This window comes from Phytobacter sp., from assembly GCF_059074235.1.
In genome coordinates, this window is sequence record NZ_JCACPZ010000008.1 from 692,055 (window position 1) to 1,385,506 (window position 693,452).

The 693,452-nt window shown below is 52.9% G+C and carries 656 protein-coding genes, 8 tRNA genes, 2 other RNA genes, 2 pseudogenes and 2 riboswitches (1 of these 670 only partly in view); of the genes and pseudogenes, 319 read left to right on the forward strand and 349 right to left on the reverse strand.

Annotated features, from left to right (window positions below):
- Positions 1-183 carry the 3' portion of a SymE family type I addiction module toxin gene (locus tag AC5JPW_RS21130; RefSeq protein WP_494243038.1) on the forward strand. 57 nt of this gene lie to the left of the window's left edge, so the window shows 183 of its 240 coding nt (coding positions 58-240); its start codon lies off the left edge, out of view; the stop codon is at positions 181-183.
- Between the two features lie 53 nt (positions 184-236).
- Here the strand turns inward: AC5JPW_RS21130 and hycI are convergent, their stop codons facing one another.
- On the reverse strand, positions 237-692 hold the full coding sequence (gene hycI, locus AC5JPW_RS21135; RefSeq protein WP_494243039.1) for a hydrogenase maturation peptidase HycI: 456 nt from the start codon (positions 690-692) through the stop codon (positions 237-239).
- A 221-nt stretch (positions 693-913) separates the two neighbouring features.
- Between hycI and hypA (AC5JPW_RS21140) the strand changes: the two genes are divergently transcribed.
- The 6 genes from hypA (AC5JPW_RS21140) (at position 914) to AC5JPW_RS21165 (ending at position 5,095) form a co-directional block, all read left to right on the forward strand.
- Positions 914-1,261 carry a hydrogenase maturation nickel metallochaperone HypA gene (gene hypA, locus AC5JPW_RS21140; RefSeq protein WP_494243040.1) on the forward strand — a complete coding sequence of 116 codons (348 nt, stop codon included), beginning with the start codon at positions 914-916 and terminating at the stop codon, positions 1,259-1,261.
- Between the two features lie 3 nt (positions 1,262-1,264).
- Complete coding sequence (gene hypB, locus AC5JPW_RS21145) at positions 1,265-2,137, forward strand: hydrogenase nickel incorporation protein HypB (protein ID WP_494243041.1); 873 nt, start codon at positions 1,265-1,267, stop codon at positions 2,135-2,137.
- Positions 2,128-2,400 (forward strand): HypC/HybG/HupF family hydrogenase formation chaperone, encoded by a 273-nt coding sequence (locus AC5JPW_RS21150; RefSeq protein WP_494243042.1) that lies wholly within the window; start codon positions 2,128-2,130, stop codon positions 2,398-2,400. Before hypB ends, AC5JPW_RS21150 begins: the two co-directional genes overlap by 10 nt.
- On the forward strand, positions 2,400-3,521 hold the full coding sequence (gene hypD, locus AC5JPW_RS21155; RefSeq protein ID WP_494243043.1) for a hydrogenase formation protein HypD: 1,122 nt from the start codon (positions 2,400-2,402) through the stop codon (positions 3,519-3,521). Before AC5JPW_RS21150 ends, hypD begins: the two co-directional genes overlap by 1 nt.
- Positions 3,518-4,528, forward strand: coding sequence for a hydrogenase expression/formation protein HypE (gene hypE, locus AC5JPW_RS21160; protein WP_494243044.1), 1,011 nt, complete (start codon positions 3,518-3,520; stop codon positions 4,526-4,528). The genes hypD and hypE overlap by 4 nt, the downstream gene beginning before the upstream one ends.
- Positions 4,529-4,666: 138 nt before the next feature.
- Positions 4,667-5,095: a TOBE domain-containing protein gene (locus AC5JPW_RS21165; RefSeq protein ID WP_494243045.1), complete on the forward strand. Its 429-nt coding sequence runs from the start codon at positions 4,667-4,669 to the stop codon at positions 5,093-5,095.
- A 31-nt stretch (positions 5,096-5,126) separates the two neighbouring features.
- On the opposite strand, the gene AC5JPW_RS21170 is transcribed toward AC5JPW_RS21165, so the two are convergent.
- Positions 5,127-5,471 (reverse strand): nitrous oxide-stimulated promoter family protein, encoded by a 345-nt coding sequence (locus AC5JPW_RS21170; protein ID WP_494243046.1) that lies wholly within the window; start codon positions 5,469-5,471, stop codon positions 5,127-5,129.
- Between the two features lie 281 nt (positions 5,472-5,752).
- Between AC5JPW_RS21170 and AC5JPW_RS21175 the strand changes: the two genes are divergently transcribed.
- From AC5JPW_RS21175 to AC5JPW_RS21205, 7 genes are all read left to right on the forward strand, one after another.
- Positions 5,753-7,186, forward strand: a complete 1,434-nt coding sequence (locus AC5JPW_RS21175; protein WP_494243047.1) for a circularly permuted type 2 ATP-grasp protein — start codon at positions 5,753-5,755, stop codon at positions 7,184-7,186.
- Positions 7,186-8,115, forward strand: coding sequence for an alpha-E domain-containing protein (locus AC5JPW_RS21180; protein ID WP_494243048.1), 930 nt, complete (start codon positions 7,186-7,188; stop codon positions 8,113-8,115). The genes AC5JPW_RS21175 and AC5JPW_RS21180 overlap by 1 nt, the downstream gene beginning before the upstream one ends.
- Positions 8,112-8,939 (forward strand): transglutaminase family protein, encoded by an 828-nt coding sequence (locus AC5JPW_RS21185; protein WP_494243049.1) that lies wholly within the window; start codon positions 8,112-8,114, stop codon positions 8,937-8,939. Before AC5JPW_RS21180 ends, AC5JPW_RS21185 begins: the two co-directional genes overlap by 4 nt.
- Before the next feature lie 24 nt (positions 8,940-8,963).
- On the forward strand, positions 8,964-9,695 hold the full coding sequence (locus AC5JPW_RS21190) for a proteasome-type protease (protein ID WP_494243050.1): 732 nt from the start codon (positions 8,964-8,966) through the stop codon (positions 9,693-9,695).
- 36 nt (positions 9,696-9,731) lie between these two features.
- Positions 9,732-10,148, forward strand: a complete 417-nt coding sequence (locus AC5JPW_RS21195; RefSeq protein ID WP_494243051.1) for a hypothetical protein — start codon at positions 9,732-9,734, stop codon at positions 10,146-10,148.
- A gap of 395 nt (positions 10,149-10,543) precedes the next feature.
- Positions 10,544-11,209, forward strand: a complete 666-nt coding sequence (locus tag AC5JPW_RS21200) for an RraA family protein (RefSeq protein WP_494243052.1) — start codon at positions 10,544-10,546, stop codon at positions 11,207-11,209.
- A 94-nt stretch (positions 11,210-11,303) separates the two neighbouring features.
- Positions 11,304-12,659: an MFS transporter gene (locus AC5JPW_RS21205; RefSeq protein WP_494243053.1), complete on the forward strand. Its 1,356-nt coding sequence runs from the start codon at positions 11,304-11,306 to the stop codon at positions 12,657-12,659.
- A 34-nt stretch (positions 12,660-12,693) separates the two neighbouring features.
- Here the strand turns inward: AC5JPW_RS21205 and AC5JPW_RS21210 are convergent, their stop codons facing one another.
- Both AC5JPW_RS21210 and AC5JPW_RS21215 read right to left on the reverse strand, forming a co-directional pair.
- Positions 12,694-13,590, reverse strand: a complete 897-nt coding sequence (locus tag AC5JPW_RS21210) for a LysR family transcriptional regulator (RefSeq protein ID WP_494243054.1) — start codon at positions 13,588-13,590, stop codon at positions 12,694-12,696.
- 97 nt (positions 13,591-13,687) lie between these two features.
- Complete coding sequence (locus tag AC5JPW_RS21215; protein WP_494243055.1) at positions 13,688-14,575, reverse strand: LysR family transcriptional regulator; 888 nt, start codon at positions 14,573-14,575, stop codon at positions 13,688-13,690.
- Between the two features lie 106 nt (positions 14,576-14,681).
- Here AC5JPW_RS21215 and AC5JPW_RS21220 point away from each other — a divergent pair, with 106 nt between their 5' ends.
- Together AC5JPW_RS21220 and AC5JPW_RS21225 are read left to right on the forward strand one after the other, a co-directional pair.
- Entirely contained in the window at positions 14,682-16,097 is a 1,416-nt protein-coding gene (locus AC5JPW_RS21220; RefSeq protein ID WP_494243056.1) for a coniferyl aldehyde dehydrogenase, read from the forward strand.
- 28 nt (positions 16,098-16,125) lie between these two features.
- Positions 16,126-16,803, forward strand: coding sequence for a type 1 glutamine amidotransferase domain-containing protein (locus AC5JPW_RS21225; RefSeq protein WP_494243057.1), 678 nt, complete (start codon positions 16,126-16,128; stop codon positions 16,801-16,803).
- A 65-nt stretch (positions 16,804-16,868) separates the two neighbouring features.
- On the opposite strand, the gene AC5JPW_RS21230 is transcribed toward AC5JPW_RS21225, so the two are convergent.
- The gene (locus AC5JPW_RS21230) at positions 16,869-17,195 is read right to left on the reverse strand and encodes an EthD family reductase (protein WP_494243058.1); all 327 of its coding nucleotides are present in this window, start codon (positions 17,193-17,195) and stop codon (positions 16,869-16,871) included.
- Positions 17,196-17,354: 159 nt separating this feature from the next.
- Between AC5JPW_RS21230 and AC5JPW_RS21235 the strand changes: the two genes are divergently transcribed.
- Positions 17,355-18,266, forward strand: coding sequence for a LysR family transcriptional regulator (locus tag AC5JPW_RS21235; RefSeq protein WP_494243059.1), 912 nt, complete (start codon positions 17,355-17,357; stop codon positions 18,264-18,266).
- Here the strand turns inward: AC5JPW_RS21235 and AC5JPW_RS21240 are convergent, their stop codons facing one another.
- Positions 18,267-19,367: an alkene reductase gene (locus AC5JPW_RS21240; RefSeq protein ID WP_494243060.1), complete on the reverse strand. Its 1,101-nt coding sequence runs from the start codon at positions 19,365-19,367 to the stop codon at positions 18,267-18,269. It abuts the gene before it with no gap.
- A 100-nt stretch (positions 19,368-19,467) separates the two neighbouring features.
- Positions 19,468-19,947, reverse strand: coding sequence for a tetratricopeptide repeat protein (locus AC5JPW_RS21245; RefSeq protein WP_494243061.1), 480 nt, complete (start codon positions 19,945-19,947; stop codon positions 19,468-19,470).
- Between the two features lie 92 nt (positions 19,948-20,039).
- Between AC5JPW_RS21245 and dsbG the strand changes: the two genes are divergently transcribed.
- From dsbG to AC5JPW_RS21265, 4 genes are all read left to right on the forward strand, one after another.
- Entirely contained in the window at positions 20,040-20,792 is a 753-nt protein-coding gene (gene dsbG, locus AC5JPW_RS21250; protein ID WP_494243062.1) for a thiol:disulfide interchange protein DsbG, read from the forward strand.
- Between the two features lie 182 nt (positions 20,793-20,974).
- The gene (locus AC5JPW_RS21255; protein WP_494243911.1) at positions 20,975-21,475 is read left to right on the forward strand and encodes a tetratricopeptide repeat protein; all 501 of its coding nucleotides are present in this window, start codon (positions 20,975-20,977) and stop codon (positions 21,473-21,475) included.
- The gene (locus tag AC5JPW_RS21260; protein ID WP_494243913.1) at positions 21,462-22,013 is read left to right on the forward strand and encodes a sigma-70 family RNA polymerase sigma factor; all 552 of its coding nucleotides are present in this window, start codon (positions 21,462-21,464) and stop codon (positions 22,011-22,013) included. Before AC5JPW_RS21255 ends, AC5JPW_RS21260 begins: the two co-directional genes overlap by 14 nt.
- Positions 22,010-22,804 carry an anti-sigma factor family protein gene (locus AC5JPW_RS21265; RefSeq protein ID WP_494243063.1) on the forward strand — a complete coding sequence of 265 codons (795 nt, stop codon included), beginning with the start codon at positions 22,010-22,012 and terminating at the stop codon, positions 22,802-22,804. The genes AC5JPW_RS21260 and AC5JPW_RS21265 overlap by 4 nt, the downstream gene beginning before the upstream one ends.
- Positions 22,805-22,815: 11 nt before the next feature.
- Here AC5JPW_RS21265 and AC5JPW_RS21270 read toward each other — a convergent pair whose 3' ends face one another.
- Positions 22,816-23,385: a YceI family protein gene (locus AC5JPW_RS21270; protein WP_494243064.1), complete on the reverse strand. Its 570-nt coding sequence runs from the start codon at positions 23,383-23,385 to the stop codon at positions 22,816-22,818.
- 373 nt (positions 23,386-23,758) lie between these two features.
- Between AC5JPW_RS21270 and AC5JPW_RS21275 the strand changes: the two genes are divergently transcribed.
- Complete coding sequence (locus AC5JPW_RS21275) at positions 23,759-24,289, forward strand: response regulator transcription factor (protein WP_494243065.1); 531 nt, start codon at positions 23,759-23,761, stop codon at positions 24,287-24,289.
- A 154-nt stretch (positions 24,290-24,443) separates the two neighbouring features.
- On the opposite strand, the gene AC5JPW_RS21280 is transcribed toward AC5JPW_RS21275, so the two are convergent.
- Positions 24,444-25,067 (reverse strand): helix-turn-helix domain-containing protein, encoded by a 624-nt coding sequence (locus AC5JPW_RS21280; RefSeq protein ID WP_494243066.1) that lies wholly within the window; start codon positions 25,065-25,067, stop codon positions 24,444-24,446.
- A 798-nt stretch (positions 25,068-25,865) separates the two neighbouring features.
- On the opposite strand from AC5JPW_RS21280, the gene AC5JPW_RS21285 reads away from it, so the two are divergent.
- Positions 25,866-26,783: a bestrophin family protein gene (locus AC5JPW_RS21285; protein ID WP_494243067.1), complete on the forward strand. Its 918-nt coding sequence runs from the start codon at positions 25,866-25,868 to the stop codon at positions 26,781-26,783.
- 50 nt (positions 26,784-26,833) lie between these two features.
- On the opposite strand, the gene AC5JPW_RS21290 is transcribed toward AC5JPW_RS21285, so the two are convergent.
- Positions 26,834-27,886 carry an alpha/beta hydrolase gene (locus tag AC5JPW_RS21290; RefSeq protein ID WP_494243068.1) on the reverse strand — a complete coding sequence of 351 codons (1,053 nt, stop codon included), beginning with the start codon at positions 27,884-27,886 and terminating at the stop codon, positions 26,834-26,836.
- A gap of 469 nt (positions 27,887-28,355) precedes the next feature.
- Here AC5JPW_RS21290 and AC5JPW_RS21295 point away from each other — a divergent pair, with 469 nt between their 5' ends.
- The 5 genes from AC5JPW_RS21295 (at position 28,356) to AC5JPW_RS21315 (ending at position 32,493) form a co-directional block, all read left to right on the forward strand.
- A complete protein-coding gene (locus AC5JPW_RS21295) occupies positions 28,356-29,033 on the forward strand; it encodes a heavy metal response regulator transcription factor (RefSeq protein WP_494243069.1) in 678 nt (225 codons plus the stop codon).
- A gap of 123 nt (positions 29,034-29,156) precedes the next feature.
- Entirely contained in the window at positions 29,157-29,636 is a 480-nt protein-coding gene (locus tag AC5JPW_RS21300) for a (R)-mandelonitrile lyase (RefSeq protein WP_494243070.1), read from the forward strand.
- Complete coding sequence (locus tag AC5JPW_RS21305; RefSeq protein ID WP_494243071.1) at positions 29,614-30,378, forward strand: carboxymuconolactone decarboxylase family protein; 765 nt, start codon at positions 29,614-29,616, stop codon at positions 30,376-30,378. Before AC5JPW_RS21300 ends, AC5JPW_RS21305 begins: the two co-directional genes overlap by 23 nt.
- A 71-nt stretch (positions 30,379-30,449) precedes the next feature.
- The gene (locus AC5JPW_RS21310; RefSeq protein WP_494243072.1) at positions 30,450-31,514 is read left to right on the forward strand and encodes an alpha/beta hydrolase; all 1,065 of its coding nucleotides are present in this window, start codon (positions 30,450-30,452) and stop codon (positions 31,512-31,514) included.
- 127 nt (positions 31,515-31,641) lie between these two features.
- On the forward strand, positions 31,642-32,493 hold the full coding sequence (locus tag AC5JPW_RS21315) for an aldo/keto reductase (RefSeq protein ID WP_494243073.1): 852 nt from the start codon (positions 31,642-31,644) through the stop codon (positions 32,491-32,493).
- A 57-nt stretch (positions 32,494-32,550) separates the two neighbouring features.
- Here the strand turns inward: AC5JPW_RS21315 and AC5JPW_RS21320 are convergent, their stop codons facing one another.
- Both AC5JPW_RS21320 and AC5JPW_RS21325 read right to left on the reverse strand, forming a co-directional pair.
- Entirely contained in the window at positions 32,551-33,444 is an 894-nt protein-coding gene (locus AC5JPW_RS21320) for a LysR family transcriptional regulator (RefSeq protein WP_494243074.1), read from the reverse strand.
- Positions 33,445-33,723: 279 nt separating this feature from the next.
- The gene (locus AC5JPW_RS21325) at positions 33,724-34,437 is read right to left on the reverse strand and encodes a DUF6933 domain-containing protein (RefSeq protein WP_494243075.1); all 714 of its coding nucleotides are present in this window, start codon (positions 34,435-34,437) and stop codon (positions 33,724-33,726) included.
- Positions 34,438-34,951: 514 nt separating this feature from the next.
- Between AC5JPW_RS21325 and AC5JPW_RS21330 the strand changes: the two genes are divergently transcribed.
- From AC5JPW_RS21330 to AC5JPW_RS21385, 12 genes are all read left to right on the forward strand, one after another.
- Positions 34,952-35,692, forward strand: a complete 741-nt coding sequence (locus AC5JPW_RS21330; RefSeq protein ID WP_494243076.1) for a YMGG-like glycine zipper-containing protein — start codon at positions 34,952-34,954, stop codon at positions 35,690-35,692.
- An 89-nt stretch (positions 35,693-35,781) separates the two neighbouring features.
- Positions 35,782-36,264 (forward strand): hypothetical protein, encoded by a 483-nt coding sequence (locus AC5JPW_RS21335; protein ID WP_494243077.1) that lies wholly within the window; start codon positions 35,782-35,784, stop codon positions 36,262-36,264.
- A gap of 152 nt (positions 36,265-36,416) precedes the next feature.
- Positions 36,417-37,571, forward strand: a complete 1,155-nt coding sequence (locus AC5JPW_RS21340; protein ID WP_494243078.1) for a tellurite resistance domain protein — start codon at positions 36,417-36,419, stop codon at positions 37,569-37,571.
- A gap of 49 nt (positions 37,572-37,620) precedes the next feature.
- The gene (locus tag AC5JPW_RS21345) at positions 37,621-39,129 is read left to right on the forward strand and encodes an SrfA family protein (RefSeq protein ID WP_494243079.1); all 1,509 of its coding nucleotides are present in this window, start codon (positions 37,621-37,623) and stop codon (positions 39,127-39,129) included.
- Between the two features lie 18 nt (positions 39,130-39,147).
- Positions 39,148-42,216, forward strand: coding sequence for a virulence factor SrfB (locus AC5JPW_RS21350; protein ID WP_494243080.1), 3,069 nt, complete (start codon positions 39,148-39,150; stop codon positions 42,214-42,216).
- Positions 42,216-44,909 (forward strand): putative virulence factor, encoded by a 2,694-nt coding sequence (locus AC5JPW_RS21355; RefSeq protein WP_494243081.1) that lies wholly within the window; start codon positions 42,216-42,218, stop codon positions 44,907-44,909. Before AC5JPW_RS21350 ends, AC5JPW_RS21355 begins: the two co-directional genes overlap by 1 nt.
- The gene (locus tag AC5JPW_RS21360; protein WP_494243082.1) at positions 44,903-45,976 is read left to right on the forward strand and encodes a hypothetical protein; all 1,074 of its coding nucleotides are present in this window, start codon (positions 44,903-44,905) and stop codon (positions 45,974-45,976) included. The genes AC5JPW_RS21355 and AC5JPW_RS21360 overlap by 7 nt, the downstream gene beginning before the upstream one ends.
- Positions 45,973-47,934, forward strand: a complete 1,962-nt coding sequence (locus AC5JPW_RS21365; RefSeq protein WP_494243083.1) for a vWA domain-containing protein — start codon at positions 45,973-45,975, stop codon at positions 47,932-47,934. Before AC5JPW_RS21360 ends, AC5JPW_RS21365 begins: the two co-directional genes overlap by 4 nt.
- Positions 47,934-48,665, forward strand: coding sequence for an ABC transporter ATP-binding protein (locus AC5JPW_RS21370; RefSeq protein ID WP_494243084.1), 732 nt, complete (start codon positions 47,934-47,936; stop codon positions 48,663-48,665). The genes AC5JPW_RS21365 and AC5JPW_RS21370 overlap by 1 nt, the downstream gene beginning before the upstream one ends.
- On the forward strand, positions 48,655-49,869 hold the full coding sequence (locus AC5JPW_RS21375) for an ABC transporter permease (protein ID WP_494243085.1): 1,215 nt from the start codon (positions 48,655-48,657) through the stop codon (positions 49,867-49,869). Before AC5JPW_RS21370 ends, AC5JPW_RS21375 begins: the two co-directional genes overlap by 11 nt.
- 47 nt (positions 49,870-49,916) lie before the next feature.
- Complete coding sequence (locus AC5JPW_RS21380) at positions 49,917-51,485, forward strand: formylglycine-generating enzyme family protein (RefSeq protein WP_494243086.1); 1,569 nt, start codon at positions 49,917-49,919, stop codon at positions 51,483-51,485.
- Positions 51,486-51,608: 123 nt separating this feature from the next.
- On the forward strand, positions 51,609-51,965 hold the full coding sequence (locus tag AC5JPW_RS21385) for an IrmA family protein (protein WP_494243087.1): 357 nt from the start codon (positions 51,609-51,611) through the stop codon (positions 51,963-51,965).
- A 41-nt stretch (positions 51,966-52,006) separates the two neighbouring features.
- On the opposite strand, the gene AC5JPW_RS21390 is transcribed toward AC5JPW_RS21385, so the two are convergent.
- The 3 genes from AC5JPW_RS21390 to AC5JPW_RS21400 form a co-directional block, all read right to left on the reverse strand.
- Entirely contained in the window at positions 52,007-53,350 is a 1,344-nt protein-coding gene (locus tag AC5JPW_RS21390; protein ID WP_494243088.1) for an enolase C-terminal domain-like protein, read from the reverse strand.
- A 32-nt stretch (positions 53,351-53,382) separates the two neighbouring features.
- A complete protein-coding gene (locus tag AC5JPW_RS21395) occupies positions 53,383-54,333 on the reverse strand; it encodes a 2-hydroxyacid dehydrogenase (RefSeq protein WP_494243089.1) in 951 nt (316 codons plus the stop codon).
- 95 nt (positions 54,334-54,428) lie between these two features.
- Positions 54,429-55,805: an MFS transporter gene (locus AC5JPW_RS21400; protein ID WP_494243090.1), complete on the reverse strand. Its 1,377-nt coding sequence runs from the start codon at positions 55,803-55,805 to the stop codon at positions 54,429-54,431.
- Between the two features lie 308 nt (positions 55,806-56,113).
- Here AC5JPW_RS21400 and AC5JPW_RS21405 point away from each other — a divergent pair, with 308 nt between their 5' ends.
- The 3 genes and pseudogenes from AC5JPW_RS21405 (at position 56,114) to AC5JPW_RS21415 (ending at position 60,133) form a co-directional block, all read left to right on the forward strand.
- A complete protein-coding gene (locus tag AC5JPW_RS21405; protein WP_494243091.1) occupies positions 56,114-56,995 on the forward strand; it encodes a LysR family transcriptional regulator in 882 nt (293 codons plus the stop codon).
- Positions 56,996-57,374: 379 nt separating this feature from the next.
- Positions 57,375-58,451: an alpha/beta fold hydrolase gene (locus AC5JPW_RS21410; protein ID WP_494243092.1), complete on the forward strand. Its 1,077-nt coding sequence runs from the start codon at positions 57,375-57,377 to the stop codon at positions 58,449-58,451.
- Between the two features lie 106 nt (positions 58,452-58,557).
- Positions 58,558-60,133: pseudogene (locus tag AC5JPW_RS21415) on the forward strand (methyl-accepting chemotaxis protein).
- A gap of 92 nt (positions 60,134-60,225) precedes the next feature.
- Here the strand turns inward: AC5JPW_RS21415 and AC5JPW_RS21420 are convergent.
- From AC5JPW_RS21420 to AC5JPW_RS21440, 5 genes are read right to left on the reverse strand one after another with little or no spacing between them, the layout of a single operon-like run.
- On the reverse strand, positions 60,226-61,740 hold the full coding sequence (locus AC5JPW_RS21420) for an ABC transporter substrate-binding protein (RefSeq protein ID WP_494243093.1): 1,515 nt from the start codon (positions 61,738-61,740) through the stop codon (positions 60,226-60,228).
- Complete coding sequence (locus AC5JPW_RS21425; RefSeq protein WP_494243094.1) at positions 61,721-62,758, reverse strand: ABC transporter ATP-binding protein; 1,038 nt, start codon at positions 62,756-62,758, stop codon at positions 61,721-61,723. Before AC5JPW_RS21425 ends, AC5JPW_RS21420 begins: the two co-directional genes overlap by 20 nt.
- Entirely contained in the window at positions 62,755-63,738 is a 984-nt protein-coding gene (locus AC5JPW_RS21430) for an ABC transporter ATP-binding protein (RefSeq protein ID WP_494243095.1), read from the reverse strand. The genes AC5JPW_RS21425 and AC5JPW_RS21430 overlap by 4 nt, the downstream gene beginning before the upstream one ends.
- Positions 63,735-64,580 carry an ABC transporter permease gene (locus AC5JPW_RS21435; protein WP_494243096.1) on the reverse strand — a complete coding sequence of 282 codons (846 nt, stop codon included), beginning with the start codon at positions 64,578-64,580 and terminating at the stop codon, positions 63,735-63,737. Before AC5JPW_RS21435 ends, AC5JPW_RS21430 begins: the two co-directional genes overlap by 4 nt.
- Positions 64,577-65,515 (reverse strand): ABC transporter permease, encoded by a 939-nt coding sequence (locus tag AC5JPW_RS21440; protein ID WP_494243097.1) that lies wholly within the window; start codon positions 65,513-65,515, stop codon positions 64,577-64,579. Before AC5JPW_RS21440 ends, AC5JPW_RS21435 begins: the two co-directional genes overlap by 4 nt.
- Positions 65,516-65,783: 268 nt before the next feature.
- Here AC5JPW_RS21440 and AC5JPW_RS21445 point away from each other — a divergent pair, with 268 nt between their 5' ends.
- From AC5JPW_RS21445 to AC5JPW_RS21485, 9 genes are all read left to right on the forward strand, one after another.
- The gene (locus tag AC5JPW_RS21445; RefSeq protein WP_494243098.1) at positions 65,784-66,536 is read left to right on the forward strand and encodes a helix-turn-helix transcriptional regulator; all 753 of its coding nucleotides are present in this window, start codon (positions 65,784-65,786) and stop codon (positions 66,534-66,536) included.
- A gap of 84 nt (positions 66,537-66,620) precedes the next feature.
- Positions 66,621-67,514, forward strand: coding sequence for a proline iminopeptidase-family hydrolase (locus AC5JPW_RS21450; protein WP_494243099.1), 894 nt, complete (start codon positions 66,621-66,623; stop codon positions 67,512-67,514).
- A gap of 405 nt (positions 67,515-67,919) precedes the next feature.
- The gene (locus tag AC5JPW_RS21455) at positions 67,920-69,578 is read left to right on the forward strand and encodes an ABC transporter substrate-binding protein (RefSeq protein WP_494243100.1); all 1,659 of its coding nucleotides are present in this window, start codon (positions 67,920-67,922) and stop codon (positions 69,576-69,578) included.
- Positions 69,579-69,594: 16 nt separating this feature from the next.
- Positions 69,595-70,548, forward strand: a complete 954-nt coding sequence (locus AC5JPW_RS21460) for an ABC transporter permease (protein ID WP_494243101.1) — start codon at positions 69,595-69,597, stop codon at positions 70,546-70,548.
- Between the two features lie 2 nt (positions 70,549-70,550).
- Positions 70,551-71,444 carry an ABC transporter permease gene (locus AC5JPW_RS21465; protein ID WP_494243102.1) on the forward strand — a complete coding sequence of 298 codons (894 nt, stop codon included), beginning with the start codon at positions 70,551-70,553 and terminating at the stop codon, positions 71,442-71,444.
- Between the two features lie 4 nt (positions 71,445-71,448).
- Entirely contained in the window at positions 71,449-72,492 is a 1,044-nt protein-coding gene (locus tag AC5JPW_RS21470; RefSeq protein WP_494243103.1) for an ABC transporter ATP-binding protein, read from the forward strand.
- Positions 72,482-73,492: an ABC transporter ATP-binding protein gene (locus tag AC5JPW_RS21475; protein ID WP_494243104.1), complete on the forward strand. Its 1,011-nt coding sequence runs from the start codon at positions 72,482-72,484 to the stop codon at positions 73,490-73,492. Before AC5JPW_RS21470 ends, AC5JPW_RS21475 begins: the two co-directional genes overlap by 11 nt.
- Before the next feature lie 15 nt (positions 73,493-73,507).
- Entirely contained in the window at positions 73,508-74,680 is a 1,173-nt protein-coding gene (locus AC5JPW_RS21480) for an amidase (RefSeq protein WP_494243105.1), read from the forward strand.
- Position 74,681: 1 nt separating this feature from the next.
- Positions 74,682-75,950: a Zn-dependent hydrolase gene (locus AC5JPW_RS21485; protein WP_494243106.1), complete on the forward strand. Its 1,269-nt coding sequence runs from the start codon at positions 74,682-74,684 to the stop codon at positions 75,948-75,950.
- A gap of 311 nt (positions 75,951-76,261) precedes the next feature.
- Here the strand turns inward: AC5JPW_RS21485 and chrA are convergent, their stop codons facing one another.
- A complete protein-coding gene (gene chrA, locus AC5JPW_RS21490) occupies positions 76,262-77,455 on the reverse strand; it encodes a chromate efflux transporter (RefSeq protein ID WP_494243107.1) in 1,194 nt (397 codons plus the stop codon).
- 112 nt (positions 77,456-77,567) lie between these two features.
- On the opposite strand from chrA, the gene AC5JPW_RS21495 reads away from it, so the two are divergent.
- Positions 77,568-78,155 carry a cytochrome b/b6 domain-containing protein gene (locus tag AC5JPW_RS21495; RefSeq protein WP_494243915.1) on the forward strand — a complete coding sequence of 196 codons (588 nt, stop codon included), beginning with the start codon at positions 77,568-77,570 and terminating at the stop codon, positions 78,153-78,155.
- Positions 78,156-78,279: 124 nt separating this feature from the next.
- On the opposite strand, the gene AC5JPW_RS21500 is transcribed toward AC5JPW_RS21495, so the two are convergent.
- Positions 78,280-79,206, reverse strand: a complete 927-nt coding sequence (locus AC5JPW_RS21500) for a cation diffusion facilitator family transporter (protein WP_494243108.1) — start codon at positions 79,204-79,206, stop codon at positions 78,280-78,282.
- A gap of 155 nt (positions 79,207-79,361) precedes the next feature.
- On the opposite strand from AC5JPW_RS21500, the gene AC5JPW_RS21505 reads away from it, so the two are divergent.
- The 4 genes from AC5JPW_RS21505 to AC5JPW_RS21520 all read left to right on the forward strand — a co-directional run bounded on the left by AC5JPW_RS21505 (position 79,362) and on the right by AC5JPW_RS21520 (position 82,184).
- The gene (locus AC5JPW_RS21505) at positions 79,362-80,051 is read left to right on the forward strand and encodes a VIT1/CCC1 transporter family protein (RefSeq protein ID WP_494243109.1); all 690 of its coding nucleotides are present in this window, start codon (positions 79,362-79,364) and stop codon (positions 80,049-80,051) included.
- Positions 80,052-80,275: 224 nt separating this feature from the next.
- On the forward strand, positions 80,276-80,476 hold the full coding sequence (locus AC5JPW_RS21510) for a hypothetical protein (RefSeq protein ID WP_494243110.1): 201 nt from the start codon (positions 80,276-80,278) through the stop codon (positions 80,474-80,476).
- A 4-nt stretch (positions 80,477-80,480) separates the two neighbouring features.
- Positions 80,481-81,242, forward strand: coding sequence for an SDR family oxidoreductase (locus AC5JPW_RS21515; protein ID WP_494243111.1), 762 nt, complete (start codon positions 80,481-80,483; stop codon positions 81,240-81,242).
- A 60-nt stretch (positions 81,243-81,302) separates the two neighbouring features.
- Positions 81,303-82,184, forward strand: coding sequence for an AraC family transcriptional regulator (locus AC5JPW_RS21520; protein ID WP_494243917.1), 882 nt, complete (start codon positions 81,303-81,305; stop codon positions 82,182-82,184).
- An 18-nt stretch (positions 82,185-82,202) separates the two neighbouring features.
- Here the strand turns inward: AC5JPW_RS21520 and AC5JPW_RS21525 are convergent, their stop codons facing one another.
- Positions 82,203-83,111 carry a cupin domain-containing protein gene (locus tag AC5JPW_RS21525; protein WP_494243112.1) on the reverse strand — a complete coding sequence of 303 codons (909 nt, stop codon included), beginning with the start codon at positions 83,109-83,111 and terminating at the stop codon, positions 82,203-82,205.
- A 121-nt stretch (positions 83,112-83,232) separates the two neighbouring features.
- Between AC5JPW_RS21525 and AC5JPW_RS21530 the strand changes: the two genes are divergently transcribed.
- Positions 83,233-83,766 carry a carboxymuconolactone decarboxylase family protein gene (locus tag AC5JPW_RS21530; protein ID WP_494243113.1) on the forward strand — a complete coding sequence of 178 codons (534 nt, stop codon included), beginning with the start codon at positions 83,233-83,235 and terminating at the stop codon, positions 83,764-83,766.
- A gap of 156 nt (positions 83,767-83,922) precedes the next feature.
- On the opposite strand, the pseudogene AC5JPW_RS21535 reads toward AC5JPW_RS21530, so the two are convergent.
- Positions 83,923-84,155, reverse strand: a pseudogene (locus AC5JPW_RS21535) (integrase); the annotation flags it as partial.
- Between the two features lie 165 nt (positions 84,156-84,320).
- Here AC5JPW_RS21535 and mutS point away from each other — a divergent pair.
- A complete protein-coding gene (mutS, locus tag AC5JPW_RS21540; protein WP_494243114.1) occupies positions 84,321-86,888 on the forward strand; it encodes a DNA mismatch repair protein MutS in 2,568 nt (855 codons plus the stop codon).
- A 139-nt stretch (positions 86,889-87,027) separates the two neighbouring features.
- Positions 87,028-87,456 carry an OsmC family protein gene (locus AC5JPW_RS21545; protein ID WP_494243115.1) on the forward strand — a complete coding sequence of 143 codons (429 nt, stop codon included), beginning with the start codon at positions 87,028-87,030 and terminating at the stop codon, positions 87,454-87,456.
- Positions 87,457-87,517: 61 nt separating this feature from the next.
- Here the strand turns inward: AC5JPW_RS21545 and AC5JPW_RS21550 are convergent, their stop codons facing one another.
- Positions 87,518-87,922 (reverse strand): MarR family winged helix-turn-helix transcriptional regulator, encoded by a 405-nt coding sequence (locus tag AC5JPW_RS21550; protein WP_494243116.1) that lies wholly within the window; start codon positions 87,920-87,922, stop codon positions 87,518-87,520.
- 173 nt (positions 87,923-88,095) lie between these two features.
- On the opposite strand from AC5JPW_RS21550, the gene AC5JPW_RS21555 reads away from it, so the two are divergent.
- Genes AC5JPW_RS21555 through AC5JPW_RS21565 form a run of 3 tightly spaced genes read left to right on the forward strand, consistent with a single transcriptional unit; the run spans position 88,096 to position 90,362 of the window.
- Positions 88,096-88,698: a non-oxidative hydroxyarylic acid decarboxylases subunit B gene (locus AC5JPW_RS21555; protein WP_494243117.1), complete on the forward strand. Its 603-nt coding sequence runs from the start codon at positions 88,096-88,098 to the stop codon at positions 88,696-88,698.
- Positions 88,688-90,115 carry a non-oxidative hydroxyarylic acid decarboxylases subunit C gene (locus tag AC5JPW_RS21560; protein WP_494243118.1) on the forward strand — a complete coding sequence of 476 codons (1,428 nt, stop codon included), beginning with the start codon at positions 88,688-88,690 and terminating at the stop codon, positions 90,113-90,115. The genes AC5JPW_RS21555 and AC5JPW_RS21560 overlap by 11 nt, the downstream gene beginning before the upstream one ends.
- Before the next feature lie 10 nt (positions 90,116-90,125).
- The gene (locus AC5JPW_RS21565; protein ID WP_494243119.1) at positions 90,126-90,362 is read left to right on the forward strand and encodes a non-oxidative hydroxyarylic acid decarboxylases subunit D; all 237 of its coding nucleotides are present in this window, start codon (positions 90,126-90,128) and stop codon (positions 90,360-90,362) included.
- Positions 90,363-90,424: 62 nt separating this feature from the next.
- Here the strand turns inward: AC5JPW_RS21565 and rpoS are convergent, their stop codons facing one another.
- The 13 genes from rpoS to cysG all read right to left on the reverse strand — a co-directional run bounded on the left by rpoS (position 90,425) and on the right by cysG (position 101,654).
- Positions 90,425-91,417 carry an RNA polymerase sigma factor RpoS gene (rpoS, locus tag AC5JPW_RS21570; protein WP_437432584.1) on the reverse strand — a complete coding sequence of 331 codons (993 nt, stop codon included), beginning with the start codon at positions 91,415-91,417 and terminating at the stop codon, positions 90,425-90,427.
- 123 nt (positions 91,418-91,540) lie between these two features.
- On the reverse strand, positions 91,541-92,656 hold the full coding sequence (gene nlpD / locus AC5JPW_RS21575) for a murein hydrolase activator NlpD (RefSeq protein WP_494243120.1): 1,116 nt from the start codon (positions 92,654-92,656) through the stop codon (positions 91,541-91,543).
- Positions 92,657-92,769: 113 nt separating this feature from the next.
- The gene (locus AC5JPW_RS21580) at positions 92,770-93,396 is read right to left on the reverse strand and encodes a protein-L-isoaspartate(D-aspartate) O-methyltransferase (RefSeq protein ID WP_494243121.1); all 627 of its coding nucleotides are present in this window, start codon (positions 93,394-93,396) and stop codon (positions 92,770-92,772) included.
- Positions 93,390-94,151, reverse strand: coding sequence for a 5'/3'-nucleotidase SurE (gene surE / locus AC5JPW_RS21585; protein WP_494243122.1), 762 nt, complete (start codon positions 94,149-94,151; stop codon positions 93,390-93,392). The genes AC5JPW_RS21580 and surE overlap by 7 nt, the downstream gene beginning before the upstream one ends.
- The gene (gene truD, locus AC5JPW_RS21590; protein ID WP_494243123.1) at positions 94,132-95,181 is read right to left on the reverse strand and encodes a tRNA pseudouridine(13) synthase TruD; all 1,050 of its coding nucleotides are present in this window, start codon (positions 95,179-95,181) and stop codon (positions 94,132-94,134) included. Before truD ends, surE begins: the two co-directional genes overlap by 20 nt.
- Positions 95,178-95,657 carry a 2-C-methyl-D-erythritol 2,4-cyclodiphosphate synthase gene (gene ispF / locus AC5JPW_RS21595; RefSeq protein ID WP_494243124.1) on the reverse strand — a complete coding sequence of 160 codons (480 nt, stop codon included), beginning with the start codon at positions 95,655-95,657 and terminating at the stop codon, positions 95,178-95,180. Before ispF ends, truD begins: the two co-directional genes overlap by 4 nt.
- The gene (gene ispD / locus AC5JPW_RS21600) at positions 95,657-96,367 is read right to left on the reverse strand and encodes a 2-C-methyl-D-erythritol 4-phosphate cytidylyltransferase (RefSeq protein ID WP_494243125.1); all 711 of its coding nucleotides are present in this window, start codon (positions 96,365-96,367) and stop codon (positions 95,657-95,659) included. Before ispD ends, ispF begins: the two co-directional genes overlap by 1 nt.
- A 19-nt stretch (positions 96,368-96,386) precedes the next feature.
- Entirely contained in the window at positions 96,387-96,716 is a 330-nt protein-coding gene (gene ftsB / locus AC5JPW_RS21605) for a cell division protein FtsB (protein ID WP_494243126.1), read from the reverse strand.
- 176 nt (positions 96,717-96,892) lie between these two features.
- On the reverse strand, positions 96,893-97,216 hold the full coding sequence (locus AC5JPW_RS21610) for a DUF3561 family protein (RefSeq protein WP_494243127.1): 324 nt from the start codon (positions 97,214-97,216) through the stop codon (positions 96,893-96,895).
- Between the two features lie 71 nt (positions 97,217-97,287).
- Positions 97,288-97,893, reverse strand: coding sequence for an adenylyl-sulfate kinase (gene cysC / locus AC5JPW_RS21615; protein ID WP_494243128.1), 606 nt, complete (start codon positions 97,891-97,893; stop codon positions 97,288-97,290).
- Positions 97,893-99,320 (reverse strand): sulfate adenylyltransferase subunit CysN, encoded by a 1,428-nt coding sequence (cysN, locus tag AC5JPW_RS21620; protein WP_494243129.1) that lies wholly within the window; start codon positions 99,318-99,320, stop codon positions 97,893-97,895. The genes cysC and cysN overlap by 1 nt, the downstream gene beginning before the upstream one ends.
- A gap of 9 nt (positions 99,321-99,329) precedes the next feature.
- Positions 99,330-100,238, reverse strand: coding sequence for a sulfate adenylyltransferase subunit CysD (gene cysD / locus AC5JPW_RS21625; protein ID WP_494243130.1), 909 nt, complete (start codon positions 100,236-100,238; stop codon positions 99,330-99,332).
- 9 nt (positions 100,239-100,247) lie between these two features.
- A complete protein-coding gene (gene cysG, locus AC5JPW_RS21630) occupies positions 100,248-101,654 on the reverse strand; it encodes a siroheme synthase CysG (protein ID WP_494243919.1) in 1,407 nt (468 codons plus the stop codon).
- A gap of 245 nt (positions 101,655-101,899) precedes the next feature.
- On the opposite strand from cysG, the gene AC5JPW_RS21635 reads away from it, so the two are divergent.
- Positions 101,900-102,943 (forward strand): aminopeptidase, encoded by a 1,044-nt coding sequence (locus AC5JPW_RS21635; protein WP_494243131.1) that lies wholly within the window; start codon positions 101,900-101,902, stop codon positions 102,941-102,943.
- 49 nt (positions 102,944-102,992) lie between these two features.
- On the opposite strand, the gene AC5JPW_RS21640 is transcribed toward AC5JPW_RS21635, so the two are convergent.
- A complete protein-coding gene (locus AC5JPW_RS21640; protein ID WP_494243132.1) occupies positions 102,993-103,268 on the reverse strand; it encodes a DUF5339 domain-containing protein in 276 nt (91 codons plus the stop codon).
- A gap of 493 nt (positions 103,269-103,761) precedes the next feature.
- Between AC5JPW_RS21640 and AC5JPW_RS21645 the strand changes: the two genes are divergently transcribed.
- Positions 103,762-104,910, forward strand: a complete 1,149-nt coding sequence (locus AC5JPW_RS21645; protein ID WP_494243133.1) for a serine hydrolase domain-containing protein — start codon at positions 103,762-103,764, stop codon at positions 104,908-104,910.
- Positions 104,911-105,023: 113 nt separating this feature from the next.
- Here the strand turns inward: AC5JPW_RS21645 and cysH are convergent, their stop codons facing one another.
- From cysH to cysJ, 3 genes are all read right to left on the reverse strand, one after another.
- Positions 105,024-105,758, reverse strand: coding sequence for a phosphoadenosine phosphosulfate reductase (cysH, locus tag AC5JPW_RS21650; protein WP_494243134.1), 735 nt, complete (start codon positions 105,756-105,758; stop codon positions 105,024-105,026).
- Between the two features lie 70 nt (positions 105,759-105,828).
- Positions 105,829-107,541 carry an assimilatory sulfite reductase (NADPH) hemoprotein subunit gene (gene cysI / locus AC5JPW_RS21655; RefSeq protein ID WP_494243135.1) on the reverse strand — a complete coding sequence of 571 codons (1,713 nt, stop codon included), beginning with the start codon at positions 107,539-107,541 and terminating at the stop codon, positions 105,829-105,831.
- Positions 107,541-109,352, reverse strand: coding sequence for an NADPH-dependent assimilatory sulfite reductase flavoprotein subunit (gene cysJ / locus AC5JPW_RS21660; RefSeq protein ID WP_494243136.1), 1,812 nt, complete (start codon positions 109,350-109,352; stop codon positions 107,541-107,543). Before cysJ ends, cysI begins: the two co-directional genes overlap by 1 nt.
- A gap of 317 nt (positions 109,353-109,669) precedes the next feature.
- On the opposite strand from cysJ, the gene queD reads away from it, so the two are divergent.
- Complete coding sequence (queD, locus tag AC5JPW_RS21665) at positions 109,670-110,029, forward strand: 6-carboxytetrahydropterin synthase QueD (RefSeq protein WP_494243137.1); 360 nt, start codon at positions 109,670-109,672, stop codon at positions 110,027-110,029.
- Between the two features lie 55 nt (positions 110,030-110,084).
- Here the strand turns inward: queD and queE are convergent, their stop codons facing one another.
- Positions 110,085-110,756 carry a 7-carboxy-7-deazaguanine synthase QueE gene (queE, locus tag AC5JPW_RS21670; protein ID WP_494243921.1) on the reverse strand — a complete coding sequence of 224 codons (672 nt, stop codon included), beginning with the start codon at positions 110,754-110,756 and terminating at the stop codon, positions 110,085-110,087.
- A 418-nt stretch (positions 110,757-111,174) separates the two neighbouring features.
- On the opposite strand from queE, the gene AC5JPW_RS21675 reads away from it, so the two are divergent.
- Positions 111,175-112,284, forward strand: a complete 1,110-nt coding sequence (locus tag AC5JPW_RS21675; RefSeq protein ID WP_494243138.1) for an SDR family oxidoreductase — start codon at positions 111,175-111,177, stop codon at positions 112,282-112,284.
- A gap of 66 nt (positions 112,285-112,350) precedes the next feature.
- On the opposite strand, the gene eno is transcribed toward AC5JPW_RS21675, so the two are convergent.
- The 7 genes from eno to rlmD all read right to left on the reverse strand — a co-directional run bounded on the left by eno (position 112,351) and on the right by rlmD (position 121,341).
- A complete protein-coding gene (eno, locus tag AC5JPW_RS21680; protein WP_494243139.1) occupies positions 112,351-113,649 on the reverse strand; it encodes a phosphopyruvate hydratase in 1,299 nt (432 codons plus the stop codon).
- 78 nt (positions 113,650-113,727) lie between these two features.
- Complete coding sequence (pyrG, locus tag AC5JPW_RS21685; RefSeq protein ID WP_494243140.1) at positions 113,728-115,365, reverse strand: glutamine hydrolyzing CTP synthase; 1,638 nt, start codon at positions 115,363-115,365, stop codon at positions 113,728-113,730.
- A gap of 223 nt (positions 115,366-115,588) precedes the next feature.
- Positions 115,589-116,398: a nucleoside triphosphate pyrophosphohydrolase gene (gene mazG, locus AC5JPW_RS21690; protein WP_494243141.1), complete on the reverse strand. Its 810-nt coding sequence runs from the start codon at positions 116,396-116,398 to the stop codon at positions 115,589-115,591.
- A 397-nt stretch (positions 116,399-116,795) separates the two neighbouring features.
- On the reverse strand, positions 116,796-117,401 hold the full coding sequence (locus AC5JPW_RS21695) for a DUF4225 domain-containing protein (protein ID WP_494243142.1): 606 nt from the start codon (positions 117,399-117,401) through the stop codon (positions 116,796-116,798).
- Positions 117,391-117,579: a hypothetical protein gene (locus AC5JPW_RS21700; protein WP_494243143.1), complete on the reverse strand. Its 189-nt coding sequence runs from the start codon at positions 117,577-117,579 to the stop codon at positions 117,391-117,393. Before AC5JPW_RS21700 ends, AC5JPW_RS21695 begins: the two co-directional genes overlap by 11 nt.
- Before the next feature lie 176 nt (positions 117,580-117,755).
- Entirely contained in the window at positions 117,756-119,990 is a 2,235-nt protein-coding gene (relA, locus tag AC5JPW_RS21705; protein ID WP_494243144.1) for a GTP diphosphokinase, read from the reverse strand.
- A gap of 52 nt (positions 119,991-120,042) precedes the next feature.
- The gene (gene rlmD, locus AC5JPW_RS21710; protein WP_494243145.1) at positions 120,043-121,341 is read right to left on the reverse strand and encodes a 23S rRNA (uracil(1939)-C(5))-methyltransferase RlmD; all 1,299 of its coding nucleotides are present in this window, start codon (positions 121,339-121,341) and stop codon (positions 120,043-120,045) included.
- A 56-nt stretch (positions 121,342-121,397) separates the two neighbouring features.
- On the opposite strand from rlmD, the gene barA reads away from it, so the two are divergent.
- Positions 121,398-124,157 (forward strand): two-component sensor histidine kinase BarA, encoded by a 2,760-nt coding sequence (barA, locus tag AC5JPW_RS21715; RefSeq protein WP_494243146.1) that lies wholly within the window; start codon positions 121,398-121,400, stop codon positions 124,155-124,157.
- A gap of 47 nt (positions 124,158-124,204) precedes the next feature.
- Here barA and AC5JPW_RS21720 read toward each other — a convergent pair whose 3' ends face one another.
- The 8 genes from AC5JPW_RS21720 to syd all read right to left on the reverse strand — a co-directional run bounded on the left by AC5JPW_RS21720 (position 124,205) and on the right by syd (position 132,746).
- Entirely contained in the window at positions 124,205-125,344 is a 1,140-nt protein-coding gene (locus AC5JPW_RS21720) for a glycerate kinase (protein WP_494243147.1), read from the reverse strand.
- An 87-nt stretch (positions 125,345-125,431) separates the two neighbouring features.
- On the reverse strand, positions 125,432-126,772 hold the full coding sequence (gene gudD / locus AC5JPW_RS21725) for a glucarate dehydratase (RefSeq protein WP_494243148.1): 1,341 nt from the start codon (positions 126,770-126,772) through the stop codon (positions 125,432-125,434).
- Between the two features lie 18 nt (positions 126,773-126,790).
- Positions 126,791-128,131, reverse strand: coding sequence for an enolase C-terminal domain-like protein (locus tag AC5JPW_RS21730; protein ID WP_494243149.1), 1,341 nt, complete (start codon positions 128,129-128,131; stop codon positions 126,791-126,793).
- Between the two features lie 2 nt (positions 128,132-128,133).
- A complete protein-coding gene (locus AC5JPW_RS21735; RefSeq protein ID WP_494243150.1) occupies positions 128,134-129,486 on the reverse strand; it encodes an MFS transporter in 1,353 nt (450 codons plus the stop codon).
- Positions 129,487-129,981: 495 nt separating this feature from the next.
- A complete protein-coding gene (locus AC5JPW_RS21740) occupies positions 129,982-130,431 on the reverse strand; it encodes a flavodoxin (RefSeq protein WP_494243151.1) in 450 nt (149 codons plus the stop codon).
- A gap of 17 nt (positions 130,432-130,448) precedes the next feature.
- On the reverse strand, positions 130,449-131,231 hold the full coding sequence (gene truC, locus AC5JPW_RS21745; protein ID WP_494243152.1) for a tRNA pseudouridine(65) synthase TruC: 783 nt from the start codon (positions 131,229-131,231) through the stop codon (positions 130,449-130,451).
- Entirely contained in the window at positions 131,231-131,560 is a 330-nt protein-coding gene (locus tag AC5JPW_RS21750; protein ID WP_494243153.1) for a YqcC family protein, read from the reverse strand. The genes truC and AC5JPW_RS21750 overlap by 1 nt, the downstream gene beginning before the upstream one ends.
- A gap of 640 nt (positions 131,561-132,200) precedes the next feature.
- Positions 132,201-132,746: a SecY-interacting protein gene (syd, locus tag AC5JPW_RS21755; RefSeq protein ID WP_494243154.1), complete on the reverse strand. Its 546-nt coding sequence runs from the start codon at positions 132,744-132,746 to the stop codon at positions 132,201-132,203.
- Between the two features lie 69 nt (positions 132,747-132,815).
- On the opposite strand from syd, the gene queF reads away from it, so the two are divergent.
- The 5 genes from queF to xni all read left to right on the forward strand — a co-directional run bounded on the left by queF (position 132,816) and on the right by xni (position 139,185).
- Complete coding sequence (gene queF, locus AC5JPW_RS21760; protein WP_494243155.1) at positions 132,816-133,661, forward strand: NADPH-dependent 7-cyano-7-deazaguanine reductase QueF; 846 nt, start codon at positions 132,816-132,818, stop codon at positions 133,659-133,661.
- Between the two features lie 118 nt (positions 133,662-133,779).
- Positions 133,780-135,144 (forward strand): nucleotide 5'-monophosphate nucleosidase PpnN, encoded by a 1,365-nt coding sequence (ppnN, locus tag AC5JPW_RS21765; RefSeq protein ID WP_494243156.1) that lies wholly within the window; start codon positions 133,780-133,782, stop codon positions 135,142-135,144.
- 455 nt (positions 135,145-135,599) lie between these two features.
- Positions 135,600-136,889 carry an HAAAP family serine/threonine permease gene (locus AC5JPW_RS21770; RefSeq protein WP_494243157.1) on the forward strand — a complete coding sequence of 430 codons (1,290 nt, stop codon included), beginning with the start codon at positions 135,600-135,602 and terminating at the stop codon, positions 136,887-136,889.
- Positions 136,890-136,951: 62 nt separating this feature from the next.
- Positions 136,952-138,319: an L-serine ammonia-lyase gene (locus AC5JPW_RS21775; protein WP_494243158.1), complete on the forward strand. Its 1,368-nt coding sequence runs from the start codon at positions 136,952-136,954 to the stop codon at positions 138,317-138,319.
- Between the two features lie 107 nt (positions 138,320-138,426).
- Positions 138,427-139,185: a flap endonuclease Xni gene (gene xni / locus AC5JPW_RS21780; RefSeq protein WP_494243159.1), complete on the forward strand. Its 759-nt coding sequence runs from the start codon at positions 138,427-138,429 to the stop codon at positions 139,183-139,185.
- Between the two features lie 49 nt (positions 139,186-139,234).
- Here xni and rlmM read toward each other — a convergent pair whose 3' ends face one another.
- The 4 genes from rlmM to AC5JPW_RS21800 form a co-directional block, all read right to left on the reverse strand.
- On the reverse strand, positions 139,235-140,335 hold the full coding sequence (rlmM, locus tag AC5JPW_RS21785) for a 23S rRNA (cytidine(2498)-2'-O)-methyltransferase RlmM (protein ID WP_494243160.1): 1,101 nt from the start codon (positions 140,333-140,335) through the stop codon (positions 139,235-139,237).
- A complete protein-coding gene (locus AC5JPW_RS21790) occupies positions 140,328-140,723 on the reverse strand; it encodes a DUF423 domain-containing protein (RefSeq protein WP_494243161.1) in 396 nt (131 codons plus the stop codon). The genes rlmM and AC5JPW_RS21790 overlap by 8 nt, the downstream gene beginning before the upstream one ends.
- 37 nt (positions 140,724-140,760) lie before the next feature.
- A complete protein-coding gene (gene gcvA, locus AC5JPW_RS21795) occupies positions 140,761-141,675 on the reverse strand; it encodes a glycine cleavage system transcriptional regulator GcvA (RefSeq protein ID WP_458045943.1) in 915 nt (304 codons plus the stop codon).
- Positions 141,676-142,025: 350 nt separating this feature from the next.
- Entirely contained in the window at positions 142,026-142,256 is a 231-nt protein-coding gene (locus AC5JPW_RS21800) for a YgdI/YgdR family lipoprotein (RefSeq protein ID WP_494243162.1), read from the reverse strand.
- Positions 142,257-142,448: 192 nt separating this feature from the next.
- On the opposite strand from AC5JPW_RS21800, the gene csdA reads away from it, so the two are divergent.
- Complete coding sequence (gene csdA / locus AC5JPW_RS21805) at positions 142,449-143,654, forward strand: cysteine desulfurase CsdA (RefSeq protein WP_494243163.1); 1,206 nt, start codon at positions 142,449-142,451, stop codon at positions 143,652-143,654.
- A complete protein-coding gene (gene csdE, locus AC5JPW_RS21810; RefSeq protein WP_494243164.1) occupies positions 143,654-144,103 on the forward strand; it encodes a cysteine desulfurase sulfur acceptor subunit CsdE in 450 nt (149 codons plus the stop codon). Before csdA ends, csdE begins: the two co-directional genes overlap by 1 nt.
- Here the strand turns inward: csdE and tcdA are convergent.
- Together tcdA and mltA are read right to left on the reverse strand one after the other, a co-directional pair.
- Positions 144,094-144,900, reverse strand: a complete 807-nt coding sequence (gene tcdA / locus AC5JPW_RS21815; protein ID WP_494243165.1) for a tRNA cyclic N6-threonylcarbamoyladenosine(37) synthase TcdA — start codon at positions 144,898-144,900, stop codon at positions 144,094-144,096. The two genes, csdE and tcdA, sit on opposite strands and share 10 nt — an antisense overlap.
- Positions 144,901-144,980: 80 nt before the next feature.
- On the reverse strand, positions 144,981-146,078 hold the full coding sequence (gene mltA, locus AC5JPW_RS21820) for a murein transglycosylase A (RefSeq protein WP_494243166.1): 1,098 nt from the start codon (positions 146,076-146,078) through the stop codon (positions 144,981-144,983).
- A 205-nt stretch (positions 146,079-146,283) separates the two neighbouring features.
- Between mltA and AC5JPW_RS21825 the strand changes: the two genes are divergently transcribed.
- From AC5JPW_RS21825 to AC5JPW_RS21835, 3 genes are all read left to right on the forward strand, one after another.
- Positions 146,284-146,360: transfer RNA gene (locus AC5JPW_RS21825), tRNA-Met, on the forward strand.
- A 46-nt stretch (positions 146,361-146,406) separates the two neighbouring features.
- A tRNA-Met gene (locus AC5JPW_RS21830) sits at positions 146,407-146,483 on the forward strand.
- Positions 146,484-146,527: 44 nt separating this feature from the next.
- Positions 146,528-146,604 (forward strand) — tRNA-Met (locus AC5JPW_RS21835).
- A 74-nt stretch (positions 146,605-146,678) separates the two neighbouring features.
- Here AC5JPW_RS21835 and amiC read toward each other — a convergent pair.
- A complete protein-coding gene (gene amiC / locus AC5JPW_RS21840) occupies positions 146,679-147,932 on the reverse strand; it encodes an N-acetylmuramoyl-L-alanine amidase AmiC (protein WP_494243167.1) in 1,254 nt (417 codons plus the stop codon).
- 231 nt (positions 147,933-148,163) lie between these two features.
- Between amiC and argA the strand changes: the two genes are divergently transcribed.
- Positions 148,164-149,495, forward strand: coding sequence for an amino-acid N-acetyltransferase (argA, locus tag AC5JPW_RS21845; protein WP_494243168.1), 1,332 nt, complete (start codon positions 148,164-148,166; stop codon positions 149,493-149,495).
- Between the two features lie 33 nt (positions 149,496-149,528).
- Here argA and recD read toward each other — a convergent pair whose 3' ends face one another.
- The 12 genes from recD to rppH form a co-directional block, all read right to left on the reverse strand.
- On the reverse strand, positions 149,529-151,364 hold the full coding sequence (recD, locus tag AC5JPW_RS21850; RefSeq protein WP_494243169.1) for an exodeoxyribonuclease V subunit alpha: 1,836 nt from the start codon (positions 151,362-151,364) through the stop codon (positions 149,529-149,531).
- Entirely contained in the window at positions 151,361-154,906 is a 3,546-nt protein-coding gene (gene recB / locus AC5JPW_RS21855; RefSeq protein WP_494243170.1) for an exodeoxyribonuclease V subunit beta, read from the reverse strand. The genes recD and recB overlap by 4 nt, the downstream gene beginning before the upstream one ends.
- The gene (gene ptrA / locus AC5JPW_RS21860) at positions 154,903-157,794 is read right to left on the reverse strand and encodes a pitrilysin (RefSeq protein WP_494243171.1); all 2,892 of its coding nucleotides are present in this window, start codon (positions 157,792-157,794) and stop codon (positions 154,903-154,905) included. The genes recB and ptrA overlap by 4 nt, the downstream gene beginning before the upstream one ends.
- Positions 157,795-157,951: 157 nt before the next feature.
- A complete protein-coding gene (gene recC / locus AC5JPW_RS21865) occupies positions 157,952-161,323 on the reverse strand; it encodes an exodeoxyribonuclease V subunit gamma (RefSeq protein WP_494243172.1) in 3,372 nt (1,123 codons plus the stop codon).
- Positions 161,324-161,335: 12 nt separating this feature from the next.
- Complete coding sequence (locus AC5JPW_RS21870) at positions 161,336-161,656, reverse strand: prepilin-type N-terminal cleavage/methylation domain-containing protein (protein WP_494243173.1); 321 nt, start codon at positions 161,654-161,656, stop codon at positions 161,336-161,338.
- Positions 161,641-162,048 carry a DUF2509 family protein gene (locus AC5JPW_RS21875; protein ID WP_494243174.1) on the reverse strand — a complete coding sequence of 136 codons (408 nt, stop codon included), beginning with the start codon at positions 162,046-162,048 and terminating at the stop codon, positions 161,641-161,643. The genes AC5JPW_RS21870 and AC5JPW_RS21875 overlap by 16 nt, the downstream gene beginning before the upstream one ends.
- A complete protein-coding gene (locus tag AC5JPW_RS21880; RefSeq protein WP_494243175.1) occupies positions 162,045-162,608 on the reverse strand; it encodes a prepilin peptidase-dependent protein in 564 nt (187 codons plus the stop codon). The genes AC5JPW_RS21875 and AC5JPW_RS21880 overlap by 4 nt, the downstream gene beginning before the upstream one ends.
- Positions 162,602-163,063, reverse strand: coding sequence for a prepilin peptidase-dependent protein (locus tag AC5JPW_RS21885; protein ID WP_494243176.1), 462 nt, complete (start codon positions 163,061-163,063; stop codon positions 162,602-162,604). The genes AC5JPW_RS21880 and AC5JPW_RS21885 overlap by 7 nt, the downstream gene beginning before the upstream one ends.
- A 183-nt stretch (positions 163,064-163,246) precedes the next feature.
- A complete protein-coding gene (gene thyA, locus AC5JPW_RS21890; protein ID WP_494243177.1) occupies positions 163,247-164,041 on the reverse strand; it encodes a thymidylate synthase in 795 nt (264 codons plus the stop codon).
- A gap of 6 nt (positions 164,042-164,047) precedes the next feature.
- Positions 164,048-164,923: a prolipoprotein diacylglyceryl transferase gene (gene lgt, locus AC5JPW_RS21895; protein ID WP_494243178.1), complete on the reverse strand. Its 876-nt coding sequence runs from the start codon at positions 164,921-164,923 to the stop codon at positions 164,048-164,050.
- A gap of 212 nt (positions 164,924-165,135) precedes the next feature.
- Positions 165,136-167,382, reverse strand: coding sequence for a phosphoenolpyruvate--protein phosphotransferase (gene ptsP / locus AC5JPW_RS21900; RefSeq protein ID WP_494243179.1), 2,247 nt, complete (start codon positions 167,380-167,382; stop codon positions 165,136-165,138).
- A 12-nt stretch (positions 167,383-167,394) separates the two neighbouring features.
- The gene (rppH, locus tag AC5JPW_RS21905; RefSeq protein ID WP_494243180.1) at positions 167,395-167,928 is read right to left on the reverse strand and encodes an RNA pyrophosphohydrolase; all 534 of its coding nucleotides are present in this window, start codon (positions 167,926-167,928) and stop codon (positions 167,395-167,397) included.
- 678 nt (positions 167,929-168,606) lie between these two features.
- On the opposite strand from rppH, the gene mutH reads away from it, so the two are divergent.
- From mutH to AC5JPW_RS21925, 4 genes are all read left to right on the forward strand, one after another.
- Positions 168,607-169,302, forward strand: coding sequence for a DNA mismatch repair endonuclease MutH (gene mutH / locus AC5JPW_RS21910; RefSeq protein ID WP_494243181.1), 696 nt, complete (start codon positions 168,607-168,609; stop codon positions 169,300-169,302).
- Between the two features lie 64 nt (positions 169,303-169,366).
- Entirely contained in the window at positions 169,367-170,080 is a 714-nt protein-coding gene (locus AC5JPW_RS21915) for a TerC family protein (protein WP_494243182.1), read from the forward strand.
- Positions 170,081-170,216: 136 nt separating this feature from the next.
- Positions 170,217-170,435, forward strand: coding sequence for a YgdI/YgdR family lipoprotein (locus AC5JPW_RS21920; protein ID WP_494243183.1), 219 nt, complete (start codon positions 170,217-170,219; stop codon positions 170,433-170,435).
- A gap of 131 nt (positions 170,436-170,566) precedes the next feature.
- A complete protein-coding gene (locus AC5JPW_RS21925; protein WP_494243184.1) occupies positions 170,567-171,607 on the forward strand; it encodes an NADP(H)-dependent aldo-keto reductase in 1,041 nt (346 codons plus the stop codon).
- Between the two features lie 37 nt (positions 171,608-171,644).
- On the opposite strand, the gene lplT is transcribed toward AC5JPW_RS21925, so the two are convergent.
- The 3 genes from lplT to tnpA (AC5JPW_RS21940) form a co-directional block, all read right to left on the reverse strand.
- A complete protein-coding gene (gene lplT / locus AC5JPW_RS21930; RefSeq protein WP_494243185.1) occupies positions 171,645-172,838 on the reverse strand; it encodes a lysophospholipid transporter LplT in 1,194 nt (397 codons plus the stop codon).
- Positions 172,831-174,990, reverse strand: a complete 2,160-nt coding sequence (gene aas, locus AC5JPW_RS21935) for a bifunctional acyl-ACP--phospholipid O-acyltransferase/long-chain-fatty-acid--ACP ligase (RefSeq protein ID WP_494243186.1) — start codon at positions 174,988-174,990, stop codon at positions 172,831-172,833. Before aas ends, lplT begins: the two co-directional genes overlap by 8 nt.
- Positions 174,991-175,185: 195 nt before the next feature.
- Complete coding sequence (tnpA, locus tag AC5JPW_RS21940; protein WP_494238354.1) at positions 175,186-175,644, reverse strand: IS200/IS605 family transposase; 459 nt, start codon at positions 175,642-175,644, stop codon at positions 175,186-175,188.
- A gap of 674 nt (positions 175,645-176,318) precedes the next feature.
- Between tnpA (AC5JPW_RS21940) and galR the strand changes: the two genes are divergently transcribed.
- Complete coding sequence (gene galR / locus AC5JPW_RS21945) at positions 176,319-177,326, forward strand: HTH-type transcriptional regulator GalR (protein WP_494243187.1); 1,008 nt, start codon at positions 176,319-176,321, stop codon at positions 177,324-177,326.
- Here the strand turns inward: galR and AC5JPW_RS21950 are convergent.
- The 5 genes from AC5JPW_RS21950 to AC5JPW_RS21970 all read right to left on the reverse strand — a co-directional run bounded on the left by AC5JPW_RS21950 (position 177,323) and on the right by AC5JPW_RS21970 (position 181,707).
- The gene (locus tag AC5JPW_RS21950; RefSeq protein ID WP_494243188.1) at positions 177,323-177,772 is read right to left on the reverse strand and encodes a GNAT family N-acetyltransferase; all 450 of its coding nucleotides are present in this window, start codon (positions 177,770-177,772) and stop codon (positions 177,323-177,325) included. The genes galR and AC5JPW_RS21950 overlap by 4 nt on opposite strands.
- The gene (locus AC5JPW_RS21955; RefSeq protein ID WP_437433698.1) at positions 177,769-178,542 is read right to left on the reverse strand and encodes a GntR family transcriptional regulator; all 774 of its coding nucleotides are present in this window, start codon (positions 178,540-178,542) and stop codon (positions 177,769-177,771) included. The genes AC5JPW_RS21950 and AC5JPW_RS21955 overlap by 4 nt, the downstream gene beginning before the upstream one ends.
- A 61-nt stretch (positions 178,543-178,603) precedes the next feature.
- Positions 178,604-178,921 carry a PTS sugar transporter subunit IIB gene (locus tag AC5JPW_RS21960; protein ID WP_494243189.1) on the reverse strand — a complete coding sequence of 106 codons (318 nt, stop codon included), beginning with the start codon at positions 178,919-178,921 and terminating at the stop codon, positions 178,604-178,606.
- A 9-nt stretch (positions 178,922-178,930) separates the two neighbouring features.
- Positions 178,931-180,358, reverse strand: coding sequence for a glycoside hydrolase family 1 protein (locus tag AC5JPW_RS21965; protein WP_494243190.1), 1,428 nt, complete (start codon positions 180,356-180,358; stop codon positions 178,931-178,933).
- 11 nt (positions 180,359-180,369) lie between these two features.
- Positions 180,370-181,707, reverse strand: a complete 1,338-nt coding sequence (locus AC5JPW_RS21970; RefSeq protein WP_494243191.1) for a PTS sugar transporter subunit IIC — start codon at positions 181,705-181,707, stop codon at positions 180,370-180,372.
- Positions 181,708-181,996: 289 nt separating this feature from the next.
- On the opposite strand from AC5JPW_RS21970, the gene AC5JPW_RS21975 reads away from it, so the two are divergent.
- Positions 181,997-183,010, forward strand: coding sequence for a LacI family DNA-binding transcriptional regulator (locus tag AC5JPW_RS21975; protein WP_494243192.1), 1,014 nt, complete (start codon positions 181,997-181,999; stop codon positions 183,008-183,010).
- Positions 183,011-183,128: 118 nt separating this feature from the next.
- Here AC5JPW_RS21975 and lysA read toward each other — a convergent pair whose 3' ends face one another.
- Positions 183,129-184,391 (reverse strand): diaminopimelate decarboxylase, encoded by a 1,263-nt coding sequence (gene lysA, locus AC5JPW_RS21980; RefSeq protein WP_494243193.1) that lies wholly within the window; start codon positions 184,389-184,391, stop codon positions 183,129-183,131.
- Between the two features lie 117 nt (positions 184,392-184,508).
- Between lysA and AC5JPW_RS21985 the strand changes: the two genes are divergently transcribed.
- Positions 184,509-185,435, forward strand: a complete 927-nt coding sequence (locus tag AC5JPW_RS21985; protein WP_494243194.1) for a LysR family transcriptional regulator — start codon at positions 184,509-184,511, stop codon at positions 185,433-185,435.
- On the opposite strand, the gene AC5JPW_RS21990 is transcribed toward AC5JPW_RS21985, so the two are convergent.
- From AC5JPW_RS21990 to AC5JPW_RS22020, 7 genes are all read right to left on the reverse strand, one after another.
- The gene (locus AC5JPW_RS21990) at positions 185,432-186,124 is read right to left on the reverse strand and encodes an aspartate/glutamate racemase (protein WP_494243195.1); all 693 of its coding nucleotides are present in this window, start codon (positions 186,122-186,124) and stop codon (positions 185,432-185,434) included. The genes AC5JPW_RS21985 and AC5JPW_RS21990 overlap by 4 nt on opposite strands.
- A 115-nt stretch (positions 186,125-186,239) precedes the next feature.
- Complete coding sequence (gene kduD / locus AC5JPW_RS21995; RefSeq protein ID WP_494243196.1) at positions 186,240-187,001, reverse strand: 2-dehydro-3-deoxy-D-gluconate 5-dehydrogenase KduD; 762 nt, start codon at positions 186,999-187,001, stop codon at positions 186,240-186,242.
- A gap of 63 nt (positions 187,002-187,064) precedes the next feature.
- On the reverse strand, positions 187,065-187,901 hold the full coding sequence (kduI, locus tag AC5JPW_RS22000) for a 5-dehydro-4-deoxy-D-glucuronate isomerase (protein WP_494243197.1): 837 nt from the start codon (positions 187,899-187,901) through the stop codon (positions 187,065-187,067).
- Positions 187,902-188,502: 601 nt separating this feature from the next.
- Positions 188,503-189,684 carry an acetyl-CoA C-acetyltransferase gene (locus AC5JPW_RS22005; RefSeq protein ID WP_494243198.1) on the reverse strand — a complete coding sequence of 394 codons (1,182 nt, stop codon included), beginning with the start codon at positions 189,682-189,684 and terminating at the stop codon, positions 188,503-188,505.
- Positions 189,685-189,838: 154 nt separating this feature from the next.
- Positions 189,839-190,651: a MetQ/NlpA family ABC transporter substrate-binding protein gene (locus AC5JPW_RS22010; protein WP_485888458.1), complete on the reverse strand. Its 813-nt coding sequence runs from the start codon at positions 190,649-190,651 to the stop codon at positions 189,839-189,841.
- Positions 190,652-190,800: 149 nt separating this feature from the next.
- Complete coding sequence (locus AC5JPW_RS22015; RefSeq protein WP_494243199.1) at positions 190,801-191,469, reverse strand: methionine ABC transporter permease; 669 nt, start codon at positions 191,467-191,469, stop codon at positions 190,801-190,803.
- Complete coding sequence (locus tag AC5JPW_RS22020) at positions 191,462-192,481, reverse strand: methionine ABC transporter ATP-binding protein (protein WP_494243200.1); 1,020 nt, start codon at positions 192,479-192,481, stop codon at positions 191,462-191,464. The genes AC5JPW_RS22015 and AC5JPW_RS22020 overlap by 8 nt, the downstream gene beginning before the upstream one ends.
- A gap of 397 nt (positions 192,482-192,878) precedes the next feature.
- Between AC5JPW_RS22020 and AC5JPW_RS22025 the strand changes: the two genes are divergently transcribed.
- Together AC5JPW_RS22025 and AC5JPW_RS22030 are read left to right on the forward strand one after the other, a co-directional pair.
- Positions 192,879-194,249 (forward strand): pyridoxal-phosphate dependent enzyme, encoded by a 1,371-nt coding sequence (locus tag AC5JPW_RS22025; protein WP_494243201.1) that lies wholly within the window; start codon positions 192,879-192,881, stop codon positions 194,247-194,249.
- 9 nt (positions 194,250-194,258) lie between these two features.
- Positions 194,259-195,401 (forward strand): trans-sulfuration enzyme family protein, encoded by a 1,143-nt coding sequence (locus AC5JPW_RS22030; RefSeq protein ID WP_494243202.1) that lies wholly within the window; start codon positions 194,259-194,261, stop codon positions 195,399-195,401.
- A gap of 354 nt (positions 195,402-195,755) precedes the next feature.
- Here AC5JPW_RS22030 and AC5JPW_RS22035 read toward each other — a convergent pair whose 3' ends face one another.
- A complete protein-coding gene (locus AC5JPW_RS22035; protein ID WP_494243203.1) occupies positions 195,756-196,616 on the reverse strand; it encodes an aldo/keto reductase family oxidoreductase in 861 nt (286 codons plus the stop codon).
- Positions 196,617-196,803: 187 nt separating this feature from the next.
- Between AC5JPW_RS22035 and AC5JPW_RS22040 the strand changes: the two genes are divergently transcribed.
- Positions 196,804-197,805, forward strand: a complete 1,002-nt coding sequence (locus AC5JPW_RS22040) for a sensor domain-containing diguanylate cyclase (protein ID WP_494243204.1) — start codon at positions 196,804-196,806, stop codon at positions 197,803-197,805.
- Positions 197,806-198,085: 280 nt separating this feature from the next.
- On the forward strand, positions 198,086-198,211 hold the full coding sequence (locus tag AC5JPW_RS22045) for a hypothetical protein (protein WP_494243205.1): 126 nt from the start codon (positions 198,086-198,088) through the stop codon (positions 198,209-198,211).
- A 73-nt stretch (positions 198,212-198,284) separates the two neighbouring features.
- Here the strand turns inward: AC5JPW_RS22045 and AC5JPW_RS22050 are convergent, their stop codons facing one another.
- On the reverse strand, positions 198,285-199,928 hold the full coding sequence (locus AC5JPW_RS22050) for a putative bifunctional diguanylate cyclase/phosphodiesterase (protein WP_494243206.1): 1,644 nt from the start codon (positions 199,926-199,928) through the stop codon (positions 198,285-198,287).
- A 587-nt stretch (positions 199,929-200,515) separates the two neighbouring features.
- On the opposite strand from AC5JPW_RS22050, the gene AC5JPW_RS22055 reads away from it, so the two are divergent.
- From AC5JPW_RS22055 to oxyR, 9 genes are all read left to right on the forward strand, one after another.
- Positions 200,516-200,896 (forward strand): hypothetical protein, encoded by a 381-nt coding sequence (locus AC5JPW_RS22055; RefSeq protein WP_494243207.1) that lies wholly within the window; start codon positions 200,516-200,518, stop codon positions 200,894-200,896.
- A 193-nt stretch (positions 200,897-201,089) separates the two neighbouring features.
- Positions 201,090-203,207, forward strand: a complete 2,118-nt coding sequence (gene bcsA, locus AC5JPW_RS22060) for a UDP-forming cellulose synthase catalytic subunit (protein ID WP_494243208.1) — start codon at positions 201,090-201,092, stop codon at positions 203,205-203,207.
- Entirely contained in the window at positions 203,197-205,521 is a 2,325-nt protein-coding gene (locus AC5JPW_RS22065; protein ID WP_494243209.1) for a cellulose biosynthesis cyclic di-GMP-binding regulatory protein BcsB, read from the forward strand. The genes bcsA and AC5JPW_RS22065 overlap by 11 nt, the downstream gene beginning before the upstream one ends.
- Positions 205,514-209,230, forward strand: coding sequence for a cellulose biosynthesis protein BcsC (locus AC5JPW_RS22070; RefSeq protein WP_494243210.1), 3,717 nt, complete (start codon positions 205,514-205,516; stop codon positions 209,228-209,230). The genes AC5JPW_RS22065 and AC5JPW_RS22070 overlap by 8 nt, the downstream gene beginning before the upstream one ends.
- Positions 209,231-209,366: 136 nt before the next feature.
- The gene (gene bcsD, locus AC5JPW_RS22075; RefSeq protein WP_494243211.1) at positions 209,367-209,825 is read left to right on the forward strand and encodes a cellulose biosynthesis protein BcsD; all 459 of its coding nucleotides are present in this window, start codon (positions 209,367-209,369) and stop codon (positions 209,823-209,825) included.
- Positions 209,826-209,874: 49 nt separating this feature from the next.
- Positions 209,875-210,834, forward strand: coding sequence for a sensor domain-containing diguanylate cyclase (locus AC5JPW_RS22080; RefSeq protein ID WP_494243212.1), 960 nt, complete (start codon positions 209,875-209,877; stop codon positions 210,832-210,834).
- Positions 210,835-210,874: 40 nt separating this feature from the next.
- On the forward strand, positions 210,875-211,789 hold the full coding sequence (galU, locus tag AC5JPW_RS22085) for a UTP--glucose-1-phosphate uridylyltransferase GalU (protein ID WP_494243213.1): 915 nt from the start codon (positions 210,875-210,877) through the stop codon (positions 211,787-211,789).
- A gap of 64 nt (positions 211,790-211,853) precedes the next feature.
- Positions 211,854-212,864: a family 8 glycosyl hydrolase gene (locus tag AC5JPW_RS22090; protein ID WP_494243214.1), complete on the forward strand. Its 1,011-nt coding sequence runs from the start codon at positions 211,854-211,856 to the stop codon at positions 212,862-212,864.
- A gap of 234 nt (positions 212,865-213,098) precedes the next feature.
- A complete protein-coding gene (oxyR, locus tag AC5JPW_RS22095; protein WP_494243215.1) occupies positions 213,099-214,013 on the forward strand; it encodes a DNA-binding transcriptional regulator OxyR in 915 nt (304 codons plus the stop codon).
- 11 nt (positions 214,014-214,024) lie between these two features.
- Here oxyR and AC5JPW_RS22100 read toward each other — a convergent pair whose 3' ends face one another.
- Both AC5JPW_RS22100 and AC5JPW_RS22105 read right to left on the reverse strand, forming a co-directional pair.
- A complete protein-coding gene (locus tag AC5JPW_RS22100) occupies positions 214,025-214,453 on the reverse strand; it encodes a hypothetical protein (RefSeq protein WP_494243216.1) in 429 nt (142 codons plus the stop codon).
- A gap of 457 nt (positions 214,454-214,910) precedes the next feature.
- On the reverse strand, positions 214,911-216,164 hold the full coding sequence (locus tag AC5JPW_RS22105) for an enolase C-terminal domain-like protein (protein WP_494243217.1): 1,254 nt from the start codon (positions 216,162-216,164) through the stop codon (positions 214,911-214,913).
- A gap of 337 nt (positions 216,165-216,501) precedes the next feature.
- Between AC5JPW_RS22105 and AC5JPW_RS22110 the strand changes: the two genes are divergently transcribed.
- From AC5JPW_RS22110 to AC5JPW_RS22125, 4 genes are all read left to right on the forward strand, one after another.
- Positions 216,502-217,269, forward strand: coding sequence for an SDR family oxidoreductase (locus AC5JPW_RS22110; RefSeq protein WP_494243218.1), 768 nt, complete (start codon positions 216,502-216,504; stop codon positions 217,267-217,269).
- Between the two features lie 88 nt (positions 217,270-217,357).
- A complete protein-coding gene (locus AC5JPW_RS22115) occupies positions 217,358-218,719 on the forward strand; it encodes an MFS transporter (RefSeq protein ID WP_494243219.1) in 1,362 nt (453 codons plus the stop codon).
- 14 nt (positions 218,720-218,733) lie between these two features.
- Positions 218,734-219,783, forward strand: a complete 1,050-nt coding sequence (gene idnD / locus AC5JPW_RS22120; RefSeq protein WP_494243220.1) for an L-idonate 5-dehydrogenase — start codon at positions 218,734-218,736, stop codon at positions 219,781-219,783.
- An 89-nt stretch (positions 219,784-219,872) separates the two neighbouring features.
- The gene (locus AC5JPW_RS22125; RefSeq protein ID WP_494243221.1) at positions 219,873-220,589 is read left to right on the forward strand and encodes a FadR/GntR family transcriptional regulator; all 717 of its coding nucleotides are present in this window, start codon (positions 219,873-219,875) and stop codon (positions 220,587-220,589) included.
- Positions 220,590-220,628: 39 nt separating this feature from the next.
- Here the strand turns inward: AC5JPW_RS22125 and AC5JPW_RS22130 are convergent, their stop codons facing one another.
- Genes AC5JPW_RS22130 through AC5JPW_RS22140 form a run of 3 tightly spaced genes read right to left on the reverse strand, consistent with a single transcriptional unit; the run spans position 220,629 to position 222,839 of the window.
- Positions 220,629-221,360 carry an amino acid ABC transporter ATP-binding protein gene (locus tag AC5JPW_RS22130; protein ID WP_494243222.1) on the reverse strand — a complete coding sequence of 244 codons (732 nt, stop codon included), beginning with the start codon at positions 221,358-221,360 and terminating at the stop codon, positions 220,629-220,631.
- Positions 221,361-221,372: 12 nt separating this feature from the next.
- Positions 221,373-222,041 (reverse strand): amino acid ABC transporter permease, encoded by a 669-nt coding sequence (locus tag AC5JPW_RS22135; protein ID WP_494243223.1) that lies wholly within the window; start codon positions 222,039-222,041, stop codon positions 221,373-221,375.
- A gap of 6 nt (positions 222,042-222,047) precedes the next feature.
- Positions 222,048-222,839: a transporter substrate-binding domain-containing protein gene (locus AC5JPW_RS22140; RefSeq protein ID WP_494243224.1), complete on the reverse strand. Its 792-nt coding sequence runs from the start codon at positions 222,837-222,839 to the stop codon at positions 222,048-222,050.
- Positions 222,840-223,038: 199 nt separating this feature from the next.
- On the opposite strand from AC5JPW_RS22140, the gene AC5JPW_RS22145 reads away from it, so the two are divergent.
- Complete coding sequence (locus AC5JPW_RS22145) at positions 223,039-224,361, forward strand: CapA family protein (RefSeq protein WP_494243225.1); 1,323 nt, start codon at positions 223,039-223,041, stop codon at positions 224,359-224,361.
- Positions 224,362-225,105: 744 nt separating this feature from the next.
- Entirely contained in the window at positions 225,106-226,446 is a 1,341-nt protein-coding gene (gudD, locus tag AC5JPW_RS22150) for a glucarate dehydratase (protein ID WP_494243226.1), read from the forward strand.
- Between the two features lie 51 nt (positions 226,447-226,497).
- On the opposite strand, the gene crcB is transcribed toward gudD (AC5JPW_RS22150), so the two are convergent.
- Positions 226,498-226,872, reverse strand: coding sequence for a fluoride efflux transporter CrcB (gene crcB / locus AC5JPW_RS22155; RefSeq protein WP_494243227.1), 375 nt, complete (start codon positions 226,870-226,872; stop codon positions 226,498-226,500).
- An 84-nt stretch (positions 226,873-226,956) separates the two neighbouring features.
- Positions 226,957-227,026: riboswitch (Fluoride riboswitch) on the reverse strand.
- A 294-nt stretch (positions 227,027-227,320) separates the two neighbouring features.
- On the opposite strand from crcB, the gene mntP reads away from it, so the two are divergent.
- Positions 227,321-227,893 carry a manganese efflux pump MntP gene (mntP, locus tag AC5JPW_RS22160; RefSeq protein ID WP_494243228.1) on the forward strand — a complete coding sequence of 191 codons (573 nt, stop codon included), beginning with the start codon at positions 227,321-227,323 and terminating at the stop codon, positions 227,891-227,893.
- On the opposite strand, the gene AC5JPW_RS22165 is transcribed toward mntP, so the two are convergent.
- Positions 227,890-228,723: an AraC family ligand binding domain-containing protein gene (locus AC5JPW_RS22165; RefSeq protein WP_494243229.1), complete on the reverse strand. Its 834-nt coding sequence runs from the start codon at positions 228,721-228,723 to the stop codon at positions 227,890-227,892. The two genes, mntP and AC5JPW_RS22165, sit on opposite strands and share 4 nt — an antisense overlap.
- Positions 228,724-228,825: 102 nt before the next feature.
- Here AC5JPW_RS22165 and AC5JPW_RS22170 point away from each other — a divergent pair, with 102 nt between their 5' ends.
- From AC5JPW_RS22170 to AC5JPW_RS22275, 22 genes are all read left to right on the forward strand, one after another.
- Positions 228,826-229,566, forward strand: a complete 741-nt coding sequence (locus tag AC5JPW_RS22170) for an AzlC family ABC transporter permease (protein ID WP_494243230.1) — start codon at positions 228,826-228,828, stop codon at positions 229,564-229,566.
- 1 nt (position 229,567) lies between these two features.
- Positions 229,568-229,891, forward strand: a complete 324-nt coding sequence (locus AC5JPW_RS22175) for an AzlD domain-containing protein (protein ID WP_494243231.1) — start codon at positions 229,568-229,570, stop codon at positions 229,889-229,891.
- A gap of 371 nt (positions 229,892-230,262) precedes the next feature.
- The gene (locus AC5JPW_RS22180; protein ID WP_494243232.1) at positions 230,263-230,655 is read left to right on the forward strand and encodes a hypothetical protein; all 393 of its coding nucleotides are present in this window, start codon (positions 230,263-230,265) and stop codon (positions 230,653-230,655) included.
- 74 nt (positions 230,656-230,729) lie between these two features.
- A complete protein-coding gene (locus AC5JPW_RS22185) occupies positions 230,730-231,788 on the forward strand; it encodes a methyltransferase (RefSeq protein ID WP_494243233.1) in 1,059 nt (352 codons plus the stop codon).
- A gap of 64 nt (positions 231,789-231,852) precedes the next feature.
- Positions 231,853-232,575 carry a beta-ketoacyl synthase chain length factor gene (locus AC5JPW_RS22190; protein WP_494243234.1) on the forward strand — a complete coding sequence of 241 codons (723 nt, stop codon included), beginning with the start codon at positions 231,853-231,855 and terminating at the stop codon, positions 232,573-232,575.
- Complete coding sequence (locus tag AC5JPW_RS22195) at positions 232,572-233,387, forward strand: lysophospholipid acyltransferase family protein (protein ID WP_494243235.1); 816 nt, start codon at positions 232,572-232,574, stop codon at positions 233,385-233,387. The genes AC5JPW_RS22190 and AC5JPW_RS22195 overlap by 4 nt, the downstream gene beginning before the upstream one ends.
- Positions 233,368-233,625 carry a phosphopantetheine-binding protein gene (locus AC5JPW_RS22200; protein ID WP_494243923.1) on the forward strand — a complete coding sequence of 86 codons (258 nt, stop codon included), beginning with the start codon at positions 233,368-233,370 and terminating at the stop codon, positions 233,623-233,625. Before AC5JPW_RS22195 ends, AC5JPW_RS22200 begins: the two co-directional genes overlap by 20 nt.
- A 13-nt stretch (positions 233,626-233,638) precedes the next feature.
- On the forward strand, positions 233,639-233,890 hold the full coding sequence (locus AC5JPW_RS22205) for an acyl carrier protein (RefSeq protein WP_494243236.1): 252 nt from the start codon (positions 233,639-233,641) through the stop codon (positions 233,888-233,890).
- A 6-nt stretch (positions 233,891-233,896) separates the two neighbouring features.
- Positions 233,897-234,478 (forward strand): COG4648 family protein, encoded by a 582-nt coding sequence (locus AC5JPW_RS22210; protein ID WP_494243237.1) that lies wholly within the window; start codon positions 233,897-233,899, stop codon positions 234,476-234,478.
- Positions 234,475-235,836: an AMP-binding protein gene (locus tag AC5JPW_RS22215; protein WP_494243238.1), complete on the forward strand. Its 1,362-nt coding sequence runs from the start codon at positions 234,475-234,477 to the stop codon at positions 235,834-235,836. Before AC5JPW_RS22210 ends, AC5JPW_RS22215 begins: the two co-directional genes overlap by 4 nt.
- The gene (locus AC5JPW_RS22220) at positions 235,823-236,176 is read left to right on the forward strand and encodes an ApeI family dehydratase (RefSeq protein WP_494243239.1); all 354 of its coding nucleotides are present in this window, start codon (positions 235,823-235,825) and stop codon (positions 236,174-236,176) included. Before AC5JPW_RS22215 ends, AC5JPW_RS22220 begins: the two co-directional genes overlap by 14 nt.
- Positions 236,167-237,858, forward strand: coding sequence for a glycosyltransferase family 2 protein (locus AC5JPW_RS22225; RefSeq protein ID WP_494243240.1), 1,692 nt, complete (start codon positions 236,167-236,169; stop codon positions 237,856-237,858). Before AC5JPW_RS22220 ends, AC5JPW_RS22225 begins: the two co-directional genes overlap by 10 nt.
- 2 nt (positions 237,859-237,860) lie before the next feature.
- The gene (locus AC5JPW_RS22230; RefSeq protein ID WP_494243241.1) at positions 237,861-238,283 is read left to right on the forward strand and encodes an acyl-CoA thioesterase; all 423 of its coding nucleotides are present in this window, start codon (positions 237,861-237,863) and stop codon (positions 238,281-238,283) included.
- The gene (locus AC5JPW_RS22235) at positions 238,280-238,885 is read left to right on the forward strand and encodes an outer membrane lipoprotein carrier protein LolA (protein ID WP_494243242.1); all 606 of its coding nucleotides are present in this window, start codon (positions 238,280-238,282) and stop codon (positions 238,883-238,885) included. Before AC5JPW_RS22230 ends, AC5JPW_RS22235 begins: the two co-directional genes overlap by 4 nt.
- Positions 238,854-241,175, forward strand: a complete 2,322-nt coding sequence (locus tag AC5JPW_RS22240) for an MMPL family transporter (protein WP_494243243.1) — start codon at positions 238,854-238,856, stop codon at positions 241,173-241,175. Before AC5JPW_RS22235 ends, AC5JPW_RS22240 begins: the two co-directional genes overlap by 32 nt.
- A complete protein-coding gene (locus AC5JPW_RS22245; protein ID WP_494243244.1) occupies positions 241,172-241,759 on the forward strand; it encodes a DUF3261 domain-containing protein in 588 nt (195 codons plus the stop codon). The genes AC5JPW_RS22240 and AC5JPW_RS22245 overlap by 4 nt, the downstream gene beginning before the upstream one ends.
- 1 nt (position 241,760) lies before the next feature.
- Positions 241,761-242,930 (forward strand): beta-ketoacyl-[acyl-carrier-protein] synthase family protein, encoded by a 1,170-nt coding sequence (locus tag AC5JPW_RS22250; protein ID WP_494243245.1) that lies wholly within the window; start codon positions 241,761-241,763, stop codon positions 242,928-242,930.
- Positions 242,927-243,403 (forward strand): hotdog family protein, encoded by a 477-nt coding sequence (locus AC5JPW_RS22255; protein WP_494243246.1) that lies wholly within the window; start codon positions 242,927-242,929, stop codon positions 243,401-243,403. The genes AC5JPW_RS22250 and AC5JPW_RS22255 overlap by 4 nt, the downstream gene beginning before the upstream one ends.
- A complete protein-coding gene (locus AC5JPW_RS22260) occupies positions 243,400-244,131 on the forward strand; it encodes a 3-ketoacyl-ACP reductase FabG2 (protein ID WP_494243247.1) in 732 nt (243 codons plus the stop codon). The genes AC5JPW_RS22255 and AC5JPW_RS22260 overlap by 4 nt, the downstream gene beginning before the upstream one ends.
- Positions 244,128-245,357: a beta-ketoacyl-ACP synthase gene (locus tag AC5JPW_RS22265; RefSeq protein ID WP_494243248.1), complete on the forward strand. Its 1,230-nt coding sequence runs from the start codon at positions 244,128-244,130 to the stop codon at positions 245,355-245,357. Before AC5JPW_RS22260 ends, AC5JPW_RS22265 begins: the two co-directional genes overlap by 4 nt.
- A 2-nt stretch (positions 245,358-245,359) precedes the next feature.
- On the forward strand, positions 245,360-245,986 hold the full coding sequence (gene acpT / locus AC5JPW_RS22270; RefSeq protein WP_494243249.1) for a 4'-phosphopantetheinyl transferase AcpT: 627 nt from the start codon (positions 245,360-245,362) through the stop codon (positions 245,984-245,986).
- 222 nt (positions 245,987-246,208) lie between these two features.
- Complete coding sequence (locus AC5JPW_RS22275) at positions 246,209-246,745, forward strand: cysteine hydrolase family protein (protein WP_494243250.1); 537 nt, start codon at positions 246,209-246,211, stop codon at positions 246,743-246,745.
- A 58-nt stretch (positions 246,746-246,803) separates the two neighbouring features.
- Here the strand turns inward: AC5JPW_RS22275 and AC5JPW_RS22280 are convergent, their stop codons facing one another.
- The gene (locus AC5JPW_RS22280) at positions 246,804-248,348 is read right to left on the reverse strand and encodes a methyl-accepting chemotaxis protein (RefSeq protein WP_494243251.1); all 1,545 of its coding nucleotides are present in this window, start codon (positions 248,346-248,348) and stop codon (positions 246,804-246,806) included.
- Positions 248,349-248,778: 430 nt separating this feature from the next.
- On the opposite strand from AC5JPW_RS22280, the gene AC5JPW_RS22285 reads away from it, so the two are divergent.
- From AC5JPW_RS22285 to AC5JPW_RS22330, 10 genes are all read left to right on the forward strand, one after another.
- Positions 248,779-249,507, forward strand: coding sequence for a MerR family transcriptional regulator (locus AC5JPW_RS22285; protein ID WP_494243252.1), 729 nt, complete (start codon positions 248,779-248,781; stop codon positions 249,505-249,507).
- Positions 249,508-249,909: 402 nt separating this feature from the next.
- Positions 249,910-250,344: a nuclear transport factor 2 family protein gene (locus AC5JPW_RS22290; protein ID WP_494243253.1), complete on the forward strand. Its 435-nt coding sequence runs from the start codon at positions 249,910-249,912 to the stop codon at positions 250,342-250,344.
- Positions 250,341-251,060, forward strand: a complete 720-nt coding sequence (locus tag AC5JPW_RS22295) for an SDR family NAD(P)-dependent oxidoreductase (RefSeq protein ID WP_494243254.1) — start codon at positions 250,341-250,343, stop codon at positions 251,058-251,060. Before AC5JPW_RS22290 ends, AC5JPW_RS22295 begins: the two co-directional genes overlap by 4 nt.
- A complete protein-coding gene (locus tag AC5JPW_RS22300; protein ID WP_494243255.1) occupies positions 251,057-252,325 on the forward strand; it encodes an NAD(P)/FAD-dependent oxidoreductase in 1,269 nt (422 codons plus the stop codon). The genes AC5JPW_RS22295 and AC5JPW_RS22300 overlap by 4 nt, the downstream gene beginning before the upstream one ends.
- On the forward strand, positions 252,318-253,040 hold the full coding sequence (locus AC5JPW_RS22305) for a DUF1365 domain-containing protein (protein WP_494243256.1): 723 nt from the start codon (positions 252,318-252,320) through the stop codon (positions 253,038-253,040). Before AC5JPW_RS22300 ends, AC5JPW_RS22305 begins: the two co-directional genes overlap by 8 nt.
- Positions 253,037-254,257 carry a class I SAM-dependent methyltransferase gene (locus tag AC5JPW_RS22310; protein WP_494243257.1) on the forward strand — a complete coding sequence of 407 codons (1,221 nt, stop codon included), beginning with the start codon at positions 253,037-253,039 and terminating at the stop codon, positions 254,255-254,257. Before AC5JPW_RS22305 ends, AC5JPW_RS22310 begins: the two co-directional genes overlap by 4 nt.
- Positions 254,254-254,739: a DUF2878 domain-containing protein gene (locus tag AC5JPW_RS22315; protein ID WP_494243258.1), complete on the forward strand. Its 486-nt coding sequence runs from the start codon at positions 254,254-254,256 to the stop codon at positions 254,737-254,739. Before AC5JPW_RS22310 ends, AC5JPW_RS22315 begins: the two co-directional genes overlap by 4 nt.
- On the forward strand, positions 254,736-255,257 hold the full coding sequence (locus AC5JPW_RS22320) for a hypothetical protein (RefSeq protein ID WP_494243259.1): 522 nt from the start codon (positions 254,736-254,738) through the stop codon (positions 255,255-255,257). The genes AC5JPW_RS22315 and AC5JPW_RS22320 overlap by 4 nt, the downstream gene beginning before the upstream one ends.
- Entirely contained in the window at positions 255,254-255,784 is a 531-nt protein-coding gene (locus AC5JPW_RS22325; protein WP_494243260.1) for a DUF3833 domain-containing protein, read from the forward strand. The genes AC5JPW_RS22320 and AC5JPW_RS22325 overlap by 4 nt, the downstream gene beginning before the upstream one ends.
- 13 nt (positions 255,785-255,797) lie before the next feature.
- The gene (locus AC5JPW_RS22330; RefSeq protein WP_494243261.1) at positions 255,798-256,754 is read left to right on the forward strand and encodes a YbgA family protein; all 957 of its coding nucleotides are present in this window, start codon (positions 255,798-255,800) and stop codon (positions 256,752-256,754) included.
- On the opposite strand, the gene AC5JPW_RS22335 is transcribed toward AC5JPW_RS22330, so the two are convergent.
- From AC5JPW_RS22335 to AC5JPW_RS22345, 3 genes are read right to left on the reverse strand one after another with little or no spacing between them, the layout of a single operon-like run.
- On the reverse strand, positions 256,747-257,166 hold the full coding sequence (locus tag AC5JPW_RS22335; RefSeq protein ID WP_494243262.1) for a DUF6691 family protein: 420 nt from the start codon (positions 257,164-257,166) through the stop codon (positions 256,747-256,749). The two genes, AC5JPW_RS22330 and AC5JPW_RS22335, sit on opposite strands and share 8 nt — an antisense overlap.
- 21 nt (positions 257,167-257,187) lie before the next feature.
- Positions 257,188-257,616: a YeeE/YedE family protein gene (locus AC5JPW_RS22340; RefSeq protein ID WP_494243263.1), complete on the reverse strand. Its 429-nt coding sequence runs from the start codon at positions 257,614-257,616 to the stop codon at positions 257,188-257,190.
- Positions 257,606-257,941, reverse strand: a complete 336-nt coding sequence (locus tag AC5JPW_RS22345; RefSeq protein WP_494243264.1) for a metalloregulator ArsR/SmtB family transcription factor — start codon at positions 257,939-257,941, stop codon at positions 257,606-257,608. Before AC5JPW_RS22345 ends, AC5JPW_RS22340 begins: the two co-directional genes overlap by 11 nt.
- A 508-nt stretch (positions 257,942-258,449) precedes the next feature.
- Between AC5JPW_RS22345 and AC5JPW_RS22350 the strand changes: the two genes are divergently transcribed.
- Together AC5JPW_RS22350 and AC5JPW_RS22355 are read left to right on the forward strand one after the other, a co-directional pair.
- Positions 258,450-261,326: a two-component regulator propeller domain-containing protein gene (locus AC5JPW_RS22350; RefSeq protein WP_494243265.1), complete on the forward strand. Its 2,877-nt coding sequence runs from the start codon at positions 258,450-258,452 to the stop codon at positions 261,324-261,326.
- 64 nt (positions 261,327-261,390) lie between these two features.
- Positions 261,391-262,023, forward strand: coding sequence for an ECs1377 family protein (locus AC5JPW_RS22355; RefSeq protein ID WP_494243266.1), 633 nt, complete (start codon positions 261,391-261,393; stop codon positions 262,021-262,023).
- 18 nt (positions 262,024-262,041) lie between these two features.
- Here AC5JPW_RS22355 and AC5JPW_RS22360 read toward each other — a convergent pair whose 3' ends face one another.
- Entirely contained in the window at positions 262,042-262,341 is a 300-nt protein-coding gene (locus AC5JPW_RS22360) for a cupin domain-containing protein (protein WP_494243267.1), read from the reverse strand.
- Positions 262,342-262,510: 169 nt separating this feature from the next.
- Here AC5JPW_RS22360 and AC5JPW_RS22365 point away from each other — a divergent pair, with 169 nt between their 5' ends.
- The 3 genes from AC5JPW_RS22365 to AC5JPW_RS22375 all read left to right on the forward strand — a co-directional run bounded on the left by AC5JPW_RS22365 (position 262,511) and on the right by AC5JPW_RS22375 (position 266,568).
- Positions 262,511-263,041 carry a GNAT family N-acetyltransferase gene (locus AC5JPW_RS22365; RefSeq protein ID WP_494243268.1) on the forward strand — a complete coding sequence of 177 codons (531 nt, stop codon included), beginning with the start codon at positions 262,511-262,513 and terminating at the stop codon, positions 263,039-263,041.
- A gap of 352 nt (positions 263,042-263,393) precedes the next feature.
- Entirely contained in the window at positions 263,394-264,833 is a 1,440-nt protein-coding gene (locus AC5JPW_RS22370; RefSeq protein ID WP_494243925.1) for an MFS transporter, read from the forward strand.
- 55 nt (positions 264,834-264,888) lie between these two features.
- Positions 264,889-266,568 carry a glycoside hydrolase family 43 protein gene (locus AC5JPW_RS22375; RefSeq protein ID WP_494243269.1) on the forward strand — a complete coding sequence of 560 codons (1,680 nt, stop codon included), beginning with the start codon at positions 264,889-264,891 and terminating at the stop codon, positions 266,566-266,568.
- Between the two features lie 93 nt (positions 266,569-266,661).
- Here AC5JPW_RS22375 and AC5JPW_RS22380 read toward each other — a convergent pair.
- The 3 genes from AC5JPW_RS22380 to AC5JPW_RS22390 all read right to left on the reverse strand — a co-directional run bounded on the left by AC5JPW_RS22380 (position 266,662) and on the right by AC5JPW_RS22390 (position 268,512).
- Positions 266,662-266,735 (reverse strand) — tRNA-Gly (locus AC5JPW_RS22380).
- A gap of 93 nt (positions 266,736-266,828) precedes the next feature.
- On the reverse strand, positions 266,829-267,530 hold the full coding sequence (gene actS / locus AC5JPW_RS22385) for an amidase activator ActS (RefSeq protein WP_494243270.1): 702 nt from the start codon (positions 267,528-267,530) through the stop codon (positions 266,829-266,831).
- Between the two features lie 82 nt (positions 267,531-267,612).
- Positions 267,613-268,512, reverse strand: a complete 900-nt coding sequence (locus AC5JPW_RS22390) for a LysR family transcriptional regulator (protein WP_494243271.1) — start codon at positions 268,510-268,512, stop codon at positions 267,613-267,615.
- Positions 268,513-268,731: 219 nt separating this feature from the next.
- Here AC5JPW_RS22390 and AC5JPW_RS22395 point away from each other — a divergent pair, with 219 nt between their 5' ends.
- The 4 genes from AC5JPW_RS22395 to idi all read left to right on the forward strand — a co-directional run bounded on the left by AC5JPW_RS22395 (position 268,732) and on the right by idi (position 272,182).
- Complete coding sequence (locus AC5JPW_RS22395) at positions 268,732-270,225, forward strand: UbiD family decarboxylase (protein ID WP_494243272.1); 1,494 nt, start codon at positions 268,732-268,734, stop codon at positions 270,223-270,225.
- 10 nt (positions 270,226-270,235) lie between these two features.
- On the forward strand, positions 270,236-270,823 hold the full coding sequence (locus tag AC5JPW_RS22400; protein ID WP_494243273.1) for a UbiX family flavin prenyltransferase: 588 nt from the start codon (positions 270,236-270,238) through the stop codon (positions 270,821-270,823).
- Positions 270,824-270,838: 15 nt separating this feature from the next.
- The gene (locus AC5JPW_RS22405) at positions 270,839-271,555 is read left to right on the forward strand and encodes a DUF554 domain-containing protein (RefSeq protein ID WP_494243274.1); all 717 of its coding nucleotides are present in this window, start codon (positions 270,839-270,841) and stop codon (positions 271,553-271,555) included.
- Positions 271,556-271,630: 75 nt separating this feature from the next.
- Positions 271,631-272,182: an isopentenyl-diphosphate Delta-isomerase gene (gene idi / locus AC5JPW_RS22410; protein WP_494243275.1), complete on the forward strand. Its 552-nt coding sequence runs from the start codon at positions 271,631-271,633 to the stop codon at positions 272,180-272,182.
- A 107-nt stretch (positions 272,183-272,289) separates the two neighbouring features.
- Here the strand turns inward: idi and tnpA (AC5JPW_RS22415) are convergent, their stop codons facing one another.
- The 6 genes from tnpA (AC5JPW_RS22415) to xerD all read right to left on the reverse strand — a co-directional run bounded on the left by tnpA (AC5JPW_RS22415) (position 272,290) and on the right by xerD (position 279,030).
- Positions 272,290-272,748, reverse strand: a complete 459-nt coding sequence (gene tnpA / locus AC5JPW_RS22415; protein WP_494238354.1) for an IS200/IS605 family transposase — start codon at positions 272,746-272,748, stop codon at positions 272,290-272,292.
- 192 nt (positions 272,749-272,940) lie between these two features.
- A complete protein-coding gene (gene lysS, locus AC5JPW_RS22420) occupies positions 272,941-274,458 on the reverse strand; it encodes a lysine--tRNA ligase (protein ID WP_494243276.1) in 1,518 nt (505 codons plus the stop codon).
- A 9-nt stretch (positions 274,459-274,467) separates the two neighbouring features.
- A protein-coding gene (gene prfB / locus AC5JPW_RS22425; protein WP_494243277.1) for a peptide chain release factor 2 occupies positions 274,468-275,566 on the reverse strand; the annotation gives its coding sequence in 2 pieces (ribosomal slippage) (positions 274,468-275,490 and positions 275,492-275,566; 1,098 coding nt in all).
- A 91-nt stretch (positions 275,567-275,657) separates the two neighbouring features.
- Complete coding sequence (gene recJ / locus AC5JPW_RS22430; RefSeq protein ID WP_494243278.1) at positions 275,658-277,391, reverse strand: single-stranded-DNA-specific exonuclease RecJ; 1,734 nt, start codon at positions 277,389-277,391, stop codon at positions 275,658-275,660.
- A 5-nt stretch (positions 277,392-277,396) separates the two neighbouring features.
- Positions 277,397-278,110 (reverse strand): bifunctional protein-disulfide isomerase/oxidoreductase DsbC, encoded by a 714-nt coding sequence (gene dsbC / locus AC5JPW_RS22435; protein WP_494243279.1) that lies wholly within the window; start codon positions 278,108-278,110, stop codon positions 277,397-277,399.
- Between the two features lie 23 nt (positions 278,111-278,133).
- Positions 278,134-279,030 (reverse strand): site-specific tyrosine recombinase XerD, encoded by an 897-nt coding sequence (gene xerD, locus AC5JPW_RS22440; RefSeq protein ID WP_494243280.1) that lies wholly within the window; start codon positions 279,028-279,030, stop codon positions 278,134-278,136.
- A 101-nt stretch (positions 279,031-279,131) separates the two neighbouring features.
- On the opposite strand from xerD, the gene fldB reads away from it, so the two are divergent.
- Entirely contained in the window at positions 279,132-279,653 is a 522-nt protein-coding gene (fldB, locus tag AC5JPW_RS22445; RefSeq protein ID WP_494243281.1) for a flavodoxin FldB, read from the forward strand.
- 12 nt (positions 279,654-279,665) lie between these two features.
- Here the strand turns inward: fldB and AC5JPW_RS22450 are convergent, their stop codons facing one another.
- Positions 279,666-280,082 carry a protein YgfX gene (locus tag AC5JPW_RS22450; protein ID WP_494243282.1) on the reverse strand — a complete coding sequence of 139 codons (417 nt, stop codon included), beginning with the start codon at positions 280,080-280,082 and terminating at the stop codon, positions 279,666-279,668.
- On the reverse strand, positions 280,063-280,329 hold the full coding sequence (gene sdhE, locus AC5JPW_RS22455) for an FAD assembly factor SdhE (RefSeq protein WP_494243283.1): 267 nt from the start codon (positions 280,327-280,329) through the stop codon (positions 280,063-280,065). Before sdhE ends, AC5JPW_RS22450 begins: the two co-directional genes overlap by 20 nt.
- Positions 280,330-280,578: 249 nt before the next feature.
- Between sdhE and ygfZ the strand changes: the two genes are divergently transcribed.
- On the forward strand, positions 280,579-281,559 hold the full coding sequence (gene ygfZ / locus AC5JPW_RS22460; protein ID WP_494243284.1) for a tRNA-modifying protein YgfZ: 981 nt from the start codon (positions 280,579-280,581) through the stop codon (positions 281,557-281,559).
- Positions 281,560-281,604: 45 nt separating this feature from the next.
- Here ygfZ and trhA read toward each other — a convergent pair whose 3' ends face one another.
- Positions 281,605-282,264, reverse strand: coding sequence for a PAQR family membrane homeostasis protein TrhA (gene trhA / locus AC5JPW_RS22465; protein ID WP_494243285.1), 660 nt, complete (start codon positions 282,262-282,264; stop codon positions 281,605-281,607).
- A gap of 159 nt (positions 282,265-282,423) precedes the next feature.
- Positions 282,424-282,738, reverse strand: a complete 315-nt coding sequence (gene yqfB / locus AC5JPW_RS22470) for a N(4)-acetylcytidine aminohydrolase (protein ID WP_494243286.1) — start codon at positions 282,736-282,738, stop codon at positions 282,424-282,426.
- A gap of 52 nt (positions 282,739-282,790) precedes the next feature.
- Between yqfB and AC5JPW_RS22475 the strand changes: the two genes are divergently transcribed.
- Together AC5JPW_RS22475 and AC5JPW_RS22480 are read left to right on the forward strand one after the other, a co-directional pair.
- Positions 282,791-283,519: a MurR/RpiR family transcriptional regulator gene (locus tag AC5JPW_RS22475; RefSeq protein ID WP_458047258.1), complete on the forward strand. Its 729-nt coding sequence runs from the start codon at positions 282,791-282,793 to the stop codon at positions 283,517-283,519.
- Between the two features lie 119 nt (positions 283,520-283,638).
- The gene (locus AC5JPW_RS22480) at positions 283,639-285,072 is read left to right on the forward strand and encodes a 6-phospho-beta-glucosidase (RefSeq protein WP_494243287.1); all 1,434 of its coding nucleotides are present in this window, start codon (positions 283,639-283,641) and stop codon (positions 285,070-285,072) included.
- Positions 285,073-285,203: 131 nt separating this feature from the next.
- Here AC5JPW_RS22480 and AC5JPW_RS22485 read toward each other — a convergent pair whose 3' ends face one another.
- From AC5JPW_RS22485 to AC5JPW_RS22520, 8 genes are all read right to left on the reverse strand, one after another.
- Positions 285,204-285,947, reverse strand: coding sequence for an SDR family oxidoreductase (locus tag AC5JPW_RS22485; RefSeq protein ID WP_494243288.1), 744 nt, complete (start codon positions 285,945-285,947; stop codon positions 285,204-285,206).
- A 70-nt stretch (positions 285,948-286,017) separates the two neighbouring features.
- On the reverse strand, positions 286,018-288,891 hold the full coding sequence (gcvP, locus tag AC5JPW_RS22490) for an aminomethyl-transferring glycine dehydrogenase (RefSeq protein WP_494243289.1): 2,874 nt from the start codon (positions 288,889-288,891) through the stop codon (positions 286,018-286,020).
- A gap of 125 nt (positions 288,892-289,016) precedes the next feature.
- Positions 289,017-289,406: a glycine cleavage system protein GcvH gene (gene gcvH / locus AC5JPW_RS22495; protein ID WP_494243290.1), complete on the reverse strand. Its 390-nt coding sequence runs from the start codon at positions 289,404-289,406 to the stop codon at positions 289,017-289,019.
- Positions 289,407-289,431: 25 nt separating this feature from the next.
- Positions 289,432-290,526: a glycine cleavage system aminomethyltransferase GcvT gene (gene gcvT, locus AC5JPW_RS22500; RefSeq protein ID WP_494243291.1), complete on the reverse strand. Its 1,095-nt coding sequence runs from the start codon at positions 290,524-290,526 to the stop codon at positions 289,432-289,434.
- A gap of 421 nt (positions 290,527-290,947) precedes the next feature.
- Complete coding sequence (ubiI, locus tag AC5JPW_RS22505; RefSeq protein ID WP_494243292.1) at positions 290,948-292,150, reverse strand: FAD-dependent 2-octaprenylphenol hydroxylase; 1,203 nt, start codon at positions 292,148-292,150, stop codon at positions 290,948-290,950.
- 28 nt (positions 292,151-292,178) lie between these two features.
- Positions 292,179-293,357, reverse strand: a complete 1,179-nt coding sequence (ubiH, locus tag AC5JPW_RS22510) for a 2-octaprenyl-6-methoxyphenyl hydroxylase (RefSeq protein WP_494243293.1) — start codon at positions 293,355-293,357, stop codon at positions 292,179-292,181.
- On the reverse strand, positions 293,354-294,670 hold the full coding sequence (gene pepP, locus AC5JPW_RS22515; RefSeq protein ID WP_494243294.1) for a Xaa-Pro aminopeptidase: 1,317 nt from the start codon (positions 294,668-294,670) through the stop codon (positions 293,354-293,356). Before pepP ends, ubiH begins: the two co-directional genes overlap by 4 nt.
- 24 nt (positions 294,671-294,694) lie before the next feature.
- Complete coding sequence (locus tag AC5JPW_RS22520) at positions 294,695-295,273, reverse strand: YecA/YgfB family protein (RefSeq protein WP_494243295.1); 579 nt, start codon at positions 295,271-295,273, stop codon at positions 294,695-294,697.
- A 214-nt stretch (positions 295,274-295,487) separates the two neighbouring features.
- Here AC5JPW_RS22520 and zapA point away from each other — a divergent pair, with 214 nt between their 5' ends.
- The 3 genes from zapA to AC5JPW_RS22535 all read left to right on the forward strand — a co-directional run bounded on the left by zapA (position 295,488) and on the right by AC5JPW_RS22535 (position 296,671).
- Positions 295,488-295,817 carry a cell division protein ZapA gene (zapA, locus tag AC5JPW_RS22525; RefSeq protein ID WP_437433959.1) on the forward strand — a complete coding sequence of 110 codons (330 nt, stop codon included), beginning with the start codon at positions 295,488-295,490 and terminating at the stop codon, positions 295,815-295,817.
- A 41-nt stretch (positions 295,818-295,858) separates the two neighbouring features.
- A non-coding RNA gene (gene ssrS, locus AC5JPW_RS22530) (6S RNA) lies at positions 295,859-296,042 on the forward strand.
- Positions 296,043-296,065: 23 nt separating this feature from the next.
- Entirely contained in the window at positions 296,066-296,671 is a 606-nt protein-coding gene (locus tag AC5JPW_RS22535) for a 5-formyltetrahydrofolate cyclo-ligase (protein ID WP_494243296.1), read from the forward strand.
- 14 nt (positions 296,672-296,685) lie between these two features.
- Here AC5JPW_RS22535 and AC5JPW_RS22540 read toward each other — a convergent pair whose 3' ends face one another.
- The 3 genes from AC5JPW_RS22540 to rpiA form a co-directional block, all read right to left on the reverse strand.
- Entirely contained in the window at positions 296,686-297,297 is a 612-nt protein-coding gene (locus tag AC5JPW_RS22540; protein ID WP_494243297.1) for a DUF2238 domain-containing protein, read from the reverse strand.
- A gap of 75 nt (positions 297,298-297,372) precedes the next feature.
- Positions 297,373-298,605 (reverse strand): phosphoglycerate dehydrogenase, encoded by a 1,233-nt coding sequence (gene serA, locus AC5JPW_RS22545; RefSeq protein ID WP_494243298.1) that lies wholly within the window; start codon positions 298,603-298,605, stop codon positions 297,373-297,375.
- Positions 298,606-298,871: 266 nt separating this feature from the next.
- A complete protein-coding gene (gene rpiA, locus AC5JPW_RS22550; RefSeq protein ID WP_494243299.1) occupies positions 298,872-299,531 on the reverse strand; it encodes a ribose-5-phosphate isomerase RpiA in 660 nt (219 codons plus the stop codon).
- Positions 299,532-299,695: 164 nt separating this feature from the next.
- On the opposite strand from rpiA, the gene argP reads away from it, so the two are divergent.
- Positions 299,696-300,595, forward strand: coding sequence for a DNA-binding transcriptional regulator ArgP (gene argP / locus AC5JPW_RS22555; RefSeq protein WP_494243300.1), 900 nt, complete (start codon positions 299,696-299,698; stop codon positions 300,593-300,595).
- Between the two features lie 35 nt (positions 300,596-300,630).
- Here argP and AC5JPW_RS22560 read toward each other — a convergent pair whose 3' ends face one another.
- Complete coding sequence (locus AC5JPW_RS22560; protein ID WP_494243301.1) at positions 300,631-301,371, reverse strand: oxidative stress defense protein; 741 nt, start codon at positions 301,369-301,371, stop codon at positions 300,631-300,633.
- An 89-nt stretch (positions 301,372-301,460) separates the two neighbouring features.
- The gene (gene argO, locus AC5JPW_RS22565; protein ID WP_494243302.1) at positions 301,461-302,102 is read right to left on the reverse strand and encodes an arginine exporter ArgO; all 642 of its coding nucleotides are present in this window, start codon (positions 302,100-302,102) and stop codon (positions 301,461-301,463) included.
- A gap of 207 nt (positions 302,103-302,309) precedes the next feature.
- Here argO and dctP point away from each other — a divergent pair, with 207 nt between their 5' ends.
- A complete protein-coding gene (gene dctP, locus AC5JPW_RS22570; RefSeq protein ID WP_494243303.1) occupies positions 302,310-303,359 on the forward strand; it encodes a TRAP transporter substrate-binding protein DctP in 1,050 nt (349 codons plus the stop codon).
- A 45-nt stretch (positions 303,360-303,404) separates the two neighbouring features.
- Here dctP and mscS read toward each other — a convergent pair whose 3' ends face one another.
- The 5 genes from mscS to tkt (AC5JPW_RS22595) form a co-directional block, all read right to left on the reverse strand.
- Complete coding sequence (gene mscS, locus AC5JPW_RS22575) at positions 303,405-304,280, reverse strand: small-conductance mechanosensitive channel MscS (RefSeq protein WP_494243304.1); 876 nt, start codon at positions 304,278-304,280, stop codon at positions 303,405-303,407.
- Between the two features lie 188 nt (positions 304,281-304,468).
- Entirely contained in the window at positions 304,469-305,548 is a 1,080-nt protein-coding gene (gene fbaA, locus AC5JPW_RS22580; RefSeq protein WP_494243305.1) for a class II fructose-bisphosphate aldolase, read from the reverse strand.
- A gap of 97 nt (positions 305,549-305,645) precedes the next feature.
- On the reverse strand, positions 305,646-306,809 hold the full coding sequence (gene pgk / locus AC5JPW_RS22585) for a phosphoglycerate kinase (RefSeq protein ID WP_494243306.1): 1,164 nt from the start codon (positions 306,807-306,809) through the stop codon (positions 305,646-305,648).
- A 49-nt stretch (positions 306,810-306,858) separates the two neighbouring features.
- The gene (gene epd, locus AC5JPW_RS22590; RefSeq protein WP_494243307.1) at positions 306,859-307,878 is read right to left on the reverse strand and encodes an erythrose-4-phosphate dehydrogenase; all 1,020 of its coding nucleotides are present in this window, start codon (positions 307,876-307,878) and stop codon (positions 306,859-306,861) included.
- 316 nt (positions 307,879-308,194) lie between these two features.
- Complete coding sequence (tkt, locus tag AC5JPW_RS22595) at positions 308,195-310,186, reverse strand: transketolase (RefSeq protein ID WP_494243308.1); 1,992 nt, start codon at positions 310,184-310,186, stop codon at positions 308,195-308,197.
- Positions 310,187-310,467: 281 nt separating this feature from the next.
- On the opposite strand from tkt (AC5JPW_RS22595), the gene loiP reads away from it, so the two are divergent.
- Entirely contained in the window at positions 310,468-311,226 is a 759-nt protein-coding gene (gene loiP, locus AC5JPW_RS22600; protein ID WP_494243309.1) for a metalloprotease LoiP, read from the forward strand.
- A 46-nt stretch (positions 311,227-311,272) separates the two neighbouring features.
- Here the strand turns inward: loiP and speA are convergent, their stop codons facing one another.
- The 3 genes from speA to yqgG all read right to left on the reverse strand — a co-directional run bounded on the left by speA (position 311,273) and on the right by yqgG (position 313,623).
- Positions 311,273-313,249 (reverse strand): biosynthetic arginine decarboxylase, encoded by a 1,977-nt coding sequence (gene speA / locus AC5JPW_RS22605; RefSeq protein ID WP_494243310.1) that lies wholly within the window; start codon positions 313,247-313,249, stop codon positions 311,273-311,275.
- Positions 313,242-313,391 (reverse strand): acid stress response protein YqgB, encoded by a 150-nt coding sequence (gene yqgB / locus AC5JPW_RS22610; RefSeq protein WP_494243311.1) that lies wholly within the window; start codon positions 313,389-313,391, stop codon positions 313,242-313,244. The genes speA and yqgB overlap by 8 nt, the downstream gene beginning before the upstream one ends.
- An 88-nt stretch (positions 313,392-313,479) precedes the next feature.
- Positions 313,480-313,623, reverse strand: a complete 144-nt coding sequence (yqgG, locus tag AC5JPW_RS22615; RefSeq protein ID WP_494243312.1) for a small protein YqgG — start codon at positions 313,621-313,623, stop codon at positions 313,480-313,482.
- Positions 313,624-314,032: 409 nt separating this feature from the next.
- Between yqgG and metK the strand changes: the two genes are divergently transcribed.
- The 3 genes from metK to AC5JPW_RS22630 all read left to right on the forward strand — a co-directional run bounded on the left by metK (position 314,033) and on the right by AC5JPW_RS22630 (position 317,834).
- Positions 314,033-315,187 (forward strand): methionine adenosyltransferase, encoded by a 1,155-nt coding sequence (gene metK / locus AC5JPW_RS22620; RefSeq protein WP_494243313.1) that lies wholly within the window; start codon positions 314,033-314,035, stop codon positions 315,185-315,187.
- Between the two features lie 409 nt (positions 315,188-315,596).
- Positions 315,597-316,991: a sugar porter family MFS transporter gene (locus AC5JPW_RS22625; protein WP_494243314.1), complete on the forward strand. Its 1,395-nt coding sequence runs from the start codon at positions 315,597-315,599 to the stop codon at positions 316,989-316,991.
- Between the two features lie 222 nt (positions 316,992-317,213).
- Positions 317,214-317,834: a response regulator transcription factor gene (locus tag AC5JPW_RS22630; RefSeq protein WP_494243315.1), complete on the forward strand. Its 621-nt coding sequence runs from the start codon at positions 317,214-317,216 to the stop codon at positions 317,832-317,834.
- A gap of 3 nt (positions 317,835-317,837) precedes the next feature.
- Here the strand turns inward: AC5JPW_RS22630 and AC5JPW_RS22635 are convergent, their stop codons facing one another.
- From AC5JPW_RS22635 to AC5JPW_RS22655, 5 genes are all read right to left on the reverse strand, one after another.
- Positions 317,838-323,426, reverse strand: a complete 5,589-nt coding sequence (locus AC5JPW_RS22635) for an ATP-binding sensor histidine kinase (RefSeq protein ID WP_494243316.1) — start codon at positions 323,424-323,426, stop codon at positions 317,838-317,840.
- Positions 323,423-323,809, reverse strand: a complete 387-nt coding sequence (locus AC5JPW_RS22640; protein ID WP_494243317.1) for a response regulator — start codon at positions 323,807-323,809, stop codon at positions 323,423-323,425. The genes AC5JPW_RS22635 and AC5JPW_RS22640 overlap by 4 nt, the downstream gene beginning before the upstream one ends.
- Positions 323,810-323,831: 22 nt before the next feature.
- Entirely contained in the window at positions 323,832-324,086 is a 255-nt protein-coding gene (locus tag AC5JPW_RS22645; protein WP_494243318.1) for a XapX domain-containing protein, read from the reverse strand.
- Positions 324,087-324,088: 2 nt separating this feature from the next.
- Positions 324,089-324,337, reverse strand: a complete 249-nt coding sequence (locus tag AC5JPW_RS22650) for a DUF1427 family protein (RefSeq protein WP_494243319.1) — start codon at positions 324,335-324,337, stop codon at positions 324,089-324,091.
- Positions 324,338-324,400: 63 nt separating this feature from the next.
- Positions 324,401-325,090, reverse strand: a complete 690-nt coding sequence (locus AC5JPW_RS22655) for a hydrolase (protein ID WP_494243320.1) — start codon at positions 325,088-325,090, stop codon at positions 324,401-324,403.
- Positions 325,091-325,442: 352 nt separating this feature from the next.
- Between AC5JPW_RS22655 and AC5JPW_RS22660 the strand changes: the two genes are divergently transcribed.
- The 10 genes from AC5JPW_RS22660 to ruvX all read left to right on the forward strand — a co-directional run bounded on the left by AC5JPW_RS22660 (position 325,443) and on the right by ruvX (position 334,454).
- Positions 325,443-327,317 (forward strand): amidohydrolase, encoded by a 1,875-nt coding sequence (locus AC5JPW_RS22660; protein ID WP_494243321.1) that lies wholly within the window; start codon positions 325,443-325,445, stop codon positions 327,315-327,317.
- Between the two features lie 5 nt (positions 327,318-327,322).
- On the forward strand, positions 327,323-327,748 hold the full coding sequence (locus tag AC5JPW_RS22665; protein WP_494243322.1) for a DoxX family protein: 426 nt from the start codon (positions 327,323-327,325) through the stop codon (positions 327,746-327,748).
- A complete protein-coding gene (locus AC5JPW_RS22670; RefSeq protein WP_494243323.1) occupies positions 327,732-329,372 on the forward strand; it encodes an MFS transporter in 1,641 nt (546 codons plus the stop codon). Before AC5JPW_RS22665 ends, AC5JPW_RS22670 begins: the two co-directional genes overlap by 17 nt.
- A gap of 46 nt (positions 329,373-329,418) precedes the next feature.
- Positions 329,419-330,240 (forward strand): alpha/beta fold hydrolase, encoded by an 822-nt coding sequence (locus AC5JPW_RS22675; RefSeq protein WP_494243324.1) that lies wholly within the window; start codon positions 329,419-329,421, stop codon positions 330,238-330,240.
- A gap of 73 nt (positions 330,241-330,313) precedes the next feature.
- Complete coding sequence (locus tag AC5JPW_RS22680) at positions 330,314-330,814, forward strand: SprT family zinc-dependent metalloprotease (RefSeq protein ID WP_494243325.1); 501 nt, start codon at positions 330,314-330,316, stop codon at positions 330,812-330,814.
- Positions 330,815-330,909: 95 nt separating this feature from the next.
- Positions 330,910-331,608 (forward strand): deoxyribonuclease I, encoded by a 699-nt coding sequence (endA, locus tag AC5JPW_RS22685; RefSeq protein ID WP_494243326.1) that lies wholly within the window; start codon positions 330,910-330,912, stop codon positions 331,606-331,608.
- A 51-nt stretch (positions 331,609-331,659) separates the two neighbouring features.
- Positions 331,660-332,391, forward strand: a complete 732-nt coding sequence (rsmE, locus tag AC5JPW_RS22690) for a 16S rRNA (uracil(1498)-N(3))-methyltransferase (RefSeq protein ID WP_494243327.1) — start codon at positions 331,660-331,662, stop codon at positions 332,389-332,391.
- Between the two features lie 13 nt (positions 332,392-332,404).
- Positions 332,405-333,352: a glutathione synthase gene (gene gshB / locus AC5JPW_RS22695; protein WP_494243328.1), complete on the forward strand. Its 948-nt coding sequence runs from the start codon at positions 332,405-332,407 to the stop codon at positions 333,350-333,352.
- A gap of 122 nt (positions 333,353-333,474) precedes the next feature.
- Positions 333,475-334,038 carry a YqgE/AlgH family protein gene (locus tag AC5JPW_RS22700; RefSeq protein WP_494243329.1) on the forward strand — a complete coding sequence of 188 codons (564 nt, stop codon included), beginning with the start codon at positions 333,475-333,477 and terminating at the stop codon, positions 334,036-334,038.
- Positions 334,038-334,454, forward strand: a complete 417-nt coding sequence (gene ruvX / locus AC5JPW_RS22705; RefSeq protein ID WP_494243330.1) for a Holliday junction resolvase RuvX — start codon at positions 334,038-334,040, stop codon at positions 334,452-334,454. Before AC5JPW_RS22700 ends, ruvX begins: the two co-directional genes overlap by 1 nt.
- Positions 334,455-334,591: 137 nt before the next feature.
- Here ruvX and AC5JPW_RS22710 read toward each other — a convergent pair whose 3' ends face one another.
- Entirely contained in the window at positions 334,592-335,284 is a 693-nt protein-coding gene (locus AC5JPW_RS22710) for an IclR family transcriptional regulator domain-containing protein (protein WP_494243331.1), read from the reverse strand.
- 64 nt (positions 335,285-335,348) lie between these two features.
- Here AC5JPW_RS22710 and AC5JPW_RS22715 point away from each other — a divergent pair, with 64 nt between their 5' ends.
- Positions 335,349-337,607, forward strand: a complete 2,259-nt coding sequence (locus AC5JPW_RS22715) for an FAD-dependent oxidoreductase (protein ID WP_494243332.1) — start codon at positions 335,349-335,351, stop codon at positions 337,605-337,607.
- On the opposite strand, the gene AC5JPW_RS22720 is transcribed toward AC5JPW_RS22715, so the two are convergent.
- Positions 337,604-338,584 carry a type IV pilus twitching motility protein PilT gene (locus AC5JPW_RS22720; RefSeq protein ID WP_494243333.1) on the reverse strand — a complete coding sequence of 327 codons (981 nt, stop codon included), beginning with the start codon at positions 338,582-338,584 and terminating at the stop codon, positions 337,604-337,606. The genes AC5JPW_RS22715 and AC5JPW_RS22720 overlap by 4 nt on opposite strands.
- 17 nt (positions 338,585-338,601) lie before the next feature.
- Between AC5JPW_RS22720 and AC5JPW_RS22725 the strand changes: the two genes are divergently transcribed.
- From AC5JPW_RS22725 to hemW, 5 genes are read left to right on the forward strand one after another with little or no spacing between them, the layout of a single operon-like run.
- A complete protein-coding gene (locus AC5JPW_RS22725) occupies positions 338,602-339,306 on the forward strand; it encodes a YggS family pyridoxal phosphate-dependent enzyme (protein ID WP_494243334.1) in 705 nt (234 codons plus the stop codon).
- Positions 339,307-339,324: 18 nt separating this feature from the next.
- Positions 339,325-339,888 (forward strand): YggT family protein, encoded by a 564-nt coding sequence (locus AC5JPW_RS22730; RefSeq protein ID WP_494243335.1) that lies wholly within the window; start codon positions 339,325-339,327, stop codon positions 339,886-339,888.
- Entirely contained in the window at positions 339,885-340,181 is a 297-nt protein-coding gene (gene yggU, locus AC5JPW_RS22735) for a DUF167 family protein YggU (protein WP_494243336.1), read from the forward strand. Before AC5JPW_RS22730 ends, yggU begins: the two co-directional genes overlap by 4 nt.
- A gap of 2 nt (positions 340,182-340,183) precedes the next feature.
- The gene (locus AC5JPW_RS22740) at positions 340,184-340,777 is read left to right on the forward strand and encodes an XTP/dITP diphosphatase (RefSeq protein WP_494243337.1); all 594 of its coding nucleotides are present in this window, start codon (positions 340,184-340,186) and stop codon (positions 340,775-340,777) included.
- Positions 340,770-341,912: a radical SAM family heme chaperone HemW gene (hemW, locus tag AC5JPW_RS22745; RefSeq protein WP_494243338.1), complete on the forward strand. Its 1,143-nt coding sequence runs from the start codon at positions 340,770-340,772 to the stop codon at positions 341,910-341,912. Before AC5JPW_RS22740 ends, hemW begins: the two co-directional genes overlap by 8 nt.
- 229 nt (positions 341,913-342,141) lie before the next feature.
- On the opposite strand, the gene AC5JPW_RS22750 is transcribed toward hemW, so the two are convergent.
- The 3 genes from AC5JPW_RS22750 to trmB are packed head-to-tail and all read right to left on the reverse strand — an operon-like array spanning position 342,142 to position 343,959.
- Positions 342,142-342,861 (reverse strand): YggN family protein, encoded by a 720-nt coding sequence (locus AC5JPW_RS22750; protein WP_494243339.1) that lies wholly within the window; start codon positions 342,859-342,861, stop codon positions 342,142-342,144.
- A gap of 52 nt (positions 342,862-342,913) precedes the next feature.
- A complete protein-coding gene (locus AC5JPW_RS22755; RefSeq protein ID WP_494243340.1) occupies positions 342,914-343,240 on the reverse strand; it encodes a YggL family protein in 327 nt (108 codons plus the stop codon).
- A complete protein-coding gene (trmB, locus tag AC5JPW_RS22760; protein WP_494243341.1) occupies positions 343,240-343,959 on the reverse strand; it encodes a tRNA (guanosine(46)-N7)-methyltransferase TrmB in 720 nt (239 codons plus the stop codon). The genes AC5JPW_RS22755 and trmB overlap by 1 nt, the downstream gene beginning before the upstream one ends.
- Before the next feature lie 144 nt (positions 343,960-344,103).
- On the opposite strand from trmB, the gene mutY reads away from it, so the two are divergent.
- The 5 genes from mutY (at position 344,104) to AC5JPW_RS22785 (ending at position 349,172) form a co-directional block, all read left to right on the forward strand.
- Positions 344,104-345,162: an A/G-specific adenine glycosylase gene (gene mutY, locus AC5JPW_RS22765; protein ID WP_494243342.1), complete on the forward strand. Its 1,059-nt coding sequence runs from the start codon at positions 344,104-344,106 to the stop codon at positions 345,160-345,162.
- A gap of 27 nt (positions 345,163-345,189) precedes the next feature.
- Positions 345,190-345,465: an oxidative damage protection protein gene (locus AC5JPW_RS22770; RefSeq protein ID WP_494243343.1), complete on the forward strand. Its 276-nt coding sequence runs from the start codon at positions 345,190-345,192 to the stop codon at positions 345,463-345,465.
- Between the two features lie 88 nt (positions 345,466-345,553).
- Positions 345,554-346,636, forward strand: coding sequence for a membrane-bound lytic murein transglycosylase MltC (mltC, locus tag AC5JPW_RS22775; protein WP_494243927.1), 1,083 nt, complete (start codon positions 345,554-345,556; stop codon positions 346,634-346,636).
- 439 nt (positions 346,637-347,075) lie between these two features.
- On the forward strand, positions 347,076-348,335 hold the full coding sequence (locus AC5JPW_RS22780) for a nucleoside permease (protein ID WP_494243344.1): 1,260 nt from the start codon (positions 347,076-347,078) through the stop codon (positions 348,333-348,335).
- 162 nt (positions 348,336-348,497) lie between these two features.
- Positions 348,498-349,172 carry a class I SAM-dependent methyltransferase gene (locus AC5JPW_RS22785; RefSeq protein WP_494243345.1) on the forward strand — a complete coding sequence of 225 codons (675 nt, stop codon included), beginning with the start codon at positions 348,498-348,500 and terminating at the stop codon, positions 349,170-349,172.
- A 44-nt stretch (positions 349,173-349,216) separates the two neighbouring features.
- On the opposite strand, the gene citG is transcribed toward AC5JPW_RS22785, so the two are convergent.
- The 8 genes from citG to AC5JPW_RS22825 are packed head-to-tail and all read right to left on the reverse strand — an operon-like array spanning position 349,217 to position 356,569.
- On the reverse strand, positions 349,217-350,047 hold the full coding sequence (gene citG / locus AC5JPW_RS22790) for a triphosphoribosyl-dephospho-CoA synthase CitG (RefSeq protein WP_494243346.1): 831 nt from the start codon (positions 350,045-350,047) through the stop codon (positions 349,217-349,219).
- Entirely contained in the window at positions 350,025-350,564 is a 540-nt protein-coding gene (citX, locus tag AC5JPW_RS22795; RefSeq protein WP_494243347.1) for a citrate lyase holo-[acyl-carrier protein] synthase, read from the reverse strand. Before citX ends, citG begins: the two co-directional genes overlap by 23 nt.
- A complete protein-coding gene (gene citF / locus AC5JPW_RS22800) occupies positions 350,561-352,087 on the reverse strand; it encodes a citrate lyase subunit alpha (protein ID WP_494243348.1) in 1,527 nt (508 codons plus the stop codon). The genes citX and citF overlap by 4 nt, the downstream gene beginning before the upstream one ends.
- Positions 352,088-352,097: 10 nt before the next feature.
- Entirely contained in the window at positions 352,098-352,973 is an 876-nt protein-coding gene (gene citE / locus AC5JPW_RS22805; protein ID WP_494243349.1) for a citrate (pro-3S)-lyase subunit beta, read from the reverse strand.
- Positions 352,970-353,263, reverse strand: coding sequence for a citrate lyase acyl carrier protein (gene citD, locus AC5JPW_RS22810; protein ID WP_494243350.1), 294 nt, complete (start codon positions 353,261-353,263; stop codon positions 352,970-352,972). Before citD ends, citE begins: the two co-directional genes overlap by 4 nt.
- Positions 353,264-353,282: 19 nt before the next feature.
- Positions 353,283-354,302, reverse strand: a complete 1,020-nt coding sequence (gene citC / locus AC5JPW_RS22815) for a [citrate (pro-3S)-lyase] ligase (RefSeq protein WP_494243351.1) — start codon at positions 354,300-354,302, stop codon at positions 353,283-353,285.
- 16 nt (positions 354,303-354,318) lie between these two features.
- A complete protein-coding gene (locus AC5JPW_RS22820) occupies positions 354,319-355,182 on the reverse strand; it encodes a fumarylacetoacetate hydrolase family protein (protein WP_494243352.1) in 864 nt (287 codons plus the stop codon).
- A gap of 22 nt (positions 355,183-355,204) precedes the next feature.
- Entirely contained in the window at positions 355,205-356,569 is a 1,365-nt protein-coding gene (locus AC5JPW_RS22825; RefSeq protein ID WP_494243353.1) for a 2-hydroxycarboxylate transporter family protein, read from the reverse strand.
- A gap of 330 nt (positions 356,570-356,899) precedes the next feature.
- Between AC5JPW_RS22825 and AC5JPW_RS22830 the strand changes: the two genes are divergently transcribed.
- Both AC5JPW_RS22830 and AC5JPW_RS22835 read left to right on the forward strand, forming a co-directional pair.
- Entirely contained in the window at positions 356,900-358,543 is a 1,644-nt protein-coding gene (locus AC5JPW_RS22830) for an ATP-binding protein (protein WP_494243354.1), read from the forward strand.
- Positions 358,533-359,231, forward strand: coding sequence for a response regulator (locus AC5JPW_RS22835; protein WP_494243355.1), 699 nt, complete (start codon positions 358,533-358,535; stop codon positions 359,229-359,231). Before AC5JPW_RS22830 ends, AC5JPW_RS22835 begins: the two co-directional genes overlap by 11 nt.
- 89 nt (positions 359,232-359,320) lie before the next feature.
- On the opposite strand, the gene AC5JPW_RS22840 is transcribed toward AC5JPW_RS22835, so the two are convergent.
- Entirely contained in the window at positions 359,321-361,471 is a 2,151-nt protein-coding gene (locus tag AC5JPW_RS22840) for an ornithine decarboxylase (RefSeq protein WP_494243356.1), read from the reverse strand.
- Between the two features lie 493 nt (positions 361,472-361,964).
- Between AC5JPW_RS22840 and AC5JPW_RS22845 the strand changes: the two genes are divergently transcribed.
- Together AC5JPW_RS22845 and AC5JPW_RS22850 are read left to right on the forward strand one after the other, a co-directional pair.
- Positions 361,965-362,684 (forward strand): DUF554 domain-containing protein, encoded by a 720-nt coding sequence (locus AC5JPW_RS22845; protein ID WP_494243357.1) that lies wholly within the window; start codon positions 361,965-361,967, stop codon positions 362,682-362,684.
- A gap of 105 nt (positions 362,685-362,789) precedes the next feature.
- A tRNA-Phe gene (locus AC5JPW_RS22850) sits at positions 362,790-362,865 on the forward strand.
- 100 nt (positions 362,866-362,965) lie between these two features.
- On the opposite strand, the gene AC5JPW_RS22855 is transcribed toward AC5JPW_RS22850, so the two are convergent.
- The gene (locus tag AC5JPW_RS22855) at positions 362,966-364,474 is read right to left on the reverse strand and encodes a phosphoethanolamine transferase (RefSeq protein ID WP_494243358.1); all 1,509 of its coding nucleotides are present in this window, start codon (positions 364,472-364,474) and stop codon (positions 362,966-362,968) included.
- 369 nt (positions 364,475-364,843) lie between these two features.
- Between AC5JPW_RS22855 and AC5JPW_RS22860 the strand changes: the two genes are divergently transcribed.
- Positions 364,844-367,033 carry a TonB-dependent siderophore receptor gene (locus AC5JPW_RS22860; RefSeq protein WP_494243359.1) on the forward strand — a complete coding sequence of 730 codons (2,190 nt, stop codon included), beginning with the start codon at positions 364,844-364,846 and terminating at the stop codon, positions 367,031-367,033.
- A gap of 94 nt (positions 367,034-367,127) precedes the next feature.
- Here AC5JPW_RS22860 and AC5JPW_RS22865 read toward each other — a convergent pair whose 3' ends face one another.
- Positions 367,128-367,712 carry an NAD(P)H-dependent oxidoreductase gene (locus AC5JPW_RS22865; protein ID WP_494243360.1) on the reverse strand — a complete coding sequence of 195 codons (585 nt, stop codon included), beginning with the start codon at positions 367,710-367,712 and terminating at the stop codon, positions 367,128-367,130.
- Positions 367,713-367,826: 114 nt separating this feature from the next.
- Here AC5JPW_RS22865 and AC5JPW_RS22870 point away from each other — a divergent pair, with 114 nt between their 5' ends.
- Positions 367,827-368,420: a TetR/AcrR family transcriptional regulator gene (locus AC5JPW_RS22870; RefSeq protein ID WP_494243361.1), complete on the forward strand. Its 594-nt coding sequence runs from the start codon at positions 367,827-367,829 to the stop codon at positions 368,418-368,420.
- 32 nt (positions 368,421-368,452) lie between these two features.
- Here AC5JPW_RS22870 and AC5JPW_RS22875 read toward each other — a convergent pair whose 3' ends face one another.
- The 6 genes from AC5JPW_RS22875 to cscK all read right to left on the reverse strand — a co-directional run bounded on the left by AC5JPW_RS22875 (position 368,453) and on the right by cscK (position 376,040).
- On the reverse strand, positions 368,453-369,340 hold the full coding sequence (locus tag AC5JPW_RS22875; RefSeq protein ID WP_494243362.1) for an alpha/beta fold hydrolase: 888 nt from the start codon (positions 369,338-369,340) through the stop codon (positions 368,453-368,455).
- Positions 369,341-369,525: 185 nt separating this feature from the next.
- A complete protein-coding gene (locus AC5JPW_RS22880; RefSeq protein ID WP_494243363.1) occupies positions 369,526-370,566 on the reverse strand; it encodes a substrate-binding domain-containing protein in 1,041 nt (346 codons plus the stop codon).
- 29 nt (positions 370,567-370,595) lie between these two features.
- Entirely contained in the window at positions 370,596-372,005 is a 1,410-nt protein-coding gene (locus AC5JPW_RS22885) for a sucrose-6-phosphate hydrolase (protein WP_494243364.1), read from the reverse strand.
- Positions 372,005-373,375, reverse strand: a complete 1,371-nt coding sequence (locus AC5JPW_RS22890; protein ID WP_494243365.1) for a sucrose-specific PTS transporter subunit IIBC — start codon at positions 373,373-373,375, stop codon at positions 372,005-372,007. Before AC5JPW_RS22890 ends, AC5JPW_RS22885 begins: the two co-directional genes overlap by 1 nt.
- Before the next feature lie 68 nt (positions 373,376-373,443).
- The gene (locus AC5JPW_RS22895; RefSeq protein ID WP_494243366.1) at positions 373,444-374,961 is read right to left on the reverse strand and encodes a carbohydrate porin; all 1,518 of its coding nucleotides are present in this window, start codon (positions 374,959-374,961) and stop codon (positions 373,444-373,446) included.
- Positions 374,962-375,113: 152 nt separating this feature from the next.
- A complete protein-coding gene (gene cscK / locus AC5JPW_RS22900) occupies positions 375,114-376,040 on the reverse strand; it encodes a fructokinase (RefSeq protein ID WP_494243367.1) in 927 nt (308 codons plus the stop codon).
- Positions 376,041-376,313: 273 nt separating this feature from the next.
- Here cscK and AC5JPW_RS22905 point away from each other — a divergent pair, with 273 nt between their 5' ends.
- From AC5JPW_RS22905 to fucR, 4 genes are all read left to right on the forward strand, one after another.
- Positions 376,314-376,868 carry a DsbA family protein gene (locus tag AC5JPW_RS22905; RefSeq protein ID WP_494243368.1) on the forward strand — a complete coding sequence of 185 codons (555 nt, stop codon included), beginning with the start codon at positions 376,314-376,316 and terminating at the stop codon, positions 376,866-376,868.
- A gap of 91 nt (positions 376,869-376,959) precedes the next feature.
- Positions 376,960-377,826 (forward strand): glutathione-dependent disulfide-bond oxidoreductase, encoded by an 867-nt coding sequence (gene yghU, locus AC5JPW_RS22910; RefSeq protein ID WP_494243369.1) that lies wholly within the window; start codon positions 376,960-376,962, stop codon positions 377,824-377,826.
- 133 nt (positions 377,827-377,959) lie between these two features.
- On the forward strand, positions 377,960-378,946 hold the full coding sequence (locus AC5JPW_RS22915; RefSeq protein WP_494243370.1) for a diguanylate cyclase domain-containing protein: 987 nt from the start codon (positions 377,960-377,962) through the stop codon (positions 378,944-378,946).
- Positions 378,943-379,665, forward strand: a complete 723-nt coding sequence (gene fucR / locus AC5JPW_RS22920) for an L-fucose operon activator (RefSeq protein ID WP_494243371.1) — start codon at positions 378,943-378,945, stop codon at positions 379,663-379,665. Before AC5JPW_RS22915 ends, fucR begins: the two co-directional genes overlap by 4 nt.
- Here the strand turns inward: fucR and hybG are convergent.
- The 11 genes from hybG to yghX all read right to left on the reverse strand — a co-directional run bounded on the left by hybG (position 379,656) and on the right by yghX (position 390,340).
- A complete protein-coding gene (gene hybG, locus AC5JPW_RS22925; RefSeq protein ID WP_494243372.1) occupies positions 379,656-379,910 on the reverse strand; it encodes a hydrogenase maturation factor HybG in 255 nt (84 codons plus the stop codon). The genes fucR and hybG overlap by 10 nt on opposite strands.
- A gap of 2 nt (positions 379,911-379,912) precedes the next feature.
- Positions 379,913-380,257, reverse strand: coding sequence for a hydrogenase maturation nickel metallochaperone HypA (hypA, locus tag AC5JPW_RS22930; protein WP_494243373.1), 345 nt, complete (start codon positions 380,255-380,257; stop codon positions 379,913-379,915).
- The gene (hybE, locus tag AC5JPW_RS22935) at positions 380,250-380,726 is read right to left on the reverse strand and encodes a hydrogenase-2 assembly chaperone (RefSeq protein WP_494243374.1); all 477 of its coding nucleotides are present in this window, start codon (positions 380,724-380,726) and stop codon (positions 380,250-380,252) included. Before hybE ends, hypA (AC5JPW_RS22930) begins: the two co-directional genes overlap by 8 nt.
- Positions 380,719-381,213: a HyaD/HybD family hydrogenase maturation endopeptidase gene (locus tag AC5JPW_RS22940; protein ID WP_494243375.1), complete on the reverse strand. Its 495-nt coding sequence runs from the start codon at positions 381,211-381,213 to the stop codon at positions 380,719-380,721. The genes hybE and AC5JPW_RS22940 overlap by 8 nt, the downstream gene beginning before the upstream one ends.
- The gene (hybC, locus tag AC5JPW_RS22945) at positions 381,213-382,916 is read right to left on the reverse strand and encodes a hydrogenase 2 large subunit (protein WP_494243376.1); all 1,704 of its coding nucleotides are present in this window, start codon (positions 382,914-382,916) and stop codon (positions 381,213-381,215) included. Before hybC ends, AC5JPW_RS22940 begins: the two co-directional genes overlap by 1 nt.
- Positions 382,913-384,085, reverse strand: coding sequence for a Ni/Fe-hydrogenase cytochrome b subunit (gene hybB, locus AC5JPW_RS22950; RefSeq protein ID WP_494243929.1), 1,173 nt, complete (start codon positions 384,083-384,085; stop codon positions 382,913-382,915). The genes hybC and hybB overlap by 4 nt, the downstream gene beginning before the upstream one ends.
- Positions 384,075-385,058 carry a hydrogenase 2 operon protein HybA gene (gene hybA, locus AC5JPW_RS22955; RefSeq protein WP_494243377.1) on the reverse strand — a complete coding sequence of 328 codons (984 nt, stop codon included), beginning with the start codon at positions 385,056-385,058 and terminating at the stop codon, positions 384,075-384,077. The genes hybB and hybA overlap by 11 nt, the downstream gene beginning before the upstream one ends.
- Before the next feature lie 2 nt (positions 385,059-385,060).
- Positions 385,061-386,179, reverse strand: coding sequence for a hydrogenase 2 small subunit (hybO, locus tag AC5JPW_RS22960; protein ID WP_494243378.1), 1,119 nt, complete (start codon positions 386,177-386,179; stop codon positions 385,061-385,063).
- A 269-nt stretch (positions 386,180-386,448) separates the two neighbouring features.
- The gene (locus AC5JPW_RS22965) at positions 386,449-386,736 is read right to left on the reverse strand and encodes a DUF2623 family protein (RefSeq protein WP_494243379.1); all 288 of its coding nucleotides are present in this window, start codon (positions 386,734-386,736) and stop codon (positions 386,449-386,451) included.
- A 64-nt stretch (positions 386,737-386,800) separates the two neighbouring features.
- Entirely contained in the window at positions 386,801-388,450 is a 1,650-nt protein-coding gene (locus AC5JPW_RS22970; protein WP_494243380.1) for a methyl-accepting chemotaxis protein, read from the reverse strand.
- A 990-nt stretch (positions 388,451-389,440) separates the two neighbouring features.
- Entirely contained in the window at positions 389,441-390,340 is a 900-nt protein-coding gene (gene yghX, locus AC5JPW_RS22975) for a YghX family hydrolase (protein WP_494243381.1), read from the reverse strand.
- A 161-nt stretch (positions 390,341-390,501) separates the two neighbouring features.
- On the opposite strand from yghX, the gene AC5JPW_RS22980 reads away from it, so the two are divergent.
- Positions 390,502-391,545, forward strand: coding sequence for an aldo/keto reductase (locus tag AC5JPW_RS22980; RefSeq protein WP_494243382.1), 1,044 nt, complete (start codon positions 390,502-390,504; stop codon positions 391,543-391,545).
- Positions 391,546-391,593: 48 nt separating this feature from the next.
- On the opposite strand, the gene AC5JPW_RS22985 is transcribed toward AC5JPW_RS22980, so the two are convergent.
- Entirely contained in the window at positions 391,594-392,088 is a 495-nt protein-coding gene (locus AC5JPW_RS22985) for a TIGR00645 family protein (protein ID WP_494243383.1), read from the reverse strand.
- Between the two features lie 103 nt (positions 392,089-392,191).
- On the reverse strand, positions 392,192-392,698 hold the full coding sequence (locus AC5JPW_RS22990; protein WP_494243384.1) for an ESA_00282 family adhesion-associated protein: 507 nt from the start codon (positions 392,696-392,698) through the stop codon (positions 392,192-392,194).
- A 103-nt stretch (positions 392,699-392,801) separates the two neighbouring features.
- On the opposite strand from AC5JPW_RS22990, the gene AC5JPW_RS22995 reads away from it, so the two are divergent.
- On the forward strand, positions 392,802-393,206 hold the full coding sequence (locus AC5JPW_RS22995) for a hypothetical protein (RefSeq protein WP_494243385.1): 405 nt from the start codon (positions 392,802-392,804) through the stop codon (positions 393,204-393,206).
- Between the two features lies 1 nt (position 393,207).
- Positions 393,208-393,666, forward strand: a complete 459-nt coding sequence (locus AC5JPW_RS23000) for a cytoplasmic protein (protein WP_494243386.1) — start codon at positions 393,208-393,210, stop codon at positions 393,664-393,666.
- 184 nt (positions 393,667-393,850) lie between these two features.
- Here AC5JPW_RS23000 and exbD read toward each other — a convergent pair whose 3' ends face one another.
- Positions 393,851-394,276 (reverse strand): TonB system transport protein ExbD, encoded by a 426-nt coding sequence (exbD, locus tag AC5JPW_RS23005; RefSeq protein WP_494243387.1) that lies wholly within the window; start codon positions 394,274-394,276, stop codon positions 393,851-393,853.
- Between the two features lie 6 nt (positions 394,277-394,282).
- Positions 394,283-395,017 carry a tol-pal system-associated acyl-CoA thioesterase gene (gene exbB, locus AC5JPW_RS23010; RefSeq protein ID WP_494243388.1) on the reverse strand — a complete coding sequence of 245 codons (735 nt, stop codon included), beginning with the start codon at positions 395,015-395,017 and terminating at the stop codon, positions 394,283-394,285.
- A gap of 251 nt (positions 395,018-395,268) precedes the next feature.
- Here exbB and metC point away from each other — a divergent pair, with 251 nt between their 5' ends.
- Positions 395,269-396,456, forward strand: a complete 1,188-nt coding sequence (metC, locus tag AC5JPW_RS23015; RefSeq protein ID WP_494243389.1) for a cystathionine beta-lyase — start codon at positions 395,269-395,271, stop codon at positions 396,454-396,456.
- 130 nt (positions 396,457-396,586) lie between these two features.
- Positions 396,587-397,246 (forward strand): DedA family protein, encoded by a 660-nt coding sequence (locus AC5JPW_RS23020; RefSeq protein ID WP_494243390.1) that lies wholly within the window; start codon positions 396,587-396,589, stop codon positions 397,244-397,246.
- 36 nt (positions 397,247-397,282) lie between these two features.
- Here AC5JPW_RS23020 and AC5JPW_RS23025 read toward each other — a convergent pair whose 3' ends face one another.
- Positions 397,283-398,182: an AraC family transcriptional regulator gene (locus AC5JPW_RS23025; protein WP_494243391.1), complete on the reverse strand. Its 900-nt coding sequence runs from the start codon at positions 398,180-398,182 to the stop codon at positions 397,283-397,285.
- Between the two features lie 195 nt (positions 398,183-398,377).
- Here AC5JPW_RS23025 and yqhD point away from each other — a divergent pair, with 195 nt between their 5' ends.
- From yqhD to AC5JPW_RS23040, 3 genes are all read left to right on the forward strand, one after another.
- Entirely contained in the window at positions 398,378-399,541 is a 1,164-nt protein-coding gene (gene yqhD, locus AC5JPW_RS23030; RefSeq protein WP_494243392.1) for an alcohol dehydrogenase, read from the forward strand.
- A gap of 101 nt (positions 399,542-399,642) precedes the next feature.
- Complete coding sequence (gene dkgA / locus AC5JPW_RS23035; RefSeq protein ID WP_494243393.1) at positions 399,643-400,470, forward strand: 2,5-didehydrogluconate reductase DkgA; 828 nt, start codon at positions 399,643-399,645, stop codon at positions 400,468-400,470.
- Between the two features lie 209 nt (positions 400,471-400,679).
- A complete protein-coding gene (locus AC5JPW_RS23040; protein WP_494243394.1) occupies positions 400,680-402,134 on the forward strand; it encodes a DASS family sodium-coupled anion symporter in 1,455 nt (484 codons plus the stop codon).
- Positions 402,135-402,153: 19 nt separating this feature from the next.
- Here the strand turns inward: AC5JPW_RS23040 and AC5JPW_RS23045 are convergent, their stop codons facing one another.
- Positions 402,154-402,492, reverse strand: a complete 339-nt coding sequence (locus AC5JPW_RS23045) for a hypothetical protein (protein WP_494243395.1) — start codon at positions 402,490-402,492, stop codon at positions 402,154-402,156.
- A 245-nt stretch (positions 402,493-402,737) separates the two neighbouring features.
- On the opposite strand from AC5JPW_RS23045, the gene AC5JPW_RS23050 reads away from it, so the two are divergent.
- Positions 402,738-403,265 (forward strand): DUF3828 domain-containing protein, encoded by a 528-nt coding sequence (locus AC5JPW_RS23050; RefSeq protein WP_494243396.1) that lies wholly within the window; start codon positions 402,738-402,740, stop codon positions 403,263-403,265.
- Between the two features lie 93 nt (positions 403,266-403,358).
- Here AC5JPW_RS23050 and AC5JPW_RS23055 read toward each other — a convergent pair whose 3' ends face one another.
- From AC5JPW_RS23055 to AC5JPW_RS23075, 5 genes are all read right to left on the reverse strand, one after another.
- Positions 403,359-405,602 carry a YgiQ family radical SAM protein gene (locus AC5JPW_RS23055; protein WP_494243397.1) on the reverse strand — a complete coding sequence of 748 codons (2,244 nt, stop codon included), beginning with the start codon at positions 405,600-405,602 and terminating at the stop codon, positions 403,359-403,361.
- Between the two features lie 131 nt (positions 405,603-405,733).
- Positions 405,734-407,146, reverse strand: a complete 1,413-nt coding sequence (gene ftsP / locus AC5JPW_RS23060; RefSeq protein WP_494243398.1) for a cell division protein FtsP — start codon at positions 407,144-407,146, stop codon at positions 405,734-405,736.
- A 67-nt stretch (positions 407,147-407,213) separates the two neighbouring features.
- Positions 407,214-407,951: a 1-acylglycerol-3-phosphate O-acyltransferase gene (locus AC5JPW_RS23065; protein WP_494243399.1), complete on the reverse strand. Its 738-nt coding sequence runs from the start codon at positions 407,949-407,951 to the stop codon at positions 407,214-407,216.
- Positions 407,952-408,130: 179 nt separating this feature from the next.
- The gene (parC, locus tag AC5JPW_RS23070; protein ID WP_494243400.1) at positions 408,131-410,389 is read right to left on the reverse strand and encodes a DNA topoisomerase IV subunit A; all 2,259 of its coding nucleotides are present in this window, start codon (positions 410,387-410,389) and stop codon (positions 408,131-408,133) included.
- Positions 410,390-410,508: 119 nt separating this feature from the next.
- Positions 410,509-410,883, reverse strand: coding sequence for a YgiW/YdeI family stress tolerance OB fold protein (locus AC5JPW_RS23075; RefSeq protein WP_494243401.1), 375 nt, complete (start codon positions 410,881-410,883; stop codon positions 410,509-410,511).
- A 149-nt stretch (positions 410,884-411,032) separates the two neighbouring features.
- Here AC5JPW_RS23075 and qseB point away from each other — a divergent pair, with 149 nt between their 5' ends.
- From qseB to AC5JPW_RS23095, 4 genes are all read left to right on the forward strand, one after another.
- A complete protein-coding gene (gene qseB, locus AC5JPW_RS23080; protein WP_494243402.1) occupies positions 411,033-411,692 on the forward strand; it encodes a quorum sensing response regulator transcription factor QseB in 660 nt (219 codons plus the stop codon).
- Positions 411,689-413,041, forward strand: coding sequence for a quorum sensing histidine kinase QseC (qseC, locus tag AC5JPW_RS23085; protein WP_494243403.1), 1,353 nt, complete (start codon positions 411,689-411,691; stop codon positions 413,039-413,041). The genes qseB and qseC overlap by 4 nt, the downstream gene beginning before the upstream one ends.
- Positions 413,042-413,146: 105 nt before the next feature.
- Positions 413,147-413,728, forward strand: a complete 582-nt coding sequence (locus tag AC5JPW_RS23090) for an NAD(P)H-dependent oxidoreductase (RefSeq protein ID WP_494243404.1) — start codon at positions 413,147-413,149, stop codon at positions 413,726-413,728.
- 30 nt (positions 413,729-413,758) lie between these two features.
- Positions 413,759-414,073, forward strand: coding sequence for a putative quinol monooxygenase (locus tag AC5JPW_RS23095; protein ID WP_494243405.1), 315 nt, complete (start codon positions 413,759-413,761; stop codon positions 414,071-414,073).
- A gap of 45 nt (positions 414,074-414,118) precedes the next feature.
- On the opposite strand, the gene AC5JPW_RS23100 is transcribed toward AC5JPW_RS23095, so the two are convergent.
- The 3 genes from AC5JPW_RS23100 to AC5JPW_RS23110 form a co-directional block, all read right to left on the reverse strand.
- Positions 414,119-415,309 carry a glycoside hydrolase family 88 protein gene (locus AC5JPW_RS23100; protein ID WP_494243406.1) on the reverse strand — a complete coding sequence of 397 codons (1,191 nt, stop codon included), beginning with the start codon at positions 415,307-415,309 and terminating at the stop codon, positions 414,119-414,121.
- Between the two features lie 33 nt (positions 415,310-415,342).
- A complete protein-coding gene (locus AC5JPW_RS23105; protein WP_494243407.1) occupies positions 415,343-416,611 on the reverse strand; it encodes an oligosaccharide MFS transporter in 1,269 nt (422 codons plus the stop codon).
- Positions 416,612-416,689: 78 nt separating this feature from the next.
- Entirely contained in the window at positions 416,690-418,528 is a 1,839-nt protein-coding gene (locus tag AC5JPW_RS23110; RefSeq protein WP_494243408.1) for a DUF2264 domain-containing protein, read from the reverse strand.
- Positions 418,529-418,692: 164 nt separating this feature from the next.
- On the opposite strand from AC5JPW_RS23110, the gene AC5JPW_RS23115 reads away from it, so the two are divergent.
- Positions 418,693-419,550, forward strand: a complete 858-nt coding sequence (locus AC5JPW_RS23115; protein ID WP_494243930.1) for a helix-turn-helix transcriptional regulator — start codon at positions 418,693-418,695, stop codon at positions 419,548-419,550.
- Between the two features lie 115 nt (positions 419,551-419,665).
- Here AC5JPW_RS23115 and AC5JPW_RS23120 read toward each other — a convergent pair whose 3' ends face one another.
- Entirely contained in the window at positions 419,666-420,907 is a 1,242-nt protein-coding gene (locus AC5JPW_RS23120) for an oligosaccharide MFS transporter (RefSeq protein WP_494243409.1), read from the reverse strand.
- Positions 420,908-421,026: 119 nt separating this feature from the next.
- Positions 421,027-422,460, reverse strand: coding sequence for a glycoside hydrolase family 32 protein (locus AC5JPW_RS23125; protein WP_494243410.1), 1,434 nt, complete (start codon positions 422,458-422,460; stop codon positions 421,027-421,029).
- Positions 422,461-422,713: 253 nt separating this feature from the next.
- Here AC5JPW_RS23125 and AC5JPW_RS23130 point away from each other — a divergent pair, with 253 nt between their 5' ends.
- Positions 422,714-423,709 carry a LacI family DNA-binding transcriptional regulator gene (locus tag AC5JPW_RS23130; protein WP_494243411.1) on the forward strand — a complete coding sequence of 332 codons (996 nt, stop codon included), beginning with the start codon at positions 422,714-422,716 and terminating at the stop codon, positions 423,707-423,709.
- Positions 423,710-423,770: 61 nt separating this feature from the next.
- Here the strand turns inward: AC5JPW_RS23130 and AC5JPW_RS23135 are convergent, their stop codons facing one another.
- The 8 genes from AC5JPW_RS23135 to nudF all read right to left on the reverse strand — a co-directional run bounded on the left by AC5JPW_RS23135 (position 423,771) and on the right by nudF (position 430,339).
- Positions 423,771-424,109, reverse strand: coding sequence for a DUF1869 domain-containing protein (locus tag AC5JPW_RS23135; RefSeq protein WP_494243412.1), 339 nt, complete (start codon positions 424,107-424,109; stop codon positions 423,771-423,773).
- Between the two features lie 11 nt (positions 424,110-424,120).
- Positions 424,121-424,453, reverse strand: a complete 333-nt coding sequence (locus AC5JPW_RS23140) for a TehB family protein (RefSeq protein ID WP_494243413.1) — start codon at positions 424,451-424,453, stop codon at positions 424,121-424,123.
- 186 nt (positions 424,454-424,639) lie between these two features.
- Positions 424,640-425,704, reverse strand: a complete 1,065-nt coding sequence (gene uxuA, locus AC5JPW_RS23145) for a mannonate dehydratase (protein WP_494243414.1) — start codon at positions 425,702-425,704, stop codon at positions 424,640-424,642.
- 222 nt (positions 425,705-425,926) lie between these two features.
- Complete coding sequence (parE, locus tag AC5JPW_RS23150) at positions 425,927-427,819, reverse strand: DNA topoisomerase IV subunit B (RefSeq protein ID WP_494243415.1); 1,893 nt, start codon at positions 427,817-427,819, stop codon at positions 425,927-425,929.
- 41 nt (positions 427,820-427,860) lie between these two features.
- A complete protein-coding gene (yqiA, locus tag AC5JPW_RS23155; RefSeq protein ID WP_494243416.1) occupies positions 427,861-428,436 on the reverse strand; it encodes an esterase YqiA in 576 nt (191 codons plus the stop codon).
- Complete coding sequence (gene cpdA, locus AC5JPW_RS23160; RefSeq protein WP_494243417.1) at positions 428,436-429,263, reverse strand: 3',5'-cyclic-AMP phosphodiesterase; 828 nt, start codon at positions 429,261-429,263, stop codon at positions 428,436-428,438. The genes yqiA and cpdA overlap by 1 nt, the downstream gene beginning before the upstream one ends.
- Positions 429,264-429,287: 24 nt before the next feature.
- A complete protein-coding gene (locus AC5JPW_RS23165; protein ID WP_458045732.1) occupies positions 429,288-429,710 on the reverse strand; it encodes a DUF1249 family protein in 423 nt (140 codons plus the stop codon).
- Entirely contained in the window at positions 429,707-430,339 is a 633-nt protein-coding gene (gene nudF, locus AC5JPW_RS23170) for an ADP-ribose diphosphatase (RefSeq protein ID WP_494243418.1), read from the reverse strand. Before nudF ends, AC5JPW_RS23165 begins: the two co-directional genes overlap by 4 nt.
- Before the next feature lie 204 nt (positions 430,340-430,543).
- Here nudF and tolC point away from each other — a divergent pair, with 204 nt between their 5' ends.
- From tolC to AC5JPW_RS23185, 3 genes are all read left to right on the forward strand, one after another.
- Positions 430,544-431,989: an outer membrane channel protein TolC gene (gene tolC, locus AC5JPW_RS23175; RefSeq protein ID WP_494243419.1), complete on the forward strand. Its 1,446-nt coding sequence runs from the start codon at positions 430,544-430,546 to the stop codon at positions 431,987-431,989.
- A 153-nt stretch (positions 431,990-432,142) separates the two neighbouring features.
- On the forward strand, positions 432,143-432,823 hold the full coding sequence (locus AC5JPW_RS23180; protein ID WP_494243420.1) for a DUF1190 family protein: 681 nt from the start codon (positions 432,143-432,145) through the stop codon (positions 432,821-432,823).
- A gap of 5 nt (positions 432,824-432,828) precedes the next feature.
- Positions 432,829-433,989, forward strand: coding sequence for a glutathionylspermidine synthase family protein (locus AC5JPW_RS23185; protein WP_494243421.1), 1,161 nt, complete (start codon positions 432,829-432,831; stop codon positions 433,987-433,989).
- An 82-nt stretch (positions 433,990-434,071) separates the two neighbouring features.
- On the opposite strand, the gene ygiD is transcribed toward AC5JPW_RS23185, so the two are convergent.
- From ygiD to ribB, 3 genes are all read right to left on the reverse strand, one after another.
- A complete protein-coding gene (gene ygiD, locus AC5JPW_RS23190) occupies positions 434,072-434,860 on the reverse strand; it encodes a 4,5-DOPA-extradiol-dioxygenase (RefSeq protein ID WP_494243422.1) in 789 nt (262 codons plus the stop codon).
- 287 nt (positions 434,861-435,147) lie between these two features.
- Complete coding sequence (locus AC5JPW_RS23195) at positions 435,148-435,363, reverse strand: hypothetical protein (protein WP_494243945.1); 216 nt, start codon at positions 435,361-435,363, stop codon at positions 435,148-435,150.
- Between the two features lie 200 nt (positions 435,364-435,563).
- Entirely contained in the window at positions 435,564-436,217 is a 654-nt protein-coding gene (gene ribB, locus AC5JPW_RS23200; protein WP_494243423.1) for a 3,4-dihydroxy-2-butanone-4-phosphate synthase, read from the reverse strand.
- 95 nt (positions 436,218-436,312) lie between these two features.
- Positions 436,313-436,462, reverse strand: a riboswitch (FMN riboswitch).
- A gap of 122 nt (positions 436,463-436,584) precedes the next feature.
- Between ribB and ubiK the strand changes: the two genes are divergently transcribed.
- The 3 genes from ubiK to AC5JPW_RS23215 all read left to right on the forward strand — a co-directional run bounded on the left by ubiK (position 436,585) and on the right by AC5JPW_RS23215 (position 439,430).
- Positions 436,585-436,890 carry a ubiquinone biosynthesis accessory factor UbiK gene (gene ubiK / locus AC5JPW_RS23205; protein WP_494243424.1) on the forward strand — a complete coding sequence of 102 codons (306 nt, stop codon included), beginning with the start codon at positions 436,585-436,587 and terminating at the stop codon, positions 436,888-436,890.
- A gap of 167 nt (positions 436,891-437,057) precedes the next feature.
- Entirely contained in the window at positions 437,058-437,687 is a 630-nt protein-coding gene (locus AC5JPW_RS23210) for an OB-fold-containig protein (RefSeq protein WP_494243425.1), read from the forward strand.
- 18 nt (positions 437,688-437,705) lie between these two features.
- A complete protein-coding gene (locus AC5JPW_RS23215) occupies positions 437,706-439,430 on the forward strand; it encodes a flotillin family protein (RefSeq protein ID WP_494243427.1) in 1,725 nt (574 codons plus the stop codon).
- Positions 439,431-439,486: 56 nt separating this feature from the next.
- Here AC5JPW_RS23215 and hldE read toward each other — a convergent pair whose 3' ends face one another.
- Genes hldE through AC5JPW_RS23230 form a run of 3 tightly spaced genes read right to left on the reverse strand, consistent with a single transcriptional unit; the run spans position 439,487 to position 445,144 of the window.
- Positions 439,487-440,920, reverse strand: a complete 1,434-nt coding sequence (gene hldE / locus AC5JPW_RS23220; RefSeq protein WP_494243428.1) for a bifunctional D-glycero-beta-D-manno-heptose-7-phosphate kinase/D-glycero-beta-D-manno-heptose 1-phosphate adenylyltransferase HldE — start codon at positions 440,918-440,920, stop codon at positions 439,487-439,489.
- 46 nt (positions 440,921-440,966) lie between these two features.
- The gene (gene glnE, locus AC5JPW_RS23225; RefSeq protein WP_494243430.1) at positions 440,967-443,822 is read right to left on the reverse strand and encodes a bifunctional [glutamate--ammonia ligase]-adenylyl-L-tyrosine phosphorylase/[glutamate--ammonia-ligase] adenylyltransferase; all 2,856 of its coding nucleotides are present in this window, start codon (positions 443,820-443,822) and stop codon (positions 440,967-440,969) included.
- A 20-nt stretch (positions 443,823-443,842) separates the two neighbouring features.
- Positions 443,843-445,144 (reverse strand): CYTH domain-containing protein, encoded by a 1,302-nt coding sequence (locus AC5JPW_RS23230; protein WP_494243431.1) that lies wholly within the window; start codon positions 445,142-445,144, stop codon positions 443,843-443,845.
- Between the two features lie 238 nt (positions 445,145-445,382).
- Between AC5JPW_RS23230 and AC5JPW_RS23235 the strand changes: the two genes are divergently transcribed.
- Both AC5JPW_RS23235 and AC5JPW_RS23240 read left to right on the forward strand, forming a co-directional pair.
- On the forward strand, positions 445,383-446,003 hold the full coding sequence (locus AC5JPW_RS23235) for a TIGR04211 family SH3 domain-containing protein (RefSeq protein ID WP_494243433.1): 621 nt from the start codon (positions 445,383-445,385) through the stop codon (positions 446,001-446,003).
- Positions 446,004-446,115: 112 nt separating this feature from the next.
- Positions 446,116-447,357: a multifunctional CCA addition/repair protein gene (locus tag AC5JPW_RS23240; RefSeq protein ID WP_494243435.1), complete on the forward strand. Its 1,242-nt coding sequence runs from the start codon at positions 446,116-446,118 to the stop codon at positions 447,355-447,357.
- Between the two features lie 11 nt (positions 447,358-447,368).
- Here the strand turns inward: AC5JPW_RS23240 and bacA are convergent, their stop codons facing one another.
- Both bacA and folB read right to left on the reverse strand, forming a co-directional pair.
- Entirely contained in the window at positions 447,369-448,187 is an 819-nt protein-coding gene (bacA, locus tag AC5JPW_RS23245) for an undecaprenyl-diphosphate phosphatase (RefSeq protein ID WP_494243437.1), read from the reverse strand.
- 101 nt (positions 448,188-448,288) lie between these two features.
- Positions 448,289-448,657, reverse strand: a complete 369-nt coding sequence (folB, locus tag AC5JPW_RS23250) for a bifunctional dihydroneopterin aldolase/7,8-dihydroneopterin epimerase (RefSeq protein WP_494243438.1) — start codon at positions 448,655-448,657, stop codon at positions 448,289-448,291.
- 107 nt (positions 448,658-448,764) lie between these two features.
- On the opposite strand from folB, the gene plsY reads away from it, so the two are divergent.
- Positions 448,765-449,382, forward strand: coding sequence for a glycerol-3-phosphate 1-O-acyltransferase PlsY (gene plsY / locus AC5JPW_RS23255; protein WP_494243440.1), 618 nt, complete (start codon positions 448,765-448,767; stop codon positions 449,380-449,382).
- 46 nt (positions 449,383-449,428) lie between these two features.
- Here plsY and tsaD read toward each other — a convergent pair whose 3' ends face one another.
- On the reverse strand, positions 449,429-450,442 hold the full coding sequence (gene tsaD, locus AC5JPW_RS23260) for a tRNA (adenosine(37)-N6)-threonylcarbamoyltransferase complex transferase subunit TsaD (protein ID WP_494243442.1): 1,014 nt from the start codon (positions 450,440-450,442) through the stop codon (positions 449,429-449,431).
- A 237-nt stretch (positions 450,443-450,679) separates the two neighbouring features.
- On the opposite strand from tsaD, the gene rpsU reads away from it, so the two are divergent.
- The 7 genes from rpsU to AC5JPW_RS23295 all read left to right on the forward strand — a co-directional run bounded on the left by rpsU (position 450,680) and on the right by AC5JPW_RS23295 (position 461,580).
- Entirely contained in the window at positions 450,680-450,895 is a 216-nt protein-coding gene (gene rpsU, locus AC5JPW_RS23265; RefSeq protein WP_001144069.1) for a 30S ribosomal protein S21, read from the forward strand.
- A 114-nt stretch (positions 450,896-451,009) separates the two neighbouring features.
- Positions 451,010-452,755, forward strand: a complete 1,746-nt coding sequence (gene dnaG, locus AC5JPW_RS23270) for a DNA primase (RefSeq protein WP_494243463.1) — start codon at positions 451,010-451,012, stop codon at positions 452,753-452,755.
- Positions 452,756-452,913: 158 nt separating this feature from the next.
- A complete protein-coding gene (gene rpoD, locus AC5JPW_RS23275) occupies positions 452,914-454,752 on the forward strand; it encodes an RNA polymerase sigma factor RpoD (protein ID WP_494243464.1) in 1,839 nt (612 codons plus the stop codon).
- Positions 454,753-455,326: 574 nt separating this feature from the next.
- A complete protein-coding gene (locus tag AC5JPW_RS23280) occupies positions 455,327-456,478 on the forward strand; it encodes a capsule biosynthesis protein (RefSeq protein ID WP_494243466.1) in 1,152 nt (383 codons plus the stop codon).
- 33 nt (positions 456,479-456,511) lie between these two features.
- Positions 456,512-458,188 carry a polysaccharide biosynthesis/export family protein gene (locus tag AC5JPW_RS23285; RefSeq protein ID WP_494243467.1) on the forward strand — a complete coding sequence of 559 codons (1,677 nt, stop codon included), beginning with the start codon at positions 456,512-456,514 and terminating at the stop codon, positions 458,186-458,188.
- Positions 458,189-458,293: 105 nt separating this feature from the next.
- Positions 458,294-460,318, forward strand: a complete 2,025-nt coding sequence (locus tag AC5JPW_RS23290) for a capsule polysaccharide biogenesis protein (protein ID WP_494243932.1) — start codon at positions 458,294-458,296, stop codon at positions 460,316-460,318.
- A 14-nt stretch (positions 460,319-460,332) separates the two neighbouring features.
- Complete coding sequence (locus tag AC5JPW_RS23295) at positions 460,333-461,580, forward strand: capsule polysaccharide biogenesis protein (protein WP_494243934.1); 1,248 nt, start codon at positions 460,333-460,335, stop codon at positions 461,578-461,580.
- Between the two features lie 195 nt (positions 461,581-461,775).
- Here AC5JPW_RS23295 and AC5JPW_RS23300 read toward each other — a convergent pair whose 3' ends face one another.
- From AC5JPW_RS23300 to mug, 4 genes are all read right to left on the reverse strand, one after another.
- The gene (locus AC5JPW_RS23300; protein ID WP_494243469.1) at positions 461,776-464,181 is read right to left on the reverse strand and encodes a capsular polysaccharide export protein, LipB/KpsS family; all 2,406 of its coding nucleotides are present in this window, start codon (positions 464,179-464,181) and stop codon (positions 461,776-461,778) included.
- Between the two features lie 101 nt (positions 464,182-464,282).
- A complete protein-coding gene (locus AC5JPW_RS23305) occupies positions 464,283-464,951 on the reverse strand; it encodes an ABC transporter ATP-binding protein (RefSeq protein ID WP_494243471.1) in 669 nt (222 codons plus the stop codon).
- A complete protein-coding gene (locus AC5JPW_RS23310) occupies positions 464,948-465,724 on the reverse strand; it encodes an ABC transporter permease (RefSeq protein ID WP_494243473.1) in 777 nt (258 codons plus the stop codon). The genes AC5JPW_RS23305 and AC5JPW_RS23310 overlap by 4 nt, the downstream gene beginning before the upstream one ends.
- A 500-nt stretch (positions 465,725-466,224) precedes the next feature.
- Positions 466,225-466,731: a G/U mismatch-specific DNA glycosylase gene (mug, locus tag AC5JPW_RS23315; protein ID WP_494243936.1), complete on the reverse strand. Its 507-nt coding sequence runs from the start codon at positions 466,729-466,731 to the stop codon at positions 466,225-466,227.
- Positions 466,732-466,857: 126 nt separating this feature from the next.
- On the opposite strand from mug, the gene AC5JPW_RS23320 reads away from it, so the two are divergent.
- Positions 466,858-466,933: transfer RNA gene (locus AC5JPW_RS23320), tRNA-Ile, on the forward strand.
- Between the two features lie 146 nt (positions 466,934-467,079).
- On the opposite strand, the gene AC5JPW_RS23325 is transcribed toward AC5JPW_RS23320, so the two are convergent.
- From AC5JPW_RS23325 to AC5JPW_RS23445, 25 genes are all read right to left on the reverse strand, one after another.
- Positions 467,080-467,298: a DNA-binding transcriptional regulator gene (locus AC5JPW_RS23325; RefSeq protein ID WP_494243474.1), complete on the reverse strand. Its 219-nt coding sequence runs from the start codon at positions 467,296-467,298 to the stop codon at positions 467,080-467,082.
- A 64-nt stretch (positions 467,299-467,362) separates the two neighbouring features.
- The gene (locus tag AC5JPW_RS23330) at positions 467,363-468,511 is read right to left on the reverse strand and encodes a phage late control D family protein (RefSeq protein WP_494243475.1); all 1,149 of its coding nucleotides are present in this window, start codon (positions 468,509-468,511) and stop codon (positions 467,363-467,365) included.
- Positions 468,511-468,990 (reverse strand): phage tail protein, encoded by a 480-nt coding sequence (locus AC5JPW_RS23335; protein ID WP_494243477.1) that lies wholly within the window; start codon positions 468,988-468,990, stop codon positions 468,511-468,513. Before AC5JPW_RS23335 ends, AC5JPW_RS23330 begins: the two co-directional genes overlap by 1 nt.
- A 13-nt stretch (positions 468,991-469,003) precedes the next feature.
- Positions 469,004-471,463, reverse strand: coding sequence for a phage tail tape measure protein (locus AC5JPW_RS23340; RefSeq protein WP_494243479.1), 2,460 nt, complete (start codon positions 471,461-471,463; stop codon positions 469,004-469,006).
- On the reverse strand, positions 471,456-471,575 hold the full coding sequence (locus AC5JPW_RS23345; RefSeq protein ID WP_494243481.1) for a GpE family phage tail protein: 120 nt from the start codon (positions 471,573-471,575) through the stop codon (positions 471,456-471,458). The genes AC5JPW_RS23340 and AC5JPW_RS23345 overlap by 8 nt, the downstream gene beginning before the upstream one ends.
- Before the next feature lie 32 nt (positions 471,576-471,607).
- Complete coding sequence (locus AC5JPW_RS23350; RefSeq protein WP_494243482.1) at positions 471,608-471,883, reverse strand: phage tail assembly protein; 276 nt, start codon at positions 471,881-471,883, stop codon at positions 471,608-471,610.
- A gap of 60 nt (positions 471,884-471,943) precedes the next feature.
- Positions 471,944-472,462 (reverse strand): phage major tail tube protein, encoded by a 519-nt coding sequence (locus tag AC5JPW_RS23355; RefSeq protein ID WP_494243484.1) that lies wholly within the window; start codon positions 472,460-472,462, stop codon positions 471,944-471,946.
- 13 nt (positions 472,463-472,475) lie between these two features.
- Positions 472,476-473,666 carry a phage tail sheath protein gene (locus AC5JPW_RS23360; RefSeq protein WP_494243486.1) on the reverse strand — a complete coding sequence of 397 codons (1,191 nt, stop codon included), beginning with the start codon at positions 473,664-473,666 and terminating at the stop codon, positions 472,476-472,478.
- 96 nt (positions 473,667-473,762) lie between these two features.
- Positions 473,763-474,365 (reverse strand): tail fiber assembly protein, encoded by a 603-nt coding sequence (locus AC5JPW_RS23365; RefSeq protein ID WP_494243488.1) that lies wholly within the window; start codon positions 474,363-474,365, stop codon positions 473,763-473,765.
- On the reverse strand, positions 474,365-475,606 hold the full coding sequence (locus AC5JPW_RS23370; RefSeq protein ID WP_494243490.1) for a phage tail protein: 1,242 nt from the start codon (positions 475,604-475,606) through the stop codon (positions 474,365-474,367). The genes AC5JPW_RS23365 and AC5JPW_RS23370 overlap by 1 nt, the downstream gene beginning before the upstream one ends.
- On the reverse strand, positions 475,603-476,214 hold the full coding sequence (locus AC5JPW_RS23375; protein ID WP_494243492.1) for a phage tail protein I: 612 nt from the start codon (positions 476,212-476,214) through the stop codon (positions 475,603-475,605). The genes AC5JPW_RS23370 and AC5JPW_RS23375 overlap by 4 nt, the downstream gene beginning before the upstream one ends.
- Positions 476,207-477,115: a baseplate assembly protein gene (locus AC5JPW_RS23380; RefSeq protein WP_494243494.1), complete on the reverse strand. Its 909-nt coding sequence runs from the start codon at positions 477,113-477,115 to the stop codon at positions 476,207-476,209. The genes AC5JPW_RS23375 and AC5JPW_RS23380 overlap by 8 nt, the downstream gene beginning before the upstream one ends.
- A gap of 4 nt (positions 477,116-477,119) precedes the next feature.
- Positions 477,120-477,467: a GPW/gp25 family protein gene (locus AC5JPW_RS23385; protein WP_494243496.1), complete on the reverse strand. Its 348-nt coding sequence runs from the start codon at positions 477,465-477,467 to the stop codon at positions 477,120-477,122.
- Positions 477,464-478,099, reverse strand: a complete 636-nt coding sequence (locus AC5JPW_RS23390; RefSeq protein ID WP_494243497.1) for a phage baseplate assembly protein V — start codon at positions 478,097-478,099, stop codon at positions 477,464-477,466. The genes AC5JPW_RS23385 and AC5JPW_RS23390 overlap by 4 nt, the downstream gene beginning before the upstream one ends.
- Before the next feature lie 68 nt (positions 478,100-478,167).
- Positions 478,168-478,617: a phage virion morphogenesis protein gene (locus tag AC5JPW_RS23395; RefSeq protein WP_494243498.1), complete on the reverse strand. Its 450-nt coding sequence runs from the start codon at positions 478,615-478,617 to the stop codon at positions 478,168-478,170.
- Positions 478,610-479,077, reverse strand: coding sequence for a phage tail protein (locus AC5JPW_RS23400; RefSeq protein ID WP_494243500.1), 468 nt, complete (start codon positions 479,075-479,077; stop codon positions 478,610-478,612). The genes AC5JPW_RS23395 and AC5JPW_RS23400 overlap by 8 nt, the downstream gene beginning before the upstream one ends.
- Entirely contained in the window at positions 479,040-479,285 is a 246-nt protein-coding gene (lysC, locus tag AC5JPW_RS23405; protein ID WP_494243502.1) for an Rz1-like lysis system protein LysC, read from the reverse strand. Before lysC ends, AC5JPW_RS23400 begins: the two co-directional genes overlap by 38 nt.
- A complete protein-coding gene (gene lysB / locus AC5JPW_RS23410; RefSeq protein ID WP_494243504.1) occupies positions 479,173-479,601 on the reverse strand; it encodes an Rz-like lysis system protein LysB in 429 nt (142 codons plus the stop codon). The genes lysC and lysB overlap by 113 nt, the downstream gene beginning before the upstream one ends.
- Positions 479,601-480,110, reverse strand: coding sequence for a lysozyme (locus AC5JPW_RS23415; protein WP_494243505.1), 510 nt, complete (start codon positions 480,108-480,110; stop codon positions 479,601-479,603). Before AC5JPW_RS23415 ends, lysB begins: the two co-directional genes overlap by 1 nt.
- 2 nt (positions 480,111-480,112) lie before the next feature.
- On the reverse strand, positions 480,113-480,343 hold the full coding sequence (locus tag AC5JPW_RS23420; RefSeq protein WP_494243507.1) for an HP1 family phage holin: 231 nt from the start codon (positions 480,341-480,343) through the stop codon (positions 480,113-480,115).
- Complete coding sequence (locus AC5JPW_RS23425; RefSeq protein WP_494243509.1) at positions 480,334-480,537, reverse strand: tail protein X; 204 nt, start codon at positions 480,535-480,537, stop codon at positions 480,334-480,336. The genes AC5JPW_RS23420 and AC5JPW_RS23425 overlap by 10 nt, the downstream gene beginning before the upstream one ends.
- Positions 480,537-481,037 (reverse strand): head completion/stabilization protein, encoded by a 501-nt coding sequence (locus AC5JPW_RS23430; protein ID WP_494243511.1) that lies wholly within the window; start codon positions 481,035-481,037, stop codon positions 480,537-480,539. The genes AC5JPW_RS23425 and AC5JPW_RS23430 overlap by 1 nt, the downstream gene beginning before the upstream one ends.
- Before the next feature lie 99 nt (positions 481,038-481,136).
- Positions 481,137-481,895: a phage terminase small subunit gene (locus AC5JPW_RS23435; protein WP_494243513.1), complete on the reverse strand. Its 759-nt coding sequence runs from the start codon at positions 481,893-481,895 to the stop codon at positions 481,137-481,139.
- Positions 481,896-481,898: 3 nt separating this feature from the next.
- Positions 481,899-482,993, reverse strand: coding sequence for a phage major capsid protein, P2 family (locus AC5JPW_RS23440; protein WP_494243515.1), 1,095 nt, complete (start codon positions 482,991-482,993; stop codon positions 481,899-481,901).
- 55 nt (positions 482,994-483,048) lie between these two features.
- Positions 483,049-483,903, reverse strand: a complete 855-nt coding sequence (locus tag AC5JPW_RS23445; protein WP_494243517.1) for a GPO family capsid scaffolding protein — start codon at positions 483,901-483,903, stop codon at positions 483,049-483,051.
- A 167-nt stretch (positions 483,904-484,070) separates the two neighbouring features.
- Between AC5JPW_RS23445 and AC5JPW_RS23450 the strand changes: the two genes are divergently transcribed.
- Both AC5JPW_RS23450 and AC5JPW_RS23455 read left to right on the forward strand, forming a co-directional pair.
- A complete protein-coding gene (locus tag AC5JPW_RS23450; RefSeq protein ID WP_494243518.1) occupies positions 484,071-485,840 on the forward strand; it encodes a terminase ATPase subunit family protein in 1,770 nt (589 codons plus the stop codon).
- Position 485,841: 1 nt separating this feature from the next.
- Positions 485,842-486,864, forward strand: coding sequence for a phage portal protein (locus tag AC5JPW_RS23455; protein WP_494243519.1), 1,023 nt, complete (start codon positions 485,842-485,844; stop codon positions 486,862-486,864).
- Between the two features lie 516 nt (positions 486,865-487,380).
- Here AC5JPW_RS23455 and AC5JPW_RS23460 read toward each other — a convergent pair.
- From AC5JPW_RS23460 to AC5JPW_RS23500, 9 genes are all read right to left on the reverse strand, one after another.
- Positions 487,381-488,112, reverse strand: a complete 732-nt coding sequence (locus tag AC5JPW_RS23460; protein WP_494243521.1) for a hypothetical protein — start codon at positions 488,110-488,112, stop codon at positions 487,381-487,383.
- 82 nt (positions 488,113-488,194) lie between these two features.
- On the reverse strand, positions 488,195-488,635 hold the full coding sequence (locus tag AC5JPW_RS23465) for a DinI-like family protein (RefSeq protein ID WP_494243523.1): 441 nt from the start codon (positions 488,633-488,635) through the stop codon (positions 488,195-488,197).
- A 113-nt stretch (positions 488,636-488,748) separates the two neighbouring features.
- Positions 488,749-490,974, reverse strand: coding sequence for a replication endonuclease (locus tag AC5JPW_RS23470; RefSeq protein WP_494243525.1), 2,226 nt, complete (start codon positions 490,972-490,974; stop codon positions 488,749-488,751).
- 36 nt (positions 490,975-491,010) lie between these two features.
- Complete coding sequence (locus AC5JPW_RS23475; RefSeq protein WP_494243527.1) at positions 491,011-491,292, reverse strand: hypothetical protein; 282 nt, start codon at positions 491,290-491,292, stop codon at positions 491,011-491,013.
- The gene (locus tag AC5JPW_RS23480; protein ID WP_494243529.1) at positions 491,293-491,526 is read right to left on the reverse strand and encodes a DUF2732 family protein; all 234 of its coding nucleotides are present in this window, start codon (positions 491,524-491,526) and stop codon (positions 491,293-491,295) included. It abuts the gene before it with no gap.
- Between the two features lie 63 nt (positions 491,527-491,589).
- Positions 491,590-491,877: a hypothetical protein gene (locus AC5JPW_RS23485; RefSeq protein WP_494243937.1), complete on the reverse strand. Its 288-nt coding sequence runs from the start codon at positions 491,875-491,877 to the stop codon at positions 491,590-491,592.
- Positions 491,878-491,960: 83 nt separating this feature from the next.
- The gene (locus AC5JPW_RS23490; RefSeq protein WP_494243531.1) at positions 491,961-492,161 is read right to left on the reverse strand and encodes a phage filamentation protein Fil family protein; all 201 of its coding nucleotides are present in this window, start codon (positions 492,159-492,161) and stop codon (positions 491,961-491,963) included.
- Positions 492,162-492,168: 7 nt separating this feature from the next.
- Positions 492,169-492,678, reverse strand: a complete 510-nt coding sequence (locus tag AC5JPW_RS23495; RefSeq protein WP_494243533.1) for a phage regulatory CII family protein — start codon at positions 492,676-492,678, stop codon at positions 492,169-492,171.
- Between the two features lie 30 nt (positions 492,679-492,708).
- Positions 492,709-492,972, reverse strand: coding sequence for a hypothetical protein (locus AC5JPW_RS23500; RefSeq protein WP_494243535.1), 264 nt, complete (start codon positions 492,970-492,972; stop codon positions 492,709-492,711).
- 124 nt (positions 492,973-493,096) lie between these two features.
- Between AC5JPW_RS23500 and AC5JPW_RS23505 the strand changes: the two genes are divergently transcribed.
- Positions 493,097-493,669, forward strand: a complete 573-nt coding sequence (locus tag AC5JPW_RS23505) for a phage repressor protein CI (RefSeq protein WP_494243536.1) — start codon at positions 493,097-493,099, stop codon at positions 493,667-493,669.
- The gene (locus AC5JPW_RS23510) at positions 493,669-494,685 is read left to right on the forward strand and encodes a phage integrase (RefSeq protein ID WP_494243537.1); all 1,017 of its coding nucleotides are present in this window, start codon (positions 493,669-493,671) and stop codon (positions 494,683-494,685) included. Before AC5JPW_RS23505 ends, AC5JPW_RS23510 begins: the two co-directional genes overlap by 1 nt.
- A 210-nt stretch (positions 494,686-494,895) precedes the next feature.
- On the opposite strand, the gene AC5JPW_RS23515 is transcribed toward AC5JPW_RS23510, so the two are convergent.
- Complete coding sequence (locus tag AC5JPW_RS23515) at positions 494,896-496,146, reverse strand: glycoside hydrolase family 28 protein (RefSeq protein WP_494243539.1); 1,251 nt, start codon at positions 496,144-496,146, stop codon at positions 494,896-494,898.
- Positions 496,147-496,339: 193 nt separating this feature from the next.
- Here AC5JPW_RS23515 and AC5JPW_RS23520 point away from each other — a divergent pair, with 193 nt between their 5' ends.
- Positions 496,340-497,977, forward strand: coding sequence for a phosphoethanolamine transferase family protein (locus tag AC5JPW_RS23520; RefSeq protein WP_494243939.1), 1,638 nt, complete (start codon positions 496,340-496,342; stop codon positions 497,975-497,977).
- A 409-nt stretch (positions 497,978-498,386) separates the two neighbouring features.
- A complete protein-coding gene (locus tag AC5JPW_RS23525) occupies positions 498,387-499,301 on the forward strand; it encodes a helix-turn-helix transcriptional regulator (protein ID WP_494243541.1) in 915 nt (304 codons plus the stop codon).
- Between the two features lie 93 nt (positions 499,302-499,394).
- On the opposite strand, the gene AC5JPW_RS23530 is transcribed toward AC5JPW_RS23525, so the two are convergent.
- Positions 499,395-499,718, reverse strand: a complete 324-nt coding sequence (locus tag AC5JPW_RS23530; RefSeq protein WP_494243543.1) for a DUF1889 family protein — start codon at positions 499,716-499,718, stop codon at positions 499,395-499,397.
- Between the two features lie 596 nt (positions 499,719-500,314).
- On the opposite strand from AC5JPW_RS23530, the gene ssp4 reads away from it, so the two are divergent.
- Both ssp4 and AC5JPW_RS23540 read left to right on the forward strand, forming a co-directional pair.
- Positions 500,315-501,310, forward strand: a complete 996-nt coding sequence (ssp4, locus tag AC5JPW_RS23535; protein WP_494243545.1) for an Ssp4 family T6SS effector — start codon at positions 500,315-500,317, stop codon at positions 501,308-501,310.
- A 62-nt stretch (positions 501,311-501,372) separates the two neighbouring features.
- The gene (locus tag AC5JPW_RS23540; RefSeq protein ID WP_494243547.1) at positions 501,373-501,909 is read left to right on the forward strand and encodes a hypothetical protein; all 537 of its coding nucleotides are present in this window, start codon (positions 501,373-501,375) and stop codon (positions 501,907-501,909) included.
- 51 nt (positions 501,910-501,960) lie between these two features.
- Here the strand turns inward: AC5JPW_RS23540 and AC5JPW_RS23545 are convergent, their stop codons facing one another.
- The 3 genes from AC5JPW_RS23545 to AC5JPW_RS23555 form a co-directional block, all read right to left on the reverse strand.
- Entirely contained in the window at positions 501,961-502,221 is a 261-nt protein-coding gene (locus tag AC5JPW_RS23545) for a SemiSWEET family transporter (protein ID WP_494243548.1), read from the reverse strand.
- Positions 502,222-502,232: 11 nt separating this feature from the next.
- The gene (locus tag AC5JPW_RS23550; protein ID WP_494243550.1) at positions 502,233-503,252 is read right to left on the reverse strand and encodes a LacI family DNA-binding transcriptional regulator; all 1,020 of its coding nucleotides are present in this window, start codon (positions 503,250-503,252) and stop codon (positions 502,233-502,235) included.
- A 153-nt stretch (positions 503,253-503,405) separates the two neighbouring features.
- Positions 503,406-505,292, reverse strand: coding sequence for a beta-glucoside-specific PTS transporter subunit IIABC (locus AC5JPW_RS23555; protein WP_494243552.1), 1,887 nt, complete (start codon positions 505,290-505,292; stop codon positions 503,406-503,408).
- 555 nt (positions 505,293-505,847) lie between these two features.
- Between AC5JPW_RS23555 and AC5JPW_RS23560 the strand changes: the two genes are divergently transcribed.
- Entirely contained in the window at positions 505,848-507,017 is a 1,170-nt protein-coding gene (locus tag AC5JPW_RS23560) for a DNA repair protein (protein ID WP_494243554.1), read from the forward strand.
- 62 nt (positions 507,018-507,079) lie between these two features.
- On the opposite strand, the gene AC5JPW_RS23565 is transcribed toward AC5JPW_RS23560, so the two are convergent.
- Positions 507,080-507,850 (reverse strand): siderophore-interacting protein, encoded by a 771-nt coding sequence (locus AC5JPW_RS23565; protein WP_494243555.1) that lies wholly within the window; start codon positions 507,848-507,850, stop codon positions 507,080-507,082.
- Between the two features lie 239 nt (positions 507,851-508,089).
- Between AC5JPW_RS23565 and AC5JPW_RS23570 the strand changes: the two genes are divergently transcribed.
- Entirely contained in the window at positions 508,090-508,650 is a 561-nt protein-coding gene (locus AC5JPW_RS23570) for a PadR family transcriptional regulator (protein WP_494243557.1), read from the forward strand.
- Here the strand turns inward: AC5JPW_RS23570 and AC5JPW_RS23575 are convergent.
- Both AC5JPW_RS23575 and AC5JPW_RS23580 read right to left on the reverse strand, forming a co-directional pair.
- Complete coding sequence (locus AC5JPW_RS23575; protein WP_494243559.1) at positions 508,647-510,209, reverse strand: methyl-accepting chemotaxis protein; 1,563 nt, start codon at positions 510,207-510,209, stop codon at positions 508,647-508,649. The two genes, AC5JPW_RS23570 and AC5JPW_RS23575, sit on opposite strands and share 4 nt — an antisense overlap.
- Positions 510,210-510,787: 578 nt before the next feature.
- A complete protein-coding gene (locus AC5JPW_RS23580; RefSeq protein ID WP_494243561.1) occupies positions 510,788-512,308 on the reverse strand; it encodes a methyl-accepting chemotaxis protein in 1,521 nt (506 codons plus the stop codon).
- Between the two features lie 430 nt (positions 512,309-512,738).
- On the opposite strand from AC5JPW_RS23580, the gene ygjG reads away from it, so the two are divergent.
- Positions 512,739-514,118 carry a putrescine aminotransferase gene (gene ygjG / locus AC5JPW_RS23585; protein ID WP_494243563.1) on the forward strand — a complete coding sequence of 460 codons (1,380 nt, stop codon included), beginning with the start codon at positions 512,739-512,741 and terminating at the stop codon, positions 514,116-514,118.
- 110 nt (positions 514,119-514,228) lie between these two features.
- Here ygjG and lsrG read toward each other — a convergent pair whose 3' ends face one another.
- From lsrG to lsrA, 6 genes are read right to left on the reverse strand one after another with little or no spacing between them, the layout of a single operon-like run.
- Positions 514,229-514,522 carry a (4S)-4-hydroxy-5-phosphonooxypentane-2,3-dione isomerase gene (gene lsrG / locus AC5JPW_RS23590; protein ID WP_494243564.1) on the reverse strand — a complete coding sequence of 98 codons (294 nt, stop codon included), beginning with the start codon at positions 514,520-514,522 and terminating at the stop codon, positions 514,229-514,231.
- A complete protein-coding gene (lsrF, locus tag AC5JPW_RS23595; RefSeq protein ID WP_494243566.1) occupies positions 514,519-515,406 on the reverse strand; it encodes a 3-hydroxy-5-phosphonooxypentane-2,4-dione thiolase in 888 nt (295 codons plus the stop codon). The genes lsrG and lsrF overlap by 4 nt, the downstream gene beginning before the upstream one ends.
- 11 nt (positions 515,407-515,417) lie before the next feature.
- On the reverse strand, positions 515,418-516,431 hold the full coding sequence (gene lsrB, locus AC5JPW_RS23600; RefSeq protein ID WP_494243568.1) for an autoinducer 2 ABC transporter substrate-binding protein LsrB: 1,014 nt from the start codon (positions 516,429-516,431) through the stop codon (positions 515,418-515,420).
- 1 nt (position 516,432) lies between these two features.
- Positions 516,433-517,425: an autoinducer 2 ABC transporter permease LsrD gene (gene lsrD, locus AC5JPW_RS23605; protein ID WP_494243570.1), complete on the reverse strand. Its 993-nt coding sequence runs from the start codon at positions 517,423-517,425 to the stop codon at positions 516,433-516,435.
- On the reverse strand, positions 517,426-518,460 hold the full coding sequence (lsrC, locus tag AC5JPW_RS23610) for an autoinducer 2 ABC transporter permease LsrC (RefSeq protein ID WP_494243572.1): 1,035 nt from the start codon (positions 518,458-518,460) through the stop codon (positions 517,426-517,428). It abuts the gene before it with no gap.
- A complete protein-coding gene (gene lsrA, locus AC5JPW_RS23615; RefSeq protein WP_494243574.1) occupies positions 518,457-519,947 on the reverse strand; it encodes an autoinducer 2 ABC transporter ATP-binding protein LsrA in 1,491 nt (496 codons plus the stop codon). Before lsrA ends, lsrC begins: the two co-directional genes overlap by 4 nt.
- Positions 519,948-520,163: 216 nt before the next feature.
- On the opposite strand from lsrA, the gene lsrR reads away from it, so the two are divergent.
- The 3 genes from lsrR to AC5JPW_RS23630 all read left to right on the forward strand — a co-directional run bounded on the left by lsrR (position 520,164) and on the right by AC5JPW_RS23630 (position 524,955).
- Positions 520,164-521,135 (forward strand): transcriptional regulator LsrR, encoded by a 972-nt coding sequence (gene lsrR / locus AC5JPW_RS23620; protein ID WP_494243576.1) that lies wholly within the window; start codon positions 520,164-520,166, stop codon positions 521,133-521,135.
- A 43-nt stretch (positions 521,136-521,178) separates the two neighbouring features.
- Positions 521,179-522,765, forward strand: coding sequence for an autoinducer-2 kinase (gene lsrK, locus AC5JPW_RS23625; RefSeq protein WP_494243578.1), 1,587 nt, complete (start codon positions 521,179-521,181; stop codon positions 522,763-522,765).
- Between the two features lie 168 nt (positions 522,766-522,933).
- Positions 522,934-524,955 (forward strand): oxidoreductase, encoded by a 2,022-nt coding sequence (locus tag AC5JPW_RS23630; RefSeq protein WP_494243580.1) that lies wholly within the window; start codon positions 522,934-522,936, stop codon positions 524,953-524,955.
- Positions 524,956-525,038: 83 nt separating this feature from the next.
- On the opposite strand, the gene rlmG is transcribed toward AC5JPW_RS23630, so the two are convergent.
- Positions 525,039-526,169 carry a 23S rRNA (guanine(1835)-N(2))-methyltransferase RlmG gene (gene rlmG, locus AC5JPW_RS23635; protein WP_494243582.1) on the reverse strand — a complete coding sequence of 377 codons (1,131 nt, stop codon included), beginning with the start codon at positions 526,167-526,169 and terminating at the stop codon, positions 525,039-525,041.
- A 68-nt stretch (positions 526,170-526,237) separates the two neighbouring features.
- Here rlmG and AC5JPW_RS23640 point away from each other — a divergent pair, with 68 nt between their 5' ends.
- Complete coding sequence (locus AC5JPW_RS23640) at positions 526,238-526,735, forward strand: M48 metallopeptidase family protein (RefSeq protein WP_494243584.1); 498 nt, start codon at positions 526,238-526,240, stop codon at positions 526,733-526,735.
- Between the two features lie 457 nt (positions 526,736-527,192).
- Here AC5JPW_RS23640 and AC5JPW_RS23645 read toward each other — a convergent pair whose 3' ends face one another.
- Both AC5JPW_RS23645 and AC5JPW_RS23650 read right to left on the reverse strand, forming a co-directional pair.
- A complete protein-coding gene (locus AC5JPW_RS23645; protein ID WP_494243586.1) occupies positions 527,193-528,374 on the reverse strand; it encodes an aminotransferase-like domain-containing protein in 1,182 nt (393 codons plus the stop codon).
- Positions 528,375-528,749: 375 nt separating this feature from the next.
- Entirely contained in the window at positions 528,750-529,091 is a 342-nt protein-coding gene (locus AC5JPW_RS23650) for a hypothetical protein (protein ID WP_494243587.1), read from the reverse strand.
- Positions 529,092-529,232: 141 nt separating this feature from the next.
- Here AC5JPW_RS23650 and AC5JPW_RS23655 point away from each other — a divergent pair, with 141 nt between their 5' ends.
- On the forward strand, positions 529,233-530,000 hold the full coding sequence (locus tag AC5JPW_RS23655; protein WP_494243588.1) for a DeoR/GlpR family DNA-binding transcription regulator: 768 nt from the start codon (positions 529,233-529,235) through the stop codon (positions 529,998-530,000).
- A 106-nt stretch (positions 530,001-530,106) separates the two neighbouring features.
- Here the strand turns inward: AC5JPW_RS23655 and tkt (AC5JPW_RS23660) are convergent, their stop codons facing one another.
- The 7 genes from tkt (AC5JPW_RS23660) to pdxA form a co-directional block, all read right to left on the reverse strand.
- On the reverse strand, positions 530,107-532,110 hold the full coding sequence (gene tkt / locus AC5JPW_RS23660; RefSeq protein ID WP_494243589.1) for a transketolase: 2,004 nt from the start codon (positions 532,108-532,110) through the stop codon (positions 530,107-530,109).
- 20 nt (positions 532,111-532,130) lie between these two features.
- Positions 532,131-533,081, reverse strand: coding sequence for a transaldolase (tal, locus tag AC5JPW_RS23665; RefSeq protein WP_494243591.1), 951 nt, complete (start codon positions 533,079-533,081; stop codon positions 532,131-532,133).
- Between the two features lie 25 nt (positions 533,082-533,106).
- A complete protein-coding gene (rpiB, locus tag AC5JPW_RS23670) occupies positions 533,107-533,565 on the reverse strand; it encodes a ribose 5-phosphate isomerase B (protein ID WP_494243593.1) in 459 nt (152 codons plus the stop codon).
- Between the two features lie 15 nt (positions 533,566-533,580).
- On the reverse strand, positions 533,581-533,949 hold the full coding sequence (locus tag AC5JPW_RS23675; RefSeq protein WP_494243594.1) for a PTS glucitol/sorbitol transporter subunit IIA: 369 nt from the start codon (positions 533,947-533,949) through the stop codon (positions 533,581-533,583).
- Positions 533,950-534,966, reverse strand: a complete 1,017-nt coding sequence (locus tag AC5JPW_RS23680) for a 2-keto-3-deoxygluconate permease (RefSeq protein WP_494243596.1) — start codon at positions 534,964-534,966, stop codon at positions 533,950-533,952.
- Positions 534,967-535,171: 205 nt separating this feature from the next.
- Positions 535,172-536,890: a four-carbon acid sugar kinase family protein gene (locus tag AC5JPW_RS23685; protein WP_494243597.1), complete on the reverse strand. Its 1,719-nt coding sequence runs from the start codon at positions 536,888-536,890 to the stop codon at positions 535,172-535,174.
- A 27-nt stretch (positions 536,891-536,917) separates the two neighbouring features.
- The gene (gene pdxA / locus AC5JPW_RS23690) at positions 536,918-537,925 is read right to left on the reverse strand and encodes a 4-hydroxythreonine-4-phosphate dehydrogenase PdxA (RefSeq protein ID WP_494243599.1); all 1,008 of its coding nucleotides are present in this window, start codon (positions 537,923-537,925) and stop codon (positions 536,918-536,920) included.
- 247 nt (positions 537,926-538,172) lie between these two features.
- On the opposite strand from pdxA, the gene AC5JPW_RS23695 reads away from it, so the two are divergent.
- Together AC5JPW_RS23695 and AC5JPW_RS23700 are read left to right on the forward strand one after the other, a co-directional pair.
- Positions 538,173-538,967: a triose-phosphate isomerase gene (locus AC5JPW_RS23695; protein ID WP_494243600.1), complete on the forward strand. Its 795-nt coding sequence runs from the start codon at positions 538,173-538,175 to the stop codon at positions 538,965-538,967.
- 35 nt (positions 538,968-539,002) lie between these two features.
- Positions 539,003-539,965, forward strand: coding sequence for a sugar-binding transcriptional regulator (locus AC5JPW_RS23700; RefSeq protein WP_494243601.1), 963 nt, complete (start codon positions 539,003-539,005; stop codon positions 539,963-539,965).
- A 29-nt stretch (positions 539,966-539,994) separates the two neighbouring features.
- On the opposite strand, the gene AC5JPW_RS23705 is transcribed toward AC5JPW_RS23700, so the two are convergent.
- Positions 539,995-541,377 (reverse strand): amino acid permease, encoded by a 1,383-nt coding sequence (locus AC5JPW_RS23705; protein WP_494243603.1) that lies wholly within the window; start codon positions 541,375-541,377, stop codon positions 539,995-539,997.
- Positions 541,378-541,708: 331 nt separating this feature from the next.
- Here AC5JPW_RS23705 and AC5JPW_RS23710 point away from each other — a divergent pair, with 331 nt between their 5' ends.
- The 3 genes from AC5JPW_RS23710 (at position 541,709) to AC5JPW_RS23720 (ending at position 544,285) form a co-directional block, all read left to right on the forward strand.
- Positions 541,709-542,188: an Lrp/AsnC family transcriptional regulator gene (locus tag AC5JPW_RS23710; RefSeq protein WP_494243605.1), complete on the forward strand. Its 480-nt coding sequence runs from the start codon at positions 541,709-541,711 to the stop codon at positions 542,186-542,188.
- A 252-nt stretch (positions 542,189-542,440) separates the two neighbouring features.
- Positions 542,441-543,055 (forward strand): YitT family protein, encoded by a 615-nt coding sequence (locus AC5JPW_RS23715; RefSeq protein WP_494243607.1) that lies wholly within the window; start codon positions 542,441-542,443, stop codon positions 543,053-543,055.
- A 36-nt stretch (positions 543,056-543,091) separates the two neighbouring features.
- A complete protein-coding gene (locus AC5JPW_RS23720) occupies positions 543,092-544,285 on the forward strand; it encodes an amino acid aminotransferase (protein ID WP_494243609.1) in 1,194 nt (397 codons plus the stop codon).
- 24 nt (positions 544,286-544,309) lie between these two features.
- Here the strand turns inward: AC5JPW_RS23720 and AC5JPW_RS23725 are convergent, their stop codons facing one another.
- Genes AC5JPW_RS23725 through AC5JPW_RS23750 form a run of 6 tightly spaced genes read right to left on the reverse strand, consistent with a single transcriptional unit; the run spans position 544,310 to position 550,421 of the window.
- Positions 544,310-546,628, reverse strand: a complete 2,319-nt coding sequence (locus AC5JPW_RS23725) for a molybdopterin-dependent oxidoreductase (protein WP_494243611.1) — start codon at positions 546,626-546,628, stop codon at positions 544,310-544,312.
- A 49-nt stretch (positions 546,629-546,677) separates the two neighbouring features.
- Entirely contained in the window at positions 546,678-547,439 is a 762-nt protein-coding gene (locus tag AC5JPW_RS23730) for an SDR family NAD(P)-dependent oxidoreductase (protein WP_494243612.1), read from the reverse strand.
- 2 nt (positions 547,440-547,441) lie between these two features.
- Positions 547,442-547,897, reverse strand: a complete 456-nt coding sequence (locus tag AC5JPW_RS23735) for an S-ribosylhomocysteine lyase (RefSeq protein ID WP_494243614.1) — start codon at positions 547,895-547,897, stop codon at positions 547,442-547,444.
- Positions 547,898-547,931: 34 nt separating this feature from the next.
- Positions 547,932-548,600, reverse strand: coding sequence for a methionine ABC transporter permease (locus tag AC5JPW_RS23740; RefSeq protein ID WP_494243616.1), 669 nt, complete (start codon positions 548,598-548,600; stop codon positions 547,932-547,934).
- Positions 548,593-549,606, reverse strand: a complete 1,014-nt coding sequence (locus AC5JPW_RS23745) for a methionine ABC transporter ATP-binding protein (protein ID WP_494243618.1) — start codon at positions 549,604-549,606, stop codon at positions 548,593-548,595. Before AC5JPW_RS23745 ends, AC5JPW_RS23740 begins: the two co-directional genes overlap by 8 nt.
- 8 nt (positions 549,607-549,614) lie before the next feature.
- Positions 549,615-550,421, reverse strand: a complete 807-nt coding sequence (locus AC5JPW_RS23750) for a MetQ/NlpA family ABC transporter substrate-binding protein (RefSeq protein ID WP_494243619.1) — start codon at positions 550,419-550,421, stop codon at positions 549,615-549,617.
- 237 nt (positions 550,422-550,658) lie between these two features.
- On the opposite strand from AC5JPW_RS23750, the gene AC5JPW_RS23755 reads away from it, so the two are divergent.
- From AC5JPW_RS23755 to sstT, 4 genes are all read left to right on the forward strand, one after another.
- On the forward strand, positions 550,659-551,846 hold the full coding sequence (locus tag AC5JPW_RS23755) for an aminotransferase class I/II-fold pyridoxal phosphate-dependent enzyme (RefSeq protein WP_494243621.1): 1,188 nt from the start codon (positions 550,659-550,661) through the stop codon (positions 551,844-551,846).
- A gap of 98 nt (positions 551,847-551,944) precedes the next feature.
- Positions 551,945-552,943: a Gfo/Idh/MocA family protein gene (locus tag AC5JPW_RS23760; protein ID WP_494243622.1), complete on the forward strand. Its 999-nt coding sequence runs from the start codon at positions 551,945-551,947 to the stop codon at positions 552,941-552,943.
- Positions 552,944-553,251: 308 nt separating this feature from the next.
- Entirely contained in the window at positions 553,252-554,220 is a 969-nt protein-coding gene (locus AC5JPW_RS23765) for a TerC family protein (RefSeq protein ID WP_494243624.1), read from the forward strand.
- A 531-nt stretch (positions 554,221-554,751) separates the two neighbouring features.
- On the forward strand, positions 554,752-555,996 hold the full coding sequence (sstT, locus tag AC5JPW_RS23770; RefSeq protein WP_494243626.1) for a serine/threonine transporter SstT: 1,245 nt from the start codon (positions 554,752-554,754) through the stop codon (positions 555,994-555,996).
- A 10-nt stretch (positions 555,997-556,006) separates the two neighbouring features.
- Here sstT and AC5JPW_RS23775 read toward each other — a convergent pair whose 3' ends face one another.
- The 3 genes from AC5JPW_RS23775 to uxaC all read right to left on the reverse strand — a co-directional run bounded on the left by AC5JPW_RS23775 (position 556,007) and on the right by uxaC (position 559,571).
- Complete coding sequence (locus AC5JPW_RS23775; protein ID WP_494243628.1) at positions 556,007-556,561, reverse strand: YgjV family protein; 555 nt, start codon at positions 556,559-556,561, stop codon at positions 556,007-556,009.
- 93 nt (positions 556,562-556,654) lie between these two features.
- On the reverse strand, positions 556,655-558,142 hold the full coding sequence (locus AC5JPW_RS23780) for a UxaA family hydrolase (protein WP_494243630.1): 1,488 nt from the start codon (positions 558,140-558,142) through the stop codon (positions 556,655-556,657).
- A 16-nt stretch (positions 558,143-558,158) separates the two neighbouring features.
- A complete protein-coding gene (uxaC, locus tag AC5JPW_RS23785; RefSeq protein ID WP_494243632.1) occupies positions 558,159-559,571 on the reverse strand; it encodes a glucuronate isomerase in 1,413 nt (470 codons plus the stop codon).
- Between the two features lie 458 nt (positions 559,572-560,029).
- Between uxaC and AC5JPW_RS23790 the strand changes: the two genes are divergently transcribed.
- From AC5JPW_RS23790 to AC5JPW_RS23840, 11 genes are all read left to right on the forward strand, one after another.
- Complete coding sequence (locus AC5JPW_RS23790) at positions 560,030-561,334, forward strand: MFS transporter (RefSeq protein ID WP_494243634.1); 1,305 nt, start codon at positions 560,030-560,032, stop codon at positions 561,332-561,334.
- A 135-nt stretch (positions 561,335-561,469) separates the two neighbouring features.
- Entirely contained in the window at positions 561,470-562,246 is a 777-nt protein-coding gene (exuR, locus tag AC5JPW_RS23795) for a transcriptional regulator ExuR (protein ID WP_494243636.1), read from the forward strand.
- A 340-nt stretch (positions 562,247-562,586) separates the two neighbouring features.
- Complete coding sequence (yqjA, locus tag AC5JPW_RS23800; protein ID WP_494243638.1) at positions 562,587-563,249, forward strand: DedA family general envelope maintenance protein YqjA; 663 nt, start codon at positions 562,587-562,589, stop codon at positions 563,247-563,249.
- 1 nt (position 563,250) lies between these two features.
- Positions 563,251-563,634 (forward strand): EnvZ/OmpR regulon moderator MzrA, encoded by a 384-nt coding sequence (gene mzrA / locus AC5JPW_RS23805; protein WP_494243640.1) that lies wholly within the window; start codon positions 563,251-563,253, stop codon positions 563,632-563,634.
- A 146-nt stretch (positions 563,635-563,780) separates the two neighbouring features.
- Positions 563,781-564,149 (forward strand): DUF1090 domain-containing protein, encoded by a 369-nt coding sequence (locus tag AC5JPW_RS23810; RefSeq protein WP_494243941.1) that lies wholly within the window; start codon positions 563,781-563,783, stop codon positions 564,147-564,149.
- Positions 564,150-564,187: 38 nt separating this feature from the next.
- The gene (locus AC5JPW_RS23815; RefSeq protein WP_494243642.1) at positions 564,188-564,493 is read left to right on the forward strand and encodes an ElaB/YgaM/YqjD family protein; all 306 of its coding nucleotides are present in this window, start codon (positions 564,188-564,190) and stop codon (positions 564,491-564,493) included.
- 2 nt (positions 564,494-564,495) lie between these two features.
- A complete protein-coding gene (locus AC5JPW_RS23820; protein ID WP_494243644.1) occupies positions 564,496-564,894 on the forward strand; it encodes a phage holin family protein in 399 nt (132 codons plus the stop codon).
- A complete protein-coding gene (locus tag AC5JPW_RS23825) occupies positions 564,891-565,184 on the forward strand; it encodes a YqjK-like family protein (protein WP_494243646.1) in 294 nt (97 codons plus the stop codon). Before AC5JPW_RS23820 ends, AC5JPW_RS23825 begins: the two co-directional genes overlap by 4 nt.
- A 238-nt stretch (positions 565,185-565,422) precedes the next feature.
- Positions 565,423-565,815 (forward strand): DoxX family protein, encoded by a 393-nt coding sequence (locus tag AC5JPW_RS23830; protein ID WP_437888977.1) that lies wholly within the window; start codon positions 565,423-565,425, stop codon positions 565,813-565,815.
- A 76-nt stretch (positions 565,816-565,891) separates the two neighbouring features.
- Positions 565,892-566,878, forward strand: a complete 987-nt coding sequence (locus AC5JPW_RS23835; protein WP_494243648.1) for a glutathione S-transferase family protein — start codon at positions 565,892-565,894, stop codon at positions 566,876-566,878.
- Positions 566,879-566,997: 119 nt separating this feature from the next.
- Positions 566,998-567,354: a DUF805 domain-containing protein gene (locus tag AC5JPW_RS23840; RefSeq protein WP_494243650.1), complete on the forward strand. Its 357-nt coding sequence runs from the start codon at positions 566,998-567,000 to the stop codon at positions 567,352-567,354.
- A gap of 14 nt (positions 567,355-567,368) precedes the next feature.
- Here the strand turns inward: AC5JPW_RS23840 and AC5JPW_RS23845 are convergent, their stop codons facing one another.
- Positions 567,369-568,265, reverse strand: a complete 897-nt coding sequence (locus AC5JPW_RS23845; RefSeq protein ID WP_494243652.1) for a LysR family transcriptional regulator — start codon at positions 568,263-568,265, stop codon at positions 567,369-567,371.
- Positions 568,266-568,372: 107 nt separating this feature from the next.
- Between AC5JPW_RS23845 and AC5JPW_RS23850 the strand changes: the two genes are divergently transcribed.
- Together AC5JPW_RS23850 and AC5JPW_RS23855 are read left to right on the forward strand one after the other, a co-directional pair.
- Positions 568,373-569,074 (forward strand): pirin family protein, encoded by a 702-nt coding sequence (locus AC5JPW_RS23850; protein WP_494243654.1) that lies wholly within the window; start codon positions 568,373-568,375, stop codon positions 569,072-569,074.
- 22 nt (positions 569,075-569,096) lie between these two features.
- Positions 569,097-569,267, forward strand: a complete 171-nt coding sequence (locus AC5JPW_RS23855; protein WP_494243656.1) for a protein YhaL — start codon at positions 569,097-569,099, stop codon at positions 569,265-569,267.
- Between the two features lie 35 nt (positions 569,268-569,302).
- Here the strand turns inward: AC5JPW_RS23855 and AC5JPW_RS23860 are convergent, their stop codons facing one another.
- From AC5JPW_RS23860 to AC5JPW_RS23885, 6 genes are all read right to left on the reverse strand, one after another.
- Entirely contained in the window at positions 569,303-569,701 is a 399-nt protein-coding gene (locus tag AC5JPW_RS23860) for a YybH family protein (protein WP_494243658.1), read from the reverse strand.
- Positions 569,702-570,110: 409 nt separating this feature from the next.
- Positions 570,111-570,492, reverse strand: an RNA gene (gene rnpB / locus AC5JPW_RS23865) — RNase P RNA component class A.
- 32 nt (positions 570,493-570,524) lie between these two features.
- On the reverse strand, positions 570,525-571,670 hold the full coding sequence (gene garK / locus AC5JPW_RS23870; protein ID WP_494243659.1) for a glycerate 2-kinase: 1,146 nt from the start codon (positions 571,668-571,670) through the stop codon (positions 570,525-570,527).
- 121 nt (positions 571,671-571,791) lie between these two features.
- A complete protein-coding gene (garR, locus tag AC5JPW_RS23875; protein WP_494243660.1) occupies positions 571,792-572,682 on the reverse strand; it encodes a 2-hydroxy-3-oxopropionate reductase in 891 nt (296 codons plus the stop codon).
- A gap of 35 nt (positions 572,683-572,717) precedes the next feature.
- Positions 572,718-573,488, reverse strand: coding sequence for a 2-dehydro-3-deoxyglucarate aldolase (garL, locus tag AC5JPW_RS23880; RefSeq protein WP_494243662.1), 771 nt, complete (start codon positions 573,486-573,488; stop codon positions 572,718-572,720).
- A 27-nt stretch (positions 573,489-573,515) separates the two neighbouring features.
- Positions 573,516-574,850, reverse strand: a complete 1,335-nt coding sequence (locus AC5JPW_RS23885; RefSeq protein ID WP_494243663.1) for an MFS transporter — start codon at positions 574,848-574,850, stop codon at positions 573,516-573,518.
- A 423-nt stretch (positions 574,851-575,273) separates the two neighbouring features.
- Here AC5JPW_RS23885 and garD point away from each other — a divergent pair, with 423 nt between their 5' ends.
- The 8 genes from garD to AC5JPW_RS23925 all read left to right on the forward strand — a co-directional run bounded on the left by garD (position 575,274) and on the right by AC5JPW_RS23925 (position 583,399).
- A complete protein-coding gene (gene garD / locus AC5JPW_RS23890; protein WP_494243665.1) occupies positions 575,274-576,845 on the forward strand; it encodes a galactarate dehydratase in 1,572 nt (523 codons plus the stop codon).
- A 232-nt stretch (positions 576,846-577,077) separates the two neighbouring features.
- On the forward strand, positions 577,078-577,932 hold the full coding sequence (locus AC5JPW_RS23895; protein WP_494243666.1) for a tagatose bisphosphate family class II aldolase: 855 nt from the start codon (positions 577,078-577,080) through the stop codon (positions 577,930-577,932).
- Positions 577,933-577,983: 51 nt separating this feature from the next.
- On the forward strand, positions 577,984-579,255 hold the full coding sequence (gene gatZ / locus AC5JPW_RS23900) for a tagatose-bisphosphate aldolase subunit GatZ (RefSeq protein ID WP_494243667.1): 1,272 nt from the start codon (positions 577,984-577,986) through the stop codon (positions 579,253-579,255).
- Between the two features lie 14 nt (positions 579,256-579,269).
- Entirely contained in the window at positions 579,270-579,737 is a 468-nt protein-coding gene (gatA, locus tag AC5JPW_RS23905; protein ID WP_494243669.1) for a PTS galactitol transporter subunit IIA, read from the forward strand.
- A gap of 26 nt (positions 579,738-579,763) precedes the next feature.
- Positions 579,764-580,048, forward strand: coding sequence for a PTS galactitol transporter subunit IIB (gene gatB / locus AC5JPW_RS23910; RefSeq protein ID WP_494243670.1), 285 nt, complete (start codon positions 579,764-579,766; stop codon positions 580,046-580,048).
- A 4-nt stretch (positions 580,049-580,052) separates the two neighbouring features.
- Complete coding sequence (locus tag AC5JPW_RS23915) at positions 580,053-581,426, forward strand: galactitol-specific PTS transporter subunit IIC (protein WP_494243672.1); 1,374 nt, start codon at positions 580,053-580,055, stop codon at positions 581,424-581,426.
- 45 nt (positions 581,427-581,471) lie between these two features.
- Positions 581,472-582,515: a galactitol-1-phosphate 5-dehydrogenase gene (gene gatD / locus AC5JPW_RS23920; RefSeq protein WP_494243674.1), complete on the forward strand. Its 1,044-nt coding sequence runs from the start codon at positions 581,472-581,474 to the stop codon at positions 582,513-582,515.
- Positions 582,516-582,625: 110 nt separating this feature from the next.
- Positions 582,626-583,399 carry a DeoR/GlpR family DNA-binding transcription regulator gene (locus AC5JPW_RS23925; RefSeq protein WP_494243676.1) on the forward strand — a complete coding sequence of 258 codons (774 nt, stop codon included), beginning with the start codon at positions 582,626-582,628 and terminating at the stop codon, positions 583,397-583,399.
- A 68-nt stretch (positions 583,400-583,467) separates the two neighbouring features.
- Here the strand turns inward: AC5JPW_RS23925 and rsmI are convergent, their stop codons facing one another.
- Entirely contained in the window at positions 583,468-584,331 is an 864-nt protein-coding gene (gene rsmI, locus AC5JPW_RS23930) for a 16S rRNA (cytidine(1402)-2'-O)-methyltransferase (protein ID WP_494243678.1), read from the reverse strand.
- A gap of 62 nt (positions 584,332-584,393) precedes the next feature.
- On the opposite strand from rsmI, the gene AC5JPW_RS23935 reads away from it, so the two are divergent.
- From AC5JPW_RS23935 to dolP, 4 genes are read left to right on the forward strand one after another with little or no spacing between them, the layout of a single operon-like run.
- Positions 584,394-586,496 (forward strand): penicillin-binding protein activator, encoded by a 2,103-nt coding sequence (locus AC5JPW_RS23935; protein WP_494243680.1) that lies wholly within the window; start codon positions 584,394-584,396, stop codon positions 586,494-586,496.
- Positions 586,454-586,849: a YraN family protein gene (locus AC5JPW_RS23940; RefSeq protein WP_494243681.1), complete on the forward strand. Its 396-nt coding sequence runs from the start codon at positions 586,454-586,456 to the stop codon at positions 586,847-586,849. The genes AC5JPW_RS23935 and AC5JPW_RS23940 overlap by 43 nt, the downstream gene beginning before the upstream one ends.
- A gap of 22 nt (positions 586,850-586,871) precedes the next feature.
- Positions 586,872-587,462 (forward strand): DnaA initiator-associating protein DiaA, encoded by a 591-nt coding sequence (gene diaA / locus AC5JPW_RS23945; protein WP_437431754.1) that lies wholly within the window; start codon positions 586,872-586,874, stop codon positions 587,460-587,462.
- A gap of 9 nt (positions 587,463-587,471) precedes the next feature.
- On the forward strand, positions 587,472-588,047 hold the full coding sequence (gene dolP / locus AC5JPW_RS23950) for a division/outer membrane stress-associated lipid-binding lipoprotein (RefSeq protein WP_494243683.1): 576 nt from the start codon (positions 587,472-587,474) through the stop codon (positions 588,045-588,047).
- A 43-nt stretch (positions 588,048-588,090) separates the two neighbouring features.
- On the opposite strand, the gene AC5JPW_RS23955 is transcribed toward dolP, so the two are convergent.
- Positions 588,091-589,131 carry a permease gene (locus AC5JPW_RS23955; RefSeq protein WP_494243685.1) on the reverse strand — a complete coding sequence of 347 codons (1,041 nt, stop codon included), beginning with the start codon at positions 589,129-589,131 and terminating at the stop codon, positions 588,091-588,093.
- A 239-nt stretch (positions 589,132-589,370) separates the two neighbouring features.
- Here AC5JPW_RS23955 and AC5JPW_RS23960 point away from each other — a divergent pair, with 239 nt between their 5' ends.
- On the forward strand, positions 589,371-589,889 hold the full coding sequence (locus AC5JPW_RS23960) for a type 1 glutamine amidotransferase domain-containing protein (protein ID WP_494243686.1): 519 nt from the start codon (positions 589,371-589,373) through the stop codon (positions 589,887-589,889).
- On the opposite strand, the gene AC5JPW_RS23965 is transcribed toward AC5JPW_RS23960, so the two are convergent.
- On the reverse strand, positions 589,866-590,312 hold the full coding sequence (locus AC5JPW_RS23965) for a YhbP family protein (RefSeq protein WP_494243687.1): 447 nt from the start codon (positions 590,310-590,312) through the stop codon (positions 589,866-589,868). The two genes, AC5JPW_RS23960 and AC5JPW_RS23965, sit on opposite strands and share 24 nt — an antisense overlap.
- Positions 590,313-590,365: 53 nt before the next feature.
- On the opposite strand from AC5JPW_RS23965, the gene AC5JPW_RS23970 reads away from it, so the two are divergent.
- Positions 590,366-590,668: a GIY-YIG nuclease family protein gene (locus AC5JPW_RS23970; RefSeq protein WP_494243689.1), complete on the forward strand. Its 303-nt coding sequence runs from the start codon at positions 590,366-590,368 to the stop codon at positions 590,666-590,668.
- Here the strand turns inward: AC5JPW_RS23970 and AC5JPW_RS23975 are convergent.
- Positions 590,655-591,158: a GNAT family N-acetyltransferase gene (locus AC5JPW_RS23975; RefSeq protein ID WP_494243691.1), complete on the reverse strand. Its 504-nt coding sequence runs from the start codon at positions 591,156-591,158 to the stop codon at positions 590,655-590,657. The genes AC5JPW_RS23970 and AC5JPW_RS23975 overlap by 14 nt on opposite strands.
- The gene (gene ubiT, locus AC5JPW_RS23980; protein ID WP_494243693.1) at positions 591,152-591,676 is read right to left on the reverse strand and encodes a ubiquinone anaerobic biosynthesis accessory factor UbiT; all 525 of its coding nucleotides are present in this window, start codon (positions 591,674-591,676) and stop codon (positions 591,152-591,154) included. Before ubiT ends, AC5JPW_RS23975 begins: the two co-directional genes overlap by 7 nt.
- Positions 591,677-591,914: 238 nt before the next feature.
- Between ubiT and ubiU the strand changes: the two genes are divergently transcribed.
- From ubiU to AC5JPW_RS23995, 3 genes are all read left to right on the forward strand, one after another.
- A complete protein-coding gene (ubiU, locus tag AC5JPW_RS23985) occupies positions 591,915-592,910 on the forward strand; it encodes a ubiquinone anaerobic biosynthesis protein UbiU (RefSeq protein ID WP_494243695.1) in 996 nt (331 codons plus the stop codon).
- Between the two features lie 8 nt (positions 592,911-592,918).
- Positions 592,919-593,797, forward strand: a complete 879-nt coding sequence (locus AC5JPW_RS23990) for a U32 family peptidase (protein ID WP_494243697.1) — start codon at positions 592,919-592,921, stop codon at positions 593,795-593,797.
- 160 nt (positions 593,798-593,957) lie between these two features.
- Entirely contained in the window at positions 593,958-594,965 is a 1,008-nt protein-coding gene (locus tag AC5JPW_RS23995; protein ID WP_494243699.1) for a luciferase-like monooxygenase, read from the forward strand.
- Between the two features lie 45 nt (positions 594,966-595,010).
- Here the strand turns inward: AC5JPW_RS23995 and mtr are convergent, their stop codons facing one another.
- The 12 genes from mtr to AC5JPW_RS24055 all read right to left on the reverse strand — a co-directional run bounded on the left by mtr (position 595,011) and on the right by AC5JPW_RS24055 (position 608,753).
- On the reverse strand, positions 595,011-596,255 hold the full coding sequence (gene mtr / locus AC5JPW_RS24000) for a tryptophan permease (RefSeq protein WP_494243701.1): 1,245 nt from the start codon (positions 596,253-596,255) through the stop codon (positions 595,011-595,013).
- A 137-nt stretch (positions 596,256-596,392) separates the two neighbouring features.
- Positions 596,393-598,327 carry a DEAD/DEAH family ATP-dependent RNA helicase gene (locus AC5JPW_RS24005; RefSeq protein WP_494243702.1) on the reverse strand — a complete coding sequence of 645 codons (1,935 nt, stop codon included), beginning with the start codon at positions 598,325-598,327 and terminating at the stop codon, positions 596,393-596,395.
- Positions 598,320-598,400: a protein YrbN gene (gene yrbN, locus AC5JPW_RS24010; RefSeq protein WP_494243943.1), complete on the reverse strand. Its 81-nt coding sequence runs from the start codon at positions 598,398-598,400 to the stop codon at positions 598,320-598,322. The genes AC5JPW_RS24005 and yrbN overlap by 8 nt, the downstream gene beginning before the upstream one ends.
- 107 nt (positions 598,401-598,507) lie before the next feature.
- The gene (nlpI, locus tag AC5JPW_RS24015) at positions 598,508-599,392 is read right to left on the reverse strand and encodes a lipoprotein NlpI (protein ID WP_494243704.1); all 885 of its coding nucleotides are present in this window, start codon (positions 599,390-599,392) and stop codon (positions 598,508-598,510) included.
- 107 nt (positions 599,393-599,499) lie between these two features.
- Positions 599,500-601,635 carry a polyribonucleotide nucleotidyltransferase gene (gene pnp / locus AC5JPW_RS24020; RefSeq protein ID WP_494243706.1) on the reverse strand — a complete coding sequence of 712 codons (2,136 nt, stop codon included), beginning with the start codon at positions 601,633-601,635 and terminating at the stop codon, positions 599,500-599,502.
- A 245-nt stretch (positions 601,636-601,880) separates the two neighbouring features.
- On the reverse strand, positions 601,881-602,150 hold the full coding sequence (gene rpsO, locus AC5JPW_RS24025; RefSeq protein ID WP_004385056.1) for a 30S ribosomal protein S15: 270 nt from the start codon (positions 602,148-602,150) through the stop codon (positions 601,881-601,883).
- A 145-nt stretch (positions 602,151-602,295) separates the two neighbouring features.
- On the reverse strand, positions 602,296-603,243 hold the full coding sequence (gene truB, locus AC5JPW_RS24030) for a tRNA pseudouridine(55) synthase TruB (RefSeq protein WP_494243708.1): 948 nt from the start codon (positions 603,241-603,243) through the stop codon (positions 602,296-602,298).
- The gene (gene rbfA / locus AC5JPW_RS24035; protein WP_494243710.1) at positions 603,243-603,653 is read right to left on the reverse strand and encodes a 30S ribosome-binding factor RbfA; all 411 of its coding nucleotides are present in this window, start codon (positions 603,651-603,653) and stop codon (positions 603,243-603,245) included. The genes truB and rbfA overlap by 1 nt, the downstream gene beginning before the upstream one ends.
- A 134-nt stretch (positions 603,654-603,787) precedes the next feature.
- Complete coding sequence (infB, locus tag AC5JPW_RS24040) at positions 603,788-606,475, reverse strand: translation initiation factor IF-2 (RefSeq protein ID WP_494243712.1); 2,688 nt, start codon at positions 606,473-606,475, stop codon at positions 603,788-603,790.
- Positions 606,476-606,499: 24 nt separating this feature from the next.
- Complete coding sequence (gene nusA, locus AC5JPW_RS24045; RefSeq protein ID WP_458045619.1) at positions 606,500-607,987, reverse strand: transcription termination factor NusA; 1,488 nt, start codon at positions 607,985-607,987, stop codon at positions 606,500-606,502.
- A gap of 28 nt (positions 607,988-608,015) precedes the next feature.
- Positions 608,016-608,468, reverse strand: a complete 453-nt coding sequence (gene rimP, locus AC5JPW_RS24050; RefSeq protein WP_437887888.1) for a ribosome maturation factor RimP — start codon at positions 608,466-608,468, stop codon at positions 608,016-608,018.
- A gap of 208 nt (positions 608,469-608,676) precedes the next feature.
- Positions 608,677-608,753: transfer RNA gene (locus tag AC5JPW_RS24055), tRNA-Met, on the reverse strand.
- Between the two features lie 380 nt (positions 608,754-609,133).
- Between AC5JPW_RS24055 and argG the strand changes: the two genes are divergently transcribed.
- Positions 609,134-610,477, forward strand: coding sequence for an argininosuccinate synthase (argG, locus tag AC5JPW_RS24060; RefSeq protein ID WP_494243714.1), 1,344 nt, complete (start codon positions 609,134-609,136; stop codon positions 610,475-610,477).
- Between the two features lie 199 nt (positions 610,478-610,676).
- Here the strand turns inward: argG and AC5JPW_RS24065 are convergent.
- From AC5JPW_RS24065 to rlmE, 6 genes are all read right to left on the reverse strand, one after another.
- A tRNA-Leu gene (locus AC5JPW_RS24065) sits at positions 610,677-610,763 on the reverse strand.
- Between the two features lie 11 nt (positions 610,764-610,774).
- Entirely contained in the window at positions 610,775-611,107 is a 333-nt protein-coding gene (secG, locus tag AC5JPW_RS24070) for a preprotein translocase subunit SecG (RefSeq protein ID WP_494243716.1), read from the reverse strand.
- Between the two features lie 226 nt (positions 611,108-611,333).
- Positions 611,334-612,671, reverse strand: coding sequence for a phosphoglucosamine mutase (gene glmM, locus AC5JPW_RS24075; protein ID WP_494243718.1), 1,338 nt, complete (start codon positions 612,669-612,671; stop codon positions 611,334-611,336).
- Positions 612,664-613,512, reverse strand: coding sequence for a dihydropteroate synthase (gene folP / locus AC5JPW_RS24080; RefSeq protein ID WP_494243720.1), 849 nt, complete (start codon positions 613,510-613,512; stop codon positions 612,664-612,666). Before folP ends, glmM begins: the two co-directional genes overlap by 8 nt.
- A 97-nt stretch (positions 613,513-613,609) precedes the next feature.
- Positions 613,610-615,541 (reverse strand): ATP-dependent zinc metalloprotease FtsH, encoded by a 1,932-nt coding sequence (ftsH, locus tag AC5JPW_RS24085; RefSeq protein WP_458045614.1) that lies wholly within the window; start codon positions 615,539-615,541, stop codon positions 613,610-613,612.
- A gap of 55 nt (positions 615,542-615,596) precedes the next feature.
- A complete protein-coding gene (gene rlmE, locus AC5JPW_RS24090; RefSeq protein ID WP_494243722.1) occupies positions 615,597-616,226 on the reverse strand; it encodes a 23S rRNA (uridine(2552)-2'-O)-methyltransferase RlmE in 630 nt (209 codons plus the stop codon).
- 121 nt (positions 616,227-616,347) lie between these two features.
- On the opposite strand from rlmE, the gene yhbY reads away from it, so the two are divergent.
- A complete protein-coding gene (yhbY, locus tag AC5JPW_RS24095; protein WP_437431727.1) occupies positions 616,348-616,641 on the forward strand; it encodes a ribosome assembly RNA-binding protein YhbY in 294 nt (97 codons plus the stop codon).
- 152 nt (positions 616,642-616,793) lie between these two features.
- Here yhbY and greA read toward each other — a convergent pair whose 3' ends face one another.
- Entirely contained in the window at positions 616,794-617,270 is a 477-nt protein-coding gene (gene greA, locus AC5JPW_RS24100; RefSeq protein WP_437431726.1) for a transcription elongation factor GreA, read from the reverse strand.
- Between the two features lie 247 nt (positions 617,271-617,517).
- On the opposite strand from greA, the gene dacB reads away from it, so the two are divergent.
- Positions 617,518-618,951 (forward strand): serine-type D-Ala-D-Ala carboxypeptidase, encoded by a 1,434-nt coding sequence (gene dacB, locus AC5JPW_RS24105; protein WP_494243724.1) that lies wholly within the window; start codon positions 617,518-617,520, stop codon positions 618,949-618,951.
- Positions 618,952-619,037: 86 nt separating this feature from the next.
- On the opposite strand, the gene cgtA is transcribed toward dacB, so the two are convergent.
- The 4 genes from cgtA to rplU all read right to left on the reverse strand — a co-directional run bounded on the left by cgtA (position 619,038) and on the right by rplU (position 621,868).
- Positions 619,038-620,204: an Obg family GTPase CgtA gene (cgtA, locus tag AC5JPW_RS24110; protein WP_494243726.1), complete on the reverse strand. Its 1,167-nt coding sequence runs from the start codon at positions 620,202-620,204 to the stop codon at positions 619,038-619,040.
- A gap of 15 nt (positions 620,205-620,219) precedes the next feature.
- Entirely contained in the window at positions 620,220-621,185 is a 966-nt protein-coding gene (locus AC5JPW_RS24115) for a DMT family transporter (RefSeq protein ID WP_494243728.1), read from the reverse strand.
- A 95-nt stretch (positions 621,186-621,280) separates the two neighbouring features.
- Positions 621,281-621,538: a 50S ribosomal protein L27 gene (gene rpmA, locus AC5JPW_RS24120; protein ID WP_064541895.1), complete on the reverse strand. Its 258-nt coding sequence runs from the start codon at positions 621,536-621,538 to the stop codon at positions 621,281-621,283.
- Positions 621,539-621,556: 18 nt separating this feature from the next.
- The gene (gene rplU / locus AC5JPW_RS24125; protein ID WP_437431722.1) at positions 621,557-621,868 is read right to left on the reverse strand and encodes a 50S ribosomal protein L21; all 312 of its coding nucleotides are present in this window, start codon (positions 621,866-621,868) and stop codon (positions 621,557-621,559) included.
- Between the two features lie 259 nt (positions 621,869-622,127).
- On the opposite strand from rplU, the gene ispB reads away from it, so the two are divergent.
- Entirely contained in the window at positions 622,128-623,099 is a 972-nt protein-coding gene (ispB, locus tag AC5JPW_RS24130; protein WP_494243730.1) for an octaprenyl diphosphate synthase, read from the forward strand.
- A gap of 213 nt (positions 623,100-623,312) precedes the next feature.
- Positions 623,313-623,585 carry a DNA-binding transcriptional regulator SfsB gene (sfsB, locus tag AC5JPW_RS24135; protein WP_494243732.1) on the forward strand — a complete coding sequence of 91 codons (273 nt, stop codon included), beginning with the start codon at positions 623,313-623,315 and terminating at the stop codon, positions 623,583-623,585.
- A 55-nt stretch (positions 623,586-623,640) separates the two neighbouring features.
- On the opposite strand, the gene murA is transcribed toward sfsB, so the two are convergent.
- The 7 genes from murA to mlaF all read right to left on the reverse strand — a co-directional run bounded on the left by murA (position 623,641) and on the right by mlaF (position 628,437).
- Positions 623,641-624,900, reverse strand: coding sequence for a UDP-N-acetylglucosamine 1-carboxyvinyltransferase (gene murA, locus AC5JPW_RS24140; protein ID WP_494243734.1), 1,260 nt, complete (start codon positions 624,898-624,900; stop codon positions 623,641-623,643).
- 52 nt (positions 624,901-624,952) lie between these two features.
- Positions 624,953-625,207: a BolA family iron metabolism protein IbaG gene (gene ibaG, locus AC5JPW_RS24145; protein WP_458045604.1), complete on the reverse strand. Its 255-nt coding sequence runs from the start codon at positions 625,205-625,207 to the stop codon at positions 624,953-624,955.
- 126 nt (positions 625,208-625,333) lie between these two features.
- Positions 625,334-625,627: a lipid asymmetry maintenance protein MlaB gene (gene mlaB / locus AC5JPW_RS24150; RefSeq protein WP_494243736.1), complete on the reverse strand. Its 294-nt coding sequence runs from the start codon at positions 625,625-625,627 to the stop codon at positions 625,334-625,336.
- A complete protein-coding gene (gene mlaC / locus AC5JPW_RS24155) occupies positions 625,627-626,262 on the reverse strand; it encodes a phospholipid-binding protein MlaC (RefSeq protein ID WP_494243738.1) in 636 nt (211 codons plus the stop codon). The genes mlaB and mlaC overlap by 1 nt, the downstream gene beginning before the upstream one ends.
- A 16-nt stretch (positions 626,263-626,278) precedes the next feature.
- Positions 626,279-626,830, reverse strand: a complete 552-nt coding sequence (gene mlaD, locus AC5JPW_RS24160) for an outer membrane lipid asymmetry maintenance protein MlaD (protein WP_494243740.1) — start codon at positions 626,828-626,830, stop codon at positions 626,279-626,281.
- 4 nt (positions 626,831-626,834) lie between these two features.
- Positions 626,835-627,617 (reverse strand): lipid asymmetry maintenance ABC transporter permease subunit MlaE, encoded by a 783-nt coding sequence (gene mlaE, locus AC5JPW_RS24165; RefSeq protein ID WP_494243742.1) that lies wholly within the window; start codon positions 627,615-627,617, stop codon positions 626,835-626,837.
- A gap of 7 nt (positions 627,618-627,624) precedes the next feature.
- Positions 627,625-628,437: a phospholipid ABC transporter ATP-binding protein MlaF gene (gene mlaF, locus AC5JPW_RS24170; RefSeq protein ID WP_494243743.1), complete on the reverse strand. Its 813-nt coding sequence runs from the start codon at positions 628,435-628,437 to the stop codon at positions 627,625-627,627.
- A 231-nt stretch (positions 628,438-628,668) separates the two neighbouring features.
- Here mlaF and AC5JPW_RS24175 point away from each other — a divergent pair, with 231 nt between their 5' ends.
- From AC5JPW_RS24175 to npr, 11 genes are all read left to right on the forward strand, one after another.
- Positions 628,669-629,646 (forward strand): calcium/sodium antiporter, encoded by a 978-nt coding sequence (locus AC5JPW_RS24175; RefSeq protein WP_494243744.1) that lies wholly within the window; start codon positions 628,669-628,671, stop codon positions 629,644-629,646.
- Between the two features lie 13 nt (positions 629,647-629,659).
- The gene (gene kdsD / locus AC5JPW_RS24180; protein ID WP_494243746.1) at positions 629,660-630,646 is read left to right on the forward strand and encodes an arabinose-5-phosphate isomerase KdsD; all 987 of its coding nucleotides are present in this window, start codon (positions 629,660-629,662) and stop codon (positions 630,644-630,646) included.
- Positions 630,647-630,660: 14 nt separating this feature from the next.
- Positions 630,661-631,227 (forward strand): 3-deoxy-manno-octulosonate-8-phosphatase KdsC, encoded by a 567-nt coding sequence (gene kdsC, locus AC5JPW_RS24185; RefSeq protein ID WP_494243748.1) that lies wholly within the window; start codon positions 630,661-630,663, stop codon positions 631,225-631,227.
- Entirely contained in the window at positions 631,224-631,799 is a 576-nt protein-coding gene (gene lptC / locus AC5JPW_RS24190; protein WP_494243750.1) for an LPS export ABC transporter periplasmic protein LptC, read from the forward strand. The genes kdsC and lptC overlap by 4 nt, the downstream gene beginning before the upstream one ends.
- The gene (lptA, locus tag AC5JPW_RS24195) at positions 631,768-632,328 is read left to right on the forward strand and encodes a lipopolysaccharide ABC transporter substrate-binding protein LptA (RefSeq protein ID WP_494243752.1); all 561 of its coding nucleotides are present in this window, start codon (positions 631,768-631,770) and stop codon (positions 632,326-632,328) included. Before lptC ends, lptA begins: the two co-directional genes overlap by 32 nt.
- Before the next feature lie 6 nt (positions 632,329-632,334).
- Positions 632,335-633,060, forward strand: coding sequence for an LPS export ABC transporter ATP-binding protein (lptB, locus tag AC5JPW_RS24200; RefSeq protein ID WP_494243754.1), 726 nt, complete (start codon positions 632,335-632,337; stop codon positions 633,058-633,060).
- Positions 633,061-633,108: 48 nt separating this feature from the next.
- Positions 633,109-634,542, forward strand: a complete 1,434-nt coding sequence (gene rpoN, locus AC5JPW_RS24205) for an RNA polymerase factor sigma-54 (protein WP_494243755.1) — start codon at positions 633,109-633,111, stop codon at positions 634,540-634,542.
- 22 nt (positions 634,543-634,564) lie between these two features.
- Positions 634,565-634,852: a ribosome hibernation promoting factor gene (hpf, locus tag AC5JPW_RS24210; protein WP_437887861.1), complete on the forward strand. Its 288-nt coding sequence runs from the start codon at positions 634,565-634,567 to the stop codon at positions 634,850-634,852.
- 80 nt (positions 634,853-634,932) lie between these two features.
- The gene (gene ptsN, locus AC5JPW_RS24215; RefSeq protein ID WP_437887860.1) at positions 634,933-635,424 is read left to right on the forward strand and encodes a PTS IIA-like nitrogen regulatory protein PtsN; all 492 of its coding nucleotides are present in this window, start codon (positions 634,933-634,935) and stop codon (positions 635,422-635,424) included.
- Between the two features lie 45 nt (positions 635,425-635,469).
- Entirely contained in the window at positions 635,470-636,324 is an 855-nt protein-coding gene (gene rapZ, locus AC5JPW_RS24220; protein WP_494243758.1) for an RNase adapter RapZ, read from the forward strand.
- Positions 636,321-636,593 (forward strand): PTS phosphocarrier protein NPr, encoded by a 273-nt coding sequence (gene npr, locus AC5JPW_RS24225; protein WP_458045590.1) that lies wholly within the window; start codon positions 636,321-636,323, stop codon positions 636,591-636,593. The genes rapZ and npr overlap by 4 nt, the downstream gene beginning before the upstream one ends.
- Positions 636,594-636,618: 25 nt before the next feature.
- Here npr and mtgA read toward each other — a convergent pair whose 3' ends face one another.
- From mtgA to mnmL, 4 genes are all read right to left on the reverse strand, one after another.
- The gene (mtgA, locus tag AC5JPW_RS24230) at positions 636,619-637,347 is read right to left on the reverse strand and encodes a monofunctional biosynthetic peptidoglycan transglycosylase (protein WP_494243760.1); all 729 of its coding nucleotides are present in this window, start codon (positions 637,345-637,347) and stop codon (positions 636,619-636,621) included.
- Entirely contained in the window at positions 637,344-637,997 is a 654-nt protein-coding gene (gene elbB / locus AC5JPW_RS24235) for an isoprenoid biosynthesis glyoxalase ElbB (protein ID WP_494243761.1), read from the reverse strand. The genes mtgA and elbB overlap by 4 nt, the downstream gene beginning before the upstream one ends.
- Positions 637,998-638,229: 232 nt before the next feature.
- A complete protein-coding gene (gene arcB, locus AC5JPW_RS24240; protein ID WP_494243763.1) occupies positions 638,230-640,563 on the reverse strand; it encodes an aerobic respiration two-component sensor histidine kinase ArcB in 2,334 nt (777 codons plus the stop codon).
- Positions 640,564-640,659: 96 nt separating this feature from the next.
- Complete coding sequence (gene mnmL, locus AC5JPW_RS24245) at positions 640,660-641,604, reverse strand: tRNA modification radical SAM protein MnmL/YtqA (RefSeq protein ID WP_494243765.1); 945 nt, start codon at positions 641,602-641,604, stop codon at positions 640,660-640,662.
- A 670-nt stretch (positions 641,605-642,274) separates the two neighbouring features.
- Here mnmL and gltB point away from each other — a divergent pair.
- Positions 642,275-646,735 (forward strand): glutamate synthase large subunit, encoded by a 4,461-nt coding sequence (gene gltB / locus AC5JPW_RS24250; protein ID WP_494243767.1) that lies wholly within the window; start codon positions 642,275-642,277, stop codon positions 646,733-646,735.
- Between the two features lie 9 nt (positions 646,736-646,744).
- Positions 646,745-648,163 (forward strand): glutamate synthase small subunit, encoded by a 1,419-nt coding sequence (locus AC5JPW_RS24255; protein ID WP_494243769.1) that lies wholly within the window; start codon positions 646,745-646,747, stop codon positions 648,161-648,163.
- 122 nt (positions 648,164-648,285) lie between these two features.
- Here the strand turns inward: AC5JPW_RS24255 and sspB are convergent, their stop codons facing one another.
- From sspB to zapE, 5 genes are all read right to left on the reverse strand, one after another.
- Positions 648,286-648,792, reverse strand: a complete 507-nt coding sequence (gene sspB / locus AC5JPW_RS24260; protein ID WP_494243771.1) for a ClpXP protease specificity-enhancing factor — start codon at positions 648,790-648,792, stop codon at positions 648,286-648,288.
- Between the two features lie 4 nt (positions 648,793-648,796).
- On the reverse strand, positions 648,797-649,435 hold the full coding sequence (gene sspA, locus AC5JPW_RS24265; RefSeq protein ID WP_458045576.1) for a stringent starvation protein SspA: 639 nt from the start codon (positions 649,433-649,435) through the stop codon (positions 648,797-648,799).
- 312 nt (positions 649,436-649,747) lie between these two features.
- Positions 649,748-650,140 (reverse strand): 30S ribosomal protein S9, encoded by a 393-nt coding sequence (rpsI, locus tag AC5JPW_RS24270; RefSeq protein ID WP_003025138.1) that lies wholly within the window; start codon positions 650,138-650,140, stop codon positions 649,748-649,750.
- A 15-nt stretch (positions 650,141-650,155) separates the two neighbouring features.
- On the reverse strand, positions 650,156-650,584 hold the full coding sequence (gene rplM / locus AC5JPW_RS24275; RefSeq protein WP_123756283.1) for a 50S ribosomal protein L13: 429 nt from the start codon (positions 650,582-650,584) through the stop codon (positions 650,156-650,158).
- Between the two features lie 288 nt (positions 650,585-650,872).
- Positions 650,873-651,997 (reverse strand): cell division protein ZapE, encoded by a 1,125-nt coding sequence (gene zapE / locus AC5JPW_RS24280; RefSeq protein WP_494243773.1) that lies wholly within the window; start codon positions 651,995-651,997, stop codon positions 650,873-650,875.
- Positions 651,998-652,186: 189 nt separating this feature from the next.
- Here zapE and zapG point away from each other — a divergent pair, with 189 nt between their 5' ends.
- The 3 genes from zapG to degS all read left to right on the forward strand — a co-directional run bounded on the left by zapG (position 652,187) and on the right by degS (position 655,284).
- On the forward strand, positions 652,187-652,585 hold the full coding sequence (zapG, locus tag AC5JPW_RS24285; RefSeq protein WP_494243775.1) for a Z-ring associated protein ZapG: 399 nt from the start codon (positions 652,187-652,189) through the stop codon (positions 652,583-652,585).
- A gap of 172 nt (positions 652,586-652,757) precedes the next feature.
- Entirely contained in the window at positions 652,758-654,125 is a 1,368-nt protein-coding gene (gene degQ / locus AC5JPW_RS24290; protein WP_494243776.1) for a serine endoprotease DegQ, read from the forward strand.
- A 91-nt stretch (positions 654,126-654,216) separates the two neighbouring features.
- A complete protein-coding gene (gene degS / locus AC5JPW_RS24295; RefSeq protein WP_494243778.1) occupies positions 654,217-655,284 on the forward strand; it encodes an outer membrane-stress sensor serine endopeptidase DegS in 1,068 nt (355 codons plus the stop codon).
- Positions 655,285-655,366: 82 nt separating this feature from the next.
- On the opposite strand, the gene mdh is transcribed toward degS, so the two are convergent.
- On the reverse strand, positions 655,367-656,305 hold the full coding sequence (mdh, locus tag AC5JPW_RS24300; protein WP_494243944.1) for a malate dehydrogenase: 939 nt from the start codon (positions 656,303-656,305) through the stop codon (positions 655,367-655,369).
- 412 nt (positions 656,306-656,717) lie between these two features.
- Here mdh and argR point away from each other — a divergent pair, with 412 nt between their 5' ends.
- The 3 genes from argR (at position 656,718) to yhcN (AC5JPW_RS24315) (ending at position 658,186) form a co-directional block, all read left to right on the forward strand.
- A complete protein-coding gene (gene argR / locus AC5JPW_RS24305) occupies positions 656,718-657,188 on the forward strand; it encodes a transcriptional regulator ArgR (RefSeq protein WP_494243780.1) in 471 nt (156 codons plus the stop codon).
- A gap of 357 nt (positions 657,189-657,545) precedes the next feature.
- Complete coding sequence (gene yhcN, locus AC5JPW_RS24310) at positions 657,546-657,809, forward strand: peroxide/acid stress response protein YhcN (RefSeq protein ID WP_494243782.1); 264 nt, start codon at positions 657,546-657,548, stop codon at positions 657,807-657,809.
- A 113-nt stretch (positions 657,810-657,922) separates the two neighbouring features.
- Complete coding sequence (yhcN, locus tag AC5JPW_RS24315) at positions 657,923-658,186, forward strand: peroxide/acid stress response protein YhcN (RefSeq protein ID WP_494243784.1); 264 nt, start codon at positions 657,923-657,925, stop codon at positions 658,184-658,186.
- A gap of 61 nt (positions 658,187-658,247) precedes the next feature.
- On the opposite strand, the gene AC5JPW_RS24320 is transcribed toward yhcN (AC5JPW_RS24315), so the two are convergent.
- The 5 genes from AC5JPW_RS24320 to aaeX form a co-directional block, all read right to left on the reverse strand.
- Positions 658,248-658,514, reverse strand: coding sequence for a barstar family protein (locus tag AC5JPW_RS24320; RefSeq protein WP_494243785.1), 267 nt, complete (start codon positions 658,512-658,514; stop codon positions 658,248-658,250).
- Positions 658,515-658,561: 47 nt separating this feature from the next.
- Positions 658,562-660,016, reverse strand: a complete 1,455-nt coding sequence (locus AC5JPW_RS24325; RefSeq protein ID WP_494243787.1) for an NAD-dependent succinate-semialdehyde dehydrogenase — start codon at positions 660,014-660,016, stop codon at positions 658,562-658,564.
- 83 nt (positions 660,017-660,099) lie between these two features.
- Positions 660,100-662,067, reverse strand: a complete 1,968-nt coding sequence (gene aaeB, locus AC5JPW_RS24330) for a p-hydroxybenzoic acid efflux pump subunit AaeB (protein WP_494243788.1) — start codon at positions 662,065-662,067, stop codon at positions 660,100-660,102.
- A gap of 5 nt (positions 662,068-662,072) precedes the next feature.
- On the reverse strand, positions 662,073-663,005 hold the full coding sequence (gene aaeA / locus AC5JPW_RS24335; RefSeq protein ID WP_494243790.1) for a p-hydroxybenzoic acid efflux pump subunit AaeA: 933 nt from the start codon (positions 663,003-663,005) through the stop codon (positions 662,073-662,075).
- Positions 663,006-663,012: 7 nt separating this feature from the next.
- Positions 663,013-663,216: a p-hydroxybenzoic acid efflux pump operon protein AaeX gene (aaeX, locus tag AC5JPW_RS24340; protein WP_039077415.1), complete on the reverse strand. Its 204-nt coding sequence runs from the start codon at positions 663,214-663,216 to the stop codon at positions 663,013-663,015.
- 177 nt (positions 663,217-663,393) lie between these two features.
- On the opposite strand from aaeX, the gene aaeR reads away from it, so the two are divergent.
- Positions 663,394-664,317, forward strand: coding sequence for an HTH-type transcriptional activator AaeR (gene aaeR / locus AC5JPW_RS24345; protein WP_494243792.1), 924 nt, complete (start codon positions 663,394-663,396; stop codon positions 664,315-664,317).
- Between the two features lie 38 nt (positions 664,318-664,355).
- On the opposite strand, the gene tldD is transcribed toward aaeR, so the two are convergent.
- The 8 genes from tldD to csrD form a co-directional block, all read right to left on the reverse strand.
- On the reverse strand, positions 664,356-665,801 hold the full coding sequence (tldD, locus tag AC5JPW_RS24350) for a metalloprotease TldD (protein WP_494243794.1): 1,446 nt from the start codon (positions 665,799-665,801) through the stop codon (positions 664,356-664,358).
- An 83-nt stretch (positions 665,802-665,884) separates the two neighbouring features.
- The gene (yhdP, locus tag AC5JPW_RS24355; RefSeq protein ID WP_494243796.1) at positions 665,885-669,694 is read right to left on the reverse strand and encodes an AsmA2 domain-containing protein YhdP; all 3,810 of its coding nucleotides are present in this window, start codon (positions 669,692-669,694) and stop codon (positions 665,885-665,887) included.
- Positions 669,695-669,735: 41 nt separating this feature from the next.
- Positions 669,736-671,205, reverse strand: coding sequence for a ribonuclease G (rng, locus tag AC5JPW_RS24360; protein WP_494243798.1), 1,470 nt, complete (start codon positions 671,203-671,205; stop codon positions 669,736-669,738).
- Positions 671,195-671,788, reverse strand: a complete 594-nt coding sequence (locus tag AC5JPW_RS24365) for a Maf family protein (protein WP_494243800.1) — start codon at positions 671,786-671,788, stop codon at positions 671,195-671,197. Before AC5JPW_RS24365 ends, rng begins: the two co-directional genes overlap by 11 nt.
- A gap of 7 nt (positions 671,789-671,795) precedes the next feature.
- Positions 671,796-672,284: a rod shape-determining protein MreD gene (gene mreD, locus AC5JPW_RS24370; protein ID WP_494243802.1), complete on the reverse strand. Its 489-nt coding sequence runs from the start codon at positions 672,282-672,284 to the stop codon at positions 671,796-671,798.
- Complete coding sequence (gene mreC / locus AC5JPW_RS24375; protein ID WP_494243804.1) at positions 672,284-673,282, reverse strand: rod shape-determining protein MreC; 999 nt, start codon at positions 673,280-673,282, stop codon at positions 672,284-672,286. Before mreC ends, mreD begins: the two co-directional genes overlap by 1 nt.
- 64 nt (positions 673,283-673,346) lie before the next feature.
- The gene (mreB, locus tag AC5JPW_RS24380) at positions 673,347-674,390 is read right to left on the reverse strand and encodes a rod shape-determining protein MreB (RefSeq protein WP_000913396.1); all 1,044 of its coding nucleotides are present in this window, start codon (positions 674,388-674,390) and stop codon (positions 673,347-673,349) included.
- Positions 674,391-674,697: 307 nt separating this feature from the next.
- Entirely contained in the window at positions 674,698-676,638 is a 1,941-nt protein-coding gene (gene csrD, locus AC5JPW_RS24385) for an RNase E specificity factor CsrD (RefSeq protein WP_494243815.1), read from the reverse strand.
- A gap of 282 nt (positions 676,639-676,920) precedes the next feature.
- Here csrD and msrP point away from each other — a divergent pair, with 282 nt between their 5' ends.
- From msrP to AC5JPW_RS24465, 16 genes are all read left to right on the forward strand, one after another.
- On the forward strand, positions 676,921-677,922 hold the full coding sequence (gene msrP / locus AC5JPW_RS24390) for a protein-methionine-sulfoxide reductase catalytic subunit MsrP (RefSeq protein WP_494243816.1): 1,002 nt from the start codon (positions 676,921-676,923) through the stop codon (positions 677,920-677,922).
- The gene (gene msrQ / locus AC5JPW_RS24395; RefSeq protein WP_494243817.1) at positions 677,923-678,522 is read left to right on the forward strand and encodes a protein-methionine-sulfoxide reductase heme-binding subunit MsrQ; all 600 of its coding nucleotides are present in this window, start codon (positions 677,923-677,925) and stop codon (positions 678,520-678,522) included.
- Between the two features lie 560 nt (positions 678,523-679,082).
- Positions 679,083-679,553, forward strand: a complete 471-nt coding sequence (gene accB / locus AC5JPW_RS24400) for an acetyl-CoA carboxylase biotin carboxyl carrier protein (RefSeq protein WP_494243819.1) — start codon at positions 679,083-679,085, stop codon at positions 679,551-679,553.
- Between the two features lie 10 nt (positions 679,554-679,563).
- Positions 679,564-680,913: an acetyl-CoA carboxylase biotin carboxylase subunit gene (gene accC, locus AC5JPW_RS24405; protein ID WP_494243821.1), complete on the forward strand. Its 1,350-nt coding sequence runs from the start codon at positions 679,564-679,566 to the stop codon at positions 680,911-680,913.
- Between the two features lie 108 nt (positions 680,914-681,021).
- Positions 681,022-681,264: a YhdT family protein gene (locus AC5JPW_RS24410; protein WP_494243823.1), complete on the forward strand. Its 243-nt coding sequence runs from the start codon at positions 681,022-681,024 to the stop codon at positions 681,262-681,264.
- Entirely contained in the window at positions 681,254-682,705 is a 1,452-nt protein-coding gene (gene panF, locus AC5JPW_RS24415) for a sodium/pantothenate symporter (RefSeq protein WP_494243825.1), read from the forward strand. Before AC5JPW_RS24410 ends, panF begins: the two co-directional genes overlap by 11 nt.
- Positions 682,706-682,715: 10 nt before the next feature.
- On the forward strand, positions 682,716-683,597 hold the full coding sequence (gene prmA / locus AC5JPW_RS24420) for a 50S ribosomal protein L11 methyltransferase (RefSeq protein WP_494243827.1): 882 nt from the start codon (positions 682,716-682,718) through the stop codon (positions 683,595-683,597).
- A gap of 356 nt (positions 683,598-683,953) precedes the next feature.
- Positions 683,954-684,919, forward strand: coding sequence for a tRNA dihydrouridine synthase DusB (gene dusB, locus AC5JPW_RS24425; RefSeq protein WP_494243828.1), 966 nt, complete (start codon positions 683,954-683,956; stop codon positions 684,917-684,919).
- Positions 684,920-684,943: 24 nt separating this feature from the next.
- Entirely contained in the window at positions 684,944-685,240 is a 297-nt protein-coding gene (gene fis / locus AC5JPW_RS24430) for a DNA-binding transcriptional regulator Fis (RefSeq protein ID WP_000462905.1), read from the forward strand.
- Between the two features lie 466 nt (positions 685,241-685,706).
- Positions 685,707-685,871: a DUF2556 family protein gene (locus AC5JPW_RS24435; RefSeq protein WP_494243843.1), complete on the forward strand. Its 165-nt coding sequence runs from the start codon at positions 685,707-685,709 to the stop codon at positions 685,869-685,871.
- A gap of 146 nt (positions 685,872-686,017) precedes the next feature.
- A complete protein-coding gene (locus AC5JPW_RS24440; RefSeq protein ID WP_494243845.1) occupies positions 686,018-688,096 on the forward strand; it encodes a putative bifunctional diguanylate cyclase/phosphodiesterase in 2,079 nt (692 codons plus the stop codon).
- A 378-nt stretch (positions 688,097-688,474) separates the two neighbouring features.
- Positions 688,475-688,696, forward strand: a complete 222-nt coding sequence (locus AC5JPW_RS24445) for a hypothetical protein (protein ID WP_494243847.1) — start codon at positions 688,475-688,477, stop codon at positions 688,694-688,696.
- Positions 688,697-689,180: 484 nt separating this feature from the next.
- Entirely contained in the window at positions 689,181-690,206 is a 1,026-nt protein-coding gene (locus AC5JPW_RS24450; RefSeq protein WP_494243848.1) for an amino acid ABC transporter substrate-binding protein, read from the forward strand.
- A 72-nt stretch (positions 690,207-690,278) separates the two neighbouring features.
- Positions 690,279-691,460, forward strand: a complete 1,182-nt coding sequence (locus AC5JPW_RS24455) for an amino acid ABC transporter permease (protein WP_494243850.1) — start codon at positions 690,279-690,281, stop codon at positions 691,458-691,460.
- Positions 691,461-691,469: 9 nt separating this feature from the next.
- Entirely contained in the window at positions 691,470-692,573 is a 1,104-nt protein-coding gene (locus tag AC5JPW_RS24460; protein ID WP_494243851.1) for an amino acid ABC transporter permease, read from the forward strand.
- A gap of 7 nt (positions 692,574-692,580) precedes the next feature.
- Positions 692,581-693,339 (forward strand): amino acid ABC transporter ATP-binding protein, encoded by a 759-nt coding sequence (locus AC5JPW_RS24465; RefSeq protein ID WP_437891403.1) that lies wholly within the window; start codon positions 692,581-692,583, stop codon positions 693,337-693,339.
- The last annotated feature ends 113 nt before the right edge of the window (positions 693,340-693,452 follow it).

The window sequence follows — 693,452 nt, forward strand, 5'->3', positions numbered from 1 at the left end:
AAAGTCGGCTATGTCAGAAAGCGGCATGAAGATCCTAAGACACTGCGCGCCACGCATTTTAGTCGTCACGCTTCGCTCAATTTAACCGGGGACTGGCTGCAACAGGCCGGTTTTCCAACCGGGACAGCGGTCAAAGTGTCGATCACTCATGGACAATTAATTATTGAACTGGCGAATCAATAATGGAGAGAATCAATCTGCGTTTTACCCGGCGTTTCTGTTCGCCGGGGAACCGTTCAGAGACGCTCAAATCCACCGTTGTTCTGCCAGTCAGCAAGACGTGCATAGACGGTTTCCACCGCGTCTTTTACTGGCGGCGTCATCGGGTAATAAAACCCAACGATATCGGGCTGAATGCCGAGAAAAATCACGTCCCCTACATCTTCTTTCAACTGGTCGATAAGATAGTTGAGCGGCATATTATGCGTGGTCATAAGGAACATCTCAGCGATGTCATCCGGGTCAACGATGCGGATCTCACCGGGGTTGAGCCCCATGTCCGTAGCATCCACCACCAGCAATCGGTTCGGGTGCATTGCGCGAATCGCCACTACTTCGGTTTCTGGCGCGCTGCCACCGTCAATCACTTGCCAGCGTCCGGGAGGGTTTGCCGCACACATTTCTGCCAGCAACGGGCCTGCGCCGTCATCACCCATCATGCTGTTACCCACACAAAGCAATACGTCAGTCACGTTATCTCCTCGCCTCTTAAGTGGCATTGCACGCGTTGGACGTTAACCCTGTCATTTTTGACGACAGGGGCGTCATTTTCGTCACCGGCCTTAGGCGCAGGACATTCAACGGCGGCCATTTTGCCGGAAAACAATGCGTTAACGCCTTGATCCGCACCGCATTAATGCGAATAAGCCTGGCACTGTTATTGCAACACGCGCCTGATAGATGAGGAGGCAGTATGCATGAAATTACGCTGTGCCAGCGGGCGCTGGAAATCATTGAGCAACAGGCTGCACAACATGCTGCCCGACGAATCACTGAGGTCTGGATCAAAGTTGGCGCATTTTCCTGTGTGGAACCTGCGGCATTAACGTTTTGTTTTGATCTGGTCTGCCGCGGCACCCTCGCCGAGGGATGTACACTGCACATCGAAGAACAACAGGCGGAGTGCTGGTGCGAAACATGCCAGCAATACGTGACATTACTGAGCCAGCAGGTGCGCCGCTGCCCAATATGCAGCAGCGACACCCTGCAGATCGTCGCTGATGACGGCATGCAGATCCAACGGCTGGAAATTGAGGAGTGAGCAATGTGTACAACCTGTGGTTGTCAGGACGGCAATCTCTACATTGAAGGGGATGAGCATAACCCGCATTCCGCGTTTCGCAGCGCACCGTTTTCGCCTGCGAGTCGCCCTGCCATCAATATTACGGGTATCAGGACGGAGACTTTCAAACCGACCTCGCTTGAACAAGGCGATTTACATTATGGGTATGGCGAGGCTGGCACCCATGCCCCCGGCATGAGCCAACGTCGAATGCTTGAGGTGGAAATCAATGTCCTTGATAAAAACAACCAGATAGCCGCCCGCAACCGTACGCGTTTTGCGCAAAAACACCAGTTGGTGCTGAACCTGGTCTCCAGTCCCGGGTCGGGCAAAACCACGCTGTTAACAGAAACCTTAACGCGCCTGAACGCCCTGGTACCCTGTGCAGTGATTGAAGGCGATCAGCAGACCGTCAATGATGCGGCTCGTATCCGTGAGACCGGTACTCCGGCCATTCAGGTCAATACCGGCAAGGGCTGTCATTTAGACGCACAAATGATCGCCGATGCCGCACCGCGTCTGCCACTGGCTGACAACGGCATTCTGTTTATCGAAAACGTTGGCAACCTGGTCTGCCCGGCCAGTTTTGATCTCGGCGAACGCCATAAGGTCGCGGTACTCTCGGTCACTGAAGGAGAAGACAAACCGCTGAAATATCCGCATATGTTCGCTGCGGCCTCTCTCATGTTGCTTAACAAAATTGACCTGCTGCCATACCTCACGTTCGATGTCGACAAATGTCTCGCTTATGCCCGTGAAGTGAACCCGGACATCGAGGTAATTATGATTTCCGCCACCCGCGGAGAAGGTATGGACACCTGGCTTAACTGGCTGGAGACAGAACGATGTGCATAGGCGTTCCGGGGCAAATTAGCGCCATTGACGGTCATCAGGCAAAAGTGGATGTCTGCGGAATTCAACGCGACGTCGATTTAACATTGGTGGGCAGTGTGGATGAATCAGGGCACTCGCGCCTTGGGCAGTGGGTACTGGTGCATGTGGGGTTCGCCATGAGTGTCATTAATGAAGAGGAAGCCAGAGATACGCTGGCCGCCCTGCAGAACATGTACGATGTCGAACCGGACGTTGGCGCCCTGCTTTTTGGTGAGGAGCGATAATGCGTTTTGTTGATGAATATCGTGCCCCTGAGCAGGTAATGCAACTGATTGCCCATCTGAATGAACGGGCCAGGCTCCTGAGCTATAACGCGAAAAAGCCGCTGCGTGTCATGGAAGTCTGCGGAGGCCACACCCACGCTATTTTTAAATTCGGGCTCGATCAACTTCTGCCGGAAAACATTGAGTTTATCCACGGGCCAGGCTGCCCGGTCTGCGTCTTACCTATGGGGCGAATCGATACCTGTGTGGAGATTGCCAGCCACCCGGACGTTATCTTCTGTACCTTCGGAGATGCGATGCGCGTGCCGGGAAAAAATGGCTCGTTATTGCAGGCGAAAGCCCGGGGGGCGGATGTACGTATCGTCTATTCGCCGCTCGATGCCCTCACCCTCGCGCAGCAGAACCCGCAGCGTAAAGTGGTCTTTTTTGGCCTCGGCTTTGAAACCACCATGCCTGCGACTGCTATTACGCTACAACAGGCAAAGCTGCATGATGTGAGTAATTTTTTCTTTTTTTGCCAGCATATTACGCTCATTCCAACTCTGCGCAGCCTGCTGGAAGAGCCAGACAATGGCATTGATGCGCTCCTGGCTCCGGGCCATGTCAGTATGGTCATCGGTACCGATGCCTATGGTTTTATCGCCGACGAGCATCATCGCCCGCTAGTGGTTGCCGGGTTCGAGCCACTGGATCTGTTACAGGGCGTAATTATGCTGGTGGAGCAAAAAATCGCAGCCCGCCATCAGATTGAAAACCAGTACCGCCGCGTGGTGCCGGATGAAGGCAACCGACTGGCGCAGGCGGCTATTGCCGATGTCTTTGAAGTACAGGGCAACAGCGAATGGCGCGGTCTGGGCATGATTGATGATTCGGGTGTGCGCTTAACCGCCCCCTATCAACGATTTGATGCAGAAGCCCATTTCAAGCCCGCACCGCAACAGACCTGTGACGATCCTCGGGCACGCTGCGGTGAAGTGCTCACCGGCAAGTGTAAGCCACACCAGTGCCCCCTTTTTGGCAACACGTGTAACCCACAAACCGCCTTCGGCGCACTGATGGTCTCCTCTGAAGGAGCCTGCGCCGCCTGGTATCAATATCGTGCTCAGGAGTGCGAAGTATGAAAGAAGTACAACTGGCGCACGGTAGTGGCGGTCAGGCGATGCAGCAACTGATCAATCAGCTTTTTATGGAAGCCTTTGCCAACCCATGGCTGAATGAACAGGAAGATCAGGCACGTATTGATCTCGCCACCCTCACCGCCAGCGGTGACCGACTGGCCTTTTCAACGGACAGCTATGTCATCGATCCGCTGTTTTTCCCCGGCGGAGACATTGGCAAACTTTCTGTTTGCGGTACAGCGAATGACATTGCCGTGAGCGGTGCCGTTCCGCGTTATCTCTCCTGCGGATTTATTCTTGAAGAAGGTCTGCCTATGGAGACGCTACAGGCCGTCGTTTCCAGCATGGCGGAGACGGCTCGCCGTGCAAACATTGCCATTGTCACCGGCGACACCAAAGTGGTGCAGCGTGGGGCTGCGGATAAACTCTTCATCAATACTGCCGGACTGGGTGCGATTCCAGCTGACATTCACTGGGGAGCGAGCACGCTTGAACCCGGCGATGTACTGCTGGTGAGCGGCACCCTGGGTGACCACGGTGCAACCATTCTGAACCTGCGTGAACAACTGGGGCTCGACGGTGAACTGGCCAGTGATTGTGCTGTGTTAACCCCTCTCATTCAGACGCTTCGGGATGTGCCCGGCGTAAAAGCATTGCGTGATGCAACTCGTGGAGGTGTTAACGCTGTGGCTCACGAATTTGCGGCTTCCTGCGGGTTTGGCATTGAACTTAGCGAACGGGATCTGCCACTAAAGCAGGCGGTACGTGGCGTCTGCGAATTGTTGGGTCTGGAGGCGCTAAATTTTGCCAATGAGGGAAAACTGGTCATCGCCGTACAACGCCAGTCAGCCGAACGCGTGCTGGCTCAGTTGCGGACACACCCGCTCGGTCAGGATGCCGCAATCATTGGCGAAGTCGTTGAACGCAAAGGGGTACGGCTGGCGGGCTTATACGGTGTAAAACGCATTCTGGATCTCCCTCACGCCGAGCCTCTACCCCGTATTTGTTAATTTCGTGTCTGTGCGTGTGCGCTATAGTGCCAACGCATTTACGCGCAGCAGCAACAATAACCACCATAAGAAAGTGGTTATTGTTAGCATGATGCAAACCTGAGATAACATGCTTATTCTCACTATTCTGGAGGCGACATGGCCGTTTCAGCACGTAATCAACTGGTAGGTAAAGTCAGCGCGACCGCGCACGGCGCAGTCAATGATGAAATCGAATTAACCCTGGACGGCGGCGCGAAGCTGGTGGCGATTGTCACTTCCAGCAGCAAAGAGGCGCTGGGCCTGATTCCTGGAAAAGAAGCTATTGCCCTGATTAAAGCCCCCTGGGTGACGCTGGCAACCGAAGACTGTGGTCTGAAATTCTCCGCACGTAATCAATTTGCCGGTTCAGTGAGTGCGGTAAAAGAAGGTGCGGTGAACGCGACTGTACATGTGAAAACAGATGCCGGTTTTGAAGTCGTTGCGGTGATTACCAACGAAAGCTGCGAAGAACTGCAACTGACGGTAGGCAAACGCGTCACTGCTCTGATTAAAGCCTCCTCAATCCTTATCGCTACCCGCGCATAAGTTTGCCAGACGCCGTGCCCACCACGGCGTTCTATTTTTTTGGTCGGTACTTCTCTGGCAATTCAGGAACAGGACGACGATCATCAATCAGATGACGAATCGTCAGAATAGGGTGCCGCCACAGCATACGCGGTCCAGCCCAGCGCATAATCTGTTTCATTTCTTCCCGCTTTGCGGATTGATAACAATGCACCGGGCACTGCTTACAGGCCGGTTTTTCTTCGCCAAACACACACTTATCAAGCCGCTTATCGGCATAATCATTTAACGCCTGATAATGCGCGTCGTCTTCTACCGCCAGTGGATTTTGTTGCTGGTAGAGCAGAATCATTTTACGAATAGTCAGTTTTTCGCGGCTAATGCGTTTGCCAGTCATTATTCCACCCCTTAAAGATGCATAAATTTTACACCTTTATATAGATCGGGAAAAAGGCTTTATTTTGCCCTCAGCGCTTACTGGTGCAGCTCGCTTTACACTTGCACCCTCACCACACCTTTTCAGCCCATTTCACGCCATGTTGGTGCGTACTTACTGATGCTTTTCCTCAAAATGGTGCGAGTCGGCTGGTTAAATCCTGAAAAGCCAGGCCCCTGGTGCGCTGGCATGGTTTCTGCATTTTGACTCTATCTTCATCAAACGGAATGCAGGGGATGACAATGATAAAAATGACGCTTCCGACCGCGCCTTACTACGATGAGATGCTCACCGTAGATGGCACGCAACGCCAGCACTATGACGCCTGGTGGCACTGGCTGCAAAAAACCGATCAGCACGCTATCCGCCAGAAGAAAGAACAGGCCGAACTGCTTTTTCATAGAGTGGGCATTACGTTTAACGTGTATGGGGAAGAGGGTGGAACGGAGCGCCTAATCCCTTTTGACAGCGTTCCCCGCATTATCCCGGCTCATGAATGGCGCATGCTTGATCTAGGTATCCGCCAGCGAGTCAAAGCCCTTAACGCATTTCTCTATGATATCTATCACCAGCAGCACATCCTCAACGCCGGGATCATCCCACGTGAGCAAGTACTCGCTAATGAGCAATATCAGCCCTGTATGCAGGGGGTTGATCTGCATAACAACATTTACGCGCATATTACGGGCATTGATATGGTGCGGGACAGCGACGGTCGCTACTACGTACTGGAGGACAATCTGCGCACCCCTTCCGGCGTCTCTTACATGCTGGAAAACCGCAAGATGATGATGCGTCTCTACCCTGACCTGTTCGCCAGCTCGCATATTGCCCCGGTCGAGCGATATCCCAGTTATCTGCTGCAAACCCTGCGCGAAAGTACCTGGGTAGACGACCCTTGCGTGGTTGTGCTGACGCCAGGCCGCTTTAACAGTGCCTATTTTGAACATAGCTTCCTTGCCCAACAGATGGGGGTAGAACTGGTTGAAAGCGCCGATCTGTTCGTGAAAGAAGGTGGCGTGTACATGCGCACCACCGAAGGGCCATGTCGGGTGGATGTGATTTACCGCCGCCTTGATGATGCCTTCCTCGATCCGCTGGCATTTCGTGCAGACTCCATGCTGGGCGTACCCGGGCTGCTGTCCGTCTATCGCGCGGGAGGTGTCGTGCTGGCAAACGCTATCGGCACCGGTGTGGCGGATGATAAATCCATCTACCCTTATGTACCGGAAATGATCCGTTTTTATCTCTCAGAAGAACCTATCCTGGGCAATATCCCGACCTGGCAGTGCCGCAAGCCGGAAGATTTACGCTATGTGTTGACTCATCTCAACGAGATGGTGGTGAAAGAGGTTCACGGTGCAGGCGGTTACGGCATGTTGGTAGGTCCTCGTTCAAGCCAGGCGCAAATTGAGGATTTCCGTCAGCGCCTGCTCGCCAACCCAGGTAACTACATTGCGCAAAACACGTTGGCCCTCTCAACTTGCCCGACCTTTGTGGAAGAAGGCCTGGCTCCACGGCATATCGATCTGCGGCCGTTTGCTCTGTTCGGCGAAGAGATAAGACTGGTTCCGGGCGGCCTCACACGCGTTGCTCTGACCGAAGGTTCGCTGGTCGTGAACTCATCACAAGGGGGTGGCACGAAAGACACCTGGGTCATGGAGGAGGATGAATAATGTTAAGTCGCACAGCCAGTGAACTGTACTGGATGGCCCGTTATCTGGAACGGGCCGAGAGTTTTGCCCGTGTCCTCGACGTGACCTATAAATTGTCGATGATGCCGCGCCATAGTCAGCAACAGCATGATTTATCCCTGCCCCTTAATCTGACCTTCGGGCATGCGCTGTTTCAGGAACGCTATGCCCGATTCAGCATGAATAATCTGCTCAATTTCTTTGCACTCGACAGCAACAATCCCAGCAGTATTTTTAGCTGCATTGAGATGGCCTGGAATAATGCCCATGCCGTGCGCGGCAGTCTCTCTTCAGAGGTGTGGGAGTGCATCAACACCACACGCATTGATATTCGCAATCTGCGTCAGACCGGTGTCGATAAAATTGGCATTGATGCCTTTTTTGACTGGGTCAAAGAGCGTGCACATCTGTTTCGCGGAGCCATGTTCGGTACCCTGTTACGTAACGATGCCCAATGTTTTATCCGTATTGGTACGCTGATTGAACGCGCCTTCGCCACCGCCCAGTTGTTGGCGCTCAAAGACCAGCAGTTGAGCAACGATCCCGATCCAGTGCGGGAGTATTACCGCCTCGACACGCTGCTCCGTGCGGTCAGCGCCCGCGAGGCCTACCACAGCATTTATCGTCAGCCGATGAGTCGGGAAACCGTGACCGAGCTGCTGGTGTTTCGTAATGACGTACCACGTTCCCTGCACGCCTGCGTGGAGGATTTAGTACAGCAACTGGAGATGATTGGCAGCGAGCGGGCCCGCGTGCCCTTGCGACTCGCCCATCTGCTGCACGTAGAACTACGTTTCGGCTCCCTCGACAATGTACTGGCCGAAGATGTTCAGGCCTGGTTGAACCGTTTTCTGACTAAAATTAACGAGCTGGCAGATAGCATCCGCCAGACCTATCTGGAGGCGCTATGAAACTGACCATTAATCATCTGACCCACTACCAGTACGATGAAGAAGTGAAATTCAGCACCCAGTATTTGCGTCTCACTCCGCAAACCTCTGCCCGCCAAAAAATAAAAGAGTGGACGCTGGTTCTTCCTGCATCCGCCGTTGCTACGACCGACGCTTACGGCAATCTAATGCACGTCCTGACACTGGACAGCCCACATCAGGAAATTGTGATTCATGCTCAAGGCGTGGTAGAGATCGCCGATAATGTAGAAGAGGAAATTGAAGACGCCTGTGGGCAGTTGTCACCACTGGTCTTTTTGCGTACGACGCCATTAACCGATGCAGATGTGTTAATTCGCGAATTTGCCCAGCGTTATTACCGTGAAGATGATGAAAGTGGCAGCCTTGCAACACTCATGGCCGAATTACGTTTGAAAATGCCCTACACGCCGGGTGCGACCCAGGTGCATGACAGCGCAGCAGCGGCTTTTGCTAAAGGCAAAGGAGTCTGTCAGGATCATACTCACGTGTTTCTTGCCTGCTGCCGTAGTTTAAAAATTCCCGCACGCTATGTCAGCGGATATGTGTATAGTCGGGACACCGAACATGTGGCGATGCATGCCTGGGCAGAGGCCTGGATAAACGATCGCTGGCAAAGTTTCGATATCACTAACAATACCCGCCAGTTAAACCAGCATTTGCGTCTGGCAGTGGGCATGGACTATCTCGACGCCTGTCCGGTGCGGGGGAGCCGCTTTGGCGGGGGTTGTGAAGAGATGTTCTCAGAAGCTGAGGTGAGCCTGTTTGAGCGACAGCATCAGGTACAACAACAGCAGCAACAATGAACTGCAATTAATTAAGGTGTTTTAATGACTTACTGCGTGGCCATGCGTCTCTCTGACGGGCTGGTCTTTGCTTCCGACTCCCGCACTAATGCGGGAGTTGATCACATCGCCACCTTCAAAAAGCTCCACGTCTTTCAGCGCGAAGGGGAACGTGTGCTGGTTATCCAGTCAGCAGGAAATCTGGCTACCACACAAAGTATCATCAGCCTGCTGACCACCCGTATTCAGAGTCAGCACACACCGAATTTGTTGCAGGTAGAAACGCTGTACGATGCCGCCACGCTGGTCGGCGAAACCGTGCGCGAAGTGATTCACCGCGACAGCGCAGCGCAGCAAAACAGCACCAATATTTTTGGTTGCAACTTGTTGATTGGTGGTCAAATCGGCAATGAACCCCCACGTCTGTTCCATATCTATCCGGAAGGTAACTTTATTGAATCCACCCAGGACACCCCCTATTTCCAGATTGGCGAGAGCAAATACGGTAAGCCGATTATCGACAGGGTATTGACGCTTGATACCCCCCTGGAGCAGGCTATGTGCTGCGCGCTTATCTCGATTGATTCCACGCTGCGCAGTAATTTATCGGTGGGGATGCCGCTGGACGTCATGATTTATCGCGCCAATAGCTTTGATTCAGGCGAACAGCGTCGCATTACCGAAAACGATACCTATTTTATGGGCATCCGCAAAGCCTGGTCCGAGGGTCTGCTTAATACCTTCCGCCAGCTACCGCCTTTTCCGCCTGAAGCCTGAGTCAGGCAATACCTGTCAAAACTAAAGAGTCCTGAAATGAGACTGGCCGTCATTACGACAATTTTTATGCTTACCCTATCCAGTACCGCACTGGCCTCCACTTCCAACGAGCAGGCAGTAGCTGCGGCAAAAGTGACACTGGGTGAAGCGTTATACAAGTCAGCACTGCTGACCGGATCAATGCCTGATGACAAGACCGATCCGGTAAAAGCCGGTCAGGAGATGGGCGCAGAAATGAGTCAGCGCCTGGATAACGTGGTGATTGGCGGTCTCAATCAGGGGGCGAACTGCGATGAGATCACCAGCAATATTCAGAAGAGCTTTGAAATTATGCAACGCGATGCGGTAAGCCAGTTCGAATCCTCTTCAACTATCAAGAAAGCGCTGGATAATGTTCCCCTCAGCGCAGCGCAATACGCTTCAGCGCAATGCCAAAATTTAACCACCCAATAATTAGCCTCTTCGTTTTCAGCGGCGAATGCCGCTGAAACGCCCCTTTTCTCTGGTAAGAGCGCTCTCTCAAGCGCAAAAAAGAGATTGTGTTATCACATAATCACACTGCACTTATGTGATAAAAATAAGTTAATAATATAAAAATATTTTTAATGTTATGTTTTTACAGGATTTTTTCTTCGAGAATTTTCAATCACGTCAGAACATCCACGTTGATTAAGTTTTTCTTAAATTGTATTAAATAAACCTCTATTGTCCCGTATTTTTAATTCCCTATTATGAGTGCATAGATAAATAATCATTTAAAGACAACAAGAGCGTTATTCATAAATCATCACACCAACATTTTCTTGGTTATTTTCGCTCGCCTTTAAAAAAACAAAAGAGGTAAAGTCATGACGGAATTAAATACGCCATTCACTCATCAACATATTGCAGCACTGGGGAAATTAGGTACAGCAACGATTCACGAAGCACAAGGGGCCATTGGTGCGATTGATTCCGCCATTAAACCGCTTTCACGTAAAATGAAAATGGCCGGTCCGGCGCTGACATTACAGATGCGTCCCGGTGATAATTTAATGATCCACTACGCCCTGCTCCATGCCATAGCGGGCCAGGTACTGGTGATCAATTGCGATGGTTTTACTGGTGCGGGGATCTGGGGAGATGTGCTGACTGCGCAGGCTCAGGCTATTGGCCTTGCCGGTCTGGTGGTTAACGGGGCCGTTCGCGACAGTGAAGCCATGATTGATGCGGGTTTCTCCGTCTTTGCCAAAGGGCTTTGCATACGCGGCACCGAGAAAAAACAGCCCGGTACGCTCAACGTTCCGCTCTTTATTAATGACTGTATTATCCATCCTGGAGACATTATAGTCGGGGACGCCGATGGTCTTGTGGTTATCGAAAGGGATCATCTGGATGAGGTTATTCGTTTGTCTGAACTGCGTGAAGAAAAAGAGCGAATCTTCAAAGAGAAAATTATGGCAGGCGCGACAACGGCTGAATTAATGGGGCTAAATTCAGTGTTCAGTGAATTAGGATTAAAAAACCCGGAATAATAAAAACGCGTAATAAAAAGCAGCCATTAGCCAACAGAGTATTATGAACACAAAACAAACTATATAAATAACCCCTACATATACGAGCATAATTATGATTAATATAAAAAAGAGCAGCAAGTTTCGTTGGGTGGTGACCACACTCATTTTCCTGGTCTATACGATTGCCGCAGCCGATCGTGCCAATATTGGCGTCGTGTTACCCTTTATTCGCAATGATTTCCATATGTCTAACACCGAAGCGGGCGCACTGGCGAGTTTATTCCTGCTGGCCTATGCGATAGCGCAGATTCCCAGCGGCTTTCTGTACGCAAAGTTTGGTGTGCGCAAAATCTTCTCGTTGTCGATGATTCTGACCTCGATTGCCACTGGCCTGGTAGGCTTTTCCACCTCTATCCTCGGGCTGAAGGTATCCCGCTTTGTGCTCGGTCTGGCGGAAGGCCCTCTGCCGATTGGTATCACTTCGACCATTAACCGCTGGTTCCCGTCCCGGGAAAAAGGCATTGTTACAGCCATTTTTCTGTCGGCGGCAAAATTTGGCCCGGTGCTGGTTCCGCCCATCTGCGCGCTCATTTTGTACTACTACAGCTGGCACTACGTCTTCTATTTCTTCGCCATTCCGGGCATTTTCCTGAGCGTCATCTGGTATTTGCTGGTACCCAATACACCACAGGAGAGTCGGTTTTGCTCAGAGGCGGAAATCGCCTTGATTGAAGAAAAAGAGGCCCCCGTTCTTGAGGCCACAACTAGCACCAGCACCAGCGTTACCGCAGCAGCCCTTACACGCAATTTTAGCGGTCTGGACAAAGTTATCCGCGCCCGTAAAGTCACGCTGATTGACTCCTCAAAGGGCATTTTCCGTTCGTGGAATATTCTCGGCAGTATGCTCGGCTACTTCTTTATGATGGGCATTGTTAACGTGCTGCTGGCGTGGATCCCCACCTATCTGATGAATGAAAAAGGCTTTTCGATTGCGACGATGGGCATGCTGGCATCCGCGCCGTGGATTGGTGCCGTCATCGGTAACATTATTGGCGGGTGGTGTTCAGATCGTATTCTCGACAAGCGCCGCAAACCGCTGATGATGCTCTCAGCCATTGCCACGGTCATCATGATGGTTATCCTGATTAATGCACCGGATAACGCCCTGATCCTCGGCCCATTGTTGTTGCTGACCGGTATCCTGTTTAACCTCGGCTTCTCCGCTTACATGGTCTACCCGATGGCCTTGACGACCAAAGAGGTGTTCCCGGTTGCCGGTGCGCTGATCAATACCGGAGGGCAACTGGGCGGTGCGCTCTGCCCGCTGATCGCCGGTTACCTGCTCGATCACTACACCTGGGGACATGTGTTTGGCTTTATGGCGTTTGGCTCCTTCCTCTGCCTGCTGGTCCTGTTCACCATTACCGAGCCATTAACCGATAAGCAGTTGAACACCAAAACATCCTGATGAAATAGCGTAACAGCGTCACGTCAAAGGGTTGTCATGCGGCAACCCTTTTCATCATTTCAATAAAGTAGTTAATATTTGGGTTGGTGCTTTTCGCATTGTAGACCGCGTAGATATAACTCAGGCAGTTAAAATCCTCGATGGGTAAGAAGATAATATCCTGGCGGTTATTCGGGATGGTTGATTTCCCCACTAAGGTCACGCCTAATCCCGCTCCGACCAACGCAAGTGCGGTGTGAATTTCTACCGCTCGATGCGATACCGCAGGCTGCACACCATATTCATTGAACTGATTTAGAATATGCAAAGAATAGTGACTTTTCGGATCGCTGGGAAAGATAATAAAAGGCGAATTACAAAAGTCACGCAGCGTAATGAAATTTTTCCGACTGAGATAGTGGTTAATAGGAATAGCGGCCACCAGCGGATCAATAAAGATCAGTTCACGCATTAGCCCCTGCTCTGGCGTGCTTTTGTGCAGAGACATTTCTCGAGTAAAACCGATATCAATCGCCCCTTCAGTCAACAGTTCAGGCTGGTATTCTGACAGCACCTCTTTGAGCGTGATGTTGATATGACCGTAGTTTTCAGCGAACAACTTGATAGTTTCGGGTATCAAGTTAAACATCACCGACCGGACAAACCCTAAGTTCAGTTCGGTGGATTTCGCATGGGCATAATGATGGGCATCTTTTTCCAGTTTTTCAAAATTAAAGATAACCTCATGGGCCTTTTTAAACAGGAATTCCCCTAAACGGGTTAATGTCATGGGCCGGGAACCGCGATTAAAGAGTTCACCATTTAACTCTTTTTCCAGCGCGGTTATTTGCAGGCTGATGGCCGCAGGTGCCAGCGAAAATGCTTTCGCCGCCTGACTTATTCCACCGGACTCTACCACCTGGCAAAAATATTTGAGTTGTTTGATGTTCATCTTATCGAGCGCCCTAATATTATCTCAACAACCTGATAAGTATTATTTTACGCTATTGAGTGCATTTTCTCGACGACTCGATTGGCTTATCAGACTGTCAACGAGTGTGAATATGTGATATCAACACGTCCCGGGCATGGGCCACCCGGGGCTGACGCAGCGATGACGGTAGCCAAATCAGGTTATAGCTGATGTCGGTATTGCCCACCGGGGCGGGGATTTCAATCAGTTCCCCACGCCGTAACTGCTCGCGGCACAGATATTCCGGCAGCACCGTCCAGCCAAAGCCTTTACACAGCAGACTTCTGAGCGCACGCAAATCCTGGCCGACCACCGCCGGAAGCGTATCCGGTGCGTCAATGTGGTTTTTTTGCAGCCAGTTATCAATGAGCGACAGCTCCAGGTTATAAGCCAGTAACGGCTCGTCACCCAGCGCCTGCGCAATATCCCGCGCCTGGTTTACCCGTTCGAAAACTGCCGGGCAGCCCACCGCAACAACCTTGTTGCTATAGATGACTTCACTTTTTAAGCGCTCGTCGGTGACCGGGTGCGCAGAAATCCCCAAATCACAATGGCCGTCGAGCAGCATCTGGATGACCATCGGCCCATCCCCGGTGTGCATACGAATACGTACATCGGCCTCCAGCAAGGGCATCAGCCCTTCCGGCAGTTTTTCCGCCATAAAATCGGCATGACCGATTATCTGCAACGTACCGGCAATCCCCAACGAACGCGCTCTCGCCGATGCCAGCGCCGCTTCTGCTGCGTCCAGCTTATTGCCAATATCGGCGGCCAGTTCATCGGCGGCGGAGGTCGGCTCTACGCCGTGGGTTTGTCGTTCGAAAAGCGGTTTGCCAACCGTCGACTCCAGCCCGGCAATGTGTTGCGACACTGCGGGCTGCGTCAGGTTGAGGGTTCTGGCCGCCGCAGTTATCGAGCGCTGGCGATACACTTCCACAAATGTGCGAAGCCGGATAAGTGACATAGCTACCCCATAAAAATATTTATACCCCTGCCAAAATAGCGTTGTTGGCGGCGAGATACCAGCATCCGTTAGGCTTTATTCATCGCAACGAACACGGAATATCGCTATGTCAGAGAACATCAAAACCGCGCTACAGACGCAGTTATCCGCCATGAAACAGGCTCACCTGCAAAACGGACCCGCCAGCGCAGACGTTCGCCAGGATCGCCTGAACAGAGCAGCCCGGCTGATCACCGAAAACTACCCGGCCATTCTTGCCGCGCTGAGCAACGATTTTGGTCATCGCAGCCATTACCAGTCGCTGGTCGCCGATATCGCCACCACAGTGAAAATGTTGCAGCACGCCGCTGAACAGCTCAGCGAGTGGATGCAGCCAGAACACGTCGACGCGCCATTCCCCGGCATGAAGGCGTGGATTGAGCCGCAGTCGCTGGGCGTAGTGGGCATTATCAGCCCGTGGAACTTCCCGATTAATCTGGCTTTTGGTCCGCTGGCCGGCGTTTTTGCCGCCGGGAACAGCGCCATGCTTAAGCCGTCTGAACTGACGCCGCACACTTCGGCCCTGCTGGCAGAACTGGTTGCACGTTACTTTAGCGCCGACGAATTGACCGTGGTGCTGGGTGATGCAGATGTCGGCCAGGCCTTTAGCGGACTGCCGTTCGACCACCTGATCTTCACCGGCAGCACCACCGTCGGAAAACATGTTATGCGGGCGGCGGCGGAAAACCTGGTGCCGGTAACGCTGGAGCTGGGCGGCAAATCCCCGGTGGTTATCGACGTGGATGCAGATGTGGAACAGGCCATCGACAGAACCCTGACCATCAAGACCTTTAATGCCGGGCAGATTTGCCTGTCGCCGGATTATTTAATGCTGCCGGAAGCGCGCATTCCTGTTGCTATCGATGCCGCAAAAGCCTTTGTCGCACGGAGTTTTCCGACTCTGCAGGCTAACCCGGACTACACCGCTATCATTAGCCAGAGACATTTTGCACGTCTGGTCGCGCTGCTGGATGACGCCGCAGCCAAAGGGGCCACAATAATCAGCCTCGCCCCGGCGGGCGAACCGGCCTTTGATGCTGACAGCCGTAAAATTGCGCCGCATCTGGTTCTCGGTGCTGATGACAGCATGCTGATTATGCAGGAAGAGATTTTTGGGCCGCTGCTGCCGGTTAAAACCATCAGCAACAGCCAAGAGGCGATGGCGTACATCAATGCCGGACCGCGTCCGCTGGCAGCCTATTACTTTGGCAACGATGCGCAGCGCCAGGCCGCATTTGTCGCCAGAACCACCTCAGGTGCGCTGGTTATCAACGACGTGATGACGCACGCCTCCATTGACAGTCTGCCGTTTGGTGGCGTGGGGGCATCCGGTATGGGGGCTTATCACGGCATTCATGGTTTCCGTCGCTTCAGTCACTACAAACCGGTGGTCGTACAGAGCGAGGATGGTGCATCCAACCTTCGTCTGCGCGCCCCCTATCAGGACAAGCAGGACGCGATCGAAGCGTTCTTAAAAGGCTAAGCCTTCCCCCTTTTATCTGGAGAGAACAATGAAAGTATTAATGGTACTGACCTCACATAGCGAACTGGGCAATACCGGTAAGAAAACGGGCTTCTGGCTGGAAGAGTTTGCCGCGCCTTACTACGTATTCAAAGATGCAGGGGCGGACATTACCCTCGCCTCACCTGCGGGCGGCCAGCCGCCGCTGGATCCAAAAAGCGATCTACCCGATTTTCAGACCGAACTGACGCATCGATTCAAAGCAGACCCGGCTGCACAGCAGGCGCTGGCGAACACCGTCAAACTGGACAGCGTAAATGCAGGCGATTTTGATACTGTCTTCTACCCTGGCGGCCACGGCCCGTTGTGGGATCTGGCCGAGTCCGCGACCTCTATTGCGCTGATTGAAGCCTTTGAACGTGCCGGTAAGCCGATTGGGTTTGTCTGCCATGCGCCAGGTGTGCTGCGCCACGTGAAAACCGCCGCGGGCGAGCCGCTGGTCAAAGGCCGTAACGTCACCGGCTTTACCAACGGTGAAGAGGCCGACGTGGAACTGACCAACGTGGTGCCTTTCCTGATTGAGGATGAGTTTATTGCTCAGGGCGCGCACTACCAGAAAGGCCCTAACTGGGCGCCCTTCATTCTGGAAGATGGCAAGCTGATTACCGGGCAAAACCCGGCCAGCTCTGAAGGCGTCGCGCAGGCGTTAGTGGCTATGCTGCGCTAAGTCTGAGACAACGTGGTGAAGTGACCTCTTTTGCTTCACCACAGTTTTCTCAGCAGGCGTCAATATCAACGCTTTCTTATTTCGCTGACATAGGTGACCGCCACCGCATCGGCAAACTCAGGCACATCAGCAAATGCCTCCTGACCGACCGGGGAAGCAAACGCCGCCTTCGCCTCCTCTATCGAGTCAAACCACAATTCAGAGAACCCATCAATCGGTGAGTCCGGGTAGAGACGCCGGTCAATAGGATTGAGCACATACCCCTTCAGGCCGGGTAATTCCAGGGCAATCGCGGTGTGGATATCGTGCCAGTGCGTAACAAACTCGTCAAAACTCTGATCTTTCCTCTTTGTCAGCAAACCTACGTGTTTAAAACCTTTATTGTTCGTCATCGTCTTTTCCAAAATATTCAGGGAGGCAATACTATGATTGACGCATTCACGGTGATAAACAGGCTTAAACTCTACTCTTTTAAGACATAAATTCGTCAATGCCGTGCAAGGCAACGCGCTACTGTTGCCTCCTTCACTTTCTGAATGGGCTGATAAACGATGCGTACAATTGATAATCTCGGCGGCATTACGGCCTTCGTTGCCACCGCACAGCACGGCAGTTTCACGGCGGCGGCGGAGCGACTGGGGTTAACCAAATCGGCAATCGGCAAGAGTGTCGGCCGCCTGGAAGAAAGGTTAGGGCTTAAACTGTTTCAACGTTCGACCCGCAGACTCAGTCTGACACCCGATGGCGAGACTTATCTTGTCAGTTGCCAGAATGCACTTGCCGTCCTTGAACAAGCCGAAGCACAGCTGACGTCGCATATCACCCAGCCATCTGGGCGGTTGCGTATTGATGTGCCAGCCGCTTTTGGCCGTCAACGCATTCTGCCCATTGTGCTTAACCTCACCCGTCAGTATCCCGAACTGTCTCTGACCATGACGTTTAGCGATCGGTTTGTTGACCAGATTGAAGAAGGGATTGATTTGGTCATTCGTATTGGCGAACTGGAGGACAGTAGCGGCCTGGTCGCACGCAGGTTGACGACACAGAAACTGATCATTTGTGCCTCTCCGGCGTATCTCCTCTCACAGGGTGAACCCACTCAGCCGCAAGCACTCCTTCAGCACCGGTGTATTGTCGGTTATCGGCGTAATCAACCGCTCAGTTGGTTGTTAAAAGAGAGCGATGGCAGCATCCTGCGTTTTACCCCGCCTGCCACCCATGAATTTTCCGATGGCGATGGCATGCTGGCGGCCACCCTCGCCGGTTGCGGTTTATCTCAGCTACCGTTATGGCTTGTGGGGCGTTATGTGCAAAGCGGGGAGTTAAAAGAGGTACTGACCGGGCACTCCGGAGGAGAAATGCCCATTAGCGCAATGTGGCCGAAAAACCGGCATCTGCTACCCAGAATTCGTTTTGTGGTCGACGAACTCCGGCATGCGGCGCAGGCCGGTTTACTGGATTGATTAAGCGGAGTACACAGGGTAGTCGGTGTAACCGACGCCTGAACCACCATAGAACGTAGCGCGATCGGGCTCAGTGAGCGGCCAGCCATTTGCCATGCGCTCAACCAGATCAGGGTTAGAAATATACGGCCGACCAAAGCCAATCAGATCGGCATAGCCCTCTTGCAGGTATTTTTCTGCCAGCACGTTGTCGAAACCGCCGGCAATGATCAGGACGCCTTGATACGCCTTACGGAATTTTTTCAGGAAACCGTCAGGAATAGCCTGCTGACCCAGCGTTTGCTGATCGCTAAGGTGAACGTAAGCCAGATTGCGCGTAGTCAGGGCACCCGCGAGATGCAGCCAGGTTTGCTCTTCCCCCGCAAACGCCTGCATATCAAACAAACGGCCAAACGGGGCCAGACGAATGCCGGTTTTATCGTGGCCGATGGCTGCGGCAATAGCGTCCGTCACCTCAAGGGTGAAACGCACCCGGCTTTCTGGCGTCTTGGCGCCGTATTCGTCCTGGCGAGTATTCAGCCCGGCATTGATAAATTGTTCCAGCAAGTACCCGTTTGCCGCATGGATTTCGACACCGTCAAACCCGGCAGCGATGGCGTTTTGTGCCGCCGTCACATAGTCACGGGTAATCGATCTGATGCCCTCGACGCTCAGTGCCTCAGGCACTGAGGTCGGCACCTGACCGGGCTGACCCTGTTCATCAATGGCATAGCAGTTACTGTTCTTTGCCTTGACTGCAACACTGCTGACCGGGGCTACCCCATCGCGTTGCAAACTGACATGGGAAATTCGCCCCACGTGCCAGAGTTGCAGGAAGATTTTCCCCCCTTTGTCATGCACGGCCTGTGTGGTCAGTTGCCAGCCCTTGACCTGCTCTGCGCTGTAAATACCAGGGGTAAATAAATATCCTTGTCCCTGGACAGAGATTTGAGAACCTTCGGTGACAATTAGCCCCGCAGAGGCTCGCTGGGCATAATAAAGCGCAGTCTGTTCATCCGCAGTATCACCGCTACGGGCACGCGAGCGTGTCATGGGTGCCATCACCACGCGGTTCGCCAGTTCGATGTTTCCCACATTCAGTGGCGTAAAGAGTGTCTTCATTTGCAATCCCTCATACTCAAGATGAGGTATGGTCACCGTAAGGCGGAGGGAAGTGAATACCGTTATCGTCCGATCAGAGGCGACAAAATGTCGCCCAAAATCACCACTGCTTATCCGGGTGCTGCGCATAGTGGCGTAATGCAGATTCATAAGGGGCGGTGCGTGTATCCGGAGAGTCAGCAATACATTCCAGCAGCAACGCCACCGCCTGTTGGTGCTCACCCAGATTGTGCAGACAGAGCGCATAAAACGGCCTGACTTCGCTCGCCTGCGGCCAGGTTGCCATAATCTCGTTAAATAACGCCTTCGCCTGGGTATATTCCCCAAGGCAGCGCAGGGTCGATGCCAGACCAAATTGCGCATCGAACAGGTCATCCCCCTTAAGCCCCTCATGTAATGCGCAACGGTAAGCCTGTGCAGCCTCCCGCTCTTTGCCCTCGTTATCGAATGACCACGCGGTGTGGAGAAATGCCTTCGCACGCAGTTCTGGTTCATCCAGAAGCAGACGTAATGCTGCCCGGCTTTGTTCATACTCTTCCTGCTTACGCAGCTGAATGGCATTTTGCAGCCTACTGTCCATTTTTCTGTCGCCTTTTGGTTACGGGTGGTTACCATGAATACTCAATCACAATGACAGACTTTATCGGAACTGCCCGCTGAAAGGACATTACCATGTTGCATAAGTACATCGCGCTCTTTGCTGCTCTCCCTTTGATGGTCTGGGCCAGTGAACCGCTTCCCCCTGCCGTTCAACAGGTCGAAAAACAGGGCATCAAAATCATTAAAGAGGTGAAGACGGAAGGCGGATTAAGAACCTGGCTCGGTCAGTATCAGGATATGGGTGTCACCATCTGGTTAACGCCGGATGGCAAACACGCCATTTCGGGCTACCTCTATGATGAAAAAGGGAAAAACCTCAGCGAAGAGGTGTTCAAAAACGAATTGTACATCCCACAGGGGCGCAAGCTGTGGGAAAAACTCACCGCCGCCAAAGGGATTAAAGAAGGTAACCCGGAGGCCAGACACAAAGTGGTAGTGTTTGCCGACCCCTTCTGCCCGTACTGCAAACAGTTCTGGGCCGCTGCCCAGCCGTGGATCACCGCCGGGAAAGTGGAAGTGAGTACACTGATGGTGGCGGTCATTAATCCACAAAGTGGGCGCTATGCATCGGCCATTCTTAGCGCAGAAGACCCCGCGAAAGCCTGGAGCGCCTATGAACTTTCAAATGGCAAAACGCTGCCACCGTTCCCGGAGAAAACCTCAAAAGAGGTGTTCAATGCCGTGCAATATCATCAGCAACTGATGGATGAAACCGGCGCGAATGCCACACCTGCAATCTATTACATGAATGATAAGCAGGAACTTCAGCAGGTGGTGGGCATGCCTGATGAAAAACAGCTGGAAGCCATGTTCGGCCCGAAATAGTTCATCAATGTCGCTCCCGGTGGTTACCGGCCAGGGGCGTTTTTCACCCTTGCGTAAAAAAGTCTGCTTTGGGTCGAATAGACTTGCCGATTGGTGCGTTAACTCTTCACACACCCTGATGGAGTCATCGCATGAACATCTCTTCCTACACTGTACCGCGTGCCATTCGCTACTCATTGCTGATGGCATTCTGTATTTCGCTCTCTATCCCTGGCGCATTTGCCATGGGCGACAATAATACCAACAGTAAAACACCGGATTGTCCTACCGGTCAGGTGTACGACAGCGCCACAAAACAGTGTGTCCCGGAAAAAACCAGTAGCCTTAGCGATCAGGATAAAACCAACTATGCCTATCATCTGGCCAAAAAAGGGGAGTACCAGGCCGCGCTCAACCTATTGGATACGCTGAAAAATGGAAATACCGCTGAGGCGTGGAATTACCGCGGTTACGCCACGCGGAAACTGGGCCGCACCGATGAAGGCATCGGCTATTACCAGCGCTCGCTGGCGCTGGACCCAACCTATGCAAAAGTGCGTGAGTATCTGGGTGAAGCCTGGATGATTAAGGGCCGCCCTGATCTTGCCCGTGAGCAGTTAAAAACCATCGCCAGCTTGTGTGGGACAGGTTGCGAGGAGTATCGCGATTTAAACGCCGCGATTAACGGACATCCAGAATCCTGAGGTTCACCGCGAGGATAAGAAAATCACCACCAGTGAGGTTCGCCTGCAACTTGCAGCCCATCTGACACGACTCTGGCGTTACGGACTTGTTCTGTCGCGCAACCGGGATGTTGCCGAAGAGTTGGTGCAATCCACCTGCGTACGCGCGCTCGAAAAGAGCGCGCAATTTACGCCTGGCACTCGCATAGACAGATGGCTGTTCTCCATCCTCCATTCCATTTGGATCTCTGACCTGCGTGCCCGCCGCGTCCGCATGGGGCAAGGTTTTGTTGACAGTGACGAGCTCATCGCGCCCGATACCCACGCCCACAATGAGCAGCAGCGGCATTACCAGAAAATCATGCAACGCGTGAGCGCCCTTCCAGAGGCTCAACGCAATGCCGTGTTCCTGGTTTACGTTGAAGGTTTCACTTATCAGGAAGCGGCAGAGACTTTATCCGTACCAGCGGGTACGATAATGAGTCGTCTGGCTGCCGCACGAGCAGCCCTGGCGAAATCTGAAGAACAGCCTGTACCGGTGAAGGAGAAGAGAACGTGACGACACTGAATTTTGCTCCACCGTACAACGATGAGGCTATTGTCGCCTGGCTTGACGGTGAGATGAGCAGCGCCGATGCCGAACATTTTGAGCAGAGACTCATTTCTGATGAGCAACTGGCTGCGCGCACCGATGAGTTGATGAAAAGCCATTGTGGGATTGCAGAGGTTTTTGCCCCATTGCTGGATGACGCGCCACAAAGCCGTATGCAGGCCAGACTGGAAACGCTGCTCGCGAAACCGCGGGTACCTTCTGCCACGAGAGGCATCAGCCGTCGTTCACTGATTGCCGCCTCATTGAGTTTTTTGATTATTGGCTCGGGACTGGGTTTTCTGGCCCGTAATCCCCCTAACGACGATGATGACGGTGAAACCATTCGTGCGCTGGAAGCGCAGTACATGTCTTTGTACAGCGCGGAAACGCTGCTCGATATGGACAGCTCATCAGCCATGTTGGCACGGGGGCTGGCACGAACGGCGCAGGATATTGGGCTGACACTCACCGAGGAGCAGCTTGTCGTGTCAGGGGCGGAACTGAAAATGGTGCGTATGCTGCGGTATGACAGCACATCTATTGCCCAAATAGCCTGGATGCATGCGGAATATGGCCCGATGGCGCTCTGCATCTCACCGCAACGCTCAGGCAATCGCAGTGATATCGCCCATGAAAAACGCCATGGAATGCATATTGCCTGGTGGCAACATGGCGGCTACCAGTTTGTCCTGATCGGTCGCAATCCGGTAGCGGACATGGCCGATAGCGCCCGCAGACTCCAGTCAGCACTGTCCTGAAGGGGGAGCATTTATGTACCAGACTGGGCTATTGCCTGAATATCAATCGCAATGGCGACCCGGTCATCAACAACAGCCAACAGTTTATCCATGTTGTAAGCCGAGCGAAAAATCGCCGTGGTGACATGGAGTGCAAGCATTCCGTTGGAGTCGTCCTGTGTATTGAGCACCGCATCCAGAATCACCGGTCTCTGGATATCTTTTACCTTGAGCGAGCCAAACACGCGAAAATGTCCTGCGGTTTGTTGCACCACTCGCGTACTGGTGAAAACAATCATAGGGTAGCGTTCGGCGTCAAAAAACATGCCGCTCTTGAGTTGCCAGGTTAGCAAATGATTCGAGGCCACCAGCGTCTTCACCGGGATGCTCACATTGATGCGATCGTCCAAATCGTTGTCAGTATCGAGCTTAACATCGCCGGTCACGCCTACCAGTGAAGCATGAGATAAAGTGCTACCAAAGGCGTGCCATGACAAGGCGACAACGGTTTTGTCGGTGTTGATGTTGTAATTAAGCGGTACAGCGAAGGATGATGGGGTCATCAATATTCCGACAGTCACCAGGGCAACAATACGCATCATAGCGGTGGTCTCCAGAGAACAGTTATCCTGCAAACGCCTGAGCGTGGAAAACTATTCGGTGTGTTATGTACATTGTGTGGTGGCAAGCATGGATACCCACATTGAGCGTAGTTGTTCTGGCCGAATGAGAGAACGTAATGTGTATTTTTACACACATGCTTATCACAAAATCCATCTGCCTTTGTCTATAAATACCCATAAAGATTTAACTTAAGATTGTATACTGCCATCTCAGTAGTCGTACTGAGTATAAACATAATAAGAAATCCCTTTATGTCAGGGCCAATTTTCACTCACCGCTTTTATTTTGAGTGGATAATTTATTATTAACATCGGAGATTATGGACGAGATATATTAAGGAGGCAGGATAAAATGGCACGTAACATCTCATTTATACGAATCTTTGTTGTCACTGAAAATAGCTTTTTACTTCTTGGCATTCGGGAGCTGATCGAAAGAACGCGATGTTTTCACACTTGTCTGTACACAATAACACAGTCATGCAGCATGCCAGAAACCATTGCTTATCCGAAATCCAGCACCTTTGATATTATCATCTCTGACAATGACTATTACCGTATTACTGCTTTGCAGCAAAAAACAAGAAACACACTGATACTTCCAGCACATTACGATTTACTCACCTATCTGCAGTGCTTTGACTCACTGGAAGACGAAGCGAAAGTCGCTCCGGAACGGGTGATTAAGAAACTATCATTAAAGGAAAACCTTCTTTTTTCATTGTTTTCATCTGGTTTGCATGATGACAATATATCAACTGCACTGCACATTTCAAAAAAAACGGTAAGTGCACACCGGCGCAACATTTTAGGCAAACTGAAATTAAAAAACAGAAATGAACTCTATCTTTTTGCACTGGCGTCACGCGGAGAGGTTAAATGACAGGATGGGCAGTTGCTGTGGTAATAATACTTGTACTTTGTTTCATTATTCCTTTTGTTTTCCTTTTTTTAAACTACAGACAGCATATCAAATATGATATTGGGGCGAGGAAAAAATCCGGTTGGAAACTGTTCTTTATGCCACCTAAATAATGTTAGTACTTTTCAGGTAAGCTTCTAACATTCAATAACTTACCTCTGGAGATGGTGATGTAACCACCGTCATTTAAATCTTTAAGCACTTTACTTAGTGAGCTTCGAGACATATCACTTCGGCTAAGGATATATTTAAAAATGGATATCTTTTTTCTTTCCATAGGTGGGCTTTCCCATAAAACCTCCAGATTGTTTTTGATAACGTCATAGACATTTTTAGAGCTAAATCTCTCATCTCTTTTGAAGTAAGCCTTCATAAGAGATGAGGTTATCGTAAAGACTTCTTTCCACAGATTATGAGTTTCAACCAATTCCCGAAAGTGGCTTTTCTCAATCGCGATTAATTTTGAATTTTTCGTTGTTTTCATATAGTGAAAACAGTCATCGGAGCTCAACAAGCTGAGTCCAAGAATTTTTGGTGCTCTCATCGTTAAAAGTAAAATATCGTCGACTTCCCGGTGCATGTCTACCTCACCTTCAGTAAGGTAATAAACATACTGCTTGTTTTGCATTCTAAATTTTATGCTTTGATTTTGTGACGCATATATGACAAAAGTGCCCCCTACATTGACGAGAAAAGGCGTGATCTTTTCAATTGCTGATGTTGTCAACAGGTTGTTCATGTTCTTGTCTGCGTTAAGATTCGTTAATATTAATTATGTATTCTTCCTCATCATAGTTTTTTCAGCGATAAATTCAAGCACAACGTCATATCTGGTCATGATTAATTACATTGCAAAAATCATATGCTTAGCGAATCATTCTCTATTGTAAGCATTTGGGATCGTTACCCATCAAGGAATAAACGCTTTAATTTGGCTAATGCCCCAATAAATATTGCAAATCTGGCAACAGATATCGAACAATCTTGATAGGCTTTATCTATAAATAGAAATATCCAAAAAAAACAGAATGTACGATCTGATAGTTTTTGGTGTATCAACACTGAATACCCTCTGCATTTTTATTATGTCAATTCACTGACTTTTATTCATGTCTCTGCTCCCCCATGAACCGTTCTGGTGTTCACCAAACAAGCTCCAGCTCGTATTGTTATATTTTAATTGCAACATCCGGAGCGTATATCCTCCCCTGGAATGATGTATGAGGTTCAGGTCTTACTGATTACGTGGTGCTCCACGACTGTCGAGCCACCAGCCTAAAGCGGTTTATCAATCCAGCACCATTGATAGATTCACTCTATAAATAATTTATGACCAATTATTTGTAAAACCTGTTTTTGAAAAACGTAAGCCCATGATGCAACAAACGCATTCGACAACCACTACTGCTCACCAGCGTCCGGACCACATGATGAATGATTCTGGGTGCTTGCGAGAAAATCCATTCAGACTAAAATTCTCGCGCCGGCACTGTACTGGCCACCTGCATATAAAATAAAAGCATGTAAAGGAACTCGTATGATCGTTCGTCCCCCCCAGAGCTGGTTCGTCAGGCTCTTCAACTGGCATGGCTCGGTTTTGTCGATGATTATCTTTCGACTTGGGCTGAACCTGTTTATGTCCATCGTGGCCATCATCGCCTGGCCATACTATGAAAACCTGAATATTCACCTGACCGTGGCCCCTTTCAGCCTGCTGGGCATCGCCATCGCAATTTTTTTGGGCTTTCGTAACAACGCCAGTTACAGCCGCTACACCGAAGCACGAATGATCTGGGGATCGGTCTCTATTACTTCCCGCAGCCTGATGCGCCAGACCATGAGCGCGCTGCCTGACGATCGTGAAACGCAACTGAGGCTCTCACGCTACCTGACCGCGTTCAGTTGGCAATTGAATCACCAGCTTCGCCAGATGGATGCGTCGGCAGATATGCAACGCCTGTTGCCAGAAGACAGAGCGGCTGAAGTGCTCACAAGTACGTCGCCCACCAATCGCATCCTTCTGTTTATGGGCAAGGAGTTCGCCAGCTTGCGCCGGGAAGGCAAGATCAATGACTTTGTGTGGCAAAACATCGATGGGAATTTGAACGAACTGTCACATTGCTTAGGTGCCTGCGAGCGCATCGCCAACACCCCAGTGCCCTTTGCCTATTCACTGATTCTCCAGCGGACGGTGTATCTGTTTTGCACCCTGCTGCCGCTGGCGCTGGTTTCAGATCTGCACCTGATGACACCGTTTGTGTCGATGTTCATCTCTTACGCCTTCCTGTCCTGGGACTCGATTGCCGAAGAGATGGAGCACCCTTTTGGTACGCACCCCAATAACCTCGCACTGAATGCGATCTGTACGTCAATTGAACGCAACCTGATGGACATGACCGGACAGAGCCCGTTGCCACCGCTGCCGGTGCCGGATGCGCGATTTAATCTGATTTGAGGAATGCCCCTCTGTCGCCTGAAGGGAGCAGCGGCAGAGGGGAGAGAGGCTTAGAGGTATTTCGCGTAAAAGGTCGTGGCTTTGTCGACGGCCTGATTCACGTACTCCGGCTTCCAGTAGGTTTGAATATGGGTGGCACCTTTAATCAGGAACAACTCTTTTTGCTGGGTCCCGGTAGCCTTAGAGAAGGCGTCTTGCGTCATATACAACGTATCGGCTTTATCACCCGCCATCATTAGAAGAGGCTGGTTGATAAGCTCCATATTGTGTGTGGCATCGAAATCCACTAAATCCAGAATGCTGCTTAACGGATACAAGAACGTGGAGTTCGGGTGTTTATGTGTCCGATAGTAATACTCATAGCCTTCACGGTATAAATCTGACGGTATTTTGGCAATTTCCTCATCCGTTGGGTTCGCCGCACCGCCATAGATAATCTCACCACCGGCCTGTTCCTGAGCACGCGCCTGGGTCGCTTTTTGCATACGATCCTGTAACGTTGCGACTTCGGTGTTCTGCAAACCGTTTTTACGCACCAGCCCTGAGTTGAACATGCTCAAGGTCGCAACGGCCTTAAACCGTTTATCGGTCTGCGCCGTTTTCAACGAATATCCCCCACCTGCACAGACGCCGAGCAACCCAAGATGGTCAGGATCGACGCCTGCGTAACGGGTGATAAAGTCCGCCATACCCCGAATATCTTCCACACGGTTAGCTGGTTTATCCGTATGACGTGGGTAGCCGCCGCTCCCTCCCTGGTAAGCGGCATCCGCCGTGATGGTAATATAACCTTTCTCCGCCAGACGCTGGGCATACAAACCCGCGACCTGCTCCTTCACCCCACCATTTGGATGGGCAACCACTATTGCTTCATATTTTTTTGCCGGATCGTAATTGGCTGGCGTATAAACGTTGGCCACAATATCGAGGCCATTTAATTTATACGTGACCGGATGAATATTCACTTTTCCTTTAACATTCTCGGTAATCGCACCTTCATAAGTCAGCGTAAAGGGATTCTGTCGATAGTCCGCCGCCGACGCGGCAGAGGATATGCCCGCCGCCGCAGTAATCAGCATCACATTTAATAATGAGTATTTCATATTCACTCCAGTCAATACAACGACCTGATTTCAGGCTCACAATAAATACATTTCGTATTCAGACTAGAAGCGTGTAACTGACAACATAATGACGCCTGAATAACAATATTGTCAGTTTTTGCTCACCACACGGTGTGACTCACTTTCAGCGCAGCCGCTGACATTTACGCCAGGCCACGGGCCGCGCACCTCCGGGTGGTTGCCCGTTCAGGGTCATTTATAGCTGACCGATTAATTCTACTGGATTAATGAGCTCAGCTAATTACCCTTATCTGATATCCGCATAGAATTTATTTATTAAAAATGCGTATACTTCATTTAATTTCATCCTGTAAGAAATAATCAATGAAAACAACAGCAGACATTTCAACCCCTGCTAAATCCCGGTAAAAAAATAGCCGGGAATTTATTATTTCTCGCATTAAAACGCCATTTACACGCTTCAATACATGGCGAGGAATGACACCTAATGCATGTATTATTAATTGAAGATGAAGTAAAAACCTCGGCTTATCTTAGTCGTGCTCTACAAGAATCGGGGTTTATTGTTGCCGTTTCCGCAGATGGCGCGGAAGGTCTGCATTATGCTCTTGAATTTGACTACGATGCGGTGATCCTCGACGTCATGCTGCCAGGCATGGATGGGTACCTGGTGCTGGAAGGACTCCGTGCGCGCAAACAAACACCGGTACTCATGCTCTCAGCCCGTGGCTCGGTCGATGAGCGAGTGAAAGGCCTGCACCTTGGAGCAGATGACTACCTCCCAAAACCGTTCTCACTTATTGAACTGGTTGCCCGTATTCAGGCCCTTGTGCGTCGTCGTAAAACAGATGGCGCAGACATCACGCAGCTGTGCATTGATAACTTACATCTTGATCTTCTTGCCCGCCGGGTCTTTCGGGACAGCACCCGGCTGGAACTCACCGCCAAAGAGTTTTCCCTGCTCAGTCTGTTAGCCCGCCACCGGGGGCAAATCCTTTCCAAAATGATGATTGCTGAACAAATCTGGGACATGAATTTCGACAGTGATACCAATGTTGTGGAAGCCGCAGTAAAGCGCCTGCGGGCGAAAGTGGATACCCCTTTTGCCAGTACATTACTGCATACGGTTCGCGGAATGGGCTATGTCCTTGAAGTAAGACAATAATCCTGGCGAGTACGCGACAGCCCAACTGACAGAATTGTCAGTCATCCGTCAGCCTGACGACCAAAGGGAATCAGTAAAATCATCGCGACGCAGCATCCACACTTAACGAAAAGGACGCTTTGCATGATCGGAAAAATTGGCTTTATTGGACTGTTATTACCTCTCGTCACCTTCGCTTCTGTCGCCCAGGAACCGCCCACGTCAGTGCAAATCTTACCGGCGGGAAGTCAAAAGTCCCTGTCCGGGCCTGCGGCAAATTTCACCGGGAAGGTACGCGTTGAACCGCTGTTTTCTGCGAATCCTGAAATCAACGTTTCTGCTGCGTATGTCACCTTTGAACCCGGTGCACGCTCAGCCTGGCACACTCATCCGGCAGGTCAGCGGCTGATTGTCACGTCCGGCGTGGGTCTCACTCAGGAAGAAGGCAAACCGATTCAGGTCATTCGGGCGGGTGATGTCGTCTCCTGCCCGGCAGGCGTTAAGCACTGGCATGGGGCGGCACCGAACAGTGCGATGACCCATCTGGCCGTGACCGGAAATGTGGAAGGCAAAAATGTTGTATGGATGGAAAAGGTGACAGATGAAGACTATCTCGCGCATTAAAACCCTCGCGGCAGTGCTGATAATCACATTCAGTGCAGCACCGTTAATCCATGCCGCACCCGTCACAAAAGGAGCATCAGAGATGCATCAGCAACCCGCGGTTTCCGACCGCTTGTCCGCACGCCAGCAGGCGATTCCCCCGATCGCTGCGTTTATGGCGAGCAGCAATATGGAGAAGCTCCATCAGGCACTCAACCAGGGGCTGGATGCCGGGCTGACAGTCAGCGAAGTGAAAGAGATTCTGGTTCAATTGTATGCCTACACCGGTTTTCCCCGCAGTCTTAATGCGCTGAACGTATTAATGAAAGTGGTGAATGAGCGTAAGCAGCGTGGCATCCACGATGTGCCGGGAAAAGCGCCTGTCGCTGCCATTCCCACTGGCGATGCACTTCGGCAACTGGGCATCGCAAACCAGACCAAAATATCGGGTGCGCCCGTACAAGGCCCCCTGTTTGAATTTGTCCCCGAGATTAACCAGTTCCTGCAGACACATCTGTTTGGCGATATTTTTGCCCGCGACAACCTTGACTGGCAGAGCCGCGAACTGGCTACCGTCGGCGCTCTGGCCGCGACACCCGGAGTCGAATCTCAGTTGTTATCACATACACGTGCCAGCCTGCGGGTCGGGCTAACCGCCGGGCAATTGCGCCAGCTCGCTCAGGTTCTGCGTGAACAGGGTGAAAGCGATGGCGCAACACGGGCTGAAAATGCACTTCAGCAGGCGTTAGCCAGCGCAAAGTGAACCGACTCGATGGGCATCAGTGCGATGCTCATCGTTTATAAGAACAGCGTTAAATGAGAGAGGAGATACCTTTGAAAAAATCTTTAAATACGCTGGCATTGTGCCTTCTGATGAGCGGTTTTATTGCTCAGGCCGTCGGTGCAGAGCCTTTGGTTATTCAGGCGCAAGGAAGCTTTTCCGCCGGAGGCTCAGTCGTCACGGCCCCAGGGAAATTTGACGCTAAAAAACCGCTGGACTCTGCCGGTCAGACGTATCATGGCGATCACGCCTCGGTGTTTTATCAGATCCCGGAACATCCGCACAAATACCCGATAATTATGCTGCACGGTGCCGGGCAATTTTCCCGCACCTGGGAAAGCACGCCTGATGGTCGTGAAGGATTTCAGAATATTTTCCTGCGCCGCGGCTTCTCGACATACCTGGTTGATCAACCCCGTAGAGGCAATGCAGGTCGTAGTACGGTAGAAGGTACCGTGACGCCAAAACCCGATGAGCAAATGTGGTTCAATCAGTTCCGCATCGGCATCTGGCCTGTTTATTTCAAAGACGTACAGTTCTCCCATAACAAGGAAGCGCTTAATCAGTATTTTCGCCAGATGACCCCGAACACCGGGCCTTTTGACATTAACGTCATCTCCGACGCAATGTCAGCGGTAGTAGATAAAACCGGTCCGGCCATCTTATTCACGCATTCTCAGGGTGGCGGCCCTGGCTGGTACACCGCGATGAAAAACAATAAAGTGAAAGCCATTGTTGCCTTTGAGCCGGGCAGCAGTTTTGTTTTTCCTGAGAATGAATTACCTGCGCCCATGCCCAGTGCGTTCGACACGCTGAAAGGCGAACCGGTTCCTGCCGCTTCGTTTGCCGCATTGACTAAAATTCCTGTTCTTATTATTTACGGCGATAACATTCCGGATAAACCTGTCGCCATGCCTGCGCAGGATAGCTGGCGAGTTCGTCTGGCTATGGCCCGTGAATGGCGCGATGTGGTGAATAAACACGGCGGAGACGTTACGGTCATTCATTTGCCGGAAGCGGGAATTAAAGGCAATACGCACTTCCCCTTCTCAGACCTGAACAATGTCCAGATTGCCGATCTGGTCAGTCAATTTCTTAAAGACAAAAATCTGCAATAACGCGGCTACCTGGCAGAGTGCATTTTATTTATGAACTCTGCTAATTAACCCTAGCGAATTACACCCTCTAATCGAATAAATCGCTTTGCGTTATGCTTTTTACACACAATATTTAAGAGATAACGTCATGCAAACGGTAAAACTGAACAACGGTGTTGAAATGCCCCTGCTGGGATTTGGTGTCTTCCAGATGACCAATGCCGCAGAGTGCGAGAGTGCAGTGATTGATGCTATTGAGACGGGCTATCGCCTAATTGATACCGCCGCGTCTTATCAGAATGAAACGCAGGTCGGGAATGCGCTTAAGCAAAGTGGCATTGCGCGTGACGAACTGTTTGTCACCACCAAATTGTGGTTACAGGACACAAATTACACAGGTGCAAAAGCACAGTTCGAACGTTCGCTAAATCGCCTGCAGATGGATTATGTGGATCTCTATTTGATTCACCAGCCGTATGGCGATGTTCACGGAGCGTGGCGTGCGATGGAAGAACTGCACCAGGCCGGGAAAATTCGTGCCATCGGTGTGAGCAACTTCCAACCGGACCGACTGGCTGACCTGGTCGCGTTTAACAATATTGTTCCCGCCGTAAACCAGGTTGAAGTTAACCCGTTCAATCAGCAACTGCATGCCGCCCCGTGGATGAAAAGTCGCGGGATCGAACCCGAAGCCTGGGCGCCTTTTGCTGAGGGAAAAAACGGTCTCTTCCAGCATCCGGTTCTGACCGCGATTGGCGAAAAATATGGCAAAAGCGTGGGTCAGGTCGTCCTGCGTTGGATTTTCCAGCGCGGCATCGTTTCACTGGCAAAATCGGTTCGCAAGTCGCGGATGGAAGAGAACATTAACATTCTGGACTTCGAACTGACTGCGGACGATATGCTGCGCATCACCGCTCTGGACACCGCGACCAGCGCCTTCTTCTCGCATCGTGATCCGGCGATGGTGGAATGGTTGACCGGACGCAAACTGGATGTCTGATAGCGTCATGTGATTCAGTTACACCGAAAACGACATCCCAGCGGTGTCGTTTTTGCGTTATTCCGAATAGCGGAGTGCGTCAATCAGCAGAGCAAAGGCGGGAGGATGTTGTCTCCGGCTTGGGTAATAGAGGTAATAGCCCGGAAATGTTGGGCACCAGGTTTGCAAAATCTGGATGAGTTCGCCGGACTTCACATACGGCGCAATCACGTCTTCCGGCACACAGGCAATGCCGAACCCGGACAGCACCGCGTCGATGCGCTCTGACAGCAGGTTAAACGTCAGTTGTCCTTCAACCCGCACTCGCAAAGGTTTCCCCTCTTTTTCAAACTCCCAGTGATAGAGATTGCCGACGGTGGGTAAGCGCATATTGATGCAGTTATGGTGCTGTAAATCATGTGGCGTCTGCGGCGTCCCGTTGGCGGCGAAATAGTCGGGCGCCCCAACCACGGCCATGCGCATATCCGGGCCAATTCTAACCGCGACCATGTCTTTATCAACGCTCTCCCCCAGGCGGATACCCGCATCGAAACGCCCTTCAACGATATCGACAAAGCCGTTATCGACGACCAGCTCGACATTAATTTGCGGGTATTGTCGAAGAAAGGGTTTGAGCTTCGGCCAAATGAGGCTTCGTGCGGCATGCTCACCTGCCGAGAGGCGGAGATTTCCGGTTGCTGTTCCATTGAGCTGAAAAAGGGTTTCAAGCTCATGCTCCAGATCAGCAAGGCGTGGTTCCAGGCAGGCAACCAACCGTTCGCCCACCTCAGTCGGTGCAACACTGCGCGTTGTTCGGGTCAAAAGGCGTATGTTGAGACGCTCTTCCAGCGCTTTCATGGCATGGCTTATCGCAGACTGCGAAACCCCAAGTTTAGCCGCTGCTTTGGTGAAACTTCGCTCCCTTGCCACCACCAGAAAGAGCTGCAGTTCATTGAAATTTTCCTTGAGCATGATCCCCCCTCTATTAACACCACTGTCCGGCAGCACATAAACGCTTTTTTGCCACATTGTTCAAAGCATGACAGTAAAGTTACGTTTTGACTTCGCTTTTCGCGGTGCAAATCAGTTATACGGCTTGAGGTTATCCATTTACCAAAGATCCCAGAATCAGGTGCAACGCATGTATAACAATCAGCCCATGCTGAATATGCAGTTCAGGGTGATGGAAGAATAACAGGGTCAACTACATGGAAAGTAACAGTAAAAGCCAAGCACTTTTTGTGAGCGGTCTTAATTATCTGAACGCAAATGCGGCTCAGCCAGATTGCGCTGCCACTTTTCCCTTTCGATTTTTTGTATCAGGGTAAGTGCGTCACTGATTCGCTGCGGGCTGAAATGCATAAAGTTAGTCAGCCACCGCTCGAGCATCTTCACGTTTACCTGTGGCCCAAACTTTTCGCCCTTACATGCACGAAAATCTTGATTCAGTTCCAGATCAAAATGTAAAGCAGTTTCTTCATCATCAGGAAAAAAACCGAGCTCATGCCACTGATCCCTATAGATTACTGCGACCTGATTAATATGTGCCATAACACTTTTGTCAATACGTTGAGAAAAACGTAAGTCACCATACAGTGCGAGAAAGCGGTCGATACCCGTTTTCATTTCTGACGCATCACACAAAGAATAATACTGGCACTGCCACACTATCCCATTGATGAAGCGCTCGAGTAAACGGTGTAAAACGTCTTGCACATCCCCTTTCTTTGCCTGATGGATAACATGGCAATAACGCGTATCAGAATCCATCGCAATGAGACAAGTTGAGCGCCCCAATTTTATAGCATGTACCACCCAGTGAAAGCTCTGACCGTGACCGCGATCGCCAGGGAACTCAGGAAAAGGGAGCGCCCCAGCATCAACAAAAAATCCTTCATCATTGCCTTTTTTGAATCCCTTGTACAAGAACTCAGCCGCTGCAAGAGAGCAATTGATGGTGATCATTTAGATTTCCCGTATGACATGTTTGACATGTGAATATTGAGAACCGCATTTTTTCCAGCCTCAAAATGCTGCTCTCATAATTACAGGGTTACAGGTAATGTCTATTTTACTATAAGAAATGGGAGTTGATTATTCTAAAAAATTAAAATACACCAAATTCACCCCATATTTTTAGAACTAAATATCTCATATGACTTTTGAAACAGAAGAGATAGGGTTAATTGCTAAAATGTTAACATTAAGCCCTAAAGATTTTTATCGCTCCGCCGATGTTTATTAAATCTTTTAAAGCCACGCGCTGTTGTGCCTGTTTACCGTGATTTTGACAGATACGTTCGAATCAATACCCTGCGAGGGTTATTGAGAACACGCTGCTTAAGAGAATATCAATCGGGCAGTTGTCACTCTACTGACAAATAGCTCAGTTTTATAACAACTTTCATACATCAATGGTGTCGATGGACAGCACACTTATACATCAGCGCTGTGCCAGCGATAATTTAAGGATAAAACGATGGCTAATCCGTTCAACCGTAGCGCAACTTGTCTTCTGGTATCTCTGACCCTATTGCTTAGCGGCTGCGCCAATACAGGCAGTTCTCTTTTGTCAGGCCCTAAACCCGATCCCCGTCTGACCAGTACTGAACAAACTAAATTCTTTAGTTCTTCTGCCGCCCAGGGTTGTGGAGTGGGTGCACTGGCAGGGGCCGGGATTGGCGCTCTGGCCGGGGCCCTGGCAGGCGACACCAAAAAAGCTGTCGTCGGTGCCGCCGTTGGCGGAGCAGCGGGTTGTGCTTTAGGTATGACCGCTAACTACTATCTGGATGGTCTTAAAAAAGATTACGCTACAACGGCAGACCGCCTGCAGGCTATGGATAAGGACATTACTAAAGATACCGCTGACGTAGAAAAATCTTCTGCCGCAATGAAACAGGTCATCAGTGAAAACCGTGCCCTGCTGACTAAAATGAGCATCCAGAAAGATAATGCAGGCTTTGATAAAGCCCAGGCTACCAAAGATCTGGCACAGATTGATGCCAACATCAAAACCATGAAAGATACCCTCAAGGGAATGAAAGACAGAGATGCTGGCTTTAAGGTCGCGCTGAAGGATCAAAAAACGGCTAACGCAACTGACAAGGCGAAATTAGACACGCTGAATAAAGAATATAGCAAACTCAATGGTCAAATCACCGCGCTTGAATCCGAAGCGAACGGTTTGTTTAGCCAGCGCCAGGCTATTTCACTGGGTTAATAATTACAGGCCGATATTATTATCGGCCCTCTTTACGGCTCGTTTTGACCGCGCTCTTTTATACTGACTATCACTTCATGGATACCTTCATGAGAAAATATGCCCTACTCGCATCATTATTACTTGCTGGCTGCACAACCTCCCCCCAGGACTGTGATTTACATGCTCAGGATCCAAGTTTTCTAACTAAATTGAGCTGCACGACTTCTGGCGGTTATCGACAGAAAGTTGATGAACAAGAGCGCCAGGTTCTGCAAAGCCAGCGCGATAATAAAATTGCGCACCAGGATTTAGCCGATACGCAAAATAGAGCACTGGCCTCCAGCAAGCAACTTGCAGATGAGCAAGCCAGAGTCACGGCAATGCGTTCTGATTTAGCCCAGACGCTGAAGAAACTCCAGTCAAGCAAAGTTAAAAACAAACAAAACCAGCAAGAAATTAAGAAGCTTAAAGAATTGCAGGTACAAGCCCAACAAACAAATAGCGCGACTGAAATTGCCGTTCTTGAGAAAAAAATTGCTGAAGCCAAAAAAACAGCTGAAGCCCTTGAGCAAGCGAACGCCCTTCGCTAACTGTACGATGAAATGGCGACCTTTAAAGGCTGCCTTTTTGTTAAAAAAAGAACATGAGATACCCGTGTCCTGAAGATGCTGATATCCGCGACTCATAAGCAGCCAGTCGCTCACAAAGTGCCTGAAACGAATAACAACAATGACTCTGGATTATGCAACGACTAACACGATCTGCACCAATTGATGATCCAACGCTGGCAACGTATGAAGAAACGGTCGCCATCATTCACCGTTATCTTCCACCTTCACTGGCGCTACTGTATGCGACCGCACGTCGTAGTGCCGAAGGTCATCTTGAGTGGTGGACAGCGCGCGAGGGGGTTGCTAAACCGTTTTCAGTGTTAAGCGAAGCGGAACAGTTGGTGGTACAGAACAAGCGCCAGCATTATCAGGGCATTGTTGCTGGTTTGGTCGAGCAGCTTGTCGCCAGGGGAGATGACAAACCAGCTCAGGCATTACAAACATTACTCACTCATTCACAGGCGTTAACCTGCTATGGCGTCGGCGGTGAGCCCGTTCTCACCGATTGGGCTAAACCTTCGCAGGTTACACCAGCGCCACTCCCTCCCATCGCGCCGTTGCCGTGGTGGAGGCGCTTTCTCCCTTGGTTATTGTTGCTGCTGTTATTGATTCTGCTGGCACTTGCAGGCTGGTGGTACTTCTGTCACCCCCGGTCTGACACTGCGCTTCCTGTAAAACCAGAACCCCAGGCAGCGGTAGCCGCAACACCTCCGGCCAACACCGAATTAACGCAGGATAACCCAAGCATAAGCCTTGAAAAAAGGAAGGATTTTGGGCGAATAAAGGTCAACCTGACATGGCAACAAGGTGGGCATAAAAAGCCAGTCGACCTGGATATTGCGGCGTTTGTGCGTTTCAAAGATGGCCAGAAAAGTGGTGTTGAAGCCCTCAGCAAATTCCTCGGTAATTATGACAGACCGCCCTTTATGCTGCTGAAAGAGGATCTGCGTGGTGGTGACAATCAGGATGGCGAATGGTTGTTTATCAACGGCAGTCAGTGGCAAGAGATTGATGAAGTATTGATCTACAGCTTTATCTACGGCGGGACAAATAACTGGCAAGGGACCAATGCCACGATCACCCTCTACGTGCCAGACCAGGCCCCGATCAGTTCCACGCTGATTGATGGTGACGAGCGTAATAACGTCGCAGCAATCGCCAGGTTAAAGAACATTGACGGTGACATAAAAGTTGAGCGCCTCAACAGTTTCTTCAGTGATCGGGAATCGTTGGATAAGTACTACGGCTGGGGTTTTGAGTGGACACCAGGTGCAAGCAAAAATTAGTCACATCCATATAATTTGCGTTAATTAACAGCCCTACAAGGTTTAGACAATGCGAAATTCGATCCAGGGACCACTGTTACGTACCGGCAACAACTCCTCGTTTAAAGCACTGGGGGAAACCGGTTATCCCGTATTTAAGATGGCATTTCAGCTGCGTGAAGCCATCTATCGGCTGGATGCAGGACGTGACCTGGCAAGGCACCTTGCGGTCCCACAAAATGACCAGGGCGGCGACAGGACTGACTGGTACAGTAGCTTTCCTGGTGATGTCATTCCCTGGAGTGGCGCAAGTGAAACCGAGCAGGCATCTGCACGTCAGCAATTTGAAGAATTCCAGATTGCTGTACAAGCGTTAAGTGAGCAGATGCTGAATGCCGATCAAAGCGGCGCAGGTGGCGACCGCCGGGTATTTGCTCAGCTCTTAAAATCTGTTGTCCACTTTCCGGATTACGACTTTGTTTATCTGGTTAATGGCGTCCTGGTTATTACCTTCTGGGGTTTTATCCATCCCACTGGCGTGCAGAGTAATCCGCTGCACTGGCTGGAACCCTCTTCGGTTCCCGCAACGCCATCGACGGTTGCAAATGTCGCGCAAACCGAGCCTCCTGCCCGCGGATCCTGGGTGCAAAATGCACCTCCTCCAGTAGAGACAGTAACGTTAACCCGACGCTGGAACTGGCGCTGGCTATTGTGGTTCCTGCTGGCATTGCTGTGTCTGGCGTTATTGCTGGGGTTACTGCGTGGTTGCGTCCCGTCGCTTTCATTACCAGGATTGCCAGGGATTTCGGCCGATAAAAATCACACCCTACCGGTGACTGATGTCGGTGGCGGCAAGGTACCTGAGACCAATGTGCCTGCAAACAGCCATGTGACTATACCGTCGACTACGGTTGAAAACGGGGAAACCTCTCACGTCACATCGACCGGCACCACCGATGTTAACCCTGCACTGGACGCCGCAACGGATCATGCTCCAGTTGATGCACCTGCCACAGATGCCGCGCCGCCTGCCGGAGACGTAGCCGCACCGGTTACACCTGGTGAAACGACAGATACCGTCGTCCCGGTCGAACCCGTTCAGCCTGCGGGTCAGGAACCACAAGTGAGTGAATCGCAAAACGGTGATGCTCAACAGCCCGTCGTTGCTCCTCATACCCAGCCACCGGTGATCCCGGCTCAGGGGGAACCGTTGACGATCCCGCCCTCTGTCAGTGATGGCCCGGCACAGTTTCTCAACGGACAGTGGCGTGTAAACGGCGGTATTCAGGACAAGCAAACCGGCCGACCATTACAGCTGCAATATAACTTTAATCAGGGTAAAGGCACCGTCAGCGTACGTCAGTCCAGCGGCGTAACCTGCACGGGCGCAGCCATGGGGAACGTGGAGAAAGGTGCATTGAACATCATCAATCCCGAGCAGATGAAATGCAGTGACGGTTCAAACTTCATCGGCCCAACCATAGCGTGCAAATCGCCAGACTCTGGCCGCGCCGATTGTGTCGGCAGCAATGATGGGGATAAAACCTTCCCTATTCGTATGCTTCAACCCAATACTTAAACGGGGACGAATTACATTATGTTGCCTGAGATTATTTCTTTCGATCGTCAAATCACTCTGGTCGGCGACTCCGGGATCCAGTTTATGGATTTTGGTTTAACGCTTAAACGTCAGCCTGCGGGTGAATTTGTCAAACTCGCGAACGGCGTACTCACTCGTCTGATTTACAACGAGCAACGCGATTACTTCTTCTACCAGCCGACGCCTGACAATATTGAGAAGGCCAAAAGCCAGTACGATATTTCTGTCGAACAGAGCCTGAAACTGTTGGATAAAGTCTGGCTGCCTCTTCCCCTGTTTCGTTTTAGCCCGCCAAATATTTACCAAGAGGGGCCGCTTAACTGGGCACGTTTTCGTTTAGTGAAGCTTGATGAGCCGGATTTAGATGGTCATACCCACCGCATGACGCTGGCCATCGATACCCGAATTATGGCGAAACAGCAGGCCGCAGCCGATCTCAGCCCGAACCAGGAAGATGTGAATTCGGGGGCGACATTTGCCGTGGCGACCGCCACCTACGCACTTAACTGGTATCTGACCCAAGACTGGGTGAAAGACTGGCTTTTTGAAGTCTATACCGACGCAAGCAAAGGACGGGATATTGACGAACGTGAGGAGGAGCTCATCCAGCAATATCCGTTAGCCCATTACCTTAATCTCCTGTCATTAATGGCCCTTCCGGTTGAAGGCCTGCAAACGCAGACAGAGCCTGCGATTGAACTGCCGCAATTTAGAATGATTGCTAACCGTGAAATCAATGCCATCAAACCCATAGCGGTAGATTTGATTCTTGATGTGGGTAACTCCCGCACCTGCGGCATCCTGATTGAAGACCACGGTCAGTCAGGTTCAGGACTCTCGCACAATTATGTGCTCAAACTGCGTGACCTTAGCTCACCTGAACACGTCTATACTGAGCCCTTCCAAAGCCAGGTCGAATTCTCTCAAGCCTTTTTTGGTAAAGATCATTGCTCAGTACGTAGCGGGCGCCATGACGCTTTCCAGTGGCCAACTATCGCCCGCATCGGCGGAGAAGCCAGCCGTTTGGCGGCCCGTCGTCGTGGCAGTGAAGGATCGACAGGGCTATCCAGCCCTAAGCGTTACCTGTGGGATGAGAAGTTTTATGGTCAGGGCTGGCGTTTTAACGGCAGCTATGTGCAGGACACTAATCCCCTCGCCACTGCCGCCCCTTTTGCCAACTTAATCGACGAGAAAGGCGAAGCGCTGCACACCATTGAAGACGAAATGGATCGTATCCCCGTCTTTACGCCGCGCTATTCCCGCAGTTCACTGATGACCTTTATGTTGTCGGAAGTGTTGACCCAGGCAATCAGCCAGATTAACAGCCCGGAGCAGCGAATTCGCGAGGGTCACGCGGGAATTCCCCGCCAGCTTCGCCACATTATTCTTACCGTTCCGCCAGGTCTGCCCATGGCCGAGCGCTGCATCCTCGATGACAGAATGCGTCAGGCCGTAGGCTTAGTGTGGAAATCTCTGCGCTGGCATACAGGCGAGAATAATCCTTATGATGATGAGCTTGAGTCACACACTCAGAGCAACATCAAGATCCCACTGCCGAAGATTCGGGTGGAGTGGGACGAAGCCTCCTGTGCCCAACTGGTATATCTCTATACCGAGATCAATCAGAACTTCGCTGGTCATCCGGAGGTGTTCTTCAATAATCTGGCGCGACCGGATCGTAAAGATCGCGAAGCCATTACGGTTGCCTCGATCGACATTGGCGGCGGCACCACCGACCTCGTGATCACCGACTATCGACTGGATCGCAACGGCGTCACCAGCGGCGGGGCTAACGTTCACATCATTCCCCACCAGCGTTTTCGTGACAGCTTTAAAATTGCCGGTGATGACATTCTGCTGGATATCATTCAGTCCTATGTGCTTCCAGCCTTCGAGCAGGCGCTGCACCAGGCGGGCGTTCGCACCATCGACACCTTGATGTCTCAGTTGTGTGGTGCTCAAAACATCAGCGCAGCCGAAGCGGTATTACGCCAACAGCTAAGCCTGCAGGTGTTTGTTCCACTGGCACTGCATATTCTGAGTCGTTATGAGCAATTTGATCCACTGGATGAACAGACTCATCTGCTGATTAACCAGCGTGTCAGTGAGTTACTGCCTGCGGGAAGCCTGCGGGAAGAGGTGGAAGGCTTCGTACGCCGGGAAGTTCTCAAGGCGGGTGGACCGCAAGACTTCAAACTGGGTGACATCGTGCTCAATCTTGCGCTTGCCAGAATGCACAGCGATCTGTGCTCAGGCAAGTTCAACATTGATAAAGTCCTCACGGCTCTGTGCGAAGTCGTCTCTTGCTACAACTGCGATCTGTTACTGCTAACCGGGCGTCCGTCACAGCTGCCGGGGATTCAGGCTACTGTTCGGCGTAATCTGCCGTTACCTCCTGGCCGCGTTTTAGCCCTGCACGGCTACCAGACCGGCACGTGGTATCCCTTCCACAAAAACGGCAAAATCGACGATCCGAAGAGCACTGCATCTGTAGGCGCAATGTTGACGCAACTGTGTGCCAACCATAGCATCCCGAACTTCCATTTCCGCACCTCGGCGCTGAAGCCCTATTCGACCATCCGTCATATCGGCATCATCGACATGGATAACCTGATCCACGATGCCGACGTCGTCTATCGCCATATCGAATCGCAAAATGGTCAGATTACCTTGCCCGTTATCACCAGCCCTGAGGGCGAACCCACGACGCAGAGCATCGTCATGCGCGGCGATCTGCGCTTAGGCTATCGCCAGTTGGATGCTGAGCGCTGGTCTGCTGCTCCACTGTATACCCTGCGATTTAGCGAAGAAGGCCGTAGAAAGTTCTCAGCAGCCGCTTCAACTGACAGCGGATCACCTTATCTCAACGTCAGACTCATGATTGATAAAGGAAAAGATGCTCGCCGGTTAGGTCTTATCAGCGATCGTCTGATTATCGCCGACGTGAGCAGTAACACCGATAAATCGTTCAGCAAAAGAGATGTAGAGCTGGAGCTCAATACCATGCCTGATACCGGGCTCATTGACAGCCGACACTGGCTCGATAGCGGGAGTGTTAAAAAATAATGAACAACGAACAAATTAGCCTTCAACAAGGTTGGGCAGCTATTGCTCAGGGCTGTCAGGATGCACTCGGTTGGGTCGATACGGTGCGGACTCGTTCGCGCCGCCTGGATAACGAAGCGGATAAACTTAACCTTAGCTTACTGCGTACCCGTAATCTGGCTAACAGCCTGACTCGCGTATCCACCACCCCCATGACGGTAGGTTTCTTCGGCATCTCACAGGCGGGCAAATCCTATCTTATTTCAGCATTAGCAGCGGGTAGCAATGGTGAACTGGAAGCGCAGTATGGCGGTCGGAAAGTAGATTTTATTAAAGAGGTGAACCCAGTAGGCGGTGGTAAAGAAGCAACGGGTCTGGTGACCCGCTTTACAAAGGAGGCGCCGAATACCCCACCGGGTTTCCCGGTCCCCCTGCGCCTGTTCAGTGAAATTGATCTGGCAAAAATCCTCGCTAATACCTGGTTTAATGACTTTAACCACGAACAGCTTACCTGGCAGTTGGATGAGAACCGCATCGAAGAGCGCCTGCGCCCTTACTTGCAGCGTTCAGGCCAGCAAACAGCGAACACAGGTGTCAGCAGCGAAGATGTCGTGGCGCTATGGGATTACCTTAATGCGTCCTTTAAGAAGTCGGTGGAAAAGCTGGAGCATGCTTACTGGCCGCAGGTGTTGAAAATTGCCCCCACGCTTAGCCCCAATGAACGTGCGGACCTCTTCTCCCTGCTTTGGGGAGAGTTACCCGAGCTGACTGAAACCTACCGTTCGCTCGCCAATGTGCTTGCAAGGCTGAACCACGCTGAGATGGTGTTTGCTCCCCTGGACACACTTATCGATCACAGCCGTGGCAGCATCATGAACGTTGACAGCCTCAACAGTCTTGGCTCTGGCCAGAGTCACACTGTCGAAATACGCTTCTGGAAAGATAATCAGCAGACAGGCAACGCCAGCTTGTCACAAGCCGAACTGGCGGCACTGACGTCGGAACTGATTTTCCCACTGGCAGACGTTACCGACCAAAGCGTTACCAGGCAGGTCGATTTGCTCGACTTCCCCGGCTATCGCGGACGTCTTAAGCTCACCGCTCTGAAAGATGCCGATCCGGTTAATCCGGTCTCACAATTACTGCTTCGCGGCAAGGTCGCCTATCTTTTCGAACGCTATACCGATAACCAGGAGATGAATGCCCTGGTGGTCTGCGCCAGTTCGTTTAAACAAAGTGACGTGGCAGATGTTGGCCCGGTGTTAACCCGCTGGGTGGATAAAACACAGGGCAAAAACGCAGACGAGCGTGGGGCGACTAAACCCGGCTTATTCTGGGCCATCACCATGTGTGATATGCGTATCACTGACAGTCTGAAGAAGACAGAGAGCCAACTCAAAGAGGCCTGTGAAGGCATGTTGCATATCACCCTACTGGAACGTTTTGCCCAGTATGAGTGGCTAAAAGAATGGTCGCCCCGGCAGCCCTTTAACAACTGTTTCCTGGTACGTAAACCGGGAATAGATAACCCGTTCCTGGAGCTTGAAAACATCCCTGACCAGGAAAGCTTAAAAGAAGTCGCTATCGCTGACCGTTACCGTGACGTACTCGTCACCATGGGTACTGTCTTTGCCAGTAGGGAGAAAGTGAATCGCCACGTAGCCGACCCCAAAGCGGCGTGGGATGCCATGTTGACGCTGAATGATGGTGGTATGTACCGCCTCACTGAAGCACTGCGCGGCGTCGCTAATCTCAAGTTCAAGCTGGACCGTTTGCAAACGCAGCTGCTGCATAGCCGTCAGGAGACAGGCGATAAACAGCTGGGGCGCTGGTATGAACAGGACGGCGACGGCCAGTATGCGAAGAAGCAAGCCATTGCCAAAGACCTATGGGAGGGTTTGTCATTCTGCTCGCAAAGCATAGGGGAAATGATGAGTCGCCTGGATCTGCCCCCCAAAGAGCTGCATAACATCTACCTGAGTATTCGCGATCAGGATTATGAACCCCAGGCCACGGGAGAACCGCGTGCGCCGGTGGCATTTGCCTCTAATCCGTTTGGCGGCAACCCCTTTGCTGATAATCCTTTCGCCAGTGCATCCACGAACGATCAACCTGCCGTAGTCAATTCAGTCCCTGCTCAGGAGCGGGTAGGCCGTGACGATGCGTTTGCCAGTCAGGCCTTTAAAGCCTGGGTTTCGCATCTGCGCGATGTACAAATGCAAACCACAAGCTGGCAGCAACTGGGTATGAGTAGCGAAATGATCAACCTGCTTTGTGAGGAACTGATCACTGCGGCCACCCGTCTGGACCTGGAGGGCAAACTGAAACAGGCGCTGTCAGGGCAGGAGCAGGCAGGCACGCTGCGTAGCCAGTTAACGGCTCGCCAGGTTTTACGTGCACAGTTGACTATCCGCGATTTCATCGCCTGGTTTGGTTACCTTTCATTGCCAGAGGACAAGATCCCGAATAGCTATGTGGGCGAGAAAAAGAAAGTCTTTACCCGGCAGGCCCCGCTTGGCCAAGACGAGCTTCCGCAATTACCCTCGCTCGCACCGCAGCCGGGTGTTGCCTATATGGGTGACTGGTTATCAGCGCTAATGACGCTCATTCTGGACAACGCCGGCCACAGCGCCTCTCGCGATATCTCCATTGAGTTTAACCAGCAACTGGGCCGTATCATCGGCCAATTGAAACAAGAGAATCTGTCATGCTAGCTAAAATTTTCGCCTGCCAACCGGCGGTGCCAGGTACTGCGCAATTAATGGTCCGCCTGCGTGGCGAACAGACTGTTCTCGCTAATTTGACCTTTAGTCTTTGCAACAATGAGCAAAACTATCTGCAACCTGACAACAGCTGGAGCCCGGCACCTCATTGGTTCACCATTGATGGTGGCTATCCGTTAAACACGGGTAGTGGTTTCCGTATTGGCCCAACCCTTCTGGATCCACTGCTGGCAAACGCAAGCCAGGTGCAAATTCAGGTCAAATTGGCATCGGGAGAAACCCGCAGCACAACACTGCAACTGGTGCGCGACGAACTGTTTTCTTCCGATGCACGTGGTCAGACAGGTAATTACAGCAGCAGTAGCGTACTGTCTGCGCCGATCACAGAACCTGTTTCTGTACCTGTAGAAGCCCCCGAGAAGGAACCCACACTGCCACCGGTTGCCCCCCTTCCGGAACCAGAGATGCGTACACCAAAGCGCAATACATCTCTGGTGCCGATCATTGTAGGCATCGTGATTGCGCTGCTGATTATAGCCGGAGCGTTGTGGTGGTTTATGGGACGAGATTCCTCTGCGGCAGCGCCTGCCACCGTTGATAAGCAACCTGAGATTGCGACACCCACCACGCCTGCTGCGCCAGAAGCCCCTGCGGCCCCTGCCGCTCCTGCAGCACCAGCCACTCCGGTCGCAGCTGAAGCTAAGCCGAATGCCAGTGCATGTTCCATCGACAATCTGAACAGCCAGAGCGAGCTTGATTTTGTCCAAAATTGTGTGCAGCAAAAGCTCGACAGTACGGCTTTACTGACCATCATTCAGGCGGCCAAAGACGCGAAGAAATGTGGTGTCGCACAGCGCCTGTATGCCAACCGCGCCCAGGGAGGTGATACCCAGGTCGCACTTGCTTACGCCGGGGAATACGATCCGAAAGACCATAAGCCAAGCGAGTGCTTCAAAACGTCAGACCCGGATACTGCGGCTTACTGGTACGACACTGTGCTACAAACTGAGCCGGATAACCAAAAGGCGAAGCAGCGCCTTGAGGAGTTGGGCAAATGATGAAGAGGCATTTTCTTACGCTGGCGCTCCCATTATTCGGACTGCTTCTGGGTAGTCATGCACTTGCAGCCGAAGGGGATAAACCCCTGTTGCAGGAAGGCAAAAAAACATTATATCAAAGGGTGCTGACCACACCAGGCTGCAAATTGGGTACCACAGCGGGTGATGATAAAGGCGTGCTTCAGCCCGCCTTTAGCAGTCTGTATGTGTATCAAAAAGCCGAGGCTAACGGGAAAAACTGGATCCAGGTAGGGCCAGACAGCTACGGCAAAACCATTGGCTGGCTGCCTCAGTCGTGCACCGTCGACTGGAAAATGCAGCTTACGTTGGCCTTTACCAACCCCGCGAACCGCGACCGTTTGATGTTTTTCAAAGAGAGAAAAAGCCTGGACGATATTCTCTCGGCTCCCGACCCGGTCTCGTTGGTGGCACCGCTTCGCGCGCACCTGAAACGTGATGGTAATGCTGAGGGCGTTCTGGCGCAGGAACCGGAATACTTTGTGGATCTGCAAAAGCAGTTTTATTTGTTGCCGATTTTAAGCGGCGAAGAGGTCATGACGGAAAACGGATTCTACACACGCTTACTGAACGTTGCCTCAGTCAGCAAAGCAGATCCTGAAGTAAAACAGGCAGCCGATGTTAACCAGCTAAAAGGCTTTAATGCCACGGTTGTGTTCGTGATCGACTCAACCATTTCGATGGGCCCATACATCGAACGCACCAAAGAAGCGGTCAATAAGATTTACGACAAGATTAAACAAGAGCATCTGCAGGAACAGGTTAAATTTGGTCTGGTTTCATTCCGATCAAATACTAAAGCGGTGCCGGGACTGGAGTACACCACGAAGATCTACGCCGACCCCAATCAGGTGAAAGATGGTGACGATTTTCTGAAGAAAGTCGCAGGACTAAAAGAAGCCAAAGTGTCCAGTTCACTTTACGATGAAGATGCCTATGCAGGCGTCATGTCTGCCATCGACAACGTTGACTGGAGCCCCTTCGGCGCACGCTACATGGTACTAATCACCGATGCGGGAGCAATTGAAGGGAGCAACAAATTGTCAGGAACCGGCATGGATGCCAAACAGCTGAGACTGGAAGCAGGCAACCGCGGTATTGCTATTTATACCCTGCACCTCAAGACCCCTTCCGGTAAAGATGACCATGCAAAAGCCGAAAGCCAGTATCGGGATCTCTCTACCTTCGACAGCACCCAGTCAAACCTGTACCAGGCGGTAGATGCCGGTGACCTGAAAACCTTTGGTAAGCAAGTTGATGCACTGGCAACAGCTATCACTGAGCAGGTCAAGTCTGCGTATATGGGTGACCCGGCCATCGGTAGCGCGCTCTACTCTAAAGAGGAGGGTAAAAAAGCTACCCCAGAGGAGAAGTTGCTCGAGGATACCGCGCTTATTGGTCATGCTATGCAGCTCGCCTACCTGGGTAAGAAAAACGACACTCAGGCGCCTCTGGTCTTCAGGGCCTGGATCAGTGACCGCGATCTGATTAAGCAGAATATCCCGACCACTGATGTGCGTGTCCTGCTCACCAAAGGGCAGTTAAGCGATTTGAGCGATGTCGTCAGCCAAATCCTGCAAGCCGCAAACGAAGGAATGATATCCCCCGATAAAATGTTTGAGCGGCTGCGTACCGTCGCTGCCACCATGGGCGCGGACCCTAACCAACTTAAACAGAAAGAAAATAGCAAGATCAACGAGCTGGGCGTATTGGGCGAATACCTTGCTGATTTGCCTTACCGTAGCGACGTCCTGAATCTCGATGAAGAGACATGGAAAAGCTGGGATGGTTTGTCGCAAGAGAAATTCATCCGCACCCTGTCAGCCAAACTTCGCCACTACCAGAAATATAATGCTGATGTGGACCGCTGGGTGGAACTTGCCAAAGGCAGCGATCCCCGTGAGCGCGTGTATCCTGTTCCGCTGGAAATGATGCCCTGATGCTACACATTGAGGAGTTGTGTGTTATTCGTGGCGAGGGAACCCAGGCGCATCATGTCTATCTGCCGCAGTTAACGCTGCGGCCAGGTCAGGTGGTGGCGGTGACCGGCGAAAGTGGATGCGGGAAAAGTACGCTGCTCGAAGCCATTGGCCTGTTGTTGCGCCCCAGTAAGATCAGCCGTTTTGAGTTAAGTGACAATGAGAAACCACAGGACGTTGCCACACTGCTCAACACTAATCACCAGGCAGGACTGGCAGATATTCGCGCACGCCATCTGGGTTTTGTGCTGCAAAACGGTGGGTTGCTGCCTTTTCTCACCGTGCGCGACAATATCCAGCTGCCGAGTCAGTTACTCGGGATCCCCCCCGATAAAGCCATGCTCGACAGGGTCATTGATACGCTCAAACTGGGCCCGCTGTTGGCCAAATATCCTGCACAACTGTCGTTTGGTGAAAGACAGAGAACCGCGTTTGCGCGTGCGGTCGTGCATCGCCCCAGACTGGTGCTGGCCGATGAACCCACCGCGGCGCTGGATCCCTACAATGCCCAGCAGCTCTTCAGCCTCTTCATTGACCTGGTTCACCAGGAGCAGATGATGGCGCTGGTTGTCTGCCACGATTGGCCACTGGTGCAACGCTTCGACTTACCCTGTTTAGTGGCCCGCCTTGACTCTGATTTGGAGCAATCCTCTGACGCACAAGTCCAAAGGGGAACCCATTTTGTCTTTTAATCGAACGCTTTTGCTGGGACGACTGGCCCTGCAAGATTTATGGCATGACCGCATTATCTCTTTTTGTATTGCATCATCCCTGGTCGCAGTTATCGCCCCGCTGTTGCTTCTGTTTGGCTTGCGTTTTGGGATTGTCAGCCAGTTACAAGAGGATCTGACTCGTGACCCCCGCAATCTTGAAATCCGCATGCTCAGCAGTGGCAGCTACGATCAAAACTGGATAGAGAACTTACGTCAGCGCCCCGATGTGGGCTTTGCCATCGGGCAGACGCGTTCACTGAATACCCTTGCTGATTTGCAGGCTGACAGTACTCATTTTATCGAAAATGCCGAAGTGATTCCGACGGCTGCCGGCGATCCGCTACTCGGAACGCTTCGCATTGACCACGAGAACGAGATCGTTTTGACACAAGAGGCTGCGCGCAAACTCGCGGTTAACGTCGGTGATACGCTCACCTTGCGCGTCAGCCGTCAGCTCGAAGAGCGCCGGGAATGGGGGCGTAAGTCGCTGACCGTCGTGGGCATATTACCGTCGACCTATTTCAACCGCGCTGCCCTGTTCACCCAACCGGCGCTACTGCTGATGCTGGAGCGTTTTCGTGACGGCTACGCCGTGAACGATCTTGGTATCGGCAGCGGGAGCCAGATTAACGACAAACCGCCCCTTTATGCCCGCGCGCGCCTGTATGCCAAAGATATCAATCAGGTTGCCAGCCTTGAACGTGACCTGCGCGCGCAACGCATAGAAACCACCAGTCGCCTGGCTGATATTGAAAACGTAAAGAGCATCAACAGGGTGCTGGGGGTGATTTTCAATATCATTGCTGCAACGGCCCTGGTGGGCTGCATCGCCTCCCTGATCGGCTCGTTTATTGCCAATGTCGATCGCAAGCGTAAACACATTGCCGTTTTGCGCCTGCTCGGCTTTACCGGTCCGGCCGTCGGGCTGTATGTCATCTTGCAAGGTTGCCTGCTCAGCCTGCTGGCCTATATCGGTGGATATGGCATCTATTTGGTTGCCAGCCAGATATTTAACCAGGCGCTGGCGGGAAGCCAGGCGACCGATCAGATGCTGTGCAAAATAACCCTGGAGCATAGTCTCCTGGCAATGTTGATGACGGTTGTCGTGGCACTGTTGGTCGCCACCATTGGTGCCTGGCGCGCTATAAAAATTGAGCCTGCGCAGAGTCTGCGCGAGGTGTGAGGTATTGACCTCACTTTTAATCAACTGATGATTTGCGGAGATTGTTCGTGACTTTAACTCTTTCTTCACTGCGGTACGGGTTAGTGCTCGGCCTGCTCGCCAATATGTCCTCCGCGCTGGCGGAGCCCTGGGCTGAGAATACCTGGAATCCCAAGCCGGATGCTGAAGACATCGTTCTACCCATGCCCTGCGAAGGATCGATGGCGTTTCGCCGTGTTGAGATCCCCGTGTCGGGGCCTCTTGATGATCTCCCCATTACGCTTGGGCAAGATGGCGGAGACTGGGGCGTTGTCGAACATAGTTATCCGACCTTTATTGCCGGTAGCTTTGGTGAAACGAAAAAGAGCAAAGGCCGTTATTACCTGGTCGCTAAATATGAGCTAACCAGTTTGCAATATAAGGCACTGATGGAAGGCACCTGCCCCACTCCATCGCGCATGCTCAGCATGCCTGCCACCGGAATGAGCTGGTTCGATGCCGTTTCGGCCACCGATAAATATAACCAGTGGCTACGCACGAATGCGCTGGATAAGCTTCCGCAAGAGGATGGCAAACCTGGATTTTTGCGACTGCCGACTGAAGTTGAATGGGAGTTCGCCGCGCGTGGAGGGCTGAAGGTCAACACGGCCGAGTTCCGGGATTTGCACTATCCCATGGATGATATGAAAAACTATGAGTGGTTTTCTGGCGCGCAATCCTCCAACGGGAAAGTACAGTTGATTGGACGACTTAATCCCAATCCTCTGGGCTTGTATGACATGCTGGGCAACGTTTCGGAGATGATGTTCACGCCTTTTTATCTCAACAAGTTAAACCGCCTGCATGGCCAGGCCGGTGGCTTTGTCGTGCGCGGTGGGAGCTTCCAGTCCCCTCCTGCCGATATTCGTAGCGCGGCCCGTAAAGAAGTGAATTACTACGACAATGCTACTCCGGCAACCAGTAAAGCGACGGGGCTGCGTCTGGTGCTGGTCGCCCCGGCAATTACCTCAACTGATAAAGTAAAACAGCTCGAAAAAAGCTGGGAGACGCTGGGTGCCGGAAATCAAAACGGCGAGAAGAATAAAGACGAAGCCAAAGACACGGTTAAAGCGTTGGGTAGTCTTGCATCGGGTGTCGACGATGCGGCGCTAAAACAGAAGCTGAAGGATCTCGAAAACCAGCTTCGGGCGAGTAATCAGAAGCAGCAGGAAGAGCGTGCACAGTCGATTCGCGCCAGCCTGAATTTAGGCTCGTTCTTATGCACGAAGCTCCAGGATGATGGCCTTTTCCTCGATTTTCTGAATCACAACTACGAACTTCTGTGCAAAGACAAAGACGCCAGCGATGCCAATTGTGCTAATCGCAAAACCAAATTGGGCGAGCAGTCGGACAGGCTTCAACAGTTGACGGGTTACTACGCCAGTAGCCTGGTTGACTCGGCAACGTTATATGGCAAGGACGGTCTTAAACAGGAAGTGTCGGTGTTCGAACAAATGCTGACGATCAACAAACGGCTGACGGGCCTGAAGCCCTTCCTCGCTGCACACTGGCAGAATCAGCAGAAGTATTTAGAAAACGGCAAGATTGATACTGCTGGCTGGCTGGAAAGTTGCAAGAAGACCACGGGAGGTCATTAGACCTCTCCTTCTTTACACCCAATAAAAAGACATGTGATGAAACGGACAGTAAGCATTTTATTAACAGGTGTGCTTCTGAGCTCAGGCTGGATTTCGGCTGTTGCAGCAGAAGAGCATCGATATATGAGCATTCGTAATACCGACAGCATGTGGATTCAGGGGGTCTGCTCACTCGTATTCAGGCTGGACAATGGAGGGGCCGGAGAGTTCGGTCATCTCTCCGTCACCCTGCAACTCACCGATAAAATGGGCGAAGCGCTGGGCAAAGGAACATTGGATGTTCCGGCATTTGGCGACAGTGATGCCACCCGCTCCGTTGATGCCGCGACGGAGTTCGACTGCGAAGCCGTTGAGAAAGCCAACACCATCACCCTCATTCAGCTCACCGAAAAGCAGAGGGATAATACGCTGGTCACATTGCCGTTATCGACCTTTGATCCGCAATATTACACGCCGCTAAAAATCAACGTTAGCCCCTAATCTGTCGGCCTTAGGGGCTGGTTCGAGTCTAATTTGGATAGTTAACCTCGTCCAAATACCGGACGCTTACGATCAAATTTCCAGCCCGGGATTAGGTACTGCATCGGACCGGCGTCGTTACGCGCACCGCCCGGCAGCCGTTTGTAGGCCTCGTGGGCTTTCTCTATCTGCGCCCAGTCAATCTCCACACCCAGACCCGGTGCATCCGGCACCGCTATCTGACCACCCTTAATTTCCAGCGGCTGTTTCGTCAGACGCGCATCCCCTTCCTGCCAAATCCAGTGCGTGTCAATCGCCGTCGGGTTACCCGGTGCCGCCGCGCCCACATGGGTGAACATCGCCAGTGAGATGTCAAAGTGATTGTTGGAGTGGCAACCCCAGGTCAGACCCCAGTCGTCGCACAGTTGCGCCACACGCACCGCACCCGACAGCGTCCAGAAATGCGGGTCCGCCAGCGGGATGTCCACCGCGTTGAGCATCACCGAGTGGCCCATTTCACGCCAGTTGGTGGCAATCATGTTGGTGGCCACCGGCAGACCGGTCGCCCGACGGAACTCCGCCATCACCTCACGCCCGGAGAACCCCTGCTCTGCCCCGCACGGGTCTTCCGCGTAGGTCAGCACGTCCTGCAGCCCTTTGCAGAGTTCGATGGCTTCATCCAGCAGCCACGCCCCGTTCGGGTCCACCGTGATACGCGCATCCGGGAAGCGTTTTTTCAGCGCACGGGCGGTCTCGATTTCCTTCTCACCCGGCAGCACCCCGCCCTTGAGCTTGAAGTCTTTGAAACCGTAGCGGTCCTGAGACGCTTCCGCCAGGCGCACCACCGCGTCGCTGTTCATAGCTTCCTGATGACGCAGGCGATACCAGTCGTGCTGGCCATCGGTTTTGTCGAGATACGGCAGGTCGGTTTTCGTGCGGTCGCCGATGTAGAACAGGTAACCCAGCACGGTCACCGCATCGCGCTGTTTTCCCGGCCCGAGCAGTTCGCACACCGGCACGTTCAGGGCTTTGCCGAGCAGGTCCAGCAGGGCGGCTTCCAGCGCCGCCACCGCGTTGACGCGCAGTTCAAAGGTCCAGGCACCCTTGCCGAAGTTATCGAAATCGTGCGCCTGATTGCCTTTGTGCACCCGCTGAACCACTTTGTTCAGACGGGCCACTTCCTGCCCCAGCACCATCGGGATGGCGTCCACCAGGGTCTGGTAAATCACTTCGCCACCGGGGGCTTCGCCAACGCCGGTTTTACCGGCGTTGTCCGTGAGCACCACGATATTACGGGTGAAATACGCGTTATGCGCGCCGCCAATATTCATCAACATGCTGTCATGACCGGCAACCGGGATGACCTTCATATCGGTAATAACAGGACTACTTTGTGTGTTTGTCATTTTTGCATCCAACTTCATTACTGAGATCGTTATTATTTGCGTTTGACGGGTGTAAAGACCTGGCCATTCCCGAAGTAGCTTTTAATATTGGCTGCGGCAAGGTTCGCCATTTCCGCCCGGGTTTCATGAGTATTACTGGCCAGGTGAGGCGTCAGGAAAACATTATCGTATTCGAATAATTCCAGTGGGACGTTGGGTTCATCTTCAAAAACATCCAGCCCGGCCCCGAGAATTGTTTTATTGGCTAATGCAGAAATTAACGCATCAGGATCAACAATCGTCCCTCTTGCCACATTCACCAGAATGCCATCCGGCCCAAGCGCGTTAAGAACATCGCTGTTCACAATATGGTGAGTTTGCCTACCGCCAGGTAACGTCAGAACCAGAAAATCCACCGATTCAGCTAACGCCGTTAAGGTATCGAATTGTTTAAAACGATCGTGCTTCGTGAAGGGATCATAATAGTGAATCTCCATGTCAAAGGCCTGAGCGCGTTTTGCCACTTCCTGGCCCACCAGCCCTAAACCGGCGATGCCGCAAACTTTGCCATGCAGGCGGGACGAAGACGGGAATGGCTCTTTCAGCCACTGGCCTTCACGGACATAACGATCGGCCACGTGATAACGGCGAGAAACGTTCAGCATGTGACCAAGAGCTGTGTCGGCGACACAACCGCTCAAAACACCCGGCGTGTGAGTCACAATCACGCCCTGCTCATGTGCGGCTGCAACATCCGTTGCATCCAGCCCCACACCGAAAATCGACACGATTTCTAACGCAGGGAGCGATTTCAGCATGGCAGCGTCAATCCCCAGGTGAGAGCGTGTAACAACCCCTCGGATTTTGGCAGAAACGCGTTTGTGCAGCGCCTCTTTATCCTCTGACAACCACCAGTTATGAATGGTGAACGCGTCTTCTAATTCATTTAAAAGACCTGGTGGAAGTGGTGCTATAACCATTACATCTATTTTTTGTGTACCCATTAACTTCACCTCAATGTTTTCAGACAAGCCATCTCGTTTATTCGTGATAAACGAGATGGCAAAAGCGTTATCAGGCTTTGGTAATCGTTGGCTATTTATGACTGACGTGCCGTCGCCAGCGTATTTTGTTTTGCGTCATGGCCTTCACCGACGCGGACAATTGGCCCCATCACAAACCAGAAGCAAAGTGCAGCAACGATGCAGTGCGCAGCGACAAAGACCAGACCTGTTCCATAGCTATTGGTCATCGCAACGATGTAACCGAAAATAATAGGCGTCACAATCCCGGCAATATTCCCGATACCGTTAAAGACGGCACCCGCAAGCCCCACTGCTTCGCGTGGAGCAGTGTCACTGATAATGGCCCAGGTGCCGGCTCCTGCCGCAACGCCTTTGCCGTAAAAGGCTAAAGACATCAGTGCAATCACCACGAAATTACTGTCGGTTATTGCAGCGAAGACCAGGGTGGAAGCCAGCAGCATGCCGACGATATACGGCGTTTTACGCGCCCAGGAAACCGTCCAGCCAATACGAATTAAGTAATCAGAAATAATTCCGCCTGAAATTCCCCCGGCGAAACCAAATATTGCGGGCGCTATAGTTGCAAAGCCCGCGTGCAAAATATCCATGCCACGTGCTTGTACTAAATAAATGGGGAACCAGGTGATGAAGAAATAACTTAACGCGATAATGCAATACTGCCCGATATAGGCGCACCACAACATGCGGTTACCTAATAACTTCTTCATGGTATTCCATGATACCGGGGGTTTTTCTTTACGCTCCTGAACACTGTCAATATCGATTAACGCGCCACCCTCAACAATATAATCAAGCTCTTTCTTAGAGACCATGGGGTGATGACGTGGCTCATGCATGAATTTGGTCCATGCAAAGAAGGAAATAATCCCCACAATGCCCAGCACGAAGAAGGGCCACGGCCAACCATACTCAGAGACTAACCAGGCTGAAAGAGGTGAAAAAATCCCTACCGCAAAATATTGCGCAGAGGCAAACAGCGATGATGCCCGGCCGCGTTCGGATTTAGGGAACCACATCACCGCAACCCTGGCATTCGCCGGGAAACTTGGTGCTTCAATCAGTCCCAGAACAAAACGCAAGCTAAACATAATAAAGATGACGCCTGCCACATCTGACTCAAACGCACCGACGAATCCCATCGCAAGCGTTGAGAGTGACCAGATAACCAGGGTAACCCCGTAGACTTTTTTGGTCCCGAAGCGATCGAGAAATAACCCGCCGGGTATCTGGCCTATAACATAAGCCCAGCTAAATGCTGAAAGAATAAATCCCAGTTGTACGGTTGATAAATTGAATTCATCCTTAATAGCCGAACCGGCAATAGAAAGTATTGAACGGTCGGCGTAGGCTACCGTAGACAAAAGCAGGATCATTAATAAAATCCATATTCTTATCCGGGAACCTTTTTCATTGGTGTTCTGTGATAACATGGCCTTAAGCTCCAAAATTTACTTAATATCAACACTCCCCTTACAATTAAAGCGCAATAATCCACATTAATAAGTAAAAGAAGAATCTCATAAAAAATGGTCGGAAAATCCTATGCCACTGCTACAGTGGTATAGAATCTGGAAATAGTCACCATGGTTTCGGCTATAGCCATTGTTAATAAATTGCGTGGAATAAGAACACTCCACATTATTAAATTATTCTTTTTTCCAAACTGATATTTATGATGGACATTTCGTGGATGCATGTACAATACTGATGTGACATACATTGATTCATAAATTAAATCATGGACTATCATCAGTTACGTTGCTTTATCACACTGGCGGAAGAGCTTCATTTCGGACGCGGTGCAGCCCGGCTTAACATGACGCAGCCTACGTTTAGCCGTCAGATTCAGCTGCTTGAGAAAGCGCTGGGCGGGGCGCTGTTTGAGCGTGACAACCGTCATGTAAAGCTCACCAGCATGGGCGAACATCTGCTGAAGGGGGCAAGGCAAATACTCCGCCAGACAGAGCAGCTTTCGATGTCTGCTCAATCCTATGTCAAAGGTGAAGATGGCACGTTATCCATTGGTTTTACGGCCGTTTTCTCCTGGGCGTTTATTCCTGAACTGCTCAAAAACCTGGCTATCTCCTCCCCCGGACTCAAGGTGCAGCTCACGGAAAATGTCTCGCACAAGCAAATAGAAGCCATCGAGAACCAGTCAATTGATGTGGGTTTCGTGCGCAACGTCCCATTAAATCCGCGTCTTGATTATATACCGTTGAGAAGCGAGACCATGGTAGGTGCTTTCCATAGCAGCCATCCGCTCGCGAAGAAAAGGAAGATACCGCTGAGTGCGTTTGAGAAGGAGCCATTTTTACAGTATGACCCCGTGGAAGGACGTTACTTTTTTGAACGTATTGCTGACCTTTTTGCCTTTAACAATATACAGCCGGACTACATCCACCAGTTGGGGCAAACACATATTATTCTGGGGTTAGTCAACGCAGGTCTTGGGTGTGCCATTGTGCCCGCATCCGCTAAGACCCTGGGTTTCAAAAATGTCACCTTTATGACGCTTGAGGATGCCAATATACAAGCCAACAATTTTCTGGTGTATTCAAAAACCAACAATAACCCCGCACTGTCGGTATTTTTAAGCGCAATTCGCAACTGGGATTTATAATTACAAATAATATTAAATTCATTAATTTTTCATTTAATTGACTCACACAGTGTCAACGAAATTCGCAGAGCAAGCAAAATGCTTTAGGCTCACGCTTGTCGTCTGTTTACCCGCTCGTCCCCTCCCCCTTTAACGTTAAAAGCACCCTGTTAGAATTCTCACAATAAAAGGAAATTATCGCTCATGAAAGGGCGAGTGATGAGGGTTCAAGCCGCGTATTAGCATAAGTAAAACTGGATTATAAACGTATCGCTAAAACACAAAGAAAAAGTGCATCGTCCTTTATTGCACCTGATGTTATTGATTTTTATTTGGGTTTTTACGAAATAAAACTAACATCGCAGTTCGATAACCTGCACATAACTTAAGAGTTACTTCTATGTTCATTCGTATGGTATCAGGCATGGCATGTGCCATTCTGTTAACTTTGTCACCTTTAGCACAGGCTGAAACGACATTCCCAACCCCCACCGAGGCTGACTGGACGGCTAAAACGTTCACGTTTAACAGCGGTGAAAAACTCGATGACCTGCGCATTCACTACTACACCATTGGTGATAAAAGTAAACCGGCAGTCTTATTGCTGCACGGCACAAACCAACCAGTTAAAGCCTTATTAGCACAGGGTTTTGGCGGTGAATTGTTCGGGCCGGGTCAGGCGCTCGACAGCAGTAAATACTTTATTATTATCCCTGAAAGTATCGGTTCCGGAAAATCATCAAAACCGTCTGATGGTTTGCGCATGGCATTCCCGCGCTACGATTATGACGATATGGTGACAGCACAATATCGTTTACTCAAAGAAGGGTTAGGTATTTCTCATCTACGCCTGGTGATGGGTTATTCGATGGGCGGCATGCAAACCTGGTTATGGGGCGAAAAATATCCGTCAATGATGGATGCATTAGTACCAATGGCGTCCCAGCCTAATGAGCTGTCCGGGCGTAACTGGATGCTGCGTCGCATGCTTATTGAGTCAATCAAAAATGATCCGGCCTGGGCTGAAGGGAATTACAAGCAGCAACCTCCGGCGCTGAAAACAGCCAATATTATGTTCAGCATTGCCACCACCGGCGGCACGCTGGCTTACCAGCATAAAGCCCCGACTCGTGCCGAGGCCGATAAACTGGTCGATGGACGTCTCGCCGCGCCGGTCACCGCGGATGCTAACGACTTCATTTATATCTGGAGTTCGTCTGCAAATTATAACGCGCAACCTGCACTGAACCGGATTACCGCGCCGATGCTGATTATTAACTCAGCAGATGACGAACGTAATCCCGTTGAAACCGGCATTCTTGCAGGTGAATTAAAACAGATTAAACAGGCTGAGTTGTTCCTGATCCCGGCAAGCGCCGAGACCAGCGGCCACGGCACCACAATGTCGGCCAAATTCTACGGCGAAAAACTGAAATCATTTTTAGCCAGTACTAACCAAAAGCACGATAAACATTAATGACATCGCAAACAGGAAGCCATTCAGATGGCTTCCTGTTTTTTCATGACGCTATTTACAACACCGCTCTCCATTTCACGATGATATCGGCAAAAGGGAATACTCCATGTTTCGTAAAATAAAGATCCGCACTGCACTCAGCATAATGATTTTCTCGTTAACGGCCTTACTCCTGTTTGTCGGTATTTTGGGATTGTTTGCCCTACAGTCAGGGAATAAATCCTTTGCCCGTGTGGATACGGAAGTACTGCCAGGCCTGGTTGCCCTGAATGAGAGTTCGGAACTGTTGCTGCGTGGCCGCCTTGATTTGCGTTTGTATGAATCATTGATGGGAAATGGTGAGACAGACAAAGCCCGCGTTGCGCTGGATCGCGCCAGAGGTAAAATCGATAGCGCCAGTGCGAAATGGGAGGATTACCTGAAATATCCCCAGTCCGCTGAAGAGCAGGTCATTGCCGCAGAAATGGCCACCAGTCGTGAAACGCTGATGAAAGAGTTTATCGGCCCGGCATTTGTCGCTCTGGAAGCGGGCAAACTGGACGAATACCGTCAGTTTGCCGGTAAATCGACGGCACTGTATGGCGCATTTGATAAAGCCTCGAAAGCTCTCGTGGCCTACAAACTGAAAAGTATTGATGTCGCCTACGACGACTCGAACAACCGCGTCAGCCGTATGCAGTTCGTGCTCTACTTCTCGATTGCCTGTGCGCTGGTTCTGGCGGGACTGGCCTGGTCCGTCATGACCAATCTGATTGTTAAGCCGCTGAACAATGTGATTTCGGTCTTTGACCGTATTGCCGAGGGTGACCTGCGTGCACGCATTGATGTGACCGGTAAGAATGAAATTGCCAAGCTGTTTGCCGCTGTACAGCGTATGCGCGACGGGCTGGAAAACATGGTGCTGGGTGTGCGTAGCGGGACGGATGCTATCGGCACCGGTGTCGAGCAGATTGCTTCCGGGAACATCGATCTCTCCAGCCGTACCGAACAGCAAGCCGCCTCGCTCGATGAGACAGCCTCCAGCATGGAGCAGATCATGGCGACCGTTAAAAACAATGAAGAAAACACGCAAAAAGCCAACGAACTGTCGTTGAAAGCATCGGGTTCCGCTTCCCGTGGCGCTAACGTGGTGTCCGAAGTCGTTTCTACAATGGACGTCCATTGAGAAGAGCTCGGCCAAAATTGGTGACATCGTCAGCGTGATTGACGGTATCGCCTTCCAGACCAACCTGCTGGCGCTCAACGCTGCCGTGGAAGCTGCACGAGCCGGTGAAGCAGGTCGCGGATTTGCCGTTGTGGCCTCAGAAGTTCGCACTCTGGCCCAGCGAAGCGCCACGGCAGCAAAAGAGATCGGCACCATGATCAACGACTCTCTGGGCCGCATTGAGAAGGGTTCCCGTCTGGTTAAAGAAGCGGGGACGACCATGAATGAGGTGATGGTTGATGTAAAAGAAGTGGTTGAGATCATGAACGACGTGATGATGGCATCCGGCGAGCAGACACGTGGTATCACCCAAATTAATATCGCGATTCACCAGATGGACGGCGTGACTCAACAGAACGCCTCGCTGGTTGCAGAGGTCGCCACCGCCGCCAGTTCCTTGCAGGAACAGGTCGTGCATTTACAGCAGTCGGTTACCCGATTCCAGGTTGATAGCACCACAAAGCGGCACGCCATTTAAATAATGAACCGCAGGAACTGGCATGGGCGAATAGCTAATGTCTCAGGGTGCCGGGGATGAAACCGGCACCCGTTAAGACCACTGTATCAGGCTTATTTCTTCACCGTATCTTCGAGGAAGAAGCGGCCAAGTGGGTTCTGGTAGAAGCCTTCAATATTCTTCCGGGTGACATTGCGGTAAGGGCTGTAATAGAGATCAACCCAGTTCACATCGGCTTTAGCCATTTTTTGCAGCTCGATGTACATCTGTTCACGTTTTTTCGGGTCCATTTCCACGCGAGCGGCTGCCACCAGTGCTTTCACCGTGTCATTCTTATAACGCGTCATGTAGTTCATGTTCGAATCATGTCCCAGCACGAAGGTGGTTTTCTGATCCGGGTCGAGAATATCGTTGGTCCAGTACATCACGGAAATGTCGTATTCCCCCGCCACCAGCATGTCCCAGCTCTGGCTAGGGTCAACTTTTTGCAGGTTCACCTTCACCCCCGCTTTCGCCAGTTGCTGTTGCAGCAAAATAGCGATTTGCTCATCCACTTCATCTCCAGCGTTGACCACATAATTCAGCGTTAAATCGGACGCGCCAGCGGCTTTCAACATCTGTTTGGCTTTTTCCGGGTCGTAAGCGCGGCGCAGGTTATCATTGTAGTGATACACAGCACCTGCCGGGATATAGGAGTTCGCCACCTGTCCGTAGCCAAAGGTCACAGTCTTCACAATCGCGTCTTTATCGATAGCAAAGTCCAGCGCCTGGCGTACTTCCACTTTACCGAGCGCGCCGTGAGAGTGGTTGATAAGCAGATGATCTTCACGGGTTGACGGATCCAACTCCACCTTCAGGTTGCTATCTTTTTGCAGTGAGGCGATGCGTGAGAACGGCACCGTCAGCGCGGCATCCAGCTCACCGGCCTGCACTTTCAGCATGCGAGTGTTGTCATCGGGAATGGTCAGCCAGTCCACTTCGTCGAGGCTGACGTTCTTCGCCTGCCAGAAGTTCGGGTTCTTCACCAGAACGATTTTCTCGCCGCGCACCCACTCTTTCACGCTGAACGCACCCGAACCGACCGGTTTTTCAGCAAACGTCTCCGCCCCTTCTGACTTTAGCGCTTTTTCCGAGATAACCGACGCATTCGGCAAGGCCAGTTGTGACAGGAATGGCGCAGACGGCGATTTCAGCGTGACCACCAGCGTGCGCGCATCCGGCGCTTCGGCTTTGTCGATAATGCTATATGAATCGCGCCACAATGAACCTTCGTCGTCACGAATACGCAGCAGGCTGAACGCGGCATCGTTGGCGCTCACCGGCGTACCGTCGGAGAATTTGGTATCGCGAATTTTAAAGGTATAGACCTTACCATCCGGCGAAACGGTCCAACTTTCCGCCACGCCGGGCTCCAGTTTGGTGCCGGTTTTATCTACCCGCACAAGCGGATCAAAGACATTGGAAAATACCCAGTTGTCAGCGTTTTGCGCCGATTTTATCGGGTCGAACGTGGTGCTGTCTTCGCGACGGCCGATGGTTAAAACACCTGCCGCCTGCGCCATTTCGCTGACCACACTGAGTGCCAGAAAAACGCTGGCCGCCAAAAATTTAACATGCCTGTGCTTCATCAAAAGATCTCCGGGTCAAAGGAAAAACAGTCTCATCGCCTGTATGGGTCAACACACAGGAATATGCGTGATCGGCAATCTGCCGGGTTGGGGGTAACGCGCCAGTGCGACACTGCACCTGCGCATAGGGGCAGCGCGGATGAAAAGCGCAACCTTGTGGAATGGATAACGGGCTGGGTGGTTCGCCACCCAGCGGCTCTGCAGGCAGCGGTTTATCGGGATCGATTTCCGGGATCGCCGCCACCAGGGCTGCGGTATACGGATGCCGCGGCTGCGTGAACACCGCTTCGGAGGGGCCTTCTTCAACAATGCGCCCGAGGTACATCACCGCCACGCGATCGCACAGCCGGCGGACAATCGCCAGATCGTGTGCGATAAACAAAATCGCCAGCCCCATCTTTTCGCGCAGTTCCATCAGCAGGTTAACGATCTGCCCCTGAATGGAGACATCCAGCGCCGCCACACACTCGTCTGCGACAATCAACCGTGGTTCGATCGCCAGCGCACGCGCAATCCCGGCACGCTGACACTGCCCACCACTCAGTTGGCCGGGTCGGGCTTTTGCTTGCTCAGGGCGGAGACCGACCAGCGTCAGGAGTTCGGCCACCCGTGCATTCACCGCGCTACGCGGTACTTTCTGATGCACGCGCAGCACTTCCGCAATGCTGTAGCCAATGGTCTGGCGCGGATTAAGCGAGGCGTAAGGGTCCTGGAAAATCATCGCCGTTTGCAGCCGCAGCCGCGCCACGTCGCTCTTCAGCCCATGCGTAATGCGGTGCCCATCGAAGCGAACCTCGCCCGCTGTCACCCGCTCAAGCTGCAATAATGCCCGCCCCAGTGTGCTTTTACCGCTACCGGATTCACCCACAAGACCGAGGGTTTCCCCGGCGTGAATTTTTAGTGTGACGTCATTAACCGCATGCACCTTCCGTTTGGTGCCCAACAGGCCGCCAGAGACCGGGAAGGAAACGCTGACGTTGTCCGCCTCTAACAATGGCCAGTTTGCTGATGTCGTCATGCGCCCTCCCGCAAGCTAAGTGGTTGTAAGGCGTGATGGCAGGCCGCCGCATGCGCCAGCGTGTCGCGTCCCTGCCGCAACGCAGGCTGCTTCTGACAAGCCGCACTGGCATGCTGGCAACGGGGATGAAAACGGCAACCGGTCGGGAAATTATCCGCCACTGGCGGCTGGCCGCCGATAGTGACCAGACGCCCCTGACCGCCGTCACTGGCGGGCTGGCAGTCAATTAATCCTCGGGTGTAGGGATGCAGCGGCTGTGCGAGCACCTCGCGCTTACCGCCAACCTCACAAAGCCGTCCACCGTACATCACTGCGATGCGATCGCAGGTTTGTGCCACCACGCCGAGATCGTGGGTGATCATGATGACCGCCAGCCCCAGCTGCTGGCGTAAGTCACTGAGTAAACGCAGGATTTGCATCTGTACGGTGACATCCAGCGCCGTGGTAGGCTCATCAGCGATCAGTAGTGAGGGCTCAGGTGCCAGTGCCACGGCGATCATCGCGCGCTGGCGCATACCGCCAGAAAATTCATGCGGATAGTTGTGAATGCGGTTTTGCGGATCGGGAATGCCAACCTGACGCAGCAACTCTTTGGCATCTTCCCGCGCCTGCGCGCGGCTGGCCCCGAAATGACGGTGGCGACTTTCGGCAATCTGCTCACCAATGGTCATTACCGGGTTGAGATGGCTGGCCGGGTTCTGGAAAATCATCCCCATTTCGCGCCCCCGTACCGACGACATTTGCGCTTCGCTTAGCGACAGTAAATCGCGGTCACCCAACCGCACCTCACCGCCGGTAATGGCCAGCCCCTGACCCGGCAACAGGCGCATCAATGCCCGGCAGGTCACGGTTTTCCCGGAGCCGCTCTCACCCACCAGGCCGAGCATCTCTCCGGCATTCAACGTAAACGAAACCTTATCCACCAATGCGATATCCGGCTCGCGGGTAATCGTCAGTTCTGAGACGGTCAGCAGTGTCATACACGCGCTCCCAGTTTATCGCCGAGGCCATCGGCCAGCAGACTAAAGCCCATCGCCAGCAGCACAATCGCCAGCCCCGGAAAAGCGGTTATCCACCACGCGGTCGTGATAAAACTCTGTCCTTCCGCCACCATCACGCCCCACTCCGCCGTAGGTGGCTGCACGCCCAGGCCAAGGTAGCTGACCGCCGCGCCGTTCAGCAGCACCAGCACGCAGTCGGACATGGAGAACACCAGCGCACCGGTGATAGCGTTGGGTAACAGATGACGGAAAAGAATGCGCGCATGCCCGTAGCCGAGGCTGCGCGCCGCAACAATGAAATCCCGCTGTTTTAGCGTCAGCACCTGAGCTCGCACCAGCCGGGCATAAGAGACCCACCCGACCATCGCCATCGCAATGTAGAAACTGCCCAGCCCCGGCCCAAGGATGGCGATGATCGCCAGCATCAGTACCAGAAAGGGAAACGCCAGCACGATGTCGATCAACCGCATAATGGCTGCATCCACCGCACCGCCGAGATAACCGGACAGCGCGCCGAGCGTGGTCCCGAGCACAAACGGGAAGATAACCCCCAGAAAACAGATTTGCAGATCCACCCTTGCCCCCCACAGCACACGCGAGAAAATATCGCGGCCAAAGTTATCGGTACCGAACAGGTGGGCACCGCCGGGGGCAAGCAGGCTAGACGTTTGATCCTGCGCAATGGGATCAAAGGGGGCCAGCCACGGCGCAAACAGGGCGATAAACAGCCAAAGCCCGACAATCACAACCCCTGCACGCAGCGCATGCTGGCGAGGAATAACCCGGTGGCGTAAACCGGACATCGCGCTGAGTGCACTCATAATTTCACCCTCGGATCCAGTGCCACAGTCAGCACATCAGCCAGCAGATTGACGGCGACCGTCGCCAGTGCGAAGACCATGACCACGCCCTGCACCACCATGTAGTCACGGCTAAAAATCGCTTTCACCAGCAACTGACCCAGTCCAGGAATGGCGAACACGCTCTCAATCACCACTGTGCTCCCAATCAGCCAGCCAATATTTACCGCCAGCAGATTCAGCGTCGGCACCAGTGAATTGGGCAGCACATGACGCCAGAAGATACGGTTTTCACGCTGGCCCCGCGCTCTGGCCGCCACCACATAATCGCTGCTCATCTCCATAAGCAAACTGGCCCTCAGGTTGCGAATCAAGACCGCTGACAGCGCCAGTGCGACCGTCAGGCACGGCAGTACCATGTGGTGCAGTTGGTCGGCAAAACCGCTGCCGTAGCCGGAGACCGGGAACCAACCAAGTACAACACTAAAAATGATAATCATCATGATGCCGAGCCAGAACGCCGGAAAACCGAGCCCGGCCGTGGTGAACAGACGGATCAGTTGATCCACCGCCCGCCCCCGCTGCCGCGCCGCCAGTGAGGCCAAAGGAACAGTAAGGGCGACCGCCAATAACATGCTGCCCAGCACCAGCCATAATGTGGGTTCCAGTCGTGAGCCAATCAGCTTGAGGGTATCTACACGGTACACAATCGATTTGCCCAGCTCCCCCTGCAACAAGTTGCGCAGGAAGTAGCCGTACTGCACCCATAACGGTTCATCGAGGCCAAACTGCGCACGGATACGCGCCAGTGCCGCTGGCGTGCTGCGTACGCCAAGCAGAATGCGCGCCGGATCGCCGGGGATCGCCCGCACCATCGCAAAGGTGATGATGCTGATCCCCAGCAGTACAGGCAGCAGTTGCAATGGCCGAAATAACAGAAAACGGTAACGATGCATTCGCGAACTCCCATGGTGCATACGGTGCTGAAGGGTTAAAAAATCGCTCCGCCGTAGTGCAGCCCCGCGTCATAAATTTGCATCCGGAAGGACCTCCCGGGCGTTTTCTTTACGCTAACGACATCGTTAAAGGCTGGGTAGTTAGTAAAAATACTAGTTTTGCCCTTCCCGCAGGGCGGCACCGGAATTGCATGCTCTGGCGAAGCCACGGGTAAATTGCACAAACCGTGCCCGTGGCGTGGCACCGATGACCCGGAGGACGTTCACAATGCGCATTAACATTGAAAGCCCTGGTGCGACCAACACCACCAGACTTGAAGAGGCTTTTGCCGGGCTGTTTGCCCGCACACAGGCGTTGGGTTTTGATGCGGTGATTTACGACTACACGCCGGTTCCGCGCTCGCTGGAGGGGGCACTGATCACACCGTCACTGCTGGAAATGCGCAATGTGCCGGACGACATGCGTCGGTTATGGTGCGAACGCGGTTACTACCAGGTTGATCCGGTACAACACTTTGCGCTGGAGAGCTGTGCGCCGTTTGTCTGGTCTTATCAACGCCCGGATCGCAGCGCGTTGCAGGGGCGGCTGGACGAGAACGCGCAGGAAGTGACGCACTACATGCGTGATAACAACATGCCCTGCGGTGCCACAGTACCGCTGCATCTGCCGCACGGTGGCTTTGTCACGCTGACCGGGATTGTGACCGACCAGCGGGAAGAGCGGGATATCAGCGAAACACTGGCGCAACTGACGTTTCTGGCGCACCGTTTTCAGGAGTCAGCATTTCCGCTGTTTGACGCCTCACTGCTCACCTGCCGCCATGTCAAACTGAGCAACCGGGAGCGCGAATGCCTGGCGTGGTCTGCTGAAGGTCTGACGGCGAAAGAGATTGCCCGCAAGCTGCACCGCTCGGTCGCCACGGTCACGCTGCATCTGAATACGGCGGCGAAAAAGCTCGGCGCGACTAACCGGGTGCAGGCCGTGGTTCGCGCGCTGCACTACCGTTTGCTAGACAGTTAAGAACTAGCATTTTTGCTAGTGTTCAGCGTAAGCAGTGACGTTCTAACCTGAAAGCCAGTTCACTTCACAGGGTAAACGTCACTCATGTACACCATTCGAGAAGGCTATATTCCTTTCCGGGGATATCAGACCTGGTTTCGCATCTGCGGCGATCTGCACAATGGTCTGACACCATTAGTGGTCGCGCACGGTGGCCCCGGCTGCACGCACGATTATGTTGATGCGTTTAAAGATATCGCCGAAACCGGGCGCGCCGTGATCCACTACGATCAGTTGGGTAACGGGCGTTCCACCCATCTGCCAGAGAAAAGCCCGGACTTCTGGCAGCCTTCACTGTTTCTGGACGAACTGCATCATCTGCTCCAGGCGCTGGAAATTGCTGACAATTACGCGCTACTGGGACAATCCTGGGGCGGAATGCTGGCGGCAGAGCATGCGGTCACCCAGCCACAGGGACTGAAAGCGATGATTATCGCCAACTCACCGGCCTCGATGGCGCTGTGGCTGGAAGGTGCGGCGAAACTGCGCGCACAACTTCCCCCGGACGTACAGGCAACCTTGCTGGCACACGAAGCCGCTGGCACGTTGGACAGTGCCGAATACAAAGCAGCAAGTCAGGTATTTTATCAGCGTCATGTCTGCCGTCTCGATCCCTGGCCGCCGGAAGTACAGCGTACCTTTGACGCGATGGACATCGACCCTACGGTCTATCACGCGATGAACGGGCCGACGGAATTTCACGTCATCGGCAGTATGAAAGAGTGGACGATTATTGACCGCCTGCCACAGGTGCGCGTGCCAACGCTGCTGATTTCCGGACGCTATGACGAAGCCACGCCTGAGGTTGTGCAGCCGTTTATGGACAAGATTACCGGAGCCCAGTGGGTGATTTTCGAATCCTCAAGCCATATGCCCCATGTCGAAGAACGGGCATTGTGCATGCAGACAGTCGGTGAGTTTTTGACGAAAACCTGTTGATGTAAGCCCTGACACACCATCTAACACAACGCAGCCCCCCCTCCAGACCTTCTGATATTCCTGTCAGGGGGTCTTTTCGCACCGCCCCCTTCATTGCCACCGCCCTGGCTAACTAATAATTCCTGCATGATCATGAAAAGATTTAATAAAATGTCACGAGACAAAATAATATCGCACAGAAATCAAAATCAGGAAGATTTAATGGTGCATTTTTGCAACATAATTCCCGTTACGAGTGCGAAATAAAGCTGAAATATAAAAAAGGGTTATTTTAAAAGCGCTGTAATCCCATGAGTAATAACCACTTCTGATATTCCCCCTGCCTGAATGACAGAAATTCTTATTTAGCCAACTGGTATGTATCTTGCGTGTTAAATGTCTCATTTATTTAACAGGGACAACGTGATGCTTAATCAACCTTTTTGGCGTAAACACCGTGTGGCGGCAGCCATCGGCACACTGGCGCTGGCTGGCGCATTACAGGTACAGGCCTCAACTTTACGCATAGCCATGACGGCGGCGGATATCCCGTTAACGCTGGGTCAGCCGGATCAGGGCTATGAGGGTAACCGCTTTACCGGTATTCCTTTATATGACGCCCTGGTGGAGTGGGATTTGTCGCAAGGAGAGAAACCGAGCGGCCTGGTGCCGGGTCTGGCAACCGAGTGGCACGTTGACCCACAGAATCAAACCCGCTGGATCTTCACGTTGCGCCCTGGCGTCAAATTCCACGATGGCACCGAAGTGAATGCTGACGCCATTGTCTGGAACGTGGGCAAAGTGCTGGATAAAACCTCCCCGCAATATGCGCCAGGACAAATCGGCAACACCTTATCCCGTATGCCGACGCTGACCGGGGCGGAAAAAATTGATGACCACACCGTGGCGCTGACCACGTCAGAACCGGATGCGCTGCTGCCGTACAACATTACCAACCTGTTTATTGCCTCCCCGACGGCCTGGCAGAAAATCTTCGATGCCGTACCGACCTCGGCGGGCGACACGGCGGCACGCAGTAAGCAGGCCTGGACCACGTTTGCCTCGCAGGCGGTGGGCAGTGGCCCGTTCAAACTGGAAAAACTGGTGCCGCGCCAGCAGCTGATCCTCGCGAAAAACCCTGACTACTGGAATAAAGACCGCATTCCGCGTGTCGACAAAGTGGTGCTGATCCCCCTGCCGGAGGCCAACGCCCGCACTGCCGCGCTGCTGTCAAAACAGGTCGACTGGATAGAAGCGCCCGCACCGGATGCTGTGGATCAGCTTAAAGCCCAGGGCTTTAAAATCTACGCCAACACCCAGCCGCACGTCTGGCCGTGGCAGTTCTCATTCCTTGAAGGTTCACCGTGGCGCGACATTCGCGTGCGTAAAGCGGCCAACCTGTGCCTGAACCGCAGCGAGCTTAAAAGCTACCTTGGCGGTTACATGTCAGAAGCCACTGGCGTGTACGAAGAAGGCAACCCGTGGCGCGGCAAGCCGACCTTCCAGATCAAGTACGACCCGGACACCGCACGGAAACTGATGAGCGAGGCCGGTTACAGCGAGAGCAAACCGCTGCACGTGACGGTTGCGACATCGGCTTCTGGCTCCGGTCAGATGCAGCCGCTGCCCATGAACGAATACATCCAGCAGAGCTTAAAAAGCTGCTTCTTTAACGTCGATATCAAAGTGAATGAGTGGAACACGCTGTTTACCAACTGGCGTCTGGGGGCGAAAGATCCTTCCGCTCAGGGCGTGAATGCCATCAACGTAAGTGCGGCAGTGACCGACCCGTACTTTGGCATGATCCGCTTTGCCACCGAAAAAGCCTTCCCACCGACCGCCACAAACTGGGGTTACTTCACCACGCCAGAAACCGAAAAGCTGGCGACCGCCGTCAAGCATGCCTTCACCCCGGCGGAGATGGATAAAGCCGCAGGCGAACTGCACGCCGCGCTGGTGGATCAGGCTCCGTTCCTGTTTGTCGCCCACGATGTTGGCCCGCGCGCCATTTCTCCGGCGGTCACGGGTGTCGTGCAGCCACAGAGCTGGTTTATCGACTTAAGTCTGGTGAGTAAGAAAGAGTAATCGAAGAGGAGAGGCCATGATCAGCACACTCTTTTACCGCATTTTGCTGGCGATCCCGACCATGTTAGGGGTCGCGGTGATCTGTTTCCTGCTGGTGCAAATTGCACCGGGCGATCCGCTGGTGTCGGTGATGCCACCGGATGCCTCCGAAGCCATGCGCCAGACACTTATGCAGGCCTACGGCTTTGATAAACCCCTGCCGGTGCAGTTTATGCACTGGCTATGGCGGGCGCTGCACGGGGATTTGGGCATGTCAGTGGCGACAGGGCGGCCGGTGATTGGCGAAGTGATGAGCGCAGTCACTTACTCGCTGCGCCTGGCGCTGCTGGCGACGGTGATAGGCTTTGTCCTCGGCAGCCTGTTCGGTTTTGTCGCGGGCTACTTTCGCAACAGTGTGGTTGACCGCCTGGCCTCGCTGCTGTCGGTGTTTGGTGTGAGCGTACCGCACTACTGGCTCGGCATGCTGCTGGTCATTGTCTTCAGTGTGAAGTTTGCGCTGTTGCCCGCCACCGGCGGTGGACCGATTGGCGAAACCGGCTGGCAGTGGGACTGGGCGCATCTGCAATTCATGCTGCTGCCTGCGATTACGCTGTCGGTTATCCCCACGGGCATTATCGCCCGCACCGTGCGCTCGCAGGTTGCCGACATTCTTAGTCAGGAGTTTATTGTCGGCCTGCGCGCCCGTGGCCTCAACGAGTCGCGCATCTTCTGGCACGTGGTGAAAAACGCCGCCCCAACCGCACTGGCCGTCATGGGATTGCAGGTCGGTTACCTGATGGGCGGATCCATTCTGGTGGAGACCGTCTTCTCGTGGCCGGGGACCGGCTTGCTGCTCAACACCGCTATTTTTCAGCGCGATCTGCCGTTATTGCAGGGCACGATTTGGGTACTGGCGCTGTTTTTTGTGCTGCTCAATCTGCTGGTGGATGTGCTGCAAACCTCTCTCGATCCGCGCATTAAGAGGAGCTAAAGATGGTGGATAGCGTAACCCCAAAAATCACCGTTGCAGCACCTGCTGTAGCGGCTTCACAGGGCTACTGGCGCGGCGTGGGTGCACGGCTGATGCGTGACCCCGGCGGCGTGATCGTGGGCGTGATTATTCTCGTGCTGCTGGTACTGGCGCTGTTTGGCCCGTGGTTGATAGTGAAAGACCCTTATCAGACGTCCATGTTTATGCGCCTGAAACCGATTGGCACCGATGGCTTCCCGCTGGGTTCCGATGAGTTGGGGCGCGACATGCTCTCCCGTCTTATCCTCGGAACGCGGTTATCGCTGTTTATGGGCATTGTGCCAGTGGTGTTTGCGTTTTTTATTGGCGGTGCGATTGGCATTGTCGCGGGCTATATGGGGGGCAGAACCAACACCCTGATTATGCGCACCATCGACATTTTCTACGCCTTTCCCTCGGTACTGCTGGCCATTGCCCTTTCCGGCGCGATGGGCGCAGGCATTGGTAATGCCCTGCTCTCGCTGACGCTGGTTTTTGTCCCGCAGGTGGCGCGCATTGCCGAAAGCGTGACCGCGCAGGTGCGCCATATGGATTATATCGATGCCGCCCGCGCCACCGGAGCCAGCGCGTTCACCATCATCCGCGTTCAGGTGCTGGGCAATGTGTTAGGGCCTATTTTCGTCTTTTCTACCGGGCTGATTTCGGTGTGCATGATCCTCGCCTCTGGCCTGTCGTTTCTGGGCCTGGGAGTGCGCCCACCTGAACCCGAGTGGGGGCTGATGCTCAATACCTTACGTACCGCAATCTACACCCAGCCGTGGGTGGCGGCGCTGCCGGGGATGATGATTTTTATCACCTCCATCTCATTCAACGTTCTGGCGGATCGCCTGCGCGCCGCCATGGCGATTAAGGAGTAACAGCATGCAACCTTTTATCAATGTCGATATTGGCGGCCCGGCGCAGCCTCTGTTGCGGGTGAACAATCTGGTGAAGCATTTTCACCTCGGTGCGCGCAAAGGCCGTGAAGTGGTACAGGCCGTGGATAACGTCAGCTTCGAAGTGCACAAAGGAGAAACGCTCGGTGTGGTAGGCGAGTCCGGCTGCGGTAAATCCACCACCGCGCGCGTGTTGATGCAGTTGCTGGCACAGGACAGCGGTGAACTGGTGTTTGACGGTGAAGCCGTTGGTTCGTCGCGCCTGCCCATGAAAGCCTATCGTCGCCAGGTGCAGATGGTATTTCAGGATAGCTACGCGTCGTTAAACCCACGCCTGACGATGGAAGAGAGCATTGCGTTTGGCCAGCAGGTGCACGGCATTAGCCGCAAAGAGGCCAATGAGTATGCCCGATATCTGCTGGCGCACGTCGGGCTGGAACCGGCGCGTTTTGCCCATCGCTACCCGCATGCGTTATCCGGCGGTCAGCGCCAGCGCGTCAACATCGCCCGCGCACTGGCCATGAAGCCGAGAATGGTGATCCTCGATGAAGCCGTTTCCGCGCTCGATAAATCGGTCGAAGCCCAGGTGCTGCAACTGTTGCAGGAGTTGAAACGCACGCTGGATCTCACCTACGTGTTTATCAGCCACGATCTGCATGTGGTGCGCTGGCTCTCGGATCGCATTCTGGTGATGTACCTCGGTGAAGTGGTGGAAATTGGTCCTTCAGAGGCGCTGTTTACCGCCTCTGCTCACCCCTATACCCGTGCGTTGCTGAGCTCCATGCCGTCAATGGACCCAGCAAACCGCACGCTGGTGTCACCGCTGTCGGGCGATCCACCCAGCCCCATCTCGCCGCCAGCGGGCTGCCGTTTTCACACCCGCTGCCCGCATGCCCGATCCGTGTGCTCACAGGTAAAACCGACTCTGCAATATGTTGGTGAAGGACATCAAAGCGCCTGCCTGATGGCGCAGCCGGATTCGGTGTACCACCAGGCCATTGCGGTGCAGGAGGTGAGCCATGTCGCATGAAGCCTATGTCCATATCCGCGATTTGCAGGTGGAGTTTCGCCGCGACGGCCAGACCATCAATGCGGTCAACGGCGTCTCGTTCGACGTGCGCAAAGGGGAAGTGATGGCCCTGATTGGCGAATCCGGCTCCGGCAAAAGCGTCACCTTGCGTGCGTTGATGCGCCTGCACCCGCCGAAAAGCAGCGTACTGCGTGGCACCATAAATGTGGGCGGTGAAGCGGTACTGAACATGAATGCGCAGCAGTTGCGGCGCTATCGCGGGAAAACCTGCGCGATGATTTTTCAGGAACCGTTGCTGGCCTTTGACCCGGTGTACACCGTCGGGCAACAGATTATTGAGGGACTGCGCCGTCATGAAGGGCTGTCGCGAAGTGATGCTAAAGCACGTGCGCTGGACGCCCTGCGCCAGGTGCGCATTCCCAGTCCTGAGCGGCGGCTGGAGGCCTATCCCCATGAGATGTCTGGCGGCATGCGCCAGCGCGCGATGATTGCTCTGGCGCTCTCCTGCAATCCGCAGTTGTTGCTGGCCGACGAACCCACCACGGCACTTGACGCCACGGTACAAATTCAGATTTTGATCCTGCTGCGCGAGCAGCAAAAACTGCGTGACCTGTCGATCATCTTCGTGACACACGATATTGGTGCGGCGGTAGAAATCGCCGATCGCGTGGCAGTCATGTACGCCGGGCGCATCGTTGAAGAAGCTCCCATCGCGGAGATTCTCACCCAACCCCGTCACCCGTATACCCGCGTGTTACTTGGCAGCCGCCCGAAAGAGGGGCTGAAAAAAGGCGATGCGCTGTACTGCATTCCCGGCTCTCCGCCGGATCTCGCCAGCCTGCCACCGGGCTGCGCCTTTGCTGCTCGCTGCCCGCATGCTCAATCCACCTGCACCCAGACGCAACCCGTTACTGAACAGGTCGCCGAACGCCATGTGGTCAGTTGCCACCGCTGGCGCGAACTGGCCGCCGATATCACACCGCAACAGGCTTATGCCTGAATTTGAGGAGGTAAAATGCAGGATCCTGCCCGTGCTTTTATGCCTTATCCCTTTGTGCCCGTCCCGCATGCACAAAGCGGCCCACTCTCCGGGTTAACCTTCGGGGCAAAAGATCTGTTTGATGTGGCGGGCTACCCGACCGGCGGTGGCAACCCGCATGTGCTTGCGGCTTCAGGCATCAAGACCACCACCGCACCGGTGGTTCAGAAGCTGCTGGATGGCGGCGCACGTTTCGTGGGCAAAACCCACACCAGCGAGCTGGCCTATTCGATGAGTGGCCATAACATCCATTACGGTACACCGCGAAATGGTGCCGCACCACTGCGCATTCCCGGCGGCTCCTCTTCCGGCTCGGCCTCTGCCGTCTCTAACGGCCTGTGCGATATTGCGCTCGGCTCCGACACCGGCGGTTCTGTCCGCACTCCCGCCAGCTACTGCGGCCTGTTTGGCCTGCGTCCGACGCACGGTCGCCTCTCACTGGCCGGTTGCCAACCGTTGTGTGCCACCATGGACACCTGCGGTTTCTTTGCCCGCACCCCGCAGGCTTTCAGCGCCGCGGCGACCTGCTTGCTGGGTGAAGACATCTGCGCACCGAGCGCTATCGAACTCGCCTGCCACGAGGCCTTGTTTGCCGACTTACCGGCGCACACCCAACAGGCGCTACTGCCGGTACGGGAACAGCTCGCCCAACGCTTCGGCAGCGTGACAATGCTGGATGCCCCCTTACCTGAGCGTGAAGCCGTCTACCTCGCCTTTCGCCAAATCCAGGGCTATGAAGCCTGGCAGTCGCAGGGTGGCAATATTGAGCGTCTTGGCATGCAGCTGGGGCCGGATGTTGCCGAGCGTTTTGCCTGGGGCAAAGCGATAACCAGTGCACAATTCGACGCAGCTTGCCAGCTACGCGACAGCTTTACAGCCTGGTGGCAGTCGCAGTTGGGCGATTGCATTTTAATCATGCCCACCGTCCCGGATATTGCCCCGTTATTGAGCGCCACCGCGCAAGAGATTGAGGCCACACGTCGGGTGTCCCACGATCTGTTACTGATTTCCGTTCTGACCCGTCGCCCACAGGTGAACATTCCTGTCACCACGCTTGATGGCGCGCCGCTGGGGATTTCGCTTCTCGGCCCATGCGGCAGCGATGCATTACTGGTCTCGATGGCCACCACCTTTATGCAGGGAGAGTAAGATGACAAGCGATGTATTGAACCCGTCAGCCACGGCGCTGGCTGAATGCCGGATTAATGGCGAACGTCTGTGGGATTCACTGATGGAGCTGGCGAAAATTGGCGCCACACCGAAAGGCGGCTGTTGTCGTCTGACGCTGACCGATCTGGACAGGCAAGGGCGTGATTTGGTAATTGGCTGGGGCAAAGCGGCCGGACTGAGTATCACCGTCGATAAAATCGGTAACGTGTTTATGCGCCGGGAAGGACGTAACCCAAATCTGCCACCGGTGGTAGCGGGCAGCCATATTGATACGCAGCCGACAGGCGGCAAGTTTGACGGCAACTTTGGCGTCCTGGCAGCACTGGAGGTGGTGCGCACGTTGAACGATTTGCAGCTCGAAACGGATGCCCCCGTGGAAGTGGTGTTCTGGACCAATGAAGAGGGCTCGCGCTTTGTGCCCGTGATGATGGGCTCAGGCGTCTTTGCCGGAGTCTTCCCGCTGGAGAAAATCTACGCCGCCACCGATGCAGAAGGCAAAACAGTATTGCAGGAACTCGAGAAGATTGGCTACGTCGGTCAACAAACGCCGGGCGATCACCCAATAGGCGCTTACTTTGAAGCGCACATCGAACAGGGGCCAATTCTCGAAGAAGAGGAGAAAGTCATTGGCGTGGTCCAGGGCGTACTGGGGATCCGTTGGTATGACTGCACTGTAACCGGCATGGAGTCTCACGCTGGCCCCACGCCGATGCATCTGCGTCAGGATGCGTTGCAGGTGGCGACCCGCATCATGCAGGAAGTGGTGGCGATTGCCGGGCGCAGTGAGCAGGGACGTGGCACGGTCGGCATGGTGCAGGTGCATCCCAACAGCCGCAATGTGGTGCCGGGCGAAGTGACATTCTCCATCGATATGCGCAACATCAGCGATGCTGCCGTCGATGAGATGGATGCCCAATTGCAGGACTTTATCATTGCGGTGTCGCAGGAAAGTGGTCTTGGCATCACGCTTGAGCAGGTCAGCCACTATCCCGCCGCACCCTTTGATGCCCGCTGCCAGCAGTCAATAGGTCGTGCCGCACAGCAACTCGGTTATCCATCGCGACCAATTATCTCCGGTGCCGGGCACGATGCAGTCTATATGAGTTACCTGGCCCCGACCGGGATGATCTTTATTCCCTGTAAAGACGGCATCAGCCATAACGAAATTGAGTATGCATCACCCGAACATGTCGCCGCCGGGGCGAACGTCTTGCTCCAGGTAATGATGGAGTACGCTGGCATACGCTAACTTCAGGTGCTATTCATCCAGTGACATCAGGCCTGGCACATTTCTGATGTCACTTTTTTCTGGCCTGCAAGAGACTCGTCGTTTTGGATTACCCATTTCGCCAGGCCCTTCAATATTGACAGAGTGATCTGAGTACAGTGCCCGTCGAAGAAAGGACATCTCGCCTTTGACAGGCGTGCAGGAAAACGGGAATAACGTCATCACGAAGCAACGGGATGCGACGTGTGTGCTTTTAGTCATGAGTAGTGGATGGCTTATGCAAATTGCTGTCAGGGTAATAAGATGTATATTCGTGTAGTTGAACTCATCGTCTAAATGATCATCCCCACAACACCACTACACACAACAACAAGCCAGGGCGGAAGTTTCCAGAAGATAAGGGCAACCAGCCCCAACAGCGCTAAACCAAAGTCCTGGGGGCTATGGATGGCGTTTGTCCATATGGGGTTATAAAGTGCCGCCAGCAGTAAACCAACAACAGCTGCATTGATACCGGATAATGCAGCGCGAATCCGTCGGTTTCCTTTCACATGCTCCCAGAACGGAAGAGCGCCGGTAACCAGCAAAAAAGAAGGGGTAAAGATTGCCAGTAGACATAACATGCCGCCTTCCCATCCGGAAGGGAACTGGCCCATCGACGCACCAAGAAACGCAGCAAAGGTAAACAAGGGGCCTGGCATCGCCTGTGCAGCACCATAACCTGCCAGGAAAATGTCATTGCTGACCCACCCGGTCGGGATAACCACAGCCTGGAGTAATGGCAAAACAACGTGACCACCACCAAAAACCAGTGAGCCGGTCCGATAAAATGCATCCACCACTTCCAGCACATGATTCCGATATATAGCAGTCAGCAGCGGTAATCCGAGCAGTAGTATCAAAAAAAGCACCAGCCAGAATACGCCTGTCCGAAGCCGTAAGGAGACATGAGGTGGGTCATGCATTTCGCTCTGAGCGGGTTTGCAGACCAACAGGCCAATGATAGCCGCAGCCCCCATAACGCCTATCTGGCTCAGAGCAGCAGGAAAAAGAAGGAGGAAGCAAGCTGCAAAGGCCATGATGCTTACGCGTACGACATCCGGACAAAGATTACGCGCCATCCCCCATACCGCCTGCGCAACCACGGCAACGGCTACCACCTTTAGGCCGTGCAGAGCACCAGAAGGCATCAATTCTCCGTAGCTGGACATTCCCAGAGCAAAGAGTATGAGCAAAATCGCTGAGGGTATTGTGAATCCAGCCCAGGCTGCCAGAGCCCCGGGATAGCCAGCCCGGTACAATCCCAACGCAATACCAACCTGACTACTTGCCGGGCCGGGAAGAAACTGGCAAAGCGCAACTAAATCTGAATAACCCTGCGCACTTATCCATTTACGTCGGGTCACAAATTCATCGCGAAAATAACCCAAATGGGCAATCGGTCCGCCAAAGGACGTCAGACCAAGCCTGATAAATATCAGGAAAACCCCCACAGAGGTGCGATCAGAGACTACTTCATGCTTCATCTCACTTTATTCCCCTGTTTTGGGTGGGATACTTAAAATGAAGGCGTTAAGGTTTCGTTAATTAATAGTCATGATACTCATAAGGTCAACCACCTAATTAAATGGATAAATGATGAACGAAAAATTACGTAATGCACTCCCTCACAGAGACACTCCCTTTCTGCGGGTACTGCATATTATTGTAGCTGTACTGGTTTTGTTGCAGATCATTAACTCTAATCTTACCGAAAGAGAGGCACTTAGCGATCTATCACTGACCGGCATCGTGACGTGGTTCCATATCATCTCGGGATTCGCGCTGATAATCCTTGGATTAGTCATGCTTGTCTGGATGCTGAAACAACGCGGATTTCGTTACTATTATGCCTGGCTGGCCCTTGATTTTCGTGGTGTGATTGAAGACATCAAAATGCTCATGTCATTCCGTCTTCCCGACGCCCATGCTGGTGGAATGGCGGCATTGATCCAGGGGCTCGGTGTAATGGCGCTGTTGGGTGTGGCATTGTGTGGTGGGTTATGGTTTGTGTTAAATGCAATGTCTGGACCTTCATCTGTGCTGGCACAAAATGTTCTTCATTTTCATAAATTTCTTACTGTATTTATTGAGACCTATTTCTGGGCGCATGGTGCAATGGGTTTGCTTCATATATTTCTTACCTTCCGCAACCAGAGGAAAAGTCCTGCAACTGAAACTGAGTAAAACGCTTGTGCTGATTGTAGATAATAACGCTGTAGTGGCAGGTTAATACGGGCAACTACAGCGTTAGTATCGCGTCCTCAACCGAATCAACCTACCGCGTTGAAACAGGCAGAATAATTTAACATCAGAAACGGCCAGTATGCTGAACACAGCACTCGGTTTCTTTAGCAGAAAATGGATCGATATGAACCATAACATTCAGAACATCATTATTTTGTAATACTCTTTCCCGCGCAGCAATCGCAATATCATGGCCATCTCTGACGGATAAATTTTCAGGAACCTCCAGATGGACGTCGACCAGGATAAGATCTCCTGCCTTGCGCGTTTTAAGATCATGGAGCCCAAAAACACCGGGAGTGGAGAGAAGAATAGCTTTTATTTCATGTTCCTTATCTCTGTCAGCAGAGCGGTCCATCAGATCGTGCATTGCATCATAAGCAAATGAGTAACCCATACGTAATATCAGTATACCGACGACAAAAGCAGCGACAGGATCAAACCAAGGGTATCCAGCCAGAGTTCCTATAATCCCCACTGCCACGACTACCGATGACGCGGCGTCAGAACGGGCATGCCATGCATTTGCCACAAGGAGTGAGGACTGAACACGGATAGCCACACTGAGCATATACCTGAACAAGGTTTCTTTTGTGATGAGTGCTGCCAGTGCCACCCAGAGCGCTACAGCATGAACCTCGGAAAGCCGTTCCGGATGAAGCAATTTCCCGCCTGCAGACCACAACATTCCGGCCCCGACAGCTGCAAGCAGTATTCCCAAAATCATTGACGCACCGTTCTCGTACCGCCAGTGCCCGTAATGATGGTCACTGTCTGACGGTTTACGGCTTTTTTTATTGGCAAACAAAACCACAAAGTCAGCAATTAAATCGGAAAGAGAATGAATCCCATCAGCAATTAACCCCTGAGAACCTGAAAATAAACCAGTCAGAATTTGCATCAATGATAAGAAAAAATTAACCACGACACTGACCAATGTACTTTTATTCGCAGCGAGTGAACGCTCATGATATTTGTTATCATTTCGCATAAAATATCTCAGCTAAATAAAACCCAAATTATGGACTAAACTAATTCAATCTTAATTCAATATTAATAATAAATAAATACAATACCCGGCAATGCCGCTTTATATACCAGCAACACCGAAGTTATAAATATGCTTATTTACAGGAGAACAGAAACATGCATCTTGAGCGACACAGTATTGAAAACATTGGATGGCTAAGGGCCGCTGTACTGGGGGCAAATGACGGTATTGTGTCGACGGCGAGCCTTGTCCTCGGAGTCGCCTCTGCCAATACGGGTCCCTCTGCTGTTTTACTGGCGGGGGTTGCCGGACTGGTTGCAGGTGCGATGTCGATGGCAACAGGAGAATATGTTTCAGTCTCATCTCAGGCGGATACAGAAAACGCAGCTCTTGCGCAAGAACAAAAAGAACTGGAAACAGATTATCAGGGTGAGGTACGGGAGCTTACTTCATTGTATATACAGCGTGGAGTGGAGCCGACAATTGCTCACCAGGTGGCAGAGCAGTTAATGGTGAAAGATGCGCTGGATGCCCATGCCCGGGAAGAACTCGGTCTGACAGGGACGAATTCTGCACAGCCTCTACAGGCTGCCATCTTTTCAGCACTAAGCTTCTCTGCCGGTGCACTGCTGCCTTTAATCGTTGCCTGGCTGAGTCCAGCAAAACTGGTTGTTTCATTTATTATCTTTTCCACTCTTTTTTCACTGGCTGCTCTTGGCTACATATCCTCGATTGTGAGTAAAGCGCCTCCTGTCAGGGCGATCATCAGAATTACGTTCTGGAGCACCATGGCAATGGTTTTGTCGATGGGAGTTGGCCATCTTGCCGGACGGGCGCTGCTTTAGGATAGCGCTACGCCACCCCATTGAACTCACTGCCCATGACTAACCACCTGAAACCGGGGTTATGGGTCGGAATAAACGACAACCCAATCTTTACTTTCACTCCTGAAGGTCATTTGAAGTGAGACATGGAATGTCCCAAATGACCACCATAATCGTCATTTAAGACATCTCTTTTTTACTTATGATTCTCTCACCGAATCAACAGTGACCGAGAGGAGTCTGCAATGCGTCCCGCAACACAACCCGCTAAAAGCGCCGTCGTGTTCACAGGTGCATCCTCCGGTATCGGTGCTATCTACGCCAATCGTCTGGCACCCAAGCTGTTCATTCTGCGTGGATCCCGGATTTGTCGTGCGAAGCGCAGGCACCATCATCAATACCTCGTCGATTGTCATCCTCGCTCCGGCCTTACCCAACAGGAATAACCGTATGAAACTGACAGGCAATACTATTTTTATCACTGGCGGCACGTCTGGTATTGGCCGTGCGATGGCTGAAAAATTTCATCAACTGGGTAATCAGGTGATCATTTCAGGCCGTCGTAAGACTCTTCTGGACATAGTCACTGCGGCCAACCCGGGGATGGATTCCGTGGTTCTGGATGTCACCGATTCATCCAGCATTAAATCGGCGGCGAAAGAGGTGCTCTCCCGCTATCCGGCACTGAATGTGGTGATCAATAACGCTGGAATTATGCCATTCGATAATGCTGCCGCCGAACTGGATGACGACATGGCCACTACCTTACTGGATACCAACCTGTTGGGTACTGTTCGGGTCAGTTCAGCATTTGTTGAACACCTGAAACAGCAACCTGATGCGGTATTGATCAATAACAGTTCGATTCTGGCCTTTTTACCCCTCGTGACCAATGCACTCTACTCAGCAACCAAAGCAGCAATTCACTCTTACACCCTGTCACAGCGTTTTTTACTACGCGATGCCGGTGTGAAGGTCATTGAAATCTCACCGCCCTGGGTCGACACCGACTTGATCTACAAAAGCGGTGATTCCCGCGCGATGCCATTAGCTGATTTCATCGAGCAGACCTTTGACAAACTGTCGACAGACGCCATTGAAGCGATTGTCGATAATGTGCTCCCTGCCCGTTCTAACCCCGGCATCAATGAACACGAGATGGTGAATGCGTTTAATCAGTCAATGGTGGAGAACCCAATACCGGTTGCGTAACCTGCTCTGGGGCAGGTTACTGCCCCATCTCTGGAGTTTATGATGCAAAATCACCTGTCCATGTCTCAAAGGCGTGCACTATGGGCACTTAGCCTGGCCTATTTTATTCAGGCGACCGGTTCGCTTTCTGTTGCTGGCAGTCTGGTCCCGATTTCTCAGGAGTGGGGAATTAGCGATGCGCAAAGTGCCCGTCTGCTCTCTATTTTCGGCCTGACGTTTGCGCCAGGGGTGCCGCTGGCACAGGTTATGTTCGGTAAGATCATGCGCAGAACACAGATATTGGCGGGCATGCTGGTATTTGGGTTGGGGGCCTTTATTTTTTCCATCGCTCCGGACTACAGGGTGCTGGTGGCTTCGCGGATTCTGATGGGCCTGGGCGCCTCTCTGATGGCTGAGCGCCCATTTTACCAGCCTGTGGTCTACTCCGAACACGGAGGAACCGTACCTTCTTCTTCTGGTGTCGGCGTGGATTCAGCGAAATTGAGCGAGGAAACGCGGGTGGATACCTGGCTGGTAGCAGGCGTGCTTTCACCCGTAGAGGACCCCGCCAGCCCTGGGGTAGTTCATTTTCTGCAAACCACTGCCCGCCAGACACAGCATTCTGAAATGCTTGCCCTGGCGCCTCGCTCAGATCGCCTGCAAACTGCGCTGGAATATGCCCGTAATAATCTGCGTAAAACCCTGACAGTGGAAATGCTTGCCGATGCGGTGCACGTCAGCGCCCGCCAGCTCAGCCGCCTGTTTCGTCAGGAGACGGGCAAATCACCGGCAAAAGCGATTGAAGGGCTACGGCTTGAGACTGCACGCTTAATGATTGAACAAAGCCGCCTGTCACTGGATGCCATTGCCCGCGAGTCCGGTTTTCGCGACAGACGGCATATGCGGGAGGTGTTTGTTCGCGGATATGGCATTCCACCTCAGTCGCTTCGCGCAGGGCGTTAATTTACGGCGTGGTTTGCTCTACCCACGTTTACGGTGCCGGGCAGGCGTTATGCCATAGGTTTTTTTGAACGCTTTAGAGAATGACGACAGCGACAAAAAACCACACTGCTCTGCCACTCTCTCCGCTGTCAGGCTTCTCTCTTCTAAAAGCAGTCTCGCCGCCAACACCATACGTAACTGGTTGAGCCATGACTGGGGCGTCTGATGATAGCTATGCGAAAAGTGGCGAGCGAAGGTGGCACGGGACAGAAAACAGCGTTGCGCCATCAACTCCATAGTCCATGGTGATGCCGGATCGGCGATAACGGCCAATACAGCAGGAGCAAGACGTTTGTCGCTTAGCAGCCGTAACACACCGGCGGGAGGCTCGTGCAGCGACAGTAAAATACGCAGGATCAGCGCGAGCAAAGTTTCTGCGAGTCCTTTAACGATACTCGCACTGCCCGGTAAACCGCTCAAACTTTCGCGTACCAGCATAAGAAGCAGCGTTTCCAGCTCAGGAAAATCGTGTCGCTCATCGGTATGAAGATGGATCAGTCTTGTTTCATCAGCGAACATCCAGCGATAGCCCGGACCAAAATGAAACTCACCGCACAAAACCTCTACCGCTGGCCCCGGCCCTTCCGTCCACACTTCAGTTACGGTGCCATTATTGTTGACCTGTGCAGGAACAACCTGCCCCCAGTCCACCAGACTTTGCAATAAATGTGACGATCCGTGCGGAAGCAGAAGGATATCGCCAGCACGCACATCGAACGTCTTCCCTTCTACGACCAGTCGGGTTTCACCATGAAGAATGACATGCCAGGGCACAGTACCGGCAAGCTGCTGTGGGTGATCAGCATTCCAGTGCCCGGTAAAACGGCAGTGAAGATTGACGCTGCATGTTGGCGAAAGTAAGGAAAGCAAGCGACTGAGGTTATCCACCCTGGCTCCTGAGACGATAAGACACATAATCGAGACGATACGGCCAGAATGCCTGTCCGCGGCGCCCTATTATGTGCTCATCGCCGATATGGCGAAACCCTTAAACTGAAAGGAAAAAATGATGAGTCGTTTAACTTTTGTACACCCCAACAATGCCACGGGCAAGACTGCAGACCTCTTTAGCACCATTAAACGGGCGATGGGTAAAGTACCGAATGCCTACCAGGCCATCGGGATAGCTCCTGACATTCTCGGTCAGGCGTTGCAACACAACGCCACGCTGGCTAAAAGCCAGTTGAATAAACAAGAAATTGAAGCCGTTAACCTTGTGGTAAGTGAAGTGTCAGGGTGTGATTACTGCCTGGCGGCACATACGCTCACCGGGAAAATGGCAGGCTATAGCGTTGAGCAAATTCAGGCATTACGCCGGGGAGAGTATCCGGAAGACCCGCATATTGATGCGCTGGTCAAATTTGTGAAAACCCTGGTAACGACCCGCAACACACTACCGGAACAAACCGTCAGCCGCTTTCTGGCAGCGGGTTTTAGCGATCGGCAAGTGGTGGAAGTCATCAGTGCAGTCAGTGCAATTCTGTTTACGAATATGATCAACCGTGTAAATGACACCGTGGTGGATTTCCCAAAAGTTAATTAACCCTGCATGTGGCAGCAAGACATCTCTTTCTGCCACAACAATAATGGTTCGCCTTCCCCCACAATTCAGCATGTCCCCTGAAATCTCCACTTCTAAGCGTTTCATCTTTCTCACTTGTTGATATAAATAATTGTTTATTAAAATCCGGTGACCTGCTCCCCCTGTATTGGGACAGTTTCCAGGAGAAGAGACTATCCGTTGAACAATATAGGTCTTTTAGTGGCACTGATTTTTACACCAAAACCGACTGGTGAATCACGATGGCTGTCAGTGATAAGATATGGCTTTCGATTGGGATTTGGCACCTACGAAATTTTGCCAGTCGAGTCCAGTTCAGGTTTAATATCGATAGATAACTTATTGATAATAATAGACTGAATCAGAATCATCTTCTTATGTGGTATCTCAATGTATATCACGAGTAAAAGTGTGTATTCCCGATACTAACTAGAATACACCTGGTATACAAATCCTTGGGGTTACGTGGGTTTATATGGGTTTTAAATGAGTTCACCTGATCACCACCAAGACTTAAAAAAATGAGTAATTTCAATATGAAAGAGTCAATTGACAAGGATTTCTCAGACCATACCCCAATGATGCAGCAGTACCTGAAGCTGAAAGCTCAGCATCCGGAGATTCTGCTCTTTTATCGGATGGGGGATTTTTACGAACTGTTTTATGACGATGCCAAACGTGCATCCCAGTTGATGGATATCTCGCTAACCAAACGCGGAGCATCAGCGGGAGAGCCAATTCCGATGGCGGGTATCCCGCATCACGCGGTCGAAAACTACCTGGCAAAACTGGTTAACCTCGGCGAATCCGTGGCGATTTGCGAACAAATTGGCGATCCGGCCACCAGCAAAGGGCCGGTAGAGCGCAAAGTGGTGCGTATTGTCACGCCAGGCACTATCAGCGATGAAGCGCTGTTGCAGGAACGTCAGGACAACCTTCTGGCGGCCATCTGGCAGGACAGCAAAGGCTTTGGTTATGCCACGCTGGACATCAGCTCCGGGCGTTTTCGCGTTAGCGAACCGGCTGACCGCGAAACCATGGCGGCAGAGCTGCAACGCACCAATCCGGCAGAGCTTTTGTATGCCGAAGATTTTGCCGAAACGGCGCTGATTGAAGGCCGTCGCGGCCTGCGTCGTCGCCCGCTGTGGGAGTTCGAAATTGATACCGCGCGCCAGCAGTTGAATTTGCAGTTTGGCACGCGTGACCTGGTCGGTTTTGGTGTGGAAAATGCGCCGCGCGGTCTGTGTGCGGCAGGCTGCCTGTTGCAGTACGTCAAAGATACGCAACGTACCTCCCTGCCGCACATTCGTTCCATCACCATGGAGCGCCAGCAGGACAGCATCATTATGGATGCGGCGACTCGCCGTAACCTCGAAATCACTCAGAACCTGGCCGGTGGCATTGAAAACACCGTTGCCTCCGTGCTCGACTGCACCGTCACCGCAATGGGCAGCCGTATGCTAAAACGCTGGCTGCATATGCCAGTGCGTGACAGCAAAACCCTGCTTGAACGCCAGCAGACCATTGGGGCACTGCAGGAGAACACCGGCGAACTGCAACCGGTACTGCGTCAGGTCGGCGATCTGGAACGTATCCTGGCGCGCCTGGCGCTGCGTACCGCGCGTCCGCGTGACCTCGCGCGCATGCGTTATGCCTTCCAGCAACTGCCGGAACTGCGCGCACAACTGGCCACGGTCGACAGTGCTCCCGTGCAGCAGTTACGTGAAAAAATGGGCGAGTTCACTGAACTGCGTGAACTGCTCGAACACGCCATTATTGATGCGCCTCCGGTTCTGGTACGCGACGGCGGTGTGATTGCGCCGGGCTATAACGCCGAACTCGACGAGTGGCGCGGGCTGGCAGATGGTGCGACCGATTACCTCGACAGACTGGAAATCCGCGAACGCGAGAAACTGGGACTGGATACGCTCAAAGTCGGCTACAACGGCGTGCACGGTTACTTTATTCAGATCAGCCGTGGGCAGAGCCACCTCGCGCCGATTCACTATGTGCGCCGTCAGACGCTGAAAAACGCCGAACGCTACATTATTCCTGAGCTGAAAGAGTACGAAGACAAAGTCCTCACCTCGAAAGGCAAAGCGCTGGCGCTGGAAAAACAGCTTTATGACGAACTGTTCGACCTGCTGTTACCGCACCTTGAAGCCCTGCAACAAAGCGCCACCGCGCTGGCAGAACTGGATGTGCTGGTCAACCTCGCCGAACGTGCGGATACGCTGAATTACTGCTGCCCGACCTTTAGTGATAAACCCGGTATTCGCATCGTGGAGGGGCGTCACCCGGTCGTAGAGCAGGTGCTGAAAGAGCCGTTTATTGCCAACCCGCTCAACCTGTCGCCGCAGCGCAGAATGCTGATCATCACCGGTCCAAACATGGGCGGTAAAAGTACCTATATGCGCCAGACCGCACTGATTGTGCTGTTGGCTTATATAGGCAGCTACGTCCCGGCGCAAAAGGTCGACATAGGTCCGATCGACCGTATCTTCACCCGCGTGGGGGCGGCAGACGATCTGGCATCAGGCCGTTCGACCTTTATGGTGGAGATGACCGAAACCGCCAACATTCTGCATAACGCCACCGAGCACAGCCTGGTGCTGATGGATGAGATTGGACGCGGTACGTCAACCTACGACGGCCTGTCGCTGGCGTGGGCGTGTGCGGAGAATCTGGCGAATAAAATCAAAGCACTGACCTTGTTCGCAACCCACTATTTCGAGCTGACCCAACTGCCGGAAAAAATGGAAGGCGTTGCCAACGTGCATCTGGATGCCCTGGAGCACGGCGACACCATCGCCTTCATGCACAGCGTGCAGGATGGCGCGGCGAGCAAAAGCTACGGTCTTGCCGTTGCGGCGCTGGCCGGGGTACCGAAAGAGGTTATCAAACGCGCACGTGGCAAACTTCGTGAGCTGGAAAGCCTCTCTCCGAGCGCAGGGGCGACCCAGATTGATGGCACACAAATGTCGCTGCTGAGTGCACCGGAAGAGACCAATCCGGCCGTCGAAGCGCTGGAAAATCTCGACCCGGATTCCCTGACGCCGCGCCAGGCGCTGGAGTGGATCTATCGTCTGAAAAATCTGCTGTAGTCCCTCTGACCCGCAGCCTCTCTGCGGGTCTTTCCTTTCTGCGAATAAATCTCCGTAATGCCAGGCAAGCCCCTCATCGGCTTCTATACTTTTTACTTCTCTCGATTTATTTCACTCAATAATGAAAAGGAACGATGCGATGGCAATTCACAAGAAAGGACAGGCTCACTGGGCAGGCGATCTTAAACATGGCAAAGGGACTGTTTCAACCGAGAGCGGTGTGCTCAAACAGCAACCGTACGGCTTTAATACGCGTTTTGAAGGTGCTGCGGGGACCAACCCGGAAGAGTTGATTGCTGCTGCGCACGCGGCCTGCTTCTCAATGGCGCTTTCGCTCATTCTGGGCGAAGTCGGCTACACGGCAGACAGTATCGACACAACGGCAACCGTCACGCTGGACCAGGTTGACGGCGGTTTCGCGATCACAAAAATCGCCCTCAAAAGCGCGGTAAAAGTGCCAGGTGCCGATGCGGCCAAGTTTGATGAGGCGATTCAGAAAGCCAAAGCCGGTTGCCCGGTTTCTAAAGTTCTGAACGCGGAAATTTCTCTGGAATACACCCTGAACTGATCCCCGTCTTACCGACAAACCGCCCACTTAGGGCGGTTTGTTTTTTTCCGGCACACGCGTTTCAGCGCATCATCTTGCGGATGAGGGTAGTGAACTGCTCACGCTCTTCAGCACTGAGTCTACCCAGGAATTCGTCATCCACACCGTTGCCAAGAGGAATGCTGATATTCAGTGTCGCTTCCCCCGCCGGTGTCAGAAATAAAAAACGCCGCCGTTTATCAGCCGGGTCCTGTTCGCGCCTGACCAGCCCACGCGCCTCCATACGGCTCAACATTTCCGCAAGCGTAGCTTTGGTACTCACCGCGACTTCCGTCAGCGCAACCTGCTCAATACCGGGATTTTCAGCAATGGAGCGCATCACCGCGTACTGCGGCTTGGTGAGTTCCGGTAAGGCTTGCTGCCAGCGCGCCGTGTGCTGCTGAAACAGCTGGCGCAGCAGGTGGAAGGCTTCGTGTCTTAACTCCATGAGTGCTCCGTTACAAAATCTCCTGCCTATGATAGCGATTAACGCCGCGCTTTTTAATCGCTCAATTTTTAGCAAAAAGTGCGACCGTACACGAACAATATTGTCAGCCGTTTCGAAGAGGCGTAAGTTTTTTCAAAATGTTCGCATACGAACAAAATGTATTGAGGTGATGAATGAGACTGATAATCGGCATGACAGGTGTAACAGGTGCGCCGCTGGGTGTTGCGCTGTTACAAGCCTTGCGTGATATGCCGGAGGTCGAAACGCACCTGGTGATGTCGAAATGGGCAAAAACCACCATTGAACTGGAAACCCCTTACAGTGCCCGTGATGTGGCGTCACTGGCCGATGTCTGCCATAGCCCGGCAGACCAGGCGGCCACTATCTCATCAGGGTCGTTTCGCACCGACGGCATGATCATCATCCCCTGCAGCATGAAAACCCTGGCCGGTATTCGCGCTGGCTACTCAGAAGGATTGGTCGGACGTGCCGCCGATGTGGTGCTCAAAGAGGGCCGCAAGCTGGTGCTCGTCCCAAGGGAAACCCCGCTCAGCACCATTCATCTGGAAAACATGCTGGCGCTGTCACGTCTGGGCGTAGCGATGGTTCCCCCGATGCCCGCGTATTACAACCACCCGCAGACCGTGGATGACATCACCCAACACATTGTGACGCGCGTGCTCGACCAGTTTGGTCTTGAGCACCACAAAGCACGCCGCTGGGAAGGTCTGCGGGCGGCGCAGAATTTTTCACAGGAGAAAGACTATGGCTTTTGATGATTTGCGAAGCTTCCTGCAAGCCCTCGATGACCAGGGGCAATTGCTGAAAATCAGTGAAGAGGTTAACGCCGAGCCAGATTTGGCCGCTGCGGCTAACGCCACCGGACGTATCGGTGAAGGCGCGCCCGCCATCTGGTTTGATAACATTCGCGGCTTTACCGATGCCCGTGTGGTGATGAACACCATTGGCTCCTGGCAGAACCATGCCATCTCGATGGGCCTCCCACCGAATACGCCGGTGAAGAGCCAGATTGATGAGTTCATTCGTCGTTGGGATAAATTCCCTGTGACGCCAGAGCGCCGCGCTAATCCGGCCTGGGCGGAAAACACCGTCGACGGCGATGACATCAACCTGTTCGATATTCTGCCCTTATTCCGCCTGAACGATGGCGACGGTGGCTTCTACCTGGACAAAGCCTGCGTGGTCTCCCGCGATCCGCTCGATCCCGACCACTTCGGTAAACAGAACGTCGGCATTTATCGTATGGAAGTCAAAGGCAAGCGCAAGCTGGGCCTGCAACCGGTTCCGATGCATGACATCGCGCTGCATCTGCATAAAGCGGAAGAGCGCGGTGAAGACTTACCCATTGCCATTACGCTCGGTAACGATCCAATTATTACCCTGATGGGCGGCACACCGCTTAAATACGATCAGTCCGAATACGAAATGGCAGGCGCGCTGCGTGAAAGCCCCTACCCTATCGCCACTGCACCGTTGACCGGCTTCGACGTGCCCTGGGGCTCTGAAGTCATTCTGGAAGGGGTGATTGAAGGGCGTAAGCGCGAAATCGAAGGGCCTTTTGGTGAATTTACCGGTCACTACTCCGGCGGTCGCAACATGACGGTGGTGCGCATTGATAAAGTCTCTTACCGCACCAAACCCATCTTCGAATCACTCTATCTCGGTATGCCGTGGACGGAAATTGACTACCTGATCGGACCGGCAACCTGTGTACCGCTCTACCAGCAACTGAAAGCCGAGTTCCCGGAAGTGCAGGCGGTCAATGCCATGTACACCCACGGCCTTCTGGCGATTATCTCCACCAAAAAACGCTACGGTGGCTTTGCCCGTGCGGTCGGGCTGCGCGCCATGACCACGCCACACGGACTTGGCTACGTGAAAATGGTGATTATGGTCGATGAGGATGTCGATCCATTTAATCTGCCGCAGGTGATGTGGGCATTGTCATCGAAAGTGAACCCGGCGGGCGATCTGGTGCAACTGCCGAACATGTCGGTGCTGGAACTCGACCCGGGCTCAAGCCCTGCCGGGATCACCGATAAGTTGATCATCGACGCCACCACGCCTGTCGCACCAGACAGCCGTGGTCACTATAGCCAGCCGGTACAGGATCTTCCTGAAACCAAAGCCTGGGCTGAAAAACTGACCGCAATGCTGGCCGCACGTCAATAAGGAGGGGAAAATGATTTGTCCACGTTGTGCCGATGAGCACATTGAAGTGATGGCGACGTCGCCAGTGAAAGATGTCTGGATCGTCTATCAGTGCCAGCACTGTTTATATACCTGGCGTAATACTGAGCCGCTGCGCCGTACCAGTCGCGAACATTATCCGCAGGCGTTTCGCATGACGCAGAAAGACATCGACGATGCGCCGCAGGTGCCGACTATCCCGCCGCTACTGGCGGAAGATAAACGCTAGTTTTGGCTGAAAAAAGCACAAAAAAAAGCCGGTCAGGTGACCGGCCTTTTGATATTCAAAACTTATTCGCGGAACAGGGCTTCAATATTCAGTCCCTGGGCTTGCAGGATTTCGCGCAAGCGACGCAGACCTTCAACCTGAATCTGACGAACGCGTTCGCGAGTCAGACCGATTTCACGACCAACATCTTCAAGCGTAGCGGCTTCGTAGCCGAGCAGACCGAAACGACGCGCCAACACTTCACGCTGTTTAGCATTCAGCTCAAACAGCCATTTGACGATACTTTGCTTCATGTCATCGTCTTGTGTGGTGTCTTCCGGGCCGTTATCTTTTTCATCTGCCAGGATGTCCAGCAGCGCTTTTTCGGAATCGCCGCCCAACGGGGTATCAACAGAAGTGATACGTTCGTTGAGACGTAGCATACGACTCACGTCATCGACCGGCTTATCAAGCTGTTCGGCAATCTCTTCCGCGCTCGGTTCGTGGTCCAGCTTATGGGACAACTCACGTGCGGTACGCAGATAGACGTTCAGCTCTTTCACGATATGGATTGGCAGACGAATTGTACGGGTTTGATTCATGATCGCCCGTTCAATGGTTTGACGAATCCACCAGGTCGCATAAGTCGAGAAACGGAACCCACGTTCAGGGTCAAATTTCTCAACAGCGCGGATGAGACCCAAATTCCCCTCTTCGATCAGATCCAGCAGCGCAAGGCCACGGTTGCTGTATCGACGGGCAATTTTCACCACCAAACGCAAGTTACTTTCAATCATGCGACGGCGGGATGCGACGTCGCCGCGTAATGCGCGACGTGCAAAATAAACTTCTTCTTCGGCTGTCAGTAATGGGGAGTAACCAATTTCCCCAAGATAGAGTTGAGTTGCATCCAGCACTCGCTGGGTTGCCCCCTGAGATAACAACTCCTCTTCGGCTACGTCGTTATCACTGGGTTCCTCTTCTACTAAGGCTTTTTCGTCAAAAACCTCTGCTCCGTTTTCATCAAATTCCGCATCTTCATTTAAATCATGAACTTTCAGCGTATTCTGAGTCATAAGGTGGCTCCTACCCGTGATCCCTGGACAAAGCACCTGAAATCTCATCATTTTGCCTGTTGCAGCGGCATCTGCGCGCGCTGCAACGACGAAAATGATGAAAGGTTCAACTACTTTGCCGAATTATCGCTGCGGCAAATAACGCAGCGGGTTTACGGATTTCCCCTTGTAACGAATTTCAAAATGCAAGCGTGTAGAACTGGTTCCGGAGCTACCCATGGTAGCAATTTTCTGCCCCGCCTTGATTTCTTGTTGTTCCCGAACCAGCATCGTATCGTTATGGGCGTAGGCACTCAGGTAATCATCGTTATGTTTGATGATAATAAGATTACCGTAACCGCGTAGTGCATTACCGGCATATACAACGCGCCCATCTGCGGTCGCGACAATAGCCTGTCCTTTACTACCTGCGATATCGACACCTTTGTTGCCACCTTCGGTTGCAGAGAAGGTATCGATAACTTTGCCATCAGTTGGCCAGCGCCAGGTTGAAATTGGTGCACTGGTAGAAGTACTGCTGGCAATCGGTTCGGTCGTGCTGACTGATGGGGCCGTAACAGGCGCTGTGACTGGTGTCGCAGGCTTATTGTTCGGCAACATTTTGTTAGCACTTTGTTCACCTGAATCCTCAGAATACGTAATTGTTGGTTTCGACGCAACAGCTACGGTGGAATTTTGTGCAGGTTTTGTGATGATTCCTTGAGCAGAAGCATCAGCCTGAGTTATGGCATTTCCGCCAGTGATTGGTGTGCCGGACGCATTTCCTACCTGAAGGGTTTGTCCAACATTCAGGCCATATGGGGCTGCAACGTGGTTACGCTGCGCCAAATCACGGAAATCGTTCCCGGTAATCCAGGCAATATAAAACAGCGTATCGCCACGTTTCACAGTATACGTGCTGCCGCCGTTATAGCTGCCTTTCGGAATGTTCCCGTACTGACGGTTATAAACTATACGACCATTAGCGGTCTCAACAGGCTGCTGAGCCACGGGCTGAATTTGCGTGGACTGAATTTGTGGTAGCTTCTGTACCGGCTGAATCTGCGGCTGCGTTTGATTGCCAATTTTTGGCGGCGGCGTGATCAACATTCCGGAATTCGTGCTGGAACTGGTGTTGCCGTCAACGGAACTCACCGGTGCAGGTGCATTGTTGGAGCTTGTACAGCCTGCAAGCCAAAGTGAAACCAGTGACAGAGCCGCCACGCGACGTACGGTGAATTTAGGGCTTCCCGCGCTCATTTATCCCCCAGGAATGTTTTAGTTACCAATGACTTAAAAACCGCAAAACGGCGTCATCAAATTTGCCCACGATACGCTGATGCCGCGTGAATAACCCAGGAAAAATCTGTTTCTCAGGCCAGTTCACCCTTTACCAGCGGGACAAAACGCACGTCTTCTACGGTATCGATGATAAATTCGTCTCCCCGTCGACGAACACGCTTAAGTTGCTGATGTTCATCGCCCACGGGTAAAACGAGAATGCCGCCTTCATCCAGTTGCGACATCAGCGCCGTCGGAATTTCCAGCGGCGCCGCCGTCACAATGATAGCGTCAAACGGGGCGCGTGCCTGCCAACCCTGCCATCCATCACCATGACGTGTTGAAACATTGTGTAAATCAAGTTGTTTGAGACGACGACGTGCCTGCCATTGCAGGCCTTTAATACGCTCGACGGTACAAACATGATGCACCAGATGCGCCAGAATCGCAGTCTGATATCCGGACCCGGTACCAATTTCCAGTACCCTGGATTGCGGCGTCAGTTCCAGCAGCGCGGTCATTCTGGCGACCATATAAGGCTGAGAAATAGTTTGCCCCTGGCCTATTGGCAAGGCGACGTTTTCCCAGGCCTGATGTTCAAACGCTTCATCAATAAATTTTTCGCGTGGCACCAGCGAAATAGCTTCGAGAACATGCTCATCCGCTATGCCGTGCGCACGTAATTGATTAAGGAGCGTTTGTACGCGTTTACTCACCATTGCATGCTGACTCCAGAACGATCCAGCCAGTCCGTGAGCACTTCACGCGAACTGTAGGCAGTGAGATCGACCTGCAATGGGGTGACCGACACATAACCTTCATCAATGGCGGCAAAGTCGGTATCCGGTCCGGCATCGCATTTTTCGCCCGGCGGTCCAATCCAGTAAAGAGTATTACCACGCGGATCCTGCTGCGGGATCACCTGATCGGCAGGATGGCGGCTACCACAACGCGTGACGCGAATTCCTTTTATTTCACTGAGCGGCAGGTCCGGCACATTGATGTTAAGAATGCGCCCGGTACGCAGTGGCTCGCGGGCAAGACCACGCAAGATAGAGCAAGTGATTGCTGCGGCAGTGTCGTAATGTTTGTGGCCGTTTAAGGAGACGGCCAGTGCAGGAAAGCCGAGATGACGACCTTCCATGGCCGCCGCGACCGTGCCGGAATAGATAACATCATCGCCAAGATTCGGCCCGGCATTAATGCCAGACACCACGACATCCGGGCGCGGGCGCATTAACGCGTTCACACCAAGGAAGACGCAATCGGTCGGCGTGCCCATCTGAACGGCAATATCGCCATTATCGAAGGTGAAGGTACGGAGAGAAGATTCGAGCGTCAGCGAATTAGACGCACCACTGCGGTTACGATCGGGGGCAACGACCTGGACCTCAGCAAATTCGCGCAGGGCTTTTGCCAGCGTCTGAATACCCGGGGCGTGGATACCGTCATCGTTACTCAGCAATATTCGCATAATCACCCGATGTATTGATAATTTCCCTTACCACACTGGTCGCAAAGCTTCCCGCAGGAAGCCAAAAACGCAACTCGACGGTCACGTCATCCCACCAGTTCCAGCTCATCTGCTGTGGGAAGAGGCGCATTGCGCGGCGAGCCGCTTCCACCTTTTCGCGCACCAGCAAATGTTGCAATTCAGGCGCATCTGCCACCGCGGCCTGTTCGAAGGCCAACGCTTCACCTTGCGGCCCCCATTCGCCACTGCCCGGCAGTGCAGCCGTGATCATTAATTCTTTTGCGTCAACGCGCGTCTGCAGTTCTGCACGCTCTTCGGCCGTTGCTACAAACCAGCTTCCGCGTCCCGCTAATTGTAGCGCATCGCCGTCAACAACTTGATTAAAGTCTGGTTTTTTCAAACGTGCGTGGACTATCTGATTAAACAACGCACTGCGGGCCGCCGACAACCAAAAACTACGCTTATTGCGATCGCGCACTGGCGCATCGCTTTGTGCCCAGCGCAGCGCCCCCAAAATGTTGCTGCCGCCAAGACCGAAACGCTGGGCACCGAAGTAATTCGGCACGCCCTGCTCGCTAATGGCCTGCAAACGGGCTTCCACATCACCGCGATCGGTAATGCCGCGCAACACCAGCGTAAAGCTATTCCCTTTCAGCGCACCTAAACGAAGCTTACGCTTATGGCGCGCGTACTCCAGCACTTTGCAGCCTTCCAACTGGAACGCACTCAGGTCCGGCATGGCGTTGCCCGGTACGCGGGCGCACAACCACTGCTCAGTGACCGCATGCTTGTCCTTTTGACCCGCAAAGCTCACTTCGCGGGCGTGTATTTTAAGGAATTTTGCCAGCGCGTCGGCAACAAAACGGGTATTGCAGCCGTTTTTCAGAATCCGTACCAGAATATGTTCGCCTTCACCGTCGGGTTCGAAGCCCAAATCTTCGATAACAACGAAATCTTCCGGATTAGCTTTCAGCACACCGTTACCCACCGGTTTGCCATGCAGATAAGTCAGTTGTTCAAAATCGATCATTTCGCCGCCTTCAGCAAAAGCGCGACCGCTTCGCAGGCAATGCCTTCGCCACGTCCGGTAAAACCGAGTTTTTCAGTGGTAGTGGCTTTCACGTTGACGTCATCCATATGACAACCCAGGTCTTCGGCAATGAACACGCGCATCTGCGGAATATGTGGCAGCATTTTTGGCGCCTGCGCAATGATCGTCACATCCACGTTACCTAACGTGTAGCCTTTGGCCTGAATACGACGCCAGGCTTCGCGCAGCAACTCACGGCTGTCAGCACCTTTGAACGCAGGATCGGTATCCGGGAATAATTTACCAATGTCGCCCAGCGCCGCGGCGCCGAGCAAGGCGTCCGTCAGCGCATGCAGCGCAACGTCACCATCAGAATGCGCCAGTAGCCCTTTTTCCCAGGGAATGCGCACGCCGCCAATAATGATGGGGCCTTCGCCGCCGAATGCGTGTACGTCAAAACCGTGTCCAATGCGCATTATGCTGTCTCCTGGTGTTCGGAATGGGTGAGATAAAATTCAGCGAGCCGTAAATCTTCAGGACGAGTGACTTTGATGTTGTCTGCTCGTCCGGCAATCAGCTCAGGGTGGTATCCGCAATATTCGAGTGCCGAGGCTTCGTCTGTAATAGTGGCCCCCTCGTTAAGGGCACGCGTCAGGCAGTCGTGCAGAAGTTCAAGCGGGAAAAATTGTGGGGTGAGTGCGTGCCATAAATCGTTACGATCGACAGTGTGAGCAATGGCCGTTTTGCCCGGCTCAGCGCGCTTCATGGTATCGCGCACGGGGGCGGCAAGAATACCGCCTACGCGGCTCGTTTCACTCAGTTGCAGTAAACGGTTTAAGTCCTCCTTATGCAGGCACGGACGCGCAGCATCATGCACTAATACCCACTGCGCCCCTTGTGCAGCCTTCAGGCCAGCCAGAACGGAATCAGCACGTTCAGAACCACCATCCACGACGGTAATGGCTGGATGATGTGCGAGGGCTGACTGGGCGAAACGAACGTCGCCAGGGCTGACAGCGATAATGACTCTCTTCACACGAGGATGCGCTAACAACGCAGCCACCGAATGTTCGAGAATGGTTTTATCGCCAATAGAAAGATATTGCTTGGGACATTCCGTTTGCATGCGGCGGCCAAATCCTGCGGCCGGCACCACGGCATAAACGTCCGGAATGATTGCTGACATGTCATTAACCCGGGATGGTTTATCGATTATTTTGTGTATTTTGCGTGTTCGGTACTGACCCCTGGGTGCGCTTAGACGCATCCGGCACAAGACGATAAAAGGTTTCGCCCGGTCGGGTCATGGTCAATTCATTGCGAGCACGTTCCTCGATAGCTTCCTGCCCACCATTGAGGTCATCAATTTCGGCAAAAAGTTGATCGTTGCGCGCTTTAAGTTTGGCGTTTGTCGCCTGCTGTACTGCGACATCGTCGTTAACACGGCCATAGTCATGAAGACCATTTTTGCCGAACCACAGTGAATACTGTAGCCAGACCAGCAATGCCAGCAACAGCAGTGTTAATTTACCCATCCTGCCCCCTGAAAAACGGCCTCATCATCCCATAACTTTTTCTCAGACTCCACACCGGGGCCGGGTGATACTGCGTCACCGCGTCAGAATGTAGCATATTTGCCCGTCTTACCGAAGGTTTGTCCCCTTCAGACACATTGTCTTAATGTGAGTTACGGTTTGAAGTATGGATGGGTTTACCCCATCAGCCACATAAACAGTCCACCAAACAGCGTGACGACCATAAAAAGCGTCGAGACAGCACTGTAAAGCAGTTTGCCATCAAGGAGGGAATGCAGGGCGATACCCACGACAACGGCGACAGGCATCAGTGCGAGGAAAAAAGGCCAGGTATACAAAAAGAAGAACAGCGTGTTGGAACCGTAGAGCAGGAACGGGATAGCCAGCGCGAGCAGCCATGCAGCAAAGCCCACGATAGCCCCAGGGAAGGACCAGGTGGTTTCTTCGCTGGTCGGTATGTTCTCCGACCTCGAAATGGTGATGTTCTGACTATTACGCATATCTGACCCCGCTGCCTGACCGACTGGCAAAACCAGGATACCCTCAAACGGTGGGTATCCCCGGTGCTGTCTTAGGATCTGATAATATCGTCCCGTCTCATGAGGTCTAATAATTGGCTCACCAAATTTGTTACCAATTGTTCACCCTCAAGATGGACCTCGGGCGATTCAGGCGCTTCATAAACCGCATCAATGCCGGTGAAATTTCTCAGCTCTCCCGCACGGGCTTTTTTGTAGAGTCCCTTCGGGTCACGCGCTTCGCAAATGGCCAGCGGTGTATCGACAAAGACCTCAATAAAGCGCCCTTCTCCCAGACGTTCACGCACCATCTGGCGCTCCGCCCGGTGTGGCGAGATAAACGCCGTTAGCACCACAAGGCCCGCATCCACCATCAGACGGGCGACTTCACCCACCCGGCGGATATTCTCTTTGCGGTCATCATCGCTGAAACCCAAATCGCTGCACAGACCGTGGCGCACGTTATCGCCATCCAGCAGGTAGGTGCTCACACCAAGCTTATGCAGCGCCTCTTCCAGCGCCCCGGCAACCGTGGATTTACCGGATCCAGACAGCCCGGTAAACCACAACACAATGCCACGATGCCCGTGAAGCTTTTCACGCTGCTCATCCGTCACCGGATGAGCGTGCCAGACGACATTCTCGTCATGCTGCGCCATTACTTGCCTCCGAGCAGATCGCGCGCACCCCAGTGCGGGAAATGCTTGCGTACAAGTTGGTTCAGCTCCAGTTCAAAGGCGCTAAACTGCGACGGCACCGCACTTTCCTGCTGGTGCACTTCGCGCACCATGCCTGCGCCAACGGTAACGTTGCTCAGACGATCGATAAAGATCAGGCCGCCGGTCACCGGGTTTTGCTGATAAGGATCCAGCGTTAACGGCTCGTCAAAGGTCAGATCAACCAGACCAATACCATTCAGCGGCAGGCTCTCAACGTCGCGCTGAGTCAGGTTGTTGATATCCACCTGGTACTGAATCGCATCGACCCGAGCACGGGTTTTCTTGCCGGCAATTTTGATGTCATAGCTCTGACCCGGCGTTAATGGCTGTTCCGCCATCCACACCACGTCCAGCGAGGCGCTTTGCACGGAAGGGACGCTTTCCTGCGCGTCCAGAATCAGGTCGCCACGACTGATGTCGATTTCATCTTTCAGCACCAGCGTAATGGCTTCGCCCGCATGCGCGACCTCAAGATCGCCATCAAAGGTCACAATACGCGCCACTGCGGATTCCACACCGGAAGGCAGCACTTTCACGCGCTGGCCCACGGTCACCACGCCGGATGCCAGCGTACCGGAGAAACCACGGAAATCGAGGTTCGGGCGGTTCACGTATTGCACCGGGAAACGCATCGGTTGCGTCTCAACGGCGCGTTGAATTTCGACGGTTTCCAGCACTTCGAGCAGCGTTGGACCGCTATACCACGGAATGTTCGCACTCTGGGAGGCAACGTTGTCGCCTTCCAGGGCAGACAGCGGTACAAAACGAATATCCAGATTGCCCGGAAGCTGTTCGGCGAAGGTCAGGTACTCCTGACGGATAGACTCAAAGGTCTCTTCGCTAAAACCGACCAGATCCATTTTATTGACCGCTACCACCAGGTGTTTGATGCCCAGCAGCGTGGAGATAAAGCTGTGGCGACGGGTCTGATCCAGCACGCCTTTACGGGCGTCAATCAGCAGGATCGCCAGGTCGCAGGTCGACGCACCGGTGGCCATATTACGGGTGTACTGCTCGTGTCCCGGGGTGTCGGCGATAATAAATTTGCGCTTCTCGGTGGAGAAATAGCGGTACGCCACATCAATGGTAATGCCCTGCTCACGCTCAGCCTGCAGGCCATCCACCAGCAGGGCCAGATCGAGTTTCTCACCCTGAGTACCGTGACGCTTGCTGTCATTGTGCAGCGTGGAAAGCTGGTCTTCATAAATCTGGCGGGTGTCGTGCAGCAGGCGACCAATCAGGGTACTTTTGCCGTCATCGACGCTACCGCAGGTCAGAAAACGCAGCAGGCTTTTGTGCTGCTGGGCATGCAGGTACGCTTCGACGCCGCCTTCATCAGCAATTTGTTGTGCAATAGTGGTGTTCATGGCGGCTCCTTAGAAGTATCCCTGACGTTTTTTAAGCTCCATGGAGCCAGCCTGGTCGCGGTCAATCATGCGGCCCTGACGTTCACTGGTCGTGGACACCAGCATCTCTTCAATAATCTCTGGCAACGTCTGCGCTTCGGACTCCACTGCGCCGGTCAGCGGCCAGCAGCCGAGTGTACGGAAACGCACCATCCGTTTTTCGATCACTTCACCCGGTTGCAGATCAATTCGGTCGTCATCGATCATCATCAGCATGCCGTCACGCTCCAGTACCGGGCGCTCTGCTGCCAGATACAGCGGAACAATGTCGATATTTTCCAGGTAGATATACTGCCAGATATCCAGCTCGGTCCAGTTGGAGAGCGGGAAGACGCGAATGCTTTCGCCTTTGTTAATCTGGCCGTTGTAGTTGTGCCACAGTTCCGGGCGCTGGTTTTTTGGGTCCCAGCGGTGGAAACGGTCACGGAAAGAGTAAATACGCTCTTTGGCGCGGGATTTCTCCTCGTCACGACGCGCGCCACCAAAGGCAGCATCAAAACCGTATTTATTCAGCGCCTGTTTCAGGCCCTCGGTTTTCATGATGTCAGTGTGCTTGGCGCTGCCATGGACAAACGGGCTAATCCCCATCGCCACCCCTTCCGGGTTTTTGTGCACCAGCAGTTCGCAGCCGTAGGCTTTTGCCGTGCGGTCACGGAACTCATACATCTCACGGAATTTCCAGCCGGTATCCACGTGCAGCAGCGGGAACGGCAGCGTGCCCGGATAGAACGCCTTACGTGCCAGATGCAACATCACACTGGAGTCTTTGCCGATGGAGTACATCATCACCGGGTTGGAAAATTCTGCGGCCACCTCGCGGATGATATGGATACTTTCCGCTTCCAGTTGTCGCAGGTGAGTGAGTCGTTTTTGATCCATAACCGTTCCTTAAGCCAGATTCACCACAGAGGCAGCAAAGTCCTCTGAGTCTGTTGCGTGTTGAAACCAGGCGAGTTCATGATGCAATTGTACCACCTCACCCACCACTAGCAGGGCGGGCATTGGCGCATCTTTCGCCAGTTCCTCAAGTTGTTGTAATGTTCCGGTTCTGACCTGTTGATCAGCCCGTGTGCCGCGAGAAATCACCGCGACCGGTGTGTTTGCATTTCGCCCGTGAGCGATAAGTTGTTCGCCGATTTCTGCTGCTTTCATCGTGCCCATATAGATAGCCAACGTCTGGCGACTTTGAGCCAGTTGCGACCAGTCAAACGGCGCGCTGTCGGCCTTGTAATGACCAGTAACAAATGTCGCACTCTGCGCATAATCACGATGGGTCAGCGGAATACCGGCATAAGCCGTTGCACCGGATGCCGCCGTGACGCCAGGCACCACCTGGAAAGGAATGCCTGCCGCCGCAGCCGCCTGAAGCTCTTCGCCACCGCGACCAAAAATAAACGGGTCACCACCTTTGAGACGCACCACGGTTTTTCCTGCCTGCGCCGCCTCAACCAGCATGCGGTTGGTGTCATGCTGGGCGACGAGGTGTGAACCTGCGCGTTTGCCGACGCTTATCAGCTCGGCATCACGTCGCACCAGTTCCAGTACACCTTCAGTCACCAGATGATCGTAAAACACCACGTCGGCCTGCTGGATAACCTGCAAACCACGTAACGTCAAGAGCCCGGCATCACCAGGCCCGGCGCCGACCAGAATAATTTCACCCGTGCTGCTGCCCGGTTTTTCTAATTCATCCGCCAGCACCTGCTCCGCCGCCTGCTCTTTTCCCGCCGCCATCAGGCTGGCGAAACGGCCACGGAAGGCCACTTCCCAGAATCGACGACGTGCATCAGTGGTTTTGCGAAATGGCTTAATACGACTGCGCCAGCGCCCGGCGACCTCAGCCATACGGCCTAAATTCGCTGGCAATAGCGCTTCAATTTTTTCACGCAGCAGTCGCGCGAGTACGGGCGCATTGCCACCGGAAGAGATCGCCACCAGCAGCGGAGAACGGTCCACAATCGACGGGAATATGAATGAGCAAAGCGGCTGATCGTCCACCACATTCACCAGCCGCTGGCATGCGTTTGCAGCATCAAATACACGGCGGTTGAGCGCGGTATCTTCGGTTGCCGCAATCACCAGGAAAATGTTATCGAGCTGGGATTCGTCAAACTTATGCGCAATCCACTCAAGCTGTTGCTGGTCTGCAAGCTGCTGTAAAGGTGATTCCAGTTCTTCTGCCACCACCAAAACCCGTGCACCTGCCCGGCGCAAGAAAGTGATTTTTCGTGCAGCAACCTCTCCGCCACCGACAACCAATACGGGTCGGTCTTTGACAGCAGCAAATAAAGGCAGGTAATCCACAGGGCAACAACTCACTAAAAACCAGTAATAGTGGGACTATAGGGGGAGCCTTAGAGCGAATGAAATTACGAATTGGAATGAGTAGTTCCGCAAAGGAATAACGACCTGAAAATGCTAATGTCAAAAAGTGCTTAACCCCCGAGTTTTCGCCATGTTAAGAAGAAATGAAATTGTGTAATCCGGGTCACAGTTTCATACTAGACGCGGTAAAAATTTCGCATCATAAAGGACTCACTATGTTTTCCGCATTGCGCCACCGTACCGCTGCCCTGGCGCTCGGCGTATGCTTTATCCTTCCTGCTCAGGCACGAGCACCGCACCCCGGCGAATTTGCAAGCACTCAGGCGCGCCATATCGCGACCTATTTCCCTGGCCGAATGACCGGTACGCCTGCAGAGATGCTCTCCGCGGACTACCTGCGCCAGCAGTTCGCCGGGATGGGTTATCAAAGCGATATTCGCAAATTTAACAGCCGCTACACCTGGACTGCGCGAAACAACCAGCAAAACTGGCAGAATGTGACCGGCAGTACGGTGATTGCCGCCCATGAGGGTAAGCGCCCGCAACAAATCATTATTATGGCTCACCTGGATACCTACGCTCCGCGTAGTGATGCCGACACCGATCATAATCTCGGTGGTTTGAGCTTACAGGGCATCGACGATAACGCGCTCGGGTTAGGCGTAATGCTGGAACTCGCAGAGCAACTGAAGTCCGTACCTACGGAATACAGCATCCGCTTTGTGGCGACCAGCGGCGAGGAGGAAGGCAGCCTGGGGGCGGAGAACTTCCTCAAACGCATGAGTGATAAAGAGAAGAAACAGACGCTGCTGGTGATCAATCTCGACAACCTGGTGGTCGGCGATAACCTCTATTTCAACAGCGGTAAGAAAACGCCGTCCTCAGTACGCAAACTGACCCGTGATCGGGCGCTGGCAATTGCGCGTAATCTGGGGATTAGCGCTAGCACCAACCCCGGAAAAAATAAGGACTACCCGCAGGGCACCGGCTGCTGCAATGACGCACAGGTCTTTGATAATGACGGTATTCCGGTGTTATCCGTTGAAGCGACCAACTGGTCGTTGGGCAAAAAAGACGGCTATCAGCAGCGGGCAAAATCAAAAGCCTTCCCCGACGGGGTAAGCTGGCATGATATTAAGCTGGATAATATTCAGTACATTGATCAGGCACTTCCGGGCCGAATCGATCGCCGCAGCCGCGACGTGGTACGCATCATGCTGCCGCTGGTGAGAGAGCTGGCAAAGGCGGGGAAAAAATAAATTTACCAGGAAGTTAAAGTTAAAAAAGGGAGCGTTGGCTCCCTTTTTGTTACTTGATACCCATCGCCGCATTCAATTGCTTCATGGCTTCCAGACCTTGCTTACATCCTACATCCTGTTGCTCAACCGGGTAGCTTTCCATCTGCTTTTTGCTTTCAGTAAGCTGGGTTTTTAGCATATCAACCTGCGCTTTTGCCTCTTCATGTTTAGACGCTTCAGTAATGAAGGTATCCACCACTGCGAAGTATTGTTTGCAGGTTTCCGTTTCCGCAAAAGAAGAGACAGAAATGCCCATCAGCAGTGCTGCCAGCGCGATCTTTTTCATTATGTTATCCCTGAGTAAAGTATTGAAGTGACGCCATCCCGAATGGCGCGGGTACGATAGCAAAATCACCCGGAGGGAACGTGTCCGGAACCGGACATGAACGAACAGAAACTGCATGGGGAGAAATAAGAGCCGGTTAATGGCTTTCACGCTTTTGAAAGTTAATAAAGTGAACGACCGCCAAATGTTAAAGTTATTCACTATCAGCTTAAACGTCATTCGGATATCATCGGGGGAAGTAGAACTTACTCAGTGAAGCTAGGATGCCATTAAACGCTGACAGCCCCCATCTGCTTAGGTGGGATAACTAAAACGCATGACTCTGTTTGCCACCTGGTCTCTTTTATTAATATTTTCAGTACTTTCTTTTAAGCAGATCGATTATGCCTGCTGATGATAGCGATATTTAACTTAAATAATGAAATTAATATTACCTCTCATTTTTTCGTCTCTGCTGGCTCTAACGGGTTGTGGTAACAGTACATTGTCGCAGATGGATAACCCCGAACATGAAATTACGCCTGTCGCGGTCGGGTATTACGGGCGAAACATCGACCCGATGATCCATCAGTACATGCAGAATAAAAAAGTCACCGGCATGGTGGTTGCGATCATTCAACATAATGGCCCTGTAGAATTCCACTGCTATGGTGTGACAGATGACGACAGTCTTCAGGCAATTACACCCGACACTTTATTTGCTTTAGGTTCACTGAGCAAAGGCGTCACCGCCGAGGTCGCAACCATGCTGGTCAATGAAGGGAAGATGAACTGGACCGATAACCTTGAAACGTTACTTCCCCGGAATACCATCCTGAGCGAAGACGCGAAGAAAATTACTCTTCTCCAGTTGGCGACTCACACATCGGGTTTGCCCCGTCAGCCGATGGATTTGCTGACACTGGAAAATCTCGTGAGTTATTTCAGCACAGGCGAAAATTTCTATACTCAACTGGATAATGACACCCTGCTTTCCTATCTCAGTGATTTCACCGCACCGGAATATCGGGTTCCTCAGTATTCAAATATTGGTTATGCCATTCTGAGCAATATTTTGCAGAGAAAAACGGGCGAACCGATTGAAACGCTGGCGCAGAGAATGCTTTTTAAGCCGTTGCAGATGAATAACAGCAGCTTCACCCCCGATTCGCTCAAGGCTTACCCCTATCGCGCGCTCGGACACGCAGGCGACCAGCCTAAATTCATTCGTCGCGGTGCGCTTACCCCAGACTGGGTGTTCCAGAATAATATGATAGGGCCCGCCAGTTTATACAGCAGCGCTCGCGATATGGCAGAGTACGCCCGCGCGCATTTCACCCCCACCCACCAATCCGAAATTGACCGTGCCCTGAAAGACGTCACCCAGACTTTTTATTATCGTAAAAAAGAGGCCGCCAATATTGCCTGGGTCAGCGATGAAACAGCCAGCCAGAAGATAACCTACCAGGTCGGTTATATTGGCGGCTATTCAAGTTATATAGGCTTCGACAAAAAGAATCGTAACTCCGTTATTGTTCTGCAAAACAGCTTTAACTGGAGTAACTATATTGGCCATTCAATATTGACGTTGCTTGAGCAGCCAAATAATCGAATGAGCCAGCAAGAGATGGCGTTAAATCGATATAGGGATGTAGAGAAGTAGAATTTACGGCTAACGCGATATACGTAAGGTAACAAACGACGCCAACGAATACACATAGAAACGCCCGGCAATTAACCAGGCGTTTAAATAATTCACGCTGACAACATCAAATATCAACCTTCGTGCAGGCCGCACTCACGTTTCAGCCCGAAGAAGCGGGTGTCTTCTTCTGCCATACCGGGTTCCCATTTACGTGTGGTATGGGTGTCGCCGACGGAGAGGTAGCCTTCATCCCACAGCGGGTGGTATTTCAGACCGTGTTTTTGCAGGTACTGATAGACGGTGCGGTTATCCCAGTCGATGATCGGCAGCACCTTAAAGACGCCGCGCTGGAGCCCAAGCACAGGCAGATTGGCGCGGCTACCGGACTGCTCACGACGCAGACCCGCAAACCAGGTCTGTGCGTTAAGCTCTTTCAGCGCACGGTTCATCGGCTCAACTTTGTTGATATCGTTGTATTTCTCAATCCCTTCAACACCCTGTTCCCACAATTTGCCGTAACGCGCTTCCTGCCAGGCAGGGCTTTGCGGCGCACGGTAGATTTGCAGGTTCAGCTTGAGCTTGTCCGTCAACTCATCAATAAACTGGTAGGTTTCCGGGAACAGGTAACCCGTATCCGTCAGGATCACCGGAATGTCAGGGCGAATCTGATTCACCAGATGGAGGCTCACCGCCGCCTGAATACCAAAGCTCGACGACAGAACATATTCACCAGGCAGATTTTCCAGCGCCCAGGCCACACGCTCTTCAGCGGTGAGTGCTTCAAGTTGCGCATTGGTGTCTGCCAGCGCGAGCGCACGGTCATCTTTTGATAACGCATTCAGGGCAGATAGCTCGAGTACGGACATAATTACCTCTCGTGTGTTTTCTCCCCTCACCCCATCCCTCTCCCTAAGGAGAGGGGGAAGGCAAGGAAGCTTAATCCCAGAGATCGCGCGCCGGGTCTAGCACCGGACGGATAATTCCCGTACGGATGGTAAAGTCGCCGAAACCTTCACCTGATTCGCGCTCTTTTGACCAGCGCCCTACCAATTCATCCAGTGAAGAGAGGATTTCTGGCTCGGTGATGTTCTCTTTGAACATGCGCGGAATACGGGTTCCCATGCGATTGCCGCCCAGATGCAGGTTGTAACGGCCCGGCGCTTTACCGACCAGGCCGACTTCTGCCAGCATGGCGCGGCCACAACCGTTCGGGCAGCCCGTTACGCGGGTCACAATGTGCTCATCCGCAACACCGTGTTTCGCCATCACCTCTTCAACCTTGTCGATGAAAGATGGCAGGAAGCGCTCAGCTTCAGCCATTGCCAACGGGCAGGTCGGGAAGGAGACACAGGCCATTGAGTTCTCGCGCTGCGGCGTCACCGCATCCATCAAGCCACTCTGACGAGCGATTTTCTCGATTTTGGCTTTCTGGCTGTCCGGCACACCGGCGATGATCAGGTTCTGGTTCGCAGTAATGCGGAATTCACCTTTGTGGATCTTCGCGATCTCAAGCAAACCGGTTTTCAACGGACGGCCCGGGTAATCCAGAATACGTCCGTTTTCGATAAACAGCGTCAGGTGCCATTTATTGTCGATCCCTTTGACCCAACCAATGCGATCGCCGCGACCGGTAAATTCATACGCACGGATAGGCTCAAATTTGATGCCGGCACGACGCTCGACTTCAGCTTTGAATGTCTCAACGCCCACGCGTTCAAGGGTGTACTTGGTCTTCGCGTTTTTACGGTCGGTACGGTTACCCCAGTCGCGCTGGGTGGTGACCACGGCTTCAGCCACGGCCAGCGTGTGCTCAACTGGAATATAACCAAACTCGCTCGCGGTGCGGGCGTAAGTTTTCTTATTCCCATGCTCAATGGAAAGGCCACCGCCCACCAGCAGGTTAAATCCGACCAGCTTGCCGTTTTCCGCGATCGCCACAAAGTTCATGTCGTTCGCGTGCAGATCGATGTCATTCTGCGGCGGAATCACCACTGTCGTTTTGAACTTACGCGGCAGATAGGTCTGGCCGAGGATCGGTTCTTCGTCGGTGGTGGCAACTTTTTCCTGATCCAACCAGATCTCAGCGTATGCACGAGTACGCGGTAACAAATGCTCGGAGATCTTTTTCGCCCACTCGTAGGCTTCCGCATGCAGTTGCGATTCGAACGGGTTGGAAGTACACAACACGTTACGGTTCATGTCGTTAGCGGTTGCCAGCGCGTCCAGACCTACCGAGTGCAGCATCTGGTGCACCGGTTTTACATTCTTCTTCAGAATGCCGTGGAACTGGAAGGTCTGACGGTTGGTCAGACGGATACTGCCGTAAATGGTGTTATCTTCCGCAAATTTATCAATTGCCTGCCACTGTTTGGTGGTAATGACGCCACCCGGCAGTCGGCAACGCAACAGCATTGCATGGCGTGGTTCCAGTTTCTGGGCAGCACGTTCAGCACGAATATCGCGGTCATCCTGCTGGTACATACCGTGGAAACGGATCAACAGGAAGTTATCACCCTTAAAACCACCGGTCAGCCCGTCATTCAAATCTTCAGCAATAGTGCCGCGCAGATAGTTACTCTCAATCTTCATGCGCTCGGCGTCTGCCAGCTTACCTTCGACCACTAAAGGCCCTGGATGTTTTTCGCTCATTAGTAGACATCTCGCTGATAACGGCGCTCTACGCGCAGCTCACTTAAATATTCGTCCGCCGTCTCGGCGTCCATCGCGCCAAATTCGGCAATTACGTCCAGTAAAGCCTGCTCAACGTCTTTCGCCATGCGATTCGCGTCGCCGCAGACATAAATGTGGGCACCGTCATTAATCCAGCGCCACAGTTCCGCACCTTGCTGGCGCAGTTTGTCTTGTACGTATATTTTTTCTTTTTGATCACGGGACCAGGCCAAATCGATACGGCTCAGCACGCCCTCTTTGACGTAGCGCTGCCACTCAACCTGGTAGAGGAAATCTTCGGTGAAGTGCGGGTTGCCAAAGAACAACCAGTTCTTCCCTTCTGCGCCGTCGGCTGCACGCTGCTGCATGAACGAGCGGAACGGCGCAATGCCTGTGCCTGGTCCAATCATAATCACCGGAGTCTCCGGGTTAGCAGGCAGGCGGAAGTTGTCGTTATGCTCGATGAAGACGCGAACCTCACCCTCTTCTTCAACACGGTCCGCGAGGAAGCTGGAGGCACCACCCGCACGCGCACGCCCTTCGACTTCATAACGCACTACGCCCAGCGTCACATGCACTTCGGTCTCCACTTCCGCCTGCGAGGAGGCAATAGAGTAAAGACGTGGCGTCAGCGGACGCAGCAGGCCAAGCAGGGCATCTGCATCAAGCTGGGCCGGAGAGAAACGCACCATGTCGACCAGTGGCGTGGTCGCTGCATAATGTTGTAACTGCGCCTTATCGCCCACCAGAGGCAACAGTGACTCGCTGCGGGTCAGGGTCGCGTAGTTTTCCACGATATTGGCGGTATTGACCGTCAGCTCAAAATGCCACTGCAGCGCTTCTGCCAGCGGCAGCGCTTTGCCGTTAACCGTGACCTGCTCGTCGCCTTTCAGCCACAGCAGTTCAACCAGCTCTTTGACCAGTGCCGGATCGTTCTGATACCACACACCCAGCGCGTCACCCGGCTGGTAGCGCAGACCAGAATCACCCAGATCGATTTCGAGATGACGAACATCTTTTTCTGAGTCGCGACCGGTGATTTTCTGATTCACAGAGAGCGTGGCAGTCAGCGGTTCTTCTTTCGTATAAGGACTGGTGAACACCTCGTTTACGGCACCGGTTGCCGTTACGGCAGCCTGCGCGGACGTTTCTTTCGGCACGCGCGCTTTCAGCACGTCAACAATGCGGGCACGCCACTCGGCCGCAGCGGCCTGGAATTCAACATCAGCGTCAACGCGATCGAGCAAACGTTCAGCACCGAGTTCTGCCAGTTTGCTGTCGAAGTCTTTACCTGCCTGGCAGAAGAATTCGTAGGAGGTATCACCAAGACCGAAGACCGCAAAGGCCGTGCCATTAAGCGCAGGGGCTTTTTTCGAGAACAGGAACTTGTGCAATGCGACGGCTTCTTCCGGCGCTTCACCTTCACCCTGTGTGGAGGCCACAACAACCAGTAATTTTTCGTTGGCGATTTGTTTGAATTTATAGTCGCCCGCGCTTACCAGGTTTACGTTGAGTTTTGCCGCCAGTAAATCATCACGCAGTGCTTCTGCCACGCGGCGGGCGTTGCCCGTCTGGGATGCAGAGAGGAGCGTAATAGTTGGGGTTTCAACTGCCGCAGCAGGTGCAGCAGCAATGGCATTTGCCCCTGGTTGCTGATTCAACACACCCCAGAAATAGCCAGAAACCCAGGCAAGCTGGGTCGGTGTGAGATCGGTGGTGGCCGCCGTCAGGCGTGCCAGTTGCTCCGGGTTCAGCGGAAGCAAAGCGGAAGGTGGGACCTGAGTCGTCATGCGTCGTTATGTTCCAGTAAGCAAAGCTGTTTTCACGCCCTGTCAGCGCGATAAAAACAGAAGAGAAAGTAAGGTTAACGGCGGGGATAATAACAATTAAAGAAAGGTTGGAAATAACAAATAACCAAAAGAACTAACCTCTTTTAGTTATAGTTTTTAACAGTAAAACTGGTTAATTAACCAATTGATAATTATTAGTATTTTAGACTTAAACTGTAAAGACTCGCAGTGTAATCACTTTTAGCGGTTTTAGTTAATGCTAAAAAAGGTCATCCAGGCTACCATGCGGCGGTTTTTTTTCAGCCAGAGAGTAAATTATGTCTACCACCTTATTTAAAGATTTCATGTTCGAAGCCGCCCACCATTTGCCTCATGTTCCTGCCGGGCACAAGTGCGGTCGTCTTCATGGCCACTCCTTTATGGTGCGCCTGGAAATCACTGGCGAGGTGGATCCGCATACCGGCTGGATTATGGACTTCGCTGAACTGAAAGCGGCGTTCAAGCCAACCTACGATCGTCTGGATCACTACTATCTGAATGATATCCCGGGTCTTGAAAACCCAACCAGCGAAGTGCTGGCAAAATGGATCTGGGATCAGGTGAAACCTGTCGTGCCACTGCTGAGCGCGGTGATGATTAAAGAGACCTGTACGGCAGGCTGCGTGTATCGCGGTTGATCATTAATAATCTTCGCAAAAAGCCCGGTAAACATTAGGTTTCCGGGCTTTTTTATCAGGCGATGTTCAGATATTTGTGCGTCTGCATTGAGAGACGCCAGTTGCGGGCAATACAGGTGTCGATACACAGACGGGTCGCATCGTCTTTCCGACTAATGGGCTGGAGGGCAATCACCCGGTGTTTATCGTCCGTCAGTTGCGTTAACAACTCATCTAGCGCTTCAATATCGCGCATACGACCAACCGGATGTTTAATCTCATCAGCCCGTTCCAGCGCCTGCTGAAGGATGTCGTACCCACCACGCATGTTCACTTTCGGTGATACGGTGACCCAGGTGGCATGAGAGGTCCGGATTTCATGGGTGCCGCTGGTTTCAATCTGGCAACTGAACCCATGTTTCTCCAGCAGATGCGTGAGTGGGATAAGGTCGTGAATGCAAGGTTCGCCGCCGGTGATCACCACATGGCGAGCCGTCCAACCCTGACGCTCGATAATCGCCAGCAGATCTTCACTGGTCGCCGCGCCCCACTTATCGTTCTCTTTGGTTTTTGCCAGAATGCTGTAGAGGGAGATTTCCCGATCTTCAAGCTTATCCCAGGTGTGTTTGGTGTCGCACCAGGCGCAACCCACCGGGCATCCCTGTAAACGAATAAAAATGGCGGGGACGCCAGTAAAGTAACCCTCACCTTGCAGGGTCTGGAACATCTCATTAATCGGGTACTGCATCATCTACTCTATCTCGGGAACAAACGATAATTATTGCAGATTTCGTCTCGGAGGGCGAGCTGCGGGGTTGGCAATTGTTGCGTGATTGTCTCCAATATTAAGCCGAAATGCTGACTTTAATTAGATAACTAACCATTATTCATTTGTAATTAATTATTTCTATAACGATAACTAAGTTAAAGTCGTTAGCAAATACGCCCCTTCAAAACAAAAATAAAATTGTTAAAATACAATAAACTATAAATATTTTATTTTTTATTGAATTCCTTACCCATAATATTTGTCGAATAACTCACCTCCTAAACTTGAACCTTAAAATAACCTTAAGAATCCCTTTTTTTACCACGTACCTTATTTAAGCATTGTTTAATTATCGCCAAATACAATCCGCCGAATGCATAACAATGAGTAAGCGATAATGAACACTCTACTGATAACAGGTGTTACCGGGTTTCTCGGTGGCGCAGTGTTTGAAAAAATACTGAATGATGATAGCCAAATCAATTATTTACTTTTAGTCAGGGCCGCAGATAGTCAGGCCGGTGTCGAGCGCGTGAAAGAAAATATGCGCAAATTTAATATCAGCGAAGAGCGACTGGACTCGCTGACGGCTGAGCATATCCTCCTCGGCGATTTAGGCACGCCGGAACACTTCCTCAACGATCCACGACTGGACGGTGTCACCCATGTGCTGAACTGCGCGGCTGTTGCCTCTTTCGGCAGCAACCCACTAATCTGGAAAGTGAACGTGGAAGGCACACTGGCCTTTGCCGGTCGCATGGCGAAAGTGAAAGGGTTGCAGCGTTTTCTGCACGTCGGCACAGCGATGTCCTGCGCGCCGGAAGCGGACTCATTAGTTTTCGAAAGCCGTGAATTCAAAGAAAATGCTGAACATCTGGTGGAATATACCCATTCTAAATCAACGATTGAGCACCTGATGCGTAAAACGTATCCAGAATTGCCATTGGTGATCGCTCGTCCGTCAATTGTCGTGGGTCACACACACTTTGGCTGCCAGCCTTCCAGCAGCATTTTCTGGGTATTCAGCATGGCACTGATGTTGCAAAAATTCATGTGCTCGCTGGATGACCGTATTGATGTGGTGCCAGTGGATTATTGTGCTGATGCGCTAATCATGTTGCTGAAAAGCGACATTCCAGCGGGGGAAGTGATCCATATTTCCGCTGGTGAAGAGAACAGCGTGAAGTTTGCTGACATTGACGCTGCAATGGCTTCTGCACTGGAAACAGCACCGGTTAAAGATGTCTACACGCAGGTAAGTTATGAGACGCTGGTGAAGATGCGTCGTGAGTTGAAAAACATCTTTGGCCCCTGTAATGAACGCCTGATGCTCAAGGCCATGCGCTTATACGGCGCGTTTGCCATGCTGAACGTCCGCTTTAGCAATGACAAACTGATTGAACTGGGGATGCCGAAGCCGCCGCGCTTTACTGACTACATCGCTCAGTGCGTGCAAACTACCCGCGGGCTTTCTATTCCGCAGCAAATGGCCGTCGATTTTAAATAACGGTGACCGCAGGTAAAAAAAATGCCAGCCCGAGGGCTGGCATTTTCATTTCAGAGAAAGACAGGCTTATGCCTGACCTTTGATCTCTTTACGACCGTTGTACGGAGCTTGTTCGCCCAGTGCTTCTTCGATACGAATCAGCTGGTTGTACTTAGCAACGCGGTCAGAACGGCTCATAGAACCTGTTTTGATCTGGCCAGCAGCGGTACCAACAGCCAGGTCAGCGATGGTCGCGTCTTCAGTTTCGCCAGAACGGTGAGAGATGACAGCGGTGTAGCCAGCGTCTTTCGCCATTTTGATCGCAGCCAGAGTTTCGGTCAGAGAACCGATCTGGTTGAATTTGATCAGGATGGAGTTAACGATGCCTTTGTCGATGCCTTCTTTCAGGATCTTGGTGTTGGTTACGAACAGATCGTCACCAACCAGCTGGATTTTGTCGCCCAGAACTTTAGTCTGGTATGCGAAGCCAGCCCAGTCAGACTCGTCCAGACCATCTTCGATGGACACGATCGGGTACTGTTTGGTCAGATCTTCCAGGAAGTGAGTGAATTCTTCGGAGGTGAATGCTTTGTTGCCTTCGCCAGCCAGAACGTATTTACCGTCTTTGTAGAATTCAGATGCTGCACAGTCCATCGCCAGAGTGATGTCGGTGCCCAGCTCGTAACCTGCAGCTTTAACAGCTTCAGCGATTACAGCCAGAGCTTCTGCGTTGGAACCCAGGTTCGGCGCATAGCCACCTTCGTCACCAACTGCAGTGTTCATACCTTTGGATTTCAGAACTTTAGCCAGGTTATGGAACACTTCTGAACCCATACGTACAGCTTCTTTCAGGGATTTCGCGCCAACTGGCTGAATCATGAATTCCTGAATGTCTACGTTGTTGTCAGCATGCTCGCCACCGTTGATGATGTTCATCATCGGAACCGGCATGGAGTATTTGCCCGGGGTGCCGTTCAGTTCAGCGATGTGTGCGTACAGCGGCAGGCCTTTAGAGGCAGCAGCAGCTTTAGCAGCAGCCAGAGATACGGCCAGGATTGCGTTAGCACCGAAGTTAGATTTGTTTTCAGTACCGTCCAGGTCGATCATGATTTTATCAAGACCAGCCTGATCTTTCGCATCTTTACCCAGGATTGCCTGAGCGATCGGGCCGTTAACCGCGCCAACCGCTTTCAGTACGCCTTTACCCAGGAAGCGAGATTTGTCGCCATCGCGCAGTTCCAGCGCTTCGCGGGAACCCGTAGAAGCACCTGACGGAGCAGCAGCCAGACCTACGAAACCACCTTCCAGGTGAACTTCAGCTTCAACAGTCGGGTTACCACGGGAGTCGATGATTTCACGACCGATGACTTTAACGATTTTGGACATTAGGATTTCCTCAGTACAAGTTAAACTAAAACTCCAGACAAACAATGCACCCGGATGGGTGCATTGCCGTTCTAACTCTTACTTCGCCTGACGCTTCTGGAACTCACTGGCGGCTTTCACGAAGCCTGCAAACAGTGGGTGCCCATCACGCGGCGTAGAAGTAAATTCCGGGTGGAATTGACAAGCGACGAACCACGGATGGTTTGGCACTTCGATGATCTCGACCAACTGATCATCGCCGGAACGGCCTGCAACACGCAGACCCGCAGCTTCAATTTGTTTCAACAGCAGGTTGTTCACTTCGTAGCGATGACGATGACGTTCAACAATGGTAGGCGCGTCATACAACTGACGGACCAGGCTGTCGTCGCCAAGCTGACACGCTTGCGCGCCGAGGCGCATGGTGCCACCGAGATCGCTCTTCTCCGAACGTACTTCAATCTGGCCTTCTTCATCTCGCCATTCGGTAATGAGCGCCACAACCGGGTACTTACAGTCTGGCACAAATTCCGTTGAGTTGGCATTCTCCATGCCCGCAACGTTGCGAGCATACTCGATGAGAGCAACCTGCATCCCCAGGCAAATGCCCAGATAAGGAATATTGTTTTCACGCGCATAGCGTGCAGTGGCGATTTTGCCTTCCACACCGCGATAACCGAAACCACCCGGGATCAGGATAGCATCCAGATCTTTGAGAATTTCGACACCACGTGTTTCAACATCTTGCGAATCGATCAGTTTGATGTTGACGGAAACGCGATTTTTCAGACCACCGTGTTTCAGTGCTTCGATAACGGACTTGTAAGCATCCGGCAGTTCAATGTACTTACCGACCATGCCAATGGTCACTTCATTTACCGGGTTAGCCTGCTGGTAAATGACCTGTTCCCATTCTGCCAGATTTGCTTCCGGGCAGTTCAAGCTGAATCGTTTACAAATATAATCGTCCAGCCCCTGTGATTTCAACAGGCCCGGAATTTTATAAATGGAATCGACGTCTTTAAGGGAGATAACAGCCTTTTCAGGAACATTACAGAACAAAGCAATCTTTGCACGCTCGTTGGCCGGAACAGCACGGTCAGAGCGGCAGATCAGAATGTCAGGCTGAATACCGATAGAAAGCAGCTCTTTAACGGAGTGCTGAGTCGGTTTGGTTTTGACTTCACCGGAAGCGGCCATGTACGGAACCAGCGTCAGGTGCATATACAGAGTGCGCTCACGGCCCACTTCAACGGCCATCTGGCGAATCGCTTCAAGGAACGGCAGGGATTCAATATCACCTACGGTACCGCCGATTTCTACCAGCACCACATCGTGGCCTTCGCCACCTTCAATGATGCGTTCTTTGATGGCGTTAGTGATGTGCGGAATTACCTGAACGGTTGCGCCCAGGTAGTCGCCACGACGCTCTTTGCGCAGAACTTCAGAGTAGATACGGCCAGTCGTGAAGTTGTTACGACGCGTCATCTTGGTGCGAATGAAACGCTCATAGTGACCCAGGTCCAGATCGGTTTCAGCGCCGTCTTCAGTAACGAACACTTCCCCGTGTTGGATTGGGCTCATGGTACCTGGATCGACGTTGATATACGGATCCAGTTTCATCATGGTCACATTGAGGCCACGGGCTTCAAGAATGGCTGCGAGGGAGGCTGCGGCAATGCCTTTACCCAGAGAGGATACGACCCCGCCGGTCACAAAAATATAGTTCGTTGTCATGCTGAACCTGAGAAGTTAGGGTGAAACGATGGAATAACCAGGACGGGAAAGTAGTATACCCGAAGAGGACGAGCCTCACAAACTTTCATTCTCGGTCTCCTGTCTCAGCCAAAACTCATATAGGGAGTGAGAAAATAGCCACTTTCGGCTAAATGTTTTTGACGCAAATCAAGCGCTTGTTATTTAAAAAATCACACAAATAGCGCTTGATCGCATAAATCCGTTAGAGATCAGTTTCCTGGCGTTTTACTTCCTGCCAGACTTCTTCCATCGTTTCGAGGTCAACCCCGGTCATTTCCAGGCCACGCGCGGTAACAATTCTTTCCACTTCGCGGAAACGACGCTCAAACTTCAGGTTTGCTTTTTGTAATGCGACTTCGGCTTTTACCCCTAAATGGCGAGAAAGATTAACGGTCGCAAACAGCAAATCGCCCATCTCCTCTTCCACCCTGGCCTGATCCACCACGGCCTGTTTTGCTTCATCCATTACTTCATCAATCTCTTCGTAAACTTTGTCCAGCACCGGGCCAAGAGAAGTCCAGTCGAAACCGACAGTGGAGCAACGTTTTTGAATTTTATGCGCGCGCATTAACGCCGGAAGGCTGTGGGGAATGTCATCCAGTGCCGAGTGCTGGGATTTTTCTGCCCGCTCTGCGGTTTTGATCTCTTCCCAACGCGCCAGCACTTCGGTGCTGTTTTCAGCATGGGCATCCCCGAAAATATGCGGGTGACGGCGCTCCAGCTTGTCGCTGATGGCCGCACAGACATCATCAAAGTTGAACAGTGTCTGCTCCTGCGCCATTTGCGCGTAAAACACCACCTGGAACAGTAAATCGCCAAGCTCGCCGCGCAAATCGTCAAAATCTTCGCGGGCGATAGCGTCCAGCACTTCGTAGGTCTCTTCAAGGGTATAAGGTGCGATGGTGGCGAACGTCTGTTCTTTGTCCCACGGGCAGCCGTTTTCCGGGTCACGCAGTCGTTGCATGATGCCAAGCAGGCGATCAATTTGTGTTTTGTTGATTGTGACAGTCATACAGCCTCTTTTCATTTCAACTTTCACTCATGATAACGTGTTAGCGGGCGGCTTCCACCCCCATACTATATTCGCCGAACCAATAACGCATTTAGGACTGCGAAAAAAATGGCACCGAACTGAATCGAGACGTAACCAGCGATATCGTATGAGCTCAATATCCCATATCCATATCCATATCCGCGATAGCCCACAACATCGTAAAATCCAGTTATGATATGAATTAAACAGAAGATATTTATTACAACAACAAATAAAAAGCGATACAGCGCATTTGAATAAAGACAAACACACCTATGCAGGCGATAACACCCTATAAAAAAAACCACTCCCGCCAAATAATAAAAAACAACCGGAAACCATGACTTCGATAAAAAGATAACATCCTGCTCCATCTTTAGTGCCTCAAGTCGTTTTCATTAAAAGCAGGCATCAATGATAAAATAGTAAATTCATCGCTGATGCTCTCAAGCATGAAGACAGGTTTAGATATTTCGCGAACACCGCGTACATAATCTGTTTGTTTTATCGTAATGCCAAATAGGTTCCATGATTTTTCTCGTGGTGTGGGTATTTTTCTGAACAATCCATATCCGGAAAGAGCAAGATCTATCGTGCCGTAGGCAATGTCCGCCTTTCTTCCATCATAACCGGTCTTGTTCGCCGCATAATGGTATGCATCCCTGAGTGGCCCAGAGACTTCCTCATAGACCACAAGGTAATATCCATTTTCATAAGTATTATTTAGACCCTGCATTATCATTGAAGCACCAGGTATCATTCCACTACTGGCAGTAGACACACAAATCCCCACTCCCGTAGCCACCTGCCCTATACCGGCCAGAAAACCGATTATTTTATTGTATAACTTGTATAATTCTGCAGACCGTTTACTTTTGTATTCTTGCTCTGCCATCCACTTGGAATATATTTTATCATTTAAGATAACAGATTGCTGATAATTAAAAACTGCCGTTTTATATTTTATATATTTACTCGCCACCCGCCCATGAAAGACAGTTTATTTTCATTTCAGTCTCAACCTGTCTGACCACGCTATCAATTCGGCTAAAAAACTCTGACTGCTTGAAATAAAATGGATCTGTCATCCACAAAAAATGTGCAGCATCCAGGAATTCATTTTTTTGTTGTTCAAATTCCTTTTTAGAACCGTAAAACATAAAATCTCCAGTGCATTTAATTAAAATAAAATAACATTATTTAATTTTTAAACGTTAATGCGTGAGATAGTCTAACGCGAAAGTACGCTAAATTAAGTTCGTAGATCAAAATTCAGAAATATGCTCGGTATAGTAGAAACGCCACCGAAACTGATTCGATGGCGTTAATTCTCTGCTCAGCCGCCATGCAGTCGACGGGCGTCGATCACATCCGGTACCTGGTTCAGTTTACTGAGCACGCGGCCCAGCACCTGCAGGTTGTAGATTTCGATATTCATATCGATAGTGGCAAGCTGTTGCTTAGTGTCGCTACGACTGGCAACGCCGAGTACGTTGACCTTCTCGTTGGCAAGAATAGTGGTGATATCACGCAGCAGGCCACTACGGTCATTCGCGGTGACACGTACCACCAGCGAATAGCCCGCAGAGTAACTCTCACCCCAGACAGCATCAACCAGACGCTCCGGCGCGTGGGCGCGAAGCTCATGAAGCTGATCGCAATCCGCCCGGTGGATAGAGATCCCCCTGCCCTGTGTGATAAAGCCAACAATCTCATCGCCCGGAATCGGCTGGCAGCAGCGCGCAATGTGGTGCATCAGATTACCGACGCCCTCTACAACCACGCGACCGTTATCTTTGCTGCGTGTCTGCGGTGCGTAAGTTTTCTGCTGCAACTGCTTGAGTGCGGCAGCATCCTGTTCAGCAGCACTCGGCTTATTGAACTGCGCCTGCAGGAAATTGACCATCTGGTTAAGACGAATATCACCGCCACCAATGGCCGCCAGCAGCTCTTCCAGATCGTTAAAGTTGTAACGTGGGAGCAGCTGTTTCTCTGCCTCTTTCAGGCTGATACCGAGATGAGCCAACTCATCGTCAAGTATCTGACGACCAGCAAGAATGTTTTTATCTCTGTCCTGTTTACGGAACCAGTTGTGGATTTTGGAGCGTCCACGGCTGGTCGTCACGTAACCCAGATTTGGGTTCAGCCAGTCACGGCTTGGATTCGGCTGCTTCTGGGTGATAATTTCAATCTGATCGCCCATCTGCAGCTGGTAGGTAAAGGGAACAATACGCCCGCCAATTTTTGCCCCAATGCAGCGGTGCCCAACATCACTGTGAATGTGGTAAGCGAAGTCAAGCGGCGTGGAGCCTGCGGGTAGGTCAACCACATCCCCTTTCGGGGTAAACACGTAGACCCGGTCATCAAAGACCTGGCTACGTACCTCATCCAGCAATTCGCCGGAGTCCGCCATCTCTTCCTGCCAAGCAATCAGTTTACGCAGCCAGGCAATGCGATCTTCGTGGCTGGAACGCGGGCCAGGCGTCGCGGTACCTTCTTTATATTTCCAGTGCGCAGCCACGCCCAGTTCAGCGTCCTCGTGCATCTGTTTGGTACGAATCTGGATTTCTACGGTTTTACCGCCCGGCCCCAGTACGACAGTATGGATAGACTGGTAGCCGTTCGGTTTCGGGTTAGCCACGTAGTCATCAAACTCATCCGGCAAATGACGGAAATGAGTATGCACAATGCCTAATGCCGCATAGCAGTCCTGTAGACGCTCGGCAACGATACGCACCGCACGCACATCAAACAATTCATCGAACGCCAGATGCTTCTTCTGCATTTTTCGCCAGATGCTGTAGATGTGTTTCGGGCGACCATAAACTTCGGCTTTAACGCCTTCATTTTTGATTTCAGAACGCAAATGGCCGACGAACTCGTCGATGTAGTGTTCACGATCGATACGACGCTCGTGAAGAAGCTTGGCGATACGCTTGTATTCGGCCGGATGCAGGTAACGGAAGCAGTAATCTTCCAGCTCCCATTTCAACTGACCAATCCCGAGACGGTTAGCCAATGGCGCATAGATATTGGTACATTCTTTCGCAGCCAGTACGCGTTCATCTTCCGGTGCGTCTTTGACTTCACGTAGGTGAGCCACGCGCTCAGCCAGTTTGATAACCACGCAGCGGAAATCATCCACCATCGCCAGCAGCATACGACGCACGTTATCCACCTGTTCGGATGAGACCGAATCAGTATGGGTCGCCTTGAGCTGGCGGATAGCTGCCATGTCGCGCACACCGTGGATTAGCTCAACAATGGAATTACCCACACTTTCGCGCAGTACGTCTTCACTGACGACATCCGCATCTGCCAGCGGGAACAGCATTGCCGCCCGCAGAGTGTCGATGTCCATACTGAGCATGGAGAGGATTTCCACCATCTCGACGCCGCGCCAGAGCAGTAATTCAGCGTCGGGGTGTCCCTGCGTTTGTCGCAGACAATATTCCCAGGTTTCGGCTAAGCGTTCACACGACGGCTGACTGGAGATACCCAGACTGGCGATCCATTTTTTAGGATCGAATTCACCCGCTTTATTCAAATGCGCACTTCTTACCGCAACCATTGTCCTCTCCTTTAAGGGACCGGGCCTGCCGAATTCGGCAAGCCGAAATTAATCACTGATGCTCGAATAAAACCATCGATTCCAGATGCCCAGTGTGCGGGAACATATCAAGCATAGCCAGCCGCCGAATCTGGTAACCCGCATTTAATAGCGCTTCGCTGTCTCGGGCAAGAGTCGCCGGGTTACAGGAAACGTACACCACTTTTTGGGGCGCTAATTTTACAATATACTGCATGACACCTGCCGCACCAGCACGGGCTGGGTCCAGCAGAATTTTATCAAATCCCTGACGCGCCCACGGCTGCTTAGTGACATCCTCTTCCAGATTTTCATGAAAAAATGTCACATTGTGCAACTCATTTTGCACCGCGTTTTCGTGCGCTTTTGCCACCAGTTCTGCCACGCCTTCGACACCCACCACACTTGCCGCCTGCATTGCCAGAGGCAGCGTAAAGTTACCCATCCCGCAGAACAGATCCAGCACACGATCTTCAGGCTGCACATCAAGCCAGGCCAGTGCAGCAGCCACCATCTTCTGGTTCATGCCGTCATTAACCTGGATGAAATCTCGTGGACTGAACATTAAGCGTAGCCCCTTCGAGCTATACCAGGGGGCTTCTCCACTAACGCGTTCAAGTATCTCGCTTTCTGGTGCCAGATACAGCATCAGTCCCTCGGAATGCGAAAAGCGTTCCAGTTTTTGCTTATCAGCAGCAACAAGCGGTGCCGTGTGACGAAGAACCATCAGCGGACCGTTATCTGCCAGTACAAGTTCAACGTGACCTAAGTGGTGTGCCCCCTGCAACTGTGTCAAACATTCGCGCAACGGCACCAACAATGCTTCAAGACGGGGCACCAGCACCGGGCAACGCGATATATTAATAATCTCTTTGCCGCTCGCCTTGCGAAAGCCTATATCCAGACGTTGAGACTTCGGCTGCCAACTGAGGCTTAGACGTGCGCGGCGGCGATATCCCCATTCCGTTCCGGAGATGACCTCTTCAACGTCGCGCTTCATTAATCGGGCAAGTGCAGCACTTTTACTACGTTGCTGTAGCGCAACGCTGGCGTGCTGTTGTTGGCATCCACCGCACACGCCAAAGTGCGGACACTGTGGTGCAACGCGGTCCGGGCTGTTGTTGTGGCGACGTTTGACTTCACCCCGCGCAAACTGCCGCTTATCGTCAACAAGAACAACATCTGCTGTCTCTTGCGGTAATAATCCTGGCACAAAGAGCGCTTTTCCATTATGCCGTGCAACCCCCTGTCCAAAGGGATCGAGGTCGTTGACAGTTACGGTTACTTTTTGACTTGTCGTCACACGTCGTTTTGCAGAGTAGAATTGCGCCATTGCCGAGAATTTTCTCAATTACAGATAATGGCCACATTCTCCCATAACGGAACCCCATGACCAACTACAGCCTGCGTGCGCGCATGATGATTCTGATACTCGCCCCCACTGTGTTAATCGGTGTGCTGCTGAGCATCTTCTTCGTCGTTCATCGCTACAATGACTTACAGCGTCAACTGGAAGACGCGGGTGCCAGTATCATTGAACCCCTCGCGGTCTCCAGTGAATACAGCATGACACTACAGGACCGGGAAGCCATTGGTCAGCTCATCAGCGTGCTGCATCGCCGTCATTCCGAAATCGTTCGCGCCATCTCTGTCTATGATGGGCAAAATCACCTCTTTGTAACCTCCAATTTCCAGCTTGATCCCCGAGGGCTTCGTCTCGCTGACGGCGCACCACTACCACGGCGTTTGACCGTCACCCGAGTGGGGGATCAGATGATCCTGCGCACACCCATCGTTTCAGAAGGGTATTCACCGGATGAATCTGCCGCGACGGACGCGAAACCCGCAGGCAACATGCTGGGATATGTGGCGCTGGAACTGGATCTCAAGTCCGTTCGGCTTCAACAGTACAAAGAGATTTTTATCTCCAGCTTGATGATTTTGTTCTGTATTGGTATCGCCCTGATTTTTGGCTGGCGGCTGATGCGCGATGTTACCAGCCCCATTCGCAATATGGTCAACACGGTCGATCGCATCCGTCGCGGTCAGTTGGATAGCCGCGTTGAGGGCTTTATGCTCGGCGAGCTCGATATGTTGAAAAACGGCATTAACTCGATGGCCATGTCGCTGGCGGCCTACCACGAAGAGATGCAGCATAATATCGATCAGTCGACATCGGACCTGCGCGAAACGCTGGAACAGATGGAGATCCAGAACGTTGAACTGGATCTGGCGAAAAAACGTGCCCAGGAGGCGGCGCGTATCAAATCCGAGTTCCTCGCCAACATGTCACATGAACTGCGGACCCCGCTTAATGGCGTCATTGGCTTTACCCGTCTGACGCTGAAATCGGAGCTTAATCCGACACAACGTGACCATATGCTGACCATTGAACGTTCGGCCAATAATTTGCTGGCGATCATCAATGACGTTCTGGACTTCTCTAAACTCGAAGCTGGAAAATTGATCCTCGAAAGCATTCCATTCCCGCTGCGCAGTACCCTGGATGAGGTGGTGACGCTGCTGGCCCACTCGGCTCACGACAAAGGTCTGGAACTGACGCTCAACACCCGTAATGATGTGCCCGATAACGTAATTGGTGATCCGCTGCGCCTACAACAGGTCATTACCAACATCGTGGGTAATGCCATAAAATTCACCGAAAGCGGCAACATCGATATTCTGGTGGAAAGACGCTCCATCAGTAACAACAAAGTGCAGATTGAAGTACAGATCCGTGACACCGGCATCGGCATTCCTGAGCGCGATCAGTCGCGTCTGTTCCAGGCGTTTCGTCAGGCCGACGCCAGCATTTCTCGTCGCCACGGCGGAACAGGACTGGGCCTGGTCATTACCCAACGCCTGGTCAATGAGATGGGCGGCGATATCTCGTTCCATAGCCAGCCTAATCGCGGCTCGACCTTCTGGTTCCATATCAACCTCGATCTGAACCCCAATGCTATTACTGAAGGGCCTGTTACGGGCTGCCTTGAAGGTAAGCGTTTGGCCTATATCGAACCGAATGCAGCGGCTGCACAAAGCACGTTGGATGTGTTGGGTACAACGCCGCTTGAAGTCATTTACAGCCCGTCGTTCTCAGCCCTACCGCCAGATCATTACGATATCCTACTGATGTCAGTACCAGTCACGTTCCGTGAACCTTTGACCATGCAACATGAGCGGCTGGCGAGAGCCAAATCGATGACCGACTATCTGCTTTTGGCGCTGCCATGCCATGCACAAATCAATGCAGAAGAGCTTAAACAGGATGGCGCAGCCGCCTGTCTGCAAAAACCACTGACCGCCACACGTCTGCTACCGGCTTTAACTGAATACTGTCGCTCGGCACGCCACACGCCATTTGTTGATGAAAGCAAACTGCCGATGTCAGTCATGGCCGTGGATGATAACCCCGCCAACCTGAAGCTCATCGGCGTACTGCTGGAAGATCAGGTGCAGCATGTTGAAGTGTGTTCCAGTGGTGCGCAGGCGCTGGAGCGGGCAAAACAAATGCAGTTTGACCTTATCCTTATGGATATCCAGATGCCGGAGATGGATGGCATCCGTGCCTGCGAACTTATCCGCCAGTTACCCCATCAGCAACAAACACCCGTGATTGCGGTCACCGCCCATGCCATGGCCGGGCAAAAAGAGAAACTGCTCAGCGCCGGGATGAACGATTATCTGGCGAAGCCCATCGAAGAAGACAAACTGCATAACCTGTTGCAGCGCTATAAACCCGATCCGGTCACCACCAGCGTCGCTCCTACAGCCGACATAGCCAAAGTGGCAGAACCGGTGGTAAACGAAGACGCGACGCTCGACTGGCAGCTTGCCCTGCGCCAGGCAGCAGGTAAAACCGACCTTGCCCGCGAACTGTTGCAAATGTTGGTCGCCTTTTTACCGGAAATCCGCAATCGAGTTGAGGAACAATTGGTCGGCGAGGAGCCGGATGGTCTGATGGAATCCATCCATAAGCTCCATGGCAGTTGCAGCTACAGTGGCGTTCCACGCCTCAAAAATCTCTGTAAGCTGATAGAGCACCATTTGCGCAGTGGAGTACCAGCAGAGGATTTAGAACCTGAGTTCCTGGAACTGCTTGATGAGATGGATAACGTGACCCGCGAGACGCGTAAATTGATGGGATAATGGTTGATACCCTCTCCCAAAAGGAGAGGGTAAATGACGAAGATGCGTTACTTGCTTTGTCCGATTTTTAATACCGCTGCCACATTGCGGGCGGTCATGCGGACGTTTTCTCCCGCATTCTCCAGCGCATCTTCCAGTGAACAGACCTTATAAATCACGCTGAACACCGCATCAATACCGTGGTCGTGCACCACACCCACGTCAGCCGTCAGGCTTCCGGCGATACCGATAACCGGGACATTATAGCGTTTGGCGACTCTGGCCACCCCAACCGGCACTTTGCCGTTGATGGTCTGGCTATCAATGCGCCCTTCACCGGTGATAACCAGATCAGCATCTGCAACATGGGAATCCAGGGCAAGTGCATCGGTCACAATCTCAATGCCCTGGCGCAATTCCGCGCCGCAGAATGCAAAGAGCCCAGCGCCCATACCGCCAGCTGCACCACCGCCAGCCAGATTCAGGACATCCAGATCCAGATCCCGCGCAATGAGTTTTGCAAAATGGCCCAGCGCCTGATCCAGACGGGCGATCATTTTCGGTGTCGCCCCTTTCTGTGGCCCGAAGATGGCTGATGCCCCTTCTTTTCCGGTCAACGGGTTGGTCACATCACAGGCGACTTCAATGCGGCAGTCAGCCAGACGTTTGTCCAGCTCGCGCACATCAATGTTGGCAAGCATTTCCAGAGCAGCGCCGCCGGGACCAATCTGCTGGCCAGTTTCATCCAGCAATTTCGCACCCAGCGCCTGCACCATACCGGCACCGCCATCATTGGTGGCGCTCCCGCCAATACCGATGATGATATGTTTTACACCCGCGTCCAATGCGTGACGAATCAGTTCACCGGTCCCCCACGACGTGGTGATCAGCGGATCGCGCTGTGCGGGTGGAACCAGTTCAAGACCGCTGGCAGCAGCCATCTCGATAAATGCACATTTTTCATCACCAGACAGACCATAAAAACCGTCAACGTGCTCACCCAGTGGGCCCTTTACCGCAACATTGACAATACGTCCACTGGTTGCGGCAACCATGGCTTCAACTGTCCCTTCGCCACCGTCCGCTACCGGCAATTTTACATATTCCGCCGTTGGAAAAATTTCGCGAAATCCGCTTTCAATGGCGGTCGCAACATCTAATGCACTCAAACTTTCTTTATAAGAGTCAGGTGCGATAACAATCTTCATAAGCCATCCTTACGCATATTCACTGCCGCAAGCATATACCCGGAAGCCTAAGGAAAATGCCAGCCCCCGCAGAGGCTGGCTATTCCATTAACGCACCATGCAAGGACGTTTGTTGTCAAACGTCCAGCCTGGGATCAGGTACTGCATCCCCATGGCATCGTCACGCGCGCCCAGACCGTGTTTCTGATACAGCTCGTGCGCCTTCATCACCTGGTCCATATCCAGCTCCACGCCCAGACCCGGTGTCGTCGGTACCTGCACCATCCCGCCTTTGATTTCAAACGGCTCTTTGGTCAGACGCTGGTTACCTTCCTGCCAGATCCAGTGGGTGTCTATGGCGGTGATTTTGCCCGGTGCAGCCGCCGCCACGTGGGTGAACATGGCCAGTGAAATGTCGAAGTGGTTGTTAGAGTGAGAACCCCATGTCAGGCCAAACTCATGGCACATCTGCGCCACACGTACCGACCCCTGCATGGTCCAGAAGTGCGGATCCGCCAGCGGGATATCCACGGACTGCAGGGACAGGGTGTGACCCATCTGACGCCAGTCGGTGGCAATCATGTTGGTCGCGGTCGGCAGACCGGTAGCGCGACGGAATTCCGCCATCACTTCACGGCCGGAGAAGCCCTGCTCAGCGCCACACGGATCTTCCGCATAGGCCAGCACGCCTTTCAGGTGTTTGCCGATGTTAATCGCTTCGTTCAGGGACCATGCACCGTTCGGGTCGAGGGTGACGCGGGCCTGCGGGAAGCGTTTTGCCAGGGCAACGATAGACTCGGCTTCTTCTTCGCCAGCCAGCACGCCGCCTTTCAGTTTGAAATCATTGAAGCCGTATTTTTCATACGCGGCTTCTGCCAGACGCACCACGCGGTCCGGGGTCATGGCCTCTTCGTGACGCACGCGATACCAGTCGCATTTGTCATCCGGCTGGCTCTGGTACGGCAGCGGGGTGGCTTTGGTGTTCCCGACGAAGAACAGGTAGCCGAGCATTTCCACTTCATTGCGCTGCTGGCCGTCGCCCAGCAGGGAGGCGACGTTAACGCCGAGGTGTTTACCCAGCAGGTCGAGCATGGCAGCTTCAATGGCAGTGACCACGTGGATAGTGGTGCGCAGGTCAAAGGTCTGCAGGCCACGGCCACCGGCATCGCGGTCAGCAAAGGCGTTACGGACTTCATTGAGGACGTTTTTGTAGGCGCCGAGGGTTTTGCCCACAATCAGCGGTGCGGCGTCTTCGATGGTCTGGCGGATTTTTTCGCCGCCCGGGACTTCACCCACGCCGGTGTTGCCGGAGTTATCGGTGATGATAACGATGTTACGGGTGAAGAACGGTGCATGGGCACCGCTCAGGTTCATCAGCATGCTGTCATGACCGGCAACCGGGATGACTTTGACTGAGGTAACAACAGGAGTCGAACTTTGCGTACTCATCGTGATTCCTTTTGTCTGTTACTGACGACCAAATACCGGACGCTTACGATCAAATTTCCAGCCCGGGATCAGGTACTGCATCGGACCGGCGTCGTTACGCGCACCGCCCGGCAGCCGTTTGTAGGCCTCGTGGGCTTTCTCTATCTGCGCCCAGTCAATCTCCACACCCAGACCCGGTGCATCCGGCACCGCTATCTGACCGCCCTTAATTTCCAGCGGCTCTTTGGTCAGACGGGCTTCGCCTTCCTGCCAAATCCAGTGCGTGTCAATCGCCGTCGGGTTACCCGGGGCCGCTGCACCCACGTGGGTGAACATTGCCAGAGAGATATCAAAGTGGTTGTTGGAGTGACAACCCCAGGTCAGGCCCCAGTCGTCGCACAGTTGCGCCACGCGCACCGCACCCGACAGCGTCCAGAAGTGCGGGTCCGCCAGCGGGATGTCCACCGCGTTCAGCATCACCGAGTGACCCATTTCACACCAGTTGGTGGCAATCATGTTGGTGGCCACCGGCAGACCGGTCGCCCGACGGAACTCCGCCATCACCTCACGCCCGGAGAACCCCTGCTCTGCCCCGCACGGGTCTTCCGCGTAGGTCAGCACGTCCTGCAGCCCTTTGCAGAGTTCGATGGCTTCATCCAGCAGCCACGCCCCGTTCGGGTCCACCGTGATACGCGCATCCGGGAAGCGTTTTTTCAGCGCACGGGCGGTCTCGATTTCCTTCTCACCCGGCAGCACCCCGCCCTTGAGCTTGAAGTCTTTGAAACCGTAGCGGTCCTGAGACGCTTCCGCCAGGCGCACCACCGCGTCGCTGTTCATCGCTTCCTGATGACGCAGGCGATACCAGTCGTGCTGACCGTCGGTTTTGTCGAGATACGGCAGGTCGGTTTTCGTGCGGTCGCCGATGTAGAACAGGTAACCCAGCACCGTCACCGCATCGCGCTGTTTTCCCGGCCCGAGCAGTTCGCAGACCGGCACGTTCAGGGCTTTGCCGAGCAGGTCCAGCAGGGCGGCTTCCAGCGCCGCCACCGCGTTGACGCGCAGTTCAAAGGTCCAGGCACCCTTGCCGAAGTTATCGAAGTCGTGCGCCTGATTGCCTTTGTGCACCCGCTGAACCACTTTGTTCAGACGGGCCACTTCCTGCCCCAGCACCATCGGAATGGCGTCCACCAGGGTCTGGTAAATCACTTCGCCACCGGGGGCTTCGCCAACGCCGGTGTTACCGGCGTTGTCCGTGAGCACCACGATGTTACGAGTGAAATACGCGTTATGCGCGCCGCCAATATTCATCAACATGCTGTCATGACCGGCAACCGGGATGACCTTCATATCAGTAATAACGGGGCTAGCTTGCGTGCTCATAGTTATTGTCCTGTAACAGGTTTCAGTTCAATACGTTTGATATTTCCGACCAGCACCAGGTAGGCCAGTACTGCAACCAGAGCATGGATACCAACGTAGATCAGCGCACCATTAAACGAACCGGTGGTACCGACGATGTAGCCGATAGCAATCGGGGTCACGATGCCGGAGATGTTGCCGAACATGTTGAACAGGCCGCCGCTGAGGCCACTGATTTCTTTTGGTGCTGTGTCAGCCATAACCGCCCAGCCCAGCGCACCGATGCCTTTACCGAAGAACGCCATGGACATGAAGCCGATGATCAGCCATTCCGCATCCGTGTAGTTACAGAACACCATCACCATGGAGAGCAGCATGCCCAGTACGATTGGCGTTTTACGTGCGATGTTCAGAGAGCCGGTACGGCGCATCAACCAGTCAGAAATCACCCCACCGAGCACCCCACCTGCAAATCCGCAGATTGCCGGAACAGAGGCAATGAAGCCTGCTTTGAGAATCGACATACCACGCGCCTGAACCAGATAGACCGGGAACCAGGTGATGAAGAAGTAGGTCAGTGCGTTAATGCAGTACTGGCCGAGATAGATACCCATCATCATGCGGGAACCGAGCAACTGCTTGATTTGGCCCCATTTCACGCTAAACGGCACTTTAACCGCGTCTTTCTTCTGATCCATGTTGATCAGCGCGCCGCCTTCAGCAATGTACTCCAGCTCTTTCTTGTTCACTTTCGGGTGTTCGTTTGGCTCGTAAATCACTTTCAGCCAGATGAAGCTGATAACAATACCCAGACCGCCCATAAAGAAGAACACGTGTGACCAGCCCACTTCATGGGTCAACCAACCCATGATCGGTGCGAAGATGACCGTAGCGAAATACTGTGCGGAGTTAAAAATCGAGACCGCCGTCCCCCTTTCCTGTGCCGGGAACCAGGCCGCCACTATTCGACTGTTGCCCGGGAAGGACGGAGCCTCCGCCAGACCCACCAGGAAGCGCAAGGTAAAGAGCGCAATAATGATGCCAAAGCCGCTGAAAATATCGACGAAGCCTTGCAGTAAGGTAAACAGGGACCAGATAAAGATGGACCAGAAATAAACGCGTTTGGAACCGAAGCGGTCAAGCAACCAGCCGCCCGGGATCTGACCTATTACATAGGCCCATGAAAATGCAGAGAAAACATAACCCATACCGATCGGGTCAAGGCCAATGTCTTTGGCCATTTGTGAACCGGCGATCGACAGCGTTGCGCGGTCACCGTAGTTGAAGGATGTGACGATAAACAGCATCACCACTATCCAGTAGCGGGCATTTGTGCGCTTTTCGGCGCTGCTCGCTGCTTGGCTTAATGAACTCATGGTTGTACTCCCGAAGCATAAATGTTCATGTACATTCACCCTGAACAGCACAACCGGTAGGGGTAGTCAGGATGATGTATTTGTGTTTTTTCGCAGCTTTATTGCCGGGTCGCTATTCCCTGCGTACTGCGTTTTATTGACTGGCGAGAAAAGTATAAAAAGGGGTAGATGATCTCTCACCGTGCAACCACACAACATTCCATAGCCTGGTCATTTGGGTTTATTGCATCAGCACAAGGTGATGGGGACTAACTCACGGAAATGAAAAGTTGGGGCGCTAACATTTGGCCAAAAGTCAGGCAGTTTTAATTACTGTGAAACGCGTCGCTTGACGCAGTGAAAGTGCACTTTTCGTGGGGGGTTAAAACGGGGGTTTTACTGGCATTTGCCCGATGCTTACTCGATTCAGTCGGCAGATAATGCCTTTTGTCGCAATTTCTTTGCTAACTGACTAAAAATAGTGGTTAGCCCTCCTGGTAGGGGGAGGGCAAAACCTTATTTCAGCAGTGTTGCCCAGTGTTCAACCCAAGGATTGGAGCGGGTTTCAGGCTCAGGGTCTTCGCTGGCATCAATCAGTAACATATCTCCCACACGCTGCGCATTTTGCTCTTGTAACAGTGCATCGAACTGTTTACCGCCGCCGCAGAAATTCGAGTATGTGCTATCGCCCAAAGCGATGACCCCATAACGCAATTCCGGCTGGTAACCCAGGCTGTCACGAATAAACTGAAACAGCGGTACAATGCTCTCCGGTAAGTCGCCCTGCCCGGTTGTAGAGGTCACAATCAGCGCATATTTATCCTGATAGTGCTTCCAGTCCCCGGCTTCAGGGTCTTCAAACACCGTGGCCTTGTGGCCCTGAGCAGTAAGAATGGCTTCAGCTTCTTCTGCGACCAGCAGCGCGTTGCCATACATTGTGCCCACAAATATTCCGATTTCAGCCATGCCATTCACTCCTTGGGTTAAACACCGTTTCCGTCATCCTGACCGTTGACTGGAGCAAACTCAACCCTTTCATTCTCAGGGAGAAGCCCCAGCCAGCCGAACTGTGACAATGCCTGCATCCACACATCGTCCAGCCCCGCGCGGATGGTCAGCGGTTCGCCGGTAAACGGGTGGGTCAGGCTTAACTGACTTGCGTGGAGCATCAGACGGTCGCAGCCAAAATGGGCAGATGCACTACGATTTTGGCGCAGGTCACCGTGCTTGCTGTCACCGATAATCGGATGACGAAGATGGGAAAGGTGGCGGCGAAGCTGATGTTTACGTCCGGTTTGCGGATTCAACTCAACCAAACCATAGCGCGTGGTGGGAAATTTACCGGTCGCAACGGGCATTTCGGTGGTGGCGAGCCCGCGATAGTGGGTGACAGCTGGCTGCGGGCCTTTATCATCGCGGGCAAATTTGTCTGCGATTTTATCCAGCTCTTCTACCAGTGGGTAATCCAGCACCGCCTCGTCCATTAACCAGCCACGCACAATGGCGTGATAACGTTTTTGCATCTGGTGTTGTTCAAATTGCTGCGATAACAAACGACCTGCTTCGCTGGACAGCCCCATCAGCAGCACGCCGGACGTGGGTCTGTCGAGGCGATGGGCAGTGAAAACGTGCTGACCAATCTGATCCCTTACGGTCTGCATCACCACGACTTTTTCATCGCGATCAAGCCAGCTTCGGTGCACCAGCCAACCGGACGGTTTATTGACCGCGACCAGCCATTCGTCCTGGTAAATTATCTCCAGCATTATGCTTCTTCGTCCGCAAACAGGGCATCCAGGGCTTCAAGCTGTGCCAGAAGAACATCGCGGGCAGGATGAGTTGAATCGAGGGCGATTTCATAATAGGGCGTAACGGCAAATGACCCCGGCAACGGGTGATTACCATCCAGCAAAGCATGCATACGTGGAATCAACACCCATTGCAGCCACTCAAACGGCTCGAGAGTGTCCATACAGAAAGGCTGAGTGCTATCAAATACGCTGGCATCTGGGGCAATAGCGCTCCACTGGTTTTGTTCGCGAAGAAGCGCCTCGATGAGGTGTAATTGTTGGCGCACGCGCTCATGTAACGTCATAAGAACCTCGGAAGAAATCAGAATGGCGCGCAGAATAGCATTAGTGATGGGGAAATAAAAAAAGGGAGCACTGTAAAAACAGTGCTCCCGGTTCGTTTCGCAGCAGTCCAGCTACTCTTTGTGCTCCCTGCTCATCCTTGACAACTTTTCCAGTGGTCTCCTGACCAGTGTTCATCCATAAACGGTGCATCCTGCCCGCATCACCCCGATGCGGAATAGCCTCATCCCTAAAGCGTGTCCTCGATCTCCATGATCCACCAGACATCCTGACCGGCTCTCATTCTCCCTCCTGGAGGTGTCCTTCAATGCAATCCTGCATTTTCCTTTTGCTTCGTCCTGAAGCCTTCCTTGTAGCACCGTCCACGGTGTATTCCTGTCTCGAAACAACATCATCCTGATGTTCGTTTCAGTGTGCGACTCCTTGTCGACGAGGGATAGAATCACTTATTCCGCTTCGTCTTACAAGTGTGCTTAAGGCAAATATTTGCCCTATTTACTATAAATAAACTAAGGTTATTATTTTTAAACCACTGATTATATTTGATTTTATAAATGAAGTACTGATATGTCCTGTAGGACGACGGGCGGATCTCTCACAAGACGTGTAAGAGATCTCTTACAAGAAAAGTAGCATTCGGGATTACAGAGCTGGCTCAATGCGGCTAAGGAAGTCCGCAAGGTTTGGGGCGAGAACGACGCGCTGCTGACGTCCCAGCGTCTCTTTCACCACTTCACCGCTGAGGTTGCAAAGCGAAAGCACCTCGGTATCGCTCTCCAGAGTAGCGATGAACAAGGTCGGTGACAGCTTAAGTCGTTTTTGCGTGACAAGGTGACCAATAAGGTTTTCCTGTACGCGCTGAAAATCGTCCGGACTCCAGGTTTGTAGCAGCGTAAACGTTTCAGACTGAAACCGTGCACGCATATCCCCGGCGAACTGTGTGGTATAGAAAGAATGAAGCGCTGGTTGTACCACAATATCTAATGCGCGTTCAATCGCGTTTACATTTTGTTTGGGTAAAAAAGGCTGCGGCTGCCAGGTCACCAGCGAATCCGTTGAAGAGATAATGCAGGGAGAAGGCACGCCATAAAGCTCTTCACTTTGCGGCCAGGTTTGGTATGTCGTTTGCCAGGCTTCACAATAACGTGCGGTAAAGGCTTCCAGGGCAAGGGCGGTCTCTCTTTCCACGGGTTTCTCTCTTTATCTAAGACAGGATACACTTTGCGTCTAGTGTAACCGTAAAAATGGCGATGAAACATGTCTTCCTATGATAACCACCAGGCGCTGGCTGGCCTGACGCTGGGCAAAACCACAGACTACCGCGACCAGTACGACGCAGGCTTACTGCAGGGTGTTCCTCGAAGCCTTAACCGCGAACCGCTGGGCCTTTACCCGGATAACCTGCCATTTCAGGGCGCAGATATCTGGACGTTATATGAGCTATCCTGGCTCAACGCCAATGGTTTGCCCCAGGTTGCCATTGGTCACGTCTCGCTGGATTACACCAGCGTCAATCTGGTTGAATCAAAGAGTTTCAAGCTCTATCTCAACAGTTTTAACCAGACCCGCTTCGCCTCATGGGATGAGGTGCAGCAAACCCTCAAACGGGATTTAAGCGCCTGTGCGCAAGGCGAGGTCGCTGTCGCGCTTTATCGTCTGGATGAAATTGAAGGTCAGCCTATTGCCCATTTTCACGGTAGCTGCATCGACGATCAGGATATTATCATCGACAACTATAACTTCGACGCGGACCTGCTGACCGATGCGGCCAGCGGCAAAGTGGTAGAAGAAACACTGGTAAGCCATTTACTGAAATCGAACTGCCTGATTACCCATCAGCCAGACTGGGGTTCCGTGCAGATTCAGTATCGCGGAGCGAAAATAGACCGCGAAAAACTGCTGCGTTACCTGGTCTCTTTCCGACATCACAATGAGTTTCACGAGCAGTGTGTCGAACGCATCTTTACCGATATCCAGCGTTTCTGCCAGCCAGAAAGCCTTAGCGTCTACGCCCGTTACACCCGACGTGGTGGCCTGGACATTAACCCGTGGCGCACCAATACACACTTTGCTCCGGCAACGGGACGACTGGTTCGCCAGTAATCGCACTCTTTTTTGTTATCTGCGAGAGAGATTCCACGTAGCAGGTTGTTAAACGTCATAAGCGGAGGCTATTGTAATCAGCAGGGAAGATACAATTTTCATCCCGTAAGGAGTTCACTTGATTACACATATTAGCCCGCTTGGCTCGATGGATATGTTGTCGCAACTGGAAGTCGATATGCTTAAACGCACGGCCAGTAGCGACCTGTATCAACTGTTTCGCAATTGCTCACTCGCAGTGCTTAACTCCGGTAGCCTGACCGATAACAGCAAAGAGCTGCTGTCACGCTACGAAAATTTTGATATCAATGTATTACGCCGTGAACGCGGCGTAAAACTGGAACTGATCAACCCACCAGAAGATGCCTTTGTCGATGGACGTATTATCCGTTCATTGCAGGCCAACCTTTTCGCCGTGCTGCGCGATATTTTGTTCGTTAACGGGCAAATCCATAATGCAGGGCGTTTCCAGCATTTAAATCTGGAAAGCTCAATCCACATCACCAACCTGGTCTTCTCTATTTTACGTAATGCCCGTGCCCTGCATGTGGGGGAAGCGCCAAACATGGTGGTGTGCTGGGGCGGTCACTCGATTAATGAAACAGAGTACCTCTACGCCCGCCGCGTCGGTACGCAGCTGGGTCTGCGCGAGCTGAATATCTGTACCGGTTGTGGCCCAGGCGCAATGGAAGCGCCAATGAAAGGCGCCGCAGTCGGCCACGCCCAGCAGCGTTATAAAGAGGGACGTTTTATCGGGATGACGGAGCCTTCTATCATCGCGGCTGAACCGCCAAACCCGCTGGTGAACGAGCTCATTATCATGCCAGACATTGAAAAACGTCTGGAAGCTTTCGTGCGTATTGCCCACGGTATTATCATCTTCCCGGGTGGTGTCGGCACCGCAGAAGAGCTGCTCTATCTGCTCGGCATACTGATGAATCCGGCGAACAAGGATCAGGTCCTGCCGCTGATCCTGACCGGTCCGAAAGAGAGTGCAGACTATTTCCGCGTGCTGGATGAATTCATCGTGAACACCCTTGGCGAAAGCGCACGTAAACACTACCGCATTGTGATAAACGATCCGGCAGAAGTAGCACGCCTGATGAAAAAAGCGATGCCATTGGTGAAAGAGAATCGTCGAGAAACCGGCGATGCGTATAGCTTCAACTGGTCGATTCGCATTGCACCTGACCTGCAAGTGCCGTTCGAACCCACCCACGAAAATATGGCCAACCTTAAACTTTACCCGGATCAGCCTGTCGAGGTCCTGGCCGCAGACCTGCGTCGTGCCTTCTCTGGCATTGTAACGGGTAACGTGAAAGAGGTAGGGATACAGGCCATTGAAGAATTCGGTCCGTATAAAATCCACGGCGATCGCGAGATGATGCGTCGAATGGACGATCTGCTACAGGGCTTTGTTGCTCAGCACCGTATGAAGCTGCCGGGCTCTGCTTATATTCCTTGCTACGAAATTATCACCTGACGTCCTCTGAACCATAAGGGTGGCCTATGCCACCCTTCTTCGGAGTCACCAGGCAAACGATTGCGGCCCTATTCATCAACAGATTTTCATTCACAAAACCGCCATTGGTTTAGATAAAACGCTAAGTCCTCACGGGTTTACAGCCATTTTATCGTGTTTTACACCTCATTCTTTGAAAGCGAATCCCGCCAATGGTAGCCTTCGCGCCCATAAATTTTACCCAATTCATCGATTGCAGATATTTGACCTGATAATAACCACATAAAAAGTGGATTATTGTATTTGAGATCGCGATCACTGTTCCATCCATAACATATATGTATCTTTCCGCCCGCCAATAGTTACGGGAAGAAATTATAAGAAAACCGTAAATGACCGAATTTCATATTACCGCCGTGGTTTTTGGCATTGGATTTGACCAAATAGCGGCACATTACAGCTCTGGAGATCTTTAGATGGAAACAACACAAACCGGCACCCTGGTATCGGGTGGCGCGCGCAGTGCATGGCGTAAAACGGACACCATGTGGATGCTGGGCCTGTACGGCACCGCTATCGGCGCAGGCGTGCTCTTTTTACCGATCAACGCCGGTGTGGGTGGGATGATCCCACTGATTATTATGGCGCTCATTGCCTTTCCGATGACCTTCTTTGCTCACCGTGGTCTGACGCGCTTTGTGCTTTCCGGTAAAAACCCGGGCGAAGACATTACTGAAGTAGTTGAAGAACACTTTGGTACTGGTGCAGGTAAATTGATCACCCTGCTCTACTTCTTCGCCATCTACCCGATTCTGTTGGTCTACAGCGTTGCTATCACCAACACCGTTGAAAGCTTTATGAGCCACCAACTCGGCATGACCCCGCCCCCACGCGCGATCCTCTCTCTGATTCTGATCGTAGGTATGATGACTATCGTACGTTTCGGTGAGCAGATGATTGTCAAAGCGATGAGCATCCTGGTGTTCCCGTTTGTGGCAGCACTGATGCTGCTGGCCGTGTACCTGATCCCACAGTGGAGCACCACCGCGCTGGACACCCTCTCCTTTAGCAGCACCAGCGCAACCGGCAACGGTCTGTGGATGACCTTATGGCTGGCAATTCCGGTTATGGTTTTCTCCTTTAACCACTCGCCGATTATCTCCTCTTTCGCCGTCGCAAAACGCGAAGAGTACGGTGATGAAGCAGAGCGTAAATGCTCCCGCATCCTGAGCTTTGCTCACATCATGATGGTCCTGACGGTGATGTTCTTCGTCTTCAGCTGCGTGCTGAGCCTGTCTCCGGCAGATCTGGCGGCAGCAAAAGCACAGAACATCTCGATTCTGTCTTACCTGGCAAACCACTTTAATGCACCGGTTATCGCCTGGATGGCACCGATTATCGCAATTATTGCTATTACCAAGTCCTTCCTCGGCCACTACCTGGGCGCGCGTGAAGGCTTTAACGGCATGGTAATCAAATCCCTGCGCGGTAAAGGCAAATCCATTGAAATCAATAAACTGAACAAAATCACCGCGTTCTTTATGCTGGTGACCACCTGGGCAGTTGCGACCCTGAACCCGAGCATCCTCGGGATGATTGAGAACCTGGGTGGCCCGATTATCGCGATTATCCTGTTCCTGATGCCGATGTATGCCATTAACAAAGTCCCGGCTATGCGTAAGTACAGCGGCCACATCAGCAACGCCTTCGTTGTCGTGATGGGTCTGGTTGCTATCTCCGCAATTTTCTTCTCTCTGTTCAGCTAAACCCTTTGCGCCGCCTTTTTGGGCGGCGCACTCCCCCCTCTATTTCTCATGGATACTGCATCATGATCAGCGTATTCGATATTTTTAAAATCGGTATTGGCCCTTCCAGTTCCCACACCGTTGGCCCAATGAAAGCCGGTAAGCAGTTCACGGACGACCTGATCGCACGCGACATGCTGCGCAACGTTACGCGCGTAGTGGTAGATGTTTACGGCTCTTTGTCCCTGACCGGCAAAGGCCACCATACCGATATCGCTATTATTATGGGCCTGGCGGGAAACCTGCCGGACACCGTCGATATCGACGCCATTCCGGCCTTTATTCAGGACGTGAACACCCATAGCCGCCTGATGCTGGCCAACGGCAGCCACGAAGTTGAATTCCCGGTCGATCAGTGCATGAACTTCCATGCCGATAACCTCTCTCTGCACGAAAATGGTATGCGCATTACCGCGCTGGCAGGCGAAAAGGTGCTGCATAGCCAGACTTACTATTCCATTGGCGGCGGCTTTATCGTTGATGAAGACCATTTTGGTCTTGCCGACAGCTCGCCAGTCGCCGTGCCGTGGCCGTACAAAAATGCTGCTGATTTACAACAGCACTGCCGTGACAGTGGTCTGTCGCTCTCCGGCCTGATGATGCAAAACGAGCTGGCATTACACAGCAAAGAGGCGCTGGAACAGCACTTCACCCAGGTTTGGGACGTCATGCGCGGCGGTATTGAGCGCGGCATCACCACCGAAGGCGTATTACCGGGCAAATTGCGAGTACCTCGCCGTGCTGCCGCCCTGCGTCGTCTGTTAGTCAGCAGCGATAAAACCACCAGCGATCCGATGGCGGTTGTCGACTGGATTAACATGTTTGCTCTGGCGGTGAACGAAGAAAATGCAGCTGGTGGTCGCGTGGTCACCGCTCCGACTAACGGAGCCTGCGGAATAGTGCCTGCGGTACTGGCCTACTACGACAAATTTATCCGCGAAGTGAATACTAACTCGCTGGCTCGCTACCTGCTCACCGCCAGCGCGATTGGTTCGCTGTACAAGATGAATGCCTCCATTTCGGGCGCGGAAGTCGGTTGCCAGGGCGAAGTAGGCGTCGCCTGCTCCATGGCGGCAGCGGGTCTGGCTGAACTGCTGGGCGGCAGCCCGGCGCAGGTCTGCATCGCAGCGGAAATTGGCATGGAACATAACCTTGGTTTGACCTGCGACCCAGTCGCGGGACAAGTACAGGTACCATGCATTGAACGTAACGCCATTGCGTCCGTTAAGGCGGTAAACGCAGCACGTATGGCTCTGCGTCGCACCAGCGAACCGCGCGTATGTCTCGATAAGGTCATTGAGACGATGTACGAAACCGGCAAGGACATGAACGCCAAATACCGCGAAACCTCACGTGGTGGCCTGGCGATGAAAATCGTCACCTGCGATTAATGCCCGGACGCCCCGTTTTGCGGGGCGTCTTCCTAATCCCCGCACCATTGATAGTCTCCCGCTCCGGTCGATGTTACCCTTAGCGCGTTTAACACCTGGAGGGAACTGTGGCTATCCACCTGCTCATTGTCGACGCACTTAATCTCATTCGCCGTATTCACGCGGTTCAGGGTTCCCCCTGCGTCACAACCTGCCAGCATGCGCTTGATCTGCTGATCCACCACAGTGAGCCTACACATGCAGTCGCCGTCTTTGATGATGAGGCCCGTAAAAGCGGCTGGCGGCACAAAATCCTGCCCGATTACAAAGCCGGTCGACCACCGATGCCTGAGTCCCTGCACGATGAAATGCCCGCCCTGCGCACAGCCTTTGCTGAACGCGGCGTACAAAGCTGGGTATCACCGGGAAATGAAGCTGACGACCTCGCCGCCACACTGGCGGTGAAAGTCGCGAAAGCGGGTCATCAGGCCACGATTGTCTCCACCGATAAGGGCTATTGCCAGTTGCTAGCCCCTGGTATTCGCATCCGCGATTATTTCCAGAAGCGCTGGCTGGACGCCCCCTTTATTGAAAATGAGTTCGGTGTGGCACCGCAGCAACTGGCTGATTACTGGGGGCTGGCGGGGATAAGCAGTTCGAAAGTGCCAGGTGTGGCAGGTATCGGCCCCAAAAGTGCCACGCAACTGTTAGTGCAGTTTCAAACGCTGGAAGGTGTGTATGCCCATCTGGATGAGGTACCGGAAAAGTGGCGTAAGAAGCTGGAACAGCATAAAGAGATGGCGTTTATGTGCCGGGATATTGCCCGTCTGCAAACGGATATCCAGATCGACGGCAATTTGCAGCAACTGCGTTTAGAGAAACGTTAGAGAAGGCATTACCGGGCAAGCAGAAACGCCGCCCGGTAAGTGTTTGCGATTAGCGTTCGTCGCGACGACCACCGACAGCCGCCCACCAGCGACGCACGTGTACCGTCACTTCTTCACGATCGTGATACAGCTGGCGCGCCTGAATCTCGGCATTAATGCCCTGCTCATTCAGTTTCTCCTGAATGTAGTTCAGGTTATGTTGCACCTCTTCATAGCGTTTTTTCATCGGCAACTTGAGGTTGAAAATGGTTTCACGACACCAGCCGTTCGCCAGCCACTGCGCCATCAATGCCGCGACTTTCGCCGGCTTCTCTACCATGTCGCAAACCATCCAGGTGATGTTATTGCGCGTGGGGCGATAACGGAAACCATCTTCCGCAAGCCAGGTCACCTGACCGGTATCCATCAGGCTCTGCGCCATCGGACCGTTATCCACGGAGACGACCCACATATTGCGTTTCACCAGCTGATAGGTCCAGCCACCAGGGCAGGCACCGAGATCCACCGCATGCATACCGTTCGCCAGGCGCTCATCCCACTCATCGGCAGGGATAAAGACGTGAAACGCCTCTTCCAGTTTGAGCGTGGAACGGCTTGGCGCGTCGGATGGGAACTTGAGGCGCGGGATACCCATATAGAACGGTGAGTTGTTATACGAGTACGAGTAGCCGGTATAGCAGCAGCCTGGTGCGATAAAGAAGACATGCACGACGGGGCGCTTAGTCGAATCGCTGCGTGCCAGCACACCCGCTTCACGTAGCGCACTGCGCAGCGGTACGGTGAACTTACGGCAGAACTTCATCAGCTCTTTACTTTCGTTGGTATCTGCCACTTCAACGCGCAGATCGCCACCTTTCTCCACCACACCCTGCAGCATGCCAACAATCGGCGTGATGCGATCTTCCGGCGGTAAATACTGCAGTAACTCGCCAACCACAAACATCTGACGGGCAAAAATCAACGAGCTGAACGGCAGCTCGCGCGCCAGTTTGTCCGCATCATCGGGCTGGTAACATTCGAAAATCACATACCCGGAATGTTCTTTAACACGCGCAAAGCCGAAGACTTCGCGACGTCCGGCCTTATCGGTAATCTCTGCGGCGCACTCTTTCTCAAAGCCAGGGCGACACAACAAAACCACTTTATTCATGAACAACGCCCTTACGTTTCAGACGAATAGCACCAATAAACATCAACACCCAACCGGCCAGGAAACTGACCCCGCCGACAGGCGTCACAAACGCCCAGAGGCGTAAATGCGATAGCGCCAGGCAATACAGGCTGCCACTAAACAGCACCGTGCCTAACGCGAGAAAAACACTGCTCCAGTAAAACCAGATACTGATGCGGCGCTGCATCGCCACCGCCAGGCCAAAAATGGCAAGCGTATGGAATGCCTGGTAATCAAGGCCGGTTTGGATCCAGCCCATTTCAACAACACCCAAAGACTTACTTAAAACATGTGCGCCAAATGCACCGAGCGCAACATAAACAAAGCCACTCACTGCGGCAAAAATCAGCATGAAACGGCTGGTCATGTGTCTACCTTAAGAAGTTGCGCATAGTGCGCTGCAATTATTGTTCGTAACGGAAACGGAACTTTTCCTGTTCGTTTGCCGCTTTTGCCAGTATCCACTGTCGAAAGGCGGCTATTTTACCCAGTTCTGCCTGACTGTCATGACAAACCAGATAAAATGCATTCTTACTGACCAAAACATCATTAAACGGGCAGACCAGACGACCTGCCTCAATTTCCGACTGCGCCATCACATTGTTGGCGAGTGCGATACCCTGTCCGTGGATTGCCGCCTGCAGCACCATTGAGCTGTGGCTGAAGATCGGTCCTTGCTGGACGTTCAGGTTAAGACCTAATTGTCGCGTATAAGTTTGCCAGTCGCGGCGAGAAGCATCGTGCAATAGGGTGTGATTAGCCAGATCGGCGGGTGTTTTCAATGGCTTATCTCCCGTTAATAATAACGGTGAGCAGACCGGCAACAGATATTCTGCGTATAATTTTTCAACACGCAAGCCTGGCCAGTTACCGCGACCATAAAAAATGGCCACATCGACATCGTCCGCCAGCTTATCTTCCTGGCGGTCTACAGCCTGTATCCGCACGTCGATTCCCGGATAAGCTGAGTTAAAGCTGGAGAGTCTTGGCACCATCCATTGAATGGCAAAACTGGGCAGTAAAGATACCGTCAACGCCCCTTTTGCACTGCGTGCCTGGAGTTTACGCGTCGCCTCGGTCAGCTGAGAGAAGATCTCTTTAATATCCTGAAAGTAGCTCTGCCCTTCTTCCGTCAAAAGTAATGAACGATTGCGCCGACGGAACAGCTTAAGCCCCAGGAAATCCTCGAGAGACTTGATTTGATGGCTTACTGCTGCCTGAGTCACAAAAAGCTCATCGGCGGCGCGAGTGAAACTTAAATGGCGGGCAGCAGCATCAAAAACACGTAATGCATTGAGTGGTGGTAATCGCTTGGACATGGTTATCAGGCTTAGATGTTATGGCGTTTTAACAAACAGGAAACAAGGTTTAACCTATTAGTTTTTTTTATCTGAGCCATTATAAATTGTCCGTTGAGCTTCTACCAGCAAATACCTATAGTGGCGGCACTTCCTGAGCCGGAACGAGAAGCTTTTTTTGGAATGCGTGTTCTGAAGGGCTTTTGGCTTGCGGTTGTGATGTTGTGTTGTTGTGTTTGCAATTGGTCTGCGATTCAGACCCTGGTAGCGAAGCTACCCCTTTTCACTTCCTGTACATTTACCCTGTCTGTCCATAGTGATTAATGTAGCACCGCAAGATTGCGGTGCTTTTTTTTGCCTGAAAAACGGCGCTATTTCTTCTCAAGTGCGACCATCTCTTTGATATCAGTACGGTTAATCTGCTGCTCATGACCGTTGGCATCTTTATAAGAAATCATGCCCGTCTGGTCATCCGTTTTCGGCTTACCTTCTGAGACGATCGTACGACCATCGTTGGTGTGCATCGCATAGTTTGGCCCTGAACAGGCGCTCAGTGTAAAAGTGAGCATACAGGCAGAGATAATTGCAGCGGCCTTTTTCATATTCTTCTCCTCATAGCAATTAATGCTTTATAAAGCTCATTTAATAACGGGCAAAGAATGTTGCCCAACACTATTTAGCATAACCTGCTTTCAGAGTGCCGCCTGGACTAACAGACAATTCCGATGGTTATCAACCTCCTTGCCCCGACGATGAAATTGCGCGACGATCTCAGTATTGAAAAGAGGAATGCTATGAACGCTTTCAGCCCGGCGCAGTTTCGCGCCCAGTTTCCCGCTCTTGCGGATGCCGGTATCTACCTGGACAGCGCCGCCACCGCGTTAAAACCGCAGGCGGTCATTGAAGCCACGCAGCAGTTTTACAGTCTGAGTGCCGGTAACGTGCACCGTAGCCAGTTTGCCGAAGCACAAAAGCTGACGGCCAGGTACGAAGCCGCGCGCGAACAGGTGGCCACGCTAATTAATGCTCCGGCGGGTAGAAATATCGTCTGGACACGCGGCACTACCGAAGCCATCAATATGGTTGCCCAGAGCTGGGCCAGACCACGTCTGCAGCCTGGTGATGAAATCATTGTCAGTGAAGCGGAGCATCACGCAAACCTGGTCCCGTGGCTAATGGTAGCGGAGCAAACCGGTGCGCGTATCGTCAAGCTGCCGTTGGGAGAAGATGCCCTGCCTGACGTGGAAATGCTGGCCACGCTTATCACTCCACGCAGTCGTATTCTTGCATTGGGACAGATGTCCAACGTCACCGGCGGCTGTCCCGATCTTACGCGAGCCATCACTCTTGCTCATGATGCAGGGATGGTGGTGATGGTCGATGGCGCACAAGGTGTGGTGCACTTCCCGGCCGACGTCCAGCGCCTGAATATCGATTTCTACGCCTTTTCCGGCCACAAACTTTATGGTCCGACCGGCATTGGCGTACTGTACGGCAAAAGCGCCCTGTTGGATGAGATGTCCCCGTGGCTGGGCGGCGGAAAGATGATCACCGACGTCAGTTTTGATGGTTTTCAGATGCAACCGGTGCCCTACAAACTGGAAGCAGGTACGCCAAATGTGGCTGGGGTTATTGGACTGAGTGCAGCACTGGAGTGGCTGAACGGCATTGATATTGCTCAGGCAGAAAGCTACAGCCGCGGGCTGGCAACACTGGCAGAAGAGGCGCTTGCCAAACGCCCGGGTTTCCGCTCTTTCCGCGTTCAGGATTCCAGCCTGCTGGCCTTTGACTTTGCAGGTGTCCACCACAGCGATATGGTCACTTTGCTGGCCGGCTACGGTATCGCGCTGCGCGCCGGGCAACACTGTGCCCAGCCTCTGCTTGCAGCCCTGGGCGTAAAAGGCACACTCCGCGCCTCTTTCGCCCCTTATAATACACAGCACGATGTAGACGCGCTGGTTGACGCCGTTGACCGCGCCTTAGACCTTCTGGTGGATTGATGATAAGTCACGTTTATGTCGGACACCCGTTCGGCCATGCCGTCAGCGAAGAGACACTTCGCCAGACATTCCTGCCACTGAAACAGTGGGAGGATAAATATCGCCAGCTGATTCTGCTCGGCAAGCAACTGCCGTCACTTACCGATGATTTAAAAGCCCAGGCGCACGACATCGCCGGATGTGAAAATCGGGTCTGGCTGGGCCATACCCTTAACGAAGATGGCACGCTGCATTTCTTTGGTGATAGTGAAGGTCGTATCGTGCGTGGGATGCTGGCGGTGCTGTTGACCGCCATTGAAGGCAAACGTCCGGAAGCGCTGCTTGCGGACGACCCGCTAGCCTTATTCGATGAGCTGGGCCTGCGCGCCGAACTTAGCGCGTCACGTAATCAGGGGCTGGCAGCGCTGAGCGCCGCCGTACAGGATGCCGCTCGCCAGGCTCACGCCTGACGGGCTGCTTTCGCCATCATTTTTTTTAATGCATGAGAAACTGCCACAAACCCAAAGGTGGCAGTGACCATGGTCGCGGCACCAAAGCCGGAGGCGCAATCCATCCGTTTTGGCCCTTCAGCAGTGCTTTTCATCGCACATACTGAGCCATCCGCCTGCGGGTAAACCAGCGCTTCGGTAGAAAATACGCAGTCCACACCGAGCTTGCCTTTGCTGTTTTTCACTACGCCAAAATCACTTTTCAGGCGCTCACGCAGTTTTGCCGCCAGCGGATCCTGAATCGTCTTCGCCAGATCGGTCACCTGAATTTGCGTCGGATCGATCTGCCCACCCGCACCGCCCGTGGTAACCAACGGAATTTTATAGCGGCGGCAGTAAGCAATCAGCGCAGCCTTCGGCCTTACGCTGTCGATGGCATCAATGACATAGCTGAAGCCCAGGTTCAGCAGAGTGGCCACGTTTTCGCCGGTCAGAAAATCGTCCACAACCGTCACACGGCATTCCGGGTTTATCTGCTGGATGCGCTGAGCCATCACTTCTGCTTTCGCCAGCCCAACGTTGTCACGCAGGGCATGGATCTGGCGGTTGGTGTTGGTGACGCACACATCATCCATATCAATCAATGTAATCGCGCCGATGCCCGTACGAGCCAGTGCTTCTGCCGCCCATGAACCCACACCGCCTATCCCCACGACGCACACATGCGCGTCAGCAAATAACTGCAGGGCATTTTCGCCGTACAAACGTGCCGTACCGCCGAAACGCTGGCGCCAGGCGTCGCTGATGACAACAGACATAAAACCTCAGAATGCGTTTGAATATAAGAAGGGAAAAGACTCTCCCGCCTGAACGGGAGAGAGGATGGAGTGTATCACAATCAGCCGCTGAACACGCCGCCTGTGCCCGGGGCCGTTTTCAGTACCCATACACGACCATAATGGTTGTACCACCCGGCACGGTGTCCGGCGTCAGGGCCAATCCCCTGGTAAATATCAAAGTGCTGGCCTTTAATTGCCCCACCTACATCCAGCGCCACCATCAAACGCAACTCATACTGGCCGGTGAATTTACCGTTCACATCCAACAGAGGCACTTCGGCCAGCAGCGTTGTTCCGGCAGGAATGATGCTGCGATCGGACGCCACGGAAGCACGCCCAATCAGCGGCACGGCGCTCGCCCCTTTCACTGGCGCGTAAGATTGTGGTTTAAAGAAGACGAAAGACGGGTTTTGTTCCAGCAACTCGCGCACCTGCGCTTCGCTGTGGGTTTCCCCCCACTGCCGAATCGCCTGCATCGACATATCTTCTTTCTTCACTTCACCGCGATCGATGAGCACTTTACCGATGCTGCGGTAGGCATGACCATTTTTGCCGGAGTAACTAAAGAAGTTCAGCGGACTACCATCACCAAAATCAATATAACCGCTGCCTTGTACGTCCATGATGAAGTTATCCATCAAAGAGTTACTGTAGGCCAGCACATAGCTATCACTCAGCCCACCAGCATAGATCTCAGCACGGGACGGCAAACGCCCGCGCTTTTGCGGCATACGGTAAATGGGATACTGGAACTCCCCCTGGCGGGTATGACGCGCCTGCACCACCGGCGTGTAGTAACCGGTAAACTGGACGTTGCCGTAGTTATCGGCCCCTTCCATTTGCCAGGCATCAATGCCGAACTGGCGCATATTGCGCGTGTCGCCCCCGGCGCGTAACCAGTCCTGGACTGCACTATAGACAGAACTCTGACCGGAATAGAGTCGCGGGGATGCACTACGAATTTGGCTAACTTGCTCAGAGAAATCGCCCGCGTTGATGGGCGCACCCACCGCTTCAGGCTGGTTTACCAGAGAGAAAGGCTGGTCAAACTTGCCGTCTTTATATTGTTGACCGCGATCGGTCGGTTTCGAAGAACAGGCGGCAAGCAGTGCCATCATTGCGCCTGTGACTAGATATTTTGCCCAACGTCCTTTCATTGTCTCTCATCTTCTGGTTAATCCGGAGCGTGATGAAGATAACAAACCGCCCATCTTAATGAAATGCAATCACTCAACCTGACGCAAATTCGGTATAAAAAACACGCTTATCGTACTGTTTTCATACAAATCACAGGCTATTACGCTATTCCGTTAAAAAAGGGTTGCATCAGAATGTTAGCGGAGTATAGTGCGCATCCACGGACGCGGGGTGGAGCAGCCTGGTAGCTCGTCGGGCTCATAACCCGAAGGTCGTCAGTTCAAATCTGGCCCCCGCAACCAATTAAAATCAGTAGTAAACATTACTCGATGGAAGAGTAATGACGGACGCGGGGTGGAGCAGCCTGGTAGCTCGTCGGGCTCATAACCCGAAGGTCGTCAGTTCAAATCTGGCCCCCGCAACCAATTACAATCTGATGCACATTTACTCGATGAAGAGTAAAGACGGACGCGGGGTGGAGCAGCCTGGTAGCTCGTCGGGCTCATAACCCGAAGGTCGTCGGTTCAAATCCGGCCCCCGCAACCAACACAATAAACACCTTAACGGGTGTTTTTTTGTTTTTATAGTCTGTAAAAATGGCGCCTTTCAGCGCCACCTCGTTATCCTCTTCTCGCCAGCGTAGCGCCGTCGGCAAAGTACGCCTTAATCCCTGCCAGAATGGATTCCGCCACCTCTTGCTGGAACTTCGCCGTTTTGAGCTTACGCTCCTCTTCAACGTTACTGATAAACGCGGTTTCGACAAGAATGGATGGAATATCCGGCGCTTTCAGTACCGCGAACCCGGCCTGCTCAACGCTGTTCTTATGCAGATTATTAATGTTGCCCAACTTGCCCAGTACCGCTTTACCAAACTTCAGGCTGTCGTTGATGGTCAGCGACTGCACCATGTCGAACATCGTATGATCGAGATAGCGATCGCCACTTTTGCTGACGCCACCGATTAAGTCCGCCGCATTCTGCGTCTCGGCCAGGTATTTCGCTGCCGTACTGGTGGCCCCTTTCGTCGACAAGGCAAACACCGAGGAACCGCTCGGCTGACGGCTGCTGAAGGCATCAGCATGAATGGAGACAAAGAGATCGGCGCGCTGCTTCTGCGCTTTCGCCACACGGACTTTCAGCGGAATGAAGACATCTTCATTACGCGTCATGTACGCCTTCATGTTGCCTTCTTTTTCGATCAGAGCACGCAATCGACGGGCTATTTGCAGCACCACGTCTTTCTCACGGGTCCGGTACTTACCAATGGCTCCCGGATCTTCACCACCGTGTCCGGGATCCAGCATGATAACAATCGGACGATCGCGCCCGGCTTTACCCGGCTGCGGCCCGCTTTGTGCAGGCGGTACCTGTTTTTCCAAATCGCCCTGATTGTAGTCTTCGAGCAGTGCCAGTAGCGGATCCTGTACATCTTTAGCATTCGCCGGGTAGAGATCCATCACCAGACGCTCTTTAAAGCCAGCGACCGGCGCAAGAGCAAAGAGCTGCGGTTTAATATCCTGTTTGAGCTCAAACACCATGCGCACAGTCTGCGGATCAAACTGCCCGACACGGGCGGACTTAATGAAAGGATCGTCACTGCGGATCTGCGCCCCCATCCCTTTCAGAACAGAGTTCAGGTTCACGCCTTCAAGATCGACCACCAGCCGGTCAGGGTTGCTCAGAGAAAACTGGCGATATTTGACGACCCGATTAGACTCAACCGTCACACGGGTGTAAGTAGACGCAGGCCAGACGCGCACAGCGACCACCTGGCTAACGGCGGCAAGGCCGACCTGGCTCACGCTTAATAACCACATTGCCCCCGCACCCTGTATTAATCTGCGGCGGCTTAGCGCTTTTTGACTTCCCGACATGCCACTCCCGAGCAAAAGCAAAAATGATGAATTACTGATTAAACGTCAGAATTGACCGAAAACTTTAACGAATGACGCATAAGCTGTCATCTATAAAACGGTAAAGGCCGTGGTTAACGACCTCAGCCCTAATCAATCGAATTAACTGATGATGCAATTTGGGCTTGCACATCAGGCAATAAAAGAATAAAAATACACTTTTTACGAATAATCATGCAGTGAGGGTTAGCCGTGGTAAAGGAACGTAGAACCGAACTGGTGCAGGGATTTCGCCACTCTGTCCCCTATATTAATACCCATAGGGGCAAAACCTTTGTCATTATGCTCGGTGGTGAAGCTATTGAGCACGAAAACTTTTCCAGTATCGTCAATGACATTGGCCTCCTGCACAGTTTAGGCATTCGGCTGGTCGTGGTCTATGGTGCCCGCCCGCAGATTGATGCCAACCTTGCCGCTCATCACCATGAACCGGTTTATCACCAACACATCCGCGTGACCGATGCGAAGACGCTTGAACTGGTAAAACAGGCCGCAGGTCTTCTGCAACTGGACATTACCGCCAGGTTGTCGATGAGTTTGAACAACACCCCGCTTCAGGGGGCGCATATTAACGTCGTCAGCGGCAACTTTATCATCGCTCAGCCGCTGGGCGTTGATGAGGGCGTTGACTACTGCCATAGCGGACGTATTCGTCGTATTGATGAAGAAGCCATTCATCGCCAGTTAGACGGCGGAGCCATTGTGCTGATGGGGCCAGTGGCGGTGTCAGTCACCGGGGAGAGCTTCAACCTGACCTCTGAAGAGATTGCCACTCAGCTTGCAATCAAACTGAAAGCGGAAAAAATGATTGGCTTCTGTTCATCGCAAGGGGTCTATAACGAAGACGGGCAAATTGTCTCCGAATTGTTCCCTAATGAAGCGCAGGCCCGCGTAGAAGCCCTTGAAGAGCAAGGTGATTATCACTCAGGTACCGTGCGTTTCTTGCGTGGTGCAATGAAGGCCTGCCGCAGCGGCGTACGTCGCAGCCACCTGATAAGCTACCAGGAAGACGGTGCACTGCTGCAGGAACTGTTCTCCCGCGACGGTATCGGTACCCAAATAGTGATGGAGAGTGCGGAGCAGATCCGTCGTGCCACCATCAATGATATTGGCGGCATCCTGGAGCTGATTCGCCCGCTGGAACAGCAAGGTATTCTGGTACGCCGCTCACGCGAGCAACTGGAGATGGAAATCGACAAGTTTACCGTCGTCCAGCGCGATAACCTGACGATTGCCTGCGCTGCGCTTTATCCGTTCCCGGAAGAGAAAATCGGTGAAATGGCCTGCGTGGCCGTGCACCCGGATTACCGGAGTTCCTCGCGCGGTGAGGTGTTACTGGACAGAATTGCCGCACAGGCAAAACAGATGGGGCTGAGCAAGCTCTTTGTCCTGACCACCCGCAGCATTCACTGGTTCCAGGAGCGTGGCTTTACGCCGGTGGATATCGATTCGCTGCCGGAGAGCAAAAAAGAGATGTACAACTACCAGCGCCGTTCCAAAGTTCTGATGGCGGACCTGACCTGACCTGTCGCCCCACGTTTTCGCGTGGGGCCACCTTCAGGCTTCAGCCTGAAAAAGAGCATCCAGTCCACTTCGCCGCTCAGTCCGCGTGGTAATAGCCTGTAACAACACACGTTCATCGGCATACAGAGACAAGCGTTTTTTCGCTCGCGTGATGGCGGTGTAGACCAGCTCTCGCGTGACGACCGGCACAAATTGCCCCGGTAAAATCAGCGCGGCGTGCTCAAATTCGGACCCTTGCGACTTATGCACCGTCATCGCCCATGCGGTGTCGTGCTCTGGTAAACGACTCGGTTGAACCGACTTCATGCTGCCATCGGGTAGCGGGAACCAGACGCGGATCCCTTCCCCCTGATCCAGAGCAATGCCAATATCACCATTGAACAGCCCCAGCGATGCATCATTACGGATGATCATCACCGGACGCCCGTGATACCAGCGCCCGTGCGCCGGGCGGAAAATACGCCGCTGTCGAACCAGTGCCTGCTCAACACGTTCATTTAAACCACTCACACCGAATGGCCCTTCGCGAAGCGCACATAGCACCTGATATTCACCAAATGCGGCGATCACCGCCTGGGGCTGCACATCCTGTCGGAGTAGCGATAAATAGTGTTCGTAACCCGCAATCGCATCGTCAATCATCACCTGATAATCTTCGCTGCTCAGCAATGGCTTGCTCTCAATATCGGTAAAACCCTGGCTGAAAACCGAACGGGTTCCCGATTTGTCTCCCCGATTGACAGCCGCTGCCAGTTGCCCGATACCGGAGTCACTGCCAAAGCGGTAGCTCTGCTGCAGCAGGCAAAGGCTGTCGCGCAGCGCGCTTGCCGCCGTACCCGTCCCCGCTGGCACGCTAAACCCGGTAATACGCGACAACTGGGCTGCACGTTCAGCAGTAAAACCAGCGTTAACCCACGCACAAATATCCCCGAGCACCGCCCCCGCTTCCACTGAAGCAAGCTGGTCGCGGTCGCCGAGAAAAATCACACGCGCATGGGCCGGTAGAGCATCAATAAGCCGCGACATCATGGGCAGATCAATCATTGACGCTTCGTCTACAACCAACACATCCAGATGCAGTGGGTTACCGGCGTGATGACGCAGTCGCTGACTTCCAGGAATAGCGCCCAGCAATCGGTGCAGAGTGCTGGCCTCTTCGGGCAACTTCGCTTTTTGCGCCTCGGTAAGAGGAAGCAGGCTTAGTGCTTTACCCAGTGATTCCGTCAGACGCGCCGCTGCTTTACCGGTCGGAGCCGCCAGGCTGATTCGGCAGCGTTCGCCTTCGGCCATTTGCACCAGTGCGGCCAGCAGCTTCGCCACTGTGGTGGTTTTACCTGTTCCCGGACCGCCGGAAATCACCGAAATGCGACGAGTAAGCGCCACAGCTGCCGCCACTTTTTGCCAGTTAATGGCTTCAGTTTCAGGAAAGAGTGCATCCAGAGCCTGCTTGAGGCGGGCTTCATCAACCTGAATGGGTTGATTCACCCTGGCAAAGAAATCAGCGATTCGTTGCTCGTTACACCACATCCGGTTCAGATAGAGCCTGTCTCCTGAAAGGATCATCGGTGTAGCAGTATCGCCCTCGCTCACCGCCATCGATGCCTGTAACCGCTCCCGCCAGTCTTCCGGCCGGCCTGCTTCGTCATAAAGCGCCTGAATCAGTGCAGGGCTTTTTGCAGAAGACATTTCCTGCGTTAACTGAGAAAGCGGTAAACAAACATGCCCTTCTCCCGCATCACGACTCAACAGCGCTGCCGCCAGCATCACAGCGGGATCATCATCACCGGCAACAGTAAAGGCGAACTGCGCATCAAGCGGGCGCAACAGTTTTTGTTCGACTGCGTCCTGCAACAAAGTATGCATTGTCATGGCATCACCTCCTGCGCTTCTCCGGCAAAGAGCATATCCATCTCGTTGATCAGTGCCACATCAGGACGTGTCGTGAAGATGCCCTGTTCTGGATTACCGGGCTCGACACCACGCAGGAAGAGATAAATGACCCCGCCAAAATGGTGTTCATAGTCGTAATCCGCGATGCGATGACGCAGATAACGGTGCAACGCCAGGGTATAGAGCTGATATTGCAGGTCATAGCGGTGCGACTGCATGGCACTGGCCATTGCCTCACGAGTGTAGGCTTCGCTGGATTCCCCCAGCCAGTTGGATTTGTAATCGAGCAGGTAGTAGCGCCCATTGTGGCGAAATACCAAATCGATAAAGCCCTTCAGCATGCCGCGCACATCGCGGAAATCCAGAGGCGGGCATTCCGCCGACAGCGGATCGTAGTGACGAATAAGGGCATCGAGTTTTTCAGCACGCAACGACGCCTCAATAGGCACGTAAAACTCCATCTCAACCTGTTTGTCTTTTGCGGTGAGTTCGCAAAGCGCAACCCCCGTATCAGCAAGTGGCGCCTGCAAAACTGCCTCAATCCAGTCGCTGATCACCGGCTGCCAGTGAGGCTCAAAACCACCCGTCTGAAGTTTTTCGCTAACCCACTCAGCGGAGAGTGGCTGAGTAAAATCGAGATCTTCAAATAAGCCATGTAAAAACGTACCCGGTGATGCACCACGTGGGAACTGGTGGGGGGTCAGCATCGGCTCAGCCAAAACCTCCCGCTCCCCCGCAGCATCGACATCCAGTCGTGGTAGCAAATCCTGAGCCATGCCGTGTGCACGCTGCTGTAACCCCGAGTAGCTGGTTACGCGCCAGTCATCAGCCACCACACGCTGTACCTGCCTCGCACTCAGCACCAGCGTGCCGTTTTGCGGCATCTCCCAACGCGTGTTATCCGATGCGCCTGGCGCGTGGAGCACAATATCGTCGTTACATAACGCCTCAATGGCTGCCTTCAGACCACTGGCATCCATCGGTTCACCGCGCTGAATAAGACGGCCTAATGCGCTGAGATGGAAATCGCTGTCGCCTGCTTTTTCACCGCGACGACGGAAAAGCGGCGCAACGCCCAGGCTGCAGTGCCAGACCGAACGGGTTAAGGCGACGTACAGCAGGCGCAAGTCTTCCGCCAGACGTTCCTTTTCTGCCAGTTCGATGCTTTCCTCGGCACCGCTGAGGTCGAGTACCGAGGCAAAGGTGTCACGATCGTGATAAAAAGCCTGATCCTGAACACGGAAATTGGCGATAAATGGCAGCCATACCAGCGGGTATTCAAGGCCTTTCGACTTATGGATAGTGACAATTTTCACCAGGTGCTTATCGCTTTCGAGACGCAATTGTTCGCTGGAGGCGCTGGTATCCGGTTCAGCGATACGCTGTGTCAGCCAGCGCACCAGCGCATGTTCACTTTCGACCTGAGTCCCTGCTTCCTGCAACAATTCACCCAGATGGAGAATATCCGTGAGCCGCCTTTCGCCACCTTCCGTTGCCAGCAGGTTTTCCGCAATCTGCCGCGCGCTCATAAGGGCGTGCAACATCGGCATCACACCACGCTTTTGCCACTGTTCTCGCCAGCGGGCAAATTCCTCAACGATGGCATCCCATGCTGTTTCATCGTTATTCAGCATTTCGATATCCAGCGCACTCAACCCCAACATGGCGGTCGCCAACGCGCTGCGCAACGTGCTTTCGCGCTCAGGAGCCAGAACGGCCTGCAACAGCCACAACATCTCCTGCGCTTCCGGCGTTTCAAAGACGCTGTCGCGGTTGGAAAGATAGACGGAAGGAATGTTCAGCAGCCTAAGCGCATCACGCATTAATGTCGCTTCATGGCGGCTACGCACCAGCACGGTGATGTCGGACGCGCGCAGCGGTCTGGATTTCTCACCTTCATAAAGCAGTGCGTCACCGGCCTGCCCGGCTATCAGCCAGTCGCGAATTTGCGCCGCAGAATGCCCCGCCATAGATGACTGATAGTCCGAAACCCCAACACCCTCACCTTCCATCAACCACATCGACATCGCGGGCTGATTCTTACCGTTAACAACAAAGCGGAGTGACTGATTTTTGGCGGCAGATTTGACCGGCTGGAAAGGAATTTGCCGGAACATAAAGGCATCATCAATCTGACTAAAAATTCGGTTTACGCTCTCAACCATCCCCGGTGCAGAGCGCCAGTTGGTATCCAGCGTATAGCGCGCCGTGACTTCATCACGCGCCTTCATATAGGTAAAAATATCCGCCCCGCGAAACGCGTAAATCGCCTGTTTAGGGTCACCAATCAGCAGCAGCGCACCGTCCGGCTGATGGTGCCAGATGCGGCGAAAAATACGATATTGTTGAGGGTCGGTATCCTGAAATTCATCGATCATCGCCACCGGAAAACGTGTACGAATAGCGCTGGCCAGCGCATCGCCGCTCGCGCTTTGCAGTGCGCTGTCCAGGCGACTGAGCATATCGTCGAAGCCCAGTTCGCCACGGCGACGCTTCTCCCGTGCAACCGTCTCACGAATTTCACGCATCGCGCGAGTGAGCATCAGATCTTTGAGGGTCAGCGGGGATGCAAGCAGCTTCTCAATGGCGTCAAATACCGGGTGTTCCGGAGCAACCGAACCCGGTTTGGTCCGTTCGTAAAGGAAGGATTGCGCAAATTTTTCCAGCGGCTCGGGCAACTGGTAGCTGGCCGTCTCTTCTTCAGCCCATGCGCTGATTTTTGCAATCCATCGTGCCTGGTTCGCGCGATTGAATTTTTGCCGCATGATGCCAGAGCCTTCAATCAGTGGGTCCAGTTCAGACACCGAAGCCAGCCAGGACTGCTTAACGCTGTTGATTTGCTCGAGGATTTTCTGGTGGCGGCTCTGCAGCGTTTCATCTTCAGGCGGCGCAGATTTAATCTGCGGCTCTTCACCCTGTAAATAGCGGTCGATAGCTTTCAGCAGATCCTGCGGTCCTTTCCAGGATTCATGAACCACCTGGGCAAGGTCGCGCGGCAAAGGGTAACAGTGGCGACGCCAGAAATCGGCACAGGCCTGATAGCGCAGCAGCGACTCATCTTCAATCAACTGCTGCTCGAACAACATGCCGGACTCGAAGGCATTAAGGCTAAGCATCCGCTGGCAGAAACCGTGAATGGTGAAGACAGCAGCTTCGTCCATCTGGCGTTCAGCAAGCATCAGCCACTGGGCCGCCTGCTCTTTATCAACAATCTCATTGAGCAGACGGGTATAAAGAGGGTTTTCGGAAGATCCGCGCAGACAAGCAATTCGCAGTTCATGAATGTTGCTACGAATACGTCCGCGAAGCTCTGCGGTGGCGGCCTCGGTAAAGGTCACCACCAGCAGTTCTTCAACGCTGAGTGGCCTCGGCCAGGCGGACTCACCGCCTAATCCGAGTAGCAACCGCAAGTAAAGTGCGGCAATGGTGAAGGTTTTACCGGTGCCCGCGGAGGCTTCAATCAGACGCTCACCGGTAAGCGGCAAGCGCAAGGGATCTAAGGACTCAGCGGTTTCACTCATTTTTCTCGCTCATCAGGTACCAGGGGTAAGGACTGCTGCAACGCGCTGACGTTTTCCCACACTTTCCAGCCGTCAGGGTGGACATATTCCACTTTCCCGCTCTGGCTTCCGGAAATCTGCGACAAAATCGCCATGCCCTGCGGCTCTACCACGGCCTGATGGAAGAAATCGGCAAGTTTTTGCGGCGTCAGCAGTTTAATCTGAGCCACTACTTTATCACGTGAATCGAAGCGCATATTGCCACGATCAAAATCTTTGCTGAGTTTTGACGCTTCTTCACCCAGGGTCTGGGGGGCCTGTTCCATTTGGGCGATAACCCCTTGTTGAACCTGAGCAAACTCTTCCGGCTTCATTGCCCGTAATTTCGCTTCTGCCGTTGGGAAGAAGGCTTTGTAACGATCCCACAGGTAAGCAGGTTGTTTTTCGTTACTTTGCAGAAGGAAGCCCATGCCCCACTGACGACCAACGCTCATTGGGAATGCAAAGACGGCATAGCCCAGTTGCTCTTCTGTGCGCAACTGGCTGTAGAACCACGGCTGGACAATCTGCCCCAGCATGGCGCCGTAAGCGGAACTGGTGAATTCATCATAGCCCTTCGGCACAAAGACTGCAGCCAGCGCAGAGTCCGTGCTGGTACCGGCTTTTTCAAAAATAACCGACCGTTGTTTATCAATCAGCACGTCTTTGTTACGACACCACTCATTGCCGTTGGCACCGAGGGTCTTCTGAACACCGTGTGCGAGATCTTTCGCCTGCTGCTCCGTCAAATTTCCGACGACCAGGAATTCAGGGCGGGCATTCGTCTTCAGTGCGTTCCGGTAAGTCAGAATGTCATCGAGCGTAATTGAAGGCAGCAACGCACGACGCTCTTCTCGCTGGAAATACGGCACCTGCGAGAGCATCTGCACCGGCATAATCGCCTGATCAAAGGCTTTACCTTTTTCCGCTGAGTCCATCATCTGCGCATACCAGGATTTCGCCTGCTCAAGCTGCTCCGCCGTTGGGGTATAGCTGAAGTACCCGTCAAGCAGTGCCTGGAAGAGTTGCGGCAAACGCTGCGTATAACCGTTGGCATTGAGCATCAAGCCATTGTTGGCATTGGTAGAGAAACTGATCCCACCTACCGAAGCCTGGTTGCTCAACTGGTCCAGGGCAATGCCAGCCAGGTAGTCATTGAGGGCGAACATCACCTGATTTTTCGCACTGTCCATCGCCTGCGGGTTACGCAGCACTACGCTCACGTCGGCCTTAGGCTCACTCGCAAAGTAACGGCTTGGTGTATAGACAACGCGCAAATTCGGCTCGTCGACAATCAATTCCGGGTGGTCATAGGTTTTTTCAGGCTTAATAAGCGTGAAATCATCCGGAATATACGGGTTCAGTTGTGGAGTCTGCAGGGCAATGGTGCTCGCCTGTTTCTGCCAGTCGGCAAAGGTCTGCGGGGAGATTTTATCTACCTGATACGGTGCTTCGACGAAATAGGCTGTCTTGTTATGCGGTTCGTTCGGGCTGATGTACCAGATACGGGCATTCTGCGGCGTCATCTCATCCAGACGCGCCTGCACGGCTTTGGCATCATACTGATCGGCAATGTTGACCGAGTCCAGCGTATGGGCGACCGGCACACGAATCATGGTATCAGCCAGCCATTCAACATAGCCCATATCGCGCGTGATCGAGGGATAACGGAAGTCCAGATCCAGGATATGCGCCAGTTCATCGAAGTAACGCTTGTCGACGCCTTTGTCACGCAACATATTGAGATAGCTGAAAATTGCTGCGACCACGGTGTCACGATTAGCCAGACCTTTGTCTGTCAGGGTAACAGATATCGCCAGCACCCCACTGTTGCCGTTAACAACCGGATCCGAATCGCCTCGAATACCTTCCGCCAGACCCTGTTTTTGCAGCCAGTCGGAGAGTGTACCCGGACTCCGGTTACCCACCAGGTAGGTGATCAGCTCATCCGTTTTGCTGCGGAACTGCGCAGTATTGTTATCGATACGGAACTCGACACGTAAAACTTTACGTGGGACTGCGGGAACATAATGAATGATTACGCCTTTTTGGGCATCCGTCACCACGGGTACGTCAATCACCGGTCGTTCAATGTTCTTGTTGGGGACTCGCCCCCAGGTTTCAGCGGCGATTTTCGCCAGTTCTGGCAGCGGACGATTACTGTAAATCACTGCCTTCATCAGGTTGGCTGAGTAGTATTTATCACGGAAAGCCAGCAGTGCATCGTGCACCGGATTTCCGGGTTTATCGCTGAGGGTTTCCAGGTTGCCGCCGGAGAATTTTGCCGCCGGGTGCGCTGGGTTGATGGTTTCAGCACTGACCTGTGCCATGCGCATCCCATCACGGGTACGGGCCATCGTCAGCTCGGCGTTAACGGCATTACGCTCACGATCGGCGTATTTCTTTTGCAGCAGCGGCTCTGCAATGGCATCAGATAAGCGATCAACCGCCCCTTCGAGGGCATTGTTTTCAACTTCAAGGTAATAGGCCGTGCGATACGGTGCCGTACTGGCGTTATGGCTACCGCCATGAAGTTTCAGGTACTCAGCCAGGCTATCCGGGGAAGGATACTTCTTCGAGCCCATCAGCGTCATATGCTCAAGATAATGCGCAAGGCCCTGGTGAGATTCAGGGTCTTCGAGCGAACCGACCGGCACCACCATCGCACAAAGGGATTTTACGGCCTGAGGATCGGATACCAGCAGCACAACCATGCCGTTATCCAGACGCACCGCCTGATACTGGCGCGTGTCTTTATCACTCTTGCGGATGGTTTCCTTGATCGGTTGCCAACCATTGTCTGCCTGACCGTATGACGCCCAGAGGGCAAAAAACAATACAAACGCTTTTAACCAGGTGCTGCGGGGCATTCACGAACCTCATCATTAACTAGCCCATTGATTCTCATCGACGTGAAAATCGCCGGGTGAAACGAGTGCCAACACTAATGCTGACCTCTTGGTATATCAGTCCGTGACCCGATGCGCATGATATAGGACACTCTTTATCTGCGCAATTTTTATACAGTCAATTCGGCTGATTAAAACGGTATATCGGCAGCAAATAGCGCTGCGAAAGCGCCGTGATTTGGTCAAAGTGCTCAGGTGTCAGGGTACGCCACAATCGCTGGTACCAGACATCATCCCCTTCGCCACGTGCCACCATATTGCCTTCAAAGGCCTGCAAAAACTTACTCTGTGCTTTTTGCAGCGTTGCTTCATCCTTTAACATGGCATCATTTGCCGCGTCATAACAGGCTTTTATCCAGGCGCCACCACTTTCTGGTAGCAACAACAGTGGTTTTGCCATCCCTTCACGGTAGCCGTCAATCATCGCCGCTAAATGTTGCAATGCAAGGTCAGGCGCCATCGTTGGGAAGCGCCATTCCCCCTCTTTACGGACCAAAATACGACTTTCGCCAGTTCCACCGCTGGCACTGTAGACAAGATGTTCCAGCCAAAGTTGCAGCCCCTGGGACACACTTAACATAGATGGCCGCCAGCGTAACAGTCCATCAGGCTGCACGTGAGGTAGCCATCCGGTCACGTGAACGCCTGCACAGTGTAAATCGATTTCCATGCTCGAACCGGGCTCGCGCTGGGCAATCACCCGATCAGCCAGCTCCTGCATTTCATCCTGCTGCGTTTCCCAGATGATTTCGCCAAACGCCCCATAAGGGAGTGCTCCTGCCGCCCGATAACGGCGAAAAAGTTTGCCGGCGTCCTGTCGCTCAACCAGTGCGTTGAGCAGTTCCTGGTTTAGCTGATAGCGGCTGAGTCCATCCAGCATAAACGGCTCAGCATCGGGAATATCACTTTCTTCAGGGCGGAAGTTGACCCGCAGGCGCATCTGGAAGAAAGCACGAACAGGGTGGCTCCAGAACCGGAGCAGTTGGTCAAAATTCAGCGTATCAAACTGGGCTGGGGCGAGTTGTTGAATAAACTCCGGATGTGCCTCCCCCTTCTCACTGGCAGCGGGCAGCCATTCACGGGCATGGCTCTGCCATTCGTCTTTCTCAAAGTTCGCCGCATCAAAAGGCATTCGCGGGTGAAGATGGCAGATGTGCGCTTTAACACGCTTTTCGCTTTCATCGCAGTTAAGTGCTTCATCACCGGGCAAATGATGGCTTTGGCCGATGTAATCCAGCAGTTCCTGTACCAGGACGGAGGGAAAGCGCTCAGCGTTATCCTGAATGGAACGCCCGATGTAGCTGATATAGAGCTTCTGTTGTGCGGAAAGTAATGCCTCAAGGAACAGATATCGGTCATCATCACGACGGCTTCGGTCACCTCGTTGCATCTGATGGCTCATCAGATCGAACCCCAGCGGAGCCAGTGCCCGTGGGTAAATCCCGTCATTCATTCCCAGCAGACAGACGACTTTAAAGGGGATGGAACGCATTGGCATCAGCGTACAAATGTTGACGGGGCCAGCCAGGAAGCGCTGGCTGATACGCTCCTGATCCAGCCGTTGGGCCAGTTCATCCCGCAGCACAGACAAGGGGATATCTTCCCCGTAAGCGGCTTCAACACCCTGGGCAATAATGGCCTGCCATTGTTGCTCAATGAGAGCCAGTGCGGCTTCAGTCTCCTGATCGGGCAGGAAGAAGTCGTTGAGCATGTCACGACAAACGGGCAGCCACTCTTCGAGTGGTCGGGCCTGCGCTAACCCTCGCCGCCAGGTATTAAGCTGCATTAAAAGCGAAGCCAGATGTCCCACCAGCTCAGCTATCAGACCACTGGATTCATCGTAAGGCAGGATTGACTGCCACTCTCCCTGCCGACTCTCCATGGCATAGCCCAGCAGCATACGCGTCAGACCAAACTGCCAGGTGTGCTGACCTGTCGGTGGCAGCTCAAGCTCACGCACATTGTCGTCATCAATGCCCCAGCGGATACCGGATTCATTAACCCACTGGCGCAGGTAACGCAGGCCTTCCTCGTCAATGTTAAAACGAGCAGCCAGGACAGGCACGTCCAGCAATGCCAGTACATCTTCAGAAACAAAGCGGCTGTCGGGCAGGGAGAGCAAATTGATGAAGGCTTCCAGCGCCGGGTGAGCCTGGCGCGCCCGACGGTCAGAAATAGCATACGGAAGATAACGTTCACCTGTCGCACTACCGAAGACGGCCTGGATGTATGGACTATAGCTGTCAATATCCGCGACCATGACGACAATATCCCGCGGCGTCAGAGCAGGATCCTCTTCCAGCATGGCGAGCAGGCGATCGTGTAAAATCTCCACTTCGCGCTGAGGACTGTGGCAAACGTGCACCGTCACGCTACGATCGTCAGGATCTACGCTGCGCTTTTTATCGCTGCGCGCAAACTCTTCGGCATTCACACCCGCCACCGCGCTGTTTTTTAGCTCCAGCATGTCGTATTGCAGGTTTTGCAGAAGCTTTCCGGGCGTGGTCTCAACGAACGCATCAAACTCCTGAAAATCTTCCAGACCCGCCAGCAAATAGACATAGTCACGCCCCAGCTTTCCCCAGGACGCGAGCAGCGGATTCGGGAGATTCTGTTCCCCCTCATTGTTAAACAGACCCGCCGATGCTGCGGCATCACGAAACAGCGGTAAGCTTTTCTGTTCACCCAAACGCTGACGCTGACGGGTCATCAGTTTCGCCAGGAACGCCGGATCTTTGATATCCCCCCAGTACTCACGGCAGGGATTGGTAAAGAGCACATGCACATCCACATGCTTGCCCAGCGCCTGGAGCGCCTGCAAATAGACCGGCGGGAGCGCGGAAATACCACAAATAAAGACGCGTGAAGGAAGCCCTGCGGGGCGTATCTGAGCGCTCTCGAGTTCATTAATAAAACGCTGATATAAGTTCGCACGATGCCAGTGTGGTTGCCCCAGCGCTGCGGTATGTTCGACAAGCGCGCGCCAGAGGGGAGCCTGCCAACGCTGTGCTTCATCCAGCCCGTCGATGAGCTCCCCGGCTTCCCAGCGGGTGAGCCAGTGCGGACGATACACAAGGTACTGATCGTAAAGATCGGCAACCCTGGATGACAACTGAAATAGCTTGCGCTTGTCGGCATCATCGCTGAGGTAATGGCGCAACATCGTGAATTCGTCACGCTCAAGCATACCCGGAAGCAATGACATCAGCTTCCAGCTCATACTCTGCTTATTGAAAGCACTTTCTTTGGGAATCTCAGGCAGGACGCGTACAAACATATCCCAGATAAAACTCGCCGGTAGGGGGAATTCAATGTTCGCAGCAATGCCAAATTTTTTCGCCAGTGTCATTTGCAGCCATTGCGCCATGCCGGTGCTCTGCACCAGCACCACCTCAGGCTCAAAGGGATCGTCTAGTCTGTCGTTTTCGACGATGTATTCCATTAATGCTTCCAGCACATCCAAATGATTGGAGTGATAAACCCTTAGCATGCGTGCTCCTGACTACCGGATGGTTGGGCAATGCAGTCTCGTCATCTGCCCTGTTCTGCCTGACGGCGAAATAATAGTAGCAGTGATGCTGACACATCCTGCGTCACTTGTCTGCAACCTCTGAACCTGCCATCCCGGCAGCAAAACGTGTGCATCCGGCAGAGTCTGTAACCATGCATAACGCCATAATCCACGATACTGGCTCCAGATGGCGAAGTCTGCCGCCAGCGCACGGTGAAACCCGCCAAGTGCAGTGACTACCATTACCAGCAGAACCATAGCCAGAAGTACTTCTGGCAGACTAAACCCCTGCTCTTTCACGGAAGCTCGCATAATGCTGTCTCCTTTAATGGACAGAAATCACTCCAGCCGTGAGGTGAAAAAACCACCTCATTACGTTCGATATGCCCACCTCGCCACAGGCGTTGTTCACCACTCGCAGCGGCCAGTAAAACCCGGTTATCGGCTAATATCCGCAGACAGACCTGCCAGGGTTCTCCCGGATGCGACAGACACTGCAATGCCGGTTCAGAATGCCATTGCTGTACTCGCCCCCATTCCATCGCTGACTGGACACCCGCATACTGCCGGAGGCTTACACTCTCCGTGGTCACCCGGCGGATATGAGCCACACGTTGTTGATTCAGGCCGTTTAGCAATAAACTGCCCAACAGTAAAATCAGCAATACCATTGCCAGAGACGACATCCCTTGCTGCCGGTTCACAAGTTAAACCCCGTCACGCTGAATAGTGCATTAACAACACGCTCCGTTTGACCTTTAACCCTGCCACTTAGGTCTATGGTAAATACCGGATAAAAGCCCGAAACCTGCTGTCTGCTGACGGTAAAACTTTCAACAGTCACCACCGAAGGGTCGGTCATTTTTTCCCAGCCTTTCCCCTCGCAGGAGGTTGCCCCACGCAGCGTTTCGAGCACTCCACTTTGCAAACGAAATCCGGTCTGATCGGCATCACTTGTCGGTGTCGTTTCCCAGCGTCCGTTACTGTTGGCATCCCACTGCACTAACACGCACTCACCGCCTCGCCCAATGTTCAAAGGTTGCCCCTCACAACTGCCCTCACAGTATCCCGCCCGCTGGATATGACGCGCGATGGTGTACAAGCGTTGCCAGAGTTCATCCTCCAGCATCTGCACACGGGTTTGCTGCAAAACACCGAACTGTAACGCAGGGAGAAATCGGGCCGCGGCCAGCAGCAGGACGCTACCGATGACCATCGCCAGAAGTGTTTCCAGTAACGAAAATCCACCTTGTTTGCCTAACATGCTTCATCCGATGATTGCTGACACATCCTGATTCGCCCCCAGCCTGACACCACGACTCGCCACTCTCCGGCACTGTTTTTTACACGGATATGTCCCCCCCATGCGGTATTACGCAGGCCATAAAACCCGAGCGATGACGTCACATCAACCAGCTCAACCTCAGGCCATGCAGGGCGTAAGACAAAGGGTGAGTCGGCCAGGCATCCCACTGATAAGCGGGTATATAGACACCAGACGTCACCGTCTCGCGATGCGAAGATAATCTGTTCGCGTGAATACCAGTTTGCATCATCACGCAGCATCTCCAGAAACTGACGAACCTGTACTGCGGTTTGCCATAACCGTTGCTGCGCCTGCCAGTGACGCCAGCCTGAGAGCCCTGCACCGCTCAGAATAGCGACCAGTGCAACCGCCACCAGGGTTTCTATCAGGGTGAATCCGTTTTCTCTTTTCATGATCAAACTCTGCCGTCTGGCAAAAGACTTTTCTAGAAGGTAATGAAGGTTTTACGAGGCGCTACGTGCGTTATTTCTCACGTTGCAGAATTTTGCAGCAGTGCTGGAAAGAGGCTCGAAGAATGGGATGAGAGGCAAAAAAAACCGGCGCTCAGAGGCACCGGTTATGACATGCTTTTACGGTCAGATAGCGACCGGGGCTTTGATCGCGGGATGCGGATCGTAGCCTTCAATTTCGAAATCATCGAAACGGTAGTCGAACAAAGAGTCGGGCTTACGCTTGATAATCAGCTTCGGCAATGCACGCGGTTCGCGACTCAGCTGCAGATGCGTTTGTTCCATGTGGTTGCTGTACAAGTGGGTATCACCACCGGTCCAGACAAAATCACCCACTTCCAGGTCACACTGCTGCGCCATCATATGCACCAGTAATGCGTAGCTGGCGATATTAAACGGCAGGCCAAGGAAGATGTCGCACGAGCGCTGGTAGAGCTGGCAGGAGAGTTTTCCGTCCGCCACATAGAACTGGAAGAAGGCATGACAAGGGGCCAGTGCCATTTTATCCAGTTCACCGACGTTCCACGCAGAAACAATAATGCGGCGCGAATCCGGGTCGTTTTTAATCTGGTTGATAACCGTGGTTATCTGGTCGATATGGCGACCATCCGGCGTCGGCCAGGCACGCCATTGCTTACCATAAACCGGGCCAAGATTACCCTGTTCATCCGCCCATTCATCCCAGATTGAGACTTTGTTCTCTTTCAGGTAAGCGATATTGGTGTCGCCCTGCAGGAACCATAGCAACTCGTGAATGATAGAGCGCAAATGGCAGCGTTTGGTGGTTACCAGCGGGAAACCATCCTGCAGATTAAAGCGCATCTGATGACCAAAAATAGAGAGCGTGCCTGTCCCTGTACGGTCATTTTTCGGGGTGCCCTCATCGAGCACCTTTTGCATCAGTTCTAAATACTGTTTCATGGTTCCTCAGGAAACGTGTTGCGGCGCACGACGACGATACGCCCAGACCATCATGGCAATACCCGCGACAATCATCGGAATAGAGAGGATCTGCCCCATGCTGATGTACTGCACCCAGGTGCCAGTAAACTGTGCATCCGGCTGGCGGAAGAATTCAACAATGATGCGGAACGCGCCATAACCAATCAGGAACAGGCCGGATACCGCACCCATCGGACGAGGCTTGCGAATGTACAGGTTGAGAATGATAAACAGCACAATCCCTTCCAGCGCCAACTCATAAAGCTGCGACATATGACGCGGCAGCACGCCGTAGGTATCGAAAATTGACTGCCACTGCGGGTGAGAAGGCAACAGCGCCATATCTTCCGCACGGGAGCTTGGGAAAAGCATCGCCAGCGGGAAGTTAGGATCCACGCGGCCCCACAGCTCACCATTGATAAAGTTGCCCAGGCGACCAGCACCCAGACCAAACGGGATCAGCGGCGCAATAAAGTCTGCAACCTGGAAGAAATGGCGCTTGGTGCGTTTGGCAAACACAAGCATCACCACGATCACGCCGATCAAACCGCCGTGGAAGGACATGCCGCCGTCCCAGACACGGAACAGATAGAGTGGATCGCTCAGGAAGATTGGGAAATTGTAGAACAGAACGTAGCCGATACGCCCACCGAGGAAGACGCCAAGGAAACCGGCATATAGCAGATTCTCAACTTCGTTTTTAGTCCAGCCGCTGTCAGGACGACCAGCGCGACGGGTTGCCAGCCACATGGCAAAAATAAACCCGACCAGGTACATCATGCCGTACCAATGCAGGGAGACCGGTCCAACGGAGAAAATCACCGGATCAAAGTCCGGGAAACGCAGATAGCCACTATTCATCTGTCACCACAACTTGTTGTTATTCCGCCGAAAGTGGACAGCGGTATAGATGCGCGCCCGTGATGGCGGGCGCTCCAAAGGCGCGAATAATAGCATAATGAGAGCAGGCAAGATGCGGCGAAGTTGTAAAAGATATGTATACCCGCCTTCCTGCAACACAAATGATTCAGAGTACCCCATCACCTTTGCGCCGCAGGGAAGCTGTCCGAACGTTACAGCCCACCGCGGATCAGACCACCCAGGCTGCGGCGCTCCATAAATGCCGCAATCTGATGGCGAACTTCCGTCGCCAGTTGCGCCTCAAGCGCGCGGTTTGCCAGGGTCTGTGCTTCAGAGAAATCGATTCTGCGCAGCAGATATTTGATACGCGCAACTGAGCGACCATTCATCGACAAATGATTGAAGCCCAGGCCAATCAATATCGCCACACACATTGGATCCCCCGCCATTTCGCCGCAAAGACAAAGCTCGATGCCCAATCGTTCCGTCTCTCTGGCAATCATCGCCAGCGCACGCAGTACCGCAGGGTTGAGGCTGTCGTACATGTTTGCCACGTGGGTATTGTTGCGATCCACCGCCAGGATGTATTGCGTCAGGTCGTTGGTGCCGATGGAGATAAAATCGACCCGGTTGACCAGATGCGAAATCATAAAGACCATCGAGGGCACTTCAAGCATCACGCCGATACGCGGTTTAGGGATCGCATAGCCAATCATCTCTTCCACTTCACGCCCGGCACGTTCAATCAACCGTCGCGCCTCGTCCACCTCGTCAATATTGGTGATCATCGGCAACAGAATACTGAGATTGCCGCTGGCCGCATTGGCACGCAGCATGGCGCGAACCTGAACGAGGAAGATCTCCGGCTGATCGAGGGTGATCCGAATACCGCGCCAGCCAAGGCACGGGTTTTCCTCACTGATGGGCATATAAGGCAGTTGCTTATCGGCACCGATATCCAGCGTACGCAAGGTCACTGGCTTATCATTGAACATCTGCAGCATGCCCTGATATTGCGCAACCTGCTCCTCTTCGGACGGGAAGCCGCTTTGCAACATAAAAGGAATTTCAGTACGGTAAAGCCCGATGCCATCAATGCGGCTACCGAGTTTCTCTTCATGCTCAGGGCTCAGGCCCGCGTTCAGCATAACTTTAATACGTTCGCCGCTTTTCAGATGCGCTTCGAGATTAACGTCATCTTCTGCAAGCCGGGTTAACTCATTCTCTTCAGTGATGAGTCGCTGATACTCCTGCAAGAGCACAGGTTCGGGATCGACAAGTAACTCACCGCGATAACCGTCCACCACCAGAGTCCGGCGATGCAGGACCGAAGGCTGAATATCCGCCCCCATGACCGTTGGAATACCCAGTGCCCGCACCATAATAGCAGCATGGGAGTTCGCCGCACCATCGCGCACGACCACACCGGCGAGCCTGTCATGAGGCAATTCAGCCAGCGTGGTTGCCGATAATTCATCCGCGACCAACACGAAACGTTCAGGCCAGGTATTCGGCCCTTGAATGTTATCGTCGAGATGGAAGAGCAAACGCTGACCCAGCGTACGTAAATCGCCGGAGCGCTCTTTTAAATAGCCATCGCTGAGCGAAGCAAACTGCTCAGCGAATCGCTCAATGACGGTTTTCACCGCCCATTCTGCCACCAGACCTTTATCGACTTCGGCAAACAGCTCACGGCGCAGGCGCGCATCGGAAAGCAGGTGCGAGTAGAGATCGAAAATGGCCGCTGTCTCTTTTTGCGCACCGGCTGAAAAACGCTTGCTGTAACGACGAAACTCACCGGCGGCTTCTTCCAGCGCGCTGGTCAGTCTTTCTCGTTCAAGGGTAGTGTTTAGCGTCGACGCTTCATAAACCTGCTCCATCAGCGGCAGGGTTTCATCCATCCACCCTTCGGCAATGGCCACACCCGATGACGCTGGCAACGCACGGATACGCGTCTGGCGGTACTGACCAAACAGGGCATTTAACTGAGATTGCGAAAGGATTGCCGCCATTTGGGTGGCAAGCGTAACCAGAAAGGACTCTTCGCTTTCATCAAACTGGCGCAGCTCACGCTGCTGCACCACCAGCACGCCAAGCAGTTGGCGGCGCTGAATAATCGGCACCCCCAGAAACGCGCGGAAGCGCTCTTCTTTTACGGCTGGGATATATTTAAAGCTGGGGTGTTTTTGTGCATCGGCCAGGTTGATCGGCTCAGCGAGCCTGCCAACCAGGCCCACAATGCCCTGATCGAATGCCAGGGTGACCGTGCGCCCGCGCGGTTTTTTCAAACCGCGCGTCGCCATCAGGTAGTAACAGCGTCTGTCATGGTCAGCGAGATAGACAGAGCACACCTCGGTGTCCATCGCATGACAAATGTCCGTGACCAGGATTTCCAGCGCCTCATTTAAACGCGGTGCGCTGGCGACTTTCTCAACGATTTCTCGCAGTCGGGTGAGCATAATGTGCGTGGCTTAACCTCTTTTACGTCGCCAGGCAGGAGCAGCATTTTGCGGCTTAGGTGGTGTTTCCTGAAGCGACATCACTGCGCCTGCAAATTCTTTCATCACCCGTCGGTAGACATCGCGTTTAAACGACACTACCTGACGAACAGGATACCAATAGCTTACCCATCGCCAGCCATCAAACTCAGGAGTGCTACTGGTTTGCATATTGACGTCAGCATCACTACTGACCAATTGCAGAAGAAACCACTTTTGTTTCTGGCCGATACAAACCGGCTTTGTGTCCCAACGCACCAAACGTTTCGGTAACTTGTAACGCAACCAGTTACGGGTAGAAGCAAGGATTCGAACATCTTTACGATTTAAGCCCACTTCCTCGAACAGCTCCCGGTACATAGCCTGCTCCGGCGATTCACCTGGGTTTATTCCCCCCTGGGGGAACTGCCATGAGTGCTGTCCGAAGCGTCTGGCCCACATAACCTGGCCCTGTCGATTACAGATTACGATACCCACATTTGGGCGGTAGCCATCGTCATCAATCACCGGACTACCTCAAAATAAACCTGAATCAAACGATTGTTTCACACTCGTGGAAAACGGTAAACCACTCAATTGCACCGGAACAAACGGATAACAATTGAATAACTCACAGTTATCGCCACAGTTATAAACAGACAGCCCTATGTGAGGCGCATTTTATTCACGTTTTCTGTGGATAGAGTTGTGAAGAACCCGAGATTTACCACGGGAAAACCCAGAGTTGTCTGAATGCGTGGATAATTGCGCATAAAAATAAAATCATTTCATTCATTAGGTTAGATTGATTATTACTATTCTTACACCCCATAATGTGACGATCATCACTATAGTGATCTTCCGACTGATGAAAGATCGAACAACGTCGTTTTTATCCACAGATTATGCCAATAAGTTAGGCACATTTTGTGCAGAAATTGGATTTTCGTCGCACGTCAAGGCTGTAAATCGAAACAGTAGTGATACTTTTACCCAGTTATCCCATTTTTCTGTGGATAACATGGTGTAAGATCCTGTTCATTGTCAGTGACCAGATTTGGACAACTCCTTTTTCTGTTGCGCAACGGACAACATATTGACGAAAAATAGCTTATTAATCATGTGTTTTTCTGTGCTTTATGGAAAAACATTCTCTTGATTCATACAGTGCATAAATGAAGGTCGTTTTTTAACCAAGGCTTATAAATGTCCGATCTCTATCCATTAACATCATCACCGGAGTCAGAAACACAGCTTTTTTTGCAGGCGCAGTCTCTGGCGGGCTACTCCCTGGGGGAGCTTGCCACCCGTGTAGGACTCCCGATTCCCCGCGATCTCAAACGTGATAAAGGATGGACGGGGGTGTTATTGGAACGCTGGTTAGGTGCCAGCGCCGGGAGCAAACCCGAGCAGGATTTCGCGCATCTGGGGGTTGAACTGAAGACCATCCCGATAGATAGCGCGGGCCGCCCGCTGGAAACCACCTTCGTCTGCGTTGCCCCATTAACAGGAAATACCGGCGTCATCTGGGAAACAAGTCATGTACGCCATAAATTACATCGCGTGTTGTGGATACCGATTGAGGGCTCCCGCGAGATCCCAGTGGGAGAACGCCGGGTAGGATCGCCACTGCTCTGGAGTCCCAGCGAAGAAGAAGAACATCAGTTGCGTCTGGACTGGGAAGAGCTGATGGATTTGATTGTGCTTGGCCAGGTTGAACGTATCACTGCTCGTCATGGCGAAGTGCTTCAGTTGCGGCCGAAAGCAGCAAACAGCAAAGCCCTCACCGAAGCAATTGGTGCGCGGGGAGAACCTATCCTGACGTTGCCACGCGGCTTCTACCTGAAGAAGAACTTCACCGGCGCACTGCTGGCCCGCCATTTCCTGATTCAGGGGGATTAATTTTTTACCTCAGCCCGCCTCACGCTTATAATCAGCGCTTCTTTATTTGGCAGGACTTTTATAGATGTTATTTGCATGGATTACCGATCCCAACGCATGGCTTGCCCTTGGCACGCTAACGCTGTTGGAAATTGTGCTTGGGATCGACAACATTATTTTCCTCTCTCTGGTTGTCGCCAAACTCCCTACCGCTCAGCGTAACACTGCGCGGCGACTGGGTCTGGCTGCAGCAATGATCATGCGGTTGTTGCTGCTGGCTTCCATTGCCTGGATAACCAAACTCACCACACCGCTGTTTGAGGTTTTCAGCCATTCCGTCTCCGCTCGTGACCTCATTCTCTTCCTTGGCGGCCTTTTCCTCATCTGGAAAGCCAGTAAAGAGATCCATGAAACGATTGAAGGCGAGGAGGAGAGCCTCAAAACCAACGTGAACTCCTTCCTGGGAGCCATCGTTCAAATCATGCTGCTGGATATTATTTTCAGCCTCGACTCGGTGATAACCGCCGTTGGTCTGTCCGATCATCTGTTTATTATGATGGCAGCCGTGGTGATTTCCGTTGGCGTGATGATGTTTGCGGCGCGTCCGATTGGTGATTTCGTTGACCGGCATCCTTCCGTCAAAATGCTGGCCCTTTCCTTCCTGATTCTGGTGGGTTTCACCTTGATCCTGGAAAGCGTGTCGATTCATGTGCCAAAAGGCTATATCTATTTTGCGATGTTTTTCTCCATCGCGGTGGAAAGCCTCAATTTATTGCGCAACAAGAAAAAACCGCTGTAATTCAACGCTTCCCCTGCGGGGGAAGCGCTCTAAATGCTGACTTTTCTCCCACTTTAAGATTTTCCCCCTTTTATGTGCCGGAACATCAGGCTATTACTAGACTAATGTAACAAACAGGTCAGATGAGGGTGACAGGATGAAGAATTGGGCAGTGCTTATCTCCGCAGTCGGTTTAGCTTTTGCAGTATCAGGATGTAGCAGTGATTACGTGATGGCGACCAAAGACGGCAGGATGATCCTGACGGAAGGCAAGCCAAAAGTTGATGATGAAACCGGGCTGGTCAGCTATCACGATCAGCAGGGCAACAAAATGCAGATTAACCGCGATGACGTTTCTCAGATCCTTGAACGCTAAAAAATTATCTTAAAGGTCAGAGACCTGCTGACCTTTTTTCCACTCCCCTCTTTCCCTTTTCTCCCCCCTCTGCCATGTTTATAGTCCTTTGTCAGGCATCTGACGTTGTAAGTATGTAAAGGAAGTTGGCTATGCACTATCACCGTATTCCCCATAGTTCGCTTGAAATAAGCACCCTGGGGCTGGGCACAATGACGTTTGGTGAACAGAATAGCGAAGCCGACGCCCACGCACAGCTGGATTACGCCATCAGTCAGGGCATCAACCTGATTGACGTTGCCGAGATGTACCCTGTCCCACCGCGCCCGGAAACACAGGGGCTGACGGAGACCTATGTCGGCAACTGGCTGGCAAAACGGGGTAACCGCGAGAAAATCGTCCTTGCCTCCAAGGTGAGCGGCCCCTCGCGCAACAACGATAGCGGTATCCGCCCAAACCAGGCGCTGGATCGCAAGAATATCCGCATCGCGCTTGAAGACAGCCTCAAGCGTCTGCAAACCGATCATCTCGATCTCTATCAGGTTCACTGGCCGCAGCGCCCGACCAACTGCTTTGGCACGTTGGGCTATAAATGGACAGAGTCCGCTCCCGTCGTCACCCTGCTGGAAACGCTGGAAGCACTGACTGAATTCCAGCGCGCGGGCAAGATTCGCTACATTGGCGTCTCCAATGAGACGGCCTTTGGTGTCATGCGCTACCTGCAACTGGCGGAAAAGCATGAATTGCCGCGTATCGTCACCATCCAGAACCCGTATAGTCTGTTGAACCGCAGCTATGAAGTGGGACTGGCGGAAGTGACGCAGTATGAAGGGGTTGAACTGTTGGCCTACTCCTGCCTGGCCTTCGGTACTCTCAGCGGTAAGTATCTCAACGGAGCGAAGCCTGCGGGAGCCCGTAACACCTTATTCAGCCGCTTTACGCGTTACAGCGGCGAGCAGGCACAAAAAGCGATCGCCGCTTACGTGGATATCGCTAAACGCCACAATCTGGATCCGTCGCAAATGGCGCTGGCCTTTGTTCGCCGCCAGCCGTTCGTCGCCAGCACATTGCTGGGGGCAACAACGATGGAACAACTGAAAGCCAATGTGGAAAGCCTGCATCTGGAGCTGAGTGAAGAGGTGCTGGCAGAGATTGAAGCGGTGCATCAGGTTTATACCTACCCGGCACCGTAATGGAATGAAGGCCGGGCAGTTAACCCGGCCTCTTTTTTTAACGACGGCGTTGCCAGACCCACAGCACGGTAATCGCCAGCGCAAACAGCACGCCAAACCCGACACCCACCCCCACCACCGGGATGCCCACCTTCACCGCCAGCGAGTACAGCCCCAGCATCAGCAACATTGCAGTATTTTCGCCGAGGTTCTGCACGGCAATCGCATTGCCCGCGCCGACGGTATGCTTACCGCGCTCCTGCAACAAGGCATTAAGCGGCACCACAAAGAAGCCGCCCAACAGACCAATCAGCATCAAAATGCCGTATGCGGGCAGTAATGCATGTTGTAACGAAAAGAAGGCCACCGCCACACCAATTAAAATCCCGGCCGGCATGCAGCGAGCCACTTTTTCCAGCGTCACCAGTTTCGCCGCCAGTCCCGCCCCCACGACAATACCCACCGCCACCATGGCGTTAAGATAGGTCGGCGTCGCGTTATCGGTAATGCCCAGCGCTGTCGGCACCCACAGCACCAGCAGGAAGCGCAGCGTGACGCCAGCCCCCCAGAACAGGCTGGTACCGACCAGTGAGAAACGCGTTTCGCCGTTGCGCCAGAGCACCGAGCAGGCGTTAAAGAAGCTGCGGGTCATCGGTGTAAAACGCCAGGACTGCCCCGGACGGGCAACCGCCAGACGCGGAATCATCAGGTTAGCGGCTACCGCACCGGCATACACCAGTGCACAAACGCCGAGCGCCGCCAGTACGTGCCAGTCCGCCAGAATTCCCCCGGCCATTGAGCCAAGCAAAATGGCCGCAATGGTGGATGACTCCATCAGCCCGTTGGCTTTCACCAGCTTATCGCCGGTGGTCAGTTCACCCAGAATGCCGTACTTGGCTGGGGAATAAGCCGCAGCGCCAACCCCGACCAGCGTATAGCCAATAAACGGATTGATACCAAAACAGATACAGGCCGCACCGAGCAGTTTCATCCCGTTGGCGACCATCATCACGCGCCCTTTCGGGAAGCTGTCTGCCACCTGTCCGACGAAAGGCGCAAAAACGATGTAAGCACCCACAAACACCATCTGCAGGACGGGCTGACTCCAGTCGGGGTAAAACTCGGCCTTCAGAAGCGCCAGGGTCGCAAACAGCAGTGCGTTATCACCGAATGCGGAGAGGAACTGAGCAGCAATGACTGCCTTCATGCCTTTCGACCACAGCGACGTGTTAGTGTGTACTGACTCATGCATTTTGAGTGTCTGCCTCTTCTACCATGCTTTTTAAGGTCACAAAGTCAGGCTTCCCGCTGCCCAGTAACGGCAATTGTTTAAGGAAGCGAATGTCGCGCGGCACAGCCAGCTCCGGCACGCCTTGCGCACGCGCTTGCTGCGAGAGTTTTTCTCGCGTCAGTGTGTCATCGGTAGTAAACAACACTAATGCTTCACCTTTACTGGCGTCGGATTTAATTGCCGTGGCGTGCATCTTCTCAGGCGAAACCGCCAGCGCCAGTTGTTCGACCATCTCCAGCGAAATCATCTCCCCGGCGATTTTGGCAAAGCGTTTAGCGCGCCCCTGGATCTGCACAAAGCCCTGTTCATCAAAACGTACGATATCCCCGGTGTCGTACCAGCCCTGCTCAACCACACCCTCGGCATTCTCGGCCGAGGGCGCTTCCAGCACACCCGGATGCTCAACCCGCAGGTAGCCGTTCATCACGTTCGGCCCTTTCAGTTGCAGACGACCACCGTCTTCAATCCCCGGAACCGCCATTAAACGTGCATCCATGCCCGGCAGAATACGCCCGACCGTGCCCGGCTTCGCCGCCATCGGCACGTTAATGGATACCACCGGCGCACATTCCGTCACGCCATAGCCTTCGAGAATGCGCAGGCCAAACTTGTCCTGCCAGATTTGCCGGGTGCTGTCCTGCAGTTTCTCTGCACCCGCCACCACGTAGCGCAGGCGGAAGAAGTCGTACGGATTAGCGAATCGCGCATAATTGCCGAGGAAGGTCGAAGTACCGAACAGCACGGTGCAGTTACGGTCGTACACCAGCTCCGGCACAATGCGATAGTGCAACGGACTCGGATAGAGGAACACTTCTGCCCCGGTCAGCAACGGCGTAAACAGCCCGACGGTGAGGCCGAAGGAGTGGAACAGTGGAAGAGCCGACATAAAGCGATCGTTGGCGGTAAAGTCGGCAATCGTCCTGATTTGCTCGACGTTCGCCAGGATGCTTTTATGGCTGTGCACCACCCCTTTCGGGTTACCTTCTGAACCGGAGGTGAACAGGATGATCGCCGGATCTTCCGGTTTTTGCGGCAGTTGCGCCAGCTTCGGCATAAAGACGCGGCTGAAAATCCACAGCTTATCTTCCAGCGTCACGCTGCCTTTCAGATCTTCTAAATAGACCCAACGTACCTGCGTTAGCTGTTCCGGCAGATGCCAGAGCTTGCCTTTGTCCATAAAGGTGCGCGAGGTAAACACCGTTTTCAGCTCTGCCGCCGTAATGGCGCTGGTCAGCCCTTTCACCCCGGCGGTGTAGTTCATCATTGCCGGGATACGACCACGGGCAATAGCACCAAAAATCACCGCGGCGCTGATGCCCGCGTTTGGCAGCATCAGGCCGATTTTGTCGCCAGGAGCGGTGTATTTATCCAGAATGCGGGCCACAAACAGCGTCTTAGTGAGCAGTTTTCGGTAGGAGTCCGGGGTGAAATTGATGTCTTCTACGCAAGGCTTGTTGGCCCCATAACGATACTGTGCTGACAGGAAAGCTTCATACAACGTTTCCCGTGGGCGAACTGCCATGCGCGCTTCCATCATAATCTGGTGCAGCATCTCCCCGGCGATTTTACGGCGATCGCGGGCACGAGGGGCGTCCGGCATCGGCAGTTGTGTCGGTGGCAGAATATGCAGCGTAATACGCGGGAACAGGCGGCGTTTGACCAGCCCTTTCAGGCGGCTGAAAAAGGTTAACTCCGCTCCTTCAATACGCACCGGCACCACGGTCGCACCGGACTTTGCCGCCACAAAACCGGCACCGTCATAAATCTTCATCAGCGAGCCAGAGACCGAAATACGCCCTTCCGGGAAAATCACCACCGGGCGGCCTTCGCCAATCAAGCGCACCAGGTGTTTGATCGACATCGGTTTTGTCGGGTCAAGCGGCACAAAATCAATAAAGGGTTTCAGCCAACGCATGTACCACTGGGTGCTGATGGAGCTATAGACCGCGAACACTGGGCGGATGGGCAGGAACAGCGCCAGCAGAATGCCGTCAATAAACGAGACGTGATTCGGAGTGATGAGCACGCGCTCGCCGTTCAGCGCCTGCGTGTTGCCAGTGAGCTGTACACGGAACAGGATACGAAAAAGCTCACGAAAAAATCCAGGTAACATTGCAACTCCTTTTGTCAGTGGGTTAGACAAGCTATGCATGAATTGTGGCAGATTACACGAGAACCGGGGTGGGAGAAATTCAGGCGAATAAATATCCTCCGGCATAGCCGGAGGTTTTTCAAATGCGCCTATAAGGCTCTGTTACCAGCCGCGCCCTAACAGGCGCATACGATCTGACATTTGCATCAGACTTCGCTACTTACGGCCCGTAAACGGGCTGCCCGGATAAGGGATCGATAACTGCTCCCCCATCTTATCCTCTTCAAGCTGGTGCTTTATGTATTCCTGTATCTTTGCCGTGTTCTTACCCACCGTGTCTACGTAGTACCCACGGCACCAGAACTCCCTGTTTCTGTACTTGAATTTCAAATCCCCAAACTGCTCATAAAGCATCAGACTGCTTTTGCCTTTCAGATACCCCATGAACCCCGACACACTCATCTTCGGTGGGATTTCCAGAAGCATATGAATGTGATCCGTACAGCATTCTGCTTCTAGAATATGGACGTTTTTCCATTCACATAGCTTTCTTAATATGCCGCCTATTGCTCTGCGTTTCTCCCCATAAAACACCTGTCGGCGGTATTTGGGCGCAAAGACTATGTGATATTTACAGTTCCATCGGGTGTGCGCTAAGCTCTTTTCGTCCCCCATTGGGACCCCCTTTTGATTTCTTGTTTAACTTTTGCAGTTGCCAGACCGCAAAGATGTTTTAACAAATCAAAAGGGGTTTTTATATCCGGCTCAAAGCTGAAAGCTTTACTGAACCCCCAGCCTAGCTGGGGGTTTTCTATAGACAAAAAAAACCTGCGCATCTGCGCAGGTCGGTGCAAGAAATGAGTACGAAACGCGTACTGAAGAATTCACCAATCAATACCTCTGGGATCTTGATTGTGGTTGCTGGTGGCCGGGCTCGCCACCGGGAAAAAGCAAGGGAATTCCCCTAAGTGCAACGAGGTGTTTCGAATGACTTTTGCTGGTTACACATGGAAGACAGGCAAAAAAAAACCTGCACATCTGCGCAGGTTGGTGTAATTCAAGTGCTCAACCCTCAGGGTTGACCTCACCTATCAATACCTCTGGGATAATCACTGTAGCAACGGGTATCCCTGCGTCTCCAGTGGACAATAGCAACAGCCTTTCGCAAAGTGTAACTAAAGGTATTAATTGTGTTTTTCAGGATATATTTGCCGTGTAACGGTTACACCCAGTTTCACCGTGCCAGGTCACGTTTGCGCAATGCCAGCGTGCAACGTCCTTGATTAGCCAGCGCATTGCCGTACCATAAGTGGGTGTGTAACCGCTTCCCCCAAAAATGAAGGTGCGCAATGGCGACCATTAAAGATGTAGCCCGGCTTGCAGGTGTTTCCGTTGCCACGGTATCCCGCGTAATCAATGACTCGCCGAAGGCCAGCGAAAGCTCGCGCCTGGCGGTGAAAAATGCCATGGAAACCCTGAACTACCATCCCAACGCCAACGCACGCGCCCTGGCGCAGCAGTCAACGGAAACGGTGGGTCTGGTGGTGGGCGATGTGTCCGATCCCTTCTTTGGCGCAATGGTGAAAGCTGTCGAGCAGGTGGCTTCTGCCACAGGTAACTTCCTGCTGATCGGCAACGGCTACCACAACGAGCAAAAAGAGCGTAAAGCCATTGAGCAACTGATTCGCCATCGCTGCGGCGCGTTAGTCGTGCACGCCAAAATGATCCCGGATGACGATCTGATCGCCCTGATGAAACAGATACCCGGTATGGTGCTGATCAACCGCATTGTCCCCGGCTACGAACAACGTTGTGTGGCGCTTGATGACCGCTACGGCGCCTGGCTGGCCACCCGTCACCTCATTCAGCAGGGCCATACGCGCATTGGTTATCTCTGTTCCAACCATGCCATATCCGATGCTGACGACAGGCTGCAGGGCTATTACGATGCGTTAAAAGAGCATGACCTGCCCTGCAATGAACGGCTGGTTACCTTTGCAGAACCGGATGAGAGTGGTGGCGAACAGGCGATGACGGAGCTGTTAGGGCGTGGCAAAAACTTTACCGCCGTGGCCTGTTATAACGACTCGATGGCCGCCGGGGCAATGGGTGTACTCAACGATAACGGTATTGATGTCCCGCAGGAGATCTCGTTGATCGGTTTTGATGACATTCTGGTCTCGCGCTATGTGCGCCCGCGCTTAACCACCGTACGTTACCCGATTGTCACCATGGCAACCCAGGCCGCCGAACTGGCACTGGCGCTGGCAGAAAACCGACCGCTGCCAGAAATAACCCATCTGTTTAATCCGACGCTGGTGCGCCGCCATTCGGTCGTCACCCCTCAGGAGAGTTAGAGCGCGAAGCGGTAGAGGTGGACGGTCGTGTCCGGATAATCCAGGCCGTCACCGATGTACTGCCAGCCAAAGCGTTCGTAGAAATCGCGGCAGGCTGAATAGAGATGCAGGTCTGAAAAGCCCATTTCACGCGCGCAATCAATCACGTGCTGCTGTAACAAACGCGCCAGCCCTCTTCCACGTGCGGCTTCATCCACATACAACGAAGCCAGCCACGGATAGAGATCCTGCCGACTGATCAGGTCACAGCGCCATAACCCCACCGTACCCAACAGCGTTTCTCCTTCAAGCAAAACGAAAGTGAGCGGCAACTGACCGGGCTGCTGACTATGTTCAATAATGCTCGCAAAAAAAGCCCGCGGCAGGGAATCACCAAACTCGCGCCACAACCATTCGATGACCTGTTCAGCACACTGAGGCGCTTGATAAAGCGGAACAATCTTCACATCAGTTTCCCCTGGAAAATCGGCACCGATTCAAACAGGTAACCGTCGAAGTCCGGGGCATCCTCGTCTGAGAGTTCCAGCAAACTCTTTTTTACGTTCTCAAGGTGTTGCCACATCGCCTGCCAGGCTCCCATCACGTCGCGGCGGCGCAGCGCAGCGAGCAGCGTTTGCCGGTCACCGAGCCATTTTAAACGGTACGGGCGGCTGGCAATGTGCACGTTAAATTGTTGCCACAGTGGACTGCTGTCCATGTGATGCCATACGCTCTCGACCGTCGCCAGCAGCATCTGATTTTGCGACGCCCCCGCCAGCACCAGGTGGAACATTTTACTGTTGTCCTGAGAGGTATCGTTCAATGCGATGGCACGCTGTTCCTGCTCCAGAATGCGGCGCAGGTTATCGATGTCTGCACGGGTCGCCATTTTGGCAGCGAAGGCCGCGATATTGCTCTCCAGCAACTGACGCGCCTGCAGGATTTCAAACGGTCCAACGTCGCTACTTAAAAAGCGCTCTTCTTCGTTTTCATGCTCCTGAGGAATGCGCATGACGTACACACCCGAGCCCTGGCGGATATCCACCGTGCCCTGTAATTCGAGCATCAGCAGCGCTTCACGGACGATGGTGCGACTGACACCATATTTTTCCGCGATATTACGCTCAGGCGGAAGGCGGGAGCCCACCGGATAGTGGCCCTGGATGATTTGTGCGCGTAAATCTTCGCCAATTTCCTGGTACTGTTTTTTCTCCGGCGGGATGACGGCTTTTTCCACAGAATCACCTATCAATAGAATATAAAACTCAGGCCGGGGACGGCACCGGCCTGAGGGCGCGCTATCTTACCAAACTTAGCGCCTGATCGAGAACTTTCGCGCCATTTAACGTGCCGTACGCGACTGAATCAATAACATCGATAGGGATGTTGTACTCCTCGGTAAGCTTTCTGTTTTCCGCCAGCTTGAAGCGGACCTGCGGTCCTAACAACACCGCGATAACCTCTTTGCTGTGGCTCTCCAGCTCATCGCGCAGACTCTGTTCTGCAATAGCGTAGATCTTCAGTTCCAGGCCACGCTCCGCTGCCGTTTTTTCCATTTTGGTCACCACCAGCGAGGTGGACATCCCGGCCGAGCAACATAAAACGATGCGTTTCATCACAGCTCCTTATTTCCATTCATCATCAACGGTCAGCGTCAGCTGGCGCTCTTTGCTTAAACGCCGATACCAGTGCAGCGACTTTTTCGCGCGCCTGTCACGGTTGTGTTGCAAATCTATTTCCACCAGCCCGTAGCGGTTTTTGAAGGCATTCATGGGCGACACGTTGTCGGTAAACGCCCATAACATGTAGCCCTGGCAGTTAGCCCCGTCTTCACGGGCGCGCAGGGTCTGGTAAAGATGTTCGCCAATAAAGGCAATACGGTAATCATCCTCAATGAAGCCATCAGCATTACGGAACTGACCTTCGTTCTCGATGCCCATGCCGCTCTCGGCGACGAACCACGGGATGTTGCCGTACTCGTTTTTGATGCGCATCGCCATGTCATAAATAATGAACGGGCCAATCTCCCAGCCGCGGGATTTGTTCATTCTCCGGCCTGGTAACTCGAACGGCTCATAGTAGTAAGCGGGATGGAAAGGTGTCTCAGGATGCCAGGCCCGGGAAGGGGCTTTCACACGGTGCGGGTAATAAAGGTTAATGCCTAACTCATCGACAGTGTTCTCGCGAATAATCGCCAGTTCCTCTTCGGTGTATTCCCAGCTCACCTGATGTTTTTCCAGCACGTCGAACAGCTCAGCCGGGTACTCACCTTTCACCATCGGGTCGAGAAACACGCGATTGTAGAACAGGTCATACATTTCAGCTGCACGCAGGTCGTGAGGCGCACGCGAGCGCGGATAGGTCACTTCAGGGTTGAGAATACAGCCCACCGTTCCGGCATAACCTTTTTCCCGGAATAACTTCACCACTTTCGCCGTGGCGAGGTTTTTATGGTGGTTCCACCGCATCCAGGTTGAGGTATTTTGCTCGTAAGGCCAGCGCAGCGCATCAAGATAGACGCGGGTTTGCACCACAATGGGCTCATTAAAGGTGAACCAGCGCGTCACTTTCTGGTGAAAACGTTCGAAGACTTTTTCGACATACAGCAGATACAGCTCGACCACTTTTTTCGACGCCCAGCCGCCGTAGGTTTCCAGCAGATAACCCGGCAGCTCATAGTGTTCGAGGCAGATCATCGGGACGATGCCCTGACGTTCCATCTCGGCAAACAACTGGTCGTAATACGCGGCGTACTCTTCATCCACCACGCCATTTTCGTAGTCGGTCAGAAAACGCGACCAGTTAATCGAGGTGCGATAATGAGTCAGCCCCGCGTCTTTCATCAACTGGACGTCTTCGCGAAAGCGGGTATAGAAGTTCGTCGCCACCGCCGGGCCATAGCCGTCATGCCAGACGTGTCTGTCGTTCTTGTACCAGAGATCGGGCCACGAATCCTGATCCTCCTTTTTTCCTTCCCAGCCCTCGGTTTGCCAGGCTGACGCCGCCGCGCCCAGAATAAACGACGGCGGTATAGATACAGTTTTTACGCTCACATCACGCTCCTTCAGGCATTTTTCGCCATTTCAGCCGACTCCGCCTGCAACTGCGCCTGCTCGGCACGGCGGGAGGCAATTTTCACGAATGGCAGGTAGATAATGATGGCCGTGAGAATACAGATAAGCTGAGTGACCACCGCTCCCATCGATCCCGCAGTAGAAAGCCAGGCGTTAATCAACGGCGGCGTAGTCCAGGGCACCATCACCACAGCTTTGCCGGCAAAACCGGTGACAGTGGCGAAGTAGCCAATCGATCCGGTGACCAGTGGGGTGATGATGAACGGGATCGCTAGGATCGGGTTCAGCATGATTGGCATCCCGAAAATCACCGGTTCATTGATGTTGAAAATCCCAGGGCCTATCGAGAGCTTGGCAATCTCCTTCATCTCTTTGCGCTTGGTGGCGATCATCACCGCGATAAGCAGGCCGATAGTCAGCCCGGAACCACCGATGCTCATGTAAACGTCCCAGAATGGCATGGTGATGATGTTCGGCACCTCTTTGCCCTGCTCAAACGCCGACATATTGACGGTGATAGCACCGAGCAGCAGCGGCTCACGAATCGGTTTGATCATCTGGTTACCGTGGATACCGATAACCCAGAACAGCTGGGCGACAAACATCAGCAGCAGAATACCCGGCAGGCTCTGCACCACACGTTCAAGCGGCTGTTGCACCACCTGATACACGGCGTCGTACAGGTACATGCCGGTAATCTGATGGAATACAAAGCCGAACGTGGCGATAACCGTCGTGGTGATAATGGCCGGGATCAGCGCCGAGAAGGACGCAGAAACGTTAGGCGGTACGGTGTCCGGCATCTTGATCTTCAGCCCGTCACGCGTCTCCAGCCAGCAGTAGATTTCCACGGACAGGATGGCGATGAACATGCCGAGGAACAGGCTGCGGGTGTCTGAGAACTGACGCAACAGCACGTCTTTCACCACGTGCATCTGCCCGTCCACCAGCATTTCGACGGTGGTTGGCGTCACACAGATAAAGCAGATCACCGCCAGCAGGCCGGGGAACAGCGTTTTGATGCCGTTAATCCGGCCAAGCTCAATACCGATGAGGAACACGGCACCGATGTTAAGGAAGTTCAGGGTGGCATAGTTGATTGCGCCGGTTATTGGCTTAAGTGCCGCCAGAAACGACAGCGACTCGAAGCTCGCCAGCCCGTTTTTTGGATCCAGCACCATATTGGAGATCAGTACGGAGAACGCCCCCACAATGATCACCGGCATCAGTGTGATAAAGGAGGCCTTGATCGCCATGATGTAGCGATAGCTATTGAATTTGGTCGCAAAACTACCCAGCGAATCGATGAGTTTGTCCTGTAGAGCCATGCGTAGGTACCTCGGTAAAAGGGCTTTTTTATGATTGCAGGTATACAGCTCACTACCTATTGGTATACCAAAAATAGACACTGGCGAAAAAAAGTTCTGTGATTCACCTCCCAACCCGGTTCGTGGTATTCCAAATTGGTCTTATTTTAACTATTGGCATACCACCTTAAAAATATCAGGGCTTTTCTGCGCAACGCCTTCAGAAAGCCCAATCGCCGGGCTATCAGGGCCTTAACCCCGGTAATGAGTGTGGTAAACTGCTGCCCTTCACGTGAAACAGGAACGCGTCATGGCGACAATGCTGGATGTCTCACTGCGTGCGGGCGTCTCCAAAGCGACGGTTTCTCGCGTACTGAATGGCACAGGACAAGTAAAAGAAAGCACCCGGAATCAGGTGTATAAGGCGATGGAAGAGTTGGGATACCGCCCCAATTTTCTTGCCCAGTCGCTGGCAAACCGCACCAGTAACAGCATTGGTCTGGTGGTTTCCTGCTTCGACGGATTTTATTTTGGGCGTCTGCTACAGCAGGCTTCACGCCAGTCGGAAGCCCACGGTAAACAACTCATTGTGACGGACGGGCATGACACCCCGGAACGCGAAGAGATTGCGGTGCAAATGCTGGCCGATCGCCGCTGCGACGCCATCATTCTCTACACTCGTTTTATGAGTGAGAAGGCCATCAGCCGGCTCATCGACGCGACGCCGATGCCGCTTATCGTGATCAACCGCGAACTGTTTCAGGCGCACGATAAATGTGTTTTCTTCGAGCAGCAGGACGCCGCCTTCCAGGCCGTGGATTACTTAATCAGCCAGGGCCACCACGATATCGCCTGTATCACCACACCGATTCACACCCCGACCGGCAAATCGCGTTTGATGGGCTATCGCAAGGCGCTTGAAAAAAACGGCATCCGCTGGGATCCGGCGAAGGTCAAATACGGTGATTCCTCCATGACTCAGGGCTACGTGCTGTGCCAGGAGATTTTGCAGGAAGGGATAAAGATCAGCGCGGTGTTTGCCTGTAACGACGACATGGCGCTGGGTGCATCCAAGGCATTGCACCAGGCGGGTTTGCGCATTCCACAGGACATTTCGCTATTTGGTTTTGATGATGCTCCCTGCGCCCGCTGGCTGGAGCCGGGGTTATCGACGGTGTACCTGCCCATCGACAGCATGATAACGACTGCGATAGATCAGGCCATTAAGCTTGCGAATGGCAAAGAGATCGATGCGATCCCTCCTTTTACCGGCACGCTGGTGCTACGCGACTCCGTGACCAGCGGACCATTTTTCCACGGTTAATCAGTGCGGGCTGATGCCCTCACCCCGGCCCTCTCCCACGGGGAGAGGGAGAAAACCACATACTGGGTGAGGGGGAAAATGCGGCTCTGAGAGTCAGGCCCCCTCCCCCACCAAACGATTAAATCAGTTCCAGCGCCAGCAACTCTTCAATCGTCTGACGACGACGAATCAACCGTGCCACGCCATTATCAAACAGAACTTCCGGCAGCAGCGGGCGGCTGTTGTAGTTCGATGACATCGATGCACCATAAGCGCCGGTATCATGCAGCACCAGATAATCACCCGGCGTCACCGCAGGCAGTGCGCGGGTTTCGACCTTGCCGCCTTCCTGCTGGGTAAAGACATCGCCCGATTCACACAACGGCCCGGCCACTACGGTATCAACGCGTGGTGCGGTGGTTAAATCACGCCCGTCTGCAGCCAGCGCGGTAATATGGTGGTAGCTTCCGTACATTGACGGACGCATCAGATCGTTAAAGCCCGCATCGATCAGCACAAAGTGGCGGCTGCCCATGTTCTTCACGCTGCGCACCTGCGACACCAGCACGCCAGATTCCGCCACCAGGAAACGCCCTGGTTCAATCTCCAGTTTAACCGGATGACCAAGATGTTTTGCCACCTGATCACGCGCCGCATTCCACAGGCTGAAGTAGTGATCGGTATCCACGCCCTCTTCCCCTTCATGATAAGGAATTGAGAGCCCACCACCGGCTGAAATCGCCTGCAGATCCTGACCAAACTCCACCACCTGACGCACCATCGCACCGCACACCTGCTCCAGATGGCCGTAATCCACACCCGAACCAATGTGCATATGAATGCCGACCAGTTGCAGGTTATAACGCTGCATCACTTCAAGTGCTGCCGGGAGATCGCTGTACCAGATCCCGTGTTTGCTGTTTTCGCCACCAGTATTGGTTTTCTGGCTATGACCATGACCAAAGCCCGGATTGACGCGCAGCCACACCGGATGACCGGATGAGACTTCACCCAGTTGTTCGAGCATGTCCACGGAACCGGCATTGACCGGAATGCGCAGCTCGCTCACGCGGGCAAGCGTTGCATCATCGATCACATCGGCGGTGAAGACGATATCTTCCGGATGGGTTTTCGGGCAGTAACCCGCAGCGAGCGCACGTTCGATTTCACCGAGTGATACGGAATCAACCTTCACACCCTGTTCACGCATCAGGCGCAGAATATGAATGTTTGAGCAGGCCTTTTGCGCAAAACGCACCACATCAAACTGGGTAAGACGGGCAATCTGGTTACGGATAATTTGTGCGTCATACACCCAGACCGGGCAGCCAAATTCAGCAGGCAGGCGCAGCAGATTCTCAGCATTCAGGTCGGTATCAGTTTGTGTCAGTGGGCGTGGCATAGCGAACTCCATCATCGAATTTTTTATGATTACGCCACAGCACGAAGAGAATAAAAAATATCGTTTTATCGCGAGTCTATGCAAAAATGATATAGGTTGAGTTACCAGGATATTGCCATGCCCGCCGTGAATCTGCGCCACATCGAAATCTTTCATGCCGTGATGACCACCGGCAACCTGACCGAGGCCGCTCAGTTATTGCATACCTCGCAGCCAACGGTCAGCCGCGAGCTGGCGCGTTTTGAAAAAGTGCTGGGGTTAACCCTGTTTGAGCGTACGCGTGGGCGATTGCACCCAACGGTGCAGGGGATGAGGCTGTTTGAAGAAGTACAGCGTTCCTGGTATGGACTGGACAGAATTGTCAGCGCCGCCGAAAGCTTAAGAGAGTTTCGTCAGGGAGAGCTTTCGATTGCCTGCCTGCCCGTCTTCTCGCAATCGTTCCTGCCGCTGCTGCTAAAGCCTTTTCTCGCCCGCTACCCGGAAGTCAGCCTCAATATCGTGCCGCAGGAGTCGCCACTGCTGGAAGAGTGGCTTTCCGCCCAACGCCATGACCTGGGGCTCACCGAAACCATCAGTTCACCTGCCGGTACCGAGCGCACGCCGCTGCTGACGTTTAACGAAGTCTGCGTGCTACCGCAAAATCACCGCCTGGCGCACAAAGCAGTGCTGACCCCGGAAAATTTTCACGGCGAGAACTACATTAGCCTGTCGCGTACGGACAGTTATCGACAACTGCTGGATGCGTTGTTCAGTGAACACCAGGTGAAACGCCGGATGGTGCTGGAAACCCACAGTGCAGCATCAGTGTGTGCGATGGTCCGCGCAGGAGTGGGGATTTCGGTGGTGAACCCGCTCACGGCGCTGGATTATGCCGCGAGCGGCGTAGTGGTTCGCCGCTTCAGTATCGATGTGCCGTTTACGGTGAGTCTGATTCGCCCATTGCACCGCCCTGCTTCAGCGTTGGTCGACGAATTTAGCCGCCATTTACAGGCGGCGATGCCGCTTATCACGCAGCCTCTCAATGCGGTACTGAATGCCCTTTAGGAGAGCATAAAGCAGACGGCGTCGGCCGCGTGGATCGCGGCAGTATCAAAGACCGGAACAGGCGACTGCGCCTGTGACACCAGCAAACCAATTTCAGTGCAGCCAAAAATGACGCCTTCCGCCCCCTGCTCTGCCAGTTGTGCAATAAGCTTTACGTAGTAGTCACGAGAGACGTCGCTAAAGGTCCCCAGGCAGAGCTCATCGAAGATTATCTGGTTAACGCGCTCGCGGTCGGATTCACCGGGGATCAGCGTTTCGATAGCAAACTCATCGGTCAGACGACCGCGATAGAAATCCTGTTCCATGGTGTAGCGCGTGCCCAACAGTGCCACTTTACGTTGTTTTGCGTCCACAATGGCACGCCCGGTCGCATCCGCAATATGCAAGAAAGGAACATCGCAGCGCGCTTCGATTTGCCCGGCGATTTTGTGCATGGTGTTGGTACAAAGCACAATACCCTCAGCCCCTGCGTTTTGCAGGCCAACGGCAGCATTCGCGAGGATCTCACCCGCTTTTTCCCACTCCCCGCTGCGCTGGCAGACTTCAATTTCATGGAAATCGACGCTATGCATCAGCAGGCTAGCCGAGTGTAAACCACCGAGTTTCGCCTTCACGCCTTCGTTAATCAGGCGGTAATAAGGAATGGTCGATTCCCAGCTCATCCCACCCAGCAGCCCTATTGTTTTCATCGTGTCTCTCCGTCGAAGTGAATCCACAGTCAAACAAAGTCAGGGGGGAGTTTCAAGGCGTCTTGCAGGTATAAAAAAACCTGCCCGGAGGCAGGTTATTGACTAACTCTATAAATTAACGCGCCAGCCAGCCGCCGTCGACGGCAACGGTGTAGCCGTTGATGTAGTCAGATGCACCGGAAGCCAGGAACACAATCGGTCCCATCAGGTCGCTTGGCAGACCCCAACGACCAGCCGGGATGCGTTCGAGGATAGCCGCGCTGCGCTCTTCATCCGCACGCAGTTGCTGGGTGTTGTTGGTTGCCATGTAACCCGGTGCGATAGCGTTGACGTTGATGTTGTGCTTCGCCCACTCGTTCGCCAGCAGACGGGTCACGCCCATCACGCCGCTTTTAGACGCGGTGTAAGACGGTACGCGGATGCCACCCTGGAAGGAGAGCATGGACGCGATGTTGATGATTTTGCCGCCGTTGCCCTGCGCAATAAAGTGCTTCGCCGCTGCCTGAGACATAAAGAACACGCTCTTGATGTTCAGGTTCATCACGTCATCCCAGTCCTGCTCGCTGAAGTTGATCGCATCTTCACGACGAATCAGACCCGCGTTGTTCACCAGAATATCGATTTTGCCGAACTCAGCGACAGCGCGATCCAGCAATGCCGGAATACCGTCGATTTTACGCAGGTCAGCGGTCAGGCTCAGGAAACGACGGCCCAGCGCGGTGACACGTTCAATAGTTTCAGTCGGTTCAACAATGTTGATGCCAACGATGTCACAGCCCGCTTCTGCCAGGCCCAGCGCCATACCCTGACCGAGGCCGGTGTCACAACCGGAAACTACGGCAACTTTACCTTGAAGAGAAAATGCATCCAGAATCATGTGTATTCCTTAATCTTTCAGCGCCTGCTTCTCGCAGGCATGATGTGCTTATGCCTGCTGCGCTTAACGCAGATCTTTAACCGCTACGTGGTCCATGTCATCGAAGACCTGGTTCTCACCGACCATTCCCCAGATGAAGGTATAGGCTTTCGTGCCCACGCCTGAATGGATCGACCAGCTTGGCGAAATCACGGCTTGTTCGTTATGCATCACAATGTGACGCGTTTCCTGCGGCTGCCCCATCATGTGGAACACGCAAGCGTCTTCGTCCATGTTGAAGTAGAAGTAAACTTCCATGCGGCGCTCATGGGTATGGCACGGCATGGTGTTCCACAGGTTGCCTGGCTCCAGCACCGTTAAGCCCATGCTGAGCTGGCAGGTTTCCAGAACGTCCGGCACGAAATATTTGTTGATGGTGCGACGGTTGCTGGTGAGGTTGTCTCCCAGCGTCACCGGAGCAACGTCAGCCGGGGTCACTTTTTTGGTCGGATAAGTCGTGTGAGCCGGTGCGCAGTTATAATAGAACTTAGCCGGAGTTGCCGCGTCGACGCTGGCGAACACCACTTCTTTCGCGCCTTTACCTACGTAAAGTGCATCACGGTGACCAATTTCATAGCACTGACCGTCAACGGTGATGGTGCCCGGACCGCCGATGTTGATCACGCCCAGCTCGCGGCGCTCCAGGAAGTAGCTTACGCCCAGCTGTTTGCCCACTTCACCGCCTACTGAGACGGTTTTAGCAACCGGCTTGATGCCGCCAACAATGATGCGGTCAATGTGGCTGTACACCATGGTGTATTCGTCATCAACGAACACTTTCTCAACAAGAAACTCATTGCGCAGTCCCTGGGTATCCAGAGTTTTAGCGTGCGCGCTGTGGATGCTTTGTCTTACTTCCACATTAACCTCCAAAGTCAGTTATATAACCCGAAATGTCGCTCAGCCATGCCGAGAACATCCTGCCGTATTCAATATGCGCACATCTTAGCCCGGCTAAAACAGGTTTTCAATGTCAAATAAAACAACGTTTCAATTTTTCTGTAATATATTTCTAAAACTGCAAAGAGGATCACGAACAAGATATTCTGGCAGGCAGAGATGCGTAAAAATGAAAGAAAAAGCACAAAAAATAACAATACAAAACAATTAGTTAATATCATCTTGATGTTTTGACGTTGCAACTGCATCTTTTCTGCTCGAAATCAAAGATGCCGATTACCTTCACCCGACATGCAAATTATCTTGCCATTTTTGCAGGATTTTCTTATAAATTGCGCGGAACATCACAACACATGAAACAATGTTTTGATAAATTCACACCCGATTTTTGAACGATGTAAAGCAACACACCATGTGCATTAAAAGTGTCTGCTTCAGGGAAAAGAAGAATCATGACGTCCGGGTGACCTTCTTCGTCATCCGGCATGTTTTGAGTTAGTGTTTCTGTAACTGGCCTTGCCCTCCTTGATGGAGGGCTTTTTTTTGTCAGAACTACGCGAACTCAGTCGCGTTCAATGGCGAGCGCCACACCCTGTCCGCCCCCAATGCACAACGTCGCCAGCCCCTTGCGGGCATTGCGCTTTTGCATCTCATGGACCAGTGACACAAGAATGCGACAGCCAGAGGCGCCAATCGGGTGACCGAGGGCAATCGCGCCACCGTTTACATTGACCCGCTTCTCATCCCACTCAAGAATTTTCCCGACGGACAGCGCCTGAGCGGCAAACGCCTCATTGGATTCAATCAGATCGACATCGCTTAACTGCCAGCCCACCCGCTCAAGACACCGCCGGGTGGCGTACACGGGCGCAATTCCCATTAGTGCAGGATCGACACCGACGCTGGCAAAAGCACGAATGCGCGCCATCACCGGCAGATTCAGCTCCTGCGCTTTCGCTTCGCTCATCATCATCACCGCCGCCGCCCCGTCATTAATGGGTGACGCATTGCCCGCCGTCACCGAACCGGCAAGTTCAAACGCGGGAGTGAGTTGTGCGAGCCCTTCTGCGCTGGCATCGGTGCGCGGCTGCTCATCGGTGTCGACAAGTAACGTGCGGCCATCAGCGGTCTGGGTTTTGACCGACACGATTTCATCGCGAAAACGGCCGGAATCAATCGCCGTGCGGGCTTTTTGCTGCGAACGTAACGCCCATTCATCCTGATGCGCACGGCTGATGCCATACTCCCGCGCCAGATTTTCGGCCGTTACGCCCATATGGTAATCATTAAAGGCATCCCACAACCCGTCGTGCACGAGGCTGTCGATAAGCTGGCTGTTGCCCAGCGGCGCACCGGTGCGACTGTCGGTTAATACATGCGGGGCACGGCTCATGTTCTCCTGCCCACCGGCAATGACGATTTCCGCTTCGCCACACTGAATCGCCTGCGAAGCCAGATGCAGCGCCTTCAGTCCTGAGCCACACACGTCATTGATGGTAATGGCCGAGACCGTCATCGGCAGACCGCCTTTTATGGCCGACTGACGGGCAGGGTTTTGCCCGGCTCCGGCGGTTAGCACCTGGCCTAAAATCACTTCATCAATAGAATGGGGATGCACACCGCTGCGGTCGAGCAACGCCTGAACGACGTAGCTTCCAAGCTCTACGGCAGAATGGGGCGAGAGCGCACCCTGAAAACAGCCGATAGGTGTGCGAACCGCAGCAACAATAACGACATCTTTCATCTCTACCTCGCGCAAGTTAACCCGGGCAATAGTAGTACGTTGTTATCAACAAATTTCGTAATTGTTTAAAATTGGTGAGATTTATCACAGAGGACAGGTGGGGCTGAAACAGACAGGAAAAAAGCGGAGGATTTCTCCCCCGCCGTTTTAAAGATTAGTTGTTAACCGGAATGACTGCACCTTTGTATTTGGTGCGGATCCAGTCCTGAATCTCTTTGGAGTGCAGCACGTTAACCAGCGCGACGATATCTTTTTTCTTCTCGTCACCACGGTGTACGGTGATGATGTTGGCGTACGGGTTGTTCTCGCCGCTTTCCACTGCGATTGGATCTTTCACCGGATCCAGGCCCGCGTCGATGGCGTAGTTCGCGTTGATCACCACCGCGTCACCTTCGTCGTTGTTATACATCTGCGGCAGCAGCGCAGCTTCTACGTTTGGCAGGAACTGCAGTTTTTTCGGGTTTTCCACGATATCGCTGATGCGTGCGGTGACTTTATCCACACCCGGTTTCAGCTTGATCACACCCTCTTTTTCGAAGATAGAGAGAATACGACCTTCTTCAGACACCGCGTCACGCATGATGACTTTGCCACCCTGCGGCAGGTCTTTCAGAGACTTATGCTTTTTAGAGTAGATGCCGATTGGCTCGATGTGAATCGCACCGGCACTGACGAAATCATAGGTTTTGTCGCCCGCATGGTCTTTCAGCACACTGTTCAGGTACGGAATGTGCTGGAAGTAGTTGGCATCAATTTCACGTCCAGCCAACGCAGTATTTGGCAGGATATAGTCCTGGAACGGTTTGATTTCCAGATCGATACCCTGCTTAGCCAGAATTGGTTTCGCCTGCTCCAGAATTTCAGCATGCGGCACGTTGGATGCACCCACGGTCAGGGTGTCAGCCCAGGAGGAGAAGCTCAGGGCACTTAAGGTTACGGCAGCGAGCAGTGTCAGTGTTTTTTTCATGATGTTGGTTCCCATTATATTTTTTAGCCTAAGTCATTCGGGTTACAGGAAGCTGACAAGAGCGTGAGTCCCCTGGAGCTTACTGAAGTAAGTGACAGGGGTGAACAAACGTAGCCAGCGCACATGTAACCTGAAGGACGACGGGTAAATTAGCGTTTATCTAACAAAGAGGTAATAACGTCGCCGCAGTACTGAATGATGAAGACAATGACCAGAATGGTCGCCGTCGCCACCAACGTAACGTCGCCGTGGTTTCGCTGGAATCCTTCCAGATAGGCAAGATTTCCTAATCCACCCGCACCGATTACCCCGGCCATCGCGCTGTAGCTCACCAGAGCAATCAACGTAACGGTAATCCCGGAAACCAGTGCCGGTGATGATTCAGGCAGCAACACCCGAAAAATCAACGTACTTAAACGTGCGCCCATCGAACGGGTCGCTTCAATAACCCCTTTGTCCACTTCGCGCAAAGCGATCTCAACCAGGCGAGCATAAAACGGCGCGGCACCGACAATCAGTGCAGGCAGCGCAGCATTCGCCCCCAGAATCGTTCCGACAATCGTCTTCGTGAACGGGATCAGTAACACAATCAAAATGATGAACGGAATCGAGCGGAACACATTCACCAGAATAGAGATAACGCCATACAGCGTGCGGTTCTGGAACAATCCCCCTTTGGCAGTCAAAAACAGCGCCAGGCCCAGAATAATCCCCAGAACAAAGGTCGCGGCACCGGACAGCGCCGTCATATACAGTGTCTCCAGGGTGGCAGCCCACAATTGTTCTACTTTCAGATGCGGAAACAGGCTCTCAAGCATGGGAAATCACCTCGCCTTCAATATCGCTTTGGCGTAAATCCGCGAGGATATTGTCTACTTGTTCTTGTGTGGCTACGACGTGCACCCAAAGCTGACCAAACACACCGTGGGCGGTTTGCGTCATCTTGCCGTGCAAAATGTTAAAAGGCAGACCGTAACGCAGGGTCAGTTCGCCAACCACCGGCTTGTGGGTGCTGTGACCGGTAAAGGTCAGCTTAATCACCGTGCCGTCGAGATCGCTGTTGAGGTCAGGATTAAACTCCTCTTCCTCATATTGACCAATCTGACGCACAAACTGGCGCGTAATCGGCTGCTGCGGATGGGTGAAGACGCTAATGACATCGCCCTCTTCCACCACTTTGCCGTTTTCCATCACCGCCACGCGGTCGCAGATCTTACGCACCACATGCATTTCGTGGGTGATAAGCACAATCGTCAGTTTGAAGCGGCGATTGATGTCCAGCAGCAGTTCCAGGATCTGGTCCGTGGTTTGCGGATCCAGCGCCGATGTCGCTTCGTCACACAACAGCACATCCGGGTTGTTCGCCAGCGCACGGGCAATCCCCACGCGCTGTTTTTGCCCGCCGCTCAATTGCGACGGATAAGCCTCTTCACGTCCTTTCAGACCCACCAGCTCAATCAACTCGGCGACACGCGCCTGAATGGTAGCTTTCGGTGCGCCCGCGATTTGCATCGAAAACGCGATGTTTTCACTGACAGTGCGCGACCACAGCAGGTTGAAGTGCTGAAAGACCATGCTGATTTTCAGACGCGCCTGACGCAGCGCCTCACCGCGTGCAGCGGCAATATCCTGACCGTTAATCACCACGCTTCCGGTGGTCGGTTTTTCCAGCCCGTTTAACAGGCGGATCAACGTACTTTTCCCGGCGCCGCTGTAGCCGATAATCCCGTAAATTTGTCCCTGCTCAACCGACAGGGAGACTCCATCCACTGCGGTAATTGACGCCTTTCCCTGGCTGAAAATCTTGGAAATATTCCTGAGAACGATCATTGCGTTAATTTTTTCCGTTTGGCGGTTTAGCAGTATGGATGTCCAGATGATAATAATCAGTCATGAATTTATTTCAAATAACTAAATAGCCGATGCTTATACCTTTTTGCGCTAAGTACCGGAAAAACACATCATTCTGCGTTATGGATTTATTCAGCATTGGTTAGCTGAAAAGCGCATAACTCACAGTGTGAGTGACGGAAAAATGGTTGAAATAGCGGCAAAAACGCCCTTTTCTGGCTATCAACACTTCCGGACGGCTAACAGGCTTTCCCTCTTGATGTCCAAATAGCACGTCATATTTCTTTTGGTTCTAAACGTCACACAAAGATTCTTTAAAAGACCAAAATCGCAGACCTATCATCCGCTCAACACGTCAATGAGTGGGTAAACACCAATGTCCGTATTTCATTCAGTCAGTGAACTGATTGGTAAAACACCTCTTCTCCAGTTGCATAAACTGGAGAGCGGGCCATGCAGCCTCTTCTTAAAACTGGAAAACCAAAACCCTGGCGGTTCAATTAAAGACAGGGTCGCACTGTCGATGATTAACGAGGCCGAACGGCTTGGGTATTTGCAGCCTGGCGGCACCATTATTGAAGCCACGGCCGGAAACACAGGGCTTGGGCTGGCGCTGATTGCCGCGCAAAAAGGTTATTCGTTGGTGCTGGTAGTGCCAGACAAAATGAGCCGGGAGAAAATTTTCCACCTGCGCGCCCTCGGGGCAAAAGTCGTGCTGACCCGTTCTGATGTCAACAAAGGTCACCCGGCCTATTACCAGGATTACGCTCGCCGCCTGGCCGACGAAACGCCCGGGGCGTTTTATATCGATCAGTTCAATAACGAAGCCAATCCACTGGCCCATAGCACCACCACCGCACCAGAGCTGTTCCAGCAACTTGACGGGAATATCGACGCCATTGTGGTCGGCGTAGGCTCCGGCGGCACCCTTGGTGGGTTGCAAGCCTGGTTTGCCGAACACTCCCCTAAAACCGAATTTGTTCTTGCGGACCCGGCAGGGTCGATTCTTGCCGACCACGTCGAAACCGGGCAGTACGGCGAACCCGGCTCCTGGCTGGTCGAAGGGATTGGTGAAGACTTTATCCCTCCCCTGGCACACATCGATGGCGTCCAGAAGGCGTATCGGGTGACCGATGCGCAGGCCTTTGAAACGGCCCGTAACCTGCTGCAAATCGAGGGAGTACTGGCGGGATCCTCCACCGGTACGCTGCTGACTGCTGCGCTGCGCTACTGCCAGGCACAAACCACGCCCAAACGGGTGGTTACTTTTGCCTGCGACAGCGGCAACAAATATCTCTCGAAGATGTTTAACGATGACTGGATGCGCCAGCAGGGGCTGCTCTCCCGCCCATCGCGTGGGGATTTAACCGATTTTATCGCCCTGCGCCATGACGAAGGAGCCACGGTGACCGCTGCGCCGGACGATACCCTCGCCGCCGTGCTCGCTCGCATGCGTCTGTACGACTTCTCTCAGTTACCGGTGCTGGAACAGGGCCGCGTCGTGGGGATCGTCGATGAATGGGATCTGATTAGCCACGTGCAGGGCGACAGCCAGCGCTTCTCTCTGCCGGTCAGAGAAGCCATGACCCGTAACGTGGAAACCCTCGATAAACACGCCCCGGAAAGCGCGTTAAAAGCCATTTTCGACCGCGGTCTGGTGGCGGTTATCGCTGACAACGACCGCTTTTTAGGTCTCATTACCCGCAGCGACGTCCTGACCACCTGGCGTAACCGACTGGAACACTAAGGAATAACGATGACAAACTTAAACACATTAAGCGTGCACAGCGGTGCATTCAGCGATCAGCATGGCGCGGTGATGCCACCCATTTATGCCACGTCAACCTTTGCCCAACCGGCACCGGGGCAGCACACCGGCTATGAGTACTCCCGCAGCGGTAACCCGACGCGCCATGTGCTCGAAACCGCCATTGCCGAGCTGGAAAGCGGCACGCGCGGCTACGCCTTTGCATCCGGGCTGGCGGCCATTTCCACGGTGCTGGAACTGCTCGATAAAGACAGCCACATCGTCGCCATCGACGATGTGTACGGCGGCACCTACCGTCTGATTGAGAACGTGCGTCGTCGCAGCACGGGTCTGCGCGTCAGTTGGGTGAAACCGGACGACCTGGCGGGGCTTGAAGCCGCTATTCGCCCGGATACGCGGATGATCTGGGTCGAAACCCCGACCAACCCTTTGCTGAAACTGGCCGATCTGGCGGCGATTGCAGCGATTGCGAAGCGGCACAAGATTATCAGCGTGGCGGACAATACTTTTGCCTCTCCGGTAATCCATCGCCCCCTTGAATTCGGTTTTGACATCGTGGTGCACTCGGCCACCAAATACCTGAACGGTCACTCGGACGTGGTTGCCGGGCTGGCGGTGGTGGGGGATAACCCTGAACTGGCCGAAAAGCTGGGATATCTGCATAACGCCGTGGGCGGCGTGCTTGACCCGTTCAGCAGCTTCCTGACGCTGCGCGGCATTCGTACCCTGTCACTGCGTATTGAACGCCACAGCAGCAACGCGCTGGCGCTGGCGCAGTGGCTGGAGCAACAGCCGCAGGTGGAAAAAGTCTGGTTCCCGTGGCTGGCTTCTCACCCACATCATCAACTGGCACGTAAACAGATGGCGCTGCCCGGCGGCATGATTTCGGTGGTGGTGAAAGGCGACGACCAGTACGCCACGCGCATCATCAATAAGCTCAAGCTTTTTACTCTGGCAGAGAGCCTGGGCGGCGTGGAGAGTCTGGTGAGTCAGCCATTCAGCATGACCCATGCCTCTATTCCGCTGGAACAACGTTTAGCCAATGGCATTACGCCACAGCTGATTCGTTTGTCGGTGGGGATTGAAGATGAGCAGGATTTGATTGCCGACTGGCAGCAGGCACTGGGGTGAGGGGGAACATGCGGCTCTAATGGTCATGCCGTTCACCTTATGTTCCTTACTTCTCTATAGCAACAGAACCCGTGAACGTGCCAGGGCGGCTCATCGCCACCGCCCTGGCGACCCGGGCTCCCGGCCAGGAAAATCGCCGCTTCGCGGTACATGCGGCTTATGCCGTCTGACTTTCGGGTCGGGGACCAGCCTGCATCCTTGCAGGCTATCCCCTCCGCCCGCTTCCCTGCGGGCGGCCCCGGTCAGCCGCCAACGCCTCATCGATTTTCAGCCGGACCAGTCCCTCGCTTCCACATCTTTAATCCCATAACGCACATCATCGCTTTGGGTAAAGCATAGCCAAGACTGAGCCTGTCACGCCCCAATCCCATTAAGCACCGTCAGCGCATCAGCGGGCAGAACCAGCTTCGCACTCGCCAGATTTTCCTGCAGATGCACCGGCGACGACGTCCCCGGAATCAACAGAATATTCGGCGAACGTTGCAGCAACCATGCCAGTGCCACTTGCATCGGCGTGGCGTTGAGGTTTTTCGCCACGTCATTCAGCTCACTGGACTGCAGCGGTGTAAAACCACCCAGCGGGAAGAATGGTACATACGGAATATTCTGCGCAGCCAGCACGTCGATCAAGGCATCATCCGCACGGTTCGCCACGTTGTACATGTTCTGCACGCAGGCAATGTCAGTCATGGTCTGGGCATCCGTCACTTGCTTCGCGGTCACGTTGCTCAAACCAATATGACGAATCAAACCGCGCTCTTTTAGCCCAATGAGGGTTTCCAGTTCCGCTTCCAGCGGCCCTTCTGCCGGACCATGAGTACCGTGCATACTGCGCAGGTTAACCACCTCAATCACATCCAGCCCCAGATGGCGCAGGTTATCCTCAATGGCACTGGTCAGTTCCGCCGCGCTAAAAGCGGGCAGCCAGTTGGCTTTATCATCACGGCGCGCGCCCACTTTGGTCACGATACATAAATCTTTAGAGTACGGATGCAGCGCTTGTTTGATGAGTTTGTTGGTCACGTGCGGACCATAAAAATCGCTGGTGTCGATGTGGTTAACACCTGCCGCCACGGCGTCACGAAGCACCTGAATCGCCTTCGCTTCGTCTGCTGGTGGTCCAAATACGCCCGGACCTGCCAGTTGCATTGCACCATAGCCCAGACGACCGACCTCGCGATCGCCTAAACGGTAAGTAAGCGTGGGTTGAGACATGGAATACCTCCAGTGTGATAAGTGAGGTCATTGTAGGACGCGTCTCACAACAGTGATAGCGATATACGTGCGATGCCCTTTTCCTTATCGCAAATAGTACAGCGGAGCGATTAACCTCATCTTTTCTGGCGGCTACCGAAATAAAAAACCTCTGATATAGTAAATCTATAGCTAAAGAGGCCGCCCTATGAAATTTCCTGAAATACCAGAAAACGAAGCCGAGCGTCTTAAATCACTCCATATGATGGATTTGTTAGATAAAAAGGATGATGAGCGCTTAGACCGCCTGACCCGTCTGGCAAAAACTGCATTTAATGTACCGATAGGCTTAATCAGCTTATTGGACCGGGATCGCCAGTGGCTGGCATCCTGTAGTGGAGAAGTGACCGTGCGCGAGACCGCACGCAATATCTCGTTCTGCGCCCATGCCATTCTTGCACAAGGGATTTTTATTGTGAAAGACGCCAGCATTGATGAGCGTTTTCACGATCACCCCTTTGTGTCAGGCGAACCACATATTCGCTTTTATGCCGGTTGTCCGGTACGTCTTCCCGATGGTTCTATCGCCGGAACCATTTGCATAATTGATGACAAACCGCGTGATTTCACTCCAGAAAATATCAATACGTTGTTGGATCTCGGTGCGATAGTCGAAGACGAGTTTTATATCATCAGCATGGCTATGAGCGACCAGTTGACTGATTTACCGAACAAACGCGGTTTTTATAAACTCGGTGAAAAGCGCTTTTCATGGTTAACCGACAATAAACGTTCGTTTAGCCTGATTTACCTGGATGTGGAAAACATCACCGCTATTAATGAATTCTTCGGTCATACCGAAGGAGATGCCACCCTGAAGAAATTTGCCAACGTTCTGAGCCGCTGCTTAAAGAAAAACGATGTGGCGTCACGTCTGGAAGGAGGTAAATTCGCGGTGCTGCTGGGGCATGATGAAGATCAGGATGTCGACACCTTCCTCTTTAATCTGCAATCTAAGATTGACGACCTCAATGAGAAGTCGATGAAGCAGTTTCGCTTGCACTATGCTTACGGCATTGTCGAGTACGACCCCGACAAGTACGGCAACCTGCTGGAGATGATGAACAACAGCGAACATGTTATGTATCTGGAACGTAAGAAATCAGCCATGCGTCCGACCCAGCCGGATACCACCCGCGAGAAATCCTGAGAACAGTAAACAAATAAGGGCAATATAACTTGCCCTTATTCCCTTCGATTAATTACGATCTCAAATAGAATTAAGACTCCGTATAGACCTCATCTATATATACAATTTAATTTAACTTAAGGTTAGATTTTTAATTTTTTGCAGGTACTATTGTTTCCTGTCTCAGATCATTCTTTTACGAAAAAGATAATCAAAACAGAACCACTGTAAATTCACGACTGGCACGCCGTGGCATCACACCTGCGGTGATAACGATTGATTTTCGAAAAATAAGATCTTCATGAATATCGACAAGCGCCAAAGTAAAACCACCAGCACCAACCCGGCGCAACGTGCCGGGCGACAGATGTCATGGGGCATGCTGATATTTTGTCTGATCCTGGTCCTGTTAAAATACATCGGTTAGTACGCAACATATTTGCAGAAAATAATCAGGCAACCCAGCCTGATGACTGAAAGAAAATAAGGTCAGCAAAAAATCAATCGAGAGTTATCTCCGTTCTCGCGCGGTTTTTTACCCACCCGGCTAAGGCTGCCGCATTTAATGCACGAGAATAAAGATAGCCCTGCGCAATATCACATTGCAGGTCGCGTAATTGATTTCGCTGCTGCTCCGTTTCCACACCTTCAGCGACGACTGTCTGATGCAAACTTTGCCCTATTTTTACCACCGTCGTAGCGATGGCTTTCATTTTGCTGCCTTCACGTAAATCACGCATAAAGCTCTGGTCAATTTTCAGTTCGGTCATCGGTAAATGGGCAAGCCGGGAAAGACAGGAGAAACCTGTACCAAAATCATCCATTGACAGCCCCACCCCCAGCTCGCGCACCGCACAAATGACCTCCATGGTCTCCGGTCGCTTATCCATCATCACCCCTTCGGTGATTTCAATAGTCAGGCACTGAGCTGGAATACGGTACTGTCGCAACAGATAAGCAATATATTGCGGCAGGCTGCTGTTATAGAAGTTAATCGGCGAGAGATTAACGGAAACCACCGGAACATGAATCTCATTGCTGCGCCACTCGGCCATCTGTCGACACGCTTCGTGTAACGTCCAGCGCCCTATTGCCTCAATCTCACCCGTCTCTTCAGCCAGGGTAATAAAACGGCCGGGGGGAATATCGCCCAGCAGCGGATCTGACCAGCGCGCCAGCGCTTCAACCCCATACAGTTCACCATCCTTCAGCCAGATTTGCGGTTGATAGTGCAAATGCAGATGGTTACTGGCAATTGCCAGCTTCAGGGCGGCGGCCAGTTTCAGGCGCTCCTGGTCAACCTGATTCATCTCCGGGCTAAAGAACAGATACCCGCCTGAACCGGCCTCTTTTGCCAGGTGTGAGGCGTGGTTCGCCTGTTTCAGGAGCCCGTCTCGCGAGATACCGTGATCCGGATAGAGGCTGATCCCGGTACTGACCGTCACGTTAAGCGCTAAATCCGCCACGTTAAACGGTACACGGAACAGCGCCTGGATGCGTTGCGCCGCGCTGATAGCGCGCCCGGCGTCGTAATTCGGGAACACCAGCACAAAGGCATCGCTGTCGGCATGGCAGACAAAGCCATGGCGGGAAAACTCACCGCTGAGTCGCTGCGCAATGGCGGTCAGCACCTGATCGCCTGCGGCGTAACCCAACGCATCATTCACATCTTTAAAATGGTCGAGATCGAGGAAAAACAGCGCCGCACGGGGGCAATCACCACTGGCAAAAAGTCTGTCGATATACTGATGTAAGGCGCTGCGCTTTGGCAGCCCAGTCAGAGGGTTATAGGTCGACATCTGGGTAATTTTTTGCTGATCGATATGGACCACGATCATGCACGGAGACTCCGCCATCACGGCATCATCATAACGTACCGTCGCGCTCAATGATGATTCCTCCCCCGTTGCTGAAATGATGGTCAGCGCCGTCTTTTCCGGCAAACCTTCTCTGCTTGCGAACAGCGGAATATCCGATGCTTTTCTCCCGAGTACACTGCTGCGGGGGTAACGCCATAATGTTTCAGCAGCTTTATTAAAGAAAAAAACGGTATCCGTTGCGTCGAGCAGAATAACTGCATCGTGAACATATTCCAGCGCGGCGAGCATTGACTGCGAGCCGAAAATATCATTTTCAAAATGCATAATCGTTTTTTCGTTACCAGGGAGGTCGGCGCAATATTAATAGAAAGAATCCCTTGATTCAATATCATCCAATAAGATATCAGGCAACATATGCATTTATAGAGAAACTCGATAAATCATTTTTCATTAATTGATAAAGAAACTCTCCCCGCTGCCGATAGCAAACATAATCGCAACAAAAAAGAATTGTGAAGAAACAATGAAGTTTTCACTGCACATCATTATTATAGAAAAGTATCGTCTACGCTGAATACATCAGAAATTTATCTTGCAACCGCCCATGCCTGTCAATTCGCGGCCTCACAAGTTTTTCATCAATAAATAAAGTCAGTATTTATAGACATCCTTAATAAATGCATTCTTATTTATCGATAGCGTCACTTGACCTGTCCGGCATCCCACTATCAGTATATAAGGAAATTCTCAATTAAAGCGGACAGCCGTTATTCAAAAATGTCCACTTAGCGTATTTAATGATTAGCAAAAATACGTTCCGCAGCATGACGACGTTCGCGGTAATAGAGAAAGAGGCAGATAACATTGCCGACATTAGCGCGTGTTTAACACATCGAGGACAGGCAAATACTATGTATGACGATTTAAGTTCTTTGACTGCAAAACTGAAGATGTCCGGTGTCTCTTTCCAGAAAATTAACGATGAAGATGGTGCGACGATGCAAGCAGCAGTGACAACCACAGCGGCAGCCGCTGACGTAAATGAAGAAGTAGCGGAAATGCCAACCGAAACCGCATCAGCAGAGATTCGCGTTGAGACACCGCCAGCCAGCAACGCCATTAGCACGCTGAACTGGCCGAAAGCCAAACCCGCTCTCGTGCATAGCGCCTTTAGCGCACCAGCAGGTGGCATTCTGGAGAGTGTTGCAGCCCTCTCCAGCAAAGCTGAACCTGAGATTCGCGAGCGCAACCCGGTTCGTCTGGACGTGTTATTTACCGTTATTGGCCGATAGCCACGCTCCCGGCAAGGCGACAGCACCACCCGCTCCACAACGCGTGACCTGATTCCAGGTGAGGTTATTGGCCCATCGTAAGACGCACTGGCGATGGGCTATTCAGTCTGACAAGTCATGATTTTACACAGGATGACCGGAACGAATATCGGGCCGGTGAGCCTTTATTGTTTTCTGCACAGATTATTTAACCATGCGAAAAATCATCGGGATTATTCTCACGCTGACGTTGCTCCTGCTTTCTCTGCTGGTGGTCATTACCCCCATGAGCAGCGATAAACAATATCTTTTTGGCTTGTCCGTGATCGTTGTCGTCTTCATCATCGGTCGTTTCAAAGGTAAAAAACCGGTTCTGGCGATGCTGGTTTTTTCGTTGATGATGTCCACGCGTTACATCTGGTGGCGTGCAACAACGACCCTGCATTTTGACTCCACACTGGAAATGGTGCTGGGCGGCCTGCTGTTTGCCGCCGAAATTTACTCCTGGACGATTCTGGTGCTGGGCTACATTCAGATGGCCTGGCCGCTGGAGCGCCCGATTGCCCCCATGCCGCAGGATCGCAGCACCTGGCCCACCGTCGATATTTATGTGCCTTCCTATAACGAAAGCCTTGATGTGGTCCGCGATACGGTACTGGCGGCGCAGTGCATCGAATACCCGCAGGATAAAGTCAAAGTCTATATCCTCGACGACGGCAAACGTGATGAATTCCGTGATTTTGCCGCCGCCGCTGGGGTGGAATACCTGATTCGCCCGGATAACAGTCACGCCAAAGCGGGCAACCTGAATCACGCAATGACGGTCACCAAAGGCGAGCTGATTTGCGTCTTCGATTGCGATCACGTTGCCACGCGCGTGTTCCTGCAGGCGACCGTCGGGGAGTTCTTCCGCGATGACAAGCTGGCACTCATTCAGACGCCGCACCACTTCTATTCTCCGGACCCCTTTGAACGTAACCTGACGGCCGCCAAACGCGTACCCAACGAAGGCGCACTGTTCTATGGCCCGGTGCAGCAGGGTAACGACAACTGGAATGCCACCTTTTTCTGCGGTTCCTGCGCGGTGATTCGCCGCTCAGCGCTGGAGGAAGTGGGTGGTTTTGCCGTGGAGACCGTCACAGAAGATGCGCACACCGCGCTGAAATTGCAGCGTCGTGGCTGGAACACCGCGTTCCTCGACATTCCTCTGGCCGCGGGTCTGGCGACCGAACGTTTGGCCCTGCACGTTAACCAGCGTATCCGCTGGGCGCGTGGCATGACACAAATTTTCCGTCTGGATAATCCACTGCTGGGTCGCGGTCTGAAGCTGACGCAACGTTTGTGCTATCTCAATGCGATGCTGCACTTCCAGTACGGGTTGCCTCGCGTGGTCTTCCTCACCTCGCCGCTGGTCTTCATGCTGTTCAACCTGAACATCATTTCTTCGTCGGCGACGCTGATTTTCTCCTACGTGCTGCCACACCTGGTGCTGTCGACCATCGTGAACTCGCGCATTACCGGCCGTTACCGTTACGCCTTCTGGGGTGAAATTTACGAAACCGTCATGGCGTTTCACCTGATCCTGCCAACTCTACTGAGCCTTATCTCGCCGCGTCTGGGGAAATTCAACGTGACGGATAAAGGCGATCTGACGGACCGCGACTACTTTGATGCTCTGACCGTGCGCCCACTCATCATTACTGCTCTGTTAATGGTCGGCAGCATGATCTGGGTTGGCGTGCGTTATTACATGAACGATTACACCGGTATCGACCCCCGCGTGATCCTGTTTAACATCGCCTGGGGCACCTTCAGTACCATTATCCTGCTCGCCTCTATTGCGGTGGCAAAAGAGAGCAAGCAGATCCGCAAAACCATCCGTATCAATGCCAACTTGCCGACCAAAGTGTTGTTCTCCGATGGTTCCAGCATGCTGACACGCACCTTTGACATCTCCATGGGTGGCGCGCGCGTAGCGCTGCAAAAAGGCGAAGACCTGCGCTACAAAGTGCCGGTGCAAATTGAGCTGGGACTCGGCGGTGAAATTGCCCATGTCCCCCTGCGTGCAGCGGGTATAGGTAGCACTGACATTCGCCTTGAATTCGATAATCTGCCGCTTGTTGAACGCCGCAAACTGGTTCGCGTGGTACTGTCACGTGCTGACGCATGGTACAAGCCGCCACATTCACCGGATCGTCCGTTAGCCTCTTTCCTCGGCATTTTGCAATGCGTTTGGGAGCTGTTCTTTGGTCGTCGGAAATTCGCCGGTCGCGTGAAATGTGAAATGGCCACGGTCGCCAAAAAAAGCGAAGAGGTTAATCATGCGCTGTAATCCTCTGGTTCTGCTCGTCGCGCTGTTATGTGGCACAAGCGGTACGGCCAGTGCTGCACTGTCTCCCCATAGCGACGCACCGCCTGAACTGCCGCCCCTGCAAAGCGGTAATGCAAACACACTGGCCCCCGCTCTGGTCACAACGAATGCCAGCGATCAGAACATCTCCAGCACGCTGAGTTTTGGTGACATGGGGGCGACAGGTGGCCTGACGCTCTCCGGTCAACAGTTGCAGAACGGGGTGAACTTCGCTCTGCCTGGCGATCTGGTGATTACCGATGCGCACATCAGCCTGAACGTGGAAGTTAACCGCACGGACGTGACCGGTGAGAACCTGCAACTTATGCTCAATGGTCAGCCGCTGGGGGCGATCCCGCTGGATCAGGTGCAACAAAACAAGGGATTCTGGAGTCTCGACGTGCCTGCCTCCATGGTGGCGTCGGGCAACAATCTCAGCTTCCAGCTCAAAACCAGCGACGACATTATTAACAATGCGTGGAGCTGTCAGCGCACGCTGCCCGATGATTATCGCATCACGTTAACGCCCGCCTCGACGCTGAATTATCAGGGACTGTGGCTGAATGTACGTAAAACGCTGAGCGCTTTCCCGCGCCCGTTCTTCGACAGTAAGCAAACCAAAGATCAGCCGCTGAACATCGCCTTTTCTGCCTCACCCGATGCGGACGTGCTGACTGCTGCCGCCATTGTCGCATCACAATTTGGCGTGATGAGCGCAGGAAAAGCCAGCCAGTTTGACGTCCAGTACAACGCCCTGCCCGCCGGCAACGGCATTCTGTTTGGCAAACCCGGCGATCGTATTGGTAGCGTAGAGATCGGTGGACAAAATGGCCCCTCTTTGCAGGTTATCGATAACCCGGTCAACCCGGCCTACAAGCTGCTGGTTATTAGCGGGCGCAACGAAACCGAGCTCCGCCAGGCCGCATGGCGTCTTAGTCTGCCCGCCCTGCCGGACAGCGATTCCCTGCAAGTGCCGACGATTAAAGTAGCGCAACGTGCCGAGTACGATGCGCCACGCTGGATAAGCACCGCCCGCCCGGTTCCGCTTCAGGCGTTGCAGTCCAGTGAGGGTTCACTTATCGCACGCGGCGTGTGGCACGGCGAAAACCAATTGCCTTTCGTCACTGCACCGGATCTGTTTATGTGGGATGGCAGCGCCATTCCCCTGCGTATTAACTACAGCTTTGCGCAGAAAACCTGGATCGACGACAGCAACTCATTCCTGAACATCAGTCTCAATGGCGAGTTTCTTAAACGCCTGCCGGTCAGCAAAGAGGGCATCTTTGCGCCGTTTATGAATATGCTCGGTCTGAGCCAGCGCCAGCAGAGCGCCGTGGTGAATCTCGACCCACGCGCCATTCTGGGCACCAACCAGATTGGTTTCTGGTTCGGCATCAAGCCGCAGAAAAATGCCCCATGCAGCGCACTGGCTGACGAAAATATCCAGAGCCGCATTGAGGGTAATTCCACGCTGGACTTCTCTCACGCCTGGCACTTCGGTCAGTTACCTAACCTTGGCTGGTTCAGCAACGCCCTGTTCCCCTTCACCCGTAATGCCGATCTTGCCAACACCACGTTGCTGATGCCTGCTCATCCAGGCCTGGAAGAGACCGCCGTGCTCCTGAACCTGATGGCAAAATCCGGACGTGATACCGGCGTGGCGGCAAACTACCTGCATCTCTATACCGGCATGCCGCAACAGGAAAGTGGGCTGCAACAACTGGCGAACAGCGACGTGCTGACCATAAGTAGCCTGCGCCATGGCGAACTAGTGAAACCGGTGCTGGACGGCAGCGCCTTCTCACTCAATGAAAATACGCTGGAAATCAGTACCGCCAGCGTGTTCAGCCGCCTGATGGGGCTCTTCAGCGCCGGACAAGCGCGTACGGATATAGATGCCGCCGGGTATCTCAGCGATACCAGCCAGTGGCGCGGATTAGTCAGCGTTCGCTCACCCTGGAACCCGGAGCGTGTGGTCGTGCTGGCAACAGGAACGGATGATCATCAACTGCAACAGCTGCCTGCAGACATGGTAAAACCGACCTTCAAAAGCAATGCCAGCGGTGACTTTATGGCTGTCACAGATACGAGCGATGCCAGAAGCTGGCGCGTGGGTGAACAGTTTACCCGTGGCGATTTGCCTGGCTATCTGATGATTTTGTGGTTTGCCAGCCAACATATTTTTGGCCTGACGCTACTCGCGTGCCTGATTGCTGCCATCGCCAGCCCCTTGCTGTATCGCAAGTTAAAGCGCCATGCTCACCAACGCCTGCAGGATAAGTCTCACCATGAATAAGCGTAATAACGGCTTACGGCTGACGCACGCTTTGTGCCTGATGTGCATGGTCGGTGCTGTCCACCCGGCCTGTGCCAACGAAGCGCTGGATGCCAAAATCAGTGGCAACGACACGGCGGTGAAAAAACTGCTGACTCAGGCCAGCTACTGGCACAGCAAAGCGCATGACGACATGGCACTGGAAGCACTGCAAAAAGTGCTCGCGGTGGATGAAAACAACATTGATGCCATGTACCTGAGCGCGCTGTATCAGTTGCAACGTGGCAATACGCAGCAGTCGGAAATCTGGCGTAAGAAAATTGCGGCGATAGACCCGCAGGACCCGCGACTGGCCTCACTGAACAGCGCCAGTTCCATGCAGTCTATTTCGCCAGCGCAGCTTAATGCTGCCCGGAATCTGGCGCAACGCGGGCAAATCAAAGAGGCCGTCGCCGCATACCGGACCCTGTTCAACGGTAACCCGCCGGACGATTTAGCCCTGGAGTATTACCAGACGATGGCGGGAGACAGCGCAACCTGGCCCACCGCCGTGGCGGCATTACGCCAGCGTGCCAACATGTTGCCGGACGATGCGGCCACCCGACAGGCGCTGGCGATGGCGCTCACCTATCAGCAAGCCACCCGCCGGGAAGGGATAAACCAACTGACCACGCTGGCAGCAGACGATAAAGGTGCGGATAAAGCCCTGCAGCAGGCACTGTTATGGCTGGAGCCGAAACCTGCAGACCTGGCAATGTACACCGCTTACGCCGAACGCCACCCGCAAGACAGTGCCCCTATGGAGCACTACCGCAAAAGTGTGGAAGGTGATGCCACCAAATCCGGGTTTGATGCGCTGAATAGTGGCGACCTTGATGGTGCGAAAGACAAATTCTCGCAGGTTCTGCAAACGCAAGCGGGTAACGGCAACGCCCTGGCTGGCATGGGGTATATCGCACTGCGTCAAAGCCGCTTTGACGATGCGGAAAAGTACCTGCGTCGTGCCGCTCAGGAAGACGCCAAAAACGAGAACAGCGCCCAATGGGCGACCGATGCTGATAATGCCCGTTTTTATGGTTCCCTGAATCAGGCCCGCAGTCTGAGCCAGAAAGGTCGCTATGACGATGCGCTGGCCAGTCTGGCATCCAGCAACAGCAGCGATTCTCGTCAGCGTCAGGCAGGAGACATGCTCCGCGCGGATATTTTGCGCCGTCAGGGTAAACCTGCTGATGCCGAACAGGTCTACCGCCAGTTACTGGCCGACAACCCGCAGAATACCGATGTGCGGACCGGCTTAATGTGGGTGCTGCGCCAGCAGAATAAGCAGTCAGAAGCGGATCAGATCCTGCGCACGCTGCCGAGCAACCTGCGCACCCGCTATGCAAGCGTGGGCGACAATGGCGATCAGGAACGAAAAGCTGCACAAGCGGCGTTGGAAGCGGGCAATGCCTCCAAAGGGATGCAGATTCTGCAGACCGCATCGGAGAAGTACCCAAAAAACACCTGGCTGCAACTGGACTATGCCCGCCAACTGCGCAAAGCCGGGCAAAAGCAGCGTGGCGCGGCGCTGATGGCATCAGCGGTACAGCAGGCAGACAAACGCAATGAAGCGCTTTATGCCGCCGCCGTCTATGCCGCAGAGGACAACGACTGGTCCAAAAGCCAGAGCCTGCTGACCCAGATCCCACGCGCCAGCATGAGCGCCGATATGACGGCACTCATGACCCGTGTGCAGGGCAATCTGCAAATGGACATTGCGCAAAACTACCTGCGTCAGGGGAATACCCAGGCGGCGCGCAATTCGCTGCAATCCTTGCAACGTACGCCGCCGCAAACACCCGTGGATGTCGGGCGCCTTGCGCAGTTATTGATGCAGACGGGCGACAGCCTGGGGGCGCTGGCGTTGGTGCGTGAGAACCAGGCGCAGGGTCTTCACGGTTCACTGGGCGATTATGCCGGGCAGATCCGTGTGCTTAACCAGGCAGGACGTTTTGCCGAAGCGGAGAGCATTCTCAGCGCACCGGTATTGCAAAACAGCACCAGTCAGCAGGAAATCGACACCATTCGCGTGGCCAGCGTTATTGCCCGGGCCGATCGCCTGCGGGAAAAAGGCAAACCGGAGGCCGCCTGGAATCTGGTGATGCCTGCCCTGCGAGCCAACCCGACCAATACCGATCTGCTACTGGCGGTAGCGCGGGTCTATCAGGCCGATCATATGGATGAAAAGGCTGACGAGATTTACCAGTATGTTCTGCGTAAATCCCCGCGAGACAAACAGGCACTGACAGGGATCGTCAACCTCGCTCTGGCACGCGACGATACCGACGCGGCCAAACGCGCTTTCAGCACCCTCGAACCGTCGCAGGATGCTGATTACATGCTGCTGGGCGCTCGCGTGGCGGCAGCCAACGGTGAGAATCAGCGCGCCCTGTCTTTACTGCGCACCGCGCAATGGCGTCTGCAACAGAGCGATGTGGAAGACGAAGGCGATGTCATTAGCGACGTGATTGCCCTTCCCTCCCCAGGGCAGCAGGCGCAACAGACAGCAATGACCAGCATCTACAGCATGATGCAGGATTTGCAAGAGAAGACCGCCACCTGGACCAGCGCGGGCGTATCGCTGCGCAGTCGCAGCGGTGAGTCCGGTCTGGGTGCACTGGATGAGGTGAAAGCGCCGCTGATTATCTCCGGCACTGTCGGGGACAGCACACGCCTGAGTCTCAACGTCTCCCCGGTGTCACTGAACGCCGGAGAAATGTCGGATGAAGCGGCTAACCGTTTCGGCTCCGGGGCAATCACGCACGCCACGAAACTGGCCGCTGCGGCAGCCAGCACCACCACCACGACAACCTCAACCAATGCCGATGCCCAGAGCGGGCAGCAGGTTAACGGGGTGGAAACCAACCTCAGCCTCAAAGGCGACAGTTACACGCTGGATATTGGCAGCACGCCAACCGGGGGAGAGTTCACCCGTCTGGTGGGCGGCGTTGAGTGGAATCCGCGTATCTCGCGCAACGGTTCTCTGGACCTGAAAGCAGAGCGCCGGGCGGTCACCGACAGCCTGCTCTCTTATGTGGGTGTGAAAGACAAAACCACCGGGGAAAGTTGGGGGGCGGTGACCCGCAACGGCCTGTCGGCCCAGTACGCCTGGGATAATGAGCTGGTCGGGCTCTACGCCCGCCTCGGTTTTGATACCTGGATTGGCGAAAACGTGCCGACCAACCACTCGGTGAATGTGCTGGCAGGCAGCTATTTGCGCTTGATCAATACACCTGAGAATGAGCTGAAAGTGGGCGTCAATGTTAACTACATGGACTTCGACCGTAACCTGAGTAATTACACACTCGGCCAGGGCGGCTATTTCAGCCCGCAAAACTACATGGCGGTCACGCTGCCCGTCAGCCTGACACGCAAAGTGGATAAATGGGATCTGGCACTGAGCGGGGCGGTGGGCTATCAGTCCTGGCGACAGGATCAGAGTGACTACTTCCCAGGCCACAGCAGCCTGCAGTCACAGCTCAACACGCTGGCAAGCAGCGTCGACAATGTGGATTCCGTATACAAGGCCACCGCGAAAAACGGTGTGGGTTATACGCTGGGGGTGGATGCGCGTTACCACCTGAGTGACAACCTGGCGCTGGGTGCAAACCTCGGCTATGACACCTTCGGCAGTTATAACGAAGGTAAGGCGTTGTTTTATTTTAAATATTATCAAGAAAGCTCTAAATAATTCGCGTTGCGGGAAGGCGGCAAGCGAGAAAATCCCGATGAGCTTACTTGAGTAAGTGATTCGGGTGAGCGAGTGCCGCCAACGCACCAGCAGCGTGAAGTATGACGAGCAAGATAAATAACCGTGGGATTCAACGATGTTCAGTAATCAAGACACCTATTTGCAACGCAATTATCAGGCTGGCTGGCATGACCTGGTGTACCTGTTTTTCAACGAATTCACGAACGGGCAGAACGAGAAAGATCCAGAAACGCTGCGCCGCCTTGGCGAGATGATGGCCAAATGGTATCCCATCGACCGTGCCACCACCGTGACGGAACTGGAGAGCAGCATTAACCGGGTGCTCGAACTGTTTAACTGGGGATTTGTGAAAATGGCCCCGGCCCAGCGTGAACTGATTTTGCTGCACTGCGCCTGGCCACATGCGCCGGAACATCGCGATGAAGCAAGCTGGCGTCGTGCCAGTGCGCTGGTGCTGGAAGGGGCATATTCCCAATGGCTGGTTTCGCAGGGCGCAGGAAATCACGTGCCGGTGCGCTGGAAAGATAACGCGACCGAAGACGTTTTAATTTTCCGTTACGCCATCGGCGAATAACCACCCTAAAGGCATTTCCATCCTGAATACACAGGATCAGGTGACCATAATGTTAAATGAAATCATCGTTTCGGGACGGATCCTGGAACTCGAGACTGTTCATTCGGCGGAGGATAATGCCTTTGTATCTCTGGTTTTTGATATTGCCGGAAACGTCATTTATGCCAGTCACACTTTTTACCCACTGATTGGTTTTGATAAAAATGAAATTATCGGCAAACGGTTATTTGAATCCGCCAATGAAAACATCTCCTCTTCACTGGATATGGCCATTGCGCATATTAATGAAACCGGAGAAAACTGGCGCGGTGAATTTCATCAGTTTAAAAAGAACGGTGAAGTATTGTGGCTGGATGCCCGACTCGCACCGCGCAAGGATGAAAAGGGTGACATTTTTGCCTGGGTAATGATCGGATTCGATATTACCCGGCATATCACGATCCGTGAGAAGTTGCATTACAGGGCGCATAACGACGCGCTCACTAAGACGTTGAACCGACAAGGTTATTACATCCGCAGCCGTAAAAAAATACGCGCTGCCAATGCCCGTGGCGCGCACACCGTGGTGGCGATTCTGGATCTGGATAACTTCAAAAACATTAACGACGATCTTGGGCACGCCGCCGGGGATGAAGTTCTGCGCTGCTTTATTAGCCGGGTAAAAAATTGTATTTCTGCCGATACCTTGCTGGGCCGTCTTGGGGGCGATGAATTTGCATTGACCTTTATAGAAGGTGTCGATGAAACAGATGGCAAACAATTGCTGCAATTAATTGTTGAGCAGACTCGTCAGCCGATGAAAATTTCTGCACTGGCAGAGCCAGTCGAATTATCCGTCAGCATTGGCGTAGCCAGTTATCCTGAACACGGCCCTAACTTTTCGTCAGTATTAAAAGCCGCCGACACCGCGCTTTATAAAGTGAAAGCGCAAGGTGGTGACGACTTTATTAATTATCAGGTGACGAGTTTATCCGAACCTGGCGGAATTATTAGCACCCTCGGGCGCTGATAGCGAAGTACACACAACAATAGCTCCAGAGGAAATAAGAATGTTAAAGGCTGTAATCCCGGTGGCGGGCCTCGGCACGCGTATGCTGCCCGCTACCAAGGCAATCCCCAAAGAGATGTTACCTATTGTGGATAAGCCGTTGATTCAGTACATCGTGCAAGAGTGTTATGCCTGCGGTATCCGGGAAATTGTACTGGTCACCCACTCCTCAAAGAATGCTATCGAAAACCACTTCGATACCTCCTTTGAGCTGGAGTCTTTACTGGAATCCCGCGTGAAGAATCAGTTACTTGAGGAAGTACGCTCTATTTGCCCGCCAGGCATGAACATTATGCATGTGCGCCAGGGCCACTCAAAAGGTCTGGGCCACGCGGTGATGTGTGCAGAACCCCTGATTGGCAACAATGATTTTGTGGTGGTGCTGCCGGATGTGTTGATTGATGACAGCCGTTGCGATCTTTCCCGCGATAACCTGGCAGCGATGATTTCTCGCTTTACGACGACGGGCGCGAGCCAATTGATGATCGAGCGTGTGAATCACGAAGATGTCTCTCGCTATGGCGTGGTGGATTGTGGCGGGGAAAACCTGGCAGCAGGTGGGTTTGGCCGTGTGCGTAGCATGGTCGAAAAACCAGCCGTCGAGGATGCGCCGTCAGATATGGCAGTGGTGGGTCGCTACGTACTTTCCAAAGCTATCTGGCCGCTGCTGCATAAAACGCCCGTCGGCGCTGGCGACGAAATTCAGCTAACAGATGCCATTGCCATGCTGCTGGAGCAATCAGCAGTCGAAGCCTACAGCCTCACGGGCAAGTCTCACGATTGCGGCGATAAGATTGGCTATATGAAAGCATTCGTGGAGTACGGATTGCGCCACAACGCGACCGGCGAGAGTTTCCGTCAGTGGTTATGTGACGAACTCGTGCCGGACAACGTGCTGACCGAAGCCGGGCTTTAAGGCTCTGACCGCCAGGCCATGGCACGTCTTTCACTGATCATCCTTATCACCGACAGGAAATCGCATGTTAAGAATTACCGGGTTAATGTCATGTTTGCTTATTTCATTAGCCATGATGTCTTTCTCAGCACCGGCGCAGGATAATAACTGGACGGTCTTTAAGCATAATTATCTGAGCGAAGATGGTCGCATCGTTGACCATGAAAATGGGGATGTCAGCCATTCCGAAGGACAGGGTTATGGCATGTTACTGGCGGTCATGAATAACGACCTGGCGACGTTCAAAAAGATGTGGGGCTGGACTCGCAGCACCTTACTTCGGCCATCAATCGGGCTTTTTGCCTGGCGCTACGATCCTAAAGTGCAAAAAGTGACGGATGAAAATAACGCCAGCGACGGCGATACCCTGATTGCCTGGGCGTTGTTGCTGGCCGGAAAAAAATGGCACGATCAGAGTTACCTGACAGCCTCTGAAAATATTCAGGATGCGCTGATCAACTGCCTGATTATTGAACAAGACAACCATACCTTACTGTTACCAGGTTTATCCGGCTTCACCCGTGATGATGGTTACGTCATCAATCCTTCTTATTTTATATTCCCGGCCTGGGAAAGTTTCTGGCAGCAACGACATAACGATATTTGGTTAAAACTCAGCTCATCAAGTCTCGAATTATTAAATAAAGCGCGTTTTGGAAAAACTCAGTTACCGACCGACTGGATTTTTGTGAAGAATGATGGTGAAGTCATGCCTGCCGATAACTGGCCTGCCCGGTTCAGTTATGATGCAATTCGAATTCCACTTTATTTAAGTTTAAGCGAGACACAAACTCGCTCTATGGAAAACTTTCGCCACTTCTGGGCAAGTTACAGCCGTAACGCGACCCCTGCCTGGGTCGACGTTTCGGGGAATGGGCAGGCAAGCTACGAGATGTCCGGCGGTATTCTGGCGGTGCGAGACATCACAATGGGTGACTACCAGCATATGGATAAGTCCTTACGTCCGGGCGAAGGTTATTATTTGTCCGCATTGCATATGCTTTCACTCTTTGCCGCATCGCTAAAAGGGTATTAAAAGAAAACACACGTCGATCGGGAATGCGCCTGAACGGATCGACGGGATATGTGTCGACAGGGATGGCAGGAGAACGGACCAGGCGCGAACTTATAATAAAAACTTATACGCATCTCTGCTCAGAGATGGGGGAAACATCATGGCAGCGTTAAGAATAATAAGATGTCATATGCATAATCACGAGGGTAAGCGTGCAGTCATTACTGCGCTAAATCATGCGGGCCGGGGCCATCAATGAACATTCGTAACCTTGAATACCTGGTCGCACTGGCAAAATATCGCCATTTTCAACGCGCAGCAGAAGCCTGTAACGTCAGCCAGCCAACGCTGAGCGCCCAGTTACGTAAGCTGGAGAATGAACTCGGTTTGCAACTGCTTGAACGTACCACACGCAAGATTCGTTTTACGCAAACCGGGCTGCGTCTCGTCGAACAAACCCAGGTTGTTCTGCGGGAAATTGAAGCCTTAAAAAATATGGCCAGCAGCAGCTATCATCAAAGCCTGTCGCAAACGCTGGACGTCGGCATTATTCCGACCCTCGCGCCCTATATTTTTTCCCATATGAATGCCGTGTGCCACGAGAATTTCCCGGAAATCGAGCTGGAAATACACGAAGCACAAACCAACCAGCTATTAACGATGCTGGAATCAGACGCCATTAAATGTGCCATCATGACGTCGAATAAAGACACCAGCAAATATGTAGAATTACCGCTTTTCGATGAGCCGCTAATGCTGGGCGTCAGCCATCAACACCCCTGGGCGCGTCTTAACGACATTAATATGGGGCATTTGAAAAACAGCAAAATTCTGATGATTGATGACGGGAACTGCCTGCACAGCCAGATTTTGCGTTACTGCTACCAGTTTGAGCTGGAGCCCGATTCACGGTTTGCCGCTATGCACCTTGAGACATTACGCCGGGGTGTGGCCTATAACCGCGGCGTTTCATTCTTCCCACTGCTGTCGACTCAGCACGGCGAAAATGAAAACATCAAATACCTGCGTTGTATGGGGCCAGAGCCGAAACGTAAGGTGGTATTAATTTTCCATCGCAGCGATCCGATGCGTAAAAAATATGAAATTTTACGCAACGCCATTGCCCGCTATATGGAACGCTATTTTATCGACTTCAACGCCATAGCCTAGACGCAATGTCGTTAGCAGCGCTGAGGCTGAAACTGCTCACCTTCATCACGCATACTTTCTCGACAATCCTGTGGCTGCAGGGTTGTCGTTTTTTTTTGCAGCGCCTGCATAATCTGCTCCGGCAGAACCGTTCCACGATGGTACATCTCTTCGATATACAACCAGAGCGTCACCAGCATAATGGTGTAGTCCGCAACCGGAATCGACGGCGTGGGAAAGATCATAAAAGGAAAGCGCGCATGCAATTGTGCACTGTCATCAGCCGTGACCGCATCATGATAATAAGGACGCGACAGTAACGGGTAAATCTCAGACTCGTCGCCTCTTGTTACCCAGGCAAGACGCACCGCAATGGTCTTCACAAAGGGAGGAAGCTGTACGTTTTGTTTGGTATGCGGCTCAAGGGGCAACGGCTGACCATTTTGTGTTTCTGCGTTCATCTGTTCCTCAATGCCGGGTATTTAAGGCAGTAATACATGCTAATAACTATATTTATCGACCCGCCAAAAAAATTCTTTAGCACTATTATTTAAAATAGATAATATTCCGACAATGATCCATGCGCTTTTTCTGAAATGTGATAAAAAACCATACAAAGCAATAGTTTAAATGAAAATCAGTTATTGATGAAATCGATCTAATTAGTGTTTATTTATATATGGCGTTTATTAATAAGATTTTTAACACTGTTTTAATAGTCAATATCCGCAGTTGACATCACTTATTAATAAGATTCGGAGTAAGAAAATTCCCACGTTGGGAATAATAGTAAAGAAGAATTAATCGTTCGCTCATGGAGAAAAATCAGCAGGCATGGAATACTAATGGCAGACAGGGATAACAAAAAACCCGGCAGCCAGATGGCATGCCGGGCGGAAGTAGAATGAGACACAAAGCTTAAGGGCGGGATGCAGTACCGTCCGGCGTGCGTGCCATCGTCCAGGATGGGATGCCCCCTTCGCACGGGTATTTCGCCGCTTTGGTTTCATCAATGTCGATGCCAAGCCCAGGTTTATCGTTAAGGTAAGCATAACCATGATCAATCTCAGGGCACCCAGGGAAGACATCGCGCAACGCGTCATTCATTGGCGTGAACTCCTGAATACCAAAGTTTGGCGAACTCAGATCAAGATGCATATTAGCGCAGACGCCGACCGGAGAGATGTCTCCCGGGCCATGCCAGGCCGTACGCACCCCATTCAGCTCACTGTAGACCGCCAGTTTCTTCGCCGGTGTAATGCCGCCGATGGTACTGACGTGGCAGCGAATGTAATCAATCAGCTTGTTATCAATCAGTGGCTTCCACTCGTTCACATTCACAAACAACTCCCCCATAGAGATAGGGGTGGAAGATTGCTGACGCAGCATCTTCAGCCAGTCGATATTTTCCGGTGCCACCGGATCTTCAAGGTAGAAGAGCTGGTATTGCTCAAGGGTTTTCGCCAGGTTGATTGCGGTTACCGGGGTGACACGTTCATGCACGTCATGAATGAATTCGATACCGAAACCCAGTTTATTACGCAAATGGTCGAACAGACGCGGAACGCTTTTCGCGTAGGCATCCGGATCAAAATAGATGCCCGGCGTTTTACTGCGTGGCGACCGTTTTGGTTGAATATTTTTCGCCCGTGCCAATTGCGTGGCAATCAATTTGAGATCGTCAGTCCCCGCGCCTCCGTACATTCCCATCTGGCAGCGAACATACTGATAGCCCTCTTCCATTCTGGCGCGGATATTGTCTTCAACCTCCACTTCATCACCGCCGTCGGTGTGGCAATAGAGCGGAATACCATCCCGGCATTTTCCGCCCAGGAGATCGTAAACCGGCATGCCCGCCAGCTTACCTTTAATGTCCCATAGCGCCATATCCACACCCGACAGTGCATTGTTCATGATGGGACCATTGCGCCAGTAACCGCTCACCGCACCGGATTGCCAGATATCTTCAATACGCGTTGGATCTTTGCCAATCAGGAACGGGGCCATGTACTCGTCGATGGCGCTTTTTACCGCAAAGATACGCTGGGTAAATGTTGCACAACCCAGACCATAAAGCCCTGGCTCATTGGTTTCGACCTTCACAACGGCCAAATCAATCCCACCCGGTGCCGTCAGAATGGTTTTTACGTTGGTAATTTTCAGGTTACTCACTTGCACTCCTCAGTTCAGCGAATTTACTGCAAGCCACGCCAGTTGTGGATGACATTGCGATAAGTTGTAAGTTGTCCTACAAATTAACACTGTTATATCACGCTTACTTCTTCCACGATCGTCAAAGGTTTCATTCTGTGAGCACGATCAACAACCGTGAGAAATCCAGATATTAAACACAACAAATACAGCAACATACAAAATAACTATTGTATCAAAAGCTTCTGCTTTGTGATCCGCATTGCAAATTCATTTGTGGAGCATTGCTTTTATCTGCTCAAAAACCCAACCTTAAATAAGACAGTCGTCATACAAATTAATTGCACGAGGAAATGAGATGAGCGCGTTATTTGATTTAACCGGGAAAACAGCACTGGTCACTGGCTCAGCACGGGGTCTGGGATTTGCCTATGCGCAAGGGCTGGCGGCAGCAGGTGCGCAGGTGGTACTGAATGATATCCGTGACACCTTGCTTGCCGAGTCTGTCGGCATGCTGGCAGCAAAGGGCTACAAGGCACACGGTGTAGCCTTTGATGTCACCGACGAAGCTGCAATTGAAAAAGCGTTTGCGGATCTGGATGCGCAGAACATCCACGTCGACATTTTGATCAACAACGCGGGCATTCAGTACCGCAAACCGATGGTCGAGTTGGAGCTGGAAAACTGGCAGAAGGTCATCGACACAAACCTCACCAGCGCATTTCTGGTCTCGCGTGCGGCGGCAAAGCGCATGATTGCCCGTAAAACCGGCGGGAAAATCGTCAATATCGGTTCGCTCACCAGTCAGGCAGCACGTCCGACCGTCGCGCCTTATACGGCAGCAAAAGGTGGGATCAAGATGCTCACCTGCTCCATGGCAGCGGAATGGGCGCAGTTTAATATCCAGAGCAATGCCATTGGACCAGGCTACATTCTGACGGATATGAACACGGCGCTTATCGAGGACAAACAGTTCGATAGCTGGGTGAAAAGCAGCAACCCGTCCCAGCGTTGGGGCCGCCCGGATGAGCTGATCGGCACGGCGGTATTCCTCTCTTCCAAAGCCTCTGACTACATTAACGGGCAGATTATTTACGTCGATGGCGGCTGGCTCGCGGTGCTGTAACCCACAAACGTACTCTACATTTTTTGCCTTTAAAATTTCCGGTATGCCTTTGCTTTTAAAGGCCTGCCGATATAACACGGGTATGATTATGAAGGCTTCAAGACAACGACTCTTTATTCTCACATTGCTGTTTATTGTGACGGCAATTAACTACATGGATCGTGCCAATCTCGCCGTTGCCGGTACCAATATTCAGAACGACTTTAGTTTGACGCCAACACAGCTGGGACTGCTCTTTTCCATGTTTACCTGGGCCTATGCCGCCAGCCAGATCCCGGTGGGTTATGTGCTGGATCGTATTGGATCACGCATTCTTTACGGCGGGGCGATTATTCTCTGGAGTATCTTCACCTTTATGATGGGTTTTGCCTCTCATCATTTATTTGCAACCGCAACAGCATCATTCGCTATGCTGTTGGCCTGTCGTGCATTAATTGGCGTGGCAGAAGCCCCCTCGTTCCCGTCTAACACGAAAATTATTGCCACCTGGTTCCCGGATCATGAGCGTGCCCGTGCCACCGCCATTTATTCCAGTGCGCAATACATTGGGCTGGCACTGCTAACCCCTACCCTCTCCTTTATTGTTGCCAACTACGGCTGGGAGATGTCGTTCTATCTGTCCGGTGGAGCCGGGATCCTGTTTGGCATTTACTGGCTTATGTATTACCGCGACCCGCAGCACAGCACCTCGGTAAACCAGGCAGAGCTTGAGTACATCAAGGCCGGTGGCGGTTATGGCTCAGCGAACCAGTCTTCAGTGAGTGCCAAAATCAGCTGGCAGGACATTAAATTTTTCCTCAGCAAGAAGACTGTCTGGGGTCTGTTTATCACCCAATTTGCCTGTTCATCCACGCTCTACTTCTTCCTGACCTGGTTTATTGTCTATCTGGAAAAAGGGCTGCATCTCTCTATTTCCAAAGCCGGTATGGGAGCAATGCTGCCCTATATTATGGCGATGTTTGGGGTGTTATGCGGCGGTACGCTCAGCGATATGCTGCTCAAAAAAGGCAAATCGAGAACCTTCGCCCGTAAATTGCCGGTCATGGCTGGACTGTGCGTGACCATGATCATTGGCCTGGTCAATTTCTTCGAAGATCAACCGGTGATTGCCATCGTTATTCTCTCCATCGCTTTCTTCGCCAACGCCTTCTCTAATTTAGGTTGGGTGGTATGGAGCGACGTGATCCCTCGTAACTTCCTCGGCACCATGGGGGGGTTTTTAAACATCTGCGGCAACCTGTCAGGCATTGTTAGTCCGATTGTTATCGGCGTGATTCTCCAGCGCACACAAAACTTCCAGTACGCCATGTGGTACATCGCCGCCGTCGCCGGAGTGGGGCTTCTGGCCTACATCTTCCTGGTCGGCAAAATCGAAGTGATTTTGCCTGAAAAAAAGAACGCGAACGGCAGTGACACCCACGCAATTAATCCGGCGACCGCCAATAAATAATGAGGCACGTATCAATGAGCACTGAAAAAATCACCTGCAATGCCTGTCTTGCGCATGCAGAAAAAGATGTCCGTTTTGAATCACGTGAGATTGAACACGGCGATAGTAATGTTCTGGTGAAGGTCGCTTATGGCGGTATCTGCGGTTCAGACATCCATTATTATCAACATGGTCGGGCAGGTATGTCTGTCCTCAAACACCCGATGGTTATCGGGCATGAGTTTGTCGGTGTCATTAACAAAGTCCCGGCGGGAAGTGAGCTGAAGGTGGGCCAGACCGTTGCGGTAAACCCGTCCTGCCCCTGCAATCAATGTGAAATGTGCCTTTCCGGCCATCAAAATCTGTGTGGGTCGATGCGGTTCATGGGCAGCGCGCAGTTCAATCCTCATGTGAACGGTGGCTTCTCTGAGTATGTGTCCGTGAAGCCGGAGCAGTGCATTCCCTATGACAGCAGGGTGCCCGCCAACGTTATGGCTTTCTCCGAGCCACTGGCAGTGTCCATCCATGCGGTAAAAATGGCGGGACAACTGACTGGAAAACGGGTGCTGGTGATTGGTGCGGGTCCGATTGGTTGCCTGATCCTTGCCGCTGCGAGAAGCGCAGGTGCGTCAGAACTGGTGGCTTCCGATTTAAGTCCGCGCTGCCTGGAACTGGCGCGTCAGATGGGGGCAACCGCGGTGATAGACCCGCGCGATGAAGAAAAAGTCGCGCAGTATCAGCAGAAAAAAGGCTACTTTGATGTGGTATTTGAGGCTTCCGGCGCACCTGCTGCCGTCGCCTCTACTGTCGATTTCACGCGCCCTGCCGGAACCATCGTTCAGGTTGGCATGGGGCCAAGTCCAGTGAGCTGGCCGGTTTCACCGATGCTGGTAAAAGAGATTAGCTGGGTGGGTTCCTTCCGCTTTATCGGCGAATTTACTACTGCCGTGCGCTGGCTGGAAGATGGTCGCGTGGATCCACGCCCGCTGATAAGTGGCGAATTCCCACCGGAAAAAATCGAAGATGCGCTGATTACCGCAACGGATAAAAACATCTCCGCTAAAGTCCTCATTCGTTTCGAATAACCGTGATAAGCGCCCGGCTGGGCGCTTTGTTCTTAAAAGTGAATTGTTATACAATAAAACACTTCACGGCACCTTACCGGACACCGATCTTGAGCATAAAATCCATTCAAAAACAGAATGTTGTAAATGAAATTTATGATCAGATAAGCGCAAAACTGCTGGATGGCAGTTGGGCTCCGGGCAGCCGTCTCCCTTCAGAAGCTGAACTGACCACTTCGTTTAATGTCAGCCGGGTCAGCGTTCGCAGCGCCGTTCAACGTTTTCGCGATTTAGGTATTGTGGTCACCCGCCAGGGTAGCGGCAGTTATGTCAGCGATCATTTCACCCCGCAAATGCTGAGCAACGATCCTCGCCCAATCATGCATCTGAGCCGCGAAGAGTTTCACGACATGATGATCTTCCGCCAGACAGTCGAGTTCAAATGCGTAGAACTGGCGGTGACTCACGCGACCGACGACGACATTCGCCAGCTTGAGCAAGCGCTGAATAACATGCTCATCAACAAAGGCGATTATAAAAAATACTCTGAGGCGGATTACGAATTCCATCTGGCGATTGTGCGGGCATCGCACAACAGCGTGTTTTACAACGTCATGAATTCCATCAAAGATATCTATTACTACTACCTGGAAGAGTTGAACCGCGCACTGGGCATTACCCTTGAGAGCGTGGAAGCCCACATCAAGGTCTATATGTCGATCAAGAACCGTGACGCCACCACCGCAGTGCAAGTGCTCAACGAAGCCATGTCCGAAAACATTATCGCCATTGAGAAGATCAAATCGACGGACGCGTCTGAGAAATAAGGCAGGTTCGCCAGCAGCGGCCGCCGCTGGCGAAAGGAATTACCGCGTGGACTGCAAAAACCTACGCGTGCGTTCGTGCTGTGGCGCAGTGAAAAGATTCTCTGCCGTGTTGTCTTCCACAATCGCGCCATCGGCCATGAAGATCACTCTGTCAGCCACATCTTTGGCAAACGACATCTCGTGGGTCACCAGAATCAGCGTCGTCTCGTGATCGACAATCGAGCGAATCACCTGTAGCACTTCATTCACCAGTTCAGGATCCAGTGCTGAAGTCGGTTCATCGAACAGTATCACTTTCGGTTTCACTGCCAGCGCACGGGCAATCGCCACGCGCTGCTGCTGCCCGCCGGATAACATCGCCGGATAGCTGTCCGCTTTCTCACGCAAACCTACGCGTTCCAGCAGCGCCATTCCCGTTTCGTTGGCCTGTGCTTTAGGGATTTTTTTACCGATGATCAGCGCCTCGGTAATGTTCTCCAGTGCCGTTTTGTTCTTAAACAGGTTGTAATGCTGGAACACCATGCCAGTGTGCGCACGCAAAGCCGTCTCCTGCTGGCGGGTGAATTTCTTCGCATCCACCACCGTACCGGCAATTTCCAGCGTACCGCTTTCCGGTTTCTCCAGCAGATTAATACAGCGCAGCAGCGTCGATTTCCCCGAGCCTGACGGCCCGATAATCGCCACCACTTTGCCCTGTTCTATCTCCAGCGAGATATCCTTCAGCACCGGGTTGTCATTGAATGACTTATATAAATGGCTGATTTTCAACATAGCGGAGGCTCCTTATCGGTACGGGCGATTCAGACGGTGCTCAATGCGTTTTTGCAGCAGCGTCAGAAGGATGGTCACAGCCCAATAGATCAGTGCCACCGCCAGATAACTCTCCAGAAAACGGAACGAGTTGCTGGCCAGAATTTTGGTCTGGGCAAAGATATCCGTCACACCAACGGTAAACGCCAGTGACGACTCTTTGATCAGCATAATCAGGTAGTTGCTCATGCCGGGTACCGCAATACGCACCGTTTGCGGCAGCACGATACGACGGAATCCCTGCCAGCGGCTCAGGCCAACGGACAGACAGGCTTCAATCTGCCCTTTATCGACCGAATTCATCGCACCACGGAACTCTTCTGCAAGGTTGGCTGCAGTTTTGAAGCTCAGGGCAATAATGGTCGCCGAAATAGCGTTCATCATACTGATACCCGGGAACAGCTGCGGGATACCAAAGTAGAAGATGAACAGCGTGACCAGCGTCGGCACGGAGCGGAAGAACGAAATGTAGATTTCGGCGAACTGCGTCAGTACGACAATACGATTACGGATAATCAGCGCCAGCACCATCCCCATGACCGAGGCGATAACCATCGAGGTTATCGCCAGGAACAACGTCATCGGCAGGTAACTGAGCAGCGTTGGAAAAGCTTCCAGCATGAAGCTCAGGTTAAAATTCATTGCTTATTATTCCTTGCTGACGTCCTGTTTCAGGTACTGCTCGGACAGTTTGGTCAGCGTACCGTCAGCTTTCAGCGCGGTCAGTGCGTCATCAAATTCCTTACGCAGTGCGTCACCCTTTTCATTCTTCACGAACGGGAAAGCTTCCTGATAACGATAAACCGGGTCGCCGGATTTTTTCAGCGGCAGGCGAGAGTTGTCGATCAACAACTGCGCACCCGCGCGGTCCATAATGTAGGCATCAATACGACCGAGGGCGACATCCTGAATAATCGCGCTAGGTTCATCGTAGGTATGAATATCAATACCGGCATCAGGGTAATTCTTACGTAAATAGTTTTCTTTGCTGCTTCCAACGTCAACACCCAGACGTTTACCCTTTAAATCGTCAATATTATGAATAGAATCGTCGTTATTTCTGGTAACCAACTGGGCGCCGGAATAAATATAAGTCTGGGAGAACTGATATTTCTCTCGGCGTTTATCATTGGCTTCAACCTGGTTTGCGATGGTATCAATTTTGCCAGCATCGAGCATTCCGAAGAGACCGGTCATGTCAGCTGTGGTTAATTCCACGCGGCTGTAACCCAGTTTTTTGGCCACGGCATTGACGGTCGCAATGTCATAACCTTCGTAATCCTTTCCATTTTGTTTGTAGGAAAATCCGATACTTACCCCAAAAGTACCGACATGCAGCACTTTCTCATTTTCAGCAGTTTTTTTATTGTCGTCGCAACCGGTTAATAAGAATGCACCCAGCAATGCTGTGGCGATGATCCCTGATTTAAAATTAAGCATAGTAATTCCCTTGGAATTATGTGTGTTTATTGATGTCTTGGTGTTTATTTTTCGCGCGCCAGTTTAAATCACTTCCGGGATAATCTATATTCCCATTAGTAATTATTGATAACGCATAAGAATAATCCACTCTAGTATTACAGAGATATCATTCCTGCCATTAAAAAGGCAAGTACCAGGGATAAACCAGAGGATCAGTATGAGAATTATTGCGTGCGGTGATTTATTGTTTTCGAGTCGTAACCTGGCGAAAAGATTAGATCCCGAGATCGTGGAATTATTGCAAAGCGCCGATGCCGTATTTGCCAACGCCGAATTTAGCTGCCCACAACCTACACTGCCGCCAGCTGCGGGTCGCGGTTACATCACCGCCGTAAAACCTGCAACGCTGGACGAGTTTGTCGATTTAAACATTCGTCTGGTCTCCTTCGCCAATAACCATACCGGTGATTTTGGTTGGGAAGGAGTGGTGCATACCATGGAAGCCGCTGAAACGCGCAATCTGATCCCCTGCGGCCTGGGCCGTAACCTCGACGATGCCCGCCTGCCGCGCTTTCTGGATACCGCGAAGGGCCGCGTAGGTGTGGTGGCGCTGGGTTCAACTCGCTCTGAAGTTTTCCTGGCGGCCAACGGTGGCGCGGGCACCATTGCGCGTCCGGGTCTGAACCCACTGCGCTGGGGCCGTGCCTATGTACTCGGCGACGAGCAGTTTGAACAGTTAAAAGCCATCACCCGTTCATTGGGTATAGACGAAAGCGTGCGTGAAGGCATGCGCGTGGAAGTAATGCCGCCGAAAGGCGATGACGAGTTCAAGTTCGGTTCCCTGTTTGAAAGCTCTCTGCAGATTGAACGTGGCGAGAAAGCACACGTACGCACCTGGTTCAATGAGCAGGATTGCGTGGCGAACGAGCGTAGCATCCGTGATGCCGCTAACCGCAGCGACTTCACCCTGGTCAGCCTGCACACCCATGAAGGCGATAAAGACAGCTGGTACTCTCCGGATGCGCCAGAATTTATCGAGCAGTTTGCCCATCGCGCAATAGACGCAGGCGGCGATGCTGTGGTCTGCCACGGTGCACACTTTATGCGTGGGGTAGAGATCTATAATGGCAAACCGATTTTCTACAACCTTGGTAGCCTGCTGATGGAGTTTGAGGCAGGTGAGTCGATCATCGGCCCGGAAATGTATGAAGCCTACGGTCACGCTGCGGATGCACGTCCTTCTGAACTGCACCGCGCACGCGCGAAGAATAAGGCTGGTGAGTTCACCGGCTTTAACGCCGAAGCCCGTTTCTCACAAAACGCGCTGGCGGTGTTTGATGTCACCCCTGACGGTCTGGCGTGCCAGCTGCTGCCACTTGATTTAGGTATGAACCGCGAACGCGTTCTCTCTCGCGGCCTGCCAGAAAAAGTGACGCACGAGCAAGGCGAAGAGATTGCCAGCCTGCTGACCCGCCTGAGCCACCGTTATGGCACGGCATTCAGCTACGACAAAGCAAGCGGTCTGATTCGCTTCTCCTGATAAGCCTGTTTTAAAGCAGCCGGAAAACTTCCGGCTGCTTCTTCGCCATGCCTCGACGCCCCCTTCCTGAGCTAATTTCGTGACTGCCCTCGCATTTGATCATCAAAATGACAGCGCTATCATTTTCGATTTTTTAGGCATTTATACAGGCCAGAGCCTGCTGTAAATCGATAACGTACGGCAACAGTCCCCCTTCTCAACGAGCTGAATTGTTGATCGAGTGTGAGACAAAAAGCGCTGCATGTGCGTTGGTTTTAACCTGATTGTTACAGTGGAGGGGGATTTCGTGAATGCCGTCGCCTGTTGATGGGCGTTAGCCCTATAAATCAATATAAAATCATCAAATTTTTGGGCTAACGTACGGCGCGACAGTTTGCAATTCTGGCTATAATTTGTCTAATTTGGTGTTACTGCGAACAAATTCCCGCCCTGCTTCTCTGCCTGTTGTCTTCCTTAGCTTCGTTTTATATCTCGCCTTGTGATTGTGTCATTCTGCACGGCTACCAACAGCCTTTCCCCATCAAAAAATAAAACATAACCAACTGATAGATAATGAAATTAATCATCTCATCGCATAAAACAAATGATTCAATAATTGAATCACACCACCACTTAATCAGACTTTTTTTGTTAAAAATAAAGGCATAGAATTTCTCTCATTCGCCATCCAGCGCCACGTTTCATTCATGGCAGATGGCCGTCTATGACATTGATACACGGTTATCATTTTCCGCAGGAGGAACTATGCCAGCTCAGTCTTCTACTCCCGTCGTAACATCCGTAAAAGTCATCCCGGTTGCCGGTCATGACAGCATGCTGATGAACCTGAGCGGTGCCCATGCACCGTTCTTCACCCGTAACATCGTTATCATCACCGATAACTCCGGCAACACCGGCGTGGGTGAAGTCCCGGGCGGCGAAAAAATCCGCCAGACCATCGAAGACGCCGCACCGCTGATTGTGGGCAAAACCCTCGGCGCCTACAAAAACGTCCTCAATGAAGTCCGTAACGCCTTTGCTGACCGCGATGCCGGTGGCCGTGGCCTGCAGACCTTTGACCTGCGCACCACTATCCACGTGGTCACTGCCATTGAAGCCGCCATGCTCGACCTGCTGGGTAAACACCTCGGCGTTAACGTCGCCTCCCTGCTGGGCGACGGCCAGCAGCGCAATGAAGTGGAAATGCTCGGCTACCTGTTCTTCGTCGGGAACACCAAAGCCACCCCGCTGCCGTACCAGAGTCAGCCGGATGACAAATGCGACTGGTATCGCGTGCGTCACGAAGAGGCCATGACCCCGGACCGCGTGGTGCGTCTGGCTGAAGCCGCGTATGAAAAATACGGCTTCAATGATTTCAAACTGAAAGGCGGCGTGCTGGCTGGCGAAGAAGAAGCCGAGTCTATCGTTGCCCTGGCAAAACGCTTCCCGCAGGCCCGCGTCACCCTCGACCCGAACGGTGCATGGTCCCTGAACGAAGCGATTAACATCGGCAAACACCTGAAAGGCGTGCTGGCCTATGCGGAAGATCCGTGTGGCGCTGAGCAGGGCTTCTCCGGCCGTGAAGTGATGGCGGAATTCCGTCGCGCTACCGGTCTGCCGACCGCGACCAACATGATTGCCACCGACTGGCGTCAGATGGGTCACACCCTGTCCCTGCAGTCCGTGGATATCCCGCTGGCGGATCCGCACTTCTGGACCATGCAGGGGTCGGTACGTGTGGCGCAGATGTGCCATGAGTTTGGCCTGACATGGGGTTCTCACTCTAACAACCACTTCGACATTTCACTGGCCATGTTCACCCACGTGGCGGCGGCTGCACCGGGCAAAATCACCGCCATAGACACCCACTGGATCTGGCAGGAAGGTAACCAGCGTCTGACCAAAGAGCCGTTTGAAATCAAAGGCGGGATGGTGCAGGTACCGACGACACCGGGTCTGGGCGTGGAGCTGGATATGGACCAGGTGATGAAGGCGCACGAGCTGTATCAGAAACACGGTCTGGGCGCGCGTGACGATGCCATGGGGATGCAGTACCTGATCCCAGGCTGGACGTTTGACAACAAACGTCCTTGCATGGTGCGTTAAGTCGTACTGAATGACGAAAAGCCCGCAGGCGCAATCCTGCGGGCTTTTTTATTACAGCAGGTTAATTACAAAGAAGCCCAGCGCCGTCATCAGCAGTGAACCGAAGACATGCACCAGCACCGAGGTCATCGCCCAGACGTAATTCCCCGCCTGCAACAGAGAAAATACTTCCAGCGAAAAGGTTGAGAAGGTGGTCATGCCGCCACACAAACCGGTGGTGATCAGCAATCGCCAGGTGGGGTCAAGATGCGGCTGGCGAATAAAATAGGCCATCGCCCCGCCAATAATAAATCCCCCCAGCAGGTTCACCAGTAACGTCCCTGGCGGCAGACTCGGAAAGAGCGTATTCAGACGAACGGCAAGCAGCCAGCGAATCACACAACCCGCAGAACCACCAATAATCACAGCTATTAAAGACTTGAGCATGTTTTCCTCAGCAACATCAGGATAAAGGGCTGGAAACATGCAGAGAGAGAAAAGATACGCGCCCGACATGCCTCCCGTTAAAGAGTCATACCAGGCGTCATCAGCTTCGCGAGGAAGCGGTTGGATAAGGTGGAACGCCATCACCCCAGAACGCTATTGTTTCCCAATTCGAGCGGGGTGGCAAGATGCAAACATATTGCCCATCAATATGTACGGATAAACGCAGCGGCACGTTTTTTAAACACACCCTTTTTCCGGGCTTTCGCAACACCTTCATTATGCAACGATAAAAGACGATATAGCCAAGGCAATAAAACATAGCCACTACTATATATTATTGATTTATATGAAAATTTTGATTTTTACTCGTTTCCATGGCAGCATAGCGGCTCTTCAAATTTGTCTTATTTAGCCCGGTTTTTCCGCAAGGGCGTTATCAGGTGAGCACATGAGTTTTTACGCAGTCATTATTCTGGCATTCGGCATGTCTATGGATGCTTTCGCAGCCTCCATCGGTAAAGGCGCAGCATTGAGCCGTCCTCCCTTAAGAGAGGCACTGAGAACGGGGCTGATTTTCGGTGTCGTCGAAGCCATTACCCCCGTCATCGGCTGGGCTGTGGGCCTCGCGGCCAGCCAGTACATCATGAAGTGGGATCACTGGATTGCTTTCACGCTGCTGATGGTGCTGGGGCTGCGCATGATGTACGAAGGCATTACCAAAGATGACAGCGAACAAGAAGAAGCACCGCGCCGCCACGGGTTCTGGCTGCTGGTCACCACCGCTATCGCCACCAGCCTGGATGCAATGGCCGTCGGCGTCGGTCTGGCATTTTTAGATGTGAATATTGTCACCACCGCCCTGCTGATTGGCCTTGCGACCACCATTATGGCGACCACCGGCATGCTGCTCGGACGCTTCCTCGGCGCGGCTATCGGCAAATGGGCGGAAATTATGGGCGGACTGGTACTGATGGGGATTGGCTGCTCAATTCTCGTTGAACATCTTGGCCTGCTGGGCTAACGACACGCAGCGGCATACGCGCCTGGGGTGATGCCGAAATGGGTACGGAAAGTACGTGAAAAGTGGCTCTGGTCAAAAAATCCCACATCCAGCGCAGTCTGCGCGGCACTGACACCCTGCGAGAGCAGTGACTTGGCACGAACCAGACGAATCTGCGTGAGAAAGCGGTGCACGGAAAGCCCGGTCGTGTTCTGAAAGAGACGCATAAAGTGAAATTCGCTTAAGCCCGCCGCACGGGCAACATCAAGCACACTGAGTGCCTGGTGGTAGTGCGTTTGTAGGTAGTCGATGGCGTGATGGACATCGGCGCGGGCATGGCGCATCGCTCCGCCTCGCGTCGTACGTTGACCATATTGGGTGAGCAACGCGCTTAAAAGCTCAAAAAACAGCGACTCTTTTTCCAGCGCATCCTGACTGCTCGCCAGCACAGATGCGGTCTGTAACACCTCTTTTGCCATCGTGGGGGCATGACGCATGATGTCGCTGCCAAAGTTCACCAGCCCTTTCCCCGGCAATACGGCATCGGCGACCTGCTGTATCAACGCCTCTGACGGGTAAAAAGCGCAGTAATCCCAGCCTAAATCCCGTTCAACCGCCTCACCGGTGTGCACTTCGCCAGGATGAATGATCATCACCGTTCCCGGTGCCGCAACGCCCGTTTTACGGCATACCCGATTACGCTGCGCGCCACGGGCAAACACTGCCAGTACAAACTCATCATGAAAATGAGGCGGATAGCTGAGATCAAAGCACGAAGCGCGCAGTACTTCCATTTCGCCCTGGAAGGCTTTGTCTTTCCATAACCGGATGTCGTCGCGCTTTTCTTTCATTGCCCCTCTCCCTCACTATGACGATGAGCAGGATTGTCCTATCCTCTTCGCCCCATTCTTTTACACTCAACGCTTCTCATTCGTTAAGTCTATGGATACAGAATGTCATTTAATGTGAATTATGAAAATGCTGAAGAGGCGAACAGCCGCTTTATGGCGGGAGTGATGGCCTGTCTGCCCACCATGCCGGGGTACTGGAGCATTGGCATGGCAGCGGGAGCCATTGGTACGCTGTCAGGGTTTTCCCTGCTGCACACCACGCTGTTGGCCGCCGGTTTGTACGCTGGCTCTGCCCATTTTCTCTTTTACTCTTTATGGGCGGCTGGGGCGGAGTCAGCATCCGTGGTTCTCAGCGTTGCGCTGGTTAATATGCGCTATTTACTGATGAGTTCAGCGCTCAGCATCTGGTTTCGCCAGTCGAGTACGCTGCAAAAACTGATTGGCGGCGTACTGCTGACTGATGAAACCTTTGGCGTGGCCGTGCAGCACGCGACCCGTCATGGCTCACTCCCTTTTCCCTGGCTGCTGGGGCTCAATGTCTCTGCCTGGCTTAATTGGATCGCCGCCTGCGTTGCTGGAGCGTGGCTGGCGACGGCACTGCCAGCGTATCTGATGGACGGGCTGAGCTTTAGCCTGGTGTCGATGTTTGTCGGTCTACTGGTGATGACCTGGTATGCCAGCCAACGCAAGATCCCCGAAACGATGGCGATTCTGGCGGCCATCCTGATTACGCTGGTTTCCAGCAAATACCTGAGCCTTCACCTGGTGGTGATTATCGCCGCGATGCTGTCCGCATCTCTGGCGACATTGATATTACGACTGCGTACGAAGGGAGAGAAATAAGATGAGCGGATCGATTTATTTCGCCATTGCCATGGCCGCCCTTGTCACCGCCCTGATGCGTACGGTACCGCTCTTTTTGCTGGCAAGATTTCACCTGCCACGGCGGCTTCAGGACTGGCTGGGATTTATCCCTGCCGCCATCATGGCCGCGATCATCACCGCAGAAATCATCGCCAAACCGGTGTGGTCGCCATCCGGTCTTAGCCTCTCACTTATTGCTACTCTTATTGCCACATTAGTGGGCATGCTTACACGCAGCCTTTTTCTGACGGTTATCGCGGGAATGGCGGCAATTATGGGATTGAGCTATCTGCTTTTAAGCTAAATAAGATAAAGAATCAGAATGATGCTCATACATTAACAAAAACACCTACCGAAAATGGCAGGGTTCACATTTTTGTGCTACCGCGCGAAGATAAGCGGCCCTGCCATACCTGATCTTTACAATATTTTCTGCATTTTCATGCTTCTACAGACAGCATACATTCTCATAACATCTTAAATCTGCTTTCTTTTTTCTTTCCGCACGAAATTAAAAACACTATGAACCATTAAATGGTTTGTTTAAAATATGAAAAGAATTGTATGTTTTGTAACTTCATGTATCGAATCTGGTCCCAAATTCATCTCAGGCACGTTATGTGTCATGGGAGAGTTATATAGACAATTTAGGCAGCTATTTAGAATGGAGTTCTTATGATCAAGTTTGTGAAGTGGTTTACCGCACTCATTGTTGTTGGCGCATTGATGGGCTGTTCCAGCAGACTGGCCCCCATTGACAATATCCGTACCAATCTGGGGTCTGGCCATACAGAAGCTCAGGTAAAAAATTCCATTATCAAAGCTGGCGTACAGCGTAAATGGATCATGAACGAAGCCGGTCCGGGCGTCATTAAAGCGCGTCTGCAATCAAATGACTATGTTGCTCAAACACGTATTAACTACTCCGCAACGGGTTATACCATCACCTACGAAAGCAGTATGAATTTGTCTGCAGGTGGCGGCAGAATTCATCCAGGTTACAACCGTTGGGTGCGTAATCTGGATAGAGACATTCAGGTTAATGTCTCCGCGTCCTCTATTCAGTAATCAGTAACAAGCGGCACTCTGGGTCAGAAATGGCCCAGATATACTCACTAAGCTAAGGATAGGTTAGCGTCGTTATGTATAAAAGGGACACACTTAGCGCACTGGATGCGATTACAGAGGCGCAGCGTATCGCGTTTGCCCCCATGTTATTTCAGACTGCCCTCAGTCTACGTAATGCTGGCACTCTGGAATATCTGGATGATATGGGAAGCAAAGGGGCTACATTAGATGAGATTGCAACCCAAAGTAGCCTGAATGAATACGCGATAAGCGTTTTGTTGGATATGGGCTTAAGCGGGCGCATCGTGACATGTGATGACGGTCGTTATTTTTTATCGAAAGTGGGTCACTACCTGCTTCATGACAAGATGACACGCGTTAATATGGACTTCACTCAGGATGTTTGTTACCAGGGGCTCTTTTTCCTGGATAATGCCCTGGCAGAGTCAAAACCTGCTGGACTGAGCGTATTTAGCGACGCGCAAACCATTTATCCGGTGTTGTCGCAGTTACCGTCTCCAGCACGTGAAAGTTGGTTTGCATTCGATCATTTTTATTCGGACGCCGCCTTTAATATTGTACTGCCCCATATTTTTAATAGTCATCCCAAACAGTTATATGACGTTGGGGGCAATACCGGTAAATGGGCATTACGCTGCTGCCAGCATGACGACGCAGTTAAGGTGACCATTCTGGACCTGCCGCAGCAGGTCGCGCTGGCACAGAAGAATATCGAAAATGCGGGTTTGTCCCATCGCATTGGCTTCCATGCGATTGATATGCTCAGCGACGCCGCTCTCCCTTCTGAGGCGGACGTCTGGTGGATGAGCCAGTTCCTGGACTGCTTCTCACCAGAACAGATTATTAAGATGTTGAGCCGGATAGCGGCTGTCATGAAACCTGGCGCCCGTCTGTGCATACTGGAGTTGTTCTGGGATGCACAAAAATTTGAAGCAGCAGCCTTTAGCCTGAATGCCACGTCGCTGTACTTCACCTGTATGGCGAACGGTAATAGCCGTTTTTATAGCGTTGATAAATTTATTCATTATCTCGAACTGGCCGGTTTTAGCGTGGCACAACGCATAGACGGTATTGGCCTTGGACACACTTTTTTGAGCTGCGAGAAACGGTAATCTCTCGCGGCTTCCTGATGCCGTTAATGGCATCAGGTTCATTGTTTATTGCGGACAGGCGTTGATGAAATTTGCATTAAATCTGATTGACTGGCAGGCGCGAGCGCCTGGGTTAAGCGACGCGTCACAGTGGCAGGCATGGTCACGTCAGCCCTACGCTATCGATCCGTCAGCACCTCAGGGCAAACTCACTGAACTGCCGATGATGACCGCACGACGTCTCAACTCTGGCAGTAAGCTGGCCGTTGAGTGCGGGCTGGCCATGTTACGCCGCCATGAAATTGACGCGGTGCTCTACACCAGCCGACACGGTGAGCTGGAGCGCAACTACCGTATTCTCTCCGCACTGGCCACCGATCAGGCCATTTCCCCCACTGATTTCACCATGTCAGTGCACAACTCTTCCGTCGGCAATCTGACTATTGCCGCAAAACAGCCGCTGGTCTCCTCTTCTCTCTCTGCTGGTATGGACACCTTCCAGCAAGGGCTATGCGAAGTCATTTGCCTGATGCAGGCCGGTTACAAGCGCATCCTGATGGTGGATTTTGACGGGCTTCTACCGGCGTTCTATCACCCACGCTTGCCTGAGAATATGCCGACATGGGCCTTCGCCGTGGCGATGGTTTTTGAAGCCGGTGATGCGCTGCAATGCACAACGCAAAGCGGAAGTGACGGAGAAGAAGCCGCTTTGCCACAGAGCCTGCAATTCTTACAGCACTACCTGAGCGACACCCCCACGTTCACCGTGTCAGGTGAACGCGTTCAGTGGTTATGGAGTCGCCAATGACACGCCTGATGGCTTCACTCAACCGACTCTGGCGCATTCCTATGACGGGGCTGTGTTTTGCGTTGTTCGGCATCGGTGGCGTACTGATGTCGCTGACCTGGTTTAACCTGTTATCACTGGTTATTCGTGACAAGCGTACCCGGCGGCGTATCGCCCGACGCAGCATTTCGCTCAGTTTCCGCTTTTTCCTCACCGTTGTCAGAACCGTCGGCGTACTGGATTTCCGTATAGATAATGCCGAGCTACTGCGCAATGAGCGCGGTTGCCTGGTCGTGGCCAATCACCCCTCGCTGATCGATTACGTCATGATCGCCTCAGTGATGCCAGAAACCGACTGTCTGGTGAAAAGCTCGTTGCTAAAAAACCCCTTCCTTAGCGGCGTGGTGCGCGCTGCCGATTACCTGATCAACAGCCAGTCTGAGACACTGCTGCCCCAAAGCCAGCAACGACTTGAACAAGGCGATACGATTTTGATCTTCCCGGAAGGCACTCGAACCCTTCCCGGCGAAGAGATGAAACTGCAACGTGGTGCCGCCAATATTGCGGTTCGTTGCGTGAAAGACTTGCGGGTTGTCACCATCCATTGCACGGAATATATGCTCGGCAAAACGTGCAAATGGTATGACGCACCGCCTTCCAAACCGCTGTTCAGCATTACCGTTGGCGAACGCGTTCGTATCGATCGCTTCTACAACGAGAATACACAAGAGCCGGCGCTCGCCGCGAGGCAGCTTAACCGCCATCTTTTGCAGCAATTACAATCTGTTGAAACAACTCTACCAGGACTTAATGATGCAAGCGCTATACCTTGAAATTAAAAATCTGATCATCAACACGTTAAATCTGGATGAGCTGACGGCTGACGATATCAACACAGATGCGGCGTTATTCGGTGAGGGTCTGGGACTGGACTCCATTGATGCGCTGGAACTGGGTCTGGCGGTAAAAAGCCAATATGGCATTGTATTATCTGCCGAGAGCGAAGAGATGCGTCAGCATTTCTTCTCGGTAGCCACCCTTGCCACATTTATTCATTCTCAACGCGCCTGATAACGAGCCCGCTATGACAGAACAACACGCTATTTACCAGGAAGTGTCCGCGCTTTTGGTCAAACTGTTTGAAATCGATGCTGATGACATCAAACCGGAAGCCCGCCTGTACGAAGACCTGGAACTGGACAGCATTGACGCCGTCGACATGATCGTCCACTTACAAAAGAAAACCGGCAAAAAAATAAAAGCGGAAGAGTTTAAAGCCGTGCGCACTGTGCAGGACGTTGTCGAGGCGGTAGAACGCCTGATGAAGGAAGACTGATTCACCGTGCAGGCGTCGAGAACGCTACCCGCCATTAAGGTGGTGGCCGGAGCCCTGTTACTGGCCTGGCCTTTTTTGGTCTGGTTCGGGCTCACTTTTAACAGCTTGCACTGGTTGTTGCCGCTCATGGCACTGCTGCTGGTTTTTCGCGTGCGTCAGGCGCGACAAACCGCCGGCCCGATGCGCTTTGTCATTCAAAGCGCCGCGCTGGCAGGCATTGCGCTTTGTGTCACCAGCGCGCTGCTGAAAAGCCACCAGCTTTTGCTGTTTTACCCGGTAGTCATTAACCTGGTTATGCTTTGCGTCTTTGGCGGTTCACTGTTCACGACCATGCCCCTGGTCGAGAGACTGGCCCGTCTTCAGCATCCAGACCTTCCCCCGCAAGGTGTCCGCTACACCCGTCGCGTTACGCAGATTTGGTGCGTTTTCTTTATCATGAACGGTAGCGTTGCACTGTTCACCGCGCTGCGAGGGGATATGCCACTCTGGACGCTCTGGAACGGTATGATTGCCTATGTGCTGATGGGCATGCTGATGGCAGGCGAATGGCTCGTTCGTCGCCAGGTAATTAAACGAGATACACCATGACCCAAACGCTCCCCTTAAGAGAGTGGCTCAGCACCTCCCGTCCGGACGATATGCCCATCGCCTGGCTGGGTGATAATCTCTGGACTCAGGCCCATTTACGGCGTGATGTTGCCCTGCTTATCGGGCAGATCCAGTGCTATGACGCCGCACGCTGGGCGCTCTGTTTTGAGAACAGTTACCTCTTTATTGTTGCCCTGCTGGCGACATTGAGTGCAGGTAAAACGCCGGTAATCCCCGGTCACTGTCGACTCTCGCAGCTGGAAGAGCAGCGTGCGCTGTTCCACGGCGTGCTGAGCGACAAAGCGCTGGGCTGGCAAGGGACGCAGATTGTGGTGGCATCAAGCAATAGCGCGGAGCCACTCGCCGCGCCACTACCAACCATTGCCGAAGCGTCTGCTATCGAACTTTTTACGTCCGGTTCGACCGGAAAACCCAAGCAGGTCGTAAAAACCCTCGCCGTGCTTGAGAAAGAGGCCGAATGGCTGGCAACACGCTTTGCGGGCAGACTGGCAGGCTGTCGTGTGGTCGCATCTGTTGTCCCTCAGCATTTGTACGGGCTAACGTTCCGCATCATTTTACCTATGACGCTCGGCCTGCCTCTACATGCCGCCATGCTCTATTACCCTGAGCAACTTGCTGCACTCAGCCATACGTACCGTTACCTTTTCGTCAGCAGCCCGGCTTTCCTCAAGCGGCTCGACACAAATCTCACGCCACCACTGGTCGAGATGGTGCTCTCCGCTGGCGGTCTGCTATCGTGGGAAGATGTCAGCAGCGCGCAAGCCTGGTTTGATCTGAGTCCGGATGAAATTTATGGTAGCACCGAAACGGGGGTTCTCGCCTGGCGCTACCGTGAGCAGGAAAAAACGCCGTGGTTGCCTTTCCCGTGTGTGAAAATTACGGCAGAAAATGGGATGTTTCGTGCCCGCTCGCCATTGATAGCCGACGCTGAAGGGCTGTTGCTTGATGATATTCTACATTTTGACGCTGACGGGCGTTTCCACCTGAACGGTCGCCGTGGTCGGGTTGTTAAAATAGAAGAAAAACGCATCTCGCTGAACGAAATAGAGCAACGACTGATGACTCTGGACGGGATTAGGGATGCCGCCGCCCTTCAGGTTACCCGGGCAGGACGTCAGTGCATTGGCGTATTAGTCGTGCTCAATGAAACCTGTTCTCAGTCATGGCGCGAAGGCAATGGCAAAGCGATGGAGATGGCCTGGCGACGCACTCTGGCGCAATGGCTGGAGCCCGTCGCGGTTCCCCGCTTCTGGCGGGTGATCAACGAAATTCCGGTTAACAGTATGAATAAGCGTGTCTATGCGCAATTACAGGAGTTATTCAATGAAACCCCGTGAAATTGAGCGCCGTGAGACACCACAAGGTCAGTTAGAAATCGATCTGGGCCTTCCCCATGACCTCTACTGGTTCCAGGGGCATTTTGCCGCGCAGCCCCTGCTGCCTGGCGTCGCGCAGCTTGAGTGGGCAATCAACTATGCCACCGAACTTCTGGCCCCCGGTTTTCGCTTTCATAGCGTCCAGAGCGTGAAATTTCAGGCCCCCTTGTTGCCTGAAAACATAGTTACTCTGACGCTCACCTGGCAGGAAGAACGCCAGGTTCTGACGTTCTCCTACCAACGTCATGAAGGAGAAACACGCCATACCGCCAGCAGCGGCAAGGTGCGGTTATGTCGTTAACCTTCGCCGCCTGTGTGGTGATCCCGTGTTACAACCACGGCGCAATGATGGCGCAGGTCCTCGCACGGCTCGCACCTTTCCAGTTGCCGTGCATCATTGTTGATGATGGCAGTGACGCTACGACCCGGCAGACGCTCGACGCCCTCGTGGCTGACCACGAGAATGTCACCCTGCTGCGTTTGCCACAGAATGCGGGCAAAGGTGTTGCCGTTATCCGTGGTCTGCAAGCCGCTGCGGACGCTGGTTTTACCCATGCCGTGCAGGTCGATGCGGACGGACAGCATGCGATAGAAGATATTCCTTCCCTGCTGGCGCTGGCGAAGCAACACACGGACGCCCTGATCTCCGGTCAACCCATATATGATGACTCCATCCCCCGTTCCCGTTTGTACGGACGCTGGGTGACGCACGTCTGGGTATGGATCGAAACGCTTTCATTGCAGTTGAAAGACAGCATGTGCGGCTTTCGCGTCTACCCCATTGCCCCGACGCTGCAACTGGCAAAGCGTGGGACGCTGGGTCAGCGCATGGACTTTGATACCGAAGTGATGGTGCGTCTCTACTGGCAGGGCAATACCAGCTATTTCGTGCCCACCCGGGTGACCTACCCCGACGATGGGATCTCCCACTTCGATGCGCTTAAAGACAACATTCGCATCTCGCGCATGCATACCCGCTTGTTCTTTGGCATGCTGCCACGCATTCCGTCGCTGCTGATGCGCCGTCGCCATCAGCACTGGGCAAAGCAGCAGGAAGTGAAAGGGCTGCTGGGCATGCGGATTATGCTCACCGTCTGGCGCTGGCTTGGGCGGGATGCCTTTTCACTGTTGCTCTGGCCGGTGATCAGCGGCTACTGGCTGACCGCCACCCGGGCGCGTCAGGCCTCCAGAAACTGGATAGCGCGCGTGCGTGAACAACTGGTGCAAAAACAGTTGCCCGTGCCGCCGCGTCTTAACAGCTTCCGACACTTCATGCGTTTCGGCGAGTCGATGCTGGCAAAAATCGCCAGTTGGCGCGGTCAACTCCAGCTCGGGCGCGATGTGGTATTTGCCCCTGGAGCCTGGGAAGCGCTGGATGTGGCCTCCCCACGAGGCAAGCTGCTGCTGGCCTCCCATCTGGGCGATATCGAAGCCTGCCGGGCGCTGGCCTCCATCACCGGGGGCAAAGTGATTAATGCGCTGGTGTTCAGTGATAACGCCCAGCGCTTTAAGCAAATCATGCAGGAGATGGCCCCCCAGGCCGGTCTGAACCTTATTGCGGTTAACGACATCGGTCCCGATACCGCCATGCTGCTCAAAGAGAAACTCGATCAGGGCGAATGGGTGGCGATTGTGGGCGACAGAATTGCCGTCACGCCGCAGCGCGGTAATGACTGGCGGGTCATCTGGAGCCCGTTTATGGGCACACCAGCCCCCTTCCCACAAGGGCCATTTATTCTGGCCTCCATTCTGCGCTGCCCGGTGGCACTGATCTTTGCCCTGCAGCAGTCAGACAAACTGCATATCCACTGCGAACCCTTTGCCGATCCTCTGCTGTTGCCGCGCGCCGATCGCCAGCAAGCACTGCAACAAACGGTGGATCGCTACGCCGCCCGGCTTGAGCACTATGCCCTGCTCTCACCGCTGGACTGGTTTAACTTTTTTGATTTCTGGCGGCTTCCTGACGCCAGCGATAAGGAGTAAGGATGCTTAACGATCCTCGTTTTACGGCCGAAGTCGAACTTAAGGTCGCTTTCCACGACGTGGACATGATGGGTGTGGTGTGGCACGGCAACTATTTCCGCTACTTTGAAATTGCGCGGGAAGCCCTGCTCAACCAGTTCGATTATGGTTATCGCCAGATGAAAGAGTCCGGTTATGTCTGGCCGGTGGTCGACACGCGGGTGAAATACCGTGATGTCCTGACCTTCGAACAGCGTTTTCGCGTCTGCGCACGGCTGGAAGAGTACGAAAACCGCCTGCGTATCGGCTATGAGATTTTTGATGCCGAAACCGGCAAGCGCACCACCACCGGTTACACCATTCAGGTCGCGGTAGAAGAGAAGAGTCGTGAACTCTGCTTCGTCAGCCCCGCCATTCTGTTTGAGCGCATGGGGGTTGAACAATGAAGTACTGGCCACTTCTTGCGTTGCTGCTCAGCCCCTGGGTGAGCGCCGTGACCCTGGATGAACTCCAGCAGCGTTTTACCGAACAGCCTGTTGTTCGTGCTCAGTTCAGCCAGACCCGTACGATCAAAGATTTGCCGCAGCCGCTGCGCTCTCAGGGCAAGATGCTGATTGCCCGCGACACCGGGCTGCTGTGGGATCAAACCTCGCCGTTCCCGATGATGCTGATGCTGGATGACTCGCGCATGGTGCAAATCGTTAACGGACAGCCGCCGCAGGTGGTGACCGCCGAGAACAATCCGCAAATGTTCCAGTTTAACCACCTGCTTCGCGCCCTGTTCCAGGCCGACCGTAAGGTGCTGGAACAGAACTTCCGTCTCGATTTTCAGGATAAAGGCGAAGGCCGCTGGTCCCTGCGTCTGACGCCGGTGACCACACCGCTGGATAAGATCTTCGCCTCTATCGATCTCGCCGGGAAGACCTATCTGGAGACGATCCAGCTCAACGATAAGCAGGGCGATCGTACCGATATTGCGCTGTCTCAACATCAACTGACGCCAGCGACCCTGACCGATGACGAACGCCAACGTTTTGCCGCCCACTAATTCCCGCCGCCCTGCCTTGCTCTGGGGGCTGCTCTGCCTCGTGCTGCTGGGTGCGTTGCTGGTGATGCTGCCACAGGCAAGGCTCAACAGCAGCGTGCTGGCGATGCTGCCGAAACAGGCGCTGGGTGCGATCCCGCCCGATCTCTCTGACGGCTTTATGCAGCGTCTGGACAGGCAACTCGTCTGGCTGGTGAGTCCAGGTAAAACCGCAAACCCTGAGGCCGCGCAAAAATGGTATGCGCAGCTCAAGGCATCTCCGGCGCTCGCCGGGGTGAAAGGGCCGATGGACGCCGCAAGTCAGCAGGCCTGGGGCGCATTTTTCTGGCAACACCGTAACGGGCTTATCGACAGCGCAACCCGCGTGCGTTTGCAAAACGGCGGTGAATCCCAGGCGCAGTGGATCCTTTCGCAGATGTACTCTGCTTTTTCCGGCGTGAGCGGGAAGGAGTTGCATAACGATCCGCTGATGCTGATGCGTGGTTCGCAGCTGGCGATGGCGCAGAACGCCCAGCGCCTCAAACTGATGGACGGCTGGCTGGTCGCTCAGGATGACGACGGTAATTACTGGTATATGCTACACGGCGAGCTGTCGGGCAACGCGTTTGATATGCAGCAAACCCACCAGCTTGTCACCCACCTCGCCACTGAGGAACAGGCGCTGAAGGCGCAGTTCCCGCAGGCGCGTCTGCTTTCGCGTGGTACCGTGTTCTACAGTGATTACGCCAGTCAGCAGGCAAAACAGGATATCTCAACGCTGGGTGTAGGCACGATCCTCGGCGTAATTTTGCTGATTGTTGCGACCTTCCGTTCGCTCAAACCGCTGCTGCTTTGCCTTATCTCCATTGCCATTGGCGCGCTGGCAGGCACCGTGGTGACGCTGCTCATCTTTGGTGAGCTGCATCTGATGACGCTGGTGATGAGCATGAGCATCATCGGGATTTCGGCGGATTACACGCTCTATTACCTGACCGAACGCATGGTGCACGGCGCGGATGCCTCACCGTGGCAAAGTCTGGCGAAAGTGCGTAATGCCCTGCTGCTCGCGCTGCTGACCACCGTCGCGGCGTATCTGATCATGATGCTGGCTCCCTTCCCGGGCATCCGCCAGATGGCGATTTTTGCGGCTGTCGGCCTGAGTGCCTCCTGTCTGACCGTCCTGTTCTGGCACCCGTGGATGTGCCGTGGCCTGCCGGTACGTCCGGTACCGATGATGGTTTCGTTACTGCGCTGGCTCGCCGCCTGGCGGCGCAACAAAGCGCTTTCCATCGGGCTGCCCGTGGCGCTTGCCCTGTTCTCCGTGGCAGGGTTAACCCGACTGCACGTCAACGACGATATTTCACAGCTTCAGGCGTTGCCTCCCGCTATCCTGGCGCAGGAAAAAGCCATCACCCATCTGACCGGACAGAGCGTCGATCAGAAATGGTTCGTGGTCTATGGCGATTCGCCGGAACAGACGCTGACGCGGATGGAAGCCTTCACGCCAGAACTGGATAAGGCCCGTCAGGACGGCGCAATCAAAAGCTATCGCACGATCCCCCTGAATTCCCTTGCACGTCAGCGCAGCGACCTTGACCTGTTGCACAAGGCGACACCTGTGATTACCCAGGCACTGCAGAATGCCGGGCTGGCGACCGTTACCCCGGATCTCAGTGACATGCCCGTCAATGTGGAAACGTGGCTGGCAAGCCCGGCCAGTGAAGGCTGGCGACTGATGTGGCTGACGCTTCCCAATGGCGCAAGCGGGGTGCTTATCCCTGTCGATGGCGTCAAAGAGAGCGCAGCGCTGGATGCCCTCGCACACGCTCAACCCGGCGTGGCCTGGGTCGATCGCAAGCAGGCGTTTGATTCACTGTTTTCCCTTTATCGTGGCGTGCTGACCGGATTACTGGGCGTGGCTCTTGCGGTGATTGCCTGCGGGGCGATGTTCCGTCTTGGCTGGCGCAAAGGGCTGATAAGCCTGGTGCCGTCGGTGCTGTCACTCGGGTGTGGTCTCGCCGCCCTGGCGTTTAGCGGCCATCCGGTCAACCTGTTCTCGCTGCTGGCGCTGGTGTTGGTGCTGGGAATTGGCATTAACTACACGCTGTTTTTCAGTAATCCGCGTGGCACGCCGTTAACGTCGATGCTGGCGATTACTCTCGCCATGCTCACCACGCTACTGACGCTGGGTATGCTGGTCTTCAGCTCAACCCAGGCAATCAGCAGCTTCGGCATCGTGCTGGTGAGCGGAATTTTTGCCGCGTACCTGCTCTCGCCGCTGGCGATGCCCAATAAGAAAAGAGATAAGAGATGATGAAACAGACATTCTGGCAGGCGGCAGCCCTCTGCGCCGCGCTGCTGTTAGCCGGGTGCAGCACTACCACAAAACAGAATGCTGAGGGTCGCCCTCAGGCCTGGCTGCAGCCGGGTACGCAGGTCACCCTACCGGCACCAGGTATCAGCCCTGCCGTTAGCTCGCAGCAGTTGCTGACCGGCTCATTCGGCGGCAAAACCCAGTCGCTGCTGGTGATGCTCAATGCGGATGATAAGAAAGTGACGCTGGCCGGGCTCTCCTCGGTGGGGATCCGCCTGTTCCTCGCCACCTATGATGAGCAAGGGCTGCGCACCGAACAGTCGATTGTCATTCCACAATTGCCACCGGCAAGCCAGGTGCTGGCTGACGTAATGCTAAGCCACTGGCCGATTGCCGTCTGGCAGCCGCAGTTGCCGAAAGGCTGGACGCTGACTGATATCGCGGACAAGCGTGAGTTGCGTAATGCCAGCGGCAAACTGGTGACCGAAATCATCTATCTGCAACGCAAAGGCAAACGTGAGCCCATCAGCATCGAGCAACACGTCTTCAAGTACCACATCACCATTCAATATCTGGGTGACTGAGATGATCTACATTTCTGCCGTTGGCATGATTAACGCGCTGGGCAAAGACACCACCGAGATTGCCGCCAACCTGGTGCGGGGCGTCTCGCCGGGGATGCGCCCGCGTGAGGGCTGGCTGCGTGACCACGACGGCGCAATTCTGGGCGGCGTGGATGCCCCCCTGCCGGAGATACCAGAGACGTTTGCCGCACACCGCAGTCGCAACAATCAGTTGCTGCTGGCAGCACTGGCGCAGATTCAACCACAGGTCGACGACGCCATCGCCCGGTTCGGTCGCGATCGTGTCGCCATCGTGCTGGGCACCAGCACGTCCGGTCTTGATGAGGGTGATACCCACGTTGATTTGACGCTGAACAATCAGCCAAGCCCGGACTGGCACTATCCGCAACAGGAACTCGGCGATCCTTCCCGTTTTCTTCGCAACTGGTTAATGCTTGAAGGCCCGGCCTTTACCCTGTCGACCGCCTGTTCATCCAGCGCCCGCGCCATCATCAGCGGGCGTCGACTGATTGAAGCAGGCCTTGCGGACGTGGCAATTGTCGGCGGTGCGGATACCTTAAGTCGCATGCCGATCAACGGTTTTCACAGCCTTGAATCGCTCTCGCCGACTCTGTGCCAGCCCTTCGGCCGTGACCGCAGCGGCATCACTATCGGTGAGGGAGCCGCACTGATGATGTTAACCCGCGATCCGCAGCCCATCGCACTGCTGGGGGTGGGTGAATCCAGCGATGCCTGGCACATTTCCGCTCCCCATCCGGAAGGTGAAGGGGCGATTCGTGCCATTCGTCAGGCGCTGGCAGAAGCCGGGCTTGCCCCGAAAGACGTGGGGTATATTAACCTGCACGGCACGGCCACCGCGCTTAACGATCAGATTGAAGCCAAAGTCCTGCACGATATCTTTGGCGACAGCGTGCCCTGTAGCTCGACCAAGCACCTGACCGGCCATACCCTGGGCGCGGCGGGCATTACTGAAGCGGCACTGAGCATGCTGATTTTGCAGCAAAACCTGCCGCTGCCAGCGCAGGATTTTAGTACTTCACCTTTTGATCCGACGCTGCCCGCCTGCGGTATTCTGCATCAGACACAGCCGCTGGCTCGCCCGACAATCCTGTCGAACTCTTTCGCCTTTGGCGGCAATAACGCCAGCATTCTGCTCGGGAGAACAGCATGAGTCAGTACTTACTTCCGGTGGATTATCTCCCCCATGACGCACCGATGCTTCTGCTTGAAGAGGTTATCAGCGTGACGGAGTCCACCACCCATTGCCGCGTAGCGGTCAGTCCTGACGGCGTTCTCGAACCCTTTCTGGACGCTCAGGGCAATCTTCCTGGCTGGTACGCGATGGAGCTGATGGCGCAGACCGTCGGCGTCTGGTCAGGTTGGCATCGCCGTCAAAACGGGCAGGAGACCATTGCGCTGGGCATGATCCTTGGCGCACGTGAGCTGGTGTGTGCTGCAGGCTATCTGCCTGCCGGGAGCGTGCTGGATATTGAGGTCAAACTGCTGATGCAGGATGACCGATTCGGCAGTTTCGAGTGCACCATTCACACTGGCGACACGACGGTGGCATCAGGTCGCGTCAACACCTTCCAGCCAACCACCGAAGAGTTAACCTCGCTTTTTAATCAGGGAGCAGCATCATGAGTCGTTCCGTTCTGGTCACCGGAGCCAGTAAAGGCATTGGACGTGCCATCGCCTGCCAGCTTGCCGCTGACGGCTTTACCATTGGTGTGCATTACCACCGTGACGAAGCGGGTGCGCATGAAACGCTTAGCGCCATTGAACAAGCAGGTGGCCAGGGTCGTCTGCTGAGTTTTGATGCCGGGAACCGCGAACAGTGCCGCAGCGTGCTCGAGCACGAAATTGAAACCTATGGCGCCTGGTATGGCGTGGTAAACAACGCCGGGATTACCCGTGATGGTGCTTTCCCGGCGCTGAGCGATGACGACTGGGACAGCGTCATTCACACCAATCTCGATAGTTTTTACAACGTCATTCACCCCTGTCTGATGCCAATGATTGGGCTTCGTCAGGGTGGGCGCATTATTACCCTCTCTTCGGTATCAGGTCTGATGGGCAACCGTGGACAGGTCAACTACAGTGCAGCTAAAGCGGGCATTATTGGCGCAACGAAAGCGCTGGCGATTGAGCTGGCAAAACGCAAAATCACCGTAAACTGCATTGCGCCGGGGCTAATTGATACCGGCATGATCGAGATGGAAGAAGCAGCCCTCAAAGAGGCAATGGCGATCATTCCCATGAAACGTATGGGTCAGGCTGACGAAGTCGCCGGGCTTGCCAGTTATTTAATGTCTGACATTGCGGGTTATGTGACTCGTCAGGTCATCTCCATCAACGGAGGAATGCTATGACACGTCGTGTCGTGATTACGGGCATGGGCGGCGTCACCGCCTTTGGGGAAAACTGGCAGGATGTCTCCCGCCGCTTACTGGGCTACGAAAATGCCGTGCGCCACATGCCGGAATGGCAGGTCTATGACGGCCTGCACACCCTGCTGGGCGCGCCGATTGATGACTTTACGCTGCCAGAGCACTACACCCGCAAGCGCATCCGCGCAATGGGTCGGGTTTCACTGCTCTCCACCCGCGCCTCTGAACTGGCGCTGGAGCAGGCGGGGCTGATTGGCGATCCGGTACTCACCAGCGGTCAGACAGGGATTGCTTACGGTTCCTCCACCGGCAGCACCGGGCCAGTGAGCGAATTCGCCACCATGCTGACTGAAAAGCACACCAACAACATCACCGGTACGACTTACGTGCAGATGATGCCGCACACCACGGCGGTCAACACCGGGCTGTTCTTCGGCCTGCGCGGTCGAGTTATCCCAACCTCCAGCGCCTGTACCTCAGGCAGCCAGGCGATTGGCTACGCGTGGGAAGCGATTCGTCATGGTTATCAGGATGTAATGGTCGCGGGGGGCGCGGAAGAACTTTGCCCGTCAGAAGCTGCCGTGTTTGACACCCTCTTCGCCACCAGCCAGCGCAACGATGCGCCGAAAACGACTCCGTCGCCGTTTGACCAGCAGCGTGACGGACTGGTGATCGGGGAAGGTGCAGGTACGCTCGTCCTTGAAGAGCTGGAGCATGCTAAAGCACGCGGTGCAACCATCTATGGTGAAATTATCGGCTTTGCCACCAACTGCGACGCTGCTCATATCACCCAGCCACAGCGGGAAACCATGCAAATTTGTATGGAGCAATCGCTGAAAATGGCAGGGCTGAGTCCACGTGACATCGGCTATATCTCCGCACATGGTACGGCAACGGATCGGGGCGACATCGCAGAAAGTCAGGCAACGGCGGCGATCTATGGTGATAATGCGCCGATCTCTTCACTCAAGAGCTACTTCGGCCACACGCTGGGTGCCTGCGGTGCGCTTGAAGCCTGGATGAGTCTGCAGATGATGCGTGAAGGCTGGTTTGCGCCGACACTGAACCTGACACAGCCTGATGAGCAGTGTGGCGCACTGGATTACATCATGGGTGAAGCACGCCACATCGAGTGTGAATTCCTGCAAAGCAACAACTTCGCCTTTGGCGGTATCAACACTTCCATCATCATTAAGCGCTGGGCCTGATAATGTACCGCGTGGTGCTGGGAAAAATATCGGCTATTCATGAGGATATTCTTCCTGCATCACTGCGCGTGCTGGCCCCGGAAAACGGCAGACGAGCCTCCTGGATTGCCGGGCGGGTGCTACTCCTACGGGCGTTTAACCTGGCCACGCTGCCTGAGATTATTTACGGCGAAAACGGTAAACCCGCGTTCCAGGGCGACGTCCCGCTGTGGTTTAACATCAGCCATAGCGGCGATAATATTGCGGTTCTGGTCAGCGACCAGGGGGACGTGGGGTGTGATATCGAAATCCTTCGTCCCCGACGAAACTGGCTGCGGATTGCCCAGGCGATGTTCAGCAGCGGTGAGCAGGCAGAACTTATGTCGGCAACAGAGGCAAACCAGCTCACTGTCTTCTGGCAGATCTGGACGCGCAAAGAGGCACTGTTGAAATTCGCCGGGCAAAGCGTATGGTCAATGGCAACCCACGACAGCCTTGCGCCAAATGCCCCTTTCACCCACCAGTTCCTGATCGATAACACCTCTGTTCTGGCGCTCTGCACATCCACACCGCACACGTTCTCAGCCTCTGACCTGCATTTGTACACTAAGGAAAAGGCCGTGAGGATCGAACGGCTTTCCGGCGCCTGACACTCGCGTCATCTGCATCACATTTATGTTGACGCCCTACGCTGTCTTTTATAATTTCAGTGAATGAATCTTTTCGCGCGCCTGACTCAAACCACTACGACCACGACCCTGAATGCGGGTTGTGAGGGTAACGTGCGCTAAATTTACCCCCAAACCCGCCACGACTGGCCGGGTTTAACATGTATCTCCTGGCCTGACGGGCAACACCACAGGAGAGAGACCATGCCCCATCCCCAACGCCGTGCATTACTGATTATTGATATGCAGGTGGGCCTGTTTCATGGCCCGGATACGCCTTATGAAGGGGCGCAAGTGCTCGCGAACATCAATCGGTTAATCGAAAAAGCGCATAAGGCAAGCGCACCCGTATTCGCCGTTCAGCATACCGGCCCTAAAGGTTCGCCCATTGAACCCGGGAGCCCGCTAACGCAGTTGCTTGCGGATCTTCATATTGATGAAAGCAGAGACACCGTTTTTGCCAAAACGCGCCCGAACTGCTTTGTTGGAACCCCGCTTGCAGACGCGTTACGTGAAGCCCACATTGCGGAGTTGGTCATCGTTGGGATGAAGACAGAATTTTGCATCGACACCACCTGCCGGGCGGCGGCAGATTTAGGTTTTAAGCCGATTTTAATCGCTGACGCCCACACGACGATGGACACCCCTGTTCTGAGTGCGCAGGCGATTATTGCTCACCACAACAGAACGCTGAGCGGCCCATTTGCCTCACTGCAGTCTACGGGTGAGTGCCTGTTTTAGAGAGGAATACCGTTCAATTAAGCGTCCCGCACACAGGTGCGGGACCGTGGATGATACGTTAACGAAACACCGAAATGGCCTCTGCCAGACGAGTCACCTGTTCATTCAGATGACCTGACGCATCTGCCCCCTCCTGAACGCGATCGGCATTCTGATGGGTGATTTTATCGAGTTCTTCCACCGCGAGGCTTATCTGGCTAATTGCCGTCGCCTGCTCTGCCGTAGCCTCGCTAATGTGCTGAATCAGCGTGGTAACGTTTTTCACCTGCCCTACAATCTCCTGCATGGTCTTACCCGCATCATCCGCCAGTTGGCTACCGGAACGAACCTGCGTCACACTGGACTCAATCAGTGCTTTGATTTCGTTAGCCGCACTGGCGCTACGCTGAGCAAGATTACGCACTTCTCCAGCCACCACTGCGAAACCTTTCCCCTGCTCTCCGGCACGTGCGGCTTCAACTGCAGCATTCAGGGCGAGGATATTGGTCTGAAAGGCGATACTGTCGATGATGCTGGTAATGCTGGCTATCTGGCCGGAACTTTCACCAATAGCCCCCATCATGTCGATCATACTATTCATGACCTTACCACCGCGTTCTGCCGCCTCGCGGGTTGAATGGGATAAAGTATTCGCTTCGGCCGCCGTCTGCGTATTACTCCTGACGGTAGCCGCCAGTTGGTTCATGGTCGCGGCCGTTTGCTGCACGTTTGCCGCAGCCTGATCCGTCTGACGACTCAGGCTGTCGTTACCCTGACATAGAGCATCCGTCGCCTTGAGCACGTTCACCGCCTGACTGCTGACATCATTGATAAGCCAGCGGAACATCAGGCCCAGTTGGCTGATAGCTCTTAAGGTGACGCCCACTTCATCGATACGTGTCGTCTGCTCCACCTGCTGGGTTTCTCCGGTAGCAACCTGCAAGGCCTGGTGGCATAAGTGCTCAACCGGACGCACAATCTGCATCTCCAGCCATAACATCGTCAGTAGCATCAGTACTGCCATCGCTCCCATGAAGCTGCCCAGTTGCCCTGCCGTCATCTGGCATAGCACGCCAGCCGCAATGCTGAACAAAAAGAGGAGAATAAATGCGGAGCGCAATCGCCAGCGTAGCGGCATCGCCACAAGCGTTGAGCGCCAGCGCATCAATCCCGTGCGTACGATCAATCCTTTATAGAGGCGCTTGCCTCTTGCGCTGCCGTCACGGAACTGACTGTAGAGCGCTTCAGCTCCTGAAACTTCGGCCGCATCCGGCTTGGTGCGGACCGACATATATCCCTTCACGCTCCCCTGGCGAATAATCGGGATCGCATTGGCACGCACCCAATAGTGGTCGCCATTTTTACAGCGGTTTTTCACCAGACCGCTCCACGGTTCCCCGTTTTTCAGGGTGTACCACATATCAGCAAAGGCTTGCTGCGGCATATCTGGATGACGAACTAAATTATGCGGCTGCCCATCCAGCTCGCTTAACGAAAAACCAGACACCTCAATAAAAGCATCATTCGCGTAATTAATATAACTGTCAGGATCTGTGGTAGACATTAGCGTTGCGCCTTTGTCAAAAGCGAGTTCGTGCTGTGTGACAGGATGATTTTCACGCATAGAATATATTCCCATATGTCTTGAGAAAATTTCACTTATATCCAGAATTGCTGTTTATTTTCCGCGAAAAAAAGAAAAAACTTAATAGGATTATGGCATTACAATGAAGCAACTGTGAACGCACGCATACTTTACAAACATATTTTAAGCCTACTTAGGCCGTAGTCTATAATAGTAAACCATTATTAGTCATAGGAAATAATACTAAGTCTGCTTAGCAATAATTTTATTATTTATCGCAAATTATATTAACCACACTTAAATAAAAATTAACCCCCATTAAATAATAATTTACTTTTAGTCACGCCGTAACCGATACTGGCCCCCGATTAATTCAGCATGAACCTGACTCTTCCCCCTGAGATGCCCGCATTGAGCAGTGCCATATTCGTAGTATATTAATAAGAATCTTTCTTTGCGGGTGCCATGCATGTCTTACTCCATTGGCGAATTTGCCACACTATGCGGAATCAACGCGACCACGCTTCGGGCATGGCAGCGCCGCTATGGTTTGCTCAAACCGCTGCGAACAGATGGAGGTCATCGCCTCTATAGTGATGACGATGTGCAACAGGCACTGCGCATTATCGACTGGGTGAAGAAAGGCGTGCCAGTGAGTCAGGTCAAACCCTTACTGGAGCGTCCGGGTGCACGACGCACCAATAACTGGGTCACCCTACAGGGGACGATGCTCCAGCGACTCAAAGAAGGAAAAATCGAGTCTCTACGCCAGCTGATTTATGATTCAGGTCGTGAATACCCGAGACCTGAGCTGGTGACGGAGGTACTTCGCCCACTCAGAAGCCAGGTATCTGCAAATACTTCCGCAATGATGACTCTACGCGAAGTGCTTGATGGCATTATCATTTCCTATACCTCGTTTTGCCTTGAAGGCGATAAACGTGCCCCTGGCGACAATTACCTTATTTGCGGTTGGCAACTGACCGACCCGTGCGAAGTGTGGCTTGAAGCACTGAAACGGACAGGCCAGGGGCATCGTATTGATGTGCTGCCGGTATCGCCTGCGGCACTGGCACCTGAAATATTCCCCGACCGAAACTGGCTGCTGGTGACCAGCGGGAAGTTGACCGTTGTTCGTAAGAAGCAGGTTGAAAAATGGCGGGAACTGGTGACGTCGCTGGATGTTGTATCGTTGTGAGTTTCTTAGCTATTGGCATAGAAGCATCAGCCTGATGAATTGTTCCGTTTACGGTGTATGTCAAGCCAGAGGGTTGTTCCGTTCACCTCAAGTTCATTGCCCTTCTAAAGCAGGATCACCCGTGAACGTGTTAAGGAGGCGGCGGGGAGCCTCCTTAACACGTTCACATGTAATAAGATTCCAGAGAAGTACTGAACTTAGGGTGAACGGAACGACTCCACCAACTCCACCTACCACACCATCCCTCCACAAAAAAACCACACAAAACCACCAAATCCCATCCAATTGATTTAATTGAATAACAATAATAAACATCGCAAAAACTTGGACAAATATTTAAGTTTGTGCAAGTTTTAAATAAGCATATTTGATCCTGATCTTCTCGCAGCATGGGTGATGTCAATGAGTACGATACGTTCCGTCATAGACCAATTTGTTGATTTTTATACAGAGTTGGATAGCCAGCCTCTGACGACGCTATCCCAGCTCTACCACGCTGATGCCGTGCTCATCGATCCTTTTGGCGAGCATCAAGGCATGCTGGCTATTCATCGCTATTTCACTCGCCTGCTGGAGAACGTCGGTCATTGCCGCTTCAGCATCGATCCACCACTTAATAGCGACGAACGTTTTCTGGTGAGCTGGACCATGCACTGGTCACATCCACGCATTGCCCGTGGAGAAGCACTGATATTGCCAGGCTGCTCCGCCGTCGAAGTACAGGACGGGATCATCGTCCGCCAGCGGGATTACTACGATGCCGGCGAAATGCTTTACGAACACCTGCCCCTGTTGGGCTGGGCGATTCGCTGTGTTAAACGGAGGGTGAGCATATGATGACTGTCCTCATCACGGGTGCCAGCTCCGGTATTGGCGAAGGGCTGGCAAAGTCCTGGGCCGATGACGGCCATCACGTCATCGCCTGCGGCAGGGATGCCGCTCGCCTGGAGGCACTACTGCAATACAGCCCACATATTTCCGTACGCCAGTTCGATATGACTGATGCTGATGCTTGTCTTGACGCGCTGGCAGGCAGTCGCCCAGATCTTGTCGTGCTCTGCGCAGGGACCTGCGAGTACCTGGATCATGGGGTGATCGACCCGGCGCTCGTCGAGCGGGTACTGCAGACCAATTTCCTCGGGCCGGTCAACTGCCTGGCGGCACTGCAAAACGTGCTGCAACCGGGTAGCCGGGTGGTGCTGGTGAGTTCAATGGCGCACTGGCTCCCCTTCCCACGGGCCGAAGCCTACGGCGCGTCTAAAGCTGCACTGAGCTGGTTTGCCAGTAGCCTGCGTCTCGACTGGGAACCGAAAGGTATCCATGTGACGGTGGTGTTTCCTGGATTTGTCGATACTCCACTGACCCGCAAAAATGATTTCGCCATGCCAGGCAAAGTGACCGTTGAGCAGGCGGTGAAAGCGATTCGTTCTGGCGTTGCGAAAAAGAAAACAGAGATAGCCTTTCCCACCGCTTTTGGTCTGACGCTGCGCCTGCTTGCCGGGTTGCCTTCGTTTTTACAACGTGCGCTGCTGCGCAGGATGGTGCGATCGTGAAAATAGCGATTATCGGCAGTGGCATTGCTGGGCTCACCTGCGCCTGGCGACTGGCAGGACACCACCAGGTGACGCTTTTTGAAGCCGCCCCACAAGCGGGTGGGCACACTGCAACGGTGGATGTTGCCACGTCTTCCGGCACTTACACCATCGACACTGGTTTCATCGTGTATAACGACCGCACTTACCCGCGCTTTATGGGACTTCTGAGCGAGTTAGGTATTCACGGGCAGAAAACAGAAATGAGCTTTTCGGTACATAACCCGGCGAGCGGACTGGAGTACAACGGCCATTCGCTCGGCTCGCTGTTTGCCCAGCGACGTAATCTGGTTAACCCACAATTCTGGGGGCTCCTTAAAGAGATTGTACGTTTCAACCGGCTGGCAAAAGCGGCGCTGCATCAGCGTAATCCTGACGGCGAAACCCTCGACAACTTCCTGCAACAGCATCGGTTTAGCGCCTTTTTTGCGCGTCATTATATTCTACCGATGGGTGCGGCAATCTGGTCGTCATCCTTGCAGGAGATGCGCCAGTTCCCACTCAGCCTGTTTCTGCGTTTTTTCGAAAATCATGGCCTTCTGGATATCACCCAACGCCCGCAGTGGTACGTGGTATCCGGCGGCTCGCGAGAATATGTGCGGGCACTGCTCGCACAACTGTCGCCACGCCTCATGCTGCGTCTGAACACTCCGGTACATCGGGTTACACGCCATGTACAAAGCGTGAATCTGTATTTCGCTGATGGCGTTCATACATTCGATGAAGTCATTTTCGCCTGTCACTCCAGCCAGGCACTGGCGATGCTGGATAACCCGAGTCGTGCCGAAACCGAAATCCTCGGCGATATCGGCTGGCAGAAAAATGAAGTCGTGCTGCATAGCGACAAACGCTGGCTCCCGGTGAGGGAGAGAGCCTGGGCAAGTTGGAACTATCGGTTGAGTGAACAGGATGATGCCAGCGCCTGCGTCACCTACAACATGAACATTTTGCAGGGGCTACCAAAAGAAAGTCCGCTGTTTTGCGTAACACTCAACCCGGATAAACCCGTCGACGAACGCTACGTCTGGCAGCGATTTGTCTATGAACACCCGCTGTTCAACCCAAAAAGCGGACGTGCGCAATCGCGCCGGGCGGAGATCAACGGTAAGCAGCGCAGCTGGTTTTGTGGTGCCTACTGGTACAACGGCTTTCACGAAGATGGCGTACACAGCGCGCTGGACGTAGTACACGGCATCGCCACCAGGGAGACACCCCATTGTGAATAGCTGCCTCTATCAGGGCGTGTTACGCCACCGCCGCTGGCAACCGCGCCAGCACCATTTCACCTACCGCATCTTTATGGCGTGGCTGGATCTCGACGAGCTGGCACTGCTGCCCACGGTCGGTATCCGGCGCAATCGCTTTGCGGGTGCATCGTTTTATGATGTGGACTACCCGCTCGGTAGCCCGCTCAAAGAGAACGTGCTTAACAAGCTGGAAAATCTGACAGGGGACCGTCCGGCAGGCAGAGTGATGCTGCTAACGCAACTGCGTTACCTGGGGTTGCACTTTAACCCGGTCAATTTTTACTACTGCTTTGATGCGGAAGACGCACTGCGCTGGGTGCTCGCCGAGGTACGTAACACGCCGTGGAACGAGCGCCATTACTATGCGGTCAATGCCCGGGACACCCGGCCAATAGAGAAAGCCTTTCACGTATCACCGTTTAACCCGATGGACATGGTCTATCACTGGCGCTTTAACCGCCCCGGTAAAAACCTGCACATGCACATCGAAAACCACCAGCAGGCGAAAGTGTTCGACGCCACCCTGATACTCTCTCACCAGCCGCTGACGCGACGTACCCTTAACGCGCTGCTGGTGCGTATTCCATTAATGACTCTGAAAACCGTTCTGACTATTTACTGGCAGGCGCTACGGCTGTGGCTCAAACGCGTGCCTGTCCACAATCATCCCGCCAGCAGGAGTGAACGCTCATGACCGATCCCGTTTACGCACTCGAACCCGATTTGCCCCGCAACGCCCGCCTTGCACGCTGGTTGCTGTTTCGGCTGCTGGCAGGACTCACCCGAGGTTCACTCACGCTGCATGAAGGCACTCAGCGGTTCCATTTTGGCGATCCCAATGCTGCACTGTGCGCTGAGGTACGGGTGCTCTCCCCGGCAGTTTACCGACGTTTGCTCACCGGGGGCAGTATCGCGGCCGCCGAAGCCTGGATGGACGGCGAGTGGGAGACCCACCAGCTCACCACGCTACTGGAAATTCTGGCCCTGAATGGCCCGGTGCTGGCCCGGTTGGAGAACGGTTTTCGCCTGTTGAGTAGCCCTCTGCAGCGGCTTCGCCACTGGACTCGTCGCAACCATCGCCAGCAGGCGCGGAAAAATATCGCTGCGCATTACGATCTGGGCAATGACTTCTACCAGCATTTTCTTGATAACGATCTGCTCTATTCCAGCGCCTTGTTTGAAGAAAACGATCAGAATCTTGCCAGCGCTCAGCGCGCCAAAATGCAGCGCTTGTGCGAGCAACTTGCGCTGAAACCTGAGGATCATCTGCTGGAGATCGGTACCGGCTGGGGTGCGATGGCGGAATATGCCGCGCGCCACTACGGCTGCCGGGTGACCACCACCACGCTCTCCCGCGAGCAGTTCCACTATGCCCAGGAACGCGTCGCCCAGGCCGGGTTGCAGGACAAGGTTAAGGTGCTGCTCTGCGATTACCGGGACTTAACCGGTGAGTTCGACAAACTGGTATCGGTGGAGATGATCGAAGCCGTGGGCAAAGCCTGGATGCCCACCTTCTTCCGTACCTGCCAGGCTCGATTGCGCCCCGGCGGCACGATGGCAATTCAGGCGATCACCATTCAGGATCAGCGCTACGCCGACTACAGTAAGAGCGTCGATTTCATCCAGCGCTATATCTTCCCTGGCGGCTTCCTGCCCAGCATCACGGTGATGAGCGACACCATGACTCGCCACACCGATTTTGTGCTGCGTAATCTGTTCGATATGGGGCCGGACTATGCACGCACATTGGCACACTGGCGGCAGCGCTTCCTCCATGCCTGGCCGGAGATTTCCAGACTGGGTTTTGACGAACGCTTTCGCCGCATGTGGCTTTACTACTTTGGCTACTGCGAAGCCGGATTCAATGCACGCACCATCAGCGTAGTGCAACTGACTGCGGTACGGGTATGAAACGCCATCTGCAGGTTTTTTTACTGGCTATTGCCTTCGATATCTATTGGACGTTGGTGGTGCTGTTTCGTGAGCGTGGGGTACTCCTCTGGCTTGGTCTGGCGGTGCTGGCTTGTCTGTTGCTTAAACCTGTCCGTCGGATTTACGCCATTCTGCTCGCGCTGGCAGGCAGCACGCTGGATGCCACCTGGGCAGTGACCGGGCTGCTGCGTTTCAGTGGCGAAAGCATCCTGCCACTCTGGATGATGGCGCTCTGGCTGATGTTTGCCTGTGTCTGGAACCATCTGACGGAAAAAACCAACCTCCCCTCCTGGCTGCTGGTCTTCATGGCGGCGGCTGGTGGACCGATGGCTTACTACATTGGCGAACACCTGGGGGCTATCACCTTCCTGGCGCCGACCTTTATCGTCATGAGTTCGATGACACTGGGCTGGCTGGTTCTGATGCTCTTTTTCCATATTTTTACCGGGAGACGGCAATGACACGCGTAACGGCTTTGCTTTTATTGTTTGTCACCAGCAGCGTCAGCGCCGCCGACTGGCTCACCTGGAAAAAAGTGGGCAGCGCAACGCTAACCTGGGGACCTTTCACCGTTTACAGCTCACAACTGAACACACCGGATGGCCAGTACCACGGTACATCGACGGATCGTGCATTGGTCATCACCTACAGGCGCAGTATTGAAAGCGAGGAGTTAGTCGACGCCACGCGCGAACAGTGGCAGGCGCTGGGCACTCTGCAACAGGAGCCTCAGAGCGAAACTTGGTTACAGATGCTCGCCAGGCTCTGGCCCAACGTGAACGAAGGCACCCAGCTTGCGTTTGTGGTCCGTGCAGGTAAAGGGCAGTTCTGGTATCGGTCTTCTGCGGCAAATGTTGCTTTTACTGCGCTTGGCACAGCGCAATCAACCGCCTTTAGTGAACGCTTTCTGGCAATTTGGCTTGACCCCCACACGCAGTATCCCGAACTGCGTCAACAGCTGATCGGAGGGAAACCATGAAACGACTTCTGACACTCGGCCTGGCACTGATGATACTGCTGATAGGCTGTAGCGCTGAAATAAATGATTACCGCACGCAGCAGCCTGCGCTGGATATCTTCCGTTATTTCGAGGGGAAATCGGAAGCCTGGGGCATGGTGCAAGACCGTAGCGGCAAACAGATTCGCCGCTTCCATGTGGAGATACAAGGTGAAGTGCTCGGCGATACCCTGACTTTAAACGAGCATTTTGTCTATGACGATGGCGAGAAACAACAGCGCGTCTGGCACATCCGCCGCACAGCGAACGATCGCTATGAAGGCACGGCAGGAGACATCGAAGGAACAGCCAGCGGCCAGTCAGCCGGTAACGCCTTCAACTGGCGCTACAGTATGAATGTGAAAGCCGACGGCAAAACGTGGCTACTCGATTTTGACGACTGGATGTATCTGCAAGATGGCACACATCTGTTTAACAAGACGGAGATGAAGAAACTGGGCGTCACCGTAGCAACGGTCACCCTGTTCTTCACCAAAAAGGACAGATAGCAGGAGGATACTTATGAATACTCAACCTGTACTCGGCATCAGTGCATGCCTGACCGGTTCTGCCGTGCGTTTCGACGGCGGCCATAAACGGATGGATTTCGTGATGAATGCGTTGGCCGAATGGGTCAGCTTTAAACCTGTGTGCCCGGAAATGGCGATTGGCCTGCCCGTCCCTCGTCCTGCACTGCGTCTGGTGCAGATCGAAGACGACACTCGCATGCGTTTTACCCATGCACCGCATGACGATGTCACTGAAAAAATGGCCCATTTCGCTGAACATTATCTTCCTGGCGTCGCGGAACTGGATGGCTTTGTCGTCTGTGCCAAATCCCCCAGTTGCGGCATGGAACGGGTGCGTCTGTACGATGAAAACGGCAATCGCGGTCGCAAAGAGGGGCACGGGTTGTTCACCGCCGCCATGCAGCAGGCCTACCCGTGGCTACCGGTGGAAGAAGACGGACGATTGCATGACCCGGTGCTCAGAGAAAACTTTGTCGAGCGCATTTTTGCGCTGCACGAGCTAAACACCCTTCGGGCGAACGGCTTGACTCGCCATGCCCTGCTGGCCTTCCACAGTCGCTACAAACTGCAACTGCTGGCGCACCATCAGGCAGGCTATCGCGAAATTGGGCCGTTCATCGCCCACTTGCATGAGTGGGATGATCTGGAGGCATTTTTCGTCGCCTATCGGGAGAAGTTAATGAATATCCTGAAGCATCCGGCCTCACGCAAAAATCACACTAACGTGCTGATGCACATTCAGGGCTATTTCCACGAAAAGCTCTCTGTCCGACAGCGTGCAGAGCTGCGCGAAGTGATCATCAATTACCGCACCGGGCTGCTGCCGATTCTCGCTCCGCTGACATTGCTAAAGCATTATCTGGCGGAGCACCCGGATGAATATTTACTGACACAGAACTACTTTTCCCCCTATCCCGAAAACCTGGGATTGCGCCTGGCGGTCAGTTAGTTTTTTTTACCGTCAGCAGCGGATAAAGCAGCATGCCCACAACCATGGCGGCGACGAAAATCGCCCCATTTATTGAGCCTGCCCCCAGCAGGACCAGCCCCGGCCCCGGGCAGATGCCTGCTATTCCCCATCCGATACCGAACAGAACGGCGCCTCCCAGCAGGCGCCTGTCAATGTGGGTAGCCGTCGGCAACTGCATCTCCTGCGCACACACGGGACGCGTACGTTTCTTTGCCATCCGAAAGGCAAAAAAACCTACGCTGATAGCGCCCCCCATGACAAAGGCCAGTGAGGGATCCCAGACGCGAGTGATATCCAGAAAACCAATGACTTTCTGCGGGTTTGCCATCCCACTGATGAGTAACCCAAAACCAAACACGATACCTGCCAATAACGCAAAAAAGCGATTCATATTGCTCCTCATGTAGCCAGATTAGCGCCAGAATCCCATCAACCAGACCGTAACGAAGCCCACTGCCATAAAGGTGGCTGTCGCCGCCAGAGAGCGCAAAGAAAGGCGGGATAATCCGCATACACCGTGTCCACTGGTACAACCGGACCCATAACGCGTCCCGACGCCCACCAGTAGACCAGCCACTACCAACAATGGCCAGGGTGTCGTGACCTGGCTTTCAGGTAAAGGGGCAAACAGACGGTAAAGCAGGGGCGCAAGCACCATCCCTGACAGAAAAGCAACCCGCCACCCTTTGTCCTTCGTCGCTCGGGAAAGTACGCCCCCCAGGATGCCACTGATTCCCGCCACCCGACCACAAAAGAGGATCAGGATCCCCGCTGCCGCGCCAATCGCCAGGCCACCGATAAAACTCGGGATCGGCGTGAAATGTGCCATATCAATGATCATTATTCTGAGCCCCCTCCTCTTCGCCCGGGCAGTAAAGTGCGTACAACGTATTCAACAGCGCTAATACATCCGGTGCCGCTACCTGATAAAAAATCTGTTTTCCATCGCGACGGGTTTTAACCAGTTCCTGCCTGCGCAGTACTCCAAGTTGCTGAGACAAGGTCGGCTGTAATATGCCAAGGGCTGCTTCAATTTCGCTGACCGACGCCTCACCCTGACTTAAATGACAGAGCAGCAACAGGCGATCTTCATTCGCCATTGATTTCAATGTATTGGCTGCTTTTTTAGCTGCCGCACGCATACGTTGAGGATCAAAACCGGGCATGGAAAACATCCTGCATAAGAGAGTAAAAAACAATATACATATTTATATAATATAAAGACACATATTGTATAGCAGAACGTCTGATTTTAGCTACGCAGAGGGTCATTTTAAGTCGTGCAACACTGTGTCCGGGTGGTTAATACCTGACAGGCTGACCTGTGAAAAAAAACAGGAAGACAAGTTAATACATAACGGCGCATTATCTTCTAAGCTGTTACAAAACAGTGGCATGCTTCCACTCGTTATATGCAGGGACACGCGAGATGTCAGAGGACAAGCCTCTCTGGGGTCGACATGCAAAAACAAAAAAATGGCGACAGTTTTTTACGCGAAAAATAAATCGAAAAAAGAAAATATACCTGGCATTTCCCATTTGCAGGTCCAGCGCTGAGTCTCATCCACACCGACGATGAAACGCAGTATAGCCAAGGGCGATTAATTTATTTTCATGACTATGCACAAACAACTCGACGCGTTTAAGCGTGGCCTATGCTTTCTGTTTTTTAGTTTGATTATATTATTCAGTGGTTCGCTTCTGGCGCAAGAATCACCTGCTGCCTTAAGCGAGTACTTCGTTGAGTCCTGGTCGACAAAAGACGGCCTACCTCACAACAGTATCAATGCCATAGCGCAAACCAAAGAAGGTTACCTGTGGTTTGGTACGTGGGAAGGTTTTGCCCGTTACAACGGTAAAAATTTCCAGCTATTTGAACGTGGCGGGGATACCGGGTTGCCCGACTCCGGTATCCTGGCTCTGATCGCAGGACAAGACGGCGGCCTGTTGGTTGCAGGGGCGCGCGGTGGGATCTCGTCCTGGAAAGATGGACAATGGCACCCCTATGCTCCCGCGCCAACCATGATCGGTTCGGCCACATGCGACAGCAAAGGCAACCTCTGGCTCTCTATGCCCGGTATGGGACTGGTCTTTCGCCCGGCCAACGATGTCAGTGCTCTGCATGATGAACGGGTTATCGACAATGTCACGGTGAATAAAAGCGTGGAGGATGCGCAGGGCACCGTCTGGGCCGCCACCGATAAAGGGCTTTACGAGATTAATCACCGCCGCGCGACGCGTGTCTCTCCAACAACCGGATTACCTCAGGTTCGTGCTTTTAGCCTGCTGGTCACTGCTGACAATACCTTGCTGGTCGGCACTGAAAAAGGAGTCTGGAAACGTGAGGGGGAAACGTTTGTGCCGCTGCATCCGGAACTCACCAATGAGGTGGTGTCCACCATCATGCAGGACAACAGCCAGGATATCTGGTTCGGCACCATCAACCATGGCATTTTTCGTCTCAGTGCGCTTGGACTCGAACACCTTAATATTGATAACGGTATCGTCCATAACCGTGTTCAAGCCATTTTGCAGGATAAAGAACACAATATCTGGATTGGCACTAACTCCGGTTTACTCCGCCTGCGTCGTGCCCCTTTTATCACCATTAGCACCCGTCAGGGGCTCAACGGCGATTACATTCGCACCGTGATGACCCATTCAGACGGCAGCATTTGGGTAGGTAGCAGCACCGGTCTGAACCGCATTCGTGATGGCAAAGTCGAGCAAATCAACTGGGATCAGCACACCCAGCCTTCAGTGCTCAGCCTGGGGGAAGCGGCGGATGGCAGCGTATGGGTAGGAACCTACACCGATGGCTTGCTGCACTGGAAAGACGGGACACTATCTGCGGTACTGCAGCAAAAGGATGGTCTGCTCAGTAATGAGATCCGCGCGATTCTTCCCGACAGCCAGCAGAATCTGTGGATTGGCACCGCCTCTGGCCTGAGCGTACTGCGTGCGGATGGGACGTTACATAACTACTCCTCTGAGGACGGTCTACCCGCCAGCTTTATTATGGCTCTTGAGGAAGATGAACAGCGCCGTATTTGGGTCGGCACCGGGCTCGGTGTATCCGTTTTCGATGGTGAAAAATTCGAGCATATCAATATCACCAATATGGAAAATGCCGAGTATGTTTTCGGTTTCTATAATGAACCCGACTACATGTGGATGACTTCAGACCGTGGCCTGATTCGTTACCGTAAAAGCGATGGCGCTATCGGCATGGTCGGGCGCAAAGAGGGACTTCCCATCGACAAACTTTTCCAGGTCATCCCCGATAAGCTCGGCTATTTGTGGCTGAGTTCAAACCGTGGCATGAACCGGATCAGTAAGGCTGATGCTACCGATGTCATTGAAGGTCGAAAGAAACAGGTGAAAGTGACTCACTTTGGCGAAAGCGATGGCATGATCAGCGCCCAGGCCAACGGTGGTTCCATGCCTGCCGCAACCCTCGATAAACACGGCGGCATCTGGGTGGCGACAGCGCGTGGCGCAGTCATGGTCAACCCGGAACGATTGGCTGAATTCAGCAAAACACGATTAATTCCGGTGGTAGAGTCGGTGGAGAGCAATACTACGCCTCTCGACAATAACTATACCTACCCTGCTGGTACGACGCGTATCCGTATCGATTATTCAGGGCTCGGTTATGTGCTTCCGGAGCGCATTCTGTACCGCACTAAACTGGATGGTTTTGATCCTCAATGGGTCGATCGCGGTAATATCACCACCGCGGAGTACACCAACCTGCCCCCTGGCACATATCGTTTTAATGTTTCCGCCAGTTACCCAAGCAGCGACTGGAATGGCGACACCACGACGATCACCCTGACGATCAAGCCCTTTATCTGGCAGCGTCCGTTATTCCAGACCGTTCTGGCACTCATATTGCTGATTTCGGTATTCCTGATCTTCCGCTGGCGCTTAAACCAGGCGCACCGTAATGAAGAGCGACTGCGTAAACTGGTGACAGCCAAAACGCTGGCCCTGCAGGAACAAGCAGAGATCTTCGAACGCCAGGCCAGAGAAGATCAGCTGACTAAACTGGATAACCGCCGTGTGTTTGATGAACAACTGGTGCTGTGCTTTGATGATGCACGTGATAATGATTATCCGCTGACGCTGGCCATCTTCGATATTGATCACTTTAAACTTATCAACGATCGCTGGTCGCACGTGGTCGGCGATCAGGTTCTGAAAAGTATTGCCGACATGCTGCGCAACGCTCAGCAGGAATCCATGCTGAGCGCCCGCTGGGGCGGTGAGGAATTTACCCTGCTCTTCCCGCGTATGCCTATCGAACAAGCAACGAAAGTGTGTGAGCTACTGAGAATTACCCTGTCGCAAACGGACAACAGTCATATTGCTGAAGGGCTACAGGTCACCGCGAGCTTCGGGCTGGCAGAATCATCCACGGCCAGCGACAGCAATGCGCTCATTAAGCAGGCCGATCACGCGCTCTATATCGCCAAGCAAACCGGCAGGAACAAAGTGGTATGCTGGTCCGCTGAAGAGGATAACAACACTGATCACTTTCATATTTAGCCAGTGAGTCGGAGCGTCAGCGCCACACTTTACAGTCCACACGATTAACCAGAGGGATGCCAGGGTGACCGGGAAAATTGACTACCAGATTGAAAAGTTCGCGTTGACGGAAGCCGGGGAGCCTGCGCATATCACCCGCCAGTGGCAAGAGGTACTGGACGAGTGTCGGCAGCAAAAAGCAGGCGCGGAAGAGCGTCTGCGCATCGCATTGTTGAATGTCGATTACGTCACCAGCTTTGAGCTGCCTTTTCGCTTGTTGCTGACGCGCGCGCCGCAACTGATTGCCGGGCTGCGCGAAGAATTTCAGCTCGGGCAGAAGAACGTACTGTTCAACGGTAAGCGGTTTGGCTGCGTCTACAGCCTGAAAACGGACATGAGTCAGATCCCTGATGAGTTTCAGTACCGCCTGGCCACCCGCATCCGTCGGGAAGACTCCGCAGGCACAACCGCAGCCCCCTTCCAGCAAATTGCCAAAGAAGTTAAAGCCCCGCGTGAGCGTCTGAAGCTCGCTCTGGAAAGCGGCTTACAGGTTACCGCACTCGACGGGTTGTTCTGGTTCGGAATTCAGCGTATTGCGGCAGATGTGCAGCGACTGCGAAAATCTGGCATGACGATCGCCACGGCGGAGGTGGAGGTTTTTGACAACCTGACCGGAACCATCCGACGGGTGCCGGTGTATTTGAACACAGCGACGTAGACGGCATGTGCGGCGAGTTTACCGGTCGATAATCATTAAGATCCCGACACTGCCAGCGGGCACATGGTGCACCTGACCTTTCGGTATCAGACAGTAATCACCGGCCACAAGGTGATGCTGCACTCCATTCACTACCAGCGGCAACGCCCCTTCCAGGACAATCAACATCTCGTCAAAATCGGCATGGACTTCAGGTGGGATACCTTCCCCTCCCATCTTTAGCACTTTGACCTTTGCGTCGCCCACTTCACCCAGCACCTGCGATTTCCAGACCTTATCCAGGTTCTGAGCTACGCCAAAAAGCGAACCTCTTTCCACTCACTCCCCTCCTGTTTTGAATTTAACCTACTGAGTAATAACATGTATTCTCCGCAGCGCAAATCTCAATTTTGTCTACATTAAGCAACGAAAGAAGAAAGCCGTTAATTGGCAAAATGACCACTGGTTGCGATATAACATCAGTCGCCACTAACGGAGGGGAAACATAATGCATGCACAAACAGAGCGCCTGATCCTGCGCCCCGTTACACCATCAGATCTTGATGACCTGTTCAGGATTTACGGCGACCCTGCGACCAATACCTTTAACCCGTCCGGCCCGTATCCGGATATTGCCCATGCCAGGGCTGTCCTGACACGCTGGTTGCATCACTGGGATAAATACGCCTTCGGCCAGTGGGCCATTTCGTTAACTGACGCGCCAGAAAAGGTGATTGGCTTTGGCGGGCTGAGCGTCAGTACCTATGCCGACATCACCATTAATAATCTGGGGTATCGCTTTTCTACCGAAGCGTGGGGTAAAGGGCTGGCGACGGAGTTGTCACATTACGCCGTCCGCTATGGTTTTGAGGAACTTAACCTAAATGCTATTTCGGGTGTGGTCAGGCCGGATCACGAGGCATCGCAAAAGGTGCTGATGAAAGCCGGGTTAAAACGAGTAGGAGAAGTGGATGACGTACCGGATGAAGAGCCCAGTTTACTGTATACGCTGAAAGCACACGAATGGCGGGGAAGATAATGCTCGAAATAAGCAAGCATAATGAATTCTGAAATCCAGATATTGAAAATTAAATAACTATGACGAACTCTGTATTTTTCCAGCAGCTCAATTATGTTATTTCATTCTGTGATTAAGAGAATTCCCAACTGTGAAGTATCTCGCAAAAAAAACCGTCCTGTAGTGACGCCGGCGTTATCAACAAAATTTTGTAATCGTAATCAAAATTACACCACAGCCCCCACGATCACAGGAGTAAAAAAACATAATTAATTAATATAAAAACGTAATAGATTCACAAGATAATCTATGTCAGAAAGTACTCCACATTTACACAAGAAACTGGAGATGTGATTAAATGAGTACAGAAATAATTCAAAATCGACATGATGAATATCATATATTAACGCGTGGTGAGCGTATTGGTTATGGCATGGGTGATTTTGCGCAAAACCTTGTTTTTGGTACTATTGGTGGGTTTCTTGCTCTTCACATGTTGACCGTAAATACCATTAGCACAGCAACCGCAGGGTTTATTTTTCTTTTTGTCCGCATCATCAACGTTGTCTGGGATCCCATGGTAGGAACCTATGTTGACAAAAGAACCTCGAATGCCGGGAAATATCGCCCCTGGCTTTTAAGAGCCGGCATCCCACTCGTGATTCTTTCTGCTCTACTTTTTGCACCTATTCCTGGCGTCAGAGGCTCTGTTCCTTATGCCTTTATTATTTACCTGGCACTGGATTTGGTTTATTCCGTGGTAAATATTCCTTACGGCTCTCTTAATGCTTCATTGACAAGAGATCCTGAATCTATTGATAAACTTACCAGTACCAGAATGATGCTGGCTAACAGTGCCAATCTGCTTGTCTACACCTTATTCCCGATGTTTGTACAAATGGCCGCCCCAAAAGATCGAGGCCTCAAGGACACCGGCTTTTTTGGGCTTAAGCTCAATATGGGGAACTATACCGACCCATCGGCTAACTATGCCTGGTTCGGCGTTTACTCCATTTATATGGTGATAGGGGCTGTCGCACTTTTCCTCTGTTATAAATTAACAAAAGAACGTGTTGTCGCGACGGCAGAGCAAACGGCCAACGTAAAAACTATGGATCTGTTTCTTGAGCTTAAGAATAACAAGCCCCTTGTTGTTCTGGGCTTTTTCTTCATGTTGGCCTTTACCTTCATGTTTGTCATGAATACGGCTAATGGATTTTTCAATCAGTATGTTGTCGGCCATTCTGAGTGGATGGGGGCTGTTGGCCTTGTCGCCTCAATTCCGGGTATTTTATTTCCGGTTTTCTGGCCGAAACTCAAAAAGTTTTTCGGTAAAAAAGGGTTCTTCCATCTTTTCTTAGGCATGTTTATTGTAGGTGAGTTACTGACCTATGCCTGGTCACTCGATGGAATGCATGATGCGCTCTGGCTGGCTTACATCGCGACATTTATTAAGCAATGGGGCTTAACATCAGCGACCGGATTCATGTGGGCATTGGTTCCTGAAGTAATTGCTTATGGCGAACTGAAATCAGGTAAGCGAAATGCCGCAATCATTAATGCCATTATGGGTATTTTCTTCAAGATCGGTTTTACGCTTGGCGGTGCACTCCCCCTTTGGTTACTGGCGGGTTACGGCTTTAACGAAAAAAGTGCCTATCAGCATGCCAATGCTATCGCAGGAATAAATATGACAGCAATTTGGATTCCCATTGTTTTAGCCGTTGTATCCATGTTCGCTATTCATTTTTACCCCATCTCAGACAAGAATGTTGAAGACATTAACCGGCAACTTGATGAGATACGCGTATAGTTTTAAAACTCACTTAAAACCTTTTAAAAATCAAAATTAAAAAAGGATTAATAACATGTCAGTTATTCAAAACCCTGTACTCCCTGGATTTAATGCAGACCCGAGTATTATCCGTGTAAAAGACACTTACTATATTGCGAATTCGACCTTTGAATGGTTTCCTGGCGTTCGGTTACACGAATCTAAAGATCTTCAGCACTGGAATCTTCTCCCGAGCCCTTTGTCCACAACAACGCTTTTAGACATGAAAGGAAACCCTTCATCAGGTGGGATTTGGGCACCGGCTCTCTCTTATGCTGACGGTAAATTCTGGTTGGTTTATACCGATGTGAAAATCACCGAAGGCGCCTTTAAAGACATGACCAACTACCTGACCACTGCAACAGATATACGTGGTCCCTGGTCAGATCCCATTAAACTTAATGGCGTCGGTTTCGATGCTTCTCTTTTCCATGACGAAGATGGTCGTAAATACTTAGTCCAACAAACCTGGGACCATCGTGAGTACCACCATCCTTTTGATGGCATCACGTTAACTGAATTTGATGCAAAGACTCTGAAATTAAAACCAGAAACCGCGCGTACGATTTATAGAGGCACCGCCGTTGCGCTTGTTGAGGGTCCCCATCTCTACAAACTGAACGGATACTACTACCTTTTCGCCGCTCAGGGCGGAACCGTATTTACTCACCAGGAAGTTGTTGCACGTTCAAAAAACCTGGATGCGCACAGTTTTGAAACCCAGCCAGGGGATGTGTTCCTGACTAACGTAGATACACCAGACAGTTACCTGCAAAAACAAGGGCATGGCTCTTTGGTCTCAACGCCAAAAGGAGAATGGTACTACGCCTCCCTTTGCGCTCGCCCGTGGAATCATGCGGGTGAATCGGTTTATGACCCGCGAGGTTGGTCATCGCTGGGTAGAGAAACGTCTATCCAAAAAGTGTTCTGGGATAATGATGGCTGGCCCCATATCGAAGGCGGTCACGGGGGAAAAACATTCGTGGCAGGGCCAGAAGATGCCATTTTCACTGAAAGCCCCAAAGATCATAGCCAGCACGATACATTTACAACACCAACCCTTGATATCAACTGGAATACACTCCGGGTACCGTTCACAGAAAAAATGGGAACAACAGGTGATGGAAAATTGACGTTAACGGGTCAAGGTTCTCTGGCGAATACGCATGACCTGTCGCTTATTGCCCGCCGTTGGCAAGCCTTTTATTTTGATGCTCAGGTGAAAGTTAAATTTAACCCGTTTTCTTATCAACAAATGGCGGGATTAACGAATTACTATAATGACCGTCACTGGAGTTTCATTTTCATCACCTGGAATGAAATCAATGGCCCGGTCATTGAAACAGGGGAAAATAACCGTGGGAAATATACGTCGTATCTGAAAGATGACGCCATCAAGATCCCTGAAGGTATCGAGTATGTCTGGTTCCGCACGAAAGTGCGTAAGGAAAGTTATACCTACGAATATAGCTTTGATGGGCGCAGCTTCACTGAAATCCCAGTCAAATTTGATGCCGCCGTTTTATCTGATGATTACGTTCTGCAAAGTTACGGTGGGTTCTTCACCGGCGCGTTCGTGGGCCTCGCGGCGGTAGACTATTCAGGTTATGGTGCCGAGGCAGAATTTTATGACTTCAGTTATCAGGAGTTGGGTGACTCGTTAGTGGCAAATGACGCATACAGCTGGAAGGCAAGCGAAACGCGCCAGTTCTGACAGTCTTCATGACATGAGAATAGCTTTACCCTGCGAAATTATCGGGAGCCGGAATCAGGGAAAGGTTAAGAAGTGTGGTGTACGTGAATATGCTGGAGCGGGTGAAGGGAATCGAACCCTCGTATAGAGCTTGGGAAGCTCTCGTTCTACCATTGAACTACACCCGCTTCGGTGTGTGACAGGCATTATAGACCTAACTCGCTGCCTGGCAAGACATTAAGCGACTAACTGACCATAAATTAGTCGCTTAGCATCAGACATTAACACTTCGGCGGACTGCCCTGCGGCGGCAGATAACGCAGCGGATCGATTGCAGTCGCCTTGTAGCGAATCTGGAAGTGTAAGCGAATCGAATCACTGTCCGTGCTGCCCATAGTGGCAATCTTCTGCCCTATCTTCACGCTCTCGCCGTTGTTCACAAGGATAGAATCATTGTGCGCGTAAGCCGTAATGTACTCTTCGCTGTGCTTGATCATGATGAGATTACCGTAACCGCGCAGCTGGTTTCCGGCGTAGACCACCTTCCCTGCACCGGCGGCGTAAACGGCCTGCCCGCGTTGGCCTGCAATATCAATCCCCTTGTTGCCGCCTTCAGAGGTGGTGTAACCCATCACCACTTTCCCCGTCGTTGGCCAGCGCCAGCAGCGTTGCCCCACCGGCGGCCAGGACGATTGGGGAACAGCGGAGGATGGCACCACTTTGGCCGTTTTGGTCGAGCCTTTGGAAGAGGATTTAGAGCCGCTGTTGAGCTTCAACTGCTGTCCCACTTCAATGGTGTACGGCGGTGAAATTCCGTTGAGTCGGGCAAGATCGCTGACGCTGGTGCCGGTCTGGCGGGAAATTTTATACAGCGTGTCCCCACGTTTTACCGTGTAAACGTCGCCGGACGATTTGCTCCCGGCACATCCTGCCAGTAACAGAGCAATGACCAGACAACTGACAACGTGAAAAGGACTTCTCATCAGGCTTCCTGCGCGCACAACCGATCCTCAACGAAAATAAATGGCGTCTTAGTTTAGCAGCCAGCGGCGGGATGCCAACCTTTCAGTGATCCTGAAGGGCAAAGGGATAACCCTGGGCGATAATTTCCATAATTTCTGGCAACCAGTTCGTCGCCGGGATTTTGACCAATGCCGGGTAGAACACCTGCGGTGACGGGAAAACTTCAACCACATGGCAGTGGCTGAGCCTGGTCGCATCCACTTCTGATGACGGCAACAGCGTGGCCGCCGCCAGCCCTGACTCCAGCCACTCCAGAATCACGCCCGGCTGAGTGATGTGCATGATGACTTTCGGATTGCCGCCCGCCTTGCGAAAGAGATCAATCAACATCTCGTAGGTGCCGGAATCTTTTGCCCGATGCAGTAGCACCAGCGGGAAAGCGGCCAGAGCCTGGTAATCAAAGGGGGATGGCGGACACTCTGGCAGGCATTTTTTGCTGATCACCGCCACCAGCCTGACCGGATCAAAGGAGACAAAATCAAACCCTTCGCTGCGATAAGGGCGCTGAATCATAGCCAGATCAATGGTCCCTTCATTCAGCATCGTCTCTAAATGGCTGGAATCGGTAACCGAGATATTTATTTCTGCATGGGGATTACGTTTATATAACTCCAGCAAAAGCGGTTTGAAATAGGATTGAAAAAGATGCGTTAAACCAATTCTTAACTGGAATTTTTCTTTATTCGCAATCGCGACGGTTTCTCGCGCAGTGTCTTCCACATCACGTAATATTTCACAGGCTTTACGATAAAGAAAATAACCGGCATCGGTGGGTTCAATACGATTTCCCTGACGGGTAAAAAGGGCGACGTCGAGTTCTTCTTCCAGTTCCTGGATGCGCTTACTGAGCGGCGGCTGAGCCATGTTCAGCACTTTCGCCGCCTGGCTTACTGACCCCTGCTCCACCACGCGGCAAAAATAACGCAGTCTTTTCAGATCCATACGAATTTCCCTCGTCACGATGAGGCGCTCAGTATCACACTTCACTTCGCAAAGGAAAAGCGCCTCGTGAAATCGCAATTAATACAAAAGTATTTAACAAACTGGTAAAGAGTACTTTTTTGATATGGGCTGAATCAGGAAAACGGTATTTGTTTTACCTCTCCGGCAAAAATAAGGTAGGTGCAGACATTCATTCTCTTATTTTAGATGGAACTCGCTATGTCACATTCAGATAATAAGCATCCGCATGATGTTCACGATTTACGTTCTGCTCTCGAATTATTGAAAACCCTGCCCGGCGAATATGTGGAAACCGACACTGAAGTCGATCCGCATGCTGAGCTTTCCGGTGTGTATCGTTACGTGGGTGCCGGTGGTACCTGCCAGCGCCCGACGCGTAAAAACGGCCCGGTGATGGTCTTTAATAAAATTAAAGGCTTTCATGACATCAGCGTGGCAATTGGCATTAACGGCTCACGCAAACGTGTCAGCCACTTTCTGAACTGCCCGCCGGAAAAACTCGGCCACCTGCTGAAAGATTCCGTGCAAAACCCGATTCCGCCCGTGCTGAGCCAGGACAACGCCGTCTGCCAGGAAGTGGTCCATCTGGCCACCGACGCGGGGTTCGATCTGCGTACCCTGCTACCTGCGCCGACCAATACCGAAGAAGATGCGGGTCCGTACATCACCATGGGGCTTTGCTACGCCTCAGACCCACAAACCCATGAGTCGGACATCACCATTCACCGCCTGTGCGTGCAGAGCCGCGATGAACTCTCCATGTGGCTGACACCGGGTCGCCACATTGATGCTTTCCGCATGAAGGCAGAAGCTGCGGGTAAACCGCTGCCTATCTCCATCAGTATTGGCGTGGATCCGGCGATTGAAATCGCTGCCTGTTTCGAGCCGCCCACCACCCCGCTCGGTTACGACGAACTGAGCGTTGCCGGGGCGCTGCGTGGCCATGCGGTTGAAATGGTGCAGTGTAAAACCATCAACGAAAAAGCCATTGCACATGCCGAGATAGTCATTGAAGGCGAACTGCTGCCAAACGTCCGCGTCCGCGAAGACCAGAACACCGATACCGGCAAAGCGATGCCGGAATTCCCTGGCTATACCGGTGAGGCGAAAGATGCCCTGCCCATCATCAAAGTGAAAGCGGTCACCCATCGCTACAACCCCATCTGGCGCACCACCGTAGGTCCAGGTGAAGAACACGTCAACATGGCGGGTATCCCGACCGAAGCCAGCATTCTGGACATGGTAGGCCGTGCCATGCCGGGCAAACTGCTGAACGTGTTTGCCCACTCCGCAGGCGGCGGCAAACTGCTGGCAGTCATGCAATTCAAAAAAGCGGCGGCTGTCGATGAAGGCCGCCAGCGTCAGGCAGCACTGCTGGCCTTCGCCGCATTCCCGGAACTGAAACATGTGATTCTGGTGGACGAAGACGTGGACATTTTCGACAGCGACGATGTGCTGTGGGCGATGCAGACCCGCTACCAGGGCGATGTAGACACCATCACCATTCCTGGCGTGCGTTGCCATCCGCTCGATCCGTCTCAGGTGCCGGAATACAGCCCGAGCATTCTGCAGCAGGGTACTTCCTGTAAAACCATTTTTGACTGTACGGTTCCGTTCCATTTGAAAAGCCACTTTGAGCGTTCGAAGTTCAAAGAGGTCGATGTAAAACGCTTCCTGCCTGATTTCGAATAAGGGGATAACGGTGACCACATCTCGACGCATCATTGTCGGCATTAGCGGTGCTTCTGGTTTTCAGTATGGCGTAAAGGCGCTTGAGCTTTTGCGCGGGCAGGATCTCGAAGTCCATCTGGTGGTATCAAAAGGGGCGGAAAAAACCTGCGAGCTGGAGACGGATTATCGGCTGGATGAGGTTATGGCACTGGCGGATGTGGTACACCCCATCGGCAATTTGGGGGCCTCGATATCCAGTGGTTCATTTAAGACGCTGGGCATGCTGGTTGCCCCTTGCTCGATGCGCTCGCTCGGTTCGATTGCCCATTGTCTGACGGATAATCTGCTGACACGGGCCGCCGACGTGGTGCTTAAGGAGCGCCGTCGTCTGGTGCTACTGGCTCGCGAGACACCGCTGAACCTGGGGCACATCCGTAATATGCAGGCGGTGACTGAAATGGGCGGGATTATCTTCCCGCCGGTTCCGGCGCTTTATCAACGTCCGCAAACCGCCGATGAAATCATCACTCACAGCGTCAGTCGGGCGCTGGATCTGTTCGATATTGATGTTAAAAACATTCCGCGCTGGGGCGAGGGCCACCTGCTTCATCGCGCATAACACCTGGGATTTTGTATGTTAATTGGACCTTATGTGAATGGCGGAGCGGTCATTATCGGCGGCCTGCTGGGCTCCGTTGTTGGCACCCGCATTCCGGAACGCGTCAAACTCGCGCTGCCGCTGACCTTTGGTTTGTGCTCGATTGGCCTTGGCATCAACCTGGTCATCAAAGTGAAGTTTATGCCCGCCGTGGTACTGGCAATGGTGCTGGGGGCAGTTATCGGGGAAGTTTTCTTCCTGGAAAAACAGATTGGTAAGGCGGCAGGCTCAACGCGCGGCTTGATCAACCGTATTTTCCCACCGGTACAAGGGCTGACGCATGACGAGTTTACGGAAAAATTCGTCGCTATTCTGGTGCTGTTTTGCGCCAGTGGCACGGGTATTTTCGGGGCGATGCATGAAGGCATGACTGGCGATCCGTCCATTCTGTACATCAAGACGGTACTGGATTTGTTCACTGCCGCCATTTTTGCCACCATGCTCGGTTTCTCCGTAATGACCATCGGTATTCCGCTGGTGATTGTGCAGGTCGCACTGGCGACGATTGCCGTTTATATCCTGCACATGATCACACCCGATATGATGGCGGATTTCTCCTGCGCAGGCGGGCTCATCATGGTGGCAACCGGGTTACGCATCTGCAACATCAAACCCTTCCCGGTCGCCAATATGCTGCCCGGATTGTTGCTGGTCATGCCGTTTTCAGCCCTTTGGGCCAAACTCTTTGCCTGATTGTTGATATAATCATCTGCTCGTCTGGTGGCGCTACCTGTAGCGCCATTCGGCGTTTCAAGAGCTGGAGCTGGAATGGTCATTCAAGAACACGTCATATTACTCAACGATCAGGGACAGGAAATCGGCACGCAGGAGAAGTACACCGCCCACACATCAGATACCCCATTGCATCTGGCCTTCTCATCCTGGCTTTTCAATGCTCAAGGTCAATGCCTGGTGACGCGCCGGGCCATGAGTAAAAAAGCCTGGCCTGGCGTCTGGACCAACTCCGTCTGTGGTCACCCGCAGCAGGGTGAAACCGTCGAGCAGGCGATTGTGCGTCGTTGCCGTTTTGAAGCCGGTGTGGAGATAATCGATATCACCCCTATCGCGCCGGGTTTCCGCTATCGCGAAACCGATCCTTCAGGGATCGTTGAAAATGAAATCTGCCCGGTCTTTGCTGCACAAGTCATCACGCCCGTCATCATCAATGCCGATGAAGTGATGGAATACCAGTGGGTTAAGCTTGGCGATCTGCTGAGCGCGTTAGAGGCCACGCCCTGGGCCTTTAGCCCGTGGATGGCGCTGGAAGCCGCCAGCGCAAAAGAGGCGCTTCGTCAGTTTTCAGCCAGCGTAAGGCAATAATAAATATCCTCCGGCATAGCCGGAGGTTTTTCAAATGCGCCTATAAGGCTCTGTTACCAGCCGCGCCCTAACAGGCGCATACGATCTGACATTTGCATCAGACTTCGCTACTTACGGCCCGTAAACGGGCTGCCCGGATAAGGGATCGATAACTGCTCCCCCATCTTATCCTCTTCAAGCTGGTGCTTTATGTATTCCTGTATCTTTGCCGTGTTCTTACCCACCGTGTCTACGTAGTACCCACGGCACCAGAACTCCCTGTTTCTGTACTTGAATTTCAAATCCCCAAACTGCTCATAAAGCATCAGACTGCTTTTGCCTTTCAGATACCCCATGAACCCCGACACACTCATCTTCGGTGGGATTTCCAGAAGCATATGAATGTGATCCGTACAGCATTCTGCTTCTAGAATATGGACGTTTTTCCATTCACATAGCTTTCTTAATATGCCGCCTATTGCTCTGCGTTTCTCCCCATAAAACACCTGTCGGCGGTATTTGGGCGCAAAGACTATGTGATATTTACAGTTCCATCGGGTGTGCGCTAAGCTCTTTTCGTCCCCCATTGGGACCCCCTTTTGATTTCTTGTTTAACTTTTGCAGTTGCCAGACCGCAAAGATGTTTTAACAAATCAAAAGGGGTTTTTATATCCGGCTCAAAGCTGAAAGCTTTACTGAACCCCCAGCCTAGCTGGGGGTTTTCTATAGACAAAAAAGCCCCGCGTTTTCACGCCGGGGCTTATTCACGTCTTAGCGACTTATTTTACCGGACGCATCGCCGGGAAGAGGATCACGTCACGGATGGTGTGGCTGTTAGTGAACAGCATAACCATACGGTCGATACCAATGCCCAGGCCCGCTGTCGGCGGCAGACCATGTTCCAGCGCGGTCACGTAATCTTCGTCGTAGAACATCGCTTCATCATCGCCCGCATCTTTCGCGTTAACCTGATCCTGGAAGCGTTGCGCCTGATCTTCCGCATCGTTCAGCTCGCTAAAGCCGTTACCGATTTCACGACCACCGATGAAGAATTCGAAGCGGTCAGTGATTTCCGGGTTCACGTCGTTACGGCGCGCCAGCGGAGAAACCTCTGCCGGGTATTCGGTGATGAAAGTCGGCTGAATCAGGTGCGCTTCGGCCACTTCTTCGAAGATCTCGGTCACGGTACGGCCCAGACCCCAGCTTTTCTCAACTTTGATGCCGATGCTTTCTGCAATGGCTTTCGCTGAGTCGAAGTTATCCAGATCCGCCATGTTGGTTTCCGGACGGTATTTCTGAATCGCTTCACGCATGGTCAGTTTTTCGAATGGCTTACCGAAATCAAACACTTCGTCGCCGTAAGGGACTTCGGTTTTACCCAGAATGTCCTGCGCCAGGGTACGGAACAGCGATTCCGTCAGTTCGATCAGATCTTTGTAATCCGCGTACGCCATATAGAGTTCCATCATGGTGAACTCAGGGTTGTGGCGAACGGAGATACCTTCGTTACGGAAGTTACGGTTGATCTCGAATACACGATCGAAGCCGCCAACCACCAGACGCTTGAGGTACAGTTCCGGCGCGATACGCAGGTACATGTCCAGATCCAGCGCGTTGTGATGGGTGATGAACGGACGCGCAGACGCGCCGCCAGGGATCACCTGCATCATCGGGGTTTCCACTTCCATAAAGTCGCGGTTCACCATGAACTGGCGAATGCCGGCCATGATTTTGGAACGCACTTTAAAGGTGTTGCGGGATTCATCGTTGGAGATGAGATCCAGATAACGCTGACGATAACGCGCTTCCTGATCCTGCAGGCCGTGGAATTTGTCCGGCAGCGGGCGCAGTGCTTTGGTCAGAAGACGCAGTTCGGTACAGTGGATAGACAGCTCGCCAGTTTTGGTCTTGAACAGCTTGCCTTTCGCGCCGAGGATATCGCCCAGATCCCACTTCTTGAACTGCTCGTTGTAGATGCCTTCCGGCAGATCGTCACGGGCAACGTACAGCTGAATGCGGCCGCCGACATCCTGCAGCGTAACGAAAGACGCTTTCCCCATAATACGGCGGGTCATCATGCGGCCAGCAACGGCCACTTCGATGTTCAGCGCTTCCAGCTCTTCGTTTTCTTTACCATCGAAGTCAGCATGCAGTTGGTCAGAAGTATGGTCACGGCGAAAATCGTTCGGGAACGGCAGACCTTGCTCACGCAGGTGTGCCAGCTTCTCGCGGCGGGTTTTCAGTTCATTATTAAGATCGACTGCCGCGTCAGCGCCCTGTGCGTGTTGTTCAGACATGTTGGTTCCTCATAACCCTGCTTTCAAACTTGCTTCGATGAATTGGTCCAGGCTACCGTCCAGCACCGCCTGCGTGTTACGGGTTTCGACACCGGTACGCAGATCTTTGATGCGGGAGTCGTCCAGGACGTAAGAACGGATCTGGCTGCCCCAGCCAATGTCAGACTTGTTGTCTTCCAGCGACTGCTTCTCGGCATTTTTCTTCTGCATTTCCAGTTCATAAAGCTTCGCTTTCATCTGCTTCATGGCCTGGTCTTTGTTTTTGTGCTGCGAACGGTCGTTCTGGCACTGGGTTACCGTGTTGGTCGGGATGTGCGTAATACGCACCGCCGATTCCGTACGGTTAACGTGCTGACCACCCGCGCCGGATGCGCGATAAACATCGATACGCAGATCCGCCGGGTTGATTTCGATATCGATATCGTCATCTACTTCCGGGTAGACAAACGCAGAACTAAACGACGTGTGGCGACGACCGCCGGAATCGAACGGGCTCTTACGCACCAGGCGGTGAACGCCCGTTTCGGTACGTAACCAGCCAAAGGCATACTCACCAGAGATCTTGATGGTCACGGATTTGATACCCGCTACTTCACCTTCTGATTCTTCGATGATTTCGGTTTTGAAACCGCGGGCTTCTGCCCAACGCAAATACATGCGGGTCAGCATGCTCGCCCAGTCCTGCGCTTCGGTGCCGCCGGAACCGGCCTGGATATCCAGGTAGCAGTCAGCGCTGTCGTATTCGCCGGAGAACATACGGCGGAATTCGAGCTGCGCCAGCTTATCTTCCAGCACGTCAAGCTCAGTGATAGCTTCGTTGAAGGTCTCTTCATCATCGGCTTCAACCGCGAGCTCCAACAGACCGGAAACATCTTCCAGCCCCTGACTCATCTGATCGAAGGTTTCTACGATGGCTTCGAGGGAGGAACGCTCTTTACCCAGCGCCTGTGCGCGTTCAGGTTCGTTCCAGACGTCCGGCTGTTCCAGCTCGGCGTTTACTTCTTCAAGACGCTCTTTCTTGGCATCATAGTCAAAGATACCCCCTAAGAACGTCGGAACGCTCTGTGAGGTCTTGAATGCGGTTTCTTACCGGATTGATTTCAAACATGGTCTGTTTTCTTTTAATGGACTTGTCAAAATGCGGTCATAAGGGCGGAATTGTAGCGGATCCACGCCCTTATTAGTAGAGATTACTGGCGCTAAATTGGCCAGAGATTTTCGATGATAAGTTGCACGCTGCGGTTGCCACGAAACTCGTTCACATCCAGTTTGTAGGCGGCCGTGACCTGACGCACGCCGTTATCCGGCCAACAGGTGGTATCCACATTAAACGCGATACCGTCGAGCAGCGGACCACCACCAACGGGTTCAAGCATCACTTTCAAATGACGTTCGCCCACCAGCCGCTGTTGCAGAATGCGAAACTCGCCGTCGAACATCGGTTCAGGGAACATCTGTCCCCAAGGACCGGCTTCGCGCAGCATCTCGGCAATCTCAAGGGTCATATCCTGCGGGGCCAGTGTCCCATCGGATACGATCTCCCCTTGCAGCAATGAAGGATCCAGCCACTCCGTGACCAGTTCACCAAAGTAGCGCTGGAATTCATCGAAACGAGATTCTTCGAGAGACAATCCTGCCGCCATCGCATGTCCACCGAATTTGATCATCAGGCCAGGGTAAAGCGTATCCAAACGCTCCAGCGCGTCGCGCATGTGCAGACCCTGAATTGAGCGCCCAGAGCCTTTGAGGGTCCCTTCGCCAGCAGGCGCAAAGGCAATCACCGGACGGTGAAAACGCTCTTTGATACGCGAGGCGAGAATGCCCACCACGCCCTGATGCCACTCAGGGTGGTACATCGCCAGACCACCCGGCAGCGTGTCGCTGCTACGTTCAAGCTTCTCGCAGAGCATTAGTGCTTCAGCCTGCATTCCCTGCTCAATCTCTTTACGTGTCTGGTTAAGGGCATCCAGCTCACTGGCGAGCACTCGAGCCTCACCGAGGTTCTCACTTAACAGCAACGCGACACCCACGGACATATCATCCAGCCGCCCGGCAGCGTTAAGACGCGGCCCCAACGCAAAGCCTAAGTCACTGGCTGCCAGTTTTTGTGCATCGCGATTGGCAATTTCCAACAGCGCTTTAATGCCCGGCCGGCATTTTCCGGCACGAATACGGCTCAACCCCTGCCAGGTGAGAATGCGGTTATTGGCGTCCAGTGGAACCACATCGGCTACCGTACCGAGTGCAACCAGATCAAGCAGTTCGGCAAGGTTAGGTACGGCAATACCACGCGCGTCAAACCAGCCGTTATCACGCAGGTACGTGCGCAATGCCAACATCAGATAAAATGCCACCCCCACACCCGCCAGTGATTTCGAAGGGAAATCACACTCTCGTAAGTTGGGGTTAATAATGGCTTCGGCTTCGGGCAGCGTGTCACCGGGTAAATGGTGATCGGTAACCAGTACCGGAATCCCCAACTGATGCGCACGCTCAACCCCGGCGTGGGAAGAGATACCGTTATCAACGGTAAGAATAAACTGCGCACCACGGGCATGGGCCTGGTCCACCACTTCCGGGCTCAGACCATAACCATCTTCAAAGCGGTTCGGTACCAGATAGGCAATGTTACTGCCACCCAGCGCTCGCAAAGCCAGCACGCTCAACGCGGTACTGGTGGCGCCATCGGCGTCAAAGTCCCCCACCACCATAATGCGCAAGCCTTCACGCAGGGCGTTGTAGAGCACCTCGACGGCTTTATCAATCCCGTGCAGGCGCTGCCAGGGCAACATGCCTTTTACGCCGCGTTCCAGATCGCTTGCCTGGCATACGCCGCGACTGGCATACAATCGACTTAACAGCGGGTGTAAATCCGCCGGGAGTGCCGCAGTGTCGGCAGCTTCGCGGCGGCGAAGGTGTATTTCAGATTTCACAGGAGTTACTTACCGCCAGTCTGTTTCTGGTGCTCATCAAGGAAGGCTTTCATCTCTTTCGGCCCCTGATAGCCCGGTACAACATAGCCGTTACTCAGCACAATCGCCGGTGTACCGTTGACGCCAAACTGCACGCCCAGTGCGTAGTGGTCAGCAATATCCACGTCACAGCTGGCCGGTTTCACCCCTTTGCCGCTCATTGCATCATCAAAGGCTTTGTTGCGGTCTTTCGCACACCAGATGGCTTTCATGTCCTGCTCTGCCTGGCTTTCCAGCCCCTGACGCGGGAAGGCCAGATAACGCACGGTGATGCCCAGTGCGTTGTAGTCAGCCATCTCTTCATGCAGCTTGTGGCAATAGCCGCAGGTGATGTCGGTAAAGACGGTAATAACGTGTTTTTCCTGCGGTGCTTTGTAGACAATCATCTCTTTCTCGAGCGCATTGAGATGGGTCATCAGCAATTTGTTGGTCACGTTAACGGGCTGAGCACCGCTCACGTCATACATTGGCCCCTGAATGATATGTTTGCCATCTTCAGTCACGTACAGCACGCCACTGTTTGTCAGCACAGTTTTCAGGCCAGCAACAGGCGCAGGCTGGATATCGGAGCTCTGCACGCCCAGTTTTGCCAGCGACTGCTTGATCGCTGTGTCATCAGCGTGGGCAACACCGGTCAGTGCTGCGGCCATCAGGGTCAATGCGATGAAACCTTTTTTCATAACGAATCCTTAGTAACCCACCATCACGCTCGAGGATGATGTTGTTGATGAAGCTGTCGCAGTCGCTCTGTCGCAACGTGCGTATAAATCTGGGTGGTGGAGAGATCGCTATGGCCCAGCAACATCTGAACCACACGTAAATCTGCACCGTGATTGAGTAAATGTGTAGCAAACGCATGACGCAAAACGTGCGGTGAGAGCTTTTCGCTATCAATGCCCGCCAGTTGCGCATAGTGCTTGATGCGGTGCCAAAAGGTTTGCCGCGTCATCTGTTGGGCGCGCTGGCTCGGGAACAACACATCAATAGACACTCCATTCAGTAGCCAGGGACGACCGTGCTCGAGCCAGGTTTCGACCCAGTACACCGCCTCTTCGCCCAGCGGCACCAGCCGCTCTTTGTTGCCTTTACCGATGACACGCACCACACCCTGGCGCAAACTGATGTCACTCATGGTCAACCCAACCAGTTCAGAAACACGCAAACCGGTCGCATAAAGCACTTCCAGCATGGCTTTATCGCGTAACTCCAGCGGTTGGTCAATGGTCGGAGATGCTAATAGCCGCTCAACCTGCGCTTCACTGAGATCTTTCGGCAGACGCTGGGGGAGTTTCGGTGAAGCCAGCAGTGCGCTGGGATCGTCTTCGCGGAATTTTTCCCGGTACAGATGCTGAAAGAAGCGGCGCATCGCACTTAACAAACGTGCCGAGCTGGTGGCCTTGTAGCCGCCCTCCATTCTCTCGGCCAGTAAGCCTTGCAAATCATCCGCTTGTACACTGTGCAAACTCAGTTCTCGATGATGCAACCACTCGACCAGTCCCTGTAGATCGCGGCGGTACGCACTAAGGGTATTTTCCGCCAGGTTGCGCTCCAGCCAAAGGGCATCAAGAAACTGTTCGATGCGTGCGAGATCCTGCTCCATCCCAACCTCTTCTTCATTCGTGTCGCTGCATTATGCCTGATTGATATCTGATTCTGGTACACTGCGGGCAAAGACACATCCAGAATTGAGACGTTTACGTTATGAACATCGGTCTTTTTTATGGCTCCAGCACTTGCTATACCGAGATGGCAGCGGAGAAAATCCGCGACATTATTGGCCCGGAGCTGGTGACGTTACACAACCTGAAAGATGACGCTCCCGAACTGATGGAGCAGTACGACGCGTTAATCCTCGGCATTCCGACCTGGGATTTTGGCGAGTTACAGGAAGACTGGGAAGCCATCTGGGACAAGCTCGACACACTGAACCTTGAGGGGAAAATCATCGCCCTTTATGGCATGGGTGACCAGCTTGGATACGGGGAATGGTTCCTGGATGCACTGGGTATGCTGCATGACAAACTAGCCCCGCGCGGCGCAAAATTTGTCGGTTACTGGCCGACGGAAGGCTATGAATTCACCAGTGCCAAACCGGTCATTGCCGACGGTCAACTTTTTGTCGGCCTGGCGCTTGATGAAACCAATCAGTACGACCTCAGCGATGAGCGCCTGCAAAGCTGGTGTGAACAAATTCTGATGGAGATGGCAGAGCAGTTTGCCTGACCCGCTCTGACCTTAGTTCTGCCCCTGCGCCGACTGTTGCGAAATCATTCGGCGCAAATCACGCCACTCCTGCGCATCCATACTGTCTGCAGCCAACCATAAATGCTGACGGCGTCCGTCTTCGCTGCGTCGTAATCGTATAATCATCCCGATGCTTAACATCCAGGGTGTGCCCACAATCTCCCATTCCACACCCTGCCATCGCAGTCGGGAATCCATTAACAGCTTAATTTCACCCTGCCGCGCATTGATGCGGCGCTGACTGCGAACACAGTCAAACACCACCAGCGAGAGCAGTAACAGCCAAAGTGGCGTGTAGCTTAATGGCCAGGGTACAAGCAATACAAAAGCCGCCATCAAACCGTGGAGAAGTAATGAAAGCCATTGTGAGCGCCATGAGACGCGTAAATCAGATTGCCACAGGACCACGTTCCCGATTCCGTGTTTGAATTAACTGTACCATCCGTTGCAACTCGCCATCCTGCGGTTTGCCATGATTCATTAGCCAATTGAATAAATCCGGGTCATCACTTTCCAGAAGGCGGACAAACACACGCTTATCTTCGTCGCTTAGCGAATCATATTCATGCTCAAAAAAAGGCATGATTGAAATATCAAGTTCGCGCATTCCGCGTCGGCACGCCCAGTGAATACGGGCTTTGTTGCTAATATCCATTTCTGATTCCTGCATAGCCGCGATGGGAAACCATTGTAACGTGTTTTTAATCATCCATTAGCGGAATATTTATATTTACGCGCAGTGTTCCAGAATAAGTCTCAGAGATGTAAACCATTACCTTAATTTACGTGGCGCTTCGCATTCGGTGATTAGCGCACGAATCGCCTGTTTTTATTGCTTGCATTGATGAGTGGCTCTTTTACCATTACGTCATGACACCGCGTCAGGCTAATCAGGACACAACATATGGCTTTTACTTCGTTTCCTCCGCGCCAGCCGACCGCCTCTGCGCGTTTGCCGCTGACACTTATGACCCTCGATGACTGGGCTTTAGGCTCCATTACGGGTGCGGACAGTGAAAAATATCTGCAAGGACAGGTCACTGCCGATGTGGCTAAGCTCACTGACGATCAGCATCTGCTGGTCGCGCATTGCGATGCGAAAGGCAAGATGTGGAGCAACCTGCGCCTGTTCCGTAAAGAAGGCGGTTTTAACTGGATCCTGCGCCGCAGCGTCGCGGCGGATCAACTGACTCAGTTGAAGAAATATGCCGTGTTCTCGAAGGTGGTTATCGCCACTGACGATGAAAAAGTGCTGCTCGGTGTTGCCGGTTTCCAGGCCCGTGCTGCGCTGGCAAATCTGTTTGCTGAGCTACCTGATGCTGAAAAACAGGTTGTGCGCGAAGGTGAAACCTCCGTGCTGTGGTTTGCGCATCCGGCGGAACGTTTCCTGATCGTGACGGACGTTGCCACCGCTGAGCGCGTGACTGAAGCTTTACGCGGTGAAGCGCAGTTAAACAACAGTCAGCAATGGCTGGCGCTGAACATTGAAGCCGGATTGCCAGTTATTGATGCGGCCAACAGTGCGCAGTTCATTCCGCAAGCTACCAATATTCAGGCGTTGGGTGGCATCAGCTTCAAAAAAGGGTGCTACACCGGTCAGGAGATGGTCGCCAGGGCGAAATTCCGTGGTGCCAATAAGCGTGCTCTCTGGTACCTGGCAGGTAATGCCAGTCGTGTACCGGAAGCGGGTGAAGATCTGGAACTGAAAATGGGCGAGAACTGGCGTCGCACCGGTACGGTGCTGGCCGCCGCGCAGCTGGATGATGGCCGCGTTCTGGTGCAGGTCGTGATGAACAACGATATGGAACCCGATAGCGTGTTCCGCGTGCGCGATGACGCGAACACTCTGGCGATTGAACCCCTGCCATACTCGCTGGAAGAGTGAGTTCAAATGCCGGGTGGCGTCTTCCGCCCTACCCGGCACCCTTACTTAAACCTGCCCGACGTACAGATAAATCGCCAGGAAGTGACAAACGCTGCCGCCCAGCACAAAGCCGTGCCAGATAGCATGGTTATAGGGAATGCGTTTACAGACGTAGAAAATCACGCCCAGCGAATAGACCACACCGCCTAACGCCAACAACGTCACCCCACCAACGGACAGCCGGGTCGCAAGCTGATAAACCACAATCAGCGACAGCCAGCCCATGGTCAGATAGGTCACCAGCGACAACACTTTAAAACGGTGCGCGATGGTCAGTTTGAACAGAACCCCCAGCAGCGCCAGACTCCAGATAACCACCATCAGTCCGCGAGCCAGCGGCGAATTCAACCCCACGAGCAAGAACGGCGTATAGGTTCCGGCAATCAGTAAATAGATTGCGCAGTGGTCAAATTTTTTCAGCCACACCTTAGCCCGCTGGTGAGGAATGGCGTGATAAAGCGTCGAGGCCAGGAACAGCAAAATCATACTGCCGCCATACAGGCTGTAGCTGGCGATCGCCATAATACTGGCGTTACTATCCACCGCCTGAACCAGTAACAGCACCAGTCCCACAATCCCAAACACCAGCCCGATGCCGTGGCTGATGCTGTTGGCTATTTCCTCAGCCAGTGTATATCCCTGCGCGATAAGTGGTTTATCCACCATAGTTAACTCCGGGAAAACTCAAATTGAAACGTCGCGGGTATAGAGTAACTGAGAATGATTTCAGTGCACACCTGTTCGCTAAAAAAAATCAATAAACCGATCAAAGCAATTAAAATCAGTTAGTTAATGACTTAAATTAAACTTACACATGTGCGCGATTTATTTTAAACATTTAAAATCAATGACATAAAACTGCTGTTGCTCAGGGTAGATTTCAGCAATGACCTGCCTGAGTTCGTCGAGCGTCATGTTTTCCTGCTGCGCATGCTGTTCAGTCAGGGTGTCCAGCGTCACTGTGGAGGTGCCCATCACCTGGATTGTGCAGAAGTACTCATCATCTTCGTAGCGTCCAACACGCAGGATATCGCCCGCTTTGAAGTGCGATTCCATTTCATCACGGATCGTAATGGTTTTACGCCCGGCCAGAATGTCGCTCTGAAAACGTTGAAAAAAAGTGATGTCGTTCGGCTGCATGTTATTATTCCCTGAAGATAAATCAGATAAGTGAGTCATCGCCATCGTGAGTATGTTCTCCCACGCCGCAATTGCCAGTCTCAACAATCTTGAGATGATGGTCTACAACTATGTCGTCAAAAACCGTGACAAAGTGATGTACATGACCATCCGCGAACTGGCCGACGGTGCAGGAGTCTCTACCACCACGGTGTTGCGTTTCTGCCGTAAATTACAGTGCGAAGGTTATTCTGAGTTTCGCGTGCGATTTAAATTATATTTAGAGCAGAACGAACCGCAACAGGCGAATTTCGGTGCCAGCGAAATTATTAGCTTTTTCAAAAGTGTGAACAATGACGAATTTGATATTCTGTTAGATAAAGCGGTCGACATTATATTATCGTCAGAGCGCATTATATTCGTCGGTGCTGGTACTTCTGGCGCGCTGGCAAAATATGGCGCACGCTTCTTCTCAAATATTGGAAAATTCAGCAACCATATTGACGATCCTTATTTCCCGGTTACCAATGACATGGCAAGAAATGCGTTAGCCATTGTGCTTTCCGTGTCTGGTGAGACCGAGGAGATTCTGCGCTTCGCCAGCCAGTTCAGCCTGCATCACTGCAAAGTGCTGTCGATAACCAGTCACGAACATTCGCGCCTTGCTAAGCTTGCGGACTTCAACCTCTCCTGGCACGTGCCGCAAACACGTATCGCTGGCGTTTACGATATCACGACGCAAATCCCCGTTATTTATATTCTCGAATCTCTAGGCCGAAAACTGGCGAGAAAAATAGCATAAAAAAACAGGCTGTTTTTTTGATGTAACAAGTTACCGCCTGGGTAATTTGTTATATCGTGACATTTTAATTCCCTTTGTTAGACTCGACCTCAGAAATTAATATACCGAGACGAGCGACGATGAAAAAACTGACCTTACCAAAAGACTTTTTATGGGGCGGCGCGGTAGCTGCGCATCAGGTTGAAGGCGGCTGGAATAAAGGCGGCAAAGGCCCGAGCATTTGTGATGTGCTGACCGGTGGCGCACATGGCGTTCCGCGTGAAATCACCCAGGAGGTCATTGAAGGGAAATACTACCCTAACCACGAAGCCGTCGACTTCTACAGCCACTACAAAGAAGACATCAAACTCTTCGCCGAGATGGGCTTCAAATGCTTCCGCACCTCTATCGCATGGACCCGCATCTTCCCGAATGGGGATGAACAGCAGCCAAACGAAGAAGGTCTGAAATTCTATGATGATATGTTTGACGAGCTGCTCAAATATAACATCGAGCCGGTTATCACCCTGTCCCACTTCGAGATGCCTCTGCACCTGGTGCAGGAGTATGGTGGCTGGACTAACCGTAAAGTCGTTGATTTCTTTGTTCGCTTCGCCGAAGTGGTGTTTGAGCGCTACAAATCCAAGGTCAAATACTGGATGACCTTTAACGAAATCAACAACCAGCGCAACTGGCGCGCACCGCTGTTTGGTTACTGCTGTTCCGGCGTGGTCTATACCGACCATGAGAATCCGGAAGAGACCATGTACCAGGTTCTGCACCACCAGTTCGTAGCCAGCGCCATCGCGGTGAAAATCGGTCACCGCATCAACCCGGAAATGCAGATTGGCTGCATGCTGGCGATGGTGCCGCTGTATCCGTTCTCCTGCAAACCAGAAGATGTGATGTTTGCTCAGGAATCCATGCGTGAGCGCTATGTCTTTACCGATGTGCAGTTGCGTGGTTACTACCCGTCTTACGTGCTGAACGAGTGGGAACGCCGTGGCTTCAACATCAAGATGGAAGCTGGTGACGAACAGGCGCTGCGCGAAGGCACCTGCGACTATCTGGGCTTCAGCTACTACATGACCAACGCAGTCAAAGCGGATGGCGGTACCGGTGATGCCATTTCTGGCTTCCAGGGCAGCGTGCCGAACCCGCACGTTAAAGCGTCCGACTGGGGCTGGCAGATTGACCCGGTAGGCCTGCGTTATGCGCTTTGCGAACTGTACGAGCGTTATCAAAAGCCGTTGTTTATCGTTGAGAATGGCTTTGGTGCTTACGACAAAGTCGAAGAAGATGGCAGCATCAATGACGATTACCGCATTGATTACCTGCGTGCTCACGTCAAAGAGATGGTCGAAGCAGTCACCTATGACGGCGTTGACCTGATGGGTTACACCCCGTGGGGCTGCATTGACTGTGTTTCCTTCACCACCGGTCAGTACAGCAAACGCTACGGCTTTATCTACGTGAACAAGCACGACGACGGCACCGGCGACATGTCCCGTTCCCGTAAGAAGAGCTTCGACTGGTATAAAACCGTGATCGCCAGCAACGGCGAGAATATCTAACAGGGATTCCCCTCATCCTAACCTTCTCCCCATAGGGGAGAAGGGACTTTCCGGTGCGGTCTGTAATACTGGCTCAATCGGGTTTGCCCCCTCACCCCTTTGGGGAGAGGGCCGGGGTGAGGGGCAGTCGCTTATTTCCCACCCGCCAGCTCAATAAAACTCCCCGTCACGTAAGAGGCTTTCTCACTGAGCAACCAGACGATCGCCTGGGCCACCTCTTCCGGCTGACCGCCGCGCTGCATGGGCAATGACGCCTTTACCCGATCCACTCTTCCCGGTTCGCCACCAGAGGCATGCATTTGTGTGTAGATAAACCCCGGGCGCACGCTGTTAACACGTATTCCCTGTGCGGCGACTTCCAGCGACAATCCCGTTGTCAGCGTATCCATAGCCCCTTTTGACGCGGCGTAATCAACATACTCACCCGGCGAACCCAGCCGAGCTCCGGCTGATGAGACATTAACAATCGCCCCTCCCTGCCCACCGTGCGGTAGCGCCATACGCTTGATAGCTTCCCGGCAGCAGAGAAAGGTGCCGGTTACGTTAGTGCACAGCACCTGATTGATGCGTTCAGCCGTCATCGCTTCGACACGACTTTGGGTAAACAAAATACCTGCGTTATTCACCAGTGCCGTCAACGGCTGGCCTTCTTCATCAATACGCGCAAACATCGCTACAACCTGTGCTTCATCGCTGATGTCAGCCTGAACCGCAAAGGCACGCCCCCCCGCGTCGACAATAGCCTCCACCACAGACTGCGCGGCTTCCACGTTTTGCTGATAATTTACCGCTACCGTATAGCCCTCAGCGCCAAGCTGTAACGCCGTTGCTTTGCCAATTCCCCGACTTCCGCCGGTCACCAGTGCTATTGCCACTTTTCGTTCTCCCAATAAAAAAGCCGGGTGCAGCAAATGCTGACCCGGCCAGAAGTATAGTGCGAAGTGATTACTCGTAATCGCTCATCGGCACGCAAGAGCAGAACAGGTTACGATCGCCGTAAACATCATCCAGACGTTTCACCGTCGGCCAGTACTTGTTCGCCAGCCCTGCCGGGAAGACCGCCAGCTCACGGGTGTAGGCATGGTTCCACTCAGCCACCAGCTCGTTCTGGGTGTGCGGGGCATTGACCAGTGGGTTGTCTGCCAGCGGCCATTCACCTGCTTTCACACGGACGATCTCCGCGCGAATAGCCAGCATCGCATCAATAAAGCGATCCAGTTCAGCTTTGCTTTCCGATTCAGTCGGCTCAACCATCAGCGTTCCGGCGACCGGGAAGGACATGGTCGGCGCATGGAAACCGTAGTCAATCAGGCGCTTGGCGATATCAAGCTCACTGATACCGGTCTCTTCTTTAAGCGGGCGAATGTCGAGAATACATTCGTGAGCCACATGGCCATCACGCCCGGTATAGAGTACCGGGAAAGCATCCTGCAGGCGGCGGGCAATATAGTTCGCATTGAGGATCGCGACCTGGCTTGCCTGTTTCAGCCCTTCGGCACCCATCATGCGGATGTACATCCAACTGATGGGCAGAATAGACGCGCTGCCGAATGGGGCCGCAGACACCGCGCCCTGACGGGTCAGCATGCCTTCGATTTGTACCACGCTGTGACCCGGCACAAACGGAGCCAGGTGCGCTTTCACGCCGATTGGCCCCATGCCCGGACCGCCACCACCGTGAGGAATACAGAAGGTTTTGTGCAGGTTGAGGTGAGAAACGTCGGCACCGATAAAGCCCGGCGAGGTGATCCCCACCTGCGCGTTCATGTTTGCGCCGTCGAGGTAAACCTGGCCACCGTACTGATGCACGATGTCGCACACTTCACGGATCGTCTCTTCATACACACCGTGAGTGGACGGGTAAGTCACCATGATGCAGGAGAGGTTTGCCCCCGTCTGCTCTGCTTTCGCACGCAGGTCAGCCAGATCAATGTTGCCATTCTTATCACATGCCACCACCACCACCTGCATGCCCGCCATTTGCGCAGACGCCGGGTTGGTACCGTGGGCAGAGCTTGGGATCAGACAGATATCACGATGACCTTCATTGCGGCTTTCATGGTAATGACGAATCGCCAGCAGACCCGCGTATTCACCCTGTGCACCGGAGTTCGGCTGCATGCAAAGGGCATCGTAACCGGTCAGTTTCACCAGCCAGTCGGAGAGTTGGTTGATCATCTGGTGATAGCCTTCAGCCTGCTCTGCCGGGCAGAACGGATGCAGTTCAGCAAATTCCGGCCAGGTGATCGGGATCATTTCAGCTGCGGCATTCAGTTTCATGGTGCAGGAACCCAGCGGGATCATCGCCTGATTAAGCGCCAGATCTTTGCGTTCCAGAGAGTGCATGTAACGCATCATCTCGGTTTCGCTGTGGTAGCGATTGAACACCGGGTGGCTCAGGATCGCATCGTCACGCAGCATCACGGCAGGCACCGAGCGGCTGTCATGCGCCACCTCTTTGTCCAGCGCATCAATCTCCAGCCCGTGCGCATCACCCAGAACCACGGCGAACAGCGCCTGAACATCTTCACGGGTGGTGGTTTCATCAAGCGTAATACCCACGGCGTTGAGAATGTCGCTACGCAGGTTGATTTCAGCGGCTTGTGCACGAGCCAGTACGCCAGCTTTGTCTGCCACTTCCACACACAGGGTATCGAAGTAGTGAGCGTGACGCAGTTTCAGCCCTTTTTGCTGCAGGCCGGTTGCCAGAATATCGGCCAGGCGATGGATACGCCCTGCGATTCGCTTCAGGCCAACCGGACCATGATAGACCGCATACAGGCTGGCGATGTTGGCCAGCAGAACCTGGGACGTACAGATGTTGGAGTTGGCTTTTTCGCGGCGGATATGTTGCTCGCGGGTCTGCATCGCCATACGCAGCGCCGTGTTACCCGCCGCATCTTTAGAGACACCAATGATACGGCCCGGCATGGAGCGTTTGAATTCATCTTTTGCCGCAAAGAACGCGGCATGCGGCCCGCCATAACCCATCGGCACGCCAAAACGCTGGGCGGAGCCGAAGACGATATCAGCACCCTGTTTGCCAGGGGCCGTCAGCAACACCAGCGCCATAAAGTCGGCAGCCACGCTCACGACCACTTTGCGGGATTTCAGCTCGGCGATAAGCGCACTGTAGTCATGCACTTCGCCCGTGGTGCCGACCTGTTGCAGCAGCACACCGAAGACATCCTGGTGATCCAGGACTTTGCTCGCATCATCAACAATGATGTCAAAGCCAAAGGTTTCAGCGCGTGTGCGGACGACGTCAAGGGTTTGCGGGTGAATATCGGCAGCAACAAAGAAGCGATTGGCATTCTTGAGCTTACTGACGCGTTTGGCCATCGCCATCGCTTCGGCGGCGGCAGTCGCTTCATCCAGCAGTGAGGCGGAGGCAATATCCAGACCGGTCAGATCAAGCGTGACCTGCTGGAAGTTCAACAGTGCTTCGAGACGACCTTGTGATACCTCTGGCTGATATGGCGTATACGCCGTATACCAGCCCGGATTTTCCAGCATGTTACGCAGGATAACCGGCGGCAACTGCACGGCGGTGTAACCCATGCCAATGTAAGACTTAAAGCGCTTGTTGCGGCTGGCAATGGCTTTCAGCTCCGCAAGTGCCGCAAATTCGGTGGTCGCCTCGCCAATATCCGGCGGTGTCGCCAGCTGAATATCTTTCGGGACGATTTGCGAGGTCAGCGCATTGAGCGACTCTGCCCCAACAACAGCCAGCATGTCATGTTGCTGCTGTGCGTCCGGGCCAATGTGTCTTTCAATAAATGCGCCGCGATTTTCAAGCTGACTTAACGTCTGAGTCATGAGCGAGGGTTCCTGAAACGTGCAAGTGAATTTACGTTCCCTCTCCCTTTGGGAGAGGGTTAGGGTGAGGGGAAGATTGGCACCCTCACCCCTGCCCTCTCCCAAAGGGAGAGGGGGATTGACAATTATTCGTCTTCTAACAGCGCCTGGTATTCTGTTGCGCTCAGCAGCGCATCAGCTTCCGCTTCGTCACTGGCTTTGATTTTGAAAATCCAGCCTTCGCCGTACGGTTCGCTGTTCACTTGCTCCGGGGAGTCGCTCAGCGTTTCGTTGACGGCAACAATTTCACCACCGATTGGTGCGTAGATGTCGGAAGCCGCTTTTACCGATTCGGCAACGGCACAGTCATCACCAGCGGCGACAACCGAACCCACTTCAGGCAGATCGACAAACACCATATCGCCCAGCAGTTCCTGCGCGTGTTCGGTGATTCCGACGGTGTAAGAACCATCGGCCTCTTTGCGCAGCCACTCATGTTCTTTACTGTATTTCAGTTCTGCAGGTACGTTGCTCATCACTAAATCTCCAAATAAGAATAAATCACGCGACGGCTTTGCCAGCGCGTACAAAAACAGGTTTCGTCACTTTTACCGGCATTTCACGGTTACGGATCTGGACGATTGCCGTATCACCGATCCCTGCCGGAACGCGTGCCAGTGCAATACTGTAGCCAAGCGTAGGAGAGAAAGTACCGCTGGTGATCACACCTTCTTGTGGGTTGCCGTGGACATCCGTAAAACGTACCGGGAGTTCATTGCGCAGCACGCCTTTTTCGGTCATTACCAGACCGACCAGCTGTTCCGTGCCCTTCTCACGCTGGGCTTCAAGTGCTTCACGCCCAATGAAATCACGATCGGCGGGTTCCCAGGCGATGGTCCAGCCCATATTAGCGGCCAGCGGAGAAACGCCTTCATCCATCTCCTGACCGTATAAATTCATGCCGGCTTCCAGACGTAATGTGTCGCGAGCCCCCAGACCACACGGCTTAACGCCGGCAGCGACTAATGCCTGCCAGAAATCAGCCGCTTTCTCACTCGGCAGCGCGATTTCATATCCCGCTTCACCGGTATACCCGGTAGTCGCAATAAACAGGTCGCCGGATTCAACGCCAAAGAACGGCTTCATGCCTTCTACCGCCTGGCGCTGTTCATCGGTGAACAAGGTAGCGGCTTTGGCTTGGGCATTCGGCCCCTGGACCGCAATCAGCGACAGGTCGTCACGCACGGTGATGTCGATGGCGAAAGGTTCAGCGTGTTGGGAAATCCAGGAGAGGTCTTTTTCGCGAGTGGCGGAGTTTACAACGAGGCGGAAGAAGTCTTCGGTGAAGTAGTAGACGATGAGGTCATCAATCACACCACCGGAGGCATTGAGCATGCCGCTGTACAGCGCTTTACCCGGTTTGGTGAGTTTCGCGACGTCGTTTGCCAACAGATAACGCAAAAACTCCCGGGTACGGCTGCCGCGCAGATCGACAATCGTCATGTGCGAAACATCGAACATACCGGCATCGGTTCGCACCGCATGGTGCTCATCGATTTGCGAGCCATAGTGCAGTGGCATCATCCAGCCGTGGAAATCCACCATGCGGGCACCGCACAGCGTGTGTTGTTCATACAAAGGAGTCTGCTGAGCCATTTTTTCCTCGTCGAATAAGCGGGAAATTACGTTTTCTGTCGATGAAAAATTCACCTTCCGACAGTGCATCAACACCGATCCCGGCTGTCGACGCAAACGTTCACTTTCGCCTGAACTTATCACCGAAAGCGGCGCTTAACCATAAGAGAAAATGGGTCATCACATTAGCTTATGACCGTTTTCACCAAAAACACCTACAGAGCATTAATCCACGTAGAAAAGGAGAAGCAGCACAAACAAAACATCCCCAGCAGGATAAAGCCCCAAAATGCAGTTAATCCCTCTGCAAAAGAGATAGTTTTCCCGATACTAAAAAAACGAGAGATGAGAAAATCTAATCCGAAAAATACGGTGAAATTAGAATTTCTCAAATGAGGCGCTGCGGTCCCTTCCCGTCAATAGGAAGGGAAATGTGACGGAGTTAACGTAACCACTCCGGAAGGGAGTTTAAGCCCATGGCCTGACGTAACAGCTGTGGTTTAACGCCAGGAAGGGTGTCGGCCAGTTTGAGGCCAATGTCGCGCAGGAGCTTCTTCGCCGGATGGGTCCCGGTGAAGAGTTCACGGAAACCTTGCATCCCCGCCAGCATCATTGCCGCACTATGTTTACGGCTGCGCTCATAGCGACGCAGATACATATGTTGGCCGATGTCTTTTCCCTGGCTGTGCAGACGACGCAGCTCAGTAATCAGCTCCGCCGCATCCATAAAGCCGAGGTTAACCCCCTGCCCGGCAAGCGGATGGATGGTGTGCGCGGCATCACCCACCAGCGCCAGGCGGTGACCGGCAAACTGACGCGCATAGCGCCCGGTCAGCGGGTAAAGCTGACGTTCGCTTTCAACGCTGCACAACCCAAGGCGGTTATCAAACGCAACGCAAAGCGCCTGGTTGAACTCTTCATCACTGAGTTTCTGCATCCGATCGGCCTGTTCCGGCGGAAGGGACCAGACAATCGAGCAGAGATGCGGGTCAGCCAGCGGTAAAAAGGCCAGAATACTGTCGTCGTGGAAAGCCTGACGTGCGACCGCCTGATGGGGTTCCGCGGTACGAATAGTCGCCACCAGCGCATGGTGCCCGTAGTCCCAGAAGGTGAGCGGAATATCCGCCTTGTTACGCAACCAGGAATTCGCACCGTCTGCCCCTACTACCAGCCGGGCGGTCAGCATGCTGCCGTCCTGCAGGGTAATGAAGGCTTCATTCTCGCCCCATGCCACCTGTTGCAACGCCGCCGGAACGGTGAGCGTCACATCGGAACACTGCTGAACTTTTTCCCACAGCGCCTGCTGAATAACGCCGTTTTCGACGATATGCCCAAGATGGCTGTAGCCCAGACTGGCATCGTCAAAGACAATGCGACCAAAACTGTCTTTATCCCACACTTCCATCCCATGGTAACAACTCACGCGACGTGCGGTGATGGAGGACCAGACTCCGAGGCGGGCGAGCAGTTTTTCGCTGGCTGCGTTAATGGCAGAAACGCGAAGCTGCGGTGCGGCGTCATTGCGCACCAGTGCAGGAACCTGCTGTTCAAGCACAGCGACGCGCAGTCCACTGCCCTGCAATCCACACGCCAGTGCCAGCCCGACCATACCGCCGCCAACAATTGCCACATCAACACTTTGCACAGATTGCTCCTGAAGCCTGAATCAGGCCTTAACGCGCCACCCAACCCAGGGTGCGCTGCGCCAGCGCATCACGCGCCGGGGTAAATAATTCCATTGCCATCAGTCCGGCGTTACGCCCGACAACCAGCGGCGCCCAACGGTTGGCAAACAAGTGAACTAATCCGTCCGTCACGCCAATCGTCGCTTGCTTATCCGCATGACGACGATCGCGATAGCGAGTCAGAACCGAATAGCCGCCCACATCGCTTTGCGCAAACCAGGCTTCTGCCACGGTTTCAGCAAGGCTCATCACATCACGCATGCCAAGGTTAAAACCCTGTCCGGCAATAGGGTGCAGCGTTTGTGCAGCATTGCCCACCAGCACGGTGCGATGTGAAATGGGAGATGACGCAGTGGTTAACGCCAGTGGATAAGCGCTGCGCGTACCCGCATGGACGATTTTGCCCAGTCGCCAGCCAAAGGCCTTTTGCAACGCATGGCAAAATTTCTCATCGCTCCAGCTCAACACTGCGTCCTGTTTTTCCAACGGATGACACCAGACCAGCGAACAACGGCCCTGAGACATAGGTAACATTGCCAGCGGACCATAAGAGGTAAAGCGCTCGAAAGCACGCCCCTGATGCGCCACTGCCGTGGTGACATTGGCGATAATGGCGGCCTGTTGATAAGGCGATTGTTGCCAGTTAATCCCGCACTGCGCACCGAGAGCGGAACGCGAGCCGTCAGCTGCCACCAGCAAACTGCCGTGAATCACCTCACCGCTATCCAGCGTCACGCTGACCTGCTGTTCAGTGCGGGTAAAACTGCTCACCCGTGCCGGGCAATGTAACGTCACACCTGGCGCTTTTTGCAGGAGAGCAAACAGCGTGTGTCCGACATCGTGCAGCTCAACGACCTGACCAAGCGCGTCAATCCGGTAATCTTCTGCACTAAGGGTAACAAAGCCCGCATGGCCACGATCGCTGACATGGACGGTGGTAATCGGCGTGGCGTTTTTCGCAATATGCGGCCAGATACCAACACGCGCAAGCTGCTGGCAGGTGCCCGCCGCCAGCGCGATGGCGCGGGCATCAAAGCCAGGATGCCCGGCAGAATCCGGCACTGTGGCTTCTACCAGATGAACCGGCAGACGCCCTTTTGTTAATTGCGAGAGCGCCAGCGCAAGCGTCGCGCCCGCCATTCCGCCACCAACAATGATTACGCTCATGAGTGATCTGCCGCCGCCATTAACGCTTCAATGTCATCGGCATTTTTAACGACACTGGCGGTCAGGTTTTCATTGCCGTCTTCGGTAATCACAATGTCATCTTCAATGCGGATACCGATGCCTTTATAGGCCTCCGGCACATCCGCATCCGGCGAGATATAGAGACCCGGTTCAACCGTGATAACCATCCCCGGCTCCAGTACGCGCGAGCGATCCTGGCCGTAAACGCCAACATCATGCACATCCAGCCCCAGCCAATGGCTCAGACCGTGCATGAAGTAAGGGCGGTGCGCGTTCTCAGCGATAAGCGTCTCAACTTCGCCGTGCAGAATACCGAGCTTAACCAGCCCGGTAATCATTATCCGTACCACTTCACCGTTCACTTCCTGAATAGAAGTGCCAGGACGGAACAGGCGTAACGCCGTTTCCAGCGATTCCAGTACGATGTCATAGACTTCACGCTGCGCCGGGGTGAATTTACCGTTCACCGGGAAGGTTCGGGTGATGTCACCAGCGTATCCCAGGTATTCGCATCCGGCATCAATCAGCACCAGATCGCCGCCGCGCATTACACTTTCGTTCTCGGTGTAATGCAGAATGCAGCCATTTTCACCGGAACCAACGATGGTGTTATAAGACGGGAAACGTGCGCCGTGGCGATTAAACTCGTGCTGGATTTCACCTTCCAGTTGATATTCGAACATGCCCGGTTTGCAGGTCTGCATCGCTCGGGTATGGGCCAGCGCGGAGATCTCCCCGGCACGGCGCATCACGTCAATCTCTTCTGGTGATTTGAAAAGGCGCAGGTTATGAACGACAGGCCGCCAGTCGGTCAGTGTGCCTGGAGCGGTGAGATTCTGCCGGGAGCCTTTACGCAGCTTATCGAGGGCGGCAAAGACGATGTCATCGGCATAGCTGTATTCGCCCTGCGCGTGGTAGACCGTATCAAGCCCATTGAGCAATGCCGGGAGGTGCTTACCGATTTCCGGAAAAGGTAGTGCTCTGTCTACTGCCAGCTTTTCGGGTGCCGCGTCCTGGCCCAGACGGCGTCCAAACCAGATCTCTGCCGTTTTATCCCGGATACGGTTGAAGAGCACGCTGTGGTTATGAGTGTCATCACTTTTGATCAGCACCAGTACCGCTTCCGGCTCGTTAAAGCCGGTGAAATACCAAAAATCGCTGTTCTGACGATAGGGGTATTCGCTATCGGCACTGCGGGTTGTTTCCGGTGCAGCAAAGATAAGCGCCGCGCTGGCGGGTGCCATCTGCGCGAGCAACGCCTGACGGCGACGGAGAAACTCAGGCTGTGTCATGACACCTCCAGTAGACGAGACACATTAATGCAGGGTAGGTTTACGCACTTCAGGAGCAGTGGGTTGCTGGCGCGTGAACGAGTCATGGCACAGCAGCGCCGCAACACGCACGTACTCAATGATCTCTTCCAGAGACATTTCCAGCTCTTCTTGATCTTCATCTTCGTCGTAACCGAGCTGCGCGATATTACGTAAATCATCGATCGCTTCACCCGTTTCACCGGTCACTTTGTCCAGTTTTGGCTGCGTAACGCCAAGGCCCAGCAGGAAATGGTTCACCCAGCCAGCAAGGGCATCTGCGCGATCGAACACGCTGACGTCATCACCTGTTGGCAGGTAGAGCTGGAACAGAAAACCGTCATCTTCCAGTGAGTCACTGGTGGCAGCGTGCATGCTGCGCAGCACCTGAGCGAGTTCGTGACCAAATGCCAGACCTTCGTTGGTCAGGTCATGCAGCATCGGTTGCCAGGAGGTGTCATTGCTACCACCGCACAGCATCCCCGCAATCAGCCCATGCATTTCGGCGGGAAGTAACCCCACGCCCTGTTGATTGAGTAACTTACCAACATCGTTGTAACCAGGTATTTCGTTCTGTATAGACATTCGCATTCGTCGCCGTTGGGGAGAATATTCATGGTATGCTACCACTTTGGACCCTGGTGATATACCCGTCATGCTTCACGTTACATGCGTTTGCATGCACTTAAAGGTATAGCAAAGAGCTTGAATCCTCTCTCCAGGGTGGCTATAGTGACGCCCCTTCGCAGCCAGGACTCGGTTACGAAGGCAGAGCGCAGTCAAACAGCAGGAAGGTGGCATGTCTGCACAACCCGTCGATATCCAAATTTTTGGCCGTTCACTGCGAGTGAATTGCCCGCCTGAACAGCAAGATGCGTTGAATCAGGCCGCAGAGGATCTGAATCAGCGGTTGCAAGATCTGAAAGTTCGCACTAGAGTCACCAATACTGAGCAGTTAGTGTTTATCGCAGCGCTGAACATCAGCTATGAACTGGCTCAGGAAAAGACAAAAACCCGTGACTACGCCTCCAGCATGGAACAGCGTATTCGGATGCTCCAACAGACCATCGAACAGGCATTGCTTGATCAGGGTCGCATATCCGACAGACCGGGTCAGAAGTTTGAATAACACTTCAGGGTCAACTATGGTAGAGTGACCGTGAAGACAAAATTTCTCTGAGATGTTCGCAAGCGGGCCAGTCCCCTGAGCCGATATTTCATACCACAAGAATGTGGCGCTCCATGGTTGGTGAGCATGCTCGGTCCGTCCGAGAAGCCTTAAAGCTATGACGACACATTCACCTTGAACCAAGGGTTCAAGGGTTACAGCCTGCGGCGGCATCTCGGAGATTCCCTTCTTTTCTACCTTCTTCTGCCATGACACAACTCCCTGAAACTCCTACGTCCAGACAAGAAATCCGCAAACTGATACGGCAACGTCGCCGGGCACTGACATCCGATCAACAAACGCAATTTGCCCAACAAGCCGCCTCGCGTTTGATGGCTTATCCGCCCGTACTGCTGGCGCATACCGTCGCGGTCTTTCTCTCTTTTGATGGTGAACTGGATACCCAACCGCTTATTGAGCAGCTCTGGCGCAGCGGCAAACGTGTGTATCTCCCTGTATTGCATCCGTTCAGTCCGGGCAACCTGTTGTTCCTGCATTACCATCCGCAAAGCGAACTGGTGATTAATCGCCTGAAAATTCAGGAACCAAAGCTGGACGTGCGCGACGTGCTACCGCTCGATAAGCTGGATGTGCTGGTCACACCGCTCGTTGCCTTCGATGAACAGGGCCAACGGCTTGGCATGGGGGGAGGCTTTTACGATCGTACCTTGCAGAACTGGCGGCAGTACAATGTGCAGCCGGTTGGCCTGGCGCATGATTGTCAGCAGGTGGATGTATTGCCGGTCGAAGAGTGGGATATTCCGCTGCCTGCGGTTATCACGCCTTCGAAGGTGTGGGAATGGCCGCGCCGGTAACGCGCGACCTTCTATTACTTAGCAGGTAGTTGGCGAATCTGCCGGTTATGCCAACGGGCCAGCAAGAGCACCGTCGCGAGTGCGCCGAGTAACGCACATAGCATGTCAGATTGGGTATCCCAGGGATCGCCCTGGGTGCCAAGAAAATCATCCGCGCCCTGCCCCAGCGCCAGCGCCGCCCACCACTCAATCAGCTCATAGAATGCGCTTATCGCCAGTGCAATACAGCACACCACGAATGCGATCATTTTACGCCCCTGCACATAACCGCCACGGATAAGGATTTCCCGCGCCGCCAGCGCCGGGACCAGCCCCTGGAAAAAGTGGCCCAGCTTGTCGTAAGGGTTGCGACTCAGTCCCAGCCACGCCTGTACATCAAAACCTACAGGTACTTTGGCGTAGGTATACATTCCGCCAACAATCAGAATCAAAGCGTGAAAAAAAATCAGTGTATACAGCAATGGTGTCAGAGGATAACGCGGCTGGGTAAACAACAGTAACGGAACCACCACACAAACCGGGACGACCTCCATAAGCCAGGTCATTTTATCGGCAGTGTTGATTCCGGTATAAATAAGGATAAGCAGCAGGATAAATGCGCCGCCTTTTAGCATTGTACTTGTCATAAGATCCATCACAGAACAAGAAATAAGCGCATATAAGAACAGGCCGGACGAGGTTCCCCGTCCGGCTGCTGAGGATTAGTACAACATACGGGCGCGAATGGTGCCCTGAATGGCTTTCATGCTCTGCAGCGCTTTCTGCGCGACATCTTCTTCTGCTTCAATATCAATAACCACATAGCCCATAAACGGTGTGGTTTGCAGATACTGAGCGGCGATGTTGATGCCTTCGGCAGCAAAGATCTGGTTGATGGCGGTCAACACGCCCGGGCGGTTTTCGTGGATGTGCAGCAGACGACGACCACCGTGCAGCGGCAGCGACACTTCCGGGAAGTTAACCGCAGAGAGCGTAGAACCGTTGTCAGAGTACTTAATCAGCTTGCCCGCGACTTCCAGACCGATATTTTCCTGTGCTTCCTGCGTTGAACCACCAATATGCGGCGTCAGGATCACGTTATCGAACTCACAGAGCGGTGAATTGAACGGATCGCTATTGGTCGCAGGCTCCGTCGGGAAGACGTCGATAGCGGCACCAGCCAGATGTTTACGCTTCAGCGCATCGCATAGCGCCGGAATGTCTACCACTGTGCCACGTGCGGCGTTAATCAGCAGTGAGCCGGGTTTCATCAGCGCAATTTCTTCAGCACCCATCATGTTCTTAGTGGACGCGTTTTCTGGCACGTGCAGACTGACCACATCGCTCATATTTAGCAGATCGGACAGATGCTGTACCTGAGTAGCATTGCCCAACGGCAGTTTGCTTTCGATGTCGTAAAAATAGACATGCATGCCCAGTGATTCCGCCAGAATACCCAGCTGCGTGCCGATGTGGCCGTAACCGATAATACCGAGCTTTTTACCACGCGCTTCATAGGAGCCCGCAGCCAGTTTGTTCCAGATACCACGATGTGCTTTGGCGTTTGCTTCCGGAATACCGCGCATCAACAGCAACAGTTCACCGATCACCAGCTCTGCAACAGAACGGGTGTTCGAGAACGGGGCGTTAAATACCGGAATACCGCGTTTTGCCGCAGCGTCCAGGTCAACCTGGTTGGTGCCAATGCAGAAACAGCCGACCGCGACCAGTTTTTCTGCTGCAGCAATAATGTCTTCTGTGAGGTTGGTGCGGGATCGTAAACCGATAAAGTGGGCATCACGGATAGACTCTTTGAGCTGCTCGCTGTCCAGCGCGCCTTTGTGATACTCAATGTTGGTGTAACCTGCTGCACGAAGGCTATCGAGCGCTTTCTGATGCACCCCTTCGACGAGCAGAAATTTAATCTTGTCTTTCTCCAGTGATACCTTTGCCATTTACCCGACCCTGTTTTTTGTCATAACTGATGTTGTGTGGATATTCATCCGCTGCAGCCAACATATCAAAAAAAACTATTGCAGCAATATGAACGTTTGCGTTGGCCCCGTGAAGAAAAGTCATACAGCCACAAATGGCAGATGAATATGCTAAAAATGGCTAAGCGTGCGGCAGGAACATCAATAGGGCCTGATAAACGTGACAGAAGTCACCAAATTTGCATATCAAATATTTTTTTAATGGGGGAAGGCCTCCCCCACTCAGATCATTTTAGAATGGTTTTCACGCCATCAGCGCTGCCAATCAGTGCAACATCGGCACCACGGTTCGCAAACAGACCGACCGTCACCACACCCGGCAGGCCGTTAATGGTGTTTTCCAGTGCGACAGGATCGATGATTTCCAGACCGAATACATCCAGAATCACGTTACCATTATCGGTCACAACACCCTGACGGTATTCCGGACGGCCGCCCAGTTTCACCAGTTCACGGGCCACTGCGCTGCGCGCCATCGGGATCACTTCAACCGGCAGTGGGAAGGTCCCCAGAATATCGACCTGCTTGGACGAATCCGCAATACAGATAAATTTGTCCGCAACAGAAGCGATGATCTTTTCTCGGGTCAACGCTGCCCCACCGCCTTTGATCATCTGCATGTTGCCGTTGATCTCATCCGCACCGTCAACATAGATCCCCAGACGATCGACGTCATTAAGATCGAAGACCGTGATGCCCAGTTTTTTCAGTTTCTCGGTAGATGCATCCGAGCTGGAGACCGCACCTTCAATTTGCCCTTTCATGGTACCCAGCGCATCAATAAAATGTGCTGCGGTAGAACCCGTACCCACGCCTACGATAGTGCCTGGCTCGACATATTTGAGTGCTGCCCAGCCCACTGCCTTTTTCAGTTCATCCTGCGTCATGGTCGTTCGCCTGTGATGTGAATTTCAGGCGCATTATAGAGCATAGGGGGGCCAAAAGTCCCTGTGAGCCACGTCACATAACCGACAGACGTATTTTCGTCTGTAAGTCACAAACTTTTATGTCATAGTGCTGAGTAATTATTTTGCAGGAGTAAGTCAGAGCAATGAAACGTCCGGACTACAGAACGTTACAGGCACTTGATGCGGTCATTCGTGAACGTGGGTTTGAGCGCGCCGCGCAAAAGCTGTGTATCACTCAGTCCGCCGTATCGCAGCGTATTAAGCAACTCGAAAACATGTTTGGTCAGCCGCTGTTGGTGCGTACCGTACCGCCTCGCCCGACCGAGCAAGGGCAGAAACTGTTGGCACTGTTGCGTCAGGTTGAGCTGCTGGAAGACGAATGGCTGGGCGATGAACAGACAGGATCGACTCCCCTACTGCTTTCTCTTGCGGTGAACGCCGACAGTCTGGCGACCTGGTTACTGCCTGCTCTGGCCCCTGTTCTGGCCGATTCTCCGATTCGCCTGAACCTGCAGGTGGAAGATGAAACCCGAACCCAGGAACGCCTGCGTCGCGGTGAAGTGGTGGGGGCGGTAAGTATTCAACCACAGGCACTGCCAAGCTGTCTGGTTGATCAACTGGGTGCACTTGATTACCTGTTTGTTGGCTCAAAAGCCTTTGCTGAACGCTATTTCCCTAACGGTGTCACCCGCTCAGCCCTGCTCAAAGCCCCGGCAGTCGCCTTCGACCATCTCGACGACATGCATCAGGCCTTCTTGCAGCAGAACTTCGATTTGCCGCCAGGCAGCGTTCCCTGTCATATCGTTAACTCGTCCGAAGCATTCGTTCAACTGGCTCGTCAGGGCACGACCTGCTGTATGATCCCCCATCTGCAAATCGAAAAAGAACTGAATGCCGGTGAGTTAATCGACCTGACCCCTGGGTTACTTCAGCGTCGCATGCTCTACTGGCATCGTTTTGCGCCAGAAAGCCGCATGATGCGCAACGTCACAGATGCGCTGCTGGAATATGGTCACAAAGTATTAAGGCAGGATGTTTCCTGAAACCCTCTCCTCTGGGAGAGGGTGAAAGAAAGGACTTATTTTGCTGCGGCTTGCTGCCCGCCTTGTGCGGCGGCAGGCTCAAGCTGGAACACTACGTCAACCTGATCGGCAAACTGAATTGTTGGCTGCTCGTAGGTTTCTTGAGCTGAAACCGGTGCTGCATCTGCTTTCATCATTCGCACCATTGGCGACGGCTGATAGTTAGAGACATGGTAGCGTACGCTGTACACCGGCCCGACTTTGGCATTAAAGCCAGCGGCCAGTTGTTCGGCCTGATGAACTGCGTCATCAATCGCCGCTTTACGTGCTTTGTCTTTGTAAGATTCCGGTTGCGCAACGCCCAGTGAGACAGAGCGAATTTCATTCAGCCCCGCCTTCAGTGCACCATCGAGCAGTGAGTTAAGTTTTTCAAGATCGCGCAGAGTGACTTCAACGGTGCGCACCGCACGCCAGCCTTTCAGCACGCTTTTACCGTTCTGGTAATCGTAATCCGGTTGGGTACGCAGGTTTGCGGAGTCGATATCTTTCTTCGCGACACCGTTTTTATCGAGGAAGCTCAGATACTGGGCTACGCGCTCATCCGCTTGTTTCTTCGCAGACGCGGCATCTTTCGCCGAGATATTCACTTCAATTGCCAGAGTCGCAATATCCGGCACTGCGTCCACGCTGGCCGTTCCTGAGGTGACGATATGAGGTCCGTCAGGCAGTTCACTTGCCTGTACCGACATTGCACTTATTCCCACTAATGCCGCCAGGGCCATCACTTTGAATTTCACAGTTGCTCCTCCATGTTGCTTTTTACGTCCGAATAAAAACGGCACGCCTCGCTGCAAGAGTAGCGGGCTATGCCGATTTGTCCATCAGACTACACCGAGTTGAGCAATGCCTGAATGTGTTCCACGCCATCTTTCGCCAGCTGAATAGCAATCACCCACATGACCAGACCAACAATCAGGTTGATAATCCTCTGCGCTTTGGCTGTACGCAGGCGAGGTGCAAGCCAGGCCGCCAGAAGCGCAAGACCGAAGAACCAGATGATGGAGGCGCTGATCGTCCCCATCGCAAACCAGCGCTTCGGTTCCGCATCCAGTTGCCCGCCCAGGCTACCGAGTACCACAAACGTGTCGAGATAGACGTGCGGATTAAGCCAGGTCACTGCCAGCATGGTGGCGATAATTTTCCAGCGCCCCTGTTTCATCGCCTCTGCGGTGGTAAGTTCAATATTGTTGCTTAACGCCGTTTTAAAGGCACCAAAGCCGTACCACAACAAGAACGCCACTCCGCCCCAGGTAACAAGGGCCAGCAGCCATGGCGACTGCATGAGTAACGCACTGCCGCCAAAAATCCCGCCGCAGATGAGCAGTAAGTCGCTCAATGTGCACAGGAAAGCGGTCATCAGATGGTACTGTCGACGAATTCCCTGATTCATCACAAAGGCATTCTGTGGGCCTAAGGGCAGAATGAGTGCAGCCCCAAGAATAAGCCCTTGAAAATAATAAGCTATCACGATTAATTCCCAATTATCTGTTTCAGGAAGCTGACTATACCCGCTAAAAATTATTAGATGAAATTGAAATTATTAATCAGTAATAAGCCAGACTAATGCACGCCTGCACTTTCAGATTCCAACAACGCATTTTTGCTAAAGTGAGGGTGGTGTTTCATTGCCGATGTGCATTACTGGTCGCTTATATTTTTCGTTTAGGGACTTATTATGCCGCTTAAAAGATTCCTCTTTCTCTGCCTCACATTACTGGTCACTCTGCCTGGATTCTCCGGTCAAGCCGCCAGTGAAACGGTTCTGCGCTATACCGACCATGAACCCTATGGCGGCATGCGCACAATGCTCATTAAAAATGTTTTCTTTGCCGCCATCGAAAAAGAGTCACAAGGTCGGCTAAAAATCGAAGCCCACTGGAACGGCGAACGCTCTACAAGCTACGACGCGTTGAGTACGATCAGCGAGGGAAAAAAAGCTGATATCGGTATTGTGGTGCCGGAATACACACCGAAAGAACTTCCGTTACATCAGGTCTTCAAAAGCTTCCCGTTAGGGCCAGACAAGGGCAGCAAGCAGGTTGAATTTTTCCAGCGCGTGTTCAACGATGTTCCTGCATTCAATGAGGAGCTCAGGAAAAATAACCTGGTCAACCTGCAGTTTTTCCTCGGTTACCCTGCCGGTTTTTTTAGTACAAAACCCCTGCAAAACTTATCCGAGCTCAAAGGAGAAACCTGGCGCACCGCCAGTTTCTGGCATTACGCGTTTTTAAATAATGCAGGAGCAAAATCGGTCACCATGCCATGGAACCCGGCCATCACAGAGGCATTGCACAACGGTAAGCTGTCAGGGCTAATTGTGAATCTCGACAGCGGATACGATCTTCAGGCACATAAAGTCGCCCCCCATATCGTGTTCTCCCCGTCCCTGTGGCTGGGGCATGTTTATCTTTTGGTCATGAACCAGGATACCTGGAATCGTCTTGATAAACAGGATCAGCAAGCCATTCAGCGCGCCGCTGCTTTCACTGAAAAGAACATGGGTTCCCTGCTGGACAGCAGCATTGTCTCATTGGTGAAAAAAATGAAAGATGAGGGGGCGACCGTGCGCTATCTCAGTCATCAAGAACAAATGTCCTGGCAAACAGAGAGCCGTTTCTCGCAGGTGCAAACGCAATGGGCGGCAGAACAAGAAAAACAAGGAGTAAAAGGCGCAGAAGAGGCCATTCACGCAGTGGCACCGATACTGGCTGAAGTGATGCGCTGACAGCATCAGGAACGAACGCCCGCGCAATAAGCGCGGGCGAACGGATTATTCCACGTGTGCGACATTATCGTCCGCTTCTTTCACGCGCTTAAAATTCACATCCATTTGCGGGTAAGGGAAGCTGATACCGTGTTCGTCAAAGCTGCGTTTCACACGCTCCAGTACATCCCAGTAGACGTTTTGCAGGTCGCCGCTGTTGCTCCAGACGCGCACCACAAAATTGATCGATGACGCACCCAGTTCATTAAGGCGCACCGTCATCTCGCGCTCTTTCAGAATGCGATCGTCAGACTCGATAATCTCGGTCAGCAATCTTCTGACCAGATCGATATCCGAGTCGTAAGCCACGCCGATAATAAATTCATTACGGCGAACCGGCTCACGGGAGAAGTTGATGATGTTCCCGGCAATGATTTTACCGTTCGGGACCACAATGATACGGCCATCGGCGCTACGCAGAGTGGTGGAGAAAATCTGCACCTGTAACACGGTTCCTGCAACTCCGCCCAGGTCAACGTATTCACCGGAACGGAACGGGCGGAAGGTTACCAGCAGCACCCCAGCTGCCAGATTCGACAGCGAGCCTTGCAAGGCCAGACCAATAGCTAAACCAGCAGCACCCAGAACCGCAATGACGGATGCGGTTTGTACCCCCACTCGCCCCAGCGCAGCTATCAAGGTAAACGCGATAATGCCGTAGCGAACCAGCGCAGAGAGGAAATCGGCAACGGTGGCATCAATGTGCCGCGCCCGCATCAGTTTGTTCACAGTATTTGAAATCATGCGGGCAATGATCATACCCACGATGATGATGGCGATAGCGGCGACGATGTTGACAGCGTAACTCAGCAGTAACGCCTGGTTGGTAGCCAGCCAGGAGCCCGCATTGTTAATACTGTCGACGACGTTAAGATCTTCCATTCTTCATTCCTTTTGTTAATCCGTACGGGAACAATCCAACCCGACGGTGGCGGACAGACCCCTAAAGGGTAAACAAAAAGAGGCGTTTTTGCCAAACGGATCACATTTAACGCGTGCGCATGCCATTGAACAGGCAATAAAAAAGCCCGCACTGAAGGCGGGCTTTTAGGCGTAAAAGCTAACTCAGATTACAGAACGTCAACCGCGTTCAGTTCTTTGAAAGCCTGCTCCAGACGGGTAATCATGGAAGTCTGAGCGGAACGCAGCCATACGCGCGGATCGTAGTATTTCTTGTTCGGCTGGTCTTCGCCTTTCGGGTTGCCCAGCTGACCTTGCAGATACGCTTCGTTGGTTTTGTAGTAGTTCAGAATACCTTCCCAGGTCGCCCATTGGGTGTCGGTATCGATGTTCATTTTGATAACACCGTAGCTTACGGAGTCTTTGATTTCCTGAGCAGTAGAACCGGAACCGCCGTGGAACACGAAGTTCAGAGCGTTGTGCGGCAGGTTATGTTTCTTGCAAACATATTCCTGAGAGTCGCGCAGGATAGTCGGGGTCAGTTTCACGTTACCCGGCTTGTACACGCCATGCACGTTACCGAAGGAAGCAGCGATGGTGAAACGCGGGCTGATTGCATTCAGTTTGGTGTAAGCGTAATCAACGTCTTCTGGCTGAGTGTACAGGGCAGAAGCGTCCATGTGGCTGTTGTCCACGCCGTCTTCTTCGCCACCGGTGCAACCCAGTTCGATTTCCAGGGTCATGCCGATTTTCGCCATGCGCGCCAGGTATTTGGAGCTGATTTCGATGTTCTCTTCCAGAGACTCTTCAGACAGGTCGATCATGTGAGAAGAGAACAGCGGTTTGCCGTGAGCAGCAAAGTATTTTTCACCCGCGTCCAGCAGACCGTCGATCCACGGCAGCAGTTTCTTCGCGCAGTGGTCGGTATGCAGGATAACTGGAACACCGTAGTGCTCAGCCATCTGGTGTACGTGATGTGCGCCAGAGATTGCACCCAGGATAGCAGCACCCTGAGGAACGTCGGTTTTCACGCCTTTACCCGCGATGAATGCAGCACCACCGTTGGAGAACTGAACGATAACCGGAGCTTTAACTTTTGCAGCGGTTTCCAGAACGGCGTTAATGGAATCGGTGCCCACGCAGTTAACTGCTGGCAGCGCAAAGTTGTTTTCTTTAGCTACCTGGAACACTTTCTGAACGTCATCACCGGTGATGACGCCCGGTTTTACGAAATCAAAAATTTTAGACATGTTTTCGAGTCCTGTTTCTGTATCTTCGACCGTTGGAAAAAATTCGCGAGCTTAGCGCGCGCTGAAAAATGGGCAGGTTTCCCTGCCCTTTGAATACTTACTGCTTAGCGCGCTCTTCGAGCATTGCGACTGCTGGCAGCACTTTGCCTTCCACGAACTCGAGGAATGCACCGCCACCAGTGGAGATGTAGGAAATTTTGTCAGCGATACCGAACAGGTCGATCGCTGCCAGGGTGTCACCACCGCCTGCGATGGAGAACGCGTCGCTGTCTGCGATAGCGTTAGCCACGATTTCAGTGCCTTTGCGGAAGTTAGCGAATTCGAATACGCCAACCGGGCCATTCCACAGAATGGTTTTCGCGTTTTTCAGGATTGCAGCCAGTTTCTCAGCGGAAACATCGCCCAGATCCAGAATCTGCTCTTCATCTTTGATGTCAGAAACAGATTTCAGGGTAGCAGTGGCAGTTTCAGAGAACTCAGTAGCGACACGCACGTCTGTCGGGACTGGGATATCACAAGTGGTCAGCAGACGTTTTGCTTCGTCAACCAGGTCCGCTTCGTACAGGGATTTACCGACGTTGTGGCCTTGAGCAGCAACGAAGGTGTTAGCGATACCGCCACCGACGATCAGCTGGTCAGCGATTTTAGACAGAGAATCCAGCACGGTCAGTTTAGTGGAAACTTTAGAACCACCAACGATAGCAACCATCGGACGAGCAGGCTCTTTCAGCGCTTTACCCAGCGCTTCCAGTTCATCCGCCAGCAGCGGACCAGCACAAGCTACATCAGCAAATTTGCCGATACCATGAGTAGACGCCTGTGCACGGTGTGCGGTGCCGAATGCATCCATCACGAATACGTCACACAGAGCGGCATATTTTTTGGACAGTGCTTCGTCGTCTTTCTTCTCGCCTTTGTTAAAACGAACGTTTTCCAGAACAACCAGTTCGCCTGCAGCAACTTCAACGCCGTCCAGGTAGTCTTTAACCAGACGTACCGGGTTAGACAGTTTGTCTTTCAGGTAATTAACAACCGGCAGCAGAGAGAATTCTTCGTTGTACTCGCCTTCGGTCGGACGACCCAGGTGGGAGGTAACCATCACTTTCGCACCCTGTTTCAGTGCCAGTTCGATGGTCGGCAGAGAAGCACGGATACGTGCATCGCTGGTTACTTTGCCATCTTTAACCGGTACGTTCAGATCCGCACGGATGAAAACGCGTTTACCTGCCAAATCCAGATCGGTCATCTTAATTACAGACATGGTGAATCCTCTCAATGATTCATAAAGTTTTGCGGGTGCAACTTACACCCTACCTGAAACCTTTCGCGGCCATTGCTAACGTCGTATCAAGCATTCGGTTAGCAAAGCCCCATTCGTTATCGCACCACACCAGGGTTTTAATAAGGTGCGAACCACTGACCCGCGTCTGCGTGCCATCGACAATGGCACTATGTGGGTCGTGGTTAAAATCAATTGAAACCAACGGTAATTCCGTATAGTCAACTATACCATGAAAAGTTCCACGTGCTGCTTTTTGCAGCAACGTGTTGACTTCACACGCTTTTACCGGTTTTTTAACCGTCACGCTTAGGTCAATTGCCGTCACATTAATGGTTGGAACACGCACCGCAATCGCTTCAAAACGGTCATGAAATTGCGGAAAAATTCGGGTAATACCTGCGGCCAGTTTCGTATCCACCGGGATTATCGACTGGCTGGCTGCGCGCGTCCGGCGTAAATCCGGATGGTAAGCATCAATCACTTGTTGATCGTGCATGGCCGAGTGGATGGTGGTTACCGTTCCCGACTCGATGCTAAATGCATCATCAAGGAGCTTAATGACCGGAATAATACAGTTGGTCGTGCAGGAGGCGTTAGACACGATGCGGTTTTCGGCACGAAGATCTTTTTCGTTAACGCCGAACACGACCGTCGCGTCGAGATCGTTGCTACCAGGATGGGAGAAAAGCACTTTTTTCGCGCCAGCGGCCAGATGGGCTTCGCCGTGTTCGCGGTTGCCATAGACGCCCGTGCAATCAAGCACTACATCAACACCCAGTTCTCGCCAGGGCAGCAGCGCGATGTCACGTTCATGCAAGATGCGGATAGTGTCATCGCCAATATATAGCTGCTCACGTTCCTGATACACATCCCATGCAAACCGCCCGTGGCTGGTGTCATATTTCAATAAATGCGCCATGCCTGCAGCATCGGCCAGTTCATTGATTGCCACCACGGTGACTTCCGCTCGTCGCCCGGATTCATATAAAGCACGAACCACGTTGCGCCCGATGCGACCGAAGCCATTAATCGCTATGCGTACGGTCATAGATCTCCTGCCAGGTAACCCGTTCTGAAGTGGCTAACAGAGTAATGCAGCAACCTTCAGAGGGGAATCCTTGCCTGTCACAAACTACAACTGATTGATTATTTGTCGAACATTTAAACAACTGAAACGCTTCAGCTAGAATAAGCCAAACGCGGAATAAAAGGAATCAACGCCCGGTGCAGACCACCATTTATCTGACATACATCACACTTTCACGGTAAAACGCAGCAAACTTATTCCAGTTGAGGAATTACGCTCTGGCTTCAGGCAAAAAAAACGGGCCGCCTGAGCGACCCGTTTCATTGTGTAATCGAAATTACAGCAGTTCTTTCGCTTTCGCGACCACGTTCTCAACGGTGAAGCCGAACTCTTCGAACAGCAGTTCTGCCGGTGCAGACTCACCAAAAGTAGTCATCCCAACGATCGCGCCGTTCAGGCCCACGTATTTGAACCAGTAGTCTGCGATACCCGCTTCAACTGCCACGCGAGCAGAGACTGCTTTCGGCAGCACCGCTTCACGGTACGCCGCATCCTGCTTGTCGAATGCGTCAGTGGACGGCATGGAAACCACGCGCGCCTTCACGCCTTCCGCAGTCAGTTTCTCGTATGCCGCAACCGCCAGCTCAACTTCAGAACCGGTGGCGATGAAAATCAGCTCCGGCTGACCGTTGCTGTCTTTCAGCACGTAACCACCACGGGCCACGTTGGCCAGTTGCTCAGCGCTACGTTCCTGCTGCGCCAGGTTCTGACGGGAGAGAATCAGTGCGGTCGGGCCATCAGCACGCTCAACACCGTATTTCCACGCCACTGCAGACTCCACCTGGTCACACGGACGCCATACGCTCATGTTCGGGGTCACACGCAGAGAAGCGACCTGCTCGACCGGCTGGTGCGTCGGGCCATCTTCGCCCAGACCGATGGAGTCGTGGGTGTAGACCAGCACCTGGCGCTGTTTCATCAGTGCTGCCATACGCACCGCGTTACGGGCATATTCCACGAACATCAGGAAGGTGGAGGTGTACGGCAGGAAGCCACCGTGCAGGGAGATACCGTTGGCAATCGCGGTCATGCCGAACTCGCGCACGCCGTAGTGGATGTAGTTGCCGGCAGTGTCTTCGTTAATCGCTTTTGAGCCGGACCAGATGGTCAGGTTGCTTGGCGCCAGGTCAGCAGAGCCGCCAAGGAATTCCGGCAGCAGCGGGCCAAAGGCTTCAATCGCATTCTGCGACGCTTTACGGCTGGCGATTTTGGACGGGTTCGCCTGCAGGTTCGCAATGAACGCGCTCGCTTTGGCGTCGAAGTCAGACGGCAGGTCACCGCTCATACGACGGGTGAATTCTGCAGCCAGTTCCGGGAAGGCTTTGGCGTAGGCGGCGAACTTCTCGTTCCACGCAGACTCTTTCGCCTGACCGGCTTCTTTCGCATCCCACTGGGCATAGATGTCAGACGGGATTTCAAAGGCAGGGTGTTTCCAGCCAAGTGCGTCGCGGGTCAGCGCGATTTCCGCGTCGCCCAGCGGAGCACCGTGGGAGTCGTGGGTGCCCTGTTTGTTCGGCGAACCGAAACCGATGATGGTTTTGCACATCAGCAGGGACGGTTTGTCGGTAACGGCTTTCGCCGCTTCGACTGCCGCTTTGATGGAGTCCGCGTTGTGACCGTCCACGCCGCGCACCACGTGCCAGCCGTAGGCTTCGAAACGGGCTGCGGTGTCGTCAGTGAACCAGCCTTCAACATGGCCGTCGATGGAGATGCCGTTGTCGTCGTAGAAGGCGACCAGTTTGCCCAGTTTCAGGGTACCCGCCAGGGAGCACACTTCGTGGGAGATGCCTTCCATCATGCAGCCGTCGCCCATAAAGGCATAAGTGCTGTGGTCAACAATGTCGTGGCCCGGACGGTTGAACTGCGCTGCCAGGGTTTTTTCTGAGATAGCCATGCCCACGGCGTTAGCAATGCCCTGACCCAGCGGGCCAGTGGTGGTTTCCACGCCTGCGGTGTAACCCACTTCCGGGTGACCCGGGGTTTTGGAATGCAGCTGACGGAAGTTTTTCAGCTCTTCGATCGGCAGATCATAACCAGTGAGGTGCAGCAGGCTGTAAATCAGCATCGAGCCGTGACCGTTAGACAGCACGAAGCGGTCACGATCTGCCCATGCCGGGTTCTGTGGGTTGTGGTTCAGGAAATCACGCCACAGGACTTCGGCGATGTCAGCCATACCCATCGGGGCACCCGGGTGACCGGATTTGGCTTTCTGTACCGCGTCCATGCTCAGCGCACGAATGGCATTGGCAAGCTCTTTACGTGAGGACATTTTGACTCCAGATCGGACTGTTAAAGGCCATGCCCGGAACGACTTGACTACAGCGCGTTATGGGCTACGCCGGAAAAAAGTGCCAACAATGTAACCCAAGCGGCAAGTCATGTACATGGAGCATCCTTTTGGGTGTTAAGAAATCTCTGGAAGCTGCTCGCACATTGCGCAATGGACTCGCCCGCTTATCGTTCTATTCTTTATACTTATGCAACTGCACCGGTTCGATTGTGACCCGTGCATTATCAGAATTATGAATCAACCTGCGTGGAAGATAAGAGATGAAAATTCGCCCGGCTTTGCTTGCTTTGGCTACCGCTACCTTGCTGGCAGGTTGCCAGAACATGGACTCTAACGGTTTCCTCACGTCAGGAGCCGAAGCATTTCAGGCCTATACGTTAAGCGACGCTCAGGTGAAAACGTTGAGTGACGAAGCCTGTAAGCAGATGGACGCTAAAGCCACTATCGCCCCTGCCAGCAGCCAGTACAGCCAACGTCTCGCCAAAATTGCTAACGCATTGGGTGACAACATCAATGGCCAACCGGTGAACTACAAGGTTTACGTGGCAAAAGACGTTAACGCCTTCGCGATGGCCAACGGCTGTATCCGCGTTTACAGCGGCCTGATGGATATGATGAATGACAACGAAGTTGAAGCCGTTATTGGTCACGAGATGGGCCACGTTGCGCTCGGTCACGTGAAGAAAGGCATGCAGGTTGCGTTAGGCACCAACGCAGTACGCGCAGCCGCGGCATCGGCGGGTGGCGTGGTGGGAAGTCTGTCGCAATCCCAGTTGGGTGACCTGGGTGAAAAACTGGTGAATTCGCAGTTCTCGCAGCGCCAGGAGTCCGAAGCGGACGATTATTCTTATGACTTGTTGCGCAAACGAGGAATCAGCCCGATGGGGCTGGCTACCAGCTTCGAAAAACTGGCAAAACTGGAAGAGGGTCGTCAGAGTTCCATGTTTGACGATCACCCAGCCTCAGCAGAGCGTGCGCAACACGTTCGCGACAGACTGGCAGCAGACGGTATCAAATAATAGAAAGGTGCCGGAGGCAGTTACTGCCTCCGGCATGACGCGTTAATTACTCGTCTTCAAGATAGGTGTAACCGTACAGCCCCGCCTCAAACTCTTCGAGGAACTGTTTCTGCAGGGCGTCATCCAGATCGGTCTGTTTGACCTGATCGCGGAATTGGGTCAGTAAGGTTTTTGGATCAAGCTGCACATACTCCAGCATATCCGCCACGGTATCCCCTTCATCCGACAACTCCACTTCCACGCTACCGTCAGGGAAGACGAAGACGTCCACCGCTTCGGTATCGCCGAACAGGTTATGCATGTTGCCCAGGATTTCCTGATACGCGCCGACCATGAAGAAACCGAGCATCGGCGGGTTCTCCGGATCGTACTCTGGCATCGGCATGGTAGTCGCAATCCCGTCACCATCGACGTAGTGATCGATAGCACCATCAGAGTCACAGGTGATATCCAGCAGCACCGCACGACGTTCCGGGATCTTATTCAACCCTTCTAACGGCATCACCGGGAACAGCTGATCGATACCCCAGGCGTCCGGCATCGACTGGAACAGGGAGAAGTTGACGTACATTTTGTCCGCCATACGTTCCTGCAACTCGTCGATGATAGGACGGTGAGCACGATTGCTCGGATCGAGCTGTTTCTGTACTTCGTGGCACATGTTCAGATAAAGCTGCTCAGCCCAGGCGCGTTCCTGCAGGCTAAACGTACCGGACGAGTAACCGATGTGAATATCATGCAGATCCATCTGGCTGTCGTGCAGCCACTCGCGCAGAGAACGACGCGTGCCCGGCTCGTGCATCTCCTGCCAGGTTTCCCACATGCTTTGCAGCGCGCGCGGTGCGTCGTCCGCCGGAGCCGTAGCTTCGGTGTACTCGTTACGCTCAACGCCGATAATGTTCGAGACCAGAACGGTATGGTGCGCGGTAACCGCACGACCAGATTCGGTGATAACCGTCGGATGCGGTAAACCGTTCTCTTCGCAGGCATCGCCAATCGCCCAGATAATATTGTTAGCGTACTCGTTCAAACCATAGTTAACGGAGCAATCGGACTGAGAACGGGTCCCTTCATAGTCCACGCCCAGGCCGCCGCCCACGTCAAAGCACTGAATATTGACGCCCAGCTTGTGCAGCTCAACGTAGAAACGCGCTGACTCGCGAACGCCAGTGGCGATATCGCGAATATTGGCCATCTGCGAACCAAGGTGGAAGTGCAGCAGCTGAATGCTGTCCAGACGGCCACGTTCACGCAACATTTCCACCAGTTGCAGCACCTGATTTGCCGCCAGACCGAACTTGGATTTCTCGCCACCGGAGGACTGCCATTTGCCAGAGCCCTGCGACGCCAGACGTGCACGCACACCCAGACGCGGGATCACGTTCAGGCGCTCAGCTTCATCCAGCACGATCGCAATTTCAGACATCTTTTCGATGACCAGATAGACCTTGTGGCCCATCTTCTCGCCGATCAGCGCCAGGCGGATGTATTCACGGTCTTTATAACCGTTACACACAATTACGGAGCGGGTCATACCCGCATGGGCCAGGACCGCCATCAACTCCGCTTTAGAACCGGCTTCCAATCCCAGCGGTTCGCCAGAATGAATCAGGGATTCAATCACGCGGCGATGTTGGTTCACCTTGATCGGGTATACCAGGAAGTAGTCACCGTTGTAACCATAGGACTCACGCGCACGTTTGAACGCGGCGTTAATCGAACGCAGACGATGTTGCAGAATCTGTGGGAAGCAGAACAGCGCGGGCAGGCGTTGGCCTTGTGCTTCACGTGCTTTCACTAATTGAGCAAGATCGACACGTGCCTCCGGGACGTCAGGATCCGGGCAAACGCTGATGTGGCCCAGTTCGTTAACGTCATAGTAGTTATTACCCCACCAGGCAATATTGTAAGTACGTAGCATCTTGCTAGCTTCCTGGGAGCTCATCGCAACCTCCTGCATGGAACGTAGTACACCGTGCTCGCCTGCTGACGAAGGCGAAAATGAAGACATGTCGTCAGACATAGCGAACCTCAATAGTATTAAGTGTAAGACAGTCAACCACTATCGCAGTGTAACAATGCGATAACAACCCATAAACCCTATGTTTTTCCAGCATAAAACGCTGGTTCACAGAGTGTGCGACCGGTTTCTTATTCATATTCATTGTAAAACACGTGACCGAACTTAAATATGACGGTTCGGCGAAACCACGAGAAAACTCCTGATTTAGCAGGAGAGCCCTTGTTCAGTGATCACTGTGCCGTACCGGCCCTGGAGTCCTGAGAAGCGCCGAAATGGGTATAACATCGGCAGGTTTGCAGACTAGATTTGCGGGTTGCGGGGAATGTATGTGCGTCAGAACGACGCGACAGATTCTGCTGAAAACGACGGTTCATTATCTCGTATCACCTCCACGCAGATCATGACGATATGCGACAAGCCAAGGCCATTAATTGCTTAACCCGGCTGGAAGTGGCAACACGGAATTACCGTGCGCTTTTTATATAAGCCGCGCGCGGCGTTTTATACCGAGAACAGGGTAAAAATGCAAAATAAAAAATTACGTTTAAGGCACAGGCAGGGAAAATTTCTGTAACCATTTCAGTCAGTCTGTGCGGGGCATCAAAAAACGCTGGCAATGGGGTTAAGAATTAACCTAGAATAGCCATCCAGATGTTAATCCATCTAAACTGATTAACACTTAGACAGCCCGTGCCTTAACCTGCACGTCCTCGCGGAAATGACCGCAAAGGCAACCCGGCACGCTGTCCAGGCCAACCGAATTACTTCAGGTGAAAACAGAACATGGCAAAACACCTTTTTACGTCTGAGTCCGTTTCAGAAGGGCATCCTGACAAAATTGCTGACCAAATTTCCGACGCCGTGCTGGATGCGATCCTTGAACAGGATCCGAAAGCGCGCGTTGCCTGTGAAACCTATGTAAAAACCGGCATGGTGCTGGTCGGTGGTGAAATCACTACCAGTGCATGGGTAGATATCGAAGAAATTACCCGTAACACCGTTCGCGAAATTGGTTATGTCCATTCTGACATGGGCTTTGATGCCAATTCCTGCGCCGTACTGAGCGCCATTGGTAAGCAGTCTCCGGACATCAACCAGGGCGTTGACCGTGCTGATCCGCTGGAGCAGGGTGCAGGCGACCAGGGCCTGATGTTTGGTTATGCCACCAATGAAACCGACGTGCTGATGCCAGCACCCGTAACCTACGCACACCGTCTGGTTGAGCGTCAGGCACAAGTGCGTAAAAACGGCACGCTGCCGTGGCTGCGCCCGGATGCAAAAAGCCAGGTCACTTTCCAGTATGACGACGGCAAAATTGTCGGCATCGATGCGGTAGTGCTGTCCACTCAGCACGCTGAAGACATCGACCAGAAATCGCTGCAAGAAGCGGTAATGGAAGAGATCATCAAGCCGGTTCTGCCGACTGAATGGCTGAGCACATCCACTAAGTTCTTCATCAACCCGACTGGCCGTTTTGTTATCGGTGGCCCAATGGGTGACTGCGGTCTGACCGGTCGTAAAATCATCGTTGATACCTACGGCGGCATGGCACGTCACGGTGGCGGTGCGTTCTCTGGTAAAGATCCATCTAAAGTTGACCGTTCTGCTGCGTACGCTGCACGTTATGTTGCGAAAAACATCGTTGCTGCGGGCCTGGCTGACCGTTGTGAGATTCAGGTTTCTTACGCTATCGGCGTGGCTGAACCGACTTCTATCATGGTTGAAACCTTCGGTACTGAAAAAGTGCCTGCTGAACAACTGATCCTGCTGGTACGCGAGTTCTTCGACCTGCGTCCGTACGGTCTGATTCAGATGCTGGATCTGCTGCACCCAATCTACAAAGAAACCGCAGCTTACGGTCACTTTGGTCGCGAACATTTCCCATGGGAAAAAACCGACAAAGCGGCGCAACTGCGTGAAGCGGCTGGTCTGAAATAATCTTCTGACTTGCATGCTTTAAAGGCCAGCCTCGTGCTGGCCTTTTGTTTTTTTGCCCGCACATTATCTCTCCAGTCATTCCTTAGCAGGCTATACTTATGATGGGTTATCAGTAGCTTACTGAAACCGATTACATCCTGTTTGTTTGGCTCATCTATCTGTATTCACTCTCTCCTTGCCGCGCTTATTCTGCATTGTTACAACCGCTCTCGGTATAGTCTGAAACTGCTCCTGCCCAGCTCCGCCTGCCTTCGCTTATGCCTATAATATTTCTCAGCTTTATTTACATATGCTCATCCCTGCCAATGTAACCGATTACACTATAGTGACGACGATCACAAAAAAGAGCCGGTCAGTGATCCAGGATGAGGCGTATCAAAACTGATAAAACAAACAGATGGAGGGCATCATGCCTGACAATAAGAAACAGGGGCCTTCAAACAAGGCGATGACCTTTTTTGTCTGCTTCCTTGCAGCCCTGGCAGGGTTACTCTTTGGCCTGGATATTGGCGTGATTGCGGGCGCACTGCCCTTCATCACTGATGATTTCAAAATCGACTCACACACCCAGGAATGGGTCGTCAGCTCAATGATGCTCGGTGCCGCCGTCGGTGCTGTCGGCAGCGGCTGGCTGTCATGGCGTCTTGGACGTAAAAAAAGCCTGATGATCGGCGCTGTCCTGTTCGTGATCGGCTCACTTTGCTCCGCCGCTGCCCCTAACGTTGAAGTGCTGATCATTTCCCGTGTGATCCTTGGTCTGGCCGTTGGTGTGGCGTCCTATACCGCCCCGCTCTACCTGTCGGAGATTGCGCCGGAAAAAATCCGTGGCAGCATGATTTCGATGTACCAGTTGATGATCACCATCGGTATCCTCGGTGCCTATCTTTCCGACACCGCCTTCAGTTACAGCGGCGCATGGCGCTGGATGCTGGGTGTGATCATTATCCCGGCGATCCTGCTGCTGATTGGCGTCTTCTTCTTGCCGGACAGCCCGCGCTGGTTTGCCGCCAAACGCCGGTTCCACGATGCCGAGCGCGTGTTGATGCGCCTGCGCGATACCAGCGCTGAGGCCAAAAACGAGCTGGAAGAGATCCGCGAAAGCCTGCAGGTAAAACAGTCCGGCTGGGCGCTGTTTAAAGAGAATGCCAATTTCCGTCGTGCGGTCTGGCTGGGTGTACTGTTGCAGGTGATGCAGCAGTTCACCGGGATGAACGTCATCATGTACTACGCACCAAAAATCTTCGAACTCGCGGGCTACAGCAACACCACCGAGCAGATGTGGGGAACGGTCATTGTCGGTCTGGCTAACGTGCTGGCGACCTTTATCGCCATTGGCCTTGTGGATCGCTGGGGACGCAAGCCGACGCTGGTGCTGGGCTTCCTGGTGATGGCGGCGGGGATGGGCATTCTCGGCACCATGCTGCATCTGGGCATCCACACCCCGACGGCGCAGTACTTCGCGGTTGCCATGCTGCTGATGTTTATCGTGGGCTTTGCGATGAGTGCCGGTCCGCTTATCTGGGTATTGTGCTCGGAAATCCAGCCGCTGAAAGGGCGTGATTTCGGTATCACCTGCTCAACGGCGACCAACTGGATTGCCAACATGATTGTCGGCGCAACCTTCCTGACTATGCTGGACAAGCTGGGCAATGCCAACACCTTCTGGGTCTATGCAGGTCTCAACGCCCTCTTTATCGTGATCACGTTGTGGCTGGTGCCTGAAACCAAACACGTCTCGCTTGAACACATTGAGCGTAACCTGATGAAGGGTCGACCGCTGCGCGAAATCGGTTCACACAACTAAGACCAAAACGGTCAGGGAAAATCTCCCTGACCGCTCCCCGTCATGACTCATACCTTTTTATTATTTTCATTTGAAACATGATAATGATAATTATTGTGTTAACATCCAGTTATTCTTTCGTGAAAATATATGTATGCCTATGTATTTTAAGGAACTAACGGCGATTCAGCTTAGGTCGCATCACTTTCCGTGCTGGCATACCCCTGATGATTAGGAACCTTCATGGATCACATTGTGTATGTGGTGGACGACGATCATTCTGTCAGGCAAGCACTGGTCAACTTGCTGCAAGCTGAAGATTATCGGGTGGCTGACTTCTCCTCAGCTGACGATTTTCTGGCACACCCCTTCGCCCCAAAACCCGGCTGCCTGATTCTGGATATGAATATGCCCAAAACGGGCGGTTTCGATGTGACAGAAGCATTGACCCGGCTGGGCCATATGATCCCGGTAATTTTCCTGACCGGCTTCGGCACTATTCCGCTGTCCGTTAAAGCGATGAAAGCGGGGGCGTATGAATTTATGACCAAGCCCGCCGTTCCCGGTCTGCTGCTCCAGGCCGTTGCTGGCGCTCTGAAGCTGGCGGAACAAACGCTGGATGAATCCCAGGAAATCCAGACGCTAGCTGCGCTCTATGACTCCCTGACACCGCGAGAAAAAGAGGTGTTTCAGCTAGCGATTGGCGGCCTGCTGAATAAGCAAATTGCCACCGCGATGGGTGTGAGCGAAATCACCGCTAAAGTGCATAAAAAGCGGGTGATGGAGAAGATGCAGGTGCGTTCATTAACGGATCTGGTCCGCGCCGCCGACCGGTTAAATATTCAAAAAACCCTGGGCCGCTGAGGTTTACGCATCTTCAGCATGCGTCGGCAACGTGAACGTAAACACGCTGCCATGCGGCTCCAGAGGCTCAGCGGTCAGTTTTCCCTGATGCTTCTGAATGATGCCGTAGCTGATGTTCAGCCCCATGCCCATCCCCTGCTCTTTGGTGGTATAGAAGGCATCAAACAGACGCCCCCGCACGTCAGCGCTAATACCGATCCCCGTGTCCGCAATTGCCAGGCGGATCTGCCCCGCCACCGGATTATCAGAGCTGACAGTAAGCATCAGTGGACGGTCCTCAATCCCCGCCATCGCATCTATCGCATTGACGATCAGGTTCAGTAGCACCTGTTGTATCTGCACGCTGTCGCCGAAAATAAACGTGTCCGGGGCATCAAGGTGATAGTGCAGCGCAATCTGCTGGCGTTCCAGTTCGCTGCGCGACAGCGCCACAATACGGTAGACAAGATGATGAAGGTTGATGCGTGAGCAGCTGGACGTTTGATTGCGGGTCAACGCCTGCAAGCCACGGATGATATTCCCGGCACGTTCCCCTTCACTGATGATCTCATCAAGACTACTACGCACATTAGCGAGCACGGGCGGCTCGCGGTTGAGCCAGCGCAGACTCGCGCCCGCATTAGCCACAATCGACATCAGCGGCTGGTTAATTTCGTGGGCAATCGAGGCGGTTAACTGGCCGACGGTGGTGGCTCGGGAAACACGCGCAAGATCGGCCTGCGCCACACGCACCGCATCCTCAGATACACGGCGCGCCGTGATGTCGGTAATCACGCCAAAATACTCGCCGACATTCGATTCATACCCCACCGGATTACCAACCCCCAGAATGTAACGACAGTCACCGTCCGGGCGGAAAACACGAAACTCCGCGCGCATAGAAACACCGTTACGCACGCTGTCATTGACCAGGGAATTGATGCGCTGAAAATCCTCCGGGTGAACGAGTGTCATAAAATCGACCATCGAAAGGGTCCGCTGCTGTTCAGGCAGACCGAGGATCCGCGCGTACTCATCGGAGACAAACATCACATCGTGCTCCAGCTCCCAGCGCCAGGTACCGGTATTGCTGATTTTCTCCCCCAGCATCAGTGAGGTCTGGCTGGTACGTAACTCTTTCTCGGCACGCCGACGCTGCATGTTCTCTTCAAGTAATTCAGCATACAGACGTGCCGTTTCCAGTGACACTGCTGCCTGGGCCGCCAGCATTCTGACAATACGCGAATGTTCGGCAGTGAAAATCTCGGGCATCACCCGGTTTTCCAGATACAAGACGCCAACCAGTTTTCCCTGTTTGTGCATCGGCACGCACAGAATTGCCGCCCCGGAAGTCACCAGGTACGGGTCCTGGCTGAAGGGTCCAAAGAGCTCCGGTTTACTGATGCGAATCTCCTGACCAGTACGCATGACTGCCGCCAGCACCGAGAGCGGCATATCGGTTGCCGTCGGGCGCTCTCTGGCAATCTGCACTTTTACCCCTTCTGACGAGGTTTCGGCCCATGCCTGGGTTTCCGGGATCGTATTGTCGATAATCCTGATCAGCAGCCCACGCTGCGCCCCTGCCCGCTCCAGCAAAATGGTCAGCAGCGTCTGCACAAGGCGGTCAAAATCGATTTCCTCGGTCATGGCGCGCACCGCACGCAGCACGCTCTCCAGGTCATGCGCCACCTCATTTTGCGCGAACGAGATGGTGTCATAGGGTGAACGCTGACCGGACGGAGAAAAATGAGGATAAAGGTGCTCAAGTTGGCGTACTTTCGCCATCGCCCCCCAACGCCGCCAGGCCGCAAATGCATTGCGGACGTAGCCTTCCGCCGCCGTCTGCCAACCGGTCGCCATGGCAAATCGCCCCGCCAGTTCGCAGGCGAGCCCGTTCATTGGATGACACTCTGATTTCCCCGACAGGCTAATCGCGTTTTCATAGTGGGCGATGGCAGTCGCGTTATCCCGCTCAAGCCTTGCCAGCTCGGCACGAACCAGTGCGGCCTTATCGGCAAAGGTGGCCGGATTATGGCTGGCCCAACGGGCAATATGTTCAATGTGCGCCGTCAGCGTTTCCCGGTGAGTCGGGGTCATCTCGTCCGGCGACAGGCTTTGTGCCAGCGAGAGTGCGCTGTAGAAATGGTAATCCAGCAGATGAATGTAACCTGGCACCATGCCGGACACTGGCGTCGCCTTCGCTAAACAGCGCATGGCGTCTGGGTATTCTCCCGCCATAAAGTGGGTCATGCCCCGGTATAGCCAGAACCAGAAAATCGCCAACGGTATCGGCTGGCTTTCGCGATTATTGGTCACCATTAACATCGTATCGGGAAACAGATGATGACCGCTGAAGGAGCCCGAAGTGGCGTTACGTAGATGATTCACGTACAGCCGCTGGATGGAGAGCATGATTTCCACATCCGGGAAATGCAGCTTACGCACAAAGCCCAGCCCACCCTCAATGGTGGTCAATACGCCATCCAGATGATCGCCACGGGTCAGGAAATTCATCGTCTGGTGACGGAGTACAAAACAGGCTGCGGTGAGATCGCCATGATCGACCGATACCGTAAAGCAGGTTTGGGCATGTTCTATCGCCGTGCTGAGCGGCTTCACCCACGCGCTACACAGATCGACCGCCAGCCAGGTGCGCCCGGTAAAGTGAGTCAACTGATGGTCACTCACCAAATCGCGCCCCAGCAGCGTGTAAACATAGCCCTTTTCATACTGATGGTAGCGACAACCGATCATCACGCCATACCACGCCAGTGCCGTGGTGGACGCCCCGCTCAGGCCGTGTTCCAGACTCATCAGCATGATGCGGGCTAATAAAATGAAATGCAGGCGCGGGCTGGCAAACGCGGAGAACATGCTGGCACTCAGCATCAGGTTCATGATGGCTTCGGCTTCCGGGTTCTGAATGTGCGTAAGCTGTCTGAAATGCTGCTCCGGCACATCCCCTAAACGCGCGTCGAGTGTCTGCCAGATCTCATCACACTCGGCATCCGTCGGGCTGCGGCTGAGGTGGATACCAAACACCGCCAGCCAGGCCAGCGACGTTTCCAGCGCCAGGCTCATATCAGACTGGCGCATGTGCACCTCAGCCAGCATCCCTGCCGCCATCGCCTTTTGCTGTAAATTCCCCGGCGCGCTCATCAGTTGATGGCAAAGCGTGAGCGCCGTAGAGAGATTACCCTGCAGGAACTCGCACTCCGCCTCTTCAAACGCGAGGCTAAAACTCTCCTCCGATGCGCTGACCTTTACACGTTCCTGCAGGCGCGATGCCGTTCGCAGGTAGCGCACCGCCGACGCATAATCACCGGTGAGCCGGGCGCGCTGCGCTGCAAGGCGGCAGACCGCACTATACTGGTCACGATAGGGCGACAGGCGCACGCGATCAATCGACGAGGCAATATGGTGAACAGCGAGGAACAGATGTTCGCTGCTGTCATTCTGCCCCACCGTGTCAGTTAAGAGTCGGGCGGCAACAAAATGGAGGCGATTCACTTCGTCCGGCGCCAGCAAAACCTGTGCTGCATCGTGGACCCGATCATGGGTAAAGGTGTAATGCGCACCGGAAAGGTTAATAAGCCTGGCCGCGACGGCGGGTTGCAGTTGTTCATGCAAACGCTCAGGTGTTATGTCCAGCATCTGACCGAGTAGCGCTGGCTTGCCGGTGCCGCCAACGCAGGCCAGACAGCCGAGCAATGCGCGCGTCTGTGCCGGCATCTCGGCCAGTTGTTGCAGCACCAGGCTCGCCACGTTTTCCGTGTAGTGATGTGAGCGAATCGCCTCTAAATCGTAATGCCACTTACCGTATTCTTTATGATGGGTGACCAGGCCATCTTTGAAGATGCGCTGGAAGAATTCGTGGGTAAAGAGCGGGTTACCGTCCGTCTTTTCATGGATAAGGCTCGCCAGTTCGCCCAGCCCTGACGCGCGAGTCTGCAACAGATTCGCCAGCCAGCGGGAGACCGCTTTGACGCTCAACGGCTGTGGGCGGAGATCGAGGCTAAAACGCGCACGCGCACGTAGCGCAGCCAGCAGATCCTGCTCACCAGAGCCGGGAAACGTATCCTTATCCGAGCAGGAGACCACCACCAGCAGCGGCAGTGATTCACTGCTACTGAGCAAATATTCCAGTAGTTGCAGACTGGCCTGATCAATCCAGTGAATATCACCAATCAGCAGCACCAGCGGGCAATCCGGGGTAGCAAAAGCCTCCACCAGTCGGTGCGCCATCAGGTTAAAACGCATACGGGTATCCGCCGACTGCGTGTTGACCACCGTAAGCTGGCGATTATCAAGCAGTAGCCCCAACTCAGGGACAAGCTTAATCGCCAGTGCGGCATAGCTTCCCAGCGAACGGGTCAAGCGCATTTTCCAGCGAGCCACATCCTCCGCACCTAAACCCAGCAGCCAGAGCGTCAATGAGCGAAACGCCGAAGCGATAACGGTATAAGGCAGCACTGGAGAGTATTGATCGGCTTTACTTATCGCCAGTAAGGTCTGCCGTTGCTGGAGTTTTTTCAGCGCCGAAGAGATAAGCGAAGACTTGCCACAGCCAGGCGGGCCGCTGACGGTCACCAGCGCATGCGAACCACTTTCAACAACCCGGTCAAACACCGCCAGTAATTGAGGGTGTTGCGGATGGTTCAAAAAAAGCGGGTCCGGCAATATACGGGTGGGTTCCCGGTCCTGCAAACCGGGCGTGAATGACGCAATTTCACCATTTTTGGCAAGCGACGCCTGGCAGCGACGCAGGTCGGCTATCAACCCCTCTACCGTCTGATAACGGTTTTCAGGGGATTTTTCGAGCAGACGAAGAATGATCTCAGCAAGCGTAGGTGGCACTCCCGGTCGCAGTTCACAAGGCGAGCGGGGAGGCGATGCAATATGGTGGTGGGCCCATTCGGCCTGCCCACCATCGTCAAGATCAAAAGGTAATTCACCGGTCAGCAGCTCGTAGAGCACGATTCCCAGACTGTAGAGATCGCTGCGGCTGTCAACTTTATCTGGAGTACGCGCCGTGTGTTCTGGCGACATATAGGCCAGCGTACCGCCTGACACTGTCATGCGATTGTGTCCAGATGTTCCGTCGGCCACGGCCGTCAGGCCAAATCCGCCCAAGCGGTAAGCACCACTGGGATCGATAAAAAAGTGCCCTGGTTTGATGTCGCTGTGAATCAACCCCTGCGCATGCATTTGGCGCAATGGCACACAAAGACGAATGGCGATGGAGAGAAAATCTGTGAGGCTGCGTCCGCGCGTGCGGCTTGACTGGGCAAGGGTGCGAAAAGGAAACGGGGCGTACACCAGCGTATAGTGACCGTGATAGCTGGTGCAGTTCATCGGCCTTATGGCCCACGCACCGGAGAGTCGGTCGCGCAATGCAAACTCATTTTTGAGCCGCTGCGTCGTCTGGAATGCAGCTTCATCACCAGATACCGCGGCACCGGCCAGAATAAAACTGCTGCCGGAGTGCAGTGGCTGGCAAAGCGTCCAGGCAATCCCCCCTTCCTGCGACAAGCGGGTAAAGATGATGTCATCGGTTAAAGTGATAACCTCACCGTCCATCATTTTTCCGGCGGCAGAAAGTTTCTCGCTCATCCACGCTCCTCACGCATCAATAGTTCACGGCGGATCTGTTCCAGCAGCGTATCGATATTTATCGGTTTACGCAGCAACGTAACAGCCCCTGCCTCTGGAGCATAGCGCGACATGTTTTCATCTTCATGTCCGGAGACAAAAATGACCGGTGGCGGCCTCGCGCGTTCAAGCATCTGCCGGTAAAGTTCCAGCCCACTGATACCCTTAAGCTTGATATCAATAATAAGCAGCGATGCCTGAGTCAGCGCAGTTGCATCATTGAGGAACGCCTCTGCTGATTCGAAGGTGTGCGTGTCATACCCCTCAGACTGCAGAAGGTTGCTTAATCCACTACGGACAGAACGTTCATCATCGATAATGACAATGTGCGCTGGCAGCGTCATGCCCTGCTCCTCGTCATTCGCGCTAAAGGGCGCTTTTGTCATCCGGTGGAGGCGTACCGCTGATTTTTGGCACGCATTCATGTCGAAACCATGCCAGGGTCACCGGCTCACGGCGCAACAAGCGACGACCAATCGGTATAAGCTGTTCACCCACTAACATACCGAACAACCCCAGCAGGGCGATGACCGGAGGGGCGGGCGAATGCACCTGCATCGCACCATAAATGACGCCAGCCAGCAGGCCAACCGCCAGAGAAATAACGTAGGTTTTCAACATGACTAGCCTGCCTCTGTATAGCGACTTATCGCGGCGGCATTATCCGCATGCGACGTGGTAGCAGAAGGTTGACTGACCGCAGCCGGAGGCGTATCAGGCTTGATGAACGCAGAGATAAGCTGTTCGCCAGCCAGCATACCGAGCAGGCCGACCAGGGCCACCGCGGGGGGAGCTGGTGAACGGACTTTGAGCAGCGCATAAAGAAGGCCAATAAGCACGCCTGCGCCAAGGGAAATGAGCTCTGTGCTCATAGGGAATCTCCCATGATATCGAACTAAACGGGTCGGGGCTTACGCCCCAACCCAGGCAGACAATTATTTGTTGGCCGGAACAGGGGCCAGGGTGCGGTGAGCACCTTTTGCACGTGCGGGTGCTTTATGCACCATGGTGTAGGCGTAATCCACACCCATACCGTACGCACCAGAGTTCTCTTTCACGATATCCATCACCGCGTTGTAGGTCTCTTTGTGAGCCCAGTCGCGCTGCCATTCCAGCAGAACCTGCTGCCAGGTGACCGGAATCACGCCCGCCTGAATCATGCGCTGCATCGCGTAGTCGTGGGCTTCTTTAGAGGTGCCACCAGAGGCATCCGCTACCATATAAATCTCATAACCGCCTTCCAGCATGGCGCACAGCGCGAAGGTGTTGTTACACACCTCTGTCCACAGGCCAGAAACCACCACTTTTTTCTTACCGTTTTTTGCCAGCGCATCACGCACTTTCTGGTCATCCCAGGAATTCATGGAAGTGCGTTCAAGCAGATCGTGCTCCGGGAATACGTCCAGCAGTTCAGGGAAGGTATTGCCGGAGAAGCTTTCGGTTTCAACGGTGGTGATAACGGTTGGAATATTGAAGACCTTAGCCGCTTTCGCCAGGCCAACCACATTGTTTTTCAGCACCTGGCGGTCAATAGACTGCACGCCAAACGCCATTTGTGGCTGCTGATCGATGAAAATCATCTGGCAGTTTTGAGGAGTCAGGACTTCAAGCTTAGAGTTGGTCATAAGAATACCCATTGTCGTTAAGTGATCCGTGAACGGAGGCGGAAACCATGCTGACAGAGACCGGGATATTCTCGCGCTGCATCAACAGGCGAAAGATAAGCAGAAGAATGCTGTCTTTTACCGTTCGTCCCGGGCCGAGCTGTCGGGGCGGATAGTAAGAGTTGTTTGAAATGAGAACTATTATCTCTGTGTATAACTATACGAACGTATAGGTATACCTTCGTATAACTAGACGCCGTTTTCGCCTGCTCACCATAATTCCCCCAGTTTTCACGCTCTGCGCTGACGGGGCATCTCATCTTATCGTCCGCTGGCATAACGCCAGTATCGGGCGTCTCAGACAGGAGGATTTATGGTCTCGCTCGATAAAGCAGAGCTGATTTTACTCAACGGCAAATTTCACACGGTAGACAGGGAAAACCCGGTTGCCGATGCGGTTGCCATCCGTGACGGTAAGTTCGTGGCAGTCGGCAGCCAGGCTGAAGTGATGGAATACCATTGCGAAGGCAGTAAGGTCATCGACCTGAAAGGCAGCACCGCCATTCCAGGCCTGAACGACTCGCACCTGCACCTGATTCGTGGTGGTCTGAACTACAACCTCGAACTGCGCTGGGAAGGTGTGCCTTCCCTGGCCGATGCTCTGCGTATGCTCAAAGAGCAGGCGCTGCGCACGCCATCACCGCAGTGGGTACGTGTGGTGGGTGGCTGGAGCGAATTCCAGTTCGCCGAGCGCCGCATGCCGACACTGGAAGAGATCAACGAAGCCGCCCCGGATACCCCGGTCTTTATCCTTCATCTCTACGATCGCGCCCTGCTCAACCGCGCTGCGCTCCGTGTGGTGGGCTACACCAAAGACACCCCGAACCCGCCGGGTGGTGAAATTCAGCGTGACAGCAACGGCAACCCGACCGGGATGCTGATTGCCCGTCCAAACGCCATGATCCTCTACGCCACACTTGCCAAAGGGCCAAAGCTACCGCTGGAACAACAAGTCAACTCCACCCGCCAGTTTATGCGTGAACTGAACCGTCTGGGCCTGACCAGCGCCATCGATGCAGGCGGCGGTTTCCAGAACTACCCGGAAGATTACGAAATCATCAACGAGCTGCATGCCAAAGAGCAGATGACCATTCGTATCGCCTATAACCTCTTTACCCAGCGTCCTGGCCATGAGCTGGAAGATTTCGAAAAATGGACCGACATGCTCACGCCAGGCCAGGGCAGCGACTTCTTCCGCCACAACGGCGCGGGCGAAATGCTGGTCTTCTCCGCGGCGGACTTTGAGGACTTCCTCGAACCGCGTCCGGATCTGGCACCAGGCATGGAAGACGAATTAGAGCGCGTGGTACGCCACCTGGTCGAACACCGCTGGCCGTTCCGTCTGCACGCCACCTATAACGAATCCATCAGCCGTATGCTGGACGTGTTTGAACGTGTGAACCGGGATATTCCGTTCAACGGCCTGCACTGGTTCTTCGACCATGCTGAAACCGTCACCCAACAGAATATTGATCGCATCAAAGCGCTCGGCGGCGGCATTGCGGTTCAGCACCGTATGGCCTTCCAGGGCGAATATTTCGCTGAGCGTTACGGCATGGAAGCCGTGCGTCACACGCCACCGGTGGCAAAAATGCTCGAAACTGGCGTACCGGTAGGTCTGGGCACCGATGCCACCCGCGTTGCCAGCTACAACCCGTGGACCGCGCTGTACTGGCTGGTCTCCGGGCGTACCGTCGGCGGCATGCAGATGTATGACGTCAATGCGCGCCTGGATCGCGATACCGCGCTGATGCTGTGGACGCAGGGTAGTTCCTGGTTCTCCAGCGAGCAGGGCAAAAAAGGGCAAATTAAAGCCGGTCAACTGGCTGACCTTGCGGTACTGAGCAAAGACTATTTCCGCGTACCGGAAGAAGAGATCAAAGGCATTGAATCCGTGCTCACCGTGGTGGATGGCAAAGTGGTCTACGCCGCCGGCAGCTTCAGTGCCGAAGCACCACCGTCGATTCCGGTCCTGCCAGAGTGGTCACCGGTGGTCAATGTGCCAGGTCACTATCGTAGCGCACCGCCACAGCAGACTCGCGTTGGCATGATGCCTGCCGTTCACCACTGCAGCGGTCCGTGTGGCGTGCATAGCCACCAGCACGATGTGGCACGCGGTTCTTCCGTTCCGGTTTCAGACGATAACGCCTTCTGGGGCGCGCTCGGCTGCAGCTGCTTCGCGTTCTGATGCTTATGAAAAATTCAAAATCTCTGCTGCCCCGTATTGATGCGGGGCTGTTCTTCCTGCGCCTCACCGGCGGCCTGCTGCTGCTCTATGTGCACGGTCTGCCAAAGGTGCTGAACTTCAGCGAAGAACTGACCCGAATCGAAGATCCGTTTGGCTTAGGCCCGTGGATGAGCCTGCTGCCGGCCATTTTCGCCGAAGTGGTGTGTCCGATATTTATCATTTTGGGTATTGGCACGCGTCTGGCCTGCCTGCCGATTATCGGCGTGCTGCTGGTGGCGATGCTGGTGGTACACCCGCAGTGGAGTATCGCTGAAGGGCAATTTGGCTGGTTGTTGCTCATCATCTTTACCACGCTGGCACTGACCGGCGCGGGTAAATGGCGCGTCAGCGTGCCTGGGGAACAGGGGTTCAGACATGGCACAAGTCAATGATAGCCATACAGCATCCTCGCAGGCTGCGCCAGAAAATGTGAGCACAGTCCCCGCGAGCACCTCCTCCTGGCAGCCGCTACGCCAGCCAGTGTTTCGTATGCTGTGGATTGCGACCGTGGTCTCCAACATCGGTTCATGGATGAACGATGTGGGGGTCAACTGGACCATGCTGACGCTGAGTGCTGACCCGCTCGCCGTTGCGCTGGTTCAGGCGGCAAGCAGCCTGCCGATGTTCCTCTTCGCCCTTCCTTCCGGGGTGATGGCGGACATTGTCGACCGTCGCAAGTACCTGCTGTTTTCGCAGCTGTGGGTGTTTATTGCTGCGGCCGGGTTAACTCTGCTCTCGTTTGCCGGGTTAGTCACACCCACGGTGCTGTTGATTGCTGCATTCCTGTTAAGTACCGGTGCCGCCATGAGTTCTCCACCGTTTCAGGCCATCGTGCCGGATCTGGTGGAGAAACATGAGCTGGCCCCGGCCATTGCGCTTAACTCACTGGGCATCAATATCAGCCGCGCCATCGGCCCGGCGCTGGGTGGGTTGGTGCTCTCCTTTGCCGGTCCCTGGGTGGTGTTCGCCCTGAACTCGCTCTCGGTATTAGGCGTGGCATGGGTACTGTGGCGCTGGAAAGCAGAGCCGTCGATTCAGCGCCTGCCGCCTGAGCATTTCTTCTCTGCCGTGCGTGCCGGGTTGCGCTATGTGCATGCCGCACCGGTGCTGAGAAACGTGCTGGTCCGCACCGTAGCGTTCTTCACCTTCGCCAGCGCAGGCTGGGCGTTGCTGCCCCTGGTCGCGCGCCGCGAGCTGGGTCTTGGCCCTGGCGGTTACGGGATCATGCTGGCCTGTATCGGGGTCGGGGCAATTTGCGGAGCCATTGTGCTGCCGCGACTGCGCAAACATTTCGACCCTGACAAATTGATGGTGCTTAACAGCGCGCTCTTTGCCGTCAGCATGCTGGCGCTGGCTTTTGTGCGTCACTTCTGGCTGCTCAATGCCTTCGAGTTTCTGACCGGTTTTGCCTGGATTGCCGTGCTCTCCACGCTCAACGTGGGGGCGCAACGCAGTGCGGCAAAATGGGTGAAAGCGCGCGCACTGGCCGTCTATCTGACCGTCTTTTTTGGTTCGATGACGCTGGGCAGCACCATCTGGGGGCAACTGGCCTCGCACTTTGGTATCCCCACCTCGCTGTGCCTGGCGACACTGGGCATGCTGCTGGCGAGCCTGACCGCCCTGCGCTGGAAACTGAACAAAGATCCTGACCTGAATCTGGACATTCGCGACATCGACAGTCACGCGAAATCACTCGACGTTTCCCACGAACGCGGGCCTGTCATGGTGATGTACGACTATGTGATTGACCCGCAAGACGTGGCCGAGTTTGTTATCTGCGTGCAGGAAATCCGCCGCGTGCGCATTCGTGGCGGCGCCTTGAGCTGGTCGGTGTATGAAGATATGCAGCGCCCGGGCGTATTCGTGGAATCGTTCGTGGTCGGCACCTGGATTGAGCATCTGCGCCAGCTTGAGCGACACACGGTCAACGACCTGCTTATCCAGAGCAAAGTACAGGCTTTCCATCGGGGCAGTCATCTTCCCCAGGCGCGTTATCTGATAACGCCCATAATGTAAACACTCTCTCTAATAACCCAAGCAAAGCGACAGTGAGGATTCAGCTATGAGCACTATCAAAACGCAGGACGGTACGCAGATTTATTACAAAGACTGGGGCATTGGCAAACCGGTATTGTTCAGCCACGGCTGGCCGCTGGATGGCGACATGTGGGATAGTCAACTGAACTTCCTGGCCGAGCGCGGCTACCGTGTGATTGCGTTTGACCGCCGCGGTTTTGGCCGCTCTGAGCAGCCATGGGACGGCTATAACTACGACACCTTTGCTTCCGACATTAACGACCTCATCACCACGCTTGATCTTCAGGACGTGACGCTGGTGGGCTTCTCCATGGGCGGCGGTGATGTGTCGCGTTATATCGGCCGCTACGGCACATCTCGCGTGAAAGCGCTGGTGCTGCTGGGTGCCGTAACGCCAATCTTCGGTAAAACCGCCGACTACCCGCAGGGTGTCGATAAGAGCGTCTTCGACGGTATCCGCGACGGCTTGCGTAAAGACCGCGCACAGTTCATCAGCGATTTCGCCACGCCGTTCTATGGGATTAATGCCGGGCAGACCGTCTCTCAGGGTGTACTGACCCAGACGCTGAACATCGCGCTGTTGGCGTCCCTTAAAGGCACGATTGATTGCGTCACCGCATTCGGCGAGACCGATTTCCGCCCTGACATGGCTAAAGTTGACGTACCGACGCTGGTGATTCATGGCAGCAACGATCAGATCGTGCCGTTTGAATCAACCGGCAAAGTCGCCGCAGAGATGATCAGTGGCGCGAAGCTGAAAGTGTATGACAATGCGCCGCACGGGTTTGCCGTGACCCATCAGGATCAACTTAACAACGATCTGCTGGCCTTCCTGCAGTCGCTGTAAGGTAAATAGCCTCACCCGTTGCGGTGAGGCTTTCTCTTGCACTCCCTCGCGCCGCCCCCTATCCTCTGCCAGTATGAAAACCTCCCGTCTCCCCATCGCCACTCAGCAGGCCATTATGCGTAGCCTGCGGGACAAACTTGCCCTCGCGAACAGCAAACTGGAAAAGAACTATCCGGAGCCAAAACTGCTCTATCAGCAGCGCGGTACAGCGGCAGGCACGGCCTGGCTCAATACCTGGGAAATCCGCCTGAATCCGGTGTTGCTCGCGGAAAACGAACAGGCGTTTATCGACGAAGTCGTCCCTCATGAACTGGCGCATCTGCTGGTATGGAAGCATTTTGGCCGCGTTCCGCCACACGGCAAAGAGTGGAAATGGATGATGGAGAGCGTGCTTGGCGTTCCCGCCCGGCGTACCCACCAGTTCGAGCTGGAGTCAGTTCGGCGTAACACCTTCCCCTATAAGTGCAAATGTCAGCAGCATCAGTTGACCGTGCGGCGGCACAATCGCGTGCTGCGCGGTGAGACCACTTATCGCTGCGTACACTGCGGCGAAACCCTGGTACCAGAGCGCTAATTACATGAATCATTAAGAACGTTTTGTGCACCAACTGATTGCATCCCTGAACGGCATCCGCTACGTTGCGCACTTCAATTGACAGGGAGTGCACCATGTTACGCATCATCTTCTCATTACTGTTGGTCCTCGTGACTGTTCCGGCCTCGGCTGAAGGTATCAATAGCTTTTCTCAGGCCAAAGCCGCAGGCGTGAAGGTCAATGCCGACGTACCGGGCGACTTTTATTGCGGCTGTAAAATCCAGTGGCAGGGTAAAAAAGGGGTCGTTGACCTCGAAGCCTGCGGCTACAAGGTACGCAAAAACGAAAACCGCGCCAGCCGTATTGAGTGGGAGCATGTGATGCCTGCCTGGCAGTTTGGCCATCAGCGCCAGTGCTGGCAGGAGGGTGGACGTAAAAACTGCGCCAAAGACCCTGTCTATCGCAAAATTGAGAGCGATATGCACAACCTGCAACCGGCAGTGGGTGAAGTGAATGCCGATCGCGGCAACTTCATGTACGGTCAGTGGAACGGCGGTGAAGGTCAGTATGGTCGTTGCGAGATGAAGGTCGACTTCAAGGCCAAACTGGCAGAACCCCCGGCCAGCGCTCGCGGCTCGATTGCCCGCACCTACTTCTACATGCGCGACCAGTATCAGCTCACCCTCTCTCGCCAGCAGACTCAGCTCTTCACCGCCTGGGATAAACTCTACCCGGTGACCGACTGGGAATGTACCCGTGAATCGCGTATCGCCAAAGTTCAGGGCAACCATAACCCGTACGTGCAGCGCGCTTGCATGGCGCGAAAGAGCTAACCTACACTAGCGGCAATTGCTCCCATTACACTTCATACGGAAATCTGAACTATGCGCATTCCCCGCATCCATCACCCGGAACTTATCCAGATCGGGAGCGAAATCGCCCTTGCTGAAGATGCCGCGAACCACGTAGGCCGCGTGCTGCGCATGGGTCAGGGTCAGGCAATCCAGCTGTTTGATGGCTCAAACCAGGTGTTTGACGCACAGATCACCCGCGCCGATAAAAAGAGCGTAATCGTCAAGATTACCCACGGAGAGGTGGATGATCATGAATCGCCGCTGCATATTCACCTGGGCCAGGTGATGTCCAGGGGTGAAAAAATGGAATTCACTATCCAGAAATCGATCGAACTGGGTGTAAGCCTCATTACGCCACTTTTTTCCGAGCGCTGTGGCGTTAAACTGGATGCCGAGCGTCTGAATAAGAAGCTCGGGCAGTGGCAGAAAATTGCCATCGCCGCCTGTGAACAGTGTGGTCGCAACCGGGTACCTGAAATTCGCCCGGCAATGGATCTTGAAGACTGGTGTGCAGAAGAAGAGAACGGCCTGAAGCTCAATCTTCACCCTCGCGCCAGCCAGAGTATTAACACGTTGCCGTTACCGGTTGAGCGTGTTCGGTTGCTGATTGGCCCGGAAGGCGGCCTGACTGCCGATGAAATTGCCATGACCGCACGTTACCAGTTTACTGATATTCTGTTGGGACCCCGCGTATTGCGCACTGAGACAACGGCCCTGACCGCCATCACCGCCTTGCAGGTACGTTTTGGCGATTTAGGTTAAACGGAGAAGCATAATGATTAAGCTCGGCATCGTGATGGACCCCATCGCGCAGATTAATATCAAAAAAGACTCCAGCTTTGCCATGCTGCTCGAAGCGCAGCGTCGCGGCTATGAACTGCACTACATGGAAATGGCGGATCTTTACCTGATCAACGGTGAAGCCCGTGCGCGCACTCGTGTGCTTAGCGTTGAGCAGAACTACGATAAATGGTACGAGTTTGGCAGCGAGCAGGACATTGAACTCGCCTCGCTGGACGCCGTGCTGATGCGCAAAGATCCTCCGTTCGATACCGAATTTATCTACGCGACTTACATCCTTGAGCGCGCTGAAGAGAAAGGCACGTTGATCGTGAACAAACCGCAGAGCCTGCGCGATTGTAACGAAAAACTGTTCACCGCCTGGTTCCCGGAACTGACCCCGGAAACGCTGGTGACGCGCAACAAAGCGCAGATCAAAGCGTTCTGGCAGAAACACAAGGATATCATCCTTAAACCGCTCGACGGCATGGGTGGCGCGTCTATCTTCCGCGTGAAAGAGAGCGATCCTAACCTTGGTGTGATCACCGAAACCCTGACTGATTTGGGCAACCGCTACTGCATGGCACAGAACTATCTGCCCGCTATCAAAGACGGCGACAAACGCGTGTTAGTGGTGGATGGCGAGCCGGTGCCTTACTGCCTGGCGCGTATTCCGCAGGGCGGCGAAACCCGTGGTAACCTGGCAGCCGGTGGTCGTGGCGAACCGCGTCCATTGACCGAAAGCGACTGGGCGATTGCTCGCCGTGTCGCGCCGACGCTGAAAGCCAAAGGGCTGATTTTTGTCGGCCTGGATATCATCGGTGACCGTCTGACGGAAATTAACGTCACCAGCCCGACCTGTATTCGTGAAATCGAAGCCGAGTTCCCGGTCTCCATCACCGGTATGCTGATGGACGCTATCGAAGCACGTCTGGCGAAATAATTCCTACACGGGTGGCGGGAGGGAACCCGCTTTTACCTCCAAAGTCTGGCTAGTGACAGCGTGCAGCTTTCCCCTCATACTAGGCTGCTGCTTTTTTGAACCAGGAAACAGAACCTCTGACAATGAATTTACAGCATCACTTTCTTATTGCCATGCCTGCTCTCCAGGATCCGCTGTTTCGCCGTTCCGTGGTTTACGTCTGCGAATACAACGACGATGGAGCAATGGGGCTCATCATCAACAAACCTCTGGAAAACCTGAAAGTTGAAGGCGTTCTGGAAAAACTGAAAATCCATCCTGAAGAGCGTGATCCTGACATCCGTCTGGATAAACCCGTCTTACTGGGTGGGCCGCTGGCGGAAGATCGCGGATTTATTCTGCACACTCCGCCAAACAACTTTTCCTCAAGTATTCGCGTCTCCGATAACACCATCATCACCACCTCGCGTGATGTGCTGGAGACCCTGGGTACGGCCAGGCAGCCGAAAGACGTTCTCGTCGCCCTCGGCTACTCGTCATGGGAAAAGGGCCAGCTTGAGCAGGAAATTCTCGATAACGCCTGGCTGACGGCCCCGGCGGATTTAAACATTCTGTTTAAAACGCCGATTGCCGATCGCTGGCGTGAAGCGGCGAAGCTTATCGGCATCGATATTCTGACCATGCCTGGTGTGGCGGGACATGCCTGATGAGTGGAACCTTACTGGCCTTTGATTTCGGGACCAAAAGCATTGGCGTTGCTATCGGGCAGCGCATCACAGGCACCGCGCGTCCGCTCAGCGCACTGAAAGCGCAGGACGGCACGCCGGACTGGAACCTGATCGACAAGCTGTTAAAAGAGTGGCAACCAGAAGCCGTGATTGTCGGTCTGCCGCTGAATATGGACGGGACTGAACAACCGCTCACCGCCCGTGCGCGCAAGTTTGCCAATCGCATTCACGGTCGTTTTGGCGTGACGGTGACGCTGCACGATGAGCGTCTTAGCACCGTTGAAGCCCGTGCCGGACTATTTGAACATGGCGGTTTTCGCGCCCTCAACAAAGGCAGCATCGACTCTGCCTCTGCCGTGATTATTCTCGAAAGCTACTTCGAGCAACACCTCTGACTGACAGGGCTGAGTCAACACTTAGCCCTGCTTCTTTTCGAAAACCGACAACGCCCATCCCTCGATCGCCCTCACACTTTTAAGGCAACCTTTTTGCGTTTTCGGTGATGTTTCTATAAAAGAAACAGTAGAGGGATTTACGATTTCTGTGTCAACCGCCGCGCCAGGGTGTGAAGTTCGCTTAAACGTTCGTCGACAACCGTTTCATCGACCTGCCACATTCCGGCAAACGCCAGCGCAGCAGAGTGAGCACCGAGCGGTTTTGCCATCGAGACTTCACCGTCATCGTGATGCCAGACCACACGACCTTCAGCACGCTGCTGCGCAACATGGGGAGCAAGTTGCTGCCACTGCTCTGCCACAAAACGTTTTTGCAGCTCTTCGTCGGTTTCGGCGGCGAGCAGCGCCATACCGATAACCGACTGCCATGCGGGCAGCATATGAAATCCCGCCAGCGCCTGGGTGACCTGAGTGCCGGGTTCAGAGTGATAGATGTAGATGACCTGATCCTCCCAGAGCACCCCCATCGCCACCACAATGTCTTTGGGGGCGTAGCTTTCCAGTAGAGGCAAGGCCTGAGAAAAGAGTGCAGAACCGCGTATAGCCTGGGCCGCCAGCGCATGAATCCCAGGCCCCGGCAGGTAGCGACGCTGCTCATCCTGCATGGTCAGCCCAATGGAGGCCATGGTCATCAACAGGCGGTTTACCCGCGTGGTGTTGATGCCCATCAGTCGCGCCAGCTCGCGACAGCCAATAGCACGGCCGCTGGAGACCAGATATTGCAGGCAGCGAATACCATCAATCAGGCTTTGGTTCGGTTGTGAGGACATACAGGCTTATCTCGCAGGTGACGTTATTCATCGATTCTACCGTCAGTAAAGAAGGATACAAGGCATGAACATCTATCCGCAAACCGGGACAAGAACCTTCCCCTCCTCACAATTATATGCCGATCTGCTGGTCGCCGGAGGCGGTCTGGCAGGTCTTTGTGCAGCACTTGCCGCTGCGCGTGACGGACTGCAGGTGGTACTTGTCCAGGACAGGCCGATTCTTGGCGGTAATGCCTCAAGCGAAGTGCGCCTGTGGGCCAACGGCGCCACGTCGCACATGGGTAACAATAACCGCTGGGCGCGTGAAGGCGGCATTATGGGTGAAATCCTCGAAGAGAATCTGTGGCGTAACAAAGAGGGCAACCCGGTGATGTTCGACCTGGTCCTGCTCGATCTCGCCAAAAGCCAGCCGGGCCTGATGCTGCTGCTCAACACCACGATCTATGCACTGGAAAAAACGCAGAATACTATCACCCAGGTGAGCGCCTTTAACGCCATCAATGAGACGTTTTATACTGTCACCGCCGACCAGTTTTGTGATGCGACGGGTGATGGAGTGCTCGGATTTCTGGCCGGTGCGGAGTACCGTGAAGGGGCTGAAGAGGTCGAAGAGCTGGGGGAAAAAATGGCCCCTGGCGATAACTTTGGCCACAAACTCGGACACTCTATTTACTTCTACACCAAACAAACCGCTGGCCCGGTCAATTTTGTGCCGCCCTCTTTTGCTTTGCAGGACATTACCGCCATCCCTCGCTACAAGCGCCTGACCTCCACCCTCAATGGGTGCGACCTCTGGTGGCTGGAATGGGGCGGACGCCTGGACACGGTGCACGAGAGCGAAGAGATTAAGTGGGAGCTGTGGAAAATTGTCTGGGGCGTGTGGGATTACATTAAAAACTCGGGCGAATTTCCGGAAGCCGCCAACATGACCATCGAGTGGGTCGGGGTCATTCCAGGCAAACGCGAAAGCCGACGCTTTGTCGGTGACCATCTGCTCTGCCAGCAGGATATTATTGAGCAGCGTGACCACTACGATGCCGTTGCCTATGGCGGCTGGTCGATTGACCTGCACCCGGCTGACGGCGTTTACAGCACCCACGATGGCTGCCGCCAGTTTCACAGTAAAGGCACTTACACGATTCCCCTGCGCAGTCTTTACAGCCACTCGCTGGATAACCTCTTCCTGACCGGTCGACTGATTTCCGCGTCACACGTCGCCTTCGGTAGCGCCAGGGTGATGTGTACCTGCGGCCTGCTTGGGGAGGTGGTTGGTCGTGCCGCTGCCCTCTGTAAAAACCATCAGCTCGCGCCAGCACAACTGGCTCAGCGCGATCGGGTCAAACTACTGCAACAACAGTTGCAGGCCAGCGGCTGTTATATTCCCCGTCAATGGCTGGATGACCCTGCGCAAGGGGCGACCGTCAGCGCGAGCAGCGAGTATGCCCTCACTTCGCTACAGCCCAATGGTGAATGGCATTCCCTGGGTGAGCGCATGGCGGTCTTATTGCCAGTCAAAACGGGTGAGTCTCTGGGTGAAATCAGCGTGCGACTGCGTTCATCCTCCCGTGAATCGCTTACGCTTTCCCTGTTGGGCAGTGCGCGTAGCGGTAACTTCACACCTGATTACCAGTACGACAGTGGCACGGTCGAAGTCGACGGCGAACAGGATTACGGATTTAAATTCGCCTGGCTCAGCGACCGCGATCAGTACGTGTTCCTGGCCTTTGATGCGAATGCAAACGTTGAGATAGCACTGACCGATAGCCACCTGCCAGGCATCATGACCGTTTTCAACAGCCTGAATGCCCGCGTCGCACGCCATACCCGCCAGGTGGTGGATGGCGATTACGGCGTCGATGAGTTCGACTTCTGGCTGCCACGTCGCCGCCCGCATCAGGTGATGCCGGCGCTCAGTTTTAGCCAGCCAATGACCGTTTATCGCCCGGAGAACGTTCTCAATGGCCGCCTGCGCCCGGAACAGCAAACCAACGCCTGGGTGCCTGCGGTTGATGATGCACACCCCACTATGCGCTGGCAGTGGTCTGAACCTAAAACCCTCACCGCACTGACGCTGGTACAGGACAATGATTTCGACAATGCGATGGAAACCGTACAGATGGGCCATTTTCTGCCTGTCACACCGCACTGCATTACTCACTATCGCCTGTGGGCCGACGATGCACTGCTGGCGGAAGTGACCAGTAATCATCACTCCGTCTGCGAGCATCGTCTGCCCTCGTCTGTCGCCGTGCGCGAAGTCCGCCTTGAGATCCTCGCCACCGCCGGTGCGCTGCCCGCAGTCTATTCACTGAACATTCACTAAAGCCATCCCTGGGCCTGCCGATGTTGCAGGCTCTGGGCAAAGGTCTGCATCCCCGACTGCTGCCCGGTTTGCAGCATACCGGGCAATTGATGTGTTTTCCCTTCACGGATGAGATTTGCCACCGCCGGGGTGTTAACCAGCAACTCGAACAGTGCCACACGCCCCCCCTGCTTGTCTGCTTCAAGCCGCTGCGCCAGCACACCCTGTAAGCTACCGGCAAGCTGGCTGCGAACGGGGTCTTTTTCCTGAGCGGGAAACGTATCCACTAATCGTTCAATGGCCTGATGCGCGCCACGAGTGTGCAGCGTCGCCAGCACCAGATGCCCCGTTTCTGCCGCCGTCAGCGCCAGGCGAATGGTTTCGCTGTCGCGCAATTCACCCAGCAAAATGATGTCCGGATCTTCTCGCAGCGCTGCCCGCAGCCCCGCAGCAAAGGAGATGCAGTGCGGGCCTATTTCCCGCTGCTGAATCAAACAGCGCTCGCTGGTATGGATAAACTCGACGGGGTCTTCGAGGGTCAGAATATGTCCGTCGAGATGATGATTAAGGTGGTTAACCATCGCTGAGAGCGTTGTCGATTTGCCACTGCCTGTCGCCCCCGTCACCAGAATGAGTCCGTTCTCTCGCCCCAACAGTTCAGTCAGCATGGCGGGTGCATCAAGATCCGCAAGCTGAGGGCAACGCGTCGGCAGCAAACGCAGCGCCAGCGAAATCCCCAACTCATGGCGGAAGGCGCTGGCACGCAATCTCTGCTGACTCAACGTAGTGAGCGCGAAATCGGCCTGGCCGTCACTGAGCAACTGGCGCTGTTGAGTCTCAGTCAAGCGCGTGCCCAGTAATGCGTTGATATCCGGCGTATCGAAGGGGGCGACCTCCAGCCTCCCCTGTCTGCGCCAACGCGGCGGGCGGCGATCGCACAGGTGTAGATCCGAGACGTTATGCTTTACACTAAGCTCCACTATTTTTTCCATATCCATAAAGCCATCCTGGGAATATGAACGATATAGCGCATAACCTGGCACAGGTCCGGGCAAAAATCTCAGCCGCAGCAATAGCTTGCGGCCGTGCTCCAGAAGAAATTACATTGCTTGCGGTCAGCAAAACCAAACCTGCGAGCGCCGTCGCAGAAGCGTTCGAGGCAGGCCATCGGGCGTTTGGCGAAAATTACGTGCAGGAAGGCGTCGATAAAATTCTTCATTTCCAGCAACAGGGTATTGAAGGCATTCAATGGCACTTTATCGGTCCGTTGCAATCCAACAAGAGCCGCCTGGTGGCTGAACATTTTGACTGGTGTCATACCGTGGATCGCCTCAAAATCGCCAGCCGCTTAAGCGAACAGCGCCCGGCCTCACTGCCACCGCTGAACGTGCTGATTCAGGTCAACATTAGCGACGAGCAGAGCAAATCTGGTATTGCCCTTGGCGAACTTGATGCACTGGTAGCGCAGGTCGTCGAATTACCAGGTGTGCAGTTACGCGGGCTGATGGCGATTCCCGCCCCGGAAGCAGATTACGAACGTCAGTTTGCCGTGGCTCGCCAAATGGCTGTTGCATTTGACGCGCTTAAGGTACGTTACCCGAGCGTGGATACCCTGTCTTTGGGGATGTCTGACGATATGGAAGCCGCAATTGCGGCTGGTAGCACCATGGTGCGCATCGGAACCGCCATTTTTGGCGCGCGCGATTACACAAAAAACTAAGGAACACTGAGGAACGCCATGAATACGTTGTCCACTCTCCTTTCACTGCTCATCCAGGCTTACACCATGGTACTGCTGCTGCGTATCTGGATGCAGTGGGCGCGCTGTGATTTCTACAACCCGTTTTCGCAGTTTATTGTGAAGATTACCCAACCGCTTGTTGGCCCGCTGCGCCGTGTCCTTCCGTCAATGGGGCCGATTGATAGCGCCTCCTTGCTGATTGCCCTGGTGCTTTGTGCCATTAAAGTCTTCTTAAACCCGTACGTCACCATGGACGGCGTGTTTATCGCGCTGGCAGCGGTGCTGATCATCCTGAAAACCGTTGGTTCGCTGATCTTTTGGGTACTGCTGGCGATGGCAATAATGAGCTGGGTAAGCCAGGGTCGTAGCCCGGTAGAGTACGTGCTGCTGCAACTGACCGAACCGCTGCTGCGTCCGATTCGTCGCCTGCTGCCTTCGATGGGTGGCATTGATTTCTCGCCGATGATCCTGGTGCTGCTGATGTATGTCATCAACATGGGCGTGATGGAGTTTCTGGCCAACACAATCGTGCCGTTGGCTTACATCTGGAACTGGGCGTGAGTGCAGTCACCTCTTGTGACGACGGGCTGGTGCTGCGGCTGTATATTCAGCCGAAGGCCAGCCGGGACAGTATTGTCGGGCTGCATGGCGACGAGTTAAAAGTCGCCATCACCGCCCCGCCGGTTGATGGGCAGGCTAATGCTCACCTGGTAAAATATCTTGCTAAGCAGTTTCGGGTGGCTAAAAACCAGGTGCTGATTGAAAAAGGCGAACTGGGCCGCCATAAACAGGTCAAAATTACCCATCCGCAACAAATTCCTTCGGCCATTACGGCCATGATTAACCAGGATTAATTATGCAAAAAGTTGTTCTCGCCACCGGTAATCCCGGTAAAGTGCGCGAGCTTGCCTCGCTGCTGAGTGATTTCGGTCTGGATATTGTGGCGCAAACCGAACTGGGCGTTGAGTCTGCAGAAGAGACCGGGCTGACGTTTATCGAAAACGCCATCCTGAAAGCGCGCCATGCCGCCCAGGTGACCGGTCTGCCCGCAATTGCCGACGACTCTGGTCTGGCCGTTGATGCGCTGGGTGGGGCACCGGGGATCTACTCTGCACGCTACTCTGGCGTAGATGCCACCGACGAGGCCAATCTGCAAAAACTGCTGGTCACATTGCAGGATGTGCCGGACGACAAACGTCAGGCCCAGTTCCACTGTGTGCTGGTCTATATGCGCCATGCCGAAGACCCGACGCCGCTGGTTTGCCACGGCACCTGGCCTGGCGTGATTACTCATTCGCCTGCCGGTCAGGGCGGGTTTGGTTACGATCCTATTTTCTTCGTCCCGACGGAAGGTAAAACTGCCGCCGAACTGACCCGCGAAGAAAAGAGCGCCATCTCCCACCGTGGGCAGGCGTTGAAACTGTTACTGGAAGCATTACGTAATGGCTAATTTGCCACCTCTGAGTCTTTATATTCACATTCCGTGGTGCGTGCAGAAATGCCCGTACTGCGATTTCAATTCCCACGCGCTTAAAGGCGAGGTGCCGCACGATGACTACGTACAGCATTTGCTTGCCGATCTTGATGTCGATGTACCTTACGCGCAGGGGCGTGAAGTAAAGACCATCTTTATTGGTGGTGGTACGCCGAGCCTGCTTTCTGGCCCGGCTATGCAGACGCTGCTGGACGGCGTGCGTGCACGTCTCAATCTAGCTGCGGACGCAGAAATTACGATGGAAGCCAACCCCGGAACCGTTGAAGCGGATCGCTTTGTCGATTACCAGCGTGCCGGGGTCAACCGCATCTCCATTGGGGTACAGAGCTTTAGTGAACAAAAACTGCAGAAATTGGGGCGTATCCACGGCCCGGATGAAGCGAAGCGTGCCGCCCACCTGGCAACAGGATTAGGGCTACGCAGTTTTAACCTCGATCTGATGCACGGTCTGCCGGACCAGTCGCTGGAAGAGGCGCTGGACGATTTGCGTCAGGCCATCGAACTGAACCCACCACACCTCTCGTGGTATCAGTTGACCATTGAACCTAACACGCTGTTTGGTTCGCGCCCGCCGGTATTACCGGATGATGATGCCTTGTGGGATATTTTCGAGCGAGGCCACCAGTTGCTCACCGCCGCAGGCTATCAGCAGTACGAGACCTCAGCCTACGCAAAACCGGGCTATCAGTGCCAGCACAACCTCAACTACTGGCGCTTTGGGGATTACCTGGGCATAGGTTGCGGCGCGCACGGCAAAGTCACTTTCCCGGACGGACGCATTTTACGTACGGCGAAGACGCGTCATCCGCGTGGTTACATGCAGGGGCGCTACCTGGAACGTCAGCACGACGTGGAAACCGCAGATAAACCCTTCGAGTTCTTTATGAACCGCTTCCGTTTACTGGAAGCCGCACCGCGTGCGGAATTCACCCTGTTTACGGGTCTGGATGAAAGCGTAATTCGCCCGCAACTTGATGCCGCTCTGGCACAAGGTTATCTCACTGAGTGCGACGAATACTGGCAAATCACCGAGCACGGGAAGCTGTTTTTAAACTCCCTGCTGGAGTTGTTCCTCGCCGAAGAATCCTGAAGCCTGCTTCCGGATTTTGCCTCACGTTCTGCCTGGTAAGAATTTAGCTGGCAGAGTGTGGGGATGGAATAATGAATTTAGGGCCAATGAGGAGGAAGTCTTGATGGTGATTTTGCAAAGATTGCAACGCCGGATGCCCTCACCCTAACCCTCTCCCACCGGGAGAGGGGACTCTTACTCCCTCTCCTTTGGGGAGAGGGCTGGGGTAGGGGCCCAGCGCGCAGGGGGATTACTTCAGCCCACTCACCAGCGCCTTACGGCTCTCTTCCAGCGACACAACCCGGCTGCACACATCTTTGCCGAACTGCTGGAAATCTGCTTCCTGGTTTTTCCACTCATTCTGGATAGCGGTCTGCAAACCGCCGAGGTTGCCGAGCACGCTCTGCAGCGGGTTACCGCCGCCTTTCAGCACCGCTTTGGCGCCCATCTCATTGATGCTGTCCTGCAAAATACCGCCCATCGCCTGGTTTACCAGCTCCTGGCCGTTTGCCTGCACTTCATCAATGGCTTTATAGTGGAACGTCAGACCCTCGCTGCGGTGCTCGATAATCTTGTTCATCTGATCTTTAAGCTGCGCGTCGAGCTTGGTCAGGCGACCACGCATGCTGCTGCTCTCGCCCACTTCTTTGACGATGATTTTATCGAGCGCAATACGGCCCTTCTCGACCCGTGAACGTGCGCCGTCATCAATCCATGGCAGCGCAGTACGCAATTCTGACTGGTAATCCTTCGCCTGCTCGCGCTGCGCGGCACTGAGCGAATACTGCTTGCCGTTGAACGTCACGTTGCCGTCCGGCGTCATCACCAGGTTACCGTTTTCGCCTTTCACCTGCACGGTCTGTGGGCTCAAAACCACGTCATCACGGGGATTAACGCTACATTTGTATTCTGCATTTGCGGCGAATGCCGTCATCGTGAGCACTGCGGCCAGTAGCGTCTTACGCATCATTTCTACTCCTGTAGAGACAAAACGGGCCGGCAATTGCCGACCCTGTTCAAACTTAGTCCCACCAAATATCGAAAAGTTCGCTGACGCTAACCTCTTCGAGTTTGTGGTCCTCAAGCCACTTACGCACAATGGCCTGTTGCTCTGGGGTGCACTTGCCCACTTCTTGCTTACAGACCAGGCCTTCCCATGCCAGATAACCGCTGCCACCAAAGGTCAGTTTCTGCGATTCCACAGCTTCAAGAATGAAGGCATCAACAACTTTGTCGATCTCTTCTTCGCTGGTGCCTTCAGGGAAACGCCAGTTAACGGAAAAACCAATTTCCTGGAATTCATCGATGTGCATCTTCTTACGAAGACGTTGGCTGCGGTTCTTTGCCATTATTTTACCCTCTCGAACATTAAGTCCCATACGCCGTGGCCAAGGCGATGACCACGTTGTTCAAATTTGGTTACCGGGCGCGAATCCGGGCGCGGTACGTAATCCTGCGTGGCAGACTGGTTTTGATAGCCATCAATAGAGGACATTACTTCCAGCATATGCTCAGCATAGGCTTCCCAGTCGGTTGCCATATGAAACACACCACCCAACTTCAGCTTACTTTTCACCAGCTCAGCAAAAGGTACCTGAACGATACGGCGTTTATTATGACGTGCTTTATGCCACGGGTCAGGGAAAAACAGCTGCACCATATTCAATGAATTGTCAGGAATCATTTTATGCAGCACTTCCACCGCGTCGTGGCACATCACGCGCAGGTTTTCGACACCTTCGTCATACGCAGATGAGAGGCAGGCACCCACACCTGGAGAATGCACTTCGATGCCCAGGAAGTTCTGATGAGGGCGGATTTTCGCCATCTCAACCAGCGACGCCCCCATCCCGAAACCAATCTCCAGCGTGACCGGGCCGGTATTGCCAAACAGGGCAGCAAGATCCAGCGGTTGTTCAGAAAATTCAACGCCCATCACCGGCCAGTAGTTATCCAGCGCATGCTGTTGACCTTTGGTCAGGCGGCCCTGGCGGCGGACAAAGCTACGGATACGGCGCAGCGGGCGGCCGTTCTCATCAAAATCCGGTGAAATGACGTCGTTATTCATAAAAAAAGTCTGCTTGTGAGAGTGTTCAGGAAACGGGCATTATCCAAAGTTAATTCCAGTATGCAAGCTGCAAGCACAGGAAAGTTCCGGTTTACACATTCGTAACGCTGTGCTGCAATCTGCCACCTTATTCAAGCGATGTTGGTGACCATGCAAGCGTCTCAATTTTCAGCCCAGGTTCTGGACTGGTACGACAAATACGGGCGCAAAACCCTGCCCTGGCAAATTGATAAGACGCCTTACAAAGTATGGCTGTCTGAAGTGATGTTGCAACAGACCCAGGTCGCAACCGTTATTCCCTATTTTGAGCGCTTTATGGCGCGTTTCCCGACCGTCACCGATCTCGCCAATGCCCCGCTGGATGAAGTCCTGCATCTGTGGACCGGGTTGGGTTACTACGCCCGCGCACGCAACCTGCACAAGGCGGCAAAGCAGGTGGCGGAAAAGCACGGCGGCGAGTTTCCCCAGACCTTTGAGGATGTCGAAGCCCTGCCTGGCGTCGGACGTTCAACCGCCGGGGCGGTTTTGTCGCTGTCGCTGGGCAAACATTTCCCTATTCTCGATGGTAACGTGAAACGCGTGCTGGCACGCTGCTATGCCGTTGACGGCTGGCCGGGTAAAAAAGATGTCGAGAAACGTTTATGGCGCATTGCCGAGGACGTCACGCCCGCTAAAGGTGTCGAGCGTTTTAACCAGGCGATGATGGATCTCGGGGCGATTGTCTGCACCCGTTCCAAACCCAAGTGCCAGCTTTGCCCGCTACAGACCAGCTGTGTTGCCTACGCCAACCATTCCTGGACGCAGTATCCGGGCAAAAAACCGAAGCAAACGCTGCCGGAGCGCACCGCATATTTCCTGCTGATGCAGCATGGTGACCAGGTCTTCGTGCAGCAGCGTCCGCCGGTCGGACTTTGGGGTGGCCTTTATTGCTTCCCGCAGTTTGAAGATGAAACCGGTTTACGAGACTGGCTGGCGCAACGTCAGATTAAGGCCGATACTCTCAGCCAACTTGTCGCGTTTCGCCACACGTTCAGCCATTTCCATCTGGATATTGTGCCTATGTGGCTTACCGTGTCCTCGTTCGGTTCATGCATGGATGAAGGCAGCGGTCTTTGGTATAACTTAGCGCAGCCGCAATCCGTGGGTCTGGCGGCCCCGGTTGAACGCCTGCTGCAACAATTACGCGTCGGCGTGGCTGTCTGATGCCACACGTTATAAAGAGGACTGTTTATGAGTAGAACCATTTTTTGTACCTTCCTGCAACGCGAAGCCGATGGCCAGGATTTCCAGCTCTATCCGGGGGACCTCGGTAAGCGCATTTTCAACGAAATATCCAAAGAAGCATGGGGACAGTGGCAGAAAAAGCAGACGATGCTGATCAACGAAAAGAAACTGAACATGATGAATGTTGAACATCGCAAACTGCTGGAACAGGAGATGGTCAGCTTCCTGTTTGAAGGGAAAGATGTGCATATCGAAGGCTACACGCCGGAAGATAAAAAATAAGGGCCTGGCCACATGGCTGACCGCCAGAATGTGGCCTGACGCCTGGGTCGGATGGCCCTTTTGTGCAACTAACAGTATCCCCGGAATGATGAAAAAATTTTTAGCGCTTGCGATTATTGCGCCGTTACTGATCTCGTGTTCCAGCTCCGATAAAAAAGGTGATACGTACAACGAAGCCTGGGTGAAAGACACTAACGGTTTTGACATTCTTATGGGGCAATTTGCCCACAACATCGAAAACTTATGGGGATTTAACGAAGTCCTGATTGCAGGGCCAAAAGACTACGTTAAGTATACCGACCAGTACCAGACCCGCAGTCACATCAACTTCGATGAAGGAACCATCACCATCGAGACTATTGCCGGGACCGATCCTGCCAGCCATCTTCGCCGGGCAATCATTAAAACGCTGCTGATGGGTGATGATCCAGGCTCTATCGACCTCTACTCTGACGTCGACGACATTCAGATTTCCAAAGAGCCGTTCCTTTATGGTCAGGTTGTTGATAACACCGGACAGGCCATTCGCTGGGAAGGACGCGCCACAAACTTTGCTGACTACCTGCTGCAAAATCGACTGAAAAGCCGTGCCAGCGGGCTGAAGATTATCTATAGCGTCACCATTAATCTGGTGCCGAACCACCTCGATAAACGTGCGCACAAATACGTGGGCATGGTGCGCCAGGCATCACGTCGCTACGGCGTGGATGAAGCGCTGATTCTGGCGATTATGCAAACCGAGTCCTCATTTAACCCGTATGCGGTAAGCCGTTCGGACGCGCTGGGTCTGATGCAGGTTGTGCAGCACAGCGCCGGGCGCGATGTCTTCCGTGCGCAGGGTAAATCGGGCACGCCGAGCCGTAGCTTCCTGTTCGATCCAGAAAGCAACATAGATACCGGCACCGCCTACCTGGCGATGCTTAACAATGTCTACCTCTCCGGTATTTCAAACCCGACCTCCCGTCGCTATGCGGTCATTACCGCCTATAACGGTGGTGCGGGAAGCGTGCTGCGTGTCTTCTCTGCCGATAAGGTACAGGCCGCAAACATCATTAATACGCTGTCACCGGGTGATGTCTATTCAACATTGACCAGCCGCCATCCGTCAGCCGAATCACGCCGTTATCTCTATAAAGTGAATACCGCGCAGAAAAGTTACCGTCGTAATTGAGTAAGATAATCCTCTCCCCCTTTCATCATGACGGTGAAAGGGGATAAGCGTTGCTTTTGAGACGCAGTTTCCACCCATTCAAAATGTGACGAATGTCACTATCTTTGACTGCAACCATATCAAGTTTGCATTTATATGTCGGATGTAACAATCTCGCGTCCGCTTCGATGATAGAATCGCCTCACATAACAACAGTAATTGTCTTAATTCCAACATCTATACCCTAAATAATTCGAGTTGCAGGAAGGCGGCAACGCAGCGAATCCTTAGGAGCTTACTCTGGTAAGTGACTGAGGTGAGCGAGGACAAACTGGCGTAGCCAGTTTGAACAGCGCTTGCGCTGGCCCCGAAGGGGCGAGGCCAAAGGCCGAGTAAAGCCAACGCACATGCAGCTTGAAGTATGACGGGTATATCAGACTCCTTTGGTGAGGAAACTAACATGAATCTTAAGCTGCAGCTTAAAGTGATTATCTTCCTGCAGTTCTGCCTGTGGGGTAGCTGGCTGACTACGCTTGGCTCTTATATGTTCGTCACCCTGAAATTCCAGGGTGCGGAGATTGGCGCGGTCTATAGCTCCCTGGGTATTGCTTCCGTCTTCATGCCTGCTCTGCTCGGTATCGTGGCGGATAAATGGCTGAGCGCGAAATGGGTTTACGCACTTTGCCACCTGATTGGTGCCATCACGCTGTGTATTGCCGCGACGGTGACCACGCCTGGTGCAATGTTTGCCATTATCCTGCTCAACTCACTGGCTTACATGCCAACGCTGGGTCTGGTTAACACCATCTCTTATGCCCGCCTGCAAAACGCTGGCTACGACATCGTTGCGGACTTCCCGCCGATTCGTATCTGGGGCACCATCGGCTTTATCCTGGCGATGTGGGCAGTCAGCTTCTCTGGCTTCGAACTGAGCCATATGCAGCTCTACATCGGTGCTGCACTCTCCCTGGCGCTGAGCCTGTTCTCCCTGACTCTGCCGCACATGCCGGTCACCAAAAGTCAGAAGAACCAGACCTGGGTGGAAATGCTGGGCCTGAACGCCTTCGCACTGTTCAAAAACAAACGTATGGCGATCTTCTTTATCTTCTCCATGCTGCTGGGCGCAGAACTGCAGATTACCAATATGTTTGGTAACACCTTCCTGCACAGCTTTGACTCGAATCCGCTGTTCGCAAATAGCTTCATCGTGAGCCATGCCTCCGTACTGATGTCTATTTCGCAGATTTCTGAAACCGTCTTTATCCTGGCGATTCCGTTCTTCCTGGGCCGTTATGGCATTAAGAACGTGATGCTGATGAGTATCGTTGCCTGGATGCTGCGCTTCGGTCTGTTCGCTTACGGCGACCCAACCCCGTTCGGCACCGTACTGCTGGTGCTCTCCATGATCGTTTACGGTTGTGCGTTCGACTTCTTCAACATCTCCGGTTCCGTCTTCGTAGAGAAAGAAGTGAACCCGGCTATCCGCGCCAGTGCGCAGGGTATGTTGCTGATGATGACCAACGGCTTCGGCTGTATCCTCGGCGGTATGGCGAGCGGTAAAGTGGTTGAAATGTACACCGTTGCGGGTGCAACTGACTGGAAAACCGTGTGGCTGATCTTCGCAGGCTACTCCGTAGTTCTGCTCTTCGCCTTCATGGCAATGTTTAAATACAAACATGTGCCGCAGACAGCAGGCTCACAGCAGACTGCAGCGCACTAATCTCTCCCGCCCTCTTCGCCATGAAGAGGGCGTTTTTCTGCCTCAATCCCCTTAATTACGCTGAAAAAACCGGCATATTTGCCCTCTTGTTACCGACATAGAGTGTTACATTCATACCCTACCGACATTCACACACTGCGATTACACAGATAAGGTATAACGATGCTAGAAATCTCCGACTTACGGGTTTTCTTTGAAGCGCCTGAGATTAAAACCATCATTGATACAACCTGGGATAAGGTTGGCGCAGCGCTTAAGCAAGCACAGACCGAGTTACCTCCGGAGCTCGCAATGCCACGCCGTGAACTCTCTTTCCACGATCATGTAAAGTGCCTGGGCTATCTGTGTTGGTTGCTCGAACACAACAACGTGGCGGGTGACATCATTGAAATCGGGGTATGGAAAGGCAAATCCACCTTGTTCATGAATGAGATTTGCCAGAATAAGCGCCGGATGATTAGCATCGATCCGATGGAATTACCGAATCAGGAAAATGAATTACGTTTTTATCATGAACGTCTGTTCCCGCATGTGAACCTGGTGCGCGGGTACTCAGAACTGAGCATTGAGCGTGTGCTGGCCTTCAAGCCGCAAACCGTGCTGCTGCACATTGACGGCGGCCATGAAGGTCGACATGTTCTGACCGACTTCCTTCTCTATTCACCGACCATTGTCTCGGGTGGCTTTATCGTGTTTGATGATTACCGCGACTGGCAGTATTCACCTGAGGTGGGACCGGCGGTCGATTTGCTGCGTGCCGGGGGCTATTTCAAAGCCTTTGATGTTATTGGCAGTTTGCCAGGGTTTGAAAACAGCTACCTGCTGCAAAAGCGTTAATCGCTCAACCCAGGGGCCATCAGAGCCCCTGGTGATTTCACGCCCTATCCCAGCGTCGCCAGCACATAAGACACTGCCAGCAAATCAGCACTGCCGCCGGGGCTTAAATTTCGGCTCATCAAGGCCTTATCCATCTCCTGCAACCGTTCAGTATCCCAGCCATTTTTGAGCAATGAGGCCGCATAGCGCTGCACAAAGTACAGTCCGTCAATGCCACCGCGTGAGACCAGGTTACTGTCGAGATTCGCCGCCATCAGGCGCAACAGGGCGTGGTGAAAACGCCGCTCGCCGGACTCTTTAAACCACAAGGGTAAGACATGCTGCCGAACGGTCGGGAAGCCGTGTTCAACCTCCCCGCGCGCACCCGTCAGGCCATATTGCTGATACTGAATTTCACCTGCCGTCACCGCATGGGTGCGTGAAGCCAGTTCTCGCGCCACCAGCCCTTTGCAGATTTCACTGACCTGCTGGCAGACGGATTCGGCGCAGACCAGACGGTTTTGTCCCCGCAGCCTACCCGCAGCAAAACAGATAAGCCCGAGAGAAAAGATGCCGCCTTTATGGGTGTTCACGCCACCCGTAGCTTCAAACATCGCCTGTTCGCAGGCCATGCCCGCAGGACGCAAAAGCCGCAGTTGCTCGCAGGCAGGTTTCAGGGCGTGTTCAAATCCGGCTTTTTCAAAAACGCGGAACCAGGGCGTGATGGCAGCGATACTGCGTAAAAACAACGCATGATCCATATCGCTGTGCGAACCGTTGTTCGCCAGATCCACCAGCCCCGGCTTAGGGGTGAGATTGAGTTCAAGACGTAACGCCATTGCCGCCAGCGCAGCGACATCAAAGCGGGCGAGCTTAGTCGCGAGCGAACCAGACATCGATCATCTTCTCCACGCGTCCCACCACCTCGTCGAGGGGGTGACGGCGCGAGCGGGCGCAGCCGTGCCCGGGTTCATCGCACACCAGACAACGACGGGTCGTGAGATCCAGCGACTGGCGGCCAATCTGGCCATTTTTCGGGCACAGGACATCAAAGTCCCAGAGCCTGCCAAGCGGGTGAGACTGTTCCATTTCCACGCACTGGGCTTTAATTTCTACCGCCGTATGGTCAACGCACCACAGCGCTTCCGGGCCAGTCGGCAACCATAGCACCTGGCGATCCAACACCGGCCAGTGGTTTTGCCACAGTAATTGGTCGCAAGCTTGCAGTGCGACGCCCATGGTGTTGCGATAGCGAATGCTGTCTTTGTGCGCCCCGGGGGTGACCAGCGTCAGTGAGATAACCGGGTGTTGATAATGAGTGAGCCAGTCAGCCTGTCGCGCTGCACGGGCCTCTTTCGAGGCCAGCAGCGCTTCAAGGCTGACGCCCGCTCTTTCGGGCGTCAGTACTGTCATGCATTGTTCTCCTTCACCTGATGGACAACGTCAATCACGCTGCCATCACGGTAGCGAATAACCCCGACGATACGGTCGGTGAATTCAATCGGTTTGGGTGCGCCGGTCAGGGAAATAGCACGCTCATAGAGCGCTTCGATATCTACCACCTTCAGGCCCGCTTCCACCAGACGCTCGTGGATTTCCGGGCGTGCCGGGTTCACCGCGATGCCGTGGTCGGTGACCAGCACATCAATGCTTTCGCCCGGCGTCAGCAATGTGGTTACACGCTTCACTACCGTTGGAATTCGGGTACGCAGTAAAGGTGCGACGACGATGGTCAAGTTGGCTGCTGCTGCAACGTCGCAGTGACCGCCTGAGGCACCGCGCATCACGCCATCAGAACCGGTAATGACGTTAACGTTAAAGTCGACGTCGATTTCCAGCGCACTGAGGATAACCACATCCAGCTGGTCACAACAGGCGGCTTTGCTGCCCGGGTTGGCATAGACGTTGGTAGAGATTTCCACGTGATTCGGGTTACGCGCCAGTGAGGCAGCCGCTTCGCTGTCGAAGCACTGGGTATCGAGCAGCTTCGCCACAAGCCCTTTTTCATGCAGAGAGACCAGCCCACCGGTGATACCGCCGAGCGCGAAACTCGCCTTCACACCGCTACGTTCCATCTTCTCTTCCATAAAGCGCGTACAGGCCGTCGCCGCCGCGCCGGATCCGGTCTGCATGGAGAAACCGTTTTTGAAGTAGCCGGAGTGTTCGATAACGTCTGCCGCATAGCGGGCAATCATCAGCTCACGCGGGTTACTGGTCACACGGGCCGCGCCGACGCTGATTTTCGCCGGGTCACCCACGCTCTCCACCTGCACGATGTAGTCCACCTGATCCTGCACCAGGCTGGCTGGCATATTCGGGAACGGCACCAGTTCTTCGGTCAGCAGCACCACTTTGTTAGCAAACTGGGCATCGACCATCGCGTAGCCCAGCGAGCCGCAGGAGGATTTACCCTGAGTGCCGTTGGCATTACCAAATTCATCGCTGCACGGTACGCCGAGAAACGCGACATCAATGTTCAGCTCGCCGTCCTGCAGCAGCTTCACGCGGCCACCGTGGGAGTGGATCTGCACCGGCTCTTTCATCAGGCCGTGGGAGATGGCATCGGCCAGTTTGCCGCGCATCCCGGAGGTGTAGATACGAGTGATCACGCCATTCTGGATATGTTCAATCAGGCTGTCGTTACAGGTCATCAGCGAACTGGAAGCCAGCGTCAGATCTTTAAAGCCCAGGCGCGCCAGAATGGCCACGACGTTATTGATCACTCGGTCGCCTTCACGAAATGCGTGATGGAACGAAATGGTCATGCCGTCTTTCAGGCCGCTGCGGGCAATGGCATCTTCGAGGGTGGCACACAATTTACGGTTATGTTTGCTCTCAACATCTGTAAGCCAGGGCGTTGCGCTGTGGGCCGTATCAAAGGGTTTTAAGTCGCGCAGATGCGGAAAGTTAACGTGGAGAAGCTCTGTCTGATTCATTGTTCTGTCCTTACCGACGCACGCCGGACGCGGCGGCACGTTCGAGTACAACCTGCGCGTGGTTAATGATGGGGCCATCGATCATTTTGCCGTTCAGCGAGACCACGCCGAGCCCGTTACGTTCGCCCTCTTCAGCCGCTTCGATAACGCGTTTGGCATGATCGACTTCCTGCTGAGTTGGCGCATAGGCGTTGTGCAGCAGATCGATCTGACGCGGGTTGATAAGCGATTTACCGTTGAAGCCCATTTTGCGGATCAGGTCGACTTCGCGCAGGAAGCCCGCTTCGTCGTTCAAATCTGACCACACCACGTCAAAGGCATCGATACCTGCGGCACGCGCTGCATGCAGTACGGCACAACGGGCGTAGAACAGTTCAGTACCGTCACCGCGCTCGGTTTGCATGTCCATGACATAGTCGAACGCCGCCAGCGCAATGCCGATCAGGCGCTGAGAACTACGAGCAATGGCCACAGCATTGATAACGCCAATTGCAGATTCAATCGCCGCCATTACACGGGTGGAGCCCAGCTCTCGGCCGCATTCCATTTCAATGCGCTCCAGGTGGCGTTCCAGCTCGTAGATATCTTCCGGCGTGTCGGTCTTCGGCAGACGCACTACGTCCACCCCGGCACGTACTACTGCTTCCAGATCTTTCAGACCAAACGGCGTATTGAGCGGGTTGATGCGAACAACGGTTTCAATGTCTTTGTACATCGGGTGTTGCAGAGCGTGGAAGACCAGCACGCGGGCAGTGTCTTTTTCACGCAGGGCGACCGCATCTTCCAGGTCGAACATGATGGAGTCCGGACGGTAGATAAACGCGGTGGAAAGCATGGCGGCATTCGCGCCGGGGAGAAATAGCATGCTGCGACGGAGCTTTTTCATAGCAGTTTCTCCCAGTTGATATTGTCACTGTCGCTGGCACGCAGAATAGCGCTTTGCAGACGGGCACGGATAACGCAATCCAGCGCACCTTTGTCTTCGATAATAATGACGCCCTGGTGGACGTCCATATTCCTTAACGTGGTGGCCACGACCTGACGAATCTGGTCGCCGAACTGCTTAATCACTTCACTGTGGATGACGATGTCCAGCTCACCTTCGGCAGGGGCTATTTTCACCATCAGGTCGCTGGATTCCATGGTCCCGGCCAGCGCCTCCCTAACAATTTTCATATTTTATGTCCTGAGTTTTTTAAGCGACTTCCGCGCTGTAGTGCATTTCAAGGTGCGCGAAAGTGGTATCCGGTACGATTTCCCGAATACGGGAAAACTGCTGCGTTTTCAGTAAACGCCGAACTTCTGAGGCAGAGATGGCATTGCCCGTGGCCTTAATGCGCGGTATCTCGACCACCTCGACCGCGCCTGCCAGCAGACTGTGCATGGTCTGGTTGTACTGTCGGGTAATGTCACAAAACGGCTCCGTGCCGATGAAGCGGTGAGTGATACCCAGCGCAGGGGCGATGTGGTTACGGAAAATCAGTAAGTCTATCTCGCTCCATGCCTGCTGCACTTTCCCGGTCTCTTTAAGGAAATAGGCAGGAAAGGTGGCCCGGGAGATGATGTACTCCGAGCCTTCGTGGACAGTGACATTCGCCAGGTGTGCAACACCCGCTTTCACCATCTTCATACGCGCCGTAAACGGGAAAAAGGAGGCATCTTCCTGTACCACGAACAGATGCAAGTGGTCGCAGGAACGCGCTGCCTGTTCCACCAGGTGACGGTGCCCGAGCGTAAAGGGATTCGCGTTCATCACGATCGCCCCGATGCGTTCTCCGGCAACACGCTGGCGCTGCAACGAACGGCAGTAGCGGCTGATACCCGACGGCGTGTTTTCCATCAGCACGGCGTTATTGCCGCTTTGGGCAATGGGCCAAAATCCGCTGTGCGCAAAGCGTTCCCGGTTACAGGGGCGCGTACAAAGGAAAAGATGGAAATGTCCCCGTGCCAGCGCCAGGTGTTCCACCTCTGCCAGCAAACGTGCGCTGAGGTTTTCACCGCGCAGGGCTTCATCCACCGCAACACATTTGATGACATTGGCGGCCAGGCCCGCACACCCCACCAGCCGGGTCCCGGACCAGGCTTCAACGAAGGTCGTGATATCGCTGTCCAGTCCTAAACCACTGTCCGCGAGCAACGAGCGGATCTGCATAAAACGCTGCGATCCGCTGACTACGTCTGCAACGCGAAAATCGATGGGGAGTTGTGCTTGCATGATTTCGCCTGTTTCCTTAGTGCATCGCTGCCAGTGACTGGGCTGGCGCATCCGCGATCACATTGCTGAGATGACCGATATTTTCGATCTCCACTTCAATGCGATCACCCGCGTTCATGAACAGCGGCGGAGTGCGTTTTTTGCCAACACCACCTGGTGAGCCGGTGATGATCACGTCGCCCGCATTCAGGCGGGTAAAGGTACTGATGTACTCGATAAGCTCGGCCACTTTGTGGATCATGCTGGCGGTGTTGTCTTCCTGCACCATGCGGCCATTCAGCCAGGTGCGGATCGCCAGTTGATGCGGGTCAGGGATCTCATCAGCCGTGGTCATCCACGGACCGAACGCACCGGTCTGACGCCAGTTTTTACCGGCGGTAAACCAGGTGTGCTGCCAGTCACGTGCAGAACCGTCCATGTAGCAGCTGTAACCGGCGACAAAACTCAATGCTTCTTCGCGGGAGATATCTTCTCCGCTCTTACCGATGATCACCGCCAGTTCGCCCTCATAGTCAAACTCCCTGGAGTGGCGAGGCTTGAGGACGGGCGTCTGGTGTCCGGTTTGCGAATCAGCGAAGCGGATGAACAGCGTCGGAGCCGGGTTGTGCTGGTCAAACTCTTTGCGTTTTTCGGCGTAATTCATGCCCACGCAGAGAATTTTTCCTGGGTTATCAATCACTGGTAAAAATTCCAGTGCATCGAAGCCGAGATCCGGTTTATCACCGAAATACTGCTGGGCTTCATTTAACGCGTCAGCGGCGAGCAGCGATTTCAAATCGCTGTAACGGTCCCCCAGACGACGTCCCAGATCGACCACACCATCCGCTTTCACGATCCCGTAACTGCGGATCCCCTGATGGACAAAGCTTGCGAGTTTCATATCAGTTCCTGTAACACATGAATCAAACGAGGAAGTTGCCAAGTACCAGCAGTGATACCGAGACGTTGATTGCACCACCAATACGGGTAGCAATCTGGGCGAACGGCATCAGGCTCATACGGTTACCTGCGGTGAGGATGGCAACATCCCCTGTACCACCCTGCCCGCTCTGACAGCAGGAGACGATGGCGACATCAATTGGGTGCATACCGATTTTTTTACCGACGAAGAAGCCAGTAGCCACCAGCGTGGTGACGGTGCTGACGATAACCAGCAGGTTAGTCAGGGTGAACGCGTGAACCAGCTCCTGCCACGGGGTGATCGCCACGCCTACAGCAAAGAGGATGGGGTAGGTCACAGAGGTCTGGAAGAATTTGTAAACGACCTGAGAACCTTCGAGGATCTTCGGTGAAACGCCATGAACCAGTTTGACCAGCACCGCCATGAACAGCATGCCAACCGGTGCAGGCAGACCAATCAGTTTGTGGCCCAGCATGCCCAACATATAGAGCAGTACGGCCAGCAGTGCGCCGGATGCGATAGTGGTGACATCCGCTTTGCCGCTGAACGCAGGCGCAGGCGTCGACTTCTCTGTACTGTTTGGTTGGTCAGGCATCAACTGGCCTTCACCGGTCAGGTGCGGGAAGCGTTTACCCAGTTGGTTCAGGCAGCCGGAGATAATGATGGCGGTCAGGCCACCGAGCATCACCATTGGCAGCACACGACCCAGCGCAACGCCCTGATCCATATGCAGAATGGTGGCGTAACCGATGGAGAGCGGAATCGCTCCTTCACCCACGCCGCCTGCCATGATCGGCAGAATAATAAAGAAGAAGATCTGGAACGGTTCGAGGCCAAGCAGCATGCCGACACCCATACCCACCAGCATGCCGGCAATTTCACCGCACAACATCGGGAAGAAAATACGCAGGAAGCCCTGAATCAGCGTGGTGCGATTCATGCTCATAATACTGCCCACGATAATGCAGCAGATGTAGAGGTACAGAATGTTGGTGGATTTGTAGAACTTGGTGGTGGACTCAACCACCACGTCCGGCAGCAGGCCATAATAGACCATGGCAGACGGGATGAAGGTGGCGCAAATCGCCGCCGCACCGAGTTTGCCGATAATCGGCAGGCGTTTACCGAATTCACCACAGGCGAAGCCGAAGAACGCCAGGGTCGCGACCATCACCACGATGTCGCTGGGTAATTTACCGCCCAGGCAATCAATCGCGATTAACGCACCCGCGAGAACAAAAAGCGGCAATGGAATAATCCCGACTTTCCAGGTATCCATGATGTGCCACCATCTATCTTTTAAAGATGGTTTTTGAATCGATAGCGATTCAGAGGTAATAGAAAAAGAATCGTCAGTTGTGCTCATAATTAAGCCCCTTGGTTATTTTGCAGCGTAAGAGTAAAGGGCCTGTTGTCTACAATATGTGAGGAGCCGCATAATAAAACCGGAGTTTTAATGGCATCTATGGTTTTTAAGGTTTCTTTTATTTAATGTGATTAATGCCATAATTATTTTCGTGGTTTTTAAGGTTTTTATATAATAAAAAACAAGTTAATAACATTTCCAGAAACTCTCTGTTTCTTTAACAGTGCCAGCCGTCACCTGGTGTGCAAGGGATCACAAGTTTCCAGTAAACTCGCCCTTCTTGTACCGAAAGATGTTACATTGCTGTTTTTGTCGCTCGCGCGTGGCACCATGAAACTGTCGTTCCAGATTAAGCTTTTTATATCGCTGGTTCTTTTTTTCTCCGGTTTGTTCATCTTACTGGGTAGCTATTATTATATTGACGTAGGTCGTCAGCTTTATCAGGAAATGAGCGTAAGAGCGAAAATACAAGCAGAAGAAATAGCGATTATTCCGAGTTTACGCAAGTCTGTTGCAGAAAAAGATATTCCAGCAATATCGCAATTTATGCAAAAAGTCGTCGACCGCAGCGATGCCAGTTTTATTGTGATTGGTGATAATAAAGGCGTTCACCTTTTCCATTCGGTCTATGACGATCGGGTAGGGACATTATTGGTCGGCGGTGATAATCAGGAAGTCTTACAGGGAAAAAGTCTGACCACTATTCGCCAGGGTGGACTCGGTATTTCCCTGCGCAGTAAAGCCCCTATTTTTAACGATGCAGGCCAGGTGGTCGGTATTGTGTCGGTGGGCTACCTCACCAGCTACCTCGACACCATTACGCTGGGCAAAGCCATCAACATCTTTATTGCTGCCGTGTTGCTGCTGGCGGCGCTGTTTGTTTTCTCCTGGTTCTTCACCCGCAGTATCAAGAAGCAGATTTTCTCGCTGGAACCGCGTGAAATAGGTCTGCTGGTGCGCCAACAAAAAGCGATGATGGAGTCGATTTATGAAGGGGTGATCGCCATCGACAGCAACCTGCGCATCGAGGTGATCAACCAGGCCGCCCGAACCTTACTCAGCCTCAGCCAACCCACGCGGGCGCTGCGCGGGCAACTCATTACCGATCTGATCCCCGGCGTACCGTTCTTCTCCCGCACTCTGATGCTGGAAAAAGACACCCATGATGAAATTTGCCGCTTTAACCAGGTGACGGTGATCGCCAGCCGCGTGCGCATCATGCTGGAAGATAAACTGCAGGGCTGGGTGATTACCTTCCGCGATCGTAATGAGATAGACAGCCTCAGCGCCCAGCTCAGCCAGGTGAAGCGCTATGTCGACAACCTGCGCATCATGCGCCATGAGCAGTTGAACCGGATGACCACCCTCTCCGGCCTGCTGCATATGGAGCGCTACGATGAGGCGGTGCGCTACATTCAGGCCCAGTCGGAGCATGCCCAGGAGCTACTCGATTTTATCTCATCCCGTTTTTACTCCCCTACGATCTGCGGTCTGCTGCTTGGAAAAGCGGCGCGTGCGCGGGAAAAAGGGGTCGAGCTGGCGTTCGATCCCGGTTGTCAGATGGCGAGACCGGCGCACTCACTGGCAGAGGCTGAGCTTATTTCGATTATTGGCAATTTACTGGATAACGCTATTGAAGCAACCCAACGCGCGGAACTGCCACACGATCCGGTTGAAGTGTTGATCCTGCAAAACGACCGGGAGTTGATCATTGAAGTGGCCGATCGCGGTGTCGGGATCGCGCCGGGCCTTCGACACCATATTTTTGAGCGCGGGATGACCACCAAACGCAGTGGCGATCATGGCATTGGCCTGTATCTGATCGCAAGCTATGTCACCCAGGTGGGCGGCACTATCGAAGTTTCTGATAACACGCCGCGCGGAACGATTTTCTCTTTATTTATTCCTGAAACGGGTCACGTACAACGACAACGCCCCGACACGACGCTGGAAGACCAGACTTATGCGACATGAACAGATAGATGTGCTGATAGTAGAAGATGAAAACGAGCTGGCGCAGCTCCATGCTGAACTTATCGGTAAACATCCGCGTTTGCGGCTGGTAGGTATTGCCACCTCTCTGGCAGAGGCAAAGGCGCAACTGACCAGCAAGCAGCCACAACTGGTGTTGCTCGATAACTATCTGCCGGATGGTAAAGGCATTACGCTTATCAGTGACCCGATGATTATTCGCGCCAACTGCTCGGTGATTTTTATTACCGCTGCCAGCGATATGGACACCTGTAGCCAGGCCATTCGCAACGGGGCTTTTGACTATATTCTCAAACCGGTGTCGTGGAAGCGCCTTAGTCAGTCGCTGGAGCGCTTCGTGCAGTTTACCGAGCAGCAGCGAGTGTGGAAGATTGTTGACCAGCAGAACGTGGATTCGCTCTATCAGTTGCAGGCGAAGAATTACAAGCTGGATAACGGCAGCAAAGGGATTGAGGAGAATACGCTTTCGCGCGTGCAGACCTTATTTGCTGATGCGGGTGAGCGCTGTTTTTCCGTTGACGAAGTAGTGGTAGAGACGGGATTGAGTAAAACCACCGCCCGGCGCTATCTGGAGCACGGCGTGGAGTCGGGGTTTTTAGCAGTGGAGATGCAGTACGGCAAGATTGGGCATCCCAGAAGGATGTACCGCCGCACGGGGGAAAGTGCGTGAGTTTTGTGCGCGGGTTTCCCTTCACCCTCCCCCTCTGGGAGAGGGTGAGGGTGAGGGTGAGGGTGAGGGTGAAGGTGAAGGTGAGGGCATCAGGCCGCAGAGGACTGCTTCAGCACATTCCCGTATAACCGCTTAATCCCATCAGCATCCGTCTCGGAGTAGACCCCCTGCAGTTCCGGTGAGAAGCCTGGCAGCAGGTTGACGCCCTCCTCCAGCGCCAGGAAGTAACGCTGCACCGCGCCTCCCCACACTTCGCCCGGCACTACGCACAGCACGCCTGGCGGGTACGGCAGCGCACCTTCAGCTGCAATGCGCCCTTCTGCCTCGCTGATACGCACCAGTTCCACATTGCCGCGGATATACTCCTGGTGAGCGTCCTGCGGGTTAACCGCCACTGCCGGGAAACTCTCCTTACGGAACATATCTTTTTGCAGATCTTTCACATCAAAGCTGACGTAAAGGTCGTGCATCTCCTGGCAGAGCTGACGGATGGTGTAGTCGCGATAGCGCACCGGATATTTGTTGTAGATGGTCGGCAGCACGGCGGCCAGCGGTGTGTCGTCTTCGATATGACGCTCAAACTGCGACAACATCGCCACCAGATGGGCCATTTTCGCCGTACTTTCTGCCGGGGTCAGCAGGAACAGGATTGAGTTGAGATCGCATTTTTCCGGCACGATGCCGTTCTCACGCAGGTAGTTCGCCAGAATCGTCGCCGGGATCCCAAACTCGGTATACTCCCCGGTTTGTGCGTCAATGCCCGGCGTGGTCAGCAGCAATTTGCAGGGATCAACAAAGTACTGATCCTGGGCGTAGCCTTCAAAACCATGCCAGCGGGCACCCGGCTCAAAGCTGAAGAAGCGACGCTCACTGGCGATCGCTTCCGTCGGATGAGCCTGCCACGGACGACCGGCGATTTCCGGCGGCACGAACGGCTGGATCATCTTGCAGTTGGCAATGATCGACTTGCGCGCTTCGATACCCACTTCCACACACTCGGCCCACAGACGGCGACCGCTCTCGCCCTGGTGGATTTTTGCGTTCACATCAAGTGCTGCAAACAGCGGGTAGAACGGGCTGGTCGAGGCGTGCAGCATGAAGGCATTATTCAGGCGCTTGTGCGGGCAAAAGCGGGTCTGCCCGCGCAGGTGGTTATCCTTTTTATGGATCTGCGAGGTCTGCGAGAATCCGGCCTGCTGCTTGTGTACGGACTGAGTGACAAAGATCCCAGGATCGTTTTCGTTCAGCTCCAGCAGCAGCGGCGAGGTGTCCGCCATCATCGGGATGAACTGCTCGTAGCCCACCCATGCGGAGTCAAACAGGATGTAGTCGCAGAGCGTGCCGATTTTGTCGATCACCTGACGGGCGTTGTAGATCGTGCCGTCGTAGGTTCCCAGCTGGATAACCGCCAGACGGAACGGACGCGGCTGGTTGGCTTTTTCCGGTGCCACTTCACGGATCAGTTCACGCAGGTATTTCTCATCAAAGCAGTGATCGTCAATGCCACCAATAAAACCGAACGGGTTGCGGGACGCTTCCAGATAGACGGGTGTCGCCCCGGCCTGAATCAGCGCACCGTGGTGGTTAGATTTGTGGTTGTTGCGGTCAAACAGCACCAGATCGCCACGAGTCAGCAACGCATTGGTCACCACCTTGTTGGCGGCCGAGGTACCGTTCAGCACGAAATAGGTTTTGTCGGCATTAAAAACTTTCGCTGCGAACTTCTGCGCATGCTTGGCAGAGCCTTCGTGAATAAGCAGGTCGCCCAACTTAACGTCGGCGTTGCACATGTCGGCACGAAAAACGTTTTCACCAAAGAAATCGTAGAACTGCCTGCCCGCCGGGTGCTTCTTGAAGAATTCACCGTGCTGATGGCCGGGACACGCAAAGGTGTCGTTTTTCATCTCCACGTACTGACGTAGCGTATCGAAAAACGGCGGCAGCAGATCCTCTTCGTAGTCGCAGGCCGCCGTTTCCAGCTCCAGCCAGTCCTGTTCTTTGCCGTTAATTACCGCCGTAACGCCGTCCGGCAGTTCCTCGGTTTCGTTGTCGAATAAAAACACCGGCAGGTTAAAACCTGTCCGTTTGAGCAAGGCCAGAATGCCGCTACGACTCTCTGCCAGCGTAATGACGACTGCCGCCACATCCGTAAAATCGGTACTGTCGAGAGACACCTTTTCACGGTGCGTAGACAGGGTGGATATCAGCTCGCGGCTGACGGCAATTTTCATTGTTTTCATAAGCACACATACCCGTTGCAGGGGAAAAAAGGCCCCGGATGAAGCGCTTGCTTCATCCAACGAACGTGTCTGACTGGATCCCGCTCCGACCGCCAGACATCAGTAAAAGCAGATAAGCTCTGATTTTAATGTTGTCCTGAAGTGAGCGTACGATAGCCTCACCGCATGGTGAGTGAAGTATGGGATAAAATTGAACGGGTGAACATGCACATATGTGTGCGATGCATCTGTTGGAGTGATGAAAGCAGCGTCATCCCAGGCAGTCCCGTATGGTTGAGAGGAAATTTCGCGCAATCATGTCATCATTTATTAGCAGGTGCAACCAACGAGGCGGAAGCAAACTGCAACATAATGCAATTGCGTTTCGAATGATTTATATAAGTTATTATATTCAAAAGATAAATACTCATTACCCCCGCATTATTTGGGCATAATAATGTGCATAGCAGCGCCATACTATGCAGTTAACCTCGTCAGATATCAGGAGAAAAACGTGTTTACTGGACCCTTTATTAATGCCGCTGCCGTCCTGTTGGGCGGTGTGTTGGGCGCGGTGCTTAGCCAGCGCTTACCGGAACGCATTCGCGCCAATATGCCATCGATTTTTGGCCTCGCGTCGCTGGGTATTGGCATCCTGTTGGTGATTAAATGCGTTAACCTGCCCGTGATGGTCCTGGCGACCCTTGTCGGCACGCTGATCGGCGAAATCTGTTATGTAGAACGAGGTATCAGCGGTGGGGTAAATGGCCTGCGCAAATTGCTGCAAAAGCGCAACTCCGGTGAACACGCAGTCAGTGGCCACGAGGCGTTTATTCAAAGCCTGGTGGCGATCATCATCCTGTTTTGTGCCAGCGGCACTGGCATCTTCGGCGCGATGCGTGAAGGGATGACCGGGGACAACAGCATCCTGATTGCCAAAGCGTTTCTCGATTTCTTTACCGCATTAATTTTTGCCACCTCGCTGGGGATTGCCGTCGCCGCCATCTGCATGCCGATGCTGGTGATTCAGCTTACCCTCGCTTACAGCGCCACCCTTATCATGCCGTTAACCACACCCGCAATGATGGGTGATTTCACCGCCGTGGGCGGCGTGCTGCTGCTGGCAACGGGTTTAAGGATTTGCGGAATCAAGATGTTTGCCGTGGCGAACATGCTGCCTGCGCTGGTGCTGGCAATGCCGCTTTCCGCGCTATGGACCGCCTTTTTTGCCTGAATAAACGTGCATCTACACTTTTCTGGTGATAGATTGTGCAGTCTGCAACGATTTGAAGAAATTTCGTTGACGAGTCGAGGCGAATCGGTTTTAATGCGCCCCGTTGCCCGGATAGCTCAGTCGGTAGAGCAGGGGATTGAAAATCCCCGTGTCCTTGGTTCGATTCCGAGTCCGGGCACCACTATTTAGAAGAACCCGCCTATGGCGGGTTTTTTGCTTTTGGTTTTCTCCCTCGCCCTGAGGGAGAGGGTCGGGGTGAGGGGGAGCATTCCCTGCGTGGCTCAGTAAACGATATTGTTTGTCTTGAGCTGCTCATAAGGAATGAGCTTTTCACCATTAAACACATTAATTCCCTGACTTTGGCTGGCATCTAAATCTTTCGGCGCAACCTTGTTGGACGAGAAGCCAACATAACGCTCATAGAGAGCTATAAAGTCTCTGGCGCTCATCTTATTACTGTTCACTACATGCTCCTTCGCATCACTGGTGATGACGAAAAAAGGAACATTGTAATTCTGACGGGCATCATTACCGTGTCTGACAGGTCTGTCTGACTTATCGAGCGTCATTCCATGATCGGAGAAATAAAAAAGAACGTAAGGTTCACGAGTGTCATTAAGTGTTTTTACTGTTTCTTTAATAAATGCATCCAGTTTTTGGATCGTTGCAAGGTAACAATTTAATTTCTCATTCCCCACGTCGAAATTAACTGGGTAACCATTCAATCTTGAACACGTATCGGGATGCGAACCGATCATGTGCAAATAAATCGCATTCTGTTTCTGACTTTTTTCTGCAACAATTTCTTTTAATTCAGTCAGCATTGCAAAATCATCAACATTGCTCGAATTATAATCTCCTTTTTTCAGGAATTTTGTATGTTGTGCTTTACTTGCAATCATTGTTGAAGGCGTATCGTAAGCCCCCAAATATCCCTGATTTGAGACCCAATAGGTTTCAAACCCTGCTTTCTTCGATAGAGAAACAATATTGTTACCATCATCTACCTTGACGCCATCGCTCATTGCCAGCGTTCTGGGGAGTGATAGGTAGGTGTTAGGTGCTGCAGAGATGTACTCAGAGAAAAAGTAACCAGAAGCATTGTTGAGCCAGGGCGTAGTGTTTTTTGAATAGCCATACAGAGACATATAGTCCCTTGTCACACTTTCACCAATGATAACAACGATATTCTTATATTGAGGTGATACACCAGTGACCGTGAAGTCATCAACGGTTTTACTCAACTGATTGAGGCGTTCAAACTCCTCTCCGGCCTTCTGCGTATAGGTACAAACAGACTTTAGCATTCTTACCGGATAAGCATTGAGATTGATGACCAAAAAAATGCACAACACTAAGAGACTATATTTTGAACCATAATATTTTTCTCCTCTGGTGTAGAGGTATAAAAATGCCAGGGATGATGCACACAAAAGTAGGGCTGCAAAACTGATGTCGTTAAAAAACTCTATTGCTTCATCAGCGTTTGTTTGCATGCCTGAAACAACAAAGGCAAAGTTGATACGTCCAAAATCATAACCGACCGGTATATATAGAGCTACGGTCAACAGCAAAAAACAAACCAAAAAAAAAGCAATGCGATTGAATCTTGCCAATGAAAGGGAAAGAAAAGTAATCAGAGTATTACCCACACCTGGATAACCACTACAATAGGGGATCAATAACGACACGAAAAATGCGGGAACAATCCATTTCAAAGCGAAGCCAATACGGCGGGCAAAACTGTCATCATCACGTAATACGATCGAGTTATATTTATTGGAACTCATTCCAGAAACATCCAAAATTATAAAGCGATCGATTATATTTAGTTAGATATTGGTTTAAAAGAAATTGTATTTAATCTCTTAAATTCTGCTTAAGTGAATATTATATGGGGAGGCAATGTTATATGCATGATTAGCCATTGTGAAAGATCATCGCTACATCCTCCACAGCTTTGAACACATTACCTCCATCAAACACATAAACCACATAAAAATCATGCCATTACAGTAATATTTTTTAACACAAACTGTTTACATGGTAACGATAATTCATATCATCTTGATAATCACTATCATCTAAAAGGATGGTGTTCTTGCGGTTTGTAAGACTCTACGCCGCTGAAACTCTGATAGTTCAGGATGACCAAAATAATGAAAGCTCGTGGTTATTGGGCGCTAAGCCCTTGTTTACTGATGATGTTATCCGCTCATACCTCGGCGGAAGGTCAAAAAGAAGAGACCCTGGTGGTGGCCGCCAGCCGCGCGAATCACAACATTACCGACATGGCGCAGACCACCTGGGTTATTGAACAGGCTGAAATTGAACAGCAGGTTCAGGGCGGTAAAGAGCTCAAAGAAGTGCTGGCGCAGTTGATTCCCGGCATGGATGTCAGCAGCCAGGGGCGCACCAACTACGGCATGAATATGCGTGGCCGCTCGATGATGGTGATGGTCGACGGCGTGCGTTTAAACTCCTCGCGCAGCGACAGCCGCCAGCTGGACTCCATCGATCCGTTTAACATCTCGCGCATTGAAGTCATCTCCGGTGCCACCTCCCTTTACGGCGGCGGCAGTACCGGCGGCTTAATCAATATCGTGACCAAAAAAGGTCAGCCGGAAACGGAAGTCGAGTTGCAGACCGGCATGAAAACGGGCTTCAACAGCCATAACGACAATGACGAGAACATCGCGGCGGCGGTCAGCGGCGGCAACGACAACGCCTCCGGTCGCCTGTCAGTGGCGTATCAGCGCTTTGGCGGCTGGTATGACGGCAAAGGTGACGAGGTGAACATCGATAACACTCAGACCGGTCTGCAGTACTCCGACCGCCTGGACGTGATGGGCACCGGCACGCTGAATATCGACGATCATCAGCAGTTGCAACTCACCACCCAGTATTACAAAAGCGAGTCTGACGGTAAGCACGGCCTGTACCTTGGCGAGAATTTCTCAGCGGTGACCGGTTCTGGCAACGCGTACAACAAAAACAACCTCGACTCTGACCGCATTCCAGGCACCGAGCGCCACCTGATCAACCTGCAATATTCCAACACCGATTTCTGGGGTCAGGATCTGCTCGCACAAATTTACTACCGCGATGAAAGCCTGACATTTTACCCCTTCCCTACTCTCTCCGGCGGCAAGGTCACCAGCATCGGCGCATCGCAGCAAAAAACCGATTTCTATGGCGGCAAACTCACCATCAACAGCAAACCGCTGGATGATTTGACGCTGACGTGGGGCGTGGACGCCGAGCATGAAACCTTCGACGCCAATCAGCAATTTTTCGACCTCAGCAAAGCGTCCGCCAGCGGCGGTATGAAGCTGGACAACGCCTGGAATGTTGGACGTTATCCGGGCTACAGCATCACCAACTTCGCGCCGTTCCTGCAAACCAGCTACGACATCTCCGCCATCACACTGAGCGGCGGCGTGCGTTATCAGTACACGGAAAACCGGGTTGACGACTTTGTGGGTTATGCGCAGCAGCAGGCCATCGCCACGGGTAAAGCTACTTCGGCAGACGCGGTGCCGGGCGGGAAAACTGATTACAACAACCTGCTGTTTAACGCGGGGATCCTTGGTCACCTGACCGATCGCCAGCAGCTGTGGTTTAACTTCTCGCAAGGCTTTGAGCTGCCGGATCTGGCGAAATACTACGGCTCCGGTACCTACCAGTTGAGCAACGGTCACTATCGCCTGATGAACAGCGTCAACGTTAACGACTCGAAGCTCGACGGCATTAAAGTTGATGCGTATGAGCTGGGCTGGCGCTTCACCGGGGATAACCTGCGCACGCGGATTGCCGGTTACTATTCGCTCTCCGACAAAACCATCAACATCAACAAAACCGACATGACCATCAACATTGAAGATGACCAGCGTCGGATTTATGGTGTGGAAGGCCAGGTGGATTACTTCTTTACCGACAGCGAATGGAGCACGGGTGCGAACTTTAACGCTATCAAATCGCAGACTCGCGTCGATGGGAAATGGAAAAAGCTGACGGTAGACAGCGCCAGCCCGTCGAAAATGAGCGCATGGGTGACCTGGGCGCCGGGCGACTGGACGCTGCGTCTGCAAAGCACGCAGACGTTTGATCTCTCTGACGAAGCCGGTAAGAAAATCGACGGCTACAACACCGTTGACCTGTTAGGCAGCTATCTGTTGCCTGTCGGCAAGCTGAGTTTCAGCGTGGAAAACCTGCTCGACGAAGATTACACCACCGCCTGGGGACAGCGCGCACCGGGTCTGTATAGCCCAACCTACGGTGCTGAAAACCTGTATACCTACAAAGGTCGCGGTCGTACCTTCGGCCTGAACTACTCGGTCGTCTTCTGATAGTCGCTGCCGCCTGCAACGCGGGCGGCAATTTTTGGCTCAGAGCAACGTCAACCCCTCCGCCGTTCACAGCCAGCGCGGGTCATCGCTCCCCTCACCCAAACACCTTCTCCCCCAGTGTCAGTGCTTTATCCAGATACGCCTCGGGGCTGCCCAGTTCCGGCAGCAACATCAGTTCAGAGGCTTTCACATGCGCGCCGCAGTAATCAAAAATGCCGTGGGCGATTTGCGCATTAAAGGCGGCGGTGAAACCGTGTCGGTCGTAAGCCCCCTGGCTTGCGGCCCCGAGACCAATAATGTGCACTGGAAGGCGACCCAGCTTTTTCACCACCTCCCCTTCGGCGGTCTCTTCATAGGCCCAGCCATTGGTAAATACACGGTCAATCCAGCCTTTCAGTAGTGCGGGCATCGACCACCAGTAGACCGGGAACACCAGCACCAGCGCATCAGCCTTATCAATTCGCGCTTGCTCTGCGACAATGTCTGCAGACACCGGCTCGGTGAGTTTGAACGCGGCAAAGTCTTGTGCTGTGAAGGTCGGGTTAAAACCTTCGGCGGTCAGGTCAACAATATCGGCACTGTGCTGCGTGTTAGCGGTAATCCCTTTCGCCAAGGCGGCAGCCACGCCATGGGTCAGAGAGTGTGTATCCGGGTGAGAAACGACGATTAAAGCATGCATATGGCGACTCCTGGTTGCGGGATGGCGTAAGCAAACGTACTCTATATACCAAAGGTAAGTTACTATTAGTAAGTTACCTTTGGTATATAAGCATGTCAATGGAGAATCTGTTTGATGACAAATCAGCCTGCTCGCCAGCGTTTATCCCGCCAGGAGCGCTATGTTCAACTGGTCGATGTGGCCTGGCAGATTGTTCGTGAAGAAGGGACTGAAGCGCTGACGCTGGGTCGCCTGGCCGAGCGTGCCGGGATCACAAAGCCGGTGGTTTACGATCATTTCACCAGCCGTTCCGGGCTGTTCGCAGCACTTTATCGGGAATACGATCTGCGCTCCACGGCGCGTATGGATGCGCAAATAAGCCAAACGGAGCCTGTACTTGAGAAGCTCGCAGCAGTGATTGCTGACGCTTACATCGAGTGTGTGTTGTTATCCGGACGCGAAATGCCGACCGTGATTGCCGCCCTCAGCGGCACGCCGGAGCTGGAGCAACTTCGCGCGGAATACGCCACCACGTTCACTGAAAAATGCCGGGCGTTGTTCAGTCCTTTCAGCAAGGACAAAACGCTAAAGACACCTGCGCTATGGGCGATGCTTGGCGCGGCTGAAGGATTATCCTGGGCGGTGGTCATGGGAAAAATCAGTGCGCAAGAGGCAAAGGATGAACTGGTACAGGGGATTGTTTGCATGGTACGCGGCGGCACCGAATAAACAAAAGAAGGCCGGTCGCCCGGCCACACATGTCACTTGTAGTCAATAAAGTTAAGGATCGCTTCGTTGAACTCTTTCGGTGCCTGAATAAAGGCGAAGTGGCTGGTGTTCGGTAAGATCAGCAGCCCGGCGTTCGGAATGGTGTTGGCGATGTATTCAAGATGCTCGCGCACAATAGCTTCATCATGATCGCCATCGACAATCAGCACTGGCGTGTTGATCTTCTTCAGATCTTCATCGCTCCAGTTCGGCTGCGTCCCCCACATATGGCTGATCTGCTCAACAAACGCATCGTACTGATCCGGCGTTTTGGACAGTTTGCGGTACTCATTGCCCGCCCGCTCAATATAGCTGGCGAAGACCGGATTCTTCTCGGTGTCAGGCTTTACGCCACTGGTTTTGGTATTCGGAGCGAAGGAGAAAATGCGGTTTACCCGTGTTGGATGGCGTATCGCCAGGTCGATACCGATAATGCCGCCATCACTCCAGCCAACGATGTCTGCTTTGGCAATCTTAAGATGATCCAGTAAGGCCACCACGTCATCGCTCATCAGGTCGTAGCTGTAAGGACGAGCGTCACGCGTGCTGCGACCGTGCCCACGACTGTCGACCACAATCACTTTATGATGCTGCGCCAGCGCGGAAACTTGTTTACCCCAGTAATCAGAATTCGCCAGCCCGCCGTGCAGCAGCACAACAGGCTCGCCCTGCCCGACGGTAGCGTAATAGAGCTGAATACCGTTAACACTGGCATAGCCGGATTTCAACGCCGCCACGGGCGCGGGTGTCGCGGGTAATTTTTTCCAGCGCTCGCCCCACGCAATGGGGGATTGAGGGGTCACCGCATATGCGCTGGCAACACTCAACGCGCCCACCACGCCGAGCAGCCCGGCAATGAATAATGTGCTTTTTCTGTTCATGCGATCGCCCATGATGATAGTGATGTAAAGAAGACAGAAAAATAAATTATCAGTTTAAAAATGCACCAGCAATACGCAGCTTAGAGTTAAAACTCAAACACTTATCTGAAATAGAGATAATGCAGGGCAGGCCCACACTCGCGCCATCGCGGACGGAATGTGGACATGGATATTTAAGTGAAGGGTTAGCTTAGTGGGGTCTGATCGGCTTTTTTCAGCTCGGCATTACGCAGGCGCAGGGTCGCAGGCAACACGCGTTGCTGCTCGGTCGGTTCATTGCCCTCAATCAACTGGGTGATAAGGTCAAAACAGTCGTATGCCAGCCGCGGGATATTCTGCTCAACGGTATCAATACTCAACGACAGCGAGTCATAGAGATAGTGATCGTCGAAGCTGGCAATCTGGATATCACTTTCCAGTAAATGGTGCTGGCTCATGTAACGCAGCACCCCTTCCAGCAGCCCACATGCCGCAGTAAAAAGGGCTTTTGGTGGGCGACCCAGCTTCGCGCAGAGGGCCGCAAACATTTCGTAGCCGCTGCTCGGATGATAATTACCGTGAATGATCCACTCCGGGCGCAGCGTCACACCTGCCCTTTCCAGCCCTTGCGTGAAGCCAGCCAGACGGTCTTTGGTGGGCGACAGTCGTGGTTGCCCGCCTAAGAAGTAGATTTCGTCAGGATTAGCGCGCGCCAGGCGTTCCACCAGATCGGCAGTGGGGGTTACCGCGTCAGTGATGACCAGCGGCAACGGTGTGCTGTTCATATAGCGGTCAAACAGCACAACGGGTAGTTGTTCGCTGAGTTTCATGTAATCGGCGTCGTTGAGCATGCTGGAGGCAACGATCAACCCATCCACCTGCCGGGAGACCAGATTATTAACCACCACCGACTCCTGGCTGGCGTTTTCATCCGTGCAGGAGATGAGAAGCTGCAAACCGGCCTCACGACACAAGTTTTCAAGCTCATGAGAAAAGGCGGCAAACCCGTGGTTGGTTATCTCAGGGACCACCAGTCCGAGCGTGTGGCTACGATCCTCGCGCAACAGTCGGGCATGGATACTCGGCTGATAGTGGTGCTGCTGAGCAAGTGAAAGCACACGCTGACGGGTTTCTTGCGCCACGCGTAACTCTTTACCTCGTCCATTGAGTACCAGGCTGGCGGTGGCTTTTGAGACCCCCGCCAGCGCGGCGATATCAGTGATGGTAACGCGTTTTGTTTTTCTCACGACAATACATCGGTTAATGAAACAAGCTCTTATTCTACCATGCAAGGGCGTAACGACCAGTATTGCACCCGCAGTTCTCCGCTTCCTCCAACGGTTAATTGCGCATGATGTGACGGGAAGTAGCGGCTGCTCATCACACCAGCACCGTCATTGATGAAAATTTCCACGCTGGAGTGGTCGCAGAGGATCTGCAATGTGCACGCTTCCCCTTGCCAGTAACGAGAAAGCCACTCGTCGTTTTCCAGGCTTCGACGGTCGAGACGCAGCTGATCTTTATGCCAGTACAAAAACAATGTATCGCCGAAATTCAGCGTCAGGTCGCCTTCACTCTCGATCACCAGTTCCAGACGCTGGGCGTCAATAACCGGGGCGTTATCTGCGCGTCCGGTAAAATAGTGTTCTTCTTCACGTAGCGCCTGCAACTCCCGCACCGGCTGCTGATACAGCTTGCCACCATGTGAGGACAACTCGCGTATGCAGGTCATTTGGTGGATCCACCCTTGCGCGACCGTGGGCTGGCGCATCTCTTCGCCATCCGGCACGCCCATCCAGCCCACCAGCAGACGTCGACCGTCGGCGCTTTGGGTGGTTTGCGGGGCGTAAAACTCAAACCCGGCGTCGAGTTCATGCAGCGCACCGTGCTCGAACGTCGCTTGTTCAGGGGAGGAGGTGCCACTCAGATAAGCGCTCGGGTGTGTATTGAGGAAACGGAACTCTTCGCGAGCAACCCCTTGTGGGCAGCAAATCAGGAAAGTATCCACCCCGATGGTGAACAGGTCCGGGCACTCCCACATGTACCCTGCTTCCCCCAAACCGCCGAGGCCGCTTCCCGCCAGCTCGCCAAGCGACTGCCAGTGGTGCAAATCATCCGAGCGAAGCAGCAGCACTTTGCCCTGCAGCGCCAGATCCTGCGCGCCCAGCACCATGTACCACTGGTTTTCGTGCTGCCAGACTTTGGGATCTCTGACGTGCCCGGTGTAGCCCTCCGGCAACGCTATCACTGGCCCAAGCTTGTCAAAGCCCCCTTCGGCGTTTTGCACCGCCAGACACTGCCACGCCGTGCGTCCGCCATCCGCAAATTTCACGTTCCCTGTGTAGCACAGTGTCAGTTCGCCCTGATTGTCGACCGCGCTGCCGGAGTAGCAGCCGCTGCGGTCATACTCGTCAACAGGCATCAGGGCTAACGGCTCGTGCTGCCAGTGCAGCAAATCCACAGAACTCCAGTGTCCCCAGCATTTGTGGGTATGCTGGCAGCCGAGCGGGTTCCATTGATAGAACAGATGAAACCGCCCCTGAAAATGAATAAATCCGTTAGGGTCATTCAGCAACCCCGTCACCGGGGCCAGATGCCAGGCCGGATAGTGATTGTCCCGCAGCGCTTTCGGTTGGCCCTTAAGCACTGACACTAAAATCTCCGGTAACAGGGTTGATGAAGTCATTATTCTGAGTCCGTTTTGTATTTAAGCAGGTAAGAGATAACAAAGGCGACGCTGAAGGCAATCACCATCCCGATAGCGTAATTCAGCAGTGAGCTGGCCTGCACAATCGCCATGCCCGGAATCCCCGTCAGGCCGACTGCGGTCATGTAAACATGCACCGAAACCACCCAGGCACCACCGACCGCCCCGCCGATCAGCGCGGCAATAAAGGGTTTCACAAAACGCAGGTTGATACCAAAAATTGCCGCTTCCGTAATACCGAGTACGGCTGAAAACGCCGACGGCAGCGTGATGGCTTTAATTTTGGCATCTTTGGTTTTGAACCACACCGCCAGACAGGCACCGCCCTGAGCAACGTTGGCCATCGCCCAGATAGGCAACAGGAAGTTGACGCCAATAGACGGGTTGCCCAGTAAACCGGCTTCAATAGCATGGAAACTATGATGCACGCCGGTGATAACAATCACCGAATAAAGCCCGCCGAACAACAGCCCTGCCAGCCAGCCCGCGTGAGTGATGAGCGTGCTGAGTACAAAGGAGATGCCATCGCCCAGTGCGCGACCTGCCGGGCCGATAATCAGCAGCGCGACAAAACCGGTAATGATGACGGTTAAAAACGGCGTCAGGATCAGATCCAGCGCATCAGGAATGACACGGCGTAGCTGCTTCTCGATGATACTCATAAACCAGACGGCAAGCAGCACCGGGAAGACCGTGCCCTGATAGCCGATCATCGCTACATCGAGGCCGAAAAAGTTCATGGTATGGAACCCACCAGCCACGCCCCAGGCGTTGGTTAGCGCCGGGTGGGTCAGAATCCCGCCCAGCGTCGCCCCCAGGTAAGGGTTACCGCCGAACTCCCGCGCTGCGGTAAAACCAATCAGGATCGGCAGGATTATGAATGCCGCCGAGCTGAACATATCCAGCATAATGTAAAGCGCATTCTCCGGGTTCACCCAGCCGTAGGTTTTCACCATCCCCAGCAGCCCCATCAACAAACCCGAGGCCACAATCGCCGGGATGATCGGCACGAAAATGTTGGACAACAAACGGGCCACGCGCTGGAAAGGATTCAGTTTGCGGGCGGCGATAGCAGCGGCTTCCGATTTGCTGGTTTCACCAATGCCCGCCTCCTTGATAAACGCGGCATAGACTTTGTTCACCACGCCCGTGCCGAAAATCACCTGTAGCTGCCCGGCATTACGAAAACAGCCCTTCACGCCGTCGATTTTGCCAATCGCGGTGGTGTCTGCTTTGGCATCTTCTGCCAGCACCAGTCGCAGGCGCGTGGCGCAATGCGCCGCGCTGACGATATTGTCCTTGCCGCCCAGCAGCGGTAATAGCGACCGGGAAATCTGTTCGAAGTCCATATAAGCCTCTGTTTTATATAAATTTATAATAATTAGCGCGTAATAAGCCCCTTAACGGGGCTTGATTATCAGAACCAGGTTTCCATCTGCACGCCGAAGGTCCATTCGCCACCAGACTTAAAGCCATTGCTGCCAAGAGCATCATCGCTGGCATAGTTGTCCAGCTTGTGATCCCAGTCCATCCAGGAAGCAAAGAGACGCAGTTCAGGGCGTTTCAGGAACTCACCGACATCGCCCGCTTTCAGCGTTGGCGCCACGGTCAGTTTGTAGAAGCTGCCGTTTACCGCGTTGCGGCTGTTGTAGCCCTCAGGTTTGAGATCCATGTACTGATAGCTGCCTTCATACTGCATCTCGAAGTTCTGCGTCAGTTCCTGAATCAGGCGCATGTTGAAGGTCGCCCACTCGTAGCTGTCGCCTTTGACGTAGCGGTCTTTGCTGCTCTGTGCCAGCACCGCCGGCGCAATATGCCAGCCGCCACCCAGCGGCGTCATGCCGTAGGTCGCCAGACGCCAGGTATCAGCCTGTGGCAACAGTGCGCCATCGGACCCCACCGATTTCACCTCAGCACCAAGGCCATGACCATAAAGCAGCGCGGTTTTAGATGAGCCGTCACGCAGACCGTAGAAGCTGTCGTTGTGCAGCCCTAACAGCGCATGAACACCGGTGTTAGCCGCATCACTTTTCACTTTATTGCCGTCAATGTCGACGCGGTCATCGTTGTCTTTCGCACGCATGCCGCTGATCATCGCCTGCACCGGACCAAAGTAGTTGTTCAACGTCAGGATATAGTTCTGAGCATTGTTTTCACTGTTCTCAATATCGCCAAAAGTACGACCATAGAGCGAGAAGTTACTGCGTGCGTTATCGCCCCACTTCATGTCATAGATACCGGCCCCGGTCCCGGCGAGGAACACCACGTCCGAGTCAATCCAGTGGATATCGAAGTTATCGCGGTCAAAGCGTTTACCGGCCCAGACGGTGGAATCTTTAAATGCCCCGGTGAACGTGGGCAGATGGCCCAGTTCAGTAAACGCCTGGCGCAGATTGAGATCGCTGCTCGATGCCGTCCAGTCGTTGTAGCTGCGCTGCCCGTCAGCCAGCATGACTTTAAAGCGTGTGGTGGCACCGCTGGCGAGCGTTTGTTTATGTTCAAGGTTCATCTCGACATAGGTATCCGGCTCATTACCCAGACGCCCGACGTGACCACCGGTTTCACCCGCTGGCGTCATCCCTGGCCCACCTTGCGTTTTAGCCGCAGAGTCGCTCATCAGCAGACCCGAACGGGCATAACCATGGAATTCAAACCCACCTTCCTGCGAGGATTTTTGCTCAAGCTGCGTGGTGCGTTGCGCAACCTCCGCGGTGGTGTTTTGCGTTTTCTGCTGCTCAGTGGCCAGGTTTTTGGCCTGTGACTCCGCAGCTTGTGCTCGTTTTTCTGCGTTAGTGGCTCGTTGTTCTGCGGCCTGCAGGCGTTGCTCCAGTGCGGCAAGACGTGCCTCGATGCTGCCCATTCCTGCATCTGCCGCAAGCGCAGAACCCGATCCCATTAATAAACCCAGCGTGATAGCGAGCGTGCTTTTTCTCATTGTTTTTGCGTCCCGATGAAAGAGGTAAGAGTACTGAACATTTTGCTAAACCGGTTTAGTTGCGAATCATAATCAAGGTTAATTTCAACGCGCAAACAAATTTGCTAAACCGGTTTAGTGAATGTGAGGAGGGTCGCAAATCGAGATGTAAATCAGCTCTGTGGGGCTATCAGCGCCTCAAGCCGGGGTAACGCGGTCATGGCCCCTTTCGCCGTGGTCGCCAGTGCACCACACTTCTGGGCGCTTTTCAGATACGACGCCAGCTCAGGCTCATTTTTGGGTAGCCCTGTCTGCGCCAGTCGCCACAGCAATCCGGCAACAAAGGCATCCCCGGCCCCGGTCGTATCCACACTGACCACGGGTGTACTGGGATAGTGGAAGATGTCACCCTGGAACAGGGCCAGCACACCTGCTTTGCCCTGGGTAACCAGCAACAGTTTGATCGCAAAGCGCTTTACCAGCGTTTTCATTCCGGTGTGCAAATCGGTTGAGGCCGTCATAAAGGCCAGTTCCTCTTCCGACAATTTCACCACGTCAGCCAGTTCAAAGGCGAAGGCCAGACAACGATGCAACACCTGCGGATCCTGCCAGAGATCGGCGCGAATATTAGGGTCAAAACTGACGAAGCCCCCCGTCTCCTTCATACGCTGCATGGCAAATAACGCTGTCGTTCGGGACGGTTCCGCGCTGAGTGCAATGGAGCAGCTATGCAGCCACTCACCCTGTTGAAAAGTGGGCAGATCGCTGGCCTGCAAAAAAAGATCGGCGCTGGGGCGCACCATAAACGTGAACGAACGTTCGCCTTCATCGTCCAGCGCCACCACCACGGTAGAGGTTCGCTGCGCGTCGTCAAAGGTCATAAACTCAGTATTCACCTTTTCCTGACGCAGCGTGTCTTGCATGAATTTGCCAAACGGATCCTGCCCCACACGACCAATAAAGCCGCTGTTTCCCTCCAGTCTTGCAATGCCGACGGCGACGTTGGCCGGGGCTCCTCCTGCGCATTGCATGAGCCGGCCGTTTCCCTCAGGCAACAGATCCACAACGGCGTCACCCAGACACCAGACTTGAGCTGACATGGTTTTCTCCCAATAGAATGTATGGCTAAAATCTAATTAAACCGGTTTAGCAAATCAATCTATTCTGTTGTTACTGCAAAATGACTTGTGTGATATTTCACGCTCAGCGCTCGTGAACGTACGTCTGTTGGATTGGCTTTTCGGGCGGTTAACTCCTTATCCGCAGACAAATTCATTAATTCCAGTGCCTCACCAAAACACATCCTGATATTCTCTTTTCACATCACAACTCACGTATTTGTCACAACATCGTGCTAACCATCAGGAGTGAACATGAGCCAACCGTTACATGCCGAGCCGCTGGTCTGGGGCCACGGCCCACGCACTTTCGAGGTTTTTCTGGAACCCACCTGCCCGTTCTCCGTTCGCGCGTTTAACAAGCTGGATGCGCTGCTAAAAGAAGTGGGTGAAGACAAGGTGACGGTTAAGATTCGCCTGCAATCACAGCCCTGGCATCTGTTCTCCGGCGTGATTGTGCGCTGCATTCTCGCGGCCTCCACGCTACCCAACGGGCGCGATGCCGCACATAAAGTGATGCAGGCGGTTGCTGATCATCGCGAAGAGTTTGAGTTTACCGATCACTGCAGTGGCCCGAATATGGACGCCACGCCGCAGCAGATTATTGAACGCATTGAGAACTACAGCGGCGTGAAACTGGGCGAGGCGTTTGCGCGTCCGGAACTGCAGGCTGAAATCAAATGGCACTGTAAATATGCCCGCCAGAACGGCATCCACGTCTCCCCGACCTTTATGGTCAATGGACTGGTGCAGGCGGATCTGGGCAGCGGCGATGATATCAGCGCCTGGGCTGCACGCATTCTGGCCTGAGATCCCGAATTGAATCACAGGTGGGGCGATCAACATCCTTGCCTGACGACTGCTACACTGCTTCAACACCTTAACGAACAGGCAGGTCAATATGTCAGACACTAACTATCAGCCACCGAAAGTCTGGACGTGGGATAAGTCCGGCGGCGGCGCATTTGCCAATATCAACCGCCCGATTTCCGGCGCGACGCATGAGAAAGCATTACCGGTAGGTAAGCACCCACTTCAGCTCTATTCACTGGGCACGCCGAACGGTCAGAAAGTCACGATTTTGCTGGAAGAATTACTGGCAAAAGGCGTGAAAGAGGCAGAGTACGATGCCTGGTTGATTCGCATTGGCGAAGGCGATCAGTTCTCCAGCGGCTTTGTGGACGTAAACCCGAACTCCAAAATTCCTGCGCTGCGCGACCACTCCACCACGCCGCCGACCCGCGTGTTTGAGTCTGGTGCCATTCTGCTTTATCTCGCAGAGAAATTTGGTCACTTCCTGCCAAAAGATCTCGCTGCGCGCACCGAAACCCTGAATTGGTTGTTCTGGCTACAGGGCTCCGCACCGTTCCTTGGCGGTGGCTTTGGTCACTTCTACCATTACGCGCCGGTAAAAATTGAGTACGCCATTAACCGCTTTACCATGGAAGCCAAACGTCAGTTAGACGTGCTCGACAAACAACTGGCAGCGCATAAGTTCGTGGCGGGAGATGAATACACCATCGCCGACATGGCTATCTGGCCGTGGTACGGCAACGTCGTGTTGGGCAATGTTTATGATGCCGATACCTTCCTGGAGGCCAGCGGCTACACCAATGTGCTGCGCTGGGCAAAAGAGGTGGCAGCGCGCCCTGCGGTGATTCGCGGACGCAAGGTCAACCGCACCTTTGGTGAGCCGAGCGATCAGTTGCACGAGCGTCACGATGCCAGCGACTTCGACACAAACACCGAAGACAAACGCAACGGCTAACCCTTCTCTCCCGGGCGGATCAGTGCCCGGGAATTTTCCCCGCCCCATCCTGTTCGACTGTTTTTTTCACACCATATTTACATCCCCTAAATAACTGGTAAGAATGCCGTATATTTACTCATAATCACGCCAAATGTCTGAAAACGCGCTAAAACAGCAGATTTTGAATCTGAAAAAGCATAACGCACGCCTGGTGCGGATAGCGCGTGACGCCCGTAGTAAGCTCAGCGCGGCACTGGACGGGACCGGGTTATGTTTATGGCAACTGGATATCCCGAGCGGAAAGCTGATTATCTTCAATCGCCGTTGGGGATCGATGCTGGGCTACCAACCTAAAGAACTCAGCGCACGCTTTGAGGTCTGGCGCGAGCATCTTCACCCGGATGACCGGGAGCGCGTACTCGACGCATTCTATGGGCATATCGAGGGGAAAACGCCCTTCTATGAAGCGCTGCACCGCATGCAGCACAAAAACGGCACCGTGACCTGGGTACTGGACAGGGGGCGAGTGAGTCAGTGGGATGAAAACGGTAAGCCATTAAAAGTGACCGGCACCCACATCGACATGACCAAAGAGAAACAGTACGAAGAGCAGCTTGCCGCGCTGGCGAACCACGACCCGTTAACAGGACTTGCCAACCGTCATGCCCTGCTCAAACACTTTGATGAGTTAAAGCAGGCCGGTCCGCTGTGCATCGCATTTATTGACCTTGATGATTTCAAAGTAGTGAACGACACCCTGGGACACCGCAGCGGTGATGAGTTATTGATTCAACTGAGTTTGCGCCTGCGCGAAGCCTGCCCTCAGGGCACGGTGGTCGGGCGTCTGGGCGGCGATGAGTTCGTGTTGCTGCTTCCTTTTGCCGTCAACAGTCTGCTGATTAACAGCGCCGCTTATAACTGCCTGCATGCCGCCCTGATGCCGTTTGAACTGGACAATGGCGATGCCACCGTGGGGGCATCAATTGGCATTGATGAAGTGCACCCCGCCGATGATTTTGTTAACGCCCTCAAGCGTGCCGATATGGCGATGTATCAGATAAAACACTCAGGCAAAAATGGCGCAGCGGTCGGGCAACGGGTGCTTTCGGTGCCTCCCAGAGAGGCACAAGCGCAATGAAAATCGCCCGTCAGCAGACGCTTTTGCAACTCCTCGCAGAACACGAAATGCTGACAACGGAAGCGCTGGCAGGGCAGCTTGGCGTCAGTGTTGAGACCATCCGCCGCGATCTAAAGACCCTGCAAACTCAGGGAAAAATTATCCGCCGTCACGGCCGCGCACGCCGACTGCACAATGCACAGAACGACATCGGTGAGCCCTTTTATAATCGCCTGAAAAGCCATTATGCCGACAAAGCGGACATTGCCCGCCATGCCCTGAACTGGATCGAGTCGGGAATGGCGCTGGCGCTGGACGCCAGTTCGACCTGTTTCCATCTGGCAAAACAGTTACCGGATATCCCGCTGACGGTGTTTACCAATAGCGTGCCGGTTTGCCAGGAGATGGCGCGTCGCGAAAATATCAATCTGATTTGCTCGGGTGGGCAACTGGATCGCAAATCCCGTTGTTACGTGAACGCAGCGCTCCCCACCATGTTGAAATCAATGGACATTGACCTGTTTATTTTTTCCTGCGAGGGCGTCGATGCAACGGGCGAAATGTGGGATTCAACCAACAATAACGCCCGCTTTAAAACCCAGTTGCTCAAGCGGGCGCATCAGTCACTGCTGCTGATTGATAAGAGTAAGTTTTACCGGGCGGGCGAGGCCAAAATCGGCAACCTCTCGCTGGTCACCCAGATGGTCACCGATGCGAAGCCCGATGCCACTCAGCGCTGAGGTTCGGTAAACTCCAGATCCAGTTCCGCAAGGGCAGCCAGCGTTGCCAGCGCCTCTTCTTCATCGATCACGCTCATCGCAAACCCTACATGGACCAGCACCCACTGCCCCAGTAGCGTCGCGGGCTCGCCTTCGCAAACCAGCATGATATTGACCTCGCGCCGCACACCACACACATCCACTTGCGCCAGATGGTGAATACTTTCCCCCACGCTAACAACCTGGCCGGGCACACCGATACACATAGCTACTCCTGCTGAATTTCGATGCTTTTGATTTGCATCTCGTTATTGATTTCCCGCTGTAGCGACGGGCTCTGGCAGTGAGGACACTCGCCCTCTTCCGTAACCTCGACGGACTGGTTACAACCCCAGCACCAGGCGGACGACGGGCGAACCGCCAGGTGTAGCTGGCAACCCTCCGCCCGTGAACCCTGGCAGGCTATTTCAAAACTGAACTGCAGAGCGCTCTCCTCCACGCAGGCCTGTGCCCCCAGTTCCAGCCAGACGCCAGTGACGCGTTTAGCGTTGTGCGCCTGCGCCTGCTGTTCCAGGATCTCAACCAGATTCTGGCAGAGGGAGAGTTCATGCATGCTCCGCTCCTTGCAGGCGGGTAAACAGGGCGCGACGGCTGAGTTGTGGGTCTCGCACTGGCAGAGAAAGCATCATCCGCACGCAGTCCTGCGCCAGCGTTTTGCCCTGCACTGCCGTTAACTCTGGTGTTAGTGGCGACATCAACGAGCAAGCGCAATATTGCGAAATACCGTCCAGTTCACCCACGGTGAATCCAACATCGCCATAAGGCAGTTTCAGGCCTAATTTCCCACCCACTAAGCGCCGCGGCCACACCTGATCCGGGCCGGGGAACAGGGCCAGGCTCAGCGTCCAGGGTGTCAGCACGCAGCCAGCCCACTGCCCTTCGAACAACGAAAACGGCGGTACAAATACCGGCATAGAGGGGTGAAGAAAAGGCAAGTCGCGCATCTGCTCTCGGGCAATTTTCTCAAATGCTGCCTGCACTGTGGCGTGTGGAGAAGCCGCGAAACCGATGACCTCACACATTGTTTGCCTCCCGGGGCGTCACTGTAACGCCCACTGACTGAAGTGCCGTGATGACCGCTTGCAGGGCGGGTTCCAGACTCGCCTGCACCACGGGCGTTAAACCAATGTGCGGTTCCAGCGAGAGTGGAATGACACCCACCAGCGTAATGCTTCCGGGAAATTCATCGGTAAAACGCAGGGCCGACAGCACATCAGACAGCCCCAGTTGATGGGGGGAGATTTTATTGTTGAACAGCGTGGGGACTTCATCGTCGCGCAAAATAATCTGCGCGCCGGGTTCGCTTTTACGCGACACCACGGCATCAACAATGATCAGGTGTGTGCGATTTGCCATGGCTTCCAGAAGCTCCATGCCCGCCGTGCCTCCGTCCAGCACCTCAACCCCTTCGGGCAATAGATAGCGCTGTTCGAGAGCTTCGACGACCCGCACGCCTATCCCTTCGTCAGTCAGCAAAATGTTACCGACACCCAGAACCAGTATGCTCATCACAACACCTTCACCGAGACCACATCATTACCGTCCGCATCCACCACATGCACCGCACAGGCCATGCAGGGGTCGAAGGAGTGGATGGTGCGCACGACTTCCAGAGGCTTTTGTGGATCGGCCACCGACGTCCCTACCAGCGACTGTTCGTAAGGCCCCATTTCCTCGTTCGCGTTGCGTGGCCCGGCATTCCAGGTCGACGGCACCACCGCCTGATAGTTGCCAATTTTACCGTCTTTAATGACCATCCAGTGCGACAGCATGCCACGAGGCGCTTCCAGAAAACCGACGCCTTTGAACTCGCCCGTCGCCGGGATATCCGGCTTCACGAAAGTCACGTGGTCGCCCTTACCAATATTGGCAATCAGCGCGCTGTACTGATGCTGGAGAATATGTTGTAACTCGCAGGCATGAACGGTGCGTCCGATAATGCGCCCCAGAGTCGAATGCAGTTGCTCCACGTCAATCGTCTTACCGGTGAGTTTCTGGTAAATGGCAATGATTTCGTTGAGCTTCGCCCAGGTCGATTCGCGCTTCGCCGCCAGTTTGTTAAGCATGTTCGCCAGCGGCCCGACCTCCACCGTTTTGCCATAGAACGTCGGCGATTTTACCCAACTGTATTTGCCGTCATCCTGCCAGCCGGTGTAGTCCGGTATTGTCGTCCCTTCCCACGGTGCCTGCGGTGCTTCGTCTTTATACCAGGCGTGCTTCGCGCTCTCCTGAATGCCTTTAATCAGATACTCATCGCGGTGGGAGCTAATCTCCCGCCAGGTCGAGAGGTCGCCATTGGCAATATAGCCGCCAGGAAAGAGGAAGCTGCCGTTTTGCGCATCGGTCGGGAATTCCGGAGCACTCAGGTAGTTCACCGCCCCTTTACCCTGGCTCAGCCATTCCGGGTAGAAGGCCGCAATCACTGCCGTATCGACCTTGTAAACCTGCTCGACAAAATCCTCCAGGCGATCGATAAAGGTTTTGATGTACATCAGGCGCTCAAGGTTGAGCACACCCAGGCCGTCAAGATTTATTGGGTTGGCTACCCCGCCCACCGCCAGGTTCTGGATATGCGGCGTTTTACCGCCCAGCAACGCGACGACGCGGTTGGCATCCCGTTGGCACTCCAGCGCCTGCAGGTAATGTGCCACGGCAATCAGGTTGATCTCCGGCGGCAGTTTCATTGCCGGATGCCCCCAGTAGCCGTTGGCAAAAATCCCCAATTGACCGCTTGCCACCAGCGCTTTGATCTTCTGCTGCACTTTGCTGAACTCTTCGGCGCTGTTTAATGACCAGGTCGAAATCCCTTTCAGCAATGCCGAAGCCTTTTCAGGGTCGGCCTCAAGCGCAGCAGTGATGTCCACCCAGTCGAGCGCGGAGAGCTGGTAGAAATGGACAATATGGTCGTGGGTCGTATGCGCCGCCAGAATGATATTGCGGATGTACTGCGCATTGAGCGGGACGTTAATGTTCAGTGCACTTTCCGCCGCTCGCACGGAAGAAATGGCATGGGTGGTGGTACAGACACCACAAATGCGCTGCACGATCATCCACGCATCGCGTGGGTCCCGCCCCTTCACAATCTCTTCCATTCCGCGCCACATGGTGCCCGAGGCCCAGGCCCGGGAAACCACGCCGTTTTCAATTTCGCAATCAATGCGTAAATGACCCTCAATGCGGGTCACCGGATCGATGGTGATACGTTGACTCATGCTTTGCTCGCCTCATGGCTTTGTTGTTGTTTTAAAGGAGGAATAATGGGTAATACGCGGATGAGCAGGATATAAGCGCAAATCTCTATCGCCACAAAGCCGATAGAGATCAGCAGTTCTTCAGCCGTCGGGAAGTAGTGGTAACCGTCACCAGGGTTAAAGGCCAGCAAGGAGTAGGACAAGCGCCACAGCGCACAGCCCAGCAGCATGCTGACCGCCCCGGTAAACAGGAAGCGCGCATCCGTGCGCAGTTTCGCTACGCGGAACACCACCAGCGGGAAGACCAGCAGCAGAATCTCAGCCCAGAACGTCAGGCTGTAACTGTCCCCGGCGAAGGCCAGTGCGAGTTTATTGCGCCAGATAAGCTCGCCAAAACGTGCTATCAGGAACAGTGCCAGCAGCACGCTCAGGGTGTTGGTGAGTTTGCTGAACAGATGGCGTTCGTCCGGCCCGTTGCCTTTTAGCCCCGCCTGCAACAGCGATCCTTCGAAAATGAGGATGGAGAAGCCCATCATGAAAGCGGTGAGCAGCGAGAAGAGCGGCAACATCTCATAGCTTTGCCAGAGCGGGTGCACTTTATGCCCGGCGGCAATCATCAGCGAGCCCATAGACGACTGGTGCATGGTTGGCAGCAGTGCGCCGAGCGCAATAATAAAGAACATCACTTTATTGAGCCGCTTGAGCGACACCTTCCAACCGAGACGCTCCAACAGCGCAGGGGCAAATTCCAGCGCCATCACGCCGATGTAAATTGTCATGCAGACGGCGGTTTCAAACAGCACGGAGTTAACGTTGAAATGCCCTGGAATATAGAAATACGGCAGGTTCCAGTAACGCCCCACATCGACGGTGATCGACAACCCCCCCAGCGAATAGCCGAACAGGCTGGCAAGCAGAGCAGGACGCACCAGCGGGTGATACTCCCCACGGTTAAAGGCATAGACCATCCATGCCAGCGCCCAACCGCCGCAGGCAAAGCCAGTGCCAATCAACAGATCGAATGCGATCCAGATCCCCCACGGATAACCGCCGTTCAGCGCCGATACCGAACCCAGACCGAAGACCAGACGCTTAACGATCAGCAGCCCGCACAATACGATCAACGGCCCAAAGATATAGACTGATTTGCTGAGCAACTTCCCGCCAATTGGCTGCGGATCATGATGCATCATCATCCCCTCCCTTATGATCATCACTGCGGGTATGGCGATACACCAGCGCGCTCAGCCCTGCGAGCACCGCCAGCGGCAGCATCATCCCTTTATAAACCGTGTGCTGAATGTTTTCCGAACGTGCGCCAGTGGAGACGTCATCAAGCTCTGGCAGGCCAAGACAGGTGTAAGGCACGCCGGTCAGTACCAGCACCTGGGTGCCGCCGCCTTCATGTTCGCCATAGAGATGAGGGTGATAGTTGGGCACTTCGCGGACGTTCAGGTCGCGAGCGTCAAAGGTCTGACGCGGATAGCCGTACTCGCTGCCTGGCGTGAGTCCCAGACGCTTTTTGGCTTCTGCCATCAAGGCTTCACGCGTGCCATAAATTACCGCCCCCGTCGGGCAGACTTCTACGCAGCCGGGCAAGCCGCCTTTATCCAGCCGTTCAACGCCTTTCTGATTGCACAGTTCACATTTATGCAGCGCACCGAAGGGGTTGTTGTAATCGTATTTCGGTACGTTATAGGGACAGGCCACCATGCAGTAACGACAGCCGGTGCAGACGTCCGGGTCGTAATGCACAATGCCAGTTTTGGCCTCTTTTCGCAGCGCAGAAACCGGGCAAACGGAGACACAGTTAGGATCCACGCAGTGCATGCACTGTTTTTTGATATATGCATAACCGTTGTCAGGCTGGTCTTTGTGCTGCGCGTTACCACTACGCCAGATCTGAATAACATTATTAGTGTATGGGGTGAGCTTGCTGTTATTCGACCAGGTTTGCTCCCCCTGCGGGTTACGTGCCGGAAAGTTAATATCCTGGCAGCGGGTCACACAGGCCTGGCAACCGACACAGAGCGTTGAGTCATACAGCATGCCCACCGCACCCGGAATGGGGGGACGATTGTGCACCGCAGCAAAAGCCGACCCTGAACTCCCGGCCAGCAGCGCCCCACCGGAGGCTACCTTCAGAAAGTTACGTCTGTTCACCGTCACTCTCCTTGTGAGTCAGTCTTGTTTTTCTTTTGCTGGCATCCCAGCTCGCGCACCGTCATCGCCCCGACCCCGGCCATGAGACCCACGACACCGCCCAGCAGGCCGACCGCAGAAGCCGATACAGTGCCCCCCTCAGTGCCGTTCACCGGGGGTTTATCGACAGGCGGCGTGGGGTTTTCAATATGAGCGAGTTGATGAATGCCCTTGTGAAAACCAATGCCCTCTTCATTGCAGCCGTAACAGGGATGACCGATGGCAACCGGCCAGACACCGCCCACATCGCAAAACTGCAGGGTTGAGCAATTGCCCCAGGTTTCAGGTCCTTTACAGCCAAGGTGGTAAAGACACCAGCCTTCGCGATGGCCGTCATCGCCAAATTCTTTAGCAAAGCGCCCGGCGTCAAAATGGGGACGACGTTCGCAGTGTTCGTGAATCAAACGGCCATAGGCAAACAGTGGACGATTTTTCGCATCGAGTTTCGGTGGTTTACCGAAGGTAATGATATGGGCCACCGTGGCGAGGAAGTTATGCGGGTTCGGTGGGCAGCCCGGGATGTTAATCACCGTTTTCCCCGGCAGGACTTCTTGCAGACCCACCGCACCGGTGGGATTGACGCCTGCTGCTGCGACGCCACCCCATGCCGCACAGGAACCAATGGCGATAATCGCCGCCGCATTTTCCGCGGCCTTGCGAATATGGTTAACAATCGGCTCACCTGCCACCATGCAATAAATGCCGTCATCTTTGAGTGGGACAGAACCGTCAACCACCAGCACATACTGCCCTTTGTATCTCTCCAGCGCGTGGTGCTTGTTCTCTTCCACCTGATGACCAAACGCGGCGCTAAGCACTTCGTGGTACTCCAGCGAAATGGTCTCCAGCAGGAGATTTTCAACAGTAGGATGGGTGGCACGCAAGAGGGATTCCGTACAGCCGGTACACTCCTGAGCACCAATCCAGATAACGGGAGGACGCTGCTTTTGACCAATGGCTTGTGCAATTTCTGCTGCCGCATTGCTACTCAGCCCCATAGTGGCGGCCAGTGCGGTACAAAGCTTCATGAAATCACGGCGATTAATGCCGTGAGAGGTAACTCGCGTGCTTTCTCCGAACATTTATTATTATCCCTGTTTATAGCAGGGTTTAATTTTGCCTGTTTTTTATTCACAAAAATGCAACCTGTTCGGCATTTCCATGTTTTCAATGTGGAAATGAGAAAGTACCTGAGCGGACACCGCATGGTTGTGCAATATACAGATTGTGAATTCCAGCAAGATGTGACGAGAAGAGAGGTGCAGAGAAGCGATCAACCCCAGGGAACCCAGGCTTGATCATCTTAAACTGTATAAATATTTTGGAAGTATGAGTGGCGTAAAGAGTACGGTTAGTTGTCCTGCCGATAGCCCGCCATAAAGAAACGCACGACGGTGCTGGAATGACTTTCGCGGAAGAAATCCATGACCATCTCTTTATCCAGCCCGTAACGACGAGTCAGTACCCCTGCCTCCCAGGCGCTGAGTTGTCTGTCCCCGGTTCGCTCAAACATCCGATGCGAAAAACCGAGGACAAATCCTCGTTTGTAGTCAGCACAGAAATGCGAGACGCTTTTCGCGCTGTCTGCCTGCGTGGCTTTTAGCCCCGCCATTAACCCTTTACCAAAATGGTTTTCCATTCTTCCGCCCTCAATCGCTATATAAAAAATTATATAGCGATATTTTGAGCGGTGATAGTCTTATTTAGAAGGCAACCCACTCATCCGAAGAAGCAGTGGTGCTTTTTGGCGTAGAACGCGTCACCGGAGATTTCAGTGGAGCGGGAGTAACAATGGTCTGCCGATCGTCTGCCGACAAACGGAACTGTTGAACAGAGCGTTGCAACTCTTCCGTCTGGCGTTCCAGGGCAGCCGCTGCGGTGGAGACTTCTTCCACCAGTGTGGCGTTCTGCTGGGTCACGTTGTCCATCTGAGAAATCGCGACACCGACCTGGGAGATACCTTTACTCTGCTCAGCGGAAGCGGACGCAATCTGTTTCATGATGGTCGTCACTTCGGTTACCGCACGCAGAATACCTTCCATCGTGGTGCCCGTATCATTGACCAGCTTCGCACCTTTATTGACGCGAGTGACTGAGTCAGCAATCAGCGTTTCAATCTCTTTGGCCGCACCTGCACTACGACTGGCCAGGTTACGTACTTCACCTGCTACCACCGCAAAACCACGACCTTGTTCGCCTGCACGCGCCGCTTCCACCGCCGCGTTAAGCGCAAGAATGTTGGTCTGGAAGGCGATGCTGTTAATCACGGTAGTGATTTCAGCAATTTTCTTCGAGCTGTCAGAGATGCCTGCCATGGTGCTGATCACTTCATCAACCAGTGCGCCACCTTTGCTTGCCGTCGTTGAAGCCACTTCGGCCAGATCGCTTGCCTGGCTGGCGTTTTCAGCGTTCAGTTTTACGGTTGCCGTCAACTGCTCCATGCTGGCGGCGGTCTCTTCCAGCGCGGCAGCCTGCTCTTCAGTACGGGAAGAGAGGTCGTTATTGCCGCTGGAGATTTCAGTCGCGCCACGCCAGATGTTGTCGCTACCCTGACGAATGGTACTGACCGCATCACGCAAGCTGTCCTGCATCGCACGCAGTAAAGGCACAACGCGCCCTACGCAGTTGCGACCAAAATCCTGGATCGGCTGGCTAAGGTCGCCCTGCGCCATTTTAGTAAAGTGATCACGAATGGCATCCAACGGACGAACCAGCATGGTGACCAGGTAACGATCCGTAAACAGCAGGATCAGGATCCCCAGTACCATCGCAGCAATAATAATGGTGCGCGTCACCGTCGTCTGGCCGTCGACCATCACACGAGTGTGTTCAAGCATGTCGCTGGCCGCTTTATTAAAGTTGTCAGCCCCCGTGCCAAATGCACGGCTTAAGCCCGGCGTCACGTTATTCGCCTGCTGACGATACGCTTCTACCGACCCTTGCTGTGCCGCTTGCATTTGCGGGATCACCCCCTGCTCAAGCAGCGCCTGCCAGGAACTGATGATCTGTTCCGAGATCTTAGGATCCATCGGTCCTGGGGAAATCGCCTTAAATTCGGTCAACTTTTTCGACATTGTATCGAGTGCTTGCTGAACCGAACCAAAATCAGCAGAACCGCCCGCCGCTTTGGTTTCCATCGTACGGCTCAAGCGCGTGACGAAACGGAAGTACTGATCATTGCCCTGGCTGAGTAATGTCATCTGTGTCACGAGCTGGCGATCGACTTCATTGCCCTCGGCCACTTTAGAAAGTGAAAAAACGCTATACAAACCGACGCCGGACCACAGCAGGCCAAAAATGCCCAGGATCACCAGCATGACGATTCGGATAGTAAAGTTTTGAAGCATACGCATATTTATTTCCTTGCAGTGAAGGTACATTCTCACCCTGAGGTGAGACTTACTTCCGTTATCGGCAAGATTTAGAGAAGTTGTATGGATCAAAGTAAAAAATTTGATCACAAAACACTCAGAAAGAAATCATTCTGTTAAAGAGATGAAACGTCAGTCAGGATGATATTTTGCAAACAACAAAATCAAATTATCATTCATCTGGAAGATGGTAGTACCGCAATGTAACTATACGTAACTCACTTATCTTATTAGTAATTTTTATTTACCCCACAATTACACTAAAAAACGTTTATTTTATAGAAACACTTTATATAAAACCAAAAAAGGCCTCAACAACTTCAATGTAAATATTAAAAAAGGGAACAATAAGCAGACTAAAAATATAAAAAACCAAATATAAGACGACCTCTAAAAACAAATAAAAAAACATCACAGCAAACATCAAATAATTAAAACCAGGCACTTTAATTTTTACTTATATAAATGTTTAGCATGGTTAAACACTCATTCACTCGCCCTAAATAGTCCCGTGAAACCCTCTGCGATCGCGAGAATTTCCTCTGTCCAGGGATCGCAATGAGGATCGAGATGAAGCCAGAATTGGCGCGGCTTACAGAGGTGGTCTTTATAAATGAAGTTACATTTACCAGGAATATTCGCAGACGGAAGTATGCCAGCATCATATTTACCAGGACAATATGCGGTAAATATGTGCGCGAAAGAAACGTTTCGCTCTCTATTGGTTCAGGCAACTTGAGTCTAAGAATTTTCGCAGAAAGAGAGGAAACCCGCAGGCAAAAAATGTCTTACCTTGCAATATCTGCAATGTATTGATCAAGGAACACGACTTAGCTATTTCTTTATGCATCAGACGCAATTTTCAATAATGATACGGTGATTTTATTATTCAATAAAAAACCATGTTAAGTTAGATGATTAATCCAAACTGTCAGTAACATACCAAAATTATACGCCTGAGTTTCCCCTTAGTCAGGAAACGTCCTGGTGCAGGTACTTTTTGAACCACGTCAGTGTGCGCTCCCATGACAGCTCCGCTGCGGCTTTGTCGTAACGCGGCGTGGAGTCATTGTGGAAGCCATGATTCACCCCAAGGTAAACCCACCCTTGATAAACCTTCTTGTTTGCTTTCAGCGCCTCTTCATAAGCAGGCCAGCCTTCGGTGATACGCGTATCCAGTTCGGCATAGTGCAACAGAACAGGTGCCTTAATTCGTGCAACTTCAGATGCCGGAGGCTGGCGACCATAAAACGGCACGGCACAGGCCAACTCTGGATACGCCACCGCAGCCGCATTGGCCACACCGCCGCCGTAGCAAAACCCGGTGATTCCGGTTTTGCCCGTTGCAGCCGGATGGGTTTGCATAAACTCAATGGCTGCAAAAAAATCGTTCATCAATTTTGTCGGATCCACTTTTTGCTGAAGTTCCCGTCCGGCATCATCATTCCCCGGATAACCACCGACCGAGCTGAGCCCATCCGGTGCCAGAGCGATATACCCGGCTTTGGCCACACGACGCGCGACATCTTCAATGTATGGATTGAGCCCACGGTTTTCGTGTACCACCACAACGGCAGGCACCTTTCCCGTCGCCTTCGCCGGCTTAACCAAATAGCCACGGACTTCCCCATGCCCATTGGGCGAGGGATAGGTGATATATTCAGCGAGGATATCCGGATCGGTGAATTCCACCTGCGTTGCCAGTGCGTAGTTTGGCTTCATCAGATTGAACAACGCCAGCGCCGTCATACCACCCGCGGCATACTTTCCGGCCAGGTTTAAAAACTCACGTTTGGACATTTTTCCGTGCGCATAATGGTCGTAATAGTCGAGCAGTTCCTGCGGGAAGTCTTTCGCTGTCAGGCGTGTCATGCGGTTTTCTCCTGGAATTTAAGTCTTAGTAAGCAAAGCATATGGGTTCGCTTCTTGCCCAAAAAATCACCCATCTATAACTGCAAAGTATTGTTGTAAGAGAATGACACGATAGAATAAAAACGCTGTTTCGAATTTACACCTACAAGAAAGGAGACATCATGCCCTGGTTAGCTAACCCTGCACGCTATGAGCAGATGCAGTATCGTTACTGCGGCAAAAGTGGTCTGCGCCTGCCCGCATTCTCACTCGGATTGTGGCACAGTTTTGGTCACGTTCACGCTCTCGAATCCCAGCGAGCCCTGCTGCGTAAAGCCTTTGATTTAGGCATCACTCACTTTGACTTAGCCAACAACTACGGACCGCCTCCAGGTAGTGCTGAAGAAAACTTTGGTCGCCTGCTGCGTGAAGATTTCGCACCGTACCGTGATGAACTGATCATCTCTACCAAGGCGGGTTACGACATGTGGCCAGGCCCTTACGGTTCCGGTGGTTCACGTAAGTACTTACTTGCCAGCCTGGACCAGAGCCTCTCTCGCATGGGGCTGGACTACGTCGATATCTTCTATTCCCATCGTGTCGATGAAAATACGCCGATGGAAGAGAGCGCCGCAGCGCTGGCACAAGCCGTACAGAGTGGCAAAGCACTGTATGTCGGCATCTCCTCCTACTCCACGCCGCGTACCCAGACCATGGTGGAACTGCTGCGCGAGTGGAAAGTTCCTCTTCTGATTCACCAGCCTTCTTACAACCTGCTTAACCGCTGGGTCGATAAAACCGGGCTTCTGGATACGCTGGAAGATAACGGCGTGGGCTGTATCGCCTTTACCCCACTGGCGCAAGGGCTGCTGACCGGCAAATACCTCAACGGGATTCCGGAAGGTTCAAGGATGCAGAAAGAGGGCAAGAAGGTTCGCGGTTTGACGGAAAAAATGCTGACCGAAGAAAATCTGAGCAGCCTGAAGTTACTGAATGAATTGGCAACCGCCCGCGGGCAAACCATGGCACAGATGGCGTTGAGTTGGCTGCTGAAAGATAACCGTGTTACGTCGGTGTTGATTGGTGCCTCTCGTCCCGAGCAACTGGAAGAGAATGTGCTGGCGCTGAATAATCTGGCCTTTACGGCAGAGGAACTGGCGCAAATCGATAAGCATGTAGCGGATGGGGAGCTTAACCTTTGGCAGGCGTCATCGGATAAGCAGTAAAAAAAGGGAGCTAAGGCTCCCTTCTTCTTAGTGCTTATCGCGCGCTTCTTAGTGCTTATCCCGCGACAGCTTATCCAGATACCCCATCACAAACGCCGACAGCACAAACGTCAGATGGATAATCACATACCACATCAACTTGTTATCCGGCACGTTTTTGGCATCCATAAACACGCGCAGTAAGTGGATGGAGGAGATGGCCACGATTGAGGCCGCCACTTTATTTTTAAGCGAGGTGGCATCCATTTTCCCCAGCCAGCTCAACTTCTCTTTTTCAGGTGAGATATCAAGTTGAGAGACAAAGTTCTCGTAGCCCGAAAACATCACCATCACCAGCAGCCCACCTACCAGCGTCATGTCCACCAGAGACAATAACGTCAGGATAAGGTCAGCTTCTGCCAGGTTAAAAATGTTGGGCAGAACGTGAATAATCTCCTGAAAAAATTTAACTGTCAGAGCAAGCAACGCAAGCGACAGACCAAAGTAAACCGGGGCGAGCAACCAGCGCGAGGCATACATTGCATTTTCAAGAAATCGTTCCATAGTGTCCTTTCAGATTACATAACCAGTGGTCAGTATACCGCAGGGGACCAGTGAAATTGCAACACTGTCCCAACGCTATTACAACGATTTACCAACCCACGAGTTACACGTCTGTCGGAGTGACCTCCGGGCGTTTGTACTCCGGCCAGACCAACACCACCAGCTCAGGGTACGCTTCCATACTGAATTCCCGGAAACACTGACGCAGGTTGAGCACATCCAGATCAGAATGCAGGACTTTTTCACCATTCAGACAGCGCTTTTTTATATTGTCGTAATACTTATAAACAGCTGAATTGAGATCGCTACAACGTCGTTGCGCCTCGAATAAACCAGGCACACTATTTAACTCCGCCATGTTCATTCGTTTAATCGTAGCATGGAGAAAATCGATATATTCATGGTTAACACGCCAGTACCAAACGGGTGTAATGGCATTCATCAGCATAGAGAAATGGTCTTCACCTTCCTCTTTTGATAAAGGATTACTTTGCGGTGACGGCAATTGATTTTCACCGCCTGACGGTTGTTTATTGTTATCACGCATCAATAAAAGCACGCCGCCAGTCAACAGCAATAAAGCAACAACAGAATAAAAAATACTGTTCATGTGCAAGCTCCATTTTTTTTGATTTTAAAAGTGCGCCATGATATTGTCAACGAACCTCACGCCCGGACTTACCCCACCCTGTTGATATTAAAGGATATTAGAAATGCTGCCCGAGAATCTGGTCCCGGCTCGCTTTCACATTTCCGCTGCAGAATCCGAATCCGATGAAGCAGAAAAAGACAGTAATTTAACTCAGGGAAAAAGAACGCTCTCTGATTACGCTAACGACATATTAGCTAATGTGACGCGTACAGGGCAATCCCGGAATATGTTACTTGAAGAGCGCGACCGTCATATAAAAGACCGATTATATCGCGTGGTTAAAATCGATACCTTCGCCAGACTGCTAAATGATTTGCAGGCTGAAGGAGAGATTGATTCTCAGGCATTAAGTCAAATTATTGCTGATAAGACCAAAGAGATTAATGACGCAGGAAATGAAATTTGGCTTAATCTCATTACCCGCGAGAAAGATATGCCTTTGTTTTATAAACTTGGGGATGAGTGACGTGAAAGAGGTTGAAGATAATGACGTTTATTTGGTTTTAGATAGCCATAAAAGTGACGAATTTATCTTAAAGCAAAATATTGAATCATTAATTCAAAGTAAGAATGCCACCATCCAGCGAATTGCGCATGAGCTGGTGTCGATTCCTGCGGCACTCGTACGCCTGAAATGGCAAAACCGCCGTGAGATCTACGCCATTCAGGTCAAGGAAGAGATATACGGCGCGGCTATCAACGCCATCATCGAATCTCGCCCTGAGCTGCTGGAAAAAATAATGGCCCGACTGGAAGCCAACTATCAGTATATTCTCGCCAGAGAGACTGCAACGCTGCGTATCAGCCGTAAGCTCGCAGATGAAGAGTACCGCACGGCGGTGGTGACGACTGTCGCACTGGAAGAAAAGGCCGAACAACCGGTGAACAATAACGAATTATCTCCTGCCCCCTCTGCGAAGAAATAATTACGCACATCCGTCTGCATATTCCCCTGCAAATCCCCCGGACATAGAACCTCGTGCATCCAAATTAAATAAAACTTAACCCTTATTTAGCCCCACTAAAACTGCGGCATTAAAATGACGGGAAGAACAGAAACAAAAAGGCTGGCAACATGGCCAGCCTTTTTTATATTGAACGACGCGGAAATTACTTCGCAGCAGCGACTTCTTCGCCCACCAGACCAATTTTGAGATAGCCCGCCTGGTGCAGCGTATCCATCACTTTCATCATGGTTTCATAGTCGACGGTCTTGTCCGCGCGGAAGAAGATGGTGGTATCTTTCTTCCCTTCCGTCACGGCATTCAGCTCATTCACCATTGTCTCGTCCGTCACAGGATCGTTACCGATAAACATGGTGTTGTCGGCTTTAACAGAGAGATAAACGGGTTTTTCCGGACGTGGCTGCGGCTGACTCGAAGAGGCCGGCAGATTCACTTTCACATCTACCGTGGCAAGCGGGGCCGCCACCATAAAGATAATCAGCAGAACCAACATAACGTCGATAAACGGCGTAACGTTGATCTCGTGCATTTCGCCATTATCGTCCAGATCTTCATTAAGACGCATTGCCATGGGGCATCAACCTACTCGTAATTTCTGGGCGGTGTGGACAGGCTTTGCAGAAGAACTGGCAGCCAAATCCAGGTCACGGCTTTGCAACAGCAGAACCTGTGCAGCAACATCACCCAGGGAGGCTTTATAGCTGCCAATCATGCGGGCAAAGATGTTATAGATGACAACCGCCGGGATAGCAGCAATCAAACCAATAGCGGTAGCCAGCAGCGCTTCTGCGATACCAGGCGCTACAACGGCAAGGTTGGTGGTCTGCGTCTGGGCAATACCGATAAAGCTGTTCATGATGCCCCAAACGGTACCGAACAGACCCACAAACGGGGAAATCGCCCCGATGGTCGCCAGGTAGCCATTACCGCGGCCCATATGGCGGCCGGTGGCAGCAACACGACGCTCAAGGCGGAAACCAGTACGTTCTTTGATACCTTCGTTATCTTCACTACCTGCAGACAGCTCCAGCTCATTCTGCGCTTCGTTAATTAACAGGGTACTCAGGCTGCGGGCATGGAAGGAGGAAGAGACATCACTGGCTTGATCCAGAGAGCGAACGTCAGAGAGCAGTTGCTGTTCGCGCTTAAGGCGACGCTTCTGCGCAATTAATTCCACACTTTTGCTAAAGAAAATGGCCCATGTAACTACTGATGCCAGAATCAACCCGATCATCACAATCTTAACGACGATGTCGGCATGTTGATACATACCCCAAACGGAAAGATCCGTCTGCATCAAATTATTACCCACTGTGTATCTCCAGGACGCATATCACAAAATCTGAGCGTAATAATATCAAAACGACGTCGAATTGATAGTAGTTCTCATTAGTATTTACATACTGCATGAATATCCCCTCTTTTTCTTTGCGCTTACGCAGTAAAAAAGTCCCGATGGATAATATTCAGAAAATTTTATGCTTTATATCCGGGTCAGCAGTGCATCATTAATCAATCATGGTAGTCTGGACATCCAGACGTATAAAAACAGGTTAGGCGAACATGACGGCGAAGCATATTGATACCGCTCTGGTGAATGCAGGGCGCAGCAAGAAATACACTCAAGGATCGGTTAACAGCGTGATTCAGCGCGCCTCTTCACTGGTGTTCGATACCGTTGAAGCAAAGAAGCATGCCACCCGCAATCGTGCCAAAGGCGAGCTGTTCTATGGACGCCGTGGGACCCTGACCCATTTTTCGCTGCAGGAAGCTATGTGTGAACTGGAAGGTGGCGCGGGCTGTGCACTTTTCCCTTGTGGGGCCGCTGCCGTCGCCAATACCATCCTGGCGTTCGTTGAACAGGGCGACCATATTCTCATCACCAACACGGCTTACGAACCCACTCAGGATTTCAGTACCAAAATCCTCTCGAAATTGGGTGTAACGACGAGTTGGTTCGACCCGCTGATTGGCGCAGGCATCGCCGATCTTATCCAACCCAACACCAAAATTGTGTTCCTCGAATCTCCAGGCTCCATCACGATGGAAGTCCACGACGTCCCGGCTATTGTTACGGCAGTCAGAAGCGTAGCTCCGGATGCCATCATCATGATCGACAATACGTGGGCGGCGGGTATCCTGTTTAAAGCGCTGGAGTTCGATATTGATATTTCGATTCAGGCAGCCACCAAATACCTGATTGGTCACTCTGACGGCATGATTGGCACGGCGGTTTCTAACGCCCGCTGTTGGGATCAACTGCGTGAAAATGCGTACCTGATGGGCCAAATGGTCGATGCAGACACCGCCTACATGACCAGCCGAGGTCTGCGTACACTCGGCGTACGTCTGCGTCAGCATCATGAAAGCAGTATCAAAGTCGCCGAGTGGCTGGCCGACCATCCGCAGGTGGTTCGTGTTAACCACCCTGCTCTACCAGGCAGCAAAGGTCATGAGTTCTGGAAGCGCGATTTTAACGGCAGCAGCGGGCTCTTCTCCTTTATATTGAACAAACGCCTGACTGACAAAGAGATGACCGACTTCCTTGATAACTTCTCGCTGTTCGCGATGGCTTACTCCTGGGGCGGTTTTGAGTCGTTGATTCTGGCAAATCAGCCGGAACAGATTGCGGCGATTCGTCCTGAGGCGGAAGTCGATTTCAGCGGAACCCTTATTCGCCTGCATATCGGTTTAGAGGACGTTAATGATTTAATTGAGGATTTAGCGGCAGGATTCCAGCGTATCGTGTAGATTGTGGCTGCTGGTTTAAAATTCTGATTACGCCAGCAGAATACTCTGTATTAATTGCGCCCGGGATCAAGGTGTTTCGGGCAATAAACGCGTACAATAGCCTCTTCTAAGCGGTACCACAGGAAAGTCCATGGCTGTAATTCAAGACATTATCGCTGCGCTCTGGCAACACGACTTTGCCGCGCTGGCGAATCCACACGTTGTTGGCGTCGTCTATTTCGTGATGTTTGCCACTCTCTTTTTAGAAAATGGATTGCTTCCTGCCTCCTTTTTACCAGGAGACAGCCTGCTTTTGCTGGCGGGGGCACTCATCGCCCGCGGCTGTATGGATTACATCTCTACCCTGCTTATTCTCACCTCGGCGGCGAGCCTGGGTTGCTGGCTGAGCTACCTGCAAGGGCGATGGCTGGGGAATACACGTGTGGTCAAAAGCTGGCTGGCTCAGCTTCCGGAAAAATATCACCAGCGCGCCACCTGCATGTTTGACCGACACGGTTTACTGGCACTGCTGGCGGGTCGTTTCCTGGCGTTTATTCGCACCCTCTTGCCAACCATGGCGGGTATCTCCGGGCTATCTAACCGCCGCTTCCAGATTTTCAACTGGCTGAGCGCCCTGCTGTGGGTCGGCATTATCACCACTATCGGCTATGCCATCAGCATGATCCCGTTTGTAAAACGTCATGAAGACCAGGTGATGACCTTCCTGATGATCCTGCCGGTGTTCCTGCTGGTTGCTGGCCTGGTGGGTACGGTCGCCGTCGTCATTAAGAAGAAGTACTGCAGCGCCTGATTTTCTTCCCTTCCCTCTCCCTTCGGAGAGGGAATATTACGCCCCCTGCATCATGCGGATCCGCGCCGCATCCTCTCCCGGCGTGACGCCGAAATAGCGCTTAAACTCTCGGCTAAACTGAGACGGGCTTTCATACCCCACACGAATAGCCGCCGCGCTGGCTTTCATGCCGTCGTGGATCATCAGCATTCGCGCCTTATGCAACCGGAACGATTTGAGGTACTGCAGCGGCGAGGTACTGGTGACCGATTTGAAGTTGTGGTGAAAAGCAGAGACGCTCATGTTCGCTTCTGACGCCAGCTGATCTACGCTCAGGTTTTCCGTGTACTGGCTTTCAATGCGCTTCAACACCCGGCTGATGAGGCTGAAATGGGTTTGACGACTCACCAGCGCCAGCAGCGCCCCGCCACCCGGCCCGAGCAGCACATGGTAGAGGATCTCGCGAATGATTTGCTTGCCAAGAATTCGGGCATCCAACGGTCGGTCCATCACGTCCAGCAGACGTTCAATCGCACAAAGAATTTCATCTGATAGCGTGGCAGAGTTGATGCCGCTCGATGCCATGGACGGGTGAAACAGCTCATCTTCACCAATATCCATTAACAACTCCTGAAGCTGAAGAATATCGACATTCAGACGAATCCCCGCCAATGGAACGGCTTCTGTCGCGAAGGTTTCACATTCAAAGGGTAAAGGTACTGTCAGGAGCAAATATTCGTTGGTGTCGTAGCGAAACACCCGCTCATTGATGTAGCCAATTTTATGCCCCGAAAAGAGAAAAACGATGCCTGGCTGATACATGACTGGGGTGCGCGTTCCGGGCTGAGTGCCGTACAGAAGGCGCACATCAGGCAGTAACTCGCTTAACATATTTTCATTATTTTTCAGATCGTTAATCTGTTCTGTTAGCTGTAAGCAAATCTCTTCGCGGTTCATTTCTTCTCGCTCCAGGCACCATTCCCAATGCTGACAGTGTGCGCAGTTTTACCCACTTTCTCCAGTGCTGCGTAGAAATGGGCAAGACATCGGCAGGAATGTGCATTGAGAGGATGGCTCAGGCTGTCCACAATGTGCACCATCAGGTCGCTCTCTGCGCCCCCCGATTTTTTTACCCACATAAGGGAACGAGCAATGAACAACTTTAATCTTCATACCCCCACCCGCATTCTGTTTGGCAATGGCGCTATTGCCGATCTGCGCGAACAGATTCCTGCTGATGCCCGCGTTCTCATCACTTACGGTGGTGGCAGCGTGAAGAAAAATGGCGTTCTGGATCAGGTTTACAGCGCGCTGGAAGGTCTGGATGTCCGTGAGTTCAGCGGCATTGAACCGAACCCGTCTTACGAAACGCTGATGAACGCGGTAAAAATCGCCAAAGAAGAGAACATCACCTTCCTGCTGGCCGTCGGCGGAGGTTCAGTGCTGGATGGCACCAAATTTATCGCTGCTGCGGCACATTACGCGGACGGCGTTGATCCGTGGGAAATTCTGCAAACCTACGGCAGCAACATTACCAGCGCCATCCCGATGGGTTCCGTACTCACCCTGCCAGCCACCGGTTCTGAATCCAACAAAGGTGCGGTTATCTCGCGTAAAACCACCGGCGATAAACAAGCCTTTATGAACGAGCATGTTCAACCGGTATTCGCCGTACTTGACCCGGTTTACACCTACACCCTGCCACCGCGCCAGGTCGCTAACGGTGTGGTGGATGCCTTTGTACATACCGTTGAGCAGTACGTCACCTACCCGGTGAATGGCAAAATTCAGGATCGTTTCGCCGAAGGCATTCTGCTGACGCTTATCGAAGACGGCCCGAAAGCGCTGCAGGAACCGGAAAACTACGACGTGCGTGCCAACGTTATGTGGGCCGCCACTCAGGCGCTGAACGGTCTGATTGGTGCAGGCGTACCGCAGGACTGGGCAACCCATATGCTGGGCCACGAACTGACCGCGATGCACGGTCTGGATCACGCCCAAACACTGGCAGTCGTCCTGCCTGCCCTGTGGAACGAAAAACGCGACACCAAACGTGGCAAATTGCTGCAGTACGCTGAGCGCGTGTGGAACATCACCGAAGGCTCTGAAGACGCACGTATCGATGCAGCTATCGAAGCGACTCGCGGCTTCTTCGAGCAGATGGGCGTGCCGACGCGTCTGTCCGGTTATGGTCTCGACGGCAGCTCCATCCCGGCTCTGCTGGCGAAACTGGAAGAACACGGCATGACAAAACTTGGCGAACATCAGGACATTACCCTGGACGTTAGCCGCCGTATTTACGAAGCAGCACGCTAAGCTTTTTACATCCTCGCCTTTCGTTTTTGGACTTTTCGTCCAGACTTAATGCACACAACCTTACCGGGATCCGTCCCGGTAAGTTCATAGAGGAGGCATGCATGACACATCCAACCGTGATTAAACTTGCTGATGGCAACCTGATGCCACAGCTGGGTCTCGGCGTGTGGAAAGCGGGTAATGAGGAAGTGGTTTCCGCCATTCACAAAGCGCTGGAAGTCGGTTATCGCTCCATCGATACCGCGACCGCGTACAAAAATGAAGACGGTGTTGGCGATGCGCTGAAAAGCGCAGGCGTCCCACGTGACGAACTGTTTATCACCACAAAATTGTGGAATGACGACCAGAAACGTCCCCATGAAGCATTGCAGGAGAGCCTTGATAAGCTGCAGCTTGATTATATCGATCTCTGGTTGATGCACTGGCCAGTACCAGCTATTGATCATTATGTCGACGCCTGGAAAGGGATGATTGAGCTGCAACAGCAGGGCCTGGTGAAGAGCATTGGGGTCTGTAATTTCCAGATTCATCATCTGCAAAAACTGATTGATGAAACCAACGTCACCCCGGTTATCAACCAGATTGAACTGCACCCGCTCCTCCAGCAGCGCCAGCTACATGCCTGGAATGCTACGCATAAAATCCAGACCGAGTCATGGAGCCCGCTGGCACAGGGTGGCGAAGGGGTCTTTGATCAGAAGATTATTCGTGATCTGGCGGATAAATACGGCAAAACCGCCGCGCAAATCGTTATTCGCTGGCATCTCGACAGCGGCCTGGTGGTGATTCCGAAATCGGTCACGCCATCGCGCATCGCCGAAAACTTTGACGTCTGGGACTTCCGTCTGGACAAAGACGAGTTGGGCGACATTGCCAAACTGGACCAGGGCAAGCGCCTCGGCCCCGACCCGGATCAGTTCGGCGGCTAACATCCCCCCATTCTCTCTCTCTCAGCCCGGCGCACATGCCGGGCTTTTTATTGCCCCGCTGTCAGAAATTTCAGGAAACCATTTATCCCTTCACTTAGTGTGTATTTATTCACATTTGTCGCGCAGAATGATTTATGTGCAACCACATAACCCCTCATATTGATTATTGTTTGCGCGATTTCATACACACGATGTATAGGGATGACGTTATGGTCGAAAAAACCTCTTCGGGAGTCCGGTGGCTCCCATTAATCATTATTGTTGCTACCGCAACCGGCCTTTGGCAGGTTGCGCCACCGGAAGGGCTCAGCGCAGAGGCATGGCATTCTGCTATTGTCTTTGTCGCGACCATTGCCTCTATTGTCACTAAAGTGCTGCCGATTGGTGCTGTTGGCATCATCGGAATAACTCTCTTCGCCCTCACTTACGCCGCCGGAGATAAAACCGCCAATGGGGCTATCCTCACTGCACTGAGCGAACTAAACAGTTCGCTTATCTGGCTTATCGTCGTCGCCTTTATGATTGCCCGTGGTTTTATCAAAACCGGGCTGGGCCGCCGCATCGCGCTACAAATGATCCGTCTGCTCGGCAAGCGCACACTGGGGCTGGCGTACGGGCTGGCCTTTGCCGATCTGATCCTCTCCCCGGCAATGCCAAGCAATACCGCACGCTGCGGCGGGGTGATTTATCCGATTGCCGACTCGCTGGCTCGCAGCTTTAACTCCCACCCTGAAGATGAATCGCGCAGTAAAATAGGCACGTTTCTGATCACCTGTATTGGCAACGTCAATGATGTCACTGCCGCACTGTTTATGACCGGGTATACCGGCAATCTGCTGGCGGTGAAACTGGCCGCAAACGCAGGTATCACCCTGACCTGGGGAAGCTGGTTCATCGCCGCACTGGCCCCTTGCGTGGTCTCATTACTGCTCGTGCCAGTACTGGTCTACTGGATAACACGCCCGGAAATCAAGCATACCCCGGATGCCCCAGTGCTGGCGCAGCGCGAGCTGGCATTGATGGGGAAAATGAGCCGGGGCGAGTGGTTGATGCTCGGCACTGTCTTGATCCTGCTGATACTGTGGATTTTCGGGGATACGCTGGGCGTGGATCCGACAACCGCATCCTTCGTCGGCCTCTCGATACTGCTCCTCTCCGGGGTTTTGAGCTGGGAAGACGTGAAAAGCGAGAAAGGAGCATGGGATACGCTGATTTGGTTTGCGGCGCTGCTAATGATGGCGAATCAGTTGAAAAAACTCGGCTTCACCACCTGGTTTGGCGGGGTGATTGGCGAAACTATCGGTCATGCAATGGGCGATACCAGTTGGGTGATTGTGCTGTTACTACTGAATGCCGCCTACTTCTATACCCACTACTTTTTCGCCAGCGGGAATGCACAAATCGCCGCGCTGTATGCCGTTTTCCTCGGCGTTGGTATCCATTTGAATATTCCCGCGGCACCGATGGCACTGATGCTGGCTTTTACCAGCAGCCTCTACTGCTCGCTGACGCAGTACACGCACGCACGTGGCCCCATTCTGTTTGGTGCAGGCTACGTGCCAACTGGAACCTGGTGGCGAACCGGTTTCTTAATCAGTCTCTTCAACCAGGCCGTGTTTATGACCATCGGCCTTGTCTGGTGGAAAATATTAGGGCTGTATTGATTCGCATGTATGCCCGGCGTCAGCGCCGGGCAACGGTTTGCCGCGGCACCTGCTGACAGATTTCCACTGGCATGCCCTCTTTTTCCGGCAACAATTGCACCTGCGGAAGCGTGCATATGACGCCTGTTTCCGATGGCCCGGAACCGTAAGGGCCACTTAGCCTGTATGAGAGCAAATTATCGTACTGTTGCCCCCTGGCACCGATCAGCAGTCGGGAAATATTCACCTTATCAATGGGGCCAATCGGTAAAAAAAACGACCATTCATGATCGCCCGTGAAAGCAAAAAAGCCATAACTGTCGGTGACGGTTCTGGCATCCGGGCCATTGCTTTTTAATATGATATTCGCCCCTGGCACGGCATTGCCGCCCCTGGCACGGCATTGCCGCCACTGTCCAAGAGCCGCCCCTCCACAACGGGCCGCGACTGAGTGTAAGCAACACAGCCACTTTGCAGTAATGCCAGCAGTATGATGCCAGGCCAGAATCGTTTTGCCATCTCTCACTCCTTGAATACAGATGAACATCTCTTCGCTTGCAAAGGCTTACGCCCGCTCAAAGGCAATGCTACTCTGAGCACAGTACCCCAGAAAAAGAAGCCTCTATGCAAAAATGTTTAGTCATGCTTATTGCGTGCAGTTTTTCAGCGCTGGGGCAGTCTCCACAGCGTAGCGTGGAACTGCTCTATCAGCACTATGCGAATAATGCACCGGGTGTCGTGTTTGATGCCTCCGGTGCGGATCAGGTTGTCTCCACACGACTGATGAAAGAGGTGGCTGAAGATCAAAAATTGACCGCAGAGGGTGACGTTGGCTATCTGAATTATGATCCGGTCTGCAACTGCCAGGATTACGATAACCTGGTGCTGGAGCAGGTAGATATCGTCACACACGATGCCCAGCATGTGGATGCGGTCGTTCGTTTTCGCCCATTTAGTGATGGGCCAGAAACCGTGACGCAGATGCTGGTTCTGGTCGATGAAAATGGCCGCTGGATGATTGACGACATCGTCAACGAAACGAGCAGCCTTTATGAAGGGATGAAAGCCTACAACCGCGAACGGGAAGAGGAAGCACAGAGCGACAAAGCAGAGAAGAAAGATGCCGTTAGCCCCAGCCCTCTCCCTAAGTGAGAGGGAGGGATGCCAGTACCTCATCCCAATGCCAGCGCCGGGCCTAACCCTCTCCCAGTGTGAGAGGGTTAAGGTGAGGGCATCAGACCGCAGTTAACCGGCCTTACGCTTCACCGCTTTTTTCGCACTGTCATTTCTGGCCGCACCGCTCTTCACAGCACTACTTTTTGCGGTACCGCTCTTCGCCAGTCCCGTTTTCGCAGAGCCATTCGAGCGCTGATGCACAATCGGCGTGTGCTTGGTCAACGCCGGGCGAGTGTTACGATTCTGACGGCGTGCTTCACGCATCTCGTCGAGCGTCGGTGACGGCACCAGGCAATCACGACGTGAACCGATCAGATGCTTTTTGCCCATCTCTTCCAGCGCCTGACGAATCAGCGGCCAGTTAGCCGGATCGTGGTAACGCAGCAGCGCCTTATGCAGACGACGCTGTTTGTCGCCTTTAGGAATCACCACATCCTCACTCTTATAGCCAATTTTGCCGAGCGGGTTTTTCCCGGTGTAATACATGGTCGTCGAGTTAGCGAGTGGCGACGGATAGAAGTTCTGTACCTGGTCGAGACGGAAGCGGTGCTTCTTCAGCCATAGCGCCAGGTTGACCATGTCTTCGTCACGCGTACCGGGGTGCGCAGAGATAAAGTATGGGATCAGGTACTGCTCTTTACCCGCCTGCTTCGAGTAAGTATCAAAAAGCTCTTTAAAGCGGTCATAGCTGCCCATGCCCGGCTTCATCATTTTCGACAGCGGCCCTTCTTCCGTGTGTTCCGGGGCAATCTTCAGATAGCCGCCCACGTGGTGGCTGGCCAGCTCTTTGATATAACGTGGATCCTCAACCGCGATGTCGTAACGCACACCGGAGGCGATCAGGATCTTCTTGATGCCTTTCAGATCGCGGGCACGGCGGTAGAGATTGATCGTCGGCTCATGGTTGGTATCCATGTGCTGGCAGATATCCGGGTAAACACACGACAGGCGGCGACAGGTCTGTTCGGCACGCGGTGACTTGCAGCGCAGCATATACATGTTGGCCGTTGGGCCGCCTAAATCGGAGATAATGCCGGTAAAGCCCGGTACTGTGTCGCGAATGGCTTCGATCTCGTTAATGATCGAGTCTTCAGAACGGCTCTGAATAATGCGCCCTTCGTGTTCAGTGATCGAGCAGAAAGAACAGCCACCAAAGCAGCCACGCATAATGTTGATCGAAAAGCGGATCATCTCATAGGCAGGAATACGACTGTTACCGTAAGCCGGATGCGGCACACGCTTGTACGGCAGGGCAAAAACACTGTCCATTTCTTCGGTCGAGAGCGGGATAGCCGGCGGGTTAACCCAGATAAAACGGTCGCCGTGTTTTTGCATCAGCGCACGGGCGCAGCCCGGGTTCGTTTCATGGTGCAGAATACGTGAAGCATGAGCGTACAACACTTTGTCGGCCTTGACCTTCTCGAAAGAAGGCAGCAACACATAGGTTTTTTCCCACGGTTTTGGACGCGGAGGCTGAACAACAACAGCTTTTGCTTCGGCTTGCTTTGGCTCGACAGGCTTGTTGTCAGCACAGGGTAAATCTTCACCGTAGGGATGCGGAATAGGATCAATTTTACCCGGCATATCAATGATACGGGAATCAACACCACTCCAGCCCGGTAGCGCTTCTTTCACCATGATCGCGGTGTTACGCACGTCGCGAATCTGCGAAATAGGTTCACCTTGCGACAGGCGATGGGCGACTTCCACCAAAGGGCGTTCACCGTTACCGAACATCAACATGTCGGCTTTGGAATCCACCAGCACTGAGCGGCGCACGGTATCAGACCAGTAGTCGTAATGCGCGGTACGGCGCAGGCTGGCTTCAATGCCACCGAGAATGACCGGCACATCTTTCCAGGCTTCTTTACAGCGTTGGGTATAGGCCAGGGTAGCTCTGTCCGGGCGTTTTCCCGCAACGTTATCCGGGGTATAGGCATCGTCATGACGCAGTTTACGATCTGCCGTGTAACGGTTGATCATCGAGTCCATGTTGCCTGCGGTCACGCCAAAGAACAGGTTCGGTTTACCCAGACGCATAAAGTCGTCTTTGCTGTTCCAGTCAGGCTGGGCAATGATACCTACGCGAAAGCCCTGGGCCTCCAGCATGCGGCCACAAATCGCCATCCCGAAGCTCGGGTGATCAACATAGGCATCGCCGGTAACCAGAATGATGTCGCAGCTATCCCAGCCAAGTTGGTCCATTTCACTACGGGACATGGGTAAAAACGGAGCCGGACCAAAGCAGACCGCCCAGTACTGGGGCCAGGAAAACAGGTCACGATCCGGCTGGATCAGGGATATTGCGCTCATCATGCTTCCAAAAAAAGTGGCAAAAAAATAATCAAAGGGCGGGGATTATACGCCGGATCAATAAGTGAATTGAAGGAATATGTGTGGGGTTTTTCCCCTCCCGGGACGGGGAGAGGATGGAGTGAGAATCGTTACGGTGCCGGGTTCACCAGTAACTGGCCTATCGTGCCTCTGTCGGCCATCTCCAGCGTCTGGCTACCGTACTGGAACGGGAAGTGAGGCCATGAAGGCTGACCAAAATAGACCAGCAGTTCGACCTGTCCATCTACCCAGACCGTGTCTTTCCAGCCACGATCTTCCGGGAAAGGCATCGCGCCATTCACGTTACGTACCTGGAACATCACCCCTTCCATATGGAACGACTGCGGCATATCTGCGCGAACCGTCCAGCGCTCCCATGTGCCTTGCTGGGCAGTAATATCGAGACGCTGAGGATCCCACAACTGACCGTTAATTCCGGGGTCACTACCAAGGGTAATATCGCGGCTGCGGGTCGGCGTACCGGTCATGATATCGGCCGGTAACAGACGCATCGGCAGCGTGTCGGTTACCAGCGGTAGCAGCCCGGTGGGGCGCATTGTCAGCACCAGAGTGGAAATAAGAATGCTCGACGGCTCGAAGAAGCCACGCAGACGATCGACAATTCCCGCCGCTTCACCGCAAGTCAACGAAACTTCGTCACCATTGGTCATATCAACCAGAATTTCCCGCCGTTCGCCCGGTGCCAGCGCAAGCTGTTTAACGGAAACCGGTACAGGTAAAAAGCCCTGATCGCCGGAAATCACATGCAGCGCGCGCCCGTCGCTCATCTGTAACTGATAACGGCGCGAATTTGACGCGTTGAGTAAACGCAAACGCACCCAGCCGCGTGACACTTCAACAAACGGGCTTTGCGCACCATTGACCATCAGAGTATCGCCAACAAAACCACCGCTGCCCGGCTCGCTGTACTCCGGCGTACCAAAGTTATCCAGACGTTTGTCCTGAATAATGACCGGGAAGTCATCCACACCGTAATGGTTCGGGATCGGCAGCGATTTGCTGACCTCATCTTCCACCAGCCACATGCCTGCCAGGCCATTATAAACCTGCTGAGCGGTACGGTTTGGCGTATTGGCGTGGTACCACAATGTCGCCGCACTCTGGCGAATAGGCAGTACGGGTGCCCAGTCATTATTGGGCGTCATCATCCTTGCAGCCCCGCCAATCAACGGACTCGGCACCTGCAAACCGCTTATGGTCATGGCGACGTTGTCCGCCAGGCGGTTGCTGTAAATCAGTTTAACGTCATCCCCACTCCACACGCGTATTGTGGGGCCAAGATAGCGCCCGTTAATACCCCAGACCTGCGCACGCGTACCAGTAGAAAAAGACCAGTGGGTACGTTGCAACGTAAGGAATAACGGCTGACCGCGGCGGGATTCCAGCAACGGAGGGATGGGCAGTGGGGGTTGCTGCCCGGCAGCGTTTGCCCTCATCGGCATCGCACTGGCGCAAAGTGCTGCGCCAGAGGCCTGGATAAATTGACGCCGACTGAGTGACATAGTTGCTCCGTGTAAAACTGAATAAACCAGACGGGAATTCATTTCCCGACATCATCAATATGGGAAATTAAACCCGGCCCGTGGCTTCACGTTCTGCCACTTCTTTATCTAATTCGTCGATCTTCTTCGCCATCACGTCGTGGCAGTGCGCAGCCAGGTCACGAATCTGATCTTTACCATAGCTACTGGTATCAATTGGCGGCAGCATTTCCACAATCACCAGCCCGTTTTTGATGCGGTTCAGGTTAATTTTGTTTGAGGTGGTGGACACGCAGACCGGAATAATCGGCACACCCGCAGCAATGGCGGCATGGAATGCACCGGTTTTAAACGGCAGCAGGCCGCGACCGCGGCTGCGGGTGCCTTCCGGGAACATCCAGACTGAAATATTGCGCGTCTGAATATGCTTCACCACCTGGGCAATTGTGCCGTGCGCTTTTGCCCGGTTATTGCGATCAATGAGCAGGTTACCCGTCAGCCAGTACAGCAGACCAAAAAACGGAACCCAGAGCAGGCTTTTCTTACCTACGGTGACCGTCGGTGGCTGCACGATATTAGAAGCTGTCACCATATCGTAGTTGTTCTGGTGGTTAGCGATGTAAATCGCCTTGTTATGTCGGGAAAAATTGGTCGGGAAACGTTTTTCGACTTTAAGCCCAAACACCGGGGCCAGACGACCAAACATATGCCCAAAGGTAGCAACATGCTTCGGATTACGCGGACTCAACAAGCAGTACAGGCAGCCAAATACACAGACCAGAATGGAATAAATGACAACGATGATTGCGCGAATAATAAATAGCATAGCTACCTCGAAAACCCATCCTTATGTGCATGAAACGTTAGCCATCAACACACGAGGCCAGGTCAGATGCGGATCCGTAAAAAACATATTGTTAATCGCAATTCTCGAATAAACAACGCTTTTACGGGAAATATTAGTCATGCCCCCCATCAGAATCCGGGGGGCAAGAGATGCACGAATTACTCTTCGCTATTACCGGCGTCAGCGCGGGCCGGTGCGTCAATTTCAATACGATCAATGCGTTGTAATCCACGCATTAAGGTACCGCGACGCCCACGCTCGCCCTGCACTTTTTGCAGTTCTTCAGGACGCAGTTTGATTTTGCGCTTGCCGACATGAATGGTCAGCGTGCTTTGAGGCGGTAACAGGTAGAGATGGGCCAGACCATCTTCCCCTTTCGCCGCTTCAGCGGATGGAATACCAATGATTTTGTTACCTTTGCCTTTGGAAAGCTGTGGCAGGTCGCTGACCGGGAACATCAACATGCGCCCGGCCTGAGTAATTGCCAACAGCATATCGGCGTCGTTTTCAATCTCCAGCGGCGGCATCACCCGCGAATTATCCGGCAGACTGATCAGCGTTTTACCCGCACGGTTACGCGCCACCAGATCGTTGAAGGTACAGACGAAACCATAACCGGCATCGCTGGCCATCAACAATTTCTGGTCGTCGTTGGTCATCACCATATGTTCAATGGTCGCACCCGGCGGCAGCGTTAGTTTACCGGTCAACGGCTCACCCTGCCCACGGGCAGACGGCAGCGTAATCGGGTCAATGGCATAGCTACGCCCGGTGGTGTCGATAAACACGACCGGCTGGTTGCTCTTCCCTTTCGCCGAGGCTTTCCAGCTATCCCCAGATTTAAAGCTGAGTCCCTGGGCATCGATATCGTGGCCTTTGGCGCTACGCACCCAGCCCATTTGCGACAACACGATGGTGACAGGCTCTGAGGGCAGCATGTCGTGTTCGTTCATCGCTTTCGCTTCTTCGCGCTCACGCAGCGGCGAGCGGCGATCGTCACCGAACGCATCAGAATCGGCCTGCAGCTCTTTCTTCAGCAGGTTACTCATTTTGCGTTCGGAGGCGAGAATGCCCTGCAAGTGGTCACGCTCTTTTGCCAGCTCATCCTGCTCGCCGCGAATTTTCATCTCTTCGAGTTTGGCAAGGTGGCGTAATTTCAGTTCGAGGATCGCTTCGGCCTGGGTTTCGCTGATGCCAAAACGCGACATCAATACCGGCTTTGGTTCATCTTCGGTACGAATGATATGGATGACTTCGTCAATATTGAGAAACGCCACCAGCAAACCTTCAAGGATATGCAGGCGCTTAAGGACTTTCTCCAGACGATAGCCCAGACGACGACGCACGGTGTCGCGGCGGAACGCCAGCCACTCGGTGAGGATCTCCAGCAGGTTTTTCACTGACGGACGACCATCAAGACCGATCATATTGAGATTAACGCGGTAGCTCTTTTCCAGATCGGTGGTGGCAAACAGGTGATTCATCACCGGTTCCATATCCACCCGGTTGGAGCGCGGCACGATAACCAGACGGGTCGGGTTCTCGTGATCTGATTCGTCGCGCAGGTCGTCGACCATCGGCAGCTTTTTGTTGCGCATCTGAGCGGCGATCTGCTCCAGCACTTTGGCACCGGAAACCTGATGCGGCAGGGCGGTAATCACCACCGCGCCATCTTCTTTCTTCCACACCGCACGCATGCGCACGGAACCGCGACCGTTCTCATAAATCTTACGAATTTCCGCGCGCGGGGTGATGATTTCCGCTTCGGTCGGGTAGTCCGGCCCCTGGACAATATCCAGCAACTGGTCGAGGGTGGTTTTCGGCTGCTCGATAAGCGTAATGGCCGCTTTCGCCACTTCACGCAGGTTATGTGGCGGAATGTCTGTTGCCATCCCGACCGCGATACCGGTGGTGCCGTTCAGCAGGATATTCGGCAGACGCGCAGGCAGCATTTTCGGCTCCTGCATAGTGCCATCAAAGTTTGGCACCCAGTCCACGGTCCCCTGACCCAGTTCGCCCAGCAGGACGTCGGCATATTTGGACAGACGGGATTCGGTATAACGCATTGCCGCAAACGACTTAGGATCGTCCGGCGCACCCCAGTTCCCCTGCCCGTCCACCAGCGGGTAGCGGTAAGAGAATGGCTGCGCCATTAGCACCATGGCTTCATAGCAGGCGCTGTCGCCGTGCGGGTGGTATTTACCCAGCACGTCACCCACGGTACGGGCGGATTTTTTGAATTTGGCACTGGCGCTAAGCCCCAGCTCGGACATCGCGTACACGATGCGACGCTGAACCGGTTTCAGGCCATCACCGATGAACGGCAACGCCCTGTCCATGATGACGTACATGGAATAGTTCAGATAAGCGTTTTCCGTGAATTCATGCAGCGCAAGGCGCTCTGCCATATCGCTCATTAATCGTGATTCCTCAACGTGTGCGCCCGCCTTTTCGGCGGCAATATTGCCGCAGATACTAACCTATCTGCGGCGAGGAGTCATAACTATGCGCGATTTTTTAAGGGCGAGTGAAACGCCTACTGACTGACCTTACTCACCTGCTTAACGTCAATTTCGACCGAGTTCCAGTCTTTATCCACTTCGCCCTGAATTTCGACCAGATCCTGCGGCCCCACGGTCACGCCATTCCAGCGTTTATGGTCGATATCAACGTTGATGGTGCCCGAGGCATCTTTGAAGGTATAGACATCGTCCGAGAGGCGCTCGACGATATTCCCCCTCAGGGTCACCCAGGCATCATCTCGCATGGATTTGGCACTTTCTACCGTCGCGGTACCGCCACCAGGGCCGGTGAATCCACCGCCCTGATTCACGGCCTGGTTTGAATTTGCCGCAAAAACGGGGGCGGAACACAACATCACAATCGCGGTCATCGCTGCAATTTTTTTCATCTTTTCTCTCCCTTTATCAGTCGGTTCACCACCATTAAACCCGCCAGTTCTTAACAATTTCTTAAGGCAAAAAAAGAAATCTTTTTTCTGTACAGCCCCCTGAAACTGCATGTTTACTTGCTGACAGGCGAGGCAAAAAGGGATGTCACATGCGCGTGTTACTGATAGAAGATGACAAACTCATTGGCGACGGCATCAAGGCCGGATTGAGCAAACTGGGATTCAGCACGGACTGGTTCACCGACGGACAGTCAGGCAAGCAGGCGCTCTACAGCGCCCCTTACGATGCCGTGGTGCTCGATTTAACGTTGCCGGGTCTGGACGGGCTCGAAATCCTGCGTGAATGGCGTGATAAAGGCCGCAGTGAGCCGGTACTGATCCTCACCGCCCGCGATGCACTCGACCAACGTGTGGAAGGATTACGCCTGGGGGCAGACGACTATTTATGCAAGCCCTTTGCCCTGATTGAAGTGGCCGCCAGGCTTGAGGCGCTGGTACGCCGCAGCCACGGACAGTCACGCAGCGAACTTCGCCACGGTAACGTGACGCTGGATCCCATTAACCTTGTCGCCACCCTGGCTGGCGAGCCTTTAACACTCAAACCCAAAGAGTTTGCCCTGCTGGAACTGCTACTGCGCAACACGGGTCGCGTACTGCCCCGTAAACTGATCGAAGAGAAAATCTATAACTGGGATGACGATGTCTCCAGTAATGCCGTCGAGGTGCATGTCCACCACTTGCGCCGTAAGCTCGGCAGCGACTTTATTCGTACCGTTCACGGTATCGGCTACACCCTGGGTGACGCATGAAATGGCCTAAAATCTCCAGTCTGCGCCTTCGCCTGACGCTGCTGTTCCTGGTGCTGGCGACGGTGGCCTGGCTCTCTGCGAGTCTGGTCGCCTGGCAACAAACCCGCGACAAGCTGGACGAACTCTTCGACACCCAACAGATGCTGTTCGCCAAACGCCTCAGTACCATGAGCCTTGATGAACTCAGTAGCGTTCCGCGCACCGCTGCGCCTGCTAAAAAAGTGAAAAAGGGTCACCTGGATGATGACGCGCTGGCCTTTGCTATTTTCACCCTTGATGGTAAACGGGTGCTCCACGATGGCGAAAATGGCGAGGAGATCCCGTGGAAATATCGTCGGGACGGCTTTGAAAATGGTCGCCTGAAAGATGACGACGACGAATGGCGCTTCCTGTGGCTCACTTCCACAGACGGGCAGCACCGGATTGCCGTCGGTCAGGAGTGGGATTATCGCAAAGAGATGGCGGTCGACATCATTACTTCTCAGCTCACGCCCTGGCTGGTGGCCCTGCCACTGATGCTCGTCCTGTTGGTCTTATTACTGAGTCGGGAGCTTGCCCCTCTTCGCCGTCTGGCGCAGTCTTTACGGGTGCGTGCGCCAGACAATGCCTCACCGCTTGATAACACCGGTGTGCCTGGCGAAGTTCGCCCACTGGTGGACGCCCTCAATCAGTTGTTTGCCCGCACACAACATATGATGCAGCGCGAGCGACGCTTTACCTCAGACGCCGCCCATGAGCTTCGCAGTCCGTTAACCGCGTTGAAAGTACAAACGGAAGTGGCACAACTTTCGCAAGACGACCCGGACGCCCGCGAAAAAGCGTTGAATCAGTTACATACAGGTATTGACCGTGCTTCCCGTCTGGTCGATCAACTGCTTACCCTCTCCCGGCTGGACTCCCTGGAGAGCCTGGAAGATGTGCAACCTGTTGCACTCGAAGCATTACTGCAATCGGCGGTGATGGACATTTACCACACTGCCCGACAGGCAGGCGTCGATGTGCGTCTGGAGATAACCTCCCCCAACGTGACCCATACCGGGCAGCCGTTACTGCTCAGCCTGCTGGTGCGCAATCTGCTGGATAACGCCGTGCGCTACAGCCCGGCGGGCAGCATTGTGACCGTCACACTGAACGACTATGCCTTTAGCGTGAGTGACAACGGGCCAGGCGTCAGTGAGGAGGCGCTTACCCGGATCGGCGAGCGTTTTTATCGACCACCGGGTCAGAATGAAACGGGCAGCGGACTAGGGTTATCGATCGTTCAGCGTATCGCCCGCATGCATCACATGACGGCGATATTCAAAAATGGGGCCTCCGGGGGCTTTATCGCCGAGATCCGTCTGCGCTGATTATTGCTTAAAACGCAAAAGTCTTTGCACGTTTTGCCTGGTTCGTTAAAGGTCTTATCGGGATAGAATTGCCGCCAATGACGTTTCGCTAAGGACACTATCCCCATGAGCAATATTCTAATTATCAATGGCGCAAAGAAATTCGCCCACTCTAACGGTCAACTGAATGACACCCTGACCTCCGTTGCCGAAAGCTTCCTGCGTGATGCCGGACATCAGGTTAAAGCCGTGCGTACCGACGGCGACTACAGCATCCAGGAAGAAGTGCAGAACTTCCTCTGGGCCGACGTGGTTATCTGGCAGATGCCGGGCTGGTGGATGGGTGCGCCGTGGACCGTGAAAAAATACATGGACGACATCTTTACTGAAGGTCATGGCGCGCTGTACGCCAGCGACGGCCGCAGTCGCTCTGATGCCTCTAAAAAATACGGTTCCGGCGGTCTGATTCAGGGTAAAAAATATATGCTCTCCCTGACCTGGAACGCGCCTCTCGATGCATTTAATGATGAAGACCAGTTCTTCCACGGCGTGGGCGTCGACGGTGTGTACCTGCCTTTCCATAAAGCCAACCAGTTCCTCGGGATGGAATCGCTGCCGACCTTTATCGTCAATGACGTGATTAAAATGCCGGACGTACCACGTTACATCGAGGAATATCGCAAGCATCTTGGGCAGATTTTTGGTTAACTGAGAGACTGGACTTAGAAGGAGTTAACCATGTTGACAGTGATTGCAGAAATTCGTACCCGCCCAGGACAGCACCATCGTCAGGCGGTTCTTGATCAATTTGCGAAAATTATCCCGACTGTGTTGCAGGAAGAAGGCTGCCATGGCTACGCGCCGTGGGTCGACCATGCTGCAGGCGTCAGTTTCCAGACGGCTGCACCGGATTCCATCGTGATGGTTGAACAGTGGGAAACCGTCGCTCATCTGGAAGCGCACCTTGCGACCGCGCACATGAAAGCCTGGAGTGAAGCGGTGAAAGGCGACGTGCTTGAAACCCATATTCGCATTCTGGAGCAGGGGGTTTAAGCCTCTGCGTTCAGCCCTCTCCCGGAGGGAGAGGGTGACAACAATCTACCAGTACAGCTTCCAGCTCTGACTAAACCGCATCAACGCCTCAACGTAAAAGTAATCTCCCCAGCTACAGCACTCATCCACTCCTTTATCGCTGGCGAGATGGTATACCGAGTGTTTGAGCAGCCCACTGGTTGGCTCATTACTCCCCGCCAGATAGTGTTTACCCAGTGAAGACATGATGCGCATCGCCCACTGCTGATAACGCTCACGCTCCGGGTCAGTAACCGGTAAGTGTTTGATAAGTTCAAGCAGCCCGCAGACGGCAATCGCCGCCGAGGAAGAGTCCCGCAGTGCGTCAGTGCCGACCAGCGCCAGATCCCAGTGACAAACGGCATCTTCCGGCAGACGGTTCAGGAAGTAATTCGCCAGTCGCTTAGAGAGCGCGACCATCTCTTTATCGCCGGTATAAATGAAGCTCAGCAGGAAACCATAAATCCCCCATGCCTGACCGCGCGACCAGCAGGAGTCATCGGCATAACCCTGCTGCGTGTTGCCATAACGCGGTTCGCCCGTTTTCACATCCATATAGTAGGTGTGGAAAGTAGAGGCATCCTCACGAATCAGGTACTTAGCCGCCTGGTTCACATGCGCCTGGGCCGCCGTCGCAAAGCGCGGGTCACCGGTCTGCTCGCTCGCCCAGTAAAGTAGTGGCAGGTTCATATTGCAGTCGATGATCATGCGCCCGGCCTGTTCCGGGTCGCTTAAATCACCCCACGCCTGAATGATGTGCGCTTTAGAGTGAAAACGTTCCAGCAACGCCTCTGCTGCCTGGAGGGCAAAACCGCGCGCGTCACGACTGCCGGTCAGTCGCCATGCCGACACGCAGGAGAGCGTATAGAGAAAGCCCAGATCGTGGGTATTGGTATCACTGCGCCCGGCAATACGCAGACCAAAAGAGCGCACATTCTTTTCCGCCAGCGTCCGGAAGGTCTCATCGCCCGTCATTTCCCACGCCAGCCAGAGTTGCCCGGTCCAGAAACTAGTTGTCCATTCCACATTTTCGGTGAGCGGGTAGTAGCCGTTTACACAGGTTTCAGCGGGAAACTTCTCACCGAATTGTGTTAAATGACGACGAATCAGTTCGAGGGTGTGCTGACGTGCGCTGTTCAGTTCATCAGAAAATGCCTGCCGATTGAACGGTGCGCCCGGACATTCACGTAACGGTTCCTCAACGATTTTACTTAACATGGTTCGGTTCCTTCTTTTAAAAAATACCCGGTGTTAACGCGAAAGAGAGTTGCTTGCGATATCTACTGGCGCACGCTGCCGCCATTTACTCTGGCATGCGGAGAGCGTCCATGCGGATATTGCGGTAAAGGTCAATGCTGTCGCGCCCATAATGATGTAGGTGTTTTCAAAACCAATGCGGTCATATAACAATCCGGCCGGAGAAGAGACCACCACATTACCGACATACAGCATGGCTTGATATCCTAATAAATACATGGTTGCATTCACGCGCTTATCAAAATGCTCAGCAATATATTTAAATACAGAGACCAGCAGCAGGCAGATTTCCAGTCCGTATAACGGTTTCAGGACAGAAATTAATAAGTGGGAATCACAAAGCCCGGAGATAATCAGCCGCGCACCGACGACCACACCCACAATTAATAGCCCACGTTTTGCACCGATGTAATTCACCACCAACGGAATAACCATGTACATGATAAATTCCATTCCCGACTGTACGGTGCCGAGATAACCAAAGACGGCATTGCCCTGATGGACATCGCTAAAGAAGGTTACGAAGTAACGAGAGAACTGCTGCTCAGCGATAAACATCATCCACGCCACACCCGCTACGTACAGGCAGAAGGCCCAGAATTTGCGGTTACGCAGCAGCGCATACACATCCGCAGGCACAATCTTCTCTTTGGTCAGCACATCGCTGGCGTTGGCGGCATTGACGTTCACTTTCAGGCTCAGCAGCACGATAAACATCACCACCGACGCCACGCTACCCATAATAAAGTTCCACGCCGGAGAGATGTTAAACAGCAGTCCGGAGAAGGACGAAGCCACCGCCCAACCCAGCGATCCCCACATGCGAATCTGCCCAAACTCCATGCTGTTTAAGCGGCTGTAGCGATCGCTGTAAGATTCGCAAGCGGCTACTCCGGCATACCAGGCAAAGCTTAAATAAATTGCGCCGACAATAATCCCCAGCATAGTGTTAGACAGCAACAACGGCTGATAGACATAGATAAAAAACGGTGCCATTAATGCAGACATTAACACTACAAAATAGAGCAGATATTTGCTCATCCCGATTTTATCGAGAATATAACCATAAATCGGCTTCAGAATAACCGAGAAAATACCGTTAACGGCAAACACCGTACCGATAACAGTGCCACTCAGATTCGCTTTCTGGCCAAGCCAAATAGCCAATAAACCAATACTGGCTGACCAGGTAAAAAAGTAAAGAAAGATAAACGAACTGATTTTGTAATATTCAGTCCGGGTATTGATGGCTGATTTTTCCATACTATCCTCGACAAATCGTGTAGCGTTCAGAGATTGCGAATGACGATAATATTTCTGTTATTTTTCTGGCCGCGCTTGTTATCGCGCAAAAGTTATTATTGTATTTTGCTCTTTGGTATTAACCCGAAAATGGTCGGGTTCAATCGTTAATTCAGGCATGACATCATTAAAATCAGGGTGACTGATACTGGCCTGAACGGCGCAGGCCAGCCAGTGTTCCCCGGCGGGTAGGGTTTTCTGTAACATCGGAATTGCTGCGCACGCGGCGAACATCACACTGCTGTTTGGCGGCGTCACCACACAGTCGGCTTCACGCTTCAGCAGAGGCGAAAGGTCGACTATCGTGCTGACCCCATTTTCAGCCTCAAGACGGCAACCGTTGTGAGCGCCCTGGGTGAGCAAGTGCGGATCTGCTTTCATGACCGCAAAACCGCCCTCCACGCTTTGCAGTTCGCGTGTGGAGTGAATGCGATGCACCCGCAGGTGCCACTCGCCGCAAGGAATCAACCAGGTCGTCACCTGCACATCGCGCCACGGCGACCAACGGGAGAAAATGTGGTCATCATGCACCGCCACCTCGTCACACTCGCGCCGACCACGAAAATAGTTGTCTCCCTCACTAAGCAGTAACATCGAGTCGCAGGCAGCATGTTTAATGCCGTAGCGGCCACGCTCAATGGTGAAACCAAAGCGGCTGGAGTAGGCAAATTTGGTGTATTTCGCCTCGGTGTTAACGTAATTATTCAGCTCCAGTTGCCCAGAGGTCAGCATGTAGACGTGGCGAGAGTCAGCCGTGTGCACCAGAATCTGCTCGGCATGCGGTATGACACGTTTCGGTGCCAGTTCAGGCAGCGGCGCCTCGTCGGCCTGCCAGAAAGCATGGCTCTGCGGCAGGGCCAGAATCAGGAACACTTTCAGCGCCCAGTAAGGCGAGCCCGGCGAGTTGTAGTCCTCACACATCGCCAGATTCGGATAGGCAAAACCCAGCGTCAGAATACCGTCACGGTCAAAAATCGGCTGCGACAACCACCAGCGCAAATGGCGCAGAATAATACCTTTCACGACACCCGGTGTGAGCACCGGGAGTTCAGACCAGGCCACGGCACTCCAGAACGCCACCATCGCAAACCGGTAGGTCAGGCTACGCCCGAAGGGGATGGATTCGCCGCCAGCGGCAGACATATAAATAAAATCATCGGCGAACAGCACCGCACGTTCGCGCAGCACCGCCGCGCGCTCCGGGTCATCTTCCCCGTTGAGGGTGGCGTAAATCAGGCCATAAAAATGAAAAGCCATGGAGATGTAATAGTCTTTAGGGCGACCTGGGCCGTCGGAATACCAGCCGTCACCCAGATAGTAGGCATCCATCAGGGTAAAGCGATGGTCGATAGCCTGTTGATCCCAGGGCAGCCCGGCGCGTTTAAAGCCTAACTGAACGAGAATGGCGAAATAGTTCCAGTTGCTGTCAGGCATCTGTGCGTCGGTAATTTGATTCAGCCAGCGGTGCAGGTTGTCGCGCTCACGCGGGCTAAAACCAGACAGGCATTCACCTTGTAAAAGCGCCAGACCCAATCCCCAGGCCGCCATCTCCACCAGGCGCTGATCGTATGGCCCGGTTTTACCCCAGTAGCCGTGGCTTTCAGGATCGGTTCCCTGCTTCAGCGCAGCGATGTATTTGTCAGCCAACGGTGTGGCTTCACCGCCAGAGAGCAGCGGGAAGACACCCCACATTGCCCGCGACAGCACTTCCATCTCCGCTATCTTTGCGCCGTAATGCGCCTCGGTATCACCGAGCGAAAACCCCGAACTGCCCGCAGGAAATTGCTTATCCAACGCACTCAGCATTGTCACCAGCGCGTCCACCACCTCCTGGCGGAAAGACAATGAAATTGATTTTTTTCCTTCGGACATCGGCATCGGTTTACTCCCCTGATAAGTGGCTAAAGGATAGTGAATCGCCCCTCCGCAGAAATGTTACCCCTGTCACACGGATGAGCTTTGTTTAAACCCCCTGTTGAGGAAATTTAAAATGGTGGTTTATAACGTTGGCTATCAGCACAAAAATTGAGATCTATTGCACCATGAGTGACAACTGGCATGCAGAACGTCTGGAGTTGATCACCCTTAACGATGCGGTCGTGTCGTTCAGTCGCCTGTTTGCCAATACGGTTCGCTACCATCACTGGCATCAATGCTTAGAAGTGCTGTATGTCGAGGAAGGTTTTGGCGTGGTGATTGTTGATAACCGCCAGTACACCATGCGCCCCGGCAGGCTCTTTTTCTTCCCGCCTTTTACGCTGCATAAAGTGATGGTCGATGAACAGGCCCAGAACTGCTATCGGCGTACCATTATTCATGTCGATCAGCACGCTGTGCTGAAACTGTTCCGCGATTTCCCTCAAAACCAGCGGCGCTTACAGCGGCTTTCTGCACGCAGCGGCGCAGCAGTGGTGATGGATGCGGCGACTATTCATCCGCATATCGATCATCTGTTTAGCGATTATGCCCGAATGGCTACACAGGCGCGTTTAACCGCCGAACAGGTAGCGTGCCTGTTGCTCACCCTGCTCAATATGTTGCCGGAAGAGCAGGAAAAAATGCCAGAAGCGCAGACCGGAGTAGCCACACCCGTAATGTTCTGGCTGGAGGAGAATTATCAGCAGAAATTCAGCCTGGATAGGCTGGCAGAAGATTTGGGGAAATCGCGCAGTTATGTCTCCAGACGCTTTCACTTCGAAACCGGCGAGCCCATTCACCAGTATTTAAACACACTGCGTTTGCGTAAAGCCTGCGAACTGTTACTGCACAGCACTCGCAGCATTCGCGATATTGCCTGCGAAAGCGGCTTCTCCGATGTGACCTATTTTATTAGCGCGTTCAAAAAAGGGATTGGTGAAACGCCGCTGCGCTATCGCAAGAATCACACCTCGGCGATTTAATTTCGGACATCCCGTAAAAGCACCGCATGGCGGCCTGCGGTGCTTTTCAGGTGTGGGGCGTCCCGCTGACTGAAATACAGCGTGGTGATAAAAGACGTTAAATAAAACTCAGAGGTTAACTTTCTACGGACTCTAATTGGTTATTTTGCTGGGTTTTCTTGCTCAATGTAAGGGAGCCAAAGAGCACCATTACGATGACAATTCCCGCCATCATGAAGAAGATGGATTGATATCCCACACGGTCGAACAATTTCCCGATAGGCAGTGACAGGACAATAATGCCTAATGAACTGGCAATATTAAAACCAACCAGGAATATGGTGGAAGAGAGGCGTTTATCAAAATTCGCCACGCTAAATTTAAAGACGGAAATAATAAACAGGGGGACTTCTAATGCATGGAGCATTTTAATAAAGGAAATGACATAGACATCGGTAAAAAGCGCAGACCCCAGAATACGGCACGTCATGATAATCCCGCCCAACATCAACGCTGATTTTGGTCCTATGCGGTTAATCAGGAACGGCGTCAGCGCCATGCCGATACCTTCAAGGATGACCTGCACTGAGTTTAAGTAGCCATAGACCCGCGAGCCGACGTTCGGATCATCAAACAATCCGGCATAGAATACCGGGAACATTTGCTGATCGTAGATATTGTAAAACGACCAGGTGCCGATGATAAACACCACAAAAAACCAGAACTGAATGTCTTTAAAAATGGAGAGAAAATCCTGTGTGCTAAGGGTGCTGGCATTCTGGGTTTCTTCACGAGCGGACTCCGTTTTGAAAAACAGATTAACCAGCAAAAACAGCAGGCCCATCAGCGACACACACCAGAAATTAATATGCGGGTTAATGCTGAAAAAGATCCCGCCGACAAAGGTGCCTCCGGCATAGCCAATACAGCCCCAAAAGCGGGCGGTACCAAATTCAAAATTGAATTTACGGCTGAGTTTCTCAATAAAACTGTCAACCAGGCCACATCCGGCAAGATAACCAATGCCAAAGAAAATCGCCCCCAACACCATTCCGAGGGTGAAGTTCGATGCTAAAAGCGGCTCATAAACGTAAATCAGAAAAGGACCACTGAGCAGCAAAACCAGACCAACCAGCCAGATAAGCGGTTTCCGGGTGCCCAGTTTGTCCTGAATCACGCCATAGCCGACCATAAAAATCATGCTGAAGAACTGGTTTACGGAATAGAGCATGCCCAGTTCGGAACCGGTTAAGCCCAGTTTCGTTTTAAGCCAGATGGCATAAAACGACCACCAAAGTGACCAGGCAGCAAAAAAGAAGAGCAGATACCCGGACGAAAAGCCGTACTGTTTATTGCTGAATGGCAGATTTATTTTCATTCTTCGTTCTCCGTTCGATGATGAGGATGCAAGTTAACGGGAGCTGTCGACACCGCCGTTTCCTGCAAATGTGCGTCACCCTTGCCTTACATCTTCCTGCGGTACTGACTACTAATGACTCAGTTCACCAGTTCCCATGCGCACGCCTGCTGCACCACCGCATGGCCCTGTTGGCTGAACAGCGAAAGGGTGCGGCGGAGTGGATCAGGATAAATACGGCTGCTGAGCGTGAATGCCCCCTGATTGACGAAGACTTCCAGTGAGGAATGGTCGATAAAAATACGCAGATGAAGCAGGCCATCTTCCGGTAGCGGCACGCTGCGATAACCGCTTAACCCCGCCTGCGGATAATCACGGGAGAGCACCAGACGACGGGACTGGTTATCAACATAAAGGCGCGCGCCGTCACCCAGACTCAGGCCATACTGCTCCGCATCGCTGTGGCTCATGTCCCAGCAAAGAGAGATTTCCATCGCGCTGGCATGATCTGCGACCTGTAGTGTCTGGTTGTGCAACTCGCTGACCGGCCACGGGTACTGTTTACCGCGCAGGGTTTCCAGCTCCTTAACCGGGGTCATGCGCACATTTCCCCTGTCATCAAGCATCAGTTCGCGTGGCAGTGACAGCATGCCCGCCCAGCCGTCAGCTTTCTCTGGCATCGGCGATTCCCACATTGCCAGCCAGCCGATGACCACACGACGTCCGTCCGGGGTGGTAAAACTTTGTGGCGCATAAAAATCATGCCCATGATCGAGCTCTTTGAATTCGCTTGTGGCGACAAACGGTGAACCGGGCTGCCATTTACCCGTGAGATATCCGCTCTGGAAAAGGTTACGGTTGTGATAACCGTCGGCCCTGACGCCCTGCGGAGAGAACATAAGCACTTGCGTCTCACCGAGCGTAAACAAGTCCGGGCATTCCCACATGAAGCCGAGCGTGCCATCATCTTGTTTAATGTTACTTTCAAACTCCCAGTGACGCAGATCGGCGGAGCGATAAATCTGCACTTCACCGATATCTGCCGTTCTGGCACCCACCACCATGTACCAGGCCTCACCTTCCCGCCAAACCTTCGGATCACGAAAATGGTGTACGCCCGCCGGGGTATCAATCACCTGTCCCTGTCGTTGAAACGTCATGCCATCCGTGCTGGTCGCCAGGCACTGCACCTGGTAGAGATTGGCCTCCACCGGTTCACCGTGGAACTTATGCCCGGTGTAAATCAGCGCCAGCGTGTCACCGTTCACCACGGCGGAGCCAGAAAAGCAGCCGTCTTTGTCTTCCGGGCCTTCGGGGGCCAGCGCAACCGGCAGGTGTTCCCAGCGCACCATGTCGCGACTGCGCGCATGGCCCCAGTGCATCGGCCCCCAATCGGGTCCAAAGGGATAGTGCTGGAAGAAGGCGTGGAAATAGCCATCAAACCACGTCAGACCATTGGGGTCGTTCATCCAGCCCGCCTGCGGAGCCAGATGGTACTGCGGATACCAGCGTGGGTTTATCGCATCTTTTTTGTCGTTCAGCGCGTGATTCGCGGCAGTCAGTAGAAGTGTCATCGCAACCTGCTTTCTTATCAAAAGTAAAAGGGACAATGGAGTGGATAAGAAAAAAGATAACGTTAACATTTCATGTATTCATGCATTCTTTGTAGCCCTTGCGATGTTAATCACAAAAGTTAACGTTAACATTGAGGTAATGTAACGGTGATCTCATTTTTGCTGCGTTTTTATGACGACAGCACTGACATAATGCTCCGCAGCTGGGGTAAGGCGCCGCCAGGCGCAAAAGATAAGGGTAATGGCAGACAATATGGCCTCTTTAAAGGATGTGGCGAAATTAGCGAACGTGTCATTGATGACGGTTTCTCGCGCCATTAATGAACCGCAACGCCTGAAAGCAGAGACCCTTGAACGGGTGATGGCCGCCGTCGAGCAGCTCAACTATGTCTCCGACCTGTCAGCGAAGAAAATTCGCGGCGGGAAATCGACCATGAACACGATTGGCGTGCTGGCGCTGGACACCATGACCACGCCGTTCTCAGTGGAGATCACTCTCTCCATTGAAGAGACTGCGCGCGCACACGGCTGGAATAGTCTGCTAGTGAACATGTTCAGTAACGACAGCCCGGAGAAAATTGTTGATTTGCTGCTGGCACATCGCCCGGATGGCATCATCTACACCACCATGGGGCTGCGCCATGTCCCAGTTCCGGACAAACTGCGCACGCTGCCCTGCGTGCTGGCAAACTGCGAAAGTCTCTCTGGACAACTGGCCAGCTACATTCCCGACGATGAACAAGGACAGTATCTGGGCGTGAAGGCGTTACTGAAAGCAGGCTATCGCAACCTGTTATGTATTCATCTTCCGAAAGAGATTGTCGCCAGCGGCCGACGCCGTGCGGGCCTTGAACGTGCCTGCCGGGAAATGGGAGTGAATCCGGACACGCTTCACCACTACTACCTTCCACCTGGCGATCAGCATCATATTGATACTGTGGATATTCTTACCCCCCTGCTCAACGGCAAGAAACCCGCCATAGACGCCATCGTGTGCGGTAATGACCGCGTCGCATTCGTGGTGTATCAGGTGTTGTTATCAAAAGGGCTGCGGATCCCGCAGGATGTCGCAGTACTGGGATACGACAATATGGTGGGAACGGGTGAACTTTTCGTACCGCCACTCTCTACAGTACAACTCCCGCATTACGAGATTGGCCGCCTGAGCGCGTTACATATTATCAATGGGGAAAACCATCAGGAGACGGTACGCGTCGACAGCCCTTACCTTCCCCGTCAGTCTTTGTAATGGTGAGAAAAGAGGTTAACCATTAGGTCGTTAACCTCCTTTTCAACGAGCGACAGGATCGCTACCAGCCGCAAACGTTGGTCTCTTCGTCGGACTCATAGCCGCGAACAATGTTGATCAAGTCTTTCACTGCGTCCGCAGCAAAGGTGGGATCGTTCAGATTTGCCAGCGTCAGTTTGTCTTTATCGACAGAAACCCCGTTGTTGTTGTTGGTCACTGTTAGCACAAAGCCTTTCTCGCTTTCGCTCTTGTCTGCCAGTTGTGCGACCAGTTCATTGACCGCCCCAACCGCAACATCCGGCACGTAGAGTGCCATCGGTTTCAGCCAGATTTTTTCATGGGTTTCGCTGCTGCTACGGTTGGTTACCGCTACGGAATATCCCAGGTTTTCAGTGGTCATTTTCTCTCCCCTCACCCTTCAATCAAAATTTTAGGATCAACCCAAAAATCGACGTTGAACACCGTATCTTCAGATAAGGCTTCAATGCGATGCCAGACTTCTGCCGGGAAAACACCGAACTGCCCGGCTTCGATGGTGAGCGTTTCAATGGGCTCCGGGCTGGTCTCATCGGCATAACCGTAATAGCGGATGGTGCCCTGCATGACGCTAAGACGCGGGTAGACGCCCTGACGCGTTCCCGCATCCAGGTGACGTTGCCATATTGAGGCGGGTGCGGTGGTGTTTGTCCATAAAGGCGTAGTGCGCACGTGCACATAATTTGTTGGTATAACAATGCGTTGCATGTTTCATCCTCGTAGGAATGTGTGTCGGGAGAAACGTTATATTGCATCCAAAATACTACTTTAAGTCCGCAATGTGAATGGAAAAAGGCACGTTACGACAAGAGGGGTAGAGAGGGGGTAGACAGGGGTAAGTCTGAAGTAAGAGGAAAATGCTGGCGAAAGTGTATCGCCAGCAAAATTGGGGGATTAGCGTTTCTGCAGCGCTTCCCAGAGTCCGAGGAGATAGGTGACGCCCAACGCACGGTCGTATAAACCATAGCCCGGACGCCCCGTTTCGCCCCAGATAAAGCGACCATGATCCGGGCGGATGTAGCCATCAAAACCGTTGTCGTGCAGCGACTGCATCACCTTGTACATGTCCAGAGAGCCGTACTGAGACGGGTGTGCACACTCGTAAAAATCTTTGTCTTTGATAATCTTGATGTTGCGCACATGGGCGAAATGGATGCGCTTGCGGCGGCTAAACTCTGCGAGGATCTCATAGACGTTGTTATCAGGATCTTCAGCGATAGATCCAGTACACAGCGTGATCCCATTGGCTTCAGAATCGACGGCATTGCACAGCCAGTCCAGATCCTGGCGATTTTTCACTACCCGCGGCAGGCCAAAAATAGAGTACGGCGGATCGTCAGGATGAATCGCCATTTTGATACCGACTTCTTCGCAGACTGGAATAATGGCCTTCAGGAAGTAGACCAGGTTTTCCCGCAACTTCTCATCATCCACATCTTTGTAGCTGGCAAAGAGTTCCTGTACCTTGGCCAGGCGCTCTGGTTCCCAACCCGGCAGAGCAAAGCCGTTCGAGTTGCTGAGGACTTCGCTGACCACCTCTTCCAGGCTCTTATCGATGTCTTTCTTTTCAAATGCCATTGTCACGGAACCGTCCGGCAGAACATAGTTCATGTCGGTCTTCATCCAGTCAAAGACGGGCATGAAGTTATAGCAGATGACTTTCACGCCAACGCGGGCCAGGTTGCGGATGGTTTGCTTGTAGTTTTCGATATAACGATCGCGACTCGGCAGGCCAATTTTGATGTCATCATGAATATTAACGCTTTCAATGACTTCCATTTTTAACCCGGCGGCGTGAGCCTGCCCGACCAGCGCTTCAATCTTATCGACAGGCCACAATTCGCCAACCGGCACATCATAAAGTGCACCAACAACTCCTTCCACACCCGGCACCTGGCGGATGTATTCAAGAGAGACCTTGTCCTCTTTTGGCCCAAACCACCGCATTGTCATCTGCATAGAACAACCTCGATTTGAAAGTAAAAAATCATCTACCATACTAGTAGTTAATGTTAATACCTTAAAACCGCAGTGAGAATTAAGCAATCAAATTCTGGTGTGAATATCGTCGTTGGAAATGAGAAAAGGGGTAGAGACAGAAAGTACCAGAGGTGGGGAAAATGAGATACAGAGCAGAAAGTAAAACGCTTCAGGCCTTGTGACCTGAAGCGTCCGGGAGAATCAGGCTTCGATGTCTGCCATATCGCCTTTATCCTGCAGCCAGTTGCGACGGTCTTCAGAACGTTTCTTGGCAAGCAACATATCCATCATGGCGTTCGTTTGCTGTTCATCTTCGTCACTGATGATCAACTGAACCAGACGGCGGGTATTCGGATCAAGCGTCGTTTCGCGCAGCTGTAACGGGTTCATTTCGCCGAGGCCTTTGAAGCGCTGGACGTTAGGTTTGCCCTTCTTGCGCTTAAGCTGTTCGAGCACACCAATTTTCTCTTCTTCCGTCAGGGCATAATAAACTTCTTTGCCCAGATCGATACGGTAGAGCGGCGGCAACGCCACATAAACATGGCCGTTTTTCACCAGCGCGCGGAAATGTTTCACAAAGAGCGCGCAAAGCAGCGTGGCAATGTGTAAACCATCGGAATCCGCATCCGCGAGAATACAAATTTTACCGTAGCGCAACTGGCTCAAATCCGCACTGTCAGGATCCATACCGATCGCTACAGAGATATCATGCACTTCCTGCGAGGCCAGTACCTCATCAGAAGAGACTTCCCAGGTGTTCAGGATCTTACCCTTGAGCGGCATGATCGCCTGGTATTCACGATCGCGCGCCTGCTTGGCTGATCCACCTGCCGAGTCCCCTTCGACCAGGAACAGTTCGGTACGATTGAGATCCTGGGCAGTACAGTCAGCCAGCTTGCCAGGCAGCGCCGGGCCACTGGTCAACTTCTTACGCACTACCTTTTTGGCGGCGCGCATACGGCGCTGAGCACTGGAAATTGCCATTTCAGCCAGCATCTCTGCGGCCTGTACGTTCTGGTTCAGCCAGAGACTGAATGCGTCTTTTACGACACCAGAGACAAAAGCCGCGCACTGACGTGATGACAGACGCTCTTTGGTCTGACCGGCAAACTGCGGATCCTGCATTTTCACTGACAGCACGTATGCACAGCGATCCCAGATATCTTCCGCCGACAGCTTCACACCACGCGGCAGAATGTTGCGGTATTCACAGAATTCGCGCATCGCATCCAGCAGTCCCTGACGCAGTCCGTTAACATGCGTCCCCCCTTGCATGGTCGGGATAAGGTTAACGTAGCTTTCGGTCAGCAGTTCACCGCCTTCCGGCAGCCAGAGCAGTGCCCAGTCAACCGCTTCGGTCTCAGCAGAGAAGTTGCCAACAAACGGTTTCTGCGGCAGTGTCGGCAAGCCGTTGACGGCTTCCATCAGATAATCCGTCAGACCATCCTGATAACACCAGCGCTGCTCGGTATTGTTGACTTCATCTTTAAAGGTAATTTCCACACCCGGGCACAAAACGGCTTTCGCTTTGAGCAGATGGGAGAGTCGTGAAACTGAAAAACGCGGGCTATCGAAGAATTGTTCGTCCGGCCAAAAATGTACGCTGGTACCCGTGGTACGTTTCCCACAGGTACCCACCACGCTCAGATCCTGGACCTTGTCGCCATTCTCAAACGCAATGTTATAGACTTGCCCGTCACGTTTAACGTTAACCTCAACGCGACGCGACAGCGCATTCACCACCGAAATACCTACGCCGTGCAGGCCGCCAGAAAACTGGTAGTTTTTGTTGGAGAACTTGCCGCCAGCATGCAAACGACAGAGGATCAGTTCCACCGCAGGAACACCCTCTTCCGGGTGAATATCCACCGGCATACCGCGACCATCATCAATAACTTCCAGTGATTGATCGGCGTGCAGAATGACATCCACACGTTTGGCGTGGCCTGCCAGCGCTTCATCCACGCTGTTATCAATAACTTCCTGACCAAGATGGTTAGGGCGGGTCGTGTCGGTGTACATCCCCGGACGGCGGCGAACCGGCTCAAGCCCGGTGAGTACCTCTATGGCATCAGCGTTATAGGATTGCGTCATGGTTTGTTCGTAGATAGTGATCGGGTCGTTTTCTTGTCAGCTCAACGGAGCCCAAGAAAATCGACAATCTGTGTGAAATGATTCTCAAAGCCCACAAAAGCGTGGTTACCGCCCTCTTCTACCGTCTGGCGACATGCATCGTAATACGCCACGGCCTGACGATAATCCAGCACTTCATCGCCCGTCTGTTGCAAAAGCCAGATTAAATCCGGCGCTTCCAGCGGGTCGACCTGCATCACTTTGAGATCGTAAATATGGCGAGACTCTAGCACATATTGCTGCCCCGTGTAGGGGTTCTCGTTGTTGCCCAGAAAATCGGCCAGCAATTCAAACGGACGAACCGCCGGATTGATGACGACAGCAGGCAGGGTCAAACACTGTGAAAGCCAGGTGGCGTAGTAGCCGCCTAATGAGGATCCTACGATGCCCAAAGGCTGTCCACCGTTTTCCAGCACCAGCAGCTCCAGCAGCTCCGCTGCCTCAGCCGGGTACGGCGGCAGCTGCGGCACCACGACGTTAATACCGGGATGATGTTCTGCCAACCACGTTCTGAACTGCGTCGCTTTTGCAGAACGCGGAGAGCTGTTAAATCCGTGCAAATAGAGAAGTGTGGCCATCAGTAGCCTTCTGACGCGGTATCAGGACTAAACCTGGCGCTTTGCAAACGGCAAACTTCCGTGTGCATGCTGCCATCGGCGTGCAACTCAAGCCAGCGCCAACCCGGAGCAATCGTATCCAGCGTGAAGTTCGCACAGTGTGGCTTAAACTGGACGCAGGTCGATGGGGTCGCCAGCATACGGCGTCCATTCCAGTTGAGATCCAACTCCTGATGAATGTGCCCACACAGCATGTTTTTGACGTTGGGGTAGCGAACCAGAACGTTATCCAGTTCCGCGGCATTGCGCAGACTGTGTTGATCGAGCCAGCTACATCCGGAAGGCAGAGGGTGGTGGTGCAAAAGCAGCAGCGTGTGGCGTTCTTCGGCGTCCGCCAGCTTTTTCTCCAGCCAGTCGAGCTGGAATTCACTCAGCTCACCGTGAGGAACACCAAATACCTGACTGTCCAGTAAAAGGATTTGCCAGTGATTGCCGACAAAAACGCGCTTGGCTGGAGAGATACCCGCCTCATGCAGTGCGTTGTACATGGCAGGCTGGAAATCATGATTACCCGGAAGCCATACGCAGGGTACGCCAAACCTTGCGATACCTTCAGCGAAATGCTGATAGGCCGCAGCTGTCTGGTCCTGCGCTAGGTCGCCCGTAGCGACAATTAAATCACAATCACGTTGTTGTGCCTGAATGGCATCAAGCACGGCCTGATAGCTCTCCCAGGTATTCACCCCTAACAACGTTTCGTGCTTTTCGGCAAACAGATGAGTATCAGTAATTTGTAATATCCTGACTCTGGACTCATCAGCCAGATTCAGGTTTAACAGGCTTTCCAAATGGTGTCCTTAGGTTTCACTACGCTAACAAACCGGAATCGCCATTGCTCCATGTGCCAGGCAGTAACGTAGCCAATCGGCCAGAAACTGATTAATTTGATGCTTTTCGTCGCGTTGATGCAACTTTTTATTCGGATAATCATAACGCGCTTTAAAACGAAAGATCTGCTGACTCGAACACACTTCGGCCACCATCGCATCATGATACAAACGAACCGTCATTGACGGCAGGCTCCAGTAGCTTATTGCTGGCACGGTTTGTTTGATTTCCACAAGCGTAGTGTAGCGGGTGGATTCAACAATCGTTAACCGGTATTGCGCATTCGTCACCTGGTAGCTTACCGTTTCGCCTGCCTCATCATTACGCGGCAACAGACGGCGTAACTGTGCGAAATTGGTTTCACACAGACGCATCATTTCAGGAAAGTCAGGTGTATAACGCTTCATTTTTTCCACTCTTTTCGTAAGCCCTCATAATGCAGTTGCAGCCATTGCAGGGCGATGACAGACGCCGCGTTGTCGATTTTCCCCTCTTCTACCCACTGGTAAGCCTGTTCCCGGCTAACCACATGAACACGAATATCTTCGTTTTCATCCACCAGGCCATGTATACCTTCAGCCTTTGTGGCATCCACTTCCCCAACCTGTATGGTTAAGCGTTCGCTGGTCCCGCCAGGGCTTGCAAGGTAGCTTAACACCTTCTTCATGCGCCCAACCGATAGACCGGCCTCTTCCTGTGCTTCACGGCGGGCAACGTCTTCGACCGTTTCGCCCTCTTCAATCATGCCTGCGACCAACTCAAGCAACCACGGGCTTTCACTGGTATCTAATGCTGCAATGCGAATTTGTTCAATCAACACCACTTCATCACGCACTGGGTCAAAGGGTAGCAAGACTGAAGCATGCCCGCGTTCAAAAATTTCTCTTCGTACTTCACCGCTCATTTCACCATTAAATAAACGGTGGCGAAAACGGTAAAGTTCGAGCGAAAAAAAACCGCTGTACAGCGTTTCCCGTGCAATAATTTCTACATCGTTTTTGGCGAAAGTCACTGGGAGCGTATTCGGCTTACTCATGCGGATATCCTGTTCGTAACAAAGGTGATTTCGTGGATTTCAAGCCTGTTTGACTGCCGTTTCAAATACTATGTGGTAGATTGGAGCAAATTTACGCCGGATGGCACGTAACGCCAATCTTAAGCGATGGCAGTCTCTGGTAGAATCGGCGATTATTTCCGAATTAAGATCAGCGCTATTCATGCTTCACAACAAGGAATGCAAATGAAGAAATTGCTCCCCATCCTTATCGGCCTGAGCCTGACGGCTTTCAGTGCTATGAGCCAGGCAGAAAACCTGTTGCAGGTTTATCAGCAGGCGCGTACAAGCAACCCGGACCTGCGTAAATCTGGCGCAGATCGCGATGCTGCTTTCGAGAAAATCAACGAAGCACGCAGCCCGTTACTGCCTCAGTTGGGTTTGGGTGCCGATTATGCTTACGGCAACGGTTATCGCGACAGCAATGGCGTTAACTCGAATGCGACAAGCGCTTCTTTGCAGCTGACCCAAACAATCTTTGATATGTCGAAATGGCGTGCTCTGACCTTACAGGAAAAAAGCGCGGGCATCCAGGATGTGACCTATCAGACCGATCAGCAGACGTTAATCCTTAATACCGCAACAGCCTATTTTAACGTCCTGAGCGCGATTGACTCCTTGTCTTATACCGAAGCGCAGAAACAGGCTATTTACCGTCAGTTGGATCAAACCACCCAGCGTTTTAACGTGGGTCTGGTCGCCATCACTGACGTACAGAACGCCCGCTCTCAGTACGATACCGTGCTGGCGAATGAAGTAACTGCTCGCAATAACCTGGATAACGCCGTTGAATCTCTGCGCCAGGTGACCGGTAACTATTATCCGGAGTTGGCGTCTCTGAACGTTGATGGCTTTAAAACCGACAAACCGAAAGCGGTCAACACGCTGCTGAAGGATGCGGAATCGCGTAACCTGTCACTGTTGCAGGCTCGTCTGTCCCAGGATCTGGCGCGTGAGCAAATCCGCCAGGCGCAGGATGGTCACTTGCCGACCTTGAATTTGACCGCATCCTCAACGGTTTCTAACACCTCATACAGCGGCTCCCGTACTAACACCAGCCAGTATGACGACAGCAAAATTGGTCAGAACAAAGTTGGCCTGAGCTTCTCCCTCCCGCTGTATCAGGGCGGCATGGTGAACTCTCAGGTTAAACAAGCGCAGTATAATTTTGTCGGTGCCAGCGAGCAGCTTGAAAGTGCACACCGCAGCGTAGTGCAGACCGTTCGTTCCTCGTTTAACAACGTGAACGCCTCTATCAGCAGCATCAATGCGTACAAACAAGCGGTTGTGTCTGCACAAAGCTCCCTCGACGCAATGGAAGCAGGCTACTCCGTCGGTACGCGTACCATTGTTGATGTTCTGGATGCGACCACTACCCTGTTCAATGCGAAACAACAACTGTCCAGTGCGCGTTATAACTACCTGATCAACCAGTTGAATATCAAATCGGCACTGGGTACGTTAAATGAGCAGGATCTGGTCGCACTGAACAACACACTGGGTAAAGCTATCCCAACCACGCCTGAAAGCGTAGCACCGGAAAACCCGGACCAGGAAGCCCGTGTAAACAACATGGCGAACGGAAACCAGGCTGCTACCGCTCAACCGGCCGCAGCGCGAACCACTCGCTAAGTCGTTGATGTTGCAAAACGGGGGCACACAGCCCCCGTTTTTACGTAAGGCAACGTAAAGATCCCCCCTTCCAGCCCGCATCCTGCTTCATTTTCAGACACTCATCCTCTATCCTGACCTTTTATACATACCTTTGGGTCTCGGAAGACAAATATGAAACGGACAAAGAGCATTAATCATGCGATGTTTCGCAAAAGCTGGAGCGCGCGTCACCTGACGCCCGTCGCTTTCGCTATTTCTGCCGTTTTTATGCTGGCAGGCTGCGAACAGAGCGATGAAACAGTATCCATGTACCAGAATGCGGACGACTGCTCATCTGCCAATCCTGGTAAAAGTGCAGAATGTACAACGACCTATAACAATGCCCTGAAAGAAGCTGAACGCACGGCACCAAAATACGCGAGTCGTGAAGATTGCGTGGCTGAATTTGGTGAAGGCCAGTGTCAGCAGGCTCCATCGCAAGCGGGCACGGCACCTGAAAACCAGGCGCAGGTGCAGCAATCCGGTGGCAGCATGTGGATGCCGCTGATGGCAGGTTACATGATGGGTCGTATGATGGGCGGCGGTGCAGGCTTTGCACAGCAACCGCTGTTCAGTTCCCGTAACCCGGCGAGCCCGGCCTACGGTCAGTACACTGATGCCGGTGGTAAAAGCTACGGCGCGGCTCAACCAGGCCGTTCAGCAACCGTATCGAAAACCGCAATGGCGCCAAAACCTGCCACTACGTCAACCGTGACGCGCGGTGGATTCGGTGAGTCCGTTGCGAAACAAAACACCATGCAGCGTAGCAGCGCCAGCGGCAGCGGCACGTCCACTCGCTCAATGGGCGGCTGATCAGCATGGAAAGAATCAGTATTACTGAGCGCCCAAACTGGCGCGAGAAAGCCACTGAGTTTGGTTTCAATTTTCACACCATGTATGGCGAGCCGTACTGGTGTGAAGATGCCTACTACAAGCTGACACTCGCCCAGGTTGAGAAGCTCGAAGATGTCACCGCCGAGTTACACCAGATGTGCCTGAAGGTTGTGGATAAAGTCATCGCCAGCGACGAGTTGCTGGCGAAATTCCGCATCCCTAAGCATACCTGGGAATTTGTGCGTCAGTCGTGGAAAACCCAGCAGCCTTCGCTCTATTCACGCCTGGATTTAGCGTGGGATGGCACGGGTGAACCTAAGTTGCTGGAAAATAACGCCGATACGCCGACCTCATTATATGAAGCCGCCTTTTTCCAGTGGATTTGGCTGGAAGATCAGGTGAATGCCGGTCAGTTACCGGAAGGTAGCGATCAGTTCAACAGCCTGCAGGAAAAGCTTATTGAGCGTTTCGCTGAGCTGCGTGAACAGCATGGCTTCAATCTGCTGCACTTTGCCTGCTGCCGCGATACCGTTGAAGATCGCGGGACCGTGCAGTATCTGCAGGATTGCGCCGCTGAAGCCGAGGTCGCAACCGAATTTCTCTACATCGAAGATATCGGTCTTGGCGAACGGGGCCAGTTCTCAGATTTGCAGGATCAAGTGATCAGCAACCTGTTTAAACTCTATCCCTGGGAGTACATGCTGCGTGAAGTGTTCTCTACCAAGCTGGAAGATGCTGGCGTACGCTGGCTGGAACCGGCCTGGAAGAGCATTATCTCTAACAAAGCGCTGCTACCGATGTTGTGGGAAATGTTCCCTGGTCACCCAAACCTGCTGGCCGCTTACTTCGCAGAAGATGCGCACCCGGAAATGGATAAGTATGTGCTCAAACCCATCTTCTCCCGTGAAGGGGCGAACGTCTCCATTATTGAAAACGGCAAAACCGTGGAAGAAGTGGAAGGCCCATACGGTGAAGAAGGGATGATTGTTCAGGAATTCTGTCAGTTGCCTAAATACGGCGACAGCTACATGCTGATTGGCAGTTGGCTTATCAACGATCAACCTGCCGGTATCGGTATTCGCGAAGATCGGGCACTGATCACCCAGGATCTGTCCCGCTTCTATCCGCATATTTTTATCGAGTAACACATAACTCCGGGGGCAGTTACCTCTCCCCTGGTGCCTTGATAAAGCCCGATGCGCCTTCGCTATCGGGCTTTTTAGTGGCTTAGCCTACCTGTACTGACAACATGCTGAGACTGCCCATTTCGATACCGTCCACGGGAATTGAAATCGCCTCTTCGCCATCCCATGCGCCCAGCACATACAGCAGCGGCAGGAAATGATCCGGTGTCGGGTTCGACAGCGAGCCGCCCTCATGATCCATATAGTTCACCAGCGGATGCTGCTCAGCAGGTCCTTTCCAGGTCAAATTCTCTTTCACAAAATCATTGAAAGAGGTCGCCCAAGGATACGGTGAGCTGTCGCCATGCCAGCGCGCGGTACGCAAGTTATGCACCACATTACCGCTCGCCACCAGCATGATGCCTTGATCACGCAGTGTTGCCAGTTTACGACCAATCTCCAGATGCCAGGCTGCGGGTTTGGTGCTATCAACGCTCAACTGCACCATCGGGATATCCGCATTCGGGTACATCTTGATCAGCACGCCCCATGAGCCGTGGTCAAAACCCCAGGCTTCTTTATCCAGCCCGACCGGAACAGGGGCAAGCAGGTCAACCAACTGCTGGGCAAGTTCTGGCGAGCCAGGCGCCGGATAATGCGTGTCGTACAGCGCCTGCGGGAAACCACCAAAGTCATGGATGGTTTTAGGCGCTTCCATTGCCGTCACCCCGGTCCCACGGGTAAACCAGTGAGCGGAGACCACCACAATAGCTTTTGGACGCGGCAGCGTATCGCCAAGGTGAGCCCAGGCGCGAGTATAAACGTTATCTTCCAGAACATTCATCGGGCTGCCGTGGCCCAAAAACAGTGCTGGCATACGAGGTGCAGACATGATGATATCCTTACTGAGTGTGTCGATTTGATGTGAACACATTACGCTTTTTTATAAAGTGATGAACTCAGATAAGCATGATTAAGATATTCAGAAATTTTGAATATAAAAAACGAAAAATGGGATCAGCACTGCAAATACTGCATCAGATGATCCAAGCAGAACGATCGCCATAAGCAGTCATGGATGCAAATGGCATATTGCACAATATTCCTGAAGAACTCATCAACGTCACATGACAAGTGTATATGAAGAGAGGGTTTTACTGCTTCGTAGGGCTCGCTCCATCAGAGATGAGAGCTCTCAGAAGGGGAGACAGATTCAGTGCACTTCTCAATTTGCTCACCGGCTTGCAGGCGGTGAATAACCTCTAACGCACGTTGGTAGCCTTCCTGGAGCGCATCTCTATCCTGACGATACGCGCGGCAATTACGCTTCAGGCAGAGGATATGGGCGAACATAACAAATACAACCACAAGAAAACCGCACCAGTAAATTAGCATTTCCCCTCCTCATCAAATCACACAATTGATTGTGCTAATAATCCATCAATGGTTACCACTTTATAAGTAGCAGGAGAATGTATCCATTAGTGAGATCAACAAAGGTGGTAAATGCGGGGATTTCAGAGGGAGTAAGAAGTGCAGATATAAAAAATCCGAAGTCAGTTTCCTGGCTTCGGATTGTTCGGACAGACTATCGCTTAGCTGGCTTTACGCTCATGCTCCTGGCGGTAGGCCACCAGGTCTTCGATAGTCACAACGGCCATATTGTGCTGACGGGCGAATTCGATGCACTCAGGTGCACGGCCCATTGAGCCATCGTCGTTGGTCAGTTCACACAGCACACCTGCCGGTTTGAAACCTGCAAGCGTCACTAAGTCGATGGTTGCTTCAGTGTGACCACCACGGGTTAACACGCCACCCGGCTGCGCGCGCAGCGGGAAAACATGGCCAGGACGGTTCAGATCGGAAGGTTTTGCGCCATCGGCAATAGCCGCACGCACGGTGGTGAGGCGGTCAGCGGCAGAAACACCGGTGGTCACGCCAGCAGCCGCTTCGATGGTGACGGTAAAACCGGTGCCGTACGCACTGGTGTTGTTCTCAACCATCATCGGCAAATCAAGTTGTTTACGACGATCTTCAGTCAGGCAAAGGCAAACAATGCCGCTACCGTGACGAATAGTCAGCGCCATTTGCTCTACGGTCATGGTTTCAGCGGCGAAAATCATATCGCCTTCGTTTTCACGATCTTCATCGTCGAGCACCATCACTCCGCGACCTTCGCGCAGTGCGCTTAAAGCATTTTCAATACGTTCGAATGGCGTGCCAAAAGAAGAAAGCAGCGTCTGATTCATGGTAAAAGACCTCAATAAAGTTATGGTTACCAGAATCAGGGCAGTCTTAGGAGTATAAAAAAATAACGCGAGCAGGCCTCCAGGCCCGACTGAATCGTTACTCTCTCCCATCCGGACTCTAACCGTCGGCCCCGGAATTACACCGGATCTGCTGACCTTCCAATTTGCATCGGAAGCGCTCGCGGGCTTTCAGCGTTCGCTGATTTACCGCCGGTGGGGAATTTCGCCCCGCCCTGAGAATAAGCGCGATAACTATAACGCTAATGATTTCCTTCGGCAACGCATAACCTTCAAACAAATCTGGTTTATCGTCACTGCATATCACACTACAATAATTGTCAGAACCTATCCGAACAGGGAACACAAAATGATTGACCCGAAAAAAATTGAACAGATTGCGCGTCAGGTCCACGAATCAATGCCGAAAGGGATTCGTGAGTTCGGGGAAGATGTCGAAAAGAAAATCCGTCAGACACTGCAGTCACAGCTGACACGCCTGGATCTGGTGAGCCGGGAAGAGTTTGATGTGCAAACGCAGGTGCTGCTGCGCACCCGTGAAAAACTTGCGCTGCTGGAACAGCGTCTGAGTGAACTGGAAAGCCGTAGCGTAAGCTCAGAAGTGAAACCGGCTCCAGCAATCCCACCGGTTGATGCGCCTGACGCCAACGCCTGATTTGCCCCCCCCAGAACACTGCCAGGCGTACTCGCAATATGGAGTACGCCCTACGATATTTGGTAATGAGATCCATTCCTGCCACCCTGCCATCTGTGATATTATCGCCTGTGTAACAAAATTGGATTTTTTGTTTGGACTGCGAATTAATAAACCAAGGAGAATATATGGATATTTTTCCTGATTACTACTCCCCTTATCTTTTTGCAATTGCATTTGTTGTACTTATAGGTGCGGTAGAAATTATATCGTTATTCCTGGGAAATATTATTTCCGGTTTTCTCGATTCACATTTAGGTGATTATGATGCTGCCGCGTCAGGTCATCTGAACCAATTTTTCCACTATCTGAATTTTGGCCGGGTCCCCGCCCTGGTGGTACTCTGCCTGATTGCCGGATGCTTTGGTCTGTCCGGCATTACGATACAACATCTGAGTGTTTCCCTGCTCCAGTCTCCAGTGCCAAACTGGCTGCTGGCCCCTGTCTGTCTGCTGTTTTCCGGTGTTTGCACCCACTATCTTGGCAGAGTCCTCGGGCGGTGGTTACCCGGCGATGAAACCACTGCTATCACCGAAGAGGATTTTATTGGCGCAATGGCCACGATTACGGGTCATAGTGCGACCTCCCGTCAGCCTTGCGAAGGTAAATTTAAAGATAAATTTGGCCAGGTACATTATTTACTGCTGGAACCCGAAGAGGGAAAAACATTTAAAAGAGGCGATAAAGTTCTTATTATCTGCCGACTGTCGGCAAGCCGTTATTTGGCAGAAATCAATCCCTGGCCAAATGAATTGTAATAATCAAAAGGACGTATTATGGAAAGTATATTGAATTCATTCCCTTCATGGATGACATCTGCAATTACCGTTGTCTTTATCCTGCTGGTCATTGGGATTATTTTTGCCCGTCTTTATCGCCGCGCCTCCGCCGAGCAGGCGTTCGTGCGTACCGGGCTGGGTGGACAGAAAGTGGTGATGAGCGGCGGCGCAATTGTTATGCCCATCTTCCATGAAATCATTCCTATCAACATGAACACGCTCAAGCTTGAGGTAAGCCGTGCAACGATCGACAGCCTGATCACCAAAGACCGTATGCGCGTTGATGTCGTTGTCGCTTTCTTCGTACGCGTAAAACCGTCGGTCGAAGGGATTGCCACGGCGGCGCAGACACTGGGTCAACGTACCTTGTCTCCCGAAGATCTGCGTGTGCTGATTGAAGATAAATTCGTTGATGCCTTGCGTGCCACCGCCTCGCAAATGACGATGCATGAGCTGCAGGACACCCGCGAGAACTTTGTGCAGGGCGTACAGAACACCGTAGCAGAAGACCTGTCGAAGAACGGTCTGGAGTTGGAAAGCGTCTCGTTAACTAACTTTAACCAGACCGAAAAAGTGCACTTCAACCCGAACAACGCCTTTGACGCCGAAGGTCTGACAAAACTGACCCAGGAAACAGAGCGTCGTCGCCGTGAACGTAACGAAGTCGAGCAGGACGTGGAAGTCGCTGTACGTGAGAAAAACCGTGATGCGCTGGCCCGTAAGCTGGAAATCGAGCAACAGGAATCCTTCATGACGCTTGAGCAGGAACAGCAGGTGAAAACCCGCACTGCCGAGCAGAACTCCAGGATCGCCGCGTTTGAAGCTGAGCGCCGCCGTGAAGCAGAACAGACGCGCATTCTTGCTGAACGCCAGATCCAGGAAACGGAAATCGAGCGTGAGCAGGCCGTTCGCTCCAGAAAAGTGGAAGCCGAGCGTGAAGTTCGCATTAAAGAGATTGAACAACAGCAGGTCACGGAGATCGCCAACCAGACGAAATCCATCGCTATTGCCGCCAAGTCCGAACAGCAATCACAGGCTGAAGCGCGCGCTAACGATGCGCTGGCCGATGCGGTTCGTGCTCAGCAAAACGTAGAGACGACACGCCAGACAGCAGAAGCGGATCGTGCCAAGCAGGTTGCGCTGATTGCCGCAGCACAGGACGCAGAAACCAAAGCTGTTGAGCTGACGGTTCGTGCCAAAGCCGAGAAAGAAGCCGCAGAGTTGCAGGCAGCAGCGATTGTGGAACTGGCGGAGGCTGCGCGGAAGAAAGGGCTGGCGGAAGCAGAAGCACAACGTGCACTGAACGATGCTATCAACGTGCTTTCCGATGAACAGACCAGCCTCAAGTTCAAACTGGCGCTGTTGCAGGCACTGCCGGCGGTGATTGAAAAATCTGTAGAACCAATGAAAGCCATTGATGGCATTAAGATTGTTCAGGTCGATGGTCTGAATCGCGGCGGTGCAGCAGCCAGCGCAACAGCAGGTACCGTTAGCGGCGGCAATCTGGCAGAACAGGCATTATCGGCCGCTCTGTCTTATCGCACCCAGGCACCGCTGATTGATTCGTTACTGAAAGAAATTGGTATTTCAGGCGGGTCGCTGGCAGCGATGGCTGAGCCGCTAACACAGGTCGAGGCAAAGGTTCCGGCAGAGACCATCGCACCAGAACCGTTAGTCGTCATCGAGCCAGAGAAAGTAAAAATCGTACCTGCTGAAGAGTAAGCGAGATAAGCGCCGGATGGCGGTGTAAACACCCTATCCGGCACTCTATTCAATGCTTACTTATCGCTGTCTTTCTGGATTTTTTTGATGATGTTGGTGGTGGAACACCCATCTTCGAAGTTCAGCACCAGCACATCACCGCCGTTCGCCCACACCTCTTTGCTCCCGGCAATGTCTTCAGGTTTGTAATCACCACCTTTGACCAGCAGATCCGGCAGCACACCGGCAATCAGACGCTGCGGCGTGTCTTCTTCAAACGAGACCACCCAGTCGACTGCTTCCAGCGCGCCCAGCACAATCATGCGCTGTTCCAGTGGGTTCACCGGACGCGTCTCGCCTTTCAGACGTTTGGTGGAAGCATCGCTGTTTACCGCCACAATCAGGCGATCGCCAAGCTTACGGGCGTTCGCCAGATAGGAGACGTGGCCCGCGTGCAGAATGTCGAACACACCGTTGGTCATCACCACTTTTTCACCACGCTTGCGCGCAGCGACCACGGCATCACGCAGCTCTTCTTCGCTCATCACACCAAAACCGGTTTCTGAACGGCCACGCACCGCATTTTCCAGTTCGATAGGCGAAACGGTTGACGTGCCCAACTTGCCGACCACAACCCCTGCCGCCGCATTAGCAAAGAAGCAGGCTTCTTCCAGAGAGTTACCTGCCGCCAGCGTTGCCGCCAGCACACCAATCACCGTGTCACCAGCACCGGTCACATCATAAACTTCCTGCGCCTGGGTCGGCATGTGCAGCGGTGCTTTACCTGGCTGCAGCAGCGTCATACCCTGCTCAGAGCGCGTCACCAGCAGTGCAGACAGTTCGAAATTGGCGATCACCGCCATGCCACGCTCAACAATCTCGGCTTCGCTTTTGCACTTACCGGCGACCGCTTCAAACTCAGAGAGATTCGGCGTCAGCAGCGTCGCGCCACGATAGCGTTCAAAGTCAGTGCCTTTCGGGTCGATTAACACCGGTACATTGGCTTTACGCGCCAGTTGAATCATCTGCTGAACGCTGACCAACGCGCCTTTCGCATAATCGGAGAGCACCAGCGCACCAATGCTGCCAAGCGCCTGGCTGATTCTGTCATGCATCGGCTGCGGATCCACACCCTCAAAGCCCTCTTCAAAATCGAGGCGGATGAGCTGTTGGTTGCGTGACAGCACGCGCAGCTTGGTGATGGTCGGATGGGTTGGAACAGAAACGAAGTCGCATTTTACGTTAACGTCAGCCAGCGCTTTACTCAGCGCACGTGCCGCATCATCAATACCCGTTAAACCGACCAGACGTGCGGTTGCCCCAAGAGACGCGATGTTCATCGCCACGTTCGCAGCACCGCCAGGGCGCTCCTCAATGGTATCGACTTTCACGACCGGCACCGGCGCTTCCGGGGAGATACGGCTGGTTGGGCCATACCAGTAGCGATCCAGCATCACATCACCTACAACCAGCACACCTGCTTGATTAAACTCTGGCAGCGTTACTTTCATTCCTGTCTCCTGAGAGATGCAAAATTTGCGCGCGATAATATCACACTTAAGCTTGTGCGCACGGCTCCACCAGCCACTTGTTCCAGCAGGCCCGAACCATCGCCCGCTCGGCTACAAAGCAGGATTCCGCTACATGGCCCGGCAGTTCCTGCAACGCCAGATGATGCAGTTCATCGCGCAGCGTGGTGTACGCCATCGTCAGCGCACGTGCTTCCTGCTCGTCCATAATGTCGTTTTGCGCCAGTAACTCGAGAATGCGCACGTTATCAGACCAGCGCGTCAGCTTCGGTTTCTCATGGGCGTAGCGCAACACCAGGTATTGCGTGATGAATTCAATATCGGTAATGCCACCTTCGTCTGCTTTGATATCAAAGCGATCGCGGTGTTTATTGCCTAAATGCGCGCGCATCTTTTCACGCATTTCACGCACTTCCGTTTGCAGCTTACTGCCGTCGCGCACGTTCATCATGATGTCACGGCGGATAGCATCAAACTGAACGGTCAGTTGCGGATCGCCATAGACCACGCGGGCACGCACCAGCGCCTGATGCTCCCAGGTCCAGGCCTCATTCTGCTGATAATCAGCAAAGGAATCAGTCGATGTCACCAGCATGCCTGCCGCACCTGACGGACGCAGGCGGGCATCCACTTCATACAAAATGCCGGATGAGGTACGGGTACTGAAGAGGTGCATAACACGCTGCGCCAGACGCAAATAGAACTGGCGACCATCAATTTCACGCTCACCGTCGGTCATCACATCCACCGGGCAATCATGAAGGAAGATCAAATCGAGATCGGAGCTGTAGCCCAGCTCCCAACCGCCGAGCTTGCCGTAACCCACCACCGCAAAACCACGGCCCTGTCGGTCGTGCAGATGTTTTGGCTGGCCGTAGCGCGAAACCATCAGGCTCCACGCCTGCTGAACAACCGCATCAATCATTGCTTCTGCCAGCCAGGTTAAGTGATCGCTCACTTTCATTACTGGCAGCGTGCCAGCAATATCGGCAGCCGCCACACGCAGCATCTGCGCCTGCTTAAACTGACGCAGCGCTTCCAGTTGCTGCTCTTCGTCATCATCCGGTACACGCAGCAGATACTGGCGTAACTCGTCGCGATAAGCATCCATCGCTGTCGGTTGATAGAGCGTGTTCGGGTCGAGCAGTTCATCCAGCAGCAGCGGGTAGCGGGCCAGTTTCCCGGCCACCATCGGCGATGCAGCACAGAGAGAAATCAGGTGCTTACGTGCCCCCGGGAATTCGCTGAGCAGTTCGAGGTAGGTGGTACGGGTGACAATCCCGATGAGCAGCGGCGTGATACGCGACAGTGGAACAGGTGCATCCTCACGTGAGCAGACATCACTCAGCAAATGCGGCATCAGATGGTCCAGCACCTGGCGACCACGCGGCCCGATGGTGCGTTTATCGAGCTCTTTGCGGAAATCCGCCACCAACTCCAACACGCGGTGGCGATCGTCATCGGACAAATGTGCCAGCGCAGGGGTACTGTCATCTTCCTGCAACGCGTCCTGCCATAATTCGCGCCAGTGCTCGGGCAGCGCATCGTCCTGTGCTTCGGTGGCGTCGTCTTCACCAATCAATGCGTTGAAGATTTGCCTTACGCCCGCCATCTGTTCAGACAGCGTCGCGGTTAAGGTTTCCCAGTCCGCCATTCCCATGCCCCAGGCCAGACGGGCGCGGTTCAGCTCATCACCCGGTAAGGTTTGAGTCTGTTCATCGTTAATGCTTTGCAGCAGATTTTCCAGACGACGCAGGAAAAGATAGGCTTCACGCAGCGTCGGCGCATCGTTACCAGGCAACAGCCCAAGCTGCTCAATAGCCTCAAGCGTGGGTAACAACGAACGGGATTGCAGTGACGGTTCACGCCCACCACGAATTAGCTGGAAGACCTGAACAATAAATTCGATCTCGCGAATACCGCCCGCGCCAAGCTTGATGTTGTCAACCAGGCCGCGACGACGTACTTCACGGGCGATCATCCCTTTCATGTTACGCAGCGACTGAATCACGCTGAAATCGATATAGCGACGGAAAACAAATGGCCGCAGCATGGCGCGAAGCTCGCTGGCATAGACATCCTCTTTATCGCCCATAATGCGCGCTTTCACCATCGCATAGCGCTCCCAATCGCGCCCTTGCTCCTGGTAATAATCCTCAAGCGCGGCGAAACTCAGCACCAGCGGGCCGCTTTCGCCAAACGGACGCAGACGCATGTCCACCCGGTAGACGAAGCCGTCCTGCGTCGGCTGATCCAGCACTTTAATCAGGCGCTGGCCAAGACGGGTAAAGAACTGCGCATTGTCGAGTTCCCGACGGCCACCGCGTGTGGCTCCGTTTTCCGGCCAGGCAAAAATCAGATCGATATCTGAGGAAAAGTTAAGCTCCCCACCTCCCAGCTTGCCCATCCCCAGAATCAGCAGTGGCTGCGGTTCGCCCTGCTGATTACTGGGCGTTCCCCACTCTTTGCAACAGGCCTCGTATAGCCAGTCACGGGCGGCAACAATCAGGGTTTCCGCCAGTACACTGAGTTGCTGCAATGAATCCTGTTCAGCCACCAGCGACAACGACTGTGCCCAGGCAATACGCACCATCGTCCGGCGGCGGAACAGGCGCAGTGCGCGCATTAATGATGCCTCATCCGTCACCGTTTCCAGCAACTGGCGCAATGCGTCGGCGTAGGTCTGCCACTCATCGGCCTGTGGTGCAGCGCTTTCGAGCTCTGCCAGCCAGTCAGGATGCGCAATCAAGCTGTCCTGAACAAAATCACTGAATGTGAGTACTGACTTCGCCTGCTCGCTAAGCGGCTTCTCGCTAAACGATTCCGGTAGCCGTGACTGCACGGTCTGCCAGTGCTGCTGTAACTGTGAGGATTGCGGCATCATGTGGGGTGTCCTTCACCAAATTAGCGTTTTCCGCTGTGCAGCCAGAACGGTGGCTGACAGATTGCTTCATTGCGAAAATGTTCAATCTCAATGTGCTGGCGGGTTGTGATGGCATGCAGCAATCCCTGCCAGTTTTCAATCCAGGCATTCGCTAGCGCGGTATCGTAATAGCCAGCCAGTACTAAGACGCTGTCAATGTCTCTGGACAGTCGTGGTAACTGGTCGCGATAGCTATCGCCGAGCGGATGGGCAAACGTCTTTTTCAACTCCGAGGCGCTGCGTGACAAATGGGTATCGGCAAAGCGCTTGAAGGAATCGGCAAATTTCGCCTGGGCTTTTTCATCCAGGAACAGACGCCAGCCCTGACCAACCAGCCACTCGGTTAACAACAGTTTCGCGCTGGAGGCTTCTGCACTCCATGCCGCCGTCACAGCTGAGACGTCAGACGTGAGCGTTGCTTCTGTTTGGGTCAGTAAATCGCGCAGATGAGCGCTGGCTTTGCGCGGCACAATACCGCCAAAGAGCATCAGCGTATGGCGAACCAAAGCAATAGCCTGCAGCACGTCTTCTTTCGCACGACGCTCGCCGCGTACCCAGAGTTCTTCGTGGTATTGCCAGTGCGACAGCGCAGTTTCGAGCGCAGTGGCAAACCCAAGCTCCGTGGATGCTTTGGCCGGGACCTTCACAATACTCACCGCACGACGCTGACGCACCGGGTTCCCTTGCGCCAGGTGATACCCTCGCGCGGCTTTACTCAGGCTACCCTGACGTAACCCGGACTGAGTTACCAGTTGGCGGGCAAGCTTGAGGATGTCGGCCGGATCGCCACTCAGCAGCTCAAGCTCCATTTCACAAATCGGCTCTGCATGCTCACCCGCTTTCACTTCGCCCAGATCGAGGGCAATTTCAATGCGGCTTTCACCGAGCGTGACCAACCACTTTTCCCGGTCAAAATGGGTGCTGAACAACGGCTGCACACGCCCGGCAAGATCCTCCGGCAAATGCCCTTCTGGCCAGACTTCTTGCGGAAACTGTGACAGTTCCAGTTCGGGTTTTTCCAGCGAAATGTTATATTCCGGGCGCTGATGTAGCCCGCCGACAACACGACCGGCGATTTTCATCGTCATTTCGTATTTGTCGTCATACCCACGAATACGCAGCCCCATATCATGACGACGCAGCCAGTTGTCTGGCGTCTCGTAATAGATATTCAATAGCTGCGTGGCCGCCACATGTTCGGCGGTGAGGGTATGAAGATGACTGCGAAGCGTGTCGACGCTATCGGGGTGAACGTAAAACTTTAATTCGATTTCCTGGGCCATGGCTTTGCACTTATGGTTATGTCACATCAGTAGATATTTCGGCGAACTAACACGCCAGATGTTTGTCAGTAGATAGTATTTTGTGTCAGATTGCCATGCAATGCGCGATCTTACAGGTGCAAAAGTTCACTTATACGTTCTGTTCGACCTGGAAGATTCTGATTGATGCCGCCTGCCAGCTGTCGTCAGACTGTTGGCATTATTACCGTTCACGTTTAAAGATAATAACGACTGCCTGATGCTTAAATTACGCCTGATTGGATTAACCTTATTTGCGCTTAGCGTTTCCACCCTGGCTCACGCCGAAGAAAAACGTTACGTCTCTGATGAACTGAATACCTGGGTCCGCAGTGGTCCGGGTGATAATTACCGTCTGCTGGGTACCCTGAACGCGGGCGAAGAAGTGGAATTGCTGCAAACTAACGAAGCCAGCAATTATGCCCAAATCCGTGACAACACGGGCCGTACGTCATGGATCCCCCTCAAAGAGCTAAACACTCAGCCGAGCCTGCGAACCCGTGTGCCGGATCTCGAAAATCAGGTCAAAACGCTGACCGACAAACTCAACAATATCGACAATACCTGGAACCAGCGCACTGCTGAAATGCAGCAGAAAGTGGCCGGTAGCGACAGCGCGATTGACGAACTGAAAGCCGAAAATCAGAAGCTCAAAAACGAGCTGATCGTGGCCCAGAAGAAGGTCAGCGCTGCTAACCTGCAACTGGACGACAAACAGCGCACCATCATCATGCAGTGGTTTATGTATGGCGGTGGCGTACTGGGCGTTGGCCTGTTCCTCGGTCTCGTATTGCCGCACATGATCCCACGTCGCAAGCGTAAAGATCGCTGGATGAACTAAGCACATTAGCCATCTTCTACACTCTTACGTATTATCTGTCGGCTAAAATGAGAACCTGTCGCAACATCGCGGCAGGTTCATGTAAAAGTCAGACAGCGTAAGGAGCGAGGCGGTGAAGAGTTATCTGGTCGGCGGTGCAGTACGAGATACGTTATTAGGACTGCCGGTCAAAGACAGAGATTGGGTGGTTGTTGGCGCAACGCCCACCGAAATGCTCGATGCGGGCTACCAGCAGGTAGGTCGCGACTTCCCCGTGTTCCTTCATCCCCAAAGTCATGAAGAGTATGCCCTCGCCCGCACTGAGCGAAAATCAGGCTTCGGCTATACCGGTTTCACCTGCTATGCCGCACCGGACGTAACGCTTGAGCAGGATTTGCTTCGCCGTGACCTTACTGTAAATGCGCTTGCCCAGGACGACGATGGCAATATTATCGACCCTTACGGTGGGCTGAACGATCTGCGTAACCGCCTGCTGCGCCATGTCTCCCCTGCCTTTTCTGAAGACCCTCTTCGCGTACTGCGCGTGGCGCGGTTTGCTGCCCGCTATGCACATCTGAGCTTCCGTATTGCTGACGAAACTATGACGCTGATGCGCGACATGACCGCCGCGGGTGAGCTGGCGCATCTGACGCCGGAGCGCGTCTGGAAGGAGATGGAGGGAGCCCTTAAAAGCCGTAATCCTCAGGTCTTTTTCCAGGTACTACGCGACTGCGGCGCCCTGAAAGTCCTCTTCCCGGAAGTGGACGTGCTGTTTGGCATTCCGGCCCCCGCAAAATGGCACCCGGAAATTGATACCGGCGTGCACACGCTGATGACGGTTTCTATGGCGGCTATGCTGAGCCCAGAAGTCGACGTCCGTTTCGCGACCCTTTGCCATGACCTTGGCAAGGGGCTGACGCCGCCAGAACTCTGGCCACGTCATCATGGGCACGGACCTGCCGGCGTCCGCCTGGTGGAAGGTGTCTGTCAGCGTTTTCGCGTGCCTAACGATATCCGCGACCTGGCGAAACTGGTGGCAGAGTTTCATGACCTGATCCACACCTTCCCGATCCTGCAGCCCAAAACCATCATCAAGCTGTTCGATTCTATTGATGCCTGGCGCAAACCGGAGCGCGTAGAGCAAATCGCGCTGACCAGTGAAGCAGACGTGCGTGGTCGTGCCGGGTTTGAAGCTTGTGATTATCCGCAAGGACGTCTGTTACGCGAAGCGTGGGAAATCGCCAGAAGTGTGCCGACCAAAGCGGTCATTGAGGCCGGTTTTAAAGGGATAGAAGTGCGGGAAGAGCTGACGCGTCGTCGTATTGACGCTGTTGCTAACTGGAAAGCACATCGCTGCCCTCAGCCTAAAGACTGAGGGCATAATCGTTACATGAAGACCATGTAGACCGCTGCTGCGACGATAAAACGGTAGATCGCGAAAGGAATGAACGAAATACGTTTAATCAGATGCAGGAAGGTTTTAATCGCCACCAGCGCCACAATGAATGCCGTCACGAAACCAACGGCAAACATCGGAATATCGCCCACGGTGAGGAATTTCATGCTCTTGTAGAGATCCAGCGCCGTCGCCCCCATCATCATCGGTACGGCCAGCAGGAACGAGAACTCTGACGCAGCATAGCGACTTACGCCCATCAGCATCCCACCGGAAATGGTAGCGCCTGAACGAGAGAAGCCTGGCCAGAGCGCCAGACACTGGAAGCAGCCTATCATAAAGGCCTGACGGTAGGTCATGTCGTCGAGACCTTCCGCACGTGGCACTTTCGGCTTAAGCACTTCCGCCGCGATCAGCAGGAAGCCCCCCACAACCAGCGCATACATTACGTTAATGGGGTTAAACAGTGATTTAATCGTATCGTGGAACACCAGACCCAGCACCACTGCCGGGATCATCCCCAACAGAATATGGCCCAGATTAAGACGCCCTTTGCCTGCTCCTTCATGAGGCGGATGCCCGAAATGAATCCCAATCAAACCAAACAGACGCCGCCAGAACATCACCACTACTGCCAGTATTGATCCTAGCTGGATCACCACTTCGAAGGTATTTGCCGTCTCTCCCTCAAACCCCAGCAGATGCCCCACAATGATCATGTGGCCCGTACTGGAGACCGGCAAAAACTCCGTCAGTCCTTCGACAACACCCAGAATTGCCGCTATCAGCAGCGAGTGCATATCGCTCATCAAATACCCCTAAACATAAAAAACGGCTACCCCACCGGGAAGCCGCAAAACGGTCATCACGTATGACCAGAAGACTAGCGTTTGGTTTAACGATTATGAATTTAAATAATTTTTTTCGGATTATTGCCACGCTCAATGATTACGCCCACATTGGCAGCACGTGCCACTGCGCCAGGCTTACTCAATTTGATACGCACCCAGGGCGATTTAAAGCGGCTCAGCAGCAGATCAGCGACCTCTTCAGCCACGCGTTCCACTAAAGCGAATCGGGCACCTTCCACATGGCCCACTACCGTTTCGGCGATGTCGGCATAACTCAAACAATCGTTAACATCATCGCTTTTGGCCGCCTGGCGGTTGTCCCATGCCATTTCGATATCGAACACCAGCTTTTGTTCGATGGTTTGTTCCCAGTCATACACACCAATGGTGGTGATTACCGAAAGTTGCTCTATAAATACAATGTCCATCACGCCCCGCCTGCTTTTTGACTTACCTGGATACCACTTTCCATAAATTGTGCGTATTATCCACTGATGCAGAGAATAAAACGACATTTTCACAATGGAACAGCGTTATGAGTGCAATCGCGCCTGGAATGATTCTCCTCGCGTACCTTTGTGGCTCAATTTCCAGCGCCATTCTGGTCTGCCGCATTGCGGGTCTGCCTGACCCTCGCGAGAGTGGTTCCGGTAACCCCGGAGCGACCAACGTTTTAAGAATTGGCGGCAAAGGAGCAGCCGTAACGGTACTGATTTTTGACGTGCTGAAAGGCATGTTACCCGTCTGGGGTGCCTACGCTCTGGGCATGACTCCCTTCTGGCTCGGGCTTATTGCCATTGCCGCCTGTCTCGGTCATATCTGGCCCGTTTTCTTTCATTTTCAGGGTGGGAAAGGTGTGGCGACCGCGTTTGGTGCTATTGCACCTATCGGCTGGGATTTAACGGGTGTGATGGCGGGAACCTGGCTTTTGACGGTGCTACTAAGTGGTTACTCTTCGCTGGGTGCAATTGTCAGCGCCTTGATCGCCCCCTTCTACGTATGGTGGTTTAAGCCGCAGTTTACTTTTCCCGTCGCGATGCTCTCCTGTCTGATTTTGATTCGCCACCACGACAATATCCAACGTCTCTGGCGTCGTCAGGAAACCAAAATCTGGCACAAGCTGAAGAAGAAAAAAGAGACGGATAAGCAGTAAGACGAAGAACGAAAGCCCGGTAAGCCAAAGGCCACCGGGCCATCAATCAGGCAGCAGGCAGTTCAGACAGTGGCCAGCGCGGACGCACCGTTACACCTAATCCCGCGGGTTCCCCCGCTTTCAGGCGTACCATTCCGGCATAAGCAATCATCGCACCGTTGTCAGTACAAAACTCCGGGCGGGCATAGAAGACTTCACCACGACGCTTTTTCATCATCTCGGCGAGCTTCGCGCGCAGCGTGCGGTTAGCACTGACGCCACCGGCCATCACCAGGCGGGAAAAACCGGTCTGATCCAACGCACGTTTGCACTTGATCATCAATGTATCAACCACTGCATCCTCAAACGCACGGGCGATGTTGGCACGGGTTTGGTCGTCATTACCGTTGTTGCGAATCGTGTTTGCGGCAAAGGTTTTCAGCCCTGAAAAACTGAAATCCAGCCCCGGACGGTCAGTCATCGGACGCGGGAAAATGAAGTGGCCCTCTTCGCCCTGAGAAGCCAGTTTTGACAGCATGGGGCCGCCAGGATAATCCAGACCTAACAATTTTGCCGTCTTATCAAAAGCTTCACCCGCTGCATCGTCAATAGACTCACCCAGCAACTCATACTGGCCGATACCCGTGACACTGATAAGTTGGGTATGCCCACCAGATACCAACAGCGCGACGAAGGGGAATTCTGGCGGGTTATCTTCCAGCATCGGGGCCAGCAGATGCCCTTCCATATGATGAACCGGAATCGCCGGCACACTCCAGGCGAAGGCCAGTGAGCGCCCGACAGTTGCACCAACCAGCAGCGCACCAACCAACCCAGGACCGGCAGTATAAGCCACCGCATCGATATCTTTTGCCGCCAGACCCGCTTCTTTAATCGCCGCCTGAATCAATGGCACAGTTTTGCGAACGTGATCGCGGGAAGCCAGTTCCGGCACCACGCCGCCGTAGTCCGCATGCAGTTTTACCTGACTATACAGTTGGTTGGCGATAAGCCCTTTTTCGTCGTCGTAAATCGCGATGCCAGTTTCATCGCAGGATGTTTCAATGCCCAGTACACGCATGGCTGTTTTTACCTCGCTTCAATGCCGCGCAGTGTAGGTCCAATGGACCTTGTTGTAAAACTTTACTCTCCCCTTGAAAGGAGTTCGTGTATACTCCTCTCCCTTACAAAAGTCCCTTTCAAAAACGGTAGTGGTGCTTTACAAAGCAGCAGCTATTGAAGTAAAATTCCGCACCATTTTGAAATAAGCTGGCGTTGATGCCAGCGGCAAACCGAATTTATTAAAGGTGAGAGTTACATGCCGGTAATTAAAGTACGTGAAAACGAGCCGTTCGACGTAGCACTGCGTCGCTTCAAACGTTCATGCGAAAAAGCAGGTGTTCTGGCGGAAGTTCGTCGTCGTGAGTTCTATGAAAAACCGACTACCGAACGTAAACGCGCTAAAGCTTCTGCTGTGAAACGTCACGCGAAGAAACTGGCTCGCGAAAACGCACGCCGTACTCGTCTGTACTAATGTCTTGAGAGCCTATGCTCTCAGATCAGACTGAGTTGTAGTTGAAAGGCCGTGCTTCCGAAAGGAATGCGCGGCTTATTTTCGTTTATGAATTGTTAAAAATGAATGGGGCATATGGCTGGACGAATCCCACGTGTTTTTATCAATGACCTGTTGGCGCGCACGGACATCATCGATCTGATCGATGCGCGTGTGAAGCTGAAAAAACAGGGTAAGAACTGGCACGCTTGCTGCCCATTCCATAACGAAAAAAGTCCTTCCTTCACCGTAAACGGTGAAAAACAGTTTTATCACTGCTTCGGCTGTGGTGCGCACGGCAACGCTATCGATTTTCTGATGAACTACGACAAGCTCGAGTTCGTGGAAACCGTTGAAGAACTGGCGGCTATGCACAACCTTGAAGTGCCTTATGAAGCAGGCAGCGGACCCAGTCAGATAGAGCGCCACCAGCGGCAAAGTCTCTATCAATTGATGGATGGTCTGAATGCGTTTTATCAGCAATCCCTGACGAACTCTGCTGCAGAACCGGCGCGCCAGTATCTGGAAAGACGTGGTTTAAGCAGCGATGTCATCGCCCGTTTTGCGATTGGTTATGCCCCTCCTGGCTGGGACAACGTGTTAAAGCGTTTTGGTGGAAATCAGGAAAATCGTCAATCTTTGATTGATGCGGGCATGCTAGTCACTAACGATCAGGGGCGCAGTTACGATCGTTTTCGCGAACGGGTCATGTTCCCTATCCGCGATAAACGGGGCCGGGTGATAGGTTTTGGGGGGCGCGTTCTGGGTAACGACACGCCGAAATACCTCAACTCACCAGAAACCGATATTTTCCATAAAGGACGTCAACTGTACGGTCTTTATGAAGCGCAACAAGCGAGCGATGAACCTCAGCGACTGCTGGTCGTTGAAGGTTATATGGACGTAGTCGCACTGGCGCAATACGACATTAACTATGCCGTTGCATCACTGGGGACTTCGACAACAGCGGATCACATCCAGCTGCTGTTCCGGGCGACCAGAAATGTGATCTGCTGCTACGACGGCGACCGTGCGGGTCGGGATGCTGCCTGGCGTGCGCTGGAAACAGCGCTGCCTTACATGAATGATGGTCGGCAGTTACGCTTTATGTTCCTGCCAGATGGCGAAGATCCGGACACGCTGGTACGTAAAGAAGGCAAAGCGGCGTTTGAAGCGCGAATGGAGCAGGCTCTGCCACTCTCCACGTTTTTGTTTAACAGCTTGCTACCGCAAGCAGATCTGACAACGCCAGATGGCTCTACACAGCTCGCGGCGTTGGCTTTGCCCCTGATCAGTCAGGTACCGGGCGAAACATTGCGTATTCAGTTGCGCCAGCTGTTAGGTAACAAGATTGGTATTTTCGATGATGCTCAGCTTGATCGTTTAATGCCAAAACTGGCCGAAAATGCCGCGCCGCGCCCCGGTCCTCAGCTAAAACGCACAACCATGCGTATACTGATAGGACTGCTGGTGCAAAGCCCGGAACTGGCACCACTGGTTCCACCATTAACGGGTCTGGATGACTCAAAAATGGCCGGACTTGGTTTATTTGCAGAACTGGTCAACACTTGTTTGTCACAGCCAGGTCTGACGACCGGGCAACTGCTGGAGCAGTATCGTGGCACAAAAGAAGCAGCGACCCTTGAAAAACTGGCCACGTGGGACGATATAGCAGATAAGGACATTGCAGAAAAAACGTTCACCGATGCGCTCAATCATATGTTTGATTCGATGCTTGAACGGCGGCAGGAAGAGTTGATAGCTCGCGACCGCACTCATGGTTTAAGCAGCGAAGAACGCCGGGAACTCTGGCAATTAAACCAGGAACTGGCGAAAAAGTAAATTCAACGGCTTAAGTGCCGATAATCGTTCGGGAAGCGCCCGACAGCCGCACTGAGAGGCAGCGGCAAAAATATAAGTAGGCCCTCGTTACACCAAGTTGGCGGTTTCATTTCGCTGACCGACACCAACCCTCTTGAATTAAGTGTGGATACCGTCTTATGGAGCAAAACCCGCAGTCACAGCTGAAACTTCTTGTCCAACGTGGTAAGGAGCAAGGCTATCTGACCTATGCCGAGGTCAATGACCATCTGCCGGAAGATATCGTCGACTCCGATCAGATCGAAGACATCATCCAAATGATCAACGACATGGGCATTCAGGTGATGGAAGAAGCACCGGATGCCGATGATCTGCTGCTTGCCGAAACCTCGAATAACACTGATGAAGATGCAGAAGAAGCTGCTGCGCAGGTTCTTTCCAGTGTTGAGTCTGAAATTGGTCGTACAACCGACCCCGTGCGCATGTACATGCGTGAAATGGGCACCGTTGAGCTGTTGACCCGCGAAGGCGAAATCGACATCGCTAAACGCATTGAGGACGGGATCAACCAGGTTCAGTGTTCCGTAGCCGAGTACCCGGAAGCTATCACATACCTGCTGGAGCAGTACGATCGTGTCGAAGCTGAAGAAGCTCGTCTGTCTGACCTGATCACTGGCTTTGTCGACCCTAACGCTGAAGAAGATTTAGCCCCGACTGCTACACATGTTGGTTCTGAACTCTCTCAGGAAGAGATGGATGACGACGAAGACGAAGATGAGGACGAAGAAGAAGAGGAAGACGACAACAGCATTGACCCTGAGCTGGCACGTGAGAAATTCGGTGAGCTGCGCACGCAGTACGAAAAAGCACGTGACACCATTAAAGCCAAAGGTCGTAGCCACGCTGATGCCGCTGCCGAAATTCTGCAACTGTCTGAAGTCTTCAAACAGTTCCGCCTGGTACCGAAACAGTTCGACTACCTGGTAAACAGCATGCGCGTCATGATGGACCGCGTTCGTACGCAAGAACGTATCATCATGAAGCTGTGTGTTGAACAGTGCAAAATGCCGAAGAAAAACTTCATTACCCTGTTCACCGGGAATGAAACCAGCGAAACCTGGTTCAACGCAGCACTGGCAATGAACAAGCCGTGGTCTGAAAAACTGCACGATGTGGCAGAAGATGTTCAGCGTGGCCTGCAGAAACTGCAGCAGATTGAAGAAGAGACCGGCTTGACCATCGAGCAGGTAAAAGACATCAACCGTCGCATGTCCATTGGTGAAGCGAAAGCTCGCCGTGCGAAAAAAGAGATGGTTGAAGCGAACTTACGTCTGGTTATCTCTATCGCCAAGAAATACACCAACCGTGGTCTGCAGTTCCTTGATCTGATTCAGGAAGGCAATATCGGTCTGATGAAAGCGGTAGATAAGTTTGAATACCGTCGTGGTTACAAGTTCTCCACCTACGCAACCTGGTGGATCCGTCAGGCGATCACCCGCTCTATCGCAGACCAGGCGCGCACCATCCGTATTCCGGTGCATATGATTGAGACTATTAACAAGCTCAACCGTATTTCTCGCCAGATGCTGCAGGAGATGGGCCGCGAGCCGACGCCAGAAGAGCTGGCCGAACGCATGCTGATGCCGGAAGACAAGATCCGTAAAGTGCTGAAGATCGCCAAAGAGCCAATCTCCATGGAAACACCAATCGGTGATGATGAAGATTCGCATCTGGGTGATTTCATCGAGGATACCACCCTCGAGCTGCCGCTGGACTCTGCGACCACCGAGAGCCTGCGAGCTGCCACTCACGACGTTCTGGCTGGCCTGACTGCCCGTGAAGCGAAAGTTCTGCGTATGCGTTTCGGTATCGATATGAACACCGATCACACGCTGGAAGAAGTGGGCAAACAGTTCGACGTTACCCGCGAACGTATCCGTCAGATCGAAGCGAAGGCACTGCGCAAACTGCGCCACCCGAGCCGTTCTGAAGTGCTGCGTAGCTTCCTGGACGACTAATCGCCCATTGCGTAATACTCAACGCCACCCTCTGCGGTGGCGTTTTTTTTATTCGGCATCTGCTTAAATGAGGTAATATCAGCCGCAATATTATTTTTGAAACACTAAATATTCATAGTTTACATATATAACTAAAATATAAATCAACCATCAATATTTAAGAATTTAATCACATCACCCTAGAATATAAATGAACAAGTTTCAAACGCCATTCCAATAACATTCATAAAATCTATTGAGAATCACAATTCATTTATAAAAAACACACTAAAACAACCCCCCTCGCAATATTACATGTGTAAACCATCAATTCCGCACACTCTCCCTCTGCTGGTGTTGTTTATACATCTTGCTTATGCTAAAAAGCAGAACAAATAAATACAGCCTCAAGCACAGGAAGTAAAAAACACGCAGAAAGTCTTCATCTGTAATGATGAAGTTTTTCTGCTTTTCTGGAATCAGCGAACCATTGAACAATGGAGACTGAATTGGTTGCTGTGGGAGCGCGACTGACCACAGAGGAATAGTCAGTATCCCCAAACGGAGTTCCTCGGGGATCAACGTAGAAGATGATATGTCTACACATAAACTAAAGCAGTTGGCCACCTTGTTGCGTAGCTATATGGCAAGAATTAATTTAGCCTGGATTCAGTGCCATCTTGCATGGATTGTTATTGCCACCCCAATGGCATTACTCCTCATTTATCTGATTATTTTTAGTCAGCCCCGCTACGTCAGCGAATCAAAGGTTGCAGTAAAACGACCTGGGGATATTGAAAATACCAGTCTGAATGTTGGTTTAATGCTCGGCGCATCTAATCCCAGTGCAGCCGAAGATTCACTCTATTTAAAAGAATACATAACCTCAGCTGATATGTTGAAAGTTCTTAATGAGCAGCTGACATTCCGCTCTGACTGGCAACACTTTGGTTTGGATTTTATTCATCATTTATCTGAACAGGCTACCGCAGAACAGATGCTGGCTTATTACCAGGATCGGATATCTGTCATTTATGATGATAAAACAGGTTTGCTGGCGATTCAGACTCAAGGATTTGATCCTGCATTTGCCCAACGTTTTAACATTGCCGTGCTTAAAGAGTCCGAGCGCTTCATTAACGAGCTTTCACACGGTATTGCACGTGATCAACTGAGTTTCGCGGAAGAAGAATTACGGCAGGCGCGACTACGACTGGATGAGAGCAAGAAAGCATTACTCACGTTCCAGAACCAGAACAATATCCTCGACCCGGAAGCATCGGCAAATGCCACCACTTCGCTTCTGACCGCATTGCAGGGGAAGAAAATTGAGCAAGAAGCACAACTACGAAATCTGTTGAGCTACCTGCGCGAAGACGCCCCGCAGGTCATCAGTACGCAAAACGCCATTAAAGCGTTACAAGCACAGATCGATGCGGAGCAAAGCAAAATCACCGCCCCAGGCAGCAATAAGCTCAACAGCATGGCCTCTGATTTTGAAGAGATAAAAGCTAAAGTCACTTTTGATACTGAAATGTACGCCATGGCGGTTAAAGCCATCGAAAAAATCCGTCTCGAGAGCGCCCGCAAACTGAAGGTACTGGCCGTCATCAATTCCCCCCAGCGAGCAGAAGAGTCGACGTTTCCGAATAGCGGCTACCTTATCGCAAGCTGGCTGCTGGTCTGTTGCCTGCTTTTCGGCACCATCAAATTGCTGCTTGCCGTCATTGAAGATCACAAAGATTAATTTAGACGCACCGTTGAACTGACAGAGTTGAAAATGAAAATATTCAAATGGGTCCTGCTTCTTCTGATGAGCAAGGCCGTATATGCCGCAGGGCTAACCGATATCACCGCCGCCCCTCAACTGACCGGGGCCGCTCCTCTGCCGTCCATCATTTCTGGTAAGGCAGATGAGGCTCAAGTCGCAACCGGTTTTGACAACACGCCACCACCTGTTGCAGCAGGCCTGCCAAGCCGAATGTTTGGAGCCCAGCTTTTTACCTCCATCAGTGCAGCATCAGGCGTGGGCCTTGGTTTCAACCCCAGCTACGTGATTGGTCTTGGTGACACCATCCAGATCCGCTTATGGGGTGCATTCGAACATGAAGGCGTTCTGACCGTTGATCCGAAAGGCAATATTTTCTTACCCAATATCGGGCCATTAAAAGTCGCGGGTATGACTAATGCGCAACTGAACAACACGGTGACCGCGAAGATTAAAGAGGTCTACACCGCGAACGTCAACGTCTATGCATCACTGCTTCAGGCGCAGCCGGTCAAGGTCTTCGTAACGGGATACGTCCGCAGTCCGGGCCTCTATGGCGGTGTAGCTTCTGACTCCCTGCTCTCTTATTTGAGTAAAGCAGGCGGTGTAGACAGCGAACGCGGCAGCTATGTGGATATCACCGTAAAACGTGGCAAAAGCGTACGTTCACGCGTGAATCTGTATGATTTTCTCCTGAACGGGCAGTTAGGATTAACACAGTTCGTCGATGGCGACACTATCGTCGTCGGGCCACGCCAGCATACATTCAGCGTCGACGGAGACGTCTTTAACAGCTATGACTTCGAGTTTGCCAACAGCACGATTCCAGTCACCGAAGCATTGAACTGGGCTCGTCCGAAGCCTGGAGCAACGCATATGACAATTATTCGCCAGCAAGGCACGGTTAAACGTAGCGAATACTACCCACTCAGTGCAGCGTCTGGCCGCACTCTTCAGGATGGCGACCGCCTGATTGTCAGTTCTGACCGTTACGCGGGGACCATTCAGGTGCGTGTCGATGGCGCGCACTCTGGCGAACATGCGGTCGTTCTTCCTTACGGTTCTACTATGCGCCAGGTACTGGCACAGCTTCGCCCGAACAACATGTCGCAGATGAACGCCATTCAGCTTTACAGAACTTCTGTCGCCCAGCGCCAGAAAGAGATGCTGGATCTGACGCTTCAAAAGCTGGAAGAGGCCTCTCTCTCCGCACAGTCATCCACCCAGGAGGAAGCACGTCTGCGGATGCAAGAAGCACAGTTAGTCAGTCGCTTTGTTAACAAGGCGCGCAACGTCGTACCGAAAGGCGAAGTGGTGCTTAACGAAAGCAACATCGATTCCGTGCTGCTAGAAGATGGCGACATCATTGTGATCCCAGAGAAAACTTCATTAGTGATGGTGCACGGTGAGGTGTTGTTCCCGAATGCCGTGAGCTGGCAGAAAGGCATGGATGCAGAAGACTACATCAGGAAATGTGGTGGTCTGACGCAAAAATCAGGCAATGCGAAGATCATCGTTATCCACCAGAACGGCGAGTCGGTTGATGCAGATGATGCAGGCGACTTACGTGCTGGCGATGAAGTGATGGTATTGCCGAAGTATGAATCAAAGAATATCGAGGTCACACGCGGCATCTCTACCATTCTGTATCAACTGGCCGTGGCAGCCAAAGTTGTGCTGACACTCTAAGCAGAGCGTCATTCGGTTTCTCCAGGGATAGACGGAGAACGTAAGCGATCGAGTGGGATCGCGTTCATTGGACGAAAAGGTACATTCATGGAACGAATGAACAATGTGCTGGGTATTTTTTCTGCGGGTATCTGGCGCATTCCCTGCCTTGAAAGCTTACTGCCCGGCAAGCCTGTGCGCCTGTCGGTGCTAAAAGCCATTCCCGAACATATCAGTGCGGTTGCCGTTTGGGGGCATCGCCCAAGTGCCGAAAAGCCAGTTGCCCTGGCGAAAGCGGCCGGGTTGCCCATTATTCGCCTGGAAGACGGATTTATCCGCTCGCTCGGGCTCGGCGTGCAACGCTGCCCGCCCCTGTCGATGGTGATCGATTATCAGGGAATCTATTACGACGCCTCCACACCCAGCAGCCTTGAACAACTCATTCAGGACAGTGCGGGCAATCAGGCAATATCAGACACTGCAAACGCTCTGATGCAGACCCTCGTTGAAGAAGATCTATCGAAATATAACCAGGCTTCGCCCTTTGTCGCACCAGTCCCCATGCCAAATGCGGTGCTGGTCGTTGACCAGACTTACGGTGATGTTTCAGTAACTAAAGGAAATGCCAGCGCCAACAGTTTTCAGACCATGCTTAACCAGGCGGTACAAGAAAATCCCGATACTGAAATCTGGGTGAAAGTGCATCCGGATGTATTGTGCAGTAAGAAAAAAGGCTACTTCTCCGCGTTACAGCAGAATGCACAAGTACGCCTTTTTACTGAAGATGTTAGCCCGCAATCGCTTCTTCGACATATGCAGAAAGTCTACGTGGTCACTTCACAATATGGCTTTGAAGGTTTAATGGCGGGTAAACCCGTCATCTGTTTTGGGCAACCCTGGTACGCAGGTTGGGGACTGACTGACGATCGCCATCCGCAGGCAAATACACTTGCTGCTCGCCGTGGGAATGCGACACTCAATGACCTCTTTGCCGCAGCCTATCTACGATATACCCGCTATCGTCACCCGGTGACGGGGAAACCAACAACGCTGGGCTGCGTAGTCGAGTGGTTGGCCTTACAACGTCGCCATGCACTCGAAAGACGAGGCACATTGTGGGCTCCGGGCTTGAGTTTGTGGAAAACAGCCGTTCTCAGGCCATACCTGAAAACCACGGGGAACAACGTACGCTTCGCCAGGCAATGCCCTAACGCCAACGCCCTGATCGCCTGGGGAACAAACGGCGAAGCCAAATGGAAAAAACACGCCGACGCGCAGAATATTGCGCTGTGGCGCATGGAAGATGGGTTTATTCGCTCTTCCGGATTGGGTTCAGACCTGCTTGCACCGTTATCCCTGGTACTCGATAAAAGTGGGATTTACTACGATGCTTCACGCCCTAGTGACCTCGAGAATCAGCTCAACACCAGCCAATTGAATGCGTACCAATGTGAACGTGCTGACGCGCTGCGACGACAACTCGTGCTCAATAAAGTCAGTAAATACAATCTTGGGAAGGACTGGCAGCTACCCCATGAGGCCAGCGGGAAAAAAGTCATATTAGTACCAGGACAAGTTGAGGATGACGCATCAATTGCCACTGGTGCCCTATCGATCAAAACCAACAGTGCGTTACTGAGAACGGTGCGCGAACGGAACCCGGATGCTTATATCGTCTATAAACCCCATCCGGATGTTTTAGTCGGTAATCGCAAAGGGCAAATTCCAGCCGAAGATGTCGCTCGCTGGGCCAATTGTCAGGCACTGGATGCCGACATTATTCAGTGTATCCAATATGCCGATGAGCTACATACGATGACATCCTTATCGGGCTTTGAGGCGCTGCTCCACGGCAAGGAAGTACATTGTTACGGTATGCCCTTTTATGCTGGCTGGGGCTTAACTCAGGACGAACACACTCTTTCCCGCCGCACGCGTCAGCTCGTCCTTGAGGATCTGGTGTGGCAGACATTAATCGCCTATCCGACCTACATTCATCCGCAGCGACTTGAGCCCATGACAGCAGAGGAAGCCGCCGAATGGTTAAGCTCGGCTCCGCGCGGTGAAATGAAAATAACGCAGAAGAATATCGGTCGACTGGCCAGGCAGTACCGCAAAGTAAAGATGTTTTATAAGATCAGGTTTGGATAGAGCACAACGGAATGATGCAAAATAATACGGTTAAGACATTACTCGCCGGGAAAAAATATCTTCTCCTGCAAGGACCAATGGGCCCTTATTTTAACGATGTCGCCGCCTGGCTGGAAACACTGGACCGGGAGGCCGTGAACGTTGTGTTTAACGGCGGTGATCGTTTTTATTGCCGCAACCGCCCCTGCCTGACGTATACCCAAACAGCGAAAGAATTTCCGACCTGGTTGAAAAAGATCTGGGCTGATTATGCGTTCGACACCCTTTTATGTTTTGGTGATTGTCGCCCTCTTCATCAAGCTGCACGCGCATGGGCCAAATCCAGAGGTATTCGTTTTCTCGCCTTTGAGGAAGGTTACCTGCGTCCACACTTTATTACCGTTGAGGAAGGGGGCGTTAATGCGTATTCCTCAATGCCTCGCGATCCTGAGTTTTATCGTGCCCTTCCAGAAACACCACCCGCTAACGTTGTAAAACTGAAACCTTCCTCTGCCCAGCGTTGTATGCACGCGACCTGGTACTATTTAGTCGGTTGGTATTATCGCCAGGAGTTTGAAAATTACCGGCATCACAAATCATTTTCCCCTTGGTATGAGGCAAAATGCTGGGTGCGAGCCTGGTGGCGTAAGCACTGGTATGGCTACAAGCAGCGTAATGTACTGCAGACTCTGCAGACCACTCTGGACCAACGTTACTACCTCGCCATTCTGCAGGTTTATAATGACAGCCAGATTCGCAATCACAGTCCGTATGCGGATGTGCGAGATTACATCAACGATGTGATGTATTCATTTTCCCGCAAGGCACCATTAGGACATGTGCTCGTGATTAAACACCATCCTATGGACCGTGGTCATCGTCTGTATGGGCCGTTGATTAAGACGCTGGGTAAAAAATACGGAATATCCAGTCGTGTGATTTACGTGCACGACGTCTCAATGCCTGAGCTTTTAACTCATGCCAGAGCAGTGGTGACGATTAACAGTACGGCGGGAATTTCAGCATTGATTCATAACAAACCGCTGAAAGTGATGGGCAATGCCCTGTACGACATCAAAGGAATGACGTATCAGGGACATTTGCACCAGTTCTGGACGGCAGACTTTAAGCCGGATATGAGGTTGTTTGAGAAGTTTCGGGGATATTTGCTGGCAAATACTCAGATTAATGCGGTGTATTACAGTTCGAGATCGAAGATTTTTCAGCATCAGGTAGCAAAAATTGACATGGCATTTAAAAAATGCCCTGACCTTTATGGGTGAATTTATATATAGCCATAAATTTTCAGAGCATATAAAAAAATAAAACCCAGGAACCCTCAGAATCATAATAAAAGTGATGAGAATTTCTTTATGAAACATCACCATCAAAAAACAAAGATACATTAATACTATAAAAACAGCTCTCATTAAAGCTTAAAGAGTTTTTAATGCCTTTAATAAAAACATATCCAATTACTATTTAAAAGCAATCTTACCAATCCATTTTAAAAGAGAAAAATTGGACTCATTGAAAAATCGATCGGGAGTCTCTTTCAATTTGATCTTTTTCTTACCTGAGACAAAAATATTAAAAAGAGAAATAAAAACATACCCAATTATGGTTTTTTTCTTAATGTTTTTTCTCGTCCTCCATACCTTGCCAACATTTTTATTACTATCAGAAGTTAACATTTCATTTAATACCGTTTCATTAACAGCACCTTGTTTTTTTATCGAACCAGATGAATTATTGATATTTTTAGAACCAATCCCATTATTATCAGAAATTCTTAAGTGCCAATTTAAATAACTTCTCGGTGAGTAATCACACCCATATAAATCCCAACCTGAAATATACGTATGCTTATTGAAATTCAAGACCCCAACATTGATATAATCATAAGCATGTGCTTTACGATCAACAAAATCCCTAATTAGATCTTGCGCAGTAAACCAACTATATTTCTTGAAAATCAGCCATGAAAAAAATAGTTTTACTTTACTATCATCCCTCATTGAAAATGTATTTTTTAAAATATCAGCGACAATCTCAGAAACTGAATTCTTCCTAATTGATAGCCTATCATGAGAATTATAATAGGCGTTTCCAACATTATACAATGGTTTACGATGTGCAATTGCTAGCAAACCCACACCTGAATTATATAGCCCTACAGCATCGCTTATATCAATCAAAGCATGAATGTTATCATCCTGACTTGTGAGAATTACATTCACATAGTCCTCAGTCCAAGTCATATCATATTTACTAAGAGGGTGTTGCTTAATAATGAAAATGACATCTTCATTATTAACAACAGCTTCCTTAATACCCTCTTCAAAAAACTCGTAGCTAGTATAGCCTTCAGTAAAATACCTAACAGCCATATCGTCACGTAATTGTAGCGGAATAAATATTTTCTTTTTGTCTGTAAATCTCAACAAAGTATGCTTGCCCCATGTATCTTCATAAGATTGCATACTCTCTAATGAATGATTACCTTTTCTTAAAGTTTCAATGATACTACCAGTTAATTTAATTTGGTTTTCAGTAAAATCATCAAAAGATAACTCATCGTAAATCCGATGATATTCATCATCGCCATATGCTACTTCATCAGCATAATAAAGAGAATTAGGTAATCCTCCACGCTCAATAACTGTCACACTCACACCAACTTTTTTTGCAACCTCAACAATCCCTCTAAACATTACGTGACTTTTCATATATGGGTTAAAAATAAAAATCCTGTCAACTTTTTTATTTTCAACCATCCGAAGAGCTGCAATTATTTCATCATCTACTTTCTCATTAAGAATAGTTAGCTTATACCCTGCAAGCCTTAATGGAAGAAAATACCCCCACTGAGCCTCATCACTAAAAATGCATAATGCTGATTTTTCACGCTCTAAATAATCGACATTTAGTAGCCTAGCATTTGATTCAGCATATTGGTTAAATACAATATTAAACCTTTCTCGCTTCCAGTCATTACTACGAGTCCAATACCCTTTACTTGCTGGTTTCTCATGCCAAAGATGAAAAGCTTTTAAACCCAGGCTTTCACATGGCAGTGTAAATACCTCAAGGTAGCGCCGAAAACCTGCATACTCTTTATCCCCCCAAAATGACTCTTTCAAAGGCCCATAGAAATCTTTACTTAATTCATCTGGTGGCGGTACATTAGTTGTTAATCTCGCTAGTCTAATTAAAAATTCAAAGTCCTCAGAACCATGTCCACGAAATTCATCACAATAGCCACCAGAAAGGTTGAACATATCGCGATGAATTAAAAAAGTATTACTATAAGGGGCAATGAACTCAAATAAAGTACCGAACTCAGTACCAAGGCCATTGACCCCCCATCGGGCTAGAATTTTATCCTGCTTACTATTATTATCTAACTCTTCGAAGTACGTCGTCGCTTTTTTATTTAAATGAAAAATTGGCATGGAGATAACTTTCATTGGATTTGCTTTCAAATCCAATTTAGCTGCTATAGAAGTCAATCTATCAAAAAAATCACGTTCATAAACAAAATCAACGTCTGAAAAAAGAATAAATTCTGTTTTGGAGTTTTTAAACCCAATATTTCTAGCTTTTGACGAGGAGAATTCATCATAATCAGAAACATATACCAACTCAGAACAAAATGATTTGCATATCTCTCTTATTTTTTCAGAATAAGGTTCTTTTGAGCCAAAATCAATAATCATAAAATTCGGCGAAGGATCATAAAACCCCAAAGTAAACATCAATCGTTGAATAATCCAAGGTGTAATCTCACTGGCACGAACACAAATACATACTGTAATGTCACTCACGGATAACTCATTTGAGACAATATTTGATTTAACTGCATCAACTAAATTAAAATTCATAAAATAGAAACCATTATATTTTAGCGTTATTGAGTATAGTTAATTAATATAAACTTAATTAACCGAACATCCCCTAATAAAAATTAGGAAGTTGACATGAGCTATATCAAACCTTCATCACCCTTATAATTCTCAAATGCTTCATCGATTTCTTCAAAATATATAAACTTATTATCTCTCCCAAGAAGAAGCGCAGATGAGCAATGTTTCCTCAAATCATTTACACTGTGAGATACCATTAAAACTGAAGAGTTATGACATCTATGAATAAATACCTCTGCACACTTTTTCTTAAACCTGGCATCACCCACCGCAGTAATCTCATCAACAAGGTAATAATCAAAGTGAAAAGCCATACTCAGCCCAAAGCCAAGGCGGGACCGCATTCCTGATGAGTAGGTTTTAATGGGCATATCAAAATAATTACCCAACTCCGCAAAGTCTTCAACAAAATCAATTTTATCTTTTAATTCGTTTTTTTCTGCATAAAGTCGGGCGACAAATTTCACATTTTCTCTTCCCGTCAAGCTTCCCTGAAAACCACCGGAAAGGCCCACGGGCCAGGAGATCGATTTATCCGTGATAATGCTGCCGGAATCTGGCCTGTCGATACCTCCAATCATCCGAAGTAGCGTTGATTTCCCCGCACCATTTCGTCCAATTAACGCAACGCTCTTTCCGGTGGGCAACTCTATGTTGAGGTCTTTAAACACATAGTGGCGACCTTGCGACGTTCGGTATGATTTAGTTAAGTTCTCTATCTTAATCATGATGTTAACATTGACTCTTCTTTTGTTTTATAGAGCGCCAGACCAATAAATAACGTCACCAACGCACACAGCGCCAGATAATGAAGACTGACTCCCTGGCTTACATAACCCTGAACTACCGACTCCCGGCCAAGCTCTACAGCATGGACAAGTGGATTCCATAATATGTATGGCCAGTATTCTTTAGGAATGGCATGCAAGGGAAACATGATGCAAGAAAGGAAATAGAGTGGCTTGATGAGAATAGGAATAAACTTCTCCGTTTCTGGAAAAGAACGTCCAACGACCATGAATATCATCCCTATACCACATGAAATCATTATCAAGAAAAACCAGGAAAATATTAATGTGATAATGTTATTAATATTAATACTCTCGCCTGAGAGATACATTAAAACCATCAGAATGAAGTAAACGCAAACATAAATAGTCGTCTCCAGTAGAGCACGAGAAAGGATTGTATCAATCGGTTTGACTGGCCGATAATTAAACAATCCCTGATTAGCCTCTATCGCGCCAACTGACCTCAGTACAATGTTGCTAAAAAGAAAATAAGGAATAATTCCATTAAGCAAAAAGACAGGAAACGAGATATCAGGCATTGTACGATGCATGATGAATCCGAAAACTGTCAGCAAGATCAGTAGATGGGCCACTGGCTCAAGAATTGCCCATAAATACCCTAACCGGTATTTACCAAAACGCGTCTTTATCTCACGCATGAACAGCGCCATGATCGCTGCCTGTTGTACTTGTAAACCACTTCTGGCCATGATTGATGGAGCCTTATTTGTTGAGACACGCTACCGCCCCTGGTTTGAGCTACCAGAATGCTTGTTTCTCATCGTGAAAATAAATTAACCTTATCTTTATCAACGAATTAATTTATTTTCGACTGTCTAAACAGCAGAAAAACCAGAGTTAAAAACACAGGGACTTGACTGATAAGATGTGGAAAGTTACCAATCAGACATACAAATTTTTAATTAATGTCACAAAGGCATTCATTTAACGAATTAATTAACTTTTTCATATCAAAAAAAAATGAACATATACCAAATCATTCAGAATTTATATTTCCACTAAATACAAATAATAAAAATCATTCATTAAATGAATTGCATGCAGTCCCAAGGATTATCAGCGGGGTATTAAGGTATACTATTTTTCAGTTCTTTTCTTTGGGTTTTACTTTCACTTACGAATAATGAGAATCACAGCTTATTTAATTAATCACAATAATAATGAATTAAATATGAAGTATTTATCAAAACTATAATCCTCGCATGACCAGCGCATCATCAAGCTCCCGATATACCTGAACCAACTTCTCAAGCGTTGCTCTGTTCAAGCCGCTCGGGTTAGGCAGTACCCAGACCTGGGTCACTCCGATAGTAAAATTCTGCCTGCCCCACGGCGCACCGCGCACGCTGAAGGCTTGCTCAAAGGCTTTTTTCCCCAGAATTGCCAGTGCGGCAGGTTGATAATCTTCAATCTTAAGTATGAGTTCTCGCCCGCCAGAACGGAGCTCATGTAGTCCCACCTCGCTGGCCTGCACTGTTGGTCGCTCCACCAGCATGGTGATGCCACAACGTGTATCCAGGAGATGGTTCTCATCCTCAGGGCGCAGTAACGTGTCCGTAAAGCCGGCCTGATGAATAACCTTCCAGAAGCGATTTCCAGGGTGAGCAAAGTGAAAACCTGTGTGAGCGGATGATTTTCCCGGATTGATGCCACAGAACACCACCCTTAGGCCGGGCGCGAGAATATCGTTGATCATCATCATCTCCGTTAAGTCAAAACCAAACTGTAGTATAACGAATTGAAAACGCGCTGTTTATAAAACAGGCAGCCGGAATATTGAGGCTGGATTGCCCGGTGAAGTTACTTTATAATTCCCCGCCACGGCCCCTTAGCTCAGTGGTTAGAGCAGGCGACTCATAATCGCTTGGTCGCTGGTTCAAGTCCAGCAGGGGCCACCAAATTTTAGCTTTAAAATCATATAATTAAGCCACTTCTGATAGTGGCTTTTTTATTTTCTGGAATCTGAGTGGCGGTAAAATGGCGATGTTATTTTTACCGCCACTTTAATCTAGGACATAAAAAAACCCGCTCATGGCGGGTTTTGTCACATCCATAGCTGGCGCTGGCCGGTTGGCAAAGGATGTGGGGGTGCAGGAACTATTGTGCCTGGTGTGACGATAAAGCGTTCCACTGATTCCATTGTGACGAATGTGCAACTGCAATTGATATTTGTGCACTGATGGTAACGTTCTTTGGTATTTTCGCTGAGGTAACGACTGGTACGTGCGTGTGCTGCGTGCTGGCACTGCGGACAATGAAACATAAAACACCTCAAGTTCACTAAAAGTGAATTAATAATACCCACTTAGTCACCATAAGAGAACTTTTTATTCATCGTTTTCATATTCAACATCCGATAGCTTCACCTCAAGCTCTAACGCCGTTGTGTAACCACTGTTACTTAATGCGTGTGTCACTTTAGTGATTATCCACGCCTGCTCATCTATCACGCGCTTAAACCCTGTAACCCTGACCGGCGTCTCGGGGTAGATATCAGCACGCCCGGTGGCAAGACTGATTGAGAACTCAGCGACACCACGTTGCAACTTGTCCCATTTTGCCTGTGCGGCACGCAGTGCCTGAGCTTTGGTTGCAAAAATGGTCGTCAGTGCAAACACATTATCCGACGTACCGGCCATATATTCACCCTCTCGCGCTTCCGGCACTTTTGGCACTTTAACGGGCTTCGCCTTCGGGTGCGCCGTGGTACTGTTTTTCTGCTCCTTTTTCTTGCGCTTGAGTTTTACTTTCTCGGTTTGCGGCTTCGGGTCTTTGGTGTGCAACCATTTCGCGGTAACGCCGGTATAGGCACCACGGTCAGCAATCGAAAACTGATGCCGGTCGCCGTCACTGCGGGAAATTGTCACCACTGGAATTGCTTTCCCGCTGGCCGTCACGCCCCGCCCACCTTTCAGCAGCAGCAACTTACCCGCTTTGACCGATACCTCCCCGCCGTTGCGCTCCGCCAGCCGGGTCAAAAATTTAACGTCCGATTCCTGCGACTGGTCAACGTGGGGGATTTTAATGCCCGCAAGCTCGGGCGCGACACTCGGCCCCAGTTTGTTACGCGCAGCGATTGCCGCCACTATCGCACCCAGCGTGGTATCGTGCCATGACTGCTCCCTGCGGGAATTGAGTGTGCCGCGAAAATCTGCGCTACGGGCTCGCACGGTGACAGTATCAGGTGCGCCCCGGTGCTCAACTTCATCTACGGTGTAACTGCCTTTATCTGTCAGGGCAAAGCCCTTCCACCCCAAAGACAATGACAGCACCGCCCCGCGCAGGGGTAACTCGACACGCCCGTCGGCATCATCCAGTTCGATATCGAGCTGGTCCGCTTCAAATCCCCGGTTGTCAGTCAGCGTCAGACTTTTCAGACGGTCGCTGATGTTCCCGGTGATATCCTTGCTGTTCACAGACAGCATATAGGCGGGGGTCTGCGCGCCCCCTGCGTAATTATTCAGTGCATCCAGCATCAGCCCACCCCCAACAGACCCGGTAATTTTGTCGCCATGTCGCCAGCCTGGCCAACGAGTGATTCAACCTGTTTTCCGATATCGCCATACAGCGCGGCCAGCGAGGGGTCAACGCGGGTAAGCGCCATCGTAAAATCGATTTTTCGCGGCGAACCGTCTGAAAAAAACAGGCTCCCGGTCTCAGCGACGTTATTGATGACGAACATGCCATAAATCAGCCCGTTGCCATCTATCAGCGGCCATGCGCGCCCCTCTTCGGCCATTAATCTGACAATGTTCATTGTCATTTTGCCGCCCGTAAGTTCGGGATAGAGCGCCCCTGACAGCGTTATTTTTTCTTCGCCGACACCTAAAAACTGATAGGCATCCCTTTTCCCGACACGGGAGTTTGACGGCCAGCGGTATTCTGCGTCACGCTGCATCGTCTGATAGGGCAACGTCTGACGCATGAAAACGAACATTCCCAACGCAAGCATCATATTTTGTCTCCCCTTAATCGTGCATCATGCTGGCGCGTGTTCGGGCGCGCTTGTCGCGTTCGTGCTTTTCGAGCGCATCCTGTAACTGACGGTCAAGCTGATTACCCGGAGCAACGCCCCCCTGTAACGCGATGTGGTACTCGTTTTTACTCTGGTCAACATAAGAGCGCCCCGCCGGTGCCGTGACGGGGGTATAGGCCTGATACCCTTGCGACTGGCTGGTCGCCGGGATGTACCCCCCGCTCTGGGTAGCGGCATTGGCTTTAGCGGCAGTCTGATCCAGCGTGCCCGATTCTTTATTGATGACCCCCAGCTTTTCGAGCACCCAGTCAATCCCGCTACGTAGCTTGTTAAATGCGTTGAGCGGAAGCATCAGCGCATCAGCCAGTGCCTGACCAAACATGACGCCAGTATCCCGGCAACTGTTAAGCGTTTCCTGTGTGGATTTAACCGGGGCAATCAGATTCGTAAACCATTGCCATGCAGCCTGAAGCTGTTGCCCGAGCCAGTCGAAAACCGGACGCAGGGGGGCAAATAACTCTGCAACAGGCGCAAAGGCGGCTTTCAGCCCCTCAATGACACCGCCGAAAAATGCACTGATGGGTTCCCAGTATTTACGGATTAACAATGCTCCGGCGACAATGGCGGCTACCACGGCCACCACCGGCCATGTGATGGCACCGATTGCCGTGACGATAGCGCCCCCGGCAATACTGAATCCCGCACTGAGCAGCCCCGCCCCGGCGATAAGGGCATTGATGCCCGCCATCACCGGCCAGATAACCAGCCCCACGCCACCCAGTACCGCCGCCAGCCCGGCAACGGCTCCGGCCACCATAACCAGATTGGAGGTCAGAGACGGATTGGCGCTCACCCAGGCATTCAGCTTTGTGAGCCAGAGCGTTGCGCTTTTCGTCAGGGTACGTAAATGCGTATCCAGCCCGGCAAAAACATTAAAACGCAGCCCTTCGAACGCCCCTTTCAGGCCAGCGACATCGCCCGATAAATTATCGCGCAAGGTTTTGCCCATGCCATCGGCTGCGCCATTAACATCGCCCATCTGATTTTTTACCCGCGCCAGCGCACCGAGAAAGGCCGGAATCTGGTCTACAGACAAATCTTCAATAGGTGTACCAAACAGAGAAATCGCCGCATTCGCCCTGTCCGCCGGATTTTTAATGGCAAGCAACCCTTTCGCGGTTTTCTGCATGGCAATCCGGGCCTTATCACCGCCGGTCGCAATATCACGCGACATTTTCTCCGCGTTCAGGCCAATCTTTTCATAAGCCGCCACGCTGTTTTTGGACATGTCAGAGCCACGGATGCTGAATTCCTTGATGGCGTCCCCGGTCTTGTCGAGGGCAAATTTCCCCTGCTTTGACATATCGACCAGCAGTGACATCGCTTCTGCGCCGGTGAATCCCATGTTGCGAAAATGGGTTGAGTATTCGTGAAGGATTTCCGGCAGCTCGCCGCGCATCTCCGTGGAAACCCGCTGCATCCCCGACACAATCAAATCCATCGCCTGGTCACTGCTCGCCGCCAGCCCGTTTTTCATCATGATCGCAGCAATCTGGATACTCTCCGCCGTATCCGTGCCAAAGGTGGTCTGCATATCCAGCGCTTTGCGGGTTATGCGGTCGAGCTCTGCCTCGCCGACATTACCCAGCGTACCGAGCGTGCTGCGTACCGCCGACACTGCCTCGGTAATTTTCTCGATGTCCTCACTCACCCCCGATGCATTGATGCGCTGGATCACGTCGGTGTATTGCTTGCCTTTCGAGGGGTCTTCGCCCTGACGTGCGGCTATCAATGCACCGTTTTTTTGTGACTGAATTTCAGGAGCCATTAACCGACTACCGGCATACAGAGCAGCCGTCCCCGCCCCGAGTGAGGCGGCACTGACATTTCGCACGCTTGCCGCCGCCGCTTTGCCGCGCTCATAACGCTGACTGACCGCGTTAAGCCGTTCCTGTTGCTGGCTTACCCTGGCTAATGCTGCACGCTGTCGGTCAAGGTTGGTGGTGGTATTCGTAATGCTGGTTCGCAGTGTGCGCCCGGCATCGGACAGATTCCGGGTATCGATGCCGGACTGTTGCAGCTCGGTACGCTGGCGCTGAACTGCCTGACGCAGAGAGTTATATTTATCCTGCAAGGCCGCTGCACCGCGCCGGGCATTTTCAAATGCTTTGACCTGAGCCGCTGTCGGGTTTGTCGCATTGCGCATCTGTATGCCCAGCGCCTCGGTTTCTGCTTTGGCTTTTTTCAGTGCCTCGCCCGTGACCGCGAGTTGACCACTGACAGTGCGAAAACCTTCAATGCGGCGCGCCTGTGCGTTCAGGGCTTTAAGCTCCTCCTGCGAGCCCCGGATATCAGAGGACAACGTTTTACTTGCTGCCTGTACCGCTTTAAAGGGGCGTGTCGCCTGGTCTACAGCCCGGAGTAATACCTGTAACTTAACGTTTTCACTCATTTGCGTTACCGCTTCGCTGAATCGCTTTTTCGCGCCATGTAATGAGCTCGGTCAGGCTCAGTGGATAAAGCTCTGATGGCGGCCAGTGAAAAATCACTGCAACATCCGCCATCAGGTCATCTACCGACAGTTTCGGGGGAAAAGTTAACGTACCGAACTCGGTGACAAAAAACCGACCACCTTACCGGCCAGCGCAACGAGATCGGGCAATTCCATCGTGGCGACCTCCTGCTCGGTGAGCATAGGTGCGGTCATGCGGGGCAGGACTTTAATCAGCGCATCGACTTCCGAGTTGGCGACCGCAGCAAGGCTCACGCCGCGCAGCGTACCTGCATTCGGTTTAATCAGGGTGATGGATTCAATCAACTGCTCGCCACGTTTGACAGGATTTTCCAGAGTAACAACATTTTCTTTGGTCATGGTTTTCTCGTTTAAAAAGGGGGAGGAGTTAACCGGTCAGCACCGCTGACCGGCGGGTTATTACAGACCGATATTGCGGCGGTGCTGTTCCAGCTTGTCGACACCGTTCACCTTCTCAACCATGTTGATAGTGTCGATTTCAACCAGTTCTTTACCGTCCATTGTCAGTTTGAAGTACGTACAGATAACGGAGATTTTCGACTCGGTATCTTCACCCTGCTTGCTTTCGCCCATGTCGATCTCTTTCTGACGGCCACGCATCAGCACCTCAACCGCGACCGTGTCGCCGGTATCGTCACGCTGATAGGAACCGGCAAAGCGAATGGGGACAGCATCCGCACCGGTAGCCCCGTAAAGCTCCCAGATAACGGCATCGGGGAAACCGCCGAGCGACCATTCCATCGACAGGGCATCATCATCGAGACCGAGGTCGACCGGCGCGACACCATTCATTCCCGCCCCACGGTAGTTTTCGAGCTTACGGGTCAGCTTTGGCAGGGTGATAGAACTCGCCACCCCCTGATAGCTGTAACCGTTCAGAAAAACATTCATTAATTTGAGCTTGCGCGGCATTGCCATTGGGTCAGGCTCCTTATTTGCTGTTGACCGAGGAAACCAGATTCGCCAGATATTTATCCGTGATGCGCTGGCGGAGGGTCAGGTTTTCGAGAGGGGGAACCGGCGTATAGTCGTAATCAATAAACAACTTCCCGGCCTTGAGCGTCTCCTTGTCGTTGGCCTCTTCATCAAACCAGCAGGTCGCATCCACGATGTAACCGTTTGTTTTGAGCTCGCGGAATTTGGCATTGATGCCATCAACGATGTCACGAATCAGCGTGGCGGTAATGGGCCGGTCAACTGCCCACATGTGCGCCTCGGCCATTGTGTCGGCAATCACCTGTGCGGTGCGGGTGTAGTTTTCGAATAAGAAAAGCGGGTCATCAGAACAAGTACGGTTTCCCCAAAAACGAAAACCATCCTTGCGGATAAGCGTCGTCACGCCAGCCTGGTTGAGCAGGTCGGCATCGGTGCCGGGCTCCTGCAAATCCCAGAAGACGGATGCACTGATGCCGGTGACACCATTGACGCCGACGTTAGACAGGGTTTTATGCCAGCCGACTGACTGGTCGATAAACGCACGTAAACCGAGCGCACGGGCTGTCGCGTATGCCGTTGCCGTGGTACTGGAGACGGTATCCCAGGCAAGGAAATCCGGCCAGATAACCATCAGCTCACGCTGGCTGAAGTTGTCGCGGTATTTGATGGCATCAGAAATAGTTTTGCAGCCCCAGGCGCTGACATAACCAAAGGCACGCAGCTTCTGACACACCGGCGCAAGCGCTGTCGCCACTTCGAGGGAGTCATAACCCGGTACACCCAGAATGCGTGGCTTCACACCAGTGACAGCTTCAGCAGTCAGCAGGGCTTTAAGGCCGGTATATATACCGTTCTCATCAGTGGTGCCAATGATATTGGAAATGGTCTGCGCGAATGCGGCCTCTTCATCGTCGCCGGTGCCTTCGGCAACGCGCACCACAACGGTGACGGGTTTTGCCTGGTCAGCAATCGCCTGAAGGGAAGCCGCCAGCGTGCCTTTTTTACCCGCCTTTGCAATAGCGCTTTGCACGCTGGTAATCAGCACCGGCTCATTAAGGGGAAAGGTTGCCGCATCGGCATCACTGGCGGTACACACCATGCCGATGATAGCCGTTGAAACAGTGGAAATGACGCGTGTGCCGTCGTTGATTTCAACAACCTGCACACCATGATGAAAATCACTCATCCTTTTAACTCCGTGGTTAAGGGGTGAGGCTATTCTCATGGCGGCACACGCGGAGGGCTATTTATGAGGGTTTGAAGGTCGCTGGCACAACGACATTCAGACCACGGGCAGTGAATCCGGTGATTCAGGCCAGTTAACATCAGGTGCAACGGTTGTGTCTGTTCTGTTGAGCAGTACCCGAAACTTTTTCCACGCCGTCAGTGCTGCGGTTTCTTCGGGTGTAGCCATGTCCATATCAACGGCATCCTGTAGGATGCTGATTTTTTCAGTGGCGATAGATAGCAGGTGAGATTTTTTCTGTTCTGCTTCTGCGACTTGTGCTGACCTCAGTTTCTGATTATCAGTAACCCACCCACCATCACCCCATACGTCATAGGGCGTGGCAGGTTTATCGGCAACGAAACCGGCCTTGATGTCTCCGATGTAATCAACAATTGACGGTGTTCCATCTATTGTTGAATAGGCCAGCGTCCCACGATGGTCTGCAAGTTGCGACCAGTTTTCCCCGGTAAACACGCGTGCGTAACCAGCAATCTCAGCACCCGGAACAATCGCAGTGGAATGGCCCGGCAGGCTCACGCCGATGGGAATAAATTCATCAGCGTAACCGGCATATTCCCGTGAAAAGGGATCGTAATAAAAACAGCGCAGATTGCCCGACTCAGTAGCCAGACCAGTACTGTCAAACACTGGACGCATTATTTTGCCCTCACTAAGAAGTTAAACGCGAGATTGCGCGGCCGAGTTGCTACGGTGTTTGTGACCAGCGACGTTGATGTCGCTATCGTTGCCTGCGAATACTGAAACGCAGTTTTCGTGAGCGGTGTCGTGATAGTATCCCCGTTCACGTTAGCAATCCCCCCGTCGCCGCCAATTGTCCCAATTGCGCCAACCAGCCCGGTGTCCGCGTAGTTAATATCGACAGAAACGAACGTACCTAACTGGTCACTCAGCAGGGTACGCCCCGCATCAACGCCGCGCCCGTCATCCCAAATACGGGGAAAAACGCCGCGCGCTTCAGGGATAATGAGTCCGGGAAAAGCCAGCGCTAATTTAGGGTATTCGGCCGCTGAAAATGAAGCTCCGTTAAATTTCAGGAACGTCATATCCGCCCACTCAGGGATTACTGAATTTGGCATTGCAGCTAACGGCCAGAAGAACGGGATGCCGATGGCTGGCGCTCCAGATCCCAACCTGAGGTATTCGAGAATCGCGCCGACATCCTTCCCGGACAGGGCCGTTAGTGTCTTATCCAGAGGTTGCTTATTCGCCAGCTCCCCGGATACAAGAGCGGCAATCACCGCCTGCACAAACTCCGCTGTAGCAACTCGTGTATCGTTCGCTATGACAGGCGGCGTGGGCGCTTTTGGCTTGCCGGTAAAGGTCGGGCTGTCCTTTGTTGCATATTGCGAATGCGGGTCAGCCGCCGCAAGGTGCTTAGCCATCAGGTCATCGACATACAGTTTCAGCTCAATCGCCTTGTCATCGGCATATTTGCGGGTTGCCAGCACGATGGCAGGGTCGATTTTCAGCGTGACCGCCGAGGTGCTCGACACAATCAAAATCATGCGGATGGTCTGCGTGCGTCCGCTCCCCTCCTGCAACTGCGGCTTGTACGTCTCCGGGCAGTTCGCCACGGCAACCAGATCGCCGTCATCGTCGTAAAGACCAATTTCTCTAATCCAGAAACCACCCTCATTCTCGGGAATGATTTGCTCGGCGATAATCTGGCTGGCGTTATTTGGGTCAACACTGAGCATATTTAACGGTGCAATGCGCTTCTGGTTAACGAGTTTTGTTTGTGCCGGGTCGGGCGTAGGCAATACGCCATTGCCGTCGCCGACCGCTAATCTTGTCAGGTTCAGCTTCGTGCCGAGCGCTGCCGCATTCGCCAGTTTTGCCGCGCCCTGATTCGTCAGAATGGCGAGATATTTCGTCATGCGTTCACTCTCAGGTTGTCGATTAAATGGATGGCCGAGGCCGGGAAATACTCACCGCCGACGACAATTTCCTCGGGGGTATAGGGGTAAACCGTCAGCGTGTCGCCGAGGTAACAGCCCGCACCGACATACGTTTCGCCGGTTGTACTGAGGCTTATCGCCAGCCCGGTTAAGTGGCGGCTGGCGGGTTTTGCGTCATTAATCAGGCGCTCAAGCTCCTGATACATTTCATCCGTGATGCCGTTATCGAGCACGCCGACGACCAGGCGGAAAGTGCCGGGTTCCTCGTTGAGTTCCCACCACTCTTTCACCTCAATGAGATAGCCGAGCGGCTCCACCACACGGCGCAATGCACTGATGGTGCCTTTATGCTGATGGATGAAAAACGAGGAGGCGATAACGCTGCGCTTTGTCGCTTCCGGCCAGTTGAAATCCCACCGGTCAACGGACAGCGCCCACGCCAGATAGGGCAACAGGTTCACCGGGCAGGTGTTGGCGTTCCATAGCGTGCGCAATGGCACGGGTACGCGGTTAATTTCCGCCGCTGCTTTCGCTGCGGCCACCTCCAGCGCAGAAGAGCCCACCGGCAACAGGCGGTTATCACTCATCCGTCCCCCCTGCGGTAATCACATAATCCGTGCAGAAAGAGGCCTGATGCTGACCGAGCACCATGTCGCTTGCCGGGTTAATCAGCGCCACACGCTGCACCCCCTCAACGTGCAGCGCGGCATAAATGGCAGACTGGCGAATATCCCGCCCGAGTCGGTGCTGCGAGGTGATGTAGCTATTGAGCTGTCGCTCTGCCGCCTGGCGGATGGGCTCCGCTTCCGGGCCGGGGTAAAAGTAGAGAACAGCATCAATCTGATAAGGCACGATTTCAGCGGCCTGAACGGTCACGCGGTCGCCTACAGGGCGAACGTCTTCAGCATTGAGCGCCTTTTCCACCACGGCCAGCAACCCGGCGCTGGCTGTTCCGTCGTTTTCCCGTGACAGCACCGTAATGGTGACGCATGCCGGGGAAGGGCTGACGACAGAAATATCGGCGACGCGCCCGTCGGCACTGCGTCCGTGGTACTCATAAGCGCCAGTTGGCCCGGCCACGCTCAGCCCCTCAAAAGCCTGTTGCGCACGCAGACGTAAATCGGTGTCAGATTCCATTACCGCCGCCGTGGGCGGGACAGTGCTGTCGTCAGCCGGGGTGATGGTCAGACGCGCTGTATTGTTATTCCCGGCCATGTTGTCGAGGTCGTTTTGACTCGCAAAGGCCAGCATGCAGCCTTTTGCGGCATCGTTTACGCGCTGACGCCAGATAACCTCACGGTAGGCGTTTTCTTCCAGATATTTCACCAGTGGATCGGATTCCAGCGCCAGCGTTCGGGCGACAGCGTCCTGCTGTTCTTCAGGAAACAGAGAAATCAGTGTTGCCTTTCGCTCAGCGAGGATGATTTCGAAGTCGAGCACTTCGACAACATCCGGCGCGGGGAGCTGGCTCAGGTCGATAATCGGCATGGTATTAGCTCACTGGGATGGTTAAAGAAAGAGGCGCGCCGGTATCGGCAAGCGTCCCCGTCAGGTTGACGACCAGCTTCCCGTCGTACTGGCGCACGGTGTCCACTGCCGACAGGCTGACGCGGGGCTCCCACTTCAGAACAGCCATATAAACGGCGACCTTGATTTGTAGCTCAAGTGCCGGGGTCTGCGGCTGGTCAATCATGTCAAACAGCAACGAGCCATATTCACGGCGCATCACGCGTGTGCCGACAGGCGTGCGCAAAATGTCACTCAGGCTCTGACTGATGTGCTCCGCGTCCGTAATGGTTTTTCCGGTACTGCGGCTCATACCGAGATAACGGGCTGTCATAGTGGCGATCCTGTTGTGCCGCCGCTGTCGCCGGGGTGTTTATGGGTGTGCAGCACCTTGCCGTTTGACGACAGTGCCCCGCCGGTGTGCGTGATATCGCCACGCATCTGACCGCCTTTTTGTACCTCAAGCGAACCGGTGATGAGTTTTTGAGTACAGACCACCTCCGGGGTGTCCAGGGTGATACGCTCTGCCGCTTTCACCAGCACCACCGGCACCGTGAGGGTGACGGACTCTGATGCAGTCACATCAGCGGTTTTGATGCCGCTGACCGACAGAGCCCCCGTCTCCGGCTCATACTCGATAACGGCACCGTCAGGAAAGGCAATATGCAAAGCATCCGCGGAGGCTGACGGTGCGGGATGGTCATCAGAGAAAATGGCAGGCAGCACAAAAGCCGTATCGAGCTCACCGCCAACGGACAGAATAATGACCTGCTCACCCACAGACGGGGCCCACCATGTGCGGGAACGCCCGGCGCGCTGGGTCAGCCACTGGAGCCAGTCGGTTTTAATGCCGCCGGTCTGCACACGACAGCGACCGGCATCAAGGTCAGTTTCGACAATGACACCGGTGCGGATCATGTTTCGAATCGCACGGGCGAGTTCCTGAAGATTTGCGAGTGTGTTCATACCAGAAAGGATGCCGCCGGGGGGAACCGGCGGCAATTAAGGCGGGTTATGTCAGGAGTGACACAACGTTAACCGGCAAGATGATTAATGATAATGCTCTCGATAAGGTGCTGGTCATCTTCTGAAAAGCCGAGCAACGGTCGCTCGGGGTACTGGATAACCGGGCCGGTGCGCCCCGGCTTATCCTTCAGGCCGGATTGATGCACCTGGACAATGCGCTGCACCTTTCCGGTAAACTCCACAGCCGCCGAACTGTCATCACCGCTGGCTTTCATGTAACGATTGGTGCGTAGCTTCGCGAACATTTCCCGCTTGACGCGGTTTTTTTTGCCCTTAATCGGCTGTCGCTTTCGCGGGGTAAATGGCGTGCCATCCGGTGCCACTTGCGCCTTGATGCGCTGTTGCTGTTTCTGACGCAATGTCTTCGCAATGTCTACCGTCATACGACGACGGCCTGCCGGTGACTGTGCCGCAATCAGCGCCTCAAGTCGTTTCTCGAAGGGGGTAAATTCACTCATCAATCTGACTCGCAAGTTCACCATTCATATAAATCGCCACGGGGAGTGTCACCGGCTCTGGCGGCTCAGGCTCGGGAAGAGTTTCAACATGCAGGGCATCATTGACCGCTTTAACGAGCGTGCGCTCGGTCAGGAGCAGGCTCATGCTGATATCAATACTGCTGTCGTTATTGATGTCAGCATAATAAGTAAATCCCTTTTTACGCCCCTCGTCAGTGGTCATGATGTCCGGCTGTTGCACGCGCAGCCATGCCAGCACCGGCACAATCAACAAATCAATATCACCGGCGAAATCCGTCACCACCACATTCAATGTGTACTGCTTTTCAAATGACAATGACGCGGCAAGCGTGGACGCAATTTTCCCGTTATCAATAAACAGGCGCAGCATATCGGGGTTATTTCGCAACACCGGCACCGCGTCAGTGAGGGCTTTGCGTAAACTGTCTGGCTTCAGCATCTAAATCATCCTGGCACTGTTTGACCGCTTCCACCTGTAGCGCGCAGCTCTCTAACGCGCGCTCAAGGTGACGAATATCAGCACTGAGGTCGCCGTTATTTTGGGGGTCGCTGCCCGGCATCGGGCAAAGCGCCACTTTCGGGCATCCGTTGTAAACAATCACCGGCGCTGGCACAGGCGGCGCGTCGGTGCAACCGGCGCACAGCATCAGGCAAATCAGCGCTATACCAGCGGCGAAAGGCTTCATTTTCATGGAGTAACCTCGTGATAGTTTTTTCCCGCTGCGCCTCGCTCTCACTGGCTGCATGCAGCTTCTCGCGCAATTGCACCTGCGCCCGCTCATTTTTATCCGCCCTGGCGGTCGCCACGCTGAGCTGATTTTTCAGCATGCCAATGACGTTTTTTTGCTGCGTGGCAACAGCGTTTGCCTTGTCAAAAGATTTCCGAAGCGTGCTGTTTTCATGCCGCAACCACCACAGCCCCGCCAGCGCACCCAGCAGGAGGATCACAATCATTCTGGACATCAGTTTGCCCCTCTCATGCAGTAAGCCCATTCCCGCTCCCGGCGATTCTCAAGCCCTTTGTTTATGGTGCCGTTGACAAAGACCCAGCGCCTCAACTGGTCGCACGCCTGCCACCACTGCTGGCGCTTGAGGTACGAGACCAGCGTCGACCGACAGGCCGCACCGGTGCCGACGTTGAAAGCAAAACTGACCAGCGCCTCATAAACAGGCTGCGGCATATCTACCGGCGCACAGACAGCCAGTTTTCTTTCGACGTTGAGCACGTCGGCAACAAGATTGGCTGCGGCCTGCTTTTCGGTAATGTCACGGGCAGGCGTGACCCCCGCCGTGTGACCGATACCCGTTGTCCACACACCGGCGCTGCACTGGTAAGGGGTGAGCCGACATCCCTCAAGGTCAGCAATCAGGGCCAGCCCCTCCGGGGAGGTCTGGAGTAAACGAAAATCAGGCACCAGTGCCGCCAGCGCCAGCACAACAGCCACACTGCAACGTTTGATGAAGGTCGACATAATTACGGCCTCCTGGGTGGAGCGGACATCACCACGGGGGTGACTTGCGGGCGGGAAAGTTCAAGCTGATAGCTTTTTCGCCGGTAGTACCAGTTAACGCCGACGGTCATGACGACACCGAACACGCCAAAATACGCGGCGAAATCCTGCGGCGTCACGGCACCGAATGCCGCCAGCGCAACACTGAGCCAGTAGGCAATAAAAGAGGTGATTTTTTCGATATTCAGTCCCACAGACTTACGGTCTCCTTTACGGGTGACGATTGCACTTCAGGCATTTCAACGGTCGTACCGTGCGGCAGCACCGCACCGAGCTCAGCAAGACCTGGATTTGCCGCGAGCACCGCCTCAAACACACCTTGTGTGCGCCCGTAGTACCGGGCGCAAAGGGCATCAAGGGTGTCTCCCTGTAGTGCACGGATGCGCATCAGATTTGCCCCACGATGCAGCGGGCTTTGTCCTGGATACGCGAGACCGACCAGCGCATATCACGCCACATCTCATCGATAGTGCTGTCAATGCTGTCGGCTTTCTTATCGCCTTTGGCACTCGCGTCAGCCCCTCTGTAACGCTCGTACAGCGTCGCGGTGGTCATCGCGCATACCGCATTGAAGTAGTGGAAAACACGCACGCTCTCGCCGTCGAGTTCATCCGTTGGCACGTCCTCCAGTCGCAGGTAGCCTGCGTCCTGTTGAACGCCGCGCCATTCATGCAATTCGGCATTGGTTTCCGCCATCGCGGTTTTAATCGCCCGACGCAGACGCACTGCCGAAACGGTCTGCTCCAGGCGCACTTCTTCCCGTACCCGCTTCGGGTCAATGTCCGGGAAAAAAGGGGTGTTTTTAATGACCTGCTCCTCAACGGGAACGGGCGGAATAACCAGCGGCTCTCGCTTTTGTACCGGGTTATTTATTACAAGTGTCGTCATGACAACCTCGGGTTATAGGTGGGCGGTGGACGCCGGTCTCAGTCAGGGCATGAAATACCCGCATTGACCGGCGTGCCGCCCGGCTCGGGGAGCGTTCGGTTAACTGGCGGGTGTGACCGCCTTTCGTGGGCGTCCGCGCTTCGCGGGGGGAGTGCCCGCCGGTTTGCGCGCACGCGCGTTAGTCTGTCGGCCCGGTCTGGTCTGACGCTCTGGCTTCGGCTTCAGTGCACTTTCCAGACGCTCAATATCTTTTTTTACCCCTGCGGCCCGGTCTAACTGCATCGCACGTTGCAGGTGCGTAAGTGCGTCGCTCAACTGGTCTGCATCGCGCAACACATAGCCGGTCATTTTGTGCAACTTCGCACGCACAACATCCGGCATATCGGCCTGCTCTGTCAGGTTGATGGCATCCAGCAGATTCGCCACGCTGACGGACTGGCTGGCGTCGCGCTGGCGCTGTACTGACAACGCCACCTCTTCAGCCAGCAGATAAGCCGCATGGCGCTTGCTGTTCGGCATGCTCAGGCCATAGGTCAAGGCATAACGGGCGATATCGAGCGCACCGGGGATATCGTCAGCATCGAGACGCCACAGCATGACGGTCATCACGATGTCATCCTGCGCGCCCTTCCCCCCGGTCAGCACACCACTGACCCACGGGGCATAAAACGGCAACAGCTCGCGCTTTTTGTCGGCTTTGCGCTCTTTTGAATGGATTGTTGATAACGTCCGGCGGTCTGCGGCCAGCTTAACCAGCATCTGCTCGTAGGCAGTTGCATGGCGCAGCGGGGCGGTATCCCGCCGCGCATTTTCAGTGGCCGAGACCCGCATCATGTGACGTGCTGCGGGGCTCGTCATGGCTTACTCTCCGGCGTTCGGTTGAGAGGGTGCCTCAGTACTTTCAGGCTCAGCCGGTGCAGTGAATTTACCCAGGGTGATATGTTCAATCAGGCAACCGGCGGCATAGGCTTCAACCACATAATCAATGTTCATTGATTCGTAGTTTTCGATACGGTCTTTTTTTGGTTCTTCAATGATGGCGCGGCGGTGCGCATCATCCATGAAGTAAATCGACAGGTTATCGAGGCGCGTTACCATCAGCGCATTGGCCGGGAAGTACGGCACGCGCACGGCAGGCAGATTGCCAATGCGTTTCTGGCTGACGATGATGTCACCCGCGAGCGCCTCGCTGTTTTCCTGCGTCTTGTTGACGATAGGGAAATACTTATCCGCCAGCAGCTTGCGCCCTGTAATGACCACGAGCTCCGGGTCATCCTGATAAATCTCATCAATCAGGTTGGTGGTGGCATCCATGACCAGTGCATCAAGGTTTTCATAGTCGCCATGCACGCCCACGCGGATCACATCAGAAATCACCGTGCCGTCTTCAGCGGTCACTCTGGACATCACGCGCTTCGGCGCTTCGTTGCGGTACTTTTGCAACCAGCCGGTGGCAACGTCCTGTAGCATCGGATATTGCTTGCGGTTTGAGGTCTCCGCACGCATCACACCGTTAAAACCGGCCATGATAAAATCGAGCGACTGACGCTTGATAATGGCGTCACGTAAACGGGTCTGGAAGTCCTGGAAGCGCGCCCACAGGTCAAGCTGCTTGTAACGGATATGGAAATCGAAGTTGATTTGCGCACATTCGTATTTGTTGGATTCCAGTGCAGTGAAGTCGGCTGTCTTACGCTCGTCATCACCGGCGGTGTCTGAGGTGCTGGCAATCGTACCGTTTACACCCACACCAACTTTTTCCCCTTTCATTTCATCGACCGGCACGATGTTGACGCGGGTCAGAAATTCAGAGGACGCCTGTAGCGTGGTCATCAGGGTTTGCGTCACTGAGGGCTCAACGCTGAATTTCTTCGCCACATCACTGGTGTCGACGCCATTCAGTTCCGCGACACGGCTCAGGTAGGCATTAAATTTAAAGCGGGTTTCTTTACGCATTGTGGTTCCTGTTTTTCAAAAAGAGTTCAGACCGGGCAACACGCCCGGTGCGCTATCAGCAGTTGGTGAGCAACGCATCGCCCGTGCCGCCTTTCGACTTCTCACGACGGGGCTGGCTGAGACTTTCGGTGTTATCCAGTGAGGTTTTCAGGTCGTTAAACGCCTGAGTGCTGGCTTCGCTGGTCGCAGTAACGTCCTGTTGTAACGTTGAAAACGCCGCTTCCATTTCAGCCAGGCGCTTATCAGTTGCCGACAGGCTGGTTTGCACATGCTCAGAAACCGCCGTGACGGCCTCATGCACATCATGAAAACGCGCATCGTCATTGGCCTGTTTGCGGCTGAAAATCGCCTTAACCGTTGCGGTCAGGCTGGTCAGCATGGTGTCGGGAACTTCTTCGAATTCCAGCTCAGCCAGTGACGCCACCGAGAAGAGGTCGCCGGGCTGGTCTTTTTTACCGGCGAGCGGGTTCTGCGTGGCACGGCTGCAAAATTCCAGATACTCCGTGCCGAGGCTTGCCGGGTCGTCAGTCACGGCCAGCCCCACAAGGTAACTTTTGCCGGTGTTGGCAAAGTTCGGGCGGATTTCCATTGAGGTGTAAACTTTCTGACCGGCACGCACCATGCTGACCAGCTCGTCGAGCGGTGCAATTTTGCCGAACAACGCTTTTTTACCGTTCAGCGCAGAATCATCGCTGATGATTTCGGCTTTAAGCTCGACCACATCGCCGTAACGCTTGAGCACGCTGTCAGGAATGACACTGCGCAGATGTTCCAGATTGATACGGCAACCGTAGACACGCGGGTCGAATGAATCAGCCATATCCTGAATATCTTCGCCACTGATCACACGGCCATCGCAGGTGTCACCCTCGACGCCAATGCGAAACCATTTAGAAATTTTCTTTGCCATTGTTCAGGTGTCCTGATGTTGGGTTTTCGGTTCGGGGTTAGTTTCCCGACTCCGGCCCCCCTCGACCACCGGTTGCTGAGGTGCAACCTTCGACACAACAGGCGCTTAGCGATTAAGCGCGGTCAATTCCTTAGCCTTGCCTCGTACCAGTGAAAACGAGGCAAACAATGACCCTTTCAACAGACCTGTCCCTTCTAAATGACCCTCGCCGACAGGCTCGCCTGCTTTACTGGCAGGGGTTCGCCGTGCCGCAGATATGCGAGATGTTGCAGGTCAAGCGCCCGACGGTGCAGAGCTGGAAACAGCGTGACGGATGGGAGGAGACCGCGCCCCTCAATCGTGTCGAATCGACACTTGAGGCGCGGCTTATTCAGCTTTACGCGAAGCCCGACCTGACCCCGCATGATTTTAAAGTCGCCGATTTTCTGTCTCGCCAGATGGAGCGCCTTGCGCGTGTGAACCGCTACGGACAGACCGGAAATGAGGTGGATTTAAACCCCAATATTGCCAGCCGCAATAAAGCGGATCGCAAGAAGCCAAAGCGTAATTTCTTCAGTGATGAAGCCATTGAAAAACTTGAGGAAATATTCTTTGACCAGTCATTTGAGTACCAGCTCAACTGGCACAGGGCAGGGCTGGCGCACCGCATCCGCCACATTCTGAAATCGCGCCAGATTGGCGCAACGTTCTACTTTGCGCGTGAGTCGCTGCTACGCGCCCTGAAGACCGGGCAAAACCAGATTTTTTTATCTGCCAGTAAAACGCAGGCTTATGTTTTTCGTAAGTACATCATTGCCTTTGCGCGCCTGGTGGATGTTGATCTGTCCGGCGACCCGATTGTCATCGGCAACAACGGCGCAGAGCTGATTTTTCTTGGCACCAACTCCAACACCGCGCAAAGCCATAACGGCGACTTGTATGTCGATGAAATTTTCTGGATCCCCAATTTCCAGCGGCTGCGCAAAGTGGCCTCGGGCATGGCGTCACAGTCTCACCTGCGCACGACCTATTTTTCGACCCCCTCCACGCTGGCACACGGTGCCTATCCCTTCTGGTCAGGCGAACTGTTTAACCGGGGGCGCAGCAGCGCAGCCGAGCGCGTCGACATCGATATCAGTCATCAGGCGCTTGCCGGTGGCGTGTTATGTCCTGATGGACAGTGGCGGCAGATTGTCACCATTGAGGATGCGCTCGCCGGGGGCTGTACCCTGTTTAACCTCGACCAGCTTAAGCAGGAAAACAGCGCTGACGATTTCCGCAACCTCTTCATGTGCGAGTTTGTTGACGACAAAGCCTCGGTATTCCCGTTCGAGGAGCTACAGCGTTGCATGGTCGACATGATGGAAGAGTGGGAAGACTTCGAGCCATTCTCCGAACGGCCATTCGCCTGGCGTCCGGTCTGGATTGGATATGACCCGTCACACACCGGCGACAGTGCCGGGTGCGCGGTACTGGCTCCGCCGGTGGTTGCCGGGGGCAAGTTCCGTATTCTGGAGCGTCACCAGTGGAAAGGCATGGACTTTGCCGCGCAGGCCGAAGCCATCCGCTCACTCACGGAAAAATACACGGTCGACTACATCGGCATTGATGCCACGGGCATCGGCCAGGGGGTTTTTCAGCTAGTGCGCTCCTTCTTCCCGGCTGCACGCGCCATCCGCTACACACCTGAAATGAAAACCGCGATGGTGCTCAAAGCAAAAGACACCATAAGGCGCGGCTGTCTGGAATATGACGCCGGTGCAACCGACATCACGCAGTCATTTATGGCTATCCGCAAGACCATGACGAGCAGCGGGCGCAGCTCTACCTATGAAGCCAGCCGCAGCGAAGAAGCCAGCCACGCAGACATCGCCTGGGCGACCATGCACGCCCTGTTAAATGAACCGCTCTCCGCCGGTAGCGGGATGCACTCCACTTCCATTCTGGATATTAACTAAGATGAAAAAACGCCAAAAGAAAACCACCACATTAACCGCGAGCGCCCCGCAGAAAATGGAGGCGTTTACATTCGGTGAACCGTCCCCCGTGCTCGACCGGCGTGACATTCTGGATTATGTCGAATGTGTCCATAACGGCAGGTGGTATGAGCCGCCCGTCAATTTCTCGGGGCTGGCAAAAAGTCTGCGCGCCGCTGTACACCACAGCTCCCCGATTTACGTGAAACGCAATATCATCGTGAGCACCTATATTCCGCACCCGTTACTGTCGCGTCAGGACTTCAGCCGCCTGGTGCTGGATTATCTGGTGTTTGCTAACGCCTATCTTGAAAAACGTATGAGCGTCACCGGCCAGCTCCTGAAACTGGAGACCAGCCCGGCCAAATACACGCGCCGTGGCGTTGAGGAGGATGTTTACTGGTATGTGCCAAGCTTCATCACTCCGCATGAGTTTGCGCCCGGTTCGGTGTGTCACCTCCTTGAACCTGATATTAATCAGGAGATTTACGGGATGCCTGAATATCTGAGCGCACTCAATTCAGCCTGGCTGAATGAATCTGCTACCTTGTTTCGTCGCAAGTATTACCAGAACGGTGCGCACGCGGGCTACATCATGTATGTCACCGACGCGGCACAAAGCAGCACGGATGTTGACGCGTTACGTGATGCAATGCGCAACTCAAAAGGGCTCGGAAACTTTAAAAATCTGTTTTTCTATGCTCCACACGGGAAACCGGATGGCATCAAGATTGTGCCGCTGAGTGAAGTCGCCACCAAAGATGATTTTTTTAACATCAAAAAGGTGAGCGCTGCTGACCTGATGGATGCGCATCGCGTGCCGTTCCAGTTGATGGGGGGCAAGCCTGAAAACATCGCATCACTCGGGGATGTTGAGAAAGTCGCAAAGGTATTTGTTCGCAACGAACTCTCGCCCTTGCAGGAGCGTTTCAAAGAAATTAATGACTGGCTCGGCATTGAAGTGATCCGCTTTAAGGATTACAGCATCGAACCCGATACCGAATAACCTTACCCCCCCCAATAATGCCGCCCTCTGGCGGCATCACCTCACGCGCCATCAGACGCCCCACACGCGCATTATCATCACACGCGAGCACGTCATCATTTTTATTGTGAATACCGCCACCACGGCGCAAACAGGCCACAGGAAAAATAAATTAATTGCACCGTTAGCGCGCAATGCTCTCCCCGCCACGCCTGCCCGCTTGATGGGGCGCTTTTAATGCAGGTGCATCAGCAGCGCCAACCCGCGCCAGCACTGGCGCAGGCTGGCAAGTTCTCACGCAAAAAACGAATGCAAACTCATGCACCTGATGCATGCATGACTAAAAAAAGGAAAAATCGCGCAAAAATGGAATAAAAAAACCGGCATTTTCGGTGCCGGTCTGATGATTAATTCAGGAGTTATCTAAACAATCTCGTAGCACATTGAAACAGCACTAACGCCTCGCAAGGCTCGTTGTTCAACCCCGCCAGCACTGAAAACAAGTTTCAGCACCGGCGGCGTTTGTCATTATATTGCTTAGTTGTCGAGTATCGAAATGACTTCGCCCGTTCGCAGGTCTACACGTCCCGCAACGGTCTGCTTGACCACGCCACCATAAGAATTAGTACCGCGAAACGTTGTTTTCACAATGGCATGTGGGTCTTTGTTCAAAATCAGATGATAGACAGTTTCAACGTGTTTATAAGAAGAGTCATCATTCATGCTGGCCTTTATCAGCTTTTCTAACGGACGATAAGAACCATCCCAGGCACTAAAATTACCCTCAAAAGTATCTAGGTTAATTTTACCGTTAAGCGATTTTGGATCTCTCTTAAAGTCATTGAAACACCAACCGAATACATCATCGAGCTTCAACGAATCATCTTTATTAAAAGTGTACTCGCTTATACAGGCATAAAAAGCATCAACAGAGCTGGAAGGTGCATTTTTGAAGCTAACATAGTCTTTAACGATATCGTGCCGAGTTTGTTTTGGCTCGTTACGATATTCTTTGACGGTTTTTTCTGCGTACTCAAACGTTGGCGCAACTGGTTTCGCAGCAACCTCCGGCACATCATTTTTTACTACATGATGACTTTTTTCCGTCGGCCACACGACTGATCCCACTACACCCAAGGCCACGCAGCTTCCTAAATAAATCGCACTTGAGCGCTTCCGGCTCGGCATCCTGACCAGTGACGGCTTGATTAAACCCACGATAAAAGCAATAAAGAGAGCCAGAGATAAAAATGCTATTACGGTATCCATGATTTTCCTTTGTGTGTAATTCCCATAAAAAACAACCCCATGCTATCAAACATGGGGTCTATGGTTACACAATTTTCAAGGATTAACGCCAGCTCTCGTCTTCCCATACTTCCTGCAGGATACCATCCAGCCGTTCCCGGTCGGACTCACTGTCAAAACCCATGATTTCGACGCCTGTCATTGAGCCTTTTTTTACAGTGACCCGCGAAGACGGGAACACACTTTTTATTCGGCGATTGAGCTCATTTTCAAAAGCGACAACAACAGGTTGTCCTATTTTTTGTTCCTTATCCAACGTGATGTTTATTCTCACTTCATTTTCACTTTTTAATCGTTGATTAATAGGCTCTGAAGAGAACACGACAGAGAAAGAACTACTTTTCAATAAGTTCTCTTTAGCTAATTCGGCTATTAGATTTAATGCAATTTCACGATCCCTTTCCTGACAAACACCTTCTGTTGTCAGACGCGCAATCATCTCGACCCTCTCAAGCATGACATGCTCGCTCAGCTCTCTATCCACGCAACCTCCCACACGAGATACTGTATAAATAAACAGTATCATAAAGTAACAAAAAATGGGAAGAAAAAATTTTGCGAACGCACAGCGTATGTTGATGAAATGATGGCATTAAGTTAAGCACCTAACTTGCTACCAGCCGCTAAATTAGCTACCCGTTTAAGAATATTTTCAGTTCTGGCCTGATGAGATGGCGCAGCTCGTAACAACTCACCGCGAGATGTTCCGCTAAACCATTTACCGTTGAAACAGCTTTTACCACCAGCTATTAAGTGCATTGCTTCACCACGGCTAATTTTTATGCCGGTATTCATCTGCACTTTACGAATGGTCTTCAGCACCACTTCGCTTTGGTCGCCTGCGCCGTGGACAAATGTTTTCTTAAATGGTGGTTTTTTCTTCCTGATCCGGTTCGTCAGCTCTCGCCTTTCACGCCGACTCAGCGGTTTTGATAAATCGAGTGGCGGTTTCTCGCTTTCGCTTCCCGTACAGTTATTGACAGAACTCCGAGGGACGGCGGGGCCGTCCTGAAGGTCAACGGCCAAATCAACGGCACGCTTCGGCACAATCTTCCATTGCGTTAACCGGGTTAGAATTGGGGTGCCGGAACCAACAACAGAATCGTAAACACCACGAATAACGACAGTCTGCTCGCCGTACTGATTAAACTCGCTGCGAGGCTCATAAAGTGTGCGCACCTGCAAATCATCGCGGCGCACGAAAGGCCCACCCTGAGCATTAACGTAATCAGCCCATTCACCAGCATCAGCCGCATCATGAACCGCCGCAAACTCAACACTAAGGCCGTGAGCAGTCTCGCTATCAGCAAGGCGACGCAACTCACGGTATACGGTCACGGGTGCGCCACCGATAAACTGAAACTGCCGAATGTGCCATCGCGCCGCCCAGGCGGAAACTGCGGGCGCAGTCTCTTTAATCAGTGCGCCGCTTTCGTCATCAGTTTCACCATCGAGAGCATAACCATCGATATTTTTCGAAATATATTTAGCAACATATCCCGTCGCGCTGCCTTTTTCCGGGTCAATGGCTTCAGCATGAAAGCGTGCTTTTTTGGCTTTATCGCTTTTCAGTTCGTGGCGGTCTTCTTCCCATGCATAGTTGCGAATGATGAGGCGCACCCGCTCGACATCTTCAGGCAACATAAACATCAGCATGTGCCAATGCGGGGTTGCATCATGGTGCGGCTCTGCGACGCGTATCCCGAAAATACGGATATCTTCCCGATGCAGCTTTGCCCGGATGCGCGCCCATAGGCCTGTAAGATAACCTTGCGTGTCTGAGGGGCTGGCCCCGTTCCATTTACTGTTTCGATAACCCGCCTTAATCGTGGCGTGATATTTTGACGGCGCGGTCAGGGTATAAAACTCACCAACATAGCCAAGCTCATTACAGATATTTTCAAATCCGCGAATGCGGGTCATGAGCTCACAGCGGCGACGTGAAGGGTTAGAAACTGAGCCATCATATTTTTCAATCAGGCTTATACGGTTTCCCTCTTCGTCCTCAAGCTCAAGTCCTTTGAGATATTCACGAGTTCGGCGCTTCTGTTCGCGCCAGTCGGTGACGCAGTTTTTACTCGCATACACATGTTTTTTCTTGCTGACATTGCCGACAGCAATCTGCAGATGTTCGCGCCATGCAGCCGCAACACGACGCAGACGGCCACGCCACCATGTTTCGGTAAACATGCGAATAACGGCGGGGGCAATGTCATCCTGATTGAAAACTTTGCCTGCCACCCGCTCCCAATGGGGAGGGGTAACATTGAATTGACGCGCAATATACCCGGCACACATATACCAGGCATAAAGCGTTTTGAGCTCACCGAAATCACTGTCATCAATATTGGCAAGCTCACCACGAATGAAGTTCGCTATATCAGCAGCCAATAGATCAACATCGGCGCGCGACATATCCGGGAGGTGATTATATCTGGCGACCATATTAACCATTCGCGATGCCAGATATTGCATAAGCTGGGTATCAAAATGACCATCGAAAACAGCGGCAGATACATTGCTGTTGATACCCGCACACTTGTATTTTTTTGCCACCAGTTCAAGGCGTGGCAATGCCTTTTTACAAAAGCTGATTAAAAAAGCATTGGCGCGCTGACTGCCCTGATTTTGCTCAAGCACGGCAACGGTGCGATAAACATCAAAGCGCACACATTCAGGCTGTAGGGAAAGTACTTTCTTTGCATGCAGCAAAGCCGCGAACATACGATCGCGGCGATACTGTTGGTCATAGGTTAGATATGGGCTGGCTATTGCCGACAGTGGAGCATTCCACGGGTAAGCATATTTAACACTTACCAGCATAAATCCCCCGCCTGGCGGTGTTGCATGCTTAGCTGATTATTCATCGTCTACGCTCCGCCATTTTATGCCAGCTTCATTCATCGCTTGCTCATAAAGCGATGCGACTTTACCTCCGCCGTAGTGCTTCCAGATAGTAGGAATAGTGACAATTGATTTTTGGAATTTTTGAAGTGTTTCCGCTGCGTAATCTGCGAGCATTAGCATATTTGCCATTTTCGCCGCTTCAGGCTCAGGGCGCTGACGGTAGAACTCAAGGGCGCGCTGCAACCGCGTGCGCAATTCCGCCACTTCCAGTGTTGTTAACTTGTTATTAGTCATTCAATGAAACTCCTGTGATTCGTTTTCATAGCGAGCGGCTTCGCGGCGCAGGAGTTCAGCGGCTTCCGTCCCGCTCATGCCCTCTTTGGTGATATGGATAGCCAGCGCCTCAAGGCGGATTGAAACGGCTAAAGCGCGGTCTTTACGCTCTTCTTTTTTGGCTTCTTTAAACAAAGTCGTTAGCACATCATCGTTAGCACCGCTGGGCGTTGATAAGAAAACAGTTCGACTCATAAAACCTCCTGAATTTGGGCAAAGAAATGCCCGACGGGTTGACGCCATTAATTACGGGTTTATTTATTCAGCTAATATGCAATCATGAATTGAAAATCGGCGAGGCAAAATACTTCCCCACCGCGTTATTTTATTCATAGCTTCGATGATTAACTTACGACGTTCGACATCGAAATACTCAAAAGGCTGACCTACTTCATCACTGCGGAATACTCCTGGCTTCTCGCGATTCGCCAGCGTCATAACCACAAATTTAAAGTTTTCATCTAGTTTGTTGAAATTACGCAACGTGCGATTTTCAGTTAGTCTTAATTTCTGATGAAAACGTGCGAGACACTCCTCGCCGGTCATTGTTTCAGGTTTATCAGCAATACAGTCAACAGTATTAAATAACTTTGCCTCTGGATTATTCTGAGCGGCATTTAAAGTTCCGTTCATTTTTTCCCCCGAAACATATTTACAAAACGCCCAAACCTATTTTGTTTGTGTTGCGTCAAGCCGCTTAACAGTGCTGACTGGTCGATCGCTGGATGCCAACGCTTGCCATCATTACCAGTTATCCATCCGTGCCCGTAATGCATTGCAGGGCTTTGCTTAACGAGTAGTGATGCGAAAGATGGTTCATTTTTCAACATAACCACCTCACATAAGGCCGAATGTCGCACCGATACCACTCATGGTATCAACTGCGCTTGCCATAGCCGGATTAACCTGGAGCCGCGCTTGCAGTGCGAGAGCTGAAAGCGAGAGCATGCGAATACCAGCATTAACGCTTTCAATCATATTGCTCTTACGAGACGGGGTAAGACGCTCTGTAGACACGGCACCGCTCGCCAGTTCGCCGAGCTCACTCATTGCACGCATGACATAGGACTGCAATTTGTCTTTTGATAATTCGTTGACCGGCACGCATGGCAGACAATGCATCTGAGCCAGAAAGCCATCAACGAGAGTTGAGTCTTCGGTCAGGTCTGTCAGAGTCCAGATCTCGCGTGGCGTTAACTGGTGCGGTTGCTCTGGGTTGAGTTTGTTGTAAAGCGTATGCGGTTTGATACCAGCCTCTAAAGCCAACGCCTTAACGTTGTGAGTTGCTGCAAATTTCCTGCAAGCATCATCGAAGTGTGTATGTGACGAAACGCGAAAATCTAACATGCTGCATCCTTACAATTCACATAAAGTGAATTACGCACCAATAATGAGCTGAAAACGGGAATGCCCCAACGCCTTACGCAATTGATCCTCTTTCCACCGAGCGTAATAAATGCGAACAGGACCACCGGCTTTTTTACAGCCTTTACGGATTTTACGAGGTTCGATTGGCACGCACGGGTTGTCACCTGTTGTCCAACGATAAGCAGTACGTTCCGAGACTCCCTCAAGCTCTGCAAACTGTTGCAGAGACACCATAGGAGCTGGGATTTTGAATATTGCGATTTCTGAAGCCATGTTGCATCATTCCCCTTTTGCCAACATTTGCCAAATGGTTGCCAACGTTTGCCACTAATTGCCACCATCGATTGCGATACTAATATTAATTTTAGCATCGCGCAACACAAGGATTCCATTTCTAATGCTAGATGCCAATTTTAATAACGAAGCGTTACTAAATCGGATATGTGAGGTTTACGGATTTACTCAGAAAATCCAGCTTGCTAATCATTTCAAAATCGCGCCGAGCTCCTTACAGAATCGCTACACGCGCGGCAATATGTCCTACGATTTCGCAGTTCATTGCGCTCTGGAAACGGGAGCGGATCTACGCTGGCTTATGACTGGTGAGGGTAATAAAAATCTTTCGCCTGATGAATCCAGCCCTTCACTTGAGCTTGCCTACTTCACTTTAAGTGAAGGCAGCCTTGTTAATGTTGGTTTTTTACGTCTGGATAGTCAGCTATTCGGCAAGCAACTGAAAAGTGCAATTTGTATCAAACACGAAAGCAGCAGTTACATCACCGAAAGAGACTCTTCTATAGCTGATGGTCAATGGGTTGTAGATGTTGAAGGCTCAATTAGCATGCGAGACATCACTGTCCTACCTGGAAAAAGACTTCACGTAGCCGGTGGCAAAGTGCCTTTTGAATGTGGGAATGATGAGATAAAAATGATCGGCCGCGTGATAGGTATTTATAGCGAGGTTAATTGATGGCCGTCCGTAAAAATGCAAATGGCGGTTGGATATGCGAGCTATATCCGAATGGAGCAAAGGGCAAACGCATCAGAAAGAAATTCGCAACTAAAGGTGAGGCGTTATCTTTCGAGCAACACACAGTACAAAATCCGTGGCGAGAAGAGAACGAAGACCGACGAACGCTTAAAGACCTTGTTGATTCATGGTTCAGCGCACACGGAATTACCCTTAAGGATGGCCTAAAGCGCCAGCTAGCTATGCAACACGCCTTTGATTGCATGGGTGAACCGCTAGCCCGAGATTTCGATGCACAAATGTTTTCTCGTTATCGAGAGAAACGCCTTAAGGGTGATTACGCTCGCTCAAATAGAGTGAAAGAGGTATCACCGCGCACACTAAACCTTGAACTCGCATATTTTCGGGCGGTATTTAATGAACTAAATCGCCTCGGTGAATGGAAAGGCGAGAATCCGCTTAAAAATATGCGGCCTTTCCGTACTGAAGAAATGGAAATGGCTTGGCTAACGCACGACCAGATATCGCTACTGCTAGGAGAGTGCAAGCGGCATGACCACCCTGATTTAGAAACAGTGGTAAGAATCTGCCTCGCCACTGGCGCACGATGGTCTGAAGCTGAAGGGCTAAAAAAATCTCAGCTATCCGAATACAAGATTACCTTTACAAAAACGAAGGGTAAAAAAAACCGAACAGTTCCAATTAGCCAGGCGCTTTATAAAGCATTAGTAGAAGATAAAAAGAGTAAACTTTTCACCGATTGTTATGGCGCATTTCGCTCAGCATTCGAAAGAACCGGTATAGAGTTGCCTCCCGGCCAGCTAACCCATGTATTGCGCCATACCTTTGCCAGCCACTTTATGATGAATGGAGGTAACATTTTGGTGCTGCAGCGAGTGCTCGGTCATACTGACATAAAAATGACTATGCGTTATGCGCACTTCGCGCCTGACCATTTAGAGGACGCGGTTAAACTAAATCCTCTGGCTATGAGTGGCGATAAAATGGCGATGTAAATGGCAAATGTTGGCAATGTTCTGGCAAACAATGGCAAACTATGTCAATGATAAATAACGCAAACTATTGATTTTCGGTTGTCCCTGTAGGAACTCATAATCGCTTGGTCGCTGGTTCAAGTCCAGCAGGGGCCACCACTCTTTCTTTTTAAATCAACCACTTCCCTCCTTAGTCTCAACTTTTTCCTGTTATCCACACGCCATATTTATTCAGTCACATGAACCAACCGCATCCATTGCAGCTTTACCCTGCAAAATCACGTTTTGATTCGTCCAGACCGAACCTTTTTTAACATGCACGTCCTGTAGACTCACCAACAGCGGATTCGCCTCGTTATACCCCTCAAAAATAAAGTCCCCGGCAGTCAGAACCCTGACATTACGGAAGACGATATTCTGAAACTCAGGTATCTGTTGCCCACGGGCATTGCTGTCATAGCGGGTGTTCAGGGAAATGGGGTTTTTCACATTCTGCATACAAACATTGTCGTAGGTTACGCCGGTGACCAGGCCACCGCGAGAGCGGTCACTTTTAATGCGCAGACCATTAGTCGTGCCATCCAGGATGAGCCCTTTGACGGTTACATCGCTAACCCCTTTATTGACTTCGCTCCCGATAGACATGCCATGCCCGGCACCAAAGCGGTTATCCAGAATCGAAATGTGGGACGATTCTTGATGACCCGCCTTAACCGCAACGTTGTCATCTCCGGTACTAATATTGCTGTATGCCAGGGTGACATTTTTTGATCCCATAGGATCAAAGCCATCGGTATTACGGGCAGTCGCCGGTGTATCAATGGTGATACCCCACAGCGTTACCCCGTCAGTGTTATTACTGACCACATGGAAATTAGGCGAGTTCTTTAAGATTATCTGATATAGGGTGATGTTTTCTGAGTGATCGATTTGAATTAGCCGGGGCGCGTTCTGCTTCATGTTTCTCTTTTTAGCATCAGCCGCCAGTTGCCACCAGCTCTGGCTCTTCCCGGCCATAGGAGTATCCCCTTGACCGTCTATCGTTCCTCGCCCGTAAATACCACTGCCGGACGCGTTTTTTATCAGGATAAAAGGCTGACAACCGTTGCCTGAATCATCCAGGGTACCACAGCTATTTTTCCCGGCATCAAACAAGGAAGGATTGGCAATCGCTTTCAGCGTCACCCTGGCATCAATCAACAGACTGACTCCCGAGGGCAGACTCAGTGGCCCGCTGTAAAACACGTTATTCCCCTTCGAGGCCACCAGGCTAACGGCCTTGCCTTTCGCACAATGCTCAAGCGCAACCTGGATACTCGTCGTAGAATCGACTAAATTATCAGCCTGAAGCACGGTACAGATTTGAGGGGGTAAAGGTTCGCTGACGTGGCGAGTATCCCCCGCCTGAACAGAAGTCGTATGGGCAATAAACATGAGCAGTGCCAGGCATACAGGGTGTTGCACAGAACAAGAATTTTTCATTTTGTACCCTTTCAAGCTGCTCGCCAGTTCTTCATAAAAAGAGGCGGATCACACTATGGGCGATTTTAATCTAAGTTTTACCCTCTCATCTTTTTAACGCACGATTAATGACGATTCGTTTAAATAAGTAACGTAAAATACTTCTCTTTTGATCATTAAATTTGCGTTAAGTTTAAAAATGTCGATTATCGGAATGTCTTCCCACACACAAAAAAAGCACCTGCATCGCTATTTTTTCCTTTTTCTATTAGCTTCGGTACTTGTTCAGCTCTATCCCGTTTTATGCACACAACCAATAAGATTCGCATTACGTATATTTCTGTGTAATGTATTTTTAATATTGGGTGCAGCAGCAATATACCGTCACTGGGCCGGGAAACTCACATCCATAGCTCTGACGCTGATGCTTACCCTCAATTTTGCAATATCGTTCGCAACATGGAGGGTCTATCAGAGCGAATTTAATACTGTCTTCGCAATGAGTATGTTTTCAACAGACGCGCGAGAAATAGACAGTATGTCAGGCATGTATCTAAATTTACTGCCTTTTGTCATCGGCTACGCTGCAATAACCTATCTGGCGATAAAAACCACAGCCGCGCATATTTCATCTCGTGTCAAACGTATCTCGACTGGACTTTTAGGCCTGTTTTTTCTGATATGCATTACCAATAACGTGCTCAAAGAGCGAGTTGATCTCGAAGTCTATTATCCTCTGAGTTCAAGAGTGCTGACCTGGACACCGTTTTATGTTGGTTCTGAATTGATTATCGCCCAGCGCGATAACAAGCTGGCTGAGAATATTCATCGGGCGAATGTGGTTTACCCCACCCTGGAGAGAAAAGAGACAGGTATTGAGAACTACGTTGTCATCGTCGGTGAATCAGCACGTCGTAGCAACCTGAGTCTGTATGGCTTTGGGCTTGAAACAACCCCCGTAGAATCCAGCATGCGTCAAAATATGTTGGTATTCGAGCGTGCCCGGGCACCAGCATCCGCCACGGTGTTTGCCGTACCAATGATACTGAGCAAAGCCGACCCCGATCACTTCACTGAAGACAGGCTTGCCGACAACATTATCAATATTGCCAATAAAACCGGTTTCAACACATCCTGGATCAGTGCGCAGGGAAACTCCGGGAAAAGTAACAACTATATTGTTGCCATCGCCTCTCTCAGCCAACATGCGCAATGGATCACTACGCATTATGATGATGAGCTGCTACCTGCATTTGATAAAGCGCTGGCAGCGCCAGGCCGCAAGCTTATTTTTCTACATATTAATGGTAGCCACGAAATCGCATGCGATCGTTATCCAGCATCAGCCACCTGGTTCCACACCAATAATAAATATGAAGACTGCTACAACAACGCGATTCGCTTTACCGACCATTTCATCGGTGAAGTGGCAAAAAGGCTAAACGGTAGCGCGTCATCATTGCTCTATTTTTCAGATCATGGCCTGGAGAAAAATCCCGACCTGGCATCGATTTACATGCACGGCTCACGCAATCCGAGCAAGGAGGCTTTTGATGTGCCGCAATTCATTTGGTACAGCCCGTCCGCGCTGGCCCATCAGACTCGCAGAACCGGTGTTGTCAAAGACCCCTTCTCAACCTCAAATAACTACCAACTCATGTTGAGCTGGTTGGGTGTCTCGACCGGAGAAGCCAACCGAGAATCCCCACTAGAACCCGACTACCAGCCGGCCACCTCTTTCCCGGTTATCGATGGGGGACGGCACATTTTCGAGTACAGCGAACTACGTGCAACCTTTAGCTCAACGGAGCAACCAGCGCATTACCGTAAAACAACCAACGGCTCCTTGTAACATCCCTCAGGTCGATGAAAATGCCGCTCCCTAAGATCAGTGGCATAAACTGGCGGGCTACCTTTTCTGGACTGGGCACACTCTGGTGCCCTTCTCCAAAATTTGAACAACTTCTTAAGCGCAGGCTGCAAACTGATTCGTATAATCTTGAGCCGCGTTGATCTTACTGATGATGCCAAAGTAGATATATCGCACCCAGTTCCAGTACCCTAAATTCCCCGTTGTCCACATTTTTTATGCCTACAAGAAATATTAAAACCTTATTAAGATCATATATTCATTAAGGTTTTACTTAAAATGGTCGTTATAGACTATCTGCAAAAACATTGGCGTGAGTGAAAGCTGACACGGGTTGTCAGCGCCATAAGTAAAATTCTGCTTACCGTGCCAGGAACAACAGGGAACAGCTATGGCTACTTCGGGGAAAAGTCGCTCGGCTGAGCGTTTAGTGGATATTTTGATCACATTACATCTGCATGGCGTTGTCGATCGGCTCGCACTGATGAAAAAGTTCGATATTACGGAGCGTACTGTTTATCGGGATCTCAACACGCTTACGCCTATCGTGGAACATTGCGGTAATGGGCAATATCGTCTGATTGAAGGAGTAGCGAACCGTTCAGGACGCAATCTCCATCACTCTCTGGCTAACCTTCTCAATGCAGACAGTGTATTCCCGGATCGCGGTATCGATTTCTGGCAGAAACTTGATGGCAGACTGGAAGAAAAAAACATCATTATTGGTGGGAATAACGCAGAACATACCGTGGCCATGGATGTGCGCCGTTACATGAGCCTCATTGAAAAAGCGATTCAAAAACGCAGTGTTTGCCTGCTCACCTATAAAGGTAAAAGCCGCACCGTACATCCCTACCAGTTGCTCAATAAAAAGCACATCTGGTATTTACAGGCAACTGAGAACAACAAGTTAAAATCCTTTGCACTCAGCCAGATTAGCTGGTTCGAAGCTAAACAACAGATCTTCAATGCCTGCGAAAATACGCTGGCACTGCTGGAAAAAACGCCTGATCCCTGGCTCAGCGAACACAACTTCCAGGTGAAATTATTCGTTAACCATACCGTGTCGATGTATCTCAAGCGTCGTGATCTATTACCCTCGCAGGAGATCATTCATGAAGATGAACGAGGTATTACTCTGACCTGCCAGGCATCCCATGAAAACCAAATCATTCCGCTGATTTTTTACTGGCTGCCGAATATTGATGTGCTTGAACCGGCATGGTTAAAAAGCAAGGTGCTGAATACCCTGCAAAATTACATCACCACCGTGCGCACACCAGAATGTGAGCAGGAGCCGGGGTAATTCGTTTACCGTGACCACACGCATCGTGAAATGCAACACATAACGCACGCAGTAAAAAAGACGCCCCCATTTACCTGAAAGCGCCCTGGTCGCTTAACTTGCCGGGTCAAACTCAACGTTCACCCGTGCCCGAAGTTCATCTTTCATGTAGGACGTGAAGTATTCCGGGTTCTTAATTACCACCCGGTCTGTGGACTCGATTTTATCGGCCCATCCTGCGACTTTTTTGATGAATTCAGGGTGCCACCCTTCCTGCTCGCCACGGGCAATGATGTCCGTTGAGCTGATCGGCACGCCCAGTTTTTTCAAATAGTTAAACATTCCCTTCGCGGTACTTTCATCCATGGAGTGCGGCGTTGGCGCTGATGTGTTCATACCACCAATGAAATCTAATGCTTTATCAATTACCGTTGGCATATTCATATCCTTAACTTAACCATCTAATAATCACCTCTTCACTATGACCTGAAATTGCAAGGAGTCTGCAACTGATCGCCAAATCTGTTAACTGGACCATAAATCAGTTTCATGCGGGGTGTTTTTTGCTCAACAAGTACCGGAGCCACTATGGCTACTGCATGATTCCTTTCTCATTTATAGAGGATTAATGCCCCCTACTGATTTCGCTCATTTAAAAAATTTCACCTGGTGATTATTCATGATGAAAATACCTCTTAGTATTAAGGCACATGCTTTAATGCCCCATTTCTGGCAGGATGAATTTTGCTAATCGAATGTCTAAAATAAGACATCTTGCGGTTTCGCCTGGCGTATTCCAGCAATAGATATGTACTAAAAAAACTTAACACTATGATAAACAAATGGTTATTACTTTTACCAAAATTGCATATAAACCAGCCACGGTGTTTTGATGCTAAATCATCACCTGCTGAGCGTCATATTCTTCAGTGAAATACCTCATCACTGAGGAAAAATATGCACATTACTGGTTCAGGGATGCCAGGACTTATCCTGGGTTCATTTTCCGTACTCATCATTACAAGGAATGAATAATGACACTGCCCGGACTTAACCCCGAAGCAAATATGCTCGGCTATGATTTCGCTCGGTTCAGCGGTAACGGTGCAACAGGTTTTAATTTTGATGCGTTGGGCGCTGCGATGGACTGCACACGTGATTTTGCGCAGGCGGGGATTATCTATGCTGATGGTCCACAACGTTACCTGGTACGCCCCAGCAAACGCCATCCCAATGGACAAAGCGGCATCGTCACCCATATCGTTGTCACGAAGCCCCCTTCACACGGTTCAAAAAGCAGCGTGGGTAAGTCACTCACCGATGCTGTTTCGGCAACGTCTCTTGGCCCGGAAATCGCCTCAACGGTCCTCTCCTGTGGGGCAATGATTATTACCGCCGGCGTCATGATCACCGGCAGCGTCGCCACGCCGCTCACCGCCGGGACCAGTGGTGCATTGGTCGCGCTCGGCTACGCCGGGGCCGCTGCCACTGGCCTGCAATGCATCAATGGTCTCTATCGTCTGTACGATCTGGTAGAAAATGGCGGTGAAGATGTAACCTGGCTGGATTCACAGGGCTGGTATAACGCAACCTCCACCGCCCTGGATGTCATTTCTCTTGCCAGTGCAGGTGGTGCGCTCAAAGAAGCATTAACCACCTGGCGGGCGATGAAATCCGTCTCCTCGCTGAAGGCATCAAAGTGGCTACAGGATTATCCTCGTCAGGATCGCAAGCGCCTCACCGAACTGATTATTCGCGCGCAGAATCCTGGCATCAGCAATAAAGAGATCAAAGCGCTGATACGTGCAGGCATATACCCGAAACGCTTTCCCATTGAACCGGTGCAAATTGAACTGGCCAGACAGTTAAGTAACCTTGTGACCAGTGCTGCGGCGGTTGCGGGCAGTGCGGTAAGCGGCGTCATTGCCTCACCCGGTAAAATGACCACAACAGGACAATACCTCGTGGACGGTGTCCCAAAAGCGGGGCGTTACATTGTAGGGACTATTCAATCGCTGGCGGTACAGTAATGCGGATTTTCTCACTCATCTCCGGTTGGTATTTTTGCGATCTTCAGGCACACGGTAAAGAGATGGATCAGGTCATTGCCCGGGGTGATAACAGCCTTGTACAACACTCAACACCTGAACTGGAGCGTTGGTTTGATAAACCACCCGCCGAACTCCCCAGGCAGAGCGGTTTCCCGCTGGCGTTTGCACTGCTTTTCTTCCTGATAGCCTTCGCGTGTAACTGGCTCACGCTGATGGCGCTGTTGCCAAAACAGACGCCGCCGGTGAGAGCATTTCTCTTCTTCGTACCCGGAATCCTGTTTATTGTCGGCAACCTGTCCGCCAGCTACCTCATCGCCCGCGGTAAAACCTCGGGGCTCAGGTGGTATGGATGCGTCCATGCCACCTTGACAGTGCTGAGCGTGGTGTTGCTTGTGCTGGTTTTGCTGAACGGAAAAATGCACCATGCGATTCTCATGCTGGCATCACTTCTCGTGATGCTGGCCTGCCGTCATGTGTTAAACGGCCGCGGCTTTATTCTCTTCGTGCTGTATTGCCGCACACAGCGCATGACCACGCTTTCTCGCCGGATGCGGCTGAAATCAGGTCATAAGAAGTAAAAAAAAGCCGCCAGAGCAACATGCATGGCGGCTTCCTATTTTGGCTGGCGGTTATAACCCGGTACTAAAAGTAATCAACCCAAGCACAATGCCCGGCGAGTTTGCGATAACAATCGGCCAGTTTTTTCGTTCACTCAGTAAACCATACGTTACCCACAGCACGCAGTTCACGGCGGCGGCTAACGGCTGTAACGGATTCGTTTTCAGGCCGTTTAAGTTATCCAGAATCAGCGGGATGTAGGAAATATACATAAAACAACAGGCAACGGTGGCTATCCAGCCAACAACAAAATGCGCTCTTGAGTACAACATCACTCTTCGCCTTATGACGTGCTTTCGTTTACTCCGTCAACGCGCCGGGCTACGGAATCCCGGTTCACCAGCGTACCCAGATGCGAGAAAATTCTTTCTTCATTTGGGTTCAACAGTATTTCGACCGCGTCACGGATCATGTCGTCCATGGGGACGTGCATCGTCGTCAATGAAGGGGTGAAGTATTTACCAATCACGGAATCATCGAACCCGGCCAGCGAGATATCGCCCGGAAGCGATTTTCCCGCTTCCTGAAACGCCTTAGCGAGACCAATGGCCATGTCGTCGTTGGCCGCCAGTACGCAGGTGAAGGGAATATTTTGCGCGAGCAGCTGGCGCCCGGCTTCATACCCGCTTTCGGTGCTCCAGGCTCCGCGAATCACCAGATTCGGATCCGGGCTGATGCCCGCTTTACGCAGCGCATCGCGATACCCGCGTAAACGCCGCTCTCCGGTTGGTGAACCACAAATGCCCGCCACGAAAGCAATCTGAGTGTGTCCCTGTGCCAGCAGGTGAGCCACCATCTCTTCACTACTGCGCCGATGGTCAATAAAGACGCATTGATTCCGGTTTCTGATAAGTTCCCGATTAATGACAACGATAGGAGTCTGGCTACTGTCAATGATGTCATCCAGCTCACTGACCGTCAGGTATTTGGGGTAGATCATGATGGCTTCACAGCGAAGCTCGAGGAGTAAATCAATCGCATTGCGCTCATCCTGGGCACTGTGCTTACCGTCCGCAAGCACCAGCTGTCGGCTGTGGCTCTCACTGCAGGTTGCGGCATGGTAAATCATGCTGGAAAAGAACGGACCGTTATACAGCCCGTTAGTGATAACCAGCCCCACTGAATTGGTTTTGCTATTGGCAAGATTGCGCGCCAGCAAGTTAGGTCGATACCCGGTATCAGCAACGGCCTGCATGATTCTGGCCTTCACCTCTTCCCGCACGAACACCTTGCCATTCAGCGCGCGCGATACTGTCGCTTTCGACACGCCCGCCAGCCTGGCGACATCCAGTATCGTTACCATAATCAAACCTCAATCAAAGGGTGGCTCACAACGCAGCAAGCCTGCCCGCAGGCAGACCTGATGCGTAAATACACGGCGAAAGATTTCACTCGTGAAGCCCACCGCCTCCTGCGGCAAGACTTCATGACACCATGATCGTGTGCCCGTGTCTCTTTATGCGAGAGACATCAATGGCGACCCCATACCGATTGCGCCCTGAAGCTGATGCTTCGTCAGCGTAAAGTCCTCACTGTTCACCACCAGAACCGGGGTAGTCAGGTCGTATCCTTCACGCTCAATGCTGGCTTTATCGAATTCAAGAAGAGGCGTTCCCGCTTTAACCACATCCCCTTCTTTCACCAGCGGACGGAAATGCTGTCCCTGCAAGTTGACGGTATTTAACCCGACATGGATCAATAACTCAGCGCCATTATCGCACAATAACCCAATGGCATGATGTGAATCGATAAGCGTTGCGACCGTTGCATCACAAGGCGCAACCACACAGCCTTCTTCCGGCCTGATGGCAATGCCGTCACCCAGCGCTTTTCCGGCAAAGGCTTCATCGGCAACACTTTCCAGCGCAATCACTTCGCCTTTCAGCGGGCTGAGCATCTCAACGGCGCTTGCCACCGGGGCATTCGGCGTCGCCTGGGCTTTTACCGGCTGAGCAGGTTGGGATTCTTCTTCGTTTGCCGGGTCTTCAAATCCGACGAACTGCACCATCACGATGGTCAGTACAATCGCCGTACCCGCCCCCACCAGCTCACCAATAAACGACATCGGCGCATCCGGGCTAATAGCATTCACCAGCGTAAACAGGCCCGGCAGTGCAGCATATGCGTAGTAGAGGCTACCGAACAGGCTTGCCACCACGGCACCGATCGCCCCGCCGATACAGCCACAAATAAACGGCTTTTTAAAGCGCAGTGTCACGCCGTAAATCGCCGGTTCGGTGATACCGAAAATCGCCGTGATACCGGCAGACATCGAGGTGGCTTTTAACTGGGTGTTGCGGGTTTTCAGGAACACACCAAACACCGCCGCCATCTGGCCGATAACCGCAATGGTCTGGTAGGCCTGGAAGGAGTCGTAACCCTGGGTATCAAAGTTCGCCATGATCACCGGCGTAATGCCCCAGTGCACGCCGAAGATAACGATAATCTGCCACACGCCGCCAATCACTGCCGCAGCCACCGCAGGGGCCGCATGGAACAGGGCGTTGTAGCCGTTAGCCACACCCATTGCCGCCCAGGTGGTAATCGGGCCAATCACAATAAGCGTCAGCGGGACAATAACCACGAAACAGACCAGCGGAGTAAAGAGCGGGCTGACTACTTCCGGCATCAGTTTTTCAACGCGACGCTCAAACCAGGAGAGCGCCCACACCAGGAACAGCGGCGGTAAAACCGATGAGGTGTAGACCGTTTTCGACAGCGGGAAGAAGAGGAAATTAATGCTCTCACCGCCCGCAATACGCCCAGCCAGCGCCGCCCAGTCCGGGCTAATCAGCGCACAGCAGCAAAGTACAGCAATGAACGGGTTGCACTTGAAATGACGCGCTGCCGTAATGGCGATAAACACCGGCAGGAAGGCAAACGGCGTCCATGACATGAAGTTCAGAACGGCGAAGGTGCCGGTAGTCTTTATGTCCGCATCAATCAGGCCGAGAACAATCAACAATCCCTGCAGAATCCCGGCCGCTGCCAGAATGTAAACAATCGGTGCAAAGACGGCAGACATGGTGGCAATCACCGCATCCAACCAGCGCGTTTTCTTCTGCGCCGTGGGTGCAGAGCCGGTCTCTTTGACCAGCCCCGACATGGCGTTAAACACATCCGCCACATGGGTGCCGATTACAACCTGAAACTGCCCACCGCTTTCTACCACCGCAATCACACCGGGCAAACCTTGCACCAGGCGCTTTGCATCAGCGGGCGTGTCGTTCAGAACCAGACGTAAGCGGGTGGCACAGCGGGAGAAGCTGTTGATATTTTCTTCTCCCCCAACCTCCCGAAGGATGTCGCTTGCTAATTTGTTGTAATCCCGGATAACAGCCATGTTTTATCTACCTTTTTTTATCGGAAGTGTGTCATGTAACTGAGTGAAACCGGTTTCATGCTAACCTGGTCAAACGACCATGCAACCGGTTTCATGGAAATATGAGAGCTAAATCACTTCACGCGGTGAATATGTAATGAGCAAAAAAGGAAGGTTGTGAGCAAGCACGAGCAATGCAATCGCCAGACATATTAGGTTTTGCAGCGATAACACTGCGCAATGGGAATAAAACAGTTACAGCGATGACAGGGTCCGGCTGAGAATCGACGAAGCGTATCCGCAAGGCCGGGACGATGCGCAGGGATGCTCGGCGAGGGCGGCTATACAGGGATGTTACCTCCGCCCGTCCCCCAAATAACGCATTTATTTCACGAATACTAACGCACTGTAACCTGTCACCTGTAGTATGATTTCAGCCATATCAGCGCTCACTGACACATGCTAATCTGCCCGCGCTCGATGGCAGATTCTTGTATCTAAGACAATGAGCGTATTTCATGTTTGAAAATCACAACTACCATTAACTGAATCACTTAAGCGCCTTAGCGAAACGCCATGAACAAACCTATCAAACGGCTTGAGATCATTAAATACGCGATTGAACTGGAAGATGACGGCATCATCCTCAGTCAGCTTCCGTTATTGAAAACCGAAGCGACGGACGGTGAGCTGGCGTACATCGTGTGGGCGCTTGAAGAGAAAAACTACAGTGATGCCCTGCGCGCCATCACCCACTGGCTGCAAAATCAGCGCTCAGTGGTTTACTGGCAGGATCCGCAGGTGGCAGCCAGCAAACTGGAGCTGAAAGCGCTGGAAGAACAGCTTCGCGAGCTTATCGACAAACGCAACACACGCATTCAACTGCTGGATGATTTCAACGATCTCTACCTCACGCGACTCGGTCCGTTAATGTCGCAGATTTTACGCCTGCGTAAGATCCTCGCCGAAGCCAATGTACGCCGCCAGGAAGCCGAAGCACGCAGCCGTGAGGCCGACTACCTGCGCTGCCAGAAATATCTGGCACAGGCGGTGGAGGTGCTGGTGACGTTAACGCAGCGTTGGAAAAGTTTCCCGCCGCAGTCTTCGCAGGCTGCCGAGGCCCGCAAACATCTTCAGCAACAAAACGCGCTGATCAACTCACTATTGGCTGAAGCACAAGAGCTGGAGCAGGGGTTGACCCGAGAAGATGAACCAGCCCGCCAGGCTCGTGATGAAGCACGTCAGGAGTACGAGGATTATCAGGAACAGCAGCACGACGCGGAAAAACGCTTTGGCTTTGAGCAGAAGATGTCGGCAGATGAGCGTTCAGAGCTGAAACGCCTGTGGCGTCAGGCGAGTAAGTTGTGCCACCCGGATCTGGTGGATGATGGCTTTAAAGACGAAGCGCACGGTATGATGGTTGAACTGAATCAGGCCCGCCAGCGCGGCGATCTGGTAGCCATTCGTTCTATCCTCACCCGCTTACAAAAAGGGCTGGAGCCGTTAATGGCTAGCGATCGCCTGAACGATTTGCAGCGCCTGCGTCAGCGCATTCTTGAAGTCAAACAGCATATCGCCAGCCTGATTGAAGAGCTTAATACGCTGGAGAAAGAGGAGTCCTGGCAACTGGTCTCCACGCTGACCGATCAGGAGAGCTATTTCCGCCAGCAGGAGAAAGCGCTGGGTGAGATTCGCCAGACCCTTGAGCAGCAGGTGAACGACGCCGAGTACGAAGAAGTGGCGTAAGTGTTGACTGCCGGATGGCGCTCGCGCTTTCCGGCCTGCCCTTTCAACCAGGCGCAATCCCGTTACTTTTTGTGCCAGTACGCCTGGCCGCGCATCAGGTTCTGATCGACGTTTTTGCTCTCAGCCAAATCCAACAGCGATTTCACCAACACACCTTCACCGGTCAGCCAGAGGTAATACTCTTCATCCGGCACCTGTGCCGCCGCCAGTTTCTCCGCCACCACGTTAGAGTCATGCCCAATCACCCACTCAATGTTGTAATCACTCAAATGGGCCAGGTAATCTTTGTAGGACACGTCGGCAATGGTCACCACGGCGTTAACTTCCGGGCGAACCGCCAGCTTATTCAGGGCTTCCAGGCGACGGCGTAGCGCCGGCATCCCCGACTCGTCACACACGTAAAATTGCCAGGCATAATCTTCCGGTACCACCAGCGAACCTCGCGGTCCACCAATCGTCAGCAAATCCCCGACCTGCGCGTTAATTGCCCACTCACTGGCTACACCGCCTTCGTGGATAAAGAAATCAATCGCCAGTTCATGGCGGCTTTCGTCGTACAACGGGGTGTAATCGCGCGATGCCGGGCGGGGCCCGTCACCCCAGACAATCCCTTCATCGGTCACCTGTGGCGGCGTAAAGGGGGTTCCGGGCTTGGGGAAAAAGACTTTGGTATGGTCGTCAAACCCCCGCGACGTGAAACCATCAAGTGCTTCACCGCCCAGCACAATGCGCTGGAAACCTGCGCCAATACGTTCGACGCGTAAAACGGTGAGTTCGCGAAAGCGCAGTTCATTACGCACACGCTGGGGATAACGTTGTTGTTGGGTCATCATAATCGGCCTTCGTGAAGTTGAATACGATATATCTAAATTAATTTTAAATGATAATGATTGCTGTTTGAAAAGAAGACAAGATCTTTTTTAGATACACCAGATCTTAAGCGCACGCGTTGCTAAAAAAGAAAATAATTACCATGAAAAACAAATAAATAAAAAATACCTCACTTTCACCATTGTCTAAAATGAAAGTTTAGATATAAATTAGATATATCAAATCAACGACGGGGTACACCATGCGACATCATCACTCAGCCTGCGAGGGCGAACATCATCACAGTGCGGAACACGAACATGGCGAGCATCGCCACGGGCGCGGTGGCGGCGGACGTCGTCAGCGTTTCTTCGGTCATGGCGAGCTGCGTCTGGTGATCCTGGACATCCTGACCCGCAACGCCAGCCACGGCTATGAGCTGATCAAAGAGATTGAAACTCTGACTCAGGGCAACTACACCCCAAGCCCTGGCGTGATTTACCCGACGCTCGATTTTTTGCAGGACCAGCAACTCATCTCTACCAGTGAAGAAGATGGCGGGCGCAAAACAATCGCCATTACGGAGCAGGGCCGGGCCTGGATGGAAGAGAACAAAGAACATCTGGAACATATCCAGGCGCGTATCAAAGCCCGTAGCGTGGGCTATCAACTGCGTAAAGATCCGCAGATGAAACGCGCGTTGGAGAACTTCAAAGCCGTGCTGGATCTGAAGGTCAATCAAGGGGATATCAGTGCCGCGCAGCTTAAACAGATCGTGGGCGTTATCGACCGCGCGGCACTGGAAATTTCACAACTGGATTAAGCGTGCTGCCTGTCGTTGCTAAGACGGAAGACCTGCACCAGACCCAGCAAGTGCTCTGCCTGTTCGTTTAGCGACGCTGCTGCTGCAACGGACTCTTCCACCAGGCTGGAGTTCTGCTGAGTGGTAGAGTCAATCAGGCCAATGGCGCTGTTGATCTGTGAGATACCGTCGGTTTGCTCGCGGCTCGCCTGACCGATTTCACGCAGGATCACGTTCATCTCCTGCACGTTGCTCACCATGCCATTGATAAGATTCCCTGCCTTCTCAACCAGCGCCATCCCTTCACGGGTCTGGCTGGTGGAGCTTTCAATCAGCTGACGAATATCGTTCGCTGAGGAGGCGCTTTTCTGGGCTAACTGGCGAACTTCACCTGCAACCACCGCAAAACCACGACCATGTTCACCGGCACGCGCCGCTTCCACCGCTGCGTTAAGCGCCAGGATATTAGTCTGGAAGGCAATAGCATCAATCAGGTTGATGATGTCGGACATCCGGTTCGAGGTATCGTTAATCACACGCATCTTCTCGGTGACCTGCTTCATCATCTCGCCGTTGTTCTTCACCACAGTCGCGGCATCCGCAGAGAGGGTCGTCGCTTCATGAGTATGATCAGCGGTATTTTTCACCGTCGCGGTAATTTGTTCCATCGACGAAGCAGTCTGCTCGACCGAACTGGCCTGCTCTTCGGTACGCGCTGCCAGATCCTGATTACCCGCGACAATTTGCGCCGCAGCACTGGAGATATTTTGTGAACCGAACTGCACTTCCTGGACGATATCGACCAGTTTGGTCTTCATCTCCATCAGCGAACGTAGCAGCACGCCAGTCTCATCGCGCGAGCGGGAGTGAATAGAGCCTGTCAGATCGCCTCCGGCAATCGCCCCGGCAAAATCTACCGCTTCACGCAGAGGACGGGTGATCATCCTCACGATATACCAGCCCATCAAGCTACCCACACCAACGCTGAACGCGGCAAGCAGCACCAACAGTAAGCGGTTAGTGGTGAAATCACCATGCACCTGCTCACCCGCAATACGCATTTGGGCATCCTGGATGGCAATCAAGGATTGTACTTTCTCCTTGTAGGCCTTCTGGATAGGCACCATTTTGGTCATCATTTCATTGATGGCCCCAGCCTGGTCATTGTTTTTGACGGCTTCAAGAATGCGAAAACGCGAATCGAGATATTGCTGGCGAACTTCTCTGATGTCGGACAGGATTTTCTGTGATTCCGGCTCAGGCAGATTTTTGTTGAGATCCTCAAGAATGGCGGTAATGCGAGAGCTTATCTCGCTAAGCTGCTTCTGGGATTCTTCACGCCATTTCCCGTCGGTATCCAGCAGCATCATCTGCTGTGTACTAACGAACGTCTGGAACTGATCGATAAGCTGATTAGCTTTTACCGTGGTCGGATAATCGTTATGAACAATATTTTGCATTCCATTATTCGCGCGATTGAGACTGAAAAGCGAGAGACAAGAACTGGCTATCATTAGGACGATAAAAAATCCAAACGCCAAAAATAATTTGGTGCCAATTTTTACATCATGTAAAAACATATATTCCCCATGTAACTGATTATAATGCTAATAAAAACATATGCACCCACAAGGAGTTAGGTGCAAAGATGTTATAGAGGTGATTAAAATATCGTCTCCGATTTAGGTTATCGGTAACGCTACCACTAACTTTATGAGATTGATCGTTTTTTTATTTTACTATTATACATTCTGATAGTTACAAGCTATTAATCAAGTTTTATCGATCGTTATATTCACCGAGACCAAAGTTGCGCAACGAATATTAATGGTGCTTAAGTATAATTTAATCAGAATTAAAACCTGTAACTCCATGGATATTAATTGATCATAATTTGATCTATATTTAATATTAATTTAACAATTACCAAAAATTAAAATCACAAATTAATTCAACATGTGAAGTAAGGCTATTTACGTATAAAAGGGATTGACGCTTTTAATCGAAAGGGTTAAACGAAGTGAAAAACGGGCTGCTATTGCCGTATTTTTTAAGTGAGCGTTTCCATAAGAAAAAGCGACGCGCAAAAACAGACCTGAGGTGAAAGGCACGGCTACCGGTGCACGTGTTCCCTTCACCTCATTGGGGAATAGCCGAATTAATGCAGTACCGAAACCGCATCCTGCAATCGGCTGGCACGATGTTTCACCATTGCCGACACGCTGGCACTCTCCTCGACCAGTCCGGCATTTTTCTGCGTGATAGATTCCAGCTCGGCCACCGCGCGAGTCAATTCTGTTAACCCCTGGGCCTGTTCCGAGGTTGAGTGGCTAATCTGCCCAATCAGTGACGTGACGTTTTGCACCTGGGCCACAATGTCATCCATCGTACGCCCGGCAGCGTGCACTTGATCGTATCCCGACTGCACTTTGCTGGCGCTGGCATCTATCAGTTTACGAATATCGTTGGCAGCGCTGGCACTGCGGCTTGCCAGATGGCGCACTTCTCCTGCCACCACAGCAAAACCTTTGCCCTGCTCACCGGCCCTTGCCGCTTCCACCGCTGCGTTCAGGGCCAGAATGTTGGTCTGGAAGGCGATGTCATTAATCAGCTTAGTGATAGAGCCGATGCGCTGGGTGCTGTCGGCAATCTCATCCATAGTTTTCACCACGGTCTCCATCGCATCTCCCCCCTGACTCGCCGCATTGCTGGCTTCACTGGAGAGCTTATCCGCCGCTGCAGCAGTCTCTGAATTGTTTTGCACCGACGCGGCCATTTGACTCATGGTCGCCACGGTCTGCTGCACATTCACCACCGTCTGGCGGGTACGTTCATTAAGCGCATCGTTGCCCTTCGCCAGTGTTTCGCTGCCGCTACGGACGTTACTGACCTGGCAGGAAACATCGTGAATCAACCAGCGGCACATTAGCCCCAGCTGGCCCACGGCACGCAACGTCATCCCCAGTTCATCGCTGCGGTTAAGGTGGTCCACGCTATTGCGCTCTCCTGTCGCCACGCTCAATGCCTGACGGGCCACACGCTCCACTGGACGCACAATCTGCCACTCGTAGCAGGCACACGCTAACAGCATCACCAGCGTACTAAGCAGCAAGGGTGCCGTACCGCTGTCCATCGCCCACAGCCCTACGGCCTGCACCAGCCACATCAACGTCATGACGCTTCTCGCCCGCCAGCGCAGGGGTAATGACGGCAGCTTGCCCCACCAGCCACGACTCACCACCAACCCTTTATGGATACGTTTACGCGTTCGCCCTTGCTGTAATGCTTCATAGAGCGGCGTCACGGCCGCAATCTCCTCCTGAGTAGCGCGAGTACGAATAGACATGTACCCCGTCACTTTGCCATTGCGTACCATCGGTGCCGCATTGGCGCGAACCCAGTAGTAGTCACCGTTCTTACGACAGTTTTTCACAATGCCGCTCCAGGGTTCGCCCTGTTTTAAGGTGAACCACATATCGGCAAAGGCGGCTTTCGGCATATCCGGATGGCGCACGAGGTTGTGTGGCTGGCCAATCAGTTCTTGCAGACTGAATCCGCTGACCTGAGAGAAGTTGTCGTTGGCGTGAGTAATGTAGCTTTGCAGGTCGGTAGTCGACATCAGAGTGGTGTCATCATCGAGGGTGTACTCCCTCTGCGTGACAATTGGAGGAGAAGCCATGTTAGCGTCCTATGCAGGTTATTTAACTGTTAAATTGCAGGCGAATGTTATTTCGGCGCTAATAAGTTTATCTTTAGTTGTTAAATTTGATTTAGATCGCATATTGGCACAAAACCGCATTTTTTGTATGCCATACAACCTGCTGATTTATATAGTTTCGCTCCGAAACCACTAAATTTCCCTCATTTTGAGCGCCTCATATAAGGGCATAACGCGCACCATTTTGGCGCAATAATGTCGCCATAAGTCAACAATTTGTTTACTTTTCATTCGATTTTGCCGGCAAAAAAGCAAGGTTTTCGGGATCTAATCCCGCATATCTCGTGTAATCCCTGGCGTTTATCCCGATTTCTGTTTGCGGCTTCGATGTGGCGCAATCCCTGCAATACTTAAATCAGTATCATGTGATACGCCCCGCCAGGAGTTCATTTTGAACAGATTACCTTCCAGCGCATCGGCATTAGCGTGCAGCGCTCACGCACTAAACCTCATTGAGAAGCGAACGCTTGATAGCGATGAGATGAAGGAGCTGAATCGAGAGGTCAGAGAATATTTTAAAGAGCATGTAAACCCAGGTTTTTTGGAGTATCGAAAATCTGTCACAGCTGGCGGGGATTACGGAGCCGTAGAATGGCAAGCGGGGAGTCTGAATACGCTTGTCGACACTCAGGGGCAGGAGTTTTTAGATTGCCTGGGTGGGTTTGGCATCTTTAATGTGGGGCACCGTAATCCAGTCGTTGTATCCGCCGTACAGAATCAACTCGCAAAACAACCTCTTCACAGCCAGGAACTTCTCGACCCACTACGTGCGATGCTGGCAAAAACGCTGGCGGCGCTCACACCCGGCAAACTGAAATACAGCTTCTTCAGTAACAGCGGTACCGAGTCCGTCGAGGCTGCGTTAAAACTGGCTAAAGCGTACCAGTCGTCACGGGGCAAATTCACCTTTGTTGCCACCAGCGGCGCATTTCACGGCAAATCGTTAGGTGCGCTTTCCGCTACGGCGAAATCCACCTTCCGTAAGCCGTTCATGCCACTGCTGCCGGGCTTCCGCCATGTGCCATTTGGTGACATCAACGCTATGCGTACTCTCCTTAGCGAATGCCACAAAACCGGTGACGACGTGGCTGCTGTGATCCTGGAACCGATTCAGGGTGAAGGGGGTGTGATCCTGCCACCGCAGGGTTATCTGCCAGCCGTGCGTAAACTGTGTGATGAGTTTGGTGCGTTGCTGATTTTTGATGAAGTGCAGACCGGGATGGGACGTACGGGCAAAATGTTCGCCTGCGAGCATGAGAACGTCACGCCAGACATCTTATGTCTTGCCAAAGCGCTCGGCGGCGGCGTGATGCCTATCGGTGCGACTATCGCGACCGAAGAGGTCTTCTCGGTTCTGTTCGATAATCCCTTCCTGCATACCACCACGTTTGGCGGTAACCCGCTGGCCTGTGCGGCTGCGCTGGCGACCATCAACGTACTGCTGGAAGAGAACTTACCGGCCCAGGCAGAGCAGAAGGGCGACATGCTACTGGATGGCTTCCGTCTACTGGCGCGTGAATACCCGGACATGGTGCAGGACGCACGTGGCAGAGGCATGCTGATGGCGATTGAGTTTGTCGATAACGAAATCGGCTACACGTTTGCGAGCGAAATGTTCCGCCAGCGCGTACTGGTGGCCGGGACGCTTAACAACTCGAAAACCATTCGTATTGAACCGCCGTTAACACTGACCATCGAACAGTGCGAACAGGTGCTAAAAGCGGCTCGCACGGCGCTGGCAGCAATGCGCGTGGCGGTAGAAGAAGCGTAAAGACTGTGCGGCCTTCTCCCCCTCACCCCTGCCCTCTCCCTCAAGGGAGAGGGTGAAAAGCAGCCCCAGCCCGCTCGATTGAGGGGGAGGGGAACGACGCGCACCCGAAACTACTCCGGCATCAGCCCCACAAACGTCCGTTTCTTACGCGGCTCCGACATCAAATCCTCCAGCTTCGCCACGCAGGCGAGATAGTGCGGTGTCTCCTTGTGGGCGAGCACCGCAGCCTCATCCTTATACGCCTCATAAATAAAAAATCGCGTCTTTACCTTGCTGTCCTGCAACACATCAAAACGCAGATTTCCCGGCTCCTGAATTGCCCCCTCGTGATTGGCGCGAAACACCTCAAGAAACTCGTCGACCTTATCCGGCTTGATGTTGATCTCCACCAGCGTCACATTCATTTCTGCTCTCCCTGTTTCTCTTCCTGCCAGAACTGGTACGCCTCGCGCGCACTCATGTTCTCATGTACCACTTTCTTCACCGCTTTAAGCATGGCGAGCGGCGCGCTGGACTGGAAGATATTACGCCCCATGTCCACGCCGGACGCCCCCTGGTCGATGGCGCGAAAACACATCTCTAATGCCTCCAGCTCCGGCAATTTCTTGCCCCCGGCAATCACGATCGGTACCGGGCAACTGGCGGTCACTTTCTCGAATCCCTCTTCCACAAAATAGGTTTTGACGAACTGCGCCCCCATCTCGGCGGCGATACGGCTGGCCAGAGAAAAGTAGCGCGCATCCCGCGCCATCTCTTTGCCCACCCCGGTGACCGCCAGCGTCGGTACGCCGTAACGGTTACCGGCATCCACCAGCTTAATGATGTTATTGATCGACTGATGTTCGTGCTCACTGCCGATATAAACCTGAGCTGCGACGGCGCAAACGTTCAGACGCAGCGCATCTTCCATTGCCACCGCCACGCACTCGTTCGACAGCTCGGTCAGAATCGAGTTACCGCCTGACGCTCTCAGCACCACCGGCTTGTTGGTGGCAGGCGGCACCTGGCTTCGCAGCACCCCACGGGTGCACATCAACACATCCGTTTCGCCAAACAGCGGCGCAATCGACAGATCGATGCGCTCAAGCCCGGTGGTCGGCCCCTGGAAATAGCCATGGTCAAACGCCAGCATCACCGTGCGGTTGCTCTTCGGATTAAAAATCCGTGACAGCCGCGACTGCATACCCCAGTCCAGCGCCCCGCAGCCCTTAAGGGTGTAAGGCACGTTCTTTTGCGGCGTATCAAACCCGAAATCTTTGCCGTCTTTAATGTCATCTAAATCCGCCATCGTTTCCCCCGTCAGAAGTCGTATTTACCAATGTTCTCTTTGGTGAACACCACGCGTTCCGGCAGCAACACAATGCCGTTGCCTTTCGCTTCATACTGATAGCCCTGGACGCTGTTTGGCTCCACTTTCAGTGTACCGAGATCTTTCACCTCGACGCTGTCGCCCACGTTCAAATCGCCTTTTTTCAGCAGATGTTCGGCGACGTTCACCGAAATTTTCCCTTGCTGCACCACATCCCACAGACCGAAGGCTTTCACCGTGCCACGCTCCACATACGGGCGCATCACGTTCGGCGTACTAAAACCGACGATCGCCACCCCTTCCCGTTTCAGGTTTTCCGCCGCCTGGGCCGCCGCAGGCAGGGCGTTGGCATCTGGCGCGATGATCGCATCAAGATCCGGATACGCTTTTAAGATCCCCTCAGCGGTTTGCAGCGACTTAGTGGCATCGTTATAGCCAAACTGAGTGGTCACGATTTGCCACTGCGGATGATCTTTCTCGATTTTGGCTTTTGCCTCTTTCACCCACTGGTTCTGGTCAGTCACGGTTGGGCTGGAGTAGAAGAAGGCGACTTTGGCATTCGGTTTGGTGACCTGCTTACCCGCCATCTCCACCAGCAGGCCACCCAACTGCTCCGGCGTCCCCTGGTTGATGTAAATGCTGCGGCATTCCGGTTTGGTGTCGGAATCCCAGGTCAGGATTTTTACGCCGCGCTGCATCGCCCGTTTCAGCGCCGGGCAGAGGCCATCCGGGGAGACCGCCGAAACAATAATGGCCTTATAACCCTGGTTGACGAAGTTGTTGATGAGCTGGACCTGGCCGGAAACACTCGGCTCCGTTGGGCCGTCATAGGTCACATCGACGCCGAGATCTTTACCCGCCTCTTTCGCACCGTTGCCGCCGCTGGTAAAGAAACCCACGCCGACCAGCTTGGGAATAAAGGCGATACGGTCAGCGGCCTGTGCGGCCATCACGCTACCTGCCAGCGCCAGCGCGCTCAGTTGCACTATCAGTTTTGTCTTCATCTCATGCTCCGATTGTTTTTCGCGAGAGAACCCGACGCCAGGCCATACGTAGCCACTCCCTGTGCAGGCTTAGCGAACGCCCCATCACCACCACCACTAATAGCGCACCCGACAACGCGCTCGACACCTGGTTGGGGATGCCGACCATCTGTAACCCCTGCTGCAAATACCCCACCAGCAACGCGGCCAGCGCAGTACCTAACACCGAACCCGAGCCACCATAAATATTGGCCCCGCCCAGAACAGCGGCGGTCAGCGCGGGCATTAACAAGTCGCGTCCGAGATCGGAACGCGCCGAACCAAAATAGGAGACCAGCACCACGGCAGCGATAGCCGATGCCAGCCCGACGAGGCCGTACAACGCATAGGGCATCCCATTGACCGAAAGCGCTGCATAACGCGCCGCACGCGGGTTTTGCCCGAGCAAAAAGAGGTGGCGACCAAAGCGCCCACGGTGGGTAAGCAACCAGAAAAAGAAGGTGATCACCGCGAAGAGCACCAGCGGGATCGGTAATCCCAGAACGGTCAGATTGGCAAACGTAGTGAAGCTGTCGGGGAAGCCACTGATGCCTTCATAGCCTGTCGCACCCGCCATGCCGGAGAGCAGCAGCGCCCCGCCGCCGTAGAGATAGAGTGTGCCAAGGGTGATAACCAACGGGCTAATGCCGGTGTAGTGAATCAACGCCGCGTTGACCAGCCCGCAGAGCAGCCCCAGCAGCAAAGTGAACGGAATCGCGAGACTCATGGGCCAGCCCGCCTGCATCATCACACCCAGTGCAATGGCGCACAGACCGATGGTCGAACCGAGCGAAATATCAATGCCGCCGCTGATGATCACCAGCGTCAGTGGCAACGCCACAATGCCGATGCAGATAAAATCGCTGGTGCTGAACAGCAGCATATTCACGTCCAGCATTCGCGGGTTGAGTGCGCCGAAGAAGAGGATCTCCAGCACCAGAATCAACAGCAGCGCGCTTTCCCAGTTGAGCTTCATTTACGCCACCTCTTTGTTTTTGCGTTTTGGAAAGCGGGCGACGTTTTTGCCCCCCTTGTTACCGGGCATAAAGCGGCTGTACTTAAGCTGCCGCTGATGGCGGGCCAGCGCCTGGCGCAGGCGTCCATCAAGCACCAGTACACCGAGCAGCACCAGACCGGCGATAAAATCATTCCACCAGGCCGGAAGCCTGAACAGCACCAGCACGGTGTCGATTTGGGTGAGGAAGAAGGCACCGAGAAATGCGCCAATCAGCGTGCCCGTGCCGCCAAGCAGCGAGATGCCGCCGAGCACGCAGGCGGCGATGGCTTTCATCTCCAGCCCGCTGCCGGTCTGGTTTGGTACAAAGCCGATTTGCGAGGCGAAGACAATCCCGGCGCAGGCCGCCAGCACACCATTAAGGGTAAAGGCCGTCATACGGGTGCGGTTCACCGCCACACCCAACTGGCGCGCAGCAGCGAGGTTATCCCCCACTGCGTAAAAGTCGCGCCCAACTGCCGTGCGCGCCAGCGCCCAGGTGCCTGCCCCCAGTGCCAGCAATACCAGCCAGCCCAACGGTGAAATACCGGTCACGCCCGCTGCCGACAAGGCTTTCAGACTCGCAGGCAGTCCTTCAATCCACTTCCCGTCAGTCCACAGCAGCATCGCCCCACGATAGAGCCCAAGCGTCCCCAGGGTGGCGACAATCGCTGGGATCTTCAGCCCCACCACCAGCATGCCGTTGAATGCCCCAGCCAGTGCCCCGATCGCCAGAGAAAAGAGGATCGCCACTGGTAGGCTGTAACCGCTGTTGAGCGCCACCCCGACGGCAATGGCGGATAGCCCCACCGTCGATCCTACCGACACGTCAATATTGCGGGTCAGCATCACCAGTGCAGCCCCCATCGCCAGCAGCATCAGGATCTGACTGCTGGCGAAGATCATGCCGACGGTTTGCAGGCTAAAGAAAGCAGGGTTGAGTGCGACCAGCACAATAAACAGGGCGAGGATCGCCAGAAAGGCGCTCAGTTCGCGATTCTTGAGTAAGGTTTTCATGGCTGCGCTCCACCAAACGCCAGGGTCATCATGCGATCCACGCTGACGGCGTGGCGTGAAAGCTCACCGCTGAGCCGCCCCTGATGCATCACCAGCACCCTGTCCGCCAGCCCTGGAAACTCATCCAGATCGCTTGAGATCATCAGCACCGCCACGTTTTGCGCCGCCACACTTTTGATCAGTTGATAGATATCCGCCCTCGCGGCCACATCCACGCCACGGGTCGGTTCATCGACGATCAACAGCAACGGATTGGCTTCCATGCAGCGCGCCAGCAGCACCTTTTGCTGGTTACCGCCGGAGAGGGTACGGACGATTTGATCCGCATGATTGAGCTTGATGCCGAGCGCCCGGTGATAACGCTCCACCACCGCCGCTTCGCGCTTACGCTGTTGCCAGAGAGAAGGTTCATTCAGCGCCACGGTGTTCCAGCGAACCGGGGCATCCAGAAACAGCCCGGACACCTGACGATCTTCCGGCAAATAGACCAGCCCACGATCCAGTCGCGCCCGCGTGGAGTCAGCATTGATTTCACGGTTTTCCAGCCAGATACGCCCGGCGCGTACCGGACGCAGACCATACAGCGTTTCCGCAAACTCGGTGCGCCCGGATCCCACCAGCCCTGCCAGGCCGACGATCTCTCCGGCGTGGATCTCAAGACTGAGATCGATAAAGCCCTCTCCCGTCAGGTCATCGACCCGCAATACCGGGAAATCCTGCGGCTGAGTGCGACGATTGCCCGGCAACGATAACCACAGTTTTTGCGTATCACTCAGGCCACGTTCGCGACTGACGGGTGTCATGGCGCTAATCAGCGCATTGTCATCAAGGCTTTCGATGGCATTACTGAGCACCACCGCCCCGTCGCGCATCACCGAAACATGGCTGGCGAGGGCGCGGATTTCCGGCAGCTTATGGGAGATAAACACGATGCCGACCCCCAGTGCCTGTAATGCGCGGATCTGGCGAAACAGGCGCTCGGTTTCGCCGGGCGTAAGAGAGGCCGTCGGTTCATCGAGGATCAGGATCTTCGCGTCGCGCATCAGACCGCGCAGGATCTCCACCATCTGCTGATCCGCTACTTCCAGCGTGCTGGCAGCGGCCTGTAAATTGAGCTGGCAGTTAAGCTGCTGCAGTTTTTCCGCAAGCTGCATGTCCTGCGCACTGTTACGCGGCAGACGGAACAGAATGTTCTCGCGTACGGTCAGGTTAGGGAACAACATCGGCTCCTGCGGCACCAGGTAGATACCCAACTGATGCGCCTGATTCGGCTTAAGACGCGCAAATGCCTTCCCACAAACGAAAAGTTCACCGCTGTCGGGCGTCTCCACCCCGGCGATGATTTTCATCAGCGTGGATTTCCCCGCCCCGTTACCGCCCATTAGCGCGTGGACCTGGCCTGAATACAGCGTGAAATCAATCGCTTTCAGTACGCTCACGCCTGAAAACTGTTTATTGATGCCCCGCGCTTCAATCAGTGGATTCATTCTGGCTCCGCTATTGAACAAATGATTTTTTGATTCAATAATGTTCAAAAGCGTAGACGGTGAACTATATTTACAACCGTGCAGTGATCACATTTTTATGCATTTGGATCTCTCTATTCCTGCAGCGACATCAAAAGATCGGTTTTGCCGGACGGCTCACATTTTCATCGCCAGCAAGATCGAACATATGATCTAAATTTTTATAAGAGTTCATCTATGAGCGAAAAAAAAGCACTGGAAGAAGGACGCTTTGCAGGTCTGGCGCTGGCAGAGGAAGAACTGGTGGCCCGCGTGGCCTGGTGCTACTACCACGATGGCCTGACACAGAACGATATTGGCGAGCGCCTTGGCCTGCCGAGACTGAAGATCTCCCGCCTGCTGGAAAAGGGGCGTCAGTCCGGGGTGATCCGCGTGCAGATCAACTCCCGCTACGAGGGCTGTCTGTCACTGGAGACTGAACTGCAACGGGTATTTGGTCTGCGCATCGCGCGGGTGCTCCCGGCCCTGAACACGCCGTCGATGAACACCCGTCTGGGTGTGGGGGCTGCACAAACGCTAATGGGCGTGCTGGAGCCGGGTCAGCTACTGGCGGTGGGGTTTGGCGAAGCGACCATGAGCTGCATTCAGCATCTGAGCGGCTTTATCAGCTCGCAACAGGTGCGACTGGTGACCCTCTCCGGGGGCGTCGGTCCCTACATGACCGGCATCGGGCAGTTAGATGCAGCCTGTAGCATCAGCATGATCCCAGCACCATTGCGGGTTTCATCACCGGAAGTGGCGGAGATACTGAAAAAAGAGTCGAGCGTGCGGGATGTGATCCTCGCCGCCAGCGCCGCCGATGTGGCAGTGGTGGGTATCGGTTCAGTGAACCAAAAGCGCGACGCCACCATTTTGCGCTCAGGCTATATCAGCGAGGGCGAGCAACTGATGTTCGCCCGTAAAGGGGCCGTTGGCGACATTCTTGGCTACTTCCTGCAGGCCAACGGTGAGCGGGTGGAAGGACTGGAAATCCACCGGGAATTACTGGGCGTCACCCTTGATGAGCTGGCGCAACTGCCTACCATCATCGGTGTGGCCGGAGGGACGGAAAAAGCAGACGCGATTTATGCCGCACTCAAAGGTTGCCGTATCAATGGCCTGGTGACGGAAGAGACGACAGCACGCGCGGTCCTGGCGCTGGCGCAATAATGCGCCTCAGGCGTTGCCGCGTGGATAACAGCGAGGCAAGCCCATGAGTTATCTTTTAGCGTTAGATGCAGGGACCGGCAGCATTCGTGCAGTGATCTTCGACTTAACCGGGCGGCAAATCGCCGTCGGCCAGGCGGAATGGAAACACCTCAGTGTGGAAAACGTCCCTGGCTCAATGGAGTTTGACCTCGCCACCAACTGGCAACTGGCCTGCCAGTGCATCCGTCAGGCGCTGGCAAATGCGGGACTCAACGGTGCCGATATCAAGTCTGTCGCCTGCTGTTCCATGCGCGAAGGCATTGTCCTCTACGATAGCAACGGCGAGGCTATCTGGGCCTGCGCCAACGTCGACGCCCGCGCTAGTCGTGAAGTCGCCGAGCTTAAAGAGATCCACGACGACCAGTTTGAGTCGGAAGTGTATGAAGTCTCCGGCCAGACGCTGGCGCTGAGCGCCATGCCCCGCCTGCTGTGGCTCGCCCATCATCGCCCGGACATTTACCGTAACGCGGCGACGATCACCATGATCAGCGACTGGCTGGCGGCGCGGCTTTCCGGCTGGCTGGCGGTCGATCCTTCCAATGCCGGCACCACCGGCATGCTCGATCTCTTTACCCGCGACTGGCGTCCTTCCCTGCTGGACATGGCCGGGCTGCGTGCCGATATCCTCTCCCCGGTGAAAGAGACCGGCAGCGTGCTTGGTGAAGTAACCAAAGAAGCGGCGCAGGAGTGTGGCCTGCGTGAAGGCACACCGGTGGTGATGGGTGGCGGCGATGTGCAGTTAGGTTGTCTCGGACTGGGGGTCGTGCGTCCGGGGCAGACGGCGGTGCTCGGTGGCACGTTCTGGCAGCAGGTGGTAAATCTGCCACAGGTGCGCACCGACCCGGAGATGAATATTCGCGTGAATCCGCATGTGATTCCAGGTATGGCGCAGGCCGAATCCATCAGCTTCTTCACCGGCCTGACCATGCGCTGGTTCCGCGACGCCTTCTGCGCGGAAGAAAAACTGATTGCCGAGCGTATGGGGGTGGACGCTTATTCCCTGCTGGAAGAGATGGCGGGCCGTGTACCCGCAGGCTCACATGGCGTGATGCCGATTTTCTCCGATGCCATGCACTTTAAGCAGTGGTACCACGCGGCCCCGTCGTTTATTAACCTCTCCATCGACCCGGAAAAATGCAATAAAGCAACGTTGTTCCGCGCGCTGGAGGAGAATGCAGCCATTGTCTCGGCCTGCAATCTGGCGCAGATTTCCCGCTTCTCCGGAGTGAAATTTGACAGTCTGGTGTTTGCGGGCGGCGGAGCAAAAGGGGCATTATGGAGTCAGATCCTCAGTGACGTCACCGGGCTACCGGTACGCGTGCCCGAGGTGAAAGAGGCCACCGCGCTGGGTTGTGCCATTGCCGCCGGGGTGGGTGCCGGGTTGTATGACGATATGGCGGCTACGGGCGAGCGACTGGTGAAATGGAGCCGGGAGTTTACGCCGAATCCTGCGCACCGGGAGCTTTACGACGGCATGATGCAGAAATGGCAGGCAGTTTACGCCGACCAGCTCGGGCTAGTAGACAGCGGTCTGACGACGTCCATGTGGCAAGCACCTGGGCTGGTACGTTCACCCTCACCCGCCAGATAGCGCGATCGGTTCCCTCTCCCGGTGGGAGAGGGTTAGGGTGAGGGCATCAGGCCGCACCAATTTTTGAATCCCATCACAATCACCGCATTCCCGTTTTCCACTTTCCCCTGTAACAGCTAAATTACAACTCATCCGACCACATAACAATAATTTTACATTGGAAGCCTTATGAGCCACTACCCGTCGTTATTTGCCCCACTCGATCTGGGGTTCACCACCTTAAAAAACCGCGTATTGATGGGGTCGATGCACACCGGGCTGGAAGAGCATCCGGACGGTGCAGAACGGCTGGCGGCCTTTTATGCCGAGCGTGCACGGCACGGGGTGGCATTGATCGTTACTGGCGGCGTAGCCCCGGCGCTCTCGGGCGTGACCATGCAAGGCGGAGCGGTGCTAAACGATGAAAATCAGCTTCCTCATCACCGCCTTATCACTGATGCCGTGCACCGGGAAGGAGGAAAAATCGCGCTGCAAATTCTGCACACCGGGCGTTACAGCTACCAGCCTGCGCTGGTCGCTCCGTCGGCGATTCAGGCCCCCATTAACCGTTTTACCCCGCACGAATTGACCCACGACGAAATCCTCACGCTCATCAACGACTTTGCCCGCTGCGCTGAACTGGCCAGGCAGGCAGGTTATGACGGCGTGGAAGTGATGGGTTCTGAAGGCTATCTGATTAACGAATTTCTCGCCGCGCGTACTAACCACCGTGAAGATGAATGGGGCGGCGATTATGCACGCCGCATGCGCTTTGCCGTGGAAGTGGTAGGCGCGGTACGCGAACGGGTGGGCCACGATTTTATTATTATCTACCGCCTGTCGATGCTCGATCTGGTCGAGGGCGGCGGCGTGTTTGAAGAGACCGTGCAACTGGCGAAAGCGATTGAAGCGGCTGGGGCGACGATCATCAACACCGGCATTGGCTGGCACGAGGCGCGCATTCCCACTATCGCCACCGCCGTTCCGCGCGCAGCCTTTAGCTGGGTCACCCGTAAGCTCAAAGGCAACGTGAGCGTGCCACTGGTCACCACCAACCGTATTAACGATCCGCAGGTGGCAGACGAGCTACTGGCCCGTGGTGATGCCGATATGGTATCGATGGCACGCCCATTCCTCGCGGATGCTGAGCTTCTTGCCAAAGCGCAAAGCGGCCGGGCAGATGAGATCAACACCTGTATTGGCTGTAACCAGGCCTGTCTGGATCAGATCTTCGTTGGCAAAATCACCTCCTGCCTGGTTAACCCCCGCGCCTGTCACGAAACCAAAATGCCCCTCACGCCTGCTGTTCAAAAGAAAACGCTGGCGGTGATCGGTGCCGGTCCGGCGGGACTGTCCTTTGCGGTGAATGCTGCGATGCGAGGACACCGTGTGACGCTGTTTGACGCCGCCGCAGAGATCGGCGGGCAATTTAACATTGCCAGGCAGATCCCCGGCAAAGAGGAGTTCTACGAAACGCTGCGCTATTACCGCCGCATGATCGAGATAACCGGTGTTGATCTGCGCCTCAATCAGTTTGTGCTCCCCTCGATGCTGGAAAACTTCGACGAGGTCATTCTCGCCAGCGGCATTGCGCCGCGCACCCCGGAGATCGCCGGGGTAGCACATCCTAAGGTGCTAAGTTATCTGGATGTACTGCGTGACAAAGTCCCGGTCGGTGAGAAAGTGGCGATCATTGGCTGCGGCGGGATTGGCTTTGATACTGCCATGTATCTCAGCCAACCCGGTGAACCGACCAGCCAGAACGTCGCCGAGTTTTGCGTTGAGTGGGGCATCGACACCAGCCTGAATCAGGTCGGCGGCCTGCGCCCGGAAGGGCCGCAATTGCCGAAAAGCCCGCGTAAAATCGTGATGTTACAGCGCAAAGCGTCAAAACCCGGTGAAGGTCTGGGAAAAACCACCGGCTGGATCCACCGCACAACATTACTTTCCCGAGGGGTGAAGATGATCCCGGCGGTGAGCTACCAGAAGGTCGACGACGACGGGCTTCACGTACTGATTGGCGGCGAGCCACAGGTGCTTGATGTGGATAACGTGGTGCTGTGTGCCGGCCAGGAGCCTCGCCGAGAACTGCTCGAACCGCTGATTGCGACAGGGAAACCGGTACATCTGATTGGTGGGTGTGATGTGGCGATGGAGCTGGATGCCCGTCGGGCGATTGCGCAGGGAACGAGGCTGGCGCTGGAGATCTGATGTGAATGCCCGGTGGCGCTAACGCTTACCGGGCCTACTCACTGAGCCGTAGGCCGGATAAGCGCAGCGCCATCCGGCGAAACTTACCGCTGTTTACGCGTTTTCACCGCTTTTAACACTGCAAACTTACCGGATGCACCCACGTTGCTGCAGTTGCCGAAAATCTTCTTCAGTTTACGGAAGTAATCCAGGTGACGGTTGCCGACCACGATCAGCTCACCGCCGTATTTCAGGCTGCGACGCGCATCATGGAACATCTCCCAGGCGATATGGTCGGTGATTGTGCTCTGCTGATGGAACGGCGGGTTACATAAAATGGCATCAAAGCGATCGTGTTCTGTACCTGCAAGACCGTTATTGACCATGAACTCGCTGCGCTCCAGCGCTTCCGGCATGTTGCGTTCCACGTTCATATAGCTCGACGCTACCGCCATATGGGACTCATCGGTAAAGAGCACGCGGGCGTTCGGGTTCTGGGCCAACAGCGTCATGCCAATCACACCGTTACCACAGCCAAGATCTGCCAGTTCCCCTTCAATATCGGAAGGCAGATGTTTCAGGAACAGGCGTGCGCCAATGTCCAGCCCGCTACGGGAGAAGACGTTCGCGTGGTTATGGATGGTCCAGTCGGTACCTTCCAGTTTCCAGTTGTACGTCTCTGGTGCGTCGGCCACTTCCGGTCCCGTAAAGGTACAGTTGATCAGACGCGCCTTTTTCCACGCCAGCGTGGTGGAGGTCGGGCCGAGGATCTTCTCGAACAACGCGATGGTCGAGTTGTGGATATCGCGGGTTTTAGCACCGGCAATAATCTGTGTTTCTGGTGTGACCACGCGGCGCAGCGCATGCAGTTGCTGCTCCAGCAGGGCAAGCTGCTTCGGGATCTTAATCAGGACACGCGCAGGGGATGCCGGCAGTTCGCTCAGGCAATCCATAAAGACGACAGCATCTTCATCCAGACCATTAAGATTCAGGTTATGAATCGTGGCCTGCTCAGCGATAAAGGAGTCGGTAACGCTAACCGGTCGACAATCTGCCAGTGCGCAGGCAAGTGCGCCAAAGCTGTCATTGAAAATGAGCGTGACGCCCTCGGCATCGTTTAACTGATGCAATAAATACTCATCTGCCGCGTCCCACGCCTGTAATGACGCTTCTTCGGCATTAGGTGGAAAACGCTCTAATGCAAATGACTGTCCGATTAACTCAACCTGGCCCATCGCCCCTCCGGAATGCTAGAATTCGCGCGTTTTATCGCTTAATTATCCGGAGAAGTAAACCCCTGACTATGACAACGCTGACTTATTTACAGGGTTATCCCGAATCACTGCTGACCCAGGTTCAGACGCTCATTACGCAGAACCGGCTCGGCGAGGTGATACAAACACGGTATCCGGACACGCATGATATCACCACCGACAAAGCGCTATACCAGTACACCCAGGATTTCAAAAACCAGTTTTTGCGTAATGCGCCGCAAATCAACAAGGTGGCCTACGACAATAAAATCCACGTCCTGAAGAACGCGCTTGGTCTGCATACCTCCGTCTCCCGCGTGCAGGGCGGCAAACTCAAAGCGAAAGCCGAAATCCGCGTCGCGACCGTGTTTCGTCAGGCCCCAGAAGCCTTTTTGCGGATGATCGTGGTGCACGAACTGGCGCACCTCAAAGAGAAAGATCACAACAAAGCGTTTTATCAGCTGTGTTGTCATATGGAGCCGCACTATCACCAACTGGAGTTTGATATGCGTCTTTGGCTGATCTGTAAAGATGAAGGCTGGCTCTGAGATATTATTCATCAGGCACTTTCGTTTAGGCTTTGTTTATATTCGCAGGAATTCAGCTTTTATTAATGTGCGATCGCAGTCACTAATTAATCTATTAATAAATATCCAGCCAGGAAGGTCGCGATACGCGTAACGCGGTGTAAAACACGTGTTTTTATCAAAGAAATGCCGAATTTCTTTTTCTGGGCGCATGCCCAACCCACGGTGCCTGCATAACTCTCTTATTTGTTGAATCATATGATTCAACTTTTGAATTTGACTCTAAACGGTTGCAAAACCATTATATGAAAATACTTTTACGGCTTAATGTGGAAGTATTCTCGAAGCTATTAGATGATTGGTTTATTTCCTTTTTCGCACTCGGGCAAAGCAATGCGAGCAAGGGGGAAATAAACCCTTTACTCACCATGTATCCCTATTGGGATACATGGTTTTTTTTCGCCATTGTAATGATGAATTAGAGAGAGGCTTTCAGACGGGCAACCGCTTCTTTGAGATTTTCATCCGTAACGGAGACATAGGACATGCGCAGCGTGGACGAGTCCGGGTTGTCGGCATAGAAGAATTCACCCGGCACGTAGACCACCTCATTCGCCAGCGTTTGCTTCAACCAGCCGGTGGTGTTTTTCTCATATTTGAACTTCGCCCACAGGAACATGCCGCCTTGCGGACGGTGGAAGGTTAGATGGTCGCCCAGCTCTGACTCAATCAGCCCACATAAGGTGTCGCATTTCTGTTTATAGGAGGCGCGGATCATATTGAGCTGCGCAGGCAGGCGGCCCGTTTGCAGGTAATGATACGTCAGCGACTGCGAGAGCGAGCTGGTATGCAGATCTGTGGCCTGTTTCAGGGTCACGATCTGACGTTTGATCCACTCCGGCGCAATCACCCAACCGACACGGGCACCCGGTGCCAGAATTTTAGAAAACGTCGAGGTATAGATAACGTTTTCGCTGTTATCAATCTCTTTCGCCCAGGCCGTTAATGGCTTGAACTGTTTATCGGTGAAGTTAATTTCGCTGTAGGGATCGTCTTCGATGATCACGAAGTTGTAGCGTTTCGACAGCTCTACCAGCTGTTTACGGCGCTCATCGGACAGCGTCACGCCGCCAGGGTTGCCAAAGGTAGGTACAACATAGACGGCTTTGATGGTGGTAGTTTTAACTAACTCTTCCAGCTCATCCACTTTCATCCCTTCGCCGTCGGTGCCGACAGACGCCAGGCGAGCTTCCGCCAGTTGGAAGACCTGCAGTGCCGCCAGGTAGGTTGGGCGCTCAACGACGATCACATCGCCGGGATTAATCAGCACGCGGGCCAGCATATCCAGAGACTGCTGGGAGCCAGAGGTAATGACCACTTCATCAACGGTGCAGGTAATTTGGCGTTGGGCAGAGAGTTGGCAGATGGCTTCGCGCAGTTCAGGACTCCCTTCGCTCAGACCGTACTGGAAAGCATCTTTCCATGAGGCTGACAGGACGTTATCCATCGCCATTTGCAGGCCTTCACGGTCAAACAGATCAGGATTCGGAATGCCCCCACCGAGAGAGATAACCCCTGGCATTTTGCTGTGCTTTAATAATTCCCTGATTGCAGAGGATTGTACGTTTTTAACTTTTGCGGAAATTCTCTCGTCTGACATTACCTTACCCTTTGAATTCTGCCGGTCACTCTTATTATGTGGCGATAGTTTTAGTGCTAACCATTTCCGTTATACAACAATACCAACGGGGCGTAAACGGAGCCTCCGCCCAGGCAAACCCTCATCATTCGTTCTGTTTACTTAGAGAATGGCAGTGACATCCACTGTTTAGTGCGTATTTTTTTGCTCAACCTGACATTATCATCGAATGAAAACAATATTTACTCCGGCGAAAGTGAGCAACAAAGCGCTGTGACTTCGTCTTATCAAAACGTGCCTGATAGACGTGCCGGGGCTTCCGTGCGTTTATCTCACCACATCTTCAGCGTGTTGCTCTCCAGGATGCTGGCAAAGATATCGAGCATCTCTTCGCGTTCAGGCAAGTCTCTGGAATGGCCACTGGTGATACTGGATGAGCCAGTAGATAATCATGCTAAAGATACGCCGGGTCTTGAGCGCAGAGGTGGAAATGGCGTCAGCCACACCCGGTGCCAGCCGATTGGTAAGCTGCGGCAGTATGCCCGTCAGACACTCCATCGACGAATCTAACACCCGCGCATAATGTTGCTTAAAGCAGCCCGATTGCGACTGTTTCATATAGCGGTAGAAGAGATCGGCCTGCTCCAGTGCTTTATGTTCTGCAAACCAGGCAAGGGTCAGCCGTTCAAGCGTCTCCATGGTGCTATCCAACTCCTGATAAATGATTGCTTGATACATACAGGGCCTCAATGATTGTCATCGTCATGCCCAAAGCAGAAGAGATCGCACACGGCGCACCTGAGCATGTATCATGGATATCGCAATACTATGATAGATCATGATACATTGTGCAATATTATGTTCACTTGAGGATCGAATGTGATTGATTATGATGCCTTGCCCGAACAGCGGCAGTCCCTTATTCACCAGATACTGACGGAAACTGGCAGAGTGATCGGTGCGGACATTGCCCGCAAACTGGGGGTATCTGAGCATACGATCCGCCGTGATTTGCAGGAGCTGGCACGCCAGGGGTTGTGCAAAAAAGTGTATGGCGGTGCGGTCAGTCAGTTTAAACAGTCCGCCAGTTTCGAAACCCGAATGGCGCAGAACGTGCCTGAAAAGTCGCAGGTCGCCAGGAAGTGTGCAGAGCTTGTGAGGCCGGGGGCGTGTGTCTTTATTGATGCAGGTTCCACCTACGTTGCAATGGTCGAGTGTTTACCTGCCGATCTGGAGCTGACCATTGTGACCAACTCGCCGCAAATCGCCTCGGTGCTGAGCGGGCGCAGCAATATCGAGCTGATTTTACTGGGTGGGAAAGTGAACGCGCATACCGGTAGCACACTCGGTTCCGAGCCGGTGAATCAAATCCGTGGCATGATTTTCGATCAGACGTTTATCGGCGTATGCGGGCTGGACCCGCAGGTCGGAATGAGCGCGGTTTACTACGAAGATGCCTGTTTCAAAAAGGATGTGCTGGCACAGAGTAACGAAGTGATTGCTGCGGTCACCGCCGATAAAGTGTCTCAGGTGGCGCGCTATAAGGTCGTCGCCTGTGAGGATATTGATATTGTGGTGGTCAGTCGCGATACGATAATGGAGAGCTTCCGCCACCTCAATATGCGCATTGAAGTGGCAGAAGGATAATGCTCGGTCTTGTACGGTTGAGGTAAGTGAGCATGATATTGCATTAGTGCGCGTGTCTCCCCCTCACCCCGCCCTCTCCCTCAGGGAGAGGGCGAAAAAACAGCCCCTACAGCACCGATCTTGCCACTTTCACCACGTTATCCACCGTAAAACCGTACATCTCAAACAACTGCTCCGCAGGCGCAGACTCACCAAAAGTGGTCATCCCAACGATCGCGCCGTTCAGGCCCACGTATTTGAACCAGTAGTCTGCGATACCCGCTTCCACCGCCACGCGAGCAGAGACTGCTTTCGGCAGCACGGATTCACGGTACGCCGCATCCTGCTTGTCGAACGCGTCAGTGGACGGCATGGAGACCACGCGTGCCTTCACGCCTTCTGCAGTCAGTTTCTCGTATGCCGCAACCGCCAGCTCAACTTCAGAACCGGTGGCGATGAAAATCAGCTCCGGCTGACCGTTGCTGTCTTTCAGCACGTAACCACCACGGGCCACGTTGGCCAGTTGCTCAGCGGTACGTTCCTGCTGCGCAAGGTTCTGACGGGAGAGGATCAGTGCGGTCGGGCCATCAGCACGCTCAACACCGTATTTCCACGCCACCGCTGATTCCACCTGGTCACACGGACGCCATACGCTCATGTTCGGGGTCACACGCAGAGAAGCGACCTGCTCTACCGGCTGGTGCGTCGGGCCATCTTCGCCCAGACCAATGGAGTCGTGGGTGTAGACCAGCACCTGGCGCTGTTTCATCAGGGCCGCCATACGCACCGCGTTACGGGCATATTCCACGAACATCAGGAAGGTAGAGGTGTACGGCAGGAAGCCACCGTGCAGGGAGATACCGTTGGCAATCGCGGTCATGCCGAATTCACGTACACCGTAATGGATGTAGTTGCCGGCAGTGTCTTCGTTAATTGCTTTAGAGCCGGACCAGATGGTCAGGTTGCTTGGCGCCAGGTCAGCAGAGCCGCCAAGGAATTCAGGCAGCAGCGGACCAAAAGCTTCAATCGCATTCTGCGACGCTTTACGGCTGGCGATTTTGGACGGGTTCGCCTGCAGGCTCTCAATGAACGCGCTCGCTTTGGCGTCAAAATCAGACGGCAGGTCACCGCTCATACGACGGGTGAATTCTGCAGCCAGTTCCGGGAAGGCTTTGGCGTAGGCGGCGAACTTCTCGTTCCACGCAGACTCTTTCGCCTGACCGGCTTCTTTCGCATCCCACTGGGCATAGATGTCAGACGGGATTTCAAAGGCAGGGTGTTTCCAGCCAAGTGCGTCGCGGGTCAGCGCGATTTCAGCATCACCCAGCGGAGCACCGTGGGAGTCGTGGGTGCCCTGTTTGTTCGGCGAACCGAAACCGATGATGGTTTTGCACATCAGCAGGGACGGTTTGTCGGTAACGGCTTTCGCCGCTTCGACTGCCGCTTTGATGGAGTCCGCGTTGTGACCGTCCACGCCGCGCACCACGTGCCAGCCGTAGGCTTCGAAACGGGCTGCGGTGTCGTCAGTGAACCAGCCTTCAACGTGGCCGTCGATGGAGATACCGTTGTCGTCGTAGAAGGCGACCAGTTTGCCCAGTTTCAGGGTACCCGCCAGGGAGCACACTTCGTGGGAGATGCCTTCCATCATGCAGCCGTCGCCCATGAAGGCATAAGTGCTGTGGTCAACAACCTCAAAGCCCGGACGGTTGAACTGCACTGCCAGGGTTTTTTCTGAGATAGCCATGCCCACGGCGTTAGCAATGCCCTGACCTAATGGCCCGGTTGTCGTCTCAACACCCGGCGTATAGCCCACTTCCGGATGGCCTGGTGTTTTCGAGTGTAACTGGCGGAAGCTCTGCAAATCGTTAAGGGAAACGTCATATCCCGTCAGGTGCAGCAGGCTGTAAATGAGCATCGAGCTGTGACCGTTAGAGAGAATAAAGCGGTCGCGATCGGCCCAGGCCGGATTAGCCGGGTTGTGGTTCAGGAAATCACGCCAAAGGACTTCGGCGATGTCAGCCATGCCCATCGGGGCACCCGGGTGACCGGATTTGGCTTTCTGTACCGCGTCCATTGAAAGCGCACGCAGGGCATTGGCGCACTCGCGGCGCTGTAATTTTGCTGTGTTCATCTTTTTTCCTTGCGGGCGGTTCAGAGCAGGTCGCGGATCATGTTTTCCAGCTTGAGCTGGTCAGCGGCAAACAGGCGGATCCCTTCAGCCAGTTTTTCAACGGCCATTGGGTCCTGATGATGGTCCCAAAGGAATTCAGCCTGGCTCATGGGGCTTGGGCGGTTTTCGCTCACGCAGCCTGGGTTAAGCTGGCGGGTCATTGGCGCATCACAGGCGGCCAGCTCATCAAGCAGCGCCGGGGAGATGGTCAGACGGTCGCAGCCGGCCAGCGCCTGAATCTGCTCGATGCGACGGAAGCTTGCGCCCATCACCACCGTTTCGTAACCGTGAACTTTGTAGTACTGATAGATCTCGCGTACTGATTTCACGCCCGGATCGTTCTCGGCAACATATGCCGCCTGCGGGGCGTTTTTCTGGTACCAGTCATAAATACGTCCGACGAACGGCGAAATCAGGAACACGCCAGCTTCAGCGCAGGCGCGGGCCTGGGCGAAGGAGAACAGCAAGGTCAGGTTGCAGTTGATACCACTCTGCTCCAGCTCTTCTGCCGCACGGATCCCCTCCCAGGTTGCCGCCAGTTTGATCAGAATACGCGACGGATCGATACCGTTTTGCTGATAGAGCTGAATCAGTTTGCGGGCACGGGAAACACACATGCCACGATCCCAGGCAAAGCGGGCGTCCACTTCCGTGGAGATACGCCCCGGTACATGGCGCAGCACCTCGGTGCCGATGTCCACCGCCACCTGGTCGCAGGCGTTAATGAGCTGTGTTTCGGCGTTGCCCCCCTGCCGACGGGCTTTGCCCACCGCATCGGCAATCAGCGCCTGGTATTGTGGAAGTTGGGCCGCTTTCAGCACCAGAGACGGGTTAGTGGTGGCATCCTGCGGGGCAAATTTCTTAATTGAGTCGATATCACCGGTGTCGGCAACGACCACGGTCACGGCTTTCAGGGCTTCTAGCTGGTTCATCACGTTCTCCTTATGCGCCGTGGCGTCAGTCTCTGGCATGCTGGTTCTGGTAATAATCAATGCGTTCTACTTTTGCCGCAGAACCGCCCCCTTCATATTCCGCTTCGAGCCAGGCCTGGATAATCTTTTTGCCCAGTTCAGGGCCAATCACCCGCGCACCGAGGGTAACGATTTGCGCATTATTGCTTTTACGCGCACGTTCAGCAGAGAAGGTGTCATGGCACTGGGCGGCACGCACACCCGGTACTTTATTGGCCACAATGCTCATCCCAATACCGGTGCCGCAAATTAAAATACCGCGGTCGTGCTCTCCCTGTTTAACAGCCATCGCAACTTCATGGGCAACATCTGGATAATAATTGGCGTCCGGACGTTTATCGCTGCTGTAATCCACAACAGTGATCCCCTGCTCAGCTAAATAGCTGGCAATAGCATCGCGAAACGCAAAAGCCGCATCATCCGCACCAATGGCGATTGTTTTCATAGCAGTGTCCTCAAATTATTCACTAAAAATGGAAATCTGATCCCCTGGGAGAATCTTTTTTGGCGTTGGTCCACACAGGTGGACCATGCCAGGTAATTCGGCGTCAATGGCACCATCAAAACTTAAGGTAATATGTCCGAGTTGTTTTAAATTCGCCGTTGCCACATCACCCACTGCGGTAATTCGATAGAATAAGTTATTTATATTTACCGCAAGGCCTGGCAATAACACATCGTTAAATTCCCCTGGCCGATGTACGGCACAATAGTCAGCGATATCAGGCGGAACAGGCTCAGCAAATAATATTAATTTATCCTGCTTAAGATATTCCGCGACAAAGTCACCCACATAGGTTATTTCCAGGTGGTACAACGGCGACGACATTTATTTATTTCCTTTACTAACCTGAGATGACAGTGGCATCGGTTTTTCCTGTGCAACCACAACCTCTTCCACCACCGGCGCACGGGCTTTCAGGCGCTTATCAAACCAGGCCACCAGCACCGGGGCAGTCAGCATGGTGATAATACTGGCGGTCGCCAGCTGAGCCGTGGCGGCATCAACGTAGACAGCGAGCGAGGGATCCGCCTGGGCTACCATTGCCGGGGTCAGCGCAGAGCTTGCCGCAGTGGTACCCAGTGCCGCACCCAACGCCGTTTTCTTCTTCAGGAACAGGTTATAGAGGAAGTAGAAAATGATGCCGGTAATGGCGGAGATAATCCCCAGTACAATGCCGGATAGCCCGGCGGTAAACACCGTGTTGATGCTGGAGTTCGCGCCGATAGCAAACGACATGATGATGATGATCAGCGGCTGTGCCGAAGCACAAAGTTGCTTAAAGCGATCGTCAAGGTTACCCCACAGCATGCCGATCAACAGCGGAATGAGCATGGATAACAGTGCCGCAAACGGAATGTTTGCCAGGCCGCTCACCCCGAGCACCATCATGGTGACAAAAGGACCGTCTTTGATACAGAACACCGAAATCGCCCCGGCATCGCTGGCATCACCGTAGTTGCTGCACAACGCGATGTAGAGTGAGCTGTTGGAGCTGGTCAGGCAGGCCACAAACGCCAGGGTAGAGATCCCGAGGAACCCGACCGGGCCAAACATCGACCCCACCAGCCACACCGCCAGCGCACCGGCGATACATTTTAATATCAGCAGTACCGCACCTTTATACAGCGGCAGCCCTGCCTGACGAATATTGATTGAGGTCCCGCATATCAGCAGGAATATCCCCATCATGGCGCTGGAACCGGCTTTAAATAAAGCCGTAGTGGGGCCGCCAATGGTTAAAACCTGTGGTGCAAAAGTATTGAGAAGAATAGCCACCAGCAGCGGAATAATAATGAGCCCGCCAGGCACTTTATTCATCTTATCAAAAATATTAATTTTCATAGGATAACTCGCATACGGATACATAAGTGAATTATTCACGACGCACTGCCCGAACAATTGTTCGCGTCGCATATTATTATCTACCCTAAATAATTTGCGTTGCAGGAAGGCGGCGACGCAGTGAATCCTCAGGAGCTTACTCCAGTAAGTGACTGGGGTGAGCGAGGAAGCCAACGCACCTGCAACGTAAAGTATGACGGGTAATTTATTGCAGTGATTCTTTATAAATATGTTCAACAATAGTGCCAATAATATCTTCCGGCCCGGTTAATCCGCCTTTTCCCACGCAGACCAATCCGGCATATTCACCACCGATAATTCTGACCATATCGGTTTGCGGAATAACGTAGTCAATCATTTCAATCCCCGTGGCACCCAGCTCTTTCAGTACGTTGACCATGGTGTCTCCGCCGGTCATATACAGGCCTTTAATTTCTTCCGGTGCACAATTCAGGATTTCTTTGACGATACTACCGAGCCCTTTATTGATGTTCTCTGCCGCCTGCCCGTGATCGAGGTTAAAACGCTGCTCCTCTTCACGTAGATCAAGCAGTCTACCGGTCAGGGCCGACTCAAAGACAAACAGCGCATTTTTATGCTCAGTTACGCACTTCTGCGCCTGGCGCACGATGCGGCTGATTTCGATCTCTGCAGCATTTTTGCGATCCACCAGCAGTTCGGCATCCACCGGGATATGGCAAACGCGATCGTCGTTGGCGATCAAATGGCTGAGCTGTTTTTTGGTCACCGGTGTTGCACTACCGGCCACGATCACCACCGATCCGTTCTGGGCACTGCGCGGTAACGGCTGTTGCTCAAGGCGTTTTTCCTCACGCATCAGGCCGCGGTGCACCGCCAGTCGTTCGGTAAATGGACCCGGATCCACCGCCAGCACGTTCCAGTTCAGATCCACCACCGCACGGGCAATGGCATTGACGTCCTCCAGGGTTATCGCATCGACCACAATCACCCGCGATCCTTCCTGCTGGCGTGCCTGCAATTCCTGCTGGATCACCGTATTGCCCTGCATCACCTGCGACAGCGCAATATGGCCCACATGGTGCTGCGTCTGATTGGCCAGCAGACCTGGCACCCAGGACTCCGTGACCGGGGTACGCACATCACGCGCCACATCGGTACAGGAGAGCGCCACCGAATCAATGACCGAATAGCCCCCGACCAGAATGCGGCGGGACTGCGGCATTGCCGGCACCACCACAGCCACCGTCTCTTGCGGTAACAGCGACAGCATGGCGTCAATTTCGTAACCTATACCGCCGCGCAAGGTGGTATCAATACGCTTGGTAAAGTAGTGGGCACCACGGGATTTCAGCTGTTGCACCGCGGCACTCACACGCTGCTGCGCTTCTGCTTTCGGTAACGGGCGGCTGTCGCTGCTCACTACCATCGCCGGGTATTCCACTTCGTTACGGGCAAAGGAGTCGGTGTCAAAGAACGCGGCGGTTTTCAATCCGCTACGGGCCAACAGTACGCCCACGGTGGTCGCACCGGTTAAGTCATCGGCCACGATCCCCAGTTTTCCACCTTCCCCGGCTGGGTAGACCATCTCAATGCAGGCCGGAGTCACCCCGGAGACGTAGATATCTTCGTGGATATACTCCGCCAGCGGGCCGCTTTTGCCGGTGTGGTGCAGGTTGATGGTCGGAATGCTGCGCTTCGGATAGAGACCACAACGCAACGTGCCGCCGCAGTCGATCACCATTACGCCAATCTCGTTTTCTGCCGGTTCGCCATGTTTGAACACATCGACCGACGGCCAGCCGGTCAGTTCACAGAGGCGGTCAACCACCGGGGGGCGGATGCCCCCGGTGATATAGGCGATTTTTTTCGGCTGTCCGAGCGTGACCGTCAACGGTCCGCCCCAGCCCTTACTTCCTTTACTAATTAACAGATGTTTTTCCATTCTCTGCCCCTCAGTACGCAAAACGCCTTAGTGCTGTTTCATTTTCCAGTAGCGCGCGGCAACCACCGTGGATTCAAGCATGCTGACCGTGCCTGCTTTGCCTGTTCCGGCAATATCAAACGCCGTACCGTGGTCAACGGAGCTGCGCATAAACGGCAGACCGAAGGTGATGGTGATGGAGCGTTCGAAGTCGAGGGTTTTGCAGGCGATGTGCCCCTGGTCGTGATAGAGCGACAGAATCGCGTCGTATTTACCCAGTTTGCCGAGATGGAAGACGGAGTCCGCCGGTACCGGGCCGATGGCATTGATGCCCAGTTCCTGCGCGGCTTTGACCGCCGGGATCAGGTTGTCTGCTTCTTCATGACCAAACAGGCCATTGTCAGAACCATGTGGGTTCAGGGCGGCGACCGCAATGCGTGGGTTCTCGATGTTCAGCGCGGTGAACTCATGGTGGATCTGCTGTACGCACGCCAGCACACGTTCTTTGTTGGCGTAATCGCAGGCATCTTTCAGCGCCATATGGCGGCTGACGAAGAAGACACGCAGGTTATGGACGTGGAACATGGTCAGGCCGTAATCCGAGTGGGTTTCCACCTGGTAGATTTCGGTGTGACCCGGCAGTTTGCAGCCCGCCAGTTTGATCGCTTCTTTATGAATGGGGGCCGTAGAGACCACATCAATCAGGCCCGCTTTACCCAGCTCAATGGATTTCATGACGTAATCCAGCGACATCTGACCCGCCAGCTTCTGCACTTTGCCCCAGACGATGCTGTCGTAGTCGTAATCACCGGTTTCCAGCACGTCCAGCGTGCCCCAGGTGAACTTCGCCTGCTCAGGATGAGTGATTTTATTGATCGGGAAATCGCATCCCTGGATTTTCATCGCCCGTTCAATGATGGGGACAGAACCGATGAGAAAGGGTTTGCACTCGTCGTATACGCTTTTATCCATCAGGGTGGCAACGGTAATTTCCGGGCCAATCCCAGCAGGATCGCCAATAGTGACTGCTACAACGGGTTTTTTATCTACAGACATCGTCGGACCTCTCGATAATGGAAACGCTTTTCGTTCATATGTTCACTACTAAATCATATGAACACTAGGCTAACTGATGCCATGCCGATGAGAAGTGATAAAGATCACAGAAAAAAATTGCCCCTGGTTTTCGATCGCAAAAATGTGATCTAACATATGTTCAAGCACTGAATAAATGTTCAATCTGATGACATTGCAGCATAACTCGTTGTGCAACATATTGATTAACAAGGATATGGAGAAATTGATGAAACGCCTGATGATTGGCACCAGTTGGAAGATGAACAAACCGTTGTCGCAGGCTATGGCCTGGTGTGATGCCCTGGCAACCCAGTTACCCCCGGTATTGCATCCGCAAATTCAGCCCTTTTTTATCCCTCCTTTTACCGCCATTGAGCCCGTCACGGCGTTTCTCAAAGCGCATAATCTGCCCTGCCTGACCGGTGCGCAGAACATGCACCAGGACGACGCGGGTGCCTGGACGGGTGAGATCTCCGCGAGCATGATTGCCGAGACCGGAGCAACGCTTGTGGAGATGGGCCATTCCGAACGCCGCGGGGCATTCAATGAAACGGACGCGGCGGTCAATGCCAAAGTCCACACCGCTCTGCGTCACGGCCTGCGCCCGCTGGTGTGCATTGGTGACAGCGCGGATGAAAAACGCTGGGGTGTCTCGGTGGAATCGGTGGTCCGACAGATGAAAATCGCCCTCTATGGCCTGAATGCGGAGCAGGCAAAGCAGGTATTGGTAGCATATGAGCCCATCTGGGCCATCGGCGAGCATGGCACCCCGGCGACACCAGAGCAGGCGGCAGACATCCACCAGGCACTACGGACAGCACTTTGCTCACTCTACGGATGCGAAGAGGGGCAACAGATTTCATTGCTCTACGGCGGGAGTGTCAATCTCCAAAACTGTGTGGAGCTGGTTTCGCAGGACAATATCGACGGTCTGTTTATCGGTCGCTCTGCGTGGGAAGCCGCAGGATACTGTGCAATTGTGCAGCGTGTAGTGCAGGATTTTATAACAAAAGCACAGTAGTATTAGGGAGGTACAGGTAATGGAAAAACAATGCGATGGCTGAACAAGACTCTGAATACGAACTTCTGACCGAAATAGCCGTAGCGTATTACGACCAGGAGCAGACCCAGGAAGAAATTGCCCAACGGTTTGGGATCTCACGCATCAAAGTGGGCCGGCTGCTCAAGAAGGCCCGCCACGAAGGGATCGTTGAGATCAACGTGAAATACCACCCGGTCTTTAGTTCGCAGATTGAACAACAGTTCATTCAAAATTTTGACATGAAACGGGTGCTGATCGCCCTCGATCATCACGACGAAGATGAGCAGCGCCAGCAGGTTGCCGCGCTGGTGAGCAACTATCTCGCGACCATTTTGAAAAACGACATGACCGTGGCCGTTGGTCAGGGGCGCAATGTCGCAGCGGTGGCTAATCACGTCGGGATCTTCCCGGAACGTAACTGCCGTTTTATCTGCGGTATTGGTGGTACCACCCGCGACGGACAATTGATCGACGCCGACCATATCAGCCGTAATCTGGCCCGTAAGTTTAATGGTCATAGCGAAACGCTCTATGCGCCTGCCTATGTCGAAACCCCAGCGCTGCGTGAAGCCTTCATCCAGAACCGACTGATCAAGGCCACTCTTGAACAGGCGAGTAAAGCAGATGTGGCAATCATCGGGTTAGGGGATATGAACGAAAACAGCTTTATGGTGCAACTGGGGTGGTTTACGCCGCAGGAGATCATTACCGCACGCCAGGAACAGGGCGTGGTGGGCGATTTAGCCGGGTACAGCTTTTTCAATATTAAGGGTACGCCGGTCGACACAGTGATGAACAACCGGGTCATTGGCCTGAGCCTCGAACAACTGCGGGCGATTCCGTGCGTGATTGCCATTGCGTCCGAAAGTACCAAAGCCACCGCCATCCTTGGCGCGCTGCGTACCGGCGTGATTGACGTGCTGGCGACCAGCGCCTCAAACGCCCGCACGGTTATCCATCTGCACAAAGCCTTATAAACGCCGGAGCTGTGCCCCGGCGTTCCTCTTTAGCCCTGATTAACGCCCGCCACCAGTGCCGTTGCGGCGGCGCGTTTTTTCTTCAGCATATAACCCGCCCCCAGCACCAACAGCCAGGCCGGGATCAGACAAACCGAAATGCGGATCCCCGGCGTCATAAACATCACCACAAGGATCCCCGCAAGGAACAACAGGCAGATTACGTTTGTGACGGGATAACCCAGGCTCTGAAACGCGGTATTTTTACCGGCAAGGCGCATCGCCTGACGGAATTTCAGGTGAGTGATGCAGATCATCGCCCAGTTGATCACCAAAGCAGCCACTACCAACGCCATCAGAAGTTCAAAGGCTTTGCCCGGCATGACATAGTTGATCACCACGCAAAGCGCGGTCGCCATCGCAGAAATGCCCAGAGCATTCAGTGGAATACCGCGACGATTTACCTTCAGCAACGAACGTGGGGCGTTACCCTGCTGCGCCAGGCCAAACAACATGCGGCTGTTGCAGTAAACGCAACTGTTGTAAACCGACAGCGCGGCGGAAAGCACGACCAGGTTAAGGGCATTAGCCACAATATTGCTGTCCAGAGCATGGAAAATCAGTACGAAGGGGCTGCCTCCTTCCACCACGTTTTTCCACGGATAGAGCGACAGCAGCACCGCCAGTGAGCCCACATAGAACAGCAAAATGCGGTAGATAACCTGATTGGTCGCTTTCGGGATGCTTTTCTGCGGGTCATCCGCTTCAGCAGCGGTAATCCCCACCAGCTCCAGACCGCCGAAGGAGAACATAATCACCGCCATCGCCATCACCAGGCCGCTGATACCATTGGGGAAGAATCCGCCGTCCTGCCATAAATTGGTCACAGATGCGTCGGGTCCACCGTTGCCGCTAAACAGCAGATAACCCCCGAAGGCGATCATGCTAATGATGGCCGCCACTTTGATAATCGAGAACCAGAACTCCATTTCGCCGTAGACCTTCACATTAGTCAGGTTGATGGCGTTAATGGCGACGAAGAAGATCCCCGCCGACACCCAGGTGGGCACTTCCGGCCACCAGTACTGAATATAGATCCCGACCGCCGTAAGCTCCGCCATACTGACCAGCACATAAAGCACCCAGTAATTCCATCCGGACATAAACCCGGCGAACGGGCCCCAATAGCGGTTGGCAAAATGGCTGAACGAGCCAGCTACCGGCTCCTCAACCACCATCTCGCCCAACTGGCGCATGATGAAAAAGGCGATCACGCCTGCGATGGCATAGCCCAGCAGTACTGACGGCCCGGCCATACGGATAGTTTGTGCGATGCCCAAAAAGAGCCCGGTGCCAACAGCTCCCCCGAGCGCGATCAACTGGATATGTCGGTTTTTTAACCCGCGTTTTAATTCATTATCGTGCGTTGCCATCTGCCCCTCCCCTGTCTGTAAAAGTCACTCCGGCCTGAGCAACTTTCAGGCCATCTAATGAGAGGGAAATCCAAAAATCAATATATCGCATTGAATAATAAACAAATATAAATATTCAGTTACCGTAATTCTTTATGAAGTGCGCTTAAATTATCGACAACATCATGCATTTTTAAGGATTAAACTGCACGTTCCATGAGAATAATGACGTTTTCACGCACAAGCCTGAACTGTTTTGGTGCAGCGCTCGCAACCTTAAAAGTGCCGGACTTCCCGCCACCGAAAAAGCTGATAGTCTGTTAGCCACTCTTTTGTTCCGGTATTGGCATACATGTACAACATCGACGACTTTGATCTAAAAATCCTGACGCTGCTTCAAGGCAATGGCCGTTTGACCAACCAGGAGCTGAGCGATTTGATTGGCCTTTCAGCTTCCCAGTGTTCGCGCCGCCGTATTGCGCTGGAGCAGGCGCAGCTTATCCTCGGCTACCACGCAAGGCTCGCGCCCGATGCGCTTGGGCTGGAAATGCTGGGGCTGATTGAAGTACGCCTGATTAATCACACGCAGGAATATGTGGAGAGCTTCCACAAAATGCTCAACGAAGTGGATGCGATTCTGGACGCCTGGAAAACCACCGGCGATGCTGATTATCTGCTGCGGGTTGCCGTGCCGGATTTACCGGGCTTAAGCCATTTGATCAGCCATATTCTTGCGCAAAATAAAGGCGTGGCGCATTTAAAAACCTCAGTAGTGCTAAACCGACTGAAGGAGAACGGTCAGCCGGTGCCTGACAACGGAACTTTGCCCTAATCTGGGGCGTAACGCCTTATTTTGGTGCAAGAGCTTGGCTAATCAATGCATGGAGCGGGTGAAAACCACACAGATCACCCGCATATAGCGCCAATCTTGCACGCATCGTGCAAAACTCTCTTTTATGCTATTTCAATGCGTTAGCGTGAGCTACGTCGATTTTTCCGTCACTTGATACCAGGGAAACACGGTTCTGGTGCGAATTTTGCAGGATATTTCTTATCTTTAGCAAATGTTGAATCGTACTTTCTTATGGATAACGTCCTGACTCCCAATAAACTTGCTCATACCTGGCTGGAAGATGCGCTGGCACTGCTGTTTGGCACGCTGATGATCTCTTTTGGCGTGATTCTGTTTCGCCAGGCAGGCGCACTCACTGGCGGTACAGCAGGTATCGCTTTTCTGATCCATTACGCCACCCATCTGCCGTTCGGCGTGGCGTTCTTTTTGATCAATCTGCCGTTTTACTGGCTCTCAATTCGCCGGATGGGGATGCAGTTCACCCTGAAAACCTTCTGTGCGGTAGCGCTGGTGTCGCTGTTCTCGGATCTGCACGGCCGCTTTATCCATTTCGATCAGCTCAACCCGTACTACGCTACGCTGTTTGGCAACATTGTGGTCGGGATTGGTTTCGTAGTGCTGTTCCGTCATAAAGCGAGCCTCGGCGGCGTGAACATTCTGGCGCTCTATCTGCAGGACAAAAGCGGCATTCGTGCCGGTAAGTTCCAGATGGTGGTTGATGCCTGCATCGTCACCGCCTCGCTGTTCTTCGTGAGCCTGCCAATGCTGGCAACCTCCATCGTCGGTGCCGTGATCCTTAACTCTATTATTGCCATGAACCACCGCCCGGGACGCTACGCGGTGTAATGGATTGACCTCTGACTGTTATTTCGGGAGTAGACTGTGTTCCAGAATGTTGACGCCTATGCGGGCGATCCTATCCTGTCGTTGATGGAGACTTTCCATCAGGATAACCGTGCTGAGAAAGTGAACCTCAGCATCGGTCTGTATTACAACGAGCAGGCCATCATTCCTCGCCTTGAGGCGGTACAACAGGCTGAAGCTCGCCTGCAGAGCCAGCCGCAAAAAGCCAGCCTCTATCTGCCGATGGAAGGTTTTGCCCCTTACCGCAGCGCTATTCAACACCTGCTGTTCGGTAAAAATCATCCGGCACTGAATGCCGGACGCATCGCCACTATTCAGACGCTGGGCGGTTCCGGCGCGTTGAAAGTGGGTGCTGACTTCCTCAAACGCTACTTCCCGGATTCGGAAGTGTGGGTGAGCGACCCGACCTGGGAAAACCATATCGCCATTTTCGCGGGCGCCGGGTTCAATGTGCATACCTACCCGTACTTCGACGAAGCCACTCGCGGGGTCGACTTTGACGCTATGGTGAGCTGCCTGAAACAGTTGCCAGCGCGCAGCATCGTGCTGCTGCATCCGTGCTGCCATAACCCAACGGGTGCAGACCTGACTCACGCACAGTGGGATGAGATCATCGAAGTGCTGATTTCTCGTGACCTGATTCCGTTCCTCGACATCGCTTACCAGGGCTTTGGCGCAGGAATTGAAGACGACGCGTACGCCATTCGCGCTATCGCCAGCACCGGCTTACCGGCTCTGGTCAGTAACTCCTTCTCCAAGATCTTCTCCTTGTATGGCGAACGCGTGGGTGGATTGTCCATCGTCTGTGAAGATGCAGAAGCCGCGGGACGCGTGCTGGGGCAGTTGAAAGCGACTGTGCGCCGCAACTACTCCAGCCCACCGAATTTTGGTGCGCAGGTGGTTTCGTTGGTGCTGAACGATCCTGAGCTGAACGCGTTGTGGCGTGCTGAAGTGGATGCCATGCGCACCCGCATCAGCGAAATGCGCCAGGCGCTGGTCGATGTGCTGAAAGCCGCCCTGCCGGAGCATGATTTTACCTACCTGCTGACCCAGCGCGGTATGTTCAGCTACACCGGCTTTAGCCCGGAACAGGTAGATGCGCTGCGTGAAGCATACGGTGTTTACCTGATTGCCAGCGGGCGTATCTGTGTGGCCGGGTTGAACCATGGCAACATCGACCGTGTTGCCAAAGCCTTTGCTGCCGTGCAGTAACGTACACCCCGCCTGTTTTCAGCGCTAACGCGTCACGAAAACAGGCGGTTGCCACGCCGTCACCTCCGGCGGCGTGCCGACAAATTTCTCCAGTTCCACCCGGCAACTTTGCGCCGAACTCCCCTGCCCCAGACGCGAACTGCCCCTGTCTTCCGTTAAGACATTGGGATTGCCGTGCTTATCGAGCGGCTGCGCATCCTGCCCATTGATAGGGTCATACCACGCACCGGTAGACATCTGAATCACGCCGGGGCGAATCGACTCGCTGAGTTTTGCCCCTGCCAGCAATGCGCCACGTGAATTGAACACTTTCACCACGTCACCATCATGAATGCCGCGCGAGGCAGCATCCTGCGGATGGATCCATATCGGTTCACGGCCCGCTACTTTGGTCTTGCGGCTCACACTGCCGTGGTCGTACTGACTGTGCAGGCGCGTACGCGGCTGGCTCGACAGCAGGTGCAACGGCCACTGCTGCGCGAGTGCCTGTTGATACTCCGCTTCCGGCTCGTGCCAGTAAGGGTGGCCCGGGCACTCTTCGTAGTCAAAATCGGCAATCGTCTGCGAAAAGAGTTCGATCTTACCGGATGGTGTTGCCAGCGGATACTGACGGGGATCGTCGCGAAAATCTTTTAGCAGGATATGCGGGACTTCCGGACGTGCGAACTCCAGCATCCCCAGCTGCCAGAAATCGTCAAAATTGGGTAGCGTGATGCCTTCTGCCGCCGCACGGGGGCGGGATTCATCGTACATCGTCCGTAGCCATTCGTTAGGGCTGCGTCCTTCACTGAACGCTTCCCCAAAGCCCAGGCGGGAAGCCAGCGCACTGAAAATAGCGTAGTCATCACGGGCTTGCGCAAAGGGTGCGATATGCTGACGCATGGCAATCATAAAACCGTCGTTACTGGCGCTACCGATATCTTCCCGCTCAAGGGAGGTGGTGGCAGGCAGCACGATGTCGGCGAATTTGGCCTGTGCGGTCCAGTACTGTTCGTGAACCACCACCGCTTCCGGGCGACGCCAGGCGCGGACCAATTTATTGAGATCCTGATGGTGATGAAAGGCATTCCCTCCGGCCCAGTAGACAAGGCGGATATCCGGGTAGCGGAGAGTCTGTCCGTCAAACTCGTAAGGTTCACCCGGCTTTAACAGCATATCGGAAATACGGGCGACGGGGATTTTATCCGTCACCGGGTTGCGCCCCTGAGACAGGCGCGGCCCTGAAAAGACACGCCGATGCGCACCGGCCAGGTTGGTCGAGGCATAACCAAACCCCAGCCCGCCGCCGGGGGTGCCAATCTGCCCCAGTAGCGCGGTGGTGGCGACTGTCGCCCAGAAGGTCTGCTCTCCCTGACGGGCGCGTTGCACCGACCAGGCAATGTTGATCATCGTCCGGTGCGCTGCCATATCCCGGGCGAGCTGACGTATGCATTCGGCGGACAGGCCAGTATGCAACGCCGCCCACTCCGGGCTTTTCACCACGCCGTCACCTTTGCCGAACAGGTAATCCCGGTAAGGCGCAAAACCCACCGTATGACTATCGACAAAAGCGCGGTCATATAACGTTTCGGCGATCAGCACCTGACATACCGCCAGCAGCAGCGCCGTATCGCTACCTGGCTTGACCGCCAGCCAGTCGGCATCCGGTACGCCTGCCAGATCGTTTTGCACCGGGCTGATATTGATAAAGCGCGTGCCGTTTGCCCGCAGCGTGGTCAGCCAGTGTTGCAGGGCATGGTCGTTCGCCCCACCGCCGTTAACCTGCGCATTACGTAGCGGCAATCCCCCGATGGCAACAAACAGCTCACAGTGCTCCGCCAGCACCGGCCAGTGGGTATGCTGGCGCTGAAGCGTATCTAAATCACCGAGAATATGCGGCAATATGCGCTCACCCGCGGCGATACTGTAGGTATTGGTACTGCCGGTATAACCACCAAAAAAATTAAGAAAGCGATGCAACTGCCCCTGCGCATGGTGAAAGCGCCCGGCGCTGGACCAGCCGTAAGAACCGCCGTAGATCGCCGTGTTGCCCTGCTCGCGTTTGACGCGCGTCAGCTCATCTGCCACAAGCTCCAGCGCCTCTTCCCAACTGACCTCAACAAAAGGCTCTCGCCCTCTTCCCTCGCGGGAGGCCGCGCCGTGCTTAAGAAACCCTTCGCGCACCGACGGGCGGCGCACGCGCGAGGCTCCCTGCACCGCATCCGGCAGTGATTCGCCAATCCGTGACGGGTTACTGTCCCACTCAACCGGGCGGACACCGATGAGTTTGCTCTGAGCGGTTTCGACCTGGTAAGTGCCCCAGTGCATCACCGCCAGGTTGTGTCTTGATGGCTTGTTATTCATGGCGTCCCCCGGAAGTAAAGCCTGCCCAACCAGGCGTGCTGGGCAGATGTTAGTGCATCGTCATCCCACCCGTCACATTAATGGCCTGGCCGGTCATATAAGCGGCCAGTGGGCTGGCGAGAAAGGCCACCACGCCGGCGATTTCGGCAGGCTGGGCGGTGCGTCCGAGCAGCACCTGCGAGCAATCTTCGGCATAAATCGCCTCCGGGGTCATGCCGCGCAGTTCTGCCCCTTCCCGCCGCTCACGCCACTTCATCTCGGTTTCAACAATGCCGGGGCAGACGGCATTGACGAGGATGTTGTCGCGGGCCAGCTCAATCGCCATCACTTTGGTGAGCCCGAGTACCGCATGTTTTGAAGCAACGTACTGCCCCATCATCCGATAGCCGTTTTTCCCCGCCTGCGAGGCGATATTGATGATGCGACCACCGCTTTTCGCCTTCATCAATGGAATGGCCGCTTCAGACAGATAGCCGATGCTTTTGACATTAACGTCCAGAATCCGCTGCCAGTCAGCATCGCTCATCTGTGTGACCGGATTCATCGCTGACACGCCGCAGCTGTTGACCAAAATATCGATGCCGCCAAAGGTCTCGCGGGCAGCTTCAATCAGCAGATGTGCATCCTCGCGGGAAGCCACGTCAGTGCGCAGCACCAACTGGCGCGTACTTTGCTCACGCGCCCTGGCGGCAATGTCACCGATAACCACATTGGCCCCGCCCTGATGAAACAGCTCGGCAATGGCTTTACCTATGCCTTGTAAACCGCCGGTAATCACGGCGGTCTGGCCGCTGAAATCCAGACTGATCATCGTTATGCCCTGAACGGGTCGTCGCTGATCCCCGCTTCCAGCACCAGCTTCGCGTACTCCTGAGCGGAGAAAAGCGAGTGGTCGCGGTAGTTGCCGCAGGCCAGAGGCGTCACCGCCGGAACATCCGTGGCAGTAACCACACGTTGCAGTACGCGGGTAAGCGCAGCGGCAATGTTTTTAGGATCGTGCTCATCCCACAGGATCAGATAAAACCCAGTGCGACAGCCCATCGGGGAGATATCGATGACCCCTTCCAGCTCTTCACGCAGGCCAAAGGCCAGCAGGTGCTCAAGGGTGTGCAGTGCGGCGGTAGGAATCGCGTCCACGTTAGGTTGCAGGAAACGTAAGTCGAACTTCTGCACCACGCTGCCCAGTTTGTGGCGTTCATAGCCAGCAACACGCACATACGGGGCTTTCACTTTGGTGTGGTCGAGGGTAAAGCTCTCTACAACTGGCATTTTTTCACTCCTTTAGAAAACGAATTAAACAGGCTTACTCGCGGCGCAGGCGGCGGGCAAAGCGGGTTCCGAGGGTCTGAATAAGCTGGACGATGACAATCAGCACCAGGGCGGTGATAAGCGTGGCGAAGGCGTCGAAACGCTGGTAGCCATAGGTAATGGCTAAGTCGCCAATACCGCCACCGCCCACCGTACCGGCCATCGCGGTCGCACCCAGCAGGCCGATAGTCGCGGTGGTCAGGGCCAGAATCAGGGATGACGCGGCTTCCGGCAGCATAAAGTGCCAGATGGTCTGCAAGGTGGTCGCCCCCATGGCGTCGGCGGCTTCTAAAATGCCGTCGTCCACTTCCAGCAACGAGCTTTCCACCAGCCGCGAGATGTACGGGGCAATAAAGACAATCAGCGGCACAATTGCCCCGGCGGTGCCAATGGTGGTGCCGACCAGCAGCCGGGTGAAGGGCAAAATGGTGATCAGCAAAATGATAAAGGGCAGCGATCGGACAATGTTGATCGTCGGGTTCAGCACCTGGTGGACGACGCGATTCGGCAATATTCCGCCGGGTCGGCAGACCACCAGCACGATGCCCAGTGGAATACCCAACAGTGAACCAAAGGCCAGCGAGACAAAAATCATCACCAGCGTGTCATGCAGCGCGAGCAGAAACTGATCCCCTGTAACGGCGGTGTCGATGAACTCAAACATGGGTGATTTTCACTCCTGCATCGCGAAGGTAATCAATGGCGCGGGCGGTGTCCGTTGGGTTGCCGGTCATCTGGACGATCATGAAACCGAGGATCCGTTCCTGCACTTCAGACATAGAGGCAAAGAGGATATTTACCTCAATATCGAAGTCTTTGATGATGCGATTAATAATGGGCTGCTGAGCGGTAATGCCAACAAACTCCAGCCGCAGCGCCTGCGCTTCGCCGTCGCGTTTTAGTACTTCCTCAACCCGCGTGGGGAGAGAGTCGTGGATCACGGAGTGCACAAAGTTCGAGGTCACCGGGTGCTGCGGCTCAGCAAATAATCTGAAGACCTCACCCTCCTCAACGATGTTGCCGTTTTGCATCACCGCCACTTTGTTGCAGATACGCTGAATGACCGACATTTCATGGGTGATCAACACAATGGTGATACCGTAGCGACGATTGATCTCCTGCAACAGTTGCAGGATTTGCACGGTGGTGTGCGGATCTAACGCCGACGTTGCTTCGTCACACAGCAGCACCGACGGGTTGGTCGCCAGTGCGCGGGCAATTCCCACACGCTGTTTCTGCCCACCCGACAGCTCGTTCGGGTAGCTGTTCACCTTGTCACTGAGGTTGACGAACGCCAGTAGTTCCGTCACTCGCGCCTGAATAAAGGCTTTATCCCGCCCCTGCAATATCAGAGGGATCGCTACATTGTGAAAAACGGTTTTCGAGTTCAGTAAATTAAAATTCTGGAAAATCATGCCAATCTCTTTTTTGACGGCATGCAGACGCTTTCCATTTATACCCTGTAAGGATTCGCCATTAACCACTACTTCTCCCTGGCCCGGCGATTCGAGACGATTGATTAAACGTAGCAGGGTACTCTTCCCGGCACCGCTGTAACCAATAATCCCGAAAATATCGCCTTTGCCAATACTCAGGTTAATGTCATTTAGCGCCAGAACAGGATTCCCGTTACGGGAAAATGTTTTACTGACCTGGCGAAATTCAATCATAGCCGTATTCATTTCAAATAATCAGGCAACAGATAACCATTATATTGCTCGTGAGTCAGAATATAATTCTTGAAATCAGCCGAGTGATAACCCTCAATAATATCCTTAGCAAATGGCGCGTCTTTATTTTTACCGGCAATGGTTACTACGTTAATAAACTGACTCACCGGAGTTTCAAGCTTCAATGCCGAATTGAGCTTCAGACCACTGGAGACCGCGAAGTTACCCTGAATCAGACCGTAATCCACATCCGGTAAGGCGCGAACCTGCTGGGCGTTATCCATCTCTTTGAGCACAATCTTATACGGGTTTTCGAGGATGTTACGCTGTGAGAAGGTGGCCGGATCGCTGTCGGGTTTGAGTTTTACCCAGCCCAGGCTTTGCAGCACCAGCAATGCGCGGTATTCATTAGGCGGCTGATTGGGAACGGAAATCACCGTACCTTCTGCCGGGGTTTTCAGATCTTTTATTTTGCCGCTGTAAAGCCCCATTGGCGGAGTTGGCACCTGCACAATGCCGATGTTATCAATACCCAGCCTTTCATTGACCGATTTCAGGTAAACCGGGTGCTGCATGATATTGGCTTCAATATTGCCACGGGCAACGGCATCATTAACCTGAATACCGTCACTAAAGTCTTTATATTCTACTTTATAGCCTTTTTTAATAAGATAAGGAGCGACGCCTTTTTCAAACTGTTCTTTATAAGGCCCCGGATTAAAACCGACGCGTATAAGTTTATCCTGCGCAGCAGCCAGAAATGATGAAGATGAAAGTACCGCAAAAACTAAACCAAGTATAATTGGCTTATTCATAAAGCATATTCCCTGTCGGTTCGTGATTGAATTTGATTAAATCACAGCCGTCTGTGCGTTGTCAGTCAGATTGACGACTTTCATTTTGCTTTTTTGTACTATCGATAATCAGGTTGGGTATATATAAAAACCAGGAATAGACAGCTTATTTTGTGCTTAGCCTAATGCAGTCAAAGAATGCAAACGCTGAAGTGAATATGCAATAGTCAATCATCGTTTTATGACACCGGAATAATCATGCCTGAATTTCGTGCCTCACAATTAGTCGATGAACTGGAAGAAAATTTATTTAGCGTATTAGAAAAGCTGGCTGCGCAGGTCAATACTTCTGACCTGCCGCTTATCGATCTCTCCAGTGGCAGCCCGGATCAACCCACGCCGCCGGAAGTGATCGCCTCCGTTCAGGCAGCCATCAATGACCACAAAAATCACGGCTACCCTTCGTTCTGGGGTAAACCTCAGGTGCGACAGGCCATTGCCGATTTTTATTTGCGCCACTACGGCGTGACGCTGGATCCTGACAGCGAAGTAGCGGTATTTCAGGGATCGCATATTGGCGTCGGCGGGATCCCCCGTGCTGTCGTCAACCCAGGGCAGTACATTATCTCAACTGACCCCTGCTACCCCATTTATCGGTCGGCGGCGCGCCAGTCTCAGGCGCATTTCTATGGCCTCCCGGTCAGCGAAGAAAACCAGTTCCTGCCTGATTTTGCCGATGTGCCGGATGAAGTCGCCCGTCACGCTGGGCTGGTTATCCTTAACTACCCGCACAACCCGACGGGCGCGCTGGCCACGCCGGAACTCTTTGCCGACGCATTGCAGTTTGCGCAGCGCCACAATGTGCCGATACTGCATGACTTCGCCTATGCGGCCATTGGCAGCGGGCAGGACGATGTGCCGCTGAGCCTGTTTTCGCAGGCGGATGCCAAAGAGTGGGGGGTGGAAACTTACACTTTCTCGAAGACTTTTAATATGGCAGGCTGGCGCTTTGGTTTTGCGGTGGGTAACGCTTCGATAATTAAAGCCTTTAAGAAACTGCATACCCATAGCTACAGCACCGTATTTGGTGCGATTCAGGATGCGGCTATCACCGCCCTGTCACTGCCGGATGCACGTCTGCAACAACTGGTGGCGGTCTACCACCAGCGGCGAAAAGCGGTGCTGCAAAGGCTGGCTGAACTGCACTGGCCGGTACGCAAGGTGCAAGGAACCTTCTTCCTGTGGCTCGCCGTTCCTGCCGGATTTAGCTCTCAGCAGTTTGCCGAACTGCTGCTTCAGGAAGTACACGTGTTGGTAGCGCCTGGTATCGGTTTTGGCAAAGGGGGTGAAGGTTACATTCGCATCAGCCTGACCGCCGGAGAGACTCCACTATTACAGGCGCTGGATCGCATCTCAGCGCTGCATCTTTTTAACTGCGAAACCTGAGCTGCGAGCCGCTTTCCACATTACGGCATCGACTCTTTTTTCCCGTCCGCCCGCCGTGTTACATTGCCGGACAGTGCTCAGTCAAAGGAACTCGCTTAATGATACGTTTTGCTGTCATTGGCACGAACTGGATCACCCGCCAGTTTGTCGATGCCGCCCATGAAACGGGCAAATACAAGCTTACCGCCGTTTACTCACGCAGCCTGGAACAGGCGCAGGAATTTTCGAGGGATTACCCCGTCGAACACCTGTTTACTTCGCTTGAGGCGATGGCAAAGAGCGATGAAATCGACGCGGTCTATATCGCCAGCCCGAACTCGCTGCACTTCCCTCAGACCACACTCTTCCTCAGCCATAAAAAGCATGTGATTTGTGAAAAGCCGCTGGCGTCGAATCTGCGTGAAGTGGAAGCCGCCATTGCGCTGGCGAAAGAGAATCAGGTCGTACTGTTTGAAGCCTTCAAGACTGCCAGCCTGCCTAACTTCATGCTGCTGAAACAATCACTGACGAAAGCGGGCAAGATCCACAAAGCATTTTTCAACTATTGCCAGTATTCCTCTCGCTATCAGCGTTATCTGGACGGTGAAAACCCCAATACCTTCAATCCGGCGTTCTCTAACGGCTCTATCATGGACATTGGCTTCTATGTGCTGGCTTCAGCGGTAGCGCTGTGGGGAGAGCCAAAAAGCGTGCAGGCGACGGCCAGTTTGCTGGCAAGCGGCGTGGATGCCCACGGCGTTGCGGTGCTGGATTACGGCGATTTCAGCGTCACCCTGCAGCACTCCAAGGTGAGTGATTCGGTATTGCCGAGCGAGATTCAGGGCGAAGCCGGTGCGCTGGTGATGGAAAAACTGTCGGAGTGTCAGAAGCTCTCCTTCGTGCCACGCGGTGGCAAAGCGCAGGATATGACGCAGCCTCAGCACATCAACACCATGCTGTACGAAGCCGAAACCTTTGCGCAGTTGGTGGAAGATCAGGCTGTCGATCATCCGGGCCTTGAAGTGAGCCGCGTAACGTCAAAACTGGCAACGGAAATTCGTCGTCAAACCGGGGTCGTATTCCCGGCAGATTCGGCGGAAGTGGTGGCTCAGGCGTAAAGCTATGTAAAACAGATGTTACAGAACATTGACGAGCTGAATGTTCTGTCATACTTTGTTACGAGCAAAGGGGAGTAACTTCGTTGCCGGTGGGTCGTCATTACGATGCCTGCCCGAAAGATTTCACGAACAGGTCAACGCACCTGCGGCTTGAAAGATAACGGGTAGATAAGCATCCGGTCGCCGGGCGTCATTCAAGTGACGTAAGTGAGACCTTGCCGAAAGGCGAGGACCTATTGCATCTCAAGCAAGCGGCTGGCGTCTTTCGACGTTGGCCGTTTTCGTTTTAGGTGTTAAGGAATCTTGCTATGAATACCGTTGGTACACCACTGCTTTGGGGCAGTTTCGCGGTTGTTGTTATCATCATGCTGGCTATCGACCTTCTGCTTCAGGGGCGTCGCGGCGTCCATACGATGACCATGAAGCAGGCGGCCGTCTGGTCCCTTGTCTGGGTTAGCCTCTCCCTTCTGTTTAACGCTGCTTTCTGGTGGTATCTGACGCAGACCGAAGGTCGTGCAGTGGCGGATACCCAGGCGCTGGCGTTCCTCACCGGTTACCTGATTGAAAAAGCGCTGGCCGTCGACAACGTCTTTGTCTGGCTGATGCTGTTCAGCTACTTCGCGGTCCCGGCGGCGTTGCAGCGCCGCGTGCTGATTTACGGCGTATTAGGTGCGATCGTACTGCGTACCATTATGATTTTCGCCGGTAGCTGGCTGATTACCCAGTTCGAATGGCTGCTGTATGTCTTCGGTGCGTTCCTGCTCTTCACCGGCGTGAAGATGGCGCTGGCGAAAGAGGACGACTGTGGGATCGGCGACAAGCCGCTGGTTCGCTGGCTGCGTGGTCATTTACGCATGACGGACAAGATTGAAAACGAGCGCTTCTTCGTGCGGAAAAATGGACTGCTGTTCGCCACCCCGCTGCTGCTGGTGCTGATTCTGGTCGAGCTGAGTGATGTGATTTTTGCCGTCGACAGCATTCCGGCTATTTTCGCCGTCACTACCGACCCGTTCATTGTTCTGACCTCGAACCTGTTTGCGATTCTGGGCCTTCGCGCCATGTACTTCCTGCTGGCGGGCGTTGCTGAGCGCTTTACCATGCTGAAGTATGGGCTGTCGGTGATTTTGGTGTTTATCGGCGTGAAGATGCTGATTGTCGATTTCTACCATATCCCGATCGCCATCTCGTTGAGCGTAGTGGGGGGGATCCTGTTGCTGACGCTGCTTATCAATGCGTGGGTGAATCATCGCAACGATAAGCGTGAGCGGATCGAATGACGTTTTCAGACGCGGTTACGTTGCCCACGTGAATGAGAAAGTGACAGCGATGACCTGACCCGGCAGGGGTGGCGGAGAATATGGGATTGTGTTGGTCGTTACGTTCACCTCATGTTTCTCGCCACTCTATTGCCCATGAACTTGTGAACGTACCAGGGCGGCTCATCGCCACCGCCCTGGTGACCCGGGCTCCCGGCAGGAAAATCGCCGCTGCGCGGTCCCCTCAGTTTATTCCTCAGGCTACCGGGTCGGGCGCGATGAAACTTCCCTGTAAGTCGCGCCCTCGCCGCGCGTCCATGCGCGGCGCCCCGGCATTCGGAAACACTTCGGCGATTTTCAGCCGGACCAAAAACCTCGCTGCAAATTTTGTGCTCACTAATCAGCATTTCATCGCGATGAATTTCACCCGAATTTATAAGGCTTTATTCTGAATTTTGGCCGCAAAACTACCCCACACCTCACCCGCCCCCTTCAATTCCCTATACTCGGTCAGGATTGACCACACAGAACACATAAAACCAAGGAAAAGGTATGCAAACACAACCCGTCAACCACTGGTTGCAACGCATCATGCGCGGCAACATCGTCAAACAAATCATCATTGCACTGGTACTTGGCACCCTGCTTAGCGTCATCTGGCCAACGGCAGCACTCGCCGTGGGGCTTCTGGGGACGCTCTTTGTCGGTGCGCTGAAGGCCGTGGCTCCGCTACTGGTCCTGATGCTGGTGATGGCATCGATAGCCAACCATCAGCAGGGGCAAAAAATAGCGATTCGCCCCATCCTGTTTCTCTATCTGCTGGGGACATTTACCGCCGCCCTTGCCGCTGTCGCATGCAGCTTTATTTTTCCCTCGACGCTACAACTCAACGCTGCCGCCAGTGATGTTGCAGCTCCTTCCGGTATTGTTGAGGTGCTCCACGGGCTACTCGCGAGCATGGTCGCCAACCCTGTAGATGCTATGGTGAAAGGTAACTACATCGGGATTCTGGTTTGGGCACTCGGATTAGGCTTTGCGCTGCGGCGCAGCAGCGACACCAGTAAGCAACTGGTGACCGATCTCGCGCAGGCAGTGACCTTTATGGTGACATTGGTTATTCGCTTCGCCCCACTGGGAATTTTTGGTCTGGTGGCCTCAACGCTTGCCACTACCGGCTTTGCCGCACTGTGGGGATATGCCCATCTGTTGTTCGTACTGGTCGGCTGTATGCTGTTGGTGGCGCTGGTGGTGAATCCACTATTGGTGTGGATGAAGATTCGTCGTAACCCTTATCCGCTGGTATTTATCTGCCTGCGTGAAAGTGGTGTGACAGCTTTTTTCACGCGCAGTTCGGCGGCCAACATTCCCGTCAACATGGCATTGTGCGAGAAACTGGGGCTCAATAAAGACACCTACTCGGTGTCGATTCCTTTAGGTGCCACCGTCAATATGGCCGGAGCCGCCATTACTATCACGGTGTTGACACTGGCGGCAGTACATACGTTGGGGGTGGCGGTCGATGTGCCAACAGCCTTGCTGCTGAGCATTGTTGCTTCACTTTGCGCTTGCGGGGCGTCCGGTGTCGCGGGAGGCTCTCTGCTATTGATTCCACTAGCCTGCAATATGTTTGGTATTTCAAGCGATGTCGCCATGCAGGTTGTCGCGGTCGGTTTTATCATTGGCGTGATTCAGGACTCCTGCGAAACCGCCATTAACTCTTCCACCGACGTACTGTTTACCGCCGCAGCCTGTATGTCAGAAGAAAAACACACGACCACAAACCCCGTTTGTTCCTGAAAACCTCTGCTTAGTCTTTTGCAGAGGACGCTTTTGTCATCGCGGTTTCGACTTTAAACGGGTCGATGCCGCGTTTTTGCATCCGCCAGAATCGAATAATATTCAGGCCATTCATCACCAGGAAACTGCCTTCAATCAACGTACCGCCAATCGATCCAAGCCACAGATTGTGCGTCACCCAACAGGCGGTGGAACACCACATGATGCAGCGCACTTTTAACCCCTGGCAGCGGAACAGTGCCCAGGTACTGGCCACAGTGCCAATGATCGGCAGAAGCTCCACCGGGTGGTGCAGTTTGATTAAGCCGAAAAAGAGAGTGAGCGCGATAAATACCGCCATCACCCACAGCTTGCGGGTGTGCATGGAGATAATGGTGCGTACGGCATTGAGTTCTGCACTCATCCCCGCTGGCAGAGCGCCCATCAGGAAGAAATGCACGCCAATGGTGGCACTGTAGAGGGAAAGCTGAAGTTTGAAACGCTTTTCGTCGCGGTTAATGAACGTAGTAATACCGATTAAAAAAGCCAGTACACCCACGCCCTGCGCTAACCAGTACGCGCTCATGGAAGATCCTTGTTAGCAACATAAAAAGAAACGACGCTTCATATTATGAAACGTCGTTTTTAATTTCTACTACCGCATGAGAGAAAGGGTAACTTACAGCGTTACACCGCTCTTGAAGATAGCCAGCTCACGGAACTCGTTACGTTCGTTGCAGGTCGCTTTGCCATTAGCAAATTCAACGATCACGTCGACAAACTCAGTGAGCAGTTGCGGCATGGTTTTGCCATGAATCAGCTGACCTGCATCGAAGTCGATCCAGTGCTTTTTCTTCGCTGCCAGCTCGCTGTTGGTGGCAATTTTCACTGTCGGAACAAAACCACCGTAAGGGGTACCACGACCGGTGCTGAACAGCACCATATGGCAGCCGGCACCCGCCAGAGCACTGGTAGCGACCGCATCGTTACCCGGAGCACTCAACAGGTTGAGACCATGGGTTTTCAGGCGTTCGCCGTAGCGCAGAACATCCACCACCTGGCTGGCACCGGCTTTCTGCGTGCAACCCAGTGATTTCTCTTCAAGCGTGGTGATACCACCCGCTTTGTTACCCGGCGATGGGTTCTCGTAAATGGGCTGATTGTGCGCAATGAAGTACTGTTTGAAATCGTTGACCATCGTCACCGTCTTCTCAAACGTCTCTTCGTCGCGGCAATGGCTCATCAGAATCTGCTCGGCACCGAACATTTCCGGTACTTCAGTCAGTACGGTTGTACCGCCATTACCGATGATGTAGTCAGAGAAGCGACCCAACATAGGGTTTGCAGTGATGCCGGAAAGGCCATCAGAACCGCCACACTCCAGACCAAACTTCAGCTCGCCCAGTTTGCCCGGTTCACGTTTGTCGTGACGCAGCGCTTCATAGAGTTCATACATGTGTTCAATGCCCGCCTCCACTTCGTCGTCCTGGTGTTGGCAGATCATAAAGTGGACGCGGGACGGATCGTACTCGCCCAGAGTCTCGCGAAACGCATCCACCTGGTTATTCTCGCAACCCAGACCAATCACCAGCACCGCACCCGCATTCGGATGGCGCACCATGTTTTGCAGCATGGTACGGGTGTTGACGTGATCGTCACCTAACTGGGAGCAACCATAGGTGTGGCTGAACAGGTGAACACCGTCGATATCTTCGGCGTTGTTTGTTTCTTTCAGAAAACGGGTCTGAATCTGACGGGCAATTCCGTTGACGCAGCCAACGGTTGGCAGGATCCACAGCTCGTTACGAACCCCGACATCACCGTTTGCACGGCGGTAGATCTGCACTTCACGATCCCCCGCCGGTGCGTTTTCATCAACCAGTTCGGGTTGATAGCTATACTCATCCAAATCGCTCAGATTGGTACGCGCATTGTGAGAATGGATATGTTCGCCTGCGGCGATATCCGTTGTCGCATGGCCAATCGGCAGGCCATATTTCACGACATTTTCACCTTGTGGGATGGCCTGCAGAGCAAATTTATGCCCACGCACCACCGCCTGGCGAAGACGAACTTCATGACCGTCAACAACGATTTCTGTGCCTTCGGCGAGATCCGCCAGCGCTACCGCGACATTATCCAGCGAGTGGATCTTGATGTATTGCATATCAACCTCAAACGGCCTAGTTCAGTTCAATCGCGAAGTAATCACGCGCATTGTTAAAGCAGATATTTCTCACCATCTCGCCCAGCAGTTGAATATCTGCCGGAGCTTCGCCTGCATGGACCCAGCGACCAATCATCTGGCACAGGATGCGGCGGAAGTATTCGTGACGGGTGTAAGACAGGAAGCTACGGCTGTCAGTCAACATGCCCACGAAGCGGCTTAACAAACCAAGCTGCGCCAGTTGGGTCATCTGACGTTCCATACCGTCTTTCTGATCGTTGAACCACCAGCCGGAGCCAAACTGCATCTTGCCAGGCATACCTTCGCCCTGGAAGTTACCGACCATGGTGCCCAGCACTTCGTTATCGCGCGGGTTCAGGCAGTACAGAATGGTTTTCGGCAGCAGGTTTTCTTCGTTCTGTTTGCTCAGCAGTTTGGACAGCTCTTCTGCCAGCGGGCGGTCATTGATGGAGTCAAAGCCCACATCCGGCCCCAGCAGTTTGAACTGGCGCAGGTTGTTATTACGCAGCGCACCGATGTGGTACTGCTGTACCCAACCGCGACGTGCATATTCCGCACCCAGCCAGACCAGAACGGCCGTTTTGAACTGCGCCACTTCACGTTCGCTTAAGCTTTCACCGGAGAGACGACGCGCCAGAATGCTGTCCAGTTCGGCGTCGGTGGCTTCAGCAAACAGCACAACGTCCAGTGCGTGGTCCGACACCTTACAGCCGTGCGCTTCGAAGTGATCCAGGCGTTTTGCCAGTGCAGTCTGCAGGTCAGCAAAGCGGCGGATGTCGGTATCAGACACTTCGCCCAGTTTGCTCATGTAATCGTTAAAGGTCGCCAATTCAATATTGAACGCCTTATCCGGGCGCCAGCTCGGCAGCACTTTGATGGAGAAAGTGGTGTCTTTCGCAACGGTCGCATGATGCTCCAGAGAATCGATCGGATCGTCAGTGGTACCGACCATCTTCACATTCATCTGCTGCATGATTCCGCGGGCAGTAAATTTATCCTGTGCCAGCAGTTCGTTACCCAGATTCCAGATTTCGTCGGCAGTAGACGGCGAAAGCAACTTACCTGTAATACCAAATGGGCGACGAAGCTCCAGATGGGTCCAGTGGTATAACGGGTTACCGATGGTGTGCGGTACGGTAGCGGCAAACGCGTCAAACTTCTCACGATCGCTGGCATCGCCCGTACAGAGGCGCTCAGGCACACCATTAGTGCGCATTGCACGCCACTTGTAGTGGTCACCTTTCAACCAGATGTCATACAGGTTTTTAAAGCGGTAGTTTTCTGCGATCTGCTGCGGTGGCAGGTGGCAGTGGAAATCAAAAATCGGCTGATCTTTCGCGTAGTCGTGGTACAGGCGGCGTGCGAATTCAGTATCTAACAGAAAATCTTCGGTCATAAACGGGGTCATTATCGTCTTCCTCTCAACGAGTGCGTCTGATGCTTACCTTAATGCTGACAAAGTTATCACACCAATTTCTATAGGCCGAAGACTTTTTCGTGAGTTAGATCAATAAACGATGACAAATATTTACAGAAATGAGCATGGAAATCACCGCCAGGCCGCGCCGCAACTGGTTTCGCTGCCTGAAGTTAAAGACCACACAAAGAAAAACACTTTTGTGATGTCACTCACCTTTTAAAGTTGTATGACAAGTTATCTTTCTGCCGTCGAATACATAAGCCGACGGAATGCATTGCCGATACACTCGAAATCGGCCTTTACGGTACGGATGCCGAATTAAGCACGTTGAATAGCAAGGTTCGGGTCGTTTCGGAGATTTTCCGGTGACGCCCTCCCGTTTTCACCTTCCGACTGCAACCGGCAGGTGACCGCGAAAGCGGAATTACCATAACGATGAGGTTTACATGCGTAAAATTAAAGGGTTACGTTGGTACATGATAGCACTGGTGACGCTGGGCACCGTGCTGGGTTACTTGACGCGTAACACCATTGCTGCCGCAGCGCCAACGCTGATGCAAGAGTTGAATATTTCCACGCAGCAATACTCCTATATCATTGCAGCCTACTCGGCGGCTTATACCATCATGCAGCCTGTTGCGGGTTATGTACTGGATATCCTGGGCACCAAGATTGGCTACGCGGTCTTCGCCGTGACCTGGGCTATCTTCTGCGGCGCGACTGCGTTGGCAGGAAGCTGGGGCGGTCTGGCGCTGGCGCGTGGTGCCGTTGGTGCTGCTGAAGCCGCGATGATCCCTGCGGGTCTGAAAGCCGCTTCCGAGTGGTTCCCGGCGAAAGAACGTTCTATCGCAGTGGGCTACTTCAACGTCGGTTCTTCTATTGGTGCGATGATTGCACCGCCGCTGGTGGTGTGGGCAATCGTCATGCACAGCTGGCAGCTTGCATTCATTATCTCTGGCGTACTGAGCTTCGCCTGGGCAATGGCATGGCTGATTTTCTACAAACACCCACGCGATCAGAAAAAACTGTCTGAAGAAGAACGCGAATACATCATTGGCGGTCAGGAAGCACAGCACCAGACCTTCAATGGCAAAAAAATGACCGTCCTGCAAATCCTGGGTACCCGTCAATTTTGGGGTATTGCCCTGCCGCGTTTCCTGGCAGAACCAGCCTGGGGTACCTTTAACGCCTGGATCCCGCTGTTCATGTTTAAAGTCTATGGCTTTAACCTGAAAGAAATCGCGATGTTCGCCTGGATGCCAATGCTGTTCGCTGACCTGGGTTGTATCGTTGGTGGTTACCTGCCACCGCTGTTCCAGCGCTGGTTTGGTGTGAACCTGATTGTTTCCCGTAAAATGGTAGTGACCATGGGTGCAGTACTGATGATCGGCCCTGGCATGATCGGTCTGTTCACCAGCCCATACGTTGCAATTGGTCTGTTGTGTATCGGTGGCTTCGCTCACCAGTCTCTGTCCGGTGCGCTGATTACCCTCTCTTCTGACGTATTTGGTCGTAACGAAGTGGCCACCGCGAACGGTCTGACCGGTATGGCGGCATGGACAGCAAGTACCATGTTTGCTCTGGTGGTCGGTGCGCTGGCTGACACCATCGGCTTCAGCCCGCTGTTCGCCGTACTGGCTGTCTTCGACATTCTGGGTGCAGTTGTTATCTGGACAGTGCTGAAAAGTAAATCGGCATCCGAGCTTGAAGCGGAAAAATCCGGTGTCGGTGGTACCGCAACACAAAGTTAACTGAACTCCCGATTGCTATGCAGTTCCCCCAGCCGCCCGCCATCATCGGGCGGCTTTTTCTTCCTCTGTTGTGGTGAGAAAGACGCAAAAGTGGTATAACAAATCTACTATTGCCATATCTTACCTGGAGCGAATATGGAAATCACCGAATCACGACGTTTGTATCAACAACTTGCTGCTGAGCTGAAAAGCCGTATTGAGCAAGGTGTTTACCTCGTGGGTGACAAACTTCCAGCTGAACGCTTTATTGCCGAAGAGAAAAGCGTCAGCCGCACCGTGGTTCGTGAAGCGATCATCATGCTGGAAGTGGAAGGCTTTGTTGAGGTCCGAAAAGGGTCCGGCATCCACGTTATTTCCAGCCAGGCCCGCTATTCACAGGCCCCCGATGAGAACCTGGAGTTTGCCAACTATGGCCCGTTCGAGTTACTGCAGGCACGCCAACTGATCGAAAGCAACATTGCTGAATTTGCGGCGACTCAGGTGACCAAACAAGACATCATGAAACTGATGGAAATCCAGGATAACGCGCGCAAAGAAAAATGCTTCCGCGATTCAGAATGGGATCTGCAATTCCATGTGCAGGTCGCGCTGGCGACGCAAAACAGTGCCCTGGCGGCGATCGTCGAAAAAATGTGGACTCAGCGTGTTCACAACCCGTACTGGAAAAAATTGCACGATCACATCGATTTACGCACCGTAGATAACTGGTGTGACGATCATGACCAGATTCTTAAGGCACTGATTCGCAAAGATCCGCACGCGGCAAAAGTGGCAATGTGGCAGCATCTTGAGAACACCAAACTGATGCTCTTCAACGAAACCAGTGACGATTTTGAATTCAATGCGGACCGTTATTTGTTTGCTGAAAACCCGGTGGTTCACCTCGACGCCGCAGCGAATGGCGTAAAATAACGACTCTTGCAACAGGCGCACCGCTCCGATGCGCCTGGCCACTCTAAGGGTCAGTAAAAAGTATAGAGTGTCAGCCTGTGTAAATACCCTCGCCTCACCCCCTTTCGACAAGCAAAATCATTTTCTGACAAAGCGTAATTTCTCTGACGCAGAACAGCGGTATTTGTTACAATTAGACGCATTTTGTCTCTGCGTGAGTTAGTCCTTGCTCACTACGTTAGTCACCCAAAGTCAGACAGCCAGATGTGCCACGAGCGACCATAATGTACTGATTAATAATTTCGCCGTGCTGTTTAACAGGTTACCGACGTGACGTAAACCGATGTACCAGGAACCCTGAATGGAACTTTTAAGCCAATTACTTCATGCCCTCTGGAGCCAGGATTTTGAAACCCTGGCCAACCCGTCCATGATCGGCATGCTCTATTTTGTTTTGTTTGTCATTTTGTTTCTTGAGAATGGCCTGCTTCCGGCCGCGTTTCTTCCCGGTGACAGCCTTCTGGTGCTGGTCGGTGTATTGATTTCTAAAGGCGCGATGGGCTTCCCACAAACGGTTCTGTTGCTGACTATCGCCGCCAGTTTGGGCTGTTGGCTGAGCTACATCCAGGGGAGATGGCTGGGTAATACGCGAATTGTGCAGAACTGGTTATCGCACCTTCCAGCGCATTATCATCAGCGCGCGCACCATCTTTTCCATAAGCACGGCCTTTCTGCGTTGCTGATGGGACGTTTTATTGCCTTTGTTCGTACTTTGCTACCAACTATTGCCGGAATTTCGGGTCTTAACAATGCGCGTTTCCAGTTCTTTAACTGGATGAGCGGGTTGTTATGGGTGCTGATACTGACGACATTGGGTTATCTGCTTGGGATTACCCCAGTGTTTCGTAAATATGAAGATCAGCTCATGTCTTGTTTGATGCTGCTCCCTGTCGTGCTACTGGTCATCGGCCTGGTTGGCTCGCTGGTAGTGATGTGGAAGAAAAAATACGGTAACCGGGGTTAACATGGAAATGCATCGTCCCTTCATGCGCTGGCTGTTCCTGAGCATCTTCGCGATGGCGCTGTTCAGTGTGCTGTTTTTTGGCTGGGTTACGCTGCAAAACCGGGAATCAACGCTGGCTATTCGCCCGATAGCACAAAACGTAAGCGTGCCGGATGGCTTCTCCATCTGGCACCATCTGGATGCTAACGGCATCCATTTCAAAAGCATTACCCCGCTTAATGATACGCTGCTGATCAAGTTTGAATCCAGCAGCCAAAGTGCAGCAGCGAAAGCCGTGCTGGACCGCACGTTACCTCAGGGTTACATCATTGCGCTGCAGGATGACGACAGTCAGGCATCGGCCTGGCTGGTCCGCCTGCGCGACACCACCCACAGATTCGGATAATCTTCCAGGATTCTGAATCTTTTCACTCACTTTGGTGCTTTCCCCGTTTACTTACTATGCTTGAGTAAATGGAACCAGAGTCCACGCTTCAAAACTGGATGCTGGCGCTATCTGTTATCGCCAGCCAACAATGGAAGGTTTCGACTATGAAATACCGCATCGCACTGGCGCTAACCCTTTTATCTTTGAGCGCAATGTCTCAGGCTGCCTCCCTCTGTAAGGAGAAGGAAAATGAGATCCTGCGTGAAATAAGCTACGCCGAAAAGCATAACAATCAGAGTCGCATTGACGGTCTGAATAAAGCTCTGCGAGAAGTTCGTGCTAACTGCTCTGACAGTAAGCTGCGTGCTGACCATGAGCGTAAAATTGAAGACCAGAAACAAAAAGTTGAAGAACGTCGCCACGAGTTAACCGAGGCGAAACAGAAAGGCGATGCGGACAAAATAACCAAACGCGAGCACAAGCTGAAAGAAGCCGAATCTGAACTGAAGGCACTAGAGGCACGTGACTACTGATTTAATGGAAGTTAATACTCACTCACCTGGAGAGAATTATGTCAAAAGAGACCAATACAGACCACCTGCGCGCTGAGTTGAAATCCCTGGCGGATACCCTTGAGGAAGTGCTGAATACCTCCGGAGATAAATCAAAAGAAGAGCTGAGTAAACTGCGCGGTAAAGCCGAGAAAGCGTTACAGGAAAGTCGTTATCGACTTGGCGAAACCAGCGACCTTATTGCTCGTCAGACCCGTGAGGCTGCAGCCAAAACCGACGAATATGTTCGTGATAACCCCTGGACAAGTGTCGGAATTGGGGCAGCCGTTGGCGTCGTGTTAGGCGTGCTACTGACGCGTCGTTGATTATGGCGGACTCAAGACACTCACAAGGGCCAGGCAAGAGCGTTCTTGGCATTGGGCAACGCATCGTTTCCATCGTGGTTGAAATGGTGGAAACGCGCCTTCGACTGGCAGTTGTTGAGCTGGAAGAAGAGAAATCAAATCTCTTTCAGCTTCTGCTGATGGTTGGATTTACCATGTTGTTTGCCGCCTTTGGTTTGATGAGTCTGATGGTGCTTATCATCTGGGCCATTGATCCGCAGTACCGTCTTAACGCCATGATTGCCACGACCGTCGTACTTTTATTGGGTGCATTGATAGGTGGCATCTGTACGTTACGTAAGGCGCGTGCATCGACCCTGCTGCGCCATACACGTCAGGAACTGGCAAACGATCGCTCGTTGCTTGAGGATGATAAGCCATGAGCAGCAAAGCCGAGCGTTTAAAGCGTAAAGCCCGTCTCCTCAGCCAGATCCAGCAGCAACGGCTCGATCTAACAGCCTGCCGCCGCGATTGGCTTGAAACCACTGAAGCTTACGATCGCGGCTGGAATACTTTTCTCAGCTTGCGCTCGTGGGCACTGGTGGGCAGCAGCATCATGGCGGTTTGGGGCGTTCGGCACCCCAGTCGGCTAATGCGTGTTGCGAAGCGCGGACTGGGCGTGTGGAGCGTCTGGCGGCTGGTAAAATCCACGTTGGATCAGCAACGGCGCTAATAATATCGGGCAGGCTAACTGCTGCCCGGTAACCTCTCACTTTCCCCGCTCAACGCCCTGACAGCGCGAATCCCACTTAACTCCCTCAGAATCTTTGATAAAGTTCGACAGTTTTCCTTGCTAACAATCCCGCCTCGCCCCGTTTACTATCCTCTCCATCGACAGCAAACATGCGGCTCTCGCCCGTGAATGCACACTTTTTAATTGCAGTAGACACTGTGGTTCTCTGGAGAGAAAGATGAAAAAATTAGAAGATGTTGGTTTTCTGGTCGCACGTATTCTGATGCCAATCCTGTTCATTTCCGCTGGCTGGGGAAAAATCACCGGTTATGCAGGTACTCAGCAGTATATGGAAGCGATGGGCGTCCCGGGCTTTATGCTGCCACTGGTTATCCTGCTTGAGTTCGGCGGCGGTCTGGCCATCTTGTTCGGCTTCCTGACCCGTACCACTGCACTGTTCACTGCTGGCTTCACCCTGTTGACCGCGTTCATCTTCCACAGCAACTTCGCGGAAGGTATGAACTCCCTGATGTTCATGAAAAACCTGAGCATCGCAGGCGGCTTCCTGGTTCTGGGTATCACCGGTCCTGGCGCATTCAGCATCGACCGTGTACTGAATAAAAAGTGGTAAGCGCTCTATACTGAACTGAATAGACATGAAGCGAGGAGTTATCTCCTCGCTTTTGCCATTTAAAGGAGAAGACATTATGGGACAACTGATTGACGGCGTCTGGCACGATACCTGGTATGACACAAAATCGACGGGCGGACGCTTCCAGCGCTCAGTCTCTGCGTTTCGTAACTGGCTGACAGCAGACGGCAGCGCGGGTCCTACCGGCGAAGGCGGTTTTGCTGCCGAGAAAGACCGATATCACCTTTATGTTTCTCTTGCCTGTCCCTGGGCACATCGCACGTTGATTATGCGTTCGCTGAAAGGCCTTGAATCCTTCCTGCCCGTCTCGGTCGTTAATCCCCTGATGTTTGAAAATGGCTGGACCTTTGACGATGATTTCCCGGCCGCAACGGGTGACTCACTGTATCAGCACGAGTTCCTGTACCAGCTTTACCTGCATGCCGACCTGCAATACACCGGGCGCGTGACGGTTCCGGTGTTATGGGACAAAAAGAATCACACCATCGTCAGTAATGAATCGGCAGAGATCATCCGCATGTTCAACACCGCATTTGATGCGCAGGGTGCGCGTGCCGGTGATTACTATCCGCCAGCACTGCGTGCGCAGATTGATGAACTGAACGGCTGGATCTACGACAACGTTAACAACGGCGTCTACAAAGCGGGCTTTGCCACCAGCCAGCAGGCGTACGATGAAGCGGTCGAGAAAGTGTTTGAGTCTCTGGCTCGTCTGGAGCAGATTCTGGGACAGCACCGTTATTTAACCGGTGACCAGTTAACCGAAGCTGATATCCGCCTGTGGACAACGTTAGTGCGTTTCGACCCGGTGTATGTGACTCACTTTAAATGTGATAAACACCGGATTAGCGACTATCTCAACCTGTATGGATACCTGCGTGATATCTATCAGATACCAGGTATTGCTGAGACGGTCGATTTTGGTCATATCCGCAACCACTACTATCGCAGCCATAAAACCATCAACCCAACGGGCATCATCTCCATTGGGCCGTGGCAGGATCTGAATGAGCCGCACGGGCGCGATAAGCGTTTCGCGTAGTACTTCCCCTCGGGCGCGGTTTACGCGCTCGAAAATTTCCCCCGTATTCTTTTTTTGCCGTCTATTCTTACATTGATCACTGATAAAACAACGAATTGAACGTTGATCGAGGTTGTGAAATGGACTGGTATTTCAAAGTACTCGGCAACTACACCGTCTTTCATGGGCGCGCGCATCGCCGCGAGTTCTGGATGTTTATGCTGGTCAATATCATTCTCTTAGGCGTGCTCACTGTGCTCGACAGGATAGTCGGCTGGCAGCGTATCAGCGTGTTCAGTCTGATTTACGCCCTGCTGGTTTTCTTGCCTTCTCTCGCCGTTCAGTCCAGGCGACTGCATGACACTGACCGCACGGCAAAATGGCTGTGGCTGTGGTGTGTGCCGATATTGGGCTGGCTGATGTTACTGGCATTCTGGAGCCAGCAGAGTACGCCGGAGGAGAACCGCTTCGGGCCGGAGCCCAAAGCGGTTCCATAATTAAGGCAGGAATGTTATTTACCAGAGAACAATTTAGGAATTTCGCGCAGACACCAGGCTTTCGCTTCGCCCATGCTGTCACGACGCCAGGCCATGATGATATCGACCTCGCTGGTGTATTCCGGGCTGACCACGCGCAAGCGCCCTTCAGCGATATCCTGCTCAACCAGTGGGTATGGCATGGTTGCCACCCCTAATCCAGCCAGCAGCGCCTGGCGCTTATCTTCAATCGTACTCACGGTGAGACGTGGCTGCTTATCGAGCAACTGCACGGTCAGCACCGGACGCTCACGGGCAGTATCCGCCACGGCCACGCCGCGATATTTCACACGCGTCACTTCGGACAATGGTTCCGGTTCCTGATGAATCGGATGATCCGGGGCCGCCACATAGACGTTCAGCACTTTGTAGAGTTTGCGTGAGTTAATCTCTGAAGACGAGCGGAAATGCATATCCGGTGCAATAACAATGTCTGCACGTCCCTGCTCCAGTCGCTCCCAGGCCCCCGCCAGTACCTCAGTGATTATTGAAAGCTGCGTATTGGCTTTATTCGCCAGTTTTTCAACCAGGGGGAAAATCTCATGCGTCGGCACCAGTGCTTCGGTGACTAACGTCAGATGCGTTTCCCAGCCACGCGCCAGCGCTTCAGCATCGGTCGTGAGCTTGTCAGCTGCCTCCAGTAATACACGCCCACGTTCGAGCAACATACGCCCTACATTGGTGAATTTGGTACGGTGGCCGGAGCGGTCAAACAGCACAACATCCAACTCTTCTTCCAGTTTTTGCATCGTGTAGCTGAGCGCTGAGGGTACGCGTCCCAGTTCATCTGCCGCAGCAGCGAAGCTCCCACGTCGATCAATTGCATCCATTACACGTAACGCTTCGAGCGTAAGTGCCCTGTCTTTCGCCATTTTTTGTTCTCATTCAGGAAATTTGAACATACCGGGCAGAATATCTGGCTAACAATGCAGCGTCCATACCTTTACCATTGTTTTAGTGTAAAGAGAGGTCAAGAATTATGATTATTACCCGAACAGCCAAACAATGCGGTCAAGCCGACTTCGGCTGGCTCCAGGCCCGCTACACCTTTTCCTTTGGACATTATTTTGACCCGAAACTTCTGGGCTACGCCTCCTTACGTGTTTTAAACCAGGAGGTACTCGCACCTGGCGCATCGTTCCAGCCGCGAACCTACCCAAAAGTGGACATCCTCAATGTGATCCTGGAAGGTGAAGCCGAATATCGCGACAGCGAAGGCAACCATGTACAGGCTAAAGCAGGTGAAGCACTGCTTATCGCCACTCAGCCTGGCATTAGCTACAGCGAACATAACTTAAGCAAAGACAAGCCGTTAACCCGAATGCAGCTTTGGCTTGATGCCTGCCCTGAACGGGAAAATCCGTTGGTGCAAAAAATGGTTATCCGCGACCGGGCTCGCCAGTTAATTGCTTCGCCGGACGGTAGCGAGGAGAGCCTGCAGCTGCGCCAGCAAGTCTGGTTGCATCATATCGAGCTGCAAAAAGGCGAAGAGCTGAGTTTTCAGTTACATGGACCGCGTGCGTATCTGCAATCGATCCATGGCACCGTACATGCGGTAACCCCGTGCGAAGCGAAAGAAGCGTTGACCTGTGGGGACGGCGCCTTTATTCGTGATGAGGCTAACATAACACTTGTCGCTGATACTCCACTGCGCGCTTTGCTGATAGATTTACCCGTGTGAATGGATATTTATGGAGTCGCCTGTGAGTAAAAAGACCGTTCAAAAAAACAAGACACCAGAGAATGTGGTCGCTCTCCAATCGGCAACTGAAAAGTCGACTCCGGCTTTTGGTTACGATGAGATGCTGACCGAACTGGAAGCTATTGTCGCTGATGCTGAAATCAGAATCGCTGAGGACAACGAAGCGGCATAAAATTTGCCCTGGCTTTCGCCGGGGCATCAATAGCCCTATGCGTTATCAAGCAAGGACGTGCCGTAAGAGTTGTCTACTGTGCACAACCAGCGGCCATCGGGTTCAGCGTGAAAAACGTAGGTTGCACGGCGGGTTGTTTCGACCGTGCCACCCTGTCCGTCCGGGTAGCGCAGCAATGTCTCCATTATGACCAGCGCGTTTCCCGCCCCTTCCACCACCTGCATCTCACCTTGTTCCACGACCAGCGTTCCCTGGAAGTAATCAGCGATGGCGATAAATGCCTTACGGATATTTTCTTTGCCACGGGCAATCATGCCAGGCCTGACGACCAGTGCGGCGTCTTCTGCGTAGTACGTCATCAGAGTGTCGTAATCTTTCTCGGTGATCGCCTTATCACAGGCCTCGATGATGCGGCGTAACGGGTGAGTGCTCATACATAACCTCCATGGTGGGTTCAGAGGTTCAGTAGAGCACTGCTGGCGGCAGATGCAATGCCGGGTTGTGCGCAGCTACCGGAAATGGGGAGGGGACGTGGTATGTTTCTCCTCTCCCCCAGCCATCTCCCCGGAGGGACGAGGGAGTCCCCAATAATATTACGTTTTGCAGCGATGACATTGCGCAATGAGAATAAAACAGCCACCGCGATGACGGGGTCCGGCTGCACATCGACGAAGCGTATCCGCAAGGCCGGGGCGATGCGCGGTGAGGGCGACTTTACAGGGACGTTTCATCCGCCCGCCCCGATAAGCCGCATCCTTCCATAAAAAGTGTCGTTGGACAGTCATTCATCTTTTCAGACAGCATAAAAGCAAAAACCCGCCGAAGCGGGTTTTTGCCTGAAAAAGTCGAAACTGACCGATAAGCCGGGTTCTGTCGTTGGACAGTCATTCATCTAGGCCAGCAATCGCTCACTGGCTCAAGCAGCCTACCCGGGTTCAGTACGGGCCGTACCTTATGAACCCCTATTTGGCCTTGCTCCGGGTGGAGTTTACCGTGCCGCGAACTGTTGCCAGACGCGCGGTGCGCTCTTACCGCACCCTTTCACCCTTACCTGATCCCACTTGCGTGGGCCATCGGCGGTTTGCTCTCTGTTGCACTGGTCGTAGGCTGTTACACCCCCCAGGCGTTACCTGGCACCCTGCCCTATGGAGCCCGGACTTTCCTCCCCTCCGCCTGTCTCCTCCGAAGAGGACGACGACGAAGCGGCGACTGTCTGGTCAGCTTCGGCGCGCAGTATAGAGCGTTTGCGCGCTGATGTCACCCCTCAGTCAACATGCCAACCCGTAAAGTGGCGGCAATATTACGTGAGGCGCGATAAATGTTATCGAATGCGCCGCGGAAGGCCTCTTCCAGGGTACCAATGCTGGTCAACACGCTGAATACCGCATCAATGCCATACTGATGAACGACGCCCACATCTCGCGTCAGACTCCCGGCAATACCGATAACCGGCTTGTGGTATTTCTTCGCCACATTAGCCACACCCACTGGCACTTTACCGTGGATGCTCTGGCTGTCGATACGACCTTCGCCAGTCACCACCAGCGTGCAATCATGGATATGCTCTTCCAGGTTCAACGCCTGGGTAACAATCTCAATCCCGCTGCGCAGTTCAGCGCCCAGGAATGCCATCAGTGCAGCACCCATGCCGCCCGCTGCACCAGAGCCCGGCACGTTTTTCACATCCACATTCAGTGACTTTTTGATCACATCGGCAAAGTGACCCAGGTTGCGATCCAGCTCAACGATCAGCTCTTCGGTCGCCCCTTTTTGTGGCCCAAAGATGCGTGATGCACCCTGTTCACCGGTCAAAGGATTGGTCACATCACAGGCTACCCGAATGGTACAGGTGCTCAGGCGTGGATCCAGACCGGTGATATCAATTCTGTTCAGACTCATCAGGCTGCCACCGCCGTTGCCAATCTCAGTGCCATTGGCATCAGTTAGTTTCGCACCCAATGCCTGTACCATGCCCGCGCCGCCGTCATTGGTGGCACTGCCACCGATACCGATGATGATATTTTTTGCCCCATGTTCCAGTGCGTGCAGAATAAGTTCCCCGGTGCCGCGCGAAGTGGTGATCAATGGGTTACGTAACTCAGGGGGCACAAGTGCCAGTCCGCTCGCGGCTGCCATTTCAATGAAGGCTGTTTTACCGTCGCCGGACATTCCCCAACATGCATTAACTTCTTCACCTAATGGACCGGTGACACAAGCGGTGTGCTGCGTACCTTTTGTGGCGGCAATCATGGCCTCAACCGTTCCTTCACCGCCGTCCGCGACCGGAACTGAAACGTATTGAGCGTCCGGGAAGATTTCCCGAAATCCTTTTTCTATCGCCTGGGCTACTTCCGTAGCAGAAAGGCTTTCTTTATAAGAGTCTGGGGCGATTACGATTTTCATAGTTGATTAGCCTGACATTACCGCGCACGGCATACACCGCCCTCTTCTGGCGACACGCGTTGATTACCGAACAAGAGGGTGATGTATAAGAAATCCAGGGCGCGTTCCCGCGCCCTTCTTATCAGCGAGAGATTTCTACTTTCGCCAGTTTTTCGTAGTAGCACGCGATGGCGCTATGGTCGTCACTACCGTGACCATCAGCACGCAGTGCCTGCATCATTTCCATTACGGCTGCAGTCAGTGGCAACTGAGCGCCCACACCGTGAGAAGTATCCAGTGCGTTAGCCAGATCTTTGATATGCAGATCGATACGGAAACCAGGTTTGAAGTTGCGGTTCAGAACCATCGGTGCTTTTGCTTCCAGCACGGTGCTGCCAGCCAGACCACCACGGATAGCTTCGAATACCAGCTCCGGGTTTACGCCTGCTTTGGTTGCCAGAGACAGAGCTTCAGACATGGCAGCGATGTTCAGTGCCACGATGACCTGGTTAGCCAGTTTGGTGACGTTACCAGCACCGATATCACCGGTGTGAACAACAGAACCCGCCATAGATTTCAGCAGATCGTAGTATTTGTCGAACAGCGCTTTGTCACCGCCGACCATCACGGACAGGGTGCCGTCGATAGCTTTAGGCTCGCCACCACTTACCGGCGCATCCAGCATTTCAACGCCTTTGGCTTTCAGGCCTTCGCTGATTTCACGGCTCGCCAGCGGCGCAATGGAGCTCATGTCGATCAGAACGGTACCCGGTTTAGCGCCTTCGACGATGCCGCCTTCGCCCAACGCGACTTCTTTCACATGCGGTGAGTTAGGCAGCATGGTGATGATCACCTCACACTGTTCTGCAATAGCTTTCGCGCTGGTTGCGGACTGTGCGCCAGCGGCGACCAGTTCAGCGACAACGTCGGTGTTGCGGTCGGAGACCACCAGTGAGTAACCTGCTTTAATGAGGTTTTTACTCATTGGTTTACCCATGATGCCCAGGCCAATGAAACCAACTTTCATCGTCATAATTGCGTCTCTCTCTTTATTCAATGGTGGTTTGATTATTTTTTGAAGGTATCAGCCAGTCGCTGAGTACCCGCACGGAACACGCCCAGATCGCTGCCAACGGCAACAATGGTCGCACCCCATTCCAGGTAACGGCGAGCATCTGCTTCTACTGGCGCCAGAATACCGCTCGGTTTGCCGTGCGCTTTCGCACGCGCAAAGATGTGTTGAATGGTGCGCTGTACTTCCGGGTGCGCAGCATTACCGATGTAACCCAGGGTTGCAGCCAGGTCACTTGGACCTACAAATACACCGTCAACGCCGTCGGTTTCGAGGATAGCGTCGAGGTTATCAACACCTTCCTGGCTTTCGATCTGCACGATGATGGAGATGTTTTTGTTCGACTGCGCGAAGTAATCCGGCACGGTACCGAACATGTTGGCACGGTGAGAAACGGACACACCACGCGTTCCTTCCGGCGGGTAACGGGTTGCAGATACCGCGCTTGCCGCTTCTTCAGCCGTTTCCACGAACGGCACGAGGAAGTTGTAGAAACCGATGTCCAGCAGACGTTTGAAGACGATCGGATCATTTTCAGGGATACGTACGACCGGTGCACTTGAGCTGCCTTTCAGCGCCATCAACTGCGGTACAAAAGAGAGCACGTCGTTAGGGGCGTGTTCACCGTCCAGGAGCAGCCAGTCGAAACCTGCCAGCCCCAGAACTTCAGCACTGATATGACTGCCCAGCGCTGACCAACAACCGATTTGAACCTGATTAGCCGCCAGTGCAGCTTTAAATTTGTTCGGGAAAATATCGTTACTCATCTTTTGCACCTTAAATTTTGTCGTTGCTTACTTTTTCAATTCCATACGTTTGATGTCACCGACCACGAACAGGTAGCACACCATCATCATCAGGGCCGAGCAGCCAACAAAGACCAACGCACCGTTGAAAGAATGCAACTCTTTAACCATGTATCCAATTGCTAACGGAGTAACAATGGACGCCACATTACCGAACACGTTAAACACGCCGCCGCACAGACCGACGATTTCTTTCGGTGCGACATCGGAGATAACAGGCCAGCCCAATGCGCCGAAGCCTTTTCCGAAGAATGCCAGCGCCATCAGCGCGATGACCAGCACGGTGTTATCGGTGTAATTACACAGAATGATGCTGGAAGCCAGCAGCATCCCAAGAACGATTGGGAGTTTACGCGCTACGGTCAGGGAGTGACCACGCTTGATCAGGTAGTCAGAGAACAGACCGCCTAAGACACCGCCACCGAAGCCGCAGAGCGCCGGAATGGAGGCAACAAACCCTACTTTCAGAATCGACATGCCCTTTTCCTGCACCAGGTAAATCGGGAACCATGTCAGGAAGAACCAGGTAATGGTGTTCAGGAAGTACTGACCAAAGAACACCCCAAGCATCATGCGGTTAGACAGTAATTGCTTGATGTAATCCAGTTTCGGGCCTTTTTGACTGCCGTCGTCGACTTTCTTGTGGTCCATATCAACGACTGCGCCATTCGCAGAGATGTAATCCAGCTCTTCACGGCTCATGCGAGGATGGTCAGTCGGGTTATGCATGTACTTAACCCAAATTGCGGTCAGTACAAAGCCCAGCCCACCCATTACGGTAAATACATGCTCCCAACCCCAGGCAAAGGTCAGATAACCCAGCAGCGGTGAGAACAACGCCAGTGAGAAGTACTGCGCTGAGTTAAAGATAGCGGATGCAGTACCACGCTCTTTCGCCGGGAACCAGGCTGCCACGATACGGGCGTTAGCCGGGAAAGATGGTGCCTCAGAGAAGCCCAGCATAAAACGCATGATAAACATGGAGATACCAGCCCATGCTATCGGGAAGATGTCGACAAAACCTTGCAGGAAGGTAAAGAGCGACCAGAAGAACAGGCTGTAGGTGTAGACTTTTTTAGAGCCGAAACGGTCAAGTAACCAACCGCCCGGAATCTGCATCAACAGGTAGGCCCAGCCAAACGCAGAGAAGATGTAACCCATTGACACGGAGTCAAGTTGCAGCTCTTTCGCAACTTCGGTCCCCGCAATGGAGAGCGTCGCGCGGTCTGCGTAGTTAATTGCAGTAACAATAAAGATTATCAGTAGTATTAAATAACGAGTTGGCATACCCCGTTTCACTTCAACATTATTTTGTACAGACATAACAAACCTCTCGGGCACGGCTTAAATTAAAAATATAATTATTGTGATGTAAAACTTACCCGACTTAATAAATAAGCTCTCGAAGCTAATATCAGGTAATGGCATATTTAATTTTATTATCGCTCAGTATAATCATCACCCATTGACGACGCACTGGCGTGTTGCTCAATTCTGACGGGGGTTGAACAGATTTTTTTGAGCATATGCACATACCCCTGGGCGCTGATGCACAGATCTTATCATTCCTCCCCAGGCTAGGCGGGTAATCGCAAAAATAAGTGATTTAGATCACATTTTAATATTGGAACTCCTGACATTCTTATTTCATCAAACGAAGTTTTAATTTCTGATAATTACAGATTCGTTTCTACTTTATTTCCTTTTGAGTAATGCATCGTATAGTTAGCTGGAGATTACCTGACAATGGCCGACATTGAAATTAGACAGCAGTCGCCTACGGCGTTTTATATTAAAGTACATGAGACCGACAACGTCGCGATCATCGTTAATGACAATGGCTTAAAAGCGGGAACGCGTTTCCCGGACGGGTTGGAGTTAATTGAACACATCCCGCAAGGCCACAAAGTTGCGCTGGTAGATATCCCTCATCACGGTGAGATTGTTCGTTACGGTGAAGTCATTGGTTATGCAGTGCGTGATATTGCGCGCGGTAGCTGGATTGACGAATCCACCGTCGAACTGCCAAAAGCTCCGCCACTGAACACCTTACCTTTAGCGACAAAAGTGCCAGAAGCACTGCCGCCGCTGGAAGGCTATACCTTCGAAGGCTACCGCAATGCGGATGGCAGCGTGGGTACCAAAAACCTGCTCGGCATCACCACCAGCGTGCACTGCGTTGCTGGCGTGGTCGACTACGTCGTGAAAATTATTGAACGCGACCTGCTGCCGAAATACCCGAACGTCGATGGCGTGGTGGGTCTGAACCACCTTTACGGTTGCGGTGTAGCGATCAACGCACCGGCAGCTGTGGTGCCAATCCGTACCATTCACAACATCTCGCTGAACCCGAACTTCGGTGGCGAAGTGATGGTTATCGGTCTGGGCTGTGAAAAACTGCAACCAGAACGTCTGCTGCAGGGCACTGAAGATGTACAGGCTATTCCGGTAGACAGCGCGAGCATCGTCCGTCTGCAGGATGAGCATCATGTTGGCTTCCGCTCAATGGTTGATGACATTCTGCAAGTGGCTGAACGTCACCTGGCAAAACTGAACCTGCGTAAACGTGAAACCTGCCCGGCTTCAGAACTGGTTGTTGGCACCCAATGTGGTGGTAGCGATGCGTTCTCCGGTGTGACCGCGAACCCGGCAGTGGGCTATGCCTCTGACCTGTTCGTACGTTGCGGTGCGACCGTCATGTTCTCCGAAGTAACCGAAGTGCGTGATGCTATTCACCTGCTGACGCCGCGTGCAGAAACCGAAGAAGTGGGCAAACGCCTGCTCGAAGAGATGGCCTGGTACGATAACTACCTGGACATGGGTAAGACTGACCGTAGCGCTAACCCGTCTCCGGGGAACAAAAAAGGCGGTCTGGCTAACGTGGTGGAAAAAGCCCTCGGCTCTATCGCCAAATCCGGTAAAAGCGCGATTGTTGAAGTGCTCTCTCCGGGCCAGCGTCCAACCAAACGTGGTCTGATTTACGCAGCAACGCCTGCGAGCGACTTCGTCTGTGGTACGCAACAGGTGGCTTCCGGTATCACCGTTCAGGTCTTCACCACCGGTCGTGGTACACCGTACGGCCTGATGGCTGTGCCGGTCATCAAGATGGCGACCCGTACTGAACTGGCAAACCGTTGGTTTGACCTGATGGACATTAACGCGGGCACCATCGCTACAGGCGAAGAGTCGATTGAGGATGTGGGCTGGAAACTGTTCCACTTCATCCTGGATGTGGCGAGTGGCCGTAAGAAAACCTTCTCGGATCAATGGGGTCTGCACAACCAACTGGCTGTGTTCAACCCGGCTCCGGTGACTTGATTCATCATTATAAAAATCTCATCGTATTTTTAGCATGGCTTCGGCCATGCTTTTTTTTGTCTGTTATTTCCAAATTCCACGCATCTTGACCCTCGCTTTTCTCTGCGCCCTCACTTTCGCAAACTTACCTTCACTTTCGAATCTTTCGATTTTCTGACTTAAATCACAAAACAACATTACGAAACCCTATATCTTCTTTCGAATAGAATAAACGAAAGGTTTCGGAGGCAGGATGTATATCATTTCGACGAAGGCGATGCTGCACAAGGCACAACAGGAAGGCTACGCCGTCCCGGCATTCAATATCCATAACCTTGAGACCCTGCAGGTTGTCGTGGAGACCTCTGCAGAGTTACATTCACCACTGATTGTCGCAGGAACGCCCGGCACTTTTAGTTATGCAGGTATCGGCAACATCGTGGCCATTGCTGGCGATCTGGCGAAGTCGTTTAACCAGCCGCTCGCCATCCACCTTGATCATCATGAAAAGCTTGAGGACGTTAAAAACAAAGTGCTGGCAGGCGTGCGATCCGCCATGATCGATGGCTCCCATCTGCCCTTTGCCGACAATATCGAGCTGGTCAAAACCGTAACCGACTATTGCCATCGCTATGACGTCAGCGTCGAAGCCGAACTCGGCAGACTGGGCGGCGAGGAAGATGACCTGGTAGTGGACGGAAAAGACGCACTCTACACCCATCCGGATCAAGCCCTTGAATTTGTGAAAAAAACGGGGATTGATTCTCTCGCCGTCGCTATCGGTACAGCCCACGGTTTATACACTGCCACGCCTAAGCTCGATTTTGAGCGGCTGGCTGAGATTCGCCAGCTCGTCGATATCCCACTGGTGCTGCACGGCGCTTCTGGTTTGCCTGCTGAAGATATCCGCAAAGCCATCTCGCTGGGTATCTGCAAGGTCAATGTCGCTACTGAACTGAAGATTGCCTTTTCCGACGCCCTGAAGGCTTATCTGGTCGCTCACCCCGACGCCAGTGACCCTCGCCATTACATGGTGCCAGCTAAATCCGCCATGAAAGAAGTCGTGCGCAAAGTTATTGCCGACTGCGGTTGCGAAGGAAAATTGTGAAAGAAGTTGACTAATTATTGAAAGCATTCAGAAATATCCCGGAGGAATAAAGTGAAAGATATTATTGCCCGCCATAAGGCAGGGGAACATCTCGGTATCTGCTCAGTCTGCTCGGCGCACCCGATGGTGATTGAAGCCACGCTACGTTTCGATGTGCATACCGATAAAAAGGTACTGATTGAAGCAACTTCAAACCAGGTTAACCAATTTGGCGGCTACACCGGCATGAAACCGGCTGATTTTCGGGACTTTGTTTTAGCGATTGCAAAAGAAGTGGGTTTCCCGCAAGAGCGACTGATCCTTGGCGGCGACCACCTGGGACCTAACTGTTGGCAAAACGAACCCGCTGCTACGGCGATGGAAAAATCTGTCGATCTGATCAAAGCCTATGTTGCCGCGGGCTTCAGCAAAATTCACCTGGATGCATCTATGTCCTGCGCTGGTGACCCGGTACCTCTGGACCCCAAAGTGGTTGCCGAACGTGCCGCACGTCTTTGTCAGGCGGCTGAAGAAACCGCCAGTGACGAGCTGAAAAAGACACTGACCTACGTGATTGGAACTGAAGTTCCCGTGCCAGGCGGTGAGGCCAGCAGCATTAGTAGTGTGCATGTGACCCGCGTAGAAGATGCGGCGATGACCCTTGAAACGCATCGCGTTGCCTTCCATGCCCTGGGGCTGGACGCTGCGATGGACCGTGTTGTCGGTATGGTGGTTCAGCCAGGCGTGGAGTTTGACCACACGCAGATCATTCACTATCAACCACACGAAGCCGAGGCGCTCTCAGCCTGGATCCGCCAGACCCCGATGGTCTACGAAGCACACTCGACCGATTACCAGTCTCGTCAGGCGTACCGCGCATTGGTGGGCGATCACTTTGCGATTCTGAAGGTCGGCCCGGCACTCACCTTCGCGCTGCGCGAGGCCATCTTTGCCCTTGCTCAAATGGAAAACGAGTTGATTGCACCGGAAAACCGCAGCCGGGTGCTGGACGTCATTGTCGAAGTGATGTTGAACGAGCCGGGATACTGGAAAAAGTACTACCGTCCGACCTGGAGCGAAGCCATGGTGGATATTCACTTCAGCCTTTCCGACCGTATTCGCTACTACTGGCCGCACCCGCGTATTCGCCAGAGCGTGGAGAAGCTCATTGCCAATCTGAGCGCCACTACTCTGCCGCTGGGCTTGCTCAGCCAGTACCTGCCTTTGCAGTTTGAACGTGTATTACACAATGAGATCGTCGCGACACCACAAAATCTTATCAATGACAAAATACAGGATGTATTGCGCGCTTACCGTTACGGATGCGCCGAAGAAACAGCCTGATTTCTGGAGAATGTATGAGTCAACTTTTTGTCCGAACCGGAATTGAATTTAGCTCACGCCAGCAGGTGCTGGCGCACATTGGCGAAGAGATGCTGGCGAAAGGCGTAGTGCATGAAACCTACCCAGCCGCGCTAATTGAGCGAGAGGCAAACTACCCGACAGGCATCGCTCTCGAATGCCACGCCGTCGCGATTCCGCACTGCGAGGCGGTTCATGCGAAGTCCGCCGCTATCTATTTGATCCGTCCGGATAAACCGGTGAATTTCCAACAGGCCGATGATGACAGCGAAATCGCCGTTTCGCTGATTATCGCTCTGATTGTTGAGAACCCTACGGCGCAGCTTAAGCTCCTGCGCCGCCTGTTTGGTGAGCTACAGAACCCGAACTCGCTGGAGGCATTGTTAAGTGCGCCGCCCGAGCGCCTGGCAACGCTTTTTCGGGAAACAATCCTTGAGCCTGAAAGCTGTTCCCAGGCTTTATAAGAGACTGATAATAAAAGGAGTACCCTATGAAACGTAAAGTTATTGTCGCCTGTGGAGGCGCTGTCGCCACCTCCACCATGGCTGCTGAAGAAATCCGTGAACTCTGCGAAGCAAACAACATCACCGTTGAGCTGGTGCAGTGCCGGGTGAATGAAATCGAAACCTACATGGATGGTGCAGATCTTATCTGCACCACTGCAAAAGTGGACCGTACTTTCGATGATATTCCGGTCGTGCACGGCATGCCTTTTATCTCCGGCGTCGGCATTGAAGCGCTGCAACAAAAAATCCTGACCATTCTTGTGGGGTAACGTCATGTTTAGCGAAATCATGCGCTACATCCTCGACTTAGGCCCAACGGTCATGCTGCCGCTGGTGATAATCATCTTCTCAAAACTGTTGGGGATGAAGCTCGGGGACTGCTTTAAATCCGGTTTACACATCGGCATCGGCTTTGTCGGGATCGGCCTGGTCATCGGCCTGATGCTCGACTCCATCGGTCCGGCAGCGAAAGCCATGGCCGAACAGTTCCAGATTAACCTGCATGTAATTGATGTAGGTTGGCCGGGTTCTTCGCCCATGACCTGGGCTTCGCAGATTGCGCTCGTTGCGATCCCAATTGCCATCGGGGTTAACGTCCTGATGCTGGTGACACGCATGACCCGCGTGGTCAACGTCGATATCTGGAACATCTGGCACATGACCTTCACCGGCGCGATGCTGCACCTCGCCACCGGTTCCTACTGGATTGGGATCCTGGGCGTTGTAGCCCATGCGGCCTTCGTCTACAAGCTGGGCGACTGGTTTGCCAAAGACACCCGCGACTTCTTCGGCCTGGAGGGCATCGCGATCCCTCACGGTAGCTCCGCTTACCTCGGTCCGATTGCCGTGCTGGTGGATACCATTATCGAAAAGATCCCAGGACTCAACCGTATTCACTTTAGCGCAGACGACATTCAAAAACGCTTTGGCCCGTTTGGTGAACCCGTCACCGTGGGCTTTGTGATGGGGATTGTCATCGGTCTGCTGGCGGGTTACGACGCCAAAGGCGTGCTGCAACTGGCTGTCAAAACCGCTGCCGTAATGCTGCTGATGCCGCGAGTGATCAAACCGATCATGGATGGATTAACCCCGATTGCCAAACATGCCCGTAAACGCCTGCAGGCGAAGTTCGGTAGCCAGGAGTTCCTGATTGGCCTTGACCCGGCGCTGCTGCTTGGTCACACCTCAGTGGTCTCTGCGAGCCTGATCTTTATTCCATTGACCATTCTGATTGCGGTGCTGGTCCCCGGAAACCAGGTGCTGCCGTTTGGTGACCTCGCCACTATCGGTTTCTTCGTCGCCATGGCGGTGGCAGTGCATCAGGGCAACCTGTTCCGCACGCTGATTTCCGGCGTGATCATCATGAGCATCACCTTGTGGATTGCCACCCAGACCATCGGATTACATACCCAGCTGGCGGCAAATGCAGGTGCTTTAAAAGCTGGCGGCATGGTGGCATCGATGGACCAGGGCGGCTCGCCGATTACCTGGCTGCTCATTCAGCTCTTTACCTGGCAGAACATTGTCGGCTTCGCGGTTATTGGTGCGATTTACCTGGCGGGTGTTCTGCTGACCTGGCGCAGAGCGCGTAACTTCACTGCGGCAGAAAAAGCCGCCATCGCGCAGCAAACTCAGGTCACATCCTGATCTTTGGGGAGCCTTCGCTCCCCGCTTTCATTCCTGGAGAGTGTTATGAAATCAGTGGTTATTCACGCTGAGGGAAACGTGCGCGTTGAAGAACGCCCTGAACCTCAGCTACAGCATGATGACGATGTCAAAGTCAGGGTTGTCAGCTCCGGTTTATGCGGCTCCGATATCCCCCGTATCTTTGCTAACGGTGCCCATTTCTACCCGATTACCCTCGGACATGAATTCAGTGGCTATGTGGAAGCCTGCGGCAAACAGGTTAACGATCTCAACGTGGGTGATGCCGTCGCCTGTGCCCCTCTACTCCCCTGCTTCAATTGCCCGGAGTGCCGCAAACAGTACTTTTCGTTGTGCAAACGCTACCAGTTTGTCGGTTCACGCAGCGATGGCGGCAATGCAGAATACGTTGTGGTGCGCCGCGCTAATCTCTACCGCCTGCCCGAAAAGATGACCATTGAAGACGGCGCTTTTATCGAGCCGATTACCGTGGGCCTGCATGCATTCCACCTTGCGGGAGGATGTGCAGATAAGAACGTGGTGATTGTCGGTGCAGGAACCATTGGCTTGCTGGCAATGCAATGCGCACTGGCCCTGGGGGCAAAAAGCGTAACGGCAATTGATATTAATCCGGAAAAACTCGCACTGGCGAAAAGGCTTGGCGCCACACACGCTTTCAACAGCCGCGAGCTAAGCGCATCACACATTCAGGAACTGCTTTCTGAAAACCGCTTCGACCAACTGGTGCTGGAAACTGCAGGCGCTCCGCAAACCGTCTCGCTGGCGATCGAGATTGCCGGACCACGCGCACAACTGGCGCTGGTAGGTACTCTGCACCACGACCTCACGTTGACCGCCACTGTATTCGGTCAAATTTTGCGTAAAGAACTGGCGGTGCTGGGAAGCTGGATGAACTACTCCGGCCCATGGCCCGGCGAAGAATGGGAAACAGCCGCGCGTCTGTTAACAGAGAAACGCTTGCAGCTTGAGCCGCTTATCGCACATCGCGGCGATCCAGGCAGTTATGCAAAAGCCGTTCAGGCACTCAACGGCGCACCAATGCAGGGAAAAATCCTGCTGCAGCTCGGCTAAGTGATAGAGCCAGCAACCTGAGCTGGCTCACATTTACTTTCGAAAGTTAGCGTTCAACTTTCACAATCCTTCGATTACACTATCAGGAGTTAATTCTCAGGCAAATCAATATGAACTCATTTGAGCGAAGGAACAAAATCGTCGATCTGGTGAATGCCCAGGGAAGCGTGTTGGTTATCGATCTTTCAAATACCTTTGGTATCTCTGAAGTGACCATTCGGGCAGACCTGCGTTTACTGGAAGAAAAGGGACTGGTGACGCGCTTTCACGGTGGTGCTGCAAAACCTGGCACCCATATGACGGACAGCGATAGCCAGGAAGTCACGCTGGAAGACCGCTATAAACTGGCCAGCGATCCGAAGAAACGCATTGCTCAGGCGGCGGCAGCCATGATTGAAGAAGGGATGACGATTATCCTGGACAGTGGCAGCACCACAATGCTCATCGCCGAAGCACTGGCAAAGAAAGCCAATATCACCGTCATTACGAATAATCTCCCCGCAGCGTTTGCTCTCTCTGAAAACAAAGACATCACGCTGGTGGTATGCGGCGGTACAGTACGCCATAAAACCCACTCTATGCATGGCACGATTGCGGAACGCTCGTTGCAGGGGATTAGCGCAGATTTGATGTTTGTCGGGGCAGACGGCATTGATACAACTAACGGCATCACCACCTTCAACGAAGGCTATTCCATCAGCAGCGTGATGGCCGCCGCGGCACATAAAGTGGTCGCCGTGCTGGATGCCAGTAAGTTCAATCGCCGTGGCTTTAACCAGGTACTGCCCATGGAGCAAATTGACGTCGTTATCACCGATGAAGGCATCAGTGATAAAGACAGAGCATCGCTGGGAAAAATGGGTAAAGACGTCGTCATCGTGTGATGCGGTGACAAAGAGAGAAATCAGCCATGTTACACAGGAAACATGGCTGACTAATGAGGTTCAAGGGCCTACTCGCCCTGCTGTTCCAGCGCGTACTTGTAGAGGGCGTTTTTCTTCACGCCGTGGATCTCTGCCGCCAGCGCCGCCGCTTTCTTCAAGGGTAATTCAGCCTGGAGCAACGCCAGCGTACGCAACGCATCGGCAGGCAGCGCGTCTTCCTGCGCTTTATGCCCTTCGACAATTAGCACCATCTCACCTTTGCGACGATTTTCATCCTCTCTCACCCACGCCAGCAATTCACCCACCGGTGCGCCATGAATGGATTCCCAGGTTTTTGTCAGTTCGCGGGCGAGCACCACATAGCGCGCCTCTCCCAGCACCGTCACGATATCTTCCAGACTTTCCAGCAGACGGTGAGTGGACTCATAAAAAATCAGCGTGCGCGGTTCGGTTTCCAGTGCCTGTAGGGCATCGCGACGGCCTTTTGATTTGGCTGGCAGAAAACCTTCGTAACAAAAACGATCGGAGGGCAAACCGGCTGCACTGAGTGCAGCAATAGCGGCACAAGGGCCCGGCAGTGGAACCACACGGATACCCGCTTCACGACAGGTGCGCACCAGATGGTAGCCGGGATCGTTAATCAGCGGCGTGCCTGCATCAGAGACCAGCGCGATGTTCTGCCCCTCTTTCAGCTTAGCCACCAGCGTGTCGGCTTTTTGTTGCTCATTGTGATCGTGGAGCGCAAACAGGCGCGCATTAATGGCAAAATGCTGGAGTAATAGCCCGGTGTGACGAGTATCCTCAGCGGCAATCAGATCAACATCCTGCAATACGGTGAGCGCACGCTGGGTAATATCCCCCAGATTGCCGATTGGCGTGGGGACAATGTAGAGCTGGCCTTGAGAATTGTCCGCTGATTCGTGTTGTTTCATTGTTCTATCCGTATTGCCGATTTAATATTGAGCATTGCGTAAAAAATATCACTGGATACAGAATGCTACCGTCAAGATTTCTACGTTCAAAAGCCATGCGTTGCCTGCCTGTCGTGCTGGCCGCTCTGCTGTTCGCAGGCTGCGGCACACAAACTCACGACCAGAGCGATGCGCACATGCAGGGCAGCGCGCAGGCCGATTCAGGTTTCTACCTGCACCAGATGCAGCAAAGCGCAGATGATAGCAAGACCAACTGGCAATTACTCGCCATTCGTGCACTCATTAAAGAAGGCAAAACCCAGCAGGCAAGCGAGTTGTTCGCGCAGTTGCCGCAAAATCTGGATGATGCCCAGCGTCTTGAGCAATCTCTTCTCGCCGCAGAGCTCAAGCTGACTCAGCAAGACTTTAACGGTGCACAAGCGCTGCTGGCCAACATCGATCCGACTGGGCTCGATAAGAACCAGCAGGCGCGCTACTGGCAAATTGGTATCACTGCATCTCAGGGTAAGCCCTCTCTGACGTTGTTCCGTGCCTTAATCGCTCAGGAACCGCTGCTGACTACGCCAGCGGAAAAACAGCAGAACATTGATGCGACCTGGCAAGCCCTCTCCTCAATGACCTCGGATCAGGCTAAGACCCTGGTGATCAACGCCGATGAGGCCACGCTGCAAGGTTGGCTGGATCTGCAACGAGTATGGTTCGACAACCGCAACGACCCCAACATGCTCAAAGCTGGGATCGTTGACTGGCAGCAACGCTACCCGCGTAACCCAGGGGCGAAAATGCTGCCAACCCCACTGACAAACATGCAGAACTTCCGCCCGGCTTCGGTGAATCAAATAGCTCTGCTTCTGCCGCTTAATGGCCAGGCAGCCGTATTTGGTCGCACGATTCAGCAAGGCTTTGAAGCCGCGAAAAATGGCGTCTCAAACGTCTCTGGCCCTGCGGTACCCCCCCAGGCCGCTCAGGCGGCGAACATGAACACCACCGCTGATGTTGTTAGCCCGTCACAGACTAACGTTAACGATATTACCAGCGCGCAAACGCAAGAACCGGTGACCGCGCCAGAAGCGCAGCAGCAACAACCGGTAACGGCTGAGCAGTCAGCAGCACCTGAACAAACCACCACAGAGCAGGCAACGCCAGCACAACAGGTGACCACACCGGCCGTTACCGCCACGCCGGCTAATCCTGCCGCATCGCTGAAAATCTATGACACCAGTTCTCAGCCACTTGATCAGATCCTCAATCAGGTTCAACAGGATGGTGCCAGCATCGTCGTAGGTCCATTGCTGAAAAACAATGTTGAAGAGCTGATGCGCAGCCATACAACCCTGAACGTGCTGGCACTGAACCAGCCGGAGAAGGTCGAGAATCGCCCTAACATCTGCTACTACGCGCTTTCACCGGAAGATGAAGCTCGCGATGCTGCGCGCCATATGCATGAACAAGGTCGCCAGGCGCCGCTGCTGTTACTACCTCGAAGTACCCTCGGTGACCGTGTAGCCACTGCGTTTGCAGAAGAGTGGCAAAAACTCGGTGGTGGCATCGTGCTGCAGCAAAAATTGGGATCATCGGCAGAGCTGAAAATGGCGATCAACGGACGCGCTGGCATTGCGATGAACGGCAGCCCGGTAAGCGCCAGCCTGCCGCAGCAACAGGGTGTGACCATTGGCGGCCTGACGATTCCGGCTCCGCCTACCGATGCGCAAATCAGCGGTGGCGGTAAAGTCGATTCAACCTACATCGTGGCGACACAGGAAGAAATGGCGCTGATTAAGCCTCTCATCACTATGCGTACCGGCAGCCAGAGCGGGATCATTGTTTACGCCAGCTCTCGCAGTTCCCAGGGTGGCGCAGGCCCAGACTTCCGTCTGGAGATGGAAGGGCTGCAGTTCAGTGAAATCCCGATGCTGGCCGGTAGCAACCCGGCCCTGATGCAGCAGGCATTGAGCAGTGTGAATAACGACTATTCACTGGCCCGTCTGTATGCCATGGGCGCGGATGCCTGGACGCTGGCGAATCACTTCTCACAGATGCGTCAAGTGCCGGGGTTTGAAATCAACGGCAACACCGGCGATTTAACCGCAACGCAGGAATGTGTGATTAACAGGAAGTTATCATGGCTCAAATACCAGCAGGGGCAAATCGTCCCGGCCAGTTGACCCGTAAGCAGAGCGGCGATGCGTGGGAAGCCACCGCGCGTCGCTGGCTCGAACGCAAGGGATTGCGTTTTATTGCCGCCAACGTGCGTGAGCGTGGCGGCGAAATTGACCTGATTATGCAAGACAAACTGGCAACGGTTTTCGTCGAGGTTCGCTATCGCAAATCATCGTTTTTTGGTGGTGCTGCCGGGAGCGTAACCGTTGCCAAACAACGCAAGTTACTGCATACAGCCCGTTTGTGGCTCGCCCGGCATAATGGGAGTTTTGATACTGTGGATTGCCGGTTCGATGTGGTAGCCTTCACCGGAAATGACGTTGAGTGGATACAAAACGCCTTTAACGACCACTCATAATGACTGAACGATAGGGAACACTGTGCTCGATAGAATTAAAGTCTGCTTTACCGAAAGCATTCAAACGCAAATTGCAGCCGCAGAAGCCCTGCCCGACGCAATTTCCCGTGCCGCCATGACCATGGTTCACTCTCTGCTTAACGGCAACAAAATCCTCTGTTGTGGCAATGGCACCTCCGCCGCCAACGCACAGCATTTTGCTGCCAGCATGATTAATCGTTTTGAAACAGAACGCCCTAGTTTACCTGCCATTGCACTTAATACCGATAATGTGGTCTTAACGGCAATAGCGAACGATCGCCTGCATGACGAGATATATGCCAAGCAGGTCCGGGCGTTAGGCCATGCCGGTGACATTCTCCTGGCCATATCCACGCGGGGTAACAGTCGCGATATCGTTAAAGCTGTCGAAGCGGCAGTGACGCGCGATATGACGATTGTGGCACTGACGGGGTACGACGGGGGTGAACTGGCCGGGCTGTTGGGGCCTCAGGATGTTGAAATCCGTATTCCTTCCCACCGCAGCGCACGTATTCAGGAAATGCATATGTTGACGGTGAATTGTTTATGCGATCTGATAGATAACACACTTTTTCCTCACCAGGATGATTAAGGAGTACACATGAAGGCTTTAGCGCCCCTCGCAGTCCTTATTTCCGCACTGCTTTTACAGGGTTGTATTGGTGCAGTGGTTGTTGGTTCAGCGGCAGTAGGTACCAAGGCGGCGACCGATCCGCGCACGGTGGGTACTCAGGTTGATGATGGTACGCTGGAACTGCGCGTCAATAGCGCCCTGTCTAAAGATGAACAGATCAAGAAACAGGCACGTGTCAACGTAACCGCTTATCAAGGCAAAGTCCTGTTAGTGGGTCAGGCACCGACGACAGACCTCTCCTCACGGGCAAAACAGATTGCGGTTGGCGTAGAAGGTGCAACCGAAGTGTTTAACGAAATCCGTCAGGGCCAGCCAATTGGCATGGGCACCGCTGCCAACGATACCTGGATTACGTCTAAAGTACGTACCCAACTGCTGAGCAGCGACGAAGTGAAATCCTCTAACGTGAAAGTGACGACGGAAAATGGCGAAGTGTTCCTGCTGGGTCTGGTCACCGATCGTGAAGGTAAAGCGGCAGCGGATATTGCCAGTCGCGTGAGCGGCGTGAAACACGTCACCACTGCCTTTACGTTTATCAAATAAGCCCTTCTGAATAGCCCGGTAGCGACAGTTACCGGGTTTTCTTTTATAAAAAGAGCAGCAAACTGCCAGTTAATGCCCCACCTAACGCCACCAGACCACCTGTCAGCCACAGTGCTTTTACCGGGAAAGACTTACGCAGCATAATCAGCGACGGCAAACTAACTGCCGGAAGGGTCATCAACAGCGCCATCCCCGGTGCGGCCCCCATGCCTGCCATCATCATGGTCTGCACAATCGGAATTTCTGCCGCCGTCGGGATCACAAACAGACAGCCGACAATCGCCATCGCAATCACCCACAACAGCGTGTTGTCGACAGCCCCGTCAGCATGAGGGAACAACCAGACGCGCGCAGCCCCCAGCACCAGTACCGCAATGATGTAGGCCGGGATGGTACTCCAGAACAGCGCCCATAACGCCCTGCCCCAACGGGCAAAAAAGTGCCCTTCCGGTTCAGAGAGCGTGATGTCCACTGGCGCAGTTTGCTGAATATCATCTTTCACAAGATGCTGTACCAGTGCCGCAACGCCAATCACAATCACCAGACCGGCAATCAGCCGTAGCGCCACGAAATGCCAGCCCAGCACAAAGCCCATGAAGACCAGCGTCGCCGGGTTAAGCAGTGGGTTTCCCATCCAGAACGCCAGCGCACCGCCCATCGACACCTGTTGACGACGCATGCCCGCCGCAACAGGAGCCGCACAGCAGGAACACATCATTCCCGGTAGCGAAAACAGCGTACCAAAGAGGGTCCCTGTCAGCTTCTTTTGCCCCAGGGTACGCATCAGCCAGTTTCTGGGGATCAGTACCTGAATTAGCGAGCCCAATAATACACCGAGCACGGCGGCTTTCCAGACAGCAAGAAAATAGACCATCGCATAGTCGAGCGCAGCCTGAAATGGGCTGACATCCGCCTGCGCGAGAATGGATTTACCGATACTGTGGGTTTCAGCGGCCGTGAACGCTTTACCGTAGTATGGCTGCCATTTCACATACCAAAGGCCGACGATAACGACGAGAAAGAAGAGAGCGGGTTTCCACCATTGCACGGGGGTTGCCACGCGGGATGAAGACTGACCAGTCATACCATTCTCCGGGGATTAATTGCGGAATTAGTTACCCGGCGAATAGTACGCTTTTGAAATATTTTTGAAAATGCTTAGTCACCCGCCAGCCCTGTCGCTCTGATTATCAGTACTTGACTCATATCCCCTCCTTTTGCAGAAAAGTCTGCCTTGCAATGTTATCACCCTCAACCAGGCTTATTAGTTCTGAGAGTCATTATTGTTGAAATGACGCATCTGAACTGAACCACGGAGGATACATGAGCAAGAAAATCGCAGTCTTGATCACCGACGAGTTTGAAGATTCAGAATTCACGTCGCCAGCCGAAGCCTTCCGCAAAGCGGGCCACGAGGTGGTCACGATTGAGAAACAGGCAGGAAAAACGGTCACTGGGAAGAAAGGCGAGGCCAGCGTCACCATTGATAAAGCTATCGATGAGACACGCCCGGCAGATTATGATGCCTTGTTGTTACCGGGTGGGCATTCACCGGATTATCTGCGTGGTGATGATCGTTTTGTCACCTTTACCCGGGACTTCATCAACAGCGGCAAACCGGTTTTTGCTATCTGCCACGGGCCGCAGTTGCTGATAAGCGCAGATGTCATTCGGGGAAGAAAGCTGACGGCGGTGAAACCCATTATCATTGATGTGAAAAACGCAGGGGCTGAATTTTATGACCAGGAAGTAGTGGTCGATAAAGATCAACTGGTGACCAGCCGGACGCCGGACGATCTCCCCGCGTTTAACCGTGAGTCACTGCGCTTGCTGGGTGCCTGAATCACGGAGCCAGTGAAGCTTTTTACCAAAGCCCAGCGTGTTGTCGGTAAATTTGATCTCGGTGAGGCGAATTTCCCACATCGGAGCTGACAACAGACGGGCAACAGGAAAGCGTCGGTTGTACTGCGCACGCGGTCCCGCGCTTTCCTCCTCCTCCATCCGCCGAATCTCGCCAGTAAACTGCACGCCACGAATCAGCGCCACCGTCTTCGGCTGACCATTCACCGTGCCGGCAATATTGGCCTGTAAACCGGTCATCTGCGCGTGGCGGGTGTGATCGTCACTGAGGAGATAAAACGCGACTTTTTGCGGGTCATAGATATAAAAGGCGTTTGCACACCAGAGTTCTCCACGGCTGGCCACGCACCAGGTCACTACGTGCTGTTTCGCCAGCCAACGATTGATGGCCGCAAGAGTTTCCATTTCTCTTCATCCTCGTGTTATTTTTCTTTCACATTAGCACAACGAATAACGTTATGACGCCCTGGTTTCTCTATCTTATCCGCACTCCTGACAATAGCCTGTACACAGGTATCACAACCGATGTGGCGCGCCGTTTTGTTCAGCATCAGAATGGCAAAGGAGCAAAAGCGCTTCGCGGGAAAGGTGAATTGTCGCTGGTATTTTCAGCGCATGTCGGGGAAAGATCGTTGGCATTACGTGTGGAATACCGCATCAAACAATTAACGAAGCGCCAGAAGGAGCGCCTCGTTACCGGAGATGGCTCATTTGAGGAATTGCTGGAGAGCCTGCAAACCTCAATGGCTAAAAGCGATTAAACAGTGCGTGGTATTCCACCAGACCGCTTACGTCATTGAAAGCATCATCTGCAAGGCGGTGTACCTGGAAAGCACTTTCCGTTTCTGGCCAGCGACAGTGCAGATTGTGGTTCGCGGCAGGCTCAAACCCGAGACGGCCATAAAAATCAGGTTCCCCCAGCGTCACAACCGCGGCATAACCAAACTCATTCAGAGAATCCAGTCCCTCATAGACCAGCTGGCGAGCAATGCCCTGACTGCGATAAGCCTCATCGACCGCCAGCGGCGCGAGTCCGACCCACTGCAAATCTTCGCCTTTCACCGTCACCGGACTGAATGCGACATAGCCGATGACCTGCCCTTCGTCATCCGTTGCGACCAGGCCTAACGTAATTAAGCCATCTTCGCGCAGATCATGCACCAGCGTCGCTTCGCTCTCATCCGCAAAAGTGCGGCGTAGCAGCGCGTCGATACCCGGCGCATCAATCCCAATCTCTACTCGAATCAGCATGGTTCACCTACAGAAGGTTGTGGTGTTTCCATCGGCGTTTTCTGGCCGGCTTCAACAAAATCCGCCAGTTGCAGCAGCATGATGCGCAATGCCTTCGGCATCTGCTCAAGTTCAATGGCGTCCATCAGGTTCTTCACGTACAGCCCAAGCTCGGTGTCACCCTCAATCACCAGTCGACGCTGGAAAAAGAGCGTATCAGGATCTTGCTTGCGTGCGGCAATCATCAGTAAATCGCTGGCATCCGCACAGAAGCTGACATCGGCCTCGGCTGATTCACGCACGATCAACTGTGAATTCTCTACCGAGGTATACCACGTCAGGCCAATATCGCGAACCTGAATACTTAACCAGCGGCCTTCCAGAAACTCAAGCTCTCCATCAGCCAGCGCTTGCTGAAACTGCCAACGGAGCACTTGCTCCAGCACCTGGCGTTTGATGGCGAAAGGCGTCAGCTTAACCGGCACGCTCAGCAAAGACGGGCCATAGTGAACGAGACGTGAGCGCAGTTTTTCCAACACGAGCTTTACTCCCTGAAATAAACGTTCCTGCTATTTTGCCATATCAAATAGACGACATGGCGGCGTAAATCAACAATTACGTAAGAAGAATGCATCGATTATTGATGCCACCAATACACATTTAACTGCCTCAAATCAAAAATTGTCGCAACCAGGTTAACTAGAATCCCAGTTCATTAACAATTTAGCGACCCCAACGGGTTGTCTGGGCCTCGTGCCCCGGATTGCAGGAAATACTATGGAGTTGCTCTGCCCGGCCGGAAATCTCCCGGCGCTCAAGGCCGCCATTGAAAACGGTGCCGATGCCGTCTACATCGGCCTGAAAGACGATACCAACGCCCGCCATTTTGCTGGTCTCAATTTTACGGAGAAAAAACTGCAGGAAGCCGTCAGCTTTGTGCACCAGCATAAACGAAAACTGCATATCGCTATCAACACCTTTGCCCATCCCGATGGCTACCAGCGCTGGGAGCGAGCGGTAGATATGGCTGCGGACATTGGCGCAGATGCCTTAATTCTGGCCGACCTTGCCATGCTGGAGTATGCCGCAGCGCGCTATCCACATATTGAACGACATGTCTCCGTTCAGGCCTCAGCCACAAATGAAGAAGCCATTCGTTTTTACCATCGCCATTTTGATGTCGCCCGCGTGGTACTCCCGCGCGTACTCTCCATTCATCAGGTAAAACAACTGGCGCGCGTCACCCCTGTCCCGCTGGAAGTGTTCGCCTTTGGTAGCCTGTGCATCATGGCAGAGGGACGCTGCTATCTGTCGTCCTATCTGACCGGTGAATCGCCGAATACCGTGGGGGCCTGCTCTCCGGCGCGCTTTGTGCGCTGGCAGCAGACGCCACAAGGGCTGGAATCGCGACTGAATGAAGTGTTGATCGACCGCTATCAGGATGGCGAAAACGCGGGCTACCCGACGCTGTGTAAAGGGCGTTATATGGTGGATGGCGAGCGCTATCACGCGCTGGAAGAGCCCACCAGCCTGAACACTCTGGAACTGCTGCCCGAGTTGCTGGCCGCGAATATCGCGTCAGTGAAAATTGAAGGCCGCCAGCGTAGCCCGGCGTATGTCAGCCAGGTGGCAAAAGTGTGGCGTCAGGCTATCGACAGATGCATGAGCGACCCGCAGAACTATGCACCACAAGCTACCTGGATGAATACGCTTGGGGCAATGTCAGAAGGCACACAGACCACGCTGGGTGCGTACCATCGCAAATGGCAGTAGGAAATACGATGAAATATTCCCTCGGACCCGTTCTTTATTATTGGTCAAAAGAGACGCTGGAAAGCTTCTACCAGCAGGCCGCAGCCAGCAGCGCTGACGTTATTTATCTCGGTGAAGCGGTATGCAGTAAGCGCCGGGCAACCAAAGTCGGTGACTGGCTGGATCTGGCGAAATCCCTCGCCAGCAGCGGTAAACAGGTGGTGATCTCTACCCTCGCGCTGGTGCAAGCCTCTTCCGAACTTAACGAACTGAAACGCTACGTCGACAACGGTGAATTTCTACTGGAAGCGAGCGATCTGGGCGTCGTCAATCTCTGTGCCGAACGTAATCTGCCGTTCGTCGCCGGGCATGCGCTGAATATCTACAATGCGGTAACCCTGCGCCTGTTGCTCAAACAAGGTATGACGCGCTGGTGCATGCCAGTGGAACTGTCACGCGACTGGCTGATTAATTTGCTCAATCAGTGCACCGATCTGGGCATCCGCGATCAGTTTGAGGTGGAAGTATTGAGCTACGGACATCTGCCACTGGCTTACTCTGCACGCTGCTTCACCGCCCGTTCGGAAGACAAACCAAAAGATGAGTGCGAAACCTGCTGCATCAAGTACCCCAACGGGCGCGACATGCTGTCACAGGAAAATCAGCAGGTATTTGTGCTCAATGGCATTCAGACCATGAGTGGCTACGTTTATAACCTCGGTAACGATCTGAAGTCGATGGACGGTATTGTCGATATGGTGCGGCTCTCCCCGATGGGCGAAGAGACGTTCACTATGCTGGAGGCCTTCCGTGCCAATGAGAAAGGTGATGTTCCACTGCAGCTTGCCGCACACAGTGACTGCAACGGCTACTGGCGACGTCTGCCTGGCCTGGAACTTCAGTACTAAAGCATCCAGGTGAAAGTCTGAGAATCCCCAGAAGCTGACTCAGGCCAGCGACTGGGGAGAACCGTCCTGAAAGATGAAATGTAAAAGCTCACTTTGTTAACAACAGTTATCATTTTTTCATGCAGTATTAAATGATTCACCGTCGACAAAGTGAGCTGACATGACTGATAAAACCATTCCGTTTTCGGTGCTGGATCTGGCCCCGATCCCACAAGGCTCTTCCGCCCGGGAAGCTTTTTCACACTCTCTGGCTCTGGCGCAAATGGCCGAAAAACGTGGCTATCATCGCTACTGGCTGGCGGAGCATCATAATATGGTCGGCATCGCCAGCGCGGCGACGTCCGTCCTGATCGGCTACCTGGCGGCAAATACCACCACCCTTCACTTAGGCTCTGGGGGCGTGATGTTGCCTAACCATTCGCCGCTGGTGATTGCCGAACAGTTTGGTACGTTGAATACCCTCTACCCAGGACGTATCGATTTAGGCCTGGGCCGTGCGCCGGGCAGTGACCAGCCGACCATGCGCGCGCTGCGCCGCCATATGAGTGGTGATGTCGATAACTTCCCGCGTGACGTTGCGGAACTGGTGGACTGGTTTGATGCCCGCGATCCCAATCCACACGTGCGCCCGGTTCCCGGCTACGGTGAGCAGATCCCTGTTTGGTTATTAGGCTCAAGCCTCTACAGCGCGCAACTGGCCGCCCAGTTGGGCCTGCCGTTTGCTTTTGCCTCGCACTTTGCTCCGGATATGCTGTTCCAGGCACTGCATCTCTATCGCACCCAGTTCAAGCCTTCGGCACGCCTCGACAAACCGTATGCGATGGTGTGCATCAACATTATTGCTGCAGACAGCAATCGCGATGCGGAATTCCTGTTTACCTCAATGCAGCAGGCGTTTATGAAACTGCGTCGGGGCGAAACCGGCCAACTGCCTCCGCCGGTGGAGAATATGCACCAGCTATGGTCGGCTTCTGAGCAGTATGGTGTTCAACAAGCCTTAAGCATGTCTTTAGTGGGTGATAAAGCGAAGGTGCGTCACGGGCTGGAATCGGTGCTGCGCGAAACGCAGGCTGATGAAATTATGGTTAACGGCCAAATCTTCGATCACCAGGCCCGTTTGCATTCGTTTGAGCTGGCGATGCAGGTGAAAGAAGAGTTGCTGGGCTAGATTAGCCCTGAAATTCCCCTCTCCCCCGCAGGAGAGGGGAAATATTTACTGATACACGGGCAGCACATCAAAGCTCGATAATATATGCACCAACGCATTGCCAAGGCCAAACAGCAGAATCAGCACGATCATCGGCGTGCCACCCCATACGCGAAACGCAGGGCTACCGAAGCGTTTACGTGAGGCTCTCGCCAGTAGCGCAGGCACAATTGCCGCCCAGATGGTTGCCGCCAGTCCCGCATAACCAATCGCATATAAGAAACCGTTCGGCCATAACAAGCCGCCAGCAATCGGTGGTAAAAAGGTCAGCAGTGCGGTTTTGAAGCGCCCCATGGCGGAATCGTCAAAACCAAACAGATCGGCCAGATAATCAAATAACCCGAGGGTGACTCCCAAAAATGAGCTGGCAACGGCAAAGTTAGAAAACACCACCAGCAGCAAATCCAGGCTACGGCTATTCAGCACACCGCTCAGTGCCTGTACTAACACGTCAATATTGCCGCCCTTCTCAGCGATGCCGATAAACTCGGGGCGCGGAATGTTCCCCATTGTCCCCAATAACCACACTGTATAGAGCCCCAGCGCCAGCAATGTACCGTAGACGAGGCAACGTGTAATGGTACGCGGATCTTTACCGTAAAACTTCATCAGGCTCGGCACATTGCCGTGATAACCAAACGAGGCCAGGCAGAAGGGCAGCGTCATCAATAAATATGGCGTGTAGGATGTGTTCGCTTCCGCCACGTTGAATAGCGTCGCAGGCTGCACGTGCCCCAGCAGGCTACCAAAGGTCAGAAAGAAGGTGATGACCTTCGCACCGAGGACAATCGCGGTCATCCGGCTGACGGCACGCGTAGAAAGCCAGACGATAAAGGCCACAAGCAGGGCGAACGCCAGACCGGCGGCACGAGGCGCAACATCAAACGACATTTCCACAAAGGTATGGTGCAGGATAGACCCGCTCGCTGAAATATAGGCGTAGGTCAGAATGTAGAGCACAAAGGCGATTGAGAGACCGTTAATCACATTCCAGCCGCGGCCCAACAGATCTTTGGTGATGGTGTCGAAGCTCGAACCAATGCGGTAATTGAGGTTGGCTTCCAGAATCATTAACCCGGAATGCAGCATACAGAACCAGGTGAAAACGAGTGCCGCGAACGACCAGAAGAACCATGCGCCTGACATGACTACCGGTAATGAAAACATCCCCGCACCAATTACCGTACCGCCAATAATCACCACGCCAGCCAGCAACGACGGGGTTGCTTGTGTGGTTGTCAGTGTTGCCATGAACATCTTCTCCTGTAAGCGTAAATGCCGCAGCATTGTACCAGTACAAGAGTACAAAACAGATAAAAGAAACCCCGATGATGTCATCGGGGTTTGTATTTAAAACTTTACAGCTTGTAAAGCAGAGCTACCGGTAATTATGCATCACCGAAACGGCGACGGCTGGTAGTGCCTTCTTCACGGCGTGGCGCACGACGCTCACCGCTGAAGCTACGACCTTCACCGCGACCGCCTTCACGACGCTCGCCACCGAAGTTACGACCGCCTTCGCGACGTTCACCGCCACCGAAGTTACGACCACCGCCAGCAGGACGATCGCCGTCACGACGAGGACCACGGTCAGAACGCGGCTGTGCATCGCCCAGCAGCTGCATATTCATCGGTTTGTTCAGAATACGCGTGCGGGTAAAGTGCTGCAGAACTTCGCCCGGCATGCCTTTCGGCAGCTCGATAGTAGAGTGAGTACCGAACAGCTTGATGTTACCAATGTAACGGCTGCTGATATCACCTTCGTTAGCGATAGCACCCACGATGTGACGAACTTCAACGCCATCATCACGGCCCACTTCAATGCGATAAAGTTCCATTTCGCCAGCGTCACGACGCTCACGACGCGGACGGTCTTCACCACCACGCTCAGGACGATCGCCACGCGGACCACGATCGTTACGATCGTTGCGGTCACCACGACGTTCGAAACGCTCATCACGCTCACGGAATTCACGCTTAGGACGCATCGGTGCATCCGGCGGCACGATCAGAGCACGTTCACCCTGCGCCATTTTCAGCAGTGCAGCGGCCAGCGTTTCGATATCCAGTTCTTCACCTTCAGCGGACGGCTGGATTTTTGCCAGCAGCGCACGGTACTGATCCAGATCGCTGCTTTCCAGCTGCTGCTGAACTTTGGCAGCAAATTTCTCCAGACGGCGAGTGCCCAGCAGTTCTGCGTTCGGCAGCTCTACTTCTGGAATAGTCAGCTTCATGGTGCGTTCGATGTTACGCAGCAGACGACGCTCGCGGTTCTCAACGAACAGCAGTGCGCGACCCGCACGACCCGCACGACCGGTACGGCCGATACGGTGAACGTAAGACTCTGAGTCCATCGGGATGTCATAGTTAACAACCAGGCTGATACGTTCAACGTCCAGACCACGTGCTGCCACGTCGGTTGCAATCAGGATATCCAGACGACCGTCTTTCAGACGCTCCAGAGTCTGCTCACGCAGAGCCTGGTTCATGTCGCCGTTCAGCGCAGCACTGTTATAGCCGCTACGTTCCAGCGCTTCAGCCACTTCCAGGGTCGCATTTTTGGTACGAACGAAGATAATCGCCGCATCAAAATCTTCAGCTTCCAGGAAACGCACCAGTGCTTCGTTTTTACGCATGCCATACACAGTCCAGTAGCTCTGGCTGATGTCCGGGCGAGTCGTTACGCTGGACTGGATGCGCACTTCCTGCGGATCCTGCATGAAGCGACGGGTAATGCGACGAATTGCTTCTGGCATGGTTGCAGAGAACAGCGCGGTCTGATGTTCAGCCGGGATCTGCGCCATGATGGTTTCAACGTCTTCGATGAAGCCCATACGCAGCATTTCATCCGCTTCATCCAGTACCAGACCTTTCAGGCCGGACAGGTTCAGCGTGCCACGTTTTAAGTGATCGAGCAGACGACCTGGGGTACCCACAACGATTTGCGGACCCTGACGCAGGGCGCGCAGCTGCACGTCATAACGCTGGCCGCCATAAAGGGCTACCACGTTTACGCCATGCATATGTTTAGAGAAATCAGCCATCGCTTCAGCAACCTGAACAGCCAGTTCACGGGTTGGAGCGAGTACGAGGATCTGCGGTGCACGCAGTTCCGGGTCAATGTTGTTCAGCAGCGGCAGCGAGAACGCTGCAGTTTTTCCGCTACCGGTCTGGGCCATGCCCAGTACGTCACGTCCAGCCAACAGGTGCGGAATGCACTCAGCCTGGATCGGAGAAGGTTTTTCGTAACCGAGATCGTTAAGGGCTTCAATAATAGAGGTTTTCAGCCCCAGATCGGAGAAAGTGGTTTCGAATTCAGCCATGTAGTACAAGTGCCTCAAGGTCAGTGGCGGCCAGTCTACATAACTCATCGTGAAAATGATCTGCAATTTTCATTGAAAAGTGTGAACCGGCTCAAAGTAGATGTATTGACGAACAACAACGCCCTCACCAGTTAAGGTGATGGCAATCAAAAGATTACGGGCTGATGTCTATGTCGTCAGCTATTGCTGGTCCGATTCTGCCAGGTCGTCTTGCTCCTGGCCCAAGAGCGATAGTTCCAACAATGCATAACGGTGCTCAACGAAGTTGTGTACGTTGTTAGCAACCGCTAATTTGAACAGTGCCGTAGCGCTGTCCTTTTCCCCCAGACTTAGGTAGTACTTACCTAAATAGAAGTTGGTTTCACTGAGATGCTCAGCGAGCGAGGTGTTATCCGTTGCGTCCGCCTTCAGGCGTTCCATTAACGTTGCTTCGTTAATGTTGCCCAGGTAGAACTCGACAATGTTCCATCCCCATTGCTCTTTATCCGATTTTTCGAAGCGCTGAGATAGTGCTTCTTTGGCCTGCTTCTCGTCGAGCTTACGCTCAGCGACATAAAGCCACAGGCTACGGAAAGGATCATTGGGATCGTCTTGATAAAACGCCAGCAGATCATCTTGCGCTAACTTATCGCGACCGCCGTAATACAAAGCGATTCCGCGATTTAAGTGCGCGTAGTTGTAAGTTGGATCAAGCTCAAGTACAGAATCAAACGCTTCATAGGCAGCATCAAAATTGCCTGCCTGCGTTAAGTAAATGCCTAAGTAATTGAATACCTCAGGCATATCGGGTCGGATTGCCAGCGCCTGTGAAAAATCATTACGCGCCAGTGCCCTCAGACCGAGACTATCATACAACACTCCGCGCTCATATAAAAGCTGTGCGCGTTCATCATCGGATAAAGCCCGACTGGCAAGAATTTGTTCCATGCGCGCCAGAATCACTTCTTGCTGCAAAGTCGGTTGCAATGGCACCGCGAGGACTTCGCTCTTACGCCAGGCAGAGTTGCTGCATCCAGCCAGCGTTATAGCTGTCGCAACGAAACACCAGCGCAAAAAAGGCTTCATTTCCCACTCCCGAAGACAACAATTGGATGAACGTCCTGTCCCCCGGCTGCAAACACGGCGTCCTGCCCGATAATTTGCCCTCCGCAAATACGGAGGGCAAAACAACCTTACTCGCCCTGCTCTGCTTGCTGCGCTTCCGGCGCGCTTGCAGGCTGAGTTTGTTCGGTGGCTTCTTTAATGCTCAGACGGATACGGCCCTGGCGGTCAACTTCCAGAACTTTCACCGGCACTTCCTGACCCATCTGCAGATAGTCAGTCACTTTCTCTACACGCTTATCAGCGATCTGAGAGATGTGTACCAGACCTTCTTTACCGCCACCAATGGCAACGAATGCGCCAAAGTCAACGATACGGGTGACTTTACCCGCGTAGATACGGCCAACTTCGATTTCAGCAGTAATCTCTTCGATACGGCGAATCGCGAATTTCGCTTTTTCACCGTCGGTCGCAGCGATCTTCACGGTACCGTCATCTTCGATTTCGATGGTGGTGCCGGTTTCTTCAGTCAGCGCACGGATAACAGAACCGCCTTTACCGATGACGTCTTTGATCTTGTCTGGATTGATCTTGATGGTATGGATACGCGGAGCGAACTGAGAAATGTCGCCACGCGGTGCGTTGATCGCTTGTTCCATCACGCCCAGGATGTGCAGACGCGCACCTTTAGCCTGGTTCAGAGCAACCTGCATGATCTCTTTGGTGATGCCTTCGATTTTGATATCCATCTGCAGTGCAGAGATACCTTCGCGGCTACCAGCAACTTTAAAGTCCATGTCGCCCAGGTGATCTTCATCACCAAGGATGTCAGACAGAACAACAAAGTTATCGCCTTCTTTCACCAGACCCATTGCGATACCCGCAACAGCAGCCTTGATAGGCACGCCTGCATCCATCAGTGCCAGAGAAGCACCGCAGACGGAAGCCATGGAAGAAGAACCGTTAGATTCGGTAATTTCGGACACAACACGTACGGTGTACGGGAATTTGTCAGCTTCCGGCATAACTGCCAGCACGCCGCGTTTCGCCAGACGACCGTGACCAATTTCACGACGCTTCGGCGAACCGACCATACCGGTTTCCCCTACGGAGTACGGAGGGAAGTTGTAGTGGAACAGGAAGGAGTCAGTACGCTCGCCCATCAGTTCATCAATGTTCTGTGCGTCACGTGCGGTACCCAGAGTAGCTGTAACCAGCGCCTGAGTTTCGCCACGGGTGAACAGAGAAGAACCGTGAGTACGTGGCAGAACGCCAGTACGAACGTCCAGACCACGGATCATGTCTTTTTCACGACCGTCGATACGCGGTTCGCCAGCCAGTACGCGGCTACGAACGACGTTTTTCTCGATTGCGTGCAGAATGTCACCCAGTTCGTTAGCGTCCAGGGTTTCTTCTTCTGCCAGCAGAGCGGCAACAGTTTCAGATTTGATCACGTCAACCAGAGCATAACGCTCTTGTTTGTCGGTTACGCGGTAAGCATCGCTCAGGCGAGATTCTGCCAGGGCTGCAACGCGTGCGTTCAGCGCGTCGTTTGCGGCTTCTGGCTGCCAGTCCCAACGTGGTTTACCGGCTTCTTTCACCAGATCGTTGATGTTCTGGATAACAACCTGCTGCTGGTCGTGGCCGAATACCACTGCGCCCAACATCTGGTCTTCGCTCAGCAGTTCAGCTTCGGATTCAACCATCAGCACTGCGCCTTCGGTCCCTGCAACCACCAGGTCCAGCTTACTTTCTTTCAGCTCTTCCTGAGTCGGGTTCAGCACGTACTGGTCATTGATGTAACCCACACGAGCGGCACCGATTGGGCCATTGAACGGAATACCTGACAGAGACAGCGCAGCAGATGCGCCAATCATCGCAACGATATCCGGGTTAACCTGTGGATTCACAGAAACCACGGTAGCGATAACCTGAACTTCGTTAACGAAGCCTTCCGGGAACAGCGGGCGAACCGGGCGGTCAATCAGACGCGCAATCAGGGTTTCGCCTTCGCTTGGACGGCCTTCACGACGGAAGAAACCACCCGGGATTTTACCTGCAGCGTAGGTACGCTCCTGGTAGTTAACGGTCAGTGGGAAGAAGTCCTGACCCGGTTTTGCTTTTTTCTGGCCAACTACGGTCACAAATACCGCGGTGTCATCCATGCTAACCATAACGGCTGCAGTGGCCTGACGCGCCATCATGCCGGTTTCCAGCGTGACGGTGTGTTGCCCGTATTGGAACTTACGAACGATCGGATTAAGCAAAGTATTGTCCTTTCTTAATGAATGGCAGCACACCTTTAGCGTACTGTCGTTTAAACCCGATCCTCTTTGCATCCTCGCGACTAATGACAACCCTAACCCGTGTTCTCCGGGTAAAGCCTCTCATTAGCCGCGCGAACCTCTGCAACGAAGATCATCATGGCAACAATACATTATTGTACCGTTAATTGCTGCCGTCTGGTTGAAAAAAGGGGCCTTACGGCCCCTTTCTCTGAAACTCGCCAGACTTAGCGACGCAGACCCAGACGCTCGATCAGCGCGGTGTAGCGTGCAACATCTTTACGTTTCAGGTAGTCGAGCAGTTTACGACGCTGAGAAACCATGCGCAGCAGACCACGACGGCTGTGGTGATCTTTTTTGTGCTCTGCAAAGTGACCTTGCAGGTGGTTAATCTGAGCAGTCAGCAGGGCAACCTGAACCTCGGTAGAACCGCTGTCATTTTCGCCACGACCAAACTCGGAAACGATTTTTGCTTTAGCTTCAACGCTTAGAGACATTTTGAACTCCAGTGATAAAAATAATGAAAGGGTGCCGATCTCTAATTCAGCTACCCCAGTGTAATGCCAACACATTGTTAAACAATTGCCCCGGCATTAAGCGGCAATATTCTACTCGTAGTGTCTGTTTATCGCAAGGTGAGGCTTAGACTGGTGGGTACTCAACCACCAGGCGACGCGGCGAAAGACGCCCATCATCAGCCATTTCACCCATACCGATAAATGCAGCATCATCGCCTTCCGTCACGCGCACCAGACCTTCCAGCGACATAACAGAGGTGCGTACCGTCTGACCCAATTTAAAATACGCGGCTACAGTGGACGTTATGTTGACGACAGGATAGTCCGCAGCCGGACTGTCCATCGGCATCAACAACGGATCCAGCAGTTCTGTTGAAGGAATAGCCTGCGACTCGGCTTTTTCAACCAGCTCATGCAGCTGTTCCAGCGTCACCATCCGCTCAGCCGGATATTTACTGACCGCAAGACGGCGCAGGAAGATGACGTGTGCGCCACACCCCAGCTTCTCACCGAGATCATCGATGATGGTGCGAATATACGTGCCTTTTGAGCAGTGAATTTCCAGCTCAATCTCGTTGCCTTCATGGCGAATAAACAGCAATTCATATACGGTGATTGGCCGGGCTTCACGCGGGACGTCAATGCCCTGGCGCGCATATTCGTACAATTTCTTCCCCTGATATTTCAGGGCAGAATACATCGAAGGAACCTGGGAGGTTTCACCGCGAAAACTTTCCAGCGCAGATGCCAGTTGCTCAGCACTGAATGTCACCGGGCGCTCTTCGACGACCTGACCATCAGCATCAGAAGTATCGGTACGCTGCCCAAGCCGGGCTATCACGCGATAACGCTTATCTGAATCAAGCAAGTACTGAGAAAACTTGGTCGCTTCACCCAAACAGATGGGAAGCATACCAGTAGCCAACGGGTCCAGCGCACCCGTGTGTCCGGCGCGATTGGCATTGTACAGACGCTTTACTTTCTGCAGCACATCATTGCTGGATGCCCCTTGCGGTTTATCCAGCAACAATACGCCGTGTATGTCACGACCACGACGACGAGGACGACTCATCAGTCCTCCTTGCTATCGCCGCTTTCATCCGGATTCACACGACGTTCATCATCGTGCTTCACTACGCTGGTCACCAGGTTAGACATGCGCATCCCTTCAACCAGGGAGTTGTCGTAGAAGAAGGTCAACTCCGGCACGATACGCAGGCGCATTGCTTTGCCCACTAACGTACGGATGAAACCAGACGCATCCTGCAACGCACGAATGCCGGCTTTTACAGAGGCTTCATCCTGGTCATTCAGGAAGGTGACAAACACTTTGGCATAAGCCAGATCGCGGGACACTTCGACACCGGATACGGTGGTCATCATACCCAGACGCGGATCTTTAATTTCGCGCTGCAGGATGATTGCAATTTCTTTTTGCAGTTCCTGTGACACACGCTGTGGGCGACCAAATTCTTTCGCCATAATAAATTCTCCAGAATAAAGACAAAAAAGGGGCCAAAAGCCCCTTTTTAAATTTTTTGCCGGGTGGCGCTCCGCTTACCCGGCCTACTCTTTCCACTTCAGGTGCTGAGTCGAAACTCAAACCGTGACGTGGATTAGTCGATGCTACGTTGGATCTCGATGATCTCGAACACTTCAATCATATCGCCAACGCGAACGTCGTTGTAGTTCTTAACGCCGATACCACATTCCATACCGTTACGGACTTCGTTGACGTCATCTTTGAAGCGGCGCAGGGATTCCAGCTCGCCTTCGTAGATAACCACGTTGTCACGCAGAACGCGGATTGGGTTGTGACGTTTGATCGTACCTTCGGTAACCATACAACCTGCGATGGCGCCAAATTTCGGTGATTTAAACACATCACGAACTTCAGCCAGACCAATGATCTGCTGTTTCAGCTCCGGAGACAGTTTACCGCTCATCGCCGCTTTAACTTCGTCGATCAGGTGGTAAATAACGGAGTAGTAACGCAGATCCAGGCTTTCAGCATCAATCACGCGACGAGCAGAAGCATCGGCACGGACGTTAAAGCCAACCAGGATAGCGTTAGACGCGGCAGCCAGGGTTGCGTCGGTTTCGGTAATACCACCTACGCCAGAACCAATGATTTTCACTTTAACTTCGTCGGTAGACAGTTTCAGCAGAGAATCGCTGATCGCTTCTACAGAACCCTGAACGTCTGCTTTCAGCACGATGTTCACTTCGTGAACTTCGCCTTCAGTCATGTTAGCGAACATGTTCTCGAGTTTGGATTTCTGCTGGCGAGCCAGTTTAACTTCACGGAATTTACCCTGACGGTACAGTGCAACTTCACGCGCTTTCTTCTCGTCACGAACAACTGTCGCTTCGTCACCCGCAGCAGGAACACCGGACAGGCCAAGGATTTCTACAGGGATAGACGGGCCCGCTTCGGTAACTTCACGACCCAGTTCGTCACGCATTGCACGAACACGACCGTATTCGAAGCCACACAGAACGATATCACCTTTATGCAGCGTACCTTCACGTACCAGAACAGTGGCAACCGGACCACGACCTTTATCCAGGAAGGATTCGATAACTGCACCGCTCGCCATACCATTACGGATAGCTTTCAGTTCAAGAACTTCAGCCTGCAGCAGGATAGCATCCAGCAGTTCGTCGATGCCTGTACCCGCTTTTGCAGATACATGAACGAACTGGCTTTCACCGCCCCATGCTTCCGGCATGATGCCGTACTGAGACAGTTCCTGCTTCACGCGGTCCGGATCGGCTTCTGGCTTATCGATTTTGTTTACCGCAACCACTACCGGCACCTGCGCCGCTTTCGCGTGCTGGATAGCTTCGATAGTCTGCGGCATCACGCCATCGTCAGCTGCAACGACCAGAACAACGATATCCGTCGCCTGCGCACCACGTGCACGCATGGAGGTAAATGCGGCGTGGCCCGGGGTATCCAGGAAGGTGATCATACCGTTGTCAGTTTCAACGTGGTAAGCACCGATGTGCTGAGTAATGCCGCCCGCTTCACCCGAAGCCACTTTCGTGGAACGAATGTAGTCCAGCAGAGAGGTTTTACCGTGGTCAACGTGGCCCATGATGGTCACGACCGGTGCGCGTGGTTCTGCTGCAACACCAGTATCACGGTCACTCATTACCGCTTCTTCCAGCTCGTTCTCACGACGCAGGGTAACTTTGTGGCCCATTTCTTCAGCAACCAGCTGAGCAGTTTCCTGATCGATAACCTGGTTGATGGTTGCCATTGCACCCAGTTTCATCATCGCTTTGATGACCTGAGAGCCTTTAACCGCCATTTTGTTCGCCAGTTCACCCACGGTGATGGTCTCGCCAATCACAACGTCACGGTTAACTGCCTGAACAGGTTTCTGGAAGCTTTGCTGCAGTGAAGAACCTTTGCGCTTACCACCTTTACCGCCACGAACGGCAGCACGGGCTTCTTCACGATCGGCTTTCGACTCAGCATGCTTGTTGCCTTTCTTCGCCGGACGCGCAGCTTTAGTGCTACGGCTACGACCACGGCCGCCTTCAACTTCACGGTCGTTTTCGTCTTCAGCCTGACGAGCGTGTTGAGAAGTGGTGACATGATAATCGCTCTTGTCTTCTTCCACTTTCTCTTGCTCAGCCCAGACGCCAGCGTTTTCTTCAGCCATACGACGCGCGTCATCAGCAACGCGGCGAGCTTCTTCTTCAAGCTTGCGACGAGCTTCTTCTTCAGCTTTACGTTTCAGCTCAGCAGCTTCCGCTTCACGGCGGGCTTTTTCAGCATGGGCAGTTTTGGTCATATCGTCGGTTTGTTGATTGCTCACTTTGTCTTTTTCCGCAACTTCACGTTTCGCTTTCTCAGCGGATTCACGTTTCGCTTGTTCTGCGGCCTCACGTTCAGCTTTTTGTTGCGCCTCGCGTTTAGCAGTTTCTTCTGCTTCACGACGGGCCTGCTCTTCCGCTTCACGCTGCGCCTGCTCTTCCGCGGCAAGACGTTCAGCCTCTTGCGGATCGCGTTTTACAAAGGTGCGTGTTTTGCGGACTTCAATTTGTACCGATTTACTCTTTCCACCGGTACCAGGAATGTTGAGAGTACTGCGCGTTTTACGCTGCAATGTCAACTTATCAGGAGCAGAACCATTATCACGGTTCAGGTGCGCCAGTAAGGTTTGCTTCTCTTGCGCGGACACAGAGTCATCAGCAGCCTTCGGGATACCTGCATCAGCAAATTGCTGTACCAGGCGGTCCACGGAGGTCTGTATCTCTGCAGCCAGCGTTTTTACGGTTACATCTGTCATGCTGTTCCTTCCTGCTACAGTTTATTACGCTTCGTCACCGAACCAGCAAATATTACGGGCTGCCATGATCAGCTCACCGGCTTTCTCGTCGTTCAACCCTTCAATATCAGCCAGATCATCAATGCCCTGTTCGGCGAGATCTTCCAGCGTACAAACACCACGGGCAGCCAGTTTGAAGGCCATTTCGCGATCCAATCCTTCCAGATTCAGCAGATCGTCGGCTGGTTTGTTATCACCAAGGCTTTCTTCCTGGGCCAGTGCCAGAGTGGTCAGTGCGTTTTTGGCACGCTCGCGCAGCGCTTCGACGGTCGCTTCATCAAGGCCATCGATTTCCAACAGTTCTTTCATTGGCACATAGGCCAGTTCTTCGAGCGTTGCAAAGCCTTCTTCTACCAGTACAGTCGCGAAATCTTCATCGATATCGAGATACTTGGTGAAGGTATCAATGGCTGCATGTGCTTCAGCCTGATGTTTAGCCTGCAGGTCATCAACGGTCATGACGTTGAGTTCCCAGCCGCTCAGTTGTGACGCCAGGCGGACGTTCTGACCGTTACGTCCAATCGCCTGTGCCAGATTACCGGCTTCAACTGCGATATCCATGGTGTGTTTGTCTTCATCAACCACGATAGAAGCAACATCAGCTGGTGCCATCGCGTTAATAACAAACTGAGCCGGGTTGTCATCCCACAGGACGATATCAATACGCTCGCCGCCGAGTTCAGTCGAAACAGCCTGAACACGCGCACCGCGCATACCGACACAAGCACCAACCGGGTCGATGCGTTTGTCGTTGGTTTTGACTGCGATTTTGGCACGTGAACCCGGATCGCGGGCAGCGGCTTTAATCTCAATCACTTCTTCACCAATTTCTGGCACTTCAATGCGGAACAGTTCGATCAGCATTTCAGGTTTAGAACGGGTCACGAACAACTGCGCACCGCGCGCTTCCGGACGGACTGCGTACAGAACACCACGGATGCGGTCGCCTGGACGGAAGTTCTCACGCGGGAGCATATCTTCACGCAGGATAACAGCTTCAGCGTTGCTACCCAGATCCAGCGTGATGTTGTCGCGGTTCACTTTCTTCACCACACCGGTGATGATTTCACTTTCGTGCTCACGGAACTGGTCAACGACCATTGCACGTTCGGCTTCACGAACCTTCTGAACGATAACCTGTTTTGCCGTTTGCGTTGTAATACGGTCAAAGGTTACCGATTCAATCTGGTCTTCAACATACTCGCCAACGTTGAAGCTTTCGTCTTCATAACGGGCTGCTTCAAGAGTGATTTCTTTAGTAGGCTGGGTTACTTCTTCGACAATAACCCAACGACGGAACGTGTCGAAATCGCCGCTTTTACGGTCAATGCTGACGCGCACGTCGATTTCTTGCTCGTATTTTTTCTTGGTTGCTGTAGCCAGAGCACTTTCCAGCGCTTCGAAGATTTTTTCACGCGGCAGTGCTTTTTCGTTTGAAACAGCTTCAACAACAGCCAAAATTTCTTTGTTCATCGGGGGCCTTTCACCTCAATCCAGACTGTTAAAAGTGGGGGACCAGGTTCGCTTTCTGAATGTTGCTCAATGCGAACACTTCATCTTTACCTTCGACCGTAACGGTGATCATCTCGCCATCGACACCTTTGATAATGCCCTGCCACTTACGACGATTTTGTACCGCCATACGCAGAACCAGTGTCACTTCGTCACCCGTAAAACGCTCGTAGTGTTCCGCCGTAAATAAAGGACGCTCAAGACCTGGTGAGGATACTTCCAGGTTATAAGCTACCGTGATGGGATCTTCGACATCCATCACTGCACTGACCTGATGGCTAACATCAGCACAATCCTCAACAGTGATGCCATTTTCACTATCAATGTAGATACGCAACGTAGATGTGCGGCTACGCACAAATTCAATGCCAACCAGCTCATAGCCCAGTGCTTCGACCGGCGCAGTGATCATCTCTGTTAATTTTTGCTCTAATGTGGACAAGCCCACCCCCAAGACATAAAAAAAGGGCATATAGCCCAGTTATTTCGTAGTCAGATAACAAAAAACCCCGATAAATCGGGGCTTTAAATAACTGAACCCTAAAGTCGCAACTGCGACCTGGAGAACCTTCCGGGAGTATTTTTTTCAAATCCAGCGACGAAGGCCTTAAGTCTTCATAGTATATTTGAAAAAGAACACTTCGGGAAAGTGGTTGCGGGGGCCGGATTTGAACCGACGACCTTCGGGTTATGAGCCCGACGAGCTACCAGGCTGCTCCACCCCGCGCCTGAAACGTGGCAAATTCTACGCGTTTAGCAGAAGATTTGCAAATAATGCTGGGATTTGGTACCGAAGACGGGACGTTAAATCGGCCTCCATTATATTGATAAACATACGCAACTGTCAACCGCACCCTCTTTGCATTTTATGCGCATGGCTTTATATTTATGAAGCCGCAAGTTTGACTCTCAACTTATCGGCATGCAGCGGCATTTCGGCAATGAAAATTACACTCTACTCTTCCTGTCATCGCGAAAAGATGTTTAAATGAAAACTCATTTATTTTGCATAACCATTCACTAAATTTCCTTCGGTGTATGGTTTAAAACATCATGGCGTGGCTGTTAAGTCTCTCACCATAGGTTTATTAAGCAGGGATTTATTTTATGACGACGATTCTTAAGCATCTTCCGGTAGGTCAACGTATCGGTATCGCTTTTTCCGGTGGACTGGATACCAGCGCGGCACTGCTGTGGATGCGCAAAAAAGGGGCGGTTCCCTACGCATACACCGCTAATCTGGGCCAACCGGATGAAGACGACTATGACGCAATTCCTCGTCGCGCGAAGGAATATGGCGCGGAGAATGCCCGCCTGATTGACTGCCGTAAGCAACTGGTAGCAGAAGGTATTGCTGCGATTCAATGCGGGGCGTTCCACAACACAACAGGTGGACTGACCTACTTCAATACGACCCCATTGGGACGTGCCGTCACCGGGACAATGCTTGTCGCTGCGATGAAAGAAGATGGCGTTAACATCTGGGGTGATGGTAGCACCTACAAAGGCAACGATATCGAGCGTTTCTATCGCTATGGCCTGCTGACCAATGCCGAGCTCAAAATCTACAAACCCTGGCTGGACACCGATTTTATTGATGAGCTGGGTGGCCGTCAGGAAATGTCCGAATTCATGATCGCTTGTGGTTTCGACTACAAAATGTCCGTCGAAAAAGCCTATTCCACCGACTCCAACATGCTGGGTGCAACGCACGAAGCAAAAGACCTGGAGTTCCTGAATTCCAGCGTAAAAATCGTTAACCCAATCATGGGTGTGAAGTTCTGGGACGAAAACGTCAAAATCCAGGCTGAAGAAGTGACCGTACGTTTTGAGCGCGGTCACCCGGTTGCTCTGAACGGTCAGACCTTCGCTGATGATGTGGAACTGATGCTGGAAGCGAACCGCATCGGTGGACGTCACGGCCTGGGCATGAGCGATCAGATTGAAAACCGTATCATCGAAGCGAAAAGCCGTGGCATCTATGAAGCTCCGGGGATGGCGCTGCTGCATATCGCTTACGAGCGTCTGCTGACGGGTATTCATAACGAAGATACTATCGAGCAATATCATTCTCATGGTCGCCAACTGGGCAAATTGCTGTATCAAGGCCGTTGGTTCGATCCGCAGGCATTGATGCTGCGTGATGCTCTGCAGCGCTGGGTTGCAAGCGCTATTACCGGTGAAGTCACTCTGGAACTGCGTCGTGGCAATGACTACTCGATCCTGAACACCGTGTCCGACAACCTTACCTATCAGGCAGAACGTCTGACCATGGAGAAAGGTGATTCAGTTTTCTCCCCTGACGATCGTATTGGTCAGCTGACTATGCGTAACCTGGACATTACCGATACGCGCGCGAAGCTGTTCACTTACACTGAAAATGGCCTGCTCTCTGTATCCAGCAGCAACGGGCTGCCGCAGGTTGAGAATCTGGAGAACAGCGATAAGTAATCGCTGCATCTGAATGCAAAAGGCGCCTGATGGCGCCTTTTTAATGACTGTATTTTCTCTTTCTACAGCCCGTCCACACATCCATCGCTTATGGCTATGGGCAAGGCAGCCAGGTAACGTTGCGCTTTGCCGAAAGATGAATTCAGGCAACTTACAAACGAAAAAAAAGACGCTTTTCAGCGTCTTTCTTTCGGAATATTGGTACTGAGGATGGGACTCGAACCCACAAGCCCGTTAGGGCACTACCACCTCAAGGTAGCGTGTCTACCAATTCCACCACCTCAGCACGACTACTTCTTATTTAGGGATATCGCTGCTCGGTTGAACCGGAGCGGCTGGTTGAGTTTGCTCGGTTTTAGCCGGTGCATTCAACGTTTCCCATTCACTTCCTTTATTGGTTTTATTGGTATTGATGTTACCCAATACCAGGCTGATGATGAAGAACAGCGTACCTAAGATACCTGTTGTACGGGTCATGAAGTTACCAGAACCACTTGAACCAAACAGCGTACCAGAAGCGCCTGCACCAAATGAGGCTCCCATATCAGCGCCTTTACCTTGTTGCAGCATGATCATGCCAACCAGGCTAATCGCCACAATAAGGAAAACAACTAAAAGAGCTTCGTACATAATCAACCTGTTCCTTGCGGTGTTGCCGCATATCAGAGCTTCAAACCAATAAAAGCGGGCTGTTATTTATTCCCACCAGAAGCGGGTGTGAATACTAACCAAAGCGAATGACCTTCGCAAGGCCAATTTAAGCACATTGTATCAAGTGAGGAAAAAAACAGCAAAAACAGGCTTTTTGAACATTAAAAAGGCGGCAACCGCCGCCTTTTTAGGCACTTAACAATGCTTATACGGCTTTAACAGCGTCTGCAATTCGGTTGGCAAAATCAACAACCTGCGCTTCATCTTCACCTTCAACCATGACGCGAATGAGCGGTTCAGTTCCTGACTTACGCAGCAGAACGCGACCGCGATTACCCAATGCAGCTTCAACTTCCGCTGTCACCGCTTTAACAGACTCTTCTTCCAGCGGGTCGCCACTTCCGGCTGCGTAATGTACGTTCACGAGAATCTGTGGGAACATTTTCATTCCGCTGCAGAGATCGTGGAGTGTCATGTGGTTGCGCACCATCGCTGCCACAACCTGCAAACCTGCAACAATGCCATCGCCGGTGGTGGTTTTATCGAGCAAGATGACATGCCCGGAGTTTTCAGCCCCAATACGCCAGCCCTTTTCCTGCATTTTTTCCATGACATAGCGGTCACCGACTTTCGCACGAGTAAAGGGAATGCCCAGCTGCTTTAATGCCAGCTCCAGACCCATGTTACTCATCAGCGTACCAACAGCACCACCACGTAGCTGTCCCTGACGAAGGCCTTCACGGGCGATGATGTAAAGAATCTGGTCACCATCAACCTTATTACCTTCATGATCGACCATGATCACGCGGTCACCATCACCGTCGAAGGCAATTCCCAGATCGGCTCTCTCCGCGATGACACGCGCTTGCAGCGCACGTACATCGGTAGCACCGACTTCCGCATTGATGTTCACACCGTCAGGTTCGCAACCCATGGCGATAACTTTCGCGCCAAGTTCACGGAACACACTGGGGGCTATATGGTAAGTCGCACCGTTGGCACAATCGACAACGATTTTCAGCGCGTTGAGGCTCAGCTCGTTCGGGAAGGTTGCTTTGCAAAACTCAATATAGCGACCTGCAGCATCCACAATACGGCTGGCTTTACCCAGCTCGGCAGAATCCACACAGGTGAGCTCTTTTTCCATTTCTGCTTCAATCGCTTCTTCTACGGCATCCGGCAGCTTGGTGCCGTCGATGGAGAAGAACTTGATGCCATTATCATAGAAAGGGTTATGGGAGGCTGAAATGACAATTCCGGCTTCCGCACGGAATGTACGGGTCAGGTAAGCAACGGCAGGCGTCGGCATAGGACCGGTAAAAGAAGCGGAAAGCCCAGCAGCTGCCAGACCTGCTTCCAAAGCAGATTCAAGCATATAGCCAGAGATACGTGTATCTTTGCCAATAATAATCTTGCGTGAACCATGGCGCGCCAGAACTTTACCTGCTGCCCAGCCCAGTTTTAAAACAAAATCAGGGGTGATCGGAGCATCACCTACACGACCGCGAATGCCATCGGTACCAAAATATTTACGATTACTCATAGCGTTTCTTTTCCTTCGCTGACAATGTGGCTTCGACCACCCGCATGGCTTCTACCGTCTCTTTCACATCATGAACCCGAATAATATGTGCGCCTTGCATCGCCGCAATGACCGCACAGGCCAGGCTCCCACTCAACCGTTCACCAGGCCCCACATTGAGCAGTTGTCCCACCATTGATTTTCGGGACATCCCCACAAGTAGTGGGAGATCGAAATGGTGGAATTCAGCCAGGCGAGCAAGCAGCGCGTAGTTGTGTGACAGATTCTTACCGAAACCAAATCCCGGGTCGAGCAACAATTTCTCTTTTGAGATACCCGCCCGCTCACATCGTGCTATCTGGTCAATAAAGTAACGGTTCACGTCCGCAAATACATCTTCATAGCGAGGGGCTTCCTGCATGGTCTTAGGCTGTCCCTGCATATGCATCAGGCAGACCGGTAATCCCGTTTGTGCAGCCGCTTCCAGTGCTCCCGGTTCACTCAAAGAACGAATGTCGTTAATGATATGTGCTCCAACCCGGGCTGACTCTTTAATCACTTCTGGTTTGGAAGTATCCACCGAAATCCAGACTTCAAAGCGCTGGGCAATGGCCTCCACGACAGGGATAACGCGTGCCAGCTCCTCTTCAACGCTGACGTCCGCAGCACCAGGGCGGGTAGACTCCCCGCCAATATCAACAATCGTTGCGCCTGCATTGATCATCAAATTAGCGTGTTTCACGGCCTCAATCAGCGTGTTGTGCGCTCCACCATCAGAAAAAGAGTCTGGTGTAACGTTCAGGATCCCCATCACATGCGGATGAGAAAGATCGAGGGTGCTGCCCTGAGCATGAAGTTTCATGGTTAAACCTGGTTTTTATTGTGAGCCAAAAAAGAAAAACCCCGGAGCATAAGCCCCGGGGTTTCGTCAGAATAATCGATCATCAACTGCGGGTAACTTATTTATCACCCAGCTGTTCTGACATGGTATTGCCTGGATTCGGCGTACGCGGTTCATCAACCGGACGTGGCGCGCGAGGAGTACCATTGCTGTCAGAATTGCTTGTGCCTGGATCTTCCCAGCCAGCCGGCGGGCGAACATCACGACGCGCCATCAGATCGTCAATTTGCGGTGCATCAATGGTTTCATACTTCATCAGCGCATCTTTCATCGCATGAAGAATGTCCATATTTTCGCCCAGAATCGTGCGAGCGCGCTCGTAATTACGTTCGATAAGCGCTTTCACTTCCTGGTCGATAATGCGTGCCGTCTCGTCTGACATGTGTTTCGCTTTCGCGACGCTGCGGCCCAGGAATACTTCGCCCTCTTCTTCCGCATACAGCAGCGGACCGAGTTTGTCGGAATAGCCCCATTGGGTCACCATGTTACGCGCCAGATTGGTCGCAACTTTAATATCGTTAGACGCGCCGGTAGAGACCTGATCCACACCGTAAATAATCTCTTCTGCCAGACGACCGCCATAAAGGGTGGAAATCTGACTTTCAAGTTTCTGACGGCTCGCGCTGATCGCATCACCTTCCGGCAAGAAGAACGTCACACCCAGCGCACGACCGCGCGGAATAATCGTAACTTTATGCACCGGATCGTGTGACGGCACCAGGCGACCAATAATCGCATGGCCTGCTTCATGATAAGCAGTGGATTCTTTCTGCGCTTCCGTCATCACCATGGAGCGACGTTCCGCACCCATCATGATTTTGTCTTTCGCTTTCTCGAATTCAACCATCGAAACAACACGTTTGTTACCACGAGCAGCAAACAGTGCAGCTTCGTTGACCAGGTTAGCCAGGTCAGCACCGGAGAAGCCCGGCGTACCACGCGCAATGATCGCAGCATCAATGTCCGGAGACAGCGGTACACGGCGCATATGCACTTTCAGAATCTGTTCACGACCACGAACGTCCGGCAGACCAACCACGACCTGACGGTCGAAACGGCCTGGACGCAGCAGCGCAGGGTCAAGAACGTCTGGACGGTTAGTCGCAGCGATAACGATAATACCTTCGTTACCTTCGAAACCATCCATCTCAACCAGCATCTGGTTCAATGTCTGCTCACGTTCATCATGACCGCCACCCAGGCCTGCGCCACGCTGGCGGCCTACGGCGTCGATTTCATCGATGAAGATGATGCACGGTGCTGCTTTTTTCGCTTGCTCAAACATGTCGCGCACACGAGATGCGCCCACGCCGACGAACATTTCGACAAAGTCAGAACCTGAAATAGTAAAGAACGGTACTTTTGCTTCACCCGCAATGGCTTTCGCCAACAGCGTTTTACCTGTACCAGGAGGGCCGACCATCAGAACGCCTTTAGGGATTTTCCCCCCTAGCTTCTGGAAGCGGCTTGGCTCACGCAGGTATTCAACCAGTTCACCCACTTCTTCTTTCGCTTCGTCACAACCGGCAACGTCAGCGAAAGTGGTTTTAATCTGATCTTCGGTGAGCATACGCGCCTTACTCTTGCCGAACGACATGGCACCTTTGCCACCTCCGCCCTGCATTTGGCGCATAAAGAATATCCAGACCCCAATCAGCAACAGCATCGGGAACCAGGAAATGAAGATTGAAGCCAGCAGGCTAGGTTCTTCCGGCGGCTCGCCCACCACTTTGACGTTTTTAGTCAAAAGGTTATCAAGCAGTTTCGGATCGTTCACCGGGATGTAAGTCGTGTAACGGTTACTATCTTTCTTGGTAACGTTGATCTCACGTCCGTTGATACGCGCTTCGCGAACCTGGTCCTGATTGACCTCTTGCAGGAAGGTAGAGTAATCCACCTTACGGCCATTAGACTCGCTGGGCCCAAAGCTCTGGAATACTGACATCAGCACAACGGCAATGACCAGCCAGAGTATTAGGTTTTTCGCCATGTCACTCAAGGGATTAACCTCATATTACAACTGTGTTAAAAACAGCGTCAGGTTACTATAGTTTTCGCCCGGTCGCTACAATGTACACTTCGCGTGAACGGGCACGGGAAGAGTCCGGCTTACGAACTTTCACTTTCGTAAACAGAGAGCGAATTTCTCTAAGATACTCATCAAAACCTTCGCCCTGAAACACTTTCACTAAAAAACTACCGCCTGGCGCCAGCACATCCCTACACATTCCCAGTGCCAGTTCAACCAGGTACATCGACCGGGGAATATCGACTGCCGGTGTACCACTCATGTTTGGTGCCATATCGGACATGACAACTTGAACTTTATTGTCGCCAACACGATCCAGTAACGCTTTCAGGACTAATTCATCACGAAAATCGCCCTGGAGGAAGTCCACACCGACGATTGGATCCATAGGTAGAAGATCGCAAGCGATGATACGTCCGTTCCCACCGATTTGCGTCACAGCGTATTGAGACCAACCGCCAGGTGCCGCACCGAGATCGACAACCGTCATTCCCGGCTTAAAAAGTTTGTCACTTTGCTGTATTTCATCAAGTTTAAACCAGGCACGGGAACGTAACCCCTTTTTCTGTGCCTCTTGAACATATTTATCGCTAAAGTGTTCCTGAAGCCAGCGACTCGAGCTGGCAGAACGCTTTTTACCTGTCATTTAACATTCCGTCCGGGTTCATCATATACAGCAACGTAAAATTCCACGCAGCGATTTGGTGATATTAGGGAGATGGCGGTAGAATGACCCGTTTTCAATCCCAACGTAAGCAAAATATACGATGAATCTTAGTACTAAACAAAAACAGCACCTGAAAGGTCTGGCACATCCGCTCAAGCCAGTCGTTATGCTTGGCAATAATGGTTTGACCGAAGGGGTGCTGGCCGAGATCGAACAAGCGTTAGAGCACCATGAACTTATCAAGGTCAAAATCGCTACTGAAGACCGCGAGAATAAAACCTTGATCGTGGAAGCCATCGTGCGCGAAACCGGCGCCTGTAATGTACAGGTCATCGGTAAAACGCTGGTGCTTTATCGTCCTGCTAAAGAGCGCAAAATCTCGCTACCGCGCTAAGGATATCCTTAATTGAACACAAAATCTGTGTAAAACGAGGGGTTTTCGCCAGTAGACGAGCAAAATGCCATGCTCATTGAGTTGTTAAAAGGCCGCAATGCGGCCTTTTTCTTTTCTTTACAATACGTCAACAATTAGAATTTGCGAAGAGATCAAAGATATTCCACTTTGATAATTTCAAACTCAACGTCTCCCCCAGGGGTGCGAATGTTGACGACATCGTCTTGTTCTTTGCCAACCAGACCACGGGCAATAGGAGAATTTACCGAAATCAGGTTCTGCTTAAAATCGGCTTCGTCATCGCCCACGATGCGATACGTTTGCTCTTCATCGTTATCAAGATTGAGCACCGTCACCGTAGAGCCAAAGATCACGCGACCATTGTTCGGGATTTTCGAGATATCGATGACCTGCGCATTGGACAATTTCGCTTCGATGTCTTTAATGCGACCTTCACAAAAACCTTGCTGCTCACGCGCGGCGTGATACTCAGCATTTTCTTTAAGATCGCCATGCTCGCGCGCTTCCGCAATGGCGGCAATGATCACCGGACGACGCACTGATTTCAGATGGTCCAGCTCTTCGCGAAGTTTTTCGGCACCACGTAAAGTCATCGGAATTGCTTGCATTTATATACCTCTTAAACATTCCTGTAGGGAGCGATCGTTCCACCCCGATTGCTATGTTTGACCGGATCAGGCACACAGCCACCGGCCAGAAGCAAAAGAAAACTGCCCGGAGGCAAAGCTCCAGGTCAGCGACAATTTTTCAATTTGATACGTATTTTAACCGGAAGTTCACTATGGGTCATCGTTTACTTTCCGGGTCGATGCACCGTAGTATGACGGCTTGTTTCCAGGTTGTTAGCGCGAGATTATGCGATTTTCCAGATTTTTCATCGGATTGACCACCAGTATAGCCCTGAATGCTCAGGCCGCGAATGTCGACGAATACATTAATCAGCTTCCTGATGGTGCCAACCTTGCGTTAATGGTGCAAAAGGTAGGGGCACAGGAACCGGAGATTGATTATCACGGTAAACAGATGGCCCTACCTGCAAGTACACAAAAAGTCATCACTGCACTTGCAGCCTTACTCCAATTGGGCCCAGATTTTCGTTTTACTACCACCCTGGAAACCAAAGGTAACGTTAATAGCGGTGTGCTTAAAGGTGACCTTATTGCCAGATTTGGCGGCGATCCGACGTTAAAACGCCAGAATATTCGCAATATGGTAGCTCAACTAAAAAAATCGGGGATACAGCAAATCGATGGCAATGTGCTTATCGACACCTCGGTTTTCGCCAGCCATGACAAAGCACCTGGCTGGCCGTGGAATGATATGACACAGTGCTTCAGCGCCCCGCCTGCTGCTGCTATTGTGGACCGAAACTGTTTTTCCATTTCTTTATACAGTGCGCAAAAAGCCGGTGAACTGGCATATATCCGCGTCGCGTCTTACTACCCTGTGAATATGTTTAGTCAGGTCCGGACACTCGCGCGCGGCTCTTCAGAAGCACAATACTGCGAACTGGATGTTGTTCCGGGTGATCTAAACCGTTTCACTCTCACCGGTTGCCTACCGCAGCGTACCGAACCACTTCCTCTGGCGTTTGCCATTCAGGACGGAGCCAGCTATGCAGGGGCAATCCTCAAAGCAGAGCTTCAGGACGCAGGCATCACCTATTCAGGAACGCTGTTGCGCCAGACGCAGGTCAACGAACCCGGAACAGTGATTGCCACAACGCAATCCGCCCCGTTGCATGATTTGCTCAGAATAATGTTGAAAAAATCAGACAACATGATTGCTGATACGGTGTTCAGGATGATTGGTCATGCACGTTTTGGTGTGCCAGGCACCTGGCGGGCGGGTTCTGATGCCGTCAGGCAGATTTTGCGTCAGCAGGCCGGCGTGGATATCGGTAACACCATTATTGCAGATGGTTCCGGATTATCACGCCACAACCTGATTGCCCCGTCCACCATGATGCAGGTGTTGCAATACATCGCCCAGCATGACAATGAACTCAATTACATCTCCATGCTGCCGCTGGCAGGACATGATGGTTCGTTGCAATACCGCGCAGGGCTCCACGAAGCGGGCGTTGACGGCAAGGTCTCTGCCAAGACAGGTTCATTGCAGGGGGTGTACAATCTGGCGGGCTTTATTACGACGTCGAGCGGCCAGCGCATGGCCTTCGTGCAATATCTCTCTGGTTATGCGGTAGAACCAGCAGATCAGCGTAATCGCCGTATCCCTCTGGTCCGTTTCGAAAGCCGTCTCTATAAAGATATCTACCAGAATAACTAATGAAAAAGCCGGAGAGCTGTTCAGATAGCTCACCCGGCTTTCATTTTGAGTACGGTGCCACTTAACGCGACACCGTCATAACGATATTAACGCTTGTAGATAAATTCGACGCCTTCTTCGTCATCTTCATCCCAGTCATCGTCGTCCAAATCGTCTTCTTCAGCTTCTTCGAGCTGCTGGCGATGATAATCATCCCACATGAATTCGACTTTCTCAGGCTGCTTCGCATCCTGGGCCTTCACAACAGGATTTTCGATGATGAAGGTCATCACATCCCAGCAGAGATCTTTCACACCTTGTTGGCTGGCAGCAGAAATTAAATAGTATTCCCCTTCCCACCCAAGAGCATCAGCAATCTCTTTTGCTTTAGCTTCAGCGGTCTCTTTGTCCATCAGGTCAATTTTGTTGAAAACTAACCAGCGTGGTTTAGCCGCCAATTGTTCGCTGTATTTTTCCAGCTCACCCACGATGACCCGAGCATTTTCAACCGGATCAGAACCGTCGATCGGATCAATATCGATCAGGTGCAACAGAACACGGCAGCGCTCAAGGTGTTTCAGGAAGCGAATCCCAAGCCCCGCACCTTCCGCAGCACCTTCGATCAAACCGGGAATATCGGCAACAACAAAGCTCTTTTCGTTGTCCATACGCACCACACCAAGGCTTGGCACCAGTGTCGTAAATGGATAGTCAGCCACCTTCGGCTTAGCAGCAGAAACAGCGCGGATGAACGTCGACTTACCGGCATTGGGCATGCCCAACATACCCACATCTGCCAGTAGCATCAGTTCAAGTTCCAGCTCGCGCTTGTCGCCCGGCGTTCCCATCGTTTTTTGACGTGGAGTACGGTTAACGGATGATTTGAAACGGGTATTGCCCAAACCATGCCAGCCACCTTTCGCGACCATCAGACGCTGACCGTGATGGGTCATATCACCCATGGTTTCACCGGTACCCTGATCAATGACGCGTGTTCCCATCGGAACTTTAACGGTCACGTCCTTGCCGCGTTTGCCCGTACAGTCACGGCTCTGGCCGTTCTGCCCACGCTCTGCACGGAAAGACTTCTCAAAACGGTAGTCAATCAGGGTGTTCAGGTTCTCATCGGCTTCGAGCCAAACATCACCACCGTCACCACCGTCACCGCCGTCAGGACCGCCATGTGGAATGTATTTCTCACGACGGAAGCTAACACAACCGTTGCCACCATCACCTGCCACGACCAGGATTGTCGCTTCATCAACAAACTTCATTTTACTCTCCGTTACTCATTCGCCTGAGCGGGGCAAAGTGACGATCACTTCACGCTTACGCCATCGTCCCCAGAGACGATGACCAATGGCGGAAAACATCGCTCCCGCAACCACGACAAACGCACCGAGATAACCGATAAGGTTTAACATCGGTCTGGCGAAAAAATCGGGCCAGGCCATTGATAATAAATCTGAAAATAGCAGTGTAAACAGGGGAGTCAACGTGATTAACGCACTCACCTGGGCTGCTTGCCAGCGCGCCATCGCTTCTGCGAGCGCACCGTAACCTACCAGCGTGTTAAGGCCACAAAACACCAGACATGCCACCTGCCAACTACTGAGCTGGAAAACGACTTCCGGCTTTGCCAGTGGCAACAATGCCATTGTACATAAAGTGTACAGCAAAAAGAGAATTTGCTGTGAAGCCAGACGCCGCAATAATACTTTCTGCGCAACGCCATAACTCACCCAAACTGTTGCGGCACCCACACCAAAAATGACGCCCCATGTGTAATCGGTCAGTCTGGTAAAAATTTCTATCAAGCTGGTATTAAAAAACAGCAATAATCCGCACAGAAGCATCGCGGCACCTACAACCTGCGTTCCGCGCATCTTCTCTTTCAAAATAACGACGCTTGCTACCATCATTCCGACCGGAGAAAGCTGGCCAATGACCTGCGAAGCTGTAGGACTGAGATATTGCAGGGAGGAACTAAAAAGGATGAAGTTCCCAAACAAACCACCGGTTGCGATTGCCAGTAAGAGCAACCATCGGGGTTTGCGAAAAATACGCAATGGAGGAAGCTTACGCTTGCAGGCTAAAATAGTGCCAAGCCCTATACCCGCCATCAAAAAGCGATAAAACACCACCGTAGGGGGTTCCATCACTTCCAGCACCTGCTTCATCGCAATTGGCAATGCCCCCCAGCACATCGCTGTTGTCAGTGCCAGAAGAATACCAATGCCTGCCTGCTGTTTCATGCCCGTATTCCCTGTCAGAATTTCACCGGACTTTTAATGTAAAAAGCCCCGCAACACGTTGCGGGGCTTTAATCCGTTACCGGACCACGAAAAACTTACTCAGCAACAATGCTGATGTATTTGCGGTTGTTCGGGCCTTTAACTTCGAATTTCACTTTACCGTCTGCTTTAGCAAACAAAGTGTGGTCCTTGCCGCAACCAACGTTAGAACCAGCGTGGAATTTAGTACCACGTTGACGAACGATGATGCTACCAGCCAGAACTGTTTCGCCACCAAAGCGTTTTACGCCCAGGCGTTTAGCTTCTGAGTCACGACCGTTACGAGTCGAGCCACCAGCCTTTTTATGTGCCATTTAATCTGCTCCCCTGTCTTAAGCGCTGATGCCAGTGATTTTCACATCAGTGAACCACTGACGATGGCCTTGCTGCTTACGATAGTGTTTACGACGACGAAACTTAACAATTTTAACTTTCTCGCCACGACCGTGAGCAACGATTTCAGCTTTGATTACGCCGCCATCAACGAAAGGAACGCCGATTTTGACTTCTTCACCGTTTGCGATCATCAGAACTTCAGCGAACTCGATAGTTTCGCCAGTTGCGATGTCCAGCTTTTCCAGGCGAACGGTCTGACCTTCGCTTACTCGGTGTTGTTTACCACCACTTTGGAAAACCGCGTACATAAAAAACTCCGCTTCTGCGCACACCTTATGAATGATTAAGAGCGCGCTATAAATATTCACAATAGGGCGCGAATATTACGCAAAACGCGAGCCTTTGACAAGTGCTAGCATCACTCCATGAAGAAAAAAAACACAACGTGTACGGCAACGTTTATCTGGCGCGTTTTTCCAGTACAATTGGCATTACTATTCTAACCCGTAACCCTTCGTTATCCCATTTTGATATGTGGTAAACAGGACTGAAAGCCCGGCTTTTGCGATGAATTTAGAAAAAATCAATGAGTTAACCGCGCAAGATATGGCGGGTGTTAATGCGACAATCCTGCAGCAGCTCAACTCGGATGTTCAGTTAATCAACCAGTTGGGTTACTACATCGTCAGCGGAGGCGGCAAACGCATCCGTCCAATGATTGCTGTACTGGCTGCGCGAGCTGTGGGCTATGAAGGCAATGCGCATGTCACCATCGCTGCATTAATCGAATTTATCCACACGGCAACACTCTTGCACGACGATGTTGTGGATGAATCAGACATGCGGCGTGGGAAAGCCACGGCCAATGCGGCATTTGGCAATGCTGCCAGCGTCCTGGTCGGTGACTTTATCTATACGCGCGCGTTCCAGATGATGACCAGCCTCGGTTCCCTGAGAGTGCTGGAAGTCATGTCTGAGGCGGTCAACGTCATCGCTGAAGGTGAAGTTCTGCAGTTGATGAACGTCAACGACCCAAACATCACTGAAGAAAACTACATGCGCGTCATCTACAGCAAAACGGCGCGCTTGTTTGAAGCTGCAGCGCAGTGTTCCGGCATGCTGGCGAATTGCAGTCCTGCTCAAGAAAAAGCGCTGCAGGATTATGGTCGCTATCTGGGCACGGCATTTCAGTTGATCGATGATTTGCTGGATTACAGCGCCGATGGTGAAACGCTCGGTAAAAATACGGGCGATGACCTGAACGAAGGTAAGCCAACACTGCCGCTTCTTCATGCCATGCACAACGGTTCTGCGGAACAGGCGAGCATGATTCGTGAAGCCATTGAGAATGGAAATGGGCGTCATTTGTTAGAACCTGTTCTGGAAGCCATGGCTGAATGTGGTTCACTGGAGTGGACGCGTCAGCGTGCAGAAGAAGAGGCTGATAAGGCGATCAGTGCCCTGCAAGTTATCCCTGATTCCCCGTGGCGGGAAGCCCTCATCGGACTCGCACACATCGCTGTACAACGCGATCATTAATCGCAGTTACCTTCCTGCCAGTTCAGGCAGGAAGGTTTCAGTAAGTTCCTGATATCTCTTCTCCCCTTCATAACCCATCTGTTCCCAGAGCCCTGGTGAAATCCTAAATTCAAAAAACTTACATGAACTTTTTAGAGCAATAACTCTTATATGCGTATATTAAGCATGTTGATTTACCGTCTGTATTAACAGGTTTTTTATCAGGGAGGAGCGATGGAAAATAAATTTATCGACTGGCACACTGCGGACATTATTGCCGGGTTGCACAAGAAAGGGACATCACTGGCGGCAGAGTCGCGCAAGAATGGACTATCTTCGTCAACGCTGGCGAATGCATTAAGCCGTTCCTGGCCGAAAGGAGAGCTGATTATTGCCCAGGCACTGGATACTGATCCCTGGGTTATTTGGCCTTCGCGTTATCATGATCCAGTCACGCATGAATTCATCAATCGAACCAGCATGATGCGGCAAAAAAGAATGAAATAAGAGGCAAAAAAAAGCCCCTGGCCTGACGGGCAGGGGCTATAGAACGTGCGGGAGGTTATTCGCCTTTTACGCGTTCAATGTTTGCGCCAAGGGCACGCAACTTGTCTTCGATACGTTCATAGCCACGGTCGATGTGGTAGATGCGATCAACAATCGTGGTCCCTTCTGCAATACAACCAGCCAGCACCAGGCTCGCGGATGCACGCAAATCCGTCGCCATTACCTGTGCGCCGGAAAGTTTTTCGACACCGTAGCAAATCGCCGTATTGCTTTCGATTTCTGCATGCGCACCCATACGAATCAGTTCGGGGATGTGCATAAAGCGATTTTCGAAAATTGTTTCGGTGATAACGCCCGTCCCTTCAGCAACCAGATTCAGCAGCGTGAATTGCGCCTGCATGTCAGTCGGGAATGCCGGATGTGGCGCAGTACGAACGCTGACAGCCTTAGGACGCTTACCGTGCATGTCGAGGCTTACCCAGTCGTCACCCACTTCGATATCCGCACCAGCTTCGCGCAGCTTAGCCAGAACGGCATCGAGGGTGTCAGGCTGCGCGTTACGGCACACAATCTTGCCGCCCGAAATAGCCGCAGCTACCAGGAAGGTACCGGTCTCAATACGGTCCGGCAGCACGCTGTAAGTACCGCCACCGAGGCGCTCAACGCCCTGGATGGTGATACGATCGGTGCCCTGGCCAGTAATTTTTGCCCCTAACGCATTCAGGAAGTTGGCGGTATCGACAATTTCCGGCTCACGTGCAGCGTTTTCAATGATGGTCGTTCCTTCCGCGAGCGTAGCCGCAGACAGAATGGTCACGGTCGCACCGACGCTGACTTTATCCATCACGATGTGCGCGCCTTTCAGACGTCCAGCAACGCTCGCCTTAACGTAACCCTCTTCCAGTTTGATCTCAGCGCCAAGCTGTTCCAGACCGGAAATATGCAGGTCTACCGGACGTGCGCCGATAGCACAGCCGCCAGGCAGCGAAACCTGCCCCTGACCAAAACGCGCCACCAGTGGCCCTAGCGCCCAGATAGAAGCACGCATGGTTTTGACCAGGTCATAAGGGGCACAGAAAACGTCAACCTTGCTCGCATCGATCCAGACGGATCCATTACGTTCCACTTTGGTACCCAGCTGGCTGAGCAACTTCATGGTGGTGTCGATGTCTTTCAGTTTCGGAACGTTGCGGATTTCTACCGGCTCTTCTGCCAACAGTGCGGCAAAGAGGATAGGCAGCGCGGCGTTTTTTGCGCCTGAAATTGTGACTTCGCCCTGGAGCCGGGTCGGCCCCTGTACACGAAACTTATCCATTCATCTGTTCTCTGTTAAGAATTCACACGCGCTGCGGGCCTAAGCCCGTAGCTCAAAAACCGTTTAGCTTGCGATCGCGCGCCCATTCCTGTGGCGTAAACGCTTTGATCGACAGAGCGTGGATGCGGTTATCCGCAATGTATTCCGATAAGGGGCCATAAACCGCTTGTTGTTTCTTGACGCGGCTCATCCCGTCGAATACCTCACCCACAGCAATAACCTGAAAGTGACTGCCATCGCCAGAGACGTGGGCTTCCTGGAGAGAGAGTGCATTCATCAGCACTGTCTGAATTTCATGATTTTCCATGGGCGTTAATTTCATCTGATAGTGAAAACAGCCCCACATCTTAGAGGAAAGTGAGGCGGTCTTAAATAAGCAAAAAGCCTCGCCGACAAATCAAACGAGGCTTGAGAGAGTAACGTACTGAAAAAATTAGCGAGGCAATACGTCAACAGGCAAATTATACAACTCTGCAAGCGTTTTCAGGTTTTCACTAATACCTTCAAGAGAAACCAGATTACCCTGCTTTTTCCCTTGGTCGATAAGGTGAATCAGCAGTGCAACCCCGGCCGTATCGATACGGGAAACGCCTTGCAAATCGATACAGGTGATGCCTTTCATCGCCTCAACACGCGCATCCCACAGCGGATTTAGCACGTCCTGATCGAGTTCACCTTGCAATACCAGCCGCTCGCCTTGACGCGTCCAGCTAAGCTGTACGACCATTATTTTTTCTCATCCAGCGAGATTTTCTGGTGGGAAATAGACTGCAACTGAGCCGTCAGGCCATCAATGCCTTTCGTACGCAGCAAGTCGCTCCATTCATTCTGTTTGGTGGTGATCATGCTCACCCCTTCAGCAATCATGTCATAAGCCTGCCAGTTACCTGACTGTGTATTCTTACGCCACTGGAAATCGAGGCGTACGGGCGGGCGTCCATTTGGATCGGTAATGGTCACACGGATCGGAATGATCGTGGCGTCGCCCAGCGGTTGCTCGGGAGCAATCTGATAGCCCTGCCCGTGGTACATCGCCAGCGCCTGGCCATAAGCCTGTTTCAGGTATTCACGGAAAGCCGCGAAATAGGCATCACGCTGCGCCGGGGTCGCGTCTTTGTAGTAACGACCCAGTACCAAAGCACCGGCGTATTTCACCTGCACATAGGGCAGCAACTCTTGATCGACCACATCACGTAAGTAATCCGGATTGGCGCGAATTTTTGGCTGTTCGTTTTTAAGGCGGTCAAAAGTCTTTTGCGCCGCTTCCTGCATTGCTTTATAGGGGTTAGTCTGCTCAGCCGCGCTGGCAAAACTCAACGGTGCAATCACCAGCATAGCAACCATTAATAGACGTTTAAACATGCGTCAATTCTCCTCGTTAATTCGTCGAACCAGCAGACGGTGCGCTGGGAGTATCTTCTTGCCTTTGCGGCTGCGCATCGCCAGAATTCTTATTGTCACTGCCTTTACTGCTGTAAAGGAATTGTCCGATAAGGTCTTCGAGAACCATAGCAGACTTGGTATCCTGGACGGTGCTACCTTCCTTAAGCATAGAAGTTCCCAGCTCAGGATCTTCAAAGCCAACATTCAGCGCCAGATATTGCTCACCCAATAGACCCGAAGTACGGATCGCTAATGAGCTGGTGTCAGGGATCTGGTTGTAACGTTCTTCGATATCCAGTGCAACGCGCGGCAGATAGGTCTTGGGATCAAGCTCAATATCCGCCACTCGCCCTACCACGACACCACCGATACGAACCGGCGAACGGGCTTTGAGGCCACCGATGTTATCGAAGGTTGCGTAAATACGGTAAGTAGGTTCTGTGCGCATCGACGCAACATCTGCCGCTTTCAGGCAAATGAAGAGTGCAGCCAGCAACGCCACTAATACAAAAATACCTACCCAAATTTCACTTTTTTTCGTTTGCATGAACTCAATTCCCAAACATCAATGCAGTGAGCACAAAATCAAGGCCAAGAACAGCCAATGAAGAGTGCACAACGGTACGTGTTGTCGCCCGGCTAATCCCGGCAGAAGTCGGGATCGCGTCGTAGCCATTGAACAGCGCAATCCAGGTTACAGTAACAGCGAACACAACACTTTTTATCAGACAGTTGATCAGGTCCAGACGCCAGTCGACGGCATCCTGCATCGCCGACCAGAAGAAGCCTGAGTCGATTCCTTTCCAGTTCACACCCACCAGCGAACCACCCCAAATCCCAACGGCGACAAAGATAATCGTCAGCAGCGGCAGCGAAATCACACCGGCCCAAAAGCGTGGAGCAATGACACGACGCAGTGGATCCACCGCCATCATCTCAAGGCTAGAAAGCTGCTCGGTGGCCCGCATCAAACCAATTTCAGCGGTCAACGCTGACCCAGCTCGGCCCGCATACAAGAGCGCGGCAACAACCGGCCCAAGTTCACGCAGAAGCGACAGCGCTACCAGCATACCCAGGCTGGTTTCCGCACTGTAAGTCGTGAGCACAAGATAGCCCTGCAGGCCCAGGACCATGCCAATAAACACGCCGGAAACAAGGATAATGAGCATCGACAGCACGCCCACATGGTAGAGCTGGCGTACCAGCAACGGCGCATGCTTACGGAATTCAGGCTTACCGACGATGGCGTTAAAGAGCATTAAACCCGCGCGGCCAAATGTCGAGATGGTTTTGATGCCACGGTGGCCCAAAGACGCCAGTGCTTGTAGCAGCATGAGTAACTTAACTCCCTGTCTCTAGTAAATCGGATTGATACTGACCGGCGGGATAACGAAATGGAACCGGGCCATCAGCAATACCATCCAGGAACTGACGCACACGAGGATCATTGTTCTCTTGCAGCCCCTGCGCGCTACCGTGCGCAACGATTTTTTTGTCCGCGACGATGTAGGCATAATCGGCAATGCTCAGGACTTCCGGAACATCGTGGGAAACCACAATACAGGTCACACCTAAAACGCTATTTAAATCAGAAATCAGTTTAACCAACACGCCCATGGTGATCGGATCCTGCCCCACAAAAGGTTCGTCGAACATGATCAAATCCGGCTCAAGCGCGATAGCGCGTGCCAAAGCGGCACGACGTGCCATACCGCCGGACAGCTCTGAAGGCATTAAATTGGCCGCGCCACGCAAACCTACGGCTTCAAGCTTCATCATCACCGTACTTTTGAGCAAAGGCTCCGGCAGACTGGTATGTTCACGCAATGGATAAGCCACGTTTTCGAACACATTCAAATCCGTAAAGAGCGCACCAGACTGAAACAACATGCTCATACGTTTACGTACGGTGAACAGACGTGAACGGCTCATCTCAGGGATATTTTCGCCGTCGAATAAAATCTCACCTTTGTCAGGGGGAATCTGCCCACCAATGAGGCGCAATAATGTTGTTTTGCCAATCCCTGACGGCCCCATAATCGCAGTAATCTTTCCACGTGGAACCGTCAACGAAATGTTGTCAAAGATGGGACGGTTACTCCGTGAAAAACTCACGCCATTAATCTCGACAAGATTTGCGATTGTCTGGCTCATTCTTTCTTCCTTATAGGCCCTGGCGGGTCCGGGCATGATGGCCGATAACATCAGGAACCCAACATTTTTACAGAATATTACCTGCTCGGGTTAGCGAAAGCTGGCATTTGTTTTACTTTTGAGCCGCATAAAGTCAAAATTAAGGCTTCTTTACGCCGCTCGACATTCCCGGTATTCCCCGGCAATCGCAGCCTGCAGACCGGCAGATTATACCTCAAGAAAGGACGTTAGATGCTTTTAGCGACGGCGCTATTAATAATTGGTTTACTTCTGGTGGTTTATAGCGCCGATCGTCTGGTGTTTGCAGCATCTATTCTGTGTCGAAATCTTGGTATTCCACCGCTGCTCATTGGCATGACAGTCGTTAGCATTGGTACCTCACTGCCTGAAATTATCGTCTCTGTCGCCGCCTCAATGCATGGGCAACTTGATTTGGCAATTGGAACGGCCATCGGTTCCAACATCACCAACATTCTTTTGATCCTGGGACTTGCCGCTTTCCTTCACCCTTTTACCGTTCATTCCGATATCCTGCGTCGCGAATTACCCCTAATGTTGGTGGCGAGCCTGCTGGCGGGCCTGGTGCTATACGACGGTCAGCTAACCTGGATTGACGGCATTTGCCTGCTATTGCTCGCCGTACTGTGGCTGATATTCATTGTTAAAATCGCGCGTCTGGCCGAACGCCAGGGCAACGACAGCCTCACGCGTGAACAACTTGCCGAACTGCCTCGAGGAGGAAGCCTGTCAGTCGCTTTCTTGTGGCTGGGCGTAGCGTTAATTATTATGCCGATGGCCACACGAATGGTGGTGGATAACGCTACCGTGATGGCGAACTACTTCGCGATGAGTGAATTAACTATCGGCCTGACGGTCATTGCTATTGGCACAGGCTTACCTGAACTAGCTACAGCGATTGCCGGGACACGTAAAGGCGAAGACGATATCGCGATCGGTAATATCATCGGATCAAATATTTTCAACATCACTCTGGTTCTGGGGCTACCCGCGTTGATTGCACCGGGTTCCTTTAACCCACTTGCCTTCTCTCGCGACTATGGCGTGATGTTACTGGTAAGCGTCATCTTTGCTTTTACCTGCTGGCGACGTAAGCAGCAGTCAGGCAGAGGACTGGGCGCGCTATTGTTAGGTGGCTTCTTCATATGGCTGGCGTTGCTGTACTGGATGACGCCACGTTTGATGGGATAAATGGAAAAACATTATGTCGCACATTGAACTGCAACCGGGTTTCAATTTTCAACAAGCAGGCCGGGACGTTCTTGATATTGAACGCGAAGGACTGGCGCATCTCGATCAATATATTAACGAGGACTTTGCGCAGGCCTGTGAGAAAATCTTCTACTGCAGCGGCAAAGTTATTGTTATGGGGATGGGCAAGTCTGGCCATATTGCTAAAAAAATGGCAGCCACCTTTGCCAGTACAGGAACTCCATCATTCTTCGTCCATCCCGGCGAAGCCGCACACGGCGACCTCGGCATGGTTGGTGCGCACGATGTGGTGATAGCGCTATCCAACTCCGGTGAATCCAACGAGATTCTGGCGTTGATCCCCGTTCTCAAGCGACTGAATGTTTTCCTGATTTGCATGACCAGCAAACCAGAAAGCAGCATGGGTCGTGCGGCCGATATTCATTTGTGCGTAAAAGTTCCCAGAGAGGCTTGCCCACTTGGCCTTGCGCCGACATCGAGCACAACAGCAGCCTTAGTGATGGGAGATGCGATTGCGGTTGCCTTGCTTAAAGCGCGCGGTTTTACTGCCGAAGATTTCGCACTTTCACATCCAGGAGGTGCCCTGGGACGCAAGCTTCTTCTGCGCGTAAACGATATTATGCACACGGGCAATGAGATCCCTCATGTCAGCAAGGATGCCACGTTGCGTGATGCTTTACTTGAAATTACACGTAAAAATTTGGGGCTGACGGTCATCTGTGATGATCTGATGAAAATTGAAGGTATTTTTACCGATGGCGATTTACGGCGCGTTTTCGACATGGGCGTCGATGTGCGCAATCTTGGTATCGCAGACGTTATGACCCCGGGTGGCATACGTGTTAGACCTGATATATTGGCTGTAGAAGCCCTGAATTTGATGCAATCCCGCCATATTACATCCGTCCTGGTTGCAGATGGCGACCAGTTGCTGGGTGTGGTACATATGCATGATTTGCTGCGCGCGGGCGTAGTATAAAAAAGGATGAGATAATGAGTAATGTTGGTGCGTCGCTTTCAACCTGCTATGGGTCGGTGAGCGCGCAAGTCATGGCAAAGGCAGAAAAGATCCGTCTATTAATACTTGATGTTGATGGCGTTTTGTCTGATGGCCTAATCTATATGGGTAATAATGGCGAAGAGCTGAAAGCGTTTAACGTTCGTGATGGATACGGTATTCGCTGCGCACTTACGTCAAACATTGAGGTCGCCATCATTACCGGGCGAAAAGCTAAACTGGTAGAAGACCGCTGTGACACTTTGGGAATTACGCACCTTTATCAGGGACAATCTGACAAGCTGCTGGCCTACCGTGAGCTTTTAACTAAGCTTGCCCTTAAGCCCGAACAAGTCGCCTATGTTGGTGACGATTTGATTGACTGGCCCGTGATGGCTGAGATTGGTTTGAGCGTGGCCGTTGCCGATGCGCACCCAGTGCTGATTCCCCGCGCGGACTATGTCACGCATATTGCCGGTGGGCGTGGGGCCGTTCGTGAAGTTTGCGATTTATTATTACTGGCGCAAGGTAAATTTGATGAGGCCAAAGGGCAATCGATATGAGTAAAACCAGACGTTGGGTCATCATTGTGCTGGCGCTGATCGTACTGGTACTGATTGGTGTAAACCTTGCAGACCGGGATCAAGCCGCCCCCGTAACCACGAATAGCAGCGACCCGACGTATAAAAGCGAGCACACAGATACGGTTGTCTATAGTCCTGAAGGTGCGCTGAACTACCGATTGATTGCTCAGCATGTGGAATATTTCTCCGCAGACGCGATCACATGGTTCACCCAACCCGTGCTGACGACGTTCGATAAAGATAAAATTCCGACATGGTCCATTAAGGCGGATAAAGCAAAGCTCACCAATGACAGAATGCTTTATCTTTACGGCCATGTTGAAGTCAATGCACTGACAGCAGACGCTCAACTACGAAAAATTACGACGGATAACGCCCAGATCAATCTGGTCACTCAGGATGTGACCTCTGACGATCAGGTAACGTTATACGGAACAACATTCAATTCCACCGGCCTGAAAATGCGCGGCAATTTACGCAGCAAAACCGCAGAGCTGATTGAAAAGGTTAGAAGCTCATATGAAATTCAAAACAAACAAACTCAGCCTTAATGTTGTCCTGGCCAGCGCACTTCTTGCTGCCAGCATCCCGGCATTTGCGGTAACTGGCGATACCGAGCAACCTATCCATATCGACTCTGATCAGCAGTCTTTGGATATGCAAGGCAATGTCGTTACCTTCACTGGTAATGTCGTTGTGACGCAAGGAACAATCAAAATCAATGCGGACAAAGTTGTCGTCACTCGCCCTGGTGGGCAACAGGGTAAAGAAGTCATTGACGGCTTTGGTAATCCAGCCACCTTCTACCAGTTGCAGGACAATGGTAAACCGGTGAAAGGACATGCCTCACAGATGCATTACGAACTGGAAAAAGATTTTGTGATCCTGACTGGCAATGCCTATCTGGAACAGCTTGATAGCAATATCAAAGGCGACAAAATCACCTATCTGGTTAAAGAGCAGAAAATGCAGGCGTTTAGTGAGAAAGGTAAACGTGTGACCACGGTTCTGGTACCGTCGCAACTGCAAGATAAGAGCAATACCCAGAACCCAGCCCCGGCGCAAAAAAAGAGTAACTAATTCGTTATGGCAACATTAACTGCAAAGAATCTCGCTAAGGCCTACAAAGGCCGTCGTGTCGTGGAAGACGTTAGCCTGACCGTCAATTCAGGTGAAATTGTTGGCCTGTTAGGCCCTAACGGCGCAGGGAAAACCACAACATTTTATATGGTTGTCGGTATTGTGCCGCGAGATGCAGGCAACATCATCATTGATGATGAAGATATCAGCCTGTTACCACTGCATGCTCGAGCACGCCGTGGCATTGGATACCTGCCTCAGGAAGCCTCCATTTTCCGTCGCCTTAGCGTCTTCGATAACCTAATGGCCGTTCTGCAAATTCGCGATGATCTGAGCGCTGAACAGCGAACAGACCGTGCGAATGAGCTGATGGAAGAGTTCCACATTGAACATCTTCGTGACAACCTGGGCCAGGCACTCTCCGGTGGTGAACGCCGCCGTGTAGAAATTGCCCGAGCATTAGCCGCTAACCCTAAATTTATCTTGCTTGATGAGCCGTTTGCAGGCGTCGATCCGATTTCCGTTATCGATATCAAACGTATCATTGAACATTTACGTGACAGCGGACTCGGTGTGTTGATTACCGACCATAACGTACGTGAAACGTTGGCGGTCTGTGAGCGCGCTTATATCGTGAGTCAGGGTCACTTAATTGCCCACGGTACTCCACAGCAAATCCTTGAAGACGAACACGTTAAGCGCGTATATCTTGGGGAAGACTTCAGACTCTGATAGGGTAGAGTTTATTGACGTGTTTAGTCGGAGAAGACTGCTCTGAATATGAAGCAAGGTTTGCAATTAAGGCTGAGCCAGCAGCTCGCCATGACGCCGCAGTTGCAGCAGGCTATTCGCCTGTTACAGCTGTCCACGTTGGAACTCCAGCAAGAACTCCAGCAAGCGCTGGAGAGTAACCCATTGCTGGAACAAACCGATCTTCATGAAGAAGTGGAAGCGCAGCAGTCCCAGGACAATGAGAACCTCGACACCGTAGACGCTCTTGAGCAAAAAGAGATGCCTGAGGAACTGCCGCTGGATGCCAGTTGGGATGAAATTTATACCGCAGGCACCCCCTCCGGCAGCAGCACCGATTATATCGACGACGAACTCCCTATTTATCAGGGCGAAACCACCCAGTCACTTCAGGATTACCTGATGTGGCAGGTTGAGTTAACGCCGTTCTCCGATACCGATCGGGCGATTGCCACCTCGATTGTGGATGCTGTAGACGATACCGGATACCTCACCGTCCCCCTGGAAGACATTCTGGAAAGCATGGGAGACGAAGAGATTGGGCTTGATGAAGTCGAAGCCGTGCTAAAGCGTATCCAGCGTTTCGATCCGGTAGGCGTTGCTGCAAAAGATCTGCGCGACTGCCTGCTGATCCAACTTTCTCAGTTCGCAAAAGAGACGCCCTGGCGTGAAGAGGCGCAGCTCATTATCAGCGATCATCTCGATCTACTTGCAAACCATGATTTCCGCACACTCATGCGCGTCACCCGTCTGAAAGAAGATGTGCTGAAAGAAGCGGTGAATCTGATCCAGTCGCTGGATCCTCGCCCGGGTCAATCGATCCAGACCGGCGAACCTGAGTATGTCATTCCTGATGTGCTGGTGCGCAAGCACAACGCCCGTTGGGTTGTTGAGCTGAATTCAGACAGTATCCCGCGTCTGCAAATTAACCAGCACTATGCTGCCATGTGCGGCGGAGCCCGTAACGATGCCGACAGCCAGTTTATTCGCAGTAATCTGCAGGACGCGAAGTGGCTGATTAAAAGCCTGGAAAGCCGTAACGACACGCTCTTACGCGTAAGCCGCTGTATTGTGGAGCAGCAGCAAGCCTTTTTCGAACAGGGAGAGGAGTTTATGAGACCGATGGTGCTGGCTGATATCGCCCAGGCCGTTGAGATGCATGAATCCACCATCTCTCGTGTCACCACTCAAAAATACCTTCACAGTCCGCGAGGCATTTTTGAGCTCAAGTATTTTTTCTCCAGCCACGTCAATACTGAAGGCGGTGGCGAAGCCTCGTCGACTGCTATACGTGCGCTGGTGAAAAAATTGATCGCCGCAGAAAACCCTGCGAAACCACTGAGTGACAGTAAACTGACGTCCATACTGTCCGATCAGGGGATTATGGTCGCGCGGCGAACCGTTGCAAAATATCGAGAGTCTTTATCCATTCCGCCGTCAAATCAGCGTAAACAGCTGGTCTGACCCAACCGATAAGGAAGACACTATGCAGCTTAACATCACAGGACAGAACGTCGAGATCACCGAGGCCCTGCGTGAATTTGTGAATGCCAAATTTGCGAAACTCGAACAATACTTCGAGAGGATTAATCAGGTCTATATTGTGTTGAAAGTGGAGAAAGTGACTCATACCTCGGATGCAACTTTGCATGTTAATGGTGGTGAAATTCACGCCAGTGCGGAAGGTCAGGATATGTATGCTGCTATCGACGGTTTAATTGATAAACTGGCGCGTCAACTGACGAAACATAAAGATAAACTGAAACAACACTAATTGTCCGGGCTGGCGTCTGGCGCGTACCACCCTACCGTAACCCGGTAGGGTGTTTGCACTGGCGACGCTTAGGTGAAATTATGATGAACAACGATTCCGCTCTACAATTGAGCAATGTCCTTAACCAGGAATGTACGCGTAGTGGTGTTCACTGCCAGAGCAAAAAACGTGCGCTGGAGATAATCAGTGAGCTCGCTGCAAAACAGCTAAGCCTGCCACCTCAGGTGGTTTTCGAGGCTATCCTTACGCGCGAGAAAATGGGCAGTACGGGCATTGGCAACGGGATAGCCATCCCGCACGGTAAACTCGAAGAAGATACCCTTCGGGCGGTCGGTGTGTTCGTGCAACTGGAAACACCGATTGCATTTGATGCTATTGATAACCAACCCGTCGATCTGCTGTTTGCTCTCCTGGTGCCAGCCGATCAAACCAAAACGCATTTGCATACCCTCTCGTTAGTGGCAAAACGTCTGGCGGATAAAACCATTTGTCGCCGCCTGCGCTCTGCACAAAGTGATGAAGAGCTGTACCAGATAATCACGCTGACAGAAGGCGAACAGGACGATGCGTAATGTATTAGTCGCCGTGTTATCCGGCGTTGCGAGGAGAAATGGCCCATGGTCCTGATGATCGTAAGTGGTCGTTCGGGTTCCGGTAAATCGGTCGCCCTGCGTGCACTGGAAGACATGGGATTTTACTGCGTTGATAACCTGCCGGTGGTACTGCTGCCTGAGCTGGCGAGAACGCTTGCCGACAGACAAACCTCTGCTGCCGTTAGTATTGACGTACGTAATATGCCAGAGTCGCCAGAAATCTTTGAGCAGGCCATGAACAACCTGCCGGATTATTTCTCGCCACAACTGCTGTTCCTGGACGCCGACCGCAACACCCTGATTCGTCGTTACAGCGACACGCGTCGCCTGCACCCGCTTTCCAGCAAAAACTTGTCTCTGGAAAGCGCCATCGATGAAGAGAGCAACCTGCTTGAACCGTTACGTTCTCGTGCCGACCTGATTGTCGACACGTCTGAAATGTCGGTGCATGAGCTGGCAGAAATGCTGCGTACCCGATTGCTCGGCAAACGCGAGCGCGAGTTGACCATGGTGTTCGAATCTTTCGGTTTCAAGCACGGTATTCCGATTGATGCCGATTACGTCTTTGACGTGCGCTTTTTGCCAAACCCGCACTGGGATCCCAAACTGCGCCCGATGACGGGTCTCGATAAGCCTGTTGCCGCCTTCCTCGACAGACACACCGAAGTTCACAACTTTATCTACCAGACGCGCAGCTATCTTGAGCTGTGGCTTCCTATGCTTGAAACCAACAACCGAAGCTATCTGACGGTCGCCATCGGTTGTACGGGCGGTAAGCACCGTTCCGTCTATGTTGCTGAACAACTTGCCGACTACTTCCGTTCACGCGGTAAAAACGTTCAGTCTCGTCATCGTACGCTGGAAAAACGCAAAACATGACCGTAAAACAAACTGTTGAAATCACCAATAAGCTGGGCATGCACGCGCGCCCGGCGATGAAGCTGTTTGAACTGGTTCAGGGGTTTGACGCAGAAGTTCTCTTACGTAATGACGAGGGTACAGAAGCCGAAGCCAGCAGTGTGATTGCCCTGCTGATGCTGGATTCAGCGAAAGGACGTCAAATTGAGGTTGAAGCGACGGGCCCTCAGGAAGAAGAAGCCCTGGCAGCCGTTATCGCGCTGTTTATTGCCGGGTTTGACGAAGAATAGCCCTCTCCTTGCAGAGAGGGCATTATCAATGGAGCTTGTTGCGCTCCAGAAACGCTTCCCCACCTAACTGGCGCATCTGGCGCAGGATCCACGCCTGTCGGCTGCGTACATACCCCGAAGGTGCATCCGCCCGAAAACGGACAGGGTTCGGCAACACTGCGGCGAGAAGTGCCGCTTCCGACATCGTGAGCTTGCTGGCGGGCTTACGGAAATAGCGCTGTGACGCCTCTTCCACCCCAAACACGCCCTCACCAAACTCAGCAATATTCAGGTAGACGGTGAGTATGCGCCGCTTGGTCCAGACCACTTCAGTGGTCAGCGTCAGACCAGCTTCAAGCCCTTTACGAATCCAGCTTTTACCGTCCCACAACAGCAGGTTTTTCACCGTTTGCTGTGAAATGGTTGATGCACCACGAATACGGTTTTCATGTCGCTCATTGTGAGACAAGGCTTTTTCGATGGCACCAAAATCCAGCCCCCAGTGATCCGGGAATCGTTGATCTTCAGCTGCAATAACCGCCAGAGCGGCCCAGGGGGAAATATCATCCATGCTCACCCAGTCTGAATGGGCGACGTAGCTGAAATTCCCCGTCAGCCAGGCCCCTAACTGCCGTTCAACCATGACAGCTGAGAACGGCACTGGCATAAAGCTGAACAGCAGAATGCCACCACCCCAAAAAACTGCCAGAGCCAGTATCACCCGCAGCAATAAACGTTTGAGACGAGTTTTCAGCGGACCTCCCAGTCCCTTCATTCAGCCAGCACCAGCACACGCGCCACTAGCTTTTCGATCCCGGTTGCCGCTTGTGCGATGTTCTCTGCCAGCATGTATGCAGGGGTGGTAACCACTTTATTGTCCTCGTCCACCACGATATCTTCCACGGGACAAGGAACATGCTCAGCCCCCATCTCTTCAAGGACTTCAGCCGTATCAATATCGGTACCGATGGTGATACGCAGAGGGAAATCGAAAATTTTTGGCAGCATAGCAGGGGCAATACAGATAAAACCAAGGGGTTTGCCTGCCTGGTGCATTTCCAGAGCCAGGCGTTTTAAGCCGGCATCCACTTCGCATTCACTTCCCTTACTTGCAAAGTTGCTGAGGTTTTTCGCCGCACCAAATCCACCCGGCACAATCAACGCATCCAGATCGTTTACTGATGCATAGGCGAGTGACTGTATAGATCCGCGTGCAATACGGGCCGCTTCGATTAACACATTGCGGCTTTCGTTCATGGGATCACCGTTAAGATGGTTGATCACATCAGACTGGAGTTTATCGGGAGCAAAACAGACGGCCTCAGCGCCTTCCCGAGCGATCGCAAGGAGTGTCAGGACTGCTTCATGGATCTCCGAACCGTCGTAAACCCCTGCGCCACTAAGAACAACACCGACTTTTTTCATTTTGCTCATCCTTTATGCAACGGCTTTCGATAATTAAATATTTTGATAAGGGCGCTATGCTTCACACATTTCACTGATTGATGTAACAAATCATTTAAGATTTGCTATCTTATGTGCGTGCAGTTCAAATTTTTCAGACTGCGCCCTTGTAAATAAAAAACTATAACATTACGGCGCAGCCACGATTTCCCTGGTGTTGGCGCAGTATTCGCGCACCCCGGTTAATCCGGGGTCATTTTTTTCCAGCGTTTGCTACCCAGGCTTTCAGGACTGCAACATCGTTTGGCCATTCCTGTTTCATCTCATCGATCCATTCACCGACGTTATCCCACCATGCCGGAAGATCCGGAGACTGGATCTGCTGCCCTAACTGTTGCAAATGGCGCAACCCGATCGACCCTGCAGCGCCCTTGATCTTATGCCCCTCTTCCACGATCCCTTTTTGATCTCGGGCCGTCAGGTTTGATTCCAGCACGCTGACATAACCAGGCATCATTTTCTCAAAGACGGCCAGTCCATCGGTAATGAGTTTCGGCCCCACCAGCTCGATGTACTGTTCGAGCATGTCTATATCCAGCAGATTTTGTGATTTGTTATCCATCGCGGTCATCGTCACATCCTCATCATCACAGGTATCCCAGAATTTTTTAATCATGGCAGTTAATGCCGGGACCGCCAGCGGTTTGCTCAGGACGTCGTCCATCCCCGCTTCCAGATACTCGTTTTTATCTTTCAGCACATTAGCGGTCAGTGCAACCAGAGGCGGCAGCTCTTCACGAGCAAACTGACTGGTCAACAGGCGGGAGATATCCAGGCCGGTCATGTCCGGCAACTGAATGTCCAGTAGAACCAGGTCATATTCACCGGGCTGGAACATCTCCAGCGCGGCTTTACCTGTCATGGCCACATCGACACTGCTACCCAGTTTCTCCAGCACAGATCGGGCAACAATAACGTTCAGCTCGATATCTTCCACCAACAGCACATGCAGCGCAGGCAACGGCATATCGTCGTCTTCGAAGGCATCTTCCACCTCTTCCGCCACCGCAGGCGCATGCACGGTCAGGGTGAAGAGGGAGCCTTTGCCGGCCTGGCTGGTGACGACAATATCCCCGCCCATGCTTTTTGCCAGACGGCGGGATACCGCAAGGCCAATGCCGGTACCAGTGGCCGGTTTTCCGCCATGGCTGTCTTTGACCTGGTAATACATGGCGAAGATTTTATCGAGCTCTTCACGAGGAATGCCGATGCCAGAATCCTCCACTTCAAAGTGCAGAATATCGTCCGCATCAAAGCGCACACGCACCGTCACCTGCCCTTCACGGGTAAATTTAACGGCGTTGCTGATCAGGTTCCACAGAATCTGGCGCAAGCGTGTGCCATCGGTCACCACTTTATGCGGCAGCGGTAAAGTCGGCTCCATCACAAACCGTAGCCCCTTCTGGTGCGCCTGCAGACCCGACAGGTTCTCCAGATCCGCCAGGAAGCTGGTGAAATCGATAGGTTGGTTATCGAGTTGGACTTTGCGGCGCTCCATCTTATCCATATCGATAATATCGTTGAAAATATTACCCAGTGTGACGGCTGAAACGTGGATAGTTTTGAGGTATTTCTCCTGCTCGTCGGTCAACTCGGTATCCAGCAGGATCCTGCTCAAGCCCACAATGCCATTCAGCGGTGTACGCAGCTCATGGCTGATAGTGGAGATAAAGGTGGTCTTATCGCGGCTGGCACGCTCCAGGGCGTCCTGATAACGTTTACGCTCGGTAATATCGCGTCCGAAGCCCATGAGCCCGTGACGCTTGCCTACGCGGTCGTAATAGGGGACTTTACGAATTTCAAAACAGGCCTTACGACCATCCGGGTAATCCAGCCACTGCTCATAGGTGAGCGATACGTTGTGACGGAAGACTTTTTCATCCGTTTCAATGACTTTCTCCGATGCTTCAGGAGAATATACGTCCTGAGGCTTCAGATTGATCAACTGCTTCTCACTTTTGCCGGTCAGCAATTCCATCGCCCGGTTGCAGCCAGAAAATTCTTTATCTTCATTGCGATAGAACACCAGATCGGGTGAAGCATCGAGGAAAGAACGTAAAAACGTCGACTGCTGCTCAAGCTGGATTTGCGTCTGCTCGCGTTCCTGCATCTCAATCTTGAGCTGTTCAAAGGTTGCCTGACGCTCAGCTTCGGCTTTTTCGCGATCGGCCATCTCCTGATTGAGCCGGGTGATGTTCTCTTTTAGCTTAACGTTGAGTTTGAGGTCGCGGTCGCGCATCTCTTCCAGCTTATCGACCAACCGTGAGAGGCGCTGGCGCGACTCTTCAAGTTGTTCCACCACCACCGACAGAAAGTAGACCGCCCAGGGCGTGATCAGCAAACCAAAGAAAATCGACCGGATAACGTCGATGTTTTCAACCTGGCCCTGCAACACCATCGTCACCGCCATTTGCACAACGATGGCGAGTACCACCAGCGCCAGTGCCAGTAGCATGGAGAAACGCACCAGGCCGAGCTTCATCATCAGGTCGACGTAATACTGCGCCAGTAAACGAATTTGCTTCATAACGATTTCCTCAAACAAGTCCGCTCAATAATACTCAATTCTGAGCAAGGCGTTGAAGGTTGTGCGAAAAATGCGGTAACGATTGAGGTTTGGCATTCACTCGGGGAATGATTTAGCAGTGTGAGGTACCCAGCATCGTCCCAGCGCCGAGCCCTGAACACCCTGATCATTGAGATAACGATCCAGTTCCACCATGCCCGTCCAGCGATTTTCACACCAGAGCGGAGCTAAAAGGGTTGGACGGCGTGCGCTGGCGGAAATGCGGTGGTAAATCACCTGCGGCGGCGTGTGGCGAATCATCTCACCGGCAGTCAGCGTGTACTCTTCAAGCTCAATACCGTTTAGCCTGCCCGCTTCCCAAGCCTTTGCCATAATGCTGCCTTTTACAATATGCAAAGGGTGCAGCTTTATGCCGTCTACACCCGTCTCCACGACACGCTGGAGCGTTTGCAGACATTCAGCCTGACCTTCGCCCGGCAGACCGACAATAAGATGGCTACAGACCTTTAATCCACGCTCACGTGCCAGCCGGGTGGTGTTCTGGTAGCAGGCGAAATCATGACCGCGATTAATACGGTGCAGGGTTTTATCGTGTGCCGTCTGCAACCCCAATTCCAGCCAGACTTCATAACCTTGATCGTGATATTCACTGAGCAGGTCGAGCACTGCTTCTGGTACGCAGTCAGGGCGTGTCCCGACGCATAAACCCACAATGTTGGCCTGGCTTATAGCCTGTTGATACATGGAACGCAGCACCTGTACTTCCGCCCAGGTACTGGTATAAGCCTGAAAATAGGCAAGATAGCGTTTTGCGCGATTGACCAGATGCGCCTGGTGGGCAAGTTGCTCAGCAATGGAACGGTGCTGCTGCATTTCATCAGCAAAAGAGGCCACGTTGCAGAACGTACAGCCTCCGCGCCCAATAGTGCCATCGCGGTTTGGGCAGCTAAAACCACCGTGTAACGTCAGTTTATGGACTTTTTCACCATAACGGCGGGCAAGATCCCCACCAAACATATTGACTAATTTTTGTAACTGCATAATCTGAAGGGCCGTGCTCTGGAAAGGGCCAAGCCTGCCATTTTTAGCTTTCGACGGCGATGATGTGGATCAATCGCCCGGCAACGCTTTTATTTACTGCATAAAAAGTCAATATTACCGCAATTTCATTCACGCTGATGACAATTACTTTTCCTTATGTTCACAGGATATTTTGCAAAAATACTATCACCCATGCAAAACAGTGTCTTCATACAGCCCCAACCCATATCTCAGCATAAAACTCTGCAAAGTACTCATCAGTTAGTACGGTAACGCAATAAGCGGGCTTTCCGATAGTGAGTCAGATCACAGAACGAAGCGGCTTTCAACTGGGTCCCGACAATGTAAAAAAGGTTAAATGTATTTATATTTCAAATAATTAACTCACCTTTAGCACATTTTTGTATAAATAAGCCTGGCATTTGACCTGAATAAGGATTCCCGATAAGTTGGGAATCCGCTGGAAGCTTTCTGGATGAGCGGTCTGCTCATCATATTTATGCAGTTATTGTGATTCCCTCTTAAGCAAGTCCTCAACACTTGTGTACCGATGCGAAAAGGAAATTAAAGAGGGCGACATTCGAGGCATATGCCCCGTCGCCATGCTCTTTTTGCGCCTGTGCGCGTCGGTCAGGAGGGGGTCCCGTAGAGCCTGGGGAGGTTCACTGATATGTTGTACGATAAATCCCTTGAGAGGGATAACTGTGGTTTCGGCCTGATCGCCCACATAGAAGGCGAACCTAGCCACAAGGTAGTGCGTACTGCCATACACGCACTGGCCCGTATGCAGCACCGTGGTGCAATTCTCGCCGATGGAAAAACCGGTGACGGTTGTGGTTTGCTGCTCCAAAAACCCGATCGTTTCTTCCGTATCGTTGCGGAAGAGCGCGGCTGGCGTTTAGCCAAAAATTACGCAGTTGGCATGCTGTTCCTGAATCAGGATCCAGAAAAAGCCGCTGCTGCGCGCCGCGTTGTAGAAGAAGAGCTTCAGCAAGAGACTCTGTCTATTGTTGGCTGGCGCGATGTGCCAACCAATGAAGGGGTACTCGGTGAAATCGCCCTCTCCTCACTGCCGCGCATTGAACAAATTTTCGTTAATGCCCCGGCTGGCTGGCGTCCACGTGATATGGAGCGCCGTCTGTTTATCGCCCGTCGTCGCATCGAAAAGCGCCTGCAGGAAGATAAAGACTTCTACGTTTGTAGCCTCTCCAATGTCGTGAACATTTATAAAGGTCTGTGCATGCCAACAGACCTGCCACGTTTCTATCTGGATCTGGCGGACCTGCGTCTGGAATCGGCCATTTGCCTCTTCCACCAGCGCTTCTCCACCAACACCGTGCCACGCTGGCCTCTGGCACAGCCGTTCCGCTACCTGGCTCACAACGGTGAAATCAATACCATCACTGGTAACCGTCAGTGGGCGCGTGCGCGTACCTACAAATTCAAGACCCCATTGATCCCGGATCTGCATGATGCCGCACCGTTTGTAAACGAAACCGGCTCTGACTCCAGTTCAATGGATAACATGCTTGAGCTGCTGCTGGCAGGCGGTATGGACATCGTCCGTGCTATGCGCTTGCTGGTGCCGCCAGCCTGGCAGAACAACCCGGATATGGATCCGGATCTGCGTTCCTTCTTCGACTTTAACTCCATGCACATGGAGCCGTGGGATGGTCCGGCAGGTATCGTTATGTCTGATGGTCGCTTTGCTGCCTGTAACCTGGACCGTAACGGTCTGCGCCCGGCACGTTATGTCATCACCAAAGACAAACTGATCACCTGCGCCTCTGAAGTCGGGATCTGGGACTACCAGCCGGATGAAGTGGTTGAAAAAGGCCGCGTCGGTCCAGGCGAACTGATGGTTATCGACACCCGTGGTGGTCGCATTCTGCATTCCGCTGAGACCGATAACGATCTGAAAAGCCGCCACCCGTATAAAGAATGGATGGAGAAGAACGTCCGTCGCCTGGTGCCATTTGAAGATCTGGCAGACGATCAGGTTGGCACCCGTGAAATGGATGACGACCTGTTGTCCAGCTACCAGAAACAGTTTAACTACAGCTTTGAAGAGCTGGACTCTGTTATCCGTGTACTGGGCGAAAATGGCCAGGAAGCAGTCGGCTCAATGGGTGACGATACTCCGTTTGCCGTGCTTTCCAGCCAACCGCGTATCATATACGACTACTTCCGCCAGCAGTTTGCGCAGGTGACCAACCCGCCAATCGATCCGCTGCGCGAAGCACACGTGATGTCGCTGGCCACCAGCATTGGTCGTGAGATGAACGTCTTCTGCGAAGCGGAAGGCCAGGCGCACCGTCTGAGCTTCAAATCACCGATTCTGCTGTACTCCGATTTCACTCAGCTCACCACGATGAAAGAAGAGCACTATCGTGCAGACGTGCTGGACATCACCTTCGACGTGACCCAAACCACGCTGGAAGAAACTGTCAAAGCGCTGTGTGATAAAGCCGAGCAGATGGTCCGTAACGGCACCGTACTGTTGGTGCTCTCTGATCGTGCCATCGCTAAAAACCGTCTGCCGGTACCGGCACCTATGGCGGTCGGTGCGATTCAGACTCGCCTCGTCGATAAGAGCCTGCGCTGCGATGCTAACATCATCGTTGAAACCGCCAGTGCCCGTGACCCGCACCACTTTGCAGTGCTGCTGGGCTTCGGCGCCACCGCCATCTACCCGTACCTGGCCTATGAAACCCTGGCCAAACTGGTCGACAGCAAAGCTATCGAAAAAGACTACCGTACCGTGATGCTGAACTACCGTAACGGCATCAACAAAGGTCTGTACAAGATCATGTCCAAAATGGGCATCTCGACCATTGCCTCCTACCGTTGCTCAAAACTCTTCGAAGCGGTTGGCTTGCATGAAGATGTGTCCGGGCTCTGCTTCCAGGGTGCGGTCAGCCGCATCAGTGGAGCAAGCTTCTCTGACTTCCAGCAGGACCTGCTGAATCTGTCTAAACGCGCCTGGCTGGCACGCAAACCATTGGATCAGGGCGGTCAGCTCAAATACGTTCACGGTGGCGAATATCACGCCTATAATCCGGACGTCGTGCGCACCCTTCAACAAGCGGTGCAAAGCGGTGAGTACAGCGATTATCAGCAGTACGCAAAACTGGTGAATGAGCGTCCGGCTGCGACCTTGCGCGACCTGCTGGCGATCACACCTAACGGCGAAACTGTCAGCATTAACGACGTAGAGCCAGCAAGCGAACTGTTCAAACGCTTTGATACCGCAGCGATGTCTATTGGCGCACTCAGCCCGGAAGCCCACGAAGCACTGGCAGAAGCAATGAATAGCCTCGGCGGCTTCTCCAACTCTGGTGAAGGTGGTGAAGATCCGGCACGCTACGGCACCAATAAAGTGTCGCGTATCAAACAGGTTGCCTCGGGTCGCTTTGGTGTGACCCCGGCTTACCTGGTCAACGCTGACGTGATTCAGATTAAAGTAGCCCAGGGCGCGAAACCGGGTGAAGGCGGTCAGTTACCGGGTGATAAAGTCACGCCGTACATCGCTAAGCTGCGTTATTCCGTTCCGGGTGTGACCCTGATTTCACCGCCACCGCACCACGATATTTACTCTATCGAGGATTTGGCGCAGCTAATTTTCGACCTTAAACAGGTCAACCCGAAAGCCCTGATCTCCGTGAAGCTGGTCTCTGAACCTGGCGTCGGCACCATCGCGACGGGTGTGGCAAAAGCCTACGCTGACCTGATTACTATCGCAGGTTACGACGGCGGTACGGGTGCAAGCCCGCTCTCCTCCGTCAAATACGCGGGCTGTCCCTGGGAACTGGGTCTGGTGGAAACCCAGCAGGCGCTGGTGGCCAACGGTCTGCGCCACAAAATTCGGCTGCAAACCGATGGGGGTCTGAAAACAGGCCAGGACATCATTAAAGCGGCTATCCTCGGTGCAGAAAGCTTCGGCTTCGGCACTGGTCCAATGGTGGCGCTGGGCTGTAAATACCTGCGCATTTGTCACCTGAACAACTGCGCAACCGGTGTGGCGACTCAGGACGAAAAACTGCGTAAGAACCACTACCACGGCCTGCCGTTCAAAGTGACCAACTACTTTGAATTTATCGCCCGTGAAGTGCGTGAGTTAATGGCGCAACTGGGTGTGAAACGTCTGGTCGATCTGATTGGCCGTACTGACCTGCTCAAAGAGCTTGACGGTTTCACCGCCAAACAGCAGAAACTGGATCTGTCGAAACTGCTGGAAACGGCCGAACCGCATCCGGGTAAAGCACTGTTCTGTACTGAGAACAACCCGCCGTTTGATAATGGCGTGCTCAATGCTCAATTGCTGCAGCAGGCAAAACCGTTTGTGGACGAACGCCAGAGTAAAACCTTCTGGTTTGATATCCGCAACACGGACCGTTCTGTCGGTGCATCACTGTCTGGCTACATCGCCCAGTTCCATGGCGATCAGGGCCTGGCAGCTGACCCGATTAAAGCGCACTTCAGCGGTACTGCAGGCCAGAGCTTCGGCGTGTGGAACGCAGGCGGCGTTGAGCTGTACCTGACTGGCGATGCCAACGACTACGTCGGCAAAGGCATGGCAGGTGGTCTGGTGGCAGTACGTCCGCCAGTAGGTTCAGCTTACCGTAGCCACGAAGCGAGCATCATCGGCAACACCTGCCTGTACGGTGCAACCGGTGGTCGTCTGTACGCCGCAGGCCGTGCGGGTGAGCGTTTCGGTGTGCGTAACTCCGGTGCGATTACCGTGGTTGAAGGTATTGGTGATAACGGCTGCGAATACATGACCGGCGGTATCGTCTGTATCCTTGGCAAAACGGGCGTCAACTTTGGCGCAGGTATGACGGGCGGCTTCGCCTACGTACTGGATGAAGACGGCGAATTCCGCAAACGCGTGAACCCGGAACTGGTGGAAGTCCTGAGCGTCGATGACCTCGCTATCCACGAAGAACATCTGCGCGGTCTGATCACCGAGCACGTACAACATACCGGTTCTTCACGTGGTGAAGAGATTCTGGCGAACTGGCCGACCTTCTCAGCGAAGTTCGCACTGGTTAAACCAAAATCCAGCGATGTGAAAGCTCTGTTAGGTCACCGTAGTCGTTCCGCAGCTGAGCTGCGGGTGCAGGCGCAGTAAGGGGTAGCAATGAGTCAGAACGTATACCAGTTTATAGACTTACAGCGTGTCGATCCGCCAAAGAAACCGCTGAAGATCCGTAAAATTGAATTTATTGAGATTTACGAGCCATTTTCGGAAGGCCAGGCCAAGGCGCAGGCAGATCGCTGCCTCTCCTGTGGTAACCCGTACTGCGAGTGGAAATGTCCGGTCCATAACTACATCCCGAACTGGCTGAAGCTGGCTAACGAAGGGCGTATTTTTGAAGCCGCTGAGCTGTCGCACCAGACCAACACCCTACCGGAAGTCTGTGGACGCGTTTGCCCACAAGACAGACTGTGTGAAGGTTCCTGTACGCTGAACGACGAGTTCGGCGCGGTGACCATCGGTAACATCGAGCGCTACATCAACGATAAAGCGTTCGAAATGGGCTGGCGTCCGGATCTGACCGGCGTGAAACAGACAGACAAACGCGTGGCGATCATCGGTGCCGGTCCGGCCGGTCTGGCCTGCGCGGACGTGCTGACCCGTAACGGTGTCAAAGCCGTCGTGTTTGACCGTCACCCGGAAATCGGTGGCCTGCTGACCTTTGGTATCCCGGCCTTTAAGCTGGAAAAAGAAGTGATGACCCGTCGTCGCGAAATCTTCACCGACATGGGCATCGAGTTCAAACTGAACATCGAAGTGGGCCGTGACGTCCAGCTCGATGACCTGCTGAAAGATTACGACGCCGTGTTCCTGGGCGTGGGGACTTATCAGTCAATGCGCGGTGGACTGGAAAACGAAGATGCCGATGGCGTGTTTGATGCGCTGCCGTTCCTCATCGCCAACACCAAGCAGATTATGGGCTTTGGTGATACGCCTGAAGAGCCGTACACCAGCATGGAAGGTAAACGCGTTGTTGTTCTGGGCGGTGGTGATACCGCAATGGACTGCGTACGCACCTCTATCCGTCAGAATGCGAAGCACGTTATCTGTGCGTATCGCCGTGACGAAGAAAACATGCCGGGTTCCCGTCGTGAAGTGAAAAACGCGCGTGAAGAAGGCGTGGAGTTTCAGTTCAACGTGCAACCACTGGGTGTTGAAATCAACGCCAACGGTAAAGTCTCTGGCGTGAAAATGGCGCGCACTGAGATGGGTAAACCGGACGAAAAAGGCCGTCGTCGTGCAGAAATCGTGGCAGGTTCCGAGCATGTGGTACCGGCAGACGCAGTAGTGATGGCGTTTGGCTTCCGTCCTCACAGCATGGAGTGGCTGGCGAAGCACAGCGTTGAACTGGATTCTCAGGGTCGTATCATTGCGCCGGAAGGCAACGAAAATGCGTTCCAGACCAGCAACCCGAAAATCTTTGCTGGTGGCGACATTGTCCGCGGCTCTGATTTAGTGGTCACGGCGATTGCCGAAGGTCGTAAAGCGGCTGAAGGCATCATGAACTGGCTGGAAGTGTAACCCGCCAGGGTTTTGAGAAAAAAAGCCGGATAAATTAATTATCCGGCTTTTTTTATTCTGTCAGGAGACTGGCAGGAAATAATGACATAAAAAAAGCAGGGCCTGATGGCCCTGCCTGGAGATTACTTCACGACGCGTAACGAAGGACGTCCACCGCGCGGCGGAGGATCATCATCAGGATCGTTATCGTCAGCATGGTCAGGTTTATCGCCATCAATCACAGACATTACCGATGTGACCGTCTCGTTTTCCGGGAGGGTTACATCGTCGTCATCGTTGAGGCTGGCCACGTCTTCGTCGTAGGCAACTTCCGGCTCAAACATCGTACCAGCACCGTTTTCACGCGCATAAATCGCCAGAACAGCCGCCAGTGGCACGGAAACCTGACGCGGGACACCGCCAAAGCGCGCGTTAAAACGCACTTCGTCATTGGCCAGCTCAAGATTACCCACTGCACGAGGCGCAATGTTCAGAACGATTTGCCCGTCACGCGCATACTCCATCGGCACGCGCACGTCCGGCAGCGTTACGTCCACCACCAGATGCGGAGTGAGCTGGTTATCCAGCAGCCACTCATAAAATGCCCGCAGCAGGTAAGGACGACGCGGTGTCAGTTGCGACAAGTCCATTCAATTAACCCCGGCCAAGGCGCATCTCGCGCTCAGGCTCAGTCAAAGAAGCGAGGAAGGAGTCACGCTCAAATACACGTGTCATATACCCTTTCAGCTCTTTGGAACCTGCACCGCTCAGCTCAATACCGAGAACCGGTAAACGCCAAAGCAACGGTGCCAGATAGCAATCGACGATGCTGAACTCATCACTCAGGAAGTACGGCTTCTGACCGAATACCGGAGCAATCTGCATCAGCTCTTCACGCAGTTGGCGACGTGCATTATCCGCCTGCGCACCGGTGCTGTTCTTGATGACTTCCATCAAGGAGTACCAGTCTTTCTCAATACGATGCATGTACAGGCGGCTTTCGCCACGCGCTACCGGATAAACCGGCATCAGTGGTGGATGCGGGAAACGCTCATCCAGGTATTCCATGATAATGCGTGATTCCCACAAAGTGAGCTCACGATCGACTAAGGTCGGTACGCTTTGATTCGGGTTGAGGTCAATCAGATCCTGAGGAGGATTATCCTTTTCCACGTGTTCAATTTCGAAGCTGACACCTTTTTCGGCCAGCACGATACGGACCTGATGGCTATAGATATCAACAGGACCAGAAAACAGCGTCATTACCGAACGTTTGTTGGCAGCGACAGCCATGAAAACCTCCAGGTATATTCAGAATTTTACTGCTACCAGACTGACTGCGACTGGCCAGATGTTAGTTAGCTACCCACTCGCACCGTCACTCCTGTTCAAAAAACAAACAAAAAATGAACAATCCCAGGCATTTGGGCAGAAAATTGGATGATAGTTTACCAGATTTTGCAGGCTTTGTGGTGAGGGGATTCCGGAAATGCTGAAAAAGAAGAGGGAATCAACTCGTTGCTGTGGATAACGTGATTTTTATCCATAAAAAAACCCGGCATAAACCGGGTTTTTCGCCAATCGTTCTGCTTGCGCAGAAACAAATTAACGTTTGGAGAACTGAGGACGACGACGTGCTTTACGCAGGCCGACTTTCTTACGTTCAACCTGACGAGCATCACGAGTAACGAAGCCAGCTTTACGCAGTTCGCCACGCAGGGACTCATCGTACTCCATCAGAGCGCGGGTGATACCGTGACGGATCGCACCAGCCTGACCAGAGATACCACCACCTTTAACGGTGATGTACAGATCCAGTTTCTCAACCATGTCGACCAGTTCCAGCGGCTGACGAACTACCATGCGGGCAGTTTCACGACCGAAGTACTGTTCCAGAGAACGTTGGTTGATAACGATTTTACCACTGCCCGGTTTGATGAAAACGCGAGCTGCGGAACTTTTGCGGCGACCAGTGCCGTAGTATTGATTTTCAGCCATTGCCTATAATCCCGATTAGATGTCAAGAACTTGCGGTTGCTGTGCCGCGTGGTTGTGCTCGTTACCCGCGTAAACTTTCAGTTTACGGTACATAGCACGACCCAGCGGGCCTTTTGGCAGCATGCCTTTAACCGCGATTTCAATCACACGCTCAGGACGGCGGGCAATCATCTCTTCAAAGGTCGCTTCTTTGATACCACCGATGTGGCCGGTGTGGTGGTAATACATTTTGTCTTCGCGCTTGTTGCCGGTTACAGCAACTTTTTCTGCGTTCAGGACGATGATGTAATCACCAGTATCAACGTGCGGAGTGTATTCCGCTTTATGCTTACCGCGCAGGCGACGAGCCAGTTCGGAAGCCAGACGGCCCAGAGTTTTACCGGTCGCGTCAACAACATACCAGTCGCGTTGTACGGTTTCTGGTTTAGCTGTAAAAGTTTTCATTAAAAGCTTACCCAAATAAATAAGTTACACGTTGGTGAACACCCAAACGTTTAGTCAGTTGAGGCTCACACGACAAAGTCCGGCAAACCTACCCCTTCGAATAGCCTATGCCAGCACATAGAAAGTTTTGGGAAAAAACCTTCTCGTAACGTGGGGTCGCAAGATTATAGAGAAGTCGAGGTCAAAGATCGACCCCTAATTGTGATTCGAAGCGGGTTTTTACGCGTGAGAGAAGTGCGGGATGATCCCCTCATCCCCAGCCCTTCTCCCACGGGGAGAAGAGAACACTTATGGCATATGCTGGCGCTTGAGATACTCCTCGCTCTGCATCTCCTGCAGGCGCGACAGACAACGCTGAAACTCGAACTTCAGCCGTTCACCCTGGTAAATCTCATACAAAGGTACTTCGGCGCTCACTACCAACTTCACATGACGCTCATAAAACTCATCCACCAGTGCGATAAATCGCCGTGCTTCACTCTCCATAAGCGGAGACATCACCGGCACATCAAACAGCATCACCGTATGAAACAGACGCGACAGCGCAATATAGTCATGCTGGCTACGGGCATCGACACACAAAGTGGTAAATGAAACCGCCAACGTCTGATTCTCGACACCCAAGGTCGCCAGAGGTCGATGATTGATGTCCAGAGTTGGTGCGCTGCTTCGCGGGGTTCCCGCCAGCGCCTGCCACAACTTGTCCATTTGCTTTGCCGTTTCGTCATTCAACGGCGAAAGCCAAAGATGCGCCTGTGTCAGAGTGCGCAGGCGATAATCCACCCCCGCATCCACATTCATTATGTCGCAATGCTGCTTAATGGCGTCAATTGCGGGTAAAAAACGCGCCCGTTGCAAACCGTTACGATAAAGTTCATCAGGTGGAATGTTTGATGTCGCCACCAGCGTAATGCCGCGTGCAAAGAGGGCTTTCATCAGTCCACCGAGCAGCATGGCATCCGTAATGTCTGACACAAAGAACTCATCAAAACAGAGCACATCCGTTTCTACTTTGAAACGATCGGCAACAATCTCGAGTGGGTCACTATGCCCTTGTAATACTGAAAGTTCCTCATGAACACGCAGCATAAAACGGTGGAAATGGAGCCGCTGTTTACGCGTGCCCGGCAGGCTCTGATAGAAGAGATCCATCAGCCAGGTTTTGCCACGTCCCACGCCACCCCACATATACAAACCGCGAACAGGGACTTGTACTGCGACTTCACGCTTGCCTAAAAATTTACCAAATTTCGCCATCAAACCGCCGCGTTCTGGTGCCGGTGCTTCTTTGGTCACAATCTGTTGATAAATTACATCCAGCCGGGCAACAGCAGCTTTTTGTACATCATCCGGTTGATGGCTACCCTCGTTCAGGGCATTGATATATCGCGATGTTGGGGAAAGACTCTGCATATTGTTAAAGTTGTTCCTTGAAAATCGATCCTGCCCACAGGGTTGACCAAAAAAAGGTCGCTCTACCCTACGCGATGCCGCGCCGGGATTCCACTTCTGCGCGATTAGCGGTTATAGTGGCATAATCAGGCGCAGGCAAGGAGCTTGCAGCCACCACCCTACGGAATCATAAGACAATGGGAGAAGTACATGACCTGGGAATACGCGCTAATTGGGTTAGTTGTCGGTATCATAATTGGTGCCGTGGCCATGCGTTTTGGAAACCGGAAATTGCGTCAGCAACAGGCTTTGCAATACGAGCTGGAAAAGAACAAAGCTGAGCTGGAAGAATACCGCGAAGAGTTGGTAAACCACTTCGCACGCAGTGCAGAGCTGCTGGATAACATGGCCGATGATTATCGCCAGTTGTATCAGCATATGGCGAAGAGTTCTACCAGCCTGCTGCCAGAAATGTCAGCAGAAGAAAACCCGTTCCGCAACCGTCTGGCTGAGTCTGAAGCGGGCAACGATCAGGCACCGGTGCAAATCCCTCGCGATTACTCCGAAGGTGCATCCGGTCTGCTGCGAGCCGGTGCAAATCGTAAGTAACCCTCTTTTACACTGCATTTTTAACGGGCGCACATGTTGCGCCCGTCCCGTCTTTACAAACCCAGCTATTATTTAGTCATATCCGCATTGTTACCGGGTTGAAATTTCAATAACATCAAACTGTTTTACGTCGTTTTCCTCCTTTCACTTTAGGTTACGAGAGCCAGCATCAATGAAGAAACAAACCCTGCTGTTGAGTGCGTTAGCGTTAAGTGTCGGGTTATCTCTCTCGGCACCCATCCAAACCATGGCGGCAATGCCGTCGCAGGTTCCGGGCCAGGGGGCGCTGCCAAGTCTGGCGCCTGTGCTGGAGAAAGTGTTGCCTGCGGTTGTCAGCGTGCAGGTGGAAGGTACGGCGGTACAGGGTCAGAAAGTCCCTGACGAACTAAAAAAATATTTTGGTGAAGAAATGCCCGACCAGCAGGCTCAACCTTTCGAAGGGCTCGGGTCTGGCGTCATCATTGATGCAGCAAAAGGCTATGTGCTGACCAACAATCACGTCATTAATCAGGCACAGAAGATTAATGTCCAGCTCAACGATGGGCGCGAATTCGAAGCCAAATTGATTGGTGGCGATGACCAGAGCGATATCGCGCTGCTGCAACTGCAAAATCCGACGAATCTGACGCAAATCGCTATCGCCGACTCGGACAAACTGCGCGTAGGTGATTTCGTTGTGGCGGTAGGTAACCCGTTCGGACTGGGCCAGACCGCAACCTCCGGGATCGTTTCTGCGCTAGGACGCAGTGGCCTTAATCTTGAAGGGCTGGAAAACTTTATCCAGACCGATGCCTCCATTAACCGCGGAAACTCCGGTGGCGCATTATTAAATCTGAACGGTGAGCTTATCGGGATTAACACGGCCATCCTCGCTCCCAGCGGGGGCAGCGTCGGCATCGGCTTTGCCATCCCAAGCAACATGGCACAGACGCTCTCTTCGCAATTGATTCAATTTGGCGAAATCAAGCGCGGCCTGTTAGGCATTAAAGGCACCGAGATGAGTGCTGATATTGCCAAGGCCTTTAACCTCAACGTACAGCGCGGCGCGTTTGTCAGCGAAGTGCTGGCGAATTCAGGCTCGGCAAAAGCCGGTATAAAATCGGGTGATGTGATTGTCAGCCTCAACGATAAACCGCTCAGTAGCTTTGCAGAACTGCGTTCGCGCATCGCAACAACGGAACCAGGCACCAAGGTGAAACTGGGCCTGCTACGCGACGGGAAGCCGCTGGATGTTGAGGTAACGCTGGATAAAAGTACCTCGTCGTCTGCAAGTGCAGAGCTGATCTCCCCAGCCCTTCAGGGAGCATCGCTCAGTGATGGCCAGCTTAAAGATGGCACCAAAGGCATTAGCATTGAAAATGTTGAGAAAAGTAGTGCTGCAGCTCAGGCCGGGTTACATAAAGATGATGTGATCATCGGCATCAACCGTACGCGCGTGCAAACCATTGCCGAGCTACGAAAACTGCTGGAAACTAAACCAGGTGTCATTGCCCTGCAAATCATTCGCGGCAATGAAACACTTTATCTATTGCTACGTTAAGCAAATGCGAGCCCGGACATCACCGCTGCGTGTGATGTCCGGATAACTCATGCTATGCTGCTGCCGATCCCTTAACAACGACGCCTGCATCATGTTTTTGAAGTTCTTACGTTCGATAGTACTCGGTTTAATTGTCGGTGGTCTGATCCTCGCCGCCGTGCCCTCACTACGCCAGAAAATTACTTTCTCGACGCCGCAGTTCGATAGCTCTGGCGAAACGCCTGCCAGCTATAATCCTGCCGTTCGTCGTGCAGCGCCTGCGGTGGTGTACGTTTATAACCGGGGCCTGAACAATTCGTCGCATAATCGGCTGGAGATTCGCACGCTGGGCTCTGGCGTTATCATGGATCAGCGCGGATATATCGTAACGAACAAACACGTGATCAACGATGCCGACCAGATCATTGTTGCCTTGCAGGACGGTCGTGTGTTTGAGGCCTTGCTGGTGGGTTCAGATGCACTTACCGATCTGGCCGTTCTCAAAATCAACGCCACAAATGGTTTACCGGTGATCCCCATTAACACCCATCGCGTCCCGCATATTGGCGATGTCGTGCTGGCAATCGGTAACCCTTACAACCTCGGGCAAACCATCACTCAGGGCATTATTAGCGCCACGGGGCGAATCGGTTTAAACCCAACGGGTCGGCAGAATTTTCTGCAAACAGACGCCTCCATCAACCACGGGAACTCCGGTGGCGCGCTGGTGAATTCACTCGGCGAACTGATGGGCATCAACACGCTATCCTTTGACAAAAGTAATGATGGCGAAACGCCGGAAGGTATTGGGTTCGCGATTCCCTTCCAGCTCGCCACGAAAATCATGGATAAACTTATTCGTGATGGCCGTGTGATCCGTGGCTACATCGGCATTGGTGGCAGAGAGATCGCCCCGTTGCACACGCAAGGTGGCGGGATTGATCAACTGCAGGGGATTGTCGTGAACGAAGTATCACCGGATGGTCCGGCTGCTCAGGCGGGTATTCAGGTGAATGATGTGATTGTCTCGGTGAACGGCAAGCCCGCTATTTCGGCACTGGAAACCATGGACCAGGTTGCAGAGATTCGTCCGGGCTCAGAAATTCCGGTAGAGGTGATGCGCGAAGACAAAAAACTCAAGCTTCAGGTGACTATTCAGGAATACCCAGCGACCAACTAGCGACATAAAAAAACCGGAGCGCATGTGGCTCCGGTTTTTGCTCACCCCTGATGGCAAACGGCGCACCAGGTGGCAGCGGTTATCATTTATTAACGAAGTCTTCGCCGAGTTGAATATCTTTTTTCAGCGTATCTAACATCCCTTCTAATGCCTGCTGTTCAAATGCACTGAGTTTGCCAATTGCCTGGCGTTCTTCAATGCCGCTTTTACCCAGCAGCAGCGGTTGGGAGAAGAAACGCGCATGCTGCCCGTCGCCTTCAACATACGCACATTCGACCACGCCTTTTTCGCCTTGCAGTGCACGAACCAGGGACAACCCAAAGCGCGCCGCCGCCTGACCCATAGAGAGTGTTGCTGACCCGCCACCCGCCTTCGCTTCTACCACTTCGGTACCAGCATTTTGAATGCGTTTTGTGAGATCAATAATTTCCTGCTCAGAGAAACTGACGCCAGGAATTTGTGACAACAATGGAAGAATAGTGACACCAGAGTGCCCGCCCACGACGGGGACCTCAATATCCGACGGCTGCTTACCTTTGAGCTCAGCCACGAAGGTATTCGAGCGAATGATGTCCAGGGTGGTGACCCCAAACAGCTTATTCCTGTCATACACACCCGCTTTTTTCAGCACTTCTGCAGCAATGGCAACCGTGGTATTGACCGGATTAGTGATAATACCAATGCACGCTTTAGGGCAGGTTGTCGCAATTTGCGCGACAAGGTTTTTCACGATACCCGCATTGACGTTAAAGAGATCGGAGCGATCCATACCCGGCTTACGGGCAACCCCCGCAGAGATCAACACAACGTCAGCACCGTGCAGCGCAGGCGTAGCATCTTCACCAGAAAAGCCTTTGATTTTAACAGCAGTAGGAATATGGCTGAGGTCAACAGCAACCCCAGGGGTTACAGGAGCAATATCATACAGAGTGAGTTCTGAACCTGAAGGCAGTTGTGTTTTCAGTAGTAGAGCTAACGCCTGGCCAATGCCACCAGCTGCGCCGAGGACTGCAACTTTCATCATAAACTCCTTATTATGGTTAGCTAAATATTTCGTTACTCCGTTGCGGCGACCTTAATTCACCCTGATAATTATGGCATCATGCAAACCAAAATTCTGCGGCACGGCACGCTTTTAAAATATTATAATGGGCTTTTACGATCGACTGACAAACAAACTCAGCAATTAACACTAAGTGTTTACAATATAGACTCGCCAACCATCAAAACAACACCAATTACATAACATTTATTTTACTTTTGCTTAAATTTGCGACACATGACACAAGCAGATTTTGTCCCACCATAATGGGCTTCAATAAAATTTGTGTCTTTAATAACAGTATTTTAGATATTTCCACGGTAGATTATTTGCATAAAAATTCATCCATATGCATAATAATGTAGTTTTCATGACCTTATACGGGTGACTTATGCGAAGCTCGGCAAAACAAGAAGAATTAGTTAAGGCGTTTAAGGCGCTGCTTAAAGAAGAGAAATTCAGTTCTCAGGGAGAGATTGTGTCGGCGTTGCAAGAGCAGGGCTTTGACAATATTAACCAATCCAAAGTCTCCCGGATGCTGACCAAATTTGGTGCGGTACGCACGCGTAACGCCAAAATGGAGATGGTATATTGCCTGCCTGCTGAACTTGGCGTGCCCACCACGTCAAGTCCGTTGAAAAATTTGGTGCTGGATATCGACTACAACGCGGCCGTTGTGGTGATTCATACCAGCCCAGGCGCAGCTCAACTGATAGCACGTTTGCTGGATTCCCTGGGCAAAGCGGAAGGGATCCTTGGCACCATTGCAGGTGACGATACTATTTTCACCACCCCGGCTAACGGTTTCACCGTTAAAGAACTCTACGAAGCCATCCTGGTCTTGTTCGAACAAGAGCTCTGATCGCCCCCTCCCCTCGCGACCTGCGAGGGGAAAACCCACCTTTCAAATCATTTTTTTGCCATCGACCTGCCATTCTTTTGACACATAGTGCGATTCTCCCCCCGCAATTCATTCACCTCAAGAATGGTTTCGCACAAATAATCAAAGAGACCTATCCATATGATTTACATATATTAAATTAAAACACTTACGAATTTTTATACGCTATTTGATATAAAAAATGATTTCCTTACCACTTATTTACGATTGAAATAATTAGTCTGGTATTAATTTTCTGGGTTATTAGTGTATACTTGATTTTGTGATGAGGGTCACGAAACAAGACTCTCCGAAAGAAAATATGACGAGGCAAATATCATGAATATCAAAACTACTGTTGCAGCACTGAGTGTTCTTTCTGTTCTCTCTTTTGGCGCATTCGCTGCTGACTCCATCGGTGCCGATCAAGCACAAAACCGTCAGTCAATCGGCACTATTTCGGTAGGCGGTGTAGCTTCTTCTCCGATGGATATGCGTGCAGAACTGAACAAAAAAGCAGAAGAACAAGGCGCTTCTTCGTATCGCATCATCGAAGCTCGTACCGGTGATAGCTGGCACGCCACTGCTGAGCTGTACAAATAAGCTGTATTGAAAGCCCCTGTATCAACAAACCTGTAATAGATATCGCTCAACGGTACCAGGCATAAAAATAGCAGTTCAACCCTTCTAGCCGTTGGGATGTGAGGAGAAAGACTATGAAACGTAACACAATCATCGCTACCCTTGGTTTAGCTTCACTGCTGTCATTTGGCGCGAGCGCCGCAACACAAGTGTCTGCTGACCAGGCGCAAAACCTGCAATCTCTGGGCAGTGTTTCTGTCTCCCAGACTGCCAGTTCCCCAATGAGTATCCGTGAGCAACTGTCGGCGAAAGCTGACCAGGCGGGTGCAGCGAGCTATCGTGTCATCGAACTGCAAGAAGGTGATACCTGGCACGCCACAGCCGAACTGTATAAATAATCCCTCGTCGTATATGTCCTACGACTTGCCCCTGCAGAGCAGGGGCTTTTTTATGTCTGAATTAGCGTAAGTTAAAGCGTAATTGCCCTTCCAGCTCTTCCTCTGCTTCATCAAATAACAAGATTAATGCACCAAACCGTCGACGAAGTTTTTCTGGCAAATGGATAAATTCAATCTCCAGCGGCAACGGTAGTTCATTGGTTACCACGATCCAGAGTGAATCCAGGTCGCTAACCTTGTCACGCTCAAGTGAAAACTGGCGGGAAAAATCACGAAAGAACGCGGTTTGATCGTCTATTTCATCAAAATCAAAAGTATAGATATTCATTATCCGCCATCCTGCCAAAGAAAGGGGCGGTCAACCCGCCCATACCATCACAATCCCCCGAGATGCAGGGTTTTCACTTCCAGGAATTCATCGAGGCCAAGCACCGAGCCTTCACGCCCAAGCCCGGACTCTTTTACCCCGCCGAACGGCCCCAGCTCGGTTGAGACAGCGCACTCATTTATCCCAATCATGCCGCTCTCGATCGCTTGTGAAACCCGGAACACCCGTGACAGGTTTTGGGTATAGAAGTATGCGGCAAGACCAAACGGAGTAGCGTTAGCCCGCTGAATGACTTCCTCTTCGGAAGTGAAACAGAAACAGGCGGCAACCGGGCCAAACGTCTCTTCATTGGCGAGCTTCATGCCATCGCTGCAGTCACCCAGCACCGTTGGCTGCCAGAAATTCCCCCCCAGTGAATGCGCTTTACCGCCCGCCAGCACTTTTGCGCCATGTGCCACGGCATCGTCAACATGTTCACGGACTTTATCGACAGCAGAGGCTTCAATGAGCGGTCCCACCACAACCCCATCTTCAAGACCGTTACCGACCTTCAGCGCCCTGACGGCATCCGCCAGCTTCTGCGTGAAAGCGTCATAGACAGATTCATGAATATAGAAGCGGTTTACGCTGACGCAAACCTGCCCGGCGTTGCGGAATTTGTTGGCAATCGCCCCCTGGACTGCGGCATCAATATCAGCATCCTCAAACACGATGTAAGGGGCATTCCCACCGAGTTCCATCGACACTTTTTTCATGGTTTCAGCAGCATTGCGCACCAGCGTTTTGCCTACCGCAGTGGAGCCCGTGAAGGAGATTTTGCGCACGTCATGGCTGGCCATAATGGCGTCACTGATTTCGGATGTTGTCCCGGCAACGGCGTTTAGCACGCCGTCCGGTACACCCGCTTTCTTCGCCAGGGTCAGTAAAGCAAAGGCGCTCAGCGGCGTATTGTTAGCGGGCTTGATAACCCCAGTACAACCGGCTGCCAGCGCAGGCCCCAGCTTACGGGTAAGCATTGCCATCGGGAAGTTCCACGGCGTTATGGCCGCCACCACCCCGACCGGTTCCCGGGTGGCGTAGATTCGCGAGCCAGGTTTAACAGGCGGAATGATTTCACCGTTCGCGCGTTTCGCCTGCTCGGCAAACCATTGAATAAAGCTGGCGGCATATTCCACCTCGCCCTCCGCCTCTTTCAACGGCTTACCCTGCTCGGTGGTCATTAACCGTCCCAGCCAGCTTTTATTCTCAATAATCAGTTCGTACCAGCGATACAGGATGGCAGAGCGTTCTTTGGCGGTTTTAGCACGCCAGCCTGGAAAGGCTTTGGTTGCCGCAGCAATCGCATCTTCGGTCTCTTTTTTCCCCGCTTTCGCGACTTTCGCAATCACCTCACCCGTTGCCGGATTCAGTACGTCAAATGTCGTATCCAGTGATTTCCAGACGCCATCCACCAGATAGCCCGTCTGAAAGAGTTCACTGTCCTGCAATGCCTGCATAGTCATTTGTCCTCCTGATCTGTGATTTACAAAACCTCCCATAAAGTATAGCCATAAAAAAACCGACGCTTTTCGCGTCGGTTTCTCGTTTAACTGGTGGTCAGCGCATGCTGGTATTTATGCAGCATGCCGGTCAGTCTTTTGACCGGTTCGGTCACCTGGGGCGGAGCATCCCAGTAATGAAGCTTTTCCTCATAAATACCCAGTTCCTCAAGGAGCTGTGAAAAATAACGTCGCCGTTTGCTGTCGCTGCCAGCCGAGATTATCTGATCCGCCGTGCGCCGCAGCTGGCGGTGGAATGCAGAGAGATCGTCAATAATGGGAACCGGTGCATCCCGCAAGCGCTGATGGGCAATGATCAGCGTCAGCGCCAGGCGGAACTTCGCCAGGTCACCAGGGAATTTGTTCAACAGCAGGAACAGCTGCTGATACAACGCTGGCAGATGGTTCTCTTTGCGCCGGGCAGTATTGGTCGTCATGGCCGATACTGCGGCAGAGACAAACTGGTTGAGCAGCATCCGTCCGGTACGCGCCTGAGAGTTATCACGCACCAGCAGAATCACTATCAGCGCAAGGCCGCACCCAACGATTTGCCCCAGCGCACTGTCGAGGAACTGGCTGAAATGAAAGGTCATCGGGTTATCCAGCACGATAATATTAATGGTGCTGGCAAGTGCCCCCAGAGAGCCCAGCCGCCTTTTTTGTACTTCGATACCGATGAAGAACGCCAGCACCGCCAGGCTGATGCACAGCAACAGCATGCTTTGCTGAGTTGAAGGGATAATTACCAGGAAGTAGAACGCACCCAGTGGCAGTGCCACCAGCGTCCCCAGCAGAAAATCGATAGCAACCATTTTGGGATTTGGCAGACGCATCGCCAGCGAAGTCACAACGGCGATCATCACCATGGTTCCGCTCCCCGATGTCCAGCCACTCCACAGCCAGAAAAGGGTGCCCAACACGCAAGAGAGTGTGGTGCGCCAGAAGTTAATCATGGCATGGTGGCGTTCTGCAGAGGCCGCTTTAATTACCACTTCCCTGCGCAAAACCTCGTCTTCAGTGGCGCTGATTTTGGTGTTACTCGTCACACCACGTTTGAGCAGCAGGTAACGTGTTGCTGAACCGACCCAACTGTAAATGGTGACTGGCGTCTCGCGCTCACCGGTCCAGGCAATCACCCTACGCATCCGTTTCAGCTGTTTGTGGATATCCTGGATATTTTCGACCGGGGCATCGAACAGTTCGCGGAAGGTGTCGGTTATCAGCTCTGGCCGGGTGTTTTGAATCAGGTAGGTCTCACACGCCTGGGTAATCAGCGTCAATGATAACGTATTGATGGCTTTCAAACGCCGGTTCGCACGGCCCCAACGCGACGATTCAATCTTCAGGTTACTGCGCATCCCTTCCAGTCCGGCCGTGCGGCGGACCAGCGTTCCCCAGGCTTTATCAACCTCTTCAGGTTCACCATGCTTGATACAGAGCTGCATCAACTGATACTGCGCCACCAACAGACTGTCGAGCTCGCGATCAATTTCAGCTTTAATAGAACGCGGGGAAAACAGAAGATCGGCCACAATGGCGCACACAATCCCAATGACAATCTCGCTGCAACGCTCAACGGCGAACTGCGGCGTCAGCAGCGGCTCACTTTGAATGGTGATCACGATAATCAGCGCCGTGTAACCCGCCAGCCCCCAGGCATAGGAGTTTTCCACGCGTACAAGAGAGGAGACCCAGGTACAAAAACCGGCCCAGATACAGCACACCATCAGCATCACCAGGGGCGCGCGGATCATCGCAATAATGATAATCAGCCCGGCGATACAGCCAATAAAGGTGCCAATAATACGCAGCATTCCGCGATAACGAATAGCCCCGGACCAGGGTTCACCGCCGGCAGCAAATGCCGGGCCTGCTGCCACAATAGCCGCTGTCAGCACCGCCCAGCGTGGCGTTTCCAGTTGGAAATGAAAGCCGACAAATAACGCCAGAACGATGGCACAGGCCAGCTTTAAAGCGAAACGGATGTGCTGGCTGGCAATGGAGAACAGACCCATGATGCTTAGCCCATCTCACGCAGGCGATGCGCCAGTTTGCGGAAGAAGGAGTCATGGGTTTCATCGCGGTCATTTTTACCGGTTATCACAACCGTCGCAGTAGTACCCGCGGGCCACAGATTTCCCTGCTGCTCATCAAGATGAATACGTACCGGCACGCGCTGAGCCAGGCGCACCCACTCCAGATTCGAGTCAATGGTCGCCATGCCTTTGCTGTCGCTGCTGCTACTGGCGTTAGTCACCCCGGCAGCGACGCTATCCACGGTGCCTTTCAGTACATGGTTGCTGCCCAACGGGGTAATTTCAGCCCGATAACCTGGACGCACGCCTTCCAGCTTAGTCTCTTCAAGATAGGCCAGGACGTAGAAGGAATTTTGTTTAACCAGAGCGACTGCCGTGGAACCACGAGTAATGAACTCACCAGCGTAAACGTTCAGGTTGGTCACCCAGCCGTCTGCCGGGGCACGAATAACAGTACGCTCAAGGTCGAGCTTCGCCAGGTCACGGGTGGCCTGCGCTTTTGCCAGTTGATGCAGCACCGTTTGTAAGACGTTGTTGGCCTGATCAATCTCTTCACGCGACATAGCCTGAATGCCCAGTTGGTTACGACGCCCCGCTTCCCGGCGTTTTTCGCTGGCCAGTGCTTCGTAATAGGAAACATCTGCTTCGGCTTCTTCCAGCGCTTTCTGGTAACGCGGCTGGTCGATGGTGAAGAGCACCTGGTTCGCTTTAACCAATTGGTTATCTTGCACATTCACTGCGGTAATTAACCCCGCGACGTCAGGTGCGATCGCGACCACATCAGCACTGAAACGTGCATCACGTGTCCACGGCGATTCGGTGTAGTAAACCCAGGCGCGGAAAATAGCGATGAACGCAAGGATAACGAGCACAACGGTAATAGCAGTACGAGAGAGATTTCTTGTTAGTGTTTTCACTTCTACCTCAAACAAACAGGCGCGACAGCAGATAAAACAAGCAGCAGTAGAGCGCGGTATTAAACAATGCCGGATGCCAGACGAAGTCGTAGATCCCGGTCGGGATCAGCATGCGGCGCACCAGCCAGAAGATCGCCAGTGACAAAAGCAATTCGAAAAAAATCGGTGGGAACGACAGACCGAACACCACGATTACGGGAAACAGACTCATGTTGACCTTGATTAGAGAGAGTGCAGGCGACAATATTTCTTATCCGTACCGCCACGGAGCAGTGAGCAAGCCAGGCGAGAGCGATACGTTAATTATTCAGCGAATAGTATATTAACGTAACTGTTATGCTGTTATCTATATTATGTGATCTAAATCACTTTTAAGCCAGAGTGAACAATGGAACGACTAAAACGAATGTCAGTGTTTGCCAAAGTGGTGGAGCAAGGCTCCTTCACGGCGGCGGCACGACAGCTTCAAATGAGCGTATCTTCCATCAGCCAGACGGTGGCTAAGCTGGAAGATGAGCTTCAGGTTAAGCTACTCAACCGCAGCACACGCAGCCTTGGCCTTACCGAAGCCGGAAAGATTTACTATCAGGGCTGTCGTCGCATGCTGTTTGAAGTTCAGGATGTTCACGAACAACTCTACGCGTTCAACAACACGCCAATCGGTACGCTACGCATCGGTTGTTCTTCAACCATGGCGCAAAATGTCCTCGCCCGAATGACCGCAGATATGCTCAAAGAGTACCCGGGTCTGTCCATTAATCTGGTCACCGGCATCCCCGCGCCGGACCTGATCGCCGACGGCCTGGACGTCGTTATTCGCGTTGGCGCATTACAAGATTCTAGTCTCTTTTCTCGTCGACTGGGTGCCATGCCAATGGTGGTCTGTGCGGCTAAAAGTTATCTGGCACAGTTCGGTGTGCCAGAAAAGCCTGCTGACCTGGTGAACCACTCCTGGCTGGAGTACAGCGTGCGTCCGGATAATGAATTTGAACTGATTGCCCCGGAAGGCATTTCAACACGATTGATCCCGCAGGGCCGATTTGTCACTAACGATCCTATGACGCTTTCGCGCTGGTTAATCGCAGGTGCGGGGATCGCTTATGTGCCGCTGATGTGGGCGATCGACGAGATCAACAATGGTAACCTGGAGATCCTGTTCAGCCGTTATCAGTCCGATCCACGTCCGGTCTGGGCGCTGTATACGGAAAAAGACAAACTGCCGCTGAAGGTACAGGTCTGTATTAACTATCTGACGGAGTATTTTGTCGAAGTGGCGAAGTTATATCAGGGTATGCAAGGGCGAGGGCTTTAATGCCCCCACCTTCAGGGTGAGGGCGTATAAGACGAAAATCAGGCAGTACCACCTACGGTCAGGTTATCGACTTTCAACGTCGGCTGACCGACGCCTACTGGCAGACTCTGGCCTTCTTTGCCGCAAACACCGACGCCTTTGTCCAGCTTCAGGTCGTTGCCCACCATGGATATCTGCTGCATTGCTTCGATACCAGAGCCGATCAATGTCGCGCCCTTCACCGGTTTCGTGACTTTCCCTTTCTCAATCAGGTAAGCCTCGGAGGTGGAGAAGACGAACTTGCCGGAGGTGATGTCCACCTGACCGCCACCAAAGTTCGGTGCAAAAATACCAAACTCAACGGATTCGATGATCTCCTGCGGCGTGGATTTGCCCGCCAGCATGTAGGTGTTGGTCATACGCGGCATCGGCAGATGTGCATAGGATTCACGGCGACCATTACCCGTCGGCGCGACACCCATTAAACGGGCATTGAGCTTATCCTGCATATAGCCTTTCAGAATACCTTTTTCAATCAATACGTTGTACTGACCCGGTGTACCTTCATCATCAATAGAAACCGAACCGCGGCGATCGGCCATCGTGCCATCGTCCACCACGGTACAGAGTTCTGAGGCAACTAACTGGCCCATCTGCCCGCTGAACACCGACGTGCCACGACGGTTAAAGTCACCTTCCAGCCCGTGTCCAACCGCTTCATGCAGCAATACGCCCGGCCAGCCTGCACCCAGTACAACCGGCATGGTTCCGGCAGGTGCCGCGACTGCGGAAAGATTCACCAGCGCCATACGCACGGCTTCACGCGCCCAGGCATCTGCACGGACATCACCGTCTTCATCCTTCAGGAACCAGTCATAACCAAAACGGCCACCGCCACCGCTTGAACCGCGCTCGCGTTTGCCATCATCTTCTACCTGCACACTGACAGAAAGACGAACCAACGGACGAACATCCGCCGCCAGGGTTCCGTCCGTCGCCGCAACCAGAATCAGTTCATAGACGCCAGTCAGACTGGCCGTCACTTCCTGCACACGTTTATCTGCTGCACGTGCGACTTTGTCGACCCGACGCAGAATATCCAGCTTCTCTTCACGGCTCATGCTCTGAAGGGGATCAATACTGGCGTAGAGTCCGGTATGCTCAATCGCACCCAGGGTCTGCACCCGACCGTCTCCCACATCACGCACGATGGTACGGGCAGCCTGAGCACTCTGCTCAAGCGCCAGCAAACTGATTTGGTCCGCGTAGGCGAATCCGGTTTTCTCACCGCTAACAGCCCGCACGCCAACACCCTGATCGATGTTGTAGGAACCATCTTTAATGATGCTGTCTTCTAACACCCAGGATTCGTGATAGCTCGACTGAAAATAGAGATCGCCATAATCGAGTCGACGTTCGGTCAGTTGGCCGAGAATGGAAAACAGATCCTGATGGCTCAGGCCATTTGCTGCCAGTAATTGTTCACTTACCAGGTTCAGACTCATCGTTAGCTACTCGTCGTTGCCGCCACTATGGGCAGTAAAAATGTCATATAAGAAGATTGAGGCAATTCTTAGACGCCGTCAAATCATTGCTTTTTCTCAGCACGTGCCTGCCTAAGCACCTCATTGATCTGCGGTCTGTCTACCGGCCCCGTTATCTGGTAACGCAGAATCGAGACTTTGTTCCACAGCGGCCCCAGCACTTTACTGGCGGCAAACACCGCAGCACCGACAATCGGGTTAACCGCAAATGCCGCCGCCACTCCCACCGTGGCGGAAATCTCAGGCGCGACGACGGCTTCAACGTTGAGCTGGCGCTGTACCAGATCTACGGAGCCCTTCATCGCTATATCGGCTTCAAGCCCATCCACCAGCGTGTCATCAGTGTGCAGCACACCGTCTTTTATCCAGGCCGCGCTGCGAATGGAGTCAAAGAAGAATCCGTCGTTACTGAAGGTATCACTGAAATCAAAACGCAGTTTGCGTAGCAGCGAATCTACACTGAAGAGACGCAGCAGCTGCCCGGCATGTCCGGTACTGACATCCGTTATCTCTCCTTTCCCCAGACGGGTACGCAGGATGCCATTAAGCGACTCTTCCTGGGGCTGCCACGGCGGACTGCGCCAGTGTAAATCGTAGTCCACATCAAACGACGCATCGCGCATAGGTGTCGAGATGCCAAAGAAGCCCATCGCTGCATCGATCTTTTCGCCTTTCAATGTGCCTTTGATGGAGGTCCGCTCACCACCAACACGATTCACCCATTCACCGTCTGCCGTCAGGCGTGCGAAACCGGTATCCACCAGACCATTAGTCAGCGTCAGTGTGTCACCTTTAATATCAAAATCGCCGTCGATACGACCGTATTTTTGCCCCCATAGCCAGCACTCTTTGCAGCGCAGTTGCAGGTCAGGCCAGCCGGTAAAATCAACCTGAGTTTTGCCACGTAGCAAAGTGGTAGGAGAAGAGATGTCGTTATCGTCTGAAGACGTTGCCGTCGGGTTGTAGTAGAGGTAACGGATGGCCGCTTCCCATGACGAATTGTCGCGCAAGGTGAAGGTGCCGTTAATTTCCCGTCCCTGTGCCTCAATAATCGAACCGGATGACTGTGGTTTCGAAACGAGACTAAGGTTATTCCACTGCTGTCCGCCCAACGTAAGTGCCGGAGTACGGAGTGTGATGCTCTGCGGGAACACCGTTGAATTACTCACGTTACTGGCAACACCCTGTCGGAACAGAGCCAGCCACTGGGCACCGTTCATTGCCGGCAGATTCAGCTCAACCCCTTGCTCATCCGGTAACGGTGGAACCGTATGGCTGTCCGAAGCCCATATAGCACGGTCGAGCGTCAGCTTGTTATTCAGAATCCAGCGGCTATTGAAGTGGTTATTCGCTCCCGCACTGCCGGTAAGATCAAAGCTGTGCAGATTACCTTGAACGTTGATCTTCACTGGCTGCGCTTGACCCGACTGCTTATCTAGCGGTGGCGGTAGTTTGCTGACGATATTGGTTAAATCACCATCAATATTCACGGTGTAATTCGCACCAGCCCCATAAGGAAGGTCGATGCCGACTTTCCCTTTCCAGCCCAGGCTTCCACTGACAGCATCGTTTAACTGCTGCGGCAGCACCCCTGTGCGCGCTGGCTGCCAGTTACCATCCATGTTGACCGCTACCTGATAGGCTTTTTCACCCTCAGTCGTCGTAAAATCAATGTTGAGTGGCTGATTAAACCAGGTCGCCTGCAACGGTTCGCTTTTCAGGTTGCCGTTAACGAAGCTGAACTTACCGCGCAGATCGTTAACCGTGCTGTTGATGGGTTTGATAAACAGATTATTGTGATTCAACATGACGTCGCCTTTTGCGGTCGTCATTTCACCATCGAGCGGAATGTCGAGATGTAAGCGGGCACTCACATCCCCATCAAGCTGCAACTCATCAAGTGCCGTCGCCAACGTATTTTTCAGCGGCGTATCTTTGAAATAGGGCCCAACGGCTTTACCGGGCCCGTTGATATCCGCATCAATCAGCAGCTTTTCTTTCAGGTAGTCAGGAATGATGGCCGTCAGGTTGCTGGCTTTCACACCGCCCAGCGCCACACTGTCGGTCTTCATCCACAAACCGTCGTTGATGAAGTCGAGTTGGATATCAAAATTCTTCAGGGCAGGCCAGTCAGGCTGGAAGGCAAAAGTCGCGTTACGCAGCGGTACCAGCACTTCAAACTGCCCTTCATTATGCTTATACGGGAAGAGTTTCGGGTTGCCGCCGTAAACAAGTGTGGCATTGTTTGCCTGTCCGCCCTGAATTGCTGCGCTGAGATAATCCACCAGCGCTTTGCCCATCAGGTTTTCCGGGAAGTAGCGCCAGGCCTGCCCCCCATCCGTGACATTGATGCCCGCTAAAATCCCAAGCCATGGCTCGTCACCCGTCGGTTGCAGATAGCGGAAATCCCCCCGGGCATGAATGGCGTTTGCTTGCACATCAATATTACGGCCATCCAGTTGCAGACCGCGTTCGTCTTGCAACCAGTTAAGTGTGGCGACGCCTTTTTCAATTTCCAGCGGGGCACGAAAGACATTGGCATACGGCATTTTTGCCTGTGCCATCTCTGCGGTCACACGCCCATTTTCAACACTGCCGGCGAGTGTACCGGACAGGTTTTCCACGCCCGGTAACAATTCCCATTGTTTCCATGCGATGTTTTTCCAGCTCGCCTGAAAACGTGTTTTTTCCGTCGCCTGAAGGGGGATATCAAGTGCCAGGGTTTCCAGTAACCCAGAAGGGTTCATGGTGCGCCAGATATTGCCTAACTCCGGGGAGATCTTTTCTGCAATAGGCAGCAGGCCATCGAGGTTATCGAGTTCAAGACGACTGGCACGCACGCGCAGTTCATCACTACGGGCACCGTCTGGCCCGCCGGCTTCCTGTGCAGGAACCCAGGCAAACGCAAGCGAACCATTTGGCCAGGGGCGCTGATCCAGCGTGATACGGGTTTCTGGAATATCAAACTGCCAGCCCTGCTGCTGACGTGAGACATGGGCCGTCAAATTGTCGACAGTCATCTGATGCACCATCTCATCGCCCTGCCAACTGGCACCGCCTTTTTTCAGCCAGACGTCGCCGCTCTCCACTTCCCCTTTGCTCAGCGTCATCCAACCTTCGAGACTAAAGCGAGCGGAATCCAGGGCAATATTGTCCTGCATCCATTTCCCCAGCCACGGCTTCACGTCGATATCGTCAGCCTGCAACCATACCCTGCCATTATTCAGGATGCCGTTATCATCACGTAAATCCATCCTGACCTGCATGATGCCGTGCTGACCAGTCAGGCTGGACAGACTGAGTAAGCCTTCAGCACGATGCCTGTCATTGCTGTTAAGCCAGGTCAGTTGAGGAATGGAAAGTTCGGCACGCTGGCCAGAGAGGGTCAGAAAACTGAGTGTACTGTCGCGCAGATCGAAGTGATCGAACTGGCGAAGAAAGAGATCGCTGATGCGATCGGTTTCGATGCTGTCACCGGTATCATTACGCTGCAACGGAGTGTTGGTACGTACGGCCAGTTGATAAAAGGTAAGGTCGCGAAACTGCCAGCGCATATGCAACAGGCTTTGCCAGATATCCAGCGCGAGTGTCACGCGCTTGATCGACAGGCTGCCACCGTCGTTGAGGACGGCATTCACATCACGAACCTCCAGGCTCGGGCCGAAATTCTCCCAGTGAGCCTGCAAGTGGTTTGCATCAACGACAACACCTGTCCTGGCCTGAATTTGGGCCAGGATTTCGGGTCGCCAGCTGTCCAGATGCGGGAGCGCCAGACGCAGGCCACTCACCAGCAACGCCACGATAACGATAAGCGTTGCCCCTGTAAGTAGCAAAATCCCCGGCAATCGCCTCAAGCACCTCTCCTTGTCAAAAAACAGCTGAACCCTGACGGTTCTTACATCATCACCACGTCAAACTGCTCCTGATTATAGAGCGGCTCGATTTGTACTTTTACCTGCTTACCGACAAAAATCTCAACCTCTGCCAGCGCATGCGACTCTTCCCCTTTCAGGGTTTCTGCCACAGCAGGAGAAGCATAGACCAGGAATCGGTCGGAATCGTACGCATGGTGCACGCGCACAATCTCACGCATAATTTCATAGCAGACGGTTTCAACCGTTTTCACCGTCCCACGTCCATGGCAGGTCGGGCACTCATTACACAATACGTGTTCAACACTTTCGCGGGTACGTTTACGGGTCATTTCCACTAAGCCAAGTTGTGAGAAACCGTTAATACTGGTTTTCACTCTGTCTTTGCTCAATGCCTGCTCCAGCGAATGCAGAACGCGTCGACGGTGATCTTCATTGTTCATATCAATGAAATCGATGATGATGATGCCGCCGAGATTACGCAAACGAAGCTGACGGGCGATGGCCTGCGTCGCTTCGATGTTGGTGTTAAAGATGGTGTCGTCAAGGTTACGATGGCCAACAAAAGCCCCGGTGTTGATATCAACGGTGGTCATGGCTTCAGTTTGATCGATAACCAGATAGCCACCGGATTTCAGCTCAACCTTTCTTTCAAGTGCGCGCTGAATTTCATTTTCAACGTCAAAGAGATCGAAGATGGGCTGGCGACCACTGTAATGCTCAATCTTATTGGTCATTTCCGGCATATATTCAGCGGTAAATTCCAGGAGCATGTCGTAGGTCAGTCGGGAGTCAACGCGGATGCGGTCAAGCTGAGCATCGGCAAAATCACGCAGCACACGCTGCGCCAGTGCCAGCTCTCCGTAGAGTTTGTAACGCGTCTGGTTGCGTTTTTTACGCTCCATCACCTTGGTCCAGACACGCTTAAGATAGGCTGCGTCGGACGAAAGATCCTCTTCGCAGACCCCTTCCGCCGCGGTACGAATAATAAAACCGCCCTGCTCGTCGCAGTATTCCGCCACCACTTGTTTTAGTCGTTCACGTTCCGCTTCGCTCTCAATGCGTTGAGAGACGCCGACGTGCGATGCACCCGGCATAAATACCAGATAGCGCGAAGGAAGAGTAATGTCGGTTGTCAGGCGTGCGCCTTTGGTTCCGAGGGGATCTTTTACGACCTGCACCATCAAATCCTGGCCCTGGCGCACCAGTTCAGAGATGTCGCGCACGGTGAAGTTTTTCTGTTCTTCCCCGGCTACGCACTCGGTATGCGGCATGATGTCCGAGGCATGAAGGAACGCCGCCTTATCCAGACCAATATCTACAAAAGCCGCCTGCATTCCAGGAAGTACACGACTTACCCGACCCTTGTAGATATTGCCTACGATCCCACGTCGTGCTTCACGCTCAATGTGGATCTCCTGAAGGATGCCACCATCGATATAAGCCACGCGTGTTTCTGATGGCGTTACGTTGACTAACAATTCAGCCGTCATGATTATCTTTTCCCTCGCGTAGTGCGTTAAAGTTGCTCAGCAGTTCCCACGTTTCCACCAACGGCAAACCGACGACGGCATGGTAACTGCCATTAATTTTTCTGACAAAACAGCCGCCCAGCCCCTGGATTCCATAAGCCCCGGCTTTATCAAGCGGCTCCCCGGTTGCCACATAGGCGGCAATATCTTCGTCAGACAGCACGCGAAAAGTGACTTCTGTTTCCACAAGGCAATCCAACAGATGCTGGCTATCCGCCAGTGCAACAGCCGTCATGACCTGGTGAGTTTGACCGGAGAGTTGTCGTAACATTTTAGCAGCATGCGAGGAGTCTTTCGGTTTTTCAAGCACTTCACCATTAAATATGACAATGGTGTCAGCACCCAGCACGGGCAAATCACGCGTGGCCATCGCCACCCCAGCCTGCGCTTTTTCTCGCGCCAGTCGCAGCACATAATGGTGAGCACTCTCTTGTGCCCGACGCTGCTCTTCAATACCGGGAATAATACGTTCGAAGCTCACCCCTAATTGGGTGAGCAGTTCCTGACGACGGGGGGAACCGGAGGCAAGCCAGAGAGTTGTCATAAAAACCTTATTGCACGGCAAACTGCTGACGAATTTTACGCATCAACAGGAAGATCCACGGCCAGAGCACACCATTAACCAGACTGCTCCAGAAAATATCAGGCTTAAACGAGACGTTAATGACCAGGAACTCCGCCCAGAAAATAACGACTTCGGTCGCCAATGAGAGCACCATCACCACCAGCGCTTGTTGCCACAGTGCCAGATTACGGAACAGCTGGAATTTTAGTGCGACCAGGTAAGCGACAATACTCAGGGATAACGCACGTACACCGAGCGTGGATCCACTAATGAGATCCAGTATGGCACCCATGGCAAAACCTGTACCGACATTTACGCGATGCGGCAATGCCAGGATCCAGTAAAGCAGGATCAGCAGGACCCAGTTGGGCCGGTAGACAAGAATGTCATCCGGCCAGGGCATAATCTGAAGCAACAATGCGATAAGAAACGAGAGCCAGATAACCCAGCGCCCCTGGCTACGATAACTTGCCACTATTGCCCTCCTCCGGAATTAAGGGGAGGCGGCCCGGCGATACCTGTTGCCGGAGCAGGCATAGGTGCAGGAGGCCCCATTGTATCAGGGGATGGAAGCACCTGCGGCATCATCTGCATCAAGCGCTCGTTCGCCACACGGTGAACATCTTCTGGCGTCATCGGGTTGGTACCATTGCGATCGGCCCCCCACAGCAGCAGCAGATAACGCAAGCGCTGCAGACCTGCCGTTGGGCGTGCCTGAATCACGGTATAGGCGCGCTGCGTATCCAGCTTAACAGAGGAAACCACTCCAACCGGATACCCTTCCGGGAAACGTCCACCCAAACCGGACGTGACCAGCACGTCACCGACACGGATGTCGGTATTTGCTGGGAGATGTTCCAGCTGCAGATCGTCAGTACAGCCATTCCCGGCTGCAATCACGCGAATATCATTACGCAGAACCTGAATGGGTAGCGCATGTGTGGCATCGCAAATCAGCAGGACACGGCTGGTTAACTTCGCAACAGCCACAACCTGACCGACGACGCCTTTATCGCTGATAACAGGCTGGCCTTCATACACACCGTTGACGCTGCCCTTGTCGATCACCACCTGATCGCTATACGGATCGTTAACCGTGGAGATAACCTGGGTCACCATTTTTTGTTCGTCCTGGCGCAGGGGCGAACCCAGCAGCTCGCGCAACCGCGCGTTCTCCTGTTTATATTGACCTAACATCAGCAGTTCGCTGTTTTTCAGCAACAACTCCTGACGTAATGCCCTATTTTCAAGCTCAAGTTGATCGCGCGAGGACAGCGTCTGCGACATGCTGTCTAATAATTCGCGGGGACCATTGGAAATAAAATAGAAAGGGCTGACGGCAGTGTCCATATACGTTCGAATTTGACTGAACGTACCCAGGCGGCTGTCCGCAATGATAACACCCAGCGCCACAACAACCGCCAGGAAAAGGCGAATCTGTAGCGATGGGCCACGGCTAAAAATTGGCTTCATAGGCTTTGCGTATTCTCAGGCCAGGTAAACCCGGAACGCCAACACGCTCCGAGTCTGACGCAGATTATTCTTCGCTGAACAAATCGCCGCCGTGCATATCGATCATTTCCAGTGCCTTGCCGCCGCCACGTGCTACGCAAGTCAGTGGATCTTCTGCAACTACGACAGGAATACCTGTCTCTTCCATTAACAGGCGGTCGAGGTTACGCAGCAGCGCACCACCACCGGTCAGAACCATACCACGCTCAGAGATATCGGAAGCCAGTTCCGGCGGGCACTGCTCCAGGGCAACCATCACTGCACTCACAATACCGGTCAGCGGCTCTTGCAGCGCTTCCAGAATTTCATTGGAGTTCAGGGTGAAACCGCGTGGAACACCTTCAGCGAGGTTACGACCGCGAACTTCAATTTCGCGCACTTCATCACCTGGATAAGCAGAACCGATTTCATGCTTAATACGTTCGGCTGTCGCTTCACCGATCAGAGAACCGTAGTTACGACGCACATAATTAATAATGGCTTCATCGAAACGGTCACCACCAATACGTACGGAGGAGGAGTAAACCACACCGTTCAGGGAGATAACGGCCACTTCAGTGGTACCACCACCGATATCCACAACCATAGAACCGGTTGCTTCAGAAACCGGAAGACCAGCACCGATTGCAGCCGCCATTGGCTCTTCAATCAGGAAGACTTCACGGGCACCAGCACCCTGTGCAGATTCACGGATCGCACGGCGTTCAACTTGGGTAGCACCAACCGGCACACACACCAGTACACGCGGGCTCGGACGCATAAAGCTGTTGCTGTGCACTTGTTTAATAAAGTGCTGAAGCATTTTTTCGGTCACGAAGAAGTCGGCGATAACACCATCTTTCATCGGGCGAATAGCAGCGATATTGCCCGGAGTACGCCCAAGCATTTGCTTCGCGTCATGACCTACAGCAGCTACACTTTTCGGTGAGCCAGCACGATCCTGACGAATGGCCACTACGGAAGGCTCATTCAATACGATGCCTTGTCCTTTAACATAAATCAGGGTATTCGCAGTACCCAGGTCAATGGACAGGTCATTGGAAAACATGCCACGAAATTTTTTCAACATACTAAGGGATAATCCTGAAAGCTGGGGCGGAAAAATAAAATCCGCTTACTTTACCAACCACACGCAGCAGCGACAAGGCGCATAATTCATCTGCTACGGTGAAAATTAGTGCAGTTTGTTTCCTTTGTTACAAACATCCTGACTCCTTCAGGTTCGATAATAGCGGGAGCAATTCCATGCCCGGTGTTTGCAACCTGTCAAAGGTTAAAACTCGCGTTTACGCTGTTACATTTTGGCGAGCAGGCAAGCACACCCCCATTAAGACACAGCGCGCATTATTCTACGTGAAAACGGCTTAAACGGCAGTTCAAACCGAGTAACTTTGCGAATATTTTTTCACGCTGGTATCAAGGGGCTGAGAAGCAGCAATAAAATCGCCCTGGCCACCGGAAACACCACGTTCAATCAACGTCTGCCATTCACTACGCGCACGCACCCCAGTCGCAAAAACGCGCGTGCGCGTCCCTTTACATGCTTCGACAAGGCTTTGTACGAGTAACTGATTTTCCGTTCGTTTCTCAATATTTCTGACAAGTCCCGGATGCAGTTTTAACAATTCAACGTCCAGCGCTTTAATCCAACTGGTGCTCACTAACGTGAGCCCTGCCTGTGTGACGGCGATACGTGCGCCAAGTGCGTTAACTAATCGCACCACAGGCTGTAAGCGACCGATATGTTGACAAACATCGGCCTCAGCAAGTTCAAAAATAATCCGTTTTCGTTGAGATTTCTCGCATTGCATCAACGTATCACGCAGCCAGCGCTGAAAACGCGGGCGAATAAGCGACTCCACGGTAATTTGCATCGCGAGATTTTCTTCCGGCCATTGAGCCAGATAAGGAATAAGCCGACCAATCTGCAGGCGGTCATACTCCTCCGACAGCCCGAATTGAAGAATCATAGGCATGTATTCAGCAGAGATGACTTCTTGATCACCATCGTAAATCCGGCACATCAATTCGCGGTGGTGTACCTTACCCTCACGATTCACTGCTGGTTTCTGATAGACCCTCGGTCCGCCGCGGCTCAACATAGTCTCAATAAGCGTACGCCAGCGGACATTTCCACGACCTTGCTCAGGCAGAGAGTCGTCATAAACAGACCAATTATTCCCTCCCAGCAACGCCGCATTACGGGTCGCTGCTTCGGCGTGTTCCATGACCTGTTCCGTTGACTGCCCGCTGCGCCAGGCGCAAATACCAATGTGCATCATATCTTCCTGATCGAGCATCTTGCTCGGTGGAAGCCCATCAACTGCTTTTAAAATTTGTGCAGCAATACTCTCTGCCTCTTTTAATGTGCGATGCGGAAGTAGAACGGCAAAATCACTACGATGGTAACGGGCCAGCAGCGACCCCGGGTAACGCATAATAAAGGTAGAAAGCAGATTGATGAGCATGAACAAATGTTCTTCAACAACGCTCTTTCCCCAATTATCACGTAGCAACTCAAAATCAGGCAGGCGAATCATCATCACCACACCATGAGCGCCCACTTTTTCCTGATCTTCTAACAGCGTTGCCAGCTGGTTATCAAAAAAGAGACGGTTATTGAGACCCGTTTTGGTATCCTGGGCTGCGTAAGAACGGATCATCGTATCGATATGGCTCCGCTGATCGCTGGCAAATTGTATTTCCGCGAGCAGGACATCCAGTGCGCTGCTGGCACGGGATGGCCATTCGTAGATAGATCCCCGCGCCTTCGTCCCACGCTCCCCGTTCAAAATACGGGTAGAACGCAGTTCCAGCAGTTCCTGGCCGGAAAGCTGACGCCGTAACCACCTTACTGACAGGAAAATGATCAGAATCATAAAGCCGATTGCCAGCGTCAGCGGTACGGTCGTTACCAAAGAACGGAAGTAATTGGCCATCGGATCCTGGTACACCATGGTGATGACCATGCCAGGATTTTTGACAGAGGCAATCTGCAATTCCCGATACTGAAAATTGCTACCCGCCGGGCGATAGCTGCCCTTGCGCGTGTGCTGAAGTACTGTTTTATTCCCCTGACGAATCTCGATACCAACAATATCAATAGGCACCATCAGCTCATCAAGCTGGAATTTTAGCGCCGAGGGAGAGGTGAAAATCAGACGTGTATCGACGACAGCAGCCACCGACTCAACGCGGTTGGCAACCTTCGACTGGATCGCGTTGTAAAAGCTCAGTGAACTCCCCAACAGCGTGACGAACATCGCCAGGCCTGTCAGTAGGGTCACAAAAGCTGAAAATTTCGTCGTTAATCGCATCCTTGTGTTAACTCCGTAGTGTGAAAGAACGAGACGCGACTTACTCGCTATAAAATGAGTGAGTGCTAACTAGCAAATGAGCCAGGCATACTAGCAGGCTTGACGCTTCTGGCAATCAGTATTGCAATCGCCTATGCGAGTATAGCCCTCAGAAATATTTTGCCAATCATCACCAAAGCAATGACGTACAGATGGACACCCACCGACAAGTTTTCAATTTTTCGTGATAATCCTCCACACGTACTAACCCCGTGCTAAAAGTAATAAAAAGGGGGAAACACTATGCAAAAGAAAAAACTCACTGAAGCCGATGTCACTGCGGAATCCGTTTTCATGTTGCGACGCCGCCAGATCCTGAAAACGCTCGGGATCAGCGCTGCCGCACTCAGCCTTTCCCCTCGTGCGCACGCCGATCTGCTGGGTTGGTTTAAAGGCAATGACAGACCCAAAGCCCCATCCGGGCAACCTCTGGATTTCACCAAACCGTCAGAGTGGCAGAATTCGCTGACCTTAACCCCTGAAGACAAGGTGACGGGATACAACAATTTCTATGAGTTCGGCTTGGATAAGGCCGATCCGGCAGCCAATGCAGGTAGCCTGAAGACCACACCGTGGACGCTTAAAATTGAAGGTGAAGTTGCGAAGCCCTTAACCCTCGACCACGATGATTTAACCAAACGTTTCCCGCTTGAAGAGCGCATTTACCGCATGCGCTGCGTGGAAGCCTGGTCGATGGTCGTACCCTGGACAGGCTTCCCTCTGCATAAACTGCTGGCGCTGGCTGAACCCACCAGCAACGCAAAATATGTGGCTTTCCAGACGCTCTATGCCCCCGATGACATGCCAGGCCAAAAGGATCGTTTCATTGGCGGCGGGCTAGAATACCCGTACGTTGAGGGCCTACGTATAGATGAAGCGATGCATCCGCTGACGTTGCTGTCTGTTGGGGTCTACGGTAAAGCGCTGCCACCACAAAATGGTGCGCCGATTCGGCTGACCGTGCCCTGGAAGTATGGCTTTAAAGGCATAAAATCTATTGTCAGCATCAAACTGACCAGCAAGCGCCCTCCCACCACCTGGAATCTTGCTGCGCCTGACGAATACGGATTTTTTGCCAATGTGAACCCCCATGTTGACCATCCACGCTGGTCACAGGCCACGGAGCGCTTTATTGGTTCTGGTGGCGTGCTGGATGTGAAACGTCAGCCGACATTGTTGTTTAACGGCTATGCCGATGAGGTGGCTTCGTTGTATAGGGGCCTGGATCTAAGGGAGAACTTTTAATTGCGATTAACGGCGAAGCAAATTACCTGGCTTAAAGTCGCGCTGCATCTGGCGGGCTTTGTACCATTCGTTTGGCTGTTCTGGGCTGCCTCTCAGGGCTACTTCAGCGCAGACCCGGCGAAAGATATCCAGCATTTTACCGGCCGAATGGCGCTTAAGTTTCTGCTCGCCGGTTTACTGGTCACGCCGTTGGCACGCTATGCCCGTCAGCCGCTGTTGATCCGCACACGCCGTCTGCTTGGTTTATGGTGCTTCGCCTGGGCAACACTTCATCTCACAAGCTATGCCCTGCTCGAACTGGGTATCAACAATTTGGGGTTGTTAGCGCAAGAATTGACCACTCGACCTTATTTAATGCTCGGGATTGTAAGTTGGTTTGTCCTTTTTGCGCTTGCTGCCACCTCGACGCAATGGGCGCAACGAAAATTGGGTAAACGCTGGCAACAATTGCATAACTTCGTCTATCTGGTGGCGATCCTCGCCCCTATCCATTATCTGTGGTCCGTGAAAATTCTCTCGCCACAGCCCCTCCTCTACGCCGCTGTCGCGGTTGTCCTTTTAGCGTGGCGATACAAGAAGTTCCGCCAATGGTGGCGATAACGTGCGGTAATTGTGCAGTTTGCCTCAGTTCTTTTATCATTCACGGGGACAATTATAATAGCGGTTGATAATCTTCCCTGATAAGACCAGTATTTAGCTGCCAAATGCTACGAAATCGTTATAATGTGCGACTTTGGTTTTGCCGACAGGGTTTTTCGGACCCTGGATGAGTGACAACCAGGCAACGAAGGTATATTTTGTTTTTTACCTGACGTTTGCAGGAGATAGCAGCACGATGGCGGTTAAATTGCGAAGTTTGTTCCAATGCTACGCCCATTTAATTTCGTCAGGGGCACGCTGATACATGCGGCCTGTCGCAGAGTACGAATTCATCGACCGAATTCATCAGGTTAAAGACACTTTAGACGCTACCCTGATCAATCCGGCTGCACTTCGTATGCTCGCGTCGCAAAGCGTGAACTGTTGCGCCGTCATGCTTATCTCCCTATATCGCTGTGAGTGCCATCTCCGGATTCGGCACTGGCGGTTATTCATACGCGTTACAGACGGCGGTAAAACGCCTGTCACAATCAAACTAAACAAGAGTACGGAACCCACTCATGGATATTCGTAAGATTAAAAAACTGATCGAACTGGTTGAAGAATCAGGCATCGCTGAACTTGAAATTTCTGAAGGCGAAGAGTCTGTACGTATCAGCCGTGCACCGGTAGCTCCAGCTTATCCGATGATGCAACAGGCTTATGCGGCACCGGTTATGCAGCAGCCAGCTCCTGCACTTGCTGCCGCCGTCGCGCCAGCAGCGCCTGCAGCAGAGGCCGCACCAGCGCAAATCAGTGGTCACATCGTACGTTCCCCGATGGTCGGGACTTTCTACCGCACACCAAGCCCGGACGCGAAAGCGTTCTGCGAAGTGGGCCAGAAAGTCAATGTGGGCGACACGCTCTGCATCGTTGAAGCGATGAAAATGATGAACCAGATCGAAGCTGATAAAGCGGGTGTGGTAAAAGCCATCCTGATCGAAAGCGGTCAACCGGTTGAATTCGACGAGCCGCTGGTCATCATCGAATAACGAGGCGAAGATGCTGGATAAAATTGTCATCGCTAACCGTGGTGAGATTGCCCTGCGAATTTTGCGTGCCTGTAAAGAACTGGGCATCAAGACTGTCGCCGTGCACTCCACTGCGGACCGCGATTTAAAACACGTATTGCTGGCGGATGAGACGGTCTGTATTGGCCCGGCTCAGTCCGTAAAAAGCTATCTGAACATCCCGGCTATCATCAGTGCTGCTGAGATCACCGGGGCGGCGGCCATTCACCCGGGCTATGGTTTTCTCTCTGAGAATGCCAACTTTGCCGAGCAGGTTGAACAGTCTGGCTTCATCTTCATCGGTCCGAAAGCGGACACTATTCGCCTGATGGGCGACAAAGTGTCGGCGATCACCGCGATGAAACAGGCCGGCGTTCCAACTGTTCCGGGTTCTGACGGCCCGCTGACTGACGATATGGATCTTAACCGTGCCCATGCTAAACGTATTGGCTACCCGGTTATCATCAAAGCGTCCGGTGGTGGCGGTGGTCGCGGCATGCGCGTCGTGCGCGGCGATGCAGAACTGGCTCAGTCCATCTCCATGACCAAAGCGGAGGCCAAAGCGGCTTTCAACAACGACATGGTCTACATGGAGAAGTACCTGGAAAACCCACGCCACATCGAAATTCAGGTGCTGGCGGACGGTCAGGGTAACGCTATCTATCTGGCAGAGCGTGACTGCTCCATGCAGCGTCGTCACCAGAAAGTCGTTGAAGAAGCCCCCGCACCGGGTATTACCCCGGAACTGCGCAGCTTCATCGGCGATCGCTGCGCGAAAGCGTGTGTGGATATCGGCTACCGCGGTGCAGGTACCTTTGAGTTCCTGTTCGAAAACGGCGAGTTCTATTTCATCGAAATGAACACCCGTATTCAGGTTGAGCACCCGGTTACCGAGATGATAACCGGTGTGGACCTGATCAAAGAGCAGCTGCGCATTGCGGCGGGCCAGCCGCTGTCAATCAAGCAAGAAGACGTGGTGGTCAAAGGCCATGCGGTGGAATGCCGTATCAACGCCGAAGACCCGAATACCTTCCTGCCGAGCCCGGGTAAAATCACCCGTTTCCACGCGCCAGGCGGTTTTGGTGTGCGCTGGGAATCTCATATCTACGCCGGTTACACCGTACCGCCGTACTATGACTCAATGATTGGTAAGCTGATTTGCTTTGGCGAAACCCGTGAAGTGGCCATTGCCCGCATGAAGAACGCCCTGCAGGAACTGATCATCGACGGTATCAAAACCAACGTTGATCTGCAGACGCGTATCATGAACGACGAGAAATTCCAGGTGGGTGGCACGAACATCCATTACCTGGAGAAAAAACTCGGTCTGCACGAGAAGTAAGCCCGCTTTTAGCGCTAAAAGGCCGGATATTCCGGCCTTTTTTATTTCTGGGGATTGCCAGACCCCATAAGGTACAATCCCCGCTTTCTTCATCCACAAGGGACACATATGGACACGCGTTTTGTTCAGGCCCATAAAGAGGCGCGCTGGGCGCTGTGGCTGACCCTTTTCTATCTCGCCGCTTGGTTAGTGACTGCTTACTTACCTGATTCCGCACAAGGTATCACCGGCTTGCCGCACTGGTTTGAGATGGCCTGCCTGCTGATGCCACTGGTATTTATTCTGTTGTGCTGGGCAATGGTGCGCTTTGTCTTCCGCGATATTCCCCTGGAGGACAGTGATGCATCCTGAAGTCATCATCCCGCTTATTGCCTACATGCTGATTGTGTTTGGCCTGTCGGTCTATGCAATGCGCCAACGTAAAGCGGGCACTTTCCTGACCGAGTATTTCCTGGGTAGCCGTTCGATGGGTGGCATGGTCCTCGCAATGACCCTGACAACCTCTTATATTAGCGCCAGCTCCTTTATCGGTGGGCCTGGAGCCGCTTATAAATACGGGCTCGGTTGGGTTCTACTGGCGATGATCCAGGTGCCTACCATCTGGCTATCGCTGGGTGTGCTGGGTAAAAAGTTCGCCATTCTCGCCCGTCGGTACAACGCCATCACGCTCAACGATATGCTGCTGGCACGCTACCAGAGCCGTTTGCTGGTATGGGTGGCAAGCATTAGCCTGCTGGTCGCATTTATCGGCGCGATTGCCGTACAGTTTATCGGTGGCGCACGCCTGCTGGAGACAGCCGCAGGTATTAAATATGAATCTGGCCTACTCATTTTTGGCATCAGTATTGCGCTCTATACCGCCTTCGGCGGTTTTCGTGCCAGCGTGTTAAACGACACGATGCAGGGCATGGTGATGCTGATTGGCACCATCGTGCTGTTAGTCGGCGTTGTCTATGCCGCAGGTGGTCTGCATAGCGCAGTGGAGAAATTGCAGCACATCGACCCGCAGCTGGTTTCCCCTCAGGGCGGTGATGGCATTCTGACCCCCGCCTTTATGACATCATTCTGGGTACTGGTGTGCTTCGGGGTTATCGGCCTTCCCCACACCGCCGTTCGTTGCATCTCCTATAAAGACAGCAAAGCCGTCCACCGTGGCATCATTATTGGCACCATTGTGGTGACCATCCTGATGCTGGGTATGCACCTCGCAGGTGCGCTGGGTCGTGCGGTTCTGCCAGACCTTAAAGTTCCGGATCTGGTCATACCTACATTAATGGTTCAAGTACTGCCGCCGCTGGCCGCCGGGATCTTTTTAGCGGCTCCGATGGCCGCGATTATGTCTAACGTCAATGCGCATCTTTTGCAGGCATCCGCTACGATCATTAAGGATCTCTGGCTCAACTCCCGTCCCGAACAGATCCATAATGAACAACGCCTGAAACGCATTTCCATGGCGATCACCCTGGTTCTTGGGATTTTCATGATGCTGGCTGCATGGCATCCGCCAGAGATGATCATCTGGCTGAATCTACTGGCCTTTGGCGGTCTCGAAGCCGTCTTCCTGTGGCCGCTGGTGTTGGGATTGTACTGGGAACGAGCCAATGCAATGGGTGCGTTGAGCAGTATGTTCGCAGGCGGCATTTTGTATGCTGTTCTGGCGACCTGGAACGTGCACTATCTCGGGCTGCACCCTATCGTGCCGTCTCTTATTTTAAGTTTGTTGGCTTTCCTCGTCGGTAACCGTTTTGGTCGACCGGTCGAACAAGCCAACGTCATTTCTGTGAACCAATAAAGAGTTTCTTATGCCGTGGATCCAATTGAAGTTAAATACGACTGGCGCAAATGCCGAAGAACTGAGCGATGCGTTAATGGAAGCAGGTTCCGTTTCGATTACCTTCCAGGACACACACGACACACCGGTGTTTGAGCCGCTGCCAGGAGAAACGCGTCTGTGGGGCGATACCGATGTTATCGGCCTGTTTGATGCCGAAACCGACATGCGTGAAGTCGTTGCCATCCTTGAACAACATCCCTTACTGGGCGCGGGTTTCGTGCATAAGGTAGAACAGATCGAGGATAAGGACTGGGAGCGCGAGTGGATGGAAAACTTCCACCCGATGCAATTTGGTAAGCGTCTGTGGATCTGCCCAAGCTGGCGCGATGTGCCGGATGAAAATGCCGTGAATGTGATGCTTGATCCTGGCCTGGCCTTCGGTACTGGCACGCATCCAACGACATCCCTCTGCCTGCAATGGCTGGACGGGCTTGATTTGGCAGGTAAGACGGTAATCGATTTTGGCTGTGGCTCCGGAATTCTTGCGATTGCAGCCCTGAAACTGGGTGCCGCTAAAGCTATTGGTATTGATATCGACCCTCAGGCCATTCAGGCAAGCCGTGACAATGCCGAGCGTAATGGCGTTTCCGATCGTCTGGAGCTGTACCTGCCGCAGGACCAGCCAGAAGCGATGCAAGCTGATGTCGTGGTCGCGAATATCCTTGCGGGCCCGTTACGCGAACTGGCTCCGTTAATTAGCGTGCTGCCTGTCTCAGGTGGCCTGTTAGGGCTCTCCGGCATCCTTGCCAGTCAGGCCGAAGGGGTTTGCGACGCATACCGCGACAATTTCGCACTCGATGCAGTCGTTGAGAAAGAAGAGTGGTGTCGGATTACAGGCAAAAAAAAGTAATAAATCACGCGCTGCGGTACCTGTGATTTATTCGCCACGATAATTCTTTGGAAGGTGAAATTGAGAGAATGATCTCATTTTCACCTTCTTTTTTGTCTATTAAAACAGCAAATTATCCCGTTACTCATCGTCAGAACGAAGAAAAAATGCGAAGTTTGAGGAAATTATATTTGTTCATAATTTATCCTCACATCTCTAACCAAATGATTTTTAATAACTTATAATTTTCACTGTTCACTTTGGCAGTGATTCATTGATCTGCGACAGTGGATTGCTCAAAGTTTGGCCTTTCATCTCGTGCGAAAAATGCGTAAGATACGCCGCCTTGCAGTCACAGTATGGTCATTTCTTAACTCATGCGCATCGGACAACACCAGCTCAGAAATCGCCTGATCGCAGCGCCCATGGCTGGCATTACTGACAGACCATTTCGGACGTTGTGCTACGAGATGGGAGCAGGTTTAACCGTATCCGAGATGATGTCTTCTAACCCACAAGTGTGGGAAAGCGACAAATCCCGCCTACGGATGGTGCATGTAGATGAGCCAGGTATTCGCACCGTGCAAATTGCAGGGAGCGATCCGGATGAGATGGCGGATGCCGCCCGCATTAATGTGGAAAGCGGTGCCCAGATTATTGATATCAATATGGGCTGTCCGGCTAAGAAAGTGAATCGCAAGCTTGCAGGCTCAGCCCTGCTGCAACACCCGGATCTGGTGAAGTCTATCCTGACCAGTGTGGTAAATGCAGTGGATGTGCCCGTTACGCTCAAGATTCGCACTGGCTGGGCTCCGGAACACCGTAACTGCGTAGAGATTGCCCAACTGGCTGAAGACTGTGGCATTCAGGCTCTGACCATTCATGGACGCACCCGCGCCTGTTTGTTCAATGGAGACGCTGAGTACGACAGCATTCGGGCAGTTAAGCAGAAAGTTTCCATTCCCGTTATCGCGAATGGTGACATTACTGACCCGCTTAAAGCCAGAGCTGTACTCGACTATACGGGGGCTGATGCCCTGATGATAGGCCGTGCAGCTCAGGGAAGACCCTGGATCTTTCGGGAAATCCAGCATTATCTGGACACTGGAGAGCTGCTTGCTCCGCTGCCTTTGGCAGAAGTAAAGCGCTTGCTCTGTGCGCACGTTCGGGAGTTGCATGACTTTTACGGACAGGCAAAAGGTTACCGAATTGCGCGCAAACACGTCTCCTGGTATCTCCAGGAGCATGCTCCAAATGACCAGTTTCGGCGCACATTCAACGCCCTTGAGGACGCCAGCGAACAGCTGGAGGCGTTGGAGGCATACTTCGAAAATTTTGCGTAAACAGAAATAAAGAGCTGACAGAACATGTTCGAACAACGCGTAAATTCTGACGTACTGACCGTTTCTACCGTTAACTCTCAGGATCAGGTAACCCAAAAACCCCTGCGTGACTCGGTTAAACAGGCACTGAAGAACTATTTTGCTCAACTGAATGGTCAAGATGTGAATGACCTGTATGAGCTGGTACTGGCTGAGGTAGAACAGCCTCTGTTGGACATGGTGATGCAATACACCCGTGGTAATCAGACCCGCGCTGCCCTGATGATGGGTATCAACCGTGGTACGCTGCGTAAGAAACTGAAAAAATACGGCATGAACTGATACTAATCAGTTAAATGTTTGTTTAAAAAGGCGCTACTCGGCATGGGATAGCGCCTTTTTTATTGCACCGACTCCTGCACTCTCATTTCTCGCCTTCCTGAACAAACCGGGAAAAAATAAAAGTATCATCAATCTACGGGTAAAAGCCCATAGTTGAGGGTCAGAGCATATATATAGTCGCCAGGCACGTAAATAACAGCGAATACAGAAAGAACAGATGAAGAAAAAATAATCTAAATGGATGAATTTAATAAATAAATCCTGCTGACGCTTTATGGGAAAAATTTAACTTTAGGGCAGCATTAAGACGTTGCCTAAGCCAGCAAACAAAAGAATTCATCCTCGTCTGATAGCGCAATCTGTTTATTACCAGGCCCACCGCGAAAAACTTATCTTTCCTCATCTTTTCCCATCAGGGATTTCGTGTATATTCGCAACGGATAAATGCGAGATAAGGATATGCGGAATGATTAGAAAGTACTTCTGGCTGGTAGTTTTTGCCCTGTCAGTCCTGTTACTGGACACATTGCTTATGCAATGGGTCGAGTTCCTGACGACAGAGGTCGATAAGTGCCGCAATATGAATTCCGTCAATCCACTTAAACTGGTGAACTGTACCGAGCTCGACTGATATGTGCTTCAAGGTGCACTGTCTCCTGCGTGCTCAGGGATATAAACCTGGTTAAATCATCCCCTCTGGATGATCGTGTCTCAGCCCTTTTCGCCCAAACAAATGTAGTTAGCGTAATGCTTTTTTGTGAATGAGTTGATGACATCATGCTGGTTAGCCAATACGACCAAATCCTTGTTGTTGTTTCTTTTATTGTTGCCATTCTGGCTTCTTATACTGCTTTAAATATGGCTGGCCGGGTCTCCACCAGCACCGGTTGCTCAGCATGGGTCTGGCTTAGTGGTGGTGGCGTGGCGATGGGCATTGGCATTTGGGCCATGCACTTCATCGGTATGCTGGCCATGGATATCTCCATGCACCTTCGCTATGACCCGCTGCTTACAGCGTTATCCATGGTCATTGCGATTGCGTCCTCACTGTTTGCGCTATGGCTGGTCAGTGGCGCTGAATTGACGATGTATCGTTTATTGCCCGGCTCCTTCGTCATGGGGATGGGCATCGTCGCCATGCATTACACCGGGATGGCTGCGTTACAGGTTACGCCAGCTATTGTCTGGGATATGACCTGGATTATCGTTTCAATCCTCATCGCGCTGCTGTCTTCGTTTGCCGCATTGTGGCTCACTTTTCGTTTGCGCTACGAAGCTGCTCAGGTCGCGCTTATGCGCTTTGGCGCCGCCATTCTGATGGGGCTTGCGATTGCCGGCATGCACTACAGTGGCATGATGGCGGCACAATTCCCGAATGAAGACCCGATGGGCCACCATGGCGTAAACGGCAACTGGCTGGCTGTACTGGTTAGCGTGGTCGCCTTTTCTATCCTCGGGATTACGTTGCTGGTATCCATGCTTGATGCCCGACTCCAGGCCCGTACGTCACAGCTGGCCTCTTCTCTTGCTGAAGCTAACCGTGAACTCGCACAGCTTGCGCTTCATGACACTCTGACACGGCTTCCCAACCGCGTGTTACTGGAAGACCGTCTGGACCAGGCAATCAACAAAGCTCGTCGCGAAGGTAATTTCTTTGCGCTGATGTTTATGGATCTGGACGGCTTCAAAACAGTCAATGACGCATATGGACATGACGTTGGCGACAAATTGCTTATAGCCGTATCCGAACGGCTTAAACAGCAGCTTAAGGGCCAGTACACGCTGGCACGTATGGGGGGGGATGAATTTGTCTTACTCACCGAAGTAAATGCCCCTGATGAAGCCGCGACGCTCGCAGGATCCCTGGTTCGCGTGATTGATAAGCCCTTTAATATCGATCCCTACGACATGATGGTGACCCTGAGCGTAGGCATTGCGCTGTACCCTCACGACGGTAAGAACGAGCGTGAACTGATGTTCAATGCCGATGCAGCGATGTACCACACCAAACATATGGGGCGGAACGGCTACCATTTCTTCCAGCCATCAATGAACACCCTTGCTCAGACACAGCTTCAGCTGATGAACGATCTGTGGCTGGCAACCGAACGCAAAGAATTCCGTCTGGTGTATCAGCCAAAATTTCAGGCCCCGGCAGGCCCAATTATTGGCTTTGAAGCACTCCTTCGCTGGCAGCATCCCAAACGGGGTCTGCTCGCACCCGATGCTTTCCTGCCGCTGGCCGAGAAAACAGGTCTGATTGTCCCCTTGGGTAACTGGGTTATTGATGAAGCGTGCAGACAACTGAGTGAATGGCGTGGACAGGGAAACACTGACTGGTCCGTGGCTGTGAACTTATCCACGCTCCAGTTCGAGCAACCCTCGCTTGTGCAGACCATTATGGACAGTCTTAGCAAGCATGACGTTCCTCCGGAGACCTTGATTCTGGAAGTCACGGAAACCACCGCAATGACGAACCCGGATGAGAGCGTCCGTGTACTGACTTTGCTGACAGAAGCTGGCGTACAAGCATCCATTGATGACTTTGGTACCGGTTATTCCAGTCTGCTTTACCTTAAGCGATTACCAGCATGTGAACTGAAAATTGACCGTGCTTTTGTTCGTGAACTCAGCAGCGAAGGGGATGATGCAACGATTGTTTCCGCCATTGTGGCTCTGGCAAAGACACTGAATTTAAAAATTGTCGCTGAAGGCGTTGAAACGGCGGAACAGCAAGCTTTCCTGACAGAGTTGGGTTGCAATACGCTGCAGGGTTACTTACTGGGAAGACCAGTGTCGGCAGACATAATCAGTGCGAATGGAAATACACTGTGTACGCCGCAAGGTACTGTTTAAAAAATACCATTAAATTTAGATTAAATAATTAACATTCACTTCCTAATTCTCTAAATGCACATTACAGTGTATTTAGAGCGTTAGGGAATCCCCCCTTTATACTTTCCTTATCTAAATCAATACATCAGAATATTACCTTCCACTCTATTCTTGAATATTTTGTCACAGTACTGTATTTCATTTTTATTTTCTCACCCTCATATTTTCTACACGATTTTGTTCATTGCCGACATGTCCTCCACGATATTTACAATGCTCATACTTTGTGATTATTGAATGGAAGTATTCCCATACCCACGAATGATAAAATAAGGCTTCGATCCTGGGCTGGTATCGTTTTATTTGATGCCGGGAATCGCGATTATTAGAGGTAACATAATGAAAAGACTCATTTCCGTTGCGCTGCTGACCACTTTTCTGGCAGGCTGCGCCCACGACTCACCCTGCGTACCCACTTACGATGATCAAGGTCGCCTGGTGCATACCAATACCTGCATGAAAGGGACAACTCAGGACAACTGGGAAACTGCAGGCGCTATCGCAGGTGGAGCAGCAGCACTGGCTGGTCTCACGCTGGGTATTGTTGCGTTAACAAAATAGTTTAAATCTTTCATGCAAAGCGCAAAGTCACCGCGCTTTGCTTTATTTCGGTGCAGTTAAGATTACGAGCGTAAATTTTTAGCCTCACAAAAGAGCAAATCCCACGTTGCTATCTTTTTCTCCTCATTCCGTAACGCCAATTTTTCAATCTTCGCTCTTCTTCTCGTGATGCATTTCACAAAGTGAATCGATCCTCTCCTCTGCTTATATTAACCCTGGAAACTTGTTTTTCAGCACAATCCCCTGAAGGAAAGTTTTTTGCTCTGTTTTGTGGCGCAGGTTGAAGTTTTGCACCACGCCGGGGCGTTGAGTTTATTTTTTCCTGTCTACACTCTCAATATTACGCCTGTGGAGTCACATATTTCCGCATTCGTAAAACTGGCACTACCTTTGCTTTAAAGAGTATGGCCAAAGCCACAGACAGGTTTCAGGCGTTTCACGGACGCCTCATATAACGATAATTTTTCGCCACACAGGATGCATTATGAAAAAGATGATGATTGCCAGCCTGGCCGCTGCCGGAGCGCTGTTTGCTGTTGTAAATCAGGCGCATGCGGGAGCAACTCTGGATGCCGTTAAAAAGAAAGGCTTCGTACAATGCGGTATCAGCGACGGTCTGCCTGGCTTCTCTTATGCGGACGCAAACGGCAAATTCACTGGTATTGACGTGGACGTTTGCCGCGGCGTTGCAGCTGCCGTGTTCGGTGATGACTCCAAAGTAAAATATACCCCACTGACTGCAAAAGAGCGTTTCACTGCTCTGCAGTCAGGTGAAGTTGATGTGCTTTCACGTAATACCACCTGGACCTCTTCACGTGATGCCGGGATGGGCATGTCCTTCACTGGCGTGACTTACTACGACGGTATCGGCTTCCTGACGCACAACAAAGCGGGTCTGAAAAGCGCAAAAGAGCTGGATGGTGCAACCGTATGTATTCAGGCCGGTACGGATACTGAGTTGAACGTGGCGGATTACTTCAAATCCAACAACATGAAATACACACCGGTCACCTTTGACCGTTCTGATGAGTCGGCTAAAGCCCTGGAATCCGGTCGTTGCGACACACTGGCTTCCGACCAATCTCAGCTCTATGCGCTGCGTATCAAGCTGAGCAACCAGGCCGAGTGGATCGTGCTGCCAGAAGTTATCTCTAAAGAACCTTTGGGTCCTGTTGTTCGCCGTGGTGACGATGAGTGGTTCTCTGTGGTGCGCTGGACCTTGTTCGCTATGCTGAATGCCGAAGAAATGGGAATTAATTCCAAAAACGTCGACGAAAAAGCAGCAAACCCTGCGACCCCAGATATGGCTCACCTACTGGGCAAAGAAGGTGATTTCGGTAAGGACCTGAAACTTGATAACAAGTGGGCTTACAACATCATCAAGAAAGTCGGCAACTACTCAGAAATTTTCGAACGCAACGTGGGTTCTGAAAGTGCACTGAAAATTAAACGTGGCCAGAACAACCTCTGGAACAACGGCGGCATTCAGTACGCTCCCCCAGTACGTTAATACGTAGGTGTTGTAACGGGTGCCACCTCAGTGTGGCGCCCAGCCCAGAGTCATGGTTACCGAGGTTTTCCTATGTCCCAACGCCGCCCAACCGTTAAAGGATCGCTCTCCTTTTCTAACCCAGCGGTTCGTGCCTGGCTGTTTCAAATCATCGCAATCATTGCTGTTATTGGTATTGCGATCTATTTGATACATAACACCGTTACTAACCTGAACAATCGCGGCATTACGTCCGGTTTTGGCTTTCTTGACCGTGCAGCCGGATTTGGCATTGTTCAGCATCTTATTGATTACGAACAGGGTGATACCTACGGCCGGGTGTTCTTTGTCGGTTTGCTCAATACGCTACTGGTCTCAGCATTGTGTATTGTTTTTGCCTCCTTTATTGGATTTTTCCTTGGACTGGCTCGCCTGTCTGACAACTGGCTGTTACGTAAACTCTCGACCATTTATATCGAGACATTCCGTAATATTCCACCGTTACTGCAAATCTTCTTTTGGTACTTTGCTGTATTGCGGAACCTGCCCGGTCCGCGCCAGGCAGTCAGTGCCATGGATTTGGTCTTTGTCAGTAATCGAGGTCTGTACATTCCCTCACCACAGATAGGTGAAGGTTTGCTGGCGTTTGTGGGGGCGGTAGTGGTCGCAATAGCGATCATCATTGGGCTCTACCGTTTCAATAAAACGCACCAAATAAAAACGGGGCAATTACGCCGCACGTGGCCAATCGCGCTGGCTCTGTTGATCATACTTCCCTTGATGGCACATTGGGTGTTCGGTGCCGCAATACACTGGGAAGTGCCGCAATTACGCGGTTTTAACTTCCAGGGTGGGCTGGTTTTGATTCCGGAGCTGGCGGCACTGACCATCGCTCTTTCCGTCTATACCTCTGCATTTATTGCTGAAATCATTCGCGCCGGTATCCAGTCAGTACCTTATGGCCAGCATGAAGCAGCACGATCGCTGGGTATACCTAATCCGGTTACGTTGCGTCAGGTCATCATTCCACAGGCGCTGCGCGTCATTATTCCACCACTGACCAGTCAGTATCTGAACATTGCGAAAAACTCCTCACTTGCTGCGGCTATTGGTTACCCGGATATGGTTTCCCTGTTTGCGGGGACTGTCCTTAACCAGACAGGGCAAGCGATTGAGACTATCGCGATCACGATGTCTGTTTATCTGATTATCAGTCTGGCTATTTCATTGCTCATGAACATCTATAACCGTCGTATCGCTTTGATTGAGCGCTAAGGAACTCTGATGACAAAAGCTATTCTGTCTCACTCTACGCGCCAGAAAAGGACGACCAGCAGTGGAGCAATTCTGTGGGCAAAGAAAAATCTCTTCTCCAGTTGGACAAACTCTCTGCTGACACTGTTCTCAATCTGGTTAATGTGGGAGCTCATACCCCCCTTGCTAAACTGGGCATTCTTTCAGGCAAACTGGATAGGATCGACACGTGCAGAGTGTACGAAAGCAGGAGCGTGCTGGGTGTTTGTCCATGAACGTTTTGGCCAGTTCATGTATGGCCTTTACCCGCATGAGCAACGCTGGCGCATTAACCTCGCGCTGATAATCGGCTTGCTTTCCATCGCACCAATGTTTTGGAAATCACTGCCCGCGCGTGGTCGTTACATTGCCTGCTGGGCCGTCGTTTACCCGATTATCGTATGGTGGTTGATGTTCGGCGGTTTTCTCGGCCTAGATCGCGTTGAAACTCGCCAGTGGGGCGGCTTAACACTGACGCTTATTATCGCATCAGTCGGGATCGCCGGGGCCCTGCCTCTGGGTATTTTGCTGGCACTCGGCCGTCGCTCAACGATGCCTGTCGTCCGCATTCTCTCTGTTGTCTTTATTGAATTCTGGCGTGGTGTACCGCTGATTACCGTGCTGTTTATGTCATCAGTGATGTTGCCGTTATTTATGTCCGAAGGTACCAGCATCGATAAGCTTATCCGTGCACTGGTCGGGGTGATTTTATTCCAGTCAGCATATGTAGCGGAGGTCGTTCGAGGGGGTCTTCAGGCCTTACCAAAAGGCCAGTACGAAGCAGCAGAATCACTGGCGCTAGGCTACTGGAAAACGCAGGGATTAGTCATTTTGCCACAGGCTCTGAAGTTGGTTATTCCAGGACTGGTCAACACCATCATCGCCTTATTCAAAGATACCAGCCTGGTGATCATCATTGGTCTGTTCGACCTGTTTAGCAGTGTACAGCAGGCTACGGTCGATCCTGCCTGGCTTGGCATGTCTACCGAAGGCTATGTCTTTGCCGCATTAGTTTACTGGATTTTCTGTTTTAGCATGTCGCGCTACAGCCAGCATCTGGAGAAGCGCTTTAACACCGGGCGTTCAGCGCATTGAGGAACTTATGAGTCAAATTACTATGCAACCTGCCGACGCGATGATTACGCTCGAAGATGTGAATAAGTGGTACGGGCAGTTCCACGTTCTCAAAGATATCAATTTGAAGGTGAAACAAGGTGAGCGCATCGTTCTGTGCGGCCCTTCAGGCTCAGGCAAATCGACAACCATTCGCTGTATTAATCATCTTGAAGAACATCAGCAAGGCAGAATTGTTGTGGATGGCATCGAGTTAAACGAAGATATCCGCAACATTGAGAAAGTTCGTCAGGAAGTCGGGATGGTGTTCCAACACTTCAATCTCTTCCCGCATTTAACCGTATTGCAAAACTGCACATTGGCTCCGATTTGGGTGCGCAAAATGCCCAAGAAAGAAGCCGAAGCCCTGGCTATGCACTACCTTGAGCGCGTCCGGATTGCCGAACATGCGCATAAGTTCCCGGGCCAGATTTCTGGTGGTCAGCAGCAGCGTGTTGCCATTGCTCGTTCGCTCTGCATGAAACCAAAAATCATGCTGTTCGATGAACCAACGTCAGCTCTTGATCCGGAGATGGTTAAAGAGGTACTGGATACGATGATTGGCCTGGCTGAGTCAGGTATGACGATGCTTTGCGTGACGCATGAAATGGGCTTTGCCCGTACGGTTGCCGATCGCGTGATCTTTATGGATCGTGGCGAAATAGTAGAGCAAGCCCCACCTCAAGAGTTCTTTGCTCACCCGAAATCGGAGCGCACTCGCGCTTTCCTGTCCCAGGTCATCCACTAATCCTAACTCGCCCGGCGACAATTCGTTGCCGGGCAGCGTCATGATGCTCACCTGATACTGCTCATAATATTCAGTTTATTCTCTCATCGACATAATGAGTCCTGATTACTATC

Bases quoted from the DNA above. Each gene is read 5' to 3' on its own strand.
- ftsP (WP_494243398.1), bottom strand. From the start codon at position 407,146: ATGTCACTCAGTCGGCGTCAATTTATCCAGGCCTCTGGCGCAGCACTT.
- AC5JPW_RS23685 (WP_494243597.1), bottom strand. From the start codon at position 536,890: ATGGAAAAACATCTGTTAATTAGTAAAGGAAGTAAGGGCTGGGGCGGA.
- AC5JPW_RS22990 (WP_494243384.1), bottom strand. From the start codon at position 392,698: ATGAACAGTATTTTTTATTCTGTTGTTGCTTTATTGCTGTTGACTGGC.
- AC5JPW_RS24460 (WP_494243851.1), top strand. From the start codon at position 691,470: ATGACAAAAGCTATTCTGTCTCACTCTACGCGCCAGAAAAGGACGACC.
- ribB (WP_494243423.1), bottom strand. From the start codon at position 436,217: ATGAATCAGACGCTGCTTTCTTCTTTTGGCACGCCATTCGAACGTATT.
- ptsP (WP_494243179.1), bottom strand. From the start codon at position 167,382: ATGCTCACCCGACTGCGAGAAATCGTTGAGAAAGTCGCCAGCGCACCG.
- gatB (WP_494243670.1), top strand. From the start codon at position 579,764: ATGAAACGTAAAGTTATTGTCGCCTGTGGAGGCGCTGTCGCCACCTCC.
- fucR (WP_494243371.1), top strand. From the start codon at position 378,943: ATGAAAATCGCCCGTCAGCAGACGCTTTTGCAACTCCTCGCAGAACAC.
- AC5JPW_RS24325 (WP_494243787.1), bottom strand. From the start codon at position 660,016: ATGACTATGCAGGCATTGCAGGACAGTGAACTCTTTCAGACGGGCTAT.
- AC5JPW_RS21475 (WP_494243104.1), top strand. From the start codon at position 72,482: ATGTCGCATGAAGCCTATGTCCATATCCGCGATTTGCAGGTGGAGTTT.
- rpsO (WP_004385056.1), bottom strand. From the start codon at position 602,150: ATGTCTCTAAGCGTTGAAGCTAAAGCAAAAATCGTTTCCGAGTTTGGT.
- AC5JPW_RS24255 (WP_494243769.1), top strand. From the start codon at position 646,745: ATGAGTCAGAACGTATACCAGTTTATAGACTTACAGCGTGTCGATCCG.
- AC5JPW_RS23095 (WP_494243405.1), top strand. From the start codon at position 413,759: ATGTTGACAGTGATTGCAGAAATTCGTACCCGCCCAGGACAGCACCAT.
- AC5JPW_RS21555 (WP_494243117.1), top strand. From the start codon at position 88,096: ATGAGACTGATAATCGGCATGACAGGTGTAACAGGTGCGCCGCTGGGT.
- AC5JPW_RS23775 (WP_494243628.1), bottom strand. From the start codon at position 556,561: ATGAGCGCGTACTGGTTAGCGCAGGGCGTGGGTGTACTGGCTTTTTTA.
- yghX (WP_494243381.1), bottom strand. From the start codon at position 390,340: ATGACACGCCTGACAGCGAAAGACTTCCCGCAGGAACTGCTCGACTAT.
- AC5JPW_RS21770 (WP_494243157.1), top strand. From the start codon at position 135,600: ATGGAAACAACACAAACCGGCACCCTGGTATCGGGTGGCGCGCGCAGT.
- epd (WP_494243307.1), bottom strand. From the start codon at position 307,878: ATGACCGTACGCATAGCGATTAATGGCTTCGGTCGCATCGGGCGCAAC.
- AC5JPW_RS21225 (WP_494243057.1), top strand. From the start codon at position 16,126: ATGAAAGTATTAATGGTACTGACCTCACATAGCGAACTGGGCAATACC.
- tkt (WP_494243589.1), bottom strand. From the start codon at position 532,110: ATGAACACAGCAAAATTACAGCGCCGCGAGTGCGCCAATGCCCTGCGT.
- AC5JPW_RS23735 (WP_494243614.1), bottom strand. From the start codon at position 547,897: ATGCCAGTTGTAGAGAGCTTTACCCTCGACCACACCAAAGTGAAAGCC.
- AC5JPW_RS23545 (WP_494243548.1), bottom strand. From the start codon at position 502,221: ATGTTGTACTCAAGAGCGCATTTTGTTGTTGGCTGGATAGCCACCGTT.
- mnmL (WP_494243765.1), bottom strand. From the start codon at position 641,604: ATGCAGTTACAAAAATTAGTCAATATGTTTGGTGGGGATCTTGCCCGC.
- yqfB (WP_494243286.1), bottom strand. From the start codon at position 282,738: ATGCAGCCGAACGACATCACTTTTTTTCAACGTTTTCAGAGCGACATT.
- AC5JPW_RS21285 (WP_494243067.1), top strand. From the start codon at position 25,866: ATGATCGTTCGTCCCCCCCAGAGCTGGTTCGTCAGGCTCTTCAACTGG.
- hypA (WP_494243040.1), top strand. From the start codon at position 914: ATGCATGAAATTACGCTGTGCCAGCGGGCGCTGGAAATCATTGAGCAA.
- AC5JPW_RS21455 (WP_494243100.1), top strand. From the start codon at position 67,920: ATGCTTAATCAACCTTTTTGGCGTAAACACCGTGTGGCGGCAGCCATC.
- AC5JPW_RS22375 (WP_494243269.1), top strand. From the start codon at position 264,889: ATGTCAGTTATTCAAAACCCTGTACTCCCTGGATTTAATGCAGACCCG.
- AC5JPW_RS23740 (WP_494243616.1), bottom strand. From the start codon at position 548,600: ATGTTTGAGTTCATCGACACCGCCGTTACAGGGGATCAGTTTCTGCTC.
- AC5JPW_RS23210 (WP_494243425.1), top strand. From the start codon at position 437,058: ATGGATATTTTTCCTGATTACTACTCCCCTTATCTTTTTGCAATTGCA.
- AC5JPW_RS21420 (WP_494243093.1), bottom strand. From the start codon at position 61,740: ATGAAGCACAGGCATGTTAAATTTTTGGCGGCCAGCGTTTTTCTGGCA.
- AC5JPW_RS21355 (WP_494243081.1), top strand. From the start codon at position 42,216: ATGAACAACGAACAAATTAGCCTTCAACAAGGTTGGGCAGCTATTGCT.
- AC5JPW_RS21280 (WP_494243066.1), bottom strand. From the start codon at position 25,067: ATGAACAACCTGTTGACAACATCAGCAATTGAAAAGATCACGCCTTTT.
- rpiB (WP_494243593.1), bottom strand. From the start codon at position 533,565: ATGAAAACAATCGCCATTGGTGCGGATGATGCGGCTTTTGCGTTTCGC.
- AC5JPW_RS22245 (WP_494243244.1), top strand. From the start codon at position 241,172: ATGATGAAACAGACATTCTGGCAGGCGGCAGCCCTCTGCGCCGCGCTG.
- garR (WP_494243660.1), bottom strand. From the start codon at position 572,682: ATGACGATGAAAGTTGGTTTCATTGGCCTGGGCATCATGGGTAAACCA.
- AC5JPW_RS21730 (WP_494243149.1), bottom strand. From the start codon at position 128,131: ATGAGCACGCAAGCTAGCCCCGTTATTACTGATATGAAGGTCATCCCG.
- AC5JPW_RS23280 (WP_494243466.1), top strand. From the start codon at position 455,327: ATGTCTACACATAAACTAAAGCAGTTGGCCACCTTGTTGCGTAGCTAT.
- AC5JPW_RS21610 (WP_494243127.1), bottom strand. From the start codon at position 97,216: ATGCGTAATAGTCAGAACATCACCATTTCGAGGTCGGAGAACATACCG.
- AC5JPW_RS22535 (WP_494243296.1), top strand. From the start codon at position 296,066: ATGACACAACTCCCTGAAACTCCTACGTCCAGACAAGAAATCCGCAAA.
- AC5JPW_RS21350 (WP_494243080.1), top strand. From the start codon at position 39,148: ATGTTGCCTGAGATTATTTCTTTCGATCGTCAAATCACTCTGGTCGGC.
- AC5JPW_RS23295 (WP_494243934.1), top strand. From the start codon at position 460,333: ATGCAAAATAATACGGTTAAGACATTACTCGCCGGGAAAAAATATCTT.
- degS (WP_494243778.1), top strand. From the start codon at position 654,217: ATGTTTTTGAAGTTCTTACGTTCGATAGTACTCGGTTTAATTGTCGGT.
- qseB (WP_494243402.1), top strand. From the start codon at position 411,033: ATGCGCGTGTTACTGATAGAAGATGACAAACTCATTGGCGACGGCATC.
- lsrA (WP_494243574.1), bottom strand. From the start codon at position 519,947: ATGAATCCACTGATTGAAGCGCGGGGCATCAATAAACAGTTTTCAGGC.
- AC5JPW_RS21885 (WP_494243176.1), bottom strand. From the start codon at position 163,063: ATGAAAAGAGAAAACGGATTCACCCTGATAGAAACCCTGGTGGCGGTT.
- AC5JPW_RS22025 (WP_494243201.1), top strand. From the start codon at position 192,879: ATGTCCGTATTTCATTCAGTCAGTGAACTGATTGGTAAAACACCTCTT.
- AC5JPW_RS23780 (WP_494243630.1), bottom strand. From the start codon at position 558,142: ATGCAATACATCAAGATCCACTCGCTGGATAATGTCGCGGTAGCGCTG.
- parE (WP_494243415.1), bottom strand. From the start codon at position 427,819: ATGACGCAATCCTATAACGCTGATGCCATAGAGGTACTCACCGGGCTT.
- queD (WP_494243137.1), top strand. From the start codon at position 109,670: ATGTCTACCACCTTATTTAAAGATTTCATGTTCGAAGCCGCCCACCAT.
- bcsA (WP_494243208.1), top strand. From the start codon at position 201,090: ATGCGAAAAATCATCGGGATTATTCTCACGCTGACGTTGCTCCTGCTT.
- AC5JPW_RS21915 (WP_494243182.1), top strand. From the start codon at position 169,367: ATGTTATTTGCATGGATTACCGATCCCAACGCATGGCTTGCCCTTGGC.
- eno (WP_494243139.1), bottom strand. From the start codon at position 113,649: ATGTCCAAAATCGTTAAAGTCATCGGTCGTGAAATCATCGACTCCCGT.
- AC5JPW_RS22090 (WP_494243214.1), top strand. From the start codon at position 211,854: ATGTTAAGAATTACCGGGTTAATGTCATGTTTGCTTATTTCATTAGCC.
- sspB (WP_494243771.1), bottom strand. From the start codon at position 648,792: ATGGACTTGTCGCAACTGACACCGCGTCGTCCTTACCTGCTGCGGGCA.
- AC5JPW_RS23485 (WP_494243937.1), bottom strand. From the start codon at position 491,877: ATGACCGGCGAGGAGTGTCTCGCACGTTTTCATCAGAAATTAAGACTA.
- AC5JPW_RS21150 (WP_494243042.1), top strand. From the start codon at position 2,128: ATGTGCATAGGCGTTCCGGGGCAAATTAGCGCCATTGACGGTCATCAG.
- AC5JPW_RS22260 (WP_494243247.1), top strand. From the start codon at position 243,400: ATGAGTCGTTCCGTTCTGGTCACCGGAGCCAGTAAAGGCATTGGACGT.
- AC5JPW_RS22045 (WP_494243205.1), top strand. From the start codon at position 198,086: ATGAATATCGACAAGCGCCAAAGTAAAACCACCAGCACCAACCCGGCG.
- AC5JPW_RS21985 (WP_494243194.1), top strand. From the start codon at position 184,509: ATGCCCGCCGTGAATCTGCGCCACATCGAAATCTTTCATGCCGTGATG.
- AC5JPW_RS21450 (WP_494243099.1), top strand. From the start codon at position 66,621: ATGTACACCATTCGAGAAGGCTATATTCCTTTCCGGGGATATCAGACC.
- AC5JPW_RS21425 (WP_494243094.1), bottom strand. From the start codon at position 62,758: ATGACGACATCAGCAAACTGGCCATTGTTAGAGGCGGACAACGTCAGC.
- AC5JPW_RS22320 (WP_494243259.1), top strand. From the start codon at position 254,736: ATGACACGCGTAACGGCTTTGCTTTTATTGTTTGTCACCAGCAGCGTC.
- AC5JPW_RS23515 (WP_494243539.1), bottom strand. From the start codon at position 496,146: ATGAAAAATTCTTGTTCTGTGCAACACCCTGTATGCCTGGCACTGCTC.
- hybO (WP_494243378.1), bottom strand. From the start codon at position 386,179: ATGTTCGGAGAAAGCACGCGAGTTACCTCTCACGGCATTAATCGCCGT.
- AC5JPW_RS23510 (WP_494243537.1), top strand. From the start codon at position 493,669: ATGGCCGTCCGTAAAAATGCAAATGGCGGTTGGATATGCGAGCTATAT.
- AC5JPW_RS21305 (WP_494243071.1), top strand. From the start codon at position 29,614: ATGAAGACTATCTCGCGCATTAAAACCCTCGCGGCAGTGCTGATAATC.
- AC5JPW_RS22115 (WP_494243219.1), top strand. From the start codon at position 217,358: ATGAAGGCTTCAAGACAACGACTCTTTATTCTCACATTGCTGTTTATT.
- infB (WP_494243712.1), bottom strand. From the start codon at position 606,475: ATGACAGATGTAACCGTAAAAACGCTGGCTGCAGAGATACAGACCTCC.
- lsrF (WP_494243566.1), bottom strand. From the start codon at position 515,406: ATGGCGGATTTAGATGACATTAAAGACGGCAAAGATTTCGGGTTTGAT.
- oxyR (WP_494243215.1), top strand. From the start codon at position 213,099: ATGAACATTCGTAACCTTGAATACCTGGTCGCACTGGCAAAATATCGC.
- AC5JPW_RS23455 (WP_494243519.1), top strand. From the start codon at position 485,842: ATGAAAAAACGCCAAAAGAAAACCACCACATTAACCGCGAGCGCCCCG.
- lsrK (WP_494243578.1), top strand. From the start codon at position 521,179: ATGAGTTATCTTTTAGCGTTAGATGCAGGGACCGGCAGCATTCGTGCA.
- AC5JPW_RS23310 (WP_494243473.1), bottom strand. From the start codon at position 465,724: ATGGCCAGAAGTGGTTTACAAGTACAACAGGCAGCGATCATGGCGCTG.
- AC5JPW_RS22830 (WP_494243354.1), top strand. From the start codon at position 356,900: ATGAAACTGTCGTTCCAGATTAAGCTTTTTATATCGCTGGTTCTTTTT.
- cysH (WP_494243134.1), bottom strand. From the start codon at position 105,758: ATGTCCGTACTCGAGCTATCTGCCCTGAATGCGTTATCAAAAGATGAC.
- AC5JPW_RS23730 (WP_494243612.1), bottom strand. From the start codon at position 547,439: ATGATCAGTCTGGATTTCAGCGGCCAGACCGCCGTGATTACCGGCGGT.
- AC5JPW_RS22175 (WP_494243231.1), top strand. From the start codon at position 229,568: ATGAGCGGATCGATTTATTTCGCCATTGCCATGGCCGCCCTTGTCACC.
- rbfA (WP_494243710.1), bottom strand. From the start codon at position 603,653: ATGGCGAAAGAATTTGGTCGCCCACAGCGTGTGTCACAGGAACTGCAA.
- AC5JPW_RS21740 (WP_494243151.1), bottom strand. From the start codon at position 130,431: ATGGCTGAAATCGGAATATTTGTGGGCACAATGTATGGCAACGCGCTG.
- AC5JPW_RS23745 (WP_494243618.1), bottom strand. From the start codon at position 549,606: ATGATTGAATTTCGCCAGGTCAGTAAAACATTTTCCCGTAACGGGAAT.
- AC5JPW_RS24115 (WP_494243728.1), bottom strand. From the start codon at position 621,185: ATGAAACAGCAGGCAGGCATTGGTATTCTTCTGGCACTGACAACAGCG.
- sfsB (WP_494243732.1), top strand. From the start codon at position 623,313: ATGGAAAATAAATTTATCGACTGGCACACTGCGGACATTATTGCCGGG.
- AC5JPW_RS23425 (WP_494243509.1), bottom strand. From the start codon at position 480,537: ATGCGCATCCGTGCACTACAGGGAGACACCCTTGATGCCCTTTGCGCC.
- AC5JPW_RS23395 (WP_494243498.1), bottom strand. From the start codon at position 478,617: ATGAGTGAATTTACCCCCTTCGAGAAACGACTTGAGGCGCTGATTGCG.
- accB (WP_494243819.1), top strand. From the start codon at position 679,083: ATGGATATTCGTAAGATTAAAAAACTGATCGAACTGGTTGAAGAATCA.
- rpiA (WP_494243299.1), bottom strand. From the start codon at position 299,531: ATGACGCAGGATGAACTGAAAAAGGCAGTGGGCTGGGCAGCACTCAAA.
- AC5JPW_RS23715 (WP_494243607.1), top strand. From the start codon at position 542,441: ATGGATAACGTCCTGACTCCCAATAAACTTGCTCATACCTGGCTGGAA.
- AC5JPW_RS23325 (WP_494243474.1), bottom strand. From the start codon at position 467,298: ATGTTTCATTGTCCGCAGTGCCAGCACGCAGCACACGCACGTACCAGT.
- metK (WP_494243313.1), top strand. From the start codon at position 314,033: ATGGCAAAACACCTTTTTACGTCTGAGTCCGTTTCAGAAGGGCATCCT.
- AC5JPW_RS23675 (WP_494243594.1), bottom strand. From the start codon at position 533,949: ATGTCGTCGCCGTTGTACCACCTGGAAATAACCTATGTGGGTGACTTT.
- mltC (WP_494243927.1), top strand. From the start codon at position 345,554: ATGAAAAAATTTTTAGCGCTTGCGATTATTGCGCCGTTACTGATCTCG.
- uxaC (WP_494243632.1), bottom strand. From the start codon at position 559,571: ATGACCCCGTTTATGACCGAAGATTTTCTGTTAGATACTGAATTCGCA.
- AC5JPW_RS23450 (WP_494243518.1), top strand. From the start codon at position 484,071: ATGACCCTTTCAACAGACCTGTCCCTTCTAAATGACCCTCGCCGACAG.
- AC5JPW_RS21675 (WP_494243138.1), top strand. From the start codon at position 111,175: ATGAACACTCTACTGATAACAGGTGTTACCGGGTTTCTCGGTGGCGCA.
- AC5JPW_RS23050 (WP_494243396.1), top strand. From the start codon at position 402,738: ATGCAAAAATGTTTAGTCATGCTTATTGCGTGCAGTTTTTCAGCGCTG.
- cscK (WP_494243367.1), bottom strand. From the start codon at position 376,040: ATGTCAGCTCAAGTCTGGTGTCTGGGTGACGCCGTTGTGGATCTGTTG.
- surE (WP_494243122.1), bottom strand. From the start codon at position 94,151: ATGCGAATATTGCTGAGTAACGATGACGGTATCCACGCCCCGGGTATT.
- AC5JPW_RS23185 (WP_494243421.1), top strand. From the start codon at position 432,829: ATGGAAAGAATCAGTATTACTGAGCGCCCAAACTGGCGCGAGAAAGCC.
- AC5JPW_RS23760 (WP_494243622.1), top strand. From the start codon at position 551,945: ATGATACGTTTTGCTGTCATTGGCACGAACTGGATCACCCGCCAGTTT.
- queE (WP_494243921.1), bottom strand. From the start codon at position 110,756: ATGCAGTACCCGATTAATGAGATGTTCCAGACCCTGCAAGGTGAGGGT.
- gcvP (WP_494243289.1), bottom strand. From the start codon at position 288,891: ATGACTCAGACGTTAAGTCAGCTTGAAAATCGCGGCGCATTTATTGAA.
- AC5JPW_RS23840 (WP_494243650.1), top strand. From the start codon at position 566,998: ATGGACTGGTATTTCAAAGTACTCGGCAACTACACCGTCTTTCATGGG.
- AC5JPW_RS22785 (WP_494243345.1), top strand. From the start codon at position 348,498: ATGCTAGAAATCTCCGACTTACGGGTTTTCTTTGAAGCGCCTGAGATT.
- AC5JPW_RS23790 (WP_494243634.1), top strand. From the start codon at position 560,030: ATGCGTAAAATTAAAGGGTTACGTTGGTACATGATAGCACTGGTGACG.
- AC5JPW_RS23130 (WP_494243411.1), top strand. From the start codon at position 422,714: ATGGCCTCTTTAAAGGATGTGGCGAAATTAGCGAACGTGTCATTGATG.
- fis (WP_000462905.1), top strand. From the start codon at position 684,944: ATGTTCGAACAACGCGTAAATTCTGACGTACTGACCGTTTCTACCGTT.
- mreB (WP_000913396.1), bottom strand. From the start codon at position 674,390: ATGTTGAAAAAATTTCGTGGCATGTTTTCCAATGACCTGTCCATTGAC.
- folB (WP_494243438.1), bottom strand. From the start codon at position 448,657: ATGGACATTGTATTTATAGAGCAACTTTCGGTAATCACCACCATTGGT.
- accC (WP_494243821.1), top strand. From the start codon at position 679,564: ATGCTGGATAAAATTGTCATCGCTAACCGTGGTGAGATTGCCCTGCGA.
- AC5JPW_RS23555 (WP_494243552.1), bottom strand. From the start codon at position 505,292: ATGGCTGTTATCCGGGATTACAACAAATTAGCAAGCGACATCCTTCGG.
- AC5JPW_RS21220 (WP_494243056.1), top strand. From the start codon at position 14,682: ATGTCAGAGAACATCAAAACCGCGCTACAGACGCAGTTATCCGCCATG.
- tsaD (WP_494243442.1), bottom strand. From the start codon at position 450,442: ATGCGTGTACTGGGCATTGAAACATCCTGCGATGAAACTGGCATCGCG.
- yghU (WP_494243369.1), top strand. From the start codon at position 376,960: ATGTCAGACACTAACTATCAGCCACCGAAAGTCTGGACGTGGGATAAG.
- lgt (WP_494243178.1), bottom strand. From the start codon at position 164,923: ATGAATAGTGGCTATCTGCGTTTCCCGGACTTTGATCCGGTGATTTTC.
- rlmG (WP_494243582.1), bottom strand. From the start codon at position 526,169: ATGGGCCAGGTTGAGTTAATCGGACAGTCATTTGCATTAGAGCGTTTT.
- AC5JPW_RS23120 (WP_494243409.1), bottom strand. From the start codon at position 420,907: ATGAAAATAAATCTGCCATTCAGCAATAAACAGTACGGCTTTTCGTCC.
- AC5JPW_RS21395 (WP_494243089.1), bottom strand. From the start codon at position 54,333: ATGGGTACACAAAAAATAGATGTAATGGTTATAGCACCACTTCCACCA.
- AC5JPW_RS23390 (WP_494243497.1), bottom strand. From the start codon at position 478,099: ATGAACACACTCGCAAATCTTCAGGAACTCGCCCGTGCGATTCGAAAC.
- AC5JPW_RS21640 (WP_494243132.1), bottom strand. From the start codon at position 103,268: ATGAAAAAGATCGCGCTGGCAGCACTGCTGATGGGCATTTCTGTCTCT.
- AC5JPW_RS22235 (WP_494243242.1), top strand. From the start codon at position 238,280: ATGAAGTACTGGCCACTTCTTGCGTTGCTGCTCAGCCCCTGGGTGAGC.
- bcsD (WP_494243211.1), top strand. From the start codon at position 209,367: ATGTTCAGTAATCAAGACACCTATTTGCAACGCAATTATCAGGCTGGC.
- AC5JPW_RS22640 (WP_494243317.1), bottom strand. From the start codon at position 323,809: ATGACGCTGCCAGCGCACATTGTCATTATCGATGATGAACGTTCTGTC.
- AC5JPW_RS23530 (WP_494243543.1), bottom strand. From the start codon at position 499,718: ATGCCAACGGTAATTGATAAAGCATTAGATTTCATTGGTGGTATGAAC.
- AC5JPW_RS23330 (WP_494243475.1), bottom strand. From the start codon at position 468,511: ATGCTGGATGCACTGAATAATTACGCAGGGGGCGCGCAGACCCCCGCC.
- rpoN (WP_494243755.1), top strand. From the start codon at position 633,109: ATGAAGCAAGGTTTGCAATTAAGGCTGAGCCAGCAGCTCGCCATGACG.
- AC5JPW_RS21175 (WP_494243047.1), top strand. From the start codon at position 5,753: ATGATAAAAATGACGCTTCCGACCGCGCCTTACTACGATGAGATGCTC.
- nudF (WP_494243418.1), bottom strand. From the start codon at position 430,339: ATGAGTAAGCCGAATACGCTCCCAGTGACTTTCGCCAAAAACGATGTA.
- hypB (WP_494243041.1), top strand. From the start codon at position 1,265: ATGTGTACAACCTGTGGTTGTCAGGACGGCAATCTCTACATTGAAGGG.
- AC5JPW_RS24445 (WP_494243847.1), top strand. From the start codon at position 688,475: ATGAAAAGACTCATTTCCGTTGCGCTGCTGACCACTTTTCTGGCAGGC.
- AC5JPW_RS22170 (WP_494243230.1), top strand. From the start codon at position 228,826: ATGTCATTTAATGTGAATTATGAAAATGCTGAAGAGGCGAACAGCCGC.
- AC5JPW_RS24455 (WP_494243850.1), top strand. From the start codon at position 690,279: ATGTCCCAACGCCGCCCAACCGTTAAAGGATCGCTCTCCTTTTCTAAC.
- hybG (WP_494243372.1), bottom strand. From the start codon at position 379,910: ATGTGTATCGGTGTGCCCGGCCAGGTTGTTAGCGTGGGGGAAAGTATT.
- AC5JPW_RS23165 (WP_458045732.1), bottom strand. From the start codon at position 429,710: ATGAAGCGTTATACACCTGACTTTCCTGAAATGATGCGTCTGTGTGAA.
- lysC (WP_494243502.1), bottom strand. From the start codon at position 479,285: ATGCTGTGCGCCGGTTGCACCGACGCGCCGCCTGTGCCAGCGCCGGTG.
- AC5JPW_RS23370 (WP_494243490.1), bottom strand. From the start codon at position 475,606: ATGACGAAATATCTCGCCATTCTGACGAATCAGGGCGCGGCAAAACTG.
- gudD (WP_494243226.1), top strand. From the start codon at position 225,106: ATGCCAGCTCAGTCTTCTACTCCCGTCGTAACATCCGTAAAAGTCATC.
- AC5JPW_RS24410 (WP_494243823.1), top strand. From the start codon at position 681,022: ATGGACACGCGTTTTGTTCAGGCCCATAAAGAGGCGCGCTGGGCGCTG.
- AC5JPW_RS23110 (WP_494243408.1), bottom strand. From the start codon at position 418,528: ATGCCGATGTCCGAAGGAAAAAAATCAATTTCATTGTCTTTCCGCCAG.
- AC5JPW_RS23885 (WP_494243663.1), bottom strand. From the start codon at position 574,850: ATGTCTGTACAAAATAATGTTGAAGTGAAACGGGGTATGCCAACTCGT.
- AC5JPW_RS23350 (WP_494243482.1), bottom strand. From the start codon at position 471,883: ATGACCAAAGAAAATGTTGTTACTCTGGAAAATCCTGTCAAACGTGGC.
- rpmA (WP_064541895.1), bottom strand. From the start codon at position 621,538: ATGGCACATAAAAAGGCTGGTGGCTCGACTCGTAACGGTCGTGACTCA.
- AC5JPW_RS22225 (WP_494243240.1), top strand. From the start codon at position 236,167: ATGTCGTTAACCTTCGCCGCCTGTGTGGTGATCCCGTGTTACAACCAC.
- hpf (WP_437887861.1), top strand. From the start codon at position 634,565: ATGCAGCTTAACATCACAGGACAGAACGTCGAGATCACCGAGGCCCTG.
- AC5JPW_RS23075 (WP_494243401.1), bottom strand. From the start codon at position 410,883: ATGAAAAAAATTGCAGCGATGACCGCGATTGTGATGTTGTGTTCCGCC.
- AC5JPW_RS21320 (WP_494243074.1), bottom strand. From the start codon at position 33,444: ATGCTCAAGGAAAATTTCAATGAACTGCAGCTCTTTCTGGTGGTGGCA.
- citD (WP_494243350.1), bottom strand. From the start codon at position 353,263: ATGAAAATTGTTAGGGAGGCGCTGGCCGGGACCATGGAATCCAGCGAC.
- mtgA (WP_494243760.1), bottom strand. From the start codon at position 637,347: ATGAAGGGACTGGGAGGTCCGCTGAAAACTCGTCTCAAACGTTTATTG.
- lsrG (WP_494243564.1), bottom strand. From the start codon at position 514,522: ATGAATGTGACGCTGGTGGAGATCAACATCAAGCCGGATAAGGTCGAC.
- ptsN (WP_437887860.1), top strand. From the start codon at position 634,933: ATGATGAACAACGATTCCGCTCTACAATTGAGCAATGTCCTTAACCAG.
- AC5JPW_RS22015 (WP_494243199.1), bottom strand. From the start codon at position 191,469: ATGCTTGAGAGCCTGTTTCCGCATCTGAAAGTAGAACAATTGTGGGCT.
- ygiD (WP_494243422.1), bottom strand. From the start codon at position 434,860: ATGTCTGCACCTCGTATGCCAGCACTGTTTTTGGGCCACGGCAGCCCG.
- AC5JPW_RS21465 (WP_494243102.1), top strand. From the start codon at position 70,551: ATGGTGGATAGCGTAACCCCAAAAATCACCGTTGCAGCACCTGCTGTA.
- AC5JPW_RS22280 (WP_494243251.1), bottom strand. From the start codon at position 248,348: ATGCGTGAAAATCATCCTGTCACACAGCACGAACTCGCTTTTGACAAA.
- AC5JPW_RS23520 (WP_494243939.1), top strand. From the start codon at position 496,340: ATGTCTTCCCACACACAAAAAAAGCACCTGCATCGCTATTTTTTCCTT.
- dolP (WP_494243683.1), top strand. From the start codon at position 587,472: ATGAAGGCTTTAGCGCCCCTCGCAGTCCTTATTTCCGCACTGCTTTTA.
- lsrR (WP_494243576.1), top strand. From the start codon at position 520,164: ATGAGCGAAAAAAAAGCACTGGAAGAAGGACGCTTTGCAGGTCTGGCG.
- tolC (WP_494243419.1), top strand. From the start codon at position 430,544: ATGAAGAAATTGCTCCCCATCCTTATCGGCCTGAGCCTGACGGCTTTC.
- tldD (WP_494243794.1), bottom strand. From the start codon at position 665,801: ATGAGTCTGAACCTGGTAAGTGAACAATTACTGGCAGCAAATGGCCTG.
- barA (WP_494243146.1), top strand. From the start codon at position 121,398: ATGACCAACTACAGCCTGCGTGCGCGCATGATGATTCTGATACTCGCC.
- ftsH (WP_458045614.1), bottom strand. From the start codon at position 615,541: ATGGCGAAAAACCTAATACTCTGGCTGGTCATTGCCGTTGTGCTGATG.
- ibaG (WP_458045604.1), bottom strand. From the start codon at position 625,207: ATGGAAAATCATGAAATTCAGACAGTGCTGATGAATGCACTCTCTCTC.
- rlmE (WP_494243722.1), bottom strand. From the start codon at position 616,226: ATGACAGGTAAAAAGCGTTCTGCCAGCTCGAGTCGCTGGCTTCAGGAA.
- AC5JPW_RS23020 (WP_494243390.1), top strand. From the start codon at position 396,587: ATGGCTGTAATTCAAGACATTATCGCTGCGCTCTGGCAACACGACTTT.
- zapA (WP_437433959.1), top strand. From the start codon at position 295,488: ATGTCTGCACAACCCGTCGATATCCAAATTTTTGGCCGTTCACTGCGA.
- AC5JPW_RS22100 (WP_494243216.1), bottom strand. From the start codon at position 214,453: ATGAACGCAGAAACACAAAATGGTCAGCCGTTGCCCCTTGAGCCGCAT.
- AC5JPW_RS21480 (WP_494243105.1), top strand. From the start codon at position 73,508: ATGCAGGATCCTGCCCGTGCTTTTATGCCTTATCCCTTTGTGCCCGTC.
- aaeB (WP_494243788.1), bottom strand. From the start codon at position 662,067: ATGGGTCTGTTCTCCATTGCCAGCCAGCACATCCGTTTCGCTTTAAAG.
- rplU (WP_437431722.1), bottom strand. From the start codon at position 621,868: ATGTACGCGGTTTTCCAAAGTGGTGGTAAACAACACCGAGTAAGCGAA.
- rsmI (WP_494243678.1), bottom strand. From the start codon at position 584,331: ATGAAACAACACGAATCAGCGGACAATTCTCAAGGCCAGCTCTACATT.
- dsbC (WP_494243279.1), bottom strand. From the start codon at position 278,110: ATGAAAAAAGGTTTCATCGCATTGACCCTGATGGCCGCAGCACTGACC.
- mreC (WP_494243804.1), bottom strand. From the start codon at position 673,282: ATGAAGCCAATTTTTAGCCGTGGCCCATCGCTACAGATTCGCCTTTTC.
- AC5JPW_RS22215 (WP_494243238.1), top strand. From the start codon at position 234,475: ATGACCCAAACGCTCCCCTTAAGAGAGTGGCTCAGCACCTCCCGTCCG.
- ygfZ (WP_494243284.1), top strand. From the start codon at position 280,579: ATGGCTTTTACTTCGTTTCCTCCGCGCCAGCCGACCGCCTCTGCGCGT.
- actS (WP_494243270.1), bottom strand. From the start codon at position 267,530: ATGAGAAGTCCTTTTCACGTTGTCAGTTGTCTGGTCATTGCTCTGTTA.
- AC5JPW_RS23025 (WP_494243391.1), bottom strand. From the start codon at position 398,182: ATGAACCGCGAAGAGATTTGCTTACAGCTAACAGAACAGATTAACGAT.
- dnaG (WP_494243463.1), top strand. From the start codon at position 451,010: ATGGCTGGACGAATCCCACGTGTTTTTATCAATGACCTGTTGGCGCGC.
- tkt (WP_494243308.1), bottom strand. From the start codon at position 310,186: ATGTCCTCACGTAAAGAGCTTGCCAATGCCATTCGTGCGCTGAGCATG.
- AC5JPW_RS21975 (WP_494243192.1), top strand. From the start codon at position 181,997: ATGGCGACAATGCTGGATGTCTCACTGCGTGCGGGCGTCTCCAAAGCG.
- murA (WP_494243734.1), bottom strand. From the start codon at position 624,900: ATGGATAAGTTTCGTGTACAGGGGCCGACCCGGCTCCAGGGCGAAGTC.
- AC5JPW_RS23305 (WP_494243471.1), bottom strand. From the start codon at position 464,951: ATGATTAAGATAGAGAACTTAACTAAATCATACCGAACGTCGCAAGGT.
- AC5JPW_RS23380 (WP_494243494.1), bottom strand. From the start codon at position 477,115: ATGCCGATTATCGACCTGAGCCAGCTCCCCGCGCCGGATGTTGTCGAA.
- kdsD (WP_494243746.1), top strand. From the start codon at position 629,660: ATGTCGCACATTGAACTGCAACCGGGTTTCAATTTTCAACAAGCAGGC.
- AC5JPW_RS23480 (WP_494243529.1), bottom strand. From the start codon at position 491,526: ATGAGTCGAACTGTTTTCTTATCAACGCCCAGCGGTGCTAACGATGAT.
- AC5JPW_RS22405 (WP_494243274.1), top strand. From the start codon at position 270,839: ATGTTAATTGGACCTTATGTGAATGGCGGAGCGGTCATTATCGGCGGC.
- AC5JPW_RS23505 (WP_494243536.1), top strand. From the start codon at position 493,097: ATGCTAGATGCCAATTTTAATAACGAAGCGTTACTAAATCGGATATGT.
- AC5JPW_RS21205 (WP_494243053.1), top strand. From the start codon at position 11,304: ATGATTAATATAAAAAAGAGCAGCAAGTTTCGTTGGGTGGTGACCACA.
- AC5JPW_RS22035 (WP_494243203.1), bottom strand. From the start codon at position 196,616: ATGTCTCAACCCACGCTTACTTACCGTTTAGGCGATCGCGAGGTCGGT.
- AC5JPW_RS21545 (WP_494243115.1), top strand. From the start codon at position 87,028: ATGGCAATTCACAAGAAAGGACAGGCTCACTGGGCAGGCGATCTTAAA.
- AC5JPW_RS22540 (WP_494243297.1), bottom strand. From the start codon at position 297,297: ATGACAAGTACAATGCTAAAAGGCGGCGCATTTATCCTGCTGCTTATC.
- AC5JPW_RS21720 (WP_494243147.1), bottom strand. From the start codon at position 125,344: ATGAAGATTGTTATCGCACCTGACTCTTATAAAGAAAGTTTGAGTGCA.
- AC5JPW_RS22655 (WP_494243320.1), bottom strand. From the start codon at position 325,090: ATGACCAACTCTAAGCTTGAAGTCCTGACTCCTCAAAACTGCCAGATG.
- hybB (WP_494243929.1), bottom strand. From the start codon at position 384,085: ATGCATCATGATCCGCAGCCAATTGGCGGGAAGTTGCTCAGCAAATCA.
- truB (WP_494243708.1), bottom strand. From the start codon at position 603,243: ATGAGTCGTCCTCGTCGTCGTGGTCGTGACATACACGGCGTATTGTTG.
- lysA (WP_494243193.1), bottom strand. From the start codon at position 184,391: ATGCCACGCCCACTGACACAAACTGATACCGACCTGAATGCTGAGAAT.
- AC5JPW_RS23850 (WP_494243654.1), top strand. From the start codon at position 568,373: ATGATTATTACCCGAACAGCCAAACAATGCGGTCAAGCCGACTTCGGC.
- AC5JPW_RS23550 (WP_494243550.1), bottom strand. From the start codon at position 503,252: ATGGTAACGATACTGGATGTCGCCAGGCTGGCGGGCGTGTCGAAAGCG.
- queF (WP_494243155.1), top strand. From the start codon at position 132,816: ATGTCTTCCTATGATAACCACCAGGCGCTGGCTGGCCTGACGCTGGGC.
- aas (WP_494243186.1), bottom strand. From the start codon at position 174,990: ATGTTACCTGGATTTTTTCGTGAGCTTTTTCGTATCCTGTTCCGTGTA.
- rlmD (WP_494243145.1), bottom strand. From the start codon at position 121,341: ATGGCGCAATTCTACTCTGCAAAACGACGTGTGACGACAAGTCAAAAA.
- exbD (WP_494243387.1), bottom strand. From the start codon at position 394,276: ATGGCAATGCGTCTTAATGAAGATCTGGACGATAATGGCGAAATGCAC.
- garK (WP_494243659.1), bottom strand. From the start codon at position 571,670: ATGAAAATCGTAATCGCCCCAGACTCTTATAAAGAAAGCCTTTCTGCT.
- trhA (WP_494243285.1), bottom strand. From the start codon at position 282,264: ATGGTGGATAAACCACTTATCGCGCAGGGATATACACTGGCTGAGGAA.
- nlpI (WP_494243704.1), bottom strand. From the start codon at position 599,392: ATGAAGCCTTTTTTGCGCTGGTGTTTCGTTGCGACAGCTATAACGCTG.
- AC5JPW_RS21290 (WP_494243068.1), bottom strand. From the start codon at position 27,886: ATGAAATACTCATTATTAAATGTGATGCTGATTACTGCGGCGGCGGGC.
- AC5JPW_RS21330 (WP_494243076.1), top strand. From the start codon at position 34,952: ATGGCTAATCCGTTCAACCGTAGCGCAACTTGTCTTCTGGTATCTCTG.
- metC (WP_494243389.1), top strand. From the start codon at position 395,269: ATGACGGCGAAGCATATTGATACCGCTCTGGTGAATGCAGGGCGCAGC.
- speA (WP_494243310.1), bottom strand. From the start codon at position 313,249: ATGTCTGACGACATGTCTTCATTTTCGCCTTCGTCAGCAGGCGAGCAC.
- AC5JPW_RS21880 (WP_494243175.1), bottom strand. From the start codon at position 162,608: ATGTTAGGCAAACAAGGTGGATTTTCGTTACTGGAAACACTTCTGGCG.
- AC5JPW_RS22650 (WP_494243319.1), bottom strand. From the start codon at position 324,337: ATGAGCACAGAGCTCATTTCCCTTGGCGCAGGCGTGCTTATTGGCCTT.
- AC5JPW_RS22325 (WP_494243260.1), top strand. From the start codon at position 255,254: ATGAAACGACTTCTGACACTCGGCCTGGCACTGATGATACTGCTGATA.
- folP (WP_494243720.1), bottom strand. From the start codon at position 613,512: ATGAAACTTCATGCTCAGGGCAGCACCCTCGATCTTTCTCATCCGCAT.
- citX (WP_494243347.1), bottom strand. From the start codon at position 350,564: ATGACAGTACTGACGCCCGAAAGAGCGGGCGTCAGCCTTGAAGCGCTG.
- AC5JPW_RS21550 (WP_494243116.1), bottom strand. From the start codon at position 87,922: ATGGAGTTAAGACACGAAGCCTTCCACCTGCTGCGCCAGCTGTTTCAG.
- AC5JPW_RS23335 (WP_494243477.1), bottom strand. From the start codon at position 468,990: ATGATGCTTGCGTTGGGAATGTTCGTTTTCATGCGTCAGACGTTGCCC.
- AC5JPW_RS21790 (WP_494243161.1), bottom strand. From the start codon at position 140,723: ATGACCAGCCGTTTCATGCTGATTTTTGCCGCAGTGAGTGGCTTTGTT.
- hemW (WP_494243338.1), top strand. From the start codon at position 340,770: ATGGCTAATTTGCCACCTCTGAGTCTTTATATTCACATTCCGTGGTGC.
- AC5JPW_RS22295 (WP_494243254.1), top strand. From the start codon at position 250,341: ATGATGACTGTCCTCATCACGGGTGCCAGCTCCGGTATTGGCGAAGGG.
- AC5JPW_RS21920 (WP_494243183.1), top strand. From the start codon at position 170,217: ATGAAGAATTGGGCAGTGCTTATCTCCGCAGTCGGTTTAGCTTTTGCA.
- mscS (WP_494243304.1), bottom strand. From the start codon at position 304,280: ATGGAAGATCTTAACGTCGTCGACAGTATTAACAATGCGGGCTCCTGG.
- yhcN (WP_494243784.1), top strand. From the start codon at position 657,923: ATGAAACGTAACACAATCATCGCTACCCTTGGTTTAGCTTCACTGCTG.
- AC5JPW_RS22980 (WP_494243382.1), top strand. From the start codon at position 390,502: ATGCCCTGGTTAGCTAACCCTGCACGCTATGAGCAGATGCAGTATCGT.
- AC5JPW_RS22895 (WP_494243366.1), bottom strand. From the start codon at position 374,961: ATGAGAAAAAGCACGCTCGCTATCACGCTGGGTTTATTAATGGGATCG.
- AC5JPW_RS23475 (WP_494243527.1), bottom strand. From the start codon at position 491,292: ATGACTAATAACAAGTTAACAACACTGGAAGTGGCGGAATTGCGCACG.
- kdsC (WP_494243748.1), top strand. From the start codon at position 630,661: ATGAGTAATGTTGGTGCGTCGCTTTCAACCTGCTATGGGTCGGTGAGC.
- AC5JPW_RS21460 (WP_494243101.1), top strand. From the start codon at position 69,595: ATGATCAGCACACTCTTTTACCGCATTTTGCTGGCGATCCCGACCATG.
- dkgA (WP_494243393.1), top strand. From the start codon at position 399,643: ATGACACATCCAACCGTGATTAAACTTGCTGATGGCAACCTGATGCCA.
- parC (WP_494243400.1), bottom strand. From the start codon at position 410,389: ATGAGCGATATGGCAGAGCGCCTTGCGCTGCATGAATTCACGGAAAAC.
- AC5JPW_RS22720 (WP_494243333.1), bottom strand. From the start codon at position 338,584: ATGGATATGGAAAAAATAGTGGAGCTTAGTGTAAAGCATAACGTCTCG.
- uxuA (WP_494243414.1), bottom strand. From the start codon at position 425,704: ATGCAGATGACAATGCGGTGGTTTGGGCCAAAAGAGGACAAGGTCTCT.
- mutS (WP_494243114.1), top strand. From the start codon at position 84,321: ATGAAAGAGTCAATTGACAAGGATTTCTCAGACCATACCCCAATGATG.
- nlpD (WP_494243120.1), bottom strand. From the start codon at position 92,656: ATGAGCGCGGGAAGCCCTAAATTCACCGTACGTCGCGTGGCGGCTCTG.
- AC5JPW_RS22110 (WP_494243218.1), top strand. From the start codon at position 216,502: ATGAGCGCGTTATTTGATTTAACCGGGAAAACAGCACTGGTCACTGGC.
- AC5JPW_RS22265 (WP_494243248.1), top strand. From the start codon at position 244,128: ATGACACGTCGTGTCGTGATTACGGGCATGGGCGGCGTCACCGCCTTT.
- panF (WP_494243825.1), top strand. From the start codon at position 681,254: ATGCATCCTGAAGTCATCATCCCGCTTATTGCCTACATGCTGATTGTG.
- gcvH (WP_494243290.1), bottom strand. From the start codon at position 289,406: ATGAGCAACGTACCTGCAGAACTGAAATACAGTAAAGAACATGAGTGG.
- argG (WP_494243714.1), top strand. From the start codon at position 609,134: ATGACGACGATTCTTAAGCATCTTCCGGTAGGTCAACGTATCGGTATC.
- AC5JPW_RS22315 (WP_494243258.1), top strand. From the start codon at position 254,254: ATGAAACGCCATCTGCAGGTTTTTTTACTGGCTATTGCCTTCGATATC.
- cysJ (WP_494243136.1), bottom strand. From the start codon at position 109,352: ATGACGACTCAGGTCCCACCTTCCGCTTTGCTTCCGCTGAACCCGGAG.
- AC5JPW_RS21180 (WP_494243048.1), top strand. From the start codon at position 7,186: ATGTTAAGTCGCACAGCCAGTGAACTGTACTGGATGGCCCGTTATCTG.
- AC5JPW_RS21255 (WP_494243911.1), top strand. From the start codon at position 20,975: ATGGCATTCTGTATTTCGCTCTCTATCCCTGGCGCATTTGCCATGGGC.
- tal (WP_494243591.1), bottom strand. From the start codon at position 533,081: ATGAACCAGCTAGAAGCCCTGAAAGCCGTGACCGTGGTCGTTGCCGAC.
- AC5JPW_RS23725 (WP_494243611.1), bottom strand. From the start codon at position 546,628: ATGAATAACAAGCCATCAAGACACAACCTGGCGGTGATGCACTGGGGC.
- galU (WP_494243213.1), top strand. From the start codon at position 210,875: ATGTTAAAGGCTGTAATCCCGGTGGCGGGCCTCGGCACGCGTATGCTG.
- AC5JPW_RS22840 (WP_494243356.1), bottom strand. From the start codon at position 361,471: ATGAAAACAATGAAAATTGCCGTCAGCCGCGAGCTGATATCCACCCTG.
- AC5JPW_RS22140 (WP_494243224.1), bottom strand. From the start codon at position 222,839: ATGCTTAATTTTAAATCAGGGATCATCGCCACAGCATTGCTGGGTGCA.
- AC5JPW_RS23365 (WP_494243488.1), bottom strand. From the start codon at position 474,365: ATGCGTCCAGTGTTTGACAGTACTGGTCTGGCTACTGAGTCGGGCAAT.
- AC5JPW_RS21400 (WP_494243090.1), bottom strand. From the start codon at position 55,805: ATGTTATCACAGAACACCAATGAAAAAGGTTCCCGGATAAGAATATGG.
- AC5JPW_RS22890 (WP_494243365.1), bottom strand. From the start codon at position 373,375: ATGGACTTCGAACAGATTTCCCGGTCGCTATTACCGCTGCTGGGCGGC.
- AC5JPW_RS21170 (WP_494243046.1), bottom strand. From the start codon at position 5,471: ATGACTGGCAAACGCATTAGCCGCGAAAAACTGACTATTCGTAAAATG.
- AC5JPW_RS23750 (WP_494243619.1), bottom strand. From the start codon at position 550,421: ATGAATAAGCCAATTATACTTGGTTTAGTTTTTGCGGTACTTTCATCT.
- AC5JPW_RS21495 (WP_494243915.1), top strand. From the start codon at position 77,568: ATGAACGAAAAATTACGTAATGCACTCCCTCACAGAGACACTCCCTTT.
- msrP (WP_494243816.1), top strand. From the start codon at position 676,921: ATGCAAAAGAAAAAACTCACTGAAGCCGATGTCACTGCGGAATCCGTT.
- AC5JPW_RS22970 (WP_494243380.1), bottom strand. From the start codon at position 388,450: ATGCGTATGCTTCAAAACTTTACTATCCGAATCGTCATGCTGGTGATC.
- AC5JPW_RS22875 (WP_494243362.1), bottom strand. From the start codon at position 369,340: ATGAACAGAAAAAGCACATTATTCATTGCCGGGCTGCTCGGCGTGGTG.
- AC5JPW_RS24435 (WP_494243843.1), top strand. From the start codon at position 685,707: ATGATTAGAAAGTACTTCTGGCTGGTAGTTTTTGCCCTGTCAGTCCTG.
- AC5JPW_RS22285 (WP_494243252.1), top strand. From the start codon at position 248,779: ATGTCTTACTCCATTGGCGAATTTGCCACACTATGCGGAATCAACGCG.
- AC5JPW_RS23300 (WP_494243469.1), bottom strand. From the start codon at position 464,181: ATGAATTTTAATTTAGTTGATGCAGTTAAATCAAATATTGTCTCAAAT.
- AC5JPW_RS22645 (WP_494243318.1), bottom strand. From the start codon at position 324,086: ATGTTGAAAACCTACGTTATTTCTCTGGCGGTTGGCCTGCTGGCTGGC.
- AC5JPW_RS22780 (WP_494243344.1), top strand. From the start codon at position 347,076: ATGAATCTTAAGCTGCAGCTTAAAGTGATTATCTTCCTGCAGTTCTGC.
- AC5JPW_RS22010 (WP_485888458.1), bottom strand. From the start codon at position 190,651: ATGAAAAAAACACTGACACTGCTCGCTGCCGTAACCTTAAGTGCCCTG.
- loiP (WP_494243309.1), top strand. From the start codon at position 310,468: ATGAAAATTCGCCCGGCTTTGCTTGCTTTGGCTACCGCTACCTTGCTG.
- exuR (WP_494243636.1), top strand. From the start codon at position 561,470: ATGGAAATCACCGAATCACGACGTTTGTATCAACAACTTGCTGCTGAG.
- pyrG (WP_494243140.1), bottom strand. From the start codon at position 115,365: ATGACAACGAACTATATTTTTGTGACCGGCGGGGTCGTATCCTCTCTG.
- AC5JPW_RS23830 (WP_437888977.1), top strand. From the start codon at position 565,423: ATGAAAAAATTAGAAGATGTTGGTTTTCTGGTCGCACGTATTCTGATG.
- ptrA (WP_494243171.1), bottom strand. From the start codon at position 157,794: ATGCCCCGCAGCACCTGGTTAAAAGCGTTTGTATTGTTTTTTGCCCTC.
- AC5JPW_RS22675 (WP_494243324.1), top strand. From the start codon at position 329,419: ATGAGCACTATCAAAACGCAGGACGGTACGCAGATTTATTACAAAGAC.
- galR (WP_494243187.1), top strand. From the start codon at position 176,319: ATGGCGACCATTAAAGATGTAGCCCGGCTTGCAGGTGTTTCCGTTGCC.
- AC5JPW_RS23140 (WP_494243413.1), bottom strand. From the start codon at position 424,453: ATGCAACGCATTGTTATACCAACAAATTATGTGCACGTGCGCACTACG.
- AC5JPW_RS23055 (WP_494243397.1), bottom strand. From the start codon at position 405,602: ATGAGCGCAATATCCCTGATCCAGCCGGATCGTGACCTGTTTTCCTGG.
- prmA (WP_494243827.1), top strand. From the start codon at position 682,716: ATGCCGTGGATCCAATTGAAGTTAAATACGACTGGCGCAAATGCCGAA.
- AC5JPW_RS21515 (WP_494243111.1), top strand. From the start codon at position 80,481: ATGAAACTGACAGGCAATACTATTTTTATCACTGGCGGCACGTCTGGT.
- AC5JPW_RS21270 (WP_494243064.1), bottom strand. From the start codon at position 23,385: ATGATGCGTATTGTTGCCCTGGTGACTGTCGGAATATTGATGACCCCA.
- recD (WP_494243169.1), bottom strand. From the start codon at position 151,364: ATGACAATGCATACTTTGTTGCAGGACGCAGTCGAACAAAAACTGTTG.
- AC5JPW_RS21645 (WP_494243133.1), top strand. From the start codon at position 103,762: ATGGATAACCCCGAACATGAAATTACGCCTGTCGCGGTCGGGTATTAC.
- hybC (WP_494243376.1), bottom strand. From the start codon at position 382,916: ATGAGTCAACGTATCACCATCGATCCGGTGACCCGCATTGAGGGTCAT.
- AC5JPW_RS22335 (WP_494243262.1), bottom strand. From the start codon at position 257,166: ATGAATCGCTTTTTTGCGTTATTGGCAGGTATCGTGTTTGGTTTTGGG.
- rpsI (WP_003025138.1), bottom strand. From the start codon at position 650,140: ATGGCTGAAAATCAATACTACGGCACTGGTCGCCGCAAAAGTTCCGCA.
- AC5JPW_RS21405 (WP_494243091.1), top strand. From the start codon at position 56,114: ATGGACTATCATCAGTTACGTTGCTTTATCACACTGGCGGAAGAGCTT.
- AC5JPW_RS23895 (WP_494243666.1), top strand. From the start codon at position 577,078: ATGTATATCATTTCGACGAAGGCGATGCTGCACAAGGCACAACAGGAA.
- cgtA (WP_494243726.1), bottom strand. From the start codon at position 620,204: ATGAAGTTTGTTGATGAAGCGACAATCCTGGTCGTGGCAGGTGATGGT.
- AC5JPW_RS23445 (WP_494243517.1), bottom strand. From the start codon at position 483,903: ATGGCAAAGAAAATTTCTAAATGGTTTCGCATTGGCGTCGAGGGTGAC.
- AC5JPW_RS22770 (WP_494243343.1), top strand. From the start codon at position 345,190: ATGAGTAGAACCATTTTTTGTACCTTCCTGCAACGCGAAGCCGATGGC.
- AC5JPW_RS21510 (WP_494243110.1), top strand. From the start codon at position 80,276: ATGCGTCCCGCAACACAACCCGCTAAAAGCGCCGTCGTGTTCACAGGT.
- lysS (WP_494243276.1), bottom strand. From the start codon at position 274,458: ATGTCTGAACAACACGCACAGGGCGCTGACGCGGCAGTCGATCTTAAT.
- mazG (WP_494243141.1), bottom strand. From the start codon at position 116,398: ATGACTGTCACAATCAACAAAACACAAATTGATCGCCTGCTTGGCATC.
- AC5JPW_RS21360 (WP_494243082.1), top strand. From the start codon at position 44,903: ATGCTAGCTAAAATTTTCGCCTGCCAACCGGCGGTGCCAGGTACTGCG.
- AC5JPW_RS23975 (WP_494243691.1), bottom strand. From the start codon at position 591,158: ATGCTGATTCGAGTAGAGATTGGGATTGATGCGCCGGGTATCGACGCG.
- AC5JPW_RS24365 (WP_494243800.1), bottom strand. From the start codon at position 671,788: ATGACAACTCTCTGGCTTGCCTCCGGTTCCCCCCGTCGTCAGGAACTG.
- AC5JPW_RS23575 (WP_494243559.1), bottom strand. From the start codon at position 510,209: ATGTTTTTACATGATGTAAAAATTGGCACCAAATTATTTTTGGCGTTT.
- cysC (WP_494243128.1), bottom strand. From the start codon at position 97,893: ATGGCGCAGCATGACGAGAATGTCGTCTGGCACGCTCATCCGGTGACG.
- AC5JPW_RS21165 (WP_494243045.1), top strand. From the start codon at position 4,667: ATGGCCGTTTCAGCACGTAATCAACTGGTAGGTAAAGTCAGCGCGACC.
- AC5JPW_RS23115 (WP_494243930.1), top strand. From the start codon at position 418,693: ATGAGTGACAACTGGCATGCAGAACGTCTGGAGTTGATCACCCTTAAC.
- recB (WP_494243170.1), bottom strand. From the start codon at position 154,906: ATGAGTGAAACCGCTGAGTCCTTAGATCCCTTGCGCTTGCCGCTTACC.
- AC5JPW_RS21230 (WP_494243058.1), bottom strand. From the start codon at position 17,195: ATGACGAACAATAAAGGTTTTAAACACGTAGGTTTGCTGACAAAGAGG.
- gcvA (WP_458045943.1), bottom strand. From the start codon at position 141,675: ATGTCCAAGCGATTACCACCACTCAATGCATTACGTGTTTTTGATGCT.
- AC5JPW_RS21800 (WP_494243162.1), bottom strand. From the start codon at position 142,256: ATGAAAAAGGCCGCTGCAATTATCTCTGCCTGTATGCTCACTTTTACA.
- AC5JPW_RS24465 (WP_437891403.1), top strand. From the start codon at position 692,581: ATGAGTCAAATTACTATGCAACCTGCCGACGCGATGATTACGCTCGAA.
- AC5JPW_RS22195 (WP_494243235.1), top strand. From the start codon at position 232,572: ATGACACGCCTGATGGCTTCACTCAACCGACTCTGGCGCATTCCTATG.
- ispF (WP_494243124.1), bottom strand. From the start codon at position 95,657: ATGCGCATTGGACACGGTTTTGACGTACACGCATTCGGCGGCGAAGGC.
- AC5JPW_RS23960 (WP_494243686.1), top strand. From the start codon at position 589,371: ATGAGCAAGAAAATCGCAGTCTTGATCACCGACGAGTTTGAAGATTCA.
- AC5JPW_RS22290 (WP_494243253.1), top strand. From the start codon at position 249,910: ATGAGTACGATACGTTCCGTCATAGACCAATTTGTTGATTTTTATACA.
- AC5JPW_RS23235 (WP_494243433.1), top strand. From the start codon at position 445,383: ATGCTTAAATTACGCCTGATTGGATTAACCTTATTTGCGCTTAGCGTT.
- AC5JPW_RS22070 (WP_494243210.1), top strand. From the start codon at position 205,514: ATGAATAAGCGTAATAACGGCTTACGGCTGACGCACGCTTTGTGCCTG.
- nusA (WP_458045619.1), bottom strand. From the start codon at position 607,987: ATGAACAAAGAAATTTTGGCTGTTGTTGAAGCTGTTTCAAACGAAAAA.
- mlaC (WP_494243738.1), bottom strand. From the start codon at position 626,262: ATGTTTAAACGTCTATTAATGGTTGCTATGCTGGTGATTGCACCGTTG.
- AC5JPW_RS21500 (WP_494243108.1), bottom strand. From the start codon at position 79,206: ATGCGAAATGATAACAAATATCATGAGCGTTCACTCGCTGCGAATAAA.
- AC5JPW_RS22185 (WP_494243233.1), top strand. From the start codon at position 230,730: ATGTATAAAAGGGACACACTTAGCGCACTGGATGCGATTACAGAGGCG.
- endA (WP_494243326.1), top strand. From the start codon at position 330,910: ATGTTACGCATCATCTTCTCATTACTGTTGGTCCTCGTGACTGTTCCG.
- AC5JPW_RS23645 (WP_494243586.1), bottom strand. From the start codon at position 528,374: ATGTCAGACGAGAGAATTTCCGCAAAAGTTAAAAACGTACAATCCTCT.
- AC5JPW_RS23765 (WP_494243624.1), top strand. From the start codon at position 553,252: ATGAATACCGTTGGTACACCACTGCTTTGGGGCAGTTTCGCGGTTGTT.
- AC5JPW_RS21335 (WP_494243077.1), top strand. From the start codon at position 35,782: ATGAGAAAATATGCCCTACTCGCATCATTATTACTTGCTGGCTGCACA.
- hypE (WP_494243044.1), top strand. From the start codon at position 3,518: ATGAAAGAAGTACAACTGGCGCACGGTAGTGGCGGTCAGGCGATGCAG.
- AC5JPW_RS22995 (WP_494243385.1), top strand. From the start codon at position 392,802: ATGCTGCCCGAGAATCTGGTCCCGGCTCGCTTTCACATTTCCGCTGCA.
- csrD (WP_494243815.1), bottom strand. From the start codon at position 676,638: ATGCGATTAACGACGAAATTTTCAGCTTTTGTGACCCTACTGACAGGC.
- AC5JPW_RS21235 (WP_494243059.1), top strand. From the start codon at position 17,355: ATGCGTACAATTGATAATCTCGGCGGCATTACGGCCTTCGTTGCCACC.
- AC5JPW_RS22390 (WP_494243271.1), bottom strand. From the start codon at position 268,512: ATGGATCTGAAAAGACTGCGTTATTTTTGCCGCGTGGTGGAGCAGGGG.
- bacA (WP_494243437.1), bottom strand. From the start codon at position 448,187: ATGAGCGATATGCACTCGCTGCTGATAGCGGCAATTCTGGGTGTTGTC.
- AC5JPW_RS23100 (WP_494243406.1), bottom strand. From the start codon at position 415,309: ATGTTAAGTAAAATCGTTGAGGAACCGTTACGTGAATGTCCGGGCGCA.
- thyA (WP_494243177.1), bottom strand. From the start codon at position 164,041: ATGAAACAGTATTTAGAACTGATGCAAAAGGTGCTCGATGAGGGCACC.
- AC5JPW_RS21960 (WP_494243189.1), bottom strand. From the start codon at position 178,921: ATGAAACGCATCGTTTTATGTTGCTCGGCCGGGATGTCCACCTCGCTG.
- idi (WP_494243275.1), top strand. From the start codon at position 271,631: ATGGTCATTCAAGAACACGTCATATTACTCAACGATCAGGGACAGGAA.
- AC5JPW_RS22625 (WP_494243314.1), top strand. From the start codon at position 315,597: ATGCCTGACAATAAGAAACAGGGGCCTTCAAACAAGGCGATGACCTTT.
- AC5JPW_RS22480 (WP_494243287.1), top strand. From the start codon at position 283,639: ATGAAAAAACTGACCTTACCAAAAGACTTTTTATGGGGCGGCGCGGTA.
- AC5JPW_RS22870 (WP_494243361.1), top strand. From the start codon at position 367,827: ATGACAAATCAGCCTGCTCGCCAGCGTTTATCCCGCCAGGAGCGCTAT.
- AC5JPW_RS22885 (WP_494243364.1), bottom strand. From the start codon at position 372,005: ATGACTTCATCAACCCTGTTACCGGAGATTTTAGTGTCAGTGCTTAAG.
- gcvT (WP_494243291.1), bottom strand. From the start codon at position 290,526: ATGGCTCAGCAGACTCCTTTGTATGAACAACACACGCTGTGCGGTGCC.
- pdxA (WP_494243599.1), bottom strand. From the start codon at position 537,925: ATGTCTGTAGATAAAAAACCCGTTGTAGCAGTCACTATTGGCGATCCT.
- AC5JPW_RS22715 (WP_494243332.1), top strand. From the start codon at position 335,349: ATGAACATCTATCCGCAAACCGGGACAAGAACCTTCCCCTCCTCACAA.
- zapG (WP_494243775.1), top strand. From the start codon at position 652,187: ATGACCTGGGAATACGCGCTAATTGGGTTAGTTGTCGGTATCATAATT.
- AC5JPW_RS21870 (WP_494243173.1), bottom strand. From the start codon at position 161,656: ATGCGAGCTTCCGTGAAAGAGCAGGGGTTTAGTCTGCCAGAAGTACTT.
- AC5JPW_RS22020 (WP_494243200.1), bottom strand. From the start codon at position 192,481: ATGATCGTTCTCAGGAATATTTCCAAGATTTTCAGCCAGGGAAAGGCG.
- csdA (WP_494243163.1), top strand. From the start codon at position 142,449: ATGAACGCTTTCAGCCCGGCGCAGTTTCGCGCCCAGTTTCCCGCTCTT.
- AC5JPW_RS23460 (WP_494243521.1), bottom strand. From the start codon at position 488,112: ATGGATACCGTAATAGCATTTTTATCTCTGGCTCTCTTTATTGCTTTT.
- AC5JPW_RS21410 (WP_494243092.1), top strand. From the start codon at position 57,375: ATGTTCATTCGTATGGTATCAGGCATGGCATGTGCCATTCTGTTAACT.
- AC5JPW_RS23105 (WP_494243407.1), bottom strand. From the start codon at position 416,611: ATGGAAAAATCAGCCATCAATACCCGGACTGAATATTACAAAATCAGT.
- AC5JPW_RS23345 (WP_494243481.1), bottom strand. From the start codon at position 471,575: ATGGCGGATGTTGCAGTGATTTTTCACTGGCCGCCATCAGAGCTTTAT.
- AC5JPW_RS22985 (WP_494243383.1), bottom strand. From the start codon at position 392,088: ATGGAACGATTTCTTGAAAATGCAATGTATGCCTCGCGCTGGTTGCTC.
- AC5JPW_RS23430 (WP_494243511.1), bottom strand. From the start codon at position 481,037: ATGACGACACTTGTAATAAATAACCCGGTACAAAAGCGAGAGCCGCTG.
- chrA (WP_494243107.1), bottom strand. From the start codon at position 77,455: ATGAAGCATGAAGTAGTCTCTGATCGCACCTCTGTGGGGGTTTTCCTG.
- dacB (WP_494243724.1), top strand. From the start codon at position 617,518: ATGCGATTTTCCAGATTTTTCATCGGATTGACCACCAGTATAGCCCTG.
- mltA (WP_494243166.1), bottom strand. From the start codon at position 146,078: ATGAAAGGACGTTGGGCAAAATATCTAGTCACAGGCGCAATGATGGCA.
- glmM (WP_494243718.1), bottom strand. From the start codon at position 612,671: ATGAGTAATCGTAAATATTTTGGTACCGATGGCATTCGCGGTCGTGTA.
- AC5JPW_RS23495 (WP_494243533.1), bottom strand. From the start codon at position 492,678: ATGTTAGATTTTCGCGTTTCGTCACATACACACTTCGATGATGCTTGC.
- AC5JPW_RS22750 (WP_494243339.1), bottom strand. From the start codon at position 342,861: ATGATGCGTAAGACGCTACTGGCCGCAGTGCTCACGATGACGGCATTC.
- rplM (WP_123756283.1), bottom strand. From the start codon at position 650,584: ATGAAAACTTTTACAGCTAAACCAGAAACCGTACAACGCGACTGGTAT.
- lysB (WP_494243504.1), bottom strand. From the start codon at position 479,601: ATGTCCAGAATGATTGTGATCCTCCTGCTGGGTGCGCTGGCGGGGCTG.
- AC5JPW_RS21185 (WP_494243049.1), top strand. From the start codon at position 8,112: ATGAAACTGACCATTAATCATCTGACCCACTACCAGTACGATGAAGAA.
- AC5JPW_RS23825 (WP_494243646.1), top strand. From the start codon at position 564,891: ATGAGCAGCAAAGCCGAGCGTTTAAAGCGTAAAGCCCGTCTCCTCAGC.
- AC5JPW_RS21470 (WP_494243103.1), top strand. From the start codon at position 71,449: ATGCAACCTTTTATCAATGTCGATATTGGCGGCCCGGCGCAGCCTCTG.
- AC5JPW_RS21635 (WP_494243131.1), top strand. From the start codon at position 101,900: ATGTTTTCCGCATTGCGCCACCGTACCGCTGCCCTGGCGCTCGGCGTA.
- csdE (WP_494243164.1), top strand. From the start codon at position 143,654: ATGATAAGTCACGTTTATGTCGGACACCCGTTCGGCCATGCCGTCAGC.
- garD (WP_494243665.1), top strand. From the start codon at position 575,274: ATGGCCGACATTGAAATTAGACAGCAGTCGCCTACGGCGTTTTATATT.
- rsmE (WP_494243327.1), top strand. From the start codon at position 331,660: ATGCGCATTCCCCGCATCCATCACCCGGAACTTATCCAGATCGGGAGC.
- AC5JPW_RS22145 (WP_494243225.1), top strand. From the start codon at position 223,039: ATGAGAATTATTGCGTGCGGTGATTTATTGTTTTCGAGTCGTAACCTG.
- hybE (WP_494243374.1), bottom strand. From the start codon at position 380,726: ATGTGTGAGGTCATCGGTTTCGCGGCTTCTCCACACGCCACAGTGCAG.
- AC5JPW_RS23340 (WP_494243479.1), bottom strand. From the start codon at position 471,463: ATGAGTGAAAACGTTAAGTTACAGGTATTACTCCGGGCTGTAGACCAG.
- sspA (WP_458045576.1), bottom strand. From the start codon at position 649,435: ATGGCTGTCGCTGCCAACAAACGTTCGGTAATGACGCTGTTTTCTGGT.
- AC5JPW_RS22255 (WP_494243246.1), top strand. From the start codon at position 242,927: ATGAGTCAGTACTTACTTCCGGTGGATTATCTCCCCCATGACGCACCG.
- AC5JPW_RS21925 (WP_494243184.1), top strand. From the start codon at position 170,567: ATGCACTATCACCGTATTCCCCATAGTTCGCTTGAAATAAGCACCCTG.
- AC5JPW_RS21990 (WP_494243195.1), bottom strand. From the start codon at position 186,124: ATGAAAACAATAGGGCTGCTGGGTGGGATGAGCTGGGAATCGACCATT.
- AC5JPW_RS23355 (WP_494243484.1), bottom strand. From the start codon at position 472,462: ATGGCAATGCCGCGCAAGCTCAAATTAATGAATGTTTTTCTGAACGGT.
- AC5JPW_RS22275 (WP_494243250.1), top strand. From the start codon at position 246,209: ATGCCCCATCCCCAACGCCGTGCATTACTGATTATTGATATGCAGGTG.
- AC5JPW_RS23650 (WP_494243587.1), bottom strand. From the start codon at position 529,091: ATGTATCAAGCAATCATTTATCAGGAGTTGGATAGCACCATGGAGACG.
- AC5JPW_RS22180 (WP_494243232.1), top strand. From the start codon at position 230,263: ATGATCAAGTTTGTGAAGTGGTTTACCGCACTCATTGTTGTTGGCGCA.
- AC5JPW_RS21700 (WP_494243143.1), bottom strand. From the start codon at position 117,579: ATGTTTTACGGTTCTAAAAAGGAATTTGAACAACAAAAAAATGAATTC.
- elbB (WP_494243761.1), bottom strand. From the start codon at position 637,997: ATGAAAAAAGTCGGTGTTGTTCTTAGTGGCGCAGGGGTTTACGACGGT.
- rng (WP_494243798.1), bottom strand. From the start codon at position 671,205: ATGACGGCTGAATTGTTAGTCAACGTAACGCCATCAGAAACACGCGTG.
- mzrA (WP_494243640.1), top strand. From the start codon at position 563,251: ATGGAAATGCATCGTCCCTTCATGCGCTGGCTGTTCCTGAGCATCTTC.
- ubiU (WP_494243695.1), top strand. From the start codon at position 591,915: ATGGAGTTGCTCTGCCCGGCCGGAAATCTCCCGGCGCTCAAGGCCGCC.
- gshB (WP_494243328.1), top strand. From the start codon at position 332,405: ATGATTAAGCTCGGCATCGTGATGGACCCCATCGCGCAGATTAATATC.
- AC5JPW_RS22855 (WP_494243358.1), bottom strand. From the start codon at position 364,474: ATGAGTTCCAATAAATATAACTCGATCGTATTACGTGATGATGACAGT.
- AC5JPW_RS22520 (WP_494243295.1), bottom strand. From the start codon at position 295,273: ATGTCTATACAGAACGAAATACCTGGTTACAACGATGTTGGTAAGTTA.
- recC (WP_494243172.1), bottom strand. From the start codon at position 161,323: ATGCTAAGGGTTTATCACTCCAATCATTTGGATGTGCTGGAAGCATTA.
- sstT (WP_494243626.1), top strand. From the start codon at position 554,752: ATGCAAACACAACCCGTCAACCACTGGTTGCAACGCATCATGCGCGGC.
- AC5JPW_RS24005 (WP_494243702.1), bottom strand. From the start codon at position 598,327: ATGGCTGAATTCGAAACCACTTTCTCCGATCTGGGGCTGAAAACCTCT.
- AC5JPW_RS22965 (WP_494243379.1), bottom strand. From the start codon at position 386,736: ATGGAAAACCATTTTGGTAAAGGGTTAATGGCGGGGCTAAAAGCCACG.
- AC5JPW_RS22865 (WP_494243360.1), bottom strand. From the start codon at position 367,712: ATGCATGCTTTAATCGTCGTTTCTCACCCGGATACACACTCTCTGACC.
- AC5JPW_RS23215 (WP_494243427.1), top strand. From the start codon at position 437,706: ATGGAAAGTATATTGAATTCATTCCCTTCATGGATGACATCTGCAATT.
- rpsU (WP_001144069.1), top strand. From the start codon at position 450,680: ATGCCGGTAATTAAAGTACGTGAAAACGAGCCGTTCGACGTAGCACTG.
- AC5JPW_RS23955 (WP_494243685.1), bottom strand. From the start codon at position 589,131: ATGACTGGTCAGTCTTCATCCCGCGTGGCAACCCCCGTGCAATGGTGG.
- hypD (WP_494243043.1), top strand. From the start codon at position 2,400: ATGCGTTTTGTTGATGAATATCGTGCCCCTGAGCAGGTAATGCAACTG.
- AC5JPW_RS21775 (WP_494243158.1), top strand. From the start codon at position 136,952: ATGATCAGCGTATTCGATATTTTTAAAATCGGTATTGGCCCTTCCAGT.
- AC5JPW_RS23435 (WP_494243513.1), bottom strand. From the start codon at position 481,895: ATGACGAGCCCCGCAGCACGTCACATGATGCGGGTCTCGGCCACTGAA.
- AC5JPW_RS21370 (WP_494243084.1), top strand. From the start codon at position 47,934: ATGCTACACATTGAGGAGTTGTGTGTTATTCGTGGCGAGGGAACCCAG.
- xerD (WP_494243280.1), bottom strand. From the start codon at position 279,030: ATGGAGCAGGATCTCGCACGCATCGAACAGTTTCTTGATGCCCTTTGG.
- AC5JPW_RS23700 (WP_494243601.1), top strand. From the start codon at position 539,003: ATGGCTGAACAAGACTCTGAATACGAACTTCTGACCGAAATAGCCGTA.
- lsrD (WP_494243570.1), bottom strand. From the start codon at position 517,425: ATGAAGCTCAACTGGGAAAGCGCGCTGCTGTTGATTCTGGTGCTGGAG.
- AC5JPW_RS23970 (WP_494243689.1), top strand. From the start codon at position 590,366: ATGACGCCCTGGTTTCTCTATCTTATCCGCACTCCTGACAATAGCCTG.
- dsbG (WP_494243062.1), top strand. From the start codon at position 20,040: ATGTTGCATAAGTACATCGCGCTCTTTGCTGCTCTCCCTTTGATGGTC.
- tnpA (WP_494238354.1), bottom strand. From the start codon at position 272,748: ATGGGGGACGAAAAGAGCTTAGCGCACACCCGATGGAACTGTAAATAT.
- trmB (WP_494243341.1), bottom strand. From the start codon at position 343,959: ATGAATAACGACGTCATTTCACCGGATTTTGATGAGAACGGCCGCCCG.
- AC5JPW_RS23540 (WP_494243547.1), top strand. From the start codon at position 501,373: ATGGATCAGGTCATTGCCCGGGGTGATAACAGCCTTGTACAACACTCA.
- citF (WP_494243348.1), bottom strand. From the start codon at position 352,087: ATGAATCAGACAGAGCTTCTCCACGTTAACTTTCCGCATCTGCGCGAC.
- cysD (WP_494243130.1), bottom strand. From the start codon at position 100,238: ATGGATCAAAAACGACTCACTCACCTGCGACAACTGGAAGCGGAAAGT.
- amiC (WP_494243167.1), bottom strand. From the start codon at position 147,932: ATGTCGGGAAGTCAAAAAGCGCTAAGCCGCCGCAGATTAATACAGGGT.
- mlaE (WP_494243742.1), bottom strand. From the start codon at position 627,617: ATGCTGCTACAAGCACTGGCGTCTTTGGGCCACCGTGGCATCAAAACC.
- rpoD (WP_494243464.1), top strand. From the start codon at position 452,914: ATGGAGCAAAACCCGCAGTCACAGCTGAAACTTCTTGTCCAACGTGGT.
- kduD (WP_494243196.1), bottom strand. From the start codon at position 187,001: ATGATTCTGGATGCATTTTCTCTTCAAGGTAAAGTTGCCGTAGTTTCC.
- AC5JPW_RS21240 (WP_494243060.1), bottom strand. From the start codon at position 19,367: ATGAAGACACTCTTTACGCCACTGAATGTGGGAAACATCGAACTGGCG.
- AC5JPW_RS22030 (WP_494243202.1), top strand. From the start codon at position 194,259: ATGACAAACTTAAACACATTAAGCGTGCACAGCGGTGCATTCAGCGAT.
- crcB (WP_494243227.1), bottom strand. From the start codon at position 226,872: ATGCTCAAGTCTTTAATAGCTGTGATTATTGGTGGTTCTGCGGGTTGT.
- AC5JPW_RS22130 (WP_494243222.1), bottom strand. From the start codon at position 221,360: ATGTTGAAAATCAGCCATTTATATAAGTCATTCAATGACAACCCGGTG.
- AC5JPW_RS21340 (WP_494243078.1), top strand. From the start codon at position 36,417: ATGCAACGACTAACACGATCTGCACCAATTGATGATCCAACGCTGGCA.
- AC5JPW_RS21200 (WP_494243052.1), top strand. From the start codon at position 10,544: ATGACGGAATTAAATACGCCATTCACTCATCAACATATTGCAGCACTG.
- AC5JPW_RS23230 (WP_494243431.1), bottom strand. From the start codon at position 445,144: ATGGCCCAGGAAATCGAATTAAAGTTTTACGTTCACCCCGATAGCGTC.
- AC5JPW_RS22820 (WP_494243352.1), bottom strand. From the start codon at position 355,182: ATGAAACTCGCAAGCTTTGTCCATCAGGGGATCCGCAGTTACGGGATC.
- AC5JPW_RS22835 (WP_494243355.1), top strand. From the start codon at position 358,533: ATGCGACATGAACAGATAGATGTGCTGATAGTAGAAGATGAAAACGAG.
- AC5JPW_RS22205 (WP_494243236.1), top strand. From the start codon at position 233,639: ATGACAGAACAACACGCTATTTACCAGGAAGTGTCCGCGCTTTTGGTC.
- AC5JPW_RS23860 (WP_494243658.1), bottom strand. From the start codon at position 569,701: ATGAGCACTCACCCGTTACGCCGCATCATCGAGGCCTGTGATAAGGCG.
- AC5JPW_RS22860 (WP_494243359.1), top strand. From the start codon at position 364,844: ATGAAAGCTCGTGGTTATTGGGCGCTAAGCCCTTGTTTACTGATGATG.
- lptB (WP_494243754.1), top strand. From the start codon at position 632,335: ATGGCAACATTAACTGCAAAGAATCTCGCTAAGGCCTACAAAGGCCGT.
- AC5JPW_RS21565 (WP_494243119.1), top strand. From the start codon at position 90,126: ATGATTTGTCCACGTTGTGCCGATGAGCACATTGAAGTGATGGCGACG.
- AC5JPW_RS23125 (WP_494243410.1), bottom strand. From the start codon at position 422,460: ATGACACTTCTACTGACTGCCGCGAATCACGCGCTGAACGACAAAAAA.
- AC5JPW_RS21750 (WP_494243153.1), bottom strand. From the start codon at position 131,560: ATGACGTTACATGAGCGCGTGCGCCAACAATTACACCTCATCGAGGCG.
- AC5JPW_RS23695 (WP_494243600.1), top strand. From the start codon at position 538,173: ATGAAACGCCTGATGATTGGCACCAGTTGGAAGATGAACAAACCGTTG.
- AC5JPW_RS23640 (WP_494243584.1), top strand. From the start codon at position 526,238: ATGACAACGCTGACTTATTTACAGGGTTATCCCGAATCACTGCTGACC.
- AC5JPW_RS21485 (WP_494243106.1), top strand. From the start codon at position 74,682: ATGACAAGCGATGTATTGAACCCGTCAGCCACGGCGCTGGCTGAATGC.
- AC5JPW_RS21195 (WP_494243051.1), top strand. From the start codon at position 9,732: ATGAGACTGGCCGTCATTACGACAATTTTTATGCTTACCCTATCCAGT.
- AC5JPW_RS23990 (WP_494243697.1), top strand. From the start codon at position 592,919: ATGAAATATTCCCTCGGACCCGTTCTTTATTATTGGTCAAAAGAGACG.
- AC5JPW_RS23965 (WP_494243687.1), bottom strand. From the start codon at position 590,312: ATGGAAACTCTTGCGGCCATCAATCGTTGGCTGGCGAAACAGCACGTA.
- AC5JPW_RS22345 (WP_494243264.1), bottom strand. From the start codon at position 257,941: ATGCCCGGTTTTGATCCTCAACGTATGCGTGCGGCAGCTAAAAAAGCA.
- AC5JPW_RS22740 (WP_494243337.1), top strand. From the start codon at position 340,184: ATGCAAAAAGTTGTTCTCGCCACCGGTAATCCCGGTAAAGTGCGCGAG.
- AC5JPW_RS23440 (WP_494243515.1), bottom strand. From the start codon at position 482,993: ATGCGTAAAGAAACCCGCTTTAAATTTAATGCCTACCTGAGCCGTGTC.
- AC5JPW_RS24320 (WP_494243785.1), bottom strand. From the start codon at position 658,514: ATGAATATCTATACTTTTGATTTTGATGAAATAGACGATCAAACCGCG.
- AC5JPW_RS23995 (WP_494243699.1), top strand. From the start codon at position 593,958: ATGACTGATAAAACCATTCCGTTTTCGGTGCTGGATCTGGCCCCGATC.
- AC5JPW_RS21190 (WP_494243050.1), top strand. From the start codon at position 8,964: ATGACTTACTGCGTGGCCATGCGTCTCTCTGACGGGCTGGTCTTTGCT.
- AC5JPW_RS21325 (WP_494243075.1), bottom strand. From the start codon at position 34,437: ATGATCACCATCAATTGCTCTCTTGCAGCGGCTGAGTTCTTGTACAAG.
- AC5JPW_RS22340 (WP_494243263.1), bottom strand. From the start codon at position 257,616: ATGATCATTGATATGGCACATTTCACGCCGATCCCGAGTTTTATCGGT.
- AC5JPW_RS21445 (WP_494243098.1), top strand. From the start codon at position 65,784: ATGCGCATTAACATTGAAAGCCCTGGTGCGACCAACACCACCAGACTT.
- AC5JPW_RS22135 (WP_494243223.1), bottom strand. From the start codon at position 222,041: ATGAATTTTAACCTGAGCTTCATGCTGGAAGCTTTTCCAACGCTGCTC.
- idnD (WP_494243220.1), top strand. From the start codon at position 218,734: ATGAGCACTGAAAAAATCACCTGCAATGCCTGTCTTGCGCATGCAGAA.
- AC5JPW_RS22940 (WP_494243375.1), bottom strand. From the start codon at position 381,213: ATGAGCATACTGGTTCTGGGTGTCGGTAACATTTTGCTGACTGACGAA.
- AC5JPW_RS21970 (WP_494243191.1), bottom strand. From the start codon at position 181,707: ATGGCTCTACAGGACAAACTCATCGATTCGCTGGGTAGTTTTGCGACC.
- AC5JPW_RS23810 (WP_494243941.1), top strand. From the start codon at position 563,781: ATGAAATACCGCATCGCACTGGCGCTAACCCTTTTATCTTTGAGCGCA.
- AC5JPW_RS21315 (WP_494243073.1), top strand. From the start codon at position 31,642: ATGCAAACGGTAAAACTGAACAACGGTGTTGAAATGCCCCTGCTGGGA.
- ispD (WP_494243125.1), bottom strand. From the start codon at position 96,367: ATGTCAGCAATCATTCCGGACGTTTATGCCGTGGTGCCGGCCGCAGGA.
- AC5JPW_RS23400 (WP_494243500.1), bottom strand. From the start codon at position 479,077: ATGCTGAAGCCAGACAGTTTACGCAAAGCCCTCACTGACGCGGTGCCG.
- citE (WP_494243349.1), bottom strand. From the start codon at position 352,973: ATGAAAAAGCTCCGTCGCAGCATGCTATTTCTCCCCGGCGCGAATGCC.
- AC5JPW_RS23135 (WP_494243412.1), bottom strand. From the start codon at position 424,109: ATGACCACTGAAAACCTGGGATATTCCGTAGCGGTAACCAACCGTAGC.
- mug (WP_494243936.1), bottom strand. From the start codon at position 466,731: ATGATCAACGATATTCTCGCGCCCGGCCTAAGGGTGGTGTTCTGTGGC.
- mtr (WP_494243701.1), bottom strand. From the start codon at position 596,255: ATGGCAACACTGACAACCACACAAGCAACCCCGTCGTTGCTGGCTGGC.
- AC5JPW_RS21435 (WP_494243096.1), bottom strand. From the start codon at position 64,580: ATGAGTGCACTCAGCGCGATGTCCGGTTTACGCCACCGGGTTATTCCT.
- ubiK (WP_494243424.1), top strand. From the start codon at position 436,585: ATGATTGACCCGAAAAAAATTGAACAGATTGCGCGTCAGGTCCACGAA.
- greA (WP_437431726.1), bottom strand. From the start codon at position 617,270: ATGCAAGCAATTCCGATGACTTTACGTGGTGCCGAAAAACTTCGCGAA.
- AC5JPW_RS23180 (WP_494243420.1), top strand. From the start codon at position 432,143: ATGAAACGGACAAAGAGCATTAATCATGCGATGTTTCGCAAAAGCTGG.
- mntP (WP_494243228.1), top strand. From the start codon at position 227,321: ATGAGTTTTTACGCAGTCATTATTCTGGCATTCGGCATGTCTATGGAT.
- AC5JPW_RS23705 (WP_494243603.1), bottom strand. From the start codon at position 541,377: ATGGCAACGCACGATAATGAATTAAAACGCGGGTTAAAAAACCGACAT.
- AC5JPW_RS24175 (WP_494243744.1), top strand. From the start codon at position 628,669: ATGCTTTTAGCGACGGCGCTATTAATAATTGGTTTACTTCTGGTGGTT.
- AC5JPW_RS23415 (WP_494243505.1), bottom strand. From the start codon at position 480,110: ATGTCGACCTTCATCAAACGTTGCAGTGTGGCTGTTGTGCTGGCGCTG.
- AC5JPW_RS23835 (WP_494243648.1), top strand. From the start codon at position 565,892: ATGGGACAACTGATTGACGGCGTCTGGCACGATACCTGGTATGACACA.
- truC (WP_494243152.1), bottom strand. From the start codon at position 131,231: ATGCTGGAGATAATTTACCAGGACGAATGGCTGGTCGCGGTCAATAAA.
- AC5JPW_RS22165 (WP_494243229.1), bottom strand. From the start codon at position 228,723: ATGAAAGAAAAGCGCGACGACATCCGGTTATGGAAAGACAAAGCCTTC.
- AC5JPW_RS22700 (WP_494243329.1), top strand. From the start codon at position 333,475: ATGAATTTACAGCATCACTTTCTTATTGCCATGCCTGCTCTCCAGGAT.
- ftsB (WP_494243126.1), bottom strand. From the start codon at position 96,716: ATGGGTAAATTAACACTGCTGTTGCTGGCATTGCTGGTCTGGCTACAG.
- AC5JPW_RS23845 (WP_494243652.1), bottom strand. From the start codon at position 568,265: ATGGCGAAAGACAGGGCACTTACGCTCGAAGCGTTACGTGTAATGGAT.
- AC5JPW_RS22080 (WP_494243212.1), top strand. From the start codon at position 209,875: ATGTTAAATGAAATCATCGTTTCGGGACGGATCCTGGAACTCGAGACT.
- AC5JPW_RS23630 (WP_494243580.1), top strand. From the start codon at position 522,934: ATGAGCCACTACCCGTCGTTATTTGCCCCACTCGATCTGGGGTTCACC.
- AC5JPW_RS22635 (WP_494243316.1), bottom strand. From the start codon at position 323,426: ATGAGCGAGAAACTTTCTGCCGCCGGAAAAATGATGGACGGTGAGGTT.
- AC5JPW_RS23570 (WP_494243557.1), top strand. From the start codon at position 508,090: ATGCGACATCATCACTCAGCCTGCGAGGGCGAACATCATCACAGTGCG.
- mlaF (WP_494243743.1), bottom strand. From the start codon at position 628,437: ATGAGCCAGACAATCGCAAATCTTGTCGAGATTAATGGCGTGAGTTTT.
- AC5JPW_RS22730 (WP_494243335.1), top strand. From the start codon at position 339,325: ATGAATACGTTGTCCACTCTCCTTTCACTGCTCATCCAGGCTTACACC.
- AC5JPW_RS21530 (WP_494243113.1), top strand. From the start codon at position 83,233: ATGAGTCGTTTAACTTTTGTACACCCCAACAATGCCACGGGCAAGACT.
- AC5JPW_RS22915 (WP_494243370.1), top strand. From the start codon at position 377,960: ATGTCTGAAAACGCGCTAAAACAGCAGATTTTGAATCTGAAAAAGCAT.
- gudD (WP_494243148.1), bottom strand. From the start codon at position 126,772: ATGAGTACGCAAAGTTCGACTCCTGTTGTTACCTCAGTCAAAGTCATC.
- citG (WP_494243346.1), bottom strand. From the start codon at position 350,047: ATGTCTGGTTCGCTCGCGACTAAGCTCGCCCGCTTTGATGTCGCTGCG.
- cysI (WP_494243135.1), bottom strand. From the start codon at position 107,541: ATGAGCGAAAAACATCCAGGGCCTTTAGTGGTCGAAGGTAAGCTGGCA.
- AC5JPW_RS23940 (WP_494243681.1), top strand. From the start codon at position 586,454: ATGGCTCAAATACCAGCAGGGGCAAATCGTCCCGGCCAGTTGACCCGT.
- qseC (WP_494243403.1), top strand. From the start codon at position 411,689: ATGAAATGGCCTAAAATCTCCAGTCTGCGCCTTCGCCTGACGCTGCTG.
- AC5JPW_RS22665 (WP_494243322.1), top strand. From the start codon at position 327,323: ATGAAAAATTCAAAATCTCTGCTGCCCCGTATTGATGCGGGGCTGTTC.
- AC5JPW_RS23040 (WP_494243394.1), top strand. From the start codon at position 400,680: ATGGTCGAAAAAACCTCTTCGGGAGTCCGGTGGCTCCCATTAATCATT.
- glnE (WP_494243430.1), bottom strand. From the start codon at position 443,822: ATGATGCCGCAATCCTCACAGTTACAGCAGCACTGGCAGACCGTGCAG.
- AC5JPW_RS21390 (WP_494243088.1), bottom strand. From the start codon at position 53,350: ATGACAAACACACAAAGTAGTCCTGTTATTACCGATATGAAGGTCATC.
- AC5JPW_RS22065 (WP_494243209.1), top strand. From the start codon at position 203,197: ATGCGCTGTAATCCTCTGGTTCTGCTCGTCGCGCTGTTATGTGGCACA.
- AC5JPW_RS23090 (WP_494243404.1), top strand. From the start codon at position 413,147: ATGAGCAATATTCTAATTATCAATGGCGCAAAGAAATTCGCCCACTCT.
- mdh (WP_494243944.1), bottom strand. From the start codon at position 656,305: ATGAAAGTTGCAGTCCTCGGCGCAGCTGGTGGCATTGGCCAGGCGTTA.
- yhbY (WP_437431727.1), top strand. From the start codon at position 616,348: ATGAATCTTAGTACTAAACAAAAACAGCACCTGAAAGGTCTGGCACAT.
- dusB (WP_494243828.1), top strand. From the start codon at position 683,954: ATGCGCATCGGACAACACCAGCTCAGAAATCGCCTGATCGCAGCGCCC.
- argP (WP_494243300.1), top strand. From the start codon at position 299,696: ATGAAACGTCCGGACTACAGAACGTTACAGGCACTTGATGCGGTCATT.
- ubiH (WP_494243293.1), bottom strand. From the start codon at position 293,357: ATGAGCGTAATCATTGTTGGTGGCGGAATGGCGGGCGCGACGCTTGCG.
- AC5JPW_RS21580 (WP_494243121.1), bottom strand. From the start codon at position 93,396: ATGGTGAGTAAACGCGTACAAACGCTCCTTAATCAATTACGTGCGCAC.
- AC5JPW_RS22905 (WP_494243368.1), top strand. From the start codon at position 376,314: ATGAGCCAACCGTTACATGCCGAGCCGCTGGTCTGGGGCCACGGCCCA.
- AC5JPW_RS21520 (WP_494243917.1), top strand. From the start codon at position 81,303: ATGTCTCAAAGGCGTGCACTATGGGCACTTAGCCTGGCCTATTTTATT.
- AC5JPW_RS22670 (WP_494243323.1), top strand. From the start codon at position 327,732: ATGGCACAAGTCAATGATAGCCATACAGCATCCTCGCAGGCTGCGCCA.
- lsrB (WP_494243568.1), bottom strand. From the start codon at position 516,431: ATGAAGACAAAACTGATAGTGCAACTGAGCGCGCTGGCGCTGGCAGGT.
- pgk (WP_494243306.1), bottom strand. From the start codon at position 306,809: ATGTCTGTAATTAAGATGACCGATCTGGATTTGGCAGGTAAACGCGTT.
- lsrC (WP_494243572.1), bottom strand. From the start codon at position 518,460: ATGAAAACCTTACTCAAGAATCGCGAACTGAGCGCCTTTCTGGCGATC.
- AC5JPW_RS22710 (WP_494243331.1), bottom strand. From the start codon at position 335,284: ATGTCCTCACAACCGAACCAAAGCCTGATTGATGGTATTCGCTGCCTG.
- gatA (WP_494243669.1), top strand. From the start codon at position 579,270: ATGAGTCAACTTTTTGTCCGAACCGGAATTGAATTTAGCTCACGCCAG.
- zapE (WP_494243773.1), bottom strand. From the start codon at position 651,997: ATGCAGAGTCTTTCCCCAACATCGCGATATATCAATGCCCTGAACGAG.
- arcB (WP_494243763.1), bottom strand. From the start codon at position 640,563: ATGAAGCAAATTCGTTTACTGGCGCAGTATTACGTCGACCTGATGATG.
- truD (WP_494243123.1), bottom strand. From the start codon at position 95,181: ATGATCGATTTTGAACAACTGACTTATCTGCATGGCAAACCGGTGGGT.
- gltB (WP_494243767.1), top strand. From the start codon at position 642,275: ATGTTGTACGATAAATCCCTTGAGAGGGATAACTGTGGTTTCGGCCTG.
- AC5JPW_RS21275 (WP_494243065.1), top strand. From the start codon at position 23,759: ATGGCACGTAACATCTCATTTATACGAATCTTTGTTGTCACTGAAAAT.
- AC5JPW_RS23195 (WP_494243945.1), bottom strand. From the start codon at position 435,363: ATGCTAATTTACTGGTGCGGTTTTCTTGTGGTTGTATTTGTTATGTTC.
- aaeX (WP_039077415.1), bottom strand. From the start codon at position 663,216: ATGAGTCTGTTTCCCGTAATCGTGGTGTTCGGTCTGTCGTTCCCACCG.
- AC5JPW_RS22050 (WP_494243206.1), bottom strand. From the start codon at position 199,928: ATGCATTTTGAAAATGATATTTTCGGCTCGCAGTCAATGCTCGCCGCG.
- AC5JPW_RS23065 (WP_494243399.1), bottom strand. From the start codon at position 407,951: ATGCTATTTATTATTCGCGCAATCATCGTTGTCATTTATTCCATTCTG.
- AC5JPW_RS23500 (WP_494243535.1), bottom strand. From the start codon at position 492,972: ATGGCTTCAGAAATCGCAATATTCAAAATCCCAGCTCCTATGGTGTCT.
- AC5JPW_RS22200 (WP_494243923.1), top strand. From the start codon at position 233,368: ATGCAAGCGCTATACCTTGAAATTAAAAATCTGATCATCAACACGTTA.
- AC5JPW_RS23580 (WP_494243561.1), bottom strand. From the start codon at position 512,308: ATGGCTTCTCCTCCAATTGTCACGCAGAGGGAGTACACCCTCGATGAT.
- AC5JPW_RS23925 (WP_494243676.1), top strand. From the start codon at position 582,626: ATGAACTCATTTGAGCGAAGGAACAAAATCGTCGATCTGGTGAATGCC.
- AC5JPW_RS21210 (WP_494243054.1), bottom strand. From the start codon at position 13,590: ATGAACATCAAACAACTCAAATATTTTTGCCAGGTGGTAGAGTCCGGT.
- aaeR (WP_494243792.1), top strand. From the start codon at position 663,394: ATGGAACGACTAAAACGAATGTCAGTGTTTGCCAAAGTGGTGGAGCAA.
- AC5JPW_RS23710 (WP_494243605.1), top strand. From the start codon at position 541,709: ATGTACAACATCGACGACTTTGATCTAAAAATCCTGACGCTGCTTCAA.
- AC5JPW_RS21430 (WP_494243095.1), bottom strand. From the start codon at position 63,738: ATGACACTGCTGACCGTCTCAGAACTGACGATTACCCGCGAGCCGGAT.
- lptA (WP_494243752.1), top strand. From the start codon at position 631,768: ATGAAATTCAAAACAAACAAACTCAGCCTTAATGTTGTCCTGGCCAGC.
- AC5JPW_RS21505 (WP_494243109.1), top strand. From the start codon at position 79,362: ATGCATCTTGAGCGACACAGTATTGAAAACATTGGATGGCTAAGGGCC.
- AC5JPW_RS24450 (WP_494243848.1), top strand. From the start codon at position 689,181: ATGAAAAAGATGATGATTGCCAGCCTGGCCGCTGCCGGAGCGCTGTTT.
- AC5JPW_RS23360 (WP_494243486.1), bottom strand. From the start codon at position 473,666: ATGAGTGATTTTCATCATGGTGTGCAGGTTGTTGAAATCAACGACGGC.
- AC5JPW_RS22240 (WP_494243243.1), top strand. From the start codon at position 238,854: ATGACGAACGCCAACGTTTTGCCGCCCACTAATTCCCGCCGCCCTGCC.
- AC5JPW_RS24440 (WP_494243845.1), top strand. From the start codon at position 686,018: ATGCTGGTTAGCCAATACGACCAAATCCTTGTTGTTGTTTCTTTTATT.
- AC5JPW_RS22725 (WP_494243334.1), top strand. From the start codon at position 338,602: ATGAACGATATAGCGCATAACCTGGCACAGGTCCGGGCAAAAATCTCA.
- ispB (WP_494243730.1), top strand. From the start codon at position 622,128: ATGAATTTAGAAAAAATCAATGAGTTAACCGCGCAAGATATGGCGGGT.
- AC5JPW_RS22395 (WP_494243272.1), top strand. From the start codon at position 268,732: ATGTCACATTCAGATAATAAGCATCCGCATGATGTTCACGATTTACGT.
- AC5JPW_RS21560 (WP_494243118.1), top strand. From the start codon at position 88,688: ATGGCTTTTGATGATTTGCGAAGCTTCCTGCAAGCCCTCGATGACCAG.
- AC5JPW_RS21215 (WP_494243055.1), bottom strand. From the start codon at position 14,575: ATGTCACTTATCCGGCTTCGCACATTTGTGGAAGTGTATCGCCAGCGC.
- tnpA (WP_494238354.1), bottom strand. From the start codon at position 175,644: ATGGGGGACGAAAAGAGCTTAGCGCACACCCGATGGAACTGTAAATAT.
- AC5JPW_RS22475 (WP_458047258.1), top strand. From the start codon at position 282,791: ATGTTCTCCCACGCCGCAATTGCCAGTCTCAACAATCTTGAGATGATG.
- AC5JPW_RS23935 (WP_494243680.1), top strand. From the start codon at position 584,394: ATGCTACCGTCAAGATTTCTACGTTCAAAAGCCATGCGTTGCCTGCCT.
- AC5JPW_RS22825 (WP_494243353.1), bottom strand. From the start codon at position 356,569: ATGAGCACAACTGACGATTCTTTTTCTATTACCTCTGAATCGCTATCG.
- AC5JPW_RS22365 (WP_494243268.1), top strand. From the start codon at position 262,511: ATGCATGCACAAACAGAGCGCCTGATCCTGCGCCCCGTTACACCATCA.
- AC5JPW_RS22250 (WP_494243245.1), top strand. From the start codon at position 241,761: ATGATCTACATTTCTGCCGTTGGCATGATTAACGCGCTGGGCAAAGAC.
- AC5JPW_RS23385 (WP_494243496.1), bottom strand. From the start codon at position 477,467: ATGACAGCCCGTTATCTCGGTATGAGCCGCAGTACCGGAAAAACCATT.
- AC5JPW_RS23820 (WP_494243644.1), top strand. From the start codon at position 564,496: ATGGCGGACTCAAGACACTCACAAGGGCCAGGCAAGAGCGTTCTTGGC.
- AC5JPW_RS21300 (WP_494243070.1), top strand. From the start codon at position 29,157: ATGATCGGAAAAATTGGCTTTATTGGACTGTTATTACCTCTCGTCACC.
- AC5JPW_RS23375 (WP_494243492.1), bottom strand. From the start codon at position 476,214: ATGAGTGATAACCGCCTGTTGCCGGTGGGCTCTTCTGCGCTGGAGGTG.
- AC5JPW_RS22040 (WP_494243204.1), top strand. From the start codon at position 196,804: ATGAAATTTCCTGAAATACCAGAAAACGAAGCCGAGCGTCTTAAATCA.
- AC5JPW_RS23565 (WP_494243555.1), bottom strand. From the start codon at position 507,850: ATGATGACCCAACAACAACGTTATCCCCAGCGTGTGCGTAATGAACTG.
- pepP (WP_494243294.1), bottom strand. From the start codon at position 294,670: ATGACACAGCCTGAGTTTCTCCGTCGCCGTCAGGCGTTGCTCGCGCAG.
- AC5JPW_RS22055 (WP_494243207.1), top strand. From the start codon at position 200,516: ATGTATGACGATTTAAGTTCTTTGACTGCAAAACTGAAGATGTCCGGT.
- yqgB (WP_494243311.1), bottom strand. From the start codon at position 313,391: ATGAATATGAATAAGAAACCGGTCGCACACTCTGTGAACCAGCGTTTT.
- yrbN (WP_494243943.1), bottom strand. From the start codon at position 598,400: ATGAAAATTGCAGATCATTTTCACGATGAGTTATGTAGACTGGCCGCC.
- AC5JPW_RS22630 (WP_494243315.1), top strand. From the start codon at position 317,214: ATGGATCACATTGTGTATGTGGTGGACGACGATCATTCTGTCAGGCAA.
- dctP (WP_494243303.1), top strand. From the start codon at position 302,310: ATGCCGCTTAAAAGATTCCTCTTTCTCTGCCTCACATTACTGGTCACT.
- AC5JPW_RS23490 (WP_494243531.1), bottom strand. From the start codon at position 492,161: ATGTTGAAAAATGAACCATCTTTCGCATCACTACTCGTTAAGCAAAGC.
- AC5JPW_RS23525 (WP_494243541.1), top strand. From the start codon at position 498,387: ATGGCTACTTCGGGGAAAAGTCGCTCGGCTGAGCGTTTAGTGGATATT.
- npr (WP_458045590.1), top strand. From the start codon at position 636,321: ATGACCGTAAAACAAACTGTTGAAATCACCAATAAGCTGGGCATGCAC.
- AC5JPW_RS22755 (WP_494243340.1), bottom strand. From the start codon at position 343,240: ATGGCAAAGAACCGCAGCCAACGTCTTCGTAAGAAGATGCACATCGAT.
- rapZ (WP_494243758.1), top strand. From the start codon at position 635,470: ATGGTCCTGATGATCGTAAGTGGTCGTTCGGGTTCCGGTAAATCGGTC.
- serA (WP_494243298.1), bottom strand. From the start codon at position 298,605: ATGGCAAAGGTATCACTGGAGAAAGACAAGATTAAATTTCTGCTCGTC.
- hldE (WP_494243428.1), bottom strand. From the start codon at position 440,920: ATGAAAGTAACGCTGCCAGAGTTTAATCAAGCAGGTGTGCTGGTTGTA.
- fbaA (WP_494243305.1), bottom strand. From the start codon at position 305,548: ATGTCTAAAATTTTTGATTTCGTAAAACCGGGCGTCATCACCGGTGAT.
- AC5JPW_RS21735 (WP_494243150.1), bottom strand. From the start codon at position 129,486: ATGAGTTCATTAAGCCAAGCAGCGAGCAGCGCCGAAAAGCGCACAAAT.
- yqhD (WP_494243392.1), top strand. From the start codon at position 398,378: ATGAACAACTTTAATCTTCATACCCCCACCCGCATTCTGTTTGGCAAT.
- lptC (WP_494243750.1), top strand. From the start codon at position 631,224: ATGAGTAAAACCAGACGTTGGGTCATCATTGTGCTGGCGCTGATCGTA.
- AC5JPW_RS22190 (WP_494243234.1), top strand. From the start codon at position 231,853: ATGAAATTTGCATTAAATCTGATTGACTGGCAGGCGCGAGCGCCTGGG.
- mlaD (WP_494243740.1), bottom strand. From the start codon at position 626,830: ATGCAAACGAAAAAAAGTGAAATTTGGGTAGGTATTTTTGTATTAGTG.
- AC5JPW_RS22005 (WP_494243198.1), bottom strand. From the start codon at position 189,684: ATGAAAGATGTCGTTATTGTTGCTGCGGTTCGCACACCTATCGGCTGT.
- AC5JPW_RS23755 (WP_494243621.1), top strand. From the start codon at position 550,659: ATGCCTGAATTTCGTGCCTCACAATTAGTCGATGAACTGGAAGAAAAT.
- AC5JPW_RS23470 (WP_494243525.1), bottom strand. From the start codon at position 490,974: ATGCTGGTAAGTGTTAAATATGCTTACCCGTGGAATGCTCCACTGTCG.
- fldB (WP_494243281.1), top strand. From the start codon at position 279,132: ATGAACATCGGTCTTTTTTATGGCTCCAGCACTTGCTATACCGAGATG.
- AC5JPW_RS21295 (WP_494243069.1), top strand. From the start codon at position 28,356: ATGCATGTATTATTAATTGAAGATGAAGTAAAAACCTCGGCTTATCTT.
- AC5JPW_RS23915 (WP_494243672.1), top strand. From the start codon at position 580,053: ATGTTTAGCGAAATCATGCGCTACATCCTCGACTTAGGCCCAACGGTC.
- AC5JPW_RS21440 (WP_494243097.1), bottom strand. From the start codon at position 65,515: ATGCATCGTTACCGTTTTCTGTTATTTCGGCCATTGCAACTGCTGCCT.
- garL (WP_494243662.1), bottom strand. From the start codon at position 573,488: ATGAGTAACGATATTTTCCCGAACAAATTTAAAGCTGCACTGGCGGCT.
- relA (WP_494243144.1), bottom strand. From the start codon at position 119,990: ATGGTTGCGGTAAGAAGTGCGCATTTGAATAAAGCGGGTGAATTCGAT.
- plsY (WP_494243440.1), top strand. From the start codon at position 448,765: ATGAGTGCAATCGCGCCTGGAATGATTCTCCTCGCGTACCTTTGTGGC.
- AC5JPW_RS21245 (WP_494243061.1), bottom strand. From the start codon at position 19,947: ATGGACAGTAGGCTGCAAAATGCCATTCAGCTGCGTAAGCAGGAAGAG.
- hypA (WP_494243373.1), bottom strand. From the start codon at position 380,257: ATGCATGAACTCTCCCTCTGCCAGAATCTGGTTGAGATCCTGGAACAG.
- mlaB (WP_494243736.1), bottom strand. From the start codon at position 625,627: ATGGTCGTACAGCTTAGCTGGACGCGTCAAGGCGAGCGGCTGGTATTG.
- cysN (WP_494243129.1), bottom strand. From the start codon at position 99,320: ATGAACACCACTATTGCACAACAAATTGCTGATGAAGGCGGCGTCGAA.
- yqiA (WP_494243416.1), bottom strand. From the start codon at position 428,436: ATGGCCACACTTCTCTATTTGCACGGATTTAACAGCTCTCCGCGTTCT.
- AC5JPW_RS22680 (WP_494243325.1), top strand. From the start codon at position 330,314: ATGAAAACCTCCCGTCTCCCCATCGCCACTCAGCAGGCCATTATGCGT.
- AC5JPW_RS22330 (WP_494243261.1), top strand. From the start codon at position 255,798: ATGAATACTCAACCTGTACTCGGCATCAGTGCATGCCTGACCGGTTCT.
- citC (WP_494243351.1), bottom strand. From the start codon at position 354,302: ATGCAAGCACAACTCCCCATCGATTTTCGCGTTGCAGACGTAGTCAGC.
- AC5JPW_RS23815 (WP_494243642.1), top strand. From the start codon at position 564,188: ATGTCAAAAGAGACCAATACAGACCACCTGCGCGCTGAGTTGAAATCC.
- AC5JPW_RS23285 (WP_494243467.1), top strand. From the start codon at position 456,512: ATGAAAATATTCAAATGGGTCCTGCTTCTTCTGATGAGCAAGGCCGTA.
- ssp4 (WP_494243545.1), top strand. From the start codon at position 500,315: ATGACACTGCCCGGACTTAACCCCGAAGCAAATATGCTCGGCTATGAT.
- sdhE (WP_494243283.1), bottom strand. From the start codon at position 280,329: ATGGATATTAGCAACAAAGCCCGTATTCACTGGGCGTGCCGACGCGGA.
- degQ (WP_494243776.1), top strand. From the start codon at position 652,758: ATGAAGAAACAAACCCTGCTGTTGAGTGCGTTAGCGTTAAGTGTCGGG.
- secG (WP_494243716.1), bottom strand. From the start codon at position 611,107: ATGTACGAAGCTCTTTTAGTTGTTTTCCTTATTGTGGCGATTAGCCTG.
- argR (WP_494243780.1), top strand. From the start codon at position 656,718: ATGCGAAGCTCGGCAAAACAAGAAGAATTAGTTAAGGCGTTTAAGGCG.
- lplT (WP_494243185.1), bottom strand. From the start codon at position 172,838: ATGCATGAGTCAGTACACACTAACACGTCGCTGTGGTCGAAAGGCATG.
- AC5JPW_RS22230 (WP_494243241.1), top strand. From the start codon at position 237,861: ATGCTTAACGATCCTCGTTTTACGGCCGAAGTCGAACTTAAGGTCGCT.
- AC5JPW_RS22310 (WP_494243257.1), top strand. From the start codon at position 253,037: ATGACCGATCCCGTTTACGCACTCGAACCCGATTTGCCCCGCAACGCC.
- rlmM (WP_494243160.1), bottom strand. From the start codon at position 140,335: ATGAATAAAGTGGTTTTGTTGTGTCGCCCTGGCTTTGAGAAAGAGTGC.
- AC5JPW_RS23560 (WP_494243554.1), top strand. From the start codon at position 505,848: ATGAACAAACCTATCAAACGGCTTGAGATCATTAAATACGCGATTGAA.
- yhcN (WP_494243782.1), top strand. From the start codon at position 657,546: ATGAATATCAAAACTACTGTTGCAGCACTGAGTGTTCTTTCTGTTCTC.
- ruvX (WP_494243330.1), top strand. From the start codon at position 334,038: ATGAGTGGAACCTTACTGGCCTTTGATTTCGGGACCAAAAGCATTGGC.
- AC5JPW_RS21345 (WP_494243079.1), top strand. From the start codon at position 37,621: ATGCGAAATTCGATCCAGGGACCACTGTTACGTACCGGCAACAACTCC.
- yqgG (WP_494243312.1), bottom strand. From the start codon at position 313,623: ATGAACCGTCGTTTTCAGCAGAATCTGTCGCGTCGTTCTGACGCACAT.
- AC5JPW_RS22660 (WP_494243321.1), top strand. From the start codon at position 325,443: ATGGTCTCGCTCGATAAAGCAGAGCTGATTTTACTCAACGGCAAATTT.
- mutH (WP_494243181.1), top strand. From the start codon at position 168,607: ATGTCCGATCTCTATCCATTAACATCATCACCGGAGTCAGAAACACAG.
- AC5JPW_RS23680 (WP_494243596.1), bottom strand. From the start codon at position 534,966: ATGAAAATTAATATTTTTGATAAGATGAATAAAGTGCCTGGCGGGCTC.
- AC5JPW_RS21365 (WP_494243083.1), top strand. From the start codon at position 45,973: ATGATGAAGAGGCATTTTCTTACGCTGGCGCTCCCATTATTCGGACTG.
- AC5JPW_RS22220 (WP_494243239.1), top strand. From the start codon at position 235,823: ATGAAACCCCGTGAAATTGAGCGCCGTGAGACACCACAAGGTCAGTTA.
- AC5JPW_RS21385 (WP_494243087.1), top strand. From the start codon at position 51,609: ATGAGCATTCGTAATACCGACAGCATGTGGATTCAGGGGGTCTGCTCA.
- gatD (WP_494243674.1), top strand. From the start codon at position 581,472: ATGAAATCAGTGGTTATTCACGCTGAGGGAAACGTGCGCGTTGAAGAA.
- acpT (WP_494243249.1), top strand. From the start codon at position 245,360: ATGTACCGCGTGGTGCTGGGAAAAATATCGGCTATTCATGAGGATATT.
- rpoS (WP_437432584.1), bottom strand. From the start codon at position 91,417: ATGACTCAGAATACGCTGAAAGTTCATGATTTAAATGAAGATGCGGAA.
- tcdA (WP_494243165.1), bottom strand. From the start codon at position 144,900: ATGTCTGTTGTCATCAGCGACGCCTGGCGCCAGCGTTTCGGCGGTACG.
- yqjA (WP_494243638.1), top strand. From the start codon at position 562,587: ATGGAACTTTTAAGCCAATTACTTCATGCCCTCTGGAGCCAGGATTTT.